855 protein-coding genes, 8 tRNA genes, 2 other RNA genes, 5 pseudogenes and 3 riboswitches (1 of these 873 cut by a window edge) are annotated in these 922,746 nt (G+C 59.8%); of the genes and pseudogenes, 395 read left to right on the plus strand and 475 right to left on the minus strand.

What is annotated here, in order from left to right:
• The first annotated feature begins 590 nt into the window (after window positions 1–590).
• Entirely contained in the window at window positions 591–2,285 is a 1,695-nt protein-coding gene (locus HYPDE_RS12060) for a D-alanyl-D-alanine carboxypeptidase (protein ID WP_041320453.1), read from the plus strand.
• A gap of 7 nt (window positions 2,286–2,292) precedes the next feature.
• On the opposite strand, the gene putA is transcribed toward HYPDE_RS12060, so the two are convergent.
• Window positions 2,293–5,469, minus strand: coding sequence for a bifunctional proline dehydrogenase/L-glutamate gamma-semialdehyde dehydrogenase PutA (gene putA / locus HYPDE_RS12065; protein ID WP_015598749.1), 3,177 nt, complete (start codon window positions 5,467–5,469; stop codon window positions 2,293–2,295).
• 175 nt (window positions 5,470–5,644) lie between these two features.
• On the opposite strand from putA, the gene panC reads away from it, so the two are divergent.
• Both panC and parE read left to right on the plus strand, forming a co-directional pair.
• A complete protein-coding gene (gene panC / locus HYPDE_RS12070; RefSeq protein ID WP_041320454.1) occupies window positions 5,645–6,505 on the plus strand; it encodes a pantoate--beta-alanine ligase in 861 nt (286 codons plus the stop codon).
• 162 nt (window positions 6,506–6,667) lie between these two features.
• Window positions 6,668–8,677 carry a DNA topoisomerase IV subunit B gene (gene parE, locus HYPDE_RS12075; RefSeq protein WP_015598752.1) on the plus strand — a complete coding sequence of 670 codons (2,010 nt, stop codon included), beginning with the start codon at window positions 6,668–6,670 and terminating at the stop codon, window positions 8,675–8,677.
• A 138-nt stretch (window positions 8,678–8,815) separates the two neighbouring features.
• Here the strand turns inward: parE and HYPDE_RS12080 are convergent, their stop codons facing one another.
• Window positions 8,816–10,216, minus strand: coding sequence for a fatty acid desaturase family protein (locus HYPDE_RS12080; protein WP_015598753.1), 1,401 nt, complete (start codon window positions 10,214–10,216; stop codon window positions 8,816–8,818).
• 323 nt (window positions 10,217–10,539) lie between these two features.
• Here HYPDE_RS12080 and HYPDE_RS12085 point away from each other — a divergent pair, with 323 nt between their 5' ends.
• Window positions 10,540–11,211, plus strand: coding sequence for an aquaporin (locus tag HYPDE_RS12085; RefSeq protein WP_041320456.1), 672 nt, complete (start codon window positions 10,540–10,542; stop codon window positions 11,209–11,211).
• 329 nt (window positions 11,212–11,540) lie between these two features.
• On the plus strand, window positions 11,541–13,139 hold the full coding sequence (locus tag HYPDE_RS12090; RefSeq protein WP_015598755.1) for a DEAD/DEAH box helicase: 1,599 nt from the start codon (window positions 11,541–11,543) through the stop codon (window positions 13,137–13,139).
• 6 nt (window positions 13,140–13,145) lie between these two features.
• On the opposite strand, the gene HYPDE_RS12095 is transcribed toward HYPDE_RS12090, so the two are convergent.
• The 8 genes from HYPDE_RS12095 to HYPDE_RS12130 form a co-directional block, all read right to left on the minus strand.
• Window positions 13,146–13,556 (minus strand): TfoX/Sxy family protein, encoded by a 411-nt coding sequence (locus HYPDE_RS12095; RefSeq protein ID WP_015598756.1) that lies wholly within the window; start codon window positions 13,554–13,556, stop codon window positions 13,146–13,148.
• A 20-nt stretch (window positions 13,557–13,576) separates the two neighbouring features.
• Entirely contained in the window at window positions 13,577–13,933 is a 357-nt protein-coding gene (locus HYPDE_RS12100; protein WP_041321252.1) for a HesB/IscA family protein, read from the minus strand.
• 96 nt (window positions 13,934–14,029) lie between these two features.
• Entirely contained in the window at window positions 14,030–14,503 is a 474-nt protein-coding gene (locus tag HYPDE_RS12105; protein WP_015598758.1) for an SUF system Fe-S cluster assembly protein, read from the minus strand.
• A gap of 11 nt (window positions 14,504–14,514) precedes the next feature.
• Window positions 14,515–15,798 (minus strand): cysteine desulfurase, encoded by a 1,284-nt coding sequence (locus HYPDE_RS12110; protein WP_015598759.1) that lies wholly within the window; start codon window positions 15,796–15,798, stop codon window positions 14,515–14,517.
• 8 nt (window positions 15,799–15,806) lie between these two features.
• Window positions 15,807–17,141, minus strand: a complete 1,335-nt coding sequence (gene sufD / locus HYPDE_RS12115) for a Fe-S cluster assembly protein SufD (RefSeq protein ID WP_041320457.1) — start codon at window positions 17,139–17,141, stop codon at window positions 15,807–15,809.
• A gap of 1 nt (window position 17,142) precedes the next feature.
• Window positions 17,143–17,898, minus strand: coding sequence for a Fe-S cluster assembly ATPase SufC (gene sufC, locus HYPDE_RS12120; RefSeq protein ID WP_015598761.1), 756 nt, complete (start codon window positions 17,896–17,898; stop codon window positions 17,143–17,145).
• A 41-nt stretch (window positions 17,899–17,939) separates the two neighbouring features.
• Entirely contained in the window at window positions 17,940–19,409 is a 1,470-nt protein-coding gene (gene sufB, locus HYPDE_RS12125; RefSeq protein WP_015598762.1) for a Fe-S cluster assembly protein SufB, read from the minus strand.
• Between the two features lie 61 nt (window positions 19,410–19,470).
• Window positions 19,471–21,045: an aminotransferase class V-fold PLP-dependent enzyme gene (locus tag HYPDE_RS12130; protein ID WP_015598763.1), complete on the minus strand. Its 1,575-nt coding sequence runs from the start codon at window positions 21,043–21,045 to the stop codon at window positions 19,471–19,473.
• Between the two features lie 266 nt (window positions 21,046–21,311).
• On the opposite strand from HYPDE_RS12130, the gene HYPDE_RS12135 reads away from it, so the two are divergent.
• Complete coding sequence (locus tag HYPDE_RS12135; RefSeq protein ID WP_015598764.1) at window positions 21,312–22,094, plus strand: alpha/beta hydrolase; 783 nt, start codon at window positions 21,312–21,314, stop codon at window positions 22,092–22,094.
• Between the two features lie 19 nt (window positions 22,095–22,113).
• On the opposite strand, the gene HYPDE_RS12140 is transcribed toward HYPDE_RS12135, so the two are convergent.
• On the minus strand, window positions 22,114–23,238 hold the full coding sequence (locus tag HYPDE_RS12140; protein WP_244437626.1) for an anhydro-N-acetylmuramic acid kinase: 1,125 nt from the start codon (window positions 23,236–23,238) through the stop codon (window positions 22,114–22,116).
• Between the two features lie 75 nt (window positions 23,239–23,313).
• Between HYPDE_RS12140 and tyrS the strand changes: the two genes are divergently transcribed.
• Complete coding sequence (gene tyrS, locus HYPDE_RS12145) at window positions 23,314–24,570, plus strand: tyrosine--tRNA ligase (protein ID WP_015598766.1); 1,257 nt, start codon at window positions 23,314–23,316, stop codon at window positions 24,568–24,570.
• Window positions 24,571–24,595: 25 nt separating this feature from the next.
• On the opposite strand, the gene HYPDE_RS12150 is transcribed toward tyrS, so the two are convergent.
• On the minus strand, window positions 24,596–28,417 hold the full coding sequence (locus HYPDE_RS12150; protein WP_015598767.1) for a DUF3971 domain-containing protein: 3,822 nt from the start codon (window positions 28,415–28,417) through the stop codon (window positions 24,596–24,598).
• A 165-nt stretch (window positions 28,418–28,582) separates the two neighbouring features.
• On the opposite strand from HYPDE_RS12150, the gene HYPDE_RS12155 reads away from it, so the two are divergent.
• Complete coding sequence (locus HYPDE_RS12155) at window positions 28,583–29,050, plus strand: peroxiredoxin (protein WP_015598768.1); 468 nt, start codon at window positions 28,583–28,585, stop codon at window positions 29,048–29,050.
• A 258-nt stretch (window positions 29,051–29,308) separates the two neighbouring features.
• Window positions 29,309–29,776 (plus strand): bactofilin family protein, encoded by a 468-nt coding sequence (locus tag HYPDE_RS12160; protein WP_244437627.1) that lies wholly within the window; start codon window positions 29,309–29,311, stop codon window positions 29,774–29,776.
• A 72-nt stretch (window positions 29,777–29,848) separates the two neighbouring features.
• On the opposite strand, the gene HYPDE_RS12165 is transcribed toward HYPDE_RS12160, so the two are convergent.
• The 3 genes from HYPDE_RS12165 to HYPDE_RS12175 all read right to left on the minus strand — a co-directional run bounded on the left by HYPDE_RS12165 (window position 29,849) and on the right by HYPDE_RS12175 (window position 31,628).
• Window positions 29,849–30,388 (minus strand): GNAT family N-acetyltransferase, encoded by a 540-nt coding sequence (locus HYPDE_RS12165; RefSeq protein WP_015598770.1) that lies wholly within the window; start codon window positions 30,386–30,388, stop codon window positions 29,849–29,851.
• 50 nt (window positions 30,389–30,438) lie between these two features.
• Window positions 30,439–30,852, minus strand: coding sequence for a hypothetical protein (locus tag HYPDE_RS12170; protein ID WP_015598771.1), 414 nt, complete (start codon window positions 30,850–30,852; stop codon window positions 30,439–30,441).
• A 131-nt stretch (window positions 30,853–30,983) separates the two neighbouring features.
• A complete protein-coding gene (locus HYPDE_RS12175; RefSeq protein ID WP_015598772.1) occupies window positions 30,984–31,628 on the minus strand; it encodes a MarC family protein in 645 nt (214 codons plus the stop codon).
• A 162-nt stretch (window positions 31,629–31,790) separates the two neighbouring features.
• On the opposite strand from HYPDE_RS12175, the gene HYPDE_RS12180 reads away from it, so the two are divergent.
• The 5 genes from HYPDE_RS12180 to folE (HYPDE_RS12200) all read left to right on the plus strand — a co-directional run bounded on the left by HYPDE_RS12180 (window position 31,791) and on the right by folE (HYPDE_RS12200) (window position 34,507).
• Entirely contained in the window at window positions 31,791–32,078 is a 288-nt protein-coding gene (locus HYPDE_RS12180) for an usg protein (RefSeq protein WP_015598773.1), read from the plus strand.
• A gap of 144 nt (window positions 32,079–32,222) precedes the next feature.
• On the plus strand, window positions 32,223–32,909 hold the full coding sequence (locus HYPDE_RS12185) for an RNA polymerase sigma factor (protein ID WP_041321256.1): 687 nt from the start codon (window positions 32,223–32,225) through the stop codon (window positions 32,907–32,909).
• Between the two features lie 83 nt (window positions 32,910–32,992).
• Complete coding sequence (locus HYPDE_RS12190) at window positions 32,993–33,517, plus strand: DUF4142 domain-containing protein (protein WP_015598775.1); 525 nt, start codon at window positions 32,993–32,995, stop codon at window positions 33,515–33,517.
• 12 nt (window positions 33,518–33,529) lie between these two features.
• Window positions 33,530–33,859: a plastocyanin/azurin family copper-binding protein gene (locus HYPDE_RS12195; protein WP_144061263.1), complete on the plus strand. Its 330-nt coding sequence runs from the start codon at window positions 33,530–33,532 to the stop codon at window positions 33,857–33,859.
• Window positions 33,860–33,898: 39 nt separating this feature from the next.
• Window positions 33,899–34,507, plus strand: a complete 609-nt coding sequence (gene folE, locus HYPDE_RS12200) for a GTP cyclohydrolase I FolE (protein ID WP_041321258.1) — start codon at window positions 33,899–33,901, stop codon at window positions 34,505–34,507.
• A 75-nt stretch (window positions 34,508–34,582) separates the two neighbouring features.
• Here folE (HYPDE_RS12200) and HYPDE_RS12205 read toward each other — a convergent pair whose 3' ends face one another.
• The 3 genes from HYPDE_RS12205 to HYPDE_RS12215 form a co-directional block, all read right to left on the minus strand.
• Window positions 34,583–35,128 (minus strand): c-type cytochrome, encoded by a 546-nt coding sequence (locus tag HYPDE_RS12205; protein ID WP_015598778.1) that lies wholly within the window; start codon window positions 35,126–35,128, stop codon window positions 34,583–34,585.
• 373 nt (window positions 35,129–35,501) lie between these two features.
• Window positions 35,502–35,759, minus strand: a complete 258-nt coding sequence (locus HYPDE_RS12210; protein ID WP_015598779.1) for a hypothetical protein — start codon at window positions 35,757–35,759, stop codon at window positions 35,502–35,504.
• 906 nt (window positions 35,760–36,665) lie between these two features.
• A complete protein-coding gene (locus HYPDE_RS12215; protein ID WP_015598782.1) occupies window positions 36,666–37,268 on the minus strand; it encodes a DUF1285 domain-containing protein in 603 nt (200 codons plus the stop codon).
• Window positions 37,269–37,435: 167 nt separating this feature from the next.
• Between HYPDE_RS12215 and HYPDE_RS12220 the strand changes: the two genes are divergently transcribed.
• The 10 genes from HYPDE_RS12220 to HYPDE_RS12265 all read left to right on the plus strand — a co-directional run bounded on the left by HYPDE_RS12220 (window position 37,436) and on the right by HYPDE_RS12265 (window position 51,006).
• Entirely contained in the window at window positions 37,436–38,434 is a 999-nt protein-coding gene (locus HYPDE_RS12220) for an AAA family ATPase (protein WP_041320459.1), read from the plus strand.
• A 6-nt stretch (window positions 38,435–38,440) separates the two neighbouring features.
• Entirely contained in the window at window positions 38,441–39,412 is a 972-nt protein-coding gene (locus HYPDE_RS12225) for a DUF58 domain-containing protein (RefSeq protein ID WP_015598784.1), read from the plus strand.
• Entirely contained in the window at window positions 39,409–42,390 is a 2,982-nt protein-coding gene (locus HYPDE_RS12230; protein WP_015598785.1) for a DUF4159 domain-containing protein, read from the plus strand. Before HYPDE_RS12225 ends, HYPDE_RS12230 begins: the two co-directional genes overlap by 4 nt.
• A gap of 24 nt (window positions 42,391–42,414) precedes the next feature.
• Window positions 42,415–44,550, plus strand: a complete 2,136-nt coding sequence (locus HYPDE_RS12235) for a membrane protein (protein WP_015598786.1) — start codon at window positions 42,415–42,417, stop codon at window positions 44,548–44,550.
• Between the two features lie 41 nt (window positions 44,551–44,591).
• The gene (locus HYPDE_RS12240; protein ID WP_244437628.1) at window positions 44,592–45,371 is read left to right on the plus strand and encodes an NAD(P)-binding domain-containing protein; all 780 of its coding nucleotides are present in this window, start codon (window positions 44,592–44,594) and stop codon (window positions 45,369–45,371) included.
• A gap of 91 nt (window positions 45,372–45,462) precedes the next feature.
• On the plus strand, window positions 45,463–47,079 hold the full coding sequence (locus tag HYPDE_RS12245) for a DUF4332 domain-containing protein (protein WP_015598788.1): 1,617 nt from the start codon (window positions 45,463–45,465) through the stop codon (window positions 47,077–47,079).
• A 128-nt stretch (window positions 47,080–47,207) separates the two neighbouring features.
• A riboswitch (TPP riboswitch) is annotated at window positions 47,208–47,317 on the plus strand.
• Window positions 47,313–47,699 carry a hypothetical protein gene (locus tag HYPDE_RS12250; RefSeq protein WP_041321261.1) on the plus strand — a complete coding sequence of 129 codons (387 nt, stop codon included), beginning with the start codon at window positions 47,313–47,315 and terminating at the stop codon, window positions 47,697–47,699. (Overlaps the previous riboswitch by 5 nt.)
• Before the next feature lie 28 nt (window positions 47,700–47,727).
• Window positions 47,728–49,797: a phosphomethylpyrimidine synthase ThiC gene (gene thiC / locus HYPDE_RS12255; RefSeq protein WP_015598790.1), complete on the plus strand. Its 2,070-nt coding sequence runs from the start codon at window positions 47,728–47,730 to the stop codon at window positions 49,795–49,797.
• 86 nt (window positions 49,798–49,883) lie between these two features.
• Window positions 49,884–50,294, plus strand: coding sequence for a hypothetical protein (locus HYPDE_RS12260; RefSeq protein ID WP_015598791.1), 411 nt, complete (start codon window positions 49,884–49,886; stop codon window positions 50,292–50,294).
• A gap of 79 nt (window positions 50,295–50,373) precedes the next feature.
• On the plus strand, window positions 50,374–51,006 hold the full coding sequence (locus HYPDE_RS12265) for a hypothetical protein (RefSeq protein ID WP_041320460.1): 633 nt from the start codon (window positions 50,374–50,376) through the stop codon (window positions 51,004–51,006).
• A gap of 117 nt (window positions 51,007–51,123) precedes the next feature.
• Here the strand turns inward: HYPDE_RS12265 and HYPDE_RS12270 are convergent, their stop codons facing one another.
• Entirely contained in the window at window positions 51,124–51,867 is a 744-nt protein-coding gene (locus tag HYPDE_RS12270; RefSeq protein WP_051111998.1) for an ATP-grasp fold amidoligase family protein, read from the minus strand.
• A gap of 912 nt (window positions 51,868–52,779) precedes the next feature.
• Window positions 52,780–54,114: a polysaccharide deacetylase family protein gene (locus tag HYPDE_RS12275; protein ID WP_244437630.1), complete on the minus strand. Its 1,335-nt coding sequence runs from the start codon at window positions 54,112–54,114 to the stop codon at window positions 52,780–52,782.
• Between the two features lie 234 nt (window positions 54,115–54,348).
• Between HYPDE_RS12275 and HYPDE_RS12280 the strand changes: the two genes are divergently transcribed.
• A complete protein-coding gene (locus tag HYPDE_RS12280; protein WP_015598795.1) occupies window positions 54,349–54,687 on the plus strand; it encodes a hypothetical protein in 339 nt (112 codons plus the stop codon).
• A gap of 170 nt (window positions 54,688–54,857) precedes the next feature.
• Complete coding sequence (locus HYPDE_RS12285) at window positions 54,858–55,346, plus strand: bactofilin family protein (RefSeq protein ID WP_015598796.1); 489 nt, start codon at window positions 54,858–54,860, stop codon at window positions 55,344–55,346.
• Between the two features lie 106 nt (window positions 55,347–55,452).
• Here HYPDE_RS12285 and HYPDE_RS12290 read toward each other — a convergent pair whose 3' ends face one another.
• Complete coding sequence (locus tag HYPDE_RS12290) at window positions 55,453–55,764, minus strand: hypothetical protein (RefSeq protein WP_015598797.1); 312 nt, start codon at window positions 55,762–55,764, stop codon at window positions 55,453–55,455.
• Window positions 55,765–55,954: 190 nt separating this feature from the next.
• Here HYPDE_RS12290 and HYPDE_RS12295 point away from each other — a divergent pair, with 190 nt between their 5' ends.
• The 3 genes from HYPDE_RS12295 (at window position 55,955) to HYPDE_RS12305 (ending at window position 58,756) form a co-directional block, all read left to right on the plus strand.
• Window positions 55,955–56,926: a magnesium transporter CorA family protein gene (locus tag HYPDE_RS12295; RefSeq protein WP_041320461.1), complete on the plus strand. Its 972-nt coding sequence runs from the start codon at window positions 55,955–55,957 to the stop codon at window positions 56,924–56,926.
• Window positions 56,927–57,468: 542 nt separating this feature from the next.
• A complete protein-coding gene (locus HYPDE_RS12300) occupies window positions 57,469–58,047 on the plus strand; it encodes a septal ring lytic transglycosylase RlpA family protein (protein ID WP_015598800.1) in 579 nt (192 codons plus the stop codon).
• 145 nt (window positions 58,048–58,192) lie between these two features.
• A complete protein-coding gene (locus tag HYPDE_RS12305) occupies window positions 58,193–58,756 on the plus strand; it encodes a septal ring lytic transglycosylase RlpA family protein (protein ID WP_015598801.1) in 564 nt (187 codons plus the stop codon).
• A gap of 22 nt (window positions 58,757–58,778) precedes the next feature.
• Here HYPDE_RS12305 and HYPDE_RS12310 read toward each other — a convergent pair whose 3' ends face one another.
• Window positions 58,779–59,162 carry a lysozyme inhibitor LprI family protein gene (locus tag HYPDE_RS12310; protein WP_041321264.1) on the minus strand — a complete coding sequence of 128 codons (384 nt, stop codon included), beginning with the start codon at window positions 59,160–59,162 and terminating at the stop codon, window positions 58,779–58,781.
• Window positions 59,163–59,382: 220 nt separating this feature from the next.
• Here HYPDE_RS12310 and HYPDE_RS12315 point away from each other — a divergent pair, with 220 nt between their 5' ends.
• Window positions 59,383–60,168, plus strand: a complete 786-nt coding sequence (locus HYPDE_RS12315; RefSeq protein ID WP_015598803.1) for a helix-turn-helix domain-containing protein — start codon at window positions 59,383–59,385, stop codon at window positions 60,166–60,168.
• On the opposite strand, the gene HYPDE_RS12320 is transcribed toward HYPDE_RS12315, so the two are convergent.
• The 3 genes from HYPDE_RS12320 to HYPDE_RS12330 all read right to left on the minus strand — a co-directional run bounded on the left by HYPDE_RS12320 (window position 60,165) and on the right by HYPDE_RS12330 (window position 63,134).
• Complete coding sequence (locus tag HYPDE_RS12320) at window positions 60,165–60,716, minus strand: DUF3280 domain-containing protein (protein WP_144061388.1); 552 nt, start codon at window positions 60,714–60,716, stop codon at window positions 60,165–60,167. The genes HYPDE_RS12315 and HYPDE_RS12320 overlap by 4 nt on opposite strands.
• Before the next feature lie 69 nt (window positions 60,717–60,785).
• Window positions 60,786–61,871, minus strand: coding sequence for a patatin-like phospholipase family protein (locus HYPDE_RS12325; protein WP_015598805.1), 1,086 nt, complete (start codon window positions 61,869–61,871; stop codon window positions 60,786–60,788).
• Between the two features lie 357 nt (window positions 61,872–62,228).
• Window positions 62,229–63,134, minus strand: a complete 906-nt coding sequence (locus tag HYPDE_RS12330; RefSeq protein WP_015598806.1) for a metallophosphoesterase family protein — start codon at window positions 63,132–63,134, stop codon at window positions 62,229–62,231.
• 99 nt (window positions 63,135–63,233) lie between these two features.
• Here HYPDE_RS12330 and HYPDE_RS12335 point away from each other — a divergent pair, with 99 nt between their 5' ends.
• From HYPDE_RS12335 to HYPDE_RS18825, 4 genes are all read left to right on the plus strand, one after another.
• A complete protein-coding gene (locus HYPDE_RS12335; protein ID WP_015598807.1) occupies window positions 63,234–63,686 on the plus strand; it encodes an NUDIX hydrolase in 453 nt (150 codons plus the stop codon).
• 37 nt (window positions 63,687–63,723) lie between these two features.
• Window positions 63,724–64,242, plus strand: a complete 519-nt coding sequence (locus HYPDE_RS12340) for a GNAT family N-acetyltransferase (protein WP_015598808.1) — start codon at window positions 63,724–63,726, stop codon at window positions 64,240–64,242.
• A gap of 217 nt (window positions 64,243–64,459) precedes the next feature.
• Window positions 64,460–66,595, plus strand: a complete 2,136-nt coding sequence (locus HYPDE_RS12345) for a DUF1217 domain-containing protein (protein ID WP_015598809.1) — start codon at window positions 64,460–64,462, stop codon at window positions 66,593–66,595.
• Between the two features lie 65 nt (window positions 66,596–66,660).
• Window positions 66,661–66,912, plus strand: a complete 252-nt coding sequence (locus HYPDE_RS18825) for a hypothetical protein (protein ID WP_015598810.1) — start codon at window positions 66,661–66,663, stop codon at window positions 66,910–66,912.
• Between the two features lie 46 nt (window positions 66,913–66,958).
• Here the strand turns inward: HYPDE_RS18825 and HYPDE_RS12350 are convergent, their stop codons facing one another.
• On the minus strand, window positions 66,959–67,858 hold the full coding sequence (locus HYPDE_RS12350; protein ID WP_015598811.1) for a polysaccharide deacetylase family protein: 900 nt from the start codon (window positions 67,856–67,858) through the stop codon (window positions 66,959–66,961).
• Between the two features lie 184 nt (window positions 67,859–68,042).
• Here HYPDE_RS12350 and HYPDE_RS12355 point away from each other — a divergent pair, with 184 nt between their 5' ends.
• The 3 genes from HYPDE_RS12355 to HYPDE_RS12365 all read left to right on the plus strand — a co-directional run bounded on the left by HYPDE_RS12355 (window position 68,043) and on the right by HYPDE_RS12365 (window position 70,302).
• A complete protein-coding gene (locus HYPDE_RS12355; RefSeq protein ID WP_015598812.1) occupies window positions 68,043–68,453 on the plus strand; it encodes an NUDIX hydrolase in 411 nt (136 codons plus the stop codon).
• Window positions 68,454–68,647: 194 nt separating this feature from the next.
• The gene (locus HYPDE_RS12360) at window positions 68,648–69,310 is read left to right on the plus strand and encodes a DUF47 domain-containing protein (protein WP_015598813.1); all 663 of its coding nucleotides are present in this window, start codon (window positions 68,648–68,650) and stop codon (window positions 69,308–69,310) included.
• The gene (locus HYPDE_RS12365) at window positions 69,310–70,302 is read left to right on the plus strand and encodes an inorganic phosphate transporter (protein WP_015598814.1); all 993 of its coding nucleotides are present in this window, start codon (window positions 69,310–69,312) and stop codon (window positions 70,300–70,302) included. The genes HYPDE_RS12360 and HYPDE_RS12365 overlap by 1 nt, the downstream gene beginning before the upstream one ends.
• 35 nt (window positions 70,303–70,337) lie before the next feature.
• Here HYPDE_RS12365 and HYPDE_RS19390 read toward each other — a convergent pair whose 3' ends face one another.
• The 7 genes from HYPDE_RS19390 to glmM form a co-directional block, all read right to left on the minus strand.
• Window positions 70,338–70,799, minus strand: coding sequence for a GNAT family N-acetyltransferase (locus HYPDE_RS19390; protein ID WP_187290830.1), 462 nt, complete (start codon window positions 70,797–70,799; stop codon window positions 70,338–70,340).
• A 298-nt stretch (window positions 70,800–71,097) separates the two neighbouring features.
• On the minus strand, window positions 71,098–72,387 hold the full coding sequence (locus tag HYPDE_RS12375; protein ID WP_015598816.1) for an adenylosuccinate synthase: 1,290 nt from the start codon (window positions 72,385–72,387) through the stop codon (window positions 71,098–71,100).
• Window positions 72,388–72,481: 94 nt separating this feature from the next.
• Window positions 72,482–74,170, minus strand: a complete 1,689-nt coding sequence (locus tag HYPDE_RS12380) for a mucoidy inhibitor MuiA family protein (protein ID WP_051111999.1) — start codon at window positions 74,168–74,170, stop codon at window positions 72,482–72,484.
• A 122-nt stretch (window positions 74,171–74,292) separates the two neighbouring features.
• Window positions 74,293–75,492, minus strand: a complete 1,200-nt coding sequence (locus tag HYPDE_RS12385; protein ID WP_041320462.1) for a phosphoserine transaminase — start codon at window positions 75,490–75,492, stop codon at window positions 74,293–74,295.
• Window positions 75,493–75,731: 239 nt separating this feature from the next.
• Window positions 75,732–76,607 carry an outer membrane beta-barrel protein gene (locus HYPDE_RS12390; protein ID WP_041320463.1) on the minus strand — a complete coding sequence of 292 codons (876 nt, stop codon included), beginning with the start codon at window positions 76,605–76,607 and terminating at the stop codon, window positions 75,732–75,734.
• Window positions 76,608–76,853: 246 nt separating this feature from the next.
• Complete coding sequence (locus HYPDE_RS12395) at window positions 76,854–77,651, minus strand: outer membrane protein (RefSeq protein WP_015598819.1); 798 nt, start codon at window positions 77,649–77,651, stop codon at window positions 76,854–76,856.
• Between the two features lie 273 nt (window positions 77,652–77,924).
• Complete coding sequence (glmM, locus tag HYPDE_RS12400; RefSeq protein WP_015598820.1) at window positions 77,925–79,274, minus strand: phosphoglucosamine mutase; 1,350 nt, start codon at window positions 79,272–79,274, stop codon at window positions 77,925–77,927.
• A gap of 326 nt (window positions 79,275–79,600) precedes the next feature.
• Between glmM and HYPDE_RS12405 the strand changes: the two genes are divergently transcribed.
• The 3 genes from HYPDE_RS12405 to HYPDE_RS12415 all read left to right on the plus strand — a co-directional run bounded on the left by HYPDE_RS12405 (window position 79,601) and on the right by HYPDE_RS12415 (window position 81,906).
• Window positions 79,601–80,509, plus strand: a complete 909-nt coding sequence (locus HYPDE_RS12405; protein WP_015598821.1) for a ParA family protein — start codon at window positions 79,601–79,603, stop codon at window positions 80,507–80,509.
• Between the two features lie 28 nt (window positions 80,510–80,537).
• Window positions 80,538–80,990, plus strand: coding sequence for a hypothetical protein (locus HYPDE_RS12410; protein ID WP_015598822.1), 453 nt, complete (start codon window positions 80,538–80,540; stop codon window positions 80,988–80,990).
• Window positions 80,991–81,204: 214 nt separating this feature from the next.
• Window positions 81,205–81,906 carry a sulfotransferase family 2 domain-containing protein gene (locus HYPDE_RS12415; protein ID WP_015598823.1) on the plus strand — a complete coding sequence of 234 codons (702 nt, stop codon included), beginning with the start codon at window positions 81,205–81,207 and terminating at the stop codon, window positions 81,904–81,906.
• A gap of 117 nt (window positions 81,907–82,023) precedes the next feature.
• Here the strand turns inward: HYPDE_RS12415 and folP are convergent, their stop codons facing one another.
• The 11 genes from folP to tolQ all read right to left on the minus strand — a co-directional run bounded on the left by folP (window position 82,024) and on the right by tolQ (window position 94,289).
• Window positions 82,024–83,130, minus strand: coding sequence for a dihydropteroate synthase (gene folP / locus HYPDE_RS12420; protein ID WP_015598824.1), 1,107 nt, complete (start codon window positions 83,128–83,130; stop codon window positions 82,024–82,026).
• Between the two features lie 303 nt (window positions 83,131–83,433).
• A complete protein-coding gene (ftsH, locus tag HYPDE_RS12425; protein ID WP_015598825.1) occupies window positions 83,434–85,389 on the minus strand; it encodes an ATP-dependent zinc metalloprotease FtsH in 1,956 nt (651 codons plus the stop codon).
• A gap of 156 nt (window positions 85,390–85,545) precedes the next feature.
• Window positions 85,546–86,880: a tRNA lysidine(34) synthetase TilS gene (gene tilS / locus HYPDE_RS12430; protein WP_015598826.1), complete on the minus strand. Its 1,335-nt coding sequence runs from the start codon at window positions 86,878–86,880 to the stop codon at window positions 85,546–85,548.
• A 27-nt stretch (window positions 86,881–86,907) separates the two neighbouring features.
• Window positions 86,908–87,933: a tol-pal system protein YbgF gene (ybgF, locus tag HYPDE_RS12435; protein WP_015598827.1), complete on the minus strand. Its 1,026-nt coding sequence runs from the start codon at window positions 87,931–87,933 to the stop codon at window positions 86,908–86,910.
• 174 nt (window positions 87,934–88,107) lie between these two features.
• Entirely contained in the window at window positions 88,108–88,896 is a 789-nt protein-coding gene (locus HYPDE_RS12440) for an OmpA family protein (protein WP_015598828.1), read from the minus strand.
• 144 nt (window positions 88,897–89,040) lie between these two features.
• A complete protein-coding gene (gene pal, locus HYPDE_RS12445; RefSeq protein ID WP_015598829.1) occupies window positions 89,041–89,556 on the minus strand; it encodes a peptidoglycan-associated lipoprotein Pal in 516 nt (171 codons plus the stop codon).
• 442 nt (window positions 89,557–89,998) lie between these two features.
• A complete protein-coding gene (locus tag HYPDE_RS19710; RefSeq protein WP_015598830.1) occupies window positions 89,999–90,124 on the minus strand; it encodes a hypothetical protein in 126 nt (41 codons plus the stop codon).
• Between the two features lie 425 nt (window positions 90,125–90,549).
• Window positions 90,550–91,887 (minus strand): Tol-Pal system beta propeller repeat protein TolB, encoded by a 1,338-nt coding sequence (tolB, locus tag HYPDE_RS12450; RefSeq protein ID WP_015598832.1) that lies wholly within the window; start codon window positions 91,885–91,887, stop codon window positions 90,550–90,552.
• 80 nt (window positions 91,888–91,967) lie between these two features.
• Window positions 91,968–93,107, minus strand: coding sequence for a cell envelope integrity protein TolA (tolA, locus tag HYPDE_RS12455; RefSeq protein WP_015598833.1), 1,140 nt, complete (start codon window positions 93,105–93,107; stop codon window positions 91,968–91,970).
• A 2-nt stretch (window positions 93,108–93,109) separates the two neighbouring features.
• On the minus strand, window positions 93,110–93,568 hold the full coding sequence (locus tag HYPDE_RS12460) for an ExbD/TolR family protein (RefSeq protein ID WP_015598834.1): 459 nt from the start codon (window positions 93,566–93,568) through the stop codon (window positions 93,110–93,112).
• Between the two features lie 4 nt (window positions 93,569–93,572).
• A complete protein-coding gene (gene tolQ / locus HYPDE_RS12465) occupies window positions 93,573–94,289 on the minus strand; it encodes a protein TolQ (protein ID WP_015598835.1) in 717 nt (238 codons plus the stop codon).
• Window positions 94,290–94,850: 561 nt separating this feature from the next.
• On the opposite strand from tolQ, the gene HYPDE_RS12470 reads away from it, so the two are divergent.
• The 6 genes from HYPDE_RS12470 to HYPDE_RS12495 all read left to right on the plus strand — a co-directional run bounded on the left by HYPDE_RS12470 (window position 94,851) and on the right by HYPDE_RS12495 (window position 98,246).
• Window positions 94,851–95,240, plus strand: a complete 390-nt coding sequence (locus HYPDE_RS12470) for a hypothetical protein (RefSeq protein ID WP_015598837.1) — start codon at window positions 94,851–94,853, stop codon at window positions 95,238–95,240.
• Window positions 95,241–95,251: 11 nt separating this feature from the next.
• Window positions 95,252–95,638, plus strand: coding sequence for a hypothetical protein (locus HYPDE_RS12475; protein WP_041320466.1), 387 nt, complete (start codon window positions 95,252–95,254; stop codon window positions 95,636–95,638).
• 9 nt (window positions 95,639–95,647) lie between these two features.
• Window positions 95,648–95,833, plus strand: a complete 186-nt coding sequence (locus HYPDE_RS12480) for a hypothetical protein (protein WP_015598839.1) — start codon at window positions 95,648–95,650, stop codon at window positions 95,831–95,833.
• Window positions 95,830–97,215, plus strand: a complete 1,386-nt coding sequence (locus HYPDE_RS12485) for an APC family permease (RefSeq protein ID WP_015598840.1) — start codon at window positions 95,830–95,832, stop codon at window positions 97,213–97,215. The genes HYPDE_RS12480 and HYPDE_RS12485 overlap by 4 nt, the downstream gene beginning before the upstream one ends.
• A gap of 66 nt (window positions 97,216–97,281) precedes the next feature.
• The gene (locus HYPDE_RS12490) at window positions 97,282–97,962 is read left to right on the plus strand and encodes a hypothetical protein (RefSeq protein ID WP_041321265.1); all 681 of its coding nucleotides are present in this window, start codon (window positions 97,282–97,284) and stop codon (window positions 97,960–97,962) included.
• Entirely contained in the window at window positions 97,959–98,246 is a 288-nt protein-coding gene (locus tag HYPDE_RS12495; RefSeq protein WP_015598842.1) for a hypothetical protein, read from the plus strand. The genes HYPDE_RS12490 and HYPDE_RS12495 overlap by 4 nt, the downstream gene beginning before the upstream one ends.
• 31 nt (window positions 98,247–98,277) lie before the next feature.
• On the opposite strand, the gene ybgC is transcribed toward HYPDE_RS12495, so the two are convergent.
• The 7 genes from ybgC to HYPDE_RS12530 form a co-directional block, all read right to left on the minus strand.
• A complete protein-coding gene (gene ybgC / locus HYPDE_RS12500) occupies window positions 98,278–98,754 on the minus strand; it encodes a tol-pal system-associated acyl-CoA thioesterase (RefSeq protein WP_015598843.1) in 477 nt (158 codons plus the stop codon).
• Window positions 98,751–99,689 carry a metallophosphoesterase gene (locus HYPDE_RS12505; protein WP_015598844.1) on the minus strand — a complete coding sequence of 313 codons (939 nt, stop codon included), beginning with the start codon at window positions 99,687–99,689 and terminating at the stop codon, window positions 98,751–98,753. The genes ybgC and HYPDE_RS12505 overlap by 4 nt, the downstream gene beginning before the upstream one ends.
• 112 nt (window positions 99,690–99,801) lie before the next feature.
• Window positions 99,802–100,848: a Holliday junction branch migration DNA helicase RuvB gene (ruvB, locus tag HYPDE_RS12510; protein WP_015598845.1), complete on the minus strand. Its 1,047-nt coding sequence runs from the start codon at window positions 100,846–100,848 to the stop codon at window positions 99,802–99,804.
• A gap of 86 nt (window positions 100,849–100,934) precedes the next feature.
• Entirely contained in the window at window positions 100,935–101,360 is a 426-nt protein-coding gene (locus HYPDE_RS12515; protein WP_015598846.1) for a hypothetical protein, read from the minus strand.
• 27 nt (window positions 101,361–101,387) lie between these two features.
• The gene (gene ruvA, locus HYPDE_RS12520) at window positions 101,388–102,002 is read right to left on the minus strand and encodes a Holliday junction branch migration protein RuvA (RefSeq protein WP_015598847.1); all 615 of its coding nucleotides are present in this window, start codon (window positions 102,000–102,002) and stop codon (window positions 101,388–101,390) included.
• The gene (gene ruvC, locus HYPDE_RS12525; RefSeq protein ID WP_015598848.1) at window positions 101,999–102,526 is read right to left on the minus strand and encodes a crossover junction endodeoxyribonuclease RuvC; all 528 of its coding nucleotides are present in this window, start codon (window positions 102,524–102,526) and stop codon (window positions 101,999–102,001) included. The genes ruvA and ruvC overlap by 4 nt, the downstream gene beginning before the upstream one ends.
• Window positions 102,523–104,622, minus strand: coding sequence for a hypothetical protein (locus HYPDE_RS12530; RefSeq protein WP_015598849.1), 2,100 nt, complete (start codon window positions 104,620–104,622; stop codon window positions 102,523–102,525). Before HYPDE_RS12530 ends, ruvC begins: the two co-directional genes overlap by 4 nt.
• A gap of 170 nt (window positions 104,623–104,792) precedes the next feature.
• Between HYPDE_RS12530 and HYPDE_RS12535 the strand changes: the two genes are divergently transcribed.
• Window positions 104,793–105,098 (plus strand): hypothetical protein, encoded by a 306-nt coding sequence (locus HYPDE_RS12535; protein ID WP_015598850.1) that lies wholly within the window; start codon window positions 104,793–104,795, stop codon window positions 105,096–105,098.
• A 30-nt stretch (window positions 105,099–105,128) separates the two neighbouring features.
• Here HYPDE_RS12535 and HYPDE_RS12540 read toward each other — a convergent pair whose 3' ends face one another.
• From HYPDE_RS12540 to HYPDE_RS12555, 5 genes are all read right to left on the minus strand, one after another.
• Window positions 105,129–105,878 (minus strand): YebC/PmpR family DNA-binding transcriptional regulator, encoded by a 750-nt coding sequence (locus HYPDE_RS12540; protein WP_015598851.1) that lies wholly within the window; start codon window positions 105,876–105,878, stop codon window positions 105,129–105,131.
• Between the two features lie 88 nt (window positions 105,879–105,966).
• Window positions 105,967–106,782 carry a TIGR00282 family metallophosphoesterase gene (locus HYPDE_RS12545; protein ID WP_015598852.1) on the minus strand — a complete coding sequence of 272 codons (816 nt, stop codon included), beginning with the start codon at window positions 106,780–106,782 and terminating at the stop codon, window positions 105,967–105,969.
• A 13-nt stretch (window positions 106,783–106,795) separates the two neighbouring features.
• Window positions 106,796–107,386, minus strand: a complete 591-nt coding sequence (locus HYPDE_RS12550) for a 5-formyltetrahydrofolate cyclo-ligase (RefSeq protein WP_015598853.1) — start codon at window positions 107,384–107,386, stop codon at window positions 106,796–106,798.
• A gap of 19 nt (window positions 107,387–107,405) precedes the next feature.
• A non-coding RNA gene (ssrS, locus tag HYPDE_RS18830) (6S RNA) lies at window positions 107,406–107,566 on the minus strand.
• Window positions 107,567–107,680: 114 nt separating this feature from the next.
• On the minus strand, window positions 107,681–107,968 hold the full coding sequence (locus HYPDE_RS12555; RefSeq protein ID WP_015598854.1) for a cell division protein ZapA: 288 nt from the start codon (window positions 107,966–107,968) through the stop codon (window positions 107,681–107,683).
• 66 nt (window positions 107,969–108,034) lie between these two features.
• Between HYPDE_RS12555 and HYPDE_RS19395 the strand changes: the two genes are divergently transcribed.
• From HYPDE_RS19395 to HYPDE_RS12570, 3 genes are all read left to right on the plus strand, one after another.
• Window positions 108,035–108,310: a hypothetical protein gene (locus HYPDE_RS19395; protein ID WP_187290831.1), complete on the plus strand. Its 276-nt coding sequence runs from the start codon at window positions 108,035–108,037 to the stop codon at window positions 108,308–108,310.
• Window positions 108,311–108,520: 210 nt separating this feature from the next.
• Window positions 108,521–109,528, plus strand: coding sequence for a type I glyceraldehyde-3-phosphate dehydrogenase (gene gap / locus HYPDE_RS12565; RefSeq protein WP_015598855.1), 1,008 nt, complete (start codon window positions 108,521–108,523; stop codon window positions 109,526–109,528).
• A 91-nt stretch (window positions 109,529–109,619) separates the two neighbouring features.
• Window positions 109,620–110,654, plus strand: coding sequence for a class I fructose-bisphosphate aldolase (locus HYPDE_RS12570; RefSeq protein WP_015598856.1), 1,035 nt, complete (start codon window positions 109,620–109,622; stop codon window positions 110,652–110,654).
• Window positions 110,655–110,748: 94 nt separating this feature from the next.
• Here HYPDE_RS12570 and HYPDE_RS12575 read toward each other — a convergent pair whose 3' ends face one another.
• Entirely contained in the window at window positions 110,749–112,992 is a 2,244-nt protein-coding gene (locus HYPDE_RS12575; protein WP_015598857.1) for a L,D-transpeptidase family protein, read from the minus strand.
• A 285-nt stretch (window positions 112,993–113,277) separates the two neighbouring features.
• Here HYPDE_RS12575 and HYPDE_RS12580 point away from each other — a divergent pair, with 285 nt between their 5' ends.
• The 5 genes from HYPDE_RS12580 to HYPDE_RS12600 all read left to right on the plus strand — a co-directional run bounded on the left by HYPDE_RS12580 (window position 113,278) and on the right by HYPDE_RS12600 (window position 118,122).
• Complete coding sequence (locus HYPDE_RS12580; protein ID WP_015598858.1) at window positions 113,278–113,922, plus strand: thiamine phosphate synthase; 645 nt, start codon at window positions 113,278–113,280, stop codon at window positions 113,920–113,922.
• Window positions 113,919–115,004 carry a tetratricopeptide repeat protein gene (locus tag HYPDE_RS12585; RefSeq protein ID WP_015598859.1) on the plus strand — a complete coding sequence of 362 codons (1,086 nt, stop codon included), beginning with the start codon at window positions 113,919–113,921 and terminating at the stop codon, window positions 115,002–115,004. The genes HYPDE_RS12580 and HYPDE_RS12585 overlap by 4 nt, the downstream gene beginning before the upstream one ends.
• A gap of 117 nt (window positions 115,005–115,121) precedes the next feature.
• Window positions 115,122–115,916, plus strand: a complete 795-nt coding sequence (locus HYPDE_RS12590; RefSeq protein WP_015598860.1) for an inositol monophosphatase family protein — start codon at window positions 115,122–115,124, stop codon at window positions 115,914–115,916.
• Window positions 115,917–116,027: 111 nt separating this feature from the next.
• Complete coding sequence (locus HYPDE_RS12595) at window positions 116,028–117,089, plus strand: hypothetical protein (RefSeq protein WP_015598861.1); 1,062 nt, start codon at window positions 116,028–116,030, stop codon at window positions 117,087–117,089.
• 4 nt (window positions 117,090–117,093) lie between these two features.
• Entirely contained in the window at window positions 117,094–118,122 is a 1,029-nt protein-coding gene (locus HYPDE_RS12600) for a peptidoglycan -binding protein (protein ID WP_015598862.1), read from the plus strand.
• Window positions 118,123–118,344: 222 nt separating this feature from the next.
• Here the strand turns inward: HYPDE_RS12600 and HYPDE_RS12605 are convergent, their stop codons facing one another.
• On the minus strand, window positions 118,345–120,162 hold the full coding sequence (locus HYPDE_RS12605) for an ABC transporter transmembrane domain-containing protein (RefSeq protein ID WP_015598863.1): 1,818 nt from the start codon (window positions 120,160–120,162) through the stop codon (window positions 118,345–118,347).
• Window positions 120,163–120,429: 267 nt separating this feature from the next.
• On the opposite strand from HYPDE_RS12605, the gene rpmE reads away from it, so the two are divergent.
• Window positions 120,430–120,654 carry a 50S ribosomal protein L31 gene (gene rpmE / locus HYPDE_RS12610; protein WP_015598864.1) on the plus strand — a complete coding sequence of 75 codons (225 nt, stop codon included), beginning with the start codon at window positions 120,430–120,432 and terminating at the stop codon, window positions 120,652–120,654.
• A gap of 95 nt (window positions 120,655–120,749) precedes the next feature.
• Here the strand turns inward: rpmE and HYPDE_RS12615 are convergent, their stop codons facing one another.
• Window positions 120,750–121,301, minus strand: a complete 552-nt coding sequence (locus HYPDE_RS12615) for a DUF1465 family protein (protein WP_015598865.1) — start codon at window positions 121,299–121,301, stop codon at window positions 120,750–120,752.
• Between the two features lie 373 nt (window positions 121,302–121,674).
• On the minus strand, window positions 121,675–121,866 hold the full coding sequence (locus HYPDE_RS12620) for a DUF1192 domain-containing protein (RefSeq protein WP_041321266.1): 192 nt from the start codon (window positions 121,864–121,866) through the stop codon (window positions 121,675–121,677).
• Between the two features lie 157 nt (window positions 121,867–122,023).
• Between HYPDE_RS12620 and HYPDE_RS12625 the strand changes: the two genes are divergently transcribed.
• Entirely contained in the window at window positions 122,024–123,019 is a 996-nt protein-coding gene (locus HYPDE_RS12625; RefSeq protein WP_041320468.1) for an NAD(P)H-quinone oxidoreductase, read from the plus strand.
• Between the two features lie 104 nt (window positions 123,020–123,123).
• Here HYPDE_RS12625 and HYPDE_RS12630 read toward each other — a convergent pair whose 3' ends face one another.
• A complete protein-coding gene (locus HYPDE_RS12630; protein WP_015598868.1) occupies window positions 123,124–123,978 on the minus strand; it encodes a TIGR01459 family HAD-type hydrolase in 855 nt (284 codons plus the stop codon).
• Between the two features lie 118 nt (window positions 123,979–124,096).
• Window positions 124,097–126,115: an EAL domain-containing protein gene (locus HYPDE_RS12635; protein ID WP_244437635.1), complete on the minus strand. Its 2,019-nt coding sequence runs from the start codon at window positions 126,113–126,115 to the stop codon at window positions 124,097–124,099.
• Window positions 126,116–126,463: 348 nt separating this feature from the next.
• On the opposite strand from HYPDE_RS12635, the gene HYPDE_RS12640 reads away from it, so the two are divergent.
• The 7 genes from HYPDE_RS12640 (at window position 126,464) to HYPDE_RS12670 (ending at window position 134,601) form a co-directional block, all read left to right on the plus strand.
• Entirely contained in the window at window positions 126,464–127,198 is a 735-nt protein-coding gene (locus tag HYPDE_RS12640; protein ID WP_015598871.1) for an SDR family NAD(P)-dependent oxidoreductase, read from the plus strand.
• Between the two features lie 68 nt (window positions 127,199–127,266).
• Complete coding sequence (locus HYPDE_RS12645; protein WP_015598872.1) at window positions 127,267–128,202, plus strand: LysR family transcriptional regulator; 936 nt, start codon at window positions 127,267–127,269, stop codon at window positions 128,200–128,202.
• A 177-nt stretch (window positions 128,203–128,379) separates the two neighbouring features.
• Window positions 128,380–128,910 (plus strand): formate dehydrogenase subunit gamma, encoded by a 531-nt coding sequence (locus HYPDE_RS12650; RefSeq protein WP_015598873.1) that lies wholly within the window; start codon window positions 128,380–128,382, stop codon window positions 128,908–128,910.
• Complete coding sequence (locus HYPDE_RS12655; protein ID WP_015598874.1) at window positions 128,907–130,472, plus strand: formate dehydrogenase beta subunit; 1,566 nt, start codon at window positions 128,907–128,909, stop codon at window positions 130,470–130,472. The genes HYPDE_RS12650 and HYPDE_RS12655 overlap by 4 nt, the downstream gene beginning before the upstream one ends.
• A 56-nt stretch (window positions 130,473–130,528) precedes the next feature.
• Entirely contained in the window at window positions 130,529–133,426 is a 2,898-nt protein-coding gene (gene fdhF, locus HYPDE_RS12660; RefSeq protein WP_015598875.1) for a formate dehydrogenase subunit alpha, read from the plus strand.
• A 30-nt stretch (window positions 133,427–133,456) separates the two neighbouring features.
• On the plus strand, window positions 133,457–134,275 hold the full coding sequence (fdhD, locus tag HYPDE_RS12665) for a formate dehydrogenase accessory sulfurtransferase FdhD (protein WP_015598876.1): 819 nt from the start codon (window positions 133,457–133,459) through the stop codon (window positions 134,273–134,275).
• A gap of 41 nt (window positions 134,276–134,316) precedes the next feature.
• On the plus strand, window positions 134,317–134,601 hold the full coding sequence (locus HYPDE_RS12670; RefSeq protein ID WP_015598877.1) for a formate dehydrogenase subunit delta: 285 nt from the start codon (window positions 134,317–134,319) through the stop codon (window positions 134,599–134,601).
• A 58-nt stretch (window positions 134,602–134,659) separates the two neighbouring features.
• Here HYPDE_RS12670 and HYPDE_RS12675 read toward each other — a convergent pair whose 3' ends face one another.
• Window positions 134,660–136,744 (minus strand): elongation factor G, encoded by a 2,085-nt coding sequence (locus tag HYPDE_RS12675; protein ID WP_041321267.1) that lies wholly within the window; start codon window positions 136,742–136,744, stop codon window positions 134,660–134,662.
• A gap of 372 nt (window positions 136,745–137,116) precedes the next feature.
• Here HYPDE_RS12675 and HYPDE_RS12680 point away from each other — a divergent pair, with 372 nt between their 5' ends.
• Window positions 137,117–137,362, plus strand: coding sequence for a hypothetical protein (locus HYPDE_RS12680; RefSeq protein WP_015598879.1), 246 nt, complete (start codon window positions 137,117–137,119; stop codon window positions 137,360–137,362).
• Between the two features lie 90 nt (window positions 137,363–137,452).
• Here the strand turns inward: HYPDE_RS12680 and HYPDE_RS12685 are convergent, their stop codons facing one another.
• A complete protein-coding gene (locus HYPDE_RS12685) occupies window positions 137,453–138,655 on the minus strand; it encodes a pyridoxal phosphate-dependent aminotransferase (RefSeq protein WP_015598880.1) in 1,203 nt (400 codons plus the stop codon).
• Between the two features lie 321 nt (window positions 138,656–138,976).
• On the opposite strand from HYPDE_RS12685, the gene HYPDE_RS12690 reads away from it, so the two are divergent.
• Both HYPDE_RS12690 and HYPDE_RS12695 read left to right on the plus strand, forming a co-directional pair.
• Window positions 138,977–139,408, plus strand: a complete 432-nt coding sequence (locus HYPDE_RS12690; protein WP_015598881.1) for a hypothetical protein — start codon at window positions 138,977–138,979, stop codon at window positions 139,406–139,408.
• A gap of 126 nt (window positions 139,409–139,534) precedes the next feature.
• Complete coding sequence (locus HYPDE_RS12695; protein WP_015598882.1) at window positions 139,535–140,020, plus strand: hypothetical protein; 486 nt, start codon at window positions 139,535–139,537, stop codon at window positions 140,018–140,020.
• Between the two features lie 37 nt (window positions 140,021–140,057).
• Here the strand turns inward: HYPDE_RS12695 and HYPDE_RS12700 are convergent, their stop codons facing one another.
• Both HYPDE_RS12700 and HYPDE_RS12705 read right to left on the minus strand, forming a co-directional pair.
• Window positions 140,058–140,783 carry an SDR family oxidoreductase gene (locus HYPDE_RS12700; RefSeq protein ID WP_041320472.1) on the minus strand — a complete coding sequence of 242 codons (726 nt, stop codon included), beginning with the start codon at window positions 140,781–140,783 and terminating at the stop codon, window positions 140,058–140,060.
• Window positions 140,784–140,900: 117 nt separating this feature from the next.
• Window positions 140,901–141,134 (minus strand): PsiF family protein, encoded by a 234-nt coding sequence (locus tag HYPDE_RS12705; protein ID WP_041320473.1) that lies wholly within the window; start codon window positions 141,132–141,134, stop codon window positions 140,901–140,903.
• A gap of 5 nt (window positions 141,135–141,139) precedes the next feature.
• On the opposite strand from HYPDE_RS12705, the gene uvrB reads away from it, so the two are divergent.
• The 4 genes from uvrB to HYPDE_RS12725 all read left to right on the plus strand — a co-directional run bounded on the left by uvrB (window position 141,140) and on the right by HYPDE_RS12725 (window position 146,142).
• The gene (uvrB, locus tag HYPDE_RS12710; protein WP_015598885.1) at window positions 141,140–144,379 is read left to right on the plus strand and encodes an excinuclease ABC subunit UvrB; all 3,240 of its coding nucleotides are present in this window, start codon (window positions 141,140–141,142) and stop codon (window positions 144,377–144,379) included.
• Between the two features lie 77 nt (window positions 144,380–144,456).
• Entirely contained in the window at window positions 144,457–144,954 is a 498-nt protein-coding gene (locus HYPDE_RS12715) for a GFA family protein (protein WP_015598886.1), read from the plus strand.
• Window positions 144,955–145,119: 165 nt separating this feature from the next.
• Complete coding sequence (locus HYPDE_RS12720) at window positions 145,120–145,413, plus strand: GYD domain-containing protein (protein WP_015598887.1); 294 nt, start codon at window positions 145,120–145,122, stop codon at window positions 145,411–145,413.
• Between the two features lie 150 nt (window positions 145,414–145,563).
• Window positions 145,564–146,142 (plus strand): type 1 glutamine amidotransferase domain-containing protein, encoded by a 579-nt coding sequence (locus HYPDE_RS12725; RefSeq protein ID WP_015598888.1) that lies wholly within the window; start codon window positions 145,564–145,566, stop codon window positions 146,140–146,142.
• 51 nt (window positions 146,143–146,193) lie between these two features.
• Here HYPDE_RS12725 and HYPDE_RS12730 read toward each other — a convergent pair whose 3' ends face one another.
• Window positions 146,194–146,502, minus strand: a complete 309-nt coding sequence (locus HYPDE_RS12730; RefSeq protein WP_015598889.1) for a hypothetical protein — start codon at window positions 146,500–146,502, stop codon at window positions 146,194–146,196.
• A gap of 219 nt (window positions 146,503–146,721) precedes the next feature.
• Window positions 146,722–147,225 carry a hypothetical protein gene (locus HYPDE_RS12735; RefSeq protein WP_015598890.1) on the minus strand — a complete coding sequence of 168 codons (504 nt, stop codon included), beginning with the start codon at window positions 147,223–147,225 and terminating at the stop codon, window positions 146,722–146,724.
• A 476-nt stretch (window positions 147,226–147,701) separates the two neighbouring features.
• On the opposite strand from HYPDE_RS12735, the gene HYPDE_RS12740 reads away from it, so the two are divergent.
• Both HYPDE_RS12740 and HYPDE_RS12745 read left to right on the plus strand, forming a co-directional pair.
• Window positions 147,702–148,205, plus strand: coding sequence for a hypothetical protein (locus tag HYPDE_RS12740; RefSeq protein ID WP_041321269.1), 504 nt, complete (start codon window positions 147,702–147,704; stop codon window positions 148,203–148,205).
• Between the two features lie 51 nt (window positions 148,206–148,256).
• Window positions 148,257–148,628, plus strand: a complete 372-nt coding sequence (locus tag HYPDE_RS12745) for a hypothetical protein (protein ID WP_041321271.1) — start codon at window positions 148,257–148,259, stop codon at window positions 148,626–148,628.
• 11 nt (window positions 148,629–148,639) lie between these two features.
• On the opposite strand, the gene HYPDE_RS12750 is transcribed toward HYPDE_RS12745, so the two are convergent.
• The gene (locus tag HYPDE_RS12750) at window positions 148,640–149,302 is read right to left on the minus strand and encodes an MBL fold metallo-hydrolase (protein WP_015598894.1); all 663 of its coding nucleotides are present in this window, start codon (window positions 149,300–149,302) and stop codon (window positions 148,640–148,642) included.
• Window positions 149,303–149,502: 200 nt separating this feature from the next.
• Here HYPDE_RS12750 and HYPDE_RS12755 point away from each other — a divergent pair, with 200 nt between their 5' ends.
• Window positions 149,503–150,864, plus strand: a complete 1,362-nt coding sequence (locus HYPDE_RS12755; protein WP_015598895.1) for an outer membrane protein — start codon at window positions 149,503–149,505, stop codon at window positions 150,862–150,864.
• 72 nt (window positions 150,865–150,936) lie between these two features.
• On the opposite strand, the gene ctrA is transcribed toward HYPDE_RS12755, so the two are convergent.
• Window positions 150,937–151,635, minus strand: a complete 699-nt coding sequence (gene ctrA, locus HYPDE_RS12760) for a response regulator transcription factor CtrA (protein ID WP_013216441.1) — start codon at window positions 151,633–151,635, stop codon at window positions 150,937–150,939.
• A 679-nt stretch (window positions 151,636–152,314) separates the two neighbouring features.
• Between ctrA and HYPDE_RS12765 the strand changes: the two genes are divergently transcribed.
• Window positions 152,315–152,698 carry a hypothetical protein gene (locus HYPDE_RS12765; protein ID WP_015598897.1) on the plus strand — a complete coding sequence of 128 codons (384 nt, stop codon included), beginning with the start codon at window positions 152,315–152,317 and terminating at the stop codon, window positions 152,696–152,698.
• Between the two features lie 218 nt (window positions 152,699–152,916).
• Window positions 152,917–153,633 (plus strand): hypothetical protein, encoded by a 717-nt coding sequence (locus tag HYPDE_RS12770; RefSeq protein ID WP_041320474.1) that lies wholly within the window; start codon window positions 152,917–152,919, stop codon window positions 153,631–153,633.
• Window positions 153,634–153,697: 64 nt separating this feature from the next.
• Here the strand turns inward: HYPDE_RS12770 and HYPDE_RS12775 are convergent, their stop codons facing one another.
• Window positions 153,698–153,976, minus strand: a complete 279-nt coding sequence (locus HYPDE_RS12775; protein ID WP_013216444.1) for a DUF1153 domain-containing protein — start codon at window positions 153,974–153,976, stop codon at window positions 153,698–153,700.
• Window positions 153,977–154,392: 416 nt separating this feature from the next.
• On the opposite strand from HYPDE_RS12775, the gene mnmA reads away from it, so the two are divergent.
• From mnmA to HYPDE_RS12790, 3 genes are all read left to right on the plus strand, one after another.
• Window positions 154,393–155,586: a tRNA 2-thiouridine(34) synthase MnmA gene (gene mnmA / locus HYPDE_RS12780; protein ID WP_015598899.1), complete on the plus strand. Its 1,194-nt coding sequence runs from the start codon at window positions 154,393–154,395 to the stop codon at window positions 155,584–155,586.
• A gap of 24 nt (window positions 155,587–155,610) precedes the next feature.
• Complete coding sequence (locus HYPDE_RS12785; RefSeq protein WP_015598900.1) at window positions 155,611–156,357, plus strand: class I SAM-dependent methyltransferase; 747 nt, start codon at window positions 155,611–155,613, stop codon at window positions 156,355–156,357.
• A 141-nt stretch (window positions 156,358–156,498) separates the two neighbouring features.
• Window positions 156,499–156,575 (plus strand) — tRNA-Met (locus HYPDE_RS12790).
• A gap of 171 nt (window positions 156,576–156,746) precedes the next feature.
• Here the strand turns inward: HYPDE_RS12790 and arfB are convergent.
• Window positions 156,747–157,166, minus strand: a complete 420-nt coding sequence (arfB, locus tag HYPDE_RS12795; RefSeq protein WP_015598901.1) for an alternative ribosome rescue aminoacyl-tRNA hydrolase ArfB — start codon at window positions 157,164–157,166, stop codon at window positions 156,747–156,749.
• A gap of 55 nt (window positions 157,167–157,221) precedes the next feature.
• Window positions 157,222–158,841, minus strand: a complete 1,620-nt coding sequence (locus HYPDE_RS12800; RefSeq protein WP_015598902.1) for a phytoene desaturase family protein — start codon at window positions 158,839–158,841, stop codon at window positions 157,222–157,224.
• 274 nt (window positions 158,842–159,115) lie between these two features.
• Between HYPDE_RS12800 and HYPDE_RS12805 the strand changes: the two genes are divergently transcribed.
• Window positions 159,116–159,355, plus strand: coding sequence for a hypothetical protein (locus HYPDE_RS12805; RefSeq protein WP_244437639.1), 240 nt, complete (start codon window positions 159,116–159,118; stop codon window positions 159,353–159,355).
• A 400-nt stretch (window positions 159,356–159,755) separates the two neighbouring features.
• Here HYPDE_RS12805 and HYPDE_RS12815 read toward each other — a convergent pair whose 3' ends face one another.
• The gene (locus tag HYPDE_RS12815) at window positions 159,756–160,652 is read right to left on the minus strand and encodes a branched-chain amino acid aminotransferase (protein ID WP_041320475.1); all 897 of its coding nucleotides are present in this window, start codon (window positions 160,650–160,652) and stop codon (window positions 159,756–159,758) included.
• A 201-nt stretch (window positions 160,653–160,853) separates the two neighbouring features.
• On the opposite strand from HYPDE_RS12815, the gene HYPDE_RS12820 reads away from it, so the two are divergent.
• From HYPDE_RS12820 to HYPDE_RS12830, 3 genes are read left to right on the plus strand one after another with little or no spacing between them, the layout of a single operon-like run.
• The gene (locus tag HYPDE_RS12820) at window positions 160,854–161,435 is read left to right on the plus strand and encodes a MarR family winged helix-turn-helix transcriptional regulator (protein ID WP_015598907.1); all 582 of its coding nucleotides are present in this window, start codon (window positions 160,854–160,856) and stop codon (window positions 161,433–161,435) included.
• Window positions 161,432–162,148 (plus strand): response regulator transcription factor, encoded by a 717-nt coding sequence (locus tag HYPDE_RS12825; RefSeq protein ID WP_015598908.1) that lies wholly within the window; start codon window positions 161,432–161,434, stop codon window positions 162,146–162,148. Before HYPDE_RS12820 ends, HYPDE_RS12825 begins: the two co-directional genes overlap by 4 nt.
• Before the next feature lie 50 nt (window positions 162,149–162,198).
• The gene (locus HYPDE_RS12830) at window positions 162,199–163,614 is read left to right on the plus strand and encodes an ATP-binding protein (protein WP_015598909.1); all 1,416 of its coding nucleotides are present in this window, start codon (window positions 162,199–162,201) and stop codon (window positions 163,612–163,614) included.
• Window positions 163,615–163,858: 244 nt separating this feature from the next.
• Here the strand turns inward: HYPDE_RS12830 and proC are convergent, their stop codons facing one another.
• The 3 genes from proC to HYPDE_RS12845 all read right to left on the minus strand — a co-directional run bounded on the left by proC (window position 163,859) and on the right by HYPDE_RS12845 (window position 165,755).
• Window positions 163,859–164,686, minus strand: a complete 828-nt coding sequence (proC, locus tag HYPDE_RS12835; protein WP_015598910.1) for a pyrroline-5-carboxylate reductase — start codon at window positions 164,684–164,686, stop codon at window positions 163,859–163,861.
• Window positions 164,687–164,720: 34 nt separating this feature from the next.
• Entirely contained in the window at window positions 164,721–165,218 is a 498-nt protein-coding gene (locus tag HYPDE_RS12840; RefSeq protein ID WP_015598911.1) for a YbjN domain-containing protein, read from the minus strand.
• Window positions 165,219–165,491: 273 nt separating this feature from the next.
• Complete coding sequence (locus tag HYPDE_RS12845; protein WP_041321274.1) at window positions 165,492–165,755, minus strand: accessory factor UbiK family protein; 264 nt, start codon at window positions 165,753–165,755, stop codon at window positions 165,492–165,494.
• 179 nt (window positions 165,756–165,934) lie between these two features.
• Here HYPDE_RS12845 and lgt point away from each other — a divergent pair, with 179 nt between their 5' ends.
• From lgt to HYPDE_RS12870, 5 genes are all read left to right on the plus strand, one after another.
• A complete protein-coding gene (gene lgt, locus HYPDE_RS12850) occupies window positions 165,935–166,774 on the plus strand; it encodes a prolipoprotein diacylglyceryl transferase (protein ID WP_015598913.1) in 840 nt (279 codons plus the stop codon).
• Window positions 166,771–167,898 (plus strand): class I SAM-dependent methyltransferase, encoded by a 1,128-nt coding sequence (locus HYPDE_RS12855; RefSeq protein ID WP_015598914.1) that lies wholly within the window; start codon window positions 166,771–166,773, stop codon window positions 167,896–167,898. The genes lgt and HYPDE_RS12855 overlap by 4 nt, the downstream gene beginning before the upstream one ends.
• A gap of 30 nt (window positions 167,899–167,928) precedes the next feature.
• Entirely contained in the window at window positions 167,929–168,702 is a 774-nt protein-coding gene (pgeF, locus tag HYPDE_RS12860; protein WP_015598915.1) for a peptidoglycan editing factor PgeF, read from the plus strand.
• 204 nt (window positions 168,703–168,906) lie between these two features.
• Window positions 168,907–169,950, plus strand: coding sequence for a hypothetical protein (locus HYPDE_RS12865; protein WP_041320476.1), 1,044 nt, complete (start codon window positions 168,907–168,909; stop codon window positions 169,948–169,950).
• A gap of 108 nt (window positions 169,951–170,058) precedes the next feature.
• Window positions 170,059–171,054: a ribose-phosphate pyrophosphokinase gene (locus tag HYPDE_RS12870; RefSeq protein ID WP_244437645.1), complete on the plus strand. Its 996-nt coding sequence runs from the start codon at window positions 170,059–170,061 to the stop codon at window positions 171,052–171,054.
• Between the two features lie 301 nt (window positions 171,055–171,355).
• Here HYPDE_RS12870 and HYPDE_RS12875 read toward each other — a convergent pair whose 3' ends face one another.
• Window positions 171,356–171,769 (minus strand): Fur family transcriptional regulator, encoded by a 414-nt coding sequence (locus tag HYPDE_RS12875; protein ID WP_015598918.1) that lies wholly within the window; start codon window positions 171,767–171,769, stop codon window positions 171,356–171,358.
• A 282-nt stretch (window positions 171,770–172,051) separates the two neighbouring features.
• Here HYPDE_RS12875 and HYPDE_RS12880 point away from each other — a divergent pair, with 282 nt between their 5' ends.
• The 5 genes from HYPDE_RS12880 (at window position 172,052) to HYPDE_RS12900 (ending at window position 175,859) form a co-directional block, all read left to right on the plus strand.
• Complete coding sequence (locus tag HYPDE_RS12880; protein ID WP_015598919.1) at window positions 172,052–172,783, plus strand: 50S ribosomal protein L25/general stress protein Ctc; 732 nt, start codon at window positions 172,052–172,054, stop codon at window positions 172,781–172,783.
• Between the two features lie 98 nt (window positions 172,784–172,881).
• Entirely contained in the window at window positions 172,882–173,637 is a 756-nt protein-coding gene (gene pth, locus HYPDE_RS12885) for an aminoacyl-tRNA hydrolase (RefSeq protein WP_015598920.1), read from the plus strand.
• Between the two features lie 42 nt (window positions 173,638–173,679).
• Window positions 173,680–174,414: a hypothetical protein gene (locus HYPDE_RS12890; protein WP_041320477.1), complete on the plus strand. Its 735-nt coding sequence runs from the start codon at window positions 173,680–173,682 to the stop codon at window positions 174,412–174,414.
• 93 nt (window positions 174,415–174,507) lie between these two features.
• On the plus strand, window positions 174,508–175,605 hold the full coding sequence (gene ychF / locus HYPDE_RS12895) for a redox-regulated ATPase YchF (RefSeq protein ID WP_015598922.1): 1,098 nt from the start codon (window positions 174,508–174,510) through the stop codon (window positions 175,603–175,605).
• Window positions 175,606–175,616: 11 nt separating this feature from the next.
• Window positions 175,617–175,859: a DUF3297 family protein gene (locus HYPDE_RS12900; RefSeq protein WP_015598923.1), complete on the plus strand. Its 243-nt coding sequence runs from the start codon at window positions 175,617–175,619 to the stop codon at window positions 175,857–175,859.
• A gap of 15 nt (window positions 175,860–175,874) precedes the next feature.
• On the opposite strand, the gene HYPDE_RS12905 is transcribed toward HYPDE_RS12900, so the two are convergent.
• The 5 genes from HYPDE_RS12905 to HYPDE_RS12925 all read right to left on the minus strand — a co-directional run bounded on the left by HYPDE_RS12905 (window position 175,875) and on the right by HYPDE_RS12925 (window position 179,584).
• Window positions 175,875–176,180, minus strand: coding sequence for a hypothetical protein (locus tag HYPDE_RS12905; RefSeq protein ID WP_041321278.1), 306 nt, complete (start codon window positions 176,178–176,180; stop codon window positions 175,875–175,877).
• A gap of 160 nt (window positions 176,181–176,340) precedes the next feature.
• Window positions 176,341–177,009 carry a class II aldolase/adducin family protein gene (locus tag HYPDE_RS12910; protein WP_015598925.1) on the minus strand — a complete coding sequence of 223 codons (669 nt, stop codon included), beginning with the start codon at window positions 177,007–177,009 and terminating at the stop codon, window positions 176,341–176,343.
• Window positions 177,006–178,106: an S-methyl-5-thioribose-1-phosphate isomerase gene (gene mtnA / locus HYPDE_RS12915; protein ID WP_015598926.1), complete on the minus strand. Its 1,101-nt coding sequence runs from the start codon at window positions 178,104–178,106 to the stop codon at window positions 177,006–177,008. The genes HYPDE_RS12910 and mtnA overlap by 4 nt, the downstream gene beginning before the upstream one ends.
• Window positions 178,096–178,812: an alpha/beta fold hydrolase gene (locus HYPDE_RS12920; protein WP_144061269.1), complete on the minus strand. Its 717-nt coding sequence runs from the start codon at window positions 178,810–178,812 to the stop codon at window positions 178,096–178,098. The genes mtnA and HYPDE_RS12920 overlap by 11 nt, the downstream gene beginning before the upstream one ends.
• Before the next feature lie 232 nt (window positions 178,813–179,044).
• Window positions 179,045–179,584 carry an adenine phosphoribosyltransferase gene (locus HYPDE_RS12925; RefSeq protein WP_015598929.1) on the minus strand — a complete coding sequence of 180 codons (540 nt, stop codon included), beginning with the start codon at window positions 179,582–179,584 and terminating at the stop codon, window positions 179,045–179,047.
• Between the two features lie 120 nt (window positions 179,585–179,704).
• Here HYPDE_RS12925 and HYPDE_RS12930 point away from each other — a divergent pair, with 120 nt between their 5' ends.
• Window positions 179,705–180,136 (plus strand): hypothetical protein, encoded by a 432-nt coding sequence (locus HYPDE_RS12930; RefSeq protein ID WP_015598930.1) that lies wholly within the window; start codon window positions 179,705–179,707, stop codon window positions 180,134–180,136.
• A 3-nt stretch (window positions 180,137–180,139) separates the two neighbouring features.
• On the opposite strand, the gene HYPDE_RS12935 is transcribed toward HYPDE_RS12930, so the two are convergent.
• The 4 genes from HYPDE_RS12935 to petA form a co-directional block, all read right to left on the minus strand.
• The gene (locus HYPDE_RS12935) at window positions 180,140–181,012 is read right to left on the minus strand and encodes an S-methyl-5'-thioadenosine phosphorylase (RefSeq protein ID WP_015598931.1); all 873 of its coding nucleotides are present in this window, start codon (window positions 181,010–181,012) and stop codon (window positions 180,140–180,142) included.
• A gap of 100 nt (window positions 181,013–181,112) precedes the next feature.
• Complete coding sequence (locus HYPDE_RS12940; RefSeq protein ID WP_015598932.1) at window positions 181,113–181,976, minus strand: cytochrome c1; 864 nt, start codon at window positions 181,974–181,976, stop codon at window positions 181,113–181,115.
• A gap of 14 nt (window positions 181,977–181,990) precedes the next feature.
• Window positions 181,991–183,304 (minus strand): cytochrome b, encoded by a 1,314-nt coding sequence (locus tag HYPDE_RS12945; RefSeq protein ID WP_015598933.1) that lies wholly within the window; start codon window positions 183,302–183,304, stop codon window positions 181,991–181,993.
• Between the two features lie 11 nt (window positions 183,305–183,315).
• Window positions 183,316–183,888 (minus strand): ubiquinol-cytochrome c reductase iron-sulfur subunit, encoded by a 573-nt coding sequence (gene petA, locus HYPDE_RS12950; RefSeq protein WP_041320479.1) that lies wholly within the window; start codon window positions 183,886–183,888, stop codon window positions 183,316–183,318.
• A 252-nt stretch (window positions 183,889–184,140) separates the two neighbouring features.
• On the opposite strand from petA, the gene HYPDE_RS12955 reads away from it, so the two are divergent.
• Both HYPDE_RS12955 and HYPDE_RS12960 read left to right on the plus strand, forming a co-directional pair.
• Window positions 184,141–184,611, plus strand: a complete 471-nt coding sequence (locus HYPDE_RS12955) for a tRNA (cytidine(34)-2'-O)-methyltransferase (protein ID WP_015598935.1) — start codon at window positions 184,141–184,143, stop codon at window positions 184,609–184,611.
• A gap of 85 nt (window positions 184,612–184,696) precedes the next feature.
• Window positions 184,697–185,332: a methyltransferase family protein gene (locus tag HYPDE_RS12960; protein ID WP_015598936.1), complete on the plus strand. Its 636-nt coding sequence runs from the start codon at window positions 184,697–184,699 to the stop codon at window positions 185,330–185,332.
• A 21-nt stretch (window positions 185,333–185,353) separates the two neighbouring features.
• On the opposite strand, the gene HYPDE_RS12965 is transcribed toward HYPDE_RS12960, so the two are convergent.
• Entirely contained in the window at window positions 185,354–187,231 is a 1,878-nt protein-coding gene (locus tag HYPDE_RS12965) for an ABC transporter ATP-binding protein (protein WP_015598937.1), read from the minus strand.
• Between the two features lie 142 nt (window positions 187,232–187,373).
• On the opposite strand from HYPDE_RS12965, the gene hemF reads away from it, so the two are divergent.
• From hemF to HYPDE_RS12980, 3 genes are all read left to right on the plus strand, one after another.
• Window positions 187,374–188,282, plus strand: a complete 909-nt coding sequence (hemF, locus tag HYPDE_RS12970; RefSeq protein ID WP_015598938.1) for an oxygen-dependent coproporphyrinogen oxidase — start codon at window positions 187,374–187,376, stop codon at window positions 188,280–188,282.
• Between the two features lie 232 nt (window positions 188,283–188,514).
• Window positions 188,515–189,690 carry a DUF2235 domain-containing protein gene (locus HYPDE_RS12975; protein ID WP_015598939.1) on the plus strand — a complete coding sequence of 392 codons (1,176 nt, stop codon included), beginning with the start codon at window positions 188,515–188,517 and terminating at the stop codon, window positions 189,688–189,690.
• 156 nt (window positions 189,691–189,846) lie between these two features.
• Window positions 189,847–190,911 (plus strand): alkene reductase, encoded by a 1,065-nt coding sequence (locus HYPDE_RS12980; RefSeq protein ID WP_015598940.1) that lies wholly within the window; start codon window positions 189,847–189,849, stop codon window positions 190,909–190,911.
• A gap of 48 nt (window positions 190,912–190,959) precedes the next feature.
• On the opposite strand, the gene HYPDE_RS12985 is transcribed toward HYPDE_RS12980, so the two are convergent.
• Window positions 190,960–192,183, minus strand: coding sequence for a hypothetical protein (locus HYPDE_RS12985; protein ID WP_244437834.1), 1,224 nt, complete (start codon window positions 192,181–192,183; stop codon window positions 190,960–190,962).
• Window positions 192,184–192,311: 128 nt separating this feature from the next.
• Between HYPDE_RS12985 and HYPDE_RS12990 the strand changes: the two genes are divergently transcribed.
• The 7 genes from HYPDE_RS12990 (at window position 192,312) to HYPDE_RS13020 (ending at window position 197,753) form a co-directional block, all read left to right on the plus strand.
• Complete coding sequence (locus tag HYPDE_RS12990; RefSeq protein ID WP_015598942.1) at window positions 192,312–192,968, plus strand: CoA pyrophosphatase; 657 nt, start codon at window positions 192,312–192,314, stop codon at window positions 192,966–192,968.
• Window positions 192,965–193,261: a DUF6111 family protein gene (locus HYPDE_RS12995; protein ID WP_015598943.1), complete on the plus strand. Its 297-nt coding sequence runs from the start codon at window positions 192,965–192,967 to the stop codon at window positions 193,259–193,261. Before HYPDE_RS12990 ends, HYPDE_RS12995 begins: the two co-directional genes overlap by 4 nt.
• A 4-nt stretch (window positions 193,262–193,265) precedes the next feature.
• Window positions 193,266–194,522 carry a CCA tRNA nucleotidyltransferase gene (locus HYPDE_RS13000; protein ID WP_015598944.1) on the plus strand — a complete coding sequence of 419 codons (1,257 nt, stop codon included), beginning with the start codon at window positions 193,266–193,268 and terminating at the stop codon, window positions 194,520–194,522.
• A gap of 91 nt (window positions 194,523–194,613) precedes the next feature.
• Window positions 194,614–194,847: a hypothetical protein gene (locus HYPDE_RS13005; protein ID WP_015598945.1), complete on the plus strand. Its 234-nt coding sequence runs from the start codon at window positions 194,614–194,616 to the stop codon at window positions 194,845–194,847.
• A gap of 146 nt (window positions 194,848–194,993) precedes the next feature.
• Entirely contained in the window at window positions 194,994–195,806 is an 813-nt protein-coding gene (locus tag HYPDE_RS13010; RefSeq protein WP_015598946.1) for a UDP-2,3-diacylglucosamine diphosphatase, read from the plus strand.
• Window positions 195,807–195,853: 47 nt separating this feature from the next.
• The gene (locus HYPDE_RS13015; RefSeq protein ID WP_015598947.1) at window positions 195,854–197,098 is read left to right on the plus strand and encodes a DUF3419 family protein; all 1,245 of its coding nucleotides are present in this window, start codon (window positions 195,854–195,856) and stop codon (window positions 197,096–197,098) included.
• Between the two features lie 10 nt (window positions 197,099–197,108).
• Window positions 197,109–197,753, plus strand: coding sequence for a class I SAM-dependent methyltransferase (locus HYPDE_RS13020; RefSeq protein ID WP_015598948.1), 645 nt, complete (start codon window positions 197,109–197,111; stop codon window positions 197,751–197,753).
• A gap of 38 nt (window positions 197,754–197,791) precedes the next feature.
• On the opposite strand, the gene HYPDE_RS13025 is transcribed toward HYPDE_RS13020, so the two are convergent.
• The 5 genes from HYPDE_RS13025 to HYPDE_RS18840 form a co-directional block, all read right to left on the minus strand.
• Window positions 197,792–197,974 carry a hypothetical protein gene (locus HYPDE_RS13025; protein ID WP_015598949.1) on the minus strand — a complete coding sequence of 61 codons (183 nt, stop codon included), beginning with the start codon at window positions 197,972–197,974 and terminating at the stop codon, window positions 197,792–197,794.
• Between the two features lie 179 nt (window positions 197,975–198,153).
• Complete coding sequence (locus tag HYPDE_RS13030) at window positions 198,154–198,918, minus strand: hypothetical protein (RefSeq protein WP_015598950.1); 765 nt, start codon at window positions 198,916–198,918, stop codon at window positions 198,154–198,156.
• A gap of 332 nt (window positions 198,919–199,250) precedes the next feature.
• The gene (groL, locus tag HYPDE_RS13035; protein WP_015598951.1) at window positions 199,251–200,894 is read right to left on the minus strand and encodes a chaperonin GroEL; all 1,644 of its coding nucleotides are present in this window, start codon (window positions 200,892–200,894) and stop codon (window positions 199,251–199,253) included.
• A 47-nt stretch (window positions 200,895–200,941) separates the two neighbouring features.
• Window positions 200,942–201,256 (minus strand): co-chaperone GroES, encoded by a 315-nt coding sequence (gene groES / locus HYPDE_RS13040; protein WP_015598952.1) that lies wholly within the window; start codon window positions 201,254–201,256, stop codon window positions 200,942–200,944.
• 391 nt (window positions 201,257–201,647) lie between these two features.
• A complete protein-coding gene (locus HYPDE_RS18840; RefSeq protein ID WP_015598953.1) occupies window positions 201,648–201,977 on the minus strand; it encodes an H-NS family nucleoid-associated regulatory protein in 330 nt (109 codons plus the stop codon).
• A 580-nt stretch (window positions 201,978–202,557) separates the two neighbouring features.
• Between HYPDE_RS18840 and HYPDE_RS13055 the strand changes: the two genes are divergently transcribed.
• The 3 genes from HYPDE_RS13055 (at window position 202,558) to HYPDE_RS13065 (ending at window position 206,579) form a co-directional block, all read left to right on the plus strand.
• Window positions 202,558–203,148, plus strand: coding sequence for a superoxide dismutase (locus HYPDE_RS13055; RefSeq protein WP_041321285.1), 591 nt, complete (start codon window positions 202,558–202,560; stop codon window positions 203,146–203,148).
• An 88-nt stretch (window positions 203,149–203,236) separates the two neighbouring features.
• A complete protein-coding gene (locus tag HYPDE_RS13060) occupies window positions 203,237–205,060 on the plus strand; it encodes a cyclic nucleotide-binding and patatin-like phospholipase domain-containing protein (RefSeq protein WP_015598956.1) in 1,824 nt (607 codons plus the stop codon).
• A 154-nt stretch (window positions 205,061–205,214) separates the two neighbouring features.
• Window positions 205,215–206,579: a patatin-like phospholipase family protein gene (locus tag HYPDE_RS13065; protein WP_015598957.1), complete on the plus strand. Its 1,365-nt coding sequence runs from the start codon at window positions 205,215–205,217 to the stop codon at window positions 206,577–206,579.
• A gap of 12 nt (window positions 206,580–206,591) precedes the next feature.
• Here the strand turns inward: HYPDE_RS13065 and HYPDE_RS13070 are convergent, their stop codons facing one another.
• Both HYPDE_RS13070 and HYPDE_RS13075 read right to left on the minus strand, forming a co-directional pair.
• Complete coding sequence (locus HYPDE_RS13070) at window positions 206,592–206,909, minus strand: DUF4236 domain-containing protein (RefSeq protein ID WP_015598958.1); 318 nt, start codon at window positions 206,907–206,909, stop codon at window positions 206,592–206,594.
• A 102-nt stretch (window positions 206,910–207,011) separates the two neighbouring features.
• Window positions 207,012–208,448, minus strand: coding sequence for a helicase HerA-like domain-containing protein (locus tag HYPDE_RS13075; RefSeq protein ID WP_041320482.1), 1,437 nt, complete (start codon window positions 208,446–208,448; stop codon window positions 207,012–207,014).
• Between the two features lie 251 nt (window positions 208,449–208,699).
• Here HYPDE_RS13075 and HYPDE_RS13080 point away from each other — a divergent pair, with 251 nt between their 5' ends.
• Window positions 208,700–210,574 carry a methylmalonyl-CoA mutase family protein gene (locus HYPDE_RS13080; RefSeq protein WP_015598960.1) on the plus strand — a complete coding sequence of 625 codons (1,875 nt, stop codon included), beginning with the start codon at window positions 208,700–208,702 and terminating at the stop codon, window positions 210,572–210,574.
• Between the two features lie 47 nt (window positions 210,575–210,621).
• Entirely contained in the window at window positions 210,622–212,022 is a 1,401-nt protein-coding gene (locus HYPDE_RS13085) for a chloride channel protein (RefSeq protein WP_244437648.1), read from the plus strand.
• Here the strand turns inward: HYPDE_RS13085 and HYPDE_RS13090 are convergent.
• The 4 genes from HYPDE_RS13090 to HYPDE_RS13105 form a co-directional block, all read right to left on the minus strand.
• The gene (locus HYPDE_RS13090; RefSeq protein ID WP_015598962.1) at window positions 212,011–212,676 is read right to left on the minus strand and encodes a hypothetical protein; all 666 of its coding nucleotides are present in this window, start codon (window positions 212,674–212,676) and stop codon (window positions 212,011–212,013) included. The two genes, HYPDE_RS13085 and HYPDE_RS13090, sit on opposite strands and share 12 nt — an antisense overlap.
• Before the next feature lie 306 nt (window positions 212,677–212,982).
• A complete protein-coding gene (locus tag HYPDE_RS13095) occupies window positions 212,983–213,183 on the minus strand; it encodes a hypothetical protein (protein WP_015598964.1) in 201 nt (66 codons plus the stop codon).
• A gap of 321 nt (window positions 213,184–213,504) precedes the next feature.
• Window positions 213,505–213,780: a hypothetical protein gene (locus HYPDE_RS13100; RefSeq protein ID WP_015598965.1), complete on the minus strand. Its 276-nt coding sequence runs from the start codon at window positions 213,778–213,780 to the stop codon at window positions 213,505–213,507.
• Window positions 213,781–213,874: 94 nt separating this feature from the next.
• The gene (locus tag HYPDE_RS13105) at window positions 213,875–214,801 is read right to left on the minus strand and encodes a DUF817 domain-containing protein (protein ID WP_015598966.1); all 927 of its coding nucleotides are present in this window, start codon (window positions 214,799–214,801) and stop codon (window positions 213,875–213,877) included.
• Window positions 214,802–215,112: 311 nt separating this feature from the next.
• Between HYPDE_RS13105 and scpA the strand changes: the two genes are divergently transcribed.
• Window positions 215,113–217,287 carry a methylmalonyl-CoA mutase gene (gene scpA, locus HYPDE_RS13110; protein WP_015598967.1) on the plus strand — a complete coding sequence of 725 codons (2,175 nt, stop codon included), beginning with the start codon at window positions 215,113–215,115 and terminating at the stop codon, window positions 217,285–217,287.
• A 64-nt stretch (window positions 217,288–217,351) separates the two neighbouring features.
• Here scpA and HYPDE_RS13115 read toward each other — a convergent pair whose 3' ends face one another.
• Window positions 217,352–219,088 carry a DEAD/DEAH box helicase gene (locus HYPDE_RS13115; RefSeq protein ID WP_041320483.1) on the minus strand — a complete coding sequence of 579 codons (1,737 nt, stop codon included), beginning with the start codon at window positions 219,086–219,088 and terminating at the stop codon, window positions 217,352–217,354.
• A 270-nt stretch (window positions 219,089–219,358) separates the two neighbouring features.
• Window positions 219,359–220,303 (minus strand): prolyl aminopeptidase, encoded by a 945-nt coding sequence (gene pip / locus HYPDE_RS13120; RefSeq protein WP_041321289.1) that lies wholly within the window; start codon window positions 220,301–220,303, stop codon window positions 219,359–219,361.
• 320 nt (window positions 220,304–220,623) lie between these two features.
• On the opposite strand from pip, the gene HYPDE_RS13125 reads away from it, so the two are divergent.
• A complete protein-coding gene (locus HYPDE_RS13125; RefSeq protein WP_015598970.1) occupies window positions 220,624–221,052 on the plus strand; it encodes a hypothetical protein in 429 nt (142 codons plus the stop codon).
• 123 nt (window positions 221,053–221,175) lie between these two features.
• On the opposite strand, the gene HYPDE_RS13130 is transcribed toward HYPDE_RS13125, so the two are convergent.
• From HYPDE_RS13130 to HYPDE_RS13140, 3 genes are all read right to left on the minus strand, one after another.
• Window positions 221,176–221,850, minus strand: a complete 675-nt coding sequence (locus HYPDE_RS13130; protein WP_015598971.1) for a Spy/CpxP family protein refolding chaperone — start codon at window positions 221,848–221,850, stop codon at window positions 221,176–221,178.
• A gap of 189 nt (window positions 221,851–222,039) precedes the next feature.
• Window positions 222,040–222,477, minus strand: a complete 438-nt coding sequence (locus tag HYPDE_RS13135; protein WP_015598972.1) for a hypothetical protein — start codon at window positions 222,475–222,477, stop codon at window positions 222,040–222,042.
• Between the two features lie 127 nt (window positions 222,478–222,604).
• On the minus strand, window positions 222,605–224,332 hold the full coding sequence (locus HYPDE_RS13140) for an alpha/beta hydrolase (RefSeq protein WP_015598973.1): 1,728 nt from the start codon (window positions 224,330–224,332) through the stop codon (window positions 222,605–222,607).
• Window positions 224,333–224,533: 201 nt separating this feature from the next.
• On the opposite strand from HYPDE_RS13140, the gene meaB reads away from it, so the two are divergent.
• The 4 genes from meaB (at window position 224,534) to recQ (ending at window position 230,168) form a co-directional block, all read left to right on the plus strand.
• The gene (gene meaB, locus HYPDE_RS13145) at window positions 224,534–225,535 is read left to right on the plus strand and encodes a methylmalonyl Co-A mutase-associated GTPase MeaB (protein WP_015598974.1); all 1,002 of its coding nucleotides are present in this window, start codon (window positions 224,534–224,536) and stop codon (window positions 225,533–225,535) included.
• Between the two features lie 53 nt (window positions 225,536–225,588).
• Window positions 225,589–226,233 carry a pyroglutamyl-peptidase I gene (locus HYPDE_RS13150; protein WP_015598975.1) on the plus strand — a complete coding sequence of 215 codons (645 nt, stop codon included), beginning with the start codon at window positions 225,589–225,591 and terminating at the stop codon, window positions 226,231–226,233.
• A gap of 57 nt (window positions 226,234–226,290) precedes the next feature.
• Complete coding sequence (locus HYPDE_RS13155) at window positions 226,291–227,652, plus strand: TIGR03808 family TAT-translocated repetitive protein (protein WP_015598976.1); 1,362 nt, start codon at window positions 226,291–226,293, stop codon at window positions 227,650–227,652.
• Window positions 227,653–227,981: 329 nt separating this feature from the next.
• Window positions 227,982–230,168 (plus strand): DNA helicase RecQ, encoded by a 2,187-nt coding sequence (gene recQ, locus HYPDE_RS13160; RefSeq protein WP_015598977.1) that lies wholly within the window; start codon window positions 227,982–227,984, stop codon window positions 230,166–230,168.
• Here recQ and HYPDE_RS13165 read toward each other — a convergent pair.
• From HYPDE_RS13165 to HYPDE_RS13220, 12 genes and pseudogenes are all read right to left on the minus strand, one after another.
• Entirely contained in the window at window positions 230,140–230,472 is a 333-nt protein-coding gene (locus HYPDE_RS13165; protein WP_041320484.1) for a hypothetical protein, read from the minus strand. The genes recQ and HYPDE_RS13165 overlap by 29 nt on opposite strands.
• 122 nt (window positions 230,473–230,594) lie before the next feature.
• Window positions 230,595–231,302, minus strand: a pseudogene (gene hisG / locus HYPDE_RS13170) (ATP phosphoribosyltransferase); the annotation flags it as partial.
• Complete coding sequence (locus tag HYPDE_RS13175) at window positions 231,290–232,477, minus strand: ATP phosphoribosyltransferase regulatory subunit (RefSeq protein WP_041320485.1); 1,188 nt, start codon at window positions 232,475–232,477, stop codon at window positions 231,290–231,292. The pseudogene hisG and the gene HYPDE_RS13175, both read right to left, overlap by 13 nt.
• 348 nt (window positions 232,478–232,825) lie before the next feature.
• The gene (hisS, locus tag HYPDE_RS13180) at window positions 232,826–234,472 is read right to left on the minus strand and encodes a histidine--tRNA ligase (RefSeq protein WP_015598981.1); all 1,647 of its coding nucleotides are present in this window, start codon (window positions 234,470–234,472) and stop codon (window positions 232,826–232,828) included.
• 117 nt (window positions 234,473–234,589) lie between these two features.
• Complete coding sequence (locus HYPDE_RS13185; protein ID WP_015598982.1) at window positions 234,590–235,783, minus strand: GNAT family N-acetyltransferase; 1,194 nt, start codon at window positions 235,781–235,783, stop codon at window positions 234,590–234,592.
• Between the two features lie 166 nt (window positions 235,784–235,949).
• Window positions 235,950–236,714 (minus strand): adenosylcobinamide-GDP ribazoletransferase, encoded by a 765-nt coding sequence (gene cobS, locus HYPDE_RS13190; protein ID WP_015598983.1) that lies wholly within the window; start codon window positions 236,712–236,714, stop codon window positions 235,950–235,952.
• A complete protein-coding gene (cobT, locus tag HYPDE_RS13195; RefSeq protein ID WP_015598984.1) occupies window positions 236,711–237,757 on the minus strand; it encodes a nicotinate-nucleotide--dimethylbenzimidazole phosphoribosyltransferase in 1,047 nt (348 codons plus the stop codon). Before cobT (HYPDE_RS13195) ends, cobS (HYPDE_RS13190) begins: the two co-directional genes overlap by 4 nt.
• The gene (gene glcF, locus HYPDE_RS13200) at window positions 237,754–239,118 is read right to left on the minus strand and encodes a glycolate oxidase subunit GlcF (RefSeq protein ID WP_015598985.1); all 1,365 of its coding nucleotides are present in this window, start codon (window positions 239,116–239,118) and stop codon (window positions 237,754–237,756) included. The genes cobT (HYPDE_RS13195) and glcF overlap by 4 nt, the downstream gene beginning before the upstream one ends.
• Before the next feature lie 26 nt (window positions 239,119–239,144).
• Entirely contained in the window at window positions 239,145–240,368 is a 1,224-nt protein-coding gene (locus tag HYPDE_RS13205; RefSeq protein ID WP_015598986.1) for an FAD-binding protein, read from the minus strand.
• 14 nt (window positions 240,369–240,382) lie between these two features.
• Window positions 240,383–241,855, minus strand: a complete 1,473-nt coding sequence (locus tag HYPDE_RS13210) for an FAD-binding oxidoreductase (RefSeq protein WP_015598987.1) — start codon at window positions 241,853–241,855, stop codon at window positions 240,383–240,385.
• Between the two features lie 626 nt (window positions 241,856–242,481).
• Window positions 242,482–243,864: a glutamate--cysteine ligase gene (locus HYPDE_RS13215; RefSeq protein WP_041320486.1), complete on the minus strand. Its 1,383-nt coding sequence runs from the start codon at window positions 243,862–243,864 to the stop codon at window positions 242,482–242,484.
• A gap of 106 nt (window positions 243,865–243,970) precedes the next feature.
• Window positions 243,971–244,717, minus strand: a complete 747-nt coding sequence (locus tag HYPDE_RS13220) for a 16S rRNA (uracil(1498)-N(3))-methyltransferase (RefSeq protein WP_015598990.1) — start codon at window positions 244,715–244,717, stop codon at window positions 243,971–243,973.
• A 114-nt stretch (window positions 244,718–244,831) separates the two neighbouring features.
• On the opposite strand from HYPDE_RS13220, the gene ubiA reads away from it, so the two are divergent.
• Both ubiA and HYPDE_RS13230 read left to right on the plus strand, forming a co-directional pair.
• Window positions 244,832–245,794: a 4-hydroxybenzoate octaprenyltransferase gene (gene ubiA, locus HYPDE_RS13225; protein ID WP_015598991.1), complete on the plus strand. Its 963-nt coding sequence runs from the start codon at window positions 244,832–244,834 to the stop codon at window positions 245,792–245,794.
• Between the two features lie 264 nt (window positions 245,795–246,058).
• On the plus strand, window positions 246,059–246,337 hold the full coding sequence (locus HYPDE_RS13230) for a DUF4170 domain-containing protein (protein ID WP_015598992.1): 279 nt from the start codon (window positions 246,059–246,061) through the stop codon (window positions 246,335–246,337).
• Between the two features lie 20 nt (window positions 246,338–246,357).
• Here the strand turns inward: HYPDE_RS13230 and HYPDE_RS13235 are convergent, their stop codons facing one another.
• Window positions 246,358–247,026 (minus strand): fused DSP-PTPase phosphatase/NAD kinase-like protein, encoded by a 669-nt coding sequence (locus tag HYPDE_RS13235; RefSeq protein ID WP_015598993.1) that lies wholly within the window; start codon window positions 247,024–247,026, stop codon window positions 246,358–246,360.
• A 278-nt stretch (window positions 247,027–247,304) separates the two neighbouring features.
• Between HYPDE_RS13235 and HYPDE_RS13240 the strand changes: the two genes are divergently transcribed.
• Window positions 247,305–249,308, plus strand: coding sequence for a glycosyltransferase N-terminal domain-containing protein (locus HYPDE_RS13240; RefSeq protein ID WP_041321295.1), 2,004 nt, complete (start codon window positions 247,305–247,307; stop codon window positions 249,306–249,308).
• Between the two features lie 3 nt (window positions 249,309–249,311).
• The gene (gene lpxK / locus HYPDE_RS13245) at window positions 249,312–250,340 is read left to right on the plus strand and encodes a tetraacyldisaccharide 4'-kinase (protein ID WP_015598995.1); all 1,029 of its coding nucleotides are present in this window, start codon (window positions 249,312–249,314) and stop codon (window positions 250,338–250,340) included.
• Here lpxK and HYPDE_RS13250 read toward each other — a convergent pair.
• Together HYPDE_RS13250 and xseA are read right to left on the minus strand one after the other, a co-directional pair.
• Window positions 250,337–250,573, minus strand: coding sequence for a DUF2093 domain-containing protein (locus tag HYPDE_RS13250; RefSeq protein ID WP_015598996.1), 237 nt, complete (start codon window positions 250,571–250,573; stop codon window positions 250,337–250,339). The genes lpxK and HYPDE_RS13250 overlap by 4 nt on opposite strands.
• A gap of 112 nt (window positions 250,574–250,685) precedes the next feature.
• Entirely contained in the window at window positions 250,686–252,152 is a 1,467-nt protein-coding gene (gene xseA, locus HYPDE_RS13255; protein ID WP_015598997.1) for an exodeoxyribonuclease VII large subunit, read from the minus strand.
• Window positions 252,153–252,220: 68 nt separating this feature from the next.
• Between xseA and purD the strand changes: the two genes are divergently transcribed.
• Together purD and HYPDE_RS13265 are read left to right on the plus strand one after the other, a co-directional pair.
• On the plus strand, window positions 252,221–253,495 hold the full coding sequence (gene purD / locus HYPDE_RS13260; RefSeq protein ID WP_015598998.1) for a phosphoribosylamine--glycine ligase: 1,275 nt from the start codon (window positions 252,221–252,223) through the stop codon (window positions 253,493–253,495).
• 36 nt (window positions 253,496–253,531) lie between these two features.
• Window positions 253,532–254,539, plus strand: a complete 1,008-nt coding sequence (locus HYPDE_RS13265) for a patatin-like phospholipase family protein (protein WP_015598999.1) — start codon at window positions 253,532–253,534, stop codon at window positions 254,537–254,539.
• A 135-nt stretch (window positions 254,540–254,674) separates the two neighbouring features.
• On the opposite strand, the gene HYPDE_RS13270 is transcribed toward HYPDE_RS13265, so the two are convergent.
• A complete protein-coding gene (locus HYPDE_RS13270) occupies window positions 254,675–255,139 on the minus strand; it encodes a nucleoside deaminase (RefSeq protein ID WP_041321297.1) in 465 nt (154 codons plus the stop codon).
• Window positions 255,140–255,175: 36 nt separating this feature from the next.
• Here HYPDE_RS13270 and HYPDE_RS13275 point away from each other — a divergent pair, with 36 nt between their 5' ends.
• The 3 genes from HYPDE_RS13275 (at window position 255,176) to HYPDE_RS13285 (ending at window position 257,703) form a co-directional block, all read left to right on the plus strand.
• Window positions 255,176–256,021, plus strand: a complete 846-nt coding sequence (locus HYPDE_RS13275; RefSeq protein ID WP_244437650.1) for a pseudouridine synthase — start codon at window positions 255,176–255,178, stop codon at window positions 256,019–256,021.
• Window positions 256,018–256,575, plus strand: a complete 558-nt coding sequence (gene rsmD / locus HYPDE_RS13280) for a 16S rRNA (guanine(966)-N(2))-methyltransferase RsmD (RefSeq protein ID WP_015599002.1) — start codon at window positions 256,018–256,020, stop codon at window positions 256,573–256,575. Before HYPDE_RS13275 ends, rsmD begins: the two co-directional genes overlap by 4 nt.
• A gap of 177 nt (window positions 256,576–256,752) precedes the next feature.
• The gene (locus HYPDE_RS13285; RefSeq protein WP_015599003.1) at window positions 256,753–257,703 is read left to right on the plus strand and encodes an alpha/beta fold hydrolase; all 951 of its coding nucleotides are present in this window, start codon (window positions 256,753–256,755) and stop codon (window positions 257,701–257,703) included.
• A 17-nt stretch (window positions 257,704–257,720) separates the two neighbouring features.
• Here HYPDE_RS13285 and HYPDE_RS13290 read toward each other — a convergent pair whose 3' ends face one another.
• Window positions 257,721–259,013, minus strand: a complete 1,293-nt coding sequence (locus HYPDE_RS13290; RefSeq protein WP_051112002.1) for a sugar MFS transporter — start codon at window positions 259,011–259,013, stop codon at window positions 257,721–257,723.
• A 388-nt stretch (window positions 259,014–259,401) separates the two neighbouring features.
• Here HYPDE_RS13290 and HYPDE_RS13295 point away from each other — a divergent pair, with 388 nt between their 5' ends.
• Window positions 259,402–259,734, plus strand: coding sequence for a (2Fe-2S)-binding protein (locus HYPDE_RS13295; RefSeq protein ID WP_041321300.1), 333 nt, complete (start codon window positions 259,402–259,404; stop codon window positions 259,732–259,734).
• A 141-nt stretch (window positions 259,735–259,875) separates the two neighbouring features.
• Entirely contained in the window at window positions 259,876–260,367 is a 492-nt protein-coding gene (bfr, locus tag HYPDE_RS13300) for a bacterioferritin (protein WP_015599006.1), read from the plus strand.
• Between the two features lie 236 nt (window positions 260,368–260,603).
• On the opposite strand, the gene mutL is transcribed toward bfr, so the two are convergent.
• The 9 genes from mutL to HYPDE_RS13345 all read right to left on the minus strand — a co-directional run bounded on the left by mutL (window position 260,604) and on the right by HYPDE_RS13345 (window position 273,523).
• A complete protein-coding gene (mutL, locus tag HYPDE_RS13305) occupies window positions 260,604–262,391 on the minus strand; it encodes a DNA mismatch repair endonuclease MutL (RefSeq protein ID WP_041320489.1) in 1,788 nt (595 codons plus the stop codon).
• A gap of 28 nt (window positions 262,392–262,419) precedes the next feature.
• Window positions 262,420–263,772 (minus strand): hypothetical protein, encoded by a 1,353-nt coding sequence (locus tag HYPDE_RS13310; protein ID WP_015599008.1) that lies wholly within the window; start codon window positions 263,770–263,772, stop codon window positions 262,420–262,422.
• A 106-nt stretch (window positions 263,773–263,878) separates the two neighbouring features.
• The gene (locus HYPDE_RS13315) at window positions 263,879–265,294 is read right to left on the minus strand and encodes a M16 family metallopeptidase (protein WP_041321302.1); all 1,416 of its coding nucleotides are present in this window, start codon (window positions 265,292–265,294) and stop codon (window positions 263,879–263,881) included.
• 5 nt (window positions 265,295–265,299) lie between these two features.
• Window positions 265,300–266,715, minus strand: coding sequence for a M16 family metallopeptidase (locus HYPDE_RS13320; RefSeq protein WP_081625127.1), 1,416 nt, complete (start codon window positions 266,713–266,715; stop codon window positions 265,300–265,302).
• A 259-nt stretch (window positions 266,716–266,974) separates the two neighbouring features.
• Entirely contained in the window at window positions 266,975–267,448 is a 474-nt protein-coding gene (locus HYPDE_RS13325; protein ID WP_015599011.1) for a hypothetical protein, read from the minus strand.
• 65 nt (window positions 267,449–267,513) lie between these two features.
• Window positions 267,514–268,035, minus strand: coding sequence for a signal peptidase II (lspA, locus tag HYPDE_RS13330; RefSeq protein WP_041320490.1), 522 nt, complete (start codon window positions 268,033–268,035; stop codon window positions 267,514–267,516).
• Window positions 268,036–268,534: 499 nt separating this feature from the next.
• Complete coding sequence (ileS, locus tag HYPDE_RS13335; protein WP_041320491.1) at window positions 268,535–271,747, minus strand: isoleucine--tRNA ligase; 3,213 nt, start codon at window positions 271,745–271,747, stop codon at window positions 268,535–268,537.
• A 354-nt stretch (window positions 271,748–272,101) separates the two neighbouring features.
• Window positions 272,102–273,025, minus strand: coding sequence for a bifunctional riboflavin kinase/FAD synthetase (locus HYPDE_RS13340; RefSeq protein WP_015599014.1), 924 nt, complete (start codon window positions 273,023–273,025; stop codon window positions 272,102–272,104).
• Between the two features lie 60 nt (window positions 273,026–273,085).
• Entirely contained in the window at window positions 273,086–273,523 is a 438-nt protein-coding gene (locus HYPDE_RS13345; RefSeq protein ID WP_015599015.1) for a MaoC family dehydratase, read from the minus strand.
• 243 nt (window positions 273,524–273,766) lie between these two features.
• Here HYPDE_RS13345 and HYPDE_RS13350 point away from each other — a divergent pair, with 243 nt between their 5' ends.
• Window positions 273,767–274,552, plus strand: a complete 786-nt coding sequence (locus tag HYPDE_RS13350; protein WP_015599016.1) for a DUF1013 domain-containing protein — start codon at window positions 273,767–273,769, stop codon at window positions 274,550–274,552.
• Window positions 274,553–274,563: 11 nt separating this feature from the next.
• On the opposite strand, the gene HYPDE_RS13355 is transcribed toward HYPDE_RS13350, so the two are convergent.
• Together HYPDE_RS13355 and HYPDE_RS13360 are read right to left on the minus strand one after the other, a co-directional pair.
• Complete coding sequence (locus tag HYPDE_RS13355) at window positions 274,564–276,282, minus strand: SulP family inorganic anion transporter (protein ID WP_015599017.1); 1,719 nt, start codon at window positions 276,280–276,282, stop codon at window positions 274,564–274,566.
• A 71-nt stretch (window positions 276,283–276,353) separates the two neighbouring features.
• On the minus strand, window positions 276,354–276,674 hold the full coding sequence (locus HYPDE_RS13360; RefSeq protein ID WP_041320492.1) for a helix-turn-helix domain-containing protein: 321 nt from the start codon (window positions 276,672–276,674) through the stop codon (window positions 276,354–276,356).
• A 309-nt stretch (window positions 276,675–276,983) separates the two neighbouring features.
• Here HYPDE_RS13360 and HYPDE_RS13365 point away from each other — a divergent pair, with 309 nt between their 5' ends.
• Entirely contained in the window at window positions 276,984–278,609 is a 1,626-nt protein-coding gene (locus HYPDE_RS13365) for an acyl-CoA synthetase (RefSeq protein ID WP_041320493.1), read from the plus strand.
• A 54-nt stretch (window positions 278,610–278,663) separates the two neighbouring features.
• On the opposite strand, the gene HYPDE_RS13370 is transcribed toward HYPDE_RS13365, so the two are convergent.
• Window positions 278,664–278,936 carry a hypothetical protein gene (locus HYPDE_RS13370; RefSeq protein ID WP_041321308.1) on the minus strand — a complete coding sequence of 91 codons (273 nt, stop codon included), beginning with the start codon at window positions 278,934–278,936 and terminating at the stop codon, window positions 278,664–278,666.
• A 357-nt stretch (window positions 278,937–279,293) separates the two neighbouring features.
• Here HYPDE_RS13370 and HYPDE_RS13375 point away from each other — a divergent pair, with 357 nt between their 5' ends.
• The gene (locus HYPDE_RS13375) at window positions 279,294–280,274 is read left to right on the plus strand and encodes a catalase family peroxidase (RefSeq protein ID WP_041321310.1); all 981 of its coding nucleotides are present in this window, start codon (window positions 279,294–279,296) and stop codon (window positions 280,272–280,274) included.
• 66 nt (window positions 280,275–280,340) lie between these two features.
• Here the strand turns inward: HYPDE_RS13375 and HYPDE_RS13380 are convergent, their stop codons facing one another.
• The 4 genes from HYPDE_RS13380 to HYPDE_RS13395 all read right to left on the minus strand — a co-directional run bounded on the left by HYPDE_RS13380 (window position 280,341) and on the right by HYPDE_RS13395 (window position 282,306).
• On the minus strand, window positions 280,341–280,877 hold the full coding sequence (locus HYPDE_RS13380) for an SRPBCC family protein (protein ID WP_015599022.1): 537 nt from the start codon (window positions 280,875–280,877) through the stop codon (window positions 280,341–280,343).
• A 164-nt stretch (window positions 280,878–281,041) separates the two neighbouring features.
• The gene (locus tag HYPDE_RS13385; protein ID WP_144061270.1) at window positions 281,042–281,533 is read right to left on the minus strand and encodes an SRPBCC family protein; all 492 of its coding nucleotides are present in this window, start codon (window positions 281,531–281,533) and stop codon (window positions 281,042–281,044) included.
• Complete coding sequence (locus HYPDE_RS13390) at window positions 281,511–281,867, minus strand: ArsR/SmtB family transcription factor (RefSeq protein WP_015599025.1); 357 nt, start codon at window positions 281,865–281,867, stop codon at window positions 281,511–281,513. Before HYPDE_RS13390 ends, HYPDE_RS13385 begins: the two co-directional genes overlap by 23 nt.
• A 262-nt stretch (window positions 281,868–282,129) precedes the next feature.
• Window positions 282,130–282,306: a DUF465 domain-containing protein gene (locus tag HYPDE_RS13395; protein ID WP_081625164.1), complete on the minus strand. Its 177-nt coding sequence runs from the start codon at window positions 282,304–282,306 to the stop codon at window positions 282,130–282,132.
• A gap of 252 nt (window positions 282,307–282,558) precedes the next feature.
• Between HYPDE_RS13395 and HYPDE_RS13400 the strand changes: the two genes are divergently transcribed.
• The 5 genes from HYPDE_RS13400 to HYPDE_RS13420 all read left to right on the plus strand — a co-directional run bounded on the left by HYPDE_RS13400 (window position 282,559) and on the right by HYPDE_RS13420 (window position 287,592).
• Entirely contained in the window at window positions 282,559–282,765 is a 207-nt protein-coding gene (locus HYPDE_RS13400; RefSeq protein WP_015599027.1) for a DUF465 domain-containing protein, read from the plus strand.
• A gap of 57 nt (window positions 282,766–282,822) precedes the next feature.
• Window positions 282,823–283,842 (plus strand): ligase-associated DNA damage response exonuclease, encoded by a 1,020-nt coding sequence (locus HYPDE_RS13405; RefSeq protein ID WP_015599028.1) that lies wholly within the window; start codon window positions 282,823–282,825, stop codon window positions 283,840–283,842.
• 2 nt (window positions 283,843–283,844) lie between these two features.
• The gene (locus tag HYPDE_RS13410; RefSeq protein ID WP_015599029.1) at window positions 283,845–285,845 is read left to right on the plus strand and encodes a cisplatin damage response ATP-dependent DNA ligase; all 2,001 of its coding nucleotides are present in this window, start codon (window positions 283,845–283,847) and stop codon (window positions 285,843–285,845) included.
• Window positions 285,846–286,000: 155 nt separating this feature from the next.
• A complete protein-coding gene (gene purE / locus HYPDE_RS13415) occupies window positions 286,001–286,495 on the plus strand; it encodes a 5-(carboxyamino)imidazole ribonucleotide mutase (protein ID WP_015599030.1) in 495 nt (164 codons plus the stop codon).
• A gap of 11 nt (window positions 286,496–286,506) precedes the next feature.
• Window positions 286,507–287,592, plus strand: a complete 1,086-nt coding sequence (locus HYPDE_RS13420; RefSeq protein ID WP_041320496.1) for a 5-(carboxyamino)imidazole ribonucleotide synthase — start codon at window positions 286,507–286,509, stop codon at window positions 287,590–287,592.
• A 21-nt stretch (window positions 287,593–287,613) separates the two neighbouring features.
• Here the strand turns inward: HYPDE_RS13420 and HYPDE_RS13425 are convergent, their stop codons facing one another.
• Window positions 287,614–288,015, minus strand: a complete 402-nt coding sequence (locus HYPDE_RS13425) for a DUF1398 domain-containing protein (RefSeq protein ID WP_015599032.1) — start codon at window positions 288,013–288,015, stop codon at window positions 287,614–287,616.
• Window positions 288,016–288,046: 31 nt separating this feature from the next.
• Window positions 288,047–288,511 (minus strand): MarR family winged helix-turn-helix transcriptional regulator, encoded by a 465-nt coding sequence (locus HYPDE_RS13430; protein ID WP_015599033.1) that lies wholly within the window; start codon window positions 288,509–288,511, stop codon window positions 288,047–288,049.
• A 235-nt stretch (window positions 288,512–288,746) separates the two neighbouring features.
• Between HYPDE_RS13430 and rpsU the strand changes: the two genes are divergently transcribed.
• On the plus strand, window positions 288,747–289,082 hold the full coding sequence (gene rpsU / locus HYPDE_RS13435) for a 30S ribosomal protein S21 (protein ID WP_015599034.1): 336 nt from the start codon (window positions 288,747–288,749) through the stop codon (window positions 289,080–289,082).
• A 69-nt stretch (window positions 289,083–289,151) separates the two neighbouring features.
• Here rpsU and HYPDE_RS13440 read toward each other — a convergent pair whose 3' ends face one another.
• The 8 genes from HYPDE_RS13440 to HYPDE_RS13475 all read right to left on the minus strand — a co-directional run bounded on the left by HYPDE_RS13440 (window position 289,152) and on the right by HYPDE_RS13475 (window position 299,085).
• A complete protein-coding gene (locus HYPDE_RS13440; protein ID WP_015599035.1) occupies window positions 289,152–289,973 on the minus strand; it encodes an alpha/beta hydrolase in 822 nt (273 codons plus the stop codon).
• A gap of 55 nt (window positions 289,974–290,028) precedes the next feature.
• Window positions 290,029–291,420, minus strand: coding sequence for a YiiX/YebB-like N1pC/P60 family cysteine hydrolase (locus tag HYPDE_RS13445; protein ID WP_041320497.1), 1,392 nt, complete (start codon window positions 291,418–291,420; stop codon window positions 290,029–290,031).
• Between the two features lie 120 nt (window positions 291,421–291,540).
• The gene (locus HYPDE_RS13450; RefSeq protein ID WP_015599037.1) at window positions 291,541–292,956 is read right to left on the minus strand and encodes an NAD(P)(+) transhydrogenase (Re/Si-specific) subunit beta; all 1,416 of its coding nucleotides are present in this window, start codon (window positions 292,954–292,956) and stop codon (window positions 291,541–291,543) included.
• A 68-nt stretch (window positions 292,957–293,024) separates the two neighbouring features.
• Window positions 293,025–293,480: a proton-translocating transhydrogenase family protein gene (locus tag HYPDE_RS13455; protein ID WP_041320498.1), complete on the minus strand. Its 456-nt coding sequence runs from the start codon at window positions 293,478–293,480 to the stop codon at window positions 293,025–293,027.
• Window positions 293,481–293,577: 97 nt separating this feature from the next.
• Window positions 293,578–294,720 (minus strand): Re/Si-specific NAD(P)(+) transhydrogenase subunit alpha, encoded by a 1,143-nt coding sequence (locus tag HYPDE_RS13460; protein ID WP_015599039.1) that lies wholly within the window; start codon window positions 294,718–294,720, stop codon window positions 293,578–293,580.
• Window positions 294,721–294,826: 106 nt separating this feature from the next.
• On the minus strand, window positions 294,827–294,970 hold the full coding sequence (locus tag HYPDE_RS13465) for an aa3-type cytochrome c oxidase subunit IV (protein WP_015599040.1): 144 nt from the start codon (window positions 294,968–294,970) through the stop codon (window positions 294,827–294,829).
• Between the two features lie 171 nt (window positions 294,971–295,141).
• Entirely contained in the window at window positions 295,142–297,052 is a 1,911-nt protein-coding gene (locus tag HYPDE_RS13470; RefSeq protein ID WP_015599041.1) for a potassium transporter Kup, read from the minus strand.
• A gap of 185 nt (window positions 297,053–297,237) precedes the next feature.
• Window positions 297,238–299,085, minus strand: coding sequence for a M3 family oligoendopeptidase (locus HYPDE_RS13475; RefSeq protein ID WP_015599042.1), 1,848 nt, complete (start codon window positions 299,083–299,085; stop codon window positions 297,238–297,240).
• A gap of 347 nt (window positions 299,086–299,432) precedes the next feature.
• Between HYPDE_RS13475 and HYPDE_RS13480 the strand changes: the two genes are divergently transcribed.
• Window positions 299,433–300,941 carry a sigma-54-dependent transcriptional regulator gene (locus HYPDE_RS13480; protein WP_015599043.1) on the plus strand — a complete coding sequence of 503 codons (1,509 nt, stop codon included), beginning with the start codon at window positions 299,433–299,435 and terminating at the stop codon, window positions 300,939–300,941.
• A gap of 309 nt (window positions 300,942–301,250) precedes the next feature.
• On the opposite strand, the gene HYPDE_RS19630 is transcribed toward HYPDE_RS13480, so the two are convergent.
• A complete protein-coding gene (locus HYPDE_RS19630; protein WP_244437651.1) occupies window positions 301,251–301,433 on the minus strand; it encodes a hypothetical protein in 183 nt (60 codons plus the stop codon).
• 10 nt (window positions 301,434–301,443) lie between these two features.
• Between HYPDE_RS19630 and HYPDE_RS13490 the strand changes: the two genes are divergently transcribed.
• Window positions 301,444–303,306, plus strand: coding sequence for a L,D-transpeptidase family protein (locus HYPDE_RS13490; RefSeq protein ID WP_244437653.1), 1,863 nt, complete (start codon window positions 301,444–301,446; stop codon window positions 303,304–303,306).
• Between the two features lie 219 nt (window positions 303,307–303,525).
• Complete coding sequence (locus HYPDE_RS13495; RefSeq protein ID WP_041320499.1) at window positions 303,526–305,067, plus strand: DUF882 domain-containing protein; 1,542 nt, start codon at window positions 303,526–303,528, stop codon at window positions 305,065–305,067.
• Window positions 305,068–305,114: 47 nt separating this feature from the next.
• Here the strand turns inward: HYPDE_RS13495 and HYPDE_RS13500 are convergent, their stop codons facing one another.
• The 3 genes from HYPDE_RS13500 to HYPDE_RS13510 all read right to left on the minus strand — a co-directional run bounded on the left by HYPDE_RS13500 (window position 305,115) and on the right by HYPDE_RS13510 (window position 307,134).
• A complete protein-coding gene (locus HYPDE_RS13500; protein ID WP_015599047.1) occupies window positions 305,115–306,044 on the minus strand; it encodes a LysR substrate-binding domain-containing protein in 930 nt (309 codons plus the stop codon).
• Between the two features lie 299 nt (window positions 306,045–306,343).
• A complete protein-coding gene (locus tag HYPDE_RS13505; protein ID WP_015599049.1) occupies window positions 306,344–306,637 on the minus strand; it encodes a DUF2312 domain-containing protein in 294 nt (97 codons plus the stop codon).
• A 188-nt stretch (window positions 306,638–306,825) separates the two neighbouring features.
• Entirely contained in the window at window positions 306,826–307,134 is a 309-nt protein-coding gene (locus HYPDE_RS13510; RefSeq protein ID WP_015599050.1) for a DUF1244 domain-containing protein, read from the minus strand.
• Between the two features lie 177 nt (window positions 307,135–307,311).
• Between HYPDE_RS13510 and HYPDE_RS13515 the strand changes: the two genes are divergently transcribed.
• The 4 genes from HYPDE_RS13515 to HYPDE_RS13530 all read left to right on the plus strand — a co-directional run bounded on the left by HYPDE_RS13515 (window position 307,312) and on the right by HYPDE_RS13530 (window position 311,435).
• On the plus strand, window positions 307,312–308,607 hold the full coding sequence (locus HYPDE_RS13515) for a glycerate kinase type-2 family protein (protein WP_015599051.1): 1,296 nt from the start codon (window positions 307,312–307,314) through the stop codon (window positions 308,605–308,607).
• A 67-nt stretch (window positions 308,608–308,674) separates the two neighbouring features.
• On the plus strand, window positions 308,675–309,121 hold the full coding sequence (locus HYPDE_RS13520; RefSeq protein ID WP_015599052.1) for a DUF1036 domain-containing protein: 447 nt from the start codon (window positions 308,675–308,677) through the stop codon (window positions 309,119–309,121).
• The gene (pyk, locus tag HYPDE_RS13525) at window positions 309,118–310,563 is read left to right on the plus strand and encodes a pyruvate kinase (protein ID WP_015599053.1); all 1,446 of its coding nucleotides are present in this window, start codon (window positions 309,118–309,120) and stop codon (window positions 310,561–310,563) included. Before HYPDE_RS13520 ends, pyk begins: the two co-directional genes overlap by 4 nt.
• A gap of 116 nt (window positions 310,564–310,679) precedes the next feature.
• A complete protein-coding gene (locus HYPDE_RS13530) occupies window positions 310,680–311,435 on the plus strand; it encodes a DUF4336 domain-containing protein (RefSeq protein WP_041321315.1) in 756 nt (251 codons plus the stop codon).
• A gap of 28 nt (window positions 311,436–311,463) precedes the next feature.
• Here HYPDE_RS13530 and HYPDE_RS13535 read toward each other — a convergent pair whose 3' ends face one another.
• From HYPDE_RS13535 to cpdR, 4 genes are all read right to left on the minus strand, one after another.
• Window positions 311,464–312,189 carry a tetratricopeptide repeat protein gene (locus HYPDE_RS13535; RefSeq protein ID WP_041320500.1) on the minus strand — a complete coding sequence of 242 codons (726 nt, stop codon included), beginning with the start codon at window positions 312,187–312,189 and terminating at the stop codon, window positions 311,464–311,466.
• 84 nt (window positions 312,190–312,273) lie between these two features.
• Window positions 312,274–312,399 (minus strand): type B 50S ribosomal protein L36, encoded by a 126-nt coding sequence (gene ykgO, locus HYPDE_RS13540; RefSeq protein WP_013216601.1) that lies wholly within the window; start codon window positions 312,397–312,399, stop codon window positions 312,274–312,276.
• Between the two features lie 19 nt (window positions 312,400–312,418).
• Window positions 312,419–312,493, minus strand: a tRNA-Val gene (locus HYPDE_RS13545).
• Between the two features lie 89 nt (window positions 312,494–312,582).
• Window positions 312,583–312,969, minus strand: a complete 387-nt coding sequence (gene cpdR / locus HYPDE_RS13550) for a cell cycle two-component system response regulator CpdR (protein WP_015599056.1) — start codon at window positions 312,967–312,969, stop codon at window positions 312,583–312,585.
• Window positions 312,970–313,235: 266 nt separating this feature from the next.
• Between cpdR and HYPDE_RS13555 the strand changes: the two genes are divergently transcribed.
• Both HYPDE_RS13555 and hisN read left to right on the plus strand, forming a co-directional pair.
• A complete protein-coding gene (locus HYPDE_RS13555) occupies window positions 313,236–314,135 on the plus strand; it encodes an N-formylglutamate amidohydrolase (RefSeq protein ID WP_015599057.1) in 900 nt (299 codons plus the stop codon).
• Between the two features lie 550 nt (window positions 314,136–314,685).
• Window positions 314,686–315,498, plus strand: coding sequence for a histidinol-phosphatase (gene hisN, locus HYPDE_RS13560; RefSeq protein ID WP_015599058.1), 813 nt, complete (start codon window positions 314,686–314,688; stop codon window positions 315,496–315,498).
• Here the strand turns inward: hisN and HYPDE_RS13565 are convergent.
• Window positions 315,495–316,463: an alpha/beta fold hydrolase gene (locus HYPDE_RS13565; RefSeq protein ID WP_041321319.1), complete on the minus strand. Its 969-nt coding sequence runs from the start codon at window positions 316,461–316,463 to the stop codon at window positions 315,495–315,497. The two genes, hisN and HYPDE_RS13565, sit on opposite strands and share 4 nt — an antisense overlap.
• Before the next feature lie 208 nt (window positions 316,464–316,671).
• Here HYPDE_RS13565 and HYPDE_RS13570 point away from each other — a divergent pair, with 208 nt between their 5' ends.
• The 3 genes from HYPDE_RS13570 to HYPDE_RS13585 all read left to right on the plus strand — a co-directional run bounded on the left by HYPDE_RS13570 (window position 316,672) and on the right by HYPDE_RS13585 (window position 323,868).
• Window positions 316,672–317,124 (plus strand): Hsp20 family protein, encoded by a 453-nt coding sequence (locus tag HYPDE_RS13570; RefSeq protein ID WP_041321321.1) that lies wholly within the window; start codon window positions 316,672–316,674, stop codon window positions 317,122–317,124.
• Between the two features lie 534 nt (window positions 317,125–317,658).
• Entirely contained in the window at window positions 317,659–322,383 is a 4,725-nt protein-coding gene (gene gltB, locus HYPDE_RS13580; RefSeq protein ID WP_041321323.1) for a glutamate synthase large subunit, read from the plus strand.
• A 45-nt stretch (window positions 322,384–322,428) separates the two neighbouring features.
• Window positions 322,429–323,868, plus strand: coding sequence for a glutamate synthase subunit beta (locus HYPDE_RS13585; RefSeq protein WP_015599063.1), 1,440 nt, complete (start codon window positions 322,429–322,431; stop codon window positions 323,866–323,868).
• A 15-nt stretch (window positions 323,869–323,883) separates the two neighbouring features.
• Here HYPDE_RS13585 and HYPDE_RS13590 read toward each other — a convergent pair whose 3' ends face one another.
• The 4 genes from HYPDE_RS13590 to galE all read right to left on the minus strand — a co-directional run bounded on the left by HYPDE_RS13590 (window position 323,884) and on the right by galE (window position 328,572).
• Complete coding sequence (locus HYPDE_RS13590) at window positions 323,884–324,717, minus strand: EamA family transporter (RefSeq protein ID WP_015599064.1); 834 nt, start codon at window positions 324,715–324,717, stop codon at window positions 323,884–323,886.
• 84 nt (window positions 324,718–324,801) lie between these two features.
• Window positions 324,802–326,136: an SGNH/GDSL hydrolase family protein gene (locus HYPDE_RS13595; protein WP_041321325.1), complete on the minus strand. Its 1,335-nt coding sequence runs from the start codon at window positions 326,134–326,136 to the stop codon at window positions 324,802–324,804.
• Between the two features lie 106 nt (window positions 326,137–326,242).
• Window positions 326,243–327,496, minus strand: a complete 1,254-nt coding sequence (locus tag HYPDE_RS13600; protein WP_015599066.1) for a lytic murein transglycosylase — start codon at window positions 327,494–327,496, stop codon at window positions 326,243–326,245.
• A 77-nt stretch (window positions 327,497–327,573) separates the two neighbouring features.
• Window positions 327,574–328,572, minus strand: a complete 999-nt coding sequence (gene galE / locus HYPDE_RS13605) for a UDP-glucose 4-epimerase GalE (protein WP_015599067.1) — start codon at window positions 328,570–328,572, stop codon at window positions 327,574–327,576.
• A 194-nt stretch (window positions 328,573–328,766) separates the two neighbouring features.
• Between galE and galU the strand changes: the two genes are divergently transcribed.
• A complete protein-coding gene (gene galU, locus HYPDE_RS13610; protein WP_015599068.1) occupies window positions 328,767–329,663 on the plus strand; it encodes a UTP--glucose-1-phosphate uridylyltransferase GalU in 897 nt (298 codons plus the stop codon).
• A gap of 54 nt (window positions 329,664–329,717) precedes the next feature.
• On the opposite strand, the gene HYPDE_RS13615 is transcribed toward galU, so the two are convergent.
• Window positions 329,718–331,391, minus strand: coding sequence for an outer membrane beta-barrel protein (locus HYPDE_RS13615; protein WP_015599069.1), 1,674 nt, complete (start codon window positions 331,389–331,391; stop codon window positions 329,718–329,720).
• A 206-nt stretch (window positions 331,392–331,597) separates the two neighbouring features.
• Here HYPDE_RS13615 and HYPDE_RS13620 point away from each other — a divergent pair, with 206 nt between their 5' ends.
• Window positions 331,598–332,629 carry a KpsF/GutQ family sugar-phosphate isomerase gene (locus tag HYPDE_RS13620; RefSeq protein ID WP_015599070.1) on the plus strand — a complete coding sequence of 344 codons (1,032 nt, stop codon included), beginning with the start codon at window positions 331,598–331,600 and terminating at the stop codon, window positions 332,627–332,629.
• Window positions 332,630–332,648: 19 nt separating this feature from the next.
• Here HYPDE_RS13620 and hemH read toward each other — a convergent pair whose 3' ends face one another.
• The 5 genes from hemH to thiS form a co-directional block, all read right to left on the minus strand.
• A complete protein-coding gene (hemH, locus tag HYPDE_RS13625) occupies window positions 332,649–333,695 on the minus strand; it encodes a ferrochelatase (RefSeq protein WP_015599071.1) in 1,047 nt (348 codons plus the stop codon).
• 42 nt (window positions 333,696–333,737) lie between these two features.
• The gene (locus HYPDE_RS13630) at window positions 333,738–334,787 is read right to left on the minus strand and encodes a CHAD domain-containing protein (RefSeq protein ID WP_015599072.1); all 1,050 of its coding nucleotides are present in this window, start codon (window positions 334,785–334,787) and stop codon (window positions 333,738–333,740) included.
• A gap of 94 nt (window positions 334,788–334,881) precedes the next feature.
• A complete protein-coding gene (locus tag HYPDE_RS13635) occupies window positions 334,882–335,496 on the minus strand; it encodes a thiamine phosphate synthase (protein ID WP_081625129.1) in 615 nt (204 codons plus the stop codon).
• Window positions 335,497–335,512: 16 nt separating this feature from the next.
• On the minus strand, window positions 335,513–336,328 hold the full coding sequence (locus HYPDE_RS13640; protein ID WP_051112005.1) for a thiazole synthase: 816 nt from the start codon (window positions 336,326–336,328) through the stop codon (window positions 335,513–335,515).
• A gap of 17 nt (window positions 336,329–336,345) precedes the next feature.
• A complete protein-coding gene (gene thiS / locus HYPDE_RS13645) occupies window positions 336,346–336,564 on the minus strand; it encodes a sulfur carrier protein ThiS (RefSeq protein ID WP_015599075.1) in 219 nt (72 codons plus the stop codon).
• A 163-nt stretch (window positions 336,565–336,727) separates the two neighbouring features.
• Between thiS and HYPDE_RS13650 the strand changes: the two genes are divergently transcribed.
• The gene (locus HYPDE_RS13650; protein ID WP_015599076.1) at window positions 336,728–340,174 is read left to right on the plus strand and encodes an acyl-[ACP]--phospholipid O-acyltransferase; all 3,447 of its coding nucleotides are present in this window, start codon (window positions 336,728–336,730) and stop codon (window positions 340,172–340,174) included.
• Here the strand turns inward: HYPDE_RS13650 and HYPDE_RS13655 are convergent.
• Both HYPDE_RS13655 and ggt read right to left on the minus strand, forming a co-directional pair.
• Window positions 340,127–341,134, minus strand: a complete 1,008-nt coding sequence (locus HYPDE_RS13655; protein WP_144061271.1) for an FAD-dependent oxidoreductase — start codon at window positions 341,132–341,134, stop codon at window positions 340,127–340,129. The two genes, HYPDE_RS13650 and HYPDE_RS13655, sit on opposite strands and share 48 nt — an antisense overlap.
• Before the next feature lie 32 nt (window positions 341,135–341,166).
• Entirely contained in the window at window positions 341,167–342,912 is a 1,746-nt protein-coding gene (ggt, locus tag HYPDE_RS13660; RefSeq protein WP_041321331.1) for a gamma-glutamyltransferase, read from the minus strand.
• A 100-nt stretch (window positions 342,913–343,012) separates the two neighbouring features.
• On the opposite strand from ggt, the gene HYPDE_RS13665 reads away from it, so the two are divergent.
• The 6 genes from HYPDE_RS13665 to hyi all read left to right on the plus strand — a co-directional run bounded on the left by HYPDE_RS13665 (window position 343,013) and on the right by hyi (window position 347,941).
• Window positions 343,013–343,459 (plus strand): cupin domain-containing protein, encoded by a 447-nt coding sequence (locus tag HYPDE_RS13665; RefSeq protein WP_015599079.1) that lies wholly within the window; start codon window positions 343,013–343,015, stop codon window positions 343,457–343,459.
• Between the two features lie 56 nt (window positions 343,460–343,515).
• On the plus strand, window positions 343,516–343,962 hold the full coding sequence (locus HYPDE_RS13670) for a hypothetical protein (RefSeq protein WP_015599080.1): 447 nt from the start codon (window positions 343,516–343,518) through the stop codon (window positions 343,960–343,962).
• Window positions 343,963–344,180: 218 nt separating this feature from the next.
• Window positions 344,181–344,438 (plus strand): hypothetical protein, encoded by a 258-nt coding sequence (locus tag HYPDE_RS13675; RefSeq protein WP_015599081.1) that lies wholly within the window; start codon window positions 344,181–344,183, stop codon window positions 344,436–344,438.
• Between the two features lie 496 nt (window positions 344,439–344,934).
• Entirely contained in the window at window positions 344,935–345,990 is a 1,056-nt protein-coding gene (locus HYPDE_RS13680) for a L,D-transpeptidase (protein ID WP_015599082.1), read from the plus strand.
• Window positions 345,991–346,165: 175 nt separating this feature from the next.
• On the plus strand, window positions 346,166–347,125 hold the full coding sequence (lipA, locus tag HYPDE_RS13685) for a lipoyl synthase (RefSeq protein ID WP_015599083.1): 960 nt from the start codon (window positions 346,166–346,168) through the stop codon (window positions 347,123–347,125).
• A gap of 27 nt (window positions 347,126–347,152) precedes the next feature.
• Window positions 347,153–347,941 (plus strand): hydroxypyruvate isomerase, encoded by a 789-nt coding sequence (gene hyi, locus HYPDE_RS13690; protein ID WP_015599084.1) that lies wholly within the window; start codon window positions 347,153–347,155, stop codon window positions 347,939–347,941.
• Between the two features lie 18 nt (window positions 347,942–347,959).
• Here the strand turns inward: hyi and HYPDE_RS13695 are convergent, their stop codons facing one another.
• The 12 genes from HYPDE_RS13695 to HYPDE_RS13755 form a co-directional block, all read right to left on the minus strand.
• Window positions 347,960–348,892 carry a CysB family HTH-type transcriptional regulator gene (locus HYPDE_RS13695; RefSeq protein ID WP_015599085.1) on the minus strand — a complete coding sequence of 311 codons (933 nt, stop codon included), beginning with the start codon at window positions 348,890–348,892 and terminating at the stop codon, window positions 347,960–347,962.
• The gene (locus HYPDE_RS13700) at window positions 348,889–349,983 is read right to left on the minus strand and encodes a sulfate/molybdate ABC transporter ATP-binding protein (RefSeq protein WP_015599086.1); all 1,095 of its coding nucleotides are present in this window, start codon (window positions 349,981–349,983) and stop codon (window positions 348,889–348,891) included. Before HYPDE_RS13700 ends, HYPDE_RS13695 begins: the two co-directional genes overlap by 4 nt.
• Window positions 349,980–350,873, minus strand: a complete 894-nt coding sequence (gene cysW, locus HYPDE_RS13705) for a sulfate ABC transporter permease subunit CysW (RefSeq protein ID WP_015599087.1) — start codon at window positions 350,871–350,873, stop codon at window positions 349,980–349,982. Before cysW ends, HYPDE_RS13700 begins: the two co-directional genes overlap by 4 nt.
• Entirely contained in the window at window positions 350,873–351,709 is an 837-nt protein-coding gene (gene cysT / locus HYPDE_RS13710; protein WP_015599088.1) for a sulfate ABC transporter permease subunit CysT, read from the minus strand. Before cysT ends, cysW begins: the two co-directional genes overlap by 1 nt.
• Before the next feature lie 139 nt (window positions 351,710–351,848).
• Window positions 351,849–352,490 (minus strand): helix-turn-helix domain-containing protein, encoded by a 642-nt coding sequence (locus HYPDE_RS13715; protein ID WP_144061272.1) that lies wholly within the window; start codon window positions 352,488–352,490, stop codon window positions 351,849–351,851.
• Between the two features lie 423 nt (window positions 352,491–352,913).
• Window positions 352,914–354,245: a porin gene (locus tag HYPDE_RS13725; RefSeq protein WP_015599091.1), complete on the minus strand. Its 1,332-nt coding sequence runs from the start codon at window positions 354,243–354,245 to the stop codon at window positions 352,914–352,916.
• 419 nt (window positions 354,246–354,664) lie between these two features.
• The gene (locus HYPDE_RS13730; RefSeq protein ID WP_015599092.1) at window positions 354,665–355,708 is read right to left on the minus strand and encodes a sulfate ABC transporter substrate-binding protein; all 1,044 of its coding nucleotides are present in this window, start codon (window positions 355,706–355,708) and stop codon (window positions 354,665–354,667) included.
• 272 nt (window positions 355,709–355,980) lie between these two features.
• Window positions 355,981–356,550 (minus strand): DUF3299 domain-containing protein, encoded by a 570-nt coding sequence (locus HYPDE_RS13735; protein ID WP_041320501.1) that lies wholly within the window; start codon window positions 356,548–356,550, stop codon window positions 355,981–355,983.
• A 31-nt stretch (window positions 356,551–356,581) separates the two neighbouring features.
• Window positions 356,582–357,838 carry an ABC transporter permease gene (locus HYPDE_RS13740; RefSeq protein WP_015599094.1) on the minus strand — a complete coding sequence of 419 codons (1,257 nt, stop codon included), beginning with the start codon at window positions 357,836–357,838 and terminating at the stop codon, window positions 356,582–356,584.
• Window positions 357,838–358,596 carry an ABC transporter ATP-binding protein gene (locus tag HYPDE_RS13745; protein ID WP_015599095.1) on the minus strand — a complete coding sequence of 253 codons (759 nt, stop codon included), beginning with the start codon at window positions 358,594–358,596 and terminating at the stop codon, window positions 357,838–357,840. The genes HYPDE_RS13740 and HYPDE_RS13745 overlap by 1 nt, the downstream gene beginning before the upstream one ends.
• Before the next feature lie 4 nt (window positions 358,597–358,600).
• On the minus strand, window positions 358,601–359,167 hold the full coding sequence (locus tag HYPDE_RS13750; RefSeq protein ID WP_015599096.1) for a DUF2796 domain-containing protein: 567 nt from the start codon (window positions 359,165–359,167) through the stop codon (window positions 358,601–358,603).
• Between the two features lie 170 nt (window positions 359,168–359,337).
• Window positions 359,338–359,724: a hypothetical protein gene (locus HYPDE_RS13755; protein ID WP_015599097.1), complete on the minus strand. Its 387-nt coding sequence runs from the start codon at window positions 359,722–359,724 to the stop codon at window positions 359,338–359,340.
• 185 nt (window positions 359,725–359,909) lie between these two features.
• Here HYPDE_RS13755 and HYPDE_RS13760 point away from each other — a divergent pair, with 185 nt between their 5' ends.
• Entirely contained in the window at window positions 359,910–361,949 is a 2,040-nt protein-coding gene (locus HYPDE_RS13760; protein WP_015599098.1) for a sensor histidine kinase, read from the plus strand.
• Between the two features lie 58 nt (window positions 361,950–362,007).
• On the opposite strand, the gene HYPDE_RS13765 is transcribed toward HYPDE_RS13760, so the two are convergent.
• Window positions 362,008–363,438: a CHASE3 domain-containing protein gene (locus HYPDE_RS13765; protein ID WP_015599099.1), complete on the minus strand. Its 1,431-nt coding sequence runs from the start codon at window positions 363,436–363,438 to the stop codon at window positions 362,008–362,010.
• Between the two features lie 624 nt (window positions 363,439–364,062).
• Here HYPDE_RS13765 and HYPDE_RS18845 point away from each other — a divergent pair.
• Complete coding sequence (locus tag HYPDE_RS18845) at window positions 364,063–364,236, plus strand: DUF1328 domain-containing protein (protein WP_015599101.1); 174 nt, start codon at window positions 364,063–364,065, stop codon at window positions 364,234–364,236.
• An 89-nt stretch (window positions 364,237–364,325) separates the two neighbouring features.
• Here HYPDE_RS18845 and HYPDE_RS13775 read toward each other — a convergent pair whose 3' ends face one another.
• The 7 genes from HYPDE_RS13775 to HYPDE_RS13805 all read right to left on the minus strand — a co-directional run bounded on the left by HYPDE_RS13775 (window position 364,326) and on the right by HYPDE_RS13805 (window position 369,840).
• Window positions 364,326–365,132 carry a response regulator gene (locus tag HYPDE_RS13775; RefSeq protein WP_015599102.1) on the minus strand — a complete coding sequence of 269 codons (807 nt, stop codon included), beginning with the start codon at window positions 365,130–365,132 and terminating at the stop codon, window positions 364,326–364,328.
• A gap of 71 nt (window positions 365,133–365,203) precedes the next feature.
• Complete coding sequence (locus tag HYPDE_RS13780; protein ID WP_015599103.1) at window positions 365,204–365,767, minus strand: sigma-70 family RNA polymerase sigma factor; 564 nt, start codon at window positions 365,765–365,767, stop codon at window positions 365,204–365,206.
• Complete coding sequence (locus tag HYPDE_RS13785) at window positions 365,764–365,976, minus strand: NepR family anti-sigma factor (RefSeq protein WP_015599104.1); 213 nt, start codon at window positions 365,974–365,976, stop codon at window positions 365,764–365,766. Before HYPDE_RS13785 ends, HYPDE_RS13780 begins: the two co-directional genes overlap by 4 nt.
• Before the next feature lie 170 nt (window positions 365,977–366,146).
• Complete coding sequence (locus HYPDE_RS13790; RefSeq protein ID WP_041320502.1) at window positions 366,147–367,469, minus strand: cobyrinate a,c-diamide synthase; 1,323 nt, start codon at window positions 367,467–367,469, stop codon at window positions 366,147–366,149.
• Between the two features lie 15 nt (window positions 367,470–367,484).
• Window positions 367,485–368,240, minus strand: a complete 756-nt coding sequence (gene cobM / locus HYPDE_RS13795) for a precorrin-4 C(11)-methyltransferase (protein WP_015599106.1) — start codon at window positions 368,238–368,240, stop codon at window positions 367,485–367,487.
• A complete protein-coding gene (locus HYPDE_RS13800) occupies window positions 368,237–368,620 on the minus strand; it encodes a cobalamin biosynthesis protein (protein WP_015599107.1) in 384 nt (127 codons plus the stop codon). Before HYPDE_RS13800 ends, cobM begins: the two co-directional genes overlap by 4 nt.
• Window positions 368,617–369,840, minus strand: a complete 1,224-nt coding sequence (locus HYPDE_RS13805; protein WP_015599108.1) for a bifunctional cobalt-precorrin-7 (C(5))-methyltransferase/cobalt-precorrin-6B (C(15))-methyltransferase — start codon at window positions 369,838–369,840, stop codon at window positions 368,617–368,619. The genes HYPDE_RS13800 and HYPDE_RS13805 overlap by 4 nt, the downstream gene beginning before the upstream one ends.
• 17 nt (window positions 369,841–369,857) lie before the next feature.
• On the opposite strand from HYPDE_RS13805, the gene HYPDE_RS13810 reads away from it, so the two are divergent.
• Window positions 369,858–370,643, plus strand: a complete 786-nt coding sequence (locus tag HYPDE_RS13810; RefSeq protein WP_015599109.1) for a cobalt-precorrin-6A reductase — start codon at window positions 369,858–369,860, stop codon at window positions 370,641–370,643.
• On the opposite strand, the gene cobJ is transcribed toward HYPDE_RS13810, so the two are convergent.
• The 6 genes from cobJ to cobW are packed head-to-tail and all read right to left on the minus strand — an operon-like array spanning window position 370,613 to window position 378,329.
• Entirely contained in the window at window positions 370,613–371,371 is a 759-nt protein-coding gene (gene cobJ / locus HYPDE_RS13815; protein WP_015599110.1) for a precorrin-3B C(17)-methyltransferase, read from the minus strand. The two genes, HYPDE_RS13810 and cobJ, sit on opposite strands and share 31 nt — an antisense overlap.
• Window positions 371,368–372,111 (minus strand): precorrin-2 C(20)-methyltransferase, encoded by a 744-nt coding sequence (locus tag HYPDE_RS13820; RefSeq protein WP_015599111.1) that lies wholly within the window; start codon window positions 372,109–372,111, stop codon window positions 371,368–371,370. Before HYPDE_RS13820 ends, cobJ begins: the two co-directional genes overlap by 4 nt.
• Window positions 372,108–372,737 carry a precorrin-8X methylmutase gene (locus HYPDE_RS13825; RefSeq protein ID WP_015599112.1) on the minus strand — a complete coding sequence of 210 codons (630 nt, stop codon included), beginning with the start codon at window positions 372,735–372,737 and terminating at the stop codon, window positions 372,108–372,110. The genes HYPDE_RS13820 and HYPDE_RS13825 overlap by 4 nt, the downstream gene beginning before the upstream one ends.
• The gene (gene cobG, locus HYPDE_RS13830; RefSeq protein ID WP_015599113.1) at window positions 372,734–374,011 is read right to left on the minus strand and encodes a precorrin-3B synthase; all 1,278 of its coding nucleotides are present in this window, start codon (window positions 374,009–374,011) and stop codon (window positions 372,734–372,736) included. Before cobG ends, HYPDE_RS13825 begins: the two co-directional genes overlap by 4 nt.
• Window positions 374,008–377,292, minus strand: a complete 3,285-nt coding sequence (cobN, locus tag HYPDE_RS13835; protein ID WP_015599114.1) for a cobaltochelatase subunit CobN — start codon at window positions 377,290–377,292, stop codon at window positions 374,008–374,010. Before cobN ends, cobG begins: the two co-directional genes overlap by 4 nt.
• On the minus strand, window positions 377,292–378,329 hold the full coding sequence (gene cobW / locus HYPDE_RS13840; RefSeq protein WP_015599115.1) for a cobalamin biosynthesis protein CobW: 1,038 nt from the start codon (window positions 378,327–378,329) through the stop codon (window positions 377,292–377,294). The genes cobN and cobW overlap by 1 nt, the downstream gene beginning before the upstream one ends.
• A 164-nt stretch (window positions 378,330–378,493) precedes the next feature.
• Window positions 378,494–378,676: riboswitch (cobalamin riboswitch) on the minus strand.
• A 59-nt stretch (window positions 378,677–378,735) separates the two neighbouring features.
• Here cobW and cobU point away from each other — a divergent pair.
• The 3 genes from cobU (at window position 378,736) to HYPDE_RS13855 (ending at window position 381,547) form a co-directional block, all read left to right on the plus strand.
• Window positions 378,736–379,260, plus strand: a complete 525-nt coding sequence (gene cobU / locus HYPDE_RS13845) for a bifunctional adenosylcobinamide kinase/adenosylcobinamide-phosphate guanylyltransferase (protein WP_015599116.1) — start codon at window positions 378,736–378,738, stop codon at window positions 379,258–379,260.
• A gap of 2 nt (window positions 379,261–379,262) precedes the next feature.
• Window positions 379,263–379,886, plus strand: a complete 624-nt coding sequence (gene cobO, locus HYPDE_RS13850; protein ID WP_041320503.1) for a cob(I)yrinic acid a,c-diamide adenosyltransferase — start codon at window positions 379,263–379,265, stop codon at window positions 379,884–379,886.
• Between the two features lie 188 nt (window positions 379,887–380,074).
• Window positions 380,075–381,547, plus strand: a complete 1,473-nt coding sequence (locus HYPDE_RS13855; protein WP_187290832.1) for a cobyric acid synthase — start codon at window positions 380,075–380,077, stop codon at window positions 381,545–381,547.
• Here HYPDE_RS13855 and cbiB read toward each other — a convergent pair.
• From cbiB to HYPDE_RS13910, 11 genes are all read right to left on the minus strand, one after another.
• Entirely contained in the window at window positions 381,531–382,505 is a 975-nt protein-coding gene (cbiB, locus tag HYPDE_RS13860; RefSeq protein ID WP_041321337.1) for an adenosylcobinamide-phosphate synthase CbiB, read from the minus strand. The genes HYPDE_RS13855 and cbiB overlap by 17 nt on opposite strands.
• A 46-nt stretch (window positions 382,506–382,551) precedes the next feature.
• Complete coding sequence (cobA, locus tag HYPDE_RS13865; protein ID WP_187290833.1) at window positions 382,552–384,048, minus strand: uroporphyrinogen-III C-methyltransferase; 1,497 nt, start codon at window positions 384,046–384,048, stop codon at window positions 382,552–382,554.
• 125 nt (window positions 384,049–384,173) lie between these two features.
• Window positions 384,174–385,196: a DUF4340 domain-containing protein gene (locus HYPDE_RS13870; protein ID WP_015599121.1), complete on the minus strand. Its 1,023-nt coding sequence runs from the start codon at window positions 385,194–385,196 to the stop codon at window positions 384,174–384,176.
• Window positions 385,197–385,208: 12 nt separating this feature from the next.
• On the minus strand, window positions 385,209–387,248 hold the full coding sequence (locus tag HYPDE_RS13875; RefSeq protein WP_015599122.1) for a GldG family protein: 2,040 nt from the start codon (window positions 387,246–387,248) through the stop codon (window positions 385,209–385,211).
• 9 nt (window positions 387,249–387,257) lie between these two features.
• Window positions 387,258–388,004 (minus strand): ABC transporter permease subunit, encoded by a 747-nt coding sequence (locus HYPDE_RS13880; RefSeq protein WP_015599123.1) that lies wholly within the window; start codon window positions 388,002–388,004, stop codon window positions 387,258–387,260.
• Window positions 387,997–388,959, minus strand: a complete 963-nt coding sequence (locus HYPDE_RS13885; protein WP_015599124.1) for an ABC transporter ATP-binding protein — start codon at window positions 388,957–388,959, stop codon at window positions 387,997–387,999. Before HYPDE_RS13885 ends, HYPDE_RS13880 begins: the two co-directional genes overlap by 8 nt.
• A gap of 169 nt (window positions 388,960–389,128) precedes the next feature.
• Window positions 389,129–389,971: a rhodanese-related sulfurtransferase gene (locus tag HYPDE_RS13890; protein ID WP_015599125.1), complete on the minus strand. Its 843-nt coding sequence runs from the start codon at window positions 389,969–389,971 to the stop codon at window positions 389,129–389,131.
• 52 nt (window positions 389,972–390,023) lie between these two features.
• Window positions 390,024–391,973, minus strand: a complete 1,950-nt coding sequence (locus tag HYPDE_RS13895; protein ID WP_015599126.1) for an acyltransferase family protein — start codon at window positions 391,971–391,973, stop codon at window positions 390,024–390,026.
• A 143-nt stretch (window positions 391,974–392,116) separates the two neighbouring features.
• A tRNA-Phe gene (locus tag HYPDE_RS13900) sits at window positions 392,117–392,192 on the minus strand.
• A gap of 92 nt (window positions 392,193–392,284) precedes the next feature.
• A complete protein-coding gene (locus tag HYPDE_RS13905) occupies window positions 392,285–392,506 on the minus strand; it encodes a DNA gyrase inhibitor YacG (protein ID WP_015599127.1) in 222 nt (73 codons plus the stop codon).
• A 13-nt stretch (window positions 392,507–392,519) separates the two neighbouring features.
• Window positions 392,520–393,269, minus strand: a complete 750-nt coding sequence (locus HYPDE_RS13910) for a Maf family nucleotide pyrophosphatase (protein ID WP_187290834.1) — start codon at window positions 393,267–393,269, stop codon at window positions 392,520–392,522.
• Between the two features lie 155 nt (window positions 393,270–393,424).
• Here HYPDE_RS13910 and HYPDE_RS13915 point away from each other — a divergent pair, with 155 nt between their 5' ends.
• Both HYPDE_RS13915 and HYPDE_RS13920 read left to right on the plus strand, forming a co-directional pair.
• A complete protein-coding gene (locus HYPDE_RS13915; protein ID WP_244437654.1) occupies window positions 393,425–394,132 on the plus strand; it encodes a Crp/Fnr family transcriptional regulator in 708 nt (235 codons plus the stop codon).
• A 38-nt stretch (window positions 394,133–394,170) separates the two neighbouring features.
• Window positions 394,171–395,478: an adenylate/guanylate cyclase domain-containing protein gene (locus tag HYPDE_RS13920; protein WP_015599130.1), complete on the plus strand. Its 1,308-nt coding sequence runs from the start codon at window positions 394,171–394,173 to the stop codon at window positions 395,476–395,478.
• Here the strand turns inward: HYPDE_RS13920 and HYPDE_RS13925 are convergent.
• From HYPDE_RS13925 to HYPDE_RS19400, 5 genes are all read right to left on the minus strand, one after another.
• Window positions 395,458–395,952 carry a UPF0262 family protein gene (locus HYPDE_RS13925; RefSeq protein ID WP_015599131.1) on the minus strand — a complete coding sequence of 165 codons (495 nt, stop codon included), beginning with the start codon at window positions 395,950–395,952 and terminating at the stop codon, window positions 395,458–395,460. The genes HYPDE_RS13920 and HYPDE_RS13925 overlap by 21 nt on opposite strands.
• Window positions 395,953–395,958: 6 nt before the next feature.
• Window positions 395,959–397,257, minus strand: a complete 1,299-nt coding sequence (gene hisD, locus HYPDE_RS13930) for a histidinol dehydrogenase (protein WP_015599132.1) — start codon at window positions 397,255–397,257, stop codon at window positions 395,959–395,961.
• A gap of 37 nt (window positions 397,258–397,294) precedes the next feature.
• On the minus strand, window positions 397,295–397,765 hold the full coding sequence (locus HYPDE_RS13935) for a DUF2948 family protein (RefSeq protein WP_041320505.1): 471 nt from the start codon (window positions 397,763–397,765) through the stop codon (window positions 397,295–397,297).
• Window positions 397,766–397,879: 114 nt separating this feature from the next.
• Window positions 397,880–399,172, minus strand: a complete 1,293-nt coding sequence (gene murA / locus HYPDE_RS13940; protein WP_015599134.1) for a UDP-N-acetylglucosamine 1-carboxyvinyltransferase — start codon at window positions 399,170–399,172, stop codon at window positions 397,880–397,882.
• A gap of 145 nt (window positions 399,173–399,317) precedes the next feature.
• Entirely contained in the window at window positions 399,318–399,473 is a 156-nt protein-coding gene (locus HYPDE_RS19400) for a hypothetical protein (RefSeq protein ID WP_187290835.1), read from the minus strand.
• A 197-nt stretch (window positions 399,474–399,670) separates the two neighbouring features.
• Here HYPDE_RS19400 and HYPDE_RS13945 point away from each other — a divergent pair.
• Window positions 399,671–399,745 (plus strand) — tRNA-Thr (locus HYPDE_RS13945).
• Window positions 399,746–400,277: 532 nt separating this feature from the next.
• On the opposite strand, the gene HYPDE_RS18530 is transcribed toward HYPDE_RS13945, so the two are convergent.
• From HYPDE_RS18530 to HYPDE_RS13975, 5 genes are all read right to left on the minus strand, one after another.
• The gene (locus tag HYPDE_RS18530) at window positions 400,278–400,958 is read right to left on the minus strand and encodes a helix-turn-helix transcriptional regulator (protein WP_015599137.1); all 681 of its coding nucleotides are present in this window, start codon (window positions 400,956–400,958) and stop codon (window positions 400,278–400,280) included.
• 57 nt (window positions 400,959–401,015) lie between these two features.
• Entirely contained in the window at window positions 401,016–402,380 is a 1,365-nt protein-coding gene (locus tag HYPDE_RS13960; protein ID WP_348226056.1) for an HlyD family type I secretion periplasmic adaptor subunit, read from the minus strand.
• A gap of 46 nt (window positions 402,381–402,426) precedes the next feature.
• Complete coding sequence (locus HYPDE_RS13965) at window positions 402,427–404,340, minus strand: type I secretion system permease/ATPase (protein WP_015599139.1); 1,914 nt, start codon at window positions 404,338–404,340, stop codon at window positions 402,427–402,429.
• 49 nt (window positions 404,341–404,389) lie between these two features.
• The gene (locus HYPDE_RS13970; protein WP_144061274.1) at window positions 404,390–405,769 is read right to left on the minus strand and encodes a hypothetical protein; all 1,380 of its coding nucleotides are present in this window, start codon (window positions 405,767–405,769) and stop codon (window positions 404,390–404,392) included.
• Window positions 405,770–405,857: 88 nt separating this feature from the next.
• Window positions 405,858–406,922, minus strand: coding sequence for a hypothetical protein (locus tag HYPDE_RS13975; protein WP_015599141.1), 1,065 nt, complete (start codon window positions 406,920–406,922; stop codon window positions 405,858–405,860).
• A gap of 1,381 nt (window positions 406,923–408,303) precedes the next feature.
• Between HYPDE_RS13975 and HYPDE_RS13985 the strand changes: the two genes are divergently transcribed.
• Window positions 408,304–408,738 (plus strand): CBS domain-containing protein, encoded by a 435-nt coding sequence (locus HYPDE_RS13985; RefSeq protein ID WP_041320509.1) that lies wholly within the window; start codon window positions 408,304–408,306, stop codon window positions 408,736–408,738.
• Between the two features lie 107 nt (window positions 408,739–408,845).
• A complete protein-coding gene (locus HYPDE_RS13990) occupies window positions 408,846–410,522 on the plus strand; it encodes an alpha-keto acid decarboxylase family protein (protein ID WP_015599146.1) in 1,677 nt (558 codons plus the stop codon).
• Between the two features lie 12 nt (window positions 410,523–410,534).
• Here the strand turns inward: HYPDE_RS13990 and HYPDE_RS13995 are convergent, their stop codons facing one another.
• Genes HYPDE_RS13995 through HYPDE_RS14010 form a run of 4 tightly spaced genes read right to left on the minus strand, consistent with a single transcriptional unit; the run spans window position 410,535 to window position 414,859 of the window.
• Window positions 410,535–411,689 (minus strand): patatin-like phospholipase family protein, encoded by a 1,155-nt coding sequence (locus HYPDE_RS13995; RefSeq protein WP_015599147.1) that lies wholly within the window; start codon window positions 411,687–411,689, stop codon window positions 410,535–410,537.
• Window positions 411,690–411,714: 25 nt separating this feature from the next.
• Window positions 411,715–412,608, minus strand: coding sequence for an efflux RND transporter periplasmic adaptor subunit (locus tag HYPDE_RS14000; RefSeq protein ID WP_015599148.1), 894 nt, complete (start codon window positions 412,606–412,608; stop codon window positions 411,715–411,717).
• Entirely contained in the window at window positions 412,605–412,814 is a 210-nt protein-coding gene (locus tag HYPDE_RS14005) for a DUF1656 domain-containing protein (protein ID WP_015599149.1), read from the minus strand. The genes HYPDE_RS14000 and HYPDE_RS14005 overlap by 4 nt, the downstream gene beginning before the upstream one ends.
• Entirely contained in the window at window positions 412,811–414,859 is a 2,049-nt protein-coding gene (locus HYPDE_RS14010; RefSeq protein WP_015599150.1) for an FUSC family protein, read from the minus strand. Before HYPDE_RS14010 ends, HYPDE_RS14005 begins: the two co-directional genes overlap by 4 nt.
• Window positions 414,860–415,217: 358 nt before the next feature.
• On the opposite strand from HYPDE_RS14010, the gene mgtE reads away from it, so the two are divergent.
• From mgtE to folE (HYPDE_RS14030), 4 genes are all read left to right on the plus strand, one after another.
• The gene (mgtE, locus tag HYPDE_RS14015) at window positions 415,218–416,588 is read left to right on the plus strand and encodes a magnesium transporter (RefSeq protein WP_015599153.1); all 1,371 of its coding nucleotides are present in this window, start codon (window positions 415,218–415,220) and stop codon (window positions 416,586–416,588) included.
• A gap of 251 nt (window positions 416,589–416,839) precedes the next feature.
• Window positions 416,840–418,036 (plus strand): efflux RND transporter periplasmic adaptor subunit, encoded by a 1,197-nt coding sequence (locus HYPDE_RS14020; protein ID WP_015599155.1) that lies wholly within the window; start codon window positions 416,840–416,842, stop codon window positions 418,034–418,036.
• A 27-nt stretch (window positions 418,037–418,063) separates the two neighbouring features.
• Window positions 418,064–421,243: an efflux RND transporter permease subunit gene (locus HYPDE_RS14025; protein ID WP_015599156.1), complete on the plus strand. Its 3,180-nt coding sequence runs from the start codon at window positions 418,064–418,066 to the stop codon at window positions 421,241–421,243.
• A gap of 148 nt (window positions 421,244–421,391) precedes the next feature.
• Window positions 421,392–421,985 (plus strand): GTP cyclohydrolase I FolE, encoded by a 594-nt coding sequence (gene folE, locus HYPDE_RS14030; RefSeq protein WP_051112088.1) that lies wholly within the window; start codon window positions 421,392–421,394, stop codon window positions 421,983–421,985.
• Window positions 421,986–422,004: 19 nt separating this feature from the next.
• Here the strand turns inward: folE (HYPDE_RS14030) and truA are convergent, their stop codons facing one another.
• The 13 genes from truA to HYPDE_RS14090 all read right to left on the minus strand — a co-directional run bounded on the left by truA (window position 422,005) and on the right by HYPDE_RS14090 (window position 433,195).
• The gene (gene truA, locus HYPDE_RS14035) at window positions 422,005–422,745 is read right to left on the minus strand and encodes a tRNA pseudouridine(38-40) synthase TruA (protein WP_015599158.1); all 741 of its coding nucleotides are present in this window, start codon (window positions 422,743–422,745) and stop codon (window positions 422,005–422,007) included.
• A gap of 60 nt (window positions 422,746–422,805) precedes the next feature.
• Window positions 422,806–423,255: a hypothetical protein gene (locus HYPDE_RS14040; RefSeq protein WP_015599159.1), complete on the minus strand. Its 450-nt coding sequence runs from the start codon at window positions 423,253–423,255 to the stop codon at window positions 422,806–422,808.
• A 92-nt stretch (window positions 423,256–423,347) separates the two neighbouring features.
• The gene (gene fmt, locus HYPDE_RS14045; protein ID WP_015599160.1) at window positions 423,348–424,280 is read right to left on the minus strand and encodes a methionyl-tRNA formyltransferase; all 933 of its coding nucleotides are present in this window, start codon (window positions 424,278–424,280) and stop codon (window positions 423,348–423,350) included.
• 88 nt (window positions 424,281–424,368) lie between these two features.
• Window positions 424,369–424,884 carry a peptide deformylase gene (def, locus tag HYPDE_RS14050; protein ID WP_015599161.1) on the minus strand — a complete coding sequence of 172 codons (516 nt, stop codon included), beginning with the start codon at window positions 424,882–424,884 and terminating at the stop codon, window positions 424,369–424,371.
• Window positions 424,885–424,928: 44 nt separating this feature from the next.
• Window positions 424,929–425,864 (minus strand): NAD-dependent epimerase/dehydratase family protein, encoded by a 936-nt coding sequence (locus tag HYPDE_RS14055; RefSeq protein ID WP_015599162.1) that lies wholly within the window; start codon window positions 425,862–425,864, stop codon window positions 424,929–424,931.
• Between the two features lie 51 nt (window positions 425,865–425,915).
• Window positions 425,916–427,313, minus strand: coding sequence for an MATE family efflux transporter (locus HYPDE_RS14060; RefSeq protein ID WP_041321349.1), 1,398 nt, complete (start codon window positions 427,311–427,313; stop codon window positions 425,916–425,918).
• Window positions 427,314–427,373: 60 nt separating this feature from the next.
• Entirely contained in the window at window positions 427,374–427,979 is a 606-nt protein-coding gene (recR, locus tag HYPDE_RS14065) for a recombination mediator RecR (protein ID WP_015599164.1), read from the minus strand.
• 182 nt (window positions 427,980–428,161) lie between these two features.
• Window positions 428,162–428,482, minus strand: a complete 321-nt coding sequence (locus HYPDE_RS14070; RefSeq protein ID WP_015599165.1) for a YbaB/EbfC family nucleoid-associated protein — start codon at window positions 428,480–428,482, stop codon at window positions 428,162–428,164.
• Window positions 428,483–428,520: 38 nt separating this feature from the next.
• Entirely contained in the window at window positions 428,521–430,362 is a 1,842-nt protein-coding gene (locus HYPDE_RS14075; protein ID WP_041321351.1) for a DNA polymerase III subunit gamma/tau, read from the minus strand.
• 111 nt (window positions 430,363–430,473) lie between these two features.
• Window positions 430,474–430,569, minus strand: an RNA gene (ffs, locus tag HYPDE_RS18850) — signal recognition particle sRNA small type.
• A 153-nt stretch (window positions 430,570–430,722) separates the two neighbouring features.
• Entirely contained in the window at window positions 430,723–431,475 is a 753-nt protein-coding gene (locus HYPDE_RS14080; protein WP_015599167.1) for an SDR family oxidoreductase, read from the minus strand.
• A 4-nt stretch (window positions 431,476–431,479) separates the two neighbouring features.
• A complete protein-coding gene (locus HYPDE_RS14085; protein ID WP_015599168.1) occupies window positions 431,480–432,391 on the minus strand; it encodes a prephenate dehydratase in 912 nt (303 codons plus the stop codon).
• 54 nt (window positions 432,392–432,445) lie between these two features.
• Window positions 432,446–433,195, minus strand: coding sequence for a 3-deoxy-manno-octulosonate cytidylyltransferase (locus HYPDE_RS14090; RefSeq protein ID WP_015599169.1), 750 nt, complete (start codon window positions 433,193–433,195; stop codon window positions 432,446–432,448).
• A 171-nt stretch (window positions 433,196–433,366) separates the two neighbouring features.
• Between HYPDE_RS14090 and HYPDE_RS14095 the strand changes: the two genes are divergently transcribed.
• The 8 genes from HYPDE_RS14095 (at window position 433,367) to HYPDE_RS14130 (ending at window position 444,546) form a co-directional block, all read left to right on the plus strand.
• Window positions 433,367–433,939, plus strand: a complete 573-nt coding sequence (locus tag HYPDE_RS14095; RefSeq protein ID WP_041320511.1) for a c-type cytochrome — start codon at window positions 433,367–433,369, stop codon at window positions 433,937–433,939.
• 142 nt (window positions 433,940–434,081) lie between these two features.
• Window positions 434,082–436,019 carry an extracellular solute-binding protein gene (locus HYPDE_RS14100; protein ID WP_015599171.1) on the plus strand — a complete coding sequence of 646 codons (1,938 nt, stop codon included), beginning with the start codon at window positions 434,082–434,084 and terminating at the stop codon, window positions 436,017–436,019.
• A 28-nt stretch (window positions 436,020–436,047) separates the two neighbouring features.
• Entirely contained in the window at window positions 436,048–437,919 is a 1,872-nt protein-coding gene (locus tag HYPDE_RS14105) for an extracellular solute-binding protein (protein WP_015599172.1), read from the plus strand.
• On the plus strand, window positions 437,919–439,043 hold the full coding sequence (locus HYPDE_RS14110) for a microcin C ABC transporter permease YejB (RefSeq protein ID WP_015599173.1): 1,125 nt from the start codon (window positions 437,919–437,921) through the stop codon (window positions 439,041–439,043). Before HYPDE_RS14105 ends, HYPDE_RS14110 begins: the two co-directional genes overlap by 1 nt.
• Before the next feature lie 4 nt (window positions 439,044–439,047).
• The gene (locus tag HYPDE_RS14115; protein ID WP_015599174.1) at window positions 439,048–440,259 is read left to right on the plus strand and encodes an ABC transporter permease; all 1,212 of its coding nucleotides are present in this window, start codon (window positions 439,048–439,050) and stop codon (window positions 440,257–440,259) included.
• Window positions 440,259–441,890 (plus strand): ABC transporter ATP-binding protein, encoded by a 1,632-nt coding sequence (locus HYPDE_RS14120; protein ID WP_015599175.1) that lies wholly within the window; start codon window positions 440,259–440,261, stop codon window positions 441,888–441,890. The genes HYPDE_RS14115 and HYPDE_RS14120 overlap by 1 nt, the downstream gene beginning before the upstream one ends.
• A 23-nt stretch (window positions 441,891–441,913) precedes the next feature.
• Complete coding sequence (locus tag HYPDE_RS14125; RefSeq protein ID WP_015599176.1) at window positions 441,914–442,543, plus strand: glutathione S-transferase family protein; 630 nt, start codon at window positions 441,914–441,916, stop codon at window positions 442,541–442,543.
• A gap of 251 nt (window positions 442,544–442,794) precedes the next feature.
• On the plus strand, window positions 442,795–444,546 hold the full coding sequence (locus HYPDE_RS14130) for an OmpA family protein (RefSeq protein ID WP_041320512.1): 1,752 nt from the start codon (window positions 442,795–442,797) through the stop codon (window positions 444,544–444,546).
• An 81-nt stretch (window positions 444,547–444,627) separates the two neighbouring features.
• Here the strand turns inward: HYPDE_RS14130 and HYPDE_RS14135 are convergent, their stop codons facing one another.
• Entirely contained in the window at window positions 444,628–445,401 is a 774-nt protein-coding gene (locus tag HYPDE_RS14135) for a thermonuclease family protein (protein WP_244437656.1), read from the minus strand.
• Window positions 445,402–445,527: 126 nt separating this feature from the next.
• Between HYPDE_RS14135 and HYPDE_RS14140 the strand changes: the two genes are divergently transcribed.
• Window positions 445,528–446,415, plus strand: coding sequence for an IS1595 family transposase (locus HYPDE_RS14140; protein WP_015599179.1), 888 nt, complete (start codon window positions 445,528–445,530; stop codon window positions 446,413–446,415).
• 173 nt (window positions 446,416–446,588) lie between these two features.
• On the opposite strand, the gene HYPDE_RS14145 is transcribed toward HYPDE_RS14140, so the two are convergent.
• A complete protein-coding gene (locus tag HYPDE_RS14145) occupies window positions 446,589–447,404 on the minus strand; it encodes a hypothetical protein (protein ID WP_015599181.1) in 816 nt (271 codons plus the stop codon).
• Between the two features lie 120 nt (window positions 447,405–447,524).
• Window positions 447,525–448,289, minus strand: coding sequence for a pentapeptide repeat-containing protein (locus tag HYPDE_RS14150; RefSeq protein ID WP_015599182.1), 765 nt, complete (start codon window positions 448,287–448,289; stop codon window positions 447,525–447,527).
• A 235-nt stretch (window positions 448,290–448,524) separates the two neighbouring features.
• Between HYPDE_RS14150 and HYPDE_RS14155 the strand changes: the two genes are divergently transcribed.
• Both HYPDE_RS14155 and HYPDE_RS14160 read left to right on the plus strand, forming a co-directional pair.
• Window positions 448,525–450,714 (plus strand): AsmA family protein, encoded by a 2,190-nt coding sequence (locus tag HYPDE_RS14155; RefSeq protein ID WP_244437657.1) that lies wholly within the window; start codon window positions 448,525–448,527, stop codon window positions 450,712–450,714.
• Window positions 450,715–451,040: 326 nt separating this feature from the next.
• Window positions 451,041–451,562, plus strand: a complete 522-nt coding sequence (locus tag HYPDE_RS14160) for an S-adenosylmethionine decarboxylase family protein (protein WP_244437838.1) — start codon at window positions 451,041–451,043, stop codon at window positions 451,560–451,562.
• Window positions 451,563–451,728: 166 nt separating this feature from the next.
• Here the strand turns inward: HYPDE_RS14160 and HYPDE_RS14165 are convergent, their stop codons facing one another.
• Both HYPDE_RS14165 and HYPDE_RS14170 read right to left on the minus strand, forming a co-directional pair.
• Window positions 451,729–452,211 (minus strand): DUF1801 domain-containing protein, encoded by a 483-nt coding sequence (locus HYPDE_RS14165; RefSeq protein ID WP_015599185.1) that lies wholly within the window; start codon window positions 452,209–452,211, stop codon window positions 451,729–451,731.
• A gap of 84 nt (window positions 452,212–452,295) precedes the next feature.
• Complete coding sequence (locus HYPDE_RS14170; protein ID WP_015599186.1) at window positions 452,296–453,741, minus strand: DHA2 family efflux MFS transporter permease subunit; 1,446 nt, start codon at window positions 453,739–453,741, stop codon at window positions 452,296–452,298.
• 279 nt (window positions 453,742–454,020) lie between these two features.
• On the opposite strand from HYPDE_RS14170, the gene HYPDE_RS14175 reads away from it, so the two are divergent.
• Window positions 454,021–455,964: an acyl CoA:acetate/3-ketoacid CoA transferase gene (locus HYPDE_RS14175; RefSeq protein ID WP_015599187.1), complete on the plus strand. Its 1,944-nt coding sequence runs from the start codon at window positions 454,021–454,023 to the stop codon at window positions 455,962–455,964.
• Window positions 455,965–456,136: 172 nt separating this feature from the next.
• The gene (locus HYPDE_RS14180; RefSeq protein WP_015599188.1) at window positions 456,137–457,156 is read left to right on the plus strand and encodes a S1C family serine protease; all 1,020 of its coding nucleotides are present in this window, start codon (window positions 456,137–456,139) and stop codon (window positions 457,154–457,156) included.
• Window positions 457,157–457,265: 109 nt separating this feature from the next.
• Here HYPDE_RS14180 and HYPDE_RS19745 read toward each other — a convergent pair whose 3' ends face one another.
• Together HYPDE_RS19745 and HYPDE_RS14185 are read right to left on the minus strand one after the other, a co-directional pair.
• Window positions 457,266–457,571, minus strand: a complete 306-nt coding sequence (locus HYPDE_RS19745; RefSeq protein WP_432263868.1) for a gamma-butyrobetaine hydroxylase-like domain-containing protein — start codon at window positions 457,569–457,571, stop codon at window positions 457,266–457,268.
• 24 nt (window positions 457,572–457,595) lie between these two features.
• A pseudogene (locus HYPDE_RS14185) lies at window positions 457,596–458,801 on the minus strand (Mrp/NBP35 family ATP-binding protein); the annotation flags it as partial.
• 171 nt (window positions 458,802–458,972) lie between these two features.
• Between HYPDE_RS14185 and mobA the strand changes: the two are divergent.
• The 3 genes from mobA (at window position 458,973) to moaA (ending at window position 461,268) form a co-directional block, all read left to right on the plus strand.
• Window positions 458,973–459,596: a molybdenum cofactor guanylyltransferase MobA gene (gene mobA, locus HYPDE_RS14190; protein ID WP_041320515.1), complete on the plus strand. Its 624-nt coding sequence runs from the start codon at window positions 458,973–458,975 to the stop codon at window positions 459,594–459,596.
• 9 nt (window positions 459,597–459,605) lie between these two features.
• Window positions 459,606–460,160: a molybdopterin-guanine dinucleotide biosynthesis protein B gene (gene mobB / locus HYPDE_RS14195; RefSeq protein ID WP_015599191.1), complete on the plus strand. Its 555-nt coding sequence runs from the start codon at window positions 459,606–459,608 to the stop codon at window positions 460,158–460,160.
• 82 nt (window positions 460,161–460,242) lie between these two features.
• A complete protein-coding gene (gene moaA, locus HYPDE_RS14200; protein ID WP_015599192.1) occupies window positions 460,243–461,268 on the plus strand; it encodes a GTP 3',8-cyclase MoaA in 1,026 nt (341 codons plus the stop codon).
• A 15-nt stretch (window positions 461,269–461,283) separates the two neighbouring features.
• Here moaA and HYPDE_RS14205 read toward each other — a convergent pair whose 3' ends face one another.
• Both HYPDE_RS14205 and hpt read right to left on the minus strand, forming a co-directional pair.
• On the minus strand, window positions 461,284–461,646 hold the full coding sequence (locus HYPDE_RS14205; protein WP_015599193.1) for a response regulator: 363 nt from the start codon (window positions 461,644–461,646) through the stop codon (window positions 461,284–461,286).
• Window positions 461,647–461,682: 36 nt separating this feature from the next.
• Window positions 461,683–462,225: a hypoxanthine phosphoribosyltransferase gene (gene hpt, locus HYPDE_RS14210; RefSeq protein WP_015599194.1), complete on the minus strand. Its 543-nt coding sequence runs from the start codon at window positions 462,223–462,225 to the stop codon at window positions 461,683–461,685.
• 172 nt (window positions 462,226–462,397) lie between these two features.
• Between hpt and ftsE the strand changes: the two genes are divergently transcribed.
• From ftsE to HYPDE_RS14230, 4 genes are all read left to right on the plus strand, one after another.
• On the plus strand, window positions 462,398–463,054 hold the full coding sequence (gene ftsE / locus HYPDE_RS14215; RefSeq protein ID WP_015599195.1) for a cell division ATP-binding protein FtsE: 657 nt from the start codon (window positions 462,398–462,400) through the stop codon (window positions 463,052–463,054).
• Entirely contained in the window at window positions 463,038–464,144 is a 1,107-nt protein-coding gene (locus HYPDE_RS14220) for a cell division protein FtsX (protein ID WP_015599196.1), read from the plus strand. Before ftsE ends, HYPDE_RS14220 begins: the two co-directional genes overlap by 17 nt.
• Window positions 464,145–464,311: 167 nt before the next feature.
• Window positions 464,312–464,944: a YdcF family protein gene (locus tag HYPDE_RS14225; RefSeq protein WP_244437659.1), complete on the plus strand. Its 633-nt coding sequence runs from the start codon at window positions 464,312–464,314 to the stop codon at window positions 464,942–464,944.
• A complete protein-coding gene (locus HYPDE_RS14230) occupies window positions 464,937–465,734 on the plus strand; it encodes a lysophospholipid acyltransferase family protein (RefSeq protein WP_015599198.1) in 798 nt (265 codons plus the stop codon). The genes HYPDE_RS14225 and HYPDE_RS14230 overlap by 8 nt, the downstream gene beginning before the upstream one ends.
• Window positions 465,735–465,756: 22 nt before the next feature.
• Here HYPDE_RS14230 and HYPDE_RS14235 read toward each other — a convergent pair whose 3' ends face one another.
• A complete protein-coding gene (locus HYPDE_RS14235) occupies window positions 465,757–466,077 on the minus strand; it encodes a DMT family transporter (protein WP_015599199.1) in 321 nt (106 codons plus the stop codon).
• Between the two features lie 228 nt (window positions 466,078–466,305).
• On the opposite strand from HYPDE_RS14235, the gene HYPDE_RS14240 reads away from it, so the two are divergent.
• Together HYPDE_RS14240 and HYPDE_RS14245 are read left to right on the plus strand one after the other, a co-directional pair.
• Window positions 466,306–468,738: an adenosylcobalamin-dependent ribonucleoside-diphosphate reductase gene (locus HYPDE_RS14240; protein ID WP_041320517.1), complete on the plus strand. Its 2,433-nt coding sequence runs from the start codon at window positions 466,306–466,308 to the stop codon at window positions 468,736–468,738.
• Between the two features lie 310 nt (window positions 468,739–469,048).
• Window positions 469,049–469,474: a hypothetical protein gene (locus tag HYPDE_RS14245; protein ID WP_015599201.1), complete on the plus strand. Its 426-nt coding sequence runs from the start codon at window positions 469,049–469,051 to the stop codon at window positions 469,472–469,474.
• 17 nt (window positions 469,475–469,491) lie between these two features.
• On the opposite strand, the gene HYPDE_RS14250 is transcribed toward HYPDE_RS14245, so the two are convergent.
• Window positions 469,492–470,454: a prephenate/arogenate dehydrogenase family protein gene (locus HYPDE_RS14250; protein ID WP_015599202.1), complete on the minus strand. Its 963-nt coding sequence runs from the start codon at window positions 470,452–470,454 to the stop codon at window positions 469,492–469,494.
• Window positions 470,454–471,557, minus strand: a complete 1,104-nt coding sequence (gene hisC / locus HYPDE_RS14255; protein WP_015599203.1) for a histidinol-phosphate transaminase — start codon at window positions 471,555–471,557, stop codon at window positions 470,454–470,456. Before hisC ends, HYPDE_RS14250 begins: the two co-directional genes overlap by 1 nt.
• A gap of 171 nt (window positions 471,558–471,728) precedes the next feature.
• Here hisC and metX point away from each other — a divergent pair, with 171 nt between their 5' ends.
• Together metX and metW are read left to right on the plus strand one after the other, a co-directional pair.
• The gene (gene metX / locus HYPDE_RS14260; RefSeq protein ID WP_041320519.1) at window positions 471,729–472,892 is read left to right on the plus strand and encodes a homoserine O-acetyltransferase MetX; all 1,164 of its coding nucleotides are present in this window, start codon (window positions 471,729–471,731) and stop codon (window positions 472,890–472,892) included.
• A gap of 14 nt (window positions 472,893–472,906) precedes the next feature.
• Entirely contained in the window at window positions 472,907–473,566 is a 660-nt protein-coding gene (metW, locus tag HYPDE_RS14265) for a methionine biosynthesis protein MetW (RefSeq protein ID WP_041321358.1), read from the plus strand.
• Here the strand turns inward: metW and HYPDE_RS14270 are convergent.
• The gene (locus HYPDE_RS14270; RefSeq protein WP_144061276.1) at window positions 473,563–474,300 is read right to left on the minus strand and encodes a class I SAM-dependent methyltransferase; all 738 of its coding nucleotides are present in this window, start codon (window positions 474,298–474,300) and stop codon (window positions 473,563–473,565) included. The genes metW and HYPDE_RS14270 overlap by 4 nt on opposite strands.
• 152 nt (window positions 474,301–474,452) lie before the next feature.
• Here HYPDE_RS14270 and gloB point away from each other — a divergent pair, with 152 nt between their 5' ends.
• The 3 genes from gloB to HYPDE_RS14285 all read left to right on the plus strand — a co-directional run bounded on the left by gloB (window position 474,453) and on the right by HYPDE_RS14285 (window position 477,833).
• Entirely contained in the window at window positions 474,453–475,223 is a 771-nt protein-coding gene (gene gloB / locus HYPDE_RS14275) for a hydroxyacylglutathione hydrolase (RefSeq protein WP_041320521.1), read from the plus strand.
• Between the two features lie 21 nt (window positions 475,224–475,244).
• Entirely contained in the window at window positions 475,245–475,679 is a 435-nt protein-coding gene (locus HYPDE_RS14280; RefSeq protein ID WP_015599208.1) for a cupin domain-containing protein, read from the plus strand.
• 210 nt (window positions 475,680–475,889) lie between these two features.
• A complete protein-coding gene (locus tag HYPDE_RS14285) occupies window positions 475,890–477,833 on the plus strand; it encodes an NYN domain-containing protein (RefSeq protein WP_015599209.1) in 1,944 nt (647 codons plus the stop codon).
• Window positions 477,834–477,932: 99 nt separating this feature from the next.
• Here HYPDE_RS14285 and phbB read toward each other — a convergent pair whose 3' ends face one another.
• Together phbB and HYPDE_RS14295 are read right to left on the minus strand one after the other, a co-directional pair.
• Window positions 477,933–478,658, minus strand: a complete 726-nt coding sequence (gene phbB, locus HYPDE_RS14290) for an acetoacetyl-CoA reductase (RefSeq protein ID WP_015599210.1) — start codon at window positions 478,656–478,658, stop codon at window positions 477,933–477,935.
• Window positions 478,659–478,747: 89 nt separating this feature from the next.
• Complete coding sequence (locus HYPDE_RS14295) at window positions 478,748–479,938, minus strand: acetyl-CoA C-acetyltransferase (RefSeq protein ID WP_015599211.1); 1,191 nt, start codon at window positions 479,936–479,938, stop codon at window positions 478,748–478,750.
• A gap of 268 nt (window positions 479,939–480,206) precedes the next feature.
• On the opposite strand from HYPDE_RS14295, the gene phaR reads away from it, so the two are divergent.
• Window positions 480,207–480,857, plus strand: a complete 651-nt coding sequence (gene phaR / locus HYPDE_RS14300; RefSeq protein ID WP_041320523.1) for a polyhydroxyalkanoate synthesis repressor PhaR — start codon at window positions 480,207–480,209, stop codon at window positions 480,855–480,857.
• Between the two features lie 34 nt (window positions 480,858–480,891).
• Here the strand turns inward: phaR and HYPDE_RS14305 are convergent, their stop codons facing one another.
• From HYPDE_RS14305 to mtgA, 4 genes are all read right to left on the minus strand, one after another.
• Window positions 480,892–482,610, minus strand: a complete 1,719-nt coding sequence (locus HYPDE_RS14305) for a bifunctional diguanylate cyclase/phosphodiesterase (protein ID WP_015599213.1) — start codon at window positions 482,608–482,610, stop codon at window positions 480,892–480,894.
• Window positions 482,611–482,822: 212 nt separating this feature from the next.
• Window positions 482,823–483,227, minus strand: a complete 405-nt coding sequence (locus HYPDE_RS14310) for a hypothetical protein (protein ID WP_015599214.1) — start codon at window positions 483,225–483,227, stop codon at window positions 482,823–482,825.
• 148 nt (window positions 483,228–483,375) lie between these two features.
• On the minus strand, window positions 483,376–483,561 hold the full coding sequence (gene rpmF, locus HYPDE_RS14315) for a 50S ribosomal protein L32 (RefSeq protein WP_015599215.1): 186 nt from the start codon (window positions 483,559–483,561) through the stop codon (window positions 483,376–483,378).
• Between the two features lie 194 nt (window positions 483,562–483,755).
• Window positions 483,756–484,556 (minus strand): monofunctional biosynthetic peptidoglycan transglycosylase, encoded by an 801-nt coding sequence (mtgA, locus tag HYPDE_RS19635; RefSeq protein WP_244437661.1) that lies wholly within the window; start codon window positions 484,554–484,556, stop codon window positions 483,756–483,758.
• A gap of 597 nt (window positions 484,557–485,153) precedes the next feature.
• Between mtgA and HYPDE_RS14325 the strand changes: the two genes are divergently transcribed.
• On the plus strand, window positions 485,154–486,059 hold the full coding sequence (locus tag HYPDE_RS14325) for a polyprenyl synthetase family protein (RefSeq protein ID WP_015599217.1): 906 nt from the start codon (window positions 485,154–485,156) through the stop codon (window positions 486,057–486,059).
• 27 nt (window positions 486,060–486,086) lie between these two features.
• On the opposite strand, the gene HYPDE_RS14330 is transcribed toward HYPDE_RS14325, so the two are convergent.
• The 6 genes from HYPDE_RS14330 to HYPDE_RS14355 all read right to left on the minus strand — a co-directional run bounded on the left by HYPDE_RS14330 (window position 486,087) and on the right by HYPDE_RS14355 (window position 491,983).
• Entirely contained in the window at window positions 486,087–486,773 is a 687-nt protein-coding gene (locus HYPDE_RS14330; RefSeq protein WP_015599218.1) for an outer membrane protein, read from the minus strand.
• A 179-nt stretch (window positions 486,774–486,952) separates the two neighbouring features.
• Window positions 486,953–488,275, minus strand: coding sequence for a flavin-containing monooxygenase (locus HYPDE_RS14335; protein ID WP_041320525.1), 1,323 nt, complete (start codon window positions 488,273–488,275; stop codon window positions 486,953–486,955).
• Window positions 488,276–488,495: 220 nt separating this feature from the next.
• On the minus strand, window positions 488,496–489,761 hold the full coding sequence (gene ispG, locus HYPDE_RS14340; RefSeq protein WP_015599220.1) for a flavodoxin-dependent (E)-4-hydroxy-3-methylbut-2-enyl-diphosphate synthase: 1,266 nt from the start codon (window positions 489,759–489,761) through the stop codon (window positions 488,496–488,498).
• Window positions 489,762–489,794: 33 nt separating this feature from the next.
• Complete coding sequence (locus HYPDE_RS14345; protein ID WP_015599221.1) at window positions 489,795–490,598, minus strand: metal ABC transporter permease; 804 nt, start codon at window positions 490,596–490,598, stop codon at window positions 489,795–489,797.
• Window positions 490,599–491,453 (minus strand): ATP-binding cassette domain-containing protein, encoded by an 855-nt coding sequence (locus HYPDE_RS14350; protein WP_244437662.1) that lies wholly within the window; start codon window positions 491,451–491,453, stop codon window positions 490,599–490,601.
• Between the two features lie 38 nt (window positions 491,454–491,491).
• On the minus strand, window positions 491,492–491,983 hold the full coding sequence (locus HYPDE_RS14355; protein ID WP_015599223.1) for a Fur family transcriptional regulator: 492 nt from the start codon (window positions 491,981–491,983) through the stop codon (window positions 491,492–491,494).
• Window positions 491,984–492,306: 323 nt separating this feature from the next.
• Here HYPDE_RS14355 and HYPDE_RS14360 point away from each other — a divergent pair, with 323 nt between their 5' ends.
• Window positions 492,307–495,642, plus strand: a complete 3,336-nt coding sequence (locus HYPDE_RS14360) for a hypothetical protein (RefSeq protein ID WP_015599225.1) — start codon at window positions 492,307–492,309, stop codon at window positions 495,640–495,642.
• Here HYPDE_RS14360 and HYPDE_RS14365 read toward each other — a convergent pair whose 3' ends face one another.
• Window positions 495,643–496,491, minus strand: a complete 849-nt coding sequence (locus HYPDE_RS14365; protein WP_015599226.1) for a fumarylacetoacetate hydrolase family protein — start codon at window positions 496,489–496,491, stop codon at window positions 495,643–495,645.
• 475 nt (window positions 496,492–496,966) lie between these two features.
• On the opposite strand from HYPDE_RS14365, the gene HYPDE_RS19405 reads away from it, so the two are divergent.
• The 4 genes from HYPDE_RS19405 (at window position 496,967) to HYPDE_RS14385 (ending at window position 498,985) form a co-directional block, all read left to right on the plus strand.
• Entirely contained in the window at window positions 496,967–497,131 is a 165-nt protein-coding gene (locus HYPDE_RS19405) for a hypothetical protein (RefSeq protein ID WP_015599227.1), read from the plus strand.
• Window positions 497,132–497,344: 213 nt separating this feature from the next.
• The gene (locus tag HYPDE_RS14375) at window positions 497,345–498,235 is read left to right on the plus strand and encodes a dienelactone hydrolase family protein (protein WP_015599228.1); all 891 of its coding nucleotides are present in this window, start codon (window positions 497,345–497,347) and stop codon (window positions 498,233–498,235) included.
• 45 nt (window positions 498,236–498,280) lie between these two features.
• Entirely contained in the window at window positions 498,281–498,478 is a 198-nt protein-coding gene (locus HYPDE_RS14380) for a hypothetical protein (protein WP_041320529.1), read from the plus strand.
• A gap of 153 nt (window positions 498,479–498,631) precedes the next feature.
• The gene (locus tag HYPDE_RS14385) at window positions 498,632–498,985 is read left to right on the plus strand and encodes a bactofilin family protein (protein ID WP_015599231.1); all 354 of its coding nucleotides are present in this window, start codon (window positions 498,632–498,634) and stop codon (window positions 498,983–498,985) included.
• 14 nt (window positions 498,986–498,999) lie between these two features.
• Here HYPDE_RS14385 and HYPDE_RS14390 read toward each other — a convergent pair.
• The 3 genes from HYPDE_RS14390 to panE form a co-directional block, all read right to left on the minus strand.
• Window positions 499,000–499,086, minus strand: a tRNA-Leu gene (locus tag HYPDE_RS14390).
• Between the two features lie 71 nt (window positions 499,087–499,157).
• Window positions 499,158–499,679: a thioredoxin family protein gene (locus HYPDE_RS14395; RefSeq protein WP_041321362.1), complete on the minus strand. Its 522-nt coding sequence runs from the start codon at window positions 499,677–499,679 to the stop codon at window positions 499,158–499,160.
• 99 nt (window positions 499,680–499,778) lie between these two features.
• Complete coding sequence (panE, locus tag HYPDE_RS14400; protein WP_041321364.1) at window positions 499,779–500,720, minus strand: 2-dehydropantoate 2-reductase; 942 nt, start codon at window positions 500,718–500,720, stop codon at window positions 499,779–499,781.
• Window positions 500,721–501,002: 282 nt separating this feature from the next.
• Here panE and HYPDE_RS14405 point away from each other — a divergent pair, with 282 nt between their 5' ends.
• Window positions 501,003–501,302, plus strand: coding sequence for a hypothetical protein (locus tag HYPDE_RS14405; protein WP_144061278.1), 300 nt, complete (start codon window positions 501,003–501,005; stop codon window positions 501,300–501,302).
• 114 nt (window positions 501,303–501,416) lie between these two features.
• On the opposite strand, the gene aspS is transcribed toward HYPDE_RS14405, so the two are convergent.
• Complete coding sequence (gene aspS / locus HYPDE_RS14410; RefSeq protein ID WP_015599235.1) at window positions 501,417–503,213, minus strand: aspartate--tRNA ligase; 1,797 nt, start codon at window positions 503,211–503,213, stop codon at window positions 501,417–501,419.
• A 262-nt stretch (window positions 503,214–503,475) separates the two neighbouring features.
• On the opposite strand from aspS, the gene rnd reads away from it, so the two are divergent.
• Window positions 503,476–504,630, plus strand: coding sequence for a ribonuclease D (rnd, locus tag HYPDE_RS14415; protein ID WP_041321366.1), 1,155 nt, complete (start codon window positions 503,476–503,478; stop codon window positions 504,628–504,630).
• 60 nt (window positions 504,631–504,690) lie between these two features.
• Here rnd and HYPDE_RS14420 read toward each other — a convergent pair whose 3' ends face one another.
• The 7 genes from HYPDE_RS14420 to HYPDE_RS14450 all read right to left on the minus strand — a co-directional run bounded on the left by HYPDE_RS14420 (window position 504,691) and on the right by HYPDE_RS14450 (window position 513,178).
• Window positions 504,691–505,623 carry a DnaJ C-terminal domain-containing protein gene (locus tag HYPDE_RS14420; RefSeq protein ID WP_015599237.1) on the minus strand — a complete coding sequence of 311 codons (933 nt, stop codon included), beginning with the start codon at window positions 505,621–505,623 and terminating at the stop codon, window positions 504,691–504,693.
• A 65-nt stretch (window positions 505,624–505,688) separates the two neighbouring features.
• On the minus strand, window positions 505,689–507,224 hold the full coding sequence (locus HYPDE_RS14425; protein ID WP_015599238.1) for a Ppx/GppA family phosphatase: 1,536 nt from the start codon (window positions 507,222–507,224) through the stop codon (window positions 505,689–505,691).
• 15 nt (window positions 507,225–507,239) lie between these two features.
• On the minus strand, window positions 507,240–509,411 hold the full coding sequence (locus HYPDE_RS14430; protein WP_015599239.1) for an RNA degradosome polyphosphate kinase: 2,172 nt from the start codon (window positions 509,409–509,411) through the stop codon (window positions 507,240–507,242).
• Between the two features lie 89 nt (window positions 509,412–509,500).
• A complete protein-coding gene (locus HYPDE_RS14435) occupies window positions 509,501–510,175 on the minus strand; it encodes a DnaA ATPase domain-containing protein (protein ID WP_015599240.1) in 675 nt (224 codons plus the stop codon).
• A 15-nt stretch (window positions 510,176–510,190) separates the two neighbouring features.
• On the minus strand, window positions 510,191–511,264 hold the full coding sequence (locus HYPDE_RS14440) for an AI-2E family transporter (RefSeq protein ID WP_015599241.1): 1,074 nt from the start codon (window positions 511,262–511,264) through the stop codon (window positions 510,191–510,193).
• Window positions 511,265–511,319: 55 nt separating this feature from the next.
• Window positions 511,320–511,874, minus strand: a complete 555-nt coding sequence (locus tag HYPDE_RS14445; protein WP_041320530.1) for a CDP-alcohol phosphatidyltransferase family protein — start codon at window positions 511,872–511,874, stop codon at window positions 511,320–511,322.
• Window positions 511,875–512,047: 173 nt separating this feature from the next.
• Complete coding sequence (locus HYPDE_RS14450; RefSeq protein ID WP_041321369.1) at window positions 512,048–513,178, minus strand: DUF2066 domain-containing protein; 1,131 nt, start codon at window positions 513,176–513,178, stop codon at window positions 512,048–512,050.
• Window positions 513,179–513,378: 200 nt separating this feature from the next.
• Between HYPDE_RS14450 and purM the strand changes: the two genes are divergently transcribed.
• On the plus strand, window positions 513,379–514,509 hold the full coding sequence (gene purM, locus HYPDE_RS14455; protein ID WP_015599244.1) for a phosphoribosylformylglycinamidine cyclo-ligase: 1,131 nt from the start codon (window positions 513,379–513,381) through the stop codon (window positions 514,507–514,509).
• Between the two features lie 45 nt (window positions 514,510–514,554).
• Here purM and HYPDE_RS14460 read toward each other — a convergent pair whose 3' ends face one another.
• The gene (locus HYPDE_RS14460) at window positions 514,555–516,372 is read right to left on the minus strand and encodes a methanol/ethanol family PQQ-dependent dehydrogenase (protein WP_015599245.1); all 1,818 of its coding nucleotides are present in this window, start codon (window positions 516,370–516,372) and stop codon (window positions 514,555–514,557) included.
• Between the two features lie 733 nt (window positions 516,373–517,105).
• Between HYPDE_RS14460 and HYPDE_RS14470 the strand changes: the two genes are divergently transcribed.
• The 4 genes from HYPDE_RS14470 (at window position 517,106) to HYPDE_RS14485 (ending at window position 521,011) form a co-directional block, all read left to right on the plus strand.
• A complete protein-coding gene (locus tag HYPDE_RS14470; protein ID WP_015599247.1) occupies window positions 517,106–518,185 on the plus strand; it encodes a glycosyltransferase family 4 protein in 1,080 nt (359 codons plus the stop codon).
• Window positions 518,186–518,238: 53 nt separating this feature from the next.
• Window positions 518,239–518,895, plus strand: coding sequence for a phosphoribosylglycinamide formyltransferase (gene purN, locus HYPDE_RS14475; RefSeq protein ID WP_015599248.1), 657 nt, complete (start codon window positions 518,239–518,241; stop codon window positions 518,893–518,895).
• Between the two features lie 199 nt (window positions 518,896–519,094).
• A complete protein-coding gene (locus HYPDE_RS14480; protein ID WP_015599249.1) occupies window positions 519,095–520,456 on the plus strand; it encodes a cytochrome P450 in 1,362 nt (453 codons plus the stop codon).
• A gap of 354 nt (window positions 520,457–520,810) precedes the next feature.
• On the plus strand, window positions 520,811–521,011 hold the full coding sequence (locus HYPDE_RS14485) for a hypothetical protein (RefSeq protein ID WP_015599250.1): 201 nt from the start codon (window positions 520,811–520,813) through the stop codon (window positions 521,009–521,011).
• 136 nt (window positions 521,012–521,147) lie between these two features.
• Here HYPDE_RS14485 and HYPDE_RS14490 read toward each other — a convergent pair whose 3' ends face one another.
• Complete coding sequence (locus tag HYPDE_RS14490; protein ID WP_041320531.1) at window positions 521,148–521,663, minus strand: DinB family protein; 516 nt, start codon at window positions 521,661–521,663, stop codon at window positions 521,148–521,150.
• 70 nt (window positions 521,664–521,733) lie between these two features.
• Entirely contained in the window at window positions 521,734–522,156 is a 423-nt protein-coding gene (gene ndk / locus HYPDE_RS14495; RefSeq protein WP_015599252.1) for a nucleoside-diphosphate kinase, read from the minus strand.
• 243 nt (window positions 522,157–522,399) lie between these two features.
• Here ndk and HYPDE_RS14500 point away from each other — a divergent pair, with 243 nt between their 5' ends.
• The 5 genes from HYPDE_RS14500 (at window position 522,400) to chrA (ending at window position 527,972) form a co-directional block, all read left to right on the plus strand.
• Complete coding sequence (locus HYPDE_RS14500) at window positions 522,400–523,857, plus strand: DUF4339 domain-containing protein (RefSeq protein WP_041321370.1); 1,458 nt, start codon at window positions 522,400–522,402, stop codon at window positions 523,855–523,857.
• 5 nt (window positions 523,858–523,862) lie between these two features.
• The gene (locus tag HYPDE_RS14505) at window positions 523,863–524,213 is read left to right on the plus strand and encodes a DUF3147 family protein (protein ID WP_015599254.1); all 351 of its coding nucleotides are present in this window, start codon (window positions 523,863–523,865) and stop codon (window positions 524,211–524,213) included.
• Between the two features lie 40 nt (window positions 524,214–524,253).
• A complete protein-coding gene (locus tag HYPDE_RS14510) occupies window positions 524,254–526,158 on the plus strand; it encodes an ABC-F family ATP-binding cassette domain-containing protein (RefSeq protein WP_015599255.1) in 1,905 nt (634 codons plus the stop codon).
• Between the two features lie 169 nt (window positions 526,159–526,327).
• Window positions 526,328–526,624, plus strand: a complete 297-nt coding sequence (locus tag HYPDE_RS14515) for a hypothetical protein (protein WP_015599256.1) — start codon at window positions 526,328–526,330, stop codon at window positions 526,622–526,624.
• 157 nt (window positions 526,625–526,781) lie between these two features.
• Entirely contained in the window at window positions 526,782–527,972 is a 1,191-nt protein-coding gene (gene chrA / locus HYPDE_RS14520) for a chromate efflux transporter (protein ID WP_015599257.1), read from the plus strand.
• Window positions 527,973–527,997: 25 nt separating this feature from the next.
• On the opposite strand, the gene glyS is transcribed toward chrA, so the two are convergent.
• The 7 genes from glyS to HYPDE_RS14555 all read right to left on the minus strand — a co-directional run bounded on the left by glyS (window position 527,998) and on the right by HYPDE_RS14555 (window position 534,006).
• Window positions 527,998–530,220 (minus strand): glycine--tRNA ligase subunit beta, encoded by a 2,223-nt coding sequence (glyS, locus tag HYPDE_RS14525; RefSeq protein ID WP_015599258.1) that lies wholly within the window; start codon window positions 530,218–530,220, stop codon window positions 527,998–528,000.
• Between the two features lie 75 nt (window positions 530,221–530,295).
• Window positions 530,296–530,748 (minus strand): hypothetical protein, encoded by a 453-nt coding sequence (locus HYPDE_RS14530; protein ID WP_015599259.1) that lies wholly within the window; start codon window positions 530,746–530,748, stop codon window positions 530,296–530,298.
• Complete coding sequence (locus tag HYPDE_RS14535; RefSeq protein ID WP_015599260.1) at window positions 530,745–531,689, minus strand: glycine--tRNA ligase subunit alpha; 945 nt, start codon at window positions 531,687–531,689, stop codon at window positions 530,745–530,747. Before HYPDE_RS14535 ends, HYPDE_RS14530 begins: the two co-directional genes overlap by 4 nt.
• A 151-nt stretch (window positions 531,690–531,840) precedes the next feature.
• Window positions 531,841–532,050 (minus strand): hypothetical protein, encoded by a 210-nt coding sequence (locus HYPDE_RS14540; protein ID WP_015599261.1) that lies wholly within the window; start codon window positions 532,048–532,050, stop codon window positions 531,841–531,843.
• Between the two features lie 21 nt (window positions 532,051–532,071).
• A complete protein-coding gene (locus HYPDE_RS14545; RefSeq protein ID WP_244437665.1) occupies window positions 532,072–532,845 on the minus strand; it encodes a S49 family peptidase in 774 nt (257 codons plus the stop codon).
• A 140-nt stretch (window positions 532,846–532,985) separates the two neighbouring features.
• Window positions 532,986–533,786 carry a tRNA1(Val) (adenine(37)-N6)-methyltransferase gene (locus HYPDE_RS14550; protein ID WP_015599263.1) on the minus strand — a complete coding sequence of 267 codons (801 nt, stop codon included), beginning with the start codon at window positions 533,784–533,786 and terminating at the stop codon, window positions 532,986–532,988.
• Entirely contained in the window at window positions 533,773–534,006 is a 234-nt protein-coding gene (locus tag HYPDE_RS14555) for a DUF2007 domain-containing protein (RefSeq protein ID WP_041320532.1), read from the minus strand. Before HYPDE_RS14555 ends, HYPDE_RS14550 begins: the two co-directional genes overlap by 14 nt.
• Window positions 534,007–534,110: 104 nt before the next feature.
• Between HYPDE_RS14555 and HYPDE_RS14560 the strand changes: the two genes are divergently transcribed.
• Complete coding sequence (locus HYPDE_RS14560; RefSeq protein ID WP_015599265.1) at window positions 534,111–535,127, plus strand: polyprenyl synthetase family protein; 1,017 nt, start codon at window positions 534,111–534,113, stop codon at window positions 535,125–535,127.
• On the opposite strand, the gene HYPDE_RS14565 is transcribed toward HYPDE_RS14560, so the two are convergent.
• The 3 genes from HYPDE_RS14565 to HYPDE_RS14575 all read right to left on the minus strand — a co-directional run bounded on the left by HYPDE_RS14565 (window position 535,124) and on the right by HYPDE_RS14575 (window position 539,793).
• A complete protein-coding gene (locus HYPDE_RS14565) occupies window positions 535,124–535,990 on the minus strand; it encodes a 4-(cytidine 5'-diphospho)-2-C-methyl-D-erythritol kinase (RefSeq protein ID WP_015599266.1) in 867 nt (288 codons plus the stop codon). The genes HYPDE_RS14560 and HYPDE_RS14565 overlap by 4 nt on opposite strands.
• Before the next feature lie 87 nt (window positions 535,991–536,077).
• A complete protein-coding gene (locus HYPDE_RS14570) occupies window positions 536,078–537,895 on the minus strand; it encodes a tetratricopeptide repeat protein (protein ID WP_015599267.1) in 1,818 nt (605 codons plus the stop codon).
• A 209-nt stretch (window positions 537,896–538,104) separates the two neighbouring features.
• A complete protein-coding gene (locus HYPDE_RS14575) occupies window positions 538,105–539,793 on the minus strand; it encodes an electron transfer flavoprotein-ubiquinone oxidoreductase (protein ID WP_144061279.1) in 1,689 nt (562 codons plus the stop codon).
• A 135-nt stretch (window positions 539,794–539,928) separates the two neighbouring features.
• Here HYPDE_RS14575 and HYPDE_RS14580 point away from each other — a divergent pair, with 135 nt between their 5' ends.
• From HYPDE_RS14580 to moaB, 3 genes are all read left to right on the plus strand, one after another.
• On the plus strand, window positions 539,929–540,783 hold the full coding sequence (locus tag HYPDE_RS14580) for a uracil-DNA glycosylase (RefSeq protein ID WP_041321379.1): 855 nt from the start codon (window positions 539,929–539,931) through the stop codon (window positions 540,781–540,783).
• Between the two features lie 202 nt (window positions 540,784–540,985).
• Window positions 540,986–541,510: an AraC family transcriptional regulator gene (locus HYPDE_RS14585; RefSeq protein ID WP_015599270.1), complete on the plus strand. Its 525-nt coding sequence runs from the start codon at window positions 540,986–540,988 to the stop codon at window positions 541,508–541,510.
• A gap of 92 nt (window positions 541,511–541,602) precedes the next feature.
• On the plus strand, window positions 541,603–542,145 hold the full coding sequence (gene moaB, locus HYPDE_RS14590) for a molybdenum cofactor biosynthesis protein B (protein ID WP_015599271.1): 543 nt from the start codon (window positions 541,603–541,605) through the stop codon (window positions 542,143–542,145).
• Here the strand turns inward: moaB and HYPDE_RS14595 are convergent.
• Window positions 542,142–542,846, minus strand: a complete 705-nt coding sequence (locus tag HYPDE_RS14595; RefSeq protein ID WP_015599272.1) for a glycosyltransferase — start codon at window positions 542,844–542,846, stop codon at window positions 542,142–542,144. The two genes, moaB and HYPDE_RS14595, sit on opposite strands and share 4 nt — an antisense overlap.
• A gap of 145 nt (window positions 542,847–542,991) precedes the next feature.
• Between HYPDE_RS14595 and HYPDE_RS14600 the strand changes: the two genes are divergently transcribed.
• From HYPDE_RS14600 to HYPDE_RS14610, 3 genes are all read left to right on the plus strand, one after another.
• Window positions 542,992–544,101 (plus strand): PA0069 family radical SAM protein, encoded by a 1,110-nt coding sequence (locus HYPDE_RS14600; RefSeq protein ID WP_015599273.1) that lies wholly within the window; start codon window positions 542,992–542,994, stop codon window positions 544,099–544,101.
• Window positions 544,102–544,131: 30 nt separating this feature from the next.
• Window positions 544,132–544,827 (plus strand): ribonuclease HII, encoded by a 696-nt coding sequence (locus HYPDE_RS14605; RefSeq protein WP_015599274.1) that lies wholly within the window; start codon window positions 544,132–544,134, stop codon window positions 544,825–544,827.
• A 119-nt stretch (window positions 544,828–544,946) separates the two neighbouring features.
• A complete protein-coding gene (locus HYPDE_RS14610; protein ID WP_015599275.1) occupies window positions 544,947–546,074 on the plus strand; it encodes a site-specific DNA-methyltransferase in 1,128 nt (375 codons plus the stop codon).
• Between the two features lie 6 nt (window positions 546,075–546,080).
• On the opposite strand, the gene mutY is transcribed toward HYPDE_RS14610, so the two are convergent.
• Window positions 546,081–547,193 (minus strand): A/G-specific adenine glycosylase, encoded by a 1,113-nt coding sequence (gene mutY / locus HYPDE_RS14615; protein ID WP_015599276.1) that lies wholly within the window; start codon window positions 547,191–547,193, stop codon window positions 546,081–546,083.
• Window positions 547,194–547,240: 47 nt separating this feature from the next.
• Here mutY and HYPDE_RS14620 point away from each other — a divergent pair, with 47 nt between their 5' ends.
• The 9 genes from HYPDE_RS14620 to HYPDE_RS14665 all read left to right on the plus strand — a co-directional run bounded on the left by HYPDE_RS14620 (window position 547,241) and on the right by HYPDE_RS14665 (window position 556,146).
• Complete coding sequence (locus HYPDE_RS14620; RefSeq protein WP_015599277.1) at window positions 547,241–547,846, plus strand: DUF721 domain-containing protein; 606 nt, start codon at window positions 547,241–547,243, stop codon at window positions 547,844–547,846.
• Between the two features lie 129 nt (window positions 547,847–547,975).
• Window positions 547,976–548,677, plus strand: a complete 702-nt coding sequence (locus HYPDE_RS14625; RefSeq protein WP_015599278.1) for a DsbA family protein — start codon at window positions 547,976–547,978, stop codon at window positions 548,675–548,677.
• Window positions 548,678–548,691: 14 nt separating this feature from the next.
• Window positions 548,692–549,489: a thioredoxin domain-containing protein gene (locus HYPDE_RS14630; RefSeq protein ID WP_015599279.1), complete on the plus strand. Its 798-nt coding sequence runs from the start codon at window positions 548,692–548,694 to the stop codon at window positions 549,487–549,489.
• A 59-nt stretch (window positions 549,490–549,548) separates the two neighbouring features.
• On the plus strand, window positions 549,549–553,010 hold the full coding sequence (gene smc, locus HYPDE_RS14635) for a chromosome segregation protein SMC (protein WP_015599280.1): 3,462 nt from the start codon (window positions 549,549–549,551) through the stop codon (window positions 553,008–553,010).
• 572 nt (window positions 553,011–553,582) lie between these two features.
• The gene (locus HYPDE_RS14645) at window positions 553,583–553,984 is read left to right on the plus strand and encodes an AtpZ/AtpI family protein (RefSeq protein ID WP_015599282.1); all 402 of its coding nucleotides are present in this window, start codon (window positions 553,583–553,585) and stop codon (window positions 553,982–553,984) included.
• A 60-nt stretch (window positions 553,985–554,044) separates the two neighbouring features.
• Entirely contained in the window at window positions 554,045–554,761 is a 717-nt protein-coding gene (locus tag HYPDE_RS14650) for a F0F1 ATP synthase subunit A (RefSeq protein ID WP_051112008.1), read from the plus strand.
• 65 nt (window positions 554,762–554,826) lie between these two features.
• On the plus strand, window positions 554,827–555,051 hold the full coding sequence (locus HYPDE_RS14655) for a F0F1 ATP synthase subunit C (RefSeq protein ID WP_013216842.1): 225 nt from the start codon (window positions 554,827–554,829) through the stop codon (window positions 555,049–555,051).
• A 36-nt stretch (window positions 555,052–555,087) separates the two neighbouring features.
• Complete coding sequence (locus HYPDE_RS14660) at window positions 555,088–555,645, plus strand: ATPase (protein ID WP_015599284.1); 558 nt, start codon at window positions 555,088–555,090, stop codon at window positions 555,643–555,645.
• 9 nt (window positions 555,646–555,654) lie between these two features.
• Window positions 555,655–556,146, plus strand: a complete 492-nt coding sequence (locus HYPDE_RS14665; RefSeq protein WP_015599285.1) for a hypothetical protein — start codon at window positions 555,655–555,657, stop codon at window positions 556,144–556,146.
• A 77-nt stretch (window positions 556,147–556,223) separates the two neighbouring features.
• On the opposite strand, the gene HYPDE_RS14670 is transcribed toward HYPDE_RS14665, so the two are convergent.
• Window positions 556,224–556,793, minus strand: a complete 570-nt coding sequence (locus HYPDE_RS14670) for a hypothetical protein (RefSeq protein WP_244437667.1) — start codon at window positions 556,791–556,793, stop codon at window positions 556,224–556,226.
• Between the two features lie 285 nt (window positions 556,794–557,078).
• On the opposite strand from HYPDE_RS14670, the gene ispH reads away from it, so the two are divergent.
• Genes ispH through rnhA form a run of 3 tightly spaced genes read left to right on the plus strand, consistent with a single transcriptional unit; the run spans window position 557,079 to window position 559,533 of the window.
• Window positions 557,079–558,053: a 4-hydroxy-3-methylbut-2-enyl diphosphate reductase gene (gene ispH / locus HYPDE_RS14675; RefSeq protein WP_187290883.1), complete on the plus strand. Its 975-nt coding sequence runs from the start codon at window positions 557,079–557,081 to the stop codon at window positions 558,051–558,053.
• 26 nt (window positions 558,054–558,079) lie between these two features.
• On the plus strand, window positions 558,080–559,051 hold the full coding sequence (locus HYPDE_RS14680; RefSeq protein WP_015599288.1) for a homoserine kinase: 972 nt from the start codon (window positions 558,080–558,082) through the stop codon (window positions 559,049–559,051).
• Window positions 559,048–559,533: a ribonuclease HI gene (gene rnhA / locus HYPDE_RS14685; protein ID WP_015599289.1), complete on the plus strand. Its 486-nt coding sequence runs from the start codon at window positions 559,048–559,050 to the stop codon at window positions 559,531–559,533. The genes HYPDE_RS14680 and rnhA overlap by 4 nt, the downstream gene beginning before the upstream one ends.
• On the opposite strand, the gene HYPDE_RS14690 is transcribed toward rnhA, so the two are convergent.
• Together HYPDE_RS14690 and HYPDE_RS14695 are read right to left on the minus strand one after the other, a co-directional pair.
• Window positions 559,525–560,022, minus strand: a complete 498-nt coding sequence (locus HYPDE_RS14690) for a peroxiredoxin (RefSeq protein WP_015599290.1) — start codon at window positions 560,020–560,022, stop codon at window positions 559,525–559,527. The two genes, rnhA and HYPDE_RS14690, sit on opposite strands and share 9 nt — an antisense overlap.
• A 49-nt stretch (window positions 560,023–560,071) precedes the next feature.
• Complete coding sequence (locus HYPDE_RS14695; protein WP_015599291.1) at window positions 560,072–560,920, minus strand: protein-disulfide reductase DsbD domain-containing protein; 849 nt, start codon at window positions 560,918–560,920, stop codon at window positions 560,072–560,074.
• 137 nt (window positions 560,921–561,057) lie between these two features.
• Here HYPDE_RS14695 and HYPDE_RS14700 point away from each other — a divergent pair, with 137 nt between their 5' ends.
• On the plus strand, window positions 561,058–561,675 hold the full coding sequence (locus HYPDE_RS14700; protein ID WP_015599292.1) for a YqgE/AlgH family protein: 618 nt from the start codon (window positions 561,058–561,060) through the stop codon (window positions 561,673–561,675).
• 7 nt (window positions 561,676–561,682) lie between these two features.
• On the opposite strand, the gene HYPDE_RS14705 is transcribed toward HYPDE_RS14700, so the two are convergent.
• The 12 genes from HYPDE_RS14705 to coxB form a co-directional block, all read right to left on the minus strand.
• Window positions 561,683–565,375 carry an EAL domain-containing protein gene (locus tag HYPDE_RS14705; protein ID WP_015599293.1) on the minus strand — a complete coding sequence of 1,231 codons (3,693 nt, stop codon included), beginning with the start codon at window positions 565,373–565,375 and terminating at the stop codon, window positions 561,683–561,685.
• Window positions 565,375–565,989, minus strand: a complete 615-nt coding sequence (locus tag HYPDE_RS14710) for a GNAT family N-acetyltransferase (RefSeq protein ID WP_015599294.1) — start codon at window positions 565,987–565,989, stop codon at window positions 565,375–565,377. The genes HYPDE_RS14705 and HYPDE_RS14710 overlap by 1 nt, the downstream gene beginning before the upstream one ends.
• A gap of 7 nt (window positions 565,990–565,996) precedes the next feature.
• Complete coding sequence (locus HYPDE_RS14715) at window positions 565,997–567,298, minus strand: M16 family metallopeptidase (RefSeq protein ID WP_015599295.1); 1,302 nt, start codon at window positions 567,296–567,298, stop codon at window positions 565,997–565,999.
• Window positions 567,295–568,695 carry a threonine synthase gene (gene thrC, locus HYPDE_RS14720; RefSeq protein ID WP_015599296.1) on the minus strand — a complete coding sequence of 467 codons (1,401 nt, stop codon included), beginning with the start codon at window positions 568,693–568,695 and terminating at the stop codon, window positions 567,295–567,297. Before thrC ends, HYPDE_RS14715 begins: the two co-directional genes overlap by 4 nt.
• A gap of 103 nt (window positions 568,696–568,798) precedes the next feature.
• Window positions 568,799–569,584 carry an SURF1 family protein gene (locus HYPDE_RS14725; protein WP_015599297.1) on the minus strand — a complete coding sequence of 262 codons (786 nt, stop codon included), beginning with the start codon at window positions 569,582–569,584 and terminating at the stop codon, window positions 568,799–568,801.
• A gap of 2 nt (window positions 569,585–569,586) precedes the next feature.
• Window positions 569,587–569,970, minus strand: coding sequence for a DUF983 domain-containing protein (locus HYPDE_RS14730; protein WP_041320534.1), 384 nt, complete (start codon window positions 569,968–569,970; stop codon window positions 569,587–569,589).
• Between the two features lie 138 nt (window positions 569,971–570,108).
• Window positions 570,109–571,044, minus strand: coding sequence for a cytochrome c oxidase subunit 3 (locus tag HYPDE_RS14735; RefSeq protein ID WP_015599299.1), 936 nt, complete (start codon window positions 571,042–571,044; stop codon window positions 570,109–570,111).
• A gap of 136 nt (window positions 571,045–571,180) precedes the next feature.
• Window positions 571,181–571,777, minus strand: coding sequence for a cytochrome c oxidase assembly protein (locus HYPDE_RS14740; RefSeq protein WP_015599300.1), 597 nt, complete (start codon window positions 571,775–571,777; stop codon window positions 571,181–571,183).
• A 19-nt stretch (window positions 571,778–571,796) separates the two neighbouring features.
• Window positions 571,797–571,958, minus strand: a complete 162-nt coding sequence (locus tag HYPDE_RS14745; RefSeq protein WP_041320536.1) for a hypothetical protein — start codon at window positions 571,956–571,958, stop codon at window positions 571,797–571,799.
• An 11-nt stretch (window positions 571,959–571,969) separates the two neighbouring features.
• Window positions 571,970–572,893 carry a heme o synthase gene (locus HYPDE_RS14750; RefSeq protein ID WP_041320537.1) on the minus strand — a complete coding sequence of 308 codons (924 nt, stop codon included), beginning with the start codon at window positions 572,891–572,893 and terminating at the stop codon, window positions 571,970–571,972.
• Between the two features lie 92 nt (window positions 572,894–572,985).
• Window positions 572,986–574,611, minus strand: coding sequence for a cytochrome c oxidase subunit I (ctaD, locus tag HYPDE_RS14755; protein WP_015599303.1), 1,626 nt, complete (start codon window positions 574,609–574,611; stop codon window positions 572,986–572,988).
• Window positions 574,612–574,705: 94 nt separating this feature from the next.
• Window positions 574,706–575,683: a cytochrome c oxidase subunit II gene (gene coxB, locus HYPDE_RS14760; protein WP_051112009.1), complete on the minus strand. Its 978-nt coding sequence runs from the start codon at window positions 575,681–575,683 to the stop codon at window positions 574,706–574,708.
• Between the two features lie 384 nt (window positions 575,684–576,067).
• Between coxB and HYPDE_RS14765 the strand changes: the two genes are divergently transcribed.
• A complete protein-coding gene (locus tag HYPDE_RS14765; protein ID WP_244437669.1) occupies window positions 576,068–576,673 on the plus strand; it encodes an invasion associated locus B family protein in 606 nt (201 codons plus the stop codon).
• A gap of 70 nt (window positions 576,674–576,743) precedes the next feature.
• On the opposite strand, the gene HYPDE_RS14770 is transcribed toward HYPDE_RS14765, so the two are convergent.
• Complete coding sequence (locus tag HYPDE_RS14770; RefSeq protein ID WP_015599306.1) at window positions 576,744–577,169, minus strand: hypothetical protein; 426 nt, start codon at window positions 577,167–577,169, stop codon at window positions 576,744–576,746.
• Window positions 577,170–577,576: 407 nt separating this feature from the next.
• On the opposite strand from HYPDE_RS14770, the gene bcsS reads away from it, so the two are divergent.
• The 6 genes from bcsS (at window position 577,577) to HYPDE_RS14800 (ending at window position 585,393) form a co-directional block, all read left to right on the plus strand.
• Window positions 577,577–578,389 (plus strand): cellulose biosynthesis protein BcsS, encoded by an 813-nt coding sequence (gene bcsS / locus HYPDE_RS14775; RefSeq protein WP_015599307.1) that lies wholly within the window; start codon window positions 577,577–577,579, stop codon window positions 578,387–578,389.
• A gap of 47 nt (window positions 578,390–578,436) precedes the next feature.
• Window positions 578,437–578,739, plus strand: coding sequence for a hypothetical protein (locus tag HYPDE_RS14780; RefSeq protein ID WP_015599308.1), 303 nt, complete (start codon window positions 578,437–578,439; stop codon window positions 578,737–578,739).
• Between the two features lie 477 nt (window positions 578,740–579,216).
• A complete protein-coding gene (locus HYPDE_RS14785; RefSeq protein WP_015599310.1) occupies window positions 579,217–579,858 on the plus strand; it encodes a TetR/AcrR family transcriptional regulator in 642 nt (213 codons plus the stop codon).
• Window positions 579,855–581,069 carry an efflux RND transporter periplasmic adaptor subunit gene (locus tag HYPDE_RS14790; RefSeq protein ID WP_015599311.1) on the plus strand — a complete coding sequence of 405 codons (1,215 nt, stop codon included), beginning with the start codon at window positions 579,855–579,857 and terminating at the stop codon, window positions 581,067–581,069. The genes HYPDE_RS14785 and HYPDE_RS14790 overlap by 4 nt, the downstream gene beginning before the upstream one ends.
• On the plus strand, window positions 581,069–584,200 hold the full coding sequence (locus HYPDE_RS14795) for an efflux RND transporter permease subunit (RefSeq protein WP_015599312.1): 3,132 nt from the start codon (window positions 581,069–581,071) through the stop codon (window positions 584,198–584,200). The genes HYPDE_RS14790 and HYPDE_RS14795 overlap by 1 nt, the downstream gene beginning before the upstream one ends.
• 89 nt (window positions 584,201–584,289) lie before the next feature.
• Complete coding sequence (locus HYPDE_RS14800) at window positions 584,290–585,393, plus strand: tellurite resistance TerB family protein (protein ID WP_051112010.1); 1,104 nt, start codon at window positions 584,290–584,292, stop codon at window positions 585,391–585,393.
• Window positions 585,394–585,490: 97 nt separating this feature from the next.
• Here HYPDE_RS14800 and HYPDE_RS14805 read toward each other — a convergent pair whose 3' ends face one another.
• Genes HYPDE_RS14805 through HYPDE_RS14815 form a run of 3 tightly spaced genes read right to left on the minus strand, consistent with a single transcriptional unit; the run spans window position 585,491 to window position 588,469 of the window.
• Complete coding sequence (locus HYPDE_RS14805; protein WP_015599314.1) at window positions 585,491–586,597, minus strand: HlyD family secretion protein; 1,107 nt, start codon at window positions 586,595–586,597, stop codon at window positions 585,491–585,493.
• Window positions 586,590–587,342, minus strand: a complete 753-nt coding sequence (locus HYPDE_RS14810; protein ID WP_015599315.1) for an ABC transporter ATP-binding protein — start codon at window positions 587,340–587,342, stop codon at window positions 586,590–586,592. Before HYPDE_RS14810 ends, HYPDE_RS14805 begins: the two co-directional genes overlap by 8 nt.
• On the minus strand, window positions 587,339–588,469 hold the full coding sequence (locus tag HYPDE_RS14815) for an ABC transporter permease (protein WP_015599316.1): 1,131 nt from the start codon (window positions 588,467–588,469) through the stop codon (window positions 587,339–587,341). Before HYPDE_RS14815 ends, HYPDE_RS14810 begins: the two co-directional genes overlap by 4 nt.
• A 292-nt stretch (window positions 588,470–588,761) precedes the next feature.
• Here HYPDE_RS14815 and HYPDE_RS14820 point away from each other — a divergent pair, with 292 nt between their 5' ends.
• Window positions 588,762–589,397, plus strand: a complete 636-nt coding sequence (locus tag HYPDE_RS14820) for a DUF2147 domain-containing protein (RefSeq protein WP_144061280.1) — start codon at window positions 588,762–588,764, stop codon at window positions 589,395–589,397.
• Here HYPDE_RS14820 and HYPDE_RS14825 read toward each other — a convergent pair.
• Window positions 589,366–590,181: an alpha/beta hydrolase gene (locus HYPDE_RS14825; protein WP_244437671.1), complete on the minus strand. Its 816-nt coding sequence runs from the start codon at window positions 590,179–590,181 to the stop codon at window positions 589,366–589,368. The genes HYPDE_RS14820 and HYPDE_RS14825 overlap by 32 nt on opposite strands.
• 583 nt (window positions 590,182–590,764) lie before the next feature.
• Here HYPDE_RS14825 and HYPDE_RS14830 point away from each other — a divergent pair.
• From HYPDE_RS14830 to HYPDE_RS14840, 3 genes are all read left to right on the plus strand, one after another.
• On the plus strand, window positions 590,765–592,615 hold the full coding sequence (locus tag HYPDE_RS14830) for a hypothetical protein (RefSeq protein WP_015599319.1): 1,851 nt from the start codon (window positions 590,765–590,767) through the stop codon (window positions 592,613–592,615).
• A gap of 132 nt (window positions 592,616–592,747) precedes the next feature.
• On the plus strand, window positions 592,748–592,963 hold the full coding sequence (locus tag HYPDE_RS14835) for a hypothetical protein (protein ID WP_015599320.1): 216 nt from the start codon (window positions 592,748–592,750) through the stop codon (window positions 592,961–592,963).
• A 149-nt stretch (window positions 592,964–593,112) separates the two neighbouring features.
• Window positions 593,113–593,310, plus strand: a complete 198-nt coding sequence (locus tag HYPDE_RS14840) for a hypothetical protein (RefSeq protein ID WP_144061281.1) — start codon at window positions 593,113–593,115, stop codon at window positions 593,308–593,310.
• Here the strand turns inward: HYPDE_RS14840 and pabB are convergent.
• A complete protein-coding gene (pabB, locus tag HYPDE_RS14845; protein WP_015599322.1) occupies window positions 593,281–595,182 on the minus strand; it encodes an aminodeoxychorismate synthase component I in 1,902 nt (633 codons plus the stop codon). The two genes, HYPDE_RS14840 and pabB, sit on opposite strands and share 30 nt — an antisense overlap.
• Window positions 595,183–595,444: 262 nt before the next feature.
• Here pabB and HYPDE_RS14850 point away from each other — a divergent pair.
• Window positions 595,445–595,521 (plus strand) — tRNA-Met (locus tag HYPDE_RS14850).
• A gap of 309 nt (window positions 595,522–595,830) precedes the next feature.
• A complete protein-coding gene (locus HYPDE_RS18855; RefSeq protein ID WP_015599323.1) occupies window positions 595,831–596,013 on the plus strand; it encodes a hypothetical protein in 183 nt (60 codons plus the stop codon).
• 690 nt (window positions 596,014–596,703) lie between these two features.
• Here HYPDE_RS18855 and HYPDE_RS19170 read toward each other — a convergent pair.
• Both HYPDE_RS19170 and HYPDE_RS14875 read right to left on the minus strand, forming a co-directional pair.
• Window positions 596,704–597,186, minus strand: coding sequence for a hypothetical protein (locus HYPDE_RS19170; RefSeq protein ID WP_015599325.1), 483 nt, complete (start codon window positions 597,184–597,186; stop codon window positions 596,704–596,706).
• Window positions 597,187–598,435: 1,249 nt separating this feature from the next.
• Complete coding sequence (locus HYPDE_RS14875; RefSeq protein ID WP_041320549.1) at window positions 598,436–598,729, minus strand: hypothetical protein; 294 nt, start codon at window positions 598,727–598,729, stop codon at window positions 598,436–598,438.
• Window positions 598,730–599,472: 743 nt separating this feature from the next.
• Between HYPDE_RS14875 and HYPDE_RS19410 the strand changes: the two genes are divergently transcribed.
• A complete protein-coding gene (locus HYPDE_RS19410) occupies window positions 599,473–599,649 on the plus strand; it encodes a hypothetical protein (RefSeq protein ID WP_187290836.1) in 177 nt (58 codons plus the stop codon).
• A gap of 353 nt (window positions 599,650–600,002) precedes the next feature.
• Here the strand turns inward: HYPDE_RS19410 and HYPDE_RS14890 are convergent, their stop codons facing one another.
• Window positions 600,003–600,251, minus strand: a complete 249-nt coding sequence (locus HYPDE_RS14890) for a hypothetical protein (RefSeq protein ID WP_144061282.1) — start codon at window positions 600,249–600,251, stop codon at window positions 600,003–600,005.
• 294 nt (window positions 600,252–600,545) lie between these two features.
• Here HYPDE_RS14890 and glpK point away from each other — a divergent pair, with 294 nt between their 5' ends.
• A complete protein-coding gene (gene glpK, locus HYPDE_RS14895) occupies window positions 600,546–602,039 on the plus strand; it encodes a glycerol kinase GlpK (RefSeq protein WP_015599332.1) in 1,494 nt (497 codons plus the stop codon).
• A 101-nt stretch (window positions 602,040–602,140) separates the two neighbouring features.
• Here the strand turns inward: glpK and arsH are convergent, their stop codons facing one another.
• The 5 genes from arsH to HYPDE_RS14925 form a co-directional block, all read right to left on the minus strand.
• On the minus strand, window positions 602,141–602,881 hold the full coding sequence (arsH, locus tag HYPDE_RS14900) for an arsenical resistance protein ArsH (RefSeq protein ID WP_015599333.1): 741 nt from the start codon (window positions 602,879–602,881) through the stop codon (window positions 602,141–602,143).
• A gap of 10 nt (window positions 602,882–602,891) precedes the next feature.
• On the minus strand, window positions 602,892–603,590 hold the full coding sequence (locus HYPDE_RS14905) for an aquaporin (protein WP_015599334.1): 699 nt from the start codon (window positions 603,588–603,590) through the stop codon (window positions 602,892–602,894).
• 2 nt (window positions 603,591–603,592) lie between these two features.
• A complete protein-coding gene (locus HYPDE_RS14910) occupies window positions 603,593–604,117 on the minus strand; it encodes an arsenate reductase ArsC (RefSeq protein ID WP_015599335.1) in 525 nt (174 codons plus the stop codon).
• Window positions 604,118–604,122: 5 nt separating this feature from the next.
• The gene (locus tag HYPDE_RS14915) at window positions 604,123–604,461 is read right to left on the minus strand and encodes an ArsR/SmtB family transcription factor (protein WP_015599336.1); all 339 of its coding nucleotides are present in this window, start codon (window positions 604,459–604,461) and stop codon (window positions 604,123–604,125) included.
• A 647-nt stretch (window positions 604,462–605,108) separates the two neighbouring features.
• Window positions 605,109–606,497, minus strand: coding sequence for a DUF1254 domain-containing protein (locus HYPDE_RS14925; RefSeq protein ID WP_244437673.1), 1,389 nt, complete (start codon window positions 606,495–606,497; stop codon window positions 605,109–605,111).
• Between the two features lie 280 nt (window positions 606,498–606,777).
• Here HYPDE_RS14925 and HYPDE_RS14930 point away from each other — a divergent pair, with 280 nt between their 5' ends.
• From HYPDE_RS14930 to HYPDE_RS14960, 7 genes are all read left to right on the plus strand, one after another.
• Window positions 606,778–607,779: a helix-turn-helix domain-containing protein gene (locus HYPDE_RS14930; RefSeq protein WP_015599340.1), complete on the plus strand. Its 1,002-nt coding sequence runs from the start codon at window positions 606,778–606,780 to the stop codon at window positions 607,777–607,779.
• 752 nt (window positions 607,780–608,531) lie between these two features.
• Window positions 608,532–608,623, plus strand: a riboswitch (glycine riboswitch).
• 153 nt (window positions 608,624–608,776) lie between these two features.
• Window positions 608,777–609,934: a glycine cleavage system aminomethyltransferase GcvT gene (gene gcvT, locus HYPDE_RS14935; protein WP_015599341.1), complete on the plus strand. Its 1,158-nt coding sequence runs from the start codon at window positions 608,777–608,779 to the stop codon at window positions 609,932–609,934.
• 27 nt (window positions 609,935–609,961) lie between these two features.
• Entirely contained in the window at window positions 609,962–610,324 is a 363-nt protein-coding gene (gcvH, locus tag HYPDE_RS14940) for a glycine cleavage system protein GcvH (protein ID WP_015599342.1), read from the plus strand.
• A gap of 7 nt (window positions 610,325–610,331) precedes the next feature.
• Window positions 610,332–613,217, plus strand: coding sequence for an aminomethyl-transferring glycine dehydrogenase (gcvP, locus tag HYPDE_RS14945; RefSeq protein WP_015599343.1), 2,886 nt, complete (start codon window positions 610,332–610,334; stop codon window positions 613,215–613,217).
• A 20-nt stretch (window positions 613,218–613,237) separates the two neighbouring features.
• Window positions 613,238–614,830, plus strand: a complete 1,593-nt coding sequence (gene serA, locus HYPDE_RS14950) for a phosphoglycerate dehydrogenase (RefSeq protein ID WP_015599344.1) — start codon at window positions 613,238–613,240, stop codon at window positions 614,828–614,830.
• Window positions 614,827–615,501 (plus strand): HAD-IB family phosphatase, encoded by a 675-nt coding sequence (locus HYPDE_RS14955; RefSeq protein WP_015599345.1) that lies wholly within the window; start codon window positions 614,827–614,829, stop codon window positions 615,499–615,501. Before serA ends, HYPDE_RS14955 begins: the two co-directional genes overlap by 4 nt.
• 400 nt (window positions 615,502–615,901) lie before the next feature.
• The gene (locus HYPDE_RS14960) at window positions 615,902–616,930 is read left to right on the plus strand and encodes a DUF3300 domain-containing protein (RefSeq protein WP_244437681.1); all 1,029 of its coding nucleotides are present in this window, start codon (window positions 615,902–615,904) and stop codon (window positions 616,928–616,930) included.
• Between the two features lie 173 nt (window positions 616,931–617,103).
• On the opposite strand, the gene HYPDE_RS14965 is transcribed toward HYPDE_RS14960, so the two are convergent.
• The 7 genes from HYPDE_RS14965 to HYPDE_RS14990 all read right to left on the minus strand — a co-directional run bounded on the left by HYPDE_RS14965 (window position 617,104) and on the right by HYPDE_RS14990 (window position 623,775).
• Window positions 617,104–617,316, minus strand: a complete 213-nt coding sequence (locus HYPDE_RS14965; RefSeq protein WP_015599347.1) for a hypothetical protein — start codon at window positions 617,314–617,316, stop codon at window positions 617,104–617,106.
• Window positions 617,317–617,429: 113 nt separating this feature from the next.
• Entirely contained in the window at window positions 617,430–617,579 is a 150-nt protein-coding gene (locus HYPDE_RS19415) for a hypothetical protein (RefSeq protein WP_015599348.1), read from the minus strand.
• A gap of 42 nt (window positions 617,580–617,621) precedes the next feature.
• Window positions 617,622–618,305, minus strand: a complete 684-nt coding sequence (locus tag HYPDE_RS14970; protein ID WP_041321401.1) for a ParA family protein — start codon at window positions 618,303–618,305, stop codon at window positions 617,622–617,624.
• A 226-nt stretch (window positions 618,306–618,531) separates the two neighbouring features.
• Window positions 618,532–619,110, minus strand: a complete 579-nt coding sequence (locus HYPDE_RS14975) for a hypothetical protein (RefSeq protein ID WP_015599350.1) — start codon at window positions 619,108–619,110, stop codon at window positions 618,532–618,534.
• A gap of 787 nt (window positions 619,111–619,897) precedes the next feature.
• The gene (locus HYPDE_RS14980; protein WP_015599353.1) at window positions 619,898–620,743 is read right to left on the minus strand and encodes a lytic murein transglycosylase; all 846 of its coding nucleotides are present in this window, start codon (window positions 620,741–620,743) and stop codon (window positions 619,898–619,900) included.
• A 680-nt stretch (window positions 620,744–621,423) separates the two neighbouring features.
• Entirely contained in the window at window positions 621,424–621,741 is a 318-nt protein-coding gene (locus tag HYPDE_RS14985) for a hypothetical protein (protein WP_015599355.1), read from the minus strand.
• Window positions 621,742–621,984: 243 nt separating this feature from the next.
• Window positions 621,985–623,775, minus strand: coding sequence for a chloride channel protein (locus HYPDE_RS14990; RefSeq protein ID WP_015599356.1), 1,791 nt, complete (start codon window positions 623,773–623,775; stop codon window positions 621,985–621,987).
• Between the two features lie 244 nt (window positions 623,776–624,019).
• On the opposite strand from HYPDE_RS14990, the gene HYPDE_RS14995 reads away from it, so the two are divergent.
• Entirely contained in the window at window positions 624,020–624,487 is a 468-nt protein-coding gene (locus HYPDE_RS14995) for a MarR family winged helix-turn-helix transcriptional regulator (RefSeq protein ID WP_041320550.1), read from the plus strand.
• Between the two features lie 20 nt (window positions 624,488–624,507).
• Here the strand turns inward: HYPDE_RS14995 and HYPDE_RS15000 are convergent, their stop codons facing one another.
• Entirely contained in the window at window positions 624,508–625,932 is a 1,425-nt protein-coding gene (locus HYPDE_RS15000; protein WP_015599358.1) for a DUF6513 domain-containing protein, read from the minus strand.
• 143 nt (window positions 625,933–626,075) lie between these two features.
• Here HYPDE_RS15000 and cobF point away from each other — a divergent pair, with 143 nt between their 5' ends.
• Window positions 626,076–626,840, plus strand: a complete 765-nt coding sequence (cobF, locus tag HYPDE_RS15005; protein WP_015599359.1) for a precorrin-6A synthase (deacetylating) — start codon at window positions 626,076–626,078, stop codon at window positions 626,838–626,840.
• A 3-nt stretch (window positions 626,841–626,843) separates the two neighbouring features.
• Here cobF and HYPDE_RS15010 read toward each other — a convergent pair whose 3' ends face one another.
• On the minus strand, window positions 626,844–627,761 hold the full coding sequence (locus HYPDE_RS15010; protein ID WP_015599360.1) for a LysR family transcriptional regulator: 918 nt from the start codon (window positions 627,759–627,761) through the stop codon (window positions 626,844–626,846).
• A gap of 112 nt (window positions 627,762–627,873) precedes the next feature.
• Here HYPDE_RS15010 and wrbA point away from each other — a divergent pair, with 112 nt between their 5' ends.
• The 4 genes from wrbA (at window position 627,874) to HYPDE_RS15030 (ending at window position 630,833) form a co-directional block, all read left to right on the plus strand.
• Window positions 627,874–628,473, plus strand: coding sequence for an NAD(P)H:quinone oxidoreductase (wrbA, locus tag HYPDE_RS15015; RefSeq protein ID WP_015599361.1), 600 nt, complete (start codon window positions 627,874–627,876; stop codon window positions 628,471–628,473).
• A 128-nt stretch (window positions 628,474–628,601) separates the two neighbouring features.
• On the plus strand, window positions 628,602–629,537 hold the full coding sequence (locus HYPDE_RS15020; RefSeq protein WP_015599362.1) for a ring-cleaving dioxygenase: 936 nt from the start codon (window positions 628,602–628,604) through the stop codon (window positions 629,535–629,537).
• Window positions 629,534–630,178, plus strand: coding sequence for an alpha/beta hydrolase (locus HYPDE_RS15025; RefSeq protein WP_015599363.1), 645 nt, complete (start codon window positions 629,534–629,536; stop codon window positions 630,176–630,178). Before HYPDE_RS15020 ends, HYPDE_RS15025 begins: the two co-directional genes overlap by 4 nt.
• Window positions 630,179–630,182: 4 nt before the next feature.
• Window positions 630,183–630,833: a flavin reductase family protein gene (locus HYPDE_RS15030; protein ID WP_015599364.1), complete on the plus strand. Its 651-nt coding sequence runs from the start codon at window positions 630,183–630,185 to the stop codon at window positions 630,831–630,833.
• A 3-nt stretch (window positions 630,834–630,836) separates the two neighbouring features.
• Here the strand turns inward: HYPDE_RS15030 and HYPDE_RS15035 are convergent, their stop codons facing one another.
• From HYPDE_RS15035 to HYPDE_RS19645, 4 genes are all read right to left on the minus strand, one after another.
• A complete protein-coding gene (locus tag HYPDE_RS15035) occupies window positions 630,837–632,357 on the minus strand; it encodes an FAD-dependent oxidoreductase (RefSeq protein ID WP_015599365.1) in 1,521 nt (506 codons plus the stop codon).
• Between the two features lie 29 nt (window positions 632,358–632,386).
• The gene (locus HYPDE_RS15040; RefSeq protein ID WP_041321406.1) at window positions 632,387–632,914 is read right to left on the minus strand and encodes a Dps family protein; all 528 of its coding nucleotides are present in this window, start codon (window positions 632,912–632,914) and stop codon (window positions 632,387–632,389) included.
• A gap of 331 nt (window positions 632,915–633,245) precedes the next feature.
• Window positions 633,246–633,425 (minus strand): hypothetical protein, encoded by a 180-nt coding sequence (locus HYPDE_RS19640; RefSeq protein WP_015599367.1) that lies wholly within the window; start codon window positions 633,423–633,425, stop codon window positions 633,246–633,248.
• 88 nt (window positions 633,426–633,513) lie between these two features.
• Window positions 633,514–633,735, minus strand: coding sequence for a TetR family transcriptional regulator (locus HYPDE_RS19645; protein WP_244437683.1), 222 nt, complete (start codon window positions 633,733–633,735; stop codon window positions 633,514–633,516).
• A gap of 372 nt (window positions 633,736–634,107) precedes the next feature.
• Between HYPDE_RS19645 and HYPDE_RS19750 the strand changes: the two genes are divergently transcribed.
• Complete coding sequence (locus tag HYPDE_RS19750; protein ID WP_348226057.1) at window positions 634,108–635,334, plus strand: alkaline phosphatase family protein; 1,227 nt, start codon at window positions 634,108–634,110, stop codon at window positions 635,332–635,334.
• A complete protein-coding gene (locus HYPDE_RS19755; RefSeq protein WP_348226058.1) occupies window positions 635,331–636,005 on the plus strand; it encodes a hypothetical protein in 675 nt (224 codons plus the stop codon). The genes HYPDE_RS19750 and HYPDE_RS19755 overlap by 4 nt, the downstream gene beginning before the upstream one ends.
• 55 nt (window positions 636,006–636,060) lie before the next feature.
• Here HYPDE_RS19755 and HYPDE_RS15055 read toward each other — a convergent pair whose 3' ends face one another.
• Both HYPDE_RS15055 and HYPDE_RS15060 read right to left on the minus strand, forming a co-directional pair.
• Entirely contained in the window at window positions 636,061–637,233 is a 1,173-nt protein-coding gene (locus tag HYPDE_RS15055; protein ID WP_015599369.1) for a ceramide glucosyltransferase, read from the minus strand.
• 98 nt (window positions 637,234–637,331) lie between these two features.
• Window positions 637,332–637,598 carry a hypothetical protein gene (locus HYPDE_RS15060; RefSeq protein ID WP_015599370.1) on the minus strand — a complete coding sequence of 89 codons (267 nt, stop codon included), beginning with the start codon at window positions 637,596–637,598 and terminating at the stop codon, window positions 637,332–637,334.
• A 507-nt stretch (window positions 637,599–638,105) separates the two neighbouring features.
• On the opposite strand from HYPDE_RS15060, the gene HYPDE_RS19715 reads away from it, so the two are divergent.
• From HYPDE_RS19715 to HYPDE_RS15105, 9 genes are all read left to right on the plus strand, one after another.
• Window positions 638,106–638,231 carry a hypothetical protein gene (locus HYPDE_RS19715; RefSeq protein WP_280109736.1) on the plus strand — a complete coding sequence of 42 codons (126 nt, stop codon included), beginning with the start codon at window positions 638,106–638,108 and terminating at the stop codon, window positions 638,229–638,231.
• Window positions 638,232–638,641: 410 nt separating this feature from the next.
• A complete protein-coding gene (locus HYPDE_RS15070; RefSeq protein WP_015599373.1) occupies window positions 638,642–639,973 on the plus strand; it encodes a UDP-glucose dehydrogenase family protein in 1,332 nt (443 codons plus the stop codon).
• A 216-nt stretch (window positions 639,974–640,189) separates the two neighbouring features.
• Window positions 640,190–642,283, plus strand: coding sequence for a flagellar biosynthesis protein FlhA (flhA, locus tag HYPDE_RS15075; protein WP_015599375.1), 2,094 nt, complete (start codon window positions 640,190–640,192; stop codon window positions 642,281–642,283).
• Entirely contained in the window at window positions 642,280–643,044 is a 765-nt protein-coding gene (locus tag HYPDE_RS15080; RefSeq protein WP_015599376.1) for a flagellar biosynthetic protein FliR, read from the plus strand. Before flhA ends, HYPDE_RS15080 begins: the two co-directional genes overlap by 4 nt.
• The gene (locus HYPDE_RS15085) at window positions 643,037–643,453 is read left to right on the plus strand and encodes a hypothetical protein (RefSeq protein WP_015599377.1); all 417 of its coding nucleotides are present in this window, start codon (window positions 643,037–643,039) and stop codon (window positions 643,451–643,453) included. The genes HYPDE_RS15080 and HYPDE_RS15085 overlap by 8 nt, the downstream gene beginning before the upstream one ends.
• A 33-nt stretch (window positions 643,454–643,486) precedes the next feature.
• The gene (locus HYPDE_RS15090) at window positions 643,487–643,840 is read left to right on the plus strand and encodes a rod-binding protein (protein ID WP_015599378.1); all 354 of its coding nucleotides are present in this window, start codon (window positions 643,487–643,489) and stop codon (window positions 643,838–643,840) included.
• A 1-nt stretch (window position 643,841) separates the two neighbouring features.
• On the plus strand, window positions 643,842–644,333 hold the full coding sequence (locus HYPDE_RS15095; RefSeq protein WP_015599379.1) for a hypothetical protein: 492 nt from the start codon (window positions 643,842–643,844) through the stop codon (window positions 644,331–644,333).
• 80 nt (window positions 644,334–644,413) lie between these two features.
• The gene (locus tag HYPDE_RS15100; protein WP_244437684.1) at window positions 644,414–644,797 is read left to right on the plus strand and encodes a flagellar basal body-associated protein FliL; all 384 of its coding nucleotides are present in this window, start codon (window positions 644,414–644,416) and stop codon (window positions 644,795–644,797) included.
• Window positions 644,781–645,347, plus strand: a complete 567-nt coding sequence (locus HYPDE_RS15105) for a hypothetical protein (RefSeq protein ID WP_015599381.1) — start codon at window positions 644,781–644,783, stop codon at window positions 645,345–645,347. Before HYPDE_RS15100 ends, HYPDE_RS15105 begins: the two co-directional genes overlap by 17 nt.
• Window positions 645,348–645,353: 6 nt before the next feature.
• On the opposite strand, the gene HYPDE_RS15110 is transcribed toward HYPDE_RS15105, so the two are convergent.
• The 11 genes from HYPDE_RS15110 to HYPDE_RS18880 form a co-directional block, all read right to left on the minus strand.
• Window positions 645,354–645,686, minus strand: a complete 333-nt coding sequence (locus HYPDE_RS15110) for a hypothetical protein (RefSeq protein ID WP_244437687.1) — start codon at window positions 645,684–645,686, stop codon at window positions 645,354–645,356.
• A gap of 90 nt (window positions 645,687–645,776) precedes the next feature.
• A complete protein-coding gene (locus tag HYPDE_RS15115) occupies window positions 645,777–646,325 on the minus strand; it encodes a chemotaxis protein CheD (protein ID WP_015599383.1) in 549 nt (182 codons plus the stop codon).
• A complete protein-coding gene (locus HYPDE_RS15120) occupies window positions 646,322–646,711 on the minus strand; it encodes a response regulator (RefSeq protein WP_041320551.1) in 390 nt (129 codons plus the stop codon). The genes HYPDE_RS15115 and HYPDE_RS15120 overlap by 4 nt, the downstream gene beginning before the upstream one ends.
• A 10-nt stretch (window positions 646,712–646,721) precedes the next feature.
• A complete protein-coding gene (locus HYPDE_RS15125; RefSeq protein ID WP_015599385.1) occupies window positions 646,722–647,771 on the minus strand; it encodes a protein-glutamate methylesterase/protein-glutamine glutaminase in 1,050 nt (349 codons plus the stop codon).
• The gene (locus HYPDE_RS15130) at window positions 647,768–648,655 is read right to left on the minus strand and encodes a CheR family methyltransferase (RefSeq protein ID WP_015599386.1); all 888 of its coding nucleotides are present in this window, start codon (window positions 648,653–648,655) and stop codon (window positions 647,768–647,770) included. The genes HYPDE_RS15125 and HYPDE_RS15130 overlap by 4 nt, the downstream gene beginning before the upstream one ends.
• On the minus strand, window positions 648,652–649,119 hold the full coding sequence (locus HYPDE_RS15135; RefSeq protein WP_015599387.1) for a chemotaxis protein CheW: 468 nt from the start codon (window positions 649,117–649,119) through the stop codon (window positions 648,652–648,654). The genes HYPDE_RS15130 and HYPDE_RS15135 overlap by 4 nt, the downstream gene beginning before the upstream one ends.
• A 5-nt stretch (window positions 649,120–649,124) precedes the next feature.
• The gene (locus tag HYPDE_RS15140) at window positions 649,125–651,302 is read right to left on the minus strand and encodes a chemotaxis protein CheA (protein WP_041320552.1); all 2,178 of its coding nucleotides are present in this window, start codon (window positions 651,300–651,302) and stop codon (window positions 649,125–649,127) included.
• A 32-nt stretch (window positions 651,303–651,334) separates the two neighbouring features.
• On the minus strand, window positions 651,335–651,700 hold the full coding sequence (locus HYPDE_RS15145; RefSeq protein ID WP_015599389.1) for a response regulator: 366 nt from the start codon (window positions 651,698–651,700) through the stop codon (window positions 651,335–651,337).
• On the minus strand, window positions 651,697–652,158 hold the full coding sequence (locus HYPDE_RS15150; protein ID WP_015599390.1) for an STAS domain-containing protein: 462 nt from the start codon (window positions 652,156–652,158) through the stop codon (window positions 651,697–651,699). Before HYPDE_RS15150 ends, HYPDE_RS15145 begins: the two co-directional genes overlap by 4 nt.
• Window positions 652,158–654,488 carry a methyl-accepting chemotaxis protein gene (locus HYPDE_RS15155; protein ID WP_015599391.1) on the minus strand — a complete coding sequence of 777 codons (2,331 nt, stop codon included), beginning with the start codon at window positions 654,486–654,488 and terminating at the stop codon, window positions 652,158–652,160. The genes HYPDE_RS15150 and HYPDE_RS15155 overlap by 1 nt, the downstream gene beginning before the upstream one ends.
• A gap of 560 nt (window positions 654,489–655,048) precedes the next feature.
• Window positions 655,049–655,390: a PilZ domain-containing protein gene (locus HYPDE_RS18880; protein ID WP_244437690.1), complete on the minus strand. Its 342-nt coding sequence runs from the start codon at window positions 655,388–655,390 to the stop codon at window positions 655,049–655,051.
• 265 nt (window positions 655,391–655,655) lie between these two features.
• On the opposite strand from HYPDE_RS18880, the gene HYPDE_RS15160 reads away from it, so the two are divergent.
• Entirely contained in the window at window positions 655,656–657,770 is a 2,115-nt protein-coding gene (locus HYPDE_RS15160; RefSeq protein ID WP_015599393.1) for a putative bifunctional diguanylate cyclase/phosphodiesterase, read from the plus strand.
• A 286-nt stretch (window positions 657,771–658,056) separates the two neighbouring features.
• Window positions 658,057–658,692, plus strand: a complete 636-nt coding sequence (locus HYPDE_RS15165) for a PilZ domain-containing protein (RefSeq protein ID WP_244437691.1) — start codon at window positions 658,057–658,059, stop codon at window positions 658,690–658,692.
• A gap of 55 nt (window positions 658,693–658,747) precedes the next feature.
• Here HYPDE_RS15165 and HYPDE_RS15170 read toward each other — a convergent pair whose 3' ends face one another.
• From HYPDE_RS15170 to HYPDE_RS15210, 9 genes are all read right to left on the minus strand, one after another.
• Entirely contained in the window at window positions 658,748–659,764 is a 1,017-nt protein-coding gene (locus tag HYPDE_RS15170) for a GGDEF domain-containing protein (RefSeq protein ID WP_244437693.1), read from the minus strand.
• 413 nt (window positions 659,765–660,177) lie between these two features.
• A complete protein-coding gene (locus HYPDE_RS15175; RefSeq protein ID WP_015599396.1) occupies window positions 660,178–660,447 on the minus strand; it encodes a flagellar biosynthetic protein FliQ in 270 nt (89 codons plus the stop codon).
• Complete coding sequence (gene flgD, locus HYPDE_RS15180; RefSeq protein ID WP_015599397.1) at window positions 660,444–660,854, minus strand: flagellar hook assembly protein FlgD; 411 nt, start codon at window positions 660,852–660,854, stop codon at window positions 660,444–660,446. The genes HYPDE_RS15175 and flgD overlap by 4 nt, the downstream gene beginning before the upstream one ends.
• Entirely contained in the window at window positions 660,851–661,267 is a 417-nt protein-coding gene (gene flbT / locus HYPDE_RS15185) for a flagellar biosynthesis repressor FlbT (RefSeq protein ID WP_051112092.1), read from the minus strand. Before flbT ends, flgD begins: the two co-directional genes overlap by 4 nt.
• Before the next feature lie 5 nt (window positions 661,268–661,272).
• Window positions 661,273–661,617 carry a flagellar biosynthesis regulator FlaF gene (gene flaF / locus HYPDE_RS15190; RefSeq protein ID WP_015599399.1) on the minus strand — a complete coding sequence of 115 codons (345 nt, stop codon included), beginning with the start codon at window positions 661,615–661,617 and terminating at the stop codon, window positions 661,273–661,275.
• Window positions 661,618–661,657: 40 nt separating this feature from the next.
• Window positions 661,658–662,713, minus strand: coding sequence for a flagellar hook-associated family protein (locus HYPDE_RS15195; RefSeq protein WP_015599400.1), 1,056 nt, complete (start codon window positions 662,711–662,713; stop codon window positions 661,658–661,660).
• A 4-nt stretch (window positions 662,714–662,717) separates the two neighbouring features.
• The gene (gene flgK / locus HYPDE_RS15200) at window positions 662,718–664,187 is read right to left on the minus strand and encodes a flagellar hook-associated protein FlgK (protein WP_015599401.1); all 1,470 of its coding nucleotides are present in this window, start codon (window positions 664,185–664,187) and stop codon (window positions 662,718–662,720) included.
• Window positions 664,188–664,215: 28 nt separating this feature from the next.
• Entirely contained in the window at window positions 664,216–665,475 is a 1,260-nt protein-coding gene (locus HYPDE_RS15205; protein ID WP_041320553.1) for a flagellar hook protein FlgE, read from the minus strand.
• Window positions 665,420–666,250 carry a response regulator transcription factor gene (locus tag HYPDE_RS15210; protein WP_015599403.1) on the minus strand — a complete coding sequence of 277 codons (831 nt, stop codon included), beginning with the start codon at window positions 666,248–666,250 and terminating at the stop codon, window positions 665,420–665,422. The genes HYPDE_RS15205 and HYPDE_RS15210 overlap by 56 nt, the downstream gene beginning before the upstream one ends.
• A gap of 364 nt (window positions 666,251–666,614) precedes the next feature.
• Between HYPDE_RS15210 and HYPDE_RS15215 the strand changes: the two genes are divergently transcribed.
• On the plus strand, window positions 666,615–667,031 hold the full coding sequence (locus tag HYPDE_RS15215) for a PilZ domain-containing protein (protein ID WP_015599404.1): 417 nt from the start codon (window positions 666,615–666,617) through the stop codon (window positions 667,029–667,031).
• 83 nt (window positions 667,032–667,114) lie between these two features.
• On the plus strand, window positions 667,115–667,558 hold the full coding sequence (locus tag HYPDE_RS15220; protein WP_015599405.1) for a J domain-containing protein: 444 nt from the start codon (window positions 667,115–667,117) through the stop codon (window positions 667,556–667,558).
• A 312-nt stretch (window positions 667,559–667,870) separates the two neighbouring features.
• On the opposite strand, the gene HYPDE_RS15225 is transcribed toward HYPDE_RS15220, so the two are convergent.
• From HYPDE_RS15225 to motA, 23 genes are all read right to left on the minus strand, one after another.
• The gene (locus HYPDE_RS15225) at window positions 667,871–668,224 is read right to left on the minus strand and encodes a hypothetical protein (RefSeq protein ID WP_015599408.1); all 354 of its coding nucleotides are present in this window, start codon (window positions 668,222–668,224) and stop codon (window positions 667,871–667,873) included.
• Window positions 668,225–668,235: 11 nt separating this feature from the next.
• Window positions 668,236–669,750 (minus strand): flagellar hook-length control protein FliK, encoded by a 1,515-nt coding sequence (locus HYPDE_RS15230; protein ID WP_015599409.1) that lies wholly within the window; start codon window positions 669,748–669,750, stop codon window positions 668,236–668,238.
• Window positions 669,747–671,039, minus strand: coding sequence for a hypothetical protein (locus HYPDE_RS15235; RefSeq protein WP_015599410.1), 1,293 nt, complete (start codon window positions 671,037–671,039; stop codon window positions 669,747–669,749). Before HYPDE_RS15235 ends, HYPDE_RS15230 begins: the two co-directional genes overlap by 4 nt.
• Window positions 671,036–672,343 carry a MotB family protein gene (locus HYPDE_RS15240; protein WP_015599411.1) on the minus strand — a complete coding sequence of 436 codons (1,308 nt, stop codon included), beginning with the start codon at window positions 672,341–672,343 and terminating at the stop codon, window positions 671,036–671,038. The genes HYPDE_RS15235 and HYPDE_RS15240 overlap by 4 nt, the downstream gene beginning before the upstream one ends.
• On the minus strand, window positions 672,340–672,897 hold the full coding sequence (locus tag HYPDE_RS15245) for a hypothetical protein (protein WP_244437696.1): 558 nt from the start codon (window positions 672,895–672,897) through the stop codon (window positions 672,340–672,342). Before HYPDE_RS15245 ends, HYPDE_RS15240 begins: the two co-directional genes overlap by 4 nt.
• Window positions 672,898–672,926: 29 nt before the next feature.
• Window positions 672,927–674,606 (minus strand): flagellar basal-body MS-ring/collar protein FliF, encoded by a 1,680-nt coding sequence (gene fliF, locus HYPDE_RS15250; RefSeq protein ID WP_015599413.1) that lies wholly within the window; start codon window positions 674,604–674,606, stop codon window positions 672,927–672,929.
• 180 nt (window positions 674,607–674,786) lie between these two features.
• Window positions 674,787–675,740, minus strand: a complete 954-nt coding sequence (locus HYPDE_RS15255) for a flagellin (RefSeq protein WP_015599414.1) — start codon at window positions 675,738–675,740, stop codon at window positions 674,787–674,789.
• A gap of 220 nt (window positions 675,741–675,960) precedes the next feature.
• Complete coding sequence (gene fliP, locus HYPDE_RS15260; protein WP_015599415.1) at window positions 675,961–676,704, minus strand: flagellar type III secretion system pore protein FliP; 744 nt, start codon at window positions 676,702–676,704, stop codon at window positions 675,961–675,963.
• Window positions 676,701–677,213, minus strand: coding sequence for a flagellar basal body-associated FliL family protein (locus HYPDE_RS15265; protein ID WP_015599416.1), 513 nt, complete (start codon window positions 677,211–677,213; stop codon window positions 676,701–676,703). The genes fliP and HYPDE_RS15265 overlap by 4 nt, the downstream gene beginning before the upstream one ends.
• Before the next feature lie 14 nt (window positions 677,214–677,227).
• Window positions 677,228–677,968 carry a flagellar basal body L-ring protein FlgH gene (gene flgH / locus HYPDE_RS15270; RefSeq protein WP_015599417.1) on the minus strand — a complete coding sequence of 247 codons (741 nt, stop codon included), beginning with the start codon at window positions 677,966–677,968 and terminating at the stop codon, window positions 677,228–677,230.
• Window positions 677,952–678,560, minus strand: a complete 609-nt coding sequence (locus HYPDE_RS15275; protein ID WP_015599418.1) for a MotE family protein — start codon at window positions 678,558–678,560, stop codon at window positions 677,952–677,954. Before HYPDE_RS15275 ends, flgH begins: the two co-directional genes overlap by 17 nt.
• Window positions 678,557–679,660: a flagellar basal body P-ring protein FlgI gene (locus tag HYPDE_RS15280; protein WP_015599419.1), complete on the minus strand. Its 1,104-nt coding sequence runs from the start codon at window positions 679,658–679,660 to the stop codon at window positions 678,557–678,559. Before HYPDE_RS15280 ends, HYPDE_RS15275 begins: the two co-directional genes overlap by 4 nt.
• Window positions 679,657–680,118, minus strand: coding sequence for a flagellar basal body P-ring formation chaperone FlgA (gene flgA, locus HYPDE_RS15285; RefSeq protein ID WP_015599420.1), 462 nt, complete (start codon window positions 680,116–680,118; stop codon window positions 679,657–679,659). The genes HYPDE_RS15280 and flgA overlap by 4 nt, the downstream gene beginning before the upstream one ends.
• Entirely contained in the window at window positions 680,115–680,903 is a 789-nt protein-coding gene (gene flgG, locus HYPDE_RS15290; protein ID WP_015599421.1) for a flagellar basal-body rod protein FlgG, read from the minus strand. Before flgG ends, flgA begins: the two co-directional genes overlap by 4 nt.
• Window positions 680,904–680,914: 11 nt before the next feature.
• Complete coding sequence (locus HYPDE_RS15295; RefSeq protein WP_015599422.1) at window positions 680,915–681,241, minus strand: flagellar hook-basal body complex protein FliE; 327 nt, start codon at window positions 681,239–681,241, stop codon at window positions 680,915–680,917.
• Window positions 681,238–681,657, minus strand: coding sequence for a flagellar basal body rod protein FlgC (gene flgC, locus HYPDE_RS15300; protein ID WP_015599423.1), 420 nt, complete (start codon window positions 681,655–681,657; stop codon window positions 681,238–681,240). Before flgC ends, HYPDE_RS15295 begins: the two co-directional genes overlap by 4 nt.
• 2 nt (window positions 681,658–681,659) lie before the next feature.
• The gene (locus tag HYPDE_RS15305) at window positions 681,660–682,037 is read right to left on the minus strand and encodes a flagellar basal body protein (RefSeq protein WP_015599424.1); all 378 of its coding nucleotides are present in this window, start codon (window positions 682,035–682,037) and stop codon (window positions 681,660–681,662) included.
• A 109-nt stretch (window positions 682,038–682,146) separates the two neighbouring features.
• Window positions 682,147–682,482, minus strand: coding sequence for a hypothetical protein (locus HYPDE_RS15310; RefSeq protein ID WP_244437698.1), 336 nt, complete (start codon window positions 682,480–682,482; stop codon window positions 682,147–682,149).
• Window positions 682,483–682,583: 101 nt separating this feature from the next.
• Window positions 682,584–683,666 (minus strand): EscU/YscU/HrcU family type III secretion system export apparatus switch protein, encoded by a 1,083-nt coding sequence (locus HYPDE_RS15315; protein WP_015599426.1) that lies wholly within the window; start codon window positions 683,664–683,666, stop codon window positions 682,584–682,586.
• A 23-nt stretch (window positions 683,667–683,689) separates the two neighbouring features.
• Complete coding sequence (locus HYPDE_RS15320) at window positions 683,690–684,700, minus strand: FliG C-terminal domain-containing protein (protein WP_015599427.1); 1,011 nt, start codon at window positions 684,698–684,700, stop codon at window positions 683,690–683,692.
• An 8-nt stretch (window positions 684,701–684,708) separates the two neighbouring features.
• On the minus strand, window positions 684,709–685,131 hold the full coding sequence (fliN, locus tag HYPDE_RS15325) for a flagellar motor switch protein FliN (RefSeq protein ID WP_015599428.1): 423 nt from the start codon (window positions 685,129–685,131) through the stop codon (window positions 684,709–684,711).
• Between the two features lie 95 nt (window positions 685,132–685,226).
• A complete protein-coding gene (locus HYPDE_RS15330; protein WP_015599429.1) occupies window positions 685,227–686,195 on the minus strand; it encodes a FliM/FliN family flagellar motor switch protein in 969 nt (322 codons plus the stop codon).
• An 85-nt stretch (window positions 686,196–686,280) separates the two neighbouring features.
• Window positions 686,281–687,165, minus strand: coding sequence for a flagellar motor stator protein MotA (gene motA / locus HYPDE_RS15335; protein WP_015599430.1), 885 nt, complete (start codon window positions 687,163–687,165; stop codon window positions 686,281–686,283).
• Window positions 687,166–687,358: 193 nt separating this feature from the next.
• Between motA and flgF the strand changes: the two genes are divergently transcribed.
• The 3 genes from flgF (at window position 687,359) to HYPDE_RS15350 (ending at window position 690,132) form a co-directional block, all read left to right on the plus strand.
• Window positions 687,359–688,081 carry a flagellar basal-body rod protein FlgF gene (flgF, locus tag HYPDE_RS15340; protein WP_015599431.1) on the plus strand — a complete coding sequence of 241 codons (723 nt, stop codon included), beginning with the start codon at window positions 687,359–687,361 and terminating at the stop codon, window positions 688,079–688,081.
• A gap of 19 nt (window positions 688,082–688,100) precedes the next feature.
• Window positions 688,101–689,474, plus strand: coding sequence for a FliI/YscN family ATPase (locus HYPDE_RS15345; protein ID WP_015599432.1), 1,374 nt, complete (start codon window positions 688,101–688,103; stop codon window positions 689,472–689,474).
• Window positions 689,475–689,538: 64 nt separating this feature from the next.
• A complete protein-coding gene (locus HYPDE_RS15350) occupies window positions 689,539–690,132 on the plus strand; it encodes a hypothetical protein (RefSeq protein WP_015599433.1) in 594 nt (197 codons plus the stop codon).
• Between the two features lie 35 nt (window positions 690,133–690,167).
• On the opposite strand, the gene HYPDE_RS15355 is transcribed toward HYPDE_RS15350, so the two are convergent.
• From HYPDE_RS15355 to HYPDE_RS15365, 3 genes are all read right to left on the minus strand, one after another.
• Window positions 690,168–690,875, minus strand: coding sequence for a lysozyme (locus tag HYPDE_RS15355; RefSeq protein ID WP_015599434.1), 708 nt, complete (start codon window positions 690,873–690,875; stop codon window positions 690,168–690,170).
• A 60-nt stretch (window positions 690,876–690,935) separates the two neighbouring features.
• Window positions 690,936–692,168 carry a CBS domain-containing protein gene (locus HYPDE_RS18535; RefSeq protein WP_051112013.1) on the minus strand — a complete coding sequence of 411 codons (1,233 nt, stop codon included), beginning with the start codon at window positions 692,166–692,168 and terminating at the stop codon, window positions 690,936–690,938.
• 198 nt (window positions 692,169–692,366) lie between these two features.
• Window positions 692,367–693,332 carry a LysR family transcriptional regulator gene (locus tag HYPDE_RS15365; RefSeq protein WP_041321414.1) on the minus strand — a complete coding sequence of 322 codons (966 nt, stop codon included), beginning with the start codon at window positions 693,330–693,332 and terminating at the stop codon, window positions 692,367–692,369.
• Window positions 693,333–693,447: 115 nt separating this feature from the next.
• Here HYPDE_RS15365 and HYPDE_RS15370 point away from each other — a divergent pair, with 115 nt between their 5' ends.
• The 8 genes from HYPDE_RS15370 (at window position 693,448) to HYPDE_RS15410 (ending at window position 704,098) form a co-directional block, all read left to right on the plus strand.
• Window positions 693,448–694,707, plus strand: a complete 1,260-nt coding sequence (locus HYPDE_RS15370; protein ID WP_015599437.1) for a sarcosine oxidase subunit beta family protein — start codon at window positions 693,448–693,450, stop codon at window positions 694,705–694,707.
• Window positions 694,708–694,719: 12 nt separating this feature from the next.
• Window positions 694,720–695,016 (plus strand): sarcosine oxidase subunit delta, encoded by a 297-nt coding sequence (locus HYPDE_RS15375; protein ID WP_015599438.1) that lies wholly within the window; start codon window positions 694,720–694,722, stop codon window positions 695,014–695,016.
• Window positions 695,013–697,997 carry a sarcosine oxidase subunit alpha family protein gene (locus HYPDE_RS15380; protein ID WP_015599439.1) on the plus strand — a complete coding sequence of 995 codons (2,985 nt, stop codon included), beginning with the start codon at window positions 695,013–695,015 and terminating at the stop codon, window positions 697,995–697,997. Before HYPDE_RS15375 ends, HYPDE_RS15380 begins: the two co-directional genes overlap by 4 nt.
• Window positions 697,990–698,547 carry a sarcosine oxidase subunit gamma gene (locus HYPDE_RS15385; RefSeq protein ID WP_015599440.1) on the plus strand — a complete coding sequence of 186 codons (558 nt, stop codon included), beginning with the start codon at window positions 697,990–697,992 and terminating at the stop codon, window positions 698,545–698,547. Before HYPDE_RS15380 ends, HYPDE_RS15385 begins: the two co-directional genes overlap by 8 nt.
• Window positions 698,548–698,676: 129 nt before the next feature.
• Window positions 698,677–699,330: a helix-turn-helix domain-containing protein gene (locus tag HYPDE_RS15390; protein ID WP_041320554.1), complete on the plus strand. Its 654-nt coding sequence runs from the start codon at window positions 698,677–698,679 to the stop codon at window positions 699,328–699,330.
• A 381-nt stretch (window positions 699,331–699,711) separates the two neighbouring features.
• A complete protein-coding gene (locus HYPDE_RS15400; protein WP_015599443.1) occupies window positions 699,712–701,448 on the plus strand; it encodes a sulfatase-like hydrolase/transferase in 1,737 nt (578 codons plus the stop codon).
• Between the two features lie 116 nt (window positions 701,449–701,564).
• On the plus strand, window positions 701,565–702,737 hold the full coding sequence (locus tag HYPDE_RS15405; RefSeq protein ID WP_015599444.1) for an FIST N-terminal domain-containing protein: 1,173 nt from the start codon (window positions 701,565–701,567) through the stop codon (window positions 702,735–702,737).
• On the plus strand, window positions 702,734–704,098 hold the full coding sequence (locus HYPDE_RS15410) for an ATP-binding response regulator (protein WP_015599445.1): 1,365 nt from the start codon (window positions 702,734–702,736) through the stop codon (window positions 704,096–704,098). The genes HYPDE_RS15405 and HYPDE_RS15410 overlap by 4 nt, the downstream gene beginning before the upstream one ends.
• Before the next feature lie 3 nt (window positions 704,099–704,101).
• On the opposite strand, the gene HYPDE_RS15415 is transcribed toward HYPDE_RS15410, so the two are convergent.
• Complete coding sequence (locus tag HYPDE_RS15415; RefSeq protein ID WP_015599446.1) at window positions 704,102–704,779, minus strand: response regulator transcription factor; 678 nt, start codon at window positions 704,777–704,779, stop codon at window positions 704,102–704,104.
• A gap of 860 nt (window positions 704,780–705,639) precedes the next feature.
• A complete protein-coding gene (locus HYPDE_RS18890; protein WP_244437700.1) occupies window positions 705,640–706,788 on the minus strand; it encodes a DUF2793 domain-containing protein in 1,149 nt (382 codons plus the stop codon).
• Window positions 706,789–706,959: 171 nt separating this feature from the next.
• On the opposite strand from HYPDE_RS18890, the gene HYPDE_RS15425 reads away from it, so the two are divergent.
• Window positions 706,960–707,964: an NAD-dependent epimerase gene (locus tag HYPDE_RS15425; protein ID WP_015599449.1), complete on the plus strand. Its 1,005-nt coding sequence runs from the start codon at window positions 706,960–706,962 to the stop codon at window positions 707,962–707,964.
• A gap of 14 nt (window positions 707,965–707,978) precedes the next feature.
• Here the strand turns inward: HYPDE_RS15425 and hrpB are convergent, their stop codons facing one another.
• The 10 genes from hrpB to HYPDE_RS15475 all read right to left on the minus strand — a co-directional run bounded on the left by hrpB (window position 707,979) and on the right by HYPDE_RS15475 (window position 719,611).
• Window positions 707,979–710,444 (minus strand): ATP-dependent helicase HrpB, encoded by a 2,466-nt coding sequence (gene hrpB / locus HYPDE_RS15430; protein WP_015599450.1) that lies wholly within the window; start codon window positions 710,442–710,444, stop codon window positions 707,979–707,981.
• Window positions 710,445–710,458: 14 nt separating this feature from the next.
• Entirely contained in the window at window positions 710,459–711,130 is a 672-nt protein-coding gene (gene rpe / locus HYPDE_RS15435) for a ribulose-phosphate 3-epimerase (protein WP_015599451.1), read from the minus strand.
• A gap of 31 nt (window positions 711,131–711,161) precedes the next feature.
• A complete protein-coding gene (locus HYPDE_RS15440) occupies window positions 711,162–712,037 on the minus strand; it encodes a phosphoribulokinase (protein WP_015599452.1) in 876 nt (291 codons plus the stop codon).
• 44 nt (window positions 712,038–712,081) lie between these two features.
• Window positions 712,082–713,125, minus strand: a complete 1,044-nt coding sequence (locus HYPDE_RS15445; protein WP_015599453.1) for a class 1 fructose-bisphosphatase — start codon at window positions 713,123–713,125, stop codon at window positions 712,082–712,084.
• Between the two features lie 251 nt (window positions 713,126–713,376).
• Entirely contained in the window at window positions 713,377–714,108 is a 732-nt protein-coding gene (locus tag HYPDE_RS15450) for a peptidase (protein ID WP_015599454.1), read from the minus strand.
• 335 nt (window positions 714,109–714,443) lie between these two features.
• Window positions 714,444–716,120: a formate--tetrahydrofolate ligase gene (locus HYPDE_RS15455; RefSeq protein WP_015599456.1), complete on the minus strand. Its 1,677-nt coding sequence runs from the start codon at window positions 716,118–716,120 to the stop codon at window positions 714,444–714,446.
• 294 nt (window positions 716,121–716,414) lie between these two features.
• Window positions 716,415–716,897 (minus strand): VOC family protein, encoded by a 483-nt coding sequence (locus tag HYPDE_RS15460; protein WP_015599457.1) that lies wholly within the window; start codon window positions 716,895–716,897, stop codon window positions 716,415–716,417.
• A 375-nt stretch (window positions 716,898–717,272) separates the two neighbouring features.
• Complete coding sequence (locus HYPDE_RS15465; RefSeq protein WP_015599459.1) at window positions 717,273–718,061, minus strand: PP2C family protein-serine/threonine phosphatase; 789 nt, start codon at window positions 718,059–718,061, stop codon at window positions 717,273–717,275.
• 7 nt (window positions 718,062–718,068) lie between these two features.
• Entirely contained in the window at window positions 718,069–718,857 is a 789-nt protein-coding gene (locus HYPDE_RS15470) for an FHA domain-containing protein (RefSeq protein ID WP_015599460.1), read from the minus strand.
• A gap of 103 nt (window positions 718,858–718,960) precedes the next feature.
• Window positions 718,961–719,611, minus strand: a complete 651-nt coding sequence (locus tag HYPDE_RS15475) for an FHA domain-containing protein (RefSeq protein ID WP_015599461.1) — start codon at window positions 719,609–719,611, stop codon at window positions 718,961–718,963.
• 237 nt (window positions 719,612–719,848) lie between these two features.
• On the opposite strand from HYPDE_RS15475, the gene HYPDE_RS15480 reads away from it, so the two are divergent.
• The 7 genes from HYPDE_RS15480 to prmB all read left to right on the plus strand — a co-directional run bounded on the left by HYPDE_RS15480 (window position 719,849) and on the right by prmB (window position 730,143).
• The gene (locus tag HYPDE_RS15480) at window positions 719,849–722,179 is read left to right on the plus strand and encodes a serine/threonine-protein kinase (protein ID WP_041321417.1); all 2,331 of its coding nucleotides are present in this window, start codon (window positions 719,849–719,851) and stop codon (window positions 722,177–722,179) included.
• Window positions 722,180–722,272: 93 nt separating this feature from the next.
• Window positions 722,273–723,682 carry a cytochrome ubiquinol oxidase subunit I gene (locus HYPDE_RS15485; protein WP_015599464.1) on the plus strand — a complete coding sequence of 470 codons (1,410 nt, stop codon included), beginning with the start codon at window positions 722,273–722,275 and terminating at the stop codon, window positions 723,680–723,682.
• A gap of 4 nt (window positions 723,683–723,686) precedes the next feature.
• Window positions 723,687–724,703 carry a cytochrome d ubiquinol oxidase subunit II gene (gene cydB / locus HYPDE_RS15490; RefSeq protein WP_015599465.1) on the plus strand — a complete coding sequence of 339 codons (1,017 nt, stop codon included), beginning with the start codon at window positions 723,687–723,689 and terminating at the stop codon, window positions 724,701–724,703.
• Window positions 724,704–724,819: 116 nt separating this feature from the next.
• On the plus strand, window positions 724,820–725,974 hold the full coding sequence (locus tag HYPDE_RS15495) for a thermonuclease family protein (protein ID WP_041321419.1): 1,155 nt from the start codon (window positions 724,820–724,822) through the stop codon (window positions 725,972–725,974).
• A gap of 574 nt (window positions 725,975–726,548) precedes the next feature.
• Window positions 726,549–727,838, plus strand: a complete 1,290-nt coding sequence (locus HYPDE_RS15500; RefSeq protein WP_041320555.1) for a DUF2541 family protein — start codon at window positions 726,549–726,551, stop codon at window positions 727,836–727,838.
• A 198-nt stretch (window positions 727,839–728,036) separates the two neighbouring features.
• The gene (locus tag HYPDE_RS15505) at window positions 728,037–729,179 is read left to right on the plus strand and encodes a fatty acid desaturase (protein WP_144061288.1); all 1,143 of its coding nucleotides are present in this window, start codon (window positions 728,037–728,039) and stop codon (window positions 729,177–729,179) included.
• Between the two features lie 16 nt (window positions 729,180–729,195).
• Window positions 729,196–730,143, plus strand: coding sequence for a 50S ribosomal protein L3 N(5)-glutamine methyltransferase (gene prmB, locus HYPDE_RS15510; protein WP_041321421.1), 948 nt, complete (start codon window positions 729,196–729,198; stop codon window positions 730,141–730,143).
• A gap of 21 nt (window positions 730,144–730,164) precedes the next feature.
• On the opposite strand, the gene HYPDE_RS15515 is transcribed toward prmB, so the two are convergent.
• The 6 genes from HYPDE_RS15515 to HYPDE_RS15540 form a co-directional block, all read right to left on the minus strand.
• Window positions 730,165–733,020, minus strand: coding sequence for a phosphoenolpyruvate carboxylase (locus tag HYPDE_RS15515; RefSeq protein ID WP_015599470.1), 2,856 nt, complete (start codon window positions 733,018–733,020; stop codon window positions 730,165–730,167).
• Window positions 733,021–733,126: 106 nt separating this feature from the next.
• On the minus strand, window positions 733,127–734,026 hold the full coding sequence (gene sucD / locus HYPDE_RS15520; RefSeq protein WP_015599471.1) for a succinate--CoA ligase subunit alpha: 900 nt from the start codon (window positions 734,024–734,026) through the stop codon (window positions 733,127–733,129).
• Window positions 734,027–734,044: 18 nt separating this feature from the next.
• Window positions 734,045–735,208 carry a malate--CoA ligase subunit beta gene (locus HYPDE_RS15525; RefSeq protein ID WP_015599472.1) on the minus strand — a complete coding sequence of 388 codons (1,164 nt, stop codon included), beginning with the start codon at window positions 735,206–735,208 and terminating at the stop codon, window positions 734,045–734,047.
• A gap of 44 nt (window positions 735,209–735,252) precedes the next feature.
• On the minus strand, window positions 735,253–736,215 hold the full coding sequence (locus HYPDE_RS15530) for an HpcH/HpaI aldolase/citrate lyase family protein (RefSeq protein ID WP_015599473.1): 963 nt from the start codon (window positions 736,213–736,215) through the stop codon (window positions 735,253–735,255).
• A 148-nt stretch (window positions 736,216–736,363) separates the two neighbouring features.
• Complete coding sequence (locus HYPDE_RS15535) at window positions 736,364–737,584, minus strand: aminotransferase class V-fold PLP-dependent enzyme (protein WP_015599474.1); 1,221 nt, start codon at window positions 737,582–737,584, stop codon at window positions 736,364–736,366.
• 250 nt (window positions 737,585–737,834) lie between these two features.
• Complete coding sequence (locus HYPDE_RS15540; RefSeq protein WP_051112014.1) at window positions 737,835–738,458, minus strand: response regulator transcription factor; 624 nt, start codon at window positions 738,456–738,458, stop codon at window positions 737,835–737,837.
• Window positions 738,459–738,886: 428 nt separating this feature from the next.
• Here HYPDE_RS15540 and HYPDE_RS15545 point away from each other — a divergent pair, with 428 nt between their 5' ends.
• Entirely contained in the window at window positions 738,887–739,414 is a 528-nt protein-coding gene (locus HYPDE_RS15545; RefSeq protein ID WP_015599476.1) for a hypothetical protein, read from the plus strand.
• Window positions 739,415–739,445: 31 nt separating this feature from the next.
• Here HYPDE_RS15545 and HYPDE_RS15550 read toward each other — a convergent pair.
• A tRNA-Arg gene (locus tag HYPDE_RS15550) sits at window positions 739,446–739,522 on the minus strand.
• A 414-nt stretch (window positions 739,523–739,936) separates the two neighbouring features.
• On the opposite strand from HYPDE_RS15550, the gene HYPDE_RS15555 reads away from it, so the two are divergent.
• A complete protein-coding gene (locus tag HYPDE_RS15555) occupies window positions 739,937–740,899 on the plus strand; it encodes a thermonuclease family protein (protein ID WP_244437706.1) in 963 nt (320 codons plus the stop codon).
• Window positions 740,900–740,920: 21 nt separating this feature from the next.
• Here HYPDE_RS15555 and HYPDE_RS15560 read toward each other — a convergent pair whose 3' ends face one another.
• The 5 genes from HYPDE_RS15560 to HYPDE_RS15580 form a co-directional block, all read right to left on the minus strand.
• Entirely contained in the window at window positions 740,921–741,910 is a 990-nt protein-coding gene (locus HYPDE_RS15560) for a CarD family transcriptional regulator (RefSeq protein ID WP_041320557.1), read from the minus strand.
• 454 nt (window positions 741,911–742,364) lie between these two features.
• Window positions 742,365–742,703, minus strand: coding sequence for a ferredoxin FdxA (gene fdxA / locus HYPDE_RS15565; protein ID WP_015599479.1), 339 nt, complete (start codon window positions 742,701–742,703; stop codon window positions 742,365–742,367).
• A gap of 115 nt (window positions 742,704–742,818) precedes the next feature.
• The gene (locus HYPDE_RS15570; protein ID WP_015599480.1) at window positions 742,819–743,223 is read right to left on the minus strand and encodes an RNA-binding S4 domain-containing protein; all 405 of its coding nucleotides are present in this window, start codon (window positions 743,221–743,223) and stop codon (window positions 742,819–742,821) included.
• Window positions 743,223–746,276: a helicase-related protein gene (locus HYPDE_RS15575; RefSeq protein ID WP_015599481.1), complete on the minus strand. Its 3,054-nt coding sequence runs from the start codon at window positions 746,274–746,276 to the stop codon at window positions 743,223–743,225. Before HYPDE_RS15575 ends, HYPDE_RS15570 begins: the two co-directional genes overlap by 1 nt.
• 125 nt (window positions 746,277–746,401) lie before the next feature.
• Window positions 746,402–747,259, minus strand: a complete 858-nt coding sequence (locus tag HYPDE_RS15580) for a DUF3108 domain-containing protein (RefSeq protein WP_015599482.1) — start codon at window positions 747,257–747,259, stop codon at window positions 746,402–746,404.
• 286 nt (window positions 747,260–747,545) lie between these two features.
• On the opposite strand from HYPDE_RS15580, the gene rpmB reads away from it, so the two are divergent.
• Window positions 747,546–747,839, plus strand: a complete 294-nt coding sequence (gene rpmB, locus HYPDE_RS15585) for a 50S ribosomal protein L28 (protein WP_015599483.1) — start codon at window positions 747,546–747,548, stop codon at window positions 747,837–747,839.
• Window positions 747,840–747,882: 43 nt separating this feature from the next.
• Here the strand turns inward: rpmB and HYPDE_RS15590 are convergent, their stop codons facing one another.
• From HYPDE_RS15590 to HYPDE_RS15605, 4 genes are all read right to left on the minus strand, one after another.
• Window positions 747,883–748,956 carry an esterase-like activity of phytase family protein gene (locus HYPDE_RS15590; protein WP_144061289.1) on the minus strand — a complete coding sequence of 358 codons (1,074 nt, stop codon included), beginning with the start codon at window positions 748,954–748,956 and terminating at the stop codon, window positions 747,883–747,885.
• An 8-nt stretch (window positions 748,957–748,964) separates the two neighbouring features.
• Window positions 748,965–750,860 (minus strand): cobaltochelatase subunit CobT, encoded by a 1,896-nt coding sequence (gene cobT / locus HYPDE_RS15595; protein WP_015599485.1) that lies wholly within the window; start codon window positions 750,858–750,860, stop codon window positions 748,965–748,967.
• 55 nt (window positions 750,861–750,915) lie between these two features.
• The gene (gene cobS / locus HYPDE_RS15600; protein WP_041320558.1) at window positions 750,916–751,917 is read right to left on the minus strand and encodes a cobaltochelatase subunit CobS; all 1,002 of its coding nucleotides are present in this window, start codon (window positions 751,915–751,917) and stop codon (window positions 750,916–750,918) included.
• A 100-nt stretch (window positions 751,918–752,017) separates the two neighbouring features.
• The gene (locus tag HYPDE_RS15605; protein WP_015599487.1) at window positions 752,018–752,641 is read right to left on the minus strand and encodes a J domain-containing protein; all 624 of its coding nucleotides are present in this window, start codon (window positions 752,639–752,641) and stop codon (window positions 752,018–752,020) included.
• A 151-nt stretch (window positions 752,642–752,792) separates the two neighbouring features.
• Between HYPDE_RS15605 and HYPDE_RS15610 the strand changes: the two genes are divergently transcribed.
• The gene (locus tag HYPDE_RS15610; RefSeq protein ID WP_144061290.1) at window positions 752,793–753,095 is read left to right on the plus strand and encodes a BolA family protein; all 303 of its coding nucleotides are present in this window, start codon (window positions 752,793–752,795) and stop codon (window positions 753,093–753,095) included.
• A 2-nt stretch (window positions 753,096–753,097) separates the two neighbouring features.
• Here the strand turns inward: HYPDE_RS15610 and HYPDE_RS15615 are convergent, their stop codons facing one another.
• Entirely contained in the window at window positions 753,098–754,408 is a 1,311-nt protein-coding gene (locus HYPDE_RS15615; protein WP_015599489.1) for an HlyC/CorC family transporter, read from the minus strand.
• A gap of 81 nt (window positions 754,409–754,489) precedes the next feature.
• A complete protein-coding gene (gene aroB, locus HYPDE_RS15620) occupies window positions 754,490–756,184 on the minus strand; it encodes a 3-dehydroquinate synthase (RefSeq protein ID WP_015599490.1) in 1,695 nt (564 codons plus the stop codon).
• Between the two features lie 250 nt (window positions 756,185–756,434).
• Here aroB and HYPDE_RS19420 point away from each other — a divergent pair, with 250 nt between their 5' ends.
• From HYPDE_RS19420 to HYPDE_RS19185, 12 genes are all read left to right on the plus strand, one after another.
• Entirely contained in the window at window positions 756,435–756,578 is a 144-nt protein-coding gene (locus tag HYPDE_RS19420) for a hypothetical protein (protein ID WP_015599491.1), read from the plus strand.
• A gap of 57 nt (window positions 756,579–756,635) precedes the next feature.
• Window positions 756,636–758,495 (plus strand): hypothetical protein, encoded by a 1,860-nt coding sequence (locus HYPDE_RS15625; protein WP_015599492.1) that lies wholly within the window; start codon window positions 756,636–756,638, stop codon window positions 758,493–758,495.
• 10 nt (window positions 758,496–758,505) lie between these two features.
• Window positions 758,506–759,432, plus strand: a complete 927-nt coding sequence (locus HYPDE_RS15630) for a site-specific tyrosine recombinase (RefSeq protein WP_015599493.1) — start codon at window positions 758,506–758,508, stop codon at window positions 759,430–759,432.
• A gap of 71 nt (window positions 759,433–759,503) precedes the next feature.
• Window positions 759,504–760,163, plus strand: coding sequence for a pyridoxamine 5'-phosphate oxidase family protein (locus HYPDE_RS15635; protein ID WP_015599494.1), 660 nt, complete (start codon window positions 759,504–759,506; stop codon window positions 760,161–760,163).
• 38 nt (window positions 760,164–760,201) lie between these two features.
• Window positions 760,202–761,695, plus strand: a complete 1,494-nt coding sequence (locus HYPDE_RS15640) for a peptide MFS transporter (protein WP_015599495.1) — start codon at window positions 760,202–760,204, stop codon at window positions 761,693–761,695.
• 149 nt (window positions 761,696–761,844) lie between these two features.
• Entirely contained in the window at window positions 761,845–762,810 is a 966-nt protein-coding gene (locus HYPDE_RS15645; protein ID WP_041320562.1) for an acetyl-CoA carboxylase carboxyltransferase subunit alpha, read from the plus strand.
• A gap of 164 nt (window positions 762,811–762,974) precedes the next feature.
• Entirely contained in the window at window positions 762,975–763,940 is a 966-nt protein-coding gene (locus HYPDE_RS15650) for a L,D-transpeptidase family protein (RefSeq protein WP_015599497.1), read from the plus strand.
• Window positions 763,941–763,958: 18 nt separating this feature from the next.
• Window positions 763,959–764,843, plus strand: coding sequence for a L,D-transpeptidase family protein (locus HYPDE_RS15655; protein WP_015599498.1), 885 nt, complete (start codon window positions 763,959–763,961; stop codon window positions 764,841–764,843).
• Between the two features lie 209 nt (window positions 764,844–765,052).
• Complete coding sequence (locus tag HYPDE_RS15660; protein ID WP_015599499.1) at window positions 765,053–765,406, plus strand: hypothetical protein; 354 nt, start codon at window positions 765,053–765,055, stop codon at window positions 765,404–765,406.
• Between the two features lie 167 nt (window positions 765,407–765,573).
• Window positions 765,574–766,578, plus strand: coding sequence for a L,D-transpeptidase family protein (locus HYPDE_RS15665; protein ID WP_015599500.1), 1,005 nt, complete (start codon window positions 765,574–765,576; stop codon window positions 766,576–766,578).
• A 90-nt stretch (window positions 766,579–766,668) separates the two neighbouring features.
• A complete protein-coding gene (locus tag HYPDE_RS15670) occupies window positions 766,669–767,250 on the plus strand; it encodes a TIGR00645 family protein (protein WP_015599501.1) in 582 nt (193 codons plus the stop codon).
• 125 nt (window positions 767,251–767,375) lie between these two features.
• Window positions 767,376–768,218, plus strand: coding sequence for a hypothetical protein (locus HYPDE_RS19185; protein ID WP_015599502.1), 843 nt, complete (start codon window positions 767,376–767,378; stop codon window positions 768,216–768,218).
• Window positions 768,219–768,407: 189 nt separating this feature from the next.
• Here HYPDE_RS19185 and secA read toward each other — a convergent pair whose 3' ends face one another.
• On the minus strand, window positions 768,408–771,359 hold the full coding sequence (gene secA, locus HYPDE_RS15680; RefSeq protein ID WP_015599503.1) for a preprotein translocase subunit SecA: 2,952 nt from the start codon (window positions 771,357–771,359) through the stop codon (window positions 768,408–768,410).
• A 397-nt stretch (window positions 771,360–771,756) separates the two neighbouring features.
• Between secA and HYPDE_RS15685 the strand changes: the two genes are divergently transcribed.
• From HYPDE_RS15685 to mutT, 4 genes are all read left to right on the plus strand, one after another.
• Window positions 771,757–772,698 carry a peptidylprolyl isomerase gene (locus tag HYPDE_RS15685; RefSeq protein ID WP_041320565.1) on the plus strand — a complete coding sequence of 314 codons (942 nt, stop codon included), beginning with the start codon at window positions 771,757–771,759 and terminating at the stop codon, window positions 772,696–772,698.
• A gap of 101 nt (window positions 772,699–772,799) precedes the next feature.
• A complete protein-coding gene (gene argJ, locus HYPDE_RS15690) occupies window positions 772,800–774,047 on the plus strand; it encodes a bifunctional glutamate N-acetyltransferase/amino-acid acetyltransferase ArgJ (protein WP_015599505.1) in 1,248 nt (415 codons plus the stop codon).
• Window positions 774,048–774,059: 12 nt separating this feature from the next.
• Window positions 774,060–774,716, plus strand: coding sequence for a thiopurine S-methyltransferase (locus HYPDE_RS15695; RefSeq protein WP_015599506.1), 657 nt, complete (start codon window positions 774,060–774,062; stop codon window positions 774,714–774,716).
• Window positions 774,713–775,120: an 8-oxo-dGTP diphosphatase MutT gene (mutT, locus tag HYPDE_RS15700; RefSeq protein WP_015599507.1), complete on the plus strand. Its 408-nt coding sequence runs from the start codon at window positions 774,713–774,715 to the stop codon at window positions 775,118–775,120. The genes HYPDE_RS15695 and mutT overlap by 4 nt, the downstream gene beginning before the upstream one ends.
• Here the strand turns inward: mutT and HYPDE_RS15705 are convergent.
• A complete protein-coding gene (locus HYPDE_RS15705) occupies window positions 775,101–775,994 on the minus strand; it encodes a methyltransferase domain-containing protein (protein WP_041320567.1) in 894 nt (297 codons plus the stop codon). The genes mutT and HYPDE_RS15705 overlap by 20 nt on opposite strands.
• A gap of 57 nt (window positions 775,995–776,051) precedes the next feature.
• Between HYPDE_RS15705 and HYPDE_RS15710 the strand changes: the two genes are divergently transcribed.
• From HYPDE_RS15710 to HYPDE_RS15725, 4 genes are all read left to right on the plus strand, one after another.
• Window positions 776,052–776,870: a ComF family protein gene (locus HYPDE_RS15710; protein WP_015599509.1), complete on the plus strand. Its 819-nt coding sequence runs from the start codon at window positions 776,052–776,054 to the stop codon at window positions 776,868–776,870.
• Window positions 776,871–776,996: 126 nt separating this feature from the next.
• Window positions 776,997–777,269, plus strand: coding sequence for a glutaredoxin 3 (gene grxC, locus HYPDE_RS15715; RefSeq protein WP_013217143.1), 273 nt, complete (start codon window positions 776,997–776,999; stop codon window positions 777,267–777,269).
• A 2-nt stretch (window positions 777,270–777,271) separates the two neighbouring features.
• Window positions 777,272–778,144 carry a carbon-nitrogen hydrolase family protein gene (locus tag HYPDE_RS15720; RefSeq protein WP_015599511.1) on the plus strand — a complete coding sequence of 291 codons (873 nt, stop codon included), beginning with the start codon at window positions 777,272–777,274 and terminating at the stop codon, window positions 778,142–778,144.
• The gene (locus HYPDE_RS15725) at window positions 778,145–778,591 is read left to right on the plus strand and encodes a DUF1178 family protein (protein ID WP_015599512.1); all 447 of its coding nucleotides are present in this window, start codon (window positions 778,145–778,147) and stop codon (window positions 778,589–778,591) included. It abuts the gene before it with no gap.
• Between the two features lie 27 nt (window positions 778,592–778,618).
• On the opposite strand, the gene HYPDE_RS15730 is transcribed toward HYPDE_RS15725, so the two are convergent.
• Window positions 778,619–778,873, minus strand: a complete 255-nt coding sequence (locus HYPDE_RS15730) for a hypothetical protein (RefSeq protein WP_041321430.1) — start codon at window positions 778,871–778,873, stop codon at window positions 778,619–778,621.
• A gap of 335 nt (window positions 778,874–779,208) precedes the next feature.
• Between HYPDE_RS15730 and bioB the strand changes: the two genes are divergently transcribed.
• Genes bioB through HYPDE_RS15755 form a run of 5 tightly spaced genes read left to right on the plus strand, consistent with a single transcriptional unit; the run spans window position 779,209 to window position 784,273 of the window.
• The gene (gene bioB / locus HYPDE_RS15735; protein WP_015599514.1) at window positions 779,209–780,279 is read left to right on the plus strand and encodes a biotin synthase BioB; all 1,071 of its coding nucleotides are present in this window, start codon (window positions 779,209–779,211) and stop codon (window positions 780,277–780,279) included.
• Complete coding sequence (locus HYPDE_RS15740; RefSeq protein WP_015599515.1) at window positions 780,263–781,396, plus strand: 8-amino-7-oxononanoate synthase; 1,134 nt, start codon at window positions 780,263–780,265, stop codon at window positions 781,394–781,396. The genes bioB and HYPDE_RS15740 overlap by 17 nt, the downstream gene beginning before the upstream one ends.
• Complete coding sequence (gene bioD, locus HYPDE_RS15745; RefSeq protein WP_015599516.1) at window positions 781,393–782,040, plus strand: dethiobiotin synthase; 648 nt, start codon at window positions 781,393–781,395, stop codon at window positions 782,038–782,040. Before HYPDE_RS15740 ends, bioD begins: the two co-directional genes overlap by 4 nt.
• On the plus strand, window positions 782,037–783,296 hold the full coding sequence (locus HYPDE_RS15750; protein WP_015599517.1) for an adenosylmethionine--8-amino-7-oxononanoate transaminase: 1,260 nt from the start codon (window positions 782,037–782,039) through the stop codon (window positions 783,294–783,296). The genes bioD and HYPDE_RS15750 overlap by 4 nt, the downstream gene beginning before the upstream one ends.
• Entirely contained in the window at window positions 783,293–784,273 is a 981-nt protein-coding gene (locus HYPDE_RS15755; protein ID WP_015599518.1) for a beta-ketoacyl-ACP synthase III, read from the plus strand. Before HYPDE_RS15750 ends, HYPDE_RS15755 begins: the two co-directional genes overlap by 4 nt.
• Here the strand turns inward: HYPDE_RS15755 and HYPDE_RS15760 are convergent, their stop codons facing one another.
• Window positions 784,274–784,852: a YceI family protein gene (locus HYPDE_RS15760; protein WP_015599519.1), complete on the minus strand. Its 579-nt coding sequence runs from the start codon at window positions 784,850–784,852 to the stop codon at window positions 784,274–784,276.
• Window positions 784,852–785,430 carry a cytochrome b gene (locus tag HYPDE_RS15765; RefSeq protein WP_041320568.1) on the minus strand — a complete coding sequence of 193 codons (579 nt, stop codon included), beginning with the start codon at window positions 785,428–785,430 and terminating at the stop codon, window positions 784,852–784,854. Before HYPDE_RS15765 ends, HYPDE_RS15760 begins: the two co-directional genes overlap by 1 nt.
• Before the next feature lie 223 nt (window positions 785,431–785,653).
• Here HYPDE_RS15765 and HYPDE_RS15770 point away from each other — a divergent pair, with 223 nt between their 5' ends.
• The 3 genes from HYPDE_RS15770 to hemP are packed head-to-tail and all read left to right on the plus strand — an operon-like array spanning window position 785,654 to window position 786,719.
• Window positions 785,654–785,932: a hypothetical protein gene (locus HYPDE_RS15770; RefSeq protein ID WP_015599521.1), complete on the plus strand. Its 279-nt coding sequence runs from the start codon at window positions 785,654–785,656 to the stop codon at window positions 785,930–785,932.
• Complete coding sequence (locus HYPDE_RS15775) at window positions 785,925–786,482, plus strand: hypothetical protein (protein ID WP_015599522.1); 558 nt, start codon at window positions 785,925–785,927, stop codon at window positions 786,480–786,482. The genes HYPDE_RS15770 and HYPDE_RS15775 overlap by 8 nt, the downstream gene beginning before the upstream one ends.
• A 48-nt stretch (window positions 786,483–786,530) precedes the next feature.
• The gene (gene hemP / locus HYPDE_RS15780) at window positions 786,531–786,719 is read left to right on the plus strand and encodes a hemin uptake protein HemP (protein WP_244437708.1); all 189 of its coding nucleotides are present in this window, start codon (window positions 786,531–786,533) and stop codon (window positions 786,717–786,719) included.
• A gap of 178 nt (window positions 786,720–786,897) precedes the next feature.
• Here the strand turns inward: hemP and HYPDE_RS15785 are convergent, their stop codons facing one another.
• The 3 genes from HYPDE_RS15785 to HYPDE_RS15795 all read right to left on the minus strand — a co-directional run bounded on the left by HYPDE_RS15785 (window position 786,898) and on the right by HYPDE_RS15795 (window position 790,341).
• A complete protein-coding gene (locus HYPDE_RS15785; RefSeq protein WP_244437709.1) occupies window positions 786,898–788,277 on the minus strand; it encodes a sensor histidine kinase in 1,380 nt (459 codons plus the stop codon).
• Window positions 788,274–788,951, minus strand: a complete 678-nt coding sequence (locus HYPDE_RS15790) for a winged helix-turn-helix domain-containing protein (protein WP_015599525.1) — start codon at window positions 788,949–788,951, stop codon at window positions 788,274–788,276. The genes HYPDE_RS15785 and HYPDE_RS15790 overlap by 4 nt, the downstream gene beginning before the upstream one ends.
• Before the next feature lie 127 nt (window positions 788,952–789,078).
• Complete coding sequence (locus HYPDE_RS15795; protein WP_015599526.1) at window positions 789,079–790,341, minus strand: multidrug effflux MFS transporter; 1,263 nt, start codon at window positions 790,339–790,341, stop codon at window positions 789,079–789,081.
• Between the two features lie 564 nt (window positions 790,342–790,905).
• On the opposite strand from HYPDE_RS15795, the gene HYPDE_RS15800 reads away from it, so the two are divergent.
• The 3 genes from HYPDE_RS15800 (at window position 790,906) to HYPDE_RS15810 (ending at window position 795,033) form a co-directional block, all read left to right on the plus strand.
• Window positions 790,906–791,931, plus strand: coding sequence for an NAD(P)-dependent methylenetetrahydromethanopterin dehydrogenase (locus HYPDE_RS15800; RefSeq protein ID WP_015599527.1), 1,026 nt, complete (start codon window positions 790,906–790,908; stop codon window positions 791,929–791,931).
• A gap of 250 nt (window positions 791,932–792,181) precedes the next feature.
• Window positions 792,182–794,140 carry a hypothetical protein gene (locus tag HYPDE_RS15805; protein ID WP_015599528.1) on the plus strand — a complete coding sequence of 653 codons (1,959 nt, stop codon included), beginning with the start codon at window positions 792,182–792,184 and terminating at the stop codon, window positions 794,138–794,140.
• A 59-nt stretch (window positions 794,141–794,199) separates the two neighbouring features.
• Window positions 794,200–795,033, plus strand: a complete 834-nt coding sequence (locus HYPDE_RS15810; RefSeq protein WP_041320570.1) for a ribonuclease HII — start codon at window positions 794,200–794,202, stop codon at window positions 795,031–795,033.
• Between the two features lie 384 nt (window positions 795,034–795,417).
• On the opposite strand, the gene HYPDE_RS15815 is transcribed toward HYPDE_RS15810, so the two are convergent.
• Both HYPDE_RS15815 and HYPDE_RS15820 read right to left on the minus strand, forming a co-directional pair.
• Window positions 795,418–796,224: a TIGR01458 family HAD-type hydrolase gene (locus HYPDE_RS15815; protein ID WP_015599530.1), complete on the minus strand. Its 807-nt coding sequence runs from the start codon at window positions 796,222–796,224 to the stop codon at window positions 795,418–795,420.
• 670 nt (window positions 796,225–796,894) lie between these two features.
• On the minus strand, window positions 796,895–797,734 hold the full coding sequence (locus HYPDE_RS15820; RefSeq protein WP_041321434.1) for a class I SAM-dependent methyltransferase: 840 nt from the start codon (window positions 797,732–797,734) through the stop codon (window positions 796,895–796,897).
• Window positions 797,735–797,951: 217 nt separating this feature from the next.
• On the opposite strand from HYPDE_RS15820, the gene HYPDE_RS15825 reads away from it, so the two are divergent.
• Window positions 797,952–798,929 carry an AraC family transcriptional regulator gene (locus tag HYPDE_RS15825; RefSeq protein WP_015599533.1) on the plus strand — a complete coding sequence of 326 codons (978 nt, stop codon included), beginning with the start codon at window positions 797,952–797,954 and terminating at the stop codon, window positions 798,927–798,929.
• Window positions 798,930–800,468: 1,539 nt separating this feature from the next.
• Here the strand turns inward: HYPDE_RS15825 and HYPDE_RS15830 are convergent.
• Both HYPDE_RS15830 and HYPDE_RS15840 read right to left on the minus strand, forming a co-directional pair.
• A complete protein-coding gene (locus HYPDE_RS15830; protein ID WP_144061292.1) occupies window positions 800,469–800,903 on the minus strand; it encodes a hypothetical protein in 435 nt (144 codons plus the stop codon).
• Between the two features lie 680 nt (window positions 800,904–801,583).
• The gene (locus tag HYPDE_RS15840; protein ID WP_015599538.1) at window positions 801,584–802,660 is read right to left on the minus strand and encodes an AI-2E family transporter; all 1,077 of its coding nucleotides are present in this window, start codon (window positions 802,658–802,660) and stop codon (window positions 801,584–801,586) included.
• Window positions 802,661–802,702: 42 nt separating this feature from the next.
• Here HYPDE_RS15840 and HYPDE_RS19655 point away from each other — a divergent pair, with 42 nt between their 5' ends.
• Entirely contained in the window at window positions 802,703–802,900 is a 198-nt protein-coding gene (locus tag HYPDE_RS19655; RefSeq protein ID WP_244437711.1) for a universal stress protein, read from the plus strand.
• Between the two features lie 146 nt (window positions 802,901–803,046).
• On the opposite strand, the gene HYPDE_RS15845 is transcribed toward HYPDE_RS19655, so the two are convergent.
• Together HYPDE_RS15845 and HYPDE_RS15850 are read right to left on the minus strand one after the other, a co-directional pair.
• Window positions 803,047–806,196 (minus strand): efflux RND transporter permease subunit, encoded by a 3,150-nt coding sequence (locus HYPDE_RS15845; RefSeq protein ID WP_015599539.1) that lies wholly within the window; start codon window positions 806,194–806,196, stop codon window positions 803,047–803,049.
• Window positions 806,197–806,199: 3 nt separating this feature from the next.
• The gene (locus tag HYPDE_RS15850) at window positions 806,200–807,306 is read right to left on the minus strand and encodes an efflux RND transporter periplasmic adaptor subunit (protein WP_041320573.1); all 1,107 of its coding nucleotides are present in this window, start codon (window positions 807,304–807,306) and stop codon (window positions 806,200–806,202) included.
• A 739-nt stretch (window positions 807,307–808,045) separates the two neighbouring features.
• Between HYPDE_RS15850 and HYPDE_RS15855 the strand changes: the two genes are divergently transcribed.
• From HYPDE_RS15855 to HYPDE_RS15865, 3 genes are all read left to right on the plus strand, one after another.
• On the plus strand, window positions 808,046–809,482 hold the full coding sequence (locus HYPDE_RS15855) for a DUF3300 domain-containing protein (RefSeq protein ID WP_051112015.1): 1,437 nt from the start codon (window positions 808,046–808,048) through the stop codon (window positions 809,480–809,482).
• 18 nt (window positions 809,483–809,500) lie between these two features.
• Window positions 809,501–810,460, plus strand: a complete 960-nt coding sequence (locus HYPDE_RS15860) for a DUF2950 domain-containing protein (protein WP_015599543.1) — start codon at window positions 809,501–809,503, stop codon at window positions 810,458–810,460.
• A gap of 139 nt (window positions 810,461–810,599) precedes the next feature.
• A complete protein-coding gene (locus tag HYPDE_RS15865) occupies window positions 810,600–811,385 on the plus strand; it encodes a DUF2092 domain-containing protein (RefSeq protein ID WP_144061293.1) in 786 nt (261 codons plus the stop codon).
• Window positions 811,386–811,412: 27 nt separating this feature from the next.
• Here the strand turns inward: HYPDE_RS15865 and ppk2 (HYPDE_RS15870) are convergent, their stop codons facing one another.
• The 3 genes and pseudogenes from ppk2 (HYPDE_RS15870) to HYPDE_RS15880 form a co-directional block, all read right to left on the minus strand.
• Window positions 811,413–812,240, minus strand: coding sequence for a polyphosphate kinase 2 (gene ppk2, locus HYPDE_RS15870; RefSeq protein WP_015599545.1), 828 nt, complete (start codon window positions 812,238–812,240; stop codon window positions 811,413–811,415).
• A 155-nt stretch (window positions 812,241–812,395) separates the two neighbouring features.
• Complete coding sequence (gene cax, locus HYPDE_RS15875) at window positions 812,396–813,451, minus strand: calcium/proton exchanger (RefSeq protein ID WP_015599546.1); 1,056 nt, start codon at window positions 813,449–813,451, stop codon at window positions 812,396–812,398.
• A 74-nt stretch (window positions 813,452–813,525) separates the two neighbouring features.
• Window positions 813,526–814,500: pseudogene (locus tag HYPDE_RS15880) on the minus strand (SulP family inorganic anion transporter); the annotation flags it as partial.
• 476 nt (window positions 814,501–814,976) lie between these two features.
• Here HYPDE_RS15880 and HYPDE_RS15885 point away from each other — a divergent pair.
• The 6 genes from HYPDE_RS15885 (at window position 814,977) to HYPDE_RS15915 (ending at window position 821,660) form a co-directional block, all read left to right on the plus strand.
• Window positions 814,977–817,226 carry a DUF3141 domain-containing protein gene (locus tag HYPDE_RS15885; protein ID WP_015599548.1) on the plus strand — a complete coding sequence of 750 codons (2,250 nt, stop codon included), beginning with the start codon at window positions 814,977–814,979 and terminating at the stop codon, window positions 817,224–817,226.
• 42 nt (window positions 817,227–817,268) lie between these two features.
• Window positions 817,269–817,697 (plus strand): hypothetical protein, encoded by a 429-nt coding sequence (locus tag HYPDE_RS15890; protein WP_015599549.1) that lies wholly within the window; start codon window positions 817,269–817,271, stop codon window positions 817,695–817,697.
• A gap of 22 nt (window positions 817,698–817,719) precedes the next feature.
• Window positions 817,720–818,679, plus strand: a complete 960-nt coding sequence (locus HYPDE_RS15895; protein WP_015599550.1) for a bifunctional enoyl-CoA hydratase/phosphate acetyltransferase — start codon at window positions 817,720–817,722, stop codon at window positions 818,677–818,679.
• 3 nt (window positions 818,680–818,682) lie between these two features.
• Complete coding sequence (locus HYPDE_RS15900; RefSeq protein WP_015599551.1) at window positions 818,683–819,891, plus strand: acetate/propionate family kinase; 1,209 nt, start codon at window positions 818,683–818,685, stop codon at window positions 819,889–819,891.
• On the plus strand, window positions 819,888–820,670 hold the full coding sequence (gene fabI, locus HYPDE_RS15905; protein ID WP_015599552.1) for an enoyl-ACP reductase FabI: 783 nt from the start codon (window positions 819,888–819,890) through the stop codon (window positions 820,668–820,670). The genes HYPDE_RS15900 and fabI overlap by 4 nt, the downstream gene beginning before the upstream one ends.
• A 753-nt stretch (window positions 820,671–821,423) precedes the next feature.
• The gene (locus HYPDE_RS15915) at window positions 821,424–821,660 is read left to right on the plus strand and encodes a DUF3489 domain-containing protein (protein WP_081625132.1); all 237 of its coding nucleotides are present in this window, start codon (window positions 821,424–821,426) and stop codon (window positions 821,658–821,660) included.
• Between the two features lie 522 nt (window positions 821,661–822,182).
• Here the strand turns inward: HYPDE_RS15915 and HYPDE_RS15925 are convergent.
• Window positions 822,183–822,258, minus strand: a tRNA-Ala gene (locus tag HYPDE_RS15925).
• A gap of 259 nt (window positions 822,259–822,517) precedes the next feature.
• Between HYPDE_RS15925 and HYPDE_RS15930 the strand changes: the two genes are divergently transcribed.
• The 3 genes from HYPDE_RS15930 to folD are packed head-to-tail and all read left to right on the plus strand — an operon-like array spanning window position 822,518 to window position 824,064.
• Window positions 822,518–822,808, plus strand: a complete 291-nt coding sequence (locus HYPDE_RS15930; protein ID WP_015599556.1) for a YggT family protein — start codon at window positions 822,518–822,520, stop codon at window positions 822,806–822,808.
• Window positions 822,805–823,155 (plus strand): DUF167 family protein, encoded by a 351-nt coding sequence (locus tag HYPDE_RS15935; protein WP_015599557.1) that lies wholly within the window; start codon window positions 822,805–822,807, stop codon window positions 823,153–823,155. Before HYPDE_RS15930 ends, HYPDE_RS15935 begins: the two co-directional genes overlap by 4 nt.
• Before the next feature lie 21 nt (window positions 823,156–823,176).
• Window positions 823,177–824,064: a bifunctional methylenetetrahydrofolate dehydrogenase/methenyltetrahydrofolate cyclohydrolase FolD gene (gene folD, locus HYPDE_RS15940; RefSeq protein ID WP_015599558.1), complete on the plus strand. Its 888-nt coding sequence runs from the start codon at window positions 823,177–823,179 to the stop codon at window positions 824,062–824,064.
• Window positions 824,065–824,135: 71 nt separating this feature from the next.
• Here the strand turns inward: folD and HYPDE_RS15945 are convergent, their stop codons facing one another.
• On the minus strand, window positions 824,136–824,342 hold the full coding sequence (locus HYPDE_RS15945) for a KTSC domain-containing protein (RefSeq protein WP_041320577.1): 207 nt from the start codon (window positions 824,340–824,342) through the stop codon (window positions 824,136–824,138).
• Between the two features lie 30 nt (window positions 824,343–824,372).
• Window positions 824,373–825,182 (minus strand): annotated as a pseudogene (locus HYPDE_RS15950) (YifB family Mg chelatase-like AAA ATPase); the annotation flags it as partial.
• 57 nt (window positions 825,183–825,239) lie between these two features.
• Here HYPDE_RS15950 and HYPDE_RS19190 point away from each other — a divergent pair.
• The 4 genes from HYPDE_RS19190 to HYPDE_RS19860 all read left to right on the plus strand — a co-directional run bounded on the left by HYPDE_RS19190 (window position 825,240) and on the right by HYPDE_RS19860 (window position 827,073).
• Window positions 825,240–825,503: a hypothetical protein gene (locus HYPDE_RS19190; protein ID WP_015599561.1), complete on the plus strand. Its 264-nt coding sequence runs from the start codon at window positions 825,240–825,242 to the stop codon at window positions 825,501–825,503.
• A gap of 263 nt (window positions 825,504–825,766) precedes the next feature.
• Entirely contained in the window at window positions 825,767–826,204 is a 438-nt protein-coding gene (locus HYPDE_RS15960) for a hypothetical protein (protein WP_015599562.1), read from the plus strand.
• A 235-nt stretch (window positions 826,205–826,439) separates the two neighbouring features.
• A complete protein-coding gene (locus HYPDE_RS15965; protein WP_015599563.1) occupies window positions 826,440–826,790 on the plus strand; it encodes a type II toxin-antitoxin system Phd/YefM family antitoxin in 351 nt (116 codons plus the stop codon).
• Complete coding sequence (locus HYPDE_RS19860; protein ID WP_432263869.1) at window positions 826,726–827,073, plus strand: type II toxin-antitoxin system RelE family toxin; 348 nt, start codon at window positions 826,726–826,728, stop codon at window positions 827,071–827,073. The genes HYPDE_RS15965 and HYPDE_RS19860 overlap by 65 nt, the downstream gene beginning before the upstream one ends.
• 1 nt (window position 827,074) lies before the next feature.
• Here the strand turns inward: HYPDE_RS19860 and HYPDE_RS15975 are convergent, their stop codons facing one another.
• Window positions 827,075–828,028, minus strand: a complete 954-nt coding sequence (locus HYPDE_RS15975; protein ID WP_041321438.1) for an IS1595 family transposase — start codon at window positions 828,026–828,028, stop codon at window positions 827,075–827,077.
• Window positions 828,029–828,134: 106 nt separating this feature from the next.
• Between HYPDE_RS15975 and HYPDE_RS19660 the strand changes: the two genes are divergently transcribed.
• Window positions 828,135–828,359, plus strand: coding sequence for a DUF6471 domain-containing protein (locus HYPDE_RS19660; RefSeq protein ID WP_015599566.1), 225 nt, complete (start codon window positions 828,135–828,137; stop codon window positions 828,357–828,359).
• Window positions 828,360–828,593: 234 nt separating this feature from the next.
• Here HYPDE_RS19660 and HYPDE_RS15985 read toward each other — a convergent pair whose 3' ends face one another.
• The 5 genes and pseudogenes from HYPDE_RS15985 to HYPDE_RS16005 form a co-directional block, all read right to left on the minus strand.
• A complete protein-coding gene (locus tag HYPDE_RS15985) occupies window positions 828,594–829,082 on the minus strand; it encodes a hypothetical protein (protein ID WP_144061294.1) in 489 nt (162 codons plus the stop codon).
• A gap of 105 nt (window positions 829,083–829,187) precedes the next feature.
• Window positions 829,188–829,925 (minus strand): annotated as a pseudogene (locus HYPDE_RS15990) (magnesium chelatase domain-containing protein); the annotation flags it as partial.
• Window positions 829,926–830,001: 76 nt separating this feature from the next.
• A complete protein-coding gene (locus tag HYPDE_RS15995) occupies window positions 830,002–830,517 on the minus strand; it encodes a hypothetical protein (RefSeq protein WP_081625135.1) in 516 nt (171 codons plus the stop codon).
• 51 nt (window positions 830,518–830,568) lie between these two features.
• Entirely contained in the window at window positions 830,569–831,522 is a 954-nt protein-coding gene (gshB, locus tag HYPDE_RS16000; protein ID WP_015599570.1) for a glutathione synthase, read from the minus strand.
• A 176-nt stretch (window positions 831,523–831,698) separates the two neighbouring features.
• Window positions 831,699–833,933, minus strand: coding sequence for a primosomal protein N' (locus HYPDE_RS16005; protein WP_015599571.1), 2,235 nt, complete (start codon window positions 833,931–833,933; stop codon window positions 831,699–831,701).
• 104 nt (window positions 833,934–834,037) lie between these two features.
• Between HYPDE_RS16005 and fsa the strand changes: the two genes are divergently transcribed.
• The 4 genes from fsa to HYPDE_RS16025 all read left to right on the plus strand — a co-directional run bounded on the left by fsa (window position 834,038) and on the right by HYPDE_RS16025 (window position 838,239).
• Window positions 834,038–834,694 carry a fructose-6-phosphate aldolase gene (gene fsa / locus HYPDE_RS16010; protein WP_015599572.1) on the plus strand — a complete coding sequence of 219 codons (657 nt, stop codon included), beginning with the start codon at window positions 834,038–834,040 and terminating at the stop codon, window positions 834,692–834,694.
• Window positions 834,695–834,728: 34 nt separating this feature from the next.
• Window positions 834,729–836,153 (plus strand): FAD-binding oxidoreductase, encoded by a 1,425-nt coding sequence (locus HYPDE_RS16015; protein WP_015599573.1) that lies wholly within the window; start codon window positions 834,729–834,731, stop codon window positions 836,151–836,153.
• Between the two features lie 70 nt (window positions 836,154–836,223).
• Complete coding sequence (locus HYPDE_RS16020; RefSeq protein ID WP_015599574.1) at window positions 836,224–837,192, plus strand: tyrosine recombinase XerC; 969 nt, start codon at window positions 836,224–836,226, stop codon at window positions 837,190–837,192.
• Window positions 837,193–837,222: 30 nt separating this feature from the next.
• Window positions 837,223–838,239, plus strand: coding sequence for a TraB/GumN family protein (locus HYPDE_RS16025; RefSeq protein ID WP_015599575.1), 1,017 nt, complete (start codon window positions 837,223–837,225; stop codon window positions 838,237–838,239).
• Between the two features lie 40 nt (window positions 838,240–838,279).
• Here the strand turns inward: HYPDE_RS16025 and lpdA are convergent, their stop codons facing one another.
• From lpdA to sucC, 5 genes are all read right to left on the minus strand, one after another.
• Window positions 838,280–839,692 carry a dihydrolipoyl dehydrogenase gene (lpdA, locus tag HYPDE_RS16030; RefSeq protein ID WP_015599576.1) on the minus strand — a complete coding sequence of 471 codons (1,413 nt, stop codon included), beginning with the start codon at window positions 839,690–839,692 and terminating at the stop codon, window positions 838,280–838,282.
• A gap of 3 nt (window positions 839,693–839,695) precedes the next feature.
• Window positions 839,696–841,024, minus strand: coding sequence for a 2-oxoglutarate dehydrogenase complex dihydrolipoyllysine-residue succinyltransferase (odhB, locus tag HYPDE_RS16035; protein ID WP_015599577.1), 1,329 nt, complete (start codon window positions 841,022–841,024; stop codon window positions 839,696–839,698).
• 72 nt (window positions 841,025–841,096) lie between these two features.
• Window positions 841,097–844,057, minus strand: a complete 2,961-nt coding sequence (locus HYPDE_RS16040; protein WP_015599578.1) for a 2-oxoglutarate dehydrogenase E1 component — start codon at window positions 844,055–844,057, stop codon at window positions 841,097–841,099.
• A gap of 114 nt (window positions 844,058–844,171) precedes the next feature.
• Window positions 844,172–845,071 carry a succinate--CoA ligase subunit alpha gene (sucD, locus tag HYPDE_RS16045; RefSeq protein WP_015599579.1) on the minus strand — a complete coding sequence of 300 codons (900 nt, stop codon included), beginning with the start codon at window positions 845,069–845,071 and terminating at the stop codon, window positions 844,172–844,174.
• Between the two features lie 109 nt (window positions 845,072–845,180).
• A complete protein-coding gene (gene sucC / locus HYPDE_RS16050; RefSeq protein ID WP_015599580.1) occupies window positions 845,181–846,380 on the minus strand; it encodes an ADP-forming succinate--CoA ligase subunit beta in 1,200 nt (399 codons plus the stop codon).
• A gap of 207 nt (window positions 846,381–846,587) precedes the next feature.
• Here sucC and HYPDE_RS16055 point away from each other — a divergent pair, with 207 nt between their 5' ends.
• Window positions 846,588–847,232: a 2OG-Fe(II) oxygenase gene (locus tag HYPDE_RS16055; protein ID WP_015599581.1), complete on the plus strand. Its 645-nt coding sequence runs from the start codon at window positions 846,588–846,590 to the stop codon at window positions 847,230–847,232.
• A gap of 68 nt (window positions 847,233–847,300) precedes the next feature.
• Here the strand turns inward: HYPDE_RS16055 and mdh are convergent, their stop codons facing one another.
• Together mdh and zapE are read right to left on the minus strand one after the other, a co-directional pair.
• Complete coding sequence (gene mdh, locus HYPDE_RS16060) at window positions 847,301–848,272, minus strand: malate dehydrogenase (protein ID WP_015599582.1); 972 nt, start codon at window positions 848,270–848,272, stop codon at window positions 847,301–847,303.
• Between the two features lie 148 nt (window positions 848,273–848,420).
• Complete coding sequence (gene zapE, locus HYPDE_RS16065; protein WP_015599583.1) at window positions 848,421–849,524, minus strand: cell division protein ZapE; 1,104 nt, start codon at window positions 849,522–849,524, stop codon at window positions 848,421–848,423.
• A 305-nt stretch (window positions 849,525–849,829) separates the two neighbouring features.
• On the opposite strand from zapE, the gene HYPDE_RS16070 reads away from it, so the two are divergent.
• On the plus strand, window positions 849,830–850,426 hold the full coding sequence (locus HYPDE_RS16070) for a GNAT family N-acetyltransferase (protein WP_041320580.1): 597 nt from the start codon (window positions 849,830–849,832) through the stop codon (window positions 850,424–850,426).
• A gap of 558 nt (window positions 850,427–850,984) precedes the next feature.
• Here the strand turns inward: HYPDE_RS16070 and HYPDE_RS16075 are convergent.
• The 9 genes from HYPDE_RS16075 to HYPDE_RS16115 form a co-directional block, all read right to left on the minus strand.
• Entirely contained in the window at window positions 850,985–851,377 is a 393-nt protein-coding gene (locus HYPDE_RS16075) for a VOC family protein (RefSeq protein ID WP_015599585.1), read from the minus strand.
• Between the two features lie 43 nt (window positions 851,378–851,420).
• Window positions 851,421–852,200 carry a succinate dehydrogenase iron-sulfur subunit gene (locus HYPDE_RS16080; protein ID WP_015599586.1) on the minus strand — a complete coding sequence of 260 codons (780 nt, stop codon included), beginning with the start codon at window positions 852,198–852,200 and terminating at the stop codon, window positions 851,421–851,423.
• A gap of 110 nt (window positions 852,201–852,310) precedes the next feature.
• On the minus strand, window positions 852,311–852,910 hold the full coding sequence (locus HYPDE_RS16085) for a hypothetical protein (protein ID WP_041321441.1): 600 nt from the start codon (window positions 852,908–852,910) through the stop codon (window positions 852,311–852,313).
• Between the two features lie 85 nt (window positions 852,911–852,995).
• Window positions 852,996–854,843, minus strand: a complete 1,848-nt coding sequence (gene sdhA / locus HYPDE_RS16090; protein ID WP_015599588.1) for a succinate dehydrogenase flavoprotein subunit — start codon at window positions 854,841–854,843, stop codon at window positions 852,996–852,998.
• Between the two features lie 4 nt (window positions 854,844–854,847).
• Window positions 854,848–855,228 carry a succinate dehydrogenase, hydrophobic membrane anchor protein gene (sdhD, locus tag HYPDE_RS16095; RefSeq protein ID WP_015599589.1) on the minus strand — a complete coding sequence of 127 codons (381 nt, stop codon included), beginning with the start codon at window positions 855,226–855,228 and terminating at the stop codon, window positions 854,848–854,850.
• A 3-nt stretch (window positions 855,229–855,231) separates the two neighbouring features.
• On the minus strand, window positions 855,232–855,645 hold the full coding sequence (gene sdhC, locus HYPDE_RS16100) for a succinate dehydrogenase, cytochrome b556 subunit (RefSeq protein ID WP_015599590.1): 414 nt from the start codon (window positions 855,643–855,645) through the stop codon (window positions 855,232–855,234).
• 96 nt (window positions 855,646–855,741) lie between these two features.
• Window positions 855,742–856,713, minus strand: coding sequence for an NAD(P)/FAD-dependent oxidoreductase (locus HYPDE_RS16105; RefSeq protein WP_015599591.1), 972 nt, complete (start codon window positions 856,711–856,713; stop codon window positions 855,742–855,744).
• Between the two features lie 170 nt (window positions 856,714–856,883).
• Complete coding sequence (locus HYPDE_RS16110) at window positions 856,884–857,942, minus strand: MaoC family dehydratase (protein WP_015599592.1); 1,059 nt, start codon at window positions 857,940–857,942, stop codon at window positions 856,884–856,886.
• A gap of 125 nt (window positions 857,943–858,067) precedes the next feature.
• Entirely contained in the window at window positions 858,068–859,009 is a 942-nt protein-coding gene (locus tag HYPDE_RS16115; protein WP_015599593.1) for an HpcH/HpaI aldolase/citrate lyase family protein, read from the minus strand.
• Between the two features lie 159 nt (window positions 859,010–859,168).
• On the opposite strand from HYPDE_RS16115, the gene pdxY reads away from it, so the two are divergent.
• The 4 genes from pdxY to HYPDE_RS16135 all read left to right on the plus strand — a co-directional run bounded on the left by pdxY (window position 859,169) and on the right by HYPDE_RS16135 (window position 862,338).
• Window positions 859,169–859,969, plus strand: coding sequence for a pyridoxal kinase (pdxY, locus tag HYPDE_RS16120; protein ID WP_015599594.1), 801 nt, complete (start codon window positions 859,169–859,171; stop codon window positions 859,967–859,969).
• Window positions 859,970–859,991: 22 nt separating this feature from the next.
• Window positions 859,992–860,363 (plus strand): arsenate reductase (glutaredoxin), encoded by a 372-nt coding sequence (gene arsC, locus HYPDE_RS16125; RefSeq protein ID WP_015599595.1) that lies wholly within the window; start codon window positions 859,992–859,994, stop codon window positions 860,361–860,363.
• A 125-nt stretch (window positions 860,364–860,488) separates the two neighbouring features.
• Window positions 860,489–861,682 (plus strand): Na+/H+ antiporter NhaA, encoded by a 1,194-nt coding sequence (gene nhaA, locus HYPDE_RS16130; protein ID WP_015599596.1) that lies wholly within the window; start codon window positions 860,489–860,491, stop codon window positions 861,680–861,682.
• A 17-nt stretch (window positions 861,683–861,699) separates the two neighbouring features.
• A complete protein-coding gene (locus HYPDE_RS16135) occupies window positions 861,700–862,338 on the plus strand; it encodes a carbonic anhydrase (protein ID WP_015599597.1) in 639 nt (212 codons plus the stop codon).
• Between the two features lie 36 nt (window positions 862,339–862,374).
• Here HYPDE_RS16135 and HYPDE_RS16140 read toward each other — a convergent pair whose 3' ends face one another.
• From HYPDE_RS16140 to ccmA, 5 genes are all read right to left on the minus strand, one after another.
• A complete protein-coding gene (locus HYPDE_RS16140) occupies window positions 862,375–862,938 on the minus strand; it encodes a DsbE family thiol:disulfide interchange protein (protein WP_015599598.1) in 564 nt (187 codons plus the stop codon).
• A gap of 37 nt (window positions 862,939–862,975) precedes the next feature.
• Window positions 862,976–863,146, minus strand: a complete 171-nt coding sequence (gene ccmD, locus HYPDE_RS16145) for a heme exporter protein CcmD (protein WP_041320582.1) — start codon at window positions 863,144–863,146, stop codon at window positions 862,976–862,978.
• A gap of 4 nt (window positions 863,147–863,150) precedes the next feature.
• Entirely contained in the window at window positions 863,151–863,906 is a 756-nt protein-coding gene (locus HYPDE_RS16150; protein WP_015599600.1) for a heme ABC transporter permease, read from the minus strand.
• A gap of 297 nt (window positions 863,907–864,203) precedes the next feature.
• Window positions 864,204–864,869 carry a heme exporter protein CcmB gene (gene ccmB / locus HYPDE_RS16160; protein WP_015599602.1) on the minus strand — a complete coding sequence of 222 codons (666 nt, stop codon included), beginning with the start codon at window positions 864,867–864,869 and terminating at the stop codon, window positions 864,204–864,206.
• Window positions 864,866–865,489: a heme ABC exporter ATP-binding protein CcmA gene (ccmA, locus tag HYPDE_RS16165; RefSeq protein ID WP_015599603.1), complete on the minus strand. Its 624-nt coding sequence runs from the start codon at window positions 865,487–865,489 to the stop codon at window positions 864,866–864,868. Before ccmA ends, ccmB begins: the two co-directional genes overlap by 4 nt.
• Window positions 865,490–865,726: 237 nt before the next feature.
• Here ccmA and acnA point away from each other — a divergent pair, with 237 nt between their 5' ends.
• Together acnA and HYPDE_RS16175 are read left to right on the plus strand one after the other, a co-directional pair.
• Entirely contained in the window at window positions 865,727–868,441 is a 2,715-nt protein-coding gene (gene acnA / locus HYPDE_RS16170; RefSeq protein ID WP_041320583.1) for an aconitate hydratase AcnA, read from the plus strand.
• A 222-nt stretch (window positions 868,442–868,663) separates the two neighbouring features.
• The gene (locus HYPDE_RS16175; RefSeq protein WP_015599605.1) at window positions 868,664–869,431 is read left to right on the plus strand and encodes a DUF1223 domain-containing protein; all 768 of its coding nucleotides are present in this window, start codon (window positions 868,664–868,666) and stop codon (window positions 869,429–869,431) included.
• A gap of 146 nt (window positions 869,432–869,577) precedes the next feature.
• Here HYPDE_RS16175 and HYPDE_RS16180 read toward each other — a convergent pair whose 3' ends face one another.
• The gene (locus HYPDE_RS16180) at window positions 869,578–871,659 is read right to left on the minus strand and encodes a M3 family metallopeptidase (RefSeq protein ID WP_015599606.1); all 2,082 of its coding nucleotides are present in this window, start codon (window positions 871,657–871,659) and stop codon (window positions 869,578–869,580) included.
• Window positions 871,660–872,112: 453 nt separating this feature from the next.
• Here HYPDE_RS16180 and HYPDE_RS16185 point away from each other — a divergent pair, with 453 nt between their 5' ends.
• The gene (locus HYPDE_RS16185; protein ID WP_041320585.1) at window positions 872,113–872,499 is read left to right on the plus strand and encodes a DUF2794 domain-containing protein; all 387 of its coding nucleotides are present in this window, start codon (window positions 872,113–872,115) and stop codon (window positions 872,497–872,499) included.
• 77 nt (window positions 872,500–872,576) lie between these two features.
• Here HYPDE_RS16185 and HYPDE_RS16190 read toward each other — a convergent pair whose 3' ends face one another.
• The 3 genes from HYPDE_RS16190 to HYPDE_RS16200 all read right to left on the minus strand — a co-directional run bounded on the left by HYPDE_RS16190 (window position 872,577) and on the right by HYPDE_RS16200 (window position 876,782).
• Window positions 872,577–873,344, minus strand: coding sequence for a Bax inhibitor-1/YccA family protein (locus HYPDE_RS16190; RefSeq protein WP_051112018.1), 768 nt, complete (start codon window positions 873,342–873,344; stop codon window positions 872,577–872,579).
• Window positions 873,345–873,447: 103 nt separating this feature from the next.
• Window positions 873,448–876,030 carry an ABC transporter permease gene (locus tag HYPDE_RS16195; protein WP_015599609.1) on the minus strand — a complete coding sequence of 861 codons (2,583 nt, stop codon included), beginning with the start codon at window positions 876,028–876,030 and terminating at the stop codon, window positions 873,448–873,450.
• Window positions 876,027–876,782 (minus strand): ABC transporter ATP-binding protein, encoded by a 756-nt coding sequence (locus HYPDE_RS16200; RefSeq protein ID WP_015599610.1) that lies wholly within the window; start codon window positions 876,780–876,782, stop codon window positions 876,027–876,029. Before HYPDE_RS16200 ends, HYPDE_RS16195 begins: the two co-directional genes overlap by 4 nt.
• 74 nt (window positions 876,783–876,856) lie before the next feature.
• Here HYPDE_RS16200 and HYPDE_RS16205 point away from each other — a divergent pair, with 74 nt between their 5' ends.
• Window positions 876,857–877,543, plus strand: a complete 687-nt coding sequence (locus tag HYPDE_RS16205; RefSeq protein WP_041321443.1) for an arylesterase — start codon at window positions 876,857–876,859, stop codon at window positions 877,541–877,543.
• A 44-nt stretch (window positions 877,544–877,587) separates the two neighbouring features.
• Complete coding sequence (gene thpR, locus HYPDE_RS16210; protein WP_015599612.1) at window positions 877,588–878,160, plus strand: RNA 2',3'-cyclic phosphodiesterase; 573 nt, start codon at window positions 877,588–877,590, stop codon at window positions 878,158–878,160.
• A gap of 25 nt (window positions 878,161–878,185) precedes the next feature.
• Here thpR and HYPDE_RS16215 read toward each other — a convergent pair whose 3' ends face one another.
• On the minus strand, window positions 878,186–879,163 hold the full coding sequence (locus HYPDE_RS16215; protein WP_015599613.1) for an NADPH:quinone oxidoreductase family protein: 978 nt from the start codon (window positions 879,161–879,163) through the stop codon (window positions 878,186–878,188).
• Window positions 879,164–879,216: 53 nt separating this feature from the next.
• On the opposite strand from HYPDE_RS16215, the gene HYPDE_RS16220 reads away from it, so the two are divergent.
• The gene (locus HYPDE_RS16220) at window positions 879,217–879,723 is read left to right on the plus strand and encodes an RNA methyltransferase (RefSeq protein ID WP_015599614.1); all 507 of its coding nucleotides are present in this window, start codon (window positions 879,217–879,219) and stop codon (window positions 879,721–879,723) included.
• A complete protein-coding gene (locus HYPDE_RS16225; RefSeq protein ID WP_015599615.1) occupies window positions 879,723–880,229 on the plus strand; it encodes a hypothetical protein in 507 nt (168 codons plus the stop codon). The genes HYPDE_RS16220 and HYPDE_RS16225 overlap by 1 nt, the downstream gene beginning before the upstream one ends.
• Window positions 880,230–880,239: 10 nt before the next feature.
• On the opposite strand, the gene HYPDE_RS16230 is transcribed toward HYPDE_RS16225, so the two are convergent.
• The 3 genes from HYPDE_RS16230 to HYPDE_RS16240 form a co-directional block, all read right to left on the minus strand.
• Window positions 880,240–880,875 (minus strand): Smr/MutS family protein, encoded by a 636-nt coding sequence (locus tag HYPDE_RS16230; protein WP_015599616.1) that lies wholly within the window; start codon window positions 880,873–880,875, stop codon window positions 880,240–880,242.
• Window positions 880,872–882,137: a murein transglycosylase A gene (mltA, locus tag HYPDE_RS16235; RefSeq protein WP_015599617.1), complete on the minus strand. Its 1,266-nt coding sequence runs from the start codon at window positions 882,135–882,137 to the stop codon at window positions 880,872–880,874. The genes HYPDE_RS16230 and mltA overlap by 4 nt, the downstream gene beginning before the upstream one ends.
• A gap of 83 nt (window positions 882,138–882,220) precedes the next feature.
• Window positions 882,221–882,976: a Tim44/TimA family putative adaptor protein gene (locus HYPDE_RS16240; protein WP_015599618.1), complete on the minus strand. Its 756-nt coding sequence runs from the start codon at window positions 882,974–882,976 to the stop codon at window positions 882,221–882,223.
• A gap of 290 nt (window positions 882,977–883,266) precedes the next feature.
• Here HYPDE_RS16240 and HYPDE_RS16245 point away from each other — a divergent pair, with 290 nt between their 5' ends.
• Together HYPDE_RS16245 and secB are read left to right on the plus strand one after the other, a co-directional pair.
• The gene (locus tag HYPDE_RS16245) at window positions 883,267–883,797 is read left to right on the plus strand and encodes an FxsA family protein (protein WP_015599619.1); all 531 of its coding nucleotides are present in this window, start codon (window positions 883,267–883,269) and stop codon (window positions 883,795–883,797) included.
• A 107-nt stretch (window positions 883,798–883,904) separates the two neighbouring features.
• Entirely contained in the window at window positions 883,905–884,423 is a 519-nt protein-coding gene (secB, locus tag HYPDE_RS16250; protein ID WP_015599620.1) for a protein-export chaperone SecB, read from the plus strand.
• A gap of 10 nt (window positions 884,424–884,433) precedes the next feature.
• On the opposite strand, the gene dnaQ is transcribed toward secB, so the two are convergent.
• From dnaQ to HYPDE_RS16275, 5 genes are read right to left on the minus strand one after another with little or no spacing between them, the layout of a single operon-like run.
• Window positions 884,434–885,147, minus strand: a complete 714-nt coding sequence (gene dnaQ, locus HYPDE_RS16255; RefSeq protein ID WP_041321445.1) for a DNA polymerase III subunit epsilon — start codon at window positions 885,145–885,147, stop codon at window positions 884,434–884,436.
• A gap of 23 nt (window positions 885,148–885,170) precedes the next feature.
• The gene (gene coaE / locus HYPDE_RS16260) at window positions 885,171–885,788 is read right to left on the minus strand and encodes a dephospho-CoA kinase (RefSeq protein WP_015599622.1); all 618 of its coding nucleotides are present in this window, start codon (window positions 885,786–885,788) and stop codon (window positions 885,171–885,173) included.
• Window positions 885,782–886,618 (minus strand): shikimate dehydrogenase, encoded by an 837-nt coding sequence (locus HYPDE_RS16265; RefSeq protein WP_015599623.1) that lies wholly within the window; start codon window positions 886,616–886,618, stop codon window positions 885,782–885,784. The genes coaE and HYPDE_RS16265 overlap by 7 nt, the downstream gene beginning before the upstream one ends.
• Window positions 886,615–887,226, minus strand: coding sequence for a Maf family protein (locus HYPDE_RS16270; protein WP_015599624.1), 612 nt, complete (start codon window positions 887,224–887,226; stop codon window positions 886,615–886,617). Before HYPDE_RS16270 ends, HYPDE_RS16265 begins: the two co-directional genes overlap by 4 nt.
• Window positions 887,219–888,070, minus strand: a complete 852-nt coding sequence (locus HYPDE_RS16275) for a pyruvate, water dikinase regulatory protein (protein WP_015599625.1) — start codon at window positions 888,068–888,070, stop codon at window positions 887,219–887,221. Before HYPDE_RS16275 ends, HYPDE_RS16270 begins: the two co-directional genes overlap by 8 nt.
• 459 nt (window positions 888,071–888,529) lie before the next feature.
• Between HYPDE_RS16275 and hemE the strand changes: the two genes are divergently transcribed.
• From hemE to rho, 7 genes are all read left to right on the plus strand, one after another.
• Window positions 888,530–889,573, plus strand: coding sequence for a uroporphyrinogen decarboxylase (gene hemE, locus HYPDE_RS16280; protein WP_015599626.1), 1,044 nt, complete (start codon window positions 888,530–888,532; stop codon window positions 889,571–889,573).
• A 12-nt stretch (window positions 889,574–889,585) separates the two neighbouring features.
• Entirely contained in the window at window positions 889,586–890,110 is a 525-nt protein-coding gene (gene hemJ / locus HYPDE_RS16285) for a protoporphyrinogen oxidase HemJ (RefSeq protein WP_015599627.1), read from the plus strand.
• A 58-nt stretch (window positions 890,111–890,168) separates the two neighbouring features.
• Window positions 890,169–890,438 (plus strand): hypothetical protein, encoded by a 270-nt coding sequence (locus HYPDE_RS16290; RefSeq protein WP_015599628.1) that lies wholly within the window; start codon window positions 890,169–890,171, stop codon window positions 890,436–890,438.
• The gene (locus HYPDE_RS16295) at window positions 890,416–891,315 is read left to right on the plus strand and encodes an SDH family Clp fold serine proteinase (RefSeq protein ID WP_015599629.1); all 900 of its coding nucleotides are present in this window, start codon (window positions 890,416–890,418) and stop codon (window positions 891,313–891,315) included. The genes HYPDE_RS16290 and HYPDE_RS16295 overlap by 23 nt, the downstream gene beginning before the upstream one ends.
• Window positions 891,312–891,497, plus strand: coding sequence for a hypothetical protein (locus tag HYPDE_RS16300; RefSeq protein ID WP_015599630.1), 186 nt, complete (start codon window positions 891,312–891,314; stop codon window positions 891,495–891,497). The genes HYPDE_RS16295 and HYPDE_RS16300 overlap by 4 nt, the downstream gene beginning before the upstream one ends.
• Window positions 891,498–891,543: 46 nt before the next feature.
• Window positions 891,544–892,437, plus strand: a complete 894-nt coding sequence (locus tag HYPDE_RS16305) for a helix-turn-helix domain-containing protein (protein WP_041320588.1) — start codon at window positions 891,544–891,546, stop codon at window positions 892,435–892,437.
• Window positions 892,438–893,122: 685 nt separating this feature from the next.
• Entirely contained in the window at window positions 893,123–894,388 is a 1,266-nt protein-coding gene (rho, locus tag HYPDE_RS16310; RefSeq protein ID WP_041320589.1) for a transcription termination factor Rho, read from the plus strand.
• Window positions 894,389–894,488: 100 nt separating this feature from the next.
• Here rho and HYPDE_RS16315 read toward each other — a convergent pair whose 3' ends face one another.
• Window positions 894,489–895,487 carry a sterol desaturase family protein gene (locus HYPDE_RS16315; RefSeq protein ID WP_015599633.1) on the minus strand — a complete coding sequence of 333 codons (999 nt, stop codon included), beginning with the start codon at window positions 895,485–895,487 and terminating at the stop codon, window positions 894,489–894,491.
• Window positions 895,488–895,525: 38 nt separating this feature from the next.
• Complete coding sequence (locus tag HYPDE_RS16320) at window positions 895,526–897,559, minus strand: thioredoxin domain-containing protein (RefSeq protein ID WP_015599634.1); 2,034 nt, start codon at window positions 897,557–897,559, stop codon at window positions 895,526–895,528.
• Between the two features lie 33 nt (window positions 897,560–897,592).
• Between HYPDE_RS16320 and mnmE the strand changes: the two genes are divergently transcribed.
• From mnmE to coaA, 7 genes are all read left to right on the plus strand, one after another.
• A complete protein-coding gene (gene mnmE / locus HYPDE_RS16325) occupies window positions 897,593–898,951 on the plus strand; it encodes a tRNA uridine-5-carboxymethylaminomethyl(34) synthesis GTPase MnmE (protein WP_015599635.1) in 1,359 nt (452 codons plus the stop codon).
• Window positions 898,952–899,147: 196 nt separating this feature from the next.
• Window positions 899,148–901,019, plus strand: coding sequence for a tRNA uridine-5-carboxymethylaminomethyl(34) synthesis enzyme MnmG (gene mnmG, locus HYPDE_RS16330; protein WP_015599636.1), 1,872 nt, complete (start codon window positions 899,148–899,150; stop codon window positions 901,017–901,019).
• Window positions 901,020–901,679 (plus strand): 16S rRNA (guanine(527)-N(7))-methyltransferase RsmG, encoded by a 660-nt coding sequence (gene rsmG, locus HYPDE_RS16335; RefSeq protein ID WP_015599637.1) that lies wholly within the window; start codon window positions 901,020–901,022, stop codon window positions 901,677–901,679.
• Window positions 901,680–901,683: 4 nt separating this feature from the next.
• Window positions 901,684–902,532, plus strand: a complete 849-nt coding sequence (locus tag HYPDE_RS16340; RefSeq protein WP_015599638.1) for a ParA family protein — start codon at window positions 901,684–901,686, stop codon at window positions 902,530–902,532.
• Window positions 902,533–902,592: 60 nt separating this feature from the next.
• Window positions 902,593–903,468: a ParB/RepB/Spo0J family partition protein gene (locus HYPDE_RS16345; RefSeq protein WP_015599639.1), complete on the plus strand. Its 876-nt coding sequence runs from the start codon at window positions 902,593–902,595 to the stop codon at window positions 903,466–903,468.
• Between the two features lie 109 nt (window positions 903,469–903,577).
• Entirely contained in the window at window positions 903,578–903,910 is a 333-nt protein-coding gene (locus HYPDE_RS16350) for a phosphoribosyl-ATP diphosphatase (protein WP_015599640.1), read from the plus strand.
• On the plus strand, window positions 903,907–904,914 hold the full coding sequence (coaA, locus tag HYPDE_RS16355) for a type I pantothenate kinase (RefSeq protein ID WP_015599641.1): 1,008 nt from the start codon (window positions 903,907–903,909) through the stop codon (window positions 904,912–904,914). The genes HYPDE_RS16350 and coaA overlap by 4 nt, the downstream gene beginning before the upstream one ends.
• Before the next feature lie 98 nt (window positions 904,915–905,012).
• Here coaA and HYPDE_RS16360 read toward each other — a convergent pair whose 3' ends face one another.
• The 5 genes from HYPDE_RS16360 to leuS form a co-directional block, all read right to left on the minus strand.
• Window positions 905,013–905,297, minus strand: a complete 285-nt coding sequence (locus tag HYPDE_RS16360) for a hypothetical protein (protein WP_015599642.1) — start codon at window positions 905,295–905,297, stop codon at window positions 905,013–905,015.
• Window positions 905,298–905,491: 194 nt separating this feature from the next.
• Window positions 905,492–906,487 carry an adenosine kinase gene (locus HYPDE_RS16365; RefSeq protein ID WP_015599643.1) on the minus strand — a complete coding sequence of 332 codons (996 nt, stop codon included), beginning with the start codon at window positions 906,485–906,487 and terminating at the stop codon, window positions 905,492–905,494.
• Between the two features lie 65 nt (window positions 906,488–906,552).
• Window positions 906,553–907,596 (minus strand): DNA polymerase III subunit delta, encoded by a 1,044-nt coding sequence (gene holA / locus HYPDE_RS16370; RefSeq protein ID WP_015599644.1) that lies wholly within the window; start codon window positions 907,594–907,596, stop codon window positions 906,553–906,555.
• A gap of 42 nt (window positions 907,597–907,638) precedes the next feature.
• Window positions 907,639–908,214 carry a hypothetical protein gene (locus tag HYPDE_RS16375; protein WP_041320591.1) on the minus strand — a complete coding sequence of 192 codons (576 nt, stop codon included), beginning with the start codon at window positions 908,212–908,214 and terminating at the stop codon, window positions 907,639–907,641.
• Window positions 908,201–910,825 (minus strand): leucine--tRNA ligase, encoded by a 2,625-nt coding sequence (leuS, locus tag HYPDE_RS16380; protein WP_015599646.1) that lies wholly within the window; start codon window positions 910,823–910,825, stop codon window positions 908,201–908,203. The genes HYPDE_RS16375 and leuS overlap by 14 nt, the downstream gene beginning before the upstream one ends.
• A 329-nt stretch (window positions 910,826–911,154) precedes the next feature.
• On the opposite strand from leuS, the gene fic reads away from it, so the two are divergent.
• Complete coding sequence (fic, locus tag HYPDE_RS16385) at window positions 911,155–912,291, plus strand: protein adenylyltransferase Fic (protein ID WP_015599647.1); 1,137 nt, start codon at window positions 911,155–911,157, stop codon at window positions 912,289–912,291.
• 38 nt (window positions 912,292–912,329) lie between these two features.
• Here the strand turns inward: fic and HYPDE_RS16390 are convergent, their stop codons facing one another.
• The gene (locus tag HYPDE_RS16390) at window positions 912,330–912,734 is read right to left on the minus strand and encodes a GlcG/HbpS family heme-binding protein (protein WP_015599648.1); all 405 of its coding nucleotides are present in this window, start codon (window positions 912,732–912,734) and stop codon (window positions 912,330–912,332) included.
• Window positions 912,735–912,833: 99 nt separating this feature from the next.
• Here HYPDE_RS16390 and HYPDE_RS16395 point away from each other — a divergent pair, with 99 nt between their 5' ends.
• The 3 genes from HYPDE_RS16395 to HYPDE_RS16405 all read left to right on the plus strand — a co-directional run bounded on the left by HYPDE_RS16395 (window position 912,834) and on the right by HYPDE_RS16405 (window position 916,070).
• Window positions 912,834–913,544, plus strand: coding sequence for a YggS family pyridoxal phosphate-dependent enzyme (locus tag HYPDE_RS16395; RefSeq protein WP_015599649.1), 711 nt, complete (start codon window positions 912,834–912,836; stop codon window positions 913,542–913,544).
• A gap of 138 nt (window positions 913,545–913,682) precedes the next feature.
• Window positions 913,683–914,606 (plus strand): hypothetical protein, encoded by a 924-nt coding sequence (locus HYPDE_RS16400; RefSeq protein WP_015599650.1) that lies wholly within the window; start codon window positions 913,683–913,685, stop codon window positions 914,604–914,606.
• A 255-nt stretch (window positions 914,607–914,861) separates the two neighbouring features.
• Complete coding sequence (locus HYPDE_RS16405; protein WP_015599651.1) at window positions 914,862–916,070, plus strand: ammonium transporter; 1,209 nt, start codon at window positions 914,862–914,864, stop codon at window positions 916,068–916,070.
• Between the two features lie 49 nt (window positions 916,071–916,119).
• Here the strand turns inward: HYPDE_RS16405 and ppk2 (HYPDE_RS16410) are convergent, their stop codons facing one another.
• Window positions 916,120–917,055, minus strand: coding sequence for a polyphosphate kinase 2 (gene ppk2 / locus HYPDE_RS16410; RefSeq protein WP_015599652.1), 936 nt, complete (start codon window positions 917,053–917,055; stop codon window positions 916,120–916,122).
• A gap of 98 nt (window positions 917,056–917,153) precedes the next feature.
• Window positions 917,154–918,179: an aldo/keto reductase gene (locus tag HYPDE_RS16415; RefSeq protein ID WP_015599653.1), complete on the minus strand. Its 1,026-nt coding sequence runs from the start codon at window positions 918,177–918,179 to the stop codon at window positions 917,154–917,156.
• Between the two features lie 344 nt (window positions 918,180–918,523).
• Between HYPDE_RS16415 and HYPDE_RS19425 the strand changes: the two genes are divergently transcribed.
• From HYPDE_RS19425 to HYPDE_RS16430, 3 genes are all read left to right on the plus strand, one after another.
• Window positions 918,524–919,105: a hypothetical protein gene (locus HYPDE_RS19425; RefSeq protein WP_015599654.1), complete on the plus strand. Its 582-nt coding sequence runs from the start codon at window positions 918,524–918,526 to the stop codon at window positions 919,103–919,105.
• A 329-nt stretch (window positions 919,106–919,434) separates the two neighbouring features.
• A complete protein-coding gene (locus HYPDE_RS16425) occupies window positions 919,435–922,113 on the plus strand; it encodes a DNA translocase FtsK (protein ID WP_015599655.1) in 2,679 nt (892 codons plus the stop codon).
• 171 nt (window positions 922,114–922,284) lie between these two features.
• Window positions 922,285–922,746: the 5' portion of a LolA family protein gene (locus tag HYPDE_RS16430; RefSeq protein ID WP_041321450.1), read on the plus strand. Its footprint extends 294 nt past the window's final position; only the first 462 of its 756 coding nucleotides appear in the window; it begins with the start codon at window positions 922,285–922,287; the stop codon falls past the right edge of the window.

The following is a 922,746-nucleotide window of genomic DNA, read 5'->3' on the forward strand; positions in this document are numbered from 1 at the left end:
CGGACACGGGCGAGGCAGAAAAGCTACGCTCCACTGCCCAAATACGTGCCCAGATGGCCACCAATGCGTTTCGCCAAATATCCAAGGGAACGCGCCCACACCAAATTAAGATCACAATATAGGCACGGCTGCCGGCAAAAAACAGAATGAGCAAAGCGATTGCGCAGCTGCACTTGCGAGAATTTTTCTGCCTCTCACCTGGCTCCATCGACACACACCATTTGTAAGTATCGAATATCCAGGCGAGCGCGGCCGGACGGCGCAGCAGCCCAAAGTTGAACGCTTCCATGCCGCTATGCCCCGTTGCTCTCGGCCCGCTCCGGCCACAATTCGCGTGCGCCGTTCTGGAACGGCCGATTACCCTAATTTTACCGCGTTCTTTAACGTTACCGCAGGCCCTCCCGACTACAGTTTATAAGGCATCTTGAGGCGCGGATCGGTGCGGCTGCGCCCAAAAGGTGCCTAAAAACAGTGCTCTGCTGAAAATTCAAGGCGGGGCTAACGCCGTGGGAGCCAAATCCGGCAAACCCGCGGCACAAAGGGCACTCAAACAACCCGCCTCCTTTCCGGCGGCCAGAGGGATTAGCGTCGTGTTCCGACGGGCGTTTGCGTTTGCGCTCCTGTTTCTGGCGTTGGCCGGGATTTCCGTGCCGCGAGCCAATGCTGCAACGAACAAGCATGCCGCCTTTGTCGTGGATGTGAATTCCGGGGCGGTTCTGCACAATGACGACGGCGACGCCATTCGCCACCCGGCTTCCCTCACAAAGATGATGACGCTGTATCTGACATTCGAGCTGCTTGAGAGCGGCCGTCTCAAGATGTCGGACATGATCACAATCTCGGAGCACGCCGCGAGCGTCGCTCCGTCCAAGCTCGATCTTAAACCTGGCGATCAAATTTCTGTTGCCGACGGAATCAAGGCGATCGTCACGAAGTCCGCCAACGACATCGCGGTCGCCCTTGCCGAGAAGATCGGCGGCACGGAAGCCAACTTCGTCCGGCTGATGAATACCCGCGCCCGTGAGCTCGGGATGATGAAATCGCACTTTGAAAATCCATCGGGCCTTCCCGACGACGATCACGTCTCGACGGCGCGCGACATGGCGACCTTGGCGCTGCACTTGATGGACGATTTTCCGGGCTACTATACGATCTTTGCGACCCGCACGTTTACGTATCGCGGCAAGTCGTACCGCAATCACAATACGATGCTGAACACGTTTGCGGGCGTCGACGGCATCAAGACCGGGTACACACGCGCGTCGGGGTTCAATCTCGTCACGTCGGTTCATCGTGGCGGCCGTCATCTCGTCGGCGTCGTTTTCGGCGGATCGACTGCCGCGTCGCGAAATGCCGAGATGCGCGTCCTTTTGACAAAGGCGTTCACGCGCGCCTCGACCGCCAAAACACGCAAGCCGATGCTGATTGCGAAGCTCAGGGGCGGGCCGAAGATTGCATCACGCCCGGCGTCCCGCGATCCGAAAACACGAGATGTCGCCGTCGCCGAACCGGAGGGGCGCCCCGCAAAATCGCCGCGGCGCGTTGCGGGTATCGGAAACCGCGAAACGCCAATTCAGATATTCAAGGTCAAGCACGTTCCGCTCGCCGCAAAACCGGCTGCTGCATCTGCGGACGAGACGACAGACATGCAAGATACCGACGGCCCGGCAGAGACGGGAGCCGTTCAGACGGCGAATGCCGATCGCAATGCGGATGCCGGTTTTCTCGCCGCTGCCGAACGCCTTGGCCGACGCGCGGAAATGTTAGGCGCTTCGGACAGGGTTCCTGCCACTGAGCCCGCCCCTATCGCAAAGCCTGTCGCCTTTGCTCCAGCGTCGGCGCCCGTGGCCGCGGCTGAGCCTGCTCCCATGCCGACGGCGCCAGCCAATCGGGCCCCCTCATCTCCCGCGCCCCGCCAACGCGGACTGCCGCCCTCGACACTCAATGCACAGGCCTCGGCATTGACCGGGGGACCGGAGCCGTCGCCACCTCCGGCACAATCTGCGCAGCGGCAAGTGACGCGCATCAGCGCAACGTCCGGCGGCTATGAGGTTCAGATCGGAGCCTATGGCTCGATCGCCGATGCCCAGCGTGCGCTCAATTCCGTGCAGGATCGCGCCAAGCGACTGCTGGCCGGCGTTCCGTCGGTCACGCATCCAGGGACCGTTAACGGCAAACAGATCTTTCGCGCCCGGTTCGCGGGTTTTGACGCGGACCGCGCCGCATCGACATGCACCGAGCTTCGCCGCAAAGGCGTCGACTGCTTCGTGATGGCCGGCCAATAGGGTCGGGCTAAGCCTTGCCGCTCAACAGCGTGTAGTTACCGCCCGTTGCGGTGATATCGGTCGAGCGCGTGCGTTCCGTTGCGAAACGCAAAAGATAGTTTGGGCCGCCCGCTTTCGGGCCGGTTCCGGAAAGACCTTCGCCACCGAACGGCTGGACACCGACGACGGCGCCGATCTGGTTACGGTTGATGTAGAGATTTCCCACACGCGCATTCTCGGCAACGTACTGGGCGACGCTTTCGATGCGGCTGTGGAGCCCGAGCGTCAGGCCGTAGCCGGTAGCGTTCAAGGCGGCGACGACTTTGTCGAGCTGATCGCGCTGGTAGCGGATCATGTGAAGGATCGGCCCGAAAACTTCGTGGTCGAGCTTAGCGAGACGGTCAATCTCGAAGAGCGCGGGCGTGACGTATGTGCCAGCGCGACAGGCTTCGGGCATTGCAAGGTCGACGATCTCGCGGGCCTCGCGCTGCATGCGGACCTTGTGACTTTCGAGCAGATCCTGCGCCGTCTCGTCGATCACGGGACCGATGTCGGTCGCGTAGTCGAGCGGATCGCCGACGTCGAGCGCCTCGATAGCACCGGCAAGCATCGAACGGATCCGCGACGCGCTTTCATCCTGGACGAACAGGATGCGCGCGGCGGAGCAGCGTTGTCCGGCGCTGTCGAAAGCCGAGCGGACGGCGTCACGGACCACCTGCTCGGGCAAAGCGGATGAGTCTGCGATCATCGCGTTGATACCACCCGTCTCGGCGATGAAAGGAATGATGGCACCGCGTCTGTCAACGAGCGTCTTCTGGATTGCCCAGGCCGTCTCGCCGGACCCCGTGAAGACAACGCCCTCGACACGCGTATCCTTGACGAGCGCTTCTCCAAGCTTTCCGCCACCCGTGACCAAGTGCAGGACATCGCGTGGAATCCCGGCCTCGTGCAGAAGCTTCACTACCAGATAACCCGAAATCGGCGTCTGCTCTGCCGGTTTTGCGATCACCGGATTTCCGGCCGCAAGGGCTGCCGCAATCTGGCCCGTAAAAATCGCAACCGGAAAATTCCAGGGCGATATACAGGCGAAAGTCCCACGCCCCCGAAGCGTCAAGGTGTTTTCTTCGCCGGTCGGACCGCGCAGCCGGATCGAGTTTGATAACAATCGCCGCGCCTCGACCGCGTAGTAGCGGAGATAATCGACCGCCTCGCGGAGTTCGGCCTGAGCCGCATCGAGCGTCTTGCCGGCCTCGCGGATGAGCGCGGCCAACAGCGTGGCGCGATCTCTTTCGAAAAGATCCGCAGCCGTTTCGAGGATGCGGGCGCGTTCGGCTGCTTCCGTTCGCTCCCAGTGCGCCGACGCATTGCGCGCGCTGGTAATCGCATCTTCGAGATTTTGGGGCGTTGCAAGCCGGACTGTACCGATACGCTCGCGATGATCGTGCGGAGAGACTGCCAATGCCGCCGCGTCTCCGGCCGTCGTGGCATTGCCGTTGACGATCGGACCCGCCGCGAAAGGCGTTTTCAAGGCCTTGCCAATGTCGGAAAGCAGCGTGCGACGGACACTGACTTCGACAAGCGGCAGCCCGGCGCTGTTCTTGCGCTCGGGGAGGTAGATGTCACGCGGGCGTGTGAGCAGCGTTGGACGGTCGCCGGACGTATATTCGCGATCCGCAATCTCGACGGGATCGGCGATGATTTCCGATACCGACGTTTCATCGTCGCCCAGCCGGTTGACGAAAGATGTATTGGCGCCGTTCTCAAGCAACCGACGAACGAGATAGCCCAGCAAATCCTCGTGCCCTCCGACGGGCACGTAAATGCGGCACGGGCGTCCGAACTGACCGACGCCGACGATCTGCTCGTACAGCGCTTCGCCCATGCCATGCAGGCGCTGGTATTCGAATTCGACCGCGCCGCCCGCCACGGAAGCCGACGCGATCGCGTGGGCGTTGTGGGTCGCGAACTGCGGATAGAATGCAACTGGCTCCGAAATCAAAAGGCGCATCGCCGCGAGGTAGGACACGTCCGTATGCAGCTTGCGCGAGAATACCGGATAATCTTCAAGGCCGCGTTCCTGCGCCCATTTGATCTCACTATCCCAATACGCGCCTTTGACGAGCCGCACCGGAATGCGCTTACCGGTCTGCTCCGCCAGCCTGCGGAGCCAGCGGATGAGCGGGATTGCACGCTTGCCGTAGGCCTGAACGGCGAGGCCAAGACCGTTCCAGTTGTCGAGCTGCGGATTGACCAACGTCTCGCCGAACATCTCGGCAGTAACTTCGAGGCGATCCTGTTCCTCGGCATCGATGGTCAGGCCAAGACCTTTTGCTCGCGCTGCGCGCGCTATCGTCAATAGGCGGGGAGCGAGCTCGGCATGGAGGCGCGTTTCCTTGCCGGGCTCGAAGCGCGGATGGAGTGCCGAAAGCTTCACGGAAATCGACGGCCGCTCGAAAATCGCGTCGACGTTCGTGGCGGTAAACGGCGGCGCAGCAGTTCCGACCGCATCGATGGCCGCCATATAGCGCTGGAAATAGCGCTCGGCGTCGCGCTCCGAACGGGCTGCTTCTCCGAGCATGTCGTAGGAAAAGCGGTAGCCCTTCTCCTCAAGGGCGCGGGCGCGCGACAACGCACCTTCGATCGTCGAGCCCAAAACGAATTGCTCGCCCAACAGCCGGACGGCTTGGCGCACCGCAAGGCGGATAGTCGGTTCGCCCGAGCGCGCGACGAGCCGTTTCAGCGCCTGCAACGGATTGGCGCCTTTGGCCTCCTTGAGCTTTACGATACGCCCTGTCAGCATCAAGCCCCAGGTCGAGGCGTTGACCAGCAGGCTGTCGGAATGGCCGCGATGTTTGTCCCAGGCGCCGCCCGAAACTTTGTCGGCAATGAATGCATTCGCCGTTTCGGTATCGGGAATTCTGAGCAAGGCCTCGGCGAGGCACATCAGAATGACGCCTTCGTCCGTCGCCAAGCCATATTCATGCATGAAGGCATCGACGCCGGAATGGTCGGCCTTGTTGGCACGTGCGGTGTGCACGAGCCGACGCGCGACGTCCGCGATGCGACGGCGCTCGTCCTCGGCAAAGAACGCACGCTCTATCAAGGCGCCGACGAGCCTCGGCTCGTCTGTCAAATATTGCGCGGAAAATTCGTCCCGAGGTGGGAGAACGCGCTCTAAATCCTCACGCCGCAATGCCGCGACCATGTCCAACCCGCTGTATCCAGGCGCTGCCCGACGATTCGCCTGCCGGACGAGCATAGCAGATCGCGAAAACGTCCGCCGCCCTGCTCTCGACGCAGCCAGCGTCCAATTCTCTTGACGGCTTGCCACGTCTGGAGGCAGGAACTGCCTCGATTCTCAACAGAATAAGGCGCGCCTCGTGAGTCATTCCGTAAAAGTCGTTTCCACCGTTCGGGACCTGAGGCACGTCATGGCCGACTGGCGCCGCGCCGGCAAAACGATTGCCCTCGTTCCGACAATGGGGGCGCTGCATCCGGGACACATATCGCTGGTCAGGCAAGCCAAGGAAAACGCGGACAAGGTGGTCGTCTCGATCTTCGTCAATCCAACGCAATTTGCTCCGCACGAAGATCTGGCTCGCTATCCTCGTGACGAAGCCGGAGATTTGGCAAAACTTAGCGAAGCCGAGGCGGATCTCGTCTGGAGTCCGAGCGTCGACGAGATGTATCCGGCGGTTTTTTCGACGAGCGTCAAAGCTGGCAGCGCCGCGGCCGATCTCGAAGGCGCCTTCCGGCCGCACCATTTTGACGGCGTCGCGACTGTCTGTGCCAAGCTCTTCAACCAAGTGACGCCCGATGTCGCGATCTTCGGCGAAAAAGATTACCAGCAACTCGCGGTGCTCCGGCAATTGGTCGACGATCTCAACATGCCGCTAAGGCTTATTGCTGCGCCGACTGTCCGCGAGAAGGATGGCTTGGCGCTTTCATCGCGCAACGCCTATCTGTCGGAGAAGGAGCGCGCCATTGCGCCGGCGCTTTATGCAACAATTTCGGAGGCCGCCGCACAAGTTGCGGCCGGAACGCCATTCACTGTCATAACTACGGATGCAACGGCGCACCTCGCCGAAGCGGGATTCACGAAAGTCGACTACGTTGAGATTCGCGACGCCGCGACGCTCAGCGCGGTCGTGTCGCCCGGAAAACCGCTGCGTATTCTTGCCGCCGCCTGGCTCGGCAAGACGCGGCTTATCGATAATATCGCGGCCGCAAGCCCGTCCTAAGTGGCGCTTCGGCAACAAAGCTCATCGGGCGTGGTGGCGCCGGGCGCGGCTCGGTCTATAAGGACGTCTCCAAGATTCGCCTCAGCGGTTCTGCTGTCGTGCGTCAGGCCGCTTCGGATTTCGACGGTGTGCCTGTCGGCGTGACATGATTGAGGACTGCCCATGGGCCGATCGCAGATTGATCTCTTTTCGGAATTCGACAGCGAAATGACTGAAAAATCGTCGCGCGCCCGTAAACCCGTGGAAAGCACGGGTTACAGCGAGCATGATATCGAAGTGCTCGAAGGCCTGGAGCCCGTTCGCCGCAGGCCCGGCATGTACATCGGCGGCACGGACGAGAAGGCGATGCATCACCTTTTCGCCGAGGTGATCGATAACTCGATGGACGAGGCGGTCGCCGGGCACGCGACGTGGATCGACGTCGAGCTTTCCGCCGATGGGTTTCTGGCCGTGACCGACAACGGCCGCGGCATCCCGGTCGGGCCATATCCAAAAAATAAGAGCTTGAGCACGCTCGAAGTCGTCATGACCGTGCTGCACGCCGGCGGCAAGTTCGACTCGAAAGCGTACAGCACGTCGGGCGGTCTGCACGGCGTCGGCGTTTCGGTCGTCAACGCGCTTTCCGAAACGCTCGAAGTGCAGGTGGCGCGCGATCAGCAGCTTTATCGCATGGTTTTTTCGCGCGGCATTCCGCAGACGAAGCTCGAAAAGCTCGGCTCGATCATGAACCGGCGCGGCACGAAGACGCGCTTCCGGCCTGACGAGAAGATTTTCGGCAAGGGCGCCGCATTCAAGCCGGCACGGCTTTTCAAGATGGCACGCGCCAAAGCCTATCTTTTCGCGGGCGTCGAGATCCGCTGGAAGTGCGCGCCGGAACTCATCAAGGACGACACGCCGTCCGAGGCTGTTTTCCATTTCCCGGGGGGTCTCGCCGATTATCTGACGGCTTCGATCGATGGCCGGACGCGCGTCACGAAGGACATCTTCGCGGGTCGCATCGAGAAGGAAGGCGGCCACGGGTCGGTCGAATGGGCCGTCGCATGGATCTCCGATGAAGATGGGTTCTCGCTCTCCTATTGTAACACCGTGCCGACGGCTGAAGGCGGCACGCACGAGAACGGCTTGCGTCAGGCGCTCTACAAGGGACTTCGAGCCTACGGCGAACTCACCGGAAACAAGAAGGCGCAGCAGATCACGTCGGAAGACGTGATGGGCACGGCTGCCTCGATGCTGTCCGTTTTCATCCGGGAGCCGGAATTCCAGGGCCAGACGAAGGACAAGCTCGCGACCACCGAAGCGACGAAGATCGTCGAAACGGCGGTGCGCGATGCCTTCGATCATTGGCTCGCGGATTCTCCGCAGCAGGCGACGAAGCTGCTCGAATGGACGGTCGACCAATCGGAAGATCGCCTCAAGCGACGGCGTGAAAAGGAAATCGGCCGGCAATCCGCGACGCGCAAGCTGCGCTTGCCGGGCAAGCTTGCCGACTGCTCGATTCAGCAGGCCGCGGGCACGGAAGTCTTTATCGTCGAAGGCGACTCGGCCGGCGGCAGCGCCAAGAGCGCGCGCGATCGCGAAACGCAGGCCGTGCTGCCGCTGCGCGGTAAAATCCTGAACGTGGCGAATGCGTCGTCCGCGAAGCTCTCCCAGAACCAACTTCTGGCCGATCTCATTCAAGCGCTCGGTGCGGGCACGGGCGCGAAATATCGTGACGAAGATCTGCGCTACGAGCGCGTTATCATCATGACTGACGCCGATGTCGACGGTGCGCACATCGCGTCGCTGCTCATCACATTCTTCTATCAGGAGATGCCGGAACTGATCGAAAACGGACATCTCTTTCTTGCGGTGCCGCCGCTTTACAAGATTTCCGACAAGTCGGACGTCGCCTATGCGCGCAACGAGGCGCACCGCGATCAGCTTCTCGAAACGCACTTCAAGAACAAGAAGCCCAAGGTCACGCGCTTCAAGGGCCTTGGCGAGATGGATTTCAAGGACCTCAAGGAAACGACGATGGACAAGCGGCGGCGGATGCTGTTGCGCGTGGCGATCGGTGAAGGGGAACGCGAGGGCTTATCGGAAGTCGTGAATTCACTGATGGGATCGAAGCCCGAGGCACGCTTCCGCTTCATCCAGGAGCGCGCAGCGTTCGCGAAGGACTTGGACATCTAAACGGCTATCACCACACTCCATGGCCGGCTCGACCCGGCCATCCAGAGCTAACCGGCAAATCTGGTAATCTTGCTCTGGATGGCCGCCTCGGAGGGCGGCCATGACGTGTTTGGGGTGTTCATCCGATGTCGAGAGTCGCTACCGGCCCTCGTTGAGGGAGTCCCTGTTTTCGCGCTCGATGGCGTCCGGGTTCCTGACCTTTGCATATTCGAGCGTATCGGCGTCGATATATGCCTCTTCCAACCCTTTCGGCGCATACTTGTCGCCCAGCACCTCGATGACCGTCGGATTTCGGCCGCCAGCGTCGCCATGCGGCGAGTTGAAGTAGCCTTCAACCACCACACCTTTCTCGCGATATTCAGGGTCCTGCAGCAGCAGCTCGTGCAGGCCGTGCAGCTTGTAGTGCGGGACCGACGCGTAGATGTGATGCGGCAGGTGATAGTCCATGCCGAACGGAAACACTGCGTAACGGATGAACGGATTGACGAGGAAGACGCGCGAGTTCGTATAGCGTCCGCGATCGGCATTTCCATGCTGCACCCATTGGCGCATGATCATGAACAGCGGGAAGGTCGTGAATAGCGGCGCCACCCAAAGCAGCCCGAAGTAGCGCCAAGCCTGGCCCCAGCCGACAACCTCGATCGCAGTCAGCGCCGCATAGAGGATCGCCATATACACGATCCGGCTGATGTTCGTCGTTCGATGCGAAATTACCGTTTCGACGTGAGCATGCGGAAGCTTGTCCTCGTCGAGGCGCGCAAAGTAGGTAATGACCACGGCCGTCAGGAATCCGAGAACGGCAAACGCCCAGGCACCATGGCCCGATCGAACCAATGGAATAACCGCCGCAGGCGCGATTATCGCGTACAACACCCCGGCCAGTGTCGGCAGCCGCTCGCCCCGCCGTTCGCGATCGACGTAAGGATTGTTGACGGTTCCGAGCGCGCTGTAGCGGGCTCGCGCAATCGTGTAGCGGAACAAATTCGGAAGCCATATCTGCTTGCCGAGGGCGCGCAGCATCTCGAAGTGGGTGATCGGAAAATCGAGGTCGTGGCCGCTGTCATGCAATTGTGCCCAATCCGGATCGCGCACAGGGTCATTGATGAATTGATGATGCGCGAGATGATGCAAACGGAATTGGAAGGTCGATGTATAGATCGGAAATGCCGCAAGCCAATCGGACGCGAGCTCGTTCAAAATCTTGTTCTCGAACAGGATGAAGTGCGTACCCTCGTGGATGACGCCGCCGAACTGATGCTGCGAGGCGCCGATCACAGTTATGGCGGCAATCGTTGTCGGGATATCCCACCACCAGCCAAGACCTTCCACGTCAACAAGGTGATAGCTCCAGATCGTGAATCCGATAGCGAGCGCAATCACGAAGTAGACAAATCCGATATGATAGAAGTTCGTATAGTTGTCGCGCTTCTTAAGCTCGCGAATAGCCTCGCCCCGGCGTACGCCTTTCGGCCGAGCCGCATCGGGCGCCCTAGCCGCTTCAGTCGCCAGTTCGGTTTTCGCTAAGGCGTTTGCATTCATCTATCGAAAACCTCGGTCTAGCCGCCCGTCAGAATTGCCTTGTGCACGCGGCGGTTACGAGACACCCCGGCACAAGGCCGGTTGCTGAACGCAAGTTACTCTTCCGGGCGCCGTTCGGAAAATCAAATCAGTTAATATGACGAATAAGCAATTCTCGATTTGTGACCGGATTCCAACGCTTTTTTCCGTAATCTGATTTAACTGTGATGTGGCTCGCCCGGCTCGCTCGACAAACCGACGTCAGCTAGGATTGTTCCGCGCCACAGCGATTCGGATCAAGCGAACGCAGGTGCATAGAGACATTGCCTGGGGGAAAATTTTGCATGAATAGCAGAGCACTCGCTGCCGAAGCTTTTGGCACTTTTATGCTTATGGCGTCCGTTCTCGGGGCCGCCTTCTACTCATTCGGAGCGCCAGCGGGCGCTGCCGGTATCCTTGGCGTCGCGTTGTCGATCGGCTGCACCGTCATGGTTATGGCATTTGCGGTGGGCCACATCTCAGGCGGGCACTTCAACCCAGCTGTCACGCTCGGCCTTGTCGCAGGCGGCCGGTTCGAGGCGAGCAAGGCTGTGCCCTACATTATCGCCCAAGTTATCGGTGCCTGCGCCGCCTGCGGGATTTTTTCGCTCGTCGGCCATACTGGCGCGAACTTCGCAGCGAACGGCTATGGCGAACTGTCGATGCTTAAGGCGAGCCTGTCTCAGGTCTTCATCCTCGAGACTGTGCTGACGGCCTTTTTCGTTCTCGTCATCATGGGCGTAACGCGCCCGAACGGCCCCAGCCTGCTGGCGCCGCTAGCAATCGGCCTGACGCTCACCGCCATTCACCTGATGGCGATTCCGATCTCGAACGCTTCCGTAAACCCGGCCCGGAGCTTAGGCTCGGCTGTTTATGCGGGCGGCGAGGCGCTGTCGCAGGTTTGGCTGTTCTGGGTTGCGCCAATCCTCGGCGCCATCATCGGAGGCGTCTTCGGCAGGTGGCTGCTCGAAGACTGATCGAGCGCGGTCGCGTTGACGCGGAGCGGGCTTTCCGGTGCCCGCTCCGCCCCTGTTCGGCCTTAGGGATTAGCTATCCCCTACCCGTGACAGAAACGCGCGGCCGGAAGCCGCGAAACCACCGAGTTTCCCTTGCACTTCGGATAGATGTGTGCGAGCACGCGGACGTGCCGGAGCGCAGGGGATCGAATTTGCGCTTTTTTAGCTTATTGATCCGCACTCCCATTCGGCTTTGGACCTTTTTCGGCACCCGTCCCCCTGCGCTCTCGATCGACCGTCTGGTGCCTTGCACCGGACTCCTAGGGTTGTGCAGATGGAGACGTTGACTATTGGACAGCAAGACGTTCGCTGACCTCGGGCTTTCGCCTAAGGTCCAGGCGGCAGTTACGGCCGCTGGGTATGTTAATCCTACCCCCATTCAAGCCGCCGCCATTCCGGTTGCCCTAACCGGTCGTGACGTTCTCGGCATCGCCCAAACGGGCACAGGCAAGACGGCCTCTTTCGTCCTTCCGATGATCACCCGCCTCGAGGCGGGCCGGGCGCGAGCCCGAATGCCCCGCTCGCTGATCCTGGCCCCGACGCGCGAGCTTGCCGCTCAGGTCGCGCAGAGCTTCGAAAAATACGGCACCAATCATAAGCTGTCCCTGGCGCTTCTGATCGGCGGCGTCTCGATGGACGATCAGGTGAAGAAGCTCGACCGCGGCGTCGACGTCCTGATCGCGACGCCTGGGCGATTGCTCGACCATTTCGGGCGCGGGCGCGTCATGCTGATGGGCGTCGAAATTCTCGTCATCGATGAAGCTGACCGCATGCTCGACATGGGCTTCATTCCGGACATCGAAAAAATCTGCAAGCTGCTGCCGCCGCGCCGCCAGACGCTGTTCTTTTCCGCCACCATGCCGCCCGAGATCACGCGGCTCGTCGATCAATTCCTGAAAGACCCGATGCGCATCGAAGTCGCCAAACCCGCGACGACGGCGAAGACGATTACGCAGCGGTTCGTTTACTGTCAGAATGGCGAAGACTGGGCGAAACGCGAAATGCTCCGCGAACTCATTCGCGACGGCAACGTCAAGAACGCCATCATCTTCTGTAACCGCAAGCGCGATGTCGCGGTGCTCTACAAATCGCTATCCAAACATGGGTTCAATGCCGGAGCGCTGCACGGCGACATGGACCAGACGAGCCGCATGGATACGCTCGACAAGTTCCGAAACGGCGAGATCATGCTGCTTGCCGCTTCCGACGTCGCGGCACGCGGCCTCGATATTCCGGATGTTTCGCACGTCTTCAATTTCGATCTACCGTGGGCCGCAGATGACTATGTCCACCGCATCGGACGCACCGGGCGCGCGGGGCGCGAAGGCTACTCGGCGTCTCTCGTCAGTCCGGACGATTTGAAATTCGTCGCCGACATCGAGAAGGTTACTGGCGAAACGGCAATCTGGCTCGGCGACCCGCCAAGCGAGGAAGACATTGCTGGCGCCGGCAAAAGGCGTCGGGGCCGTGGCGGACGCGGGGCATCTCAAGGGAAATCAGGCCGGCCGCACAATGGTCGCGAAGCCCGAAGATCCGAACCCAAGAAAGTCAACGGCGTTGTCCATCACCATGGTGAGCGCGAAGGCAAGGGCGAGCGTCCTCAGGCGCCCCCACAGCAGGCGAAACGCGAACGCCCTCGCGCGAACAACGAGCAGGCACCACGAGACAAATCTCAAAAGTCCGCCCCCCGTCCGCGCGCAGCCGACAGCTGGACAGACGAGCCGAAGGCGCCGCGCCGCAGCCCATCGGGCGAACATGTTCCAAGCGCCGAGCTGGTTCGCAAACCGCAACAGGCCCCCAAGGGCGACAATCGTGTTGGTTTTGCCGAGAACATCCCGGCGTTCATGCGCAGACCCGCGCGTCCGGTGAAAGTACCGGGCCGAGGCTAAAGGTTTTTAGCGTTTTGCCGGTTTCGGGTGAGGTCTTTGAGCGGCGAGTGCCACGGTCGTCGCCCGTTGCTTGCGTTCTTTTGCGGCGTTGACGTCGCGAGCGGCAGCGATCGCGCCCTTAGCCCAGTCGCGAAGCTCATCAGGATCATCGAGCAGTCGCTCCGGCACGCGCCAGTACGAACCGAGCTGTGACGGTCCCTTTTTCGTTATGTATGTGAAAGGTCGTGAGCGTTCAGCCTCGAAGTCCAGGCGGGTTGCGTCGGATGTCCTGAAATAAATGACGCCATCGTCGATAATGGCGAAGAAAATTCCATCGAAATAGACGCCGACACCACCGAACATGCCACGGCCGCTCACGGTACCGAGCCGGGTCAACGCGTCTTTCAGGATATCGAGGAGATCGTCATTCGCGGACACGGGCTCTCCTCTGCCGGGTCCTAGTGGTCGGTGGGAGCAAAGCCTTCGGGGACTGCCGGTTCGATATTGACGCTCTCGCCACAGCCACAGGCACTCTTCTGGTTCGGGTTGTTGAACACGAACTGGGACGAAAGCTTATCCACCTTGAAGTCCATCTCGGTGCCGAGCAGGTACATGATCGCAGCCGGGTCGATCAGGACGACGGCGCCCTTCTCCTCGATCACCTCATCGAATTTGCCGATCTCGTCGGCCCAGGTCATCGTGTATTCCATGCCCGCGCAGCCGCCCTTCTTAACGCCGATCTTCAGCGCCTTGACGCCCGGCTTTTGGGCAACCAGAGACGCAACGCGCGTTGCTGCAGCGTCGGTCAGCGTCATGACCTTTGGCATCATTCTAAGCGAGGGCACTCAAGCCTCCGTGGTTTCGAGTCGAGGACTAATATATGGGTATTCGAGCGACAAAGGCGAGGTACCTCAAAACATCCCGACGGCAAGGCGGGCTTCATCCGACATCCGGCTTTGATCCCAAGGCGGATCAAACACGATGTTGACCTTCGTCTGGGCGATGCCCGCTACGGCGCTCACGGCATTTTCGACCCAGATGGGCATTTCGCCAGCGACCGGGCAACCCGGCGCCGTGAGCGTCATGTCGATGACGACGTTCCGGTCGTCGTCGATCTCGACCTTGTAGATTAATCCGAGTTCATAGATGTCGGCCGGGATCTCGGGATCGTAAACCGTCTTCAATGCCGCGATGATATCGTTCGTCAGCCTATCGATTTCTTCCTGCGACAATCCCGCCGAAGCTGCCGGCGCTTGAGCTTCGCCGCTCGCTTTTGCAGATGCGGGCGCAGTGCCGCCATCAGGAGGCGTCACGGGCGGAGCATCCAACGATTCAACTGCTGTCTTCAGAGCTTCGCGCTCCTCAGTCCTTTGCTTCCCTTCCATTCGGAAGCTCCTTACGTAAACAGGTCATGGGCTTTGGTCAGCGCCGTCACGAGCGCATCGGCCTCGGCTTTCGTGTTGTATAATGCAAAAGAGGCGCGGCAGGTTGCCGTCACTCCCAGGCGTTCCATCAGCGGCTGCGCGCAATGGTGCCCGGCGCGTATTGCAACGCCCGAGCGATCTATGATGGTCGAAACGTCGTGCGGGTGCAGGCCGTCGACCGTGAACGAAAAGATCGCGCCTTTGCCGGGCGCAGTTCCATAAAGCTTTAGCCAGGGCAGCTCAGCAAGGCGATCTGCTGCGTAGGCTCCAAGTTCCGCTTCGTAGCGCGCAATCCGTTCGCGCCCGATCTGCATCATGTAGTTGAGCGCGGTGCCGAGGCCGACGGCTTCGACGATGGCGGGCGTTCCCGCTTCGAAGCGGTGCGGCGGCCTCGTGTACGTGATGCGGTCGAGCGAGACGTTCTCGATCATATCGCCGCCGCCTTCATAGGGCGGCATGGATTCCAGATACTCGCGCTTCGCATACAGAACGCCGATGCCGGACGGACCGTAAGTCTTGTGGCCGGTAAAGACATAGAAATCGCAATCGAGATCGCGAACGTCGACAGCCATGTGCACGGCGCCCTGGCTGCCGTCGACCAGCACGGGAACACCTTTGGCGTGCGCGATCCGGATGATGTCTTTCACCGGGTTGATGGTGCCGAGCACGTTGGACATGTGCGTCACGGCGACCATCTTGGTCCGCTTCGTGATCAGCTGGTCGAGCTTATCGATGATCAGCTCGCCGCGATCCGTCATCGGCGCCCATTTGAGCACCGCTCCCTTGCGCTCGCGCAGGAAATGCCACGGCACGATGTTCGCGTGGTGCTCCATAATCGTGATGACGGCTTCATCGCCCTCTCCGATTCGAGGTTCTCCGAAGGATCGCGCCACGAGATTGATTGCGCTCGTCGCGTTGCGCGTGAAGATGATCTCTTCCGCATGCTCGGCGTTCAGAAAGCGCCGCACCGTCTCGCGTGCCGCCTCGTAATGATCGGTCGCGATATTCGACAGGTGGTGCAGGCCGCGATGTACGTTCGCGTATTCGAAGCGATAGGCATAATCCATCGCGTCGATGACCGAGCGCGGCTTCTGCGCAGATGCGCCGTTATCGAGATACACGAGCGGCCGGTCGTGGACCTCGCGAAACAAAATTGGGAAGTCGGCGCGGATAAGCTCGACGTCGTAGGGAGCCGCCGTCAGGCCCGCTTGCGAGCCGACGCTGCGCGGAGGAGAAATTCTCGTTTCGCTTCCCATCTCTGTCCTTATCCGCGGACCGAATCCGCGAGCCAGCTCTTAGCAAATTTCATCAGAGCGGTTTGAAGTTCGGGATGCTCGACCTTGTCGATCGCCTCGCCGATGAACGACTCGATCATCAGCGCGCGGGCTTCGCTTTCCGGAATACCACGCGACCGGCAGTAGAACAGCATGTCCGGGTCAAGCTCAGCCGATGTCGTTCCGTGACCGCAGACGACGTCATCCGCGAAGATTTCAAGCTCGGGCTTTGAATCGAATTCCGCATCTTCCGACAGCATCAGAGCCTGCGACATCTGCTTGCCGTCGGATTTCTGCGCATCGGGCTGCACGATGATCTTGCCCTGAAAGACGCCGCGCCCATGCCCATCAAGAACGCCCTTGAACAGCTCCCGGCTTTCGCAGGCGGGAACGGCGTGATCAACGACCAGCGTCGTATCGATGTGCTCGTTGGCGCGGGCCATGTAGGCTCCCGACAAATCGAGCTTGCCGCCTTGGCCCGTGTAGCGGACGTTGATCTCGTTGCGCGCCAACCCAAGGCCCGAAGAAAACTGGAAGCCGCGATAGGTTGCGTCCGCGTCGAGCGAAACGTCCCAATCGGCCAGATGAACACATTTGCCTTCATCCACCGCGACCTTGGCATGGTGCAGCGTCGCGCCTTTGCCGACGGTGACTTCGGTCTGCGCGTTCGTCTGGGCCTCTGCTGCTGCGCCAGGCAGAACGACGTGCGCCTCGATGATCGTCGCCGTCGCACCTTTGCCGACCGAAATAAAATTCCGGGCGGTCACGGAATTTCTTCCGCTGCCTGCGCGCACGAAGACGACGAGAAGCGGCTTTGCCAACGTCGTCTTATCGGTAACGCGCACAATTGCGCCGTCCGTCATGAAGGCCGCATTGAGTGCAGCAATCGCACCGCTGGCATCGGATTTCGTCAGTGCATCCGCGACGTTGGTCGGCGCCGATGCCAGCGTTTTTCCTAGTGCCGCAACATCGAGGCCCGAAGCGTCTCCGACATCATCAAGCTCGGCGCGGTGACGGCCATTGACGAATGCCACACGATAGGCATCCACATGCGCGAGGGGCCCGAGCGCGACGATCAGCTCGGCAACCGTCAGCGGAGTTTCGTCCTGAATTGCGGGCGGCAACGCTTCCTTGAGATTGGCGCGCAGGTCCGTGTACTTCCACTCCTCGATGCGCCGGTGCGGCAGACCGAGCGATCCGAACACACCGATCGCTTCGGCGCGCCGGGTCTTGACGGCCGCGCTTCCTGGCAACTTTCCGGCCGCAGCTTCAAACGCTTCCGTCAGCGCCTGCTCGGCCTTCGTTTTCATTACCGCTACGTTCATGTCACGCCGCCTTGCCGGTGTAATCCGCGTATCCTGACTTTTCGAGTTCGAGAGCGAGCTCCTTACCGCCCGTCTTCTGAATGCGCCCGTCGGCCAACACGTGAACCTTGTCGGGGACGATGTAATTCAACAGCCGCTGATAGTGCGTGATGACGAGGAAGGCACGGTCCTTAGCACGCAGCGCATTGACGCCTTCAGCGACGACACGCAGGGCGTCGATATCGAGGCCGGAATCGGTTTCATCGAGCACGCACAGCGTCGGCTCGAGAAGGGCCATCTGCAGGATCTCGGAACGCTTCTTTTCGCCGCCCGAGAAGCCGACGTTGACCGGCCGCTTCAGCATATCGACATTGATGTTGAGCTTCTGGCCCTTTTCCTTGACGATCTTCATGAAAGCCGGCGTCGTCAGCTCCGTTTCTCCACGCTTCTTTCTAACGGCATTCATCGCCGTCCGGAGGAACGTCAGGCCGGCGACGCCCGGAATTTCCATCGGGTACTGGAATGCGAGGAATACGCCTTTGGCGGCACGCTCGTCCGGTTCCATATCGAGAATGGATTCGCCATTCCAGAGAATGTCGCCTTCCGTGACCTCGTAGCCGTCACGCCCCGCCAGCACATAGGCGAGCGTTGATTTGCCCGAGCCATTCGGACCCATGATCGCGTGGACTTCGCCTTTCGGAACGGTCAGAGACAATCCCTTGAGGATGACGCGATCCTCGTCCTCGAGCTTCACGTGCAGGTTTTTGATTTCAAGCATCTGTTTTCAATCCAACTGAACTGGTGTGATGTAGAAGGCCGTTAACCGACCGACCCTTCGAGCGAGATGCCGATCAGCTTCTGCGTCTCGGCCATGAATTCCATCGGCAAATGCTGCAGCACGTCGCGGACGAAGCCGTTGACGACGAGCGCGATGGCCTCTTCCTCAGAAAGCCCGCGCTGGCGGCAGTAGAACAGCATGTCGTCGGAGATCTTCGACGTCGTCGCCTCGTGCTCGAAATGCGCGCTCGAGTTCTTGGCTTCGATGTAGGGCACAGTGTGCGCACCGCATTTATCACCGATCAGAAGCGAGTCGCAGTTCGTGAAGTTGCGAACGCCCGTCGCCTTGCGATGCGCCGAGACGAGGCCGCGATAGGTATTCTGCGAATAGCCCGCGGCGATACCCTTCGAGATGATGCGGCTCGACGAGTTCTTGCCGAGATGGATCATCTTCGTGCCGCTGTCGACCTGCTGATAGCCATTCGAAACGGCGATCGAGTAGAACTCGCCGCGCGAATAGTCACCGCGCAGAATGCAACTCGGATATTTCCACGTGATCGCGGAACCTGTTTCGACCTGCGTCCATGAGATCTTCGAACGATGGCCGCGGCAGTCGCCACGCTTCGTCACGAAGTTATAAATGCCGCCCTTGCCTTCGGCGTCGCCCGGATACCAGTTCTGGACGGTCGAATATTTAATTTCCGCATCATCGAGGGCGACGAGCTCGACGACGGCCGCGTGCAACTGGTTCTCATCGCGTGTCGGCGCGGTGCAGCCTTCGAGATAGGAAACGTGGGCGCCCTTGTCGGCAATGATCAGTGTACGCTCGAACTGGCCTGTCTGCTTTTCGTTGATGCGGAAGTACGTCGAAAGCTCCATCGGGCATCGGACGCCCTCCGGCACGTAAACGAACGAGCCATCAGAGAACACCGCCGAATTCAATGACGCATAGAAGTTGTCGGACTGCGGCACGACCGAGCCCAGATACTTTTTCACAAGCTCAGGATGCTTGCGCACGGCTTCCGACATCGAACAGAAGATGACACCTGCTTTCGCCAGCTCTTCCTTGAAGGTCGTGACGACGGAAACGCTGTCGAACACGGCATCGACGGCGACGCGCGACGACGAAACGCCGGCGAGGATTTCCTGCTCCTTCAGCGGAATTCCGAGCTTTTTGTATGTGTCGAGCAACTCTGGATCGACTTCGGTCAGGCTCTTCGGGCCCTCGGTCGATTTCGGCGCAGCATAGTAGTAGATGTCCTGAAAATCGATCTTCGGGTAATGAACCCGAGCCCACGTCGGCTCAGTCATGGCGTTCCAGCGCTGGAACGCCTCGAGGCGCCAGTTCAAGAGCCATTCCGGCTCGCCCTTCTTGGCCGAGATGTATCGCACGGTCGTTTCATCGAGACCCTTCGGAGCCTTGATGCTCTCGATCTTGGTTTCGAAACCGTACTTGTACTGGTCGACGTCGATCTTCTTGACTTGCTCGATCGTCTCCTGGACAGCAGCCATTTCTTCGTCTCTCTTTTTCAACAACCGCCGCAATGCGCGGCCCTTCAACTCGTTCTCTTCCTCAAGCGGCGAGTGCGTGCGAACCGGCAATCGCCTGCCAAGCCGCGACAAACGCCGCGACGTCATCCTTCGTCGTCTCAAGCCCAAGGCTGATGCGTATCGTTCCGGATGCGATGTCAGATCCGAGACCCATCGCCTCGAGCACGTGACTGGCGCCGACTTTGCCCGACGAACATGCCGAACCGGCGCTGACCGCGACGCCCGCCAGATCGAGGCGGATCACCAACGTCTCCGCCAGCTTGCCCGGCAACGCGACTGCAATGGTGTTGCCAAGCCGCGATGCTGTTTCGCCGATGATCACGGCGCGAGGGCTGATGGCGCGGATATGTGCTTCAAGATCGTCCCGCAAAGCCTCAACCGCCGACATGTTGCGAAGTTCAGCTTGTGCCGCCTCCGCCGCCGCGCCGAAGCCTGCAATCGCCGCGACATTCTCGGTCCCGGCGCGCCGCCGCCGTTCCTGGCCGCCGCCGCACAATAGCGGCACAAGGTCCAGATGGTCACGAATGATGAGTGCGCCAACCCCTTTCGGGCCGCCAAGCTTGTGCGCTGAAATCGCCATCGTATCGAGACCCAGCGCTGCGAAATCCACGGCCACACGGCCCGCGGCCTGAACCGCATCGGAATGCATGGCGATGCCGTATGCGCGTGCAAATTCCGCAACCTCGGCGACCGGCTGAATGACACCCGTTTCGTTGTTCGCCATTTGAAGCGCAACCACAGCCGGGCGAGCGATACTGCGCTTAAGGATATGTTCAGCGATCTCTTCGACGCGCACGACGCCGTCGCGGCCGGTCGAAAGCTCTATGACGTTGCACTTTGCAGCGCGCGCCGGAGCGAGAACGGAATCATGCTCGACCCCGCTTGTCAGGATCGTTGCCCACGGCTGCGCCATGACCCAGGTATTGGATTCGGTTGCGCCACTCGTAAAAACGACCTCCGAGGGTTTTGCACCGACGAGACGGGCAACGCTCTCGCGCGCCGATTCAACGATGCCTCGCGCACGCCGGCCCTCCGCGTGAACCGAGGATGGATTCCCGATGACATCAAGCGCCGCCATCATGGCGGCCTTGGCCTCAGAGCGAAGCGGGGCTGTCGCGTTGTAATCGAGATAGGTGCGCTTCACGGCCGCAGGGGATACCGACGCCGAAACGGCTGCTGCCCTCGCGGCATATTTTCCACCCGGCAGCACGTCCGCCAGACTGATGGAGGCCAAGAACTCCGACGTCGCGTCGCTCAGTGCGGTCCATAACCCGTGGGTCAGACAAGGCGTCGCAACCGAGCAGCGCGGGTCGTCCTCCGAGCAGCGGGTGAAGTGCGTGACTTCCTCGACCGCAGCCATCACGGCGGCAATGGAAATCTCGGATGACTTCTTTGCGAGCCTGTAGCCGCCTGCACGTCCACGTGCGCTCTCGACAAGGCCCGTGCGGCGCAGCGGGACGAAAAGCTGTTCAAGATAAGAAAGCGGCAGGTGCTGGCGTTCTGCAACCAACGACAGCGGAACGGCAGCTTGATCGGCGTGCGCAGCGAGATCCGCCATCGCCATGACCGCATACCGGCCTTTGGTCGTCAGTTCCACATTCGTCTCCGGACTAGAGCCGCCTCAAGTGGCGGCGAAATCCTTGCCTTGCGTCCGATACCCCGGATTGTGCTAAGAGAGCCGCCTTAACTTGCAGCGTGAGCCTTAACCGAGCTAGGGGTGTTTCGAACTGTTCTAAACTTATGGAAATCCTGAGTGCAGAAGTCAAGGTTTAAGAATTAGAGCACGAGGATTTGAACACGACCTCGTCTCGTCCGAGGCCCCGGCTGGCCTAAACCGATCACCACAAACCCGAGAAGTTTCTGATGCCCGAATTGATTATCAACGGTCCTGGCGGTCGCCTGGAGGCCCGTTATCACCACGAAGCCAACAGCGACAGCCCGATTGCGCTGATCCTTCATCCTCACCCGCAACTCGGCGGGACGATGAACAATCAGGTCGTCTACACACTCTATCATACGTTCGCGGCGCGCGGCTTTTCGGTCCTGCGCTTCAACTTCCGCGGCGTGGGACGGAGCCAGGGCGTATGGGACAGCGGTCCCGGCGAGCTTGCGGATGCCGCATCCGCGCTCGACTGGCTGCAGCTCGTGAAGCCCGATGCCAAGACCTGCTGGATCGCCGGCGTTTCGTTCGGCACATGGATCGCCATGCAGCTTCTCATGCGGCGGCCGGAGATCGACGGCTTCATCTGCGTCGCACCGCTCGCAAACCTTTATGATTTCAACTTCCTCGCCCCCTGTCCATCATCGGGCCTCCTGGTCAATGGCGAACTCGACAGAGTCGTCCCGACCTCAGCGGTTGCGGAAATGTCGGTTAAGACGAAGGTCCAGCGCGGCATCAAGATGACGCACGAGGTCGTGCCGGGCGCCAACCATTTCTTCGAGAACAAGACGGAAGAATTGGGCGAGGTCGTCGGCAAGTATCTCGATGAGCGCATGATCCAGTTCGAGCAGGATCGAGAACGCAACAAAGAGCGCGAACGGGAGCGGGAGCGCGAACGTCAGCGCCAGCGCGAGCTTGAGCGGATGGAAGCCCAGAGCGCACCCGCAGCCAGCACGGGTGGCGACGACGAAGGCGACGACGAATAAACGGCGCTATTCGAGCAGGTCAATGCAGCTTGCGTCCCGGCGACGGATCGGCACGCAGGCCGCCCGTCATCGGTACGGGCACGCCCGTCGTTCCAGGAAATGTAATCGGCAGACCCATGACCGAGCGCACTGCAAGATAAGCCCAAGCTTCTGCTTCAAGGCTATCACCGTTCATGCCTGCCGCCTCGGCGGGTATGACGGCGTGTTGAACGCGCTCGGCAAGGAGTCGCATGATCGTGCGATTTCGCCGCCCGCCGCCCGCAACGATCCATAGCTCCGGCTCTTCCGGCATGTGCTCGCGCGATCTCGCGATCGTCTGCGCTGTAAATGCGGCAAGCGTCGCCGCGCCGTCGTCCGTCGACAGCCTGTCAATTGCATCCGTCGCGAAGGCGTTGCGATCCAGGGATTTCGGCGGGGGATTTGCAAAGTAGGGATGGCTTAATAGATCGCGGACGATGTCTTCATCGGCGTTGCCGCGCGCGGCCGCCGCGCCGTCTTCATCGCGCGAGAGTTTCGCGCGCCGCATCATCCAATCGTCGAGCAATGCATTGCCGGGGCCGGTATCGAACGCAATCAGCGCGCCGTCTCGGCCGATCCACGTCACGTTTGCGACGCCGCCGATATTGACGATCGCGAGCGGCCGCGCCGGAAGCTTCGCCGCCAGCGCCCGGTGATAGGCTGGGACGAGAGGCGCGCCCTGCCCTCCGGCTGCGACATCGGCCGCGCGCAAATCGTAAATGACCGGACAACGGGTCGCATCCGCCAGCAGCGCGCCGAGCCCGAGCTGGACGGTCAGACCATTTTCTGGCCGATGCAGGACCGTCTGGCCATGAAAGCCGATCAGATCGAGGGAGGTGCTATCCATACCGGCGTGTTTCAGGAACTCCGCGACGGCTGCCGCATGAAGCTCCGTCAGAACCTGCTCAGCCCGCACCAGCGCGGGCGGACGCTCATGGCGCGAAGCGAGATTTCCGGCTTCGGCAATCGCCTTTGCGACGAGTTCCCGCATCCCGTCATCATAGGGAAACGTCTGCGCCGGACCACGTTTCACGATGGTTTCGCCGTCCGTTTCGAGATAGGCGACGTCGATGCCATCGAGCGAAGTCCCGCTCATCAAGCCGATGGCCCGCATCACCTTGCTCATGACCACCTTCCGGTGCATGTTGCCGCCGCCTTGCCCCTGAGCCAGGCGCGATCCGAACGAAAGCCCTGAGTTGCAATGCCGACACTGAAGTCCGAATTCCTGCAGATTATGACCGAGCGCGGTTTCGTCCACCAGTGCTCAGACCCCGATGGGCTCGACAAGCTTGCGTCCGAAGGGCGCGTCGTCGCCTATGCAGGCTACGACTGCACAGCGCCGTCGCTACACGTCGGACACCTGATTTCGATCATGATGCTGTCCTGGCTGCAAAAGGCGGGCGGCAAACCGATCGCGCTGATGGGCGGCGGCACGACCCGCGTCGGCGATCCTTCCGGCAAGGACGAGACGCGCCAAATCCGATCGATCGCGGAGATCGACGCCAACAAGGACAGCATCAAGCGCGTCTTTTCGAACTTCCTGACGTTCGGAGACGGCAAATCCGACGCGCTTATGGTCGACAACGCTGAATGGCTCGCGCCACTCAACTACATCGAATTCCTGCGCGACGTCGGACGGCATTTCTCCGTCAATCGCATGCTGACGATGGACAGCGCGAAACTCCGTCTCGACCGCGAGCAGGAGCTGTCGTTCATCGAGTTCAACTACATGCTGCTGCAGGCCTACGATTTCGTCGAACTCAACCGCCGCTACGGCTGCAACCTGCAGATGGGCGGCTCGGATCAGTGGGGTAACATCGTCACCGGCATCGACCTCGGCCGGCGCATGGGCGTCAAGGAGCAACTCTTTGCTCTGACGTGCCCGCTGCTGACGACGTCGTCGGGTGCCAAGATGGGCAAGACCGCGTCGGGTGCCGTATGGCTCAACGAGGCACAGCTTTCGGCCTACGACTACTGGCAGTTCTGGCGCAATACGGAAGACGCCGACGTCTCCCGTTTCCTGAAGCTTTTCACAATGCTGCCGCTCGACGAGATCGCGAAACTTTCGAACCTCGGCGGAGCGGAGATCAACGAAGCGAAGAAGACGCTCGCGACGGAAGCGACCGCCCTCGTGCATGGCCGCGACAAGGCGGAAGCGGCTGCGGAGACGGCGCGCAAGACGTTCGAGCAGGGCGCACTTGCGACTGACCTGCCGACAATCGAAATTCCCATTACAGAATTCAATTCCGGCCTCGGTGTGCTGACTGCATTCGTCAAGGCCGGCCTCGTTGCCTCGAACAGCGAGGCGCGCCGGCAAATCCAAGGCGGCGGACTCAAGGTAAACGACGAGCCCGTGACGTCCGATAAGGCCGTCCTAAAAGCGGCGGATGCGGTTTCGAACGGCGTCATCAAGCTTTCGCTCGGCAAGAAGAAGCACGTTCTTCTGAGACCGGTCTGATTCAACGAGAGCGCGGTCCGAGCGCTTATTGAGAGGGCTGGGTGGTCGTCGATGACCAGCCGTCGACGGCGCCAGCCTGGGCTTCGACCGGCTTTTTCGGTTTCGGTTTAGGTTTAGCCTTGACGTTCGCCGTCGCCTTGGATTTGGCGTTCTGGCCGGTTGTGGGCCTATCGGGCGCCGTTTCACGCACGCGCGCGGCCGTTGAGGCCTGCGATGGGCGGTCGTCGCCGCGGATCTGGACCTTCGGATCGGATGCCGTCATCTGGAACATCTCGCGGAAGATTCCGGGCGCGACGAGCGACAACGGATTGACGATCACCTGGGGGTTCGACGTCGGTCCCTGGACCGCGAACGTGATGCCAAAGATACCTTCGCCTTGCGTGCCGGAGATAATCTGGCCGAGCAATGGGATGCCGCCGAGCGCCCCGTTCAGGCCCTGCAAGGGAATGTAGGTGCCACCGAAATTGACGCGCTTCGTTTTGAAATCGACTTTGCCGCGCAGGTTGGCGCCGAGCAGCGGCCCTTTCAGATAGGCTTCCTCAAGCACGAACTGTCCGTAGCCGACGGAAAACGGCGCCCGCATCCCGTCGAACTCGAAAACTTCGCGCGTGACATTCCGGCGACCTTCGATTGCCGGCCGTCCCTGATCGGCGCTGCTGACGACCTCGCTGACAATCGGGTCGCCCAGGATCTTGAAATCCTCGACCCAAAGAATGCCGGTTTTCTCCGCCGGTCCCGTGCCGTCGAGATTGACTTCAAGGCGCATGCGCCCGCCTTGCATATTGGGATAGAAATTGACGAGCTTCATCACCTGACCGGCATCAGGAGAATCGACGAGCAGTCGGCGCGTGCCAGAGCTTTTGTCGACCTCGGCGGCGAGCGGAGCGCCGCCGTCAAGCGTGCCTTTGACATTCAGTGCCGTCAGATTGCCACCTCGCGTCTCGATCTGCATTTTCACGTTGCGTAGAGAGACGTCGTAGCCCCCGATGACATTGTCGATTTGTGCATTGACGCGCCCCCCCTTGGCGGCGCCCGGAAGATCGGCTTTGCGCTCAGGCCCATTGCCGATATTAAACATGGAGCGGAAGAAATTACGGCCGTCGAAGTTCTTTCCCGAAGCATCGATGGACCACATGTCGTCCTTGCCGCGCGATCCCTTGATGTCGAGATTCGATACGACATTGAGCATCAGGTTCGGGAATTCGAATTGCTTGATCTTATTGTCGGGCCCGAAGACGATCTTGCCTTCGGCGGCGATATCATCGCTTGTGATCTTGAAGTTCTGCAGTTCGGTATCATGGTTCGGATTGCTCGCGATGTCGGCATCGACCGTCGCGGTGTGTCCCGCTGCTTTGTGCCACTGCAGATGATCGAGCGCCATGTCGGCGTTGGTCAGGTCGGCATGAAGCTTGATCGCCAACGGGCCGTTTGCGACCGGCTCCAGCGAGACTTCGATCGGCACGACGCCTTGCACTATATCGTTGATATCAAGACCGAGCTGCGTGCGATCGGCATCATCGAGTTTAGCCATAATCTTGATGGGTGGTTGCTGTCCGGCGCCTGGGCCCAGAAGGCGTTGGCCGGCGATCTTCGCCGGAACTCCATTGACGAGCAGATCGCCCTTGGCGTCGAGCGCGGTGTCGCTGAGATCGAGATTGAGCGTGAAGCCCTGGACATCGAATCTGCCGGCAACTTTACCAAAGCGTCCGTCCGTAATTCGCGCCTTGCCGGTAACCGCAATGTCGTCACCCGTAACATTGGGAACAAAGGGTACCTTGATATCGAACTGCGCATTGACCTTGCCCTCGCCGGCCTTGGGAAGCTGCGGGGCGTCGCGCAAGTTGCGGATCGGCAATGCCTGAACCGCCTCTATGAACGGACCGAGATCACCAGACGCCGACAAGCTAATTTCGCCGTCAGGGCGCGGCGCCATCACGTTGTTCGTCCGGACGCTGATGTCCTTCAGAGCGAGCCGTTGGCCGTCCGCGAGCGTCGTTTCGGCTCTCGGCATGGCGATCTCGATGGCATTGTCCGTCAGCTTGACCGATGTTTCCGGCGCTTCTACTTCGGGCATGCCCGGCAACGGATGAAACACGAGGTTCTTCGCCTCGAAACTGGCTGTCACGTGCTCGAGATCAGTCAATACGGTTCCCGCTTCGACACCGCCGACGTTGCCGTTTGTGAAACTCAGCGTTCCGCCCTGGAAGTCGACGGCGGAAAGGTTTTTGCCCACCCACTCGCGGGTGCCGGTTGCCAAGGCTCGGGGCCACAATGCCTTCAGTGTTTTCAGCGGCATCGGTGACACAGAAAATTCGGCAGACATGCTTTGCCCTTGCGGGCCCGCTTGCGTCGTCGCCTTCACGGTTGCGACACCGCCGCCGCCTGCGAGGCGAAACTCGTCAATGTCGACCTGGCCGCGGCGTGGAATAATGGAACCGTGCGCTGTCCAACTGTCGATCGTCACCGGAGGAACGTCGAATTCGGGGGCTTCGAACACACCCTTTTTGCCATCGAGCGCGAAGCGCCATTGCGGCGGCTCATTCGCCTTCGCAACATCCATCATCGCACCCGAGAACATGATCGTTCCGTCAGCCCATTTGACCGGACTCGGCTGCAGATCCCAACGCCGCTTTTTGCCGTCGTAGTCGAGCTTGAAGAGTCCTGCCGTTACGTCCATGGGCTGCACGAGATACGGCAGCCGTGCGCGCCCCTTTCCGAATTCAAGTGACAGGTCGCCGTTCTCGATATCGCCTGACCTCGTCAGCACGACGGTTGCATCGGCTGCGACAGGAAATTCGAACATTCCGAGAAGCGCCAGCGGCGGCGCAGCAGCAGCGAGCGTCGATGGTACGAGATCACGGACCGTCGCCTTGACCTCCAGTTTGTCGGCCGCCTCCCTCTCATCCGTCAGGAACGAGAAAGCCCACGGACCCTGCTTCGATGCGACGAGCGCGCGGCCCGAAATCACGCTCCGCTTTCTTTGGTGGTTGAAATCAACGCTGGCTTCGTCGATGCGCCAAGAGCTACGCTGACCTTCGTAATCGACGACGACGGTCGCGTTCGACAAGCCGAACTCGGTTAGATAGGAGGTCGCGTCGAGCCGCTGGCGTGCGCGATAGGACGAATCGCTCAACATCCTGGCCAGATTGATCTGGTGGCCGGTCCGCACCGTCCGCACGGCAACTGTTGTGTTCGGCGCGACTGTATTGTCCTGCGACGGCGCCGTCGCAGGGGTTCCTTGGTTGGGTGCGCGGGCGGGCACCGGATGCGGTATCGCGCGTTCGAATACGAATCCGGCGTCCTCCGAATACGCGAGCGCAATGATCGGATCGATCAATTCGATCCGCCGCGGAACGATGCGACCCCGCATGAGTGCCGCAAGCGAGATGTTGACGGCGGCAAGGGGCGAAGAGAGAACCACGTCGCCGCCCTTTTCGAGCACGCTGACGTCGCGCAGGCGGAATTCCAACTCACCGGATGTGCCCAGTCTCAGCTCCGCGCCGTCGATCTTAACGGAGCTCGTCGTCAATTCCGCATTGATACCGCGCTCGATCGGGGCAACGACAAAATCAAAACCGATCGGACCGTGTCGGAGCCGAACGTAAAGGACGCCGATGCCGATGGCCGTTAGCAGCACCAGCGGCGTCACGACGTAGAACATCATACGACAGCCGTGGAAAAACCGCCGCAGGCCGCGCGTCATAGCAGCCTCGTCCGGCTCAGCCTCAGGTGATACCGCGACAACGCGCTCCGGCAGAGTCGTCGTACCGGACCAGTTCATATGATGCGCAGTCTGATCGGCGTCGCGCCCATCGACAGGACGCCCGCCAGTTACGGATTTCGCCAACGCCGCTCCTCAAACCCCCGCGGACGGCAACAACAACCGACTGATCCGTGCCTACACCGGCAAACGGCAGAACTCGTTACCAGGGAAGGTATAAAACTACTGGTCTCTGTTCGTACATGATGGCACGTACAGGGGTAAAAGCGACAAAAGAAAGGCACTTTCAAGATGCTCCAAGACGGTGAAATCGCACCAGACTTTTCGCTGCATGACGACGCCGGTTCAGTCGTCCGGCTCTCGAAATTGAAGGGTCGCGTCGTGGTCGTTTATTTCTACCCGAAGGACGACACGTCGGGGTGCACGCAAGAAGCCAAGGATTTCTCGTGTCTGGCGCAAGAATTTGCCCAAGCGGGCGCCGAAGTCATCGGCATTTCTCCCGACAGCGCGGCAAGTCACAAGAAGTTCAAAGACAAGTACGACCTGCCGCTGCGATTACTTGCGGACGACAGCAAGGAAGCTGCCAACGCCTATGGCGTGTGGGTCGAAAAGAGCATGTATGGCCGCAAATACATGGGCGTCGAGCGCTCGACATTTTTGATCGATTCCAAGGGCAAGCTCACCAAAAGCTGGCGCAAGGTGAAAATCCCCGGCCACGCCGAGGAGGTTCTCGCTGCGCTCAAGGCGTTAGGCAATTGAACAAAAATTCTTCAAGGGGCGCGCGTTCGTTGATCTTCCGCCACACTGTGCTGCCAAGATTGTAGTGCCCGCCTATAAATCTGGGGATTGCCGGTGCATTTGTTATGTCTCCCGGCTGAACCGGGACGACTAAGGTGCTAACCGAATCAGATGCACTCGCTTGACGGGTGCGCATGTTGCTTAGGTTGTGTCAGGGGAAGATTTCCGATGTTGCCGAACTTTCGCCGCTCAGAAACGGATTCGCCGAAGCTGCAAACGGTGGCTTCCGCCTCAGACATACGCTCAACCCCTTCGTTTCAGCCGCGCCCGTTCCTGTCGGTACCGCAAGCCGACTCAGCCAAGTCCATTTCGGTCATCGGCGCCGATCTGACGATCGCCGGCAATCTGATCTGCAAAGGCGAAGTGCAGGTCGACGGCGTCGTCGAAGGCGATATCGAAGGTAGTCATGTCGTCGTCAGCGAAGGTGCGACCGTGACGGGCGGCATCTCTGCAGACGAAGTCGTCATTCGCGGTCATGTCGTCGGATCTGTCCACAGCAAGCGCGTGATGCTGCAGACGACGAGCGAGGTCGAAGGCGATATCTTCCATCAGTCTTTATCGATCGAACAGGGCGCGATGTTCGAGGGCAAGTCGCGGCGCGTCAGCGAAGACCCGAGGACGCTTCTGAAAAAGTCGGAACCGATCGGGTTCATGGTGCCACCTCGGCTTCCAGAACTGACCAACTGAGCATAATTTCATTTCCTAGGCGTCGTGCAACTTGCCGGCCGTCCGTTTGAAGAAACTGACGGCCGGATGCTTTCAACCGAAGGCTCGCACCAGACATACGAGCGTGTCAGCGGGTCCGCCACGAGCAATTTCCCGAAAGCCGTTACGATTGTAAAAGCGGACGTTAGCAGAGGTCGCGCCGGTGACGACGTGGACGCCCGCGGCTTCGGCGTGCCGCGCATCGGCTATAAACGCATCGATCAGGCGACCGCCGATTCCCAAGCCTCGATACAGAGGCGCCATGTTGACATGCAGATGCGCAGGATAAAGTTTGTTCACATCGCGAAACGCGGCGATGCCCCCGGCTTCGGCAGATCGGTTCGATGCCGGCCCATCAACCGAGCCGACGAGATAGCCCACCACGTTACCCTTAGGCGTTACGGCCAGGTACGCAAACTGCGGATCGTCGCGGAGATAGCGCCCGAGCCAGCGCTCGCGAAAAGCTAGCCGCGCCGCTTCGTTCTCGAACGATTTCGTGTTGCTCGCTTCGAAAAAGATCGCGTCGATATCATCGTCAAGCCGAACTGTCCGTTCGACATCGAGATAGCGACGGATGGCAACACGAGCGAGCATCGCGTCCGCATATCATGGCACGAGCATCTTCGCGATCCCGTGCTTCGCGGTTACTCGATCGTGTAACCGGCCATCGCAAGCTGCCGCCGGAACGCAGGCGGCAAGTCGGCAGGAATCGCGGCTCGCGCCGGCGATGGCGTGCCTGCGATTTTGTCCATCGGTTTATTGTCGATCGCCGCTGGGTTTGGGCCGCCATAGTTACGGCTGTAGGGTTCGGATGGATCGTCGGGCATCTGGCGAATGTTGGCGGCTGGCGGCGCTTGCGAAGGCAAGCCGTCATCTTCGATTTCGACGCCGCCCGAGACTGGACGGGCATAGGCGACGGTGGCCGGAGCGCCCGCATTGTAGGTGTTATTATCCGTGGCGCATCCGGCCTCGCCTAAAGCTGCCGCTGCAACAAGCAGCGGCACGATCGCCGCACGAGCGACTCTAGCCGGCGACCGGCTCGCAGCAAACGCACACATGTCTACGCTTTCGACGCTACAAAACACTACTGAACCGAATTCGTTGTGCCGGATTGAAACACCGACGCGTTAAAGAGGCGCTAACGAGCGTTCAAAATCCGCCAGCCGCGATTATTCAGTGTTGCCGCTGCTCAGGAAAATCCTGCGACAGGGATCAGGCCGGATGCCTTGATGCCGTTGAAGAGCGCCTGCACGGCGAGTGCTGCGAGCAGAATCCCGAAGACGCGGATCAGTACGCGCTGCGCCGTAATCCCCATCACGCGGTTCAGCTCTTGCGCGAGCAGTAACAGCGCGAGAGTCGCAATCATAATGCATGCAAGGGATGCAGTGACGATTGCCAATCCAAATGGCTCGCCGCTCGCATTGGCAGCCAGCAGGATACCGGCACTCATCGCACCTGGTCCGGCGAGTAACGGCGTCGCGAGCGGAAACACGGCGACATCCTCGCGGGTCTGCGCCTCGGCGCCTTCGGGCGGAGTCAACTTGATGGCGCCGCCGGGTCGCGCAAAGATCATGTCGAGAGCGATTATCAGCAGGATCACGCCGCCTGCCGTCTGCAATGCTGCAATCGAGACGCCGAGCTGATTGAGGATCGGGCCGCCGAGCAATGTGAAAAATCCGAGAATGACCGATGCAATCAGGGTCGCGCGTATGGCGATCGCCTGGCGCTCGGGACGCGCCATCTTCGGCGTCAACGTCGCGAACAGCACCGCGGCCTCGACCGGGCCGATCGTCGCGAAGAACGTCGTCAAACTCTTCAGCGCGGTTTCGAGCATCTTGCGAACATCCCAAGTCTAGCAGGGCTGCGAGCACTCATCAGCACACTCTGCTAGTAGACTGAAACCTTTTGTCATTCGTCTGGACAAAGAACGAATCTCAACTGATCATCGTTATTCCAGGGAGGGCGCCAATCACTCTTTTTGAAGGGAGATTGTCCAGTGGCCAACAAAGAAGTCTCTTACGGCAGCGGGCTGAAGACCCAACTTGCCGGCTTCAGCCTGACGACAGCCGAAATTCTCTATCGTCTTCCGGATCATCCGTCGCTTCTGCAAAGCTACATCTGGCAGGAGTACGACGTTGCGCCGCGCTTTCCGAAGCTCAAATCGTTTCTCGATTTCTGGACGGCCAAACTCGACGGTAAGCTTTTCCGGGTTACCGTCGCGCATTCGGAACTGATCCGCCCTGCTGAGCTCAGGCTGGTCGGCACCGAATTGAAGGTTCACTAAGGATAGCGATTTCGGGTGCGCATCGGCGGCGAACGTCAGCGAAATCGGGCAAATTGCGCAGCTGCGCGCCTTGCTGCCTTTCCGGGAACCTTTTTTTGCGAGCGCGCATCCAATAGGCTCGGCGCTTCGGGAAGGAACACGGCCATGGCTCAATCGGTGCTAAGCAGCGCGGCGAGATCGGCGGAAGCCGACCTTATCCGACGCGCGTCCCAAAGGGATGAAGCCGCTATCCGCACGATCATCCAGGAGCACAATCGGCGCCTTTACCGCATCGCACGCAGTATCGTGCGTGATGACAGCGAGGCCGAGGACGTGTTGCAGGAGGCGTACTTCCGCGCTTTCTCCGCGATTTCCAATTTCCGCGGCGATTCAAGCCTCACAACATGGCTGACGCGCATCGTGCTGAATGAAGCCCTGCAGCGGGCACGCCGACGGGTCGATCAGCCCGCCTCACACTTCGAACTCCCACCAGAACGGATCGCCGATATCATCCCCTTCCCTCTCTCTGGACAGACGATCGTGGACCCTGAGCGAGCTACATCGCAACGCGAGATCTGCCGCCTTCTGGAACAGGCGATCGACAAGCTTCCGGAAGAATTCCGAACCGTTCTCATTGCGCGGGCCATCGAAGGTTTGAGCATAGAAGAGACTGCAGAGCTTTATGGCATCAAGCCGGAAACCGTGAAGACGCGCCTGCATAGAGCGCGCAATCTTCTCAAGTCCTCGCTCGAAGAACACATGGGCTCTTTCTTCAGCGACGTCTTTCCGTTCGACGGCAAACGTTGCGAGCGGTTGACGGATGCCGTCGTGTCGCGGCTCAGCCAACGCTGACTTTGGGAACGTTTTGCGCGCGCTTGCATCCAATCCTTCGTGAGACACAGAGCCCTCATGGCTCGCAACACGGAGGCAATCTCATGCGCCACTTCCCATCGAGTCTCGCTGCAGCGCTCGCGCTCGCAGCGCTGACGTCACCGACGTTCGCAGCCGACAAACCGACCGATCCGCAGATCGCGCACATCGCCTATACGGCGGGCGACATCGACGTAAAAGCTGGCCAACTTGCGCTTGAAAAATCGCAAAACAAAGCCGTTCGGTCCTTTGCGAGCGACATGGTGCGCGATCACACGGCAGTTAACGACAAGGCGTTGGCGCTGGTCAAGAAACTCAACGTCACGCCCGAGGACAACGGCACGAGCAAATCTCTCTCCGAGCAGGCCGCGCAGAAGCATGATGAGCTGAGCAAATTGTCCGGCGCCGCATTCGACAAGGCTTACGTAGACAACGAAGTCGCGTTTCACAAGACCGTCGACGGGGCGCTTGAGACCACGCTGATCCCCTCGGCATCGAATGGCGAGTTGAAGAGCCTGCTGCAGACCGGCCTCAAGATATTCCAGGGCCATCTGGCGCATGCGGAGCATCTTGCCAGCTCGCTCAAATAGCGGATGGGATCGATGCGAACCGCAATTCGTTATGCAGCCATTCTTCTGGCATTGCAGATTGTCGGCGCTCGCGTTGGGATCGCGGGCGAGGTCGTGCAAGTCAAGATCGCCGACCTCGCCTTCTCGCCTGCCGAGATCACCATCAAGGAAGGCGATACGATCGAGTGGGTGAACGGCGACTTCATCGATCATACCGCAACGGCCAACAACGGCGCGTGGGACGTTCTCATCGCGGCCGGCCAATCAGCACGGCAACAATTCGATCATGCCGGAACGAGCAAATACTTCTGCCGCGTGCACCCCGACATGACCGGCACGGTTCACGTCATTGCCGGCAAGTAAGCCTGCCACTCTATAACAGGAGACGACCTCGTGGATGCATTGGTGACACCACTGAACACATGCTTGCGAGTCGAGTCTCACGACGACAACCTCGAGCGATCCGACGTCGAAGCGGCGTTCCGCACCATTATTCGCTGGGCGGGCGACGATCCGGACCGGCCGGGTCTCGCCGAAACGCCGTCGCGCATGTCGCGCGCGTTCGAAGAGTTCTTCTCCGGCTACCGGCAGGATCCGGTGCAGATTCTGCAGAAAACATTCGAGGAAATCGAAGGCTACGACGAGATGGTCATGCTTCGTGGCATTCCGTTCGAAAGTCATTGCGAGCACCATCTCGCTCCGATCATCGGGCGGGCGTGGGTCGCTTATGTTCCGCGCGGACGTGTCGTCGGAATCAGCAAGCTTGCGCGCGTAGTCGATGCCTATGCGAAGCGGCTGCAGATTCAGGAAAAGATGACAGCTCAGATTGCCAACGCTATCGAGAGTGCGCTGCAGCCGAAAGGGGTCGGCGTCATCATCAAGGCGACGCATCATTGCATGACGACGCGCGGCGTACACAAGCCGGATACCGATCTCGTGACCAGCCGCATGCTCGGCTGCTTCCGCGACAATCCAATCAAGCGGCAGGAGTTCCTGTCACTCATCGACTAGCCCCGATTGTTTTGCAGTCGGTGAGGTTCACCGTCCGATAAGCCAGTTCGGAGCGACTTTCATTGGACAAGTAACCTAGTGGTTGTGGTCATGCTCGTGACCGCTGCTCTGTGAAGCTGCCAATTCCTTCTTCATGTCTTGGTATTTTTGTGCCGTGGTTGCCGGAAGTTCCTTCAAGAATGCAACGATGTTCCAGATGGCATGATCGTTGTGGGTTGCACCAAAGGACGGCATGCCCGTCATTCTGATTCCGTTCTTGACGACCCAGAAGAGCTGTCGCGGGTCTATTCCTTTTGACAGGCGGACGAGATCGGGCGGCTTTGGGTTCAATCCTTTGCCGACTTCGCCGCGTTCGACGCCCGGCGCCCCATGGCACGCGACGCACATTTCATCGAAGTGCTCGAAACCTTCTTTGATCGAGCTTGGGCTTGGCGGCGGTGGCGGACCCACCTCATCGGTGCGAGCCGCAATGGACTTATCTCTTGCCGTTACCAGTACCCAGCCGAGAATTGGACTATGCGGATTGGAAGCAGCAACATTGTAAGTGCCGCTGTAGATGTAGATAAGACCGCCGGCGGCCAGCACTGCGAGTGCAGCAATGAATCCAGCAATGAACTTCATGGTTTCCTCCCTGGCCGGGGATGTCGGGCGGGTACGAAGATATTTCTTGAGCCGAATGGCATCGTCGGTAAGCGATTATGACTGGGGCGTTTCAGCTGTCAGACGGCCGCTTGGGTAGCGTGCGTCCTCTCTGCAGAGAGGCGCAGGCGCTGCCTGCTGCGCGACTGTACTGAGAGAGAATACAGACGCCAACTTCTAAGTCTCTAAATGCCCGGGCATCCTTTGCCAAGTCGCTGTAGCGCGTTCCACCACCTACCCGGCATGCTTGCTTACCGCGGCGGAAAGTCATCGAAGAGCGACGCACGACGGGCTCACCCTCGCGACCATTCAGAAATAAATCACGCGACCTCTCGGCGCCTGAGCGTGATGAGCTTCAGAGGCCCATCGCCTGGTGAGCTTGTTCCATGTGCTTGACGCATCCATCCATGTCCTTGGCCTTCATGGCAGCCTTAGACATGGCGAGATGGCTTTTGGCTTCTTTTTTCTTCGCAGCATCGGTCATCTTGCCGATAGTGGACTGCATCTTTTGCATGTGCGCGTTAGTACACCAGTCCTTCGCTTTGTCTTGTGCAGACGCCGGGAGACAAGCGATCGCAATCGCAAAAGCCGCTAGAATAGTCACTCTGAACATGGATTTTGATCCTTCTGTTCGGGACTTCCTCACAACGCCGTGACCATCTCGGAAGTTTCAGGCGCTTGCCAATTTAATGCAGCGCGCAGCCGCCACCCGGTTAGCGCTCGATATCAAATCCGGACCTCAATTCCCAAATCCGATCCCCGGATGTACATTTTAGATTTGTTTAGATTTGCGGACATCGCAACGACTCCCGTCGCCACTTTGGGTGTCGGAATGCGCGCAATTGGATCGCTTGTCCGGCCGTCAGTTCGATTATGGACAGAACCAGACTGGCCCCACGACGACGCAGCCCATTTGACGCCAGCGGCTTGGCCGGCGGCCAAAACGATGCCACCCGGGCGGCGGCCGTCTGTAGTGATGACCGGGTCTCCAGTGTGACGGCGGGCGCGGGCCTGGCCGCATCGCCGGTGGTCGATGGGGCCTATTCGGTCGTCGTGCCTGGACCTTCTCCACATGTCCAGTCGTCGCGGAAATGCTGGATGGGAAGGATGGGCCGAGGGCCCAAGCTGATGATGCGGCGAAGAGAGCTGGCGCAAAAACAAGAATTAGCGCTTTCATTTATATCTCCTTTTCGCGGCGGCGAAATTCGATACGACAGCCATTTCGAAAAGCCATGCTAAGTGTCGTTATCGGTCGGCTTGCGCTCATTCAGCCGACTGACAACTTTCGGCAATTGCCATCGTTCCGTTTCTACGGCTTCGTGATTTAAGTAATTCGATTGGTCGCGCGGTGATTGCGGATTACGGGACAGATTCCAATTGGCCCACTAATGGTCGACCTGAGGTCATGGCTCGGTCAGCTTATAGTGAATTGCAGACCGGATACTGAGAGTTGCGATCTGCGCCGAGTTCCGGCCGGCAATGTTCGCCTTGGATCAGAAGCGGACGTTAAGCACGCGCATTATGCCAATTCCCACCACACGCCCCCGCTCCACACACCGACCTTATCGCCGTTGCGGCCCTTTGGCTCGGCGAGCGCAACAAGCTCAGCGTAGACGGCGCGGGTGCAGAGGGCTTCCAGGCGTCCGCGGACGAGGACGTAGGGTTTCAGTCCGCCGTCGGGCTCAGTCTGTTCGAAGCGCAGAGGGTGGTCGGCATTGAGGGTGACGACATCGTCGACGTTGGTGCGGAAAGTCAGCGTCTGATCGCGACCATCACCTGACACCGCCATCTCGACAGCGAGGAAGGGCGCGTCCTCGACTTCGACGTCGACCTTCTCGGTAGGCGTCACGAGATAGGTCTTGCCGTCGTCATCCTTCCGCAGAATACTCGCAAAAAGCTTGACAAGCGCAATGCGCCCGATCGGGCTTCCCTGATAAGCCCAAGCGCCGTCTCGGCGGATTTTCATGCCGATGTCGCCGCAGTAGGGCGGGTTCCAGCTGTCGACGGGACGTGCGCCTGCCTCACCGCTTTCGGCGGCGGCGCGCAACAGCGCATCGAGTCCTGTGGACGATGTTGCGGGAGTTTCTTTCATGCCGGCAAATTCATGAGCTTTATCCGGCATCTGCCGTAACCCGATGGGCCGCCGAATTGGCGCCTTATCCTAACATAACATTCACTTGACCCTATGAGGGCCGGGCAGGATCGTCTAGGTTCAAGGCGCTGCCGGGAACGCCATAGCTCGGCCCTTTGTTTCCCTTTGCGAAATCTGCCGAGCGAGGCCTTCCGTCCATGAGCAATGTCGTCGAGACCCATACCGATATCGTGCCGCGGCTCGAAGCGGCTGCCGAGCGCGTACAACGCGCGCATAAAGCTGCCGCAACGGTCATCTTCGGACAGGACGACGTCATCGAGCGGACGCTGATCACGATCCTGTCGGGCGGACACGCACTGCTGATCGGCGTGCCGGGTCTCGCGAAGACGCTGCTGGTTGAAACGCTGGGGAAGGTCCTCGGACTCGACGCCAAGCGCATCCAGTTCACACCAGACCTGATGCCGTCAGACATCATCGGCTCGGAAGTGCTCGACGACGAGCCGGGCCGCGGACGGTCGTTCCGCTTCATCAAGGGGCCGATCTTCACGCAGCTTCTGATGGCGGACGAGATCAACCGCGCGTCGCCGAAAACGCAGTCGGCGCTCTTGCAAGCCATGCAGGAGCATCATGTCACCGTTGCGGGGCAACGGCACGACACGCCCGCGCCGTTCCATGTGCTCGCGACGCAGAACCCACTCGAACAGGAAGGCACGTATCCGCTGCCCGAAGCCCAGCTCGACCGGTTTCTTCTGCAGATCGACGTCGGCTATCCCGATCTCAACGCCGAGCGGCGCATGCTTTATGCGACGACCGGCACCGATACCGCCAAGGTCGAGCCGGTGATCTCGGCGCAGGACCTGATGGCGACGCAGCGTCTCGTTCGCCAGATCCCGGTTCCTGATAAGGTCGTCGAAGCGATTTTGAAGCTCGTGCGTTCGGCGCGTCCAGGAACGGGCGAGAATGCCGAGACGGACCGCTTCGTCGCTTGGGGCCCCGGTCCGCGCGCCAGCCAGGCATTGATGCTCGCGGTGCGCGCGAAAGCCTTGATCGACGGACGCCTCGCGCCGTCGGTCGACGACGTCATCGCGCTGGCGGAACCGATCCTGAAACACCGCATGGCGCTGACGTTCGCGGCGCGCGCCGAGGGCGAGGACCTCAATCGCATCATCGCGCGTCTCGCCGCGTCGGTGGAGTAATCGCGAATGGCGGGCCCCCGAGGGCAACGACAGGGCACCAATAACGAGAGCCGGCACGTCCTGGCGCTGGAGCGTGAGGCCGTCAGCCTCGTCGACCGGATGCCGGAACTCCTGATGGAAGCGGATCGCATCGCCTCGACCGTTGCGCAGGGCATTCACGGGCGGCGGCGCGCGGGGCCCGGCGAGACGTTCTGGCAATTCCGGCAATATCAGGCGGGCGAGAACGCGACGCTCGTCGATTGGCGGCGGTCTGCGAGTTCCGATCACTTGTATATCCGCGAGCGCGAGTGGGAAGCGGCTCACACGCTCCATCTCTGGCCGGACATTTCTCCGTCGATGAATTTTCAGAGCCACATCGCGCCGGTTTCGAAACGCGACCGCATGCTCGTGCTGACGCTTGCCGCGGCCGAGCTGCTCGTGCGCGGCGGGGAACGCGTGGCGCTGCTCGCGCAAATGTCGCCAACCGCGAGCCGCAACGCCGCGACACGCATCGCCGAGACGATCGCAGGGAACAGCGATTCCGGAATGACGAATGACGGCCTTCCGCCGAAGACTTCGCTCAGCCGGTTTTCCGGACTCATCCTGTTCAGCGATTTCCTGTCGCCACCGCAAGTCATCCGCGAGCGTCTCGAAGGCTTTGCGGGCAACGGCGTCGCGGGGCACATGGTGCAGGTGATCGACCCAGCGGAAGAAACGTTGCCTTATCACGGGCGCACGGAATTCCTGAGTCCGTCGGGCGATCAGCGATGGGTAGCAGATCGCGTCGAAGCGCTGCGTCCGAAATATCGCGCGCGTTTCGAAGCGCACCGCGCAGAGCTTGCCGAGATGGCGAAGCGGTTCGGCTGGTCGTTCCTGACGCATCATACCGACCGGCCCGCGTCCGAGCCGCTCTTGTCGCTGCTAATGCGGCTCCAGGGTTCCGCGAGCGGCTATAGATGGATGTCTGCAAGCTCCGACGTGACGGAGCGTGCATCATGAGTTTCGGTTCCCTCGCATTCCTCAATCCTTGGCTGCTGGCGGCGCTGATCACGCTGCCGATCATCTATTGGCTGCTGCGTGCCGTGCCGCCGCGTCCGACGCAGGTCGAATTTCCGCCGACGCGCATTCTGGTCGGGCTTGAGAACGAGGAAAAGACCGCCGAGAAGACGCCGTGGTGGCTGACGCTGATCCGGCTTATCGCGGCGACGCTCGTCATCCTGGCACTCGCTGAGCCTGTCCTCAATCCGTCACGCGACGCTGCGCTGACGGGCGAAGGGCCGGTTGCCATCTTCGTCGATAACGGCTGGTCGGCAGCGTCGCGCTGGCCCGAACGCGTCGCGATGATCGACCGGATCATCGGTGAAGCGGAGAGCAAAGGCCGTCCGGTGATCGTTGCCGGAACGGCGGCGGCGACGAGACTGCCCGTACTCAAAATTCAATCGCCCGCAGAAGCGCGGAGCACCGCTGCGGCGCTCGTGCCCGAGCCCTTTGCGCCGGATCGCGATGCCGCAGTCGGTGCACTGAAGACGGCGCTCGATCAGGCGGGAGTCAAAAATCCGAGCATCGTCTGGCTGCAGGACGGCATCGATCACAAGTCGGATGCAGCCGAGGTCGCCAAGAAGCTTGCCGGGCTCGCAGGCAGCGGCACGTTCGCTGTCCTCGATGAGGCGAAGGGGCACGAAGCGCTCGGACTTGCGGCACACCTCGGCGAAAAAGGAAAGCTCGAAGCGACGATTTTCTCGCCCGGCGGACCAGCGCGGTCGGGCAGCGTCTATGCGTACTCGGCGCGGAGCGAACGACTCGGCGAAGCGCCGTTCAAGCTCGCGGCCGGAGAGCGGTCCACAACGGTCGTGTTCGACCTGCCGCTCGAATTGCGCAATCAGGTGGCGCGCCTTGAAATTGCGAGCGAACGCTCGGCCGGAACCGTCAGCCTGATCGACGCGGCGACGCAGTGGCATCGCGTCGGCCTTCTGTCGGGCGAAAGCCGTGAGGAAGCGCAGCCGCTGCTGGCACCGCTCTACTACATCGAGAAAGCGCTGAAGCCCTATGCCGATCTCGCGATCGCCAAGAATGCCAACCTGTCGGATGGTCTCGACGCAGTCTTGAAGCAGAACATCTCGGTGTTGATGCTTGCGGATATCGGCACGCTGACAGGCGAAGCGGCAAAAAAAGTCGACGACTTTGTGAAGCGTGGCGGTCTGCTCGTGCGCTTCGCCGGTCCGCGGCTTGAAAAAGCGGGCGACGATCTCTTGCCGGTGGCCCTCAGAAGCGGCGGGCGCTCGCTCGGCGGCGCGCTCTCGTGGTCGACGCCGCAACCGCTCGCGGGATTTGACGAGAACAGTCCCTTTGCGGGGCTGACGATTCCGAAAGACGTGACGATCAACCGGCAGGTGCTGGCTGACCCAGCGGAGCTGACGCCCGAAGTCGAAATCTGGGCGCGGCTCAAGGATGGTACACCGCTCGTGACGGCCGCCAAGCACGGCAATGGGCGCCTCGTTCTATTCCACGTCACCGCGAATTCCGATTGGTCGAACCTGCCGATGTCCGGTCTGTTCGTCGACATGCTGCGGCGTCTCTCGACAATGGGCACGATCGGCGCGGCTGGCGCACAGGGCAGCGCTTCGACCGAGACCAACGCGAATGCGACGGACACGACCGACACGAGCGACGCCAACGTCTTGGCGCCGCTCAAGACGCTCGATGGCCTCGGAGCGCTTCGCACGCCGCCGCCGACGGCCGAGCCCGTCAAAGCGTCCGAGCTTGAGAAGACGGCACCGAGCTTCGAGCATCCGCCCGGATATTACGGACAGCCGGCAAGCCCGCGCGCGCTGAACGTGCTGACGCCGAAGAGCACACTCATTCCATTTCCGAATCTTCCGGCATCGGTGACGCGGCTCTCCTATGACAACGGCGCGAGCACGGCGTTGAAGCCGACGCTGCTCGGCGTTGCGCTCGGATTGCTGTTTGCCGACATCCTCGCGGTTCTCATTTTGCAGGCAGGCGGACTCGGAGGACTCTTCTCGCGCCGTCCGCGCCCGCACACCGGAGCAGCGGCCATCGTAGCGCTGGCGGCGCTCGCCTATGCAGCATTCCCGACCAACGTCAGAGCACAGGACTTCTCACCGCAGGATTTTCAAGAACCGGAGATTCGGCAGCTCGACTCGTTCACGCCCCACCGTCCTTCGGACGGCACGCAGATCGTCAGATCGGGCAATCTTTCGGCGGCCGACAAGATCGCCATCGACGCAACGAGCAAGGTGACGCTTGGCTACGTCATCAGCGGCGACCGCACGACGGATGAAACGAGCCGCGCGGGTCTGCAGGGACTCGGGCGGGTCCTCGAAACACGCACGGCCGTCGAACCCGGCGAACCGATGGCCGTCGATATCAAGAAAGACGAGATCGCATTCTATCCCGTTCTTTATTGGCCGGTTCTCGAAACAGCCGAAGCCCTGCCCGACGCGGTCATAGCCAAGATCGATGCCTATATGAAAGAAGGCGGGCTCATTATTTTCGACACGCGTGATTACGGACAGGGTGGCAGCAGCACATTACCGCTCGCAGGAAAAGGCGGATCGGCGCTGCAACGACTCTTGAGCAAACTCGACGTGCCGCCGCTCGAACCGGTGCCTGAAAATCACGTCGTGACGAAGTCGTTCTATCTGCTCCGGTCGTTCCCCGGTCGCTGGGACGGCGGGCAGCTCTGGGTCGAAGCGATCCCGAACAATGAGAACGATACGCATAAAGCGCGCGTGTCCGACGGCGTCACGTCGATCATGATCACATCGAACGATCTCGCAGCGGCCTGGGCGCTCGACGATCGCGGCCGCCCGATCTACCCGACGGTTCCGGGCGGCGAGATGCAGCGCGAAATGGCGTTTCGCGGCGGCATCAACATCGTCATGCATGCGCTGACGGGCAACTATAAAGCCGATCAGGTGCATGTGCCGGCACTGCTCGAAAGACTTGGGCAATAAAGTCGGGGGCAATAGAGGTCAGATTTGAACTGGTCGATTACATTCGCTCCGCTCGTTCCCAGTCCCGTGCTGATCGCACTGGCGGTGGTGGCGCTTGGGCTCGTCATCGCGCTGCTCGTCAGGCGATCGCGCGGCGCGCTCCTCCGTCTCGCGGCTCTGGCGGCGCTGATCGCGGCGCTTTTCAATCCGATCCTGAAAGAGGAACAGCGTGAGAGCCTCGCCAACGTCGCCATCGTAGTGCTCGACGAAAGCCCGAGCCAGAAACTTTCCGACCGGACGAAACAGCTCGAGGCAATCCGCGGCGATCTCGAGAAGAAGTTCGCCAAGATCCCGAACCTCAAGATCAAGTGGGTCACCGGCGGCGTTCCCGGCGAGCAGACGCCGCCCGGAACAAATCTGTTCACCGATCTCAACGCGGCGTTGAGCGACACCGCGCCCGACCGCATTGCGGGTGTCGTTTTCGTCACCGACGGTCAGGTGCACGACGTGCCGAAGTCGGCGGCGGCGCTCGGTTTCGATGCGCCGGTGCACACGCTGCTGACCGGCAAACCCGACGAATTCGACCGGCGTATCGAGGTGATCGAGGCGCCGCGCTACGGTCTCGTGGGGCAATCGCGTCCCATCGAGCTCGCCGTGCGGGAGACCGGCAAGGCGCCGACATCCGAATCCGGCGCCGTAACGCTGAAAGTCCGCCGCGAAGGCCAGCCTGACGAAACGGTCCGCACCGAAATCGACCGCAAAGTCAAAATTGACATGCCGATCCCGCACACGGGAACGAACATCGTCGAGATCGAGCTGGCGCCGACGCCGGGCGAATTGACGGCTGCCAACAATCGCGCCGTCGTCGCGGCCGAGGGCGTGCGCGAGAACCTGCGCGTACTGCTCGTTTCGGGCGAACCGCATCCGGGCGAACGTACGTGGCGCAATCTTCTGAAATCCGACGCTGCGGTCGATCTTGTGCACTTCACGATTCTGAGACCGCCTGAGAAGCAGGACGGAACGCCGATCAATCAGCTCTCGCTCATCGCGTTCCCGACGCGCGAACTCTTTTCTGAAAAGATCAACGAGTTCGACCTGATCATCTTCGACAGGTACGAGCACCGGGGCATTCTGCAGCTTCTCTACTACGACAACATCGCGCGCTATGTGGACGAGCATGGCGGAGCGCTGCTGGTTGCGGCAGGTGACGATTACGCCAGCGCCTATAGCATCTATCATACGCCACTTTCGTCCGTGCTGCCGGCGGCTCCAACGGGCCGCGTTCTTGAAATGCCGTTCCGCGCCAAGGTCACGCCGGAAGGCCAGAAGCATCCGGTGACACGAGGTCTGCCCGGCTGGAATTCGGCGAAAGTTGCGGACGCGTCTCCGCAGCCGACCTGGGGGCGCTGGTTCCGGCAGGCCGAGGTCAACGCCGAACGCGGCCGCATCGTGATGACCGGCGCCGAGGACAAACCGCTGCTCATTCTCGACCGCAAGGGCAAGGGGCGTGTTGCGCTGCTGACATCCGATCAGGCGTGGCTATGGGCGCGCGGCTACGACGGCGGCGGGCCGCATACCGATCTCCTCCGCCGGCTTTCGCACTGGCTCATGAAAGAGCCCGACCTCGAGGAAGAGCGACTGATTGCTTCCGCACGCGGACTGAAACTGACGCTCGAACGGCGCTCGATGGAAGACAAGGTCTCGCCAGTGAAGGTGCTCGGGCCCGGAGGCGATACGACCGACGTTACGCTCGCGCCGGCGACAGGAGAGCCTGGCGTCTGGCGCTCGACGATCGACGTCAAATTGCCGGGCCTCTACAAAGCCGAGACGCCCGCCTCTACCGGCCAACTCACCGCCGTCGCCAATGCCGGTGTCGAAGACCCGCGCGAGATGAGCGAGGTAACGGCGACAGAAAACAAGATGAAGCCTATCGCGGACGCGACGGGCGGCGGCGTTTTCTGGACACGAACGGCAAGCGGCTCGGCAACGGATATCGATGTGCCACGCATCTCGATGATGTCAGCGGCAAAAGTCATGGCTGGTTCGGGCTGGCTTGGGCTCAAGGATCGTAAGGCGTACCTGACGCGCGGCGTCAAGCTGACGCCAATGTTCACCGGGTTGGCAGCGCTTTCAGCGCTGTTGGCCTTGATCGCGCTCGCGTGGTGGCGCGAGGGACGCTAGCTCGCTGTAGCGCGGAGGGAATGATGGCCAACGATAAACCTATGAGCGATCCGCCGGTCGGAGTCATCGGCAGCGACGATTACGGCCCGGCGATCGCGACACGCATTGCAGCGTGCGGGTATCGTGTCCTCTACGCGGGTCTGCCGGGCTCGCCCGTCGTCACGCGCGGGCAAAGGTTGGAACCTGCTTCGACGCCGACGGACGTTGCGTTCGAGTGTCCTGTCGTGCTCGTCGCGGTTGACGACACGGAGGCGATGCGCGGACTCCTCGTTGGCAATCCGGACCGGATGGGAATGGGTGCCGAGATGCAGCCGGGATCGGTCGTCGTCGATCTTGGCGCGCGCACGCCCCGCGAGTTGCAAGCCCTTCTCGGGCTTCTCGGCACGCGCGGCGTGGCGCTCGTCGATGCGGCCCTGATCGGCGGTTCGGACGCGGCGGCGGAGGGCCGGGCCAAGATCATGCTCGGCGGCTATCCCGACTCTGTCGAAATCGCGGACAAGGTGCTCTCGCTTCTCGGTCAGGTCGAGCGCACCGGACCGCTTGGCAGCGCGCACGCAATCGCGGCGCTGATGGGATACGTCGAAGCGGCACATGCCGTCGCGCGAGAAGAAGCGCTGGCACTTGGACGGGCCTGCGGGCTCACTCCGGACGTCCTGGTGCGCATGCTTTCGGATGCTTCTCTAGCTCGCGAGACGAACATCACACGGCTTGAGCGGCGCGCCGATCTGGCGCGCCGGATTGCCCGCGACCGCGGCCTCAGCGCCGAGATCATCGATCTCGCGGCGGAGAAACAGTCGCGGCAGCGGAGCGAAAATCGTTGATGACCCGCTTGGGCGCCTCCGACGCAATCGAGGGCGACGCGCGACTCGCGTAGACATCGGGCTGGTACAGTGACCAGCCCTGAGGCAAGAGATGTCCGCGCTCTTTCGAATTGTCTATGCCACGCACGCCAATGGCACGCATCACAAGCTGGCGCTCGATGGACTCGACGCCATGCCGCGCGCGGACAAGAAAGCCTGGTCGCGAATCTTCTTAAAGCATGTCGAGCGCTATCTCGAAGGCTCGAAAGCTCCGGACGTTACTTTCAAGGATTTCAAGAACCACGTGCTGCACGTCTCTGAGAATTTCTGGGGCGGCGCGCCGGAGAAGGCCGATGAGTGGTATCGGCGGACGGTTGCCGAGATCAAAGCGGGCAACTGGCCGGAGGCCGTCTATGCGGCGGGCGTGCTCAGCCACTATTACACCGATCCCGTCATGCCGTTTCACACGGCACAGACAGAAGCCGAGAACGCCATCCACCGCGCGACCGAGTGGAGCATCAACCGCTCATACAATGCGCTGCGCGCGATTGGGCAGCAGCGATTTGCGAATATCAATATTGCGGTTCCGGCCGGCGCCAATTGGTTGAAGGAATTCGTGTGCACCAGCGCCGAGTTCTCGCACCGCTACTATGAGAAGCTCATTGCACACTACGACATTCACAAAGGCACCGTCAGGCCCGAAGACGGACTCGACGACATCGCACGCACGATCGTCGCCGAACTCTTGATGTACGCGGCTAAGGGCTATGGGCGTGTGCTCGATGCGGCAATTTCGGAATCGGGCGTTGCCGCCCCTGATGTGTCGCTGACTGCCGAAACGTTCCTGGCGATGACGCAAATTCCGCGCAAGTTCATCGAGAAGCGATTGACGAACGAGGAAGACCGGAAGCTCGTTGCGGCGATTTACGACGAGCTGAAAACGACCGGACGCGTCGAGAATTCGCTGTCGGAAGATGACCGCACGATCCGCGATCTGCATCGCAAGGAAGTTCTGGAACCGCAGATTGCTCAGCGGAACGAAGCGCGCATCGCGCGCGTGGCTGGTGGCTCCGCTGTTCCGAAGCAGACACCGCCCATGATCGCCACGCCGAAAGAAACGACGTCCGCGCACGATACGACGGCGCTCGAACTGGCCGTCGCAAAGTCGTCTCACATCGCTTCCGAAGTAACCGAGCGTCCTCCCGCTTTGCCGCTGCAGGCCGATGTGTCAGCGACCATGGCGCGAACGCCGCATCCGAATCCTATTCCTGCACGTGCGCCGCAGGAAAGGATGGAAGCGGATCGTACCTATCTGTTCGAAAGCGACGACCTCGAAGCGGCGCCGTCCATCGGTCCGAGAATGGCGGAGCACTTCGCCAAAGTCGGCGTGCATACGGTGGGGGATTTTCTCGAATGCGATCCGATGGCGCTTGCGGAAGACCTCGACGATCCGCATTTCGACAGCGAGACGCTGACCGACTGGCAGGATCAGGCGCGCATGGTGATCGACGTTCCAGGCCTGCGTGGAACGCATGCGCAGCTTCTCGTCGGCGCCGGATATCGCACGGCAGAGGCCGTCGCTGAAGCCGATCCGATCGTTCTTTCGGCGCATGTGCTGAAGTTCGCCGCCACGTCGGCGGGTAGACGCGTGTTGCGCGAAGGCCGTCCGCCGGACATCGAGAAAATCAAAGGCTGGGTCGATGCCGCCAAGCACGCGATGGCGGCTTAGACAACGCGTTCTTAGGGCTTTCCGCGTGCGACGCGCTGTTGCGCCTCGCAAAGGCGCGTTTGTCGGAATAATGAATGGCTAGGCCGTTAGCCTGACTTGCCATTGCAGTTCAATGGCGCCAAAATCAAACTGTTTCCGAGGGGCGCCGGTTTATCCGGCTGAGATCGCGTAAGGAACGCGAGCACCCTTAGAACCTGATCCGGGTCATGCCGGCGAAGGGACGGGAGAATGCGATGCAAACTTCGATCTTTTTGGCACGCCTCATGGGACCGGTCATGCTCGTGATCGGCCTCAGCCTGGCGATCAATTCGAAAATCTACACCGAGATGTCGGCGGAGTTCGTCGCCAGCCGTCCGCTTGTTTATCTCGCCGGCGCATTTGCACTGACGCTCGGCGTGTCGCTGTTGTTGAACCATAACGTCTGGGTCGCAGACTGGCGGATCATCATCACGCTTTTCGGCTGGTTCGCGACGATCAATGGCGTGCTCCGCCTGATGTTTCCCGATTGGGTAAGGCGCATCGGGCCAAACACGTTCAGGACTGAAAAGCCTGTCTTCGTCTCCGGCATTGTTGCAGCGGTCCTTGGCGCGATCCTCTGCATCGCCAGCTATTCGCATTGAAAATCCACTCGTTTGACTGGAGTTCGAGATGAACAAACCTTTTTTGCCGTCCGACCTCGTTGCACCGAAGGTTACGACCGGTCCGGTGCAGGGTTCGCGCAAAATCTATATTGTGCCCGAAGGTGCACTGGTTCTACGCATCCCGTTCCGCGAGATCGTGCTGAGCGAGACGAGCGGCGAGCCGCCGTTCCGTGTCTATGATTCCTCGGGGCCTTACACCGACTCGGCAGCGACGATCGATGTCGAAAAGGGTCTGCCGCGATTGCGCGATGAATGGGTCAAAGAACGCGGCGGCGTTGAAGCGTATGACGGCCGCGCGGTAAAACCTGAAGACAATGGCAACGTCTCGGACGCGCACGCGGCGCGCGTGTTTCCGACTGTGCACCGGCCGCTGCGTGCGATTTCACCCTCCCCCTTGCGGGGAGGGTGGCGTGAAGCGCCGGGTGGGGGTTCGCCGCAATCGCCGGAGCTGTCAACTGCCCCCCCTAGCCCCTCCCCGCAAGGGGGAGGGGAATTCAGTGATGCGGCTACTCCCTCGCCCCGCTTGCGGGGAGAGGGTTGGGGGGAGGGGCCGCAACAAGCTCCTGCGCAAGCGGCTGACCCTCTCTCCGTGGAAGGAACGGGGGGAGGGAATCTCCTTACCCAACTCGAATATGCGCGCGCGGGGATTATTACGAAGGAGATGATCTACGTTGCGCATCGCGAGAACCTTGGGCGAGCCGAAGCTCTCGCGCGGGCGAAGGATGCGATCGGCGATGGCGAGAGCTTTGGCGCCGAAATTCCCGAGCACATCACGCCAGAATTCGTGCGTGACGAGATTGCGCGCGGCCGCGCCATCATTCCGGCGAATATCAACCACGGCGAATTGGAGCCGATGATCATCGGCCGCAACTTCCTCGTGAAGATCAACGCCAATATCGGCAACTCGGCTGTCACGTCTTCGGTCGAAGAGGAAGTCGAGAAGATGGTGTGGGCGATCCGCTGGGGCGCCGACACCGTTATGGATCTCTCGACGGGCCGCAACATTCACACGACGCGCGAGTGGATCATCCGCAATTCGCCGGTGCCGATCGGGACCGTGCCGATCTATCAGGCGCTGGAGAAATGCGACGGCGACCCCGTCAAGCTGACGTGGGAGCTTTACCGCGACACGCTGATCGAACAGTGTGAGCAAGGCGTCGACTATTTCACGATCCACGCGGGCGTGCGGCTGCCGTTCGTGCCGCTGACGGCCAATCGCGTGACGGGCATCGTTTCGCGCGGCGGCTCGATCATGGCGAAGTGGTGCCTTGCGCATCACAAGGAGAGCTTCCTCTACGAGCGCTTCGACGAGATTTGCGATCTGATGCGCAAGTATGACGTCTCATTCTCGCTCGGCGACGGATTGCGTCCGGGCTCCATCGCAGACGCCAACGACCGCGCGCAGTTCGCCGAGCTCGAAACGCTTGGCGAGCTGACCAAGATCGCCTGGGCGAAAGGCTGTCAGGTGATGATCGAAGGCCCCGGCCACGTGCCGATGCACAAGATCAAGGTCAACATGGAGAAGCAGCTCAAAGCCTGCGGGGAAGCGCCGTTCTACACGCTCGGGCCGCTGACGACCGACATCGCGCCCGGCTACGATCACATCACGTCGGGCATCGGCGCGGCGATGATCGGCTGGTACGGAACGGCGATGCTCTGCTACGTGACGCCGAAGGAGCATCTCGGTCTTCCGAACCGCGATGACGTCAAGACCGGCGTCATCACCTACAAGATCGCAGCGCATGCGGCCGATCTTGCGAAGGGGCATCCGGCGGCGCAGCTTCGCGACGATGCGCTATCGCGGGCGCGGTTCGACTTCCGCTGGCAGGACCAGTTCAACCTGTCGCTCGACCCCGACACGGCTACCGCCTTCCATGACGAGACGCTGCCGAAGGACGCGCACAAAGTCGCGCATTTCTGCTCGATGTGCGGGCCGAAGTTCTGCTCGATGAAGATCACGCAGGACGTGCGCGACTACGCGGCAACGCTTAACGACAAGGAAATCGGCATGGCGGACATGAGCGAAAAATTCCGCAAGATGGGCGGAGAACTCTACATCGATGCCGAAAAGCAATAGGTCGCCGACGCCTTTTTGATAGGATTGCGATGCGGGCGGTACTTTCGGGTTCCGCCCTTTTTTTGCAGCACCAACGGGGGATGTCCATGGGGTTTAAGGCTTATCAGCTCTGCGAGTTGTTCGGCATAGTTCTGCTGCTTGGATCGACGGCGACGCAGATGTTCTATCTCGATCCCTTGAAGCGCGAGATCGAATGGCGGCTTGCGGCTTTCAGCATCCAACAATCGGCGCAGGTCCAGCTCAAAGCGATCCATGACAATCGTATCGTGCTTTTGCAGGCGGCGAATGCCTCGGCAGAGAAAATTAAGGAAGCGGAAGCCGAGCGAGACAAAAACCTCGGCCGCTATAGGACCGCGGACGCCAATATCTCCGACTACATGATCGAGAAGGAAAGCGTCGAAGACAATCTGCAGATGATCGTGCTGGCGCTTTTTGCACTCGGGACCCTGCTCGCCGGCTTCGGGCGCGCCATGGAGATGCGCGCGCAACCCGACTAAAACGATTGCAGGTCACCGAGCTGAACATGTTTTTGACGCATCATAATTCTATCGGACGCTACAAACGAAGGTTTTCGATATGCGAACGCGAATGATTTCTGCTCTGCTCGTTGTGTTTTCCGGATTGGCCGGATCGGCGGCGTTTGCGGAGGAGCCAGGATCTTCCACGATCATCGCGCCCGTGCTTGGACAATTGGTCGGTTTCACGCTGCCGGGCGGATTCGAGATCCAGAAGGCACAAGCCGACGGCGGCCGATATTTTCGCGCTGCCATTCCGAAGGGTGAGAGCATCGACAATTGGTCTCAGCTGATCAGCATAACCGGCGCCAAGGACATCGACAAAGATCCCAAGAAGACCGCGCAATTTATCGCCGCGAATATCTCGGGCAGTATTCAAAAACTCTGTCCGGACACCTTTTCGGTGAAACCGCTGGGTTCGACCAAGATCAATGGTCAGGACGGCTTCGTCGCAATCACGAGCTGCGGGAAAGTAGAGCCGGATAAACACAGAGAAACTGCGTTGACGGTCGCGATCAAAACCAACGAAGCCGTCTACACGATCCAATGGACTGAACGCACACCGGCGAATGCCGAAAATCTGACGATCGACGAAGAGAAGTGGAAAGGCCGCTTGAAGCAGATGGTCCCATTCCGGGTCTGCCCAGTCGTCGCCGGTGAAAAAGTGCCGTATCCGAGTTGCACGAAGCAATAGGCGGCCCGCAACAAGCGGCGGGCCCAACGGCACAACAGTCCGTTGCCGCTCTTCGTGTCGACGATTTCGGACCGACGACTGCGTCCTATTTCAGTCCGGACGCTAAACCTGGCAAGGTCAACTGCGGAAAGACTCTCGAAATTCCAGGGGGCGATCGTCAAATCGCCACGCATTGCCGAGGCGCGTTTCCCATGACGACGGCTTGAATATCGCGACCCCTGCCGTCGGCGTGAAGGTCAACTCGCCGAAGACGACACGCTCCTTCAAACTATATAAATCGACACGAACGAAATCTATGCCGCGCGAAAGCAGGGACGCCAGAACCTTCATCTCTTCGAAATTGGCGGGGCGGTCGATCTCGACCTCGCGCGTTTCGGGCCGGTAGCCGCCTGGGATCCGTTTCCAATCGGTGTCGTAGAACGGGTTGATCGAATGAGTATTGTTGTCGACTTGTATCGTTTCAATTTTGCCGTCAAAGCACCAGAAGCGATAGTCTAGAGGTCCGTCTTCCTCGCCATCGTCCAGCATTTCCTCGATGACGATCTGGCGAAGAATAGCGTTATAGTGATGCTCGCCATGCTGGCTGGCGAAATCCGCATTCATCCATCTTTCCATCTCCTTGACAACAGATACCCGATCAATCTCGCCCCGGACCAGCCGGTTCATGGCGGAGCCATGGTTGGCTTTGATCATGTATTTCTCGGGCAGCGTTTCGAATGGGACGGCATGGACGTCAGTGCCGTGCCAAAGCAGTTTTGCGAGATGGGCGCCGCCGATATGACGCTCCACATAGTTGCGCACGCGGAATTTATCCGAGAGCTCGCTCATCACGCGGTCGCCCGCGCGGCTGACTGCGATCATCCGACAAAAGAGCTTCTCGGAGAAAGATTGCGGGCTGCTGGTGTCGAGTGCATGTCCATGTATTTTTTGGAATCGCTCTTTAAGTTGCTTTTCACCTGCCGAATGCCGATGCGAGGTTGGATTTGCAGCCTCGAAGCGGGGGGCCGTCATGAACGCTCTCCAAAATGACTCCGAATAACCATAAGAGTCGGTGCACCGACGTCTACGGCAAAGACTATTGTGAGGTTTGAAATCCGCAATCGTGCGCGAAGCAGACTTCAACAAGTATGTCTGATGTGGCGCACGCATCCCTGCCTTTCGGGTCTTTTCAAATCGAACGAACCGTGAGAGTCTCTCCATATCAGCAACAATCGAGAGGAGGTGATCCGATGTCGAGTGGGATCTTGAGGCGGTCGATGTCGTGGTCGCTCAGACTTGCATCCGGAAATCTCCCGGAGTGCGTCTGATACGACGAACGCGGACATCGCACTCCGCTTTCATGACGAATGATCTCACGGGGCCGCCTTAAAAGGCGGCCCTTTTTCTTTTGCGAAATCTGCGTGCTCTCGCTTTTTGCTCAGAATGTTTCGTTGTAACCGAAACACCACAGCAATATCGAATCAGTGAGAAGTGATTCGTTTTTCTGTGGAAGAACCGGCAATGCTGACATACCCTTTTGCTCGTGGGACAGCCGATCGGGGGACTGGCTGGGGGACGAAATACCCACACATGCCGTAACACGATACGCAAGTTCATCGCTCGCAGTGTCGCGTACGCCCGATAAAAGCTTGGCCTTTGCGCTTGGCATTAGATTTGGCTTGCGGCGGGTCCGGGGGGACCTCACAGGGCGGCCAAAAAGAAATGGGTGGCATATCCTGCCACCCATTTCTTTTTTGGTACTTTCCCTAATAATTAGCCGATCCGCTGAGGTCGCTATTCTCCAAACCACAGCTTCCAGGTCTCTTTAGCGCGCTCCATGAGCGATTTGTGCGTCGTCTCTTGCGGCGCTTCACTTTTTGCAGCAGGCGCCGCCGGCGCGGCCAGTTTCGCTTCCTCACCCGAAACCGTGCGCACCACGGACGCCGTAGTCATCAACGGCGGCGATGCCGGTGCAGTTGCAGAAGAAGCAGCCGAAGCGGCAGGCGATGTCGCGATGCCGGAATTTCCAGATACCGCGCTCGACGGTTCATTCGATGACTGCTTGCCGGGACCCGGGGTCGTCCCGGGGGGCACCGCCGTTTCGGGCGCAACGGTAGATTTCTTCGCCGGCGACGCCGCAGATGGAAATGCAGGAAGCGGTGCCGAGGCCGATCCCCCGCCATCGGGAGCATGCACGCTTTCTTCTGCGGGCGCGGTTGGCATTCCCTCGGGCTCGGTTGCGTCGCCCGCGCCGTCATCCTTCGGCGCCGCTCCGCCGACCGTTTTCACGACGCTCGACATCGGCCGTTCGGCGCCGACCTGCGGCAGCCCCTTGGCCTCTTTTTCTATAGCCTCGTCAAATTCGGCAAGCGTTACGACCGGCGCCTTGGCCGTCATGTGTACGATCTTGTAACCCTTCGCCTTCAACTGGGCGAGAATGATGGGCAGCGCCTGCGCAGTTCTTTTGTGAATGTCGTGCATCAAGATGATGCCCTTGCCGCGCTTGTCGAGCTTGGCCATCACCGATTTGATGAGATGATCGACCGTCTGCGGCTTGTAATCGACACTGTCGATGTCGGTTGAAAACATCGCGATGTTGCGCTTGCCGAGATAGGCAACGGCTTCCGGCGTATCGACAAGCGTCGGGAAACGGAAGAACGGTGCGATCGGTCCGCCGACGGCGCGGTGGACGGCGCTCACGCCGCGCTCGATCTCCGCCTTGCCATCGTCGAAGGTCTTCAGCTTGCCGATGGCCTTGTGGCTCCAAGTATGCGTTCCGACGGTGTGTCCGGCTTTAGAAACCTCGCGGATGATTTCGGGATAGCCGAGCGCCATCTTGCCGATCGAGAAAAATGTCGCCTTCACGCATTCGTCCGCGAGCGCTTTCAATACGGCCTCGGTTGAGTATTTCTGCGGGCCGTCATCGAAGGTCAGCACGACCTCCTTATCCTGCAGGAAGTCGTAGGCCTTGTAATGCTCCATGCCGAAGCCCGGACCGCCGGTCGTATCGATTTCAACCGTTCGCGAAACACCGAGCGTTCCGTTTCTCGGGCACGCATCTTCCGCCGAAGCGCTAACGGATAGGCCGCTCAAGAATGCGAAGAAAAAGCCCCACACAAACCAACGCATTCCCATAGGCATCCTCCCCGGCGATCCGACGTCTGATCATAGCAGACCGGGGCGCGCGAAACAGCCGGTCTTGCAGGTTGCGAGCTTCCGTTCTCCGTCCAAAAAGGGCGTCCGGTTAGCTCGATATTCAGCACAAGTGTCGCACGAGTCGTCATTCGGCGCAGCTTCGGTTGCGATCCGGAAATTCCCTACCTACTTTCAAGTCCGTAGAGTGGATAACGGAGAAATTTTCTCATGGCAGCGTTTTTAAGCCCACTGCTGACGACCGCAGCCGCTGCTTTGGTTCTGATGGGCTCGGCTGGGTTGACTATAACGCAGGCCGCTCCGGGAGCGGGCGCGGTAGCCGTGAACCAAGCGTCTTCCGATCTCGTCAGGGTGCACGATGATGGATACCGCTGGCGCCACCGCCGCCATCACCGTCGCTATTATCGCGGGCAAGTGGTGGGCGCGCCGTTCGCGCATGTCGAAAGCGGCCGACGCACGATTGTCGATGCGCCGTTCGTCCACGTCTATGAAGGTCGGCACGGCACTCACGTCGTGGCGCCCTTCGTGGACCTTTGGGAACCGCGCTGACGCCGGAACAGCGCTATTCCGCACCAATTTCGGGCGGCGCAGGAGGCTCCTTCAGGCTATAGAATTTGCCTGGAGAACTTTCGCGCTTGGCCATAATGTGCCCAAAGTGAGGTGGTGTAACGGCTGTCGCGGGACCGGCGATAACCGATGTCATTGTTAGGGGGTATGTAATGTTTAACCGCGTAGCGACGCCTGATCCGCGCAACGTCGAGCCGATCAAGTCCATCACGCCGCAGCCAATTTCACCGATCAAGACGTCAGCGCCCCCGCTCTTCGGTGCGGCGCAGCATCATTCCGGACTGGCAGTTGACGCTCCAACGTCCGTACTCGGACAGGACATCACCATCGCTGGACAACAGCTTGTCATAAAGACGAAGGGCTCGCTGCTAATCGCAGGCCACATCCAGGGCGATGTGCATGGGGAGTCCGTCACAGTTGGCGATACGGGCAGCGTGGTCGGCACGATAACGGCTCGCACGATCATCATCCAGGGCGAAGTTAATGGCGCCCTGAAGGGATCGTCGGTCAATCTCAATGCGACGTCGCGGGTCGAGGGCGATATCGTCAAGCAGACACTCTCGATCGACGAAGGCGCGCAGTTCGATGGCAGTGTTCGCCGTGCCAAGGATGTCAGCGAAGTGACACCCGATCTCGGGTGAAGCCCCGGCGCACGCTCCGGATCAAATCGGATTTCTCGGATGGCGTTTGCAGAAAGCGGACGCCATTCTCTATTTGTCCGATGCGCTCGCGCGCACGCGGCCGCCGTCAAAAGCGTCCGCGTCCATTCGGGTTCACCTCATCACAGGCTTCCTTGATGCGGATGTCCTGGCCGACGAAGCGGCAGACGTGGCGTTTGAAATTCGGATTGTTCCGGACCTTGGCGTCCGGCGCGTTGAAGCCGTATTGGCGCGCGACTGCCGCAACGAGGTTGTCGCGGCAATAGGGCGTCGACAGCATGGCGCCGTCGACAAGCTGGAAACCGTTCGAACATTTGATTGCGGCGGAAGCCGGTTGCACCATTGTGACAGCGAGGCCTGCAGCCGCCAGAGAGATCGCTGCCGAGTGTTTTTTTGCCATCGTCAATCCTAGTCCGTTGCAGCGCGGGGCACCCGCACTCTTCCTAATCGTCGTTTTTCAGCTTAGCAGGCTTGCCTTGCCGCAGCCGCCATGAAATTGGTCTCGCGATCAGACACGGAGAACCGACTGAAAGGTTTCTGAGCGCTCCTTCCAGGTGGTCGCAATCGACTGATTTTTCAGAGGTATGCCAATGATAACTGTGTACGACGCAGTCGGCGGCAAGCTGGTCGCGCGCTCCGAAATCGGCAACTTGTCGAGCGGCGGGGTCTGGATCGATCTCCTCAATCCAGCCGAGGATGAAGACAAGACCATCGAGCAGGCGCTCGGTATCGAGGTTCCGACGCGCTCCGAAATGCGCGAGATCGAGGCGTCGAACCGTTTCTACACCGAAAACGGCGCCTACTATATGACCGCCATCATCGTGCACAACAGCTCACAGGATGTGCCGATGACGTCGGTCATCACCTTCATATTATCGGGCACACGCCTCGTGACAGTGCGTTATGCCGATCCGCGCGCCTTTCCGCTTTACGTCGCACGCGCAGCCAAGGGCGATCCGGCATGCGCGAGCGGCCCAGGCATCATGATCGGCCTCATCGAGATGCTCGTCGAGCGAGAAGCGGATCTCATAGAGCGGGTGCAAGACCAGGTCGAACGCATGGCGCCGATCGTATTCGGCCAGAACGGCTCGCAGAATTCCCGTGACCGCCGACTCGACGTGCTTTTGAAAACGGTCGGCAAAGAAGGCGACATCACCGCAAGAGCGCAAGAAAGTGCGATGTCGATTCACCGGCTGCTCCTCTATTTTGCGAACGCCGTGAGGGAGCGCAAGGACGACAAACGCATCATGGCGCGGATCGAATCCGCCAACCACGACATCACGTCCTTGATGGAAAGCCTGCGCTTTCTATCAGCTCGGACAAGCTTTCTGCTCGATGCGACGTTAGGCATGATCTCCACTGAGCAGAACCAGATCATCAAGCTATTCTCAGTCATGGCCGTGATGCTGATGCCACCGACGCTCGTCGCTTCGATCTACGGTATGAACTTCAGGTACATGCCAGAACTCGCTGAGACATGGGGCTATCCGCTGGCGCTTGGCCTGATGTTCGTGTCGGGGTTGGTGCCGTTCCTCTATTTCCGGAAGAAGGGCTGGCTTTGAGGTTGTCACCGGGCGTTCCGCGGGCCGTCCCAACAATGCTGAAGGCGCGCCTGTCGCGGCTGAATTCCTTGCGCGAAATACGACGTACGCAGACAGAAAACTCTGTTGCGACGCGGTAGTCATTTGATACGGCGAGATATCCGTTTGCAGCCGGGATGGACGTTCGGGTACGGATCGAGCTGCGGCAGGACGTCACGCAACTCAAAGATGCACCTATAAACATTTATGTTTTTCAATGCGTTAAATAATATGGTTAAAATGTGGTAGAAGCAATGGGTTGACCGCATAGCCGTCCGATGCTCGTTGTGCGGCGCCAGGACGGGGTCTCCCCCAGTCATCACGGGCAGCAGTTCGAACTGGGTTCTGGAGTTCGGGTTACGGGTCTTTTCAGGGAATCCTATTTTATGAGTCACTTCTCCCAACATTAACGACGGTGCCGCCACGGTGGCGGTTGTCCTGCAGCCTTCATAATGGCCGCAGGCGGGGGAAATCGCTCAATTCGACCCGCAAACGCTGCTGCTCCTCTTAAAAAGGAGTGCACTATGCGTTCGTTTATCGCTATTGCCGCATTTGGTGTTGCAGGCATGGCGGCCAGCGCAGTTCCGGCCAACGCTGCCTGGACTTGCCACGGGGCGTCTTATGTCTGCGGTTCGACCGCCTCTCACAAGACGGTTAAGTCGCGCGTTTCCTACAAAGCCTCGCATTCGAGGCACGCCTATGCCCCTTACCGGAGTGCCAAGCATTCGCGATACGCCTCCCGGAACCGGGCCGTTCGCCGTAACTATGCGTCGGCTCCCGCTCGTCGGCACCGCGCGTCCTACGCCGCAGCAGGCGGTAGCTCCAGCGGCATGGCTTCGTATTACTGGCAGGGCCAGATGACGGCTTCCGGCGCCCGGTTTAATCCCGGCGCGCTCACAGCTGCCCATCGCTCTCTGCCATTCGGCACGCGCGTCCGGGTGACGAACCGTTCGAACGGCCGGTCCGTCGTCGTCGTCATCAATGACCGTGGCCCGTTCGTCGGCGGGCGTGTCATCGACCTGTCGCGCGCCGCCGCGCAGGCCATCAATATGACGGGCGCAGGTGTTGCCCCGGTTTCGCTCGAAGTTCTCGGCCGCGGCTGAGCGCCTTCAACGACCAGGAATAACGGAGGCGTCTGGGGAACCAGGCGCCTCCGTCGTTTTTTCGCCCCGCGAATCGGCATAGTCGATGGGATTCGGCATGGTTCCGGGGGGAATGTGCGTGTACCGATGCGCTCGAGTTGGTTCTTTGCTTGCCTTCAATCTGGCAATCGTCGCCGCAGGTGCCCCTCTCAGGGCCGAGTATCTTAGCGACGGCCTCGCGAAGCCCGCCAGCCGGGCGCTCGAGATGGGGCCTTGGGCGGCGGCCAAGTCGTCCAATCACAGCGCAATGCCTATCGGCTCATGGCGGCCGACCGTGACGGTGACGCTTTCCGTCCCGCGGGCCAAAACCGCAGCCGTCGCCGATCCTGCGGCTGTTGTACATCCCTACGGCCTACACGGTCCAATTCCCGAGGGCAACAGCAGCGCCTTGACGGGCCTCGCCTCCTATTATGGGGCGGGCGTCGGCGAGAAGACGGCGACCGGGGAGCGTTTCGACCCCTCGGGCATGACCGCTGCGCATCGCACCCTGCCCTTCGGCACGCGCGTGAAGGTCACGCGGGTCGACACGGGCGACAGCGTCGTCGTCCGCATCAACGACCGGGGCCCGTTCAAGCCAGGGCGGGTGATCGACCTTTCGGAGGGGGCTGCCAAGACTCTCGGCATGACGAACGTCGGCTTGACCAACGTCCGCCTCGAGGTGATGAACTAGCGCGCACAATCAGGCTGAACCGTCAGCGCTCACTTCGGCGATCGTTGCGTTCGAGCTGAGCCTCCAGCACGCTGATCTGGTCGAGATATGCTCCTTTGATGCACTCGGTATCGCGCGCGCAACCGTCGCGAGCCGCAAGGAACTGGCGCTGATAGCGTTTCAGCTGATCGCGCTGGCTTTTCCGATCATAGGATCGCTTCAGCTCGGCGTAGAGACCGCTCATCTTCTCGTCGAGCGCCGCCAGCATGTCGCTCCGGCAGATCGTGCGCTCGGAGGCCATGCCGGCTTTGCGGCAGTCGAACTCCTGGGCCGTCGCCTGCCCTGCCTGAGACGCAAGGACGGCAAGCGCCGCAAGTGCTGCCGCTGAAATCGCCGCCGCAAGTTTCAATGTGAATGTATCCGACACGGTGCCCATCTCCTGATCTCGCTCGATGCCCACCCCAGCGGTGAACCCGATGACCTGAAGATGCCGTTCCCGGTGAGGAAACATCAGCCCGTCAGAAGCGAAGGAGCGGCAGCAAGCGGAACCGCGAATTTTGACGCCGGATTCCGATTGCCAGCGGGGGATAAAAATCGATATTTTTACGCAACTGTCTTCCCGCCATTCAGCCCAGCTTGCGTGGTTCATGAAAAAGCAACCCACACCCGGTCCCGTGACGAACCGTGCCGAGGCCCTCGACCGGATCAAGACGGCGATGGTCGAGAAGAAGTTGACCCAGGCGGAACTCGCCGACGCCTCCGACTGCCACGAGAAGACCATTCAGAACCTCCTGGGCGGCCGTTCGGTACGCGACCAGACGCTGTTCGACGTCTGCATGGTGCTCGGGCTGGATTTCCATGGGCTGAGAGACGCCTGGCACGGGGAGTCCGTCGCCGTAGACAACGGCGGAATGAATGCGAAGACCCAGGGCGGCGTCGCTCCTGTCTACATGGGCGCCTATGCACAAGTCGCCGTCGACCATTATGTCGGCAGCTACCTGACCCTTCGCAGATCGTTCTCGCTGCCCGACACGATCGTATCCTACCGCACGGAAATCAGCTGGGATTCGGAGTGGCCGAGCCTTCTGTTCCAGGAACGCGACCGTCCGGATGCGCCGTATGCTCACCGCGGGCGTCTCTACATTCCGGCGTCTTCAAGCTTCATCCACCTCGTGTCCCTGACGAAGGGCGCGATGCGCATGATCGTCGTTTCGCAGCTCGACCGCGCGGGCGAAATGCGCGGCATCATCACCACGCTCAACAAGCAGCGCGCAACCTTCATACCCGTCGCCACGGCGATCCTTTATGCGCGGCGGGAAAGTTTCGACGGCGAGGCGTTTGGAGAGATTACACCGAAGGACAGCGTTTACGCCGAATATAAGCGTCTCCTCGACGAGACCGTCGACGAAGGCTACGCGCGGCTCGTCGGCTAGCCGCTGGTCGGCTGAGTCTTGGCGAAAAAATAATTGTCGAGCAGGTATTTCAAGCTGCGCGACCACGACTCATCGGTATTGCTGCGGATGTCGACGCTTTTTAGAAACGTCAGCTTGTCCGTTTTCGGGTCCGCGACATAGAGGTTCATATTCAAGATCAGATTGGAGACCTTCTGCACGCTCATCCATGCGACTCGGTCGGCGTGCAGTTCTTTTCCAAACGTGGCTTCGCAACCTCCGCATTGCCCTAATGGCTGACTGGTCGCGATCTTGGCCCGCACGTCGTCCGTTACAGGGACGATCTCATAGTCCCGCGATTTTTCGATGGATGAGGTGAACTGCTGTTCCAACGCTGCCAACCGGTGGCGCTCAGCCTCGGTTGTCGGCTCCAGCTTCTCGTTATCGTTCAGAAACTTCGTCCCGAGAAAGGCGAGCTTCAGCGGGCTTGGCTCGGCATACGCAGCACCACTGCCTGCGCTGTGAACGAGAAGCGCAATCAACAGCGTCGCTAACAATAGTTTTGCAAAACCGAACGGTGTCACAGGCATCTCCATCGGCAGCGGCCAATGTAAAACGTCGATGCGCTGCCGAGCGTTGCTTGAGATCAAGGCGGGACCCTATTTCGCGCGTCTGCCGGCGGCACGGCGCTTCGCCGTGACGCGCTTTGCGGGTGTCGCCGGACGAAAGGAAACGCCTTCGTCGACGGCTGGAAAAAAGTATTTTGCGAGGTCGACCGTCTCCAGACGTCCGACCGCCGAGCGCGCCACGCCAAGCCATTTGTCTGCGTGGTCGCGGCCGGCGCCGTGCAGGTAGGTGATCATATCCCAGTCGGGCTTCAGCGACGTCTCGGGATTGAGCGTGCCGGTAATCGGGCCGCCGTCGATCAGATGGAAACGGTGACGGCCGAGCGGAGCCAGCCGTCCTTTGGTGAGCAATGCTCCGGTGCACGTTTCGCGCACCGACGTAATCACCTCGATGTCGCGCAGCAGTGGCGCATTGAAGGTCAGACGGTTGGCGTGGTTCGAAATATCGCGCGCCGTCGTCGGCAGCCTGGTGTTGACGCGCGATGCGACCATGACCAGCAGTGTGTCACTAACCGGGCTTTCGCTGGCGAGCGTCACGAGATCGGGATTGGCGGAAAAGCCTCCGTCCCAATAGGCCGAACCTTCGATTTCGACAGCGTGGTGCAGGATTGGCAGGCAAGCGGACGCAAGCACGGCTTCCACGCTGATTTCATCGTGACGAAACAGACGCGCGCGGCCCGTTGCGACGTGGGTTGCCGCGATCAGAAGCTCGACGGGAGATTTCGTGCGCACGAGATCGAAATCGACGTGATCGGTGATGACCCGGCGAAGCGGATCGAAGCCGAGCGGATTGAACTCGTAAGGCGACAGCATCGTCGCGATGTGCGTCGTCAGTTGCGACGGTCGCACCAACCCATTGAGAAAGGGGTTGAGGCGCGTCAGATCCGGAACGCCTGCCTGATAGATGGCCTGCCAGATCTTATACATCTTCTCGCGGGCTTTTTCCCGTGAACCTTCCGCGAGCCCGGCAGCAAAAGCAACAGCATTGACCGCACCGGCGCTCGTCGCACTGATCCAGCCAAAGTGTAACGTCTCATCTTCGAGAAGACGATCGAGAACGCCCCAGGTGAAGGCACCATGAGCCCCGCCGCCTTGAAGGGCGAGATTTATGTCAGCCATTTTCGGCAAATTTTAATGCTCCCCGCACGCACCGCTCATAACGCTGAGCGGCGCCGGCGATGATTATCATTAACGCTCGCGGCAGCCCAATGTCATCGCACCTGCGGCACGACGCCCGATCTTTCACACGCTTTAGTTACGCAGATACAAGCTGCAGTCGCACTGCGTCCGAGATGCAGATGCGCATCCGACGATCAGCGGTGTTCCAATTTCGCGCCATCTTGCCCAACGCACGTACACGCGATTTTTTCTTTCTGCGATTAAGTCAGAAAGTAATGCGTCGAACACGACTCTCACGCGCGATCCAACGACGCGGGTTCGCGTGTCAATTAGCCGCTACAAAGCCGTCATCTTGAATCAGTCGTCTGTCTCGAGAAAGTTTTCGCTGATCTTTGTGACGGGGCCGTCGGGCGTCTCCAAGCCTCTCACGACGTGACGAATGCGAAGACCTGACGGGTTTCTGAAAAACGTGAAAAGGTTATAGCGCGCCAACGGCTCCTTCCCGTACGCGGTGCCGGCTGACGCGGATGCAGCAGCAATCAGCGGTACAGGTTTTCCACGCGATGGCAGCCAATCGACAGCGGGTATATGATTGTGCCCGTAGAGGACGAGTTCCGCGCCTGTGCGTTCGAGCAGGTGCGCGAAATGCGCCGCGTCTTTGAGGCGGCGTCGAGATGCGGTCATGTCAGCGAGCGGCGGATGATGAATGAGTACGACGCGGATCGCGCCTTCTTCGTCGAGCCCTAAAAGCTGCTCCTGCGCAATCTCAAGCTGGTGCGCTCCGAGTAGGCCGCTCGCAAAAAAGGGGGGTGTTTCGACCGCGGAATTCAAGCCGACAAGAGCAAGCGGCCCGACGCGGCGCACGAAAGGAAATGCCAGCGTGTCCTCTTCGCTGCCCATGTACGCCGCCCAGCGCGCCACGCCCCGGTCGCCGCGCATACTGGAGTAGATGTCGTGATTGCCGGGAATGACCGTGACATGGTCGGGCGAGCCGACGCGGCGCAGCCAAGCGAGGGCCGCATCATGCTCGGCCGGCAACCCCAGATTCACGAGGTCGCCGGTGATCGCGATGTGATCGGGCCTCAGTGCGTGAGCGTCCGCGATCAGACGGTCGGCTACGGTGGTGAAATGCACGTGACGGCGCTTGTACTGCCAATTGAGATAGCCGAGCACGCGCTTGACATTCCAATAGCGCCAGCCAAACCCCGAAATCGGGGACATGTGCACGTCGGAAAAGTGCGCGAGCGTAAAGGTTTCTGTCATTTGGAGAGATGAAGCGGCGGCAGGGCAGGCACAATCTAGCACAGTATGCTAACTAGCAAATGTGTCTGTGCGGCAGACGGCATTTGGGACGAGGAAGGTATGACGTTCTTGAGCAAGATCGTCATGCGCGGGCTGAGAGTTTACTGGCGGGCGACGCGGAGCATCGCGCTGGCAGTCGAAGCGTGCGTTATCGACGCCGAATACCGGATCGCTCTTATCAAAGCAGATGCGGAAAACGGCTGGCGATTGCCGCGGGCCCAGGTCCGCAAGGGAGAGGCGCTGGACGATACTCTCCGTCGCTTTCTGATGGAGGACTATCGAATTCGGATCGTTTTCCGCCCGGACCTTTTCTGGATGTTCGGCGAAAGCGTACCGGAGCCGGAAGGGCTGACTGGATTATACGTCGTGCGACAATGGCGGCAGGACGTCGCCCCGGCCGCGCCCGACCTGTCGTTTTTTGGCCTGGACGCCTTGCCGGCCGGCCTTCCTGCCCCAGATGCCGCGCGCATTCGTCAAGCCGTCGAGGGTCGCGCGCCGTTCGAAGTGTGCTAGAAGGCGCTCCATTCGCCCGCCGGAAGTTCCAAACTCCATGTCTCCTCCCCTCGTCATTCGCAAAGCCGTCCCACAAGACGTTCCCGAAATTTCGCGGCTGCATGCCCGAGTCTTTGGGCCTGGACGGTTCGCGCGCTCAGCGTACCGCGTGCGCGAGGGCAAGGGGCATCTTTCGCGGTATTGCCTCGTCGCGCATCTTGGCGGGGAACTCGTCGCGTCCCTCAGGATGACCGAAATCACGATCGGAGGGCAACCGGGCGCCGCCCTTCTCGGACCTGTTGCCGTCGATCCCCAGCACCGGGGCATCGGCCTCGGCACGAAGCTGATGAATGAAGCCCTCGCGGCGGCACGCGCCGGCGGCACGTCCCTCGTCGTGCTCGTCGGAGACGATCCCTACTATGGCCGGTTCGGCTTCAAAGTTGTGCCTGCAGGCCAGATCGTCTTTCCCGGGCCCGTCAATCCGGCGCGCGTGCTCGCCCATGAATTGAAGGACGGAGCCATTGCGGAATACCGCGGGCTCATCGCCGCCATTCCGTCAAACGGCTTGCACGCCTGATTCGCTGCATCCTGCTCCCGCACGACGATAACTTTCTGGTAACCAATTCACAGGACCATTCGAAAAGTTCGCACGCACGTCGGATTGCATGCGCATTCCGATTCCGCGCGCATTCGCCGGCGACTCATTGCCGAGGCAGGTTCATGCAAGTTGCCAGCTCTAGCCTCGGTGCTCTCGTTTCCCGCAATTCGTGCGTAATGCGAAGCGAAGGCCCGTGATGATCTCGACTTATCTTACCTACACGAGCTACGCCTCGGACATGTCGAGGTCGCTTGCGCGGGTTTCGGCACAGTCGGATGTTTCGAGCGCGACCGCTTATTACAACGCGAACATCGGCAAGGTGAAATCGGTTGACGATTTCATGAACAACAATCGCCTCTTCTCGTATGCCATGAAGGCCTACGGATTGGAGGACATGACGTATGCCAAAGCCTTCATGAAGAAGGTTCTGACGAGCGATATCAGCACGTCCGACAGCCTGAAACAGAGCTTTGTCGGAAAGCTGACCGATCCTCGTTTCCTGAAATTCGCCCAATCGTTCCAGTTTTCGACGGATGGAAAGGTCGCCCAGCAGCCGGTCACGGCGCAGGAAGCCAGCGACCAAACCGATCTCGTCAATCTCTATACTCAGCAACAGGTGAACAAAGGCGCGACGGCCGCCGACGATGCAGCGTACTATCAGGCGAACATCGGCAACGTCACATCGGTCGACGGCCTGATCAACAACAAGCGCCTGCTGAACTATGCGCTGACGGCATATGGCCTCGATCCAAGCATCACATCCGACGCGACGATCAAGCAGGTTCTGACGAGTGATCTGTCAGATCCCAACAGCGTCGCCAACCAGTTGCCGAATACCGCGTACAAAACACTGGCCGCGGCGTTCTCGTTCAACACTGACGGCTCGATCAACGGCAGCTCGGCACAATCGAGCGACAATATCGCCAATACCGTCTACCAGTATTATAATGCGTCCGGCACCGGCACCAGCGCGCCAGGGGCTGCGTTCAAATCGCAGTATTATGAAAATGCGATTGCGGGGGTTACGTCCGTCGACGACCTGCTCGGCAATTCACGTCTCGTCAGCTATCTCGAAACTGCTTTTGGACTCGATCCATCCGAGCAGTCGACGCAATTGTTGCGCAACGTCTTGACGAGCGATCTATCAGATCCCGATAGTTTCGCGAACACGCAGAGCAATGACGCATACCGCAAGCTCGCCGCCGCTTTCAACTTCAATACAGATGGCTCGATCAACGGCGCCGCGGCCCAAACCGCGGAGCAGATCGACGGCGTCGTCTCGTCGTTCACGACGAATAACACGACCGCCGCCGAGAATTTCCAGAATACCGAAATCAATTTTTATAAGACCGACATCGCCAAAATCGGAAGCGTGTCGGATTTTATCAAGGATACGGGTCTCTATGATTTCGTTTTGAGCGCCTTCGGGATCGACCCAAGCAAAACCCAGAAGCTCACGATCGAGAAAGTTCTGGAGAGCGACGCCAGCGATCCTAGCAGCTTCGCGAACATGTCGCACAATTCCGCCTACAGCAAACTGGCGGCTGCGTTCAATTTCGATGCGAACGGGAACGCCAAAACGGCGAGTTCGGCGCAGGTGAACGCTAGCCTGGTTTCGACCATCCAGCTCTATAATAAAGAGACCGGGGACCCCACCGTACAAAACAACCAGACGACGGACGAAGATTCCTACTACGGCAGCACGATCGGGACCATCAAGAACGTGGACGAGTTCCTGAAAGACAAGCGCCTCGTGACCTTTGCACTCACGGCCTTCGACTTGCAGGATAAAGGGCTTTCCAACGATACCCTGCGCAAGATCCTGACAAGCGATCCGACGGACCCCAAGAGCTACATCAACAAGCCGGAAAATTCTGCCTATCGCGCGATGGCTGTCGCATTCAATTTCGGCACTGACGGCAACGATCTCGCGACGCCTTTGCAGCAGGTGCAGACGCGCAGCCAGATCGTCGCTACGACCGATGCCTACGCGCGGCAAACGCTGGAGGAAAATGCAGGCGTCCAGAACGAAGGGGCACGCTTGGCGCTCTACTTCCAGCGCATGGTGCCGACAATCACGTCGGCCTATTCGATCCTTGCCGACAAGGCACTTCTGCAGGTGGCGCAAACCGCGCTTGGGCTGCCGATATCCATGTCGAACGCGGACATCGACGTGCAGGCGAATATGATCACGAAAAAGCTGAAAATCAGCGACCTGCAGGACCCGGACAAACTCAACAAGTTCCTGGCGCGCTTCTCGGCGCTCTATGATGTCAACAATACCGACATAACGCAGACGAACCCCGCGATCGCCATTCTCGGCGGCGGCTAGACGCCCGAGGGTTGGAACCCGGCCGGGCGGCAGCCCGTTAGCCTCCTAGGACAAGGAGGAGGCAAATGGCCATCTTACACGACATACGCAGACCCAGAAATCTGGACGATGCGGTCCGCTCGGGCGATAGTGCACTGAACGTACTGATCATGGTGCTGCTGATCGCGTTCGGCCTGGCTACTTGGTACTTCTACGTTACACCCATGGCCGACCAAACCAACACCGGGGGATCGACGATCAGCGAGCCGGTGACGTCACCGTCTTCGCCGAATGCCAGCCCGACCGGCCCCGCGCCGTCGCCCAATCCTGGGCCGTAGACATATCTAAGCTGGCCGCCTCGCCGCCAAAGCTAAGCGAATGCGGCTAGGCGGATGGCTTGCGAAAGCGCAACGCCATCCTGCGGCGATTGCCTTTGACTCTCCCTGCTGCGGTTTTGGATCGCTTGCGGGCAAGCTGGGGATGTGACGGCTTTACGGGCGGCGAGACGTCCGCGATCAGCTCGACCGGAGTCTTGGCCTTCAGTTGGACGACCTTGTAGCCGCCCGCTTTGAGCTGCGCGAGGATCTGCGGGACGGCGTCAGCGGTCCACTTATGAATATCATGCATCAGAATGATACCTCGGCCGCGTGCCTCTAGCCCCGCCATCACGCGCGCGATGACAGGCTTGGTGCTGCGCGCGCGCCAATCCTGCGAATCGATATCGACCGCGAACTGCCCGATGTTGCGGCTCTTCATGTAATCGACCGTAGCCTGACTGCTGCTGAGGTAGGGGTAGCGGAAGAAGGGCGCGACGGGTGCCGGACTCGCCTTCTGGGCCGCGTCGAACGTCGCTTCGACCTCGCGCTTGACGTCGTCAAGAGCCAGCCGCGCGAGATTCGGGTGCGACCATGTGTGGACACCGATCGTGTGCCCCTGCTCGGCGACCTCTTTTACGACCTCGGGATGCTCGGCGACCATTTCGCCGACGACGAAGAACGTCGCCTTGGTGCATTCCTTCGCGAGCGCTGCCAGAATCTCGCGCGTATCTTTGGGTGACGGCCCGTCATCAAAGGTCAAGACGACTTCTTTAGGCTGCAGGAAATTGGGATCGCCGTGGGGTGAACCGAACCACGGACCACCCGTCGTATCCACCTCGATCGTTCTCGATACCCCAAGCGCGCCCGCCGGACAGGTTTGATCGCCATCAGCTTCTGCTTTATTCGCCGCAAGCGCGACTGTCGCCGCAGCGAGCGCGGCGAGCATCAAACCTCGTGCGGCGTGCATTTCAACGTCCCCGGATTTCAGCCAACTATTTGTCTTTAGCCGATCGGATGCCCGCCATCAAAGCGAGAGTTGCAAATCGGCGCTTGTCAAATTCGTAAGAATGAACGTATTGCGACCCATGCTTTGCACATGAAGTCTGTTGTGCAGGCTTCCTTTTGCTGCCGTTTCCAACCATCATCGAACCATGCCTTCACTGAAACAGGTCGGCGCGTTGCCGCTGCGTAAAGCGCCGAAGAACACGATCGAGGTGCTTCTTGTCTCTTCCAGAGACACGGGGCGATGGGTCATACCCAAAGGATGGCCATCGAAGCGGATGACAGACAGCGCGGCAGCCGCACGCGAAGCGAGGCAGGAGGCGGGCGTTACCGGAAAAATTGCGAAGGAACCCTACGGCAGCTATCGATACCGGAAAATCGAAAAGGAAAATGTCCGGTTGATTGAAGTGACTGTTTACCTGCTCTGGGTAAAAAAAGAAAAAAAACAATGGAAAGAAAAGGCCCAGCGCAATCGTGTCTGGTTCGATATCGAGACTGCGAGCCGCAAAGTCCGTGAACCGAAGCTGCGGGCGCTGATCTTGGCGCTGGCCGACGCTTGATTTCCCTTTCTTCCTCGAAACACCGCCAATTCACCACATCCCGCTCGTGTGCAGATGCGAAGTGACGTTTTGCCCCTCGAATGAGATGTGGGCGAAACGTGCGAAGATGTGTCTGTCGGTTCATGAGCTCCCTTAAATGGCCTATCTTGTGGGTGCAGGACCATATTGAGTCTTCATATGAGAAGGGACATCACTTGAAGAACCCGAAGCGTCCGTCGGGTGCAGTTGCGCGCCTATTCGGTCCATCGCAAAATGACGAGTTTGCTGATCTCATGGTTCGCCTCGCGAACGTCGGGGTCGAGTGTGCAGCCCATTTCCGCGCGACGGATGGACAGGACCTACCCGGTATCGTCGCGTTCGAGCGCCGCGCCGATCAGATCGTGGATGCGATTCACGAGCTTCTGGATAATGCGTTCATCATGCGCTTCGACGTTCCCGATGCGATGCGGCTGACGGACGAAATCGACGACGTGATCGACGGAATGCGCGGCGCGGCAGCGCATATCGACATCTACAAACGATTTCTGGGCGAACTCCGCCCCGAGGCGCGCGAGCTGATCGTGACCGGAGAGCGGTCGATCCACGCGATGCGGAATCTGGTGGAGGTGCTCAAAAACCGCAAGCTGTCGGTGGCACATGTGCGAGATCTGGCGCGCGCCATCAACGACGCGGAGTCGGAAGCCGATCGCATCATCGCACGCGCGGAGCGCGGCTTGGTCGCGGAGTTCTCGGCTCCGGGGTCGAACACACTCGAATTCATCGCGCTCGAAAGGCTCTACGCGATGCTTGAAGAAATGACGGACGATGCCAAGCGTTGCGGCAAGCTCATCGTCTCGCTGGCGCGCAAGGAGACGTAATGAGCGCCATTTCGCTCGCGCTCATATTCGCCCTTGCGACGATTTTGATGGCGGAGTTCGTCAACGGCTGGACAGATGCGCCGAATGTCATCGCAACGATCGTGGCCACCGGAGTTCTATCTCCCAAGACTGCAATCCTGATGGCCGTGGTCATGAATACGCTCGGTGCCATGTCGGGAACGGCCGTGGCGGCAACCGTCGGCAAGGGGATAGTCGATCCAAGCGCATTGACGCTCGCTTCGATTACCGCCGCGATGCTGAGTATTGTGGCATGGGGCACATTCGCAGCACACGCCGGCCTCCCGATCAGCAAGTCGCATGCCCTGCTCGCGGGACTCGCGGGTGCGGCCTTCGCCAAAGGCGGGTGGCAGGCTCTTCAGTGGGTCGGTTGGGAAAAAGTCATCATCGGCATGCTGCTGTCGGTCGTTCTCGGCTGCGTTGCCTCCTACATCATCGGGCGCATCGCAGTCGCGCTGACTGGCGCGTCGAAACCTGTGCGTACGAAAAGGATGTTCGACCGGCTGTCGATCGTTGCGGCATGTTTTCTGGCCTTCAACCACGGACTCAATGACGGCCAGAAATTCATGGGCGTTTTCGCGATGACGCTGCTCGCTGGGGGCGTATTCCAGACATTCGAGATCCCGCTCTGGGTCGTTTTAATCTGCGCGCTGACAATGGCGCTCGGAACGTCCGCCGGCGGCTGGCGCATCATCCAGACGCTCGGCTCGCGCATGACGCGGCTTCAGTCCTGGCAAGGCTTTGCCGCGCAAGCCGCTGCGGGCTTCACCATTTTCGGTGCTTCGTCATTCGGCGTTCCGCTATCAACGACGCACACGATCACCAGCGCCATCGCCGGCGCGGCTGCGAGCCGACGCATGTCCGATATCCGCTGGATCGTGCTGCAGCGGATTGTCATGGCATGGCTGATTACGTTTCCCGTTTGCTTTGTGGCTGCATTTGCCGCCGCGCGCCTTGCCGACGCGCTCTTTTAGATCTCGCGTTGGGGATCCTGGCAACAGATTGCGCGTCAATCCTCGGCGCGGAGGACCTTGGAAGCAAACCACCGTCGCAGGTTAGCAAGCTTGTTCCGGAATCCCGATGTGGCGGCGGGTCGTGCGTCTACCTGTCGGACCGCGCCAACGCCACCCTCGTTCAGCAACGCCTCGAACTCACGCCGCGGCTCGAACCCGAGCCGTTCGCGATGGGGATAGTAAAAGACAAGAGCCGGCGAACGCCGCCACCAGACTTTGAATTCCGCATCCGTCATCTTGGTCGGAGAGACTGGCCACAGAAGCGCTCCTGCACGTTCCATGTCCCGTGCGATGCAGTCATAAACGGCGGTGGCGATACCCTTCTTCCGAAACGCTTCTTTCACCTCCGCGCCGGCGATGGTGACAATGCCATTCTCCGGCTGCCTGAGCCGGCAATAGCCGACTTCATTTTCTCCTGCTGCAGCCGATCCCTCGTCGACGAAGACACGATACACCACCAAAGATTCTTCCTCCTCGGAAAAGTGTCTTCGCAGGAAAAACGTACGTCTTCCTTTGGTTTGGATCTTAACTACGGGCTCGGATTCGAATTGGAGGGTAAGGGCCGTCTGGCTGGCTTCCGGGTCGAATGATTTATCGCGTCTCAGGAACGTCAATCGTTCGTATCGCGTCGACGGATTCATGCGCGATCTTTCCTCCCTTCACGCACCTACCATCTCAAAACTCGTTATCTACATTGCCAGCTTAATTAGTCCGGATTCAACCTAGCATTTGGTCAAAACCGCTTGTTCATCGGCACTATTCGAACGGATCCTTCATCAGGATGGTATCGGCACGCTCCGGACTAGTCGAAAGCAGGGTTACCGGACATTCGATCAATTCCTCGACACGACGGACGTATTTGACCGCCTGGGCCGGCAGATCGGCCCACCGGCGTGCGCCTTGCGTCGACTCGGACCAACCTTCGAAGTCTTCATACACGGGAATAATTCTCGCCTGAGCACTGGCACTCGCAGGGAGACGATTGAGCCGTTCCCCATCGAGCGTGTAGCCGACGCAAATGCGGATCGTATCGAAGCCGTCGAGAACGTCGAGCTTCGTGAGGGCAATGCCATCTATCCCCGAGACCTTCGCAACCTGACGGACGAGCACGCTGTCGAACCAACCGCACCGGCGCTTACGTCCGGTCACTGTACCGAACTCGCGGCCTCGTTCGCCGATCTTTTCTCCGATAGCGTCCGTCAATTCGGTCGGAAATGGACCCGAGCCCACGCGGGTGGTGTAGGCCTTCGCAATACCGAGCACATATCCAGCGTGGCGGGGACCGATGCCCGACCCCGTCGCTGCCTGAGCAGCAACGGTATTCGAAGACGTGACGTACGGATACGTTCCGTGATCGACGTCGAGGAGCGCCCCTTGCGCGCCTTCGAACAGGATGCGCTTACCCTGGCGCCACGCGATATCGAGCAACTCCCACGAGACATCCATGTACGGCAGGAGCTGGGGAGCTATCTCCGTCAGTTCGGCAATGAGCTTGTCCTTCGACATTTCGGGTTGGCCGAGGCCGCGGCGGAGGGCGTTGTGATGCGCAAGGACGCGATCGATTTTCGGTCCGAGCGTCTCGGGCGATGCCAGATCCTGCACGCGGATGGCGCGCCGACCAACCTTGTCTTCGTATGCGGGACCGATGCCGCGACCGGTCGTGCCGATCTTCTGGGTGCCAGCAGCTTCCTCGCGAAGCTGATCGAGCTCGCGGTGCAAAGGCAAAATCAACGTCGCATTCTCGGCAACACGGAGATTGTCGCGAGTAATCGTCAGGCCCTGCTTTCTGAGTTTTTCGATTTCCGCGACGAGAGCCCAGGGATCAAGGACAACGCCGTTGCCGATGACTGAAAGCTTATCGGGCCTGACCACGCCCGATGGCAGCAGCGACAGCTTGAAGGTCTTGCCGCCGATGACGAGCGTGTGGCCGGCGTTGTGGCCGCCCTGGAATCGCACGACGACATCGGCGCGCTCAGACAGCCAATCCACGATTTTGCCTTTGCCCTCGTCACCCCACTGGGCGCCGACCACGACAACGTTCGTCATTCTCACACCTTCTCATGACTTGGCCCCGACCTCAGCCGGGGCCATGCGGCGACACCGCTCTCTTTTTCAGAAACTTAAATCCCGGCAGACTCGCTTATGGACCGTAGACGATCGACTTCGACGCGGGCCACGAAATGCGATAGCCGTACTCGAATATCTTTTCTTCATCGGGATCGAGCTTTTCCTCGAATGCGATGACCCCGCGCCGATCGTCGACATTCTGGGTCGTCGGCGTCGCGCGGCCTGTATATTCGACTTTGATCTCGTCGTTCTGAGAAACGGGGATGCGATCGAGGATCGTCACGCTAATCGGCCGCTCATGCAGGTTCTTCACGTTGACGCGGAAGCTGCGACTATCGACGTGCGACGTCGAGATCAGCCCGCTCTCGCCGCGCTTTTCTTCGAGCACTGCGTGCTTGACTTTAACCTGATCATCAATGCCGAAGCCGAGATTATGCTCCTGTCCTGGCGGCAGCAGCGGCATATCGCCGGTACCGACGAAGGTACCGTCGCGAAACAGATAGACGCGGCCCGGCAAAAGCGGGGTACCCTTAGCGATCTTGATCTTGGCGTAGAGATAAGCGTTGGGATCGAGCTTCGGAACCGAGCGGCTACCAAGCACCGGCTCGATGTCGTCCGACATCAGCAGAACGCGCTTGACGTCGCCGTTGCCCGCAACTGTCGTCCGGCCCGGTACTTCGAATGTCGCTTCGAAAGGCGCGCTGGCGAGTTTCGCCACGGTTTCCTCAGCGGGAGCGGCGTCCGCTTCCGGAGCCGGTGGAGGCGCAGCGGCGAGGCCGCCGAGCGCGCGGCTGTCGGCGGCGCGATCACGTTTCGCAAACTCAAGGTTTGCGGAAGGCGCCGCAGCGGCAACGGGCTTCGGTGGCTGTTCGTAATCGACGAATTGCGTGTCGAGCGGCGGGGCGGACGCGCCATCCGACGGGCGTGAGGTCGAAAGCTGCAGCGATACACCGGTCCAATCCTCACCCGACCTTTGCGAGACCGCGGCGCGGCGGGCGAGCGTCAGCTTGGGCGGCTCGGTTTTCGTGCCCGTCTGTAGACGCGCATCGTAGATCGGCGCCCAGTTTGCGTCAGGAACCTGATAGTGGATCGTCAGATCTGCATCGACGGGCGTCTGGGCAAAAACATAAACGCGAACTTCGGTCTGCTCGGTCTTGGCCGGCGCGAGAGACGCGAGCTGGTTCCTGAGATCCTTGATGTTACGATCAATGACGCGGATCTTCTGCTGGGCATCGAGGGCGAGCTTGCCCGAATCGCTCGCGGCTTGAGGAATGAGAGATAAAATCTTCTGCCAATCGTCGCCGGTGCCTGCCGGTGCCTCGGCGGATTGCGGCCGCTTCGGCAGCTCGGCCAAATTTGAGATCAGCTTCTTCTGGGTCGCCGCAGCCTGTGCCTGCGCGTCGACCGTCGTTCGTTCGTCCTTGAGCTGCTCGATCCGATCCTCAAGCTCTTTACGTTTGACATCGGCGGCCTGGCTTTCCTCCCGCTGCAAAAGTTTGCGCGCGGTATCGACGGAACCGATATCGAGCCTGCCCGTCGCCTTGCCTTCGACGCGGATCGATCCTGGAACGGCGCTCGCAGGCACGTCGCCGATGATGATCGTGTGTTCGCCCTTATCGAGCTTCACCTTGGCGAGACGCGTGATCTCAGCGCCCGAGAGAAAAACAGTCACGGCATCAACTGTCGATGTCGCGGAAACGTCGGCGGCATGCGCACTCAAGGACTGGGCAGCCAGAAGTACTGCCGCAAGGGCAAAACGCATCTCGCTAAAACCTTCAATATTGTTCCGGATATCCAAGCGCCGCCCTTCCCCGGAGCTACGGGCGCACGACCGCCATTATGGCCGATACGCCGGTCCAGAAAAAGCATTGACTCATGGCCGGGTTAATCCTTAGCCGGGCTTAAATTATGGCTATAAAGCCCATTTTTACGACGCGCCTCGGCATACGCCCAGTCGAGCCAGGGCAGCAGATCGAGGAGGTCCGCCTCCTCAACGGTCGGGCCGCACCATATGCGCAAACCGATCGGCATACCGCGATAGGCGCCGATATCGAGTGCCGCCTTCTCGCTTTCGAGGAGGCGAACCATTTCACGCTGCACGGCGAGTGCCTTCGCCTCGCCTAGCGCCATGACGTCGGGCTCGACGAACCGGATTGCGACGGACGTTTCCGAGCGCGTCCTCGGGTCGATGGGGAGCGCCTCGACCCAAGGCGTTCGATCGATCCAACTATAGAGAGCCTGAGCATTGGCATGCGTGCGCGCAATGGTAGCGTCGATGCCGCCGATCTCCCTCACCCAGTTGAGGGCGTCGAGATAGTCCTCAACGCACAGCATTGACGGCGTGTTGATCGTCACGCCTTCGAAGACATCATGGACGATCTCGCCCTTGTTCTTGATGCGGAACAGCCTCGGGATCGGCCACGGCGGCGTGTACGATGCCAGGCGCTCCAGGGCGCGCGGCGACATGATGGCCATGCCGTGCGCAGCTTCGGCACCAAATGCTTTCTGCCAGGAATAGGTCAGCACGTCGATCTTGTTGAGATCGATGGCTTGCCCCATCAGGGCCGAGGTTGCGTCGCAGATCGTGAGACCCTGGCGATTGTCCGGTATCCACTTCGCGTCCGGCACGCAAACACCGGTCGTCGTACCGTTCCAGGTGAAAATGACATCGCGTGAGAAATCGACTTTGGAAAGATCCGGCAAGTGGCCGGGCTCGGCATCCATCGTGCGCGCATCGGGAAGCTTCAACTCTTCCGCGACATCGCGCAGCCAGACGCGTCCGAAGACATCCCAGGCAAGCACGTCGACGCCACGCGCCCCAAGCAAGTTCCACATCGCAAGCTCGACGGCGCCGGTGTCGGAGCCCGGGAGAAGCGCGACCTTGTAGCCCTCCGGCACGCGCAGGACTTCGTGCGTCAGCGTGATGGCGAGCTTCAAACGCTCGCGGCCCTCGGCAGAGCGATGCGAACGTCCCGTCAGTGCATTGCTCAGCGCGTCCGGGCGCCATCCCGGGCGCTTGGCGCAAGGGCCGGAGGAAAAGAACGGCCGATTGGGCTTGTTTTTCGGTTTTTCTGGTGCGGACATTTCATTCCCGTTGCTGTACCCGTCGTCGCGACGGGCCGCGCCTCTTAGCACGAGATGGTCTGAGCAAAAAATCGGCTGTAGCGACGCGGGTTTTTTCGTTTTTTGGCCTCTGGAGGACTTTGCGGGTCCAAAACTCGTCCGTACAGGACGCATTCGTCGCGGTTCTGGGTTAGGGCCAACGAAAAAGGCGGCCGGAAACGACCGCCCTTTTGGGTACCGAAACACAAGGTGCGCAGCTTTCAGTCGAATCTGATGCGGATGCCGGAACGGAACTGCTGCAGAATGGAATCTTTGTAGACGATACGGTTTTCGTTGGCGATGCTTGGTGCCGAAACTGCGATCGCACCACCCTCCCAAAGCATCTGCCAGCCATTATCCCAGACGATCTGGTCAGTGATATTGTAGGCAATGCCGGCCTGCACGGCCGCGGCAAAGTCGAAGCGCTCATTCGTCGATGAACTTGCGGTCAGAGTTTGCGAAGTCGGCAGACCAGGACCGCTCACGCATGTTTGTGCCGGGAAATCCGCCGTTGCGCTGCAGGTTGCCGTTTCTGAAGAGTTTCGGCTTAATTTGCGCCATGTAAAGCCGGCGCCTCCGCCGATGTAAGGGGTGAAGCGCGTTCCGGTGGGAATATCATAGAGCAGGTTGAACAGACCAGTTGTCCGCGACAGCTTTACTGTGTCGTAGCGCTCGACGTTATAAGTGTTTGTATCCAAAAAATTCGACCGTGTGGTTTGGTATACGAGCACGCCTTTGTCCGTCAGCCGCTCGTCGGGCGAATAGTCGAAAACGACTTCAGCGCGGAGCGAAGGCGTGATGTAGCGACCGAAGCTGCCACTGAAAATTGGCGACGCACCAATATCGCCGCTGTCCTTCACCGGCATGTTGATGTCGCTATCTTTGATGGTCGCGCTTTGTGAGACGTTGGCGCCGATTGCGAGGCCGACGTACCAGTCGGAATCGGCATCGAACGTTGGAACCGGCGCGGGTGCCGGGACGGGGACCGGAACGCCGCCGCCCATGTCCTTGACGCCACCCCAGTCGGCCGCCCAGCCTGGCGCCGCTCCCGTGATAAGCGCGAGGCTCGCTAAAGCGAGCACTTTCGAAAACGTCATAGCCGCCTTTTCCCCCGCTGCACGCGAACGCGAAATGCGCCGCTCAGGACTCTGTTCAACGCTACGCGTGCGCTAACCGAGCCACAGGAGGGAAAGACGGCTTGCCGCGCGGCCCTGCCGGGATGCTTGCAGCAAAACGCCGTGGAACGAACCACACCGTTGGCATTACTCTCTACTTGAGAGCAGGCGCGAACTTACCCCTGCTCCCAGCCGTCTCTTCGGCGCGCGATGCGCGCCAACGCCCGACTAGTTCAGGTCGTAACGAAGACCGATACGGATCTGATGCGCCGTGACGTCTTTCACCTTGACGTCGTCAACTGAATTGCCGCTCCAGTCCGCCGCTCCGGTCTTGACGTCACCAAGATAGAGGAAGCGATATCCGACATCGAGATAGAGTGCGTTGCCGCTGCTGACGGCCACAGGCTCGTCCTTCAGGCCACCGACGTAACGCGTTTCGCCGCCGCGAAGACGCCATGCAAATCCGGCCATACCTGCCGCGGCAAAACTGTTGCTCGATCCGCCGTCAATCGTCCCACTGCAGCCGCAGTCCGGATCAATCGTTCCGCTCGATGTTTCGTTGTGCGCGAAGCCGATACCGCCACCGATGTAGGGCATGAAGCGGCCGCCGCGATTGAGATCGTAATAGAGGTTGGCGAGCACGACGGTGCTGCTGAAGTTGAACTTCGCGTCGCCAACGTCGGTGCCGCACTGGCAGAGCGTGGTTTCCGTCGAAGCATCGAAGAGATGGTCGACCGTGATGTCACCGCGAAAGCCACGGCCAAAGTAACGTCCGATGCCGCCGCCGACGCTCCAAGCTCCGCCCATATCCGTGTCGTGCGCAGTGAAACCTTCGACGGTGATCCCAGGATTATTGTACCAGGCGTATCCGCCATCGGCGCGAAGATACCAACCGGAAGGTTCAGTTGCGGCGGGTGCCGCTATAGGCTCGTCCTTGAGGCCACCGAGGTCCGCAGCCGACGCACTCAGGACACTGCCGAGAACGAAGGCCGCGCCCAGAATCAGGATCTTGTGCGCGTTGAACATCTGTCATTTCCCTCTAGCACCGACACAACGCCTTTTGCGCGCTGCAGCGGGCACTGAAACCATTGGGACAATGCAGACGAAACGATTAAGGGACACTTAATCACCGTCGGGGATTGGCACGCCGTGACGTGCCGGAAAAGGCTAACGAAACGCAATCTCAGCCATCGTGCAGTTCGCGGAGAGCGATTAATCGGCCAGCCGGTCCGGCCGCACACGGATAAACGTTTCCTCGGGACGAGCCCGAGGATGACAAAACCAATTTAAGGCCGGACTCTAGGCTGCGGCAGCAGATTCTACGGCATCGACGATGTCGCCGACGATGGTCGACACGACCTGCTCGTCGTCGCCTTCCGCCATGACGCGAATGACGGGCTCGGTGCCCGATGGGCGAATGACGAGGCGGCCATTTTCACCAAGCTTGGCCTTTGCGCCTTCGATCGCTTTGACGACGCGCTTGTCATCGAGCGGTTTGCCGCTGCCGTATCGGACGTTGCGGAGGATTTGCGGCAGCGGATGAAAGCGATCGCAGACTTCCGACACGGTCTTTCCGGTCGAGACGACACAGGCCAGTATTTGCAGCGCCGACACGAGGCCGTCACCGGTCGTCGTGAAGTCCGACAGCACGATGTGGCCGGACTGCTCGCCGCCGACATTGAAGCCGTGCTTGCGCATGTGCTCGGTGACATAGCGATCCCCGACCGGCGTGCGCGCCATCGTGAGGCCAATCGATTTCAAATAGCGTTCGAGACCGAGATTGCTCATCACCGTCGCGACGATGCCGCCTGCCGTCAGCTGGCCGGAGCGAAGCCAGCTATCGGCGATGACCGCCATCAACTGGTCGCCGTTTACGATCCGGCCCTTCTCGTCGACGATGACGACGCGATCCGCGTCGCCATCGAGTCCGATACCGATATCGGCCCGGAATTCCTTGACTTTTTCGACCAGAAGCTCCGGCGCAGTCGAACCGCAGCTGAGATTGATGTTGAGGCCGTTCGGCTCGACGCCGATCTTGATCACTTCGGCGCCAAGCTCCCAAAGTGCCTCCGGCGCGACCTTGTAAGCGGCGCCGTTCGCGCAATCGATGACTATGCGGAGCCCCGCGAGGCGCAGATGTTTCGGCATCGTGCGCTTGGCGAATTCGATATAGCGCTCCTGCGCGCTTTCGACTCGCGTGGCGCGGCCGATACGGTCAGCTTCGACCAGCAGGCTTTTGGTGTCGGCGTCGATCAGATCCTCAATCTGGTGCTCCGTCTCGTCGGAGAGCTTGTAGCCGTCCGCGTCGAACAGCTTGATGCCGTTGTCGTTCGACGGATTATGCGATGCCGAGAGCATGACGCCGAGATCGGCGCGCAGCGAGCGGGTCAGCATCGCGACGGCGGGCGTCGGCATCGGCCCGAGAAGAAAGACGTCCATGCCGACCGAGGTAAAGCCCGACATCAACGCCGCTTCCAGCATATAGCCCGAGAGTCGCGTGTCCTTGCCGATGACCACGCGATGGCGATGGGTACCCGAGCGAAAGACGGTCCCGGCTGCCATGCCGACCTTCAACGCGATTTCCGACGTCATCGGATGACGGTTGGCTAAACCGCGAATACCGTCTGTCCCGAAATACCGGCGTGACATGTGATCTCCCGTCGTGGCCGTGCAGGAACGGCTGTTCCCAAAGTTCTGAATGCAAATATTGCGCAACACCGGTGGGGAGCGCCAGCCCATGCGCTGATTACGGGCCACACCGGCACCAGATCCCGCGATCATGCCACTTGGAAGGTTGAGCTAACGCAAATTTCCGAGCATTTTCCCCTGCGTTGTAGAGGCATAGTACGATCATGACGATTTCCGGAGCCCTTGGATAGGGCCACGGAATCGGCCCATAGGTCGGCTAACGCATTTGTGGCGTCTGCCGGCGGCGGCAAGAGGGTCAAGCCGGCATATCGAGGGGTAAAGGTTCTATGGCAGTGTTTCTGGCGGTCGCGAACCGCAAGGGCGGGGTCGGCAAGTCAACCGTTGCCGTGATGCTGGCGCACGCGCTTGCGGTGCATGGCGGCAAGCGGGTGCTGCTCATCGACCTCGATTCGCAGTGCAACGCCTCGCTGATCCTGATGGGCGGTCAGGGCTGGAACGAGGCGCGCAAGGCCGGAAAGACAATTGCCGACTATTTCTACGACCTGTTCGACGGCATTCCAGCCAATGCCCGCGACTACGTCTCAAAGAACGCCGGCGACGTTTCAGCGGCCAACGGCAAGCCGGCGCCGATCTCGCTGGTGCCGGGATCGCTGCTCTTGGAGGACATCCAGGGCGAGCTTTACTTGAAGCAGGCGAACCAAAGCAATGTTCCAGACGTTGTCGCGAACCGCGTTCGCGGCCGCATGGAAAGCCTCATCCGGCGCTTCGAGGGCGACTACGACGTCGTGATCCTCGACTGCGCGCCGGGGTTGTCGTTCGCGGCGCTGGCGGCGCTGAAGACTGCCGACAAGGTCATCGTTCCCTTCCGTCCGGACTATGTCTCGCAACTCGCGGTCGACCGCGTGGCCATGCTGATCGAGGACACCCGCAACCTCGACGACCTGGCGGAAATTCCGATCGAGGAGCGGCGCTATGCGTGCCTTGCAAACTACGTGCGTAATGACGACAAGGACTATATGATGATCGAGGAAATCAGCCTCGTGCATCCAGTATTGGAGACGTTCCTGCCGCAGCGTAACGGCATCGCCAACGCCTTCGATTATGTCGGGCAGCTTCGATCGATCGATACGAAATACTCGGATGCGGCCGGTGACGTGAAGGAACTTTACCAGGAAATCGCGCGGGTCATTGACAGCGTGGCCGCAAGCAAGAAGACCAAGGTTCCGGTTTCGTAAAAGCTACCAATCGAAAAGCGCATCGATCATGAGCAAAGGCACGCAGCTCTGGCCCGGCGATAAGATGCGCAGCTTTTTCAGCGCGCATATCCGGCGCGAGACGTCGCTTGACGATGCCGCGGCGGAGCGCCTCGCTGAGGCGCTGACAAAGGCGGTCAATCGCATGCTCGTCTGGAAAATGCCGGACGACGTTCGGCACACGGACAGGGTCGAGGCCGCGCCCGAGATCGCGGCTCGCCATGCACGCGCCGAAAATTTCAATCCGTATCTCTTCTCGGCCATTGTCGTTCTTGCGAAACAGGGCCGCGACGGGCTGATCAAGCGTCTCCAGGAAATCAAATCGGCGGAGAACCTCAGAGCCTTCGCGGAAGCGCAACACGTTCCGGTCGATGGCAAGCTCAGACGCCTGGACGACATCCGCAAAGCCATCGTGGCGGCGGCAGAGCAGCGCCTCGCGGATCGCAAGGCCGCCGCGAGCTGACCGTCGGGAACTCCACCGAGCCATGCAGCGTCGCTTTCGCTCGGGAGCGCGCTCTTCGGCTTTCGGGGCCCAGGTTTAGGCTTCGAGCCGCTCAGATCGGGTTGATCGGCCACAAGGCTTCCGGCGACTAACGGAGTTAGATATGCATAAATGCTTGGCATGAAACCGGGGACCGCGCGACAGGCCGCGGGGGGAGAAAGAGTGGAGACCACTCGTGATCATCAGCTTCAGCCGCCAGTTCATATTCCTCAAGACTCAGAAGACAGGTAGCACGAGCGTTGAGATCGCGCTCTCGGCGCTGTGCAGCCCAGACGACGTGCTGACACCGATCGCGCCGCACGAAGAGCAAATCCGCCAGCAGAACGGCCGCGCCGCACAGAATTTCCTAATCCCGCGCGATTTCCGGCCGTGGTGGGCGAGCGCTAGCGAAATACTGGGACTAAAGCGATTGTCGTCCGGCACGAGCTATTACAATCACATGTCGGCAACCGAGCTGCGGGCACGCATGGACCCCGCGCTTTTCGACAGCTTCAAGAAGGTGACCATTGTCCGCAATCCCTGGGACCGCGAGGTGTCGTTGTTCTACTGGCACACGCGAGCTTCGCAGGCGCCACAGGATTTCGGCAAGTTCGTCCGCCGGCGGCTGTCCAATCCGGAGCGCAAGACGTTCAAGCTTTATTCGATCGACGGACGAATCGTGGCGACGCACATCCTGCGCTACGAGACGCTAGCGAAGGATTATGACCGCTTTGTCCGCTCGCTCGGCATTGCCGATCCTGTGCCGCTCGGCAATGCCAAGGGAGCGTTCCGGCCGAATGGCGCGCGCAACTATCGCGACATGTATGATGACGCGACACGGGAGATCGTGCGGCAGCGCTACCGGCGGGAGATTGATACCTTCGGGTATTCGTTTTAGGGCGAGCGAGGCGGCGCAGGTGCTGCGGCGGCTAGGCGCTGGCGCGGGCCTTGCGCAACTCGGCTTTCGCCGCCCTGAGACCGCCGATCCTCTGGGCAGGGCATTCCGATTGCACGCTCAGGCGAGCCCCTTCTCGGTGCCCGCCGCACAGGCGCGCCAAACTTCGATCGCCTGCTTCGTTTCCTTGACGTCGTGCACGCGCAGAATCTGCACGCCTGCCGCGACGCCCGCGACCGCGCAGGCCAGGGAGCCGGGTACGCGGTCCTTCGCGTCGTCGACGTCACAGAGCTGACCGATCATCTTCTTGCGACTTGCACCCAGCAGAATGGGCACGCCCAGCCCGTGATAGAGCGGCAGGCCTGCCATGACTGCGACGTTGTGGTGAAGGTGCTTGCCGAAGCCGACGCCGGGGTCGGCGACGATCTTCGATTTTGGAATCCCGGCAGCGACGCACGCCTGCACGCGACTTTCGAGATAATCGAACACATCGAGCACGACATCATCGTACTGAGGATTGTCGTTCATCGTTTTCGGATCGCCTTGCGCGTGCATCACGATCACGGGCAGTCCCGCTTCAGCCGCGACGGCGAGCGAATCCCGATCGTGCGTAAACGCCGAGACATCATTCAAGATGTCGGCTCCAGCAGCTGCGGCGCGGCGCATCACCTCGGCCTTGCGGGTATCTATCGAAATCACGGCGCCTGTCTTGGCGCGCAAACCTTCGATAACAGGGATGACGCGCCGCAGCTCTTCCTCAACCGGAACGAGGTCGGACTGTGGGCGTGTGCTCTCGCCGCCGATGTCGAGAATATCGGCGCCTTCCGCCACAAGCTCCAGTCCATGGGCAATCGCTTTTTCGGCACTCATATGCTCGCCGCCGTCCGAGAAGCTGTCCGGGGTGACATTGACGATGCCCATAAGTCTCGGCCGGTCGAGCGACAGTCCGGCGATCCGCGGCCGCTGCGAGGAAAGCTCCTCGAGAATGTCGGCGGCGGCTAAAGCTTCGCGCCCCCAGTCACCGCTGAACGCATCGCCCAGTACGATCGTGCGCCGCTTCGTCTCGGGCGACGCCCGCGTCAACACATCCAATGCCGCGAACGACAGCCGTCCGCCGGCGAGTGGCAGCCCTCTCCATTCGGGAATTTCGGCCTCGTCGACCGCGCGGCGGCGCCCGGTGCGATCCCAGAAGATCGCCGTAGGCTGGAGATAGATCGAGCGCTTCATTGCTGAGGGTTTCCGTCGGTGTCGAGATTCTTACGCGGCTTAGTGAGAAAAGGAATTTGATAGTTCGCCTGGATCTTCACCCCACCCCTAACCCCGCCCCGTCAAGGGGAGGGGAATAAGAGCAAGGGCATCCATTATCCGCAATCCGTACACGCTTCAGCGATCCTTCCTGGATAAGCGAGGGCAGGTGGGTGGGAGCGAGTTGGCACCGCGCTCCGATATTGGCGGCGGCAACCGCAAACGAAAGCGGCCGCGAAGCTAACGCGGCCGCTCGATGATTGATAGCGTGTTGTGGCGAGAGACTTAGCCCTGCGGCTGCGGTTCCGGTCCGATGTCGATGCCGCCGGTCGACTCGCCACGCGGGCGTGGCGGCTGGCGGCCAGCGGACGGCACGGCCGATCCGGCGGGGCCCTTCGAGCCATCGTCATCATCACGGCGAGCGATCTTCTCGCCGCGCATGATAGCCTGACATTCCTCACCCGTGATCGTCTCGTATTCCATGAGCGCCTGCGCCATGGCCTCGAGCTCGGCTTTATGCTTCGTCAGCACTTCCCAAGCGGTATTCTGCCCCGCGGTCACGATGCGGCGTGTCTCTTCATCGATGAGCTTGGCGGTTTCCTCACTCATATTCTTCTGTTGCGTGATCGAATGCCCGAGGAACACTTCCTGCGAGTTTTCCGAATAGAGCAGCGGGCCAAGCTTGTCGCTCATGCCCCATTCCGTGACCATGCGCTTGGCGATACCGGTCGCTTGGCTGATGTCGCTCGACGCTCCGGTATTCAAGTGCTCGCGGCCGTAGATGATCTGCTCGGCGACGCGGCCGCCGAAGGCCATCGCGATCTTGCCTTCGCACCATTGCTTCGAATAGCTGAGGCGATCACGCTCCGGCAAACTCATCGTGACGCCCAGCGCCCGACCGCGCGGAATGATCGTCACCTTGTGCAGCGGATCGTTGCCCGGCACGACGAGGTTGACGATCGCGTGGCCCGCTTCGTGGTAGGCGGTCGCGAGCTTTTCTTCCTCCGTCATGGCCATGGTCTTGCGCTCGGCGCCCATCATGACCTTGTCTTTGGAATCCTCGAACTCGGCCTGCGTGACGAGCCGCTTGTTGCGGCGCGCGGCGAGCAAAGCCGCCTCGTTGACGAGGTTCGCAAGATCGGCGCCCGAGAAGCCCGGCGTACCGCGTGCGATGACCTTCGGATCGACGTCCGGTGCCAACGGCACTTTCTTCATATGGACGCGCAGGATCTTCTCGCGGCCGATCACATCCGGGTTCGGCACGACGATCTGTCGATCGAAACGGCCGGGCCGCAGCAATGCGGGATCAAGAACGTCGGGGCGGTTCGTCGCCGCGATGATGATGATGCCTTCGTTGGCTTCGAAGCCATCCATCTCGACGAGCAACTGGTTGAGCGTCTGCTCGCGCTCGTCGTTGCCGCCGCCGAGGCCGGCGCCGCGATGACGGCCGACGGCATCGATTTCGTCGATGAAGATAATGCAGGGCGCATTTTTCTTCGCCTGCTCGAACATGTCGCGGACGCGGCTCGCACCGACGCCGACGAACATTTCGACGAAGTCGGAGCCCGAGATCGTGAAGAAGGGCACGTTGGCTTCGCCCGCGACGGCGCGCGCGATGAGCGTCTTACCCGTGCCGGGAGGGCCGACGAGCAGACAGCCGCGCGGGATGCGTCCGCCCAGGCGCTGGAATTTCTGGGGATCGCGAAGGAACTCGACGATCTCTTCGAGATCGGCTTTCGCTTCGTCGACACCGGCGACGTCTTCAAACGTGACACGGCCGTGACGCTCGGTCAAAAGCTTGGCGCGCGACTTGCCGAAACCCATGGCGCGCCCCGAGCCAGACTGCATCTGGCGCATGAAAAAGATCCAGACGCCGATCAGCAACAGCATCGGGAACCAGCTCAGCAGGATGCTCGTGATCGACTGCACTTCGTCCTCTGCGGGCCGCGCTTTGAACTTCACACCCTTGTCGCGCAGACGGGTGACGAGATTCGGATCCTCGGGCGCATAGGTCGAGAATGCCGCTTCGCTTCCCGATGCATCACGCCTCGTGCCGGTGATACGATTACCGGCAATAACAGCTTCCGACACAGTACCTTTATCGACTGCGTCAAGGAATTCCGAATATTGAATCTCGTTAGTGTGCCTGGACTGGCTCGGATTGCTCACCAAATTATACAGGGCGAGCAGAAGGACGAACAGCGCCGCCCAGATCGCAAGTTTCTGATAATTAGGGTTCATTTGGCTCCCTGCTGACGCCAGTCACGCGGATAGCGCACTGGGCTCCGGCGGCGCTCGGTGCCGGATTGCCTGCTTAACATAGGGGGCTCGGCACATCCGCACAAGTTCAGCCATGACCCGAGGTCGTCGCTGCGCCTGCAGCATGCCTATAAATCCTTAATAAGCAGCGGACAGCGCCAAAGCCTTAAGCTCACACCCTGCTTCCAAGAATGGCGCTTCGGACGCAACTGCGAAAGGCGCGAGCGACGGCACCGCGACCAAATCGTCATCCTTCCAGAACGACGGAAGGGCATGCACTGCCCGTGCCGGCGGTCGACGACCGGGGATAAGGCGGCCGGCAATCACCAAGTAATTTTCCTGGCCGAGCGGCCTTACTCGGACAGGGCCGATCGCTTCCGGCACCCGACGGACGATGAACCGCCGGTCCCAGGTCCGGCTTTCGCCGGGGACGAGCAAGAGATCAGGCTGGGCGAGCCGGCCGGCCTCGCGCCAGACACGGATGAAGCGGCTGCCGCTCGAAACCATGGCGCCGCCGAGCGTCGCGGTGCTTTTTTCTTCCGCCTGAAGCCTGGCCGCGAGATCTTCGATCTCGGAGAGCTCAGGCCTTTCGCTGGCGCCGCCGTAGCGCGCGATGAGGCGAGCGAGGAGCCTCTGGCGAAGCAGGGTTGGCCCTTCGCGGAAGGCTTCCCGGTCGAAGGCCGCAAAGACTTCGTTGCCAAACGACAGAGCGAGTGTCGCGGTGAAGCGTTCTTCAGCGTAATGCAAAGCTGCCTCGGCGTCGCCGAGACGCCGCGCCGATGTTGCAAGGGCCGCGGCTGAAATTCCAGTGGCTACCAAGGCGGGCAGCAGCGCGTGCCGAATGCGCGCACGCTCGTAGCGAGAATCCTTGTTGGTCGGATCGTCGACACATGGAACACCGCGTGCTTCAAGCGTCGCGATGAGGCGCGATTTTGGAAACGGCAGAAGCGGCCGCAGAAGTCGGACGGTCGAACCTTCGAGCAGGGCGCGCTCGGCCGGCATTGCAGAGAGTCCGGTAACGCCCGCCCCTCGTGCGAGGCGCATGGCGAACGTCTCAGCCTGATCGTCGAGATGATGCGCCGTGACGACTGCGACGGTGCTTGCAGCCAGGCTTCGCGCATGCGCTTCGAGCAGCCGATAGCGGGCCTGCCGCGCGGCATCGGGAATACCGCTCAGAGGCTTCTCGTCAGTCCACGGCAAGGTAGCGTGCGGCAATCCAAGGCGAAGCGACTCGCGGGCTACAAACCCAGCCTCCCGGGAAGCTTCGGGCCGCAAGCGATGATCGACTGTTGCGGCGGAGAGCGATGGCAGCGCACCATTCCGGCGCTGACGCCATTCGGCCGCGAGGACGAGCAGCGCCATGCTATCCGGCCCACCGGAAACGGCCAGAACGACGTGATCAAACTTCGCGAGCTGCTCGAAAGCGGCGTCCGCTTCGATTGGTGCAACCGGCACCTGCGCATCGCGTGGCATCGTTTTTCACCACTACTTTATATTACTCTATTGGCACCCAACGCGCTGGCGTTCGCTTTGCGCACGCGCCTTGACACTTTGAGGGGCCGTCGGAAATTTAGACGCCAATTCGGCGAACGATGAGCAAGCGGCATCCTTCTGGCCGAGGCGATCGAGCGACATCGCGAGCTTCAGCAGGCTGTCCGGCGCCTTGGCGCTTTGGGCATAGGATTGATAGCCCTTCAGGAAGGCGCTCGCAGCAGCCTTGTATTGGCCGCGTACGAAATGTGTCTCGCCGAGCCAGTATTGCGCGTTGCCTGAGAGCGAGTCGTTCGGAAACTTCTTCAAAAATTCGTCGAATGCCGCTTCGGCGGCGCCATAATCGCGCTGCAGGAGATAGCCGTAGGCCGTCTCATAGAGTTGTTTGGGGTCGTTGCTCGACGTGCTGGCTGGAGCCAACGCGGCCGTCGCGACGGTTGCTGGCGCCGGTACGGCACCTGTCTGGCCTACGGCGCCGGGGGGGGCTTCTGGAGAATGCGCGCCGTCGCTGTTCAGAAGACCGCCGATGGCATCGTTGCCAGTCGCGACCGTCGTCGAGCCGAAGCCTGGGTTCGGCGCCGTGGGGGGTTGTGCTTGCGGATGTGCTTCCTGGCCCGCTAGCGCCGTGTCGGAGGAGGCCGGAATGTCGGAACGACGCGGCGTGCCGCCGAGGCTTCGCACCTGATCGGACAGTTGCTGAACCTGGGCCGTCAATGCGCGGACCTGTGTCTCGAGTCCTTCGATGCGCGCGGCATCACCATCGCCTCCAGCCGTCGACGCCGGAAATGGCGCGGGTGCCGAACCGCCGCTCTTCGCTAGCGTCTCAAGCGTTCCGACGACGACCTGCATGTCGACAAGTTGTTCTTCGAGCGATCGGACACGTGCCTGCAATCCGCTCTCTCCGGTAGCAGCCGCGGCACTTCCCTTTGCCGCCTTCTCGTTCGATTGGGCAAACACCGGCGTTGCCGCCAGAAGCAATGCGACTGCTGCTGCGGAAATTCCGAATCCGACTGGAATCCGTTTGCGCTTAGCCATGCCCCGGCCTTGCTCCGTATGATTCGATAAAGCCAATGATTTCGATATCGACACAGACCCTATCACGGCCATGCGTCTATCAAACTGTCTCGTGCGCCCGATATTGGGCAAAATCAAATGAAGAGTCATGGGCTTCCCCCGCCGATGCGGCAATTGCGGCAAAGCCGCGTCCGCTCACTGCGCTACTTGCCCCGTCTCAACCGCGCGCCCCAACGATGATTTGGTAGTCCGTGCCGCTGGAGATTGCATGCTTGACCGTATCGGGTCCTGGTCACGGAGGTCGTTAATAAAAACTTCGGCATTCCGATTCTGCGCCCGGCACAAAGACGTCGAGCAGACCGCGACTTTGTCGTCGTTGCCGGTCGGTCTCAGTTCGATCCGGCTCGGATCGAGTCCCGCCGCAACGAGACGATCACGCACGGCCTCAGCCCGCTGCGTGGACAGAAGTTGCGCCGATCTTCGGTCGCCGCCATCGTCGGAGCGGCCGATCACCGTGACCGTAAGGTTCGGCCGGACTTTCAGCCAGCGCGCTTGATTTTCGATGATGCTGCACGCGCGACCGCCGAGCGTCGCGCTGCTTTCCGCGAAAAAGACGCGATCTCCGACGCTGACGAGGAAAGCATGGCGATACTCGGCCGTTCGCTCGGCTTCATCGGCGCGGATCGCGGCGCGGTCTTCTTCAGTGCCGCCATTGGTATCGAGGGCCGATAAAGCTCGCCGCGCGCGTGAAGCTTCGGGCGAACTCGGAAATACCGAAATGAGCTTCTGGAAAAGCCGGCGCGCGGAATCGACTGCGTGATCGGACGCTGCGTCCAGGCCGTCAACGAGGAGTTCTGCAGCGGTCTCACCATTGGGACCGTCGTCATCGTTCTGCGCGAACGTCGGCAAAGGCAATGCGACCATGACGGCGAGCACCGCCGACACGACGCCAATCACGACACTTGAAGACCGCAATTTGTACATTTAACGGGGGCGCAAGTATTCCGACTTCGCGCCCGTTATGGTCGGCCAATCAGGCTAAACTTTGCCAAATTAAGGCCAATCGAAAGCAATTCGCGCGTGTGGCTAATTTAAACCAATCGAGCGCGCCGACCCGAATAGCGGGATTTAGCGCTGGCTTACGACGCCGCCGCTGTTCAGCACGGTCTGGGCACGCCGGTTCTGCGACCAGCAGGAAATATCGTTGCAAACAGCCACCGGACGTTCCTTGCCATACGAGATCGTGCGGATCCGGGCGCCGTTGACGCCATGCTGCGACAGGAAGTTGCGCACGGTCGTAGCGCGGCGTGCACCGAGGGCGATGTTGTATTCGCGCGTGCCCCGCTCGTCGGCATGACCCTCGATCGTAATCGCGTATTGGGAATACTGCTGCAGCCACTGCGCCTGCTTGGTCAGTGTCTGCTGCGCTTCTGGCGTCAAGTCGATCGAGTCTGTCGAGAAGTAGACGATGTCGCCGACGTTCTGACTGAAGTCGCGCTGAGACCCGGGAGTCGCCGCGCCGTATTTGCCGCTCAATGCATCCGGCTGCAGTTCCTTGTTGCTCGCGCACGCACCGACAGTCGCTGCGAGAATCGAAACGGCGGCGAGGCGCAGCCACATGCTCCGCGCAATCGATGCCAGCATTTCGTTTATCCCTTTCGTCTCGACCGCAACTCTCGAGCAAGCCAGATAGCGTTCAATCCGCTCCGCAAGAGGCCATCTTTGTTGCGTCAGCGTTTAGTGGAACGTTCAGCCGAAAATATGGCCAATTCCGCGGATTCACAGCGATTTCATATGCATCGAATGCCAACGCAATTGTTAAGCGCAGCGAGACCGTCAGCCGACCCAACGATTTGTAACATCGCGGATTTGCGGTGCACGTGCGACCAATTCGATTCCACAGAATTTTCCCACACGCAAAATGTGGTCATTCCGGGAGCACAATTCGGACGCGGTTCCTACAGAAAACACCGGTCCGGTTGCGGACATCCAAAAGCTCAAGACCGAGATGGTGGCGAGGAAATCGCCAACAACTCGGTCTTGAAGTTCGGTATGAAAAACGCAGTACTCAGAAGCCAAGCAGCACTTAGCGCACTGCCTGCTCCGAAGCGGCCGGACCGCCGAGCTTCATTGGCTGATGCTCAACTTCTTTCCGGCATGCGCCGACAGCAACAGCAACTAAAACTGCAGCAAGAACGATTGCGCTCTTCATGAGTAGTCTCCTTTGAGTTCCAAACAGTCCGCTATTAGCGAACGGCCTGGCTGCTTGCGGTGGGACCGCCGAGCTTCAAAGGAACATGCTCAGCTTCGCGACGGCATGCGCTAACCGCAATAGCCGCTGCTACGACTGACAAAAGGATCAGCCCCTTCACACCCTGCATGGTCATATCTCCTGATACGATTCCGGCAAAAGCCGTACTCTGGGGTACCGGGCGGGCGTCTGGCGATCAAGGAGAGAGGCGGCAAACGCCAAGTTTTCCAATCCGATAGATGCGAAAATGCAACGACGACGCGTGTGGGAAAGTCAACACTTTTCCGATTGCCCAAATAGCGCCCAACCCCTTGTTTTAAGCATATTATTTTGCTCGTTTCGAAGCCCGCTTCGATCTCCGGAGACATGCGTTCGTAAAGAAGGTGTTAATTTAGAAGCGGTGACCAGGCGGGGTCCGAGGCGAAGGATGGAGTCGTGACCTGGCGCTCATTAAAGCCGGTGATGTCGACCGAATAAATCTTCGGTCCGCCGTTCGTCGACTGGGAATCGCGCCAGAACATCACCACCCGGCCGTTGGGGGCCCAGGTCGGGCCTTCATTATGGAAGCCTTCGGTCAGGACGCGTTCCCCGGAGCCATCAGGCTTCATCACGCCGATCAAGAACTGGCCGCCGGTCTGCTCGGTAAAGGCGATGTAATCCCCTCGTGGCGACCAGACCGGTGTCGAATAGCTGCCGCCGCCCTGAGAGATCGGGTGTGCTCCCGACCCGTCCGCATTCATAACGTACAAGCGCTGCGCCCCATCGCGGTCGCTTTCGAACACGATCTGGCGGCCATCCGGGGAGTAGCTCGGACTGGTGTCGATGCCGTTCGACTCGGTCAGTCGGCGCGACTGCCGCGTCCTCAGGTCCATCTCGTAGATGCTGGAGCGGCCATCCGGCGTCCCGAGACTCATAACGACCCTTTGTCCGTCAGGTGAGAATCGCGGCGCGAACGTCATACCCGGGAAATCGCCGACAAGCTCTCGCCGACCGGTCTCGAGGTTCATGATGAAAACCTTCGGCTGGTCGGACGTGTATGACATGTAGGTGATTTCCTGATTCGTCGGCGAGAACCTCGGCGTCAGGACGAGTTCCTTGCCTTGCGTCAGAAGGCGCACATTGGCGCCGTCCTGGTCCATGATTGCGAGCCGTTTGACGCGGTTCTGCGCCGGCCCCGTCTCGTCGACGAAGACAATGCGCGTATCGAAGTAGCCCTTTTCGCCGGTCAGCCGCTCATAGACGCTGTCTGCGATCATGTGCGCGATACGCCGCCAGTTCTGCGCGGATGTTGAAAATCGCTGGCCGGCGAGCTGCTTCCCGCTCGCGACGTCCCACAGCCGGAACTCGGCGCCGACCCGGCCGTCACCGGCATTGACAACACGCCCGACGACGAGCGCATCGGCCTGCACGGACCGCCAGTCGCCGAACCGCGGCACCGCGTTGATGTCTCTGATTTGCTCCAGGAACGACGCGCGGTCGAGGGGGCGGAATAGCCCCGAGCGTTCGAGATCGGCCTGCAGCACGTCCGAGACGTTACCTGCGAGCTGCGGATCGTCACCGACGAACAACGGGATCGCTATGGGGATTGGAGCGATCGTTCCTTCCGTCTGCGTCCCTTTGAGTTGTGCCAGCGCCCGTGTCGCCAAACCACAATCGAGCGTAAGCCCGACGGCAATCAGACAGATGAAGGCAAGCGCGTGCTGTAGGGGATTTTTCCGGCTCATGCTTGATGTCTCATCTGTCAATCGTTGGTCATTTCGAATGGTGCTTCGCTTCGCGGTCGAATGAAGCAACTTTTTGGCGTTTACAACATTTGGCGCGGATCGAAAGTCCAGTCGACGATCTTCCACGCATTGTATTTGTCGGGCGGCAATCTGAACGGCGCGCACATCCTTACGGCCCGGAGAGCAGCTTCCGTGTAGACTTGCCCCGCCGTGGTCGATGGTGCCGATGTGACACGAGGCTCGCCCGCGAGGCTACCGTCGGGGTTCATTTCCCAGTGCAATTCGACAACCGGAACCTCCTCGCCGCCGCCGGTGCCGGGCGGCCGCCAGCAACCGTTGAGCTGCGACTTGAGCATTCCCTTCAGCAAATCCTGCTCGCGCGCCGATAACACCGTATCGGTGCCGGTGGCCGTTCCCGCTTCCCTGCCGGTTTTATCGGCAGTCGTGCTTGAGCCCGCGGCCTGCTGACCTTTCTTCCGCGGATCCTTATCGAGCAGCGCTTTCGGAGGTGCGTCATCCGGCGATTTATCGAGGATCGAAGCGATCCTGCTCGGATCGAATTTTTTCTTTGCCGCCTCAGCCTTTTTCCTGGCTTCTTCCTGCTTCTTTTTTTTCAGCTCAGCGGCGCGCTTCTTTTTCGCGGCCTCCTCGGCTTTTTTCTTGGCTTCTTCTTCGGCTTTTTTCTTTGCCTCGTCCTCAGCCTTTTTCTTGGCTTCCTCTTCGGCCTGCTTCTTGGCTTCCTCAGCCTTGCGCTCATCCTCGAGCTTCTGCTCCAGGAGCTTCTTGTCGTCGGGCGTGGGTCCGGGTGCAGGCTCAGGCGGCGGGGGCGGTTCCTCCAGCTTTTTGGCGATCGGATCGGGCTTCACCTGCTCGGCTGCTTTCGGAGGTTCGGCAGGCGGAGGAGGTTCTGCCTCGGGCGGCGGCTCGGCCTTGGCGACTTCCTGCTCCTGCGGCGGTGGAGGAGGCGGGGGCGCGGCGTTGCTCGGCTTTGCGGTGTCGTTCTTGCTGTCGTCGGGCTTTGGTTCTTCCTTAGCCTTCGTCTCGAGATTTTTCGCGTCCTCGCTGCCTTGTTTCAGGCGCAGGAATTCCGACGGCGTGATGATGTCGGCAGCGATCGCCGGCGTGTCAGGCGTCAGCTCCGGAACAGAGCGCATGGAAAACAGCGCCCATCCGAGAAGCGCGGCGTGGAAAGTTAAGGACAGGACAAGTCCGAAGGGCACCGCTAAGTGCCTCCCTTCTCCTGATCGAGAACGAACGACAGCTTTTTGAATCCACCGTCGTTGATGCGCCCCATCACTTTCATTACGACGCCGTACGGAACGCCTCTATCGCCGCGCACGAAAATCGTCTCGTCGTAACCGTTCTTCGCAATGGCCTTGAGCTTGGTCGCGAGGTCGTCGAGACTGATCTGCGTATCGCCGATGAAGACGTCACCGTTGACCTTCACCGTGACGGCGAGCGGTTCCTGCTTCGGCGTCGGAATCTGCTGTCCCTTCGCCTCCGGAAGGTCGACCGGAATGCCGACTTGCAGAAGCGGCGCGGCGACCATGAAAATGATCAAGAGCACAAGCATCACGTCGACCATCGGCGTGACGTTGATTTCGCTCATCGGCGCGTTGCGGCCGCGGCGTCTGCGACCGCGCCCACCGCCACCACCGCCTACTTTTATGCTTGCACCCATGTGATCAGGTCCTCACGTCGATCTGACGCGATACGATCGCGGCGAACTCGTCGGAAAAGGCGTAGAGACGCTGAGAGATCGCAGAGGAATCGGCGGAAAATTTGTTATAAAAAACGACGGCCGGAATAGCCGCCATAAGTCCGAGCGCGGTTGCAAAAAGCGCCTCTGCGATACCCGGCGCAACGACGGCAAGAGACGTATTCTTCGATACGGCGATCGACTGGAAACTCGTCATGATGCCCCAGACGGTGCCGAAAAGACCGACGAACGGCGCCGTCGAGCCGACGGTCGCGAGAAAGAGCAGACGGCGGTCGAGGCGCTCCATTTCGCGGCTGATCGTAACGTCCATCACCTTCTCGACGCGAAGCTGAATGCCGCCGAGGGCACGAATGTTGCCTTCGACGGAGCGCTTCCATTCGCGCATCGCGGCGACAAACAATGCAGCCATCGTGATCGTGCGTCCGCGCGAGAGATTTGCATAAAGCTCATCGAGCGACTGACCGGACCAGAAGAGCTGCTCGAAACGATCGCTCTCAACGCGCGCACGGCGGAACGCGAGAAGCTTCTCGAAAATGATTGCCCAAGACCAAACAGAGGCGAGCCCTAATCCCGTCATCACGATTTTGACGACGATACTGGCCTGCATGAACAGTTCGATGAAGGAAAACCCGGCTGCATTGACCGGAGCAACGACGCCTTGAGCGACATCCGCAGGATTCATTTCACCATCCATGTCGAAGAACTGCAGAGCTCTGTTGGAGCGCGCATGAGATTAACGGTCAGGAAGCGTCGGCGATCGCGCGCCGCGGGCTCGCTCGCGATTGCGTTTTGACGGTGTAATGACGTTCATCCCGACAGCCATGCCCCGCCGCATGCGCTTCTCTTAGAACAGAGCTTTCGCCGCGCAATATGACCAAACAAGGGCTCCCCTACCGCAGTCCTGATGGCGCACGCTGCGGTTTATCCACGTAAAATGTGCGACGAAACCTCTCCCTCGCGCTGCGCGGCGGCCGACGCCCGGCCTGCGCCCCGAATCAACGACCGCTTCTTCCCAGTGGCCGATATCGACGACTCGTGCACTCTATTTCAGCAGTTGACTAATATTTATGCATTTCGCATTGCAAAATGACAATAACACGCTGATTTCCTAGCGTTGATTCTGCCTTCATGTGCAGCGCATTGGACGCACCGCATCATCGAATTTTGTTTTCATGTTACGAAAAAAAGTTGACTAGGAGCCAACTAATACGCGAGTTGATAGTAGCTCGGGCAATCAGGCAAAGTGCCACACTTCGCCCTCGCCGGGGTTCAAATTTGCAATCAGAAAAAAGACCTCTTTCCGTTCACGTTGGATGACAGGGAAACGCCAATGCAAAAGGAAAATCCTCACGCAGATCCACGAATAGCCAAGTTGTTTTCCGGGGACCGTAACTGGTCGCTGGTCGCAGTTGCCGTCCTATGGGCGCTCTATGCCTTCGTCTTCTTTGAAACGAAGGACTACCTGGGCGATCCGCAGGTTGGTTGGACGCTCGCGATATTTGGCGGGCTTGTCGTCTTATTCAATACCGCAGCCATTTTGGCGATGGTCGCGCACCTCAGTGAGGAGCGTGAAGAAATTTACGGGCTAGATCTGCATTACATCGATCTGGCGAAGAAAAAATCTTATAGTTGATAGGTGGTACCGTGGAAAAGCCTCACTACGAACCTCCAAAGCAATCTGCTCTCGGCCAGCTCTTCGACAGTTTGTTCCTGCTCGTCCTCGTGCTTGCCGCACTTTTCACTCCTCTCTACTTGAAACTAGCTGGTGGCGGCAAAATCGAGCTGCCCCTTGCGGACAAATCGACGTGGGCCGGTCTCGGCCAGAATGCAGCGCAAGCCGCGCAGTGGGAGAAGCTCGGTTTCCATCCGGACACTGCTGCTCCGCTCATCACGTCACGGTTCGATTACAGCTTCAGCCCGCTCGAACTCGGCATCACCGCAGTCGTGGTGATCGGTTATTTCGTGCTGCTGTTTATGTTCTCGAAGCGGGAATACATCGAAGTGATCGAAGAACGCTTCGGCAGAAAGTGAGAGGCAGAGATGGACAATTGGCAACTCCTCGAATATGCGGCCTGGGCCCTCTCGGCTCTGCTTGGTCTCTACATGCTCTTTGACACGATCAAAACTAATCGCGCTTATAGCGAAGATCTCCTGACGTCTTCGCGTGAAGGCGAGATCGACGAAACGCTGGTCATTGACCCGCCACACCAAGGGGGACATCTATGAACCAGGCGACAGCCGTTCACGGAGAGAAGATTTCTCTTCTCCGCGTTCTAGGCCCAGCTCACGTGTGGGCATTGGGCGTCGGCATCGTGCTCGTCGGCGAGTACATGGGCTGGAACTTCGCAGTTGGCAAAGGCGGCGCAATTGCTGCCTTGATCGCCTGCTGGGCAGCCGGCCTGCTTTATACCTGCGTCGCCATGATCGACTCGGAAGTGACGTCCACCGTCGCTGCCGCCGGCGGTCAATATGCGCAGTCGAAACACATCATCGGACCGTTGATGGCGTTCAACGTCGGCCTCTATCTCGTGTTCGCATACACGATGCTCGAGGCGGCGAATGCCATCACGCTCGGCTACCTCGTCCAGACAGTCGGACAAATGGCCGGATTCGCCGAAGCGCATGACAAGCCGTTCATCGTCTTGACCATCATGTTTTTGGCCTGGCTCAACTACCGAGGTGTCTACGCGACCTTGACGGTGAATCTGATCCTCACCGCCATAGCGTTCATCGCCATCGTCATCCTGTTCACAGCAGTGAAGCCGTGGTCGACCGAATTGCTCAATCATAAGGAAATCCTGAATGGACTGCCTTATGGCTGGATCGGCGTCCTTGCATCGCTGCATTTCGGTCTCTGGTATTATCTTGGGATCGAAGGAACGTGTCAGGCTGCCGAAGAAGTCCGGTCACCAGCACGATCGCTGCCACTCGGAACGATGACCGGCATCATGACGCTGCTCATCGCGGCAACGATGACGTGGTATCTCTGCGCAGGTCTAATGCCATGGGAATACCTCGGCCAGGCAACGACGCCGCTCTTCGATGCCGCTCGGCTGACAAGCTCGATGCCGTTGATGGTGCTGCTGTTTGTCGGAACGATGTTCTCGACGCTGGCCTCGGCCAACGGCTGCATCAACGATGCTTCGCGAGCGTGGTTCTCGATGGGCCGCGACCGCTATCTGCCGACGTGGTTCGGCGCCGTGCATCCGAAGAACAGGACGCCCTTCCGGTCGATCGTGTTCCTGGTGCCTGTCGCGTTGATCTTCGCATACTTCGCGCCGCTTGATCAGGTCATCACCTTCTCGATCCTGTCCGGTCTGCTCGAATATACGTACATGTCGATCCAGGTGATCTTCTTCCGGCAGATGTGGCCGCTTGACTCGATCAAGCGCGGATACGTGCATCCGTTCCATCCGCTGCCGGCACTTGTGCTTCTGGCTATCTGCTCCACGACGTACTTCGCAGTGTTCCTCGGGTATGGCACCCAGCTCATCGCGATGATGGTGTTCTTCATCGTCGCTTCGCTGTGGTTCCATTTCCACCGCTACAAGTACGTCCGGCGCGGCGACCAGTTCACGATGAACTGGCCACGGCCAAGAGGTTACTGAGGTCCGCAACTCACAGGTGGCGCATTCTTTGCGATGCGTCACCTGTTTTTCGAGAGAGAACCGTTCATGCCTCTCATGCTTGCTGCTTTGCTGCTAGTCGCATCGGTCTCGATTCTTGTCTTTTTCGGCCGCCACGAGGCGCGCGTGGCCGCGGCCGCCCGTCATCGCATTCTCGATCCTTCCCTGAACGTCCTCGAGGCGGCCAAAGTCGAAATCGACGCTTGCGACTTTCCGAAGATGGAGGGGAAATTTCGTGGACGCTCATTCCGCGTCGCCCTCGTTCCCGACACGCTGACGTTTCGCCGGTTGCCACAGCTTTGGCTCGACGTCACGCTCAAGCGCAGCCTGCCAGTCGACGGCAGCGTCGCAATCCTCGTCCGGCAATCGGGCGCTGATTATTTTTCGCTGACCGATCACCTCAACGAACGGTTGGCGCCGCCTGAAAACTTTCCGGACGTGTGTCTGATCAAGGGCGACGGCCCGGGCGCCCGTCACATCCTCGACCGGATTGCTCCTTATGTGGCGAGTCTCCTTCGCGATCCTCACTTCAAGGAGATCGCCATTACACCGCGCGGCATCCGCATCATGCGCCAGCTTGCGGAAGGCAAGCGCGGCGACCACCTCATTCTGAGGCAAATCGTTTTCGAAGGCGCCCGGCTCAACCCCGAAGAGCTCGAGGACGTCATCGCTGCGGTACTCGAAATCGAGACTCTTCTTCTCAACGTCAAGCTGGTGTCTGCTGCATGAATGCACTGCAAGCCGAGCGCAAACCCATAAACCCGTATCTGGTTCTGGCTCTTGCGATTGTTCTTCCGGGCATGGGGCATGTTGCGATCGGCCAGCAACAGCGCGGCTTCATGTTCGCCATGTTTACGCTGCTGCTCGCGTTGCTCACTTGGCAAATCGCGCCCCCCGACCGTTCGATGATCGGGCGATCGGCACTGGGGCTATTCGTGTGGGCGCTTTCGATCCCAGACGCTTACCGTCTCGCGCGTGTGAACTGGGAGACTTGGAAGCGAAAGCATCCTTAGGCTTCGGCCTATTCCTTCGACTTCCGCGCCGCTAGCTCGCTTGCGTGTGCGCGAGGAAAGCATTGCGCACGGCGTCGCTCAAACGCAGCGGCTTCCCCGATACCGATATGAGAACCACCGTCACCTCGGCTTCGGCGATGCGCTTGCCGTCGCGAATGACCGTCTGAATGAGCGTGACGCTCGCGCCGCCAATCTCCTTGACGCGGGTTTCGACCTCGAGCAGGTCGTCCATGCGTGCGGGGCGGAAGAAGTCGAAGCTCATCCGACGAACGACGAACGCAGCCGGCTCGCGGTTTTCGGAGCCATCGATCAAGCGGCGCGCATCGGTTCCGAGCAGCCTCAGAAAGTCGGTGCGGCCTCGCTCGCAAAAACGCACGTACGATGCGTGATAGACGACACCGCCAGCGTCGGTATCTTCAAAATAGACGCGGACGGCAAGCACGTGGCGCTGCCCGCTGTCGTCGCGGATGAGGCGGCCCGCAAGATCCGGCCATTCACGGGCGGTCACGCTTCGCCTCCGCTGCCGAGCTCGATCATAACGATTTCAGGCGGCGACCCCAGCCTCACGGGCAAACTCGAACAGCCGAGGCCTCCCGAAACGATCAGATTGCGGCCCTTCTCGATTTTATGGCCGTAAACGTAACGCGATCCGAAGCGCGACGGCACCACGGGCGCAAAGCCGAATATACGAACCTGACCGCCGTGCGTATGGCCGGAAATAGTCAGCGAAACGCGATCTGGAACTTGCGGAAAAATATCCGGCTCGTGCGCCATCAGGACCACCGGAGCATCGTCGGTGACCTGCGCCAACGTGTGCGGAAGGTCGTCGACGCCCTGGTAGCGATAGCTATTTTTTGCGGCGAGTTCGTCGTCTTCGCCGGCGCGCAACCAGAACGCCCATTGATCACCCAGACCCGCGAGCCAGAACGGCTTGCCGTCTTTCTGCAGCCTGATCGCCTGGTTCTGATAAACCGGGATGCCCGCAGCCTCCAACGCAAGTCCGGCACGTGTCGGCCCGGCGCGCCGCTCCTGCACCGTCGCCTCATCCCACCAGTCGTGATTGCCGAGCACGGCATGCACGCCGAGAGGGGCTTTGAGACCAGCAAGTGCGGTCGCCCAACTGCCGGCGCGGACCGGCGTCGACAATCGCCCGAGGGTGCGGCCCACGACATAATCACCGAGCAACAGGATAGCATCCGGCTCGAGACTGTTCGTCTGGTCGACGATTGCCGCGACCCGATCTGTGGACATCCATGGCTCACAGACATGGAGATCCGCCAACACTGCCAAGCGCAAATTCAAACCTGGAGTCCAACCGGGAGGTGTCAACTGGTAAGGCGTCACGCGCTCATGGAACGACTCGGCGACGGCGTAGCTGCTTAGGGCCGTGGAGCCCAATCCCAATGCAGCAAGCATCTTCAACAGGTCGCGACGGCTGATCATAAGGAGTCTTCCGAAGAATGGCGGCGGCGCAATCTATGCGCCGAGCCGGACAGTCGTCCAACAATGCTGGCGAAAGCATGAATTTTGCCGCTCCGCGTGGCCGATAGCGTCGTTAAGTCTCGCCCCCGCCGTCATCAAAGATCGGCAAATCGGGAGTAGTCGTCCGAGCCGGACCGCTGACGCCAAGATGGCGGTAGGTTTTCAGAGTCAAAACCCGACCACGCGGCGTGCGGCTTATGAATCCTTGCTGCAGGAGAAATGGCTCGACGATTTCTTCGAGTGCGTCCCTGGGCTCGGAGAGCGCGGCGGCCAACGTTTCGATGCCCACCGGGCCGCCCTCGTAATTATTCAAGATACATCCAAGATAGCGATGATCGAGCGCGTCGAGGCCTTCGGCGTCGACCTCCAACATCTTCAGCGCTTTATCCGCGACCGCTGCGTTGACGACGACGGCGCCGTCGACAGCTGCAAAATCGCGCACGCGGCGAAGCAGACGCCCGGCGATGCGCGGCGTTCCGCGCGATCTCTTGGCGATCTCACGGGCGCCATCGCTCGACATGTTGGCGCCGAGCACACGAGCACCTCGCGAGACCACCTGCTCCAACTCGGGAACGGAATAGAAATTCAGCCGCACCGGAATGCCGAAGCGATCGCGCAGTGGATTGGTCAATAGTCCGGCGCGCGTCGTCGCACCGACGAGTGTGAATTTCGGAAGGTCTATCCTGACCGAACGCGCTGCGGGCCCCTCGCCGATCATCAGGTCGAGTTGGAAATCCTCCATCGCGGGATAGAGAATTTCTTCGACGGCCGGGTTCAGACGATGGATTTCGTCGATGAAGAGCACGTCGCGCTCTTCGAGGTTGGTCAGCAACGCCGCGAGGTCCCCGGCCTTCGAGATCACGGGGCCCGAGGTCGCGCGGAATCCGACACCCAGCTCCTTGGCCATAATCTGCGCCAGCGTCGTCTTGCCGAGGCCCGGCGGCCCCGCGAACAGCACATGGTCGAGCGCGTCGCCACGGCCGCGTGCCGCCGTGATGAAAATACGGAGATTGGCGCGCGCCTGCTCCTGGCCGATGAACTCGTCGAGCGACTGCGGGCGGATTGTCGCCTCGAAGGCGTCCACGTCCTTTCGCGCGCTGCTGACGAGCCGGTCGGTCATGGTTTGTTCGTGGGGCTATTCGGCGATGGCGTCAAGCCGAGCGTTCCAGTCGCCAACGACAAAGCGCAGCGCGGCCGCCAAGCAGATCAAGATTTTGGGGTTTCGAACAGAATACCGCCGGTGATCAGCAGCTTTCGCATGCCGATGGCAATGAGCCCGGCCAGAAATGCGAGAAAAGGCAATGCCCCGTGGGAGGTAAACGGAAATATGATTGCACCCGCCATAAAAGCCAACACGCCCGCAACGGCGGCATGCAGCCACGAATAAGACCCGTGTTGTAAGACAAACGGCGTCAGCCCGAGGGCCGCAACGGTCGAAGGAAGTGCGCTCCAGGCAAAAACGTCAATTGCGAACACACCGAGCGGGGGCATCGGCGCCTCGGGCATCAGAAATTCGGTTACCGGTCTTATGAGCGCCAATCCAATACAGACGAGGCTCGCGAAAAATGGCGCCGCCAGCGACGTGATCAGCACCATCCAGAGGACCCGTTGCCCGTTACCCACGTCGTTCACTTTCGCCTCAATCTGTTGTCGGCGACTCTATCGCGCCAGTTCTTTGAGAGCGCGTTTGATCAGCGCTGCCGTTTCGGCCGCATCGCCAAGCTCGCGCGCGGCAAGCGCGACCGCCGTGTTGGCCTGCGCCGGGTTGTAGCCGAGGTTTGTAAGTGCCGAGATCGACTCGGCGGCCGCGAGTCCAACAGGCGGCACGACGGTCGCGATGCTTCCGGCCGGCGCCGGAAGTCCGACGGCGGACAACGACGGCGTCTTATCCTTCAGCTCCGCGACGATACGCTGCGCGAGCTTTTTGCCGACACCGGGTGCTTCCTCGACCGCCGCCCAATTTCCAAGCGCTACAGCGTTCGCAAGCTCCTGCGGCCCAAGCACCCCGAGAACGCTCAGCGCGACCTTGGCGCCGACGCCCTGGATCGTCTGCAGCGTCCGGAACCAGCTGCGCTCGAATTCGCTCTGGAATCCGAACAGCCGGATCGCGTCCTCGCGCACGTGCGTGTCAATAGTGAGCGAAACGTCGTCGCCGGGCTTCAAATTACGTAGTGTCCGCGACGACGCCTGGACCTCGTAGCCGACGCCGTGCACGTCGACGACGAGAAAGCTCTCGCCGATGGCGTCGACCTTGCCTTTGAGCTTGCCGATCATGTGCCGACGACTTTCGCTGCGACCGAAGCGAGCCGCTGGCGGCTGGCGCGATGATGCGCGTGCGTGATCGCGATGGCGAGCGCATCGGCCTCGTCGGCGGATTCGAAGGTTGCCTTCGGGAGCAGGAACGAGATCATCGCCTGGATCTGCTGTTTTTCGGCGTGACCCGTGCCGGTCACGGATTTCTTGATCAGGTTCGGTGTGTATTCGGCGACGCGCAGGCCGAGCCGCGCGGGAGCCAGCAGCACGGCACCGCGGGCTTGCCCGAGCTTCAGCGTCGAGCGTGGGTTTTCGTTGACGAATGTCTCTTCGATCGCAGCTTCCGACGGGCTGAAGCTTTGGATGATGCTCGTCACGGCGTCGAAGAGCGCAGACAGGCGGTAAGCGAGATCGTCATCCTTGGGAGGCGTGATCACGCCGGAGGCCACGTAAATGAGACGCACGCCGTCGCTTTCGACGACACCCCAGCCCGTGCGCCGGAGGCCCGGGTCAAAACCGATGATGCGAATCGCTCGTCCATTCATGCATTCCGCATAGCACGAACCGCATAGGACGCCGACGGCGATGCGAGCAGCGGCGGCAATGGGGGTGGCTTCGTCGCATCAGCTACTTTGCCCGTCAAAATCGCGTCGAGAGCTTCGGCGACGTCGGGTTCGCGCCAGTAGCCGGTGTGGCCGCCTGGTCCCATCACGTGGTTATCGACGCGCAGCCCGGAGGGAGCCGTGACGCGGCCGCCGATGTAGTCGTCGACCCGATACAGGTTGATCCAGCACTTCAAGCGTGCCGCGATGCCGAGCGGGACGGGGCGCGAGGCGGCATATTCGTGGAAATACTTCTGGTAGATGGTCCCTAGCGGCGATCCAAAGGTCAAAAGAGCCGGGGCGGCATCGCCGAGCTCGGTGTACGTCGGACCGTTGTCGCGAAGATAGTCGTAGGCAACAACCGCGCCCTGGCTGTGCGCCAGGAAGATGACGCCGTCGTAGCCCTGGTGCTGGACGAAGGTTTTGAGAACGAGCTTCAGCCGTTCCTGGATGCGGGCGCGGCGCGGCCGCTCCGAGACAGGCCGGAATCTCGCCGGGATGAAGAAGAACGCGGCCTCAAGGCTTGGCCGGTAGTTGTGATCGATCAAGTCGCGGGCAATCTGTATAACGTTCGCGACGCGATGGCCGAACGACAAAGGCACGAGCAGCGCCGCGACGGCCGCCAGCGGCAGCACGAAACTTCGAAACGAGACGAATGCCGCGTTCGATTCCATTTCCGGTTGGAAGAAAACGAACGTGAGAACGATCACGAACGCGCCGATCAGTAGCCCGACCAGCCACGGGCTGAATAAAAGACGTGGCATGGTCCGAGCCGTATGCTCGAGATCATCGAGGCCGGCGCGGGCGCGATAACGCCGGATGCGCATCACGAGCCAGGCCCCAACCAAGAAAGCCATGACCGTCAGGGCCGCCGCCGCGTAGATGAACTTGAAGCGCGCAATCCACTCGAGCTTCAGGTCCGGCACCTGCAAATACGGGAGGATCGGATTGTCGACGGCGATCTTCTTGTCGCGAACGGCGCTTAGAACTGCATTGCGGATGGCCTGCAGCGATGATCCCGTCTCGGCGCGCGTCAGCATCGTGTAGATGATCGTGACAACGAGCGTCGTCCACAACAAGAACTGCATGATCAGGATGCCGACGCTTGTCGAGAGCGCTGCGAGCCGCGACGGATCGCCGGAACGCCGCTTACCGCCCAGCGCGGTGAACAACAGGCAGGTCGCAACAAGGATCAAGGCGCCCCAGAAGCGCCAGCCGTAGATGATGACGCGATAGAGTCCATTGACGTAGCATGCGGCAAGGGGATCGGTCGGCAGACAATTGCTCGTCGCCATCGCAATCTGGGGGCCACGGACTTTCAGCGGCGGGAAGAGATCGGTCATCGGAATCAGAGCGCCGTTCGCCGCCAGCACGACAAGCGCCGCACTCGTGAAGACCAGCCAGAATGCCGCGTCGTACCAGGAGTAGTCCTGGCCCTTGACGATGCGGTAGCCGAGATAGAGTCCGACACCGCACAAGGCGGTCTGCACGATGATAAATTGAATCCCGGCATCAAAGCGATCGATGCCGAGCCATTTCGGCTCATAGAGGTAGACTGCGCAGATCAGAGAGGTCGCGACGGTCAGCGCAGCGATCGGACCGCGCAGAAGCCAGGCCGCGAACCAGAGGACCGAGCGCACGATGACGGCCACGATTCCGAGCGAGCGCGAGAGCATCGCGTCGACGAGGTGATGCGATTCAAAGATAACCCGGAAAAGTCCAAGCAGCGTATCGAGGCGGCCGGACCCCATCGCGGTCAAATCCGCTAAATGAACTTCGACGGCTTCGATATCGACGCCGCTCGTGTGGCGGCCGCCCCTGCGAATGACCGGAAACACCGGCGCGGGGTCGTCAACGCCGGGCTCCGAAACGCGATTGAACTCGTTCGCCGGCAATACACTGTAACCCGGCCTCGTTGCGGCCAGCGTGTCGAGAAGAGCGTTAACGCAATACCCGGGTTCGGTGTCGCCGACACCCTGGACGACAACGAGGCCGATACGCGTCCGGCCCGCTCCCCTCGCTCGTACGTCCGACGACATGCCCGTCTCCCACGCGACCGGTACACGATCTGATCATAAAGCCTTTTTTGCGTCGCGCACGACCCAAAACACGCTGCCAGCGGGGCTCGTCATCCCCTTCATTTCACTTTAAATGTTGCAGCTTGGCCAGTCCGGGACGCTGACGCGTCCGTTGCCAATTCGGGGGTGCAATGGAACCGACTTTTGGTCATCCTCTCTGGATTTCTTCCGGCGTCCTGATGGTCGTCGTCGGCCTGCTGCTGTTTCGCTGGGCGCGCCGGAGCAAGGCGGCCGATCAGATCGCGAGTGCCACGCGCGAAGCTGCCGTCGACAAGCTGATCAAGGGGCAAAAAAACTCCTCCCGGGCTGCGTCCAAAAAGCTTGCTCCGCATTATTTCCGCAGAGCGATGGCGCAGCTTTTCGGAATCGTCGGATTTCTGCTGATCATTGCGGGGCTGACGGCGATCTTCCTCGGTATCTTCTACGTCGGAAGCTAGCCACGAATAGACGCGTGCTTAGGAGGGCTGTCAGGCAGCCGTCAGCTTCTTCATGATCTCGTCCGAAATTTCGAAGTTGGCGTAGACGTTCTGAACGTCGTCGTCATCCTCAAGCGCCGACAGCATCTTCATGATCGTCTGAGCGTTATCTTCGTCGACTTGCGACGTAAGATTCGGCTTCCAGACGGCCTTGACGCTTTGCGCTTCTCCGAGTGCCTTCTCAAGGGCGGCCGCGACGGAGCCCAGCGATTCAAACGCGCAGACGATGACGTGGCCGTTTGAATCGGACTGAACGTCGTCGGCGCCGGCCTCGATGGCGGCATCGAGCACAGCTTCGGCCGAACCTGTTTCCGGCTTATAGGTGATCTCGCCGATGTGGTTGAACATGTGGCTTACGGAACCTGTCGCGCCGAGGTTGCCGTTGTATTTCGTGAAGACGCTCCGGACGACGCCGCCGGTGCGATTACGGTTGTCGGTCAAGGCTTCAACGATGATCGCGACGCCGCCCGGCGCGTAGCCTTCGTAGCGCACCGCTTCGTAGTTTGCGAGATCGCCACCGAGCGCCTTCTTGATCGCGCGCTCGACGTTGTCCTTGGGCATGTTTTCGGCGCGCGCTTCCTGAATCGCGAGGCGGAGGCGCGGGTTCATATCGGGGTCCGGCGTTCCGGACTTTGCGGCCACCGTGATTTCGCGCGCGAGTTTCGCAAAGAGCTTGGAACGCATGGCGTCCTGCTTGCCCTTGCGGTGCATGATGTTCTTGAATTGCGAATGGCCGGCCATTGGTCAGTCCGTGGTACGTTCGGTTTCTGCGGGTTGCCGCTCCTTTTCGCGGCTCCGGTTGCGGCGGTCAAGCCTTGCGCGGCGTTCCCTAGACTTCCGGGATAGCAGGCTGCAGGCGCGGCCCCTGGCGGAGCGGCTGAACGCGCGTCGCAAGACCCGTTCCATCATCGATATCGACCAGCAGGCCGGATAAGGTGCCGGGACCGGTCGCAGGTTCGTAGCGGCTGCGGGGGATCTTGGTCAGGAAGCGGTTGATCGGCTCGTCGCTATCCATACCGAGCACCGAGTTGTAGTCGCCGCACATACCAGCGTCCGTCATATAGGCGGTGCCTCCCGGCAGAATGCGGGCGTCTGCTGTCGGCGTGTGCGTGTGCGTGCCGACGACGGCGCTGGCACGACCATCGAGGAAAAGCCCCATTGCCTGCTTTTCGCTCGTCGCCTCGGCATGAAAATCGACGAGGATCACATCGGCGCCGCGCTTCAGAGAACAGGCGGTCAACTCCGCATCGATGGCACGAAAGGGGCAGTTCAGATCCGGCATGAAAACGAGCCCCATCGCATTGATCACCAGGACGTCGGCACCGTTCTTCGCCTTCAATAGTGTTGAGCCCTTGCCGGGTGTACCTTTCGGGTAATTAAGCGGGCGGATCAGCCGGTCGTGGCGCTCGATAAAGACGAGCGTATCCTTCTGATCAAACGCATGGTTGCCGAGTGTGACGCAATCGGCGCCGGCGTCGATCACGTCATTGAAGATCGCTTCGGTAATGCCAAAACCACCGGCAGCATTCTCACCGTTGATGACGACAAAATCGATTGCGTAGCGTGTGATCAGACCCGGCAGCGCATCGCAAACCGCCAATCGGCCCGGCCGACCGACAATATCGCCGAGAAACAACAGTCGCATCAGGAAGCCTGGATCAGGAGTCGAGGCAATGGATCGGACCAGAAGGCGTGAGGACCCAGTCCAGGCGCTCGTCATAGCTTTCGGCGGGCACGGCGTCGACTCTCAGTTCGTCATAGGCAAGGCCTACCGCCACGATCGGTTTCAATTTTCTTAACCGGTTCAGCGTGCGGTCGTAGAATCCGCCGCCGTATCCTAAGCGATAGCCGCGCGCATCAAAGGCAAGAAGCGGCACAAGCAGAATATCGGGGTCAAGCGCCGGCTTGTCGTCCGTCGGCTCGGCAATTCCCCAGGCGGCTGCTTTCATCGCATCGCCCGGCGTCCAAGCCCGCATCAGGAGCGGCTTTCCTCGTCCTTGCATCACCGGCAGCGCGAGGCGAAACCCTTCGGCTTGCAGCCACGTCATCAACGGTCCCGGATTGATCTCGTCATTGATGGCGGCAAAGCCCGAAACAATTGCGCCGGGGGTCGCTGCAAGAAAATCGACGCCATGCGCGGCAATCTTGCGGCTTGCTCCCGTTCCATGATGTTCAAAGGCCCTCTTGCGGCGTTCAAGCGCCTCAGCGCGCAACTCCTTTTTGGCCTTCAGCTTCGTCTCGTCAGTCACCCGGCATTACCTCTAGGAATCAAGTGCCGCGAAGGCCGTCGGGATCATGATCCCGCGTGGTCCCTACGAGCGTAGGTGGGCACCGTGTGTCCGAAGCCACGGCTCCGGTCAGGGACAGCGCCCGTGCGGATCTTATAGGCCCCCGGGTCATATTGCCCCTAACGAGCCCCGCAGCACCCCGAGAATTAGGCGAGGGAATGCCAAAAATCCAGAGCCATCCGGAAATCCAGACCGCCGGACCGTGGGTTAAGTCAAATTAAGGACAGGGAAATCGCTTCGGTGGCGACTTCGAGCTTAGCCGAACGCGGTCCGCCTGGCCGCGGCGGTTTCGGTGGATTCCGCATTTCCGGAGGGGCCTTCCAGAAGCTCGTCGACGTCAGCGCGGGCATCGAAAAGCTCATCGGCGACCGTCAGGGCAACCATCAGCATAAGCCTTTCATCGCCGACGTTGCCATGCTCGCGCATCAGCCCTTCGAGCTTACCTGTCAGATATTTCGCGATTTCCTCGAGTCGCTGAACTTCGTTATCGCCACACGCAAAGCGATAGCTGCGGCCATTGAAATTGATTGCAACGTCAGCCACTCACGTCGACGGCGCCGCCGCCCTCCCGCTCGAACGACGCGCACCTCATTCGCCTGGGCTATGGTTATGAAGCGAATCGAGAGCCCAATCAATCCGATTCAGCGCATCGGCGACGCGCTGTTCCAGTTCCGCTATCCGCTGCTGGGCAGTTGCAAGCTCCGCCCGAAGCCGCACGTTTTCTGCCCGAACGTCCCTATCGATGGCGGGCTTTCTGGCGGGCTTGATATCGTCAGCCCGCTTCGCGGTGTTGCGTACAGTCATGGCCTCTCTACGCCCTTTCGGGCGACACGATTGACACGCGTATCACCAAGTCTCTCTCCCTACGTTACGTGCGTATCGTAAACGGCGTCAATAAACGTCAGCGTGTTTGGACGCATTCAGGTGAAAAATTGAAGAGCGGCCATCGGGCTTCGACCCTTGCCACATTGACAGAGTCCTATACCGTCACGTTAAAGACCCCCTAAATATTGAGAGAATGCGAGAAGGGTCTGGTGGAACGCCGTTTCCTGTTTGCACCCGATCCCTCTTCTTGATCCTGGAGGATTCCTGAGAATGACAGTGAAGGTGGCGATCAACGGTTTCGGCCGCATCGGTCGCAATGTGCTGCGCGCAATCATCGAGAGCGGGCGCAAGGATATCGAAGTCGTTGCAATCAACGATCTTGGACCCGTGGAGACGAACGCGCATCTGTTGCGCTTCGACAGCGTCCACGGCCGGTTCCCGCAAGAGGTCAAGGTTTCGGGCGACACGATCGACGCCGGCCGCGGACCGATCAAGGTGACGGCGGTCAAGAATCCCGCCGAGCTTCCGCATAAGGCTCTTGGCGTTGATATTGCGCTCGAGTGCACCGGCATCTTCACGTCGAAGGAGAAGGCAAAGGCACATCTCGATGCGGGCGCCAAGCGCGTCCTCGTTTCGGCTCCCGCCGAAGGCGCCGACCTGACGGTCGTCTACGGCGTCAACAACGACAAGCTCACGAAGGATCATCTCGTCGTCTCGAATGCGTCGTGCACGACGAACTGCCTCGCGCCGGTCGCCAAGGTGCTGCACGATTTCGTCGGCATCGACAAAGGCTTCATGACGACGATCCACGCCTACACCGGCGATCAGCCGACGCTCGATACGCTCCACAAGGATCTTTACCGGGCTCGTGCAGCCGCGATGTCGATGATCCCGACCTCGACGGGCGCCGCCAAGGCCGTCGGCCTCGTGTTGCCGGAACTCAACGGCCGGCTCGACGGCACGTCGATCCGGGTCCCGACGCCAAACGTTTCGGTCGTCGACTTCAAATTCGTTTCCAAGCGCGAAACGACAAAGGACGAGATCAACGCCGCAATCCAGCGCGCCGCGTCGCAGGAACTCGCAGGCATCCTCGGGGTTACCGATCAACCTAACGTTTCGATCGACTTCAACCATGATAGCCGATCGTCCATCTTCCATCTCGACCAGACCAAGGTCATGGATGGCAAGCTGGTTCGCGTGCTGTCCTGGTACGACAACGAATGGGGCTTCTCGAACCGCATGGCGGATACCGCCGTCGCAATGGGAAAATTGATCTGATCCCTCTTATGAAAATTGGACGGGCGCCCCTCTCATGGCGCCCGTCGTCGTTCCAAGTACAAAACTCTCAAACGGCCATTCGGAGGCAGATATGAGCGAGAAACTCGAAGACATCGCCCGCGCTCTCGTTGCGCCGGGCAAGGGCATTCTGGCCGCAGACGAAAGCACGAGCACCATCAAGAAACGGTTCGACACGATCAATCTCGCCTCGACCGAGGAGACCCGTCGCGATTATCGCGAGATGCTGTTTCGCGCGACCGACGGCATGAAGAATCACGTTTCGGGCGTCATCCTTTACGACGAGACGATCCGCCAGAATGCGAAGGACGGCACACCGCTCGTCGACATCATGAAGGCGGCGGGGGCGATCCCGGGTATCAAGGTCGATACGGGAGCGAAGCCGCTCGCCGGACCGACCTCCAAGGTTGAGACGATCACCGAGGGGCTCGACGGCCTACGCGAGCGCTTTGCCGAATACTACAAGCTCGGCGCCCGGTTCGCGAAGTGGCGCGCCGTCATCACGATCGCGGACGGCTGCCCGACCTGGAACTGCGTCAAGGCCAATGCACACGCGCTCGCCCGCTACGCCGCTCTCGCGCAGGAAGCGAACATCGTGCCGATCGTCGAGCCTGAGGTGCTGATGGACGGCGCCCACGCCTCGCACGACATCGACGAGTGCTACCGGGTGACAGAGTGGACACTGCGCACCGTGTTCCGCGAGCTCTACGACGCGCGAGTCCGTCTCGAAGGCATGGTGCTGAAACCGAACATGATCATCGCCGGGCAGAAGTGCGCGAAACAGGCAAGCGCCGCGGAGGTCGCAGAAAAGACGATCAAGTGCCTGAAGGAGACGGTGCCCGCAGCCGTTCCCGGTATCGCTTTCCTCTCGGGCGGACAATCGGACGAAGCAGCGACGGAGCATCTGTCGCTGATGAACGCGGCGGGGCCGTTGCCATGGACCCTGACCTTTTCGTATGGGCGGGCTCTGCAGGCAGCCGCGATCAAAACGTGGGGCGGCAAGTCCGAGAACGTTGCAGCCGGTCAGCGTGCCTTCGTGCATCGCGCGAAGATGAATGGGCTCGCGGCGCTCGGCAAATGGAGCCAGGCGCTGGAGAAGGCTGCGTAACGCGCCGCCAGCCGCGTTATGGCCTTTAAAAACGAAGGGCGGCTTCTGACCGCCCTTTTTTTTCAAATGTTTCTGCGAACCGGCGATCGCAGGCTCAGTTCAGGAAGATGCTCGAAAGCGCATCCTGAAGCGTAGTGGCAGGCGTCATTGGGTTTTTCTTAGAAGCGGTCTTCTTGTTGTTGCGGCCCTTGCGGGTTACAGGCGGCGCATCATCGGTCATAGCGTTCGATCCGGCATCGCTGATGGCGCCGGGCTGGTCCGCTTCCGTCGGATCTATGGCTTCCGGCGCCGTATATCGCTCCGGATGCCCGCGTAGGGCTGACATCACGCGGTTGTCGTTGCCGTAGATGTCGCCGAACGTCTCAAGACGACCCTCCTCGTTCACGCGCGCAGTGAAGTAGACGAGGTAGACCGGAACGGGCTTACTCAATGTCACGTCGGCACCGCTGTTCCAGAGCTCTCCGACCTTCTCAGGCGAATAGCCCTTGTCTTCCTGAAGGATGACTTCCGCAGTCCGGCGCGGTTCGCCGACGCGCATGCAGCCGTGGCTCAACGCACGATTGGTCTGTCCGAACAGGCCCCGCTCCGGCGTATCGTGCATGTAAACGTCATGCCGGTTGGGGAAACGGAATTTCACCAAACCGAGCGGGTTGTCCGGGCCAGGCGGCTGCGTGAAGCTGTAGCGGCTGATGTCGGCTGTGTTCCAGTTGACGGAATTCGGGTCGACCGGACGGCCGTTGTAGTAGACCTGCAGCTTGTAAGCCTCGATGACGCGCGCGCCACCGCTGTTGCCTCCACCGCCGCCAAAAAGCTGGTCGAAGAAGTCAAAACCGGAACTCGATGCTTGTCTCAGGCGAGGCGCAAGCTCCTTGGCTTTGATGCCGTCGGGCATGCCCCAGCTCGGGTGGAAGATGACGTATTGCATGTTGGCTGCGAGCACGGGCGTCGGCCACGCTGGCTGACCCACGATCATCTTTTGACTGAGGACCCGCTCCTTGCCCTTCCAGATTTCGCTGACGAACTCTGGGATGTTGTTCATTACATAGAATGACCCGAGGTTTTCGGGCAGCCAGCGCCAGCGCTCCATGTTGGCAATCAAGCGGTCGACGTTGCGGCTCGGATCGATTCTTTTCGATTTGCCGCCGCCGTTCAACGCATTGCGCACGCCGTTGCCGACGAGGCCGTCGGGGTTGAGCCCGTTGGCGCGCTGATAATCCTTGACCGCATCGACCAAGGCGTCGTCGTAGAGATCGTTGCTGTCGGGGCTCTCCGAAGGAACCTTGAGACGCTGGCGGAGCAACGCAACCTGATCATCGCGGACACCCAGGCGCAGCAGCTTTCCGCGAGGCAGCTTCACCTGCTCGGCCGGGTCCGTCGGTTCTTCCTCTACTGTCGCGCCGCGTGCCTTCAGCAGTTCCTGGCGCAGCTTCTCGAACCCCTCATGATGCGGATTCAGGCCGCGCAGGAAGGGCCCTGGGTGCGACGCTTCCGCGAGTTCTCGCATCACCACCTTGGGATCTTTCACCGGCGGCTTCATGTCGAGGATGTTACTCAGCGCTATCGGATCGAGGCGGCCGCCGCGTGCGAAGCGCGCGTACTTCAGAGCCGAGAGCGTCAATTGCGCTTCCGCGGCACCTTGGGCGTCGGCATCAGCGTTGCTCGCAAGATTCGGAATGACGAAATCGGAGGACTCGAGGCCCCAGTCATCGGCCTTCTTGAGATCGGAGATTACCGATCTGGCTTTTTCGTTATAGCTGCCGTCGTTAATCCACAGCGGCTCCTTGTGCGTGTAGTAGTAGTCAGCGGCAGCGGCGACGTCCGGAGCGAGGTTGTCCTTACCCACAAGCGATTTCTCTGCGAGTTTTCTGCGTGCCGCTTCGACGACGGGGCTGACGAGCGTCTCCGGCGCGGCCGCGGCAGCAGCCGGCGGCGTCGACGGTTGGGCCTCGGGTTGAGCAGAACCTGCCGACGCGGGTGCAGTTGCCGACTCGGTCGGGGAGGGGGATGACGCCGGCGTTTCCGCCGATGGCGTCGCCGTAGCCGTCGATGGCGGGGTTGCGGTTTCTGTCGCCGGAGCCGTATCGGGCGGCGTCACCGCTGCGGTCGAGGGGGCCGGCTCTGTCGGCGTGGTTGCGGGCGACGCCGATTTATCGGGCTCTGGAAGCGCGCTCGTCGTCTGTGGAGCAGATGGCGCATTCGACGGCGGAAAATATGTCGTTGTTGCGCCACTCGCCGAAGACTCGGAGCCTGTTTCAGCAGCGAAAGACAACCCGCTTCCAGCTGAACAGAACGCCAAAACTCCAAGGCTGAGAGCGCGGAGAGCGGAAAGCTTGTTCATTCCCAAATGGCTCCGTTAGGCGAGAAGCACGCCGACGTCAGTACCGTCTGACAGTTGGTGAGCCCTCATATTGGCGGAAAAACGCCGAAAAAGATGGGGCCGAAGCGGAACATGGCCCGTTCGCATGGCCTGGTAAACCGCTGGCTCTTAAAATTCCGGCGAAAAAACAGCGCTGTGTCCTGGAAAACCCTATCTGAGTGTAACGTGAAGCCATAGGCGGCAAAAGTCGTTCTTCTTTCTGCCGCAATCGGCTTCGAAGAGCGACCTGAAAGTCGGAGACTGGGCGTGTCGAGCGGGACGAAGCTTTATCTGGACTATGTGGTGACGGGGCCATTGGCGTCATCTTGCGCCGTGTTGTCTGCGATACTTGAAACGGCGCCGATCGCGAGCCTGCTGATCCGACCCGGAAGCGGCCAAGCGTACGATGCGAAGACGGTTCGGGGGTTGATCGACATTGCCCAGAAGAAGGGCATCGCCGTTCTTCTCAACGATATGGTTCAAGCCCGCGATCTTGGCGCCGACGGCGTGCACGTGTCGTGGGCCCCCGACGTCGTCGAGCGATTCAAGATCGCGCGCCAAACCGCTGGCGGGGCCATGATCGTCGGGGCGGACGCCGGACGAACGCGCCACGACGCCATGGAGATCGGCGAAGCGGATGCCGACTACGTTGCATTCGGGATCCCAGCGCATGTGGAGGACCGCGGTCGCGCCGCAGAACGCCAGCTCGGCCTCGTCTCATGGTGGAGCGAAGTGTTCGAGGTTCCGTGCGTGGCGCTCGATGTTGCGGATGCCGATCAGGCGCGAAACCTCGCCGATGCCGGCGCCGACTTCGTCGGCGTCACGATCACGGCGGAAAATTCCGTTTCCGAGGCCACGGCACGCGTTCGCGCCTATTCGGAAGCGCTTTCGGCGCACGAGGACGTCAAGTGAAGCGTAAATCTCGAAACCTCATTCAGCACCTCGGCATGACGGCGCTGCTGTTCACCTTTGCGGGACCGCTCGGCGCGGAGACCAGCTCGTGGTCGACACGCGAGACGTCGGTGCCGAAATCGACGCCCGCTCCCTCCCCCGTGCCGCCGCCCAGAGCACCTTCGCCTCCAGCAGCACAGGATTCCAACGCAACAGGCATCAAAAAGACGATGCCGTCACTGGTGCCTGCGACAGGCGACAATGCCGCATACCTGGCCTTTGATCAGGGCCAGTACCTGACGGCCCTGAAGCTCGCCGAGGAAGCGGCAAAGCGCGGTGAAGCGCAGGCCAACACGCTGATCGGGCGCATCTACGGCGAGGGTCTCGGCGTTCAGAAGGACGAGAAGAAAGCCTATGACTACTACATGAAAGCGTCGCAGCTCGGCGACGTCCAAGGAGCGTTCGCGGCGGCGATCGCACTCGCCGAGGGCCGCGGCGTCAAAAAGGACCGCAAGATGGCCGCAGAGCTTTTCGAAAAAGCGGCTCTCACCGGAAATGCGGAAGCCAACTACAACCTCGGCCTTCTGTTCCTCAAGGGCGACGGCAAACCGCAAAGTCCAATCCGGGCGTTCCAGCACATCCGCTATGCTGCCGAAAAAGGCATCCCCGAGGCGCAATACGATCTCGCCGAACTCTATCGGACCGGCACGGGGACAGAAGCGAACGCACTCGAAGCTGCGCGTTGGCTGTCGCGCGCGGCGGAACAAGGGCTCACACCCGCCCAATACGATTACGCGGTAAAGCTTTTGCAGGGCTTCGGACTTTCGAAGGATGAGTCCAAGATTGCGGTGCTGATGAAGGCGGCGGCAGACAAAGGCGTTCCAGGCGCGCAAAACCGCATGGCCTATCTCTATCGCGACGGCATCAAGGTTCAGAAGGATCCGGTCGAAGCGGCAACATGGCGCCTGATCGCCAAGAAGAACGGCTTCGAAGACAAGGAGCTCGACGAAATGGTGGCCAAACTGCCGAAGGCCCAGCGCCAAAAGGCGGAAGCCGAGGCCGCGGCCTGGAACGACCACATTCAGGTGGGCTCCGCGCCTTAACGCCGCTCGCAAAGCACTCGTAAACCCCCAAGCCGTTGCAAGCCTTGCTTGTTCTCTAGAGAGCGGTTAGAGCCCCCTGCTCGGCCATTCGCGCGCCGCGCCCGGACCCTCACCCTGATGATCAACGTATCTCCCACACTCAACGTCATGATTTCGGCAGCTCGCAAAGCCGGACGCAGCCTCGTCCGCGACTTCGGCGAGGTCGAGCAATTGCAGGTTTCGATCAAGGGGCCCGCCAATTTCGTGTCGGCTGCGGACCATAAGGCGGAAGACATCATTTTCAGGGAGCTGTCGAAAGCGCGCCCGGGATACGGCTTTCTGATGGAGGAGCGGGGCGAGGTCGAAGGCGCCGATAAAACGCATCGCTGGATCGTCGATCCGCTCGACGGCACGACGAACTTTCTGCACTCCAACCCGCTGTTTGCCATCTCGATCGCGCTCGAACGCGAGGGTCGGTTGATTGCAGGCGTTATCTACAATCCCGCTAGCGACGAGCTTTTCACCGCGGAGAAGGGAAAAGGCGCGTACATGAACGACCGGCGCCTGCGCGTCGCGGCGCGCAAGTCGCTCGCCGACGCACTCGTCACCACCGGTATTCCGCACCGGGGTCGCACTCATCATTCCCGGTTTCTGCAGGAGATGGGCAGCCTCATGCAGGAAGTTGCGGGCATCCGGCGGTCGGGCTCGGCAGCGCTGGATCTCGCATTCGTGGCGGCCGGTCGCTTCGACGCGTACTGGGAGCACGGCCTGAAAGCCTGGGATATTGCGGCCGGGATCGTTATGGTGCGCGAGGCGGGTGGGCTCGTCAGCGATCTCAGCGGGGGGGATAAATTCCTCGAAAACGGGGATGTTCTTGCCGCGAATACAACGCTTCATAAGGCTTTCGGCGCGGTCCTTTTTAATAAGGTGTGAGCTGAGGTCCCACGCAAAGCGGCTCTTCGGCATCATGTTGCCCGTTTTCGATGGGACAGGCATGCGCTAAGGTTTGGCGATAGACCGCGGGGGACGTTCGGGAGACCACCAATGGCCAAGATCCGCCCGGGCGATGCCGCGGCACTCGCACCGGTTTCGCGCCGTTTGACACCGCCAGGTGTCTTTTTGCTGCGCATGACGATATTCTTGACGCTTGTCGGCTTTCTGGCCGCCATCCTATTCGATCAGCTCAGGCATTCGTTCCTGAACAATCCGGGCCTCAATGGACTGATCGTGGGAACGATGCTGCTCGGCATCGTCTATGCGTACCGGCAGGTCTTTCGACTTTATCCTGAAATCCGCTGGGTCAACGCCTTCCGCATTGCCGATCCCGGCCTCTCGATCAGCGCCAAGCCGGTGCTGCTCGCCCCGATGGCGACGATGCTGCGCGACCGGACAGGAACGATTTCGCTTTCGACCGCCGCGATGCGCTCATTCATGGATTCAATCGGATCGCGCCTGGACGAAGCCCGCGATACCGGGCGGTATATGGTCGGGCTGCTTGTTTTCCTCGGATTGCTCGGGACGTTCTGGGGCCTGCTTGAAACGATCCAGTCCGTCGGCCATGCGATCGATACGCTCGACACGAAAGCCTCCGACAACGTCCAGCTCTTCAGCGATCTGAAAGCTGGCCTCGCCGCCCCTCTCAGGGGCATGGGCACCGCATTCTCGTCCTCGCTGCTCGGCCTGTCGGGCTCGCTCATTCTCGGCTTTCTCGAACTGCAGGCCAGCCACGCGCACAACCGCTTCTATAACGAACTCGAGGAATGGCTGTCGGGCATCACCGAGCTGACGCCAGGCGGAACTTCACTGGGCTCCAGCGATTACGTCAACCGCCAACTTCTCGGTGCCGTCGTCGACATGCAGAAAGCGCTTGAGGATTTCACGGCCCGCCTCGGCGAGCAGCCCGTCGTTCCGCCGCGCATGCTGGCGCAGCCGCAGGCCAGTCCGGAAGAGGTTCGCGACCTCGCGCGCGGGGTCAATCAACTCGTCACGCAGATGCGCTCGGAACAGAAAGTCGTTCGCGAATGGGTCGACGAACAGGCGCAGCAGCAGGCGGAAGTCGCCAACATGCTGAAGAGTCTCGCTGACGCAATGAAACGCGGAGGCTAAAGCGATGGCGCGCGGACGTTCCCGCCGCGGCGGCGAATACGGTGAGTTCTGGCCAGCCTACGTCGACGTGCTTTCGACGCTGCTGCTCGTCGTTACGCTTCTGATGTCGATCTTCATGATCGCCCAGTACTTTTCCGCCGAAGAAGTGTCGGGAAAGGACTCGGCGCTGAAGCGCTTGACGCGGCAGATCAGCGAGCTGACGTCGATGCTGTCGTTGGAGAAAGGCAAGGCGCAGTCCTCGCAGGACGAGCTTGCGGCCCTGCAGGCAACGCTTGGGACCCTCAAAGCGGAAAACGAGAAGCTAACCGGTGCCGGCCTCGGGGCGGATGAACGGGCCAAAGCGGCCGAAGGCAAGATTGCGGGGCTCAGCGCGGATCTCCAGTCGCAAAAGAACATCTCGGACGAAGCTCTCTCCAAGGTCGATCTCCTAAACCAGCAGCTCATCGCACTGCGCCGGCAGATCGCGGGCTTGAGCGACGCGCTCGACGCGGCCGAGAAAAAGGGCGTCGAGAGCGACAAGACGATCAAGGATCTCGGTGCGCGTCTCAACGCTGCGCTGGCTCAACAGGTCCAGGAGTTGAAGCGCTATCGCTCGGACTTCTTCGGACGGTTGCGCGAGCTATTGAAGGATCGCAAAGACATTCGCGTCGTCGGAGACCGCTTCGTCTTTGAATCGGAAGTTCTGTTTCCCTCGGGCTCGGCGACTCTGACGCCGGAAGGCATGGCCGCCATGGATCAGATTGCCGAGGCGATCCTTGAGCTTCAGAAGGAAATTCCGAGCGACATCGACTGGGCGCTGCAAATCAACGGGCATACTGATGCCCGTCCGATTTCCAATCCGCAGTACCCGTCGAACTGGGAGCTTTCGACGGCGCGCGCGTCGTCCGTCGTCAAATATCTCGTATCGCGAGGCGTTCCGGCCGACCGGCTCGTCGCGGCAGGTTATGGCGAATTCCAGCCGGTCGATACCGGCAACACGGAAGAAGCCTACCAGCGGAACCGGCGTATCGAGCTGAAGCTGACCAACCGCTGAGAGTTGGGCCATCTCTTTTTGTTGAGCGCGCCAGGATCGCGTGCGGTTGGCGCAATCCCAAGGTCGAGGCGAGCCAATACAAGCCCTGCCCGTCGTTGTACGACATGTCGTAGGCAAAGATTGCGAAGGCAACGACGATGACGAACAAGCCTCTCATGGGAATATTCCATGCATGAGGGCCATTCATGCGCAGTCAAGCCTTAGCGCGCCCGCGCAGCGAAGTTATTCCGCGGCCTCGCGGCCGAACTGAAGCTCAGCAAGGCGCGCGTATGTGCCGTTCCGGCGGACCAGCTCGCCATGTGTGCCGGCTTCGACGATGCGCCCTTTTTCCATGACGAGGATGCGGTCGGCTTTCTGCACCGTCGCGAGGCGGTGGGCGATGACTAGCGTCGTCCGTCCCGATACGAGCCCATCGAGGGCGCGCTGCACGGCGTTCTCGCTTTCGGCATCGAGCGCGCTCGTCGCTTCATCGAGGAGAAGGATCGGCGCGTTCTTCAATATCGCACGCGCAATGGCGATACGCTGGCGCTGGCCACCTGACAGTGAGGCACCGCGCTCGCCGAGCTTGCAGTTGTAGCCGTCTGGCAGCGCGTTGATGAATTCATCGGCCTGGGCCGCGATTGCCGCCTGGCGAATTTCCGACATCGACGCGCCCGGCGTGCCGTACCGAATGTTCTCGGCGATCGTATCGGCAAAAAGCGCCACGTCCTGCGGAACGACGGCAAGCCGGCGGCGGAGGTCGGTGAGGTCTGCTTCGGCGACATTGACGCCGTCGACACGCACGACACCCACGCTCGGATCGTAGAAACGCAAAAGCAGATTGAAGATCGTGGTCTTGCCTGAGCCTGATGGCCCGACCAACGCGATCGTCTCGCCGGATTTGACGTGGAACGTAACGCCGTCGAGAGCTTTTTCATCCGGGCGCGTCGGATAGGAGAACGTCACATTCTCGAACGCGACCGCGCCGATCGGCGGCTGAGGCAGCGGCACGGGTTTTTCGGGCGAACGGATCTCCGGGATCGTCGCCATCATTTCCGAAAGTCTTTCGGCGGCGCCCGCAGCCTGCGTGATCTCACCCCAGACTTCGGAGAGCTCCGCGAGCGCGCCCGCCGCGAAGAGCGCGTAAAGGACGAACTGGCCGAGGCGTCCGCCGGTCATGTTGCCTGCGATGACATCCGAGGCGCCGTACCACAGGACGGCTGTGACGCTCGCGACCGTCAAAAAGATCGCGACGCCGGTCAACGCGGCGCGCGCCCGCATCCGCTGGCGTGCGGCATCGAAAGCGCGTTCGACGGCGCGACTGAAACGGTCGGTAACCGCCTGCTCGTTGACGTAAGCCTGCATCGTGCGGTGCGCGGCGAGATTTTCGGCAGCATAGGCCGAGGCATCGCCAAGCGTATCCTGCGCCGTCCGCGACAGGCGGCGGACCAGGCGGCCGAAGCCGACCAGCGGCAGAACGATAATCGGGATCGCGATGAACACGAGCAGCGACAGCTTGGCGCTCGACACGAACATCATGACGAGTGCGCCGATAAGCATGATGAAGTTGCGCGCTGCCTGGCTGAGCGACGAACCAGCGACCGCCTTGATCTGCGTCGTGTCCGCCGTCAGGCGGCTCATGATCTCGCCCGAGTGGTTGATGTCGAAGTAAGCGGGCCCGAGCTTGGAGAGCTGTGCGAAAACTTTGGTGCGGAGGTCGGCGACCACGCGTTCGCCGATCCAATTGACGAAATAGTAGCGTGCCGGACTCGCGACCGCGATCAGCAGGCCGATGCCGATGAGCGTCAGGAAGTAGTTATTGATCAGTGCGGAATCGTTGGCCGCGAAGCCATTGTCGATCATGCGGCGGACGGCCATCGGAACCGCCAGCATCGCAACTGCCGACACTATGACCGCGATGACGGCGCCCCAGAGCGCCCCCTTGTGGGCCAGAATGAGCGGCTTCAGTGTCAGCAGCGGTCTCAGCGACAGGCGCGCGCGGGAGGCGTCTTCTGCCGACGGCGTTTGCCCGCGATTTAGATCGATTGTTTCTCTGCGCATCGGCTTTTCTGATCCAACGCTCGGGGAAACATAAGCGTTTCAACCCTTAAAGCCGCCCGGGACCATGCCTGAGGCGAAGCGCCGGCTCAAGAGACAATGGGCCGCTGCCGGGCCCGTCCGGGTACGCCCGGAGTGCGACTTTCCGGCCTTGTGCGGGGCACTCTTTCCGGGTACACAGCAGCCAATTCAGTCCCTTTGCAATCTAAAGGGCCGGAGCTTCCTTAGAGCTTCGCCGCCAGCAACGTATTTTCAAGACGGACTTCCGCCATGAAGAAAGACGCCGATCTCCACCCCGATTATCACCAAATCAAAGTCGTGATGACCGACGGGTCGGAATTCACAACCTATTCGACCTACGGCAAAGAGGGCGACACGCTGACCCTCGACATCGATCCGAAAACCCACCCGGCCTGGACCGGCGGCGATCAGAAGCTGATGGACCGCGGCGGCCGCTTGTCGCGCTTCAAGAAGAAGTTCGAGGGCATGTTCTGATCGCAGCGCGCCGCGACCAACATTAAAGTTTCGAAATAAAAAGGCCCGGTTCGAAAGACCGGGCCATTTTGAATCTGGCGCTTGTTGGCGGCCGCCTAGCTGAGCTTGGTCGCGAAAGCCCGCTCAAGCAACCCGACCTGCTGGGCGACCGGATTCGCGGCCGGACCCGATAACGCATCGATTTCCTCAGGCTTCGACATCGCGCGGTCGAGCTGAGAGATGCGATCGTGAAGCGCGAAGCTTTCCTCGATCAAGCCTTTGAGACCGTTCGGCAGATCGGAATAGCCCTTTACGTGCGACGGACGGCCGAAAGCCTGGAGCTTCACGCGACGGCGCTTCTTCTGTGCCTCTTCCTCGGTGATCTCGCCCTCGCGGAGCGCGCGGCGGATCAGGAGCCACGAAGCGAGATCGAGAAGGCGCGTCGTCAGGCGCATGCTCTCGGTTGCGTAGAGAACGCCGGCAGCGCCGTTCAGATTCTTTGCTTCCTTGCGGCCCGGACCGTCGAGATAGCTTGCCGTGCGCTCGACCAGCGCCATGCCTTCGCGGAAGATATGGTCGAACTGCTCGGAGGACTGAAACCGCTCCCCGAAGGAGACCGTTGTGGCGCTGTTTTGCTGTGCGCCGTCGACGCTGAATACGTTACTCATGACCCTCAACGATACAAACGCTTACCCGTCCGCTGTTGCTATCACGAACTCACTGTAAGGCACCATAGTTAATAAGAACGCCCAAAACGGGGCACTTTTTTCAACACTGTGGACAATGCAAAAAAAGAGCCGTCCATGAAATGGGCGGCTCGGAAGTCAACAGGAGGCGTCAAACAAGCGGCAGAGGGGCCGCTTCAATCCGGATGGCCCGGATCGGGAGTGACTGTGCCTCGATATGCTTAAGGTCGGGTTAAGCGAACGTTGCGATGCGCGGCTGCGATCTTTAGAAATGCGGGCGGGTTGTGACCTGCCAATCACGCACACTTTATTAATCGAGATGCGCGGCATTCGATGGAACGGTTTAAGAGACCCTTCACGATTTGAATAACGACCGCGCTGCCGCTTCATGCTTGCGCTTTTTATCGAGTTCGAGACGCACGCGCTCGATTTCGGACTCCAGATCTGTGATCCGCTTTTCGAGTTCGGCCACGGATAGCGTCGACAGGTTTTCGCCGATCATCACGCCGCTCGGCTTCTTAGCCGGCATCAAATCGTCAAGGTCCACGGGCGTCACCTCCTCGTAGAACAATATCTCGCGCCAAGAGTAGCCAACTGAGCCCGCGCGGTCGAGGTCCGCTGGGCCTTCGTGACGCGCTGCCCCGGCTTGCGGCCCGCGATCCGAGCGTGCATTGCTCGTGAACCCTCACAATGAGAGACCACGAATGAGCCTTCCTACCTCCATGAAAGCCGTTGTCATCGAAGGAAAAGGCGGACCGGACGTGCTGCAGTTGCACGACGTTCCAGTACCGGCGCCGGGCGCAGGCGAAGTCCTGATCAAAGTTGCAGCGGCGGGGGTCAACCGGCCGGATGTGCTGCAGCGGCAAGGAAATTATCCGGCACCGAAAGGGCATTCCGAGCTTCCGGGTCTCGAAGTCGCGGGCGTTGTAGCGGCGCTTGGTGAAGGCGTCGAAGGGATTGCAGCCGGCGACGCCGTGCTCGCACTCGTCGCCGGGGGCGGCTACGCGGAGTATGCCGTTGCGCCTGCCGTCTGCTGCATCCGGAAACCCGACGTGATGTTGTTCACCGAAGCCGCCGCGATCCCTGAAACGTTCTTTACAGTCTGGCACAACGTCTTCGAGCGCGGCGCGCTCAAAGCGGGCGAAACGTTTCTGGTTCACGGCGGCACGAGCGGCATCGGCGTGACGGCCATCCAGCTTGCAAAAGCCTTTGGCGCGCGCGTGATAACGACGGTCGGGTCGGACGAGAAATGCGCCGCCGCGCGTGCTCTCGGCGCAGACATCGCGATCAACTACCGGACAGAGGATTTTTCCGACGTCATCAAAACCGAAACGGGCAAGAGTGGCGTCGACGTGATCCTCGACATGGTTGGGGGCGACTACATCGACAAAAACATTCGCGCGCTCGCCGACGACGGGCGCCTCGTCAACATCGCATACCAAAAAGGATCGACGGCGACGGTTGACTTCATGCGCGTCATGCTGAAACGCCTGACCATCACCGGCTCGACGCTGCGCATCCGCTCGAACGACGTGAAGGGGCGCATCGCACGTGCGCTCGAAGAGGAAGTTATTCCGCTCGTTGCATCGGGAAAGATCGAGATCCCGGTTGACAGCACGTATCCGTTGGCGCGTGCCGCAGACGCTCATGCCCGCATAGAATCCAGCGCGCACATCGGCAAGATCGTGCTGACCGTTTAGATATTTCTGTCTGTCGTGGATGGCCGCCTTCTCGCGGTCGTGATGAGGATGGAGCGGCCTCCGCCGAAAACCGTTCCGGCTCTATTGGCGTCGCTAAGTGCGTTCTACCAGACGAATGTGTTCATGACGGCGATGGGCAGTGAGGTGGCCGCTGCGAAAAGGCGCGCGGCGGCGTCGCCGATGTCCTCGCCGTTTTTCACGTGCACGCCGCTTGCAATAAAAACAGACCGAATGCCGACACTGCTTGCGCCCGCGATGTCCGTTGCGACGCCGTCGCCGATCGCGAGCACGCGGTCTTTTACGACTGGCTTGCCGCGCATGTCGCTGCCGATTTCCAGCGCCAGATCGTAGATCGGCTGAAACGGCTTGCCGGCGTAGCTCACGTTGCCGCCCAGCGCTTCATAAGCGCGCGCGATCGCGCCTGCGCAATAGATCAAGCGTCCGCCACGCTCGACCTTCTGATCCGGATTGGCGCAGATCATCGGCACGTTGCGCGATTTGAGGTTCGCGAGCATGAGCGCATAATCGGCGGGCGTCTCTTGTTCATCGTCGTACAATCCGGTGCAGACGGCGACCGCCGCATCATCGACGCTGGCGCCGGGCGTTGCCTGAAGATTGGCAAAAATGGGTAAGTCTCGTTCAGGCCCGATATGGAGGATCGGCTTGCCTGCCCAATCCTCGACGAGGCTGCGCGAAACGTCGCCGGAACTGACGATGCCGTCGTAGGCTGAGCGCGCAACGCCGATGCCGTCGAGCTGGCGGCCGACGCTTTCGCGCGGACGCGGAGAATTGGTGACGAGAAGGATCGTGCCGCCGCGCTCCCTGAACGCTTCGCACGCGGCGACGGACGATGCATACGGCCGCACGCCATTGTGCATGACGCCCCAGATGTCGACGAACCAAAGATCCGCCGTCGCTGCGAGCGGCGCGATCGATTGCAGAACTGGAATTGCGCTCATTAACGATCCGGGTGTCCAGGCGCGCCCGAAGCTGGCACGACCAGCGCCCTATAGCGCCCGGAGACCGGCCTGTCATCGGCGGCCGGCGCGACACTGCGCCGTGCCGTCGGATTGGGTCTCAAGCTGCCGCGGAATGTTTCTCTGGTCCGGTGAGCATCACCTGGCGTGGTACGCCGAACAGCGGGCCTTGTCCGAGATCGACGCCGATCTCCAACAGGCGCTTCTGCGTTTTCGCATCAGCAATGCCGCTGGCGACAATCGACAGCCCCGCGAGCGTCGCGCGCTGATAGATCTCGTCGGCCGCGACGGAGCGTTCGGGCGCCGTGAAGCCGTCGAACACAACGTGAGACGGGAGACGGATAAAGCGAAAACCCGTCACCGCGAGAGCCGCAAAGTCGGTTCGCATGTGTTTGATGTCGTCGAGGGCGAAGCGGAAGCCATAGGCATGCATGTCGCGAATGGCCTGCCATACCGCCGGCGTGAACTCGTCAATCGCGCGCTGTGTCAGCAGCACGACGAGTTGCGTCGCAACCTTCGGGCGTGCACCGTACACTTGCGCGATGGTTTCGAGGAACGCGCGGTCCGACAACGAACTCCCCATGATCTCCGTCAGCAGCGACCCGTCCTTGTCGCGAGCCTCCATACGAACCGAAAGCGCCGCCGCGCGCTGAAGCCGCTCGATGTCGAACTTGACCGAGAGATCCGGACCGATGAGGGAGAAATCTTCATCCCGCACATCGAGTCGCGCGCCTTCCGCCGAACGTAAGGCAACCGTCATCTCGTAGTGGTTCACGGCATGCGCGGATAGCGTTACGATCGGTGCAAGAAACACGTCGGACGCAACATTCTCGATGGCACGTGCAATCTCCCTGCCGTGCGACGGCAGAGCGGTAGCAGCAGGCAGCGCGCCGTTCAAACCGAAGTCCACCAGCGGACGCTCGGGAAGCGGCAACTCATGACGCGGCGCCGGGGTCTCCGGATTTTTCGGGCCATGATCTACTCCGGCGATACGCTCCGCAGTCGCGGGAATGACGAGTTCGCCCAGGTCCGGCAAAGATGCGGGCTGCGGCGACTGCGGCTGTGCCGGCTCGACCATCGCAGATTTCGGAATGAAATCGCCAAGCCCGCCCGGTCGCTCGCGCATGGTGTTTGCGGCGGCCTTGAGTGCACCGATCGAATGCTCAATTGCATCGGTCGTCGGCGTCGAACGGATATCGGCGCGCAGCGGCTTTGATGACGGCCGCGTAGACTCAACGAAGTTCACCTCGTCGGCAAGCTCGCGGATCTTACGCTGCACGAGTTCGAGGTCGCCTTCGACTGTCTTCGCGGTACGTGTGGCCATCGGCGCTCCCGGTACCGGCGCTTCGGTGCGCGGGCGGAACGACCACTGGTCGCGGATCATCTCCGTACCTTGCACCGGGCGTTCGTCGCGCGCAGCATCAACGCCCGCGGATGGCGCCGCAACGCTTCCGGATGCGGGTAATCGCATGCCCGTCAGATCAACCCCAGTCTCGTTTGCTACCGCTTCGCCGGCCTTTTTGTCGGAAGGTGGCATTGTTCCCCGAAGCGGCGGCATGGACGAACGGCCGTGGACCGGCGCGGAACCGATGTCCGAATTGGCGACGGGCCTCTGCGGCCCAACCGCAGGTCCGGTGAACCCTGACGGCGCGGCGCGCGCAGCGGAGGCGGCCGACTGCGCGGCTTCGGAGGCTGTCATGGCGGAAGCAAAATCCGGCTGACGCGCGTCGCCCGCTGCACTCGTGGCGGGCGAAAGTTTCACGCCGCGAAGTGCTGCCGGACGTTGCGGTTTTGCGCTTTGAAAACGAGCACGCGCCAGCTCAGCTTTGAGTTCCGCGATCTGTGCCGACTTCTGCACCTGCTTGTGGATCAGCATGAACAACATCCAGGCGCCGATGCCGGCGCCGATGGACATCCCCAGCTGCAATCCGAACTGCGAGTAAAGCATCGTGCCGATCGCGGCGGAAACGACCACGATGCTCAAGAGCACGAAGCCATCCCGCTGGGCTGCTTCTCTTTTCGGCTCGGTCACGGCATCGGGTTTCGGCGCGACTTCCGCGACCGGCGTACCCGTCGTTGCAGGTGCTGCCGGAGGCTTCATTTCGTCTTGTCTTCTCATGGTCTTCAGGGCCGCCAATCGATTCGTCTTTGAACAGCTTCGCAGGCCCGGGAAGCGAGAAGCAATGCAGCTTACGGGACCTATCACCAAGTTTCCGAAGCCTAAGTCCCGATCGGCACGATTCCTACCGCGTGCGGAGCGCGTCAGTCACACATCAGCGTCGCGGTGCACGTTGCGAGTCCCGGTGCAAAGCCGCAAATCTGCCCTTGACCCGTCTCCGGCGTACCCGAATCGGGGCGCTGTTTAGGTCTCGTTAGGGCGAATCGCCGTGGTATCGTACGGCCGACAGCGCTTCTCGCGTTTGCCGGTGTTGCGTTTTTGTTGAGCAGGGGATTAAGCGCCATGTACATGGATCGTATCAGTACGAGTGCCGATGGGTACGTAACGAGCGAGTTCGCGCAGGCGCGCATCCTCATAACAGGTCTTACGGCAACGTCGGGTATCGACATTGCGCGTTCCTTCGCCGATCTCCAAGCGCGACTTATCGTTCATACTGCGGAGCTTTCTCCCGAGCTGATCGAACTTGCCGCGGTTCTCACTCAAACGGCCGGCGACATCCGCCTGCATACGCAGAACATCTCCAGCGCCAACAGCGCAGCAGTCTTCGCGCAAACATCAGCGCAGGCGTATGGCGGGCTCGACGCTGCCATCAATATGGCTTCGATCTCTGCGGCCGAACTCGCGGCCGTCAAGCGTGACAGCGATCTCGACAGGCTCATATCCGACAAGCTCGCGCCGCTTGCGCAACTGACGCGCATCATCGCCAATCGCATGTGCCTCATCTTGAGCGAGGGTCTCATTCTCAATGTCTTGAAGATGCCTCATCCCACAAGCGGCCGGGAATCGGCGGTGGCCGCCTACGCACGCACGGCGCTGGCGGCGATGACGGCGAAAGAAGCGCACGCGTGGGCGCCGCAGGGCATTCGCATCAATTCGGTCGGTCCCTCTGTCGTAGGAGAGCGGCAAGCCGGGGCGGTGCTTACGAACGAGCCGGACGTTGCGACCCTTGCGCTTTATCTCGCGTCGCACAAAGGCCGGAGGCTGTCGGGGCATGTTTTCGATGCGGATGGGATGGCGTGCTGAAACCGCGCAATTGCATTCCAGTATGGAAACATTGATGATTGCCGCTCTCTCAGCATAGAGAGCATTTTATGGATATCCGGCAGCTTCAGTACCTCGTAGCGCTGGCGCGCGAAAAGCATTTCACGCGCGCAGCCAGCGCCTGCCACGTCACGCAACCGACGCTCTCGGGGCGCATCCGGCAGCTTGAGCTTGAACTCGGCGTTCCGATCGTCGAGCGCGGTCAGCGCTATCAGGGCCTGACGCAAGAGGGCGCCCGCGTTCTCAAATGGGCGCAGCTCATCCTCAACAATTGGGCGTCAATGCATCAGGAGCTGGCGCACCTCGCGACCAGCGATTTCGGACTGACCGGACGACTGGCCTTAGGGGCCATTCCGTCGGCGCTACCCATGATTCCGTATCTGACGCAGGCCGTCAGAAAGTTGCACCCGCATATCGATTTCACCGTCATGTCGTTGAGCTCGGAAGAAATCCTGCGGGGTCTCGACGATTATTCGCTCGATGCGGGCATCACCTACCTCGACAACGAGCCGATCAATGGCTTGATGGCAACGTCACTCTATACGGAGCGCTACAGCCTGTTCCTTCCCGCGGATCACGCGCTCGCCGCGCAGGCATCGGTGACTTGGCGCGAGGCCGCGGAGCTGGCGCTCGGACTGCCGACTGCGAACATGCAGAATCGCCGGATCATCGACCGCGCTTTCCGCGTGGCCGAAAGCCACCCGGAACCGGCGCTGGAGACGAATTCGGTCGTCAATCTCTATTCCAGCGTAAAATTGATGGGTCTCGCGAGCATCATGCCGGAATACATCGTCGGTATTTTCGGGGACGATCCGGATGTCCGCGCCGTTCCGCTGACCGCGCCAAACATCTCTCAAAATGTCGGACTGATTACCCCCGATCGCGATCCGGTCGCCCCTTTGATCCGGGTTTTTCGCGAGACCGCCGCGGCTTTTTCGACACATGGGTTTGCTGCGGTGCGGGCGAAGAAGCCGAAGATTGCTTGAACTACGGACACATCATTAGTTTTCGCAATGCAGCATTGATAACGCCAATGATTGGATCGGTGATACCGATTTGATCGGAACAGCGAAATAAAACACTAGAAAAACCGCGACGAAATGCGCATCTAAATAAGCAATTCCGCCGAAGAATTATCGCGGCAGCCTAGGGAAACGCCTCGCATGGCGAAGAACGTTACACGATCACCGAAAGGGCCTCGGAAGCAAGAGGTTAAAGCCTCGACTCCTGCGCAAGTGGCCGCGTTGTCGATTTGCGCACGCCACGGCAACAAACCTGACGAGTTGCTCGAAATTTTTCACGAGATGCAGCACGAGCTTGGCTACGTGCCTGAGGACACACTCCCGGTAATCGCCACGGCGCTTAATCGTTCGCGCGCCGAGATTTACGGGGTTTTGACGTTCTACCATGAGTTCCATCGCCATCCTGTCGGCAAGCATATCGTCAAGATCTGCCGTGCCGAAGCGTGCCAATCCATGGGCACGGAGGAACTCTGCCGGCATGCGGAGGCCAGGCTCAACATCCCGCTCGGCGGCACGACGGCCGACGGTACTGTTACGATTGAACAGGTTTTCTGCCTTGGAAACTGCGCCCTTTCGCCGGCCGTCATGGTCGGTGAAAAGCTTTATGGCAGGGTCGATCCCGAGCGGTTCGACGAGATCATCGCGGGCCTCGAAAAGGAGGCTGCGGAATGATCACCGTATTCGTCCCGTGCGATGCTGCCGCCCTCTCGATGGGCGCCGACGATGTCGCAACCGCCATCGCGAGCGAAGCCAAGAAGCGCAAGGCTAATGTCCGTATCGTTCGCAACGGCTCGCGCGGCATGCTCTATCTCGAACCGCTCGTCGAAGTCGAAACGCCGAAAGGGCGCGTCGCTTATGGACCGGTGGCCGCGAAAGACGTTGTGAGCCTCTTCGACGCCGGATTTCTCGAAGGCAAATCGCACAAGCTCGGACATGGGCTGACCGAAGAAATTCCCTACTTCAAGAACCAGGAGCGGCTGACGTTCGCGCGCTGCGGCATCACCGATCCATTTTCATTAGAAGACTATCGCAAGTACGGCGGTTACGACGGCCTGGCAAAGGCCCTCGCGATGAAGCCGATCGACATTATCAATGAGGTGACGACGTCGGGCCTGCGGGGACGCGGCGGTGCCGGCTTCCCGACCGGCATCAAGTGGAAAACCGTCCACGATCTCGCCAGCAACCAGAAGTACGTTGCCTGCAACGCCGACGAAGGCGACAGCGGCACGTTCGCCGACCGCATGCTGATGGAGGGCGACCCCTTCTGTCTGATCGAAGGCATGACGATCGCGGCCGTCGCCGGCGGCGCCACCAAGGGCTATATCTACGTCCGCTCGGAATACCCGCACTCAGTCCATAACCTGCGCAAGGCGATCGAGATTGCACGCGAGGCCAACTGGCTTGGCGACAATATCCAGGGCTCGGGATACTCGTTCGATCTCTTCGTGCGCATGGGCGCCGGCGCTTATATCTGCGGCGAAGAGACGTCGATGCTCGAAAGCATCGAAGGCAAGCGCGGGCTCGTGCGCTACAAGCCGCCGATCCCTGCGATCGAAGGTCTCTTCGGTAAGCCGACGATCATCAACAATGTGATGAGCTTCGCGGCGGTGCCGATCATCCTCGCGAAGGGCGGCGAATTCTACAAAAACTACGGCGTCGGCCGGTCGCGCGGCACGCTGGCGTTCCAGCTTGCCGGAAATATCAAACGCGGCGGTCTTGTCGAGAAAGCTTTCGGCGTCACGACGCGGCAGCTTATCGAGGACTGGGGCGGCGGAACCCACAGCGGTCGGCCGGCTCGCGCGGTGCAGGTTGGCGGTCCGCTCGGCGCCTATCTGCCTGAATCCAAGTTCGACGTGCCGATGGACTACGAAGAATTCGTCAAGATCGACGCGATGGTCGGCCATGGTGGCCTCGTTGTCTTCGACGACACGGTCGATATGGCGCAACAAGCGCGCTTCGCGATGGAATTCTGTGCCATCGAAAGCTGCGGCAAGTGCACGCCGTGCCGAATCGGATCGACGCGCGGCGTCGAGGTCATCGACAAGATCATCGCCGATATCGATCGTGAGAAGAACGTCGCGCTGCTTGAAGACCTTTGCGTCACAATGACAGACGGCTCGCTGTGCGCATTGGGCGGGCTGACGCCGTTGCCTGTCCGAAGCGCGTTGCACGAGTTTCCGGACGACTTTCACAAGCCGGCGCCCAACAAGTTTCTTGCTGACGCCGCGGAGTAGCTCTCAGGATCAGACGACCTCAACGAGGACGCACAATGAACCAGCACGTTAAGCCGATGACCCTCATCAAAGAGACGGACTACGGCACCAAGACACCCGAAGTTCATGAGACGACCAAGATGGTCACGCTTGAGATCGACGGTCGCGAGATCACGGTGCCCGAAGGCACTTCGATCATGAACGCCGCGATGCAGCTTGGCATCCAGATTCCGAAGCTCTGCGCTACCGATAGCCTCGATGCGTTCGGCTCCTGCCGCCTTTGTCTTTGCGAGATCGAAGGACGTAAGGGTACGCCGGCGTCGTGCACGACGCCGGTTGCGCCGGGCATCAAGGTCGCGACGCAGAACGCACGCCTCGCAAAGCTCCGTCGCGGCGTGATGGAGCTTTACATCTCCGACCATCCGCTCGACTGCCTCACGTGCGCTGCGAACGGCGACTGCGAACTTCAGGATATGGCTGGCGCTGTCGGTCTCCGGGAAGTCCGCTATGGCTTCGACGGCGAGAACCATGTCTACGCAAAGCGCGCCGATGGGTCGGCCAACGACAGGTTCAGACCAATCGATGACTCGAACCCTTATTTTCAGCTGGAGCCATCGAGGTGCATACTTTGCTCTCGGTGCATACGCGCCTGCGACGAGGTTCAGGGCACTTTCGCTCTGACGATCGACGGCCGCGGTTTCGCCTCCTACATTGCCTCAGGCATGAGTGAATCGTTCCTAGCTTCGGAATGTGTCTCGTGCGGCGCCTGCGTGCAAGCTTGCCCGACGGGTTCCTTGATCGAGAAGTCGGTCGTCGACATAGGTCAGCCGGAGCATTCGATCATCACGACGTGCGCCTATTGCGGCGTCGGCTGCGCCTTCAAAGCCGAAATGCGAGGTGAAGAAGTCGTCCGCATGGTGCCGTACAAGGATGGTGGCGCCAACGAAGGCCATTCGTGCGTGAAGGGTCGCTTTGCGTTCAGCTACGCGACACATAAGGATCGCGTCCTGACACCGATGATCCGCGAGAAAGTTACGGATCCTTGGCAGGTCGTGACCTTCGACGAAGCGATCAATTACGCCGCGAAGCGCCTCAAAGAAACGCAGGAGAAATACGGCCGGAAATCAATTGGCGCCGTCACGTCCTCGCGCACGACGCTGGAGGAGATCTATTCCGTCCAGAAGCTCGTGCGTGCTGCTTTCAATAACAACAATGTCGATACGTGCGCCCGCGTTTGCCACTCTCCGACAGGCTATGGCTTGAAGGTGACGTTCGGGGAAGCCGCCGGAACGCAGGATTTCAAGAGCACCGATAAAACCGACGTCATGCTGGTCATCGGCTGCAATCCGACGGACGCTCATCCGGTCTTCGGCTCACGCATGAAGAAGCGGATTCGCGAGGGCGCCAAGGTCATCGTCGTCGATCCGCGGCGCATCGATCTCGTCGACTCGCCGCACGTCAAAGCCGATTATCACCTGCAGCTCATGCCCGGGACCAACGTCGCGGTCGTGAATGCCCTTTGCCACGTAATCGCAACGGAAAATCTGATCGACCGGAAGTTCGTCAACCGCCGCTGCGAAAAGACCGACTTCCACCGCTGGGAAGAGTTCATCAAGCGGCCGGAGCACTCACCGGAAGCCATGGAGCCAGTCACCGGCGTTCCGGCCCAGATGGTGCGCGAGGCGGCACGCCTCTTTGCTACGGGCGGCAATGCCGCGATCTATTACGGCCTCGGCGTTACCGAGCACACGCAAGGCTCGACGGCCGTCATGGCGTTGGCCAACCTTGCGATGGCGACGGGCAACATCGGCCGCGAAGGCGTCGGCGTGAACCCGCTCAGAGGCCAGAACAATGTGCAGGGCTCCTCCGATATGGGTTCGGCGCCGCACGAATATCCTGGCTATCGCCACGTCTCCAACAAGGATGTGCGAGACATCTACGAGAAGGAATGGGGCCTTAAGCTCGATGATGAGCCCGGACTGCGCATTCCTAACATGTTCGATGCCGCAATCGACGGATCCTACCGCGGCATGTTCATTCACGGCGAAGATATCGCGCAATCCGATCCCGATACGCATCACGTCGAAGCGGCGCTGAAGGCCATGGACATCGTGGTCGTGCAGGATCTCTTCCTGAACGAGACGGCCGCTTTCGCACACGTGTTCCTGCCGGGCACCTCGTTCCTCGAAAAGGACGGCACGTTCGTCAACGCCGAGCGTCGCGTCAATCGCGTTCGCAAGGTCCTGAAGGAAAAGCAGGGCGTACCGGAGTGGGAAATCGTCAGTCGACTCGCGACGGCGATGGGCTATCCGATGCACTACAATTCCGCGTCCGAGGTCATGGACGAAATTGCGAGAACGACCCCGCCGTTCCAAGGCATCTCATATGAGCGCCTTGACGAGCTTGGTTCGGTCCAGTGGCCGTGCAACGAACAGCATCCGACAGGTACGCCCATCATGCACACGGACGAGTTCGTGCGCGGCAAGGGCCGGTTCATGCTGACGGCGTTCATGGCAACCGACGAGCGCGCAAGCAACAACTTCCCGCTCATCCTGACGACCGGACGTATCCTGTCGCAATATAATGTCGGCGCTCAGACGCGGCGCACCGACAATATGGCGTGGCACCCGGAAGATATTCTCGAAATGAACCCCTATGACGCGGAAATTCGCGGCATGAAGGATGGGCAGATCGTGTCGCTTACGAGCCGCGCCGGCGCAACGACGATCCGGTTGAAGATTTCCGACCGCATGCCGCAGGGCGTCGTCTACACGACGTTCCACCATCCGGGCACGGGCGCCAATCTCATTACGACCAGCAATTCGGACTGGGCGACCAACTGCCCCGAATACAAGGTAACTGCGGTTCAGGTGGCGCCTTCGAACCAGCCGTCCGACTGGCAGGCCGAGTGGAATACGCGCAATATCGAAAGCAAGCGTATTGGCACGGAGAAGAAGCTGGAACCGGCGGAATAAGTCCGCCGGCCTATCTCAAAATCACTTACAATGAGCGTGATATCGAACGTGATTTCGCAACAGGGCGGGGACGAGGAGTTTTGCTCTTATCCCGCCTTGGGTGAAGCCGTGGTTGCCGGTTCAGTGCAGCCGGTAACGTGGCAACTGCCGCACGAAACACCCGTGGCGCTGCAAATCAATTCCGAGCCTTATACCGTCATGATGGCGACGCCGGCCGATCTCAGGGATTTCGCGTTGGGCTTTCTTATCGGCGAAGGCATCCTGAAAAACCCGAAGGAGATTCGGGGTATCCTCGTGATGCCTGGTGATGAGGGCGTCACGGTCGATATCGCGGTTCCGGAAGCGGCTCTCGAGACATCGCGTCTCGCGCGGCGCTCGGTGGAAGGCCGGGCGGGTTGCGGGCTCTGCGGTCTCGAGGATATTGCCTCGGTCGTCCGCCCGTTGCCGGTCCTGGAACGGCGGTGGGCACCAACGCCGGAAGCGATTGAACGCGCTGCCGCCACGTTGTTTCAGCATCAGCCGATGAATCAATTCAACCGCTCTGTGCACGGTGCAGCGTGGGTCTCGCGTGACGGCGAGATCAAGCTCGTGCGCGAGGACGTCGGACGCCACAACGCCCTCGACAAACTGATCGGCACGTTGGTACGCGATGAGTTCGATATCCATGACGGCTTCGTGCTGATGACGAGCCGTTGCAGCTTCGAACTCGTACAAAAGACGGTAACGGCGGGCATCGGAGCGCTCGTCACCGTTTCGGCCCCGACATCGCTAGCGCTCGATCTCGCGCGCAAGTCCAATCTGTTCCTGGCGGCGCTCGCCAAGGGCAAACCCGTTGTCTTCAACTCCTGACGCAGACATGTTCTGCTCACCAACTTAATCGCGGTAGGTAGATGGAAAAAGAAGTTCTTATTCAGATGGCCAACCAGGTCACCGCATTTTGGTCCGTCTATCCGAAAGGCGAAGCGCTGGAGAGCATCGCGAGGCACATTCACAGTTCATGGGAACCGAGGATGCGCGACGAGATGAAGACGATCATCGACGACGGGGGTCAGGGTCTGGCGCCGCTTTTTGTCGAGGCCATGAAAGACTATTTCAAAGGTCCGAAAACTCCGACCAAATCCAATCCTTCAGGTGCGTCGGAACCAAAACCCAAGACCGGCTCACCGGCGGCGTAATCATTTCGCACGCTAAAAAAGGGTAGCGAGAGCCACCCTTTCTGCATTTCGTCAGCCATCACTCGGCGGCGGCTCTGTTTGCTGCGAGCACCTGATCCTTCAATCTGCCCGACACTTCGGCCAAGTGATCGAAGCCGAACGTGAACGAGCCGACGCCGGCGGTCGCCGATCGGAGATCGATAATCAGGTTATCCATCTCCGCTTCCGGTATGTGCGCCTCGATCACGTCCCAGCCCGGCCAGCCGGGCCGCGCGTCAAATCCGAGAATCTGCCCGCGCCGTTGCGAGATGATGCCGTTGATGCGTGCATTTGCTTCGGACGGCACCGCGATCGAAACGGCCATGACCGGCTCGAGCAGAACCGGGTTGCACTTCGGCATCCCTTCCGACATCGCGAGCCTCCCTGCCTGCCGGAATGCCATGTCGGATGAATCGACCGTATGGTACGAGCCATCCGTCAGCGTCACTGCGACGTCGACGACGGGAAAGCCGAGCGGGCCTTCCGTCAGGTAGTCGCGCACGCCGATCTCGACCGACGGGATGAAGTTGCGTGGGATTGCGCCACCGGTGATTGTCTCCGCGAACGTAATGCCGCTCGAGCGCGGCAACGGCTTGATGTCGAGCTTCACGTCGCCGAACTGTCCATGACCGCCCGACTGCTTTTTATGACGTCCGCGGACTTCGGTTGCCGAGCGTATCGTCTCCTTGTAGCCGACCCGGCGCTTCTCACGCAGGACTTCGATGCCATACTTCCGCATCAGCCGTTCGAGCGCGACGCGCAAATGCATCTCGCCCTGACCGTGCAGCAGGATCTGATGCATGTCGGCATTGTGCTCCAGCGTCAGCGAGGGATCCTCGTCGATCAACTTCGCGACGGCCGAGGACAGTTTCACTTCATCTTTGCGGTCCTTGAGCCCGAGGCCGATCGCGAGAACGGACTGCGGCGGTTTCGGCACCGGGATTTGCGTCACCGTGGATTTTCCGACGCCGATCGTCTCGCCCGAGCGAATAGCGTCGAGCCGGCCAAGCGCGACGGTGTCGCCCGCCCTGGCGCCTCCGCATTTCGTCGTTTCCTCCCCGCGGATCGTGAAGATGCCGGCCACGCGAACCTCTTGTCCGTCGCCGCCCGTAACTGTGGCATTATCCGGAATTTCTCCAGCAAGAACGCGCGTAAACGATAGCTTGCCGCCCGATTTCGTATGCACGCTTTTGAAGACGTAGGCTGCCGACTTGACGTTCTCGAGCTTGTGTCTCTTCGCCGTGTCTTCGACGAAGGGACATTCGTGCCGGAGCGCTTTCAGAAGCCGCATGATGCCATACCCTTCCTGGGCGGAGCCGAGAAGAACGGGGCAAATCATGCCGTCCTTCAACTCTTTCGTAAGATCGTCGAACACGCGATCGTTGGGCGGGGGAATGTCGGCGAGCAACTGCTCCATCAAGTCGTCGTCGTAATCGGCGAGCTTCTCAAGCATCTGGAAGCGGGCTTCCTTCTCGCGCGATGCGATAGCGGACGGCAACTCGATGATCTTGCTTTCGGCATGCTCGCGATAGACGTAGGCGCGTTCGGATGCGAGATCGACAAAGCCGGTCGCGATGCCGTTTTCCCAGATCGGAATCTGGCGCAGGACAAGGGGCTTGGCGCTTGCCGGCTGCAGACCTGGTATGATGTCGCGCAGGGGGGTTTGCGAGACATCGATCTTGTTCAAGAAAATCAGATGCGGAATTTGAGCGTCTTCGAGTTGCTTCAGGATCACCTGCAGGGCGGCGACGCGTTTCGGGTCGGCTTCGCACACCACAACGGCCATATCGCAGGCCGGGAGAGCGAGCGTGCCTTCGTAGGCGAACTCAACCGATCCTGGGCAATCGATGACTGTGAACTTGTCGTCGAGGAAGGATATGTCAGCGACGTTAACGCCGACGCTCATGGCGTGCTCGCGCGCTTCGGGAGCGTTGTCGCCAACCGTCGACTTGGCTGCGATCGATCCAGCTCTGGATATGCCGCCGGTGCGTGCCAGAATAGCTTCGAGAAGAGTAGTTTTGCCGCTTGCGAAGGGCCCGATCAGCGCGACACAGCGTGCGCCTCGGACCCCACCTCTGCCTCCTTGAGCGCCGTTTCTGCCCTTCGGGCCATCTGAACTTGTCATGATTGCCTCCGACGTTGCGAGGCGCAGACCCACGCTTGGCCGCCACCCCGCACCTCGGAAGGGTACGGCAGGGACGATGCTCGCTCGAAAGTCAGCGCGGCACAACAGTCTTAACCGGGGTCCGCCGCACAGTTTCGTGAAACTTTCTTATTGCGATGCGGTAGGCATTCGGACCGGCATGCAAATTACTGCAACGCCGAAACTACTTTCACCTCGGGGCGTTAGGCCATATCTCAAAATGCAAAAAACGCTTGAATAACTTTAAACATGCATCATCATGAACTTATCCGTGTTTGGCGCGTTTTAAGGGGCACTAGCGCAGGATTCGGAGAGAGCCAGAGGGATTTTGGCTCAGAGATGCGAGGCTGGGTTATGAGTATCGAATCACTGATGTCCGCGGCGAATGCCGCCGGGTACGTGATGGCGGTCGAAGACCAACTTCCGGATACCTTCGGTATCGAGCCGACGGTGTTCGAGTTCAAGTCGCAGCCCACGACTGCAATCGCGATTTGGCGCCCGGTTGTACCTGATATCGACGGACGACCCCTGAGCGGGCACATCTCGCATGCTTGGGACTGGTTTACCGGTCACTTTGTCGGCAACGGCGCGACGGCCTGAGGCAGGCTTAGTTATGTTATTGAGAATTGCAAAGCGCGCGAAAACCTTCGCGCGCTTTTGATTCAGACTGGCGGCTTCCGCCGCGGCCTCCTAAGTGAGATTTCCGCAGAAACGCTGGATCCGAGTGCACGCTTCCTTCAGTGCCTCGGTCGATGCCGCGTAGGAGACACGGAACGACGGTGAGCCTTCGAACGCCGCGCCATGAACGACCGCGACGCCCTCTTCTTGCAGCAGCGCCGTCACGAACGCTTCATCGTCGGCGATCTTGGCGCCGCTCTGGCTCGTCTTGCCGATCAAAGCCTTTATGCTCGGATAGACATAAAATGCGCCCTGCGGATTGGGGCACTGCAGTCCTCTTGCCTGGTTGAGCATGCCGACGACGAGATCGCGACGTTCGACAAAGATCTTGTTGTGCTTTGCGATGAAGTCCTGCGGTCCGTTCAAGGCTTCGACACCGGCCCACTGCGTAATCGACGATGGATTCGACGTCGATTGCGACTGCAATTTGCGCATTGCATTGATGAGCTGTTCGGGGCCTGCGGCATAGCCGAGACGCCAGCCGGTCATGCAGTAGGCCTTCGACAAGCCGTTCATCGTCAGCGTGCGCGGATAAAGGCGCGGCTCGACGGCTGCGGGCGTCGCGAACTTCAGACCGTCGTAGAGCAAATGCTCGTACATGTCGTCGGTCAGAACCCAGACGTGCTCGTGCCGTAGCAGCACGTCTGTCAGCGCTTTGATGTCGCCGGCCGAATACGCTGTGCCGGTCGGATTCGACGGCGAATTGAAGATGAACCACTTCGTCTTCGGCGTAATCGCCTTTTCGAGCGCCTCGGGCTTCAGCTTGTAACCGTCTTCTAGCGTCGTCGGTGCGAAAACCGGCTTGCCGCCGCCGAGCAGAACAATGTCCGCGTAAGAGACCCAGCATGGAGCCGGAATCACGACTTCGTCGCCCGGATTGAGAGTTGCGAGAAGTGCGTTGTAGAGCACCTGCTTGCCGCCGGTCCCAACCGATACCTGGCTCGGCTTATAATCGAGGCTGTTGTCGCGCTTGAACTTTGCGACGATCGCCGCCTTGAGTTCCGGAATGCCGTCGACATCGGTGTACTTCGTCTTGCCCGCGTCGAGGGCGCGTTTCGCAGCTTCCTTGATATTCTCCGGCGTATCGAAGTCGGGCTCGCCTGCCGACAGTGAGATGATGTCCCGGCCCTGGGCCGCGAGTTCGCGAGCTTTCGTCGAAACGGCGATGGTGGCGGACGGTTGGATACGATTCAAACTGTCGGCGATGAAGCCCATGAGACGCCTGTCAAAAGGAGGAGTGCGAATAGTTCATTTCGCGGTTGCGAAAGGAGCGGCGCGGACCCTAATTCCAATGATTTGCGACTGCAAGCCGACGTTTTGCCAATCTCACAGCGCTGCCGCCGCAGGCCTGCAGCACGTTGCGCTCCGCGCGGCCGGTGATGCCGGTACGCAACTCAAATTGCAAGAATTCGGAACGGCACCGCAATTGCACAGCCTGCGCCACATTCCGGACCCATGCATGCCAAGAACCACCGGTCAACTCCCCCTTAACGGGTCGTCATTACCAAATCGATGCAAGCGGAGGGATTTGAAACGATGGCTGCCAGCGAGATGCTCGAACGGAATTCGCAAGCACGTCCCCATCGCCCGAAACGTCGCCATCACCTGCTTCGGCCCGTTTTCGACGCCCTAGGTGCCGGCCTGCTCTTCGTCGTGCTGACCGCAGTCTGTGCCAGCGCACCGGTCAAAGCCTGCCCATTCTCAGGAGCTTTTGGCGGGATCGAACGCTCTATTGCGCCGCAATCCATCAAGGCCATCGCCGAGCCCGGACCGGCGCCAATCATCGAGATCGCGACGACCAGCTCAGTCTGGGACCCTAACGCCGTCTTTCGGAGAACCAGCGGTACGGCCGCCTGGGGCCTGCTAGGGTTATCGCTTTCGCTACTCGCGGCCCTTAATCTAAGTTTTTTCAGGCATTTACGCCGCGTCTATGCGCCTCCGCAGGCGCGTCACCAGGATGTGAAATAGCGTTATCCTCAATGCGCGACGGGAGGCGCTATTGAATTGCCGCATTCTCGTTTGTACGTTTTATTCAGTGAACCGTTTCATCTCAAACCGACTTAATATCCTACAAGCCCATTGGAGGTGCGGAGCATGACGAGGCAACAGATCCGGCCGTTCTGGCTTGGCCTCTCCGCAGGAGCGGCAGCGGCCGTGATCGCCGCGACATCATTCTTCGCAAGCAGCGAGACGGTTCTGAGAACGAGCTTCGCAACAGCGCTCACCCACGCTTCTTCGCCCACCAAAGAGGTCGCGTCGATAAATCCGATTTCGGGCTCGGAAGACTATTGGCTTACGGCCATGCGCCGTGACGACAGCGCGCCGATGACCAAGACGGTCTCTGTCGGTGATCAGATTTCGCTGACCCTCAGCGGCCACCATCGCACGTTCGCGGTCGCGTCCGTGTCCGACTTTGCACCGCAGATCACCGAAATCGACACCTCGGCCGGCCCGGAGCATTTCATTCTGGTTACGGCACGTGACGTGAAAGATCCAAATGCGCGACCGATTCGCTTTGTCATGGAAATCGACGGAGCCAATGCCGCAATCATCAGCGGTCGCGGTGGGCGTTCGCTGTAATCGGCAGATTCCTTTTGCGAACAGATCGCAGTTCCGTTCACCACGGAACGGCTGACTTGTCCTGGAAAAATCCTCCCGTCGGTCCATCTGGCGGAAGTGTCGCTAGCCAGACAGCCGTCTCGGCGCCTTTTTCGGGCGAACGCGGCGCGTCCGGTCCGCCCATATCCGTCCTGACCCAACCCGGCGAGCAGGCGTTGACCTTCACGTCGCCTTTGTCGGCTTCTGCAGCGGCAATGCGGGTCAAAGCATTCAACGCTGCCTTCGACATGCGATAGGCCGGAAATCCAGAGCTCATCCCGGTCAGCTGTCCTGCCAGCGACGACATGTTGACGACACGCCCATAACCGCGCGCAATCATGCCCGGCAGAAGGGTTCTCGTGATAACGGCCGGCCCGAGCACGTTCGTTTCCCAAGTGCGGCGGAGCGTGTCGTCCGTCATTTCAAAGAGACTGGCGTTGAAACCGCCGGGTCCGTCGATCAGGATTGCGGCGTTGTTGACGAGAATGTCGACCGGCGCGTGGCGCTGTTCGATTTCCGTCAGCACGGATGGCAATCCCGCTGCTTCGGCCACATCCAATACAATAGGATCGACATCGACGCCGAGTTTTTCGAATGCCGCACCGGCTGCAATGGCACTGGCCTCGTTGCGGACTCCGGCAAGTACTGAAATTCCCAATTCGGCGAGCCGACGCGCAATCGCAAAACCGATGCCGCGATTGGCGCCCGTCACCAGCGCAGTCCTTTTCGTGTTGCGGTCAGCCACGTGCGCGTCCCTCAATTCAGGGGCTTGGGTGCCCAACGTATACTGAGGTCGCGCCGGGACCGAAAAGAAAAACCCCGCCGAAAACGGCGGGGTTCCGAAACCTGCAGGTTCAGAGGCTTAGGATTTCTTTTCGTCGTGATGCTGCTTTTCGAGGTTCTTCTTGCACTCGGCGCGGAATTTCTTGCGCTCCTTGCCGTGCAAGCCCTTGGCGTCTGCCTCTTTCGAGCACTGGATCGATTCCGGCGAATGGACGACCGGGGTCGCAGGCTTCTTCGCGTCCTTCGCCAGAGCGACACCGCTGCCGATAACCATCATAGCAGCCGCCGCCGCAACCGTCTTCATAGAGATCATTGTCTATGCTCCATAATGTCAGTGGTTCAACGTCTGTCGACCAACTTGGTTGCCCCGGCCCCGCTGGGCCGATCCGGATTGAACCTGTCGAAATTCGAATCGGCGGTTGCTTGGCTATCATTGCGCAGAGCACGGACGGAACTTACTCTTCCGTAAGGAGCTTTGAGAAAGAGCGCGACGTTCCCCTGGGACCGGTCGCCGTCGTTAACGCACGTCCCGGCGTGACACTGTGGCCTGGAAACAGCATTTATGCTCTCGGCTCCCGCCCCTATATTCGCAACGTGTCACCTCCACCTAAAACACCCTCCGGCAAATCGCCCAGGCCGCGTTCTTCGCGCGGCAAATCGGGCAAGCCCGTGCAGCCGCCTGCCGAGACTTCGGCCGGTACGCCGGGCTTCGCTGAAACAAACGCCTATTTCGCTCCGGCTGATTTTTCGGGAAAGACGACGAGTAGCGGACTCCCGAGCTTGCCGGCCTTGCGGCAGTCGGGGCCACGGCCGCCGATGGGTGGGGAAAGTCTGACCGACAGTCTGACGGCCCTCCTGACAAGGCCGGAAGAACGGTCCGACCGAGCGAAAGAGATTCTATCGCGCCAGCCGTTGATGGCGTCGCATCCGATCGTGTCCGGCGGCATGCCGACGTTCATGCCGCATCGTCCCGAGCGACCGGAAAAAAGCGAAGGCGGGATCAGGTTCAAGATTGAATCCGACTACGAACCGAAAGGCGACCAGCCGCAAGCGATCGCGGAACTTGTCGAGGGCGTCGCCAAGCACGAGCACAATCAGGTCCTGCTCGGCGTCACCGGCTCGGGCAAAACGTTCACGATGGCGCACGTCATCCAGGCGACGCAGCGTCCGGCGCTGATCCTGGCGCCAAACAAGACGCTCGCAGCGCAGCTCTACGGCGAGTTCAAGAGCTTCTTCCCAGAGAACGCCGTCGAGTATTTCGTCTCATACTACGACTACTATCAACCGGAAGCCTACGTGCCGCGGACGGACACGTACATCGAAAAGGAAGCGTCGATCAACGAACAGATCGACCGCATGCGCCATGCCGCAACGCGCGCGCTTCTCGAACGCGACGACGTCATCATCGTTGCTTCGGTCTCGTGCATCTACGGTATTGGCTCGGTCGAGACCTATACGGCGATGACGTTTACCGTGCGCGCCGGCGAGCAGCTTTCCCGCGATCAATTGCTGGCCGATCTCGTTGCCCTTCACTACCGCCGCAACGACCAGAATTTCGTCCGCGGCTCGTTCCGCGCGCGCGGCGATACAGTCGAAGTCTTCCCGGCGCACTTGGAGGACCGGGCATGGCGCTTCTCGCTGTTCGGCGACGAAGTCGAAAGCATCGTCGAGTTCGATCCGCTGACCGGTGCGAAGACGGACGAGCTGGCATTGGTCAAGCTTTACGCCAACTCGCACTACGTCACTCCGAAGCCGACGCTGCAGCAGGCGATCAAATCGATCAAGCTCGAGCTGAAACAACGGCTCGATGAGTTGTACGATGCGGGCAAGCTGCTCGAAGCGCAGCGCCTCGAACAGCGCACGACGTTCGACATGGAGATGATGGAGGCGACGGGCTCGTGCGCCGGCATCGAGAACTATTCACGCTATCTCACGGGGCGCAACCCGGGCGATCCGCCGCCGACGCTGTTTGAATATCTCCCTGACAACGCGCTCGTCTTCGCGGACGAAAGCCACGTTACGGTTCCGCAGATCGGCGGCATGTTCCGCGGCGACTTCCGGCGCAAGGCGACGCTTGCGGAATACGGCTTCCGGCTACCGTCGTGCATGGACAATCGCCCGCTCCGCTTCGAGGAATGGGATGCGATGCGCCCGCAATCGGTGTTCGTCTCGGCGACGCCTGCAAGCTGGGAGCTCGAGCAGACCGGCGGTGCGTTCGCCGAGCAGGTCATCCGCCCGACCGGCCTTGTCGATCCGGTCGTCGAAGTGCGGCCTGCAAAAACGCAGGTCGACGATCTGCTCGACGAAGTCCGGCAGGTCGCGCTCAAAGGATACCGGACGCTGGTCACGGTTCTGACCAAGCGCATGGCGGAGGACCTGACCGAGTACATGCACGAAAGCGGCGTGCGCGTGCGCTATATGCACTCGGACATCGAAACGCTCGAACGCATCGAGATCATCCGCGATTTGCGTCTCGGCGCCTTCGACGTGCTGATCGGCATCAATCTATTGCGCGAGGGCCTCGATATTCCGGAGTGCGCGCTTGTCGCCATTCTTGATGCCGACAAGGAGGGATTCCTACGGTCGGAAACGTCGCTGGTGCAGACCATCGGGCGCGCAGCACGCAACGTCGACGGCAAGGTCATTCTCTATGCCGACCAGATCACAGGATCGATGGACCGCGCCATCGCCGAAACAAACCGGCGTCGCGAGAAACAGCTCGCGTGGAACGAAGCAAACGGCATCACGCCCGAAAGCATCAAGCGCAACATCCACGACGTGCTGCAATCGGTTTACGAGCAGGATCACGTGACCGTCGATGCGGGGCTTGCGGACGGCGAGAATGTGCAGTCTCTCGGTCACAACCTACAGGCCGTTATTGCCGACATGGAGCGGCGCATGAAGGAAGCTGCTGCCGACCTCGAATTCGAAACGGCGGCGCGGCTGCGCGACGAGATCAAACGGCTGCGCGAGACGGAGCTTGCGATTTCGGATGATCCGCTGGCACGACAAAGCGATGTCGAAGATCGCGCCGGCAGCTTCAAGGGCGAGCGCAGGTATGGTGCAAGTGCAAATGTGCCCCATCAGGCCCCCTCTCCCCGCAAGCGGGGAGAGGGTCGGGGTGAGGAGCAACCGTTTGCTCATCACCCAGAACCAGCCCCTCACCCTAACCCTCTCCCCATGAAGGATGGGGAGAGGGAAACCACGGGTTCGCGTATCAAGAGCGAATACGAGCCGGTGCAGCCGACGTATGCTCAGTCCACATCACGGATCAAAAAGCCGTCGCTGGACGACATGGGGCCAGGAACCGACCGGCCGGTTCCGGCGCGCGCGCCGACTGTCGACAGCCGTGCTAAAGCCGGCGCCTTCGGCGAAGGCATCTCTGGGCCGCACAAACCGACGCTCGACGAAATGGGTCCGCACGCCTCATTGCCAATGAAATCTGGAGAAAAGCCGTCGCGTCTCCAGATGCCCACACGCACGCGCGAATTCGACGATCCGGCGCAGAAGAAAGGTCGCCGTGGCCGCCCGCGCAAAACGGGACGGCCGGGGCAATAACGGCGGATCGCGTCGCGACGCCTGGAGCGAAATATCCATCTCCGTGTTAAAACATCTAATCAGACCGGAGAAAATCCATGCCCGTGACGTTGACCGGCTCGTGCCGTTGTGGCGCCGTGAAATTCTTCTGCGAAAGCCACACGCCTCAACCCTACCAAAGATGCTACTGCTCGATCTGCCGCAAGACTGCGGGCGGCGGAGGCTATGCGATCAATCTCGCGGCCGACGCGCGCACGTTGAAAATCGACGATCCGCAAAAAGCCATTCAAATTTTTCGCGCCGAAATTCTCCAGGATGACGGAACGTGCGAACGCTCGACGGCCGAGCGGAATTTCTGCACGCGCTGCGCGAGCGCGCTTTGGCTGTTCTCGCCGGAATGGCCGGAACTCGTGCATCCCTTTGCGTCCGCGATCGACAGCGAATTACCGACGCCGCCGTCCTCGGTGCATCTGATGCTACGCTATAAACCGAACTGGGTTCAGCCGGATATCCGCGACGGAGATGCCGTCTTCGATCTCTATCCCGAGCAATCGATAGAAGACTGGCATCGAAGCCGCGGCCTTTGGGTCGAGTGATCCGAGGAACATTGCGCCGCCTTGAGGGAACGGTTCCAAGTCTCCCCGGTTTGCATCCCGTCATAACCGACGCGCTTGCGTGATTGGCGATAATAGACGGTACATCCGGGGCGCAGACTGGACTAAGATCGTCACAACGGGGGCTCTCCAATCAAGGAGGCTCTGATGCCGACATTTATCGTTATTGCGAGCTTCACGGATAAAGGCGTGCACGACGCCAAGGATACGGTCAACCGCGCCGATAAATTCAAGGCCATAGCCAAAAATGCGGGCGTTACGATCAAAGACATGTATTGGACAATCGGACCGTTCGATGTGGTCACGATTTGCGAGGCTCCCGACGACGAGACGGCGACGGCTTTGTCGCTGAGCATTGCCGCTCGGGGCCACGTCAGGACTCAGACATTGCGCGCGTTCAACGCGACCGAGATTTCGAAAGTCATCGGCAAGATGGTTTAGACGGTCGTCGCCACGCGCAAGATTTATGCGACCGAACACCGCGCCTTAGTGCGCGTATGTGAACGCTGGCTTTGTGCCCGATCACGAACGCGGAACCTACGCTGAAATCGTGGGTTTTTTGATCATCGTGTTTCTGCGAGGAGAGTGATCATGCCGAAAATAAAGAACGCCAAAATTCTCATTCTCGCGACGGACGGTTTCGAACAATCCGAACTCGAAGTGCCGCGCGATAAGCTGAAAGCCGTTGCGCAACTTGTTCACGTCGCAGCACCGAAGGAGCGCAAGAAAAAGGAAGCCATCGTCGGCTGGCAGAACCGCGATTGGGGCAAACCGGTCCCCGTCGACGTAGAACTCTCCGAGGCATCGACATCACTTTACGACGCGCTGGTCCTTCCGGGTGGGCAGATGAACCCCGATACGCTTCGGAAAAATCCGGACGCGCTGAAACTGATCAGAGCGTTTCTCAACGAAGGCAAGGTCGTGGCGGCGATTTGCCATGCTCCTTGGCTGCTGATCGAGACGAATGCCATTCGCGGTCGGCGCGCGACGTCCTACGACTCGATCAAAACGGACGTGATCAATGCGGGTGCCCATTGGGTCGATGAGCCTGTCGTCGCCGATCAGGGCATCGTCACGAGCCGCAATCCTGGGGATCTCGAAGCGTTCGTCGCAAAGATCATTAAAGAAATCGAGGAAGGCAAACACGAACGCGCGGTGCTGGCCGCATAGTGCGCCATCCCTCCCTTCGACGAGCATCAGGACCGCGCATCATGAGCGCGCTCAGCCCGTCCGGGTGATCTTTGGCCGGATGTTGTGCGTCTTGGCAATGCTCGCCAAAATCAGAAGCAGCGTGTAGCGCAAGGCTTCGTCCACCGATGCAACCGTGCGGCCGGGTTCGGAAAGATCCGCGAACGTCCAGACGAGCTCACCCTGCACCGTCGCCCGCCAGCTGCCAAAATAATTCCGGCCTTTGAGCACCGTAACGCCAGTTCCCGCCAGACCCTCGCGCACCGAGAAGCCGCTCAACCGGACCTCGGGGATATCTGCCAGCTGTCTCAGCAGCTCCGCATCAGGTGCCGCGCATTTCATCGCTCTGTCGCATTCCGAAAGAAACAGTCGCGCGGCGCCAAAAATATAAGCTTAAGCGCGTGCGCTGAAATAAAACGGGATGGCGCATCCCGATATGAAGGCGCGGCGCAGATCGTGCGTCGGCATATCTGGTTCTTTATCGAAGGATCGTTAAGACCTCATTAATATTTTCAGCAAGGGCCGTTGCGTTTTAGCGGCTCGCGCGAAGCGCGCACGCTATCAGCACTTCTTCAGGTTCGCGGCCAGTTCAATGAATACGTCGGAGTTCTGCGGCAGGACTCTGACGGACTGATCACATCCCTGTCCGGCAACGGCCATATGCGCTGCGAAGAATTGTCCCGAAAGTTGCACGTCGAATCCCGTGGGCGTGACGGTCCCGTCGACCGTGCCGCCGATATCGTTGATCTTGTCCTGCCAGGCGCCGGTGAGCTTCTCGCCCTCGACCGTCAAGTCGGTTGCGGCGTGAAGCTTGAAGTTGGTAGCCCCATCCTCACAACGCAGCGTTTGGCGCATACCCGGCGCGCCGCGGCGCGGGATATAGGTGACCACGCATTTGAAATTCGATGCAGGCCCGGAAATGGACGTCATGGTCGCCATCCCGACCCAGCGCCCAGCGAGGCTTGCTAACGGATCGACAGGGGGCGCGGCCTGATTTTCGGTGGCAACCAGAGTGGAAACAGCAGCAACCGCGAGATACACGGCGACGCGATACGACTGACGCATGTACTTTTGACTCCCTCACCAAGCCTATCCGGCTTCAGGCACTCCCCGCGCTTACCAATTTCTTCGAGAACCCCGTTGCCGTCAGCGGTGCACTTTGAACTTTTCAGCAACCATTCGGCGACAAGACCAGCCTGACCTCCGATCGCGACTGTTTGTGGGCCACATTGGGGAATCTCGCGGGTCTGGGGCAGCGATGTGCGCCATATTTTTTTGCTCCCAGGGCCGTCAAGTGCATGGGGAGATGCGAAAGCGCTACCGCGAGGGTCGATGCTCTTGCGGAGAACGTGGGTTCTCTTCATAAGCGCATTGGCAGCATAGCCAACTGGAGGCTTTGTCGTCTGAGATGCGGTCCGAGACTGTCGTTCGAGGGCAACACTCGAGCGCATCTCGTTCTAGTTCGTCCATATGGCTCGCAAAATCAGGGGCATCAGACAATAATGCGCGCCGTTTCGCGATACGCAGGAAGGAAGGGCTTCGTGTTTCGCCATCAGCAATTTTTTGGTTGTCTTGGAGCGCTGGCTGCGACTGCGGCGATAGTCGGCGCTCTGCCGCTCGCCGCTCCGGCAGCGCACGCCGCAGACGGTCCCTTTCCTGAACTTGTCGGCACCTGGAACGGCTCGGGCGTCGCCAAATTCGACGGCGGCAGGACGGAAAGCCTGCGCTGCAAGGGCTACTACACCAACACCGGCGGTCCCCATAGCCTCGGCATCTCGATCCGCTGCGCCAACGCTTCGGCGAAAGTGGAACTCCGCGCCAACCTGGTCGACGCGGGCGGCTCAGTGACCGGCAGTTGGGAAGAGCGGACCTACAATCAGTCCGGTTCGGTCACGGGCCGCGCCTTCGCCAACAAACTCAACCTGTCGATCAGCGGAGGCATTGCGGGCTCCATGCTCGTGACCGTCAACCGCGGCTCGCACTCGGTTGCCGTTCTGACCAGCGGCCCGTCGCTCAAGGGCATCAACATTTCAATGTCGCGCTGAGTACATCGCACGTGAATCCGGCGGTCTGAGCCGAACAAAGGATTGAAGATCATGCGCTCGCTACTCTGGGTTTCCCTTCCGGCCATTGCGGCGTTGCTGACGGCAACCGCGATGCCGTCTCCGTCGGATGCTCTAGGGCGGCGATTGCGGACGAGCTACGAGTCGGGTGAAGTCATCACGGCGCATAGCCATTATGGCAACGGCTCCATTCAAAGCGTCGTCCGGCCCGGTCGCTATGGATGGCAGGTGCGGTTGCCTCGCGGAGCCTGGGTCGATTGTCGCCGAAGCTGTGAAGAAACGCTGCGCGTGCAGACCGTCGATATCTTCGGCGATGGCGACAATACGCTGTCGAACGGCGGCTATGGAACACTGGCACGCGAATGCGGCGTCTTCGGATGCCTGCATTGGGAATGGTCGTTCTAAGCCGCGACGCCTCAAACCAGAAATGGGTTCGTCAGCCGCTCCTGACCAAATTGTCCGGGCGGCCCGTGTCCGCAGATGAAGGCGATATCGTCGCCGAGCGGAAAGAGCTTGGTCTTGATCGACGAAATCAGAGCGTCGTGGTCCCCGTAAGGAAAGTCTGTGCGGCCGACGGAGCCGCGAAACAGGACATCGCCGACGAGAGCGAACCGCTGAGCCGGATCGAAAAACACCACCGATCCCGGCGAATGGCCCGGGCAATGGAAGATATCGAAGGTATGGCCGGCAACCGTAACGAGATTGCCTTCCTCGAGCCAACGGTCCGGTTTGACGTTGCGCACGCCGGGAATGCCGTACATCTCGCCCTGCTTCTCCAGATTATCGAGCAGGATCGCATCATTCCTGTGAGGGCCTTCGATCTTGACGCCAAGCTCCTGGCGTAGCTCCGCCGCGGCACCGGCGTGGTCGATGTGACCGTGAGTCAGCAAGATCTTCTCGATCTCGATACCGGCTTCGTCGATGCCCCGAAAAATCCGGTCGAGATCGCCGCCCGGATCGACGACGGCGCCGATTTTCGACGCCTCGTTCCAAATGAGCGTGCAGTTCTGTTCGAACGGCGTGACGCGCACGATCGCAGCCTTAAGCGGAGATTGAGGCGGGGCGGTCGCATCACTCATGTTCGAGGGTCCTTACTGGCTTTCTGCGGTCTTAGAGCATCACTTCGCGAAACGGAAACCGTTCCTATTCCGAGCCGAGATCGATGCGTAATGACGCCGCTGCCGCGGGCAATCCACAGGGGGTGCGGAGCGGGTCAGGTCGAATCAGAATAACAAAACCTTAATTGAGCATGTCACCGCCAATTTTCAGGATTGACCCGATGAAACAAACTCTTGCCAGCCTTGTCGTTGCATCGGGTGCGGCAGCTTCAGCTTCAGCTTTAGCTGGACCGGCCTTCGCCAACGATTGGGAAGGTTTCTCGCTCGGCGTCGGCGGCGGCTACGGTATGGCCAACACGCGGCTTAGCGAATCCGTGTCCGTGTCCGAGTTCGACGGATTTCTGGCCGGAGTTGTCGATGGCATGCCGAGCTCCGGAGGGTTCTTTACGCTCAGCGCTGGCTACGATCATGCGCTGTTTGGAACGCTCGTCGTTGGTGCCTTTGTCGACTACGATTTTTCGAACATCGATTCCGGGATCGGAAATCAGCTTTCCGTTGGCGGCCGCCTCGGCTACCTCGTCGCACCGACGACGTTGTTCTTTTCGACGTTTGGGTACGCCCATGCCGATGGATCGGACACTGCGTCAGGCTTCGAGGGGCTGCCCATTGCGACTGGAAGCTTCGATGGATATTTCGTCGGTACTGGAATCGAGACGCTGATCGGCGGCGGCTTCAGCGTCAAAGCCGAATACCGCTACACCTCCTTCCAGTCGGAGGTTCAGAAATTCGGCGCCGAGCCTTTCGGAAGCATCTCGTTCTCTACGAAGCCTGAAATTCAGAGTGCGCGCCTATCGCTCAACTATCGCTTCGGCAACGGTAAGAATGAGCCAGTCGATAATTCCATCCCACCGGTTACGAGCAGCTGGACGTCGCCGTACATCGGCCTTGGGGCCGGTGCTGGCGCGGCTGACACCAGACTCAGCGTTCCTGACGACTTCGGCAGCGAGCATCTGGGGAGCGACGGGACATTCCTTTCGTTCACCGCAGGCTACGATTATCAGCTTAGTTCGCGATATGTGGCCGGCGTGTTCGGCGACGCGGCTTACGCGCATTTCCGCTATGGCAGTTCCATAGAAATCGCGGATGGAGAAGAGAATGTGAGCGAAAGCGTGAACAACAGTTTCGATAACTTGTTCATGCTCGGCGGACGCTTCGGTTATCTGACGGCACCCGATACCCTCATATTCGTCAGTGGAGGCTATGCCAATGCGGGGTTGGGCAATACCCGTATCATCTATCAACTCGAGGGCATGGGATCGGCAACTGGAATCGTCAAGGGCAAGCAGTTCTCCGGTGGTTTCATCGGAGGGGGTATCGAGACCCGTATCAACGATGCATTATCGCTCAAGGCAGAGTACCGCTATGTGGACTTCAGCGACGCGAACTTGTCCGTGAGCGGGATAGAACCGGACTTTGCCACATCCTCACGAATCAATTTCGATCCGACGATGCAGATCGGAATGCTGTCGATCAACTGGCGGTTCGGAGACTCCACCGCTGCGACTGGCGTGCCCTTTAAATAATGGGCTCTCCCAAACACGACAGGGGCCCTCATGGCCCCTGTGCGCGTGAATAAGAACTTGGAAAACGGCGAGTTATGCTGCTTCCGAACCTTCATGTCCCGGATCGCGCAGCACGTAACCACGGCCCCACACGGTTTCAATGTAGTGCTTGCCGCCGGTTGCCGTCTGCAGCTTCTTCCTGAGCTTGCAAATGAACACGTCGATGATCTTGAGCTCGGGCTCGTCCATGCCGCCGTAGAGATGGTTGAGGAACATCTCCTTCGTCAGCGTCGTCCCCTTGCGCAGCGATAAGAGCTCGAGCATCTGGTATTCCTTGCCCGTGAGATGCACGCGCTGGCCGTTGACGTCGACAGTCTTGGTATCGAGGTTGACGCGCAGATCGCCGGTTTCGATGATCGACTGGGCGTGGCCCTTCGAACGGCGGACAATGGCCTGGATGCGGGCAACCAGCTCGTCCTTGTGGAATGGCTTCGTCATGTAGTCGTCGGCACCGAAGCCGAGACCGCGTACCTTGTCGTCGATGCCGGCGAGACCCGAGAGGATCAGGATCGGAGTCGAGACCTTCGAGACGCGCAGCGTCTTCAGGACCTCGTAACCGCTCATGTCCGGCAGATTCAGATCGAGAAGAATTATATCGTAGTCGTAAAGCTTACCGAGATCGACACCCTCTTCCCCAAGGTCGGTTGTGTAAACGTTAAAGCCTTCGGATTGCAGCATCAGCTCGATGCTTTGCGCCGTAGCGCTGTCGTCTTCGATGAGTAGAACCCTCATGACCGTTCCTCTGGTGCCCTATCCAATGACTCCGCGCCATGTCTGCTCTTCGCCCAAAGAAACGCACTACATTTCGAGCTAAGCGATCGTTAGGAAGTTAGCGACGAGAGGTTAACAAACCCTAATTTCGCGTTAGCCATTTCTGCTCGGCGTGCTGCCATGTCTCTTAATGGCATTGGCCAAACCACCATCGGCTTCCCCGGGGCGGGCAAGTCTCCTCGCTTCGCGGGTACAAAAATACCCGCTCGCGCCAAACATGGCCCGCCAAAATGTCAGAATATTAGAACTGCGCCCCTCTCGACCGCTCAACAGATCCCGCCGCGGAAGCCTGCCATCAGGGCGCCCACCCTGCCGGCTTGCTTCTCGACCGCCTTGCGACCCGCATTCGGTTCGAATCAAGAGCTAACAGAATTCGCACCCGTGCCCTAGATCGCTTGTGGCCAAAATCTGCCCCTGAACGGGACGCTACGTCAGAAAAGGTTACGCGTTGCTTTACCGCAACTTAAGCGTAACATGTTATTCGTAGTATTGAAGTAGCAACGAGGCGCTGCAACGCGGTTAATGAGCCGCCGTTAACACAGATGTTCATGTTGCTTCGGCCACGAAATCTTTTCGCGCCTTTGGCACGCTTCTTGATTGGTCGGCCATGCAAGTTCGAATGTGTTTAGGGTATCGAACGATGAAATCACGTGAGACGACCATTCTCCTCAAGCGTCGCGAGGTCGAGGAGAAATCGAGGAAGGTCGAGGATCTCGAGAGAATCATTCGCGAGTTCGACCAGATGGCCTCCGATCTCGAGCGGCAAATCCAGCTCGAGGAGGACCGAACCGGCGTCCGCGACCGGGCACATTTTTCCTATTCTACGTTCGCCAAGGCTGCTGCCCAGCGCCGCGACAACCTTCGCCAATCCACGGAAGGTCTTCGCGAAAAGCTCGCTGCCGCGGTTCGCGAGCGCGACGACACGATGGAACAGTTCTCCCGTGCCACCCAGCAGGTCGAAGGACTTCAAGATCCGCGGAGCGGACGCCGCGAAAGGCCCTTCGGGCTGAGCGCCTTGCGCTGAACGGACCTCGGGTCGCCTGCGTCGGCCGTGCGAATCATTGACTTAGTCCATAGAAGGCGGCGCCCGAAAGACGCCGCCTTTTTCCTGTGTCAATCTCCCGGTCGCGCCTTTTGGCCGGTGGGTAACCCTCTTGCCGAATAGCAGCATGCCGGGCAAACGGGTCTCGGTTGTCTCCCGCCCAGGCGCGGACTCCCGTGCGCGTCATCAACCGGAGCACAATGGCTGACAGTTGCTCATCCAAGGCGCTGCTTGCGCTCGCTGCTGCGGTGGCCCTTTCAGGCTGTGCCAGCGGCGGAGGCGCTCAATTGCCGGCACTCAGCCTGCCGAGCGCACCCTCGGTCGAAGCCGCTTCGCAGCAGGCAACGACTCCGCCGCCCTCCGCGCCAGGCGCAGCGCAGCAGACGGGGAACGTGATCGACCAAACCGGCGGCCAGGGCGGATCGGCAACCGACATTTATTCCCGCGTCGCTACCGGTGCGATGAAATGCTGGTTCGCGGTCGGCGGGCCGCTCAAGGCCGATTTTGTCTATCACGCAACGGCGACACCGGCCTCGCGCGGCGGCAAGGCGCAGATCGTCATTCATCGTCGCGATCCGACACAGCCCAACCCGCGCGGTGCCAAGGCTTATCTCGTCGATATCGATCCGACTGGCGAAGCATCGGCTACCGTCAGGACCGAAAATCTCAAAATGACGGATGCTTTCGCTACCGCCATGACGAGCGATATCACGCGCTGGACCAAGGGCGAAGAAGGCTGCAGTCAGTCGTCGGCCGTCGCCGGATGGACACCGGCGGCTCCACAGCCCGTCGCCGCAGCTCCCGCGACCAACGCCAAGACCGCCAAAAAGGCCAAGGCGAGATCGAAAGCAAAGGCGGCACCTGCGCAAGCGAAAGCGCCCGCCAGCCCGCCGTTGAAAACGTCAACGGACAACTAACGAACATGACGGCGCGGAGCGGCCGACGCATCGGTCACTCGCATCGCCAATCGCGGCGCCGAGATTACTCTCGATAGTCCTGCAAGCGCGTCGCGCGCAGACCCGGAAGGCCATGCTTGTCGATCGAACGCTGCCACGACAAAAACTCGTCGACGGTCAGCGTGTACCGTTCGCATGCCTCCTCAATGCTGAGAAGGCCACCGCGCACGGCGGCGACAACTTCGGCCTTGCGACGGATCACCCATCGCTTGGTGTCCCGCGGGGGAAGATCTGCGACGGTGAGCGGAGACCCATCAGGTCCGATCACGTAGCGCCCGCGCGCTCTCATCTGCTGTTCGGTCATGATACTCAATACACACTCTCTGACCACGGGGTTGCTTATAGCGGGTTGCCATTAAATTAGCACTAAGCCCTTGAGTGAACAGTAATTAAATAGGCGTGCCAATTCAGCGTTATTAAAGCCTTGGGCCTGCAATCTTCCAAGCTTTCGTTCCAATTTGTGCCACCCTGATAACCCTAAGCCCCTAGAAAGCGAATTACGGGCCAGTCGCGTAAATGCTTGCGAGCGGCTTGCGGGGGACCCATTTAATGAACTATGGATCTGATCAGCCTGTCAGATCCGACAAATCTGCCCGCCGAGACCAAAAATAACTTATTGAATGTATTTGGTCTTTTGGATGCCGGCCCGCACCGGGTATAGTCCCCGCGATTGTCCGGCGCATCGTTCGCCACTAAACAATAAGCCTTTCGCCGCTTCAAATGACCGATTTTCAGACGCCACCCGCTGCCCCAAGCGCCAAAAAGCGCGTTGTCGTCGCCATGTCCGGTGGTGTCGACAGCTCGGTTGCGGCAGCGATCATGAAGGCCGCCGGTCATGACGTCATTGGCGTAACGCTGCAGCTCTACGACCATGGCAGCGCCACGGGTCGAAAAGGCAGTTGCTGCGCCGGCCAAGACATCCACGATGCGCGGCGCGTCGCCCAGACGCTAGGCATTCCGCATTATGTTCTCGATTACGAAGCTCGCTTCGCCCAGAAGGTGATCGAGACGTTCGCCGAAAGCTACGTGCACGGCGAGACTCCGATCCCGTGTGTTACGTGCAACAACGAGATCAAGTTCCGCGACCTGCTCGAAACGGCGAAGGATCTCGGTGCCGAGGTTCTTGTCACCGGTCACTACGTGCAGAGGCGCGAGACGGATCATGGGCCGGAACTCGCCCGGGCCGTCGATACGGATCGGGATCAGAGCTATTTCCTGTTCGGGATCACCAAGGCGCAGCTTTCGGCTCTGTGGTTCCCCGTCGGTGCCTTGCAGAAGGCGGAGGTTCGCGAACTCGCGCGCTCGTTCAATCTTCCTGTGGCGGACAAATCCGACAGCCAGGATATCTGCTTCGTCCCAACCGGGCGTTACACGGACGTTATAGAGCGCCTGAAGCCGAATGCGCTTGACGCCGGCGACATCGTTCATCTGGACGGACGCATACTTGGACGCCACGACGGCATCGTCCATTACACCGTAGGCCAGCGGCGCGGGATCAAGGTTCCGGCGGCGGAGCCGCTTTATGTCGTGCGGCTCGACGCGACCAAAAACGAAGTCATCGTCGGACCGCGTTCAGCTCTCACGACGACCGGGTTAATCTTGCGCGATGTCAATTGGCTCGGGGAAAAATCGTTCGCTGAAAGCGCCGGCATGGGATTGGAACTCTACGTCCGTATGCGCTCGTCGCAAAAGCTTCGCGCAGCGATCCTCACCGCCGAAGCGGACGGCGGCGCCAAAGTTGAACTACACGACGGGGAAGAAGGTATTGCGACCGGCCAAGCCTGCGTGTTCTATGCCAGCCAGGAGACTGGAGCACGCGTGCTCGGCGGCGGTTGGATCGCAAAAACGGTGAAGGCTGCAAATCAAGGGGACTTTCGCGCATCAAGCCACACTCTGGCCGAGGCGCAGAGATAGTCAGTACGCGCGCATTACACAGCGATGGAGATGGCGGTGGGTGAGAAGGGGTCGGATTTTCAGCGCACATCGGGCGCGCGGGCCAATGTTGCGAGGAAGCGCTTCGAACCAAAGGCCGTTCAACTCGATGAAGGCGCGGTTCGCGATGCGTACCGCCGCTGGGCGCCGGTCTATGATTACACGTTCGGTGCTGTCTCGACGGCCGGCCGCAGGCACGCGGTCGAGATCATCAACAGCGGCTCGGGGCGGGTCCTGGAAGTCGGGGTCGGCACGGGGCTTTCGCTTCCTACGTACAAGAAGCACCTCGATATCGTCGGCATCGATCTTGCCCCGGAGATGCTCGAAAAGGCACGGGAGCGCGTCCAAACCGAGAAGCTCGTCAATGTCTCCGGCCTTTACGAGATGGATGCGAGCAGCCTTCGCTTCCCAGACAATTCATTCGATACCGTCGTCGCAATGTATGTCATCACCGTCGTGCCTGATCCTCAGAAGGTGATGCTTGAGCTGGCACGCGTCGCCAAGCCCGGCGGCGAAGTCATGCTCGTCAATCATTTCAGCCAGGAACAGGGCGTCCGCGGCTGGGTCGAGCGGCAGATGGCGCCGTTCGCCGATCTCGTCGGCTGGCACTCGGTCTTCGACGTCTCACGCGTGATGGTCTGCGACGACCTGCAGCTGATGGATCGCAAGTCTTTGCGGCCGCTCGGGATCTTCACGATGATGCGCTTCCGCAAATTGGCTTCGGCTGCCGAGCGCCCGGTCGCCGCCGAGTAGCCGGTGCAGCAGTACCGGATCAGGACGCGTTGCTTCGGTCCGTCCTCCCTAACTGTCGTTAGGTGCGCGATGCGCCGTGTTGACAGGACGATATTGCGCTCCCTATAGACGGGCGCTCAATGTCCGCATGGCGGTCAGTGTGGCGGGATAGCTCAGGTGGTTAGAGCGGCGGTCTCATAATCCGCAGGTCGGCGGTTCAAGTCCGCCTCCCGCTACCAGCAAATTCCTTTGAAATCTCGTACCTTGTCGCCGCTCCTGAATCGAATGGGCGGCAAAAACGAACAGGAGTGCGCGCAAAAGTAGGCACTCCGAGTCCGCGAACGTTTCGCCAAGGGTGCTCCCGTTCTGCAGATCGACAGCGCAATAAGCCGAAAGCTATGGCCGGATGCTCAATCGAAGTCCACTTTCCTGCTCCGCATCTTCTTGACTTTTCCGCGCGCAGCTTTGGCTTTGATGCGTTCTTCGCGTGCACCGCGCGAAGGCTTGGTTTTTATGCGTGGTTTCGGGCGTTCGAGCGCCGCCACGATAAGCTCCTGCAGCCGTTCGCGCGCATCCGACCTGTTCTGCTCCTGACTTCGGAAACGGTCGGCCTGGATGACGACGATGCCCTCGGTCGTCAGCCGTCGTCCAGCCAGACGCTTCAGCTTGCTTCGTGCATAATCTGGAATCGAACGGTTTGCTGCGAGATTGAAGCGCAGCTCGACTGCGGTCGAAACCTTGTTGACGTTCTGTCCGCCAGGGCCGGACGCGCGGATGAAGCGTTCCTCTATCTCGGCTTCGTCGATGTCGAGCGCCGGTGTAATGCGCACGCTACGCCCCCTTGCCGGGCGCGACGATCATGAAAGCGTCCGCACCCAAATGCATTCATCGCCTCTTCGAACGCCAGCGCTTCAGATCCTTCACAATCTCGCGCGCCGCATTCATGCCCGGAACGCCGGTGACGCCGCCGCCCGGATGTGCGCCGGAACCGCACAGATAAAGCCCCTTGAGCGACATCCGGTAGTTGCCATAACCCAAAACGGGACGCGCCGAAAAGAGCTGACCGAGACCGAGCTGTCCGTGGAAGATATCGCCGTCGACGAGGCCGAAGCGTTCCTCAAGGTCGAGCGGAGATAAGATCTGGCGGGCCAGTATGGCAGATTTGAAATTCGGAGCGTGGCGCGACACGGTTTCGACGACGAGATTGGCGAAGGCTTCCTTTTCGTGCGCATTCGACCAACTTCGCCCATCCGGCAGATGCGGAGCGACGTGCTGCACGAAGAGACTCGCGACGTGCCGTCCAGGAGGCGCGAGCGACGAATCGAGAGTAGAGGAAATCATCATTTCGACAACCGGCTCGCGCGACCAGCCGAAAGCGCGCGCATCGAGATACGCGCGCTCGAGATAGTCCATCGTCGGTCCGATGACGATTCCCGAGCGATGATGCAGGCTCACGTCTTTGCCTGGCCGACATACGAAATCCGGCAACTCGGCAAGCGCCACGTTCATGCGGAACGATCCCGAGCCGGTCTTGATCGCGAGAAACCGTTCGCGCGTTTCTGCGTCGATATCCGTCTTTGCAATGAGGTCGCGGAATAACAATTTCGGACCGACGTTCGCCGCGACCGCGCGCGCCCTGATGGTCTCGCCCGACTTCAGCACAATGCCGGCAGCGCGCCCCTTTTCGACGAGGACGCGCTCAACCGGCGCGCCGACGCGAATGATTGCGCCGCGCGATTCCGCCGAACGGGCCATCGCTTGCGTTATCGCACCCATGCCGCCTTTCGCATGGCCCCAATATCCGGATTTGCCATTCACCTCGCCAAAGCAGTGATGCAAAAGCACGTAAGCCGTACCGGGCGTCGACGGCGCGGCATAGGATCCGACGATGCCGTCGAAAGCGAAGGCGGCTTTGACCGTTTCGTTCTCGAAACGGCGATCGAGAAAATCGGCGGCGCTCGCGGTGAACAGTTCGAGCAGCAGCCTCTGATCGCCAATCGAGAGATTGAGAATTCGCCGGCCGATGCCTCCGGCTTTGATCAATTCGAGAATGCCGCCGCCTGCGTTTGGCGGTGTGCGCGTTATGAGATCGCGGAGCACGACGACCGCGCGGTTCAGTTCGTCGTCGTAAGCCTCAAGTCTTGCTGCATCCTTTGGAGAGAAGGCGGCAAACGCCTCGCGACGCGCAACGGGATCGTACGGCACAAGCAAAGATCGCGTGCTGTCGACCGGCCAGAAATTTGCCGCCGGCCGTTCGATGATTTCGAGGCCATGCCGATGCAGATCGAGATCCGCAATGACTTTCGGATTAAGTAGGCTAACCGTGTACGACGCCACCGAGTTTGAAAATTCCGGTGCGAATTCCTCGGTCACGGCGGCACCGCCGACCACAAGATTTCGTTCGAGAACAACAACGGCCAATCCCGCGCCCGCGAGATAGGCGGCGCTCGTCAACCCATTGTGGCCGGCGCCTATGATCGCAACATCAAAATTGTCGGGGACCATTCATTGCTCTCGGGCTGATGAATTCGACGAACTGCGATAGGTTAATTTTGTGATTCGCCATTGGCGGGGAACGATTAAGACAGGGACGAGTTAAGGGCTGCGCAAATGAGCGTTTGAATTTGTTTACGCTCAATCGCCGTAACAACTCGTAACAAATTGTTCGTGAGTATTAACCAGCCGTTTATTGCGCCTCCCTAGCTTGATTAGGAATATGAGGCTTTTCGGGGAGTGGGCTCTGGCTGCAAATGGGGCACATGCGAGAATGCGCGCCGCCGTGACGACTGCAGTTGCGAGATTCGTGCCGGAGAAGCGGCAGCGGGTTCGCGGCGCTCAATTGGTTGGGCTCGCGATTGCAGCCATTGTGCCCGCAATTATCTGGTGCGTTTTGATTGATGCGGTCGCGATGTGGATCAGCGGTCCGCTTTCGCTGCAAACCATCCTTATCACCGGCATTGCCATTGCGCTGTTTCTTGCGGTGATCTGCGCGCCGTTGATCCTTCGGTATCGCGATTAGCGCGACATCGTCCCGCCTTTTCCAGTTTTGGAACTACGTACCGCTCCAGTCGCACTGCAGCTGCTGGCACAGTCGCCGTTTCCTGCCTCCGATGATCGAGCATGGCGCAGGGACAAATCGGCACTTGCGACAGGAATAGGAGGAGACACATCCGCGCCAACTCCCTCCTTTGCGGAAGTTGCATGTGAGAATCGTCTGGCAATCACGATGCGGATTGATTGCGCCGCCCGGACCTTCCTGCGCGCGAACGGGCCCGCCGCAAAAGAGGGCAAAGCCAAAAACGAGCATCGAAGCAATCAGAACCTTCGACATCTAAGCACGCCCGGTTGTGCGAACGCTCGAAGCATCTGCCGATACCGGCTTCGAAGCAAGGCGGGCGAAGTCGAAAAAGCGAGCGTGGTTACTCCGCTGCTACGCGCTTCTTCGGTTTCACCAGCTCCGTATAATCATTCAGCAAGGTTTCGGTGATTTTGCCGGGCTTGTAGCGATGCTCGCCGATCTCGGAGACCGGCGTTATCTCGGCTGCCGTCCCCGTAATGAAGCATTCGCTGAAGCTGCCAAGCTCTTCCGGCATGATGGCACGATTGATCACCTCAATGCCGCGCGCTTTCGCAAGGTCGATGACAGTGCGCCGCGTAATGCCGTCGAGGAAGCAATCCGGCTCCGGCGTATGAATTACGCCGTCCTTGATCAGGAAGACGTTGGCGCCCGTGCATTCCGCGACCCGGCCGCGATAGTCGAGCATGAGCGCGTCGGAATAGCCCGCACGCTCGGCGCGATGCTTCTCGATCGTGCAGATCATGTAGAGGCCCGCAGCCTTGGCTTTGGCAGGTGCACAGGCAGGATCGGGTCTGCGATACTGAGCATGGGTGACGCGGATACCTTTGAGGCGCTGCTCCATCGGGAAATACGATCCCCAGTTCCACGCCGCGATCATAAGATGAATCTTGGTTTGGCGAGCGGAAACGCCCATCTGCTCGCTGCCGCGCCACGCGAGGGGCCGGACATAGCAGTCGGACAATTTATTGGCTGCGACGGTATCGCGGCATGCCTGATCGATCTGGGCGACGGAATAAGGAATCTCGAAATCGAGAATCCTGGCGCTCTCAACGAGGCGTTCGGAATGCTCGGTCAGCTTAAAGATCTCGCCCTCGTAGCACCGTTCGCCCTCGAAGACGGCGCTGGCATAATGCAGGGCATGGGTCAGGACGTGAACCTTGACGTCGCGCCAGGGGAGCAAAGCCCCGTCCATCCAGATCAGCCCATCGCGGTCGTGATAAGGAACGAGGTCGGCCATGCCCGTCTAAGTCCTTCGCTGGTCATTATCGTTGGCGAAATCGCGGCGCCGGTGTACGCCGCGCGGCCTCATGGCGTGCGGCGGCTGCCCGGTCGGTTCGAGACGATTAGTCCTTGGGCTTGCCGCTCGCAAGGGCACAAGACCTGCTGCTACCCCGCGATTTGTCTTGAAACAGAATACGATCGGGACCAATAAGTCAACATGACTGACATAACTTCCGAAAGCGCCGCAGCCCGGCGCGCGAAAGGACCGGGCCCGGCCGGCTCACAAGCCGACGACGGGCGACCGCAAATTGATCCCGATCTCATTTCCTGTGTGGAATTGTTCTACTTCGCCTACCGTGATTTTACCCGTGATCCCGATACCATGCTTGAGCAGTATGGCTTCGGACGCGCGCATCACCGCGTCCTGCATTTCATTCACCGCAATCCCGGCCTGAAGGTCGCGGAATTGCTGGATATTCTGAAGATCACCAAGCAGTCTCTGGCGCGCGTTCTGAAGCAGCTTATCGACGAAGGCTTCGTTATTCAGCGTGCCGGCAGCGAGGACCGGCGCGAGCGGCGACTTTATCTCTCGGCCAAAGGCGCGCGCTTGACCGATAAACTGACACAAATACAGGTCAAACGCGTTGCCGAAGCGCTGGCGACGCTCGGTCCCGGTGCGGATCAACTCGCGCGCAAGTTCCTTTTCGCTATGATTACCGAAAAGGATCGTCCGCTAGTCGAAGTTCTCATCAAGGGCCAGCACGCGGAAAGCGCGGAAGACCCCGAGAGTCATGAATGAGAGGTGCAGTTGTGCAGGATCGAGCCGAGCCGCTTGCCGATAACGCCCCCCACATTCTCGTCGTCGACGACGACCAGAAGATTCGAGCACTCCTCGGGCGTTTTCTGAAGAGCAACGGTTTTCGCGTTACGGAAGCCCAGGACGCCGCCGCAGCCCGATCATTCATGCGCGGGCTCGCCTTCGATCTGGTGCTGCTCGACGTGATGATGCCGGGTGAATGCGGTCTGACGCTGGCCCGCGACCTCAAGGCGACGCGCCCCGTTCCGATCTGCATGCTGACGGCCCTTGCCGATGCCGAGGATCGCATCTCCGGCCTCGAAGCCGGCGTCGATGACTACGTGTCCAAGCCCTTCGAGCCGCGCGAGTTGCTGCTCAGGCTGCGCAACATCCTGCGACGGGGACAGACTCCGACCGCGACGCGCGACGAAATCCGCATGGGCGGCTGCGTGTTCAACACCACGCGCGGCGAACTCAGGCGCGATGAAGAGACGATCAAGCTCACCGAGCGCGAGCGCGATCTGTTGCGGCTGTTTGCGCAACGCATCGGCGTCGCCGTCCCTCGGCATGAGCTTTCGAGCGACGACAGCACAGGCAGCGAACGGGCCATCGACGTGCAAATCAATCGCCTGCGGCGCAAGATCGAGGCCGATCCCTCTAATCCGGTCTATCTGCAAACGGTACGCGGCAAAGGCTATATTCTTTATACCGATTGATGCTTGAGTAAGGTCGTCATCTCCAAGGTATAGGCAAAACTGAAACGGCGATGGCGGTTATCAACGAGACGACGCCCGAGTCCGGCAAGGACCAATCCCTTTATCGCCGCATTCGCGAGCATCCTCACGTTGCGCGCCTCACCAGCGTCGCTGGCGAAATGCTGCCGAAAGGGCTTTATGCGCGCGCCCTGCTGATCATCATCACACCGATCGTCGTTCTTGAAGGCGTTATCGCGTTCGCATTCATGGAGCGCCATTGGCAGGCCGTGACGCGCCGCCTCTCGGAGGCGACAGCGCGCGATATTGCAGCCCTGATCGATGTCTATAGCGACCTGCCGAAATCGGAGAATGCGCAGAAAATCGTCGATCTCGCGCGCGACCGTCTGAATCTTAAAATGGAAGTCCTGCCGCCGGGTGACCTGCCGCCGCCGGGACCGAAGCCGTTTTTCCGGTTGCTCGACAAGGCGCTTTCAAACGAATTGCGCAAGCACGTGCAGTTGCCCTTCTGGATCGACACGGTCGGGGAATCCCAGAACGTCGAAATCCGCGTCAAACGCGATGACGCGATCCTCCGTTTCGTCGCGACGCGGAGCCAGACCTACGCTTCGAATTCACACATCTTCCTGCTCTGGATGGTCGGATCGTCGGTCATTCTGCTGACCGTCGCAATCCTGTTCCTCAGGAACCAGATTCGCCCCATCCTGCGTCTCGCTGATGCGGCCGACGCGTTCGGCAAGGGCCGCACGATCCCAGAGGACTTCAAACCCCGCGGCGCACGCGAAGTTCGGCAAGCCGCCGTCGCGTTTCTGCAAATGCGCGACCGCATCAAGCAGCACGTCGAGCAACGCACGACCATGCTCGCAGGCGTCAGTCATGACCTCAGGACGGTGTTGACGCGTTTCAAGCTGGAACTCGCCCTGCTTGAGGATACGCCCGAAACGCGCGCACTCTCCACCGACGTGGATGAAATGCAGCATATGCTGGAGGACTATCTGGCCTTCTCAAAGGGCGACGGCGGCGAGGAAGCCAAGCCAACCGATTTGCCGGAACTCCTTCAGGAGATCGTCGATGACGCATCAATTTATGCGGCGACGATCGATCTCAAGGTGCGCAAGAGCAAGGGCAACATCGTGTTGCCGCTGAAGCGGCAGGCGCTAAAGCGCGCGATCACGAACCTCGTCACCAATGCCGCGCGGTTCGGCGATCACATCGTCATTCGCGTCGCACCGGAAGGCCAGTGGGTGCGCATCGAAGTCGACGATGACGGCCCCGGAATTCCTGAGTCCGAGCGCGAAAACGTGTTCCGCCCGTTCTATCGGCTCGATCACGCGCGCAATCAGGACGAAGGTAACAGCGGCCTTGGGCTCGCCATCGCTCGCGACATCGCAAAAAGCCACGGCGGGGAAATTGCGCTCGGCCAAAGCTCGATGGGCGGGCTACGGGCGATTATTTCGCTGCCGCAATAATTGCTGATATAAAACAATATCTTATTCCGACAGAAGCTTGGCTACACAGGCTTGTGATTTGACCGTTATGTTATGATGTTACACTCTCAGCATATCGGTTCCGGCGCTTCCGTCCGACTTCGGCAAGGTGTCCTCCAAGCCTGCAGTCCCCGGATCCGAAAATCCCGATCGCCGTGGGTCGCCAGCCCATTCGGGATGAAAATATTGGCCGCGAGCCTCGGATTCGACGGACTACCCAGCCCCGTCAACTTCCAAGCTCGCGGCCTCGTTTTTTTGCAGCCATCACTGCTTCAGTCAGCAGATCCTGCAGACCGCCCTTCTCTCGCATGAGGACCGACAGAGCTGCGGCGGTCGTGCCGCCGGGCGACGTTACGTTCTGCCTGAGCGTCGCCGGATCATTTTCTGACCGGCGCAGAAGCTCGCCGGCGCCCGATACGGTCGCGCGCGCGAGTTGCATCGACGTCTCGGCATCGAGACCGGCCGCTTCCCCGGCGCGTGCCAGTGCTTCGGTCAGCAGGAAGACATAGGCAGGGCCCGAACCCGAGACGGCAGTTACCGCATCGATCAACGCTTCGTCGTTCAACCAGACCACATCGCCGACCGCGTTGAGCAGGTTCTGGCAGAGATCTTTCTGTTTCTCCGTGACATGGGCATTGCCGACAGCGCCCGATATACCGCGGCCGATGGCGGCCGGCGTATTCGGCATGGCGCGGACGACGGCTGTTCCCGGCGGAAGGTGGCGTTCAAAACTGGCGATCGACTTGCCCGCCGCAATTGACATCACAACCGTCGCCGGGCCTGCGTGTCTTGCGAGCGCCGGAAACACTGCGTCCATCGCCTGCGGCTTGACAGCGACGACGATGACGGACGGGGGCGATGATAACGTTTCAAGCACGGGCACAGCGCTAAAGCCATGTTCGCGCTGAAGCGCGGCCGCGTCGCCAGCGAGATTGGGGTCTTGAACGATGACGTCGCGGGGTTGAAGCCCGCGTGCGATCCAGCCTGCGAGCAAAGCGGCGCCCATCTTGCCGGCGCCGGCGAGCACGACCGGCCCATCCAGTGTGAAGGACATAACTCGAAGATACCTTAGGGCGGGACCGCCCGGATTAAGCCTGCCCCTGCGTCTCGAACATCGTCGAAACCAGGGCCTCACGGCTCTCCTTACCCGCCCATACGACGAACTGGAAGGCCTGGTAATAGCGCTCGCAGCCTTCCAGGGCGGCTTTCAGCATGGCTTCGCACTGGGCGACGGTCGCGACCGCTCCGTTCAGCAGCAGCGCGTGACGGAACATCACGAGCCCTTCCTGCGTCCAGAGATCGAAGTGGCCGAGCCAGAGTTGCTCGTTGATCTGGGCCACGAGCCGGTACATTTCCGTCAGGCGATTTTCCGGTACGCGGAAGTCGAAGGCGCATGCCAGATGCAAAGCCTCGAGGTCGTCGCGCCAGTTGATCGAGATGTGATAGTCGGCCCAGGTTCCGGCGACGATAAGGGTCATTTCTTCGTCGCTGGCACGCTCATGTGGCCAGTCGTGGCCAGTCGCAAGCTGCTCGATGAGATCGATCGGATTCAGGACGCGGTCAGTTTTCTGTTCCGCAACTGCCATGTGTATCGATCTCCAGTCTGCCGCGAGGCAAATGAGTTCTGCGAAGCAAGCGGCCGCGTCAGATCAGTAAATTCGCCGTTTTTCGCTGGGCGGACAAAACCAGACGCCTCGACGAGTCGCAAGCTGACGCCTTTGGCATGAGAACCTTGTCCACGGTGAAAGTGGCGGAGCGCAGGCGTACACGCGTCTGCAATGCGTACGACGCAGCGAACTGTAGAAAACGCCGTCTAAGCTGTGGATGTCGCAGAGAGCTGGTTCGTCTCGGGACGTGCGTCAGACCGTCTTCGATTTCCCGAGTGCAGCTTCGAGCGCCGTGATGCGGGCGCCGAGCGCCTCGTTCTCCTGGCGCGCCTTCTGCGCCATCTCGCGTACGGCCTCAAAGTCCTCGCGCGTCACGACATTCATATCGCGCAGGAACTTCTCGGCCTGAGCCCGAATAAGCGTCTCCGTCTCCCGTCTGACGCCCTCCGCCGCGCCCGCGGCTTCCGTCATCAGCTTGGCAAAGTCGTCGAACAATTTATTCGTGGTCTGGGTCATCATAGGTCCCAAGGCTTAAGGCTCGCACCGACTATGGCCATTGCGAGCATGAACCGCAAGAGTGCGGATATTCAAGGCGGCGGCAGGATTCGGCCCTGCTTGACATTAACCGTGCCTTCCCAAACAACCTCGGCGGGCCAATTCGCGAAGGGCCGGCACCTCATACTCGTGGAGCATCGATGACACCACTCGCCCTTCTGACGTATCCCGACATCAATCCGGTCGCGATCGAATACGGCCCAATCTCGATCAAGTGGTACGGCCTTGCGTATCTCGCCGGCCTTGTGCTCGGGTGGCTGTATATCCGCCGCCTGATCTCGACCCCGAAGCTCTGGCTCGGCGACAAGCCACCCATGACGCTCGAACGCGTCGACGATCTTCTGCTGTACATGACCGGCGCGGTCATCATCGGCGGACGTCTCGGGCAAGTGCTTCTCTACGATCCGGATTTTTACTTCTCGAACCCCGCCGAGATCGTCAAAGTCTGGAAAGGCGGCATGAGCTTCCACGGGGCGCTGATCGCGGCCGGACTTCTCATTCTGCTATTCGCACGCCAGTTCAAGGTTTCGGCACGCTCCGTCATGGACCTTTGCTGCGCGGCTGCCCCGGTCGGCATCTTCTTCGGCCGCATTGCAAACTTCATCAACTCGGAACACTGGGGTCGCACCACGACTGCAGCAATTGGGATGGTCTTCCCGAACGGCGGACCGGAGCCGCGCCATCCCAGCCAGCTCTACGAAGCGGTGCTCGAAGGGCTGGTGATGTGGTTCATCATCCGCTTCGCGACGCATCGGATGCTGGCTCTGAAACGGCCCGGCCTCGTCACCGGCATCTGGCTCATTTGGTACGCGATTGCGCGCGCGACGTGCGAAATCTTCCGCGAGCCGGAGCCCGATCATATTCTGAATATCGGTCCGTTTACGGCAGGTCAGGTCTACTGTCTGCCGATGCTGTTGCTCGGGCTTTACATGGTCTGGTCGGCGCGGCGATCGGAGGCACCCGGAAAGGTTTCCGCTTGAGCGACGATCCGATCACGCACCGCGATACGCCGTTGGCGCGGCTGATCAAAGAAAGCATTCATCGCGATGGTCCGATGACGGTCCAAGCGTACATGGCGCGGTGCCTCTGGGACGAGCCCTTCGGCTACTACCGCAGGCAGCGGGTCTTTGGCGCGTCGGGGGACTTCATCACGGCCGCGGACATCAGTCAGGTTTTCGGCGAGCTGATCGGCGTCTGGACGGGGGTTGTGTGGCGGAACGTCCTCGGGGCGCCGAGTTCGATCACGTTCGCCGAATATGGACCCGGCCGCGGGACGATGATGCGCGATGCACTCAGAGCGGCACGCGTCGTACCGGGATTTGCCGAGGCAGTACGCCCTTATCTCATCGAGGCGAGCCAAACACTGTCGCAAGTCCAGGCCGCAACCCTTGCCGACTTCCGCAACCGAATCACGTGGGGTGGCAAGCTCGACGAGTTTTCTCCGCCGGCAATCATCGTGGCGAACGAATTTCTCGATTCCTGGCCGGTCGCACAATGGATCAAGACGGCCGACGGCTGGCGGATCAGGGGCGTGGCACTCGATCACGCGGGGGAACTCGCATTCGGTACGATCGAAGGCGATTGCCCGCACGAGGCATTCGAAGCTCTGCTGCCCGATGCCCCGCTCGGAGCCGTCATCGAAACGCAACGGCTCGACCGGCTGGCAGACGCGCTGCAGAGCTTGATGCAGCGCGGTCCCGTCGTGCTGCTGCTGATCGATTACGGACATACCGTCGCCGCCGCTGGCGATACGCTGCAGGCCGTGCGCGAGCACAAGTATGAATCGCCTCTCGCCTCTCCCGGCGAAGCCGATCTCACCGTGCACGTCAATTTCTACGATCTCGCCTCGACGCTGCATCGCGCCGGGCTAGCGCTCGATGGTCCGGTGACGCAGGCCGAGTTTCTCGGCGCCGTCGGTATCGTCGAACGCGCCTCGCGGTTGATGTCGGCCAATCCGCAGCGGGCGGGAGAAATCGAAGCCGGCGTCGCGCGCCTGCTGGCGCCAAACGGCATGGGATCGCGCTTCAAGGTCCTGGCGGCTCGGTCTCCGGATTTGCCGCCGCTCCCAGGCTTTCGCGCAGCGGCGACGGCCAACAGCCCATAGGGGCGACCCTTGAAGGAGCAGCCTCAGTCAATGCTTTCGCCTCTCGTTGCCGAAAACCTGAAAGCACTTTCCGGCATCCGGCACGGATTTTTCACGCGTCAGGGCGGGGTTTCGCGGGGCCTCTACGCAAGCCTCAACTGCGGCCTCGGATCGAATGACGATGCCGAGAACGTGCTCGAAAATCGCCGCCGGATTGCGGACCATCTCGGGGGAACCGGCGGCGCTGTCGCCACGCTCTACCAAGAGCACAGCACGACGGCGCGCGAAGTGACGAGCCTTCCTTCGCTCGACGCGCTTCCGCACGCCGATGCTGTCGTCTCCGCAACGCCGGGACTCGTCGTCGGTGTCTTGACGGCCGACTGCGCGCCGATCCTGCTTGCGGACGCGAACGCGCGAGTGGTCGCAGCAGCGCACGCCGGCTGGCGCGGTGCGCTCAATGGCATCGTTGAAAGCGCGATCGCGGAAATGGAGCGCCTCGGTGCCCGGCGCGACCGCATCCGTGCCGCCGTAGGGCCCTGCATCGGGCAGGAGGCTTATGAGGTCGGCCCGGAATTCGAAGCCGAATTCCTAGAACCCGATCCTGCGAACCGAGACTTCTTTTCGCGGCGCAGCGAGACGGAGCGCCCCCACTTCGATCTTTCCGGTTTCGTCTTGCGGCGCCTTCACGCCGCTCGGATTGAACACGCTACGAGCCTTGCCACCTGCACGTGCGAGAACGAATCGCTTTTCTTCAGCTATAGACGCAAAACGAGGCTGAAAGAGCCTGATTACGGCCGTCAAATCTCCGCCATCGTCGTGGCCTAATCGCACAATCCACAGCGGAGTCACACTTGATGCCCGCGTTTGGCGGGCTGAACACACTTTCGCTGGGCTGATGTCTGGACGGGCAGAGCCGAGCTGATTTAGAGGGTTAAGGTCAGTTCCGGTAGTATCTGGGGGAGTTCAGGCCGCGGGGTATAGTCATGCCGGCCGCCGGGAAGTTGCGGTTGGACCAAGGGGGGACGTCACGTGACGACCTTATGCTCTGCTCGGACGCGTGTGCGCCGAAAACTTCTTACGACCATCGGATCGACATTCTGCGCCTCACTTTTTGCCCTTGGGCTCGGCGGCTGCTCATCGACGCCAAGCCTCATCGGCGGTGACCCGGCGCCGCAGGCTTCGCTGACACAACCCGGGACGGCGACGCCCGTCTCGGCGAAAATGGCGAAGATCCAGATCGCACCGGTCATCGGCTCGCCAGAGAACGTCGCTCGCGATCTACAGACGGAGCTTGCCTCCGCAATCGGACGCAACGGCTTGACCGTTGCGGCATCCACCGATGCGGCGAGCGAATATGTGCTGCGCGGCTACATCGTCGCGGCGCGCGAGAAGACAAAGGCGAAGATCTCCTACATCTGGGACGTGACGGACCAGACGGGCAAGCGCGTCCACCGCATTACGGGCGAGGAAGTCGTCGCGGGTGCCGGAAAGGATCCCTGGGCGGCTGTAACAGCCTCCGTCATACAGTCGATCGCCGACAAGACCGCGAAGCAGGTCGCAAGCTGGCTTCCCGGTGCTGGCGCTGTCGTCGCGGCAAATGCGCCTGCTGCGAGCACACCGCCGCATGCGACGCCAGAGGCCAACAAAACAGCCTACCAGACGGCATCGGCGCAACAGCCTTCGCCGACCACGGGAAGCATTGCGACCTCGGGCCCAATCACCGCTGTCGTTCCGGCCGTGACGGGCGCACCGGGCGACGGGGGCAGCTCGTTGACGATGGCGATCCAGCGCGAGCTTTCGAAGCATGGCTTAAGCTTGGCCAGCACGCCTGACGCCCGCTCCTATAAGGTCGAGGGCAAGGTCGCGATCGGAACGACCAAAGACGGCAAACAGCCGATCCAGATCGACTGGAACGTTCTCGATCCGTCCGGCAAGAAGCTCGGAACGGTCTCACAGAAGAACGAAGTGCCGCAGGGATCGCTCGACGGTGCATGGGGCAAGACCGCAGACGCTGCTGCTGCCGCTGCAGCCCAAGGCATCATCAAGCTGCTGCCGGAAAAAAGCATAAATTAAGCAAGCGGCTGGCGTGACAACATCTCGTCGTAAATCAGGGCTCGGACGGTTGAATCGTCCGGGCCCAATTGCTACAAGCCGCCCCGTAACAACGGTTCTGGAGTGGACATGCCTTTTGACGTTAAAGGTGATGACGCCCGGATCACAGATGGCCGAGGAAAGCTGGACGTGAAGATCGTCGCGGGCAACAGCAACCGGCCCCTTGCCGACGCGATCTGCGCACACTTGAAGCTGCCGATGACCAAAGGTCAGGTGAAGCGCTTCGCAGACATGGAAATCTTCGTCGAGATTCAGGAGAACGTCCGTGGTCAGGACGTGTTCGTGATTCAATCGACGTCATTTCCCGCCAACGATAACATGATGGAGCTGTTGATCCTGATCGACGCGCTGAAGCGCTCGTCGGCGCGGCGCATCACAGCCGTCATTCCCTATTTCGGGTACGCGCGACAGGATCGGAAACCGGGCCCCCGGACACCGATCTCGGCAAAACTGGTTGCGAATCTCATCGAGCGCGCGGGTGCCCAGCGCGTCCTGACGCTCGATCTCCATGCCGGGCAAATCCAGGGCTTCTTCGACATCCCGACCGATAATCTCTTCGCGGCGCCCGTCATGACACGCGACATCGAGGAGAATTTCGGAAATACGGACGACATCGTCGTCGTCTCGCCGGACGTTGGCGGCGTCGTCAGGGCTCGGGCCCTCGCCAAGCGTATCGGTGCTCCCATCGCCATCTGCGACAAGCGTCGCGAACGTCCGGGCGAGAGCGAGGTGATGAACGTCATCGGCGATGTCGACGGCAACCGCTGCATCCTGATCGACGACATCGTAGATTCCGGCGGAACGCTGGTGAATGCTGCCGAAGCCTTACTCAAAAACGGCGCAACGGAAGTTTCCGCCTACATTTCGCACGCGGTGCTTTCGGGCGGCGCCGTCAGCCGGATTCAGAATTCGCGGCTCAAGTCGCTCGTCATCACCGACTCGATCCTTCCGACAGAAGCCGTCAAAGCCGCCAAGAACATCCGCGTCATTTCAATCGCGCCGCTGATTGGCGAAGCGATCCTGCGCACGAGCCGCGAAGAGAGCGTTTCCAGCCTCTTCTACTGAAGCGGTGCGCGCCGCCGGTCGCGCTACGCGAGGGCTATTGCGAAACCCCTTCCGGCGCATCCCTTCGACCTCATTATGAGGCAACGAAGCGTATCGGGCTCGCCGAACGGCGCGGCTTCGACGGTCGCGCGGATGCTGAGCTTCGCTGCGCGCCACAATATCCTGCCTGCCGCAGACGGAGCACTTCCCGCTCGCGAAGATCAACGATACGATTCGGTACTTGCTCGACGGCAAAGCGCGCTATCGGATTGTGCTCGATATGTAAGGCTTGGCCGGACGAAGCAGGCTATTCGGGCCGTGTTCAGTCAATGCCGCCCGACGTGCACGCTGCGCAACGGCCTCGCAGCTCCATCGTCATCGAGCGGACCTTGAAGTCGTTTTTGCTTGCCCAGCCCTGGAGGCTTTTTACGGCCGCGGGGCTGTCGAACTCCTTCACCGTTCCGCAGGCATCGCAGATCGCGAATACGGCCTTGCCGTGATGGTGCGGATGCTCGCAAGCAACGAAGGCGTTAAGACTTTCGAGGCGATGCGCGAGGCCATCGTCGATCAAGCGTTGTAGTGCCCTGTAGACGGTCGGCGGGGCGCTTACCCCTTTGACGCGGACCTTTTCGATCAGCTCATAGGCGCTCAGGGGACGGCCGACGTCACGCAGCGCTTCAACGATGATTTTGTCCTGATCGGCCGCGCTGCGGCGTTTGGAAGGCTTTCGAACCATACTTTGAGGCATCTCCGGACCCCCCATTTGTGGGTCGAATCGTCCGCATTTCTACGGCGCTGGCCCTAATATGCTGATTTTCGGGGTAACTTTCCAGTCTGCTGGAAGTATAGGCCGCCCCAAGTCCTCGGCCAGCAAGCATTGCACGTCCAGCGAACCCCGGTTATACACCCGCCATCTCAAGAAGACATTCCTGAGACGCCGCACGGCACCCTTGGAGGCCGGTTCGCGGCTTTTGGCTCTTCCGATGGGCGGGGGAGCGTAACACTCGGAGACGATGCCATGTCTGAGCTGATCTCGCTCAAGGCTACGGCGCGCCCGCGTGCCGGCAAGGGGGCCGCACGCCAAGCTCGCCGCGATGGAAATGTGCCCGCCGTCATTTACGGCAATCACGAAACCCCGGAAACGATCAACCTCGAATACAACGAGCTGTGGAAGCAAGTCCTCAGAGGTCACTTTACCTCGACCGCAATCGAGCTCGATGTCGAGGGCAAGAAGCACATCGTGCTTGCCCGCGACGTGCAGGTCGATCCCATCCGCGACACGCCGCTGCACGTCGATTTTCAGCGCGTCGGCAAGGACGGCATGATCCGGGTCTCGATCCCAGTTCACTTCGTTCACGAAGCTCTCTCTCCCGGCCTCAAGCGCGGCGGTGTTCTCAACATCGTGCGCCACGACGTCGAGGTCCTGGCACCCTACGATAAGCTGCCGCGTTTCTTCGAGGTCAGCCTCGAAGGTCTCGAAATCGGCCGCTCGATTCACATCTCGGCCGTACACCTTCCAGAGGGTGTCACACCGGTGATCAAAAACCGCGACTTCACGATCGCGACGATTGCCGGCGCGCTGAAAGGTGAAGAAGAGACGACGACGGCGGCAGCGGCGACGGACGCTGCAGCAGCTGCGCCTGCAGACGCGAAAGGCGCTGCGCCTGCCGCTGCTGCCGGTGGCAAGGCCGCTGCTCCCGCAGCCAAGGCCGCAGTGCCTGCCGCTGCGAAGCCCGCCGCGAAGAAGTAACGCACTCTAGTTGAGCCCGGCGACCTCCCCCGCGGGGGCTGGCCGCCGGGCCAACTTCCGGCCGGCTCGCCGGAGACGCGTCGGAAGGCGCATGAAAAATGAAGCTCTTCGTCGGTCTCGGAAATCCCGGTGAGAAGCACAGCGCCAACCGCCACAACATCGGTTTCCTGGCGCTTGACCGCATCGCGGAACGTCACGGCTTCGGACCCTGGCGAAAGAAATTCCAGGGCCTCGTTTCCGAAGGCACGATCGGCTCGAACCGTGTTCTGCTGCTGAAGCCCGAAACCTACATGAACGAAAGCGGCCGCTCGGTCGGCGAAGCGCAGCGCTTTCTCAAGATCCCCATATCCGACGTTTACGTCTTCCACGACGAACTCGATCTTGCTCCCGGCAAGGTCAAGGTGAAGGCCGGAGGCGGCAACGCCGGTCACAACGGCTTGCGCTCGATCTCCGCCCACCTCGACAACGACTACAAGCGCGTACGTCTCGGCATTGGCCACCCGGGCTCGAAGGATGCCGTCGTCTATTATGTGCTCAACGATTTTGCGAAGTCGGAGCGCGGCTGGCTCTCCGATCTCCTCGATGCGGTCTCAGATGCAGCACCTTTTCTTGCGAAAGGCGACGACGCGCGATTCCTGAGCGACATCGCGAAGACGCTCTACTCGGAACCACGTTCGGAGGCGGCCGCGCGCAAGAGCAAAGACGCCGCCGAGGATGATGCTCCGCGGCCAGCTAAAAAGCCGGCGTCTACGTCACACCCGTCCGGAGAACGAGCTTCCAAACGCCAATCGGCGCTTGCCGAGAACTTGAAAAAATGGCTCGGTGCGCGAAAGTCCAGCGACGATGACGCGTGACGCGTTTCGCCGGGGGCGTAGTTCGAGCGTTGGGGTTTGCCGATGACCGATTACCAAGCGGAGGCTCGTCCAGGCTGGCTGGCGTCTCTTTTCGGCGGCAGCTTCAATGTGGTGGTCGGCGCGCTCGCGATGCTGTTTACGCTTGGCGTCTTCGGCACCGCGGCGTGGGACGCGTATCTTTCAAACAGCAAAGACAAAAGCGGCGTAAAGCGGATCATCGCAAAGCGCTGGAACGAACGTACGCTCGTCTTTCCGATCGAAGGCGCCGACAAGGCGGGGCGGCGCGCCCTGTTCGATGTCGTCGTGCTGACAAAGGATTACGGGTGGGTGCGCGGCTCGACGACCGAACTTGAGAAATATGATCGCCGCCTCTCGCCAGCTGACATTCAGGCGGAAGTCCTGGCGCCGCAGCTTCGGCAAGGCTTGGGGTCGGCGCGTGGGCTGATCTCGGTTGGCCTCGCCAGCCAAGAAGGCGCCATCGAGCGCGAGGAGCAGCGCGGAGGGCTCAGGGCGGTTCGAATTGCGCAGTGGGTGCAGGAGGCGCTCGGCGACGACATCCCGATGTGGACGCTGAATCTCGGGCGCTACGTCGAGCCCTGCATCGAGTGCGAAGACGCCGACACGAGCTGGCAGCGGCCGTTCATTGTCATCGCGGTGCGTAAAGCGGACGACGGCACCCACATCTCGGAAGCGCTCGCCGACGCGATGTCGGACACCATCAACCTGCCCAGTCCGGACCGCTATTCGACGTTCGCGTTCTCGAAGTTTACGAAGTGAGCCAAAGGGCCGCAGACGCGGCCGATTTCGCTTCACAACGCGGCGCGTCTCGCTTAACCCACGGCCATCAACAAAATCGGATTTCCCCGACCAATGGGCTTCAAATGCGGTATCGTCGGCCTGCCGAATGTCGGCAAGTCGACCCTCTTCAATGCGCTGACGCAGACGGCTGCTGCGGAGGCAGCCAACTATCCGTTCTGCACGATCGAGCCGAACGTCGGTGAGGTCGCGGTTCCAGATGCCCGCCTCGAAACGCTGACAAAGATCGCGGGCAGCAAAGAGATCATTCCGACGCGATTGACGTTCGTCGATATCGCAGGCCTCGTGCGCGGGGCATCGAAGGGCGAAGGGCTCGGCAACAAGTTTCTCTCCCACATCCGCGAAGTCGACGCGGTTGCATACGTGCTGCGCTGCTTCGTCGACGAGGACATCACGCACGTCGAAAACCGCATTGATCCGCTGGCCGACGCCGATGTCGTCGAAACGGAGTTGATGCTCTCCGATCTCGAAAGTCTCGAAAAACGGATCTCGCAGATCGAGAAGAAGGCCAAGTCCGGCGACAAGGAAGCGAAGGCGCAATTCGCCATCATGGAGAAGCCGCTCAATCTTTTGCGCGAAGGAAAGCCCGCACGCCTCGCCGCGATGACGCCGGAAGAAATGCCGGCCTTCCGAGCGCTCCAGCTTTTGACGTCGAAGCCTGTCGTCTATGTCTGCAATGTCGAAGAAAGCGCTGCGGCCGAAGGCAACGCTTATTCCAAGAAGGTCGAAGAACGTGCGAAGGCGGAAGGCGCCGCGGTGGTCGTCATTTCGGCCAAGATCGAGAGCGAATTCGCAGGTCTCGCACCGGATGACCGCGATGCCTTTCTTGCCGAGATGGGCCTTGAGGAGCCGGGCCTCAATCGCCTGATCCGCGCCGGGTATTCCCTTCTCGATCTTGTGACCTATTTCACGGTCGGTCCAAAGGAGGCGCGAGCCTGGACCATTACGCGCGGAACGAAAGCTCCGCAGGCTGCGGGCGTCATTCATACGGATTTCGAAAAGGGCTTCATCCGCGCCGAAACCATTGCCTACAACGACTACGTGTCCGGCAACGGGGAAACCGGTGCCAAGGAGGCCGGGAAAATGCGGCTCGAAGGCAAGGACTACGTCGTTCAGGATGGCGACGTCATGCACTTCAGGTTCGCCAACTAGGACGCCCGACGATGACCGACACGCTGCCCGATCGCCTGTCCAACGACCCCAAAAGCCCGTTCTTCAATGAAGAACTGCTGAAGCGCGATATCGGCATCCGCTTCAATGACGTCGAGAAGACCAACGTCGAAGAATACTGCGTCAGCGAAGGCTGGATTCGTGTCGCCGCCGGCAACGCCAAGGATCGCGCCGGCCGGCCAATGACGTTGAAGCTTAAAGGCAAGGTCGAGCCGTACTTCAGATCGGCCGAATAATCGGCGAGAGCAGAACTATCGCACAGCGCGCCGCCTGCGTGTTGCGGCGGCTTTACGGGCTGAGGCGCTGCGCGCTGCTGCCGGGCGAGATGCCGCTGCCCTGCCGCCGATCCGACCGCCGCGCTTCGATGACACGTGCGTACCCTTCTTTCCTCGACCTGAACCGCTCTTTTTGCCGCCGCCGCTCTCCTTGTTGACGGTCGCCCAAGCCCGACGTTCAGCTTCGCTCTTCTTTACGCCGCGTTTTTCGTAGCCTTCCTCAATGTGCTCGGCTTTTCGCTTCTGCTTGTCGGAATAACTGGATTTATCGCCTCGTGGCATCCGGAGCCTCCTGAATGATTTTGTTGTGCTGCCGAAGCAACGCGCGGAGAGATCATAAGTTTCGCGGCATCGAATGCGCTTGTGACTGGCGCCCGGCTTCTCAGCCATCCAGGATGGGCAACCGCACAAGGTTCACATCAATAGAAGAGGCGCCGGAAAGTTAATCCGTGGCTGCGTTGCGTCCGTATGTTTTGAATTTGTCGAGCAGCATGGCCATTTCATCGTCATTCAGGACATTCGCGGGTCCGAGCGTCAGAACCTTGTAATATTGCTCGGCCAGCACTTCGACCTCCGCTGCAAGCTCGAGCGCTTGATCGAGCGTTGCACCAAGCGCGATCTGACCGTGGTTCGCCATCAGGCAAGCATCGCGCTCTTTCAAGCCGGTCGCGACGTGACGCGCCAGTTCCTCGGTGCCGAAGGTCGCATAGGGAACGCACGGGATATCTATTCCGCCCGCAACACCGACCATGTAATGAAAAGCCGGAATAGCCCGGTGCGCGCAGGCAAGAACCGTTGCATGCATCGAATGGGTATGCACGACAGCGAAACGATCCGGCCGCGCTCTATAGGCTGCCAGATGAAAGTGCCATTCGGTCGAAGGCGTTTGTCGGCGGTCGTGTACGCTGCCATCGCTCGAAACAAATACGATATCCTCAACATCCGTCTCGTCGTAGCGCTTGCCGGACGGAGTAATCAGCATGCCGTCCTCGAAGCGGCACGAGACGTTTCCGGAGCGTCCCGGCGAAAGGCCTGAACGGCTCATCGCGAGTGCTGTGTCGAGCACCGCTTTTCTGAGACTTTTTTCGCTGGGGCGTCTGGCTTTGCTCATGCGGCGGCGCTTTTCCTTTCGGGATAAAGCGACAACAGCCCATCGCGGGATGCCTCGCAAATGCCACGCTCGGTAATGAAACCCGTCACGAGCTTCGCGGGCGTGACATCGAACGCCGGATTGCGCACGGGCGTTCCGTCGGCCGATATCGCAACGGAGGCGACCGCGCCGTCGGGGAGACGGCCCTGTACGCGCAGAACTTCGTCGGCTCCGCGTTCCTCGATCGGTATGTCGGTGCCTCTTTCGATGCTCCAGTCGATCGTCGAATAGGGCAAAGCGACATAAAACGGCACGCCGTTATCATAGGCTGCAAGTGCTTTCAGATATGTGCCGATCTTGTTTGCGACGTCACCGCAAGCCGTAACGCGGTCGGTGCCGACGATGACCATATCGACGCAATCCCGCTGCATGAAATGCCCGCCGGCGTTGTCCGCGATCAGCGTATAGGGGACGCCGTGCTGCGCCAGCTCGAACGCGGTCAAAGCCGAGCCCTGGCAGCGCGGCCGCGTTTCATCGACCCAGACATGCACGAGAATTCCGGAATCGTGCGCCTGGTAGATCGGAGAGGTCGCGGTCCCCCAATCGACGCACGCGAGCCAGCCGGCATTGCAGTGGGTGAGGATGTTGACGGGTTCGCCGGATTTGTCCCTCGCGAGCTCCCGGATCAGGCGCAGTCCGTGGGCGCCGATGCTCCGGCACGTCTCGACATCGTCCTCCGCAATCTCGCCGGCGCGGGCATAAGCGGCCGCAGCGCGCGCCTTCGGAGCGAGTGGAGCAAGAGTGATCTCCAGATCGTTCAGGGCCCAGCGCAGATTGACCGCGGTCGGACGCTGCTCGGCAAGAAACCCTAGAGCTTGTTTGAGAGCGGCATCGGATGGATCAGAACGCATTGCAAGTGCCACACCGTAGGCTGCCGTGACGCCGATCAGCGGTGCGCCGCGCACCTGCATCGACTTGATTGCGTGCGCCGCATCTTCGATCGTCCTTAGCGTATGGCGGACGATGGTATGCGGCAGCATCGTCTGGTCGAGGATGCCGACCGACCACCCGTCGGGCTGCAGCCAGATGGTGCGCGATGCGACGCCGTCAATCTTCATACTGCGCCTCCCACAACGTCTTCGATTTCGCAAACGCGCGGATTTCCTTCGCAGCCTCGTCCGCACATGTCTGCAGCAGCATGTGCGCGGCAGAGAAAGCGACGATCCGCGCTCCACCCTTGTTGCAGACGGCTTTCTGCATCGCTGTCATCGAAACAAGCCAATCCTTGCGTCCATGGAGCACCAGGATGGGGCAACTGAGCTTGGCGAAGTCATCTCTCACGTCGACCTCAGCGATAGCCCTAAGGCGCGCCGTGCGGACGGGGCGCGACAGGCTACGGACAATCTGATCGACCTTGTTTCTCAGTTCATCGTCCCCGTAGGAACCCATTAATATCGCATCCCTGATCTTCTTTGGTGTCGCGTCGGGTTCTGCGTGCGATGCCCAGCGAATAAGCCAACTGGGCCACGGGTTCTTCAAGAATGTTGCAGCAAGTACCAGGCCCTTGATCTGTGATCCAAGCTGGGCTGCAACGCGAACCGCAACCGGGCCGGAAAACGACTCGCCGAGAAGGAAAACCTCGCGCCGTCCGATCACGTTGCGCACGAGCTCGGCGTATCCGGCATATCCCAGGCTCGGATCGTTCGGATAGCGCACGACTTTTACCGTGAATTCCTCGGCGAGACCGGCGGCCAAGCGATCGAACAAGTCTCCGGTGCCATCGAGGCCGGGCAGCAAGACGATTTCCCGTGCGGTGGCGGCCATCGTCACGTCTCCGGCACGCCGGACATCGGGATGCACAGAGTCGCGTCGAGACCGCAGCTTTCGCAGGTCAGCACGTACCATTCCGCGTAGGGACGCGCGGAGCGATCACAAATGGAAAGACCCAACCTGCCGCATATGGGGCAATGATAAGGTGCGTCGGGCTCGGCACGCCAGGCGGCGATGCAAGCCAACGCGTGCTTCAGTTGCTCGCCCACCAGGTTCACGGCCGCGACTAATGTCCTCCGAACGATACCAGCGCGTGGCTTACGACGCCAAGATCCGACAACCGCTGCATGCCGCCGAGGTCCGGCAGGTCGACGATGAACGTTGCGCCGACAATTGTCCCGCCGGACCGTTGCACGAGCTTCGCAGCCGCTTCCGCCGTGCCGCCCGTCGCGATCAAATCATCGACGATGAGCACGCGCGTGCCTTTCGCGATCGCATCCTCGTGCACCTCGATCACGTCGACCCCGTATTCGAGCGTGTACTCCTGCCCGATGGTCTTCCACGGCAGCTTGCCCTTCTTGCGGATCGGGATGAAACCGCATTCGAGGCGGTCAGCTATCGCACCTCCGAGAATAAATCCGCGCGCCTCGATGCCCGCGACGGCCTCGACTTTTTCGTCCTCGAAAGGCTTCGCCATATGCTTGATCGCCTTCTTCAATCCCTTGGGATCGGCGAGGAGCGTGGTGATGTCCCGGAACATAATTCCAGGTTTAGGATAATCGGGGATGGTCCGGATGAGGTTTTCGAAGTCTTGCACGTGCTGCACTCCCGCCCAATTGACGGCGCAAAATAGCAATATCGCTGGCGTCTAGGTAGAAGCAGCGTAGGCCCGTACAGCCGATTGTTCGGTCGCGTGGCTGAATGATGTTTGCTGAGGGACAATGAGATGGTAGCACAAGGCTCGCCTGCGATGGCCGGCCCGGACTTTGGCTCGTTCTCGGACGACACCGACGACCTTCCCCGGACACTCAGGCGCGAAAAGGAAGCCCGTGCTCGCGAGGCGCGAGAGCGTGCCGCGCGGGAACGTGCGGCAGCTCCCAGTCTTTCGACAGGTATCGACGATTACTCCAGGGCACAGCCGCAGATCTATCGCTCGGCCGAAGATGAGCCGTGCATCGGCAACGCGCCTATTGCGGCCACGGTGCGCGCTTTCGACGTTCCGTTCCCACGCCTCGTCACGTTCTTTCTGAAGGCGGTTATCGCGGCTATTCCGGCGATGCTGCTTCTTGGGATCATTCTATGGTTCATGGGCACGGGCCTTGAAATGGTGTTCCCGCAGCTCATCAAGATGAAAATCTTGATCGGCTTCTCGAACTAAACACTAGCCGAGGACGCGGCCAGCGACGGCGTCGAGCTTCTTCAGCAGCTCGGGATCGCGCGCCTCCGGCGGCGTGATGATCGCCACTTCGAGCGCTTTGTCGGAGCCGATCGGACAGGCCGGATGCTCACGCGGGAAATCGCGTGCGAGACGTGCGACCAGACGCTGCGCCTTTCCTGTATTCTCCTGCATCACCTTGATGATCGCGGCGACGTCGACATGAGCGTGATCGTCGTGCCAGCAGTCGTAATCGGTCACCATCGCGACGCTCGCGTAGCAAAGCTCGGCTTCGCGGGCGAGCTTGGCTTCCGGCATGTTCGTCATGCCGATCACGTCGCAATCCCACGAACGATAGAGATTGCTCTCGGCGCGCGTCGAGAACTGCGGTCCTTCCATCGCGAGATAGGTTCCGCCACGATGCATCTTAATCTTTTCGGACTTGGCGGCGTTCTCAAGCGCCTTATGCAACAGAGGGCTCGTCGGGTCGCCCATCGCGACGTGCGCGACGCAGCCCTTTCCGAAGAACGACGTCTTGCGGGCGAACGTCCGGTCGATGAACTGGTCCGGTAGCACGAAATCGCCAGGCTTATATTTCTTCTTGAGTGAGCCGCACGCCGAGACCGAAACGAGATCGGTGACGCCGGCGCGCTTCAGGGCGTCGACGTTGGCGCGGTAATCGATGTCGCTCGGCGACAGTTTATGGCCACGGCCGTGGCGCGGCAGAAAGCGGATCGGCAGGCCGTCGATATCGGCGAACAGAATGGCGTCTGATGGCGTTCCCCACGGGCTTTCAATATGCCGCCACTCCGCGTGAGCCAGTCCCGGCAGGTTGTAGAAGCCGCTGCCGCCGACGATGCCGAGAACCGATTGCACCATTGTCCCTGCTCCTGACCCGATATGCCGGGCGCCACTTAAAAGAAAAAAGGCCCCGCAAGCGAGGCCTTTTCGGAATCTCGTATCGCCGGCTTGGGCGATCCTAGTGCTTGATCGCCGACCAGATGCGTTTTTTGCCGACGTACAGCAGGATCGTTGTCACGACCAGGTAGAGGATGACCTGCCAGCCGATGCGCTTGCGCTGATCGAAGCTCGGGTCTGCCGTCCATGACAGAAAGGCCGTGACGTCGCGTGCATAGTTGTCGACGGTCGACGGCGTTCCGTCCTGATAGGTCACGGCGCCTTCCGACAGCGGCGGCGGCATGCTGATCTGATGACCGGCGAAGGCCTTGTTGTAGAACTTGCCGTCTACCAGATGAAAGCTTGCGGGCGGATCGCTGAAACCCGTCAGAAGCGCGTACAGGTAGTCCGCGCCGCCTTCCTGATAGCTCTTGAATATGTCGCCGAGCATCAGGAACGGATGGATGTACCAGGGCGGATTACGCTCGATACCGCGAGCACGCGTGATCAGCGAAAGATCGGGAGGCAAGGCTCCGTTCTGGGCAGCGCGGGCTTCCTGATCGTTCTTGTACGGTCCGAGGATCGGGTCCGACAGCAGCGCCGGACGCTCGAACATCTTGCCTTCGTCATTGGGGCCGTCGGTAATCTTATTCGGCCATTCGGCAGCCAGAGCCTTTACAGACGCTTCTGGAAATTCCGGACCGCCCGGCTGAACGAGGTTGCGGAATGCGACCCGCTTCAGACCATGGCAGTTCGAGCAGACTTCCTTGTAGACCTGAAATCCGCGCTGCAGCTGAGCCCGGTCGAACTGTCCCGTAAAGCCTGAAAATGCCCAGGCCTGACGCGCAATCTCCTGATGTCCGGATTCTTCGCCAAGCGCGGCGGCTGGAACCACGACGAGGGCCGCAACGATACCGGCCAGAGCTTGAGAGAAACGTTTGTTCATCTGTCCCTCTCCTCTCAGCGCGTCTCAGGGGCGGCGGTAGCGCCCTTGGGCAGCGTCGCACTGCCGCCGAGCACGGCGTCGGTAATCGACCGTGGCAACTTCCTTGGCGTCTCGATCAAGCCGACGATCGGCATGACAACAAGGAAGAACAGGAAATAGCAGACGGTGAAGATCTGGGCCCACGTCACGTAGACACCTTCGGCCGGCTTCGAGCCAAGATAGCCGAGGGCGACGCACGTGAAGAGGAAGAACCAGAAGAACCACTTGAAGATCGGCCGATACTTCGCCGAACGCACGCGCGAGGTATCGAGCCACGGAGCGAACGCAATGATCAGCACGGCAGAGAACATTGCAACGACGCCGCAGAGCTTGGCATACTGGCCGAGCGGGATGCCGAGGAACGAGTTCGTGAAGGCCCGCAGAATTGCGTAGAACGGCAGGAAGTACCACTCCGGCACAATGTGTGGCGGCGTGACCAGCGGGTTCGCCTCGATATAGTTATCGGCGTGGCCGAGGTAGTCCGGCACGAAGAACACGAACCAGGCGAAAAGGATCAAGAAGGCGAAGAGGCCGACCGCATCCTTCGACGTCGCGTAAGGGTGCATCGGAACCGAGTCGCTCGGCTGCTTCAGGTCGAGTCCTGTCGGGTTGTTCTGACCCGCCACGTGCAGCGCCCAAAGGTGCAAGCCGACGACGCCAGCCAGCACGAACGGCAGCAGATAGTGCAGCGAGAAGAAACGGTTGAGCGTTACGCCCGACACCGAAAAGCCGCCCCACAGCCACTCGACGATCGCGGTCCCAAGACCGTTGATGATCGTATCGAGCGCGGAGAAGAGGTTCGTGATGACGGTCACGCCCCAGAAGCTCATTTGGCCCCAAGGCAGCGTGTAGCCCATGAAGGCCGTCGCCATCATCAACAGCATGATGATGACGCCGAGAATCCAGAGAACTTCGCGCGGCGCTTTGTAAGAGCCATAATAGAAGCCGCGGAAGATGTGGATATAGACCGCGAAGAAGAACATCGACGCGCCGACGGCGTGGAAGCTCCGCATCATCCAGCCGTAGTTCACATCACGACGGATGTGCTCGATCGAATCGAAGGCACCGGCAGCACTCGGCTGATAGTGCATCGCCAGCACGACGCCGGTGACGATCTGCGCGACGAGGCAGAACGTCAGAATGCCGCCAAACGTCCAGAGATAGTTGAGATTGCGCGGCGTCGGAAAGTCGACGAACTGCGCGTGCATCATGCGCGCTATTGGCAAGCGCTCATCGAACCATTTGCCCCAACGGGAAGTCGGCTCATAGGTCGAAGTGTGACCACTCATCGTTCTGCTCCCTAGCCGATCTTGATTTTCGTGTCCGAGGTGAACGCATAAGGCGGCACCTCCAGGTTGCGCGGCGCGGGACCTTTTCGGATACGGCCCGATGTATCGTACTGGGAGCCGTGGCAGGGACAGAACCAACCGCCGTATTCGCCGCGCTCATCGCCCATCGCCTGGCCTTTCGGGATGCAGCCAAGGTGGGTGCAGATGCCGACGAGGATGATCCAGTTCTCGTGGCCCTTGATTGTGCGGTTCGCGTCGGTTGCCGGATCGTCGACAGGAAGAGCGTCGTTGCGGGCGAGGGTATCGGGGAGCGTCTTCACGTCGACGTCCACGGCCGATTCGACTTCGGTTTTCGTCCGGTTCCGGATGAAGATAGGCTTGCCACGCCACAACACGGTGATGGCCTGCCCCTCTTTGACGGGCGACAGGTCAACGTCGACAGACGACAGTGCCATGGTACTTGCGTCCGGATTCATCTGCTGGATGAACGGCCAGAGCAAAGAAGCGGCGCCGACAGCGGCAAACGCATTACCCGCAACCACCAGAAAATCGCGGCGGTTTGGTTCTACTGCGTCAGTGGTCACGGGTGCCTCCAGTTTGAAGCGTTAGGAACCACTGGAGGCAAGACGCACGGGCTGGGGGCGGAACTTTCGTCCCCCGCTTCTCACCGTCTGCGTCAAACCCCAGTCTTCTTCATCCCTTGGCGCTCGTTCTGACAGCGTTTGGCTTCGCCCTCAAGCTCGGCCGAGCAACAGTGAAAGAGGCAATTTGGCGCATCGCGGAAAATCGTTGAAGCTAGGCACCTCTATTCACACTTTTCGAGAGCTTTTTTCAATATGCGCTTAGCGCTCTACCAACCTGATATCGCGCAAAATACCGGGACGATTCTGCGTCTGTGCGCCTGCCTTGGCATTCCTGTCGACGTCATCGGGCCGACGGGTTTCGACATGAGCGACCGCGCCTTGAAACGTGCGGCGCTCGACTACCTTGATCATGTCGACCTTACTCGGCATGCGAGTTTTGCGGAGTTCATGGACCGGCAGGCATCGCCGGGAGTCGGGCGAGGCCGGCTTATCCTACTGACCGCACACGCCGAGACGCCTCACGTCGGTTTTGCCTTTGAACCAAATGACACTTTGATGCTCGGGCGCGAGAGCGCGGGATGTCCTGAATCGGTCCACGCGAAGGCCAACGCGCGGATCACGATCCCGATGCGCCCAGGACTTCGCTCACTCAATATCGCCGTTACGGCAGCGATCGCGCTCGGCGAAGCGCTGCGTCAGACCAACGGATTTCTGAGTCCATAGGTAGGATTTTATTTCACTGTCGCAGACATGACATGCGAGTCCGGCAGTTCTGGGGGCCATTTTCAACCAGGCCCTCCCGCGCAGCATGGCCTTCGATATCTATCTCATCATTGCCGGCGCCGTTTCTGCCTTGCTCCTGACCGCAGGCCTCATCGCCGGTCTTGCGGCACGCGATGATCAGAGCGCTTGGCGCATCTGGCCAGCGCCGCCTGCCGGATCGCTCAAGAGCTTCACTTTTTGGACGCTCTTCCGGACATTGAATGTCGTCGTTCTGGTGCTGGCTGGCGAACGCGTGCTGATGCTCACGACCGCTGACGCGTGGGCACCTTTTCGGCTTGTCTTGGCGGCAATCGCCGTCATCGCCTTTGCAGCCTACCTCTATGCACTCTGGGCGCTCGGCCGCGAGGCGACCTACTGCCGGGCAAGCGGACTTGCGACAGGGGGCGTCTATCGATGGACGCGCAATCCGCAGTACGCGACGGCCATTGCAGCATTCTCGGCGCTCGGGCTTGCCGCCTGGTCCCCGGAAGCGACGCCGCTGGCCGCTGCCCTTGTCCTCGTCTACGCGCTGATGGCGGTTGCGGAGGAACCCTGGCTGGAGGCGCGCTACGGACGTGCCTACGCCGATTACCGGGCCGATGTGCCTCGCTTTTTCAATTTCCGACATGCCGTAAGCGAGCTTGCGGCCCTGGCTGCCCGCAAATCTCAGCCGCTCACCTAACAGCGCCGCGACGGCCGATAGTTATTCGGCCGCCTCGCGCGCCAGGAAGCCGCCCGACTGCCGCTGCCAGAGCTGAGAATAAAGCCCGTCGCGAAGCAGCAGCTCGGCGTGCGTGCCTTCTTCGATGATGCGGCCTTCCTCCATCACGACGAGCCGGTCCATCGCGGCAATCGTCGAAAGGCGGTGTGCGATCGCGATGACCGTCTTGCCGCGCATCAGCTTTTCGAGGCTCGACTGAATTTCCGACTCGACCTCGGAATCGAGCGCGCTCGTCGCCTCATCGAGGACGAGGATCGGCGCATCCTTCAAAAGCACGCGCGCGATCGCGATGCGCTGGCGCTGTCCGCCGGACAGTTTCACGCCACGCTCGCCGACGTGTGCATCGTAACCCTTGCGACCTTTCATATCCTCGAGATGGAGGATGAAGTCGTGCGCTTCGGCACGCTGGGCTGCGGCAACGACCTCGGCGTCGGATGCGTTCGGTCGGCCATAAAGAATGTTGTCGCGCACCGAGCGGTGGAGCAGCGAGGTATCCTGCGTGACCATGCCGATCTCGGCGCGGAGGCTATCCTGCGTAACATGTGCAATGTCCTGGCCGTCGATCAGGATGCGGCCGCCTTCGAGGTCGTAGAATCGCAACAGCAAGTTGACGAGGGTCGATTTGCCGGCGCCTGAACGGCCGACAAGCCCGACTTTCTCCCCCGGCCGCACGAGAAGCGAAAGGTTTTCGATGACACGCGGCGGCTCATCCTCCGACGCCGCACGTCCGGCACCGTAGTGGAAGTGGATATGATCGAAGCGGATTTCGCCGCGCGGCACGGCGAGCGGCGTCGCGTCGGGAGCATCCCGCAACAGGTTCGGGAGTGAGATCGTTTCCATGCCCTCGTGCACGACGCCGATGTTCTCGAAGACGTCGGCAATCGTCCACATCACCCAGCCCGACATCGTGACGATGCGGATGACCAAGCCGCTCACGACGGCAATGTCGCCGATTGATACGTGGCCCATCGTCCACAAAACGATTGCGGTTCCGGTGGTGGCAACAAGAAGGATGCCGTTCAGCGTGTAGAGCACCAGCTCCATCGCCGTGATCAGGCGGAGAGATGCCTGCCACGCCTGCATCTGCTCGGTCAGGGCTTCGCGCGCATAGGTATCCTCGCGCTCGGCGTGCGCGAAGAGCTTCACCGTCATGATATTCGTATAGCTGTCGACGATACGGCCGACGAGCATCGAGCGCGCTTCCGACGATTTCGTCGAGCGTTCCTTGATGCGGGGCACGAAGTACCGGAGCGCCACAATGTAGGCCACAAGCCAGACGATGAGCGGCACCGTCAGTCGCCAATCGGATGCTGCGAAGAGCAAGGCCGACCCGATGAACTGCACGGATGCGTACCAGAGTGCATCGATGAGCTGCACAACGCTTTCGCGAAGCGCCGTCCCGGTCTGCATGATCTTGTTGGCGACGCGGCCGGCGAAATCGTTCTGGAAGAAACCGAGGCTCTGGCGCAGCACATAACGATGCGTCTGCCAGCGAATACGCGACGTCGTTCCCGCCGAGATCATCTGGTTCTTGATGAAATCATGCGCGGTCGACACGAGCGGCCGCAGGATCAGCGCGACGACGGCCATCAGCGCCAGCATTGTCGCGTGCGTGGAGACGAATGTCGCCGGGTCGCCGTGGGCGCGCATCTTGTCGACGATGGTGCCGACGAAACCCATCAGTGCCACCTCGATCGTCGAACCAAGGCAGCCCGCGATCAGCAGCATCACGAAGAACGGCCAAAGCGGCTTGATGAAAAACCAATAAAATTCCCATAGCCGTTCCGGCGGGCGCGTGATGTTGCGCTCGGCAAACGGCTTTATGCGGTTCTCCCCCCAATGCAGAAGGCGGCGAAACATAATGACTATCGCAAACGCAAAAGCGGCGCGTAGTCGCAAGTGCGGAATTCCGACTGGCGACGGCGACCGGATGTTGATCGTGGATGCCCGTTAGGGCTAAGGGTCCTTTCAGTCAAAAACAAGACCTTATGCAGAATAGCTGATGAACACACCCAATTTGCCCTTAGAACAGCAGAAGGCGCGGGCGCGCGCCTGGTTCGAGCACCTTCGCAACGATATCGTAGCCGCCTACGAAAAGCTCGAAGCGAGTTTGCCGGAAACCGCGCCGCACGGTGGCGATGTTCCGGGCAGGTTCGTCGCGACGCCGTGGACGCGGAAAGATGCAGCCGGAAACGACGGCGGGGGCGGCGTCATGAGCATGCTGCACGGCCGCGTCTTCGAAAAGGCCGGCGTTCATACTTCGACGGTCTACGGCGAATTTTCGCCTGAGTTCCGCAAGCAAATTCCGGGTGCCGAGGAGTCGCCGGCCTTCTGGGCGTCGGGTATCTCTCTTATCGTGCACCCCCGGAACCCGAATGTGCCCGCTGTTCACATGAACACGCGCATGATCGTCACTAGCAAGTGGTGGTTCGGCGGCGGAGCCGACCTGACGCCCGTGCTCGAAAAACGCCGGACGCAATCGGACGCCGATACGCTGGCGTTTCATGCGGCGATGTATGGTGCCTGCGCGCCGCATTCCATCGCCGACTATCAGAAATACAAGGCGTGGTGCGATGACTATTTCTTCCTGCCGCACCGGAACGAAATGCGCGGCGTCGGCGGCATTTTCTATGATAACCTGACGCCGTCGGACGCGGAGGGTGGATGGGACGCAGCTTTCGCGTTCACGCAGGACGTCGGCAAAGCGTTCGCAAGCGTCTATCCGATGCTCGTGCGCGGGAATTATTCGATGCCTTACTCGGATGAGCAACGCGAAGAACAGCTCATCCGGCGTGGGCGCTATGTCGAATATAATCTCCTTTACGACCGGGGTACGATGTTCGGCCTCAAGACCGGCGGCAATGTCGAGAGCATTCTTTCCTCGATGCCGCCCGTCGTGAAGTGGCCCTAGCACCGGGGATTCCTCTCAGGCACGACCCCTGCTCCTGTTGCCATTTGGCCAGTCGTGGCTCGCAACGGCAGGAGCGTACGCGCGCCCATTCTGGACCGTTTCGGCCAGACGCTTATAACGCACGTTAGAAATAGCTCTTCGCCCTCCCCGCGACCGGGATGGCGCCGCGTGGGTGTGCGTACCCCCGCCTTGTCTAGCGTGCGCCGGCAACGGCCTTTCCCGGGGAGGCAGAATGAAACGTCTTGTCTGCTCGCTCGACGGCACTTGGAACGACGAGGATGGTCCGTGGCCGCAGACGAACGTCGCTAAACTTCATAATGCCATTCTGCCGAGAGACAAGAAGGGTGTTCGCCAGCTCGTCCGCTACATTGCGGGCATCGCGACAACCGAGGACTTGCGCTTCTCGTTTCTCAGGGGCGCCGTGGGCCTTGAAGTCGGCACGAGGATCAAGCTCGCGTACCAGTTCCTCCGCGACATCTATGAGCCGGGTGATGAAATCTATCTTTTCGGATTTTCGCGCGGCGCCTATGAAGCACGCAGCCTCGCGAGCTTCGTGACGCTATTCGGCATTGCGCGGACAGACGGCGATTTCTCTTTCGATGAAGCCTGGAAACTCTATCGCCAATCCGATCATAAACGCGACGTCGATACGCTGGCGCGGTTGAGCGCTGCCTGCCACTATCCTGTTCCTATTCGCTGCATCGGCGTGTGGGATACTGTCGGCAATATCGGAAATCCGTTCTCGGGTGCGGCGCGGATCAGCCGCCTGCTTGCGTTCCACGACATGCGATTGCACGACACGATCGACGTGGCGCTTCACGCGTTATCGATCGACGAAACCCGCGGGCCGTTCCGGCCGACGTTGTTCACCCTTCCCGAAGGAGCGGCGCTCGCAGCGCATCAGCATGTCGAGCAGACATGGTTTGCAGGCACGCATGCGGACATCGGCGGCGGGTGGCCCGAGTGCGAGTTGTCAGACATCGCGCTTCTCTGGATGGCGGAGCGCGTTGCGGCCTTGACCGGCCTCGCGATCGATATTCGCAAATTGAAACGGTCCGCCGCCCCCAATCCGCTTGGTTTGCAGCACTATTCCGCAACGGGCTGGGTCTATGCGGTCTCGCGGCTGGTGCCATTCATCCGTCTGATAGAGCAGAATCCCGACGCCCTCTCGAAGAGCCGCCGCCGATGGTTCCGGACTTGGCGAACAGGCAAACTCGATCGGGAATTGATTTCGCTCAACGAGACGATACACGAGAGTGCTTTGGTGCGGTTCGGCCAGACGGTCCGCGAGGCGCGCGGCCGATCCGTGCAAGACATTCTTTACCAGCCGGGGAGTCTTTCTGCCGTCGTCTCGCCGTCGGCGGGCGATGTGACGGAATCGGAGAATTCTGCTGCCGAAGTGGCGTGATGTCTGCGGGTGCATCGGCCCCTGCGAGCTCTCTGATTGGAGCGATGCATCGCCGCAGTTGTTCGTCGGCAAGCGCGTGCCACATGATGGTCTGCCGCGAGTTCATCATCTGCTCGCGCTGCCCACCAGATCCTTCCAATTATCAAGGCTTCTCATATGACATCGCTCTTCGACCCGCTTCGCGCCGGTGCCTTTACGTTGAAAAATCGCGTTGTCCTTGCGCCGCTGACGCGCTGCCGCTCGAGCGCTGGACGCGTCCCAAACGACTTGATGCGGGAATACTACGTTCAGCGTGCCTCGGCGGGGCTGATCCTTTCAGAGGCGACCTCCGTTTCTGCGATGGGCGTCGGTTATCCGGATACGCCCGGTATCTGGTCGGAAGAACAAGTCGCCGCCTGGAAGCGCATCACCGGCGCCGTGCATGCGGCGGGTGCCACCATGCTTCTGCAGCTTTGGCATGTCGGGCGCGTCTCGCATCCCGATTATCTCGGAGGCGCACTGCCGGTAGCTCCAAGTGCCCTTGCTCCGAAGGGTCACGTCAGCCTGCTGCGCCCCATGCGCGACTACGTCGTGCCGCGGGCGCTTGAGCTTAGTGAAATTCCCGGCATCGTCGCGGAATACCGGCGCGGCGCCGAAAACGCCAAGCGCGCGGGTTTCGACGGCGTCGAGGTTCACGGCGCCAACGGCTACCTTCTCGATCAGTTCCTGCAGGACAGCGCCAATCTCCGCACCGACGCTTATGGCGGGTCGATCGAAAATCGCGCGCGGCTGATGCTGGAAGTCATCGATGCCTGCATCGACGTGTGGGGTGCGGATCGCGTCGGGCTGCATCTGGCACCGCGCGGGGATGCGCACACGATGGGCGACAGCAATCCGCTCGCGACGTTCGGTTACGTCGCGGAACAAATGCGCCGACGCGAGATCGCGTTTCTTTGCGCGCGCGAACACGAGGGAGCGGACTCGATCGGCCCGCAACTCAAGAAGATTTTCGGCGGAGTTCTGATCGCCAACGAAAAGTTCACGAAAGAGACGGCGGAGGCCGCCATAAATTGCGGCCGTGCGGATGCCGTCGCGTTCGGGCAGCTTTTCATCGCGAATCCCGACCTGCCCGAGCGCTTCGAGCTCAACGAGCCTCTCAATACGCCGGACTCAAGCACGTTCTACGCACAAGGCCCAAACGGATATACCGACTATCCGTTCCTGGAGCGGGTGGAGACCTGAGCCCGGTCGATCCGGCGGCGAAATCGATGTCGGAATGCGGCGGAGTTTTCAACGCTCCGCCGTGCTGCGCCGCTCGAAAACGCTATCAAAAGCCGCGGCGAATTCCTGCGCGCCCGGCCTCGCGATGGCCTGCGACATACGACGATCCAACTCGACCTGCAACTCCGCCGCGGTCAGGCCGGCGACCATCTTGTTCACGTAGTAAGCGCGCCGCGCAAAGAAGTTCGGTGTCGGCGCCGACGAGCCCGGCTCCTCCATCATCTCGAGGCCCGTCATTGGACCCGCTAGATTCATCAATTCGAGTTCGGCTCCCGAGAGCGATCGCCTGCCTTGCTTCTCGGCGGTATCTTTCAGCGTCCTGAGCTTCATCGCCTGCAGCATTGGACCGATGTCGGCATCGATATTCAGCGTGTGAATTCCCATGCCTTTGTCGGTCTTCGCGTAACGTTGCTGAACATCCCATTCGAACGGCAAGCGTTTGACGTTCGCATACATGCGCTTCAGCACTGTCAGCTTATGCTTCAGCGCTGCCGTTCGTGCCGGCGAATTCTCGGGATCGCGCAATTTCCTGTTCAGAAGCAAGATGAATGTGCCGCCGCTGCGCGCCAGCTCGTTGATCGAATTCGCGTCGAGAAGCTGGGCGTAGCCAAGCGCACTCGATATCGCGCGCCCGGTTTTCTTGACCGGGTGAATGCCGGCCTGCATGTCGTAAGTACCGTTGCCGCCCGTCTCCAGCGCGTAGACGCGAACGACCTGTTCCTTGGACAAGCCCAACGCATTCGCCTCTTCGGCGTAGCGCAGCTTGAACTCCCGCTCGCTGACGCGTTCGGGCGTAAAGCCGTAGACGCGCTTGGCTGCATCGAGATAGTCGGAGACAGTTGCAAGCTCCCGTGTTTTTGCGGGCTCCGTCGTCTTCTGCTGCTCGACAAAATTATAATACTTTTTCGCGAGCGCAGCGGAAAGTGCCGGTCCCTTGTACCGTGGAGGGAAGCTCATAACGTAATCACTGCGATCGAAGGGTATCTTGGCGGCGCGTTTCCTGCGCCGAACTTGCCGCTTCGACTCGACGGCATCCCAGTAGGCGTCCGTCTGATCATTGAATGCGTTGCGCGCGTCTTTCCACGCACGGAACTCGTCGAGTTCGGAATCGGATAGGGCGGCGAGAAAATCGATTGTCGATGCCGCGCCTGCTGGCCTGATGCTAGCGGAGAGCAACAAGGCTCCGGCGACCACCGAGAGGGCCAGCGCACGGAGCGCCCAGGTCATACTCATAGTTGCCACGCGATTCCAATTTTCCTGACAGTCGGGCTTCGGTTTGCGGTACGGTCTCAAGGTATCGTGATTCAGCGGTAATCGGCCACCCTGCCGGATCGCGCCAGACATATGGTTATAATTGTAAAATGCCCTCTCTTTCCGCCTCGAATGTGACGACAACTGGCCTGGATGCCGAACTTTTCGAGAAGCTGGCCCGTTCGCGGCTGCTTCAGGACCCGCCGATCCCGGACGGAACGCAATCTTCTGGCGATGACGAACTCAATCCGGATGCGGGAAGACATGCCACGAATCTTTGCCCTGCGGCGGTGTTGATTCCGATCGTCTCGCGCGCGCCGCTCAGCATCGTTCTGACCGAGCGGACCAAGCATCTTCCGGCCCATGCCGGTCAGATCGCCTTCCCCGGCGGTAAAGTCGAAGCCCACGACATGACCCCACTGGCCACTGCTCTCAGAGAAGCGCGCGAAGAAATCGCGCTCGACGATACTTTCATTGAACCTCTCGGCTATCTTCCGACGTATCGAACCGGCACGGGGTTCATCATAACGCCGGCCGTTGCGCTCGTGCGTCCGGGGTTCAAGCTTGTTGCCGATCCCGCCGAAGTCGCCGACATCTTCGAAGTGCCGCTTCAATTTCTGATGGATGAAGCCAACCATAGAATCGACAGCCGGAACTGGCGTGGCAACGAGCGGCGCTTCTATGCCATGCCCTATGGCGAACGCTATATCTGGGGTGCCACCGCCGGAATCATCCGGGCGCTCTATCGGAGATTGTTCAGCGCATGATCCGCATCGTCATAGAAAACGTCTTTTTCTTCCTGCTGCCGACCCTCTTCTACATCGCTTGGGTTGCGTTCAGGGACGACGAATGGTCAGGACTTGCCGGGATCATCCGCGAGGCCCCGTTACTGCGCCTCTTTATCGCCGGGGCAGCCCTGATGCTGACAACCCTCATCGCGTTTTCATCGCGGACCTATAATGCGCCGCATGACGTCTACGTCCCGCAATCGATGCAAGACGGCAAACTTGAACCGGGCCGCACGATCCGCGCCACAGAACCGGAGCCCGAGAAACCTTAAGCTCATGTCCCAGATCACCGCCAGAGGTCCGCGCATCACCGCCGAGTGGCTTAATGCGAAACCCCTTCGCAAAGTCTTCGCTGCATTCGAAACCGCACATATCGACGTTTGCGTCGTCGGCGGCGCAATTCGAAATTCGCTGATCGATCGCCCTGTCACCGATGTCGATCTCGCAACACCTGCCGCCCCCGAAACCATCATTCGACTTGCGAAAGACGCCGGTCTCGACGCGCATCCTACAGGTATCGAACACGGCACGGTCACGCTTGTTTCGGATGGTGTCGGCTTCGAAGTTACGACGCTTCGGCGCGATATCGAAACCGATGGACGCCATGCGACGGTCGCGTTCACCCAATCGTGGGAAGATGACGCCAAGCGCCGCGATTTCACGATCAACGCGCTTTATTGCGATGCCGATGGAATGATCTACGATCCGATCGGCGGCCTCGACGATCTTCGCCGCCGCCGCGTGCGATTCATCGGAGATGCGGAAGCCCGGATTCGGGAAGATTACCTGCGCATCCTTCGCTTTTTTCGCTTCAGCGCCCAGTACGGCAAAGGCCAGCTCGATGCGGTCGGCCTGGCGGCTGCGATCGCGCTGAAACAGGGCCTGACTCAGCTCGCAGCCGAACGTATTCGCGCCGAATTCCTGAAGTTGCTTGCGGCACCTTTTGCCGCCGAGGTCGTTCTGACGATGCACGAGAGCGGCATCCTGAAACTCATCCTTCCCGGCATGACCGATCCGGGGCGGCTGGCGCGCCTACAGGCGATCGAGGCGAACCTCGGCCAGCCTCCGGATGTGATCTGCGGGCTTGCGGCACTCGCCGTTTCCAATCCGGCAAAAGTGGACGCGCTTGCACAACGGCTTCGTCTTTCGAACGCCGAAGCAGCCGCACTCAAAACGGCCGCTATCGTTAATCCGGACATCGATCCGGCACAGCCCGACACCGCTGCCCGCGCCGTTCTCTACCATCTTGGTCCGGAGGCCTTTCGGCGAGCCGTCTACGTCTCGTGGGCGCGGTCGGGAGCCGCCGCGACCGATCCCGCCTGGCGCAGGCGAGCGCTTCTGGCGGACCGCTGGAGCCCGCCAAAGATGCCGTTCGGCGGGAGCGATGTCCTTGCCCTCGGCGTACCTCCGGGACCGGCTGTCGGCGATGTCCTCAAGGCCTTCGAAACGTGGTGGGTGGCGAGCGATTTTATCCCCGATCGCTCGGAGCAGGCGGCAAAGCTCAAAGCTCTTGCGGCAAGCGCCGTTCATTAACAAAACATTAAATTTTACTTCAATCTGATCATAACCGCGTTTATGGTGCCGGCCCGGGGTCTCTGTTGTAATGCGTCGAGGGAATGCCCGGATGAATGATTTTCGTCGTGAACGCGCACGTTCGCTAAGATACGTTCAGATCGTTTTCGCCGTTCTCGCCCTTTTCAGCCTCACCGCTGCGCTTGCCGTTTCCACCAGGGGAACCGACTTGGGGCTGCCGGAGGCGTCGATCTACCCGATCTCACTCGCCTTCCTGATGGTCGGGGTTGTCGATACGGCGTTGCTCTTTGTCTGGGAGCATATTTTCCAGCGTATCGAGTTCTGAGGCCGTCGCTGCGACGAGTATCGCGTACCTCTTATTCGAAGCTGTCGCCACGGCTGTTGCGACGCGCCGCAGGCTGCCGTCATACGCGTGTAACATGAATCCGGTCCTTCGCTGAGCATGAAGAGCTTGGCGATTGGGGGCCGAACTTGAGCGCCGCGACCGCAACTGGGAACTTGAACTACCGCGCCGTGTTCATTTCCGATGTCCACCTCGGAATGCGCAATTCGCAAGCACCAGCGCTTCTCGATTTCCTCAAATACGTCGAGTGCGAGGCTCTCTATCTCGTCGGCGACATCGTCGACTTCTGGAAAGTCCGACGCGGACCGCATTGGCCCCAGAGCCATAACGACGTTCTGCAGAAGCTTTTGCGCAAGGCGCGCAAGGGCACGCGCGTCGTTTTCATTCCCGGCAATCACGATGATGGGTTGCGCGATTATACGGGAATGAACTTCGGCGGCGTGGAACTGCGGCGCGATGCCATCCACGAAGGCGCCAACGGCAAGCGCTATCTCGTTCTGCATGGCGACGAATTCGATGTGGTGGTGCGCTATGCGCGCTGGCTCGCATTCCTCGGCGACCGTTCTTACGATGCAGCGCTGGCGCTTAACGTGCCGTTGAACTTCGCGCGCCGCATGCTCGGACTCGGACACTGGTCGCTTTCGGCGTTTTTGAAGCTTAAAGTCAAAAGCGCCGTCAACTACATCGGCGAATTCGAGGACGCGCTCGCGGCCGAGGCGCGCCGACGCGAAGCGGAAGGTCTTATCTGCGGCCACATCCATCATGCGAACGAACGCATGATCGACGGCATCCATTATCTGAATTGCGGCGACTGGGTGGAAAGCTGCACCGCAATCGGCGAGCGCTTCGATGGCCATTTCGAAATCATCCGCTGGAGAGAGCAACTCGGCCAACGGGCCTCGCAAGCGACATCCGGCCGCTGGCTGATCGAAGCCGCATAAAGCCCTTAAGCGCCGCACCCAAAAGTGGCGATGAATGGAGATCGGGAGTGAACGTATCCGCAAAAGTCTTCGAGCCGACCAGCATCGACCTGCTAAGCGAGGCGGTGCATCAGAACCGTGCGCTGAGCACAGCCGGCTTGCTTGAACGAACCTTCACGTTTGCCTTCCGCTCGATGGTCTATCCGCAAATCTGGGAAGACCCGCGCGCGGACATGGAAGCGCTCGAACTCGCGCCGCAAAGCCGCGTCATGACGATCGCATCCGGCGGCTGCAACGTGATGAGCTACCTTACCGGCAACCCGGCGCGCATCATTGCTGTCGACCTCAACGAAACGCATGTCGCGCTTTTGAAGCTGAAGCTCGCAGCAGCGCAGCACCTTCCGAACCATGCCACGTTCTATCGCTTTTTCGGCTCCGCCGCCGATCGCCGCAACGTGCATCTCTATCGCGATCTCATCTCGCCGCATCTCGATGCCGAGACGCGGGCCTATTGGGAGGGCCGGGATTTCACCGGGCGACGGCGTATCTCGCGTTTTGCGCGCAATTTCTACCGCTATGGGCTACTCGGCCGCTTTATCACGAGCGGACATGTCATGGCTCGCGTTCTCGGAGCCGACCCGAAGCGAATTCTCGATGCGCAAACGGTCGAGGAGCAACGCCAGATTTTCGACCGTGAGATCGCGCCGGCGTTCGACCATCCGTTGTTGCGCTGGATCACGTCCAATCGCGCGTCGCTGTTCGGGCTCGGCATTCCGCCCGTTCAGTACGATGCCTTATCGCACGGCGGCGCGCGGCCCATGTCCGCCGTTTTGAAGGAGCGCGCGGAGCGTCTCGCGACGGGTTTCGATCTCAAAGATAATTATTTCGCCTGGCAGGCGTTTGGCCGCTGCTACGCGCCGCAAGGACAAGGCCCGTGTCCGCCTTATCTCGAAAAAGCGAACTTTCTGGCGGTCAAGACGCGAACCAACCGCGTGACGGTCGTGCACGACAACATGGTTCGCTTTTTGGCGAACGAACCGGCCGAAAGTCTCGATCGCTACGCGCTGCTCGACGCGCAGGACTGGATGGACGATACCGCTCTCAACGCATTGTGGCGCGAGATCACGCGCACGGCACGCCCAGGAGCGCGCGTTATCTTTCGCACTGCGGGCGAAAGCAGCATCTTGCCGGGACGCGTTTCGCGCGCGCTGCTCGATCGGTGGACTTACGATGCCGTCCGCTCCGCTGAGATCCACGCGAAGGATCGTTCGGCAATCTACGGCGGTTTCCACCTCTATCTGAAACGCGATTAACGGAGCGCCGATGTCGGAGTCTGCTGCCGGAGCCATGGATGTCATCTATCGGCACCAGCGCTATATCTATGATCTGACACGGCGACATTATCTCCTGGGGCGCGATCAACTGATCGCCGATCTGACGCCGCCTCCCGGTGGATCGGTTCTTGAAATCGGCTGCGGCACGGCACGCAACCTGATTTGTGCGGCGCGTCGTTATCCCGGCGCGCGGTTCTTCGGCGTCGACGTTTCGGAAGAGATGCTCAAAACCGCGCGATCCTCGATTGCGCGAAGTCACGCTCGCAATCGCATTCAAGTTGCACAAGCGGACGCGACGGCCTTCTGCCCTGAAACGCTGTTCGCTCAGTCGTCCTTCGACCGAATTTTCATTTCGTACGCACTGTCGATGATTCCAGCTTGGGAAGCCGTCCTCGATCAGGCTGCCGGCAAGCTGGCACCAAAAGGCACGCTCCACGTCGTCGATTTCGGAACTATGGACGGGATGCCGGGGTTTGCGCGACACACAATGCTTGCCTGGCTAACGCACTTCAGCGTGACGCCGCATCCCAATCTCCAGGCTGTCGTTCGCTCCGTCGCGGAGCGACATGGCCTTAGATCGGCTTTCCACCAAGGCCGTTTCGGCTACGCAGCGCTTGCAAAAATCGGCCACTGAAGCAGGTGCACCGCACAGCCGAACATTCCCAATGGCTGCTAGCTTACGTGCGGGCCGCGCATCAGCTGCAGCGCCGACTGGATTCTGCGCCAGTCTTCAACAAGACGCTTGTCGCCCCGTTCCTCGAGCTCGCGAACCATCTGAGCGGCCTCGGCGAGCGCCTTCGCGCCGTGCGCTTCGTAGAGCTTCCGCGCGTGAGCTTGAATTTCGACGGCATCCATAGCTTCGCCTCCCTATGTCGTTGTCCGGGTAGCATTCACGTTGGGGCGCTGGCCCGCAATACAAAGCCCTAGAAACAATATTTGATCGAGGCGCTTGAACGACGATCATCGTCGAAAGCCCCGAGGGGTGGGGCTTTCGGAGTGCTTCTGGCGGTCGTATCAGAACGAGACGCGTCCTATTAGGGCTTAGCGGCCGCTGCCTCGGGCTTTGCAGTTCCGGCGCCGTTGGCAACGATCTCAGCCACGAGAGCCTTATCCTCGGCTGGGATTTCTGGAGCGGCAGGCGCGTCGGCTGCAGCTGGCTCGGCTGCTGCCTCTGCGGCAGGGGCCGCCTCTGCTTCCGCTGCGCTTTCTAGTGCAGCTTCTGCCGGTGCGGCTTCTTCTGCGGCGGCTTCTGCCGAAGGTTCCTCGGTTGATGCCGCTTCCGCCGGAGCTGCTTCCGCTGACTCTGCCGAAGCAGACTCCTCTGCGGCGGGTTCCGACGCCGGTTCGGCTTCAGCGGATGCAGCCTCCGTTGCGGCGGCTTCCGCAGGCGCAGCCTCCGAAGCGCTTGCATCAGCCGCTGCTTCCTCGGCGGCTGCCGGCTCGGTTGTAGCTTCCGCTACCGGAGCCTCGTCCGCCGCCGTCTCTGCAGCTGCAGCCGGCTCAGGCTCAGCCGCTGCCGGCTCCGCACTTGCTTCGGCGACTGCTTCTTTTTCTGCCGGTGCTGCTTCAACGGCATCTTCATTCGCCGCCGCCGGAGCTTCCGCCGCCGTTTCTTCTGCCGCCCGCTGTTCGGTTGCTTGTTCTTCAACAGGCGCCGTTTCGGCGGGCGCGAGCGCGGCAGCCAACTCGCCAATCGCTCGCTCGACGGCCTTCATGGCTTTGTAGTCTGAAGTGGCCTCAATGCGCGCTTGAACGCCCTGATGTAACTCCTTGAGCTTGGACAGAATATCTTCTGACATCTATTCTTCCCTTTCTTCTTTGGTTTTTGAGAAAAAGTCACCCCTTCATCAGCACATGACTGTTCATGCGGATGCTCGTCTTCAAATTTTCCAGTAATGCGCAAGAATAAATGTACAGGAATTATTGGCTCAGCCGAACAGCCGCGGCGAACTGTACACAGCTATAAATCTGTTGCAGTTGCTCCTCGAGTTTCAGTGATGGCGCGGGCAGCAGAGTCGTGAACGCAAGCATACAAATGCAAAAAGCCCCGCATCGCTGCGGGGCTTTCTTGTTTGCGCTTTCCGACTCGCCTTCGTCGAGCTGGCCGGAAAGCGCGATTGGTAAGGGCTGCTTAGAAGTCCATGCCGCCCATTCCGCCCATGCCGCCCGGAGCAGCGTGCGAATGACCGCTGTCCTTCTTCGGCACGTCGGCGATCATGGCTTCCGTCGTGATCAGGAGGCCCGAAACCGAAGCGGCATCCTGCAGCGCGCAACGGACGACCTTCGTCGGGTCGATGACGCCCTGCGAATAGAGATCGCCGTACTCGTGCGACTGAGCATTGTAGCCGAACGCGTACTTCGAGTTCTCAAGGATCTTGCCGACGATGACCGAACCGTCCTCGCCAGCGTTCGCAGCGATCTGACGGGCCGGAGCCTGCAGGGCCTTGCGAACGATGTTGATGCCGACCTTCTGGTCGTCGTTTTCGGGCTTCAGCGTATCGAGTGACTTCGCAGCGCGGAGCAGTGCAACACCACCGCCCGGAACGATGCCTTCTTCGACGGCCGCGCGGGTCGCGTGCAGCGCGTCATCGACGCGGTCCTTGCGCTCCTTGACTTCGACTTCGGTTGCGCCGCCGACCTTGATGACCGCCACGCCGCCGGCGAGCTTCGCAAGACGCTCCTGCAGCTTTTCGCGATCATAGTCGGAGGTCGTCTCTTCGATCTGCGCCTTGATCTGCTTCACGCGCGCTTCGATGTCGGCCTTCTTGCCAGAACCGTCGACGATCGTGGTGTTCTCCTTGTCGATCGTCACCTTCTTGGCGCGCCCGAGCATGTCGAGCGTAACGGTCTCAAGCTTGATGCCGAGATCTTCCGAGATCACCGTGCCGCCCGTCAGGACAGCGATGTCCTCAAGCATGGCCTTGCGGCGATCGCCGAAGCCCGGAGCCTTGACGGCTGCAACCTTGAGGCCGCCGCGCAGCTTGTTGACGACGAGCGTTGCGAGCGCTTCGCCCTCGACGTCTTCAGCAATGATGAGGAGGGGCTTGCCCGACTGGACGACGGCTTCGAGAACCGGAAGCATCGCCTGCAGACCCGAAAGCTTCTTCTCGTGGATGAGAATGTAGGGGCTCTCGAGCTCTGCGATCATCTTGTCGGCGTTGGTGATGAAGTACGGCGAGAGATAGCCGCGGTCGAACTGCATGCCTTCGACGACATCGAGCTCAAAATCGAGGGTCTTCGATTCCTCGACCGTGATGACGCCTTCCGAACCGACCTTGTCCATCGCTTCGGCGATCTTCTTGCCGACGACTTCGTCGCCATTGGCCGAGATCGTGCCGACCTGGGCGATCTGATCCTTCGTAACTTTCTTCGAGTTCGTCTTGAGATCGTCGACGATCGTCTGGACGGCGAGATCGATGCCGCGCTTCAGATCCATCGGGTTGGAGCCGGCCGCAACGGACTTCGCGCCTTCGCGGACGATGGCCTGAGCGAGAACGGTGGCCGTCGTGGTGCCGTCGCCGGCAAGGTCTGCCGTTTTGGAAGCGACTTCGCGCAGCATCTGCGCGCCCATGTTCTCGAACTTGTCTTCAAGCTCGATTTCCTTGGCGACCGTCACACCGTCCTTCGTAATGCGCGGCGCGCCGAACGACTTTTCGATGACGACGTTGCGACCCTTCGGCCCGAGGGTCACCTTCACCGCGTTGGCGAGGATGTCGACACCACGGAGCATGCGCTCGCGAGCGTCTTGAGCAAACTTGACGTCTTTAGCTGCCATTTAAGCAACTCCTGAGTTTGGCTGAATGCTTCTGAGGGGAAATTGAATTAAGCGGCGGCCTTCTTCTTGGCAGTCACTTCGAGAACGCCGAGGATGTCGCTCTCCTTCATGATCAGGAGATCCTCACCATCGATCTTCACTTCGCTGCCCGACCACTTACCGAACAGAACCCGGTCGCCAACTTTGACGTCGAGAGCGTTGACCTTGCCGGACTCGTCGCGAGCACCCGGACCGACGGCGACGACTTCGCCCTGCTGGGGCTTTTCCTTAGCGGTATCCGGGATGATGATCCCGCCCGCGGTCTTTGCTTCTTCCTCAATACGTTTCACGACCACGCGGTCGTGGAGAGGACGGAACGCCATGGGATTAACCTCATGATTTTGTTTGATGATTCTGCTGTACCTGAGGCAGCGGCGAGGAGTTGCACGTGGGACTGCAGATCATCCGACCCGCAAATCGGCCGGCCACTACCCCGCTACTGCGCGCCGGTTATATGTAATCGACTGCTAGCACTGTCAAGAAGTGAGTGCTAAATTTGTTGGCATCCGTGCCAGACAGGGTTAGCACTCTGGGTGGCCAACGCCGGGCCATGGTTTTCGCGCGTGCAATGGCGCGCGGTACTCAGGTGCCATTGCTAACATCATGGATCCGTTATTCGCAGAAATTTACGCGTCGACGATCGGCCCAACTCGTCTGAAGTCTATATCCGCCGATCTCATTCACAAGGTCGACGGAAGCGGACGCGACGATCAATCAGATTTCAAAGTCGGAGAGCTTGGCGCCCTTCTTCAGCCGCTCGACAAGCCAATTAGGTTTGCGTCCTCTGCCCGTCCAGGTATCGAGCTTGTTTTCAGGATTGGCATACTTCGCGACACCGACAGACTTGTTTTTTCCGGGGCCCCGACCACGTCCGCCGCCAAACAATTCCGCGACGGAAAAACCATGGGTTTCTGCGAGATCGGCGACTTTTTTCTTTATTTCCATACGCTCGCGGTCACGCGCCAAGGCGAGGGCCTTTTTCACCTTCGCTTCAAGATCAATAAGCTCTTTGAGCGAAAGCTTGTCGACATTGACGGCGGCCATTCTTTTTACCTTCCGCATCACAAACTAAAACCTCTGGTAAATCCACTGCCAATCGTGGAGCTTGAAAAGACGCGCAGAAAACCCCAATACGCGTTGCGATGTCAATATGCATTAGATGATGATCGTGAAATTTCGGCAATTGCCGGAAATTACAACATTGCTTTCGCAATTTAAACATCAAAATGGGCATTACGCCGTTTGCATTATCAGAAAACGGCGAGCGGCATTATTAGCTCTTTTAAACTCACAAGAAAGTTAGTCAAATAAAGCCGCGGCCTATTGGCGCTGTCGGAACACACATCAGCCGTAATAACAATCGACGCGGCGTGCCGTAAATCGTCTTTTGTTCGTTTGCGCCCATTGTTTTCTTTGCAAAAACGATGCCCGGAAATAGCTCAATTTCTATCACCGCAATCGCGAATAGGATTTGGGACGTTTGGCCTCCTGCGATCCAAATCAACGCGATGTTTTTGTGTGGAACCGCAGCGGTCGCGGCGGGTTAACCGTTTGCTTGTGTTGACTGCCTTCAAAAGCTACTTTCCGGGCGCGCTACCTTAACCCAATGGATGAGTGGCCTTTCATGACACTGAAACTCCCCGACCTTCCCTATGCTTACGACGCGCTGGCGCCGTTCATGTCCGCCGAAACCCTCGAGTTCCACCACGACAAGCACCACCTCGCCTACGTAGAGAATGGCAATAAATTGCTTGCCGGCTCCAAATACGAGGGCCAATCGATCGAGGACATCTGCAAGAACGCTTATGCCGACAAGAATGCCGGCATCATCAACAACGTCGGTCAACATTGGAACCACCTGCATTTCTGGCAGTGGATGAAGAAGGGCGGCGGCGGTAAGAAGCTCCCCGGCAAGATCGAAAAGCTCGCGACCGGATATGGCGGCTACGATAAGGTACGTGCCGATTTTATTGAGGCCGGAAAAGGCCAGTTCGGGTCGGGCTGGGCCTGGCTCGTCATCAAGGACGGCAAACTCGAAGTTCAAAAAACGCCGAACGGCGAGAACCCGTTGATGCACGGAGCGAAGCCGATCCTCGGCGTCGACGTATGGGAACACAGCTACTACATCGACTATCGCAACGCGCGCCCGAAGTACCTCGAAGCATGGTTCGACAATCTCGTTAACTGGGAGCATGTCGAGGCGCTGGCGAGTTAATCCCGTCCCGCGTTTTGCGCACTCGCATGTCATCACCGGGGCGCCAATATGGTATAAGGCTGGAAAAGGCCTGCCACACGGCGCCCCGATGTCGTTCAAGCCCTTCTCCCTCGCCAGTGTTGCTGCGTTCCGGGATTTGCCTCCCGAGGCTTTGCATTCGCTTGAAGATCGGCTGCAGCCGGTCCCTGTGCGGCGCGGTGATTGCATCGTTCGGCAGGGCGAGGATGCGGATGCGCTCCATGTCGTTGTCTCGGGCCGGTTTGCGGTCGAGATTGATGGCAACGACGAGCCTGTCGCGGAGATCTCGCACGGATCGACGATCGGCGAGATCGCATTCTTTGCGGGCGGTCAGCGCACGGCAACCGTACGCGCGATCCGCGACGGTGTCGTCGTCCGACTATCCCGCGACGATTTCAATTCGATATCCGAGACGACGCCTGCGATATGGGCAGCGATCACGTCGACGCTTGCAGAACGACTGGCAACCGAAACACGCCGCCGCGCAGATCTTCATCGTAATGGGCGCTTTTCATCTGCGCGTCCACGGCCGCGGACGGTTTCCGTCGTCGGTGTTTGTGACGGGTACATTCCGGCAGAGTTTTTGAGGAGTTTTTCGGAAGCTGCCCGAGCGCGCTCCGGTACAATCGTCATATCAAGCGACACACTAGATGGCGTCCTCGGCAGACGCACGAGCGACGATGGCGACCTGACGGCGGCGCTCAACACGCTCGAAACTCGCTATTCAACGGTCGTTTTCATCGCCGATCGCGATTTGACGGCGTGGAGCGAAAAATCCGTCCGCCAGGCCGACGAGCTGCTGCTGGTCGCGACCTCTCCCGATGATCCCATCGGCAGCGCCGTCCCGCTCGGCTCGGTCGAAAAATTTGCGCTGTCGCTGCATCGGCCTCAGTCGCGACGGCTGGCTGTCCTCCATCGCCGGAAGGGGGTTGTGCAAGGTACGCGACACTGGCTCTCGGGCCGTGAGCCGGCGATGCATCATCATGTGGCGCTCGGCAATATGGACGACATCGCGCGCCTCTGGCGCTTCCTCAGTGGAGAAGCCCTCGGATTCGTCGCGTGCGGCGGAGGCGCCTACTGTGCAGCACACGTCGGAATCTACCGCGCATTTCGCGAAGCCGGCACCGGCTTCGATTTTGTCGGCGGCACGTCCGGCGGCGCCGCGATGGCAGCGGCGTTCGCGCAAGATATGGACCCCTTCGAAATCGACGCGGGCGTGCACCGCATGTTCATCGAAGGCCGCGCGATGGCGCGCTACACGCTGCCGCGCTACAGCCTGCTCGATCACACGCACTTCGATCATCACCTCGAAAAAGAATATGGAAACATCCGCATTGAGGATTTGTGGAAACCGTACTTTGCAGTCTCCGCCGATCTTTCGGCTTATGAAGCCGAAGTCCATCGCAGCGGCAGTCTTTGGCGCGCCATTCGTGCGAGCGCGGCAATCCCGGGTCTGCTTCCGCCGTTTTATACCGAGGAAGGACAGATGCTCGTCGATGGCTCCGTGATTGCCAACGTACCGGTCGACACAATGCATCGCCTGAAGCGCGGACCGAATGTCGTCGTGAGTTTTGAAGCCGGCGACTGCCAGCGCTTTCCGGTCGATTATGCGGCACTCCCCGAACGCCGCAAGCTGATCTGGCAAACCCTCAATCCCATGGCCGCACAAAATCGGACGCACGCTCCGTCGGCCGCGACCGTGCTCGTTCGCAGCCTGATGGCCAATCGGGGCCATTTCGAACGGCACCTCACCGCAGAAGACTGGCTTCTCGTACCCCCGACACCGCGGGACATGGGTGCGCTCGACTGGAGACGGCATTCCGAACTGATGGAATCGGCTTACGCTTACACGCGCACGGCCATCGAAGCGCGGGGTTTGCCGATATTTCCGTAGGCGGCCGATGATAATGTCGGCCGTTTAGATCTTCCGAACTGTCACAAAGCGATCCGGTTGTAGCCGCTGCGAGTATTCCTGCGTTGCTCCGGCCTTGAGCGTGCCTTAAAACATATGCGCTATTAGGGGGATTTTTCTACTCCGGGGGTAAGCAGTGTACGGGGCAAGGCTCTGCGTCGGCCTGTTGTTGGCGACCACGCTCTGCCTTGCAGGCTGCGCGGCGACCATTCCGCGCAATGGCATCGCCGAAGCAAAGCTCGCAACCGAAGCCGAGATACCGGGCATGCATGGCGTTCGCTTTTGGGCGGACGACGTTCCGAAGAATCCCATTGCAGAAATCAAGCGTCGTACGGCGCACATGCCTCCGATCGCTCGCAGCGCGAAGCGCATCGACGGCCGACCCGTCATCGAGACGCTTGCACTGTCTGGCGGCGGCTCCGACGGCGCCTTCGGAGCTGGCGTCCTTGCCGGTTGGACCAAGCGCGGCGATCGTCCGGAATTCGCAGTCGTCACGGGCGTCAGCGCCGGCGCCATCATTGCACCGTTTGCTTTTCTCGGACCTTCCGAGGACGAGAAACTGCATGTGATCTGGACTCAGTACAAACAGAACGAAGTCATCACCACGCAGCTTTTGCCCGCGTTGTTCGGTGGTCCGGCGCTTGCCGATACGACGCCGCTTGCCGAACTCATCGCGCATTACGTCGACCGGGAATTCCTCGACAGGATTGCCGCGCAATACAAGCGCGGCCGCATTCTGATGGTGCTGACGACCAACCTCGACGCGCAACGGCCGGTAGTCTGGAACATGGGCGAAATCGCGCTCAGCAAGTCACCGCAGGCGATTGAGCTTTTCCGCAAGGTGATCCTGGCGTCGGCGGCCATTCCGGCAGCCTTCCCACCGGTCAAGATCGAAGTCGAGGCGGACGGGAGAATGTACGACGAACTGCATGTCGATGGCGGAACGACACGCGAAGTCTTCGTGCTGCCTGCAGAAGCGCCGCTGCAGGCATTCGATGCTCTTTATCCGAAGCCGCCGATCCGCAAATTCTTTATCATCAAGAACGGCAAGGCGTCGCCTGAGCAGCAAGTCGTCAAACCGACGACGCTGCAAATTGCATCCCGCGCGATCTCGACGCTGATCAAGAGCCAGAACCAGGGCGAGCTCTATCATATTTATCGGATCGCTCTCGACGCTGGCGCGGACTTCAACTTCATGTCGGTGCCTGCGTCGTTCAATTACACGACGAACCAGATCTACGATCCGAAGTATCAGGCTGCCCTTTATGCGGAAGGCGTTCGCGAAGGACGCAAGGGCGTTTGGCTGAAGACTCCGCCGGGGCAGGCACCAATAGCGGTTCCGCCCAAGTCGGCGACTCAGGCGCCTACCGTGAAACCGCAGGACCCCGCATCGGTGCCGAGCGTATCAAATCCGCCAGCAAAGCCTGCACCTGCCGCAGTAAAATCAAAGAAAGTGGCTGCGAACGTCGGCTGGCAAAGCACCGTCCAGTCGGCGCCATAAGAACCTCGGCGCTCAGAACCAGCGCGGTTGCCACCAGTGGAGCAGCGCGCGCACGGTATCGGGTGCGAAGAAATAGGCGAGGCCCGCTACGGCGGCGATCAACACCAAGGCGATGATCAAGGCGACGCTGATCGGCGTGCGATAGCTGAGGCCCGTTCCCGGGACCCCCAGTGTAACCATCGGGCCGTTCTTGCCGACGTTCACCGTCGCGCCGTGGCCGCCGATGCTCGAGCTGACGCCGGTCTTGCTGAGATTGATGCGCACGCCAGGCAGTATGCTGAATGTCTTGCGGAACCGGAAGTAGCCCATGTGCTTCTCCTCGTCGATCAACCCACGCCTCGTCGCTTTGGTTCAGGCACGGCAAGCGTTGCGACGGCGAATCTGTCGAAAAGCTAGCGACTCCGGCCGTAACTTTCAACGGAACCGGGAGCTTTACCGCTTCAACCCAAAGAGATTCGAGAATTTAGACAGCCGCTCCTTGATCTGGCCGCCGACGGTATTGCGAGACTGCAGGCGTTCGTAAGCCGATTCGCGGGTCAAGGACTGGCCGTATTTCTCCAGGTTAGCTTTATCCTTGGCGATGAGGTTTTTGCGCTCCTCGGCCGTGATCGGACCGACGCGCGACATCGGCGGCCGAATGAGGGTTCGCTGCACCATCGACGGCTCGCCCTTGTCGTGAAGGAGCGAAACGAGCGCCTCTCCGACCTTGAGCTCCTGGATCGCACGTTCGGTATCGATCTCGGGATTGGGCCGGAACGTCTGCGCAGCGGCGCGAATGGCTTTCTGCTCCTTCGGCGTGAAGGCACGAAGCGCATGCTGAATACGGTTGCCGAGCTGGGCCGAAACACGGTCCGGCACGTCGCCCGGGCTCTGCGTCACGTAATAGACGCCGACGCCCTTCGAGCGAATGAGGCGCGTGACGCGCTCGACTTGCTCAAGCACGGCTTTCGGCGCGTCGTTGAACAAAAGATGGGCTTCGTCGAAGAGGAAAACGAGCTTCGGCTTTTCGAGATCGCCGACCTCGGGGAGCTTTTCGAACAGCTCCGTCAGGAGCCACAGCAGGAACGTCGCGTAGAGACGCGGCGTATCCATCAGTTTCTCGGCGGCGAGCACGTTGACGACGCCGTGGCCGTCGGCATCGACCTTCAGGAAATCCATGATGTCGAGCGCGGGCTCGCCGAAAAACTTGTCGGTGGCCTGCTCTTCGAGCACCAGCAAGCGGCGCTGAATGACCCCGACCGTCGAAGTCGCGACGTGCCCGTATTTGCTTCTGAGGCTTGCGGCGCGCTTGCCCATCTCGTCGATGACGGAGCGGAGGTCCTTGAGGTCGAGGATCGACATCCTCTCGTCGCCCGCTTCGCGCTCGTCTTGCGCCCAGCGAAAGGCAATGTTCAAAACACCTTCCTGCGGTTCCGTCAGCTCCATCAGGCGCGAGAGCAGCAGCGGCCCCATTTCCTGCACGGTCGCGCGCACGGGATGCCCGTCGACCCCGAAGATATCCCAGAATGCTGTCGGAAATGATGTGTTGCCGTAGCGCTTCAATCCGATCTCTTCGGCACGCGCGACAAGCTTTGGCGAAGGGTCGCCTTTGACGGCGATGCCCGAGAGGTCACCCTTGATGTCGGCCGCAAAGACCGGGACGCCGGCGGCCGAAAATCCTTCAGCCAGCACCTGCAGCGTCACCGTCTTGCCGGTGCCGGTCGCCCCGGTCACAAGACCGTGGCGGTTGGCGAGGGCGAGTTCGATACATTCCGGAACCAATTCGCGGCCCGAATGGCTACAGCCGATCAGGATCAGGCCGTCCTGCACGTAATCGCGGGGATCGGCGACGGGATTCTCGGCCCCTGAGGCGCCGGGCGTTTTGGTCATTTGATCTCCTCGCGCTTCGCCTGCCCGACTCGGGCCCGAGTGAGCGTTCCGTGATGGCATGGAGACCGCAGCGACGCAAACCGCAGCCACCCCATGCGCCCGAAACGAGCCCCTTGAATTTAACGATCCTTCTGCGCGCGGCAATTGGGCCACGCCGGAGGCGCAATTTCGGGCTCGCACTAGGCCCTCGACCGGGTATACCGGGGCGAATATTTTCATGCATCCCATTGCGCTCCAGGAGCCCCGATCGAATGAGCCGCTCGCCCTCCGAGACGAACGAAACACACCTTGCCGACGGCTTTCCCGCCGCCAAGCTCGAGCAGTGGCGCGCGCTCGTCGACAAGGCTCTCAAGGGTGCAGATTTCGAAAAGCGGCTCGTCCGGCGGACGGCCGACGGGTTGAAGATCAATCCGCTCTATACGCGCAACGACGCGCTGGCGAACGCGGCCGGTGCGCTGCCGGGTTATGCGCCGTTCACGCGCGGAACAAAGTCCGTCAGCGGCGGCTGGGATATCCGCACCTTTCACATCGAAAGCGACCCGAAAGCCGCGAACGCCGCGATCCTCGAAGATCTTGAAGGCGGGGTCACGTCGATCGGCCTGCAGGTCGGCAATGGATTAGCGCCGACACAGGACGCCCTTGGTGCGGCTCTCGACGGTGTGCTGCTGGATGTCTGTCCTATCGTCCTCGCCGCGGGCGAGCACTTCTTCGATGCGGCGCTGGCCATGATTGCGGTCTGGGACGCACGCGGCATCAAGGCCGCAGACAGGCAGGGTTCGTTCGGTGCCGATCCGCTCGGCACGCTGGCTATGACGGGACGGCTGCCTGAGTCACTCGATACGGCGCTCGCGCGCGCCATCGCGTTGATGAAGATCACAGCGGCGAGTCCGCGCGTGCAAGTGATGACTGCCGACGGCGTCATTGCACACGTCGCGGGCGCGAGCGAGGCGCAAGAGCTTGCCTATATGCTCTCGACGCTCGTCGCCTATCTTCGCGCTGCCGAGAAGGGTGGCCTCACGCCGGCCGAAGCTCTGCCGAAGATCAACGTTTCGCTCGCAGCCGACATCGATGAATTTTCGACCGTCGCAAAACTTCGCGCCGCGCGCCGTCTCATCTGGCGCGTTGCCGACGCTTCAGGCGCCGGAGAAGCGGCCGCCAGCGTCACGCTCAACTGCCCGACGTCCTACCGCATGATGGCAAAGCGCGATCCGTGGACCAATATCCTGCGCACGACGATTGCCTGCACGGGCGCGGCGCTTGGCGGCGCCGATGCGATTGTCGTCCTGCCGTTCACATTCGCGCTCGGCAAGCCCGACGCCTTTGCACGGCGCGTTGCCCGCAACATTCAGATCGTATGCCAGGAAGAAAGCCACCTCGGCCGCGTCTCCGATCCTGCAGGCGGCTCTTGGTATGTCGAGAGTTTGACTGATGACTTGGCGAAGAAGGCCTGGGAAATCTTCCAGGATATCGAAGCCCGCGGCGGCATGGCGGCGGCCCAGACCTCCGGATATGTCCAAGACATGATTGCCAAGAGGGCAGAGGCGCGCGCGAAGGATGTCGCGACCTTGCGCCAAGAGCTGACGGGGGTGAATGCATTTCCGCTCCTCGGCGATGACGGCGTCCATGCCGAGCCATGGCCTGCGGCAGTCGCGCCCTCGGGTAAAGCGGTCGTCGAGGTCCAGCCGCTGAAGCCGCATCGGCTCGGTGAAGCTTTCGAGGCTTTGCGCGATGCTGCGGACGCGCACGGCGGATTCAAAATCTTCGCGGCAAGCATGGGCGAGATCGTCGATCACAACGTCCGCACGACGTGGATCAAGAATTATCTGGCCGCGGGCGGGATCACGGCGCTGATCAGCGATGGCTACAAAACGCCCGAAGAGACTGCTGCCGCATTCCAGGCTTCAGGCGCAATCGCGGCATGCATCTGTTCCTCCGACGCCGTCAACGCGGCGCTCGCACAGCCGACCGCGGACGCATTGAAGAAAGCGGGTGCGAAGCTCATTCTGATGGCCGGGCGCCCGGGAGATGCCGAGGCTGCTCTCAAGGCCGCGGGCGTCGATCAGTTCCTGTATGCGGGCGCCGATGCCGTCGCGACCCTCAAGGGCTTGCAAGAACGTTTGCGATAATAAATCACGCTCGCTTTCTCGAATGTATCGATCCAAGATGCGGTGAAATGACGATGGAGGAGCATACTCCAAGCCGTCAGGATTCCGATGCTCGGAAAAGGCACCGCGCAAAACGGCGCATTATCCTGCGCCGTTATCGCTACGTGAGTCTGTCGCGTCGCGTCTGGATGCGCCGCGCGGTGTTCATTGCGGGGGCCCTGTTTGTCGGCCTGACGGCTGTCGGATTCGCGCAGATCTCAAACGACGCGCAGGATGTCTATTCCGCCATCCTGAAAAGGTCGCCGTTTCTGCCGTTGTTCCTGACGCCGCTCGGATTTGCGGCGCTGGCCTTCGCGACCGCGCGTTGGTTTCCGGCTGCGGCTGGCAGCGGCATCCCGCAGGTCATCGCCGCACGTAAGAGTTCCGACTACACGCACCGGAGCGCGCTTCTTGGCTGGCAGACGACGATTGCGAAAATCGTGATGACAGCGCTGGCACTTGTCGTCGGCGCATCCGTCGGGCGCGAAGGTCCGACGGTGCAAGTCGGCGCATCCGTGATGTTCGCCGTCGCGACCGTCGCTGGTCTTGGCCGTCAGAACGGCTTCGTTCTCGCAGGCTCGGCGGCGGGAATCGCGGCGGCCTTCAACGCGCCGATCGCCGGCATTCTGTTCGCAATCGAAGAACTCGCAAAGGCATTCGCGGGACGGATCAACGACATTGTCATCGGCTCGGTGGTCATTGCGGGCGCGGTGAGCTGGCTGATCCTTGGCAACTACAATTACTTTGGCGAAGTGACGACCAACGTCGTCAGCGGCAAAGACTGGCTTGCGGTCCCAATATGCGCCGTATTCGGTGGTGTTCTCGGCGGTCTGTTCAGTATGTCGCTGGTAACCATTTCGCGAAAACCGTTCGGCATTATCGCAATTCTCAAGCGCCATCCCATCGTGTTCGCCGGATTGTGCGGGCTGCTTGTCGCCGTCCTGAGCATTGCGACCGCCGGCTATGCATCCGGCAACGGCTACGCGGAAACGCGGGCGTCGCTCGTCTATGGCCAGGCGATGCCGTGGTGGTACGGGCTCGCCAAACTGGGCTCGACGCTTTTGTCGTCAGCGAGCGGCATTCCCGGCGGTTTGTTCTCGCCCTCTCTCGCCGTCGGCGCCGGCATTGGCTCTATGATCACCCCGATCTTCACCTTCGCCGATCCACGCGCGTTCATGCTGCTGATGACCGTCGGCTATTTTGCCGGCGTCGTGCAGGCGCCGCTGACAGCCGTCGTCATCGTGATGGAAATGACGAGTGACAAGAACATGGTGATCCCGCTGATGGCGACCGCCCTCTTCGCCGCAAGCCTTTCGCGCCTCATCGGTAGCGAACCGCTGTATCACGCACTCGCCCGCGGATACTACGCATCGGCCTTTCGCATTCACGGCACGCCCGATGTCTCGTCGGCTCCAAAGTCAGTTCGTTAGCCGGTGGTCGGGCGTCAACGTTCCGAAGCCGACAAGCCGCTCGAGATCGGCACCGATTCCATTGTAAGCGGAGCCCGACCTCTGCGATGTAGCGGCGGACGCCACGCGGTTGCGCTGCTGACGCGAGATGCCGCGCTTCACAACTCTCGAATGTGAGACGGCTGCTCTTCGAGGCGCGCGCCTGGTGACACGCACGACCGATTGTGAAGGTTCCGCGTTCTGCGTTTCCGCCGTCATGGCTGCGCTTGCGACTTTCGCTGGATCTATCAAATCGTCAGATTCCAATAGCTCCGCCACCTTTATGATCCGTTTTGGATCGGAAGACGCATCCAAGACGTTCGGGTTCACAGGGTCCTCAGCATTGGCCGCCTTTGAGCCGTCCGAAGGCACGGCAAACTTTGCGCTCAAGGCTTCGGCGGCCGAGCGCGTTGCGAAAGAAAGTCCGTCATCGCTGCCAAAATCTTCTCCGCGGGATGCCAACAAAAACTGATCGTAATTTATCACCGGGACGTAATCCGGGAGCTTGATCGCCGTGCGCGTGCCGATGTTCGGAACCCCGGCCTGAGGCTGCGAAGCGAACTTCTGTTCCGCATGGATCGGAAACGCTGCAGAAGCGAGTCCAACAAAAACAAGCGCGACAGCATTCAGTCTCAAAACGCATACCCCCAACGCGATACAAACGGGCTTTAGCTTGTCTCGACTCCGTCGCGGATCTCAGTCACGCGGGACAGTGAGCGCTAAAAGCAAACGGCGAGAGGCTCGTTGAATGGCCCCCGTTCCCCAATCCGAAAATCACCGCTCAACAAGGCAAGAGAAAGGCTTCGTTTTTCTCGCTCAGATGACAAATCGCGCGGCTTGCATTGAGTTCTCGAAGGCACGTGTGCCCCAAAAAAGTGGCCAGCTCCCGGGGGTGGAAGAGCTGGCCAAGGCACGGGGGGAGGGAAGCAATGCGTGAAAGGACTATTCGCGGCCGGACGCTGCGAGCACCGTCATGACGGCGAGTATCGGAGCAGATGCCAAAATGGATACGGTCGAGACAGCGTATTCGTTACCGTCGATCAACGGTGCGAGGAGAGCTTGCGCGTCGGGGAGCGTCGCGATGGCGACGGTGGCTGCGGTCGCGACTGCGGCTGTGGCGGACGCTGCGATGAAGCATGACATAACGTGCTCTCCTCTCCTGTGACCGTCGTCTTGAGAGGGAGAATGCGTGAAGCGATTTGGGTCCGCTGTTCCGGGGGATACACTTTGGTTGGCGCTGGCGACTCCGCTGCGCGGAGCCGGCCGCCAGCGCGGCCGTGAGGCGGCTTTCTTTATTCAATTGGAAATAGATTGGCGCTGACAACTCCGCTGCGCGGAGCCGGCCGCCAGCGCGGCCGTGAGGCGGCTTTCTTTATTCAGTTGGAAATAGACCGGCGCTGGCGACTCCGCTGCGCGGAGCCGGCCGCCAGCGCGGATGTGAGGCGTCACCGTCCGCCCGGACCTCTACTTCTTCAGTTTTTCGACCTTGGCAGCCATGTCCGGGATGACGGTCATGCGATAGGTGTCGTTCTCGCATGTCAATATCCAGACGGTTTCGTTCGGCTTCGATTCCTTCACTTCGCGCTCGGCACCTTTTGGCTTGTCGCAAGTGAAGCCCTGGTCGCGAATCTGGGATGCGAGCAGATCCCGCGTCGGCTCATCTGCCGACTGGGACATGGCCGGACCAATTCCCACGACGAAAGCAAAACCGAAGATCGCCAAGTGCAACGTCTTGTCCATGCCAGTCATACTCCCTAGCCGGTACACGGATGATCGCCGCTGCGGCTGCAAGCCAATCGTACGGCAAACGAGTAAATTCAGCCTTTCCGCTCGGCTATCGAGGTAAACTTTCCGTATCCTGATCATCGTCCGGCGGCATCGGCTGGGGCCGGTTGATGGCGGCCACGAGCGTATACGAAATCAGCATGAGCAAAAACCATGAGCCAAGCTTGCCAATGCCGACCATCTGCCACCCATGCCGCTGGTGCGGATAAGCCCAAGCGGCGGTGAACGTGCCGATGTTCTCCGCGAACCAGATGAACAGCGCGACGAGGACAAGCCCTAACAACAGCGGCATGTGCCGATGCGTCTTCCAAATCCGGTAATAGATCGTGCACGGTCCGATGAGGAGGACGGCGACCGCGAACAGAATAGGGCGTGCGTCCCACGTATAGTGGTGGGCAAAGAAATTAACGTAGACCGCCGCGCTTAACAATCCGAGCGCCCAGACGGGCGGATGGTGGGTAAAGCGGAAATCGAACAGCCGCCAGCAGCGCACGATGTAGGAGCCGATGGCGGCGTACATGAAGCCGGTAAAAAGCGGCACACCCGCGATGCGCAGCAGGCTCGGTTCGGGATAGACCCATGATCCGACAGAGGTCTTGAACACCTCCATGACCGTGCCGACGACGTGAAAAACGAAAATGACTTTGGCTTCCTCGATCGTCTCCAGCTTGAAGCCGAGCATCAAGACTTGGATCAGAACGGCCGCGATGACGAGGAAATCGTACCGGGCGAGAGAGGCATACTTAGAATAGAAAAAGTGCGTCGCGATCAACAGCGCCAGCAGCAGCGCGCCGAAAAGACAAGCCCAGGCTTGCTTAACGCCGAAGCGGACGAATTCATAGGCAAAGTGCGCGACCGGTCCGCGGGCTTCCGCCTTTTCGCCAAGCTTGGCCTCCAGCTCGATGAAGTGCGCCAAGGGTTGCCAGAGCCGCGCCGCGCTTCTCTGACGGGTCCCATTCGAGACCTTGCGTTGCATATCTGACCTCGGGAGGGATGCCCTGCAGAGCGGTCATCATGCTGGTGTTTGTGGCTAAATCCGGCGCGCCTTCTCCCTTCACTTGGGGGGGAGCGCCGGAGTAACGAACCGCTCGATCCTGACCGGAAAAAGGCTCCTCATCCGGCCTTCGGCCACCTTCTCCCGCAGGGAGAAGGGATACTTGCTCCCCCCTCTCCCTCATCGGCCCGCTGTGCCAGGCCACGAACGAATGTCGCACGGCGATTGTCGTCTCCGTCCGCTTCCAGTACCGTCAATTGGAGACTTCATTTCCACCGGATTTATTGCACCCGATGACCTTGATTCCGAATTTCGCAAATGTGCCTCTCGAACCGGCCGCCCCCGAGGGGGCGGGTCCGCGTCCGGTCGCTCCTGACGCTCCGGTCTGGGAGACACCCGAGGGCATTCCGGTAAAGCCCGTGTTCACGAATGCCGACACCGCTGGGCTCGATTTTGTCGACACGTTGCCAGGTATTGCACCCTATCTCCGGGGTCCCTACCCGGCGATGTACGCGCTGCAGCCGTGGACGATCCGACAGTACGCCGGCTTCTCGACGGCCGAAGACTCGAATGCCTTCTACCGCCGCAACATCGCAGCCGGACAGAAGGGTCTTTCGATCGCTTTCGATCTCGCGACCCATCGCGGCTACGATTCCGATCACCCGCGCGTCAAGGGCGATGTCGGCATGGCGGGCGTCGCGATCGATTCCATCTACGACATGCGCACGCTGTTCGACGGCATTCCGCTACAGGATATGACCGTCTCGATGACGATGAACGGCGCCGTTCTGCCGGTGCTCGCGCTGTTCATCGTTGCGGGCGAAGAGCAGGGCGTGCCGCCTCAGAAGCTTGCCGGAACCATTCAGAACGACATTCTGAAAGAGTTCATGGTGCGCAATACCTACATCTATCCGCCTGCGCCCTCGATGCGCATCGTCTCGGACATCTTCGCCTACACCAGCGCGAACATGCCGAAGTTCAATTCGATCTCGATTTCCGGCTATCACATGCAGGAAGCCGGTGCGACGGCAGACATCGAACTCGGCTACACGATTGCCGACGGCATCGAATATGCACGCGCCGGTGTTGCGGCAGGCCTCGACATCGACGCGTTCGCGCCGCGCCTGTCGTTTTTCTGGGCGATCGGCATGAACTACTTCATGGAGATCGCCAAGATGCGCGCGGCGCGTCTCCTCTGGGCGAAGCTCATCAAGGAAGAATTCAAGCCGAAGAACGAGCGCTCGTTATCGCTTCGTACCCACTCTCAGACGTCGGGCTGGTCTCTGACGGCGCAGGACATCTTCAACAACGCGACACGCACCTGCCTCGAAGCAATGGCGGCGACGCAAGGCCATACGCAGTCGCTGCATACCAACGGCCTCGACGAAGCAATTGCGCTGCCGACGGACTTTTCTGCACGCATCGCGCGCAACACGCAGCTTCTGTTGCAGCAGGAATCCGGCACCTGCCGCACCATCGACCCCTGGGGCGGAAGCTACTATGTCGAGCGTCTGACCTACGATCTCGCAAAGAAAGCGCTGTCGCACATCAAGGAAATCGAAGAGCAAGGCGGCATGGCGAAAGCCATTGCGGCCGGGATTCCGAAACTTCGGATCGAGGAAGCGGCCGCACGCACGCAAGCGCGTATCGACTCCGGCCGCCAGACGATCACCGGCGTCAACAAGTTCCAGATCAAGGGTGACAAGGAAATCAACTTCCTCAAGGTCGACAATCATGCCGTGCGCGAAGCCCAGCTCGCGAAGCTGAAGCGGCTGAGGGAAGAGCGCAACGAGGCCGACGTGCAGGCTGCGCTCGATGCACTGACCGAGGGCGCGAAGGGCAATGCCAACCTGCTCGACCTTGCCGTCAAGGCGGCGCGGCACAAGGCGACGGTCGGCGAAATTTCATACGCGCTCGAAAAAGTCTTTACACGGCACAAGGCCGAAATTCGCGCCATCAGCGGCGTCTATAAGAAGGAAGCGGCGATGAATCCGAGCGTCGATCGAGTGAAGAAGCTCGTCGAAGCGTTCGACAAGAACGACGGCCGGCGGCCACGTATTCTGATCGCCAAGCTCGGCCAGGATGGCCATGATCGCGGGCAGAAGGTCATTGCGTCAGCGTTCGCTGACCTGGGCTTCGACGTCGATATCGGCCCGCTGTTCGCCACGGCCGACGAGGCGGCGCGGCAGGCTGTCGAAAACGACGTACACGTCGTCGGCGTCTCCACGATGACGGCGGGCCATCTGACGCTGGTGCCGGAACTCAAGGCGGCGCTGGACAAGGAAGGGCGCGGCGACATCATGATCGTCGTCGGCGGCGTCATTCCGCCGTCGGACTACGATGCGCTCTATGCGGCTGGTGCGAAAGCGGTGTTCGGTCCCGGCACGAACATTCCCGAGGCAGCGGCAGATCTTGTCGAAAAGCTCAACGCGCAACTCGGCTACGCCGACAAGGCGGCTGCGGAGTAGATACGCAAATGGCCGGGATGAACCCGGCCATTTTCTTATCCAAAAATTTTTGTGGGTTCGCGCGTCATGAAGCCGGGTTGCGGCTTTGGCGGCCGCGGCTGTCGTCCCGCCGCTTCATGAATTTCGGTGCATCGGAACTGCCCCACGATGGCCGCCGGTCACCGCGCTCGTGCTGACGACGCTCAGGCTGACGATGCTCGTTTTTGCGCTGCTCCGGTGCCTGGCCGTCTTCGCGATGGTGGCCAGCATGTGCATGCTCCGGGCGCGACGGCTTGCCGTGGTGAGCGGGCCGATCATCGCGATGACGATGCCCGTTCGCACGGGGCTCCCCGCCGTTGCGTTCATGGTGCTTGCGCTCACCGCGATGCGGCCTGCCGGAATGATTGCCGTGCTGCCGACGCTCCTGCGGATCGCGCTCCATGCGTGCGCCGACGCCGAACATGGCCTCGCCTTCCGCAGCAATAGCGGCCCGCTGATGCTCGTGCCCGTTGTCGGCGTGCCGTGCTGCCGAGGGCGGGATGGAGCGGCCGTCACCCCTGCGGTGCTTTACGTGCCCGTCACCGCGATGCCCGCCGTCACGACGGCGATCATTGTGCCGACCGCCCTCGCGGCGCGAGCCGTTTTCAGCGTGATGATGCGGGCGACGTTCCGGCATCGGCAGAGCTTCGCCACCGACATCGGCGATGACTTCCAGCTTCTGCTTCATCAGGCGTTCGATGGCCGCGATTTCCTGGCGCTCCGACGGATCGCATAGTGAGATTGCGATGCCGCTGTTGCCTTTGCGTGCGGTGCGACCGACGCGATGCACGTAGGTTTCCGGATCGAGCGGCATGTCGAAATTGACGACGTGCGTGATGTTCGAAACGTCGATGCCTCGGGCGGCGATATCGGTCGCGACGAGCACACGAATGTGGCCCATCATGAAGTCATTAAGCGCCCTCTGACGCGCATTCTGCGCCTTGTTACCATGAAATGCCGAAGCACTGATGCTGGCCATACCAAGGCGGTCGGCGACACGGTCGGCGCCGCGCTTCGTCCGCGTGAAAACGATGACGCGCTTGCAGGCTTCGTCTGAAAGGATCGTATGAAGCCTGCTTTGCTTTTCCGGCGTCCGAACGATCATCACCTTCTGGTCGATGCGATCGACGACGACCGACTTCGGCGAGAGATCGACACGATACGGGTCTTTCAGGACCTCATAGGCGAACTTCTTGATCTCGGCCGGCATGGTTGCAGAGAAGAGCGCCGTGCGCCGGACTGCCGGAAGCAGCGCGACGATTTTTTTGATGTCGCGGATGAACCCCATGTCGAACATGCGGTCGGCTTCGTCGAGCACGAGGGTGTCGACGCGCGACAGATCGCAGGTGCGCATGTTGACGAGATCGAGCAGACGCCCGGGCGTCGCGACGAGCACATGCACGCCGCGCTTCAGCGCGTTGATTTGCGGTCCCTTGCTCACGCCGCCGAGAACGACTGCGCGGCGAATGCGCATGTTGCGCGCCAGGCTCGCAACCTCCTGATCGATCTGGATCGCAAGCTCTCGCGTCGGCGCCAAGACAAGCGCCAATACCTGCTTCGGAGCGGATTCGATGGATTGGGAGGCAATCTTCTGCAGGATGGGAAGAACGAACGTTGCGGTTTTTCCCGAACCGGTTTCCGCCATGCCGAGAAGATCGCGGCCTTCGAGCTGCGGCGGCAGCGCCTGCACCTGGATCGGCGTCGGCGCTACGTACCCGCACTGCGTAAGGGCACGCGAAAGAGGCTCGGCGAAACCGAATGCCTCGAAAGTCTGAACTGTCAAAATGAAAATTTCCCAAGGGCTTCGAGGCCCGTGCATCTCATGCCGGGCTGCGTCCCATGGCCCACACCGGCGCTTTCGGGGTGTGGCCTTGCTTGTAAGGATTGATCTCAATGCAGGGTCGAGCGCGGTAGTTGAACCGCTTGGAGTGGCACGAAGACCCGAGCGCCATCGAAGAGCAATGGCCGGTGTATCGGTGTGTTCGCTCAGCAAGTCAAGGAAGTTCGGAAGATTCTGCAACGATGCCGCGGCATTCGCCGTGCGGCTGCGCGGTCAGGCGTTAAGCTCGGCTATCGCCTGGCACATCGCATCCATCACCCCGGGCTCGGTCATAGCGTGCCCTGCCGTCTCGATGAAGTCGAGGCGTGCGTCGGGCCATGCGGCGGCCAGAGCGTGGGCGGTTTGCGGCGGGCAGAGCAGATCGTATCGGCCTTGCACGATGCGGCCGGGGATGCCTGCAAGATTTCGCGCATCACGCAGCAACTGGTCGGGCTCCAGGAAGAAGTCATTCCGGATGTAGTGCGCTTCAACGAATGGCGTGGGCGGCAGACATGTGCCCTCATCGACCTGGACGGGAAGCGGCGCCGGTGTTGAAGCCATTTCCGACAACGCCCGCTCGTAGGCAAACCAGCGTAGCGCCGCGAGACTGTGCACTTCCGGGTCAGGATTGCAGAGGCGGTTCACATACGCCTGAAGGACGTCGGCGCGCTCGGCGGCCGGCAGCCAATCGCGGAAGTCGGCGTAAAGCTCGGGGCAGAAGATCTTCGGCCCTTCGAGGAAAGCCCATTCCACCTCCTTCGCCGTGCCAAGGAAAATGGCACGTAAGACAAGGCCCGCGACGTGCTCGGCATGCTTTTCGGCATAGGCCAGCGCCAGCGTCGAACCCCAGGAGCCGCCGACCAGCAGCCATTTGGGGATATCGAAGTGTTCACGAATGATTTCGAGGTCGCCGACGAGGTGTGCGGTCGTATTGGCGTTGCGGGAAAGATAAGGATGACTGCGGCCGGCACCGCGCTGGTCGATCAGGAAGACGTGATCGCGCGCCGGATCGAACAGGGTCCGGTGCAAATGCTGAGAACCGCTGCCAGGTCCGCCGTGCAGAAAGGCAATGGGGCGGCCGCCTTTGCAGCCGACTTCCTCGACATAGATCCAGTGTCCGTCGCCTACGCGCAGCATACGCGCGTCGAATGGACGGAAGGCTTCAGGCAATGTTTTCATCACCGTCTGCTGAGCACGGAATTTTACGGCGGGCAAGATGGCTGCACCGACATAGCGCATCGGCGAGTTTCCATTTCGCCGTCATGGCCATGTCACAGACGGGATCGGGATTTGCAATTATGTCAGGGATGGCAACCCGGACCCATGCATTTGCGTTGCAGAGGTGCTTTTGCCGAGCAGTTTACGCGGCTGCTGAAACTCTTGGTTCACCGCAGCTTGCGATTGACGAAATTCGTTCCGAACCCCACCTCCACAGCCGCTGCAATACTCGCTAAGGTATGGCATGCGACATGAAAAGTTCACTTCATAGGAGTTCGACAATGGTCCGGAGTGTCCTTTCGCAAACGTTACGCGCGTTTGCCGCCGGCGGATTTGCCCTTGTCGCCGGATTGAGCGGCGCGGGTGTCGGCAGCGCACACGCAGAACCCGGCTCGCTCGTCGGATCATGGAGCGGCAGCGGTTCGATCGCGTTCGCATCCGGCTCGAAAGAGCGGGCGCGCTGCCGCGCTCACTTTGCTAAGACCGGCGCATCGAGCTATGCGATGTCGGCAACATGTGCGACATCGTCAGCCAAAGTCGATCAGTCGGCGACGCTCTATAGAACCGGTGCCAACAGCTATTCGGGAAGCTTCTTCAACCAGCAGTACAATACCGGCGGTTCGATCCGCATCACGGTTTCAGGCCGTACACAACGCGTACGTCTGTCCGGCGAGGCTGGCACGGCTTTCTTCAGTCTGCGTAAGCTCTAGTAGCCTTCGCGCGCTTCGCCGATCCGCACCTCAGAACTCCACCGTGTCGCAACGATAAAAAAGGCCGGGCATTCGCGCCCGGCCAGCAGAAAGTGTGCATTGGAGTGAAATGGCTACGCGGCGTCATCCCTTCTTGTCGGGCTCGGCAGGAGCGCCCGGGCCGGTGTCATCGTCCGGTGCTTCGTTCTGCATTCCCGGTGCGCCCTGACCATCGGGACCACCACGCCAGCCGTGATGACCATGATGATAGTGATGCCCCGGTCCGCCGCCGGGACCCCAGCCGCCGCCAAAGGCCCAGCGGGGACCACGATTGCCGTGTCCGAAGCCCGGCGTGAGTTGACGCATAAGCGGACGCAATACGTCTTTCTGCTCGTCACTCAAGGATGTATAGAACGGCTTGAAAGCCGTGGAAAATGCCTTCATTCGATCAGCGCGCTCGGCGAGACGCTGACTTATCCGCTCGTAGCGTTCGGAAAGGTCACGCGGCTTTGGCTCGGCCGCGTCTTTCTCGGCCCGGCGCTCCTCGCGTTTCTTCGCCCACTCGGCACGCTTTTCTTCGCGCACCTTGAATGCGTCGCGCACCGTCGACTCGACAGGCGACCAAAGTTTTTCCTGATCCGCGTTGAGCTGCAGTGCGGCTTTCACCATCGCGATGCGGCCTTCTTCGAGGCGTGATCGCGTTTCCGGCGTCATGTTGTGCCAGCCGCCGCGATCGACGGTTTTGGCAATGGCGACGGTCGCCGGAATAGCGGCAACCGCCGCAATCGCGAGCCAAGTGCCGCGCGAAAGATTGTTCATGTGGTTCATCTCCTTCGGCCGGCCGGGAAAACGAGGGGGCAAAGTATTGCCGGCCGTCGGAGTCAAGAACGACGCCGGATAGGTGATCCGTCGTCGAAATAATTATCGGCGACGCAGGCTGCAGCGGCGAATTTCGCCCGGCTGGTGGCCGATATGCGGCGCTTTTTTGGCGGCCATGATAAGCGGTCGTTACTGGCTTCCACGCAGGCTCTGCGCAATCGATCCGCTCGTGCCGTCGGACGCGCCATTCGAGTTCTGCTTGGCGGCTGCCGCTTTCGCGTTTGCCTGTCGATCGATGGGTTGAGCATAGACGACACGGTCGCGGTCGGCGAAGCAGCCGGCCACGCAGATGACCAGATCTTCGTTCGGCCTCGCCGCCGTCAACCGGCGGACCAACGGGCCATCCGCCCCGTCGCTTGCTGAAGAGCTAAAGCCGTCGATCGGAACGGAATTGAGATTTTTGGCCGGAAGCCGTTCGTCTGCGACACCCGCCGCAACAATCTGCGTGCCGTCACTTTGCACATCTTCGAACTGGGCATCTTCGGCGAGCGCACCGTTTGCGGAGGCCAACGCAAGAAGGGCAGCGACACCTGCCGACGCAAGCGGCTTGGCAAGAGCGGGACGCATGACGAACCCTCAAATACTGAACAAACTCCGAAGAAATGTGCCGCATGCGCGTAAAGGAAGTCTTACGAGCGCTCGTCAAACTACCGGCGGCGGCGAAGCAACCGTCGCCGGGTGACGCGCGTCAGACTTACGGACTCGCCGCAGTTTCCGCCTGGAACCGCCAATACGTTCCGGCGGCCGACTGGACCGTCAGGATGTCCTTAACGCGTTTGTCCGGCGGCCGAAGCCCGGATGCGACGAGGGCCTTCACGTCATTGAGCAGCGCGGGATTTTCCGCATAGCCCGAATGATTGAGGCCCAGCGCGTCCGTCGAGACGGCGGTAACGTCAATCGTATCGACGCCAGGGATGATCAGGGGCCCGGTCTCAGGGACATCGCCGGCGCGCGGGACGCCACCCCAGAACCGCGCCGAATAGCTCAACGCGCGATCGTTCGATGCCGCGTAGAGCGTCACGCCCTTGGAGAAGTTGGTGATCTCGCGCGCAATGATATTGAACTTGTCGCGGTCGACGTCAGGGGCGGCGAGAATGACCTGGCTGATCACGACGCCAGGCGGCACTTTCGTCTTCATGCGCTCCAGCACACGCAACAGAAGCTCGTTCCCCATCGAATGCGCGATCAGGCTGATCGATTTTGCGCCGCTCTTCTGGATCACGAGGTTCAGAAACTCCGTCAGCGTCGGCTCGGCCTGCTCGACGCTTCCGTGATCGTAGGTATAGCTCGCGACCTTGCCACCCGACGGCCAGCTATAGAGGAACGGAACACCGTCGAAGCGCAGGTCGTAGGCGATCTGAGCCGTACGGTAGAGTGCGTTGTCGAACGACGTGTTGAACCCGTGCACGAAGATGAAGGCATGGTCCTTGAACGTCGTTGACGTCGCCAGCCGCTGCTTGATGAGAGCCAGCATCTGATCTTCGGTCAGGCTTTTGATTTCCTGCACCGTGAAGTGCTTCTCGGGATCTTCCTTCTCCTCGTAAATCTTGACCTTGAAATACGGGATCTCGATCACGACTGGCCGCTCGATATGTGGCACCTTGTGAATGAGCGGCACCGTGATCAACGCGCGGCCGAGCTGCAGCTTGTGTCCACGCTCGGCGCCGAACTGCAACCGGTCTGGATCGGGTTCGATCGCGCGATCCGTTCCATAAAAAACCGGGACGACGTCGTAGGCTTTTGCCGGGTCCTCGACGGGCTTGGCTGGCGCCGCCTCTTTCGCCTCATCCGACCGACGGGCTGCGGCCGCCGCATGCGCTTCCTCTTCGGCACGGCGGACTGCTGCCGCAGCAGCAGCCTCGGCTGCTGCACGCATCGCTGCTCCAGGCGCCGCCGACGGCATCGGAGGCTCCGCAGTGGCCGCGGGCGGCTTCGGTTCAGGCGCTGTCGCCTGCTCAGAAGGCGGTGGAGAAGGAGGCGGCAGCGATTCCGCTGTTTCGGACGGTGGGGCCGCACCTCCGGACAGCTGCGATTCCGCTGTTTCGGACGGCGGGGCCGCGCCTCCGGCCGGCTCCGAGGCTTCCGGTGACGGAGCACCCGCGCCCGGGGCTATGTCGTCAGGCGGGGACGCTTCAGCGACTGGTGGCAGAGGCGGGGCTGCGCCACCTGCGGCTTCCGTCGGTACTTCGGATTCGACTGGCGCTTCTGCTTCAGATGGGGCGCTTGGAGCTGGTGCTGCCGAAGGCGCCGGAGCAGGAACCGGGCGCGCATCGGCTGTCCGGTCCGCCTCCGATTGTGCCTCAGGCGCTTTTGCAAGCTTCGGCGCCTGCGTGCAGGCGGCAAGCACGCTGCAAGCTGCGATCGCAGCAATCAGAACCCCCGACCGGCGCGACTGCAGCCGACGCTTGGCAAGCGTGAACATCGCATCCCTCCCCGCAATCCGTCTTGACCTCTGGCCCAGTGGAAATTCTAGGGGGCCGGCCCAGCTAGGGCAACAAACTCTGCATGCCGACGAATTGTGTCAGCAGGATTGTGCCTGGAGGGCGACGAAATCCGGACTTGCGGGCAACCCCATTCCTGACCATGGTCGGCCCCTTGAAAGATAAGGATATCCAAGCGAATCATGGCCATTGCCACCCTGCCCGCCCATCGTATTCCCGTCGCAGATTACGTGGCCGGCATTACCGCCGGCGACCGCGCGCTCCTCGCCCGCGCGATCACGCTCGTCGAAAGCACGAACCCGGAGCACGGCCGCCTCGCGCAAAGCGTGTTGCAGGAGCTTCTGCCGAAAACTGGGAACGCCGTGCGCCTCGGCATTACCGGCGTACCGGGTGTTGGAAAATCGACGACAATCGATCAGTTCGGCATGAACCTCATCGCGGAAGGCCATCTCGTGGCCGTGCTCGCGATCGATCCGACGTCGAAGCGTTCAGGCGGCTCTATCCTCGGCGACAAGACACGCATGAGCGCACTGGCGCAGGAGCGGAACGCATTCATCCGGCCGTCGCCATCGTCTGGCACACTCGGCGGCGTGACGCGCAAGACGCGCGAGACGATGGCCCTCGTCGAGGCGGCGGGGTTCGATGTCGTCATCGTCGAAACGGTCGGCGTCGGACAATCGGAGGTCGCGGTTTCCGATATGGTCGACTTCTTCCTGGTGCTCTTGCTGGCAGGCGGCGGCGACGATCTGCAAGGCATCAAAAAGGGCATCATCGAGCTTGCCGATATGATCGCCATCAACAAAGCCGACGGTGATAACGTCAAGCGCGCGGAACGTGCTGCGGCCGACTACCGGCACGCTCTGCAGATCTTCACGCCGCACAATGCGACGTGGTTCCCGCCCGTGCTTACGGTCTCGGGGATCGAAAATCGCGGACTCAAAGAACTCTGGGCCAAGGTTCTCGACCATCGAGACAAGATGTCGGGAACGGGCGAATTCCAGAAGCGCCGCCAGGCACAAGCTGTGTCGTGGATGCGCGACATGCTCGAAGACCGGCTGATGGGTGCGCTGAAAGCAAACCCGAAAGTTGCGGCCGAGCTTCCGAAGATCGAAGCTTCGGTGCGTGAAGGAACCCTGCTGCCGACACTGGCGGTCGAGCGGCTGATGGGCTTCATGGGGCTTTAGCTTCCGTGCCGATCGCCACTTCGACTGGCGCCTGGGGTGCTCTATATTGAGCCATGCCCCTATGGACGGACCTTCCCCCGACTGTATTGTTGACCGGCTTCGGGCCGTTTCCGGGCGTTCGCAGGAACGCATCGGCCTCGCTCGTCAAATGGCTCTCGTTCAAAGCGCGAATTGCGCTGCCGCACTGCCGGTTCGTCGCCGCCGTTCTGCCAACAGAATGGACGCGCGCACCGAGTATCCTTGCCGAACTCTATGAACGGCACGATCCTGTGTTGGCTCTCCACTTTGGTGTCGCTACCAATATGCGCGGCTTTCGAGTCGAGACCGAGGCTCGGAATTTCTGCCGTATGTCGCCGGATGCCGCTGGCAGCCTGCCGGTTCTCAATCGCGTATTCGAGGACGGTGCGCCGACGCTTCCGGCAACAATCGCAGCGACATCCATCGTCCGGCATCTCGAAGCTCAAGGTTACAACGCCACGCTTTCGAATGACGCAGGCGGCTATCTCTGCAACGCCGTTCTTTACCATTCCCTCGCCGAAGCGCGTGACCGCGGCGGGCGATGCAAGGTCGGATTCATCCACGTTCCAGCAGATGCCAAGCTGCGAGATACTGTGGGATATGCCGTCCCCGGCGCCGTCGAAATCTTAAAGGTTGCGCTGAACGCTCTTTCCCCGGCTCCCATTTTAACCTCGGTTTAACGCCTCGCGAGCTGGCTCGGTCCTTGCTTCTTGGACGAAGCAAACCGGAGCACGTCCATGACCATCAATCGCCGCTCGCTTATCGGGGCAAGCCTAGGCCTCGGCGCCGCCGTGAGCGCCGCACACGCGAGCGAGCGTCGGCCCACACGGGAGCCCGCAACTCCGAATGCTTCCGAATTTTCGGCCACTCTCATCCCCGATGAACGCCAGGACCAGACGGCAGCATTGCAGGCGGCCGTCGACGCTGCAGCCGAAAGAGACATTCCCCTCGTCCTGCCGCCAGGCAAATTCATCATCAGCGACCTGCGGCTGCGCCGGGGCACGCGCCTGCTCGGGTCGGCGCGCTCGACTATCCTCGTATTCTCAGGAGGCACCGCCTTCGTGACTGCGGAAAAAGCCGACGGGCTGATGCTCGCCGGACTGACATTCGATGGTGCGTACAAAACCTTTGATCCGGCTCGCGGAGATGGCCTGCTGGCGCTGCTCAACTCGAAGAACGTGCATCTCGCCGATCTCGAAATCCAAAACAGCGCCGGCACCGGGCTGTCGTTAACCGAATGCGGCGGGCGCATCGAAGGTGTCCTCATCAGTCATGTCCTCGATGCGGGGTTCAAGAGCCTCGATTCTTTCGGCCTCGACATCACCGGCAACACCGTCACCGAATGCGGCAACAACGGCATCCTGATCTGGCGCTCCAAGCAGGAAGAGGACGGCAGCGTTGTATCAGGCAATCGCATTTCGAAAATTCGCAACGCTGCCGGAGGTACGGGCGAGTACGGTAACGGCATCAATGTCTTTCGCGCCGGCAGCGTGCTCGTTTCAGGCAACCGTATTTCCGATTGCGCCTACACGGCGGTACGCGGGAATGCGTCGTCGAATATCCAGATCATCGGCAATAGCTGCGAGCGGCTCGGCGAGGTCGCACTCTATGCGGAGTTCGGTTTCCAGGGCGCGATTATTGCCAATAATCTCGTCGATACGGCCGCCTGCGGAATTTCGGTGACGAATTTCAACGACGGCGGCCGTCTTGCCGTCGTTCAGGGAAATCTCATTCGCAATCTTTTCCGGCGCGAGCAGGAACCTGAAGACAAGCGCGGCGAAGGCATCGGCGTCGAGGCCGACGCGGTCGTCACCGGCAATACGATCGAAAATGCGCCGACTGTCGGCATTCAGATCGGGTGGGGCGCATACATGCGCGACGTCGCCGTTACCGGGAATATCGTTCGTGATGCGCGCGTCGGCATCTCCGTCACAAATGCTCTCGATGCAGGGAAATGCCTGATCGCGAATAACCTGATTTCGAATGTGAAGGACGGCGCAATCCGCGAGATGGACCTCGGAGCGTTCAAGGGCCCTGATCTTGTTCGCGAACCGAGTGCAACGGATCGCATTCACATCACGGCCAACGTGGCTGTTTGAACGGGCCGAAACAATTTCCGAAAAATTTTGGAGATTTGGGAGCGCCGCGGCCCGGCCAAGGGGAAGACGGGGGGAGTCGGGACTTGGCCGGGCGGCAGCAGCATCTGGTGTGCACGGGGGGGAGGCGACACCAGCCTTGAGATCTCATTTAAGCCGAAGAAGATGAACTCATTCTGAACGTGACGTTAAATTGTCGCAACGTTTGACAGTCCGCCAAAATAATTCAGGCTAACTCGGCGTTTCCCATCGGTTTTTACGAAACGTCCGGCAAGTCGTGCATCGAATCAGATTAGCGTCCGGTCCTAATGACTTGCGCATAGGACTTCGTGATGCCGGCCTTCGCCGCGCCGCTTTCTCTACCGTTTGCTTCCGCTACCGACGACGCCATGTCCCTCGCGCGCGCCAAGCTCGAGGATGTTTTCGGCTACAAGGGTTTTCGCCCGCTGCAGGGCGACATTATCGACACCATTCTGCGTGGCGGCGATTGCCTCGCGTTGATGCCGACGGGCGGCGGCAAGTCGCTTTGCTATCAGATCCCGTCGCTGGTCCGGCCCGGGACCGGCATCGTTGTCTCGCCGCTCATCGCGTTGATGCAGGATCAGGTCGATGCGCTGCGCGACCTCGGCGTCAAAGCGGCATTTCTGAATTCGACGCAGGATCGCAGCACGCAGGATCAGATCGAGCGTCAGTTCGCGGCTGATGCGCTCGATCTCCTCTACGTTGCGCCGGAGCGGCTGGTGCAGGAGCGCACGCTCGCACTGTTCGAGCGTGCCGACATTGCGCTTTTTGCTATCGATGAAGCGCATTGCGTCTCGCAGTGGGGACATGATTTCCGGCCCGAGTACCGGCAGCTCAAGATTCTTGCGCAGCGCTTTCCGAGCGTGCCGCGAATCGCGTTGACAGCGACCGCGGACGAACGAACGCGGCAAGACATCATTGCGGAGCTTTCGCTCGAAAATGCCCGGAGCTTCATTGCGAGTTTCGACCGGCCGAACATCCGCTATACGATCGCCGAACTCGGCAGCGGCAGCGCGCGGGAGCGGCTTTGGCAATTCATCGAAGCCGAGCATTCATCGGACGCAGGGATCGTCTATTGCCTGTCGCGCAAGTCGGTTGAGGAAACGGCCGCGTGGTTATGCTCCAAGGGGCGCAAGGCACTTGCCTATCATGCGGGCCTCGAAGCGCCCGTCCGCGCGGCGGCACAAGCGAAGTTTCTGACGGAAGAAGGGCTGATCATCGTCGCGACCATTGCCTTCGGCATGGGCATCGACAAACCCGACGTGCGCTTCGTCGCACATCTCAATTTGCCGAAGTCGATCGAGTCTTATTATCAGGAGACGGGCCGGGCCGGCCGCGATGGTGAAGCCGCGAATGCCTGGATGGCCTATGGCCTGCAGGATATCGTCCAGCTTCGGCAATGGATCGGGCAATCGGAAGGCCCGGAAGCCTTCAAGACAGTGCAGCGACAGAAGCTCGACGCGCTCGTCGGACTTGCGGAGATGCCGGGCTGCCGCCGGCAGGCATTGCTCGCCTATTTCGGAGAGATGCGCTCGGAGCCGTGCGGGAACTGCGACAACTGCCTCAGCCCGCCGCATACCGAGGATGGCACCATTATCGCCCAGAAAGCCTTGTCGGCCGTTTACAGGACGGGTCAGCGTTTCGGCGTGACCTATCTTGCCGACGTCCTTATCGGAACGGCAGACGAGCGCGTGCTGCGCAACGGCCATGACCGTTTGTCTGTATTCGGCATTGGCAAAGACGTGCCGGTTTCGACCTGGAAGGGGCTTTTCCGACAACTGACGGCGCAGGGCTATCTGACCGGCGACGATGAAGGCATGGGCTCGCTGGTGCTGACCGAGCGTGCGCGGCCTCTGCTTCGTGGCGAGGAGCGTTTCCTGATGCGCGTGACGCGGCCGAAATCGAAGGTCGCCAAGAAGCGTGGAGCATCGCTGGCATCAAAGGTCACGCGGGAAAATCAGCCCTTGTTCGATGCGCTGAAGGCCTTGCGGCAGAAACTTGCGGCTGCGGCGAAACTTCCGCCCTACGTCGTGGCGCAAGACCGTACATTGATCGAGCTTGCCGAGAAACGGCCTGATACGGAAACGGCCTTGCACGACATCCTCGGACTCGGCGCCAGCAAGATCGCGCGATATGGCGCGGCGTTCATGCAGGTCATTTCGCAATTCAAGAAGCATCCGGTTTTGACCAACCGGCTATCGGCAAGCGTGAATGCAACGCTCGCGGCGCATCTCAGGGGGCTTGACGCCGAGCAGATCGCATCCGAGCGCGGGCTCGAGGTTGCGACCGTCTATGGTCATCTCGCCGAGGCGATCGAGGCGGGATTAATCGGTGCGGAGGATGCGCTTCACCTCGATCCCGCCGAGCGCGACGAGATCGAAGCGGCGTTCGATCGCTGCGAGACGCGGGATACGGGAAAACTCGGACCTGCATTTGCAGCGCTCGACGGGCGCTACAATTACGGCATTCTCAAATGCCTGCTCGCTGACGCCGGCTAGCGCGATCGGCTTCGAAGCGGCGAAGAATTTCCGATCCTCTGCCTGAGGTAAACGCGACGCGAACGGTCGGGCCCTCGGTGCCGACGACTGCGCATTCGGCACTGTCGCCGTACTGTTCCCAATAGAGGCGCACCTGCTGCGGCAGAACCACGGGCCGGCTCAATTCGATTTCGGCACCGTCATCGTCAATTTGATGAACGGTGCACCGGAATGGCGCAACACCACCGATCTCCAGCAGCGCATGGACGAGCGACGTCCGCCTGCCGAATGTCGGTTTGCCGCAATGCGTGCTGATATTGGACACGGGAGCCCTCGGGGATCGATAAGTCGTAGGGAGACAGGCAAGACGAGTACCAGACCCGAGCCACGCCGGCGATCGGGAGTGTGCCTTCCTGCTGTTTGCCTAATGAAGGGTTACCCGCGATCCGACGCGCGCGGCGCTCGTGCGAGGCGTCTCCCGATCCCATCGCACAGAGCGCGCAATTCGGGCGTCCAGGAGGCCACGTTCGAAGCGAAGAGGTTCGCTTCGGATTTAAGAATGACGCCGTCGTCGAGCACGCGCAGCCCGTTGGCGCGCAACGTTTCTCCCGTCGTGGTGATGTCGACGATGAGCTCTGCGGTGCCTGCTGCGGGCGCACCCTCAGTCGCTCCGGCGCTTTCGACGATACGGTAGTCGCCGAAGCCTTTCGATGCGAAGAAGCGGCGCGTGAGGTTCATGTATTTCGTCGCGACGCGCGGCCAGCGGCCATGCCTCCGTCGAAATGGCATCGCGATCTCTTCCAGATCGGCGACGGTCACGACGTCGATCCAGCAAGCGGGCACCGCCACGACGACATCGGCAAAGCCGAAGCCGAGCTTATGCACGAAGCCGATGCGCGTCGCAGCATCAGAGATATTCTCGCGAATGAGATCCTCGCCGGTGATGCCGAGATGAACGCTCCCGGCCTTCAACGCTTCCGCGATTTCCGACGACGATACATAAGCGACGTCGACGTCCGGCAAGCCGTCGATCTCGCCGCGATAGCCGCGCGCATGCCCGACCTTGCGCACGACGAGTCCGGCACGCGCGAACATGTCGGTCGTCTGCTCCATCAGGCGACCCTTCGAGGGAATGGCCAGCGTCAACCTGCCCATGACGACGCTCCCTGTATCGCTGCCAGAAGACGCTCGGTGTGAATCGCGGCGCCAACGGCGGAAACGTCGACGTCCGCACCCGCTGCGCGCATCAGGCCGTCGTAGCGGCCGCCGGTCGCAACCGGACTCTGCGGTCCGAGCGTCTTGGCGCGAACTTCGAACACGAGGCCGGAATAATAGGCGAGCGTGCGTCCGAATTCGGCAGAGAACGTCACGCGATCGAGATCGATGCCGGCGTTTGCAAGAAGCGCCAAGCGGCGATCGTACATTTCCAACGCCTCGCTCGAACCGGCCGGCGCTCCGTTGACGAGTTCGGCAATCTTTGCGCCTGCGGTGCGCGCCGGCCCGGATATGCCGACGTAACGGCCGATCAGATCGGCGGCGGTGGTATCGAGCGGCTTTTCTTCGCGGCTCTCTCGGATACCGATCAGGTGCTCGGTAATATCCGATAACGGCCGCGTACCGATCAGCTCGATCGATTTCTCTTCGAGATACGCCGCGACGGTCGCTTCGCTGGCAGCGGGATCGGCGCTATCGAGCGACGACAGCAGCGCTTCGGGCATGGAAACGCGTGTCACGCCGCCGCCCGTTGCGAAAGCCTTCAGAGCTTCGCGAAATGCCAGCGGCTTTAGAAACGCGTCGTCCAGGCGCTTCTTCCAGCGCGGCGAAATACCGGCAACGTCGAGGATGCTCGAAAAAAGGCCGAGGTCTCCGAGACGCAGCGACCAATCCTTCAGGCCGACTTTTTTCATTGCCCTGATGACGATGGCGATGACGTCTGCCTCGGCCGCCTCGCGCTCGGTATCTCCGAAGCGCTCAATTCCCGCTTGCCGGAATTCGCGCGGATGGGAGGCATCGGCACCCTGAGGCTGGAAGCGGAACGCAGCGCCGCGATAGCAATAGCGCGCGGGCGTCGTCGGATCGGCGTGGCGTGCAAGATGCAGCCGGCATGTCGGCACCGTGAGGTCGGGCCGCAAGCAAAGCTCGGCGCCGTCCGGATCGGTGAAGACGTAGGTTCGGGCGCGCAGGCTTTCGCCGATGACGTCCAGGAAAACGTCGGCAGGCTGAATGACCGCGGGCGCAACTGCATCGTAGCCGGCCTTTGTAAAAACCGACATCAGCGTCTGCGCCTGAGCTTCGAGCGCCTCGAAATCTCGTGTCGTTTCCGCGGCCATGACCCTAGCGCCTTCCGCGGAGATCTGGAGGAGCAAGCGGTGCCGCACGGAAAACACCGACTGCGCGGCTGCTCCTCACCCTGACCCTCTCCCCGCTTGCGGGGCGAGGGAATTGAGTTAGCCGGCGAATGATCCTCGTGTCCGCACTTGTCCCCTCCCCTTGACGGGGAGGGGTCGGGGGTGGGGTCGGCTTCAATGCCAAATACGAAACATCTGCTTTGGGGAAAGATGCGCTACCCGAGAGATCACACACAGGCGTTCCCCCCACCCCTAACCCCTCCCCGCGTAGGGGGAGAGGAAGAAGTAGTGCGCGAGTTTCAATCGAGAGTTCCGCAATCGGCATTACGATTAATCCTGATGCCGCGCGATGAGTTTTTTGACTTCGTCGATCAGGCTCGACTCGGAGACGGAGAACTGCGCCGGACGTGCCGCCTTCCACTCCTTGTTGTCCTTGATTGCGGCGGCGGCCTTCGCGCCTTCGATCAGGTCCTTGATCGTCACTTCGCCCTTGGCGCGCTCGTCGGAGCCTTGAATGATCGCGCACGGCGCGTTGCGCTTGTCGGCGTATTTCATCTGCGCCTTCATGCCGGACGAGCCTAGGTACATCTCGGCGCGAACACCGGCGTTGCGCAAATCCTGCGTGATTTTCTGGTAGCGCGCGACCTCGCCCTTATCCATCACGAGCACGACGACAGGGCCGAGCGCTTCGGATTTCTTTTCGCCGATGAGCGACAATGCAGCTTGCAGGCGCGAGACGCCGATCGAGAAGCCGGTCGCGGGAACTTTTTCGCCTGTGAAGCGCGCGACGAGATCGTCGTAACGGCCGCCGCCGCCGACCGAGCCGAAGCGCACGGGCTTGCCGTCGTCGCCTTTGACCTCGAACGTCAGCTCGGCTTCGAACACGGGGCCGGTGTAATATTCGAGGCCGCGGACGACGGAGGGATCTATCAGGATTTGTCCAGAACCATATCCGGCGCTTCGCGTTAATTCGGTAATCCGCCGAAGTTCTTCCAATCCCTTGACAGCACGTTCACTTTTTTCGACTAATCCTGAAAGAGCCGAGATGGTCAGCGCATTGTCGATGGGATACCAGTATTCGGCCGGGTCCGGATCATTTTCGTCCTTGCCCCATTTTACATAATTGCCGATTGTTTCGGCACTTGGCCGAGCCGTTTTCGTTTCGGTACTGACAACCTTGGCCGAGAGAACATATGCCAGGACGAGTTTAGCTTGTTCGCCAGTCAGTCCGGCACCTATTGTGAAATCGCCGCTCTCATCTCGCCGACCTTTGCCGAGTAGTTCTCTGACGCCATCCATTCCAAGGCGATCAAACTTATCAATAGCACGAAGGACGGTCAGCCGACGGGCAACATTTTCGTTCCCTCCAATTCCCGCAGCCTCCATAACGCCGTCCAAGACCTTCCGGCTGTTGACCTTGATCACGTAGTCGCCGCGCTTGACGCCTAGCGCTTCCAGCGTATCGGCTGCAAGCATGCACATCTCGGCATCGGCCGCGATGCTTTCGGCGCCGACCGTATCGGCGTCGAACTGCATGAACTGGCGGAAGCGGCCCGGACCGGGCTTCTCGTTGCGGTAGACGTTGCCGAACGCATAGCGGCGGAATGGCTTCGGCAAGGTTTGAAAATTCTGTGCGACGTAGCGGGCGAGCGGCGCCGTCAGATCGTAGCGCAGGCTCATCCACTGCTCGTCCTCGTCCTGAAACGAAAAGACGCCGGCGTTCGGCCGGTCCTGGTCGGGCAGGAACTTGCCCAGCGCGTCGGTATATTCGATCGCCGGCGTTTCGAGCGCCTGGAACCCATAGCGCTCGTAGACGTCGCGGATCTTTGCGATCATCTCGTTCAGGCCGCGCAATTCCGCCGCTTCGATGTCGCGAAAGCCTTTGGCAAGGCGCGCCGCCGGTGCGGTTTGCGCCTGCGGCGGGATTGCCGTTTGCGCCTGCGGCGCGGGGCGCGCGCTGGTAGGGTCTTTGGACATGAGAAGCTATGGGAACCGTGATTACAAAAGTTGCCGTAGCACCTTGGGCGCCCGGCAGGCGAGCCCGCCTTATATCGGATCGCCCGGGCGGGCGAAAGTCGGGTTCAACGCCCGGATTTAACGGGTAAAATGCGATTTCAAGAGTCGATAAGCCGACTTGAGGCGCGCGCTCTTGCGCAAGCGGCCCTCCAGAAGGTGATATATGGCACGCGGCACCGCTGCGAGATCGCGGGCAACGATCAGATCGTAGAGCGGAACTTGCTCGACGCCGAAGCCATGTTTGAACGGATGCTCGCCGAGCCCCAAATCGAACCTGCGTACACCCCGGGCGACAAAATGCTTCATCGCTTCGATCATGACCAGCCGGCCGGGCGAGAGATGGCCCCATGTCTCGCCTGTCCCGAGATGCAGCATCGTGAATGTATCCTCGTGGACGATGCCAAATAGCGTCGCGACGATCTCGCCGTTGGCTTCGAGTGCAAACAACGACGCAAGTCCCGCATCGGACCCATCGATCGCCAGCCGCTCGCCGAATGTGCGGTAGGCCGGTTCATCGAGGATGCGTTTGCCGCCCGTCGCGCCGTGACGCGGAGTCAACTGTTCTTCGAGCACGGCATAGACGTGCGCGGCTTCCCCCGGCGTCTCGGCGCGATAGAAGCGCGGCGCTCCTTCCTTCTCCCAAAGCCGATAGCAGCGCTCGACCTCCTTGCGGTACTTCTTGCCGCGTTCGTGCAGATACGTGTCGACGCTTTCCGGAACCGTTACGAGATTGCCGGAGCACCGGGAGGGAACAATGCCCCAACGGGTCAGGAGCGGATTGGGCCGGCCGCCAATTTCAGCCGGCATGCGATCGAGCCGAATGAGATCGATATCGGACATTGCGCCGAGAACGGAACGCCAGATGCGCCGTATCGACCGCTGCCGTTCGGGAAGCGACGGTCCCAGGATCGGTCCGCCATAGCCGCCGGCACCGAGGTTGGCGAAGCGGGCAACCGTCCGCCTGCGTTTCTTCTGAACGAGCAGCGGCAGAATCAGCGCAACCTCGCCGCTGTTGCTCTCCGTGACGACGACGAGGCGCGGCATGGCGCGTCGCGACGGCGCCAGCTCCTCATAGAATACGGTCAACCAGTCGAGCGTCTGGAAGCCGGTCGAGACGAGTCCGCCCTGCACCGCTTCAAGCGCGGCAAGAGCTTCATCGGCTCCGTCGAAGACTTCCGTTATGTAGCGGGGCGCGGGCCATAGCGATAGGCGCGCATCAACGCGATCTGCGGCTACAAACGCTGCGCCGTTCCCCACATCGGCCGTCGCCATACGCACTCAAACTCTATTGGCGATTTCTGATTACCCTCTGCCCAGTCTCATCCGCCGCGCTCCAATCATTGCATCGTTTCGCTTGAGATCAAGCCTCAATTTGACCCGGCGAGTCGTGTGAAGTTCGGCAATAGAAATGATGGACTTCCCTTCGCATCTGCACACGTCAATGCGGGCCGGCGATTACGGCCGCAGCGACCGCGAAGAAGACGGTCTCAAAAACCTGCTCGACCGCGCCCAGGACGTCGCCCGTGTAACCGGCGATTTTACGCCGGGCGATCAAGGCGATGATGGCTGCGGCCGCAAAAGCGAACAGCGTGGCAACGACAAACTTCGACGTCGGCAAGACGAGCAATCCAGGTATTAACCCTAAAGCGAATGCGACGGCGACCTCGGATGGCGTCATCTCCGAGATTTTCTGGCTGACTTTGGCGATGCCGCCGGCGTGAGGCAGCCTCCACATCGTCAGGATTGTCGCGAGGCGCGCGCCGGCGTGACCGGCGATCATGACGCAGGCCGCAGAGCGCAGATCGAGTGCAACGAGTGCTGAATCTTTCAGCGCGAACGCAGCGATCAGCGCGATCGCGCCATACGTTCCGATGCTGCTGTCCTTCATGATTTCGAGGCGGCGCTCGCGCGTGCGGCCACCACCGAAGGCATCGGCAGTATCGGCGAGGCCATCTTCGTGCAGCGCGCCGGTGATCGCGATGGCCAGAACCAAGCCGATGACTATGGGAAGTGGTCCCGGAAAAAAGACTGCGCTCAGGAGAATGCCAGCCCCCGCGATCACGCCGACGATGGCGCCGACGAGCGGCATGTATTTAGCCGAGCGTGCAAGCCAGTCCGGCGGGCAGTCGCGGATCGACCCGACCGGCAACTGCGTCAGAAATTGCAGCGCGATCTGGAAGAGCCGTATCTCGCGGGCAATCATGCCGGGTGCTCACCGGGCAGCTCAGCCATGTCGCGCAGCATCAATTCCGCCGCGCGAATGAGCGGGATAGCAAGCGCCGCACCCGTTCCCTCGCCAAGCCGCATATCGAGTTGGAGCAGCGGTCTCGCACCGAGATGGTCGAGAAGTGCCTTGTGCCCCGGTTCAGCAGAGCAATGTGCGAAGACGCAGCACGCGCGCGTCTCCGGATAGAGCGCAATGGCTGCAAGGGCCGCGACCGTCGAGATGAAGCCGTCGACGACGATGATCCGGCGTTCCGCGGCGGCGGCGGCCATGGCGCCCGCCATCATGGCGATCTCAAAGCCGCCGAATTGCCGGAGCGCTTCACGCGCTCGTTCGTCTGGACTGATCGCTTGAATGTTTGCCCGGGCCCAAACAATCTCCAGGATCTTGCGCTTGTGCTCCAAGCCGAGAGCCGGTGCGCCCGCGCCAGGCCCGACGAGCGCGGCAAGATCGATTCCGGTCAATGCGCACGCGACGAGCGCCGCGGCACTGGTGTTTCCGATGCCGATTTCGCCGTACCCGACGATGCCGACCTCATCATCGGCGAGTTGCGCATCGGTAGCCCGCCCGGCTTCGAGTGCTTGCGCGCACTCGTCCGGACTCATCGCCGGTTCGAGCCGCGAATTCCTGGTGCCGCTCGCGACCCGCCGCTCGATCAGCTGATCGTGCGGCGGCAGCGGTTCGAGCATTCCGGCATCAACAAGCACGACATCGATGCCGGAGGCTCGCGCCAAAACGTTGACCCCGGCATTGGCCGCAAGAACCATTTTTGCGATCTCGCGCGTGATTGCCGAGGGATAGGCCGTCACGCCTTCAGCCGTCAGGCCGTGATCGGCCGCGAACACGAGAACTTTTGCGCGGCCGAGATCGGGCCGCAGCGTGCCGCTGACCATTCCGATTTGCAGAGCGAGGTCTTCAATGCGGCCGAGCGAGCCGACGGGCTTCGCTTTACCTCGGATACGTGCCCGAAGCTGCGCTTCGAGTACCGCGCGGGACGGGGCTTCCTTGTCGATGATGTTCATGCGCCGATATAGTCCTCTACGCTTCGCTCGGGCTGCGGCACATCGGTCGAATATTTGGCGAGACCTTCGAGGCCTTGCGGAACAGGACCGCCGTGCGCCCAGTCCAAAAGCTCGATCGTATGCACGACAGGAATATCGAGTGCCGTCTGCAATTGCTGGATGCATCCGATGTTCCCTGCTGCCACAACGTCTGGCCTCAGCGACTTGATATTTGCCGCCTTGCGGTCACGTAGCGCACCCGCGATTTCGGGCTGCACGATGTTGTAAATACCCGCCGAGCCACAGCAGAGATGGCTTTCCGGAATATCCAGCACCGTGAACCCAGCCTTTTTTAAAAGCGATTTCGGCTGAGAGATGACGCGCTGACCGTGCTGCAAAGAGCAGGCCGAGTGATAGGCCACTTTGAGACTCGACCATCGCTTGGGCGCGCCGAAATCGTGGCCGTCGAGAAATTCGGTCACGTCCTTGGCCATCGCTGCAATGTCCTTGGCACGTTTGGCGTACTCGGTTTCATGCCGCAGGAGATGGCCATAGTCCTTTACCGTCGTGCCGCAGCCCGACGTATTGATGATGACGGCATCGACACCGCCCTTGGCGATTTCCTTGCTCCAGGCCGCAACGTTGGCACGTGCGAACTTTATGGCTTCTTCCTCGCGTCCGATGTGCTGGCTCAAAGCACCACAACATCCTGCGCCGTTCGCGACGATGACGTCGATGCCGCCGCGAGCGAAAAGCCGGATCGTCGCGTCGTTGATCTGCGGCCTCAGAACCTGCTGCGCGCAGCCTGCGAGCAGAAGGACACGGCCTGTCCTGACCCCTGTCGGCGACGCTGTTCCAGGACCGCGAAAACGTGCGCTGCGCGGCGCCTCGGCCGGCGCAAGCTCGACCATCGCGGCCAGCTCCGGAATCTTGAGGGCGCGAAAGATCGGCGCCAGGCGGCGGCCCAAAGGCGCAGCGCGCATCGCCCAGCGGAAACGCCGCGGATAAGGAACGATTTCCGTCAGCGCTCTGCGGATCAACCGATCCTTCAGACTGCGGTTACCGGTCTTTTCGATATGGCCGCGCGCAATCTCGACGAGATGCATGTAGTCGACGCCCGACGGACACGTCGTCATGCAGGACAAGCACGTCAGGCATCGGTCGATATGCTTCGAGACTTCGGGCTTTGCCTCGATGCCCTTTTCGAGCATGTCCTTGATCGCGTAAATGCGCCCGCGCGGACTATCGCGCTCGTCCCCCAGGACGACATAGGTCGGGCACGTCGCCGTGCAAAGCCCGCAATGGACGCAGCGACGCAGGATGCGATCCGCTCGCGCGATTTCCGGATTCTCAAGCTGCTCCTTGGAAAAACTGGTGTGCATTGCGCCTGACTGTCAGACAGAAATTTCTAAAGGTTGGCGTACATCCGCCCGCGATTCAGAAGTCCATCGGGATCGAACGCGGACTTCACGCCGCGAGTCAATCGTTCGATTTCCGGCTTCAGCGGTTCGAAGACATCGACGCTGGCGCGGACTTCCGGTTGCGCGCGGATGAGCGTGGCGTGGCCGCCGCGAACCGACACGGCCCGGCGGACGTCGGCGGCACCGGCATCGGCGGCGGCCGGAACCTCAAGCCAGATCAACGCTCCGGCCCAATCGTAGAATGCCGTGGAGTCCATAAACTTCTCAATCGCAAAAACGATCTCGGCGGCCTTCGTCGGCAACGTCGAAATCCGCCAGAGGCTGGTTTCGGTCGAGAACGGCATGACCGACAGCGTGCGGAATTCGCTCCAAAGGCTCCAGGTCTCCTCGGCGTCGAGTTCGATCGGCGTGCCATACACCTTCAATGCGGCTTTGAGTTTTTCCTTGCGCGCTTCGATCGCGGTCGAAAACGTCTCCAGCCTCAAAAGCGTGACCGGTTGATCGATGCCCTTCAATTTCGGTTGCTTGAGGCGCGCGGCGCAACCCTTCGGCAGATGGACGGCGCCAGAGACTTCGAGCGGCGTCGCCATTGTCGCGGTCAGTGCCTCGATCGCGAGGTCGTCGGGGAGACCGGTATAAGCGAGCGTCAGCATCGTCTGGGGCAATGGCGCCACCTTGAACGTCACTTCGGTCATCACCGCGAGCGTGCCCCAACTGCCGGTCAGGCCGCGTGCGATATCGAGGCCCGTGACATTTTTCATCACGCGGCCACCGGATTTGAAGAGTTCGCCTCGGCCATTGACGGCACGAACGCCAAGAAGATTGTCGCGTGCGCTTCCTGCGAGGATGCGGCGGGAGCCTGAAAAATTCGTCGCGAAAACGCCGCCAATCGACAACGCGCCACCCGGGGCGCCGGTCGCCGGTCCCAGGTCGACCGGCTCGAAGGCAAGCATTTGTCCTCGTGCGGCCAAGATCGCTTCAATCTCATAGACCGGCGTTCCGGAGCGCGCCGACATGACGATCTCCGTCGGCTCGTATAGAGTTACGCCTTTGAGGCCCGCCGTCGACAGAACGATATCGGAGCGCGCGACGCGGCCGGCATTGCGCAAGGCGCCGTGACCGACAACCTCGACGCGCCGTTTCTGGGCGGCGAGCTTCGCGATCATCGACTGCAGCTCCCACTCGGCTGCGGGTCGCAAGAGTTCGGTCACGAACGCACCATGTGCTAAGCGGCCTCGGGGGTGCTCGCGGCGCGGCCCGAGCGCATCGTCTCGGTGGCCGCCAGCGGAAAAACTTTCGCGGGGTTAAGACGCCACGTCGGATCGAACACCGTCTTGATACGCATCTGCACGGCAAGATCGGTTGCGGAGAACTGCGATGCCATGAGCTCGCGCTTTTCGATGCCGACGCCATGCTCGCCCGTGAGGCAGCCGCCCAGCTCGACGCAGAGCTTCAGGATAGCTTCGCCCGCCGCTTCGGCACGGTCGGCTTCGCTCGGATTGTTCGCATCGTAAAGGATGAGCGGGTGCAGATTGCCGTCGCCCGCATGGAAGATGTTGGCAACTTTCAAATCGTGCTCGGCGCAAATCTGGCTTATCCGCGTCAGCGCGTGCGGAAGCTGCGCGAGCGGGATGGTGCCATCCATGCAGAGGTAATCGGAGATTCGGCCGATGGCGCCGAACGCGGCCTTCCGGCCTGCCCAGATGCGCGCGCTCTGCTCGGGCCCCGAACTCATGACAACCGTTTTCGGATCGTACGCGGCTGCAATCTCTGCAATGCGTCCGAGCAGAATGCCGATCTCGTTTTCCGAACCCTCGACCTCGACGATCAGCAAGGCTTCGACGTCTAGCGGATAACCGGCACCGGCGAATGCCTCGCAGACTTCGATGGCGGCGTGGTCCATGTATTCGATCGCGACCGGAATGATGCCGGCCGCGATGATCGCGGCGACGCAACTGCCTGCCGCCTCCGGCGACCGGAAGCCGATCATCATCGGGCGCGCGCCTTCCGCGGCGGGAAGGATCTTGACGGTTGCTTCGGTCACGACGCCGAGCTGGCCTTCCGAGCCGATCATGAAGCTCAACAGATCGTAGCCGTTCCTTTCAAGCGACGTGCCGCCGATGTCGACGATCATGCCGTCGATCAGCACCATCTTGACGCCGAGCACGTTGTGCGTCGTCACGCCGTATTTGAGGCAATGGGCGCCGCCTGAATTCATCGCGAGGTTGCCGGCAATGGTGCAGGCCAACTGTGACGACGGATCGGGCGCATAGAAGAAGCCCTTCGGCGCAACGCGCGAAGTTATCTCGAGATTCGTGATGCCGGCTTCCACGCGCGCGAAGCGATTGACGTAATCGACCTCAAGGACGCGATTCATTTTCGAGACACAGAGAACGATGGCGTCCTCCGTCGGCAGCGCGCCGCCACAGAGCGAGGTCCCGGCGCCGCGCGGAATGACCTTGACGTCGTTCTCGTGGCAGAATTTCAGGATCTTCGAAACTTCTTCGGTCGTGCGCGGCAGCACGACGAGCATCGGCACATTGCGATACGCGGTGAAGGCGTCGGTTTCGTAGGCGCGCCGCCCATCTTCATCGAGGATCAGAAGGTCCGCGCCGACTCGGCTTTTCAGACCTTCGATCAATATGGGCCGACGGCGGATAACGCCAATATCCGGTTCAGGCAGCTCGATATGTGGCATCGCCAAACATCTCCTCAGCGACCACCCCGAATCGGCCGTGCGCCGCGCTGGCTTCCTTAAACTCATTGCGGCGGTTGTTAAGCATCCTCGCACGCGGCGGCGTGGCGAGCAATATCCGGCCGCGTCATGTTGTAGAGAGACTTTACGGCCGAACGTTCAATGACGCTCGTTGCGGCCCGGGAATCTTGGCCGACGGAACTCGGGGGGGCCACGAAATTCGGGGGGTCCGCGAAACTCCTGCGGCGCACGCCCCTCGCGCTCACGATCGCGAAATCGATCCTGAGCGAAGCATCCGCTCAAGCATGATTGGAGCGCCGCGTCGCAGCGCGGTGAATACAGAAGCTTGGTGTTCATGCGGCAGGTGTTGTGTTGAGAGCGACAGCCTTCGGCGCATGGGTCGGCGAAGGCAGACCCAGACACGACAAGCATGAGGCCCATCAGGATGGCGGCGCGCATCAATCCTTTTGCGCTCCCTACTGTTTGAACCATCCTACCGCCTCCTGGTCCCGGACCACGGTGCGGGACGGCGGGCCAAAACAAAACGAGGGAAACTAAGTACATGACCCTGAACAACGGCTGAACCATAGATTTGGCCGCCGGTACCGAGCCAATACCGTAGCAAAACCCTAGAACGCAAACTCCTCAAAAATATGGTCAATGTTCTGGCGCCAAGGGCCAGCATACCGCTGCAACAGGTCGTCGGATACGGTGCGGCCCTCCCCAGCGATTCGCTCAAGCGGGGCCAAATAGATCGTCTCGTCCTCGCTCATCGCATTGACGCGGCGGCGGTTCTTCAAACCGAGGCGAGAAATGTGCAGCGCTTGACGTGCAAGATCGCGGACGCTCGTCGACCGGAACGGAGTTGCCAGCGCCAATTTCGGTACGTCCGTTCGCAGTTTCCCGCGCTCCTCGGCCGTCCAGTCCCGCACCATTTGCCAAGCCTGGTCGAGCGCCGCCCCGTCGTAAAGGATGCCGGCCCAGAAAGCGGGGAGCGCCGTGATCGTGCCCCAGCGCCCGCCGTCGGCACCGCGCATTTCGAGAAAGCGCTTGAGACGGACCTCTGGAAACAGCGTCGTCAAATGATCGGCCCAATCGTCGATCGTTGGAAACTCGCCTTCGAAACCGCGCAGGCGACCCGCCATGAAATCGCGGAACGATGAGCCGGCGACGTCGATGTAGTTTCCGTTCCGGTAGACGAAATACATCGGCACATCGAGCGCGTATTCTACGTATCGCTCGTAACCCATGCCGTCTTCGAACGCGAACGGCAGCATGCCCGTGCGTTGCCTGTCGGTGTCGCGCCAAATTTCGCTTCGCAACGACTGAAAGCCGTTAGGTCTGCCTTCCATGAAGGGCGAGGCTGCAAACAGCGCGGTGGCGATCGGCTGCAGCGCCAGCGAAACACGCAGCTTCTTGACCATGTCGGCTTCCGAGCCGAAGTCGAGATTCACCTGGACCGTCGCCGTCCTGTACATCATGTCGAGGCCGCGACTGCCAACGGACGGCATGTAGCGCGTCATGACCTTGTAGCGCTTCTTCGGCATCTGTGGGATTTCGTCGAGGCGCCACTTCGGCGAAAACCCAACTCCGAGAAAGCCGATCGCAAGATCCTCGCCGACGTCGAGGACTTCGCGGAGATGCTCGTCCGTCTCGGCGTCGGTTTCGTGGACGTTGTCAAGCGGCGCTCCGGACAGCTCGAACTGGCCGCCCGGTTCAAGGCTGATCGTACCGCCCTTCTCACCGTCCGGCCGCTTCAAGGCGATGACCTTGTCGTCTTCCTTGATCGCAACCCAACGATAGCGTGCAATGAGCTCATCCATCAGGGCGCGAATGCCGTCGGGGCCGCCATATGGCACGGGCGCCAGGGAAACGGTGCGGAAGACGAACTTTTCATGCTCGGTACCGATCCGCCATTCGGATTTCGGCTTCTCGCCCGCCGCGATCCAGCGCACCAGATCGTCGCGAGATTCGATCCGTGCGCTTTCGGCAGCCTGTTCGCGCGTCGACATACCCGAGTAGCCCGGCTCATTCCTGGATAAGTGCGAAGGGACCTCGCACGGCAGGAGCCTTATGGCGGGGCAGGATCGGAACGGCAAGGTGGCGTAGATGCCGAGTTCAAATTCGCCGCCAGTCGCCCAGGACAACATTGACGAGCGTCAATGCCGCAACGGCGGCGGTGTCCGCCCGCATGATGCGGGGCCCCAGCGACAGGACCACAACAAAGGACTGGGCGAGGAGTCGGCTTCGTTCACTATCCGAGAACCCACCCTCGGGACCAATAAGGACGGCGACCGGGCCCGCGGGAACATGTCCGAGCGTCTCGATCGGATCGGCGCTCGTCTCCTGTTCGTCACAATAGATCAGCTTTCTCGCGGGGTCCCATCCGGCCAAGGCGCTATCGAGCGAAACCGGCGGCTCGACCTCGGGCACACGGAGGATTCCGCATTGCTCGGCCGCCTCGATGACGTTGGCGACCATCCGCTCTGTATTCACGCGCTCGGCGATGGTTCTTTCGGTAATGACGGGCCGCAACCGGCGGACGCCCATCTCAGTCGCCTTCTGGACCATGTAATCCAGGCGCGCGCGCTTGAGGGGAGCAAAAAGATAATCGATGTCCGGCCCTTGTTCCTGCGGACGGGTCCGGTGCTCGATACCGAGAATCGCGGTGCGTTTGCGATTTTCAAGGAGCGAGGCTTCCCATTCTCCATCCCGACCGTTGAACACGAGAAGCCGCGCGCCGGGTCGCAACCTTAGAACGTTGGTCAAATAGTGGGCCTGCTGCTGCGGAAGCTCGACGGACAATCCGGCCGCGAGATCGCCGACGATAAAGAGCCGCTCCGATGTCAGATCACGAATTGCCATGTTGAGGTCTTAACCGGGCCTCGAATTGCGTCAAACAGCGGGTGCCGGGCCCTTGCTGCCCCGTGCCGCTGGGCTCTATAGCGTCGAAACAGGCTGTCGGAGAACGAGCATACTATGGGAGCCGAAGTTTCCCCCAATTCCGATTCGCGCGTTGCCGATGCAGCGCCGTCCAATTGGGTCGATCGCTGGGCGCCGTTGTCATGGCGGCCCTATCTTCGGCTCGGGCGGTTCGACCGGCCCATCGGGGCATGGCTTCTGCTTTTTCCGTGCTGGTGGTCACAAACGCTTGCGCAGGTTGCCTCGCGCGAGCCGTTTCCGAACTTTCGCTACCTGCTGCTCTTCGCCATCGGCGCGTTTGCCATGCGGGCATCGGGCTGCGCCTATAACGACTATGTCGACCGCTATATCGACGCGCAAGTGCAACGCACGGCAAGCCGCCCCATTCCATCCGGCCAGGTGACGCCTGGAGGCGCATTGAAATTCGTCGCTCTCACGGCACTGGTCGGGCTTGCCGTTCTTCTTCAATTCGACTGGTTCACCGTGTGGCTCGGCATCGCTTCGCTGCTTATCGTCGCAGTTTATCCGTTCGCCAAGCGCGTGACATCCTATCCCCAATTCGTTCTCGGGCTCGCGTTCAACTGGGGCGCGCTCGTCGGCTGGGCGGCCGAGAAGGGCTCGCTCGATTGGCCAGCTGTGGCGCTCTATGCGGGATGCGTGTTCTGGACCGTAGGCTACGATACGATTTACGCGCATCAGGACAAAGAGGACGACGCGCTTCTCGGGCTCGGATCGACAGCCCTGCATTTCGGAGAGAACACGGTTTCGTTCGTCGGCGCTTTCTATGGTCTTGCCGGAATTCTGTGGCTGACGGCAGGGGCGCTGGCGGGCGCCCACCTGGTTTTCTTCCTTTCGGTGACGCTCGTTTTTTTACAGATGTCCTGGCAGGTCGCGACGCTCGATATCAACGATCCCGCCAACTGCCTTCGGCGATTTAAGTCCAATCGCGAGGTCGGCATTGCGGTGCTCCTCGGCCTGATTGCCGACATGGCATTGTCGTGGTTCGCCGGGCTCAGTTGAACGTCGCCGAAACGCCACGCACGACAACGGCGCGAAAGACCAGCTTTCGCGCCGCGCCGTTGTGCCTCACTGTCGTCTTTTCGAGCGGCCGGCTCTCCAGCATTTTCTGATTTTCTATCAGAATTCCGTTCCGATACGCTTAAAGCGTACCGTAAAGATCGGACTTCCCGATGTATCAAATCCGCACGTCACGATTGACGCCGCGCATTGCTTGGGCTTTTTGCAGAATTCAGCCCCTCCCTTTCAGGACCACCACGTTCGCCCATGACCAAACACAAGTCTGCTCCGGATAAACAGCCCCAGCTTCTGCATCTCGTTTTCGGAGGCGAACTCAAGGATCTCGACAGCCACGAATTTCGCGACCTCACCAGCCTCGACGTCATCGGCATCTTTCCGGACTATCAATCGGCGTATGCTGCCTGGAAGGGCGCCGCACAGCGTTCGGTCGACAATGCAATGATACGCTATTTCATTGTCCACCTGCATCGCCTGCTCGAGCCGAACGGACTGGCAGCGCTACAGCGGACGACTCCGTCATCGTAAGTGCGATCACGCTGCAGGCGCTACTCGCGGTGCAGAAGATTGTCGACCAATCTGTTGGCCCAACCGCGCGCCTTGAACGATCGACGAATCTGATCGGGATCGTAAGACGTTTCGACCCAATCCCAGAATTCCACTCCCGTCTTCGCCTTGTCTTCGAGATAGCGCTGGAACACGGCATCGAGCACGCCCGTATCGGCGCTGCGTACATGACCATAGCGCAAGGATAGCTGTTTTCTGGCTTCCTCGATCGGCACGCCGTCGCGTTCGTGTCGAACGATCACGCTCATAAGTCCGGCGCGATCGGCTCCCGACTTGCAGTGCACGAGAATCGGATACTGGACACTCCTGAGCAGATCCCTCATTGCTCGTAGTTGCACTCGCGTCGGGGGAGCCCGCGATTTCAATGCCAGATCGACGAGCGTGATGCCGTGGCGTGCGCACGCCTGCTGTTCAAGCCAACGCGTCCCGAATGATTGCTCGCCGCGCAAGTTGACGATGGTCTTGACGCCACGATGCGCCAGCCAACCGACATGATGCGGCGCCGGCTGCGCCGAACGCCAGACGTCCTTGGAAATGCGATGCCGATTGTTATAAGCGACCCGAGCAATTCCGTAGTCTACGAATAGCATCTCCGCATAACACAGAGCCGGGGCGAATCTGGAGTTCAGCCAACCCGGGGACGAGCGCATGGTACTCTCTAACAGCGCACCGCTCCTGCGCCGCAGTCCACGTTTCACTTGTTTGAGAAGGCTCGCCATCAGAGCCCGGCAGAATGACCGATTTTCGGCACCAGGTGTATGCTCCTGCGAAAGAGTGCACGTATTTGTTCGTTCACAGAAGGCCGCGGCCGTTCTCGATTGAACTTGCTAGTTATTCGCTATAGCAACGACCCGCAAGAGGCTTGAACGGCTGCCGATTTCGGCTCGAAGAGCTTTCGCCGCAGAATTGCAAGGGGCAGCCGCGCCGCATGGCCGAAACCAAGAAGACGCTTGTGCGATTTGGCGGAAGCGCCCTTGCCAGCTTCATTAGACTCGTCGACCGGACGTCCAAAAGGATTTATGAGCCGGCCGATATCCTGGACAGGCTCGCAGACCTGCACCCTTGTATCGTTGCCTGCTGGCACGGCCAGTTCATGATGGTCGCAGGCTTGCGACCCGAGAACGTCAAAGTCGCCGCGATGGTCGCGAAACACGGTGATGCGGAACTCATCGGCGAGGCCATGCGCGCACTGGGCGTCCAATTAATCCGTGGCGCGGGCGCCGGTTCGAGGCGGCGCGACCGAGGCGGCGCATCGGCATTACGCGCGTCCCTCAGCGCACTTGCGGACGGCCATTCGCTGGTCATGACCGCCGACATTCCGCCCGGGCCCGCGCGTATCGCCGGAGCCGGCATCATCGCAATCAGCAGGATGTCGGGCCGGCCCATCATCCCCGTGGCGGTCGCATCGAAACATTTCGCATCCTTCGATACCTGGAGCCGCCTGACATTCAATTTACCTTATTCGCGGCTGGCGTTCGTCGCGGGCGAACCTATCGAGGTCCCGGCTGGCGCCGACGCCGAAGTGCTCGAATCAAAAAGGCTCGAACTCGAGACGACGCTCAATGCTGTGACGACCAGAGCGTATGAACTTGCGGGTAGCGATATCAATCGAGCAATGCCTCTCGACGTTTTGGCCGCGGCCTCGCCGCCGGCGCCAGGCCCGATGTTTACGATCTATCGTGCGGGTACGTCCTTGCTGCGTCCCGCCGTGCCAATCTTACTCAACATGCGTGGCCGGCAAGGCAAAGAAGATACGCCCCGCCGCGGCGAGCGCCTTGGTTTTGCGGGACTGCCGCGCCCAGAGGGCCAGCTTGTCTGGGTGCACGCGGCAAGCGTTGGCGAGATGAACGCCGTGCTGCCGCTTATCGAGCGCATGCTTGCCGCCAATCCGCATATCCACGTTCTGCTGACGACCGGTACGACAACGTCTGCGGACGTTGCTGCACGCCGCCTTCCGGAACGCGCGATCCATCAGTATGTGCCGCTCGATGTTCCACAGTACGTCGCCCGTTTTCTCGACCATTGGAAGCCGACGATCGCGATCTTCACCGAATCCGACATCTGGCCGAACCTTGTGCTCGGGGCGGCCGACCGTGGAATTCCCCTCGTGCTCGTCAATGCACGTATGTCACCGCGCAGCATCAATCGCTGGCGGCGCTTCGCCAGGTTTGGGCGGCCGCTGTTCTCGCGCTTTGCAGCAATTCTCACGCAAAACGAATCCATCGGACGGGCGATCAAACGCCTCGGCGCTCCAAACGTCATCACGGCAGGAAACCTCAAGATCGATTCTCCGCCGCCGCATGTCGACGCTGCTGCAGAAGCGGCGCTAAGAGCCGCCATTGGACGGCGCCCCGTCTTCCTGGCCGCCAGTACGCATCCTGGCGAAGACGCCATCATCGCGGCAGCGCATTCCCTGATGCGCCGTGACATCGAGGGATTGCTGACGATCATCGTACCGCGTCATCCCGAGCGGGGCGGCGGTCTCGCGGCGTCGCTCGGCAGCCTCGGACTCAAAACTCAATTGCGCAGCCGATCGCCCGATCCTGCCGCCGAAACCGAAATCTACATTGCCGATACGATCGGGGAGCTTGGGACTTTTTACGCGATCTCGAAAATTGCCCTGGTCGGCGGTTCGCTGATCGAGCACGGAGGTCAGAATCCTATCGAAGCTGTCCGCCTCGGAGCCTGCGTGTTGACCGGGCCCTACACGCACAATTTCAAAGATGCCTATCGCTCGCTCATTCGCGAAGGCGGCGCTATCGAAGTGCGATCGTCCGACGACATCGCGCGCCACGTCACCAAGCTGCACGTCGACCAACAGGCCGCCGAACTCATGCGATCGGGCGCAGACCGTGCGCTCAAATCACTGAGCGGTGCGCTTGAGAAAACTCTCGGCGCAGTGCAGCCGCTTCTCGAAAAGCAGAAGGTGTGACCCTTGCCCGGCCGAGAACCTCGATGGTGGTACGGCACCGGATCGCATTGGCAAGCGGTGTTTCTCTCTCCCGTTGGACGCCTTGTCGGGAGCGTGGCTGCCGCGCGACTTGGCAAAAAACCTTCGTACCACTCGCGCCTGCCGGTCATCTGCGTCGGAAACTTCACCGTCGGCGGATCAGGCAAGACGCCGCTGGCGTTGCTCGTGGCGCGACTTGTTTCCGACGAAGGACGCGAGCCGTGGTTCCTGTCTCGCGGATACGGTGGACGGATGCCGGGTCCGGTTCGGGTCGATGCCGCCGTGCATGGCAGCGTCGACGTCAGCGATGAGCCGCTGCTGCTCGCACGTCGTGCGCCGACCGTCGTTTCGCGGGATCGCCGCAAGGGCGCTCAATTCATCGAGGCAACCGCGCCCGCTAACACGGTCATCATTATGGACGACGGACTGCAAAATCCTTCGCTCGCGAAAAATCTTACCCTTGCGGTCGTCTCCGGAGATCGCGGGTTTGGAAATGGCCGCGTGATCCCGGCGGGGCCATTGCGGGCACCGCTTGCCGCGCAGATCGGCCTCGCGAATGCGATCCTCGTGACCGGGCAAGCGAGTCAGTCCAGCCATGCGTTACGACACTCTTTACGCACGCTCACGCAGGTGCCGCTTCTTTCAGCAAAGACACACGCCTCGGAGGGCGCTGTGCGGTTGCGCGGACGCCGTGTCGTTGCCTACGCCGGCATCGTCAATCCGGAACGCTTTTTCTCTATGCTCGAAAGTCTCGGCGCAACGATGGTCGAGCGGCGCGCGTTTGCCGATCATCATGCTTTCAGCGAAAGCGAAGCGCGCGATCTTGTCGATACGGCGCGACGGACGAGCGCCGATCTCGTGACGACGGAAAAGGACTTGGCGCGATTGTCAGGCGCGACGGGCGCGGGCGCGGAGCTTCGCAACCGCTCGACCGCGCTCAAGATCGAAACAGTGATTGAGGGCGACGATCTCGCGATCCTCAAAATGAAGATCCGCGAAGCAATCAAGATTTAGGACTCGATCTCTCCTTGCGCCTTGAGTTCAAGATAGCGCTTCACGGAAATTTCTGCCGACGCGTAGGCCTCCTGGGCGTCGACGCTCCAATAGCGCAGATCGGCGAGCGAGATCGGCTGACCGGTTACGGCGCAGCGCACGAACTCGCCAGGTGACAGCACCTCGAACTCACCATCCAGATAACGGAGCTTTGCCTCGCTGCGGACGCCGAAGAATTTCTCAATACGATTCATTCTGTACCGATGTGCGATTTCGACAATTCATAATTTCATAATCAGCGGATGCATTCCGCGGACGGGTTCGGTCAATTCGGCGTGCATAGTCTTTTAGCTTACTTCAGGCGAATTAAAAAAGAGAGCCCTGTCCTCCGCGGGTCCGGTTCTTTTGACGCGGCGCCTTTGCGCCGGACTGCTCCGCCCCGCCTGCGTCAGGTATCGGCTTGCCGTCCGCAACAACCCCGATCCGGCCATCCGAAAACTGAACGGTGAGCGCCGCTCCAGCCGAAACGGATCGCGCCTGCCGTACCATTACACCGGTTTCATCGCGGACCAGCGCAAAGCCTCGAGACAATACGCTCTGGTAGCCCAAGGATTTGAGCAACGCTCTTTTACCATCAAAGTCCCTGCGACGCACGGCCACGCGATTGAGCAGCGCCTGCCCGGCACGCCGTTCCAACGCGTCAAGTCTTTCGCGACATCTGGAATGCTTCTGAACAATCGGCGCCGGGCTCAGGCGGCCGCTGATGCGCGCCAGCCGGGTCCCGTGGGCGCGGGTGTTGGCGAGCAACGCGCGCGACAGGCGACGATCTACGGCGTCGAACCTTTGGCGCGGCAGGGCGATAAGGTCCTGCAGCTTCGGCAGGCCGCGGGACGACGCCTTGAGATGCGTTCTGATGTCAGAAAGGACGCGGCGAACGGCCGTCCGCTTGCGCATCTGAAATTTTTCGAGCGTTTCGATCAGCTCGGAGTATTTCGGCACCACCCACTCGGCGGCTTTCGTCGGCGTTGGGGCGCGCGCGTCCGCCACGAGATCGATCAGTGTCCAGTCCGTCTCATGGCCGACGGCGGAGATCAGCGGGATGCGGCTCTCGGCGGCCGCACGCACGACGATCTCCTCGTTGAAGCTCCAAAGGTCTTCGAGACTGCCGCCGCCACGCGCCACGATCAGCACGTCGGGCCGCGGAATTTTTCCGCCTGCTTCGAGTGCATTGAAGCCGCGTATGGCGGCGGCGACCTCGGCGGCGCTACCTTCGCCTTGTACGCGCGCCGGCCACAACAGCACGCACGTCGGAAAGCGCTCGTTGAAGCCGTGCAGCATGTCGCGGATGACGGCGCCGGTCGGCGACGTCACGATGCCAACGACCTTGGGCAGGAACGGACGCGGCTTCTTGCGCGCTTCGTCGAACAGGCCCTCGGCTGCGAACTTGCGTTTTCGCTCTTCGAGCAGTGCCATTAGCGCGCCAGCGCCTGCAGGCTCGAGCTGCTCGATGACGATCTGGTACTTGGACGAGCCCGGGAAGGTCGTAATCTTACCTTGGGCGACGACCTCCATGCCCTCCTCGGGCTTGAAGCGCAGCCGTCCGTATGTGCCCTTCCAGATGACGGCCTCGATCTTCGCCCGGTCATCCTTCAGCGCGAAATAGCAATGGCCGGACGCGTGCGGTCCGCGGTAACCGGAAATCTCGCCACGCAACCGGACATAGCCGAATCCGTCTTCAAGAGCACGTTTGATGGCGCCCGAAAGCTCGGAAACCGTAAATTCCGGCGCATTGGCGCCGGGGCGGGCATCGCTGGCGGAGGGTGTCGAATTCAATTGTCTGCCGTCTTGTCTGTTTCCGGTTCGATGATACACCAGGGCCCAAATTGCAACAGGGCGACCTGATGAACGTTTTACTTATCGGCTCGGGCGGCCGGGAACACGCGCTTGCCTGGGCTTTGAGCGCCAGCCCTTTGCTCGGCAAGCTCTTTTGTGCTCCTGGAAATGCTGGGATTGCAGAGGTCGCCGAGTGCGTTCGGCTCGATTCGGCCGATCACGATGCGGTCATTCGATTCTGCAGGGATAATAAAATAGGACTTGTTATGATCGGCCCGGAGGCGCCGCTTGTTGCGGGGCTGGGCGATGCGCTCGGCGAAGCCGGCGTCCGCTATTTCGGACCGACGAAAGCGGCGGCGCAACTCGAAGGCTCGAAGGGCTTCACCAAGGACCTTTGTCGCGAAGCCAATATTCCGACAGCGGCATATGGGCGTTTTGCCGATGTTGGGGCCGCGAAAGCCTATCTCGCCTCGCAAAGTTTGCCGATCGTCATCAAGGCCGACGGACTTGCAGCCGGAAAGGGCGTGGTGATTGCAACGATGCGCGCCGAAGCGGAAGCCGCTGTCGATGCCTGCTTCTCGGGCACTTTCGGCGCGGCTGGGAGCGAAGTCGTTATCGAGGAATTTCTTGAGGGCGAGGAAGCGAGCTTCTTTGCGCTTTGCGACGGCACAGCTGCACTGCCGCTTGCGTCGGCACAGGATCACAAGCGCGTCGGCGACGGTGATACCGGCCCCAATACGGGCGGCATGGGCGCGTACTCTCCTGCTCCGGTCATGACGCAGGACATTACGGACCGTGTGATGCGCGAGATCGTCATGCCGACCGTCAACACCATGGCCAAACGCGGCACGCCATTCAAAGGCGTGCTGTTCGCGGGGCTAATGATAACGGGCTCGGGACCGAAGCTCATCGAATACAACGTGCGCTTCGGCGATCCCGAGACGCAGGTTCTTATGATGCGGCTCAGATCGGATCTGCTTGCTGCGCTTCTCGCGACGGCGGACTGCGTTCTCAAAGACTTCGATCTGCGCTGGAGCGACGATGCCGCGTTGACAGTCGTCCTGGCCGCTAATGGCTATCCGGGTACTCCCGTTAAAGGCACCGAGATCAAATGCCTTGAAGCCGCCAAGCTCGTCCCCAACGTGGAGATCTTCCATGCCGGAACGCGCCGAGACGGCGAGCGCCTTCTTGCCGACGGCGGTCGCGTGCTAAACGTAACCGGTCGTGGCCGGACCGTCGCCGAAGCGCGCGACGCCGCTTACGCCGCCATCGCGAAGATCGATTGGCCGGGCGGTTTCTATCGCAAGGACATCGGCTGGCGGGCTCTGCAAAGACAAGAGTAAGTTATAGCGGGAAACCTTCGTTGGAGCGGACATCGGATGGATAAGCCTATGACCGCCGGAACATCCGCAGCCCTGCCGATTCACGGGAAACAATTTAATCGCACGCCGAGGATCGGCCTGGCGCTCGGAGGCGGCGGTGCACGCGGGCTCGCACATATCGCGATGCTCGAAGCGTTCGACGAACTCGGCATCCGCCCCAGCATCATTGCGGGTACCTCGATCGGGGCGCTCTATGGCGCAGTATATGCGTCGGGGCTATCGGGTAAGGACCTGCGCGATCATACGCGATACATCCTGGCCCAGCGTTTCGGCCTGATCCGCGATCTTTTCATAGCGACGGCGCAGCCTTTTTCGCGGCTCGTCGGCGTCGTCGGGCGGCGCAACGCCATTCTCGATCCGATTACGGTGCTCGACGTCATTCTGCCGAAGAGTGTGAAAAGCGATCTCGCCGCATGCGAAATTCCGATCAAGATCGTCGCGTCCGATTTCTACTACCAGGAGCCGAAGGTCTTCACGGAAGGTCCATTGCGGACAGCCGTCGCAGCGAGCATGGCGCTGCCTGTCATCTTCCAGCCCGTCATGGATGGCGGGCGAGCGCTGATCGACGGCGGATTGACGAACCCGTTGCCGTTCGATCTCGTCATGGGGGAAGCGGATATCGTCGTCGCAATTGACGTCTCGGGCGTGCCGGTGCCCAATTCGAAGCGTCCCGATCCAACGGCATTCGAGGCGCTGTTCTCCAGCGCGTTCCTGTTCGAGCGCACGATCATCAAGGAAAAGCTGAAATCGGCGCAGCCTGATATTCTGATCAGCGCCGGGACGAGCCACTATCAGGTGCTCGACTTTCTGAAATTCGATGCAATTCTGGAAGCGGCCGCGCCTGCCAAGGAGAAACTGAAGCAGCAATTGACGCGCGTGCTTTCGGTCGAAACATTGCCGGAGTTGAAGGCGCCGGATGCCCCGCCGAGCGGCATCATCGAAGCGCCGAAGCGGAAACGCCGTGGCTTACTTTCGCGGGCTCGTAAGGATCGGAGGCAGCAGTAGGGACTGCTCCCTCTCCCCGTCCTTACGGGGGAGAGGGTCGGGGTGAGGGGCAGCAATAAACGAACTAGCGGCCGCCCCTCACCCTAACCCTCTCCCCATGCCAAGCGCAGAGGCATGGGGAGAGGGAAGAGTCGTTCACCCTTCGCGGCGGGCGGCAAAGAAGGTTTTGAGCAGCGCACCGGCTTCGGCTTCGGCAAGGCCAGAGTAGACTTCGGGCACATGGTGGCAGGTCGGCTGGCTGAAAATGCGGGCTCCGTGCTCGACGCCACCGCCTTTCGGATCGTTGGCCCCGTAGTAAAGCCGCCGGATGCGCGCGAAGGAGATAGCGGCGGCGCACATCGGGCACGGCTCCAGCGTGACGTAGAGATCGCAATCGACGAGGCGCTCATCACCCAAAGCCGTGCAGGCGGCGCGGATTGCCAGCATTTCGGCATGCGCCGTCGGGTCGTTCAGCTCGCGCGTCCGGTTTCCGGCGACGGCAAGGACGTCGCCTGCGGGCGACACGATGACCGCGCCCACCGGCACCTCGCCGCGCGACGCCGCTGCCTGCGCCTCGTCGAGCGCAAGCGGCATATGGCTTCGCGGGCCGGTCGATGTCATAAGCTCGCGTTCTTCGCTCAAATCGAAATCACCGAGATGCCCAAACCCATACACTCCACTGCTGCCGAGCCGCGCGACGGCCCCATGCGCATCGCCAAGGCGATGGCGCGCGCCGGGCTATGCTCACGCCGCGAGGCCGAACGTTGGATCGCCGACGGCCGCGTCAGCGTCAACGGCAAGCTGCTCAAGACGCCGGCATGCGAGGTGGGCCCTGGCGACAAAGTCATCGTCGACGGCAAGCCGCTGCCGGCAGCAGGAACGCCGCAGCTCTGGCGCTATCACAAGCCGAAGGGCGTCGTCACCACCCATTCGGACCCACAGGGGCGTCCGACCGTCTTCGAAAAGCTGCCGCCCGAGATGCCACGCGTGATTTCCGTCGGCCGTCTCGACTTCAATACCGAAGGACTGTTGCTGCTGACAAACGACGGTGCTTTGGCGCGGCATCTGGAGCTTCCCGCGAACGGCTGGGTACGGCGCTACCGGGTCCGCGCCAAGGGCCGTGTCACGCCCGTCGATCTCGCCAAGCTCAAGGACGGCGTCGAGATCGACGGAGTTCGCTACGGACCGGTCGAAGCTGCGGTCGACAGCGTACAGGGTGCAAATTCGTGGCTCTCGATCTCGATCCGCGAAGGCAAGAACCGCGAGGTGCGCAACGTGCTCGCACACCTCGGGCTTGTCGTGAACCGTCTGATCCGTGTTTCGTTCGGACCGTTCCAGCTCCTCGACCTCGGGCCTGGGGCCGTCGAAGCCGTGCGCCGCCGCGTGCTCGTCGCGCAACTCGGGCCAAAGGCCGCCGCGAGCCTTGGACTTTCCGAAAGCCAAGCCGAGCGCAAAGAACGCCACGCGCGCGGCAAAGCGGCGAGCGGGAGCGGCGACGCATGAGGATCGTTGCCGGAAGATTTCGCGGGCGCGCACTCGCCGCTCCGGAAGATATGAGCATTCGTCCGACATCGGACCGCGTGCGCGAAAGCGTGTTCAATATCCTGATGCACGGCATCGAAAATTTCACACTCGACAAGGTGCGCGTCATCGATCTCTTCGCCGGAACGGGTGCGCTCGGAATCGAAGCATTGTCGCGCGGTGCGGCCTTCTGCCTTTTCGTCGAAGAAGCCGCGGAAGCACGCGCGCTGGTCCGGCGCAACGTCGAAGCTCTCGGCCTTACCGGCGAAACACGCATTTTCCGCCGCGACGCGACGGACCTCGGGCCGGCCGGAAACATGGAACCTTATGGGCTCGCATTTCTCGATCCGCCCTACGGCAAGGGGCTTGGCGAAAAAGCGCTTGCATGCCTTGCAGAAGGGAACTGGCTGAAGTCCGGCGCGGTTTGCGTTCTTGAAGAAAAAGCCGGAGCACCTATCGCGCTGCCGCCGCGCCTGGAACAGATCGACGCGCGGAGCTGGGGCGAGACGGAAGTCAGGTTCTTGCAGTTCGGGTAATTCCACCGCGGGCGCAAATGCCGGTGTGACTCGCCGCGCGGTATGCATGCGGCATTTAACAATGCGCTGTCACAACTGGTTAAATTTAGCTTATCCGTTTGACCTATCGCAAACAAACCATTTCCGAACCATCTCTATGTCGCTTGCGGAATTTAGGGTGTGATCGGATGATGTGCCATGGTTTGGCTGCCGAGCGAAATCTGGGCTGAAAGGCGCTTCAACGGACTTCCCTCCGCTGTCGCGGGAGACGCTGCATTCCGCGTTTTCTGCACGCCGTCGATTTCCGAGCGGCGCGCGCCGAACCATCGTCAGCTTGCCGAACGTGCCCGCTACCATCTGCGCAATGCGCAGTGGCGACGGATCGAAACGCCTGTCGGCGAAGTCCAAACGTATGTCTTCGAACCCGACCAGCAAATCGCTCCCGGTATCGTCCTCATCGTGCACGGATGGACGGGCGAATCCTCGTTCATAACGGCAATCGCCGAAGCCATCCGGCGAAACGGCTTCCGCGTTGGATTATTCGACTTGCCTGCGCATGGCCTGAGCAGCGGCCGCTCGACAAACCTAATCGACTGCGCTCGTGCGACCGTTTCAGTTGGCGAGCAGCTCGGGCCCGTCCACGCGCTCGTTACGCATTCGTTCGGTGGGCTGATCGCGCTCGTGGCCTCGGAGGGCCACGCGCCCATGCCAGGAAAACTCACGACGAAGCACATCGCCCTGATCGCGAGCCCCAATCATCTTTCGGACATCACAGACCATTTCGCCCGGTACTGGGGGCTAAATGATGCCGGCCGCCGGGCCTTCGAGCATCGGCTTGAACGTATCGGCGGACGGACGCTCGATTGTTTTGCGGCTGTGAAACTCCTTCCGGCGAGCGGTGTTGGTGGTCTCGTCATTCACGCACCGGATGACATCGACGTGCCGTTTCGTTGCGCAGAGGAGATCGTTGCAGGCGTACCGGACATGGAACTCCATTCCTTCAACGGACTCGGCCACCGCAACATTCTTTTCGCGTCGCCCGTCGCGCGGACGATCACGTCGTATCTCAAGCGAACGGTTGAGCCCGGCGAACGCCGCACGTATCAGCCGAGAGTCGTGAATGCGCCAGCGGCAAGCGCGCCCGCGTAATCGCGGATGCTGCACGCTCAAACGCGCAAAGCGGACGCCACCCAGCTGTGGCCTCTTAGTCCGTAATACAGAACGTAGAGATAGCTCGGCACGGCGAGGACCAGATAAGCGAGCTGGAAGTCGATGTGCTGCTTCAGCAGGGCGAAGGCGTAGGGCATCAATGCACCACCGACGACTCCCATGATCAGCAGCGCCGAGCCAGTTTCGGTGTGGCGGCCGAGATCCCTGATCGCCAGCGGGAAAATTGCGGGCCACATCATTGCGTTGGCAAAGCCGAGGCTGGCGATGAAGCCCACGGAGACGTAGCCGCTCGTGAGATATGCGCCGGTCGTCAGCACGACGCCGAGCGCTGCGGAGATTGCGAGGTAGGCCTGCTGAGATACGAACCTCGGGATCAACAACAGACCGCCGACGTAGCCGACGAGCATCGCGAACAGGGTATAGGACGTGAACAGCCGTGCCGCATCGAGGGGCAGATCGAAGCCGGCGCCATAGATGCCGATGGCGTCGCCCGCCATCACCTCGAGGCCGACGTAGAGGAACAGGCAAAGCACACCGAGCCAGAGATGCGGAAAGCTGAAGATGCGCCGAGCTTCCGCGTAGCCATCCGTTACGCCGCCTTCTGCGCTTTTGGCCCGAACATCCGGCAACCTTGACCAAGCAATCCAACCAGCCAGCGCCGCAAGCAGCACCGCCATGATCATGTAAGGTCCATGAACTTGCGCGGCGAAAGCATCGAGCAGCGCCTCGCGCGCCGCCGGCGTCGCCGCAGCTTTGACCCGCGCATCGAAATGATCGAGGCCCTGCAGGACAAGCGCGCCGAATACGAGCGGCGCCAGGAAACCCGCGAACTTGTTGCAAATGCCCATGAACGCGATGCGCCGCGCAGCGCTTTCGCTTGGCCCCAGGATGCAGACGTAAGGATTGGATGCCGTCTGCAGCAGCGACAGTCCGGCGCCGATCACGAAGAGGCCGGTGAGCGTGCCCGGATATTGCCGCGCGGTCGTGAAATGACCAAAGGCGACTGCGCCGGCGGCCATGATGAAAAGCCCGAGCGCGATGCCCTTCTTCATGCCCGTCCAACGCAATACGGCAGACGATGGCAGCGCCAGGAAGAAGTACGAAAGATAGAACGCCATCGGCACGAGGAAGGCGTTCACATCGTCAAGGTCGAATGCGAGCTTGACGAATGTGATCAGCGGCCCGTTCAGCCACGTTACAAATCCGAAGATGAAAAACAGGACGCCAATCGTGACGACGGGGCCAAGGCGGCTGGTTTCGATGTCGCGGGCGGCGGCGGGAAAGGTCACAGCGACGCGGGCCTTTCCGAGTTGCCGGGTCGGAATTGAGGGCGCCTGCCTGGCGAACGGACGTCTTTCATGCAGGCCGGTAGCACACGCCCACAATCTTCAGACGGCGAGTCCCTCAATGAAATCAATACGGTTTCGATCATCCAGCGTTCGCGCCCAATCGGCCATGATCGAACATACGGTAACTGCGACATCCTTGCATCCCCGCCGCGTAATATCAGCATGGAGATTTCGTCCGGATTGCTTTGATTTGGCGGTTTTTCGTACTATGTCGACATTAGAAAAAGGTGACTTGACTAAAGTATACTTTTTCGCGCAACTAACATCTGATTTACCCTCGCGGGTATCCGATGCCGGGGCCTTGAACCCCGATTGATTGGAGCCGAACGTGATTATTTGCTCGTGCGCCGTTATCTCCGATAGAGATATCGAGATTGCCGTCTCGGAAATTATGAGCGCGAGCCCGGGGCTTTTGCCGACGCCCGGCGTGGTTTTTCGCCATCTCAACAAAAAAATGAACTGCTGCCGCTGCGCGCCCGTGGCCGTAGCAACGATCTACGCTGCGATGGACCGGCTGGCGCAAAGCACTCGTGTTTGCCCGTTCGCGCTCGCTGAAGCCCGCGCCAAGCTCATTCGCATCGAAGAGCGCCGCGAGCGCCGCGAACGCCGCCTCAATGATGCCTACGCCAACCGCAAGCCCTCTTCGATGCGCGCCGCATAGGGCAGAAAAATCCGGAAATTCCCGCAGGCTGAGGCGCAGTCCGCAGCGGACGGTTTTTTCTATTCCAATCACATGGCTACCTAGTTTAGAATGTTTCTGGTTTAGGCCAGAGCAGTGGCATATTTCGGTTTGGAGCGGCGCATGAAGGGCAACAAAGACGTTATCACCCGTCTCAACGAGGCATTGAAGCTCGAGCTTGGCGCCGTCAACCAATATTGGTTGCATTTCCGCCTCCTGGACAACTGGGGATACAAGAAGCTCGCAAAAAAGGAGCGGAAAGAGTCAATCGAGGAGATGCATCACGCCGACCGGCTCATTGATCGCATCATCTTCCTCGAGGGGCACCCCAACCTGCAGCACGTTGCGCCGCTGATGATCGGCGAGAACATCAAGGAAGTTCTCGAATGCGACCTGAAGGGCGAGAACATCGCCCGCGATCATTACAAGAAATCGCGTGAGATCTGCCGCGATCACGGCGACTACGTCACGATGATGCTCTTTGAGGATCTTCTCAAAGACGAGGAAGGCCACATCGACTTCCTTGAAACGCAGCTCGATCTTCTGAACAAGATCGGCGTTGAGAATTACGGCCAGCTTAATGCCGAAAGCGCCAACGACGGCGACGATCACTGATGAATTGACGCTTGTGGCTGTGCTCCGCGAAGCCGGCCGCAAGCACCTAGCGCCTTCCGAACGAGCGTGTCAGGCTTGATCAGCCGTATCCCCTCTCAACTCCATGACCGCCCTCCGAGGCGGCCATCCAGGGTTACGAGGCGATGTTCTCTCGCGTGTGTTCCTGGATGGCCGGGTCAAGCCCGGCCATGACGTTTGGGAACAGAGAGGCTACCCACACGACATGACAACATGAGTTAGCGTCTTCCGAACAGCCGTTCGATGTCGGATAGCTTGAGCGCGACGTAGGTCGGACGGCCGTGGTTGCACTGGCCGGAATAGGGCGTCGCTTCCATCTGGCGCAGTAGCGCGTTCATTTCCTCAACGGTCAAACGCCGTCCCGAGCGCACGCTTCCGTGACACGCCATGCGCGACGCGACCGCCTCCAAGCGGTCTTTCAATGCACGCGCCGTTCCGTCAGCGCGAAGCTCGGCGGCAAGATCCTTCACCAGCCCGTCAATGTCGGTATCGCCGAGCAGCGCGGGCGTCTCTCGAACGGCGACGGCGCCTTCTCCGAAGGCTTCGAGGACCAGCCCAAGCTCGGCCAGTTCGGCGGCGCGGTTTTGCAATAGCTCGGCGTCGTCGGGGTCGAGTATGACGATCGCCGGGATGAGCAGTCCTTGCGTCGCGACCCCACCATTCACGAGCGCAGCTTTGAGCTTCTCGTAAACCAGCCGCTCGTGCGCGGCGTGCTGATCGACAATGACGAGGCCGTCGCGCGTCTGCGCCACGATGTAGTTCTCATGCACTTGAGCCCGGACGGCGCCGAGCGGCTTGTCGATCGATTGCTCGACCCTGCTTTCGTCAGGCACGCGCATGTCGGCGCTTGGCGTATCGACGGCCGCGAACGTAGCCGGGCCCGGGCCGGACTCTGCGAAACCAAGCGGCTCAGACGCCAACGCGGGCGTAACACTCGGAAGCACGCCAGCCGAAAAGCTCTCGACCGTCAGCACGCCGCCTTGCGCAGAAGCCCGATGGCCCGCGGCTTCCAACGCCTGGCGCATTGCGCCGATCATCAGCCCTCGCACGCGACCCGCGTCGCGAAACCGGACTTCCGCTTTCGCCGGGTGCACGTTCACATCGACGTCGGGCGGGGCGACGTCGAGAAAAATCGCCAGCAGCGGCGAGCGTCCGCGCGGGATCAAATCGCCGTACGCGGCGCGGACCGCGCCGATCAGCAGCTTGTCCTTCACCGAGCGGCCGTTGACGAACAGAAACTGCTGCATGCTGTCGGGCCTGTGCAGCGTCGGCAGGCCGATGAACCCGAAAACGCGCATCGGCCCCAGCGCACCGCTGCCGCCGCCCGAGACTTCGAGCGCATCTGCCATGAACTCGCGGCCCATGATTGCACCGATACGTTCAAGCCATGCCGAAGACGAGCGCTCGCCGCGCGGATAGACGACAGGACGCTTCTCGCCGGTCTGCAGTGTGAAGCCGATCTCGGGGTGCGCCATCGCGAGCCTGCGAACCACGTCGGTGACGGCCATCGTCTCGGCGCGCTCCGACTTCAGGAATTTGAGGCGCGCGGGCGTTGCGGAGAAAAGATCGCGGACTTCGACGACAGTTCCCGGGTTGGCCGCCGCCGGTTTGATGCTCTCCTTCGCGCCGCGAACAACGCGCATCGAAAATCCCTGATCGGCTTCGCGCAGGCGGGACCGGATTTCCAATTCCGCAATCGAACCGATCGACGGCAATGCTTCTCCGCGAAAGCCGAGCGAGCGAATATCGAAAAGGTCTTCTTCGTCGAGCTTCGAGGTTGCGTGACGCTCGACTGCGAGCGCGAGATCGTCCGCGCTCATGCCTGAACCGTCGTCGGTCACGCGGATCAGCGACAGCCCGCCTTCCGTGATGACGATTTCGATCTGGGTGGCGCCGGAATCGATGGCGTTCTCGACGAGTTCCTTGACGACGCTCGCCGGGCGCTCGATCACCTCACCCGCAGCGATGCGGTTGACCGTTTCGGGGCTGAGCTGGCGGATCGCCACGGCGACCTCTCCTCGTCTCAAAAGCGCATCACGCGCCCTTGGCGAGGCGCTCCTTGGTCAAGACTTTCGCAAGCTCGACGGCGGGCTGATCGAACGGATCGACGCCCAGCAGGCGGCCTGCGAGAATCGTTTCGATCATAAAGTGCATCAGCAGCGCGCCGAGCGTTTTTTCATCGAGTTTTGCAAGGTCGATCGTGCGTACCGGGCGGCCGGCGCGGGCAAGGGCTTCAGGAAGCGCATGGGACTGAGCCGAAACGATATCGCCGATGGTGTGGCCGCCGAGCATGTCGGCTCCCGCGAGCTCGGCGAGACCGGAATCGACTTTCGGGCCGACGCCTTCGCTCGCGACGCGGATAATGGTCAGGTAGTGCTCACGCGGACCATCCATGAAAAGCTGCAACTGGCTGTGCTGGTCGAGCGGCCCGAGCGCGCCGATCGGGGTCGTGCCCTCGCCGCCCTTACCGAGGCTTTCCGCCCAGAGTTGCACGAACCAGGCGGCGAGACGGCTGAGACGATCCGCGTAAGGCATCATCACAAGCGTCTTGATGCCTTTTTCCTTCGACAGCGCGACGGCCATCGTGGCACCGACGGCGGGCGCGAAATCTTCCGCGCTGTCCGATGCGAGAAGCGCATCGACAACGGATTTCGCTCCGGCACGGATCGCTCGCACGTCGATGCCGCGCGCCATCGCGGGCATCAGGCCGACGTTGGTCAGACAGGAAAAGCGGCCGCCGACGCCCGTATGATGCTCGAGCATGGGAATGCCGAATTGCGCAAAGAGTGTCCGGAGGCCATTTGCCTTGCCGGACTTCTCGGGCTCCGTGATACCGAGAAAAAGCTTCGGGATCTGCGCTTCGAGACCAGCCGCCTTCACCGCCGAAAGCGTGGCGATCGCTTGCGCCAATGTCTCGGCGGTGCCGCCCGATTTCGACGTCACGATGAAGCGCATCTCGGCAAGGTCCGGCGTATTCAGAACGCCCGCGAGCGTTTCGCCATCGAGATTATCGTAGAATCGCGTGCGTGGCCGCGACTTCTGATCCTCGGTTGCGGTACCCGGAATTTTCCAGCCCGCCAGTTGTGCCAGCGTCTGGCCGCCGAGGCTCGATCCGCCTGTGCCGAAAAAGACGAGCGTCTTTGCGCCTTCACTCAGATGCGCAAGCGCCGCTTCAGCGGCATCGATGTCGGCCGTTTCCTCAGCGACGCGCAGCAGCGCCAGACGGCTATTGCGATAATCGTCTTTCAACGCCGCGACGTGCGGCACGATGCGCGACAACCACGAAGCATAAGCAGACGGCGCGAGGCCGTGTTCACCGATCGTCGCTTCGAGACATCCGCCGATGCTCTGGTGGAATTTACTTCCGTCGTGTTGCCCGTCCCGCATGGCGCTACAAACGCTCCCGACTGAAAAACGGGTTCCCGCGTAGCCCATTTCAGACGCGCGGCCAAGAGCGCGAAAGGCCCACCAAATTCTTCGGCGGCGCCTTAATTCAGCCGCGTGTCGGCGCTGCGACGCGACTTTGAGCTGCCGGAATCTCCGACTTCATCCCGTCCGGTTTGCCGACGACCGTGACGATGAGATCATCAGGTTTCAGGAGACGCGCCGCGACGCGTTTGGCATCCGCCAGCGTCACCGCGTCGATCATCTTATTACGGTTCTCGACATAGTCCGGACCGAAACCCTCCTGCATCAACCCCAAGAGCTGCGACGCAATCTTGGAGTTCGTGTCGAAGCGTAGCGCATAGGAGCCGGTGAGATACGATTTGGCGGCATTGAGATCGGCTTCCGTCGGTCCGTTCTCGGCCATCTTCTTCATCTCGTTGCGGATGATGTTGAGGCTATCCCCCATCGACGCGTTCTTGGTGGCAACGCTGCCGACGAGGATCGAGGTGTATCTGTCGGGCTGAATGTAGGTGTAGACCGAATAGGCAAGACCGCGCTTCTCGCGCACCTCCTCCATCAGCTTGGCGGAAAAACCGCCGCCGCCGAGGATGTGGTTGACGACGAAAGCAGCCATGAAGTCCGGGTCTTTGCGCGGCATGGCGCCGAGGCCGAAAACAGCGACCGACTGAGGAACGCCCATCTCGACAACGCACTGGCTGCCACCCGTCAGCGGCTGCACCTTGGCGACCGGGAAAAGATCGGCCTTGGCGGGGAGCCCTCCGAACACATCGTCGATGAGCTTTCCAAGCTCAGCGGGCGAGATGTCGCCGACAGCGACGACCTTCAGGTTATCCCGCGCAAAGATGCGCTTGTGGTAGGCGACGAGATCGTCGCGTTTTATTTTCGAGACGGTTTCCACAGTGCCGCTCGAAGGGCGCGCGTAAGGATGACCTGCGAAAGCTTGCGCATACCATTCGCGCATCGCGACCTTGCTCGGGTCCTTATCGGCATAAATGATATTGGCTATCAGCTGCTGTCGGATACGTTCGACGGCATCGTCGTCGAAGCGTGGTTTCTGCACCGAAAGTTTCAGAAGCTCAGCGGCCTTATCGCGATTGGCGGTCAACGTCTCGAACGAGCCGTAAAGCGAGTCCTTCGTATCGTCGTACCTCATGCGCATGGAGATATCTTCCATACGCTCCTGATACTCTTCCGACGTCAGATTGCCGGCGCCTTCGTCCATCATCGCGGTGATGAAATTCGCGACGCCCGCCTTGCCCTCGGGGTCCTGGCTGTTACCGCCATCGAAGGCGTATCTCAGCGAAATGAGGGGGACGCTGTGCTCTTCGACGAGCCAGGCATGGATGCCGCCCGGCGATGTGATCTGCTGAATGTTCATTGCTGCTGCCGGACGACTGAAGGATAGAAACGCGAAGGACGTCAACATCGCCAAAGCTACAGCGATGTTGTGGCGTGCCACGGCGCGAACGACCGTAGCAGTCTCACGAGAGAGGGTCTGCATCGAAATCACCTCAATTCGCTATTTGCGGAGGGAGGAGGCACGTCTTCCGCCTGCGCGACGCCGCTTTGATCGGGTATCAGATAGCCCGTCACCGACGCCTTGAGATTGAAGTATTCGCCCGCGACCTTCTTCACGTCATCTGCCGTCACCTTGGAAATGGCTGCGGGCCAACCCTCGACGTCGGCGACAGTGCGACCGATCGCGAGGTTCCATCCATAACGGCGCGCTAAAGTCGCCTGATTGTCGCTCTCGTAAATGTAGTCTGCGAGATAACTGCGCTTTGCACGCGCGAGCTCCGCTTCGGTCACGCCGTTCTTTACGACGTCGGCGATAACATCGTCGATTGCGGCTTCGACCTTCGGCAGCGGGACGCCATCGGCAGCAACCGCGTAAAGCGAAATGGTGCCGCTGTCGAGACTGGAACCGGAATAATCGCCGCCGGCGCTTGTCGCGAGCTTCGATTCGACGACGAGCTTCTTATAGATGCGGCTGGTCGTGCCCGAGCCAGCGATCTTCATCAGCAGATCGAGAGCTTCGGCTTCGCCGGGCTTCGCCGTAACGTAGCTCGGCGTAAGGTAGTAGCGCTGCATCGAATAATTGCCGGCACGCGGGTCTTTCAGCTCCAGGCGGCGGGCTGCGATCGGCGGCGGCTCGCTCGGGCGATGGCGGACGGTGGTAACGTCGGGGTTGGTCGGTATTTTGCCGTAAGTCTGCTCGGCGAGCGTCTTGACCTCGTCGGGCGTGACGTCGCCCGATACGATCAGGATGGCGTTATTCGGCGCATAGTAGTGCTTATAGAACGTCAGAGCATCCTGACGCGAAAGCTGCTGCATTTCGTGATACCAGCCGATGACCGGCGTACCGTAGGGATCATTCAGATACAGCGCCGCGTTCATCTGCTCGTCGAGCAGCGCGGAGGGATTGTTGTCGATGCGCGAGCGGCGCTCTTCCAGGATGACGTTCCGCTCCGTCAGCACCTCTTTTTCGTCGAGACGGAGGTTGACCATGCGGTCGGCTTCCATCTCCATCATCTTGCCGAGACGATCCTTGGCGACGTGCTGGAAGTAGGCCGTCGTGTCATGGCCGGTGAAGGCGTTGTCCTGGCCGCCGAGTCGGCTCACGATTTTCGAAAACTCGCCGACCGGGATCTTGTCGGTCGACTTGAACATCAGATGCTCGAGAAAATGCGCGATACCCGACTTGCCGCGCACCTCATCGGCAGAGCCCACACGATACCAGACCATGTGCGTCACGACCGGCGAGCGATGGTCGGGAATGACGACGACATCCATGCCATTGGCGAGCTTGAACCCGGTCGCACGGGTGGCGGTGTCGACGGCGAAGGCTTCAGGTGTCAATGCGAGCATGGAAAGCGCCAGAATGGTTAAGAAGCGGAACCGGGTGAACGTCACAAGACGCATATCGTGGGTCCTTCGACGGTAAGCAACGTCAAGCGAGTTGCCTACCTTTTTCGGATGATAGCGAAGTCCCCACACATGGGGACAACTTTTTGCGAAGTGCCGTCCGGAAGATGAAACAACAGCGCGCAAAGCCGGGCCAATGAGCGCGATGGGCCGCATAAAAGTCAAATGACAAGGCGTTCATCTCGCGTGAGCAAGACGCGGATCAATCAAGGTTTTTCATTCAGACTGAGAAATTTCCGATAGCGGCGCGCCGACGCTATTGCGTCTGTGTGTCGTCGTCGCCCTCGTTCCCATTACCCGAGGCCATCCACTTCTGGACGCCCGTCAAGATCGACGGGTGGCACGAGCCCAGCGGACCCGATGCAGAGTCGGCGGTTGAGTCGCCTCTTGCTTTCGCGTCTTCGTAGTTGACCTTGCAGTAGGCGTCCTGCTGCCTTTGAAGCTCAGCCTTCGAAACGCCTTTCTTGGCGTCGACGTCCTGTACTGCCAGAGCAGGCTGATTGGGCTTGCCGCTTCCGGGCGGAGGCAGGGAATCCAGCCCCGGTGGCACCACAAGTGGCTGACGGGCGGCCAATTTCGGCTCTTTCGGCGCGGAGGTGTCGTTCAAGCCGACGACGTCGAAGATCTTGCCGTTCAGCTGTACGCCATCGTACCCGCAGCCCGAAACCGCAAGCACAGCCGCGCCGAAAGGCACAAGCAGCAATGCTTTTGCGTATGATTTCAAAGGCATACAGATCCCCGTACCCCAGCCGCCGCGACACCCTAATATGCGGCAGTATCCCGACATTTACGGCGCTAATGCGACTCGCCCCAGAATGACTCATACAACAGGACCAGAACGCCAGCAACGATTGCCATGTCGGCGACGTTGAAGACATACCAGTAATATCCATAGGCATGCAGCGAGAAGAAGTCCGCGACGCCGCCGAGACGCAGTCGGTCGATCGCGTTGCCGATGGCGCCTCCGATGATCAGTCCAAGGGCGATCGCCATCAGACGGCTGGCGCCCGAGCGATTGAGCCAAAGCCAGAGACAGAAGCTCGCAAACACGGCGAATGCCGTCAGGAGGTATTGGCCAAGCAGGCTTTCCTGATCGAACAGCGAATAGCTGATGCCGATGTTTTTCACGTAGGTGATGTCAAAGAACGGGAAGATCCGGACACGGCCTTTGCTTCCAATGTCGTAAACCGAGAGCATCCACCACTTGTGAAACTGGTCGACGGCGACTGTCGCGACGATGAACGCGAGGGCCAGCGGCGCCGTCCGGCCCCAGAGAAAACTTCGACGCTGCGATTGCGGAGCAGACTCGATGTTCATGATGCTGCTCCCGAATGATCGGCGCAATATTCCCCTCCCCTCGACGGTGAGGGGTTAGGGGTGGGGTGAAAGACTAAGCCGCTTCTCCAGAATGGCTCAGCCTGCGCAATGTCCGTCCGACGATTTCGGCAAAACACGCGATCACGCAGGGTGCGATCCCCCCGCCCCCGACCCCTCCCCGCGAGGGGGAGGGGGGAAAGTGGTGAGCGTCTCTGTCTAAGTTGCACATGATCGCATTTAGCTAGAACTCTCCCTTGGTAAGAGAGTGCTCTAGTGATGGCCCAGGAAAAATTGTCGGACGGCATGGACCCCACCACCGAATCCTTCCCGCGATGGAAGAGGAGGAAAGTTGGAGCGCAACCACCACCGCGCACATTCCCCTCCCCGCGAGAGAGAGGGGGAAGAAGCCAATTACCCTCTCCGCGAGCGGGGGCGTGGCATAACCAATTCCCCTCCCCTTGACGGGGAGGGGCTCGGGGTGGCGTGAGGACGGACGCCATTACGCCACTGCCTGTGCGTCGATTTCGCGAATGGCAGCGGCGTCGCGCGCGGAAAGATCGGGGTAAGCGGGATCCGAGCCCACATCTTTCGTGATGCGCCATGAGCGCGCGCATTTCTTGCCCTCCGCGCGTTTGACGACGACCGCGACGCCTTCCTCGTTCGGCAGCGTGAAAGCTCCGGCTGGGGCGGCTTTATCCGAGATCGCAATATCCGACGTGATGCAGACCTCGGCCATGTCGACGCCTTCTAGGCCCGACATCAGATCGGGATCGGTGACGTAGACCTCGGGAGCCGCTTCGAGAGACGAGCCGATCTTCTTGTTGGCGCGTTCGATCTCGAGCGCGCCGGTCACGACACTCCGGACTTCCTTCACGCGGTCCCACTTGGCGGCGAGATTGTCGTCGCGCCATTCGCGCGGGATTTTCGGAAATGGCAGCAGATGGATACTCTCGCTGTCGTTCGGGCGATATTGCAGCCAGGCTTCCTCCGCCGTGAACGACAGGATCGGCGCCAGCCATTTGAGCAACGCGTCGCAAAGCTTGTCGATGACGGTCAACGCCGCCTTGCGCTTCAAGCTCGAAGGCGACTCGCAGTAGAGCGCATCCTTGCGGATATCGAAGTAGAATGCGGAAAGCTCGGTATTCATGAATTGCGCGAGCAGGCCGACGATCTTGCGATAGTCATACGTCTCGTAGGCTTTCCGGATCTCGTGATCGAGTTCGGCGAGCCGGTGCAGCATCAGGCGTTCAAGCTCGAACGGCTTCATGTCCTTGAATGCAACCGCATCGCCGGGCTTGAAGTGCGCGAGCGCACCCAGCATCCAACGAAGCGTGTTCCTGAGCTTGCGGTAGGTCTCGGAAAACGTCTTCAGGATTTCTTGGCCGATGCGTAGGTCGTCGGAATAATCTGAAGCCGCTACCCAAAGACGCAGAATGTCGGCGCCGGACTTCGCGATCACGTCCTGCGGCGCCACGACGTTGCCCAAGGACTTCGACATCTTCTGCCCCTTCTCGTCGAGAACGAAGCCATGAGTCAGCACGACGTCGTAAGGGGCTTCGCCGCGCGTGCCGCAGGACTCGAGCAGCGAAGAATGGAACCAGCCGCGGTGCTGGTCGGAGCCTTCGAGATACATGACGCGATCCTGCCCGCCGTCGCGCTTGCGGCGCAAGCCTTTGAAGCCCGGGAACGCGGCCGGGTCTTCGAGCGTGAAGGCGTGGGTCGAACCTGAGTCAAACCAGACGTCGAGCACGTCCTTGACCTGCTCCCACTTGGCCAAGTCCTTGTCGGGCACGAGGCCTTTCAGGAAGCGTTCCTTCGCGCCTTTTTCGAACCAGACGTCGGCGCCTTTTTCGGCGAACGCTTTTTCAATGCGCGCGGCGAGTTCGTCCGACTTATCGAAGTCCGGGCCGGGGATGACCTGATCCGTTTCGACGTTGCGGAAAACGGTGATCGGTACGCCCCAGGCGCGCTGGCGCGACACGACCCAATCGGGCCGGTTCTCGATCATGCCGGTGATGCGGTTCTCCCCTGCAGCGGGCACCCACTCGACGCGCTTGATTTCGTCGAGCGCAATCTGGCGCAGGGTCGGAGAATTGTGTCCGAGCCCCCTCTCCCCGTGTGCGGGGAAAGGGCTGGGGTGAGGGGCGGCCATTTGCACCGATGCATATTTCTGCCCCTCACTCTGTCCCTCTCCCCGCGAGGACGGGGAGAGGGACAGAGAAAGAGCGCGGTCCATGCTGATGAACCACTGCGGCGTGTTGCGGAAGATGACAGGCTTCTTCGAGCGCCACGAGTGCGGGTACTGATGCTTCAGGCGTCCACGCGCGATGATGTGGCCCGCTTCCGCAAGCGCCTTGATGACCGCGTCGTTGGCGTCGCCTTTGTCGCCGCTCTCTTTGAGCACGCGCTTGCCTTCGAAGCCCGGCGCGGCCTTCGTCAGCACACCGTCGGCGTCGACAGTGAACGGGATTTCCGTATCGATTCCGCGGTCGCGAAGCTTTCTCTGGTTGGCGATCCAGATGTTGTAGTCGTCTGCGCCATGACCGGGGGCCGTGTGCACGAAGCCCGTTCCGGTGTCGTCGGTGACGTGGTCGCCGTCGAGCAGCGGCACATCGAATGTGTAGCCAAGATCGCGCAGCGGATGCTTGCAAACGAGATGGCGAAGCTCGAACGCGTTCACGCTCCAACGTTTTTCAAAGGCTTCGACCTTTGCGGCCTTCATCACGTCGGCGGCGAGCTTGTCGGCCAAAATGTAGCGATCGCCTTTCTTCGCCCAGTTGCCTTCGGGCGCAGCCGTGACCTCGTAGAGCCCATAGGCGATACGCGAAGAAAAGCTGATGGCGCGGTTGCCAGGGATCGTCCACGGCGTCGTCGTCCAGATGACGACGGAGGCGCCGACCAGATTTTCCGGCGTCAGCTCGGGATGAAGCTCTGGCGGAATGTCCTTTTCCGCAGGCTCCTCGTTGACCGGCAACGGCTTCACCGGAAACTTCACCCAGATCATGTCGGACTGGTGGTCCTGGTACTCGACCTCGGCTTCGGCAAGCGCCGTCTTCTCAACGACCGACCACATCACGGGCTTCGAGCCACGATAGAGCTGACCGGTCGCGGCAAACTTCATCAGCTCGCGCGCGATGATTGCCTCGGCGTTGTAGGCCATCGTCGAATAGGGATGCGCCCAGTCGCCGATGACGCCGAGACGCTTGAACTCCTCGCGCTGCACGTCGAGCCACTGTGCTGCGAACTTGCGGCATTCGTCGCGGAAGGCATTGATCGCCACGGGATCGAGGAAGTTCGGCTTCTCTTTTCCCTTGGCGCGATACTGCTCCTCGATCTTCCATTCGATCGGCAGGCCGTGGCAATCCCAGCCCGGCACGTAGTTCGAATCATGGCCAAGCATCTGCTGCGATTTGACGACGAGGTCCTTCAGGATCTTGTTCAGCGCGTGACCGATGTGGATGTTGCCGTTGGCATACGGCGGGCCGTCGTGCAGCGTGAATTTTACGCGACCTTTCGAGTCGGCGCGCAGCTTTTCGTAAAGACCGATCTCCGCCCAGCGCTTCAGGAGCTTTGGCTCAAGCTCCGGCAATCCGGCACGCATCGGAAAATCCGTCTGCGGCAGAAACAGGGTCTTGCTCCAGTCGCGGCCCGCCGCATCGGCGCCGGGCGCCCCCGCGGCGCTCGGTTTGGCGGCCTTTTGGTCTTTCGACATCAGGTGATCTTTCGTGCTCAAATCAGCGGGCGTTCTAGCAACTGCGCCGCGCCTTAGCAAAGCGGCATGGGGAGCCCGTTTCCAAGACGGCTCGGGCGGCGCTTACGAGTGCGGTCCCACGCCGACAAACGAGCGCAGGCGATGGCTGCGGGTTTTTTCATCTTTATTGCACAACCTTTTGTGCTAGAGGCGGGGCGAAACAACGGAGAACACCATGCAGATGACCGATTCCCGGCGCCGCCAGATCCAGGCCAGGCAGCGCAAGGCGAAGAACGCAGCCAAGCGTGCCGCGAAGGCCGCAAAGCGCGAGCGCAACCAAGCCTGACACAAAACGCAGGCGACTCCAGGGCGTCGTCAGTCGGACAATACCGCTTTCGCCTGCGCGATATCGGCCTCCATCTGTGCGACCAGCTCTTCGACCGAACGAAACCGCCGATCGCCGCGGATGAAGTCGACGAACTCAATTTCGATCTCGCGTCCGTAAATGTCGCCGTTGAAGTCAAACAGGAAGACCTCGAGCACCGGCTGGCCGTCGTCGAAGGTCGGGCGCGTGCCGAGGTAGGCCGCCGCATCGTGGGCGACGCCGTCGAGACGCGCCCGCACCGCATAGATGCCATGGCCGAGGGTCGTGCCTTTGGGCATCGGAAGGTTGGCGGTCGGAAAGCCCATGCTGGTTCCGCGTTTGGCGCCACCGATGATGCGGCCCGAGACGCGCCACGGCTCGCCAAGCATGCGCGTCACGCTTTTGACGTCGCCTTGCGCCAGACGCAAACGAACGGCGGTAGATGAAAAGACCTCGCCGTCCTCTGCCATGGGCGGCATGACCGTGACGCCGAAGCCAAGCTCCTCGCCTGCGCGCACCATCAGCTCCGGATTGCCGCCGCGCTTGTGGCCGAAATAGAAGTCGTAGCCGATGACGACGTGGGACGCGCCGAGCCCCGCGACCAGGACGCGCTCGATGAAGGCTTCGGCGGTGAGGGCTGCCAGCTCGGCATCGAACGGCTCGACGAAGACCAGATCGAGGCCGAGCTTCTCGAAAATCGCAAGCTTGCGCTTCAGAGTCGTCAGCCGGAACTGCACTTCATTCGGGTGAAAGAACTCGCGCGGATGAGGTTCAAAGACCATCACTGCCGATGGAACGCGCTTGGCCCGCGCCTCAGTCTTGGCTTCCCGGATCAGCGCGCGATGGCCGCGATGAACGCCGTCGAAGTTGCCGATCGCGACGGATGCACCGCGATGCTCCTGCAGCACATGCTTATGGCCATGGATGACGTGCATGCACCGCGCGTTCCTTCAATCTCAAGGCTGCTTGAAGAATTTTCCGCGCCTATCCTGCCCTTACTTCGGCCGGGAGGGAACCATCAGAACGGCTTCGCCGGTCAGCACGGGTTTGCCCGCAACCGTACAGACACAATCGAACCGCGCCCGCTTCTTATCGGGAATAAGCTCGACGATGCGAACGAGCGACTCGACGCGATCGTCGATCTTGACCGGCCCTTTGAAGAACAGGGATTGCGACACGTAGATCGCGCCGGGGCCCGGCAGCTTCATCCCGAAGAGGGCCGAGATATAGCCCGCCGACAGAATGCCGTGAGCGATACGCTCCTTGAATATCGTCTTGGCCGCGTATTCGGCATCGAGGTGCACCGGGTTGTAGTCCCCCGATAGTGCCGCATAGGCAACAATGTCCGCTTCGCTGACGATGCGCGACATCGAGGCTTCCTGGCCGACCTCTAAGTCCTCGAAATATTTGGTTCGACCGGCTGTCGCGAGCATCCAATTACCCTCGTTGCATTTACCAAGCCCGGGTTACCCCGAACTCGCCGGCGTGACACTAACGCCTCATAAACGCTGGCTGCAACCATGCGACGGCCCTTCCGGCTGCGGCGTTCTTGCATGCCGGCGGCCATTCGAGCCTTGCGTCCCGTGGCGCGAAAGCGCTATAAGCGGCCATTCCCTTCATTTTACCTTTGCAGTGGCTTTCGCGGATGCCCGCGGAAGACCGAAAGAGGATTATCCATGAGCGACCGCCGCCCCCTTATGCCGAAAGCCACCGCCGTTTGGCTGGTGGAAAATACGGCGCTGTCATTCGATCAAATCGCTGAATTCTGCGGCTTGCATCCTCTCGAAGTCAAAGGCATCGCCGATGGCGAGGTCGCCCAAGGCATCAAGGGCATGGATCCGGTCACGAACGGCCAGTTGACGCGCGAAGAGATTGCGCGGGCGGAGAAGGATTCGTCCCACAAGCTGCAACTTGCGGAAAGCAAGGTCCAGTTGCCGCCGCTGCCGCAGACGCGCAAAGGCCCCCGTTATACGCCCGTCTCGCGTCGTCACGACCGGCCAAACGCCGTGCTCTGGCTGCTGCGCAACCATCCGGAACTCAAAGACAGCCAGATCATGCGCCTCGTCGGCACGACCAAGCCAACCATCGCGCAGATCCGCGACCGCACGCACTGGAACTCGGCGCAACTGACGCCGCAGGACCCGGTGACGCTCGGCCTCTGCTCACAGATCGACCTCGATGCCGAGGTGAAGAAGGCTGCAAAACGCGCCGAGCGCGAGCGCAAGGACGGCGACAAGGATCACGAAAAGGCCGGCACGCTGCTGCCCGCTTCCGAGACGACGGCGCCCTCCGCGACCGCCGAAATCCTGGCGCCGAAGGTTGCTGAGGAAGCTCCGGAAGAAACCCCGGAACAGGAGCAGGCGCGCGTCTTTGCAAAGCTCAAGGGCATGACCTCTCCGAAGGCGGAAGAGGCCGACGAGGACGAAAGCAAGGAGGAGAAGAAGGAGAAGGACGGCGAGTAAAAGTGCCGGACCTAACTTCCCACCAGCGCCTCATCATCGCGAGTGGCGGCGAGTGCATCCTCGATCCGCGCCACGTAATGGATCAACGGCTTTCTCAAACCGGCGCGAAGCAATGCGCGGCGGATGTTTTTGCTCGTTGACGTAAAGTATACAGTTGTACCTGCCCGGTTGAGCTTCTTGACGAAGCCTTCAAGGGATTTGGCGGCGGTGCTGTCGACGAGCGGCACCTCGGAGAAATCGAGCACGAATGTCTTCGGCTGTGCCCCAATCCGGTCGAGCACGGCGCCGACAGTCGCCGTCGCGCCGAAGAAGAAGGCGCCCGAAATCCGATAGACCATGACGCCATCGTTGGTGATGCGGGGTAACTCTGTTTCATCGCCTTCGGCGCTATCCGCCATGTCGTCGGCGACAAGCGCGCTGCCGGTTTCGACTTCAACGGCTTCGGCCATGCGATGCAGAAAGAGAAATGCGCCGAGCGTGACGCCGACGGCGATGGCGGTCGTCAAATCCACGAAGACCGTCAGCAGGAACGTCGCAAGCAGCACGGCCGCGTCGCCACGGGACGACCGCATCAGGCTCGCGAATTCGCGCTTCTCGGCCATATTCCACGCGACGATGGCGAGGACGCCGCCGAGCCCGGCGAGCGGAATGTAGACGGCGAGCGGCGCCGCAACCAACATGAATAGCAGAACGAACGCGGCGTGCAGCATTCCCGAAACGGGTCCGTGCGCTCCGGCTCGAATGTTGGTCGCAGTGCGCGCGATCGTGCCTGTCACACACATGCCGCCGAACATGACGGCCGTGAAGTTTCCGAAGCCTTGGGCGACGAGTTCGCAGTTCGAGCGGTGTTTGCGGCCGGTCATGCCGTCCGCGACGACGGCCGAAAGGAGGCTTTCGATGGCACCGAGGAGCGCGATCGAGACGGCATCGGGGATTGCGGCCTGGATCTTCGCGAGGCTCACGTCCGGGAAGTGGGGCGCCGGCAGCATGCGCGGCACGCCGCCGAACCGCGATCCGATCGTCGCGACATCGAGATGCAAAAGCGCCGTCAGGACGGCCGTCACTCCGACCGCGATGAGCATGCCTGGCCAATTCGGCCTGACGCGCCGAACCCCGACAATGATGGCGATCGACAGAATCGATATGAAAACCGTGGCTGGACGGATCGAGCCGATGCCGGCGGCAATCGCCTCGACCTTCGGGATCAGGGCTGCAGGCTCGTGCGCAATGTCGAGACCCAGCATGTCCTTCACCTGACTGGCGAAGATGATCACGGCTATTCCTGCGGTGAACCCCACCGTCACAGGAAATGGGATGTATTTGATGTATGTTCCGAATCGCAAGTAACCCGCGGCGATCATGATGAGACCGGCCATGGCCGTTGCGAGCACCAGGCCGTCATAGCCTTTGCGTTCGACGATCGACGCGATCAGGACGATGAAGGCACCGGCGGGGCCGCCGATCTGAAAGCGGCTGCCGCCAAGCACAGAGATCAGGAACCCGCCGACGACGGCCGTGAACAATCCCTTTTCGGGGGACAGCCCAGAACCGATCGCAATGGCCATCGACAGCGGCAACGCGACGATCGCTACCGTGAGGCCGGCGACTGCGTCGGCCCGAAACGCGGCCATCCCGTAGCCTTCGCGCAAGACCGTCAAAACCTTTGGCGCGAAGAGCTCCGCCAAGCTTGGCGTAGCGCGCTTCGTTCCAACCATCGTGGAGGTGTCCATAGTCGTTCTCTCGAATGCGATGGATCGCTGGAACCGAAGGCCGGTGCATGGTCTGGGGCGTGACCTGGCGATCAATCTGATGTGCGCAGCAAGCCTCGCTTTTTGCGGACCAGCCCGGGCGAGGGTATCGCCGTCTTCGCGGCTGCGCGCTCCTTCAAGCGGACGCCGCGGCCCTTTCCGATGCTCGGCGTGCTCTCGCTGATCAGTTCGATGCCTGCAGCGTCGAAAGCGCCGACGACCTTCATCAGCGTATCGACGACGCCACGCACATCGCCTTCACTCGCTTCCATGCGCTGGATCGTCGGCAATGAGACGCCTGCCCGCTCGGCAAGCGTCTGCTGGTCGATGCCAAGAAGAGCCCTGGCGGCTCGCATCTGCGCAGCTGTGATCAGTTGAGCTTAGCCCTCATCTAAGCGCCGGATTTAACTTCTGATGTTTTATACATCAACATATACTTTTGACGCATGATGCGGATCGTATCTCACGGACCTGAAAATGCGGCAAAGACCGCTTAAAGAAAGCGTCTGCCAGCCCACCGCCGCTTCCAAAGGGCACGAACCCGTGTGCCGGCGATCACGGCGGGTGAATCCAGGATTGCTGCAGCAAGATGCATTCGTTAGCGTCGCATCGATGTAGAACCTGCACGCGTCCAAACGCGCTGGCAGCACCGGCCGTTGGATCAAATTTTCGGGGCAGCAGACGTGTCGAACCCTTTTGAACAAAACCTTGCGAAAAACTCCGCCAACTATCAGCAGCTGACGCCGCTCTCGTTCCTGGCCCGTACGGCCATTGCAGCGCCTAATCACACCGCGATCATTCACGGCAAGGCGCGCATCTCGTACGCCGATTTCTACAAGCGCTGCCGTCAGCTCGCGAGCGCGCTTTCGATGCGCGGCATCGGTCCGGGCGATACGATTTCAGTTGTGCTCGCGAATACGCCCGCGATGCTCGAAGCGCACTTCGGCGTGGCGATGACGGGTGCCGTTCTCCATACGATCAACACGCGACTCGATGCGGCCGTCGTCGCGTTCCAACTCGATCATGCGGGCACGAAGCTGCTCATAACCGACCGCGAATTTTCGGCTACGGTGAAGGCGGCGCTGGCGCTCGCGAAAATCCAGCCCATCGTCATCGACTATGACGATCCGGAATTTCCGCAGACGGGCGAAGCGCTCTCCGCGGAGGATTACGAAGCCTTCGTTTCGGGCGGCGACCCCAATTTCGACTGGCGCTGGCCGGAAGATGAATGGGAAGCGATCTCGCTCAACTATACGTCGGGCACGACGGGCAACCCGAAAGGCGTCGTCTATCACCACCGTGGCGCGGCGCTGATGTGTTATGCGAACACAATCTCGACCGGAATGACGCGGTTTCCCGTGTATCTCTGGACACTGCCGATGTTCCACTGCAACGGCTGGTGCTTTCCCTGGTCGGTGACGCTGGCGCAGGGCACGCATGTTTGCCTTCGCTGGGTGCGGGCCAAGGCCATGTATGACGCCATCGTCGACCATAAGGTGACGCATCTTTCGGGCGCGCCGATCGTGATGGCCACGCTGCTCAACGCAGCGCCGGACGAGAAGCGTCCGATCTCGCACGTCGTTGCCTTCAATCATGCTGCCGCGCCGCCGCCTGCCGCCGTGATCGCGGCGATGACCGACGCCGGCTTCGAGCTGACGCATCTCTACGGCCTGACCGAAACCTATGGTCCCGCGACGATCAACGAGTGGGATCCGTCGTGGAATGATCTTTCGGCGCCGGAGCGGAGCGCCAAGCGCATTCGCCAAGGCATTCGCTACGTCGCGCTCGAAGGGCTGACCGTGATGGATCCCGAGACGATGACGGAAGTTCCGGCCGACGGTGAGACGCTCGGTGAAGTCATGTTCCGAGGCAACATCGTCATGAAGGGATACCTCAAGAACGAGAAAGCGACCGAGGAGGCCTTTGCCGGGGGTTGGTTCCATTCCGGCGATCTCGGCGTGCTACATCCCGACGGCTACATTCAGCTCAAGGATCGCTCCAAGGACATCATCATTTCGGGCGGCGAGAACATCTCGTCGATCGAGGTCGAGGAGGTCCTTTACAAGCACCCGAGCGTCGCGTTCTGCGCGGTCGTCGCCAAGCCCGACGAGAAGTGGGGCGAGACGCCGTGTGCCTTCATCGAGCTTCGCGCGGGCGCATCGGCCACAGAGGCCGAAATCCTCGAATGGTGCCGGCAGGGGCTGGCGCGCTACAAGGTTCCGCGCCATGTGGTATTTGCCGAAGTCCCGAAAACGTCGACCGGGAAGATTCAAAAGTTCAAACTTCGGGAAATGGCCAAGGATGCGTGACGCGGGCGGCGCCCATTCTAGACGCCGCGCGCTGTGCAGGTACCGGGCGGGTTGTTACTTCACGAACACCCGCTTCTGACATTCAAGCCAATGCGCGATCACGCTCCGGTCGTGGAACTGGATCGCGCCGCAGTTCTGGCAGACGATCATCAGCACGTTGACCGGCGCTGTCGAATTCGGGTCGGCGCGCTGGCAGGTCAGCGTGTGGACGTCGACATCGCATTGCGAGCGAAAGCGCCCGCAAACCGGGCAACCGGTGATGTGCTTGCCGAACAGGAAGCGATCGACTTCAGCTTTCGAAATTGGCTGCGTACAGGTTTCTGTCATCAGAATCACCGTGTGACAAGCCGCTATGCTATAAGGGTAAGATGAGATGCCATGACTGACAAGAAGAGCAGCCGTTTGCAGGCAAAGAATTGATTGCGTCAGTCGGCTGAGTATAGACGCCACGCCATTTTGTGCAGAGGCGATATTGCGATGCAAAGTTCTACGGACGTCGATCGTCCGATGAGCGATCTATGGAAGACGTCCCATCATCTTAGCGATGCAGATCGTAGTAGCTTTGCGATCGTGCGACCTATTCAATTATAACAATTGAAGGCTATGGAACGAAGGCGCTTTGACAACGGATCGGCGCCGTCGTCCATCTGCAACAATCGCCACAGCAACGTGAAGGATCGCACCATGATCTTCAAACGGCTCGTTCCTGCCGCGATTTTGGTCGCGGCTTTGTCGATTCCGCCCTCGACGTCCGCTCATGCGGAGGCGGATGCAGAAAGTCTGGTCGATGCTCTGAATGCGATCTTCGGCAAACACGATGGTCTTCGTGCCGCGCACACTCACGGATTCTGCGTCAAAGGCAGCTTTACGCCGACGGCCGAAGCGGCAAGTCTGTCCAAAGCCCCGCATTTCAATTCCAAAACGCCGGTCAACGTCATCGGGCGCTTTTCGATGGGCGGCGGAGCGCCCGATGCTTCGAACGCGCAGAAGGATAATGTGCGCGGCCTAGCCCTGCATTTCGACATCGGCGGCGGCAACACGACCGATCTCGTCATGATCTCGGCGCCGGTCTTCGTCGCCAAGGACCCGGATCAATTCCTGACGCTACTCACGACCGTCGCGACGAAGGACAAAGACAAAATCGGTGCATTCTTCAAAGCCAACCCGAACGCGACGCGGCAAGCCGAATGGCTCAACGCACGGCCGGTCCCGGCGAGCTATGCGACCGTCAACTACTGGGGCGTTCACGTCTTCACGCTCACAAATGCCGAAGGAAAGAAGCAGGTCATCAAGTACAAGGCGCTGCCGGTCGGCGGCGAAGTCGGCCTGTCGGATGATGAAGCAAAGGCGAAGGACCCTGATTTCTATCGTCCGGAACTCAAGGAGCGGCTTGCGAAAGGTCCGGCTGAGTTCACGCTGACGGCGATCCTTGGAGAACCGGGCGATCCGGCCGACGACCCGACCGCGTTCTGGCCGGAGGATCAGCGCAAATCCGTGACGCTCGGGACAATCTCGATCACCGACTTTGAAGACGACAAGACGTGCGATGCCGGGATTTTCGATCCGACGAACATCGCCGACGGCATTGAAGGCCCGGCGAACGACAAGATCTTTCCGATGCGCTCCGCCGCCTACGGCGTCTCGTTCGCGCGACGCACGAAGTAAGGCGCGATCATCGCAGTACTGTGTCATCCTCGGCATAAAGCCGAGGATGACGAATACGCGGCATGCTCAAGCTTTCGCCTCGTGCGACTTGAGCCCAGCAAGATAGTGCTCGAGGTGTTCGAGCGTGCCGGTCCAGCCTTGTGTCATGCTTCCGCGACCCTCGTCGAAGGTCTTGCGCTCTGCATTGCTTTCGTTGATCGGCACCCAGCTGATCGTGACCTTGGTGCGGCCCGATCCTGCGTCTTCGAACAGAAACGTCGACAGCATTTCGAGCGGCCATTCCGGGTTTAGCGGATGACGCCGGATGCCGCCCCTTTCGTCGGAAAACGAATTGACGAAGACGATACGTTCAGGCGCTGCGACTTCGCGATAGACGAACTTGCCCCACATTGCGCTGCCATCGGGAGCCTGAAAGCCATAGTGGTATTCGCCCCCGGGTCGTAGATCCATCGTGGATGCAATGACTTTGAAGCCCTTCGGACCCCACCAATGCTTCAAGCGCTCGACTTCGGTGAAGGCCTTGAAAACGAGTTCGCGCGGCGCGTCGAATGTGCGTGAGATGACGAACGGCTCGATGTTCGGTTTTTCTCGGGCTTCCGTCATGGCGTGCTCCTCGTGGTCGTGAACTCATTCGGCCCGCCAGTTGCTGAAGTGATGGCGATCCTTGAAGGCTTCGAATACCAGCTCGCGCGGCGCAATGATGAGGCGCGCGACGTCGTGATTCGCGATGTGCTCCGGTCAAAAACAGCGGTTAAGATGTGCTTCCCTCAGGAGGGCCCGGCCATGTGCGTGAGATGCTCGCCGAGTTGATCAAAACATTCTCTCCACCCGGCGGCCATTCCGTCCCGCGACACGGTCGAATCGAAGTCTTCCTGCAGGAACGTCATCTTCGTTTTCTCATCCACGTCCTCGAAGGCGACGCTGATCAGCGTCTCGTGGCCGGGCATTCCGGATTCATCGAGCCACGCGTGTGTCAGCACGATGCGTTTGCCCTCGATGATCTCAATATAACGGCCCTGCACGCGATGATCTTCGCCGTCGGCAGCGAGCATCCGGGCATACCAGCTGCCTCCTTCACGGAAATCGGTACGCGCCGCAGGGATCGTATATCCCCTCGGAGCCGACCATTTGCTGAGGTGATCCGGAGTCGACCACATTTGATAGACGAGCATGCGCGGCGCATCGTAAACACGCACGATCTCAATGGCCGGCGCTTTCCTTTGCTCAGTACGCTGCTCACTTACTCTTGTTTGGGCCACGAATCTTCTCCGTTGCTTGCAGCTCGCGCAGGTACGCATCGAGCCGATTGAAACTTTGCTCCCAGAATTTCCGGTATTGCTCGATCCAGCCGTCGACGTCCTTCAGGGGCGTGGGTTCGAGACGGCACGGCCGCCATTGTGCCGCGCGTCCGCGCACGATGAGACCGGCTCGCTCGAGCACTTTGAGATGCTTCGAGACGGCGGGAAGACTCATATCGAACGGCTCTGCCAACTCTGAGACCGACGTTTCACCGAGGGCCAGGCGCGCCAGAATCGCGCGCCGAGTCGGATCGGCAAGAGCCGCAAAGGTCTCGCTGAGGCGGTCGACGGGCATCGGTATTTATCCTTCAAATTAAATAACTTGTCGGTTAAGTAAGAGCACTGTCGGTGAAAGCCCGGTTTCAAACGTATGGCGTCGATGCCAAGACGGACTCAGGCGATACCGAGATGGGGGAGGTAAGAATTCTTCGCCAAGCGCTCTGGGGCAAAACAATATGGAATTCCTGCGACCAAAAACATAAAAGCCCCGCGCGGCGGCTTGCAACAGCTCCGCAGGCAGGGCTCTGAATCTGAAATTGTTGCTCTTCTTTGCCGAACTAGTGGCGCGTTTCGCGCCTCAACCGTTCCATCTCGTCTTTTAGTTTCAACTTCTCTTGCTTCAATCGCCGGATCTCGATGTCGTCCGAACCTGGACGTGCGACCACTTGATCGATCCGTTCTTCAAGGGCCCGGTGCTTTTCCGCGAGTTCTGCAAGATGAGCCGTAATCGCCATCATTTGCCTCCAAAAGAGATTGCAGATGTAGGAATCCTGCCACACGTCAGGCAGGTTGTCCAACGCCTGCGAGTCCGGACTCGGCAGATTTGAACTTCATTGCGCCGCAATCATCGGGGGGCGCGTTAGAGATTTGTGAAATAATTTCACGCGATTAGATTCATTCTTTGGCATCTTGCGTTTGCCAGTTGCCAGATCAAAAGCAATCGCCCAAAACGCTGCCAGCGGCCGGGCGGGGGTAGGGCATTTGCGATGGAGCGGCGTGACGAACGCGAGCTCAGGGAAGAGTTGGTAAACTTGCGGGCCGAGCACAGAAAGCTCGACTGCGAGATCCTGTCTCTTGAAGATAATCCTTTGGCTGACCAACTCCTTGTCAAACGGCTGAAGAAAAAGAAGCTCGTCCTCAAAGACCGCATCACGCAGATCGAAGACAAGCTGCTTCCCGATATCATCGCCTAAGCGGTTCGATCCCTAAGACCGGCGGGACGGACCGCGGGTCTTGTGCGTTGGTACTGTATGACTTCGCTTTCTCCCCCCGTCGACACCTGGCTCTACCCGAGCGAGGCTGGTCTTTATTGCGAGCCCGGCGGATTTTACATCGACCCGCACCGCTCGGTTGACCGCGCCCTCATCACGCACGGCCATAGCGACCATGCGCGCTCGGGGCATGGCGCGGTGCTCGCGACACGTGAAACCATCGATATCATGAAGGTCCGCTACGGCGAGCATTCGGCCGGAGCCTTCGAAGCGCAAGCGCTCGGTGTGCCGATCTCGATCAACGGCGTCGGCGTGCGTCTCGTGCCTGCAGGACATATTCTCGGCTCGGCGCAAGTGGTCATCGAATGGGCGGGCAAGCGCGCCGTTATCTCGGGCGATTATAAGCGCGCAGCCGATCCGACGTGCGCGCCGTTCGAGCTGGTGCCGTGCGATGTTTTCGTCACCGAGGCGACGTTTGCACTGCCCGTGTTCCGTCACGAAAAAGCGGAGCATGAGGTCGAGAAGCTCCTGGGCTCGATGGCTGCGGAACCTGATCGCACGCATCTGATCGGCGCCTATAATCTCGGCAAATGCCAGCGCATGATCCGCGTCATTCGCGATGCGGGTTATACCGATCCGATCTATCTGCACGGCGCCGTCATTGCGCTGACCGAGCTTTACCAAAGGCTTGGCGTCGATCTCGGAGACGTACGACCGGCGACAACGGAAGATGCCAAGTCGCTACGCGGCGGCATCGTCATGTGCCCGCCGTCAGCGCTCGGAGACCGGTGGGCGCGACGCTTCGGCGATCCGGTCAATGCGTTTGCGAGCGGCTGGATGCGTGTGCGCGGCCGGGCGCGGCAACACGGTGTCGAGCTACCGCTGATCGTTTCCGATCATGTCGATTGGCCGGAACTGATCGCAACCGTGACGGAAGTCGGCGCGGAAGAAATCTGGGTGACGCACGGGCGCGAGGATGCACTTGTCCATTACCTCGCGGCGCTCGGCCTCAAAGCCCGCGCGCTAGCATTGGTCGGCCGCGACGAAGAGGCCGAATAGTCATGCGCGCCTTCGCTCGCCTGCTCGATTGCCTCGTCTACACGCAAAGCCGCAACCGCAAGATCGCACTGCTCGGCCACTATTTCCGGTCGGCGCCCGATCCTGATCGGGGATGGGCTCTGGCGGCGCTAACGGACGGAGTCCCAATTCGCCTGCCGTTGCGGCGCATGCTGAGCGATCTCGTCGGCCGTTTCATCGATCCGGTTCTTTATCAATTGTCTCGCGATTACGTTGGCGACACGGCTGAGACCGTTGCGCTGCTGTGGCCGGATCATCCGGTGGACTTTTCGCCGGTACAGACAGGCACCCCCACAGGCACCCCCACCCCTGACCCCTCCCCGCAAGGCGGAGGGGAATTGAGCGGTGGCCGCTCATCTCGTTCGGACGAAAATCATCAACCGCGCCAAGGTGCTCGCACCGCCTCAGGGAAGGCACGGGGTGAGAGGGCAATAGGAGCACCGGTGCAGCTGTCGCTTGATCTTACCCCCACCCCTAACCCCTCCCCGCGAGGGGGAGGGGAATTAAGCGGAGGCTCCTTCCTTCATGCTGTGGATGGGGACGTTCGACAGCAGGATGGTACTCGCTCCGCTTCTCCCCTCCCCTCGACGGGGAGGGGTCGCGGGTGGGGTGATGTGGGGCACAATTCCGGTGCGGAGCCCGCGCATCTGTCGCTTGGCAATGTCATCAACGAGATGTCGAGCGGGACGACGGCGGAACGCACAGAGCGTCTTGGTTTGCTTCTGAACGAACTTGATGCGTCGGGCCGTTGGGCACTCCTGAAACTTCTTGGCGGAGCGCCGCGTGTCGGCGTTTCGGCGCGTCTCGCCCGCACCGCGCTTGCAGCGAGCTACCGCCGCGACCTGTCCGAGATCGAGGAAGTCTGGCACGCGCTGGAGCCGCCTTATCTCGACCTTTTCGCGTGGCTCGATGGCAAAGCGGAACGTCCCGATCCCGGCGCGAAGCCCGTGTTCCGCCCCGTGATGCTCGCGCATCCCATCGAGGAGGAAGATTGGCCCAAACTCGCGCCCGAAGATTTCGTCGCCGAATGGAAATGGGACGGCATCCGCGTGCAGATCGCAGCGCGCGGTGGCGACGTGCGGATGTTCTCGCGCCAGGGCGACGATATTTCGCCAGCGTTCCCTGAAATCCGAAGCGCCTTCCACGGCCACGACTGCGTCGTCGACGGCGAACTCCTGATCATGCGCGATGGCGAGATCGCGCCTTTCAATGACTTACAGCAGCGCCTCAATCGCAAAGCGGTCACGGCGAAAATGATGGCAGGATACCCGCCGCATGTCCGGCTCTACGACCTTCTGTTCGACGGGCACGAGGATCTGCGCGCGTTGCCGTTCAGCGAGCGGCGGGCGCGCCTTGAGACCTGGCACGCGAGGCACCATCCGCGGCTGACCGACGTTTCGCCGCTCGTCGCATTCGAAACATTCGAGGACCTCAACGTGCTTTGGTCATCATCGCGAGCCGAGGGCATCGAAGGCTTGATGCTGAAGCGTCGCGATAGTGTCTATCAGGCGGGGCGCATCAAGGGCCAATGGTTCAAGTGGAAGCGCGCGGCACTGACACTCGATTGCGTTCTGATGTACGCGCAGCGCGGGTCCGGCAAGCGCTCGTCCTACTATTCGGACTACACGTTCGGAGTCTGGCAAGACGACGAGGAAGAAGGGCGCCAACTGGTACCCGTCGGCAAGGCCTATTGCGGTTTCACGGACGAAGAACTCTTGGAGCTCGACCGCTGGATCAGGAACAATACGGTTGAAACGTTCGGGCCTGTCCGCGCCGTCGAGCCGGGCATCGTGTTCGAAGTCGCGTTCGACGCGGTGCACTCCTCGACGCGGCACAAATCAGGCGTCGCGATGCGGTTCCCCCGCATTCATCGCATTCGCTGGGACAAACCTGCGGCCGAAGCCGACACTCTGGAGACGGTTAAGCGTCTCTTGAACGCCGGAAATGGCACTGGCGAAGTCACCTTACCGACTGCCGACGGTTGATATCCGGCAAGTTGCCGCAGCAAAGCCTTGTAAACAGGGCGTTGCTCCTGTACCGACGCGCTTTCCCTTAATTACGGTTTTCGTTATTTCAGATGCGTAAGTAGCGGGAATCGCTACTGCGCGGATGAAAGCCTCACCATTGTGAGCCGGGACCTATGAGCAAAGCCAAGCCGCTTGTCGGCATCATCATGGGCAGCCAGTCGGATTGGCCGACCATGAAGCACGCTGCCGATATTCTGACTGAGCTCGGTGTCGCTTTCGAAACGAAGATCGTCTCGGCGCACCGGACACCGGAACGGCTTTACTCTTTCGCAAAGAGCGCGAAGGCGAATGGCCTCAAGGTTATTATCGCCGGGGCGGGCGGCGCGGCGCACCTGCCGGGCATGACCGCGTCCATGACGACGCTTCCCGTTCTCGGCGTGCCGGTCGAGAGCAAAGCACTCAAAGGGCAGGATAGCCTTTATTCGATCGTGCAGATGCCGGCCGGCGTGCCGGTCGGAACGCTCGCCATCGGCGAAGCGGGTGCGAAGAATGCCGGGCTGCTCGCGGCTCAGATTTTAGCGCTGGCGGATAACGCACTGGCGGGACGGCTCGATGACTGGCGCCGCCGACACACGTCGGAAGTCGCCGAGACGCCGACGCAAGGATGACACGGAACGCAATGACTGCACTTCTCCCCGGCTCGACCATCGGAATCCTTGGCGGCGGACAGCTCGGCCGCATGCTGGCGATGGCTGCGGCGCGGCTCGGATTCAGATCGCATATTTATGCGCCGGCGAGCGACAGTCCGGCGTTCGAGGTCGCGGCGGAGCACACGATCGCCGCTTACGAGGATGAAGCGCAGCTCACGGCATTCGCGAAAGCCGTCGATGTCGCGACCTACGAATTTGAGAACATTCCGGTCGGCACCGTCGAATTTCTGTCGCGGCACATTCCGGTTCGCCCCGGCGCGAAAGCGCTTGCCTGCGCGCAGGACCGGCTCAATGAAAAGACGCTGGCGCGCGAACTTGGCGCGATGACTGCCGAATTCGTGGCCGTCGACGATCTTGGCGGGCTCGAAAAGGCGCTTAGCGGCGGTTTTGCCGTTCCATCGGTTCTTAAGACGCGACGCTTCGGCTATGACGGCAAAGGTCAGGCAAAAATTCTCGATCGCAAGGATGCGGCAGCCGCGTGGGCTGCGATGCGTGACGCGCCGTCGATCCTGGAATCCTTCGTCAACTTCCGCGCTGAAGTTTCCATTATCGCCGCGCGCGCGGCTGATGGAACGTTTGCCGCCTTCAGCGTCACTGAAAACGAGCATCGCAACCACATCCTGCACCGCTCCGTCGCTCCGGCGCGGCTTGCTCCGGACGTTGCGGACGAAGCGGTTACGACGGCGCGCAGTATTGCAGAGCGGCTCGATTATATCGGCGTTTTCGCGATCGAATTCTTCGTCGTTCCCGACAACGATCGTGACCGCCTCTTCGTGAACGAGATGGCGCCGCGCGTGCACAATTCCGGACACTGGACGATCGACGGCGCCATGACTTCGCAATTCGAGCAACATATTCGCGCCGTTGCCGGCTGGCCGCTCGGTTCGACGGAACTCAAGACGACCGGCGCCGAGATGATCAACCTCATCGGCAACGACATTCTCACGTGGCCTGACATTGCCGCCGAGCCCGGCGCGTTCTTCCACCACTATGGCAAGAAGGACATCCGCCCCGGCCGCAAGATGGGCCACGTCAATCGCTTGCTGACGGACTAACGGCGCGTCCCGGATGGGGCATCAACTTGGAAAGTGTTCGACGTGCGTCTCGGCGGTCCGGCCGAAATAGAGCGCACGGCGGCCGGAGAACGAGACGACGTAGCCGGCGCAGCCTGCAGCTGCGACCTTCCTGCAGAACCCTGCGTAAGTGTAGCCCGGTACCAACTGCTGCGCTTCCTTGATGGCGGCTTGGATCGGCGCCGGATCGAACGACGCAGAGACGGGAACATCGATCTTGTGCGTCGGAAGGTCGGCGCTGTCGCCGTCGGGCAGATAGTAAGTTGCGGCGCCCCGGCGGAAGTCGATGATGTAGCCCTCAAAGCCTTCGGCCATCAAAGTTCCTACAATCTGCGGAAAGTTCATCGTATTGCATTCGGCGCCTTCAAGGCAGGCCTTGGCGACGGATATCTTGTGATTGTCCATGAGCATTCTCCGTTGAGGTGGTGAGTGGCGGTCAGTCGATAGGGACCGCGGTTATCCGGCCGTGCTCGACCATGCGTTTCAGAATCCGTTCGAGACTGTGTCGCTCGGCTTCGGATAGGCAGCCGAAAAACTCGCGATCATTCTGGTCGGCGAGCGCCGCCAATTCCGGCACCAATTTCTTGCCCTGTGTCGTCAACGCGAGCGTCTGCGCCCGGCCATCGTCCGGATTCGCGTTGCGAACGACCAGCGACTTCGCGATCAGCCGGTCTGCCAATTTAGTGATTGCGCCGCGCGTCATCCCGATCTCATCTGCGAGATGGCTCGGTGACGTCGGGGCTTTGTCATAGAGCGCCCGCATCACGACCCACTCGGCGACCGTCACGCCTTTGGCGTCGAGCTTCGCCGCGAAAGCGTGGGAGACGTGGTTTGAAACGGTGCGCAACCAAAATCCGAGATGCGCCGACAGATCGGAAACGCGCGAGGCCGATGATGACATTCGATTCACCTTTGTTGACTAGGAAACTAGATGCATTTAGTTTCCTAGTCAATCATATATTTCTACGTCTGCCCTCCTTCACCGAATCTTTGCATAGGCGGGCGGCCCAATTGCCAATCTTCACCGTGTTTGCTAGAAGAGGCCAAGAAATCAGCGCGAGCTCCGGCGGCTAGGCCCCGGAGCTGGTGTTTTTGTGCATCCAACACCGTCATAATTCTACAGAGGATACAACGGCTTGCAGGTTCTCGTCCGTGACAACAATGTCGATCAGGCTCTGAAGGCGCTCAAGAAAAAGCTGCAGCGCGAGGGCGTCTTCCGTGAGATGAAGCTTCGCGGACATTTCGAGAAACCGTCGGAAAAGAGAGCGCGCGAAAAGGCGGAAGCCGTGCGCCGCGCCCGCAAGCTGGCTCGTAAGAAACTGCAGCGCGAAGGCCTGTTGCCGAGCAAGCCAGCCACAGCGCGCGGCCCGGGTGGCAAGGGCGGTCCGGGTGCTGGCCGTAGCGGCGCAGGTGGTGCAGGCGGTGGTTTCCGCGGCGGCCAGTCGGGTGGCAACAGCGGCGGCGGGTTCTAAGGAACCTCGATCGTCGCGTCAGATTTTCAAAGGCTCGCGATTTTCGCGGGCCTTTTATTTCGCCCGCGTTCATTCCGCAGCGGCTGCCTGAGCCGTGCGTAACTTATCGATCCAGCGGTTGATAATCGCAAATGTCGTGTCGTCATGCACGGCGTGCCCGGCGCCGGGGATAATCACGATGTCTTTCGGCTCGTTGGCGGCCGCAAAAAGACGCTGGCCCATTCCGACAGGAACAATATCGTCGGCCTCTCCGTGCACGACGAAGACCGGCTCATGCACGTCGCGGATATGGAGCATCGAATCATAGCGATCCTTGAGCAGCAGGCTCACCGGCAGCCATGGATAGAACTTCGCTGCCAGTTCCACGATCGATGTAAACGGACTATCGAGGATTACCCCGGCCACCCTCTTTTCGGACGCGACCTGAACGGCGACGCCCGTCCCGAGCGACTCGCCGTAAAGGATGATGTCTTCCGGGCGCACTCCCTCTTGAACGAGAGCATCGTAGGCCAGCTTGGCGTCCGCGACGTTCGCCGCTTCCGACGGTGAGCCGGTCGAACCGCTGTAGCCACGATAGGACATCATGAGAATGCCGCGGCCGCGGTTGAGATAACGGCGGATGCTCGCGCTCCTGAATTCCAGCGCGCCGCCGTTGCCGTGGAAATAAAGAAGGGTGGGTTGCCCAGGCTTGGCCTTACCGTACCAAGCGATGAGTTTTTCGCCATCGGGTGTCGCGATGATGCGCTCGGCGACATCGGGAAGCCCGACCGCTTGGGGGGGTGTTCGGGATGGCTCCGGAAAATAGATGAACCGGCGTTGCGCGAAATACATCACTGCTGCGGCCACCGCGTAAAGGCTGACAGCACCGACGATAATGATGATCTTGAGCAAGACGGGGCCTCAGACTGTCTGGGCGCGCCGGAATTTACCTTCGGATCGCCAATATTCACCAGGAACCGTTCCGCACAAGATATCCGATCCGGTTTCCGCAACGCTCGCGAATGGCTTCGAGCGCCGAAAAGATGTCGAGGCCGTGCATGGGCACGCCGGTCTCCATGACCAGTTGCTGATTCTGTCGTTGCAATTCGTGATAGATCGGCTCGGCCGTCTTGTGAAGCATCGCGACAACGGCGACCGTTTTCCTCGGCATGTTCGCTGGAACCCGCGGAAACACCGACGACAGCGTCTGTTTTGCGCCCTCGGAAAAATGCGAGGCAAACCTGCCGAGAACGGAGACGAGTCTGATCGCGGATGTCTCGTCGAAACGGTAGTTGTAGCGCTCCATCCAATCGAACAGCTTATCCATCGTGAAATCCTGCAGCCTGACGTTGGCCGTCTCGCGATAGTCCTGCCATTCAGCGACGAGATCGAAGCTCGATTCCATGTCGATGTCGGCGGGCGCAAACGTCATGTCGGTTGCAACGCCGACACGATCCAGGAAATCACGGTTCTTGCAGACAATGCGCGTCGGATACGTCGGCAGAACGAACCGGCCGCCGCTCGCCTGAGCGAACGCAAGCCTGACGAGCTTCGAGCAGAAAAGATTGCGCGTCTCATCTGTCCGCATCGAGAAATCATAGAGAATGCGCTTGCCGCCTCGGACGCGTGAAGCCGCGACGTAATCGAAAATCGATTTCGCGGCGCGCGCCGCGAGGTCGGCATCGCGATTGCGGTAAAGCACGGCGCGGACGATGTCGTGGTCGAGCGCCTTGCCCAGCGGATTGATGATCGCGCCGTCCTCGATCAGGCTTTCGACCATCCAGTGGTCGCCGCGATCGTCGATATGAACGATGCCGATATGACTGAACTGGCTGTCGACGTCGCCGATGCGCGCAATGGCTGCGCTGTTGTGGGCACGTCCGCGAACAAGGATCACATCACCCGATCTGAACGCCACCGCCCTGCCATCACGATAGAAGGCATAATTGATCAGCGTGTTATTTTCTTCACCCGTAAAGCCGCGCAGCAGGTAGCCGCTGTCGCCGGAGTAGGGCCCAATGCTCGCGATTTCGCCGAGCATGTCGGACATATAGCGAAGCACGCGGAAGACGTCGCGGAAGCCCTGGATGGCGGCCGGCGTCATCAGGCCCAGCATCTCGTAATGCGCGAGCTTCTCGCGCAGGCCGACGCGCAGGTCGAAAAGCCGGTACATTACGGAGGGCGCAACCCTCGCGATGCTCGCGACGTCGTAGTCGTCAAAACGAGCGGCGGCGGCCTGCTCGTAAATGCAGTTCAGGTTGCGCTCAAGAAGCGCCGTGCTCGTGACGGGCGTAGCAGCAAGGATCTCAATGCGCTCGAGATCGTTTTCAAATGACGACGACGCCACGGGAGCCAACACGCGAAACCCTCGACCACGGAATGCTGCGCTTATACCAGACCAATCCCGCTGTCGCGCAGGCCATGCAGCGATGGCTGCACACCTGTTGCAGATGGGCCCCGGAACGAGCGCAGAAGCGGACTAATGGGCGAGCGCTTTAACAATCTCTTCGGTCATTTTCTTGGCGTCGCCAAGAACCATGACGGTATTGTCGCGGTAGAAGACCGGGTTGTCGATGCCGGCATAGCCGGAAGCCAGCGAGCGCTTATTGAAGAACACGGTTCCGGCTTTCCAGACCTGAAGAACCGGCATCCCGTAAATCGGTGAGGTTTTGTCCTCTTCCGCCGCCGGATTCACCACGTCGTTGGCGCCGATCACATAAACGGCGTCAGCCTGCGAGAACTCGCTGTTGATGTCCTCAAGCTCGAAGACCTCGTCGTAGGGAACGTTTGCCTCGGCCAACAGCACGTTCATGTGACCCGGCATACGGCCCGCCACAGGGTGGATGGCGTACTTCACCTCGACGCCCTTCTTCTTCAGTGCGTCGGCCATTTCGCGAAGTGCGTGCTGCGCCTGCGCGACCGCCATGCCGTAGCCTGGAACGACAATGACTTTCCCGGCATTGCCGAGCACGTAGGCGGCGTCTTCCGCCGATCCGAGCTTGACGGGCTTCTGCTCGCCGCCGCCTGCAGCCGCAGCCGTCTCGCCGCCGAAGCCTCCCGCGATGACCGACAGGAACTGGCGGTTCATGCCTTTGCACATGATGTAGGACAGAATGGCGCCTGACGAGCCGACGAGCGCGCCGGTGATGATCAGCGCGATGTTGCCGAGCGTGAAGCCGATACCGGCCGCAGCCCATCCCGAATAGGAGTTCAGCATCGAGATGACGACCGGCATGTCGGCGCCGCCGATCGGTATGATGATCAGGATTCCGATCAGCAGGGAGAGAAGAACGATCAGCCAGAACAGCCATGCCGATCCGGCGGACTGGATGAAACTGTAGATAACGAAGATCAGGATCAGGCCAAGCGCCACATTGACGAGATGGCGCGCCGGAAGAAGGATCGGCTTGCCGGACATGCGTCCCGAAAGCTTGGCGAACGCGATAACCGAGCCGGTGAACGTAATGGCGCCAATGGCGATACCGAGCGCCATTTCGAACAGGCTGCCGCCCTTGATGCCGAGCGCGGGATTGGCGGGATCGGCAAGAATTCCGAACGCCGACGGCGCATAAAGTGCGCTCGCCGCCACGAACACCGCTGCGAGGCCGACCAGCGAGTGGAAGGCTGCGATCAGCTCCGGCATCATCGTCATCGGAATTTCGCGCGCCGTCTTGGCGCCGATGAAACCGCCGATGCCGATACCGAGAACGATCAAGATCCAGGACGTCGCCGTCGGCGCCGCGAGCCCGAGCGTCGTCAGGATCGCGATCGTCATTCCGACGATGCCGAACAGGTTGCCCCGCCGCGATGTCGCCGGGCTCGACAAACCTCTAAGCGCCAGGATGAAGAGCACGCCCGCGGCGAGATAGGATAATGCGGCGATATTTGCGGACATTGGATCGTTTCCCAGGCCTAGTTCTTCATGCTGCTTTCAAATTCGTCGGACTCGGAGAAGGCGGCGCGTCAGCCGTTCTTCTTCGCCGGCGCGTCTTTCTTTTTGTACATGGAGAGCATGCGATTGGTGACGAGGAAGCCACCGAAGATGTTCACGGAGGCCATCGTCAATGCGAGAAAGCCGAATATCTTGGCGACGGAACTATCCGATGTCGTCAGCGATACACCGACCGCCAGCAATGCGCCGACGACGATGACGGAGGAGATCGCGTTCGTGACACTCATCAACGGCGTATGCAGCGCCGGCGTCACCGACCAAACGACGTAGTAGCCGACGAACACCGCGATTACGAAGACCATGAACTCGTAGACCGAGGGGCTGACCAGCCCGCCACCTTCGGAAGCAAAGGCCGCGGTCGGCAGCAACAGTGCGGCGGCCAGCGCCGACAGAAACGCGCGTTTCATCGATACAGGTCCCCGTGACGAAGTGGGATGGAAAGCTCGGCGGACGGTTTCATTCGACATGTCGTTACCCGCGGTTGTCGCGCTTCGATCAAACATCAATCTCGCGTCCGCTCCCGCGCTCCCGGCTGGAAGGTTAGGATGGGACAAATACACTTCTTCAGCTTCCCGCGGCTTGCAGGTTCGGATGGACGATCTGGCCGCCTTTGGCGACAAGCGTGCCCTTGACCAGCTCGTCGTCCCAATTGACCGCCAGTGTCTTTTCCTTTTTGTCGAACATCGTCCCCTCCAGGAAGGCCAAGAGGTTTTTCGCGTAGAGGCTCGATGCGTTGACGGCGATGCTGCCCGCCAGATTGAGAGGCGCGAAAATTTTGACGCCGTTCGGCGTTTCGATCGTCTTGCCCGGCTCGGTCAGTTCCGTATTGCCGCCGCGCTCGGCCGCGAGATCGACGATCACCGAGCCCGGTTTCATGCTCTCGATCATCGCGCGTGAAATAAGTTTTGGAGCCGGTCGGCCCGGAATCAGCGCCGTCGTAATGACGAGATCCTGATTCTTGACGTGCTGGGCGACAAGCTCGGCTTGCTTGGCCTGATACTCCGCGCTCATCGGCTTGGCGTAGCCCGCTGCCGTCTGCGCCTGCTTGAACTCGTCGTCCTCGACCGCGATGAACTTGGCGCCCAAAGACTGCACCTGCTCTTTGGTTGCGGGGCGAACATCCGTCGCCGTCACCTGCGCGCCGAGACGCCGTGCCGTAGCGATCGCCTGCAAGCCCGCAACGCCGACGCCCATGATGAAGGCTTTTGCGGCCGGAACGGTGCCAGCCGGCGTCATCATCATCGGCAGCGCCTGGCCGAACATCGCTGCGCCGTCGACGACTGCCTTGTAGCCTGCGAGGTTCGCCTGGCTCGAGAGGACGTCCATCGACTGCGCACGCGTGGTTCTCGGCATGAATTCCATCGAGAAGACCGTCGCGCCGGCTCCAGCGAGCGCAGCAAGCGCGGCCCGATCGCCGTACGGGTCGATCATCGCTGCGACGATGGCGCCCGGCTTCAACGCTGCAACATCCTCGATACTCGGGCGTCGGACTGCCAGCAGAATGTCGGCGCCGTAAAGCGCTTCCGAACGAGTTACGATATCTGCCCCTGCGGCACGATAAGCGTCGTCGGAAAAGCGCGATCTTGCACCAGCACCCGATTCGATACGCACTTTGGCGCCAAGTGCGGTGAACTTCTTCACCGTATCGGGCGAAACCGCAACACGCGGTTCATCCGCCGATTCACTGGTGACAGCTATCGTGACCATGTCTCAGCCCAATTGAAGTGATGTCACCGGCCGGAAGCCGGGATCAGAAAGGGCAGACCCGAGAGAGCCTGCCCCGCATGAATTCACTTGCGTGGCCTGAAGAGCCTCAGACCAAGAAGAATTTCATACCGACAAGCACAAGCGCTCCAATCAAGACGGCTATTTTCGCAAAGCGCACGAAGCCGGCATAAGTTTTTTGATGCTCAGCATAGTCCATGGCCGAGTGGCCGTTCGAAAAATCGACACTCACGTTGTCATCTCCCCAGATGCGGACCCAGTAAATCGCTACCCGGTTGGTACCTTAAGACTTGATGTGCTTCAAGTCATTCAGGGTCTGGACTTTTAGTTCATGCGTCAGTCCGACCCGCACCGTTAGGGTCAGAATGGGTTGCTATAGAGGCCGTTGCGGCCCCAGGGCACGCTAGATGGCAACCTGGGTTCCGACCTCGACGACCCGGTCGGTGGGGATTTGGAAGTAGGTCGTGGCGTCCTCGGCGCTGGCCGCAAGGGCGATGAACAGACGCTCCTGCCAGCGTGGCAGTTCCGACTTTGGCGTCTTGCGCAGCGAACGGCGCGACAGGAAGAACGAGGTTGCGCCGATATCGATGTTGCAGTCCTTGCGGCGGGCATGCTCAAGGATTTTCGGTACGCTTGGAGTTTCCATGAATCCGTATCTGGCCACAATACGGATGAAGTGGTCGGAGACACGTTCGATTGCAATCCGCTCGTGGCGAGCGACCCTCGGCGTTTCCACGGTGCGGATCGATAGTAGAATATTGCGTTCGTGCATGACGCGATTGTGCTTCAAGTTGTGCATCATAGACGTCGGCGCGGCATAAGGGTCGCCAGTCAGGAACACTGCCGTTCCGGGTACGCGGTGCGGAGGTTTTGCCTCAAGTTTGCGGACCAGCCAGTCGAGATCGGCCTCGTTGCGCTTCGTCAGCTTCACCAACAGGCGCGACCCTCTGACCCACGTGAACATGATGATCGCCAACATGCAGGCGATGACGAGCGGCACCCAACCGCCCTCAAGAAGCTTCAATACGTTCGCCGAGAAGAATGCCTGCTCGATCAGCAGCAACGGAATGACGACCAAGGCGACGCGCCATAAGGGCCATTCCCAGCACTTCCAGATAACGAAGAAGGCCATCAGCGTGTCGATGACCATCGCCGCAGTGACCGAAACGCCGTAAGCCGCCGCCAGATTGGACGAGGTGCGAAAAGCGAAGATCACCATAACGACGAATACGAACAGCATCCAGTTTACGCGCGGAATATAGATCTGGCCCGCGATGCTCTCAGATGTGTGTTTGATTTCGAAGCGAGGAATAAGGCCGAGCTGGATGGCTTGGCGCGTCAATGAGAATGCGCCGGTAATGACGGCCTGACTGGCGATTACTGTTGCGAATGTCGACAGGATCAGCATCGGAACCAGCGCAAATTGCGGATAGAGACGGTAAAATGGGTTCTCGATCGCGTTCGCGTCGTTCATCACGAGCGCGCCCTGACCGAAATAGTTGAGGACCAGCGCCGGCATCACGAAATAGAGCCACGACACCGTGATCGGCCGGCGTCCGAAATGGCCAAGGTCGGCATAGAGCGCTTCGGCTCCGGTGCATGCGAGAAACACAAGCCCCATCACGGTCAAACCAAGCACGCCGTGCGTATAGACGAATTCGACTCCGTAGAGCGGATTGAGGGCCAAGAGAACGTGCAGGTTGTCGGCAATGTGCATCAGGCCGCCGAGCGCCAGGATGGCGAACCACACCGCCATGATGGGGCCGAAAAACCGCGCCACCCTCGCCGTACCGTGAGACTGCATCCAGAAAAGTCCCGTCAGTACGATCAGGGCCGCCGGAATGACTGCAACTTCGAACTGCGGTGCAACGAGCGTCAAGCCTTCGACGGCCGACAGCACCGAAATGGCCGGAGTGATAACGGCGTCACCATAAAAGAACGATGCGCCAGCGATCCCGAAAGCCGCAAGCAGCGGAGCGCTGCGGCGCGCGACGCTCTGGCCGAGTGCCATCAGGGCAAACATGCCGCCCTCGCCCTTGTTGTCGGCGCGCAGCAGCAGCAGCACGTACTTCACCGTGACGACGAAGGTCATGCTCCAGAAGATCAGCGACAGGACGCCGAGCGTCGCCTCCGCGACCGTGCCCCGGTGCGACGCCGCCGTGATCGCTTCCTTGAAGGCGTAAAGCGGACTCGTGCCGATGTCGCCAAAGACGACACCGACGGAGCCTAAAGCCAGAGCCCAGAAGTTCTTGCTGTCATGCCCTTCCACAGCGCCGAAATCAGCGGCCTGGAGAGAGGCTTGCGGTTGTGCCATTCCGGCGCCTCAACCTGTCGAGAAGCTGCGACGCAGCAAAAGTGGCGGGTGTCTACTCCGAGAGGCTGGCAATGGGAAGCGGCAAAATCGACCGCTGCCCACCTGCGACGGGTTGACAATGCGCGGGCTGCCGGATTCGTTTCCGCCCGCTACCTTATTTCCGGCCGAGCGTGCCTAATCTGCACTCAAGCCATCGTTTCAAGCTCGTCGATCATACCCTCGATGACCTTTAACCCCTTGTTCCAAAACTCGGGGTCGCGGGCATCGAGGCCGAACGGCGCCAGCATTTCAGAATGGTGTTTCGACCCCCCTGCTTTCAAGAGGTCGAAGTATTTCGCGACGAAACCAGGGTGCGCTTCGGCATAGAGGCCATAGAGCGAATTTACGAGGCAGTCCCCGAACGCGTAGGCATAGACGTAGAAGGGGGAATGAATGAAGTGGGGGACATAGGTCCAGAAAACTTCGTATCCGGGTTTGAGATCGATCGCCGGCCCGAGGCTTTCCGCCTGCACTTCAAGCCAGATGGCGTTGATCCGGTCGGATGTCAGTTCGCCTTGGCGCCGTTCCTCATGAACCTTACGTTCGAACGTATAGAACGCGATCTGGCGGACGACCGTATTGAGCATGTCCTCGACCTTGCCCGCGATCATCGCCTTCTTCTCGCGCTTGTCCTTCGTCTCAGCGAGGATGGCCTTGAACGTCAGCATCTCGCCGAAGACAGACGCCGTCTCGGCAAGCGTCAGCGGCGTCGGGGCAAGCAGCGGACCCTGGGCGCGCGCCAGCCATTGATGCACGCCGTGCCCCAGCTCGTGTGCAAGCGTCATAACATCGCGCGGTTTGCCGAGGTAATTCATCATCACGTAAGGATGTACCGACGGCACGGTCGAAGCTGAGAACGCACCCGGCGCCTTGCCTGGCTTGACCGCTGCATCGATCCAGTTCTTGTCGAAAAACTGCTTTGCGATCGTCGCCATTTCCGGCGCGAAATTTCCGTAAGCCTTCAGCACGATTTTCTCGGCTTCCGCCCAGCCGATTGTCCGTTCGGGCTTGTCGGGCAGCGGTGCATTGCGATCCCACGACGCCAACTTCTTCTTGCCGAGCCACTTTGCCTTCATTGCATAATAGCGGTGCGAAAGTTGCGGATAGGCGGCGCGCACGCTCGACACCAGCGCATCGACGACGGGGGCCTCGACCCGGTTCGCGAGGTTGCGGCTGTCGGCAACGTCCTTGAAGTTGCGCCAGCGATCGGAAATTTCCTTGTCTTTCGCCAGCGTGTTCGTGATCAGCGTGAACAGCGGCAGATTTGCCTTGAAAACCTTGCTCAGGGCTTTGGAGGCGGCCTTGCGCTTCTTTTCATCGGGGCTGGAAAGGAAATTCAGTGTCGGCTCAAGCGTCAGCGGCGCTTTTTCGCCTTTGACCTCGAACTTCAGCGCAGACATCGTCTCGTCGAAAAGACGGTTCCAGGCGCCGCGGCTCGTCTGCGATTTTTCCGTGAAAAGCCGTTCGAGCTTTTCATCGAGCTGATGGGGCTTTTCCTTGCGAAGGTCGGCAAGCCACGGCTTGAAGCGCTTCAGCTCTTTGTGCTTCGTCGCAGCTTCGAGCGTTTCGTCGTCGATCTGGTTGAGTTCGAGTTCGAAGAAAATCAGGTCTGTGTAAAGTTTCGTCAGCGCCTCGGAAATGTCGCCATTGAACTTGGCGCGCACCGGATCGGTCTGATCGAGCACATAATAGAGCCCGGCGTACGATCCGAGCTTGCCGACCAGATCCGACAGTTTTTCATAATCCTTGATCGCACCGGCGAGCTTGCCTTCGTCTCTGGCGAGGTCGCCAAGGCGGCCTTGGTACGCTGCCTTGATGCGCGTTGCTTCCTTTGCCGCAGCCTTGAGATCGCGTTGAACCTCCGGCGCATCCGGCGCCTTGTAAAGATCGCTCAGATCCCATTCCGGCATCGCGCCGAGCCGCGAAGCTTTCGTCGCGCGGCCGGCTCCCGATCGCAGTGCAGTCGTCGATTTACGGGAAGGTTCGCGGCCCATGGGATTCCTTTCAGGGACTTGGAGGGTGAGCGGCCGGGAGCGTTAGCATACCTTGGCAGCGAGGCAAATTTGGCTATCGGGCGCTCAGCACGCAAGACCTTGCCGCTCGCCGTTCCCCGTCTTCGAAGTCACACGACCCCCGGATTCGCCGCCAGCCAACCGGTTTTTCAGGGTGTTTTAACGCCCCCGAAAAATGCGCCACACGGAAACGTTCCATTTACTCAAATACGGCACTCTCGCCCCTGTTGCGTTATTTGCCGGTCACCGAATGTCAGAAGCTGGGTCAATTCCGGCTCGGCGGCAGGGGACAGCATCCAGTGTGTCAGTAAATGTAAAGTTGCGTGCCCATGTCCAAGCGTGTTCTGATCGTCGATGACGATCCTGCCCAACGGCGTATTCTCGAAGAGACGATCAAGCGTTTCGGTTTCGAAACCAAGACGTGCGGTTCGGGCGAGCAGGCCCTCCAAATTCTCGAATCGCAAGATCGCGATCCGATTGCCCTGGTGCTCCTCGATCTCGTGATGCCGGGTGTCGACGGCATGGCCGTTCTCGACCGTGTCGGGCACGTCCAGGGGATGCCGCCAATCATCGTGCAAACTGCCCATGGCTCCATCGAAACGGCCATCAATGCGATGCGCCGGGGCGCCGTCGATTTTGTCGTCAAGCCGGCATCTCCCGAGCGGCTCGAGGTTTCGATTAAGAGCGCCTTGAAGATCGAAGCCCTTGCGGGTGAAATCAACCGCATCAAGAAAAAGGTCGAAGGAACGCTGACGTTCGGCGACCTCGTCATGCGCGGCGAAGCCATGAAGCGAGTGATCTCGCTCGGCAAGCGCGCCGCCGCTTCCAACATTCCGGTTTTGATCGAAGGCGAAAGCGGCGTCGGCAAGGAGCTGATCGCGCGCGCCATCCAAGGCGAGAGCGATCGTGCAGGCCGGCCGTTCATCACGGTCAACTGCGGAGCCATCCCGGAAAATCTCGTCGAAAGCATTCTCTTCGGACATGAGAAGGGATCGTTCACCGGGGCCGTCGACAAGCGGATCGGGAAATTTCAAGAAGCCGACGGAGGGACGCTCTTCCTCGACGAAGTCGGCGAACTGCCGCTTGACGCACAGGTGAAGCTGCTCCGTGCGCTTCAGGAAGGCGAAATCGATCCCGTTGGATCGAAGAAGCCCGTGAAGGTCAACTTCCGGCTGATCTCGGCGACGAACCGCGACATGATCCAGTTGGTCAAGGACGGCAAGTTCCGCGAGGACCTTTATTACAGACTGAACGTCTTCCCGATCTTCGTGCCGCCGCTGCGCGAGCGCATCGAAGACGTTCCGGAGCTTGCACGTCACTTCGCAGCCCGCTTCGCCGCCGAAGAAGGGAAGCGCGTCGTCACGATTTCCGAGCGCGCCATGGCACTTCTGCAAGCCTATTCGTGGCCCGGCAACGTCCGCCAGCTCGAGAACACGATTTTCCGAGCCGTCGTGCTTGCCGACGGGCCGGAGCTGACGGTTGCCGAGTTCCCGCAGATCGCCGCCCATGTCGACGGGTTCGATGCGGAAATTCCGGCAGCGCCGGCGACCGTCCAAAAGCAGCCTGCCTACACGGGCCCGGCGCTCATCGGCGCGGAAAGTACGGTCCCTCATACCGTCGAGATGAAATCGTCGGCATCGGGCAGCTCGCTCGGCATTCAGGCCGTCGCCGAGGATGGCGAGATCCGTTCACTCGAAGCGATTGAAGCCGACATGATCCGCTTGGCGCTAGGGCGATATCGCGGTCATATGACAGAAGTCGCCAAGAGGCTGAATATCGGCCGCTCGACGCTTTACCGGAAAATGCAGGAATACGGGCTCGAACCGAGGCCCAACTGAGATTCCCGCCCGCGTTGCAGCGCGGACGGGGGCTGCGTGTGCCCTGGTCCGGTGGGGCGGCCGCACGCAACCGGAGAGCTTCCCTCCCGCCAGACTTCCCCGTTGGCGCGATGTCATAGCCGTCGAGCCGAAACGAGAGCGAGCCCTTTCGCCCTCGACGCAAAAGCCTCGGCTGCATCCGGGGCTTTTGCACTTTTGGGCGAGGTGCCGTTAGCTTGAACCAATCCGCCAGTTGCAGCGTTGGCCATCGGAAGTAGCAACACTTTCGCCATAGCTTCATGCAATACAGTTATCTGACCGCCAGACTGGTCAGGCGGCATGTCGGCGGTTATCAATGAAATGCGCCGACTCCGGCGAGTGGAAGGTAAATTTCGTAATGCGCGTGTCGTGTCTTGTGGCGGTCGGCTTGTTACTGAGCTGCGGTCCAATTTCAAACGTGTACGCGGCTGCTTCCGACGAAAGTTCGGAAAGTTCGCCCGCCTCCAGCGGCATCGAGACCGCGATGCGCCCCCAAGCTGCTCCCGCCGAGACGGCGCCAGACAGCCCGGCAGCGGAACCAGCTCAAAGCTCCTCATCTGATGCTTCGGTCAGCGGCAATTCTGCGGCCACACCCCATGTCGCGGCGGTTGATCACCTCATCTACCTGCCGGTCGGCGCCTATCTCGATGCGAACAAAAGAAAGCTCTTCAGTAAAGTCGATAACGGCGACCGCGAGGCTCTACAGCAGTTCTATGGCTCGCGCATGGGCGCGACGCTGTGGGTCGACAAAAATGGCTATACTCAAGATGCGCAAAACCTGATCGCAGCCCTGAAGGATGCCGATAACTGGGGTCTGCGCTCCCAGGACTACAAGATTCCCGATCTCAAACCGTCGGCCAACGGCGAATATGGCCTCAATGATCTAACCGATGCCGAGACGCAGCTGTCGCTCGACGCCCTGACTTACGCCCGCGATGCGCGCGGCGGGCGTATCATCAATCCGCCGGAGCAGCTCTCGGGTTATCTCGACCGGAAACCGCAACTGGTCGAGCCGCACACCGTCATCGAGGCGCTGGCATCGGCGCCGGACAAGGGCGCTTATCTCAAGTCATTGCAGCCCCAAAACAAACAGTTCGAATTGCTGCGGCAGAAACTTCTGGCACTCAGATCCGGCGCGAATGGCGAAACGGTCAATATTCCGAACGGTCCGAACCTGGCGCCGGGCAAAAGCAGCCCGCAGATCGCGCTGATCCGCAAGGCACTGAAGGTACCGGCGCCGTCCGTTCAGGCCGACGGAAGGCCGGCCGACGAGACCTATTATGACGACGATCTGGCGCGTGCCGTCGAAGCCTACAAGGCGAAGAAAGGCATCGAACCGGTCACGCCGACGATCACGGCGGCGGTCCGCCGCTCGTTGAATGGTGACGACGGCATCAGCGAGTGGAAACTCCTCGCCAACATGGAAGAGTGGCGCTGGATGCCGGAAGATCTCGGCAAGTTCTATGTCGCCGTCAACATTCCGGATTTCAAAGTTCGCGTCGTCAAGAACGGCGAAGTGGTTTTCGACGAACGCATCGTGACCGGCAGCGTCAACAGGCAGACGCCGATCTTTTCCGATTTGATGCGCACGGTTGTCTTCCAGCCGCGCTGGAACGTGCCGGATTCGATCAAGATCAAAGAATTGCTACCCGGTCTCAGGGCGGGCGGCGATCCGCTTCGCCGCCAGGGTCTGGTGATGGAGCGCAACGGCCGTCGCATCAATGCGTGGAACGTCAACTGGTATCAGACCGATATCCGCAACTTCAACGTCTACCAGCCGCCGGGCGGCGGAAACGCGCTTGGCGTCGTCAAATTCCTGTTCCCGAACTCGCATGCGGTCTATCTGCACGATACGCCGAGCAAGGGCTTGTTCAACGAGAGCGTCCGGGCGTTCAGCCACGGCTGTATGCGCGTGCGCAATCCGGTCCAACTTGCAGAATTAATTCTCGCCCATGACAAGGGTTGGGACAAAGCCACCGTCGACAATCTCGCGGCGAAGGGACCGGAAGAGAATGAAATCTCGTTGGATCATCCGATCCCGGTTCACATCACCTACTTTACGGCGCACGTCGGCGACGATGGCGAGGTCGAGAGCTTCGGCGACATCTACGGCCACGAGAAGCGCATCACACTGGCGCTGCAGGGCAAGTGGAACCAGATCGACAAGACCAAGGAGCCGAAGATCACACCGGACGATATCGGCTTCGACGAAGATGCCGACAGCCGCCATCGCGGTGACGACGACGATTGGTTCGGGGTCAGCGACAACGACGATCGGCGCCACGGCCGCAAACGCTACGACGGCGGCCTCAATCACTTCTTCCAAAAGGTTCTCGGCGGCCTCTGAGAGCTGAGACTTCACGCGATCGCTGACGGGGCTGGCCGGCTATTCGGCCGGCCCCTTTTTTCGCGGCCGAGCATCCCCGCCCTTTTATCGCCCCTTCCGGGTCGTTAGATGCGCATCGGATAGTTACTGCGTCTTAAGGGTTCGGGGGTTACCCAATTGGAGCCGAGCATTGTCGGCCCCAGTCGGGCTTGGGGATTTTGCGTAGGGACGGGGGATTTCGTGCTGCTTCGCCGCTCAGGCGTCGTGTTCGGTTTTGCTGCGCTAGCCGCGGCGGTGTGCCTGCATGCCGACAACATTACTGCGGCCAGCCAACCCAACGAACGCACGATCTCGCTTTATCACATTCATACGCACGAACGCCTGACGGTCACGTACAAGCGCGACGGGAAGTACATTCCCGAGGCCATGAAGCAGATCAATTGGATCATGCGTGACTGGCGCAAGAACGAGGTGAAGGAGATCGCTCCCGCGACGATCGATCTTGCCTGGGAAATGCATGAGGAACTCGGCTCCAAGGAACCGATCAACATCATCTGCGGCTATCGTTCTTCGGGGACCAATGAAATGCTGCGCCGAACGGTCGGCGGGCAGGCGAAATTCAGCCAGCACATCACCGGCAAGGCGATCGATATTACGTTCCCCGACATTCCACTCAAAAAAATGCGCTATTCGGCGCTGATCCGCGAACGCGGCGGCGTTGGGTATTATCCGACCTCCGGCATTCCGTTCGTTCACGTCGATACTGCGAATGTCCGGATGTGGCCGCGTATGCCGCGCTATGAGCTGGCGCTGCTCTTTCCGAACGGACGTTCGAAATACGTGCCGACCGACGGCCGTCCCATCACGCCCGGCGACGTCAAGGTCGCGCAGAGCAAGTTCCATGGCCTTGCCGTCCAAGTGGCGGAGTTCTTTCGCGATCGGCTGACACCCGGCTCGTCGCGCACGATGGTGGCTTCCGCAGAAGTCGGCACAGGCAGCAAACGTCTCGCTGTCGTTGCGTCGCTCGGCGGTTCGACGCGGCGCAATGTCAACCTGACGACGGAGCCCGATCCGGCGCTGAAGGACCCGAAGCCGTTTGCTCCGGCGCGCGTCGCCTCTCTATCACCGGCCGCCACCGACGGCGGTGCACCCCAGCTCGTGTCGACGCCACGTCTCGTAGAGCGCCCGTCGCACTTCACACCGACACCGTCGAAAGCCGACCGCAGCAAGCTTGACGCGCTGGTGGCAGCGGCCGCGACGACACCGATCCCGGAACTCGTCTCCGGTCCGAAACCGGCCGTACGTCCACAAAAGGCGCTTGCAGCCGCAGCGTTGGCTGAATCCGGCCATCCTCCGACGAAAGCTCAGCCGACGGCGCGCGTCGCCAGCCTCGATCCGGCTGCTGCAGCCAGCGTTTCCGATATGAGTCCCGACAGCCTCGGCAATGGCTGGGCGGAAGCTCCCGCTTTCGACGAGGATCACCCGGAAGAACTCGCGTACCGGCCGTTTCCGCTGGCGCCGTTACTGACGGACAATGCGGAGGCGCGCGATGCGCCGCTCGCGGACCTGCAGCGTCCGGATGTTGCCGCAACGCTCGACGCCCTCGACGATACGGGCCGCATCGCGCCGATGAAGTTCCGGCCAGGCCAGCAGCTTGCCGAGGAGATGTGGGCGCAGCAGTTCCAGGGCAAAGCTGTCCATGCCGAAGCCCTGATGGAACTGGCACAACGTCCGCCGCCGGCGGGAATTGAGAACCGCACCGTCCAGACCAGCGCACGCTGACCCGCAATTAGAAAGCGTACGCCCGGAAGCCGGGTGGCTCGGGTGGCTCACGCTTGCATCGCCGTCGCGCCGCGCTTCAGGGATGCTTGGCAAGCGACCGAGATCAGCTTCGAGAGAGCCAGAAAATCGTCGCGTCTCGGGCTTGATCGGCGCCAGGCGAGCCCAATCGCGCGCGAGGGCTCCGGATCGACGAAGCGTATGACTTTGATTTCGCGGCTGCGCCCTTCGACGCCAACGCAAATCTCCGGCAGCAGCGTAATGCCGAGACCGGCCGACACCATCTCGACAATCGTCGACAGGCTCGACGCACCGAACGTGTTGACGGCGTCGACCTGCTTCAGGCTGCAATAAGTCAGCGCCTGATCGCGGAGACAATGCCCTTCTTCGAGCAGCAACAGGCGGTCGCCTTCGACCATGTCCTTCGTGGCGCGCACGCGGCCTGAAAGCTTATTCGATTTCGGCACCGCGAGCAAAAAGCGATCGTCGAAGATCGATAACGTTTCGACGTCGGGATTCTTGATCGGCAGTGCCAGTAACAGGACATCAAGCTTGCCTTCGACAAGCTCGTCGGTCAGCGGCTGTGTCTGCGTCTCGCGAATGTAGAGTTCGAGATTTGGGTATTTGTCTTTCAGGAGAGGCAGCAGCGGCGGGAGCAGATAAGGCGCGACCGAGGGGATGACGCCGAGGCGCAAAGTGCCCGAAAGAATGCCGCCGGCGTGCTGCGCGTAATCGATCAGATTTCGCACGTCATTCAACAGCCGCTGCGCGCGAATGGCGATTTCCTCGCCCTTAGGCGTCAACTTGATGCCGCTTCGCGTGCGCTCGACGAGAGCGATGCCCAAAGAGGCTTCAAGGTCCTGGATCTGCATCGAAAGCGCGGGCTGGGTAACGGCGCACGCGTCCGCCGCCCTGCCGAAGTGCTGCTCCCGCGCCAGCGCATCGAAGTAGCGCAACTGCTTCAGAGTGACGTGAACCATCAGCTTGTCTAATGCCTACGTCAAGAAATGACGATTTGTTCTTATCACGGGCCGACACTAGATTTCCATCACGGGATGCACGGGAAAGGCATCACTTTTCCGAGCGCACCCGTTGGAATGACGGCCGCAAGGTTGTCTCTGCCAGCGCCGCCTGACCCTAGCGCCGAATGGGGCCAAGCGGCGCTGCTTTGTCTTGCGAGCGCCGGGAAAACAGTCGGGCCGCAGCGACGGATGCCGCGCGGCCCTCTCAATTGCTGATTTCATGTTTGGAGGCTGCTGCCGCAGCCTTGCTGAGCCGTTTACTCCGCCGCGATCATCGCGTCGACGACATGTTCCGCCGGGGCCTGGTCCAGCATCCCCAGCGCGTACATGTAGACTTCCAGGATGCTTTCTTCTTCCTGGCGCTCCTGGTTCGATTTCTTGCGCAGGCGCACGATCTGGCGCAGCGCCTTGACGTCGAAACCGACGGCCTTTGCCTCCGTGTACTTATCGCGGATGTCGCTTGCGATCTGCTTCTTTTCCTCTTCGAGGCGTTCGATCTGCTCGACGAACTGCCGCAATTGGTTTTGCGCCGAGGCCTGAAGCGTACTCATGGAGGCTCCTTGCTGATTTCAAGCTTTGCCCGAAGCTATCGGCGCGGGTGAAGCGCAGCAAGGCGATAAGCGAAGCAATCCATAGGGATATGTCCGACGATGCGCTTGACGTCACCGATGCCGCATACCGACTCACGGCTGAGCGCAGATCGTTCAAAGCCGTGGCTGGCTATCGTCGGCGCAGACGGCTAATGGCCGTGCGGGTGGGACTTCTCGAACGCGGCCTGCTGCTCGGCGGTCGCCTCTTTCTGGTATTTCGCCTGCCACTCGCGATAGGGCATTCCGTAGACGATCTCGCGCGCCTCGTCCTTCGACAGCTCCAGCCCCTTGGCAGTCGCGGCTTCGGCCATCCAATTCGACAGGCAGTTGCGGCAAAAGCCAGCGAGATTCATCAAATCGATGTTCTGGACATCGGTCCGCGAGCGCAAATGTTCGACGAGACGCCTGAAGGCCGCCGCCTCCAGCTCAAGTGTCGTCTGGGCGTCAAATGCCTTCATTGCTGCCTCCTTGCGAGTGTCCCATGCAATGGGCCCACCCTGAAGATAGGCTTGAACTGGCTCAGCGCACAGGGTTGTTGAACCTTCGATAAGCCTGCGGCCGATGATGCCTTGACGGGCGGAAGGCGATTGAGCAAATCACACCGACAAACACAATACTAATGGCTGGGGATGCATATGGCAGACGGAACGACCGGCAGCGTTCGCCAGACACTCGGCGCGCTGTTTGAAGCCGCCTACACCACAGCGCATCCCTCCACGTGCCTCCCACCGCACCTGCCCGAGGTGCCGGCAGGCGGGCGCATCATCGTCATCGGCGCCGGCAAGGGCTCGGCTGCGATGGCTGTCGCGGCCGAGGAGCACTACATCGCGACCGGTCAGGCCGAGGGCATCTCGGGGCTCATCTCGACGCGCCATGGGTTCGGGCTGCCGACGAAGATCATCAAGATCATGGAAGCCGGGCATCCGGTGCCGGACACGAATTCCGTCACCGGCGCGCAGCGCGCCATCGAACTTGCGAAGAGCGCCGGTCCCAAGGATCTCGTTCTGTGCCTCCTCTCAGGCGGCGCCTCGGCGATCTGGGCAGCGCCCGTTCCCGGCGTCAGCTTCGAAGCCAAGCAGGCGCTCACCAAACAGCTCCTCAAATCAGGCGCGCCCATTTCCGAGATGAATTGCGTCAGGAAGCATATCTCGCAGATCAAAGGCGGCAAGCTCGCGGCGGCCGTCTATCCGGCGCAACTGCTAACGCTCGCAATCTCCGACGTGCCCGGCGACAATCCGGATGAAATCGGATCGGGCCCGACGGTCGCCGATCGCTCGACGCTTGCCGACGCACGCGCCGTTCTCGCCAAGTGGAATATCACGCCCGATCCTGAGATCGCAAAGGCGCTGGCTGATCCGCAAAACGAAACGCTCAAGACGGGCGATTCGAAACTTGCCAATTCCAGCTACGCCATCGTTGCCGCTCCAAAAGCATCGCTTGAGACTGCGGGGCGTATTGCCAGTGGACACGGCTATCGCGTCATCATTCTCGGCGACGACCTCGAAGGCGAAGCTAGAGACGTCGCGCGTAAGCACGCCGAAATGGCGCTCGACGCCAAGCGGCGCGGCGAAAAGATCGCCATCATGTCGGGAGGCGAGCTAACGGTCACGGTGCGCGGGAACGGCTCCGGCGGACCGAACCAAGAATACGCGCTCGGACTCGCGATCGCCCTCAACGGCACGCCAGGAATTTCAGGACTTGCCGGAGATACGGACGGCATCGACGGCGGCGGCGGCAACGCAGGCGATCCTGCTGGAGCGATGGTCTTCCCGGATACCCTGAAGAGGGCGGAAGCCTTCAACCTCAATGCCGCCAGGATGCTGGAGAACAACGACTCGACGGGCTTCTTCCGCCCTATTGGCGACCTCATCCTGTGCGGACCTACGCAGACCAACGTCAACGATTTCCGGGTCATTCTCGTCGATCCGTAGGCCGGGGTCGTCATCGGTTCGCCTCACGGCGCGCCCGACGCGTACCACATGCAGACGGAGGGCAAACTTGCCGCCACATTTCGTTTCGCGCGCGTTTACGCATCCGCTTGTGCTGTGTCTCAGTCTCCTCCTCTCGGCTACTGTCGCGCACGCCGACCTGAAATTATGCAATATCACGTCGAGCCGGGTTGGTGTTGCAATCGGCTATCAGGATAAGTCGGGCTGGGCGACGGAAGGATGGTGGAACATCGCTTCGCAGACGTGCGAAACGCTGCTCAAGGGTGCGCTGCCAAGCCGCTATGTTTACGTTCACGCCGTCGACTACGATCGCGGCGGCGAATGGGGCGGCAAAAACGACATGTGCACGAACGACAAGTCGTTCGCCATCCGGGGGGTTCAGGATTGCGAAAAACGCGGATATAAGCGCACGGGATTTTTTGAAGTCGATACCGGAGAGGCGAAGGAATGGACCATCCGCCTCACTGATCCGGGGCAAGGAAAAGCGGAAAAATGAGACGTAACCGGCGGGTCAAGATCGTTGCAACGCTTGGACCCGCGTCTGCCGCTCCGGAGATGGTGGAGCGTCTTTTCATCGCAGGCGTTGATGTTTTCCGCATCAACATGAGCCACTCATCCCACGATGGCTCGAAGGCGCTCTACAATACGGTTCGCGCGTGCGCGGCACGCCACCGTCACCCAATCGGCATCCTCGCCGACCTGCAGGGTCCCAAGTTCCGCATCGGCAATTTCGAAACCGGACGCGTGCAGGTCAAAACCGGCTCGATCTTCAAGTTCGACCTCGACGAGTCGCTCGGTAACAGCGAGCGCGTTTACCTGCCTCATCCGCAGATCTTCGAAGCCATGCAGCCGGGGCACTTGCTGGTGCTCGACGACGGCAAGCTCAGGATGCGCGTCGTCGAAACGTCGAAAGTTCAGATCCACGCGGAAGTCACGACGGGCGGCATGCTGGCGAGCCGCAAGGGCATTTCTATGCCGGATACGCTTCTGCCCATCAGCCCACTCACGGAGAAAGACAAGGCCGACCTCGCTCATGCCTTGAAGCTCGGTGTCGACTGGGTGGCGCTGTCGTTCGTGCAGCGCGCCGAGGACATTCATGAAATCCGCAATCTCATCGGCACGCGCGCGGCGATCCTTTCGAAGATCGAGAAGCCGTCGGCCGTCGCCGATCTCGAAAACGTCATCGCGGCATCCGATGCCATCATGGTGGCGCGCGGCGACCTTGGCGTCGAAATGCCGGTCGAACGTGTGCCCGGCATTCAAAAGAAGATGACACGCATGGCGCGCGCCGCAGGCAAGCCCGTGATCATCGCGACGCAGATGCTCGAAAGCATGATCTCGTCGCCGATGCCGACGCGCGCCGAAGTCTCCGACGTCGCCAACGCGGTGTTCGACGGCGCCGATGCGATCATGCTGTCGGCCGAGAGCGCCGTCGGACAATACCCGGTCGAAGCGATCCAGATGATGGACAAGATCGCCATCGAGGTGGAACACGATCCCGTCTACGAGGCGATGCTTTATGCGACGCAGACCGAGCCGCAGCCGACGGGCGCCGACGCCATCGCCGCCGCCGCATCCGCAATCGCCGACACAGTGCAGCTCGGCGCCATCGTCTGCTACACGGCCACGGGTTCGACGGTTCTGCGCGTGACGCGCGAGCGGCCAGGCATTCCAGTCATAGGGCTAACACCGATCGAGTCGACGGCGCGGCGCCTGGCGCTCGTCTGGGGCGTGCAGACGATCCTGACAGGCGACCCCGAGAACCTTTCGCACATGGTGCGCAAGGCCTGCCGCATCGCCTTCGAGGAAGGGCTGGTGAAGGCGCGCGAAGGCGTGCTCATCACGGCAGGTATTCCGCTCGGAAGCCCCGGCGCAACCAATATGATCCGTATCGCGTTCGTGGATGAATCCGGCGCGCCAATCGCCGAAGAGGTCTAGCGCCGGCGCTCTGTCCCTGTTTCATTTGTGCGCCTCCGGCGAGTCTTGCGCTGGATCCCTGGCCTTCGACGCGCTGTGCGCGCTTGGCCGAGGATGACGGAATCACGGAGGCCGCTGTGAGCAACGACCCGCGCCAAGCGACGTACGCGCCGCTCAACACGTTAAAGAGCGTCACGAAAAATGTATGGCTGGTTGATGGGCCTTTGATCCGCTTTGGCCCGCCTGGGCTGAAGGTGCCGTTTCCGACGCGCATGACGATCATCAGGGTCGGCGCGTCCGATCTTTTCGTCCATTCGCCGACTGCGCTTACGCCGGAGCTGAAGGCTGAAGTTGCAAACCTGGGGCGTCCGCGATGGCTGATCGCGCCGAACAGGCTGCACTATTGGTGGGTGCCGCAGTGGAAGAAAGCCTTTCCGGACACGACCGTCTATCTCGCACCGCGCGTGGCCGAACAGGCAGGCGCGCGCATCGACGTCCCGTACTCGGAGCTTGATCGCGACGTGGGTTATCCGTGGGACGCCGACATCGCGACGCTTACCGTTACCGGCAGCTACATGACGGAAGTCGTGTTCTTCCACCGTGCGAGCCGAACGCTGCTCGTCGCCGACCTCATCGAAAATTTCGAGCCCCGCAAACTTTCGCTTGGAATGCGGTTTCTGACATGGCTTGGCGGCTGCCTCGATCCAGACGGCAGCATGCCTCGTGACATGCGCCTCTCGTACGGCAAGCAAAAGCCCGAGCTTCGCGCGGCGATCGAGAAGATGATCGCTTGGAACCCGGAGCGGATCATTCTCGCGCACGGTCGCTGGTATCAGCGCGACGGGGCGCAGGAACTCAAACGGGCGTTCCGGTGGGTTCTGCAGGCGGGCTGATACCGTTGCGAAGCGAGCGCCGGGCGCGTCAAATCCCCTGGCCTTCGACTTCCTTCTTCAGTTCGTCTCGCGCCGTCTCGCCGCCCTCGATATTCGGGTGAATCTTCAAAAGCTGGTCGTAGGCTTCGAGCGCGGCTTTCTTCTCGCCCATCTGCGTCAGGATCTTGGCCATGCCGTCAAGGGCGCGGAAGTGGTTCGGATCGAGTGCCAAAGCGCGCCGCAAGTCGCCGAGCGCCGCCGGATAATTGTTGAGCCGGTATTCTATGTATGCGCGGTGGCTCCACGCCTCGGCGTAATCGGGCGCCAGATCAACCGCCGCGTCGAGCAGCGGCAATGCCTTGTCGTTTTCATTCTTCGATGAGAACAGCTCGGCGCGGTCGATCAGCAGATTGACCGTGTCGCCACCGGACAGCCGCCAAAGCCGTTCGATGGCCGCACCGATCTCGCCAGCCTGACGATGGTCACCCGTCGTCGCAAGAAAGGCGTAGAGATTGCTGAGGGTCTTCGACGCTTCTTCAGGGGACTTCGGCCAGGGCATGCCCATCATGCCGGGATCACCCCGTTGGGCCGTTCCGGGCTGCGGCGCCGTCGGTGGAGGTGCCTCACGCTTTGGAGGCGCTTGCGGCGGCGTAGGTGCCGGGGCCGGCTGTCCGGGAAACGGCTGGGTTTTCAAAAGCTCGTCGTCTGCCGCTGCCGGTACGGTGCCCACAGCCACGGCGAAGCCGATCAATAGAATGCGCGCGCAAGCTATCATGCCCCGACCCTATCGAGCGGCGGGGAAGCGGTCAAAAAGAGTCTCGTGAATTCACAGTAACGTCCAAAGCGGCCGAAAACGGCATCAGCCCTGGCGCGCCTTGAACCTGCGATGCGTCTTGTTGATCACGTAGACGCGCCCTTTGCGACGAACGACGCGATTATCGCGGTGCCGCGAACGGAGGGATTTCAAAGAGTTTCTAACTTTCATAACGACACCGGTTTAAGGATGGTGGGCACTAGAGGGATCGAACCTCTGACCCCTACCATGTCAAGGTAGTGCTCTACCGCTGAGCTAAGTGCCCGAAGAAGCGAGCTTCTAGGGGGATTAATCCCTCCCGGTCAAGCCCTGAACGAGGGTTTCTTGGAATGTGCCGGAGTTGCCGCATGCAGATCAAGCCGCAAGCAGGCGATCCACCTCGCGAACCAGATCCTTGAGGTGGAAGGGTTTCGACAATACCCGGGCTTCCTTGGGCGGCTGATTCTCGCTGTTGAGAACGACCGCGGCAAAGCCCGTTATGAACATGATCTTGAGATCGGGGTCGATCTCGCTGGCGCGGCGCGCAAGCTCGATGCCGTCCATCTTCGGCATCACGATGTCCGTCAGCAAAAGCGTGAACGGCTCTCGCTTCAGGCGCTCATAGGCTTCCTCGCCGTTCTCGAAAGCCACGACGTCGTAATGGGCTTTTTCCAATGCTTTGACGAGAAAACCGCGCATCGAATCGTCATCCTCCGCAAGCAGGATGCGGCGCAGCGGCAGGCTTGAGGGCTTAACAGGCATGGGAACTCTGAAATGAAGCGGAACTTGAACGTAACCGATACTGCACAGTTCGTCTGGCGCAAACTTGGCCCGAGTTTGGTAAACGGAGCATGAAATTGTGGAGAGTTGCACCCAAGTCGCGCCTTACGAACTTCGACAGCGCATTTGGCGTTATTGGCCACCAGAGAGATTAAGTCACGCATGGACTTCCCCATCACACGTTGGCAGAGTGTCGTTCCTCTGATCGTCAATTTGTCGCGGAAGCAATCGAAGGTACTCTTTCTCGAATGTCCGAAACCCACCTTCACAGCGTGCCGTCCGCCTTTTTCCCATCCTTCGATGTCCTCCCGCCGCGCGTGCAAACTGCGCCCTTCGTTTTTTCATCGCCGCATTCGGGCCGGCTCTATCCGCCCGAGTTTGTTGCGATTTCACGGCTCGACCCGAAAACGCTCAGGCGGTCAGAGGACTGTTTCGTCGATAAGCTATTCTGCCCGGTCGCCGAACTGGGTGCGCCGCTGATCAGCGCCCGATTTCCGCGCGCCTACCTCGATCTCAACCGCGAACCTTACGAGCTTGATCCGGAACTCGTCGGTGAAGATCTTCCTGCGCATGCGAACACACAATCCATTCGTGTGGCCGGCGGCCTCGGGACGGTTGCCAGGATCGTGGCAGACGGTGAAGAAATTTATCCCAACCGACTGAGCCTCGAGAGCGTGCTCGATCGCATCGAGCAACTTTATTTTCCATTCCACGCCGAGCTGTCGCGACTTATCGCTCAGACCAACGAGATGTTTGGTTATGCGGTGCTGATCGACTGCCACTCGATGCCGTCGGCTGCGATGGCACCGGGCGGCGCACTACGGCCCGACATCGTGATCGGTGACCGCTTCGGAGCATCTTCCGACCCGCGCCTGACACTGCTCGTTCGCAACGAATTTCAGCGGCGAGGTTTCAAGGTGCAACTGAACCGTCCCTATGCGGGCGGCTACATTACCGAACACCATGGACGTCCTGCCCACGGTACACATGCGTTGCAGCTCGAGATCAATCGCGGGCTTTACATGAACGAAATGACGTTCGAGCCGAACAATGGCTATACCGCTCTTGCCAAGGCGCTCGATGAAATCGTCCGCTGTCTTTTTGCAGAAGTGCCGACCTTACTAGATTTTCGCGCTGCAGCGGAGTAAGAGCGCTTTAGGGCGCCATACATTAACGGTCCCGCGAGCCAGCCCACAGCATTAACCGGCCAAGAAAAAGGGCCGTCCGATACTCGAACGGCCCAAGTCTAGGGAGGAAACGCCCAAGGAGGGCTGCGAAGCGCGAGCGAAAGCTCACATATCGCACTGCAAAAATAACGATGCATTGCATCATGGACAAATGCGAATTATGCAGAGCTGGAAGCTAAAAAGCGCGGATCTCGCATAGCTCACGCCGCCGGCCGGACCGGCATAAAGAAAGGCCGTTCGTAAGAACGGCCCAAGTCTAGGGAGGAAACGCCCAAATTGGGCAGCGATTGCGAAGAAGCGTGTTCACACAACCGCAGGGCAAAGATGATCTGCTTCGGCGGCGCTCGCAATCTCCACGAGTATAGCCATAGCGCATTCGCAAATAGATGTATCTAGCGCGCCACAACTTAGGTTACTTGGATATAACTGATTTAATATTGTACTTTGTTCCCAATAGATTTGCTCGCCATGTACCATCATAGGCAAGCACTTGAAAATACAAGGTGAGCGCGTGTCCGGGTCGTTGCCCGCAGCAGATTTCCAAGCCATCGTGCGAGTGGCTCATGAACTGGCCGATATTTCGGGCCCGGTCGTTCTCAAACACTTCCGCAAAGCCTTACCTGTGGAAAACAAGGCCGGCGGCGGCGCATTTGACCCGGTCACGAAGGCCGACAGGGGTGCAGAGAAGGCGATTGTCCAAGCCCTTGCAGCGAAAATGCCCAACGACGGAGTTTTCGGCGAGGAGTTCGGTACGAAAGGGGGCGACAGTCCGTACCAGTGGGTCATCGATCCGATCGACGGGACGAGATCTTTCATCATCGGGTCGCCGCTGTGGGGCACTCTCATCGGCGTGCTGCGAGACGGAAAGCCGTTTTTCGGACTGATGGATCAGCCGTTTACGGGCGAACGTTTCTGGTCCGGCGACCGCGCATCCTATCACAGCGTCGGTGGCGGCCGGCCGGCACGTCTCAAGACACGCGCGTGTGCAAATCTCGCAGATGCGGTGCTGGCGTCGACACATCCGGACCTGTTCGAAAGCGCAGACCAGGCTGCCGTTCTCGACCGCCTCAAAGCGTCCGCGCGGCTGACCCGATATGGCGGCGACTGCTATAATTATTGCCTGCTTGCGGCAGGGTTCATCGACATCGTGCTCGAACCGGGCCTCAAGCCCTACGATATCGTCGCGCTCATTCCGATCATCGAAAGGGCGGGCGGGCGCGTCACGACATGGACGGGCGGCGCCGCGTCGAGCGGCGGCGACATCATCGCATGCGGCGATACCCGTCTGCACGAAGCAGTGCTGACGCTGATCAATAAGGCTTAAGCCTTTTCCGACGATGTAGCCGTAATGCCCATGTAGGCATCGAAAGCGGCCCAGAAACGCTGGCGCACTGCGTCTGTTTCCTGGAGGATCTCGTGGCGGGACCCCGGCATCAGAATGTGTGCGCCGAACTTCAGGTCGACGGCAAAGTCTTCAATCGCCTGGGTCGAGACGACTTTGTCGGCTCCGGCCGCGAAAAGCATCATCGGAACGCAGACATATTTCGGATAGTCGGGCCGAAGCAGCATGGCCGTGCTTCTGAGCGCCGCTCTCAGCCAGCCGACGGTCGGCGAGCCAGTTGCCAGTTCGGGGGCTGCCTCGATGACCGCTTTGTTGCGCGACCAGCGCACATGGTCCGACGTCAGCCGGTTCGTTTCAAAATCCTTGAAATCGTCCGGCTCGTCGCCTCCGCCCCGGACATACGCTCCGGCGAAGCCAAACAGGCACGCGACGTTCGCATAGATACGCGCGGCGGCAGGACTGACACCGAGCATATTTTGATGAATTGCGATCATCGGCGCCATGAGAACCATGCGGGCGAATGGGCTCGCCTCGTCCTGCGCATTGCGGAGAAGGATGTTGCCGCCAAGCGAATGGCCGAGCCCGATCAGCGGTTGAGGCAGCGCCGGCTTGACGATTTCGTCTATGAAGATCGCAAGATCGCGATCGTATTCGGTGAAAGCGATAACGTGACCTTTGTGGGGGTTTGAGAGCAGGCGCTCGGAACCTCCCTGGCCTCTCAGATCGAAAGTCGCAACGGCAAAGCCGCGGCGGCGGAGATCCGCGATTACCTCAAAATATTTTTCGATGAATTCACCGCGCCCTTGCACGATGCAGACCGTGCCGCGAACCGGTCCGCGCGTCGGCTGCCAAAGTGCGGAACGCAGCTTGAGGCCGTCGTAGCCGTCAAATTCTGCAACCATCGCGCCGCTCGGCACCGGGTTGATCGAGAGTGATACGAGTTTCATGGCGCTCTCCGGCTTGCGGCGCGTCTGCGGCGTTAACAAAGTCTAGCGTGCCGCCTAGGCACTTGGCAGCCCATCGACGGGCCTCTTGAAGTAGAACTTGCTCTTCCTACCTCTTTGTTGCGGTTGCCGCGAAGCGGGGCCGCACCAGGAAGAGCCGGACTCGATCGCCGGGCCGGCTCACATGTCGCTTCTCATGGAGGATATGTTCATGCGACACACCGAATTTGCTCCCTTCTATCGTTCTGCCATCGGCTTCGACCGCCTGTTTCAGCTGTTGGATCAGTCGACGGGCTTCGACAGCGAATCGACCTATCCGCCCTACAATATCGAGCGGACTGGCGAAAATGCGTATCGCATCTCTCTTGCGGTGGCAGGTTTTTCACCCGAGGAGCTAAAAATCGAGGTCAAGGAACAGACGCTGTCTGTTTCCGGTGAGAAGGCCGCAGAAGCGGAGGGCAAGACCTACCTTCACCGTGGCATCGCAGCCCGGGCTTTCGAGCGGCGCTTCCAGCTTGCCGATCACGTCGACGTGACGGGCGCCAAGTTCGAGAACGGCCTCCTGCATGTCGATCTCGTCCGCAATGTTCCGGAAAGCAAAAAGCCGCGGACGATTGCGATCGGCTCCAGTGAGGCAAAGCAGCTTGAGGCTCAGGCCGCCTAGCAGACTTTAAACTCGTTGAAAATGCCGAGCAGCCGTGTGCTTTGCACGCGGCTGCTTTGCCATGCCGGTCCAACACCGCCGGCCTCGTCAATTTATCGCGTGAGCGCGCTGCTCGACTGTCCAAAAACGTCGTTCAAAAGTTATATGCTTTCCCACTTGTGTGTGGGTCGCAAATCTGTAGAATGAAGCACATAGGTCAGTATTGCTGACCTTTATTGGAACGCCGATGCTGCATTTGAAAGCACGTCCGCCAGATGCCCGGTCGCCTTCGACGGCGGCCGCGACGAAACGCATGCGTCGAAAATCGACGCGCTGACGGCGACCGCAGCTCGCGTAGCATTTCGGAACCCCAGACAAACGGTTGTCCAGGGTCGAAATTTCAACCGCGGTCCGTCGAAAAGCGCTCACAGGCGACGCATCAGCCGTCCCCGAATTGAAATGCAGATCGAGCCCAAATCCGATGGCTCCTGCCAATGAGATAAAAACTTACGAACGTTCATGATCAGAGGCCAGCGATGGCCGCACGAGGCAAAGATGAGCGAAGGCTACCTACCCCCGCTGGAAGATGAAATCGGACCAGAGGGCCGCCCGGCACCTGAGGGGCTTTTCGATCCGGCGCTTGAGCGGGACGCGTGCGGTGTCGGCTTTATCGCTAATCTGAAAGGCCAGAAGTCGCACTCGATCGTCGAGAGCGCACTCAAAATTCTGGAAAACCTTGAGCACCGCGGCGCAGTCGGAGCCGATCCGCTGTCGGGCGACGGTGCGGGTATCCTGATCCAAATTCCACATGATTTTCTGGCGGCGGAAACGAAGGCGCTCGGCTTCGAACTGCCGGAGTTCGGCGATTATGCCGTGGGCCATGTCTTCATGCCGCAAGACGAGCGGTTGAGAGCACACTGCGAACGGGTCTGGGCGCGATGCGTCAAGGAAGAAGGCCTGAAGCTTCTCGGGTGGCGTTCGGTTCCGGTCGACAACAGCTGCCTTTCCCCGATGGTCCGCGCCAGCGAGCCGGTGCACCGGCAGGTTTTCATCGGACAACCTCATTCCATCGCGGATCAGGATGAGTTCGAACGGCGCCTTTATATTGTCCGCAAGGTCGTCTCGAACGCGATCCACGATGCCTACAAGGGCCGTGACATCGGTCACTATACCGTGTCGCTGTCGACGCGGACGGTCGTCTACAAGGGCATGTTCCTGTCATATCAGGTGAAGGTCTATTTCAAGGATCTTTCCGACCCGCGCCTGACGTCGGCATTGGCGCTCGTCCACCAGCGCTTCTCAACCAATACCTTTCCATCCTGGAGGCTCGCCCATCCCTACCGGATGGTCGCGCACAACGGCGAAATCAATACACTCCGCGGCAACGTCAACTGGATGGCGGCGCGGCAAGCATCCGTCTCGTCGCCATTGTTCGGCGCAGACATCTCAAAGCTCTGGCCGATCTCCTATGAAGGCCAGTCCGATACGGCGTGCTTCGACAATGCACTCGAATTCCTGACGATGGGCGGTTACAGCCTCGCGCACGCGGCGATGATGCTGATCCCCGAAGCGTGGGCCGGCAATCCGACGATGGACGCGAAGCGGCGTGCCTTCTACGAATATCACGCCTGTCTGATGGAACCGTGGGACGGCCCGGCGGCGATGGCCTTTACGGACGGCCGTCAGATCGGTGCGACGCTCGACCGTAACGGGCTCCGGCCCGCGCGTTATCTCGTGACGAAGGACGACACCGTCATCATGTCGTCGGAATCGGGCGTGCTGCCGGTCGACGAAGAAAGGATCGTCAAGAAGTGGCGGCTGCAGCCCGGCAAGATGCTGCTGATCGATCTTGAGAAGGGTCGCATCGTTTCAGACGAAGAATTGAAAGCCGAGATTGCCGCAAGCCATCCTTACGAAACCTGGCTGAAGCGCACGCAGATCAAGGTCGCCGATCTGCCGTTGCCCGCCAAAGCCGCAGCTTCGGCAAAGTCGAACGTTGCGCTTTTGGATCTGCAGCAATCCTTCGGCTACACGCAGGAAAGCATCAAGTTTCTGCTTTCTCCAATGGCAGAAAAGGGTGAGGAAGCGATCGGCGCGATGGGCAACGATGCGCCGATCTCGGCGCTGTCGTCGAAGTCGAAGCTTTTGCACACCTACTTCAAGCAGAACTTCGCGCAGGTCACCAACCCGCCGATCGATTCGATCCGCGAAGAACTGGTGATGAGCCTCGTCTCGTTCATCGGGCCGCGCCCGAACATTCTCGAACTCGAAGGAACATCGAAGCAAAAGCGCCTCGAGGTCGATCAGCCGATCCTGACGAACGAAGATCTCGAACGCATCCGCGGCATCGGCGCCGTCAAGGACAACGACTTCGCGTCGATTACTATCGACATCACCTATCCCGCCGAGAAGGGCGAAGCGGGCATGGGGCCGGCGCTCGACGGCGTCTGCGCGGAAGCCGAAGAGTTCGTGCGCGCCAAGGAATACAACATCATCATTCTCTCGGACCGTCGCACAGGACCGGATCGCATTGCCATTCCATCGCTGCTCGCGACATCGGCCGTGCATCATCACTTGATCAAGCAAGGCCTCAGAACGTCGGTCGGGCTTGTGATCGAGACGGGTGAAGCGCACGAGATCCATCAATTCTGCACACTCGCCGGATACGGCGCGGAAGCGATCAATCCCTATCTCGCGTTCGAGACGCTTTATTCGATGATTCCGGATCTGCCCGAGGGCACAACGCCGGACCTCGTCAAGAAGCGGTTCATCAAGGCCATCGGCAAAGCCATGCTGAAGGTCATGGCGAAGATGGGCATCTCGACCTACCAGTCCTACTGCGGCGCGCAGATTTTCGATGCCGTCGGGCTGCGTTCGACCTTCATCGATCGCTACTTCACCGGCACGCATACCCAAGTCGAAGGCGTTGGGTTGCGTGAGATCGCGCGCGAGACCGTCGAGCGGCACAAGGCAGCTTTCGGCGATGCTCCGGTGCTGGCAAATGCGCTGGAAGTCGGTGGCGAGTATGCCTACCGCGTGCGCGGCGAATCTCACATGTGGCGGCCATGGACGGTTGCCGATCTGCAGCATGCGGTTCGCGGCACCGATAACGCCGCCGCAATGAGCGGTCGCGTCCCGCAAAAGTTCCGCGACTATTCGAAGTCGATCAACGACCAGTCCGAACAGTTGATGACGCTACGCGGCATGTTCCGCATTCGCTCGGCGGAAAGCATGGGCCGCAAGCCGATCCCGCTCGACGAAGTCGAACCGGCGGCCAGCATCGTGAAGCGGTTTGCGACTGGCGCAATGAGCTTCGGCTCGATCAGCCGCGAAGCCCACACAACTCTCGCGATTGCGATGAACCGCATCGGCGGGCGCTCGAACACGGGCGAAGGCGGCGAAGAGGCCGATCGCTTCAAGCCCCTCCAAAACGGCGATTCGATGCGCTCCGCGATCAAGCAGGTTGCGTCCGGACGGTTCGGCGTGACGACGGAATATCTCGTCAATTCCGACATGATGCAGATCAAGATGGCGCAGGGTGCCAAGCCCGGCGAAGGCGGCCAGCTGCCGGGCCACAAGGTCGACGCGACGATTGCGAAGGTGCGCCACGCCACTCCGGGCGTCGGCCTGATTTCGCCGCCGCCGCATCATGACATCTACTCGATCGAAGACCTGGCGCAGCTCATCTACGACCTGAAGAACGTCAACCCGAAAGCCGACGTTTCGGTAAAGCTCGTGTCGGAGGTCGGCGTCGGCACCGTCGCCGCCGGTGTTGCGAAGGCGCGCGCAGACCATGTGACGATCTCCGGCTTCGAGGGCGGCACGGGCGCTTCACCACTGACGTCTATCAAGCATGCTGGCTCGCCCTGGGAGATCGGCCTCGCTGAAACGCATCAAACGCTCGTCGGCAATCGCCTCAGGGGACGCATCGCCGTTCAGGTCGACGGCGGCATTAGGACCGGCCGCGACGTCGTCATCGGTGCGCTGCTCGGCGCCGACGAGTTCGGCTTTGCAACCGCTCCTTTGATCGCGGCGGGCTGCATCATGATGCGCAAGTGCCATCTCAACACATGTCCTGTCGGCGTCGCGACGCAGGACCCTGTTCTGCGCGCCAAGTTCACGGGCAAGCCTGAGCATGTCATCAACTTCTTCTTCTTCGTTGCGGAGGAAGTCCGCGAAATCATGGCACAGCTTGGCTTCCATACGTTCAGCGAGATGATCGGGCAGACCGACCAGCTCGACAAGGATCGCGCCATCGAACACTGGAAAGCGCGCGGCCTCGATTTCACGAAGCTCTTCCACAAGCCGAATGCTCCGAAGGGCGTCGCGATCTACAACAGCGAGCGCCAGAACCACGGTCTCGACAAGGTGCTTGACGTCAAGCTGATCGAAGCAGCGAAGCCGGCTCTCGAAACGAAGAAGGCCATCAAGGCTGAATTCGCTATCAAGAACATCAACCGCTCAACCGGCGCGATGCTGTCGGGCGAAGTCGCGAGGCGTTACGGCCATGCGGGGCTTCCAGAGGACACAATCTGGCTGTCGCTCAAGGGCACCGCAGGCCAGGCATTCGGCGCCTGGGCAACGCACGGCGTAACGCTCGATCTGACCGGCGAAGGCAATGACTACGTCGGCAAGGGCCTTTCGGGCGGCAAGCTGATCGTGCGGCCAGATCCCAAATCCGGCATCACGCCGGAAGACTCGATCATCGTCGGCAACACGGTGCTCTATGGCGCCATCACAGGTGAATGCTATTTCTGCGGCGTCGCCGGCGAGCGCTTTGCCGTCAGGAATTCGGGCGCTTATGCGGTCGTCGAAGGCACCGGCGATCACGGCTGCGAATACATGACCGGCGGCGTCGTTGTCGTGCTCGGTCGGACAGGGCGCAATTTCGCAGCCGGAATGTCGGGCGGCATCGCCTACGTGCTCGACGAAACGGGCGACTTCGCAAACAATCTCAACAAGGACATGGTGCAGCTCGAGGCGCTTTCCGCCGATCCAGGCTCGCTTCAGAAACTTGCGCAGCAGGGCGGCGACGTCGCGATCGCGATTCGAAACGTGATGGTCGACATGCGCAAACAGGATGCGGAACGGCTTCACACCCTGATCGCACGCCATGCGCACTACACCAACTCGCAGCGCGCGTTGGCCATCCTGAACGACTTTGCGTCCTATTTGCCGAAGTTCAAAAAGGTCATGCCGATCGAGTATCGCCGCGCGCTGACCGAACTTGCGAAGGCTCGCGAGACGAATCGCGAAGCGGAAGCAGTGGCGAAAGTGTAATTGGGTTCGCGACCGGCAAGGAACGAATAGAAAGACGACACAAGCATGGGCAAGCTGACGGGTTTTCTCGAGATCGAACGCGCCGACCGCACTTACCGGCCGGTCGAGGAGCGATTGAAGCACTGGAAAGAGTTCGTTGAGCCGCTTCCGGAGTCGAGCGTTAAAAGCCAGGCTGCGCGCTGCATGGACTGCGGAATTCCGTATTGTCACAACGGCTGCCCGGTCAACAATCAGATCCCGGACTGGAACGATCTCGTCTACCGCGGCGACTGGAAGAAGGCGGCGGAAAACCTCTATTCGACGAACAATTTTCCGGAGGTTACGGGGCGGATCTGCCCGGCACCCTGCGAAGCAGCGTGCACGCTCAATATCGAGGACAAGCCGGTAACGATCAAAACCATCGAATGCGCGATTGCCGATCGCGCGGCTGAGGAAGGGTGGCTGCATCCGCAGCCGCCGCAAAAGAAGACAGGCAAGAAGGTTGCGATCATCGGATCGGGTCCGGCAGGGCTCGCCGCGGCTCAGCAGCTTGCGCGTGCCGGCCACGATGTGCACGTTTACGAAAAGAATGCGCGCCCCGGCGGCCTGCTCGTCTACGGGATTCCAGATTTCAAGATGGAAAAGACCGTTATCGCGCGGCGCATCAAGCAGATGGAGGCCGAGGGCGTCACGTTCCATTGCGGCATCCACGTCGGGCAGGATCTCTCGGCGAAGTACCTCGAGAGCAAGCATGACGCCGTGCTGATCGCGATGGGCTCGGAGAAGCCGTTCGATTTCTTCGCTGAATCGCCGGGCCGCGATCTTGACGGTCTGCACTACGCGATGGAATTCCTGCCGCAGCAGAACCGCCGCAACGCAGGCGAACCGCAAAGGCCGAAGACCAGGGAAATTTCGGCGAAGGACAAGCACGTGATCGTCATCGGCGGCGGCGATACGGGTTCGGACTGCATCGGCACGTCGTTCCGGCAAGGCGCCAAGAGCGTCACGCAACTCGAAATCATGCCGGTGCCGCCGATGAAGGAGAACAAGGCGCTTTCCTGGCCGCATTGGCCGCTGAAGCTGCGCATCTCATCGTCTCAGGCCGAGGGTGCTAAGACCGAATACTCGATCTCGACGACAGGCTTCACCGGCGAAGACGGCAAGGTGAAGAAGCTGCACTACACGCGCGTCAATGCGAACCTGCAGCCGATCAAAGGTACGGAAGGCGCGCTCGATGCCGATCTCGTGCTGTTCGCGATGGGCTTTTCCGGCCCTGCCGAGGACGATGTCATCAAGGAGTTGCAGCTTCCAGTCGTTGCCCGCGGGCGCTTCAAGGGTCTCGATGCGACGGACCGGGAATATAAGCTTGCGACTTCTCCGAAGCTTTTCTGTGCCGGCGATGTTCGCCGCGGTCAGTCGCTCGTCGTGTGGGCGATCCGAGAGGGGCGCCAAGCCGCGCACGCGATCGACAAGTTTCTGATGGGCACGACAGCGCTGCCGCGTTGAAGCCGGACGCAACGTTCACGCGAGACGGAGTGCGACGGCACCGAACGCGATGACGCACGCGGCTGCCAGCCGCGCTGCGCCGATACGTTCTTTCAACACAAAACCTGAGATGACCGTACCGAACAGGATGGACGTCTCGCGGAGTGCCGCGACGACAGCTACCGGCGCGGCTGTCATGGCCCAGAGGACAAGACTGTAGGCGGCGAGCGTCCCTAGTCCACCAACCAAAACAAGCCGCCAGTCTAACCCTGCGCGGATGAATGCCGTCTTTCCGTGTGCGGCTATGACCCACCCGGCAAGCGGGATTCCGGTCAGCATAAAAACCCAGAGCGTATAGGCGACCGGCGACCCGGAATGCCGCACGCCGTGCCCATCGATCAGCGTATAGCTTGCAATGATCGTCGCATTGCAAAGCGCAATTGCGATGCCTTTGCCGTCGCCGTCCTGCTTGAATCCGACCATGCTCAGAACGCCCAATGAAATGAGGCTGATGCCGATCCAGGCGGAGTACGAAAGCGGCTCGTTGAGCGTAAGTGCGCCAACCAGTGCCACGAGAAAAGGTGCCGTTCCTCGCATCAATGGATAGGTCTGACTCATGTCGGCGTGGTGGTAGGCGAGCGCGACAAGGGTGAAATAGGCGACGTGGATCAGCGCCGAACCCGCAATGTACGACCAGCTCTCAGACCCAGGCTGGGTAAGAAACGGCAGCGCGATCGCCGCAAGTAACGCGGCCGACGTCGCGACCATGATGGTCGTCAGGAACTTATCGCCGGCACTCTTTACGAGGGCGTTCCAGGCCGCATGCAGAAAGGCTGCAAGCAGGACCGCCGCAAAGACGAGGAGCTGCATCTCCTTACTTTAACGGGGGAGCGCACGAAGGCCATGGAGCGAAGCCGCGCATCCAAAACTCAACATCGCGTTTCAAAGGAGAACTTAGCCGCGCGGCACCGGATCGGCGGGTTTTGCGTCCGTGGTCGAGTCGTTCTTCGGCGGCCACGATACGTCATCGGCGCGGCCCGGCTTCGGCTGCAGGCGCTCGCCCTTGACGAGCAACCGGAAGTAAGGAGCCTGCGTCGGCGAAAGGCGTCCGCGATCCCGGTTTCCTGGCGGCGTGATCGAACTCATCAACGTCAGCCCGCCGCCGATCTGGTCGACGACAAGATCGCCACGAGGGCCCGAACCTTCGCGCCGCGCCATCAACGCGACGACGGAGGCCGGGATGGGCGGGCGGAGAATGTCGATCGTTTGCGTTTCCTCGCGCCCGTTGCTGCCGATGAGCTTCAGCGTGATTTTGCCATTGTCGGCCTTCTGATCGCCCGATGCGGCGCTTGCCGAAGACGGCGGCGTTCCATCGGTCGCCGCGCTCCGAACGACAGGCGCTTTTGCGTTTGCGGAAGCGCTGTCAGCGACGGGCGACGATGGGGCAGGTGTTTTCACGGAGTTGCCGGGATTGATCTTTTCCTGCTCAGCTTCGGCGCCGAGCAACGGCATGTTGCGGTTGCTCTTTGCCTGCGTGAGGTCAGACCTCAGCTCCTTCTCGACGAAATGCGCGAGCCTGCGATTGCCGGCGGCCGTAAAATTGATCCCGTCGCGCACGCGCAGCAGACGTATCGCGCCTTCGAGATCGGGACCGTATGCGGAATAACCGCCGTTTTCATCGGTAAAGCCCTGATAGATGTCTATGTACTTATAGCCGTTGAGATAGGCGCGCTCGCGGATCACGTCGTTCATGCGCTGCGCCAGCTCGTTAGCATCGCTGCGCGCAAAGTTCGGCAAGCCGACCCAATAGACGCTGGCGTTCTTGCGCTTGAAGGCGCGCATCAGTCTGTCGATGCGTCGCGTGTATTCGGCGATCCATGCATCGCTGCCGACGGCGATGCGCTTGCCGTCGGGACTGCGGAACGGGTTGCGATCGTCTTCGCCGATCATTACGACGGCGATGTTAAGCGGTTGCCCGGCAATCTTCTGTTCCAGCGCGACCGTTTTGCCTTCGAAGTCCCACGTCGAGATGTTGGCGATGGGCGTGATCTGCCGCTGGATGTTGAGACGGGCGTCGGAACCGAACGCCTGCACGAGGCCGCCGAGCAACCCTTCGGCAAAGCCATCGCCAAAGACGGTGACCTGATAGATGTCGTTGTCCGGGAACGGCGTCAGGAAGGTTGTGCCTTGCTCCATATCCACGGCATTTGCCGGGATCGCCATGGCAGCGCCCAGCGCGATCGCGATTGCCGCGAGCGAAAGCCGGAGTTTCTGCCAAACATCAACCATTCGTGCGCGTGCCTTCGCCTCTCCGAAACGCGATCTCAAAATTCGCGATTCCTGCCGGACCATAGCGCGTCGGCGGTCGCACTCCAACGTCTGGACGTATCCGAGATCAGCGATTTGCCTGGGCATTGGCGGCGGCAAGCACTGCATCCGATGGCCAGCAATCGATTTTAAGGCGGGTGGCCTTCTGGTAGAGGCCGATCTGTTTACGCGTATTCGAGCCGATCTTGCCGTCGATCTTGTCCATCGGGTAGCCAAGTTTCTGGAGACGGGCCTGCAGATTGTGGACGGTTGCGGTTCGGGGCTGCTCAAAATCCTTCCACGGCGTCACGAAGCCGCCGCCGCCCCGGATCCGGTCCGAGAGATTTCCGACGAACAGCGCATAGAGGTCGGATGTGTTGTAGAGCCGGATGACGCGGAAGTTCTGCGCCGCCAGGAATGCCGGACCATAGGCGCCGCCTGGCATCATCAAATAGGCCTCTTGCTTAAGCTCGTCGCGGGTGAAGGGTTTGCCGTTTGCGGGCTTGAATCCCATTCGCACCCAGTCGGCAATCGGACGCGCGTCGGGCGGACCTTCGAGCGAGCAATCGGCGTGCGCCGGCGCGATCACCTCGTATCCCCAACGGGTGCCGCGCACCCATCCCTTACCTTGAAGCTGTCGCGCGGTGAAAGCCAGTGCATCGGCGACAGAGCGCCAGATGTCGATCTTGCCGTCGCCGTCACCGTCGATTGCATACTGCAAGTATTCCGTCGGCATCGCCTGGGTGAGCCCCACGGCACCCGCCCAGGACGATTTCATGTCCGAGCGCGGAATGCCCATCTGCAGCATTTTTAGTGCTGCTATCAGCTCGTCGTGAAATCTCTCCTTGCGCTTGCCGGTATAGGCGAGCGTTGCAAGCATACGGATTGCGTCCTTCGGCGGGTGATAGGAGCCGTAGGCCGTCTCGCGCCCCCAGATCGCAACGAGCGTATAGCGGTCGACGCCGGTCAGCTGTTCGATGCGCTTCAGCGCCGCCTCGTGGTCTTTGAGAAACGCGCGACCCTGGACGCCGAGCTTTTCGAGGTACGGAGCCGACAAATAGTCGGCGGCGGTTTTTGTGAACTCGGCCTGCCCGCTATTGTCGATCTTCGGGCGACCCGGAAGATCGAGATCGGGGATGGAATAATCAGGTTCGACGCCGGCAAAGGCCGCATCGAAGGTCTTGCGGCTGACGCCGGCGGCCTTCGCATCCGGCCAAAGACTTTCGACAAACGTCCGGAAATCCGTGGCCGGGCGCGCATTGGCCGCCGTACTCAGGACAAAGATCGCGAGGGCAAGGCCGAGCGCTTCGGCGAAACCGTGGATTGTCCTGCTCAGCCGCATCTCGCCGTTGTCCTCCCTGTATCCGATCGGGCTCCGTTCCTGCCCGGATGCTCGGATTTCAGGGCATTTTTGCGGCTTTATCCGGCTGCTGAAGCTTTCAATTGATCGACACCCCGCTCCCAGCGCAGCGCCTGAGCCACGATCTCGTCGAGATTGTCATACTGTGGCTTCCAACCGAGCTCATTGCGGATCTTGGCCGAAGCCGCGACGATCGCCGCGGGATCGCCAGCGCGGCGCGGCGACAGCACGACTTTGAAATCGTTGCCCGAGGCGCGCTTCACGGCCGCGATCACCTCGTGCACGGAATAGCCCTTCGAATATCCGCAGTTGAAGATCTCGGAGGCGCCACCGCTGCGCAGATATTTCAACGCGACGAGATGAGCGGCGGCAAGGTCGCTCACCTGGATGTAATCGCGAATGCACGTGCCGTCGGCAGTCGGATAGTCGGTCCCGAAGACTTCCATCTGGCTGCGCTTGCCGATTGCCGTCTCGCACGCGACCTTGATCAGGTGCGTCGCTTTCGGCGTCGACTGGCCTGAGCGGCCCTTGGGATCGGCACCTGCGACGTTGAAATAGCGCAGCGCGACGAAGCGGAAATCGTGGGCCCGCGATGTATCCGCGAGCATGATTTCGGTCATCAGCTTCGACGACCCGTAGGGTGACATCGGCGTCAGCGCAGCCGTTTCGGTAACCGGATTTTCCTTCGGGTTGCCATAGACAGCCGCGGTCGAAGAGAAGATGAAATTCTTGACGCCGGTCTCGACGGCCGTCGCAATCAGACCGCGCGATTTGACAGTATTGTTCAGATAGTAGCCAAGCGGATCGGCGACCGAATCCGGAACGACGATCGAGCCCGCGAAATGGATGATCGCGGTTACGCCATGGTCGCGGATCGTTTCCCTGACGACGCCGGTATCGGCAATATCGGCAACGATGAGTTCTGCTCCGGGCGCAACGGCCCAGCGATACCCCGTCGACAGGTTGTCGATGACGACCACCTTCTCACCGGCATCCAAAAGCCCCAGAACCATGTGGCTGCCGATGTATCCGGCGCCGCCCGTGACCAAAACGCTCATAATTTAACGCAACCCTCAAGTTTTATAGACATATCAAATGAGCCCGCCGGCACAGTCTACCCGTGGCGGCAAATTGGCGCTAACTGTCGCCGCCGCCGCGTTTTCCGCACGGCTGCGCGTTAACGGCAGCCGGCGAGGTTCGATCCTTATCAGACGGGTCTTGCCAGCAGATTTATATTTTTCCGGAGCATGCAATGAACGCTGCAATCAGGCCCATCCGTAAAGCCGTGTTTCCCGTGGCCGGACTGGGGACGCGCTTCCTTCCAGCAACCAAAGCCGTGCCGAAGGAGATGCTGACCGTCGTCGACCGGCCTGTCCTGCAGCACGTCGTCGACGAAGCGCGTGCTGCCGGTATCGAGCACTTCATTTTCGTCACCGGACGCAACAAAGGCGTGATCGAGGATCACTTCGACAATCAATTCGAACTCGAGTCTACGCTCGCGGCACGCGGCAAGACGAAGGAACTCGAAGCGCTGACCCGTGACCTTCCGGAGGCAGGGCAGACGAGCTTTACCCGCCAGCAGGCACCTTTGGGATTGGGCCACGCCGTTTGGTGCGCGCGCGAGATCGTCGGCAATGAACCGTTCGCTCTGCTACTTCCAGACATGCTGCATCACGGCCGGCGCCCATGTCTCGCGGATATGATTTCCGCCTATGATAAGAACGGCGGCAATCTCATCGCGGTTGCGCCGGTGCCGGACGATCAGACGCATCAATACGGCATCGTCGGCGTCAAGGACGCGAAGGCCGACGTTTCGCCAATTACCGGAATGGTCGAGAAGCCGAAGCCCGGAACGGCGCCGTCCAATCTGCACATCACGGGCCGCTATATTCTGCAGCCGGAGATTTTTGCGCTTCTTGAAAAACAGGAACGTGGCGCAGGCGGAGAAATCCAGCTTACGGACTCGATGATCCGCCTGATGCAGGACGCCAAGCAGCCATTTCATGCCGTTCGTTTTGACGGCACTATCTACGATTGCGGCTCGAAGCTTGGTTTCTTGACGGCGAACGTGGCTCTGGCGCTCGAACGCGACGATCTTGCCGGCGACTTCAAGCGCGAGATCCAACGGCTTCTCGACGGCCGTGCATAAGGCAGCGGTTTCGGGGTCTGTTACGCCTTTGCGCGGAAAAGAACGTCAAGCCGATCAGCGGCGGAGCTTCACTCCGACGTGGACTTCGTCGCCGATGTAGTCGTTCGGAACGCCGATGCCATCGAAATTGACGTGCTCGTAGCGACCGAAGAGCACCGTGTTGCGATCGGCGTAGTATTCGATTCCCAGGATCTCGCGGAACTCGTTGTCGCTGATGACGCCGTCCCCAGAATCCTGATTCGAATAATTGAAGGCCGCCGAGACGACGAGATAGCTTCGCAGCGCGTGGCGGACTTCAACGCCCGCAGAGCGGTAGAAAGCACCGCCGACATCTGTCGTCGTCGTTTCGGAAACGTCCGACAGCGCGGTGAACAAGATCGACGTCAACGGCGTTACGCGCCACGACGCATTGGCGTCGATGATCAGCCCATCGACGGGATGCAATCGTCGATCGGTCGGCGTCTGGATGCCGTATCCGAGGCTGATCTCGCCGCGCACGATCTCGCCGTTGTTTCCGAACGAAATGCCGAAGCGATAGCGTTGCCCGTTCGACGTGCGATTGATGCCGTCGGATTGGGCCGCTTCCGAATAATCGCGATGATTGACGGCAACCTCGAAAAACGGGGAAAGCTCGGGCTTCGGCTCCCACATTGCGCGCGCGGCTTCCTCGTATTGCGTGTAATCGCGATCGCTGTTGTTTGTGACCACCCCCGCATCTTCGGTCGGACCGTAGCTGTAATCGCTTATGCTGCCGCGAAACTGCAGCGACAGGCGGTTGAAGCGCTGATTATAGGCAGCCTCGGCTTGATCTTCGATGATCTTGGCGCGCGTGCCGACCGAGCTGGCATCGAGAGCCGAGCGATCCTCAAAAAACTGCTGGCGCGAGATGAGCGCCTGGATGTTGGCGCGGCTCGTTATGTCGAGGCGACCGCGCGCTTCGAGCTGATAGTCGCGATCATCTTCCGTCTGGTATTCGTTGTAGAAGCTCAAGATGCCCGTGGCGCTGAATTCCAGCGCATGGCGTGACCAGTTCGAAACGAGTCGAGCCGACGGTACGATGTCGAATGCAACGTCCGATTCTGCCGATGGGGCATGAAAGACATTTGAATAGTAGGACGTTCCAAGGTTCAGCTCCGGGAACAGCACGAAGCTCCCGACCCTTATGCCGACCGGATCGTATGGTTCCTGCCGGAAAAGGCGCGCCGTCGTCCGATTGTCGGTAATCGGATTCAAATCCTCGATCTGGTAAAGCAGCGGATCGCGCCGCGCGGTGCGCTGATCGGAAAGATCAAATTCAGCCGCGTCGCGAGCACCCGCAGGAGAGACATCGATGCCATCCGGCGGCGTCAGAGGCTCTCCGCTGGTCAGGTTGCCGGGATTGGCTTCCCCCGGCTCACGTGGGCCGGCGCGGTTCGCGTTCTCGTCGTTGTCGTTTTGGTCCGCCGTAGAATTTGGGTCCACCGGGTCGGTCGCGTCCTCCTGCGCTCCCGGATTGTCGTCGGAATTTGGCGAGGCTGCACCGGGGGCGGGGTTGCTCCCATCGAGGCCCTGGCTGTCGGGCTCATCCGGGCCAAGCTCAGACGCGTCGGACGCACCGGTTTCTTCAATGCTGGTTATGTTTTGCCGACCGAAACCCTGGGCATGCGAGAGGCGCGCATCCGCAGGTACTAAAATCAGTACCGCAGCGACCAAGCTCCAATTAAACCAGGCATGACGCCGGTCGCCCATTTGCGAGCGTTCCCATGAAAGAAAATCACGCGAACGCAAACAATTTGACTGAATCACCCTAGAAACGGCTGGTTAACGAGACTTTAAAATAGGGGGTAAGAGCCGGTCCCGGCGTGGCGGCAGGCACGGGGAATTGCTAAACCAAGCCTGTGTCTTGCGGGCTCGCGTATCGACCCGCCTCAACGGGGGAAGGACTCGTTTCACCAATGCCCAAGGTCGTCCCATTCCGCAGCCCCCGGACGAAGCCAACTGGTTCCGGCACGAAGGCAAACGTCGAAACTTCCGTTGCCTCGGCGGTACGAACGCTCAACCTTGAATCGGAAGGTCTCGTTCAACTCGCCAAAGAGCTTGACGGTCCGCTGGTCGGCCCATTCGAGGAGGCCATGCGCCGTCTCGTCGCCGTCAAGGGTCGCGTCATTGTCACCGGCATCGGGAAGAGCGGCCACGTCGGCCAGAAGATCGCCGCCACGTTCGCCTCGACCGGGACACCGGCGTTTTTCGTGCATCCGAGCGAAGCATCGCATGGCGACCTCGGGATGGTCACCCACTCCGACCTTATCCTAGCTTTGTCATGGTCCGGCGAAACCGTCGAACTCAAACCGATCATCACCTATTCGCGCCGCTTCGCGGTGCCACTGATTGCCATCACCTCACAGGCGAAGTCGGCGCTCGGCGAACAGGCCGACGTCGTGCTGCTCCTGCCGCGCGCGAAGGAAGCCTGTCCACACGGCCTGGCACCGACGACATCGACGACGATGCAGCTTGCACTCGGCGACAGCCTCGCGATCGCGCTTCTCGAAGCTCGCGGGTTTACCGCTCACGATTTCAAGATTTTCCACCCCGGTGGTTCGCTCGGAGCCAACCTCAAGTATGTCTCCGACATCATGCACAGGGGTGAACGGCTACCGCTGATTAAGAGCGGGGAGTCTATGGCCAATGCCTTGGTCACGATGACCGAAAAAAGCTTCGGCTGCGTCGGCGTCGTAGACAAGCGCGGACGCCTTATTGGGGTGATCACCGACGGCGACTTGCGTCGCCATATGGGCGCCAATCTGCTTCGGGCCAAAGTCGATGAGATCATGACGGCGAAGCCGAAAACGATCTCGACGACAATGCTGACATCGGCGGCGCTTGAACTCATCAACGCGTCATCGATCACCGCGCTGTTCGTGGTCGAGAAGCAGAAGCCCGTCGGTCTCATTCACATCCATGATCTCTTACGTCTCGGGGTCGCGTGACTACATAACCGGCCGACCGTTAGATCCAGCCCATCAGCTCGCGCCGTGCAACCGCTTCGATGACATCGATGCCCTCAGGGCTGTCGTTGAGCGCCGGCAAATAGGCGAATTTCTCGCCGCCGTTCGACTCGAAAATATGCCGGTTCTCGCGATCGAGTTCTTCCAGCGTCTCGAGGCAATCGGCGGAGAAGCCCGGCGCGACGAGCGCAATCTTTTTCGTTCCCGATTTGGCGAGACTTTCGACCGTCTTGTCGGTATAGGGCTGCAGCCACGGGTCGGTGCCGAAGCGAGATTGAAACGTCGTCAACCAGCGCTCCTGGGCGATGCCAAGCTTCTCGCGCAACAGCCGTGACGTCTTCTGGCATTGGCAGTGATAAGGATCGCCCTTCGCGAAATACTTTTCCGGCATCCCGTGGAAAGTCGCGATGATCTTCTCCGGCTCGAAATCGAGCTTCGCGAGGCTTTGCTGCATCGAACGCGCCAGCGCATCGATGTATGCGGGATCATCGTAATAGGCCGGTGCCGCGCGAACGGCCGGCTGCCAGCGCATTTTCATCAAGGCACGAAAGGCGTGATCGCAGGCTGTCGCAGTCGTCGCTGCCGCGTACTGCGGATAGAGAGGCAAAAGCAAGATGCGATCGCAGCCTTGCTCTTTCAGCGCCAGAATACGGCTTTCCGTCGTCGGATTCGCATAGCGCATCGCCCAGTCGACGATAATGCCATTTTGGTCCTTCAAACGCTCCGCAAGCTGAATGGCCTGGTTACGGCTGATCGTCTTGATCGGACTTTCGTCTTTCTCGTTGTTCCAGATCGTTGCGTAGTCCTTACCCTTGCGACCAGGCCGGACAGTCAGGATGATGAGATTCAGGATCGGCCACCACTTCCATCGCGGCTCCTCGATTACGCGCTCGTCCGATAGAAACTCTTTGAGATAGCGGCGCATTGACCAGTAATCCGTGCCGTCAGGCGTCCCGAGATTGAGCAACAGGACGCCGATGCGGCCGTGGGCAACCATTTTGTGGTCGCCTCCGTCGGTAAACATTGTCGATTTCAGCGCTTCGTTCATCCGCTTACCAGTTCCATGAAACCGCAATGTGAGAATAACGGATCAAGCGCGCCGTTGCGATGGCGCTGCGGTCGCGGTCTTCGCCGTAAGCCGCGGCTTTGCTACGGCGGGCTTGACGTCGGCGTGGGCCACCGGAGCGTCGAGAGCTGCCAAATGCACGGCTTGAGGTTCATCTGGACGCGCTCTATGCACGATCTCCAGAGCCCGCATGGCACTACCGAATTTCCAGTACGCCTCCATCCGCTTCATGAAGGCGCGCGGCATCTCGGCAAAAAGCAGCTCGGCGCGAAATTCTGCTGCCGCGCGTAGCGCTTGCTGCTTATGAAGACACAAGTCGACGATCGCTTCCTTTTGCTCGGAAGATATATCATCGGCCTTCACCGTCTCGGCGATCAGGAGCGCCAAATCGTGATCGTCTCCGAGAATTTGCGATAGTTCCCGCGCGACCGCTACCCTGACCGCGAACTCGTCGGGCCAGGCGCGGGCAAGCAGGCTCATCTGCCGCCAGTGCCACTGTACCGATTTGCGCAGCGTGTGGAAGGTTTCGTCCGTCGGCTCGCTGTAAGCGATTTTCAAAGATTTGCGGGCATGGCGATAGCTTTTTGCGAGGCCGCCTTCGAGGGCCGCGAAACCTCGCTTACGAATGCCTGCGCGTGAAAATTTCTTGGCTTCGCGCAGAAGCATCAGCCGTACCTTTGCAGCAGAACCAGGATCAAGCGGTTGTTGCGCATCGCCTAAGCTCTTCGCAAAATGCGCATTAAGCGGCGCGAGCGTCAGCGCGCCATCCGGCTCCCTCTCTGCTGTGAGCTTTGCGAGCGTATCGAGCATTACTGCCTGATCGCGGTGACCGGCGAGCAGTTGAGCGATCTCGCTCAAGGCGTTTAAGCGCTTGCGCGCCTTGTCCTTGCCGAGCGCCGGCGCAGTCAATCGCACCAGTCCTCGCAAACGCTTCAGCGCTTTCCGGCATTCGTGCACACCTTTCGGTTGCACTTCCGGCGCAGCGAGTTCCTGAAGCGCCACATCGAGCTGCTCGCGCGCAATACGCCGAAAGCCCTTCTCAACCGACTCATCGATCTTGAACCTGTACGGCATACGCGCGAGGCACCTTCGTTCAACTGGGAGTTGGGCCTGGATTTAATCCACCGGAACGCGCGCTCCTGTCAAATCGGATGGTTGGGCGGGTTGGTTAAGACCGTCTGTCGGCTGCCCATTTGAGCCATTCGCGGATGCGGGCGTCCGGATCCGAGGCCGTTACAAAATCGGTGATCACGGCCAAGCTGTCGGCACCGGCATCTGCCGCTCCCGTGGCCCTGTCAGGCGTCAAGCCTCCGATGGCCACAAGCGGAAGCGCCCCGATTTTGCTGCGCCATAACTTAAGCCGTTCAAGGCCTTGCGGCGCCCAGGGCATGATCTTCAGCTTAGTTCGGTAGATCGGCCCCAGCGCAACATAATCCGGATATACCAACAAGGCCGTCTCGAGTTCCGTTTCGTCGTGGGTCGAGACCCCGACGCGGATTCCCGCTTTCCTCAGTGCCACAAGGTCGGCAGCCTGCAAGTCCTCCTGACCGAGGTGAATGAAATCGGCGCCGGTTTCGATGGCCACGTCCCAGTAATCGTTCAGGACCAGTTGGCAGCCGTGTGCCTTGGTGACATCGAGCGCACGGCGCGTCTGATCGACGATGGCGCCGCGCGTTGCATCCTTGATCCTGAGTTGCACGAGTTTGACGCCGAGCTGCACGATGCGCTCAAGCCAGCCGATGTCCGGGACGATCGGATAGAAAGGTGCGAGCTTCACCGGCATGCGATTCAAATCCGGCTCACTCAATATCGAAAAACGGCGTGCCCGCGACCGGTGTCGACGGTACGGCCATGTCGCGCGGCGGCATCAGGCCCGCATCGCAGCCGATACGTCCGGCCTCGATGGCCTTGGCGAACGCTTCGGCCATGCGAACGGGATCGGCAGCTTTGGCGACCGCGGTGTTGAGCAGCACGGCATCGTAGCCAAGCTCCATCGCATGAGCCGCGTGCGAGGGTGCGCCGATACCGGCGTCGATCACAAGCTTCAGATCAGGGAAGTAGGCGCGCAGGCTCTTGAGCGCCGCGATGTTTGCAAGGCCACGGCCGCTGCCGATCGGTGCCGCCCACGGCATGATGACCTCGCAGCCTGTCTTCTGCAGGCGCTCGGCCACCGAGAGATCTTCGGTTGTATAGGGAAAGACCTTGAAGCCGTCGGCGGTGAGCACGCGCGCGGCTTCAACGAGCCCGAACACATCGGGTTGCAAAGTATCGTCATTGGCGATGACTTCGAGCTTGACCCAATCCGTACCAAACAGTTCGCGTGCCATTTCAGCCGTTGTGATCGCGTCGCGCGCCGTGCGGCATCCGGCAGTGTTGGGAAGAATGCGGACCCCGAGACTTTTGATGATGTCGAGAAACCGCTGGCCGATCTTGCCCCCCGCCGCTTCACGACGGAGCGAAACCGTCATAACGGACGCGCCCGAGGCTTTGGCGGCTTCGGCCAGTATCGCCGGGGAAGGGTAACCGGCCGTGCCGAGTAAAAGCCGCGACGGCACAGGCACGCCGTAGAATGACAGCGTTTGCTCCCTATGCAGACTTTGATCTCGAACATTCATGGGTTTGAGATGCTCACTCAGCCGCCCTGGCGCGCGGAGACGATCTCGACGCTATCGCCAGCTCCGATACGTGTCGTAGCACGCTTCGCCTCGGGTACGAAATGACCGTTCAGCGCGGTCGCGACCTTCGCATCCGACAGCTCACGCTCGTCCAGAAGCCCGGCAAGCGTTTGTGCTCGTGTTTCGGACTTCCGGCCATTGACGACAAGTTCAATTTTCGGCATCGCGTTCAGCATCGGCTTGGTCTTCGTGGACCTGCTGGAAGTAGGCCTTTCCACGGCGTTTACTAGAGCATTTCGCGATTTATTACCGTAAACGCGGTGAACGGGTCAAAGTACCGCCAATCTGCCGCATTGGCTAAGTTCCCTTTCCCGCTCGCCCGCACCGAGGATGGCCCGGATGTTCACGCAATTGATGTCCTCCCAACGCTTCGCTCCGTTGTTCTGGAGTCAGTTGCTTGCCGCGCTCAACGACAATCTGCTCAAGAATGCGCTGGCGATGCTCGTTGTCTATCGGCTCGCGATGGAGAACGGTCCGGCGATCGGCACGCTGGCGGGCGCGGCGCTCATCCTGCCTTTCTTCCTGTTTTCGGCGCTCGCGGGCCAATATGCCGACAAGTTCGACAAGGCGCAGGTTGCGGCGCGCGTGCGTCTTGCCGAAATTCCCGTCGCGTTTGCGGCTGCGGTGGGATTCCTGCTGCCCTCCGTTCCACTGCTCTTCATTGCGCTGATCCTGTTCGGCACGCTTAGCGCTTTTTTCGGTCCGGTGAAGTACGGGCTGCTGCCGACCCATCTCGAAATCAAAGAGCTTCCCGCCGGCAACGCGCTGATCGAGGGCGCGACGTTTATCGCCATCCTGCTCGGCACGATCGGCGGCAACCTTGCATCCGAAGGAGACAGGGAGATCGGCCTCGTCGCCAGCGCGATTGTGGTGATCTCGATCCTCGGTTGGCTGTGCGCACGACTTATTCCCCCGGCACCCTCTACCGTTCCGGACCTCGTCGTCGATAAGAACATCGTCACGTCGACGAGCACGCTCATCAGAGATCTGCGCAGCGATAGGCGCATCTGGCAAGGCGCGCTCATTACATCATGGTTCTGGTTGGTCGGCGCAGCCGTTCTGGCGCTCTTGCAGAACCTCGTTCCTCACACTCTGAACGGTGCGCCTGCCGTCTACACGCTTGCTCTTTTCACATTTGCCGTCGCGGTCGCCGTCGGCTCGATCGCAGCGGCACGGGCGAGCCGGAACAGGCCAAATCTGGCGCTGGTGCCTATCGGCGCGCTGCTCATGGGCTTGTTCCTCATCGATTTGGCGCTACTGGCATCGCGGATCACACCGGCACCGCAGCCGATCGGAGTTTCCGAGCTGCTCGCTTCGTTCAGCGGCATCCACATGCTGATCGATCTCGCGGGCATAGCGTTTGCGGGAGGTCTTTTCATCGTGCCTTCGTTCGCGTCGGTGCAGGCGTGGTCGCCGGTCGAACGCCGCTCGCGAGTGATTGCCGGCTGCAATGTGCTGTCGGCGGCATTCATGACGCTCATAGGACTGGCGATTGCAGCGCTGCAGTATGAAAAAGTTTCCGTCGCGCTTCTTTATGCCGGTATCGGCGTCGCCAATCTCATCGTCGTTGCACTCGTGCTGCGCGCCTGGGGTGCCGAGGGAGTCAAGGATGTCGGGGTCTTCCTGTTCCGGACTTTTTTCGGCGTCGAAGTCAAAGGACTCGAAAATCTGCCGAAGCCCGGAGAGAAAGCCGTCATCGCGCCCAATCATGTCAGCCTGCTCGATGCGGGACTGATGCACGCTTTGCTTCCCTCGCACGCGATTTTTGCCGTCGATACCGGCATGGCCAATACCTGGTGGGTGAAGCCATTTTTGAAGCTCGCCAAATTCTACGCCATCGATCCGACGCGGCCGCTCGGCATGCGGCACCTCATTCAGGAAGTCAAAGACGGCTCGTCGCTCATCATTTTTCCGGAAGGTCGCCTGACCGTCACCGGCGGCTTGATGAAGGTTTACGACGGAACGGCGATGATCGCGGACAAGGCGGATGCACCGGTCATTCCGGTCCGCATCGACGGTCTTGAGCGCTCGCACTTCGGCTACCTGAGCAAAGCGCAAGCGAAAAAAGCGTGGTTCCCAAAAACGATCGTGACGATCCTGCCGCCGGTCAAATTGAAAGTCGATCCGAACCTGCGCGGCAAGCAGCGGCGACTGGCGGCGGGCGCGGCATTGCAGGATGTGATGACGGACTCCGCCGTTCTGACGACGCCGATCGATCAGACGCTGTTTCAAGCTCTCGTTCAAGCTCGGCAGACGCGCGATACAGGCAAGCCTGCGATCCAGGACCCGCTCGGCACAAAGCTCACATACAAAAAGCTTATCGTCGGCGCGCAGGTTCTCGGCGCGAAGCTCGCACCGATGCTGCCGCCGGTCGGGCAATCGGTCGGCGTCCTTCTTCCGAATTCGGCGGGCGTTGCAGTGACGTTCTTCGCCCTTCAAACCATGGGCCGCGTTCCTGCGATGCTGAACTTCACGGCAGGTGCGGCGAACGTCATCGCAGCCTGCAAGGCGGCGAACGTCACAGTCGTGTTGACGTCGCGAGCGTTTGTCGAGAAGGGGCATTTCGAAGCCCTCGTCGAGGCGATCAGCACCGTCGCGCATATCGTCTATCTCGAAGACGTGCGCGCGACCGTCACGTTTTCCGACAAAATCAAAGGTTTGGCTCGGGGTGGCAAGCCGCAGGTCGAGCGCGACTGCAATGCACCTGCTGCGATCCTTTTTACGTCGGGCTCGGAAGGCTTGCCGAAGGGCGTCGTTCTTTCCCACCGCAATCTGCTTGCCAACTGCGCACAAAGCCTGACGCGCGTCGCGTGCAACGGCAGCGACAAAGTCTTTAACGCGCTGCCTGTTTTTCATTCGTTCGGATTGACCGCGGGCCTCCTGATGCCGCTTGTCGCGGGCGTGCCTGTGTATCTCTATCCGACACCGCTGCATTACCGCATCATTCCCGAGCTCGTTTACGGCTCGAATGCGACGATCCTGTTCGGCACGGACACGTTCCTCTCCGGCTATGCGCGCGTTGCGCACCCTTACGATTTTGCACGCGTGCGCCTCGTGCTCGCCGGAGCCGAAGCGATCAAGGATCGCACGCGACTGCTCTACATGGACCGCTTCGGCGTGCGTATTCTCGAAGGATATGGCGTGACCGAAACTGCGCCCGTTCTTGCCATCAACACGCCGCTCGCCAACAAGGCTGGGACTGTCGGGCGCCTGTCGCCGCTAATGGAGGCGCGACTTGAACCCGTGCCCGGAATCGAGACCGGCGGGCGTCTCTACGTGCGCGGCCCGAACGTCATGCTTGGCTATTATCGCGCGGAAAATCCCGGCGTTCTCGAGCCGCCTTCCAACGGCTGGCATGACACAGGCGACATCGTCGAGATTGATCCGCAGGGATTCATCACGATCAAGGGGCGGGCGAAGCGCTTCGCCAAGATTGCGGGCGAGATAGTATCGCTGTCAGCCGTCGAAGCGTTAGCTGCAGAGCTTTGGCCGAATTTGATCACGGTCGTCGTCGCGCTCCCCGACGCGCGCAAGGGCGAGCGCCTGGCTCTGCTGACGACAGATCCAACGTGCACGCGCGAAGCGTTTGTTCAGTTTGCGCGGCGCAAGGGCGCGACGGAGCTGATGGTTCCTGCCGATATTCTCATCGTCGGCAAGATTCCACTGCTTGGCTCCGGCAAGCCTGACTATGTCGCGGCGCTCGATCTTGCGAAAAAGACGATTGCGGAAAAGCTAGCGTCAAGCGCGGGGGCTGTCGAACAGCGGGCTGTCACGCCGGCCGTCTGACAAAAACCCGCCCACTGCCTGCGCCAGAACAGGCGCGAGAAGGAAACCGTGACGATAGGTGCCATTCACGCGGATCGTCCTGCCTCCATCTTCAACGAGGGCGCGCGGAACGTTGTCGGGAAATGCCGGCCTCACGCCTGCACCCATATCGAGAATCGCCGCTTCTCCGAAAGCCGGGTGGAGCGCGTAGGCTGTACCCAAGAGATCGAGCGCCGACTTCACCGTCATCGGGCTGTCGTCCTCGCGCTCGAGCAGGCTTGCGCCGATGACATAGCGGCCATCGCCTTGCGGCACGATGTAGATTGACTGACGAGGGTGCAACAGCCGCACCGGCCGCGACAGACCGACATCATGCGACTGAATGAGGATGCGCTCGCCGCGAACACCACGAAGCAACGGGAGATCCTGCCGCGCGCCTATTCCGCGGCAGTCGATCGCCACGTCCTCGCCGCTGGGCTTGAAGGGCTGGCCGAATTCGGTCGCGACACCCAACGTGCGCCCCTCACAAAGCAGCCATTCCAGCGCTTCGGTCGCAACGACATGGGCCTCATCGGGAAAGAAAAGACCTCGCTCGAAGCGCCCGGAGAGATCAGGTTCGAGCTTCGCGATGCGATGCGCCGCAACGACCTCATGCCGCTCCGTCATCTGCTCGAACCGTGTCAGGTCTGAGCTGTCACGCGGCGGTGCAACGACGAGCGTGCCGTTGACAATCGTGCCGGGATACGCCTTGTGCCACAGCACGATACTCTCGCGGCCGAGATCACGAACGACAGCGGGCGCGCCTTCAGCTTCACACTCCGGAGCGATCATTGCCGCTGCCAAGCGGCTCGCGCACGCGGCGAAGGGTTCGCTGCTCTGCTCGACAAGGCGAACACGATGGCCCGCGCGCGCGTGCGTATAAGCCTGCCATAGGCCGGTAATGCCAGCGCCGACGACAGCTATCGATAGTTTGCTCAACACGAATCTCCCTCAGTTGCGCGTTTTCTCTAGCATCAATCGCCGAGTGCAACACCCTCGCGCCGCGGATCGGCTCCGCCTTCGAGATGCCCGTCTTTGCGCACGATGCTGTGGATGCCGGACGTCATCGTCGCGTTGGCGATGGCGTGGCCGTAGGATGTCAACTCGAACGCAGGCCAGACGTAATACGGAGAATATTCGATTATGAAAGGACCGCCTTGACTTCCGAAATTCGGCAGTGCGGCGGCCTGCCGCGCATCGAGGCCCCAGTCGAGCATCCCCACGACCGCTTTGACGACATAGAGGATGATCTGCGATCCCCCCGGCGATCCGGTCACGATCTCGGGCGTACCTTGTGAATCAAGCACGATCGTCGGTGCCATCGAGCTGCGCGGGCGCTTGCCTCCCGCAACTGCATTCGCAACGGTTGCACCTTTTTCATCGACCGGGATGAAGGAAAAATCGGTCAGCTCGTTGTTCAGAAGAAAACCGGCTGCCCAGAGATGCGATCCGAACGCGCTCTCGATCGTCGCGGTCATCGACAGAGCATTACCCTCCGCATCTACGATCGAGATCTGCGTCGTGCCCGGAACCTCGTTGGTGAAATCCTTGCCAAACGTTTTCTTGGCGAGTCCCGGCGGCAGCCCGGGCTCAGCCTTGTTCATTGCTTTTTGGGGATCGATCAGCTTTCGCCGCTCCGCGAGATAGACGTCATCCATCAGGCCCGATGGGATGGAAATCTGGTCGGGGTCGGCGATGTAGCGATTGCGGTCGGCGAAGGCGAGTTTTTCGGCTTCGGCGATAATGTGAAGCGCGGGCGCGGTCATCAACGCGGCCGAGCCTTTCACCTCGGGGAACGGCTCGATCAGCTTCAAGACCGTTCCGACGGATATCTCTCCCGATGACGGCGGGCCCATGCCGCAGACTTTTCTTGCGCGATAATCGACACATACCGGGTCGCGCTCCTTCGCGACGTACCCTGAAAGATCGGCCGCCGTCATGTCGCCGGGAATGCTCGAAGCGCCCCGGACGGCCTTTACGATCGCGTCGGCGATCGGGCCGGAGTAAAACGCATCGGCGCCCTTTTCGGCTATCGCTTTCAGCGTCTCTGCGTAGGCAGAATTCGTCAGAATTTCTCCCGTCGCGCGCGGCCTGTCGTTTTCGTCAAAAAAACGAGCACGCGCGCCGGCCGAAAAATTTTCGGCTTTCGTCGCATCGAGCAGAGCCGCGAGTCGGGGCGAGACAGGAAAGCCCTCCTCCGCAAGCTTGATGGCCGGAGCAAAGAGCGCTGCCCACGGTAGCTTGCCAAAGCGCTTATGCACGGCCTCCAAAGTTCGCATCAGGCCGGGAACGCCGACGCTCAGACCTGATCTGACCGCCGTCTCGAAAGCCATCGGCTTGCCGTCCCGCATGAAGCGATCGGGCTTCGCGGCAGCGGGCGCCGTTTCTCTGCCGTCGAAGGTCGAGAGCGACCGCGATTGCGCATCCCAGTACACAAGAAATGCGCCGCCGCCCAAGCCCGAGGACTGGGGTTCCACAAGGCCGAGCACGAGCTCCGTTGCAATGGCGGCATCCGCCGCCGACCCTCCCTGGCGCAAAATCTCGCGTCCGGCTTCGGCGGCGAGCGGCTCGGCAGCGACGATCATCTGGCGCTGCGCGATGACGAGGGACTTCTCCGTCGTACCCGACGCGGCCTCCGGTGCAGGTCGGCTTTCCTGTGCTGCCAAAGTCGACGCGACAGGCAGGAGGCACAAAAAAACGATTACTAATCGGGAAATCATTCGTGCTCCTGGAAGGCCGAGGCGGACACTATTGGCGATGAGCGAGAAAGCAAGCATACCTCATCGTCGAGTTCTTAATGCAAAGTCACGAGAGAGACACATGTCCATTTTGAAAGGCCGCCACCTTCGGCTTGGGATCGTTGCGCTTGGTCTTCTCGCAGCGGGAGCGGCAAGCACCAGGGCCCTCGACGCCACGACGCGAGTCACACAGCTTCTTTCGACCGGCAAAACCGTCATGGACGAACCGATCGTCTACCCGACCAGTGCACCGGCGAGGCTTACGACCGCGATCGTTGAGATGGCACCGGGCGCGGAGACGGGCTGGCACACGCATGGCGTTCCCCTGACCGGTCTCATCCTCGACGGCGAGCTGACAGTCGATTACGGCGCGAAAGGTACGCGCACATACAAAAAGGGAGAGTCGGTCGCCGAAGCGATCAGCATCCCGCACAACGGCAAGAACACTGGCACCGGCGTCATGAGACTCTTCGTCGTCTACATGGGCGCGGAGGGCATCCCGACGTCGATCGCGGCAAAGCAGCCTTGAGAAGGTCATGAGCCTGCGCGGTCGGAACCCTGGAACGGTCGCCTGCGTTGCACCGCATGTCCCGAGTATCCGGCTATCGCATCGCACTTGCCATTGCTTTGTTGAGCACTGCGATCGCATTGGGAGGCGCACTCGCGCATCTGTTCGAGCTTCCAAATAAGATCGCCCTATCTCGCGATGATTATTTCGTTGTTCAAGGGATCTATCGGGGTTGGGACCTGCTGGGATTTGTACTTCTTGTCCAACTTCTGTCGATCGTCACGGTCATCGTATTATCGAAGCCTAAACGAGACGTGCGTCTCCTGAGCGTGATCGCGCTTATTTGTCTGGTCGCTGCCCTTTTCTGGACGTTCACCTATCCCGCAAACGTTGCAACCGATAACTGGACCACAATCCCGGCAAACTGGGAGGCACTACGAAGGAGTTGGGAATATTCTCATGCCGCCGGCGCTATATTTCAGCTGACGAGCATGACGGCGCTCATAGGCGCAGCGATTGCTTGAGGCAGGTCAGGGCGGCGTAATGCCGGATGAGCCGAGCAGCATCGGGTCGGGACACGCCCTAATCAAACGTCGAGTTTACTGGAACTAGTTGCAATTGCAGCACGCATTCCAACTCGTTACCATCGAAGAGCGTCGCACGTTGCGGCGTCTGTTGCGGGGGGTTAAGCGCTCGATTAGGTTCCGGCGCGATATCGTTGCTACATCCTTCGGAGGGGCAAATGCGTTCATTCAAAATTGGCGTTGCGGCTGCGGCCATCGTATGCGCGCTTTCGGTGACGGCAGAAGCGGGCAGCTGCGTGAGAGTCGGCGCCATAGGCGACGGGCTGACGCACGATCTGGCCGTCATCATGTCGACCCATGGATTGGCCAACATCATCGAAGGCAAGGGATTAAAAGCCAAAGGGCCGGTCCACACGACGTGTTCGCCGGGCTCGGTGCTGACCGAGTGCCGCTCCTCGCAGATGGCCTGTAAGTAATCTCAGGGATTCCGAGTTCGCAGATCAAACGCCATCGCACGGTGCGTGCGGTGGCGTTTTCCTTTTTGCTCAACAGGCGAACCAGCGGGGATCCAAGGATACGGCTCATCACCGCCGGTGGGCGCCACGAGCGAAGGCAACGTCCGGCGGAGGCCGAGTTTCTCGGGCTCAGAGGAAACTCAGGATTTAAAGGAACTGTTTACGAACGCCGATTGACGTAAAGTTCTGTTTTTGTTCCAACTTATCTTCCTCGCTGGGTCAAGGCTGCGAGACAAAAAACGAACTCATCGGGTAGCGTCATCAAACGGCAACATACAACGTAGGAAAATTTCGAAAACGCCAACAAACTCAGGGCACAGACGTGATCGTAAACGGACTGTGACTTCCCTGCTCTGCCGGTGAAAACGGGACTGATTTATACCCAGCCTTCACTAATCAAGAACAGGATAACCCCGTTACCCTGCGCGTTGTTTGCTGCCCATTGGAGCATCCCCCGATGACCCTGCACTGCCGTTTGAGTGGAATTGCCCTTGCCGCCCTTATCCTGGCCGGTGGACTGATCACCACGACGTCGGTCCAAGCCGAAGACCTTGTCGATTTTCTCTGGGGCGGTAGCGAAGAGTACGGCGGCGGGCGCAGCGTGGTTTCCTTCGATCCTAAGTACAAACCGAATCAGATTATCGTTTCGTTCTCGGACCGCCGGCTTTATCTGATCACGAAGCCCGGCGAAGCGATCACCTATCCAGTCGCCGTTCCGAAGGGTGACGCCCGCTGGCAGGGCGTGACTTCCGTTTCCAGCAAGCGGGTCAATCCGCCATGGACACCGACGCCTGACATGCTGCGTGAAAATCCGCGCCTTCCGCGTTGGGTACCTGGCGGCCATCCGATGAACCCGCTCGGCATCCGGGCCATGTATCTGGGCTCCAGCGCCTACCGCATTCACGGCACCGACGCACCGTGGACAATCGGCCAGGCGGTTTCGCACGGCTGCATCCGCATGACGAACCAGGACGTGCTTGATCTTTATCCGCGCGTGCCGGTCGGTATGCGCGTGACCGTTACGTGGCAGCACTTCACGACAGGATCGGCCATATCCAATAGCTCCTATCCGCGTTACGGCGACGATCAGGCCGACAAGTCGAGCAGCGGCAGCGGGTACGCACAGAGTTCCTCGCCCAGCCGCACAGGCTACACAAAACCGCAGGGCAGCGTCGGAAGTTTGTTCTCCTGGGGCGATGACGCGCCACCGGTGCGCGCCGAGCGCGTCAGCGTGCGGCCGGAGGAATCCGATGACGCAGTCGATGCAACGGTCGACACTCCGATCGAGGCTCAGCCTGCAAAGAAGAAGACAGCCTCTACGTCATCCTCCGAGACAAAGTCGTCCGAAATAAAGAAAAGGAAGCCCGCAGTTGTCGAGAAGAAATCGGCAACGACATCTTCACCAGCCAAGACGAACGTTGTTCCCGATCCAGTTAAGCCGCGTGAGGGAACTCCGGTCGATCCGACGCCGACCAAGGCATCGATGGTCGAACATCCGGCGAAATCGTCATAACTGCGATTACTGGTCTGAATTCCACGGGCGGCCCAAGGGCCGCCCGTTTTGTTTCGGCTTACCTACTATTCGGGGGGTTGCCCGCCGCGCAGGCACCCGCCATGTCAAAGGTGCACAACCCTCGCGATCGGGTTATGGTTTCGCCATGCCCTCCTGACCTGAGTTGAACAATCCCTTGGTGACGCTTCTCGATACGACAGAACCCAAGCCGCGCCTGCGCCATCCGGAAAAGGCGTCGCGGCCGGATACTCCGCAATTGCCGAAGCCGCCTTGGCTGCGCGTGCGGGCCCCCAGTTCGCCCGGCTTTGCACAGACGCGCAAAATTATGCGCGAGAACGGCCTCAATACCGTCTGTGAAGAGGCGGCCTGCCCGAACATCGGCGAATGCTGGCAGAAGCGGCACGCAACGATGATGATCATGGGCGACGTGTGCACGCGCGCCTGCGCCTTCTGCAACGTCGCGACCGGACGGCCGGGACATCTCGATTCCGATGAGCCGCGGCGCGTCGGCGACGCAGTGGCCTGTCTCGGACTCGAGCACGTCGTCGTAACGTCGGTCGACCGCGACGATCTTGCCGACGGTGGGGCGCACCATTTTGCGGAAACGATCCAGGCGATCCGTTCCTTGTCGCCGCAAACGACGATCGAAGTGCTGACGCCCGATTTCCTGCGCAAGGACGGCGCGCTCGACATCGTCATTGCGGCGCGCCCGGACGTTTTCAATCACAATCTCGAGACGGTACCCGGCCTCTATCCGAAAATCCGCCCCGGTGCACGGTACTTTCATTCGCTCAGGCTGTTGCAGCGTGCGAAAGAGATCGACGCGCGGATGTTCACGAAATCCGGGATCATGGTCGGGCTCGGGGAAACGCGTGAAGCAGTGCTGCAGGTCATGGACGATCTCAGGTCGGCTGATGTCGATTTCCTAACAATCGGCCAATATATGCAGCCGACACGAAAGCATGCCGCCGTTGACCGTTACGTGCCGCCGGACGAATTCGAATCGCTGGCAAGATCAGCCTATGCCAAAGGCTTCCTTCAGGTTTCCGCTTCGCCGCTGACGCGCTCCTCCTACCACGCCGGAGATGATTTCCGTCGTCTTCGCGCGGCTCGCGAGGCGCGCCTCGACACTTAGGCGGACTTTCTCAACGAGAGAAACCCCATGCCTAAGTTCGCGGCCAACCTGTCGATGCTCTTCACCGAGCTTCCCTTTCTCGACCGTTTCGACGCGGCTGCCTCTGCTGGCTTTAAAGGCGTCGAGTTCCTCTTCCCCTATGATTACGACGCGGACGATCTTGCCGCGCGGCTCAAGGCGAACGGCCTTACGCAGGCGCTGTTCAACCTGCCGGCCGGAAACTGGGCTGCCGGAGACCGGGGTATTGCGATCTATCCGAACTTGACCGGAGAATTCCGCGAAAGCGTCGCGCGTGCCGTCAAATATGCGAAGGCTCTGAACTGCACGCAGCTCCACTGTCTCGCGGGAACTGCACCGGCCGGAGCCGATCATCGGGCGATGCGCAAGACCTACGTCGAGAACCTGGCCTTCGCGGCGCGCGCCCTTGCCGACGAAGGCATGACGTTGCTGATCGAGGCGATCAACACGCGCGACATTCCGAATTATTTTCTGAGTTCCACGGCAAAAGCGGTGGACGTCATCGAAAGCGTTGGCGCACCAAATCTGCGCCTGCAGTATGATGTCTATCACATGCAGATCATGGAAGGGGATCTCACGCCGACCATCGACAAATATCTCCCGCACATCGCGCACGTACAGATCGCGGATACGCCGGGGCGGCATGAACCTGGAACGGGGGAAATCAATTTTCCGTTCATCTTCGACCATCTTGACCGCGCAGGCTATAGGGGTTGGGTTGGCTGCGAATACAAACCGCGCGCCTCCACCTATGACAGCCTTGGGTGGTTGCGTTCCTTGAAGGCGCGGTCGGACTGATCGCAATTGATCCTAACATCACACTTCGGCGGATGCTTCGGTGCCGGACCTGACCACTTTTTCGGTAAGATCGGGCGCGCAGAGTTCGATGAACCGGTAGGCGAAGCGGCGCAAGAAGCGCCCTCGGCGCAATGCGATACGTGTCGTCGTCTTCGGAAAAAGATGACTGCTGTCGAGCAGCCGGAGCCCTGCATCCCTCTCCTTGTCGTAAGCCATCGACGCGACGATTCCGATGCCGAGTCCGACCTCGACGTACGTCTTGATGACATCGGCATCAAGCGCGACCATCACGATGTCCGGCGCCAAGCCTGCCTTGGCGAATGTTGCATCGACCCCGGGACGGCCGGTGAAGCCTCCGTGATAGGTGATGATCGGCCACTCGGCGATCCTCTCGATCGTCAACGGCTTGACACTCTCCAACGCATGTCCCTTCGGCACGATGATGCCGTGGTGCCAGGAATAATAAGGAAACGAGACAAGCTCCGGCGTGCTTTCTAAAGCTTCCGTCGCGATGCCGATATCTGCCAAGCCGTCATTCAGCATGGCGGCGATCTCTCGCGGCGATCCTTGCTGGAGCACAAGATGGACGTTCGGAAACTCCTTACGGAAAGCGGCGATCGGACCGGGGAGCGCATAGCGCGCCTGTGTGTGCGTGGTCGCGATGGTGATCTCGCCGCGATCGGATTTTGCGAACTGATCGGCAAGGCGTTTGATATTGGCCGTGTCGAGCAGAATGCGTTCGACGATCTGCGCCAATTCCTTTCCAGGCTCGGTCAATCCTAGAAGTCTTTTGCCACGACGGATGAAGAGCTCGACTCCAAGCTCGTCTTCCAGATCCTTGATGTGCTTCGAGACACCAGATTGCGATGTGTAAAGCGCGTTCGCAACCTCGGTGAGATTGAAATTGCGCCGTAATGTTTCGCGGATGATGCGGAGCTGCTGAAAGTTCACGACGCGGAGATACCGTTCTGTTCTGGGAAAATGCTGAGGCGACGACTTCTGATTTTCACGCGCTGCCCCGTGGCGAGCCCAAGCGAAGCTGCCTCGACGCCCGGAATTTCAACCTCGAAGAAGTCTTTACGACCCTTACGGGCATCGCCGTTTGCCACCAATTCTACACGCGCGACGGCGCCCGTGCCAAGAATCCGATGGACGCTTGCCGTGATGCCGTCATCGAAAGAGACATCCGGTACGATTTCGGTTTCATGCGGCCTGACGAATGCCACGACCTGCTGTCCGTCCTCAAAATGTCCGGCATGATGCCGGAGGCGCTCATTTCCGACGCGCACATAGTCCCCCTCGATGCGGCCTCTGAATTCGTTAACCGCGCCCATGAACCCGTAAGCGAACGCCGTCGCCGGTCGCTCGTAAATCTCTTTCGGCGGCCCGATCTGCTCGACGCGCCCCTTGTTGATGAGGACGATCCGGTCGGAGACCTCGAGCGCTTCTTCCTGGTCATGGGTAACGAAGATCGATGAGATATGAAGCTCGTCGTGCAGCGTCCTGAGCCAGCGCCGAAGCTCTTTTCGCACTTTCGCATCGAGTGCGCCGAACGGCTCATCAAGCAGAAGCATGCGCGGTTCGACGGCAAGCGCGCGGGCGAGCGCAATACGTTGGCGTTGACCGCCTGAGAGCTGCGACGGAAACCGGTTCGCGACCCACGACAGTTGCACAAGTTCCAGAAGCTGCCCGACCTTGGTGCGGATGTCTTTCTCGCTCGGGCGCTCACGATGCGGGCGGACGCGCAGTCCGAATGCGATATTCTCGAACACCGTCAGATGCCGGAACAGCGCATAGTGCTGAAACACAAATCCAACATGTCGCTGGCGGACGTCCTTGGTCGTCGCGTCATCGCCGTCGAGGACGATGCGGCCGCTGTCGGCATGTTCGAGTCCGGCAATCACGCGCAGCAAAGTCGTCTTGCCGCATCCCGACGGACCGAGTAGCGCGACCAGCTCACCATCGGGGAAATTGAGTGAGACGTTATCGAGCGCATTGAACGGGCCGAACGTTTTGTTGATGTTGCGAACCTCGATGCTCATTGGTCTTGCCCTTCCGCAAGGAGTCTGCCCGCGCGCCACTCGACGTAGGTCTTCAGCGCAAGCGTCACGAGCGCCAATAGAGCGAGGAGCGAAGCAACCGCGAATGCAGCCGCGAATTGGTATTCGTTGTAAAGAATCTCGACGTAGAGCGGCATCGTGTTCGTCTCGCCGCGGATATGCCCCGATACGACCGACACAGCGCCAAATTCGCCCATCGCGCGCGCGTTGCAGAGAATAACGCCGTAAAGAAGCGCCCATTTGATATTCGGGATCGTGACGCGAAAGAATGTCTGAAACCCAGACGCGCCAAGAGAGATGGCCGCTTCCTCTTCTTCGCGCCCTTGCGCTTGCATCAATGGGATGAGCTCGCGCGCGATAAAGGGAAACGTGACGAAGATCGTCGCAAGGACGATAGCGGGGACGGCGAAAATAATCTTGATATCGTGCGCGCCGAGCCAAGGACCGAGCCATCCTTGCCGCCCGAACACGAGAACGTAAATCAGGCCAGCGACAACAGGTGAAACGGAAAACGGCAGATCGATAAGCGTAATCAGCAAGTCTTTTCCGCGAAATTCGAACTTCGCGATTGCCCACGCCGCCGCCAAGCCAAAGATCAGGTTCAACGGAACCGAGATGACGGCCGCCAGCAACGTCAATTGAATTGCCGACAGCGCGCCAGGCTCGACGAGTGCATAAAAATAGGTTTCCGCACCTTTGCGAAACGCTTCAACGAAGACAGCGATGAGCGGAAGCAGGAGGAAGACGACGAAGTACGTCAGTCCGAGACCGAGGACGATGATCTTGACCCACCCGGAATCCCGTGTTGCAGGGTTGGTCTCGAATCTACCTGCGCCGTGCATGCGCGTATCGAACGTTGCGGCGACGGGCATCAGACTGCCCTTCCAAAGCGGCGGGCATTCCAAGCCTGCAACGCGTTCATAATGAGAAGCATGATGAAGGAGATGACGAGCATCACGGCTGCGATTGCGGTCGCGCCGCGATAGTCGAACTGCTCGAGTTTCGTGATGATGATCAGCGGCGTGATTTCCGAAACCATCGGAATGTTACCGGCGATAAAGATCACCGATCCGTATTCTCCGACGGCGCGCGCAAATGCGAGTGCAAACCCCGTCAACAACGCGGGCAATAGCGTCGGGAAGACAACGCGCTGGAACGATTGCCAGCGGTTTGCGCCAAGGCTCGCCGCGACTTCCTCAAACTCGGCTTCAAGATCTTCGAGCACCGGCTGCACCGTCCGGACAACGAACGGCAAACCGATGAAAATCAAGGCGACGAGCACACCCGCCGGCCCGAAAGCGATCTTGATGCCGAGCGGATCCAGAAGGCTGCCGATCCAGCCGTTCTTCGCATAGATCGCGGTCAGCGCGATGCCGGCGACAGCCGTCGGCAATGCGAAAGGCAAATCGATCAGAGCATCGACGAGCTTTCGGCCGGGAAATGTATAACGTGTAAGACCCCACGCGAGCAGCAGACCGAAGACGGAATTGATACAGGCGGCGAGAAGCGACGCACCAAATGTCAGCTGGTAGGACGCCACGACTCGCGGCGCCGTCACAGCGTTCCAGAATTCCCCCGACGTCATTGCCGACGACTTCAGAAAGACGGCCGACAACGGAATGAGAACGATCAGCGAGAGGTAAACGAGCGTAAATCCGAGCGACAGCCCGAATCCCGGCAAAACTCTCTTGTTCACGCCCCCGCTCATCGTTCCGAGCCTCGGAATTTTCCATTAAAGCGAATGTTCTGCAAACTATGCGAGAGGCGCGCATCTTCGAACGAAGAAGACTTGCTAATCATATTCTCCTGCATGGAATGCGATGAAATCGGGCCGCCGAAACGCGTCTTCAGAAGCCGCGCGGGTGGGATCTGCCGCGATCAACGGAGGCGACGACAAGAAATGCCTTGGCGTCTTTGTCACCAGAATTGTGAAGCGTGTGCGGAGAATCGGCGTTGAACACAATTGAATCACCTTCGGAAAGGTGTGCCGGAGAATCTTCCGCGATCGTCACTTCGATTTCACCGGCCAAGACGACGAGCGCCTTCTTCACTCCCGGCTCGTACGCCGCGACATCCTCGCGATGACGGGCGATGATCGTCACTTCATAAATCTCGATGCTCTGCGGGTCGTCCCACGGAAATAATGCGCGACACGTGAAGCCGCCATTGCTCCAGGCTAGAACAGTGGCCCGGTCGCGGGGAACGACGGCGGTGCCGCCCGAAGCTGGATTCGAGATGAGGCTTGGCACCGAAACTTTTAAGGCTTCGGCGATACGGCCCAGAAGATTGATCGTCGGCGCGCTTTTCCCGGTCTCGATCTGACCGAGCATTGCCCGGCTAACGCCCGATTTGGCCGCCAATTGTTCGAGGGAAAGACCGCTCTTGCGGCGGAGGTGTCGGAGGTTCGCTCCGACGATGATCGACAGCTTGGTTGTGGCGCTCCCGGCGTGTTGTGGATCAGCGTTGACCTGCTTTCCGATCATCCCCATCACGCGCCGCCTTTCTCCTCGTCGATCCTCTGCAAGCACGGATAACCGGCCAAGCATATCGGCGGAACGAAGAAAAATTGCTGAGCTTATGCGACGGTGCCCTCGTGGCAGTCGGTGCAACGGGCTGCGGATGCTGAAAAAAACGGAAAGACAGATCGTGGAGCTTGAATTCCCGTCTTCCGTTTCAATTACTTATTCGTCGAACCTGAGTCGGAATGCGGTCCGCGGCCTACGGAATCGGAAATTTGCTCGCTTATGACATTCCGAACAGTGGAAATAGCTCAGTGGCTATTTTTCATGCCGCAATGATCCGCGGCCGCATATCCTATTTGGAAGGCGATTTCCGCGAAGAAAAAAGGGCGGCTGATCGAGCCGCCCTTCTTGCAGAAGATCTGACGGGAGCGTCAGATTAAATTTGGTGGTTCAGAAGTTTACCTTCGCACCGGCGATGACCTGCTCCAGACTATCGAGTTTCGTGCTCACCGTATCGTCGCCAACCAACACATTACCGTCGGCATGCTGGTAAACGAGATGGAGCATCGTCTCCGCGTTATCGAGGTATTGTGCCAGACCGCCGGAGATATAGTTGATGTCGGAATGCTGGGTGCGCAACGTCCCGTTCGTTACATTCGAACCTGGCGTGTCGTGGCGATAGTTGGCGAAGATGTTGGTTTTGCCGAGCGACAGCCACTTGTGCTCAACGCCGCCTTGTACAAACCAAGTCTCGTCGGTCTTATCGACGAGCGCTGGATTTCCGAGGGTAACGTCGGCTGCACGCGTGTTGTCGATCTGCTGACCGAACCCCGAGAAGACGAACAAGCCTGTCGGCTTATGCTGGATAAATCCAGACACGCCCCACCAGTCGCAATCGGCTCGGAAGCCGGTCGGACCAGTGTGGCAAAGATTGTTTTTCTCGTCGGTCGAGTGTCCGTACCCCGCACGGGCATTCACGTCGAAATCACCGAAGCCGCCTTTATAAATAAGGGCGGTGTCCCAGATGTCATCCTCACCCCACGAGGCTGTATAGGTAAAGCCGGCGATCGTCGGTGAGTCATATCGTACGATGTTTCGGCGGCCGTTGTCGCCCGGCGTCGAGTTGTTGAACCCGCGCGCGACGTCTGACCATTTCAGATTGTTGGTGCTGCCAGGGGCGGGGACAAAGCTTCCTCCCGACCGGATAAAGAAGCTTGCCTGGTAGTCCGGCGGGCCCTCTCCGTCGAAGAAGTTTCGTGTCATCGTCGTGTCGGCATCGTCGAGGAGGTGGTAGGTGGATGTCCCGTCTTGACCGACGAGCACCCTGCCTAGATTTTTGTTCATCAGAAACCAGCTGCTTTTGCGAACTGAGATACTGTTCGGGCTCGAACCATCGGGAGTGTTTTGGTCCCACTTGCCGCCGTTGCCACCGAAAACGCCAAGCTCGAGAACATAGCCCGCGGACCAATCTTTATCGATCTTGGCTTCGCCGACGAACCGAACGCGCGACTGCTCAACGGGATTCGTGCCGACGTAAGCATTGCGCTCGGTGCCATCATCCCAAAAAGCGACCTCTTCGCTTACCCAGCCAGACACCGTCAAACTGACCTTGCGGTTGCCTTTGCGCGCCGTCGTCGCCTCGAGTTCGGCGACTCGCTCTTCGAGATCAGCGCAGCAATTCCCCCCGAGATCGGCGGCGGCTGCAGATAGAGAACTGCCCCCGATCAGCATACCCGCCGCACCAAGTTGCAGCAAAAACCGCAGCCCCGAACTCTGTTTCATTATGAAATATTCCCATCCTTTATATTGGTCACTTTGTTGGAGGTTTATTTTTTGTTTTTTATTCCCGATTTGATTCATCCACTTTTTGTATTTTCCTATTCAAGTCAATTACCGGATCAGGTGCGTATTTCTTTTCTGCTATATTGCTGTCTCCATCTTGCATCATAGTTGTCGCAATCCAGCTCGCGATGTGCGCCGAAACAAGGGATATGCCTCTTGATGAATCGATAGAGGAAACGCAATTTCACGCATTGGTGCGGAGGGCGTTTGCGGCGCCCATTGACGACCGTGAAGCCGGTGCGCGCGAGACAGTCTGAACGCCGCGATTCTCTCCGCATCCCAGTTTCATGCCCGGACGATTGGAGGAGTTCCTGCTTTACGACGAGGCAGCGCACGAATTCCCGATGGCTGGTTACAGATCAGCTTTTATTGCCCGGCGTATAGATTTGATCGAAGACGCCGCCGTCCGCAAAATGGGTGGCTTGAGCCTTCGTCCAGCCGCCGAACACATCGTCAATCGTGAAGGTTTTAACCGGACCAAATTGGCTTGCGTACTTCTCGGCGATCTTCGGGTCGCGCGGACGATAGAAATTCTGCGCCGCAATCTCCTGGCCTTCAGGACTATAGAGATGCTTCAGATATTCCTCGGCAACCGTGCGCGTGCCGCGCTTGTCAACGACGTTATCGACGACGGCAACGTTAGGTTCGGCGAGAATTGAAACGGACGGCGTCACGATCTCGAATTTATCGGGGCCGAATTCCTTGAGCGACAAATATGCCTCATTTTCCCAGGCAATCAGCACGTCGCCGATGCCGCGCTCGACAAACGTCGTCGTCGAACCGCGTGCGCCGGAATCAAGCACCTTGGTGTGCTTATAGAGGTCGGTGACGAACTGTTTCGCCTTATCGTCACTGCCGCCCGGTTGCTTCAGTGCATATCCCCAGGCTGCAAGGTAATTCCAACGGGCGCCGCCCGATGTCTTGGGGTTGGGCGTGACGATCTCAACGCCGTTCTTAACGAGATCTGGCCAATCCTTGATCCCCTTCGGATTGCCTTTGCGCACAAGGAACACGATCGTCGACGTATAAGGTGCCGAGTTTTCAGGAAACTTCTTAATCCAGTCGGCTTTGACGAGGCCGCCGTTCTCGTGAATCGCGTCAACGTCAGCGGCGAGCGCCAGCGTCACGACATCGGCTTCGAGCCCGTCGATCACCGCGCGCGCCTGTTTGCCGGAGCCTCCATGCGACTGCTTGACGGTGATGTTGTCGCCCGTTTTCTCCTTCCAGTATTTCTCAAACGCCTTATCGTACGCCGCATACAGCTCGCGGGTCGGATCGTAGGATACGTTGAGGAGCGTAATGTCTTTTGCAACTGCGGATGGCGTCTGGCCAGCAAGCCCGGCGATGCCGAGGCCGAATGCAGCAACGATCGCCGATCTGCGCGTTAGGGCCGTGAAGGGCATGTCAACCTCTCAAGTTGGTGTTAACCTGAGCGTGACCCTATTGGCCGACCTGGCATCTGCGAACGAAGAAGAATTGCTGAGCTTATTAGAGTCTTCGTTGCCCGCAATGAAATTACGGTCCGTTCGTATCCGTTAAAATCGCAATCTACGTTCAACCCTCAGAAATGCGATTTTGAACTCATCGACACGGCCGATCCAAAATAATGGACGTTGACTTTTCATTGAAAAGCGCAGGGTGCGGGTCCGACCCGATCCCCAACACCTTTTCAATGTCATTTCTTACGCGGTTCAACGCTGTCGGCTGTGATCGTGTAGCCCGCATCCGCAAGGCCAGTGAATGCGACGGTCGTATTGATCTTACCCGTCACTGTGACGGGATCGAATTGGCCGCCGACCTCAAAGCCCTTGTCCGTTTTCACGTAAATGATCTGGTTCGCCGGGGGCGGCGGCACGTGTATGCACGCACCGACAAATGGCACCAGAAGGAATTCCTTCACGGTCGTCGCGTCGAAATCGAGCGGCACGACGTAGCCGCCAATCGACACGTTCTGGCCGTCCAGTTCGGGGACGACGGCAGGGGGGCGATCGCTACCGGGCTGGCGGCGCTTGACCGACATGAACTTGCCTTCCGGCAGCGCCGGCGGTGGCGGACTGCCATCCGGCACCGGCGTCGAGCCACCGAAGAATGTCTTTCCTCGCAGCGGTTCCACCGGCATGGTTTTCGGCACAAGATCAGCCCATTTGAGCTGCCGTGGCACATCTGCCGCGAATGCCGACGCTGCTCCTGCAATCGCCGAAAGCAAAAGCGCTCCTCGCAACCAACTTCTATATCCCGCCATCATGTCCGCATCCTCTCACAGCGGTTCCGTCTCATCACGTTCTGACCATCATGCCGTCGGCGAGCGACAGCCGGTAAGCTCTGAGCGCCGGCAACAAACCGGCGACAAATCCGGCCAGAACGATCAGCGCGAGCTTTACCCATTCATCGGTCCGCGGCGGATCAATCGCGAGGCTCAATCCGTATGCGTGGTCGATATATGGCCGCGCAAAATAGAGGCCTACATAAAGCCCGATTGTACCGAGAACGACGCCCGCAAGCGTCAGGAGTCCGCCTTCCGCGGCAAGCAGACCGAGCACCGTTGCCGGAGTCGCGCCGACGGATCGCAGGATTGCCATCTCTCGCCGGCGCTCGTTCAGCGTCGTCAGGATCATCGTCACCATGCCGAGAAGCGCAGTCACCACGACCATCGCCGATACAGCCGAAAGTGCCGTTTCCGCCGTGCCGATCAGGCCCCAAAGCTCCTGCAGAGCGACACCCGGCATAATCGCGGAAAGCGGCTCTTCCTCGTAGTTATTGATGGCACGCTGAATTTTGAACGTCGCGAGCTTTGACTTGAGCCCGACCATCGCTGCGGTGATGGCTCTCGGCCTCAAATCCATCTTGCGCACTTCGTCGGGAGACACGCTTTGACCGGGAACCGGCACACCGTTCTGCCAGTCGATATGAATGGCTTCGATCGCTTCGAGGCTTACATGCACCGTGCGATCGATCGCCGTTCCCGTCTTGGCAAGGATGCCCGCGACGCGAAATGGCTTGTCCTCATGCTCGATGAACGAGATATCTCCAACACCGTGCGCAATAATGATCTTGTCGCCGACCTTATAGTGAAGCGTCTCGGCGACGTCCGAACCGATCACGGCATCAAACAAATCCTTGAAAGGTCCGCCGGCCGCAAACGTCATGCTTTGGCCGTGGCGAAACTTGTAGTGCGTGAAATAATCAGTGTTCGTTCCGAGCACGCGGAACCCGTGGTGACTGTCGCCAAGCGACAGCGGGACAATCCATAAGACTTCGGGCAGCTTGGCAATGTCCTCATAACTTTTCCACGTCACGTTGTTGGTTGCGTTGCCGATGCGAAAAACGGAATAGAGGAGCAGGTTCAGGCTGCCGCTGCGCGCGCCGACGATCAGATCGGTGCCGGATATCGTATCGGCGAAACTCTGTTTGGCGCCGGTGCGAACCTTTTCGACGCCGAGCAACAGCATGACACTGACGGCGATGGCAAGAACCGTCAGCAGCGCCGTTACCCAGCGATTGAGAAGCGACTGAAGTGCAAGGCGAACGATCATCACGATAACGCCCCCCGCGTTGCGGCGGCGATTTCATCGAGCCGCACGACGCGGTCAAAGTAGCGGGCGAGGCTTTCATCGTGGCTGACCATGATGACGCTCGCACCTGCCGAAGTGCTTTGTGCGAACAGTAAATTCAAGAATGCCCCTTCGGTGTTCCGATCGAGAGCGGATGTCGGCTCGTCCGCAACGATAATCTGCGGAGAGCCGATCAAGGCGCGTGCCGCCGCGACGCGCTGCTGTTGACCGACGCTCAGATTTGCGGTCCTCGCCGTGGCGATCACGGCCTTGTCGATCCCGAGCTTGGCGAGAAGCCTGGCGGCCACGTCGTCCAGCGCACCTTCAGCGCGGGCGCGATCACGCCGCGTGCGCGAGAAGTGCAACGGAAGAAGCACATTATCGATCTGCGTCCCATAGGGAAGCAGGTTGAACATCTGGAAGATGATGCCGAAGTGCTCTACGCGAAAGCGATCGCGCGCGGCCCCGCTCAATTGTGCCATATCCGTTCCGAGCACGTCGATCTCACCCTTGTCGGGGACGACAATTCCGGCGAGCAGACTGAGGAACGTGCTTTTCCCGCTTCCAGAGGGGCCAAGCAGCAGGAGCTTTTCGCCACGCGCCAATGTGAAATCTGCAATCGCGAGCGTGAAAGGCGACGAGCCCGGCCACGTATACTCGACGTTCGCGAACGAGACAGCATCGGGAGAGCCGACGCTCTCCCCCTGCCGTCCGACCTCTGCGGTCAGAAGATCGGTCATCGCTTTACATCACACCAGCGAGATCGAGCGTCGGCTTGGCGCGTGTCATCTGCGCCTGCGTCTGCCCTTTCGACGTGGTGACATTCACATTCAAAAGCTGAGCACCCGCGAAATTCGTGAAGTACACCGTCTCCATGCCTGTGACGCTTTCGGGTGCGTCGCACGTGATCGTATACGTCGCGTGGAACTCGGAGTGTTGGGGCGCGCCGGGTTTATCGTCATCGTCGTCGTCCTTATCGCCCGGATGATGCGTTTCCTTGCGACTCTCGACGTTAGCCGCGTCCGCCTTGCAATTTGCGGCCGCCGGCAATTTGAAGACGCTCAAAACGTCGGTCAGCTTTGCCTTGGCTTTCTCGACCGCTTCTTTCTGTGCGTCAGTCGTCGCAATATGTTCGAAGCCGACGATGTCCATGCCGGGTGCGACAAGTTCCATCGAGATTTTCTTGCCTTCTATGGCGATGTCGAGCGTGCCCTGCCCGTGAACATGTGGGCCGAGTTGTCTGTGCTGAGCCTCATCGGCTGCAGCGGGCGAAACGAGAACAAAGATTGCGGCCGCGAGGCCTGTGAACATCTTCACCGTGATTGTCTCCAAGATCGAATTGATTGCTGCCATGACGGCAAATGCGAAGCGGCCCCTGAAAAGCCTTCTTCGCAATGCGCCGGGGCGCGCCTAAACGCGTCGCCGATGAGGGCGTTATCGAAGTTGCTGCACCGTTGCGGCGAGCAATCTTTCGTTAACGCTCACGCAGCTCTGGCACTTGGAGGTCCGCGAGCCTGAAAGTGGTCGCGATGGATAAGATCGACTGCGGCCGCATCGGGAGCGTCGAAACGCGCGCCAGCGACGAGCGGCGGCGGCGGAACCTGCGGTAGGGACGGAGGCTCCAAAGAATTCGCGGCAATGGCAGCGGCCCAGCACAGCACGCAACCGTCGTGAGAGTGCTGGCTACGATGCTGGTTGCACGGGCGCTTGCTCGCCGGAGCGCAAAGCCCCGCCGTGATTGCGCGCCCGGCAAGGCCAGATCCGCGATTAACGTCGTGGTGACGATGTAATACCGCAACGCCGAGCTGAACGCTGAAGGCCATCAGCGTCAGCCAGACTAGTCCGAAGTGGGTTCGCGATATTTTCATCTCGGCTTGAAACTCTCGCCCTTCACTACGAGTCTCCCGTTCATATGTCACAATCGTGGCGAACGACGCTCCCTGCCGTGGACATTAAAAATCTTCGGGCGGCAGAAGCCGGAACAAAGTGGTCTCTCCGGCACTTATCATATCGCTCGAATCTGACATATTTTTGGAATAATATAAAGTATCAAATGGTAAACACGAGGAGACAGCAGCTATTTTCTGGACTTTGGACGCGCAAGCGTGCCGACGCCGACAAGAATAGCTTCTCCGCTGGTATCCGTCGTCTCATCCTGCTGGCTCTCGTGCTTTTCCCTTGGATCGGGCTCGGCGCTGTCCTGCTCTATGCAATCGATATGCGCGCGAGAGAGGCGCTCCAAAATGCCGCGCTGGTGCGAGCCTCTATTGCTGCTGCTTTACTCGATCATCGGGTCAGTGATCGCACTCGAGCGGTCGACTGGTTGCAAGCGACGCCGCAGGCAAACGGCCGCACAACGGCCGGCAGCGCATCAAATTCGTATGGCGTCCAATTCAGAGCGCGGGACAGTGCGCTTAACGTGATTGCTCCTGCGTCGTTCAGCGGCTCAGCCCCGGATGAGTTAAGTGAGGCAGCGCAGTCTGCCGCGAAGTCTGCCCTCGCGACTAAAATGCCTCGCATTACGTCTTACGTCGACGATGGCGGCTCCGGCGGACTCAATCTGTGGCTGCCGCTGTTCAGAGACGGCAGAAATCCCATTCTGCTGCAGGCCAACCTTCCGGCATCGTTTTTGAACGACACCGTGAAGGATCTCGAATCGCGAGGCCACTGGCGCATGGCCATTATAGGCTTCGACGGCGCTGTCCTTGCCAGACTAGATGGCAGGGATGACCAGAACGGCGCGTTCAAAAAAGCGGTCGTTGGGTCGGTGGCGGATTTCGCGCCGACTGCGTTTTACGTCGTAGCCACATCCAAAATTTCGCCATTTGGATTCCGAGTGCGCGCGGCAACGCCGCTTGCTCCCCTTGAAGCGGCAAGCCGGCGAAACTGGGCCGGCTTCTTTATAGTTACATGTTTGCTGACAGCGGTAACTTTGGCAGCGGAAAAGTCAATTTTTCAGAAACGTGCGAGCAAGGGCGGGGCGCGGAAACCGGAATTACATGCATCGACAGGTAATGCCGTGAAACGTCCAAGGCGTCTGCAAAGCGGTCTCGTTCAAACCGGAACTACCCCCGGCGGTCTCTCCTTAAAGCCCATGCAAAAAAGTCTCGGCGAAGAGCGGCTGCGGGAGGCGCTCGACGCAGGCGGAATCTGCGTTTGGGAATGGCGCCGTCCGAACAATACGGTCGTCTGGGAAAATTCCTGCGCCAAACTTCTGAGACAGTCTGCCGATATGCCTCCGCCGACCGTGCGCGCTCTCGTTCGGCGAACCTTCCCTCATGAGCGCCGCCGCCTTCTGCATGCGATCCGTATGTCTCTCGCCGATGGCCGTCCGCTTTCCATCGACGTCCGGCTGACGTGCTTCGACGGCGAGCAGAGATGGATTGCGCTGCGTGCCAACCCGATCAATAGCGAAGCCGGCCGCGTGGCCGGCTTCGTAGGTATCGCAAACGACATCACCGATCAGAAACGCGGACTGTCGCGAACCGACGCGCTGCTGCGGGAAGTCTCCCATCGGTCGAAGAACATGTTGGCGTTAATTCTCGCTATGGCGCGGCTGACCGCACGCGACGCCTTCGACGTCAAATCGTATCTCAAGGAATTTACCCTCCGCGTCGCAGGGCTCGCGGCATCGCAAGATCTGATCGTCGCAGCTGATTGGCAAAGCGTGGATTTCGCGACGCTCGCATCGGCCGAGGTAGAAGCTGTCGTCCGATCCGATGCATCGCGCATCAAGATTTCAGGCCCTCCACTCCTCGTCACGCCAGAAGCTGCGCAGACGCTCGGCATGATCCTGACCGAGCTTGCCCTGAATGCGGCGGAGCACGGGGCTCTTTCGGCTGCGGCGGGCGAGGTGCATCTCTCTTGGAGCTTCCCGAATACCTCTACGATCAAGATCTCTTGGCATGAGACAGGCGGTCCCACCTACGATGCCGATCGTCCCAAAGGATATGGTCTGTCAGTTATTGAGCGTTTCTCTTCGCAGGGCCTGAAACTCGAATCTCGTATTGGCAGCGACGGCGAGAGCGTGAGTTGGATGCTCGAAGGCCCGCTTGCCCATGTCGGCATGCGCTCAACGCCGCTTCCCACTTAAACAACGCGCGCGCCGTGGCGGACATGATAACTAGAGTTGGGGTCCGTTAGATTGTCTCTTAGCCGGAAGAGCGCGATTTCTGATTGTCCGGATCTTCTTGCAATGCCGCGCTCAGCGTCAATTCCGTCAAGTGGACCGTAACTCGCGTGCCGGGTCTTGCCGCACCTTCGAATGCCGAATCATAAGAAATGCTGCCCGAGAACTGACGTGTCAGCATATTGGCAATCTTGGTCCCCAGCCCTTCAATCTCTGTCTCGTCAAGGTCCGTTGGCTGACGGTGTAGCCAACCCTTGCCATTGTCTTCGATAACAAGCTCCGCGCCATTGTCGCCTTCTTTCCGCATCCGCACGTTGATGATCCCTTCAGTTTCACCTTCGAATGCGTGCTTCAGTGAATTGACCACAAATTCCTGCGTCAGAACACAGAGCGACGTGGCGACCTGCGCCGGTGCCAAGAGCGGCGGAATCTCTACGTTCAAAGCGATACGATCTTCGGCGGCCGCGGCGACGACGTCGGCCATCACTGCCTGAATCAGCGTATCGATCCGGACCAATTCGAGATCGTTCACAACATTGATTCGCCGTTGCGCGCTCGCGATGGCATGAATCCGGTCGCGTGCGCCGGTCAACGTCCGGACCGATATCGGGTCGGTCGTGTGGCGAATGTGCAGGTTGATGAAGCCGACCACGAGCGCAAGCGTGTTTCCGATGCGATGCGTAACATCGCGCAGCAAGGCTTCGGCGCGCTCACGCTCAGCTTCAGCTCTGTCGCGTTCAATTGCGAGCTCTTCCGTGCGCGCTTCGACATGTTTCTCGAGTGCCCTGTTCGTCGTCGAAAGTGTCAATGCCGTAAGCTCGAGCGCGGCGGCACGTTGCCTTTCATGAATAAGCGCGATCATCGCCAAGCCTGCGCTCGCCAGCAGCGTAGATAACATTGCGGCGAGCAGCCAAAAGCTCCGGCTCTTGAACTGGTCAAGCCGCTTCGCGAAAAGAGATTTCTCCTGTTTTTTGGCCGTTGATATCTGATGGCGAAGGCGGTCCATGATCTGCATCCCGAGACCATTGCCGGCTGCCTGTCCTGCAGGTGCCCCGCTCCGCCCGGTGTCGATTTCGGCGAGGTTCTTGTCTATGACCGCAAGCCTCTCCTGAAGCGTCTTGTTGATTTCTTGGATGGTTGCCAATTGCTGGGGGCTGTCGCCGACAAGACTCGTCAGAACCTCATGAATGCTGTCGAGCGATTTTCTCGCCGACTGATAGGGTTCCAGATATTGCGGATTGTGCGTCAGAAGGTACCCGCGCTGGCCGGTTTCAAGATCCTGCACGGCGCTCAACCAATTGGAAAGTTCTTGTTGGACAAGGAGCGTGTGCGTTACGCCGTCCGCGGCCGTAACAGTCCACCGCCATGCGGCGAGTGCCGCAAGCCCCGAGAGGACCGCGAGCATAATCCAGATCGCGAGCGTCCGGGGAATGCTGGAGGTGCTCAGTGCCATCGCGCTCCACTAAGTTTGCCGCCCTCGCGCCTGGCGGCCGTTCCCCTTCGCCAGTCGTTCTGGACACAGCATGCTAGCACCAGACCTTGGACGGTTCGTCGTCGCAGATAGTCAGTCCGCGAAGAAATACATGAGGCTGTGTGCGGAGTGGGGCCAAAGTGCGAGGGATTCATATCAGGGATGCGTCGCACGAGACAAAGGAGGGTTTGTCGCAATTGCGACAGCCGCGCAGCCTTCCGGCACATATTTTTTCTGAATTAACTACGAATACGCACGACGGTTGGAAATCTTGCCTCGCTAAAAAGAGCATTTGCAATCGGTCGGTCACGTCGAAGTGAACTCAAGACGCACCGCTCGTTTATTTCGCTGGAACCAGCGGGGTATCGTGGCGTTTATTTGCTGTGACCGTACCTGATACTCCCTCCCACTCCCCCGTGGCCCATAAGGTACGGCGCATTTCATGAGCCCGCGCGCTTCCCCCCGAGCGTTGCGGGCTCTCTGTTTCTCGCCGCGATGCTGAAGGCGTATGCGTACCTTTTATAGCGATTTTTGCGTGCGGAATGCGGAACTGCCCCTGAATTGGAGGCGTTCCACGGCGACAAACCGGAAAGTGGAGATTCACGAATGGGCAACCTTCTACATTACGCCATCGTTTTCCTCATCGTTGCAATCGTTGCAGCGTTTTTCGGGTTTGGCGGCGTAGCCGGAACCGCAATGGAAGGCGCGCGCCTGCTGTTCTGGGTAGCGATCGTTCTGTTCGTCGTTGCGCTTATCGCGAATTTCGTGCGCCGGGCTTGACGGTTTCGAGGTTGCACCGAGATCGCAAATGGAATGGGCGCAAAGGCCGATACCGTTGCGCCCTTCCTAATTTGCAAAACGCGTACGGATCATGCGGCGCGCTGGCCCGCCTTCGTCGAGCGCAGGCCGAAAAACAGCGATTGGCTGATCATAGCCTTCACGACTGCGGGTTCGAACGGCTTGGTAATGAGGAATACCGGTTCAGGCTTCGCTCCCGTCAGCAAACGTTCCGGGAAAGATGTAATGAAGATAACCGGCACGCTGATCGTTTCGAGTATTTCGTTGACCGCTTCCAACCCAGAGCTTCCGTCAGCCAAGTGAATGTCGGCAAGGACGAGAGAGGGCGCCTTCTTCGCGACCTCCGCGACGGCCTCCCTGTGCGTCCGGGCGACGCCCTGGACGCGATGACCGATATCGACGACGAGCGCCTCTAGATCCATGGCAATTAGCGGCTCGTCTTCAATGATGAGAACGTCGGCTGAAAGTTGCTCGGCAATTTCGGATCCGGCCATCTGCAGAAGCTCGGTGATGTGCGCAGGTGTGCAATCCAAAATTTGTGCGGCTTCCGCAGTCGTAAATCCCTCAACGGAGACGAGAAGAAAAGCCTGTCTCGGAAGCGGCGTAATGGATTCAAGGCGACGCTCGGGCAGAGATTTTTCTGCCGTGCCCTGCTCTTCCCTCTCTTGATTGACCGGGATCGAATTCCAAACCTTCGTGAAGGCATGGTAGAGCGCGGCTCGAGGCGGCAGAGACTTGTCGAACGAGCTTGAATCAGCGATCAGGGCTTCCAGAACGGCCGCAACATAATTGTCGCCCGACTGCTGGCTGCCCGTCAGCGACCGAGCATAACGGCGCAGATAAGGCAGGTGCGGAGCAATTGATTCGGCGATCGACATAGTGAACCTCGCACGTTCGTTATTTCCAAGATTTGATAGCTCAATGTCGGCAAGCAGCCCTCACGCGGGCATCAACCACGCACGACAGTTTGCCCAATTCGAACAAGCCCCATGAATTCCGGATTTGAGGTGAAATCCTCACCAGATTCGAGGCCCAGCGCCTTCGTCAACGCAACTCTGGCGCGATTGACCCTGCTCTTGACCGTACCGACAGCCGCGCCGGTGATTTCGGCCGCTTCTTCATAGGAGAAACCTTCCGCCCCGACGAGCAACAGAACTTCCTTCTGATCGTCGCTCAAAATTCCAAATGCCTTTTTGAAGTCGATCAGATCCATATGGACGTGCTGATCCGGCAGAATTGACATTCGCTCGGCAAGCGCGTTATCGGCGTCTTCGACCTCGCGGCGGCGTTTTCGCAGTTCGGAAAAATACGTGTTACGAAGAATGGTGAAAAGCCATGCTTTGAGGTTCGAACCCTTTTCGAAGCTCTCGAGATTGGTCCACGCTTTGACGAGCGTGTCCTGCACGAGATCGTCAGCGCGCGTCGGGTCACCGCATAGCGAATTCGCGAACGCCCGTAGATTCGGGACGGCACCAATCAACAGAGTCTGAAGGTCGTCCGTGGGTTGGGTCACTTTTTTCCCCCCCGACCATGATCCGGACCCTTGTCCTCGCTCTGCTTCAGTTGCTGCAGCAGTTGGATGAAACGGTCAGGAACCGGCTCACTGACCAGCTCGTTATAAGCTTCACGCAAGCGCTGCCCGATCTGTCCTTGAAGCTCGGCAGGCAACTGTGTCTGCGTCGTCAGTGTTTCTCCCTGCTTGGAGGCACTTCCCGCGCCCATATTGTGAAAACCCCTTTTGTTAGATCCACTCGATGCTTTTGAAGGGCAACGCCGGTCTATTGATCATCTAAATTTAAATGTCTGGAAGCGACGAAAAGTTCCACGACGTCCGGCAGACCCGAACTCGATTGAAATTACATATAAATATCAATTTATTAGGCTTATGGTATTTATAAATCGATCAGATGCAGAAACGAACCAGTCGTGAGCCCACGCCGGCCTCCGCGTTGCGCAAGTGCGTTGCCATCTGAATCACGGAGATGAAACAGCGGCGTGTCGGGCGAAGAAATAACGCTCGCATAGTGGAATTCGTGGCCAGTCAGAGTATCGCCCGGGCTACCCAGGACGCATGGCTCGACAAGCTCGGCCTTTCTATAACCCAGATTGAGCTTGCGGGTTGCGAACGATGTCTCCAATCCCAGAAGTCCGATCATCTCGTGGCGCTCGCCCGACGCATCGACGAGGCCAGTCCCGAGAGCCATGTAGCCGCCGCACTCCCCGTGAACTGGGCGGGTTTGTGCGAATTTTCTGATCGCCGATTTAAATCGGTGAGCGGCGGCCAGCCGGCCGGCGTGAAGCTCCGGATAGCCGCCGGGCAGCCAGACAACGTCCGCGTTAAGATCCGGTACTTCGTCGGCGAGGGGCGAGAATGTGGCAATCTCAGAGCCGGCCGTGCGCCAAGCCGACAGAAGATGCGGATAGACGAACGAGAACGCGGCGTCTCGCGCGAGCGCGATGCGTTGTCCAGGCGGACGGATATTTGCGGGCGTTCCAGCGGCGACGGAACCGGGTTTTGCAAGCTGCACGATACGCGTGACGTCGACGTTCGCGTCGATGAAATCCGCGAGCGCGTCGAGACGGCTTTCAAGCTCCACCGTTTCCTCGGCTTGCACTAGCCCTAAGTGTCGTTCGGGCAGAACGAGGTTTGCTTCGCGCGGCAGCGCTCCGACGACGGGCATCCCGATGGCTGTCAGCGCTTCCGAAACAAAGCGGATATGGCGTGCGCTTCCGACGCGATTGAGAATGACGCCTGCAATCTCGACGCCGTCACGAAAATTCTGAAATCCGCGCGCGACAGCGGCCGCCGTCTGCGATTGGCCGGAAACATCGAGCACGAGAATAACGGGCCATCCCGTTGCGGCCGCCAAATCTGAACTCGCGCCATTGCCCCAATGGCCCGGCTGCACGACTCCGTCGTAAAAGCCCATCAAGCCTTCGGCAATCACGATATCGGCGCCGCGAGATGCTTCCGACAGCAGACCGGCAACGCGTGGCCAACGCATCGCCCAGCTGTCGACGTTGTAGGACGCGCGCCCCGCGGCAACGACGTGGAATGCGGGGTCTATGTAGTCCGGCCCACATTTGAAGGGCTGTACGGCGTGACCGTGCCGTTTCAATGCGCGGAGCAGACCGAGCGTGACTGTCGTCTTACCCGATCCCGATCGGGGTGCGCCGATGATCAATCCGGGCGGGGGTGGCGACGCATCAGTCATGTTTCGATCCACGCATCAATTGCCGCGAAACCTGCGCCGGTAGTCGACGCTATAAAGCGCACTTTCCCGGAAATCCTCGCGTCCGAGCGCTTCGCCGACAAGGACCAGCGCCGTTCGCTCAACAGCCATTTCGGACGCCTGCGCGACAATCGTTGCCAGCGTACCGCGAACGACCTGCTCCTCCGGCCAGGATGCGCGATAGACGACCGCTGCAGGGCAATCTGCTCCGTAGTACGGCAACACGCGCCGCACGACATCCGCAATCGCGTGAATGGACAGATGCACAGCAAGCGTCGCACGCGTGGCGGCGAAAGCTTCGAGAGTTTCGGTTTCGGGCATTGAGGATGCCCGGCCCGGCGTACGCGTCAGCACCACCGATTGCGCGACTTCGGGTAGCGTCAGCTCGCGTGCGAGTGCCGCCGATGCCGCCGCAAATGCGGGAACGCCGGGTGTAATCGTATAAGGAATTTTCAGTTGATCGAGGCGCCGCAATTGCTCGCCGAGCGCGCTCCAGATCGAGAGATCACCTGAATGCAGTCGCGCGACGTCTTTGCCATCGCTCGTCGCCTTCGCAAGGCGGGCGACGATTTCGTCGAGCGTCATCGGCGCGGTGTCGACGATTTCGGCGCCGGCGGGGCAATATGTCAGCAGCGCTTGGGGAACCAGCGATCCTGCATACAGGCAGACGGGCGAGCGCGCGATAAGATCGCGGCCGCGTATTGTTATAAGATCGAGGGCGCCTGGACCTGCTCCAATAAAATGGACTGTCATTGCGGGCTTTCTTCCGCGTCTGCTGACTTCGCTGCTGCGACAGTTATATTGCCGATGATACGTCGTGGAACGAGGAGTAGCGAACGGGGGCCTGCTGCCGCCAGCGCCGATGCTTCGGCAAGGGACCTCACGCCGAAAAGATCGAGCGTTCGCTCTGAGCGCGTCAGGCAATCGCCATTTCTCTCGCGGAGTTCCGCAAGCGACAGTTCCCTGTACGCGATGGATTGTCCAGACGCGGCTGCTTTCAGCAAGTTCGCGAAGGGCGCGTTTTCGAGCGTCGCGATGACGTCACCGCCGGTTTCGGCGCAAACACTTGCAAGGGCGGCGGCAAAATCGTCCGCTTGCGCTTTACTGTTGGCGCCGACGCCGATGGCGATCATGACGCCGCTCCCGGCTTACTGCACACCCACTGGATGACGGGCAGCGCAGGCCGCCATGTCATACGTTTGCCAAGCGGTTCGGCGCGCTCGACACCGAGCCGGGTGAGCGTGCCGCCATGCACATGATAAGCGGCAAGCAGCGCAAGCTCCGATTCAAGCGTCACGCTGTTGATGACGATCCGGCCGCCCGGCTTCAGCGCATTCCAGCATGCTTCAACGACGTCCCGGTCCGCCGTACCGCAGCCGACGAAAATGGCGTCGGGCGAAGGCAGGCCATTGAGAGCTTCCGGTGCAGAGCCGAGGCGAATATCGAAATGCGGAACGCCGAGAGCAACAGCATTCCGTGCGGCGCGTGCGGCGCGCGCCTCGTCACGCTCGAGTCCTATCGCGCGGTTCGATGGGTGCGCTAGCAGCCACTCGATGCCGATCGATCCGCTTCCCGCACCGACATCCCACAGCAGCTCGCCAGGGCACGGCTGCAGCGACGACAGCGTGACCGCGCGAAACTCGCGTTTGGTCAACTGGCCATCGTTCTCAAAATAGGTGTCCGGCAGCCCAGCAACGTAGGGAATCGGCATCGCATCGGGCCCAGCGACAACGTCAATGCCGATCACGTTCAAGGGATTGACGTCCGCAAGAGCAAACGCTTCCGCAGTTTCCGAACGGATGCGCTCTCGCGGGCCGCCGAGCGCTTCCATAACGGTTACCGTACTCGGGCCGTATCCGGCCACCGTCAGCAATTTCGCAACCTTGCCGGGCGTCTCGCCGTTAAGAGCGAGAGCGAGAATCCGGCGCCCGTGATGGACATGACGACGCAGTAGGGGCGTCAGCCCACGCATATTGAGGCCGAGTGTCACGGTCTCCTGAAGCGCCCACCCGAGCCGGGACACTGCGAGCGAGAAGCTCGACGGCGACGGGACGACAAGCATCTCCTCAACCGGGATCGAACGCGCCAGCGTGACGCCAGCGCCGAACCAGAACGGGTCGCCGGAGACAAGCACGGCGACGGGCGTGCCCCGCCGGGCCAAAATCTCCTTGCTCGTCGCTTCGAGCGGCGTCAGCCATTTCATCTTCTTGCCGCGCGTCTCGCCGACAAGCGCGAGATGGCGCTCTCCGCCGACGATCAGATCGGCGGCGTCGATCAAGGCGTTGGCCGCCGCACCGAGCGCGGAACGGCCGTCTTCGCCGATGCCAATGATGGACAACCAGCGCCCGCTCATGGCATGGGGCTTTTATCATGGACGCGACGACGCAACGACCGCTCAACCTGCTCCTGCTCGGAGGGACGAGCGAGGCTGCCCGCCTTGCGAAGGAACTGGCGTGCATGCCGGGCATCGCGACGGTACTTTCGCTCGCGGGACGGACAAGCAAGGCTGCGCCGAGTCCGGTGCCGGTCCGTATCGGTGGTTTCGGCGGCATCGACGGTCTTGAGAATTATCTGCGGCAGGAAAACGTCGACGTCGTCGTCGATGCGACGCATCCCTTCGCGGCTCAGATCAGCAACAATGCCGCCACCGCTTGCACGATGGCGAACGTGCCGTTGCTCGCGATCGAGCGGCCGCCCTGGGAGCAGACCATTCGCGATAATTGGAGCGAGCACGCTACAATCGAAGGTGCCGTCACGGCATTGCCCGAGGAGCCAAGCACCATATTCTCGGCGCTCGGCCGGTCGTCGATCCCATTGCTTTGCGCGAAACCCCAGCATCGTTACGTCATCCGCGTCGTCGATCCGATGACTCCACCTCCGGAGCTTTCGGATGCAGTCATCATTTCTGCGCGCGGCCCGTTCCGTGCGGAAGACGATATCGCTTTGTTTCGTGAATATCGGATCGTGTGCGTCCTCGCGAAGAACTCCGGCGGGGACGCGACTTACGCCAAAATCGAAGCTGCGCAGCAGTTGCAATTGCCAGTTTACATGGTCAAACGGCCGACGATCGTGAAACGGCCTGCCGTCACGACGATCCAAGATGCGTTGGCATGGATCACGCATCATCATTCGTCTCGCGCGAAACGCGGTGTGTAAACCCATTTGCGGCCGTCCCTGCCTTGAACCGCGCGCGTCGCCGGAGAGCCGATAAGAACAACCGTGCGCATGTCGCATATGGCTTCCGGTGCATCTGCCAGCGTCGTGATCTCGATCGACTCGTCGCTGCGGCCAACGGCGCGCGCGAAGGCCACGATCGTTTCCGGTGCGCGGATCGTACTTAAAATGCGGAATGCTTCGCGGATCTGATCCGGGCGTGCCTTCGACGCGGGATTATAGAGCGCGATCACGAAATCCGCCTCGGCTGCAAGACGCAAGCGTTTCTCGATCGTCGCCCAGGGTTTCAGATTATCCGACAGCGATATCGCGCAGAAATCATGACCCAACGGCGCACCGATGCGTGACGCTGCCGCAAGCATCGCCGTTACACCGGGCTCGACGCGAATATCGATATCGTTCGCCAAGGCCGGCTTCTTGTCGACCGCTTCGAACACCGCCGCGGCCATTGCGAATACACCTGGATCTCCGCCTGAGACGAGCACGACGCGTTTGCCTGAGGTCGCAAGTTCGAGAGCCCGGGTCGCACGCGCAAGCTCCTCGCGATTGTCGGAAGCTTCGAAGATTTGACCGCGGCGTGGCGCCAATCGCGCGATATAGCGCTCATACCCAAGCACCACGTCCGCCATCGATACGGTTGCATCGGCGGCAGGAGTGATCCACTCGGCCGGTCCCGGCCCGAGGCCAACGATGGTCAGTTGTCCGCTCATGCGATGCGCCGTCCACGCCCGCCGGGCAGAAGAATGATCGAGAAATAGGGCACGGCGCAGTCTTCGAGTTTTGCGAGGGGTACGACTCTTTCGCCCTGCATTGTGCCGCGCTCGACGTAGATAGCCTCGGCGGAGCGACCGGCGTCGACGAGCGCTTGTTTGATCTTATCGAGGTTGTGGCCGACCTTCATGATCACCGCCGCATCGGCCGTCTTCAGATGCGATGCGAGGGCGGCACGATCCAGCGTACCGGGCAACACCATCAGGATGTCGTCTCCGTAGGTGATCGGCGCCGCGGCGGCGGTCCAGCATCCCGACATACCCGTGATGCCGGGGACGACGCGAACTGGAAACGACTTCCTGATGCGGTCATACATATGGAGGAACGACCCGTAGAAGAATGGATCGCCTTCGCAGAGCAGCGCAACATCGCGACCTTCGGCGAGATGGTGCATGATCGATCGCGCGCTTTCGGTGTAGAAATCGCGGATGGCGTCGACATAAGCATCTTCCCGAAAATCGATTTCCGTCGTCACTGGATATTCGAAAGCGGCCTCAGTCGCCTCGCCGTTCAAATGCGACGCCGCAATCGTCCATGCATGCCCCGGCCGACCCTTTTTGCGAAAGTATGCGATGATCGGTGCGGTTTTGAGAATGCGCGCAGCCTTGAGCGTCACGAGCTCCGGGTCTCCGGGACCGAGACCGACACCGTACAATGTTCCAGATGGTCTGACCGTCATTCGGCCTCGCTTGCAAGCGCGTTGACGGCAGCAGCGGCCATGGCGCTCCCGCCTTTGCGGCCTTTTATGATTGCGAATGGAATACGGCCGTCAGCAGCAAGAGCCTCTTTGGATTCCGCCGCTCCGACAAAGCCGACGGGCATTCCGATGACTGCCGCGGGTTTCTGCGCGCCTTCATCGAGCATTTCCAACAGACGGAAAAGGGCCGTCGGTGCATTGCCGACGACAATGAGCGATCCGGCAAGATGCGGTCGCCACAGTTCCATCGCGGCGGCGGTGCGGGTGTTGCCTATGTCTATTGCGATTTGCGGCACGCGCGGATCGCGCAGCGTGCATATGACGTCATTCTTTGCCGGAAGCCTCGCGCGCGTCACGCCATCTGCGACCATCATCGAGTCGCAGAGTATCGGTACGCCGCTCTTCAACGCAGCCGATGCCGATACCGCGAAGGTCGGCGACATGACGAGGTCGCGCACGATATCGACCATGCCGCACGCATGAATGATACGGACTGCGACGCGCTCTTCCTCAGGAGTTAGGCCAGCAAGGTCGGCCTCTGCGCGAATGATCGAGAACGAACGCGCATAGATCGCCGCTCCGTCGCGAATGTAATCTTGGGTCGTCATCGGGCATGCTCGAGAATAAAACGTGCGACGGCTGAATCGATTTCCGCTGGACTTACGGCTGCGAGGGCGACAGGCCCAGCAGGGTCATCGTTACAGATCACGTCGTAACGGCCATCGCGAGCGACGAGTGTCAATGCGGCGGCTCCGCGCCGGGCGCATCCCTTTTCGCAGCCTGAAACATGAATTGAAGGCAAAGACGGCCGCCCGCGAACGGCATCGGCGATGCGCCGCGCGTCGCGCCGGGTTTCGGTCGTCGCATTCGCGCATGCCGGGGAGCCGGGGCAGACGTCGAAAAGGAGTCGTGGATCGTCGGGCTCCGTGATGAGGCCTTGGCGCTTCGCTTCGGTCAATATGTTATCGCGCTTTGTGTCATCGTCGACCGGAAAGACGAGAACACGCTGCGGGCTCATCCGCACGACGTCTGTTCCGGCGTTCGACGCGACTGCATACAATGCTCCGAGCTGATGTGCATCGATCCGTCCGAAGGGGAGGCCAACCCCGGCAGCGAACACCTGCCCGCGATGATTTAACGAGCCTGCTGGGGGCAACGAAACTGCATCTATCTCGGTGGCTGCGAGCTTTGTCGATTCAAGGCCAGCCGCCGCGTAGATCGTTGCGCTGCCGCTGCGTGCAACGGCATCCTTCATTCGTCCGATCGCCAGATCGCTTGCGCGAAGCTCCAGGAAGACTGCCGTTAAACCCGTGACGGCTTCGACGACGCGGTGCGGAGGAAGAAGCGCGCCGACCTCGATGTTGCCATCCAGTGAAACTGCATACGTTTCGGGCGCAATCGACGATACCATGATGTCGGTCGAGCGATCGCCTACGCGTGCCTCTGCCGTTCCTGAAAAACTGAATCCAAATTTTCCGGGCAATTGCCAGAACGTGCGATCTTCAATGAGAATATTTTCGAGCCGTCCCGTTAGTGAGCGGATATCGGTGCGTGCCGGGTCGATGCCGCTCAGCGGATCGACGATAATATTGCGTACCGCCTCGGCTCTCTCATCGGCATCTATCAAGCCGGCGTCGCCCAAGTCCGCCAGCGCTTGCGAATGGCTTGCCGCTGTAAGGCCGCGTAACTGCAGATTGCCGCGATTGGTCAGATCGATTTCACCAGAGCCAAACTCGGCAGCGGTTTTCGCGATCGTCGACAAGGCCGAGATGGGCAGCGTTCCGACGCGTGGCCTGATCCGCAGTATCAGCCCATCGCCCGATTCCATCGGCCGCAATGCACCCGGGCACCAGCCCTTGCGCAGGGAAGATCGCGCGATCATTCGGCGGCCTCGCGCGATGAAGGGTGATCAGGTTTGGCATGACCTTCGGGGCGCATGGCAATATCGTTGCGCCGCGGATGCCAAAGGCCACGCGCGATGGCTTCATCGAAGCGCCGTCGCATTGCGTCAATTGCAGCAGGATTCTCTCGCGCGATAAACGCGGCGACGGCCGGATCGCCGAGATACGCTTGATAAAGCCGTTCGAACCCGCCATCGTCGATGACCTTTGCCGTCGCCGCGAAGGCGAATGCCGCATCGACGCTCTGCGCCATCTCAGCGGCGCCACGAAAGCCATGCCGCATCTGACCGTCGATCCAGCGCGGGTTTGCAGCTCGTCCGTGCACGACGCGCGCGCATTCTTCTGCAAGCGTGCGAACGCGCGGTGCCTCCGGAACGCCGGTATCGCCATGATAGAGCGACACCTTCCCATTTCCGACGGAGGCCGCAGCCGCCGCAAAGCCGCCTTCGTGCGCGGCGAAATCGCCGCCGGTCAGAAGATCTATCTCGCGATGATCCTGGATGTGAACGAACGCATCGGCATTCTTTACGCGCGATTCAAAATCGTTCCCCGCAGCGGCGGATGTGCCGTCGGCGTTATATGCGTGTGCGGAGCTTTCGATGTAGGACGCGCCCAGTTCGGCTTGGTTTGCCCACACACCGCGGTCGATCAACTGCATGACACCCGAGCCGAAGCTCCGGTCCGCCGGGCCAAAAATGCGATCGAGGTGCATTTCGGTCTTTGCACATTCGACAAGCGGGTTGTCGCTTGCATCCTCGCGCAATTGAGCGACGAGAGCGACGGCCGTGTCGAACAGCGCGAGCTGCGCGCCGAACATATCGCGGAATAGCCCCGAAATCCGGAGCGTGACGTCGACACGCGGCCGTCCGAGTTCAGCGACCGCCTCCGTCTCGACCCCCGTGACGCGATAGGAGCGTTCGTCCCAGGCCGGCCGGACGCCCAACAATGCAAGCGCCGTCGCAAGCTCCTCGCCGCCGGTGCGCAGCGTGGCGCTGCCCCAGAGGTCGAGCACGATAGCGCGCGGCCACTCGCCGTGATCGGAGACGTAACGTTCGAGGATGGCTTTGGCGGCGCGCTTACCGTTCGCCCACGCGGTTGGCGTTGGGATGGCGCGCGGATCGACGCTGAAGAGATTACGCCCGGTCGGCAAAACGTCGGACCGGCCGCGGCTTGGCGCCCCTGCCGGCCCTGGCTCGATGAACTTCCCATCGAGAGCGCGGACGATGGCATCGAGTTCTGCATCATTGAGCACGTGCAAGCCGTCTCTGATGCTCAGCTCTTTCACATCGCAGAGGAACGCATCGATGCACACCAGCGCGTCGGCGGCTGGCATACCTGTCGTCAGACCGCATCGTTCAGCAATTCCGGCGCGCGTGGCGGCGTCGACGATCTGCTCCGACAATGATTTGCGTCTGCGCGGGTCAAGGCCGTCGGCCGATGAAAACTCGTCGACGAGACGTTCAACCTCGCTCAGGGGACCGGAAATGCCTGCGTCGGTCATCGGCGGCGGAAGATGTCCGAGCGTCACGGCCGCGATGCGACGCTTCGCCTGCGCGGCTTCGCCGGGATCGTTGACGATGAACGGATAAACGAGCGGCAGCGACCCGAGAATTGCACGCGGCGCGCAGGTTTCGCTGCCCGCAACGGCTTTTCCGGGCAGCCATTCTAGCGTGCCGTGGGCGCCTAAATGGATGAGCGCATCGATTTTCGCGACGTGTCTAAGCCAGAGATAGAACGCGACGTAGCTGTGGCGCGGTGGCGTGTTGGGATCGTGATATTCGGCTTTACGGTCCTGCGGCTGTCCGCGCTCGGGCTGCAATCCGACGATCAGATTTTCGAAGTGCGCGGCTCGGAACGGGAAAGCGCCGCCGACGCAAAATGCATCTTCTTCAGGCGCACCCCAGGCCGACATCACCAAATCCTGGAAGCCCTGCGGCAACTTCCTGAATGCGCTTTTGTAAGCATCGAGCGACCATGAGATCGTCTCCGGGGCCGTCAGCATGTCGGTGACGTCGCGCGCTGTTTCCGGGGCGTCCGCTACGCCGTAACCTTCGCGTTTCAAGCGATCGACGATACGCAACGCGCTTTCAAACCCGTCGAGCCCGACGGCGTGCGCAATCTGGTCAGGGCGACCCGGATAGGTCGATAACAGAAGGCCAACGCGGCGTTCGGTCCGTGGCATTGTGCGGAGGCGCGTCCATGCGGCAGCGAGGTCGGCGACGTGAGCAATTCCATGATCATACGGCATATGCCGGAGCAGCGAGACACCGAGATCGTTGGTCGTATCGTCGGACTCTTTGAACGAAACGACGCCGGCGAACAACCGGCCGTCAAGCTCCGGCAGGACGACGTGCATTGCCATATCCGATGCGCTGACGCCGCGCTGCGATCGCTCCCATAGCGTTTGCGGCGCGTTCGTCAGGGCGACTTGCAGAACCGGGCAGTCGGCGACGTCGAGCGGCGAGGTCTGCTCTCCGTCGCGCGCCGCGAACGCCGTGGCGTTGACGATGACGGCAGGAGCAATCTTCTTCAGCTCGCTTCGTAGCCAGTCGGCGGCAGCGGGCGTCTTAAGGCTCGGCAAAAAGATTGCTGTGGCCGGCAGTCCACGTTGCTCCAGCGCATCGGCGAGCGCATCGAGTGGCGCGACGTCGCCCGCCAGCAGATGCGATCGGTAGAAGACGATAACGGCGGAGCCGCGCGCCTTTTCCAAATTTTCTCGATAGATGCCGTATGCCGGGATGGCGCGAACGCCCGGCATTGCGTCGGTGTCGCCCGACGCCCGAGCCAACAAGGCAGTGAGCCCCGCTCGCGTATTCTCGATGCCGCCTTCGTCGAGCAATGCTTCGAGATGCGCCAAGTCATCGCTCGGAAGCGTCGAGAGTGCAGCAAGGCGCAAGTCCGGCCGCCCGTCGCCGGGAACGATCGCTAATGCGACTCCAAGCTCGCGGCATCGCCGACTCAACTGCTCGCCGCCGTAGCGCCAGTAATCGAGGCCGCCGAGCAGGCGCACGAGAACCGCCTTCGAGCCTTTCACCGTCGCGTCGATGAACAGGTCGACCGACATCGGATGCCGGAGTGCGCTCAAACTGGCGACGCGCAGGCTCGGCCGCTCGGCTTTCGGCACGTCGCGGAACGCCGCGGCGGCCATCGCCAAGTCCGAGTCCGAAAACGACAGAACCAAGATATCCGCGGGTGAGAGCCCGAGGTCCTGCACGGCTGCAGCCTCGTCAAGCTCTCTGGCCTCACGAACAACGATATGCATCAGGTTTCGCCTGTCAAAGTTCGAACGATCGCGTCGCGGTCGAGACCTTTTTGTCCGATGACGACGAGGCGACCGATGCGCGGCTCTTCCGGATGCCATGAGCGCTCGTAGCGCGTGTCAACGCGCGCTCCGACGCCCTGCAGCAGAAGTCGCATCGGCTTGCCGCCGATGGCCGCATAACCTTTAACGCGCAAAACGTCGTGCGCATTGGCGACGGCCTTGGCGCGCGATGCGAGATCGTCGGGAGAGGAAACTTCCGGAACATGGACGATGAACGTTTCGAAGTCGTCGTGATCGTGCTCGGCTTCGTTATCGTGGTGCGACGGGCGCGCTGCGAGATCGTCTTCAGCAGCGGCCGATAATCCGAGCAGGACGCTTGCCGGCACCTGCCCTTCGCGCGCCGCAACGATCTTGATCGCGCGCGGTACCGTGCCCTTGATCTCTTCCGAGAGCGACTTGATCTCTTCATCCGATAATAAGTCGGCTTTGTTCAACACAACGAGATCGGCGCAGAGAAGCTGATCCTGGTAGACTTCTTCCAACGGGTTTTCATGATCGACCGAAGGATCGGCCGCACGCTGTGCCGCGATCTTCTCCGGGTCGTCGACGAAGCGGCCGGCCCTGACCGCCGGTCCATCGACGACGGTCACGACGCCATCGACGGTTACGCGATTGCGGATATCGGGCCACTCGAACGCCTTGACGAGCGGCTTCGGCAAAGCGAGACCCGACGTTTCGATGATGATGTGCTCGGGCGCAGGCTCACGCGACAACAGCGCTTCGAGCGTCGGTATGAAATCGTCGGCAACCGTGCAGCAAATGCAGCCGTTGGTCAGTTCGACGATGTTCTCTTCCGGGCAATTTTCGATCCCGCATGAACGCAGAATCGTCCCGTCGACGCCAACGTCACCGAATTCATTGACGATCAGGGCCAAGCGGCGACCGTCGGCGGTTTCAATCGCGTGGCGGACAAGCGTCGTTTTTCCGGCGCCAAGGAATCCCGTGACAATCGTGACCGGAACTTTGCGTGCAATCATTGGGGTGCCCCCGATGCGAACATTTCAGATGTGAGCGACGGCTCCGCACACGCATGCGGATCGCATCACGAATTCGGCTTCGATAGTCTAAGGGAGCGCACCGGCCGGCGCGACGAGAGCTGCGTGTTGCATCTTAACCTTTCCGCGCCCCACCGGCGCCGGTTCGAGTTGGCTGTCTGACGGCAGGTTTCCTGGCTCGCGGGTCGCGGCATCTGGCAACCTTCCCGGGATTTCCCAGTGGTACTTTTGCCATGTGCTCGCCGCCTACAGTTGCGGGGGCAGCTGCGGAGTTAAACCGCATTCCCTTCAAAACCCTCTTGCGAGGGACCGTCAGCACAATCGATAAGTGACCCCCTGTGCTTCGTCAATCGCCCAGCGTGCCTCAGACGTCGTTCGAAAGCCCATTATGTCCGATCAAATGCTGCCGCCGCTGACGCTGATCCTGGGGGGTGCCCGGTCCGGCAAAAGCTCTTATGCCGAAGGTCTTTTAACGGCGTTGCCGGTGCCGTGGGCGTACATTGCGACGGCTGAAGCCTTCGACGACGAAATGCGGCGCCGCATCGAGCACCATCAAGCACGGCGCGGAGCCGGTTGGATTCAATACGAAACGCCGCTGGACATCGCAGCGACGCTTTCGGGCGACGCTGCCGATCAGCCGTGCCTCGTCGATTGCCTGACACTGTGGCTGTCGAACCTGATGCATGCCGACCGGAATATTGCGCACGAAACGGACAATCTTGTCGGCGCGCTGTCCAAACGTTCCGCACCCTGTATCATGGTATCGAACGAGGTCGGGCTCGGGATTGTGCCCGATAATGATCTGGCGCGGCTGTTCCGCGACGAGGCGGGCCGGCTCAATCAGCGCATCGCGGCGGTCGCCGATTGCGTCGTGTTTGTCGCTGCCGGATTGCCGATGACTTTGAAAGGTTGACCATGAGCACCACACCCACCCCTGTGACCGATGACGCCGAGCGCCACAAGTCAAAAATGGCGAAGCGCAAGGCCGTGCAGGACGCCGAGGTCGCGAGCAAGACGATCGAAAAAGGCGTGCTGCTCGTTCATACTGGACCCGGCAAAGGAAAATCGACGGCAGCGTTCGGGCTCGCTCTGCGCGCTCTCGGTCACGGCTGGCGCATTGGCGTCGTTCAGTTCATCAAGGGCGCGTGGCAGACAGGCGAGCGCGATGCGCTGATGCGCTTCGGCGATCAGGTCTCCTGGCACACGATGGGCGAAGGCTTCACCTGGGAGACGCAGGATAAAGCACGCGATATCGCGGCTGCGACGCGCGCCTTCGCGAAAGCGCGCGAACTAATGGCCGATCCGACGATACGCCTTCTGATTTTGGACGAATTGAACATCGCGCTACGCTACGACTATCTGCCGGTCGACGAGGTTGTCGAGGCGCTTCGCAACCGGCGCAGCGATCTGCATGTCGTCGTCACGGGACGGAACGCGAAGCCGGAACTCATGGCGATTGCCGACGGCGTCACCGACATGGGCGCCGTCAAGCACCACTTCGCGGCGGGCATCAAGGCGCAGGAAGGCATCGAGTTTTAGTGAGGTCCGGTCCTGCACAAGTTTGCCTAGTCTTCAGCTCTTTCTTTCGCCAAGCATTTTGGCAGGCCACCCGCCTGGTGCTTCACCCCACCCCTAACCCCTCCCCGTCAAGGGGAGGGGAATAGGCGGGACGGGTTTCTCATGATGGAATGCCGTTTGCGGCAGTCCGTAAAATTTTGAGGAAAGATATGCCGGCGCGGGCGTTGATGTTTTCAGGCACCGGCTCGGATGTCGGCAAGTCGCTGATCGTCGCCGGGCTCTGTCGCCTGTTCGCCAATCGCGGCACCCGTGTCGTGCCGTTCAAACCGCAGAACATGTCGAACAATGCGGCGGTAACGGCGGACGGCGGCGAGATCGGCCGTGCGCAGGCGTTGCAGGCGCGGGCCGCACGCGTTGCACCGTCGGTGCACATGAACCCTGTGCTGTTGAAGCCGCAGAGCGAGACGGGTGCTCAGATCATCGTGCAAGGGCGAATGGCTGGCTCGGCGGGCGCACGCGAATTTCAAACGAAAAAGCGCGATCTCATGTCGGCCGTGCTTGGTAGCTTCGCGCGCCTCAAAGCTGATGCCGATCTCATCCTCGTTGAAGGTGCGGGCAGCGCATCAGAGATCAATCTTCGCGCTAATGACATCGCCAACATCGGATTTGCGCGTGCTGCGGACGTTCCGGTCGTCTTGATCGGCGACATCGACCGGGGCGGCGTCATTGCGAGTCTCGTCGGCACGAAACACGTTCTCGATCCCGGCGACGCGGCGATGATCCGTGGCTTTATCGTCAACAAAATGCGCGGCGATGCCTCGCTGTTTGCGGACGGGATGGCCGCAATCGAGCGCCTGACGCAATGGGTGCCCATCGGGCTCGTTCCATATTTTGATGAAGCACGAAAACTCCCTGCCGAGGATGCGCTTGGGCTGCGTGATCTATTGAAATCATGCTCGTCCGAACGGGTCGGAAAACTGATGATCGCAGTGCCGATGCTGCCGCGCATCTCGAATTTCGATGATCTCGATCCGCTCAGGAATGAGCCTAACGTCAGCGTCGAACTTGTTGATCGAGGACGTCCCATTCCCGCCGACACCGATCTTATTCTGCTTCCAGGCTCGAAAGCGACGATCGACGATCTTGCAGTTTTGCGCGCCGAAGGTTGGGACATCGATATCAAAGCGCACGTGCGTCGCGGTGGCCGCGTGCTCGGGCTTTGCGGCGGCTATCAGATGCTCGGCAAATATATTTCCGACCCGCACGGCATCGAAGGGCCGGCCCGCAGCGTCGAAGCTCTCGGGCTGCTCGATGTCGAGACGGAGCTTGGATCAGAGAAAAGGCTGGCGAACGTCGAAGGTACGCTTTATGCATCCGGCGCGGCCTTCACTGGTTACGAAATGCACGTCGGCAAAACGACCGGCTCCGATCTCGATCGGCCGTTTCTGACGTTTACGGATGGGCGACACGACGGCGCCGTCTCACGGAATGGGCGCGTTGCAGGGTGCTACGTCCATGGATTGTTTTCGTCCGACGCTGCGCGCGCGGCGTTTCTTTCCAAGCTTGGTACTGAACCGTCGGGAGAAAGCTACGAGGCTCTCGTCGATGGCGTGCTGGATCGCCTGGCCGAGCACTTGGCTGAGCACATCGATATCGACTGCCTGCTTACACTTGCGAGATAAGCGCGAGCCCGAGAAGAATTGCGATCATTAGTGCCGACGCCGCGCCTGAGAGCCGGAGCGCGCGATAAATGTCTGCGGCCGTCGCCTCGCGGTGTCCGTCTCCCATGTAGGCATCCTCCACTGGTGTTGTGCCGTAGGTTTTCGGGCCGTTGAGTTTGAGGCCGAGCGCTCCGGCCATTGCACTTTCCGGCCAGCCGGCATTCGAGGAGCGATGATGCCGTGCGTCGCGGCACATCGCGCGCAATGCGCTTTGCGTAGAGCCGTTTGGCACAAGCCGAGCTGCGAGAGCGAACAGCAATCCGGTCAACCGCGAAGCGGGCAGGTTGACGAGATCATCGAGGCGCGCGGCCGCCCAACCGAATGCCTCGTGACGCGGTGTACGATGGCCGATCATGCTGTCTGCGGTATTGATGGCCTTATAGGCGGCGAGGCCGGGGAGCCCCAGAACCGCGAACCAGAAGACGGGCGCCGTGACACCGTCGGACGCATTCTCCGCGAGGCTTTCAATGGCCGCGCGGGCGACACCGTGTTCGTCGAGCGTTTGCGGATTGCGGCCGACGATACGGCCGACCGCGGTGCGCGCAGTTTCGAGCCCATCCCTTTCAAGGGTTCGTGCAACATCGCGGACGTGTTCATAGAGGCTGCGGCTGGCGAGCATAGTCGATGCAAGCAACGCAAGTACCAGATTTCCGACCCAGGTCGAGGCAAGCGCGCTTTGGGTCAGCCACGCGACACCGGCAGGGATTGCGATAATGAGCAGAAGCGCAAGCATGCCAGACACTTTGCGCGCGCTTACATTCTCCTCGTCACGATTGAGGTCGCGATCGAGCTTGCCAATCAGCGCGCCGATCCAGGTGACCGGATGTCCGATGATCTTATAGAGGCGCTGTGGATACCCGAACGCGGCTTCAAATCCGAGCGCGGCGACAAGAATAACCAACGTCGTCGCGACCGACATGACCGCTATCCAGCTTTCGATGGGCAATGGCGAGATTTCATTCCACTCAGCTTGCTATCGGCAATCCGCCGAGAACCGAAGCAAGAGTGCTCGCCTGCTCCGCCGCGTCCGCGGTGGTCGCATAGCGCAGCGCTTCGCCGATCATGACGAGCACAGGTCCCTCGGGATGAGCAGCGTCGAGTTCCGCAGCGATCGCACCTACCGATGACAGGAAGACTCGTTCGTCCGAACGTGTTGCGTTCGCGACAGCGATGGCCGGCGTCTTCGGATCGAGCCCGTGCGAAATCACGGCCTCGGTCAGCTCTGCGAGCGTGCGTTTCGGCATATAGACCACGGTCGTGGCGGCATTGTCCGCAATCGCGCCCCAATCAATATCGGAGGGTAGATGGCCGCGCCTGTCGTGCGCCGTGATGAACTGCAGTCGGCGCGCATAATCGCGATGCGTCAGCGCCACCTTCAGACCTGCGGCCGCGCCCTGGGCCGAGGTCACGCCCGCAACGACAGAAATGGGGACGCCGGCGTCCTGGCATGCAGCGATCTCTTCGCCTGCCCTGCCGAAGATCAACGGATCGCCGGACTTGAGGCGAACGACCTTGAGACCTTCGCGCGCCAATCGGATCATCTCGGCATTGATGTCGGGCTGCTTGCACGACTTTCGGTACCCGCGCTTGCCGACGTCGATCAGCTTCGCACCGGGGCGGACGCAGGAGAGAATGGGCTTGGCGACAAGGTCGTCGTAGAGCACCGCGTCGGCCGATTGCAGAGCACGCAAGGCTTTGATAGTCAGAAGGTCCGGATCACCGGGACCGGCGCCGACGAGCGTCACCGACCCCGCCGACGCTCTACTGGGATGATTTGCATCGTTCGCGCGGACAGCTTTGCTCTGCGATCCCAATTCAGAATAACGTGTTTCGAACGGCGTGCGCGGCTGCCATCCGAGACGTTCGAGTTCCGGGTCGAGGTGCTCTTCCTCAGGCCAGCCGAGAAGCAGATAGCCGATGAACTTCCAATGTTTCGGAGCGCCGAGCGCTGCCGAAATCGCGGTCGGATCGACGATCGATACCCAGCCCAAACCAAGCCCAGCTTCGCGCGCGGCCAGCCACAGCATCGTCACCATGCAGGCGCACGAGCTTTCGAGGGTTTCAGGCATCGTCTGACGGCCGAGCCCATGACCCTGCCCTGCATGATGATCGCAGAAAACCGCGAGGTGGACGGGCGCCGCATCGAAACCGGCGAGCTTCAATTTGTTGTAGAGGCTGGCTTGCTCGCCATCGTAGACGTCGGCCGATTTACGGCGCTCCGCCTCGAAGTTTCGAACGACCGCGGCGCGAACCCCCGCATCTTTGACATTCACGATGCGCCAAGGCTGGCTGTTGCCGACGGATGGCGCGAGATCGGCAAGGCGCAGCAGCCGGTCGATCAGAGCGTCAGGCACGGGCTCCTTTCTGAACCGCCGTACGTCACGGCGCCAGCGGATCAGCTGCTCTAGGGATACCGGAGCGGCCTGCCCGAACATTGAATTTTCAGAATCGCGAGATGTCATCGACAAAGGTTACCCGGCTCAGACCAGTCGTCAGAGTCTAAAACGCTCCTATAGCATCTTTGGTCCGGGGACAGAGAGGCCCGAGGTCGCAATCGCCCGGGCCAATCCCAAGAAATTGTTGGGATTTACGAACCCGCATCCTCGAGCATGTCCGCCTGTTTTTTCATCAGGCTGGTAACTTTCGCGGGCGGAATTTCAAATTCCCAGCCGCTAACCAACGCGGACATGGCGTCGGCGTCCTTTTTGGCATCGCCTTGGCCGGTGGGAATGATCGAAACCCAGGCCTGTTTGCCGTCGGATTTCAGATCGAGTTCGACTTTCAGGCCCTTGTCGGTCTCGAACGTCGCTTTGCCGGCGGTCTTCATCGTGTCGGATGGATTGGCCTTACGCACGTTGAGGAAATCGACGTAACTTGCGGACTCGATGATCTCATCAACCGAGTTCACGTATTTGAGCTTCTTGCCGGCCGGCATCTGGCTGAGCTTGAAACTCTTGCCGTCAGCGTCTCGCTCGATTGTATACGCAGGCTCTCCAGCGACTTCGATCGATGCCGTCTTAATCGTATCGGTCGGCACGTCGACGACCCGCGTCTTAGCCCAGTCCTTGAGCTGCGCCGAGCCGTCGATCGCGCGGTCGGCGAGCCAAGTTTGCGTTTCGCCGGGACGGCGCACGTAGGTTCCGCTCTTACTCGCGCCGAAGGCATCGTTTTTCTTGTTGCCGACGATGATTTCGCCGACCGGTGCGCCGCCCGCATCGAGGAAACGGATAAGTCGCGCGGTCGATCCGCTCTGCTTCGGATCGGTGAGGCCCAGCAAGGCGAGCCGGTCTTTCCTGGCCGTCTTGCGCTCGACGAGGGAAGCCTGCGACGCCGAGACCATCAGCGTGCGGATCGCATCCACATTGGCCGGATAATTTTCCTGGCTCGGAATGATCCACTTGCCGTCTTGATTGGTGAGCTTCAGGACCTTGCCGCCTTGCTCGATCTCGATGGAGGCAACCTTGTCACCAGACGTTTTGAGAGTCGGCAGCATGGCTTCGCTTTTGCCGTTCGAGACGGTCCAGGGCTGCGTCGTCACGTAGGCCGATATGGCGACGGCAAGCGAGATAACGGCGACGACGAGCAGGGTCGCAAAATTGCGCGGCTTCATTTCCATCCCTCCTCAGCGATCGTTCTTCGGCCGGCGGCGCTGACGCGAGCGCCGCCACGAGAGTCCGGCCGCTGCCGCTCCGAGCATCAGCGGAACGAGGCCGATGTTGGCAAATTTGAGCCAGCCGTCGAGCGAGTCGATGTTCTCGCGCAGCGCCAGCTTGACCTTTCTCAGTTCGCGGCGGGTATCGAGCATCTCGCCACGGAACTTATCGACCGCCTGCTGCTCCTTGTCGGTCAGGATGATGCCGTTGCTGCCGTCGCCCGACGACTGGATCTTCTGCAATTCGGCCTGAGCCGTCTTCAGTTTCTCTTCGAGTGCTTCCTCCTTGGCGCGGAACTTCCGCTCGGCGTCGCGCCGCAGGTCCTCGACCAGCGTGAACGGGCGTTCCTTCACACCGCGTCCGCGCAATGCGATCAGCGCGTTGCTGCCGGAGAGATTTTCGAGCGCGCCGACGACGAACGCGGCGTTGTGAGCGGTCGGAATGACGACGTTCTGGCCCATCATCTGACGGTTGACCCAGAACTGATCCGCCAGGATATCGGTGTCAGCGACGACGATGACGTTGATCTTGCCGGACTTGACCGGTTGGGCCTTCACTTCCTTAACCGCCGGCGTGGCCGATGCCGACTTCGATGTATCCGCAGAGGCGTCAGTCTTGGTTTTGTCGTCCGCTTTCTTTTGGTCCTCGGGCTTCTTGGCGGCCGCGTCTGCGGGCTTCGGCGGCCCGTCGGGGAATGCCGACTTCGTTTCGCCCGCGAGCCGGGCCGCGAGCGTGAGCTTGTGGCCGCCCGAGACGTAGTCGCGCAGCAGAGCCAGCGGGTCAGCTCCGAATCCCACCTTTTTCGGTTCGATGATCTCAGCATCGCTACTCGTTTGCAGGATGGGTGTGAAGTCGACGGTCGAGCCGTCGACTTTGCTCAAGACTCCCGCCGAAGCGACGTTGATCTCATCAATGCCCGCGGCCAGCACATCGTTTGCGTTGATGCTCGACTTGTCGAGGCCAAGCCACGCAACGAAGTCCGTCACCATCGGCTGATTGCCGGGGCCATTGCCACCGAACTGCACGCGGCGTGCATGACGAATGTCGGCTGCGACCTGCTTATGATCGAAATTGACGCCCCAACCCTTCAGCAACTTGGCCAATTCTTCGCGGCCGTTGCCTTTATCCTGCAGCAGCTGCATCTCGGCTGATTCCGCGACCGGGTCGATGAAGGCAAGAAGCTTTCCGCCCTTCATCACATACTGGTCGATAGCGTATGCGGCTTCGGGCGTGAGCTTCGTCGGCTGCGCCACCATCAGGACGTCGACATCGGACGGAATCTGCTTGACGTTCTGGTCGATCGTGCGGACGTCGAAGAATTCACGGATCTGGCTCATGATGAGCCATGGCTGCGTTGCCTGCTGGCGCATCGGCGATTTGCCACCGTCGAGAGGCAGTGACGTCATCAGACCGATGGTGCGCTTTTTCGGGTTGGCCAGAGAGTAGATGAGCTTCGTGACATCATACTCAAGGAACGACTCGCGATCGGGAGAAAAGAAGGGGATAATCTCCTGATTATCGGTCGCGTTCGTCGCGACGAGGCCGAAGTAACCCGTCTCACCGTCCGCATTCAGGCGCAAGCCTCGAAGCCCTGCTGCGACCGCCTTGTCCTCTGCGTCCGAGAACGGCTCGGGATCGACGATCGAAAGCTGGAGCTTGCCTCCGGAAATGTCGCGGTATTGCTCGAAGAGCGCCCTGACGCGATCAAAGTAGCGCGCCGTGTCAGGCGACGCCGCGGCGAGGTTCTTTGAAAAATAGAGGCGCGTGCTGATCGGCTCCTCAATCGACTTCAGAATTTCGCGGGTCCCCTGCGAGATCGTGAACAACTTGTCCTGCGTCAGGTCGGCGCTCCAGGTCTTGAGACCGATCGAGGACACCAGATTGACGGACAGCAGGATGACCGCCGCCAGCGCCAAGCCCGACCAGGCCAGCGTCGAGCGCTTCAGCGTCGCGCACCACGCCACCAACGGCGCGAAGACGCGCTTCAACGGTTCGAAACGATCAGCCATGATCGAACCTCACTGCGCTTTCTTCTGGTCGATCGCGATGACGGTCGCGAATAGCCAGAAAATGATCATCGAGAAGAAGAAGATGAGCGTCGGCAGATCGAGCACGCCGCGCGTAATCCGCTGGAAGTGAGACAGGAAGCTCATCGACGCGACGGCATTGGCAACGAAGCCCGGCGTCCACGCCCGCACACTGTTCTGAACAAGGTCGAGACCGCTCATCGTGAAAAGGAAGCAGATAAGGGACGCGATGATGAACGCGATGACCTGGTTCTTCGTCAGTGTCGAAACGAAGGAGCCGATGGCGAGGAATGCACCGGCCATCAGGAAGCTGCCGAGATAGCTCGATAAGATGACGCCGTTATCGGGGCTGCCGAGGATGTTGACCGTGATCCAGATGGGAAAGGTCAGAACGAGCGCCAGGCCAATGAACGCCCAGGCTGCAAGGAACTTCCCGAGGATCGCTTCGAACGGCGTGACCGGGAGCGTCATCAGCAGTTCGATCGTGCCGCTCTTGCGCTCTTCCGCCCAGAGGCGCATCGCGACAGCCGGAACGAGCAGCAGGTAAAGCCAGGGATGATAGGCGAAAAAGGGGAAAAGATCGGCTTGCCCGCGATCAAAGAACTGACCGACGTAGAATGTCAGCGCGCCGGTGAGCGCCACAAAGACAGTCAAAAAGACCAGAGCGAGAGGTGTCGCGAAGTAGGCTCGGAGCTCACGCTTTGCGATGATCCAGGCTTGGTTCCAGGTTTCACGCATCGCGATCTCCCTCCTCCGGCATCGTGATTTGGCGGAATACGTCGTCGAGACGTCCGCGCTCGACGTAGAGCTCGTCGACCGGAATGTTTTGCGCTCGGAGAACAGCGGCAATCTCTGCGGCCGTCATTGTCTTCTGGCGTGGAATGGCGCGGAGGAGCAAATGGCCGTTCGGCTTGCCGATTGTTTCGACCCGCTCGACGACCGGGGCGCCTGAAAGCGCGCGAATAGCGGCGTCGGCGCGATCCGCGACAACCTTCAGCGATACGGCTCCGTGATAGTGCATCCGCTGCAGGAGATCGTCGGCAGTGCCGTCGGCAACGATGATGCCCTTATTGATGACGACTGCGCGCGAGCACACGGCTTCGACCTCTTCGAGGATATGGGTCGATATGATGATCGCCTTGTCGGCGGCCATTTCGGAAATGAGCTGGCGAACGTGGTGTTTCTGGTTGGGATCGAGGCCGTCGGTCGGCTCGTCCATGATGAGCACAGGTGGATCGTGGAGAATGGCCTGCGCGAGGCCAACACGGCGTTTGTATCCCTTCGATAGCGTGTCGATGACCTGATCGAGAACAGGCTCAAGCCCTGCGCGGTCCACGGAGCGAGCGACACGAGACGTTATCTCCGCGCCGCGAAACCCTCGGATTTCCGCGATGAACGAAAGAAACGTGCGCGGCGTCATCTCGCCGTAAGAGGGCGCTCCTTCCGGCACATAGCCGAATAGCATTTTCGCTTTTTTCGGCTCTTCGAATACGTCGATGCCACAAATCGCGGCCTTGCCGGCATCGGGTTCGAGGAACCCGGTGATCATCTTCATCGTCGTCGACTTGCCGGCACCGTTCGGCCCGAGAAAGCCGAGCACTTCGCCTTTAGGGACCTTGAGGGAGATACCGTCGACAGCTTTGATGTCGGCAAATCGCTTGTGAAGTCCGACGGCTTCAATAAGGACCGTCATGAAGACCTCCCGATGAAGTTGGATTGCGATCGATGTCGGGTGGACTATTCCAACAGGCGGGTCAGCTCAAGGGGCTGAAATCCTTAAATTTCAGACATCTAATCAGGAGCCGTCGCGTCATCGGCGAATGGAAAAATTGTCCGGGAGAATTTTTCGCGATGAGAAATTTTTATGCGAAGCTGACCGCGCGAGTCGAGCGGCGGCAATCTACGCAAAGACGATCGCCGTTTATTGCATCATCCGCGCGGCGTGGTTGTCCGCATCGCGCACAAAGCTCGTGATGCCCTTGGTGGACGCCGTGCTCGAGCGCGACACGCTCGTCAAAAACGAAACACTCGCCGCGCCAAAGGCTTTGCTCAGAGGGAATTTCCTCGAGGTATTTGAGAATGCCGCCGCTCAATTGATAGACATCAGTAAATCCTCGTGCCAGGAGATATGAACTCGCCTTCTCGCAACGGATGCCGCCGGTGCAGAACATCGCGATCTTCTTTTCAGGCGCGCCCTGAAGCTCGGCCGCAACGTAGTCGCGAAACTCGCTGAATGCGCGCGTGCGCGGATTGCGCGCGCCTTCGAACGTGCCGATGCCGACCTCGTAGTCGTTCCGCGTGTCGATGACGAGAACATCAGGATCAGAAATCAGCGCATTCCAATCTTTAGGCTCGACGAGGTGACCGGTCACTGCGGACGGGCGAAGGTCCGGAACGCCGAACGTCACGATCTCACGTTTGATTTTTACCTTGAAGCGCTGGAACGGATGCGATGCCGCGTTCGAATATTTGACGGTGAGACTTGCAAAGCGGGAGTCCGATCGCAGCTCGCTCACGACCGCCGCGACGTCCGTTTCTGGTCCGGAAATAGTCGCGTTGATCCCTTCATGGGCAAGGAGGATCGTGCCCTTGATGTCGCGTTCCGCGCAGAACAAGCGAAGCTCGCGCTGTAGGGTAACGGGATCATCGATATCGACGAACTTGTAGAACGCGGCGACGGTCACGCGCGCTGCCTGATCAATCATCGTGCCATGAATCTCGTTATTCGTTTCGTGTGGTTAGCGCCGCACAGATAATTCATGGCAGCGCCGCGGGCTTCTGGCCGTCGACGGACTCAGTCGCCGTTTTAGCGGGCCATAAAACCGGCGCGAGGAGTTTCGCGGCTATCAGCTTCTCTCCGGCGACGGTCAAGTGATTATCATCGAAATAGAGCACCGCACCATCCATTGCGGCCTTACATTCGTTCTCATTGCAGAGCGTTGGAAGCAAGGAAATATAGGTCGTGCCTGCGGCCGAGGCTATCTTGTCGAGCGTGGCGTCAAGATCCTGCAGGGCCTTCATGTCGGGCTGAAAAGCATACGCGTCCGGCTTCGTTCCGAGCATGGCCTTACGTGCCAGCGTGGCTGGCACCGGAAGCTGGTTCGGATGCGGCGGCACTTGGCCCAGAACGATGACGCGATGTCCCGCCGCAGACAAAGCGCGAAGCACGGAGTCCAGGCCGCGCGTAAACTCGGTCGGGTATTCGTGCGTCCATGCGATAGCGTTCGTCGCGACAATAATCGTCGTCGGCGCGAGCGAAACAAGATGCTCGATCATTCTCGCATTGTAGCCCGGACATTCGCCTTTGCTCGGATAGGTAAAATCGAGCGCCGGCGGACAGCCCGATGCCGTCAACTCGCGGACGCTCTCGTTTCTCGGTTCCGCGAGCTCACCCAAAGCGACGCTCAACTCGGCGCCGTGGCTGTCGCCATAGACGATGGCCGTCGGCGCGACCGGCGCACCGAGCACACAGGACTTATCGAAGTCGCCTGCGAGCGTGCCGTCGAAATGGCATGCGGTTCGCTTCGGGCTGGTATCCTGGGATGCTGCGGCTATGCCCAGAATTTCGGCTGGGAAACGGTTCGGCATGCCTTGCAAACTCACCAGCACCGCCGCCGGTATCGCCAGTGCGCCAAGGCTCAACCCGCCTCCGGCAAAGACCATTTTCCGAGTTCGCTCGGCACGGACGCGACGCCTGAAGGGCGTTTCGACGAAGCGCCATGTCAGAACCGAAAGCCCGGTCGCCGCGCAGATCAACAGGAGTTGCTGGGACGGAGTGAACGGCTGCACGAGCAGCAGCTTCGCGAAGACGATGAGCGGCCAGTGCCAAAGGTACAGGCTGTAGGAAATCAGGCCGATGAACACCATCGGTTTGAAGCTCAGGCATCGCGCGGCCAGCGTCCCGCCGCCTGCCCAAATGACGAGCGCAGCACCGAGACACGGCAGCAACGCCGCATAGCCTGGGAAAGGCGTCTTATCGTTGAAGAACAACACGGCCAATGCGATGCCGAGCAGGCCGAGCGCGCTTGCGGTTTCTCGGTGCCAGGTCTCTCTCGGGGGGCGAACAAGTCCAAGGGCAACAACGCTACCCATGAGCAGCTCCCAGGCACGGGTATGAATCAGAAAGTAGGCAGACCGTGGATCTTCCGGAGTGAGCGCGATGCTCATCGCAAGAGAGACGGGCAGTGCCCCACAAACAAGCAATGAAACGCCTCTTTGCCCAAACCTGTAGGCCAGCGAGAGCAGCAGCGGAAAGACCACGTAGAATTGCTCTTCGACGCCGAGGCTCCATGTGTGCAGCAGGGGCTGCGTCGCGGCGGCCGGATCGAAATATCCAGTCATGTTCGCGAACCAGACGTTGCTTACAGACAGGGCGGCCGCCAACAGACTCGCGGCATATGCCTTCAATTCATCCGGAAGCAGAACGGCGACCGCAGCCACGGTGGAACATGCGCCGACAAAGACCAGAGCCGGGACGATCCTGCGGATGCGCCGCTCGTAAAAGCTCGCGATGCTGAACCTTCCGGCGCGCAGGTCGTCGGCAATAATGTGTGAAATCAGAAAGCCGGAGAGCACAAAGAAGACGTCGACGCCGACGTAGCCGCCGGAGAATGATTTCATTCCGAGGTGGCAAAGGAACACGGCCACGACCGCGACGGCCCTCAGGCCATCGAGTTCGGGCCGATATCTGAGATTTGCGTCCCCCACCCGTCGCGCTCCAGCCGGTTGCCTCCGCTATAACGCACGCAGGTGAGGATACCCAGCGCTCCACGCGGGCATGCTGCAGCGTATACGCGGTGGCGCACGGCAAACATCTTGGTCTTTGAGGATTAGTTCTGTGGGAAAGCAAATGGTGCCCAGGGCCGGAATTGAACCAGCGACACTGCGATTTTCAGTCGCATGCTCTACCAACTGAGCTACCTGGGCTTGCCTCCGCGGCCAGGGGCCCATGCGAAGTCCGGCCCTTATAGGGGGGCATTTGCCGTGATGCAAGCGCGACGAAACCGCGTTGACCGGCTTTATCCTTTGTCCGCGTCAGACCCCTTATCTCCACCCGGCGGACCGCCACCATCACCCTCGTCTTCCTCCCGGCCAGGCACGGCGTAACCTCCGCTGAACCACTTGGCGAGGTCGATGTCGGCGCACCGCTTCGAGCAGAACGGACGGTAGGCCACGACCGCAGGCTTGCCGCAAATCGGGCACCGCACGGGTTTGCTGCCGGGTTCGGAAGACGTGCACATACCGTCAAAGATCTCAGACGCGATCGACTTCGGCGTATCGCAGCCAGTTGTACTGGATCGGAAACTTCTCGGAATTTAGCAGTCCGACGACCTCGGTCAGCGGCAGTCCGACGACGTTCGTGTAAGAGCCGATCAGCCGCTGCACGAAACAGCCGGCCAACCCCTGAATGGCATAGCCTCCGGCTTTGCCGCGCCATTCACGCGAGGCGATGTAGGATTCAAGCTCCGAGCGGTTGATGTAGCGGAAGCGGACGCGCGTATCGACGATTTTCGTCCGTATGCGATCATCCGGCGTGATGAGACAGACGCATGTCTGGACCTTATGGGTTCTGCCCGACAGGAGTTGTAGGGTCGCCATCGCTTCCTCAACGTGCATCGGCTTCATCAGGATCTTACGGCCCATTGCAACGACCGTATCGGCGGCCAGAACGTAGGAGTCGGCAAGATCACGGTCGTTGGCGATCTGGTCGCGCGCGACTTCGGCCTTGGCTTTTGCCAGCCGCGTGACGAGGGCCCGGGGCATTTCCCCGCGGCGCGCGCTTTCGTCGATCGAGGCCGGACGGAGAGCATCCGGCGTTACCCCTATCTGCGCAAGGAGTGTAACCCGGCGCGGGCTGGCGCTGGCGAGGACGAGCCGCGGCCGCTCGATTTCGGCCTTCGACGTTGCCCGCTCGCGCGCCATCGACCGCCGCAACGTTTCCCGGCTCGGCGCATCGGAGCGGGCGAAGGCGGGAAGGAGCGCGGATTTCAGCGAAGACATCATGGGCGGCCTGCAAGAGGTGCGAAGCGTCTCGACACCAAAAAAAGATGCGCGGACAATGGGCAAGCTATGGACATTTAGCAAGACCTCAGCGCGTTGCGGGGGAGTGGAAAACAAGGCATGAATAGCCCTGCAAATGAGCGGCTATGATGGCGACAATGGCTCTGAAAACCGATCCCGCCGGCCTTCTTGCTCGAACCCCGCTTTTTGGCGGGCTGGACGAGGCGAGCCGCCAGGCCGTCGCTGGCGAGCTTCGGGAAGCGTCCTACGAGCCGGGGCAGGTCATATTCTCGCGCGGCGACCCGGGTTCCGATCTCCATATCGTCAGCAAGGGTCGTATCCGGCTCTCGGTTCTGACATCGGATGGGCGCGAGTTGTCGTTCGCCCACGTCGAGCCGCCGTCGATCTTCGGTGAACTCGCGATCTTCGATGGGCGGCCGCGCTCGGCGGACGCAACGGCGGTCAACAAAGTCGAGACGCTGTTGCTTTCGAAGGCTGCCTTCCTGCGCCTCCTCGCATCGCACCCCTCGGTCGGAGAAGCGGCGGTGCGCTTCCTCGCCAGCCGGCTTCGCGATGCTGACGAGCAGCTCGAAGCCATCGCGCTGCATCCGATCGAAGCACGGCTGGCGCGTTTCTTCCTGGCATCCGTCAGGCAGAAAGACCCTTCCGGCAAAGCCGAGAAAATCTCGCTGGCCTTGCCGATTTCCCAGAGCGAGCTGGCGCTTTTGGTCGGGGCCAGCCGCCCCAAGGTGAACGCCGCGCTGCAGCTACTCGAGTCGGAAGGGGCCATCGAACGCCGGGGACAGCAGGTCATTTGCGACATTGCAGCGTTGAGCGGCGTCGGCCGTCTCGATGACAAAGACTAGCGGCAGACTGATTTTCGGCGCGGCCCGGACCTAATCACATGACGATCGCCGATCGACACAATGAGCATGGTTGGCCGCAGGGACGGTTTGCTTTGATCAGGCAAATCGTTCGTCCGGCAAGGGCGATCTTCGGCGCGATCGCGCGCATCGGCATCAAAGACTATCCTCCGGATACCCAGCGGCGCTTGAAGATTGTCAACGTATTTTCGTTCCTCGTCGTCGTCACGACATTCATCTACGCGATGCAGCTCTGGATGTCGGGCGACAAAGCGATGATGCCCGTCGTTCTGATCAACCTCGGCCTTGCCGTCATCGTCTCGTTTGTGCCGCTGATGCACAGGTTCAACGAGATGGCGGGCGGCCTGCTGCTTGTCGTTGCCGAATTCACCGCGCTCATCGGATTTACGTCCTACTTCGGACGCTTGGGCGGGGCGCCCCTGCAATATGTCGTGGCGGCGGCCGCACCGTTCGTGATTTTCGAAGCGCGGCGGTTCTGGCTCGTCTTCGCGATCGTGACGACGGCGCTCATTCTGCACCTCGTCGCCTGGTTCCAGTTTCCGACGGACGCAGCGCGGCTGCATACCGATCCGAGAGTTCTCAATTCCCTTTACGTGCAAGGTGCAATCACGACGTTCGGATTGATTGCGGCATGCGTCTACTATGCTTTCGGCCTTGTCGAGAACGCCAAGGCGGAAACCGAAACGGTCCTGCGCAACGTCCTTCCCGACGATGTCGTCGAGCGTCTGAAGGCAGCGCCGGGCGAGACGATCGCGGACGGGTTTTCGGATGCATCCGTGCTTTTTGCTGACATCAGCGGCTTCGTTCGTTTGGCCCACGAGCTTGGGCCGGAAAGAACCGTCGCGCTTTTGAACCGGCTCGTCACTGCCTTCGACGAGCTGGCGCAGCGCCACGGCGTCGAAAAGATCAAGACGATCGGTGATGCCTACATGGTTGCATCGGGCGTGCCGATTCCGCGGCCTGATCATGCGCAGGTTTTAGCGGCGATGGCGCTCGATCTGCTCGTTGCCGTCCGAGACGTCAGTGCTGCCGAGAACCTGGACCTCAACGTCCGCATCGGCATGGCGTCCGGCCCGATGATGGCGGGTGTCATTGGAAGGAATAAATTCAGCTATGACGTATGGGGCGATCCGGTGAACATGGCGAGCCGGCTCGAGCAATCAAGCGAAGTGGGGCGCATTACCATTTGCCCTACTTGCCATGCCGCATTGAAGGATGCCTTCATCCTCCGGCCGCGCGGGCTGATCGACATCAAGGGCGTAGGCAAGCAGGAAGCCTGGTTCCTGGACGGCAGGCGAGAGTCCGGCTCAGCCCTTCCAGTGCAGTGAGCAGACGAGCGTAAACAGCCTGCGGGCCGTATCCTCGTCGATGATGATTTTCGGCAGCAGCTTATCGCGCAGCAGAACGCTGCCTTCGTCGTGGAGAGCGCGGCGGCTGACGTCGATGGCCTGAATGCGCGCGGGCGGCGCGGTTCTAACCGCTTCGTAGTAGGACTCGCAGACCATGAAGTAGTCCTTCATGATGCGTTTAAGGGGCGTCAACGCCACGGTGTGCTCGAAGCTCTGTCCATTGCCTGCCGCGGCAACGTTCATTTGGAGACGGTCGTCAACGATCGAAAGATGCAACTTATAAGGGCCATCATCCAAGTCTTCGACACGGAAGGTGTTGCCGTCGAGAATATCGAAAATAGCAACTTCCCGCTCATGCTCAGCATTCACGTTCGCGCGGCCGAGCGATTTCGTGTCGAGCGTAATTTCCGCCAGACGATCACAACTATCGGCGCTGCTCACGGTTTGATCCATTCTGCCTCAAGTCGTTTTGGCAAGACGTACTTCCACAGAACGGCGATGGCCTTCCAATCCTTCGGCGCGCGCCAGCGTCATCGCCGCAGGCCCCAGCGCCGCCAAAGCCGCCTCATCAAGCTTCAGAATCGACGTGCGCTTCATGAAATCGAGGACTCCGAGGCCAGAGGAAAAACGCGCGCTCCGTGCGGTCGGCAGGACGTGGTTGGAGCCGGACACGTAGTCGCCGATCACTTCGGGAGTCACATGTCCAATGAAAATCGCGCCAGCGTTGCGAATGCGTTTCGATAGATCTTCCGCATTCTCCGTCGCGATTTCGAGATGCTCGGCGGCGACGCGATCTGCCAATGCCGGAGCTTCGTCGAGCGATTTTAAAACTATCGTCGCACCAAAAGCGTTCCAGCTTTCGCCCGCGATATTTCCGCGCGGAAGCGTCTGCAACTGACGAGCGACGGCTTGTTCGACGGACGCCGCGAAATTTTCGTCGTCGGTCATCAAAATCGACTGCGCGGCCGTGTCGTGCTCCGCCTGAGCGATCAGATCGCTCGCTATACAGTCCGGATCGTTGTGGCCATCGGCGATGACGAGAACCTCGGACGGGCCTGCAATCGAATCGATGCCGACAATACCGAACACCTGCCGCTTGGCAGCGGCGACGTAGGCGTTGCCCGGTCCGACGATCTTGACGACGGGACGGATCGTTTCGGTTCCGTAAGCCAGCGCGGCAACGGCTTGCGCGCCGCCGATGCGATAGATCTCGGTGATGCCGGCGATCTTGGCCGCCGCCAGAACCAACGGATTCAATTCTCCGCCGGGAGACGGGACGACCATCACGATGCGCGGCACGCCGGCGACTTTCGCAGGCACCGCATTCATCAGGACCGAACTCGGATAGGATGCGAGGCCGCCCGGCACATAGAGGCCTGCCGATTCCACCGCCGTCCAACGATGTCCGAGTTCGACGCCCGCGGCGTCGCGGTAGCGATCATCTGACGGTAGCTGGCGTTTGTGATGATCGGCGATACGATCGTGCGCGAAGTGTAGGGCATCGAGTGTCTCTTTCGAGCACTCGCGAACAGCTGCTTCGATTTCCGCGGCCGTTACGGCAATGCCTGATTTTCGCAGATCGAGGCGATCGAATTTGAGAGTGAGGTCGACGAGGGCCGCGTCACCGCGCGCGCGAATGTCAGCGATGATGTCTCTTACGGCGTTGTCGACGTCGACGGAGACTTCGCGCTTTTGCGAGAGCAGGGTTGCGAACTGCTGCTCAAAATTCTTATCGACGCTCTTCAGCCGCATCGGCATAAGCACTGTTCCTCAGAGCGTTAGGGACCCAACAAATTCAGCCTGCGTCTTCGGGGTGCTCCGGCGAATGTTTCGTGGCCCAAGCCGCCCCGAGGTCCTTCAACTCGACCTCGACGCATTCGACGTGGAGCCGAATGGCCGCCGCGCCCGAAAAAGTCAACGTGACATTGCCTTCCGGCGTTTCCGATCCACCGGTCGGTTCAAACGTAATTGCCAGCAATGCGAGCGCCGCGCGCTTATCCTTAAGATCAATTCCCTGCAGTTTGGCACCTAGGACACGCTCAAAGCGAATGCCCGTCCGGCGGCGTTCGAACTTCTCCGATGGCGCATGCGGTTTCGATTTTGCCTCGGCGAGCTTCCCCCAGTCGAACCGGTTGGCGATCACGACGAAGCGCTTTTCGCTCGGTAGATACGTCATTTCGCCGACGCGGAGCAGGGCATCCTGCAGGTGTGCGGAGATGACGTTCAAGTCTTCTGCGTCGAGAGCGATGAGTTTGAGGTCGGGCATCGATGCTGACAATCTCCCGGCGAACGCCTGAAAAACCATGCTATCCGACGGAGTGTTATCGGGCGGGCGGGGCTGGTGCAATATCGTCCCGAGGAGGAATGTAGCGTCTCGGCGTCAGCCGCTCGCCAGCCGCTCGATGTTGGCCCCGCAACGGCTGAGTTTCTGCTCCAGCTGCTCGAAACCGCGATCCAAGTGGTAAACACGATTGATCACCGTCTCACCCTCGCCTGCGAGACCGGCAATGACCAGCGATACCGACGCCCTGAGGTCGGTTGCCATGACCGGCGCACCCTTCAGCGTCTTGACGCCTTTGATCGTCGCCGTGTCGCCGTGAAGCTGGATATCGGCTCCGAGACGGGCCAGCTCCTGCACATGCATGAAGCGGTTTTCGAAAATCGTTTCGCGAATGATACTCGTTCCGGAGGCGAGGGTCAGCAGCGCCATCAGTTGTGCCTGCAGGTCGGTCGGAAAGCCCGGAAAGGGCTCCGTTTCTATCGAGACAGGCTCGATGCCGCCGCCATTGCGCATCACGCGGATGCCGGTATCGGTCGCCTTCAAGGCCGTGCCGGTATTGGCGAGGACATCGAGCGCCGCTTTCAGATCGTCGATGCGGCCACCTTCCAGGGTCACATCGCCGCCTGTCGCGGCGACGGCCATCGCGAAGGTTCCGGTTTCGATGCGATCAGGGAGGACTGTGTGAACTGCGCCTTCGAGGCGGTCGCGCCCTTGAATTCTAAGCGTCGACGTGCCGATGCCTTCGACCTTGGCGCCCATCTTCGAAAGGCAGCTCGCGACGTCACCGATTTCCGGCTCGCGCGCGGCGTTCTCAATGACGGTCTCTCCTTTCGCCAAAGCCGCCGCTAGCAGGACGTTATGCGTGGCGCCGACCGAAACTTTAGGAAATACGATGCGCGTGCCGCGCAGTCCTTTCGGAGCCCGTGCGATGACATAGCCGGCATCGATGTCGATCTCGGCGCCGAGCGCCTTCAATCCCATCAGATGCAAATCGACGGGGCGCGTTCCGATCGCGCAGCCACCTGGCAGCGATACCTTCGCTTCGCCCATGCGTGCAATCAGCGGACCCAGCACCCAGAAGCTGGCGCGCATCCGCGAAACCATTTCGTAGGGTGCCGTCGTGTCGACGATATCGCGAGCGGTCAGATGGAATGTCTCGCCGAGGTGCATCGCCGGACCCGGCCGCTTGCCGTCAACTGCGAGGTCAACGCCATGGTTGCGCAAGATGCGCACGAGCAGGTTGACGTCGGCAAGGTTCGGAACATTTTTAAGCGTCAGCCGGTCCTCGGTCAGGAGGCTGGCAATGAGTAGCGGCAAGGCCGCGTTCTTGGCACCGGAAATCGGGATCGTGCCACGGAGTGCCTGACCGCCGGTAATCCTGATCCGATCCATAAATGCCTTCTGGCTCCAAGCGTAAGGCAAGTCCTTGCGGCAGCGAAGATTCGCGTCTTTGCCCGTGTCGCTGATACTGGTTTCGCGGCAGGTCCCGCAAGGGAGTTTTGCCGATGGACGCCCCGAGCGCACCCTTCTGGAACAATTACTCGCCCGGGGTGTTGTCTTTGCCACCCGTTCGGCTGCGAGCGGCCTCTTTGCGGCGTTTCAAGTTGGCCCGCAGGACTTCCGCGAGGCGCTCGGCACGCGCTTCCTTGGGTGAGGGGCCCTGGCTTTTTTCCTTTGAAATTCGGTCGGTCATGCGTATCCCGGCGGTCGCTCATATCCCAAGTCATGGTCCTGCGACATCGTCTCGGAGAGCTTGGCTTTCGGTCTTGCCCCTCGTCAAGCCTTGTGGCAGTGTCCGGCCGCCTGCCAAGCGGGCACCACGCGCGTCGGTTTCGTCGGCGCGCTTGCTTTTTCTTGGGCGCCGATTGCCGGCACCCTGAGGCCGTCTAGGCTGCCGTAGCTCAGTGGTAGAGCACTCCCTTGGTAAGGGAGAGGTCGAGAGTTCAATCCCCTCCGGCAGCACCATCAAAATCCCTTTATTTCAAAGGCTTTTTGGGCACTCTGTCGGATAATCATGGTTCGAACATGTCAGGAACGGCCGGGATGCCAGCGGGAGAGACGCGAGGCGGGATTCAAAGCCGAATCTTTGGTGGCTCCCAGGACGGATCTTGATTGATCCCGGCTGCCACGCAGTAACGACGCAAACCCGTCAATGCCGGCTCCTTATCGGAGCCAAACTTCTTTCCGATGATCCAACCTGTAAGCCGCATCGTAAACGCTTCTCGGCCTTCCGTGCTCATGTCATCTACACACCGGAAAACTTGCTCGATGAGCATAAGGGCGCGTTCGCAATCGCTTTGCTCTGGCTCTGGGGTGCGCCGTAACGCCAGAAGCTCCGAAATACGCGTATATGACTCTTCCTGTCCCATAGGAGCATCCTAGCGGAGAAGGCAGGCGCACATAATTGTCAGAAACGACAGGCGGCAAATTCAAGCCGGGTGACCTGCGGCGATCGTCACGAGGCACGCTAACGCGACGGCTCGTCCTGCGGTGCAATTCAGACCGCGATGAGCTGTTGCGCGACGGCTTTGGCAACAGCCTGGGTCGTCGTGATGCAGTTCAGTTTTTCACGTGCGGAATTCAGGTGGAAACGAACAGTTCGTTCACTGATTCCGAGAATGATGCTTGCCTCCCAAGCGGATTTTCCCGCCGCGACCCACCGAAGGCAGTCGAGCTCGCGTGCGGAAACGACGAGAGCTTCGGACGTATCCACCCCGTTGCGCCGGAGCATGTGGCAGTGAAAGTATTCACCTAATATCTTCAGTTCGCTGAGTTCCGGCGCAATTTCGTTGTCCAAGTCATCTCCGCCCGGGGCGCTCCTGAAGCCGAGAATCGCAAACTCGCCGCGTCGCGACGTGAGCTGCACGGCGCCAGATGGCGCATCGCCAGTGAGCAGCTGATTGCCGTCCGATTGTCTGCACGCCATTTCGACAGTGCGGATCTCGGCAAGACGGTGCATCGGCACAGCCCTGCTTGTGATCGCCTGGCTGGCCATATCTCCTGAAAACGCACAGTGTACGAACGAGCCGCTCGAAAAGCGCGGGATGTTCACGCACAAATACCAAATATCCGAGAGCCGATAGATTTCGCGCGCGGCCATAAGGAATGCAATGCCCTTGTCTCGCTCGACGACCGTGCTCCGATCGTCAACGATCTCTGATAATATACCCGCTAACATGATGACTTTCCGATAATATCGTTCACCGAGATGATTTAGAGAAGCTTTGGGGTTCAATCATTTTTCCCTGAAGGCTCGCGAGAAGCTGCCCATGATCGGCTCCATCAGATAGTCGAAGAGCGTCCGTTCTCCGGTCCGGATGTAGAGGTCCGCAGGCATGCCAGGCGTGGGCTTGAAGTTCGCCACCTTGGCCTTGACGTCCGTATCGTCGAGCTTGACGCGAACGATGAATGAGCCACGGTCGGTTGTTTCCGGTGTCGCCGTCAGCATCGAAGGCCGATCTGCAATGGTGTCGGCGGAAAGATAGGTTACGCGTCCGTCGATCATTGGCGTTATGCGCTGGTTCAGGGCGGAGAGCCGAACGGTCGCAGACTGTCCTTCTTTAACGTGCGCTACCTGGTTTGGACTGATGCGCCCCTCGATGATGAGTTCGTCGTTCACGGGCAACAGCTCCAGGATGGTGCCGCCCGCGGAGACGACACCACCTCGTGTGTGCTGGTTGAGCTTTACGACGATGCCTCGGACGGGAGCCTTTATTTCGGTTCGCTCGACGACATCCTTCGCGGCTCGAATCTGTTCCGTTACATCGTCGAGCTCGGATTCGGTCTGCCGCAACTCCTCGACGGCCTTCTGAGTCACTGTCGAATGGACGGATGCGATTTGCTGCTCGGCGCGTGCGATCTGCTGGCGACTGTCTGCCACGCGCCCAACAAGTTCGCCAAGCTGGCCGGTCAACGCCGCCTCGTCGCGTTGAACCGAATAGACTTCCGTTCTGCGAATAAGGTCGCGATCAAGCAGAGAATTTTTGGCTTTGAGCTCTTCCCCAAAAAGACCGAGCCGTTCCTGCGTCGCCTTGATCTGCGCCTGATAGCCGACGATGCTTTCCTTGAGACCGGCAATCTCCCTCTGCATCACGGCATCTTCGTTCTCGGCTTTCTTTCGGCGCGAGTCGAGTTCAAGCTGCTGGCGGTTGATGATCGTCTGCACTTCAGGATCGTCGATATCGATATCGGACGTTGACGGCAAAACGAACGTGCTCTTGCCGGCAAGCTCGGCTTCAAGGCGCGCCTGCGTCGATACCAGTCTATATTTTCTAAGCACGAGCATGCGCAGCTTGGCGACTGCGGTCGTCGGATCGAGCCGCACCAAGATCTGCCCTGCTTCGACGAGATCACCTTCTTTGACGGCAACCTCGCTGACAATGCCACCTTCAAGATGCTGGATCTGCTTATTTTGCCCGGCGGCGACGAACGTTCCGGAGGTAACGACCGCGCCATCCAATGGCGCCGTCGCGGCCCACGCACCAAATCCGACAGCACAAACAGCGACTACGCCCAGCCCGATCAAGCTCGGAAGGCGTGAACTCCTGGATACGCCCCTGTGCCATTCATCTATCCCAGGACAGCCAAGAAGCATTTTCATTCCCCTGACACATGCGAACGAAGATCAAAGTTATTTGCGAACATTCTCACGCTGATGGAACAGGAGCCGCTTGGCTGACGAGGCGATGGAGCACATCGCGTGGCGCGCCAAAGCCTTCCATTCGTCCCGATCGCAAGACCAGAACCTTGTCGACGGTATTCAAGAGCGCGGGGCGCTGCGTAATCAGGACAATCGTTACGCCGCGCTCCTTCGCTCTCATCATGCTGTCGGCCAAAGCCTTCTCTCCAACCGAGTCGAGGTTCGAGTTCGGTTCGTCGAGCACGATCAGCGAAGGGTTGCCGAAGAACGCACGGGCCAGAGCGATGCGCTGTTTCTGTCCGCCCGAAAGGGGCGCACCATTGCGGTCAAGCACCGTTTCGTAACCGGCGGCGAGCTGGCAAACCATGTCGTGGACGCCCGCGACGGCGGCCGCGTCATAAATCTCCTTGTCCGGAAGGTCAGTGCGGAGCCGACAAATATTTTCTTTGATGGTTCCGGGGAAGAGCTCGACCTCTTGCGGCAGATAGCCTGTGAACTCTCCGAATTGGCGGCGATCCCAGTTGCGCAACTCCGTTCCGTCGAGCCGCACCTTGCCTGCCGTCGGAAAGAGGCAACCAACTAGGATGCGGGCAAGGGTCGATTTTCCGGACCCCGACGGACCGACGATTGCAAGCGACTCGCCGGGTTTGAGTTCGAAATTCAAGCCGTTCAGGATCGGCTCGCGCGTGCCCTGCGGAATGTAGAGAAGGCGTTCGACGCTCAATTTTCCCGCGGGCCGGGGAAGCCTCAGTTTCGACTTTTCCTTGCTCAACCCTTCGAGCGCGGTCCTTACGCGGGCATAGGCGGCACGCGACTGCACGACCGATCGCCAGCCCTCGATCATTCCTTCGAGCGGCTGAAGGGCGCGGCCACCGATGATCGAAGCCGCAATCATCATGCCGCCCGTCAACTCTCCCGCTAAAGCAAGATGTGCGCCCCAGCCGAGGACCACGATCTGCGTTACCAAGCGCGCGAATTTCGACGCGCCGCTGATCCAAAAGTTGCGGTCGTGCGCATTGATCTGCGATGCAAGCGCAGGCGCTTGCTCGCGGCCCCAATGCAGAATGCTTTCATTCAGCATTCCCATCGCATTGATGACCTGCGCATTGCGGGCGAGGGATTCTGCGTGCGCGTCCGCCTTCGAGGAGAACGAACCGGCTTTGCCGAGAGGCCCGGCCGTCGCCGTTTGGTTCAGCAACGCAATTGCGAAAAGCACAAATCCTGCGGCCAGAACGATCGCGCCGAGGCTTGGATGGATAAGGAAGATGACGCCGAAATAGAATGGTGCCAGAGGGGCATCGAACAGCAGGAGCATCGTGGGACTGGATAGAAAGCTGCGTACCTGATGCAGGGAACGAAGCGCCTGCAGGCTGCCGCCCTCTCCCGTCGGCGCCGACATTACGATACCGGCGAGGATCGGTCCGCCGAGAATGACCTCCATCGAGGCGGCGAGCCGCCCGAGCACTTGACGACGCAAGATGTCGAGCACCGAAAGCGTGGCCAGCAATCCGACCGCCAGCGCCGAGAGCATCAGCAATGTATCCAGACTGCGGCTTGTGAGAACTCTGTCGGATATCTGGAACAGATAGATCGGCATCGTGAGCATGAGGACGTTCACGAACAGCGAGAACAGAGCTACGATGGCAAACGTCCGCCGCGAGATCGTGCGCCACTTGGCCAGGGGATCGACGGCTCGATCCGCCTGCGATGCATGCGTTTCGTGTGCCGCGGCAGCGACACTCTTCCACTTGCCGATTTCGGCACGCAACGCCGCGAGGCGCCGAAGAGCGATATGAGGTTCCGCCGGCGCGGACACAGATTGCATCTGCTCGTCGCGGATCCGCTCGAGATCTACGATCGCCCCGTCATCCGCTTCTTCGATGCGATTGCGTTCGTTTTCAGCAATAAAAAGATTATTCATTTGCAGCCGCCCCCTGATGACGATTTGCACTCAATGCATCGAGCTTCGGCTAGCCGAACAGGCCCAGGTGCAGATGGGAATGCAGATCGTCGAGAACGGTGGGATGCACGGGAGACTGCACGCTGCCATGATCATCGGTGTCGGACGCGGGATCGGCTGTATGGGGGCCGATTCCGATCGCGCTGGTGATGATGGTCGTGATGCCGCCGGTGTCAGTGGAGGTCGAAGCCGACACGCTTGCGTCATGAGACGTATCGCTTAGGGCGAGATTGAATTGCGAATAAGCCGACGTGCTTGCGACGGCGTCGTTGGACGCGACCGTGTCCGGTGTCTCAGCAGCGAACGACAGCGAGCCCGGCGACGAGACGCCTAAACTATCCAAGGTATTTCCCAACAAGTCATGGATCCCGCTCGCGACGTCGGCGCCAGAAGCAATGACCGAGCCGACAGAATCGGCGGTTGATCCGATAATGCCGGCTGCGTTGCTGCCGACGTCACCGAGGCCGGTAATCAAACTCGCGTTGCCGAGCACATGGATCGTCGAGTCGGCAACGGTCGTTACCGTCGATGTCAAATCGGAGAGCAACGGCGCAGCGTCACCGAGAAGCCCACCGACAGCGTGTGTCGCCGTATCGACAACATCGCCGACAAGACCGCCGGCGACGCCCGTTACCATGCCGAGTGTCGCGTCGACCGTCGACGTCACCTCTCCAGTGAGATCACCCAAGCCTCCTACGATCTGAGCCACCACCTGGGCGGCGTCTTGAACCGTGGCGTCTGCGATGCCGATGACGGGAGCTACGATCCCGGTGACATGCTCGACGACATCGACGACCGGATTTACGACCGTGTTGAGGATTGTCGTGACGTTCGACGTCAGATCGTGGCTGTCTGTGCTGACGTAGTTATTGATGATCGTTGTCGCCGCATCGTGGCTGTCCGACGAATAGTAATTGTTGTTGGTATTGTATGAGGTCGACGAGCCCGAGGCATTTGCATCGCTGCCCGCGCCCGTTTGGATATTGGGCTGCGCAACAGGACTATCGGCATAAACCGGCATCAAGTCGGGAACAACATTGGCTCCGCCGGCGATGGGATCGAACGCTATTTTTGGATCGGCGGCATGGCTACCGCCGTCCGCTGGCAACGATTCGAGCGTGAGAGGCTGCATCTCGGGCTGAGAAACACCGGAATATGAACTGCCGTCGCCCGAATGGGACGCATCCCCATGATCGCTGTCGACGATCGCGGCGTGCGCCGACCCACCAATAATCTCGGTCGCCGCCAGAAAATTCGCGAGAAAGAATGACCACGTGAGAAAGCTCCACATGCCGCGCTGTCGCTCTGGCCGGGGCAACTCCTTGTCGATCGGCGCTGCATTGTCTTTTCTCGTGCGAGAAAAAAGAGTGGCTCCCAATTGCATTGACATGTCCGTCCTCAATGAATGGAAATTAGTTTCGTTGCGTACCGTTGACACGCCGACGGCCGGACATTGCTGCCCGGCCGTTCGTTATTCTTCATGCCTGATGAATGTCGTGCCCCAGATCCAGGTGCCCGAGGTCGAAGAGATTTAGAGTGCTTGTCAGATGGTCGAGATCGAGGTTGGTGGCAGCGACGTCATGGGTCGGCTGCGTGTTGAGAACGGCACCTACATCGGAGAGGTCTATTGGTCCAAGGTTGTGCACGAGATCGCCGACGTGGCCTGCCGCGATCGAAGAGACGTTACCAACAATATCGGCCGCAATGCTGTGGCCAATATCGGAAATATTCAGCGGTGCCGCGAGGTCTCCGCTTCCGAGAGATGCGATATGGGCGACGACATCGCCAATCGAACCGTTTGCCAAGCCCGAATCTGCAACGTGGCTCAGCACATCTCCGACAACAGGAGCTACATTGCCTTCGGCCGCGCCGTCGGCGATATCGCCGACGATACCGGTAACCGGCGCCGCGATATTCGTCGGGAGGTTGGCTGTGAGACCGGAAAGATCGCCGCCGCCGATATGGCTTAGGATGTCGCCGATCGAGGTTCCGAGATCCGTGGTGACGTGATCCAAATTGCCGTTGCCGACATTGTTCAGAACGTCGGCCACAACCGGAAGGTTCGCTGTGAGATCCGAGAGGTTGCCATTCGCAACATGACCCAGAATATCGTTGGCAACATTCGATCCGTTGAGGCCGGACAGCACATCACCGATATGCGGCGAAAGCACATCGCCGATCGTCGTCGTGCCCCCATTCAACAGACCGGCGGTCAGGTTCGGGCTTAAAATGTCGCCGATATTCAGGTTGTTCAGAACGCCGGGATTGAGGACATCGTGCACGACGTCACTTATTCCGAGGTTGACGTCGCCCACGTTCACTGTCGGACTGAGAATGTTCGTGTTGCTCAACACATCGCCGACGCTGGTGCCGCTTAGAATATCGCCTTCGGTCAGCGACACATTGGTGTCGTGGCTATCGACGTAACTGTTGGATACGGTCGTGATCGTCGTATCGTGGCTGTCGGTCGATGAATAATTATTCGTTGTCGTCGTCGTAACGTTGTGGCTGTCGTACGAGTAGTAGTTATTTGTCTGTGTCATCGAATTACTCGGCTCCGGTGGGCAATCGCAGTCGGTGGGCGGAGGGCAATGTTCGGACGGTGGGGGGCTGGAACAGTGCTCGGGCGGAGGCGGCGGAGGACAATGCTCCGGTGGCGGTGAACGGTGCTCGGGCGGGGTACAGTCCCAGAGCGTGCTTTTGCATTCTTGCGTCATATTCAGCTTCCTCTCTCAGGAAAGGCATGTTGAGGACCTGAAAGATGAACCTCCGACCCCTGACGGACGTCCCGTTATGATTTTCCGAGTCCACGGCTTATCCTGCCAAAAAAAGCAACCCGCCGAAGCTGTTCGAAACGACAGCTCAACGCCCGCAATTGATTAGAATTTTCTCTATTAATTTTTGAATTGAGCCGTAAACTTCTATGTGCAAACTCAATTGACGCAATATGTATTGCGCGCATTCGTTGAGTTGTTATTTTCTATATGCGAACAAATTTATGGAATCGGTGATTGCGGAAGATGATTGCGTTAACCAACGTCTCTGTGACTTACGAGAGCATTCATTGCAAGCTGGGCTATTTCCGTCGCGTCAGTGAATCCCTGTTCAACGAGCGCCTGAACGGCTGACGCCAAGTATGCGTGGTCAGCCGTTATTTCATCGCTGTCGCGGGCCGTCGACAGCCCGGCCCGCTCGCAGGCAATTTCGAATGATCTTCTCATGAGCGAAAGCTCGAGCTTCCGAAGGCTGTCCAGGGTCATGACATCCTCGACTGGCAAGCTAAACCGCGAGAATTACGAACACCTCGGAACTCAGGGGCAGTCCGAGGTGCTCGCATTGGCAGCGCGTGCGAAGACGGACTTTCGCGTGCTGGCTCGCAGAAGCTCTCAATGCATCGCCGCTTCCGCAACTGTCGGAAACGGCAGATGGCACGCTCGATCCCGCTCAGACGATGATTCTTGAACCTCTTGCGTCGAGCCTCTCGAATTCGGCGGCCAAACCGATGTGATTTGTCGCCAGCTATCGGGCATCATAGCAGGGCCGCCGCTTGTCCGCCCCGGACATGGATGGTCATCGGCTGGCAACCGGGAGAGCGAAGCGGCGTGGCACCGCCCGGAGCGTTCAACCGCCCCCATAGCATCAACTAAAAAAATCGCTCATTCTTTCGGTCTTGGCATCTGGCCGACGATGCGCGGACGCCTATATCATACGAGTATCGCCCTCGGCCGTTCACTCAAACCGAGACGCCTTTGAGATGGCTCAGTCTTGGCACATTTCGCGTCTAATTTCGGTGCCTTACCGCGCGTGGCGTAGGCTGGCGGTATCTCAAGAAAAGCTAGGAGAACACCCAGGCCCGATCGAACGTCGATGAGCGGAGGCCTGCCGCTCCATTGGGCAACAAGCACTTCCAAAAAGGGGTTGTCTATGAACGTCTCAAGCATCTTGAAGGCTAAAGGGTCCGACATCATGACGGTCCGGCCCACCGAAACCATCCAAAACGCCGCGATGAGGCTTCGCCTCAAAAGCGTCGGGGCATTGATCGTCAGCAATGACGGCATCACGCTCGACGGGCTGATCACCGAGCGCGCCATTTCCGACGGCGTTGCCGTTCACGGCAGCGGCATCGGCAGCCTGCACGTCTCGGACCTTATGGTCACCGGGGTGCTCACCTGTACGCCCAACGACAGTATCGCCGATGCAGCTCGGCTGATGACCGACCGGCGACTCCGGCATCTTCCGGTGATGGACGGCGGGCGCCTCGTCGGCATTGTCAGCGTCGGTGACATCCTGAAGTATCGGCTGGATGAGGTGATGCTCGAAGCGCACGTCCTGCAAGACGTCGCCCTCGCGCAGCGCTGAGTTAGCGGCCCCGGCAAGGCGGCAACCTCGGTGCCGACGTTGTAATTTGGATCGAATTTGTTTCTTCAGCGTTTGACGCCGCCGGCTTTGCCATTCATCCTCCGGGAATGTCGAAGCCGACGGTCGCCACATACCTTACCGAACGTCTGAAGCAAGCCGGACTTAAGCATGCGTTCGGCGTGCCTGGTGACTACGTCCTGACGTTCATGGATCGTCTTATCGCATCCGGAATCGAGTTCGTCGGGACCTGCAATGAGCTCAACGCCGGCTACGCCGCGGATGCCTATGCACGGATCAACGGAATCGGTTGTATTTGCGTAACGTGGGGCGTCGGCGGGTTCAGCGCCATGAATGCCGTCGCGGGTGCTTATGCCGAACAGGTGCCTCTCGTCGTTCTCGTCGGCAGTCCGCGAACGATGCAGCGGCGCTCGTCTATGCTGTTACATCACGGCGTCGGCGACTTCACGACGATGCAGCAGTCTTTTTCGCACATCACCGTCGCGTCCGTCTTGCTCAACGATGCTGCTGAGGCGCCGCAGCGTATCGACCGCGCGCTTGCGCGGTGCATCGCCGAGAAGCGGCCGATCATGATTGAGATTCCGGTCGACATGGTCGACCGCCCCTGTCAAGCGCCCGGTCCGTTTGCGCCGCCAAGACGGCCGCCGTCCGATCCCGATGCGCTCGGGGAAGCCCTGGATGAAGCCATGGGATTACTTTCGACGGCCAAGCGTCCGGTCATCCTCGGCGGGGCGGAATTGCACCGCTATGGCTTGATGCAGGATTTCTGTCGGCTGGTCGAAGCCAGCACGCTGCCCGTTGCAACGACGCTTCTCGGCAAGACGGTCATCTCGGAACATCATCCGCAAGCCATCGGCGTTTACGAGGGTGAGACGTCGCGCAAGGAGATTCGTGACATCGTCGAAAACAGCGACGTCGTGCTGTGCCTCGGCGCATGGATCAGCGATATCAACTTCGGCGTCCAGACAGGCCGACTCGCAGGCCGTCACATGATCCTCGCAAACTCCGGACGATTGAAAATCAGCCAGCACGTCTATGAGCAGGTTTGGATCGGCGACGTCGTGACCGGCCTTGCCGACCGCATGCCTGCAGATGGTCTTCCGCATCCGCCTTTCACGAGCGTCTCCAAGCTTCTCGATACGAGGTATTCCGTCGAACCCGGGCGCGCGCTGACCGTCAGTCACCTTGCCAAACGGATCAATGCCTTCGTCGGCGAGGACACAACCGTCATCGCGGAGACGGGCGACTCGATTTTCCTCGCTGCCGACCTCGTGATGCATCACGACGTCGGGTTCATCGGGCAGGCATTCTACCTTTCGATCGGCTACGCTCTGCCTGCAACGCTTGGCGCGGCCTTGGCTGATCCGGCCCGGCGGCCTGTTACGTTCATCGGCGACGGTGCGTTCCAGATGACCGCACAAGAGCTTTCTTCGCTTTGCCGGCGGCAAAGCAATGCCATCATCCTGCTCTTGAACAACGACGGCTACACGACGGAACGCGTCATCCACGAAGGCCCCTATAACGACATCCAGCCGTGGGCCTATCACAAGCTTCCAGAGGTGTTCGGCGGAGGCTGGGGCCGCTGCGTCAGGACCGAAGACGAACTCAACGATGCCCTGACCTATGCGCGCTCGTCCAACAGAGGTCCGGCACTCATCGAGATCAAGCTCGACCGCTTCGATACATCCGACGCTTTGAAGCGTCTCGGGGCAGCACTGTCGCCCGACCGCCGCGAACGCAAAAAGCAAATATCCGATAACGGCTGAAATACGCGGTGCTTATCCGACCGCTGCCTGCCGTCCACCCATGAACGCAATCAGCTCTTCGGATCGCGCCAGCGTATCGCGGTAGCCGAGTTCGATCAGGGCGCGGCAGTAGCCCGGCTCGAACATCAGGTAGCTCGGGAGGCGCCAGTCCTGCCCCCACATTCCGAGCCGGCGCAGCAACATGCGGACGGTCCACGGCATCTCCGCTGCATGCCGCTGCGCGATATCCCTGACGTCCTCCGACGGATCGAGCGCAATGACATCGATTTCGCGCAACGATGTCTCGCGGAGCTGCGGTTCCGAAACGAGCGATAGCGTGTGATCAATCCGCTGCGCGCGTTCGATATCGGCGTCGACGTTATCCATGAAGATGATGTCGAGCATGCTGCCGCTGATGGCGCCTAGGGTCGGATACTGAACCTCATGCTCGGCTGTCGGCGGATCGAGGTTTCTATCGCGCGTGGTGATGACTATGATTTTGCTCGCCCCGGCATGAATAGCGGGGCTCAACGGCGATGTCTGCCGCAACGAGCCATCACCATAGTGTTCGGGCCCGACACGCTGCGCCGGAAAAACAAACGGCAGGGCCGACGATGCCAGCAAATGATCGACCGTCAGCCGCGTAGCCACGCCGGCTCGGCGCGAGCGACTCCATTCCTTGATCTGAGGCTCTCCCTCGAAGAAGGTAACGGCGCGGCCACGGTCGTAAGAGGAGGCGGTCACGCATAAGGCTTTCAGGGCGCCCGCGCTTACCGCTTCGGCGATACGATCGAATTCGGTGTGATCGATGAGAAACTGGCGCAGCGGCGAATTATCGAGAAGCGAACGCGGATTGGGCAAGCCGAGGGACGCCAGTGGCGTCAGCGACAGGATCCAGTGCAATCCCTTCAATGAAACCGACACGAAATCGGTACGATAGATGTCGCTGCAATGAAGGTTCTGCCAGAGATCGACGAGCTTCGCGACACCCTCGTTGAAGCGCGCGGCGTTCGCAGCCAGGAAGGCCGCGCTGATGGCGCCGACGGAAGAGCCCGTGATGACCGGAAACGGATTGCGATCGAACGGTTTCAGTTCGGCAAGGGCTTTGATGGCGCCGACCTGGTAGGCGCCCCGAGCACCGCCTCCGGGAAGAACGAGTCCGAGCGTGGGAGTCGCGATATTCTTCATGCCCGCCCTCTGCGTTCCGGCGAATTCAGTTCTTGCTACCCGTCGCCGCCGTGCCGCTCTCGATCGCGACCGTCGCCGTCCGCCCCACGACCAGCCGAAGATCGCCAGGCGGCGAGTCCAGTTTGATACGAACGGGAATACGCTGCGCAAGGCGTACCCAGGAAAATGTCGGATTGACATTTGCCAGGAGCGTCGAGCCGTCGGAGCGTTCCCGATCCTCGATGCCGCCTGCGATACTTTCGACGCGACCCTGCAAGCGCCGTCCATTGCCCATCAGCTGAACTGTCGCGGTATCGCCGACGTGGATGTGGTCAAGCTTCGTTTCCTCGAAATAGCCCTCAACGCGTAGCGTATCGCTATCGATGAGGGCAAAGACGCCCTTGCCAACGGTCACATAGGCGCCGGGTCGGAGATTGACGTTAGCGACGCGGCCGTTCACCTGGGCCCTGACGCTCGAACGCTCAAGATTGAGTTTTGCAAGATCGCGATCGGCGATGGCGCGCAGAAGGTCGGCTTGAGCCTGTCGATCCGCCGCTCGCGCTTCCTCAACCTTCTGCTGAGATACTGCCGCTTCAGTCAGATGCGAATAGCGTTGATAGTCGGCGGCCTTCTGCTCAGCGACAGCCTGCATGCCTTCGACGTTGGCCTCAGCTTGCCGAACCGCGATCTGATAGCGCTCAGGGTCGACGCGAAACAAGACGTCCCCGCGCTTCACATCCTGATTGTCCCTGACCAGAACTTCCGTGACGAGGCCGGACACGTCCGGCGCGATGGCGACGACGTCGGCGCGGACGCGACCGTCACGAGTCCACGGCGCTTCCAGGTAATAGTTCCAGAGCGCGACGCCGACGGCCGATGCCAAGAGAACCATCGCGAGGGTCACGGCAACGCGCAGCAGAATGGGAGGAAACCGGATCATGCGAGAACCTTGTTTGCGATCATGACGACAGTCCCGATCAGAACCACAAGGAGAGCGATGTCGAACAGCGGGCGGTGCCAAACATACTTGTAGAAGCCGAGCTTCGCCAATAAGCGCCTGACGAAGATGCTGGCCACGAATCCTACGATCGCCCAGGCAAGCAGGCTCGGTATGAAAACGCCGTAGATATCCAACTCTCCCCTCATGCTAAGATTCCCGTTTGCGGTGACGATACCGAAGGCGGACAAAAGTCCTGAGCTTTCGGGAACACCGCCCGCCGCAAGCCTACGAGTCCGAGAATGACCGTCCGTTGAGCAGCATTCTCCGGCTCGCGCAGCAGACACCGCAAGGCATTGTCGATGTTATCCAATAATAATGGCCCGATGCGCGGCGAGTGGGGCGGTTCGCGAAAATAACGCGCGGTGTTGGCGAGCACGTGCTCGATCGCGCGCGCGGCGCGCGGCGGAAGCTCGCGGCGTACTCTCCGGATTTCGACGACGTGTATACCGACGCGCACCTCCGACAGGAAGTCGGCGATCCATTCGGCGTCGTCCGGCGGCAATGACTTGAGCCGGGGAGCCATGAGGCCGACGCGATCGAGCATAAGGGCTGCGAGTTCAAGCCCGTGGTTCGCGCCGCCGTGACGTGCCGCATCGACGAGACTTTCCCGATTGAGCCGTTCCAAGCGATGGGCGCTCCAGGCCGCGCCGACGGAACGCACCAGCCGGACGATGACGACGGATGACCAAATTCCGAAGAGCACGGCGATCGTCGAGTTTGCGAACAGTGCGAACTCGCCGACCGCGCCGTTCTGAATTGCAATCATCGTTGCGGCATTGACGGCGGCGATCCTGGCGATCGGCGCGGTGTCGGGTTGCGTCATGAAGACGCCGCAGACGATCAGCCACGGCGCCAGCGCGAGCATCAGCATCTCGAAGTTGGTCGCCAGAGGCAGGACGCCAAAGAGATAGATCGCGGCGCCGATCGCGCCGAGCACGGCCGCATATCCGAAGCTGACGATGTAAGGTGCGGGATCGTCGAACGCGGCGAAGAAGGAGCAGGCAATCGCTGCCATCATCGGAGCCGACGCGCCGTCCGGCCATCCCGTGCTGATCCAAAACGCGCAGTTCACAACCACCGCGATGAAGGCGCCGACGGCCGACAGCAGCGCCATGCCATGATCGCGATGGCGTATCGTGCGCGCCTTGGCCGTATAGCTGAATGCAAAGAAGTCGGGAGGACGTGTGCCCGAACGCAGGTGCTGCTGCAGCAGCCGCACATCCTGGCGCAAGTCGATGAAGTCCCTGAGGCGTGCGAGCAGGCTCGCCTGAATGAGATCGGGCCAGGTCGTTCTTTCGTCGAGCGGCGGCTCGAGTCTTTCCGTCTCGCGGCGCAGACGCTCGGCGCGGTCGGGATCGATGCGGTCTGATCGCAGCCAGCTTGCAATGTCTGCCAACAGTGCGTGCAGTGACGGGGAAAGGCGACCGGCGCGCTCGAGGACCGTTACGCGGTCCGCCATTGCCGAAGCCAGCGGCAGGAACATCAGCATGTGCTGGCGGAGCGTCGCCAGTGCTTCGGCCGAGCGCCGAAATCCGCTCAACTCGTATCGCAAGGTCGTCGTCAATGCGTCGAAGGCAATCGCATCGGACGCGAGCCCCAGCCGCTGGGACTGGGAGTCGGAACCCGGATGTCCACGGCAGACAACCTGGATCACCCATTCCCGTGCGCTTCTGATCCAGGCATCGAGCCGTGCAGACATGACATGTTCGGCAGATTGCGGAAAAACCACAATGGAGACGAGACTGGCGCAGAAGATGCCGAGCGTTATTTCCTCGACCCGCGAGACAGCAGTGTCGAATATGGTGCCCGGCGCATCGACCGCCGGAAAGCTGATAATGCCGGCGGTATAGCCAGCGAGCATCAGGACGTAGCTCCGGGGCGTGCGGTCGAGAAGTGAAAAGTAGAGGCAGAAGCTGACCCAGGCGGCGATCGCGAGCGACAGAACGACCGGCGCGTTATTGAGGTTCGGAACGAGCGCGACGCTGATAGCGGCGCCGACGAGGGTGCCCAATGCCCGGTAAAGAGCCTTCGAGCGTGTATCTCCCGCGAGAACCTGACTGGTGATGTAGACGGTGCCGACGGCCCAGTAAGGTCGAGGCAAATCGAGCCATAATGCCAGATAAAGGGCCAGCACGGCGGCCCCGAAAGTCTTTAACGCGAATGCCCAATCACGCCAGCCCGGCACAGTCATGCGTCAGTCCGTCTGTCTCTCGCCCGAGCCGTTGACGGCAGGAGCCGGGGGACGAGTCTATGCAAGAAAGACTGCGGCCGCATCAAAGCATTTTTGGCATCCCGGACACGCCCGGATTCCAATCGACCGAGGATACGACCCAACGCACAGAAACAATTTCGATCTCTCCTTGACACTTGACGCCGATCGGCCCATGTGACCGGCGCGGTAGCCGATGATCTCGGGACCGCAAATCCGAAGGAACCCAACCCTTGTCTAGCGACAGTAGTAGTCGAACTCCCCGGCCGTCGAGGCTCGTGGTCTGACCGTTGGGTCGGCTCGCCACGGTCCGTTTCGACGGCGGATCGAGAGGTGAGCCATGGAAGAAGTCCACTACGTATCGGGCGACGACGTCGATCCGATCCTGCTGGTTGAACTGCTCGATGAGCACGATGCTGACATCGTCGCGCAGCTCAACGATCAGGATATCGAGACCGCGGCCTCCATTCTCTCGCAATTTCCCCTGGAACGCACGGTCGATATCTTCGACCGGCCGGAGCTGGCGCGTGCAGGCGATCTTATTCTCGAACTTCCCGAGGATCTCGCGGGCCGCATTCTGAAGGGAATGTCGGCGGACCGCGCTGCGCACATGCTGCGCCAGCTCGACGGCCCGGATCGTACCAGCCTTCTCGCGCGCGTCGATTTCGAGACCGCGCAATCGCTGAAGCTGCTCCTCGCCTATCCTGAAGGGACGGCGGGCAGCATCATGACGACCGAGTTCGTCAGCGTGCCGTCGAGTTATACGGTCGCGGAAACGCTGAAGCACATCCGCGAAGTGCAGCACACACGAGAAACGGTCTACGCGATCTACGTGCTCGATCCGAATTCGCGCGAGCTGCGCCAGGTCGTATCGCTACGGCAGCTGATTTCCGCTGATCCGACCAGCAATATCCTGGAGGTCGCCTCCGATCGTGATCCGATCTGGGTCGATCCGGATGTTGATCGCGAAGAAGTCGCGCGGCTGATCTCCATCCACGACCTTCTGGCCGTTCCGGTCCTTAATGCGCGGCACCGCGTGCTCGGCATCGTCACGTTCGACGACGTCATCGACGCGATCCTTGCAGAAAGTACCGAAGACGTTCAGCGCTTCGGTGGCGTCGAGGGCATGGCGGAACCCTACATGGAAATCAGCTTTATCGAGATGATCAAGAAGCGCGCCGGATGGCTCTGCGCTCTCTTCGTCGGCGAAATGCTGACCGCGAGCGCGATGCAGCACTATTCCGACGAGTTGGCAAAGGCTGTTGTGCTTACGCTTTTCATTCCTCTGATCATGAGCTCCGGTGGCAACTCAGGTTCACAGGCAACATCTCTCCTGATCCGCGCGCTGGCACTCGGTCAGTTGCGGCTCAGGGATTGGTGGCGTGTCGCGATAAGAGAAGTTCCGACAGGCCTGACGCTTGGCACCATTCTCGGCGTCATCGGCATCGCGCGCATCAGCCTGTGGCAGTATCTCGGGATCTTCAACTACGGCGAGCATTGGCAGCTGGTCGCGTTGACGGTCGGTCTAGGACTCATCGGCATCGTTACGTTCGGCTCGCTCGCGGGCTCGATGCTGCCGTTCGTTCTCAAACGGCTTGGCTTCGACCCCGCAAGCGCTTCGGCACCGTTCGTCGCGACTCTCGTCGACGTGACAGGGCTGATGATCTATTTCAGCGTGGCCTTGCTGATACTGCGTGGGACATTGCTCTGAATATACGACGCCTCTAAACGCTGGTGCGCCGATCTATCGTGCTCGGTGTACCGGCGGTTTAGCGAACCGCCGCGAATGACTATCGCCTTTGTTGCGCGCGCAGCATCGCAGACATCCGATAAGGATTGAATTAGAAAAAATGCGCGAAAATCGGTAGCACCCTCGCTCCGCTGTGATACGGTCCGGCCACTCGACCGGCGCCACGGGGCAATGCCGGCAGACTTTCCCATCTGGAATTTGGCGCAGTATTCATGACGACAAACGAGCTTTCGCGATCTCCGCTCCGGCGGCATTCGATCGCGCTCTTTTCGGCCTTGGCGGCCGGCGTCCTCCTAGGGAGCGGCATCACGGCAGCGCATGCGCAAGGTGCGCCTCCGGCGTTTCCGGTGACGGTCGCACCGCCGCTCGCCGAGCACATCAAGACATGGGACGAATATCCCGGCCGCTTCGAAGCATTTCAGCGTGTCGAGCTTCGGCCGCGTGTCAGCGGCTACGTCGATCAGGTCAACTTCAAAGAGGGCTCCGACGTGAAAGTCGGCGACCTGCTCTTCACGCTCGACAAGCGACCGTTCGAAATCGCGGTCGAAGCTGCGAAGGCCGAGGTTGCGCGTGCAAATGCGCAGGTTGAATTCGCGAAAGCCGATCTTCAGCGCGCAGCGCCGCTCGTTGAATCGAAAGCCTTGAGCGAGCAAGTCTATGAGCAACGCAAGTCAACCTTGGGCGTCGCCGAAGCGCAAGAAATGGCGGCGGCAGCGCAACTCAAGGCGGCGGAACTCAATCTTGAATGGGCCGAGGTCCGCGCGCCGATCTCAGGCCGCATCTCGGACAAGAAAATCGATGTCGGCAACCTCGTGATCGGCGGGCAGGTCAATGCGACGCTGATGGCGACGATCGTCTCTATCGATCCGATCCACTTCGTGTTCGATACGTCCGAAGCCGACTATCTGCGCTATCAGCGGCTGAACCAATCGGGCCAGCGCATGTCCTCGCGCGATACGCCGAATCCGGTGCGCATAAAGCTCGCGGATGAAAGCGATTGGACGCATGAAGGCACGATGGATTTCATCGACAACGCGTTCAACGAACATTCCGGTACGCTGCGGGGGCGCGCCATCGTTCCAAACAGGGATGGCCTTCTGACGCCGGGCATTTTCGCGCGGCTTGCACTTTATGCGGGCGACATCGATGCGCTTCTCGTTCCCGACGACGCAATCGTCTCGGATCAGGCTCATAAGATCGTCTACACGGTCAACGCCGACGACGTGATCGTCGCGACCCCAGTCAAACTCGGCCAGATTTACGAGGGTCTGCGCGTGATCAAATCGGGGCTCAAAGCCAATGACCGCGTGGTCATCGAGGGCGTTGCGAACCCCGCTATCCGCCCTGGAACGAAGGTCGCGCCCACGACCGGCACGATCAAGGCTCCTGAAAAAACCGCTCAGAAATAATCCCGCGCCCAAAAAGCCGAAAGTCCGATGCGCCTCACCCATTTCTTCATAGACCGGCCGATTTTTGCGTCCGTCGTGTCGCTGATCATCACGATCCTCGGATTGATTTCGGTGAACTTTCTGCCGATCGCCGAATATCCCGAAATCGCACCGCCGACAGTCAGCATCCACGCGACCTATCCCGGCGCTTCCGCGCAGGTGATCGCAGAGACGGTCGCGACGCCGATCGAGCAGGAAGTCAACGGCGTCGACGACATGCTCTACATCAACTCGCAGTCGACGGGCGACGGGCAAGTGACGATCAGCGTCATCTTCAAGCCCGGCACCAACGTCGATCAGGCGCAGGTGCTGGTGCAGAACCGCGTCTCCGTCGCGGAGCCGCGCCTGCCGGAAGACGTGCGCCGGCTCGGCATTTCCGTGCGCAAGGCCTCGCCCGACCTGATGATGGTCGTGCACATGGTGTCGCCGGACGGCTCGCGCGATCAGCAGTATATTTCGAACTATGCGACGCTTTATGTGAAAGACGTGCTGACGCGTATCGACGGCGTCGGTGACGTCAACGTCTTCGGCGCGCGCGATTATTCGATGCGAATTTGGCTCGACCCCGACAAGGTGTCGACGCGCGGACTGACTGCGGCCGATGTCGTCGCTGCGCTGCAGGCGGCGAATTTGCAGGTCGCTGCCGGTTCGATCAATCAGCCGCCAGCGACATCGGACGGAGCGTTCACGCTCAACGTGCAGACTCTCGGGCGTCTCAAATCCCCGAGCCAGTTCGAAGACATCGTCGTGCGGGCGGAGCCTGACGGGCAGGTCATCCGCGTTCGCGACATCGCACGTGTCGAACTCGGTGCCCAGGACTACACCGTCAACGCCTACCTCGATAATCGCAATGCGACGGCGCTCGTTCTGTTTCAGAAGCCCGGCTCCAATGCTCTTGCCACCGCGGCCGCCGTCAAACAGCAGATGGAGATGCTGAAGAAGAGTTTCCCGCCCGGGCTCGACTACACTGTCGTCTATAATCCGACCGAATTCATTCAGTTCTCGATCGACGCCGTCGTCAGGACGCTCGCCGAAGCGATTCTACTTGTCGTTCTGGTCGTCATTCTGTTTCTGCAGACGTGGCGTGCGGCGATCATCCCGATCCTGGCGATCCCAGTATCGCTGATCGGCACATTCTTCATCATGGGTCTTCTCGGCATCACGTTCAACACGCTCTCGCTGTTCGGGCTTGTGCTTGCCATCGGCATCGTCGTCGATGACGCAATCGTGGTCGTGGAAAACGTCGAGCGCTATATTGAACACGGGATGAACCCGAAGGCGGCAGCCCACAAGACGATGGACGAAGTCGGAACGGCGCTGATTGCAATCTCGCTCGTGCTCATCGGCGTGTTTCTGCCGACGGCCTTCATCACCGGCCTGCAGGGCACGTTCTTCAAACAGTTCGCCATCACGATCGCGGCGTCGACGGCACTGTCGCTCATCGTTTCGCTGACGCTGTCGCCTGCGATGGCCGCCCTGCTCTTGAAGCCGCATCGTTCGGCGGACGAGAAGCAAAACATCTTTATCCGAATTCTCGGTGCGCCACTCAGATTGTTCTTCCGCGGATTCAACTGGGCGTTCGGCGCACTTTCGCACGGCTATGCCTGGCTGACGGGTAAGCTGATCCGGATCAGCTTCATTCTGCTCCTCGCCTACGGCGGCCTGCTGTACATGACCTACGGCCGGCTGGTGTCGACGCCTACGGGCCTCATTCCGCCGCTCGACCGTGCATATTTGATCGTTGCCTTGCAGCTTCCCCCGGGATCGACGCTGAGCCGCACGGACGCAGTCGTTCGCAAAGCGGGCGATATCCTGCTGTCGCGCCCGGGCATCATCCACTCCGTCGCGTTCGTCGGTTTCGACGGAGCGACGTTCACGAACGCGCCGAATACAGGCGTCATCTTCGTCAACCTCGCTCCGTTCGAAGATCGCGTGCACTCGGGCCTGACGAAAGACAAAATCCTTGCCGACCTGCGTCAGCAAATGGCGCAGCTGAAAGAAGCGTTCGTGCTCGTCATCGAGCCGCCGTCGGTGCCGGGCATCGGCACAGGAGGAGGCCTCAAGGGTTATGTTCAGGACAAGGGCGGGCGCGGACTTCCGGCGCTCGAGAACGCCGCCTGGGCAATGGCGGGCGCCACGGGACAACAGCCCGGTTTCGTGCAAGCGTTCACGCTCTTCAACGTGCGTACGCCGGAGATCTATGCGGACATCGATCGAACCAAAGCCGAGCAGTTCGGCGTTCCGATCAGCCGTGTTTTCGAAACACTGTCGATCTACATGGGCTCGGCGTTCGTCAACGACTTCAATATTCTCGGTCGAACGTATCGGGTGACGGCGCAGGCCGATAATCCGTTCCGCCTTTCGCTGCGCGATGTCGCCAATCTCAAGACCCGAAGCAATACCGGCGAGATGGTTCCCATCGGCTCCGTTGCAACCTTCAAGGATACAACAGGCGCCTACCGCGTCCCGCGCTACAATCTCTACCCCGCCGCCGAAGTTCAGGTCCAGTTGCAGCGCGGGTATGCGACGGGCGAAGCCATCAAGACGATGGAAGCGATCGCGGAGAAGGTGCTGCCATCCGGATTTGGCTTCGAGTGGACGGAAATCGCACTGCAGGAAAAGCTCGCAGGCAACACGGCGATTTTCGCATTCGGCCTGTCGGTCGTCTTCGTATTCCTCTTACTGTCGGCGCTTTATGAAAGCTGGATGCTGCCGCTGTCGGTCATCCTGATCGTGCCGATGTGTATTTTCGCGGCGATGGTCGGCGTCAATATCCGCGGCCTCGACCGCAACATCCTGGTCGAGATCGGTTTGATCGTGCTCGTCGGCCTCGCGGCGAAGAACGCCATTCTGATTGTCGAGTTCGCCAAGCAGGGCGAAGATCAAGGACTGTCGCGCAACGAGGCCGCGGTCGAAGCCGCGCGCACGCGGCTCAGGCCCATTCTGATGACGTCTCTCGCGTTCATTCTTGGCGTCGTTCCACTCGTCTTCGCGACAGGTGCAGGCGCTGAAATGCGGCAATCGCTCGGTACGGCGGTTTTCTCCGGCATGCTCGGCGTGACGCTTTTCGGCCTGATCTTCACGCCGGTCTTCTACGTCATCGTTCGCAAGCTTTCCCCGACGGCACACGACGACGTGGAGGTGTCTACTGGAGAATCTACAGGATAGCTCGGATACGCTGGAATTCACGGATTCACCCCTTGTCCGGGGCTATCGCAACCCAATATCCATCTTCCCGGATCTTTCGTCCGAACGAAAAGTGAGCCAAAATCAGCTCATCAAGCCTGCGAACCAAAATCCTGAAATCAGTGATCAGATGAACTCAGATAAGAAGCCGACACGCGCCGAGGTCGAGGCTGCGGTTAGAACGATCCTCCGCTGGACCGGTGACGATCCCACGCGCGACGGCCTTCTCGAAACGCCGGCCCGCGTCGTGCGCGCTTATGAAGAATACTTCGCAGGCTATAACGAGGATCCAAAAGCGATCCTGCAAAAGACGTTCGAGGAGATCGAAGGCTACGACGAGATGATCGTGCTTCGCGGCATCCGTTTCGAAAGCCACTGCGAGCACCACATGGCGCCGATCATCGGGCGCGCCTGGGTCGCCTACATTCCGCGCGGGCGCGTCGTCGGCATCTCGAAGCTGGCGCGTTCTGTCGATGCCTTCGCCAAGCGCCTTCAAATTCAAGAGAAGATGACGGCGCAGATTGCGAACACAATCCAGGAGGTCCTCGACCCGCAGGGCGTTGCTGTCGTTCTCAAGGCGGAACACCATTGCATGACGACGCGCGGCGCGCACAAGCCGGGCACCGACATGGTGACAAGCCGGATGCTCGGCGTGTTTCGCGACAACCCGATTACGCGGCAAGAATTCCTGGCGCTCGTCACCGAGGATCAGAGAATTGGCTGACGGCGTTTCCGCCAGTCAGCTATTCGTAATCGACCCGTACGAGATAAAGGCCGGCAGCGGGCGCCACAGGCCCGCAAGCTTCACGGTCGGCCGCTTCGAGTGAGTCTGCCAGATCTTGTCGGGTCCACTTTCCTTCGCCCACGAGCTTCAGGCTGCCGACCATCGACCGCACCTGATGGTGCAGGAACGATCGCGCGGAGACGCGGCAGACGATTTCTTCGCCCTGCCGTGAGACATCGAAGACATCAAGCGTCTTGACCGGCGACTGCGCCTGGCATTGAGCAGCGCGAAACGTCGTGAAATCGTGCTTTCCGAGGAGCACCTGCGCCGCCTCGTGCATGGCGCCCGCATCGAGATCGCGCATGGTCCACCAGACACGATTGCGTTGCAGGATCGGCGGCGAGCGCCGCGTCAGGATTCGATATTCGTAGTGCCGCTTCACGGCGCTGAAGCGCGCGTCGAAGGTATCATCAACCCGAGCTGCGGAAAGCACCGCGATCGGGTTCGGCCGCAAGTGAAAGTTCATCGCATCGCGGATGCGGCCCGGCTCCCACGTCTTTTCAAGATCGAAGTGTGCAACTTGTCCAAGCGCGTGAACGCCCGCATCGGTTCGTCCGGCGCCGCGCACGCCCGGCGCTTCGCCCGAGAATCTGCGGATTGCAGTTTCTAGTGCTCCTTGAATCGACACGCCTTCGGCTTGGCGCTGCCAGCCGATGAAAGGCGTGCCGTCATATTCAATGGTGATGCGATAGCGAGACATTCAGGACCAGTGCGCAACGTGGGATGGGAACGCCATCCCTAACGGTTGCGGCGCCGTCGCTCAATGCAGCCCGATGGCGCCCGGGCTGCCTTTGCCATGCGGGCCGCGGCCGAACTTGCCGGGATGGCCATTCCTGAAATGGTGGAAGCCCCTTTGGCCTCTAAAGAAACGCCGGCCGTAAGACGGATAAGTGTAGATCGGCCCATCGGGGTTGTAGGCACCGAGATCGCTGCGACCGTTGTACGTGCTGTCCGCAGCATTGGAGCTGTAATCGTAGACATTGTTCTCGCTGAAGCTCAGCGCGAGCGGCGTACGGTTTGGATTGACGATCACATAACGATCCGGCGGCAATGGACGGATGACGCGCACGCCGTGCTCGAGGGTCGTGACGGCACCATAGTACGGCTGCGTCACGATGCGCGTCGTGAAACCGTCGGCGCGGGCTACTCCGGTCAGCGTCAGCAACGCCGACCCCACCGCAATCAGAAAAATCGAAAACGGACGGCGCATGCTTGGTCCTCGGAATAGAACGGGCGAGAACGCAAGATTAGCCTTACCTCACGAAAGTCGCAGCGCGTTTGTCGAGCATGCTTAATTCCGGCTCAGGCCAGATGCGTTCCCGGCGCAAGACGCGCGCCCCGCAGGAAATCGGCGGCTTTCATCGGCTGCTTTCCGGCGCGCTGCAGCTCCTCGATACGGATGGCGCCTTCGCCGCAAGCGACCGTCAGTTCGCTGTCGAGCAGAACGCCCGGTTCGCCGTTTTTAGAGACGGCAGATGCGCGCAGCACCTTGATCCGTTCCGGGTTGCCGCTGAGGTTTGCCTCGAACCATGCGCCGGGAAAAGGCGACAGACCGCGAATGTGATTGACGATCTCATGCGCGGGTTTTGCGAAGTCGATGCGCGTTTCGCGTTTGTCGATTTTGGCGGCGTAGGTCACACCTTCTTGTGGCTGCGGCATCGCTTTCAAAGTTCCGGCTTCGAGCTGAGCCAAGGCATCGACCATCAACTCGGCGCCGAGTGCCGATAGCTTGTCGTGCAATTCCCCGGCGGTCATGTCGGTGGAGATCGGCATATCGCGTCCGAGACAGACGGGACCGGTGTCGAGTCCTGCATCCATGCGCATGATGTTGACGGCGGTTACCGTATCGCCTGCCATGATGGCGCGCTGGATCGGTGCCGCGCCGCGCCAGCGCGGCAGCTTCGAGGCATGGACGTTGAAGCATCCGAATCGCGGCGCATCGAGCACGGTGGCAGGCAGCAAAAGCCCGTAGGCGACCACGACGGCGGCATCTGCGTTGAGTGCCGCGAACTCGGCGCGATCTGTATCCGCCTTAAAATTCTTCGGTGTTCGGACCGGAATGCCGAGCGCCTCGGCGCGGCGGTGAACAGGTGATTTAACTTCCGATAAACCCCGCCCGGCGGGCCGCGGCGGTTGGCTGTAGACCGCTACGATGCGATGGCCAGCCGCGGCGACAGCGTCGAGAACCGGCACGGCGAAGTCCGGCGTGCCCATGAACACGATGTCGAGCGGCATCCCGCGAATCCTCATTTGCGCGTGCGATCAATCTGCGGTCGGCTGGCCGCACGTGCAGGAATTGTTCGGCCCGAAACCGGCGTGCTCGCTAGCTCCGCGCCTCGCGCCCCTGCTTCTTGAATTTCCGGATGATCATGTCGCGTTTCAGGCGCGACAGGAAGTCGATGATCAGTTGCCCGTCGAGGTGGTCAAGCTCGTGCTGAAGGGCCGTCGCAAGCAAGCCTTCGGCGGCAAGCTCCTGCTCCTTCCCATGCCGGTCGATGTAGCGGACCGTTACGCTGGCGGGCCGTTCGATTTCCACGTGCACGTCGGGAATCGAAAGACAGCCCTCCTCATGAAGCCGGGTCGTCGATCCGAGCGCGACAAGCTCGGGGTTCGCCATCGCTATTGGGTTTGGGGGCGCGCCTTCCTCGGCGGCATCGACGACGAGGATGCGTTTCAAAACGCCGACCTGCACGGCGGCAAGGCCGATGCCCGGCGCGTCGTACATCGTCTCCAGCATGTCGTCCATCAACTTGACGACGGCATCGTCGACCCGCTCGACCGGATCGGAGATCTTGCGGAGGACGGGATCGGGAATTTTTATGATGGGTAGAATGGCCATGACGCTGACATATGGAAGGCGATGGCGGCGGTCAATGGCGTGTGCTATCCGCGCGCAGCGGATGCAAGGGCTTCGGCGGTCGCCTCGACGGGCTGCCAGCCTGTTTGCCGTAACCGGCCGGCGTCCGCGACGAGGTCGCCGCTCAGGCGATCGGCAATCTCGGCCTTACCGGCCATGCGGAGCGCGGCGGCAATCGCGACCTCGGGAATGGGGAGCAGCATGGACGGATGGCCGCGGCCTTTTCGCAATGCCCGGATGATGTCCGCAATCGTAACGGGCGTGCTGTCGGCAACGATGAAGGATGCATCCTTGGCGGCCTCGGCCCCGAGCACATGTTTAATCGCCGCGAGCAGATTGCCGATGCTCAGCAGCGACCGCCGTCCTTTCATCGCGCCGAACGGCAGGGGATAGGGGCTGGCCGCGAGCCGCATCAGCGCTGCCATGTTGCCCTTGACGCCCGGTCCGTAAACCAGAACGGGGCGGAGGACGGTCCAATGCGTGCCTGAGCCCGCGAGCAGCTCGGCAGTGATCGCTTCGGCCGCGATCTTTGAACGTCCGTAGGCGTCGGTTGGGCTGGCGGGCGTTGCCTCGGTGACGACGCCATCGTGCGAGGCGCCGACCTGGGCGCGGACCGACGATATCAAGACGAAACGTTTGACGCGAGCCGCGCGTGCGGCTCTTGCGAGCTGGCGCGTTGCATCGACATTGATCGCGGTATAGGCGGCGTCCGGAATTCCCGCCCGGGCATGCGCCATGCCGGCGGCGTGAATGACGGCATCGACACCGCGCACGACATACTCGGCGGCGAATGACCGCGACATATCACCGAGTGCAATTCCTTCGACATTCGGATCGTCGAAGATGACGGGCTGGCGCGCCGCCGCCCGGACCAGGTAACCGCTTTCAGACAGGCTGCGAACGAGATGCTTCCCGATGAATCCGGACGCTCCGGTCACGAGAATTCGCGGCTTGACGGTCATGGCCAGACTCCCTTGCTCCCCTGCAAGAGGCAATTTCCCAGTCGGACGAAGCTACACCACTTCGTGACCAACAGGATTCTCGGGCGGCTTAAACGTTTCTCCAATCGCGTCGATCAGCTTATAGGCCGAAAAAATGGCAACGATACCGAATGCGACGCCGCCGACCATGTTGCCCGCGAGCACGCCCGGCGCGCCGAAGAACCTGCCACCAAGCAGAACGAACGGAACGGTTCCGAGCGTCGCCCTACCCCAGTTCAGCATCGTCGAAAAATGCGGCCGGCCCAGCGTGTTGAATGCAGCGTTTGCGACGAACAATGCGCCCATGAAAACGAAAAGCGGCGACAGCCAACGGCAGAAGAAGACGATCAGCTCGCGCGCTTCACCGCCCGCGTTGAAGACCGCCGCGATCTCGTTCGCGAGAACTCCGAGGCCGAACCATGCAATGCCCGTAAATGCCGCCATCGTCAGCAGCGAGAACGTGAATACGTCGCGCATGCGCTGCGGGGAGCGCGCGCCGAAGTTCTGGCCTATGATCGGGCCGACGGCACCCGAGAGCGCATAGATGGCGCCGAAGGCAACCGGTGTCAGCCGCGCGAGGATCGCCCAGGCTGCGACTGCCGCATCGCCATAAGCAGCGATCGCGTAGGTGACGTAGCCATTGCCGATGGCCGGCGCGATATTCGTCAAAACGGCCGGTGCAGCGATCTGCAGGAAGGCGGGCGCATCCTGCATGAGCGTTGCGCTTTTCGGGCGCGAAAGAAGATCATGCACAATCATGACACCGTAGAAGCCGATCCCCATCATCACCAAGCGGGCGATCAGCGACGACACCGCCGCGCCTTCGATCCCGAAGCCGAAGTGTACGATCAGGATCAAGTCCAGGATCGTATTGACGATCGCGCCGAACAACGTGACGAACATCGCGCGACGCGCGTCTCCAGCCGAGCGCAGAACCGCCGACGATGTAATCGCGAGCGCGAGAACGGGCAGTGTCGGCACAAGAATTCTCAGATAGACTGCCGCGAGATCGAGCGTTCGCCCGCTGGCTCCGATGAGCTCCAGCAGAGGCTCGATCGCGAACCACAAGACGACCGCGATCAAAACCGAGGCGATCAGCGCGAGCAAATGTGCGTTCGTCGCCAGACGCCGCGCCCGCATGCGCCGCCCGGCACCGAGAGCGGGCGCGACAAGCGACGTCGCGGCGATCGACAATCCGATGCCGACGGACGTCGCGAAGAACAGGATCGAACTTGCGTAACCGACGGCCGCGACGATCGCCTCGTCGTTCAGCCGCGAGAGAAAGTAGATATTGGCGAGATCGCCGACGAAGATCGCCATGAGGCCGAGCGCGCCCGCACCGGTCATCGTCAGGATGTGGCGCAGCAGGGAGCCGGTGACGAATCTGGGGGCCTGAGCAGAGGGGCGCCGCGTCGTCTCGATATTGTTCATCGTCCCTTTTTTCCCGCCCTGGACGGCCAAGTTCGGGCCTGCCTTTTGCAATTCGCCGCTCTAAAGCTTGCGCCGAGCCTTGAAGGCTGCTGCGAGCGTGCCGTCGTCGAGATAATCGAGTTCGCCGCCAATTGGCACGCCTTGCGCGAGCCGCGATACCGTAACGTCGATCGTCGCGAGCTGATCGGATATGTAATGGGCCGTCGACTGGCCTTCGACGGTGGCATTGAGAGCGAGCAGGATTTCTTTGACTTCGGGTGATTGCGCCCTCGTCAAGAGACTTGCGACATTCAACTGCTCCGGTCCGATGCCGTCGAGCGGCGACAAGTGGCCGCCAAGCACGTGATAGCGCGCCGAGACGATGCTCGCGCGTTCCAAGGCCCAGAGGTCGCCGACCTCCTCGACCACAACGATGAGGCTTTGATCGCGGCGCGGATCGGCGCAGATGCTGCAGGGCGCGACCGTATCGAGATTGCCGCAGACCGGGCATTCGGAAATTTTTTCGACGGCTTGCTGAAGCGCGTCCGACAAGGGCAGCAGCAGATCGTTGCGCCGCTTCAGCAGCGACAGCACCGCCTTGCGCGCCGAGCGGGGCCCAAGGCCCGGCAAGCGCGACAGGAGCTGCACGAGGCGCTCGATCTCCGGTCCTGCGATTTTCCGGGACATCCTCTAATTCTTCATGTGACCGCTTATCAGAAAGCCAAGACTGCCGGAGTTCATCCGCTCCATGGCCGGGCTTGCCCCCGCCATCCAGAGCCGCGCGATCCGCTCTCTGTAATCTCGGCACTGGATGGCCGCCTCGGAGGGCGGCCATGACGCGGCGGTGACGTTTCCAATACGCTGGAGGACTAGAATAATTTCATTCCCGGCGGCAAGGGAATCCCGCCGGTGATCTCAGCCATTTTCGTCTGCATGGCATTATCGGCCTTGGCGCGAGCGTCAGCCGCTGCGGCGACGATCAGGTCTTCGAGAATCTCGACCTCGTCGGGCTTGATCAGGCTTGGGTCAATGCGAACGCGCTTGACCTCGCCCTTGCCGTCGACTGTCAGATGTACGAGACCGCCGCCGGATTGGCCTTCGATCTCGGTGCGTGCGAGTTCTTCCTGCATCTCTTTGAAACGGGCCTGCATCTGACCCATTTGCTTCATCATACCCATCAAGTCTTTCATGCAATCCTCTGCGTTGCGGCAATTCTCGGCGACGCGCGTCAACCGGCTTCGCTCTCTTTATCTTCGTCGGTACCGGTCGCCCCACCGGCTAATGGGCGCACTTCGATCTTCGCCTCGGGAAATGCCTGAAGCACGGCGCGCACGGCGGGATGCGCCTTGAGCTGTTCGAACTCGGCGGCTTCGCGTTCGCGGCGCACGACGCCTATGGGCTTCTGGCCCGCCTCTTTCGAAAGCACCACGACCCATCGCCGCCCCGTCCACAAATTGAGCTTTTCGCGGAGATCGTTGGCAAGCTCGGGCGGAGCATCCGGTAAAAGGAAAATATCGATCGAGCCCGCCACCGCGTCGAACTTAACGAGGCTGACGTGGTCTTCGAGATGGATTTTGAGTTTTGCGTCGCGCTTTTCGCCGACAAGCGCCACGACCTCAGCAAAAGAGCGCGGATCGGGGGTTGCACTCCCGCGCGGCGCGGGTGACGCAAGTTCATCGTCTTCGATCGCATCGCCGAAGCCATCATCAAGCTGGCCATCGTCGCTGTCGAAATCGAAAGACTCGTCCGTCTCGCTATCCGCTTGCTGAGCACTCGGAGCAGTCGTCGTCGTGTTGACGGTCGGCCGCGCTTCAGGCGTACGCGTTTCTGCTGGTGCTAGCGCCGGACGGCGGGCGGGAAGCGCGGCGCCGCCGAGGCTCTTGATCAATTCGTCAGGCGTCGGCAGGTCGGCCGTATAGGCGAGCCGGATCAAGACCATCTCGGCCGCGACATCGGGGTTCGGCGCGCGGCCGACATCTTCGAGGCCTTTGATCAGCATCTGCCAAGCGCGCGACAGATAGGGCATCGAGAGCCGTGCCGCGAGATCGCTGCAGCGTTTCTTCTCTTCCGCCGTCAAGCCCTCGCTCGCCGGCTCTTCACCGACAGCTTTGACGCGGGCGATGGCGTGCACCGCTTCCGCAAGATCGGCGATGACCTCTTGGGCTTCGGCGCCGTCGCGATGCAGGCTGGAAAATCCATTGAGCGCGGCTGGAAGATCGCCACGGAAAATCGCTTCGGCCAAATCGAAGATACGCGCGCGATCGGCCAGGCCCAGCATGTCGCGAACGCTCATTGCCGTGACGTGGCCCTCGCCCATCGCAATCGCCTGGTCCAGGATCGAAAGGCCGTCGCGCACCGATCCTTCGGCGGCGCGGGCGATCAATTGCAAAGCGTCGGAATCTGCTTCCGCGCCTTCGGCCTCGGAAATCTTCTTGAAATGCGCGGCAAGTACCGGCTGCTCGACGCGACGCAGATCGAAGCGCTGGCAACGCGACAGCACCGTGACCGGGACTTTGCGGATCTCCGTCGTCGCGAAAATGAAGCGGACGTGCGCGGGCGGTTCTTCGAGCGTCTTCAGCAGCGCGTTGAACGCGCCCTTGGACAGCATGTGAACCTCGTCGATGATGAAGACCTTCGTGCGCGCGACGAGCGGCGTATATTGCGCGCTTTCGATGATCTCGCGGATGTTGTCGACGCCGGTGTTGGACGCAGCGTCCATTTCGAGCACGTCCGGATGACGGCCCTCCATGATGTCCTTGCAGTGGACGCCCAGCCCCGGCATGTCGATGGTCGGCTTATCGAAACCCGGCGCTTCGTAATTCAGAGCGCGTGCAAGAATGCGGGCGGTCGTCGTCTTGCCGACGCCGCGCACGCCGGTCAACATGTAACCCTGCGCGATGCGCCCCGACGCGAAGGCGTTCCGGAGCGTCGTCACCATTGCCGACTGGCCAATCAGATCATCGAAGGTCGCAGGACGATACTTGCGCGCGAGCACGACATACGGCTTCGCCGCCTCGGCACCGGGTGAGGCCGCAACGCCCTCAGACGTATCTGATTTCTTTTTGGCCATGTTCTCCGGATCGATACTTCCGCCCAAAGGGCGAGGGAGCAAGGCGACCCGCGCCGAACCTTGTCCAAAACCTGCGCCGCTGCCGAGGCCGTTCGGCCTGGGCGCGCAATCAAAAGAGGCTGGCGAACGACCCGACTTCCGATCGTTAGGGCTGCTTCCTTCCGGACCTGACCCGGTTGGCGACGAATTCGTCCGCCGCCAGCCCAAGCCTATAATGGGGGGAACAGCGGAGAAGTACAACCCCGCGATACCGCAACCCCCAAAAGTCGCAGTGTGATACAAGCTATTGATCTAAAAAAATAAACTCGGAACACGCCCGGCCTAAGTCAACTTGCACGAGACATTGCAAGAATCTCGGCGTCAGATACAGCGGCCGCCGTCGACCTCAATGGCGACGCCGGTGATGAAGGCGCTTGCGGGGTCGGCGAGAAAGAGGGCGGCGTTCGCGATGTCGATCGGCTTCGACATGCGGCCGAGCGGAATTCCGGCGACAAACTTGGCGCGGTTCTCGGGCGTGTCGGGCAGGCCCATAAACTGCTCGAGCATTCCAGTCTCGCCGATGACCGGGTTGATGGCGTTGACGCGGATATTCTTCGGCGCAAGTTCCGCCGCCATCGACTTCGTCAGCGTGATCGCCGCGCCCTTCGAACCATTGTACCAAGTCAGGCCCGGGCGCGGCCGGATACCGGCCGTCGAAGCCGTCGTGATGATCGAACCGCCCCCGCGTTTCTCCATCACCGGCACGACGGCGAGCGTCGTCAGGTAGATGGATTTGACGTTGACGGCGTAGATGCGGTCGAAGTCGTCTTCGCTGACTTGCATCAGCGATTGATTCTTGTGCGTAACGCCGGCGTTGTTGACGAGAATGTCGACGCCACCGAACCGGTTCACTGCAGCAGCGATCATTGTGTCGACATCGCTGCGCTTCGTGACGTCGGTCGTCGTCGCGATGGCATTGCCCTCGCCGATCTGGTCCGCGAGTGCGGTGGCAGCCGCGCCATTGATGTCGGCGATGACGACCTTGGCACCCTCGGCCGCGAACAGCTCGGCGATACCGCGGCCGAAGCCCGAGGCGGAACCGGTGATAATCGCGACTCTGTCTTTCAGGCGCATTCGATCAGCTCGAGCGCTTGAGCGGCACTTGGCCGCTCGCTGCCAGTTCAGCGGCTTCCTTACGGAAGGGACTCGCCGGATACGTCCCGAAAATCGTAATCTGCGTCGAGAAGAACGACAGCTCCTCAAGCGCGAGCTGGACAGGCCGGTCGACCGGGTGGCCTTCGATGTCTGCGAAGAACATCGTAGCGTTGAACGTGCCTTCTTCCTGATAGCTTTCGAGCTTCGTCATGTTGACGCCGTTGGTCGCAAAACCGCCAAGTGCTTTGTAAAGCGCTGCCGGTACGTTGCGCACGCGGAACAAAAACGTCGTCATGACCGGACCGTTACCGGGCTCGGCATCGTCGGGGTCTTTGGCGAGAATGACGAAACGCGTCGTGTTGTGCGTTTCGTCCTCCATGTCGCTTTTCAAGATTTTGAGGCCATAGATCTCAGCGGCAAGACGCGAGGCTATGGCCGCCGTCGTCAGATCATTCCTTTCGGCGACGAGACGCGCGGAGCCTGCGGTGTCTGCCTCCGGAACCGGTGTCAGTCCGAGTCTGCGAAGCGTCGTCCGGCATTGTCCCAGCGCCTGCGTGTGGCTCATCACGCGCTTGACGGTCTCCAGACTGGCGCCCTCCTTTGCCATCAGCTGGTGGCGAACACGCAGGAAGTATTCGGCAACGATGTAAAGGCCGGCGTGGGGAAGCAGATGGTGGATGTCCGCAACGCGCCCGGCAACCGAGTTCTCGATCGGGATCATCGCGTAGCGCGCCTCGCCGGATTTCACAGCCAGAATCGCATCTTCGAACGTCGGATAAGCGACTGGCTCAAGATCGGAATAAGCCTCGCGCGCCGCGAGATGCGAATTTGCGCCGGGCTCTCCCTGATAAGAAATTTTTGCAGGCGTGTCGGGAGGCTCGGTTCGATGCGGCATGGCGTATGGGCGCTTGAGGTTAGGAGGCGAGCGGAGATGCGAGAGGCGGGTGGATCATGGCGCGATGAGACGGCGGGCGCGCTCAAGATCGGCGGGAGTATCGACACCGAGAGGAACGGTGTCAACGATTGCGACGTCGATGCGCATCCCGGCTTCGAGGGCGCGCAATTGCTCCAGCTTTTCACGCTTTTCAAGCGGCGACGGCGGCAACGCGACGAAGCGTTCGAGGCTCGAGCGACGATACGCATAAATGCCGATGTGATGGTAAAGCGGCCCATCGCCCGAGGGCGCCGTGGCACGCGTGAAGTACAAAGCACGAAGGCGATCGTCCGCAATCGGCGTGCCGACGATCTTGACCACGTTCGGGTTCGTCCGCTCCTCGGTCTCGGAGATGACAGCGGTCAGGGTTGCAATATCTACGCCCGGCGTTTCGAGCGGCGCGATGCAGCGTGTCACCAGATTTGGATCGAGCGTCGGGAGATCGCCCTGCAAGTTGACGATGATACTCGCGCGCCGTCCGGGGTCCGCTTTCGTGACGGCTTCGAAAACCCTGTCGGAGCCCGAGGCATGATCGGCGCGCGTCAACACGGCGTTGCCTCCGGCGGCCGTAACGGCATCCGCAATTTCCCCGCTGTCGGTCGCGACGATGACTTCTCCGGCATTTGCGGCGACGGCGCGACGCCAGACGTGGACGACCATGGGGGTGCCGGCAATGTCGGCAAGCGGTTTACCGGGCAGCCGGGTCGCCTGCATGCGGGCGGGTATAACGATCAGATTATGCTGGGACACGGGCTTGAGAATCATCGTTCGGTGACAAACTGTCTCGCCACCCTAGCAGGTGCGAAATCGTTTGTACGCTTGCATGGGAGAGGTGAGCTTATATACCTCTCCCCGTGGGCTCGTACTAGTTGAATGGAATGGTCTCTTCGCATCTCGCCTGTGCATTACCGTCTAGCCGAAACCGGGGGCTTTGAAATGAGAATAGACGAAATCGAGTTCATCAAGATCGCCGGGGCGATTCTTCCCGCACTGCTGCTGATCTTCGGGGCAAGAACAATCATCGACATGAACGTCGGGCATGCTCCGGAAAAACCGGGTTTTACGCTTCCGGCCGCGACCGAGGGCGGTGCTAAAGCGGAAGCGTCCGGAGGCGCCGCTCCGGCTGCAGCCGAAACGCCAGACGATGCCGCTAAAAAGGTTTTGGCGTTGCTGCCCAAAGCCAGCGCCGACAACGGCAAGGCGATCTTCAAGAAGTGCGCTGCCTGCCACGTTGCCGAAAAAGGCAAGAATCCGACGGTCGGCCCGAACCTCTGGGACGTCGTCAATCGTAAACGGGCTTCATATCCGGGATTTGCCTATTCCGACGCGATGAAAGCCAAGGGCGGCGAGTGGTCGTTCGAGGAACTCGCGAAATTTATCCACAGCCCGAAGACCTACATTCCGGGCACGAAAATGGTGTTCGCAGGCCTGCCTTCGGAGAGCGACGAAGCAGACGTCCTCGCCTATCTCGCAACTCTTGCCGATACGCCCGTTCCCTTGCCAAAATGACGGCAAGTTAACTCGCTATGCTGCCTAAAGTTTGCGACCCTGCCGAGCCGTTGGCGGGGTCGCTTCGTATCCGGACGCAGACTTATCCCCGTGTCCGCAGGCTGTGGTAGGCTTTCGAGCCCGAGAAAGGACGAAATCGAATATGCGGATACGCCTGACGACGTTAGCCCTTGCCGCCATGGCGTTCCTGAGTTCTCCGCCGGTTTCGAACGTGGCGCACGCCGACGAGTCCCAATGCCGCACGGCGATCTCGCTCATCGGCGAACCGAAGTACGGTCCCGATTTCAAGAATTTCGACTGGGTAAACCCGGATGCGCCGAAAGGCGGCACACTCCGTCAGTGGGCGGACGGTACGTTCGATACGCTCAATCCGTTCTCGGATAAGGGCGTCAAGGCCGGCGGACTTAACCTTATCTATGACAGCCTGTTCGCGAACAGTCCCGACGAGCCCGAGACGCAATATGGCCTGATCGCAGAATGCGCATCCTACCCGGATGATTTTTCCTCCGTGACGTTCAAGCTGCGCCCCGAAGCCAAATTCAACGACGGCACGCCGATCACGCCCGAGGACGTGATTTTCTCGTTCGATGAGTTCAAGAAGGTCAATCCGTTCTATGCCTTCTACTACAAGAACGTCGTCAAGGCGGAAAAGACCGGCGATCACGAGGTGAAGTTCACCTTCGACTCCAAAGGCAACCGCGAGTTGCCGATGATCGTCGGCCAGATGAGCGTGGTGCCGAAGGCGTATTGGGAAGGCAAAGACGCCAACGGCCGCCAGCGCAGCCTTAGCGAGACGACGGTCGAACCGCCGCTCGGCAGCGGCGTCTACAGGATCAAGTCGGTCGATATGGGCCGCAAGATCGTCTACGAGCGCGTTCCCGACTATTGGGCGAAAGATCTGCCGGTGATGCGCGGACAATATAACTTCGATACGCTCGAAGTAACGTATTACCGCGACCGGTCTCCGGCGTTCGAGGACTTTAAGACGGGCAAGCTCGATTTCTGGATGGAGAACCGGGCTGCCGCGTGGGCCTCGCAATACGATTTCGACGCGCTGAAAAAAGGCCTCGTCAAGAAAGAGGCGCTGCCGGTTAAGCGGGTTGCCGGGATGCAGTCGTTCGCGTTCAATATCCGGCGGCCTCAGTTCCAAGATCCGCGCGTGCGTCAGGCGTTCAATCTACTGTTCAATTTCGAGGAGACGAACAAGAAGCTGTTCTACGGATCGTATGTGCGTCTCAACAGCTTTTTTGCGAACTCCGATCTCGCGTCCAAGGGGCTGCCCGAAGGGCGCGAACTCGAAATTCTGAACGAGGTCAAATCCGAGGTGCCGCCGGAGGTTTTCACGACGGAGTGGAAAAACCCGGTCAACAATAAGGAAGGCGACTATCGCAAGCACCAGCAGGAAGCGCTGAAGCTTTTCGAGGCTGCTGGCTGGCAAATCAAGAGCGAAGTGGCCGACGACGGCTCCTGCGGATTTTTCTGCAAGGCGATGCGCGTAGTCGGATTGTCGTCGGCGCAGACAGCACGCGTTCTGAGGAACGCCAAGGGCGAGCAGATGACCGCCGAATTCCTGATCGACGGCGACACGTTCCAGAACATCATTCTGCCCTACGTCCAGAACCTCAAGGCGCTCGGCATCAATGCTTCGGTTCGGGCGGTCGACGATGCGCAATACAAACAACGCGAAGACAGTCGCGACTTCGACATCATCGTCGACAACTTCGCGCAATCGAATTCGCCCGGAAATGAGCAGCGCGACTTCTGGGGATCAGCTGCGGCCGACAAGCCCGGCAGCCGTAACACCATCGGCATCAAGAATCCGGCGGTCGACACATTGATCGACAAGATCGTGTTCGCGAAAGACCGTGCCGATCTCGTTGCCGCGACACACGCGCTCGACCGCGTGCTTCTCTGGAACTTCTACGTCGTTCCGCAATGGTACTACCCTTATGAGCGTATTGCGTATTGGGATATCTTCGGCCGACCGAAAATCCTGCCCTCGCAGTCTGCATCGTTGATGCAGGTCTGGTGGATCGACCCCGAAAAGCAGAAGGCCGTCGCAACAGCAAAGGCAAAATGATCCGGTGCCGGTCTCTTTTCAGACACGAATGATCATGGTGCCGAGATTATCGATTCTCGCTGCAGCGATTGCGCTTATTTTCTCGGCGGCGACAAGCGCTGAGGCAGAGCCACGTCATGGACTCTCCGTTTTTGGTGAGCTGAAATATCCAGCCGATTTTCAGCACTTCGACTATGTCAATCCCGATGCACCGAAGGGCGGCCGGATGGTGACGCTCGGGACCGGCGGGGCGAACACGTTCGACAATCTCAATCCGTATATTTTGAAGGGCGATGCGGCCCAGGGGCTCGATTTCCTGTTTGATGCATTGATGGTTCGCGCGCAGGACGAGCCCGATGCGGTGTACGGCTTGGTCGCGAAGTCGGCGGACGTCGCGCCGGACGGTCTGTCGGTGACGTTCAAGCTGCGCCCCGAAGCGAAGTTTTCGGACGGCACACCGATCACGGCGGACGACGTCGTCTTTTCGTTCAAGACGCTGAAGGAGAAAGGCCATCCGGCGATTTCGCAGCCGCTGCACGATGTCGTGTCGGCAGAAGCGGTGGACCCGGAAACGGTGCGCTATACTTTCAAAGGAACGCTGACGCGCGATTTGCCGATTACGGTTGCGCAGCTTCCGGTGCTTTCCAAGGCTTATTATTCGACGCAGCCGTTCGAAGAAACGTCGCTGAAGCCGCCGCTGGGTTCCGGTCCTTACAGGATCAAGGATTTCAAGCCGGGCACATTCATCACGTATACGCGGCGTAACGATTACTGGGCGAAGGATTTGCCGGTCAACCGCGGACGCTTCAACTTCGACGAGGTTCGCTATGACTATTACCGCGACCGGAACATCGAGCTCGAAGCCCTGAAATCCGGGCAGATCGATTTTCGCGAAGAGTTTTCGAGCGTCTCATGGGCGACGGGCTACGACATCCCCGCCGTTCGGGATGGCCGCCTCATCAAGACATCGCTGCCCGACAACCGCCCTTCCGGCGCGCAAGGATTTTTCATCAACACGCGCCGCGACAAGTTCAAAGACCCGCGCGTGCGTTTGGCGCTCGATCTTGTGTTCGATTTCGAGTGGTCGAACAAGAAGCTGTTTTACGGGCTCTACAAGCGGACGACGAGCTACTTCGAAAATTCCGACATGAAGGCGACGGGCTTGCCGAGCCCCGAGGAATTGAACCTGCTCGATCCCTACAAGGACAAGCTTTCTCCGGAAGTCTTTGGTGAGCCTTATGTGCCGCCCGTCACCGACGGCAGCGGCAACAATCGCGACAATCTCAAGAAAGCCCGCGACCTTCTCATCGCAGCCGGATGGAAGCCTGGCGCCGACCACATGCTGCACAACGCCAAGGGCGAATTGCTGACGATCGAGTTCCTCGACTTCGAAGCCGCGTTCGAGCGCATCACCGTTCCCTATACCGACAATCTCAAGCGCATCGGCGTCGACGCCTCCTGGCGCCTCGTCGATCCAAGCCAATATGAGCGGCGCGTCAAATCCTTCGATTTCGACGTGACGACGCAGCGCTACGCGTTACGGCTGACGCCGGGCATCGAATTGCGCAGCTATTGGGGCTCGGAGGCGGCAAAGCTCGACGGCTCGTTCAATCTTCCGGGTATTGCAGATCCCGCTGTCGACGGTCTCATCGACAAGGTGACGGCAGCGAAATCGCGCGCGGAACTCGTCACCGCAACGCACGCCAGCGACCGGGTGCTCCGCGCTGGACATTACTGGGTCCCGCATTGGTACAAGGCATCCTACGGGATCGCCTATTGGAACAAGTACTCGCGTCCGGCCGTACAGCCGAAGTATGATGCAGGCGTGCTCGATACGTGGTGGTTCGATCCGAAGAAGGCCGAAGTGTTAGCTTCCGGCAAACCTGAAGCCCAATCCCAAGAGCAACCGGCGAAGCCCTGATGGCCATATATCTTCTGAAACGGGTGCTGCTCGTCATACCGACGCTGTTCGGCATCATGCTGTTCTCGTTTATCATCATTCAGTTCGCACCGGGCGGTCCGGTCGAACAGATGATCGCACAACTCACCGGGAACTCCTCCTCGATCGTCAGCCGCATGGGCGGCGGAGGCGGCGATGCGCTCGGCGGCGGCAATGCCGCGACGGCGCAACTCGGGCAAGGCGCTGCCGATGCGATCACATCCAAATATCGCGGCGCACAGGGGCTCGATCCGGCCTTCATCAAGAGCCTCGAGAAGCAATTCGGCTTCGACAAGCCGGCGCACGAGCGCTTTCTCCTGATGATGAAGAATTATGCCACCTTCAATTTCGGCAAGAGCTATTTCCGCGACGTATCCGTCCTTGAGTTGATCAAGGAGAAGCTGCCCGTTTCGATTTCTCTCGGGTTGTGGATGACGCTGCTGACCTATCTGATCTCGATCCCGCTCGGCATCCGCAAGGCCGTGAAAGACGGCCAGCCTTTTGATGCCTGGTCGAGCGCCGTTCTGGTCATCGGTTATGCGATTCCGGGATTCCTGTTCGCGGTTCTGCTGCTCATTCTGTTCGCCGGCTCGTCGTTCTTCCAATGGTTTCCGTCGCGGGGACTGTTCTCCGACAACTGGGATCAGCTCTCGCTTTTCGGGAAGATCACCGATTACCTCTGGCACCTGACGCTGCCGATCATCGCAATGGCGGTCGGGTCATTCACGGCGATGACGTTCCTGACTAAGAATTCGTTTCTCGATGAAATCCGTAAGCAGTACGTCGTCGCGGCGCGCGCCAAGGGCCTTACGGAAAATCAGGTTCTTTACGGCCACGTCTTCCGCAACGCGATGCTGCTCGTTATTTCGGGCTTCCCGTCGGCATTCATCAGCGCGTTCTTCTCGGGTGCCCTGCTGATCGAGACGATCTTCTCGCTCGACGGGCTCGGGCTTCTGTCGTTCGAAAGCATCGAAAAGCGCGACTATCCCGTCGTGTTCGCGTCCCTCTACATTTTCTCGCTGGTCGGGCTGTTCGTCGGAATTCTATCCGACTTCGTCTACACCCTTGTCGATCCGCGCATCGATTTCGAGACGCGCGAGGTCTGAACCGATGGATCAGAAAACCGACAACAAACGGATTGAGACCACCGCGCCCGTGGGGCTGACACGCTGGCAACGCTTCAAGCGGCGCTTTCACCTGTCGCCCGTCAACCGGCGGCGGCTTGCGCGCTTCAAGGCGCACAAGCTCGGGTATCGTTCGTTTGTCATTTTCACCGGGTTGTTCCTGATCTCGCTCTTCGCGGAATTCATCGCCAACGACCGGCCGTTGATCGTCAGCTACAAGGGCGAAATCCTGTTTCCGGTGCTTGTCGATTATCCGGAAGAGAAGTTCGGCGGATTCCTTGCCGTCACGGACTACCGAACGCCCGACATCGCCAACGAGATCAATGCCAACGGCTGGATGATCTGGCCGCCGATCCGGTATTCCTACGACACGATCAACAAGGATTACCCCGGCCGTATCGGCACCGGCGGCATCTGCCTCGGCTATCCGGCGCCGCCACCCTGGGCTTCCTCGATGAAGCTCTGCGATGCGCCGGCCGATCAATTGGCGCGCTTCCATGAACTCGGAAATACCAATTGGCTCGGCCTCGACAGCCAGGGGCGCGATGTCGTTGCGCGCGTCATTTACGGGTTCCGGATTTCGGTTCTTTTCGGGCTTCTGCTGACCATCGTGTCGTCGGCGCTCGGCATCGTCGCGGGCGCGGTGCAGGGCTACTTCGGCGGCAAGGTCGACCTCATCTTCCAGCGGCTGCTCGAAATCTGGAATTCGATACCGGAACTCTTCGTGCTGCTGATCCTGTCGTCGCTGTTCATTCCGGGATTCTGGACGCTGCTCGGCATTCTGATGATCTTCAGCTGGACATCGCTCGTCGGGCTCGTGCGCGCCGAATTTCTGCGCGGGCGCAATCTCGAATACGTGCGTGCGGCGCGCGCGCTCGGGCTTTCCGACTGGCAGATTATCTTCAAGCACCTGTTACCCAACGCGACGGTTGCGACGCTGACATTCCTGCCGTTCAAACTGTCGGGCGGCATCGCGGCGCTGACGGCGCTCGACTTCCTGGGCCTCGGCATGCCGCCAGGATCGCCGTCGCTGGGCGAGCTTTTGCTCGAAGGCAAGAAACATCTCGAAGCGCCCTGGCTCGGTATCTCGGGCTTTATCTCCGTGTCGATCATTCTTTCGCTTGCGATCTTCATGGGTGAAGCGGTGCGTGACGCGCTCGATCCGCGCAAGACGTTCCGGATGCGGGGGAAGGAATGATGGCCAACACCACTCCACTCGTCGACGTGCGCAATCTCTCAGTCGCTTTTGGCGACGGCGCGGATGACGTGCGCGTCGTCAAAGGCGTCTCTTTCCATATCGGCAAGGGCGAGATCGCTGCGCTCGTCGGGGAATCGGGCTCCGGCAAGACCGTCTCGGCGATGTCGATCCTGCAACTTCTTCCGACATCCGCGTCGTATCCGACAGGCGAAATCCTGTTCGAAGGCAAGGATATCCTGAAAGCCACCGAAGCGCAGTTGCGCGGCATCCGGGGCAAGCGGATTTCGATCATCTTCCAGGAGCCGATGACGACGCTCAATCCGCTGCACACGATCGAGGTGCAGGTGGGCGAGATCATCAAGCTGCACCAGAAACTTTCCGACAGCGATACGCGTGAACGGGTCGTCGAGCTTTTGACCAAGGTCGGCATCCGCGATCCGGAAAAACGGCTTTCCGCTTATCCGCACCAGCTGTCCGGCGGCCAGCGCCAGCGCGTGATGATCGCGATCGCCCTTGCCAACCAGCCCGATCTTCTCATCGCGGACGAACCGACGACGGCACTCGATGTCACGATCCAGGCGCAAATTCTGGAGCTCTTGAAGGCGCTGCAGAAAGAGATGGGCATGGCGATGCTGCTGATCACGCATGATCTCGGCATCGTCCGGCGCATGGCCGAGCGCGTCTATGTCATGAAGAGCGGTGAAATCGTCGAGACGGGAAATACGGAAGCGGTTTTCACGTCTCCGAAGCACCCCTATACGCGGCATCTGATCGAAGCCGAGCCCAAGGGCGAGCCGCCTGCTGTCGACACCTCCCGCCCCGTCGTCGTCGAGACGGATAATCTCAAGGTCTGGTTTCCGATCAAGCACGGGCTGCTGAAAAGGACGGTCGATTACGTCAAGGCGGTCGACGGGCTTTCGATGAAGGTCCGCGCGGGCGAGACGCTGGGCGTTGTCGGAGAATCCGGATCGGGCAAGACGACACTCGGGCTGGCGATCCTGCGACTGCTCTCGTCCGAAGGGCCGATCGCCTACGTCGGCAAGCGCATCGACAGTCTCAACAGCAAACAGATGCGGCCGCTGCGCAAGGAAATGCAGATCGTTTTCCAGGACCCTTACGGGTCGCTGTCGCCGCGTTTGACGATCGAACAGATCATCGAAGAAGGTCTTCTGATCCAGAATCCGGAACTCGATGAGGACGGCCGGAGCGAGCGCGTCGCAACGGCACTCCAGGAAGTCGGGCTCGATCCCGCAACCCGCGACCGCTATCCGCACGAGTTCTCGGGCGGACAGCGCCAGCGCATCGCCATTGCACGGGCCATGGTCTTGCAACCGAAGTTCGTCATGCTCGATGAGCCGACGAGCGCGCTCGACATGAGCGTGCAAGCGCAGATCGTCGATCTCCTGCGCGACCTGCAGAGAAAGCGCGATCTCGCCTATCTGTTCATCAGCCACGACCTCAAAGTCGTCAGAGCGTTATGCAACTACGTTATCGTGATGAAAAACGGTAAGGTCGTCGAGGAAGGTCCGGCGCGGGAAATCTTCGATTATCCGAAAGACGACTATACGAAGGCCCTGCTCGCCGCGGCGTTCGACATCAAGGTCACGCATCGCGCGGCGCTCGCGACGTAAGTTTTGGCGAGGGAACCTGCCGGATGACTGAGAAAACGCTAACGCATTATCATGCGCCGAATACACGCTCGCTGACGATTCGCTGGCTGTTCGAAGAGCTCGGCGCGCCGCACGAGCTGAAAGTTCTCAACCTGAAGAAGGGCGAGCACAAAACGCCCGAATATCTGACCATCAATCCGATGGGCAAGGTTCCGACGATTGTGCATGGCAGTACGCCCGTCACCGAAGTCGGTGCGATCGCGATCTATCTGGCCGATCTCTTTCCGGAAGCTGGCCTTGCTCCGGCAATCGGCGATCCCGAGCGCGGAACGTATTTGCGATGGATCATCTTCAATCAAAGCGCGGTTGAGCCCGCGATATGCGATTTCGCATTGAAGCGAGAACCGGGACAACCGTCGATGATGCCTTATGGCACGTATGACGAAACGATGAAGGCCTTTGCCGGCGCACTCGCCAAGGGCCCTTACATTCTAGGCGATAGTTTTTCCGCGGCCGACGTCGTCGTTGGATCGGGCGTGCGCTGGATGCTGATGTTCAAGCTGCTGCCCGAGCAGCCGGAATTTACGAACTATGCCGATCGCGTGACGCACCGGCCGGCGTTCGTCCGTGCGGTGACGAAAGATGCTGAGCTTGCGAAAGTGCTCGCGACCTAGAATTTCGCGAGGGCTGCCGATATTTGCTCCGATAATGAGCAATTCGATATTGCCGGTTCTTGAGTTCTCTGTGCCGGCCCGGCGAGCCATTCTTCCGCGAGAAGGCGCGGTTTTATAGTTTTATTCAGGCCAGGGTCAGATCTCTGCCGTAGAATTGCCTTACCTACCTTCTTTTGCTCACGAGGTTAGTGGGCCGCGCGTCCAATTCGCGGCGACGACGCGCGTTGGCGTCAGAATTCGAGAGGAACTCAATGATCTCGTCCCGACAGGCAGCTGTTGCAGCGGCTTCCCTTCTATCGGCCCTCATACTGGTGCCGCCCGCGACTCTTGCGGACGACAAACCACCTCAGGGCGACGCGGCGTCCGAGAAAGACCACAATAAAAAAGGAGCGCATGGAAGGGACGGCGGCGAGCGGCAAGGGCCGCGCGAGGAAAAACACCGTGGCGGGCCGCCACCAAGCGAGAATCCACAAGGCAGGACATTCGGACAGCAGCCGCGGCCGCAACGGAATCAGGGTTTTGGAAATAATCCGCAACCGAACAAGCCAGCCTTTGCGCCCGGCAACAATAACAACAGCGGCAACAAGCCAGCCTTCACCAAACAGCCGCCGAAGACACCGCTTGCGCAACCTCCTGTTATCAACGCGGCGCCAAAGACACCGAACGCTCCGCCAAGCACGTTCTCGAAAGAGCGCACGCAAGATCAGTTCAAGGCGGGCGACCACGGCAAGCGAGACCAGAAGCATTTCGGCGATCAAGGACCGCGGCCCGGACCAGCTAACGGCCCGGGTTCTGCTCCCGTCAACGGGCCTGGATCTGGACCGGCGTCCAAGCCAACCTTCGCGAAGCCGACGAACGTTCCGCCTCCGTCATTCGGCGCGGCATCGCCCAATCGCGCAACGAATCTTCCGAGGCCCCCGTCTGCGGCGGATGCCCGGAAACGCTTCGACAATCTCCGCAAGGCGCGGACCGAGAAGGTGGAAGCGGGCGGCAACGTCGTGATCAAGGAGCCCGGCAACCGAACGATCATCAAGCAGAACAACCGTTTCGTCATCCAGCATGACGAGACGGAACGGCTGAGGCGCGTCGCCCCGAATGCCCGCTTCGAGAAGGGCAAGAGCGGCACGAACATCGCCGTCGTCGACAGGCCTGGAAACGTGAAAATCTATTCCGAGACGGACGCCAGCGGAAATCTGATCCGAAGATACCGGCGTGGGCCTGACGGCCGCGACGTGATCATCATCGACAATCGCCGCAGACGGCATGGCGGTGGCGGTGTCGGGCGAGACATCGCGGCGGGCGTCGGGATCGGCATCGGCGTCGTGGCCGGTGCGGCACTTCTCAACTCCGTCCTCGATGTGCCGCCGCCGCGCGTGCGCATCCCGCGCGACCAGTACATCGTCGAATACGAAGGCGCGAGCGACGAGGACGTCTATGATGCCCTGAGCGCGCCGCCGGTGGACGACTTCAGCGATCGCTACACGCTCGACGAAATCCGCGCGACAGCAGCGCTGCGCGACCGCATGCGCCGCATCGACCTCGACGACATCAACTTCGAGTTCGGTTCGTGGGAAGTCGATCCGAGCGAATACGGCAAGCTCGAACGCGTGGCGCGTGCCATGAAGCGCGTCATCTCTCGCAACCCCGACGAAGTCTTCATGATCGAAGGCTACACGGATGCGGTCGGCTCGCCGGAAGATAACCTGTCGCTCTCTGACCGCCGCGCCGAATCCGTTGCAGAGGTTCTGACCGAGGAGTTCCAGGTGCCGTTCGAGAACCTGGTGACGCAGGGTTACGGGGAAGACTATCTCAAAGTTCCGACGCAACAGGCGGAACGGCTTAACCGGCGCGTCGCCGTTCGCCGCATTACGCCACTGCTGGCGCGAGGCGATCAGCCGCCGGGCCAGCCCGTACCGCCTCCTGGCAACCGCGGCGACCGTTATGATTCGGGACCGGGCCCGGATGACGGCGGCCCAGGTCCGGGCGGTCCGGACGCGGACTGATCAGAAGAAAAGGCGCATCACAACGGTGCGCCTTTTTTCTTTTGCCGCGCTCATCGACGCTCGTGCTGGTTGCCGAATTGATCAATTGGCCGCGGCGGGACGCCAGCCTGCCGCGAGCGCCTCGGCTTCAGAACAGAACCACCGTTCGCCGCACGACTCGTCGATCTTCACGCGGCCATACCAAGGGCTCCACGGCATGTGGTAGATGCGGCCGTGCGAAGAGATATTGCCCTTGATCGCGCAGCCGCTCGGTGCTGCCGTTTCGGCCACCTGCCATTCCGCGTGCCGAAAATCCCAAGGCGCTTCGGCAGGACCCTGCCAGACGCCGACCTTTCTTCCTCGTGCATCAGCTTCGACGGCGACGTAGACCTTCGAATACCTGACAAACGCCCACGCCATTCCGGCACGGACCATGGCTTCGTTGATATCGGCGCCGTCCTCGAAGCATGTGGCGAGCGCGCGATGATAAAGATCACTGCCGGTGCGGTCGCATGCGAGGCCTTTCTGTTGCACCAAGGCTCGCAGGAATGCCGCTGAGGCCTTGCCGCAGCCCCATCTTTCGCCAGTCGCGGTCCGGCACGTCTGCGCCAACTCGGGCGCGTCGATGCCTTCCAAGCGAACGCGCGTCGGACCGACATCAAGCGTATCGCCATCGACCACACGACCCTGGCCGGTGATGATTGCCGGATCGTTCGCTCCAGGTCCCGTCACAGCAACAGCGATGGCAGGCACAAGAAGCAGCGCGGCCGATGAAACGAAAAACGCACCGGCCTCGCGACCGGTGCGGCTCAGTTTTGCGGACAGGACGGACGCCACAAAGCTCATGACGACGAGACTCAGTGAGTCGTGTGTCACAACCTTGGCGGACTCGTGATCTTGTTATGCAATCATATATTGCAAGCGCAACCGGCCGTGTGTATCCCTTGACGCCAAGTACGTCGTTAGCTATATTCATCCCGCAACTGCAAGTGGGGGGCGATCATGGCGAAGCAGGCGACCTACAGCTTCAAGGCATTTCAGGCGGAATACCCGAATGACGACGCCTGCCTGTTCAAGCTGATGGAAGTTCAGCACGGCGGAACGGACATCGTCTGCCCAGAGTGCCAGAAGCGTTCGAAATTCCACTTGATGAGCAAGCGCAAGGCTTTCGCCTGCCAGCATTGCGGCCATCACATCCACCCCTGCGCCAATACGATCTTTCACAAGTCGAGCACGAAGCTCACGCACTGGTTTTTCGCGATGTATCTCATGACGACGACGCGCCACGGCGTTCCGGCGAAAGAGATACAGCGTCAAACGGGCGTGACGTACAAAACGGCATGGCGCATGTGCCACCAACTCCGCGAACTGATGGCGGAGGCTGACGACGCAAGCCCTTTAGCTGGACACATTGAGATGGACGAGACCGTTATCGGCGGTCGTCCTCGCAATCGTTTGCCACAAGGTCAAAATAAGAAAGGCCATACGGGGCCAAATAAAACTGTCCTGTTTGGGATGGTCGAGCGTGGCGGCCGGGTGCGGACGCGCGTCGTTCCCAACGTCCAGATGGGAACGCTGCATCCTCACATCGTTGAGAATGTCGCCAAGGGAAGCAAGGTCAGCACGGACGAACTGAAGTCGTACGGATTTTTACCCTACGCTGGTTATGAACATGCCCGCGTCGCGCACGCGAAAAAAGAATTTGCGCGCGGCGACGTACATGTGAACAGCATCGAAGGTTTTTGGAGCCGCCTTAAAGTTAGTATCAAAGGCACGCACGTAAGCGTTTCACGCCAACACCTTTGGAAATACGCTGCTGAGTTTTCCTACCGTTACAACATGAGGAAGACGCCAGAACAAATGTTTGAACGTCTTATTTCTTCGGTTTAGCCGCCTTAGACACTAGGCGATTGAACCGCTCTTTGTGTCCATCGGCGTGGTGACGACCATCTTCGGAATTGCACGTCGTGACAGTCGGTCGTCCGGACTCAATGCCATAGATCAGCTTCATTGATGACTTGCGAAGGTTCCACGTTTCGGTGGTGGCGCCGCCGACTCCGCTCTTAAGTGACTGTTCCATTTATCTTCCCCTTAAGTTTTTTAACTTGAACTGGGCGATAGCCTTCAATTCGCGTGATTGTGGCCACGTCCACGTCGCCACCCACTCCGCGTATTCCAATCGTATAACGCATAAGTTGTGCGGTCGTTTCTACGAGCAGAATTGCCAAGTCAACGCAGTCTTGGAGTGGTAAAAATTGGTAAGGGATTGGTAAAGCGTGCTGCTCGGTTATTGCTTTGTTTAGTTCTTCCATCTGCTTGGCATCGAGGTTCAACTTGCTTCCAATAGTGTGCATAATCTCGGGTGCAATCGCGTTCAGAATGCGAGAGGTAATCTCCGTTTGCCCACCCCATCGGAGCCCATATATTCCGACGTTCGTCTCTACCGGGCTCGGAGAGGACGGAATCGCAAATTCATAGATCGTTCCGTAAGGCGCGCCTTGATCAATGCCGCCAATGAGGAAACGCATATCGTCGGTAACGGGCATTTTCGCTGCTTTAAACTGCGCGGCGAAAAAGTCGCTCAGCTTTTGAGCGAAATCCTTGACGGACAAGCGTCCATCGTTTGCAATCTCTGCTTCAAATTCTGGAATGAAGCTGTGCGCCGTCCGGGGGTTGTCGGTACCGATGGTGCCAAGCCCATAAGTGACTGCGGCCACATGCGTTTGACTATCGACTCGTAGCAACTTCGTCGCGTTGTCGAAGTACGCTGGCATTACGGAAGTCACGCCACCAACAACCAATTGCGTGTTAAGTGTTACCCGGCTGTCAGCAGCCAGGACAAGACCTTCCGGTCCCTTAAATACGATTGCCAGAGTCATATGTGCCTCCCTGTGGGCTCGGTCAGCGCACGCTGCCGGGAACACGGGAAGATTGCAAGCAACTTTTACTTGGCGTGAAGGTATAGGCGCCCAACCGGCGGGAGGACGGCAAAACGGATGTCAGCGGGTTGCAGATAGCCCGATGACCGATTGCAGGCCGCGGGCGTCGCTGAGGTTGGCGCCGCGCCTCGTCGTTTCACTCAGATTGGCGCCCTCCAGATCGGCTCCGGAGAAATTGGCACCGCCCAATCGGGCGCCTCGCAAATTCGCGTGCGTCAGGTTCGCTCGGGCGAAATTCGCGTTTTCCAGGCTGTTCATGCTGAGGTTGGCGCCGCTCAGGTTCGCATCCGTAAAATTCGCGGCGGCAAGGCTTGCCATCGGGGTAATCAACACTTCCTCCCGCGGATCGCGCGGGCCGAAGATCGCCGCCGTCAGGTCGGCCTTGCTGAAATCCACGCCATCAAACCGGCCGTTCAAATTGGCGCCGACCAGCCGCGCACCCTGGAACGACAGTACAGGGTGCCGCGGCGCCTCCATATCAACAAACACGTTCGGCCTTAGTATGCTGGCACCGGACAGATCGGCGCGGGACAAATCCGTTCCGATCAGCGTTGCGCGGTCGAGCCGCGCAGATTTGAGGCTGGCACCGGAGAGATTGGCGCCTGCCAAATCGGCACCATAGAGATTGGCGCCGTCGAGGTTCGCCTTTTTGAAATCGAGTCCGCTCAGATCGAGGCCGGAAAGGTCTTTGTTTGCAAGATTCGGCGTTCTACCTTCAGGCACCGCGAAGAGGAATGCCGTCACCTGCCGGGCCGTCATATCGGCCGCATGCGCCTCGGAGACTGCTACAGAGCAGAGCATGATCCAAGCTAGTGCCTTCAACATGCCAGACATCCGCCCTCCGCGGCGATAAAACGTCCGAAGCCTAAACGACGGATCATATAATGGCCCGATGTTTTACGTACCAGCCAGCAACCGCCTTTTGAGGATTTGAATGGGACCGCAGCCCCCTGGCCCGCCACCGCAGCTTCCCGGTTCAAGGGGGAACTATGTGCGAGCGCCGCTCGGTTCGGGCCCACGCCGCCGCCCACCGCCTCCGCCGCAGCGGCGGAGCGGGCTTTTGCTCGGCATCGTATATTTCTTCCTTTTCGTGCTTCTCGTCGGCGGAGCGGGCGTTGCTTACCTCGCTCTCAATCCGCCGAGCGATCTCATCCGGCAGCGCATTGCCGACGCGGTTCACGCCAAGACGGGGCGTGAACTCGTGATGGCTGGGCCGGCGTCTTTCACGTTCTATCCGGCGATCGGTATCTCGCTCAAAGATGTGTCGCTATCGGGTCCGCCGGGCATGGACGGCAAGCTCGTCCAGATGCCGACGTTGAATGTGAGCATCAGCCCCTCGGCCCTGTTTTCGAGGCGCGCGGAAATTCATTCGCTAGTGCTCAGGAATCCGACATTCGATTTTCGGATCGGCAAGGACGGACGTAAGAACTGGCACTTCGCGTTCGGGGCGATGCCGATCCGCTATGCCGAGCTTCAGACGCCCAATACGCGCCGTGACACCGAGCAGTTCGACGTGGCTGCGGCCGACGCAGCACATGGCGCATCAGCGCGCGTTGCGATGGGCGATGTCCAGCTCGATGACGTCAGGATCGAAGGCGGCACGTTCCGCTTCACGGATGAGCGCACAGGACGAAGTGAACAAATCGGCGACGTCAATGTGAAATTCGGGCTTCCGTCGCTGAGCCAGCCCCTCTCCGCAACGGGTAATCTCGCGTGGCATGACAAGCAGCTTGATTTCGAGGGCACCGTGACGGATGTGCTCAATATCAACAAGCGACAGCCGACGCATCTTACCTTCACCGCTAAGAGCGACGTGCTGGCCGCGTCTTACGAAGGCAACGTTCTGATCGATGACGGTGTCGCGCTCGACGGTCAGGTCAAGGCGCAGTCGGATTCGGCGCGTGCACTCGCCCAATGGTTTGGGACGCGGCTTCCGCCCGTTTCCGGATTTGGACCGCTGTCGATCCAGGGCACGCTGAAAACGAGCGGCAACGTCACGGACTTTCAAGACGCGCTCTTCGGACTTGATGGCGCATCAGGCAAAGGCACGATCAGGGTTACGACCGGCGGTGTCCGGCCGTTCGTCGAAGCCAACCTCGCGATCACCGAACTCGATCTCAACAAGTATCTGACGAGCGCGGTGACGGGTGTGCTCGCGACGGAGGGCGGCGGCGCGCCGGATGCGCCCGGCGCAGCACCTTCTGCTCCGGATTCAGGCGGCGCATCAAAGCAGCCCGATGAAATCGAAAAGCTGCTCAACGCTCCGGCGACCAAGGTCTATGGCGCAGTCCAGCGGGCCGGGTGGTCGAGCGAGAAACTCAATTTAACGCTTCTCGGGATCGCGGACGGCAATGCGCGGGCGAATGTCGGGAAAATCCACTTCAAGAACATGATACTTGGCCGGTCGTCCGTCGCCGTCGCGATCAAGAACACCGCGATGCAGGCCAACTTCGACGACGTGGAGCTTTACGAGGGACATGGCAAAGGCATCGTGACCCTCGATGGCTCGGCGGGCACAGCCAATCTCGGCGCGAATATCAATCTCCAGGGCGTCTCGGCGCTGCCGTTCCTGAGAGATGCCGCCAATTTCGAATGGCTCGCGGGCAAGGCCAACGTGGCTCTGCAGCTTACGGCGAACGGCCAAAGCCAGCTTCAGATCGTCGAAAGTCTCAACGGCACCGCGGCGTTCCGCTTTTCGGACGGAGCCGTCGTTGGGTTCAATCTGCCGGGGGCGATCCGCGGCCTGTCGCACGGCGATTTCTCGGGCTTCAGGAAATCGCCCTCGGAAAAGACCGATTTCAGCGCTCTCGGCGCGTCCTTCACCGTTACGAACGGCGTTGCCCAGAACCAGGATCTGCAACTTGCGAGCCCGATGCTGCGGGTGACGGGTTCTGGAACCATTCACATGCCCGAACGAACCGTCGACTATACCGTCAAGCCGAAGCTCGTCGCGTCGCTCGAAGGCCAGCAAGGCGAAGAGGCGCCCACCGGCATCGAGGTTCCGGTGCGAATCACCGGCTCGTGGGAGCGGCCAACTTATCGCCCCGATCTCAAAGGTGTGCTTTCGGACCCCGGCAAGACGGTCGAAGCGATCAAAGAGATCGGCAAGAAGCTTAAGGGCAAGAACGGCGACGAAATCGTCGACAAGATTTTCGGCAAGGGCGACGACGATGCGACAGGATCGACCGCGGATAGGAAACGGAAGGCAAAGGCGCTGCTGAACAAGTTCCTCGGCAATCAAGATAACTAGATTTTCTGCGGGTTTCCTGCACTCTCGAGCATTCGGCAAAAGGTTCCCAACGTCACGCACGACGCTGCTCAAGTGCGTTCAGATGACGCCCCCAAAACACTTCTGTTAAGTCACGGTAAAGTCGGGGCGAAAAAAAATTCGGCATGGGGCAAAAAAAATCTTGCGCAGGGGGGGCATAGGCCTCATATGCACCCTCTCTCGTCTGTCCACCTGCCAACATGGTCGAGGTTTTCCAGAACCAATGAGGTAAGGAGCGGGCGAGTCAAACCTGTCTACTGGTTGGGGAGGGTCATATGGCCTTTAATGACACCCTCTTCCAATTGGGGATGGACTTGACTCGTTCAAGCACCGCCCAAAAGGAAGATCACTCGCGCGCTGAGTTCAACGCGGAAGTTCAGGGCCCGGTAACGAGCCCGGTCGTCGAGCAAAGCGTAAACACTGCAGGGACTACGATCTTTATCGATCTCCACGGCGCCAAGCGCCTCGACGACGTCAAGTCGGCCGAGCGCGCGACGAAACGTGCCGTCGAGAGTCTGGGCCTCAAGCTCAAGAGTCTCCATCTTGACCGCGTCGCTGGTGGCGGTGTGTCGGGTGTCGCGCTCCTGAGCTCCGGGCACTTCTCCCTGCAGGCATGCTCGCGGACGGGCTTCGCAGCCGTCGACGCGCGTGGATGCGCAGGGCTGAAACCGGAAGTGGCTTTGCTCGCGCTCGCGGATGCCTTCGGGGCGCGCGAGGCGGTCATCCAGCGCAAGCGGGCGCTGTCGGACCTCGACGTGCCGGCTTTGCGTGTGATTGCGAAAGCGCCACGCAAAGCTCAGCGCCAGCGGGCCCAGGCGAAGGCGGCTTAATGTTTGCGCCGGGCGACTCCCCTCCGGAGAGCCGGCCGTCCGGCGCATCACTCGCCTCGACTTTATTCGATCAGTGACAGATGCCGCGATCGGTTTTCCGGTCGCGGCTTTCGTGCTGCCTGCGATCTGGGCAATAGCGCCAGTCGACCGGAGGCGCGAACGGGCTTTATGCGCTCTTTGGTTTCTTCCGCGGGCGGACCGACCGGGCCGCCGCTGCCGATGTGTTCAACGCCACGGCGGCGCGGATGAGCGCCTTGAAAGCTCGTTCGTCGATCTTGCCGCCTTGAGGGATGTCGATAGCGCGCCTCGTGCTGCCTTCGAGACTGGAGTTGAACAAGTGCGCCGGGTCCTGCAACGACGCGCCGCTGGCGAAGGTCAGCTTCACCACAGCCTTATACGTTTCGCCCGTACAGATGATGCCGTCGTGCTCCCACACCGGAACGCCCACGGGGTTGGAAGGCTTCCTCCATTTCACCTCTTCGACTACATCGGGATCGGCCTCTTTGATGAGGCCGCGGATGCGGGAGAGCATCTCACCACGCCAATCGCCCAGCGTTTTGATCTTGGCGTCAATGAGCTGAGAGGATGTCGCTTTGCCCTTGGCGTCCTTCGGTTGGGCCTTCCCTGTATTGGACGTCGGTTTCTTCATGCTCGCCTCGCAAAGCGATCATATTCCTCAGTTGGGCATGAGCTTGACCACCGTTGCGGTCTGCCGAACTTTGTCGAACCTCATCTAAAGCGGCTCGCTCAGGCGGGCGGCGTCCTTGGCGGGCTCGGCGGCTTGCAGGGCTTCCGTCGGCAGCAGCGACGCGCCGGACGATTTTGAAAGTTGCATGAACATAAACACGGACGACGCCGAGATCGCCGCGATCAGGAAGAATACCGGGGGAAAGTGTCCGGCGTCGATCGCGTTGCCGCCTTCGATCTTCTGCATGAGTTCCAGCCCTATTGCTGCGATGGTGATGCCGACCGAGCCTGCAAGGTTTTGGCAGACGGCGGCGAAACTCGTCGCGCGACTCAGCAGCTCAGGCGGCACGTCGGCGTACGCGAGCGTGTTCAAGCTCGTGAACTGCAACGAGCGCGACAGGCCACCTGCGAGGAACAATGCGATGATCAAAAGTGCCGGAGTATCGATCGTAAAGACCGCGGGCAGCAGAGCAAACGAGCTCGATATGATGGCATTGACGAGCAGCACACGGCGGAACCCGTAGCGCTTGAGGATCGTCGCGACCTGGGTTTTCATGAACAGCGCGCCGACGCCGGTCGCAAACGTCAGCATCCCCGATTGGAATGCAGTCAGGCCGAAGCCCGCCTGGAACAAGAGCGGCAACAGGAACGGTCCGGCACCGAGCCCGACACGGAACAGGAAGCCGCCGACGACGCCCGCACGGTAAGTCTGGATCGACAGCAGCCTCAAATCGATGATCGGCTCGGAAACGCGCATCGCGTGCCAAACGTAGGCGACGAGCAGCAGCGCACCTAACACGGTGACGATTGCGATTGCCTCCGGTGTCGCGAGGCCGACGCCCAGCAACGTCACTCCGGTGAGAAACAGCGATAGGCCCGGGCCGATCAACAGGAAGCCGCGAAGATCGAATCCGGACGGCGCGTCCTCGCGCACTTCTGGGATGAAGCGCGTGATCAGTGCGAGGCCCAGCAGCGCCACGGGGATGTTGATCCAGAAGATCCAACGCCACGTGAAGTATGTCGTGATGAAGCCGCCGAGCGGAGGGCCGACAACAGGACCGACGAGCGCCGGGATGGAAAGCCATGCAATCGCGCCGATGATTTCGGCGCGCGGCACCGTGCGCAAGACGATCAGGCGGCCGACGGGTGTCATCATTGCGCCACCCATGCCTTGCAGCACGCGTGCCGCGACGAGTGAAATGAGGCCGGTCGAAAGCGCGCAGGCGATGGAGCCGATGGCAAACACCACCATCGCGACGCGAAAGATGTTTTTGGCGCCGAAGCGGTCCGCCATCCATCCCGATGCCGGGATGAAAACAGCCAGCGCCAGCAGATATGTCGTAAGCGCCAGTTTGAGGTTAATGGGATTGACGCCGAGATCGGTCGCGATCGCCGGCAACGAGGTCGCAAGCACCGTCGCGTCCATATTCTCCATGAACAGAGCAGTGGCGGCGATGAGAGGTATGAGATTGCGGCGGAGGAGTTCAGTCATCGGGGGCTCCCTACCATGCTTCCAAACGCCCGAGCCCCTGCATTCCGACGCGACGGAAGCACTCTTCAGGGTGCGGCAAAAGCCCCGAGATTGTTGCCGGATAGTGCGAGCTTACCCGGTTGAGTGGTGCGCCCATACCGGAGCTAAGCTATGGCGCTTGGGCAGGCTCGTCAGCAGCCCGCTCGAACATGAACAAAACAACAACACCTCCCGGGTTTGAGCCGGACTTCCATATGTCCGCCGAAGCCGAGCGAGGGAGCATCCGGGAAGCGCCAAAACATGCCTATCAACAAAGTTGTTTCGGCCGATGAAGCCATTGCACGTATCCGTCAAGGCGACGTCATTGCGACCACCGGCTTTGTCCAGAGCTGTATTCCCGAATCGCTTCATGCCGCGCTGGAAAAGCGGTTCGTCGAAACGGGTGCGCCGCGCGACCTGACTCTGATCATGTGCGCCGGCGCCGGCGACAGCAAGGGCCTCGGCACCGGGCGTCTCCATCACGAAGGTTTGCTGAAGCGCGTGATCGCGGCCAACTTCGGGCGCATGCCGAAAGTCGCCGCCGCCGCGCAGGACGACAAAATCCAGGGCTATAACCTGCCGCAGGGGGTCATCTCGAAACTCTATCGGAGCTGCGCATCAGGAAGCCCGGGCCTATTCACGAAAGTTGGCTTGCACACCTACGTCGATCCGCGTCTTGGCGGCGGCAAGGTCAACTCGGTGACGAAGGAAGACCTCGTCAGGCTCGTCGAGGTCGAAGGCAAGGAGTGGCTGTTCTACAAAGCCACGCCGATCAACGTCGCGCTCATTCGCGCGACCAGCGCCGATCCGCTCGGCAACCTCAGTATGGAAAAAGAGGCTTTGACGCTTGACGTGCTGGCGCAGGCGATGGCCGCGCACAACAACGGCGGCGTCGTGATCGCACAGGTCGAGCGGCTTGTGGCCGACGGCTCGATCAAGCCAAAAGACGTCAAGGTGCCCGGCATTCTCGTCGATTGCGTCGTCGTTGCAGAATCGCCCGAGATGCACCGCATGAACTACGGCGTCATGTACGATCCGGCGCTGGCAGGCGAAGTTCGCGTAACCGTCGACAGCTTACCGAAGATGAAGCTCGACGAGCGCAAAATCATCGCGCGGCGCGCGGCGTTCGAATTGCCGCCGAACGGAGTCATCAATCTCGGCGTCGGTGCGCCCGACGGCGTTGCGAACGTCGCAAACGAGGAGAAGGTCACGCCCTACCTCGTGATGACGACGGAAGCGGGCGCGGTCGGCGGGGTGTTGGCGGGTGGTTCGAGCTTCGGCTCATCGGCCAACGCGCACGCGATCCTCGATCAGAACCAGATGTTCGACTTCTACCACGGCGGCGGCCTCGATCTGACGTGCCTCGGCATGGCGGAATGCGACAGTCTTGGGAACGTCAATACCAGCAAGTTCGGCGGCCGGCTCAACGGCTGCGGCGGCTTCATCGATATTTCTCAGAACGCGCGAGCTGTCGTCTTTGCAGGCACGTTCACGGCTGGCGGACTCGAGATCGCGATCGAGGACGGCAAGCTCAGGATCGTGAAAGAGGGCCGTGCCAAGAAGTTCGTGAAGCAGGTCGAGCAGGTCACGTTCTCGGGTAAATATGCGGCGCAGAAATCGCAGCCGGTACTCTACGTCACAGAGCGCTGCGTGTTCCAGCTCACCGATCATGGACTTGAACTGATCGAGGTTGCGCCGGGAATCGACATCGAGCGCGATATTCTCCCGCATATGGCGTTCAAGCCGCACATCCATAAGCCGATCACGATGAATCCGGCGATCTTCCGCGATACGCCGATGGACCTTCTGGCCGATCTTCTCAACCAGAAGCTCGGCGAGCGCATCAGCTACGACGCGGCGCGCAACGTGCTGTCCGTCGATCTCAGCTCGTGGAGCGTCCGGAAGAAAAGCGATATCACGGACTTGCAGAAAGCGATCGCCGGAGCGTGCGAGAAGGCGGGCCAGCGCGTCAACACGCTCATCAACCAGGATGGCTGCCGCATCGCTGAAGACCTTTACGACGCGTATGCCGACATGGTGGCGTATCTCGCGAAAAACTATTATGCGCGGACCGCACGCTACGCGACGAGCGCGCTCACGCGGCAGAAGCTGCAGGACGCGTTGCGGCGGCGCGGCCTCCAAACGCGTGTCTTCGAGAACGCCGAAGACGCCAACGCATCGCTTGAGCAGATGGCTGCGGAATAAGTCGAATAGACGTTCTAACGATCTGTCTTGGATATGGCCGGGTTATCGCCCGGCCATGTTGTTTTGGGCGGTTCATTGTGCCTGTCGTAGCGCTTGCCAAGGCCGCCACTCTTGATGCGCGCCCGCGGCGTCGCCATTTACCTGACCTTCTCATTTATCGTCAGGATAGGCCTTGGAACATCCTATTTTCCGCGTCCTGGACGAAACCGACGCCGAAGCCGAGCGCAGCGACCACCAGGCAAACGATAGTCACGACGATGCGGCGCTGATGGACGCTTGCAGCAACGCCGTTGTCAACGTCGTCGACCGCGTTTCGCCGGCTGTCGTGCATGTGCAGGTTCGCGGGTCGCGCAATGGCCGCATGAGCCAAGGCGCGGGCAGCGGCGTCGTCGTTTCGCCCGATGGGCTTGTGCTCACGAACAATCACGTGATCGACGGCGCTCAGAATATCAGTCTATCGCAAGGCGATGGGCAGAGGTTCGGCGCGCGTCTCATCGGCCGCGATCCGGATACGGATCTTGCGGTGCTGCGTGCGGAAACGTCGGAGCGGCTCCAATATGCCCGGCTTGCCGATTCCAAGATGCTGCGGCCCGGGCAAATCGCGATCGCCATCGGCAATCCGCTCGGCTTTCAGTCGACGGTTACGGCTGGCATCATCAGCGCGGTCGGGCGCTCGCTCCGGGCGGAGAACGGGCGGCTGATCGACGACGTCATCCAGACCGATGCCGCGCTCAATCCGGGTAACTCCGGCGGGCCGCTGGTCAATTCCGGCGGCCACGTGATCGGCATCAATACGGCGACGATCATGGGCGCGCAGGGCCTCTGCTTTGCGGTTGCGTCGAACACGGCGGAATACGTACTGATGCAGATCCTGGCGCACGGGCGCGTGCGGCGCGGCGTGATGGGCATCGTCGCCGAGCACGTCGTGTTGCCGCAAAGCGTGCGCCATCGTCACGGTTTGGCTCAGGCAAGCGGCATCGGCATTCGCGCCGTTCAGCCGGGTGGACCCGCAGAACGGGCCGGGTTTGTTGCCGGAGACATTCTGATTGTGCTCGACAGCATACCGACTGCGGCTGTCGACGACGTGGCGCGCGTGCTCGATGCGAAGCGCATCAGTCAGAAGGTTGCCGCGCACGTGCTCCGGAATGGCGAGAAGCTGGAATTTTCGATCGTTCCAGAAGAGCGGAACTAGCCTTATTCGATTGCGCGGGCGACTCTCCTTCGTCGAGCCGGCCGCCCGCGCGAAAACGCGATTGCGCGGGCGACTCTCCTTCGTCGAGCCGGCCGCCCACGTAGTAAAGTTATTCCCGCGTCATGCCTTTGGCAGACAGCTCTTCGAGGTACTTGCCCCAGCGCGCGTCCTTTTCACGGCCGAGCAGGTGCAGATAACCCCATGTATAAAGGCCGGAGTTATGGCCGTCGTCAAAGGCGATGCGCGTCGCGTAATTGCCGACCGGCGTCATGCCGACGATCTTGACGTGCTTCTTTTTCGGCACCGTGATGCGCTGCGACGGCGAGTGACCCTGAACCTCGGCGGACGGGCTAACGACGCGCAGAAACTCCGCAGATAGATCGAACGTGCGTCCGTCGGGGAATGCGGCTTTCAAGGTCTTTCCGCCATCGACCAGTTCGAGATGCGGCGGCGGCGTCAGCGAGTCCTTGGCGCGCTCGACTTCGCTCCAGACCTGGGCGGCAACATCACGAAAGATCTGCGCGTATTTGCTGTCGGGCTCTACCGCCGTTACCGGCTTGCCATTGTCCGACGCCTCGCGAATCTCCATGCGCAGCGGCACTTCGCCAAGGAACGGCACGCCGAGTTTTTGCGCTTCGTTGCGCGCACCGCCGTGTCCGAAGATGTCGGAGCGTTCGCCGCACTTCGGACAGAGGAAGTAGCTCATGTTTTCGACGATGCCGAGAATTGGCACCTCGACGCGCTTGAACATCGCGATGCCCTTGCGGGCATCGATCAGCGCCAGGTCTTGCGGCGTCGAAACGATGATTGCCCCGGACAGCGGCACACCTTGGGAAATGGAAAGCTGGATGTCGCCGGTCCCGGGCGGCATATCGATGATGAGCGCATCGAGATCGCCGCCGTTACCCGCCCAGTCAGTTTCACGCAGCATCTGGTTCAACGCCGAGACGACCATCGGACCGCGCCAGACGACGGGCGTGTCCTCGTCGACGAGGAAGCCCATCGACATGACTTTCAGGCCCCAGCCTTCGAGCGGCTTTATGACTTTGCCCTGCGCGACCTGCGGCTTTCCGGAAACGCCGAGCAGGCGCGGCTGTGAGGGCCCGTAAATGTCGGCGTCAATGACGCCGACCTTCAACCCGATGGCCTGTAGGCCGAGAGCCAGGTTGGCGGCGATCGTCGATTTACCGACGCCACCCTTGCCTGACGCGACCGCGATGATGCGCTTCACGCCGGGAACGCCCTGAGCCTTGACGCCCTGCCCGGCGGCGGCGGCGGCCTGGCGCGGACCGGCACCATCGCCGGTTGCGCCTTTGGCGCGCGCTGCCTGGACGCGCGGGTGCTCGGTTCTTCCGATCGGTAAAATCGTGCGCCGCTTCGGCGCCGGGGCTGCCTCGCTCGCTTCTGCCGTCAGCACGGCAGTGACGCCCTGGACGCCCTTGATGTCCGATACGACCTTCTCGGCTGCGAGCCGCAACTGTTCGAGATCCTCGGCGCGATCGGCCGGAACGGTAATCGAAAAATAGACGCGGTCGTCCTTGATCAGGATTTCGGAAACAAGACCGAGATCGACAATGTTGCTCGTGAGATCAGGGCCCTTGACCCGGCGAAGTGCCGAAAGCACCTCGGCTTTTTCAAACGCCATTTGAGGCATCTCCAATGCGCGGCGAACCGCTGCGCGAAACCATCCGATGTTGCGTCCGGTATAAGTCGATGCGGCAGAGGATGGAAGCCGGGCGCGCGCGGCGAATGGGCTGGGTCACGGTTTGTCGGCGCGCAACTTGCGGCGCCGCAGAAGGATGCTAAAGCGTCGTGCATGGCAGCGCGCGACGACATCCTCGGCGTCATCCTGGCAGGCGGCCAGTCTCGCCGTTTCGGCGGCGGCGATAAAGGCCTGGCCGATCTCGCCGGCAGGCCGGTGCTGTCGCACATCATCGCGCGCTTTCATCCGCAGGTCGGGCGTCTGATCTTGAGCATCAACGGGGACGCACGACGCTTCGCTTGCTTCAATCTTCCAACCATTACCGACCAAGAAAATGCCGGACTCGGACCGCTCAGCGGCATTCTTGCTGCTCTCGACTGGCAGAATCAGCATGCGCACGATTGCACTGCGGTCGCGACGGTCTCGACGGACGTGCCGTTTCTTCCTCTCGATCTCATTCAACGGCTCGATGCCGAACGCGCCGACGGCATCGCGATTGCAACGTCCGGCGGCTGGCGTCATCCAACCATCGCGATTTGGCCGGTGACCGCTCGCGCGGCGATCGCTGATGCGCTGCAACAGCGCCAACTCAGCGTCAATGCCCTCACGGAACGGCTGAACGCAGTTGCAGTGCCGTTCGCGATGCGCGACATTGACGGCACGGCGATGGACCCCTTCCTCAACGTCAATACGCCGGACGATCTTGCGGCTGCACGCGCGCTGATCGGCAAAGCATGAAAGACGGACATGGCCTCAGATTCACATTCCCGTAATTCCTCGATACCGCTGTTCGGGATCGCGGGCTGGTCGAACTCCGGCAAGACGACGCTCATCGAGAAGCTGGCACGGTATTTCGCGGACCGAGGTTTGCGCGTCGCAACAATCAAGCACACGCATCACAAATTCGACATCGATGCGCCGGGAAGCGACACGCAACGACATCGCGCTGCGGGGGCGGCGGAGTCGGCAATCGTGTCAGGCACGCGCGTCGCGATCATCGAGGAGATCGAGGCGGCAGGAGAACCGGCGCTTGAAACCGTAGCGGCCCGTCTCGGACCGGCCGATGTCATTCTGGTCGAAGGCTACAAATCGGCCTCTATTCCGAAGATCGAGGTGCGGCGGGCGGCCGTTGCGCCGGAAAAACTGCTCGCGGCCAACGATGCATTCGTCCTCGCCATTGCGTCCGACTATGAAGTCGACGGGCAAGGCAAACCGGTTTTTAACCTCGACGATATCGCGGGCATCGCCGCGCTGATCGAAAAAAAACTGGGACTGGGCAAAAACCTGCGCCAGAGAGCCTGAAAACCCATGCGGCCCGGCGCACTCTTGCCGGAGAGGCCGCAACCTCCGATATTGGAAAAAACGATAGAAGATTGGCAGAGACTTGGTAACTGATCAGCCAGCACGGGACGGGGAACGTCTCATCGATCCCTTCGGCCGGGAGATCGAATACTTACGTGTGTCGGTTACCGACCGCTGCGATTTTCGTTGCGTCTACTGCATGTCGGAACACATGACGTTTCTTCCGAAGCGCGACCTCCTGTCGCTGGAAGAACTCCACCGGCTATGCACCGCCTTCGTCCGACACGGCGTCAAGAAGCTTCGGATAACAGGCGGAGAACCCCTCGTTCGCAAGAACATCATGTGGCTTTTCCGGGCCCTTGGCCAGCATCTCGAAAGCGGCCGCCTGCGCGAGCTTACGCTGACGACGAACGGCAGCCAGCTCGAGAAATATGCGGGCGATCTGAAGGCCACCGGGGTCGAGCGGATCAATGTCTCACTCGACACGATTGATCCCGACAAATTCAAAACGATCACGCGATGGGGCGACCTCTCTACCGTGATGCGCGGTCTCGATGCGGCGGAAAAAGCCGGCATCAAGATCAAGATCAACGTGGTGGCGCTGAAGGACGTCAATGAGGGAGAGATTCCCGATCTCGTTCGCTTCGCGCATGCTCGTGGTGCGGATGTCACGCTGATCGAAACGATGCCGCTCGGCGATGTCGGCGAAGATCGCACCGCACAATATTTGCCGTTGTCGATCGTCCGGTCGCAGCTGATGGATCATTTCACGCTGCAGGATACCCCGTATCGCACGGGAGGACCGGCGCGCTACGTAACGGTCAAGGAGACCGGCGGGCGACTTGGGTTCATTACGCCGCTGACGCACAATTTCTGCGAAAGCTGCAATCGCGTCCGCCTGACCTGCACGGGCACGCTTTTCATGTGTCTCGGCCAGAACGACGCTGCAGACTTGCGGACGCCGCTCCGTGCATCGGCAGACGATACATTGCTCGACGCTGCGATCAGCGATGCGATTGCGCGGAAGCCGAAAGGGCACGATTTCGTCATCGACCGGCGCACGAAAAAGCCGTCCGTTGCACGCCACATGAGCGTCACCGGCGGTTAATTCCGCGCTTCGAGCTTAAGAGAGCACCGCCCTCACGACCTGCTTGATCTGCTCGAGCGTGAATGGTTTCTCGATCGACAGCAGACGGCGTGCGCGAAGCTTGGCGGCGCGTTCGAGCTGATCGGAAAAGCCGGACATCAGGACCACTGCGAGATTACTCTTTGCCGTCAGAGCCCTTTCCGCAAGCGAGATGCCGTCGAGCTGAGGCATGTCGACGTCCGTCACGAGCAGATCGACCGAGCTGCCGTTCGCGTTGATATAATCAAGGGCTTCGAGGCCGTCCTGGGTCACGTGCACCGTATGGCCATCGGCGCTCAATGCGCGCCTGACGAGATCGCGCACGGCGGCATCATCATCTGCAAGCAGGATCGTCGCCATCTCACCACACCTCTTACGCGCGACCCAATGGTCGTATCAGTCGGCGAGCCGGCCGACGAACGGCAGCTCCCTGTAGCGATGCCCCACGTCCATGCCGTAGCCGACGACAAACACGTCGGGGCAGGTGAACGCGCAATAATCCGGCTCGATCGAAACGGCACGCGCCGCGCGCTTATCGAGCAGCACGCAGGTTTCGATCTTCGCCGCGCCCCGCGCCGAAATCAGATCTTTCGCGAAGGCCAGGGTGCGGCCTGAATCGAGGACGTCATCGATCAGGATCACGTGACGCTGGTGCACATCGAGATCGAGGTCGCGAAGGATGGAGACTTGGCCGGAAGACGAACGGCTCTTCCGGTAGCTCGACAATGTCAGGAAGTCGACTTCCGGAGCAAGCCCTGCCGCATGAAGCGCCCGCAGAAGGTCGGCCGCAAAGACGAAACTTCCCTTGAGTATTGGTACAACAAGCAAATTTTTGGGCCGCTTTGAGGCAATCTCGCGCGCCAATACCTGCAGCCGACAGAGGATTTCCTCAGCGGAATAGATTGTTTCAATGGAATGTCCCGTACCCGTATTCGACATGCTTACATCCTGCATAATCCGGTGGTGCACTGGGGTTTGGAAGGTCGCCAAGCTTCCTGTGTACACGACTGCGCCACAATCGTAATCGATTGATCCATCCGGCTTTGACGTGTCTATACGCGCCTAAGCTTCAAACACGTGTCGCAATCCTTCCTGCCAAGGCTAAAACCCCGTGATTCGCTTGACGAACGTCGGATTGAAATACGACAGCGGCCCGGATGTATTGACCGATGTCACATTTCATTTGCGCCCGGGTTCGTTCCACTTCCTGCATGGGGAATCGGGAGCCGGTAAGACCTCGCTGCTCCGGCTGATGTTCATGTCGCTGCACCCAAGTCGTGGCGAAATTCGCATGTTCAATGAAGACATCACCGCTGTAAAGCCGCAGAAACGCTCTCAAATGCGCCGCCGCATCGGCATCGTCTTTCAGGACTTCCGGCTTCTCGACCACCTGACCGTCTGGGAAAACGTGGCGTTGCCGCTGCAGGTGATCGGCAAGAAACCCTCCGATTACCGGGAGGACGTCACCGACCTTTTGCAATGGGTTGGTCTCGGCGACCGGATGTATGCTAATCCTTCGGTGCTATCGGGTGGGGAAAAGCAGCGCGCAGCCATAGCCAGGGCGGTCATCGGCAAGCCCGAAGTGCTGCTGGCGGATGAGCCGACCGGTAACGTCGACCCCCAGATGGCACGGCGATTGCTTCGCCTGTTCGTGGAATTGAACAGGCTCGGCACCTCCGTCGTGATTGCGACGCACGATCATCAACTCATGCGGCAGTTCAAGGCGCCGCGCATCGAGGTGCACAGGGGCCATGTCCGGATCATCTAGCCGCTTTCCCGGACGCGCAGAGCCCGCGATTCCTATGCCGGGCTACGATCCCTACGACGAGCCGACGACGATGGTGCCGACGGAACCGGCCTATGCGCGCCAGGGTCTTTCCGGCGCGCATGCGCCAGCGGGAGAGCCAACAAGCGACCTTTACGTTCCGACACGCAGCAGCGATCGCGGACGCAAGATGAAGGTCACGGCGCCCGTCGTGCCGCCCGGCTCCGTGACCGGCCGCTCCTTGACGCTCGTCATCGCGATTATGTGCTTTCTCGCCTGTCTCACGGCCGGCGCGGTCTGGATGATCAAGGAATCGTCGGACGCTTGGCTTAAAGACATATCGAGCGAGGTGACCGTTCAGGTAACACCGCAGGAGAGCGGCGATACGGACAAGGCCGTCGCCGACGTCGTGAGCTATCTGCGGAAGCAGCGCGGGATCGCAAACGTCCGGGCCTTGAATCTCAATGAATCCGCAGATCTCCTGCAACCTTGGCTCGGCTCGGGAGATGCGCTCAAGTCGCTACCCGTGCCGCGCCTCATCGCGGTTGAGGTCGACCGGACGCAACCGCCGAATCTCGCCGAGATTGGCGGCGCTCTCGGCCGCGATTTCAAAGGCGTCTCGCTCGACGATCATCGCCGCTGGCAGCAGCAAATCCGCGCAGTGACCCGGTCTCTGGCATTGGGCGGTCTTGCCATCCTCGCGCTCGTTGCCGCCGCAACGACTGCGATCATCGTGTCCGCGACGCGCAGCGCCATGGCGTCGAACCGCGAGATCGTCGAAGTGCTGCACTTCGTCGGCGCCACCGACAAGTTCATATCGCGAGAATTCGAAAAGCATTTCCTGCGCCTTGGGATAAAGGCGGGAATCGTCGGCGCGACGTGCGCGATGGTCGTCTTCATGAGTATGCCTGCATTAACGGAACTTCTCGGCGGCGGCGCCGTCAGCGCCGTAGAGATGCAGCGACTTGTCGGCACCGGCGCGCTCGACGCGCTCGGCTACCTCATCCTCGGCCTTGTGGTCATCATCATTGCAGGACTTTGCATGGGCACCTCGCGGGTCGGCGTTCACCGTATCCTGAATGGCAAGCACTGATATCTGTCGGGCACATGACCAAGGGGCTTGCGACGATCGGCGAAATGCGAAATGAGAATGCGACTTGCCCGGGACATCCCGACCGACCCAACGGCGAGAGTCCGGGGAGCCCGTCGACGACTTAATTTTCGCATCATTCGCGACCGCGACCTGCAATGAAGGCACTGTTGAAAATCTTTGTTCTGCTGCTGGCGCTCGGGATCGGGGCGCTCGTCTTCGGATTCGTGCTTTTCTCGGTGTCGGTGACACGCGACGACGTCGGCGGCTGGGACAAGGCGGACGGCATCGTGGTTCTGACCGGCGGCGACCTCAGAGTCGAAGCGGGCGCCAAGCTGATGAATGAAGGCCGGGCCAAGCGGCTGTTAATCTCAGGAGTCAATCGGAAAGTCAGGCGCGAAGAGATGCAACGGCTTCTCGGTCTCGACGCAAAGACTTTCAACTGCTGTGTCGATCTCGGCTACGAGGCGCTCGACACCGTCGGCAATGCCGACGAAACGCGCACGTGGGCCAAAAACAACAACTATACCAAGCTGATTATCGTGACGTCGCGCTATCACATGCCGCGAAGCCTCGCCGAGCTTGCGCTCGTCATGCCGAACGTTACGCTCATTCCCTATCCCGTTACGCCGCGGCATTTTCCCGAGACCGCCTGGTGGTTGCACACGACGACGACGCGCGTTCTCGTCTCCGAATATTTGAAGTATTTGCCGGCTGTTGCACGGCTCGCGGCGCAACGCGTCCTGACTTGGCGCGATGACCGCTTCATCGCTACGGCAGGATCGAAGCGTGCCGATGGCTGACACCTCGAAGCCGGGGCCCGGCCCCCTCGTCATCGTGCGCTCGCTTATCTATTTCGCCGTCTTCTACGTCGTGACCACCCTCTACCTCGTGCTCGGCTCCTGGCTGCTCGTCGGACCGCGACGGTGGGCAATGAAGGGACTGGAACTTCACGGGCGAACCTGCGTCTGGCTGCTTCGCCTGATCTGCGGCACGAAGCTCCAAGTGCGCGGTCGGCAGCACCTTCCTAAAAGCGGTTGCCTCGTCATCGCCAAACATCAATCAGCATGGGATACCTTCGGGCTCATCTCGCTCTTCCGCGACCCGGCAATCGTGCTGAAGGACGAGCTCAAGTGGATCCCGTTCTACGGCTGGTTTTGCGTCAAGTTCGAGCATATCCTCGTCAAACGGGAGAAAGCATCCGCGGCACTGAAGGCGCTGATCCGCGACGCCAAGCAGCGCATCAGCATCGGTCGCGAGGTCGTGATTTTTCCTGAAGGGACACGCACTGTGCCGGGCTCGCCCCCAGACTACAAGCCGGGTTACATCGCGCTTTACGAGGCTCTCAACGTCGTCACCGTTCCGATGGCGCTGAACTCGGGCCTGTTCTGGCCGCGACGAAGCCTGTGGCGCTATCCCGGCACGATCGTCGTCGAGTTTCTGCCGTCCCTGCCGCCGGGTTTGCCACGTGCTGAATTCCGTACCCGCATCGAGACAGCCATTGAAGACGCGAGCCGGCAGCTCATCAAGGAAGCGGCGATGGCGCCGTCACCGCCGCCCCTGGCACGCGAGGCTACGCGCGCATCGGCTTGACGTTCCGTCGTCCACTTCGGCCTCAGTCGGAACTCGACAGTTTCATCAAAGCGATCCCGCCAACGATGAGCGTGGCGGCGAAAAATCGCATCAGCGCCGCCTCTTCGCCGAGAACCGTGACTCCGAGCAGAAATGCGCCGACCGAGCCAATTCCCGTCCAGACGACATACGCGCTGCTAAGCGGCAGCGTCTTCATCGACAGCGACAGCAGAACGACGCTGCCAAGCATCGCAACAGCGGTGATCACCGTCGGCCAAAGCAAGGTGAAACCGTCCGACTTCTTCATGTAGAACGCCCAGACGGTTTCGAGCAGTCCCGCGGAAATGAGAAAAACCCAGGCCATGTCCGGCCTCCTTTTGAGGGCCGGGTCGTCCCGGTCGTTGATGCATTGATGGAGAGGCCGTCCTCCCTTCATCGCCAGATAACCTGCTTCGAGGCCGTTTCAAAGACGTTGAAGCGCTTCACAGAGATTCGGCGGGCGATACGAAATCGATTGACACGATGGCCCTTAGAACATAACATGAACATGAATTGAAAATGGACTTTTCTGACCCCATATTCTGTCCTCCCAATGAGCGCGATTTTTTCAGGTTTGCCCGCGATTTCCGACGCTATCTGGCGGCGTAAATACCGCTTTGCCGGATCACCGAGCGTCGCTGCCGACCAGACGCTTGAAGATACTTTCCGGCGCGTGGCTTCGGCGGCAGCGACCGTCGAAAAGGGCGGGAAGCGCCAGCAGCAGAAATGGGCAAATACATTTTACGAGGCGATGGCCGATTTCGGCTTTCAGCCGGCCGGGCGAATTCTGGCCGGCGCAGGCACCGACCGCAACGTAACCCTCTTCAATTGCTTCGTGCTGGGTGAAATCGCCGACGATCTTTCGAGCATTTTCGAGAGCGTCAAGGAAGCGGCATTGACGATGCAGGCCGGCGGCGGCATCGGGCACGATTTCTCGACCCTCCGGCCGCGCGGCGCGCCCGTCAAGAGCATCGGCGCCGATGCCTCGGGCCCTATCAGCTTCATGGACGTCTGGGACGCCATGTGCCGTACGATCATGTCGGCCGGGCAACGGCGCGGCGCGATGATGGCGACGCTCCGATGCGATCATCCGGACATCGAAGCGTTCATCACGGCGAAAGCAGACTCCCAACGTCTCCGGAATTTCAATCTGTCGGTTCTCGTCACTGACGCCTTCATGGATGCCGTGCGACGCGGTGCATCGTGGGACCTCGTCTTTGCCGGCAAGGTCTACAAGACGATTCCCGCGCGGGCGTTGTGGGACCAGATCATGCGCGCGACGTTCGATTATGCCGAGCCAGGCGTAATCTTCATCGATCGTGTCAACGCAGCCAACAATCTTCAATATTGCGAGACGATTTCGGCGACGAACCCGTGCGGAGAACAGCCGCTGCCCCCTTATGGCGCGTGTCTTCTCGGCTCGATCAATCTGGCGCGTCTCGTCGAAGAGCCGTTTACCGCGACGGCGCAGATCGACATCGCGAAACTCGAAGCGCGCGTTGCGACGGCCGTTCGCTTCCTCGATAACGTCATCGACATTTCGCGTTATCCGCTGCCGCAGCAGGCGCAGGAAGCGCGCGCGAAGCGACGCATTGGCCTCGGCGTGACCGGGCTCGCGGATGCACTGATTTTCCTTGGCCTGCCTTATGGCAGCGCGGCGGCGCGCGAAAAGGCGGCGCATTGGATGGCGATCATCCAGAATGCCGCTTATCGGGCGAGCGCTGCGCTTGCCGCCGAGAAGGGGCCATTCCCGCTTTATGACGCAGAGGCTTTGCTCGCGCGCCCGAACATCGGGCGTCTCGACAAGGACGTGCGCGAGGCGATTGCGGCGAACGGACTGCGCCATGGCTGCCTCACGTCGATTGCACCGACGGGGACGATCTCGCTGCTCGCAGGCAACGTGTCGAGCGGCGTCGAACCCGTGTTCGATTTCGTTTTCCGGCGGCGCGTTCTCAATGACGGCAAGACCGCAGACGAGGAAACGGTCGAGGACTTCGCGCACCGCACGTTCCGCGACGCCTTCGGAGACGACGTGGCGCTTCCGGAAGCCTTCGTAACGGCGGAGACTCTGGCGCCATCGGAGCACGTCGCGATGCAAGCGGCGCTGCAGCCTTATGTCGACAGCGCCATTTCGAAGACGATCAATTGCCCGGAAGACATCAGCTTCGAGAGTTTTCGCGACGTCTATCTCGAAGCTTACGATTCCGGCCTCAAGGGCTGCACGACGTATCGCCCGAATGCCATCACCGGCGCCGTGCTGTCGCGCGAAACACTCGCGACCGGCGAAGAGAGGGTGGACGTGGGTAAGGGCGAAGCCCTTGCACTCGACAAACCGTCTCTCATCAACATGCCGGTTGAAGACCCAGCGACGCCGGGCATCGTCTATATGACGAAACCGCTCGAGCGCGACGCGGCACTCGAAGGCGTGACGTACAAGATCAAATGGCCCGCAAGCGCGCATGCGCTTTACGTCACGATCAACGATATCGTGCGCGATGGGCGCAGGCGCCCATTCGAAGTTTTCATCAACACGAAGAACCTCGAGCACTACGCGTGGACGGTGGCTCTGACACGGATGATCAGCGCCGTGTTCCGCCGCGGTGGCGACGTCGCATTCGTTGCCGAAGAATTAAAAGCCGTTTTCGATCCCGAGGGCGGCCGCTGGATGGGTGGGCGTTACGTTCCGAGCCTGCTCGCGGCCATCGGGGATGTCATCGAGGAGCACATGCTTCGGATCGGCTTCCTGAACCGCGACGAGCCGGAACGCGCAGACGATGATGATGTTCATCGGCGCCCGGTAGCACTTGCCCGAGGCTCAGCGCACGGCCCGGGGGCGCATCTCACGGAGACGTCGCGCGATAACGACCTGCCCCATTCCGCGCCGATCTCCGGCGCGCGGATCTGCCCGCGATGTGGAGACCGGGCGTTGCGGCGCGTCGAAGGCTGCTGGACATGCGCGAGTTGCATGTATTCGCGCTGCGGCTGAGTCCATGCATTAATGGATTGCTACGCCGCGTATCGGCCAGCGTGGCCGCCGCCGCAGGACGGCCTCAATTCTGCACCGGCAAATGTCCCGACCGTTAGCAGATGTTGATATTTGCGCGCCCGTTTCCCGCCAATGCTCAGGCGGAGTGTGCGTAATCCGCGTGGTTCTCAACACTTCATTGACCAAGTGCGCTCGGGTTTGGCGAGCCGGTCAAATTTTCGATCCAAAGTTCACGATTCCTCACATCCCAGCGGGGTAAGACAAACGCAAAGAAATCTACGGCGAAGTTCGCCGATCAGGGATGTGCGTTATGAGTGCCGAGATCATCTGGCTTGCCGACGTCCGTACGCGTCGCACCAGCAAGGAAGCCAGCCCGCCGTTCGAAGACGCGGCACCGACAGTTTCGGAAAATCCGCCGCGATTTCATTTTTGGACGGGCGCGTCGGGCAAGCGCTACGTACACACCGTTTATAGTCTCTTCGACTGCCCGGCGATCGAGGACGCCAACTACATTCTCGTTCGCCGCACGAATAAAGCGACCCGCGCCGTGCTTGCCATCGGCCGCCTGCGCAATCAGAACGCGTCATTGAACTTGGCGGAAATCCGTCAGCATGCTTCGGCTCTCGGCGCCGACGAAGTGCATGTTCATCTGCTCGCGGCTTCGGAGCAGGAAGCCCTGGCCGTGGAAGAGGATCTCATCACCGCACAATTCACGGCCGGACCGCGCTCCGCGTAAAGTCAGGGTCACCAGCGCTAACGTTGCGGCGCTTTTGCGTCGCTCGTCGCGCGGCGGCCGAAATCCGGCTGCGGCGTATCCTGGTTGGCGTGGATCACGCCGCGCCGAATCGCACGAGCCTCACTGAACAGCTTCTCCAGCGTCGCGCCGTCTCCGAAGCGGATGGCTCGCTGAAGTGCGGTCAAATCCTCCGAGAAGCGGCCGAGCATCTCAAGCACCGCTTCCTTGTTGTTCAAAAAGACATCCCTCCACATCACCGGGTCGGATGCTGCGATACGCGTGAAATCGCGGAACCCGCCGGCGGAAAACTTAATGACTTCCTTGTCCGTCACGCGCTCGAGGTGTGCGGCCGTGTTGACGATGTTGTAAGCGATAAGATGCGGCACATGGCTCGTGATCGCGAGCACCATGTCATGATGCTCCGGCGACATGATCTCGACCTCCGAGCCGAGCCGCTGCCAGAATTCCTGGAGCTTCGCGAGAGCCGATTTGTCGACATCCTCGCCCGGCGTCAGAATGCACCAGCGTCCATCAAAGAGCTCGGCAAATCCTGCGTCCGGTCCCGACTGCTCGGTGCCGGCGACCGGATGGCCTGCGATGAAGTGCACGCCTTGAGGCATATGAGGCGCGATATCGCGCACGGCGGCGCTCTTAACCGAACCGACGTCCGAGACAATTGCTCCCTTCTCCAGGTGTGGGCCGATGGTCTTTGCGATATCGGCGTACGTGCCGACCGGCGAGCACAGGATGACGAGATCGGCACCGCGCACCGCATCGGCAGGCTCCGCGTACATCTTCGCAACGAGGCCAAGCTCTTCGGCCCGTTTGCGCGTTCCGGGCGTCGGGGAGGCGCCGACGATGTCTCCGACCAATCCGGCACGGCGCGCGGCGTGACTGATCGATGAGCCAATGAGCCCGACGCCGATCAGCGCCAAGCGCTTGAATATCGGTTCGCCAGCGCGTCCCACAGCATTTTCCATCAAGCCGCGCCCTTCAGAAATTGCGCCAGCGCCGCGATGGCGCGCCTGTTGTCATCTTCCGATCCGATTGTCATGCGCAGCGCGTTGGGGAAGCCGTAAGCGCCGACCTTCCGCAGGATGACGCCTTGCGACTTCAGGTACTCGTCAGCCGCCGCCGCGTTCTTGCCGCCGTTCTCCTTGAAGTGAAAGAGGACGAAATTGGCGACGCTCGGAGTCACATCGAGGCCGAGTTTCGTCAGCTCTCGTACGACCCATGGCAGCCACTCGTCGTTGTGACGCTTGGCGCGTTCCATGTGCTCGATATCATCGATCGCAGCTGCGCCGCTGGCGATGGCGGGCGCAGACAAATTGAACGGCCCGCGAATGCGATTGAGCACGTTGGCAACGTTCGCCGGGCAGTAGGCCCAGCCGATGCGCAATGCCGCGAGGCCGTGGATTTTCGAGAACGTCCGCGTCATCACGGTGTTCGTCGTCGTCGCAACGAGTTCGAGTCCCGCCTCATAATCATTGCGGCTGACGTATTCGGCATAGGCGGCGTCGAGGACGAGCAGAATGTCGTCGCGGAGGCCTGCTCGCAGGCGGCGGACTTCCTCGATCGGGATGTAAGTGCCGGTCGGGTTGTTCGGGTTGGCGATGAATACGACCCGCGTCCGCGGCGTGACGCGCTCAAGGATCGCATCGACGTCGGTTTTCAGGTCGCGTTCCGGCGCCACGACCGGCGTCGCGCCGTTCGTCAGGATAGCAATGCGATAAACGAGGAAGCCATGCTCTGTGTAGATCGCTTCGTCGCCTGGGCCGAGGTAGCCACGCGCAAGCAAACCCAGAAGCTCATCGGAACCCGAGCCACAGACGATTCGTGCGGCATCGAGGCCATAGCGGCGCGCCAAAGCATTGCGCAAGAGCAACGCCTGCCCATCCGGATATCGTTCAAGCTCGGACGCAGCGGCCTTGAAGGCGGCGATGGCGTTCGGACTCGGACCTAGCGGCGTTTCGTTCGATGACAGCTTCGCCGGCTTGATGTCGCCCACTGCCCTGCTCTCGCCGGGGACATAGGCCTCAATGCTCAGAATGCCTGGGCGTGCAATTGGCGCCGTCGTTACCATATTCGTCTCGAACTATTGTAAGGATTTGCCGTCAGCGGGCGCATTGATAGGGTCTTCACCAGTTGAAATCAAAGTTTAAAGTTGACTTTAATGACAGCAGGCCTAGCAAGCCGCCAAACTCTTCACCCCCGGATTCCGGCCGACTCGATGACCGTCGCCCCGTCTGACATTATGGCCTCCGTCGCACGGCGACAGTCGGAGATTGACGCACCGTCGAGCCCAGTCGTGCATTTCGACGTGGGTGCGCCGCTGCATCTCGCCTGCCAGCAGGATCTCGCGCCGTTTTCGGTCGCCTACGAGACTTACGGGACCCTTAATGCGGCGAAGTCCAACGCCATCCTGATCTGCCATGCGCTGACTGCAGATCAATACGTCGCAACCCGGCACCCGATTACCGGCAAGCCGGGATGGTGGGACATTATGGTCGGGCCGGGCAAGCCGATCGACACGGAGCGGTTCTACGTCATCTGCTCGAACGTGCTCGGCGGCTGCATGGGATCGACTGGGCCGGCCTCGATCAACCCGAAGACGAGCGCGCCTTACGGCCTCGGTTTTCCGGTCATCACCATCGGCGACATCGTCGAAGCTCAGGCGCGCCTGATCGACTATCTCGGCATCGACCAGCTCTTTGCCGTCATCGGCGGATCGATGGGCGGCATGCAGGTGCTCGAATGGGCGTCGCGGTTCAAGGATCGTGTTTTCGCCGCGGTGCCGATCGCGACGACAGCCTGGCACTCCTCGCAGAACATCGCATTTCATGAAGTCGGGCGGCAAGCCGTCATGGCCGATCCCGACTGGGCCGGCGGCGATTACTACGCGACCGGGAAAGTGCCGCGGAACGGCCTTGCCGTCGCGCGCATGGCCGCGCATATCACGTACCTGTCGGAAGAGGCCTTACACCAGAAATTCGGGCGCAGCCTGCAGGACCGGTCAGCCGTCACCTTTTCATTCAGCGCCGATTTTCAGGTCGAGAGCTATTTGCGCCATCAGGGCTCGACGTTCGTCGACCGCTTCGATGCCAACAGCTATCTCTACATTACGCGCGCCATGGATTACTTCGATATGCGCGAGGGCCGCGGCAGCGTCCTTGCCGACGCATTTCGCGGGACGCAGACGCGCTTCTGCGTCGTGTCGTTCACGTCGGACTGGCTTTATCCGACGCGCGAAAGCCGCCGGATCGTGCGGGCCCTGAACGCGGTTGCCGCCGACGTCTCGTTCGTCGAAATTGAGAGTGACAAAGGCCACGACGCATTCCTGCTCGACGAGCCGACGTTCCACGCAACGGTGCGGGGCTTTCTCAACGCGGCAGCGCTGAAGCGCGGCCTCGGCTCGTGACCGGAGGTGCAGGCATGAATGCTCCGGTTCGATCGAGGCAGATCGCCAACGAAAAAGCTCCGCGGGTCGATCACATTCTGATCGCCGAAATGGTCGAGCCCGGCGCCCGCGTGCTCGATGTCGGATGCGGGGACGGCGATCTGCTTCAACTCCTCTCGGAGCGTCGCGGCGTCGACGGACGCGGCGTCGAGTTGCAACGCGATAAAGTCAACGCGTGCGTTGCCAGGGGGCTTTCGGTCATCCAGGGCGATGCGGACCGGGACCTCGACGACTATCCAGATCAGGCGTTCGACTACGTCATTCTTTCACTGACGATCCAGGCGACCCGGCAACCGAAGATCGTTCTTGAAAATCTTTTGCGCATCGGCCGGCGCGCTATCGTCTCGTTTCCGAATTTCGGCCACTGGCGCGTGCGCGCGAGCCTCCTGATGGGCGGGCGCATGCCGGTGACCGACAATCTGCCGGACCTCTGGTATCTGACGCCGAATGCTCACCTCTGTACGATCCGCGATTTCGCCGACCTCTGCGAGCGAGTCGATGCTACCGTCGAGCGTGCCGTCGCGTTTAACGATTACGAGCGACGGCTGCCGATCAAATGGTCGCTCTCGATGCAGAACCTGTTCGGTGAGAAAGCCGTGTTTCTCCTGCACAATTCGAAGCGGTCGAAGTCCTAGTGGCGACGTACGCCGGCCGGCCTCGTTGTATTGACGGGCTTTAACACGGGCTGCGCGGGAACAGCTTTCACGCTGCCGGTGACCGGCGCCATGACTTCCTTATGCGCTTCGACAAGAATGACGCCGGCGACACCGATCGACATGCTTGAGCCGAACCGTTCGAGCGTCGGCGCCATGCGCAGCAGCAGACGATTGTTGAGCGGCGGAAAGTAGAGCGCTTCGCCCCAATCGTCCGGGGCGAACAGCGCATCATTCAGTTGCGTTTCGAGCTGACCGCGACTGAACGGGAGGCCATATCCGAATGGTGTCGTGTCGATGCGGGACCACAGCCCGCGGCGATTGGGGACGATAATCAGTATGCGGCCGTTGGGTTTCAGGACCCGCCACATCTCACGCAGCAGCGGTCCAACGCGCTCGGCTTGCTCGAGGCAATGGATCGCAAGCAGACGATCGATCGAATTGTCCGGCAGCGGCCACTGCGTCTCGCCCACGAGCACGGAATGACATCGGCCCGAATGCGGCCAGACGAGCGCACCCTGGCGTTCCGGCATCAGGCAGGCGAGACGCGCCACTTCGGCCCGAAAGGGCCCGAGAAAGGGCGACGCGAAGCCTGATCCCGCAACGGTCAGACCGTCAAGGTTCTTCCAGCGTTGCCGGATTGCGAGCGACAACTGGCGGCGTGCGAGCCTGCCAAGCGGCGTGCGGTAGAAATCTCTAAGGTTTTTAGCATCCATCGGCATGAGTCTAACGGCCGGGCTTATCCCAATTCTGCCGCCGCGGGACCAAACGGTCCAGCCCCGCCAGCTTCAGAAGGCCTACTTTGGGAGAACCCCTGCGTTGTCTCGTTTTGTTTGACACCGGCGTTGAGCCCTACCAGACTCTCAATATGGGAGCCTTTGAAATCGTTCTTTTACCTTGTCTCGCCGACAACTATTCCGTCCTCCTGCACGATCCCGCTTCAAGTGAGACTGCAGCGATCGACGCGCCGCACGCCGCGACCATCAGAGCGGCGCTCGACGCGCGTAACTGGCGTCTCAACCACTTGTTCATTACGCATCATCATACCGATCACACGGCCGGTATCGCGGAACTCAAAGGTCATTATGGCTCAAGCGTCACGGGGCCGGAAGCCGAGGCGGACCGTATCCCCGGGTTGACGCGCGGGGTCACGGAGGCGACGCGCCTCGAATTTGCCGGCCATCCCATTCGCGCCCTTGAGACACCAGGACACACGCTCGGTCACGTCACGTACTATATGCCGGAGGACGGCTTGGTCTTTACGGGCGACACGCTGTTTTCGCTCGGATGCGGCCGTATCTTCGAGGGCGATCCGCGGATGATGTGGACATCCATCTCCAAAATCGCCGCGCTTCCCGGCGACACGCGCATCTATTGCGGCCACGAGTACACGCTCGGAAATGCGCGTTTTGCGATGAATGTCGAGCCTGAGAACGATGCGCTCAAGGCGCGCGTTGCAGAGGTCCAGGCGCTCCGCGCTGCCGGAGAACCGACGGTCCCGACAACGCTCGATCTGGAGAAGGCAACGAACCCGTTCCTCCGACCCGACTCGCGCATGATTCGCGCACGGCTCGGCCTCGGCGGTGCACCGGATTGGGAGGTCTTCGCACGTCTAAGGCAGCTGAAGAATAAAGCGTGACGTCCAAAACAAGAGGTCCGGGTGAAGCGCGATCTTTCAGCTGACGATGTCATCGAACTTTTGGAACTGTCTCCGCACCCCGAAGGCGGCCACTTTCGCGAAACTTTTCGCGACGATACCCAAACCAGCGGCCGCGCAGCCTCGACGGCAATATATTTCCTGCTCAAGGTTGGAGAACAGTCGCACTGGCACGCCGTCGATGCTGCCGAGGGCTGGCATTACTACGCTGGCGCGCCATTGATGCTTGAAATTTCGCCTATCGGAGGGCCGATCACGGCCGTTCGGCTCGGCCCTGATCTTGCCGCCGGCGAACGTCCGCAGGCTGTGGTTCCCAAAGATCACTGGCAGCGAGCTCGGAGTCTCGGCGCCTGGACACTGGTCGGTTGCACCGTCGCGCCGGGGTTCGATTTTGCAGGCTTCAGGATGGCTGCGCCGGATTTCTCGCCGCTCGATTGAGCGGCGAAGCTGCAACAGATCAAAGCCTTTCGATGACCATCCACATGTCATCCCCAGAGTCGATGACGACGCACGTGGCGTATCCGCCTTCCATCCACGGCTTAATTGTCTCTTTAGTTAGCGGGTTAGCCGGGCCTTCTTGCTGGCGGCGAAAGACTCGTCAACAGTGGACTACGAATCACGTTCCGATTCACACGGGGGTTGTAGTCCATGAAACGCGAGTCCTCAGGACCCGTCCTAACAACGGTGTTTGTCGATTACGACAACGTCTATCTTTCTCTGAAGCGCAAAAACGAAGAAGCTGCGAAGCGCTTCGCGAAAGACAGCAGCGTCTGGCTGCAGGGCATCGCGTCGGGAGAGCTTATCACATCCAAGACCTCCTTGGGTGTGCCGACCGAACGGCGCATCGTCATGAGCCGCTGCTATGGAAACTCTCAGCCCCGCCGGAACGCACACGACAACTCGACGGACATGTGCTCGTTTCCTTTCATCCGGCATCATTTCCAACGCGCGGGATTCGAGGTCATCGACTGCCCGCCACTGACCCAGCAACTGAAGAATTCGGCAGACATTCGCATCGTCATGGATGTCAGCGACATCCTCAATCATCCGACGTTCTTCGACGAATTCATCATTTTGTCGGGCGATGCCGACTTCACGCCTGTGCTGCACCGGCTTCGGGCGCACGCACGCCGCACCGTCGTTTACGCCAACGATCACACGGCGTTGCCGTACACCGCCATCAGCGACGGCGAGATCAAAGAAACGGACTTGCTGGCACTCTTGACCAGCAGCCGCGTGCTGGGTGCCGAGAGTCCCCGCGAGATTACGGCTGCGGTGCCGGTGATCGATGTCGAAGCCGCGCGTAAGTCGATCCTTTCGGAAGTCGTCGATTTCGTTCGCAGCGCACCGCAGGCCGTGCCGCTTGAGACCCTCGCCGATCGTGCGGTCCGTGTCGTCGGACGCGACAAGACTGTCGGGACGAACTGGGGCGGATACGGTTCGTTCCGCGATCTATTGCTCGCCGATTTGCCTGACGACATTCATCTCAGCGATACGCCCCCCTACACCGTCTTCGATGCGAACCGGCACATCTCGGCTGCCGGTTTGATTGCCCCGCAACTTGCTCCGCCGACTGCCGAGCCTCGGAGCCGCGAACTTTCGGCCGAGATTTCCGCAGCGGAGGCGAAGGCGGTTGTGCGGCCTTCAATGTCGAACATGCAGAAGCCTTCGCAACAAGCAGCGCCGCTTCAGCCGGCAATGCAGAGCGCCTTCCAGTCTGCCCCGCAGCAGCGTTACGCTCCGCCGGCAAGCTCCGGGCCTGTGCCGCCCGCACCTCCGTTGCCATCGGCCCGCGGTTCTGAGATTTCCGCGGCTACGCCGCAGATGCCGCGCCAGCCCTTGGCCCAACAGCGGCCGTCAATGCCGCCGCCTGGACAGCCGTCAGGTTATCAACCCGATCACGCCCGCGAAGCTCAGCGACCGCCGATGTCGCAAACGCCGCCACCTCCGATGGCCGGGGCGCCGCGAAGCGGCGAACAGGCGACGCAAATCCAGCAGTCAATTGCGCGTATCCACGAGGCCTGCCAGGCCCCGGCGCTGGCCCCTGCCGAATATCGCGTGTTGTTCGACGTCATGGCGCAAGAAATCACCGCAAACGGCCTTCAGGGTGCTCAGACACTCGTGAACATTACGCAGCGCGCTCGCGAGTTTGGTCTCGACATCAAGCGCGACGACCTTCGTTTCATCTACGACGTCGTCAGTGAAAGCGATCCCTGGTTTGAGCAGGGAACGAGTGCGACGCTCTTCGCGAGCCGGTTCCGCAATTTCGTCGTGGCACGTTGCCGGAGCCAGGGCTTGAGTCTTTCGGCCGATGAACTCGATCTCGTCGAGGCATGGTTCTCGGCACCGCAGCCACCGGCACCGTCGCGCGCATTGCCGTATGGCGGTCGCGCGACTGCTGCTCCTGCCGCACCGGCGTCCAAACCTCTTTCCTCTACACCGCATGCGGGCGAACAATGGTGGAGCCTTGAAGAAGGCCGCCAGCATATCGTGGAACAGCGGGAAGCCGAGCAGAAGGGGATGAGCCCGTACCCCCAGAACCAGAGCGAAGAAGAATTTCCGCGTATCGTGAGATCGCGGTTCCGCGGTTGAAAGGTGCTCTGCTCGATTTCCGGCAGCCTGCCTGTAGAAATAAAAACGGCCGCCCCGAAAGGGGCGGCCATTTCGATTTGATCCGAAAATCGCGGCCCACTATGCGAAGTACTGGCCACCGTTGGCCGTCAGCGTCGAGCCGGTGATGAAGCCTGCATCGTCGGACGCAAGAAACACGACGCAGCGCGCAATTTCATTGGGTTCGCCGAGACGACCAACCGGAATTTGCGGGATAATGTTCTTTTCCAGCACATCCTTCGGAACCGCCATCACCATTTCGGTTGCGATATAGCCCGGGCAGATGGCGTTGACGGTGATGCCCGCGCGGGCGCCTTCCTGAGCCAGCGCCTTCGTGAAACCGATGTCGCCCGCCTTCGAGGCGGAATAGTTCACCTGGCCCATCTGGCCCTTCTGGCCGTTGATGGACGAAATGTTGATGACGCGGCCGAACTTGCGCGACCGCATGCTTTCCCAAACCTGGCGCGTCACGTTGAAGAGACCGTTGAGGTTCGTGCCGATCACTTCGTCCCACTGCTGCTTCGTCATCTTGTGGAACATGGTATCGCGCGTGATGCCGGCGTTATTGACGAGCACGTCGATCGGCCCGAGATCCTTGACGATCTGCTGGACGGCTTTTTCCGTCGCCTCATAGTTGCCGACGTCGAACTTGTAGACTGGAATACCGGTTTCGCTCGAGAAGGCCTGGGCGGCCGCATCGTTTCCTGCGTAGCTTGCCGCGACCCGATAGCCGCTATTTTTCAAGGCAATTGAAATCGCGTGCCCAATGCCGCGCGTGCCTCCGGTTACGAGGGCGACCCGTGCCATAACTTTTTCTCCCTGGATTTTAGTCTCGGAATGCGTGGACGAGATGGCGCAGCCGGATCGGATTGATCCGGCTGCAAATGACGAGAGTATTAGTCGCGCGCGACGCACATGGCGACACCCATGCCGCCGCCGATGCAAAGGGTGGCAAGGCCCTTCTTCGCGTCACGGCGCTGCATTTCGAAAAGAAGCGTATTGAGAATGCGAGCGCCTGAGGCGCCGATCGGATGTCCGATGGCGATCGCGCCACCGTTCACGTTGACCTTGTCGGTATCCCAGCCGAGACCCTTGTTGACGGCAAGAGCTTGTGCCGCGAAAGCTTCGTTGGCTTCGATGAGATCGAGATCATTGATCGTCCAGCCGGCCTTTTCGAGCGCTTTCTTCGATGCCGAGATCGGGCCGGTTCCCATGATGGAGGGATCGACGCCGGTGGTCGCCCACGACACGATGCGCGCGAGCGGTTTGATACCGCGTTTCTTGGCTTCCTCCGCAGTCATCAGCACGACGACCGCAGCACCGTCGTTAATGCCCGACGCGTTGGCAGCGGTGACCGTGCCTTCCTTCGGATCGAACGCCGGGCGGAGTTTGGAGACGCTTTCGAGCGTTACGCCTTCCTTGATGTATTCGTCCTGATCGACGACGGTCTCGCCCTTCTTGGTCTTGATCGTGACCGGCGTGATCTCGTCCTTGAACTTGCCGGCCTTGCGTGCGGCTTCAGCCTTGTTCTGGGAAGCGACAGCGAACTTGTCCTGCTCGTCGCGCGTGATCTGCCACTGGCGTGCAACGTTCTCGGCCGTCGTGCCCATGTGGTAATTGTTGAAGGCGTCCCAGAGGCCGTCCTTGACCATGGTGTCGACAAGCTTCAAGTCGCCCATCTTCGTGCCGTCGCGCATGTGCGCCGCGTGGTTCGACTGGCTCATGCTCTCCTGGCCACCGGCAACGACAATCTTCGCGTCTCCGGTCTTGATCTGCTGCATGCCGAGTGCGACGGCTCTGAGACCCGAACCGCAAATCTGATTGACGCTCCAGGCGGGAGAATCGACCGGGACCCCAGCACCGACGGATGCCTGACGTGCCGGCCCCTGGCCCTGCGCCGCCGTCAGAACCTGACCAAGGATGACCTCCGAAACGTCTCCAGGCTGAACATTGGCGCGCTTAAGGGCGGCCTTGATTGCAATTTCGCCAAGTTTAGAGGCCGGCAAGGACGCCAGCGCGCCGTTAAACGAGCCGACAGGCGTTCGAGCTGCGCTTGCAATCACAATTGTCGACGAATCTTCGCTCATAGGCGGCCCCTCCCTGGGCATCTTTACAATTTATCGAATGTCTCGCGCGACGCCGGACCGTTCTGGGCATCAGCAAAAGGCGGAGACACTTTGCAGTGCGCAGATATTTTCAGCAATTGCGACCTCTTGGCTAGACTGCCCAATCGTAGTGTTTCCGCCCTGCCCAAAAGAGTGACAGAAACGGCTGGCGGGCGACCCCTTCGGTGTGGTACGCTGCCGCAGTGCAGCAACAGGCGCCCAAACCTACCAGATAGAGAACGCTAACGCGATGCTGAGCAACCCAGAACCTCAAGCCCAGGCTCCCAAACGCGAAGCCGTCGTCATCAAGAAGTACGCGAACAGGCGTCTCTATAATACCGAGACGAGTACATACGTCACGCTCGAAGATCTCGCCAAGATGGTGCGTGGAGATCGTGACTTCGTTGTTTACGATGCCAAGAACGGCGACGACCTTACGCACGCAGTGCTCACACAGATCATTGTCGAGCAGGAAAGCCGCGAAGGCGGACAGGCGCTATTGCCGATTCCGTTCCTGCGTCAGCTCATCCGTTTTTACGATGACAGCATCGCGCGGATGGTGCCGAGCTACCTGCAGTTCAGCCTTGAGCATCTGGCGAAAGAGCAAGTCCGTTTCCGCGAGCAGTTCGCCTCGGCATTTTCTAACCCCGCCGCCGCGTTCGAGTTCTATCAACAGCAGGCACGGCAGAACATGGCGATGTTCGAGCAGGCGATGTCGATGTGGGCATCGTTCGGCTCGGCGGCGAGCGGACAGCGCGGCGACAGTAAATCGACCGAGGAGGCGCAGCAGGCCCCAACGCAGGGCGACGCGGCGGAGGGCCGCGACGAACTAAGCGAACTCAAATCGCAACTCTCAGCGATGCAGCAAAAGATCGAGAAGCTTTCTCAATCGCGGCCCTGAATTCCGCACGCTGCCATCTGGTCCGACGGTCGGTTCAGGCTTTCGATACATACTCGGCGGCGGCGATTGGCATGCCGTAGTAGAACCCTTGCATGAAGTCGATCCCGGCCTCGGTCAAGTGCTTGACCGACTGCTCGTCACCGACCCACTCAGCAACCGTTGCCATCCCGAACATTCTTGCCAAGTCTATCATCGTCTTAATGAAGATCCGATCGCTTGTGTCGTTCGCGAGATTCTTTACGAAAACGCCGTCGATCTTGACGATATCGACGTTGAGCAGCTTCAAATTCTTGAATGACGTGTAACCCGCGCCGAAGTCGTCGATCGCGACGCGGCAGCCGAATTCTTTCAACGTATCGACGAAGTTGATCGTCTGATCGAGATCCTCGATCGCAACGGTTTCCGTAATCTCGACGATTAGCCGGCTCAAAATATCTTTGCGCCCATCGGTGAGGCGCCAAAGGGCGGCAATCCATTCCTTATCGGAGCACGTCAATCCCGATACATTGAGCGAGAGCACAAGATCCGGATGCTTTTTCAAAAGCGCGATCGTCAGTTCCAGCGTTCGCCGGTCGATCAGCCGTGAAAGTCCAAGTTGCTCGGCGACAGGAACGAATTCGCCTGCCGACACGAGCTGCCCGTCCGGTCTCTCCATGCGGAGCAGACATTCGTATATTTCCGCCTTTCCGGTCTTGGCCGAGACCATCGGCTGCAGGACGAGGCGCATGCGATTGTCATCGAGCGCGCTGATCACGTTATTGGCGATCGTCCTGTTGCGCACACGGACCGTTTCCCCGCCCGGCACCGGCTCGTAAAGCACGAAACAATCGATCCGCTGCGAGCGCGCAGCATCGAGCGCGCGCAGGGCAAAGTTCACGGCGTCCTGGACCGCATTGGCCTGATCCGGAATAACGACGGCGCCGATCGAGATCGTCGCTGATAGCTGTCCGGCGGATGTTTTGATCGTCGAATCGCGGACCGCCTTCAAGAAGCGCTCGGCGGCGACGCGCAGCGCTCGGGGTCCGCACTTCATCATGATGATGCCGAATTTATTCGAAGAGTAACGGCCAATGATGTCTCCCCCGCGCAGCTTGGCGCGGATGCGGCGCGCGACTTCGGCAATAGTTTCATCGCCGATCGAGATGCCGAAGGTGTCGTTGATCACCGCGAGGTTATTTACAGACACCATCAAAAACCCGCACGATTGAGGCTCGCGCTCGATACGAGCCAGGACGGCGCTCAGCGCCTCGGTCAGGCGGATACGATTGAGTTGTCCGGTCAGTTCGTCGAAGTCGTTGCGAACGAGCAGGCGCTGTTGCTCGAGATATTGATCGTGGACGATCCTGATCACGCCGCGGGCGTGCATCGGGTGACCATCAGGTCCCGGCCACCACCGGCCATGGTCTTCGACGCGGATCGTCTTCCAGCTTCGTGGACCGCCGGGGCTTATCCGGTACTGGACGCGGTAGGGGACCCCGCGGATGCGATCGGTCGCGACGCCACGCGAAAAAACTTCCAGTCTGTCCTTCAGATGTTCGGGTGCGATGAGGGCGTGATAAGCTGCGCCCGTCGAAATCTTGGTCAAGTCGGCGACGCCGAGGATCGCAGCCGCATTACTTTCCCACTCAAGGCGGCCGGAGACGAGGTCCCAGTCGTAAGCGGTCTCCTCGATCGATGAAAGGATGCCGACGAGATCAAGACCGTCGGATTCAGTCAACGGGTCGCGCTTCTGGTCCGCGTCCGGATCAGCCACACCCTCGTTCCCTTGTCCATGGACGGTGGTCCGGGAAGTCAATTCACAACCTCAAATCAGGTTTCTCAGCGAGCAACACGCAAACGTAGTTCAATATCGTTGCATTCTCGCGACAAAGCAGATCTCGAAACAGTATAACCTAATAACACTTAAAGTATTGTACGAAATTAGATCGGCTTCTGCACGGCCTTACTGAAAGCCGTGCCCCGTTATTACTGGTCGGCGCCAATATTGAGATCACGGCGAGCCACGCGAATACCGATCGTGTAACCGCCGATGACGTCAATCATTGTCGCGATCAAAATCAGGAAGAAGACGGACGTCGCCGCCTGCGGGACTGTGAGAAATTCGATACCAACCGCCATGAACACGACCATCGAAAGCGCATGATCGATCAACGTCGACGTCGTCGTAAAGGTCGATTTGACAATTTCGATGAAGAGCAAAACCAATGTCACGAGCAGGATGAAATCGCCCCACGTAAACCGCCAATCGCCACCGCTCAAGAGCTGGATGTGGAAGATTTCTTTTGTCAGGGCGTCCGATCCCAACGTCAGAACGATGGCGTTGTAGAGGACGAAGGCGAGGACCAAGAGCGGAATGGCTCTAACCGACATAAGTCTCTCCTGACATTTGACGCCCGGGCGTGCTCGGCTTTTTGGCACGCTCGCTCTGATTTGCCAAGCAAGGGATCGTGTCCAAAAATCAACAAGGCCGGCATCAAGGACGCCAGCCTAGCCCAATTTAAGGCAATCGAAGCGGTGTCTATTCGTCGGACGCCGGAGGGAGGATCTGGCGGCCCCGGTATTTGCCGGACTTAAGGTCGATATGGTGCGGCCGGCGGCGCTCACCGCTGTCCTTGTCCTCGACATAGGCCGGAGCCTTCAGCGCGTCATGAGAACGCCGCTGACCCCGCTTCATCGGGGACATTTTCTTGCGCGGAACTGCCATCGTCTTGCTCCAATTTGCCCCCGCGCCAATGCTGCGGAGCCGCCGAATACGCGGCGGGGATACCGAACGCTATATTGATTGCTTATTGGCCTGGCAACGCCGGACTTGGGCGACGCTCAGAACCCAGGGCGCGGCTTATACGCAAATTAGACGGGAAGCGCCAGTCCCCGTCGCAAAATCGGGCTGGAAGGGTCTCAGTTGCGACGTCTTGGCAGAACGCAACTCGTCCGGTCTGCCGAGGCCAACCGCATGCGCATCTGGACGATGCGGGCCAGACGCTGCATGCCGGGGCCCGGTTTTACAGGGTTTCGGACCCTGGGATTGGGCAAGGCCACGGCAAGCCGGGATGCCTCACCGGCGCTGAGGCCGCTCGCCGGCTTATGGAAGCGGAACTGGGCTGCAGCTTCTATACCGAAGATACCGGGGCCCCACTCCGCGATATTGAGATAGACCTCCATAATCCGCCGCTTGGGCCAAAGCATTTCCATGACAAGCGTCAGCGGCATCTCCACGGCTTTGCGTACGTAGCTCCTGGACGACCAGAGAAAGAGGTTTTTCACGACCTGCATCGAGATTGTACTAGCACCCCGCGCCGTTCCGGCTTCTGTGACCGCTCCCATGAGGGCTTCGAAATCGACGCCGTGATGCTCACAGAACCGGCTGTCTTCGCTCGCGATGACGGCGCGAATGATGTTCGGCGATATCTTCTCGATCGGCACCCAGGTATTCACGATCTTTTGGCCGAAGAGCCACTGCTGCAGCATGAGCATCGATGCCGGGGGATTGACGAAGCGGTAAGCGATCATCAGCAACAGAACAACAGTGAGCCACCCTGCGGCAACCCGCACGACGATCCGAAGTAACCGGCGCACAATAGGGCGATAACCCGCGTCCTCCGTCGCCGAGAAGCCGGTTCCTAAGTCCTCGGGGCCGGAACGAATGGCGACGTCGGCCTGAAGCCCTGTGAACGCTAGCTCCTGCCGGCGCGACGGCATTTCAAGTCTCGGCGCACCCGGGATCAGGCTCCCGAGGCTTGGGGGCGTCGCTGCGCTGGCGGGCGAGGTTTGAGGCTGAGACCTATTGAGATTTTGGAGGGTTTCCCGAGCCTGCCCTGCAACGGCGGTCAAGGAACGCGCCGCAGCTTCAGCATCGATCTCAGACAGCACGGCGTCGATTGCAGAAAGTCGATCCCCGGCTTCTGCCCGGGGCCGCGTCGGTTCGGCGGGTGGTCGATCAAAAGCAGGGCCGGAACGCTGGAAAAAGCGCGCCGGCATTGGTGCCGGCGGTGCGACTTCGAGAGGAGGCTCGGAACGATATCGAAATGCTATCGGCGGCAAGGGACGCGGGGGCATTATCTCCAACACTTCACACCTGCCGCCCGTGATGCCAGGCTCGAGCGCCTGCCCACACGACGCCAATCGCCTCTCCTCCGCCGATGCCTCGGCAGGCGGCGCGGCAGTTCGCTCTGATGTCTCCTGCGACCTATCCATGCTTTGCTTATGCCGATTGCAGTGCGATACCGCGTCGGCCGGTAACACCTAACAATGGCCATGTTGAGTGCCGGCGGGGCCATACGAGGAAGGTGAGGGGTAGTGTCACAATTTCTTACCCAGCTTGGCGATGCCGCAACAGCTGTAGAAGCTTTTCTCGCGGAATGTCTGGCAGAACAACAGGCCAATGGGACGCCCCCTCGCCTGGCGGAGGCGCTTCGCCACGCTGTCCTGGCCGGCGGAAAACGGTTTCGGCCATTCCTCGTTTTCGAAAGCGCCAAGCTTTTCGGCGTGACGCGTGAAGCGGCGCTCCCAGCCGCGGCGGCGCTCGAATGCATCCATTGCTATTCGCTGGTCCATGACGACCTTCCCGCCATGGACAACGATGAACTGAGGCGCGGCCGGCCTACGGTATGGAAGGCCTATGACGAATGGACCGCAATTCTCGTCGGCGATGCTCTGCAGGCATTCGCCTTCGAGCTAATCAGCGAGCCGGGGCGGCATGAAGATGCCGAAGTCCGGGCGGGTCTGACCCACACGCTTGCGGTCGCTTCGGGCGCGATCGGAATGGTCGGCGGCCAGATGCTCGATCTCGACGCCGGGAGGCTGCCGGAGCAGCCCGCCGCGACGATCGCCGATATCATGCGCCTGCAGTCGATGAAGACCGGCTGCCTGATCACGGCGGCGTGCGAAATGGGGGCTATTCTCGGACGCGCCACGGCGAGCGATAAAGCGGCGCTCAAGACGTATGGCGAGCACCTCGGCTCGGCATTTCAGATCAGCGACGATCTTCTCGATGCTGAAGGTACCGCGGCCGATGTCGGTAAAGCGACAGGCAAGGATGCAGCCGCGGGCAAGGCGACGCTTATCGGTTTGCTAGGCATTCCGGAAGCGCGAGAGCATCTCGATCGCTCGATCGATGCAGCGACCGCTGCGTTGCATGCATTCGGCACAAAAGCTGAGCCCCTGATCGAAGCCGCGCGCCACATGGGACGTCGCGGCAGCTAACCAGGGGCTCAGCTCAATCGCATTGCTTTAAAAGTGATAGTTGAGACCGACGCGCACGGTTTGAACGTCATTGTTCACGCGCAGCGTGTCGGTGCCGCCATCGGCATTGTGAAGCGTGGAGTCACCCAAGCCGAGGTACAGGTATTCAGCCTTGGCGCTCCAGTTCTGTGCGAACTTCCATTCCAGACCGCCGCCGACGGCATAGCCCGTCAACGTATCGCTATCGCGGAATGTCGTCGGAGCCGGTCCGGCCAAGCTCACCCGATTGTCGACATCGGCAATTGCAAGACCGCCCGTTGCGTAGAAGAGCCACGGCCCGCTGGCATAGCCGAGACGGCCTCGAACGGTGGAGAACCAATTCATGTCGCTGCGTGCGGTACTGCCATCAATCGCGGATGCTCGACCGCTGATATCGGCGCCCTGGAAGTCGCCTTCCAAACCGAAAACGATGCGATCCCGCTGCCAATTGTAACCGATCTGACCGCCGCCAAATCCGCCCTCAGGCTCCGTCGGGTCCGCGTTCGACCAACCGTAGCCTCCGTTGATACCAATGTATGCGCCGTCCCAGATCGCAGGTTGATAAATCGGGGCTGGCTCAGGCGGAGGGTTGTACGGCTTATACGGTCCCAAATCCGCGGCAAAGGCGCTGCCGGTCGCAGCAGCCATGATCGTCGCGCTGGCAAGCAGCACCGGCTTTAACTTAGACGCTTTCATTTTTTACCCCGTAAGAACAGCCTCATGGGCTTGTTGCCCGCATCAACGCCTATCGAAATGTAGGGTTCCAATTGGGCGATTTCGATGCTCGAAACAGATGGCTGCTATGAGGGAAAATAATTGCTATTCCGTGAGCATTATTGTGGGGCCTTTAGATAAGGCTTTTCCATTTCGCAGCACTAAGCCCTTACGGGGATGCGGCCCTTTTCCGCTGCAAATGCCTCCTTTCGAGCCATTCGTCTGTCGCGCAGCTTCAGCAGAGGCAGAACCCAATGCGCCAAGCGGATTTCGCGCCGTGTTTTTTCGGGATCGACGAGATGCGTCGTCGGCAAACGTTGTGTGAATGATTGCTCCATCAGTGTGCCAATCGGAAACTCCAACTCGTCCTGCATCGCGATCAAGCGCGCGTAAAGATCGGAGAGCGGCGTTATGAGACGGCCGAAGCCGTTCCGCGCTTGCGCCCATCCGACAATATAAAGACCGCGGATTCCAGCCGGGAACGCGCCGCCATAGACTTGCACGACGTTGTCTTTGACCTTGATGAGTCCGTCGGGAAGAAACGGAAACGAAGTGTAGAAACCGGTTGCGGCGATGATCAGGTCGTATGTGCCGGTCGAGCCGTCAACGAATGTCACCGTCTTTCCGTCGACATGATCGATCGCAGGATGCGGTTTCACGCGTCCAAGGCGAATTGCACCCAAAAGATCCGTTCCGAATGCCGGATGACGATCGAACAATTTGTGGTTCGGACGCTGCAGCCCGTAGCGGCGATAATCGCCGATACTCAATTTGACGATCGTCCTTAGAATTGCGCGCTGCATGAAGATCGGCAGGCCCCAAATTGGGACGTCGGTCAGTGGGCGGCCGAGAAATGTCTTTGGCAAATACCAATAACCGGACTTCAGGCTGATGTCGCAGCTTTTGCCGAAGCGGCCAGCATCGCACGCCATGTCAACGCCGGAATTGCCGCCACCGATGACGAGCACGCGCTTGCCCTCGACCTGCGAGACGTCGCGATAATCCTTCGAATGGAGAATTTCGCCGGTGAACGTGCCGCGCAACTCAGGATAACGTTTATCCCAATGATGGCCGTTGCAGACGACGACGCCTTTGTAAGTTCGCGTTTCGCCGTCCGCGAATGTCACCGTCCAATGACTAGCGTCTTCGGATACGACGGAGGATACTTTTTTGTTGAACTCACAGTGCGGCAGAAGCCCACGATCCTCCGCGAATGCGGTAAGATAGGCGAGCATCTGATCGGCGGAGGGGAAGTCCGGAAAATATTCGGGCATCGGATAGTCGGCGTATTCGGTCGCCTTCCGGGACGAGACGATATGCGCGGAACGATAAACGCCGTGCAGCCAGTTGCCTCCAACGCCCGATCCGACATCCACGATATCGAATGGGATACCCCGGCGCTTTAATGCGGCGCCCATCGCAAGCCCGATCGGACCGGCGCCGATAACGAGGTGGCGTTCGGAGGTGCTGCTTCTGTCACTCATTCCGAATGAGATCCTTCGTGGCCATTTGCCGAGACGCACCCTCTAGCAAACCTCAATGGGCTCCGAGGGTTCATCTTCAGAAGTGGTAATCGTCGACTACCACTTAGCGCGGCTGAGAAACCGGCGCGAGCGAAGGATAGTCGCAAACCACGATCCGGAAATCGTTAATGCGGATTAACGCCTTGAATTATAAATTGTAATTTAGACCTCCCGGGCGGGACTATTCGGCAGCGTCGCTTTTTGCCATGGCGGGGTTGGCAAAACGGCGAGCGATGTAGTCCTCGACAATGGCTTTGAACTCGGTGGCGATGTTGGGTCCACGGAGTGTCATCGCCTTCTTGCCGTCGATGAAGACGGGCGCTGCCGGGGATTCCCCGGTGCCCGGCAACGAAATTCCCACATCGGCGTGCTTGCTCTCGCCCGGACCGTTCACGATGCAGCCCATGACTGCAAAGTTCAGCGTTTCGACGCCCGGATACTGCGTTTTCCAGTCCGGCATGCGGTCGCGGATCATGTCCTGTATGTCACGCGCAAGCTCCTGGAACACGGTCGACGTCGTCCGCCCGCAACCGGGGCAAGCCGCGACGACAGGGACGAAGGATCTCAAGCCCATTGTCTGCAGCAATTCCTGCGCGGTGCGAACCTCCTGGGTGCGATCGCCGCCCGGTTCCGGCGTCAGGGAAAACCGGATCGTATCGCCGATGCCATTCTGCAGCAGAATGCCGATGGCGGCGGATGACGCGACGATGCCTTTCGATCCCATACCCGCTTCGGTCAATCCTAGGTGCAGCGCATACCGGCTGCGCTCAGCGAGCATGTGATAAACGGCGATCAGATCCTGCACGGACGAGACTTTGCCGGACACGATGATGCGATCGGCACCGAGACCCATTTCCTCGGCACGCTCGGCAGATAGCAGTGCCGATTGCACCATTGCCTCGTGCATAACGGCGCGGGCCGGTTTCGGATCTGCAGCCTTCGCGTTCTCGTCCATCAAATGGGTGAGAAGCTCGGCGTCGAGCGAACCCCAATTGACGCCGATGCGCACCGGCTTGCCATGACGTAACGCCGTCTCGATGATCGCACCGAACTGGCGGTCGCGTTTATCCTTGAAGCCGACATTGCCGGGATTGATCCGATACTTGTCGAGCGCTTCGGCGCAGTCCGGATTGTCGCCGAGCAGCTTGTGTCCGATGTAGTGAAAGTCGCCGATAAGCGGCACGGTCACGCCGCGCTTGTGCAACTGGTCGCGAATGTGCGGGACGGCTTTCGCAGCTTCATCGCGATCGACCGTGATGCGGACGAGCTCGGAGCCGGTGCGCGCCAAGTCAGCGACCTGCTTGACCGTCGATGCGACGTCGGCGGTATCGGTGTTCGTCATCGATTGGACGACAACAGGCGCGCCACCGCCAACGGTAACGCCGCCAACGTTGACCGCGACAGTTTCATGACGCGGCTTCATCGTGATGCTGTCGCCGAGCGACATCAGAAATCCTCTCAATGCCCCAATGGCGACGTTCTAGCCTTGTCTGCGGCTTCCCGCCAGAAGGGATATGGCCGCGACAGTGCACATCGCGATGACGATGCTCGGCCCCCCCGGCAAATCGCTGGAAAGGGACAGCCAAAACCCGAAAATCGTGCTGGCGACCGCGATTGCCGCGGCGAGCAAGGCCATGCGGATCGGGGTTCCCGACAACGGCCGGGCCGCAACAGCGGGAACGACCAAAAATGCCATGACGAGCAAAACTCCGACGATCTTCATCGCGACGGCAATGACGAGGGCAAGCAAAAGATCGAACGCGGCGCGCGGCAGTCGTGGATTGATCCCCTCTGCGGTCGCCAGATCTTCGTGCAAGGAGAGCCGGACGAGCGGCTCCCAAAGGTAAAAAATTGCCGCCAGAACCACCGCTCCGCCTGCGTAGACCCATATCAAGTCGGTCGAGGTCACAGCGAAAACATCGCCGAAGAGATAGCTCATCAGATCGATGCCCGGCCCCTTCGCCAACGCGATGGCGACAATGCCCAGAGCCAGCGTGGCGTGGTGCGTCAAGCCGAGCGCAGAATCCAGCGGGACCACACGCTGGCGGCCGAGCAACGTCAGCACACCGACGGCCGCAACTGCTGCAACGACGACGGCGAGTGTCAGGTCGATTTTCAAGGCAAGGCCCAGCGCCACACCCAAAAGACCGGCTTGTGCGAGCGTCTCGCCGACGTAGGACATCCTTCGCCATACGACGATGCAGCCGAGCGGCGCCGCGATCACCGCGAGACCGACGGCTGCCAAAAATGCGCGCCAGACGAACGGCTCAGGCCAGGACAGCACTCAGGAGCCTCGTCCGTGCGTATCGTCGGCGCCCAGAGGTTTCGGTTCTCCGGTCAAATCGTGAGCATGATCGTGATGGTGCCGGTAGACGCTCAACGCTGCGGCCCCCTGCTGTCCGAAGATGCGGGCATATTCGGTGTGCTGAGACACATGCTCCGGTTCGCCCGAGCAGCAGACGTGACCATTCAGGCAGATAACCCGGTCGCTTTTCGCCATCACGACGTGGAGGTCGTGCGAAACGAGCAGAACACCGAGATCACGCTCGTCACGGAGCTTTTCGACCAATTCATAGAGTTCGGCCTCGCCCGCGAAATCGACGCCGCTCGCAGGCTCGTCAAGGATCAGCAGATTTGGCTGGCGCAACAGTGCCCGCGCAATCAACACGCGCTGCGTCTCGCCGCCCGAAAGCTTCGATAATTGCTGGTGCTCGATCCGACGTGCGCCGACCTCGTCCAGGGCGCTCCCCATCTCTTTCGTTGATGCCGAACCGCCAAGGCCGAGGAATCCCTGGACCGTCATCGGGATCGCCGCGTCGACCTCGAAGCGCTGCGGAACATAGCCGATGCGGGTCGAAGCCGGGCGTACGATCAAGCCGCTATCGGGCTTCTCGATACCAAGAACAAGTCTCACCAGCGTCGTCTTGCCCGCGCCGTTGGGTCCGATCAGCGTGACGATCTCGCCGCGCCGGACGTCAAGATCCACGCCCGCAACGATGTCGCGACCGCCGCGGCGGAGCCAAAGACCGCGTGCCGAGATGAGAGCGTCCTCGGCCGGAGCGGCATCGCGATCATGGCTCTGACCATGGCCACAGCTCGCGGCGGGGTGCGGGGATGCGTGTCCATTCTGTTGGGACAAAGACAAAAGGATCTCTCCAGCCGGCGCGAAGGCCGAACTCAAACTTTGCGACGCGCCGCGCACTCGTGACAGGTTCCGGAGACTTCAGCGAACCGCACGCGCGGCTCGAATTTTGCTCCGTGGGCGGCGGCGTCGATCGCGCGAAAAATGTCGTCGCCGTCGACTTCCTGAACGGTGCCGCACTTCTCGCAACTCAGGAACATCGGGCGTTTGCCCGTTCGCGGACGGTGAAGTTGCCGGCACGCGAAATAAGCGTTCTTGCTCTCAAGACGATGGACGACACCTGCTTCGAGAAGCGCGTCGAGTGCCCGGTAAATCGAGATGGGTGCAAGCCGTGTGCCCTTCTTCGCGAGGCGATCCAAGACCTCATATGCGCCGACGCTCGCCTGGGTTGAGGCGATTTCCTCGAACACCTTGCGGCGAAGGTCCGTAAACCGAAGGTTCTTTTCGGCAAAGATTGCGGTGGCCTGGTCAACGGACAGCTTGACCTTGTCCCGTATGCGTTGCTCTTCGCCTGAATTTGCCGTCATGAACAGTCCTCTGGACCGCGCCGCCCCGGGTGAATTCGGCCACAATGGCCGTTTTGGGCGCGCGGACAATATAACATGTCGTGACTGGCGGCTATTCCGTTCAAGCTCTCTGGATGCTTTTTCCGCGTCGCAACTTGATCTTGTCCCGAAATTGACCACATCCTGCTCCGGCGCCCTTCCCCGCTGGCCGCAAATTCCGGGATTTTTTGCTTGGGGAGCCAAATTCGACCCGGCCTGCCGCCAATCGGCCGCGTCCTCCGCGCAAACATGACGAGTTGTGCCTCATTGATTCGCCGATGCGATAGCTGGGAAACGTGCCCCCGATGGACGTCAAGTTTCTGATCGACAAGTTGGCCGAGAACGCCCGCCCTCTTGGTACTGCGATCTTCCTCATTTCCGTCTTCGCGCTTCTGCTCCGCACACGCGTCGCCCGGCGTCTGCGCGACACTATCGAGGAAACGGTTTTCACGAATTGGCGGCTGGCGCTCCTCGGCACGACCGGCATCGTCCTCTCGGCGGCCGCCGGATGGCGAACTTGGGAAGGAATGTACAATTTCACCGGCGAGCCGCTGCTCTCCGGCATGGTGACGTTCGGCATCCAGGGCATCATGCTGATCGTCGCGTGGCTGATCGGCGAGAGCTTTGCGACGGGGATGAACGCACGCGCCCGTCCCGGGACATCATCCCTCGTCAGCGCCGCTATGCAGCCGTGGCTCGGTAGCTTCATCGGCCTTCTTCTTTTCATCACCGGGTTCGTGCTGTTCCTGCAGTGGACCGGCCAGACCGACGTCAAGCACGCGAACGTCGAGAATCTCGGCTGGGCGAACGCCGGCGACAAGTTCCTGATGCTCGGCGCGGGCCTGCTGATGGTCTCGCTGTTTGCTCTCTATGCCGCCAACGATCTGGTGCGCCCATACCTTCAAGTCGTGCGGGTCATCATCCGCAATTCGATGCTGTGGCTGATGTTTCTCGCCTGCATGGCGACGAGCGTCTTTTTCTCGTTCGACAGCTTCTTTACTGCGATCTTCCCGCAATCCGAACGCGTCCGCGCCGCCGAACTTCGCGCCCAGAACCAGGTTTCGGGCATTCTTTCCGATATTGAACAGGCGCTTGGCACGCGCAGCAGCAGTCTCGCGGCAGAGATTTTCACGACCGAAGCCTGGAAGGACTATGAGCATCAGCTCGATGCCATCACCGAAGCCGCGACCCAATCGCAAGGCGCGATCGAACGCTATGTCAATGCGCAGATCGAAGAGCGCAGTCGAGCCGTCAAGGAGCAGCAGGAACGGATCGCGTCGGCCGAGGCCGGTCAGGCGGGCCTCGCCGGGCGCAAGACATCGCTGACAGATGAGAAATCCCGGCTTGCAGCCCAGCGTCCCGAGCTTGCTGCCGACTACGCGACGAAGAAAGCGGAATACGACGCCAAGATGAAGGACGTCGACGCCAAGCGCGTCGAAGCGCTCGCGGAAGACAAAGGTGTCGAGGGCACTTTGAAAGCGGGCCGCGGACCTATCTATCGGCAGCGCATGAGCGAACTCGCGATGCTGCAAGGCGCCGCGCAGATCGCGGGCGAACGCATGAAGGACGCGCAGAAGCGCCTCAACACGGTCGAGTCGCGGTTAACTGCCATCGATACGGAGCTTGCAACGCTCGACGGCGATCTCGCGAAGTATAAGGGCGAAGCCGAGACGGCCAAACAACGCATTGCGCTGACCGACGATACGGCGAAGGATGACAGCGGGCCGAAAATCGATCCTTCGAAGATCATGCCGGCGTTCGACCGCTCCAAGTCGGAGTTCCGCGCCGATCCCAGCACAGGCCGCCTCGCCGCCGTTCAGAGGTTCTGCAACGACATCTACGGCGCATTGTCGGCAACGCCGGAGACGAAGCCCCTTCTCAATGGTATCGACTGCGATCCAAAAGCGGTCTCAGATGCGGCGTCCGGGCTTTTTGCGCTGCAGTCCGGCACCAAGGTTTTTCAAGATACTTGCGTCGGCGGCGACAGGCTCGTCGAGAACAAGTCGACCGACGATTTGTTCGCCTTCGCGCGGCGGTGCCTGTCGGATAGCGCCTTGCCGAGCAACGATACCGCGGCACTTCGCTCGAAGATCAATCGCATTGAGCTGTCGCGCGATGACAAGGCGCATCGCTTCGTCGTGACGCTCAACGCGTTCCAGGATGGCAACCGGCTGGCATACCTGGCGCTTGCAATTGCGATCGGATTGGACGGTCTCATCTTCATGTCCGGACTTTTCGGCGCCAATGCCGTCCGCTCGCCGCTGTCGGATATTCCGAGTTTCAGGTCACGCTCCGGTTCTCAGCTCGAAGCGACGATCAATGCCGCGCTTGGCGCACATCCTTACGAGACGGCTTGGCAGACACTGACGGCCTTCAGGCCGATCACCAACCAGGACGGCTTTTCGGCGCTTGCCGATTTAAGCGCCATGGAGCGCTCGCAGGCGGATCGTGTGCGCATGGTGCTGACGGCCGGCGCCGACATCGGCGCGGTCGAAACCATCAGCCACGATCCTGAACGCTATCGGGTGCGCAGCGAACTTCGCGAATACCTTTCCAGCGTCGTCGATAGGCAGTTCAAGACAGATGCGTCAGCGAAGGATCGAGCGCGCCTCGATCAGCTCGTCTCGGCCGCGCTGGCTCCCCATCCGCGCGAACATTCCGAAATCGTGCTGAACACGCTGGAGCCGATCCGCGAAACGGAAGGCTTCACGTCCATGGTGACGCTGACCGACATTTCCAATGATCACGACGCGCGCATCGTGCGCCGGGTGATGAACGCGGGTTCGGCCGTCAAGGCCGTGGCGCCGGACCTCAAGATCGCGGACCGCTATTACATTCGCCCAACGCTTTACGAGACCCTTTTGACGATCAGGGCGACGGCGCCGGAATCTCGGCAATATCGGCTGGAGCGCGCACGTGCCGAGGGATTCAAGGATCAACGCGCCATCGATGGCGGAGCGCTGCACGCGATCCAGCCCGAGCTTCAATTCGAACCGCATCCCCGCGAGCTTGAGAAACCCAGGCCCGCTCTGCCGCGCATCAGTCCATTATCGGACGAGGAGCGCGCGCAGCTCATCGCGTACTATCGGGAAACTCTGCTCGAAGCCGTTCATCTCGGGTCCGATATCGTCGACAAGCGGCTGAGCCTCCCGCAATCGCGCGATGCGATATTGGAGGCTTGGAAGACGCTCAACTCGCATAGCAAGAAGAACGAGAATCTCGGTTTTCTGCTGCGTGAATTCCAGAACGATCAGGATCGCATTCTCAGCGAAGTTTTTTCGGGACTTCGGAGCGAGACCGGTGGCGACGAGCGTAAGTTGTCGCTGCTTGAAGGGGTCGACGGTCGCGTTCGTGATGACCTCCCCCTTTACATGCTGTTTCCGGAAACAGGTCTCGTCAGCTACTTGATCGAAGAGCTTGAAGCGGCTGCCCGACCGGATGACGGTCTCGTCGACGGCGAGCAACAGCTCAAGGATCAACTCAGGTCCGTGCGCGACGCGCTCGGCAGGCTGGATCTCGACAATCCCCAATCATGGGATGAAATCCGAAAACGGCTCGCCGTGCGGTCTGGAACGGATTTCCGCAATTTCTTCAATCGCCCGATCGACCGTGACGAGCCGTCGAACGACGGCGACGTTTGATCAGAGCGCGAACGGGACGACCTTTTGGCGCTGCGTGCCGAGGCCATCGATCTTGAGTTCCACGACGTCGCCGGGATTGAGGAACTCTTTCGGCTTGCGCGCCGTGCCGACGCCGGGCGGCGTTCCGGTCGTTATGATGTCGCCGGGTTCGAGGACCATGAACTCGGTGACGTAGGCGAGCAGATCCGGGATTTTGAAAATCATCGTCGCGGTCGAGCCGGTCTGCTTGCGGACTCCGTTCACGTCGAGCGACATCGCGAGATTACCGACATCTGCGATTTCATCCGGTGTCACCAGCCAAGGCCCGATCGGCCCGAACGTTTCCGCTGATTTGCCTTTCACCCACTGGCCACCACGTTTGCTCTGGAAGCTCCGCTCCGAGACGTCATTGCAGATGCAGTAGCCGGCAATGTACTTCGCCCAGTCTTTCGCTTCGACGTAGCGCGCGCGGGCGCCGATGACAAACGCGATCTCGCACTCCCAGTCCGTGTGCCGTGAATTGCGCGGGATCATCACGTCATCGTCGGGGCCGCAAATCGACGTCGTCGCCTTGTTGAAGAGGATGGGCTCGGTCGGGATCTCCTGACCCGTCTCCTTGGCGTGGTCGGCGTAGTTGAGGCCAATCGCAATGAAGTTGTGAGTGCCGGCGACTGGAGGGCCAAGGCGAACGCCTTCCGGTGCCTTCGGCAGCGATGCCGGATCGATGGCGGCAAGCTTAGCAAGCGCCGCGGGCGCCAGATGGGCACCGGACAAATCGGGAATATGCCCGGAGAGGTCACGAACGTTTCCGTTACGGTCCAGGATGCCAGGCTTTTCCGCGCCCGGTGCGCCAAATCGAACGAGCTTCATTGTTTCTGTTATTCCCCTAGGCTCGCGCCCGTCCCGCGAGTGAAGGCACGGTGGTAAGGCGCTTATATCGCCCCGTCTCTTAAACGATGCTCAGAGATGCAACAATCGCTGCGGGACGTTCTCCGACCCCCGCAAATTCGGACTTATCCGCGCAGGAAGGCACTGGCTGTCGTTTCTGAGAGAAGGTTGAAAGATCGCTGCAGGAAATTAGGTACTCCAAGCCCAGGGCTTTGCGTCGGTCTTCGATTGAACGCTGAATATTCGGCGAGCAAATCGCTTTTGGCGAAATTTTGTTTTTTTCTAATCCGCATGATGACGATTTTCATCGGGTACCGGACGAAAAAAATATTGTCCGGTGCCGATGCGCCGACCTTACGGAAAAGTATATGCGCCGTAAGAAACCGACCAACATCCTTGGAGTATCTAGCGGGGCCTAGGAAACAACACACCTAGGAAACGTGAAGGAGAAATACAGATGATTTCCAAGATTGTGCGTGGCGCGGTCCTCACCGGCGTGCTGGTTGCTTTTTCGGCTCCGATTGTCGCCAACGCCGCCGACGCGCCGAAGACGAAAGCAGAATGCAAAAAGGCGAAAGACATGAAGTGGGACAAGACCACCAAAACCTGCGTCAAGAAATAAGACTACTCCGGTTTGAGTTTCTCGAGGCGGTGCGCGAAAGCCCATCGCCTCTTTTTTTGCGCACATGGATTCCGCCTCATCACGCCGACAGTTCGCTCGATCATCGGCAGAAGATTCACGAAACTTGGGGCGCATCTTAATCGGCTTTGCTGCCTGACAGGACGCTGTCGCGTTGCTATCCTTATGCGATGATCCTTAAGGGTGGAGCAATTCATGACGGCTCGGCAACGCCTCGCTTCTGATATCTCCGGCCTAACCAAGAAGCCTCCCCTTTCGCGGCGCGACTTCATGAGCGCATCCGCAGCGGTCGCCGCGGGTTACACGCTGGCGGCGGGACCCGTGCGTGCGGCGGCAATCAAGACGGGCACCAATGGGCTTGATGCCGGCATGGCTCGTGTCAAGGTCGACGGCGGCGAGATGCCTCTGTACTTCGCGCGGCCTGCCAATCGCGCAAAGCCGCCGATCGTTTTGGTCGCAATGGAAATCTTCGGACTGCACGAGTACATCAAGGACGTGACGCGCCGCCTCGGCAAGCTCGGTGCGCTTGCTGTCGCGCCTGACTATTACTTTCGGCAGGGACAGCTCGCCAGCGTCGGCGATATCCGTAAGCTGATGCCTCTCGTGAATGCGAAGCCGGATGCAGAGCTGATCTCCGACCTCAATGCCGCCGTTCGCTGGGCCGAAGGCCAGGGAGGGGACAAGAACCGGGTCGGCATCATCGGATTTTGCCGCGGCGGGCGAACCGTCTGGGAATATTGCGTCGCGAGCGATGAGGTAAAAGCAGGTGTCGCGTTCTATGGGACGCTGATCGATCCCACCGCGCAGAAGCGGATTTGGCCGAAAAGCCCGCTAGAACTCGCGCCAGAAATGAAGGCTCCCGTGCTCGGGCTCTATGGCGCAGAAGATCAGGGTATTCCGCCGGCTCAGGTCGAACAGATGAAGGCCGCCCTTGCAGCCGCGGGAAAGACCGCCGAATTCAAAATTTACCCAGGCGCCGAGCACGGCTTCCATGCGGATTATCGTCCAAGCTACAATAAGGAAGCCGCCGAGGACGCCTGGCAGCAGGTGGCGAATTGGTTCAAGAGATGGAAAGTCCTCGACTGAGATGGCCATCCCTGCAGAATGCTCGCACCGGAAAGGGGATATCCGATGGCCGACCCTGCTGATCTTATAGAGATCGACAAGCGGATTGCCATGGTCCGCGACAACATTCGAGAGCTTGTCGAACAAGCCGCCGCCTTTTCCGGTGCGGCCGACGAAGGACTTACATCCGAACGTATCGCGCACCAGGAAGCTCAACTGGCCGCTCTATTGAAAGAGCGCGAAAGGCTTTCCGGCGACCAGTGAGGTAAGCGAAGCGGCGAGCACATCGCAAACGCCGTCGCCGCCTCACTCGGCTTATTTGCAATTTCTGCCATACCCCGAGCCTGAATCTCGCCACGGATTGAAACGACAGTTGCGACGAGCGGGATGACACATATCAGGTCCGAGTGCATATCAATGAATAATGCAAGCCGCCCCTTGCCCGCTACCCTGACCATTCCCCGTAAAGCCACTATCGAAGGCGCTCTCGACTTTCCCGGACCGCTGATCATCGAAGGCACCGTACTCGGTGACGTTCGCTGCGCGTCGGTTATCATCTCCGAGCGTGGCATTGTTGACGGCGCGGTCGTCGCCGATGCCGTCACAGTGCTTGGGGAGGTCTCGGGCGAAATATTCGCGAACCATTTGACGTTGAAAAAAGCGTCATCCGTCGCTGCGAACATTTTTCACAAGCATCTCTCGCTCGAGGATGGCTGCTATTTCGAGGGAAAATCGCGGCGTCACTCCAACCCGCTGCAGCTGGCGACGTAGCCAGTCCGCGGGCGTGGTGCGGACGGAGGGACTCGAACCCTCACGACGTTACCGTCTCAGGATTTTAAGTCCTGTGTGTCTACCGGTTCCACCACGTCCGCGCCGACGGTCCTTATGCCGGGCCAAATCCTGGAGCGCAACAGAGGGCAGGGAAAAGAATTGGGGCTGAGCTTCAGGTGCGACCTTCGCCGGAGGCGGCGGGTGCCGACTCTTTGTGCGGCATATCGTATACGCCGTGTGCCTTCTTCATCAGCGCCAAGAGTTCATCCGGTTTGTCGACGGCAAGCGAGTGCGGATACTGCGGGTCCGATCCGACCAACTTGTCCGAAACGTTTCCGTCAGAGTCGATGAAAAGCGTACGCGGAACGTAGGAGCCGTCGGGAGAGAAGGCGCCGTTCATTTCCTTTTCGGCGTCGGCATCGACAAGGATCATCACAAAGTCGCGCGACTCGGCGACGATACCCGGATCTTTGAAGACCTCCCGAAACCGTTTGCAGACCGAGCACCAAGTCGCGTGGAAAACCATGATGACCGGACGACCGGTCTGCGAGGCTTCATAAATACCGGAGCGCGCATCCCGCCAGTTGATCTCGGCGCCATTCCACTCATCGGCATGATTGGGCGTCCGTGCCAGCGCCGCCGTCGACGGAACGGCGAGCAAAAGACAAAAGACGCAGACAATCGAGCGCAGCATGCCGGACATCCCGTTTCCACTGCCAACTTGTCCCGCTTTTGGACCGCAAAGACAAGACGCAGCGAACTTGCGGTAAATTAACGTCCGTTAATTTTCTGCCTATTCAACTGCGATCGCTTTGATGGTCTTGAATCTGTTTTGATAGGCCTGAAGATGCACGTAAGCGAGTTCGAGCAATGGCGTCGCCACGCCCTGGTCGCGGCCGCGCCGAATGAGATCGCCGACGATATGATCCGACTCGATCTCGCCTCCGCGCTGAATATCGCGCAGCATCGATGCCGAGATGTTCGATTGGCGGTCCGTCAGCGTTGCCTGCGCACTCGCTTGAGCAGCGGGCTGCGGCGCGTGACCACATGCCGCCGCGACCGCCGAGCACTCGTCAAGCATGCGAGAAATAAAACGCTCGCCCCCATCGGTTCGGACAATCTCGCCCACCGGCGCACGCATGAGGCAGGTCGAACCCGCAAGAGTCGCGAGGAAGAACCACTTCTCCCACATCGTTCCGATAATGTCGTCGGAATATCGCGCGTCGAAGCCGCCGCGCTCGAGCTCTTTCTGAAGCCGCGTGGCTGCTTCTCGCTGGCCGGCAGTTCTCGGCCCCTGCGTCAGCGAACCAAAGGGACTGAGATGGCGGATTGTTCCGTCGTCGTCGAGCACCACGCTGATGTGGCATGTGCCGCCGAGCACGCGCGAAGCGCCGAATGCTTCGTCGAGATCGTTGAGGTGGCGCATGCCATTGAGCAAGGGAAGTATGAGCGTCGTGGCGCCGACAGCGGGCCGGATCGTCTCAATCGCATCTGTGAGCCCATAAGCCTTAGGACTGAGAATGACGGCATCAAAGGTATTCGAGATCTCGTCTCGCGTAATCGCCGTAACAGAAGTGGTGATATCGCCGAGATGGCTTTTGATGCTTAGACCGCCGTTTTGCAGCTGTTCGCGCCGCTTCGGCCTGACAAGAAATGTCACATCGACGCCTGCCTTGGCCAATAGGCTGCCGAAGTAGCCGCCCGTTGCGCCGGCACCGAGGATCAGGATTCGCATCGACATGGACCTCTCTTCACCATCCTGTCTACGTTCCTAGTCCGATCTATCCTTGGCTGCCAAGTTCGTAGGGTCGCATCGGTCCGCAACTGCGACGCGCCGGCATGCGGCCAGGATCTTATCCAATTCGTCATACTCTTCACTGCGCCGATCACGCACGCTCACGACATCAGCCGATTTCCGCACGCCGAGTTGTGTGGCGAGGGCTCGCGCACTCTCTTATGTGTCTGAAAGGAGCGAGGCAGAACAGCGCCTCGCACGTTCGAGAAATTGGAGTCTTCTATGATTCGTACTCTGGTACTTACTGCACTTGCGAGCGTTGGCTTCGTACTTCCAGCCATGGCCCAAACGCCCGCCTCAACTGATGCTGCGACGGGCGCTGCATTCAGCACAATACTCGATAACGCAGCGACAGGTGAGCAAGCGCGCCTGATGCTCATGCATAAGGGTTACACTCACGTCTCGGCGCTTGACCACGATCGGCCCGGCCGCTGGATCGGAACTGCGGAGAAGAATGGAAAACCCGTCACGGTCGCAGTGATCTGGCCTTACGTGCCTAAGAAGGCTGCCGTCATAGACTGATTTCGGCCGACGATCCTTCGCTCAGTCGACCCGACTCGGCGCCCCTTTCGAGCTGAAATGGGCGCCGGCTTTTTGAGCGACAGATTTGTGCTTCGCGGCGTCCGTTCGTGACGGCTAAGCCTTCTTCTCCGGCGCGACGACGCGGATCGAAAGCTCGCGCAGCTGCTTTGGCGAGACTTCGCTCGGGGCACCCATCAGCAAGTCGTTCGCCTGCTGATTCATCGGGAAGAGCGCAACCTCGCGCACCGTCTTGCCGCCAGTCAGCAGCATCACGATGCGCTCGATTCCTGCAGCCATGCCGCCATGCGGCGGTGCGCCGTACTGGAACGCGCGGAACAGTCCGCCGAAGCGCTGTTCGACGACCTCGGGTCCGAGACCCGCGATGCCGAACGCCTTGATCATCACCTCTGGCTTGTGATTGCGGATGCCGCCGGAGGCAATCTCGTAGCCATTGCAGACGATGTCGTATTGATAGGCTTTGAGCTTCAAGCGCTCTTCGTCCGTCTTCGCAGCATCAAGCGCGTCGCCGCCGCCTTGCGGCATCGAGAACGGATTGTGCGAGAAATCGATTTTCTTCTCGTCCTCGTTCCACTCGTAGAACGGAAAGTCGACGATCCAGGCGAGCGCGAACTGATCTTCCTTGATGAGCTTCAGCTCCTGGCCGACGCGGTCGCGTGCGGCGCCTGCGAACTTATAGAAGTTCGCCGGGTTGCCGGCCGTGAAGAATACGGCGTCGCCGTCCTTGAGGCCGAGCTGCGCTTTGATCGCGCCAGCGCGCTCCGGTCCGATGTTCTTCGCGACAGGTCCGGCGCCTCCGTCCTCGCCATCGCGCCAGAAGATGTAGCCGAGGCCCGGCTGGCCTTCGCCCTGCGCCCACGAATTCATGCGGTCGCAGAAGGCGCGCGAGCCACCCGTCGGCGCCGGGATCGCCCAAACGCGGACTTTCGGGTCTTTCTCGATCATGCCGGCGAAGACCTTGAAGCCCGAGCCGCGGAAATGCTCGGTCACGTCCTGCATCTCGATCGGGTTGCGAAGATCCGGTTTGTCGGAGCCGTATTTTGCAATCGCTGTGTCGTACGAAATGCGCGGCCAGCCTTTGGTCACCGGCTTGCCATTTGCAAATTCTTCGAAAAGCCCCGTGAGCACGGGCTCCATCGTCGAGAACACGTCTTCCTGCTCGACGAAGCTCATTTCAACGTCGAGCTGGTAGAACTCGCCGGGGAGACGATCGGCACGCGGATCTTCGTCGCGGAAACATGGTGCGATCTGGAAATAGCGGTCGAAACCCGACACCATCAGCAATTGCTTGTACTGCTGCGGCGCCTGCGGGAGCGCATAGAATTTGCCCGTATGAATACGGCTCGGTACGAGAAAGTCGCGCGCACCTTCGGGGCTTGAAGCCGTCAGGATCGGTGTCGGAAATTCGTTGAAACCGGCGTCGTGCATGCGCCTGCGAATGGCGCGCGTAATCTCCAGCCGCTTCATGATGATCGCGTGCAGTGTCTCGCGACGCAGGTCGAGGAAGCGATACTGCAGGCGCAAATCTTCCGGATATTCCGGTTCGCCGAAGACCGGCACGGGCAGCTCCTTGGCTGCGGAAAGCACCTCGATCTCAGTTGCGTAAAGCTCGATCTCGCCTGTCGGAAGCTCGGGGTTTACGGTACCTTCCGGCCGGTTACGGACCTTGCCGTCGACGCGTATGACCCATTCCGAACGGACCGCTTCCGCCGTCTTGAAGGCGGGACTATCGGGATCGGCGACGACCTGCGTCACGCCATAATGATCGCGCAGATCGATGAATAGTACGCCGCCGTGATCACGGACGCGGTGCACCCATCCCGAGAGCCGCACGTTCGTTCCAACGTCGGCCTTCCGAAGCGCGCCGCAGGTGTGCGAGCGATAACGATGCAACTTTGCCTCGGCCATTGCCGGAAACCCTTTGCTCGGTATGGGTGGAAATCGCCGCGGAAAAGCGCATGGGGCTGAGCGAAAGTCAAGGTTGCGCGGCGCGGGGCCGGAGTACCCCAAGGACCGGCAAGTTTCGTCGATCCGGTCATGTTATCTGGCCTTTTTGCAACCCGGAACCCAAGAACGCCGCGAATCGCGGGTCGGATCGGGCCGCGACCAAGCTGATGGCGACAACGGAAAATCGATACGCTATAGGCGTCCTTCAATGCAGACCATTACCACCACATCGGAGCTGGCCGCGCTTTGCGAAACCCTCTCCAGAAGCGACTATGTTGCCGTCGATACAGAATTTCTGCGCGAGCAGACGTTTTGGCCGTTGCTGTGCCTGATCCAGCTCGCAGGCCCGGAAGCTGAGGCGATCGTCGATCCGCTGGCGCCGGGAATCGACCTCGCGCCGTTTTACCAACTGATGGCCGACACTTCGACGGTCAAGGTCTTCCACGCGGCCCGTCAGGACATCGAAATCGTTTTTCTCAAATCCGGAGTTGTACCAACGCCGGTCTTCGACTCGCAGGTCGCGGCGATGGTCTGCGGCTTCGGCGACAGTATCAGCTACGTCAACCTCGTGAAAAAGACGACGGGCACGGACCTCGACAAAAGCTCGCGTTTTACAGACTGGAGCCGGCGGCCCCTTTCGCCGAAACAGCTCGACTATGCATTGGCCGACGTCACGTACTTGCGGGATGTTTATGTTCGTCTGCGGCAGACGCTCGATAAGACCGAGCGCACGCCGTGGCTGCAGGAAGAGATGGCGGTCCTCACAAATCCCGCCACGTACGACACGTCGCCCGAGAATGCCTGGCAGCGGCTAAAATTGCGCGTCAAAGGCCGTAAGGCGCTTGGCGTGCTGGTGGAGCTCGCGGCCTGGCGCGAACGCCTTGCCCAGTCGCTCGATGTGCCGCGCGGGCGCGTGCTGCGCGACGACGCACTCTATGATATCGCTAACCAAATGCCCGTAAGCACGGAAGCCCTTGGGCAATTGCGCACACTTTCGGACGGTTTCGCTCGCTCGCAACGGGCGAAGGATATCCTGGAAGCGGTCAAAGCCGGAGTGGCGCGCGATCCCAAAACGCTTCCGAAAATCGAGCGAAACGAGTCGTTGTCGGCCGAGGCCAGCGCGACGCTCGAGCTTTTGAAGGTGCTGCTGAAAGCGGCAGCAGCCGAGCACGGTGTCGCGCCACGCATCATTGCAAGCAGCGAAGACCTGGAACAGCTGGCCGTATCGAATGACGCGGACATTCTGGTGCTTCAAGGATGGCGCCGCGCGCTATTCGGTGAATCGGCACTGAAGCTCAAGCGGGGCGAACTAGCGTTGACGCTCGTTGGCGGTGAAGTGCGCGCCGTGCCTGCCGCGAAGTAGAGCTGAATTTTTATACGGCGATTGGCGACTCTCCTCCGGAGAGCCGGCCACCAATCGCGACTATTTGCGGCCCGGATCGTAGGCGTGCTTCTGGCGCCACTCTGAAAAAAAGTATGAAAGACTTTCGTCGATGTCGTGTGGCAGCACGATTTTGACCGTCACGAGTTGATCGCCCGCGCCGCTTCTCGTCCGAACACCCTTGCCCTTCAGGCGAAACGTCTTGCCGGAACTCGTGCCTTTCGGAATGGCCAGTTGCACGCGACCGGCGGGCGTTGGAACCTCCACGCGGCCGCCGAGCACAGCTTCATCGATGGTGATTGGAAGCTCGAAAAGAATGTCGTCGCCATCGCGTTTGAAATCAGGATGCGGGCGCACCTTGATCTCGATCAGCGCATCGCCCGCCTCCGCGCCGAGAGAACCAAGCGTGCCTTTGCCCTTGAGGCGAAGTACCTGTCCGTCGGCCACGCCTTCGGGAACCGCAAGATCGAGGACGCCACCATCGGGGAGCGTTACACGCTTCTTGGCGCCGAGAACGGCTTCGAGGAAATCGACCTCGAGGGAATAACGGAGGTCCTGTCCTCGCGACGCGAAACCAAACCCGTCGCGCCGGCCAGCGCCTACGCCGCCACCGAAAACGTCAGAAAAAATATCGGAAAAGCTGAAATCCTCGAAAGCACCGGCCTGACCACCGCGAGCTGCCTGCGGGCCCCGGCGCGCACCCGCTCCGGCATGACCCCAGAACGGCCGGCGCGGATCGCCTTTGCCGTCGATCTCACCCGCGTCGTATTGCCTGCGCTTTTCCGGGTCGCTCAGGATATCGTTGGCCGCAGTAATTTTCTTGAACCGCTCAGCGGCCGCAGCGTTACCCGGATTGACGTCCGGATGGTTCGCTTTCGCCAGTTTGCGAAAAGCCCTGCGGATGTCCTCATCGGTCGCGCGCCTTGAGACGCCCAATATGTCGTAGAGGTCTTCCGCCATGGAGGCCGTCTTCATCCTGCAAGCTTGCGCCTGCACTCTATCAGAATTTCTTGCGTCACAAGCGAGGCGTACCGCCCTTTTTACCCGCTTATTCTAATTTTTGGTTTTTTGCCGAGGAGATCCGCCAATGCGTCGAATCTGCGACGAAGTCTCTCCCCGTCAAGAGCGGCATAGGCTCGCGGAATCGTCAGGACGAGCGACGCATTCTCATAGGCCAGTGGCGTCTGGTCGATAATCCCAGCCATGCCGATCGACAGCATGTGCGCCGCTCTGATGGCGGCCCCGACGATGCGGGCCCGGCGCTGAACCCTTTTGCTGACGAGGCTTCGCAGTCGCTCGGAAAGCTGCTCGCCGTTGCCTTCTGACGTTTCATGGCGGTGGAAAACTGAAAGGGCGAGAAAAATGCGCCCCTGGTGATCCACGCCCCCAAGTCCGGCATGCGCGACCGTATTGAGGCTTTGCTCACCACGATAGTCAGGATGAGCACGCCATCCGACGTCCGACAGAAGGCAGGCCGCATGGCGAAGGCGCCGTTCATCAGCCGTCTCCTCAAGCGCGGGATCAGCGAAAATCCGATCCGTCCAACGGCAAAGCTCCCACGCGTGCTCAGCGGAGCGTGAACGCAAAGCGGCATAATCCTCGCAGAAACTGAGCAGCGGATCACGCATTTGCTCGTGCGGCGGCAACAGACCGTAAATCAGCCCCTCGCGTATGCCGAACACCGAAAACACGATCTGACGCGGCTGCATCCGCTTGACGAGCCGCTCAAGAACCAGGGCACCGAACGGCAAAACCTCGCGACGGGCGCGTGCGACGCTCGCTATGCCCGGGATATCGAGCGGCTTCTTGGCTTTGCGGAACTGCTCACAAAGATCGAGCGCTTCACGCGCCGAAAGTTTGTAGCCTTGCATCACATGCAGAGGATACCGGATCTGATCCATGTGCAGCTTTGCGAGCGAGCGCCACGTTCCGCCGACTGCATAAAAGGTTCGCCCCTCCCCGTTAGCGAGCCAGGGCAGGCTCGCCAGGGCGCTGTCTATCGGTTCGACCGCGCGCTCAATCCTGTTGCCGGTGGTGTCGATGAGGCGAAGACCGCCGAGCGGCAATGTTCCAGCTTCCTTCAGGCGATCCTTTGCGAGATCGACGAGTTCCAAGCTACCTCCGCCGAGATCGCCGGCAATGCCGTCATCGTCGACGAACCCCATCATGATGCCCTGTGCCGCGAGCCGTGCTTCCTTTTCTCCAGAGAGGATTTCGATCGGGACATCGAGGATGCGCTCGCCACGTTGGATAAAGGCAGGACCGTTCTGGGCATCACGGACGGCGGCGGTGGCGATGACCATCAAATTCTTGACGCTCAGGATGCGGGCAATCGCCTTGAAGCGCGCCAGCGCGGCCAATGCGCGCTCGACGGCCTCTTCCCCGAGGCTTCCCATCGTCGCAACGGAGCGCCCAAGGCCGCAAAGCACTTTTTCATTGAAGACCGGGGTGAGCGCGCGGACAGCTCCCTCATAAACAACAAGACGCACTGAGTTGGAGCCGATATCGATGACGCCGATAGGCTCCATTTCGGCGGTGCGTTCATTTGCACCCGAGATTTCCTTCCATCGCGTCAAGCGTGGGCCCCAGCCTCAACCCGGCTTACGGAAGCGCAGGGGGAAACTCTCTTTGAGAGACTGCCCACGGCCTGAAAGCGAAGGATTGGTCATGAAATACTTATGAGCGTTGAAGGCTTCCTCTCCCGGACCCGGTTCGATCCGAGTCGCGCTGCCATCCGGGTTGATCCGCCAGCTTTGTTGGTTGTCTCTCAAGTTCGCGACCATGATCTGGTTGAGCACTTGCTCGTGGACCGTCGGATTCTGCACCGGCGCCATGGCTTCGACACGACGGTCGAGATTGCGCGGCATCATATCGGCGGAGCTGATGTAGACGGCAGCATTGGGTGAAGGCAAGGGCCGACCGTTCGCAAAACAGTAAATGCGGGCATGCTCCAGGAAGCGTCCGACGATGCTTTTCACACGAATGTTGCTCGAAAGACCCGGTATACCCGGGCGCAAGCAGCACACGCCTCGCACGATCAGATCTATCGGAACGCCGGCGGCGCTTGCGTCATAAAGCGCCGAAATGATCTGGGCGTCGACGAGCGCATTCATTTTCCACCAGATACCGCTCGGTTTTCCGGCCTTGGCGTTACGAATCTCTTCGGCGATGTGCGTCATAATCCGATTGCGAATGCCGTGCGGGCTTGCCGCCATGCACTCAAGCTCAATCGGTTCGCCGTAGCCCGTTACGAAATTCAAAATGCGGGTGATGTCCCGCGCGATCATCGGATCCGTCGTGAAAAGCGAAAGATCGGTGTAAACGCGCGCCGTCTGCGGGTGGTAGTTGCCGGTGCCGATATGACAATATGTCGTCAGCTCGCTGCCTTCGCGCCGGACGATCAATCCTAGCTTGGCGTGCGTCTTAAGTTCCGTAAAACCATAAACGACATGGACGCCGGCGCTTTCGAGATCGCGCGCCCAGCGGATGTTCGCGGCTTCGTCGAAACGCGCCTTCAACTCGACCACAGCGGTGACTGATTTTCCGGCCTCGACCGCCTCTTTCAGCGCCTGGATAATCGGGCTATCGCGTGACGTTCTGTAGAGCGTCCACTTGATCGCCATTACGTTCGGGTCGGCGACGGCCTGACGCAAGTACTGAACGACGACATCAAAGCTCTCATAAGGGTGATGGACGACGATGTCTTTCTTGCGCACGGCAGCAAAGCAATCGCCGCTGAACTCGCGAATGCGCTCGGGAAATCGGATCGTAAACGGCTTGAATATCAGATCGGGACGATCGCCGATGATCAGCTGCGACGTATCGGCAAGCGCAAGGATGCCGTCTTTCACGAAGACGCTTTCCTCGCGCACTTCGAGTTCTTCGATAACAAATTTCTGCATGCGCTCCGGCATGCGCGCCTCGATTTCGAGGCGGATCACGTTGCCGCGCCGGCGGCGCTTCAGCTGGCTCTCGTAGGAGCGAACGAGGTCTTCGGCCTCCTCCTGCAGTTCGATATCGCTATCGCGCAAGACGCGGAATGCGCCTTGGCTCTTGATGTCGAAGCCCGAAAATAGCTCGCCGATGAAAAGACCGATGGCGCTTTCGAGCCGAACGAAGCGAATATCCTTGGGCTTTGCGGGATTGGCTTCGAGACGAATAAAGCGTTCGAGCTGCCCTGGAATCGGGATCAGACCGTTCATGGCCTTGCCGTCAGACGGCCGGACCAGTTCCACGACGATCGTCATCGCCTTGTTCGGAACGAACGGGAAAGGATGTGCGGGATCTGCCGCGATCGGCGTCAGTATCGGGAAGATGCGGGATAGAAAGAGCTGCTCGAGCCAGGCCTTTTCAGAACCGGACAGCTCTTCGGCCTGCAAGACAGAGATCCCAGATTGGGCGAGCTCCGTTTTAATCACCTGCCAAAGAGCCTGCTCCTCGGCAACGAGCTTGGCCGCGAATTTATTGATGGAGGCGAGCTGCTGCATCGGTGTCATGCCGTCTTGAGACAGCGTCGTGATGCCAGCGCGTACCTGGCCGTACACGCCAGCCGCGCGGACCATGTAGAACTCGTCGAGGTTCGCAGCAGCGATCGACAAAAACCGCAGACGTTCGAGCAACGGATGTTGCGTGTTGGCAGCTTCCTCGACAACGCGACGATTGAATTGCAGCCAGGACAGCTCGCGATTGTAGAAGCGGTCGGGTCCTTGAGGGACCTCTTGGATAGCCACCTTTGCAACGCTTCTGCTTTTTGCCGTAGCCATGGTCGGGAAGCACTCCGAATTCGGCCGAAGGTTTGAGATGTGGTTTACATCTAAATTGCGAATCCGTCGCAAAACAAGCGCCGGATCGCCTAGTATCCGAGAGTATCAAGCGCCCCGGCCGCAATCGTCCGGGTGACGCGCCGCTGAAGTACGAGGGCCTGCCGATCCGCTTCGGCGACGAACCGTTCCGCTGCCAACATCGAGCGTTCCATGCGAACGAGAACATAGTCAACAATATGGGGTTCGACGCTCAATTGCCGATCGGCAAAGAGTTTGACGAGAACTGCCCGTAGAAGAGCGTCGTCAGGCGCCTCGATCGACGCCAGCGGCAGAGCCTTGAGCCGCGAATGAAGGTCCGGGAGCGCAATCTTGAGGTCGCCTGGCGCGGTGTCGGTCGTCAATAAGACCTGCAGGCGTTGCTCGCGAACCAGATTGAGCAAGTGGAATAACGCCGCTTCGTCGGAAAGCGTCTCAATATTCTCGATTATGACAGCTCCCGCCGAGGCGACGGCCGGGACGCTTTCACGGGCCAGCGAAGACGCGCTGTAGGCCGTAGCCGCAGCCCGCAGTTGCCAGACGTTCGCGAGATGCGTTTTGCCGCTGCCTTTCGGTCCGACGAGAATTGCCGCGCTGATGGGCCAATCCGGCCACCTGTCGATGAGCGCGACCGCGGCCGCGTTCGAGTCCGAGACGAGAAAGTCCTCAAGCCCCATCGCGGCACGATGCGGCAGTTCGAAGACGAGTTGCTCCGGCATGGTCGGCATTTCGGTATCGATACTTTATGCTTCAGCGCTGTCGCGGCCTTTGTAGACCGAAGACGCAAGATACGTTTTGAGCGCGAAGCGTACGAGCACGCCGATTGCGGCAGAAACCGGCACGGCGACGAGAAGCCCCAGAAATCCGAACAGATAGCTGAAGGTCAGCAACGCAAAGATCAGCCAGACCGGATGTAAGCCGACCTCTGCGCCGATGATGTTGGGCGACAGAACGGCCGACTCGAGCGCCTGGCCGACAAGCATGACGGCCAGGACGATCAGAATCGGCAGGGTGTCGGGCCAGAACTGCAGGACGGCAAGACCGACCGCCGTGAACGTACCGAGCGTCCAGCCGACGACCGGAATGAACGCCGCGAACCCGGTGAACAATCCGACGAGCAGCCCGTATTCAAGCCCGGCCAAGCTCAACGCCACCGCATAGAACAACGCAAGGATAAGACATACGGCGCCCTGTCCGCGAATGAAGGCGGATATACGCTGGTTGATTTCGACCGCGAGCGCGCGCAATTGGTCGGCGTTATCCCGCGGCAGCCACGAGTCGACCTTGGCGATGATCTTCGGCCAATCCTTCAGCGTATAAAAAAAGACGATCGGCGTAATCAGAACGAACGAGACGAAATTGAAAGCGGCCGCACCCTGGTTCCAGATGCTCTGTGCGACGCCAGCCAACAGTGATGGCATCGAGGAGGCAAATGCATCCAGCGCGGAGCGCACTGTATTTTCCGCCTGCGGATAGCGTGGCCCCAGGTAGTCGCGGGCGCTCGCCTCGACCATCAGCTTGATACGATCGATCTGCCGGGGGGCCGCTTCGACAAGGTCTGCTGCCTGCTGCACGAGAATCGGAACGAGGAAGAGCAAAGCGAGGACGATCAAAAACGCCACCAATCCAAGAAGGAGAATAGAGGACATCCAGCGCGGAAGTCCGACACCACGGAGCAGGTCAACGACGGGATTGAAGAAGTAGGCGAGCACGAGACCAATCACGAACGGCAACAGAACCGGCGCGAGCAATTGTGCGAGGTAAGCAAACACGACGGCCGTCACGATCCAGAACAGGGCATGCCGCTCGATCTGCATGGCCTTCTATCTCCTCCAAGCGGGCGGCACGGAAAATGGCATTAAGCCCTAGATGTTAGGTCTTGGGATCTGTCGTTTCAGAATACGTCATGTGCCGCAGCCAGATCCGCAGATAGGCCGCGAGCGAGGCGACCGTTGTTGCCGCCGTGAGCAGGATCAATAGCTGGACCGGTCCGCGGAGGTTCAAAAGAAAAGCTTCGTCGGCCAGCACAGTGCCGGCGAGAACGATCTGTACGACAGTGTTCATCTTACTGACGGCCAGCGGCTTCATCGGGGTCGGATGATCGAGCAGCCATGACAGAACCACGGCAATGACGATCAGAACGTCGCGGGAGACCACGAGAATGACGAGCCATGACGGCAACCGTCCGGTGACACCCAGGGCGATGAATATGCAAACGATCAGCAGCTTGTCAGCAAGGGGATCGAGGTAAGCTCCGAGTTCGGTTTCCCAGCCGAAACGCTTGGCTAAAAACCCGTCGACGGCATCGGAAATTCCAGCGATGACAAACGCGAGAAATGCCGGCTGCAACTCTCCCGAGAGCAGCAGCCAGAAAACGACAGGCACGAGGATCACCCGACCAAGCGTAATAAGATTAGGTATGCTCACGCCGAATTTGATCCTGTGCTCGGGGCCACCCCACGTACGGGTGCGCAGCTCTTTCAGGAGCGCGCGAACCTACCTAGCCTTTCGAGGTTCATCTCGTCGAGCACATCTGCCAACCTGATGCAAAAAAACCGCGTGCGCGAGGCTTTTTCGATCCAGTCGAGAGAGTATGAATATCAATAACTTGGCCTAAGGACCCAACCCGTCTCTGTATTTACGAATCTGAGGCCGCGCGCGCCCAGCGTGTTTGCGAGACCACGAATCCCGCCAGCAAATTTCAAAGTGATGTTAGCATCGTGGTCCGACACGGACAGGATGTTGAGGCCATCGATGCCGGGCGTATCGAGTAATTGCGTGCGAATCTGATCCCATTGTCCGGGGCTGGAGAACTGGGCCACGAACGTCACGTCCTCGCCGGCGCCACCAGTCGAGGCTTCCCAGACCGGGACGTCGCCAGCGATCTGGCGATTATCCTCGGACTTCAACTCCTTCCACCGGCCTTCGAGCACACCGAGCGCCACGACTGCTGCGAGTTGCGATGCATAATCCAGATCGCCGTCCGAAATTCGATAGGTGCGCTTCAACAGGATCGTGCCCACCGTATCGCGGCCTGCCAGCGTCACAGTCATCTTCTTGGCTGCAAGGTCAGGCTCAGCGACGGCCATGATGATCAGCTTGGTACCGTAGGCTTCGTTCAACGCGCGCAGGCCTGCATCATCGCCAGCAAGAAGGCTCGCAACAGTACCGGAATGAATATCAGGCTTCAGGTCGGCGATCTTGACTGGCGTGATCGTGTGATCGAGATCGAGCCCGGTCCATGCACGGCGCCAGATACCTGTGTCGTTAGTTGCGGTTGCAGGGTCGCCTTGAAGCGACGCCGTTACGACCGTTACCGGCGCGGCCTGCTCGTCGACAAAAGGGATGCCCTGGCGCGACAGAATCGAACGCACGCCATCCGGCTGAAATGCGAAATCGAGGCTCGCGATATAAGCCGTCGCCGAGTTGCGCTCCGAACGCACGGTAACGCCGGATATGAGGTCTGCAGCCTTCACACCGGAAATGCGCGTGAGTTGCTTGTAGGCAGTCACCGGCACGATGCGCTTCAGGAGTGAGCGGAAGGATGCCTGCTGGCCGTCGGCAAGCGCCTGCTGCTTGGCAGCCACGGCATTGTCGGCCGATGCCTCGACAGGATAGTTGGCGACCGTATAAGCCGCATCGGAACCGGCTGCGAGTGCAGCCCGGCCAGTCAAAGCCGAAGCGATTGCCAAGAAGGTTAAAGCAATTGCCAAGTAGAGACCGGCGCGCACTGCATTTCCCTTCGTCGTGTATATCCCGGCCCGAATGGCCTCATCCGTGGGAGGCTTCGTTGCCCTCATTCGTCTGGGCTGCTACGACCCCCATGACGTGTTGGCAATGGGGCAAAAGTGAGTTTAACGACAAGTCACGCTCCCTTCGCCCACAAAGATGCAGAGACCCCTGTCTCTCTCTATCTTTTTCATGAGGATCGATGTCGTCGACCACAGATAAATCGCAGAAGCCGATGACCTACGCCGATGCCGGTGTCGACATCGATGCCGGCAACGCGCTTGTCGCCGCGATCAAACCGCTTGCCAAAGCCACGAGCCGGGCGGGCGCCGATGTCGACCTCGGAGGTTTCGGCGGCCTGTTCGATTTGAAGCGGGCCGGTTTTCGCGATCCGATTTTGGTTGCCGCCAACGATGGCGTCGGAACCAAGCTTAAGATCGCAATCGACAGCGGCCAGCATTCGACAATCGGCATCGATCTCGTTGCAATGTGCGTCAACGACCTCGTCGTGCAGGGCGCAGAGCCCTTATTCTTTCTTGATTACTTCGCGGTCGGGAAGCTCGACACAAACGTTGCGCGTGACGTGATTGCGGGAATTGCCGACGGTTGCAAGCAAGCAGGTTGCGCGCTGATCGGCGGCGAAACTGCCGAGATGCCGGGCATGTATAAGGCAGGCGACTATGACCTCGCGGGCTTCTCGGTCGGTGCGGTCGAGCGCGGCGAAATCCTGCCGCGTGCCGATATTGCGCCAGGCGACGTTCTGATCGGTCTCAAGTCATCCGGTGTTCATTCCAACGGCTATAGTCTCGTCCGCAAGCTCGCCGAACGCGCCAAGATCGGCTGGAGCGCCGCGGCGCCGTTCGCAGACGGCAAAACGCTCGCCGAAGCGCTGCTGGCGCCGACGCGCATCTACGTTAAACCGCTGCTCAACGCGATCCGCGCGACGGGCGGGTCAGGCCCAGATGGCGCAATCAAAGCTTTGTCTCACATCACCGGCGGCGGATTATCCGAAAATCTGCCGCGCGTCATGCCGACGGATGCTGCCGCACGCATCGACCTCTCGACCTTCGAGGCACCGGGCGTTTTCGGCTGGCTTGCAAAGGAAGGACATCTCAACGACGCAGAGATACTTCGTACATTCAACTGCGGCATCGGCATGATAGTCGTCGCCGCCAAGGTGCGCGCCGACGAAGTCATCGCGGCGCTCAAATCTGCTGGGGAAGAGCCCATCGTGATCGGGGATATCATTCCACCGACGGGCGAAAAATCAGAAGCCAAAGGCAAGGGCGAAGCCTGGGCCGTGAAGTACGACGGGCGGCTTCGGTTCGGCTGACTGTGAGACTCGGCGAACCGCTGCTCGGCCTTGAGTTACTTCACGCTAAGGCAGCGAGAATACGGTGAGCGAGCCCCCGGTGCTCGTGTACGACGAGAGGCTGGCAAATCCTCCGACGGCGCCAGAGCCGTCTTCGGGGTCCCTCAGTCCGGCTGCGAGACCGATTCCTGCCCAACCTCCAACGCCCGAGTACACCGCCACGTACTGCTTGCCGCCGCGCATGTACGTCATCGCGTTGCCGACGATGCCGGACGGGGTCTTGAATTTGAACAGCTCCTTGCCGTCCTTCTGATCGACGGCTTTGAAATAGCCCTCGAGCGTGCCGTAAAAGGCCACTCCGCCTGCGGTCGTCAGCGCGCCCGACCACACCGAAAAGCGCTCGGGCTTCGACCAGACTATTTTACCTTTCGCGCCATCCCACGCGATGAAATTGCCGAGGTCCGGCGTATCCGGAGCCGGATACATTGTGAGCGTCGCGCCCACGTAAGGCTGCCCAGCGGTGTACCTGACCTTGAACGGCTCATAGTCCATGCAGACGTGATTGGTCGGCACGTAGAACAGGCCGGTCAGCTTCGAATAGGATGCAGGCTGCTGGTTCTTGGCGCCGAGCGAAGATGGACAAATGCCTTTGGTGGCGTCGTCAACGCCGGTTTTGAAAGGCTCATATTTTTCGACGAGCTTAGGCCGGCCATACGTTGGGCTCGACTTGTCCATGTCGATTCCGGACGCCCAGTTGACAGTCGGATCGAATTTCTCCGCGACAAGAAGTTCGCCTGTTACACGATCCCAGGTGTAGCCGAATCCGTTGCGGTCGAAATGCGTGGCTGTCTTGCGCATCACGCCATTGATCTCGAGGTCCGCAAGGATCGGCTCGTTGATGCCGTCGTAGTCCCACTGGTCGAACGGCGTCATCTGATAGACCCACTTCGCAACGCCCGTATCGACATCGCGGGCAAACATCGTCATTGCCCATTTCTGATCGATAGGCTTGCTATCCGGACCTGAACGCTGCACCGGATTCCAGGTCGAAGGATTGCCGGTGCCGTAGTAAATCAGATTGAATTCGGGATCGTAGGCCATGTAGCCCCATGTCGGTCCCCCGCCGATTTTCCACTGATCGCCGTTCCAGCTATTGAGCGATGAATTTTCGCCGACTGGCTTGCCGAGCGACGTGGTCTTCTCAGGATCGACCAGGATGTCGGAATCGGGCCCCATCGAATAGGCGCGCCAGACCTTGTTGCCCGAATTCATATCGTAGGCCGTGAGGTAGCAGCGCACGCCAAACTCGCCACCGGATACGCCGACAATGACTTTGTCCTTCGCGATAAGCGGGGCGCCCGTTCCGGTGGCGCCCAGTTTCGGATCGCCGTCAACGACCTTCCACAATTCCTTGCCCGTCTTCGCATCGAGCGCGATGAGCGATGTGTCGGCGGTGTGCAGCAGGATTTTGCCTTCGGCATATTGGACGCCGCGACTGACGGTATCGCAGCACATCACAGAGATGACGGTTGGGTCCTGCTTCGGCTCGTACTTCCAGATGATCTTCTGCTCGTCGTTGAGATCGAGCGCCATCACGGTGTTCGGGAAAGGCGTGTGAACGTACATCACATTGCCGATCACGAGCGGGGCGCCCTCATGGCCACGGAGCACGCCGGTCGAGAATGTCCAGGCGACCTTGAGGTCGCCGACGTTGGCGGTCGTGATTTGATCGAGCTTGGAATATCGCGTGCCGGCATAGTCGCCGGACTGAATGGCCCAATTTGCAGGATCGCGTGAAACTTGAATGACATTCTGATTTGCGAGTGCTGGCGTCGAAAGTGCCAGTATTGCAACCGCGCGTGCACCCCATCTCCAACCGATCATCCCACTCTCCGTGCCTGATTTCGCGCACGCCGTGACAGCTGCGGCGATTGCTTTGCGAAGCTATCGTGCGGCCGCCAAGTCAATAAAAAATTCGAGGATTGCTCCACATTGCCGCAAGCTCGCGCGAACCTCGTCTTTACGGGGACGGCGTGGAATGCGCGCCTTTAGCCTGCCACCGAATTGAAAAATTCTTCGCGTAGCGTCCGCGTCGAAGCAACCTTCCCCCGGAGGTTTCAGATGACGGCATATACTTCCACTTCGAATCTTATGGTCGGAGAGCTTATCGAGATTAAGTATCGCGTGTCCCGTTTGGCGATCAACGGTTCAACCCCGGATTTCGTGGACCGATGGATCACGGCTCAAATCGTTCATAACGATAACGATGCACCGCCAATGGCACGACTTGTCGACGGCCAGTTGACTGACATTCGCGCTTATATGACGTGGCGAAGAGTGCCCGGCATGGAGGCAACCTCCGTAGGTTCCCTTCGGGGTTAACCGGTCTTTATCAAAACTGCGGCGGACCGGGCTTTGCGCCGCCGCTGTCATACAAACGAAAAAGGCGGGCGTCACAAGCAAGGCATTCGGATAGAGATTCGGAACAGCCTTTGCTGAAGCGCCGCCAATTCTATTGGCCCTCATCTAGGGCACTTGGCCAGAAGCCGGGTTGGTCCGTCAGGCCCGCTCCGAACACAGTTTCCGTGCGCATTGCGTCCAGCGGCGGAGCCGAACGATGCGCATTCTGATCGCTACCGACGCTTGGCGGCCGCAAATCAACGGCGTCGTCCGGACATATGAAAACCTGCGGCACGCGCTGGAAGCGTCAGGCCACCAGGTTACCGTCCTTTCGCCATCGGATTTCATGACACTGCCCTGTCCAGGGTATCGCGAAATCCGGCTGGCGCTGCCCAACATGGCGTTAATTTCCGAGCACGTTCTGCGAAGCGGCATCGAGCACATTCACATTGCGACGGAAGGGCCGATCGGGTGGGCGGCGCGAGCGATATGCTTGCGCTACGGCGTTCGCTTCACGACATCCTTTCACACGCGCTTTCCCGAGTATCTCGAAGCGTATATCGGCTTGCCTGCTTCCATCAGCTATCGCGTTCAACGACGCTTTCATAGCCGCAGCATCGGAACGTTCGTTGCAACGCCATCGCTCAAAAGCGAATTGGAGCGACGCGGCTTCGAACGCCTGATGCTTTGGGCTCGCGGCGTCGATACCGCTCTATTTCGTCCCATGCCTGCCGGAGCGAACAAGCGCTGCGCGCCGACGTTCCTTTACGTCGGACGGGTTTCGCGCGAAAAGAATGTCGAGGCATTCCTCAATCTCGGTCTGCCTGGAAGAAAAGTGGTCGTAGGCGACGGACCTTTGCTGCCTCTGCTGCGCACGCAATATCCAACCGTCGATTTCAAAGGCGCAAAGACGGGCGACGCGCTTGCGGCTGAATATTCGGCCGCGGACGTCTTTGTCTTTCCCAGCCGGACCGATACCTTCGGTCTCGTCCTGCTGGAAGCCATGGCGGCGGGCGTGCCGATCGCCGCACATCCCGTGATGGGACCGATCGACATCGTAACGCCGGGCGTCACCGGCATATTGTCCGACGATCTTCGAGTCGCGGCCTTGCTGGCGCTCGAACTCGATCCGCTCCAGGTTCGTGCCGAAGCGATGAAACACGATTGGTCGAGCGTCGCCGAAATTTTCGTCGACAATATTTATCGGGCGCGCGGAGCCGCAAGACCCTTGGGACGTTCGGTTAAAACCAAAGGTAAATCGCCCCAAATCAAACAGAGTCCGAAGCCGGTAGCTTAGGGCTTATAGTCCAGCCCTCGCTCTTTCGACACTGGGTGTGCTAAGCCGCATCTATGACGCTCAGAAAAATTCGTACCGCCATTCTGATCTCGGGCCGCGGCTCGAACATGCAGGCGCTCGTCGAGGCCGCACAGGCCGAGGATTATCCCGCCGAAATCGTGCTGATCGCTTCCAATCGACCGGACGCGCCTGGCCTTGAATGGGCAAACGCTCGCGGACTACCGACCTTGGCGGTTGATCACAAGAATTATGCAACGCGGGAAGCATTCGAAGACGCCATGCAGACGGCGCTTGAGGCTGCCCGGACCGAGCTCGTTGCACTCGCAGGTTTCATGCGGTTGATGAGTCCGGCTTTTGTCGAGCGATGGAGAGACCGGATGATCAACATCCATCCTTCGCTCTTGCCGAGCTTCAAAGGGTTGCATACGCATGAACGCGTCTTGGCGGCGGGAGTGAAAATCACGGGCTGCACGGTCCATTTCGTCCGGGCGGAGATGGATGAGGGGCCGATCATCGGTCAGGCCGCCGTCCCCGTGCTGAGTGGTGACGATCCGGCCACACTCGCCGCGCGCGTCCTTGCCGCAGAGCACCGGCTTTACCCAGCAGCGTTAAAGCTTGTGGCTTCTGGACGTATTCGCCGCGAGGGCGAAAAAATTGTTATATCTCAAGATATTAATTCAAGCTCTCCGATTTATTCACCAAGTCTTTGAAGTGGAAAACTACTTTCTGCTTACCTTGTGCTGGCCGTCGCATGGACAGCTCCCCCCCGAAGCGTGGTATTTTTTAGTTGCCCGAAGAGGGATATCCGGGAAATTGAAGTACCGACCCGACGTTTAGCTGGTTGTTCGAACGCGCCTAGCGGCTGCGCTCCAGGGCTAGGGTTCGCTGCTCCGAAATGGAGGCATCAAAATGGAAACGACACCCAGCCACACCATTGGGCTTGGCGAGGAGTCGAGTATCTGGTTCAAGCTCACGCCATTGCTGCGGGGCGATCCGGAAAATCCCATGCGCATCCTCATGCAGATGATGGATCGCTATGGATCGGTTTTGCCGGTCAACATGGCGCACCAGCGCGTCGTTCTCATTTCCGAGCCCGAGTACTTCAAGCATGTGCTGGTTACGAAGGTCGACAATTACGTCAAATACTTCGACGGGCTGAAGCCGATCTTTGGCAGATCGATGATCACCAACGACGGCGTGCTCTGGCAGAAGATTCGCATGCCGCAGCAGCCGGCGTTCCATCCCGATATGTTTGCCGAGTACATCCCCTACTTCCTCAAGGCGATCGAGTCGAAAATGGCGCTTTGGGCCGATCTCGCGAAAAGCGGCGAGACGGTCGAAATGGTCGAGCAGACTTGGACGCTCGCAGCGGACATGATCTGCAAGGCGTTGTTCGACCGCGATATGCCGTTCAATCCTCATGTCGTGTTCAAGTGCGTGAAGACCTACACCGACGTGATGAACCATCGCGACATTCGCCTGCGTAAGCAGGCGGGCGAAGTTTTCGAGATGTCGGAAGAAAATGCAGCGAAAGCGATGCAGGTTTGGGGAAGCGTGCCTCCGGCCGTCATCGGCGCCGATCCTCGCGAGGAGCGCGAGCGTACGCTCCTGAAGATGATCCAGGCTGCCGTTGAAGATCCGTCAATTCCGGAATTCGACGCGGCGCAGGCGATTGACGAACTCAAGCAATATCTCTGGGCCGGCACTGAAACGACGGCCCTCACGCTAGCCTGGGCGCTTTACGAAACGTCGCGGCGCCCTGAGGCTGTCGAACGCATCCGCCGCGAGGGGCAAGAGGTTTATGGCGACCGCGAGCCGACTGCGGCAGATTACTCAGGTCTCGCGTATACGCGTGCCGTCATTCAGGAGACGATGCGGATCTATCCGCCGATCTGGGGCTTGATCCGTGTTGCTGTTGGCGAAGACGAGATCGGCGGCGTCAAGATCAATCCAGGTGATCGCGTCACGCTCTTCGCTTATGCCGCCCATCACAATCCGAAGTTCTGGCCTGAGCCGGAAACCTTTCAGCCTGAGCGCTGGATGGCGGGCAATGCGAAAAAGCACGTCAAATACAGCTACATCCCATTCGGCGGCGGCAGGCGGTCTTGCATCGGCGGCGCGATGAGCCAAGTGGAAAATACATTGGCTTTGTCGCGGCTGCTTCGACGGTTCCGGCCTGAATATGTTGGAGCCGACCCTGTGCGGCTCAATGCAACGGTAACGCTGACGCCGAAGGGCGGGCTGCCCTTCAAGATCCGAGAGCTGAGCTGACCTGATCTACACGAGGCGTTTTGCCAATCCGACAGGATTGTCGGGGCCGCCTTTCCCGATACCGCCGAGCCCGCTCACCAAAAGGTGATGGCCCGAATACCCGCGTATCCTGGGCATGCGCGGCGTTATCCACTGCTTATTCCGCACCGCATCATCAACAATGCGTCATGGAAATACTCAGAGAAATTTAAACCGGGTTGTAGAGGGCTCGCACGTGCGAGAGTGGCGGGTATCCGGTGCCGGTTAATGCTGTCATAGTCTCGGCACGTTAGGCATTTAGTAAGGGATTCAGAGCGTCACTCAGCTTGTAAATACCTATTGTGTGTGAATTCCAACTCCAGGAGACCCCCGGCCATGGAGTCCGTGAAAACCACAGTTCTTGGTAAACCCGTGTTCCTGCTCACGGGAGCCAGATCGCGCAAAACGAAATCCAAAGGCAAGTTCTCGAACACGCTTGAAGTCGAAGCGCCAGAAAAGCTGATTGAAACTGCACGCCGCAATCCCGACGCGGTTGCCTTCGGGTTCGTCGCGGGCAGTTGGGTCGCGGCCGCCTAAGCGCCGGATTACCGTCCGGCTTGTCGAGGTGCTTAACCTCCTACACCCCGTGGAAAGCTGGGCGAAGCGCCCGAGGGCCGACCGACGCGTACACCGGCGGCCCTTGTGGCGATCGACGTCAGAAAAAACACCTCCGTCAGCCGACAGAGACAACGGGACCGAACGGAAGATCGGTGATGCCTGGATTGATACCAAAACCGGTCAACAGCGCGTTCACCTGACCTCGATGATGCGTCTGATGATTGAAGAGATGGACGACGAGCAACGCCCTCGATGCGCTCACCTCCCGCCCCGCACTCCCTGAAAACCATTTAAGATCGCCCGTGAGCGCCGAGGCATCGAGACCGTCGGCCCAGCCTTGGATATGAGCGTCGAAGCGTTGGCGCTCGCGGGCGAGCGCGTTCCACTCCTCGAATTGTACCAACCCCTCAGGTATCGTTCGCGCGACAGGCTGCGGAGCAGCGCCAAAGCGCATCAGCCACATCTGATCGGCCCACAGGATGTGGTTCAGCGTGGCATGGATCGACCCGAAAAACGCTCCCCGATTTTCCTTCCGCTGTGCATCGCTCAGGTTCGCCGCCGCGTCGTAGACGTTCAGATTCTGCCACGTGTTATAGCGGGCCATCGTCTGAACATAAGCAGCGGAAATCATTGCTCGCTCATCGCATCGGAGGTGGGCGGCACTTTGTTCAGCGCCGCCCACACGTTTGCCTTTGAATTGCTCAGCCGACGATCTCGTCGAGGCGGAAGTTCAGCGCGATTTCGCGATCTGCGGCTGCAGGGCTGTCGGACCCATGGGTCGAGTTCGCACCCTTCGATTCGGCGAAAAGCTTGCGAACCGTTCCCTCGGCGGCTTCCTTGGGATCGGTGGCTCCCATAACCTCGCGGTACTTTGCGATTGCGTTCTCGCCTTCGAGAACCTGCAAAACGATAGGCCCGGACGTCATAAAATCCACGAGTTCGCCGTAAAATGGCCGCGCCTTGTGTTCTTCATAGAATTTCTCGGCCTGCGCACGGGTCCAGCGCACGCGCTTCTGAGCCACGATGCGCAAGCCGGCGGCTTCGATTACGGCATTGATCTTGCCGGTAAGATTGCGGCGCGTTGCGTCCGGCTTAATGATAGAGAACGTGCGTTCAACGGCCATAAGTCTGCCTCGCTTTGCGGTTTCCTGAGAGTTCGGCGGGCTTATAACTGCGGGGGTTCACAGCGGCAAGCGCGCGACGGCGGTCGAGTTGAAGCAGTCAGTTGCACGTCGCACAAAATTTGGCAGGTTCACCGTATAATCGCCCGATTGACGCGCGCAACTGCCTGTGAACAGTGTGGCCGGGGGGAACGCTCGGTCTCTATTGGAACGGGTCTTGAGACCCGCGTGTGCGAAGAAACGAGCATGACCGGACAAGCCGAAGACATTCAGTGGTATATTGCACGGGATGGCAAACAGCACGGTCCCTTGACCGATGTTGAGCTGCGCACGTTCATCGCGCACAATTACCTTCGTCAAACCGACCTCATCTGGCGCCCCGGCATGTCTGAATGGCAGGCCGCTCCTGCCGTTTTCCCGGCAGCCTTTCACGGCGGCAGCGAGCAGCCACAAGCAGCACCGCAAGCTCAGCGCACAGCTCCTGCTCAAACGTACGCCGCTCAATCGACAGCACCTGCGCAGTATGCTGCTCATTCTGATTTTGAAGGCGGCGAGACGCGGCCTCAACGCGGTAACCTCATCAAGCGTCTTGCCATCGCCGGTGTCGCCCTGACTGTGGTCGGCGGAGGTGCGTTCGCACTCGCGACGTATCGTGGCCCGCTGATGGAGATGGTTTCCGGGACATCGGACTCGGCGAGTACCGACCAACCGCCTGTCGTTGCGGCACCGGATGATACGAAGGTCGCCGAGGCAGCCGCACCCGCGCAAACAGACGCTGCATCCTCTTCAAATGTGGTGCCGTCGGAACCAGCGCCACCGCCAGCCACCAGCGATGTCATTCCGCCGGCTGCGCCGTCGGGACCTCAGCAGACTGCCGAAAGCCAGCCGCAGGCGCCGCAAAGCCCGCAGGCCAATGATCCGCAAACGACGACGACAGCTTCCGTTTCGAAACTTGGCGGGACGACTGTTGCGCCACAACCTCCGACAGACATGCAGGTTGCTGCCGTCGAACAGCAACCGCCTCAGCCTCCGGCGCCACCTTCCGTCGATGGCTCGACACTCGACACTCGGCTACAGAAAGTGCCGGTTTGGGAACTCATAAAAAAGGAATATCCGGATTGGTACACGTCGCAGATTTCTACGGCCAACAAGATGGTGGCCGACAAGAAATCCGACAACGAAGTCGCGATGCTGCTCGCTCAGGGGCTTGTAAATCTCAGACGGCAGAATGCCGATAAGGCCCTCGCCGCCAGCTCCGAAAAACTGCAGGCCATCGCCGTGGCATTCCTTCAGCATCTGAAGTCGCTCCGTGCGCAGAGCGTTAGCGCCTGCTTCGGATTCATTTCGAAGGGCGAGACGAGCCCCGCTGTCGTTCAAATGATGGAACATCCAGAGACGGCGACGGCACTCAATGCGCAGGCTGACGCCATCTTTGAGGCAATTTCCGAGGGCGGCAAAAGCCCCGTCAAGCACGACTCCGCCGTCAAGAGCGACTATGATGTGCTGATCAAAGAACTCGCCAAACTCGGCTGGAAAGAAGACGATCTGCAGGTCTTCTCGAATCCGAAGCTCCTGGCCAAACGCGAGCCGGAACAAGTCTGCAAGATGGTCCAGGAATGGTTCGTTGCGCACCTCGCCGTGCAGGACAAGGCCATCCGCGACCGCCTGCTCTATGAGACGCTTAAACCCGTCGTATCGGGCTGACGCGCGTGCTTTACGCGGCGATAAAAGTTCTACTGACAGCAGTTCTCGTGGTCGCGATTTCGGAAGTGGCAAAGCGGTCCAGTGCACTCGGCGGTATCATCGCCTCGTTGCCGTTGACATCGCTTCTGGCGTTCATCTGGCTCTATGGAGAGACCGGCGATACCTCCAAGATCGCCCATCTCTCGTCGAGCATCTTCTGGTACGTCCTCCCATCGCTGGTTCTGTTCGTCGTGTTGCCGCTCCTCCTGGGGCGCGGCGTCGGATTCTGGCCGAGCCTACTCATTGCCTCTGCCGCGACGTTTGTGGCCTATCTCTTGATGACGGCCGCGCTTGCGCGCTTCGGCATCACCCTCTGAGGCGTGACAGGCGCTGACGGACAGGCTATCCGCTCGTTCCATGCTGCATATCAACGACCTGACCTATCGGATCGAAGGACGGCCAATCCTCGAACAAGCGACTGTGGCGATCCCCTCCGGTCACAAGGTTGGTCTTGTCGGGCGCAACGGTGCCGGTAAGACGACCCTGCTGCGCCTCTTGAAAGGCGAGATCGCGCCCGACGATGGGTCAATCTTGATCCCGCGGAACGCGCGCCTCGGACATGTCGCCCAGGAAGCGCCGGGCGGCGACAACAGCCTGATAGACTGGGTGCTTGCTTCCGATACCGAACGCGCCAGCCTGCTCGCAGAAGCCGAACATGCAACCGATCCGCAGCGGATCGCGGAAATTCAGATGCGACTAACGGACTTCGACGCGCACTCGGCTCCGTCGCGCGCCGCACGCATCCTGTCGGGGCTCGGTTTCGACGATGAGGCTCAGCAACGTGCCTGCCGCGAATTCTCAGGTGGTTGGCGCATGCGGGTCGCGCTCGGTGCGATTCTGTTTCTGAAGCCTGATATTGTGCTGCTCGACGAGCCTACGAACTATCTCGATCTCGAAGGTACGCTCTGGCTCGAGAACCATCTCAAGACGTATCCGCATACCGTTCTGATCGTCAGCCACGACCGCGATCTGCTCAACCGTGCGGTCGGCTCGATCCTGCATCTCGATCGCGGCAAGCTCACGTTGTACGCGGGTGGCTACGACGACTTCGAGGAAACGCGGCGCGAAAAGCAGCGCCTCGAAATGAAGCTCAAAAAGAAGCAGGACGAGCAACGCCGCCATCTGCAAGCATTCATCGACCGTTTCAAAGCCAAAGCCAGCAAGGCGGCGCAGGCGCAAAGCCGCGTCAAAGCTCTCGCCAAAATGCAGCCTATCGCGGCGCAGGTCGACGACCGTGTCGTACCGTTCCGCTTTCCCGACCCGCAAAAGGTGATCGCGAGCCCGCTGCTCAGAATCGAGAAGGCGAGCGCAGGTTACGATGCCGCCGCGCCCGTTCTGACCGGCCTGGATCTGCGCATCGACAACGATGATCGCATTGCGCTGCTCGGTCAGAACGGCAATGGCAAGTCGACACTTGCCAAGCTGATCGCGAGCAGGCTGGCTCCGCTTTCCGGCAACGTCTTCGGCGCGCAAAAGGTCGAGGTTGGATATTTCGCGCAGCATCAGCTCGATGATCTGCTGCCCAATGCAACGCCCTACGATTACATGCTGAAATTGATGCCTGAGGCGACGGAAGCGCAACGGCGAACGCGACTCGGCACGTTCGGCTTCAGCGCCGACAAGGCTGATACTCAGTGCGGAAAGCTTTCGGGTGGGGAGAAAGCACGGCTGCTACTCGCGATAACAGCTTTCCACGGTCCGCACGTCCTGATCCTCGACGAGCCGACGAACCACCTCGACGTCGACAGTCGCGAAGCGCTCGTCCATGCGCTGATGGAATACAACGGCGCCGTGATCCTGATTAGCCACGATCGGCATTTGATCGAAGCGACAGCCGACCGGCTTTGGCTGGTGCGCAACGGGACCGTAAAATCCTACGACGGCGATATGGAGAGCTATCGCGCCCTGCTGCTTGAAGAACGCGGAGCGCGGTCAGCGGAGCGGCGCGAGGACCGCAACAACGGCGACACCAAATCCTCACGCACCGATCAGCGGCGTGCTGCCGCCGAGCGCCGCGCAGAACTCGCCCCGCTTAAAAATGCGATGGTCGCGGCAGAACAGCATGTCGAAAAACTATCGAAAGAGATCGCAGCACTCGACTCGCTGCTCGCCGATCCGGCGCTTTACGCGACAGATCCCACACGCGTCCAAAACGCGGCGCAGCAACGCGGACAATTCAGCAAGCAGCTTACTGAGGCCGAAGAAGCTTGGCTGGAGGCAATTGAAGCCTATGAGGAGGCTTCTGCCACATCCGACGCCTAAGCCGCGCATACCGAAATTCCTTGGAGTCGCGGGCCGCGAGCGCGTGCCGGTCTGATTCGTCGCAACGTTCGCGTCTGGAAGATCGTCATTCGGGAACCCATTTTGTGAATACGACGTTAGTAAGGTGCAGGGCAAGTGCCCCCGCTTACCTGCGCAACGGGTTTCAATCATGAAACAGGAATTCATCTATCACGCTCTGGCACCCCGCAATTCCCCGGTTCGGCCCACACGCGCCCACACTGCAGTCGCGACGGTGGCTGTAAAAGAATATATCGCTTATCTCGCGACGCTCTCGATCGCCGTAGCGATCGCGATCATCACATTCGCTTATGCCGCTAACATCACAGTCAAGTGGCTCGACGCCGTCGCCAAGCCAGGCTTCCTGGCACAATCTCAGATTGTCGCGACGCAGCCTGCAAAACTCGCGATGCTTCCCGCTGCGAAGCCGTTCAGGGCGGCGAACTAAGGTTTACCCAGCCATACGAACTGCCCCTTCTTTAGATTGAAGACCGCACACAGTCGCTGTATCGGTTTCTGATTTTGAAATTTCTCATCGGAAGCCGGTCGCGCATGAGTGCGGTTCACGAGGTTCGCCGGACTAGATCTTTCGCGAAGGCTCTTCCATGAGCCTTGTAAGCTCGCATATTGGCGAGGTTTTTCTTGCATTCCTGAAGCTCGGTCTGACGTCCTTCGGCGGGCCCGTCGCGCATCTTGGATATTTCCGGCAAGAGTTCGTCGAACGGCGCAAATGGCTCGACGAAGCGTCCTACGCCGACATCGTCGCGCTCTGCCAGTTTCTTCCTGGTCCAGCGTCGAGCCAAGTCGGACTAGCGATCGGTCTTTCGCGCGCGGGATATGCAGGCGCGCTGGCGGCGTGGACAGCCTTCACCCTGCCGTCCGCATTCGCATTGGTGCTTTTCGCATACGGCATTTCTACCAGCGGAGTTCCGCTAGACTCAGGCTGGTTGCATGGATTGAAAGTGGCCGCCGTAGCCGTAGTCGCGCTCGCCATTCTCGGGATGGCACGGACGTTGACGCCCGACCGTCAAAGAGCGGCACTTGCCATCGTTGCGATGGCTATTTCATTCGCTGTTCCTTCGTCCATTGGCCAAATCGCGGCGATCATTTTTGGCGGCCTAGCCGGAGTCGCACTCCTCCGCGAGGGCATCGCCTCGTCCGGCGGCGATCACCTATCATTATCGGTGAGCCGCACCAGCGGCATCATATCTTTGATCGTTTTCGGAGCACTGTTGATCGGTCTGCCGATGCTAGCGGCGGTTAGCCAAGCTGAAGATATTCGCCTGTTCGACAAGTTTTTCCGGGTCGGCTCGCTTGTGTTCGGTGGCGGCCACGTCGTGCTGCCCCTGCTTCAATTCGAAGTCGTATCTCCGGGATGGGTGAGCAACGATGCATTTCTCGCGGGCTATGGCGCAGCGCAGGCCGTGCCCGGGCCTCTTTTCACGTTCGCCGCTTATCTTGGTGCCGTTATCGGCGGTACGCGCACTGCTGTTTTCTGCTTAGTTGCGATCTTTCTGCCGTCGTTTTTGCTCATCGTCGGTACGCTGCCGTTCTGGCAGGACTTGAGACGTCGCGCGATGGCGCAGGCGCTTCTGCGCGGCGTGAACGCGTCTGTCGTGGGCCTGCTGCTTGCCGCGTTTTACAATCCTGTCTGGCTTTCCGGAATATTGACGAAAGGCGATTTTGCGCTCGCAGCTGCGGATTTCGTGCTGCTCTATCTTTGGAAAGCTCCGCCGTGGCTTGTCGTGGTGTTGAGCGCCATCGGCGGACAACTTCTTGCGACGTTTGCCGTGTGAGAGAACAGCCGCACGTCGACAGGTATCAGCCGCTGATTTTTGAGAAGTCGGCGACGGTTTGCGTCGCGGCGCGGATTTCGGACAACAGCCGCAGACGGTTTTCACGAATCTTCGGATCGTCCGCATTGACCAGAATTTTATCAAAGAACGCGTCGACCGGCGCTCGGAGTTCCGACAGCGCACGCATGGCGCCAGCGAAATTCTCGACGTTGATCGCGGCGACAGTGTCCTCCTTCGTCGCTTCGATAGCAGCGGCGAGAGCCGTTTCCTCCGTTTCCGTGATCAGCTTCAGGTCGTAAGGACCGGCGTAGGATTTCTTGTCCTTCTTTTCCTCAATCGCGAGAATGTTCGCGGCGCGCTTGACGCCCGCGAGCAGGTTGGCGCCGTCGTCCGTTTTCAGGAATGCATCGAGGGCTTCGACGCGGCGGACGATCAGCGCGAGGTCATCCTGGCCGCCGAGCGCGAATACGGCATCGATCAGGTCGTGGCGTTTGCCCTGGTCGCGCAGGAAGACTTTCAGGCGGTCGGCGAAGAAGGAGAGGAGGTCGTCGGCTACAGAGACTGCTTGAGTAAATTTCTTAGGCCAAGACTCTCCAAAAATGCTCTTAAGGATGAGCTTTTCTTCGAGAGATGAGAATTCGCTCTCCTTTCTAAGTTCAGCGGGCAGGGCATGCAACGCTTCAGCGTCTTTTGCAAATTTTCGATCACCCTTGCCTTCGAGAACGAGGATCGCATGGTCTCTAATTCGTTTGAATAGCGGAAGCCTAAGATCATTCTCCAGCACGATGCGGATCACACCCAATGCGGCACGGCGGAGCTGGTAGGGATCGCCGGAGCCGGTCGGCTTTTCGCCGATGGCCCAGAAGCCGACGAGCGTGTCGAGCTTATCGGCCAGCGCGACGGCAACTGCAACGGCGTCACCTTGATCCTCGCGCGGAACCGTATCGGTCGGACCTTTCGGCTTGTAGTGCTGCTCGATGGCGCGGGCGATCTCTGGCTTGGTGCCGGCGTGCTCAGCGTAGTACCGGCCCATCAGACCCTGAAGCTCGGGGAATTCCCCGACCATCTCCGACACGAGATCGGCTTTCGCCAGTTCCGCGGCGCGGCGCGCATCCTCGGGTGGCGCATCGCAGGCGCCCGCAAGCTCCGCAGCGAGCTCCTTGATACGATCGACACGATCTTTCTGGCTCCCGAGCTTTTCGTGGAACGTGATGCCGGAGAGCTTGTCCACCATCTCGCTCAAGGGGTGCTTCAGATCCTGCTGCCAGAAGAACCTGGCATCGGACAACCGCGCGCGGATGACCTTCTCGTTGCCGGAGATTATTTCGGCGCCGCCATCCTTCGCGACGAGATTGGCAACGAGGAGAAACTTGTTCGCGAGCTTCTTCGAACGCGGCTCGCGCAGAGAGAAGCACTTCTGGTGCGTCTTCATCGAGGTCGTCAGGACCTCGGCCGGCACTTCGAGAAACGCCTTGTCGAACGATCCCATCAGCACGATGGGCCATTCGGTCAGCCCGGCGTTCTCGGCAAGCAGCGTGTCGTCTTCGATCAGTTCGAGCTTTGCTTCCTTGGCGAGCGCATGAGCCTGCTCCGAGATGGCGGCGGCGCGCTTTGCGGGATCGAGCATCACGTGATGCGCAGCGAGCTTTGCTTCATAATCCGAGAAATTCTTGACCTTGAACGGGCCGGGGCCGAGGAAGCGGTGACCATACGTCTCGCTGCCCGCCTCAAGTCTAGCGATCTCGAACGGCACGACCTTGCCGTCGAGCAAACACAGCACCGACTGCAGCGGGCGCACCCACTGGAACGATGACGATCCCCAGCGCATCGACTTCGGCCAGGGGAATTTCGCTGCAACTTCGACAACCGTTTCGGCGATGATCTCCGCGGCGGCGCGGCCGGGCTTCTCGATCTTCGCGACGTAGAAATCGCCTTTCTTTTCGTCCTTGACGACAGTTGCGTCGCCGATTGCCGCGAGCCCTGCCGACTTCAGAAAGCCTTGCACCGCTTGCTCAGGCGCGCCGACGCGCGGACCTTTCTTTTCCTCGGAAATGGGGGGTGACTTCGCAGGGACACCCTCAACCGCGAGCGTTAAACGGCGCGGCGTCGCAAAGCCACGCGCTTCGCCAACCTCAAGGCCACGCGCTTTGAGACCATCAACAATGAGACGCTTCAAATCACCAGACGCGCGCGACTGCATGCGCGCGGGGATTTCTTCCGACAGAAGCTCAAGCAGCAATTCGGACATTCAGATCAATCTCGTGGGGATGCGGCCTTGATGCCTTCGCCCCGTGACCCAGCATCACGGGGCGAAGGCTGATCATTAAGGCGTCGTCGCGGGCGGTGACTGCGACGGCGCGGGTTCAGTCTGATTTGTATTAGCCGGAGGCGTCGGAGCCGGAGCCGGTGTCGTCTCTTGAGCAGGCGGCGTTTCCGGCGCAGGCGTTGCTGGCTCCGCTGCTGGCGGGTTTGCGGGCGGCGTCTCGGTCGTGGCCGGTTGCTCCGCGGGCGGCGAAGCCGGCGCCATTGCCGGACCCGCGGCGGGTTCGGCTTCGTGCGCCCTATTCTTCAATACGCCCTCGGGCAGCACTGTACGCACTTTGTGCCCGAAGTCGCGCACGGCGCCAGTCGTTTCGAGATAGCCGAGACCCACCGCCAGAAGGGCCACGAAGAACGCGAAAATCCAAGGCAGTCGCCGCAGAATGAAAAAACCGATAATGAGCAGCGGAACTGCCGCCGCAACAAGACCGAGTACCGTATTGTTGACTTCGATCACGCGCGTCCTCCTTCGGTTTTGAGCCACGCGGCGCAACAGGCTTTCGCCAGATCGCGAACGCGCAGGATATAGCTCTGACGCTCCGTGACTGAAATCACGCCGCGTGCATCGAGCAGGTTGAAGATGTGGCTCGCTTTGATGCACTGATCGTAGGCGGGGAGCGCGAGCAGGTGCTCTCCGTTCGTTGCACCCTTCTCGAGCAGCGCCTTGCACTCGGCCTCTGCGTCCTTGAAGTGGCGAAATAGCGTCTCGGTGTCTGCGTACTCGAAATTGTAGCGCGAATATTCGCGCTCGGCTTGCAGGAATACATCGCCATAAGTCAGACGTTTATCGTCGTCGCGGCCGTTGAAGTTGAGGTCAAAGACACGATCAACTCCCTGAACGTACATGGCGAGCCGTTCGAGTCCGTAGGTGATCTCGCTTGCAACGGGATTGCAATCGAAGCCTCCGACCTGTTGGAAGTAGGTGAACTGGGAGACTTCCATGCCGTTGCACCACACTTCCCAGCCGAGACCCCAGGCGCCGAGCGTCGGACTTTCCCAGTCGTCCTCGACGAAGCGAATATCGTTCAACGCCGTGTCGATGCCGATAGCATCGAGACTCGCGAGATAGAGTTCCTGAATGTTCGCAGGCGATGGCTTCATGATGACCTGGAACTGATAGTAGTGCTGCAGCCGGTTCGGGTTCTCGCCATAGCGCCCGTCCTTGGGGCGCCGAGACGGCTGAACGTAAGCCGCGGACCAGGGCTTCGGACCGAGGGCACGCAGCGTGGTCGCCGGGTGAAAGGTCCCGGCACCGACTTCCATGTCGTAGGGCTGGAGTATGGCGCAGCCTTGGTTGCTCCAGAAGGTCTGCAGCGTCAGGATAAGGTCTTGGAAGGCTTGCCTGGGGCGCAGCGCGGAAGGTCGTGCGGCCTTCGTCGAGACCGTCGTCGTTGACATCGTTGGGGCTCTTTCCGGCTCAAGTCGCGGCGCAATATACGCGCTAACGGTGTCTTGTCACGCCTCAATAGGCCGTTTTTGCTCGCCTTTTAGCCGAACACTTTGACTAGGACGGCCTCGCGCCACAATTCCCGCGCCCAACCGAAGGAATTCAACGCTCCCGTTTGGGGCTCGGCCGGTAGACGCCTGCATCTTCGTCCCATTCGAGTTTGCCAAGATCGCGCGCCGGAGCCGTGGCGCGGCGCATCCCGTTCGCCTGCTTGCGACCGGACGACTTCGAACCTTCGAGAAGATTCGAAACGATCCTATAGCCGGCAATTCCCGCGGCCCCGATAAGTGCGAGGAACATGACTGGCGGCATTCAATGCCCTCCAGAGCTAAATCACAGGCCGAAACGCGACCAGAGCGTGCGTGCCTCCACAGCCGACACCAGATCGTCGGCAAATGCAAGAGCCGGCGGGTGGACGCTCATCGCGCCGGGCGACCGTCTCAGCCGTCCCAGCAGCCCTGGTTTTTCCGCTTCGATGACTTTGAGGCGAATTTTTTCGCCAAATATATCCTGCATTTTCGAACGAATGTCGGCAATGCCGTCGACGAGGCCGAACTCCACCGCCCTTGCCGCCGACCAGAAGGCCCCCGAGAATAGTTCGGCGTCCGGTGCCTTGAGTTTTCCGAGGCGCCGCTCCTTGACGAGGCCGATGAAAATGTCGTGCACGTCCTGCTGAATAGCCTTGAGGCGGGCCACGTCGTCGGGGTCTTCGGGAAGGAATGGGTCGAGTTGGTTCTTGTTGGTACCCGCCGAATAGACGCGGCGCTCAACCCCGATTTTTTCCAGCAAGTCAACGAATCCGAAGCTGCGCGAGACCACACCGATCGACCCGATGATCGAGGAGGGATCGGCGTAGATTTCATCTCCCGCGATAGCGAGGAAATAGCCGCCCGAGGCCGCAACATCCTCGCAGAAAACATAGACCCGTTTTTTCTGTTCGGCCGCCATTTGCCGGATACGCTTGAACAGAAGGTTCGACTGCACAGGAGAACCGCCGGGCGAATTCACGATTACGGCGACGGCCGGCAGCTTCGAGGCCGAGAACGCCTTCTCGATCGCATTCGCATAAGCTGCGAGCGTCAGACCGGGCCTCAGCGGGGTCGCCATACCGATCGGCCCATGGAAGCGCAGAACGGGCACGAAAGGTCGACGCGAAAATGGCCACATAGAGACAGGCTCCTGCACGACGTCAGCTCTCAATAGAACGCCACGGGTCTATTGCAAACGCGTTCAGGCGTCAGCAGCGATCAACCTCGGTATTGCGGGGGAAGGGGAGCCCCGTGGCGAAATATCGCTTCGATCTCGGGGACAAAGCGCTGTTCGGGTGTGTGCAGCACCAAGCCGGGCCTCATGTAGAGGGGCGCACGGCTGCCTTTGATGCCATCAACGATGACGCGAATGGCCGGCTCCCCGGCGTACGCGTAAATCGGCAGCACACCGATCGATCCAAAGCGGCCTTCGAATGTTTCGAGGATGCGCGATAGGGCTTCGGCCTTGTGGATCATCGCGGCACGTCCTCCAGGTGCCGCCATACGGCACATGAACCGCGCCCAGATTTCCAGCCGGTCCTCGGACATCTGGTGTGAGACGGCCTTCAATGGACTTTCGGCGACCGTACTTCGTCGCTCGTCGTGATAGGGAGGATTGGCGAGCACGACCGGGAATGACTCGGATTTGATCCTGGCTCCTTCGAGCGCCGCCGTGGCGCGCGCGATATCGGTCTCAACGACTGAGACACGATCGGACACGGCATTCCGGTGAACATTGTCCCGGGCCAATGCAGCCAGGCAGGGATCGCGCTCAAGCAGAACGGCGCGCGCGGACGGACATCGTTGTGCTACGCAGAGCCCTATCACGCCGACACCCGCGCCGACGTCGAGAACCGGCCCGGCAGCAAGCGTTTCAGGGGCCATCAATGCCGCCAACAGAACGGCATCGGTTCCGGCCCGGTAACCATTCTTAGGTTGCCGGATCGCCAGCGCGCCGCCCAGGAAGAGATCATCCGTCGTCGGCACGACCGTTCGTCCGGCCGCCTCAAAGGCGTTCATTTTCAATTATCCACTGACTAAGACCCGCATCTTTCAACACGCGACTTGCGCGGGACCAGTGCTCGTCCGCTACAACCACCCGTCGCGGAAATGCGCCGATTGACCCTTCCATCAGACTGATATTTCGATCAAATACCACCGCTTCGATACCCTGATCGGCAAGCAGGGCCTCGATGTAGCTGATGAGGACAAGGTCGTTCGTCATAACCAGTTCGCGCATATCGCCACTCGACGAAAGACAGACCGGGTCGGGACGCGGGGCCGCGGCGCGGCCTCGCCATTTCCGCTATATGTTAGCATGCCAGCATTAGAATGGGGACCAACTTGGGCCGTGTCATACCACTGGAAGATCCTCGCGAGACGGGCCAGAAGCTGGAACCGCTTCTCGAACTGGTCGCTGACGACCTCGAGGCCATTAACCGCATAATCCTCGACAAAGCGGTTTCCGATGTCGAGATGATCCCGGAACTCGCGCATCACCTGATCGACAGCGGCGGCAAGCGGCTGCGGCCCATGCTGGCGCTCGCATGCGCGAAGTTATGCGGCTACACAGGAAACGGTCATGTCCGCACGGCATCGGCCGTCGAGTTCATGCATACTGCGACGCTGCTGCACGACGACGTCGTCGACGAGAGCGCGACGCGGCGAGGTCGCAAGACAGCGAGGATGATCTGGGGCAACCAGGCGAGTGTGCTCGTCGGCGATTTCCTGCTCGGGCAAGCGTTCAAGATGTTCGTCGACGTCGGCTCGCTGCCGGTGCTGCGCATCATGTCGAACGCCGCCGCGACCATCGCGGAAGGGGAAGTGATGCAACTCGCCGCGGCCAAGAACACGTCGACGACCGAAGATGACTATCTGGCTATCATTAACGCCAAGACGGCAGCGCTGTTCTCGGCGGCCGCGGAATCCGGCGCAGCTCTGACCCAGCGCCCCCCGGAAGAGCAATCGGCGCTTCGATCCTATGGAAAGAACCTCGGACTCGCATTCCAGCTCGTCGATGACGCGCTCGATTATGCGGGCGACAGCTCGCGTCTTGGCAAATCGGTGGGCGACGATTTCCGAGAAGGCAAAATCACGCTGCCAGTCATCCTGTCGTTTCGTCGTGGTTCTTCCGAAGAGCGTCAGTTCTGGAATCGGACAATTGCCGACGGCGACATTAGCGACGGCGATCTCGAGCAAGCCATTGGCTTGATGCGCAAGCACAAGGCGATAGAGGCGACGTTCGAGCGGGCCCGTTCTTACGGTGCGATTGCGCGAGACGCGCTCGCGATTTTTCCGGACAGCCGCGAGAAGGATGCCCTTGAGCAAGTCATTGCCTTCTGCATCGGCCGCTCGCATTAGCCGAGCCGTGTCGGCCTGATCCACCAGCTTGGTTGGCGGAGCCGGAGCGCCAATGCGCCTGCCTCCGCTTCACTTCTGGTCTTAAACAGCGTGAAGCAGGTCGGTCCTGCGCCCGAGAGTTGCGAAAGAAGGCCGTTTTCAAGTCGCCTCAGATCAGCGAGCACTGTGCCGATTATGGGAAGCAATCTCAGGGCAGGCGCTTCCAAGTCGTTGCCGCGAGCCTTCGCGTAGGCAATGACATCGTCTATGCGTGAAAAGCGGGGTGTCGGCTCCTTCGAAGGCGTACCGGCGAGAGTTGCCGCGCCTAACGACGCAAAAACCTGAGATGTCTTGTTCGCGGGCACGCCGGCGAGCGGATTGACGAGTACCGCATAAAGATCGTGTGGCAGAGCGACCTCGTCCAGCGTTTCTCCGACTCCCGTCATCATGACTGGCCGCGCTCGAATGCAGACGGGCACGTCCGCGCCCAGCACGCGCGCCATCGTCAAGAGATCAGGCTCAGAGACTTCCGGGTAGGCGGACGAGAGAAGCCGCAGCGTCGCGGCGGCGTCTGCCGATCCGCCGCCGATGCCACTTGCCACGGGTAGATTTTTCACCAGCGACAGCCGATTTGGCGCCGCGCCCGGCACCTTCTCAGCGAAGGCCGCGATGGCACTATCGACGAGATTGCTTCCGGAGATATCGCCTGCGAACGGCCCTGTTATTTCAACACCTGACAACGATCCAGACGCAAGCTCGACGACATCGCCGACGTCCTGGGCGAATGCGACGAGGCTACGAAGCTCGTGATAGCCGTCCGAGCGCCGTCCCAAGATTTCCAGCGTGAGATTGATCTTGGCTGGTGCAAATTCCGATTTGAGCATGAGGCTATTTCAACAAGATTGCCGACACATGAAAACGGGCGCTACTGCGCCCGTTCGTATTTCGCCGACTGAAGCAGGTGACGGCCGCTATTCCACGGCACGACCGCTCGGGGCGGCTTTGTTTTCGCTGCGCCGGCGCGAAGAATCAATGCTCTGCACCTGTCTCGTCTTCTCAACGTTCTTGGCCTGAGCCTTGGTATCGAGACCGCGTTCGATTTTCGTTTTAATCTTGTCGACGTCCTCGGGCTCCGGATTGAGCGATAGAGCCTGGTTCCACTGGAAGCGCGCTTCACGCTCGCGTCCGACCTTCCAGAACGCGTCGCCCAGATGATCGTTCAAAGTGGGATCCTCCGGCTTGATCTCGACGGCACGCTCCAGGAAGCGGACGGCTTCCTTGTAATTGCCTTGTTTGTAGTGAGCCCAGCCGAGACTATCGACGATGTAGCCATCATCGGGCTTCAACTGTACGGCCTTCTCGATCAGCCGCATCCCTTCCTTGAGGTTCTTTCCTTGATCGACCCAGGAGTAACCGAGGTAGTTCAGCACCAGCGGCTGATCGGGGGCAAGCGCCAACGCCTTCTTGAGATCGGCTTCGGCAGCAGGCCAATTTTTCAAACGCTCATAGGACGTTCCGCGCGCGTAATAGTAGCCCCAATAGCGCGGATCGTGTTTGCCTAATGCAGCGATTGCGCGCGTGAAATACTTGATCGACTCGGCATACTCCTTGCGCGCCCTCAGAATGTTGCCTAGCGCTTCCAGCGGACGGACATCCTTCGGGTCCTTGGCCGCCAGCCGTTCGAGGATTGCTTTCGCCTCGTCGACGCGGTCGAGCGAATTGAGATTGAACGCCTTGCGGATGTCGATCGCACTTTGCAGCGGCGTTCCCTGCGGAATTTTATCGTAGGTTGCGATGGCGTCTTCGTAGCGCTTGGCTGACTCTTGCGCATTGGCCAGCGCCGCCAGCGCAAAGGCGTGGTCCGGCTTCACGTCCAGCGCAAGCTGCAGATAGATCGTGCCGAGGCTAACGCCGCCTTCTCCAGTCAGCGCTTCGCCCAATCCATAGAAGAGTTCCGCCATGCCTTCCGACGGCGTTGCGATCAGCAGCGGTGTCTTCTCGCGTTTGTTGATGCGCTCCAGCATCTCCTTGGCGAGAGGATGGGGATCACCTTGCGTCTTCGAAAGCTGCTCACGCATGATCTGCTTTGCAAGCTTGAAATCGCCATAGTGGGCAGCGTGCTGCGCGTAGGCCAAGGCGGTGCGCAGCGTGCGGCTGTCCTGACGGAACATCTTTTCAAAGGTGGTATTAGCGATCGCCTTGCGTCCGGCGATATCCGCCATCAACGCGCGGTGATAGCGCAAGTAGAACTGTGCCCAGTCGGGTTGCTTGGGAAGATCGACGGCCTTCAACGCACCGTCCGCGTCTCCAGCAGCGAGAAGCGTCCAACCGAGTGCGATCGAACTCGTCAGCTCGCCGATCGGATTTTCGGACGCCGCTTTAAAATGGTCTTCAGCCTTCGCGTAGTCCGCAGCCTTGAATGAGGTCACACCCAGCAGGAACTGAGACATGCGGTGCGACTCGCGCGTGCTGGCGAGCTTTTCAGCGAGCGGAACAGCCTTTGGCCAATTTCCCGACATCGTCTCCATCTGGAAGGCCTGCTCAAGCAGGACTTCGTTCGACGGATCGCGCTCCAGCGCGCGGCCATAAAAGTCTGCCGCGTCCTTCGTGTCCTGGGCTGCACGCGCGAAACGGCCGGCAAGGTAATTGCCGAGCGCCGACGTCGTGATACCGTCTTGGCCGGGGTCCTGATCTTGAGAGCGGGCTGGCGCTTGGCTGAAGAACCCAGCGATCGTCAAGGCGACGGCGCCCAGTCCCACGCTCAGCACACGTCCGAGGGATCCCCGCATTGAAATTTCCTCTTGTTACGGAGCCGCACCGATTCCGAAGAACCGAACCTAGCAAACCTGATACGCCCTTGGCGACACGCTTTAGGTGAAAAATAAGAAATGAGCAGGTGATGACTTGCGGCCGCTCACTGCCTTATTTCCGGCTCGAGTTCACTGGTCACGCAAGCCGATGACGCCCTCAGCCCACATTTGGCGGGGCACCTAGCGCTTTACATTCCGGCATAATTGGGACCACCACCGCCTTCCGGGCATACCCAGTTGATATTCTGGCTCGGGTCTTTGATGTCACATGTTTTGCAATGGACGCAGTTCTGCGCGTTAATCTGAAATCTTGGATCGCCTTTATCATCACGAACGACTTCATAAACGGCGGCAGGACAATAGCGCTGAGCAGGCTCGGCGTAGAGCGGCAAATTCACGGCAATCGGAATTGTGGGATCGAGCAGCTTCAAATGAACGGGCTGGTCTTCCTCGTGGTTGGTGCCCGAAAATGAGACATTCGTTAGCCGGTCGAACGTGAGCTTTCCGTCCGGCTTGGGATAGGTGATCGGCTTGAAATCAGCCGCCTTGCCGGTAGCAGCGGCATCGGTCTTGCCGTGCTTCAACGTGTACCCAAGACCGACACCTGAAATGAGTGTGTTGAGCCAAAGATCAACACCGCCAAGCATGACGCCGACGACCGTTCCGAATTTCGACCAATAGGGCTTCATATTGCGGACGCGCTTCAGATCGCGCGCAATGTCGCCGCTTCGGACATCGGCTTCGTAGGCGGTCAGCTTGTCGTGCTGGCGGCCCGCCGCAACGGCGTCGAATGCAGCATCGGCCGCCGCAATACCGGAGAGCATGGCGTTGTGACTGCCCTTGATGCGCGGCAAGTTCACCATTCCGGCGGCGCATCCTAGAAGCGCACCACCAGGGAAAACGAGATCGGGCATCGACTGCCATCCGCCCTCGGTGATGGCACGGGCGCCGTAGCCGATGCGTTTGCCGCCTTCAAAAACTCCGCGAATGGCGGGATGCGCCTTGAAGCGCTGAAACTCTTCGTAAGGCGAGAGATACGGATTTGCGTAGTTGAGATGAACAACAAACCCAACGGAGACTAGGTTGTCTCCGTAATGATAGAGGAACGAGCCGCCGCCCGTGCTGTTGTTGAGCGGCCATCCGAAGGTGTGCTGAACGTAGCCCGGACGATGTTTCTCCGGCGCGACCTGCCACAGCTCCTTGAGGCCGATGCCGAATTTCTGCGGCTCGTGTCCCTTTCCGAGATCGAAGTGCCGGATCAGTCCTTTCGACAAAGAACCGCGGGCGCCTTCCGCAACGAGCGTGTACTTGGCGCGCAATTCCATGCCACGGACGAAAGAATCTTTCGGTTCGCCATCGCGCCCGACGCCCATGTCGCCCGTGGCAATGCCGACGACTGCGCCATCCGCATCGTAGAGAATTTCTGCGGCGGCAAATCCCGGATAGATTTCGACGCCGAGTTCTGCCGCCTGCTCGCCAAGCCATTTGCAGAGCGATCCGAGGCTTACGATGTAGTTGCCGTGATTTTTCATCAGCGGCGGCATCGGCCAGCTCGGAAGACGAATATCTCCCTCCGGTCCGAGCACGAGGAACACGTCTTCCGTGACGGGCGTCTCGACGGGAGCACCGCGCTCTTTCCAGTCAGGAATCAAGCGGTTCAGGCCAATCGGATCTATGACGGCACCCGAGAGGATATGGGCTCCGACCTCGGACCCCTTTTCGACGACGACGACCGAAATTTCGGAGCCGGCCGCGGCAGCTTTCTGCTTGAGGCGAATGGCTGCGGCGAGACCGGCGGGGCCAGCGCCGACGATCACGACGTCGAATTCCATTGCCTCGCGCGGGGGCAAACCCGTTTCCTCCGCGGTCATCGTCATTTTGTTCCCATTTTTTGAAAAACCATCGATTTCGATTAGGTCGCCGATATGGATGCGTCAAGTTGAGCGGGCGGCCTGCCACCAGCGGCGCGCCGCCGCGTGCATCCGCCGAACAATACCTCTATCCTGATGCCGATGACCAAACAGGCTTCCCGAGAGGAAATGCTTGCGCTGCTCGATTGGTTTCAAGCCATGGGGGCGGACGCCGCTGTGGATGAAGCGAGCCGCGACTGGCTGGCACGCGGCTCGACGCCGCCCGGCGCGGACTACGCTTGGCCTCGCCGGGACGATGCGCCCGCGCCTCCGCAACCGGAAAGCGCGCAATCGCGGCGAATACTGGCACAAAGCCAGACATCGGAGATAGAGCGCGCCAGGGCTGCGACACCGCTCGGCGCGAGCGAAGCCGAGATCGGTGCCCGGCGCATTGCCCGACAAGCCGGATCACTTGAAGCTCTGGAAGCCGCGCTCAAAGACTTCAACGGCTGCGGCCTCAAGGCGACGGCGACGAAGCTCTGCTTTTATCGCGGCGCACCGGCGGCGGACCTTATGATCGTCGGCGAAGCTCCTGGGCGCGATGAAGATTTGGCGGGCAAGCCATTCGTCGGCAGGGCGGGCCAGTTGCTCGACAAGATGCTCGCCGCGATCGGACTCAGCGAATCTGACGTCCACATCACCAATATCGTGTACTGGCGACCGCCCGGCAATCGCACGCCGACACCGCAGGAAGCGCTCGCCTGCCGGCCTTTCCTCGAACGTCAGATCGAGCTTGTCACCCCGAAAATCCTGGTTGCTGTCGGAGGCGCTGCCGCAAAAGAGCTTTTCGGGGTCACCGAAGGTATCATGCGTCTTCGGGGCAAATGGCGCGAGGTTGCCGCTGGCGAGCGCAAAATTCCGGCGATCGCAACGCTGCATCCCGCCTACCTGCTGCGGACGCCCGCAGCCAAACAACTGGCGTGGCAGGATCTGTTGCAGATCCGATCCAAACTTTGAACGGCCAGTGCATGTTCTTTTAATTTGATGCTTCTTTCACCGTGCTTTCGGTTGCTCGTCCAAACCAACTCACATCTCAAAAATCCTCTACATTTTTAGCTATTAACTTAAGCGGGTCAGAAGCCCGCGCGGGTTATTGGGGCATACAGATTATTGGTCCGTATCCTGTCGACGTGACCTCCCGGAGGAGGCCGGCATTCCAATGGATAATCCCCACTCCATCTTACTTTATCTGCGTCCGACGCGGCTGATCTACGTGCGCGCAAGAGGATGCTACGTGGATATGATCCCCAAGGCCTGGAACCGGCTCTTTCAACTGCTCGACGCCAATGGCCTCTATGCGTCGCTCGGCCGAGGCTACGGCTTGGCGCACGATAATCCGCTGGTGGTTGGTCCTCAAAATTGCAGATACGACGCTTGCGTCGAAATTCGTTCCGGGCTCGAAGAAAGGTCGCTTCGCGCATTCGGTATCACGACGCTTCAAGGTGGAGCCTATGCCCGCCGAAGACTTTCCGGAAGCTATGACCATATGCGGTCCGCCGTCCAGGACGTCTATTCGGAATTTACGCCGTTGCCGGGGCTTTGCTTCGATGAAAATCGGCCTGTCGTCTCAATCTATGTCGACAATCCCAACTGCTTCGCTGAACGCGATTTGCGCTCCGACATCTGCGTGCCGGTGATTGCCGACGACGAGAGCATCCATCCAAGGTTGGCGGTGAGCGCCTAAGGCGTCTGCGCGGCGCTTTCGCTGCTGGACGAACCGAAGCCATCCAGCCAAAGTCCTGGCACCCTGCTCGTTCGTGACACGAGGATTCTCCTATGGCCGGCATTGACCTCAATCGCACATTCGTTCCCGTCCGGATTGCCGTTCTGACGATGTCAGATACGCGTTCGGCGAGCGAAGACAAATCGGGCGATCTGCTCGCGAAACTCATCGGCGAGGCGGGCCACGTCGTTGCCGATCGCAAGCTTGTGAGAGACGACGCGAGCGCCATTACAGCCGCCGTCGAAGCGTGGATCGGCGATCCGGAGATCGATTGCGTCATAACGACCGGCGGAACCGGCTTTACAGGGCGCGACGTGACACCGGAAGCCGTGAAACCGCTCTTCGAGAAAGACATCGAAGGTTTTGCAGTTCTGTTTCACATGCTGTCGTATCAAAAAGTCGGTACGTCGACAGTCCAGTCGCGCGCCTGTGCCGGCGTTGCGCGCGGAACGTATATTTTCTGCTTGCCGGGATCGCCTGGCGCATGCCGCGACGCCTGGGACGGCATCTTGAAATTCCAGTTCGACGCGCGGCATCAGCCCTGCAATTTCGTCGAGATCATGCCGCGGCTCGAAGAGCATCGGAAGGCTGGCTAGGACGCCGGGTCCAAGCGATAGAGCCGCGCAATCACATTGACGGGAATTCCCAAACCGAAGAGTGCGTGGCAGACCTGATTGCGCAACGATCGCAAGAGATACCCGTCGCGGCGATAAGGCTCGGGCGAGGTTATGGCTTGTGCATCGAGCATCGCCAGCCGGCGGCGGCCGAGGCGGCGCGCCAGATCGACATCTTCCAGCACCGGCAGATCCCGATAGCCGCCGACGGCATCGAACAACTGACGGGGAATGAGCAAGCCCTGATCGCCATAAGGCATCGGCCAGAGCCTGCAGCGCATATGAGTCAGACGCTCCAGAAGCCGCGGCGCAAGTCCCTTGTCGTCGAGACGAAAGGCAAATGCCCCTGCGGCGGGCGGGCGCTCGCCGTGGTCGACCCGGCGCATAAAGGCTGTGGCGCTGCGCTCCCAGCCTTCTTCGAGAACCGTGTCGGCGTTCAAAAACAAAAGCCAGGGAAAGCGTGCCCGCGCGGCGCCTTGAGCAAGCTGCCCGCCGCGTCCGTGAGCGGTGGAGATAACATCGGCCCCCGCTAGGTCCGCGATGGTCGTCGTCCCGTCGGTCGATCCGCCGTCGACGACGACGACCTGGCGGACAATCCCGTCAATGGCAGCCGGGACAAGGGCGGCAAGCGTTGCTCCTAGCGTAAGCTCGGAATTATGCGCCGCGATGATAACCGAGATCATGCGGGTTTACTGACACGCCGCGCACACGGCGACAAGCGCGCGCCCGTCGCGGGCTGAATCACAAATTGAAATCGATCCGAGGTTTTGTTCTTTATTTGTTCTTATCGATTTGATACAAGGCGGCACTCGCACATGAAAGGCTGCCGTGGCTCCCTCTCGCGAAACCGACCGCCCCCCGAGCCGCCACGTCATTGACGTGGAACGCCGTCGCGGCAGGGGTGCACGCTCGAATGCGACGGGGCGGTTCGAGAAAGACGTGCACGAGGCTTTCGACGACGGCTGGGAGAGCCTTGGGCAACTCGAGGCCTTCAAGACGGAAGTCTTCGAGGACACCACGAAGTCGATCATCGCACGCAATGACAGTCCCGATATTTCGTTCGACGGATCGATCAACCCTTATCGGGGCTGCGAGCACGGTTGCATCTATTGCTATGCGCGGCCGAGTCATTGCTACCTCGGCCACTCGGCGGGGCTCGATTTCGAAACGAAGCTCTATGCGAAATCCGAGGCTGCGGCGCTGTTGGAACGCGAGTTCGCCAAGCCCGGCTATCGGCCCTCGACGATCGCGCTCGGTGGCAATACCGATCCCTATCAGCCGATCGAGCGGGAACGCAGGATTACACGTTCGATCCTTGAAGTCATGGCGCGCACGAACCACCCCGTCGGCATCATCACCAAGTCGGCGCTCGTTCTTCGCGATATCGACATCCTGCAGCCGATGGCCGAGAAAGGCCTTGCGAAAGTCGCCGTCTCAATAACCACCCTCGACCGCCATGTCGCCCGGGCGATGGAGCCACGCGCCGCGACACCTTCCCGACGCCTCGAAACGGTGCGGCAGCTATCGCAAGCGAGCATTCCCGTCACTGTCATGGTTGCCCCGATCATTCCCGGACTCACCGATCACGAAATCGAACCCATCCTGGAGGCCGCCCACGAGGCCGGAGCCCGAGATGCAGGCTACGTGCTTCTCAGACTTCCGCTCGAAATCAAGACGCTTTTCCGCGAGTGGCTTGCGGAAGAATTTCCGGGACGCGCCAATCGCGTCATCTCTCTTTTGCAATCCATGCACGGCGGGCGCGACTACACGCCCGAATTCGGATTGCGCCAGCGCGGCAAAGGTCCCTACGCGACGCAGATCGCATTGCGCTTCAGATTAGCAAAGCAACGCCTGGGTCTTGGCGGCGAGCGCGACGCGATGCGGACCGACCTTTTCGAACCGCCTGGAGACAGGGGAAAACAGCTGAAGCTGCTTTGACGGCTTCTTGCGCGATGATCAATCTCGCGCATGAGGATTTCCGATTCGCGCATCAAGCCGACTTTCGAGCTCGAAGCTGCAGAACATCAGCTTGGGTCACGACCCATCGCGGGCGTCGATGAAGCGGGCCGCGGACCGTGGGCGGGTCCGGTCGTGGCTGCGGCGGTCATCCTCAACCCGGACAAGATTCCCGCGAACATCGACGACAGCAAGGCCCTCGACGAAGACTCGCGCGCCTTTCTTTACCGGCGCATCATGAAGGTCGCGATCGTCGGTGTCGGCATCGCCGATGTCGATCGCATCGATCGTGAAAATATTCTCGGCGCAACGCTCTGGGCGATGGCGCAGGCCGTCAGCCAGCTTGGCGAAACTCCAAAGCTCGTTCTCGTCGACGGAGACAAGACACCGCGCGTTCCGATGTCTGTCCGCGCGATCGTCAAGGGTGATTCAAAATGCCTCTCCATCGCCGCGGCGTCGATCATCGCTAAGGTTACACGTGACCGTCTGATGATGGAATTTGCACGCGATTATCCGGGCTACGGGTTCGAACGGCATAAAGGTTACGGGACCCCGGAACACCAAGCGGCTATTGCAAAACTTGGCGTAACGGCTCTGCACCGGCGGTCTTTCCGCCCGGTTCAACTTGCCTTGGGTCTCGTCGACGGAAAGGTCTCGCGACGGCAATCGCAGCCTGGACTCGGGTTGCAGGTCGAATCGAAAATATAAATTCTTGCGCCCCTCGATGCGTATTCCAACGCGCGGCCGATCATGTACAAAGGTCATCGGCTCGCCCGCGTGTGTCCTGCGGCGAAGTCTCAGTGATCGTAGCGTTACGGGTAGTGTGTATGGTGTCGCGTCGCGTCAAGGGCCGCTCCGGGAGCGGAAGGATTCTCGTCGGTGATTGCATCGACGAATTGAAGAAGATCGCCAGCGCAAGCGTTGATCTCGTTTTTGCCGACCCGCCTTACAATCTGCAGCTCGCCGGCGATCTGCTCCGACCTAACAACACGAAGGTCGACGGTGTCGACGACGCGTGGGACAAATTTCAGGATTTCGCGGAGTATGACGCTTTCTGCCGCGCATGGCTAAAGGAATGCCGGCGCGTGCTGAAGCCGGACGGCGCCATCTGGGTCATCGGCTCCTACCACAACATCTTCCGGCTTGGCGTCGCAATCCAGGATCTCGGCTTCTGGATCCAGAACGATGTCATCTGGCGGAAAGTCAATCCGATGCCAAACTTCCGCGGCAAGCGCTTTACGAACGCGCACGAGACGATGATCTGGGCGGGACGCGATCGCAAATCGCGCGTGACGTTCAACTACGAAAGCCTGAAGGCATCGAACGATGATCTGCAGATGCGGTCCGATTGGCTGTTCCCGATCTGCTCGGGGCCGGAGCGCCTGAAAGACGATGGCGGCCGCAAGGCGCATCCGACGCAGAAGCCCGAGGCACTTCTACATCGAATTATGATCGCGTCGACGAAGCCCGGCGATACGGTTCTCGATCCTTTCTTCGGTACCGGCACGACAGGCGCAGTCGCCAAGCGTCTCGGACGCAAGTTCATCGGCATCGAGCGCGATACGGACTATGCTCACGCCGCCGAGGAGCGCATTGCGAAGGTCCGGCCGCTCGATCTCGATGCCATCGAAGCGATGCCTTCAAAGCGTAGCGAGCCGCGCATTCCGTTCGGACAGATTCTGGAGCTCGGCATCTTGGAGCCGGGGCAGAAATTATTCGGACCACGTCGCCAAGTTCGCGCGGAAGTTCGCGCCGACGGCACCCTCGCGTGCGCCGGCCAGCAAGCCTCGATCCATCGGCTCGGCGCGCTCGTGCAGGGGAAGGCTGCGTGCAACGGGTGGACCTTCTGGCATTTCGAGGCCGAAGGGAAGCTGAAACCGATCGACGTCCTGCGTGGCGAAGCGAAACGGCAGCTTGGACTTGGCGGTTCGACCGGGGCTTCAATCAGCAAGTAACTGCGGTCAGTCCGAGTTCATCCCGTGCGCGATGACTTTTTTCATCACGCTCGGGAGTGCTTGCGCGTGAAGATCACGGCGGTGAACCCAGCGGCAGCGATCCTGCTCGGCCCAAAGCGTGAAGCTCGCGTCCACCGGTACCAGCGCGCGGTAGACGACGAGTTCGAGCCGGAAGTGCGTGAAAACATGCACCACCGTTCCCGGCACCGTAATCCATGAGGTCGTCACGGGGGCCGATCGCAGAGCTTCCCGTTTCGACGGTGACGCGTCACCCCAATGCGTCGATGGAACTTCCAGCATGCCGCCAAGCAGTCCTGCTTCAGGACGCTGCCGGAGCAACACCGCACCGTCTTCCCGCTGTACGAGGAACGCGACGCCGTAACGGGACGGGCGGGCCAGTTTTTGCGCCTTGATGGGCAAGCTCTCCGCGAGGCCGCGTGCGCTGGCCGCACAATCCTGCTGCACGGGGCAAACAAGACAGGATGGATTTTTCGGCGTGCAGATTTCTGCGCCCAAATCCATCATGGCTTGCGCAAAGTCTCCGGCCCGCCGGGCGGGAGTCAGCGTTGCCGCGAGATTGCGTATTTCTGATTTGGCTGCGGGGAGAGGCTGCTGGACCGCAAAGAGCCGCGACACGACACGCTCGACATTGCCGTCGACCGGGGTCGCTTTCTCTCCAAACGCAATCGCCGCGATTGCTGCCGCTGTATAAGGACCAATGCCTGGCAATTCGCGCAATTCGTTCTCGGTGCGCGGGAAGGTGCCGCCGAACTCACGCACGACAGCGTCGGCGCAAGCCTTGAGATTTCGCGCGCGGGAATAGTACCCGAGACCCGCCCATTGCTGCAGGACTTCTTCGAGTGGTGCTGCAGCGAGCGCGGCGACGTTCGGCCAGCGCGTCACGAATTTCTGGAAATACGGAATGACGGCTTTCACCGTCGTCTGCTGCAGCATGATCTCCGACAGCCAGACGCGATAAGGATCGGCTTTCTTGCGCGGGCCATAGCGCCAAGGAAGATCGCGGCGCTCGGCCTCGTACCATCTGAGTAATGCCGCGACGGTCTCCGCGCCAGCCGGCCGAAGCGGCAATTGCTTCTGGTTTTTCTGAGGAGCGCCCATGCGTCCCCTGTTCTCTGGTTGCGCCGGACTATCGAATCGCGTCGACAATGGTAGTTGTCCTTTACGACACCACAAGCGAACGCGAGCCTCCGAACGCCATGAACGGCAAACAACCCACAGCCGTGGCGCGGTCCCTGCCGGCCGATACGCGGACCGGTGCAGGATATTTTGCGCGTTCGGTCGGGGCCTTCATACCCAAAGTTGTAGCGACTGCATTCGAAAAGTTCGGCTTTCACACAGCCGAAATCATGACCTCGTGGGAAACAATCGTCGGGGTCGATCTGGCGCGGCTGACTCGCCCCGAAGCAATCAAATGGCCGCGCGGAGCCAAGGCGCGTATCGCGTCGGAAGATGATGATGCGCGGGCCGCCGGGACTACGCTGATCCTCGCCTCGGACCCGGCATTCGCGCTCGAAGTCTCGTATCGGGCCCAGGAAATCATCGATCGGATCAATCGCTATTTCGGCTATCGCGCCATTGCTCAATTGCGCGTTGTTCAGGTGCCGAAAGCGGAAAACCCGGTAATCAGAGAACGCAGCCTGCACACGCCCGTTAGAAAGCCCGAAATCTCGACCCCACGGGCGGCGGAGGGGCTCGTCGCGGCCCTCGATGCGCTCGCAAGCAATATCATGGCCGCCGCCCGGGCGCGCTAAGCCGCCGCAACTCCAATAAATAAGCGTTCAGTTGCTATTCAGCGCGCTTTCGGCTTATTCGAGCGCCGGAACCGTGGTACGCGGAGCCCCTGTTTCCCGTCGACATAATTCCCAAAAGGAGTCACGACCTTGAGCGCATGCAGAGACCTTCTTTCGGGCCGTTCCTGGTCGCGCCGTGCAGCGTGGCTCGGCTTCGTGGCAACTGTCGCCCTCAGCGGTTTCGCGATCGTCGCAGCAGAGCCAAGTCTTGCTCAGCGCAAGCAAGGACCAGCAGAGGTTTCGGTCGACGAGTTGATGAAGCCGACGGATCTTCCCGACCTCACGCTCGGTTCCGCAGACGCCAAGGTAACTGTCGTCGAATACGCCTCGATGACGTGCCCGCATTGCGCGCATTTCGAGAACGACGTTTTCGACAGCTTCAAAAAGAAGTACATCGATACCGGCAAGGTTCGCTTCGTATTCCGCGAATTCCCGCTCGACAATCTCGCCGCGGCCGTGTCGATGCTGGCCCGTTGCGCCGGTGGCGACAAGACCTTCCCGCTGATCGAAACATTCTACGCCAAACAACAGGACTGGGCCTTCACACAGGGCAACCCCGTGCCGCGCCTCTTCGATATCGCCAAGCAGGCTGGCTTTACCCAGGAAAGCTTTGACAAGTGCCTGACTGATCAGAAACTTCTCGATCAGATCACGGCGCAGCGTACGCGCGCCAGCGACACGTTCGGCGTCAATGCCACACCTACATTCTTTATCAACGGCAAGAAGCTTCAGGAAGCGCCAACGCTGGAAGCTTTGGATAAGGTGATCGAGCCGCTGCTGGCGGCGAAGTAACCTTGAGATTTCCGATGCCTTCGATCCGCGCCGTGGCTTTTTTCGCCGCCATCATCATAGCGGCAATGGCTGGCGGATGCGGCGCGACCCTTCCACAAACGGCGAGCATAACGAACGACGCAAGCGGCGTCGGCGCGGCTTACCCCTCGATTGGCTCAGAGCAGCCCGAAGGTGTTCCAAAGCCGTTTGGCGAAACATCGGGCCCGGCGACAACTGGCCGGGAAGTTATCGCAAATCCGACCGTCGCGGATATCATGGCACCGAGCCCGCTGCCTGAAATGAGCTGGGGCAACGCCAATGCACCGGTGACGATCGTGCAGTATGCGTCGCTGACCTGCCCGCACTGCCGGAACTTCCATCTGACAGTTTATCCGGAGTTCAAGCGGCGCTTCATCGATACAGGCAAGGTTCGCTATATCCTGCGCGAATTTCCGATCGGGAAAACGTCTGGAAACGCGACAATCGCCCTCAGATGCACGCCGCCCGATAAGTATATGGATCTCTACGGGAAATTCATGGAGCAGCAGGCGTCGTGGGTGTCGCTGGAAGTCCGGCTCGACGCAATTTACGCCATCGCACGTCAGGTGGGGATGACGCGCCCGCAGTTTGACGCCTGCTTGCAGAATCAAGGCATGATCGAAAACCTCAAGTGGGTGAAGGATCGCGGGCGCAAGCTCGGTATCGTCGGAACGCCGAACTTTTTCATCGGCACCAAGCTCATCAAGAAAGAGCTGACGATTGCCGAGATTGCGGACTATGTCCAGCAAGCCGAGCAGCACGGCGGGACACCGACGGCGGCAGCAAGTCCTTAGCGACGACCTCGTGCCGGTCCTTAGCCACTCTGAGCAGGCATTGAGGACGACAAGACGAAATGAAAATCACGCGGCTCCGGCTTCTCGGGTTCAAATCCTTCGTCGATCCGACCGAGCTCGTCATCGAGCCCGGACTGACCGGTGTCGTCGGGCCGAACGGATGCGGCAAGTCGAACCTGCTCGAAGCGCTTCGCTGGGTGATGGGCGAGACCTCACACAAATCCATGCGCGCGGCCGCGATGGACGACGTGATTTTTTCCGGAACGACGGGGCGGCCGGAACGTCAAAGCGCCGAAGTCACAATGTTCCTCGACAACAGCGCCCGTCGCGCGCCGGCCGAGTTCAACGACAGCGATACCATCGAAATCACCCGGCGCATCGAACGCGACGCGGGATCGGCTTACCGGATCAACGGCCGCGAGGTCCGCGCGCGGGACGTCAAAGTTTTGTTTGAGGACGCGGCCACCGGCGCGCGATCGCCAGCGCTCGTACGGCAGGGGCAGATCGGCGAACTCGTCAACGCCAAGCCAGAGCAGCGCCGCCGCATTCTTGAAGACGCGGCCGGCATTGCCGGTTTGCACACGCGACGCCATGAAGCGGAGCTTCGGCTCAAAGCGGCCGAAACCAATGTCGAACGCCTGAGCGATGTCGTCGGCCAGCTCCAGTCGCAGTCCGATTCACTGAAGCGGCAGGCGCGCCAGGCCCGCCGCTATAAAGAAATTTCGGGTGAAATCCGCCAGCAGGAAGCGCTGGCCATGCACCTGACGTGGCAGGACGCGCAGGCGAGTGTCGAGACCGACGAAGCGCAGCTCACTGAATCCATGACACGCCTCGGTGCGGCGACGGAAGCGGAAGCCAAGGCCTTCAATGAGGAGCTTCGTCTCGCCGAGGCGTTGCCGCCGCTTCGCGAAGCTGAGGCCCAGAAAGCCGCAGCCCTGGCGCGCTTCAAGATCGAGCAGGAAAATCTGGACCGCGAGGCGCAGCGGGCCGCCGATCGGGCGCGCGAACTCGATGCCCGCGTAAAGCAACTGGAAGCGGACCTTTCGCGAGAGTCCGGATTCATCCGGGAAGCCAAGGAAACGCTCGTTCACCTCGATGCCGATCTGGCGGCCATCAAGGAAGCGGATATCAAGGCCGTCGACGAGGAAGCGACTGAGCGCAGCAATCTCGAACGTGCGGAGGCACGACGCATCGAAACGGACGCGCATTTTGCCGACATCACGCATCGCGCGGCGGAAGCGCGGGCGCGGCTGCGGAGCCTTGAAGAAGCGCTACAAGAACGGAAAGACCTCGTCGCGACGATCACGCGGCAAGTCGCATCTTTCGATACACAGATCGCCGACATCACAGCCAAGGCGCCGGACCGGCAGCAGCTGGATGAGATTTCCGAACGTGGACACGCGCTGTCGCAGGAAATCACCGACATCGAAGCGCAGACGGTCGCCGCAGAAGAAGCCGTAAAGACCACGCAAGCCGACGCGAAAGCACGGCGCGATGAAGCGCAGCGCGTGCGCCTTGCCGCGAATGCGTTTTCAACAGAGCGAGAGACGATCGCCAAACTTCTTGCCGTGACGGACGAAGGCGCCTACCCGCCCGCCGTTGATCAAATTCGCGTCTCTCCCGGTTATGAGACGGCGCTCGGCGCGGCGCTGGGGGACGATCTCGAAGCGCCTCTCGCAACGGAAGCCAGCGTTCACTGGCGACATCTCGACGTGCCGGCGGAAGAGCACGCTTTGCCCGCGGAAGCCGAGCCGATGGTGATGCACGTCAACGCTCCGCAGGAGCTTACGCGCCGGTTGCGCCAGATCGGCGTCGTCCACAGGTCTGCCGGTCCGCTTCTGCAGCCGCATTTGAAACCGGGCCAGCGTCTCGTTTCTCTCGAAGGCGATCTTTGGCGATGGGATGGCTTCGTCGCGGCGGCCGGAGGCGTGACGCCCGCGGCGCAACGGCTGGCACACAAGAACCGTCTCCTTGAACTCGACCGTCAGGCGCAGGCCGTGCTGAACGAGGCCAAGGATACGATCGACGCCGAACGCGCGGCGGCGGATGCGGCGCAAAAAGCGGAATCCGAAGAACGTCGTTTGCGGCAGTTATGGCGCGATAAGCAGAACGAGCTGGCACAAGTTCGCCAACGGTTGACGTCGCTTGAAAAGCTTCAGCGCGAAAGCGAGACGCGGCTTGCCGCCGTCACGGCGCAGAGGGCACGTGCCGACGAAGACCTGACCAATGCACAAGCGCGGCATGTCGAGATCGAAGCTCACATTGTCACGATGAGTGCGGGCGAAGATCTCGAACCACTGCTCAAGATCGCACAGACGGACGCCGAGCAGGCGCGACGCGAAGTGGCGGAGGCGCGCGTCCGGCTCGGGAGCATCGAACGCGACCGGCAGATCAGGGCCGAGCGCATCCGGCACGCGAATGCGGACATCGCTCGCTGGCAAGGGCGGCGCGAAAGCGCCGAGCAACAGGTCCAAGCACTCGAAGCACGTCTCGCCGAATCGCGGGGCGAGATCGAAGCCAATGCAGACCTTCCGGATCGTATCGCCGCCCAGCGCGAAACGCTGCTGTCGACGCTGTCACACGCGGATGAAGACCGCAGATCCGCAGCCGACGCCCTTGCCTCGGCGGAAGCGGCGCTCCGCGTCGCGACGGAGGGGCTGAGGGCTGCGCAATCGGAAGTCTCAAGCGCGCGCGAAGCCAATGCCAGAATTGAAACACGGCTCGAGAATGCGCGTCAGCGCCGGCAGGAGGCTGCTCGGCATATTCGCGAGACGTTCGGGGTCGCGCCGGAAGACTGCCTTGCAATCGCTGCCGTATCCGAATTCACGACGATCCCGCCGCTTGTTGAGGTCGAGAAGCAGCTTTCGCGGTTGAAGGCCGACCGCGAACGGCTTGGCGGCGTCAACCTGCAGGCAGACGAAGATCTCGCCGAAGTCTCGAAGCAGCTCGAAGGTCTCACCTCTGAACGCAACGATCTGGAGCAGGGTATCCTGAAGCTCAGGGGCGCGATTCAGCAGCTCAACCGGGAAGGCAAAACGCGGTTGGACGAAGCCTTCGCGACCGTCAACGCGCATTTCGAACGGCTATTCACGCATCTGTTCGGTGGGGGCGAAGCACGTCTCGAGATGATCGAGAGTCCGGAAGATCCTTTAGAGGGCGGTCTTGAGATCATCGCCAAGCCGCCGGGCAAGAAGCCCGCAACGCTGTCCCTGCTTTCGGGCGGGGAACAGACACTGACGGCGCTGTCGCTCATTTTTGCGGTGTTCCTTACAAACCCGTCGCCGATCTGCGTACTGGACGAGGTCGATGCGCCGCTCGACGATGCCAACGTCGACCGCTTCTGCCGGCTGATGGAGCAGATGGCGAGCGAGACTGCGACGCGTTTCCTGGCAATCACGCATCATCCAATGACGATGGCGCGGATGAACCGCTTGTTCGGCGTGACCATGGCGGAAAAGGGCGTGTCCCAGCTTGTATCGGTCGACTTGCAGACGGCTCAGAGCTTCCGCGAAGCGGGTTAACGCGAGATCGAGGCTCTGCGGTCCCATCCCCGGTGGAACCGCATTTCGCGAGATGCGTTCTCTAATTCTAAGGGAATGGAGGCCGCCAGTGGCAAGGCAGCAATATTCGCCGACAAAGGGCGAAGTTCTCGAGCCGACGGACGCGAGGCAAGCCAGCCCTCGGAAAATGAATTTTCGCGTTTTGATCATTTCGACCGCATTGATCGTCGTGATCTTCGCCGCGTTTACAATTGCTTTCTTTTATCAGACGCCCCCGTCTATGGATGCTTCCAGCGGGCCGCAACCTTCGACAACCTCACCGGCAACGGGCGTTCAACCGTAGGCGGACGATGCCCTGGCGGGCTTTTGTATCTCGTCTAAGTAGCCCGCCGGAAGCAGCTTTTCGAGTTCTGCCTGGAGTTGTTGCGGAATGCTATTTCCGCCGACAGGCCAATGGCTGCGCCGTTTCGCCGTACCTGCCGCAGCGGCCGCCCGTTCCCATTTTCTTGACACCCCCAGACCCCCTATCTATGGTCCGCGCCGTCGATCTCCCGTAGCGGCCGATTTTCCGCGATTTCTGGATGGTTTGAACCATGTCCGGCGATGGCAAAGGTCAATCTCCGGGCAACGGCGAAATTAGCCCGGAAGACCGTGAAGCACTCCGCAAACGGTCGGAGGAACTCGGCCAAAAGCTCGATGCGCTCAAATCGCAACGAGCGCAGGCCGAACGGCCGGCGAACCAGGGAAGCCAGTCCTCCGATTTTGGGGCGGCTTTCAAGTTTGCCGCTGAGTTGGTCGTCGGAGTTGCTGTCGGCGGCGGACTTGGCTGGGCGCTCGATAAGCAATTTGGCACGGCGCCTTGGCTGATGATCGTTCTGGTCATCCTGGGCTTCGCTGCAGGTCTTCTGAATGTTGTCCGCGCCGCCCAAGAGGCGCAGGCAAAAAATGAGCCGCTGCAAAAGGCAGCGCCTTCGGTAAAAGACGACGACGAATGAGACGCAGGGGGTAGGAACTTGGCTGCCGAAGTTGCTGGAGAAGCTGCTCATCACGGACCGATGGAGCAGTTTGAGATCCACCGGATCTTCTCACTCAATCTGTTCGGGCACGATGTTTCGTTCACGAACTCGGCGCTAATGATGATCGTGGCGCTGATCGTCATATCGGCATTCATGGTCTTTGCGATGCGATCGCGCTCGCTCGTGCCATCGCGCCTTCAGTCGCTTGCAGAAATTACCTACGAATATGTCGCCGGCATGGTCAAAGAGAGCCTCGGCGAAGAAGGAATGAAGTATTTTCCGTGGGTTTTCTCGATCTTCATCTTCATTCTCGTCCTAAATTTCGTCGGCCTGATCCCGGGCGTTTTCACCGTCACAAGCCACATCATCATCACCTTCGCGCTCGCCGCGATGGTTTGGATCACGGCGACGATTATCGGCTTCTGGAAACATGGTCCCGGCTACCTCCGGCTCTTCGTTCCGCACGGCGTTCCGTTCTGGCTGCTGATCGTCATCGTGCCGATCGAACTCATTTCCTATTTCATACGCCCGATCAGTCACTCGGTGCGTCTCTTCGCGAATATGATGGCCGGGCACACGATGCTCGAGGTGTTCGCCGGCTTCGCGGTCATGTTGCCATGGTGGGGCAAGATTGCGCCGACCGGCTTCATGGTGGCCTTCACAGGCCTCGAAGTGCTGGTCGCGTTCCTGCAGGCCCTGATCTTTACGGTCCTGACCTGCATCTATCTGAACGATGCCGTCAACATGCACCACTAACCGGATCTTTTGCGATCCGGCGCGGACTTTCCAACTCCAAAGCTAAAGCAAAGGGAGACTTTGAAATGGACCTTCAAGCAGCGAAGATGATTGGCGCGGGCCTCGCGTGCAGCGCGTTGATCGGCGCTGGTGTCGGCATCGGCAACATCTTCGGCAACTACCTCTCGGGCGCAATGCGCAATCCCTCTGCCGCTCCGGGTCAGTTCACGAACCTTCTGATCGGCTTCGCACTGGCCGAAGCAACGGGCCTCTTCGGCCTCCTGATCGCGCTTATCATTCTCTACGGTTGAGACTGGGCGCGGCACACTCAAACCGGAGGCTTAACGATGTTTGCCGGCACCACCTTGCTGTTCACGGTCGCCGCTGAGGCGGCCGAGGAAGCCTCTAAGTCCGAGGGGCTGCCGCAGCTCGATCCGAATCACTTCACGGGACAGCTCTTTTGGCTGGCCGTGACGTTTGTCGCCCTGCTTTTCGTCATGAGCAGGATTGCGCTGCCGCGCGTCGGCGACGTCCTGGACGAGCGCCGCGACCGGATCAAGCGTGATCTCGACTCTGCCGGACGGCTGAAGGACGAAACGGACAAAGCGCTTGCCAACTATGAGAAGGCGCTTGCGGACGCTCGAGCCAACGCGTCGGGCATCGCCAAGGAGACCCGTGAGAAGCTTGCGGCGGAAACCGAGGCGGAGCGGCAACGGGTCGATGCGCAGATCGCTGTCAAGCTTCAGGACGCCGAAGCGCGCATTTCGGCGACAAAGTCGAAGGCCGTATCGGCTATCGGCGACATTGCTACCGAGACGGCGCGCGCGGTGGTTTCGAGGCTCATCGGGCAGGATGTGTCGCCCGATGAGGTCAAGAAAGTGCTCCGACCGGCGCCGGGCGAGTGAGGACAAGCAATGTTAGATCCGAGCAATCCACTTTTCTGGGTTCTGGTTGCCTTCCTGGCCTTCCTAGCGTTGGTCCTCTACTACCGGGTACCTACGGCGATCGGTAAAATGCTCGATGACCGGGCTGATACCATTCGCAAGGAACTCGACGAAGCGCGCAAACTTCGCGAGGATGCTCAAGCCCTGCTTGCCGACTATCAGCGAAAGGCACGCGAAGCGGAAACCGAAGCCCGGACGATCATCGATCAGGCAAAGCACGAGGCGGAAGCGTTGGCGGTCGACGCACGCAAGGCGCTTGCCGAAAGCCTCGAACGACGCTCAAAAATCGCGGAAGAAAAAATCGCGCGCGCAGAGACCCAGGCGTTGAGCGAGGTTCGCGCCATCGCTGTCGAAACAGCTGTATCGGCGGCGCATGAGCTTTTAAAGACGAGGGCAGGCGGTTCGGTCGGCGATACGTTGATTTCGCAATCGATCGATGACCTTCGGGGCAAGCTGAACTAGAGAAAAGCAGTTCAGATAGAAAACAGAAAGCCAGGCTGAAGCCTGGCTTTTTTGTTATCCGGGGCATGAGCCAATTATCAGCCAGAGCCCGACGCACGGCTGTCAAACCCGATGACAAGTTCGAATTCGCCGGGCCGCGATCCTTCAGGAACGGGGAAGCTGATCGTGTGTACGGCCGAAAAATAGCTGATCGGTTTATCTGCACCGATGTTGACATCGACCTTCATCGTATCGGTCGCGACCCTATCACGCTTGGAATCGTTGACGATGACCGCAACCGGCAGCGTCAAAGCCCCAGCCTGTCCCTTGGGCCCGAGCAGAACGCGACCTGAAAAACCGTATTTGACGACAACCCGGCCGGGTTCGATCTGGCATTCACGCGCCGTTTTCGTGATCTCGCCCCGCTGCGTCACCGACATGGCGTCGCCAATGTGGCCCTGCTCGTAGAAGGTGATGTAATTGTCGTGCGGCGCGATTCTCAGGCGAGGACATCCCGCTTCGACTTCGCCGACATTGGTGCTGCCTGTTGCGCTCGAGTCGGACGACTTCGCCGCATCGAGCAATTGGTCTTCGGAAACGGTCGAGACCTGAGAACCTGACGAACTGCCAAACATGCCGCCGCCGAGGCCCGATGTTAGAGACGACATCCCGCAACCGCCAAGCGTCATTGCGGAAATGCCGGTCAAAACGAGTGCGAGCGCGGGAATCGGCGCGATTCGGTCGCGCCCTACACCCGCACCCCCCTGAAAAGGATGCCGCGGACTTGAATTCTGCAACAACAACAACCCCCGAGGTTCCGAAACCCGGCCCCTTGTATTGTCAAAAAAGGACCGTACCATCCGCCCCAGCCGGCATCCAACAGCATTTTCAGGTGCGTCGGATGAGTATAAAGACCTTCGTTCTTCCATGTCCGGCCTTAACCAATTGAAGTGATCGTGCCGAAGCCACCACTCAAAATCTTGCTCGCTGCGCCCCGCGGCTTCTGTGCCGGCGTCGATCGCGCCATTCAGATCGTGGAACAGGCTTTGACTAAATTCGGAGCCCCCGTCTACGTCCGACACGAAATCGTACACAACCGCTATGTCGTTGATTCCCTGAAAGCTAAAGGCGCCGTTTTTGTGAAGGAGCTGGACGAGATACCGGATACCAGGCAACCCGTGATCTTTTCGGCACACGGGGTTGCCAAAGCCGTCCCGGAAGCCGCGAAAAACCGGAACATGTTCGTCGTCGATGCGACTTGTCCACTGGTATCGAAAGTCCACATGGAGGCGACGCGCCACTACGAACAGGGCCGCGAAATCATTCTCGTCGGTCATCACGGCCATCCGGAGGTGGTCGGTACGCTGGGGCAGCTTCCCGCCGGTGCAATCCACCTCGTCAAATCGGCCAAGGATGCGCGCGCCTTCATGCCGCGGGATTCGTCGAAACTCGCCTACGTCACGCAGACGACGCTGTCGCTCGATGACACGGCAGAGATCGTGGCGGTTCTCAAAGAGCGATTCCCTCAGATCGGGGGACCGGTGAAAGAGGATATCTGCTACGCAACGACAAACCGGCAGAACGCCGTCAAGTCGATCGCGCCGAAAATCGATGGGCTGCTCGTCATCGGGGGCCCGAAAAGCTCGAACTCGTTGCGGCTGGTCGAAGTCGCCGCGAAGGCCGGTTGCAAGTTTTCCTTCCTTGTCGAACGCGCCAATGACATTCCGTGGCGAGAGCTTGAGCACGCTCGAACGATTGGCATCACGGCTGGCGCGTCGGCACCGGAAGTCATCGTCGAAGAGGTCGTCGAAGCCATTCGCGAACGCTATGATCTTGATATCGAAATCGTCGCGACGCTCGAAGAGCGCGTCGTTTTCAACGTGCCGCGCGAAGTCAGGGTGGCACGCACCCCGGCCGAGCAGCATTAGACCTCCATTCGGCGTGTAGGACAGACATGGCGGTCTATACCGAAATCAGCGATGAAGACCTCGCGCGCTTCATTCGTTCCTATGACTTGGGTAGTTTGCTTTCGTGCAAGGGCATCGCGGAGGGAGTCGAGAACACCAACTATCTGGTGCATACGACAAAGGGCGCGTTCATCTTGACCATCTACGAGAAGCGCGTCGATCCGAAGGATCTGCCGTTCTTTCTCGGCCTTATGGAACATCTCTCGGCTCGGGGCGTGACGTGCCCGCTTCCGGTTCGCGATGCCAAGGGCCGCGTTCTCAACGAACTGGCCGGCAGACACGCTGCGCTTGTGACGTTCCTCGAAGGCATGTGGCCGAAGCGCCCGAAGGTCGAGCACTGCCTGGAGCTTGGGAAAGCGCTCGCGCGCATGCACGTTGCGGGAGAAGGATTCGCGCTGCATCGCCCCAACGCGTTGGGGCTCCTGGGATGGCGGCCTCTGTTCGATAAGTTCTCTCCACGCGCCGAAGAAATCCTGCCTGAGCTGAAGCAACTCATATCGGATGAACTCTCGTTCCTGGAGGCCTCCTGGCCGAACGGTCTGCCGCAAGGCGTTATCCATGCCGACCTGTTCCCCGACAACGTCTTCTTCATCGGCGACAGACTTTCAGGCCTGATCGACTTCTATTTTGCCTGCGATGACGCGCTGGCTTACGATATTGCCGTATCGCTCAATGCTTGGTGCTTCGAGCCGAACTGCCATTTCAATGCCACCAAGGGCCGCGCATTACTTGAGGGCTATGACGGCGTTCGCAAGCTGACCGAGACTGAGCGAAACGTATTGCCGATTCTCGCACGCGGCGCCGCGATGCGCTTCCTCTTGACCCGCAGCTATGATTGGTTGAATACGCCCAAAGATGCGCTCGTCGCGCGCAAGGACCCGATCGATTACGTACGGAGGCTACGTTTCCATCAGTCGGTTCAATCGATCGACAATTATGGCTTCGAACAGGTTCGATGACCGCTGAGCCGCCCAAGGTTCTGATTTATAGCGACGGCGCCTGCTCTGGAAATCCGGGCCCGGGCGGCTGGGGCGCAGTGCTGATTTCAGGAAAGCATCGCAAAGAAATCAGCGGCGGCGAGGCCCTGACAACCAACAACCGCATGGAGCTGTTAGGCGCAATCGCGGCGCTCGACGCATTGAAGAAGCGCAGCGACGTCGAGCTTTATACCGACAGTGCCTACGTCAAAAACGGCATTACGGGCTGGGTTCACGGATGGAAGAAGAATGGCTGGCGGACCGCCGATAAGAAACCCGTAAAGAATGTCGAGCTTTGGCAAGCTCTCGACACGCTGCGGAACAAGCACAACGTCGTGTGGCACTGGTTGAAAGGCCATGCCGGTCATCCGGAGAACGAACGCGCCGACGAGTTGGCGCGTCAGGCCATGGCGCCCTTCAAATTGGCTCCGCTGCCCGCTGGTCCTGCAAAAGATCTAGAATGAGCAGTCGATCATCGAGCACAGGTTCGCCGCGCTCGATTTTTCGGCGACCGGCGGGCTGTCTTCGACGTTCAAGATTTTGACGACGCCGTCATCCACGAGCATTGCATAGCGTTTCGAACGCAATCCGAGGCCGAAGCTCGAAAGATCGACATCGAGGCCGATGGCCTTGGCGAAATCGCCGGAGCCGTCAGCAAGCATTTCAATCTTTCCGGTAGCGCCGGTATCTTTCGCCCAGTTGGTCAGGACAAAGATGTCGTTGACGGCCGTGCACGCAATCGCATCGATGCCCTTCGCCTTGAACTCGTCGACGCGGCCGACAAAGCCCGGCATGTGGTTGTTCGTGCAGGTAGGGGTATAGGCGCCCGGCACCGCGAACAGCGCGACTTTCCTTCCTGCAAAGACTTCGTTGACGGTCTTCGGCTTGGGTCCGTCCGAGCTCATTACCGTAAATTTTTCATCAGGCAGCGTGTCACCAACTTTGATCACCATGCATTCCTCGTCTTTCGATTGCTGCGATGAACTCTCACGCAGCCGATTCCTACTTAAGCGTGATCGTTGCCTCCGACTGCCCCTTGCCGTCGACCATCGTAACCGTCAGCGGCTTGCCTTTGAGATCCTTGATGTCGACACCGTCCGATAGATCGACTTCGAATAGAGCTTTTCCGGACGCGTTCGAAACGCGCTTAGGTAACGGGATATAGGTGCCGCCTGGCGCCGCGACGAAGGCATCGACATTATCCGGTGACGTCGTTTCGACATTCAAGACAAGCGTGGGCTTCTCCGTTGATTGATCGAGGTGCCAAGCCGCGAGCTTTGGATCAACGCCAGAGCGAGGGCGCTGCTGCGGGACGCGCGCCAACGTCTCGGTCAGTTCCGAGGAAGCGCCGACATCCGGAGGAATGACGACCTTTAAATCAACTTCGACCGGGATGCAGATATCTTTGCACAAGCCATACTCGACCTTGCCGTGAAGGACGACCGGCTTGGTCGCATCCTTGGGAGTGAGGCGAACTGGAAAAATGACTCCGCCCTTATAACCTACAGCGTCTCCAGCCTTGTCGTGCAACCTGTGAGGAGCCGGATAGAGGACGTCGGCAGACGCCAAGTTCTCCGAAGCCTGCCAATCGAAGTCGGGAGGAACGCCGCCGGCATCGCCCGGCGAGCGCCAATATGTTTTCCATCCGTCGGGCATCGCAACTTCGACGCCGGCATAAAGCCCCGTCTGTCCGTTGCTCACGGCTTGCCCTGCGACCAGCCGCGCCTTGTTATCGAGGCCCTTAACCCAATCCGACGCCACGGATACGGCAGGTTCGCTACGCGCGGTTGCCACATTCAGCGACAGAAGCGCAAATGCCATACCTGTCGTCAGTCGCAGATTTCCGATCACAAGCTTTGCCTCTTCGGGGTGTGCGGGGCCGGAACCTCAGCCTATATGGCCCAAAAGCTCGCGTTGTTACATAGGTGTTCTTTTAATCCGTTTCGACCATCTTCACGCCGCCATCCTTACGGATTAGTCTGCGTACTATGAAGTCCGTACGCCGGAGGGGCCTTGTCGAGGGCTCCGACATCAAGCTCGAGGGGCAGCTGCTCATTGCTATGCCGGCGATGTCCGACCGCCGATTTCAGCGTTCGGTCATTTACATGTGTGCGCATTCGTCGGAAGGCGCGATGGGCCTCATCATCAATCAGCGCGCCAACCACATTACCGCTCCGGACCTGCTTGAAAGGCTCGGAATCTCGGCGTGCAATCCGGCGGATGAAATCAATAGCGAGGTTATGTCGCTTTCCATCCAGGTCGGCGGGCCCGTCGAAACCGGACGCGGGTTCGTGCTCCATAGCTCGGATTATTTTTCCGAAGATTCGACACTGGCGATCGAGCAAGATGTCTGTCTCACCGCAACGATCGATATTCTGAAAGCGATTGCCCAGGGACATGGCCCGGCCCGGGCGTTGCTTGCGCTCGGTTATGCGGGCTGGTCGCCGGGCCAGCTTGAAACCGAAATCCAGGCCAACGGTTGGCTCCATTGCCCAGCCGATCCCGATCTGATTTTCGATGACGATCTCGATAACAAATATTCTCGCGCACTTGCCAAGATCGGGATCGATCTGTCGCATCTCGTGAGTGATGCCGGACACGCCTGAGCGCGGCTCATCCCTTCGACGCGATCTTTTGCTCGGTCCGCGACGTATTGTCGGCACTCGACTCTTCCTTCACAGGTGCATTGCCTGCAAGGCGCGCAAGACTTGCAGCGATCGACGGCGGCAAGGTCGAGAAATCGGGCTGCTGTGCGGGAGAAGCGATCACCGGCGGAGGTGGCGGCGTCTCATTGAGCCGTAGCGGTGGCTCAGGTGGCGGCACGGGCGACATACCATTGGCCGGTGGACGCAGCGCCGCGGGTCGTCCAGTGGTCGGATCGGAACCCGTCGCGCGCGCCAAGGCATCCGACAAGGGTGCCACGATTGCCTGCCGCTGGGCGGCCGCCTCCTGCTCGACTGTGCGGAACTGCGGCGCAACCGAGCCGGCGTGGCCATTCGCCGGTGGACGGGCGCCTTGCGGGGGCGCGGGTCTACGCTCCATGCTTTGCAACAATTCGAGAGGCAGGGTGGGCGCGGCGGCCGGGGGCAGGGCCGGACCGCTTGCCTTCACCGCGTCACGCAACGCATCGGAATGTTTCTTCGACAGCATGGCTGGCGCCCCGGAGCCCTGGGTCGACCCGTTGGCGAGGATCTTCGGATCGGGTTTGTGCCGGTGGCGCACGACCGATCCGGCAGGCAGAGCGGCGGTCCGTGTGGACGCTTGAGATGGCGACGTAAGTGACTTTTGCTCCGCGCCCACCGATTTGGCGATCGCCGCCGCAGGACGCGCCGCTTTTTCCACGACCTTCTTTGCTGCGCTCTTGAACTTCGGCCGAAAGAATCCCCGCGGCTGCATCTTGCGTTCCGACCGACGCACCATCTTCAAGAGTTGCGCAACGGCACGTTCCGGTATCGGCTCGCCAAAGTGGTAGCCCTGCGCGTATTCGCAGCCGATCGATCGCAGGAATGTCGCTTCATCTGCACGTTCGACGCCTTCGGCGACGACGGTCTTTGAAAGCTCGTGTGCCAGCGCCACCATAGAGCGCATGATCGCTGCACCGCTCGCGGTGCCGCTGCTGCGGACCAGCCCGCGACAGACTTTGATCGTGTCGAATGGGAAACGGTTCAGATACGCAAGAGACGAATAGCCGGTTCCGAATTCATCCAAAGCGAGTTCGGCGCCTGACCCGCGGAGCACTTTTAGAACTTCTATGGCTTGCTCCGGGTTGCTCATGACAAGATTTTCCGCAATCTCCAGACGCAGCGTACCTGGCGGGACGATATTGCGCCCGAGGATGTGGCGGATTTCCTGGATCGATTCCGGCTTGAAGATCTGCGGGCTCGAAATGTTGACAGTGACGAAAAGCGGACGCTCAGGACGAGGCAGCTCCGCCAGCCAGCGCGCGGCGTCCTTCGCAGCCCGCAGCAGGAGATAAGCGCTGGCCTTGACCATCGCATCCGGCTCGTTCGCCTCGTCGACAATCGACGCAGGATTGACCAAGCCGAGCTTCGGATGTTCCCATCGAACGAAAGCTTCGAAGCCTGCAAGCTCCTTTGTCGGTAAATAGACAATCGGCTGGTAAAGAACCTTCAGTTGTCCTTTTTCAACGGCCTTACCGAGCTCGGCGGCGATATTCGGTTCACGATCACGCCGCATTGCGGCGTCGAACACTTCAATGCGATCAGCGCCGCTTCGCTTTGCGCGATACATCGCGAGCTCGGCGTCCTTCAGCAAGTCGCCGTCGGCGGACTGGTTCTCGTCCCACGCCGCGATACCGATGGAGCCCGTCAAGATGACTTCCTGATTGGCGAGGGGAATGGGAGCCCTCAGCGAACGACGCACGCGTTCCGCAAGCGCCGGCAGGTTGCGTGCCTCGCGCTCGCCAACAAACAACATCGCAAATTGATCGCCTCCAACTCTCGCGACTGTGTCGTGCGGTCCGAGGTGGCGCTGCAGGCGGCGCGCGACAGTCAAAAGCAGACTGTCGCCGCGTACCAGCCCAAACGACGAATTGATGCTCTTGAACTTATCGAGGTCGATGAAGATCACGGCGGGCCGAATACCGCTATCGGTCTTGGCTCGCACGACCACGCATTTCAGGCGATCCATAAAGAGTTCGCGATTTGGAAGGCCTGTCAGGCTGCAATGAACCGCGTCGTGCAGAAGCCGCTCGTGGGCACGCTTCATATCCGATACGTCGCGTAGCAGGCCGACGCAACGAAGTGTCCGGCCATCGGAATTGGGGACGCTTGCAGCCTCAAGTTCAAACCAACGCCAGCTGTTGTCGGAATGACGGAGACGGAAGTCCGTCCTGATCCTGACGCCGGAGCGCTCCTGCGCCGACATCATCATGACGCGGAAGCGCTCTTTGTCGGTCGGATGGACGTGCCGCAGAAATTCGTCGACCTTGGTTGACAGCTCACCCGGCATCAGAGAGAGGGCAATTTCGACCTCGGGGCTGACCTTGATCTCGTCACGGCGGATGTTCCATTCCCAAACCGTCGAGCCGGATGCCGCGAGTGCAAGCGAGCGGCCCTGCAGCTCCGTCGGCGCACCGGCATAGGCGGCATCGGACGACCTGAATGCAAACTGCGTGACGGTGAACCCCATCAGGATCACGACCAGCACCAGACCGGCGATAAGACTCGAGACGACGATGTCGCCCGACATCCGACCGCTGAGCGTCATGCCTGTTGCGAAGATCCAGACGAGCAGCAGCAGCCACGTCGGCACGAGCGACAGCGCGCGATCCTGACCTTTGAATGCCAGGAAGATCGTGAACAACCCGCCGACGCCGCCGATCATCAGGAACGACAGGCGCGCAAATGTTGCGGCAAGGCGTGGATCGATGACCGCGACGGCAATGAGCGTCAGCTGCGCCACCATCCACACGCCGATCATCATTCGAACCATTCCGTGCCAAAGGCCGAGGCGAAGGAATGTCGACAGGAAGATCACGAAGCTCGAGGCCACCGCAGCTTCGCCTGCGGCGCGGTAAACCGCGTTGTCCTCGGGTCTCAAGTTGAACAGCTTGTGAAAGAAACCGAAGTCAACGCAAAGGTAACTTAGCACGGTCCAAGAAACGAGCGCCGCGGCGGGGAAGATTAGCTTATGATTGGCAGCGAAGATCGCGGTCAGAAAGATTGCAAGCAGGCCTGTCAGGCCAAGCATGGCGCCGTTGAAAAGCTGCCGGTCTCGACTTTTGATTTCGTAGTCGATCGGTTTCCAAAGGTAGAGGCGCGCGAAGTGCTCGCCCGCAAGCTCGGCAACATAGGTGATCGTCTGGCCTGGTTCGAGCGTAAGGCGGAATACGTCAGCCTTGTCATTCTTGATGCGCTCAGGCACGAAACCGACGGAGGGTGTAACGCTTTCGATGCGCCGGGCGTCGAGATCGGGCCAGACCGTACCGGACCCCACGACAGAATAGCGATCGGCCGTCAGCAGACGTTCGAGCGATTTGTCCGTTTTGTTGGTGAGTGCGAATACCATCCAGTTCGGGCTGGTTCCCGGGACGGAGGCCCGAACCGTCATGCGGCCCGACACGCCGTCCTGTCCAGCTGCGGTCTCGACTTGCAGGCTATCGCCCCGGCCTTCGTAAGCTTCGCCGAGATTGGTGATCTCGACGCGGTCCTGATCGTCCTGGACCGGGATGGGAGTCAGCGCTGCAGCATGGCCTGCGAGGCCTAGCGTCCAAAGGATTGCGGCCGCGGCAATTCCAAGCCAGGATGTACCTCGATCTCTTTTCCCCCTTCCCCCCTTGAGCATTAAGTCCCTCCGCCCTGGCGTGGGACCGCAGACAAAGGCGCGCCCGCAACGCGAGCGTAGAGAAGGTGGTCTTCCCACCGTCCGTTGATCTTCAAATACGCGCGGGCCAGCCCTTCGCGCTCAAAGCCGCACACCTCGAGCACACGGATGGAAGCAGCATTGTTGACCATCGTCGCGGCTTCGATCCGATGCAACCGAAGCGTTCCAAACACGACAGGCAGGAGTGTCGATACCGCTTCCCGCATATATCCCCGCCCGGCATAGGGTGCGCCCATCCAGTAACCGAGAGATGCCGTCTGCGCCGAGCCGCGTCGTACATTGGAAAGCGTCATGCCGCCGACGAGGGTTCCAAAGGACGCATCGAAAATGAAATAAGGGTAGGAAGTATCGTCACGAATGTCTTTCGCGTAGGCACGAAGCCGACGGCGATACATGCTGCGCGAAAGATCGTCGGGCGCCCAAGACGGCTCCCACGGCGTCAGGTGGCTGCGGCTTCGCGCCCTGAGCTCGGCCCATTCCGAATAGTCGCCGGCCGCTGGCTGCCGCAACAGTACTGTGCGGCCGCGTATGACCTCGAAATCATCTTCCGGACGGGTTGAGCGAAGAAAAGCCACGGCGTTCTCACCTCGATCCCTGGCTGACCATAGCATCGGCGCGAACCGGGTTGAACAAGCTGGCAACGCGAGAGGCCTGAGCCGCCGACTTCTTGCCCGAACCGATCACCGCGACCGAGGGAAGCTCGCCCCTCAGGCGGCCTGCAAAATCTTTGATGCGATCGGCGTTAACCGCTTCGACTTCATCGATCAATTCCGAAGTGGCGACGAGGCGACCTTGCGCGAGCAGTTGCCGCGCCATCTGCTCTGCGTTCACAGCGGAGCTTTCGAGGGCCATCAGGAGCCCGGCCTTGAGCTGGGCCTTGGCGCGCAACAACTCGGCATCGGTCGGACCAGCGTCTGCAAGCGCGGCAAGCTCCTCAGCTACCACGGCGGCGAGTTCGTCAACCATCTCCGGCCCAGTCGCTGCGTGAACGGCCAGCATTCCGGTGTCTTTCACTCCCCAAACCGTCGAATAGATCGAATAGCAAAGGCCTCGATCTTCGCGGATCTCCTGAAACAGACGAGAAGACATGCCTCCACCGAACAAGCCGGAGAAGACCTGAGCGGTGTAAAACGCAGGATCAAGGCACGACGGCGACGGCAGGCCAATCAGAACGTGGCTCTGTTCAAACGGCTTTGCCGAAGCCGCAGATCCACCTCGATAGCGTGCAGTCGATTCGGTTCCACGACGACGTTGAGTGAGCCTCCCGAATAGGGCCTCAGCGTGGCGGACGATCTCTGCGTGGTGGACGGCACCTGCAGCAGAAACCACAATCGCATCAGGTAGATAGTGCTCTTCGAGATAGGCTCTCAGATCGTCCGCGCGAAATCGCCCGACGCTCGCCCTGGTTCCGAGAATGGGGCGGCCGATCGCCTGCTGGGGAAACGCCGCGCTTTGCATCAGATCGAATATAATGTCGTCGGGATTGTCGTCGGTCGAGGCGATTTCCTGCTGGATGACGACCCGCTCGCGGTCAAGGTCTTCGGGCGCAAACTTCGAGTTGAGCAGGATGTCGGCGATCAGTTCCAGCGCAACGCCCTCGTCGCCCTTGAGCACACGCGCATAGTAAGCGGTGGTGTCGAGACCCGTCGACGCGTTGAGATCGCCGCCGACACACTCGATTGCCTCGGCAATCATTCGTGCCGAGCGCGATCTCGTGCCCTTGAATGCCATGTGCTCGAGGAAATGCGACAGGCCGTGCTGATCATCGCGCTCGTGACGTGAACCAACGGCAACCCAGACGCCGAGCGACACCGTTTCGAGGTTGGGCATCCGATGCGTCGCGACGCGAATGCCGTTTGAAAGCGTGGTCAGCTCGGTGGTCATAGCGCTGTTCCCGTCGAGACGCGGCAATGTTGCAGGACAAAGTTTTGCACCGAGGAGAGGCTGTTCGGCAGCGTATCGAACCTTTCGGCGTCGGTCATGAGGTGCGCCTGATGTGCCGGCAAGGTTGGCCGCGTGCCTGTGATGGCTTCGATTGCATCCGGAAACTTTGTAGGATGCGCAGTCGAAAGAATAACCGTATTGCCTTGCGGCGCCACGCGCTCGGCCGCCACGAACGCGCAAGCCGTATGCGGATCGAGAACATAACCATACATGGCTTTCGTCCGGCGAATCGCGTCCGCGACGTCAGCTTCCGACGCCGATACCGCGGCGAAATCCTCCTTGAGGCGCTGGCTCACGCGCCCGAGTTCGAAACGTCCCGTGGCGATCAGCGACGTCATCGAACTACGAACGAGATCGGCATCCCGATCGGATGCCTCAAACAGATAGCGTTCGAAATTCGATGAGATCTGAATGTCCATCGATGGCGACGTGGTGGCGATCACATCTTTCATCGCATAGACGCCCGTTGCGACGGCGCGTGGCAGAATATCGTTCTCGTTCGATGCGATAATGAGTTTTTCAATCGGAAGGCCCATACGCTTTGCGACATAGCTCGCAAAAATGTCGCCGAAGTTTCCCGTCGGAACGGAAAATGACAATGGACGCTCGGCCCCAATGCGTGACGCCGCCCAGAAATAGTACGTCACCTGCGCGACGATGCGTGCCCAATTGATCGAGTTGACTCCGGAAAGCTCGACGCGATCGCGAAACGCATGATCGTTGAACATCGCTTTGACGAGGGCCTGACAATCGTCAAATGTCCCTTCTATCGCGACGGCATGGACATTCGATTCCAACGGCGTCGTCATCATCCGCCGCTGAACGTCAGAAACGCGGCCTTTTGGGAAAAGGATCACGACGTCGACACGCTTCGAGGACCGGAATGCCTCGATTGCGGCACCGCCGGTGTCGCCGGATGTCGCGCCGACAATCGTGGCGCGTGCGTTTCGCTTGTCGAGCACATGATCCATCAGTCGCGCCAAAAGCTGCATCGCGACGTCTTTGAATGCGAGCGTTGGGCCGTGGAAAAGCTCAAGGATGGTCAGGCCGGGTTTGAGTTCGACGAGCGGCGTCACGTCGGGCGTATCGAAGGTCGCATAGGCATCCGATGCCATTCGATGCAACTCTTCGCGCGAGATCTCATCGCCCGTGAAAGGATGAATGACGTCGACGGCAATCTCGACGAACGGCTTATTTCGAAACGATGAAATGGTCTGAGGCGTCAACGTCGGCCAGACTTCGGGAACGTAGAGACCGCCATCGCGCGCCAGTCCCGCAAGCAGGACGTCTTCAAACCCGAGCGCTTCCGCTCCGCCCCGCGTAGAAATGTATTTCAATGGTGCGATCTCACAGTCGACGTGTTGAGGAGCGATGCCAAACTAGTGGTCTCAATGGTGCGGAACAAGGCATGACCCGGCCCGCCAGCCGGATTCCCGGTCATTAAGATTGTTGGGGCCCGTTTTCCAGCGCCTTCAGGCGCTGGCGCGCAAACACCGCGAAGACGCAAATCAGCGTCACGGCCAAGCCGTACCACGTCACGACATATTGCAAATGTGAATTGGGCAAATTGATCAGCGTAGTCCCCCCCTTCGGCCAACCGCCCGGATTTTCGGGCGTTGCGTCGGCGTCGATCGAAAACGGCGCATAGGCCTGCTGATTTTCAACGTTGAACTGCAGAGGCGATGGCGGCCCCTGCGCGCCCCATCGCATGGCATCGATGTCGCGCCAGTACCATTGATTTGCGCCGTAGTCGTTATCCGGTGTGAACCAGCCTTTGTGCTCCGGCAGGCGGACCAGGCCGGTTACCGCGACGGGCCCCTGAACCTGGCCTTCCGGTCGTTTTGAAGGGTCCTTGAGCGTATCCGGAACCCAGCCACGGTTCACAAACACGGGGGGCAATCCGCCCTCCGGCTTCAATGGCGTGTAGACGTGCCACCCCTGCGTTTCGGCTGCCGGAGCGTAGAGGTGGCGCTCGTGGCTATGGTCGAACGTCCCTGTAACACGAACGTGCAGATATTCGACGTCGCCGTCTTTGACATACTTGGCAAGCGCGGCTGGGTAGGAGACCGGCTCGGCCGTTCGCCGCGCATCGATCTTTGCGATCAGATCTTCCTTCCACGCCTTGCGATGCCATTGCCAGTTGCCGAGACCAATCAGCAACGGCAGCAGAGCGAGCGTCAAAAGCGACGGCAGGATGAGACCGGCGGCACGCCAGCGCGCAAACATCTTTACTCCTTGGCGACGCGACCTTCCTCGGCTTTGTTCCTAAACTGCAGGGCGATCAGGGTCGCCTTCAGGAAGCGCAGCAGAAAGACAGTGAAGATCGGTGTCAGAATACCCCAGAGCAGAACATGCATCCACCAGGGGACGCCGAATTTGAACTCGGCGATCAGCGCTCCGCCGACACAGAAAAAGCCAAGAATGAAGATTCCAAAAACGGCCGGGCCATCACCCGTATCAACGAACTTGTAATCCAAACCGCACTTGTCGCAGTGGTCACGCATGTTGAGCGGGTTGAGCGGACCGGAAAACAACTTCCCTTTGCCGCACCGCGGGCAGACGCATTTCAATCCCACGAGGAACGGGGATGGCGATGTGCTTGAGCTAGACACCAGAACCTCGATATTCTTCCGCTGCCGTGCGACCTGCGCCTCGTAGATCGGCTCCGGACGTTACACCCGAAACGCGAGAGGCGGCTCCGGGCCGCCTCTCACAATATCATGTTGTCCACTTCGACGATAAATCGAAGCTTATTCAGCGCCCGGTGCTATCGGACCCGCGCCCCAGACATAGATACAGGCGAAGAGGAACAGCCAGACGACGTCGACGAAGTGCCAATACCAGGCTGCGGCCTCAAACCCGAAGTGCTGCTGAGGGGTGAAGGCGCCTCTGATCGAACGGATAAGGCAAACGAACAGGAAGATCGTGCCGATGATCACGTGCGCGCCGTGGAAACCCGTCGCCATGAAGAACGTCGAACCATAAGCATGGCCCGCGAAGCTGAAGCCGGCATGGCTATATTCGATCGCCTGGCAGAGCGTGAAAGTGATGCCGAGCAGCACCGTTAGGATAAGACCGATCACCAATCCACGGCGGTCGTTCTTCAGCAGCGAATGGTGGGCCCAGGTCACCGTGCATCCCGAAGTCAAAAGGATGAGCGTGTTGACCAGCGGCAAGCCCCACGGATTAAACGTGTGCTTGAAATAACCCGGTATGGAGGCAGCCGTCTCGGCAGGTACCGGCGGCCATTTCCCGCCGAAGAGTTCGTCCCGGGTCGTCAGGCCAACAAGCTGGCCCGCATTGTTCATTAACTCGTGGACGCCTGCGGGGAATAGGGCGTTATCGAAGTAAGCCCAGAACCAGGCGACGAAGAACATGACCTCCGAGGCGATGAACATGATCATGCCGTAGCGCAGATGGAGCTGCACGACCGGCGTCTGGTAGCCTTCGTTGGCTTCGCGGATAACGTCGAGCCACCAAGCCCATGCCGACGCGACGAGAGCGGTAAACCCGATAGCAAACAGGTACCAGCCTTTGATGCCGAGCACGCCCTCACCGTCGACGTGCGTGCGCATCCAGGCGATGCCACCGATGGCGGTAAGCAACGCCGCAATGGACGCGAGGAGCGGCCAAGGACTGGGATTTACCAGATGATAGTCGTGATGCTTCACATGCGTATCTGCCATTTCGGTCTCCGTCGTCCCCGTTCGTGCTCCCAGATCGAACTCTGATCTTGCTTGGGCTCTCGCCCTGCAGGCCAATTTTCGATCCCGTTTCTTTTCCTATTTGGCTTCGTCGCCAGTCGTCAGACTTCCCGCCTTCCTATCCGCCCGATTTTGCCGGTTGAGCCGTGTTGTCGGCCGTCGCGTGTTCGACCGGATAGAAAATGTAAGACAAGGTCACTTCCGATAGAATCTTGGCGTCGCTGTCCTCGACCATTTTCGGGTCGATGAAGAAGGTTACCGGCATTTCGACGGTCTCATGCGGTTTCAGCGTCTGCTCGTTGAAGCAGAAACACGCGATCTTCTTGAAATAGATCCCCATAATCTCGGGCGTGACGTTGAAAGCCGCCTGGCCGGTTACTGACTTGTCCGAAAGGTTGGTCACCCGGAAATATGCCAATGAGGTCTCGCCGATCTTCACGTCCATTTTCGTGACGTCAGGCTCGAATTTCCAGGCGAGATGCGGCGCGATATTGCTATCGAAGCGTACGGTCATCGTGCGGTCGAGGACCTTGTCGCTATGGCTCTCGGCGCGTTGCGTCGTGCCGCCATACCCTGTCAGGCTGCAGAACATCCGATAGAGCGTCGGCGAATACGCAGTGATTCCGCCCATGACGGAAAGTGCCACGAGGCAGCCGAAAACAACCCGCCGGTTGTTTCTTGAAGTCTTGTCGGAATGTTCGCTGCCGGGCTGCATGTTTCGGGGCTCTCTCGCGTTAAAGCATGCCGTTCGCCGCGTTGCTGCCGAGGCGAACAAACGTTGCGATATAGAATGCGAGAACCATGAACCCTAACGTCAGGCCAATCGCGATCGAGCGGCGCCTGCGAATCTTTTCCGCCGCGGGGTCGAGTCTGCCATTCTGATTGTCTTCACTCATCACGTCGCGCCTCAAGCCATCAGGCGGTTAAACAGCGCCTCGATAAAAAGCGTTGCAAACAGCCCGTAGAGATAAAGAATCGAGAACAGAAACAGCCGGCGCGCTGCGGTATCGGCCTCACGACCTTCGGTCGTGACGTAGACGCGAAACGCGAGCGCAAGAAACACTACACCCAGCGCGATCGAAAGCGCGAGATACGTCAGACCGCCCAATCCAACGAAATACGGCACGACTGCAAGCGGAACTAGCAGAATGGAGTAGATCAGGATCTGCCGGCGGGTTTCATTCGGGCCAGCAACGACGGGAAGCATCGGCACACCAACACGCTCATAGTCGCGGCAGCGATAAAGCGCCAAAGCCCAAAAGTGCGGGGGGGTCCACATGAAGATAATCAGAAACAGAAGCAGGCTTTGAAGACCGATGCCCCCGGTTACGACCGCCCAACCGATCATCGGTGGAAATGCGCCGGCGGCTCCGCCAATGACGATGTTCTGCGGCGTACGACGCTTCAACCACATCGTGTAAACGAAGATGTAATAAGCGATCGTGAGCGCCAGCAAAGCGCCGGCAGTCCAATTGACAAGCACGCCGAGCGTCAGCACCGAACAGACGGACAACACACCGCCAAAGCTCAGTGCCTCATCCGTCGAAACGCGGCCACGCGGCAGCGGCCGTGCCGCTGTGCGAGCCATGCGCGCATCAATGTCGGCGTCATACCACATATTGAGGGCGCCCGAGGCGCCCGCGCCGATCGCGATGCAGATAATTCCTATAGTACCAAGGACAGGATTGATCTGCCCCGGCGCGGCCAGCATTGCTGCGAGAGCCGTGAAAACGACAAGCGCCATCACGCGCGGTTTCATCAATTGGATGAAATCGCCAACGCTGGGCTCCATGATCAGATCGGCCTGACCAATTTCGCTTTGAATGCTCATCGTCAGTGCGTCGCCTGTCAATCGAGTTCGCCTCGGTTTTTGTGACGGCGGCGAGCTGCAGATTGCTCGCCCGCCGCACGATACCTATCCGATCAGTGATGATCGGCCGCCGCGATGCGCGGCAGCGTTTCATACGAGTGGAACGCCGGCGGCGAAGGTAACGTCCATTCGAGCGTCGTTGCGCCGATGCCCCAAGGGTTGCTCGCTGCCTTCTCCTTGCGGATGAAATAAGCGTAGAACATGGAAGCCAGGAACACGAGAAGACCAGCGGTCGTGATGTACGACCCGATCGACGAGATTCGGTTCCAGAAGGCAAACCCCTCAGGATAATCCGCGTAGTGGCGCGGCATGCCCGACAAGCCAAGGAAATGCTGCGGAAAGAACAGCACGTTGGCGCCGATAAACGTCAGCCAGAAGTGCACCTTGCCCCAGAACTCGCTGTACATGTAGCCCGTCATCTTGGGGAACCAGTAATACCAGCCCGCAAAGATCGAGAACACCGCTCCGAGCGACAGCACATAGTGGAAGTGCGCCACGACGTAATAGGTGTTGTGGATCGAGCGGTCGATGCCGGCGTTGGCGCACATGACACCCGTGACACCGCCGATGGTGAACAGGAAGATGAAGCCGAGCGCCCAGATCATAGGTACCCTGAACTGGATCGAACCGCCCCACATCGTGGCGATCCACGAGAAGATCTTCACACCCGTCGGAACGGCGATGACCATCGTCGCGAACATGAAGTAAGCCTGCGTGTCGACGCTCAGACCGGCAGTGTACATGTGGTGCGCCCACACGACGAAGCCGACGAGGCCGATGGCGACCATCGCATAAGCCATGCCGAGGTAACCGAAGATCGGCTTGCGCGAAAACGTCGAGACAATGTGGCTGATCATGCCGAAGCCCGGCAGGATGAGAATGTAAACTTCTGGGTGACCGAAGAACCAGAACAAGTGTGCATAGAGCAGCGGGTCGCCGCCGCCTGCCGGATCATAGAACGTCGTGCCGAAGTTACGGTCGGTGAGCAGCATTGTAATCGCGCCCGCGAGAACCGGCAAAGACAGAAGCAGCAGGAACGCGGTCACGAGCACAGACCAGGCGAAGAGCGGCATCTTATGCAGCGTCATTCCCGGAGCGCGCATGTTGAAGATGGTGGTGATGAAGTTGATGGCACCGAGGATCGAAGAGGCGCCCGCAACGTGCAGGAAGAGGATCGCGAAGTCGACGGACGGTCCCGGGTGTCCGATCTTGCTCGACAGCGGCGCGACGATGATCCATCCCGTGCCAACACCGTTTGCGTCTGCCGTACCCGGCACGAACAGCGAGATCAGCAGCAGAATCATCGCGACCGGCAGCAGCCAGAACGAGATGTTGTTCATGCGCGGGAAGGCCATATCCGGCGCCCCGATCATCAGCGGCACGAGCCAGTTGCCGAAGCCGCCGATCATTGCCGGCATGACCATCAGGAACACCATGAACAGGCCATGACCCGTGACGAATACGTTGTAGACGCCGGGATTCGCAAAGTACTGAAGGCCGGGCTCCTGGAGCTCCAAACGCATCATCAACGACAGGAACGTGCCGATGCACCCTGCGAACATCGCGAACAATAAGTACATCGTGCCGATGTCTTTATGGTTCGTCGAGCAGAACCAGCGTCTGAAGAAACCGGGAGCGTGATCGTGACTGCCTCCCGCTGCGTATGCTGTGCTTCCCATAATCCTAGAGCCCTTGTCCCGGAAGTTTCCCTGATCGTGTATTTGTTACGCCGGAAGCGGCGGGCGCGACGCCCGCGGGCCGGCAAACCATCGACTACTGAGCTGCTGCCACCGACTGGTTGGCGTGCGCCGCTGCATCGTCGTCCAAAATCTGCTGGGCTTTCTTCTTATCCTTCGCCTTCAGCGCAGCCATCCAGGAATCATAGACCGGCTGATCGACAACACGGACGACGATCGGCATTGCGGAATGCAGCTTGCCGCAAAGAACCGAGCACTGACCTCTGAAAGTGCCGATCTTCTCCGCCTTGAACCAAACCGCCGAAGTGCGTCCCGGGACCGCCTGCATTTTCACGCCGAACGACGGGATCGTCCAAGCATGAATGACATCGTTCGACGTCACCAGCATCGTGACAACTTTGTTGACCGGAACCGCGATTTCCTGATCAACCGTCAAGCGCCGCAGCTTATGATCTTCCGCCCATATCGGCCGCGAGTCCTCATACTGAGCTTTCGTCAGCGCGGTGCCCGTCAACGACCCGTATTTCTTGTCGTAGGCGTCGTCGCCCATTTTGGCGCGCAAAACGTCCTCGTCATTGACCATGTTGGACGTAACGGTGACCTTGTCGTCCAGGTACTCATGCTCCCAGAACCATGCGTTGCCGGTCGCCTTGATCGTCACATCGGGCTTGGGGAACGAGTATTGGTTAAAGAGCAGGTGGAAAGAGGGGATGGCGATGCTGACTAGGATGAGGATCGGAATGATTGTCCACGCAACCTCAAGCATGGTGTTGTGGGTCGTACGAGAGGGCGTCGGGTTCCTTTTCTCGTTGAAGCGGAGCATCACCCAAATCATCAACACGAGGACGAACAGGGTAATTACGACGATAATCGTATTGACCACATGAAACAGACTGGTGAGCTGATCCATGATCGGAGACGCGGAAGCCTGAAGACCAAGTTCACCGTCGGTTGGCTGCCCGAGTCCGGCAAGCGCCGGGGTCAAACCGCTGAAAGCCATCGCCAAGCACGCGATCGCCAAGACGGCGACCGCACTGAGCATCCTCTTAGACATCCCTTCGCTCCCAATATGTCAGCCCAGGCCATCTGCCGGTCCGACAATCTCCCATTTCCGATATGCCGTCGGCGTATCGTCCCCGTCGATTTTTGCCCGGTTTTTTCAACCGAGAACGCCTTCATCTAAGCGCCGAACCCACCCTTCACCTGCTAAGGCAGGTTGATAAAGAGCACAAGCGGCTCAATTGACTCAAGTCAAGTCTATGCGGCATTTGTTCGCGAAAATATCGCGCGGCAGGCAAGCGAACCATCTTAGCGCACTGCACCGAAATGTTTGCCGGAAGGAACAGAATTCGGCCGAATTCGTGGCCGACGAAGCGGCCTCTTCTGCGAACAACGGCTCCGTACAGTGGGCAATGCCTGCGATATCAGGGAAACGCTCTTGCCAACTCACAAACGACGCTTTCTCGGCCGCGTCTTGATTCTGCATCTCGGGCGCGCCGGAGCACGGGCCGTGCACCGGTCCTCATCTGCGATTGTTCTTGCGATGATCTTCGCAGTTGCACAAGCGATGCCGTCCTCAATCACCTCAGATACCGCTTTCGCCGTCGACGCCCCGGAAGGAACCGTTAAATCGCAGCACGGCGATTGGCAGGTCGTCTGCAAGGACCCGCCGCCGGGATCAAAAAATCCTGTCTGCGCGCTCGTCCAGAGCGTCACCGCCGAGGACAAGAACAACATCGGACTGACCGTCTATTTCCAGAAATTTTCAAACGGAACGCGTGTGCTTCGCGTCTTTGCTCCGCTCGGCGTTCTGCTGCCGCCAGGCCTCGGGCTAAAGATTGACGACAAGGACGTCGGGCATGCGCCCTTCCTGCGTTGCCACAGCTTTGCATGCTATGCCCAGGTCGTCGTCGATGACCCGCTCATAGAGCGCCTGAAGAACGGTAAAACGGCAATTTTCATAATTTTCCAGACCGAGGAAGCGGGTATCGGCATCCCGATCTCCCTCAAGGGCTTCGGAGAGGCCATGGGCGAGCTTCAATAGTCGCTCCGACGGCGCGGGGACGCGCGACGAACGCTTGTTTGGTGGACAGCAAAATCGGATCTGCGCTCGGTCAGGCGACCTTACGCTCGTAGCCCTCGGTGTCCGCTTCTCCGCGGTCGAGAAGTATCAGGGTGTCCCGAGCCCGTCTGGCCGGCATCGGCAACACGATCGGAGCAATGGACTGCGTGGCCGTACTTGCCGCCGCAGCCATGCGCGGAGCCACATCCGCGCAGTTTCCGATCATCGTCTGCCAGAGCTCAGCATTTGCGCTCGCCACATCCATCGGCGAGGAGGGCCGGAGTATCTGATGAGTCCAACGAAGGACAGCCTGCGCCTGCCGAGCCTGAAGTCCCGCCAGCTCTAACTGGCTGCCTCCGATGGCCTTCAGGCAGGGCTGCCAGAAGAATGACGTCGTGTCGATCGTATCGAACAGAATTTGATAAAAAGAATAGTAAGGTGAAGTACTTCTCGGAGCTTGCTCCGTACAACCCGTCATTTTTGCGTCCTCCCAGACACAAACTACTTTGTAAAATACTCGGTGACGCCTGTACTTCGATCCGTTTAATTCTACGAGGCTTCAGATGCGCCACTCATGTCTTTGATTTAGCATGCCAATGCGACGATAGCATTTCACAGCTGCGTGCTCCGTCTACGGTCAGATGGCCAATCCTGAACTAAATTTGGGGTGTCCTGTCGGCAAAGCAATGGCACGCCGCCAAAGAAGGGAACTCTTCTCACCGACAAAGGAGTTTTTTCTCGAACATCCTTCTTTGTTCCGATTGACGAGCCAATACACATACTATCGTTATAGTCACCTTGGTTAATAAAGTTACTTCGTGAATTTTGAGTTTGTGAATGCGGCCGTGTTCGGGGGTCGAAGACTGGTGGCGTAGTACTGTAATCGTGGGCGCAAGCGCCGCGGCGGCGCTGCATCTCTTGCCGATGGCCCCGGCATCCGCACAATCAATCGATCCACCGACCGATCAACCCCAGACAGTCTATGGATGGCGCGAAACGTGGGCGGGCGTCGACGCGGCGCACAATCAATGGCTGGCCTATTCCGGGATTACTGTCGCTCCGTGGAGCCGAGACATCTATAGCGACGGGTTGCGTCTGCGCATTGGCGGCGGATATGGCCAATACAGCTACGATGGTCGGGCGCCGCGAGAGCCTTGTGGAGACGCGACGCAGAACGACGCCTGCACGGAACAGACCCGGGAGCGCCGCGAATACACGGTCCAGCACGCCTATGCTGAGATGCTTATCGGCTACTATCTGCGGCTCGGCACATTGACAGCGAAAGCGTTCGCTGGTGCGTCGATGTCATCGGAACGGCACTTAATTGACGATCCTGCGGATGATCATGATGGAACCGAATACGGCTTTAAAGGTGCACTCGAGCTGTGGCTCGACATGGATGACCGCACATGGACGTCGCTCGATCTGAGCTACGCGACGGCGCGCGACGAAACATCGTCGCGCTGGCGCGCAGGTTGGCGTATCGCGCCACATGTGTCCATCGGACCAGAGCTTCGCTATGACAAGAACATCGAAACGGGCGACGACAATTGGAACGGTCGGAGCGGACTCTTCGTGCACTACGATTGGATTGGCGGCGAAGTCTCACTTGCTGGCGGCGTATCGGGCCGTGTCTCTGACTGGGAGGCGACGGACGTCTCGCCCTACGGTACGCTGAACGTGCTATTTCAGTTCTAGCGTGGCCTCGGCGATCCTCGCCGGTTGACGAGAGGAAGCGAACGGCGATGACAAAGGCAACTGCGGCCGCTGCAGTCTTGATGGCCGCCTTCATTTCGACGCTTGTCCCCCAGCCTGCCCATGCCGGGTCATGCTCGGCCACTGCGATTATGGCGCGGGGAGAAGAATCCCGTTTCGTTTGGCTTGCGAAGGTCAAAGCCAGGGCGCTTTGGCGGCAGAAGGTTCGCGCGATGCCAAGCCTCGGCCCGGATTATGCGAACTGGGCGCGTGCGCAAAACACAGAGGAACGCTGCCTTACCGGCGGCGCAGGCACCATCTGCATATTTACAGGCACGCCATGTCTCCCTTGATCCGCAGGTCCGCAGTAACCTGACGGTATCTCTTTACCCGGATATCGACGCGGTGCTCACCGAGTACATTAATTGTGAGTGGCGTTGCGCGCCGCAGCGTTATAGCTGTCTCTGTGCGCGGGAGACGCATCGGATCCGTGCAAACTTGACCGCATAAGCTTGCAAATCCGCGCGGCCCTCGGCCGGGCGGTGGAGAGAGGAGCGGTGGGCTGCGGGACCTATCGCTCCTCTTTTGCTGGAGCCTAACTCTTTGCCGCCTCCGAAGTTCGAAACCGGCGCATGCTCCATTCGAAAATTATCGCATATAATTCAAATACTTAATTTATGCTCGTGCTCTCGTACAGCGCGATACAGCATGCCCTTGATTTTTTGCAAAACGAACATCTATTCGCCTTGACGATACCGCAATCCTACGACAAACAGAACGCGCGTTCTTTTATTAATGCCTTCTATTGAACGGAAGCGCGGTCTTCGCAGATGCCAAAACTCAAGCCTGACACGCATCGCGCTCGGCGTGAACACATTCTCGACGCCGCGCTTACCTGTTTCGCTCGCGGCGGTTTCCACGCGACGACGATGCAATCCATTTGCCGGGAAGCCGGCATTAGCCCGGGCGCTCTCTACGTCTACTTCGACAGTAAGGAAGCGCTCATTGCCGGACTTTGCGAACGCGATCGAGCGGAGTTCGCAGAGCGGTTTGCGAGGCTTGCCGAAGCCCCCGACTTTCTCGAAGCGCTGGCGGCAATCGGTGAACACTACCTCGTTGCGGAATCTCCGGAGAAACAACGTTTCGTCGTTGAAATGGGGGTCGAGGCGACGCGCAATCCGCGCATCGCCGAGATCTTCATGAGCGTCGACAAATATTGCTCCGACAGCTTCGAAGCGCTCTTTCAGCGTCTAAAGGACGAGGGCCGCATCGCGCCGCGCGTCGACATTCCGACACTTGCAAAAGTCTTCAACGTGCTCGGCGACGGCATGTTCTGGCGGCGTGCCATCGAGCCCAAAGCAGACATGCGCGCGGTTTTGCCGGTCGTGATCGAAATGGTCGGCACACTGCTCAATCCTACCGAGGGCCTCGCTTCGAGCCATAAGCCCTCCGCTTTCGAGGTGCGTCGATGAGCTTCGGAAAATTCATAACTACGCTTGCCGTGGTTGGAGCGGTTGCGGGCGCCGGATACATCTTCACCGAAAAGAGCCATACGGCCGCTATCCAGGCAGCGCGATTGGAGGCTGCGAAGCCGACTGTCGCTCCGGCAATCACGGTTTCCAAAGTGACAACGAATGATTTCGTCGAAACGGCCGTCGTTTCCGGCTCACTCATTCCGCGTGAAGAGATTCTTGTTTCGCCGGAGATTGAAGGCTTACGCGTGCTCGAACTCCTGGCGGACGAAGGCGATCGCGTAAAGAAAGGTCAGGTTCTGGCGCGGCTCGTCTCCGAACAGATCGACGCGCAGCTTGCCCAGAACCAAGCGAACCTCGCACGTTCGAACGCCGCGATCGCACAGGCGGAAAGTCAGATCGCGCAGGCCGAAGCGCAAGCCAAAGAGGCTGCCGCGCAGCTCGAACGTGCCGAGCCTTTGAAGAAATCCGGCTATCTTTCAGGTTCCACATACGATCAGCGCGAGAGTGCCGCACGTACGACCGCAGCCCAGCTCGTCGCCGCACGTGATGGACTGACAGCTGCTAAAGCCGAGAAGGCACAAGTCGAAGCTCAGGGCCGCGAGCTTCTGTGGCGGCGAAGCAATACGGACGTGACTGCTCCCCAGGACGGCGTCATCAGCCGCCGTACCGCACGCATGGGCGCGCTCGCATCGTCGGTCGGCGAGCCGATGTTCCGCATCATCCAGAACGGCGAAATCGAACTCGATGCCGAGATCGTCGAGACCGAGTTGAAGAACGTCAAGATCGGCCAAAAAGCCATCGTAAGCGTGCCGCAGATCGGCGACTTCGAGGGAAAGGTACGGCTCGTTTCGCCGGAGGTCGACAAGACGACGCGTCTCGGGCGCGTGAAAGTTTTCCTGGGATCCAATCCGCAACTCAGGATCGGAACTTATGCACACGGTCTCATCGAGACAGCGCATAGCCGCGGCCTTGGCGTGCCGACGTCGGCTGTGACATTCGATCAGGGCTCCACATACGTACAGGCTGTCAGCGCCAATAAGGTCAAAAAGCAAACGATCCAGATTGGGCTGATCAGCGGCGACCTCATCGAAGTCAAGGAAGGCCTCCACGAGGGCGATCTGGTCGTGACACGTGCCGGCACGTTTCTCCGCGATGGTGATGTCGTGCGTCCGGTCATGCCCGAAGCCAAGCTGAGCGAGGCCCGCTGATGCGGATCAATATTTCGGCCTGGTCGATACGCCGCCCCGTTCCCGCGATCGTCCTGTTCGCAGTGCTGATGTTGCTTGGCACACTGAGCTTCAAGCAATTGCCGGTCACACGATTTCCGAACATCGACATTCCGCTCATCTCGATCATCATTACGCAATCAGGCGCCGCGCCGGCGGAACTTGAAACGCAAGTCACCAAAATCGTCGAAGACTCCGTTGCGAACATCACTGGCGTGAAGCACATCACGTCGACGCTTACGGATGGCACGTCGACGACGATCATCGAATTCCGCCTCGAAACGGATACCGACCGAGCGTTGAACGACGTCAAGGATGCGATTGCGAAAGTCCGGGGCGATCTTCCACGCACGATCGATGAGCCGGTGATCGAGCGTATTGATGTCGAAGGTCAGGCAATCCTGACGTTTGCAGCAACATCACCGGGAATGACGCTCGAACAACTATCGTGGCACGTCGACGACGTCATCAAGCGGCGCTTGCAGGCGACCAAGGGTGTCGGCCGCGTCGAACGCTACGGCGGCGTCGATCGCGAAATTCGCGTTAACCTCGATCCGGATAAGCTTCTGGCCTACGGCATCAGCGCCGCGGACGTGAACAAGCAGGTAGCCGCAACCAACGTCGATCTGGGGTCGGGGCGCGGTGAAGTCGGCAGTCAGGAACAAGCCATTCGCACGCTTGCCGGAGCGCGACGGGTAGCGGCGCTGGCAGATGCCAAGATCATTCTGGCCGGTGGACGCGAGGTTCGCCTTAAGGACCTCGGCACTGTCGTTGACGGCGCGAGCGAGCAGCGCGCGTTTGGCCGTCTCAATGGTCAGCCGGTCGTGTCGTTCTCGATTTTCCGCACCAAGGGCACGAGCGAGCTTTCCGTGTCCGACGCCGTCAATGCTTCGTTGAAAGAACTTCAAGCCGCCTATCCCGACGTCAAGTTGACGAAGATCGACGACGCGGTCTCTTACACACGCGGCAACTACGAAGCGGCCATGGATGCGCTGATCGAAGGGGCTGCGCTTGCCGTCCTCGTCGTGTTCTTATTCTTAAGAAATATTCGCGCGACGGTCATTTCAGCAATTGCCCTGCCGCTTGCCGCGATCCCGACGTTCTGGGCAATCAGTGCGATGGGATTTTCCCTTAATCTCGTCAGCCTGCTCGGCATCACTCTTGCGACCGGCATTCTCGTCGACGACGCGATCGTCGAGATCGAAAACATCGTCCGCCACATGCACATGGGCAAGAAGCCTTATCGCGCCGCGCTCGAAGCCGCGGACGAGATCGGCCTTGCGGTCATTGCGATCACGTTGACGATCGTGGCGATCTTCGCGCCCGTCTCGTTCATGGGCGGCATTGCGGGCCAATACTTCCGCCAGTTCGGCATGACCGTCGCGGTGGCGGTGCTCTTTTCGCTTCTGGTGGCGCGTCTCATCACGCCGATGATGGCAGCCTACCTGATGCGGCCAGTCCCTGAGAAACCGCATGCCGACGGCGCGTTGATGCGTCTCTACACACGCTTCCTCGAGGTAACGCTTCGGCACCGCTATCTGACGCTCGTCAGCGGGGTGGCGCTGTTCTCGGCCTCCATCTACGCCACGACGCTTTTGCCGACCGGCTTCCTGCCAGATGAAGATACCTCCCGTGTCGTCGTTGCGGTCGAGATGCCGCCGGGAACTCAGCTCGATGAAACGAGTGCCAAGACAGACCGCATGGTGAAGATCCTGAGGACGATACCCGAGGTCGAACAAGTCTTCGTTCTTGGCGGCACGAGCCCGACCGGACAACTCGACGTACGGCGCGCCTCGCTGTTCGTGAAACTTGTCCCGAAGACCGCGAGGAAACTCACCGAGAAGCAACTGAAGTCGATTATCGCCGCCAAGCTCGCCGATGTGCCGGATAGCCGTGCCTGGTATATTAACGAGCGTGGCGAGCGTGAGCTGTCGTTCTCGATGCTGTCGCGTAGTGGAGATGACCTGAACAGCGCGATCGGTCAGGTCGAGGGCGCTTTGCGCCTTGTTCCGGGCTTCCGCAACGTTGCGGCGTCGGGGTCGACGGATCGGCCCGAGATTCAAATCGTGCCGCGTCTTGATGCAGCTGCGCGCCTTGGCGTGGCGCCTCAGCAAATTTCCGAGACCATTCGTGTTGCAACTATCGGAGACGCGGACTTCAACCTCGCCAAATATACCGTCGGCGACAGGCAGGTTCCGATCCGTGTGCAGCTCGACGAAGCGACACGCACCGACCTAAAGCGGATCGAGCAATTGCGCGTCACCAACATGCAGGGCAAGGCCATTCCATTAACGGCGGTAGCTTCGGTCGAATTCGGGCGTGGACCCGCTGCGATCGAGCGCTTCGACCGGTTGCGGCGCGCGGTCGTCGGTGTCGATCTCGACCGTGGCGTGCCCCTCAGCGTGGCACGCGAGCGATTCTTAAAGGTCATCCAGGACCAGAAGCTTCCCGCATCGGTCAGCCTGCAGCCCTCGGGCGACGCGGAAGTTCAAGACGAAGTCGCAAACGGTTTCATCACCGCGATGGGAACCGGCATCCTGATCGTTCTTGGCTTTCTGGTTCTGCTGTTCGGCAGCGTCTTCCAGCCGGTGACCATTCTTTTGTCGCTGCCTCTTTCCTTCGGCGGCGTCGCGCTGAGCCTGCTCGTTACCGACAATTCAATCAGCATGCCGGTCTATATCGGTCTCTTGATGCTGATGGGCATCGTGACGAAAAATGCGATCATGCTCGTCGATTTCGCGATCGAAGAAGTTGCCCACGGCATCGAACGCGGCGTGGCGATCGTGGATGCGGGTCGCAAGCGCGCGAGGCCCATCATCATGACGACTCTGGCGATGGCGGCCGGCATGCTTCCCAGCGCCTTCGCGCTCGGGGATGGCGGTGAATTCCGCGCGCCTATGGCTATCTCGGTGATCGGCGGGCTCTTGGTTTCGACGTTACTCTCGCTGATCTTCGTGCCATCGTTCTTTACCGTAATGGACGATTTCGGTTGGCTGATGCAGCGTATTTTCGGCCGCTTCATCGGGCCGACGGATGAAGCCGAAACGCCGCCAGTGCACGCAGAGCCACCTCACTCCCCCAGCGCTCGTCCGCTGCCGCTCGCTGCGGAATAAATTGGAAAGGTTATTCGATCGGGGAGTTGTGCGTGACAATCGCGCTTCCTACCTTCCGGCGTAGCGATCGCAACAGAAGGACCCCCGCCATGTTCGACGCCAAATCCATCCTCGAAAACATCGTTCGCGGTGCCGCATCCCCGCAGCCGTCCGGCGCGGGTGGTAGCGGCGGCCTCGGTGACATCCTCAACGAAATTGGCAAGAGCCTGTCGCAACCGCAAGGCGGCTCGCCAAGCAGCGGGCCGACGTCCGCCCCCGGCGCGCAAGGAAAGAACATTGGCGATATTCTCGGCGATCTCGCTCGGCAGTTTGAGCAGCCTTCGTCCGCCGACACGCGCAGTTCAACCGCACCGGCAAATGCTGCATCTCCAGACCTCGGAGACGTGCTTGCCCAGATCAAGGATAAGCTCAATCAGGCGGGTGGCGCCGTCACCGATAGCGGAAGCATCACTGACGTGCTCGGCAAAATTCTCAGCCAAGCAACCCAGGGCGTGAGCGAGGGCACGTCCCGCATCGGCGAGGCGACGGGTGCTACCGATGCACTTGGGCGCACGGCTGCCGATCCACAGACTGCGCAGATTCTCGAACAGCTCAAGAACGTTTTGCAGACCAATCCGTTTACTGCAGGCGCTGCAGCGGGAGGGCTCGGCGGCCTCTTGCTCGGCACGCGCACCGGGCGCTCGCTGGCGTCAAGTGCGGTGCGAATAGGTGCGCTCGCTATGATCGGCGGGCTCGCCTACAAAGCGATGCAGAACTATCAAGCCGGCAAGCCGCTCATTACCGGTGCCACGACTCCCGTAGCACCGCCTGCCGGATCAGGTTTCGAACCCGCAGCAGTCGCGAACGATGCCGCTGTTCACTACATTCAGGCGATGATCGCCGCGGCGGCGGCCGACGGACGCATCGATTCCAACGAACACGCGGCGCTTATCTTGAGCCTGACGCAGGCCGGTGCCGGCAGCGATGCGGAAGCTTTCCTTGCCAACGAGTTGAACAGTCCACGCTCCGTGCAGGAACTCGCCGCTTCGGTGAAAACACCGCAAGAGGCGGTTCAACTCTACACGGCGGCACGCATTGCCGTGGCAGATAACTCGCCTGCCGAAAAACAATTCCTCGCGTCTCTAGCGGCGGCGCTCAATATCGATCCGAAGCTCGCGGCTCATGTCGATGCGACGGCGCAAGCCGCGGCTTGATACGCCTCACCGCTCGCCCCCTAGACTCTGAGGACGAAAAAGGCGCTGACCTATTGGTTAGCGCCTTTTAATTAAGTTCCGTCAGGTATGCTTCCGCTCAGTTTGTCTTCGCGGTGCCGGTCGTGACGGCCGAAGCCTGATTGTTATCGAGTTTGAAGAATGTATCGACGCGCATGCCGGTAAACAGCGGCGGATGACCGTCGAGATCGACCATCACTTCGACGACCTCGACATCGTTCGGACGTCTTGGGCCGCGCGTTGCGATGCGCGGCGCGCCGAGCGACTGCGAGATCGACGTCACCGTGCCTTCAAACGTCCTATCAGGGTAGGCGTCGGCCTTTACGACGACGCGCTGTCCGACATGAACCTTCGCGGCGTCGCGCTCTTCGACCTCCGCGCGAAGCCTGAGACTCGACATGTCACCGAAAACGACGAGCGCGCTGTCGGGCGACGGTACCGCAGTTTCTCCGACCTTCGCCAGAACGTTCAGAACCGTGCCGTCGGCCGGCGCGCGAATGCGCGTTCGCTCGAGCGCCAGCTCCGCTGATGTCAAATCGGAGCGCGCCAGAGCTAATGATGACTCAAGTCTCTGCGGCAACGGCATGCCTGGCTTCGCATCAACCTCGGCTAGCTTATTTTTTGCGTCCGCCAATGCGTCCTGTTTCGACGCGAGATTCTTGCGCGCCGTATCGGCAGCATCTTCGGCGCCCTTGTCCGTCTTAGCAGACCGATACGCTGCGTCGAAGGCTTCGTGGGCTGCAAAAACATCGCGCTGCGCCTTGGCGAGGGCGTCCTCGGCATTCCGGCGATCAAGTGCCAAGCCCGTTGCCTGTTCCTCGCTGCGCTCGCGCTCGCGAACTCCGGCTTCGGCGGCCGCAGCGGCAATCTTCGTGTAGTAGTCGGCATCATCCAACCGGAGCAGCAAATCACCGGCTTTCACCTGATCATTCGTCTTGGCGAGCACCTCGGCAATCTTGCCACCGACTTCGCTCGCGATCCTGACCTCTCCATCTTTCGGCTCGACTCGCCCCGTAGCCGATGCCGCCCATTGTGGAACGGGAGCCGGCGTGTCGGCGCGGGCCGAGCCCGCCAGATCGCTTAGCGACGCCCGATCGCTCAACACCTGAATTCCTAATCCGAGCGTGACCGCGATTGCAGCCGCGATCAGGATGGTCGAAACCGCGGGATCGATCTTTTTAAGCATGCAGCTTTCGCCTCTTCGTCAAATCGGTGATTTCCGGAGCGTTGATGCCCTCGGGTCTGCGTTCTTCGCCGACAATCCTACCGTCTTCGATGCGGATCACACGGTCGGCATAACCTAGAGTTCGGGGATCGTGAGTGACGGCAAGGACGCTGCGACCCTGCTCCTTCGCGATCCTCGAAAGGAGGGACATGACAGCATGTCCGTTTTCGCTATCAAGAGCTGCGGTCGGTTCGTCAGCCAGCACGATCGACGGCGAGCTTGCGATCGCGCGTGCAACCGCGACACGCTGTTGCTCACCACCCGAAAGATTACCCGGATAGTTCGTCAGCCGGTGGCCAAGGCCGACTTCGCGCAGAACCTCTTCGGAACGGCTGGTGGCTGCAAAGCCCTTAATGCCTCTCACGTCGAGTGCGATGCGCACATTCTCAAGCGCGTTCAGTGTCGGGAAAAGATTGTATGACTGGAAGATAAAGCCGACGTGGTCACGCCGGACCTTGGCAAGCTCTTCCGCCGACAGGCCGTCGAGCGATTGGTCGGCGATGCGAATTGTGCCGGACGTCGGCTTCATGATGCAGCCGAGTATGGACAAAAGCGTCGTCTTGCCGGATCCGGACGGCCCCATCAGGAGCGTCAACTCTCCGGGGACGAGGTCAAGAGTGACGCCTTTGAGGGCGACCACAAGACCTGCGCCGGAGCCGAGTTCCTTGACGATATTGTCAGCATGTAAAACCGAGGACGTCGTCATCGCGAGAACACCGTAGCCGGATCGATTTTCGTGACTTTGACGATGGCCGAGAGCGCAGAAATCGAACACATAAAAAGCGTCAACGCGAACAGCCAAAATGCCAAACCGGGTGTCATGACGAGCGGTAGCGAAGAGTTCCGGCTGGCATAGAGGACAATCAGCGCGATCGCCATGCCGAGGACGTAACCTATCACCGCGCTGAGCCCGGCTTGAGCTAAAATTACTTTGTGGATGTAGGACTTCGACGAACCCAGCGCACGCAAGGTCGCGAATTCGTGAATGTGATCCTTGGTACTTGAATAGAGCGTCTGGGCCACGATGACCGTACCGACGAGACTGCCGAGTATCGCGCCTCCGATCAGCGCCAACCCGGCTCCGGTCCGGAACAGCCACTGCAGCAGGCTGCGGCTTTCGAACTCGTCCTTCGTCAGAACATCAGCAGATTCAAGCCTGCTTGCGAGATCGGTCTGCACTTTGGCGATGTTGGCTCCCGGCGCCAGCTTCACGAGAAGGAATGTCGATCTATCGTCAGGAACGCCAAGAAGCTGACGCGCACGATTGAGGGTCGTGTAGGCGTAGGGCGATTGGGTGAACGAGCGAATGCCTTCGGTAAGCGCCCTGATTTTTACGCGGCCGCTGGCAGCCTGAGCGGTATCGCCGATGCCGCTGACGCCGAGTTCGCCCAGATAACTGCGATCGACTGCAATGGCGTCGGGCGCCTTGATGTCATCGAGCGTGCCTTCCACCAAGGACCAGGGAACGAGGCCGTGGTCCTCGGCGTCGGACCCCACGAGAACGACGCGCGAGGAACCGCCCGAGGGCTTGCGCCATTCGGCGAAAGCGACGACGAGGGGCACGACGCTTTCAACGCCTGGAGTGGCGAGAGCCTGATGGCGCTCGCGATCCGACAATAGCACGCCGCCATCCTCAAAGCTCTTGGCGCCATAGGTCGTAATGAAGAGATCGGCGTTCGACCGCGCGATGTTGGCGGTGATCATTTCGCTCGAGCCGAGATACAGGCCAAGCTGCACGGCGACCAGCACGATCGAGAAGAGAATGCCGATCAATGTCACGGCAAGCCGGATACGGTCGTGCAGCAAATTGCGAAGCGCGAGAGTAAAGATCATCTCAGTGCCGGGTCTCGTGTTGCGAACTGGGGTATCGGCTATAATCGGTCCGGAGCCTTTCAGCGGCTCCTAGTTGCCTGTGGTCGTATAGCTCCAATGTAAGTCTGGTACTACCGCGAACCCCGTGAGAAATGCGCGCGACCTGATGTCAAAGGGCTTGTCGCGAACGTTGGGTCCGGCGCCGGCGCTCCTCAGAAAAGCCTTAGCAGCCACTTAATAATTTCACTCCAATGTTTTGCCGTTTTCGAGGCATAGGAGTGAAAATGTGGTCTTTGCTCTGCGGTTTATTGTCATGCGTTATATGACTCTTTCCCCGTTTTCAGGTGGTTTGCTTCGTTTGGTTACCGCCTTGGCGGGAGCTGCGATCTGCTACGCACCGGCTTTCGCCGAGCCGGGGGAGGCCGGCATCTGGTACGACGATACCGGAAAGGGCGCGGTCAAGATCGAGATCTGCACGCCGACAACGCTCTGCGGCAAAATCTATTGGCTCAAAGAACCTCTGACCGCCAAAGGCGAACCCAAAACCGATCGGTACAATCCCGAACCCTCGATGCGCACACGTCCGATTTGTGGTTTGCCCGTACTTGGCGATCTCGAGCAGCTTTCCGATGGCGGGTTCGATAACGGTTGGGTCTACGATCCCAAGGAGGGCAAATCTTACAGTGTCGCCCTTGATCTCGTCGACGCGGACACGCTGAAGGTGACGGGTTACAAGGGAATGCGATTCCTCGGAAAATCGTTCATCTGGAAACGCGCGCCGACGGACCTGCCGCCCTGCACCCAGGACGCCGCATCCACCCCCGGCCAAAACAACGCGAATGTCACGGCTACAAAGGCCGCCTCACCGGCCAAATCCGGCAAGACCGCCAACAACAAGGCTAAGCCGAAAAAGGCCGCTACTCCGCAGCACCCTGTTGCTTCGAATTAGTGGATGCCTGCTTGCGGCCGGATTTGACCGCTTCGGCCGCGAGCACCCGGTCGACAAACTCGGCCGTGCGATCAACGACGTAGCCGCGCTGACGATCAAGCGTCACGAGATGATAGCTATCCTCAAGGACTGAAACTTCGACGACACCGCCGAGCTTGCGCTGCAGCGTCATCGTGTTCTTGATGTCGCTTTGATCGTCGTGGCGCGGATGGAAAATCAGCGTGTGCAGTTTCACGAGGGAGAGCATTGGCCGCACGTTGCGAACAAGCGCGAAGAATTCGTAAACGGTTCCACCGCCACGCACCGTGATGTCGGCAGAGAGGTTATCGGAACCGCGCAATGCTTCGAGAGCGAAGTTGCGAACACGCTCATCCTTGATGCCGTAGGGAGCAGGTGTCCGAAATTTAAAGAGCCGGGCAGTCCACTTGTCGGTGACCAAGTGAAACAGCTTCAACATCTTGGGAATGGCCCAGCCGTTCACAGCCAGCGTCGGTGCATAGAGCATCAGGCCTGCGGCCTGATCCTGGCGGTACGCTGCCAGTCTCAATGCCAGGATCGAGCCGGCCGACGCGCCGCCGATGATGACGGTGTCGCACATGCTGCGGAGATCGTCGAAGGCCTTGGAAACCGCCTGATACCAGTCATGCCACGTGGAAAGACCTGAGACGTCGGTCCCGAAGGTCAGACCCGGTACGATGGGGCAGTAAACTGTCATGCCCTTGCGGGAGAGCGCGTGGGCCAGCGATTTCAACTCGAGCGGAGAGCCGCCCAGAGAATGAACCAACAAAACCCCCGAGGATCCGCCCGGAATGAAGAGGCTGCCGCGAGTAGGCTGAAATTTCTGCTTATTTGTCATTAGCTACTTGCACTTGCTGTGAACCAGCCGAACGCTCTTTACGACGCAGCATCCTGAGGTGCCAACGCAACTATGTGTCGCGCTGCCGTAAAACTGAAAGATGATCCTGAACGTCCCGCAGTTAAGATTTAGTTCGTGAACCTATTACGAAGTGCCTGAAATGGCCACACCTTTCGAGATCAAGTCAATACTCGTTGGTAAACAATGACCTGATGCCCGCACAGTCATTTCTTGCCCGATAGATGGCATCCTAGGTCATGATGTTGCAATGCGGCATAAAATTGGTAACCCGCCTGCGGCGAATTGAAGTGCATCACCGTTTGATCCCTCGGGACTGATTAACGAAGCCGGCAAATCCGGACCCGGCACCTTTTCTTTCGACATTAGAACCCGCTTTATCGGTCCCACGTTCCTTGCGCGCCAGCGAAGGAATTGCCTGTGAGATGTGATTGGTCGGCAGCTCAGTCACTGTTCACCCGCAATCATTGATTTATACTTCGGACAGCTTTTAATGGAGGCGCACGCCGCCGTGCGCCGCTGGGATCAGGTTGCAGTGACTTTCTCGCCGCGCGCCGCAATTGCCCTTCTCATCTGCATTGCCGTCACATCGAGCCAGCTCTCGCTTTCTGCGATCGCTGCGGAGATCAGCCGTGCCGAATATGAGGCGTGTCAGGCCCGCGATGATGCAGGATTGAAAACTGCCGTGATCGCAATCGTCACCGACGCGATCACCAACGGAACCAAAACAATCGACTACAAGGCCCTCGTCGATGCGCAATGGCGGGAACGAAACATCGATCAGATCATCGACAACCGGATCGACATTGCCGTCACGGAGATCACAAACGAGACGAGCTGGACCGAACGGCTAAGGTCTCTGACCGACAATGAAAAATCCCAGCAGCTTGCGACGGCCGTCGCCGAGCGCGTTTACCGCTCGGACGCGGTGAAAACGGCGATCGCCGACCTCGCCTCCGGGGTTGCGAAGGAGGTCGGTAAAAGCATCGAATTTGCGAGTTCCGACGCGACGAATTCATTACTTCAATGCCTCAAAGCATTTGTTGGCCCCCGCTACGGCGGCGCGGTCGCAAATGTGCTTGCGGGTGACGCCAGCAGGAGCGTCGTCGTCGATCCCAACAAGGCGTCGGGCAGCGTCTCGGCGGGATCGGTTCTCAATGAATCGGCCGGGGGCCTCGCAGGCGCAACGATCCTGATCGTTCGGCGCCAGCTCGCCAACCTCGCCGAGCGGGTCGGCCAGCGGATTGTCGGCAGCGTACTGTCGCGCGTCGTTTCGGTGGTCGCCGGAGGGGTCGGCCTCGTATTGATCGCCAAGGATCTCTGGGATTTCCGAAACGGCGTTCTCCCGATCATCGCCACGGAGATGAAGTCGTCCGCGACCAAGGAGAAGGTGCGCGAGGAGCTGGCCAAGACCCTTTCGAGCCAGATGAACGATCACATCAAGGAGATCGCAACGGCGACCGCCGAGCAGGTCATTGATATTTGGCAGACGTTCCGCCGGGCACATGCGCTGGTTCTGCAAATCGCCGACCAGAACGGAGAGTTCCGGGCGTTTTTGGACGGTGTCGATCCGCAATCGCTGCCGCGGCTTGACGAAGTGGTGTCGATCCTAGCCGCTTCGGAGGGGCAAGATTCAATTCTGCGCCGCCTTCATGACGGCTCCCTCAATCAGGCTGTTCATCTCATGCCGGAGAAGGGCCTTGAGATTGCCAGGGAAACCAATTCCATCGCTGCGGGCCTCGCGTGGACGGCGTTGGCAGGCAAACGCCTCGACCGCGTCGTCGATTATGAATTGCATCGGCGAATGTCGCCGAAGGATCTGACAACGGCTTCTTTGGATAGAATCCTCGGCCTCAATGACCGCGCCGCGATCGTTAAGATTGCAGGCGTGTCGCCTGCAGCGCGCGACGCTCTGTTCAGTCTCGATTCGAGCGATCTTAACGTCCTGCTTCGCTCTCTTTCGGAGGACGAAATTGAATCTCTTGCGGGTTACCTCGACGGCCTGAGACCCGGCCCCCGCGACGCCGTCCTCAAGACGATCGCGGCGAGCCCGGCGAAAATGCAGCTGCTGGCGTCGCAAAGCGTTCGTGAAGGAATCATCGCGAGCCGCGATCAAGAGACGGCGGCGCGGATAATGTTGGCGGACACAGGCGACCTTTCTCCGCGCGCCGTCGTCGAAGATGCGAGGCTCGTCTGGGATGGTCGCGTCGTCCCGCTCCTTTTATGGTACAAACATCCACAAGCTATGGTTGCCGCAGGATTTTTGAGCCTCGTCGTGATTGCCTGGTTGGCTCGGCTTTTCCGACGCAGGCGCACCCCACAAGCTCCCGCGACAGAGAGCTAGGCTGGCCGTTGCAAATCGGCCTTATCCAAAGGCTGTCCACATACAATCAACCTTGCCTCGCCCCGGCCGTGTCAGGCTCCTGCTATAACGATTCGACGATCAATGATGGACCCGTAGCGAAGGGGGGAGATCATGCGCGTGCGGTTCAGAAGCGAAGAGGGAGTGGGCGACATGGGATTGAAGGCGCCGGGGATCATCACATTCATGCTCTCCGTCATCCTGACGGTCATTGTCCTGACGTCCAAATTTTTCGGAGCCGATATTCCCGGACTTACCGGCAACGAGTCCTGGGCACTCCTTGCCTCCTATGCGATCCTCATGCTCGGATGCATGGTTCGTGGGATGTGATGAATAGGTTCGTCTTGTTGCAGTGCAACCAGATAAACTCCATCGATCTGAGTTCAATTAGTCTAAGCAATGTGCGCTCCTGTCGCGCGGCAACCCGCGGTATGGAGCTGTGCTGGACTGCTGACTATCGATGAGAAATGCCGAACGAAATGCCTCAGACTTTTGCGCGACGGGCGCGCCATTCTTCCAAAGCCATCGTGACGGCGATCGTGTTGACGCTTGCGGCGTTAATAGCGCTCACCATCGCGGCTCGCGATAATGGCCCGAAGAGCGTGAAAACTTTCGGGCCCGTTACGAGCGCGCCTGTCGGCGTCGAGTCAGGTTTGCTGCCGGTGATCCACCGCTAGGCGTGGCACCAGCGGTTCAGCCCGCACCAGCCCGCGAACTGAATTTCCGAGATAGATTTCGGCTGCACCATTCAAGTCTTGAATGGTCAAACGAGCTTCCGCAGCGCGTCCCTCGTCGATGAGAGCTGCCCTCAATGTTCCGGGCAACACCCCTGCTGCCAGACGCGGCGTTAATAGCTTGCCGCCGCGCGAGATAAAAATCGACGTCCTGCTCCCCTCGGCAAGCTCGCCGGCCTCGTTGAGATAGATCACCTCGTCGGCCCCAAGCGTATCCGCGTAGTGCTTCCATTCGCGGTCGTAAAGCTCGCGTCGCGTCGTTTTGTGATAGAGAAACAGGTCGGAGCTGTTGAGCCGACTGTCCGACACCACATAGCGCATGATGGCGTCGTCTGCCGTCGGCGGTTGTGGGGTCGCCGTAACGGTAACGACACCATCTTCATCGAGCAGCAAACGGACACGCAACCTCTCGTCCCTTTGGGTCGAAGTTACCGCTTCGATCGCATCGCGAACCTTGCTCGCATCGAATACGAAACCGAAATAGGCCGCTGACGCTGCAAGCCGGGCCAAATGGTAGCTGCGCAGCCAAATGCCCTTCCCCGACTCATAAAGCATCGTTTCGATCAGTTCGAAACGGCGCACCGGATCGGTCAGGAACTTCATCTTGAGCAGGCATTCGGCATATTCTTTAGCACCGTCGGAGTCCGCGACGATACCGGAGCCGATCCCCATCTCGCCCACCCCGCGGCGATCGATGACCGTCGTGCGAATGGCAACATTGAAGAGCGCGGTGCCATCGGGTGAAAACCGCCCGATGGCACCACAATAGACGCCGCGCGGCTCCGTCTCGAGCTCGCGGATCAATTCCATGGCGCGGATCTTCGGCGCCCCCGTGATCGAACCAGGCGGAAAGATCGCCTTCAGAATATCGACGATGCCGATGCAGGGTTTCAGCTCGGCCCGGACACCCGACGTCATCTGGTGCAAGGTCTTGAACGTTTCGACGGTGAAGAGGTCGGTGACACTCACCGAGCCAGGATCGGCGATGCGACCCAGATCGTTGCGCATCAAGTCCACGATCATCAGGTTCTCGGCACGATTTTTAACATCCTTTGAAAGGGCGGCGCGAACTTCCGAGTCCGCCTCGAGCGTTCCTGCGCGGGGCGCAGTTCCTTTCATCGGCCGCGTCTCAATAACCCGACCGTTCTGTTTGATGAACAATTCCGGCGAAGCCGAAAGGATGGTCACGTCCCCCGTATCGACGAGTCCTGCGTAGGCGACGCGTTGTTTCAGACGCAGATCGCGATAGAGGGCGAGCGGGGAACCCTGAAGGTTGAACTTTGCCTTGAAGGTCAGATTGAGCTGGTAGATGTCACCGCTCTTGATGTTGTTCTGAACTTGCTCGAAGCGCTTGAGATATGAGGCGCTATCCCAGCTATGCGCAAGCTCGCCGAGCGTCGGGTTGCCAATGGCTTCCTCGTTCAGCCACTCCTGCACCTCGGAGCCCATCATCTCCCGCGGCGCCTTATAGAGACCGAACCAAAGGAGCGGCATTTTGCGCCGCTCGGGAAGAAGCGACGCAAGTCTTGGCTCGAGTAAATAGCCGAGCTCGTAGGAGAAAAAGCCGGCGGCGTGGAGCCGGCGCGAAATTCCCGACGTCAATGCAGCAAGCGCGGCATCGACATCTTCAGGACCGTCGGCGCGGATGATTTCAGCCGGATGCTCGAACAGCTCCGACACGGCATCGAGAGACGTACTGTTATCGAGCAGTACGAAGCCCTCAGCGAGCGCCGGCATCTTATGAGGTGTCGAGGTCGCTTGCGCTTCGGCGCCGGACGTCGATGGGAAAATGCTTCCGAAAGAGCGGGATGTCATCGGTAAATTCTAACGCGGCCGGTCCAGGATTGCCACTTAAACGGCCACTTTGCAAAATCTGCTGGAGAACGACTGCCGGCGTCCGCGCATCTTAAATGCGCGAGTCACGCTTCCCCTGCGCCGATCGGTCCACCTGCAGAAAATCCGTCACATGGGGTTCCCACGCCGCGTTTTTGTGCTATAGGCGCGGTCGGGCCGCTCGGTGACGAGCGGCCTTACTTATCCGGATGGCGTGCCTGAAATTCAGCTCGCCCATTGGTGACGCGGGGTGGAGCAGCCCGGTAGCTCGTCAGGCTCATAACCTGAAGGTCGTTGGTTCAAATCCAGCCCCCGCAACCAATCTAATAAGCCAGTAAAATAAGCAATTTTCGAACAACGCTCTCGAGCGCGGCGCCCGCCTGAAAGACGCCGGGGTATACTGGTGGGTACCAAGCGTGCGAAATTTTCGCAGCCGCCCGGTTATCTCCCGTGTGCGCTTGAATCGCGAAATCATCGCAAGTTGCACAGACGGTATTGGCGCAATGGCTAGCAGCGTCGGAGAGCGGGCAGTTTCATTTGATGCTCCCGTAGCGCCTCAGTTCGAAATTTTCGCGGATTGACACCCGGTCGCCCCGGACTCGGTGCTACACTTAGCGCCGGAGGCTGAGCATGAAGCCCTTCACAACCGTCACCGTTGTCCTCCTAATTTTGATAGCCCTTGCGCATGCGCTGCGGCTCTGGCTGGGCTGGGAGGTTACAGTTAATGGTATCACCATTCCCATGTGGGTGAGCGCGGTGGCCTTCATTGTTACTGCGGGGCTGGCGATAGGGCTCTGGCGCGAAAGGCGGTAGAGTTCGGTTGGAATCGCCGTTTCAATCTCCACCGGTTTCAAATTTAGACACGACCGACGCTCCGAGCACCCCGGCGAATTCTGCCATTCTGTAAAGGTCCTGGCAGGGTCGTCGGGGATTGTCTCGTTAGCCGCAAATTCTTTAGTAGCCTCGACCCCTATCCCAATCGCCGTATCCCCGACCGCGGCCGTCCCAATCACCATGGCGGCGCCAGCTGTCGCCATACCAGCCGTGACGGCGATGCCACCAACCGCGACCACGCCAACCATCCCCGTCCCAATAGCGACGGTGATGACGGCGCCACCAATACGGACGATCGTCCCAGTCAGCTTTTTGAACGGATTTCGACCAACCAATGTCGGACTTTCCGATGGTGATCGGGCTTGCGTTTGCGGACATTGACCCGAGCGCAACTAGGAGGCTCGCACCTGCGCACGCCAACAAAACGGATCGTTTCATGGGAACCCCATATCCAGCTGATGGCCTCATGCCTCAGCCTGTCAAGGCAAAGTATGCGAGCGCACCTGAACTATCGATGATGGGGAAGTTCATATGGAGTTCATGCATTCGTAACGCAGCGAATGAATTGCGGCCTACCAGAGCATCTTCGGCGTTGACCCTCAAAAAGAAAAAGGTCGGGAAGCACGAACTTCCCGACCTCCAATTAGACTCGACAGTTACGCCTGGCGATTAGCAGCCACGATGACGTAAGCACCGCCGGAAACCCGGCCCGCCCCAACCCCAACGGTCGGCGCAAATGCGTCGCGCGCGGTAGCAATAGCCGCCGCCATATCCGCCGTCATAGTCGTCGTAAATCCAAATACCGCCGCGCCAGTGTCCGCGTCGGTGGTGGCCTATTCTTCCGCCGCCATCGTGGTTACGCATTCGTACACTGCCGCCTTGATCGCGGTCGGGTCGTATTCTGTCGCCGCCGCCGTCATGGCGCATCCTAGCGCTACCTCCGCTACCTCCGCTACCTCCGCCGCCGCCCCCGCCGCCCCCGCCTTCGTCATGCATTTTCGCACCCCCACTAGCACTACCGCCACCTCCGCCTTGCTGGCTCTCAGCTCCGCCTCCCGCTTTGCCTTTGCCGTACTCCTGAGCGTGCAACGTCGCGACGCCGAGCGTGAGGCTCGCTGCAAGCGCGAACAGTCCAACTGAAATCTTTTGCATTGTTTCCTCCATCTACGTTTTCGGCCTAATCAGGTCGCTGCTTGATAAACGCGCGAGATACAGCCCGGGACGCAGGCGGAGGTTCCCTTATTTTTTACGGCGGCATTTTTAAGAGCTGATGCCAGAGAATAGAGCTACATTACTTTATCAATCTCGGTTTCTGGCGAGCGAAGATGAATATCTGTTCACTGAAGAGATGGGGTTGTACGACGCCAACCGCGATGCCATCCACCGTGCCAACGTCGCTAGCAGGTCTTTTGCACGACAGATTGATTGGAAACTCCGCTAGGTACAGCCGGTGACGCCATTGACGGCGTCGCTACCTTTAAGCTGATACCCTGGGCTTGTGTGAATTTGTGCCAGTTTCCGTCTGCTCGCAATCTTCTCGTGAAACCGCGCTTTGCGAGGAAGACAAAAATGAGCGGCGACAGCATCCTAAGAGTGATAATTGACAGCTCGGGTGCGCGGACAGGCGCGGCGCAATTCAACGCAGCCGTCCGATCGATGAGCACTAGCTCTGCGGTCACTGCGCGCAGCGTCTTGCTTCTCGTTGGTTTTTCGAGCAGCGCTCGTGAGAGGGCAGAACGGCTTCGCGCGGTCCGGGGGTACCAGTGGGGTACCAACCATGCGCAAATTTTGGGCCTGCTTTGATCGTTGCGTCTGAAAATGAAGCCCGCGACGCTCGCAATGATACATGCTTAGGAAATGCCGGTCCGCAGGGTCGGCAGGGTATGGTCGCGACTTTGCTTGAAGCTACTCAGAAAATTCTGACGTTGATTCTTGTGTTCTTTATTGGCGCTTCAATTCGGCGACGATTGCTTATTCGCTAGCGAGTTGTGCGTCTCGATCCGCACCGCGTTTTGGTCCGCCCCGACTTGGTAAGAGACGATAACAACTACCGACTGCCTGCAATCAACTTCACGCCGACCATTAAGGCTAAGCATGCCACCGCCGCCGTCCCCAGAGCAGCGAGTGAATTGGTGGCTGCATAAACTCCGGCAATGCAGCTCAGTAGACCTGCTGCAACTAGACTAATAATCCCGAAAACTAAAAATGCTTTCACGCGATCCCCCGCCGTACGAGCTGAATTGGATACGAAGGGATTGTGCGGAAGTGATAACCACACCTGGGCGAAACCGCGATCTTCAGGCTGAATAAAATGGGCATGTTCAAACGAACATCGTCTGCTGTGATAAGAGGCGAACGCAATAGGTTCGCCCCTTATCGAATGAAATTGGGCTCTTGAGGTCTATTTCTTACCTTTGGAGACACTATTGCCAGGCGCAAACCCAGATGCACCGGGTTCGGCGGCGTGGCCCGGAGGCGTACCGCTTGTATTGCTGTCCTGCATCTCATGGCCTGGAGAAAAGCTCGACGCGCCGTGGTCACCTGCCACCGGACCGCCAGATGTTTGCATCTCATGGCCGGGCGAGTTGGTCGATGTTCCAAGGCTGTGGGATTTGCTACCCGCGAATGCAGAGGTCGCCATCGCAAATCCGAATACGACGCCTGCTGTGCAAACTGCGATCTTGAACGTGCTCATGTCTTAAAACTCCGTTGGCTTCGTCCGTTGCAGCACGTTGCGCCCAACGATGGCACTGCGACTGCAAGGTGGCGCTGCATTTGAGAGCTGGCTGGGTCAGAAATATGTCTGAGTGCTGACCAGTTTGTTATGCTCGCGGGGTGCGCTGGACATTAGGTGGCGATTTTAGGGGGCGGAGCTGCAGATCAATAGGATTGATCAAATATCATTGCTGATTTCGCTTCGATGTTCAGTGCTCGGATTTAAGTTATCGCTCCTTGCCACTCCGCCTCGGTCTGTCTTCCGGCTCCCGTTTTGGGGCTAAGTGAATTTGCGCCGTCTCCTATCTGATCGCACTCTTCTCGTGAAACCGCGCTTTGCGAGGAAGACAAAAATGAGCAGCGACGGCATTCTCAGGGTAATCAACAGCGCTGGCACACGGGCAAGCGCGGGCGCAGTTCAACGCCGCCGTCCGATCAATGAGCACCAGCTGAGGACAAATTGCTTGAAGTCAGGTCAGAAGCGGAAGCCATCCTGGGCTTGTGCGACCAAGACCTCACAAAATTATTCTTCGAACAGACGATGCGTCGAAATCTGTCGCGGACGGTGAGGCGCCTTGACCTTCTTATCGAGGCTGGAAGCGAAGAGGATCGGGCGCTCGGTGAAAAAGCGTTGAGTCGGTTGGGTTTCCTTCCGGGGGAATAACCACGGTGCGATCGATGCGCCTGGAAGACGAAATTATAACTTCGCCTTTGAGCCGGGCGATGGATATTCGGGGACGGCACGTCGTCATCAGAGTTTTCAAGGGGGCATTTTTCGAGGATGAGTGGTTCTTCGAGCTCATCGAGGATCAGTATTCCTTCAACGTGTCGGAGACTGGCTTCCCATCTGACCGCGATGCCCTCGACGCAGCTCTGCGCTGCATTCTTGCGTCGATCTGATTTCGGACAGGTGATGTGAAGCGAACTAAGAAAGCCGCGGCCGTTGAGCGAGAAATCAGGCTCGCACCGGAAACCTTCGGTGCTCTTCGGAGTGAGGGTAACCGACGGCCTCCGAAGCCGAGAAAGATCGACTTGGCGGAAGGCGCCATGTCGAGGCAATGGATATCGGCGGCTAGCAAGAAGAGGCGGTCCTCGAGACTTGCCGAAGAGATCGCAAAGCTTGCAATCGCCCCTTGACCGCCACGCTACTATATTCTCGGTCACCCCATCGCAAGGCTTTGGCCAAACGATGGTGAGGCCGATCTTTTGCTAAAGAACGCCGAGCAAAGCTAGTTTCTCTGTGCTTGAATCGATTAGGGCTTGAGGCCAGCGAGTACGATCTGAACTTGGCAGCGCTTGCCGAGTTGGAGGAATTTCGCCGTTACGCAGACCTTGACCTTGGCGACTGTCGGGTTCGTGCCAATGCACAAACGACGGACGTCACTTTCACATGCCGCCCGCAACGCGGGAGTGACCTCTGGCGGCAGCTGATACTCGCCAGCCGACACTGCAGACGTCAGACACAATCCGGCGAACACGCTCGGCACTATTTTGAATACCATTGAAAACCCCTGTCACCCTTTTACTCGGGGTGCCCTTCCAACAAAAGGCGACAGTTTCAAGATGCCCAAGCGTCACGCGGAAGCTGGATACGTCCAGCTGTGTCATATGTGTCCCCCACATCGATCGCCGATCATATTGATTTCATTGGATGTCCAGTCACACTCACCAATAAAATTAATATTTTCCACAATCTTTTAGTTTTCAATTGCTCCCGTGCGATCCGGATGCGTCGAACCTCGATACAGCAGTGTAGATTGCGATGAAAATTTTCCGCTGGTGAATTTCCACACCATATGAGCCACCTCATTGCTATCGATCAGGGCACCACGTCGACGCGCGCGATTGTATTCGACGTAAAGCTTGAGCCAATCTCATCGGCGCAGAAAGAACTGAGGCAGATTTATCCGTCACCAGGATGGGTTGAGCACGACCCGGAGGAGATTTGGTCGGCAGTCGTCGCAACCGTGCGGGAAGCGATGTCAAAGGCCGGTATCGGCGCGAAAGATGTTGCCGGCATCGGGATTACGAATCAGCGCGAGACCACCGTTCTCTGGGATCGATCCACGGGTAAACCGATCCACAATGCGATTGTCTGGCAAGATCGGCGAACCGCAGATGCCTGCGCAGCATTGCGCGCCGCCGGGCTTGAGCCCGCGGTTAAGGAGAAAACTGGCCTCGTAATCGATCCTTATTTCGCCGCGAGCAAGATCGCCTGGCTACTCGACAACGTAAGCGGCGCTCGCTCAATGGCAGAGCGGGGCAGCCTCGCATTTGGCACAGTGGATTCGTTCTTGCTCTGGCGCCTCACGGGCGGAAAAATCCATGCAACGGACGCGACTAATGCGTCGCGAACGCTCCTGTTCAATATTGCGTGCGGCAAATGGGATGAAGAGCTGGCGACTCAGTTCGCAATCCCAATGGGAATACTGCCCGAGGTTCGAGATTGCGCGGCGAACTTTGGCGACACGTCGCCGGAACTTTTTGAAGGTTCAATCCGGATTTGCGGAATCGCTGGCGATCAGCAGGCGGCGACTATCGGTCAATGCTGCTTCACGCCGGGCATGATGAAGGCGACCTACGGCACCGGCTGCTTCCTGTTGCTTAACACGGGTGACGAGCTCGTGCGCTCGCATCATCGTCTGCTCAGCACCATCGCATACCAACTTGGCGGCCAACGGACGTACGCTCTGGAAGGAGCAATCTTCGTCGCCGGAGCCGCAGTGCAGTGGCTGCGCGACGGTCTGCACCTGATCTCCCGATCTTCCGACGCCGACGAGCTGGCGAAAAAAGCTGATCCCCGAGAGGAAGTCTATCTCGTGCCGGCATTCGTAGGGTTGGGTGCGCCTTATTGGGACGCTGAGGCACGCGGCGCACTGCTCGGCCTGACGCGCAATTCAGGACCAGCGGAAATCGCAAAGGCGGCGCTCGAAGCAGTTGGTTTTCAGACTCGCGACCTTTTGGAGGCGATGCATGCAGACTTGCCAACACCGACTGACACAGTGCTTCGTGTTGATGGTGGCATGACCGCGAGTGCGTTGGCCATGCAGTTTGTGGCCGACATCCTGAACGCGCCGGTTGATCGCCCGGTGGTAATGGAGACCACATCGCTCGGCGCGGCGTATCTTGCAGGCTATCAATCTGGCGTATGTGCGGATCTCGCCGGGTTTTCGGCAAGTTGGCAGTTGGATCGCCGCTTCGTGCCCGTAATGGATGCCGCTAGCCGCGCTCGCAAGTGGGCTGGTTGGCAAGCAGCCATTGCGCGGGTTCGAACGCGGTGCCCGCATTAGCTGGTTTTCAATCTAAAAGATGGGTTCGATTCCCGTAGCGAGCGCCAAGTCTTTTCAAGGTCTAGCTCTTCTGCTTCCGCCCATTCTGACCGTGCTTTGCGCTAGGTGGCAGAATCGTCCTCTACAGCCGACGGGAGATTGACCCGTAGCGACAGCTCTTGCGCGCTTTCCTTGCGCTCGCTGTAGCGGTCGACCAGATAGGTGGAACGGTCCCTCGTCAGCAGCGTGAACTTTACCAGTTCTTCCATTACGTCAACGACGCGGTCGTAATAAGGCGACCGCTTCATGCGGCCGTCCTCGTCGAATTCGTTGAAGGCTTTGGCCACCGAGGACTGGTTCGGGATGGTGATCATCCGCATCCAGCGGCCAAGGACGCGCATCTGATTGACGGCGTTGAACGACTGCGAGCCCCCGCTCACCTGCATCACCGCGAGTGTTTTGCCCTGCGTCGGGCGGATGGCTCCCGTCGAGAGAGGTATCCAATCGATTTGCGACTTCATCACGCCACTCATGGCGCCATGCCGCTCAGGTGAACACCATACCTGTCCCTCTGACCAAGCCACAAGTGTGCGAAGCTCCTGCACCTTCGGGTGCGTGTCAGGTGTGTCGTCCGGCAGCGGCAGCCCATGCGGATCGAAGATCTTGGTTTCGGCGCCGAAGTGCTCAAGCAGAAGCGCAGCCTCCATTGCCAGGAACCGGCTGTATGAGCGCGCACGAAGGGAACCATAAAGCAGCAGGATACGCGGCTTATGAGACGCGGTGGCGGCCAGCTTGTCGGCTGTCGGAATATGCAGATGATCGTGGACGACGTTGTGCAGGTCGCCCGCGCTGTTTTTGGTCATATCGTTTCCGTCATTCTGCAGGAATGGTTTCGGTTCGCGGTCGAAGTTCGGGACGAAACAACCATCCCGCAACCAGCATAGCAAGCGCCGCGCCCGTCAGTTGCGCGACGATGAAGGGCGCGACATCAGGCAACCGGATGCCTGCAAAGGTATCTGAGAAAGCCCGTGCGATGGTCACGGCCGGATTTGCGAACGACGTCGAGGCCGTGAACCAGTACGCAGCCGTGATGAAGAGTCCGACGTTGAGCGCGATCGCATCAGGCTTGACGTGTAGCGTCCCCATGATCGTTAGCAGCAGCCCGAACGTGGCGACACCTTCTGCCAGCCATTGGCCCGGGCCTGACCTCATTTTCGTTGCGAATTCGAGCATCGGAAGATCGAACATGACATGTGCGGCGACGACGCCGATCAGGCCGCCGCAAAGCTGGGCCACGACGTAGGCGAGGGCAAGGGGCGGGGTAATATCGCCGCGCAAGCAAAACACTCCTGACACGGCCGGATTGAAGTGAGCGCCGGAGACAGGCGCAAAAATCGAGATCAGCACAACAAGGATGGCGCCGGTCGGCAGCGTGTTCCCGAGCAGCGCGATCGCATCGTTTCCGGCGGAAAGCTTGGCCGCCATGATGCCGGAACCGATGATGGTCGCGAGAAGCAAAGCGGTTCCGGTGAACTCCGCCGCAATCCGCTGGGAGGCGCTATAGGGTGCCACTTTCAGGCGTTCTCGCGGGTCGCATCGGCTGTCGTCCGGCCGATGTCATCGAGGTGCCGCTGCAGCGTCAAGCTGTCGAGGGATTTGAGGGGAAGGCTGGTGAAAATGCTGATGCGGTTATTGAGCATTCGGTAAGTGTCCGCGAACGCAAGTGCGCGCTGGGTTTCATTGCCTTCGGCCGCGACGGGATCAGGAACGCCCCAGTGCGCGGTCATCGGCTGGCCCGGCCAAAACGGGCAGGCCTCATTGGCGGCGTTATCGCAAACCGTGAAGACAAAATCCATTTTGGGCGCGTCAGGGGCCGAGAATTCCTCCCATGACTTTGATCGGAGCGCAGCGGTATCGTAGTGGAGCTTGTTCAGCAGATTGATGGTCGAAGGATGCACCTGCCCCTTGGGCATGCTTCCGGCGCTGTAGCCTTTGAACTTGCCAGCGCCCACGCGGTTGATGATCGCCTCGGCGATGATCGAGCGGGCGGAATTGCCCGTGCAGAGAAAGAGGACATTGAAAGGTCGGTCGCCGGTCATTTCGTTTATCCCTTACACAACTTGCGCACTTTTTTGATCGCTGAACCACAAAGCTCCGGCTGCCCCTGGCAGCAATCCTCGGTGAGGAACGTCAGCACCTGACGCACCTTATCGAAATGCACGGCATAGCGGATGTAGCGCCCGACCCGCGTCGCGTGGATGAGGCCTGCACGGTCCAATTCCTTCAAGTGAAATGACGCGCCGGTCGGCGTCGCGCCGACAGCATCGGCGATCTCTCCGGCAGGCAGCCCAGAAGTCCCCTCCTTCACCAGAAGGCGGAAGATCGCGAGGCGCTGCTCATGGGCGAGCGCAGATAGGCAGGTAACGGCTTCGGTCGCTTGCATACGGCAATGATACAAGAATAATTGAATAATACAATAGCATCATAGCGAACCCCGCTTACCGCAAATGCTTTGCTCGCCGCGAGTGGGACACTCGTCAGCAGAACATATTGAAACGCTGTGAGAGAAATTTTTGTCCCACCCAACGACAAGCTACTGAAATCAAAGAACGGGCCTACTCCCGTAGGAAATGTCGCTCATTCCGAGATGACCTACGGAGCGTCGGTGATCATGATTGGAAGTGAGTGGAGCGACGATCATAAGAGCCCGAAATCAGCTGGCGGCAAGAACACGCAGACCGCTCATGTCCAAGAAGCCGACGCTGATCATTATCCACGTTAAGCGGACAGGGGGCGCCAACCGGGGGGGGACGGTTGGCGCCGGCCGGGCTCAGGCACCGGGGTGCAAGAGGGAAGAGCCCAGCATGTCGCTCGGAGGGACGAGCGAGCTTAATCAGTATACTGATTTGTTGTGTCGCTGTTGCGAACCTGATGCAGCCATTTGGAATAGAGTAAGTACATCCGACGCGTAACACATTCGGTGCAATTGGCCTTTGCAGCCCTTGCACGCTGCTCTCACGTTCAAGTTCGAAAATGTAACTCATCGCTATCCGACCGCTGTTCGATAGCGATGAGACACCTGATCCGATTTCAATTCTCCTTGACGATCATGGGCGGCTTCCACGTACCGTTCAAAATCGAGGGCGTGGTCTCCTTGGGCCAATACATCCTCAGCATCGGAATGAACGCACCCTTCGGCGCAGGCAGCCAATTCGCTTCCTTGTCGGGGCCCGGCGATTCAGTTTGGAAATAGAGGGTCAGCGATCCATCAGGATTATACTTCAGGTCATTGCGTGTACTGACGGTGAACTTATTCAGCTTGTTGGGAACAAACCACCAGCCTTGATCGATCATGTACATGGTGATCGACCAGAAGCCTTCGACCGGCGGTGTCTCGCCCTTGGCGAAAGCCAGCGTGTATTTGTTTGCGCCTGTAAGTTTCCGGCCGGTGCTGTCGACTTCGGTGTAGGGATAAACAGCGTCCTTCTCCTGGTTGGCGGGCCAGCCGTACGCCGCGACGACCGCGCGCTTCATGTAGTCGGTGCCGTAGGTACCAAGCCCTTTCGTCACCACCCATCCGTTGACGACGCCGCCGAGACTTTCCTTGTTGGCTTCGATCTTTTTTAGGGCGGTTTGCGGGATATCCTTCAGCGCCGCTTGCACCTGCGGATCGAGCTTGCTCATCTCGAATGGTTGGCCCGGAACGATGCCGATCTTCGCCATCTTATCCAACATCGGCTTATCGTCGGCGGCGGGCGGCGCGGCGCCACCCATCAGCTTCGCCATCATGTTGAAATAGCCTTCGGTGCCCATGGCGAGAATGACCGATTGTGGCTTGTCCGTCATGCTGAAACCTGGATCGGGATTCACCGGCGGGTCGACAGGCTTGTAGTCTTGGCCCCAGGAGGCAAGCGGAGTGATCTTGTACTGCGCCTGCAGCTTGTTGACGGCCTCATAATCCTTCTCCGTGCCATCGGCATAGGTACGGCCCAGGATCACCATGTAGCGGGTCTTCATTGGGATATGCGTCATGCCGGCCGGCACATCGCCTTTCCAATCGGGGCCGGTGAACAGGTAGTTCGCTGCTGCCCCCCCAACGGTGCGCTGGCTTGGTGAAGATTCGAGATCGTGCATCCATAGATCGGTGACCTCGAAGAGATAAAAGCGATTGCCCATATCCGGATGACTGAACACCTGCGGCTGCGAGAGGTCGAGCCAACCAAGAGAATAGAGCGTATCGGCATTTGGTGCGGAGACGCCGCGATAATCCGCTGGGGGATAGCGCGGAACATTGGCCAGCTGGTTCATCGGCGCGCGCATCGTCTCTGCCTTGTCTACGTTGGTGAACTGGACCCGCGTTACCTCGGTTGTGATGAGAGAATAGCCGTAGACATAGGCGTCCTCGGCGATCCGTCTTGCCTCAGCGGGAGTGAGCGACTGCGCACTCGCGGTTGTAGCCCCGGCACAAATCGTGGCCACTGCAAGTCCTCCAAGTCCAAGCAAAAGCGACGGAATTGAGAGGAATCGTGTATTGGTGCCCATGGTCTCACTCCGTTTTCAGAATCAGTGATGATGAAAAGTCGGGACCGTACCCCACGTACCATTGATCCGGGTGTTGGCACCCAGACAGTCAGAAGCGTAATTCAGTCAAAGGCGTAATTCGGGAATTGGTGATTTAGAGGCGACACGAACCTAAGATAACATCACGGTGATCATGCCACTATCCAGAACCTGCAATTCAGGGCGCTGAGGTCGGTAAATGCGCGCTAACGTAAACAGGTTTGAATTCGTCGCTATTCAAGACAATTGCTACGACGATTTCGATTTGATGGCGCAGGATGCCCGGGAGTGGGACATCCACTATCAGCAGACAGGCGCTGGCACCTTCTTCGGACGAATGACTCAGGTCATTCTGAATTCGCTTCAACTCGGCAGGGTGCGGTGGTCTCCGGGCATTTTGGACAACGGTACGGCTCCCCCCGGAAATTGGGTAGTGGCTTTGCCGGTCTCAGCCGAAGGCACTCTGCACGTGCGCGGACGCCCCGCCTCTGTTGACCAACCGCTGTTTGTACCTGCCGGCGAAGACATAGCATTCGCGGCTACTGGCCGGACCGATCTCATCGTCGCCGCGATCGACACAGCGGAAATTGAGCGTTGGATGCAAGTGCGCCGCGGGATCGACGGTATTAACCGGCGGGACCTTCTTGAACGTTGCGAGGTCACCGGTCCTGATTTGGCGCAGCCAACGCTACGACTCCAACACACGCTCAGTGTACTCATGACTCATGGCCACGATGCCAGCCAGGATATTCTGAACACAGCCCATTCTGTGGTGCTGGATACGGTTCTGGAAATTATGCCGTCGTTCGAGGTTATTGAGCCGCTGCACCGTCGCGCCAAAGTCGCGGCCGCGATGCGTACCCTTCTTAAAGAGAACATAGAAAGCGCAATAACGATTGCGGATATCTGCGAGAAAATGGCGGTCCGTGAACGCACTCTCTATCTTGCCTGTCAGGAAGCTTTCGGCAAACCTCCAAAGCGCTTGTTGTACGAGATGCGTTTGAATGCGGTGAGGCGACAACTCTCTCAACCCTCAGATTTGACGAGTGTCACATCGGAGGCGTTGCGGTTCGGTTTCTTGCATCTCGGCCGCTTCGCCGCCGAATATTGCAACCAATTCGGCGAGCGGCCTTCAGAAACTTTGGCGCGTGCACGGGGGAGCAGTCCACATTCCAAGCGGCTCATGTCGGGGCCAGACTAGAGTTTGCTATGAGTTCGAAGCTGTAGGTCAGCGTTCTGATTGTGATGGCTGAGATCATGCTGCGAGAAATGTAGCCTATCGGTCACGGCCATTCATGCTCGGGACTGGTAGGTGTTTGAATCATGTTCCTGAAATCGCGAGGCGGTCTGACAAATGGGTTCATCCACCAGCCGCACAATCTCCGTTATTGTTGCGCTTTTCTGCGGCGCAGTCGGATGTGCTGACACCGGTTTCGGTGCTGATCTCGGGCAAGGGACGTGGGTGCGCTCGGCGTCAGTTCAAAACGCCAATGGCTGGCTCGGGGACATCGAGATATGAGAATACGATGTCCTTCAGCAGCGGCCCGTCATCGGCTCCACGCTGCATTTCTGAAAAACATCTGAGAGCCGCGCGCAATGCGCAGGCTCTCACACGTCTACCTCAACCATAATCCGGAAGTCGATCGGCACTAGGTTGGAGCCATAAGTAGCTCATCGCTTCAAGTCCTTTAGCTTCATATTCTTTCATCGCCTGCGAAGCCTCTTGGGCCCGACGCAACTTGGTGGATGCGGCAGTTGTCAAAATCCTTGGTGCCATCGCCATGCGGCCTGTTATCGCCGACGATTGGGACGACGCCGCCGCCCGCACTTTGCGAGCCTTTGAGGCTTTGCTGGCGTTACGTTTTCCCCGGTTTCTCGCGGCTTGATCGCACACACAGGCCGGGTTTTACTAAAGACCTATTGACCGCCCCCGGATACCGACGCATTGATGCACGTAACGACACGGAAGAGTCCGGGCTCAGAGCCCGGCGCCGAAGGAGCAACCGCCCCGGAAACTCTCAGGCACCCAGGACCGTGACGTTGCGGAACTCTGGAAAGCGGCCGCCGCCAGCGGCCCACCGAAGAGGAAAGACACACCGGAATATTTCTTCGGCGTGTTCAAACTTTCAGGTCACGTGACAGAGGGGGCTCAGTGAATGCGCTGTTTGGCGCGCAATTGAGCTCAAGGACGATCTGGCTTGATCACAAAATCTGACGTTCGTGCCGCAACGTTGCCGCTGCGGACTCCGCTTTACGATCTCCATTGCGAGCGCGACGCCAGGATGGTGCCGTTTGCAGGCTATGAGATGCCCATTCAATATGCGCCGGGCATACTCAAGGAGCATCTGCACACGCGGGCGCTGGCGGGGCTCTTCGATATATCCCACATGGGTCAGATCGCCGTACGTTCTCGGTCAGGCACCATTCAGTCTGCCGCACTTGCGCTCGAACGCGTCGTTCCTGTCGACGTCGCGGGTCTCATGCCCAACCGTCAAAGATACGCGTTTTTCACGAATGGCGCAGGTGGAATTCTTGATGATCTGATGATCGCCCATCGCGGAGACAGCCTGCTCCTTGTCGTGAACGCGGCCTGCAAGATCGCCGATGAGCATTACCTCATGGCTGAACTCGGATCGGACTGTATCGTCGAACGCGAGGAACGCGCCCTGATTGCGCTGCAGGGGCCCCGCGCAGAGTCCATTCTAGCAACCTTGGCTCCAAGCTGCAGGCAAATGCGGTTCATGGATGTTCAATCTGCAATGCTGCTCGGCCACGATTGCCTTCTGATGCGTTCGGGCTATTCCGGCGAAGACGGCTTTGAAATCTCGATCCCGAGGGATGCCGCACGCAGCATCGTCGAAACGTTGCTCGATTCCCCCGACGTCGCCCTAATCGGACTTGGTGCGCGCGACTCGTTGCGGCTTGAAGCAGGCCTCTGTCTCTACGGCGCCGATATCGGCCCGGACACGACACCCGTCGAGGCGGCGCTAGAATGGGCGATCCAACCGGTTCGAAGGACCGGAGGCGCGCGCGCTGGTGGCTTTCCCGGCGCATCAATTATCCTTCACCAGCTTGAGCATGGCGCTGCGCGTCGCAGAGTCGGATTTCGTGCCGAAGGGCGAGCGCCCGTCCGCGCTGGCGCTCTCGTTTTTGCCGAATCTGACGACCAAACACCCGTCGGTGCTGTGACATCAGGCGGATACGGTCCGACTGTCGAAGGCCCGATCGCCATGGGCTATCTGACGACGACGGCAAGTCAACCTGGAACACGCGTTTTTGCTGAAGTGCGAGGGGCGAGGCTGCCCCTTCGCGTCACCGAGCTGCCTTTCATACGGCCACGCTACAAGCGCATTTGAGCCCATCGATCCGGAGACCCTGAAAAAATGAAATATACCGAAGAGCACGAGTGGCTTCGACTTGACGGCGATGTCGCGACAGTCGGGATCACCAAATACGCCACTGTGCAACTTGGCGATCTGGTGTTCGTGCAGCTTCCCGACATCGGTTCAAGATGGACAAAGGGGAGTGTCGCCGCCGTCGTTGAATCAGTGAAAGCGGCATCTGACGTCTTTGCGCCGCTCGATGGCGAGATCGTTGCCGTCAATGACGGCGTCGTATCGGACCCGTCGCTGATCGGATCAGATCCCGAAGGCACAGGGTGGCTCTTCAAATTGCGTCTCGCTGACGTCGGGGCCTACGACGCTCTGATGGATGGGGAAAACTATCATAAGCTCACTGGCGAATAGGATTCAAATGACAGCCGGCAAGAACTACGACCCATACGACTTTGCGAACCGCCGTCACATTGGTCCATCTCCTGCGGAGATAACCGAAATGCTCGACGTGCTTGACGTGCCCACACTTCATGCACTGATTGACGAAACGGTTCCCTCCGCGATCCGCCAAGCGACACGGATAGATTTCGGCGTTTCGCTGTCGGAGCGCCGGGCCCTGGACAAGCTGCGAGCTACGGCAAAGAAGAATCACCTGCTTACTTCGCTGATCGGTCAAGGCTATCATGGCACTACCATGCCGCCCGCAATTCAGCGCAATATCTTCGAGAATCCGGCGTGGTACACGGCGTATTCGCCCTATCAGCCCGAAATCAGCCAGGGGCGGCTCGAAGCGCTGCTGAATTTTCAAACCATGGTGGTCGACCTAACCGGCCTCGAGGTCGCTAACGCTTCGCTTCTCGACGAAGCAACCGCCGCCGCCGAAGCAATGGCAATGGCCCGGCGTGTGGCCAAAGCAACGTCGAACACCTTCTTTGTCGATAGCGCGTGCCTGCCGCAGACGATCGCGGTCGTTCGAACTCGGGCGGAGCCCCTCGGCTGGAACGTCGTCGTCGGCGACCCCTTCAAGGATATGGGCGATACGCCCATCTTCGGCGCGCTGTTTCAATATCCCGGCGTCAACGGCGACTGCCACGACTTTACGCCGTTGATCAACCGCCTCCACGCCCACGGCGCCATCGCCGCCGTGGCAGCCGATCCTCTCGCTTTAACCCTTCTGAAACCGCCCGGTGAAATGGGCGCCGACATTGCCATCGGCTCGATGCAACGGTTCGGGATGCCGATGGGCTATGGCGGTCCGCATGCTGCCTATATTGCGACGCGCGATGCCTATAAGCGATCGCTGCCCGGACGGCTCGTCGGCGTATCGGTCGATGCACGCGGCAATCGCGCCTATCGGCTGGCCCTACAAACGCGTGAACAACATATCCGGCGGGAGAAAGCAACCTCCAACATCTGCACGTCGCAAGTACTCTTGGCGGTCATTGCATCGATGTATGCCGTGTTTCATGGGCCCCGCGGTTTGAAGGCTATCGCTTCCCGCGTCCATCGAGATGCCGTGCGTCTCGCGGAAGGCTTGGAGTCGCGAGGATTCAAGGTGTCCCCGGCATTCTTCTTCGACACCATCACCGTCGAAGTGGGACCATACCAGGGTCTGATCATGAAGAATGCCGTCGACAACGGGATCAATCTGCGCAAGGTCGCCGGCAATCGCATCGGCATCACTGTCGATGAACGCACACGACCCGACATCATCGAAGCCGTATGGCGAGCCTTTGGTTGCTACGACCTCCAGTATTCGGAAGATTGGCCGGCGCCACGCTTGTCCCCGGACTTGATCCGAACATCCGAATACTTGACGCACCCGGTTTTTCACATGAATCGGGCCGAGAGCGAAATGACCCGATACATGCGTCGGCTCGCGGACCGCGATCTTGCTCTCGACCGCGCCATGATTCCGCTCGGCTCGTGCACAATGAAACTCAATGCGACGGCCGAGATGCTTCCTATATCGTGGCCGGAGTTTGCCGAGATGCATCCCTTCGTTCCTCCTGAGCAGGCTGAAGGGTATCGTGAACTCATCGATGATTTGAGCGCGAAACTTTGCCAGATCACTGGATATGACGCGATCTCGATGCAGCCGAACTCAGGCGCGCAAGGCGAATTCTCCGGCCTGCTGGCCATCCGCGCCTTCCATAAAAGCCGAGGCGAAGGGCACCGTAACGTGTGTCTCATTCCCGCGTCTGCTCATGGCACCAACCCGGCTTCGGCGCAAATGTGCGGTATGACCGTCGTCGTTGTTGCAAGTGACCGAGAAGGAAACATCGACATCGCCGATTTTCGCAGCAAGGCGCAATTGCATGCGGCCAAACTTGCTGGCTGCATGATCACATATCCGTCTACACACGGCGTATTTGAAGAGAGTGTCCGCGAAATCTGCGACATCACACACTACAATGGTGGTCAAGTGTATCTTGATGGCGCCAACTTGAATGCCCTCGTTGGCATCGCGCGGCCAGGAGACGTCGGCGCCGACGTCGGACATATCAATCTGCATAAAACATTCTGTATTCCGCATGGCGGTGGCGGTCCGGGCATGGGCCCGATCGGGGTTAAATCGCATCTCATTCCGTTTCTGCCAACGCATCCCGAGATAGACGGAAATGGCCACACAGTGTCGGCGGCTCCCTACGGCTCTGCTTCAATTCTGCCGATCTCATGGAGCTATTGTCTGCTTATGGGTGGACGCGGTCTCACGCAGGCGACACGCGTTGCCATTCTCAATGCGAACTACATCGCCAAACGCCTCGAGAATGCTTATCCCATTTTGTACAAAGGAGTGAGCGGACGCGTCGCTCATGAATGCATCATCGACGTTCGGCCTATCACGGATGCCACCGGGATAACGGTTGACGATATCGCCAAACGCCTAATTGATTGCGGGTTTCATGCGCCGACGATGAGTTGGCCGGTTGCCGGTACGCTAATGATCGAGCCGACGGAATCGGAAACGAAGGCCGAATTGGACAGGTTCTGCGACGCCATGCTCGGTATTCGCGAAGAAATTCGCGCCATTGAGGAAGGGCGCATGGACCGCCTCAACAATGCGTTGAAGAATGCTCCCCACACCGTGGCCGACTTGATCGAAAAATGGAGCCGACCTTACCCGCGTCAGGCTGCGTGCTTCCCAGCAGGTTCGTTTCGGGTCGACAAATACTGGCCTCCGGTCAATCGCGTCGACAACGTCTACGGTGACAGGAATCTCGCATGCACTTGTCCTCCAGTTGAAAGCTACGTGACGAAGGATGAAGCGTTGCTCACCGAGACAGCTATCGGCAGCCCCTGAATCGAAGGGAGACACGTATCGTGCCGGACACCTTACAGGTCCTTATCGCCGATCCGATCCATGAGGATGGGCGCAAGTTGCTCGCTACGTATCCCGATATTCACGTCGATATCGCGACAGGCCTCGATGAAGAGGGATTGATTTTAAAGATTCCGACATACGACGCACTGATCGTCCGTTCGAAATCACGGGTTACACGATCCGTCATTGAAGCTGGTCGCGCGCTCAAAGCTATTGGCCGAGCCGGGATCGGCGTCGACAATATTGATATCTCGGCAGCGACTGAGCACGGCATTGTCGTATTCAACACACCCGACGCTAATGCGACGACGACCGCTGAGCTTACCGTCGCGCATATGATGTCACTCAGCCGTCATCTGCCGCAGGCCGATCGTTCGGTACGCAGTAATGAATGGCAACCAACACGCTTTGTCGGCACGGAACTCGCCGGCAAGACGGTCGGTATTATCGGTTTCGGGACGATTGGACGTCTCGTAGCGGAGCGATGTGCGGCGCTCAAAATGAAAGTGCTCGCCTACGATCCCTACGTCACCCCCGAGATCATGTGTCAATATTCAGCTGCGCAACGGAACTTGGACTCGCTTCTCGCAAGTTCCGATTATGTCACGCTACATTGTCCCCTGACCGATAAGACGCATAATCTGATCGATGCGACACGCCTGTCAGCAATGAAGTCCGGCGCGAGACTCATCAACTGTGCTCGCGGCGGGCTCGTCGATGAAAAAGCGCTGCTCGATGCGCTGCGCACGGGACATATCGCGGGCGCAGCGCTCGATGTTTTTGCCAAAGAGCCGCCGCTTGGCTCAGAATTCATTGCGTGCGACAACGTCGTGCTGACGCCGCACCTCGGAGCATCGACGAAGGAGGCTCAACAGGCCGTCAGCGTCCAGATTGCCGAAGATGTCGCTAAATTTCTGACTACGGGAGAAGCGGAGTCGGCCGTGAACCTGCCGCGCGTCTCATCCGAACAGTTCAGCCAATCCCGGCCCTATCAAACCTTGGCGTTGGCACTTGGGCGATTGGCCGGAGCGCTGACCGAGGCGCCGATCAGCGAGCTTGTTGTCCGCCTCTTCGGCAGGATCGCTGATTTCGATCCGCGACCGATAACGGTCGAAGCTGTTATCGGCTTGCTTGAATCCCGGCTCGCCGAACGTGTCAACCGCGTCAACGCGACCCATCTTGCAACAGCACAAGGGATCGAAGTTCGAGAATCGCGATCGCAACACGTACGCGATTACCTGTCGCTCATCGAAATCTGCGTGGTCGCGCCAAACAAATCAACGACCGTCGCCGGCACGTTGCTCGGTGGCCGCCAGCCGCATCTCGTTCGTATCGACAGTTACCACGTTGAGGCACCACTCGGAGGTCATTTTCTCTTTACGCGCCATCGTGATCAACCTGGCGTCGTCGGCACATTGGGAGGCATTCTCGGTCGAGAGAAGATCAACATTTCTCGCATGAATGTCGGCGTAGACGGCATGGTCGATACGGCGATTGCTCTGATCGGCGTTTCAGCACCTCTCCCGGAGAACGCGATCGCTGAAATCAGAGCGCTACCGGTGATCTTCGAAGTTTTCGGAATAAGCCTGTGAAAGCGCGCAAGGCCCGCTTCGATGCCGTCTGCTTCGATTTCGACAGCACTCTGACCGGGCTCGAAGGTATCGACGAACTCGCTCGTCGCGCGGGTGTCGAAACGGCCATTGCACCATTGACAGCGCTGGCCATGGACGGTGCCGTCGCCCTCGACGAAGTTTACTCCCGCAGGCTTGAGATTCTGCGACCTGATCGTGCTGCAGTCTCCTGGCTTGGCGCGCGTTATCTCGAGGAGATGGTCCCTGGCGCCGACACCACGGTCGACGCCCTGCATCAGGCCGGTGTTGCCGTCTATATTGTCAGCGGCGGTCTTCGCGAAGCGATTTTGCCGTCAGCAGCCAAGCTCGGTATTTTGCCGGAACGCGTCCATGCCGTCGGTATCGAGTTCGGCGCCGACGGTCTTTTCAAAGATTTCGATCGTATATCGCCGTTGGTAAAGTCGGACGGTAAAGCCGTCATCTGTCACACGCTCTTTCAAGATCATGGTGCCATTGCGCTCGTCGGCGACGGCTCCAGCGATGTCGCGGCAAAGACAAGCGGTGCGTACGTCATTGGATTCGGCGGTGTCGCCGCACGGGAAATTGTCCGTAGGGAAGCCGATATCTTTATATCCGGGCCGAGTCTCACTGGCATACTCGACGTCTTATTCGAGGGACCCAAACCCACTTAAGCGCTGATGTGGGATATTGCCGGTTAAGAGATGCGGCGGGCGGTTTGCTCCATGAGCGATCCAGCGACGTGATGGATCTCATGACAACGCCGAAGCAATGACGCGTGACATGGGACGCGCGGCGCCAGCATTGCGTCGCATAAATGAACCGCGTTTTTCGCGGAACTGGGTACCATCGCGGTCTGAACGCTACATCGAGCACTCTCTGCTTGAGCTAAGATTCACCGACTGTCGCGTGCTTTGGAGGGGAAACCGGCCGCGTCATGCTGCGCATGACAAAAATCCTTAACTACATTAACCCACTATGAAGCGTTTCAAACAAGGTTGTGCGTTCATGCTTTGCAGAATAACAAGTATCCTCGCAATTTTTATGCTTCTTCTTGGGTGGATCGCCACTCCGGTGTCCGCTGCCGATGAAAAGCTATCGAAACAGCAGCTGGACCAGTTGCTGGCTCCGATTGCGCTTTATCCCGACGACCTTCTGACCAACGTGCTGATGGCGTCGACTTATCCCGTCGATGTTGTCGAGGCGAACCGCTGGATCACTCAGCCGGAGAACGCGCAGCTCAAGGGCGATGCGCTCGCAAAAGCTATTGAAGGCAAAGACTGGGATCCGAGCATCAAGGCTCTCGTTCAGTTTCCGAGCGTCCTCGCAACAATGAGCGACAAGCTTGATTGGACGCAGAAAGTCGGAGACGCATTTCTCAATCAGCAGGACGAAGTCATGGATCAAATCCAGTTTCTTCGTTCCAAGGCAGACTCTTCCGGCAATCTGAAAAGCAACAAGCAGCAGAAAGTTTCAAAACAGACGGGCTCATCCGGAGACATCATTGTCATCGATCCCGCAACGCCCGACGATATCTACGTTCCCGTCTACGACCCGGCGGTCGTGTATGGAAGCTGGTGGTATCCCGATTATCCGCCATACGTCTGGACCTATCCGGGCGTGAGCTATGTTGACGGTTGGTGGTGGGGTGCTGGCGTCGCCATAGTCGGGGCGATCTGGGGCTGGAACCACTGGGATTGGCACCGCCACAACATCCACGTTGACGTCAACCGCTGGAACCGCATCAACCATAATCGAAGGCGCATCACGTCCGATCGCTGGCGCCATAACGGTCGTCATCAGCGCCGAGCGACGGACATCGATCGCGCCAAGCTTCAGCAGAAGTTCAAAGGTAATAGCAATTCGGTCGGCTCGAAGAGAAGAGCCGCCTCCCGCCAGATCCAGGCCGCAAGAACAAACAAATCAGCGGTCCACGCGCGCCGCCATTACAAACGTCCATCTTCGGGCAAGGCGGGCGCCGCTCGCTTAAATCGTCGCCAATTCAAGACCCCTCGTGCAGGACGCCCTACTATGCATAGACGCCCTACTATTCAAAGGAGAACGGGCGGTCATAGCCGAGGCGGCTTCCGCCGGCGTAGATGAATCGCTCGTTCGTAGAATGATAAAACATCGAACGCGCTAGCTCGACGCCAGCATGAGTAAGCGTTACGCGTCGAATGACGCCGGTGCCGTGACACCTGACTTACGTTGTAGTGGCGGACCCAAGGCCGCCGCCGCACTCACGCGGATGGGTATGAAATTTGATGCTGCAAAGCTCAACTTTTCCCGCTGAGGTGAGGGCCATCCCCACCCCATTGCTCCTCGCCAAGCATTTTCTTAATCATTTCGAGCGCCGTTTTCGATGCCTGGACGTGGCTACAAGTTCGCTCCGAGTGCGCCTTCATACGCTCGGCGAAAGACAACTCCTGTTTGGAACGAATATCCTTCGACAGGCGGAAATCGACCCAGATGACATTGTCTTCAAACATGACGGGCTTTCGGCTACAGGCGAATGTTAATCCTTCTTAGATCGCCATGTGCAAGTAGCGTGCCTCTTTAACCGTCCAAATACCACTGTCGTTTTCGGCAATTCGCGCCGCAATCAATGCGTTACCTGCACTGCGGCGTCATATATCTGCATACCGAGAATATAAGCGCCAAGCCACGCCAACGCGGCGGCCAAAACCAAAAACACAGCCCATTTCACGAGGCGCTGCTTGCCGGACGTCGAGGCACGGTCTTCCTGTGACATGGCACACACTCCCTAAAGCCTGGCTTCGTAACTCGCCGGGTATCAGGCGATGCTGCCGTCGCCTTGCTGTTTCTGAAACGTCTTCGATGCTTTCAATTGGTTCATTACTTTTTCCAGTAGACTTTCCATTAGCGTGCGAGCGCGTCGGTTGAGCGACTGCTCGTTGGTTTCGGTGATCGATTGACCCAGATTGTGCGCGCTACGATAGCCGGCGCGTTCAGGTATGGACCCAAGCAGGGCCTCGTAACCCGCCGTCTCGACGTATTTGCGCGCAGCATGTTCTTCCCGCAACTCAAGAAGCCGGCAGAGAGCGACGGCAAGACGCTCCTTCGGAATACCCATCTGTTCGAGTTCATAAAGAAGCAATACAGTCGGATACAGATCGTCCGTGCTCGCGCCCGTCGGCAAAATTACGACTTGCGACGAACGCGCGATGTCGAGAGTTGCCGGGCTCGCATGGCCGGGTGTATCGACGATGATGAGATCGAAGCCGTGGACACTCGCCAAAACATCTCCGATCGTATTGAAGGCTTCGGCTTCGACAGGATAAGCACTTCCGCGCGCGGCGCGTGTCCTGGCCCAACGAACGGCCGTCTGCTGGTTCACATCAAGATCGGCAAGTTTCACTTTCAGTTTGCCCCGGGTGGCAACCGCGGCGAACGCTCTGGCGAGTGTGCTTTTGCCCACCCCGCCCTTTTGCCCCACAAACGATACGACTACCGGCATTGCCTTTTCCTCCCCGTCCGCCGGCTCAAAGGGATAGGCAGCGGGCCAAGAACGGCCCAGCTTAGCACGCGCGCGGGCGCTCGCGACGGGCTTGTGAGAGCCTAGGCTGGAAAAGTAGCCCCAATAGTTATTGCCACGCCGCCCGCGGCCCATCGCGCGGATTTTCGTCAGTATCCGATTTCGGAACACCGATCTGCGCTGCTCTCCGCAGCAAGCACGGAGCCTTTCAGTGCCAAAAAGCCGGGTTCGTCAACATCCCGATAAGCCCCGTTTGCCAGCCGGCTTTGGCTCCTGGAACTGCGTTCGACGTCAGATCCTGCGCCTTTCCATATGACTCGACGGGCATCCGCCGGGGCTCCTGCGCGTGGCCAGCATATGCCTTCGTTTTCTTGGATTTCGATGGATCGGAAACGGTGGCGGCCTTTGCATGCGCACCTTTCGATTTCTTGGGAGTGGACGCAGTCGACGACACTCTCGATCTCAGCACCGCGACGTGAGCCTGGGTCGCAGAATCCGATTGCGGATTGATCGCAACGGGGGCCGTCGTCTTGGCTTTCTCGGTACCGGCCGTTGCGTCGTCATTCGATGCCGCCAAATCTTCAGAAAATTTGGCGCTCAGAGCTTCCGCAGCCCGTCGCGTCTCCTTCGTTGCGGGCTTGGTCCCGGTGCTCTCGACTTGCGCGCGGGCCGCAGGCGGCATGAACTGCGGCAGGGGTGTGCTTTCCCGTCGAACCGCTTCCGCGCCGACCGCCGGCATGCTTAGGATGCCGACAGCAAAGAGAATTTCCAGAGCATAAATACGCATAAACACTGCCCTTCTCCCCAAAAGATTTCACTCCTGAAGGAAGGCAGTAGCGTGGCCGAATTATCCGTATCGTGATGATTTCGCCGCGAGTTCAAACGCGCCTTATCAAACGAGGTGCCCTTTCGCGAGAGACGCCCGTTAGGCGTTGAGCAACGGCCTGATCGCCAAGGTAGGCGTCGGCAGACGCAAGAGCTTGCTTGATCTCGGATGAGATGAAGCATCGTCGCTGAAGCTCAGCCTCGGCACTCTTGAGCGCGTCTCGTAACTGCTTGACCAGCGGTAGAAGCGCTGCATCCGAGATCTCATTCACCCACGCCACTCTGGACTCCTATGACTAAGGACAGTGTTCGCGCGCCGACGTTGGCGTCGCGCCCCCAATCAGACGGAAATCATGGGCAACGTATGGCTTGGCGGGCCGCTGGCAAAAAATTTTTGATGCGCGGGATCGACGCGCCCGCGCCGGACTTCAGAAATTGATGGCAAGACGAACTATATTCAGTATTGACTAGAAGCCGCGCCCGCGAGTTTCGGAGACCGGTCCATGATCGTCAGGAAATCAAAAGCGCAATTAGACGAAGAACTTAACGAGGCTCTTAAAGAGACGTTCCCTGGCAGCGATGCGATTGCTATCGATGCGTCGACCGATGAGCCCATTAGGCCGGTCGGGCGCCGTCCCTCGGGGATCGATAAGGGGCTCGTTGAAGATTTGGCACGGGAAGTCCGAAAGAGCCACCCACAATCCAGACCACTTAGGCGAACAGAGACCTAAGCCTCCGCCGTCCCGCGTTTAGCGGCCGCCGTCGAGTTGTGTCGCCATGGCGGCGATGGTGCGCTGGTAGACTTCGGCTTTATTCCATTGGCCGATGACGCCGTAATTCGCCGATCCCGGCTGCCATGACCCGCCGCGCTGCCAACCGTGGCTTGCGAGGAAATTTGCAGTCGAAGCAAGAATGTCGGGCACGCTATGCACCAAGTCCCGGCGGCCGTTGCCATCGAAGTCGACGGCATAGCGGACATAGGGTGTCGGGAGAAACTGTGTTTGTCCAATCTCTCCGGCCCAACCGCCGCGCAACTGGCTCGGCGGCAAGTCACCGCGTGCGACAATACGGATCGCATCCACAAGCTGGTCTGCAAAGAATTCGGAGCGCCGGCAGTCGTAGGCCAGCGTTGCGAGCGACCGCAGGATCGAGTAGCGCGCCGACGCATCGGCACCGTAGTGTGTTTCGAGACCCCAAATCGCAACAATCACCGCACCCGGAACGCCGTATCTTTTTTCGATACGGTCGAGCGTGGCGCGATGCGTTCGCATCAGGGATCTTCCACGGTTGATGAGCGCGCCGTCGACGCGACGCGCATAAAACTGCTGAAAGCTCAGCTTGAAAGAATGCTGCGACCTATCGAGATGGATTACGGTCGAGTCGTATGTGACGCCTGATAAAGCCAGCGAAACGGTTGCAGGTTTTATACCATGCGCCGCCGCCCGAGATTTGAAATCCTGCAGCCATGCATCGAATCCTCGAGGGCCGCTGCCGCACTGGGCAGCAATACCAGCGGCGGGATAGGCCAACAGCGAAAGCAGTATGCACGCAACGCGCAATGTCGCGCCTTTCAACGAACCGGACTTATGAGGCATGACGGCTCTGCTTTATTGAAACGATGCGATCCGGCGATCACCAGCCACTGTAGCAGATCCGGTGCACGCGCATATCGTAGCCGTTGTCGAAGTAGCAGCCTGGTCGGATCGGTGCTGCCGCATAGTAGCCTTCAAAAGGGGGAGGTGGCGGAGGAGGCGCGATCGCGACGGCCCTACGTGCCAGGGGCGCTCGAGGGACCCGATGAAGGCGCTGAACTCGCCGGACTGGCTTTACACGTAAGACGGGGACCGGAACTTCGACGATTTCTGGGCCGTAATCGCAGCCTCTAAAATCAGGCGGATGGTAGCCGTAGCGGTCAAACCCGCACCCGCGGTAAGTCGCCTCCGCGGTTGCGGAGAGAACGGATACTGCCAGCACCGCAGCCAAGGCGGTGATGCCGAATCTCACGCCCAACATGGAATCTCTCCTCTACGCTGCCCGCCGTTGCAGATCACTAGAGTTGAGGCGCAGAGTAAATTTATTGCAAAAATGCTGATGCAATCGCGCTCAAAAGGAAACTAGGATTAAAAGAGTTTTGAATCCGCTGTCCTGAGGCTGGGGTGTCGGCCCAGGATCAGCGGGCGGCTTGCGATTTGGTTGAGGTCGCAGCCAACTTGGGACGAGCCCGGCCGCCTCGTGCGCTATCAGCCGAGCCCGATCTTCATTCATCGGATTCGTTTCACCAGCGGGCGTGACGGCGCCAATACCGATGGTGATAATAGGGTCCGAAGCGATACGGATAAGCTGCGTAATACGGATATGGCCCAAGATGGGGTCGCCTGTAGTACGTAACCACCGGGTCATCATCTTCGTAATAGTAGTCGTCATCCGGTTCGTAGTAGCGCCGTTCGACGATCCGTTCATGCTCGACAACCGGGGCAGGTCTTTCGATCACCGTTTCCCGCTCGTCATAGCTCCCTAAATCGGCAGCGGAAGCAACGCTTGGGGCAAGGCCCGCGATGACCGATGCCGTGAGTGCGCAGATCAGAGTTTTCATGGCAAGACTCCCATTCAAACTGATGTCAGAAACTCCCCCAGGCGTGAATGGTTGCTGAATGCGGTCACGCATCGCATGCGGCACACGACATTCGGTTGCGACGCGCGATCGGTTGACGCGCTGACGTCAAATTTCGGGAATTCGGGAAAGCAGGACGCTAGTGCTCGCTCGCGTTAAAAGCGCACCTGAACTGCTTGTCTTGCATGGGCGCGTTCAAGACTTGTCCGAATGAACGCGCCTATCTCATATCCGCCGAGCCTTTGGAGCGAGTCGGGCGATCCCAAAGAACGCTTTTCGACTTTGTTCTTCAGACCGAAGCTTGAGGCGCACACGCATCAAGTCCTTCCAACCGATATAGCCGATGAGCTGTCCGCTATCGCGATCGACGACCGGAAGATGCGAAACGTTGGCGCCGTTCAGCTTTTCCGCCAACCCCTCCAGGAATTCGTCGGGATAAGCCACTACGACATTCTTGCCCTTGAGCAACTTGCCGAGCGTCGTATTGCGATGCTCGCCGCGGCGGCGCCAGCGAAGAACCGTCGGCGGATCGATCACACCCAAAACCCGCACATCTTCATCAATCACCGGGAATGTCGGATGGCGTGTCGCCGGACTCGTCAGAAAGGAAACGGCCTGATGCAACGTCATCAATGCCGGAACCGTGTCGACGTCGGCCGTCATGACTTCGGCGACGCGCGTCAAGGCGAACGGGTCCGTACGATATTCTCGAACGAGATGATGGCCTCGGCGCGCCAGCTTCTCGGTCAGAATCGAGCGACGCATCAAGAGAACGGTCACCGCATGCGCTGCTATGCAAGCCGCAACGAGCGGCACCAACATGCCCGTCGCACCCGTCAGCTCAACGGCGAAGAACGTTGCCGTCAGCGGAGCGCGCATCGTGCCGCCCATGGTCGCCGCCATCGCGAGGAGTGCCCAGAATCCCGGCGCTGCTGCCGGCATTATTGCACTCAATGCCGCACCCATCGCGCCACCGATGATGAGCAACGGCGCGAGAACACCTCCGGATGTGCCCGAACCCAACGCTACGGCCCAGATGGTTGCTTTGACTCCCAAAAGCAGAAGCGCGCTTTTTCCGGTGAGCGTGCCAAGGAGAAGCTGATCGATATTCGTGTAGCCGACGCCAAGAGCACGGGGATCGATCAGGCCGCCGATGCCGACGATCAAACCTCCGAACATCGGCCACCACATCCAGTGAACGGGGAGCTTGGGAAACAGATCTTCGGCAGCATATACGAGCTTCGTCAGACAGCCTGAGAGGAGCCCACCGAGGGCACCGATCGCGATCCAGCACGCAAGCCCCGATACCGACATGTCTGCGCTGCCTGAGAATGAGAACAGCGGCGACTGCATGTGCAAATAGGAGCGCCCTACCTCCGCAACGATTGCCGCCACCGCTACAGGTATGAAGCTTTTGGGCGTCCATTCGAACAGCAGCAATTCGACAGCAAGCATAATTGCTGCGATCGGCGTTCCGAAAACGGTGGTCATGCCAGCAGCTGCGCCAGCTACCAGCAGCGTCTTTCTTTCGTTGTCGCTGACAGGGAGCCACTGCGCGATGAGCGATCCCAAGGCGCCGCCGGTCATGATGACGGGACCTTCGGCGCCGAACGGGCCGCCTGTCCCTATGGAAATCGCAGACGACAAGGGTTTCAAGACCGCGACTTTAGGATCGAGCCGCGAGCGGCCCAGAAGAATCGCCTCGATAGCTTCCGGGATGCCATGCCCCCGGATTTTTTCGCTGCCGTAACACGCCATCAAGCCGATGATGATCGACCCTCCCGCCGGGATGAGCACCGTCCATAGCCCAAACGGAGATTGCGAGATGTCTGCAGTTGCGAGTGAGAAGCGGCCGAAATAAGCAATATTCGTGAAGAGGCGAATAAGGTCGAGCAGAACCACGCCTGCGGCCACGCTCACCAAAGCAACCAGTACCGCGATGGCCGCGATATAAAGTACGCGCGGATTTGTCGTGAAATCACCGAGGCGGCGCAGCTCAGCGCTGTCTAGCTTCATCGATACTCCGTTTGCCTTTAGCTCTATATTTGGGGCTGCCAGGATACAGAATCGACCCCGTGGTGCCGCGCGCTATATATCGTAATACGATATGTATACAAGGCTCGGAGCTTTTCGACGGAGGGGCCTGGCGTCGCATGGTTGAATGGCGCCGCCCGATAAAATAAAAGTAGCCGGAGGTGCTAATGCGAGTGCATGGAGCCGGGGCTCCAGGCCGCTTCACCCATCGAAACAGGAGTTCGCCTTGGTCGACAAGCAATCGAATATATCTCTATCGCCGAAGCCGACCGCTCGGCGCAAAAGGTCCGTCCTGACGAAGGCCAACTACGAGGCGCTGGCGGAATTCCGTTGCGAGCTGAGGAAATTTCTCGCGTTTAGCGAGGCTGCCGCGGTCGGCGCGGGCGTAACCCCGCAGCAGCATCAATTGATGCTCTCAGTCAAGGGTGCACCCGGGCGAGACTCGCTCAGCATCGGAGAAATCGCCGACCGGCTGCTCCTCCGTCACCATACGATTGTCGAGCTTGTCGACAGGCTTTCGGACCTTGGCCTGGTGGAGCGCAATCCCGATCCGACCGATAGGCGTAAGATACAAGTTTCATTGACAAAGTCGGGTAACGCGACAATCGACAAGTTATCGTCCATCCATGTCGAGGAGCTGAAAAGCATACGTCCGACGCTGCGCAAGCTCTTGAGGACGTTCGAGCGACGATAACGCTAAGTCCGTTCGGCCAGCTATTCCTTGTCTCGGTCCTTGTCCGCTTTTGGCTTTGCGAACGTCGACCCCGCCTCCTTGAACTTCATCGCATGCGCGTCTTCGGCGGCGCCTGGAACCTCGGCGACAACGCCGAAGGGCACGGGCTCATCCTGAGTGTACCGCTTTCCGAGCCGGTAAGCGATTTCGGCACGCGCCGTTTCGACGCCGAGGTAAAATGCATGCCCAACGTCGGTACCAAGCTCAAGATCAGGATAAAGCTTGAACGGATCGTCGGAGATGTGGTGTCCGTTGCGGTTGTAGATATGAATGCCGTCTTCCGCGACCTCGATCCGATAGTTGCGATCGCGGAGAGCGGCCGCGAGTTCGACGATTTCCGCAGGCGTCGATGCAAAGCCCCGGCGATCCCGCAGCGCCATTAGCCCCATGCCGAAGCCCTGCGGTAAGGCATTTGCCTTGCGCGCCGCGAAGTATTCCCGCCGTGCGCGATCGAATTCCTTGATCGCCGTACGGCAGTGGGGGCTGACCTGCACCGCAAGGACTGCCGTGATGTGAAGCTCGGAGCAGATCCCCATCAGGACGGCATTGATGCCAGTCGTGTCGGCATCCGTCAGCTCGGTAACATTGCCGATGCCCATCAGGATCGGCACATCCGGGCGGCGTTTGCGCAGATCGTAATATCGGGCCACCGAAGCGGTGAAGCCGTAGTGAATCGGATCGAGGATCGGATCGGCGTAGAAGGGCCGACCCTTTTCGATCATGACGTCGATGACGCGGTCGAGAGAGTCCATATCCGCCGCGCCGGCTGAAATAAGGATAGGTGCGGCGGGTCCTTCATCGACAATCGAGATCGTCTTTTCCGACAGACTGAAAAGATAGTCGGCGCCCGCCCGCGTCGCACGCGACAGCTCCTCGGCATTGAAGGAGTCGACGCTGACCTTTGCTCCATCGGCGTGCAGAGCCGCGATGGCCTCTTCGAGATGCGGAAACGGACTGTCCGGCAAGCATCCGAGATCTATGACGTCGGCGCCGTCAGCGCGATATTTGCGTGAGCGCTCGACAATTTGCCAAGGTGTCAGCAAGGTCGCATCGACTATCTCGCCGAAGATCGTGACATCCTGCTCGGAGAGGTCGATCTTGCGCGCGGCGTGACCCAGGTATTCCGGCAGATCGGCAATCTCCTCGGGACCGCGCTCGAAACGAGTTCCGAAGTGGTCCGACAGACGCTCGAGGTCACCGCGAAAGCGCCCGGGGAGAATCACGCGGTCGGTGCCTTCCGGCAGCTTCAGCCGGCGCTCGACAATATCGGAGGTCATCAGCGCTGCGACTTTCACGCCGATGTTGGCGACCACCGGGTCGATCTCCGCGTCGTTGAGTTCTTCCGCTACGCGCTTGACGCGCGGCTCCGCCAACGATCCGGTTACCAAAACGACGCGCTTGGCCATTGGCCGGGTATTCCTTTTCAAGATCGGTTAGACCGTGCATTGGCATTGAACGGCCTTCGTTGCAATGTCTACGGCAGCGCATCGGCAGCAAGGTAAAAAAGATTTTGTCCCTGGCATCGAATAGGACTGGAGACGTCTCACTAATGAAGAAAGTGCTCATCATCGGAATCGGGGCCGGGAATCCGGACTACGTGACGATGCAGGCCGTCAAGGCACTGAACGAGGTCGACGTCTTCTTCGTTCTCGACAAGGGAGAGGTCAAAGAGGACCTCGTCAAACTCAGGACTACGGTCTGCGAGCGCTTCATCACAGACCATCCCTATCGGGTTGTCGAGGTCGCGAGTCCGATGCGGAACACCGGCGACCCAGATTATAAATCAGGTGTCCGCTCCTGGCACGACGAGAAGGCCGCAATTTTCAGCCGCTTCATTGCAACGGAACTGAAGGAAGGCCAGGTCGGCGGCATTCTCATATGGGGCGATCCGTCGCTTTACGACAGCACGATCCGCGTCCTTCAACAAATCATCGCTGACGGCAAGATTGCTTTCGACTACGAGGTGATTCCGGGCATCACAAGCGTGCAGGCACTCGCGGCCCAGCACAAGATCGCACTGAATGCGATCGGCGAGCCGGTTCATACCACGACCGGACGGAAGCTGCTGGAAGGGCTTCCTCAAGGAGTCGACACCGTGGTTGTGATGCTTGACAACGGTTCCGGGATCAGAGCACTGGCGGATGAGGACGTAGATATCTATTGGGGCGCTTATCTCGGCACGCCCGACGAAGTTCTGATTTCCGGGAAGCTCGCGGAGCGCGTCGACGAAATCGAGCGTATCCGCGCGGATCTACGTGCACGCAAGGGCTGGATCATGGACACGTATCTGCTGCGCCGAACGCCGGATCGATAAGCGCTAGCGCTTGCCGTAGCAGACGTCCCACGACGGCGTCTTGCCGAAGCGATCGACGAGAAAATCTATGAAGACCCGCGTTTTTGCAGCGAGATATCTGTTTGGTGCGTAGAGCGCGTGGATCGTCAGATCGTCAGGCTCGTAGTCAGGTAAAACGACTTGCAGGCGGTTTTCGGCGATGTCCTTTCCGACGATGAACGTCGGAAGTTGGGCTATGCCGATTCCCTTGACGGCAGCGTCGCGCAGAGCATCGCCGTTGTTCGAGGACAGACACGAGCCAATCGATACCGATATCGGACGGTCGTTTTCTTTTAGGTGCCACCGCTGCATCGAAGTGGTGTGCCCGTAGCTTAGGCAACGATGGTTCGCGAGTTCGGCTGGGTTTTGCGGTGTGCCGTGCTTCTTCAGATAATCAGGCGATGCAACGATCACGACGCGGGCCGGTGAAATGCGCCGAGCGATCAAGCTTGAATCGACCAACGCACCAATCCGCACGGTCACGTCAACGCCTTCTTCAAGGGGATCGATGAACCTGTCAGTGAGGGTCAACTCGACTTTGAGATCGCCGTAGCGGATCATGAAGTCGGCGACGGCATCTCCGAGGTAAAGGGTACCGAACGACATCGGAGCGTTGATCTTCAGCACGCCCTTTGGCTCATCGTGAAGGCGGGAGATCTGGGCTTCGGTCTCATCCACCTGCGCGAGAATGGCAATGCAGCGTTCGTAATAGGCGAGACCGGCTTCGGTCGGCGTCACGTGCCGCGTGGTGCGATCCAGAAGCCGCGCGCCGAGTTGCTGCTCCAGCTCCATGACGGCCTTGCTGACCGCCGATCGCGTCAAGCCGAGGCGCCGCGCAGCCTCCGCATAGCTGCCGCTCGCGACGACCTTCACAAAGGCGCCCATCGATTCAAGTTTGTCCATTTGTATCCAAATTGGAACCAGACTGGCATAAATATCGCGTATTGAGTGCGTCCTGTCAACGAACGACATTCGGGTGCATCAACCGAACTGCACGACATCGGAGGCACTCAAAATGACCAAGGTTCTCGTCCTCTATTATTCCAGCTACGGCCACATTGAGAAAATGGCCGAAAGCGTTGCTGCGGGCGTGCGCGAGGGCGGCGCCGACGTGGTCATCAAACGGGTACCCGAACTGGTGCCGGAGGATGTCGCGCGGAAAGCGCATTTCAAACTCGACCAGCAGGCGCCCATCGCGACGGTCGACGAGTTGCCGGAGTATGATGCGATCATCATCGGCGTTCCGACGCGCTTCGGAAACATGCCTGCGCAGATGAAGAACTTTCTCGATCAGACGGGCGGCCTGTGGGCCGGCGGCAAACTGATCGGCAAAGTCGGCAGCGTCTTCACGTCGACGGCGACGCAGCATGGTGGGCAGGAGAGCACGATCCTCTCGACCCATATCGTGCTTCTGCATCAGGGCATGGTGATCGTCGGGCTGCCCTACTCCTTCCAAGGGCAAATGGGCGTCCAGGAAATTACAGGCAGCTCGCCCTACGGCGCTTCGACGATCGCGGCCGGTGACGGCTCGCGGCAGCCTTCGGCCAACGAACTGGCGGGCGCGCATTTCCAAGGCCGCCACGTCGCACAGATTGCGGCGCGCCTCGCAGGCTGACGAACTTTTAGATCGTCGCTGGATTGGCAACAGTTTGAACGCTGCGGCCAATGTTGAAGCCAAAAGCCTGCGGACCATTTGAAGAGGAACTCAAGAAATCCCGTTTCGTACGGGAGAAAGGACTCGTCATGTCTGGAATCCATCACATCACCGCCATCGCAGGCGATGCCTCTCGCAATTTGGATTTCTACACGCGCGTTCTCGGCCTGCGGCTCGTCAAGAAGACTGTAAATTTCGACGATCCCGGAACCTACCACCTCTACTTCGGCGACGAAGAAGGGCATCCGGGAACGATCCTGACGTTCTTTCCCTGGGGGCATGCGCCTAAAGGGAGAGCAGGTGCCGGGCTGGCCCAGCAGACGATGTTTCGCATTCCAGAAAGCGCGATCGGCTATTGGGCGCATCGCTTTGTCGAAAAGGGCGTGCCGCATGAGGCTATCGAGAAGCGCTTCGGGCAGTCCGTCCTGAGCTTCACCGATCCGGACGGCATGAGCCTGGCTTTCGTCGGCGTTGCCGGTACCGAGAACGAACCCACATGGCGAGACGGCGGCATTCCCGCCGAGCACGCCGTGCGCGGCTTTCACGGCGTCAGGCTTCTGCTCGAAGAGGGAAAGCGGACCGCAGCCATCTTGACCGATGTTCTCGGTTTCAGCGAGGCCGGCAACGAAGGTCCCGTCACGCGCTTCGTCGCGAACGGAACCACGGCTGGCGGCGTCATCGAGATCCGGGAAGCGAAAGGCTTTCTGGCCGGCAACATGGGCCGAGGCTCCGTCCATCATGTGGCGTTCCGCGCTGCGACGGACGAAGCTCAGGCTGAAATGCGTCGCAAGCTCGTGGAAGGCCATCGCCTGCACGTTACCGAACAGATCGATCGCAACTACTTCCGTTCGATCTACTTCCGGGAGCCGGGCGGCGTGATCTTCGAGATTGCAACCGATGAGCCGGGATTTGCAATCGACGAGCCGGTAACTTCTCTGGGGCAGGCGTTAAAACTGCCTCCGTTCCTGGAAGGCCAGCGGAAGGAGATCGAAGCAATCCTGCAACCCTTGGAGCAGGCAGCATGACGACATTAACAACCAGTGTCATCCGCGCGGGTGCACCCATCGGTGCCGCCCGCGCGGCTATCGTCCTGGTGCACGGACGTGGCGCGAGCGCCGAGAGTATGCTCGGCCTCGCGAAAGCGTTCACGGCTCCGGGCATCGCTCATATCGCACCGCAAGCACCTTCAGGTAGCTGGTATCCATACTCGTTCATGGCTCCGACGATGCTGAACGAGCCGCACCTCGGCAACGCGCTGAGCACACTTGCCCATGTTGTCGACGATGTCGAGCAGCAGGGTATGCCGGCTGAACGCATCGTCCTCTTGGGATTTTCGCAAGGGGCGTGCCTGACGCTGGAGTTCGCCGTTCGCAACGCGCGGCGCTACGGTGGCGTTGTCGGGCTGAGCGGTGGCCTGATCGGACCCGAGGGCACAACTTGGAATTATCCTGGTACGCTTGCGGGAACGCCCGTGTTCCTCGGGTGCAGCGACGTCGACTCTCACATTCCGCTGGCGCGGGTGCATGAATCGACGGTGGTGCTTCGAGGTCTTGGCGGCGACGTGTCCGAGATAATATACCCCGGCATGGGGCATATGATCGTGCAGGACGAAATCGACCACGTCGAAAAAATCCTTCGCGGCATCGGAGCGCCGGCCGAGAGGTGATGGAATGGAATTCGACTTCGAACAGCTCGCGGCCGACGACCGCTATAAAATCCTGACGAGCACGATCGTGTCGCGGCCCATTGCCTGGGTTACTACGCTCTCCAAGAACGGCGTCCGCAATGCAGCGCCGTTCAGTTTTTTCAATGCGATGAGCAAGACACCGCCGATCGTCGCAATCGGAATTCAAGCCAACGCGAACGGCTCGATGAAAGATAGTGCTTGCAACATTCTCGATACGCAGGAGTTTGTCGTCAACCTCGTGCCGCGTCTCGCCGCTGAGGCCATGAATCTAACCTCGATCGACGCACCCTCGCATGTGGATGAGCTTTCGCTGGCGAAGCTTGAAACCATGCCTTCAGTGAAGGTGAAACCTGAGCGAATTGCAATCAGCCCTGTCGCATTCGAATGCCGGCTACACACGCCTATCGAGGTTGCGCCAAGCCAGCTCATTATTCTTGGCGAGATCGTGCAGGCGCATGTCTCGGATGAGTTCGTGCTCGATCCCGAGAAACACTACATCGATACGCCCGCACTGCATCTGGTCGGGCGCATGCACGGTCGCGGATGGTATACGACAACTGACGCCGTGTTTCAGATACAGCGGCCCGAGCCCTATGCGGCGCTCTCTACCGGTCGAACAGCAAGCACGCGCTGAGCCTCAAGTGCGTTCGAGTTCGGTTTCGGCGCGGAGACTTTCAAGATCGCGCGATACGGTCGCGACGGCCAGCTTTCGGCCGCTTTGCAGGTAAGTCACCTTGCAATCGCGTGCGGCCGGATTGCCTTCGATCTCGACCTTATCCCATTTCTCCGCGTGCCCGACGTAGGAAACCGTTACGTCGAAATGCTGACTCCAAAAGAACGGAACCGCATCAAATGGCTGCCGTCCACCGATCATATTGATTGCCGCCGTCTGCCCCTGGCGCTCGGCAACCACCCAATGCTCGACCCGGATCAGACCGCCGCTGTGTGGATCTGGCCAGCGCGCGATATCGCCTGCCGCGTAAATTCCCGGGATGCTCGTTTGCAAGTATTGATCCACGACGATGCCGTTATCGACGGCGAGACCTGCGGTTTTGGCAAGCTCTACATCCGGGCGAACGCCGATACCTGCAACAACCAAATCGGCCGGAAGGCGCTCACCCGATTTCAAGGTCACCATGTCCTTGTCGATTGCCGCGGCCATCGTTCCGAAATGGAATACGACGCCGTGCGCTTCGTGAATCTCCCTAACCATATCTCCAAGCTCAGCACCGAGAACACGCTCGAGCGGCCGCGACTGCGGGCCGACAACGTGGACATCGATGCCGCGCGTACGCAGCGATGCCGCGGTTTCAAGTCCGATGAAGCTCGCTCCGATGACCACAGCACGCTTGGCATCCCTCGTTTTTGCAATCAGCGCGCGGCTATCGTCCAACGTGCGGAGATAGTGGACATGCGGGAGTTCGGCGCCGGGAATATCGAGGCGAAAGGGGGCCGCTCCTGTCGCCAAGAGCAGTGCGTCGAAAGCGATGCGGCTTCCATCAGCAAGCACAAGCTCGCGCTCCACCGTATCAATCGCCATGACACGCGCATTGAGGCGCACATCGATATTCTGTTCCTTATAGAAATCCTGTGAGCGCAGCGGAATCCAATCCTCGGAAGCGTTTCCAGCCAGATAATCCTTGGAAAGATTTGGTCTATCGTAAGGTAGCGCGTCGTCCGCGCTCAGCATCGTCACGCTACCCTTAAAATCTTGCCGACGCAGCATTTCAGCGGCCGCGTTGCCGGCCGCCCCGCCACCAATAATCACGACTGAACGGATATGAGTGTCCGGCTTCACCTGTTGCGCCGGCGCCTTCTCGGTCTTCTCACGAACAAAAATCGTCGAGCCGCTTTCCTCGATCCGGAAGCAAGCCACGGGATTGAGAGCCGGAGCACGCACTGCTTCGCCCGTCCGAAGGCTGAAGCAGGCGTGATGCCAGGGACAGCGCACCGTATCGTCGACCATCAAACCTTCGGCAAGAGGTCCATTGTAGTGCGTACACGTGGCGCCGATGGCAAAAAGCTCGGTGCCGCGTTTCGCCAACAGAACCGCTTCGCCGCCGACGTGACCGAGCAGCATACCGCCATCCGGAATGTCCGAGGCGGGGATACCGCGCGTGAAATCCGGACCAGAAAGTTGCTGCTCGCTCGACGACATCTCTTCTTCTCCAATTATGAGCCTTGCTATCATGCCCCTTGGGGCACCTGCCGTGTTGCTTCGAAGAGGAACCAAACGCGGCGTTCGGTCTCGTCGATCCAATTTTCAAGAAGACTGGCGGTTGCGACGTCATTGTGCTCGTCGCAGAGGTCGTGGACTTCCTGCATCGAGCGGATGAGCTGCAAATTGTCGTCTCTCAATTCAGCCAACATGTCTTCCGGCGTGACATAGTCGGCATCGTTGTCGAGGATGCGCTGGAGCTTGGCGATTTGACCGGTTGAGCGGAGCGTGGTGCCGCCGACCTTGCGTGCGCGCTCGGCGATATCGTCCGTCATGTTGAAGATCTGCATACCTTGCTCATCAAGGAGCAAGTGGTAGTCGCGAAAGTGCGGACCTGACATGTGCCAGTGGAAGTTCTTCGTCTTCACGTAAACCGCGAACACATCGGCAAGAAGAACGGTCAATGCGCCGGCAATGTCCTTGATCGCGTTATCCGAAAAGATTGAAGGGGTATTGAGGGGAGCCTTGCGCCGGGCCTTGGCGGATTCTGGCTTCATGTGCATCTTCCTTAATCTGCGTTGACTACCGAGGGGGGAATATGTTCGCAGGAGATCTCGTCGCGACGGGCCATCGCGATGAGATAACGCGCATTATAAATATTCGCTCCATACGTGACGACTCTCAATTTCTTTTGTTCGTGCAGTCGCCTCGCACAACCCATGACGCCCCTAACCCATCCGCCGATGACGGACTATCCCGGTTTCCGTCTGTCGAATGGCGAACAGTCATAGCTTGGATGCGAAATCGAAGATAATAGTTCCTTCGCCAACACCGATTAGGCTACCTTCCAGAGATAGGGTTTGCCGACGAGGTACTGGCGATCGCCGATCAGGACTTCATGAGTGCCACTCGAACCGCATGCAGGATTTCTTCCGAAATTGCGTGTCCTTTCGTTGACCGCGCCAGCATTAACCCTCCGACGAGCATCGCAATTTGCGCCAGGGTTTCGTCACGGGCGAGCGCCTTCTTGCGCGGAGATAAGAGAACCCGCAATTTTTCCGCCATCATGGCGATCCCAGCGGCGAATGCAGCGTGCAGGGGGTCTTATCTTTGCGCGAAATATCTCCGCATATGCCTGCCGCCGGGCAGCCAAGCCCTACCGCGTCGCGGTGATTTTTCCGGTATAGCGCTTAATGAATTCGAGCCGCGCTGCACCATGGTCGCTGCCGTGGCGTGCAGTAATGCTGTCGTACTCCAAGCGCTTTTCATCGAAAGCTCGGGCGCAAGCTTCTGTGGCCAAGACTTCCTTGGATTTGAAGTGGCCGTAGAAACCGCCATGCGTCAGCCCCGCCTCGGCCATCGGGGCCGGGACGCTCACGCCGTTGACACCATACTCCCGAAATAGCCGGGATGCGATTTCGACAACGGCCTCACGATGCCGATCCGCTTCCTTGCGCGAGACCTCGAGGCATTTTCCTTCTCCATTGGGCAATGCACCGGTTGCGTCTGCGTGAGTGCGTCAAACATTGGTAGAGGCACGCTCGGCGCTTCCGGTGCACGGCTGAGCGTGACGATGCTCACACGCATAAATTCGAGATTCGTCATCGGTGTGCATATTTGCTTCGTTAGCTAGACTCGACTTCGAAGTTTCTCCGCAAATTTACGCGAGGTTTCAACCTGCGCAGCTTGTCACGAAACTGTCGCGCGAACGTCATACGAGGTTCGGCTGATCTCGAAGGAGTTGAGCGCTATGATGATGCGATTTTGCCCGACGGCCGTTTTTGTGGTGTTCGCGGGTCTCTCCTCCGCGATGGCGGATCCTCCCCGCCATAACGTCATCCTGTTCGTTCCCGACGGCTTGCGGGCCGAGATCGTCACGCAAGAAACCGCGCCGACACTTGCCGAAATTCGCGATACTGGCGTCAATTTTGCGAATAGCCATTCTCTATTCCCGACGTTCACGATGCCCAATTCGAGCGGCATGGCGACCGGTCATCACCTTGGCGATACCAGCGTTTTCGGGAATGTGCTTTATGCGGGATTCCCGATAAGATCTGCCAAATCCGCGCGGATCGCCTTCATCGAAAATGACGATATTCTCGGTGATATCGATGAACACTTTTCCGGAAATTTCATCGACGAAGAGACCATTCTCCACGTCGCCCATCGGGCTGGCTTCAATACAGCGGCCATCGGAAAGCTCGGGCCGACTCTCATTTTCGATCATACCTCACGCGATGGGGGTGAAAGCGTCATCGTAGACGACGCCACCGGATCGAAAGCCGGGATACCGCTCGCGTCGTGGCTCAGCGACGCCTTGAAAGCCGCTAACCCTCCCGTCGTCGCACCATCCCGTGGTGATAACGGCAAGCACGGCAACGCGCATGAATCCGGGACGAACGTTGCGAACGTTACGCAGCAGGCTTATTTCGCCGACGTGCTGACCAAGATCGTTCTTCCCAAATTCGGGAATGACGGGAAGCCGTTCGTCGTCGTGTTCTGGTCGCGCGACCCGGATGGAACGCAACACAACCAAGGCGACAGCTTCCTGAAGCTCGAACCGGGCATAAACGGACCGACGTCGCTTGCCGCGATCCGGAATGCCGACAGCAATCTCGCGGCAATCCGCGCAGCGCTCGACACGCTCGGACTGGCCACAATGACCGACATTATCGTTTCCGCAGATCACGGATTTTCAACTATATCGAAGCAAAGCGAGACCAGTCCGGCTGCAAAGGCAAGCTATACGAACGTTCCCGCGTCGTATCTGCCTCCAGGATTTGTTGCTATCGATCTCGCGACAGCGTTGAACCTGCCGCTGTGGGATCCCGATAATGACAACGCCCGCGTCGAGGGGGGAAAGCATCCGCACGATGCGAACGGGTTTATCGGTGAGGATCCGGCCGCATCGAGGGGGGAAAGCATCCGCACGATGCGAACGGGTTTATCGGTGAGGATCCGGCCGCTCCGCAGTTGATCGTCGCCGCCAATGGCGGTTCGGACTTTATCTACGTGCCAAGCGGTGATCGGGTGCTCGTGCAGAAAGCCATCGATGCTTTGTTGGCGCAGGACTATGTAAGCGGCCTTTTCGTCGACGATGCGCTTGGTTCGTTTGCCGGGACTTTGCCGCTCTCGGCAATCAATCTCAGCGGCTCGTCTCTGGGACTCAGGCCGTCGATTATCATCAACTTCAAGAGTACGACGACCGGTTGTGCGGAGCCCTCAACGTGCGCAGTCGAAATCGCTGATACCGGCCTGCAGCAGGGTCAAGGCATGCATGGCAGTTTCAGCCGCGCCGATACGGAAAATTTCATGGCGGCGTACGGTCCGGATTTCAAGAATGGATTCGTCGACCCTGCACCGGCAAGCAACGCCGACATCGGCAAAACGATCGTTGCTATTTTAGGCTTGCTGCCGGAAAGCCATGGGAAACTTGTCGGCCGACCATTGGCTGAAGCATTTCGCGGCGGGATCGTGCCGCAATTCGAACGGAAGACACTCGCTTCTGCGCCATCCGCGTCGGGATTGCGGACTACTCTCAATTATCAGGCAGTCGGTGATACGAAATATTTCGACGCCGCGGGCTTCGAAGGGCGCCCAGTCGGATTGAAAACGGAGGCGGACGCGTCGTTAGCGGCGGGCAAGTAAGGCAGACCCTCGCCACGGGATCTACGCCGAGAGGTCAAAGCCGCTTCGAGCTTCGTCAGTTTACGTCACCGGTCGTCACCAGCGCGTGGCAGGATGACGCTTGAGGGATTTCTTGCCCCTTCGCGACGCTCATGTCGTTGCCCCGCCAGACGAACGTATCGCCCGACCATCCTTCGAGCCATAGCACCGGCAGCAGCAGATCTCTTGCGATCCACGAAAGCGGAGACAGCATACTGAGATGCCAGCCTGCGGCCAAAGCCAATACGGCCTCGGCACCGAACCAAATTCCAGCGAGTGCGAAAAGGGCTATGCTCGGATCGACGTCGAAACTCGCCGCAGAAGCGACGCCCGCCAAGATCGGAAAGAAACTCCCGGCAAAAACTTCCGGCACATAGAAAATCTGGAACGTCGCGCGCCTCAGGCGCGCCCAGCGCACCTGCCGATCCCAAACCTGACGCAGTTTGCGCAGTCCCAACGGCTGCTCGAAGGGCCGGTCGACGAGACGCACATTCAGACCACGAGCACGCACGATCTTTGTTGCGGCGGCGTCCTCGGCAATTTCACGCCCCAGCGCTTCAATGCCACCGACTGCATCGAGAATATCGCGCCGCCAGAGCATCGATTTGCCTTGTGCAAAACCAAAGCCGACGGCGTCTGCCGCCGATTGCCAGCGCGCTTGGTAGGTATTGAGAAATGCGCATTCGAGCTCGGCTCTGAACCCAATCGGATGACTGCCGACAGGCGGCGAGCATACAAGCCCAACGCCAGATCCGAAGCTCGCAAACAGATCGTCCAGGTAGTCCGGGGGCATCAGGACATTATTGTCAGCGAGCACAATCCAGGGATAGCGCGCGGCTTCCCAGCCTTTGACGATGTTGTTCAGCTTTGGATTGCTCGTCGGCCGGTCATCACCGATCAGCAATTTTGCAGGAATCTGCGAATTTTCCGCAATCAACTTGCGCACGAGCGGCACGGCAGGATCGCCTTCGCGAGCGGCACAGAAGATAATTTCGTAAGAGTCGCTCTGAAGCTCGAACGTCGAGCGCAGCGTTAATATATCGAAATGATCTATGCCGCAGACCGGCCGGATAATGCTAACCGGCACCGACTTTGATTCGCTCGGCCTTTTGCGCGAAAGGACACGCGAAAACGCAAGAGCGATAGTAATAAGATGTATTGCCGTCGCCAGCGCGCAAAAGATTAGTGCCGCCGTCGCTAACCCGGCCATCGTCCCTCCGTCGCAAAACCTGTCGCTGAATTTCAGGATTTGATGAAATTTCGACGATAAATCGGCGACGGATGCATGACACCTTGGGCGTGACCGATTCACTTCCCGGCCGGCGGCCTTTTCAAAATGCGTGCAAAGGCAGACGTTGCGCCATAGGCCCCGAGCAACGCGAGCACAACCATACCGGCAACGGACGGCAGGCCTTCGTTCAGACCCGCGGTGACCAGGCCCCAGTAGGCGAGCGCTGAACCAACGAGGCCGCCAAGTGCGCCGAGCACAATGTCCGGCAGGCCTCGCAATGACAGGCCATAAAGGAGCCCAACGATGATGCCGGGGTAAAGTGCCGGCCAGAAATGGTCGCCCATGCGAGACGCTCGCCCGTAATGTCGAAGTAGCTCAATCGTCGATCGGCGCGTCGGGTGTCAAGGCAGATATATGTAGCTACGATGTATAGGCTGTGTGCCTGTAAAAAAACCGGCACTCGCAAAGCGCCGGTTTAAGTTTCTGCTCGCTCCTAGCGAGCGAGCAGGTCCAGGGAGTGTGTTGGATGCGGATGCTAGAAGTCCGCTGCCGGACCGACAGCTGCGACCGCGGGTATCGGATCCCATACGGGCTGCTTATTTGGAGTTCCGCTCTTCTGCTTGCGCGAGAAAACATAGACTTCGCGAGAAACCCGCTTTTTGATTCGCTTCGGTCGTCCGCGCAGCCTTAAGAAATAGCTATAGCGTTCGGTCATGGCGATACCCCTCCAAAGCAATGCCCGAGTGACGCCGGCGTCTGCGGCTCACGGCGTGCGCAATTGCCGCCCGCTCTGCCAATAGGGCGTTCGCGAAACGGCGCCCTTCAAGCGCGTGGTAGCTTCGAAGTGCCGCGTGAAAGCGATACTCGCTTTCACCGTCTTCACGGATGATGACTCCTGCCTGGTCGTCTCCGACCTCGATGACGTAAGATTTGGACATGATTCATATCTTGTCGGCACCGACGCCGACATCCTCTGATATTCGAATTGTTTGAGTGAATGACCTTAACTGCCCTTACGGGCTCAGTAGCCGCAACAACAGCGCATTGGCGCAAGACCGGTCAGAGTCTCGGTTGGCGCTTGCAGGCGATTCGTGATCGGGTAATTCATGGCGGTCTCCATCGTGCGGAGCCCACGGCGTGGCGTGAGGCTTAGCGTTTGATGACGCGGCGCAAGTCGCTTCCGAAATCACCGCGGCCGCCGCAATTGCGCGTCGGCAAGACCAAGAAAGCGGAGCCGGTGCATAAAGTAAAAGAAGAAGAATTGGATTGCTTTCCACACCGGTTCTGAATGAAATCTCGCACCTGATGTGACCGGCTGTCCAACGCGGACACTCTTTATGCTAAGCCGTTGCTGCAGGACGAATTTCCAAGCGCCCTAGGGGGATCTATGAAGATTTGCATGATCGGAGCGGGCTATGTCGGGCTCGTTTCGGCGGCCTGTTTTTCGGATTTCGGCTGGACCGTTACGTGCGTCGATAAGGACCCCAACCGGTTGGCCTCTCTCAAAGCGGGCAAGTCTCCGATCTATGAGCCTGGCCTCGAAGCGCTGATGGAGCGCAACGTCAGAGTCGGCCGGTTGGTTTTCACGGACGATCTCAAAACAGCCGTTGCAAATGCCGACATCGTTTTCCTCGCTGTCGGAACGCCGATGCGGCGGGGCGACGGTTATGCCGATCTTTCCTATGTCTTCTCGGCGGTCGAGGAGGCTGCACAATACCTGGACGGCTTCACCGTCATAACGACGAAGTCAACGGTTCCGGTCGGCACAAGCCGCGAGATCGAACGGCGGCTTAAGGCCAAGCGGCCCGATGCGGACGTAGCGGTCTGCTCGAATCCGGAATTTCTGCGCGAGGGCTCCGCAATTCAGGACTTCACGCATCCCGACCGCGTGCTTGTCGGCACCGACGACCTTCGCGCCCGCGATGTCATGGAGCGATTGTACAAGCCGTTGGCGCTGCGCGGTTCTCCCGTCATGTTTGTCGAACGCGAATCCGCAGAGCTCGCGAAATACGCCGCCAACGCGTTCCTCGCGCTCAAGATCAGCTTCATCAACGAGATCGCGGACGTCTGCGAGGCTGTCGGCGCGGATGTGCAGGAGGTTGCATCTGCTATCGGCAGGGACCGGCGCATTGGGGACAAATTCCTGCATCCCGGCCCGGGCTACGGCGGATCTTGCTTTCCCAAAGATGTCTCGGCTCTCATCCGCACGGCGCGCGAAGCGCGCTCTCCAGTCTCGATCATCGAGCAGGTCGAACGGGTCAACCATGAGCGCAAACTCGCCATGGCGGTGCGCATCGAGACCGCGGCGGGGGGATCGGTGCGCGACAAGACCATCGCTATCCTTGGAGTCACGTTCAAACCGAACACCGACGACATGCGCGACGCACCGAGTCTGCTGATCGTCCCGATGCTGCAGGAGCGGGGCGCAACCGTCAGGGTCTGCGACCCGCAAGGGCGCCCCCAAGCCGAGCCGATGCTTCCGGGCGTCGTGTGGTGCGAGAACGCAGAGGACGCCGCCGCTGGCGCCGATGCGCTCGTTATCGTCACCGAGTGGAACGAATTTCGCGCCCTTGATCTTGAGGCGATCAAATCGCGCATGGCCGGCAGCACGATCGTCGATCTGCGCAATGTTCTGGACCCCGCGACCGTCCGGGATCTTGGGATTGCATATACCGGCGTCGGCCGTGGCCGATCTCCCGCCAGCCAGAAGGCGGGTTGATCTTTCCTCCAGACAAACTATCGGCCGCGCCGCCAGCATGTGAGTTGTAGTCGCCACTTCGCGACAGGTTGCCGATACTTGTCAGCGCCAACGCGCTGATTGCCGAGGCGAATCGGCAGCACCGACCTGATCAGGCCCGGGTTTTCGCCCCGGCGACGACCTCGCGCAAGCTTCAGATTGCAAGCTCGCCGAAGCAGCGCACCGGGGACCCTGTTTATGGCAGCAACAAAAACCGCAGACGGCGGCATCGGACTCGTATTAGGCCAGCGCGACGCGGGTCTGGCGGTCGGCGTCGTCGCTATTCTGACGATCCTCTTCCTGCCGCTGCCCTCGTTCATGATCGATATGGGGCTTGCGCTGTCTATTGCGCTCGCGATCGTCATCCTGATGGTCGCGTTGTGGATACGCCGCCCGCTGGAATTCTCAGCGTTTCCGACCGTTCTCTTGATCGCGACGCTGCTGCGGCTTGCGCTCAACGTTGCAACGACGCGCTTGATCCTTTCTCAAGGTGCGGAAGGGCCAACCGCCGCGGGGCACGTTATCGCGGGTTTCGCGCAGTTCGTGATGGGCGGCGATTTCGTCATCGGCATCATCGTCTTCATCATTCTCGTCACGGTCAATTTCGTCGTCATCACCAAAGGCGCCACGCGTATCGCGGAAGTCGGCGCGCGGTTCACGCTCGACTCGCTGCCCGGCAAGCAAATGGCCGTCGACGCCGACCTTTCATCGGGCGCCATCGACGAAAAGGAAGCGATCCGCCGGCGCAGGGAACTCGAAGAAGAAAGCCAATTCTTCGGTGCCATGGACGGTGCCTCGAAGTTCGTTCGCGGCGACGCAATTGCGGGTCTCATCATCACGGCCGTCAACATTTTCGGTGGCGTGATCATCGGCGTGACGCGCCATGACCTGCCGTTCGAGCGGGCGCTCGATACCTTCGTCAAGCTGTCGGTCGGCGATGGTCTCGTCACGCAAATGCCGGCTCTGATCGTGTCGCTTGCGGCCGGCCTGCTCGTTTCCAAAGGCGGTACGCAAGGCTCGACCGAAGGCGTCATTATCAGCCAGTTCGGCAACTATCCTCGGGCGCTGCTGCTTGCGGGCGGCGTCATGGCCGTTCTCGCCACGGCTCCCGGATTACCCTTGCTGCCGTTCGCGGCCATCGGCGGTATGCTGACATTCATCAGCATAGGTCTTACGCGCCAAAAGGAAGCTGGCGCGCGTGCCGCCGCGACGGCAAAGACAGCCAATCAAGCGCTTTCACCGGAAGAGCAATCGCGGCAATCCATTCGCGATCAACTGAAGACGACAGAAATCGAGATCTGCTTCGGCAGGCAGATTTCGACCGTCCTGATGCGTCCGACGAGCGATCTGCCACAGCGCGTCGCGAAGATGCGCCGCAAGTTTGCGAAGCAATATGGCTTCGTCGTGCCGGAGATTAAACTGGCGGAAGATCTTTCGGTCCCCTCGAAAAGCTATCAGATCAAGGTGCACGGCACAGTCGTCGCCAGCGCTGAGCTTCGACTCGGCGATGTGCTCGTCGTTGTCGGCGACGGTCCGAAACCCGAGACGCCGGGTGATGAGACGCGGGAGCCAGCCTTCGGCATGAAGGCGATCTGGGTGCCCGATATCTTCACGAACGCGTTGAAGCGCGACGGCTTCGTGCCGGTCGAAAATACTTCCGTGCTATTGACGCATGTCGCCGAGGTCATACGAAACAGCCTTGCGCAACTCTTGTCCTATCGTGACTTGCGCTCGCTTCTCGATCGGCTCGATCCCGAGTACCGCAAGCTGCTCGAAGAAATCTGCCCGTCGCAAATTTCGTATTCTGGGCTTCAAGGCGTCTTAAAGATGTTGCTTGCGGAACGGATCTCCATTCGCAACCTGCATCTTATCCTTGAAGCAGTTGCAGAAATTGCACCGTTTTCGCGCAAGGCCGAGCAGATCACCGAGCACGTCAGGATGCGACTCGCCTCGCAAATCTGCGGCGATCTCAGCGACAACAACTATCTGAAGATCGTCCGGCTTGGAAACAAGTGGGAAGTTGCGTTCCATCAGGCCTTGCGCCGCGATGCCAAGGGCGAGGTCATAGAATTCGACATCGACCCTCGCCTCATCGAGCAGTTCGGTGGCGATCTTGCACGTGTTGTTCAGCCTCTGATGGATGCAGGCCACCAGTTCGTTCTTGTGACGGCAGCCGAGACGCGGCCCTACGTCCATACCGTCACCGAACGACTTTACGGAACACTCCCGGTTCTGTCGCATCTCGAGATCAGTCGCGGGGTGCAAATCCAATCGCTTGGCTCGGTTTCATGAGCGAGCTGACGCAGCAAACGATCCTCGTACCGCTTATCGTATTTTGCCGTGTTGGCGCATGCTTCATGGTGCTACCGGGCTTTTCGAGCGATCGCATCCCCGTTCAGCTTCGCCTGTTCGTCGCGATTGCCGTCGCACTCGCGATCATGCCGCTCGTCTACGACGATGTGCGGCCGGTTATAGCGGGTCCGGCCGATGAGCTACTCTCGATCATCATCACCGAAAGCCTGGCTGGACTCTTTCTCGGCTTCATCGTTCGCATTTTCTACCTCGCGCTCGAATTTGCGGCCATCGGAATGGCAAACCTCGCAGGCTACGGATCAGCATTCTCACATGCGATCGAAGGAAACGATCCCTCGACGCCTTATTCGGCATTCGTAACGATGCCGGCCGCTGTCCTGTTTTTCATTGCCAATCTCCACGTGGCTATCATCAGGATGCTGCAGAACTCATATGAGACACTCAAAGTGGGATCGCAGTTCGCCACGCCTCCCAATCTCTCGATGATCGTTTCGACATTCGGCTCGGCATTCAAGCTGACTTTGCAGCTCAGTGCGGCGCTCGTAGTCTATTCGGTGATGGTGAATCTCGCGTTCGGCTTCCTCAACAAGATGATTCCGCAGATTCCTTCCTACTTTGTATCGACGCCGTTTGTCGTGCTCGGGGGACTCTTCATTCTACTGCAAGTCGATAGTGGGATACTCAGCATTTTCTCATCCCTCGTGACGCAAGCCATCACAACGCTGGGGCAACATGGCTAGCGCCATAAAGAAACTGCGCCGTCTCGCCGATGTGTTCCACGACCTGGAAACCGTGGAGCGTGTGCGCGTCAGCGAGTTGACGCGAGAGATAGCTTCGCTCCGCGCGACCCAGGATGACATTCTTCGAAGCCTCGAAAACCCTTCGACCATCAACGGTCTTTTCACCGCGCTCCTGTCGAGCCGAGTCGGTCGCCTGGAGCGGCGCATCCAACAGTTGTCGCGCGAACGCGAAATCGCGCTCAAGCGATACGCCGAAGCGGCAGCCCGCGGGAGGAGCGCAGGTCGTTTACTTGCCGAAGCAAGAGGCGAAGAGGCTCGCAAACGCGAACAGGCAGAGCTTGAGGCTTTGCTTGAATTTAAGGAATCGGTTGCTGCGCAAGGCCGGGGTAAGTCTCCGCGTTCAATCTGAACCGATCTTCCGTGTTAGAAATGATTTTTTTCGATGTCTGCCGTACTTCGCACCTCGGCCGCCGACCTAGCTACCTGGACGGCTGGACAAACCGTCCGGCCGACGAAGACTGCTGCCAACGCCGCCACACCGAGCTCGCATGGCGGCACGGCGGCGACGAATAAGGCAAAAGATGTCGCGCAGCAGTTCGAGGCCGTCTATCTGCGCCAGATGCTCGACGCATCCATGCCCAAGGACTCCGAAGGGCTGTTCGGCGAAGGAACGTCCGGCACGATGTGGCGCTCGATGTTCACAGATACCCTCGCAACGACACTATCCAAGACGGGGACGGTCGGTATTGCGAACATGATCCTCAAATCCGAAATCGATCGACTTAAGGATAAGTAGAATGAGCACCGGCGCACTCGAGGAAAAAATAAAAGCGCCTCTTTCGATGGCGCGTTCCGGAGCGCCGCTGGCGGGACTTGCTTCTCCTAATGGCCGGCGGCCTACGCTGCCGCGCGCGGGCGCTCAGGATCCCGATGTCGCCCGGGCGGTTGTTTTTTCCGTCATTGCGCGCATCGAAGGCTATCTCGATGAAGAGACGGAAGCGTTGAGCAAGTCTCTCAAATTCGATTTCAAGACGTCAAACGACCGCAAAAGCCAGGGCCTTCTCGATCTCAATCAAGCTCTTCGGCGACTGCAGAAGGCCGACGTCAATGCGGATCTCCAACTCCGTCTTGCGACCTTCCGCGAAAAGCTCGCCGTGAACCTCAGGAAAATCCGGCTTCACCTCGATGCCGTCAAAGAGATTGCGGCCATGCTGTCCGAAGCGATCCAGAATGCCGAGTCCGATGGCACCTATACGCGCAATATCGGCCCTTATAGGAACGCGCCGTGATTCGGATGATCCTGCTCAGCCTCGTCGCGTGCCTTTCGACCGTCGGCGGTGTCTACGGAGCCGTTACATGGAAATCTTCCATGAGCGCAGAGCCTAACAAGGACGAGAACCGGAAACTGCAAATCCTGAAGACACCCATGGTAAGCGTCCCCATTCTTTCGGACGGGCAAGTTCTTGGGTACGTCGTTACGCGCCTGCAATTCGCGGCCGATTCGGAGTTGGTCAGAGAAAGTTCGGTTCAACCTGAAGCCTTTGTGGCGGATGAAGCTTTCCGGCTGATCTACGAAACGACACCCAAGGACATCAAAGCAGGGCGCAAGAATGCTCTTAAGGAGCTGTCCGAAAACATCGCCTCGGGTACGAATGAGCGGCTTGGTCGCAATGTCGTCAAAGACGTGATGATCGACAGTTGGACGTATCTTTCCAAGCAGGACATGATGAGAAGCCATGAACGCGCTCAATGACCGCTTTGCCTTCGAGGCTGTATTGCGTGACTCCGAACTGGCCGCTGCGCTGAATTTGCGCAATGTCGACGAAGCGCTTGCCGATCTGCAAACTAGCCGATCGGCAACACCGAGCGGCGTTACCGCGTTGTCGGTCCTTGCGGGCCTTGGCATAATTTCGGCGATCGTCTTCGTTACAGGCTACTCGGCATTGCTTTCCGATACGCCGGCGGTTTGGATTCACCGCCTAATGGCCCTCACCGTGGCGCAGAGCATTCTTATCGCGGCCGTCGCAATGAAGCTTCTGCCGCTGATCGAACGCAGACGGTTTTCCGTTCGCATTGCTTCCGGTGGAGCGGCAAATCAAAGGCCGCTTCTAGACCAGCGCACAATGACTTCGGAACAACCTGCGCCTCTTCCGGCACCAGCCCCCAGAAAACCTTTTATCGGCGGAAAGCTTGCAGGGCGCGAGTTCTTGGAATTCGATGACGGATCGATCGAGATCGATACGCTGGTTGGGCGCCGGCGCTTCGTATCGCTCGACGCCGCTCGTGAATTCGTCGGCGCTTGAGCGGCTTCAGGCCGTCAGTTCGAAATCGTCGAAGTCTCCGGCGCTGTCTTGAGACGCGCCTTCTCGCTTGATGCCGTTCAGGCGATCGCTGACTTCGGCAAGTTTTACGCAGCGAGACGCTTCGGTGACATCAATCTTCCAGGCTGGCGAAGATAATTTTGAAGCGCCGCCAAGATAATCGGAAATCGCATCGAGGCTTTGCGAGATGCGATCCAGGGACTGCAACTCGTAAAGCGAGTGCGAGCCACCGAACGCCCCCGCGACAACCAAGTTGCCGATCAACTCCTGGAGATCGTTGACACCATCGGATAGCAGCCGGATCTCCTGACTCACGGTCATAAAGACCTCCGGAACCGGAACGAGCGTAAGTGCTCCATCATTCATATTTTTTTTATCGCCGCTCATGTTGTCCTGCGTTCCATAAAAATTTCAAAACAATTCCAACTCGCCTGCATTGCTGACGAGGGCCGGAGCCGATCCGGCGGCCGGCCGTTCGATCTCCATCGTACCGGTCAGCAGAATTTGCCGAGCACGTCCTGAAACCGGCCAGTATTGAATCCTTCGCCCCTGCAGCCCGCCGGTACTGCCCCCGACGTGGGCGATGCCCTCATCTCGAAGAAAGCGCTCGGCGAATTCGACATTATGTTTGCCGATATCGTTGTGGCTCCTGACCGTCCGGGCACCGCCGAAGAGCTTGGCCTCGAGCCGATCACGGCGAGCGCCGGCTTTCAGCAGACCATTCACAAGCAACTCCATCAGATGGACACCGAGACGTTCGGCCTCCCCCCCTTTTGTCCTGGCGTTCGTGCCTGGCAGAAGAAAGTGATTGATGCCACCCACGCCCGCCAAGGGATCGCGTATGCACGCCGCGACGCATGAGCCGAGGATCGTCGTCACCATGACATCCCTGTCGTCGGCAACGAAGTACTCGCCTTGGATGATGTGGACGCGATTGTCTTTCTTTATCGCCGAAGTCATGTCAGCTTTCCGACAACGGCCTCGATGCACGTCTTCAGTGCCGGAACAGTGAAGGGCTTGGCGAGGAAATTATTCAAACCCCACTTCTTTCCTTCGTCGATAAGCGCCTTATCGCCCTTGCCCGTTACAAGAATAAAACCGACTTTGCTCGTCGGACCATGCTGGCGCAATGCGCGCAGGAGCTGAATTCCATCGATTTTCGGCATGTTGAAGTCGGATATGACGAGATGGCATGGTGCCGTCATCATCATCTTTAACGCTTCTTCGCCGTCTTTGGCGACCTTGAACGACTTGAGGCCGATCTGGTCGAGGCCATCGGTCAGCAGCGCGCGGCTGACGGACGTATCGTCGACGACCATGATCGATAATTGCTGCATTGAGGGCATGATTGGCCTCCTAGTGCTTCTTGATTGTTGACGTTTCTGACATTATTGCCGCCGCGAGGCGGTCGAGTGGCAACTGCTTTTCTACTGCACCGAGGTCGAACGCTGCCTTCGGCATTCCGTAGACGATGCAGCTCGATTCGTTCTGGCCGAACGTGCGGGCTCCTGCCTTGCGCATGGACAAAAGTCCGGATGCGCCGTCGCGGCCCATACCCGTCAGAATCAAGCCTACCGCGCGTGCCCCACACGTGCGCGCCACGGATTCAAAAAGAACATCGACCGAGGGGCAGTGTCCGTTTACGCGATCGCCGGGCCGCAACCGGCAGTGCATGTCGCCTGCGCCGGAAAGTTCGAGGTGCAGCGCACCGCCAGGAGCCAAGAAGATGTGCCCCGGCGCGAGCTTCGCTCCAGTTGAAGCTTCCTGCACCTTTGCCGGGCAGATCCTATCGAGGCGGTTTGCGAAGCTTTTCGTGAAAGATGCCGGCATGTGCTGCGCGATGACGGTTGGCGGGCAGTTCTCCGGGAAATGCGATAAAAGTTCGATGAGCGCCTCGACACCGCCTGTCGATGCGCCGATCGCGAGCACGCGTCCGTCGGGAGCATAGTGAGCGTGTGCGGCTCTAGCTTCGGTTGCAACCTTTTGCCGATCGCTTTCCGTCGTCAGCGGGCGAATGCGCGCCGCTGCAGCGATCTTGACCTTGAACGGCAACTCTTCAAAATTGTGTTCATTGCCCGGTCTTGGCTTTTCGATGCAGTCGACGGCGCCAATTTCAAGGGCCCGCACCGTCTCGTCGGCCCCACGGCTTGTCAGCGTGGACACCATGATGACCGGCATCGGCCGTAGCCTCATGATCTTTTCAAGAAATTCGAGACCGCTCATATTCGGCATCTCGACATCGAGCGTTACGACATCCGGATTGAGGGCCTTGATAGCTTGCCGGGCCTGCAATGGATCTTCCGCCTGGCCCACAACTTCGATATCGGCATCAGACGATAAAGCCGTCGCGATCAAGCCGCGCATCGTCGAGGAATCGTCGACCACCAGAACCTTAATCTTTTTCATCGGTGCGTTTCGCTTTTCTTACGGTAGGTGGTAACGCCGTCGGTTGTCAGAACTTTCAGCGCCGACCCGGACACGCGCTCGGAGTGCCCGATGTAGAGAGCGCCATCGTCCGCGAGTAGATTTGATAAGCGTCCCCAGATCATTCCCTGCGTATCGTGATCGAAATAGATCGCAACGTTCCGGCAGAAGATGGCATCGAATGGCCCTTTAAAAGGCCAACTACCCATCAGATTGAGCTCGCGAAATGCAACGAGCGAGCGCGCGGCATCCGAGACGCGCATGCTATCGGAATCGCCCGGTACGGCTTCAAGCCATTTGCTTCGCATGGCTTGCGGAACATCTGCCAACTCCTCTTTGCGGTACTGACCTCGTTTCCCATGTGCGACGACATTCGGATTGAGATCGGTCGCAAGGATTCGGATATCCAACTCCGCCGCATCGGGAAATACCGACAGGACGGTGAGCGCCATCGAGTATGGCTCCTGACCCGTCGAGCAGGCAGACGACCAGAGCCTGAGGCGACCTCCTTTGCGAACGTGGGCTGCCCGAGGCTCAAGGATATTATTTCGCAGATATTCGAAGTGATGCGGCTCTCTGAAGAATCGCGTCACGTTCGTTGTCAGCGCGGCGATCATGCTGCTGCGTTCTTGATCGTTGCTGTGTACCGTATTGCAATATTCTGCGAACGTCGCGATACCGAGGCTTCGCAACCGCTTCGCCAAACGAGAGTAGACGAGTGTCGCCTTTGACTCAGGCAGGTCAATACCCGCTTCAGCCTTCGCGATCTCTGCAATCGCGCGGAAGTCTGCCGCGGAGAAGGCGAACTCGCCTGTGACGAGCAACTCCGTAGGCCTCGTCGACGAACGCTGAAGCGCCGGTGTCATGCCGCGGCCTTTGCGCTAATCGGCAGAACGCTATCGAGCGTCACGATGCTGATCATGCGGCCATCCACGGCGTAGACGCCCTTTACAAACGTCTTTGCCATGTCGGATGCGATATCCGGCGTCGGCTGCATCGACGCTTCCGATGAGGTCAGAATATCGGATACGGCATCGACAAGCAGGCCGACGATCTGCTGATGGATATGAACGACGATGATCACGCTGCGTGGCGTCGGTTCCGTGAGCCCCAGTCCGAAGCGCATCGCAAGATCGACGATGGGAAGGACGGCGCCTCTCAGATTAATGACACCGCGGACATATGCAGGTGCGTGCGGCAAAGGCGTTGCCGGCGTCCATCCGCGAATTTCCCGCACGCACATGATATCGATACAGAACTCTTGCGCACCAACGCGAAACGCGACGAATTCATTGTTTGCAGCGTTGGCTGCCAGCTCGTTCTCTTGCACGACCCCTAACCTCCCGTTCCATAACGAAGCTCGCCGGACAGCGATTCTTCAAATGATCCCGCTACCAGCGCGTCGACGTCGAGGATGAGAGCGACGCGCCCATCGCCGAGGATGGTCGCTGCCGCGATTCCTGCGACGGTGCCGTAGTTTGCTTCCAGGCTCTTGATAACGACCTGCCGCTGATCCTGGATCGAGTCGACGAGCAGCGCGTTCCTTGCGCCGCCGCCTGTTTCGACGAGGATTGCGACGCTGCTTTCGGGTTGCGTTGCGGTGTCGCGAAATCCGAGCTGCGTTCCGACGTCGATCAGGGGCACAAAGGTGTCGCGGATCGCCATGACCCGGCCTTCTGCGCCAAGCGCGTGAATATCCGCGCTCTTCGGCTTCAGGGTTTCGACAATTGCTGTCAGCGGAACGACGAGTGTTTGGCCAGCAACGGAAACCGCCATGCCATCGAGGACTGCAAGCGTGAGCGGCAGACTCATCGAGAACGTCGAGCCCTGGCCCGGACGCGATGAAATCGAGATGCGTCCGCCGAGTGCCTGGATGGAGCGCTTTACGACGTCCATGCCGACGCCGCGGCCGGAAATATTCGAGATCGTAGACGCGGTCGAGAAGCCCGGCAGGAACAGCAGATTGTCAATATCACTATCGGAAAGCTGCGCATCTGCCGCGATCAAGCCTTTTTTGACCGCAGACGCGCGCACTTTATGGCGATTGATGCCGGCGCCATCGTCGGAAATCTCAATGACGATACGGCCCGATCGATGCGCCGCCGTCAGACGCACCACGCCTTCGGCCGGTTTTCCCGCAGCGAGACGCGCTTCAGGCGATTCGATGCCGTGGTCGACGGCATTGCGGATCATATGCGTCAGCGGTTCGGCCAGACGCTCGACAACGGTCTTGTCGACTTCGGTCGCTTCACCGTCGGTCTTAAGACGGACTTCTTTGCCGGTGGCGTCAGCGACCTCGCGCACGATGCGCGACATGCGCTGGAACAGCGGTTTGACCGGCTGTGCGCGGATCGCCATAACGCTTTCCTGAATCTCTCGCGTCAGTTGCTCAAGCTCTTCAAGCCCGATGACGACAGAGGAGGACCCTGCGAAATTGGCTTCGATAACGCGCTGCGAGAGCATCGCCTGGTTGATGACAAGCTCACCAACAAGGTTGATGAGCCGATCGACGCGATCGAATTCGACTCGGATCGTCGTCTGAGAAGGGATGGCCGCCGCTTTAGCGTCTGGTTTGGGGGCCTCACCGACAGGCGTCAGCGCCGAGGGGGCTTCCGCCGATGCGGGTGCAGCAGCAGCGGCGGTTTCCGGCTCGTGAGTATCCGCAGGGCTTTCAGATGTCACCATCGGTTCCGCGGCTGGCGAACTTCCGAGAGCCATCGCCAGAAGTGCTGCGATGTCTGCATCGGAGACTTCCGGCTGACCGTCGCTTTCGATCGAGAGATCGGCTTCACCCTCGACGAACTCAAAAACTTCGCGCACCTCTGCGATATCGCGCTCGGACGTCAGGCGAATCGACCACGAGAAGTAAGCTCCGTTCGAATCGATGTTTTCGAGGTTCGGCAATGCCGAAACATCGCAGGCCGCTTCCATCACACCGAGGCGATTTAATTCACGCAAGACGAGCGCAGTCTCGTTGGCGTTCGCATAGAGTTCAGGACGTGGCGTGAAGTTGATGCGATATTCGTGAGACGATGCTCCGGCTTCCTCAGAGGCTGGTTCAATAGATATTTCGGGAAGTCCAAAATCTATAACCGTCGGCTGGAAGTCGATGGGCTCTTCGACCTCCTCCTCGCCGTTAACGAGCGTCAGACTTTTTATATCCGCGGCAACAGTCTCGTAGCTTGTCTCATTGATTTCTCTGCCATCCCGCGATGCCTCGACGAGATCCGCAAGAACGTCGGCAGCGCGGAGCATGATTTTCATCATTTCCGGCGTCGGCGTGAGTTTTCCACTCCGGACAAAATCGAGCGCCGTTTCAAACGTGTGAGCGAACTGTACAAGCTGCGTGAGCTTGAATGCCCCTGCTCCACCTTTGATGGAGTGCACTGCGCGAAAGACCGCGTTCACGGTTTCGGAGTCGGTGCTGCCTTCATCCATTGCGAGCAAACCTATCTCCATTTCGGAGAGCTGCTCCTCGCACTCCTGAAAGAAGGTTTGCCGTATTGCTGCCATTGAATCCACGACTGTCACCCCCACTTGTCGTGTCAAGCCGCAACGCGCCGAATCGCGGCGATGAGTTTCGTCGGCTCGAACGGCTTGACGATCCACCCTGTTGCGCCAGCTTCCTTAGCGCGCTGCTTTTTTGCGGCGTCGCTTTCCGTCGTCAGGACGAGGATCGGAACTTTGCGATAGCGGTTATCCTTGCGCACCGCTTCGATGAGGCCGAAGCCGTCCATCTTGGGCATGTTGATGTCGGTTACGATGACATCCGGTGTGGATCTCTGGAGAACTTCAAGACCGTCGACACCATCGACGGCTTGCAAAACGTTGAAGCCTGCTTCGGCGAGCGCCATTCTCAACATGTCGCGCATTGTGCGCGAATCGTCGACCGTGAGTATTGTTTGCATCATCGATTTCCTTCGAGCAGCAGGTCTTCGCGCGGCAATCCGACGAGCGCAATCGTCTCGAGAAATTCCGGACTTGGATTTTCCAAACGATAGCTCTTCCCGTCGCTCTGCCAGGTCCGAGCCGCGGCGACGAGCACTTGCAGCGATTGCACGCCGACGCGCCGGATTTGGCTCGCGTCGATGACAAGAGCGTCGCCTCGCTGAGCCAACAGCATCTCCTTGATCGCGGCAGCTGCCGACGAATCGAGGCAATCCGGCAGCATTAGCGCTGGCGCAGCTCGATCCGGCTCGCTCGACGGCATCTCCGTGGTCGCTGCCTCTTCCGGAGGAGGCGCGGCAACTGCATTTGCATTCATCGTTGACGTCACGATTTCTGCTTCCGCCTTCGAGGTACCCGCTTTCGCAGCGGCCTTCTTTCGTCGGCGGCCGGCGCCGGCAGATTTGTGCTTTGCGCGCGGCATTAGAATTCCTCCCAGCCAGCATCGGCAGTCTCCGCGCCGTGCTGGCGACCGCTGCCGTTGGAAGCAACCTTCAGCCTGCCCGCGGGTTTCGCTGCGCGCGCTGCAGGCTTTGCCATTTCCCGCCGAGGAGCAATTTCGACGACGGTATCGTCGCCCGTCTTGAATCGGCTGACGAGGTTTGCAAGTTCCTCCGTCTGCTGAGCCAATGTTTGCGTTGCGGCGGTTGCTTCTTCGACCATCGCGGCGTTCTGCTGAGTAACCTGGTCCATTTCGTTGACCGCGGTGTTGACCTGCTCGAGGCCGTGCGCCTGCTCGTTGGCACTCGCTGCGATTTCCGTAACGATCGAGTTGATCTCGGCGACCTGAGTGACGATGCGCGTCAGAGCGTGGCCCGTTTCGCCGACGAGCTGAACACCTTGCGCGACCTGGCCGGTCGAAGCTGAGATCAATCCCTTGATCTCCTTGGCCGCCTCCGCGGAGCGCTGAGCCAGCGCACGAACTTCCGACGCGACCACCGCAAATCCGCGCCCTGCATCGCCAGCGCGCGCGGCTTCGACACCGGCGTTCAAGGCAAGAAGGTTTGTCTGGAAGGCGATCTCGTCGATGACGCCAATGATCTGGCTGATCTGCTTAGACGAACTTTCTATGCCGGTCATGGCTTCGATGGCTCTGCGAACCACTTCGCCGCTCTTCTCGGCATCGGCTTTCGCAATCGACACCGTCTCACGAGCATGCGTTGCACCGCGCGCCGTCTTGTTGACGGTATCGGTGATCTCCTTGACCGCGGCAGCCGTCTCTTCGAGGCTCGCGGCCTGGTTCTCGGTGCGGCGCGATAGATCGTCGGAAGCCTGCGAAATTTCGTTGGTTCCGAGCTTGATGCTGCCTGCGCCTTTCTTGACGAGGGAGATCGTGCTTTTCAGCGTCGAAGCTGCGGAGTTGAAATCTGCCTTGAGCTTTGCGAACTGGGGTGCGACGTCGATGTAGAGACCCGTCTCAAGGTCGCCTTCAGCGAGCTCGGAAAGAGCCGCACCGAGCGATTCGACTACGACGTTGATTTGTTTCTCGGCCTCGAGTTTAGCGACCTGAGCCTGCTCCAGCTGGCCCATCATCAGATTCATCTGGTTGATGATCGGCTCATATTCCTGAATGACTTTCTCAGCGATCTGGTGCGAGAAATCGCCTCGGGCGATACGATCTGCCGCTGCCGTGAAAGCGCGCATGAAGCGCTCATGTTCGCGTGCATAGTGATCGCCTTGCTCCTGCTGCTGCTTGGCAGCTTCAACGGCTGCATTAGTCATCGCCTTCTGTTCGACCGCGGCTTCCTTGAAGCGAGCAAGAGTCTGAGCGATTTCGCCGTTTTCGTTGGAATCAGTGAGACACGGGATGTCGACGCTGAGATCCTTTCGGCTGATCTGATCCATAGCGCGAACGAGGCTCGCAAGCCGCGCCGTGATTCCTTTGGAGATCGCCGTTACGATACAAATGGCTGCAACAGTTGCTGCGATGAGGAGAGCGAGCGTGCGATAGAGCGTGGCGCGCGCATCACTATCGTGATTTTCAGCCAATTGGATATATAGCCCCGCCATTTCCGAAGCCATTGCGCTCGTCGTCTTGCTGGCTCCGAGCACAGCATCCTGCATCTCCGATCCCAGGGCGGCGCGCTGATAATTGGCCGACTTAATCTTCGAAGCTATCTGTTCGAGTTGGCCGACGAGTTGGACGCCGGCATTGGCTAGGTTGCGTTTCTCGTCGCTCGCGACATCCGTCGCCGTAAGATCGGCGAGGGGCTTACGCAGGCTTTCTGTCGCATCATGGAGCGCAGAATAGTCAATCGCCAGCGCAGCTTCCCCGGCGGGCGCCGAACCGAGTGTGTCGTGGAGCCCGGTCAACGACTGCTTGATGGCTGGCAGATACTCAATGAATATCTGCTGGGCACGATAGGTATCGGGTGACAAATCTGCGGCGATTGCAGAAGCATCGGCAATGCCGACCAGCAACTCCGCTCCGATTTTGCTCTTTTCCGAGATGCTCGTCGCATTGGCAAATGCGTTGATCGTTGACTCAACCCCGAGACTTCGGCCCGTGGTCGACGAGAGAGACGCCAACTCGCCGCTGACGCCCGTACGGACGTTTTGATCCGATGCCATCTCGCCCCAAACTGCTCGGGCAAGCTTCGCTCCTTCGATTTCCTTGTGAAGCACGCTGATCTGTTCGAGCTGATGATCGGCGTACATATACAATTGACCAAGCGACGGGATCAGGAATACCGCCGATATGAGGGCAAGCCGACGCGGCATTGACCATTTGCTATTGATGTACCCGATGACCATGTCTTTTGACCTGTTTTGAGGTGGCTGTTGATGCGGCTCGTTTCGATCGATGGACGGCGCACGCCGCCGTTTGCGGCTCGCGCACAAAGATTTCAATTCGTCAGCGCTGCTGGAGGGGGCTTAGATCTCGCGATTGCCGATGCTTGCTAAGCGGACTAGGCACGCTGCGGGCGATACCGGCACTGGGTTGATGATCATCTCGATCACCAAAGTTCGCGGATCCCGGCGTTTGGGCCGGTGATAATGGGGCATGCGCCATAAGCTTGTTCCTGCTTCTCAAAGCCCGGAACATGTCGGGTTGTAGCCGACACGGTTGCGCGGCGTCATGCCTATGATTTCAATTATCAAGCAACCGTTCGGCAAAAATAATTCGCAAAGTTATCGAATTCGTTTACGTCGCAAAAATGATGTTTTTTATTTTCTACAGCTATTTTTATGACTGCCTTTCTTCGATATCTTGCCCCCGAAATTAGCGATTCTCAAAAATTTGGCGATTCTCCCTCGCGGCGCTTATAACTCTTAAAATCATCTTTTTGGCTCTTTGATTGATTCCCTCGCATTTAGCGCGTCGACCAGGAAATGCGGCGCGGGGGTTTTATGTATTGCGCCCCGATATAAACGCCTTCAGCATGAGCAAGCCGACATTTCACGACAAAATCGTCGCCTGGAATTTCAAGATCGAATTCCGACCCTACAAGAGCCGCATCGGCAAGTTTGATTCGCGCGCCCGCGTCCGAAAAGTCGACAACAGCCCCTGACAGCCGCCGACCATCATTCAAGATGACTACGGCGGATTTAAACGCCGCTCTTCTACCGAATTGCCGCCGTTCCGGCTGTTTATCTATAGGCAAAGCTTCCTCGTTCAGTCCGCTTATTGAGACCATTGCGCGAATAACTTGCATCGGCCTTAAAACATCGGATTGCCTTAAAAATGAATTCGGACCGCTGTGTTGTATCTGAATCCCGAGCCTCAAATATCTGTATCGATGGCGACGTAAAATTCGCGAATACCAACTCTCAATTTTCTCCGATTGCTACAGTCGACAAGTTCGAAGTCGACTAAGGCGACGTTAAGATATTTCCATCAAATTGTTCATATCGGTTCGGTCCATATCATCGCTGGTGGTGCGATCTGGTAGGGCACACCCTTAGTCGGCATGTGGCGTCATGGCATTCAATCTCGACAGATTAGTATCCAGCGCTTCAGTTTCTCGCCTGGGCCGGCGCAAGTCTCATAGCGTAAGCTTTGCCGACACGTCGTGGGGAAAACGGGGATTCGCGTCTGCCCTCGATCAATTCGGTATTGTTTCTATAACGGATCCGGGTGGGCGGATTCTGCACGTCAACGACGAATTCATCCGGCTAAGCGGATATTCGCGGGACGAACTCATAGGCCGCACGCATGCGATATTGAATTCGTCGCATCATCCAAAGACGTTTTGGGCGGAGGCTTACCGCACGCTTGCAGGCGGGAAGACGTGGCGTGCGCAGGTTAGGAACAGAGGCAAAAGCGGTCGAGCCTACTGGGTCGATGCTCTGATCGTCCCCCTCAACAGCCGAAATGGCCTTAAAGGATTTCTGTCTGTTCAGCGCGACATAACGGAGGTTGTTGCGCTCCGAGCCGAGTCGGAGGAGCGCGCATCTATTCTTCAAACCATCGTCGAAAGCTTCCCGGGCGGCATCACGGCGTTCGACAAGGATCACAACGTTGTTCTTTGCAATCGTCGGCAGAGAGAGCTGATGCACTATCCCGACGAGCTGTTTGCCAACGGTCAGCCGACGGCCGAAGATCTTTATCGCGTCGAGGCGAATCGCGGCGAGTACGGCCCTGGCGATGCTGAGGAGCACGTTCGCAAGCAGCTCGATATTGCGAGCCGCGCCATACCCCAAACCATCGAGCGCCGGCGTCCTAACGGGACCTATCTCGAAACCCGATACATACCTCTGGCTCACGGCGGCTTTGTCACTACACAGTTAGATATCACCGGTCGCAAGCTGGATCAGGAAACTATTGGACGGCTTGTTCACCACGACGCGTTGACGGGGCTGCCGAACCGTTCACTGTTCCTGGATCGCATGCGATCCAGCATCGCCGGGCGTGGCCAAGAGCTCTTGGCATTGCATTGCCTCAATCTCGATAATCTGAAATTGGTCAATGAGAGCTTGGGCGATCTCGCCGGCGATGAGTTGCTTAAGCGCACGGCACAACGGCTAAGCCGGCTTCTCGGCGACAGCGATACCGCAGCCCGGTTAGGCGGTGATGACTTTGCCGTCATTCAAGCTGCTCCCAAATCCATCAACGACGTCGAAGCCATGGCCAAGCGCATTATATCCATGCTGTCCGAATCGATCGGTTTAGATGGCAGGGATATTACAATCGGCACCAGTGTCGGCGTCGCGGTAGCACCAACCGATGGAACCCATGCAGTGGAACTGATACGGAACGCGGATGCCGCTCTCCGGCGAACGAAGTCGCTGGCTCGCGGCACTTACGGGTTCTTTGAGCCTTCCATGCACGAACGCCTTCGGCAACGGCTTCGAATGGAAATGGAGATGCGCGAGGCACTTGCTAGCAATGCGTTCGAGCTTCACTATCAGCCAATCGTCAATACGAAGACGCTTAAGATCGTCGGTTGCGAAGCTCTGATCCGCTGGCGGCATCCTGAGCGAGGGCTCGTTCCGGCATCGGAATTCATTCCGATCGCGGAAGAATGCGGCATTATAGGGCAAATTGGTGATTGGGTCTTAAAGACGGCCTGTGCAGAAGCCAGCCGATGGCCCGATGACGTGTGGATTGCGGTCAACATCTCGGCAGCTCAATTCAGCGGTCCGAGCCTCGTCGACAAGGTTTTGGCGGTTTCCAAAGGATTGCCTCTGTCGCAGCTGGTCCTTGAAATCACGGAGACGCTCCTGATGAAGAACCGGGACATTGCAGCGGCGACGCTCGATCGATTGAAGAAGCTTGGCGTGCGCTTTGCGATCGACGATTTTGGAACGGGGTTTTCATCTCTGAGCTACCTTCAGAGCTTCCCCTTCGACAAAATCAAAATCGACCGTTCGTTTGTATCCAATATCGCAAATCAAAAGCGGTCGGCAACGCTTCGTCGCTCCATTATCCAGCTTGGCTATAACCTCGGAATGACGAGCGTCGCGGAAGGTGTCGAATCCAAACAGCAATTGGACTTGCTACGAGCGGAGGGATGCGTCGAAGCACAGGGCTTCTTGTTCTCACCTGCAGTTCCATCTGCAAAAATTCGAGAGCTATTTGCAAGTCCGCTTTGAGGCCGGCAGCCGGGCATAAGGGACGTGGGAACGGCAGATATCCAGGGGGTACGCGGCTATGCTGGGGACGCTTTTAAGATTTTCCGAGCCTGCCAAACCGCGGCGAGCATTGGTGTCGCCGAGCGATCCTATCGACGGGTGCGCACGATTCGAAGCTCTTGTTTGCGAGTTTCATTGGACAGCATTGCAAATCGGCGCCATCGCATCCTGCATGAATGCAAGCCTCGCTTCGCGGCGAAGCTGGATGCTGAGGGCGTGCAGTAACTTGGTTCCTGTTGAGTCACCTGTGGTAAAAGTTGCATTGCGGTCATGGCAGGATATCGGTTTGCCGCGCGACCTCGCGGCTGCGGTTGCACGAATCTATTTTAACCTTGCCGATGCCAAGAAGCTCGCACTTCCGCTGATTAACAGCGCGGGGATTTTTGCCGCTCCGAAAATTCCGCTCGCCAAGCTCGAACAAATCACGGCCGTATGGCGGAAGCTTGCAGAAGACTGCCGAGACGCCGTGTTGGAACTCGAGCCCGAGACACGCTGGCGGCTCAACGGAACATACACGGGAAACGCGCTGGTCCTCAGCAAATTTCTGAAGGAAGCGATGGCCGGATTACGGACTTGTGTCAATCAATATGGGGAGGTGGCTTTGCCTCTCCTTCCGCAGCGGCGGAAAATGCCGAGATATATGCTGCTCCAGCATTGCAAGATCTTCTCGCAGGGAAGCGCGTCCGCTGCCTTCGCGCGTGACCTCTCGAAAAATGATTTGAGCGTCGATTGCGATGGCGATTTTCGGCTGAAAGATGCCGTTGTCGTCGTTTTACGAAGCGGGCGTAAATTGCCGGGGTTGATCGTTTGGTTCAAGGATGGCAAAGCCGGCGTGCGCTTCAATAGTCCGTTGCCTGACGATGATCTTTTAATCTCTGACTGAAGCCACAATAAGCGGATTAGGGCGTCCGAATTTCTTCCGCACGACAATTTATTTTCTAATCGCTGTCCGATTTGACGCAATTGCGACCCGCTGCCTTCGCCTCGTAGAGCTTCGCGTCGGCACGCTCGATAAACGACTCCGGGCTGTCTCCGGACTTAAGCTGGGCTATGCCGAAAGATGCCGTGACCATTCCAATCTGCTTTCCGGTCTTATGGTGCATCCACTTCTTGCGTTGCAGCTCACTACGGATCTGTTCTCCAAGGTTATCCGCGCCCTCAATTTGAGTTTGAGGCAGCACGACAACGAACTCCTCGCCGCCGTAACGCACCGCTGTGTCGCGACCCTTGATGTTCTTTGACAGGAGTTCGCCGAAACGCCTTAGAATTTCGTCGCCAACGGTATGACCAAAGGTATCGTTGATCTTTTTGAAATGATCTACATCGGCCATAATTAAACAAAGAGACTCGTTGAGCTCCGAGGCCGCCTTTACCTCTCGCGGTAAATTTGCTTCGAGCCAATGACGGTTTTTCAAGTGCGTTACCGCATCAAGCATACCGAGATTCTGGCTCTCGCTCAGGCTCAATCTGAGCTTCTCGATCTGCGACTGCGATTGCTGCAGGCGCGCATTTAGAACGCCAACTTCGCTACGAATTCTGGAATTCTCATTGATGAGCCGCTGCACGACGGCTCTGATCTGGCCTGCCGTCGTCAACGATGGGAGGGTCTTATTGACCTTCGCCAGGGCTTCGGAGTGCAGACTGCTGAAATCAATGTGCTTCTTCAACAAGCCCAACAGCATCAAAACTTCGTCATCGAGTTCCTGACCGACTTTTTCTATACGACTTGAGATCGCGTCGTTTTCCTTCTTGCGTCGAATTTCATTGCCGGTGAAAAACTGCCACGCTCCGATCAGGAATGCGACGAAGCAAACCGAAACTATTCCGGCCAACACCGCAATCGCCATTGGATGTGACCCCAGGCGGATGATGCGGCCTCGGGAGTCGACTTCCGCAACTTGCCAGCTCACATCCGACCAGGTCGCCCAAAACGTAAGGCCGAAGTCCGTCCGCATCCACAGTGCCCAGAAAAAATAAGCGGAACAAACCGCAACAACGCTGGTAAGCATGATCACGGCGGAAAACGGGAGTTGCCTCGAGGTTATCGTGCCCATTGGCTCCTGCTCGGATAGAAACCCGGTACTTTTTTGCGATATCAGTATACGCCGTAATCGTTCGCCTTCAATTTTTCCATTGTCATCATCGGCTAATTAACAGGATATGGGGATTGCGCTGGAAACTCGACGCTGCTGGCCGAGTGGAGAATGATACTTGTAAGTTTACGCTTGACTGATCATCCCGAGCATGAGTCGTCGCTATTCGCAACTGCCTTTTTGTAGAGTATTGTTCTGCGAGTATCCTGCCTCCGCTCGATAATTTTACCTACGATGCGGACGGCATATTTGCCGCAATTGAAAATGTCGTTCCTTTACCTAAAGCCAGTAGCAATTCGAATGTATAACTGCTCAGTGAATACTTTGAGCAAGCTTCCACTATAACTTCCGGTCATCAAGATAATAAGAAACCCCGCGATGATCTTCGGCACAAAGGTCAACGTCATTTCCTGCACCTGCGTCAACGCCTGAAAAAAAGCGACGCCAACGCCGATGATCATCGCAGACGCGATAACCGGACCAGCGAGGATGATCGTCAACCAGATCGCCTGTTGAACAATTCCGAGCGCATCACCCTCTGTCATTGATACCCCAATGTGACGCCTTGAGTGATTGGAATTTCCTTGCCGTTATTAAGAATTGCCGTTGACCCGGAGGAATCAATGCGCACCGACGTGACGATGCCAGACGTCGAGCCGTCCGCTGACGTCAACGTAAGACCAACCATCGTGCTCGCCTGCGAAATATTCGAATTAACGAGAAGCTGGTCGAGTTTGGAATTCGTGTTAATGCCCTGCTCAACGCTTGAGAATTGGGCGATCTGCGACATGTATTCGGTGGAGTCCGTCGGATTCAATGGGTCCTGATTCCGGAGTTGGGCCACCATGAGTTGCAGGAAATCGTCATAGTTCAGTGTCGAGCTGTCGGTCGAATTATTCGAAGTCGTGCTTTGCGTGCCGGACGTGTTGCTCGTCGCGGGAATCGTGGTCATGCGACCTCCTTGCTCGGTTCGTGCGTCTTCGCACTTGAAGCTTCCAATGGAAGGAGCATTCTTACTTTCTTCAAAGCCTCGAATGGACGATCCGTGTCGAGCAGACCGCTAACTTCCATTAAACCCTGCAGAATCCTGCCGTCGCTAACGCTTGCGAGAAGATTCGCGACGGATTCCTTTGCCATCGTACGCGCTTTCATATGCAGCGCCGGGTCCATCAGCATCATCTGCACCATGAAATAGAGCTGGCGCAGTGGCGTCGTTGTTTCCTCGGGCTTCATCACGTGCTGCTCAAGGAGAAAGATTACATCATTCATCAGCTCGATACTGACTTTGCGGTCGACCTTGAGCACACCACCGTTGACGAAAATGCGCTCACCGGCTCGCAGGGTGATTTTCAATCCGCCGCCCATCCCCATCACAGACCTTCCGCGATGACGTTCGAAACATCGATCAACCCGGCGAAATTCTTCGACCTTCCGCTGCTGATGGCTTCCGCCTCTTTCAGCATCCAGATGCCTATCGATATCAAATTTGCTCTGATATCGTCGGGAAGCGCGTTCTCGGGCTTTACGAGGTCCTCGAGTAGAAAGCTCCACAGTCGATTGAGAAAGCAGATTGCATCTATGGCCTCGCGCGAATTCGCACCGGCCTTTTCGGCCGACTTGAGCATCGAGACGGACTGCTCGATCGCGAGACGCTCGTTCTCGCGCTTTCGGCTGCCTGATTCACTCAACGTCTCTTCATATGAAAACTTATACATGTCTCAGTCCGGTCATTCGGTGCTACACGCACCGGGTTTATCATGAGAGGAAGTCCATGATGCTCAGGTTGCTTAGTCGATTTGTAACGCTGTAGGCGGCTTCGAGCGCAGTAGAGAGATCCGAGATCTGGGTCGTCACCTCAGCGGTATCCACCGATTCAAGTCCGTCGATCGACCTGTTAAGAAAATCGATCTGCGTATCGATCTGATCGTTTGCGTCGGACACGCGCTGCTGGGTCACGCCGAGGAATGACTGAACTTTCGTCAATCCTCCGATGCCGTTGCTGACGAGCTGCGTCGCCTGTTGCATGACGACTTTCTGTGTGGCGCTGTCGAGATTCTGAAATCCAAGGCCCGCGACCATCGTGAATGCCTGGGCCAACTGCCGAAAGGCCGCGTCATTCGCCGTGACGGATGTATTTGCCGTTTCCGTTCGCGAAATTCTGCTGTTTACGGGTTTATCGGATGCTTCCGACCAATTCGCCGACCAGTTTGTATCGGAGAATAGATCGGCGAACTCGTTATTGAGGAAATCCTGCATGTCGGATGCCGAGATCGACGATACGTTCGGATCGTCCGGGCTCATTCCGAACTTCGCCACGAATGCGGCATTTACGGCCTGCGTGCTCGCAGGCGGCGGATCTCCGAAAAAGTCGTCGAGCGGTTTAACGTCGGAATTGATGCCGGCAAAGAGATATTGGCCATTCAGCGATGAATTGAGCTGGTCCTGAAACGACTGCATCGCGGCTTGCGCCTGTTGGAGGATCGTATCAGGCATTGTGCCCGTCGACTGGGCCGGCGTCAGAGCGTTCAAGAACGTTTGACTCGTCGTCGCGAGGGTATTGAGCGCGGCCTGCGACCCTTGCATGCGGGTCAACACAATCGAGTTCGTATCCTTTATCGACTGGATTTGAGCGATATCCTGCCGCAACGAGACGGCAACTCCGGTTTGGGCGCCGAGTGTCAAACCGACGTCCGCATGGCGACCCGTCGCAAGCTCCGTCTGGGCATCGACGAGGCGCTGCTGAATTCTGGCGATCGAGGCTTTTGTCTCGCTCGATAAAGATGCCGTCGATATGAATGTCGGTGTGAGCATCTGCTTAGCTGAATGACTGGATGAGAGTTGAAAGCATTTCGTTGACGGTGTTGATCAGCCGCGACGACGCTTGGAAGGTTCTTTCCAGATCGAGAAGGTTCGTCATTTCCTCGTCGAGGTTGACGCCGGTCGCTTGCGAAAGCGATGAGGTCGCACGGTGGGCAACTGTGCTTCTGTAATCAGCTTCTGCGCTCGCGGATTGACGCAGCGCCTCGAGCCAGGAGACGGAGTTTTTCGCGTAATCGATCACCGAAGACGAGGAAGGGAGCTGAGTCGAAGGATCGAACGTTTGCCCAGAACCAAGGTTTGCAATCAGCGCCTGAAGGCGCTCCGTGTAGGCCGGTGCGTTTGCGGTGTTGTATTTGTAGGCGGCGCCAGAGATGCCGCCATCGCGGATCAGCTCGGCATTGCCGCCTTGGCCAGGGTCCACGTTTGGATTGATTTTGATCGAGCTTGCCAGGCCGGCTACGGCAGTGCCAGAGGGCGGAAGAGTCGGACCGCTGGAGTACGTAAAGAGACCTGCGGCTGCAGGCAGCGTCGGCGTCGCCGACTGATCTGTTTCGGCGAACGCATCGATCAAGCCTCTCGCCATCTCGTCGAGCTGGCTTTGATACGTCACGGCGATGTCGTCGCGTACCGACACGAGTCCGGCTAGCTTGCCGGACTGGATCTCCATAATGTGCGATGTTCCCGCGATCGGAACGCCATCTGCATAGACTGCCGCGCCGGGCATTCCTGCAGCGAGGTTCGAAGTCTGCTGGAACGTTACGGACCGTGGCACCTTGTCGAACAGCGTCACACCGCTGTCGGTGTAGATCGCCACGTCGCCATTGTCGCGTGTAACAGTTCGGATTCCGACCTCGGTCGAAAGTTGCTTCAGAACCGCGTCACGCGCGTCGAGAACGTCGGTTATATCGCTGCCATTGCTCGTTCCCCGGATGACCTGATTGTTCAGATTCTGAAACTGGGAGAGCAAATCGTTGATGTTGGCGACCGATGTCGCGATGTCAGTATCGGCCTGCTGGCGCACCTGTGTGACCGTGTTGGACGCGGAATTAAGCGCGTTCGACACATCCTTCGCGGCGGAAACGACGCTCGCGGCGACCGCGGGGTTTTGCGGATCGCCGGAATACGTTTGAAGCGCAGCACTGAGCTTCGCCATCAATGCCGCTGGCGAGCGCTCCTGATCGGTATCATCGACGGTACTTTGGATCTGGTCGAGCGCAGACGTAATCGACGCCTGCGCCTGATTGGCCGAATTGGCCGTCAGGTAGGCGTTGAAAAGGAGCTGGTTCGACGTTCGGTCGATCTGGGGGATGCTTACGCCGACGCCCGGACCTGTGACGATTGTTGCCGTTTTGCGCGTCGCGTCGGGGTCGTGGATGCGCGCAATATTCCGCGACACCACCGAGATTTGCTCGGACGTTGCCTGGAGACTCGAGCGCGCGGTGTCGGTACTCAGCGTCAACGACATTTGCGGGACCTTCCCCTAGAACTCCCGGCTACCGGACGAGATTGACGAGCACGTCCAAGAGCTCTGTACCCGTCTGAAACACCTTCGAGTTTGCCGTGTAACTGCGTTGAGCTTCGACCATCGTCGTCAACTCGGAGGCGAGATCGACGCTCGATTTTTCAAGAGCTCCGGAAACGATCTTTCCGAGCGATCCAGAATTTGCGGTTCCGAGCTGGAGATCGCCGGAGTCCTTGTTCGTTGCGAACACATTGCCGGAAATTGCCGTCAAGTTGTCTGGGCTTGCGACGGTTGCGAGCGGGATTTTGAATGCGTCAACACGCGAGCCGTCGGCATAGACAGCGGTGACGATGCCTTCATCACTGATCTCGAGTCGATCTACAGCGGATGGGCCATTGCCATTCACGCTAGCATCTACGGGTGTGTATGCAGTCGCGAGCTGCGTCGTATTTCCCATATTCAGGTTGAGCGTCGCGCCGTTTGGAATACTCACAGAAAGAGTCGGAGGAGACGGCGAGATCAATTTGCCGTTCGTTCCGTCGAACGTCAGATTCTCGGTCGTCAGCAACGAACCGGCGGCATAGGGGAAGCTGCTGCCACCTCCGGACGCCGCACCCGCATGGTCGTAGACGGTGACTTCCCACTGATTGTCGGCCGTCTTCGCCGAATAGATGTCGATCGTGACCTGGTGACCGAGATTGTCGTACGTTACGATCGATGTCGGGCCGACATAGTCGGCGCCGGCGGCATTCAAGGATGGGAGACTGGTCGATACGGCCGCATCGGACGGAAGATTGACCTGGAAATTGCCGCTGGTTGACGGCGTTGCTTTCAATCCAAGGTTTGCAGTTCCGACCGGCACGAGACCGGCGGCACTGTTGATGACCGAAGAGCTTCCACCGCTAAGAAGATCATATCCGAGCAGCGTAAATCCGGCTGCGTTGACGAGGTACCCGTTCGTTGACACGAAACTGCCGGCTCGCGTCAGATAGGGGGTCCCTGACGGGCTCTGAACCATGAAGAACCCGTTGCCACTGACAGCCAGGTCCGTCGGCGATGTCGTGTAGGTCAGGTCGCCCTGATGAGTAATGGCACGGCGGGCAATGGTCGAGACCGAACCGGGGACGTAAGATGCAACGTGACCTTCTGCGACGAGGGTCGCGAATTCGGCAGAGGCTTCCTTGTAACCAGTCGTATTGACGTTCGCAATATTGTCCGCGACGGTTCCCATACGGTCAGACTGGACAGCCATGCCTGAGATGCTGGTAGTCATTAATCCGTAAAGGCCCATCGGCACTCTCCTGCTCGGGAATGATGCTTTGCTCAAGAGAAGCATTCGGGCCTTGCGTGAGACTGTTTGCAGTCTCCTCCGGTGAGGGCAATTGCTCCTCTCCGGAAAATTCCTTGAGGCGGTAGCCGAGGAACCGCTGGGAATCGATCGGATCGTGTCCGAGCCGCTGCTTCAGGCGCTTGCGCAGGCGGCTGATATGACTTTCGATTACGTTCTCGTGAATTTCATCGTTGAAGATGCCGTAGACGCGATTGAAGATCTGCGTCTTCGTCACGCGCGTATTGCGGCTAAGAACGAGGCATTCGAGGATCCTGCGCTCTCGCCGCGGCAACGGCAGAACCTCGCCGTTCACCAGCGGGTCGCGACCGTCGAAAAAGATTCTGATGCCGGCGATATCGACGCATTGCTCGGCCATTTTCATCCGCCGCCGGATTGCTCCGCTGCGCGCTAGGATTTCGCGAACATGAAACGGCTTGGCGAGCACATCGTCGAAACCAAGCGAAAAAAGATCGAGCGTCTCGCTAAGGGCCCTTGCTTCAATCAGCCCGATGAGGGGGGCGCGACATCGCGAACGGATGCGAGATGATATTTGCCGTCGATTTTCGACCGATCCAATTAGGAATCCTTCGATGACGGAGAGGTCCGAATCGTTAACTGATTCAAACCATTCAGGGAATTCGACTGGATCGACCGCTACCGCGGCGATTCCCTCGCGCTCAAAGCACGCGACGCAGCCTCCCGCGACCGTGGACCGGTCGTCCAGAACAACAAACATCTATTATCCCCGCCGTGATTTCAATGCCCCTCTTTCCAAGGAGATACAGTGATTCATGTGGTTTATTAACAATTATTTCGTAATTGTATGGGTCGTAAATAACACACCAAATCAATGCCGCGACTTTACCGCCGAGAAGCTAAAGTTGTAGGAGCTTTGTTTAATGTGCGGGCAACCCGCAAGTCTGCCGCGCCGCCAAGTGACCCAAGCTTGCTTTCCAAATTTTAAATTCAATTCTCTCAATTCGATCGATTTAACTAGCGATATCGTAGAGCAATTGCGCTTCAATATGGGCCCATATTGATCTTTATATTGTGCCCGGTTGGGCTATTAGCCTTACGGCGCATCACAAAAGTCGAGCGTGATGAAACAGACGAGAACGCGTAAATTACGCCGAGACGCGCTTGGCCGAGACATTGTCACGGCGCCAAATTTGCGCGGAACCGAGCGACGTAATGATTTCCGTTATTCCGCACGCCAACATGCCGCCATGCGGTTTCGCAATGCGAATATGATTTGCGATCTCGTCGACTTGTCCGAAACCGGCGCCAAAATCCGCATTCTTGACGGAGCAGTTCCTAACATAGACGAGCGGGTTGTCTTGACATTGTTCGACGGGACGGCCGTCGAAGGGCATGTGTCCTGGATCAGAGACGAACACATCGGCGTTGAGTTCCGCAGCTTGGTCATGAATGTCGACGATCGTCTCGACTTCGAGAATCTCGGCAGCGCGTTCTTCGGGAAAGCCGTCACGCTGCAGAAGTCGACGCGACGTCCCTAGCGCATAGCCGAGCGACGTAAGCGCTCCGCAAGGCGGGCGTGCTACTACGATGGCGAGACCAAGGTCAGCCTCTTTGACGTATCATGCGCATTCGCACGCCGCTGCCATCGAATTTTGAGACGCTTCTTACAGAGTTCTTCAAAGGCGCCGATGATACGGGTGAAGCGCCGCGGCCGTCACACCGGTTTTCCATAAGCAGTCTCGAAGCCGCATGGGGTGTCGCGGCGCAGGCTCGCGCTTTACCGATGCAAGAGGGCTCTAATCGGGACACGCGGAGGATTGCCTATGGCGACGAAAGCGACGGCGGGCACGGCGTCTCGCTCGATCCACACAAAATTCTCAGCGAACTCGGGCTGCACTCAGAGGCGACGGAAGCTGAAATCGCCATGCTCCGGAGAGAATTTGCGTTGCGCAATCATCCCGACCGCGTGCCCGCCGACCTTAGAGATGCCGCGACACAGCGCATGATGATCGCAAATGACCTTATGGACCGGCATCTCGCCAAACTGCGCCGCTCCGCCGGTTAACAACCGGTAGCTAGACTTTGTTAAAATGCAAGGTGCGCCGTTCGCGATGTTGCGACGAATATCGGGTAATCTCCCCAGCGTGGCCGGAAAGGCCGACCGAAAGCACGGGGACGATGATGAGTGAGAGTTGCGTCGACTTGCAAATCCTTCGCGCGCGCATGACGGGCCTTGGCGAACGTCTCGACAGCGTCTGGTCAACCCAGTTGCGCGAGCATCTCCATCTCGATCGCGGCACGAAGGAATGCGCGTACTGGCATTCGGGTTATCATCAGGCGCTTGCCGACCTCATCAGCCTAATTGAAGGGCCGAGACCTATCTCCGGCATCGTGGGCAGGTCCAGTCCGTCCCCGTTGGCCGGCCCGGGTGCAGAAAGTTTCCAACCGGCATGAACTGGTGGAACATCTCGCACTCTTTTTCGAAAGCTTGCTGCGGCTGAGCGAAGTGGCGGAACTTGAACTGCGATGCCGTACCAATTCGATCCTTGAGTATCGATTTCAGGTCCTCGCCAGCGCTGCCGACAAAGGTAATTGAGAAGCGACCGAAATTATCGATAAAGCCCAGGGCATAGGCGCCGGGGCAATTCTCGACGAGTTCTTCCTCGATCGTGTCGGCGACCAGATCAAACGGGCCTCGCAATCCGGTTCCGGGCAATTCCTGCTGCGTCATATCAACGGATCCTAAATATAGATCGCATTGGCCTGCCGGCCGCTCGCAACGTCTGGAGCCGGCGACGTCTTTTGATTGTTGTCGCGCTGGCGTTGCTGTGACTGATCCGGCATTCCACCCTCGCGCCGCGGCATGCTCTCATCCTGCCGCCCGGCGAAGTTTGCGCGCGCCTGACTTCCATCCTGGAACGAAGAGCCGCTGTTGTTCAGCGAGTTGTTCAAGGTCGAATTGGACCCGGCCGAAATGTCGGCGATCTTCAAGCTCTTCACGTCATAGCCCGCATCCCGCAGGCTTTGCTCCAACCCCTTACGGTCATCGTCGAGCAGTTTGGCGGTCGAGGCTTTCGATGCCTCGGCGTCGATATCGAGGGCGCTGGACTTGAGGCTGAGCTTCAATCTTACCGTTCCGAGATCAGATGGCGAAAGCGTCAAATCGATCGTTCTCAATACCTGCCCAGTAACCGGAGGGCGGTCCGTCATTTGTGAGGGGTTAGAAACCTGGGCGTTGCTGCTATCGTCAGCAAGAGCCGTGAGCACGCCACTCCGGACCTGCTGCGTTGCTGCCGACATCCCCGAGATTTCCGGGCTATCCTGCGATATATGCTCGGCGGGTGCCGCAACGGCGGTGTCCACAATCCGGCGCGTGCTCACGTCAGTTGTGCCGGACTGCTCACGAGAGCCGGGCCTGCCGTCCTGTGCACCGCTGAAGTTTTGCTGTGTCGCCGCGTTGTTTGCGGGCGCCTGACCTACCGCTCGTGGCGTCATCATATCGGCGGATGCTTTGCTCACACCGTCCTCGCCTCTGCTCGTGGTAGCCCCGGTCAACGCCGCCAACGGATTTTCCTTGCTCCCCTTGCTCGTCAGGGTTTCGAAAACCCGTGTGCTCGATGCGGCGTTGGCATCGTCAAAAACCCAGTGCGCTTCGCGAGCATGAACCATAACAGGGGTCGCCATAGTTTCTTCGCTCGTCGAATCGCTCACTTGCGCCGTCGAGTCTTGCGCCGCCAGAAGCCGCTGCTTGGCATCCAACAAGGCCACGACACTGGCTTGCCTGAGCAGATGGCCGGGGAGGGCCGCGGTCTTGAGGTTCGTCGGAGTGCTCTTGCTGTCATCATTCGACGCCTGATCCTGCGCTGTTCGGAGTGCGATCTCCGCGCCCCAACCCGCTGGCGGCGTCGCCGGAACTGACGCCGGCGCATTGCCGGGCGGCGTTTGGCTGCCGAGCGTATCGATAGTGGCCTCAAACGACTTTTCCGAGTCGTCGTCTTTTTCGTTTCCGCGATGTGATTTTTCCGAAGCTTTGGCGGTCGTATCGATCGACTTGAAGGCAGAATGATTATCGCGGCGTTCGGCTTTATCGATGGAACGGTCGCGGACGCGATCATTTGAGCCGTCGGTATCTTGCTGTTTTTGGATCGGCTTCGAACCAGCACGGTGCGCTTGCGCATTGGATTTCGCCGACGCCGACTTTGAAAGCGTATCGATGATGCTTTGGCTTTGGGCGGCGCGAGAAGCTGCTTCCGTCATTTCACGATCCCCGACATGACCATATCGGCCTCTTTGATCGCCGCATCGGCGCTTTCGACTGCGCTTGAGACGAGGGCCAATTCATGGGGCGACGGTGAACTTTCGACGCCCTTTCGCTCACTTAGTTTGGGGGCTTCATCGTCAGCAGCAATTTTATCTGACGTGACGGTGTGTGCGATGTATCCCGCAACCTCATGTATCTCGATATCGCTGTCGGAAAGGCGATCGACCGCGATTTGATGCAGGGCAGTCAGCGCCTCGGCCGCACGCGTGGTCGGCGCATTGGCAGCAGCTTCGTAAAGTGTAGCCCTGTCGACATCCTCCGCAGAGTCCGGCTTTAACGATAAAGCTTCTCTCGCCGCTGCTCTTGCAAGAACGATCCGGCCCGGCGGCAGCGCCACAGCGGCCATCGCAAGGAATAGATCTATTCTTGACTGCTTATCCGCCGTTGATGTTGCAGTCGTTAGTTTATCGACTACGTCGCCACTATCGAGTTCCTCGCGCTTCGCGACGGCGGCCGAAAAATCGCGAAAGAGCTTCCAGGCATATATGGATCTTCCAAAGCGCCGGAGATAGTCGGCCATCAGCAGCATGGCGCGGGTCTTGTCGCCACTGCCGATCAGAACAGGAATTTCGCGACGCGCTGCCGCCTCCTCGATGGCGGTATGGGGGCAAGCAAGACGTGCTTCATCGAGCAGTGCAATAGCCTTTGCATCGTCGTGGCCGATATAAAATGACGCTCGCGCCAATGCGAAAGGTCCGACCAGACTTACGTCGAGGGATCTTGGATCGACGTCGGCCAAAAGTTTACGGGCCGCATTCATCTTTCCTTGCGCATATTGCATGATGCCCTGCGCCAGCATCCGGTCCGCCTCATAGCGCGAATCGTCTTCGGCCAGCGGTTTCAATACCCCGTAGTCTCCTCCGCTGAGCACGTAAACGAACGCGCCGCGAACGTTGGCGTAGCTATCCCAATCCCGCTTTTCGAAATGCCGTAGGACCCCGGAGATTTCCGACAAGAGCCGGCCTTGATCTGCGAGCGCACCATGATCGCCATGCACAACACGATCCTGCACGGTTCCCAACCGTTCGACCAATCGGCTAAGTTCGGCGCTCTTTTCAATCTTGACGTTCGGATCACCTATCGCCGCTTCCATTTTTCGGTTTGGACGCGGAGCTGGCATTGCGACACGAGAAACGAGGCTTGGCTTCAGATAGAAATAAGCGCCCGCTCCTATGCCGGAAAGCAGCACGACCGCAGCGCCAGCGATCAATGCCAAACGCTTCATTTCTTGGCCTCTTTGATGAGGATGTCGATCCGCCGATTTTGAGGTGCTTCGGTATCGGACGGAACCTTCGGATCCCTATCGGCGCGACCTTCTATGGCTACGAAGCGCGTTTCCGAAATGCCACCGCGGACGAGCATGTAGTAAGCCATTTGCGCCCGAGCGGCGGACAGGCGCCAGTTGTCATAGTTGCCGTGCTTATACGCACGGCTGTCGGTATGGCCCCGTATCACGATGTTACCGGGCTGAGCTTTGAGAACGTCGCCTACCTTGCCCATCGCGAGCACCAGCTCAGGACGTGGCTTTGCCGAGCCGACCTCGAACATGCCGAAGTCCGCGTCATCGAGCAGGCTAACAAGCAACCCTTCGGATGTCGCTTTTACCTCGATTTCGGGCGCCGCATGGGAAACCTTGGACAAAGCGCTGCTGATGTCCTCCTGCAGCTTTTTGGCTTTTGCCTCGTTGTTCGCGTTGTCCGCATTGTCTAACGGCTTTGGTGCGGTTGCGGCTTGGTTCTTGGCCTCAGCAGCCGGGCCAGCTTGTTCCGTGTCCTTTCCTTCGAGCGAGCGAGCAGCTTGCTTCTGGTCCTTGCCTTCGAGCGAACGGGCAGTCTGCGTTGCGTCCTTACCCGCCACGCTGGGTGGCGGCGTAACCACCTTTGATACCTCTGCTGGAGCTGCCGGTGCGGCCGGCTGGGGCTGCGTGGCGGGCTTTTCGATGACCTGCGATTTTCCGGTCCGTCGATTGATGCGATCAAAGGGATCGCTGATGTTACCATCCGACGGGCTCGCCGCCGTCATCGCCTGACTAGCTTTGGCTTCGTCCGCAAGCTTATCCAGAAGCTGGCCTGGATTGTCGAAGAGTGCCTCTTCCTTTTGCGCCTCCACACGCTTGCCGCCGGCGGAAGCGCTCGTCTTTTGCGCCTCCTCGTCCATTGCCTCGCCGATGCTATCTTTTGTTGCCTTCGGCGCATTGAGCTTCTGCTTCAGGGCAAGCTGCTTGTTCAGGCCTTTCTTGCTTTTTTCATCGCTCTGCTTGTTGTCTATTTCGTTCAAGTCTTCCAGACCCTTGGGCGCAGCAAAACGATCCGTCAATCGCATCGGATTAAAGTAGGCTGCCACCTGGACAATGGTCTTCTTGTCCGCGGCATTGATGAGCCACATGACGAGAAAGAATGCCATCATGGCCGTCATGAAGTCCGCGTAGGCGATCTTCCAGACACCGCCATGATGCTCTTCATCGGTATTGCGACGGCGCCGCACGATGACCAGTGGTTGCGATGAAACATCTTCCTGACCGTTGCTCATGTCGCCGCCGCCTCAAGTTCCGAGATCCACGCGGCAATGTTTGCCTCGATCGCCGTATCCTCGATATGAGCACGAATGTCCGGCGACGTAGCTTCAGAATAACCGATTTGAAACGCCTCGTTCGCCAGACGTCCGCGCAGATGCTCCAAGACTTCGGCCGGGGCCTCGATGTGGACTTTGGCACCTTCGACGAGCGCTCGGGTAATGGCCCCTTCCAAGTCTTGCATGGCGCGTTCCCGCAACTTCTCGACAAGCCACGGACGAAGGAGAGTTGCGACGCGCTCTCCGATTGCGCGCTCAATCAGCTTCACTGCGCCATCCAATCGCGCGGCAAGCACGTCGGCGCACTCTTGCCGGAATGCGTTGCGTTCCAGGTTGAGCCGTTCGAGAAACAGCGTTTCCGCTTCTGCGAGTCTCACTTCTGCATCGGCTTGGGCTTCGGCGTGACCGTCGGAGAGGCCTTGCTGATAGCCATCCTCGAACGCAGATTTGAGCTCCGTCTCCCGGTCAGGCTTCTCTTCGCCGGTTTCCGGACAACCGAAGTCTGAAAGCATCGGAAATGCCGGACTGTGCACCCTGGCCGTCATCCGTTCTTGACCCAATGCTTCATGATGGCCGTTGCCTGCTCTTCGTCACGGTCGATGATCGCGCCGAGCTTTTCGACGGGGCCGAAGGCCAGCGAGCGGCCGAATGATAAGCCGTCCCCGGCAAAGCCCGACGAGCCGAAGTCGGCATCGAATGGATTGGCGCCGGGTTCAAGGAGCGGCGAAGCCATTTCCGGCATATCTAGGGGCGCAGCAACTCCACTCGCATCCGGTCCTGAGAGTGCCGCGATCGGGCCACCTCCTTCGATGGCTGCAGCCGAACCGCCAGCCAGCAATGAACGCATCACGGGCTTGAATCCCGCGAGTACGACGATGGCAGCGACGAGAAGGATGGTGAGCGATTTTATTCCTGTTCCGGCGAGCGCCATCAACATCGCGGTCCAGTCGACGCTCGAAGCGGCGCTCTCGCCAATGGGAGATTGAGCGAATTCGACCGCCGCAACGCTGATGCGATCACCGCGCTTGGTATCGAGACCGGCGGCAGAAAGCGCCACCTTCTCGATTTCGGCAACCTGCTTGTCGATGTCTTCGCTTTTCGCGTCTTTGCCGATGATTTCAGAAAGGCGCTTCTTGTTGACGACTACGGCGAGCGAAATATTGTCGACCTTGTAGCCTTCACTGGTGGTCGAGGCCGATTTCGAACTGATTTCGTAATTCGTCGTTTCTTCTTTTCGATCCTGCGCCCGCTTGCTCTGCTCCTTTGAATTCGTAGGCGCCTCATTAGGAATGTTCTGGTCGACGCTGACGTCGGTTTTTCCGGAACCGTCGGTTGAGCTTTGCGCTTCTTTGACGATGCGTGTCGACCGCTCGACCTTGGATTCCGGATCGTATTTCGTCTCTGTCGTCTGATGCTTGTCGATGTTGAGGCGTGCGATCGCGCTCACTTCGAAATTATCGATGCCGAGATAAGGCGACAGGGCGCGGCGTACGCTGTCCTGAACCTGCTTCGAGATCGTGCGCTCAAGATCGAGCATTTGCACCGGCACATCGCCGGATGGGCCGCCGTTGCCGCCCAACAGAGTTCCGTCCGTGCCGATGACTTGGACCTCGTCTGGTTTCATATCCGGAATGGCCGCGGCGATAAGGTGCTTGATGGCCGGTGCCGCCGTCGCGTCACCTGCGACGTCGGTTTTAATAACCACAGAAGCTGTCGGCGTCTGCTTGCTTGTCCGCAAGGCGTTCTGATCCGGAAGGAAGATGTGCACGCGGGCAGCCCGAATTCCCTTCAGGTATTGGATTGTACGCGAGAGTTCGCCCTCAAGCGCCCTGACGCGCGTGACCTCCTGCATGAACGAGGTCAGACCCAGCGCTCCGAGCTTGTCGAAGAGTTCGTATCCGGCGTTCGGGCTTCCAGGCAGACCTTTTTCGGCGAGCAGGGCCCGGGCCTGCTCGGCTTGCCCGATCGGCACACCGAGCTTCGTTCCGTCCGAACTTGCCTCGAACGGAATGCCGGCTTGCGCCAGTTCGCGGCCCATGCTGCTGACGTCAGGGGGGGTCAAGCCGACGTAAAGCGTCTCGAAGCTCGAGCGCGAGGCGAAATAGCTGCCGATCGATATCAGCGCAAAGACCAGAAAGCCCGCGGCTCCGAGCGCCATCAAGCGCTGCCGTCCCAGGCCCTTGAGACTGCTGTAAAGATTCTGGAATTGACGCCAATCCATCGTTCGGACCCTACCGGCATGGTTCCAAGCCGACGGTAGAGAGCGAACCTTGTGTAAAGGTGACGGGCCGTCCGGCCTGTGTCTCGGCTGCAAAGGCAACCAAGGCGCAGACCGCCGACCCGTCTCGATGGAAAGGGACAGAAAATCAGCTCGGCGCCAGCCGGCGCCGAGTCTTATTCATTAGCCGCGGAACAGCGACAGGATGTTCTGGCTCGACTGGTTGGCAATGCTGAGCGCCTGGACGCCGAGCTGCTGCTTAACCTGTAATGCCTGAAGTTTGGTCGATTCTTGGTTCATGTCCGCGTCGACGAGCTGAGAAACGCCCGTTGTGATCGAATCCATCAACGTCGAAACGAAGTCGCTCTGCAGGTTGATGCGGGTCTGGTTCGCGCCAAGCCCGGTGGCCGCAGTCGTCATCGCGTCGAGCGCCTTCTGAACCGACTGGACATAGCCAGAGAGCGTAGCCTGGTCGGCGGCGCTGTCAGTCAGGTTGCTAATGTCGATGCCCATGATCGACGTGCCGCCCGTCGAGACGACGGCGCCGGTCGAATCACGCTGCGAGTCGAGGATGCCGCCGGCCGATGCCGACGTGTTGGCATCGAACAGAACGGCCTGCGAGGTATCGACCGTAATGTAGCCGATCGAAACCGAGCCGTCCGAGCTGCGCGTGAACGAGGAGACGATCGACTTCGTGGCGTTGTAGCCCGTTGCAGACGAATCGACCGAGAGCCAGTTCTCGCCCGAGAAGCTCGCCGAATCGGCAACGCCCTTAAGCTGGTTCTGGAGTTCGGTGATGTCCGACTGAATCTTGCTGCGGTCGACGCCCGGTCCGAGAGCTGCGGCCAGCTTCTGCTTCATCTGCGAGACGAGGTCGATGCTGCTGTTCATCGCCGTGTAAGCAACGTTCACAGTGCCCTTGCCAAGACCGAGTGCGTCCTGGACCGTCGAGAGCGCTGCATTGTCGGAGCGCATCGACGTCGCGATCGACCAATAAGCGGCGTTATCCGAAGCCGAGGCGACCCTCAAGCCCGTCGAAATACGGCTCTGGGTCGTCAGCATGTCCTTTGACGTCTGCTGAAGCGACTGCAGCGCCGTCATCGCCGCAATATTCGTATTAATACTATTCATGCCCATGTCCCTTGTCCTTCTACTCGGCACTTAATATGCGCGTTACTGGGACATACCGGGTTTGCCGGCTTGGCAGATCGGCTTCATGCCTGTGGCTCAACTCGCCACTCTGTCATGGCCAATCAATTACCGGAGAGTTATTTCTTAATGGTTACTACCGGGGCGGGTCTCTAAAAGTATTCCTAACCGCCGGGTGCGAGATGGGCGCCGAAATATCTCTTCTGCGCTAACTGAAAGATTTGACGAGCGCGCCGACGAGCAAGCTCCAGCCGTCGACGAGAACAAAGAACAATATTTTAAGTGGTAGAGACACTACGGTAGGCGGCATCATCATCATGCCCATCGCAGTCATAATCGTTGCCACTACAAGATCGATGACGAGGAACGGCAGCGTCACCAGGAAGCCGATTTCGAAACCGCGCCGAAGCTCCGAGACCATGAACGCGGGAATGAGGACACGAAGGTCGTCGGGCGCGGCTTTCTTTTGCTCACCGAACCGCTCGGCCGACATGTCCTGAAAGATCGCGATGTCCTTCTCACGTACATTCGCCTTCATAAAGATACGAAACGGCTCGGTCGTGCGCGTATAGCCATCCTGCTGGCTGATTTTATTCTCGACCATCGGCTTGATGCCATTGTCCCAAGCCGCCTGAAAGGTCGGCGCCATGACGAACATCGTCATAAACAATGCAAGACTGACAAGAATCAAATTGCTCGGCGTCGTCTGCAGACCAAGGCCCGACCGGAGGAAAGACAGGGCGATGACGAACCGCGCAAACGATGTGACCATCATCAACAGGCCGGGAGCGACCGACAGGACGGTCATCACGACCAGAAGCTGAACGATTCTGCCGGATACCGAAGCATCGCCTGCGGGAAAGAGCATATTGAGGTCGATCGTCTGGGCGAAGGCGACCGTCGGCGTCAGGACCAATATGGCGAGCGAGAGCAGGAACGGTCGCGCGGTCATTCGATCACGAACCCGCCGATCAGCAATCCGAGAATTGCCCCGCGGCCACGAATTTTGGCTCGGTCCTCCAGTTGCTCGCGCAGGTTCTGGAGGCCCCTTACCCCCTGAATGTCCGCAACCGTCAAACCCTTGAGGTAGGCGATGATATCTTCGCGGACTTCGTCCTTGAGCAAGCCGGATTCGGATGTGCCGTGTACGGCGACAATCGATATATCCAATCGGACCCGCGACTTTGGCTCGCCGCTCAAGTCGACGATGATGGACGGGATGGCAATCTCCAGGGCATCACTTGGAAAGCGTCCCGATATCGGCGTTTGAGGTGCGGCGCTTGCAGGTTTTGCTTCTCCGACGGGAGCAGGTGGGGTGCCGACCGGAATAGCGAAATATCCAAAAACGCCGCCTCCGCCGATGCCAAGCACAACCGCCAGCAGCATGGATTTTACGAGATCCGCAGTGCTCGGGCCGGCGGCCGGAGCATTTCCGTTGCTTGTTATGAGCGCCTGCGCCATGCCCCACCTCGATCCTAGAACGGTGACACGATGTCGAGAATCTGTTGGCCATAGGCCGGCTGCTGAACCTCCATCACGCGGCCCCGGCCGCCGTAGGAAACGCGCGCTTCCGCAATCTTGTCGTAGGAAATCTGGTTGTCCGTCGAAATATCGCGAGGCCGAATGACGCCGGCGACGCTCAACACGCGGACCTCGAAATTGACGCGCACCTCCTGCGTACCGCTGATCACCAGATTGCCGTTGGGCAGCACCTCGCTGACGACCGCCGCGATGAGCAAATTGATGTTTTCGGACCGGGTTATGCCGCCCTTTGAATCCGTCGATGTCGTGCGATCGAGGTTGCCGTCCAATTTTCCCGAACCCGATGAACCTGCCCCGCCGAAGCCGAAATCGAAATCCAACGCCGATGTAAGTCCGACGCTTGAATCGCGAGAACGATTGAGCGTGTTGTCGAGCGATGCTTGATCCTTGATCTGCACCTTGACGGTGACAACGTCTCCGATCTTGAAAGCGCGCGCGTCACGGAAGAGGTCGGCTCCGGAATCGCGCCACGTCGAGTTGCCCGAGGTATAAGCGGCTTTCGTGACCGGAAGCTGGACGTGCGGCAGGCGATCAGGCAGCAGGCCGCTTCCGACCGGAGACATGACGGGCTCGCGCCCGACCTCTTTCAATTGATCCATTGCGCAGGCCGGCAGCAAAAGCGCCAGGCATGCTGCAGCGAGCGGGATCGGTCTCGGCCTATTGATGCTGCGCATTGGCCATCGACTCCAGCTTCGTCGCGACCTCACCGGCGCCCGCAATAATTGCGGTCAGGCGCGAGGCTTTCGTTGCGTCCATCTCTGCCAACACGAGGCTGCTGGCCTTCGGGGAAAGCTTCGACGTGATTGCAGCTGCGGTGAGTTCGTCCATCGCCGTGAGCTGGCTCGCCGCCGCGTCTGGCTTCATCTTGCTGTAGATCTCCACGAGCGAGTCCGTTGCGTGCGCCGTGAAGTCTTCCCGCTTCTTGACCCAGCTTTTCAGCTCTGCCGTTTTTGCATCGAGAATTGCAACGCGTTCGGCAAGCTCCTTGCGGGCCTTCTCGAGATTGCTCGTCTGCTGCGCAATCTGCGCTGCGGCCGCCGCATCGACGATGCTTGAGCAGTATTGCTCAGCGGGGCTCAACTGCTGGGGCGTGACCGGCGGCAGAGGCAGCGAATCGGCGGCCCGTCTTTCCTTGTCGGCTTTGGCGTCGTCTGCAGCGATAGCCGGAACGGAGAACAGAATCGTGACGGCAATGATGCACGCGGAGCAGCCATATCGCGAAGCTCGCGACGGCCGGGCTTGTCCCTGCGCGGACTCGGTCGTCATTGCACCACCAGCTCAGCTTGCAGCGCGCCAGCGGACTTCATTGCCTGCAGAATGGCTATGATGCCGATGGGCTTCAGCCCCATGCGGTTGAGCGCCGAAACGAGCTCGCGAAGACTTGCACCGCGTACAGTTTCGACGTTGCCGCCGGCCTCGTGGACATCTACCTCGGTATCGGGAACGGTCACCGTTTCACCACGCGAGAACGGCAACGGTTGCGAGACCTTGGGCTGCTCCTTCACGCGCACGGTGATATTCCCGTGCGCGACGGCCACGGTCGAAATGCGCACTTCGCTTCCGATGACGATCGTTCCCGTTCTTTCGTCGATGACGACGCGCGCCGTCTGATCGGGATCGACGGTAATTTCGCCGATTTCCGCGAAAAGGCGCGTCGTCGAAAGACCTCGCGGGCGGTTGAGCGAGATGCTCTGAAAGTCTTCGGCCGTCGCGACCTTCATGCCGTACCGCTGGCGCGCATAGGCATTGATTGCATCCTGGATGCGGACGGCGGTCGTAAAATCAGGATTGCGCAACTCCAGCACGAGCGGCATACCCTCGACAGACATACCTGGAGCGTTCTGCTCTACGATCGCGCCATTCGGGATGCGTCCGCGCGTGGGAATGCCCGACGTAATGCTTTCGGCGGCGCCTTTCGCGAGATAGCCGGAGATGGTGATCTGGCCCTGCGCCGCGGCATAGATCACCTGATCGGCTCCCGACAGCGACGTCAGAATCAGAGAACCGCCGGCAAGCGATTTTGCGTCGCCCATCGACGATACGGTGACGTCAAAGCGCGAGCCCTTGGTCGCGAAGGGCGGGAGCTCAGCCGTGACCATGACGGCAGCGACGTTGCGCGTGCGTGGCTCATACTGAGAGCCGCGGATGTTGACGCCCATGCGATCGAGCATCGCCTGGACGGACTGCTGGGTGAACGGCGAGTTGCGGAGCGTGTCGCCTGTTCCATTCAATCCGACGACAAGGCCGTAACCGACAAGCTGGTTGACGCGAATGCCTTTGACGTCGGTTATGTCCTTGATGCGCGTCGCAGCGCAGGCGGAGCCCGCACCGAGAACAAAAAGCAGCAATGCGACGCAGATCTTCATTGCACATCGACCGCCAGCGTTTGATCCGGCTGGACACGCGCCTTGAACAGGACGCCGCTCGCCGGATTACGCACGGAAATCGTTTCGCCGACCGCACCGGCCTGTTGCGGAATGCCTTCACCGACGATCGACAGCGATTCCGAATTGTAAATGACCTTGTAGGGCCGGCCCTGCAGCACGACATCCTGCTCGCGAACAGCCGAGCGCGGCACGTATTCGTTTCGCATCAAAGTTCGACGCGCCACCTTGCCGACGAGGTCTTTCGGATTTTCGCCAAAGACGGCAGAATTTTCGGAGTTGACCCGGATTTTTCGTTCGACGAGCACGTCGGCCGTGATCATGTCGCCGGGATATATGACGTTGCGCGGCACAAAGACCGTGCGCACGCCATCGTCGGCATAGGCGACACTGCCTAAGCAGAGAAGAATGAGCATGCTAAGTCCGATAGGCTTCATCATGGCATGTTCTTCGTGATGGTGCTGAACATGTCGTCGGCAGCGCTGATGACCTTTGAATTCATTTCATAGGCACGCTGCGCCGCGATCAGCTCGGTGATCTCTTTCACCGGATCGACGTTGGAGCTTTCGAGATAACCCTGATGGATCTTTGCGTAGCCCGGATCGCCGGGGTTGCCTATGTTGGCTTGGCCTGACGCTTGCGTTTCGCGGAAAAGGTTGCCGCCGAGCGCATCAAGACCCGTCTCGTTCGAAAAATTTGCGAGCGTCAGCTGCCCCAGAAGCTGCTGCTGCCCCGTCGCGCCGATGATCGCATAGACCTGCCCGGCGGAGTTGATCTGAACGTCGGTCGCAGTCTGCGGAATAATAATGTTCGGAATGACGAGATTGCCATCGAGCGTGACGAGCTGGCCGTTCGCATCCTTGTTGAAGGCGCCGTCGCGGGTATAAAGAATCTCATTGTTTTCGCCCTGAACTTGAAAGTAGCCGTTGCCGTCGAGCGCCAGGTCGAGCTTGTTGCTGGTCGGAGACAAGGCGCCCTGCATGGAGAGGTGGCGAATGGCGACGGTGCGAACGCCAAGGCCAAGCTGATTGCCTTCCGGAATCATGGTGTCATCGTCGCGCGCCAGGGTGCCGGCAGCGCGATCGGTCTGATAAAGAAGGTCAGTGAATTCGGCGCGAGCGCGCTTGAAGCCCGTCGTGTTGATGTTGGCGACGTTATTGGCGATCACTTCGACGTTGGTCTGCTGTGCCGACATGCCCGTCGCGGCAATTGAAAGCGCTCTCATCGATTACGACCTCAAATCTGCATTCGGCTGATTTCCTGGTAAGCGCTCACGACTTTGTCGCGGACCGCCACCACCGTCTGAAGCGTCTGCTCGGCCATCATGACGGCTTGCACGACCTGCTGCAGCGACGCTTGCCCTTTCATACCGGCTGTTGCCGTCGTTTCGCCGGCCTTGATCGTCGAGATTGCATCCGCCGCCATCGACGCGAGCGTGTCGGCGAAATCGGCCTGAGGCGCGGGGCCGGGAGACGCCGGTGGTGCAACCGCTGGGGCGGCCGATGCCGCAGCGCCGCCTATGCGATTGATTTCGGGCGAAAGCATCGCAATCGATAAGCTCATGTCGACCTCATCAGATCGATGGTCATTGAGACGAGTTCGCGGACTTGCTTGATGACTTGCGTGTTCGCCGTGTAGGAGCGCGACGCTTCGCGCATGTCGGCGAGCTCAACCAGCATGTTGACGTTCGGCATCTTGACCATGCCGTTGGCATCGGCTGCCGCATTGCCGGGCATGTATTGGGTTTCGAATGGCGTTTCATCGCGTGAGATCTGGTCGACTTGCACCACGTCTACGCCAGCATTCTCATCCATGATGCTGTGAAAGCTGATCGTCTTGCGCTGGTATGGATCGGCGCCGGGCGTCTTGCCGGTCGTCGAGGCGTTCGCGATATTTTCCGAGACAACCCGCATGCGGGCTGACTGTGCAAAGAGTCCTGAAGCTGCGGATTTTGCGGATGCAAGGAGAGGATCGCTCATCTCTAGCCCTTCGTAACCGTTTGCAGCATGTTCGCGAATGTCTTCAGGATCTGCGTATTCGTGCTGTAACTGCGCATCACGTCATTCGACTTGAGGAATTCCTGCTCGAGGCTGACGTCGTTACCGGATACCAAGACCTCGGCCTGATAGGGATCATTGTCGCGAGCCTGGACTGTCCCATCGCCGGAGGGTGAGAAATGATCGGGATTCGTCACGGCCATCGGAACGGACTTGCGCATCGCTTCTTCGAAGCTTTCGACGTCCTTCGCCTTGTATCCAGGCGTATTGGCGTTCGCGACGTTCTGGGAAATCACCGACTGGCGCTGCGCAAGCCACTCGTTTTGGCGAAATGCCAGGTCAAAGAGTTGCAGGGGCTGCATTAGGCGGATCCTCGATATGGCCCTACCCTGTTTGCATGCGCTCGCTTGCGTCGACCTGAACAAATGGCCGGAGGGCAGAAATCATGAGGCAGGATGTCAGCTTTCGTCTCTAGTTCAGGCGGGCTTCGCCCAGCGCATCATGCAGACGATTCGTATTCTGATCGGGCCCGAGTGATTCGCCCTCGAAAGAGATGTAGGTGATCTCAACGCCAGCCTCCTCCGCTTCAAGCAGCAGGCGGAAATAAACGTGGATGGCCTGGTGGTGGAATTCCATATCAAACGATACGCACGGCTCCGTTCCCCAGTCGAGATAGACATCTCCCGAATGGCCGAACTTCAGAGTTTCGGGTTTGAAGGAGAGCTCGATCGATGCCTGCACAAGCGCGCCGACGCTGCCGATCTGCCCAGACTTTAAATAGGTGACGATATCGGGCAGGTCGATCAACCGCAGATCGGCCGCGACGCTCCGGACGCTATCGCCCAGAATCCTCTCACGTTCAAAAGAGTGGTCGACCCTAACCTTCTGTATCATCGGCGAACGTCCCTTCAGGCGCGGACGGGGGTTTGGCGATTCCGTCGCGCCTGCAGACGGATCAGGATTTCCGCAATGGCTCTGTAGAACTCAACGGGGATCATTTGATCCACCTCCACTTTTGCATAGAGGGACCTTGCGAGAGCCTTGTCTTCTATAATTGGGATGCCATTTTCTTCCGCGATCTTGCGAATCTTCAGTGCAATGATGTCCTGCCCCTTGGCCACGACGCGCGGCGCCCCGCCTTCCGAGCGCACGTAGCGCAACGCCACGGAGAAGTGCGTGGGATTGGCGATCACAATCGTTGCCCGCGGCACGCCTTTCAACATGCGCTGGCGCGTCCGGGCCCTGGCAATCGAGCGGCGCCGCGCCTTCATGTGCGGATCGCCCTCCATCTGCTTCTGCTCGTCCTTGATTTCCTGCCGAGCCATGCGCAGAGAGCGTCGCCACAGCACGTGCGCGACGGGCAGATCGAAGATCAGAAGCGTAAAGGACAACAGCGCCAAGGCCGTCAGCAGCGCGACCACGCTTTTCTGGGACAAAGCCAGAATTGCCGAGGGGTCGTTCCAGATCGAGTTCGTGAAATCGTGCCACATATACATCAGGATCGCGACGCTCGTCACAACGACGACGATCAGCCTGAGCGACAATTTCATGAATTCGACAAGGCCTGATAGACTGAAGATGCGCTTCAAGCCCTTGCTTGGAGAGAGGCGCGAGATATCGGGAATGACGCGCTTGGCGACAGGAACGGGGGGATTCTGCACGACGGAGGCGATAACGCCTGCGGCGCCGAATGCCAGGATGATGGGCGCCGTTACGCCCGCGGCTGCCTTGCCGACGACATCGAACAGCAGCATCACGTCGCCGCCGTTTCCGAGATGGATCGATCCGGCATTTGCAAGCAACCCCACAAGCAGGCTGCCGAGGTGACTTGCAAAAGTCTGTCCGAGCACCGCGATAACCAGCAGCGCCGCCATCAAATACATGAAATTCGGAACTTCGCGCGATGCCGGGACATTGCCGTCGCCGCGCGCATCCGCGAGCCGTTTGTCGGTTGCTTCCTCTGTCCGGCTTTGCTGGTCTTGTTCGGACACTGAAAGATCCTGCCGCTATCGGATTAAGCAGCGTCCTGAGAGGGAACCTCGATGGTGCCTTCCGCCGAAAGGCGCAATACCGAATCGACGATCGCGCGCCGCGCCTCGGCAATATCGCGGGCGGCCACGTTAGCGGGACTTTGCAATTCTGCTTCGGCCATGCGGCGAGCGCGCGGCGACAGCGCGGCCAAGACCTTGTCCTGGAGTTCCGCATCCGCGCCCTGCAGGGCAATAACCGTACGCTCGACCGGAATGCCATCCATCAGTACGGTCATGGCCCGAGCCGGGAGTCTGATGAGGTCTTCGAACTTGAACAGCATCTTACGTATGGCTTCGGCGTCTTTCGGCTTTATCGACGCGAGGTATTGCAAAACGGCCGCCGATTCGTCCTTGTCCATGTTATTCAGAATGCCGGCCATCGTGATGTGCTTGTCGGACGAGCGGCGGTCATTATCGAACAGCTCTTCGTGCAGCGATGTTTCAAGCGACTCGATGACTTGCGGTGCTACCTGACCGAGCCCCAGAATCCGATTCATCAGATCATTACGCTCGGCGGGTGAGAATTTCTTCAGAATGCTCGAAGCGCGCTCGCTCCCAAGGCGATCCAAGTAGTAGGCTGCAACCTGCGGCGACTGAGCGCGCATATACGCGTGCAAGACATCGTCCTGGAGCGCAGCAAACCGTGCCCAGATATCCTGATGCGTCACGAAAGAATCGGCATCCAGTGACGACTTGTTTTCCGTAATGACGTCGGTTACGAGCCGCTTCACGTCTTCGGGGCGTCCGACGAACGGTGTGCCGAGGCCAAGCTGGCTTTCGAACTCTTCGACGATCTTTTCAAGCTCGGACGCCGAGATCGTCGGCATCACCTCGGTCGAGCGAACGATGATGTTCAGCTCTTCCGGGTTGAATTTTTTCAGGAGGCCGCTTGCCCTTTCCTTACCGAGGGCGAGAAGAAGGACGCCGACTTTCTCGGCTCCCGTCAGAGGACGAGAAGATCCGTGTGAATCGGAGGCGACGTCTCGCGGCATCATGGGACCGCCTACTTGCCCGGGCTGAGCTTGCCGACTTGCGTCAGCACAACACCGAAGCGCGACGATGCTTCATTGAGGACGACGACCTCGCCGCGGGCGATCAAATGCCCGTTCACGAGAATGTCGACAGGATCGCCGACCATCTTGTCGAGCTTGACGACCGAGCCCTTCGCGAGTTTCGCCAGAGTGGCGACGGGCATTTTCGCGGAGCCGAGCACGACCTTCATCATCACGGGCAATCCCGCGATCATGGCACTGTTATCGACTTCGATGTGCGGTTCGCCCATGCCTGCGGCTTCGGAAGCGCTTGGCATGATGTCCGAAAACCCTTCAGGCTTGTCGCTCTCCGCGAAAGCGGTCGCAGCCATGCCGGCAAAGGGCTGATCGAAGTCTTGCACGGCTGCCTCGCCCCCGTGTTCTGTTTCGTCCATTTCACTTGCCGCCATCGCCTGTGCCTTCGTTTCCTTAGTCGCCGATTCGCGATAATTGCTGCTGAAACCTGCCGCAGCCTTGTGGGGTGCGTTCCCTACAGCCCATAAAATTCATCGACCGTCTCTTTGTTCTGATCGAAATCGTCCTCGATCCGCAACGTCAGCGCGCTATCGCGTTTGCCAAGTTCGCACCAGAAAAGCGGGATCTCATCAGCGTCGAGTCGGACGCGCGCTAACGAGGTGCTCGTAAGTTCGACGACGGAACCGACCGCGAAGCGCTGGACTTCTCCAAGGGCGATCGGGCGTTCCTCAAGAACACCGTTGAGATCGATAAAGGCACGAGCAATCTCTTCTGAAAGTTTCTTCGACCACGTGGAGTCATTGTGAAGCCTAGATGAGGAGGGCGCGCCCGTGATTGCCTCTCCTGTCGGCGATGTGGCCAACAGATCGCGAACCGGCTCGATCGCGACCTGAGGAATGACGATCGTCAAGATGCCCGACTGTCCGAAGTATTCGACCGACAATCGTGCCGTGATAACGGGAGACGCTGTGCTCAACTGCGGCTCGATTTCAATCTTGTCGACCACATTGCCAACGTCGAGCTGCACATCGACGAGGAGCGAAAATGCGTGCGTCAGAGACCGCGCAACGCGCCTGAACATCACGCGAAGAATGTTGGCATCAGTTTTGGTCAGTCTGCGCTTTGCAAGGCCGTCGGGCGGTATACCCTCGCAGCCCAACGCCGACTCAACGAAGAGTGCCGTAAGCTTCGGGTCGGAGATGAAATAAAGCCAGTTACGCCAGCGCTCGGCCCGAACCACTCCGGCGTAGGTGTTCGGCGGGAGATTGCAGGTTTCTCCGAGCGTCGAGGCGGACAGATCGAGCAGCCGTACTTTCACCGGTAACGACGAAACATTGCCGAGTTCTTCGACCATCACGCGCGGCAACTGACCGAATATTACTTGCAATCCGGGAAGCCGGTCAGGCCGGTTCTGACCAGCCGACAGGGCGCGCTCTAAAGATTTGTGTGCAGCCAGCAGCTTGGCGGATGCGTCGACGGTCACGGCACAACCTGCCCCGACGATCGATTACCATCCCGCCGCGCCGAGACTACTGTCTTCGAACTACGAGAGGTGCTGCAAGACATCATCAGGCTGCCTTTTTGCTTTCACCCGCCCGCGCGGCGCCGCTGATCGTCGCTGCCTCGACCTCATTGATCGTCGGCCGCTCGTAAGCGGAGATGGCTTTACGGCCGTGCTCGATCGCAACTTGCGGCATGGCGCCGTTCATGAACGCCAATAGCGATTGCTTGACGATGACGTAAGACCTCAATCGTTTTTCCCGCACGATCTTGACCTTCGTGGCCAGCGGTCCGACGACGGCATAAGAGAAGAAAATGCCGGCGAACGTGCCGACGAGCGCCGACGCAATCAGGTGACCCAAAATCTCCGGCGATTGATCTATCGCGCTCATGGCCTTCACAACGCCGAGCACGGCGGCGACGATACCGAGAGCCGGGAGGCCGTCGCCGACGGCGACGAGCGCGTGGTAGGCCTTGAGCTTGTCGTGGCGCGCCGTCTCGATCTCCTCGTCCATCAGCGATTCGATCTCATGGGTACGGGCGTTGCCCATGATGATCAGGCGGAAATAGTCGCAAATGAACGTCGTCAACTCTTCATCGGCAGTCACGCTCGGGGAGCGCTTGAACACCTCCGACTCCTGCGGCGCGTCGATGATCATTTCCATCTCGGCCCGCGACTTGTCGCGCAATTCGCGCATCATGAAAAAGAGAAGCGACAGCAGTTCGATGTGCTCGTCCATCGTCGGCACGTCGTTGCGGAACGCCTGAATGGATGCTTTGCCAGCGTCCTTGATTGTTTTCATGGGGTTAGCAACGACGAACGTGCCAAGTGCCGCGCCGCAGATAATGACGTATTCCCAGGGCTGCCAGATAATCATGACGTGCCCGCCCATGGCCGTGAAGCCACCCAACATGCACGCCAGGGTGATGAATAGGCCGATGATGATTGTCACGCGGGCACCCTCAAGAGATTCAATCGAAGATCCCATAAGGGACGCTTCGGCTTGCGCGGGACTTACCCGCCCGCCAGCCTGGCGTTGATCCGGGTCCGGCGTCAGTCCCCCACAAGTTCGCGCCGTTAAATTCCGGGCGCCAGGACTGGAAAAGCGCTTCGGATTCCGAGAGCGCCTGCGGGACCATTGAGCCATGCAATCGAATATTTACGTCGGGCTTTCCGCACAACTCGCCCTGCAGCGGCGGCTCGATACCGTCGCAAACAATGTGGCGAACGCCTCGACGGCAGGCTTTCGGACCGAAGAAATGTCATTTGAAGAACTCGTCTCCAAATCCGGCCAGACTTCCGTCAGCTTCGTTTCTCAGGGCCAAAGCCATCTTTCGACCGAAGGCGGTGAGCTGACCCAGACCGACAATCCCCTGGACATCGCGGTCAAGGGCAATGCATGGCTTGCGATACAAACGCCGACAGGCACGGCGTATACGCGCGACGGACGCATGCAAATGCGCGCTGACGGTGTTTTGACGAACCTCGCGGGCGATCCCTTCCTCGACGCCGGCGGGACACCAGTCCAGCTCGATCCCCAGGGCGGACGTATAACGATCAACAAGGCTGGTACGATCGAGCAGGACGGTAACAACCTCGGCGCTTTCGGTCTTTATGTCATGCCGCAAGGGGCGAATCTCACTCGCGCGCAGGGCGCATCCGTCGTTTCCGATCAGCCTCCTGTCCCGGAGATCGACTTTTTACGGACGGGCATCGTCCAGGGCTACGTCGAGAAATCGAACGTCAACCCCATTCTTGAAATGACCCATCTGACGACGCTTCAGAGAAGCTTCGATGCCGTCAGCAACGTGCTGAGGGAAACCGAATCATCGCTGCAGGATTCGTTGAAGACACTTGCGGGCTCATGATGGTTCACAGGGCTAGCCCGTGACAGCAACAGCCTCGCTAACATCATTCGATCGCCTCGACGCCATGCTGGCGTGTGCGACGGCGCGGCGCCCCGCGCACCGGATATCCGGCAAAGTAGCGCGCATCAGTCCCACTTACATTGTCGTTACGGGACTCTCGAAATTCGTTTCAATCGGCGATGCCGTGTCGATTTCCGGCGTCGGAGGATCGGTGCTGGCGGAGGTTGCGAGCATCGAAGCGCAGGTCATCAACGTGACCCCGTTCATTGCCGACCACAGGATCGAGCTTGGCGCGCGCGTCACCGCGCTGTCGGGCCAACTGACGCTATCGCCGCATGGCTCCTGGTTGGGGCGGACGCTCAATGCGCTTGGCCACCCAATCGATGATCAGGGGCCACTTACGGTCGGCGATCGGGCCGTTCCGATCCAGGGCAGCCCACCGGCAGCGATGCGACGCAGCCGTCTCGGTGATCCTCTTACGACGGGCGTCAAGGCAATCGACCTATTTACGCCGATTTGCGCCGGCCAGCGTATCGGCATCTTCGCCGGGTCCGGTGTCGGCAAATCGACGTTGCTCGCCATGCTGAGCCGCGCGCCCTCAAGCGACGTGACGGTCCTCGCGCTCGTCGGCGAACGCAGCCGCGAGGTTCGTGATTTTCTCGACGATACACTCAGCGCCTCACGCGATCGCGTCGTCTCCGTCGTCGCGACGTCCGATGAGAGCCCGATGATGCGGCGCTTGGCGCCCAGCGCCGCGATGTGCATTGCCGAATACTACCGCGACCAGGGCAAGAATGTTCTGCTGATCATCGACTCGTTGACGCGCTATGCGCACGCCATGCGCGAGCTGGCGCTTGCCTCCGACGAGCCGCCCGTCGCGCGCGGCTATCCGCCGAGTGTCTTCAGTGCCCTGCCGCGGCTTCTGGAACGCGCCGGAACGGGCGAAGAGGGGGCAGGCACGATCACGGCCGTGCTTTCGGTGCTCGTCGACGGCGACGACCATAACGATCCGATCGCGGATGCCGCACGCGGAATTCTCGATGGGCACATCGTGCTCGATCGCAGCATCGCAAGCCAGGGACGGCTGCCGGCCGTCGACCCGCTGGTATCCCTGTCACGCCTCGCACCCAAGATCCGAACGAAAAAGCAGGCTCAGTACACAACGCAATTGATCGAGAGCATTTCTCGGTTCGAGGATACGCGCGATCTCCGTGCCATCGGCGGCTACCGGCCTGGCAGTGACATAACGCTCGATCGGGCGCTCGATATCGTTCCGCGCCTTTACGAAGCCTTGAAGCAGGATCTCAACGAACCTCCAGTCGAGGATGTTTTTGCGTTTCTCTCTCAAACATTGCCGAGCCCACCGCGTTCGAATTCTCCCTCGTCCCGTTAAAGACGATAGCGGTTAGAAGAGAATTCGGCACGACGCGTAGGCCGCACCTTGAGGTGGAACACCCGTGGCGACCAATGCCGAAGCTGTCGGGCGGCTGCTTGCCAACAGCGCCCTCATGAAGGGCGAGCGAGAGCTTTTTCGCAGGCAAGAGGAGCCGCCCGCAGAGACGACGGCATCCGCAGCGCAACAAAAAGCCGAGCCAATCGTCAACGATAGCAAAGCCGTGGCAACGGTACTTCTGACGCTGCTCGACGAGCAATTGCATGCGATCGAGGCCGCGCCCACGGGGCAGCCGAAAACCGCAGACTCAGCGGATGGCGATGCCAATGCTTTAAAGCGGGTGGCGGCCAAGTATGCTGCGGACGGGCTCATTCCGGGCGACGATTCCGTTCTGCCAGAACCCGCGATGGCGAACGATCAGATCCGAATGCGGGAGATGCCTTCCGTCGTCTCCGCGGATCTGCAGACGTTCGTGCAGCGCTTCGCGGCGGTTGCGGCTGGACGATCTCCCGCTGTAAACGAAAATATCAACGCGGCCCGCCGCAGCACCGGAACCTTCTCGGCATTCTTTAGCCGCGCCTTGCCTCTACGCTTCGCGAGTATCGTCGCCGTGCTGCTTTGGCTTCTCGCGCTCATCGTCCAGTGGATGGCGCGATAGCGAACTGTCGATTTGCGATTGACGTTCGTGCCTCATCAGACCGCTTGCGGCAGAGCTTCCGGCTCGGCTGTCTTGTCATCGGAGCTGCGCGTCGGCTGGCTCTTGCCGATGTGAGCGAGTAGCGCCAGCAATGCAGGATCGCTGCTCAGATCGGTGAAGGCGCGTTCAGACGGCGACCGCATGTCCGTCTGGCTGGCGGCGAGACGGACGACACTTCCCGGTTGTGAAACGAGCGAATCCGACGTGGCCGAGGTTTCCGCCTCCGTCGCCGGCGCGGCGCTCTGCGGCTGCGAGACGGCGACGACCGACTTCGTCGTTTGCGCGTCGTCTGCCCCCGTGTCGAACCAGGCGACCTCCTGCAGCCGCCGCTGAACGAGTCCGTCGACGGCCGCGCCTCCGGCGTTGTGATATTGCAGGAAAAGGGAGCGCGCCCTGTCCATGTCTCCGCTCGATACGGCTTCTCCGAGGCCGCTCTCGGTCCAGGCCGTTCCCGCGTTGTAGGTCAACGATGTCAGTGCCGCGCGGCTGCCGTCATCAAGTCCTGGGGCGAAGCGGTCGACGAAATCGGCGGCTTTCTTGATCTCGCCCTCAAAACGGCGATCGGCTTCCGCCTTGTCGATGACTTCTCCGGCGTAACGGGCGCGCGTCCCATAGCCGTTCGAATTCTGCGCATAGTCCCAGCGGGCTTCGGCTGAAAAACCTTCGAATTTCTTTATGGCGTCGAGATAGCTCTGGTCCAGCATGAGCCATGCTTGCCATGCGGAGCTTGCAGCAAACTGGTCTTGGCGCGGCCGGCGCCCGAGCTAGCGCCGCGCGCGGGCGACGTCTCTCAGGACGTCAGCTTCAAGTTGCACCTCATCCAAGCGGTGCTTAAGCACATCGCCGATGCTGATGAGACCGACAACCGCATCGTTCACCACGACGGGCAAATGACGGATTCGGCGCTGCGTCATGACGTTCGCGACGATTGCAACCCTATCCTCCGGTGCACAGGTCACCACCGATCGTGTCATGAGATCGGCCACGCGCATTTCCGGCAAGCTAATGCCGAAGTCGTCGATCGCCCGTGCCAGGTCGCGCTCCGAAACAATGCCCTGCAGCTTGCCCTCGGCATCAAGGACAAGCATGGCGCCGACCGCTTCTTTCCTGAAACTGTGCGCCAAGGCACGCAAAGTTGCGTTCGGCTCGATGGTCTTAACCGCCGAGCCTTTGGTTTTCAAAATATCGGAAACGCGCATCTGATCGGTCCAATCAAGATCAGCCAGTCCTTCGCAATTACCGGCATGCAGGCGTTGCAGTGCCGACAACAGGGCAGCTCTATTTTCAGAATTCAGAAGATCGAGGCGGTGACGGTCGGGACCGGAGATGAGATCCGGGAGATTCTCAACCACCACAGTTCCGGCGCCGAACGCCGGTGTTTCCTTACAAAACGCGCTGCGTGTCGTGATGACGGGAAAGCCTGCCGCACCCGCGGCTTCCCGCCCAATTCGCCCTGCTTCGATGACAACGCAATGCCTCGGGTCGATGTCGATTTGCGTCCGCGTATCGTGATAAAGACGCTCGCAATCGCCACTGTATCGAGCCTCATCGGCGACGACGAGATGGAATGCTTCGCGTCCTCGCTGCCCTAGAACCGTTTCAAGAAGTTTTTCCGTGTCTCGGCGCGCCAGCGTTGAGACGAGAACGAGGCGCAATCCTTCGGCGCGCGCCGTGACGACCAGTTCGCGAATCCCGGGACGCGGTTCGATGCGGCTATCGGCCAGCATTTCGCTGAATATCTTCGACGCACGCCGGTGCATCGCTTGAATGAGTAGAGTGAAGTCTTCGGTTTCGGGCCGACCGCGCAAAAGAGAGCGAACGTAATGCGCCATGCGCGCTTCGCTGCTGCCGAGCTTCATCGTCAGCGCAAAGCCTTCGCGGTCGCAAGACCACTGGTAATCGGATTCCGAGAAGGCTTTCGCAAAAGCCCGCCAGCGGACATCCTCAGTTTCCGCGAGCGCGCCGTCTGCGCGAATAATAATGACCTGAAGTGTCATCTGCTGCCGTTCATCACCCAAGGTCCGGTCGACTTAAGTACACCTAGCTCCGGTCCCCGCCAACGCGACGTAAAGTCTGTAAACAAGGCGTAAATTGAGCGTGGAATGCGGGCCGATCGACGCGCCCGGATTCGCTGCCGCAATGCGGGATGGCGAAGTCTGAGCGGGATTTGCTTGGCCCGTTCAACCGGCCCCGTCTCAGCGCAATTCGTCGCGCAGCCAGGGCATCGTCTCGCGGAGGCCGGCGATAACCGAACGCTCAAGAGCTACTTTGCAGGCGCGCGTCAGATCGCGCGGCAGAGTGCCGAGTTCCTGTCTCCGGCTGACTAAAGTCAAGGTCCGCCTCAGGCTCGGGCCCGGCAGCGGGGCCGTGCGTATGCGGTTGCCGTCGAACGCCGTTTCGGCGACACAAACTGGGGTTGAAATCGCGAAGCCTTTGCCGCGAGCGACCATATCCGTCACGCCGAACGGCGTATCGAATTCCAGCCCGTGCGGAAAATCGATGTTCAATCGGCGGAGGTGCCGTTCGATGTCGATCCCCGTTCTTGAACGGGCGCTGTAGCGCAGGAACGGAAGCCGATCTGCCGCCTGGGCAAGATCCGCAATGGATCGCGGCACTTTTGCTTTTTCTGGAAAGACTAAAATATAGGGCTCATTCAACAACTCGAAACGATCCAAGCCCTCGATATCGCTCATGTCGTCGACCCCGATGAAAAGATCGAGGTTGCGAGTCAATAGCGCGCCGGCATGCGCGGCGGTCAAACCGGATTGAACGGACACTTGCTCGGCGTGCTCTGCCAGAAACGACGCGACAGGACCAGTCAGAGCCCGCGACAAGCTATCGACCAATCCCGCACGTATGAGCGCCAACCGACCACGCGCCGTGTGCCGGATTGCCGTCGTGATCTGTCGCGCTTCCGACAGGAGAGCGGAGGCACGTTGGCGCATGATTTCGCCCGCCGGCGTCAACGCAATGGGCCGAACGCTGCGGTCGAAAAGCTTTACGCGCATTTTCGTTTCGAGATCTGCAATAGCCTGGGAAATCGCAGGTTGCGTGAGCGAAAGTTTCTTTGCTGCTGCCGCCATCGAACGCGCTTCGCACACGGCCAGAAAGGCTTCGAGCGCGTGCAGGTCGAACGGGAGGCGGCTTTGGTGAACTGTCATGCCATGCATAATAAGAATGACTTATATTAAGGTCAATTACTGGCTGATGTATAAGGCAATCCGTTGGTTTCGAGGACGACCCATGCCATCCGCGACAGGGACTTGAAGAACAGCCATGCCGTCCGATCGCTATTCGATATTTTCAGTACTGCTTGAAGCGCTCCGGGGTCAGTCCGGATGGCGCCCGGCTTGGCGCAAGGCCAGTCCGAAGCCTGCCTACGATGTCATTCTCGTCGGCGGCGGTGGGCATGGCCTTGCAACGGCTTATTACCTCGCCAAGCGCTACGGCCTCTCGAACGTCGCCGTCATCGAGAAGGGCTGGGTCGGCTCCGGCAATATCGGCCGCAACACCACGATCGTCCGCTCGAACTACCTGCTTCCCGGCAACGTTCCGTTCTACGAAACGAGCATGAAGCTCTGGGAAGGCCTTGAGCAGGACATCAATTATAATGCGATGGTTTCGCAGCGCGGCGTTCTCAACCTCTATCATTCGGACGGTCAGCGCGACGCCTATGCTCGCCGCGGCAACGCAATGAGAATGCACGGTGTCGATGCGGAGCTGCTCGACACCGAAGCTGTCCGCCGCATGTATCCGTGGCTCAACTTCGACGACGCACGCTTCCCGATCAAAGGCGGGCTGCTGCAGAAGCGCGGCGGCACTGTACGCCACGATGCGGTCGCCTGGGGCTATGCCCGCGCCGCCGACAGGCTTGGTGTCGACATCATCGAAAACACGGAAGTCACGGGCTTCCGGATTGCCGACGGCCGTATCAGCGGCGTCGAGACGACGCGCGGTTTCATCGCGGCGAAAAAAGTCGGCCTCGCATGCGCCGGCAATTCTTCGCGCGTTGCGGCAATGGCGGGCCTCAACCTTCCGATTGAAAGTCATGTGCTGCAAGCCTTCGTGTCTGAGGGCATCAAGCCGCTCGTCGACGGCGTCGTCACGTTCGGCGCGGGTCACTTCTATATCAGTCAGTCCGACAAGGGCGGGCTTGTCTTCGGTGGCGACCTCGACGGTTACAATTCCTATGCGCAGCGGGGTAATCTACCAGTCGTCGAGGACGTCATCGAAGGCGGCATGGCGTTGATGCCGCGCATCGGCCGGGTCCGGTTGCTGCGCTCTTGGGGCGGCATCATGGATATGAGCATGGACGGCTCGCCGATCATCGATCAAACGCCGATTACCGGGCTCTATCTCAATGCCGGCTGGTGCTACGGCGGCTTCAAGGCAACGCCCGCTTCTGGTCTCTGCTTCGCGCATCTCATTGCGAAGAATGAACCGCACGAAGTTGCACGCGGCTACCGCCTCGACCGTTTCCGCACCGGTCACATGATCGATGAAAAGGGCATGGGCAACCAACCCAATCTGCACTGAAGGCTAGGAATCATGCGCATCAGATGCCCGCATTGCGGCGAACGTGCCCTCGATGAATTCACTTATCTCGGCGACGCGAGCGTAACGCGCCCCGACCCCACGTCTCCCGATGCGGCGGGCGAATTCTACGCCTATGCTTACGAGCGTCGGAACATCGCCGGTCCGACACAGGAGCTTTGGTATCACCAGGCCGGATGCCACTCCTGGCTCGTCGTCACGCGTGATACGCGCACGCACGAAATTTCCGACGTGAAACTTGCCGAAGACGTCGCGTCGAAGCGCATCAAATCGACTGCAGGTGCAGCATGAGCGGTGATCAGTCGTTCCGGCTCTCGAAGCGTGGTCTCGTCGACCGTTCGAAGCCCCTCAGATTTTCTTTCGACGGCATGGCTTATGATGGCTACGCCGGAGATACGCTGGCCTCGGCGCTGCTGGCGAACGGCGTCCATCTCGTCGGCCGGTCGTTCAAGTACCATCGTCCGCGCGGCATCCTGACGTCCGGTTCGGAAGACCCGAATGCGCTCGTCGAGCTTCGCTCAGGCGCGCGCCGCGAACCCAATACGAAAGCGACTACAGTCGAGCTCTATGACGGGCTGGAGGCAACGAGCCAAAACCGTTTTCCGTCGTTGAGGCTCGATGTGATGGCCGTCAACGGCCTTCTGTCGCCGGTGTTCTCCGCGGGCTTCTACTACAAGACGTTCATGTGGCCCGCGTCGTTCTGGGAAAAACTCTACGAGCCGATGATCCGCCGTGCTGCAGGCCTGGGCCGCGCCGCGACGGAAGGCGATCCCGACACTTACGATAAAGCCAACGCCTTCTGCGATGTCCTGGTCGTCGGGTCCGGCGCTGCAGGTCTTATGGCGGCACTTGCGGCAGCCCGCTCCGGCGCGCGCGTCGTCCTCGCAGATGAAAGCTTCACGCTCGGCGGACGTCTTCTCGCTGAAAACCGCTCCGTCGACGGCAAGAGTTCGGCCGACTGGGCGAAGGCCGCCGTTGCCGAGCTTGCGTCGCTGCCCAACGTGCGCCTTCTCCCCCGAACGACGGTGTTCGGCGCCTACGACGGCGGCACGTTCGGCGCGGTCGAACGCGTCTCCGATCATATGATCCAACCGGCAGCCGGGCAGCCGCGCCAGCGGCTCTGGCACATCATTGCGAAGCAGGTCGTCGTTGCGCAAGGTGCAACGGAGCGCCCGATTGTCTTCGGAAACAACGATCGCCCTGGCGTCATGCTTGCGAGCGCGGCGCGCACCTATATCAACCGGTATGGCGTTGCCCCGGGCCGCACCGCGGTCGTCTTCTCAAGCAATGACGATGGCGCTTCGACCATCAACGATCTCGCGTCGGCCGGAATCTCGGTCGCGGCGCTGGTCGATACGCGATCGGCGTTGCCGGAAGCGATCGAAGCGCGCGCCGAAGCGCTTGGCATCCGCGTCTTCGAAGGTGGCGTCGTTTCGGATGCGCTTGGCCGGACTCGCGCGACCGGCGCGCGCATCATCGATGCCGCGGGCGCTGCTCATACGATTTCCTGCGATCTGATCGTCGTCTCCGGCGGCTTCAGCCCGAATATGCAGATGACCACGCATCTCGGCGGCCGCTCGCAATGGCGGGACGACATCGTCGGCTTCGTACCTGGCACGATGCCGAAGAACATGTCTGCGGCCGGCGCAGCGAACGGTTCCTTCTCACTGGCGTCATGCTTGGCCGAAGGCGCACGTGCCGGAAGCTCGGCGGCTTCCTCTGCCGGCTTCGACGCAAAACCGATCGCCGTTCCGTCCTCGGACGACGAACCGAGCAGCGTCGCGGCGTTCTGGCATGTCGATCGTGCGAAGCATAAAGCCTTCGTCGATTTCCAGAACGACGTCACCGCCGCGGACGTTGCGCTTGCGGAACGCGAGGGCTATCGCTCCGTCGAACATCTCAAGCGCTATACGACCCTCGGCATGGCGACCGACCAGGGCCGGACGTCGGGCGTCAACGGTCTTGCGATCCTTGCCCACCTGACCGGCAAGTCGATCCCCGAGACCGGCATCACGACGGCGCGGCCGCCTTACACACCCGTTTCACTCGGCGCGCTTGCCGGTGAACATCGCGGCAAGCATTTCAAACCGTTCCGCCTGACGCCGTCGCACAACTGGGCAAAAGCGCAGGGCGCCGTATTCGTCGAAGCGGGACTGTGGCTCAGATCCCTCTATTTCCCGAAACCGTTCGAAACGGACCCGATGACGTCGATCATCCGCGAAGTCAACAGCGTCCGGAATGGGGTGGGTTTCTGCGATGTGTCGACACTCGGCAAGGTCGAGGTTCACGGCGCAGATGCCGGAAAGTTCCTGGACCGCGCCTACATCAACATGATGAGCACGCTGCCTGTCGGCAAGGCGCGCTACGGTGCGATGCTGCGCGAAGACGGCATCATGATGGACGACGGCACGGCGGCGCGGTTCGCGGAAGACCGCTACTTCGTTACGACGACGACTGTGAACGCCATCAAGGTCGTGCAGCATCTCGAGCTGTGCAAGCAATGGCACTGGCCCGACCTCGATGTGCAGATCGTGCCTTCTACGGATCAGTGGGCTCAGTACTCGGTTGCGGGCCCTCGCGCACGCGAGCTGATATCGCGGATCGTCGACAAGCCGTTCGATGTTTCGAACGAAGCCTTCCCGTACATGGGTGTCGCCGAATTGACGGCGCTCGGCGGTCTCAAGGCGCGGCTTTACCGGCTGTCGTTCTCGGGCGAGCTTGCCTATGAGATCGCGGTGCCGGCACGGCATGGCGAGCTGCTTGCGCGCACGCTGATGGAAAAGGGCGCCGACCTCGGCGTGACGCCGTACGGAACGGAAGCCCTCGGTGTCATGCGCATCGAGAAAGGGCACGTCGGCGGACCGGAAATCAACGGTACGACGACAGCCGCCGACGTCGGGCTCGGCAAAATGGCGTCGAAGAAGAAAGACTATATCGGCCGCGTGCTGTCGGAGCGCCCCGGGCTTGCCGATCCGAACCGCCCGCGTCTCGTCGGGTTCAGGCCTGTGGACAGAGCCGCGAGGTTGAGATCGGGCGCCCACTTCGTCAGCCGCAACGCGGAACCAACGGCGGCCAACGATCAAGGTCACATGACATCGGTTGCCTACTCGCCGTCGAACGGGCATTGGGTCGGACTCGGCTTCCTAGCGAATGCCGAATCCCGCATGGGCGAAATCGTCCGCGCGTACGATCCGGTACGCGGTGGAGATACGCTGGTCGAAGTCGTTTCACCCATATTTGTCGATAGTGAAGGAGCGAGACTCCGTGTCTGATCCTCAAAACGAAGCGGCTTTGAAGCGCAACGGCCTGACGATTTCGAAGCGGGAAGACGTCGCCGTCACGCACGTCGCGCTTAGGCGCGGCATGCAGGCTGAACTTGAGAAGCGGGCGAGCGCCGCACTTGGCGTATCTCTGCCTGCCACCGCGCGTGTGGCCGAAGCATCAGGCAAGCTTGTCGTCTGGGCCGGCCCCGAGCAGTGGTTGATCATCGAACCCCGCTCAACGGGCAAAGACCCGAGCGTAGATCTTGCGGAGGCACTCAAAGGCGCCGCGTCCATCATCGACGTCAGCGACAGCCGCGTCATCTTCCGTGTCGAAGGACAAAAAGCGACAGAGGTGCTTGCGCCGAGCATGGCGATCGATTTTCACGATCAGGTCTTCAAGCGGGGAGACGTCGCCATAACGCATGCGTCCCACCTCGGAGTGATGGTCTGGCGACTTCCCGACGGCAGCGGATATGAGTTTGCTTGTGCCCGGACTTATGCCGTCGCGTTCTCAGAGTGGCTTGCCGATGCCTGTGGAAAGTTAACGAGGCCAGCCTGATTTGACCGATTCCAACATGCCGGAACCAGCCGCGACAACGGCTGGGTAGAATATTTTTCCGAGACGTGCCAATTTGCGCCCGCCCGTTGGACCAGCCCCGCTGGTTCGATGCGGTGTGGAAGGGCATTCATGTCGGATAAGACACGTAAAACTCAGGTGGCTATCGTCGAGCCCGAGCCCCTCGCAACGGGCTCCAATGCGCCGGGCGCCGCGGAACATACACTTGAGCAGGCTATCGGCCATCAGGTTCGCCATCATCGCAAGCAGGCCGGATTAACCGTCGCGGAACTCGCTGTTGCGGCGCAAATCTCTCCGGGCATGCTGTCCAAGATCGAGAATGGCCAGATTTCGCCGTCGCTTAGCACGTTGCAGATGCTTGCGGCGGCCTTGAACGTGCCGCTGACGGTACTTTTCTCGTCCTTCGAGCAGCGCCGCGATTGTTCTTATGTCAGGTCGGGCGAAGGCGTCGTAATCCGTCGCCGCGGCACCAAAGTCGGCCATCAATATCAGTTGCTTGGGCACTCGCTCGACGGCGATGTCGTGGTCGAGCCGTATCTCATTACGTTGTCCGACGACGCGGTCGCTTACACGGGTTTTCAGCATGAAGGTGTCGAGTTCATTTTCATGCTTACGGGCGAAGTCGAATATGCCCACGCCGACCGCAGCTACCACCTGAGAGCCGGCGACGCCATCCTGTTCGACAGTGCGGCGCCACATGGTCCGGCACGTCTCATCGAAACACCGATGACATACCTTTCGGTCATCATCTATCCGCGCCAATAGGCTGTCGCCCCGGAGCGGTGTTTTCTTGGTGAGAAAATCTTTTTTCTTTTTAAGTTGATAATACTTTACACGCGGAGCCGATGTTGCCTTGCGGCAAGCTCGACGCCATCGCAACGTTGCCGGTCGACAGCCCGATAGGCACCGTGCCGACGGAACGCGATCGACAGCTGGCGAAGAAGCCGTTTATCCGGAACGAGGTCGCAAAGCACGCCGCCCTCGCGCGTATGTCGGATACCCGAATTGGCGGATGGATCTTAAATCGCCCCTATTTTTCTTCGAACCACCATCGGGCCATTGACCTGTCACAAAAGGCATGCCCACTACATTGACAGGTGGCGCGTGCGCGCAGCCGCATAGTTCTTCATTTTGCGTTGCAGCGACATGGCAACCGAGCAACTCGCGAGCTACGACGCCTCATCCGGGAGACGCTCGCGCGCGGGGCTCAGCGGACGCACCTTATCCTCCTCGGCTACGTGGGCTCTCACGGCGATCATCGCTCTTGGTCTCATTTATTACCATTGGCGCTACGAAGGCTGGCTCGAAACGATCATTTTCGCAGAGGCGGTTACCGCGTCGCTTTTCAGCGCATTGCTGTTTCTGTCCCGGCGCGCCCTTTTCTCAATCGTGCTTATCGCCCTGCTCGTCGCGACGATCGTCATCGCGGCAGACGTCAAACAGCACTACATTGAAATGGTGCTTCACGCCTATGACGTCGTCTTCTACCTGACATCGTGGTCGACGATTGTTTTCCTGTGGGTCGACCATAAGCTGATGCTTCTGGCGCTGGCCGGCATGGTGGCGCTGGCGGCAGGCTCCGGGCTTTTTCTTTGGCAGATCGACGGTACGCGGATACCGCGCTCGATCAGCAGCGTGCTCTTCGTTTTGTGCGTCGCCGTTGCGGCGTGGGCGAGCTACGCCAAAGGCGAGCGGCGGAACACGTTGTTTTTCTGGGACAACCAATATCTTGCGTCGTTCTATTCCTCATGGTCCGAGACCATCGAAACGCTGTGGCGCGGTCAGCTTCTGGATGCGCTGAAGGCTCAGCCGCTACCGCCGTTCGCGGTGCCGGCGACGTGCGATCCTTCCGAAAGACCACCACACATCATCCTGATCCACCAGGAGAGCGCGGTGCCGCCATCGTATTTCCCGCAGATCGACTACGACCCGGCGCTCGACCCGTTCTTCAAATCCTTTGATGGCCGCTTGCACAAGTTGCGCGTCGAGACGTACGGCGGCGCGTCGTGGCTCACGGAATTCTCGGTGCTGACCGGTGTCTCGACCTATTCATTCGGCGGCATGCGGACGTTCGTGCAATCGCTGATGGAAGGGAAAATTCACGACGCGGTGCCGCAGGTGCTGGCGCGCTGCGGTTACAAAAACAGCCTTTTCTATCCGGTGCCCAAGGATTTCGTGGCCAGCGGCCGGTTCTATTCGACGATCGGCATTCCGGACATCTTCGACTACCGCGCCCAGGGCGCGAAGCGCTTCAACGAGCGCGACCGCTTCTATTATCAGCACGTTCTCGACAATATCGAACGCAACCTTTCCCAGTCGAACAGCCCGTTGTTCATGTTCGTCGTTACGTCCGCCACGCACCTGCCCTATACTTATAAGTACGCACCGGACGTGGATGTGCCCGGCGGCGGAGCCGGAACCGATCCGGAAATGAGCGAATACCTGCGCCGCCTTGCGATGGCGCATATGGACTATGACGAATTCCGATCCTTGCTGGCGAAACGCTTCCCGAAAGAGCGCTTCCTTATTGTCCAGTATGGCGACCACCAGCCGATCGCGACACGCACGCTGCTCGGTTTCGACAAAGGCTCTGCGGCGGAGGATGTTCAGCTCACACCGGAGAGCCCGGGGCTCCTGACCTACTATTCGATCGATGGCGTCAACTACGAACCGCCGCCTCTGCCGGACGAGGATATTGTCGAGGTGCCATACCTCGGCACTATTCTGCTCAATGAGGCCAAATTGCCTCTGCCTCCGTCCTACCAGGCGCGCCTCGATCTCATGAGCCTCTGTGGTGGGCGCTACTACACCTGCACGAAGTCAAAAAAAATCTTGTCCTTCCACCGCCGGCTGATGGATTCGGGCTTAATTGACGGGCCATGACCCGCCGTTGACCATGATTGCCGCCATTGCCGGGATTTCGGCACTGTGGCACGTTTGCGTCTATAATCCGATGCAGCACCTTTCGAACCAGGCGGCACAGCAAAGCCGAACGTTGAATGTTGACCAGATCCACTCGCGCCGCTTGCGGCATCCGCGTCGTAGCAAGCTCCCTCCCGACGCGTGAGGCGGTCGCCGCTGCGCGCTCGGAACTCGCCGGCGAAATCCTGCAGCACGTCATCGTCTTTTTTTCGAACGAACACGATCCTCAAGTCCTGCTCGACGCCCTGAAACGCGACTTCTCCGATACGCTCGTTTCAGGGTGCAGTACGTCGGGCGAGATCGGCCCCCTCGGCATGATGAAGGGCGGCATCGTTTTTATCGCTTTCCCGGAAGCGGGCTTCCGCCTGATGAGCGCGGTTATTCCTGAGATCGACAAAGGCGGAGTCGAGCGCGCATCCGAGATCGCACGACGCCTGCGTATCCAAATGATCGGCTCGGCAAGCCGGTCTGCAAAAGAGCATATCTTTGCGCTGGTGCTGGTCGACGGATTGTCGAACGCCGAAGAAGCGTTGATCGCGGCTCTCAGTCTGTCGCTCGACGGCATCGAGCTTGTCGGCGGCTCGGCGGGGGACGGGCTCGTATTCCAAGACACGGTGCTTATTTATCGCGACAATCTTGTCCGCCGCGGAGCTATTCTTTTCGTCATCGAGACGGAGCTGCCGATCCGCATCTTTAAAACGCAAAATTTTGAACCGACACCCGTCAAGCTCGTCGTCACGGCGGCCGACACGGCTAACCGGATCGTCTACGAGCTCAATGCAGAACCGGCTGCGGCCGAATATGCGGCGGCGATCGGTTTGAGCCTCGAAGAGCTCGGGCCCTACAGCTTTGCGTCTTATCCGCTGGTCGTGAAGATCGGTGGCAACTACTACTGCCGCTGTATCCGTACGGTGAATCCGGATGGGTCTCTGTCGTTCTTTTGTGCCATCGACGAAGGTCTGGTTTTCACGGTCGCACGCCCCCGTGATATGCTGCGCACGACGTTAGAAACGCTTGAAGATGTCGATGCCGCGCTCGGTGGCACCGATTTTGTGCTGGGCTTCGATTGCATTTTGCGCCGCCTCGATGCGGAAAGTCGGCAAGTGCGTCACAAAGTTGAGGAAATATACCAGCGTTTCGGTGTGGCCGGATTCCATACTTACGGTGAGCAATTCAACGCCATGCATCTCAATCAAACACTCACCGGAATTGCATTCGCCACGTCGATCGACAAGCCGCGGGAACCATGACGGACGGCCCACCGACTGATCGCTCGCCGCAAAGCCCTTTGGAGTTCGGCCGGGCTGTCGACAAGCTGCGCAAAATCAACGAAGCCCTGATGAAGCGCGTCGAGCGGTCGATGGACCAGCAGGCGAATGCATTTTCGCTCTTCCAGACTGCGATCAATCAGGAAACGCAGATCCGGATCAGAACAGAAGAGCTGAACAATGCTCTGACGAAGCTCGCGCAAGCCAACGTAGAACTCAGCGAAGCGCGTGATGCCGCGGAGCGCTCCAACGTATTCAAGACGCGCTTTTTCACCGCCGTCGGCCATGATCTTCTGCAGCCTTTGCATGCCGCGCGCCTGACGCTTTCCGAGCTGATGGATGCGCAGACGGAACCCGACCACAAGCAGCTCACATATAATATTTCAAGCGCGCTCGTGACGATCGAGGAGCTGCTGACAAGCATCCTCGACATTTCGAAGCTCGAGGCGGGCGTTTTCGTGCCGAACATCCAGACCGTCGCGCTCGGCGCCATTTTCGAGCAGCTCGCGTGCAATATCGAGCCCGTGACGCGGCGCAAGCGGCTCGATTTTCGTTGGCGGCCGACTAATCTCGGCGTTCGCTCCGACCCCTTGATGCTGCGTCGCATCGTGCAGAACCTGCTTGCCAACGCCGCTCATTATACGGAAGCCGGCGGCGTGCTGCTGGCGGCGCGGCGGCGCGGACCACTGGTCGCGATCGAAGTCTGGGACACCGGCCCAGGGGTCGCGCCGCAGGAGCGTGAGCGTATCTTCGAGGAGTTCCATCGCGGAGAGGCTTCGGAACGGTCGGGCGGCGCCGGTTTCGGCCTCGGACTTGCGATCGTACGGCGCATGTCGGAGTCGCTCGGACATGATCTGAAGCTCCAATCGCGCGTCGGCGTCGGCTCGCGCTTCTCGATTACGGCGCCCTACGCCGCGCCGCTGTCAAAAGCAGAGCCGAAAGCCGACGCCCTGCCCGCAAATAACAGCTATCTCGTCGCACGACCGCTGATCGTCATCGATAACGATCTCAGCGTACTTGGCGCCATGCAGACGTTGTTGTCGCGATGGGGCGCCGATGTTCGGCTGGCGCGCGACCTCGACGACGTGAACGAAATCCTTTCCGATTCGGCGTTTTCGCCCGCCATTATTCTTGCGGATTACCATCTCGACGGCAGCGTGCTCGGCATTGAGGCGGTTGCGCGCATCCGTCAATGTTCCGGAAGCAAGGTGCCAGCGATCCTGATCACTGCTGACCGCAATCCGGCGACCGCCGAGGCCGCACAGCAATTCGATTGCGCGCTGTTGCATAAGCCGGTGCGACCGGCCGAGCTACGTGCCCTTATGCAGCATCTTCTGGCGTGAACGTCAGGCTTTGTCGTCCGTCTCGCCGAGGACGGACTCGAAATCGATCTTCTGCGCCTCGATGACGGCCTGCGTCCGCGACGATACGTTGAGCTTGCGCAAGATCTCGGAGACGTGGGCCTTGACCGTCGTTTCCTCGATCTGAAGCTCATGCGCGATCTGCTTGTTCAGCAATCCTTGGCGCAACATGCGGAGCACGCTCAACTGCTTCGGCGTCAGCATCTTGAGGCGATGCACGAGATCGCCGCGCGCCTCGGAGTCGGTCGGAGCCTCCGGAGGCTTGTAGCCTTTCGGCAGCGTCAGCGAGCCGTCCATAACATCTTTCAGAGCAGATGCAATCTCAGATCGGTCTGCCGACTTCGAGATAAATCCGGCTGCGCCGTAGCGCATGACATCCTGAACGATGCGGGGATCTTCGAGGGCCGAGACGACCACGATGGGCAAACTCGGGTGCAGCTTTCTCAGTTCGAGCAAGCCTTCGAAACCGCGCGTTCCCGGCAGCGCGAGATCAAGTAAGACGACGTCGAACGGCATCTTGCTGTCGAGAACTTTCTTCGCCGCCTCGATCGAAACCGCCTCGCGCGTTTCAGTGCCGGGAAACGCACTCACGATGGCTCGTTGCAGGGCCTCGACAAAGAGCGGGTGATCGTCAACAATCAAGATACGTGCCGGTACGGCCAAATTTCACCTCCTGGCGGCAGCGCGTGAACTTATGGATCGCTGAGCGTCACGCCAGCCGCGAACGCGGCTATTTATTCGAGGGTACTCATGCCTCGTGTGGCAAGTCCCCCAAATTCGACTTTGGTTCTAAATCGACTTGCTCTTATGCAGCAGGAATTGGGCACACGCAAAAGATTTTGAGACTGTGAATTAAATTTACCGGGGGCGCGCCGCGGGCGCCCGAATCACGCTTGGCGCCCAGCCATCCGAAGCGATTTTCAGTGCATGGCAGATCGCTAGATCGATCGTGGGAGCATCTTGCCGGGAGGCCCCATAGCATGGCCCTGTGCCGGAAACAGCGTCGCTCTGTCTCCAGGCGGTACGTTGATAGCCAAATTGTGAACCGCTAGCGTTTTATCCTCGTTGCGAGGGGCACGTTGGATTTCAGACGGCATTACGTTTGCGCCGATATCGTCCGCATCTTTGCGGCATGGATTGTTGCGTGTTTTCACTTGGCCTACTGGTCGTGGACACAGCCTCCATCGAAAAGCTCGGCGGCCAGTGTCCTTCTTGGCGCCACGCCCGCGATATTTGCCATCCAATACATAGTTGGAAGACCACGTTCATCCGGACAAATGCGAATTATTTCATGGTGGCGAAATCGTATCGGCTACCGGACCTACATCAATCCTTATACGCTCATTCGACCATGGACAGAGATAGGCCGATATTGCTCCATCGGACATGGTTGAGGTGATGAAATTTCGCAGGACTAGCGGATCGTATAACAAACTTCCTCCACACCATAAGAAAACGCACATTGCATCAACATCAGTCGATGGAAGCTATTCATACTCGTCAGCATAAGCTTGAGTGCGGAGCTATGGCTGACAAAGTACTTCGATCGTATAGGCTTCAAGCGTCAGCGTGTCCGCCGCATTGGCGAGAATCCCCGATATGTTGATGTAGCTATCGGCCGACGTATCGACGGTACCCATTGTCAGGCCAAGGCTTGTCGCGCCCCACCCGCCTGTACCTGCGGACAGCCCGCCAACCTGAGACGACACGGAATTTCGGTTGTGAAACTCTGTCTGAATTTTGCTAGTGGGCGTCGTGGTGCTGGAGGCCGACGTATAATTGTTCCCAGCTATGCCAGAAGTAGCAGCGTGCTTCACTTTCATTGACTTGCTGTTGGCGTTGGATGTTCCGGTCCATAGAGTCGTAACGCGCACCGCCCCATTGGGGCCGAGGATACCTCCCGGAAGTAGGACGCTCACTAACGCCGTCTCGGATGTGGTGCCTGTAAGGCTCCACCCCAAGGCTCTGTGGTCAAGTATTGAAAACTGCTTCAGCGCCAAATTGGGAAATGAGACGCGGCCGCTGCTCCGATCGATCTTGATCGCCTCGTACCACGTCGAACCGTCGGGGCTCACCTTGAAATGGAAATCATCGTCTCCCGCGAGCCCCATCTCGGCACGGCCGGAGTAGTTCGTCTGGTAGAGCACAGACGCCGTATCGCCGCTCGTCTTTTTGTTGATTTTCTGCTGATGGCCCGCGCCTTCGTTGTCGAACAGGCTTGCGGGAGACTTTAACGAGAGACGGTTCGTCGTGTCGCCGGTCGCGTTGATGCCGACATGTGCGAGGCCGTCGAATGCGGTCGGCAAATCGGCGGAGCCGCCCTCACCGCCGTCGCTGGGAAGCGCCGACCATGCTCCCGCTTCGTAGACGAGGAGCGCGCTTTCGCTCACGGCCCACGCGCACCAGCCCGTTCTCGGAGCGTAAAATGCCCAGGCGCCGTCCTGGTATGCCGCGACCTTGCCATCCTGGTCCGCCCAGGCGCCGCCGGCGCCTGACGCCACGATGTAACGGCTGCCGTTGTCGGGCGATGCCGGCGGCTCGGTCAGCGTCCGGCTCGCGACAGAGAGCTGCACGAGGCAGTCGAGAGCGCGAATGGCCTCGTTGTGCGTTACGTGCTTCTGGGCTTGAGCCGCCAGAATATAGGGCAGGGCAAGGTTCGGCGTATCGTTCATAAGCAGCACAAATCCAAATAACTCTCCTCGCGCATCAAGATACGGCCGTCCGGGAAGGCGGGGATAACTTTTTTCGGGAGGCGGCTTCCGCAGTTTGAGACGGCGGAGGCATGCGCGATTGCACCGCAGCCCGTGAAGACCTAAACCGCTGCAGGCGGGAGGATCGAACGCATGAAATTTCTGGTGACCGGAGCCGCAGGCTTCATCGGCTTTCATACAGCGATGCGTTTGCTTGAACGTGGCGACGTCGTCATCGGCGTCGATAACGTCAACAGCTACTACGATCCGAAACTGAAAGAAGCGCGTCTCGCAAAGCTCGAAGGACGCAACGGCTTCTCATTTCATCGGCTGAACATTGCCGACTCCGAGGCGATGGCGGCGCTGTTTCGATCCGAGCGACCCGATAAAGTCATTCACCTCGCGGCGCAGGCGGGCGTGCGTTACGGCCAGGAGAATCCGAACGCCTATATCGAATCGAATATCGTCGGCACGCAGAGCATTCTCGAAGGCTGCCGGCACAACGGCGTGAAACATCTGGTGCTTGCGTCATCGAGTTCCGTTTACGGCGCGAATACGGCGATGCCGTTTAGCGTGCACGATAACGTCGACCATCCGTTGAGCCTCTATGCGGCGACAAAGAAGGCGAACGAGCTGGCCGCGCACACATATGCTTACCTCTATCAGATTCCGGTGACGGCGTTGCGCTTCTTCACGGTCTACGGGCCGTGGGGACGTCCCGACATGGCGCTCTTCAAGTTTACGCGCCAGATCCTTGCGGACGAACCGATCGAAGTCTTCAACAACGGACATCATGCGCGTGACTTCACCTATATCGACGATGTGGTCGAGGGCGTGTTGCGCACGGCAGACAAAGTTGCCGAACCAAATCCGGATTGGACCGGTGAGAAACCCGATCCCGCGACATCGATGGCGCCGTACCGGCTTTACAACATCGGCAACAACAGCCCCGTCGAGCTGATGGACTTCATCGCGGCCATCGAGCGCGCCATCGGCCGCGAAGCCAAAAAGATATTCCTTCCCATGCAGCCCGGCGACGTACCGAAGACGTTCGCCGATGTCGACGACCTCGTGCGTGACGTCGGTTTCAAACCGGCGACGCCTCTCAGCGAAGGTATTTCGCGCTTCGTTGCGTGGTACCGGTCGTATTACGGTTGAATCAAGCGACGATTTTATTTGCCACGCGGCTTGGCGCGCGTCGTCGGCGCCGCGTTCGCCGGATCGTCAGGCCAAACGTGCTTTGGATATTGGCCGCGCATATCGGCTTTGACGGCGGCCCACGAACCGGCCCAGAAGCCCGGCAGATCACGCGTAATCTGGATCGGCCGATGCGCAGGCGACAGGAGATAGAGCGTCAACGGCAAGCGGCCGCGCGCAATCGCCGGATGCTCTTTCAACCCGAACAGTTCCTGCACGCGAATATGCAGTGCCGGCGCGCCCGCGCCTTCATAGTCAAGCGCATGGCTGTTGCCGGTCGGAGCCTCGAAGTGCGTCGGCGCTTCAGCGTCGAGCCGTTGCCGCATCGGCCATGGCAGAAGAGAGGACAGAGCTTGTTCAAGCGTCGACCCGTCGATTTCCGAAACACGCGTCTTGCCAGACAGATAGGGAAGCAGCCACCGCTCGACGCATTCTGAAAGCGCAGCATCCGATAAATCCGGCCACGCGTCGTCGTTGGCGCGCAGAAATCCGACTCGGCTTCTGAGCTGGAGTTGCGCTTTCGACCACGGTAGATTTCCTACGCCGATGTCCGCAATGCCCTTGGCGAGAACGGGCGACGCGTCTTCGTCCGGACGAACAGGCCGAGACTCGCTTCTGAGTTCGACAGCGCCGAGGCGGCGAACGTTACGCGCTTTGACCGAGCGCGAATCCCGATCGAATGTCAGATCGGCTTTGCTCTCGATGCGATCCGCGGCGAAGGCAGAGACTTCCGCTTCGTCGGTCGCCGCTGCGAGCATAATCCGCGTTGCGGCCGCGCGTCCCTGCAATTCCGCGACGATGAGATACGGCGCGGCGGCAAGCGGATGCGCCGTATCAATCAGTCCAGCGCGGCCGTTAGCCAGCAGGAAGCTGCCGCGCTTGCCTCTGTTCTTTGCGATCCGCTCCGGGTAGGCGAGTGCCAGCAATTCGGCAGGCGGAAGCGATCCATCTTTCGTGTTCGTTGTGGCGGCACGCGCCCATTGGCGTGACAGCGCCCGCATATCTTCGACGCGTCGGGATCGATCGCGACGAAAATTTTCGAGACGCGTACTGATGTCGAGGTCGTTGCCGCCGATGCCACGCTCGACCAGAACAGCGGCGAGTTCGGCTGCATCTCGCGCCGCTCCCCGCTCTCCAGCTCTCAGGAGCATCCGTGCCAACCGGGGCGGCAGCGGCAGCGACCGAAGCCGGCGCCCTTCCGAGGTAATGTGCCCTTCGGCATCGAGGCCGCCGATGGCCTGCAGCCCGGATCGGGCGGCCGCGAGCGCGCCCTCGCTCGGCGGATCGAGCCAGCAAAGAGACCCTGGATCGTTCGTACCCCATTCCGCGCAATCAAGAAGCAGACTCGAAAGATCGGCGACGCGGATTTCCGGATCGGCAAACGGTACAAGACCTTGCGTCTCCGGCTCGTCCCAGAGGCGATAGCAAATTCCGGGTTCGGTTCGACCTGCACGCCCACGCCGCTGGTCTGCGGATGCTCGCGAGACGCGCACCGTTTCAAGCCGCGCCACGCCGACGTCGGGCTCGAAGCGCGGGACACGCGCCAAGCCACTGTCGATGACGACGCGCACGCCTTCGATCGTAATCGACGTCTCGGCGATCGACGTCGCGAGGACGATCTTGCAGCGCCCGGCTTTCGCAGGCGATATGGCGCGATCCTGGGTCGCAGGATCGAGGGCGCCGTAGAGCGGAGCTATATCGATCGTGTTCGGCAGATTGAGCGCGCCCAGCCGTTCCGCAACGCGCACGATCTCGCCCTGGCCCGGCAAGAATACCAGGATCGAGCCCGAGTCGCGCTCGATGGCGCGTCGAACCGCGTCGACGACGTCATCGTCGATGCGTTGCGCGCGCCGCCCGAGATAGCGCGTCTCAATCGGAAACGTGCGGCCTTCGCTCGCGATCACCGGGGCATCGCCCAGAAGCTTCGCAACGCGCGATGCTTCGAGCGTTGCCGACATCACAAGTATTTTGAGATCCGAACGCAGAGCGGTCCGCGCGTCGAGCGCCAATGCCAAGCCGAGATCAGCGTCGAGCGATCGTTCGTGGAATTCGTCGAACAGAACCGAGGCGACGCCTGAAAGCTCGGGATCATCGAGAATCATGCGGGTGAAGACGCCTTCCGTCACCACCTCGATAGCGACATGCGCGCTGGTCTTCGATGAAAGACGGGTTTTGAGGCCGACGTCGTCTCCGAGGCGGCTGCCCAGCGTACTCGCCAAGCGCTCGGCCGCGGCGCGCGCCGCAATCCGGCGCGGTTCGAGAACGACGATCTTTCGCCCCTCGCGCCACGGCTCGTCGAGCAATGCGAGCGGCATGCGGGTCGTCTTGCCGGCGCCCGGCGCCGCGACCAGCACGGCAGTTCCGTGCGAGCGCAGTGCATTTTGCACGTCGCCAAGAACGGCATCGATCGGCAGCGGCGCGGAGAATGTAAGACCGGCCATGACGGGAAAGAGAATTAAACGGACTTCGCCGCGTTACGGATTGCCGCGATGTTGGCCGCGTAGCTTTGCTCTGATCCGCCTTTGAACACGGCCGAGCCTGCAACGAGCACGTTGGCGCCGGCCATGACCACCTCAGGCGCGGTTTCCGGCGTTACGCCACCGTCGACCTCTATGTCGATCGGGCGGGAACCGACAAGCGCTTTCACGCGCCGGATTTTTTCGATCGCAGACGGAATGAACGACTGCCCCCCGAAACCGGGATTGACCGACATCAGCAAAATGAGATCGATCCGGTCCAAGCAGTATTCGAGAACGCTTTCGGAGGTCGAAGGATTGAGCGACACGCCGGCTTTTTTTCCGAGCGCGCGGATCGCCTGCAGCGACCGATCGAGGTGCGGCCCCGCTTCCGCATGAACGGTGATAATGTCTGCACCGGCTGCTGCGAAATCCGCAAGATAGGGATCGGCCGGCGCGATCATCAGGTGCGCGTCGAAGATTTTCTTCGAGGCGCCACGCACGGCCCTGATGACGGGCGCGCCGAACGTGATGTTCGGAACGAAGTGACCATCCATCACGTCGCAATGGATCCAGTCGGCGCCGGCGGCATCGATCGCGCGGATCTCGTCTGCGAGCTTGCCGAAATCGGCTGACAGAATGGATGGTGCGATCAAAACGGGGCGCGTCACGGGTAACCTTCCAATCTTCGTTCGGGTCGCGTCAGAGGACGCGGCGGCGGCGCTCGACGAGCTGCAAGATAAGTGGCGTCAGAATGAGCTGCATCGCCAGATCGAGCTTGCTGCCCGGAATGACGATCGAGTTGGCACGCGACATAAAGCTGTCGTGCAGCATCGACAAGAGATAGGCGAAATCAATTCCGCGCGGATCCTTGAAACGAATGATGACCATCGACTCATCGGGCGTCGGAATCCAGCGGGCGATGAACGGGTTTGACGTATCGACCGTCGGGATACGCTGGAAGTTGATGTCCGTCTGCGTGAACTGCGGGCAGATGTACTGCACATAATCGGGCATGCGGCGCAGGATCGCCTGTGTCACTTCCTCGGTCGTATAGCCGCGTTCCGCACGATCGCGCTGGATCTTCTGAATCCATTCGAGATTGATGACCGGCACGACGCCGATCCTGAGGTCCGCGTGCCTCGCGACGTCAACGGTTTCCGTTTTGATCGCACCGTGCAGGCCTTCGTAGAGCAGGAGATCCGTATCGGACTCGATATCGGTCCACGGCGTGAACGTCCCGATGGGAGCGCCTGTCGCGCGCTGCTCATCGATATCGTGAATGTAAAGGCGTGTCCTGCCCTTGCCAGTCTCACCATACGTGTAGAAAAGCTGCTCGAGTTCCTCCAGAAGATTGGCTTCGGCGCCGAAGTGGCTGAAGTTGTGGTTACCGCGCTTGGCTGCGGCTCTCATGGCCTTTTCCATGTCGCAGCGATCGTAGCGGTGGAATGCATCGCCTTGAACGAACGCGGCCCTGACCTGTTCGCGGCGGAAGATCTGCTCGAATGTCTGGCGCACCGACGAGGTACCAGCGCCGGACGATCCGGTGACCGAGATAATGGGATGCTTGATGGACATCGATGGGGCTCAAACCGTCATTGCACGCAAATGGATCGTGGCGGTCATGGCAGCGCCCGGAACAGGCCGCGGCGGCCGAAAAGGGGCGAACGGTCGACCTTAAATTCCTGGCCACTGTAGATGCGCATCACCCGATCGACCTCATAGCGTGAGCCGCAAATCAGCGGCGTTTTTTGATGCAGCGAGGTCGGCACAACGTCGAGCACACGCTCGCGACCCGTCGTTGCTCTGCCGCCTGCCTGCTCGATCAACCAGCTAAAGGGGTTGGCTTCGTAGATCAATCGAATGCGGCCTTGATGGAAGCCTTTGCGGCGATCGCCGGGATAAAGATAGATACCGCCGCGCGACAGGATCCGGAAGACGTCAGCGACGGGAGAGCCCGTCCAGCGCATATTGAAATCGTGTCCGCGCGGGCCGTTCGCGCCATTCTCGCAATCGTGGATATAAATCCGGATCGGATCGTCCCAGTGGCGCGCGTTCGAGGAATTGATGGCGTACTCTGTCGTTTCAGGCGGCATCGAAACGTTACGCGATGTCATGCGGAAAGTGTTCGCCTCGCGGTCGAGCGTGAAGATCTGCGTGCCGAGACCGACCGTGAGCACAAGAGCCGTATGCGGTCCATAGACGACGAAGCCCGCGGCGAGCTGATGCGAGCCCGGCCGCAAGAATGCGGCTTCCCCACCCGACGTGGGATGACGCGGGAGGATCGAAAATATCGTTCCGAACGAGACGTTGGCATCGACGTTCGACGACCCGTCGAGCGGGTCGGTTGCAACCAAAAGCGAAGCGTCTGGCTTCAAAGCAATCGGCTGCTGCGATTCTTCCGAGGCCAATGCAGCGACGGGCGCCGACTTCAGCGCCTCGACAATCATGCCGTTGGTGAGAAGATCGATTTCCTTCTGCTCATCAAACTCACCGGGCCGCGACACGATCTTTCCGAACTTGCCACCAAGCTCGCCACGTCCGACGAGTTCAGAAATCCGAATGCTTGTCTCGGCCAAGGCAAGCAGAGTGTCCGCTACGTGCCCGCGCGTGCGGCCCTCCAGCGTCCAATCCGACAGGTATTCCTTAAGTGTCGCGAAACCCATCGCACTCCATCCAGTACGCACCATCGACCGCAGCGCCCTGTCTATCTAATCCTACTTGGATCGGAGAAGCGAGGGATGAGGCTCGCATTCGGCGTGCATAGACAAGTGCGTTTAGATTTTTGCTGGGCTGCAATATAGGGGGCGAATTGACCGCGTGACGCCGTATCAACCGCGGCGGTTGATGCCGTTGTAAACGTTAGTTAATCGTTTGAGTCCCGCGACGCTAGAACGACCCTGGGACGGAGCGGCTGCTAAACCTTAAACTCGTCGATCGTCGTAACCGCCTGTCTCAGCGCTTCCGACCAGGCGCTCGAAAGCTTGCGGAAATACGCATCATCCGGGCCGATACGGATCTCACGCGTTATATCGAGCGCGTCGCGCTCGTAGACGACGAGATCGATCGGCATGCCGACGGAAAGATTGGAGCGGAGCGTCGAGTCAAACGAGAGCAAAACCAGCTTCGCGGCTTCTCCGAGGCGCATATCGGCGCGCGCGACGCGGTCGAGGATCGGCTTGCCGTACTTGTGCTCGCCGATCTGAAAGAAAGGCGTGTCGTCGGCGGCCTCAATGAAGTTTCCTTCCGGATAGACCTGAAAAAGGCGTGGTTTCTCGGCTCCGATCTGGCCGCCGAATATGAAATGCGTGTTGAAGCCTACCCGCGCCGCCTCGAGCGCGGCACCGTCGATGCGGCGGGCTTCGCGTATCGCATCGCCGACGACGCGAGCCGCACGATACATATTTGCCGCGTTGTAGAGATTCGGCGTGTCCACTTCATCGTCGCCCAATCTTTCGTTCAGCAGGCTGACGACGGTTTGAGTCACCGCGAGATTGCCCGCACTCATCAAAACGAAGACACGGTTGCCGGGTTTCCGCCATATCTGCAACTTGCGATATTGAGCAATGTTATCGAGACCGGCATTCGTGCGCGTATCGGCGGCAAGCACCAAGCCCCGCTCAAGACGGAGCGCTACGGCATACGTCATTCATCGTCTCCGTTCGGCAGCTACTGCTGATCTGCTGCTGAACTTCGACGACCACGTCAAGCGTTTCGTCGGCGATTCCGTGACGCATGCCCCGAATTGAGGTCGCATTGGACGCCGAGCCATCTGATGATTGCGCAGCCAAAGCCGTCCATTTCGTCGAATGCCGCGAGGGCCGCCGACCTCCTCCCGAGAGCTTCTTCGTGCGTCTCGCAAAGGACGGGCCAATTTGAAAAATGCCGCGAAAACTGCGTGAATACAGTCTTCGCGGCACCAGAGTGCTATGCGCAAAATGCCGTGTTCTTACTTCACCGGCGGCGTTGCCGCCGACGCAAAACCTAGAACAGACCCTGGATCTGACCTTTGTCGTCAAGGCGGATCGAGTTCGCGGCCGGAACGCTTGGCAAGCCCGGCATGGTCATGATCTCGCCGGTCACGACGACGATGAACTCGGCGCCGGCCGAGAGGCGTAATTCGCGGATCGGCACGACGTGGCCGGTCGGCGCGCCGCGCTTCCCCGGGTCGGTCGAGAACGAGTACTGGGTCTTGGCCATGCACACCGGGAAATGGCCGAAGCCGCCGGCTTCGAAGTCCTTGAACTGCGTCTCGACGCTGGCGTCGCAGGCGATGTCGGCGGCGCGATAGATTTCCTGGGCGATGGTTTTCACCTTGTCGCGCAGCTTCATCTCGACCGGGTAGAGCGGCTTGAAGCTCGCCTTGCCCTCGTCGATGACCTTGACGACGTGGTGGGCGAGGGCTTCCGTGCCCTTGCCGCCGTCGGACCAGTGCGTGCACGAGAACGCCCGCGTGCCCATGCTTTCCGCCGCCTTCTGAACCTCGGCGATTTCGGCATCGGTGTCGGCGATGAACTTGTTCACCGCGACGACCGCCGGGACGCCGAACTTGTTGACGTTCTCGATGTGGCGCTTGAGGTTCTCGCAGCCCTTGATGACGGCTTCGACGTTCTCGGCCTTCAGGTTGTCCTTGGCGACGCCGCCGTGCATCTTGAGCGCGCGGACGGTCGCGACGATGACGACGACCGACGGGGCGATGCCGGCCTTGCGGCACTTGATGTCGAAGAACTTCTCGGCGCCGAGGTCGGCGCCGAATCCGGCTTCGGTCACCACGTAATCGGCGAGCTTCAGGGCCGTCGTCGTGGCCAGCACCGAGTTGCAGCCGTGCGCGATGTTGGCGAACGGACCGCCGTGAATGAAGACAGGGTTGTTTTCGAGCGTCTGCACGAGGTTCGGCTGCAGCGCGTCCTTCAGGAGCACCGTCATGGCGCCGTCGGCCTTGAGGTCGCGGGCGCGGATCGGCTTCTTGTCGCGCGTGTAGGCGACGATGATGTTGCCGAGACGCTCTTCGAGGTCCTTCAGGTTCTTGGCGAGGCAGAAGACGGCCATCACCTCGGAGGCGACGGTGATGTCGAAGCCGCTCTCGCGCGGGTAGCCGTTGGCGACGCCGCCGAGCGAATTGACGATCTGGCGCAGCGCGCGGTCGTTGACGTCGAGGACGCGCTTCCAGGCGACGCGGCGTTGGTCGATGCCAAGGGCGTTGCCCCAGTAGATGTGGTTGTCGATCATCGCGGCGAGCAGATTGTTGGCGGCGGTGATGGCGTGGAAGTCGCCGGTGAAATGCAGGTTGATGTCTTCCATCGGCACGACCTGGGCGTAACCGCCGCCGGCGGCGCCGCCCTTCATGCCGAAGCACGGCCCGAGCGAGGGTTCGCGCAGCGCCATGATCGCCTTCTTGCCGATGCGATTGAGGCCGTCGCCGAGACCGACCGTCGTCGTCGTCTTGCCCTCACCCGCAGGCGTCGGGCTGATCGCCGTCACCAGGATCAGATTGCCGTTCTTATTGGCCTGAATTTGATCGATGTAATCGAAGGAGACTTTGGCCTTTGTCCAGCCGTACGGGATAAGCGCGTTCGTCGGTATGCCGATTTTGGCTGCAATATCAACAATCGGCCTTGTTTTGGCTTCGCGCGCAATTTCAATGTCGGTCTTGACGGACACAGGCACTTCCTCCAAGGAACTAATATTTCGTGGAACTAATGTTCACTAGCCCGAGGTTGATTTGCGGGCGGCGGATATTGGACTCTGGCGTGCATCGCGCCAAGCACCTGCGTCCAAAAATCCGATGTAGCTCATTGGCTATTAGATGACGGCATCGGCAACGACGTGCTCGCGTCGCCAGCACAAAGACGTACAGCAGAGGCGGCGCCGTACGCCGAATGAGTCTTAAAGCAACATGCTAAGCTGCGGGCTGGGAGAACCCAGCGCGACTTTAGCATCCGGATTATTCTCACCTTATGAGGACGATCCGCACTCCATGTTTGCGGGAATGGCGTTCTTGATCTCGTCGGCAGTCATATCTCTTACGTGCGTCGCGATCGACCAGCGATGGCCGAATGGGTCTTCCACCTGGCCATAGCGATCGCCCCAAAACGCATCCGAAACCGGCATCACCAGCTTGGCGCCCACCTCGACGGCGTGCTGCACAAAGCTGTCGGCATCTTCCACGTAGAGATGCAACGTAACCGGCGTTCCATTCAGAGACTTCGGGCCGAACGAACGCCATTGCGGGGATTCTTCGGCGAGCATGATGCGCGAATTCCCTATCTGCAGACATGCGTGCATGATCGTTCCATCGGGGGCGGGAAGGCGGATCAATTCCGTTGCGCCGAACGCATTCTTATAAAATTCGATAGCTTCTGCCGCGCCCGCGCAGATGAGATGCGGCGTTACCGTGCTCATGCCTTCCGGTATCGGTTTGACGTTCGAATTGGTCATGATTCAGGCTCTCCTGCCTACGGCGTCAGCGCTATCGAGAGCGCGCAAACATCCGCTCTCTATCCAAAACGCGCGACGAAGCGGATTTCCGACACGCGGTTGAAAAATTGTTCGGCGGGCGGAAGACGTCATGGCCGTGTCAGCCAACCTCTCTTGACTGAGATCGCGGAGACTGGTTGCCTTTCTCAGGGCGGGTGCGGAAGGACGACAGGGAAATATACTCATGGCGCAGCTAAATCTTCGGCGCAGAGCCGAGGACGATCCCGCAACGATTGCAATCGCCACTGCTGGTGGAAGTAATCCTGCGAAGCGGGCGAAATCGAAGGCAGCGCTCAAAGTGCTGCTTTTTTTCACTTTATCATTTGGAAGCAATTGTCAGCCGACGACGCGAACGACGAGCACTGTCGCGTTATCCTGGTAGGGCTCACGCATGGACTCCACGGCGCGGATGAGAGCCTTTGCGACTGCCGCGGCTCCGTCACCGGCATATCCTCGAATGACACGCGCAATCTCATTCTGATCGAGCGTCGCAATGCCGTCGCTCGCAAGCACGACGTAGTCGCCCGCTTCTAGCTCCAGCGGCCGCTGCGAGACATCGAGCAAGTCGATATCTTCTCCTGTCACGGCCGAGCGCAGCATGTGCCGGCGCGGGTCACGGCGCGCTTCGAGTTCCGTCAGCTTGCCTTCGGCGACCATGCGGTCGAGTTCAGGCGCCAGAGAGTGATCTTCATTCAGGAGGGCGATTTCTCCGCGCCGGAAAAGGAACAACGGGCTGTCGCCGACGCTGACCCATTCGATGCCGTTTGGTCCGAATGCGGTGCCGACAAGCGTCGAGCCCATGCCTGCGAGCAGCGGGTTCGCGGAAATCTTGGCGGCGAGCGCGCCGTTGGCTGCCTTCAGCGCCGCAATCAGGCGATCGACGGGAGACCCCGTATGATCGCCGACCGCTGCCAGAAATTCCTCGCATACGGTCCGGCTCGCGAGGGCACCTCCCGTGTGGCCGCCCATGCCGTCGGCGAGGACCGCAAATCCCGCGGCGTCGTACATGGGACCGTCGCTCGACAACGAAACGGGTTCGCCGCCCTCGGGGCGGAAGGCAGCGGAGTCTTCCTGATAATCGCGGGCTCCGCGCGTCGCGGCGACAGCATGCTCGAACGGCGGCATTCGATCCTTAAGCTTCGGAAATCTCGGACCAGTCGAATTCACTTCCGCAGAACGGCAGGAATGCGACCTGCGTGCGCCCGAAGGTGATGACGTCCATTGGCTGCAATGGCACGGGGCCGGCCGGTCGCTTGTCGTTCACGGACACGACATTGGTCTTAGCAAGGTTTGGAACAAAGAGGAAAGACCGATCGCTCGAATCGTAGCGCAAATAGGCCTGCGCCTCGTTGGAAATGGCGTCGTCGCCGAAATCCAAGGGGATGCGGTTTTCCTTCGAGCGCCCGACCGTGTTGTTGCCCTCGAAGATTGGCCGATAGGAGCCGAGGCCGGGGCCGCCGACGACGATCAGGAAGCCAACGACCGGATCGCGCTCGAAAACGCCCCGCTCGATCTGCTGGCGGCCGCGAACGAGCACCGTGCGTGCGGGAGCCTCCTCGGGTTCCAACTCGATCTTTTTTACCCGGCTTTCGGCGCGGACGACGCGCGTCGTCGGTGGAACGTCGGCGTCTTTCGCGGCGGCTATGGCTTCCGGCACTAACGGTTTCAGCTCAGGCGCCGTGCGCGCCAACCGTGCTGCTTCTTCCGCGCTCAAGCTCTGCGGCTTCGGCGGCAACGGCGGAGGAGCCTTCTCGTCCGCTCCGGGTTTCGCGGCAGACGCGGGCTTCGGAGGCGGCGTCATGTCGATCGGGGCATCGTCGCGGCCGGCGGCCATCAAAGCATCACGCAGGGAGCCTAAGAATTTGTGTGCTTTCGCAGCTTTCGCTTCGTGGCCGGCTGTCGTTTCGCCCTCTATCGTCATGCTTCAATCTCCTCATGGTTTGCCAAGCACGGCAACGTCCGTGCCGCTAAATTCGTGGATCAACGCATGAACTGAAAACTTAGGAAGGTTCCGAAACCACCGCTCAAACGGAACCGGCGCGGAAACGCAATTTGCCGGATCCCAGTTGTATAAGATCGCCGTCGTTCAAGCGTGCTTCACAGCAGCGCCGGCCGTTGACGATCAGACCATTGCCTTCGACGCCGGACAAATCGGCGATGTGCCAGTCGTCGTAGTCTTCGCGATAAATTGCGGCGTGATAACGGTGAACCGCACCACTGGGGATGCGAATATCGTTGTCGTCCTCACGCCCGATCCTCAGCATGTCGCGCGGAATGGCGCAGCGCATGCCTTTGCCGCCGGCTTCGATCTCCACGAACGGCTGCTGAGTGTGTGGCACAGCATCGTCCGCCAGTTCCGCCTCGACACGATCATCGTCGCTGCCCGGCCGATAGAGGCGGGTCACGTCGGGCGACGTCCCGGCTCTGTGGACGATGCGGGAAGCAACGGTAAGGAGCGGCAAGCCAATCGCAAGACCGAGGCCCAGCATCAGGGCCGGAGCGACGCGATAGCCTTCAGAAATCGCGGCTTTCGTTGCGCGGAGCAGTTGCAGGGTCGCATCGAACACATACCCAGGGCCAAACCCGCGGACCTGCGGGGCCGACAGGATGAAAAGGACGAGAGCCGATCCGGCTCCAATCGCCCATAAGCCCGATCGCGAACGCGCCGTTCTCATGATTTACGCCCAAGTCGCACTCAATAGAGAATCTGGCGCAACGATGGCGGCGGCAACATGGCCGGAAAGCGACACCATCGGGAATTATTCATTCCACGTTCATCGCCCGTCGAGACGCCATATTCTTGCGCCATGGGAGCGAAGCAGAGACAAGGGGTATTCGAGCTGGCCTCTTGAACTCGACGGCGCCAGCAAGAGGACCGAACAACCACAAGCGCGATCACGCGCATGGGGATCATGACGCAACTTGTCGCTTTACCGGACGGGACGGAGCTTGCGGGCGATTACAAAATCGTGCGCGTTCTCGGGGCGGGCGGGTTCGGCGTCACCTATCTTGCCGAAGAACCGAACCTCTCGCGGCACGTCAGCATCAAAGAATATTTTCCGAGCGATTTCGCGAGCCGGACGGAAAACCTGGAAGCGGCACCGCGCTCGGCAGGCTCTACGAGCGACTACAATTGGGGTCTCGATCGCTTCGTCGACGAGGCGCAGACGCTCGCCAAGTTCAATCACAGCAATATCGTCAAGGTGCATCGCGTCTTCCGCGCGAACAACACCGCCTACATGGTGTTGCATTTTGAGGAAGGAAAAAATCTCAAGACCTGGCTCAAGGATCTCGGCCGGGCGCCGCGGCAGAAGGAACTCGATGCCATCGTCGGGCCGCTGCTCGATGCGCTCGAGATCATTCACAATGCCGATTTCCTGCACCGGGACATTGCACCCGACAACGTCATCATTCGGACGACCGGCGATCCGGTGCTGATCGATTTCGGCGCGGCGCGCAGCGATATCGCCGCGCATTCGAAGACAAAGACGGTGTCGGCGCTCGTCAAGCCCGGTTACAGCCCTTACGAGCAATACGCCGAGACGAGCCGCCAGCAGGGGCCTTGGACCGACATCTACGCATTCGCGGCGACGCTCTATCATGCGGTGACCGGTAAGCGTCCGCCCGATTCTCCATCGCGTATGCTGAAAGACGAGATGGTACCGGTTCGCGACGCTGCGCTCGGCGGGTATCGCAGCACATTTCTCAATGCCATCCAGCAAGGCTTGGCGCTTTCCGTCGACGGCCGCCCGCAATCCATCGCAGCCTGGCGTGGAGCGCTGCTCGCACCGGAGCCGCCGAAGCCCAGCCTCTTCCAGCGCTTCAAGGAGAAGACGGAAGTTCATCGCCGGAAGGACGAGGAGAAACAGGCTGCCGAGGCGGTCGTGAACACGGTCGTTCCGCCGCCGCCCGACGCCCCGGGTCCAAAAGGAGGGCTTCTCGATTTCTTCGACGCACTGAAGCAACCGACGGAGGCAAAAGCGCCTGCTGCGCCTTCCGTGGCTAAGCCTGCGGCCGCCAAGAAACCCGCCGCGGCCGAGAAGCCGAAAGCGGACAAGCCGAAGCCTGAAAAAAAGAAGGCGCAGGACAAAAAGACTCCCGCGCTTCCGCCGCCGCCGCGCCCTGTCGCGGAAAAATTGCGATCGAAGCCAAAGCTGCGTCCGAAGCCGGACGTCGGGCGACGTCCGCTAACGCGCGGCCTCAAATCGAAAGTGATTGTTGCGGCGGCGCTCGCAGGCATCGGCTTTGCATTCCACGACCGCATCCCGCAGCTTTTGCGTGTGCATGAACCGACAATCACCACCGGCGCCATCGGGACGTCAGCAGCCAACGAACCAGCCCTCAAGCAGGTCGCGGAGATCAAGGCGCACGGCACGGCGATCGAAGAGCTGGCGCTCAGCGGCGACGGCCGTTTGATCGTCACGGCCTCGCATCAGCCGGAGCTCAAAATCTGGTCGTTCGATTCCCGTCAGCCGAAAGGCGTGGTCGCGCTCGAAGACGGACCGGCGACGTCACTTGCGGTGCGCAACAACCGCGTCGTCACCGGGCATGCCAACGGCGCTGTCGCCATCTATGATCTCGATACGCAGCGCCGCCTCTATCGCTTCAAACGCAACGACGCGCGGATATGGTCGGTGACGTTCGTCGGCTCCGAAGATCGCGTGGCGGCCGCGAGCCATGACTGGACGCTCGCGATCTGGGAAACGGCGTCGGAAAGCGCACCCGCCGCAATTCTCGAAGGTCACGAGAATGCGGTGCAAGCCGTCGCGGCCGACCCTTCGGGCCAATGGCTCGCGTCGGGCGGAGCCGACCGCAGCGTCAAGATCTGGAATGTCGAGGCCCGAGACTCGCGGCGCACCTACCGCAACAATTCCGATTTCATTTCAAGCCTCGCGTTCTCGCCCGATGGAACGACTCTCGCGACCGGCAGTCTAGACGGTACGATCAAAGTGCTGTCGCTCAATTCGTACCGAATTCAGCGCACGTTTGGCGGCCACAACAAGCGGATCACATCGCTCGCCATATCGAACGTCGACGATCTCCTGGCTTCGGCCTCTGAGGACGGCATCGTACGCGTCAGAAGCCTGAAACGATCGCGCCAATACTTGGCGCTGCCCGGCATCGGGTCCGGCGCGCAGTCCGTCGCGTTTACGAACGATGGCCGGACTCTGTTGACGGGCGGTCAGGATGGCGTCGTCCGGCTGTGGTCGCTTCCCGATTCCCAAATTGCCCAGGGCAACTGAAACGTAAACCAAACCATCGATCTGGAGCCTCGACGGCGTGAACGTATAGCGGCATGATGCCGCCGCAATCGAGTCGCCGGAGGAGCCACGCTCATGGACGTCGATGCTATTATGCTGGCACGTATCCAGTTCGCCTTTACGGTCACGTTCCACATCATATTTCCGAGCTTCTCGATCGGTCTTGCGGCATTCATCGCGACGCTGCTGGTGCGGTGGCGGATAACGGGCGAAGACCACTTTCACCGGCTGGCACGCTTCTGGACCAAGATTTTTGCCGTTTCGTTCGCGATGGGCGTCGTCTCCGGCATCGTTCTTTCCTACCAGTTCGGGACCAACTGGGCGAAGTTCTCGGAGGTCGCCGGAAATATCGTCGGGCCGCTGCTCGGCTATGAGGTGCTGACGGCGTTCTTCCTCGAAGCGACGTTTCTCGGAATCATGCTGTTCGGATGGCAGCGCGTGTCGCCAAACCTTCACGTGCTGTCGGCCATTCTGGTCGCCGCCGGCACGTCATTTTCTGCGTTCTGGATTCTCTCCGCGAATAGCTGGATGCAGACGCCGACGGGCTTCGAAATGAAAGACGGCGTGGCGTATCCCGTCAGCTGGCTCGAAATCATTTTCAATCCAAGCTTTCCCTATCGCTTCGCACACATGTTTACCGCCGCCTATCTGACGACGTCGGTGGTCGTGCTGTCGGTCGGCGCCCGCTATCTCGTCCAGGGCCGTTTCCTCGAAGAAGCAAAGACGATGATCCGCATGGGTCTCGGAATGGTCGCCATTCTGGCACCGCTGCAATTGCTGATCGGCGATGCGCATGGCCTCAATACCGCGGAACATCAACCGGTGAAGGTCGCGGCGATGGAAGCGCATTGGGACGGCAACAAGCCGGGTGAGCTTCTGCTTTTCGCCTGGCCTGACGCGCAAGCCGAGACGAACCATTTCGAGATCGGCATTCCGCATCTCGCCAGCCTCATCATCACGCACCGCTACGATGGGCTGTTCAAGGGTCTGAAGGACTTCAAAGCGGAAGAGCGGCCGCCATTGCTGCCGGTCTTTTTTGCGTTCCGCGCGATGGTCGGTATCGGGCTGCTGCTGATCGCGATCGGATTTGTCGGCGCGTTTCTCTGGTGGCGCCGCAAGCTGTTCGAGACGACATGGTATCTGCAGCCGCTGACCTATGCCTGGCCGCTCGGTTTCATCGCCATCGCATCGGGGTGGTGGGTGACCGAGACGGGGCGCCAGCCCTATCTCGTCAACGGAATTCTCAAAACGATCGACGCCGCATCACCAGTCTCGTTCGGCGCGGTCCTGACGTCACTGATCCTGTTCGTGCTCATCTATACGAGCGTGTTCTCGATGGGCATTCTCTACATCAACAGGCTGATCGAGAAAGGTCCGCAAGGCAAAGCCATTTCACCCGAAGGCGATCCGGACCCGTCTGCAGGCGCGCATCCGCTGGTCGCCGTCCAAAGTGCAACCCGTAGCGCCCTCGGCGGGAAGGAGTAGCATCATGGATACGCTCGCTTACGTGCTGCCACTCATCTGGGCGGCGATCCTCGCAGCCGGCGTGACGCTTTACGTGATCCTCGACGGCTTCGGGCTTGGTCTTGGGATTCTCTTTCATTTCGAGCGCCGCGAAGATCAGCGCGACATCATTATGAACACCATCGCACCGTTCTGGGACGGCAATCAGACGTGGCTCGTCCTCGGTGGCGGCGGCTTGCTCGCGGCATTCCCGAAAGCTTATGGCCTGGTGATGTCGGGGCTCTACATTCCGATCATCGTGATGCTGCTGGCGCTCGTCTTTCGCGGCGTCGCCTTCGAATTCCGGTGGGTCGCCAAGCCGCGCCAGGAGTTCTGGGACCTCGCATTCTCCTGGGGTGCGCTCGTCGCCACGTTCTCGCAGGGCGTCGTGCTCGGCGGATTGCTGCAAGGGCTCTCAACCCAAGACGGGCGTTTCGCAGGTGGCACGTTCGACTGGCTGACGCCCTTCTCGCTCTTTTGCGGCCTGAGCCTCATTGCGGGCTACGCGCTGCTCGGCACGACGTGGCTCATCTACAAAACCGACGGCGATTTGCAGGACTGGGCGCGCGATGCCGCCAAGATCGCGCTGCTGGCGATGCTTGCCGCGATGGCCATCGTCAGCCTCTGGACGCCGTACTCGGTTCCACGCATCGCCGAACGCTGGTTCGCCTGGCCGAATTTTCTGATTTTTGCTCCCGTCCCTCTGCTGTCGCTTTACGCTGCATGGCGCTGCTGGCACGGGATCGAAAATATCGGCAAGGACGCCGAGCCTTTTGTAGCGGCTGTCGCGCTGTTCCTGCTGGGATTTGTCGGCCTTTTGATTTCGAACGTGCCGTACCTGGTCCCAGGTGCGTTGACGGTTTGGGAAGCGGCCGCGGCGCCGAGTTCGCAACTGTTCATGCTCGTCGGGACGCTCTTCATGTTGCCGATCATTCTCGGCTATACGGTTTTCGTGTACTGGACGTTCCGCGGTAAAGTGCGGGCCGGCGAAGGGTACCATTAACCCAGCACAGAAGGTCCGCAATTCCGTCGCGAGGTGTGGGAACACACGTTCTCGACAAAGGGCCGCCATACTTCGTTCCAAATATTCGCACGCGAATCGTGCTGGAGGGTGCCGGAATGTTCGGCTGGCGCAGGCGCAGCGAGGGCTTTGAATGGCGGGAATACGTGCGCACCACGATCCTGGTGCGGCGCGCCGATCGCCAGCGGCGGATCGAGGATGTGCGGGTTGCTGCCGTCGAAAAGGTCAAGCAGGCCGCCGATGCGGGTGCCGAGGCCGGCCGCGCCAGCGCTTCGTTCATGGGCTCGCAGTTTTCAAAGCTTCTTTCGATCATCGTCGAAGCGCTCCTCGATCTTGCGGCGGCTGCGTTTCATCTCGCGGCGCGCTGGTCGAAATTTCTATTTGCCGTCGTCGCCGATGCGTTTCGCGGCCTCGCGGCGCACTTTGGCATCGCACTCGGCAACGCCTTCCGGGGCCCGGCCGATGCGGTGCGCGCGAAAGCGAAGCTTCTGCCGGACGTCGCGCGAAGGTCGCCGATCAAGCCTCGGCATATCGTCGGCGCGCTGGCGGCACTCGGATTGATCTATATCGGCGGCCCAATGCTCAGAAGCGCCGACGGCATCGCCGTCGCGGAGCATTCTCAGGATGCACCGGTGCATGTTTCGATCAGCACCGAATTATCCGGCCGCGCAATCGCCATCACCGGAGACCTCATGCGCGTCGACGGCGCGCTGGTGCGCATCGGCAATGTCGAGGCGCCTGAATCACGTCAACCGTGCTATCGCGCGAACGGCCGCCGCTGGAACTGCGCATCGGCGGCGAAGTCAGGCTTGGCGCGCGTTGTCCGCGGGCGCCGTGTCACCTGCACGCCGTCTGGACAGGACAACGGCGGATATGTGGTTGCGCAATGCAGCGTCGGAGGGGCCGACCTGGCGACAGAACTCGTCCGCAACGGCTACGTCTTCGCCGTCAGCTCCTACTTCAGCTCGCTCGGCAGCGAGGAGGATGCGGCGCGAAACGCGAAGAAAGGCATCTGGCAGGGCGAAATCCAGCGTCCGCAGGAATGGCGGGATCAGCAGTGGCAGGACGCGAAACGCGATGCCCCCGGCGGTTGTCCGATCAAGGGGTTCATCCACGCATCATCCAAATTCTATGCGCTGCCGTGGTCAGCAGACTACGACCGTGCGAAGGTCCGCCCAGACAAGGGCGAGCGCTGGTTCTGTAGCGAGGACGAAGCAAAGGCCGCCGGGTTTATGCCTTCCAGCCGCTCATAGCCCGTTCGGGGTTTCCGCTAAAAACAAAGAACCCACGGCCGGGGGAGACCGTGGGCGAAAGATAGAACCGGCGCCAATGGGGGAATGGGACGGCGCGAAAGCTCTATCTCCAATAATACATCCTGCTGTTGCGGCAGATTCAAGTTCTCGCGCGAACTGATTCGTATTTTTATGTCAAGATGTGTCCGTTTAGCTGAGATGGCTGGCAAAACTGCAACACTCTCGCGTGAACGGCCTTAAACAAGAAGCAATCTCGCCTATACGCCTCAACGCTTTATGAAGCCGCCGGCAAGCTCGCCTGCAATTGAATATTGCCCCCTCCTGGGGATCCAGCCGACCGAAACGAGAGGCATGCGGATAAATTCCACACGTGCTGTCGAGGCAAATGAAGGGTACGCCCTAAGCCCTGCTGTCATGGTGTAAAGTTTGTGTTGCAGATTCACACCATGAAGCAGTCGGAACGCTTGGCGACAACAGGGAAATGCCGTCTGCCGCTGCCCTTTTCGACTCTCCGCCGCTAGAGTGCCGAGGGCGATCGGGGCACGGGCGTTTAGGAACCAGAGGGGTCCAAGTTATGTTTCGTAGACTGATACTGGGGCTATTCGCAGTCCTGGCGATGGGGACGCTGTCGAGCGCCGAAGCAAGACGGTGGCATCGCTATCACCACCATCATTACGATCAACTCATCGTCATTGCCGAATCGGACGTCGATCTTTCGCTCGACCGCTACACGATCGACGTGCGCCAAGCGAAGGGCGCCTACAAAGGCATTCGCATCAAAAATTCGATGGGCAAGCTCTTCGATATCCGGCGCGTTGAGATCGTCTACAGCGACGGCTCGGTCTGGAGCGAAGATCGTCAAATCGACATGTATTGGGGCGAGCGCAGCCGACCGATCAATCCGACCTACGAGAGCCGTTTCATCGATCAGATTAAGATCACGCAGGAGCCCGGCTACGGTCGTGGGCGGCTGCAGATCATCGGCATTCAGGATCGGGAAGGCCGACGCATGGAGCGTGGCGGCGGGAACCAATATTCGGATAATCGAGACCGTTCGGAACATCTGATCTCGGGTGGACGCGACCGTCCAGAGGCTATCCCGGTCAAGCCGACGGTTCCGATTGCGACGCCGACCACGCCGGGACAAGCGACGCCGGGCGGCGACGTGCTGTTCGGTGCCCAATACGTCGGGTTCCTGACCGACCGCGACGTCATCCGGGTCGGCAACGAGATCGGCAAGTTCGCGAAAATTCGCCTGCGCGTGCTCGATAACGATATCCACATCAACGAAATGAAGGTCGTCTACAACAACGGCGAAAGCGATACGTTGGCGGTCAACGCAGACATTCCGAAGAATTCGCGCACGAACTGGATCGACCTTCGAGGCGATCGCTTCATCAAGGAGATCCAGCTCGTCTATCGTTCACGTCCGAATTTCAACGGACGGGCGCGTATCGAAGTATTCGGACGCTACGCTCCGGGCTGGCTTGGCCCGAACGGGGAAGGGCGCAAGTATAACCAAGGCTGGCTGTTGCTCGGTGCCCAGACGGCCGGCTTCGTCGGTTTCGACAAGGATGTCATTCCCATCGCCAGCAACGAAGGGGGCTTCCGACGGCTTCGCGTGACCGTGCGCGACCGTGCCATTACTCTGAATGAACTCAAAGTCGTCTACACGGACGGCTCCGATGAAACGGTGCCGGTTCGGACGCGCGTCGACGCGGGCGGAACCTATGGACCGATCGACCTCAGTGGTCAGCGCCGTCAACCGATCGACCACATCGAAGCCAAATACCGGTCGCGATTTTTCGACTCCTCCGCCAAGGGCAAGGGATCGGCGATCGTCGAAATTTGGGGCCAGCACTAGGCTCATCCATGTAAAAGACATAAAATCGCGATTGAGGGAGCCGGTGGTTATCGGCTCCCTTTTTTGATGGTGGGCAGCAGCTCGGTGCTTCTGCGGCCGCAGTTTCAGGACCCAACGCGGTAACGCACGCAATTTTTCTGATCGCACCGTCAACGCTGTTTTGCGAGATTGGATGAATATGCTACCCGAAACCTACGAGTGGACGACTTTCCGTTCCACTCAGGGGGGACCAACGTCTTGAACCTGAGCCTCAAGCAGCCGCTGCGTGCGGAGAGCCGTGCTGAACTCGATCAACGCGGAGCGCGCGTGGCCGCCGGTATGCCGGGCGTAATGCCGGAAAGCCAGAAGCAGCGTGTGCGCCGGCTGGCGGCACATTGTCAAAAGTATCGTGGTTCGGTGCCCCGACACGCAATCCAGCAACTCATCACAACGTTGGTGCCGCTCGCCCTCATCGTCGCGGCGATGTTCGCGACAGTTGAACATGCCTATTGGATGACGCTTCTTCTCGCGATCCCTGCTGCCGGACTGTTGGTCCGCGCCTTCATCATTCAACACGATTGCGGGCACGGTTCCTTTTTCTCTTCGCGCCTTCTCAACGATTTCGTCGGACGGTGCATGAGCGTGCTGACGTTTGCGCCATATGGACTTTGGCGACGCGAACATGCCCAGCATCACGCGACCTCGGGCAACCTCGACCGGCGCGGTGCCGGCGACATCGATACGTTCACGGTCAGCGAGTATCTGCAGCTCTCGCCGCTGCAGAAGTTGCGCTATCGCCTCTATCGTCATCCGCTTTTTCTTTTCGGCATCGGAGTGCCAGCTTATTTCGTTATTCTGCAGCGGTTGCCTTGGGTGCATGCGCTGCCGGCGCGCGAGACATGGCGCAGCGTGGTCGGGCTCAATATCGGGTTGATCGCATTTTACCTGCCGCTCTTCTACTTCCTTGGATGGAGTAATGTGCTTTGGGTCGGGCTGCCGGTCCTTCATATCGCGTCGGCTGCGGGCGGTTGGCTTTTCTTCATCCAGCATCAGTTCGAAGAGACGACCTGGGACAGAGCCGAAGGTTGGGACTTCCAAGTCGCGGCGCTGCTCGGGTCCTCGTATTACAAGCTGCCGCGTGTGCTGAACTGGTTTACCGGCAACATCGGCCTGCACCACGTTCATCATTTGAACAGCATGATTCCAAACTACCGGCTGATGGCCTGCCTCGACGCCAGTCCCGAGCTGCAGGCGATCAACAGACTGACCTTACGCGACAGCATCAAGTGTGCGCAGTTAAAGCTCTGGGACGAAACCAAGCGGCGGCTGATCCGCTTCGATGAGCTGCCCGCAACGCAGTAACGGTGCGGCGCGTTTCATGACAGACAGCGCCCTACAGCTCATCGACGAACTCGTTACGATCCGGGATTGGCTAAGGCATGCCGTCACGGCCATGACGCGCGCCGGCCTCGTGTTCGGACATGGGACGGAGACGGCCGTCGATGAAGCTGCGTTCCTCATTCTTTCGACACTTGCGCTGCCGATCCACGACATCAATCCCTGGCTCGATTGCCGGTTGACACGCACGGAGCGCGAAGCCGTCCGCGCCCTCGTCGCGCGGCGGATCGAGACACGCAAACCGGCCGCCTACCTGACAAACACGGCCTATATTCAGGGCCGCAAGTTCTACGTCGACGAGCGTGTCATCGTGCCTCGCTCGTTCATTGCAGAACTGATTGCAAGTGATCGTCTCGCGCCCATCGTCGCGGATGGCTCGGAAGTTGGCCGCGTGCTCGACCTTTGCACCGGCTCGGGCTGCCTCGCGATCCTCGCAGCGGAAGCGTTTCCCGACGCTGAGATCCACGCGAGCGATATTTCAGCAGACGCTCTCGCGGTTGCCGAGCACAACATTCGCGACTACGGCCTAGAAAAGCGCGTGCGGACGTTCAAGGCGGATCTGTTCGATGGGATTCCCGCGGGTTCATATGACCTCATCATATCGAACCCTCCGTACGTTGCAGCCGCCGAGGTCGAAGCCTTTGCGCCGGAGTATCAAGCCGAGCCGCAAATCGCTCATCTCGGAGGGGCTGACGGGCTCGACCTTGTCAAGCGCATTCTGGAGGGCGTCGGCGAAAGGCTCACGCCCGAGGGAAATCTGATTGTCGAAATTGGCACAGGGCAGGAGGCACTCGAAGCAGCGCGCCCGGACCTGCCGTTTCTCTGGCTCGATACGGAGACGAGCGAGGGCGAAGTCTTTGCGTTGACCGCGGCCGATTTCAAGCAGAAGCGCGGCGGGAACCACCGCCGCGCCCGGAAGCATCGCTAGAACAGAGCTTCGACTGAAAGCTCAGCCGAATGCCCCGAAGTGATGCGAGATGCCGGTGCCGATCTCGCGTACGAACTCGTAAGAGTTTTCCATAGGCGTCAGAATTTCCGTTTCGAGACGGCCATAGTCGTTGATGCCGCGCGGACGGTAGCTGGCTTGCTCGTCGAACTCGTCCTTTTCGCCGATCTCTTTGTTGGAGTGCGGGAATGCCTTGCGCAAAATGGTCAGAACCTCAGGGATATCGAGGCCGAGCGCCATTTCCAGAACCTGCGCATGCGAAAGGCCATCCTGCGGCGTAAATCGCGGGAGTTGCGCAGCGAGGATGAAGATACGCATCATAACCGCGAGACGGATCGCCTGCAGGAGATCGAGTTCAAGACGGTTCTCGTCCGGCGTCATACCGTCCTCGATGTTGAGGTCGGTCAGGATGGCGTGAAGATCAATCGCGTCGAGACGCAGGAGGTGAACAAGCTCGGCAATGTCGCTCTCGCGATCATCGGGCAATAAATGCGTCGCGAGCGTTCGGAACGCTGCATTCAACGCCTGTTCGCGGCCCCAAGCGGCGCGCGCCGCCCAGAATCCCGCGTCGAAGATTTTGGCGTTGGCACCCATGGCGTTGAGGCTTGAAATCGTCTTGGCGTGCGCAACCATCGCCAGCATCGACTGCAAGCGCTTCGATGACCGGGCAAGCCTGTTGAAGTGATCGACCTCGCTGCCGACGGCAATGCCCAGGCCGGCCACGACGTTCGCGAGGTAACCGAACTGCTGCAGGATGGCGTTGTTCGGAATGGCGCGCATACGCGCCGGGTTGCCGCGATCGGACGTGTGCTCGCCCTGTCGCTTCACGGGGCGTGATCCGGTCTTGAACAGCAAGTTCGCACCGAACGCGCCGAGCACGGCGCGATAGCCTTCGTGCGCGAAAAGCTTCTGCTGGAAAGCCCGCAGACGGAGGAAAAAGTCGAGGTTGAAATTTTGCTCGGTGTAGAACGGATCGACCGTGGCATCGGGTATCTCGCCGTCTATAACGACGGTGGCCAAGGCGCGGGTTGTCAAGGCGCGATTGCCGAAGACCATGTAGCCGTCGCCGCCCTGGAAGCTCGTCTCGTGCTTCACGGGGATTCTGGCGTCGGCAAAGCGGCGCCGCGACTCGTCCGTCATCAGGTAATGAAGACGCTGATGAAGGTCGCCGGGATGGGCGCCGCGACCCATCGATTCGCCGTGCGTCGAGAAAATCAGTGTCTCCACGCCTTGAAGCTTGGCCTTTGCGACCAGCGCCGACAGGCTATCGTAGTAACGCTCGATTGCCAGTGTCGCCGGAATCTGCCCGATGAAACGTCCGGCGTCCGAAAAGCCGGTCTGGATGCTCAGGCGCTTTCGGCCCTGGACGTAATCGCGATAGGTATCCTCTTCGACGAGACGCTCCATGATGCGCGCGCCGTTTTCGAGGCCCGACGGCGTTTCGAACAGCGGCGAGATGTCGGTGATGTGATCGACGCCGAAGAGCTTGGCGAAGAAGACCGCGATCAGGATCGTTGCGGGCGACTCGGCCTCCGCGATCAGGAAGCGAATCGGCGTTTCCTTGTCGACATGCTTCTGAATTTGCGCGGTCAACGCAAACTGACGGATGGCCGTCGCCGTCTCAAGATCAAGAGTCGAGAAATTGACCGTTTCATGCGGGCAATTCTTGATCATGTCGACGATGCGCGCCAGCGATTGGCGCTCCGTCAAATCGCGCGTCCATGGTTCGTGGACGTAGGCGCGGAAGGCGTTGTTCAACTGCAGTGCATTGATGCGCAGATGAATGTGCGACGTGCCAAGCCCCGTTGCCGAGACGAGGCCGGCAAGAGCTGCAATAGCGCGTTTGACCTGCGGAGCTTCGACCGAGTCGATGAGATGCTCAAAGAGCGTCAGGAGGGGCTCGACCGTCAGAAGATTATAACCGTCGGTCTTGGTGATGACGTTCGCCGCTTTGGCGAGATAATTGGGATCGTGCTCAAAGCCTTCGAGCGCCTTGATCTGCTCATCGACGGCGGCGATGCCGAGGTCGAGCTTGCCGACAATCTGGCGCGCGATGCGCTGCGGACCGTCGGCATCGTCGAGCTTGTGCTTCAGGACGACGAAGCGCTCGCGAATGTCGGCCAAGGCCGCTCTTTTCTCTTTCAGGCGTACATGAAAAGAAAACGTCCACGAAATGTCGTTGCGGCCGTCGAGATCATATCCGACCCACGAAGCAATCGTCGCCAATTTTGGGCGGAGCTTGAATGCTGCCTCGCCGAACTTCTGCGACGCGACACTGAAGAACGCATGCAGCAACTCTTCATAGGCGTTGCGTAGATTGCGGATCGCATCCTGCACGCACTTGTGCTCGTGATGCAGCGTCAGCGTTTCCTCAGGGCGATGCGGAACGCCGATCGTCACCTCTTTGGTGGACGGATCGGCGACCGCAATTTCCACCATCCGGCGGTAGAGCGCGTCGGACAAGCCGAACGTCGGGTGCGCCGTCAAGACGATGCCGGTACGCGCGCGCGACCAGCGCTGCGCGAAGGCTTCGATTGAGCCCGCAGCTTCGTTCGCCGTCTTTTCGACGTACGACGTGAAATCCCTCAGCGTCGTCGCTTGGTCGACATAACCGACCTTTTCGCGCAACCGCCGGGCACGGCGAACGCAGGCTCGATCCATCAACCGGCCTGCGAGGTTTTTGACGGAGTCGAAGGACACCGCCTGCGACTCAAGACGCCGTGAAAGATCGAATGCGACGTTGAGAATGGGATTGAGCGAAGGATTGTCCGGAATCTGCGTCCTCAGACGCTTCAACTCTTCGATCAACTCGAGCTCGCTGAGTTCGGCGGAATTCTTCACGCGCGTCGTATCCTGCATTCCACAAGCCTCCGCGTTCCCGGTTCGGGACCGCGTTTCGAGGGTAAGATCAATAGGCTCAGAGTGCAAAGACCGGAGCGTAGTGCCGCTCCGGTCTTTGCGAAGTTCAGGCGACTTTTTTCTGGCGTCCGAGAACCTGGGCGACGGTCGATCCCATTTCCGACGGCGTAGGCGCAATCGTGACGCCACAACCCTTAAGGATCTCGACCTTTTCCGCAGCCGATTCTCCGAACGCCGAAACGATAGCACCAGCGTGGCCCATGCGGCGGCCCTTCGGCGCCGAAAGACCGGCGATGTAGGCGATAACCGGCTTCTTCATGTGCTCTTTGGCGAAGAGTCCAGCTTCGGCTTCCTGGGGACCGCCGATTTCGCCGATCATCAGCACGGCATCCGTCTCGGGATCGTTCTCGAAGTGCTCGAGAACGTCGCGGTGAGACGAGCCGTTGATCGGGTCGCCGCCGATGCCGACCGACGTCGAGACGCCGATACCCAGCGCTTTGAGCTGCGCGGCCGCTTCATAGCCGAGAGTACCCGAACGGCCGACGATGCCGACGCGGCCCGGAAGGTAGATGTGTCCCGGCATGATGCCGAGCATCGCCTTGCCCGGAGAGATCGTGCCGGCGCAGTTCGGGCCGGTCAGGATCATGCGCGCCTCTTTCTTGTAGCGGCGCATGTAGCGCTTCACGCGGATCATATCCTGGGCAGGAATGCCGTCCGTGATGCAGACGCAGTATTTGATACCGGCGTCGGCGGCTTCCATGATCGCGTCAGCCGCGAATGGCGGCGGGACAAAGACGATCGAAGCTTCCGCGCCCGTCTCGTCGACAGCGCCCTTGACCGTGTTAAAGACCGGACGGCCGAGATGCGATGTACCGCCTTTGCCGGGCGTCACACCACCGACGACGTTCGAGCCGTAGTCGATCATTTCCTGGGCGTGGAAGGTGCCGATGCGACCGGTGAAACCCTGGATCAGGATCGGCGTCTTTTCATTGATAAAGATTGCCATTGGTACGTTTCTCCGGACTTAGGCCTTTTTAGCCGCTTCGACCGCCTGCTTCGCTGCATCGGCGAGGGTATCCGCGCTGATGACAGTCAGGCCGCTGTTGTCGATGATCTTGCGGCCTTCCTCGACGTTGGTGCCTGCAAGGCGGACGACGATCGGCATCTTGATGTCGAGTTCCTTCACGGCATCGACGACACCCTTGGCAACCCAGTCGCAACGGTTGATACCGGCGAAGACGTTGACCAGGATGGCTTTGACGTTCTTGTCGCGCAGAACTGCCTTGAACGATTTCGTGACGCGCTCGGGAGAAGCGCCGCCGCCGATATCGAGGAAGTTTGCGGGCTCGCCACCGGCAAGCTTGATCATGTCGAGCGTCGCCATCGCGAGGCCGGCACCGTTGACGATGCAGCCGATGTCGCCGTCGAGACCAACGTAGGAAAGGCCGCGGTCCGAAGCATAGGTTTCGCGCGGATCTTCCTGGCTCTTGTCGCGAAGCTCGGCGATGTGCGGGCGGCGGAAAAGCGCGTTGTCGTCGAACGACATCTTGGCGTCGAGCGCCAGGACCTGCTTTTCCTTGGTGATGACGAGCGGATTGATTTCGACCATCATCGCATCGAGATCGCGGAAGGCGCGATAGCAACCCATGATCGCGGGTACGAGCTTGTTGACGATCTCGGGATCGACTCCGAGACCGAAAGCCAGCTCGCGCGCCTGGAACTGCTGCATGCCGACCGCAGGGTCGACGGCGACGCGAATGATCGTGTCCGGCTGGGACGCCGAGATTTCCTCGATGTCCATGCCGCCCGCTGCGGACGCGACAACGACAATGCGCTCGGAGGCGCGGTCCATCACGAAACCGAGATAGATTTCGCGATCGATGTTCGTCGCCTCCTCGATGTAGAGGCGGGAGACCAACTTGCCGGCCGATCCCGTCTGATGCGTAACGAGCTTGCGGCCGAGCATGAACTCGGCGGCATCCTCGATTTCCTTTTCCGTCTTGCAGACCTTGACGCCGCCGGCTTTGCCGCGGGCGCCAGAGTGGATCTGTGCCTTGACGACGACGGTGCCGCCAAGCTCGCTGGCGCGATACGTGGCCTGCTCAGGGCTGTAAGCAAGTCCGCCGCGGGCGATCGGCACGCCGAACTTCGCAAGAAGCTCCTTGGCCTGATATTCATGAATGTCCATGTCTTTGGACTCCTCCGGGATTGGGCTTATCGGTTCCTGCTTATTTATTTGCTCGCCGCGCGGGCTGCTTCGCCAGCCTTGATGGCGGCCGCAGTGACCAGAAGGTTCTTGGCCATCTTCTCAGATGCAGCGTCGATCATCTTGCCATCGAGCGATGCCGCGCCCTTGCCCTGCGCTTCAGCTTCCTTGAGAGCGACAAGAATGCGCTCTGCGCGTTCGATTTCCTTAGCCGTCGGAGAGAAGATCTCGTTGGCGAGGTCGATCTGCGACGGGTGGATGGCCCACTTGCCTTCCATGCCAAGAGCAGCGCCACGGCGCGCGGCGGCCTTGTAGCCTTCCGGATCGTCGATGCCGCCGAACGGCCCGTCGATCGGACGAAGGCCGAAAGCACGGCAGGCAACGGTCATGCGCGACAGCGGGAAGTGCCACTGATCGCCCGGATAATCGGGATTCAGACCGCCGATAACGACGGTGCGGGCCTTGTTGAAGGCGGAATAGTCGGCGACGCCGAAGTGCATCGATTCCAGACGGCTGTTGGCCGATGCGATGGCTTCCACGTTGGCCATGCCAAGCGGCGTTTCAATCAGGGCTTCGGTGCCGATCTGGTGCGGAAGGCCTTTGGCGACTTCGATCTGGCTGACGATGCACTCAACCGTGTAGATGTCGGCCGGAACGCCGACCTTTGGAATGAGGATCGTGTCGAGCTTCGCGCCTGCCTGTTCGACGATGTCGACGACGTCGCGATACATGTAGTGGGTATCGAGGCCGTTGATGCGAACCGAGACGCTTTTGCCTGCGCCCTTCCAGTCAAGATCGTTCAGCGCCTGGATGATGTTCTTGCGGGCCTGCTCTTTCTCCGGCGGCGCGACAGCATCTTCGCAATCGAGGAAGACATAGTCCGCCGCGCTCTTGATGGCGCGATCGATCATGCTCGGATTTGAGCCCGGCACGGCGAGGTAGGAGCGCTGCAGACGCTGCTTGCGGTTCGGGTAGAGGGTATAGCTCATTTGGTTGTCGCCTTCCTGGCGAGTGAAAACACTCGCTGTTGTCATTGCAAAATAATCAGGGATGCCAGCACGTCGTTCAAGCAAAGAACGTCTGCATCGCCACGCGATGAAAGTGCCCGGCCGCTTGAGTAACCGGGCACTCGAAGTCTTAGGCAGCTTTCGCCTTGATCGGCTCGGCGCTGGTTGCCGACTTGACCGGGTTGTTTGTGAAATACTCGGCAGCCGCACCGGTGCCCGAGCCAAGCTTGACCGGGATGCCGCAATCCTTGAGCGCCATCTCCACGGCAAACAGGACACCGCCGACCATGAATTCATCGAGCGAACCGAGGTGACCGATGCGGAACACCTTGCCTGCAACCTTGTTCAGGCCGAGGCCGAGCGAGGTGTTGTAGCGATAGTAGGCGGTCTTCGTGACGACGTTGCTGTCGAAGCCTTCCGGAACAAGAACCGCCGAAACGGTGTCGGAATGCCACTTCGGCTCCTTCGCGCAGAGCTTGAGACCCCAAGCGTGGACGCCGGCGCGAACGCCTGAGGCAAGACGATGGTGACGGGCAACGACATTGTCGATGCCTTCGCCAAGCAGAAGATCGATCGAGGTGCGCAGGCCGCGGATCAGCGTCGTAGCGGGCGTGTACGGGAAGAAGCCCTGATCGTTCGTCTTGATCATGTCTTCGAACGAGAAGAAGCAGCGGTTCATACGGCCGTTTTTGCTCTTGTTGACGTCAAGCGCCTTCTGGCTGACGGCCAGGATGCCGAGACCCGTCGGCAGCATGAAGCCCTTCTGCGAGCCCGAGACGCAGCAGTCGACGCCCCACTCGCCCATGCGCATGTCGAGCGAGCCGACCGACGAAACGCCGTCGACCATCAACAGTGCCGGATGCTTTGCGGCATCGAGTGCCTTGCGGACGCCTGCAACGTCACTTGCGACGCCGGTCGCCGTTTCGTTCTGCGTGACGAACACGGCCTTGATTTCGTGATTCTTATCCTTCGCGAGAATCTCAGCGTACTTCTCAACCGGAACGCCCGTGCCCCATTCTTCGTCGCAAACTTCAGGTTTCAGACCAAGACGCTCAGCCATGTCGACCCAGAGCAGCGAGAACTGGCCGAAGCGGCTCATCAATACCTTGTCGCCGACAGCGAGCGTATTCTGAATTGCCGATTCCCACGCGCCCGTGCCCGACGACGGAAACAGGAAAACGCGGCCGTCCTTCATTTTGAAAACCTTCTTGAGGTCTTCGAAAATCGGCAGCGTGAGCTTCGGAAATTCCGGCGAACGCATATCCTCCATCGGAAGATTCATTGCTATCCGCACGGCATCAGGAACGTTGGTCGGGCCGGGAATAAAAAGGTGAGGCGTGACGGTCGTCATGAGCGTTTCTCCGCGCTGCGTTGAGCCAAGCCGGACGCTCCCCGAACGGTTGCAGGGATGCGAGATCCGGCGTGCTTTTGCTGATCCTTCCGCCCGATCGCAGATCCGGGCGTTAGTCCTAACTAGCAGGGGGACAGTGAGGGTGCGAACAAAAAACTAACAACACCCTGTTGGGCAGGTCGGGCTACCCACCGCAGCGGCTTTGTGCGCACATCACGGCAGCCACGGGTGTGGGGTGAGGACACACCGGCTAGTGGTGATCGCTACGGTTAACCGAAACGTGCAGTGCAACAGCCATCGCACGATTCGACACGCCGAGCTTGTCGTATAAATTTTTCAGATGATATTTCACGGTGTTGCGGGAAATTCCGGTGCGGGCTGCGATCTGCAGGTTCGTCCAACCGTTGGCGAGCGCAGCGAGCAACTCGCGCTCGCGCGCCGTCAGTCCTTCCAGTGGATCGTGGTTGAGCAAATCGATATCGACGTAGGGTAGCGACAAGCGGCCGCGCGCTACAGATACGACGGCTTCAAGCAGCACTTGCGGCTCTTCGGTTTTCGATACGAAGCCCCATGCTCCGCCCTTGATCGCCTGTCTCAGGACATCCCCGCTGCGCTCACCCGTGTAGATGACGACGCGCGTCCGCCACTTCTCCTGCTTCAAACGCGTAAGCACGGCGCCGCCCGTCATGTCCGGCAGCGTCCAGCCGACGATGGCAATTTCAACGGGTTTGACCTTCAGGGCTTCGATCAGGGATTCCCCCGAGGCATGGATGCCGCAAACGCTGAAACGTCCGTCGCGTTGCACCAGCGCTTCCAGTCCCGACCTGACGACCGGATTCTGATCCGCAATCATGACCTCTATCTTGCCGGCCATCAGCGTCGAGCCCCTCGAGTAACGGCCCCACTTTGGTTCATGCCGCATGCGTCTCCGAATTCATCGGAACCGGCAACTCTCGTTGACGAGCTTAAAACTCTGGTGCTCCTATCCAGCTTTTGAATCCAGCTTATATTTCAGTAGGTTAAATCTTTAGGGCGGGGTGCGATGCCATTCGATTAAAATAGATAACGGTTGTTTTCCAGCAAATGCAAGGTCGGTGATCGACGCGCGCAATTCTCGGATCCCGATCTCGTTCTGCAATCAGAGGTTGTGATGCGCCGATCTTCTTAAAGGGCGACGAATTAAAGGGCGACGAAATTCTTTACCCGCGTCTCACAATTCGGTGAGAGACGTCTCTCTCCGCAGCCGGAAAGCGTAGGCTGGCGACAACGCCGTTGCGTAAAGCTGCGTGAGGAGAGTTCATCATGTCGATGTCGGCAAAACGTGAGCGTGCCCTCCTGAATTCCGATGAGATTGCGGTGCTTCGCTCAACGCATCACCCGGACATTTATGATCTCGACCGGAAGGAATTGTCGGATCTGCAAACGCGCTTACGGAACATGCGCGATAAGGCGCGGACTCTGGCCCACCAGAAACAGCGTGAAGCCCGCGGCAAGTCCGCGCCGCGCGGCAAAAGTTTTCCCGGTGGCGTTGAGCAGCCGCAACGACGCAAACAACTTTTCGCGGCCGCATTAAAGCGTGTGAAGAAAGAGCTCAATCGACTGAATAAGCTCGAAGCCAGGATGCATCACGTCGATGCAGCGCATAAAGCACTTGCGCAACGTCGTGCCTCGAACTTCATACCGGCTATCCCAGCAAGTCGCACATCGGGAGCGGGTATGCAGCCGCAAGAGAGTGTACGGCGTCGCCGCGTTCTGTCGCGCGGAAAGGTTGGCAGCGTTCTCAAGCAGAACAAGGTCGCTCAAGCGGCGCGCGATGCGCGGCCGCAGTGATGTGCGGTTGATGCGGGTTCCGCAAAAAAACTGGCGACCCCGGCAGGATTTGAACCTGCGACCTACGGTTTAGGAAACCGTTGCTCTATCCAACTGAGCTACGGGGCCAACTCAGACGTCGGCGGTAGTTTAAGCCGCCCTATCCGCGCGCTCGCAAAGCTATGCTTTGAGCGTTGCGACGGGTCAAGGGATTGCCAGAGCGCGTTCCATCGAAGTCGTGGAGTAAGGCTACGAGCGCTTGATCGTACGATCTATTTCTACTTATGATTGAATATGTCATTCATGTGTCTTATGCTGATGCGTGGCCGCGAGTGCGCGGGAGGCTGAGAAGCTCAGCGGGGCCCCGCGAGGGCCGCTCGCGGTCGCCCTTCCTATCAGACCCTCCTTTCCGATTTGTCGTGGGCTCTTCACCGAATGAAAAAGTGTGCCTTGCGTTGCATCGCACCTTTCATTCGCGTTGCGAGATGCTTGGCGCGCGTCGGCGTCTATGATTTCTTTCGCGCCATGGGGCGAGGTTCGAGATTGCGTATCGTTGCGAGGCTCGTTGGCCTTGGTGCTGTGGTGTCTGCGGTGCTGCCAGCAATCGCGGATGATACTCTTCCAACACCTTGCACGCCCGAACCTGGTCCAGTCCGCACCGTGGCGCGTGTGCTCGACGGTGAAACGCTCATCCTGGACGACGGCAGCGCAGTGCGTTTGATCGGCGCGCTCGCACCTCGAGCGCGCGATGCCGGCGCCGAAATGGGGGCGTGGCCGCCCGAAACCCAATCCATCAAAACGCTTTCGAGTTTGGTGCTCGGCAAAAAAGTAAAGCTTGCTTTCGGGGGCCGCCAAAAGGACCGGTACGGACGATTTCTTGCGCAGGTGTTTCTCGAAGCGGGTGGGCGGGAAGAATGGGTGCAAGGCACGATGCTCGCCATCGGACAGGCGCGGGCCTACGGTCTGCCTGAGAGTTTTGCTTGCGCCAGCGAGCTTCTTGCGCACGAGGCCGAGGCACGTCGCAAGCGGCTCGGCCTTTGGAGCAATGGCGTCTACCGGCCGATGCCTGCGGAGCAGCCCGGCGTACTGCTGAAGCTGCGTGGAAAATATGAGCGTGTGATCGGCAGTGTCGCGTCGGTCGGGCGAACGAAGAGCGCCACTTATCTCAATTTTGGAACGGACTGGCGCTCCGATTTCACCGCGCGGATCGGAAAGAACGTGCTCGCCGCAAATCCGGAGTTCGCGCAAGCGCTCGACGCGCTCCAATCAAAGACCGTGATCGTCCGCGGTTGGATCGAGCGGCGCAATGGACCATTGATCGACGTTGCAGATCTTTCGCAAATCGAGATTCTCGACGGGAAGGGAAACGCCGCGAGCCTTGGCGTCAGCGCCGCTGCGCCGCCCGATAGCGCGCAGCCTGCGAGCACTCCCGCCGATCCGAATCCGCCCAAAAAGTTGCGCCCGATTCCGACGGAAGGTTCGGAACCGGGCGCTGTAAATTTGTAGCTGGCTCTGCCGGTGAGAACGTCAGGCGGCTTCGCCGACTGACTCGTTGTCGGCCATCCGGCGCCCCTTCGCGCTCTTCGACAGAATGTCCGTAATGCGCTGGACTGCGCCCCGCTCATCGAGCTTTTCGACGGCCGCAAGCTCTCGTGCCATGCGATCGAGGGCATCCTCGTAAAGCTGGCGCTCGGAATACGACTGCTCCGGCTGGGCTTCTGAACGATAGAGGTCGCGGACGACTTCGGCGATCGAGATCAGGTCACCGGAGTTGATCTTCGCGACGTACTCCTGCGCCCTGCGGCTCCACATCGTGCGCTTGATGCGCGCCCGGCCCTTCAGCGTCTCCATCGCTTTCTTGACGAGGCCTTCGTCGGCGAGCTTGCGCATGCCGACACTTGCGAGCTTGCCGGTCGGGACGCGCAGCGTCAGCTTCTCCTTGTCGAAGGTGATGACAAAGAGCTCAAGCGACATGCCGGCGATTTCCTGCTCTTCGATGCCGACAATGCGGCCGACACCATGAGCCGGGTAAACGATGAACTCGTTGGCCTTGAAGCCATGGCGCTGGTTGACCGGCTTCTTCTGGACCGCGAGAAGCTGGCGCGCGGCAGCCGTCTTCTCGGCGATCGCCTTGGGCGTCGCCGGCTGAGCGGCGGGAGCGACAGACGTCGTGAGTTTCTGGCCAGCCGACTTGTGCGCGCCGGCCGGGACCGTGATCGCACGCTGCGGTGCAGCAGCCGCGGCTTTTGCCGCGAACTGCGTTGGCGAAACGGGCTTCCTCGCCACAATCGTTTCGGTTTTTGCAGCAGACTGCGGTTTCTTAACGGGCTTCGCAGATGCGACAGGTTGCGCGCTCTTATGCTTGCTGAGTGACGGCTTATTCGCGGCCTCAGTTTTCGGCTTGCTGGGCTTCGCGGACTTCTGCGTGCTCACGGCTACTTTCAATGGGACAGCCTTGCGAACCGCCGATTTCGCTGCGGACTTGGGGCTGACCGGAGCTTTCTTCTTTTGCGCCATATTTTTTCTCACTCTCGCGTACTGAGCATGGCCGGGGGACCGGCTCGTCGGGCCGCCTTTGATGGCGGGCATCTGTGCTGCAGGCGTACCGCCGACAGCACGCGCGCATCGAGCCAAACCTTCCCTGTGAGGAAAGCCCGTCCCCTGCGCGCTATTTGTGGCCTAGCTTTGCAAACTCCATCCGACTCTGAGCTGGCCTTGTGACGCCCCATAACATTTTGTTGAAAGCCGACCGTCAGAGTCGAACGACCTTCTTTTGTTCGCAGCCGTTTCGGATTTGTGCAGACTCAATGCCATCGAGATAGACACTAACATAATCTTGCCTGCAAATGAAGGCCGACCTCCTGAGACAATCTGGTCGAGCTTAAAGGACGCGCCAAAACGGCACGGAAGCACTTTGGGGTCGCGAGAATTTATTCCAATTTGATTGCAATATTGCCGGAATTTCCTGGGGTCAATCTCCAGAACCTGAGTTCGCCGAGAAATATTTTTCGAATTTACCCGGTTCGTCCTTCACATCGTCTGCCCCGGGCAGAGCCGGCTTTTTGGAGGTAATGTTCGGCCAACTCTCCGAGTACTGCCGGTTTAGTTCGAGCCAACGCTCCATGCCCGGTTCCGTATCCGGCTTTATGGCGTCCGCCGGGCACTCGGGTTCGCAGACACCGCAATCGATACACTCGTCGGGGTGAATGACGAGCATATTCTCGCCTTCGTAAAAACAATCGACCGGACAGACTTCGACGCAATCGGTGTATTTGCACTTAATGCACTTATCGTTGACGACGTAGGTCATGCGGATTCCTGGTCTGCGCGATTGTTGCCGGTCTGCGAATGGAAGGTTCGCGCGGACATTGGCGGCGCCTTCTTAGCATAGGCGTTTCGATTGCCTAGGTGGAGCGGAGTCACAGTTACGACCGGCCCTTGAGCTTGTCGATCTGGCGGCGATCCCGCTTCGTCGGCCGCCCCGCACCATCCGGCCGGGCGGCGGATTTCGCTGGTTCCGGGGACATCGCGGCCGCTCCGGACCGGGGCGCGGCTGAAGTAAGATCGTTAAACAGTAACCGTGCTTCAGCAGCCGGTCCACGACGCGCGCCAATCGCCAGGACCTCAAGGCTGCGCACGGCCGGGCCGACGACCAGGGTCAGTACGTCGCCGGGCTTCACGAGGATGCTCGGCTTGTCGATCTTTATACGGTTCACCCGCACCTTGCCGCGGGCGATCAGATCCTGAGCAAGCGTCCGCGACTTGGTGATGCGCGCAAACCAAAGCCATTGATCGACGCGCTGATTGGAGCCAACGCCGCCCTCGCCCATCAGGTCGAACCGGAGCCTTCGCTGCGCTTTTCCATTTGCGCCTTGAGCGCAGCGAGGGCGGCGAAAGGAGACGACGATTCTGCAGACCCCGACTGCGGCGGTGCCGCGGTCACGATTTGTGGCGACCGGCGAGGCTCATCACGCCGACGCCCTTCGCCATGGCGGTGATCCCCCTGCCGGTTCGGGCGCTTCTCGTGGTCGCGGCGGGGCTTCCCGCCATCATGTCGCTCGTTGCGCAGACGGCCGGACTGTTGATCGGGCTTCGCATCGTTGGCCTCGGCGGCAACCGGCGGAACGCTCGCCTCGGCTGCCGGCGTGCTGGCCGGCATTCCACGATCATGGCGCGGTTTGCCGCGCCGGTGCCGGGCTTCGCGATGATCGCGATGCGCACCTTCGCGGCGATGATGCCGGCGCGGCCGCCAGATCTCTTCGAACTTTTCCGTCTCAGGCTCGGATTCCGGTGCGGCGGACGCTTCGCCGCTCGCCGCTGCTTCGGATGTTTCCGGCTCGGACGCAGGCGTCTCGGTGGATGCTGGTGATGCGGCGACCGCAGTTCCGGCTTCTTCGGCGGGCTGCGCTTCAGCGTCAGAATTCGCAGCCGGTGCGGGTCTGATGGGGCGGCGTTCGAGGCGGAAGCCCAAAGACTTCAGAACTTCTCCAAGCTCTCCCGACGAGCAGCCGAGGATCGACATCATGTCGTCCGTTGCCTTGAAGCCGCCGTCACCGGTCGAGCCTTTTGGCGGCGTGTCGGCTCTCTCCGGAGACGAACGCCAGGCGAGTAGCGGGCGGATCAGATCCGCGAGACGCTCGAGGATGTCGAGGCGCACGGCGCGCGGTCCGCAGACGTGAAAGCCGTGCGCCCGATAAAGGGCTTCCGGTACAGTCGGATCGGTTGCGACGGAGGTCAGGCCCGGACGCGGCAATTGCGGAATGCCGTTCGCGGCCGAGCCGTTTTTCAAAAGCCAAAGGGTTGCCGCGAGGTCGGCGGCGGCCGGCTTCAGCATGATGGGGAAGAAAATGTTGAAGGCGCCAAACCGGAGTCCGTATTTGCGCAGCTCTGCGCGTGCCGCCTGATCGAGCGCGTTGACGTCGTCGGCGACGGTTTCACGCTTCAATGCGCCAAGATTTTCCTTGAGCTGAAATGCAATGCCGCGCGCGAGGCCCTGCAGATCGCCGGCTTTGGACATGTCGACGAGCGGCTTCAGCTTTTCGCCGATCATATCGTCGAGCCAGGTTTTAAGGCGCGCCTGAACCTTTTCCCGGTCAGCCTCGCTCATGCTTTCGTCCGCGAGAAGAGAGAGGCCCGGCTGCAGCGGATCCTCCGAACGTTCAAGCTTTGCGATCTCATCGTCGCGCCAGACGATGGCGCCCGCGCGGGTCAGCTTGAATGCATCGTTTTGGCCGGCAGCCACCCTGCGGGCGCGCATGCCAAGCTCGCGGGTAACGACCTGCATCGCCGCCTGCCGGGTCGCCCGTTCGTGGATGCCGTCGCCCGCCGCATCGAGCGTGAAGCAAAACCCTTTCAAGCGGCCGACGAAGTGGCTTTCCACCGTGATCGAACCGTCCTCGGCGATATCCGCCGCCAACTCATCCTTGTCTCGCATGCCCTTCATCAATGCGCTGGTCCGCCGGTCAACGAAACGCTGCGTCAAGCATTCGTGGAGCGCGTCGGAGAGGCTGTCTTCTATGGCCCGCGTCCGCTCCTGCCAGTGAACCGGGTCGTTCAGCCAGTCCGGGCGGTTGGCGACGAACGTCCACGTGCGAATGTGCGAGATGCGCGTTGCGAGCGTGTCGATGTCGCCGTCGGTGCGGTCTGCCAAAGCAACCTGCTTCGCAAACCAATCTTCGGGGATGCGGTGCGTGCTGCCGGTCAGATGCCGGTAGAGATTGGAGATGAGCTCAGCATGGCTCTGGCTCGATATCTTGCGATAGTCGGGAACCTGACAGACATCCCAGAGAAGCGCGACGTTTTGCGACGTCGAGGCAATACCGGAGATTTCACGGTCGGCGCTCAGCGCTTCAAGTGCCGCGACGTCATCGGCAGTGCGGGCGCGCGCCAGCCGCTGCTCGCGGGGCAACTGGCGAAGCGATTCGTGTAGCGCTGCGAGCGAACGAAAATCGAGATCACGATTGCGCCATTGTAACGTGCGTACGCTATCGAAACTGTGTGTTTCAAGGCGCTCGACGGTGTCGGCATCGAGCGGCTCGGCACCACCTGTCACGCCGAAGGTTCCGTCGTTCATGTGACGTCCGGCGCGCCCTGCGATCTGCCCGATCTCTCCCGGCGTCAGATTGCGATGGTTCTGGCCATCGAATTTTCTCAATGCCGAAAATGCGACGTGGTCGATGTCGAGATTCAATCCCATGCCGATCGCATCGGTTGCAACGATGAACTCGACGTCGCCGGATTGATAGAGCGCCACCTGCGCATTGCGCGTGCGCGGCGACAGTGCACCAAGCACGACGGCGGCGCCGCCGCGCTGACGGCGGATCAATTCGGCAAGGGCATAAACGTCCTGCGCCGAGAACGCGATGATTGCCGAGCGAGCGGGCAAACGCGTGATTTTTTTCTCGCCGGTGTACGTCAGTTTCGACAATCGCGGACGGGAAATGAAGTTTGCACCCGGGATCAGATCGGAAATTGCGTCACGCATCGTCTGGGCGCCGAGCAGCAGTGTTTCCGACCGGCCACGCGCATGCAGCAGACGGTCCGTGAAGACGTGGCCACGTTCCGGATCACCGCAGAGCTGGATTTCATCGATCGCGAGAAAATCGACGTCGATGTCCCGCGGCATCGCTTCGACCGTCGACACCCAATAGCGGGCGCGTTCGGGCTTGATCTTTTCCTCGCCCGTGATGAGGGCGACGTTCTCGACGCCGGCGCGCGTTTTGATCTTGTCGTAGACCTCGCGCGCCAAAAGACGCAGCGGCAAGCCGATCATGCCGCTGTTGTGGCCGAGCATACGCTCTATGGCGAGATGCGTCTTGCCGGTATTTGTCGGTCCGAGCACCGCGGTGACGTTGCGAATGCGGGCTTCGAGATCACTTATCATGTCGTGCCTGACTCCGGATCAGACCCTGGCATTACAGAGCAGGGCCGTGAGATCAAGGGGATATTATTTGCTCCTTCCGGAGACCGATTTTCCTCTCCAGTTAATCGGTCCGGCTCTGTCAGGGTTCATTGCCTGAGCGCAATCCGAGCGTTATCGGCCGCCGTGATGTTGATTTGCTCAGCCGTCATGACCGCGGGCCCGACCGTCGAGGGGACGGAGACGCGGTAGGGCACGTAGATGCCGGCGCTCGGAATGGCGCGCAATGCGATCTCGATATGATCGTAGTCAATCCAGGGATTCACGAAATCCTTCGGCTTATGGCCGGCAATGGGGACATATTTGACGCGGCAAACGAGGAGTTCCCGAGGCTGGCCGCTGGGACGTTCCTCCTTGATCGCCTCGCGGCCCTTGAGCGACAGCCGGAGATCGAACCGGGCCTTGCCGTCGAAGACCGGGATGGTCCGATCGCAGGCATTGGCTCCGGTTGCGTTCGAAATTGCGAGCGTTGCGGCAATCGGGTCGAATACGTGCTTCAGGTTGTCCGGCCTCACCTTGATCGTATCCGGATTAGGCGGCTTGTTGGGCACAAGCGCGATAGTCCTTACGCCCGCAGGATCAAATCCGAGCGTGACGGATGTGATCTTCTTCTTTGTTTTGTAGCTCATCTGATACGTAACCGGACGCGGGCCGTTTTTGTCGACTGCACCGCTTCCGGTAAACGTACCCGTCCATTTGAACGCACCAAATAGGGCCGAGATTTCGGTCTTGCCGGTCGCCGAATACGTCTCGCCGGTGTACTTCGAGGTGAAGTTGTAGACGCCGACATCGAAGCCGTTGAAGGTCAGCCGGTAGCGGGCATCGACCTGGTTGGGCCAAGCCATGTCGCGTGCTGCCACCGGCCCGACCGCGAGAGTCGCGATTGTTGCGGCGAGCATGCTGAAGCCCGCGAAGCGCCGACGCGCGCCGGCTTTGGACATGTCCATGGGTTCTTCCCTGCGCCCCGGATGCGAACCCCGCGTTAGGCCGACTTTGCGTCGATTCTTGGACTTTCAGCCGCAGGCGAACTATCCCGAGGGTGCGGAATTCGGTCCGGCGGAAGCTTGCAAGACGATACCAACGCCGAGGGCCTGCTTGACGGGTATCCTATGCCTCAATTATACACCGCCCTGGAGACCCCGTGAGCCTTGCTTACGGGGCGCGTTTTTTGCTGCAACAGCAGACTTTACGAAAGGCCGCTCCCACTTGGGGGGTGCGGCGTAGGAGACCATCATGACCAGGCGCTGCGAGCTGACCGGCACCCTGCCGCTGTCAGGCCAACTCAGGAGCCACGCCGAGAACAAGTCCAAGCGCAAGTTCCGGCCCAATCTCCATAACGTCACACTGATGAGCGACACGCTTGGCCGCAAGGTCCGTCTGCGCATCTCGGCGCGGGCGTTGAAGTCGGTCGAGCACCGTGGCGGTCTCGACGCTTTTCTTTTGAAGGCGGGCAACGACGAGCTTTCGGCGGCGTGCCTGAAGCTGAAGCGCGAACTTCAGAAGGCGCAGGCCGAAAAGGCGGCCTGAGAGCCGAACCTTATACCTTTGAGAATTTTCGCCCGGTCCGGGTTTAATCCTGCGGCCGGGCTTTTGCTTGCCCACTGTCGTTGACGGTGAACTGCAGCAACAACGTTCGCTGCAGAATGTGATTAAAATTGTCGTCGGAAATCATCGTAATCAGAACTTCGCCGGTATCGAGCCGCGTGACCGACAGACCTTCCATGTTATCGATCTGATCCGTGAGGTCGGCTTCGATCAGCGTTTCGCCTTCCATGGTGCGGCCCGGCTTGATCTCATCGGGCGCAATGCGTCTTAGCCGCATCTTCACGCCCTCGGTCCAGCGAAAGCGTCGCTCGAGTACAAAAAGCGATCCGTCATCAAGACTCGACAGATCGGTGATGTCGTAATCGCCGCTGTTCCTCAGATGGATTTTCGCCGGGCCCGTCCGCATCCACAGCCAGCCTGTGTGGTTGCGCGAGTGATCCAAAAGCCGTTCGGAAAACGCAATCAGCGAACCCTTATGCGGGCCGCCACGCATCACCGTCATTCCTTCGAGGCCCTGGTTCGGCGGCATACGCCGCGCAGCAGCAGGGAGCGGCACGGTGCCTCGATCGGCAGACAGCCCATCGGATGACAATCCATAGCGCTCGATGCGATGCCGGCGCTCGAAGGCTACGAGAACCGAACCCTGCTTGAGCGTCCCCGTTTCGAGCGCGATCGATTCCGAATCGCGGCTCCGGCCGATCGGTTTTTCGTCGCGATTGAGCAACGGCCCGAGGCGCGCATCCGCAATGCCGGTCGGATGCGTGCCATCGTAGACAATCCTTCCCGTCAGCCAGACACCGGAATCGGAAATCGCAAGCAAGGTTTTCGCATTGTCGCCGACAACAAGACCGGACCAGCCGCCGAAATTCGGAGAGGGCGAAGACAGGACTAGTCCGCCGCGGAACGTGAGCTTGCTTGATGAGAGAGCCTGATCGGCCGCCTCCGTGCGCGCAAAATTCCGGATGATGGCGGCATCGACCGTGATCGCACCAGCCTTCAATCCTGCGATATCGGGCTTGGCATCCGCCAGTACGGTTTGGGGCCAAAGGCCGAAGACGACGGCAAAAATGGCGGCGCGCGTGCTGTTTGCGAGCGTCACGCGGTGCCTCAATGCATCAACACGCGTCGCCGCACGGGCTGGGAGACTTTTTCCAGTTTGGAATCTTCTTCAAAAAGCTCGACGAGTTTTTCGGTCATGGCGCCCGCAAGCTCGGACGCATCGGTGATCGTCACGGCGCGACGATAATATCTCGTGACATCATGGCCGATGCCGATCGCGATAAGTTCGACGGGCGAATGGGTCTCGATTTCGTTGATGACCTGGCGCAGGTGCTGTTCGAGATAGCTTCCGGAGTTGACGGACAGCGTCGAGTCGTCGACCGGCGCGCCGTCCGAGATCATCATCAGAATGCGCCGCTGCTCGGGGCGTCCGACGAGACGCGAGTGCGCCCACGCCAATGCTTCTCCGTCGATGTTTTCCTTCAGCAAACCTTCGCGCATCATCAGCGCCAGCGAATTCTTCGATCGCCGCCACGGCGCGTCGGCCGTCTTGTAGATGATATGGCGCAGATCGTTCAGCCGACCCGGCGCCGGCGGCTTTCCAGCCGCGAGCCACTCTTCTCGCGCCTGGCCGCCCTTCCAGGCCTTCGTCGTGAATCCAAGTATTTCGACTTTGACGCCACAGCGTTCGAGCGTGCGCGCAAGAATATCGGCGCAGCATGCCGCGACCATGATCGGACGGCCGCGCATCGAGCCCGAATTATCGAGGAGCAACGTCACGACGGTATCGCGGAATTCGGTATCGCGCTCGCGCTTATAGGAGAGCGCCCCGGCCGGATCGGTGATGACGCGAGTCAGGCGCGCGGCGTCGAGCATCCCTTCTTCGAGATCGAAATCCCAACCGCGGTTCTGTTGCGCGAGAAGCTTGCGCTGCAGTTTGTTCGCGAGTTTCGCGACCGCCGCCGAGAGGGTCTTCAGCTCCTTATCGAGGAAAGCCCGCAAGCGTTCCAATTCTTCCGGCGTCGAGAGCTCAGCCGCGCCGATTTCCTCATCGTGGGCGCGCGTAAAAACCTTGTAGCCGAACGCTTCGGGGTTATCGAGAACAGTCATGTTCGGACGCCAAGGCGCGGGCGCCTCATCGTCGTCGACGTTTTCTTCGTCCATCTCCTGCTGTTCGGTATCGCCTGAATCGACCATCTCTTCGGTTTCAGAGAGATCGCCTTCGGAAGATGGCTCTTCGCTTTCCTTGTCCTCGCCGTCGGAGCCTTCGTCGTTTGCGTCTTCCGACTCTTCGGTTGCGCCTTCTTTCGCGCCGTCCTCGCCCTCGTTTTCCTCATCGCCGGCCTGCGACTCGTCGGACTGGTCGACCAACTCGAGAATCTTGAGAAGGTCCCGAATCTGGCGGCCGAACTGTTCCTGATTTTCCGAAAGGCTTTCGAGCCGGTCGAGCAGCGTGCTGCCGCGGGCTTCGATCGTCGGCCGCCAGATGTCGACGAGACCCTTGGTCGATGGCGGAGGCGAAAGGCCGGTCAGGCGTTCGCGAACCAGCAACGCGAGCGCGTCTTCGAGCGGCGCCTCCGAGCGATCGGCCACCGACCTGAAGCGCCCGTGACTGTATTGGTCTTCGAGGCGGGCCGTCAGGTTCGCTGCCATGCCGGGCATCCGCCTGGCTCCGAGCCCTTCGACGCGGGCTCGTTCGGCAGCTTCGAAGGCGGCACGGGCCGGTCCCGGCGGCGGGGCGATCCGGCGGTGAATCTTCGCGTCGTGGCAACCGATCTGTAAGGCGAGGCTGTCAGCCCAGCCGCGCGCCAGCGCAATGTCCTTCGCTGTCGGGGCTCGCGGCGGCTCAGGGATGTAGACGGACTTGCCTGAGACATCGCCTTTGCCCGGCCCGAAATCCACCTCGACCGTACCGTCTCCGGCGATCGCGCGCACAGCCGGCGCCAGCACGCGCTTCAGCGGCTCGGACGGTGCTTCGCGGCGTTTGGTTGGTGGTGAACTCATCGGGAATTGCTCGACCCATGCTTCGATGCAGGTCTCTCAGCAGAGAAGGTCTCGATCAGCTCAGCGCGACGTTTGCCGTGCTTTCCGAAAGCTCTTCTCCGAAGCAGCGCTGATAGAACTCCGCGACCAGCGGCTTTTCGAGATCGTCGCACTTGTTCAGGAACGTCACGCGGAACGCAAAGCCGATGTCGCCGAAGATCTCGGCGTTCTCGGCCCACGTCATTACGGTTCTCGGGCTCATCACGGTCGAGAGATCGCCATTGATGAAGGCGGAACGCGTCAGATCGGCGACGCGAACCATATGCGACACCTGCTTGCGCTTGGCTTCCGTCTTGTCGAAGGCCTTGACCTTCGACAGCACGATTTTCGCTTCATCATCATGGGGCAAATAGTTCAGCGTCGCGACGATCGACCAGCGGTCCATCTGGCCTTGGTTGATCTGCTGCGTGCCGTGATAGAGACCGGACGTGTCGCCGAGGCCGATCGTGTTCGTCGTCGCAAACAGGCGGAATGCCGGATGCGGACGGATCACCTTCGACTGATCGAGCAGCGTCAGCTTGCCCGAGACTTCGAGCACGCGCTGAATGACGAACATCACGTCGGGACGGCCGGCATCGTATTCGTCGAACACGAGAGCAGTGTTGCTCTGAAGCGCCCAAGGAAGAATGCCTTCCTTGAATTCCGTAATCTGCTTGCCGTCCTTCAGCACGATCGCGTCCTTGCCGACGAGATCGATACGCGAAACGTGGCTGTCGAGGTTGACGCGTACGCAGGGCCAGTTCAGGCGCGCCGCGACCTGCTCGATGTGCGTCGACTTGCCGGTTCCGTGATAGCCCTGGATCATTACGCGGCGGTTGTGCTTGAAACCCGCAAGGATCGCGAGCGTCACGTCGCGATTGAAGAGATAATCCGGATCGAGATCGGGGACATGGTCCTCGGCCTTAGAGTAGGCCGGGACTTCGAGATCGCTATCTATGCCGAAGACCTGACGCACGGACACCTTCATGTCCGGCAGATTCGCAGGTTGGGCGCCCGGGGCGCTCGTCGTCGTGCGCATCAAAATTTGTGTCCCGATGAATGCCGCCCAACAGCCTCAGGGGCTTGGGGCCGGGTGCGATCTGGGGGGCTTAAAGCGCACACGGCTCGACGGCCCGGTCTTAGACCAAGCCTGACTGCTTCAGATAGTTATAGGCTTGAAGGATTTCGCGCAACTTTTCCTCGGACCGGCTGTCGCCACCGTTCGCGTCGGGGTGGTGGACCTTCACCAGCTCCTTGAACCGAGTCTTGATGTCTTCGCGCGTGGCGTCGTCGCCGAGGTCAAGAGTCTTGAGCGATTTGCGCTCCAGCGGCTTCAACTGGCGGCGGAACGTCGACGGGGCCGTGCGCGAAGACCTGGCTTTCCGCGTCATCCTCGCCGTGCTTTCGGCCACACGGGCAGCAGCCTCTTCTGTGCGAGCGCCGTCACGGGTGCCGTGGGCCCAGGCGTTGGCGCCCGTTTTCCACGTCGGCCGGTGCCCCGTCAGAGCATCCTTGCGGAAACTGTTGACCTCCGCGTCGCTCATGCCTTCGAAATAGTTGTAATCCTGATTGTACTGACGCACGTGGTCCACGCAGAAGTGGAAATACTCACCGTCTCGGCCACGCCCCTTCGGCGCCCTGTGCGGTCCGGGCTTATCGCAGCCTTTCCACTGGCAGAGCGGCGCGCGCGTCTCCTTCTTGGCGCCTTCAGAGCGCCGCGACGACACGCGGATGCTGTCGAAATATTTTGAGTCGAGTTTCATCGGCCGGCGATTATGGTGGTTCGTTTCGTTGGAAACAAGGCGTCAAGAATTCCGGTTGATTTCTTCACCAAGTGTGCAGTCAAGCGTTTAACATGTCGTTTCGTGAACCCTTCATATCCGTTTGACGGTGTCGATGGTCAAAGAGAGCAACATGGGACGGTCCGTTACGCAAATCCTTCGCGAAAAACTGATGGTAGAGCTTCGTCCGACGCGGCTCGACGTCATTAATGAGTCGGAGCTTCACGCGGGACATAAAAGCTCGCCCGGCACGGGCGAAAGCCATTTCCGCATCCTCATCGTCTCCGGTGCCTTTGCCGGGAAATCGCGTGTCGAGCGCCACCGCATCGTCAACGATCTTCTCAAGGACGAGATCCGCGGCGACGTCCACGCGCTGGCGCTCGCAACACTCGCACCCGGCGAACCTGTCCCGCCCGGCTTCTCGGGGACGCCATAGCATCATCCGCGCGCGGTTTTCGAATGCGTTGCGCCGATCCCGGTTGCCGCCGTCGCTGCCAGCGGCTTGATGCGGATCGCCGTGATCTTATTGCGGCTCTTGCGCAAGATTTCGAAACGGTAGCCATGGAAGGTGAACACCTGTCCAGGCTCGGGGATCGTTTGCGCCTCATGGATGACGAGGCCCGCGATGGTCGTCGCTTCGTCGTCCGGCAGGTCCCAATCCAGATGGCGATTGATGTCGCGTATTGCAACGGTTCCGTCGACATTGACCGTGCCGTCCGACTGCATCCGGATATGGCTGTCGGGATTGTCGTGCTCGTCCGTGATCTGGCCGACGATCTCCTCAAGGATATCCTCGAGCGTGATAAGACCCTGCACCTCGCCGTATTCATCGACGACCAGCGCCATCTGCGTCTTTTTCTTCAAAAACTGATTGAGCTGGTCTTTGACGCTGGTCGTATCGGGTACGAACCAGGGCTCGCTCGCCGATTTCATGACGTCGAGCGTTTCCGGGCTCCAGCCCGTGCGCGAGAGGGCGAGCAGCAGATCCTTGGTATGGAGCACGCCGACGATGTTCTCGGGCTCCTCCTTCCAGATCGGAACGCGGGTGAATTGCGACTTCATCAGCTGGTCGAGAATCTTCGCAGGCGGATCGTCGGCGTTCACCGTTTCCATCTTCGTGCGGTGAACCATGATGTCGGCGACTTGCAGATCCCCCAGATCGAGTATACCGCCAAGCATCTCCGCATCGCCCTTGGCGACGGTGCCTTCCCTCGCCTGCAGATCAATGGTGCCGCGAATCTCTTCATGGGCGGCAAGGATGTTGGCTTCGTCGTCGGCCTTGCCCGGCGTCAGCTTCAAGAGATTGCGGACGATATATTCGATCGCCTTTGTGAAAGGCGTCAGAATGTAAATCAGGCCGCGCATCGGCGGCGCCACGAAGAGCGCCACGCGATCTGCATAGGCCAAGGCATAAGTCTTGGGCAGAACGGCCGCAAAAATAACGATCAGGATCGTGATCAGAGCCGTCGCGTAGGCGACACCGACCTCGCCATAAAGATGCACTGCGACGTTTGAGGCCAGGGCCGCGGCAAGAACGTCGACGAGCGTATTGCCGAGCAGCACCGTACCGATCATTTTCTCCGGTCGCGACAGCACGCGATTGACGAGGGCGGCACTGGCGTTGCCGTCTTCCTCCAGCGCGTGCATCCGGGCGCGCGATGCGGCCGTCAGCGCCGTCTCGCTGCCGTTGAAAAAGGCAGAGAGCACGATCAGAAAGAAAATGGCGATGAGACTGAGAGCTATGGACATGGAATTGGGCCAGCGTCGTTTATCCGAAATCAATGGCCGATCAGTCTAGCACACCCGTCGCAATCAATGTGTATCGGCCTCTTAATGGGCAATTTCCCGCTTCAAAAAGCCCTTGACGGTCTCCGGCGGGACGTCGCGCGAGACGAATGCGTCGCCGATACCGCGAACCAGGATGAACGCGAGCTTGCCGCCCCGGACCTTCTTGTCCTGTCCCATCAGACGCAACAACTCGCCCGCATCGGCGCCCGCCTGCGGAATGTCGGCGATCTTCGTCGGAAGCCCGACAGCCTTAAAATGCGCAACGACGCGATCGGAATGACCGTGAGGGCAGATGCCAAGTTCTTCCGACAACCGGAACGCGAGGCACATGCCGACAGCGATGGCTTCGCCGTGCAGCAACTTGTCGGAATATCCGGTCCAGGCTTCGAACGCATGGCCGAATGTATGGCCGAGATTGAGCAGGGCGCGATCCCCCGTCTCCGTTTCATCGCGCGCGACGATCGCTGCCTTGGCCGCGACGCTCGTCTCGATGGCCTTCGTGAGCGCCGGGCCGTTGTTTCCGAAAACACCCTGCCAGTTGTTTTCGAGCCAGACGAAGAATTTTGCATCGCCCAGCAGTCCATACTTTGCGACCTCGGCATAGCCGGCCCGCATCTGGCGCGACGGCAGTGTCGTCAGGACGGACGTGTCGGCAATGACGAGGCTCGGTTGATGAAAGACGCCGATGAGGTTCTTTCCTTGTGGCGTATTGATGCCGGTCTTGCCGCCGACAGAGCTATCGACCTGAGCCAGGAGCGACGTCGGGATCTGCACGAAGCGAATGCCGCGACGGAGGATTCCCGCCGCGAAGCCTGCGAGATCACCGATGACGCCGCCGCCGAGCGGCACGACGAGATCGCCGCGTTCGAGACCGAGTTCCAGGAGGCGTTCCGAAAGCGTCGCCAGATCACGGAAGCTCTTTGTTGCTTCGCCCGGCGTCATCACGATCGAACCCGCGAACAGCCCTTCCGATTTGAGACTGTCTTCGAGCGTCGAAAGATGGTGCCTCGCGACGTTCTCGTCCGTCACGATTCCGCACTTGACGGCGCCGAGGCGCGATTTGATGAGGGCGCCCGTATCGGCGAGCAGCCCGCTCGCGATCAGAACATCGTACGAGCGGTCGCCAAGCTCGATGCGGACGCTCCGCGATGGACTGGGCGATTGCAGCGGACCTGCCGGCGCCGCGGAACCGGCCGCGAGACGGCTCACGATTTCGTTGACGGCCAGATCATGCGGCTCGTCGCGGCTCTCAACGGTCATATCGGCCTCGGCATAGATTGGATAACGCGCTTCAATCAGCTTGCGCATCGTGGCTTCGGGATTGCCATCGCGCAACAGCGGCCGAGTATCGCGCTTCATCACGCGGCGCATCAGCACGGGCAGATCGGCCCGGAGCCAGATCGATACGCCGTTCTCGCGGATACGCTGGCGCGTTTCAGGATGCATATAAGCCCCGCCGCCAGTCGCGAGCACCTGCGGACCGTTGTTCAGAAGCCGCGAGATGACCTTGCGTTCCCCGTCGCGGAAGTGCGCTTCGCCGTGATCGGTGAAAATTTCGTTGATGGTCTTGGCCGCAGCGCGTTCGATTTCCTCATCCGCGTCCACGAACGGCAGCCCGAGCCTAGCCGCCAGGCGTTTGCCGATCGAAGACTTGCCGCAGCCCATCAGGCCAACGAGCACGATCGACCGCTTGCCAAGACGCTTTTTGGCACAGTCTATGGCTTCAGTTTCCGTCATCTTGGTCTCGGGTGGCCGATCGAGCGAGCGAATCGGCTAATTTCGGCTCAAGGTGCCGCGGTGGGCGCATCATTTGCGCGCCGTCATGCCACGAACCGAAATGGCCCGCAAATCGGAAACGCACCCTTAAGCAGCACCGGGGCGCGCGTCCGCCAAGGCGCAGGACGCAACTCTTAAGGCGATGTACCGGAGAGAGTCATAATCGCGCCAATAAAGATGCCCACCTAGCAAGGGAGATGGGGACGCAAAAATGCCGAGCCTTTTCCGGCTATTGTTCGTACTTTGCATGCTCACCGGGCTCGTTCTCGGCGGGCTTTACATTCTGGCAACCCGCTTCGAGCCTGAGCAGCAGACGATCAGCAAGCCCGTCTCGGGCGTCAAAATCCGGCATTGAACGGCCATGGGGCACGATCACTCCTCCGCGCGACGATTAACGATAGTCGCGAAAGCTATGCTGCTCGCCGCGCTCATTATGCCTCTGCAGGGCGGGGACGTTCGGGCGCAGGATGATTCCTACTCGCCGCCGGCCACATCATCCGAGAAGCGCCCCGACCGGAACGACGCGTACTCTCCGCCGCCGGACAGGCAAACGTACTTTCCACAAATGGGGGCACCTGCGGATAGCGGCGGCCGTGATCGTGGCGGCAATACCTGGTCGCCGCCGGATCGCGGTTTCGACACACCTTACAACGGCGGTGGCGGTGGCAGCGGCCGGTCCATGCCACAAAATGCAGTGGTGCGCGGGGCGCTCCCGACGCCCGTCGAAAAGGGCGACCTCGCGCCGGTCATGTCGTCGGATGGCTCGGGATTGCCGTATGAACTGTGGCGAGGGCTCGACGTCGCGAGCATCGAGAAGCTCATCGGCACAATTGAAATTCCACCGCGGTCGCCTGCTCTCCACGAGCTTTGGAAACGCCTGATCACGTCGCAATCTGGTGATTCCTCCAATGCGGATTTCACCGCCCTCCGGCTCGAAGCGCTTTACCGTTCGGGCCTTGCGCGCGATGCGGCCGAAGAGATCGCAAAACAGAGCACGGACGAAAATCCGCTCTTGCTGACACTGGAAGCGCGTAACGAACTTGCCTCGGGCCATTCCGATAAAGCCTGCGAGCTAGTCGGCCGCTCGGCGCGCGCCAAGGGCAGCATCCCAGCGCGGCTCAAAGGCGAAGCCATCATGATGGCGGGTTACTGCTCGGCCATACGGGACGACCGGTCCGGCGCCGGCCTTGCCGCCGACATGGCGCGCGAGGAAGGAGTTCAGGCTTCGCTCGGACTTGAGGCTCTCGATGCGCTCTCGATCAAGGCCAAGCCGAAGTATACGGCCGTCAAACAGATCTCGCTTCTCGATTACCGCATCGCCGAGCACGTCGGCGGCCTGTCGCACAAGGACGTGCTGGAAAAAGGCGAGCCGGCGCTGCTCGTCGCGCTCGCGACGGACCCGTCAACGCCCGTCGATCTCGGTCTTCCGTCGACCGAAGCGGCCGCCCGTCTCAACGCGCTCTCGCCCGAAGCCCTTGCGAGCATCTATCGCGTCAATGCCGAGACTGCTTCTCCGGATGACCTTCTTGCCGGACGCGGACCCCAGGGAGTCGCGCGGCGGGCGGCTCTGTTCAAGGCTGCTGTCGATGAGCATTCTCCGATGCGCAAGACGCGGCTAATCCGCGCATTTCTCGATGACGCGAACCATCAGCGGATGGCGATGATCGCGACCAAGATGATCGCTCCAGCGGCTGCGGAATTGCGGCCCGCGCCGGAAATCAGCTGGTTCGCGGAAACGGGCGTCGAGATCGGGCTTGCGTCCGGGCGCTATGACATGGCGCGCGATTGGATCAGGCTTGGCGACGAGCCGGGAAGCCCCGGCAATCTCGCGCATTGGCGGGCGCTGCTCGACATCGCCGATCCGAAAGATCCTCAGCGCGGCAGGAGCTTCTCTGCACTCGAAGATTTGGTCGCGAACGGACGGTTTCCGTCGGCTGCCCTCTATCGGCTGACGACAGTTCTCGAGGCGCTCGGCTATGTCGTTCCGCTGCCTCTCTGGGAAGCCGCCAACAAGACGCCTCAGCCGACGTCCGGATACCTGCCGGAAACCGGTGTTCTCACCGAATTGCAGGATGCGTCCAAAAAACAAGAATTCGGCCATACCGTCCTGCTCGTGATGAAAGCGCTTGGGCCAAACGGAGCAGAGGACGCGAACCTCATCGCACTTGGCGACAGCATTCGCGCATTGAAGCGTGCCGGTCTTGAACCTGACGCGCGGAGGCTCGGCTTAGAGGCGCTGCTGTCCTCCTGGCCGCGTCTCGAGACGAATTGAGGCGAAGATAGTGTCCACGGCGACGCGCGACAGCCACCTCATCGCATTTCTCGACATGCTCGCCGCCGAGCGCGGCGCAGCACTCAATACGGTCGAGGCGTATGGCAGCGATCTCGACGGTTTTCTGCAGTATCTTTCCGAGGCGGGCGTGGCACCGCTCGCGGTGGTTAACCAGCATATCCAAGGCTACATCGCCACGATGGCGAACGCCGGCCAGGCCACGACGTCGCGGTCGCGGCGCTTATCGGCGATCAAGCAATATTATCGGTTTCTTTTCGCGGAAGGCGTCATCGCCGCCGATCCGACCGCGGGCCTGCAAGGTCCTAAACGGCGACGCGCGCTACCGAAAGTCCTCAGCATCGCCGAGGTCGACCGGCTGCTGGAAACCTCGCTCAAGCGGTGTGACGGTGTCGAGGGACGATCCCTGTTCCGAGCTTTGCGCTTTCATTGCCTGCTCGAAATTCTTTATGCTACGGGTATGCGCGTTTCAGAACTCGTCGGCTTGCCTAGAACGGTTCTACGTGGCGACAAGCGCGTCTTCTCGATAAAGGGCAAGGGCAGTCGCGAACGACTCGTCCCACTCAATGCTGCAGCGCGTGATGCACTCGACCGATTCCTTGCGGTTTCAGGCCGGTTCGATAATTCGGCATGGCTCTTTCCTTCGAAATCAGCATCCGGGCACATGACACGGCAAGGGTTTGCGCAAGACCTGAAGGAGGTCGCAAGCGAAGCCAGCATCAATGCCGACCGGATCTCGCCGCATGTCCTGCGTCACGCATTCGCGAGCCACCTGCTCGACCGGGGCGCGGACCTTAGAGCGGTGCAACAACTTCTCGGACATGCTGACATTTCAACGACGGAGATTTATACGCACGTTCTGCAGGAGCGTCTAAAGGCGCTCGTCAACACGCATCATCCGCTGGCCAAAGCGAAATAAGACGGCCTGGATCGTCCCAGCGCTGCCCATACAAAAAAGTAAGGCGGAAAACGCGAGGGAGGAACTTTAATATGACACGCTTGTTTGGGGATATTCACCGCACGCTTCAGATGGCCTTCGATACGCGGGCGCTTGCCGACCGCGTCGAGGCGGTCGCCTTGAAACCCGAGATCGACGACAGCGCGAAGGCTTTCATCGAGAGCCGCGACATGTTTTTCCTCTCGACGATCGATCACAAGGGGCGGCCGACTGTTTCGTATAAAGGCGGCGTGCCGGGCTTCGTTCGCGTCGTCGATCAGAACACGCTGATGTTCCCGAGCTACGACGGCAACGGCATGTATCTCTCGATGGGCAACATCTCCGGGAACGCGGAAATCGGAATGCTGTTCATCGATTTCGAAAGGCCGTTCCGTTTGCGGGCGCAGGGCCGCGCCGAACTGATTCTCAGCGGAGACGACGTCAAGGCGTTCAAGGAAGCCGAGATGGTGGTGAAGGTCGCGATTCATGAGGTCTGGATGAACTGCCCGCGCTACGTCCACCGCTTCAAGAAAATCGAGTCCTCACGCTATGCGCCGGGCGTCGAAGATGAAACGCCATTTTGCGAGTGGAAACGCATTGACGCAATGCAGGACGTGGTGAGGCCGCAAGAGCGCGAAAAAGTCGAGCATCTCGGCACGACGACAATCGATGACTGGATGGGCAAGGTGATGACGGGCGACAAGGGTGCATGAAGCCTTGCGCGTAATCCGCCATCATGTGTCTTAGATCCATGACCTCAGACGTTACCGAGACCCGATACCGAGGCCTGGGGTTTGCCGCGCACCCCACCGGGCTGACGACGCTCTACTTCACGGAGTTGTGGGAGCGGTTCTCGTATTACGGAATGCGGGCCCTCCTGATCCTGTTCATGGTGGCGCCGGTCGAAGCGGGTGGACTCGGTTTCAACACGCCGAACGCGGGGAGTATCTACGGCTCCTACACGATGGCCGTTTATCTTCTGGCCGTGCCGGGCGGGTTCATTGCCGACCGTATGCTTGGTGCTAAGCGCAGCGTCCTCTTCGGTGGGCTCGCCATCGCCGCGGGCCACTATGCCTTGGCCATACCGACGCTGACGACGTTTTATCTCGGCCTGATCCTCATTGCGTTCGGGACCGGCCTTTTCAAGCCGAATATCTCCGCACTCGTCGGCGCGCTTTATTCACACGATGATCTCAGGCGCGATTCCGGCTTTTCGCTTTTTTACATGGGCATCAACATCGGCGCGTTCATCGCTCCGATCGTGACTGGCTTTCTGGCGCAGAGTGCGATGTTCAAGGGCTGGCTCGCGGCGGCGGGGTTCGACCCGGCGCTCAGCTGGCATTGGGGCTTTGCGGCTGCGGGCATCGGCATGACGATTTCGATGCTGCTGTTCGCGCGCAACATGCGAGGACTGAACAATCCCGATCCGGTGCCCCTGTCGTTGGAGCCGACGTTCAAGCGCGAAGGATTTTATATCGCGCTTGCAACGCTCGGGCTTCTGGTGCTTGCGCTTCTTTCGGACGTTTCGGGATTCAGATGGTTGCGGTGGCTTTTCATCCTCGTGCCGTTGGCCTGCGTCTTGTACGGCGCTTCGCAGACCAATCCGGATGCGCGGCGCCTTGCGGCCGTCGGGATCTATTTCATTGCGGCGATGATCTTCTGGGCCATTTTCGAGCAGGCCGGTACGACGCTCTCGCTTTTTGCCGATCAGCTGACGCGCAACGACATCGCGGGCTTCGCATTTCCCTCCGCGTGGTTTCAGTCGGCCAATCCGATCTTCGTCATTCTGCTGACTCCGCTGATCGCCGCGCTCTGGCTGAAGCTCGGTGCGCAGCAACCATCGGCGCCTGCAAAGTTCGGGTTGGCTCTCGTCTTTCTCGCGGCTGGATTCCTGCTGATGATCCCTGCGGCCAGCTATGCCGCCGAAGCTCGCGTCTCGCCGTTCTGGCTCATCGGGCTCTACTTTTTGTTCACGATCGGCGAACTGCTCTTGAGTCCGGTCGGACTGGCAACGATGACGCGCATCGCGCCCGAAAGGATGACGGGCATCGTGCTTGGCTTCTGGTTCCTGGCGGCCGCGCTCGGCAACAAGCTCGCGGGCGATATCGGCGGCGCCTTTACGGCAAGCGATCCCGACACGCTCGTTCTGTCATTTTTGGCGCAGGCAGGGATTGTGGCCGCAGCTGCAGCCCTTATGTTTGCGCTCGTCCCTGTCGCAAAACGGCTGTCCGAAGGCGATAATTAACCCCGAAAGCCGGTTCTTGCGGCGACGCGTTAGCGCAAGTTACCCACCTCGCCTTGACACGTGCCGAGAGCCAAGGTGAATGTCGCGCGGCGGATGCGCGATCCCGCCACCGCACGCATCAGTTGCACAATTCGAGAGACCTGAGCCCCGTGAACGCTTCGCCCGCTCTTCGCACCTATCTCGATTTCGAAAAGCCGATCCTGGAGCTCGAGAGCAAGGTTGCCGAGCTCAAGGCGCTGCAGACTGAGGGCAAAGGGCCCCAGATTGCGGACGAAATCGCGAAGCTCGAACAGAAAGCCAAGGCCGCTCTGGTCGACACCTATGCCCGCCTCACGCCCTGGCAGAAAACGCTCGTCGCGCGGCATCCGGAGCGCCCGCACGCGCTCGACTTCGTCAACGGTCTCATCGAAGATTTCACGCCGCTTGCGGGCGATCGCTATTTCGCCGAGGACGAGGCGATTGTCGGCGGCATCGGAAAATTCCGGAACAAGTCGGTCGTCGTTCTTGGGCACGAAAAAGGGTCTGATACCGAACAACGGATCAAGCACAATTTCGGCATGGCGCGGCCGGAAGGCTATCGCAAAGCCGTGCGGCTGATGGAGCTTGCCGACCGCTTCGGCCTGCCGATCATCACGTTCGTCGATACGCCGGGCGCCTATCCGGGCATCGGTGCAGAAGAACGCGGCCAAGCCGAGGCCATCGCGCGGTCGACCGAGTGCTGCCTCAAGCTCGGCGTACCCATCGTGGCGGTCATCGTCGGCGAGGGCGGCTCGGGTGGCGCCATCGCCATCGCCACTGCCAACCGTATCCTTATGCTCGAACACGCCATCTATTCGGTGATTTCGCCCGAGGGCGCGGCGTCGATCATCTGGCGCGACAGCAACAAAAAAGAAGAAGCCGCGACCAATATGAAGATCACGGCCCAGGACCTGGATCAGCTCGGCGTTATCGACGCCATTGTCAAAGAACCGACGGGCGGGGCGCATCGCGACCGCGAATCGGTGATTATCTCAACCGGAAACGCGATCGCGCGGATGCTTTCCGAGTTCGAGGGGAAATCTCCCGACGATATCCGTGCGCAACGGCACGAACGCTTTTTGTCGATCGGACGATAAGCGGTTGGGCCGAATTCCGGAGGGCCGGTCCATCCAGCGCCGTATTCGGACACGATACTTGAGTTGACAGGGCTTTCGCCTAATTTCAGTAGTCATTGAGTCTGTTGCATTATTAGTCCGCCAACCCGCGGCACGGGGAAACAGTTCGGGGGAAAGGCGCATTGGTGCTGACGCGCGTCTCGCTGGCGTGGAAGGCTGCTGTCCAAACGGCCGTGTTAGCCGTGGTGGTCATGCTGGCGGCCTGTTCCAACACGCCCACTATCCCGCCACCTTCGGAAGTTCCGCTCTCGAAGGAGACCATCTCTCTCTTGGCCAAGAAGGGCATGCAGCCCGGCTCGCCGATCTTCGTGCGCATCTTCAAGGAAGAGTCCGAGCTCGAAATCTGGAAGCAGCGCGACGACGGGCGCTTCTACCATTTCAAGACGTACCCCATCTGCAATTGGTCGGGCGAGATCGGGCCGAAGCAGAATTACGGGGACCGGCAAGCTCCGGAAGGCTTTTATTCGGTCACCCCGGCGCTGATGAATCCGAATTCGAAATATTATCTGTCGTTCAATCTCGGCTATCCGAATTCCTATGACCGCGTGTGGAACCGCACGGGAGATTCGGTCATGGTGCACGGAAACTGCCGGTCTGCCGGTTGTTACGCCATGACCGACGCCCTGATGGAAGAAATCTACGGGCTTACGCGCGAGGCGCTGAAAGCCGGTCAGCCGAGCTTCCAGGTCCAGGCGCTCCCGTTCCGTATGACGGACGCACGCCTTGCGCGCGAAAAGAACAGCAAATGGTATGGCTACTGGAAAACGCTGAAACAGGGCTACGACTATTTCGAAAAGTACCGCGTTCCGCCGAACGTGGTCGTTTGCGAACGGCGGTACGTGGTTGGCGTTCTGGCGCAAAGCCGCCCCGATGCCGACGGCCCGTGCCCTGCCTTCTCGCGGCCGACCATGACGGCGTTCACGCCGCTCCCCGAGCCCGCCGAGATGGATGTCGCAAAGGGCAACAAGCTCAAGGGCATTGCCAATCCCGACCTCGAACCGACGCTCGCCGACATCAATGCCGCGAAGCAAAGGCAAAACGCGCAAGCGATCCAAAGCATTCCGAGCATGCCGGTTGCCAACGCCAACTAGGTTTCTGGCGAGGCTCCAATGCATAGCGGCACCCAGAACCAGCGAGCCCCATCACGACCCAGGAGACGGTGGCTCAGAGCCTTCTTTCTCACTCTTATTGCCGTCGGTATCGCGGGCGTGGCTGCATTCGAACTGTCCCAGGTCTGGATGCCGCGCGTCTTCGGCGACGACGGACTGATCCGCTATGAACGCATACAACGGAGATTGAGGGCGGACTTCGGACTGCCGATGCCAGGCCAACCCGATCTCGCCCACCTTTCCGAGCGTCTTGCGGACAGCGGTCTGAAGCAGGGTGCGCCCGTCCTGGTTCGCATATTCAAAAGAGACTTCGAGCTAGAGCTTTGGATGCAGCGCGACGGCAAGTTCCATCGCTTCGCAACGTATCCGATCTGCCGCTGGTCCGGCTGGCTTGGCCCGAAGCTCATCGAAGGCGACCGTCAAGCGCCCGAAGGGTTCTATACGGTCGACGCTTCGGCGCTGAACCCGAATAGCCGTTGGTTTCGTTCGTTCAACCTTGGCTATCCGAACGCGTTCGACCGCTCGCAGGGGCGCACCGGTTCACTGATCATGGTACACGGCGGCTGCGGCTCGATCGGTTGCTTCGCGATGACGAACCGGCAAATGGCGGAGATCTGGCAGCTCGTTACGGCAGCGCTCGAGAATGGGCAAAAGCGCTTCCAGGTCCAAGTTTATCCGTTCCGGATGTCGGACGCGGAGATAGCTGAGCATGCGCAAGATCCCGATGCCGCGTTCTGGCGTAAACTCAAGGCAGGCAACGATCTCTTTGAAGGCAGCTCGGTGCCGCCAAAAGTTTCAGTCTGCAACGGACGCTATCGCTTTGAAGCCGGAGCGACCGGCACCGGAGATAGCGATCCGGTCGACGTGCGTTGCAGCAATAACTGACGCATGATCACCAAGACGCAGCGCAAATCCTTTTTGAAATGACGCCTCGCCAATTCGGAATGGAATTTTATCTGTTCTTGAATCAATTCATTCCCAATCTGAATCTCGTTAATTCAGCCCAATATTTACTTTATCCAGCACGCAATTGAATCGCCTCCAATATTGAAATGCGCTACAAATGCTGTGTTGAGTGATTATGGAGGTCGGTAATGCGTAAGGCGTGGCTTGTATCGGCCGCGATGGCGGCTGGTTTGGCCGCACTGTGGGCCGGATCAACTTCGGCTTCGGCAGGCGTCGCGGGTCTCATCCCGTCGACCGCGGGTGCGGCTCATCACTCGGACGGAATTACGAAGATCAATCATTGGCGTCGCTATTATTATGCCCCCCGCTATTACTCAGGGTATTACTACGCGTCGCCCTACGACTACGATTATGCCTACTATCCGCCGCCCGTCGTCTATTACGCCGTTCCCGCACCGCGCTATGTGCCTGGCCCGGCCTATTATCCTTATGCCGGATACTATGTCCGGCCGTGGCGCAGCCGGTACTACTACGGTTGGTGACGTTGCAGTGAGCGGCGGGTGATTTGGATGGGCCGGCGCATATGAGCGGCGGCGTCCCGCGGTTCCGTGCGAGGGTGTTGGCAAAAAGACACTTCGATTTGCGAACGGTGCGCGATAATGTCGGCCTCGCGTGAGCGTGAGGGCGGGTACTCGGTCGCGAACCATCCATGTTATTGTCATTTCAAGGCTTACTTCGCGTGACGATCTTGGCGGCGCTGGCCTTTGCCTTTGCCGGGATCGAGACTGCGCGCGCGCTGACTATCGAACTCAAGGACGTTGCGGCCGACCGGGTCGAGCGCCAGCGCGCGGCGGCGGCCGGGGCGCTGCCCCTTCCAGGAACGCCGAATGTCGCCTTCTTGCAGGAACGGCTGCGGGACAAGGGCGTGACACTCGCCGATCCGATCCTCATCAGAATTTTCAAGGCCGAGTCCGAGCTCGAAATCTGGAAGCAGAAAGGCGACGCCTACGTCCTCTTTGCAACGTATCCAATCTGCCACTGGTCCGGGACACTCGGGCCGAAAATGCGCGACGGTGACCGGCAGGCTCCTGAAGGTTATTACACCCTGACCCGTTCGCAGACGCGCCATGTCGGGCGCTGGCCGAGGTCGCTCGACCTTGGTTTTCCGAACCTCCTGGATCAATCGCAGGCGCGGACGGGTTCAAGCATCCTGATTCACGGCGGCTGCTCATCCATCGGCTGCTTCGCGATGACCAATCCGGTATCGGATGAAATTCATCAATTGACGGTCGCGGCGATGGACGGCGGCGAACAGATCGTGCCGGTGCACGTATTTCCGTTTCGCATGACCGACAAAAACCTGTCGGCACAGATTTCATCTCCGTGGAAGGCGTTCTGGACCAATCTCAAGGACGGATACGATCTTTTCGACCGGACGAAGCGCCCGCCGATCATCAGCGTATGCGGCGGGCGCTATATTTTCCGGGAGGCACAGGCGAGGGAATCGTCGGGGCCGCTCGAAGCTTGCGGACCGACTCTGACCGCCATCCGCGAGCAGGATCAGTGGCTGCAGGACGTCCCATATCCGACGCCCTTGGTACCAAGGCTCGCAGCGCAATCGACGGAAACGACCCGGCCGATTCCGCAGCTTCAGTCGAGCCTCGACAGCGAGGCGCCGGCGGTGCCGACGTTTTCCTGGCCACTCATTCGCTGACGCGCCGTTTCGACTGCGCAACTTGCCTCGCGCGGTCTGACTTGCGATAGAAGCGCGAGCTCATCGCAGACAGCGAAGGATCGCGGACACATGGCAGAGAAGACCATCGCCAAGCGTGTGGAAATTTTACTCGAAAACCTGCTGTTCAGCTCACGTTGGCTGCTGGCGCCGTTTTACTTCGGGCTTGCGATCTCGCTCTTCGTGCTGCTTATCAAGTTTCTGATGGAGCTATTGCACCTCGCGCAGGGGGCATTCGTTTCCACCGAATCGGACGTGATCCTGGGTCTTCTGACGCTCGTCGACCTTACGCTGACCGGATCGCTGCTGATCATCGTCATCTTCTCGGGCTACGAGAATTTCGTTTCGCGAATGGATCATTCGACCCACGGCGACCGTCCGGAATGGATGGGCACGATTGATTTCTCAGCGCTGAAGCTCAAGATGCTATCATCGATCGTCGCGATTTCCGCCGTACAGCTCCTGCGCCAGTTCATGTCGCTCGGCACCGTTACCCCCGAGCGCGAGAAGGAGTTGATGTGGCTGGTCATCATCCATCTCGTGTTTGTCGTCTCGAGCGTGCTTCTCGCACTCTCGGATAGAATTGCGGGCGGTGGACACAGCGACGGGGGCGACGCCTCGAAGCAGGAGCCGTCAAATATTGCAAACCCCTGATCCGACGCGGATATAGACATCTCGTCGGTATCGGGAACGGATATATCTCTTCCCCATTCAGAACCGAAATCATGAATGCAATATGGCAAAATCAAAGGTTTCTCCTCTGCCGGCCGCGTGGTGGAATGAACGATACCTTGTGTCAAATATCGAAATGCTGGAAATATGCGTCGAGCTTCGAACGCATATTAATAGTCGATACTCCGGATTCCGGATTACGCGGCGATTTCTCCAAATTTTTTGAACCGAGAGAAAATATTCGAACAAAAATGCTTACCGCGAGTGATGATATTTACGAATTCCTAAATCAACTCTCTTGTTTTCCAGCCGAATTGCGCGGCAAGCTTCACCTTCCAAATATCTCTCTTTATACGCCGTCCAATTACGTTCTAAGAAGTGATCATTCCGTACGTCTATCGTTTGATTTTTCCAAAGATCACGAACAAGCTCTTCTTGTTCACGAACAATGTGGCGGAGGACACGATTCTTTCGAAATTCTGGAAAACTTATATATATCGTCCGAAATTCGTCCGCTGGTCCTCGATCGTATTCGGCATCTCAACGGCAAATACTGCGCGGTCCATGTGCGAAATACGGACCTGAAAACCGACTATAAGGCCTTATTCAGCAGGATTTTACCTGAAATACACACTCAGAAATTGCTCGTTTGCAGTGACGATGCTGCCGTTATTGCGTATGCTCGAAGCTTTTTCAGCTCACTAGAAATTCTATATTCAAGTGAAATACCGGACACGCAAGGGAAACCTCTTCATTATCTCGGTGGTCCCAAGAACCATGCCATCGACGCCATTGTGGATCTCATTGCTCTTGGAAATTCCGAGAAGCTTTTCTTCTCTTCCTCGACCAGAGGCTATCCTTCAGGATTTTCAAATTTAGCCGCGCATCTTTCGCGAAACAAACATCTAATCCAAGATTTGCTTCGGTTTCCGAGCCCCATCTCAGTCTGACGAAACGGAGACTGATACACCGCACCCAACGGTACACGAACGAATATCCGCGCCTCGCCTCATGCGAGGCGACAATCTCAAAATTACTTCGCCGTTGGCCGATTGCGCACCGTTGAAGGCCGTGACTCCGTAGCCGAATCCGGCCGGCTCCGTCATCCCGTCTTATGCGGCCAACGCGCGCAGCCACCACTAATCCATCTTGCCGTGGCAGTGCTTGTATTTTTTGCCCGAGCCGCATGGGCAAAGGGCGTTGCGGGACACGCGTCCCCACGTGGCAGGGTCGTTCGGGTCAACGGAACCTTCACTGCGGCGGCTTTGAATCGGTGCGCGCTTTTCGGGCTCAGGCGGGGCGTTGCGGCGGGCGCGGGCGCCCGCAATGGCGGCGTCCGCCATTGCCAGCTCAGGGTCTCGCTCGAACTCATCGAATCCCGTCGTCGCATCCACGTGATGCGCCATCATCGGCGGCAGATCGACGGGTTGCAAAGCAGGTTGATCCTCGGGCGGCGCAAGCTCGACATGCATCAGCTGGCCCGTCACGTTCTCGCGCAGGCGGCCGAGCATGTTCTCGAACAGGATGAATGCTTCACCTTTATATTCGATCAGCGGGTCCTTCTGGCCGTAGGCACGGAAGCCGATGACCTGACGCAAGTGCTCGAGCGTTACCAAATGCTCGCGCCACAGATGATCGAGCGTCTGCAACAGCACCATCTTCTCGATCTGGCGATAAAGCTCGGGGCCGAGCTCGTTCGTCTTTGCCTCAACCTTGGCGTCGACCGCAGCTCTAATGCGTTCCTTTATTTCTTCGTCCGCAATGCCTTCCTCGGCAGCCCAGGCCTCGATCGGCAGATCGAGGGCGAAGATCTCTTGGACCTGCTCCCTCAGCCCTGCGGTATCCCACTGCTCTGCATAAGCCGTTGGCGGAATGAACCGCGTCACGAGCTGGTCAATCAGCTCATTGCGAAGCTCTATGATGGTTTCGGAGACATCATCCTGACCCATGATCTCGAGACGCTGATCGAAAATGACCTTGCGTTGATCATTCATCACGTCGTCGTACTTCAGGATCTGCTTGCGGATGTCGAAGTTGCGCTGCTCGACCTTCTTCTGGGCGGTTTCGAGCGACTTGTTCATCCAAGGATGCGTGATCGCTTCGCCTTCCTTGAGACCGAGGGTCTGCAGCACCTTGTCCATGCGCTCCGAGCCGAAGATGCGCATGAGATCGTCGTCGAGCGCCAGATAGAATTTGGAGCGGCCGGGATCGCCCTGACGGCCGGAACGGCCGCGGAGCTGGTTGTCGATACGCCGGCTTTCATGGCGTTCCGTGGCGAGCACGTAGAGACCGCCGGCTTCGAGCGCTTTCTGCTTATTCTCGGCAACATCGGCGACGAGTTCGGTACGCTTCTTCGCGATAGCCGCTTCATCGGGGGCTGAGCCTTTCGCGGTTTCCTCTGCGATCCAGTCGCGCAGCCGAAACTCGGCGTTGCCGCCGAGCTGAATGTCGGTACCACGGCCAGCCATGTTCGTCGCAATCGTCACGGCGCCAGGAACGCCGGCCTGAGCAACGATATTCGCTTCCTGCTCGTGATAGCGCGCGTTCAGGACGTTATGTTCGATGGCTTGTTTCTTGCCCTTCGACTCCGTGGCGAATTTCGTCAACAGCGCCGCCATATCGGTGAAGTGCTTGCGCAGGTGTTCGTCCTTGCCGGGCCTCAGCTCCGCCGCCTGCTTCTCAAGCGAGCGAGCCAGATCGCGAAGATATTTGTGATCGTTCAGAAGCTCCGCGAGTTGCTCGGACTTCTCGATCGACGTGGTGCCGACGAGAATTGGCTGACCGCGATGCTTTGCTTCTGCAATTGACTGCACGATCGCCGCCAGTTTTTCCTTCTGCGTGCGATAGATTTCGTCGTCTTCGTCGATGCGCCGGACCGGAAGGTTCGTCGGAATATCAACGACCTGGAGGCCATAGATGTCCATGAACTCATCGGCTTCCGTCATCGCCGTGCCGGTCATGCCGCCAAGCTTTTTGTAAAGACGGAAGTAATTCTGGAAAGTGATCGAAGCGAGCGTCTGGTTCTCGGGCTGAATCTCGACGTGCTCTTTGGCTTCGAGAGCCTGATGCAGACCTTCCGAATAGCGGCGGCCGGGCATCATGCGGCCGGTGAACTCGTCGATGATGACGACCTCGCCGCCTTTGATGATGTAATCCTTATCGCGCTGGAACAGCTTATGCGCCTTCAGCGCCTGATTGAGATGGTGGACGATCGTGACATTATCGATGTCGTACAACGTGCCCGTCAGCATGCCGGCTTCGGCGAGGGCATTCTCCATTTTCTCGTTGCCGGCTTCGGTGAAAGATACCTGACGCTGCTTTTCGTCCAGCTCGAAATCGGCGGGCTCGACGATCTTCATCAACTCGTCGATCGTTTGATAGAGTTCGGCACGATCTTCGAGCGGGCCAGAAATGATGAGCGGTGTGCGCGCTTCGTCGATCAGGATCGAGTCGACCTCGTCCACGATCGCGTAAACGTGCGGGCGCTGCACCATCTCTTCCCGGTTCATCTTCATGTTGTCGCGAAGATAATCGAAGCCGAGCTCGTTGTTCGTGCCGTAGGTCACGTCGCAGGCGTAAGCGATCTTGCGCTGCTCATCGGTCATGTCGTGGACGATGCAGCCCACGGTCAGTCCGAGAAAACGATAGACCTGACCCATCCATTCGGCGTCGCGTTTGGCGAGATAGTCGTTAACGGTCACGACATGCACGCCTTTGCCCGCCAGGGCATTGAGATAGACCGGAAGCGTTGCGACGAGCGTCTTACCTTCGCCGGTTCGCATTTCGGCGATGTCGCCCTGATGGAGAACCATGCCGCCGATCAGCTGAACGTCGAAATGCCGCTGACCCAGCGTACGTTTGGCCGCCTCTCGGACCGTGGCGAAGGCCGGGACGAGCAAATCGTCCAGGGTCTTGCCTTCCTCAAGTTCTTTACGGAAAGCCTCGGTCCGAGCCCTCAGTTCATCATCCGTCAGAGCCTGGACTTCGTTTTCGAGTGCATTGATGGCCGCAACCCGGCCTCTGTAACTCTTGACCTTCCGCTCATTCGACGAACCGAAGATTTTCGAAGCGAAGCCACCGAACGAGAGCATCTTGAAATCCGTCCTAAACGTCAGCGTCAGCCCGGACGTTTTGAAGCGTCTGAGCGAGGGTTGCATTCAATTGAGGTTTCCGTTCAGCAAAAAATGCGCGGCAAGGGTCTCCCCGCCACGCCTGCATCACGTTCCCTCGGCACTTTCACGTGGTCCGAACGGGCCGAAACCCGCGCCGATCTGGGGCAGACATAAGAACTCGCCCCCCCGACTGTCAATGTTCAGAACCCTGTCTCCAAGCGTTCAAGTTTTACCGCGCTGTTCAAATATTAACTTGGTTTTCCCACCCCAGGCCGCTATCGAGGTCAGTCTGCTTGCAGCATGTGCGGACGGACACCGCTATGGGTCGAATTTCGGTCCAGCGGACATTCTCATCCCCAATTCGGAGCTTATACCCATGAAGCGCATCGCCCCTACCGCCTTTACGGTCGCATTTGCGATCACGCTTCTGGGCGCACCGGTCATGCAAGCCTTCGCAGAGGATAAAGTCGTCGCCACAATCGACGGCAAGCCGATTACGGACGGCGATCTTGCCGTCGCGGAGAGCGAGATCGGCAGCGATATGGGGACTATGCCAGGCCCGCAGAAGCGCGCATCTCTGCTCGAATTCCTCATCGACAATCAGCTTTTCGCAGAAGCAGCCGAAAAGCAAAAGCTCGCCGAGGGTCCCGACTTCGAAACCCGTCTCAACTATTTGAAGCGCCGGGCATTGAGAGAACTTTATTTCGAGAAGGTCATCAAGGCGTCCGTCACCGATGCAGACGCGCGCAAAATTTATGACGACCAGGTGAAGCTTTTAAAGCCTGAAGAAGAGGTTTCGGCGCGCCACATCCTAGTGGAAACCGAAGAGCAAGCCAAAGAGCTTAAGGCAAAGCTCGATAAGGGTGCTGATTTTGCCCAGCTTGCCAAAGAAAACTCGAAAGATCCGGGCTCGAAAGACGACGGCGGCAATCTTGGCTACTTCGGCCACGGACAGATGGTGCCTCAGTTCGAAGACATCGTGTTCAAGTTGAAGAAAGGCGAGGTTTCCGATCCGGTCAAAACCCAGTTTGGCTGGCACCTCGTCAAACTCGAAGATCGCCGGACGAAACAGCCACCGGCCTTTGAAATCGTGAAGGACCGGATCGTGCAGTCGTTGCTGCTGCAGAAGGCGCAGAAGACGGCAGTGGAACTCCGCGCGAAGGCGAAGATCGATGTGGTCGATCCCGACATCAAGAAGACGGTCGACGACAGGAATGCAATGATCTCCAAGCAATCGGCCCCAGGTGCGGCTCCTTCAACCGCACCGACTTCCGAAGCTCCGGCGGGCGAAGCGCCGAAGGACACACCGAAACCATAAGTCCTCTGGCGACCCCAGAACCGTTCGATTTCTGTATCGGGCCGCTTGATTATGGCGGCCCGATCTGTTTCACGGAGCCTCGCGCCAGAGCGGAGGTTCCCATGGGCAAAATCACAGGCGTTTCACCCTTTGCGCCGTCAGTTCTTGTGAAGCTCCCACCAATCGAGGGTGTAGCATTCGCAACGGCCGAGGCCGGCATTCGTTACAAGAAACGCACCGATCTTCTGCTCGCGGTGCTGGATGAAGGCACATCGGTCGCCGGGGTCTTGACCCAGTCGAAGACGGCGTCGGCACCTGTGCTTCTCTGCCGCAAGAACCTCAAGAAGGGCTCGGCTCGGGCGCTCGTCGTCAATTCCGGCAACGCCAATGCCTTTACCGGTAAAAGGGGGCGTGAGGCCGTCGATATTACAGTCGAGCACGCGGTCGAAGCCGTCGGCTGCAAGCCGCACGATGTTTTCGTTGCGTCGACCGGCGTCATCGGCGAGCCGCTCGATGCGGCGAAATTTGCGCACCTTCTCGCAGATCTCGCAGAAAGCGTGGAGGCCGATGCGTTCGAGGCGGCCGCGCGCGCAATCATGACGACCGACACGTATCCGAAGCTCGCGACGCGGAAGGCCGTGATCGGCGGCACGGAAGTTACGATCAACGGCTTCTGCAAAGGCGCCGGCATGATCGCGCCCGACATGGCGACGATGCTGTGCTTCATCTTCACCGATGCGGCGGTGCCGGCCGATGTTTTGCAGGATCTCGTCGGCGCACACGTCAAGACGACCTTCAATTGCATGACGGTCGACGGCGACACGTCGACAAGCGACACATGCCTCGTTTTCGCGACAGGAAGCGCCGCAGAGCGCGGCCAGAAACCCGTAACGAAAGCCAAGTCCAAAAAGCTTAAGCCGTTCTCGGACGCGCTTCACGATCTGATGCGTGATCTCGCCATCCAGGTGGCCAAGGACGGCGAAGGGCTTTCAAAATTCGTGACCTTCGAGGTTGAAGGGGCCAAGTCCTGGGAGGCAGCGCGGGCTATTGCACTCGCCTGCGCCAACTCGCCCATCCTCAAGACGGCCATTGCGGGAGAAGATCCCAATTGGGGCCGAGTCGTCATGGCAGTCGGAAAATCCGGGCAAGCTGCGGATCGCGACAAGCTCACCATCTGGTTCGGTCCGCACTGCGTTGCGCGCGACGGCGAGCGCGCTCCGGACTATGACGAAAGCACTGCGGCGGCCTACATGAAGAACCGCGAAATCGTGATCCGCATCGCGGTGGGCGTCGGCAAGGCTTCGGCAACGGTCTGGACTTGTGACCTGACACACGACTATGTGTCGATCAATGCGGACTATCGGAGCTGAACGTATAGACGGATGGATAAGGCTTTCTGGACGGAGCGCTGGAAACGGCGCGAGATTGGATTTCATCAGCCCCACATTCACGAGCAGCTGAAACGGTTCTGGCCAACACTCGGTCTGCCCGTCGCGAGCGCTGTTTTCGTACCGCTTTCGGGCAAGAGTTGCGACATGATCTGGCTTGCGACGCAAGGGCATCGTGTCATCGGGGTCGAGCTTTCCGAAGTTGCGGTCCAGGAATTCTTCAAGGACGGCGGACAGACACCGGAGGTCAGATCGGAAGGGCCTTTTGATGTTTTTTCGGCCGGGCCGTTCAATCTCTACCGCGGCGACTTTTTTGAAACGCCGGCCGAGATTCTGAAAGATATCGTCGCTGTTTATGACCGGGCGGCCTTGGTTGCGTTACCTCCCCAATTAAGGGCCCGCTATGCTGAAAAGCTCACGCACATAATCCCGCAGAAAGCTCTCATCTTCCTCGTCGCGCTCGACTATCCGGAAAACGAAATATCCGGTCCGCCGTTCTCGGTTACGCGCAGTGAAGTTGAGCGTCTTTACGGCGATACGTTCGACATCCAAGTGCTCGAAGCTCGCGATGGGCTTGAGGCCAGCGGCAACCTTCGACGGCGCGGTGTCACCCGGCTGCAGGAAACGGCGTACCTGCTGAGGCGGCGATGACGAAGCCGCTCGTTCTCGTTGCCGCCGTCGCATTGATCGACGATGACAAGCGCGTCCTGATCGCCCAGCGCCCGGCCGACAAACCGATGGCGGGGTTTTGGGAATTTCCGGGCGGCAAGATCGAAACCGGGGAGACACCTGAGGATGCGCTCTGCCGGGAAATCAAGGAAGAACTCGGGATCGAGCTATGCCGGACGTGTCTCGCGCCGTTCAACTTCGCAAGCCATGATTACGAGAACTTTCACTTGCTGATGCCGCTCTACGTCTGCCGGACCTGGGATGGCGAGATTACACCACGCGAAGGCCAGACCGTCGAATGGGTCCGCGCTCTGCATCTCTCACGCTACCGGATGCCGCCCGCGGATGAGCCTCTCATTCCCTGGCTCAGGGATTTTTTGGTCTAGGCTTCAGGACGTCGGACAGACGAACATGGGCCGATCCGGGCGCCAGCGGTTTCTGCTGACTTTCGTGCGGCACCCAGCCTGTCAGCGTGACGATCTCAAAGGTCGCCGGGATGCGGCCATCGGGGAGGCCAAAGCGCTCCTGGTAGACTTCGGCCGCGCGAAGCAGCAAGCGGCGCGAGACAGGCGTGCGGCGGCGCTCGATCAGCATGTTGCTTGCCGCCATGGCCTTCAGATCGCGCATCAGCGCCAGCGGCGATTCGTAGGTCACGCGAACAACGTCGCTGTCGGCAACGGGGAGCGCGAAACCGGCGCGCTGCAGCAGGCTGCCCAATTCCCGCACGTCGGCGAAGGGCGCGACGCGCGGGGAGGCTCCGCCGAACAATTCCTCTTCGGCCAGAATCCACGCTTCTCGCAATTCTTTCAGGGTTTCGCCACCGAGGAGAGCTGCGAGGAACAGCCCGTCCGGCTTCAGTGCGCGGTTGATCTGGACGAGGACGCCAGGGAGATCGTTGATAAGATGCAGCGAGAGACCGGACACCACGAGATCGAGGCTTTGCGCTGCAAATGGTAGGGCATCATCCTTCGCCGCTATCTTCCGCCCCACCGAAAGACTGAGGCAACGCTCCGATGACTCGACGTCGATGATGTCGCCGACGTTCGGCAGCTCGCGAAGGCGCTCGGCCAGAAGGCCATGATAAGCGCCGATACTGGCGGCGAGCGCGAATTCGCGGTGCACGATGCCAAGTCGCTCGACAAAGTCCTCGGCAACGCGGGAGAGAAGGAAATCGGATTCCGTGGTTCTGCCCTGCGCTGCGATGCGGTTCCGCCGCGCCCTGATCAGGCCCTGATCGAAAATCTGCGGCGCACCAGCCATCGCATTCGTGTCCAAGAAGTTCTCGCTGCCGATACGTCGTTGCGCTAGGTTTCGGCAATGGCAGCACGATCAAGGACCGAAAACCCAAATTTCGCGCGGGAAGATGGCACGGCGACCGAGACCGGCGCCGCGCGACTCTTTCGCGCCCTCAGTCATGCCGGGCGCTCGGCACTCGATATTTTGCTTCCGCCGCTGTGCCTTGGCTGCCGGACGCACATTATGGCGCATGATGCGCTTTGCCCGGCATGTTGGCGACGGATCAATTTCGTCCGGCCGCCGCTTTGCGATCGCCTGGGGCTGCCGATGCCCTACGATACCGGCGGCCTGATGGTTTCGGCCGCTGCAGTGGCTAACCCGCCGGATTTCGACCGAGCCCGCGCCGTCGCGAGCTTCGACGGCGTGATGCGCGAGCTTATTCACGCGTTCAAGTTCCACGATACGCATCACGCCCGCCATCTTTTTGGACGATGGCTGGCTGAAGCCGGCCGCGAATTGCTCGACGATGCGGACATTCTGATCCCCGTGCCGCTGGCGCGCTGGCGGCTGCTGACGCGGCGTTTTAACCAAGCTCAGATTCTTGCAGCAGAAACGGGCCGCATTGCGAAGAAGCCCGTCAGGCCGTTTGCGCTCGTCCGGCCGCGCTCGACGCCACATCAAGTTGGCCTTACGCGTGCTCAGCGCCAGCGGAATGTCGCGGGCGTCTTTCGTGTTCCGGCGAATGAAACCACGTCCGTGTCCGGAAAAGCCATAGTTCTGATCGACGATGTGATCACGACGGGGGCAACCGCCTCGGCCGCTGCTCTGGCGCTGAAGCGCGCGGGCGCGCGGCGCGTCGATGTGCTGGCGCTCGCGATCGTTGCGAACAGTTCATCTTGAGCCCCAAAAACCGTGGCAAAGGCGCGGCACAGGGGCGCAAATATAACGATCAAGGTTGCATGGCCTCGCGAACGGCGTAGGCTTGATTCGGGCGAAATTCAGGGCCGGTGGAGAGGCGCCGACGTGATGCATAAGGTGACGGTCTATACGGCTGGCAACTGCTGCTACTGCCACATGGCCAAAGACCTGCTCAGACGCAAAGGTGCGGCCTTCGAGGAAATCGATTTAACGGGCCGAAGTGATTTGCGTGCGGATTTGAGAGCGCGCGCAGGGGGCCGTCATACGGTTCCGCAAATCTGGATCGGCAGCGTCCACGTCGGCGGCTGCGACGACCTTTTCGATCTCGAACGCTCGGGTAAGCTCGACGCCCTCCTCGCACAAACCACATCGGCATCCTGACAATGATTTCTCCGTCCAAGACGTCGTTCCGGGCGGCGCTGGTTCAGATGTGTGCCGGTCGCGACGTTGCCCGCAACGTCTCCGACGCCTTGGCCCTCATCAGCGAAGCTGCCGCGCAAGAGGCCGACTACGTGCAAACTCCCGAATGCACGACGCTGATGGAGATCGATACCGAGCGGTTGATGGCCGAAACCAAGCCGGAGACGGGCAACGAGGCCCTTGCTGCGTTTTCGGCGGCGGCGGCGGATAAAAAAATCTGGCTGCACATCGGCTCCATGGCAGTGAAGGTCGGAGACCGGCGGCTCGCAAACCGCTCATATTTGATTGCGCCCAATGGCGAAATCAGCGCGCGTTACGACAAGATTCACATGTTCGACGTCGATCTCGGCAAAGGCGAGGTCTATAGCGAAAGCGTCAACTATCAGGCGGGTTCCAGCGCAGTGGTTTCCGAGTTGCCCTGGGGACGGCTTGGCCTGACGATCTGCTACGACCTGCGTTTCCCGGCGCTGCACCGCGCGCTCGCCAAAGCCGGGGCATCCTTCATTGCCGGGCCTGCGGCTTTTACGCGGATCACCGGAGAGGCGCATTGGCATACGCTCCTCAGAGCCCGCGCCATTGAAACCGAGACATTTATTTTAGCGGCCGCCCAGGGCGGGCGTCACGAAAACGGCCGCGAGACATTCGGACATAGCCTCATCATTTCGCCCTGGGGCGAAGTCCTGGGCGAAGGTGGTACGGATCCCGGCGTCGTGATCGGCGACATCGATACACACCATATTGACGAAGTTCGGCGCAAAATCCCATCTCTGACACATGACCGGCTTTTCGACCTCGTCGAGGAGCGGTCTTCGCAGCTCGAAACGATAAGAAAGTAAATGATCAAGTACCGTCTTAGCTGCACCGACGGCCACGAGTTCGAGAGCTGGTTCCGCACCATTGCCGAATACGACGCCCAATCGCGCTCGGGTGCCGTGGCCTGTCCACTGTGCGGATCGACCGAGATCACAAAACAGCCGATGGCGCCTGCGGTCGTCTCCGGGCGCAGCAGCAGCAACGCAGGATTGCAAGCGCGGCCGCAGGCACCTGCCGATCAGAACACACGCGCTGCGATGACCGGTGCACTTCGCGCTTTCAAGAAGGTCGTTATTGAAAACTCCGAAGATGTCGGCTCGGCCTTTGCGGAAGAAGCCCGGAAAATCCACTTCGGCGAGGCGGAAGAGCGCAATATTCGTGGGAGCACGACCGTCGAAGAAGCGCAGGCCCTGCACCAGGATGGCATTCCGTTCGGCATTTTGCCGCCGTTGCCTGAAGATCTTAACTGACGCGACCGATCCTTATCGCGGCAAACCTCAGCCCCTGGAAATTTCAGTCAGGGTGTATTTCAAAGCGTCGGGCAGTGAGGCTGTGCTGAAGCTCGGCTGGCTATAGCCGGCGGCCGTCCAGACGTACCGGCCCTTGTCTGCCGTCCAGATACCGCGGAAGTGGCCGTCGCGCTCCACCAGTAGGCTTTCGAAAGACTGCTCTGCTGTGAACCCGCGATGCACAAAGCCTTCTTCGGCGTGAAGAGCTTCTGCCAGAAGCCCCAATCGAGCTGTTTTCATCATTCGGATGACCTGCAACAGAACGCCGGTCAATGAACGCGGCGGGAGCCACTTAGATCAGAGCGTGACGAGCAAGGCTTCCGCTCGGCGATCATCTGCCCTTGATTTAGAACGTCGTTCAATAGTTAATCGTTTTTGACCCTACGCGATTGATAACAACGTTGATTATAACTCTCGCTATCGCCCGACCGGAGACGCGGCGCGGTTCGCCCCGCAGGCATGCCCGAGAGCTTGTCGTGCCCGGCTGCAGAGGCATTTTGGTGGTTGCGGGCGGGGCGTGACACGCTAGAAACAATCATTAATCGGGACACGTCGGTCCCGCGGAGATCACCCAGCAGATGCCGTCAAGCGTGACCAGACTTGATACCTCCGCGCGCCCGTCGCCCCGTGCGGCATCCGCGCTCCGTCATGATTGGACACGCGCCGAAGCCCTGGCGCTTTATGAGCTACCGTTCATGGACCTGTTGTTCCGGGCGCAGACGGTGCACCGCGCGGCATTTGACCCGAACAAGGTCCAGATGAGCCGCCTCCTGTCGATCAAGACGGGCGGCTGTGCGGAGGATTGCGGCTATTGCAGCCAATCGGCGCACCATAAGACAGGTCTCAAGGCCTCGAAGCTGATGGAAGTCGAGCGGGTCATCGCCGAGGCCAAGAAAGCCAAGGCAGCAGGCGCGACGCGCTATTGCATGGGTGCCGCGTGGCGCAGTCCAAAGGCGCGCGACATGGACACCGTCGTCGCCATGGTCGAGGGCGTCAAGGGACTCGGCATGGAAACGTGCATGACTCTCGGCATGCTCACAGATGATGACATCGTGCGACTGCGGGATGCGGGCCTCGACTATTACAATCACAACGTCGACACCTCCGAAGCCTACTACAGCAAGGTCATTACGACCCGTACTTATGCCGACCGACTCGATACCCTGGCGCGGGTGCGCGACGCCGGCATGAAGGTCTGCTCAGGCGGCATCATCGGCATGGGCGAAGAGCGCGAAGACCGCGTCGACATGCTCGTGACGCTCGCCAATCTCGAAGAGCATCCGGAGAGCGTGCCGATCAACATGCTGATCGCGATTCCCGGCACGCCGCTCGAAAATGCCGAGCGGATCGACCCTATCGATTTCGTCCGCACCATTGCCGTCGCCCGCATCCTGATGCCGAGGTCGTTCGTGCGTCTTTCCGCGGGGCGTACCGATATGAGCGATGAAATGCAGGCCTTATGCTTTTTCGCGGGCGCCAATTCGATCTTCGTCGGCGACACGTTGCTGACCGCTGACAATCCGGGCGAAGACAAGGACAGCCTCTTATTCGCCAAGCTCGGCCTCGCGCCGCTCGAACTCGACACCGATCAAACTCAAGACCATGAGCCCGCGGTTTGCGCGGGTCGACAGGATGCCCTCAAATCATGAGCGTGCGCTCGACGCTTTGCAGCGCCGTGGCCGGTTGAGGTCGCTCGACGCGCCAGCCGGGATCGATTTCACGTCGAACGACTATCTCGGTCTTGCACAATCGCAGGAGCTTGCCGACGCCGTTGTTGCCGCGATCGAACGCGGCGTGCCGGTCGGGGCCGGGGGATCGCGTCTGCTTCGCGGCAACCATCCGGAGCATAAGGCACTTGAAGCAGAAGCAGCGCGTTTCTTCGGTGCGGAAACAGCGCTTTTCTTCGGCGGCGGGTTCATCGCGAACACGGCGCTGATGGCGACCCTGCCGTCGCGTGGGGACCTGATCGTCTACGACGAGCTAATCCATGCCAGCGTGCACGACGGCATGCGCCTTTCGAAAGCCGAGACGGCGGCTGCCAAGCATAACGATCCCCAAAGCATCGAAGACGCCATCAAAGCGTGGCGCGCATCGGGTGGCGTGGGGCAGCCGTGGATCGTCGTCGAAAGCCTTTACAGCATGGACGGCGACCGTGCGCCGATCGACGATCTCGCTCAGCTTGCGCGTCGCCATGATGCGATGCTGATTGTCGATGAGGCACACGCAACGGGCGTTTTCGGCCCTCAAGGCCGAGGTCTTGCGGCGCATCTCGAAGGCAGCGCCAACGTCATTACACTGCATACCTGCGGCAAGGCGCTTGGCGTGATGGGCGCGCTGGTGCTGGCTCCGAAGACGATCCGCGATTTTCTGGTCAATCGCGCACGGGCCTTCATTTACGCGACGGCTCCGTCACCGCTCGTCGCGGCGGCTGTCCGCGCGGCGCTCGAGATTTGCCGAAAAGAGCCGGAGCGACGCGAAAAGTTGCATCGGCTCATTACCTTCGCCGAAAGCGAATTGAAATCGAAGACGCAGTACGCGCCGTCGGGTTCACAAATTCAGCCGATCATCATCGGTGCTGACGCTTCCGCCGTTGCGCTCGCTTCGGCGATGAAATCCCGCGGCTACGATATTCGCGCGATCCGGCCTCCGACCGTGCCGGAGGGGACTGCGCGGCTGCGCCTGACCATCACGCTCAATACGGATGAAACCGTCCTTTCGCGCTTGGTTACGAATCTCGCTGCCGCCGAAGCGGAGATTGCGGCATGAGCACACGCATCGTCGTCGCCGGAACCGACACCGATATCGGCAAGACGGTTTTTTCTGCGGGGCTAACGCAGGCGTTGGATGGCTATTATTGGAAGCCGGTGCAAGCAGGGCTCGCGGGAGAAACGGACTCGGAGATCGTCAGCCGACTGAGCTGTTTTCCGGCGTCTCGTATCCTGACGGAAGCCTACAGGCTCAATACGCCTGCGTCGCCGCATTTCGCAGCCGAGCGCGACGGCGTCGAAATCGATCCTGAACGCCTGCGCCCGCAAGATCATCCGACGCCGCTCGTCATCGAACTCGCGGGCGGGCTCGACGTGCCGCTGACACGACGCCTGTTGCAAATCGATTTAGTCGCAGACTGGAAACTTCCGGTTATCCTGTGCAGTTCGACGCGGCTCGGCACGATCAACCATTCCCTGTTGTCGATCGAAGCTCTCAAGCGGCGCGCCATTCCAATTCTCGGCATCGCCTTCATCGGCGAAGAAAGCGCCGACAGCGAGCGCACGATTTCCTCCTTCGGGCGCGTGCGGCGGCTTGGTCGGCTGCCACGCATTCCTGAACTCACTAGCAGTACGTTGCGCCAGGCTTTTGCAGCGAACTTCTCGATTCCGGATCTTCTCGCCGTCGGAGCATCCGATCCATGAGCCGTTCGCCTGTCTGGCATCCCTTCACCCAGCACGGTCTTGAGCCGGATATGCTTCCGATTGCGAGATCGGGAGGTGCCTGGCTCGAAACTATCGATGGTCGCCGCATCTTGGACGGCATTTCTTCATGGTGGGTCATCACGCACGGCCACCGACATCCGAAGATCGTGCGCGCCATTCAAGAGCAAGCCGACAAGCTCGATCAGTTGATCTTCGCGGGCTTTACGCATGAGCCTGCGGAAGCCGTTGCGCGCGGATTGGTCGAAATTGCCCCGAGCGGCCTCACGCATGTTTTCTTTTCCGACAGCGGCTCGACCTCGGTTGAAGTCGCGCTCAAAATGGCGCTCGGGTATTGGAAGAATACCGGCAAAGCGCGAACGCGCATCCTCGCGCTCGAACATGCTTATCACGGCGACACGATCGGCACGATGTCGGCTGGTGCGCGCGGCGTATTCAATGCGGCTTACGAGCCGTTGCTGTTCGACGTCGGGCGCATCCCATTTCCCGAGAAGAGTGCCGAGCAACAAACATTTGACGCTCTTGAACAAGCATGCGGCGCCGGCGACGTCGCCGGTTTCATTTGCGAACCGCTGATCCTCGGCGCCGGCGGCATGCTGATTTACGACGCCGCAACGCTCGCCGAAATGCACCGCATCTGTGCGCGTTACGATGTTCTCTTTATCGCGGACGAGGTGATGACGGGGTTTGGGCGCACGGGAACGCTTTTCGCGTCGGAGCAAGCGAATGTTTCTCCCGATATCGTCTGTGTCGCCAAGGGAATAACGGGCGGCTCAATTCCGCTCGCGGCGACGCTCTGCACGGATGCCATTTTCGATGCGCATCTGTCGAAGGACCGCTCGCGCACGTTCTATCATTCGAGTTCCTATACGGCCAATCCGATCGCGTGCGCGGCCGCCGCCGCGAATCTCGAAATCTGGCGGAGCGAGCCGGTTGTCGCCCGTATCGGTGCGTTGGCGAAAACGCAGGCGGCATGCCTTCGCGGAATCGCAAAAGATCCACGATTTGAGAACGCACGCCAGATCGGGACGATCACGGCGTTTGAATTCAGTGGTGCGGGGACGGGATACCTAGCCGACGTGGCGCTATCGCTGCGCCGGAAACTTCTCGATCGCAATGTCCTGCTCAGACCTCTCGGTGCAACGATTTACGTCATGCCACCTTATTGCGCGACGGCCGATGATTTGAATGGCGTCTATGCGGCGATCTCCGAAGCTGCAGATGAGGTTCGGCCATGAGCGGCGTCGAAATCATCGGGCTTGGCCACTATGCGCCGGAGCGTATCGTCCCGAACGCAGAGATCGAAGCACGCTTCGGACTCGAGGCCGGATGGATCAAGCGGCGCACCGGCATCGACGCGCGACGGTACGCGGCGGACGATCAGGCGCTTTCCGATCTCGCTGTCCGCGCTGGCGATATGGCGATTGCGCAGGCCGGACTATCACGCGACAACATTGGTCTGTTGTTGCTCGCAACATCAACCCCCGATCATCTTTTGCCGCCAACCGCGCCGCTCGTTGCGCATCGTCTCGGGCTCGCAAATGCCGGGGGCATAGACATGGCTGGCGCCTGTGCAGGCTTTATCTATGCTCTGACGCTGGCCGACAGCTACGTGCGAAGTCACAGAGCGCCGGTGCTCGTCGTCGCCGCTAATATTCTTTCGCGCCGGATCAATCCGGTGGAGCGCGCCAGCAGCGTGCTATTCGCAGATGCCGCCGGAGCTGTACTGCTTGCTCCAAGCGAACGCGAGGATAGCGGCATTCGCGGAGCACACCTTACGGCTCAAGGCGCGCACTACGGATTGATCACGATTCCGGCTGGCGGCAGTCGGAAGCCGTTCTCAAAAGTCGATGATGCCAGCGAAACGTTGATGATCATGTCGGACGGTCAGGCCGTCTACGCAAAGGCGGTGGCGATGATGACGGGCGCGGCGGAAATCGCGCTTCGGAAGGCCGGGATCGTCGCAGCCGATGTTGCGCACTTCATTCCGCATCAGGCTAACGCGCGCATGACGGGAACAGTTGCGCTTCAGATCGGCGTTAAACCCGAAAGTCTCCGCACGACCGTCGCGGAATTCGGAAACAGTTCAGCCGCGACCATTCCATTGACGCTTTCGATATCGGCGCACGAGCACGTTTACCGCCAAGGCGATATCATCCTGATGACGGCGGCTGGCGCCGGATTAACGGGCGGCGCCGTCGTCTTCAGGTGGTGATTATTGCTTGATGCCTTCGACGTCGAGCGTCAGCTCAACTTCTTTCGAAAATGGTCCTAGATCGCGCATGATGCCGAAATCGGCGAGCTTCAGCGTCGTTGTTCCGGTGAAGCCATCGCGATAGCCGCCCCAGGGATCTTTGCCGCCGCCGACACGCTGCGCATCTATGGAAATATCCTTGGTAACGCCGTGCAACGTGAGTTTGCCGGCAATTATCGCCTTGTCCGGGCCCGAGGCTTTCACGCTTGTGCTCTCGAAGGTCGCGGTCGGAAACATTTCGGTATCGAGCAGGTCAGCGCCGCGCAGATGCTTGTCGCGCTCGGCATGATTGGTATCGACGCTCGTCGTATCGATCTCGATTTTGACTTTTGACGCATCAGGATTCTTATCATCGTAGGAAAATGTGCCGGAGAACTTATCGAACCGGCCTGCAATCCAGCTGAAGCCTAGATGCTTGATCCGGAAGTTGATCGACGCATGCACGTTCTTGGTGTCGATAACGTAATCCGCAGCCGTCGCCACCGTCGTCAGCGCGGATGCGAATGCTGCAACGGCAAAGGCGATCATTGCGATCTTCATCAGTGATTTTCCTCTTCTGGATTGATGGCAGGGCGCGGCGGCCCCGACCACATACGACTCAAAATTTTGCTTTTATCGACAAAGTGGTGCTTCAGCGCGGCAAGCGTGTGAACAACCGCGAGCGCGATCACGACATAAGCGACCACGCGATGGACGTACCCCGCGCTACTTTCGAGACCACGCATTTTAATGACCGACGGAACGTCGAACCAACCGAAGACATCGATGGGCTGCCCATCCGGCGTCGAGATCAGATAACCGCTAACCATCAACCCGAGCAGGAGGACATAAAATCCCCAGTGCGCGGCATATGACGCCTTCTGCTCGAGGGGCGACAGACCGTCGGGATCGGGTTTGATGTTCGTGATCCGCCAGAGCCATCGGACAAGCAATGCGATCAGGAGAAGGATTCCGACACTTCGGTGAAGATTGGGGGCGGCATTATAATAGGGACTGTAATAATCGAGCTTCACCATCCATACGCCGAGTGCGAACATGGCGAAAATCGCGACGGCCATAACCCAATGAAATAGCCGTGAGACAATCCCATAGCCTTGCGATGTGTCACGAAAATACATGATGGCCGGTCGCCCATCCCTCAGCTTCGGTGCAAGGGGCAAATGCGGATTAGCTTAGGCCTTTTCAAGACGTTCGAAGGGGGCGCTTCGGCCGGCAGTTGCGAAAACGGTCCGGCCGCGACGCGGGAGCCAATTTTAAACTTGACTCCAGAAGTATAGATTAGCTTAAATGCATCATCTGCCATTTGCGGGGCCTTGAACCCCGATACATTGGGGACTGACGATGAAACGTCCACACGTTGAAGGTGAGCACCTCGATGCGCATGACGTATCGAACGCGGCCCTTACTGCATCGATGCTTACGGCATCCGTCGGAATGATCTGGGACCTTGCCACAGGGCACGTTGCAGCATTCGACCGCATGCTTTCCAATATTTCAGACGACGGCCCGAATGCGCAGAACGCAGAGCAAGCCGCTGCGCCGCAACGGCGCGTGCCGTCCGTTGCTTCTGCTTCGTCGCGCATTTTCCATTCGATCCCAGGGAGTCGGACGGATGCGTAAGATTAGAAATCTCGAGTCGGCATCATCCTCGATCACAGAGGGCGAGCCTATATGTGCCGGCCATGCGCTTGGCTTTCCACTCCAAAGCGCGCTTGGATTCTCTTCGATCGAGAACATCACACTCGATGTCTTCCGCTGTATTTGCGACGTCTACGCCACGGCCTCGGCGCAGCCCTTGGAAGTCGCCGTAAGGTTCGCGGAAGACCAGCTCGGCGCCGTCGACGGGCCGTTACTCGTCGCTCGGGTTACCGCGCTGATGCGGGCCCTGCGCCACGAACGAGGCACCGGATTTTCTTACCTTAGCGTCGGCTGCCGGCATGTCTCCCCCGACGAGCTGACCATTACGGGACTGCTCAAGTCGGCGCGAACCGGCGACCGCCTTGCGTTCGAGAGCGGCATCGCGCTGGCGCTCAATAATGGTCAGATAACGGAATGGACCCGGCTCGCTGTGCGCTGCCTTGCGGATGCACAATTGCAGCATACCGAGCCACGGGCGGATCAGACAGCCGAATTCGAATGTCAGACCGTGCAGGCGCTTTATCTGCATTAGCGCATGGGCCGTGAGAGGCGCCGGCTGATTGGCCGATGGGACAAGGACGTGCCAGAAAAGACTGAAACACCAGTGCCGGCTGCGACGGGGGATGCAGGCGCTGCCGCGCGCAGTTCGCTCACGAGATATCTCGTGAGCGAACTGATGCGGGGCGAGCGTGAAGTCATTCTTGAGCACCGCGGACAGGATTATCGTCTACGCATCACGGAGGCCGGGAAACTTATTCTGAGCAAGTAGCTTGATGGCGCCGGCGTCTGCAGGCGCCGTTTACCGAATGAATCCGAGCGAAGATCATGCTCGGTCTTACGATACGTGTTAGAGCTCATGACATCCCGTCTCGCCGCTCTATGCACGTCGACAGCGGGCCGGCTCCGCATGAAACCCCAGCCGTCCGGCCCGCTGTTTCTCTGTTTCTCTAAACCGACGCTGCCGGAAAACTCACCTCGACACGAAGTCCGGGTGCGTTATCGGCAAGCGTGATCTTGGCGCCGTGCAGGTCGACAATCGCTGCAACGAGGCTCAATCCCAGACCGCTTCCATCCGTCGAGCGGGCGCGCTCCAACCGGTAAAGCCGGCGAAAAACATTTTCCCTTTCGGGAGGTGGTATGCCCGGGCCGGTATCCGTCACCTCCACCCGATAGAGTCCTGGAGATGCGCAAAGCCGCAATCCTATATCGGTTCCCGAGGGACAATGGCGAATGGCGTTCTCGACCAGATTCGCGAAAAGCTGGACGAGAAGCTCAGGATCGCCGCGTACGATCGCCGGATGCGCGACTTCGCTCGCAAAACTCAGCCTGTCACCCGCGTCCTCGGCAACGATATCGTAGACGTCATGGACATCGGCCAAGAGCACCCGCAAATCGACGTCTACAAACTTATCCTTGCGCGCACCTGCTTCAATCTGCGTGATGCGGAGCAGGGCGTCGAACGTCTCCGTTATGGAATCAATGTCTAGCAATGCTGCATCGACAGCGGACTGAAACTCCGCCGGACTTTTTGCCTTGCGACGCGCGTCATCGAGACGTTGCCGCAGCCGGCCAAGGGGCTTCTTCAAATCGTGCGCGATGTCGGATGACGATTGATTGACGTTTTCAATCAGCTTTTGCAGGTTGCCGAGCATGCCATTAACCTGGGACGCGACCTGATCGATGTCATCCTGCAGGCCGGAGATCGGTACGCGGGCGGAAATGTGGCCTTGCGAAACGCGCGCGAGAGGATTTGCAAAGGCGTCGATGCGGTGTTGCGTCTGCCGCGCGAAATAGATCGCACACAAGGCGATCGCCACCGAGGTTGCCAGGAGACCATACGCCAGAAGCCTCAGCAAAAACGACTTCATTTGCTTGACTTCGCTGTTGTCGCTGCCGACCAGCAAACTGCCTTTGGAGAGCGGCTTCCAGATCGCGAGGAATTCATCGTTCGGCTCGCCGCGATCCATCGAGAAATTTAGATTCGACCGCTTCAACGTCATCCATTGGGTCGACTTCGGAACGCCACGGACATTACCCGCAAGAAATTTTCCGTTCTTATCGACAAGCTCGACGATGAAGTCCGGATCGCGGACGGACTCGCTTTCCTCTGCGACGACCGTCACCAAGTCGTCAAAGGTCCTGTCTCCATCCAAGACCGCCAGCGAGTCGATATTCGTGCGAACGCGATCGCGAATGTCGCTGACGAGGCGCGCGCTCGCCACCAGATAGATGACGGTGAAGAGCGCAAGCACGGTCGTTATAAAGAAAAGGGAGAATGCGGCCGCCAAGCGAAACGGTGTGCGCCTAAGAAGATCTCGCAACGTCAAGCACCATCGTTCACGGTGTAGCCGCTGCCGCGGATCGTATGAATGAGCTCCTTGCCATAGGGCTTATCGATCTTTGCACGGAGACGCGAGATGTGCGTTTCGACGACGCTTGTCTTGGGATCGAAATGGAAACTCCACACGCGCTCGAGCAGCATCGTCCGCGTCACGACACGACCGCGGTTACGCATGAGGACTTCGAGCAACCGGAACTCGCGCGGCTGCAGATCGATCATATCGCCGCCGCGCGTCACCTTGCGGCTGACGAGGTCAATCTCCAGATCGCCGACCTTGAGCCTCGTCTCCTCGCCTTTGGTATGCGGACGACGCGCGAGCGCATTGACGCGCGCGAGCAGCTCCGAAAAAGCAAAAGGTTTGACGAGATAGTCGTCACCGCCCGCATCGAGACCCTCGACACGGTCGTCGACACCGCCAAGCGCCGTCAGGAACAGCACCGGCACCCGGCGTCCGGCGCTGCGAATGGTCTTGATGATCGCCAAGCCATCGAGACCCGGCAGCATGCGATCGAGAATGATGACGTCGTAATCTTCGCCTATGGCCTGTGCGACGGCGTCGCGACCGTCGGCCAGGTGATCGACGGTGTGACCTTCTTCCTCGAGGCCCTTCGAAACGTAGGCCGCCGTATTGGCATCATCCTCAAGCAGCAAGATTCGCATTTTCGTACACCGATGCGTGGGCTCATGGGATGGCGGAGCGCCGGTGGAATCCGCCTGCGCTCCCAGTATACGACGAGTTCCGGAACCGCGCACAATGGAACAGGCGCTATCTTTATAATCTGGGCATTCATGCCCGCCGATTGCGGCCGAAAAAGCTATGTTTTCCCTCGACGGCAAAGACGATGAGGCATGCCGTCAGGCTGCAGGCGGCAAAGCCCGCGGCGATTGGAAATACTGTACCGTTGAACGCGTGCGCAACTAGACCACCTGCCATAGCCCCGATCGCGGTCGAAAGGGAGCCGGTCACCGAGGAGGCCATGCCTGCATTATGACCCTGCGGTTCCATCGCAATGGCGTTGAAATTCGGCGCGATGAGCCCAAACAGGAAGAACGCACTGGCAACCAACGGCGCATAGACCAGAATGCCGGCGCTGCCGGCTGCCGTTGCAAATGCGAGGCAAAGCGACACCGCGACGAACCCCAGAAGCGCAGCATGGGACAGCCTTCGCATCCCCAAGCGTCCGACAAGCCGTGCATTGACGAAAGATGCGACGGCCATCACCGAGGCTATGGCTCCAAAGACAACCGGGAATGCTTCGCCCATGCCGAACACCTCGACGAAAACCTGTTGGGCGCTTGCGACATAGGCAAGGAGACAACCGAACATGAAGCCGCCAGCAGCACCGTAGGCCATCGTCTGGGAATCAAAAATTGCCGTCTTAAGCGAGTCGCGCAGACTCATCGCATGTTCGAGACCCAAGGCCGGGGCGGCCGTTTCCGGGAGGCGAAAACCGGCCCAAATGGCGATCAGGATCGCCATCGCCAACAGGGCGTAGAATGCCCAATGCCAGTCGCCGAGTTGGATCAGGGCTTGGCCGATTGACGGCGCCAGGACCGGAATGACGATGAATACCATCATCGCAAACGACATGACGCGCGCCATCTGCCGGCCGCCGTAGAGGTCGCGTACGACCGCGATCGCAATCACGCGGGGAGAGGCGGCGCCGATGCCTTGCACGAGCCGCGCCGCAAGAAGCATTGGAAACGCATTTGATATTAGGGCGGCTACCGTGCCGACAATGTAGATTGCAAGCCCCGCCATCAGTGCCGGCTTACGGCCGACGTGATCGGAAAGCGGACCGAAGAAAAACTGTCCGGCCGCGAAGCCTGCCATGTAGAGAATGACGACGAGTTGCCGATCGTTCGCGCTCGTGACGCCAAGTGCCGCGCCAATCTGCGGTAACGCCGGCAGCATGATATCGATCGAGATCGCCGTCAGCGCCATCATCGCCGCGGTGAGCACGACGAACTCGACGAACGACAAATTGTGCAGCGCTTGTGGCGATCCGGTTGAGGAAAGCACGTCATCCTCGCGCTCTAGTGCGTTCATTATTTTGTCTCTGAGATGCCCTGCCGAATCGGCTTGGGCGCCGGTCCTATTACGCCAACGAGAGCGGAAATGCGGCATGTAAGACGTCACAGCACCCCAGCCGCGACAGTCCGATCGCCGCCACTACTCATTTTGGGCTACGGATCGAGGATGTCAGCGCTCGTTTATATAGCGCCATCTATTTTGTAACTTTCCGGTCCCGGCATTAATTACTTCTTCGGGAATAAATTTTGGTACCGCAAATAAATGGTGATTTCGCCCATTCATCTTCTCAATTATACGCATGTACCGCATATTTTAATGTTTTTGATTGCGTCAACTCTTCGTGCCCCAACTTAACGCATTATTTCGCTTTATTCGGCAAGAACATTTCTCAGCGAAGCGGTGCCGTGAAGCACTGACGGCATGAAGCCCTCCCTCGCTCGGCCGCCTTCCGGAGCGGCATTTCCTAAGCACCATTGCGATGAATTTGCTTGCCTGCGGGCGAGCAAATGCGCGCGACGAAAGAAATCCAGAAAGCGGCGTGACAGCCGAAATTGAGTCAGGGTAGCGGAGTATCTCGTAATGGCAATGGATGACGTCGCGCAGTTCGACGAAGGAATCGCCGATCTCGATGTAAATACCGAAATTCTTTCGCTTAAAAAATCCCGCAACCAAGCATCGGCGAAAAAGAAAAAGCGGATTACCGCCACGCCCATTCTCCATTTCCTTTCGACTCAATCCTTTGCTAGTCCCTTCGACGTCAACATGGCCGTCGATGCGGGATACAAGGTCGTCGTCCCGCACACCGGAGTGCGGCTGAACGACACGCGCGCGCTCGTCCAGGACGCCATTTTCTCCCGGCCGCCGCACTATGGCTGCAGGACGGCGATGTTCATCGGCGGCAAAGACGCGCTTCTGGCGCTCGATATGCTGGCGGTCGCCAAGACGTCGCTCGTTCCACCCTTTCAGCTCTCTGTCCTGGCAGATCCCGGCGGCTCATTCACCACAGCCGCGGCCATGGTTGCCTGCGTCGAGAGCGTCTACCGCAAAAAGACGTCGCGAGCGCTCGAAGGCGCCAGCGTCGCCGTATTCGGTGCCACGGGCGTAGTCGGGTTTGCATCGGCTGTCATCGCCGCCCGCAACGGCGCCGACGTCAAGATCGTTTCTCACATGGGCCTGGCAGCGCTTGAACCCTTGGTGCGCGCCGGCAAGGAGCGCTTCGGCGTGACCCTCAAGCCGGTGTTGGGTGGTCGCGACGCGGACAAGAGCAAGATCGTTGCGAATGCCGACGTCGTTCTTTGTGCGGCTGCAGCCGGCATTCAGGTCTTGAAGGCGAAGCACTTCGAAAAATCGAAACGGACCATCGTGGTTGCCGACGTCAACGCCGTGCCGCCTGCCGGCATCGAAGGCGTCGAGCTATTCGATTTCGGCCGCACGATTGGAAAGCGTGGGCTGCTGTCTGTTGGACCCCTCGCGATCGGCGATATCAAATATAAGACTCAGGCGGGGCTCCTGCGTCGCATGATCCGCACGGATCAATCTTTGATGCTCGACTTCAACGATGCCTTTGCAGTTGCGCGGCAGTTCGTGCGTAAGAAGACGCGCTGAGGTCGAAACTTTCGCCAAAGGCTCGACTGCAGGTAAGGAGCCCGCTGGTTATCGCGGTTCCGATCCTCCGTGCGGTAGTCGCCTAAGCCTTTGTTTGTTAACAGCGTATACTGTTCTGCCACTTTCGATGCGCCTCGCCGACTGTCTCTCGGCAATATTGTATTACTCGTCGTGATAATTTTGCCATGGTTGAGGCAAAGGCTTTCGCGAGCGTGACCGTAGCGAGGGGCATCGGGGAGGGGGACTGCGCTTGTTTTATCGACGCCATTTTGCCGCTGCGCCGACGCGTTTGCTATTGGCCGCAAGCCTGCTTTTCCTTCTCATTCCGGCTGTCCAAGCATCGGCCAAGGAGACATCCGAAAGCTGTGACGCGTCGGCCAAGCTTGCCGTCCTCGTCTCGCCGCTATCACCCTGGAAAGGCGCGTCGCTGCGCGTTGTCTTCGCAGTCGAAAAACCGCTTCAAGGCGAGCTTTCGCTGATCGCACCGGATGGCAGCGTTGCACTCAAGTCGCGCGAACGCCGCGGCGGTCCGCCCTATTTCTGGTTCGCGGAGATCGCGAAGCCCGTCGCGGGAACATGGCGGGCGACACTCATCTCCGACGATGCAGCCGCGATATGCAGCAAAGTTACGCGCGAAATCGTCGTCGGCAGCACTGCAAAGCCAGCTTCGCAAAGCTCAGACAAAAGTGTCTGGCCCGTACGCGACTCCTGGAATCGCAAGACGGAGAATTTATATTCGGCCTGGATCGAAAAGCTTTTCGATGCGCCGCTTGACGAAGCACCGTCGTGGGCTGCGCTCCATGAGGTGCTGCGCAATCAATCGCGAAATTTCCTGTTTGACCATCTCGGACTCGGCGAAGACAGGAAGGGCCTCATCATTCGCCCCGATTGCGCCGATCTTCCGTATTTTCTGCGGGCGTATTTCGCCTTCAAGATGGGATTGCCATTCGGCTATTCGAAATGCTCGCGCGGCGGAGGCGGCAAGCCGCCGAGATGTCCGCAGTGGTGGAATATCCAGAAAGAGGAACCCGGCGCCGAGGAGCAGAAAGTTGCGGATGCGAAGCCGGGTTTGATTTCCGGGATATTCGGAGATGTTGCCGCGAAGCCCTCGACTATCCGTGGCCCATCAAGACCAGCCGGGCTCGTGTCGGGTTTCGGCTATTATTTGCGAACGACTGTCGCAAACGCAGTCCACTCGGGTGCCGGGCGAACGGCAGCGGACGACAATAAGACCGACTATTATCCGGTGGCGCTGAAAGAGGACACGCTCCGTCCTGGGACGATCTATGCCGATCCATACGGGCATGTTCTGGTGCTTGTGAAGCGCATCGCGCAGACGAGCGCCGCGGCGGGTGTGTTTCTTGCCGTCGACGGGCAGCCCGACGGTACGGTCGCGCGCAAACGCTTTTGGCGCGGTAATTTCCTGTTTGCACAGGACCCGGGGCTAGGCAGCCCTGGTTTCAAACGCTTCCGGCCGATTGTAGCTGACAAGAACGGCGGCTTACGACGTCTCGCCAATGCCGAGATTGCCAACGAGGCCGACTACGGCGACTTTTCTCTCGAACAATCCAAGCTTAGTGTCGAAGCGTTTTACGATCGCATGGACGACGTGATGTCACCGGCGCCACTCGATCCGCTGCGCGCCATGCAGGAGGCCATCACGGCGCTTGAAGAACAGGTGAAGGCGCGCGTCACGTCGGTTGAAAACGGCCGGAAGTATCAGAATGGCGGCGGTGCCGAGGTGGCCATCCCGAACGGCGCATCGATTTTCGAGACGACCGGAGCTTGGGAAGATTTTTCGACGCCGTCACGCGATCTTCGTCTGCTGATCGCGATCGACGTGGTTCGGGGATTCCCCGATCGCGTGGCGCGGCGCCCGGAGCGCTACGCGATGCCCGCAGGCAAGAGCGTCGCCGATGTAAAGGCGGAACTCGACCGCACGCTTGCCTCGGAGCTTGCAACGCGTAAGTTCGCCTATCTGCGCAGCGATGGCTCGCAATGGCCGCTGGCGCTCAAGGACGTGGTCGAGCGTACCGCCGAGCTCGAGATGGCGTATAATGTCAACGATTGCGTCGAGCTTCGGTGGGGCGCGCCGGACAAAGGCGATGAAGCATCAACGTGCAAGCGACGCGCGTCGGGAGCGCAACGGCAGAAGATGGCGGAGTATCGGCCATGGTTTCACGAGCGGCGACGGCCTGCACGCAACTAGGTTTATGCAAATCCAACCCTCACCGAATGTTGCGTGCGGAAGGGTGAAGGTAGCGGTTTGTGACTAAACTTATCCTTTCCGAGATTCGGCGCCGTTACGTGATTGAGCTTAGGCCGCTCGATTCTGCAACGGAGGCCGCGCTCGCCGCCGACCCGCGCCCCGGTGCGAAAGCCATCCTGGACACTATCGCGCGACGCCGTTTCGACCATAGGTCCGAAGGCCAGCGAATTAGAAAGTTGCTGCGCTTTGAAACCTCGCTTTGGAGAACCGGCGTGCAGTATGTCGCCGGAGTCGATGAAGCCGGGATGAGTCCGCTCGCGGGACCTGTGTCAGCCGCGGCTGTCATCTTCGCCCCGGGCGCACGTATTTCAGATATCGACGACTCGAAGAAACTCGACGGTGCGACGCGCGAACGGCTGACTATAGAAATCAAGAAGACGGCAATTGCCTGGTCCGTCGGCTTTGCCGAGGTCGAGGAAATCGACAGCATCAATATTTACTGGGCGGGCCTGCTCGCGATGCGCCGCGCGATCGAGGGACTTGCGTTGCCGCCGGAGCATGTTCTTATCGATGCCCGTCGCATCAAGGATCTTGCAATTCCGCAGCAATCGATCGTGAAGGGCGATGCCAAGAGCCTGACCATCGCTGCGGCATCCATTCTCGCCAAGACCGCGCGCGATGCGCTGATGCGAAAATTGGATGCAGAATATCCAGGTTACGGCTTTTCCAAGCACAAAGGCTATCCGGTGAAAGAGCATCTTGCGGCGCTCAATAAGCTCGGCGCATCGCCCGTTCATCGCCGGTCCTTCGCGCCGGTACGCGTCGCCTTGGGTTTGCCGCCTCTGCCGCCGTGGCCAAATTTCGACGGGACGACATCGGCAGCCCGACGTTAACGCGAAAGGCAGCATATTCACCGCTGGTTGAAATTGATTGATCCTTTCAGTGATCATGCATCCACCGTCGCACCTGCATCCGTAACACCGGCGTAGCTCGCACGTATCCAGCCGTGTGCGGTGTTGGATGCAGCTCCACATCATCATAGATACCCCCATTGAGAGCTGGGAGGTCGGCAGCTGCGGCTGGGGGCGAGAGGGGCGAGAGGGACAACAGCAAGAGCAAGCAAAGAGCACAATAAGATTTTGGCCACGATCGATGTCCCCGTGCGGGGAGGCATCCATTTGTCCCCCCGACATAAATTCGTCGGCGGGCAAAACGCGGGACAAGCAGAACGGCGCCCTGAACATCGTTCGTAATGCCCGTAAACTTCACTCTCCGAATTACCTTTTACGGTGGGCCAATATCCAGAGCGTGGCTTCCTCGAGATTCTCGGCAACGTAGCTCGTCCAATGGCCCAATTTAGAATCGTCTCCCGGACGGTACTTGCCAGTCCGAACGAGAATTCCGTTCAAGCCACTGGTGATTGCGCCCTCCACGTCGGCCTCCGCATCGTCGCCAATCATAACAACCTCATTCGCACGGCAATGAAGATCATCGACTGCCGTATGGAAGAAGTCCGCCGACGGCTTGCCGAACAGCATGGCCTGTCTATTCGCGGCAAATTCGAGGGCGGCGACGAAGGGTCCGGCATCTAGGCTCAACTCTCCGTCCGCGTCCTTGAAGTTCCGGTTCTTCGCGAGCGCCACCAATTCTGCACCGTCAATGACCTTCCGATATGCGCGATTGAGGCGATCGTAAGTGAAGTGTTCTCCGGCGTCTCCGACAACGACAGCCTCTGCGCAGCCACGCGGCAGGCCGGCGAAGTCCTCTTCCAAGTTGGGATGCACGACCAAAAACGGCGATAGCATGTGCTTTTCGAGATAGGCTCGCGCCAGCAGGGCTGGCGTCAACAACTCGTCGCTTGAGACATGGAGGCCCATTGTGCGCAGATCCGCGATCACCTGACGCTTCGAGCGGCGCGTGGTGTTGGTGATGAAGCGTAGCGGTAGCCCGACATTGCGCAGTCGTTCGACTGCTGGAAGAGCGCCTTCAAGGACGGTACTCCCCACGTAAATGACGCCCCCGAGATCTAAGAGAACGCCAGAGATTGCAATCGTGTTGTCGCCACGTTCTTGCATGCTCGACATCCTCATCATTTCCAGTCGCAGAGTGCGGCTGTCGGATCAGTTTCCGAAGAGTTCTAGTTTCCACCGCGGCTCCGGCTGGTAGGCCATCTCGGCTATCACTTTAGTCGCGTCACCTCGCCCTACTTTTGCTACCTCTTTGCTGAGGCGCTGCGCCATGAGATGCCTCGAAATTGTGCTCCCACGCGTGTACCCAGACAGCCGGGCTGCTTGAGAGCCAACTGGAGCATTGAATGGCCGACTCCATCGTCGAAGTAGGCGACTGTAATTCCGAGCCGCTGTCGCGGACGCTTTCAGCGGCTGGCGCTATGGCTTTGGTAGCCGCAATCGTCACCGCTTCTTTGCGACATGAATATCACCGCTTAGTACGGCGGCTCGGGCGTGTTTGCGAATCCGCTGTGCCTCTTGATATCGGATTGCTGGTCTTGCCGCATGTAGGTTCACTGCCCTTCGCTCGTGCGCGTCGATAACAGTTTTTGTGCTGCTCTTCAGGCAACGCCGTCGTCGGGTCTTTCATCGATTCACAGGTTATTCTTTTTAGCGCTCCCCGAGGACGAGGCAAAGTCATTGCCGATATTTCCTCGCCGCTCCTAGATGATGGCAGCGGTGCGGGGAGACGGTTTCGGGGCTTTCGAAGGGACACGCCGGGCCGTCCACTGCCCTTGTTCAGCGATCAGCGTCGCGTCACGACGACTTCCAAATATTCGCTGGGAACCACCATCGTTCCATCACCGGACCTATTCAAACGTCCGATCAGCTCGATAATATCCTGCGTCAGTACCTCCCTGCCCGTCGCGTCGAGCGCCTCGAAGGCCTTCAGCATCGGACCGTAATACTGTCGGAAGACATCCACAAAGTGTTGCGCCGAACGATAGCGGAACACGAAGTAGCGGGGCTCGGCGACCAGAGATGATGCCTCCGCGCGAAAGGTCTTTTCGATCCACTCCAAGGTGCCCCAGAGCGCAGGCGATTTAACGCCTGCCGGCGGCGGAAGATGCTTACCGATGGTCTTGAACATCTGCCCGATGAAGCCGTCGGGCGTCCAGTTGGCGAGGCCGATACGACCGCCGGAGCGGCACACCCGCAGCATTTCGCTCGCGGTGCGGCCCTGATCGGGGCTGAACATACCGCCGAAGGTCGATGCGACCGCATCGAAGGACGCATCCGTAAAGGGAAGATCCTCGGCATCTGCCTTCTGAAACGTCACCGGAAAGCCTTCGGCCTCGGCCCGCTGACATCCGCGCTGTAAGAGGTTATCGACGTAGTCCGTAGAGGTTACGTCACACCAGCGGCGGGCGGCGGCGAGCGTGAAATTGCCATTACCGGCGGCGACATCGAGTACCTTCTGGCCCGAACGCAAATCCATCGCCTCCGCCAGTCGCTCACCGACGATTTGAATCGTTACGCCTACGATTGCGTAATCACCCGACGACCAGGCCACTTGCTGTTTCGCTTTGATCGCCTTCAGGTCTGGAGTGCCAATAGGCGGTCGGCAATCGATAATTGTGGTCATGTTATCTCCAATCTTTGTGAGTGATCGCATGCTGCCGTCCGCTGGCGCATTCGGCTTTGCGTGATCATTCACTAGCGATGAAGCGGGCTCGAGCGAATAACTGGGCTGCCGCAATTCTTGCTCGCGCGTCCAAAAATCCGCTATCGTCCAATCGCGGAGCGCCACCGTCGAGCGGCCGCCCCCTAACCTCATGAGTTTTTTTGAGGCTTCTGTGAGCATGACCGCTGACGTGCTATCGGAAGTCTTGTCGGCCGTCCGGTTGACGGGCTCAGTGTTTTTCGACGTTACGGCGGCGGCGCCATGGGTAGCAGAGGCGCCGCCTTCGGCGGAGATCGCCGATGCCGTTATGCCGGGCGCCCAACATGCGATCGAATATCACGTGGTCACCCAAGGATCGTGCTGGATCTCCCTCGTCGGCGGCGCACCGTTCGAGCCTGTCCAATTGCGAGAAGGGGATATTGCCGTCATCCCGCATGGAGAGCCGCACGCGGTGTCGAGCGCGCCGGGAATGCGTGCCGAGCCGAATTTGGATCTACACCGCCGTTCGAACGGCGATAGCGACTTACCGTTCAAGCTCAAAACCGGGAACGACCGAGCGAGCGATGCGCATCTGATCTGCGGTTTTTTCGCCTGTGATGTCCGGCCATTCAACCCACTCCTCGAGGCGCTCCCGCGCTTCATGCGCATCGGCCGTGGAGCGTCACCAGCGACGGATGGTCTGCTGGAACAGTTTATCCGGGTGGCCTCAGCCGATATCCGCGACAAGCGAGCGGGCGCTCAAAGCGTTCTGAACAAACTGTCTGAGCTCCTGTTTATCGAGGCGATCCGAAGCCATATGGATGAGCTCCGCACTGAGAATATTGGTTGGCTCTCCGCGTTGCGTGATCCTTTGGTGGGCCGCGCGATTGCGTTGTTGCACGCCCAGCCGGTGCGGTCCTGGACGCTTGATGAACTTGCTGCGGAGTCGGGAGCTTCCCGCTCTGCACTCGCGAGCCGATTTACGCAGCTGATGGGATACCCGCCGATCCAGTATCTTACCCGATGGCGCATGCAGCTAGCGGCGAAGCGCCTGAACGAAAGAGGCGCGAAGATTGCAGCCGTGGCGCAAGAAGTCGGCTACGACTCCGAGGCTGCATTCAGCCGGGCATTCAAGAAGTTTTCCGGAAAATCACCGAGTGAATGGCGATCGCAATGAAACTTCGGGGCACCTAGCTGATGAATCGGTAGAGACCTTTGTGGCGTCGTCAGTCGCGTCGGGGCATGGCTGGCCTGCCCGACATCGCGATGCTTGAAGGCGTGAGGATTCCAAATGACTTTCGAAGAATGTGAAGAAATCGGTGACTGAGCCGATATCTAAGGCGTAGTGTTCGAGCAAACTGATGTTGACTTCACACTGTCCTGATGGAGCGCCCATCTTTACGGCGCGCTGCACGGCAGGGCAGGGGTCCGCACGTTAGGTGTGGATCCCATTTGCGGTGGAAACTCCAGCGCATCGAGACGACTTCGCGCTCGGAATGGCTAATACGCTTGGCAGCGTCGCGTTCACCCAACTTTAGTCGAAGACGAAATGCACCGCTTGGGATCGATCTCGGCCGGCCCCCATACTCGCTGACGTGCCAATGGCACGCTACTTCGAGGCAAGTTCTCGTCTCTCAATCGAAAAAGGAGTTCGTTTAGCGGGTTCGCTTTTTTGGCGATGGTTTCGGTCGATCACAGAACTCCTGCCTTGGTCCAGTTGACGGGAGCCATGATTCATAAAAGTTTATATGGCCTGAAAAACTTGGGGAGCGCGTGTTCTGAAGCTAGAAATCCTCATCTCGGCCATATTGTTCATCGTCGTTTGTGCGCTCGCGTACAAACTGGGATCCGCCGTCAACAAGAAACCCAAGCAGGATCCGATTTTTCACCCTGACGAAACATCGGCCTTTCAAGAGAGCTTGGTTGCATGGCCGTCGTCCGGAGCGACTGCGGCCTCTATCCGAATTGCGACATCTGTAACTGATCCGCCGCCGGCGGCGCCTCTTTCCGCGTACCCAAAGCCAGACGCTGCTGCAACAATTTCACCGCGAGCGTTGGAAAACAATCCGCCGCCCGCTCCTCTCAGCGGAGTAAAGCCGGCACAGCTTTCGGAAGATTCAGCCACCCGTCTCTCGACCAATCTTCGCAATGCAGGTGAGGACACCGCACAGTCATTGCCTGACCGCGCCATAGCCGGAGAGCCAAATGTTTCGAAGACGCGCGACCCATCGGCGCCGCCGCGTGTAGTGTCTCCTGTCCCCACGTTCAAGCCGGACCTTTCAGTACCTGCTAACGCCAAATCGTATCAAGCGCCGGACGTCGCCGCGACGCTAAGGGGTGAAAAGCTATTTGCCGAACTTCGATCACTGGCTTCACCTCGGCCGCCCGCTGAGTGCAACAGCTGTGAGCCGAGGGTCACTCCTGACGTCCGGGCGACGGTTGCCCCGGGAGCAGTTGTGCATGCCCATCATCCGGCGCCAGTCGAATCCCCCGCGCAGCCCCTGATTTTCGAGGGAGTTCGGCCGGACGTCCGAGCAACACTTCCGCCAGCGTGACGAGATTTCGCCGCAATCGAGTCTCGAACTCGACAATCACAAAGTTGAGCGATAAATGCGCATGCGGATGGGTCCTTTGCCGCGCCGTTGTCGACGGCATGGCGGGGCGAGCGCTAAATTTGCGCACTTAACAACTCATTACAACTCATTCGCGCTGCCTTTTAGGTCATCTCACTGTGACTACGCCGCTGTGCCTGCCAGCGCGCCAAAAGTCCAAAGGCAACGCCGCTCACTGGCCACACGATGGCTCCGGACACGACCACGAACGGGCTCGAGTACTCGAGGAAGTCGTTGACAACGAACATCAGTCCCAGCGGCATGCCCCAGGAAACGATACCAAAAAACACCGCCTCGCGAGTAGTCAACATTCCCCACGCATTATTTTGGGGAGCGCTGAAATCGGACAGGCGGCGCACCACGATGCTCAATGGAACACCAACCAGAGCTCCAATGGCAAGTGCCGCGATCAACGGCGTCATCGATCCAATGCTCTTCAGCTGTGGTACGGCATGCAGGAAAGGCAACGCCGCGCACGACACGGCCGCGTACATCCAGCTGCCAAGGCAAGCAATAAGCATGCTAGATTTTTGTGACATGGGGCAACTCCTATTGAGGTGTCGTGCCCATGTAGGTCCACCCCGCAACCATTGTCTGTTCCCCACGTGATATTCGGCGATGTTGTAGTTTGCAGGCAAGGTGTTCAGAGCTGTAGCAGTTTGGTTGGACTTCTCCGCTTAAAGTACTGGCGCATCGTCGGTGTCGTGGAATCATTTTTGGAAGGGCACACGGCGTTGGAGAGGCATTTGCGTGCGGTCGCGTCCTACTCCATCCAGGCCGATACCGGACCCGTTGCGGAGTTGTTGAATTCGCAGCCGCACGACAGGCGGAAAAATCCCTGGCGTTTGAGCCATGCCGAAAGGTGGTTGCGGCTCCGTTGATTGCCGCAGCGGCACGCGCGGGGAAGCCGGCCCCTGCGCAACGTGGTCATGCGGCGGGCCACCATCGCTTGCAAGAATTCCCTTGAAACAATCTGCAGCAATGAAAAAAGCTCGTTCGCGTTAACTACGCAATTTCAGATTGTTAGATCGCTCCACCGAGACATACGCCTTTGTCGCGCGCTCTTTGCAGAGCTTGGGCCTCGTCCAGTAGCCGTTCTACGCGCGCCTTTCGAGAGCGGCAATACGCTCGCGTTCTTTGCGCTCTGCTTCAGCTTTCTGTTTTCGCGCTTCGACGAACTCAGCTTTACAAAGACGCACCGCTTCCTGCGGCATTGCAGTTAAGCTGCGGAGCCTTCTCCGTGCATCCAGGCTAAGCCAAGCTCCCACGCCACGGAAAGAATGATCGATCCGACAAAGAGACCAATAACTCCATGGGCGATCATTCCGCCGATAGCACCGATGATGATCAGTAGCATCGGCGCGGAGAGACCACGTGCCATAACGATTGGCCTCAAAAAATTGTCGATCAGTCCGACAGGAACCATGTAGATAGTGAAGAGAAGTGCATGTGCTGTTTCTTGGGTCAGCCAACTCCAGATAATAATGGGCAGAAAAAGAACTGCCGGGCCGATCTGAATGATCCCGAGAACAAGCGACGCGAAAGCGAAAATGCCCGCACCGGGCACGCCTGCCACGAGAAAACCTATTCCCGCTAGAAAGGATTGCAGCAGAGCCACGCCGATGATTCCGCGAGACACGTTGCGGATCGTTGCGCCAGCCAACTGCACCATCTCCGTGCCACGTGGCTTCAGCACGCGTTCCAATATCTGAGCAATGAAATCGACAAGCTTTGGGCCCGGGCAAAAGAGGAAGCCCGAAATAACAATCGAGAGCAAGAATTCAAGCAATCCGACTAAGACGTTCGACGCCGCTTTGAGTAGCCAACCAACCATGGGCTTCAACACTGGCGCTAACGCGGCAAGCTGCGCGCCAATATCTGTCACGGAGCGTAGCCAGAATTGATAGATTTGTTTGCCGGCTATTGGCCATTGCTTGACCGATTCCGGAGGTAATGGGATCGATAAGCCGCTCTCGAATTTTTCGGCGACGAAATCGACTCCATTGAGTAGACCGAAGCCAAGCCACACCACTGGCGCAAGTATGACAAACATACAAAGCAACGTCACGAGTGCTGCGGCGAGCTTCTCATTATCAAGCCAATGCTCGAGCCAGCGAAATACAGGGTAAAGAGCCACAGTCAAAATGGCGCTCCATACCAAAATGGTGAGGAACGGGGCAACGATTGCGAAAGACCAATAAGCAAGCAACCCAAGCAAGCCGACACGGATGGCAATATCAACACCCTCGGCACGTAAGGCTGTTCGTTCCTCCTGCCTATCACTCTCGATGGGCATCGGTCGAATTCCAATTGGCGATTCTGCAATTAGACAGCTTGCTTGTCGAAACGATGCTTTGGCTTAGGATCACTTCAACTAAGCATCGGGTTAAAGCGCAATGATAGCCTACTCATCAGTATCAGGCCATCCTCAAAGCCCACGGTCGTCCGCGTTGGAACAGGCGGCAAAGGCAACATAGCGCGGCTTGTGCTTGGCTCTGTTTCGAGCAGCGTAGTTGCTCACGCGCACTGCCTGTAACGGCCACAAGATAACGGAAAGCGCTCGGCATGCCTGCTCTTATTACACGGCGTGGAAAATGTTGCGCGATGGGAATTAGAATATAAGCGCCGAGATCACTTCATATATTGCGCTTAATCGTTGATATTCCGGTATCGCGCCGTGTATTACGCAACCGGTTTAATATTCGGCTTTGCCGCTGGACGAGTCGAAGGTCTGAATTTCTCGCGTATGGCTTGGAAGGTGACGTAAAGAGACGGAATCGCGAATATTCCGATGAAAGATGCAGCTATCATTCCGCCGAAGACTGGTGTTCCGACATTTCGGCGCGCGAGCTCGGATGCTCCGACTGCGACGACAAGAGGAAGCAATCCCAGAATAAAGGCAAAGGAGGTCATCATCACCGGACGGAAGCGCAGGCGACTTCCCTCCGTGGCGGCTTCATCGAGCGCGACCCCTCGCTCGCGTTGTTCTTTTGCGAACTCGACAATCAATATGCCGTTCTTGGCGGCGAGCCCGATAAGGACGACCATGCCGATCTGTCCATAGAGATCGAGTGTCAATCCCCCGATCACGATGGCTGCAAAAGCCCCGCACACGCCGACGCTAACGGAGAGAAGCACCGGCACCGGAATGGTCCAACTTTCATAGAGAGCCACCAGGAACAGGTAAGCAAAAAGTAACGCAAACCCGAGTATGAGTGCGGTTTTTCCTTCGGCTCGTTTCTCCTGGAATGCCGTATCCGTCCATTCCCCGGCATATCCATCCGGCAGCGTGCGTGCGGCGACAGCCTCCATCGCATTCAGCGCTTGGCCTGAGGATACTCCCGCTGCAGGCGAACCCTGGACCGTCACGGCGCGAAGGTTGTTATAGCGAATGATCGATGGCGGACCGACGACGGTTCGAACCTCGACAAGACTGCGCATCGGGATCATCTGGCCTTTGCCGTTGCGTACGTTGATCCGGTAGAGATCGTCGATGCTTGAACGATCTGCAGCATCCGCTTGAACCTGGACCTGCCAGGTGCGGCCATACAGGTTCATGTTGTTGACGAAATATCCGCCGAGCGACGCCTGCAATGCTTGAAACACGTCGTTGAGCTTAACGCCCAGGATCTGCGCCTTGTTGCGGTCGATATCGAGGTAGAGTGAGGGATTCGTTGCCGAAAAAGTGCTGAACACGCGGTCGAGTTTCAGATCCTGATTGGCGGCGACAAGCAAACCACGCAAAACCTGCGCCAAGGCTTTCGGGTCTCCCCCGCGAAGATCCTGTAGGACATACGCGAAGCCCCCGCCGGAACCGAGGCCGATGATCGGAGGCGGGGCCAGGGGCACGACCGTGCCTCCGGGAATCCCGCGGAATTTGGGACCGAGACGTTCGATCAGCGAACGCACGCCCAGCGAGCGATCCTTGCGTTCCTCGAACGGCTTTAACGTCACGACCATGAACGCAGCATTCGACTGCGAAAAGTTATCGATAAAATTCAGTCCGATGACTGAGGTCACGTCCTGGACGGCTTCTTCGCCCTTGAGGATGGCTTCAGCCTTTCGCACGACATCGATCGTGCGACCGACCGATGCGCCGCCGGGAAGCTGTGCGAGCACAAACAATGCACCCTGGTCGTCTTCCGGGAGGAAACCGGTCGGGGTCATCTTGGCCAAACCATAGGTGCCCGCCAATGAGATACCCGCGAGCGCGAGACCGATCAGAGAAATTCGCAACAGGCGCGCAACGGCCGCCCCATAGGCGTCGCGCACATAGTCGATCGCCCGCATGACCGCGCCGATCGGGCCTCGTCTCGGTCCATGATGTGGCTTGAGGAGAATGCCGCATAAAGCTGGCGAGAGCGTAAGTGCATTGATCGCCGAGAGAAACATCGAAACGGCAATCGTCACCGCGAACTGGCGAAAGAGTTCTCCGGAGATACCCGGAATAAAGGCGACGGGCACAAAGACGGATAGCAGAACCAACGTTATGGCGATGATCGGCGCCGTGATTTCGGCCATGGCTTTTTTGGTGGCCTCGGCCGGCGACAGCTCCGGATGTTCCTCCATTACGCGCTCGACGTTTTCGACAACGACGATTGCATCGTCGACCACGATTCCAATCGCCAGCACAATTGCCAGCAATGAGACCGTGTTTGCGGAATATTCTATCGCCAGCAGGACAATAAATGTGCCGATCAAGCTGACCGGAACCGCCAGCGTCGGTATTAGCGTAGCGCGGACACTTCCTAGAAAGAGGTAGACGACGAGCACCACAAGAATGAAAGCCTCGATCAGCGTTTTGCGCACCTCATGGATGGTGTCCGTCACGAACTGCGTCGGGTCATAGGTAACCTTCCACGCCATGTCGTCCGGAAACCGCTTCTCGGCCGTTTCAAGCTTGGTGCGCACCGCTTTCAGGGTGGTGATCGCATTGGCCCCTGGCGACTGGTAGATCGCAACAACGGCGGCGGGCCCCCCATTGAAGAGAGTATCGCGATCGAGATTTGCTGCTCCCAGCTCAAGTCGGGCAACGTCGCCCAACCGCAGCACCGAGCCATCAGGGTTTGTCCGCAGCACGATCTTCTCAAAATCGGCAACGCTATTGAGGCGGCCTTTCGTCTGGATGTTGAGTTGGAGCTGTTGATCGTTCGATATCGGCCGTGCACCGATACGACCGACGGCGGCCTGGACGTTTTGAGCCTGGATCGCATTGATGATGTCACCCGTTGTCAGTCCCAATCCGGTCAGTCTATCGGTTTTGACCCAGGCCCGCATCGCGTAGTCTTGCGGGCCCCAAAGCACCGCGTCACCAACGCCCGGAGTGCTCTTGATTTGATCGAGCAGATTGATCGTGACGTAGTTGGATAGAAAAAGCGGATCGTAGCTATGCTTGGGCGAGTAAAGCGCTACCACCCCAAGCAAGGCTGAGGATTTCTTCTTGACGGACACGCCCTGGCGCTGAACCTCGGGCGGCAAGCTCGACAGCGCAACCTGCACGCGATTGTTGACGTTGACGGTATTGATATCTGGGTTGGTGCCAAGCTCGAAGGAGCAGATCAGCGTATAGCTGCCGTCGTCTCCGCTGACGCTCTTCATGTAGATCATTTTGTCGACGCCGACGACCTGCGCTTCGATGGGTTGCGCGATCGAAGTGTCGACAACGGATGAATTGGCTCCCGGATACGTCGTCGTCACCTGCACTTGCGGCGGAACGATATCCGGGTATTGAGCAAACGGGATTGCGTAGAGCGCTAGGATGCCGGCTATCGTCGTGACGATCGCGATGACAATGGCAAGTCTCGGGCGATCAACGAAGATAGAGGATAACATCCTTCAACTCCGATCTTGGAGTTGAGGGGTGGGCGTCGCGATTACAGCTGTGCCGGGGCGCACGCTCTGCAATCCGTCGACAATAACCTGCTCTCCTCCGCTCAAGCCTTCCTCAATGACAATATTGGTGCCTCCGCTTTCGCCGCCGGTCCTTACCCTCCTGATAGCCGCTTTTCCTTCATCCACGACGAATACGTATGTCCCTTGCTGATCCGCGATGAGCGCCGACTGCGGGATGACGACTTTTTCCACCGGCTTTCCGGCTTTAATCGATACATGGACGAGCTGCCCGTCGACGAGCGCGCCCTTCGGATTCGGAAAGGAGGCACGAACGAGTACGGTATCGGTCGTCCGATTGACCGTAACGTCGACAAAATTGACTGTACCCTCCTGGTCGTACTTGCTGAGGTCGGCGAACCGCAAACTTGCTTTCAACTGGGTGACGTCGAGCTGTTGTCCCGTTTGCTGCAAACGCAGAAATTCGCGTTGACTGACGGGGAACGTAACGTACATGGGGTCCTGACTGACGATGATCGTCAAAGGCCCGCTTTCGGGGCTTACGACATTCCCCTTGGTGACGTTCGTTCGACCAATTTTCCCGGTCACCGGAGCAACAATATCAGTGTAGCTGAGGTTGATCTTGGCCGTGTCGAGGTTTGCCTGATCGATAAGAATTGTGCCCTTGGCTTGTTCATCGGCGGCGCGTGCCTGGTCTCGGGCAACGGCCGAACCAACATTTCTCTCATACAATTCTTCAGCACGTTGCAGCTGGACTTCGCTCAATACTTTGGCGGCCTTACTCCGGTCGAGCGCGCCTGCGGCCTCTCCAACCGCGGCCTGAAACAGGCCCTTCTCAATTTTGTAGAGGGAAGCGCCGGCTTGGACTAAATCCCCTTCCTTGAATTCGACCGCTTCCAGGTAACCGGTGACACGCGCCTTGATCTCAACCCGGTCGATTGCCTCGATACGTCCGACGAAATCCAGTGATTTGGCGATTGGCTTACGCTCGGCGGCTACGACGCCGACGGAGACTTGTTGAGGAGCAGACTGAGAAAAGGCCAAGGTAGACATAAAATAAAGCGCAACGACTAGAGCTAATTTGCTGCGCATGCTCCTGCTCCATAATCACGATAAGCGTCGTGGAGGCCCGCGACTGGAAAATTCTAGTTAGTAAACGAGGAACTACGTAGAGACAGAAGGTCTATGTCGCTTGCCGCGACATTAAATTAGGTCCTACTAGAGTTGATGATTGAATCGCGCACCAATTCTATCGAGAGCCCATCCAACGATTAGGATGTTGGCTACACCGGTCACGCACCACAGCAAAAACGTCCAAGCGCCTCTAATTGCGCATTCTGATCTGCCTGCTGTCGTCCAACACCATGCGCGCTCGATGTAGAGTGTCATTTCGCGAGTGGCGATGCCCCATAATAGGATAACGAGCACCAAGATTATGGCACCCAAAACAACTCCAAACGCTTGCTTGAAGATGGACACGCTATAGTCCTTTTGGCGGTATGCTAGCAAAAACCCGCGCTGGCGCCAAGGGGCGTCTAATAGGTGTCGTGCTTGCCAGTGGCTCGACAGATCAAACTCGTCAGCAAAGCATCAAGCAAACATCACTACACAAACTGTTGGACGCTGAATTGATAGCGGCTTAGTATTAGCACGAGATAGCTAAATAAATTTTAGCCTACTTTATTATCGATTGGCTTCGTTAAATTTTAGGGCAAGCGCCCCTTAATTAGAAATGGAAGCACCGACATTACGCGAAAGAGCAACATCCCATATGTGATGGATTCGTAAAATGCGGATAACATCGGCGGCCTTTCGATGTCTGATAATCGCAGTGGCTTCCCTGCTAATTGTTGTTCCACTAATTAATGTTGCGAAGGCAGAGGAAGCACAACAAGAACAGACAGAGCAGAAACTGAAGCCGGAGCAGCTTGAGCAGCTCGTGGCGCCAATTGCGCTTTATCCAGACTCGCTGCTTTCGCAAATCCTCATGGCTTCCACATACCCGCTTGAAGTCATTCAGGCCTATCGATGGACGAAATCGAATCCCAAAACAAAAGGTAAGGCCCTTGAAGACACCATGCAGGCTCAGCCATGGGATGCCAGCGTCAAGTCTCTCGCGGCATTTCCACCTGTCTTAGCAATGCTGAACGATAAGCTGGACTGGACCCAGCAGCTCGGTAACGCCTTTCTCGCCCAACAAGCCGATGTTCTGACTGCCGTGCAAACCCTTCGCGAGCGCGCTGATCAAGCAGGCAATCTCAAGACGACGAAGCAGCAGAAGGTGACCAAGTCATCGAGCGGATCGCAATCCTACATAGAGATTGAGCCGCAGGATCCATCGGTCGTGTACGTCCCCGCCTACGATCCCAATGAAATCTATGGAACTTGGCCTTATCCATCTTATCCACCCGATTACTGGTATCCTCCAGGCTACATTGCAGGTCCTGGAATTTGGTGGGGCTCAGGCATCCTAGCCGGGGCCGTTCTCTGGGGAATCGCCAACTGGCCGAGGGCCGAGCTCTGGATCAACGCTAACCGATATAATCAATGGAATCGTACTAACATTGGCAATGGGAGATGGGAGCATAATGTTGCCCATCGAAGAGGCGTGCCGTACGCCAACAGACGTCTCAACGATCAGTTTCGCCGACCGTACCAAGGAAACTTCTCGGCGGCCCGGGAACAGTTCCGAGGTCGAGCTGAGGCGGGTCGGGCGGCGTTAGCAGGTGCTGCAGGTGGTGCATTTGCCGGACAAGCGCTCAAGAATCGCCCGTCGCAACGGCCTGCCCGTTCCGGTCAAAACACTCGGCCGAGGGCGACAGCCTTCGATCGAGGAGGTGGAGGGCCGAGCGCGCGACGCGCCAGTGCCCGGGGTCGATCTAGCCGTGCGGCGTCATTCAATCGCGGTGGCGCAAGGAACTTTCGAGGCGGCGGTGGAGGATTCCGCGGCGGTGGATTCCGAGGTGGTGGTTTTCGTGGCGGCGGGTTCCGGGGTGGTCGACGTTCGGATATCAGGGTCAAGCACGATATCGTTTTCCTTGGCCGGCTTTCGAACGGATTGGGCCTTTATCGGTTCGCGTACAATGGCAGTTCAAAACTCTATGTCGGCGTGATTGCTCAAGAAGCTTTGAAAATCATGCCGCAAGCCGTTGCGCACGATCGGGACGGGTATCTGGTCGTTGATTACAGCGAACTCAGCGTGCCTTTCCAGACTTACGATCACTGGATCGCTGCGGGGGCACGGCTGCCAAAGCTTAATCCGCATTAACGTGCGAGGATTCTGCCGATGTCTCAATTCAAGTGGTCGCACAATTCTCTCTGCTCGCTAGCGTTGCTTTCTTTCGTGGTCCTGCTTGCACTCTCGTTTCAGCTGGCAGCCGCAGAGGCGAGCCGAAAGGCATTCGCCACGCCCGAGGACGCCGTCAAATCGCTCGTCGATGCCGTAAAGGCAAATGACGAACAAGAGCTCATTTCCATACTCGGCCCATCGTTGAAGGAGTGGATCGAGTCCGGCGATCCCATCGCTGATCGCGAAGCCAGAGAAAAGTTCGTGGCTGACTACGAACAGAACAAGGAAATAGATACCAGTGAGGCGGGCAAAGCGATCCTGGTTATTGGAGAAGATGAATTTCCGTTCCCGATACCGCTCGTGAAAACGAACGACCAATGGACTTTTGACCCCGAGCAAGGCAAGCAGGAAATCATTGATCGACGCGTCGGCACGAACGAACTCGACACGATCGAAACATTGTTGGCAATAGTGGATGCGCAAAACGATTATGCCGAGCTCAATCCACTCGGCAAGGGCGCGCCCGAATATGCGCGCCGGTTCATCAGCTCTCCAGGGAAACATGACGGCCTTTACTGGCCGTCAAATCGATCGGAAGCGCAAAGCCCGCTAGGCACGCTTGTTGCCGAAGCCGCAACAGCAGGATATCAGCCGACCACAGAAGGTGGCGAGTCGTCGAAAAACCCATACCACGGCTACTATTTCCGAATGCTCACAGCCCAGGGCTCTCACGCTCCCGGTGGCGCATATTCCTATCTCGTCAACGGCCGGATGATCGGAGGATTTGCAGTAATCGCTTGGCCGGCAAAATATGGTGCCTCTGGGTATAAGACTTTCATGATCAATCAGGACCAGACAGTCTACGAAACAGATCTAGGAACAAACACCGCAGCCGAGGTGAAAAAAATTCGCACATTCGATCCCGATAAAAGCTGGAAAAGGATCGATACGAATTAGTGCGAGACGCGGGTCGCAATAGGTCGACACCCGTCTAGTGGAAGATACCAATGAGCGTAGGCAGACAGATTGCATTGATTTCACTGGCGGCAAAGAGTGCCATGGACTGAGCGTACTGTGTATCCAATGTGAGGTTGAAATGAAATTAATTAGCTTGTTTTCGAAAATCCATTTGATCCAATTTCTTTCTCTTTTGCTTTTGAGCGCACCCTGGACAGCCCCATGCCTCGCGGAAAACGGGATACCCAAAGCCACCGACCAAGCGGTTGAGGATGATACACGCAAAGCGTTCACGCATCTGGACGATTATCTAAAAAACAACGCGATCAAGTTCACCACATCATACGATGCACAAAGCATTTCACTTGGTACATCGCGAGGTGCGGCGCGATTTTATGTCGAACGTCCGAACTTATTGCGCCTCGAACTTTCTGGTGACGGTTTCTCGTACTTGATGATCTCCGACGGCAAAGTCTTCACCATCTACGATGAGAAAAAGAAGAAGTACGCGCAGCGGCCCGCAACCGAACGACCGATAGAGGCCGTGAACCTATTTACTGGATTAGCCGCGTTCCAAGCGCGAGTACCGCAATTTTTCGGGTTGGTTGGCGACGTTGCGAACGGCAACATCGAGCTGAAAGTCACAAAAGTGGGTGTAGACCGCGTTGGTGGCTTGGCGTGTGTTCGATACGATATGCAATACGTGTCCCAGGCAGATTCCGACAAATGGACGGTTTGGCTCCGCGCGGATGGTGTGCCACTTCCGTGCAAGACTTTCATCGAGAGCTCCGATGAAGGCAGCAAGCAAACCAATCTGTACAATTGGGAAAACAAGGCTCCGCAATCCGAAAAATACGTCTTTGTCCCACCGAGCGGTAGTACGGAGGTCGGCATCAGCGAACTATCTCTGCGACCGCTCCAATGAAATGTCTTGTTCCGGCGCCATCGATTCTTAGTGCGGTTCGGGAATAAATTTGAATGAGTGTGTTTCGCGTTCCGAAGGAGCGGCGACGTGCCGCTTCGGAAGCTTGACCTTCTCGCGCTTTATGTCCGTGTAAGGAATGCGACTAAGAAGATGCTCTATTATATTCAGCCGCGCCTTTCTTTTATCGTCAGATCGCGCGACGTACCAAGGCGCCCAAGGGGTGTCTGTCGCCGCAAACATTTCATCCCGGGCCCGCGAATAGTCATCCCAACGGGTGTAAGACTTCAAATCCATCTTGGATAGTTTCCAGATTTTTCGCCCGTCATCGATCCGTGCTTCAAGACGGCGCGTCTGTTCATCGGCGCTTACTTCCAGCCAGTACTTAATCAGGATAACTCCAGAGTCGATGATGGCCTTCTCGACGTCGGGCACGATTTTCAAAAATCGCTCGGCCTGTTTTTCCGAGCAGAATTCCATTACGCGCTCGACACCTGCGCGGTTGTACCAACTGCGATCGAAAATTACGATTTCCCCACCCGCCGGCAGGTGTGGAAGATAGCGCTGAATGTACATTTGAGATTTTTCCCGCTCGGTTGGAGCGGGAAGCGCAATCACACGGAAAATTCGAGGACTCACTCTTGCTGTTATGGCTTTGATGGTTCCGCCCTTGCCGGCTCCATCGCGCCCTTCAAACAAGACGCAAATTTTCTTTCCTTCGCGCCGGACCCACTCCTGCAGCTTAACGAGCTCTACGTGAAGACGCTTCAGCTCACGCTCATAGTCCTTGCGTTTGAGTTTTTTTTCGGCAGGAGCTTCTTCATCAACGTGCGCTTCCGCGCTTCTACTTTTTTCCATGTCGACCCCAGTCGAGCTGAGTTCTTTAAAATCGCAAATTTAAAATGCCGAACCAATTTCGCCTATCTGAGCCGCGTTAAAAAGGTGCCTAACGTTTAACGTCTATAAATTTCGATATTGCATCGCGGCGAGTACCGATAATCGATGCGTTAAGCCTACGGGGTAAGGAAGAAAGCGAGACCTAAGATTAGATAAACTGCTAGGAGTTGAACGCCCTTCAACCAATCCGATCGACCATCGCTAGCAATCTGGCCCGTGATGACGACCGCGACAAACACCGCGAGAACCAACCCTTTGCCGAAAAGGAGGTTCATGGGCTCGGGTCCCACGATCAAGCTCGCCAAGACAAGCAGAGGCGCAACGAACAACGCAACCTGAATGCTTGATCCGATGGCGATCGATAAACTGAGATCCATCCGGTTCTTCATCGCGGCCGTAACCGCAGAGGCATGTTCGGCAGCGTTACCAAGAATAGCGATCACAAATACGCCGATAAAAATATCGCTGAGACCGAGCGCGCGGGCTGTCGGTTCGATCGTACCGACGAGAATCTCGCTCAACCAAGCGATAGCTGCCGTGCATACTGCAAGTACGGTGACAGACCATGAAAGTGGCCAAGGTTGGCTGCTCGTTTCGTTGTCCGGCACGTTGGAGCCACTAAAAAAGGACGGGTGTGTCCAGAGCGAAAATAGAAGAAACATGCAGTAGACAACTAGCAGCGTGAGTGAAATCGAAATGCTGAGGGGTTTTTGACCGCCGACGTAAAACTCTCCTACAAGCCCGTGGTAGGCGGCGGGAATGATGAGTGCGATTGCCGCCAAAGTCAGCATTGTTGCCTGAGCGCGAGCGCCGGTCAGATTGAAATGCTGTTCGGGATATCGTGTGCCTCCGGCCAGCATGGAAGCGCCAAGGACTAGAAGAATATTGCCAACGATCGACCCCGCAATCGTGGCTTTCACAACGTCATATAGTCCGGCGCGAAGAGCTGCGAGCGCGATGATAAGTTCCGCGGCGTTGCCGAAAGTTGCATTGAGCAGGCCTCCGACGCCTTCTCCTGAACGGTCCGCCAACTGTTCTGTCGCCCGGCCGAGCCATGCGGCGAACGGCAAAATGCCGATGGCCGCCGTTAGGAAAATCAGCTCGTAACGTTCCGGCGCAAAATGGTGAAGAACAATCGCGATAGGGGCAAATATGACGAGCCAGTTTAACATCGCATGTTCCGTGACTCAGGATGAGGAAGGGCGTCTGTCTTGCCAATCGACCCAATCAACTGGATGCGACGTGAGATAAGCTCTGACAGCCGAACCAATTGTTGGACGCCGGTCAATTGAGTTTTAGCGCCGGCCGCTTCGGCGACGGGGGTGCGCGACGAACTGCTGCTAATTGGGAAGCCCTGAAAAAAGCCGGCTGCAAGATTGGCTGCACCAAGGCCAACCAGCTCCTGATTGGGGTCGACGTACGTTCGCGTGCGCGCCGCGTAGGCACGAGAAAGCACGCTCGTATCGGCAAAGGAGATGAGGGCGACAGCCAGGCCGCCTGACAGAACCGCCGTGAAATCCGCGACATTGATCCAGGGAATTGCGAAGGAAGGTAAGCCTTGCGGCAGCGGTCCTAAAACCGGCACGCCCGCACTCTTGCTAAGCTCAAAAATTCCAACGATTGCTGCCGCCCCCGCGACAGCAACTAACAGCCCCGGCACAACCTTGCTTTGCTTGAGAGCGAAGATTGTGGCTAGCGCACCTGCACCTATCAAGAATGCAGTCCAATTCACGCGCCCGCCAATTACACCATTGGCGATCGACCACAGATCATGGAGCGGTCCATGACTTTCGACGGAAAAGCCGAGCAATTTTGGTACTTGGCTCAGCAGGACCGTTAAGGCGATCCCGTTCATATAGCCGTAGCGTATGGGCTTGGAGAGGAGCTCCGTTATAAAGCCTAATTTGATCAATCCTGCTCCGACACAGACGGCGCCAGAGACGATTGCCATGGCGCTGGCAAGTGCGATCGCGCGAAGCGGATCACCCCCCGATAAGGGAAGAACGACAGCAAGGATGACCGCGGCAATTCCGACGGGGACGAGCATCGTCGCAAGAACAAGCCCAGCAACGATGTCGTGCTTGAGCCAATCCGGCCGATACCAACGCAACATCTGCAGACCCGGCAGCCAGCGGGCGAAGCCGGAGCGATCATCTGCTGATTGCGGGCGTAAGAGTTGGCTTTGCTTTGATGCAGACGAGGCAGCGGGGTCAGTGGCCATGCAGCTATACCATCGGCAGACCCTGATCTCCGAGCATCTATCGATCCGAGGGTTGTCTTCCACAATGACCCGACGCGCGTTCAACAGCAATAGATTTGAATAATGAGATTAGCGTCCGTCGAAACAGGCGATCGGCATCTGTCGGCCTTGGGGACTTCGACAACGCAATTAATTGCGTGCCACGAATCCGTCGTGGGCACTGGATCAAATTCAAAACGAAGTAGCATTGAAAGCCACGTATTTTGACTATCCAACACAACGCAAGTCCTGCGGAAACGTGATCGTCACATTAGGCTGCGGGCGATAACGAACTTCGTTCACCCGGAGGTAACGACCGCGATCGGAGCATGATGATAATTTGCGATAAAAAAATGAGGATCGAAACGCCTTGCGATTCCTATCTTGATTTTAAGCAAGGTCGGCATATGCTGCGGCGCATTGATATGCACAATGATTGTTTTTTTGAGTAGCTGCGTATGGCTGAGCCCGCAATTCCAGCTGCGTGCGCGACCAGCATCCAGGGGCCTTTCGGGCTGGTACAGGATGCATGGAACTATTCAATTGACGCTTGGCAGCGGGGTATTCTGTTTCTCGACGTATTGGAGCAAAGAAGTTCTAAGTATTACGAGCATGCCGCCAAGCTCGCACCACATGTTCTGAAATTTGATTGCGAACTCGTGCTCGACGGGCGTGAGTTTAAAAAGCCAGTAAATTACGCCCTTGTCCGCATCGTTCCGCCCGATGGCAAGAAGCCGGATAAATTCAAGCGTCCCTTTGTGATTGTGGATCCGAGAGCCGGGCATGGGCCGGGCATTGGAGGCTTCAAGCCACAAAGCGAGATCGGCGTCGCGATGAAGGCAGGCCACCCTTGTTACTTCATCGGATTCCTTCCCGATCCCGTCCCTAGTCAGACCATTGAGGATATCGCCGAAGCGGAAGCCATATTCCTCGAGCACGTGATCAGTCTGCATCCAGAAGCCGACGGCAAGCCGGCCGTGATAGGAAATTGCCAAGCTGGTTGGGCGGTAATGATGCTCGCGGCGGCACGACCAGAACTTTTTGGTCCGATCATTGTCGCAGGATCGCCCTTGTCGTATTGGGCTGGAGCGCCAAAACAAAACCCGATGCGCTACACCGCTGGCGTGCTCGGCGGCACTTGGATGACGGCTTTGCTCGGGGATATTGGAAACGGTAAATTTGACGGAGCGTGGTTGGTTTCGAATTTCGAAAATCTCAATCCCGCAAATACCCTTTGGTCCAAGCACTACAACCTTTATTCCAAGATCGACACCGAAGCTCCAAGGTATCTGGAATTTGAGCAATGGTGGGGTGGCCATGTGCTCCTCAATGCCTGTGAAATGCAGTTCATTGCCGACGAATTGTTCGTTGGAAATAAACTCTCATCGGCGTCCGTCAGATCTTCTAACGGCAACCGCATAGATCTTCGCAATATCAGCTCGCCGATCGTGGTCTTCTGCTCGAAGGCAGACAACATCACGCCGCCGCCACAGGCTTTGGATTGGATACTCGACCTCTACGACAGCGTTGACGATATTCGGGCTCATGGTCAGACGATCGTCTACGCTGTTCATGAATCGATCGGCCATCTTGGGATTTTTGTTTCAGGGTCCGTTGCCAAGAAGGAACATGATCAGTTCGCGAGCAACATCGATTTGATCGATGCGTTGCCGCCGGGTCTATACGAAGCTGTTATGACGCCCAAGGATCCCGACGATCCTACGGCGGATCTTATTTTGGGCGACTATCTTGTTCGTTTTGAAGCGCGCAGCTTGGATGATATCCGCGCTCTTGGCAGCAATAGCGCTGAAGATGACCGCGAATTTGCGACAGTTGCACGGCTTTCTGAAATAAATCTTGGTCTTTATCGCACATTCGTTCAGCCTTGGATGCGCGCCTGGGCGAATGAGAGTTCAGCCGAATTGATGCGCCGGTTTCATCCTTTGCGCATGCAATATGAGTTCTTCTCAGGCGCCAACCCGTTCATCCGGCCTTTGCTGTCCGATACCGGTCGGATCCGGGAAAACCGAAGGTCTGTTTCAAAAGACAATATCTTTTGGCAGATGCAAGAATGGTTCAGCGACTGGATGGTCCTGACACTCGATGCCTACCGGGATGTTCGCGACGATGCAGCAGAAGCGTGGTTTCACACGATTTATGGTTCGCCATTTCTTCAGGCACTCGTCGGTCTCAGGGCATCCGACGCAATCGCGCGTCTCAGAGTGGGAGATGACCCCGCGCATCACGCTCTCGTTGAGCAAAAAATAGCCGAATTGAAGCAAAAGATCGCCGATGGCGGCCCTCGAGAAGCAGTTATTCGCGCACTACTCTATGTACGCATGCCGGATGGAAACGTGGATGAACGCGGCTTCAATCTTCTGCGGAGAATGCGAGATGAAACCGGCAAGGGTTTGAACCTCGCCGCATTCAAACAAGTTCTGCGTGAACAGTTCTTGATGCTGCTTCTTGATGAGCGTCGCGCGGTCGCCGCCATTCCAGAGATGCTCGCGACCGACCCAGACTTAGCGACACGAATGAAGGGCAAGCTCGATCGCATGATCGAACTCGTCGGAGTTTACAGCAAGCAGGCTCGTACCCGCCTGGCGGAAGTGGAAGCGCTATTCGAAAGTGAAGACATCGCGACGATGCCCGCAAAGCAAGTAGCCATTTCGCCTCCGCGCAACAATAGAGCCGCGAAGCCGCATTAACGTGAGGCAAGCTTCGTCGGTCCCAGACAAACGGAGATAGCAATGCCCGGACTCCTTCGCCCTGAAGATCTCAAGATGATTAGCTCTGACGCGGAGATGGCTGAGGTTGATCGCGGGCGCAAGCTCGCAGATAAAAAGAAGGAGCAGGACCGAGCACTTCGCGAAGCTTTCATGTCGCGCAAAGTCGCGCCGGAAGCCATCGAGCGGATAAACAACGCAGTTCGGATTGCCGCCCAAAATGGCCATCATCATTTGGAGGTCATCACCTTCCCATCGAGCTACTGCAACGATGGAGGAAGGCGGATCAATATTGCCGATGCGGAATGGCCAACAACGCTGACGGGCTTTGCCAAAGATGCTTACGATTTCTATGACAATGAGTTGCGTCCGCTCGGCTATAAGCTTCGCGCCGAAATCGTAAATTTCCCTGGCGGCATGCCAGGAGAAGTTTCTCTATCGCTCGCATGGTGATAGCTTCTGAAGGAGAGACGCCATGGCTGAGGCAGCCGTCTCCAAAATTCATCGGCATGAAAAATATGAACGACTGATTGCGGCAGCGCAGCGTCTGAATCCACTTCCAACAGCCGTCGCCCAACCTTGCGACGAGTCCTCACTGCGTGGTGCCATCGAAGCAAGGGATGCGGGGCTGATAACTCCGATACTCGTCGGGCCAAAGGCAAAGATACTCGAGATTTCGACAACACTCGATCTCAAGCTCGACGGTCTCGAAATAGTCGACGTGCCTCACAGCCACGCCGCAGCGGCAAAAGCAGTTGAAATCGTGCGTGCCGGCAAAGCCGAAATGCTCATGAAAGGCAGCCTCCATTCCGACGAGCTGCTTGGTGCCGTAACGAGCCGGGAGACAGGCCTTCGCACCGGGCGACGAATTAGCCACGTGTTTGTGATGGACGTTCCCACTCATTCACAGACGTTGTTCGTGACCGATGCTGCGGTCAATATTGCGCCGGATCTGATGGCCAAGCGTGATATCGTCCAAAACGCAATCGATCTTTACACAGCCTTAGGCCTCGGCAAGCCCAAAGTCGCGATTCTATCGGCTGTTGAAACTGTCACCACCGCCATTCCGTCGACTATTGAAGCAGCCGCACTTTGCAAGATGGCGGATCGTGGCCAGATCACTGGCGGAGAACTGGATGGACCACTTGCGTTCGACAATGCCATCAGTTTAGCGGCAGCGCGCGTCAAGGGCATCAAGTCACCTGTCGCGGGCCACGCACAAATCCTCGTCGTGCCGGATTTGGAAGCGGGCAACATGCTCGCGAAAAATCTTACGTTCATCTCAAATGCCGATGCTGCTGGAATCGTCCTGGGAGCAAGAGTGCCGATCATTTTGACGTCGCGAGCCGACAATGTTCGAACACGCCTGGCTTCTTGCGCCGTCGCCAAATTGCTTGCTTACAGCAGACGGGCTAACGCCCCGATCAGAGCCTGACCAATGGCCGATACCATACTGGTTATCAACGCGGGCAGCTCGAGCATCAAATTTCAGCTGTTCGCAATTGAGCCTGGAGAGCAACTCGATCGGCGGCTTAAAGGTCAGATCGAGGGCATTGGAACAAGGCCACGCTTATTTGCAAACGACGCAAATGGCGAATGTGCGGTTGATCAGTCTTGGACGACTGACGAAGTCAGCGAATTACATCAGGCCCTTGAGAAGCTCGTCGTGTTTCTACGTGAATATGTCGGGAGCTTACCTGTTGCGATCGGACACAGGGTCGTGCACGGCGGGCCAGAATTCATCGAGCCCACATTGGTCAACTCCTGGATCCTCGATCATCTCCTGCGGTTCGTGCCGCTTGCGCCGCTTCATCAACCGAACAATCTCGCGCCGATCAGGATCGTGCTGGAGCGGCTGCCGCACCTATTGCAAGTCGCATGTTTCGATACCGCCTTTCACAGGCATCATTCGGAAATTGCGGACCGCTACGCGATTCCTGATCGATTCTATCGAGAGGGCGTGCGCCGCTACGGCTTTCACGGGTTGTCCTACGAGTATATCGCCTTGAGGCTTCCGCTAGTCGCTCCCGAGATTGCCGACGATCGGGTCGTCGTTGCCCACCTGGGAAGCGGCGCATCGATGTGCGCGCTAAAGGGGGGGAAAAGTATTGAAAGCAGCATGGGATTTACAGCTCTGGATGGTTTGCCGATGGGTACGCGCCCAGGTCAGATTGATGCCGGCGTCGTGCTCTATCTCATGAATGAAAAGGGAATGACCGTTAAAGACGTCGAACATTTCCTTTATCACGACTGCGGCCTCAAGGGCCTGTCAGGCATTAGCAACGACGTCCGAGATTTGCTCACGAGTGTCGATCCAAAAGCTAAGATGGCGCTCGACTACTTCGCTTATCGTATCGCCCTTTTCGGCGGGATGCTCGCGACCGCATTAGGCGGAATCGATGGCTTGGTCTTCACTGCCGGGATCGGAGAAAACGCGCCAACGATCCGCCAAGCCGTGGCCGACCGCATGTCTTGCTTCGGTATCAAATTATCGGAAGTGGCTAACGCCAAAAATGAGCTTTGCATTTCCAGCGAGAGCTCGCGCGTCACGTGCTACGTCGTACCGACCGATGAAGAGCTGATGATTGCAAGGCACACGCTGCAAGTATTGCAAAAACACGAAATGCCCGAGGAGCGGCGGGCATGATTGATGTTTCGTCGCTGAACTTGCTCAAAGGAAAAAAGGCACTTGTCACTGGTATTGCGAACGATCAGTCCATCGCGTGGGGATGCGCCAAGGCCTTTCACGCGTTCGGCGCAGAAATCGCAATCACGTATCTTAATGAGAAAGCTAAACCGTACATCGAACCGCTGGCCAAAGAGGTCGGCGCGCCAATCTTCATGCCGCTCGACCTCCAGCACGAAGGGCAGCTTGAGGGCGTATTCGAAAAGATCGGTAAGACGTGGGGGAAGCTCGATCTCTGCCTTCACTCCATTGCGTTTGCACCGAGGGAAGATCTGCAGGGCCGCGTCGTCGATTGTTCGAAAGATGGATTTCTCCGCGCAATGGAGATTTCATGCTGGTCTTTTATCCGAATGGCGAAACTTGCCGAGCCACTCATGAAGTCTGGCGGAACATTATTTACGATGACGTACTACGGCTCACAAATGGTCGTGGAGCACTACAACATCATGGGCCCTGTGAAGGCCGCTCTCGAATCGGCGACGAGGTACTTAGCTGCCGAGTTGGGGCCAAAAGGTATAAGAGTGCATGCAATATCTCCCGGCCCGCTAAAAACGCGCGCTGCATCGGGTATCACGGCGTTCGATAAGCTTCTTCAAAAGGCACAATCAAAAGCTCCAAGCCGAAGCCTAGTCTCGATCGACGACGTAGGCGTTGCCGTAGCCTTTCTAGGCATGGATGGAGCGAAGCTGATCACTGGCGAAACGCTTTACATCGATGGCGGATACCACATCATCGATTAGTCGCGACGCACATGGTTATGATCAAATTTGGGTCAGAAAGAGAAACTGGCGCTCGATGAGACCGGACTGCGTTTCAGGAAATGATCTTCAAGGCGACTCGGGTCGAATGGCCGTGACGGCCGCCAATCACACCAGAAAAGATCACGCAGTGGACCGTCCTGCTGAAAGATGAGCTACGGAACGGGCCCACCCGATCTGAGGCAAGCGTATACACAGCTGACGGTCCGCGAGGTTAGCGTTAAAGACAGGGAAATCCGCATATCGGGATCCAAGTTCGCCCTGGCGAGGCGGCTTCGCGAGGGCTCGAAAATATTGCGCCCGAAGTTCTATTTTTTGTTCAGGAATGGCGCACCCGACAGCATTTCGAACCTGCGACCTCTGCCTTCGGAGGGCAACGCACTTTCGGGCTTAGCCGAGCGCGTATAATCCTAAGCGCTATTCGCGTTCCAGTGTGTGCAGCCGATAAATAATTGTTCTGCTCACCTTCAACATCAGAAATCGCTGGACTTCGTTGGCATGACAAGCATTGCTGTCATAGTGACGCGGTGCGGAGGCACAGGGTCGCAAAATTGGCAACCTCGCGTGAAGAGCGGGGCTTGAGGTGGTGCAGGCGCTGCAATCCCGCGGCGCAGCGTCGAGGAAACCACCTTATGACGAACAAACGCACCACAAAGCCCGCAGTACCGGCACCGGCCCGATCAGGAACCTCAGCACGCGTTCGAAGGCACACGTGCTCGAAAAGAAGCGGTCGAGATTTCCCGATCCCCGAAATCATCCACCAAGATTCAGACATGCTTGGATATTCTCGGGCGCAAGACTGGCGCAGCGCTCAGTGAGCTTATGGCTGTGACCAACTGGCAAGCGCACAGCGTTCGCGGCTTCCTTTCCGCTACCGTCAAGAAGAAGCTCGGCCACAGCATCATCACATCGCGAGATAATGACGGTGGCTGCCGCTATCGGATCGATCGAGCCGGTCGGGGACGCCGATGAGCGTTCGTCACACGACGAGCGAGGTCAACCGCGAACTGGATGATCTCGCAGCCCTTGATCTCGATGCTCTGCGACGGCGCTGGGCGCAGATTAAGCGGCCGACCTGCGCCGGAGCATCTCCCGCGCCATCTTCTGTTTCGGCTCGTCGCTTACCGTATCCAAGCGGAAACGTTCGGTGATCTCGACAGCAAGAGCATCAAGCTCCTACGGGAACTTGCCCAGCAGCGAGCCAAACGCGGCGACAGCCCACCAGGTGTACCTAAGCCTCAAATGGCAAAGCCAAACGAAGAGCCTCTTTCAAACCAGTCTCAGTTCGCGTGCGAACCAGTCTCTCGACGAGAGTGCCCATCGACGTCAGGAAAAGGAATTTTGAGGCCAGAGACTTCGGGTTATTTGAGGCGCAAGTGCGCGCTGGAAGACACCCAGAGACCGCGAATATTGGGCCGACATACCGCGTAACGTGCGGAAGTGTCGGACGCTATCGAGTCGTAAATTATTGTGTAAAATCAACAGCTCACTTGGTGGTGGAGCCGAGGGGAATCGAACCCCTGACCTCTGCAGTGCGATTGCAGCGCTCTCCCATCTGAGCTACGGCCCCAAACCGGCGGCATTTAGGATTTGGGCTCCGGCCTTGTCAAGAAAAGGCGCCAACTCGAAAAAACGCGGCTAACACTGGCGCAGGTTGCCGCCCCCTTGTAGAGGCATCCCCCGATAGCCGCCGATGGATCTGCCCGGTAAACTTCGGCTCAGGGCCGCATTTACGCGGTAAAGTCGGCTGGTGGGACGGGCCAAGCACTTGCGAGCCCAGCCCCGACAGGGCTACATGACGCCCGCGGCAGCCTAATTTCGGAACAGCGATGCTCGAACTTCTCAGCTTTATCAGCTACCTCATCACGCTCTACACCTACATCGTCATCGCGGTCGTGATCGTCTCCTGGCTGATGGCGTTCGGTGTCATCAATGCCTACAACCCTATGGTGCGGTCGATCTGGCAGGCGCTGAACGCGGTCACGGAACCCTTGCTCGCGCCGATCCGCAACGCCATGCCCAATCTGGGCGGCATCGATATTTCGCCAGTTATTCTGCTTCTCGCCTGCTATTTCGTGCAAAGCGTCGTTATTCCGAATATCGCCAAGGCCGTCATTTGAGCGACGTGCGGGATGGAGCATTCCCGGAGCGTAAACCTTGGCGGCACGGCGCCGCATGCGTCATTGCCCACTTCCGGCTGACGCCGAAATCCTCCAAAGACGCCGTCGAAGGTGTGACCTCTACAAGCGACGGCCCGGCGTTTCAGGCCAGGGTGCGCGCTGTTCCCGAACATGGTGCGGCCAACGAGGCGCTCGAAGAACTCGTCGCGCGTTGGCTCAATTTGCCGAAGCGGTCCGTTTCGCTGGCGAGCGGCGGAAAGTCACGCCTCAAAGCATTGCGGATTGCGGGCGAGCCTGAAGCGCTCGACAGACTATTGCAGATGAAGATCAACGAATTTCAACGCTAGCTGGACAAGGGAGGAAATGGGATGTCCGGAGCTCAAATTATCGACGGCAAGCAGATTGCGGCGAACGTCCGCGCCGAGGTCGCGGCCGAGGTCGCGCGGCTGCAAAAGGAGCATAACCTGAAGCCCGGGCTCGCCGTGGTGCTTGTCGGCGAGGATCCAGCGAGCAAGGTTTACGTTGCGAACAAAGCCAAGCAGACTGTCGAAGTTGGCATGAACTCCTGGGAGCATCGCCTTCCCGCCGAGACGAGCGAAGCCGACGTGCTGGCACTCGTCAACAAGCTGAACAATGACCCGGCATGCCACGGCATTCTGGTGCAGTTGCCGCTGCCGAAGCACATCAATTCCGAAAAGGTTCTGAATTCGATCAATCCGGAGAAGGACGTTGATGGTTTTCATCCTGTGAACGTCGGGAGGCTCTGGGTTGGCGAGCGGGCGCTGGTGCCGTGCACGCCGACGGGATCGGTCATTCTGGCGAAAACGGTGCTGCCGAGCCTTTCGGGTCTCAATGCCATCGTAATCGGCCGCTCGAATATCGTCGGCAAACCCGTGGCTGCATTGCTGCTGCGTGAGAACTGCACCGTGACGATCGCGCACTCGCGAACGAAGAACATCGAAGATGTCGTCAAGCGCGCCGACCTTGTTGTCGCGGCCGTCGGCATTCCGGAAATGGTCAAAGGAAGCTGGATCAAGCCGGGTGCAACGATCATCGACGTCGGCATCAATCGCGTGCCGTCGGAAAACGGCAAGACGAAGCTCGTCGGCGACGTTGCGTATGACGAGTGCGCGAAGGTTGCGGGCGCCATCACGCCTGTTCCGGGCGGCGTCGGCCCGATGACGATCGCATGCCTACTGCGCAACGCGGCTCAGGCGGCGGCGATGATAGCGGGCGTGAAATCGGCTTTTGCGTAAGCGGTAATCGACTCTGCGGTCTTCGACGCCGGGGCTCATGCTCCGGCGTTTTCATTTGCATAGCTAACGGATCAGCTGCGTTCATGGCATGGGTGCTGGTCGCGGATGTACGTATTGAAATATTCACCTGCTGAGGGCGCCGCGATCAATCCGTCGTACTTCCATTCGGGCACATCAAAGTACGTATAAGCGCGGCCTGTGGTGAATGTGACGTCAAGAGTCAGGGCATCCGGATCATAATCCGCGGATCGAATAGCTGAAGAATTCGGAAAGTCCATCACCTGGCCTCTTCCGGTGAACGGCCTCTCTCAAGCGGCGCGGGCCTGACGCAACGTTTCACCGCGATAACTCAGTGCCTCGGCGATGTGAGCGCGGCCCACGATTTCAGAACCTTCGAGATCGGCAATCGTTCGCGCGACTTTCAGCGTGCGATGAAAGCCCCGCGCCGAAAGGCCGAGCGTTTCGGCGGCGTGGCGGAGCAGCACGACACCGGCTTCATCGGGTGTTGCGGTTTTCTCAAGGAGCGTGGTCGAGCAGTCGGCATTGGTCCGAATGCCTTTGGCGCCGAGCGCCGCAAACCTCATGCGCTGGCGCTCACGCGCGGCCGTAACGCGCGCGCGAACTTCCGCGCTGCCTTCGCTCGCGGGAGGAAGAACAAGATCCGCCGCGGATATTGCTGGAACTTCGATCTGAAGATCGATCCGATCGAGCAAGGGCCCTGAGACTCGCGCCTGATAGTCGGCGGCGCAGCGCGGGCCGCGGCGACAGCTTTCGCCGGGCGAAGCTCCGCCGCATTTGCACGGGTTCATCGCTGCGACGAGCTGGATACGCGACGGGTATGAAATTCTATGATTGGCGCGTGCGATAACCGTCTCGCCCGCCTCAAGCGGCTGACGCAGGGCGTCGAGCACATTCGGCTGAAACTCCGGAAGCTCGTCGAGAAACAGCACACCATGATGGGCGAGCGAAACTTCTCCGGGACGGGGCCGCGATCCGCCACCGACCAAAGACGCCATGCTTGCCGAGTGATGCGGGGCACGAAACGGCCGCTCGATGGTGAGCTTGCCGCCGACGAGTTCGCCAGCCAGGGAATGCACCATCGAAACTTCCAGGATTTCCGGCATTGCGTAGCAAACGCACCAGCCAAAAGCTGGAAATTCCGAGGACTTAAAATCATGATTGTGAAGCTTGCGGCCCATCCGGATCAGATCCGGTACTGGGCTCAAAGCGCCTTGAATGCCTTCAAGACGCTCGATCAAGAAACGGCCATAGAAGTCGCATCTGCGGACCTCGCGGCGCTCCTAGCCTACCTAGATCGAACAGATGATGCCGTTACTGTACTTGGAGTCGTTCCGGTCGAAACGAGGGTCGGGGTCGAACCGTCTGAGGGTCTTAGTGAGAAGGGACATCTTCGCGACCTCAAAATTGTGCGGCCCTAGTTGGTCCGTTAGGTCGTTCGGATTGCTTGTCATAATGCCGGAAACGCAAACTTTTCCGGTTGTGCTGAAATACACGGCAGAAGGTTCAAAATCCCGGTCGCGCAAGTCGTCCTTATACCGAAAGCGAACCACGAAGTGCCCGTGGATCGCTTCGCATAGGAGAAGTTCATTCGCTCGGTTGCGTGGCGCTACTTCGACCGGCTTCTTTGGCTTGCGTTGCGAAAACATGGCGTAATCTCCGAAAACGACTCAGTGATTTTACCATGGCTGAACCTCACGTCGTCTCTGCCCTAGCAAAGAAGCGCGCCGAACTCTCCGGCGACATAGAGACAACCCAAGCCAAGCTCCGGCAGATGATCCTAGACCTCGAAAGTCTGGATAAGACGCTTTTGATGTTCGATCCGGACTATCGGATTGAGACGATCCGGCCGAAAGCGTTCCGTCCGCCGGAGGATTGGTCGAAGCGCGGAGAGATGACCCGGATCATTCTCGGAATACTGCGGCAAGCAACCGAGCCTATGACAAGCTCTGATATAGCCGTGCAGTTGATCGCAGAGCGGGCGTTGGATCAGACAGACGCCAAGTTGCAGAGACTCATGACCAAGAGAGTTGGTGTCGCACTTAGGGGGATGCGGGATCGGGACGTTGCCAGATCGAAGGCCGGACCCGGCATGTCCGTGCTGTGGGAGCTAGCGAAGTAGCAGGTAGGTCAGAGCCGCAAGGCCGACTGCTACGAGGCTGAGTACGACCCGGCGGGGACTGATTGGGCCGCCGTGACCGCCGTAGTCTGGGGATTTTTCATATCCGGAGGGCATGTTTGCCACGTTGTCAACTAATTGTTAAAGGAGTCTGGACAAAATGTACAATAGCAACAAAATGTACCTGTTGTAGATTTTGTACGAATCGCACACTTTAAGGCAGGGGAACGTAACTGTAATGAATCTGGCGACATACACCGTGAGCGAAGCAAGGGATAACTTGGCCGAGGTGATCGATCGCGTGGCTTATACGGAGCAACCCGCTGTCATCACGAAACACGGAAAGGACAAGGTAGCAGTCGTGCCATACCGGCTGCTTGAAGTTATTGCACGCGTCGAAGCCATGTTGGACTTGGATAAAGCAAGGGCGGCGTTGGAGGATTTCGAATCCAACGGAGGGATGTCACTTGCTGATCTAAAGAAGGATCTCGGATTGGCCGAGAAGCATTCTATTGGGGGCAAAGTTGGCAAGTTGCCACGTTCACTTAGCAAGGGCCGTAGTCCGCGAGCTAAAAAAGTTTCCGCGTAAGGTTCAGGAAAACCTCATTGCACATCTTGATAGGCTGGAAGAAGCCCCAAGACCGCCCGGCGTAGAGAAGCTGAGCGATCAACCGGGCTTCTTCCGCGTGCGCGTTGGCGACTACCGTATCGTCTATGCAATTCCTAAACCGCAGTTGCTCGTTGTTTGTTTGATTGGCGACCGAAAAAATGTTTATCGCGCTGTTTATAGACTCAATGCCACGCTCGATCACGCAATGCAGGAACTTCACGATCGACCACAGGTAGACCAACAGTCGTCGCGAAAATCCTAGCTTATCGCTGCCAATAGCCCTTCCAATTCCGGCTAACAGGATGCGCCATCGCCAGCGTGACGGCGCGATGCGTCAGTGAGCCATTGTCTAGGCGGCGATGGTCTTCCATCCACGCCGCATGCGCTGCGTACTGATGCAGATGTTGGGGGCTAACGTGATGATGCTGCCCTTCGACCATCCGGCGAAGGCGAGCTAAAAAGCTCTCCGCTTGGTTCGTACATGCGCCATTGAAGCTGTAGGCCTCTGAATGGTTGATGCGCATCGTCTCGAATTTGGCGTGCAGCGCATCCCAATGGCTCGCTTCGTCGGCATGGACGACGGAACCCGGACGGACAATTTTTGAGACGAAAGCAACGCCATCCGCTTCCGTCTTCGTAACCGTCGTCAGCGTGCGGCCCTTGCGCTCGCGTGCGATTACGACGACGCGGCGCTTGCCGGTTTGATTTTGAACAAGGCGACGATCAACGCGGTTTTTCTTGAGATTTGACGGGCGAATGTGGCCGCCGAAGTAAGCGCCGTCCACTTCAACCGTGCCCGAAACGTCGAGTCCTTTGATCTCCGAAGCCATCGCTTCGCGGAGCTTATGCGAGAGGACGAAAGCGGTTTTGTGTTGGCAATCAAGATCACGGGCGAGTTGAAGGGCTGAAACGCCTTTCGCACCGTTGATGATGATGACGATTGCCGCCAGCAAATCGGTGAAGCTCATCTTGCGGCTGGCAAGGATCGTTCCGGACGTGACCGAATACTGATGGTAGCAAGCCTTGCACTTGTGCTTGCGGCGCGTGGCAATGTCATAGGACTCGACGCACCCGCACTTCGGGCAGATCGGCGTGCCGTTCGTATCCGGCCAACGCATCTGTTTGAAAAGGCCCCAAGCGGTTTCCTCGCCCATGCAATAGACCTCACGAAGCGAGATGCTCCGGGCCTTTGCTGTGAGGAGGAAATGGGTTGGCATCATTAAATCCGATGTAAAGTACATCAGATATGATGACACAATACATCGTTGTCAAGGACAAAAACATCGAATATGATGATTTCCATCATCACGACCGAGGTTTTATATGCGAGACGACGATTGGGCGGAGCGAGCCAAGGGGCTCCTCAAGGCTGAGCTAAAGCGCCGGAACGTCGGCTATCGGGAATTAGCCGATAAGCTGACGGCGGATGGCACGCCCGAAAGTGAGCGAAACATAGCGAACAAGATTTCCAGAGGCGGATTCACGGCTGCGTTCTTCTTACAATGCTTGTCCGTAATCGGCGCTCAGACATTACGATTAGACGACTGAATCTCGACGGACTCGACGTTACGTGATAGCAAAAACGAAGCGGGCGACTTGCGCCGCCCGCTATGGTTACGCTCTTAAGAGCAGCCAGGTTTGGTGCTGGAACACCTCGCCCATCACCGGATACATTCGCATCCGGGTAACCTCCTTCCCGGCAACATCACTGCCGGTGTGCTGCTGGTCGCAGAACGCATGCACTAAACGCTGAAAGCTCCGCGGCGTGCCGCGGAGCTTAATTCACTGGACGCTCACGACGCCCGATCCTGGCTCGCCTAACTCTTTGACCGCGCCGCGTGCGCCGGGAGGCAGCCCATACTTAGTACCCTGCTTGGCGAGCCTACCTGTTTTGAATAGACGCCACAGCGTAGGCGAGATGTCGTTATTGTCGGCAGTTGGCCACCAACGTTCTCGGATCGCGTGAACGATCTCTTGGCCTTCTAGCCAATGAACGCCGCGTTCTCGAAGTAGGGTAACGGCCATCACGTATATGGTGGGAATGCCATCCGGCTTTTTACGTTTGGACGCGTCGCCGGACGTTGGAATGGATTCCGGTAAATCGACCGAGAGCAACCGCGCCAAAGTCCGTTCTGTTATCGCTAGCTCGTTGATTCGCTGCTCGACCTGCGCACGCTCCGCATCAAGCTGCGCCAGACGCTCGATTTCCTGCGCCTTTTCGTGCTGCACGTCCTTAAGTTCAAATCGTTTCATATCTTCCGGATAGGGCATCTCTGTCTCCGTCGTCAATGGCATCATGACTCATGTCAATGATGAGTCACTTATACGCCACATGATCTCTATTTGTTCTCTTATTGATCCTTGGTGCGTTTGCTACGCAATGCCGAGGATTTCTTCCGGCGACAGCGGCGGAAGTATCGAGGGCATTCGCGAGGCAAGCATCGACTTGCCTGATCCGGGCGGGCCGATCATCAGGAGATTGTGACTTCCAGCGGCTGCGATTTCGAGCGCGCGCTTCGCGGCTTCCTGACCTTTGATATCCCGCAAATCTGCAAATGAACTCTGGGCGGGCAAAACATTCGGCTTCGGGCGCGACAGTGTCTGCGTGCCCTTGAAATGGTTGACAAGCGACAGGAGATGAGGCGCCGCCAGAATGTCGAGGCCTTCGCTTGCCCACGCCGCTTCCGGCCCTGATGCTGCGGGGCAAATGAGACCTTTCCCCATTTGATTGGCCCCGATGGCTGCAGGAAGCGTGCCCGGCACAGCTCGAATCGAGCCGTCGAGCGCCAATTCTCCGATCGCTGCATAGTTCGCGATCGCATCAGGCGCGATGGCTTCCATAGCCGACATCATCGCGAGCACGATCGGCAGGTCGAAATGGCTGCCTTCCTTCGGCAAATCGGCTGGCGCGAGGTTGACAGTGATATGTTTGAAGGGGAGGCCGAGCCCCACGGCATGCAGGGCGTTGCGCACGCGCTCCCGGCTCTCGGCAACCGCCTTGTCCGGCAACCCGACGATGGCGAACGCCGCCGCTCCCGGTGTCACACGGACCTGAACTTCAACCGGACGCGCTTCGATGCCGATAAAGGCAAGGGTCGAAATCTGACCGTACATGCGCCCCCCAATGCCGTTCGACTGGCTGGGAGGCTAACTAACCTTTTTTGGGCGCGCAAGAACAAAAATAGAACGACTACCCCTTTTTCATCGCCAGCGACAGGCCGACCAGCGATGAGTTGACGAACTGGATTTCGACGGCCTGCAGATCGCCCCGGACGACGATGTCCATGTTGGCTGTGATGTCCGCACCCTTAACGACGATACGGAAACCCTTCGGCGTAACTTCGCCAGTCAGATCGCCTTCGAAATTATGGATGGTTTCTTTCCAATGGCCGGTCAGCTTACCTGCCGCTTCCTTGAGGTTGCTGATGACTTCAATCGCTCCCGACGACGTGGCGCAGCGAATGGTTTGTTTGAGCTCGTTCGGCGCCGCCGGATCGAGCAGGTAGGTCGCCCGGCATTTGACGCGCTCGGGCTTACTCTCTTTGAAGCCGAGAACGCCGTCCCCGGTCCAGCGGCCGACCAACGCATCAAATGGTGACGTGGCGATCGCCTCGGCGCTCCGCAACGTAAAACCGACAGCGCATAAGCATAACGCCGCGAGCAAAATTTGCGACGTAACCCAGCTTCCCAATCTTTGTGACGTCATGGGCGAGGCGACCTTCCGTTGGTGATGAGCGCGCGTCTTCCGGCCGGAACGTCACGCAGCATGTGTTCTTTTCTTTTCGTCAATTGCATCCCAGATCATCGCGGCGATGTCATTGCCGCCGAATGTCTTGATCTGGCGAATGCCTGTCGGGGACGTGACATTAATTTCGGTCAGATACGGACCGATGACATCGATTCCGGTGAAAATCAGTCCGCGCTTTTTGAGCTCCGGTTTCAGGCGCGCGCAAATTTCCTCGTCACGCGACGTGAGCGTTGCCGCAATGGCCGTGCCGCCGACGTGCAGGTTCGAGCGCGTCTCGCCTGCCTGCGGCACGCGGTTGAGAGCGCCAGCCACTTCGCCGTCGACGAGGATGATACGCTTGTCGCCGTCTTTCACCTCTGGGCGAAATTCCTGCACCATGAATGGTTCGCGGAACACGGTTTGAAAGAGCTCGACCAGGGACGCCAGATTTCCATCGTCCGGCTTGATGCGGAAGACTGCGGCGCCGCCGTTGCCGTAGAGCGGCTTGACGATGATGTCCTTAAACTCTCTGCGAAACGCCTGAACGTCGGCGAGTGAGCGCGTGACGAGCGTCGGCGGCATCAGGTCGAGGAAGTCCAGGACAAACAGCTTTTCCGGCGCATTACGCACGTGCGCCGGATCGTTGACAACAAGCGTCCTCGGATGGATGCGCTCCAGAAGATGCGTCGTCGTGATATAGGCCATATCGAAAGGCGGGTCCTGGCGAAGCAGGACGACATCGAGGTTGGCCAGATTTTCGACGCGCGGGTTCGAAAGAGCGAAATGAGCGCCGTGCTTGTCTTCGACTTTCAGGCTTTGGCCCCGCGCCAGCAGCTTATCTCCGTGCAGTGAGAGATCGGCCGGCGTGTAATAGAAAATATCGTGCCCACGCTTTTGCGCCTCGAGCAGGATGGCGAACGTCGAGTCGCCCTTGATGTCGATGCGATCGATCGGATCCATCTGTACGGCAATGCGGAGAGGCATGGTGTACTTTCGAGCCGGTGTGAACGCCAATCATGTGCCGCGCGATGCCGCGGCACGCGCTGGTCGTTTAGCCGATTTGCGATACCTGCGAAACGCCGCTTCGCGATGCCGGCTGGAGCGGCTTCAGCATATGGCAAACATGCCGCATTTGACGCCGGTTAAATGGAATTGGCCAATCAGAGGAAATTGTAGGGATCGATATCGACGGTGACGCGGACGTCGCTCTTAAGCTTTGGAATCGTTCCAGCCCAGGCCCGAAGATAGCCCTGCAGATCGACATCGCGCGGAGCTTTGACCAGCAATCGCCAACGATGACGACCGCGCACGACGGCAATCGGAGCTTCGACGGGGCCTAACACTGAGATCACATCCGACAGTGGTGCCCGCCGCGCGATCTCGCGTGCGGTGACCTCGGTAAGGGCCTTGTCGCGCGCCGAAATCACGATTGCCGCTAACCGGCCATATGGCGGAAGCAAGCCGGACTGTCGCGTCTTCACCTCGTAATTCAAAAACGCGTCACGATCACCCGCGACGATGGCCTGCATCACTGGGTGGTCCGTCGAATAGGTCTGCACGAATCCGCGGCCGACGAAGCTCGTCCGTCCGGCGCGGCCCGTCACCTGATGCAGCAGCTGAAACGTGCGCTCCGCTGCGCGCGGATCGGCGCCGTGCGCAAGGCCGAGATCGCCATCGACGACGCCAACGAGCGCGAGGCCGGGGAAGTTGTGTCCCTTCGCAACGATCTGAGTTCCGATGATGATGTCGAACTCACGAGCTTCGATGCCGCGAATGATCTCGCGCATTTCCGAGAGCCCGGGGATGAGGTCGGATGACAGCAGCGCGACGCGCGCATCGGGGAAGCGTTCGGCGACTTCTTCCTGCACGCGCTCGACGCCCGGTCCGCACGCAACGAGCGCACCGGGTGCCGCGCATTTCGGGCATTTCTCAGGCAGCGCCAACGAAAATCCGCAATGGTGACACGTCAGCTTTTTCTTGAAGCGATGCTCGACGAGCCATGCCGTGCATTGCGGGCATTCGAGGCGATGGCCGCATGCGCGGCAGAGCGTCAACGGTGCGTACCCGCGGCGATTCAAAAAAAGCAGCGTTTGCTGGCCGTTTTCGAGCGTTTCTGTGATCGCTCCGACGAGGCGCTGGGCCAGCCATTTGCCAGGTTCAAGCTTCTCGGCTTTGAGATCAATTAGGGAGACGTCAGGCATCGCAACGCCCGAAAAGCGGCCCGGGAGAACCGCGTGCCGATAGCGCCCGACAAGCGCGTTGACGTGGCTTTCGATCGACGGCGTTGCGGACGCGAGCACCACCGGAAACTTTCCGAGATTGCCGCGCACCACCGCCATGTCGCGCGCCTGATAGTGGACGCGGTCCTCCTGCTTGAAGCCTTGATCGTGCTCTTCGTCGATGACGATCAGTCCAAGCTCGACGAACGGCAGAAACAGTGCCGAGCGCGCGCCGACGACGCAGCGCACGTCACCGCGCGCGACGCCCTTCCAGATGCGGCCACGCTCCGCCGGACTCAAGGCCGAATGCCATTCGACAGGGGCTGCCCCGAAGCGCTGCTCGAAGCGCTCCAGAAACTGACTCGTCAAAGCAATTTCAGGGAGCATGATGAGCGCTTGCTCGCCCGCTTCGAGCGCGCGTGCGACGGCCTCGAAATAGACTTCCGTCTTGCCGGAACCCGTCACACCATCGAGCAGGGTTACGGAGAAATTCCCGGCATCGACGGTACTGACGAGCGTCGCGACGGCCTCAGCTTGTTTATCGGTGAATTCGGTCGTCGCGTGTGCCGGTTTCGGAAGCGGAAAGACGCGCTCGGGGATTGCCACCTCAACGAGATTTCCTGAGGCGGCCAATCCGTCGATCACACCGGTGGAGCAGTCGGCGAGGTTCGCGAGGTCCGACTTTGCGCGAATGAGACCGTCGGCAGCAACCTCCAAGACGCGCGTGCGCGCCGAAGTCATTTTCGGTGGTAGCGGCGCGCCTTCGACTATGCGCACCCCAAAGCGGTGTTTCGGCGGCTCGAAGGCCGCGTCGGCGCTCATCATCATGCGCGCCACCATGCCAAGCGGCGCCAGCGTGTAGCGTGCGACCCACTCGGCGAACCGCATCGAGATTTCAGGAAGCGGCGGTGCGTCGATCAGGCTCGTCAGGGATTTCAGCTTCTTGGGATCGACGGCCTTGCCGTTGCCACGTTGGCCGTCCCATACAATGCCGATGCGCGTTTGCTGCCCAAACGGTACGAGCACGAACGAACCGGGTGGGGCCTCGATACCCTCAGGCACCAGATAGTCGTACGTCTGGTCGAGCGCGACCGGCATCAGCACGGGCACGCTGCGGGCGCCGGACCGGGCGCCGTTATCCAGGATTTCGAGCAGACTATCCAAAGGGCCGTTCAACGGACTAGAAGCTTCTTCCAAGAATCGAGCGTGCTAGATTTGCCTTAAGTTGCGGCGCACCAAAGGCAAGCCGAAAAGTTAAGAGACGTAGTCAGGAGCAAGAAATGAAATTCTTCGTCGATACCGCCGATGTGGCTGAGATCAAGGAGTTAGCTGCCACGGGCCTGCTCGACGGCGTGACGACAAACCCAACGCTGGTCGCCAAGGCGGGGCGCGACTTCAAAGATATCATCAAGGAAATCTGCACCGTTGTCCCTGGACCCGTCTCGGCGGAGGTCGCGGCGACCGACTACGACGGGATGATGCGCGAAGCGGACGTGCTGCGAAAGATCGCCAAGAACGTGACGATCAAAGTGCCGCTGACCATGGACGGCCTCAAGGCCTGCAAGGCGCTGACGAGCGACGGTACAATGGTCAACGTGACGCTGTGCTTTTCCGCCAATCAGGCACTCTTGGTCGCGAAGGCCGGCGCGACGTTCGTTTCGCCGTTCATCGGGCGGCTCGACGATATCGGGCTCAATGGTATGGACGTCATTCGCGAGATCCGCACGATCTTCGACAACTACCCGGACCTTTCGACCGACATTCTGGCGGCGTCGATCCGTACCGTGAATCACGTCAAGGAAGCGGCGATGATCGGCGCCGACGTCGCGACGATTCCGCCCGCGATTTTGAAGGCGCTGGTCAAACATCCGCTGACCGACGCCGGTCTGACGGCCTTCGTTAACGACTGGAAGAAGACGGGCCAGAAGATCGTGTGATTGCGGCTGCCCTTGCTGTTTCGGATCAACGTGCGTGTCCTCGAAAATTATTTCGCCCGAATTGATTTCCCGCTTCGCCGAGATCGTCGGCCCGGCGAACGCATTGACGCGCGCAGAAGATCAGGCGCCCTACCTCCGCGAATGGCGTGATCGCTATACGGGGAAAACGCCCGTCGTGCTGCGCCCCGGCACGACGGACGAGGTTTCGCGCATTCTGGCGCTCGCCAACGACGAAGCGGTCGGCGTCGTTCCGCAGGGCGGCAATACGGGCCTCGTCGGCGGGCAAATCCCGTCGCCCGAAGGCAATCAAATCGTCTTGTCGCTCGCGCGCCTGAAAAAGGTCCGCGATATCGACGCGCCGGGCGGCACGATGATCGTCGAAGCGGGCGTAACGCTCGCGGAAGCGCAGGCCGCGGCCGAAGGTGCAGGCCGGTTATTTCCGCTCAGCCTCGCATCCGAAGGCAGCGCGATGATCGGCGGCGCGCTGGCGACGAATGCGGGCGGGACTGCCGTTCTTGCTTACGGGAATGCGCGTAATCTGGCTCTCGGGCTCGAAGCCGTCCTTGCCGACGGACGCGTCTGGCATGGGCTGCGGCGACTCAAGAAAGACAATACCGGATACGATCTTCGCGATCTGCTGATCGGCTCGGAGGGGACGCTTGGGGTGATCACGGCCGCGAGCCTCAAGCTCTTTCCCATCCCTGCCGAACGCGAGACGGCGATCGTCGCGCTTGAGTCGCCTGCGGCCGCCTTGAGGCTGTTCCGAATTGCAGAAGCGGACGCAGGTTCGTCGTTGACGGCTTTCGAGCTTTGGGCGCATCGGGCGCAAGAGTTCGCACTCCGCTATATGCCCAACACGCGCGATCCATTTATCGATGCGCATCCTTGGTATGTCCTGATCGAACTCTCGCATGGTGGGACAGGCACGCAAACTGCGAACGCGCTTGAATCTCTTTTGATGGTCGGACACGCGCAAGGTCTTGTCCGCGATGCGGCGCTCGCGCGATCGCTTCAGCAGGCGCAGGATTTCTGGCGTTTGCGTGAGACCTTTTCCGAAGCGCAGAAGGGCGCTGGCGGCAGCATCAAGCACGACATCTCGGTCCCGATTGCACGCATCCCAGAGTTTTTGGCGCGCGCCGCGGAGGTCGTCGAGCGGATTGCACCCGGCGCGCGACCCGTCCCGTTCGGACACTTCGGCGACGGCAACCTGCATTATAACGTGAGCCAGCCTGAGGGTGCCGACAAGGCGCAGTTCCTTTCGCTCTGGGAGCCGATGTCGGATGCGATCTTCGAGCTCGTGTCGGAGCTTGGCGGATCGATCTCGGCCGAGCACGGTATCGGGCAAATGAAGCGCGATGCGTTGCGTCTCTACAAATCGCCGGTCGAACTCGACATGATGCGCGCGATCAAACAGGCCCTCGATCCGAAGGGCATTCTGAATCCAGGCAAATTGCTGTAAGGCGTTGGTGCGTTAACGGTTCGTTAACCGCGTCGGGGAACGCTGAATTTCCGACAGGAGGGCGCAGCCGGTGACTTCACTCGAGGAGATTCTTACGGCGGATGTCGAGCTGCCGCTTGGCGGCGACCTCAAACATGCAGTCGATGACTGGTTGGCGCATCTTATCAACGAGCGCGGCCAAAGTCCGGCGACGCGCGAAGCCTACGCGCGCGATCTCACGCAATTTCTGGCGTTTCTCAAAACGCATCTCGGCCACGCACCATGCCTTGGCGATCTCGGCCGGATCGACGCAAAGACATTCCGCACGTTTCTTGCGCATCGGCGAAAGGCTGGTGTCGTGTCGCGATCGCTGGCACGGTCTCTATCATCGCTTAGAACATTTTTTCGCTGGCTCGAGCGCGAGGACAAGCTGCAGAACCGCGCGGTGCTTCAGGTGGCGTTGCCGAAGATCCCGCATTCGGTGCCGAAACCGCTCACCGTCGACGGAGCGGCGGAACTCGTCGCGACGGAAACCGATGACCGGGCGGAATGGATCGCGGCGCGCGATACGGCAGTGCTGCTTCTGCTCTATGGCGCCGGCCTGCGCATCAGCGAAGCGCTAAGCCTGACGCCGAATTCTGCGCCGCTCAATGGCCGCGACGTCATGCACATCACCGGCAAAGGCGGCAAGGAACGCCTTGTTCCGGCGCTCTCCATAATTTCGGATGCAATCGCAAAATACATGCGGCTCTGCCCATTTCCGCTTTCGGGTGATGGGCCGTTATTTCTCGGGGCGCGCGGCGGACCCCTGTCGCCGCGGCTTATCCAGCTCGTAATGGAGCGAATGCGGCGCGAGCTTGGTCTGCCGGATACAGCGACGCCGCACGCGCTTCGCCATTCCTTCGCGACGCATCTGCTCTCGGCGGGCGCGGATTTACGACAAATTCAGGAGCTTTTGGGCCACGCCTCGCTTTCGACGACACAGGTCTATACTGAAGTCGATCGGGACCGTCTGCTTGCCGTCTACGATCAAGCGCACCCACGGGCGGCTCGCGGCTAACCGTTCAACGTCTAGCAGTCCGAGCTTCGCATGATTTCAAGGCTTCGAACCTTTTTCTGCGCGTGTGCCACCGTTCTTATCGCGACGTGCCTGCCCGCGATGGCGGACGACACGCCTCAGCGCTGCCATGGCGCCGATATGCTGGCGGAGCTGCAGACCCGTTCACCGGACGTCTACAAGACGGTGATGGACGAAAGCCGCCGGACGACCAATACCGAAGCCGTACTTTGGAAGATCGAGAACCCCGGCGTCGCGCCGTCTTATCTTCTGGGTACGATGCATCTTTCCGATCCGCGCATTTCGCAATTATCGACGCAGGAAAAGGAGATCATTGCGCATTCGAAGTCGGTCGCACTCGAAGTTGCCGACCTTTCCGAAAAAGCTGTCGGCGATGCTATGGCGAAAGCCGGCCACCTTCTCGTCTATACCGATGGCCGGACACTGAACGGGCAATTGTCCGGAGACGAATTCAAGATCGTTCAGCGCGTCGTCAAACAGGCCGGTATGCCCGAAAACGCATCGAGCGTTTTGAAGCCCTGGCTCATCAGCATGCTGCTTGCGACATCCGATTGCGAGCGCAAGCAGGTGGCGTCCGGTGCCAAGGTTCTCGACCTGCAAGTTGCGCAGGAAGCGCAAAAGAACGGCTTGGCCGTCAAGGGCCTCGAGACCATCGAACAACAATTGGAGGCTCTGGCTTCGATTGCCGACGATCAGCAGATCGACATGCTGAAAGTCGGCCTCAAGTATGCCGACCGCAGCGACGATCTGATGGAAACGATCATTCAGATGTATCTGAAGCGGGAGATCGGCGCAGCGATGCCGTTTCAACTCGCGCTCGCGGCCGAATCCGGAGTTCCAGCGTCGGCTTTCAGCGGTTTCAAGAAAGCGCTTCTCGCCGACCGCAACGTCAGAATGCGCGACGGGGCCGAACCACTGCTTCAGGACGGCAACGCCTTCATCGCCGTTGGTGCGCTGCACCTTGTCGGGCCGACCGGGCTCGTCGCGTTGCTCAGAGAGCACGGCTACATCGTTACGGCGGTGGAATAGCCTTTTGATGGCCGGGTTGACCCCGGCCACCGCAAAGGTTTCAGAAGTGGATCGCGCGTTTGCCGACTGCGAGGGCCGCTTCCTTGACGGCTTCGGTCAACGTCGGATGCGCGTGACAGGTCCGGGCGAGGTCTTCCGCCGAGCCGCCGAACTCCATCAGCACGCAGGCTTCCGCAATAATCTCTCCGGCGTTGGCGCCGATGATATGGACGCCCAGCACACGATCCGTCGCCGCGTCGGCGAGGATTTTGACGAAGCCGTCCGTCATGCGGATCGACTTCGCACGACCGTTGGCCGTGAACGGAAACTTGCCGACGTTGTATGCGATGCCGGCAGCTTTCAGCTCTTCTTCAGATTTGCCGACGCTCGCAACCTCCGGCGATGTGTAGATGACGTTCGGGATGACGTCGTAATTCACATGACCGGCTTGGCCAGCGATAATTTCGGCGACGGCAACGCCTTCATCTTCGGCTTTGTGCGCCAGCATCGGGCCCGCGATCACATCGCCGATTGCGAAGATGCCCGATGCGCTCGTCTGGAAATGGCCGTCGACCAGGACGCGCTTTTTCGCATCGAGCGCCACGCCGGCCTCGGCAAGACCGAGGCCCTCAGTGTAAGGCACACGCCCCACCGCAACGAGCACGACATCGGCTTCGATGGCCTCGGCCACGCCTCCTGCCGCCGATTCGATATCGATGCCGAGCGGTTTGCCTGGACTTTCGGGCTTGGAAACACCCGTAACCTTACTTGCGAGCCGAAATGCGATGCCCTGCTTTTCGAGAAGACGCTGGAACGAGCGGGCGATCTCCTTGTCAATTCCCGGCAGGATGCGGTCAAAAAACTCGACGACCAGCACGTCGGCGCCGAGGCGGCGCCAGACGGAGCCCAGCTCAAGGCCGATGACACCAGCACCGATCACAAGCAGCTTGCGAGGAACGGATGCAAGCTCCAGAGCGCCGGTCGATGATACGACACGCTTCTCGTCGATCTCGATGCCGGGCAGACGCGCAACATCCGAGCCCGTCGCGATCACGATCGACTTTGCTTCCAGCGTCTGCGTCTCGCCTCCCGGCAAGGTTACGGCAACCTGACCGCTTTTCAAGACGCGGCCGGTTCCGAAGTAGCTGTCGATTTTATTCTTCTTCAGAAGATAGGCGACGCCTTCGACGTTGCCTTTGACGCCTTCGCGCTTGAAAGCTTGCATCTTCGGCAGATCGAGAACCGGCGACGCGTCGATGCCCATCGCGCCGAACGCATGCTTGGCCTCATCATAGGCGTGCGATGCGTGCAGCAGAGCCTTCGACGGGATGCAGCCGACGTTCAAACATGTGCCGCCATGCGTGCCGCGCTTTTCGACAACGGCGACTTTCATGCCAAGCTGGGCGGCGCGGATGGCACAGACATAGCCGCCGGGCCCTGTGCCGATAACGATCAGGTCATAGGATGCTGTCATTCTTCAGAGCTCCAGGACGAAGCGCTGCGGATCTTCGAGGCATTCCTTGACGCGGACAAGGAAAGTGACGGCCTCTTTGCCGTCGACGATGCGGTGATCGTAGGAAAGTGCGAGGTACATCATCGGACGCGCCACGATCTGGCCGCCGCGAACGACCGGACGCTCCTCGATGCGGTGCATGCCCAGAATACCGGACTGCGGTGCGTTCAAGATCGGCGTCGACATCAGCGACCCGTAGACACCGCCGTTCGAGATCGTAAACGTGCCACCCTGCATGTCCTCAATCGACAGTTTTCCGTCGCGGGCGCGTTTGCCGAATTCGGCGATCTTCTGCTCGATCTCGGCAAGGCTCAGCCGGTCGGCTTCGCGCACGACAGGTACGACAAGCCCTTTCTCCGTCCCGACCGCAACGCCGATGTGATAGTAGTTCTTATAGATGATGTCGTCATGATCGATCTCGGCGTTAACGGAAGGCACGTCGCGAAGGGCCTGGATACAGGCTTTGACGAACAGGCCCATGAAGCCAAGCTTCACGCCGTGTCGTTTCTCAAAAACATCCTTGTATTGCGCGCGCAGCGCCATGATGGCGCTCATGTCGACGTCGTTGAACGTCGTCAACATCGCAGCGGCGTTCTGCGCCTCTTTCAGGCGGCGCGCGATGGTTTGACGGAGTTTCGACATCCTGACGCGCTCTTCACGCGTCGCGTCGTTGGCGGGAGAGGGGAGGCGCACATCGCGCATGACGACCGTGGCCTGCGCTTCCGGAATCGCAATCGCATTGGGCGGGATTGCTGCGCTCGGTGTTTCGCGGAGAGGTGGGGGCGGGGCCGCAGGTCGCGCCGCCGCGGCAGCAACGGCGTTGATGACGTCTTCCTTCAAGATTTGCCCGCGGCGGCCGGTGCCGTGAACGTCGGACGCCTCCAGCCCGGCTTCCGTCAGCGCCTTAAGCGCCGCCGGCGGCGGTGGAGGCGCGCCCGCGTTCGCGCCACCTTCCTGGGCTCTCGTTACCTGCTCTGGCTTTGGCTGAGACGGAGGGGGTGGTGGAGGTGCGGCAGCCTTTGCTGCACCTGACGTGGCTGCTGACGCATTCGCCGCGCCATCCTTCAACGCCGCGAGCAGCGATCCGACCGCGACCGTCGAACCCGGCTTGACCAGAATGTCGCCCAGCACGCCCGCGGCGGGGGCGGGAACTTCGACCGTCACTTTGTCGGTTTCAAGCTCGACCAGAGGCTCGTCGGCATTCACGGCCTCGCCCGGCTGCTTGAACCACTTGCCAACGGTCGCCTCCGTGACGCTTTCCCCAAGCGCGGGAACGCGAATCTCAATCGACATATGAGCCCTCACACCATTGCTTGTGATCGGCGACTCCCCTTCACGGAGCCGGCCGCCGATCGCGGTTGCTTATTATGTTCCGAGCGCGTCGGCGACGAGCGCGGTCTGTTCTTTGACATGCTGCGAAAGCAGTCCGGTCGCAGTCGATGCGGACGCCGGCCGCCCAGCATAACGCGGGCGGCGGTGAATATACCCCAAATGGGTCAGTACCCATTCGATATTCGCATCCATGAAGTACCAAGCGCCCATGTTTTTAGGCTCTTCCTGGCACCAGACAATTTCGGCAAATTTAAAACGACCGAGTTCCTGGATCAGGGCGCGCGCCGGGAACGGATAAAGCTGCTCGACACGGAGCAGATAAACATCGTCGCGCCCTTGAGCGTCGCGGGCATCGAGAAGATCGTAATAGACTTTGCCAGAGCAGACTACGACGCGCTTGATTTCGTCGTCGGGCCGGAGTTTGACGGCGGAAACGCCCCGTTCCGCGTCATCCCACAACAGACGATGGAAGCTCGTTCCAGAGCCAAACTCGTCGATCTTCGACGTGACGCGTTTGTGCCGGAGCAGCGACTTCGGCGTCATCAAAATCAGCGGCTTGCGGAAGTTCCGATGCAACTGGCGACGGAGAATATGAAAATAGTTGGCGGGCGTCGTGCAGTTTGCGACCTGCCAATTGTCTTCGGCGCAGAGTTGCAGGAAGCGTTCAAGCCGCGCGGAGGAATGTTCCGGGCCCTGGCCTTCGTAACCATGCGGCAGAAGACAGACGAGGCCCGACATGCGCAACCATTTGCGCTCGGCGGAGGAGACGAACTGGTCGAATACGACCTGGGCGCCGTTAGCGAAGTCGCCAAACTGGGCTTCCCACAGCGTCAGTGCATTGGGCTCGGCCAGCGAGTAGCCGTATTCAAAGCCGAGCACGGCTTCTTCCGACAGCATCGAATTGACGATCTCAAAGCTTGCCTGATTGGGAGCCAAATGCTTGAGCGGCGCAAAGCGGCGATCCGTTTCCTGGTCCACAAACACGGCGTGACGTTGTGAGAACGTTCCGCGTTCGCAGTCCTGGCCCGAAAGCCTGACGCGGAACCGCTCCATCAACAGTGACGCGAACGCGAGGTGCTCACCCATCGCCCAATCGATCCCGACCCCGGCCTCGGTCATGTTGCGGCGGCGTTCAAGAAGCTTGGCGATCGTCTTATGGATGTGGAAATCGTTGGGGATCGAGGTCAGGCGGCGGCCAAGATCCTTCAGCGTCTCAACGGGAATTCCGGTATTGCCGCGCCAGTCGTCGCTATCGGGGCGTGTAATGCCCGACCAACGGCCGTCGAGCCAATCCGCCTTGTTCGGTTTGTAGCCGTCCGAGACCGCGAACTCTTTGTCAAGATTGGTGCGCACCGACGCTTTCATCTCATCGAATTCAGCGGTTGTGAGAACGCCTTCGTCAATGAGCGATCGTGAATAGCTTTCGACGATGGTCGGATGCGCCTTGATCTGCTTGTACATCGCCGGCTGCGTGAACATCGGCTCGTCCGTCTCGTTGTGACCGTGACGGCGATAGCAGAACATGTCGATGACGACGGGCTTCTGGAAGCGCTGGCGGAACTCGGTTGCGATCTTCGCGACGTGGACGACGGCTTCCGGACTGTCGCCGTTGACGTGGAAAATCGGGGCTTCGATCATCAAGGCGACGTCGGAGCAATACGGCGACGAGCGCGAATGGTGCGGGGCCGTCGTAAACCCGATCTGGTTGTTGATGATGAAGTGGAGCGAGCCGCCTGTGCGGTGACCGCGCAGTCCCGAGAGTCCGAAACATTCCGCGACGACGCCCTGGCCCGCAAAGGCTGCGTCACCGTGAATGAGGAGCGGCAGGACCGGGGTCCGGTCGCCGCCTGAACATCCCTGCTGATCCTGCTTCGCCCGCACTTTTCCGAGCACGACGGGATCGACGATCTCAAGGTGCGACGGGTTAGCCGTCAGCGAAAGATGCACGCTGTTGCCGTCGAACATGCGATCCGACGATGCGCCGAGGTGATATTTGACGTCGCCGGAGCCTTCGACATCGTCAGGCTTGAACGAACCGCCCTTGAACTCCTTGAAGATCGCGCGGAGCGGCTTCGCCATGACGTTGGCGAGCACATTGAGGCGGCCGCGGTGAGCCATGCCCAGCGCGATCTCCCGGACGCCCAAATGACCGCCGCGTTTGATGATCTGCTCGAGCGCCGGGATCATCGCCTCTGCGCCTTCGAGGCCAAAACGCTTGGTACCGGTGTATTTCAGATCGCAGAACTTCTCGAAGGTCTCGGCTTCGATGAGCTTCCTCAGAATCGCTTTGCGGCCCTCGAGCGTGAAACTGATGTCCTTTTCCAGCCCCTCGATCCGTTCCTGAATCCAGCTCTTTTGCGCCGGATCGGTGATGTGCATGAACTGGAAGCCGATCTGGCGGCAATACGTGCGCCGCAGGATCGTCAGCATCTGGCGCATCGTCGCCGTTTCGAGGCCCATGACACGATCGATGAAAATCGGCCGGTCGAGATCGCCTTCGGTGAACCCATACGTCTCGGGCAACAGCTCGCGGTGAACCCGGCGATCGGCAAGACCGAGCGGATCGAGGTCGGCGGCGAGATGGCCGATGACGCGATAGGCGCGGATCAGCATCAGGGCGCGGATCGAATCCTGCGTCGCGCGGAGCGATGCCGCCGGCGTCATCTCGAAGCCTGCGATCTGTGCGCGTCTCTCGATCTTATCGCGGATGGTGCGCTCGGTTTCGCCGTAGTCGCCCGTCAAAGCGGCGACAAGATCGCGTTCGGTGCCGGTCTCAGTCAGCAGCGCTTCAAGCGGTGGCGCCCAGGCGGGGCCGCCGGTTACGGGCTGCGTCGCGGCCGGCTCCTTAATGCTGTCGAAGAACCGTCGCCATTCGTCGCTGACGGCGCCAGGATTGCGCTCGTATTCGGCCTGCATATCCTCGATGTAGGGTGCATTGGCAACGCTCAGGAACGAGGTGCGAAGGAACGCTTCGTTCTGGCCATTTCGTGACATCTGCTTCGTCCTTTTCAGGCTCGGGAGGTGCCTATCGAGGGCTCCGGATAACGCACGCTGGCGAGATCGGAAAAAAACGCCGCCGATCGTTTCGGCCAAGTCCTCAGTGAATTCTTACGCTCTCAAGATTTCAACGAGTGTCCGCCCGAGAGCGGCAGGATTTGGCGATATCGCTATCCCTGCTGCCTTCATCGCAGCAAGCTTGTCCTCTGCCTTGCCCTTACCGCCGGAAATGATTGCTCCCGCGTGCCCCATACGCCTTCCGGGCGGCGCGGTGACACCGGCGATAAAACCGACCATCGGCTTCTTCCGGCCTTTGCGAGCTTCACGCGTCAGAAACTCCGCAGCATCTTCCTCGGCCGAACCGCCGATTTCGCCGATCATGATGATCGATTGTGTTTCCTTGTCGGACAGGAAGAGGTCGAGAACGTCGATGAACTCGGTGCCCTTGACTGGGTCGCCGCCGATGCCGACAGCGGTCGTCTGGCCAAGACCGACATCCGTCGTTTGCTTCACTGCCTCATATGTGAGGGTTCCGGAGCGAGATACAATGCCGACGCTGCCGTGCTTGAAGATGTTTCCCGGCATGATGCCGATCTTGCATTGATCGGGCGTCAGGAGGCCCGGACAATTCGGTCCGACGAGCCGAGATTTCGACCCATCGAGGGCGCGCTTGACCCGCACCATGTCCATCACCGGAATGCCCTCGGTGATGCAGACGATCAGCGGAACTTCCGCGTCGATCGCTTCCAGGATCGCGTCGGCGGCAAACGGCGGGGGTACGTAAATTGACGACGCGGTGGCGCCCGTCTTGGCGACGGCCTCTCCCACGCTCTCGAAGAGCGGGACGTCGGCGAGCTCGGCATCGCGATGCTTGGTGCCCCCTTTGCCGGGCGTTACGCCGCCGACGATCTTCGTTCCATAGGCCCGCGCCTGCTTAGTGTGAAACGTCCCTTGGCTGCCTGTTATGCCCTGGCAGATGACCTTCGTCGCCTTGTCGACCAGAATTGACATTCCGTCCCCGCATTGACCGCACTTCACGGCGGGAATGTCGCTCAACTTTTGCGGTGCAGCAAGACCAACTATCGTTCAAATGCGGATATTTCGGCGATTCGAACGCTCGTCAGGCAACCTGCTTCAATTCATCGGTAATCTTCTTGGCCGCATCGGCCAAATCGTCGGCCGGGATGATCTTCAGGCCAGACTCCTTGAGGATTTTCTTGCCGAGATCGACGTTCGTGCCTTCGAGGCGCACGACGAGCGGCACCTTAATGTCCATTTCGCGAGCGGCCGCAATCACGCCTTCCGCGATAATGTCACAACGCATGATGCCGCCGAAGATGTTGACCAGGATGCCCTTCACGGCTGGGTCGGCGAGGATGATCTTGAAGGCTTCGCGCACTTTTTCCTTGGAAGCACCGCCTCCGACGTCGAGGAAGTTCGCTGGCTCTGCACCATAAAGCTTGATGATGTCCATCGTCGCCATCGCGAGGCCGGCGCCGTTGACGAGGCAGCCGATGTCGCCGTCGAGCTTGACGAATGCAAGATCGTGTTTCGAGGCTTCGACCTCTGTCGGGTCTTCCTCACTGAGATCGCGCAGCGCGACGATCTCCGGGTGCCGGTAGAGCGCGTTCGAATCGAAGTTCATCTTGCCGTCGAGGCAAATGAGCTTTCCGTCCTTCGTGACAACTAGCGGATTGATCTCGAGCAGGCTCATATCCTTCTCGACGACCATCCGGTAAAGGTTTTGGACGAGATTGCTTGCTGCCTTCACCTGGTCGCCCTTGAGGCCCAACGCAAAGGCGACCTTGCGGCCATGAAACGGCTGATATCCGGTTGCCGGATCGATCGTCAGGGTGTGAATCTTCTCGGGCGTCTCATGGGCGACATCCTCGATGTTCATGCCGCCTGCCTGGCTGACAATGAATGCAACACGCGAAGATGCGCGATCGACAAGTGCCGAAAGATAAAGCTCGCGCTCGATCGCCGAGCCGTCCTCGATATAGAGACGATTGACGATACGCCCCGCATTTCCGGTCTGAACGGTGATCAGCGTTTTACCGAGCATTTGTTCAGCGAAGGCCTTCACCTCGTCGATCGACTTCGCGAGTCGAACGCCACCCTTGTCGCCAGCGGACGATTCCAGAAACTTTCCCTTGCCGCGTCCACCAGCGTGAATCTGCGCTTTGACGACCCACACCGGCCCTGGCAGCTTTTTCGCCGCTTCGACCGCCTCGGCGACTGAGAAAGCGGCAAAGCCGTTCGGCGTCGGCACGCCATACTGGCGATAAAGCTCTTTAGCCTGGTATTCGTGAATGTTCATGCCTGGGCTCCATTCCGCAGCGTATTTTGTGAATTTCTGTCAGCGCGCGTTTTCCCGCGCACGCCGTCATTACGCCCCAATTCGGAGCGGTAAAGATGCCGCGCGCGCTCAATTATCCGACCTCCAGGGCGGCGCCGTTTGAGGTGGGTTCCGGCACCACAGCAAATCAGGCTTGAATACTGGCTTGGTCTGAAACGGGGAATAGTCATGTCTCAGCAATTTCAATGCATCAACATCGATGGCCTGAAGGCGGCACGAACTGGGCGCGATCCTTATAACTTTCTCGTCGGCAACAACTTCATTCAACCTTCGGCGGTCGAGTCGCTCAAGGCCGACTATCCGGATATCAAGGAGCCGGGCTTTTTTACGGAAACTGACGTCGGTGACCGCTCTCATGGGGCATTTGCAAAATTGCTCGAAGACCTGAAGAGCCCGGAAGTGTCGAAGATCATCTCGGAAAAGCTCGATATCGACCTCGTCAACAAGCCGAAGATGATTACGATCCGCAAGATCTCGCAGGCCAAAGACGGCCGCATCCACACGGACGGCGAAGCGAAAATCGCAACGATGCTGACCTATCTTAACGACAAGTGGGACGGTACGGGCGCGGGTTGCCTTCGCGTTCTGCGCAACGACAAGAACTTCGAGGACTATGTCGAGCAGATCAACCCGCTGACCGGAACGGTGTTCGCATTCCGCCGATCCGACAGCTCCTGGCACGGCCACACGCCTTTCGTCGGCGAGCGTCGCGTCGTGCAGATGACGTGGCTTCGCAGCGAAGCGGATGTCGCACGCAAGGAAAAACGAGGCGCGCTGTCCCATAGTCTGAAAAAGATCTTCCATTTCGGCTGAGTCGAGCGCCTGCGTGTCCGTATGACAATGCCTAGGGTGGGGAAGCGTGCGCTGCGCGCTTCCGCCCCTTAGCTTGCGAGTGCGGGGCTGATTTTCTTGCAGGCTTCGATCAAGCTCTGCACTGATGCAACGGACTTCTCGAACATCGCCTTTTCGTTTTCGTCCAATGCGAGTTCGACGACCTTCTCGATGCCGCCTGCGCCAATGATCGCGGAAACGCCGACGTAAGTGTCCTTTATGCCGTACTCACCGTCGAGATGGGCCGCACACGGCAGCATGCGCTTCTTGTCTCGCAGGTAGCTCTCGGCCATCGCGATCGCCGACGCTGCGGGCGCATAGAACGCCGAGCCCGTCCCAAGCAGTGCAACGATCTCGCCACCGCCGCTGCGCGTGCGCTTGATCATCGCGTCAAGCTGTTCCTGGCTGAAGAAGCCGAGCTTCACACAATCGGGCAGCGGCACGCCGCCGATCGTCGAATAGCGCACCAGCGGCACCATGTCGTCGCCATGGCCACCGAGCGTCAAAGCCCGAACGTCCTCGATCGAAACGCCGGCCGCCTCGGCGAGGAAGCAAGTGAAGCGGGCACTATCGAGCACGCCAGCCATGCCGACAATCTTGCTGGCGGGGAGGCCCGCGAACTTCCTGAGCGCCCACACCATCGCGTCGAGCGGATTCGTGATGCAGATGACAAAGGCGTTCGGCGCGTGCTGCTTGATGGCAGCACCGACCTGCTCCATCACTTTCAGATTGATCCCCAGAAGATCGTCGCGGCTCATACCCGGTTTTCTCGGAACGCCAGCCGTCACAATGCAGACGTCGGCTCCGGCAATCGCCGCATAGCCATCTGTTCCGGCGCCCGACAGCCGGGCGTCATAGCCTTCGACTGCGGCGGCCTGTGCAAGATCGAGGGCTTTGCCCTTGGCGACGCCTTCGATGATGTCGGTCATCACGATGTCGCCGAGTTCCTTGAGGCCAGCCAGCAGCGCCAGCGTGCCGCCAATCTGTCCTGAGCCGATCAATGCGATTTTGGCGCGCGCCATTCGAGCTACCCCCAAGGAAATTTAACCAGTTGCAGATGCGGGACGGATGTCACGCTCTTTCGCCTAATCAAATTCGTTGGCCGCTCAAAGGCAAGCCGCAACTTTGGTATGAAACCGATTGCGGCGAACAATCGACGATCACATGCCGTCAGTATCGGGCTCGACCGCCTGAATGACCGGCAAGATAGGCTTCAGAGCGCATTTCAGTCAGGCGTGAGGCCGTGCGCTGGAAGGCGTCCGATCCATTGCCATGGGGATAGAGGACCGTCGGTTCAGCGGCGGCCGAAGCAATGAGGCAGATGCGACCATCGTAGAGAGCGTCGACCAAATTGATGAAGCGGCGCGCCACGTCGCGGCGTTCGGGTGTCAAAATTGGAATGTCATCGATAATGACCGTATGGAAGGCGTGAGCGATATGCAGATAATCGTTGGCGCCGAGCGGACGATTGCAAAGTTCGTCGAAACTGAACCGCGCGACGCCGACGGATGCGAGCGGCACGACAAGCTTTCGCCCCTTGACCTCAAGCGTCTGAGATTTTCCCGGATGCTTGCCAGTGAGGCGATCCCAGTGAGCATCGAGCGCGGCGCGTGCAGCGACATCGGAAGGATAAAAATAAAGTTGCGCGCCTGACAGCTTGTCGAGTCGGAAATCCTTCTGGGACCTCAGCTCGACCACATCCATGTGTGCGCGGATGAGATCGATGAACGGCAGAAAGAGTTGCCGGTTGAGGCCGTTTTTATAAAGGTCCGATGGCTGCGCGTTCGATGTGGCAACCACCGTAACCCCGGCTGCAAAAAGGTTCTGAAACAACCTGCCGAGAATCATCGCATCCGCGATGTCGGAGACATGCATCTCATCGAAGCATAAAAGCCGCGCCTCGCGAGCAAGAGCGCTCGCAACATGTGGGATAGGATCGCCGGGCGTGTCTTTGCGCGCCGCGCCGATCCTTTCGTGGACGTCCGCCATGAATTCGTGGAAGTGAGCACGCCGCTTCGGCTCGAAGGGTGTTCCTTCGAAAAAGAGATCCATCAGCATTGTCTTGCCGCGACCGACGGCGCCCCAGACGTAAAGACCTTTCGGTGTTGCCGACGGCTTGCCCAGGAAGCGTGAAAAGAGACCCCGATTGCGGCGGTTCGTGACTAGTTCCGATTGCAGTGCATCAAGCCGCGCCGCGAGAGTGGCCTGCGCAGCGTCAGGTTCGATCTCATACTCCGTCAAACGTTGTCGATATCCGTCGATAATCGTGCCCATGCGCCCCGCCCAAACTCCCAGCGTCTCGGTAGTCGGGATGGCGCTACGCGCGCAACTGCGAGAATCCGCGACGAATCTTTCCCGCTGCGCGACTGAATGTCACTCTCTGTGGAGGCCGAAGGGGGCCTGCGAGCCTGAGACGCCCGTTGGCAGGGCTTTTCAAACAATCCGTCGGTGGAAGTTGCATTGCTGCATTGCAGCAGTAACTTATTGCTTCGCACAAATTAAGCAGCATTTTCTGTTAGGTTACGAGGGCTTGGCGGACCGGCGACGGTACATCAGGCCGGACTTCAAGAGGCTACGTTATGTTGGACGAAACTCACGTCGCGGGCGATGCACATTTCGGGTTCATTCGGCGGCTCCTTGCGAGCGAAAGCTACCTGCTCAGAGATCACCTGCAGCGCCTCGACAGCGATGCGCGCCACCGGCGGTTCGGACACGACGTCTCAAACGCATTCATCGCAAGCTATGCAGCGCACGCCAGCGACTTCGGAAACGTGACGTTCGGCTACTTCGTCGACGGGGATGTTCGCGGCGTCGCCGAACTGCGTCCCGGCACGTTGATGCGCCCGGAGAGCGCCGAGGTTGCATTCTCCGTCGAAAGACCTTTCGCCAATCGTGGTATCGCGACGCAATTGATGGGGCGCATCATACGAACGGCGCGCAATCGCGGGCTGAGCCACCTCACGCTCGTCTGCATGACTGACAATGCCAAGATGCAGGCAATCGCGCGCCACTACGGTGCGGACCTCAAGATCGAAGACGGATCAATCTTCGCCGACATCGTTCCCAACCGCGCCGATTACCGATCGCTGGTCGCTGACATGATCGATGAACCGATGACCTATCTTTACGCCGCCCTCGATATGCAAACGCGCATCAGCGGATCAGGCGAAATCTGATCCATTCGCCAGCGTAATGGAAAGGTCTCGATGGAGAATTGCGATTCGAAATTGGGAATCACAATCGGCGCAATTCGCTTTTCCAAATCTTTGGAAAGACCAAGAGGCCGGAAAAAATAAGAAAAATTGCGACATTTGCGCAACAATTCGCGTTAATAAACTCCTTTTCATGCGATATATCAAACTTCTCTGTCTACAAACTTCGCGAAGTTGCTCATGTTTGTTGAGTTCGAGCTGATTCGAACTCTAGAGGGAGACTAAATCCTATGGCTAAAGCAGCTAAGAAAGCACCTGCGAAGAGAAAGAAGCCTGCCGCGAAGAAAGCCGCCAAGAAGACGGTGCGCAAGGCAGCGAAGAAGACGGCAAAGCGGAAAGCCGCCTAATTCGGTTTACGACTCCCGGGCTCCGGATTGGGCATTCGAACTTGGGAGCAAACCGATTAATGGGCGCTTCGGTGCCAATACGTTTCAAATGGTCGGCGACAGCGATTTGCGTCACCGGCCATTTCTCTTTTTGGGATCGCACTCGAATAAGAAATAGGAACGTTTCAGCGCTGTCCTATTCGGGCGAATGGGTCACGGCTTCAATGTTGTGGCCGTCCGGATCAAGAACAAAAGCGCCGTAATAGCTCTCATGATAGTGCGGCCTTAGGCCTGGCGGGCCATTGTCACGCCCACCTGCAGCGATCGCCGCTTCGTAAAAGGCGTGGACTTCCTGGCGATTGGCAGCGGCGAATGCCACGTGCAAACGGCCTTTCAGCGCCGTTCCAGTACCAATCCAGAATTGCGGCCTCTGACGGCCGAAGCCCGCGTATCCGTCGGCACCATCCTCGGAGAAGCGGAATTCTTTCAGTAACGCGATGCCGAGCGGCGCCAGAGCCTGTCTATAGAATGCGACTGAGCGGGCATAATCTGCGATGGGAAAGCCGATATGATCGAGGATGTCCTGCACGGCGTGACCCTTTGTGCGATCCGGCGCTCGGAAGATTCCAGCATCAGACGCGGCGTTCGACCATCAGTTTTTTTAATTCTGCGATCGCCTTCGCCGGCGACAGGCCCTTCGGGCAGGCCTTGGCGCAGTTCATGATCGTATGACAGCGATAGAGGCGGAACGGATCTTCAAGGTTATCGAGCCGTTCGCCCGTTGCCTCGTCACGGCTGTCGATGACCCAGCGATAGGCCTGAAGCAGGATCGCCGGGCCAAGGTATCGATCGGAATTCCACCAATAGCTCGGGCATGACGTCGAGCAGCATGCGCACAGAATGCATTCGTACAAGCCATCGAGCTTGCTGCGATCTTCGCGCGACTGCTTCCATTCCTTCGGTGGCGTCGGGGTATCGGTCTTGAGCCAGGGTTCGATCGACCGATGCTGCGCATAAAAGTTGGTCAAATCCGGAACGAGATCTTTCACGACCTCAAGGTGGGGTAACGGATAGATCTTCACGGGCCCCGCAATATCGTCGATGCCCTTGAGGCAGGCGAGCGTGTTGGTGCCGTCGATGTTCATCGCGCACGAGCCACAGATGCCCTCACGGCAGGAGCGCCGGAATGTCAGGGTCGGATCGATCTCGTTTTTGATCTTGATCAGCGCGTCGAGCACCATCGGCCCGCACTGATTTTTATCGATCTGATACGTATCGATGCGTGGATTATCGCTGTCGTCCGGGTTCCAGCGATAAATGCGGAACTCTTTCCAGTCGCCTTCGTGATTGGCCTGGTTCCAGGCTTTACCGCGAGTGATCTTGGAATTCTTCGGAAGAGTGAGCTGAACCATGTGATTGCCGGGTGACCCCGCGTGCGAGAATAAAGACCGATAAGACAGAAGCCCCTATCGGGCCACCCTGTCAACGGCAGCGCTGGTCGCGGGATGCCGTTCTTTGGTCCTTAGGCAGGCTTTTGATAGGTCTTGAGCTCACGCACCAGGGTTACCAGACGCTCTGCGACGTCCGCACCGGTATCGACGGCCACTCGTAACGTCACGCGCGACTGAAGCACGGTGTTGAGACGGTCCTGCTGCTCTCCGAATGCAAAGAAGATCTCCTCCGGTGCGTCGATGTCGCCGTCCTCGATCGCGGTCATCACGTCGAACGCATTCTGGGCGGCAAGCACCAGCATCGAAGCGATGTCGTTCATGAGTTGCAGGTAGAGCCGTTGAGCATCGGCGCGGATGCGCTGGCCGTGGACGCCGAACTTCAACGGAGCCGCGGCCTGCCCGCCTTCGCCGGCAAAGACGCGCGGATGACGTTGGAAGCGCCGGAAGATTTCGGCGAGTCCCAAGCAGCACGTTTCGAGATCGCGCAGCGCCGCCGCTGTCTTGCGCTTCGTTCGGGCGCGCGTGGCGAGTTTTCCCTCTCCCGACCAATTGATGGCCGCGATCGAGGTTATCGCCCCGAGTGCCGCAAGCGCGGGCAGCACGGCCGCGAACGGATCGGGTGGCATGCGCGTGTCGGCTTCGTCAGCCGGCTCTGATTGGGACTTGCTCAATGGATGCGGCACCTCCGGGCGCCACACCATATCGCGTCTTCATGCACGCACGCTATTTCTACCCTTCGCACGCATAACGGACGTGTCAATAAACGCGCGCTTTCGGTTCGATGTACTTGACTTCATTGGTCATCGTCTTGGTGTGAACCGGCCGTTCGTCGAGCTTTACCAACTTCGTCCGATAATCCACCCACGCCAGCGTGTGTTTCATCCAATTGACATCGTCGCGCTTCGGATAGTCTTCACGCGCGTGCGCGCCACGGCTTTCCTTGCGGTTTTCGGCACCGACGACGGTGACGGAGGCCTGCGCGATCAGATTGTCGAATTCGAGCGTCTCGACGAGGTCCGAATTCCAGATCAACGATCGGTCGGTGACGGAAATATCTGCCGCATCGCGCCAGATGGCAGCGATTTTTTCAATGCCTTCCTTCAGCACCGGACCGTCGCGGAAGACGGCGCAGTTCGACTGCATGGTTTTCTGCATGCGCAGACGGAGCACCGCGGTCGGCGTGCCGCCCTTCGCGTAGCGGAACTTGTCGAGACGGTCGAGAATCTTGTCGTCAGTATCTTTCGGCAATTCCGACTGTGCCGCGGCGGATTCGATCGTCTCAGCGCAACGAAGACCCGCGGCGCGGCCAAAGACGACGAGATCGATGAGGGAATTCGAACCGAGCCGGTTGGCGCCGTGCACCGAAACGCAGGCCGCCTCGCCGATTGCCATTAATCCGGGCACGACGTGATCGGGGTTGCCGTCTTTCTTGGTCAGAACCTCGCCGTGATAGTTCGTCGGGATGCCGCCCATGTTGTAGTGGACCGTCGGAAGGACGGGGATCGGCTGTCGACGCAGATCGACGCCTGCGAAGACCTTAGCGCTTTCCGTGATGCCCGGCAGACGCTCCGCCAAAATCTTCGGATCGAGGTGATCGAGGTGCAGGAAGATGTGATCGCCTTCCGGTCCGACGCCACGGCCTTCCCGAATTTCAACCGTCATCGAGCGCGAAACGACGTCACGCGAGGCCAGATCCTTGGCGTGGGGCGCATAACGCTCCATGAAGCGCTCGCCCTTGGAATTCGTCAGATAGCCGCCTTCGCCGCGAGCGCCTTCGGTGATGAGAACGCCGGCGCCGTAGATGCCGGTCGGATGGAACTGCACGAATTCCATATCCTGCAGCGGCAAGCCCGCCCGAAGCACCATCGCGTTGCCGTCGCCCGTGCAGGTGTGGGCCGACGTGCACGAGAAGTACGTGCGGCCGTAGCCGCCCGTCGCGAGAATAGTTTTCTTCGCGCGAAAGCGGTGGATCGACCCGTCTTCGAGGTTCAGCGCCATGACGCCGCGACAGGCGCCGTCTCGGTCCATGATGAGATCAAGCGCGAAATACTCGACAAAGAACTCCGCCGAATGGCGCAGCGACTGGCCATAAAGCGTGTGCAGCATCGCGTGGCCGGTGCGGTCGGCCGCGGCGCAGGTCCGCTGTGCGGGCGGGCCTTCGCCGAAATCGGTCGTCATGCCGCCGAAGGGCCGTTGATAGATCTTGCCGTCCTCGGTGCGTGAGAACGGCACGCCGTAATGCTCAAGCTCGTACACGGCGGCCGGAGCATGGCGGCAAAGGTATTCGATCGCGTCCTGGTCTCCGAGCCAGTCGGAGCCCTTGACGGTATCGTACATGTGCCAGCGCCAGTCGTCGGGCCCCATGTTGCCAAGGGCTGCGGCGACACCGCCTTGGGCCGCGACGGTATGAGACCGCGTCGGAAAGACTTTCGTGACGCATGCTGTCTTCAGACCGGCTTCGGCGCAGCCGAGCGTTGCGCGCAGACCGGCGCCGCCCGCACCGACGACGACGACATCATACTGATGATCGACAATCGGATATGCTTTGCCAGTGACGGAGGACGCGGCCGTTGTCCCGTTGGCTTTGCCATTCGTTTTTGACATCCGGCTAGGCTCCGAAGCTCAGCTTCAGCACGGAGAAGATGCTGACGAGCGCAATGAAAATCGCAAAAAATGTGTTGAGGATCAGCGCCACGACCTTCAACCCTTCGTCGTGGACGTAGTCTTCGATAATCGTCTGCATGCCGAGACGCATATGGATGGTGCCCGACAGGACCAAGCCAAGCAAGCCCAGCGCGATCAGTGGGTTGGCAAGCTCGCGTTTAACCGTCGCGTAATCGGCGCCCGTCAGCGATACGACGAGCCAAACCAGAAATACGGCCAGAAAGGCGTTCGAGACGGCAGTAACGCGCTGCTTCCAGAAGTGATCGGCACCTTCTTTCGCGGAGCCAAGATACCTTGCCGTTTTGAGAGGCGTTCGCATGGCCATGATTCAGAGGCCTCCCGAGGCAGCAACGCCGATCCAAATGAGTACCGTCAATGCCAACGATCCTGCGAGCGTTCCCCAGCACAGAAGATCGATCGTCTTGAGATCATATCCACGGCAGGTATCCCAGAGCAAATGCCGTAAGCCGCCAAGCAGGTGATGCATCAGCGCCCATGTGTATCCGAGTAGAATGATCTTTCCCGGCCAAGATCCGAAGAAGCCCGCAACATAATCGTAGTACTCGGGTCCTGTCGCGGCCGCGATCAGCCACCAGGCCAGCAGCAGCGAACCGACATAGAGCGCCGCGCCGGTGATGCGATGCAGGATCGACATCACCATGTTGATCAACGGCGAATAGATTTGGAGATGAGGAGAAAGCGGCCGCTCCGGTCGCGCACTCCGCCCTGAGATGGCTTGCATCGGATTCCTTTTTTGTCTTGAGCAGCGTTTTAGCGTCTCACAGGCGGCGCGGCAATTCGCCAAATGCCACATAGCCGCAAGTCTAAGGTCGACGGGTTACACCAGCGCGCCCACAATCGCACGGCCCAGGCGATCGCCGCTCTCGAAAGCGTGCTCGGCCAAGCCGCCAAGGCACCAGTCGCCAGCAATGCCAGCCTTGTGTGCAGAGGAATAGAGATACGCTTCGCCAAGCGGCTGGTCGACAAAGCCCTGGCGCCAGAGGTGTGCAGTCATGTGCGCCGGCCTGACGGGCGGTAGGCGCAGAGCACGGCTGACCTCGTCCCAAAGCTCTTCCGCCACGGCCGTCGCATCGAGATCTTCCGCTTCCCGGCTCCAGGCCGACGTCGCATGAACGACGATCGTCTCCTCGTCCGGATTGCGTCGGGGCTTTGTGTTATTGCGTGCAACCCAACCGATGATGCCGGACACATTGGAAAACACATCCTGCTTGGGAAAAACTTGTTTATCAATGTGGACCATCACGGCCCAGCATGGTGCCATGCGAACGCGTGCAAGCGCGTCGGCGAATTCTTCGATATGTCCGAGAAGCGGGCGGGCCTCGGCTGCGGGCGTGGCGACGGCGACGGCATCGAACGGACCGGCGGATGTGTCGTCCGCGAACCAAGCGTGCCAGCCTTTGCCGAACCATTCCAGTGTGTGAACGCGGCGACCGGTGTCAATGCGCACGCGGTCCGTCAGCGGCCGGACCAGCGACGACATTCCGGGCGTGCCGACCATCCACGGTCCCGGGGTGGACAGGTTTGCGCTGCCGTCTTTTTGCGGTGTCCAGCGTTCAGCGTAGCCAAGGTCTTTAATCTCGCTCAGGAAATCGTTGAATTCCGGAGACTTTGCGCAGACGTACTGAGCGCCATGATCGAAGGCATCGGAACCGACACGGATCGTTGCAATGCGGCCGCCGATTGCTGCGTCCTGTTCGAAGACTTCGACGTCGAGCCCTGCCCGGCGCAGCGTGCGCGCACATGACAAACCTGCCAGCCCAGCGCCTATGATCGCGGTCTTTTTTGTCACTTTTGCTCCGCTCCCTAGATCGTCAGGCCGCGCCCGGCTGTTTGAGTATTCGCGCAACGATGGCTATCGGGGCAGTTTACAAGCAACTCCTAATCAAAGGTTAGCAGACGCCCCGCCCACTCAAGTCCGAGGAAAAAATGACGTGTTCCTGCACGGCAGTCACACGCTGATCAGCGCGGCAGGACGAGCCAGGTATCGAGATCGAGGACAACGCCCTCGGCATATTCGCCTGTTTCGGTCTTCAATGGCAGCGCCGCGCAATCCTGATTTTTGACGCCGATCATACGAACGCGAAGAGCGCCAATATCGCGACGCTCCGGAATCTCGGCCTTCTCGATGATCTCCGACCACGCATAGATCGTGTCGCCGGCAAACGTCGGCGCGACATGACGGCCGCCGTTGATCGCCGCCAGATGGAACGCGTTGCCAAGGCCATTATACGAGAGCGCACGGACGAGCGAGATGACGACGCCGCCGTAGACGATGCGCTTGCCAAACCGACCCTTCGATTCGGTGTGCTGATTGAAGTGAACTTTCGCCGTGTTCTGATAGAGGCGTGTTGCGGTCTGATGCTCGGCTTCCTCAAGCGTCATGCCGTCGACGTGGTCGATCTTCTCGCCTGCTTCATAATCGCTCCAGCGATGCGGCGAGCCCGAAAGCTCAAAGTCGTACTTCGCCACGTCGAGTGGAGGAATAGCACCTCCGATGTCCTTCGGATCGACGCGGTCGGGTAGCTTCGGCACCACGGCTTCCGGAGCCGGAGATCCTTTCGTGCGCTTCCTGACCATCACCCAGCGGCAATATTCAAGCACGATCTGACCATCCTGATTGCGTCCGGTAGAGCGCACATAGACGGTGCCAGTTTCTCCGTTGGAATTTTCTTTTAGTCCGATGACTTCCGACGTCGAGGCGAGCGTGTCGCCAGGATAGACGGGTTTCAGGAACCGGCAGTCGGCATAGCCGAGGTTCGCGATGGCGTTGAGCGAGATATCGGGCGTCGTCTTTCCGAATACGACGTGGAACGTCAGAAGATCGTCGAGCGGAGCCTTCGGATAGCCGATCGCCTTGGCGAAGGTGTCGGCTGATTGGACCGCAAAGCGCGAGCCGTAGAGCGCGGTATAGAGCGCGACATCGCCATCGGTCACTGTGCGCGGGGTGGCGTGGTGGATGATCTGGCCGAAGCGAAAATCCTCGAAGAAATTGCCTGCGTTGGTTTTCGTGTCCGCCATCATCGTCGCCTTCGCTGTCGCTGGTTGTCGCGGCTCTTTTTCCGGATGTGGAGAGCGGACCGCAACCCTTTTCAGGACTTCAAGACGCGATCAAGGGCCGCAGATACCTTGGATTTGCGCCCTACTCAGAACCATGGCTCTTCGATGCGAGAGCGCGCGACGATGGCATCCGCGATGGCGGCAACTCTTTTCGCCATGACGAGATGCAAGCGTTCCACCATCTTGCCCTCGACGGTTATGACGCCTTTCCTGACGTTTTCTGGTTGTTCGAAGGCTTTGATGATCTTGTGCGCCCAGGTGACCTCATCATCACCCGGCGAAAAAATCTCATTACAGGGCATGATCTGCGAAGGATGAATCAGGGTTTTGCCGTCCATGCCGAGCGTACGGCCGTGCTCGCATTCGGCGCGGAAACCCAAATCATCCTTAAAATCGTTGTAGACGCCGTCAATGACGTCCAATCCGTAGGCCCGCGCCGCGACGAGCGTCATCGCCAGCCATGGTACGACGGCGAAGCGGTTGCTGCCGGCGCGGGCGCGGCTTTCCTTCAGCAGATCATTGGTACCGATCACAAAGCAAACAAGGCGATTGTCGGGGTCTCGACCGCAGGCTGCAATTTCGCGAGCGTTGATGATGCCCATCGGCGTTTCAATCATGGCCCACAGACGAATGTGCGGATCGGCATCGGCGGCCTTCACGACCTTCGCCGTCCCCGTAATGTCGCCCGACTGGGAAACCTTCGGAACGAGGATCGCATCGGGAACCGACGCGATGGCCGCGTGGAGATCGGCCATGCCCCATGGCGTCTCGATCGGGTTGACGCGTAAAATGACCTCGTGCGAGCCGAACTCGCCTGCACGGATGGCGGCTGTAGCGTGCTCGCGGGCCGATTCCTTGTTCGCCGGCGCGACCGAATCCTCAAGATCTAAGATGATCGAATCTGCAGGAAGCGTTTTCGCCTTTTCGATGGCGCGCTCGTTGTCTCCTGGAACATAGAGAACGCTGCGTCTTGGTCTCATCGCCATCGGCGTCGGCTCCGAAGCTGAGTGGATGGTGCGACGCACCATAACGCATTCGGCGCACAGGCACAGTTCAACTTTCGGGCCAGAGGAAATGATCGCGGCGCATATATAGCCGGCTGCACTGCGAGCAACCCATGTTAGAAGGCTTGGCGCCTGCAGCCGGCTTGGCAGGCCGATCTGCGATCTTCAAGTGCAATCAGGACCATGCGCCGAATTCTCGTTATTTCATCGCACGTCGCGCAAGATACGGTCGGGCTCGCCCCTACCATCGCCCCTCTGCAGCGCGCCGGGATCGAGGTCGTGGCGCTGCCGACCGTCGTTTTGTCCAATCATCCGGCGCGCGAGCATTGCGCAGGCGTCATCCTCGAACCGGCGGTGCTCGAAAAGATGATCGCCGCGATCGAGGCAAACGGCTGGCTCGGTACGTTCGATGCGGTGCTTTCGGGTTATTTGCCGTCCGTCGGGCATGCGACCTTGGTTGCGCGTATCGTCAAACGGATGCGCGAGATCAGTCCGCTGATCGTTTATGTCTGTGATCCTATTCTCGGCGATGATCCGGAGGGTCTTTATATCGATGCGGCAGCGGCGGCCGTCGTGCGCGATACGCTGGTTCCACTCGCCGACATCGTGACGCCCAACCGCTTCGAACTCGGTTGGCTGACGCGCGCAAATGTCCAGTCCATCGACGACACGACGCAGGCTGCGCTTGCCTTATCGTGCCCGATCGTTGCCGCGACTTCGATTCCATCGGGACCCGATGAACTCGCCAACGTTCTGGTCAACAGCGGCAATGTCCTTGTCAGCAAGGTCCAAAAACTCTCCGATGTGCCACACGGTACGGGCGATTTGTTCACCGGTTTCCTGACGGCGCGCTTGTTGCGCGGCGCTTCCGTGACGGACGCATGGACTCACGCGATTCAAGGAGTCAACTACGGCGTGGAGGCCAGCCGCGGTAGTGACCGTCTCATGCTGCCGCAGATCGACTGGGCATGGCTTTCGTCATGACGAAAGACGGAAAGGACGTCCAATGACGATTACGATCTATCATAATCCGGCTTGTGGCACATCGCGCAACACGCTGGCGATGATCCGCGAACACGGCGAAGAACCCCGTGTGATCGAATATCTGAAGACGCCGCCAACACGGAAAGAACTCGTTGAACTGATCAAAGCGATGGGCATCACGCCGCGCGACTTGCTTCGGCAAAAGGGAACGCCATACGAAGACCTCGGGCTTGCCGACTTGAGCCTCGACGACAAGACGATCATCGATGCGATGATGGCTCATCCGATTCTGATCAATCGTCCGATCGTCGTCACGCCGCTCGGAACGCGCCTGTGCCGTCCGTCAGAAACGGTTCTCGAAATCCTGCCTAAAGCACGCGCCCGTAAAACGTAGGTCGCGCGTCACGTATCGGTACATCAGCTTCAGACACGCGATACGGCGAGGCGGTTCAATCTTTTGCTTGCTCAAGCCACTCACGCTACCTACGTTTGTCGGATCGGGGAAATCAAAGGCCGCACATGAAGCCGGAAACGACCGCGACGGGCGTGAGTCGCGAAGCCGCCGCTGGACTGGCGCTTCTCGGCGCCGCGGTACTCGCACTCATCGCCGCCAATTCGGCGTTTAACGACGATTATGAAAGAGTGCTGGCACTGCCAGTCTCGATCGGCGTCACACCGTTCGTTTTGTCCAAGTCTCTGCTGCATTGGATCAACGACGCCCTGATGGTGGTCTTCTTTTTTGTCGTCGGGCTCGAGATCAAGCGCGAGATTCTGCGCGGTGCGTTGTCGAACCGAAGAGCTGCGTTGCTTCCGGTGATTGCTGCGTTGGGCGGCATGATCGCACCGTCGCTGATCTATGCCGCCATTAATTGGGACAATAGCGTTGCTCTCAAAGGCTGGGCTATACCGGCGGCAACAGACATTGCGTTTGTCGTGGGCGTTCTTGCCGTGCTCGGCTCGCGTGTGCCGCAGAGCCTCAAGGTTTTTCTGCTGGCGCTCGCTATCATCGACGATCTCGGCGCAATTCTCATCATAGCGTTTTTCTATACTGGTGATCTATCGTTCTCTGCGCTGGCGCTCGCCTTTGCCGGTGTCGCCGGCCTTGCCCTTCTCAACCACAGGAACGTGATGCGGGTCTGGGCCTACGTTCTCGTCGGCGCCTTCGTGTGGCTATGCGTCTTGAAATCGGGTGTCCACGCGACGCTGGCCGGTGTCGCGACGGCACTCGCGGTGCCATTGAGGAATGCCAAGGGCCAAGAAGGTCCGCTCGAAAACCTCGAACATCGCTTGGCGCCCTGGGTGAGCTTCCTCATTCTCCCGATTTTCGCATTTGCCAACGCCGGAATATCTTTCTCCGGAATATCCGTGAGAGATTTCACGTCCCCGATTTCGCTCGGCATTGCGCTTGGACTCATCATCGGCAAACCGCTCGGAATCTACGGCTTTGCCCGCGCAGCCATTCGGAGCGGCCTCGGAGCGCGACCGAATGGCGCGACGGAGATGCAGCTATTCGGCACAGCCATTCTTGGCGGTATCGGCTTCACGATGAGCCTTTTCATCGGCATGTTGGCATTCCCTGATCCGCAAACGAGCGGCCACGTCAAGCTCGGCGTGCTGACAGGCTCCTCGGTGTCGGCAATTCTCGGATATATCGTTCTGTTAAGAACCAACAACCGCTTGAGAAAAGGCGTGACGCTGCGTGACGGATCCTGAGCAGGAGAAAAAATATAATGAAGAGCTTTCCCGATTCGCTTGCCGATCGCTATCGCCGGTTCAAGTTCCGGCATTTCACGCCGAATGCTGCTCACTACGAAAGACTTGCAACGCAGGGGCAGGACCCCCAAACCATGGTCATTTCTTGCTCAGACAGCCGCGTCGATCCCGAGACGATCTTCAGCGCCATGCCGGGCGAGCTCTTCGTCCTGCGCAACATCGCCAATCTCGTTCCACCCTACGAAACCGGCGGCAACTATCACGGCGTCAGTTCGGCCATCGAATTTGCGATTCTAAACCTCAATCTTCACCATCTCATTGTCATCGGTCATTCCGGCTGCGGCGGCATCAAGGCGGCCTGGGATCAGAATGCTGCCGTTCAGACGGAAGCTCAGTTTATCTCGCGCTGGATGTCGATGCTGGACGAAGCGCGTCTTGCCGTCCTTCGGTCCAACCCGAATGCCTCGCCCGAGGCCAAGCAGCGCGCGCTTGAGCAAGAGGGCGTCATGCAGTCGCTGAAAAATCTACGGACGTTTCCGTTCGTGCGCGAGCGAGAAGAGAAAGGAACGCTGCAGCTCCACGGCGCACATTTCGATATCGCGTCAGGTATGCTCAGCGTTTACGACAACGAGACCAAGGTATTCCAACCGCTCTAAAGCGGTTTTTTTCTCATCGGATGGTCGACCGGTTCATTACGAGCCAGACGCCGTCGGGCCCGCGACCGTGCGGGCTTTTTCAATTGCCGGAAGCAATTTCTTTTTGAGCGAATCCTCGGATATCGGGCCGACGTGCTTGTAGACGATCTGGCCCTTGCCGTTCACAACAAACGTTTCAGGCGTCCCGTAGACGCCCCAGTCGATGGCGGCGCGGCCCTGCGCATCCGTACCGACGGCCGTGTACGGATTGCCGAAGCGGCCGATGAAACGGCGCGCCGCAGCGGCGCCGTCCTTATAGTTGATCCCGTAAATATCGACATCCGTCATGGTTTTCAGCTTTTCGAGAAACGGGTGCTCCTCGATGCACGGGACGCACCATGATGCCCAGTAGTTGACGACGGAAACTTTACCCTTGGCAAGATCGGCACTGGTAAAGCCGGCCTCGGGTTTGCCGTTCGTTGCTTCGAGTCCCTCGATGGGTGGAAAAACTCCTTTCGGGACCTCTTTGCCGACGAGCGTCGAAGGGAGAAGCGAAGGATCGCCTGAGCGCAGTGCCATCGCGAAGAATCCTGCGACAACTGCGAAAAAAAGCACCGGCAATAAGCGTAAGAGTTTCGATCGACCTTGGTTCACAGCATCACTCCACGGCACTCATCGAGCGCCGTCTGGCGCCGCGTTTTTCGAGCGCATCGATCGCGGCGGCTTGTTTTTTGCCATCGAAAATGAGCCAGGCGACAAGTCCCGCGACAACGAATGTTACGGCGGCATACGAAATCCAGATGAAGGCGGCGTGCGGTCCGAGGTCCATGAGCTTAGCTTGCAACCCCCGAGGCGGCGAGGCGGTCACGACCGGCAACGACTTGGGCACGCATGGCCTTCACGCGCCTGCGCATAATCTCGTTCCGCATGGCCTTCAAATGCATCGCGAAGAACAGCACCGTAAATCCCAGCGCCATCACGAGCAGCGGCCAGCGCATGCTTGGATCGACCGTCGCGGTAAAATCCGTCGAGGGTTGATGCAGCGTGTTCCACCAGTTGACCGAGAACTTGATGATCGGGAGGATCGTCACACCGACAAGTGCGAGTATCGCGGTCAGTTTTGCACCCGCGGATTCGTCTTCGAGCGCGGCTCTGAGCGCAATCAGACCGAGGTAGAGGAAGAAGAGGATCAGCACCGACGTCAGCCGCGCGTCCCAGACCCAATAGGTGCCCCACATGGGCTTGCCCCAGAGCGATCCCGTCAGCAAGGCCAAGAACGTAAACGCCGCGCCGAGTGGAGCAGCGGCTTTTGCCGAGACGTCGGCAAGGGGATGTCTGAATACGAGAAGCCCGAAGCTCGACATTGCAATCAGACCGTAGATCATCATCGAGAGCCACGCGCACGGCACGTGGATATACATGATGCGAACGGTCTCGCCCTGCTGATAGTCAGCAGGAGAATCGAAGAACGCGAGATAAATCCCAACCGCGATCAGGCCGGCCGCAATGCCCGATGCCCAAGGAAGAACACGCGCGGAAAGCCCCATGAAGCGCGTCGGATTGGCCAGTTGCTGCGTCAGCGTCTGCATGGACCGGGATGTAAGCCTTTCCCTGTTTCAGCGCAATCAACGACGTGGCCGCCGAGGCTTAAAAATCAGCAACATGGCTAGGATCGTGAAGCAGAAACATAGCAGCATCAAATGGCCGGGTAGGTTAGATTCTATCAGCGCCACCGCTACGTCGGCATACGCTCGAAAGAGCAAAAAATTCCACATCAGAAGCCTCCATCTAGCCCTCGGAAGCTCGCAGTCTACGAGCAGAAAAGAGCTGATAACCGGCGGCAGGAATGACGCCGAGATGGTTGTCGCGACCAATTTTTCCGATGTTTATTGAAGTTGTATACGAAGGGCCGCCGCCGCCGCGATAGGACCAAGAACCACCGCTGCCAGCGATATGGCCGTCAGGATCAGAAACGCCGCACCCATCCCGGCGGGTCCCATGACAGCGCCAACTGCCGATATGCCGAAAATCAGCGTCGGGATATAAAGCGGCAAAACGACGAGCGCCAACAACAGGCCGCCGCGCCGCGCCTTCACCGTTAATGCCGCGCCTATGGCTCCGAGAAAGCTCACGGCCGGCGTTCCGGCGAGCGTCGTTGCAACCAGGATCGGATAGGACCTGAGATCGAGGTTGAGCAAAATTCCGAGCACGGGTGCTAGGAGCGCCAGCGGAATGCCCGTCGTGATCCAGTGCGCCAATGCCTTCGCAGCCGCAACAAGCTCGAGGGGCAGCCGCCCCGTTGCGAGCACGTCGAGCGTGCCGTCCTCGTAGTCGGTTTCGAAAATGCGATTGAGCGACAGGAGTGCCGCCAGCAGAAGCGCAATCCACAATATGCCGGCTGCGATGCGCGCTAAGAGATTAAGGTCCGGTCCGAGGCCGAGCGGCATGAGCGACACGACGACAAGGAAGAATCCCAACGCCGTGCCTATGGCACCGCCTTCGCGGATGGCTAGTCTAAGGTCGCGGCGAACGAGCGCCCAGAAGCTTGTCACGCGGCCATCCTTCGGGAAATGATAGTCAAAGTCCGGACGCGCTCGAGCGCCAGCGGCAAATGCGTCGCAATAATCGCCAGGCCGCCAGCGCGTGTGTGGTCGTTGACGGCGGCAACGAGCCGGTCCGATGATGCAATATCGAGCGACACTGTCGGCTCGTCGAGAAGCCACACGGGGCGGACCGCTAGCAGAAGCCGCGCGAGACCCAGCCGCCGTCTTTGTCCCGCCGAGAGATAAGCCGCCGGAAACTCTGCGAGATCATCCAATCCGAAATGGCGAAGCGCGCGCTCGATGGACTCGGCATCCGCGACGCTGCCGCTCAAATATTCCGACCAGAAGGCGGCGTTCTCGAACACGGTCAGGCTCGATTTGACGGCATTGGCATGTCCGACGACATGCGCCTGCTCCGAAATCGTCAGCTCACTGTCGCCACCGTCGAGGTGAACCGAGCCGCTCGATGGCCGGATATAGCCTGCGACAGTTCTGAGCAGAGTCGTTTTTCCAGCGCCGTTGGCTCCCGACAGGACCAAGGCTTCACCCTCCGAGACGGCAAACGACAGGCCGTCGATAACGATGCGACCACCCCGTTCTATGATCAAATCTTCGGCGATGAGTTGCACAGGGACAGGATTCCAAGGCTGCGGGACAAGCAATAACTGTCGCATTTTGACTGCGACGCCATCGCCAAAACGTGAAGGGGTTCACTTTTGCGAAGGATTATATAAAAGGCACGTTGTATCCTTCGCTAGCGCAAAAGCGGGGATCGCGCGGCATCGCTGAAGATTCCGCGGGATGTCCTCGATCCGCCGGCACTCCGGCGGCGCAGCCCTTCGTCTTTCTCTTTCGGAGGCCTGACCTTGAGCGCACTCACACCCTCGTCCAACGACAGTTTCAATTGCCGCAAGACCCTCACTGTCGAGGGCAAACCCTACGTTTACTATTCGTTGCCCGATGCCGAGGCCAATGGCCTCAAGGGTATTTCCAAGCTCCCTTATTCGATGAAGGTTCTGCTTGAGAACCTGTTGCGCCACGAGGACGGGCGCACGGTGACGAAAGCCGACATCGCGGCGATGGCAGAATGGCTCGATAACAAGGGCAAAAAGGAAAAGGAAATCGGCTTCCGGCCGGCGCGCGTCCTGATGCAGGACTTCACCGGCGTTCCGGCGGTTGTCGATCTCGCCGCTATGCGCGACGGCATGACGAAGCTCGGCGGCGATCCGGCCAAGATCAATCCGCTGGTGCCGGTCGATCTCATCATCGACCATTCCGTGATCGTCGATGAATTCGGAACGCCGAAGGCGCTCGCCGACAACGTGGCGCTCGAATACGCGCGCAACGGCGAACGCTACAACTTCTTGAAGTGGGGCCAGGGCGCGTTTCACAATTTCCGCGTCGTGCCGCCAGGCACCGGCATCTGCCATCAGGTCAATCTCGAATACCTGGCGCAGACGGTCTGGACGAAGCAAATGTCCGACGGCTCGACGGTTGCCTATCCCGACACGCTCGTCGGCACGGACAGCCATACGACGATGGTCAACGGGCTTGCAGTGCTCGGCTGGGGCGTTGGCGGTATCGAAGCGGAAGCGGCGATGCTCGGTCAGGCGCAGTCGATGCTCATTCCGGAAGTCATCGGCTTCCGGCTGACCGGCAGGCTCAACGAAGGCGTGACGGCGACGGACTTGGTTCTGACCGTCACGCAGATGCTGCGCAAGAAGGGCGTCGTCGGCAAATTCGTCGAGTTCTACGGCCCCGGCCTTGACAGCATGACGCTCGCCGACCGCGCGACGATCGGCAACATGGCGCCGGAATACGGTGCGACGTGTGGCTTCTTCCCCGTCGACAAGGAGACGATCAACTATCTCACGATGTCGGGGCGCGACGCGCACCGCATTGCGCTTGTCGAAGCCTATTGCAAGGCGCAGGGACTTTTCCGCGAGTCCGGTGCGGCCGATCCCGTCTTTACCGACACGCTGGCACTCGATCTCGGCGCCGTCGTGCCGTCGATGGCCGGACCGAAACGGCCGGAGGGCCGCCTTGCACTCGGCGAAATCAAGAGCGGGTTCGAGACGGCGCTTGTATCGGAATACAAAAAACCCGACGAAGCTCAAAAGCGCGTTCCGGTCGAGGGGAAATCCTACGATATCGGGCATGGCGATGTCGTGATCGCCGCTATCACGAGCTGCACGAACACGTCGAATCCGAGTGTTTTGATTGCGGCCGGGCTTCTCGCTCGCAATGCCGTCGCGCGGGGACTGACGAGCAAGCCGTGGGTGAAAACTTCTCTCGCGCCTGGATCGCAGGTCGTCGCCGCGTATCTCGCCCAGTCGGGATTGCAGACTTATCTCGACAAGATCGGATTCAATCTCGTTGGCTTCGGCTGCACCACCTGCATCGGAAACTCCGGCCCGTTGGCGCCGGAGCTGTCGAAAGCCATCAACGATAATGGCATCGTCGCAGCGGCGGTTCTCTCGGGCAACCGGAACTTCGAGGGCCGTGTCAGCCCCGATGTGCAGGCGAACTATCTCGCGTCTCCTCCGCTCGTCGTCGCTCATGCCCTAGCGGGAACAGTGCTGAAGGATCTCACGAAAGAACCCATCGGAACGGGCAGCGACGGCAAGCCCGTCTATCTCAAAGAGATCTGGCCGACGACGCAGGAGATCCAGAAATTCATTGCCGAAAACATCACACGCGACATGTTTAAGGCACGCTATGCCGATGTCTTCAAGGGCGACAACAACTGGCAGTCGATCGCGATCAGCGGCGGCCTGACCTACGGCTGGAACGGGCAATCGACGTACGTTCAGAATCCACCCTACTTCCAGACCATCGGGCGCGAGGCGAAGCCGGTCGGCGACATTGTCGATGCGCGAATCCTCGGACTATTCGGCGACAAGATCACGACTGACCACATCTCGCCTGCCGGCTCGATCAAGACGTCGAGCCCGGCCGGGCGTTATTTGCTCGAGCACGGTGTGCAACCGATCGACTTCAATCAGTACGGCACGCGGCGCGGCAACCACGAAGTGATGATGCGCGGCACGTTCGCCAACATCCGCATCAAGAATGCGATGGTGAAGGATGCCAACGGCAACGTGAAGGAAGGCGGCCTGACAATCCACTATCCGTCCGGCAAGGAGATGGCGATCTACGACGCTGCGATGCTTTACGAGCAGGACGGCGTGCCGCTCGTCGTGTTTGCCGGAATTGAATACGGCAACGGTTCATCGCGCGACTGGGCGGCGAAAGGAACCAACCTTCTCGGCGTGCGCGCCGTCGTTGCGCAGTCGTTCGAGCGCATTCACCGCTCGAACCTCGTCGGCATGGGCGTGGCGCCGTTCACCTTCCAGGAAGGGACTTCCTGGCAGACGCTCGGCCTCAAGGGCGACGAGCGAGTGACGATCCGAGGACTTGCCAAGGTCAAGCCGCGCGAGGTCGTCAATCTGACGATCACGCGGGCCGACGGTACGTCAATCGAGGTGCCTGTGCTCTGCCGTATCGATACCCTCGACGAGATCGAATATTTCAAGAACGGCGGCATTCTGCACTACGTGCTGCGCAACCTGGCTGCGTAAGCATCCCCGCGCGCTTCTTTCCGTCCGGATAGCAAGGTAAGGGGTTTCACGCCCCTTACCCTTATCGACATTTTCACCTAACGGTTTACGTTGACGGGACGAAATCTCGCGTGCCTCACCCGTTCGTGACATGGTTTTCGCGCCTTTCACTTTTTGGAAGCAGGGCTAGAGGCTAAAAGAGATGACGGGGGTTAAGGCGTCACCTCATCTGGGCGAGCAGCAATGCGTTTTCGCAGTACCGTTCTGGCACTTCTGGCTCCGATAGCTGCCGCAACCGCCGCGCCGTCTGCCGCCCAGGAACCCTCCAGGGCAGGGCAGCCGGCCGTCATTCCGCGTGCCGTCGTCGAACTCTATACGAGCCAAGGGTGTTCATCGTGCCCGCCAGCGGATGCCGTGCTGAAAAAGCTTTCAGCCGATCCCTCGATCATCGCGCTTTCGCTTCCCGTCGATTATTGGAATTACCTGGGCTGGAAGGATACGTTCGGCTCATCCCGTAATAGTGACCGTCAGCGGAACTACGCTCGTGCCCGCGGCGATGGCTCTATTTACACGCCGCAGGCTATCGTCAACGGCGAAGCCCACGTCAACGGTGCATCGGTGGCCGAAATCAACCAGGCCATTGAAAGCACATCCACGAAAGCTGGACCGCAGCACATTCCCGTGCGGTTCTGGCAGGAGCGCAATACGCTCAATTTCGCATTGGGCGGAGAAGAGCCGGGGCACGCGCCGCGGGAAGCGACGATCTGGCTCGGTGTCGTGCAGACGTCGGGGACGGTCGATGTCAAACAGGGTGAGAACGAAGGAAAGCAGCTCACCTACACAAATATCGTGCGCGAGCTGACGCCCATCGGCATCTGGAAGGGGCAACCGCTCGAGATTCAGCTACCACGCGCCGCTCTGATGCAAGCCGAGGTTCAAAAGATCGTTGTGCTGCTGCAGGAGGACCGTAGCGGTCCAATCATCGGCGGAACGCTCGCCGGGCTGTGGTAGGGCTCTGACGCTTGTTTCCCCTCTCTCTACGTCATGGCCGCCCTCCGAGGCGGCCATCCAGAGCGGCACACTCAATCTTCGAAACAATCGGCTCTGGATGGCCGGGTCAGGCCCGGCCATGGAGTAGAATTTGAATGCGCGAAAAGTTAAGCTGCCAAGCCACGCTTTTTCAACAGCCCGTCGATCTTCGGAGGGCGGCCGCGGAATGCGACGTAGGCAGCGTGCGGATCGCGCCGGTTGCCGGCCGAATAAATGTACTCGTAGAGCTTCTTCGCTGTCGCGCGATGGAATACATCGCCCGCTTCTTCGAACGCCGCAAAGGCGTCGGCGTCCATCACTTCCGACCACAGATAGCTGTAATAGCCGGCGGCATAGCTCGACATGATATGCATGAAATGCGGGATGCGGTGCCGCATCACGATCTCGTCCGGCATGCCGATGTCCTTCAAGGTCTCGCGTTCGAAGCCTTCGACGTCGCCGATCGGATTTCCTTCGGCCGAATAGAGCGCCATATCGACGAGCGCCGACGAGGTGTATTCGACCGTCGCAAATCCCTGATTGAAATTCCGCGCAGCGAACAAACGATCGCGCAGCGCTTTCGGCATCGGCTTGCCGGTCTTATAGTGAAGCGCGTGTTTTTCGAGTACTTCCGACGTCGACAACCAGTGCTCGTAGAGCTGCGACGGCAGTTCGACAAAATCGCGCGATACCGCAGTCCCCGAGATCGACGGGTAAGTGACGTCGGACAGCAGCCCATGCAGGGCGTGGCCGAACTCATGAAACAACGTGCGTGCATCGTCGAATGACAGCAACGCCGGCTCGCCGTCAGCGCCCTTGGCGAAGTTCAGAACGTTGACGATGACGGGCGACTGGCCCTTGGCGAGCTTATGCTGCGAACGGAAGGCCGACATCCAGGCGCCTGAGCGTTTCGACGGCCGCGCAAAATAATCAGCCATGAAAATGCCGACGTGGGCGCCGGATTTGCTTAGGACTTCCCAGGTTCGGACTTCGGGATGATAGCGCGGCAGGTCGTTACGTTCCTTGAAGCGCAGGCCGAACAACCGCGTCGCACAATCGAACGCCGCGCGGATTATATTGTCGAGCTTCAAGTATGGCCGCAGCCTGGATTCGTCGAGATCGTATTTGGCTTTTCGTACCTTCTCGGCATAGTAGCGCCAATCCCAGGGCATGATCAGCGAATTATCCCCGCTCGCGCGGGCTTCGGCGAGAAGCGCGCCGTGTTCTTCGCTCGCGCGTTTAACGGCTTTGCGCCAGACTCCCTGCAGCAGATCGGCGACAGCAGCGGGTGTCTTGGCCATCGTGTCCTGCAGGCTGAACTCCGCGAAGGATTTAAAGCCCATCAGACGCGCATATTCGGCGCGCAAGGCGACGGCCTCGGCCACGATCTGGCGATTATCGGTATCGCCGTCATGGGCGCCGCGTTTGACCCAGGCTTCGAATGCCTGCTCGCGCAGGTCGCGGCGGCTTGAGAAGGTCAGGAACCCTTCAACGCTTGAGCGCGCAAGCGTGATAAGTCCCTTGCCCTTAATGCCCGCATCGGCAGCTGCACGCTCGGCGTTCTCCTTGAGCGTCGAAGGCAGCCCCGCGAGATCGTTTTCGTCTTCAAGAACCAGCTGCCAAGACTGCTCATCCTTCAGCACGTTCTGCATGAATTGGGTGACAAGCGTCGCGAGCCGTGCCTTGATTTCCTTGACGCGCGATTTTTCCGCAGACGACAGGCGCGCACCCGCGCGGACGAATTCCAGGTGATGGCGTTCGAGGACGCGACGATCTTCGTCGCTGAGCTTCAGCGATTCACGACGCTCGAAAAGATCATCGATCCTCTTGAAGAGGCGTTTGTCGAGCAGAATGCGCGTCTCATGAGCCGCAAAGCGCGGAGCCATGTCGCGCGCGACCTCCTGCAATTCCGGTGTTGAGTCGGAGCCCTCGAGGTTCCAGAAGACCGATGCGACGCTGGAGAGTTGCCATCCGCTCTTTTCGAGCGCCAGGATCGTATTCGCGAAAGTCGGTCTCGCCGGATTCGACGCGATCCTTTCGATCTCGGCATTATGCTGACGAAACGCTGCTTCCAACGCGGGCTTGAAGTGGCGAATCTCAATCTTATCGAAGGGCGGGAGGGCGAACGGGCTATTCCACTTTGCGATCAACGGGTTAACGGCGGACTTTGGCGGCGCCTTGGCCGCCGGTTTTCGTGCGTGAGCTATCATATTGTGAACGCTATCCAATTTCCCCCTCGACGTAACTGTATATAAGCACGGTTTTTTCCGTTGTCCCAAATAACGATCTGTAATGCGCAATAAAAAAGGGCCGGATCAGTCCGGCCCTTCAAAGGCAATTGGCAGATGGATCCGTCTTGGATGGGGAGCCAAGACGGGAGAGGGGTATCAGGAGGGTTGCCCAGAGACCTAGCTCCGAAACTTTGGCCCCGGGGGGCTGGGGGGCTGAGTGTCCAGAGCCGGTCGTTGAAGCAAGGCCTCGGGCAACGGTTATTTCTATCGCGTTCCAATACGGCGGATTATGGCCAGTTGGTCGTCGCGAATTTGTCGGGCGCGAGGTAATTCCGTGCCAAGGAGTCTCTACAATCCTACTCGGCAAGCTGGCCCTTGCTTTCGCCGTGTATTGGGGCGATCCTTCCACGAGTCAGCAACGGACGACTCGATTTGAACGAGACAACCGATCCGATAGTTTTCCGCCCGCGGCGCGCGGGCCAACACGCGACTCCCGATACACTCGGTCCGGAGTCCGGACGGCCGACTTCCTTCGACAGGCATGAGCTTACCGCCATCCTCGATCTCTATGGGCGCAAGGTCGCGTCCGGCGCGTGGCGAGACTACGCGATTGATCTGTTGCGCGATAAGGCCGTCTTTTCCGTCTACCGTCGAGCAAGCGAATATGCGCTCTACCGCATCGAAAAGGATCTGCGGCTGGCGCGCAAGCAGGGCGCCTACAGCGTCATCGCCGCGGGGGGCCTCATCATGAAGCGCGGGCACGATCTGAAGCGCGTGCTCAGCGTGCTCGAAGACAGACTGGATCTCGTGGCTCCATGACTATGTATGGCGGCGGGAGCGGAATATAAAAAAGGCCCCGGATTCCGGGGCCTTTCGCTTTTGGACATGTTGTCCGTTTAGCTATTGTTGCTGTTCATCAGACCCAGGATGTTCAGGATGTGAATGAACAGGGTGATGAACGAACCGTAGAGCATGAACGCACCGAAGATCGACGAGCGCTTCAACTGCTCTTCGCCGCCGTAGGAGGCACTCTCGATATACATCGACTTGATCGCCTGCGTCTCAAAGGCCGTCACGACCGAGAAGAGCAGAACGACGATCGACGAGATGACCAAGCTCACGGTCTTGCTCGTGCCCGGGTCGGTCACGAAGAAGAAGCTGACCAGCATCGCGATGATCAAGCCGATCGACGCCATCGACAGGAAACCGCTCCAGCCCGTCATGTCCTTTTTCGTCGTGTAGCCGATGAGGCTCGTCGCCGCAAACGTCGCTGCAGCGATGAAAAACGCCTGACCGATCAGGCCGGAGAGGCCGCGCGCGACGAACATTTCGATCATCGGCGAGATCAGGATGCCCCAGAGCGCGCAGTAGGCCCAGTAGGCGCCATGCGCCATGGCCGTGCTGCCTGAGAAGAACAGGCGAGGTGCAAACCAGCCCAGACCCAGCAACGCGGCGAAGATCACCCATTTCATCGGGCCCAGCGCGATGGCCTGCATCAGGGCCGGGTTGGCCATCAACAGCATCACGACGACAGCCGTTCCGGCCACGCCGAGCGCCATGTAGTTGTAGGTGCCGAGCATGAACGAGCGCAGCCCCTGGTCTAATGCGCCGGATGTTCTCGCGCCGCCGATTGGCCCAGTCGGTCGCGTAAAAACTTCAGCCATGGTCGTAAAATCCTCGTTTGAAGCGGCGCAAACCGCCGCACTTGCGCTAGATATGATCCCGGTATGCTGGCCTTTCAAGGCCTCCAAAACAACAGGTTAATTTTTACTCGGAGCGGAGATAAGGGACTGGTGGCGCCCTTAGAACGGCCCAGGTGCCGATACCTCCGAAGGCGGTGATCATCAGCGCGGCGATGGCCAGCGTCTCGAGAACGGCGTTTACCGAGAAAACGAAATCGATCTCCATGACACGGGTGACTGCGACCCAGGCAATCAGGCTCCCGAGCGCAATCGCAACCGACGCTGCGATGACCGCCAGCAGCGCATACTCGAAGGCGTGGGCTTTCAGGATCTGGCGCCGTCGGGCGCCGATCGTTTTTAAGATGACGGCTTCGAGGATGCGCCGCCGCTGCGCGGTCGCAAGGGCTCCCGCCAGCACCAGCGCGCCGGCCGCCAGAGTCACGCTGCCCGCAGCCTGGACGGCGACCATGACCTTCGCGACGATCTTGTTGAACTGATCGATGGCGTCGCGGACGCGGATCGCTGTGACCGAGGGATAGGCGCGCCCCAGGTCCCGGACCATTGCGGTTTCCACCGTGCGCGAGGTTGCAGAGGGAAGCCGCAGCGTTGCCAGCATGTTATGCGGTGCCGCCGACAGCGTGTTCGGTGAGAACACCATGATGAAGTTGAGCGCCAGGCTCTCCCAGTTGACCTCACGCAGATTGGCGATTTTGGCCTCGACGTTGCGGCCAAGGACGTTGACCGTCACACTGTCGCCGATCCCAAGCCCAAGCTTTTTGGCAATCTCACCTTCGAACGAAACAAGCGGCGGGCCCTGATAATCCTTGGGCCACCATGAGCCAGCCGTCAGCGCCGAGCCCTCGGGTATCGTGTCAGCGTAGCTCAGGCCGCGGTCGCCGTTCAAAACCCACTGGACGTCGGCCGGGACTTTGGCGTTTTCGACCGGCGTGCCCTTCAGCGAAACCAGCCGGCCTCTGAGCATCGGCGCGTCGATCAGCTTCGTGCCTGGAATGTCCCTAAGGATCTTAGCTTTCACCGCATCGAACTCATCAGGTGCGATGTCGAGCAGGAAATAATCCGGCGCCTGTTCCGGAAGCCGCTCATTGAGGTCCGCGACCAGAGCGGCGTTTGCCAGCGCGACGGCGACCAGCAGCGAAAGTCCCGTTCCAAGCGACAGGATGACAGATCGCGTCAGTCCGTCGGGCGCCGCGATGTTCCGCAGCGCCAGTGCCAGCTCAGGCGCCGAGGGTCGAGGGATGCGCTTCACAAGACGTGCGATAGCGCCGCCGAGCCATCCGAAGACGGCAAGCATGACGACAAGGCTGATTGCGATATAGACGGCGATGTTATGCGGTTCGGACGTCGCGACGGCAATGGCGAACAACAATGCGGTCAGCGCCGCCGTCGCGATAACGATTGATGTGCGTGGGCGACCACTGACGGCGTTGATCGAATCGCGAAAGAGCACGGCGGCGCGGACGTTCTCGACGCGGCCCAACGGCCAAAGCGCAAAGATGAGTGCCACGAGCAAGCCGTAGAGCGCCGCAATTCCGAGACTTCCCGGAGATACTTGAATGCCCGCATGGACCGGCAATAGGTCACCGTAAAAGCCTTCGACGAGCGGCGGCGCCGCGATGCCGAGCGCGAGCCCGATGGTGATGCCGATGGCGGCCATCAAGACGATCTGAACCAGGAAGATGCCGACGATCTGCGTACCGGATGCGCCGAGACTACGAAACGTCGCGACGACCTTGACGCGCTTGTCGATAAATGTCGCGACGGCGCTCGCAATGCCGACGCCACCGACAAGCAGCGATGCGAGTCCTATGAGGATCAGGAATTGGCGGAGCCGTTCCAGCGTGCGCGTGATTTGGGGCGAGGGATCATAGCGGTCGACACTGGTAAAGCCCGCCGTGGGCAGCTTTTGTTCGACGGATTTCCTGAGATTCGCGAGGGTTTCTCTATCCGACGGCGCATCGGGCGGGAGCTTGACGGCATAGCGCCAGCGAATGAGCGTCCCCGGTTTTACGAGCGCAGTTTTATCGAGCGTGGCCAACGAGACGAAAATCCGAGGACCGTAAGTCAGGCGATCCGCAACGGCATCGGGCTCGGCTTTCAAGACGCCGCGAACTTCGATTTCTGCCTGGCCGATGCGGAAGCGTTCGCCGACCTTCAGGCCAAGGCGTTCGAGAAGCATGGGATCGACGACGGCGCCGTTGTCAGTAATCGCATCGCGGAAGGATTTGCCGTCCTCGATCGTCGTTTCACCTGACAAGGGATAGGCAGCATCGACAGCCTTCAACTCTGCCAAGGCCTGATCCGAGCCGTCGAGGCGACGCGCCATCGTCCGCATCGTCGACGTCTCACTGACGCGCCCGAGGGTGCGGAAGAGTGCCCATTCCTCCGGAGACGCGCGGTTATGCATGCGCGCGAACGTTACGTCGCCACCAAGAATGGTTTCGCCCTGGCTCGCGAGCCCAGCACGCAAAGCATCGGCGAGCGCTCCGACAGCTGCAATCACCATCACGCCCAGCGCAAGACAGGCGATGAAGATGCGGAATCCTTTAAGCCCGCTGCGCAGCTCGCGTGCACCGAGCTTCAAAATCGTTTTCAGGCCTGACCAGCGGGATGGCGTCAGATTTGTGCGCGGTTCGAGGGCAAGCGTCACGGCGATACCGCACGAACTGCCGAGGATCCGATCGATTCGTCAGAGGCAACCGAACCATCGGACATGCGAATGATCCGGTCCGCCATACCGGCCAGATGATCGTCATGCGTGACGATCACGAGCGTTGCGTTGCGGCGCCGACGCAAACCGAAAAGGAGATCGATAATCTGGCGACCGGTGCGGCCGTCGAGATTGCCGGTCGGCTCGTCGGCAAAGATAATGCGCGGTTCGCGAACCAGAGCACGGGCAATGGCGACGCGCTGTTGCTCGCCGCCTGAAAGCTCAGCGGGATAGTGCTCGGTGCGCGCCGCGAGGCCGACTTCCTGTAAAAGCTCGCGCGCGTTTTTATAGGCGTCGCTCTCGCCTGCAAGCTCCATCGGCAAGGCGACGTTCTCAAGCGCGGTCATCGTCGGGACGAGGTGAAACGATTGGAAGATAATTCCCATCTCGGCCCCACGAAGCACGGCGAGGTCATCTTCAGACAATCGCGTCAGCTCGCGACCGGCGATTGCGACCGTGCCGCTACTCGCGCGTTCTAGGCCTGCCATCACCATCAGGAGCGAAGTTTTTCCGGAGCCCGACGGTCCTACGATCGCCGCAGGCTGACCGGCAGGAATGCCGATCGAGATGCCGCGCAGGATATGTACCGGGCCGGCTTTGCTCGTCAGAGTCAGATGCACATCGTCGAGCTGGATGATGGGTTCGTTCAAACTTTGGTTGCCTTGCTCGGTGCGGATGACGGATTTTGTCATTGCGCAGGACTTGTCACTTGGAAATCGAGGCTCTACGTCAGATCAATGATTTGCGTGATCGGTGGGGCCGAAAAATGAACGTGCGCCACGTGCTCGAAGCGGCTCCGGCGTTGGTCGTGACATTTGCCCTCTCAATCATGGCGGTCTTTGCCGCGCCGCTCCCAGCCCGAGCCGACGCGCCGAAGCCCATCACCCTCGTTGCCTTCGGCGACAGCCTTACGGCAGGGTACGGTCTCAAGGCCAGCGAATCGTTTCCGGCGCAGCTTCAGATGGCGCTTCAGGCCAAGGGCTACAAGGTCATGATCGTCAACGCCGGCGTTTCGGGAGACACGACCGCCGACGGTCTCCGCCGTTTCGACTGGGCGATGCAGCCGAAACCCGATGGCGTCATCCTCGAACTCGGCGCCAACGACGCCTTGCGCGGGATCGATCCCAAAGAACCCAGCGCGAACCTCGACAAGATGCTGTCCGCACTCAAGTCAAAAGGTATCGATGTCCTTCTTACAGGCATGAAGGCGCCGAACAATTGGGGGGAAGACTACGCCAAAGCGTTCGACGCAATCTATACCGATCTTGCTGCGAAATATGGTGTTACGCTCTACCCGTTCTTCCTCGACGGTGTGGCGCTCGATCCCGCTTTCTCGCAACCCGATGGGCTGCATCCTACGGCTAGCGGCATTGCCGAGGTCGTCAAGCGGATCACGCCCGACGTTGAAGCGCTCATTCAACGCATCTCACAGCGGAAAACGGCGGCAAACTAGGATCGTCACCATCATTTCGCCATCGCTAGCTAAGGAGGTTCCCGATGCCTCGACTATTCACCGCCATCGAGATCCCCGACGACATTCGAGACGAGCTTCACCGTCTGCGCATGCCACTGCCGGGCGCCCGGTGGATCGCGCCTGAGAGCTATCACATCACGCTCAGATTCGCGGGCGATATCGATAACGCAAAAGCGCGCGAGTTTGCCGCCAATCTCGCCAACATAGAAACCGATGGCTTCGAGCTTCGCATTTCCGGGCTCGGTGCATTCGGCGGCGACGATCCGCACGCGATCTGGGCGGGTGTCGAGCCGGAGGCGAAACTCGAAGATCTCGCGCGCGCGCATGAAAAGGCTGCACGAAATGCCGGCCTAGCGCCCGAAACGCGTGCTTTCCGTCCGCATGTGACGCTGGCACGCCTGAAACATTCGAACGCCGAAGCCGTCGCGCGGTTTTTGACGCGTTACGGCGGGTATCGGTCTGAGTCCTTCTTCGTGGCGCGTACACTGTTGATGTCGTCGCGGCCGAGCGTCGGAGGCGGCCCCTATGGAATCGAAGATCGGTTTCCCGTGCGCGGCATGGAATTCCTCAGCGAGGACGGCGAAGCAAGCTGGTGATAGCTAGAATTCGCGAACGATTTGCCTATTCGATCGTCAACACGACCTTGCCGGTGGCTTCGCGGCGCTCCAGCACACCCAGGGCCTCGACGATACGCTCAAGCGGATAGGTCGCGTGGATACGGGGCGAAAGCCGCCCTGCCGCAACCCAGTCGAGAAGCTGAAGCATGTTGGCGCGATGCCGTGCCGGATCGCGGCGGACCGACTCGCCCCAGAACACGCCCGCCATTTCCGACCCGCGCAGTAGGAGGAGGTTGATCGGGATTTTTGGAATCTCGCCCGCTGCGAATCCGACGACGAGAAATCGCCCCTGCCAAGCCAAGGCTCGGATCAATGGCTCAGCAGCGTTTCCTCCAATACAATCGTAGATGACGTCGGCGCCGTCGCCACCGGTCAATGCACGGACCTCGGTTTTCAGATCGCTGCCGGGAAAGAGAATGGCTTTGTCGGCACCGGCTCGTATCGCGATTTCGCATTTTTCGGGAGATGATGCGACGGCGACGACGCGCGCGTTCATCAGCTTGGCGATTTCGACGGCGGCTTGCCCAGCGCCGCCGGCCGCACCCGTGACGACGACGGTCTCGCCTTCACACAATCGGCCGCGATCGCGCAGGCCATGCATCGCCGTGCCGTAGGTAACGGAAAGTCCGGCGGCCACTGCCATCGGTACATCGTCCGGGATCGGAATGAGCGCTTGCGCGTCGACCGCGATCCTTTCTGCAGCGCCGCCCCAGTTCACATAGGCCATGACACGTTGACCGGGTGAAATCGCCGAACTCGGGTCAGAGACATATTCGACGACGCCGGCGATCTCAGCGCCCGGCGAGAAGGGCAAATCGGGCTTGAACTGGTATTTGCCACGCGTGATCAGCGTATCGGCGAAGTTCAAGCCGATGGCTTTTACATTGACGATCGCCTGGCCGGGTTTGGGCACCGGCTCCGGCTGTCTCTCGACGATGAGGCTTTGTGGCCCATCAAGGCTCTTGCAAAGAGCTGCCTTCATATGTGACGTCCCCTGCCGTTAGACACTTCTCTGACACACATGAGCGCGAGGCAATGTCAAGAAAAGCAACGACTTGGCCACCGCATCCGAAGGGCTACTTCGCCATTGGAGCCGAACGCATGTCAAAGTCGCTCAATCTTGGCAACCTGATGCGATCGGCGCACGCGTTTGGGGCGAGCTTCACGTTTACCGTCGGCGCGACCTACAAGGCCGCCGAAGCGCACGCCGACACCTCCAAAAGCCAATTGCATCTGCCGCATTACAATTGGGCGACGCCTGACGACATGGCGCTGCCGGGCGGCTGCAAGCTCGTCGGAATCGAACTTCTGGATGACGCAATCGATCTTCCAAGCTTCCGGCATCCGCTGCGGGCAGCCTATGTCCTTGGCCCGGAGCTCGGATCACTATCGGAGCCGCTCGTCGAACGCTGCGATTATGTGATCAAAATCCCCACACGCTTTTGCATCAATGTTGCGATGGCCGGGGCGATCGTGATGTATGATCGCATTAAATCTCTGGCACGTTTCGCCGATCGGCCAATCGGCGAAGGGGGACCTTGATGCACGGACCGCGGCGCTTTCTCGCGGCTTTACCTTTTTTTGTAGTCGCCTCGGCGTCGCTCGGGGCGGAGACGATGACACGTGTCGACACGTACGGGGATTGGATGCTTCTCACCGACTCCGAGACGCCGCATCTCTTTTGCTTTGTCACCAGCCAACCGAAGTCGAGCACACCCAATAATGCACAGCGCGAGGCGCCGCGTGCCTATATCTCCGCATGGCCGAAGGACGGCATCCGGGGCGAGGTCAGTTTCCGCATGGGATTCAAAATCAAGAAAAGTGCGCAAGGAACGGCGTCCATCGGTGCCGGCGGGTTCAAGCTGTTCGGGTCCAACGACCGGGCTTTCGTCTCGGACTCGACGCAGGAACTGAAGCTGATCGAAGCCATGCGCAAGGGTAGCTCGATGACAGTCGCAATTGCGTCGGATCATGGGACCGTGACGGACACCTATTCGCTTGCCGGCGTCGGCGTTGCGCTCCAAAAGCTTCAGGAAACGTGTTTCTGACGCGTTTGCTCTAAGCCCGGTGCCGTGCACGCAGATGCACGTAAATTGCGCCTTCGCCGCCATGTCGAATGGCGGCCGTCGTATAGCTGACGACGATGCTGCGAACATCCGGCTCTTCCAGCCAGCGCGGAACGTTGCGTTTCAATACGCCACGTTCGTTTTCATAATTTTCGTAAGGGTTGTCCGACGCACTTCCTGATTTGCCTTTGCCGGTGATGACGAGCACGAAGCGCAGGCCGCGGCTCTGGCAGCGAAAAAGGAACGCGCGGAGGGCTGCGTGGGCTTCGCTTTGCCGTAGCCCGTGAAGGTCGACGCGCGCCTCGATTTCGATACGTCCACCGCGAATTTTGCGGACGCTGTTGCGGTCGAATTCAGAAAGATCGGGCGGAGCGCACCGCGAAGAAGCGGCAGGAGTTCGGTGGGCAGGCTTAGCCGCTTCGTGCTTGAAAGCCGCTGTTTTTTTTTCGCTTTCCTGCTTCGGCGGTGTCTTCGGTTTCGGAGCATCGGTCGTGACGCGATCGCTTAAATGCACGCGCGCCTTGGCTCGCTTCAGTGGCTCGATCGTAGCGGCAGCATATTTCCAGATGTCTTCGTCGTCGTTCGATGCGGGTTCCCTGCGCCCGCCTTTCCCGTGCGGCTTCTTCACGGCACGCCGCCTGCAACATGGTGTTCAAGCGGGAGCTCGACCGGCAGCAGCACGATGAAGTGCCCCGTCTGCTTGGTTATGCCCGCAAGACGTCCCGCCTCATCACCCGAGCCGAAATAAATATCGCCGCGCTCGGGGCCTTTGATCGCAGAGCCGACATCGTGCGCGATCATCAGCTGGCGAAACGTGCCGTTCTTTGTTGCGTGTGTGATCTCTGGGGCATCGACGAAAATCGGCGTCCCCAACGCATAGTACGAGGTATCGATCGCCAAGCTGCGCCGCGGCTGCAGCGGAATGCTATTCGCGCCGACAGGGCCGTTCGCGTCGCCGCCCGTCAGTTCGCGGAAGAAGATGTAAGATTTGTTCTTCCACATCACCGCCCTGGCGCGTTCGACGTTGGCGTGCAGCCATCGTTTCAGGGCTTTCAGCGACATGATCTCGGCGCTGATCTCGTGGGACGCGATCAGGGCGCGGCCGATCGATGTGTAGGGATATCCATTCTTACCGTCGTAGGCGACGCGCACTTTCTGCCCGTCCGGCAGCTCGACACGCCCAGACCCCTGAACCTGCATGAAGAAAACGTCCACCGGGTCCTTGAAATACATCAGCTCCAGGCCCTGGCCCGCGAGCCCGCCCTGCTCGATCTCAGCGCGAGTCAGAAAAGGTTCGAGCCCGCGGTCGGTCTTGCGCATATGCGTCGGAGAAGAGGATTTGGCTCCGCGCTCGCTCTCCGAAACGATGTTCACGAGGTCGGGCGGACGGCGATAGATCGGCACCGCAAATTCGGCCGTCCGGACGCGCGATCCCTCGATCAGCGGCTCGTAATATCCGGTCAATAAGCCCGCGCCTTTTGCCCCGGAAACGCGATGCGGGCGGAAATACGTTTCGAAAAAGTGGCGGGCATCTTTACGCGTCCGGACGCCGTTCGACTTAGCCTTGACGAGGGCAAGCGTGCAGACGCTCAGCAGATCCTGTTTGAAACGGGGTTCGTCAGGTTTCGGTTCGGAAGGAGCTGTCTTCAGAATCGGGCCGCACGAGGCGAGAAAGGCTTTCCAGGCGGCCAAATGATTATCTTCGGTCCAGCCCGCGATGTCGCTGAACGCTATGGGATCAAACGTCACCGCGCTCGGTTGCATTTTGGCTGGCGTTCCGGCGATCGACGGCTCGGCAATGAACTGAAGTGTGGCCGAGCCTATCAGGATGCTAGCGGCGAGCGGAAGTCCGGCGCCTTTCCACCCGGGTTCACACATTCCCATGGCCATGAGCGCCTCTTGGTGCCCAATCCGCTCTCGTCCACAGCAACAGGCGACGCTCCGCCCCGTGCCAACCGGGTTTCGATTCTGGACTAATTCGGAGCTTGTGTCGCGACCAATCGCCAGTTTGGATTACTGCGCGTTTTCGCCGACGAGACGTCCCGGCTGAAAATCCAGATGTCCGTTACGTCCTTGATCTTCTGGGCGTCGCCAGAGACGATTTCGCCGGCTTTGTCACGCGTTGCAGAGATCAATTCACTGATGAAACGCACGGTCAATGCAGCGACACCGTTCTTCACTTCCGCGTCGATGATTTCGGACTTCTTGATGCCGACGAACTGCTGATCCAGCGTCTCGCCGCGCGATTCACGGTCTGCTATCGCGGCGCTGAATCCGTCGTAGACGTCCTTGCTCAACAAATCTTTGAGCATCCGGCGATTGCCCTCGGCAAACGCGGAAACGATCATCTCGTAGGCGCGGCCGGCGCCAGTCAAGAATGTTTCCGGATCGAATGCGGTATCAAGCTTTGCAACTTCGAGAAGCCCGGTTGTGACTGCCGGATCGCTGACCGGATAGGCCTTGATACGTGTCTCGGCGCTTGGTCCCGGCGCTTCAGCGGGAGGGGAGGCCGGCGTCGCGTCGCGATCGCGACGCGGCAATGTGATGACATCGGCCGAGGTCGCATCGGCGCCCGCACGCTGGCTGGCTTCCCGTTCACGAGCTCGCAGGCGTTCAACGCGCTGCTCGTCCTCGTCCGTACGGTGGCCAAGCACGCTTCTAAGCTTGATAATCGCCGCAACCGCCACAATGAGCGCAATCAGCGTGATAAGATCAAATTGACCAGACATTCTTAAGGCTTGAGCCTCCGGTGGTAGCGGCGGGCTAAATTGTCGCGTCGAATTGCCCGTGTCGTCGCTTCGTATCTAAGGCCTCGCGGCCGACATTTGTAGGTTTGACTGTATACCAGTTGTCGAACGTGAAGTCTCGCGGACGGACTTTGGTAGGATGTTTACTGACTTGCAGCCTCTTATGGCGATTGTGGTGAATAGCGTTGAAAACGACCAGCAGGGCCCTAGGGCGGCCAGTGGCTCGTTTGGCCCATCCGCGCTAAGGTGCCGCAACGCATTGGCGAGAGCTTATGTCTCAACCCTTTAAAATTGCGACTATCCTGCTTTTTGCCGCCTTCCCTCTCGTGGAGATCGGCCTGCTCATTCATCTCGGCCACGTCATCGGCGTCGGCTGGCTCGTCGTCATCATTCTCGGAACGGCCTTTCTCGGAACGTATGTTATCCGCAGGGTAGGGCTCTCCGTCTTCGAGCGCGCCCTGTCGCGGCTCGGCTCCGAGCGCCAGAGTGTTTCTCCGCTGTTCGACGGATTCCTCCAGGTTCTGGCGGGATTGTTGCTGATCTTTCCCGGCGTGATCTCCGACGTGATCGGATTGGTCCTGCTGATCCCGCAGGTTCGGCGGTTTCTGATCCGCACCGGGTTGTTGAAGCTCGTCACGCTTTTTCACTACCAGGCCGAGGTCGATCGCGGATCTTTCCATGCTGCCGATACCGAGTCTCGGGAAGAACCGGCAGGAATCGTCATCGAGGGCGAATACGAACGTCTCAGCGAGAAGCCGTTGCGGCAGGGAAGAGCGGTACAGCAGCGACGCTATCGCTCCTGAGATCAGACTCGATGTTCGTTGACGCGACTGCAAAAGCGTGCGTTGCACGCCCCCGGCCGGCGTGCTAGCCAGCCGACTTCGACGGCTCGGAAGCTCAAGAGGATGAAATGGCTGAAAACGGTAGTTCAGGAAATGGCTCAACTCTCCCTGCCGACGATGCTGTCGTCTCGGAAGGCCAGCAACCGATTCAAGCCAAGATCGTCAGCCAGTATATCAAGGACCTTTCCTTCGAGAATCCGAATTTCCGCAAGCTCATCACGAGCCCGGGCGATCAGCCGAATCTCAAGGTCGAGGTGAACGTCGGTGCCCAGCGCATCGAAAACGATCTCTACGAATCCGCGATCGAGTTCAAGGCGACGGCGTCGAACAATCTCGGCACGATCTATGTTCTTGAGACGGTTTATGCGGGACTGTTGAAAATCGAGAGCATTCCGGAACAGGCTCTTGAGCCGTTCCTGTTGATCTCCGGTCCGACGATGATCTTTCCGTTCCTGCGCCGCCTCGTTGCCGACATTACGCGGGAAGGCGGTTTTCCGCCGCTGCTGCTCGATCCCATCGATTTCGGCGGGCTCTATGTGCGCCGCCAGCAACAGCGTGCCCAAACAGCCGGTAAAACGGTGGCTTAAATCCGAGTTCTCAGGACGAAACCGTTCCCCAGAAGCGATGCCAAATCGCTTTGACGCCCATCTTCCCGATGAAGGCGTGGTGCGCGGCGATGTCAGCTTCGGTCAGTCTTGACGGCAGCGGCTCCGGCCGCACCTTCGCTGTTGTTCGCTTGCCGTTGCGGCGTTCGCCGAGCGAAGCGCTGCTACCTACGGTCTGAAGCCCGAACGTCGCCTGACGCTCACCGAGCAATTCGACATAGACTTCAGCGAGAAGCAGACTATCGACGATAGCACCGTGCTTCGTGCGCTGGGAATTGTCGATCCCGTAGCGCTTGCAGAGCGCGTCGAGTGAATTCGGACCGGCCGGATGGCGGCGCCGCGCCAGAGCAAGCGTGTCGACGACGCGATCGAAGCTCAGCGGCTTTTCGCCGAGCAGACCCAACTCGTGGTTCAAGAAGTTTATGTCAAACTGCGCGTTGTGAATAACGAGCACGTCGTCGCCGATGAAGGCGAGAAAATCGCGGACAACGTCGCGGAAGAGCGGCTTGCCGATCAGAAATTCCGTCGAAATGCCGTGAACTTTCTGAGCCTCGAGCGGTACGTCCCGTTCGGGATTGATGAAGCGGTGAAATTCGATCCCCGTGGGAATGCGATTGATGATCTCGACACCGCCGATTTCGATCAGGCGGTCACCATTTTTCGTATCGAGACCCGTTGTTTCGGTATCGAGCACGATCTCGCGCATCGCAGCGTCAATCCCCGGAAATTTCAGTCGCGCCAATAGCGATCGTACGCTTCGCCGTTGCGACCCCTTAGCTTATCGATAATGGTATCGATTTGGCTGTGGCAGTTCTCAACCGTCCCGCCTGTTTCCACAACGAAATCGGCGCGGGCTTTCTTTTCCGCTTCGGAAAGCTGGCGACTGCGGATCGTTGCGAATTTCGTTTCCGACATTCCGGAGCGTGAGAGGACGCGCGCACGCTGGGTCTCGTCATCCGTGCTGACGACCACGATGACGTCCACTGCGCGATAGCCGCCAGCCTCAAACAGAAGAGGCACCTCGAGTACCGCGATCGGCGCGCCCTTGGCGTGCTCGGCCTGAATGAAGCGGCGTTCGCCTGCGCGGATCTTTGGATGCACGATCCGTTCGAGTTCTTTGAACTTTTCGGGTTTGCCGAGCAACAGCGCCGACAATTTTGCTCGGTCCACTTTGCCGTCTACGGTTGCGCCAGGAAACGCCCGCTCGATATCGGCTGCAATGGGTCCGGCATAGAGCCGGTGCGCTTCGGCATCGGCGTCGAAAACGGCGATACCGCGTTCGAGAAATCGAGCCGCGGCTGTTGATTTTCCCATGCCGATAGAGCCGGTCAGCCCGACGATCAGCATTTTGCACCGCCGATATCGCGGGCGACAATCTGATAAAGCTCGGACGTCACAACGGGGCGAACGCCGAACCATTTTTCGAAGCCCGGCACGGCCTGGTGCAGCAACATGCCAAGCCCATCGACGCCGATCAGTCCGTTCGCGCGCGCCATTTTCAGAAATTCCGTTTCGAGCGGCACGTAAACAAGGTCGGCCGCAACGGCTCCTGTTTGAGCGCGCGTGAAATCGATGCCGGTCGATCCGGTGTCGTTCATGCCGAGCGTCGTCGTGTTGACGATAACGGCCGCTTCGGAGACGTGCTCGTTCCGTGCGTCCCACGCCTGCGCCGTAACGCGCGCGCCGAAGTGGCGTGCAAGCTCATGCGCACGGTCCGGCGTTCGATTGAAAACTCGGATATCGCTCATACCAGCATCAAGAAACCCGTACACGACGGCGCGTGCCGAGCCGCCGGCGCCGAGGATCAGGATAGGGCCGGATCGTTTTCGCCAATCGGGTGCGGACGCATCGAGATTGGCCATGAAGCCGTAAGTATCGGTATTGGCGCAAGCAAGGCGGCCGTTATCGAGCCATAACGTGTTGGCCGCGCTGACGGCGACCGCCGACGGATCGCGAATAGCCGCAAGCATGAATGCTGCTTCCTTATGGGGAACGGTGGCGTTGCAGCCTTGAAGACCCCGCGCTTCGAGCGAGTGTAAAAATGCGTCCAGATCTTCCGGTTTGACGGGCTCTCTCGTGTAGGTGCCCTCGATACCGTACTGGCGTAGCCAATAGTTATGAATGAGCGGCGAGCGCGAATGAGAGATCGGCCAGCCGATGACACACGCGCGCATCATGCGGTGACCATGCCTTCATGACGAAGCTGCGCAAGAAGCTCAAGCAGCGGTATGCCTAGGATCGTGAAGTGGTCGCCCTCGATTTCTTCGAAGAGCTGCACTCCCGGTCCTTCGATCTCGTAGCAGCCGACGACCTGAAGCGCGCGCTCGCCCATTTTTTCGAGGTAACACCCAAGGAATTCATCCGAGAACGTGCGCATCGTCATCTCGGCCGTTGCGCTCGCCTGCCAATGGACCTCTCCATTGCGCGCCAATGCAACGGTGGAGACGAGCTCATGGGTTCTGCCGCGTAGCATCGACAGGATCTCGCGGGCTTCACCGAGATTTTCGGCTTTGGAGAAAAATCGGCCACCGAGCGTCAAGACCTGGTCGGCGCCAATGACGAGAGCGCCGGGGTGCTTCGCCGAGACGAGGCGGGCTTTTTCAGCCGCGAGAACGCTTGCGACATCGCTACCTTCGACACCGCTGGTCGAGTCAACAATCGCATCGCGAATCGCAGCTTCATCGATGTGTGCCGGGATGACATCGAAAATCAGCCCCGCCGCTTCAAGAAGCATGCGGCGTGCGGCACTCCCGGAAGCGAGAATCAAGCGGGTCGCATCAGGCACGGGAGGGCTCCGATTCGGATTTCAGCCCGGATTTACGATCCTGCAAAAGCTTCAGGATCATCGTTGCTGCTTCTTCGATCGAACGGCGGGTGACGTCGATAATCGGCCAGCCGTATTGCGCCGCGATTTTGCGCGTGTAGGCAATCTCCGCCGAGATCAAGTCCCGGTCGACATAGGATTCAAGGTCGCGATCCGCCATCAGCACGGCGCGATTGCGGCGCACATCGGCGATGCGGTCGACGTTGGCGATCAGGCACGCAACAAAAGCGGTGTGCGGTTCGAGAAGCTGTTCCGGCAAAGGTACCTGCGGCACCAACGGCAGATTCGTCGTCTTGTAGCCGCGCTGGGCGAGATAGAGACTCGTCGGTGTTTTCGACGTGCGTGAAATACCAAGCAACACGATATCGGCATCGCTAAGATTGTCCGGCAAGCGACCATCGTCGTGCGCCATCGTGAAATTCATCGCGTCGATGCGCCGGAAATAATCGGCATCGAGGACGTGCTGACCGGCAACGGTCGGCGTCTGGGGCGCACCGAGATAGCTCTCGAAAACCTGCATGATCGGCTGCAACACTGCGAGGCACGGAATCTTAAGCTGCTGGCAGTGCGTCTCAAGTTCGTCGGCCAGCGCCTTGTTGACGACAGTATAGAGAACGATCCCGGGCTCCTGCGCGATGTCGCTCAAAACGCGCTTCAGCTGGCGTTGCGTCCGTACGAGCGGATGCACGTGCTCGATGGCGCGGATGTTCTGATACTGAACCGTTGCCGCCTTCGCGATCGCAACCAACGTCTCTCCGGTCGCGTCCGAGACGAGGTGCATGTGGAACATGCTCGGCAATGCCATGGCGAGGCCTGTCTCTGTAAAATTCGAACCGGAGCCTGTTTAAAAGTTGGGCGTTATTCCCGCCCACGGCCGACAAGACGAAGGTTGAGAGAACAACCGCCGTTCCACCCACGGCGATACCCACATCTCACCGAAAACGAAAGACATTGTTCGACGGAGCGTCATCCCTATGGACAACTGATCTGTCTGACGGTCATACGCCAGTTGTCAACAAAGACCGCAATTCTGTTGCGTGTGCACGAGACCACCAAGCCATTGATTAATGTGAGGCTTATCTCTCTATTGCTTTGGAGAGCGAAAACGCTCTATCGGTCGTTGTAGGAATTGGGCGTGTTGGCAGCTTGTGGATCGACTGAGGATGAGAAACTGATCCCCGATTGCCCCACCGCTAAGAGTCTTAAAAATAACTTTCAAGAAATTCTGGATTTCTAAGTAAAGGGAAGTGACGTGGTGCGTGAGTTGGATAGCGACGTCTCGGAACGACGCTTTCTCGATCCGTTTGCGGGCAAGGCTGTCTCGCCGCCTCCCGTCTGGTTGATGCGTCAGGCCGGCCGCTATCTTCCCGAGTATCGGCAGGTGCGTGTCGAAGCTGGAAGCTTCCTCAAGCTCTGCTACACGCCCCGCCTCGCAGCGGAAGTGACGCTGCAGCCGATCCGGCGGTTCGGTTTCGATGCAGCGATTTTATTTTCCGATATTCTCGTCGTACCGGATGCGCTCGGACAAACCGTGCGGTTCGAAGAGGGCGAAGGTCCGCGTCTCGATCCTGTCCAGACGCTTGCTGACCTCGACCGACTCGCCCTATCGAAAACGGGATCGAAGTTTTCGCTTGTTTGCGAAACGGTCGAGCGATTGCGGCGTGACCTGCCGCAAGAAACGGCTTTGATTGGATTTTGCGGGGCTCCGTGGACGGTTGCGACTTACGTGGTGGAAGGCCGAGGCTCGGCAGATCAGAGCGCGGCGCGGCATTGGGCGTATCGCGATCCCGACGGATTTCAGCGGCTGATCGCGCTCCTGACCGATGCGTCGATTGAATATTTGTCAGGTCAAGTTCGCGCGGGTGCCGATGCGCTGCAGATTTTCGATAGCTGGGCCGGAAGTCTTGCGGACGATCAATTCGAGCGTTGGGTGATCGGTCCGACGGCGAAGATTGTCCGCGAGGTGCGCGCGCGTCATCCGGGTGTGCCGATCATCGGATTTCCGCGTGGCGCGGCAGCCTTGCTTGAGGGCTACATCGAGGGAACGAGCGTCGATGGCGTCAGTTGCGATACGGCGTGCCCGCTGGGGCTGATGCAGCAGACGGCCCGAAATGGGCAGGTCGTGCAGGGAAATCTTGATCCGTTGCTGTTGGTGTCGGGAGGTGACGCGCTCGATCGGCGCGTCGATGAGATTCGGGCGGCGATGAAAGGTCTTCCGTTCATTTTCAACCTCGGGCACGGAATCGTTCCCGATACACCGCCTGACAATGTTGCGCGTCTTGTTAAGCGGTTACGCAGCACGAACTAAGGACGGAAGGCGATGAATTCACCCCCGGTTCGAGCGGTGCTTTCCGTTGCCGTGACGGGAGCCGCAGCGGCTGTGCTGATCTTCGCCGTCGGGGGCGACGTTTATCTTTGGGTCAAAGCCTTTCACGTTATTGCCGTGATTGCGTGGCTGGCGGGGATGCTCTACCTGCCGCGACTTTTTGTCTATCATGCCGATATTCCGGTCGGTTCGCCTCAGTCCGAGACTTTCAAGGTCATGGAGGGACGACTTCTCAATGTCATCACATCGCCGGCGATGGTCGTTGCCTGGGTACTCGGCATCTGGCTCGCCTGGCAGAGCGGCTATTGGGCCGCCCCGTGGTTTCACGCGAAACTGACCTGCGTGCTGATACTCTCGGGGGTCCATGGGTATTTGTCGGCTGCGACACGCGCATTTCGGGAGGACCGCAATACCAAGTCGGCGCGGCACTGGCGGATCATCAACGAGATTCCGACGGTGCTGATGATCGCGATCGTCATACTGGTGATTGTAAAGCCGTTTGGTAGTGGGTCATTTTGAAATTTTGTGACCCTTGACACGCCTTGCGCCGGTGTGTGGCTGGCCCCATAGTCCATGCATGACCGGAAAAGCACCAAAACGCCCGAAGGATGTGAACCAGCTCGCGAAGAGCATCGTGGATATGGCAACTGGTTGTGCTGAAAATGTAGACAATCCTCCCCTAGCTCGCGATAAAGACCCCGCTGCCGTTTCGTTGGGTAGGCGCGGCGGCCTTAAAGGCGGGAAATCGAGGGCGCTTAAGCTCGATCCGGACGCAAGATCCGCGATCGCGAAAAAGGCGGCTTCGGTGCGGTGGGGGAAGAAAAATGAAGACACCGAAGGCGAATGACTACGTTGAGGTTGTCTTAAAGAACAACAACAAGGCTCTGTCGACGCATTTCAAAGCCCACGTAATGGCCATTAAGGCTCCAATTCAGCTAGGGCTGGACGGCGAAATTCGCAACGTTATCGAAGACATTTGTAACGGCGCATCCACAGTTAAGAGCGATCATCTTGTCGTATTTATTGTGACGACCGGCGGTTATATCGAGGTTGTCGAACGTATTTATGGAGTATTTCGGAAGCATTTTAAGAAAGTAAGCTTCGTTGTCCCTGACTATGCTTATTCTGCTGGGACGGTTTTAGTTCTGTCCGGTGATGAAATCTACATGGACTACTACTCAGTTCTGGGGCCGATCGATCCGCAAATCGAAAACACGGACGGCAAGAGTGTTCCCGGCTTGGGTTACTTGGCGAAGTTCGATGAGCTCGCGAAGAGGATAAATTCGGACAAGGCTGGTGATGCGACCCGTGCCGAGCTTGCATATCTAGTGAAAAAATTTGACCCAGCGACGTTGTTTCTGCTGGAACAGGCGAAAAATCATTCTAGTTCTTTGCTTGTGGAGTGGCTATCCAAGCATAAATTTAAAGATTGGACGAAAACGGAAGGCACCGGTAAGAAGGTCACCGACCAGATGCGCAAGGACCGGGCGAAGCAGGTGGCGAGCATTCTCGGAAATGCCGAACGGTGGCATTCCCACGGCCGCGGGATCGGCCTTAAGGAACTCACGAGCGACGAGATCAAGCTCAAGATCGTCGACTTCGGCGGTGATCCCGATTTGAACAAAAAAATCAGGAACTACTATGACCTCTTCATAGATTTCAGCCATAAGTCTGGCGCAAGGAGTGCAATTCATACAGAGTTGGGCTTTAGGAGACTACAATGAGCAACAGAGAGCAAATTTGGCGGTCCTTTGTGGAGCGTTCCGAGGGTAATGCTTCTGTTCGTAAGGCATTGGAAGAAATAGAAAAATTAGAAGAGGTTGGCGATAAGCACGAGTTTGATGCGGCCAATCTCAAGCTGCCTTATGCCTCGTCAGAGGAAGGAACTGGCGCAGTTTGGAAGTGACCTTTTATGCTTGACCGGTCAAGCATAGCGTAATATAACTGGGGTCATGAACAAGCTGACCCCAGAGAAGCGCGCTCAAATCCTCCACCTTCTATGTGAAGGTATGAGCATCCGGGCGATCACCCGCGTTACCGGGGCCAGCAAGAACACCGTCGCAAAACTTCTGTCGGATGTTGGCGCTGCTTGTGCCGACTATCAGGACCGCGGTCTTCGCAATCTGAAATGCAAACGGGTTCAGGTCGATGAAATCTGGTCGTTCACCTACGCCAAACAGAAGAACGTAGCTCATTGCAAGGCTCCCCCGGAAGGCGCTGGCGAAACGTGGACTTGGACGGCCATTGATGCCGACAGCAAGCTCGTTCTGTCGTGGCTGGTGGGCGGTCGCGACGCCGACACGGCTAATGCCTTCATGCAAGACGTGGCAGACCGGGTTTCAAATCGCATTCAGCTTAGCAGTGATGGGCATCGAGCCTACCTAGAGGCCGTTTACACGGCATTCGATACGGCTGTTGATTATGCGCAGCTTGTGAAAATCTATGGCGGCGGCCGTCCGGAAGGATACGAAGGGCGCTACAGTCCAGCCGAATGCACTGGCATTCGGAAAACTCGGCTGTTTGGCAACCCGGATGAGAAGCACGTATCGACGTCATACGTTGAACGCCAAAACTTGACCATGCGGATGCATATGCGCCGCTTCACACGACTCACGAATGGATTTTCAAAGAAGGTCGAAAATCACGCGCACGCCGTCTCGTTGCACTTCATGTTCTATAACTTCTGCCGCATCCATCAGACGTTGCGTGTAACGCCAGCGATGGCGGCGGGAGTTACGGACCGCCTTTGGGAAATCTCGGATATTGCGGCGATGCTCGATGCTCGCGATCTGGCAATTGCGACCCAAAAGCGTGGGTCCTATAAAAAACGCTTGGCTGCGGCGTAATTTTCCGGCGCTTGCCATAGGCAAGAAAAGCGAATCAACTAGTGTAATCGCATAAAAAATGGCCCCGCTAGCAGGGCCAAAGTTGCTTAGGAACACGTATCTAGTGAATCGTATGACTCAATGGCGGCGCTCGAAAGTGGGACCGCACGGTTTCTACCTTGCCGTTCCTGCGGCGTTGGTAGGTTCGCACGTACACTGATTTGATTACTACCGATCTACACGACACGAGGGCGAGAGATTTCGCCATAGGATGTACTCCTAGCGGGGAGGAGGGTCCCCGCGGCCCCGGTCGTCCAATGACGCCGGGTCGCTTCAGCGATTGAACGCTGGGCCTTGGAGTTACAAACCGTCGTGCCGACTCGACTCATAGCAAATTCTGGCCACTGACGCGACATTGGGGCGTGGGTGCATCCATGTGCTGTGATGCTGTCGGCGGGGCTAGGATTTCAAAGTGACCCACTACCAGCCGTTTTGACACTCTAGGCACGGTCGCGGCGATCTGCTATAAGCGTGCGTCCTCATAAGGATTTTGGCAGACGGCACGTTCTGACGTGGTGATGAAACCCGTGGACGTCCGCAGCATTATGACAGGGCGCCCGCTCTGTCGCCGTCGGGCCATCTCATTCATCTCACCATACCACCCGATGCCACGGTCCATGTGGCGCTCCCGCGGAGTTCTTTTTCAATGAAACAAATGAAGCTCGAGGATCTGAAGCGGAAATCTCCCGCCGAGCTTGTGACCTTTGCCGAAGAGACCGGGGTCGAGAATGCCTCGACCTTGCGTAAGCAGGAATTAATGTTCGCGACGCTGAAGCAGCTCGCGACGCAGGAAACCGAAATCACCGCGACCGGCGTCGTCGAGGTTCTGCAGGATGGTTTCGGCTTTTTGAGATCGCCGGAAGCCAACTATCTCCCTGGTCCCGACGATATCTATGTGTCGCCCTCGCAGATCCGCCGCTTTGCGCTCAGGACGGGCGATACGGTCGAAGGCCAGATCCGCTCGCCGAAAGACGGCGAGCGCTATTTCGCCCTTCTCAAGGTTTCGAACATCAATTTCGAAGATCCCGAAAAAGCCAAGCATAAGAGCCACTTCGACAACCTGACACCGCTCTATCCGACGAAGTGGCTGAAGCTCGAAATCGAAGATCCGACAATCAAGGACCTGTCTTCCCGCGTTATCGACATCGTCTCGCCGCTCGGCAAAGGCCAGCGCGCCCTGATCGTTGCGCCGCCGCGTACCGGCAAGACTGTGCTGCTGCAGAATATCGCGCACTCGATCACGGCGAACCATCCGGAATGCTATCTGATCGTTCTGCTGATCGACGAACGTCCGGAAGAAGTCACCGACATGCAGCGCTCGGTCAAAGGTGAGGTGATCTCCTCGACCTTCGACGAGCCGCCGTCACGGCACGTGCAAGTGTCGGAGATGGTGATCGAGAAGGCTAAGCGTCTCGTTGAGCATAAGAGGGATGTTGTTATTCTCCTCGACTCGATCACGCGCCTCGGTCGTGCCTATAACACGGTTGTGCCGTCATCGGGCAAGGTTCTGACCGGCGGTGTCGACTCGAATGCGTTGCAGCGGCCGAAACGGTTCTTCGGTGCGGCCCGCAACATCGAGGAAGGCGGCTCGCTGACCATCATCGCGACGGCGCTGATCGACACCGGCTCGCGCATGGACGAAGTCATCTTCGAAGAGTTCAAGGGTACAGGCAACTCGGAAATCATCCTGGACCGCAAGGTCTCCGACAAGCGTGTGTTCCCGGCGATCGATGTGGCGCGCTCCGGTACGCGCAAAGAGGATCTGCTGGTGCCGCGCGATCAGCTCAAGAAGGTTTATGTCCTGCGCCGCATCCTCAACCCGATGGGCACGATGGATGCGATCGAGTTCCTGATCGACAAGCTTCGCTCGACGAAGACGAACGGCGAGTTCTTCCAGTCGATGAACACGTAAGACTATTTCACACGAAACACGAAGGCCGCCCCTCTGGAGCGGCCTTTTTTATTGCATCGGTTGTCTCTGGATAGCGTCGATCCGGGTTGTAGAGCGAATCTTATTCCGCAGCATTGAGCATCCGGCGCGCTTCTTGGGCCGGCGTTTCGGTCTTCGGCTTATAGCGCTCGGGCTCGCCCTTTCCCGGCTCGTAGACGAACGGCAGCACCATTTGATCGATGAAGCCCTTCGGGAAGTGCGGCAGTTCGTCGACGCCCATGTCTACCGCCGTAATGGGACGGGGCGGTGTCTCGTGGAAGGTGCCGAGCATCTTGTCCCAGATCGTCAGCAGCAGGCCGAAGTTGCAGTCGCCCTCGGTGCCCCAGTTGACGTGATGCAGATGGTGGATACGGCCGATCGACAGATGCGGCGCCAGCGGTCCAAGACGGGCATCGACGTTCGAGTGCTGGACGATCAGCGTTACCGAGATCAGGAAGCCAAGCACGACCGCCACGGGAGCCGGCATGCCGATGATGACGAGCGGCATGTTACCGACCACCATATCGATCACCTGATGTAGCGGATGACGGATGACTCCGTTCAAACCGTAGAGTCGGCCGACGCCGTGATGCACGGAATGCAAGCGCCAGAGCATGGGATAGCGGTGGCTCAGGTAGTGCATCGTCATGAAGGCGAAATCGGCGATCAGGAACGCCATCAGCACCTGGCCCCACATTGGCCATTGCGTCGGCCAGAGGCCCTGGAACGGAAAGAGCCAGCAGATTACCGGGATCAGCAGCACGCCGTTTATCGTCGAGGTTTCGTAGGCGATGATGTGAAGAATATTTGTCTGCGTGTCGCCGTGTGCGGCGTGGTCATTCCACTCATCGAAGAACGGTGCGATGCGTTCGGCTGCGAAGGCGGTGAGATAGGCAATGCCAAGCAGCGGAGCGATCAACAGGTAAGCCCAGGTGTGCCCGCGAGCGACGACGAGGTCGGACACAACCCAATAAGCTGCGCCCGTCAACCCGAACATCATGAAGGGCGCGTAGCCGTATCGAACGATCTCACGCAGAGTTTTCATAGGGCTTGTATAGTCCTCGGCATTGGTACCCGCCAAGTAATTGATCTCCGAGACCTTTCAACGCGGTAAAGACGTTATGTTGCAGTATCGAGTTCGGTGCGTGCACGCCGGAGTGTTTCCTGCAGGGTCTCGGTGTCTTGGATCGGAGCGCTGCAGACTGGGCCGATGCAAACATAAGCTGTTGATTTGCCATTGATCGCTGTTTTGTCGTTCAGCAACGAGCCCGGCCCGGCAGAGGTTCCGGGGCGAGCTACAAACTCCAAAGCTCCCGGAATGGACAGCTGCTGCAGTTCGCCGCGGAGTTCAGTTCCGTCGGTGACGCTCACGGCAACTTGAACCAGACGATCGAGATCGAGTTCCGCCGCGAGTAAAGCGCAATGTCCAATCGGGCCCAGCGCCATGGCCGGTGCGAAAGCCTCCAGAAGCTGGCGCGCGCGTTCGTGGTGCTGCACGTCGCCGGTGACAGCCGCGAGCGCAATGAGGTTCGAGAGCTGTATGGCATTGGCGCTCGGAGCGGCATCGTCGCTGGCGACTTTCAGGCGGACGACCACGTCGCCTGTATCGTCCGCCGCCGTGAAATAGCCGCCGCGTTGGACATCCCAGTAGTGCTTGTCGAGGATGCGGGTCCATTGCCGGGCATGTTCGAGATAGCGTTCTGATCCTGTTGCCGCGAACAGGCGCAAGGCCGCCGACGTCATGTTGGCATAGTCGGATGCGATCGCCGGAGCCTTGGCGAGACCTTTGCGATAGGCGTGAAAGAGGCGGCCGTCGGGTGCGGCGAGCTTCGTCACGATGCAGTCGAAGGCACGTTCCGCGAGGGCAAGCCAATCCGAGCATTCGAAGACGACGGCAGCACGCGACAGCGCGGCGATCATCAAACCATTCCAGTCCGCGAGGATCTTGTCGTCCCAACCTGGACGGATGCGCGACGCCCGGCGTTCGAGGAGCTTCGCGCGCAGTTTGGCGAGATGAGCTTCCTCTTCGTTTGTAAGCAAGGCGAGGGAGTTGAGACGATTGAGGATCGTGTGGCCTTCAAAGTTTCCCTCGGGCGTGACGCCGTACACACGTGAAAAAAATGCGGCGTCTTCCGCACCGAGAACGTCCTCGATTTCCGCTGCACTCCAGACGTAGAACTTGCCTTCCTCGCCTTCGCTGTCAGCATCGAGAGAAGCAGCGAAACCGCCGGCCTCTCCGATCATCTCGCGCTTGAGCCAGGTGACCGTTTCGGCGATGCGTGTCTTGAAAATCGGGTCCTGCGTTTCGCGCCAGACTTCGGTCAAGAGATCGATCAGCAGCGCGTTGTCGTAGAGCATCTTCTCGAAGTGTGGAACGAGCCAGAACTCATCGACCGAATAGCGTGCGAAGCCGCCGCCCAGATGATCGTAGATACCGCCCTGGCAGATGTGGCGCAGCGTCGTGACGACCGCCTCTTGCGCGTTTGGATCGTCGTAGCGGATGGCCCCACGCCAGAGCAGCCAGAAGACGCTCCACTGCGGAAACTTCGGTGCTCCGGATAATCCACCGTGCTCGCGATCGACGGCGCGCGCGATTGCTGCGACGACATCTTTCGTCATCGGTCGCGATGCATCCGCACTTGTTTCGTTTGGCGATTCCTTCAGCGCGGCGAGAAGCGCTTCTGTATTCTTGCGGATATTGTCGGGCTGATTTTGATAGGCTTCTGCGATGCGGAGCAGGACAGTCACGAATGCGGGACGCCCATAGCGCGCCTCTCGCGGAAAATACGTTCCGCCCCAGAATGGTTTTGCGTCACTATCGAGGAACATCGTCAGCGGCCAGCCGCCTTGTTCGCCGAGCCGATGCAGCGCGCCCATATAGATCGCGTCGATGTCGGGGCGTTCCTCGCGATCGACTTTGATGTTGACGAAGAGCTCGTTCATCACCTCAGCGGTGCCGGAGTCTTCGAAGCTCTCGTGCGCCATGACATGGCACCAATGGCAAGCTGCGTAGCCAACGGAGAGCAGGATCGGTTTTCCCGTCCGCTTCGCCTCCGCGAGTGCTTCGGGACCCCATGCCCACCAGTGCACCGGGTTGTCCTTGTGCTGAAGCAGATAAGGGCTTGTCTCGTACTGCAGTCGATTTTCGCTCATCTCGGGTTGTCTGGTCGGAATGTCTGGAGAAATGTGGATTGGGTTGCAGTCGCACGCGTCTACGAGTACGCGAATGCCATGACCGATGCTGCAACTATCTTCGCGCTTTCGAGCGCACCCGGGCGCGCTGCCCTTTCCGTCATTCGTATCTCAGGCCCCGCGGTGCGCGACGTGCTGGAAAAGATGGTGGCGCCGATTCCAAAGCCACGTGTCGCAGCATTCCGGACTATCCGGCATCCTGAAACTCGGGAAGCGCTCGATCGCGCGCTACTGCTCTGGTTCGCGGCGCCGAACAGCGAAACGGGAGAAGACGTCGCAGAGTTCCAAGGGCATGGCAGCCGGGCTGCCATAGCGGCGATCCTCGCGGCTCTCGGGACAATGAAAGGGTGTCGTCTTGCCGAACCGGGCGAATTTGCGCGCCGCGGGTTCGAGAATGGCAAGATGGATCTCGCCGAGATTGAGGGTCTTGGGGATCTTATCGAGGCGGAGACGGAGGCCCAGCGTCGGCAGGCACTGGCGCAATCGGCAGGCATGCTGTCGAAGCTCTACGAGGGCTGGCGAACACGGCTGATCGAGATCGCGGCGTTGACCGAGGCAGCGATTGACTTTTCCGATGAGGCAGATGTTTCAGCTTCGTCCTTCATGGAGGCTCGAAAGCGGGCCGAGGCGCTTTCCGCCGAAATTGGCGCGCACCTCGATGACGGGCATCGGGGCGAGATCGTCCGCGATGGGTTTCGCGTGGCGCTGTTGGGCCCACCCAATGCGGGCAAATCGAGCCTCTTAAATGCGCTGGCGCGGCGCGATGCTGCAATCGTTTCCGCCGAAGCGGGTACGACGCGGGACGTCATCGAGGTTCGGCTGGATCTGGCAGGGCTTCCCGTCGTCATCTCGGATACCGCGGGCATTCGCGAAGCGGGGAGTGCAGTCGAGCAGGAGGGCATTCGCCGGAGCCTTGCAACAGCGCGCGATGCCGATCTCGTCGTGTGGCTGAGCGAGACCGGCGACTCAAAGCTTCCCGAAGGAATTTCACGTGAAACAAGCCTTGCAATTCGTTCCAAAGCCGATCTTAGGAGAGAATCAACAGCAGATTTGCTTGCGATCTCGACTGTCACCGGCGAGGGATTGGATCGGCTAGTGGCAGAGATTGGCAGAAGGGCGAGCGAGGCGGTCGGGACAAAGGCCGAGCCGGCATTGACCCAGGCTCGGCACCGGCAAAGCCTGGAGGTCGCGCGGAGGGAGATTGCAGCGTTCCTGGCCGGCAGTCTCGAATCCATCGAGCTGAGAGCTGAAGATATCCGGAGGGCCGCGCACGCCATCGGCCGGATCACGGGCAGGGTCGACGTCGAGGATGTTCTCGATCAGATCTTCAGCCGGTTCTGCATCGGGAAGTAGGTGGTTAACGAAGTGTTTCACGTGAATCAGGCTTGACGAGACTCATTCCGCCTGAAGCGCGTGTTTCACGTGAATCATCTTTTGTTAACTAAGGTCGGGACGCGGATATTACCGCGTTCCCCGGCTCGCTCCCTCAGCCATGAGGTGCAAAGAAGCGCTCTTTTGCGGCGTTCGGGGATGAGGTAGGTCATCCCGCATGCATTCTGGAACCTACGACGTCATTGTTGTCGGCGGCGGGCACGCCGGGACGGAGGCTGCGGCTGCCGCGGCGCGGATGGGTGCGCGCACGGCGCTGGTGACCCATTCCTTTGCGACCATTGGGGAGATGTCCTGCAATCCGGCGATCGGCGGGCTCGGGAAGGGGCATCTCGTTCGAGAAATCGACGCGCTGGATGGTCTGATGGGGCGGGTGGCGGACGTCGCCGGTATCCAGTTCCGTCTGCTCAACCGTTCGAAGGGGCCGGCCGTGCATGGTCCCAGGACACAGGCCGACCGGAAGCTCTACCGTCAGGCCATGCAGGCTGAAATCGCCGCCATTCCGGGGCTAGATGTCGTTGAGGGCGGGGTCGAGGACCTGATCGTTGAAGGTGACCGGGTTGCAGGCGTTCTGACCGGCGATGGCCGGGCCTTGAGCGCAGGGGCCGTCGTGCTGACGACGGGCACGTTCCTCAATGGTCTGATCCACATGGGCGAGCAGAAGATCCCGGCCGGCCGGATCGGAGAGGCGCCCGCCCTGAAGCTTTCCGACCGGCTTTATGCGCTGGGTTTGAGGCTCGGCCGACTGAAGACCGGGACGCCGGCGCGGCTTGATGGCAAGTCGATCGATTGGTCGGGCCTTGAGATGCAAAAGGCCGACGACGATCCGGTGCCCTTCTCGTTTCTGACGACGCGAATCACGACCCCGCAGATCGCCTGCGGAATCACTTACACGACGCCCGAGACGCATGAGATTATCCGCGCGAATCTTGCGCGTTCGCCCATGTTTTCGGGCCAAATCGAGAGCATCGGACCGCGCTATTGCCCGTCGATCGAGGACAAGGTCGTGCGTTTTGCCGGCCGCTCGTCGCATCAGATTTTTCTCGAACCCGAAGGGCTCGACGACGATACGATCTATCCGAACGGGGTTTCGACGTCGCTGCCTGTCGAGGTGCAGGACGCGTTCCTGCGGACGATGCCGGGACTGGCGCATGTCGTCATTAGGCGGCCTGGCTATGCGATCGAGTACGATTATGTCGATCCGCGCGAACTGACGCCGGGGCTGGAAGCGAAGCGTCTGCCGCGGCTATTTCTGGCCGGACAGATCAATGGCACCACGGGGTACGAGGAAGCGGGAGCCCAGGGCTTGCTTGCGGGACTCAATGCGGCGCTTGCTGCGGGAGGCGCGCGGGAGCCGTTCGTCGTGTCCCGCACGCAAGGCTATATCGGCGTCATGGTGGACGATCTCGTAACGCGCGGCGTTTCCGAGCCCTACCGCATGTTTACGTCGCGGGCCGAATTCCGGTTGAAACTTCGGGCGGATAACGCCGATCAGCGGCTGACGGCTGCAGGGGTTGCGCTGGGTTGCGTCGGGCAGGAGCGTCGGATGCAGTTCGAGGCCAAGACCAAAGCGCTCCGTGACGGCCTAGACTTGTTGAACCAACTCTCATTGACGCCCACCGAGGCTGCGCGTCACGGGCTTTCGGTCAACCGCGATGGGCGTCGGCGGACGGCATTCGAGCTTCTGTCTTTCCCGGATATCGCTCTTCATCGTCTCGTGCCTATCTGGCCGGAACTCGGAAAACTTGAACCGCGAATAGCTGCGCAGCTTGAGGTCGATGCGCGCTATGCGGCGTATCTTCGACGTCAGGACGAGGATGTCGCGCAGTTGAAACGGGACGAGGCAATTAGCATTCCCTTGGACTTTGATTATTCGGGAGTTCCAAGCCTTTCGGCCGAGGTTTGTCAGAAATTGGTTCAGCATCGGCCAGCGACAATCGCGCAGGCCGGTCGAATCGAGGGCGTTACCCCAGCTGCGCTATTGACGCTGTTGGCGCGGCTCAAGGCCGGCCAGGCTCGCAAGTCTGCGTAAATGGCCCCGATCACGCGCATCGATACCCCCGAATCGTTTCAGGTGACATTCGGAATTTCACGTGAAACGCGAGACCGGCTAACGACTTATGCTCAGCTATTGGGGCGGTGGCAGAAGACGATCAATCTCGTCGCGCCGAGCACGCTCAGCGAAATCTGGCACCGGCATTTCGCCGATAGCGCCCAGCTCTGGCAGTTTCGGCCTGACAATGCCCGGACTTGGCTCGATATCGGGTCGGGGGCCGGGTTCCCAGGACTTGTGCTCGCGATCCTGGGTGCCGAAACAGGCGCGACTCACCATATCCTGGTCGAAAGCGACGCACGTAAAGCTGTTTTTCTGCGCGAGGTTGCGCGGGCGACGGGTATCACTGTGGACATCCTGTGCATGCGAATCGAAAATTTCGAGACTCGCGCTAAAGTAAAGGCAGTCGACTGTCTGACGGCGCGTGCGCTCGCACCGCTTCCGCGCCTTCTTGAGATGGCGGCTCCATATTTTACGTCTTCGACGCTCGGGTTGTTTCTAAAAGGCAAGGAAGCGGCGGCCGAAGTCGAGCAAGCCGCGCGCAGTTGGCAGCTCGACTGCGAGCTGAAGCCGAGCATGACGGACGCGGAAGCCCGTGTTGTGTTGCTCAAAGCGTTGAAGCCCAAGAGGGAGGGGTAATCCCGTGGCCGGCTACGTTTCAGGCGCGGGTAGCGCCAGCGCAGGTCCGCGCGTGGTCGCGATCGCCAATCAGAAAGGCGGCGTCGGTAAAACGACGACGGCCATCAATCTCGGGACGGCGCTGGCGGCGGTCGGTGAACGCGTGCTGGTGCTCGACCTCGATTCGCAGGGCAACGCTTCGACCGGTCTCGGTATCGATCCCGAGTCGCGCTTCAAGACATCGTTCGACATTCTGACGGGCGCCGCGACGATCCTCGACACCGTATTGAAAACGGCAGTGCCCAATCTTTTCGTCGTTCCGGCGAACAGTGACCTCGTGGGCATCGACAGCGCGCTTGCCGGTGATCCGCAGACACGACCCTTTAAGTTGCGCGATGCGGTGACTGCGCTTGTCGGCCAACAGCGCAACCGTCCCGCCGATACGCATTTCAACTATGTGCTGATCGATTGTCCGCCGTCGCTTAACGTGCTGACGCTCAATGCGATGACAGCGGCGCATGCCGTGCTGGTGCCGGTGCAGTGCGAGTTCTTCGCTTTGGAAGGTATTTCGCAGCTCAAGGATTCGATCGAGCAGATCCGCGCGAGCCTCAATCCGCGGCTGGAAATTCAAGGCGTCGTCCTAACGATGCACGACTCGCGTACGGCGCTTTCGAAAGAAGTTGCGACCAACGTCCGCGCATTTTTCGGCCCGAAGGTCTACGAGACGGTGATCCCGCGCAATACGCGCGTGGCCGAAGCGCCATCGCACGGCAAGCCACTGCTTCTGTACGATTACGATTGCGCCGGAAGCCAAGCTTACATTCGCCTCGCGACCGAAATCATCGAACGGGAAAAGCGCTTTAAGGCCGCGTAAGCCCGGCGGATTCGTGCTTATTGTAGAACTGAGAACTTACCAGCAGGGGGCAGTCCGAAAATGAACTCCGTCGTACCGAAGAGCCGACTTGGCCGCGGCCTGGCCTCTTTGATCGGAGAACCGGCACCCCTCGGCCACCGCCTGCCGCCGGAAGGCGAGCAACGCATGGTGTCGATCGCGGAAATCAAGTCGAGCCCGCTCAATCCGCGCAAGGATTTTCGCGACGATGAGCTGGCCGAGCTGGCCGAGTCGATCCGCACCAAAGGCCTCGTGCAGCCGATCGTCGTCCGGCCAAACGGCATGGCAGGCGGTTATGAGATCGTCGCCGGCGAACGCCGCTGGCGCGCCGCGCAGAAGGCCGGCGTTCACACCATCCCCGTTATCATCCGCGAACTGACGGATCGCGAGGTTCTCGAACTTGCGATCATTGAAAACGTCCAGCGTCAGGATTTGAACGCGATCGAAGAAGCGACGGGCTATCGCGAGCTTGTCGAGCGCTTCGACTATAGCCAGGAGCAACTCTCCGAGATCATCGGCAAGAGCCGCAGCCATGTCGCCAATACGCTCCGGCTTTTGAAGCTGCCGGCAGGTGTGCAGTCGCTTGTACAACAAGGACAGTTGACGGCCGGACACGCGCGGGCGCTGATCGGGCGCGACGACGCCGAAACGCTGGCTCAGAAAATCATCAGTGACAGCCTCAATGTCCGTGATGTCGAAGCCATGGTTCACGGGCTGGGCAGCGATACGGCGACGCCGAACTCGCGCCGGCCGCGTGACAAGGATGCCGATACCAAGGCGTTCGAGAAGGAATTGACGGACCTTCTGGGCCTCAAGGTCGAAATCCGGAAGGGCTCCGGAGAAAGCGGCACGCTCGTGGTCAAGTATGGCAACTACGATCAGCTCGATTATATTCGCCAGCGGCTTGGCGGCGGCTGAGTTTTAAGCTTTTCGTTGTAATTCTACTTTCTGCCGCTTGACGTTCGGGCGGCCGTTGATGGTGTATGGCCGCATGGCGTCCGGCTGGGATACCTCGAGATAAGAGTTCATGAGTGACACGAATACCTTAGTCCAGCTTGCGGCGTTGATCCGCTCGCGCAGGTCGGAGAGCGCAGAAAAATCCTATACGGCCCAATTGCTGAATGCGGGGCCCGAACGTTGTGCGAAAAAGTTCGGCGAGGAAGCCGTCGAGACGGTGATCGCCGCAATGGGCAGCGATGCAGCGGCGCTCAAGGCCGAAGCCGCCGATACGCTTTATCATCTGCTTGTCCTTCTTGAATCCCGCCACGTGGCGCTCGATGACGTTTTTAAAGTTCTTGAAGGCCGAATGGGAATGTCAGGCATCGAGGAGAAGGCGTCACGTCCACGGAGCACATCGTGAAAGGTCGTGTCGGCATCGGGGCGCGCAAGGCTTCGAATGCGCACGATGCTGACGGGAAGATCGAGGGCAAGCCGTTTTCGCCCTATCGAGTCTTTACGCGAGAGGAATGGGCACGGCTCAGGGCCGACACGCCGATGACGCTGCAGCCGCATGAGCTCGAACAGCTCTCCGGCATCATCGAAGAAGTTTCCGTCGAAGAGGTCGAGGAAATCTATCTGCCGCTGTCGCGCCTGCTCAATCTCTATGTGGCAGCGGCGCAAAAACTCTATTCCGTCAGCTCGGAATTCCTTGGCCGCAAGGACACGAAGGTTCCGTTCGTGATCGGTGTTGCAGGCTCCGTTGCCGTCGGCAAGAGCACGACGGCACGTATTTTGAAAGCATTGCTTGCACGGTGGCCGGATCATCCGCGCGTCGACCTGATGACGACGGACGGATTTCTTTATCCCAATGCCGAACTCGAACGGCGCGGCCTGATGGACCGCAAGGGATTCCCCGAAAGCTTCGATACCGAGCGGCTTTTACGATTTCTCGGCAATATCAAATCGGGCGTCGCGCAAGTGTCGGCGCCGGTCTATTCGCACTTTCAATACGACGTTCTTCCGGGGCAGGAAATCACGATCGAGCAGCCCGATATTCTGATTATCGAGGGGCTCAATATTTTGCAGCCTGCTGAAATGCCGAAGGATGGCACCACGGTTCCGTTCGTTTCGGATTTCATCGATTTTGCGATCTATATCGATGCCGATTTTTCGACAATCGAGAAGTGGTATCTGGCGCGCTTCATGCGGTTGCGGAGCACGGCGTTCCGTGATCCCGGGGCCTACTTCCATAAGTATGCGACGATCGCGCCCGATGAAGCCCGCAGGACAGCGCTCGATCTTTGGCGCAATATCAATCTCAAGAACCTCGAACAGAATATTCTGCCGACACGGAGGCGTGCACAGCTGATCTTGCAGAAGGGCGAGAGTCACCGCGTCAAAGCGGCTTTGCTGCGCAAGCTCTAAAGTTTCCATTCCATATCTCTCCTGCAAAAAAATGGGCCGCTTGGGGTAGCGGCCCTCGGAGAGACTACAGGAGTGAAGGTGTAGGGGTTCCGTTGCGATCAGCGCGTCTGCAGTGTGCCTGATTGCGCGAGCTTAGGGTCGTTCGAAGCGTTCGCCGATACGACCAGATTTTTGAGCGAAGTGCGCGTGCCCAATGCAAATATTTTGTATTTGTCGCGCAGCCGTCGAATGGCGGAAGGGTCCGAATAACCCATCTGTCTGATTGCCGTCGTCGGGCGCAAATCGGGACGAATGCGGAGGAGTTCGGCAAGCTGTGCAAGACGTTGATTGTCGTCAATGCCGGTTCCTTTCGGACGGCCGCGACGAACCGGAGTGTGAAGCATCAGGCGAACCTCAAAACGAAGCGATTCGTTGATTCCGACATTGCGCGAAGAATTCCGCTATTTCCAGGGAGAATAATTAATTCGCCGAATTGGACACCAAATACCTCCTAAACATTCTTTATTTGAACAGTGTTCACCATGCAATGGTATATGAAATACGAGGAGATTGTCTTTTTGCCATGATTTGAAAACCGCTAAATCATGCCCCGCTGGCGGGCTAATTCGTTCAACGCAATTTCGGGTCGTGCGCCGATATGGCTGATAATCTCGGATGCTGCGAAGCTCGCAAGACGACCGCAAATTTCCAATCTATATCCCTGCGAATATCCGAATAAGAAACCAGACGCATAAAGGTCGCCGGCACCTGTCGTATCGATCAATTCGGAAATCGGTTCAGGTGCGATTTCAATAGCGCGTCCCTCACCGAAAAGAACGGAGCCTTTTGCACTGCGCGTCAGAACGGCAAGCTTCGTATCGTTGCTCGCGTTCTTTGCTGCAAGATCGAATGACTCCGTTTGATAAAGCGATTTGATCTCGGATTCGTTTGCAAAAAGAATATCGATGCCGGACCGAATAAGTTCGAGAAATTCGGCGCGATGGCGATCGACGCAGAAACCGTCTGACAATGTTAGAGCGACTTTTCGGCCTGCGGTTTTCGCTGCCTGCAGCGCTTTCCGAAAAGCCTGTTTGGCCTGCGGTTCATCGAAGAGATAACCTTCGAGATAAAGAATTGCGGAATCGCGAATTAAATCGAGTTTCAACTGCGATTCACTGAGGCTCGTCGAGATTCCAAGAAATGTATTCATCGTACGCTCGCCGTCGGGCGTAACGAGAATGAGGGAGCGAGACGTCGGTGCTTCATTCGAGATGGGCTCGACATCGAATGCGACTCCGATCGAGCGAATGTCGTGCGTGAATATTTTTCCGAACTCATCGCTGGCGACGGTTCCGATGAATGCGGCCTTGCCTCCGAAGGAGGCGATCCCCGCGATTGTATTCGCAGCCGATCCGCCTGAAATTTCGACCGCCGGTCCCATTGTGGCGTAGATCTTCTTAACCTCATCGGCGCCGACGAGGCGCATGCTGCCTTTGGTTGCGCCGATGGTTGCGAGATAGGCTTCGTCGCAGCGGCCGATAATATCGACGATGGCGTTGCCAATTCCGATGACGTCAAAGCGTGCCGCGGTCATGAAGGTCCCCCGAATGAATTTTGCGCGGCACTATAGAAGCGGGTGGACGTGCCGCAAGGCTGGGCTTAGCGGCGAGGAGACGCGGCAAGCTGGGTGGCAGCCATCGAGGCGAGGGCCAGGAGCAGGCGCTCGGCGTAAAGGTCTTCAAGCCGATTTGACAGGCGGGCAGATTTGGCCGTTTCCGCAATGCGCCGTAGGGCCTGGTCGAGCTGCGGTCTAGGCCAGTTACGGATCTGGCGAGCGAAGGCGTCCCGCTGTTTGAAGAAGATCGGCGGCCGCATGGCCTTCAAGGCGTCGTCGAGGCGTTGGCCGGAGTCGACGTCACTGCGCACTTTGTGGAGTTTCAAGAAGTAGCGCTGCGTCACGAGAATGATGGTCTGCGCGCTTTCGCCCGATGCGAGCGCGCGGCCGAAGTCGGTCATGGCGGTTGCGGTCCGTCCTTCGGCGGCGGCTTCCGCGATGCGTTCGAGCGCAAGATCGGAGGCGTCGCCCACGACGTTCTCGACGTCCTGCAGCGTAATCACCGAGCCTCCCAGGCTGTGGAGCGCCAGCTTTTCGATCTCCGCTCGCGACAGTGCTCTGTCGGCGCCGAGGCGGGATTGCAGCAAGGTTCTCGCATCGCCTTCGATCGAGAGGGAGAACGACGACAGAACGTCTGAAATCAGACTGTCGATGTCGGCGGCGCTGTCGGGATAGCAGGCGACGGCAAAGCAGTTTTCGGTTTTCTCGAACAGCCCGCGCAGCGCATCGTCCGGCTTGAGGTTACCGGCTTCGACGACAAGCAGGCCTTCGAGCGGGGCGCCGAGAAGGGGTTTCAGGAGCTGTGCCGAGATGCGCCGCCCGGCAGCGGCGCGAACGATGCGGCGGGAGGAGAACATCGGCCGCATTTGCAATTCGGTTTCAAGGCGGCCCGGATCTTCGTCGAGTTCCGCATCATCGAGCCTGAGAATCTCCCCGGGAGGATTTTCGCGTTCGGCGAGGGCGCGTGCCAAGGTTGCCGAGCGCTCGCCGACAAGTCCCGGGTCGGAGCCGAAGAACAGTGCGGCCGCCAAACGCGGCGGCGGCGATTTCATGAAGGAATCGGCCAGATGAGCCTTGATGGCGACCATGCGTGATGCTCGCAAATAAACAGCGCTAGCCGCGGTTCGCTATCAGGCGGTGGTCGAGAGGATTGCGAGAAGGCGCGTGCGAAGCTCCTCGCCGACCGATTCTGCGGCTCGATTTTCCGCATTCTGGCGCGCTTCGACGTTTGCGAAGATCGACGTCACGCGGTCGAACGAGGCGCGCCCGTAGCTCTTGCCGGAGGCGACAACCGACTTATCGCTCAATCGGATCAGATTATACGATGCTTCGATGCTGTAAATCTGGCCGCCGGCGTTGCCGTTGACCATGACCAGGGTAGAGATCACGGATTCGCGGATCGCGATGTCCATCCGGTATTGCGGCGTCGCGGGTTTGCCGCCGCCGGTCGTCTGGAAAATGAGCTCGTTGCGAATTCTTTGGCCGACCCGGCCCGGTATCGGGGCGACGTCGACTGTTGCGAGTTTTTCCTGGGTCGCGGCGCCGCCGAGAGCAGCCGAACCATAGAGCGGACGGAAGCCCGTGCTGCCGTCGCCGCAGCCGCCAAGGATGCAGAGTACAGCAACGCCGAACGTCGACATGAGTCCGCGCCGGTAATGGAACCGGCGTTCGCCCACTCGCCCCCTCATCCCGTCAGCCAACGACATTCACGATCCTTTGCGGGACAACGATGACTTTTTTCGGGGCGCGCCCGTCAAGTGCGCGGACCACCGAACCAAGCTTCAACGCCGCCGCTTCCACCTCCTCGGATTTCGCAGTGCGCGAAACCACGAGCTCGTCCCGTCGCTTACCGTTCACCTGTACGGCAATGGTCACTTGATCGTCAACGAGTAGGTCCGGTTCCACGGCCGGCCACGGTTCGTTCGCAAGAAACGTGTTGTAACCGAGCCGCGCCCAGCATTCCTCCGCCAGATGCGGCATCATAGGGCCGATCATTGTCACAAGAAGGGCACCGGCCTCGTGGGCGGCCCAGGCGAGCCCCGGCTCGTTTTTCGTTAGGACGGTTTGGAGAACATTCGAGAATTCATGAATGTTGGCGACCGCAACGTTGAATCGCAGGGCTTCGATGGCCTTGCCGACGTGGTCGAGGGCCCGATGCGCGGCCTTGCGCAGCTCCAGCGCGTCTGGCCCAAAGGTGTCCGGCCTTTTGCCGGGCTTCTCAGGGTAGGCTTCGATAATTTCATCGATCAAACGCCAGACACGCTGGATAAAGCGACCGGCGCCCGCGACGCCTGCTTCGGTCCAAATCACGTCGCGTTCCGGAGGGCTGTCCGACAACATGAACCAGCGCGCGCAGTCGGCGCCATAGTGGGCGATGATGTCGTCAGGATCGACGAGGTTCTTTTTCGACTTCGACATCTTTTCGATGGCGCCGATGGCCGCAAGGCGCCCGGTCGCAATCTCGATGGCTTGTCGGCTGGCGCCCTCGCCTTCGAGGCGAACGTCGTTCGGCAAAAGCCAAAAACCATCCTGAGACTTATACGTTTCGTGAGTCACCATGCCTTGTGTGAACAGCGCCGCGAACGGCTCACGGGTGTTCGTCGCGAACGTCAAATGGCCGGTGTCGCACATGGCACGCGCGAAAAAGCGCGAATAGAGCAGGTGCAGAATCGCGTGCTCGATGCCGCCGATGTATTGGTCGACCGGCAGCCAGTAGTGCGCCGCATCCATGTCGACCGGTGCTTTGGCTTCAGGCTCCGTAAAGCGTACGAAATACCAGGACGAATCGACGAAGGTGTCCATCGTGTCGGTTTCACGCGTCGCGGCGCCGCCGCACGTCGGACATTTGACATGCTTCCACGTCGGATGGCGTTCGAGCGGATTGCCTGGCTTATCGAACGTTGCATCCTCCGGAAGAGTCACCGGAAGATCCTTTTCCGGAACGGATACGACACCGCATTTTTCGCAATGGACGACCGGGATGGGACAGCCCCAGTAGCGCTGGCGTGAGATGCCCCAGTCGCGCAGGCGGAAATTGACTTTGCGGGCCCCCTGCGGGCGGTTCGCAAGCTTCTGTTGCTCGAGGAGATCCGCGACTTTCTCGAAGGCGGCTTTCGTCGTCAACCCATCGAGAAAGCGCGAATTGATCATCGTGCCGTCTTCGACATAGGCTTGGCCCTTGAGGTTGAACGTCTCTTTGGTTTCGCCCGGCGGAAGGATGACAGGCACCACGGGAAGATCGTAGCGGCGCGCGAAATCCATGTCGCGTTGATCGCCGGACGGGCAGCCGAAGATGGCGCCAGTGCCGTAGTCCATCAGGATGAAGTTTGCGACGTAGACCGGGAGCTGCCAGGATTTGTCGAGAGGATGGACAGCGCGAATGCCGGTATCGAAGCCGCGCTTTTCGGCAGCCTCGATTTCGGCGACGGACGTTCCCAAGCGCCGGCACTCGTCGCAGAAAGCAGCGAGATCCGGGTTCTTTTCGGCAGCCGCCCTTGCGAGCGGATGATCGGCGGCGACAGCCAGGAAGGATGCGCCGAAAAGCGTGTCGGGCCGTGTCGTATAGACTTCAAGCTCGGAGAAGCCTTTCGGCGCCGTTTGCTTGTCGAGCGCCCAGCGGATCAGCATGCCCTCGGAGCGACCGATCCAGTTCGCCTGCATCAGGCGCACCTTCTCGGGCCAGTTGGTGAGCGTGCCGAGGTCGCTCAGCAATTCCTCGGCATAGTCGGTGATTTTGAAGAACCACTGTGTCAGCTCGCGCTGTTCGACGAGGGCACCGGAGCGCCAGCCACGTCCATCGATCACCTGCTCGTTAGCGAGCACCGTCTGGTCGACAGGGTCCCAGTTGACTTTTGAGGACTTGCGATAGGCGAGGCCCTTTTTGAGCAGATCCAGAAACAGTTTCTGCTGCTGGCGATAGTAGTTCGGCGAGCAGGTCGCGATTTCGCGCGACCAGTCGAGCGACAAGCCCATAGATTTCAACTGGCCGCGCATCGTATCGATATTGGCGTAGGTCCACTTGCCGGGGTGGACCTTGCGCTCCATCGCGGCGTTCTCGGCAGGCATGCCGAACGCATCCCATCCCATCGGATGGAGGACGTTGAATCCTTTGGCGCGCTTGTAGCGGGCGAAGACGTCGCCCATCGCATAGTTGCGGACATGCCCCATGTGGATGCGCCCAGAAGGGTACGGGAACATCTCCAGCACGTAGCATTTGGGCTGTTTGTGGTCTTCGGAGGCGCGGAAAATCTGGTTTTTTTCCCAGACATGCTGCCAGTAGCGTTCACGATCGGGTGCGTTGTAGCGTTCGGTGGCCATGGGGCCCATTCTTTCCGGGATTTTGAATTGGTTAGCGCCGTAAAGAGCCTGAAAGGTAAAGAGGGTCAAGGGCTGCTGCGGAGGTGACCGATAGTCCGTGTGCCGGTCGCACCTCAAAAACGTCCGGGGATCGTATTGTCTCCAATATGTGCACCGCGTGGACACCGTGGGCCGTATATGTTCACGTTTCACGTTTTTGTGGACATATAAGTTGACGTCCCCGGCATATATGTGCAAGAAATAGAAAATCTTGAACATATAGGCGTTGAAACGTTCATGACGTGAACATTGGTGGTCCTGTATGTTCAAAATTCTGGATTTTTGAACATATGGCCCCGAACACAAAGCGCCCCTACAACGCCCTTCCCAAGCTGCCACCGCCGCTGGATTTGGAGACGAAGGCGGTGCTCAAATGCTGCATCGCTGCGCGTACTGCGGTTGCCGAGCTACGCAGGGCGGGGGAACTCATTCCCGATCAATCCGTCCTCATCAACACGATTCCCTTACTCGAAGCGAAGGACAGTTCGGAAATCGAAAATATCGTCACGACCAACGATGCATTGTTTCGCGAAGCCAGCCAGTCCGAAGACGGCGGCGATCCTGCTGCGAAAGAAGCCGTGCGATACAGAGCGGCACTCTTCGCCGGCTATGAATCACTGAAAAGCCGGCCACTGACAGTCCGTACAGCGATTGATGTCTGCAGCCGCATCAAAGGCGTGGATATGGATCTCAGAAAAACGCCCGGAACAGACCTCAAGAATACCTTTACCGGCGAAATCATATACACACCGCCCGAAGGTGAGCAGGTCTTGAGGGATCTGCTCACCAACTGGGAAAGCTTTGCGAATTCTGATGATGACCTCGATCCGCTCATCCGAATGGCGGTGCTTCATTATCAATTCGAAGCCATCCATCCTTTTCCCGACGGTAACGGGCGGACGGGGCGCATTCTGAATATCCTGGTGCTCATTCAGGCCGGATTGCTTGACATTCCGACGCTTTATCTCAGCCGCCATATCGTTCGTACGAAGGGCGATTATTACCGGTTGCTCCAGGGGGTGACGGCGAGGGGTGAGTGGGAACCGTGGCTCATTTATATGCTGAGCGCGGTCGAAGCGACCGCGAGGTGGACGAACGCCAAGATACGTGCCGTGCGCGACTTGATGAAGAACACCTCCGACTATGCGAAGATCGGGGCACCGGCAGCCTACTCCCGCGAACTGATCGAAGTCATTTTTGCGCAACCTTACACGCGCATCGCTCATGTCATCGAAAGAGACATCGCGCAGCGCGTCTCAGCCTCCCGCTATTTAAAGCAACTTGTCGATATCGGGATTCTCGCTGAAGAAAAGCACGGGGTCCAGAAGCTGTTCATCAACCGAAAGTACATGCAGCTCCTGAGCAGCGACGATCACGCGTTCGAGCCATATCCACTCGAAAAGCTGGACAAAAAAAGGCGGAGCTAGCGCGCCCCGCCCCGTGTTCGATGCGCTGGTGAGCGGCGTCAGCAGGTGTGCGCCGAGGCGCCGGCTTCGGCGACCGTCTGATCCTGAATACCGCTGCCGCCCGAGACGCCGATGGCGCCGATCACCACGCCGTTCTGATCCTTGAGTGGAATGCCGCCTGCAAAGATCATGACGCGATCGTGGTTGGAGACGTGGATGCCGTAAAACTGGTCACCCGGCTGGCTGTTCTCTGCGAGCTCTTTCGTCGAGATGTTGAAAGCACGAGCGGTGAAGGCTTTGTTGATCGCAATGTTGATCGAGCCGATCCAGGCTTTATCCATGCGGATGTGGGAAATGAGGTTAGCACCTTCGTCAACCACCGCGATATTCATGGGCTGGCCGATCTCGATCGCTTTCTTTTCGGCGGCGTCAATGATGCGGCGGGCGTCGGCGAGTTTCAGCATGGCGACTCCTGTTTGTCGGTCGATAAATGACAGTGCCCATATATGTCTCGCCCGCCGGCACAACATTGCGACACTTGTTCTCGAAGCGGCGGCAGCGTTATGGAGGGGCGAGCAAACCAGGGACTGAGCGTGAAAGACGACGGCTACCACAAAACCGCGCCCGAGAGGTTAAAACGCGTAAGGGATGAGATCGTTACCGCGGCGGAGGCGGCGAAGCGCTCTCCAGCGGATGTCGAGCTGATTGCGGTTTCAAAGACTTTCGATATTGACGCAGTGCGCCCCGTACTCGCAGCCGGTCAGCGGGTATTCGGCGAAAACCGCGTGCAGGAAGCCGAGCGCAAGTGGCCGGTTTTGAAGAGCGGGTTTGCGGATATCGAATTGCATCTGATTGGCCCCCTGCAATCGAACAAGGCCAAGGATGCGGTCGCGCTGTTCGACGTTCTTCATACGATTGATCGAGAAAAGATTGCGCGTGCGATTGCGAATGAAATTTCGCGGCAACAGCGCGCGCTCAGACTTTTCGTGCAGGTGAATACCGGCGAAGAACCTCAGAAGGCCGGCGTCATGCCGCGCGAGGCGAAAGCCTTCGTCGAGTTCTGCCAAGGAGAATTGAAGCTTCCAATCGTCGGGCTGATGTGCATCCCACCGGTGGATGAAGAACCGGCAGTGCATTTTGCATTTCTTGCGAAGCTTGCGAAAGAAGCGGGCCTTCAGGGTCTCAGCATGGGCATGAGCAGTGATTTCGAAACGGCAATTGCGTTCGGGGCAACGCATGTCCGAGTTGGGAGCGCGATTTTCGGGGAAAGGTAGCCCTTCCCTCCCCGAGACAGGCGTGCTTCTGTTTCCCACTGCATTTTTTGGGGCTGCCGCATCGATCCTGAAACGTGATGCTAGGCTCCCTCGCTGATTCGGCTGCGTATATGGGCCGGCACGCGATAGGGGCTCCACATGACCGCGTCTGCTCAGAAGAAAGATCCGATCGAAGCTGAGGCCAACGCGTCCGCAGCGGAGGCTGCTCGCGATACGCGGGCGGAAATTCTGGAGCAGAGCAAAGACGCGAAAGCGGCCGTCTCCAAACTTGCGAAAGCGGAAAAAAGCGCAGTCAATGATGCCCGCAAGACGTGGCATGACTTCGAGGTTCACGTTTGGATCACGAACTTTAACGCGATTGAGTTCGGTCCCTGGAAGCGCGAGCGTAATCGCGGCAAGTCGCGCCAATTCACGACGGATATGGATATCTTTGCCGAGGTCGTCGAGAACGGCGTGCGTACCGGCGTCCTCGGGTATCGCAAGGAACTCTGGAAGGACACATCCGGCATGGACAAACGGCTTGTTTTCAAGCTGTTCTCGGAAACTCTGAACTGGAAGGCGAGCATGGACATGATGCTCGGCCGTTCGATTCAACAAACGCTCGCCGCCCACGGCCTTCCGGTGACGACGTATTCGATCAATACGAGCGAAGATGATTATCTCGTCTATCTCGAACGTTCGGCGCATAAGTGGCCACTGTTACCTGAGAACTTCTCGTTCTTTCTGATGGAGGGCGGTGAGCCGAAATTCTATCGGTTCCGCCGGGATTTCATCAATCTTGGCGGCGACTACACACTCATCGACCAGCATGGCGATCATGTCGGCCACATCGACGGTGCGGTTCTGACGATCGGCGGCAAATGGCGCTGCAAGGTGCGTGGCGATCACGCCGATCCGCGTCTCATTCAAGTGATGAAGCTGTTCACAGGCTTGATCGTTTTCAATCGCCAGGCCCGGCGCCATGTGAAAGCTCTTGCTCGAGACATCCACGACGGGCGTATAAAACCCGACATTCAGCGTCAGGAAGCGGACCTCTATATGAATCCGCGGCGCATTCGCTGAGAGCTGTTTTCCGCACAACCTTCACCGCCGTGCCTGCGAGTTAGGCAAGAATAAGCGCGTTTTGCCGATTTTGTGGGCGCGACGCTTGGCGATTGCGACGTCGTATTTCGCGCAAGTTTTTGATCTCGCGGACATATCTTACGAATTTGTTGCTTGGCATAATTCTTGATCACCCTGCCTGCGGCTTCGGCCGACAGCCTCGTATTCGGACTGTTGCTTCAGAGCCGAGCATAAAAAACAGGCAGGGGGCTTGGGGTGGAACAGCAGCAAGGTGCTGACGTCTTTTTCCTTTTGGTGGGTGCGATCCTCGTGTTCGCGATGCACGGAGGGTTCGCGTTTCTCGAAGTCGGAACGGTCCGGCATAAAAATCAGGTCAATGCACTTGTAAAAATTCTCGTCGACTTCGCGATCTCGACGACGGTCTACTTCGCAATCGGATACACGCTGTCTTACGGCATCACTTTTTTTGCTGCGGCTCAGACGATCAGTGCCGGGCAAGGATACGAGCTCGTCAAATTCTTCTTCCTTGCGACGTTCGCGGCGGCGGTCCCGGCGATCATTTCCGGCGGTATCGCCGAGCGGGCACGGTTTCTGCCGCAATGCGCCGCGACGGCTCTGATGGTCGGTCTCGCGTATCCGCTGATCGAAGGTACGGTGTGGAATAGGAACTTCGGACTTCAGGATCATCTCTTCGCATCAATCCTCGGAGCGCCGTTCAAGGACTTCGCGGGTTCGATCGTCGTGCATGCCTTCGGCGGATGGGCAGCGTTTGCAGCGATCCGCCAACTCGGGCCTCGTATCGGGCGATACGATCGTTCGCGGCCCATGAGCCCGCCACCGTCTTCGATTCCGTGGCTTGCGATGGGCTCGTGGTTGCTGTGCATCGGCTGGTTCGGCTTTAACGTCATGAGCGCGCAAAATCTCAGAGCCGAATCGGGATTGGTCGCTATCAATTCGCTGATGGCGATGTGCGGAGGCATCCTTGCGGCGCTGCTCGCGGGCCGAAACGATCCGGGTTTTGTACATAACGGCGCCTTGGCCGGGTTGGTCGCAATATGTGCCGGTTCTGATGTCATGCACCCGATCGGTGCTTTCCTTACTGGCGCAATCGCCGGCGGCTTGTTCGTCACGATGTTTCAGGTCTCGACCAATAAGTGGCGGATTGATGATGTTCTCGGCGTCTGGGCGCTGCACGGATTGTGCGGTCTATGGGGCGGCATCGCGTGCGGCATCTTCGGTCTGGCGGCGCTGGGGGGCATGGGCGGCGTTACGTTCCAATCACAATTGGTTGGATCGGTTCTCGGGGCCGCGTTTGGGTTTGTCGCCGGAACGATCGTCTACTGGGTCGTCCATTCAGCGTTCGGGTTGCGCTTGTCGCCGGATGAGGAACGACGCGGCGCCGATATTTCGATTCACAAGATCAGTGCCAATCCGGAAGACGACGTCCGTCTAGGACGTCTTTAGGCACGCGATGTTCGGCGGGCGATGTGCAGCCCGCCGGATTCAGTATGGCTTAATAAATGGCAGGGACGTACATGTCGTCCGGCACCGGTTCGCGGAGATAATCGGGATTGTGCACGCGATCGGGAAGGATGACAGGTGCGCGCGGAACTTCCTCGTACGGAATTTGCGTCAGCAGGTGGCTGATGCAGTTGAGCCGCGCCCGCTTCTTGTCGTCGGCGTGCACGATCCACCACGGCGCCTCGGGGATATGCGTGCGCTCGAGCATCGCTTCTTTGGCTTTGGTGTAGGCTTCCCAGCGTCGCCTGGATTCGAGATCCATCGGGGACAGCTTCCATTGCTTGATCGGATCGTGGATGCGCATCTGAAAGCGCAGGTGCTGTTCGTCGTCGGAGATCGAAAACCAATACTTGATGAGCGTGATGCCGGAACGCGCGAGCATCTTTTCGAACTCAGGCACGGTTCGGAAAAATTCCTCGACATCCGATTCCGAACAGAAGCCCATCACGCGCTCGACGCCGGCGCGGTTGTACCAGGAGCGGTCGAAGAGCACCATTTCGCCGCCCGTCGGCAGATGCGGAACATAGCGTTGAAAGTACCATTGCGAGCGCTCGCGTTCGCTCGGTGCCGGCAGCGCTACCACGCGCACGACGCGCGGATTGAGCCGTTGTGTAATGCGTTTGATAACACCGCCTTTGCCCGCGGCGTCGCGGCCTTCGAAGAGGACGACGACTTTCAGTTTCTGGGTTACGACCCAGTCCTGCAACTTGATCAGCTCGCGCTGCAGACGGAACAACTCTTGGAAATAGAATTTCCGGTCGAGCAGGCCGTCATCGTCTGTCTGCTCCCTGCCGTCGATGAGCTGCTGCAGGCGATCGTCGTCCAGTTCCATCTCGAGTTCTTCATCGAAGCTGTCGGCAATTTCGGCTTCAATGCGAGCTGCCACGCCGTTGCGCTTATCCTGTTCGTCGATCATGTTTCGTCCCATGGCGTCTCTTCGGCGGATGCCGCCAATAGACACGCGAGCCCCATGACAAGCTTATGACGACCTTGGCCATTGGCCCGCTTCTGATTTTTTAGCTCGTCTTAGACTGGCGACGGGTTGCGTTCGCCGAAGCCGGACTGATGCCAATAGGGGTAGGGTTTTGTCGTTTTGCTGGCGGCGTCGAGCTTCGCGATTTGCTCCGGCGTCAGATGCCAGCCGATGGCGCCTAGATTATCCTTGAGCTGTTTTTCGTCACGCGTGCCGATGATGACGCTTGAGACCGTCGGGCGATGGAACAACCAGTTGAGTGCGATCTGGGGCACGGATTTGCCGGTCTCTTTCGCGATATCATCGAGTGCATCGACGACGCGGAAAAGACGCTCGTTATCAACGGGTGGTCCTTTGTCGGCGGTCTTGTGAAGGCGGCTCGTTTCGGGCAGCGGCTGACCGCGGCGGATCTTACCGGTCAAACGCCCCCAGCCGAGGGGACTCCAGATCAGCGCGCCGACGCCTTGATCCAGTCCGAGCGGCATCAGTTCCCATTCATAGTCGCGGCCGATCAGCGAATAATATGTCTGGTTGGCGACATAGCGCGGATAGCCGTAGCGCTCTGCGACGGCGAGGGATTTCATCAGGTGCCAGCCGGAGAAGTTCGAAACGCCGACGTAGCGGATCTTTCCCGCACGCACCAACTGGTCCAGAGTGGAGAGCACTTCCTCGGGCGGCGTCATGGCGTCGAAGCCGTGGAGCTGAAAAATGTCGATGTGATCCGTCTGCAAGCGCTTCAACGCGTCGTCGCATGATCTAAGGAGATGGAATCGCGACGAGCCGACATCGTTGGGGTCGCTGCCGAAACGGAATGTTGCCTTCGTGGAGATCAGAGCCCTGTCGCGGCGGCCCTTCAACGCTTCGCCTAGAATTTCTTCAGAGGCGCCATTCGAATAGACATCGGCCGTGTCGAACATCGTGATGCCCGCGTCGAGACAGACGTCAACCATACGGCGTGCTGCCGCGATATCGGTTGATCCCCAGGCCCGGAAGAACTCGCTCGTACCTCCGAACGTTGCCGCACCGAGAGAAATAAGTGGAACATTCAATCCGGATGCGCCGAGCCGCCGATATTCCATTAAGGTTCCTCGAAAAACTGAAATGGCTGATTTCGCGGCACGCGAATGCGGAACATCGCCACACCATCTTTGATCAAATAGGCATGTGAATCAGAAACAAAAGCGATCACAGAATGGGCGATTCTGTTCGCAATCTTCACAATTTTTTCGCTTATTGGTAGCGATCGGATCATCTGTCTGCTGATTAATTTCCATTAAGCTGCGAAAAAACCGCGATAAATATCCTTACGCGTGCCAGTTGCACGCGCCGACGACGATATGTCGCGCGGCGAATCCTCTCTTGTTTCCTTCGCATTACACCGCTCGATGCGCGCCGTTTGTGAAGGCAAGTGAGGAGAGTAACCATGCGATTGAGCTTGTTCGCAATGGCGGCACTGCTGGCAATTGTTGTCGGTGTTCCGTCGGTCGAAGCTCATCCGTACAACGGCTACAAGAGTCATCGGATTGAGCGCACACATGCGAATTGGTCAGCGAAGAAACGGTATTCGAACCGTAGTTATTCGCAGCGGTGGGGCCACCGATACACAAGGAACGCATACCGCGGTTCGTACGGGAGGTACGCGCACCGCCGGCATTCCTACAGCAGATATGCCTATCGGCAGCGGGCGACCCGTCATTATGCCCAGCGGCACACGTCTAGCGGCCGCCGCTATGCGGCGCTCGGTGGTCGTCCGCGCGCCTGGTGCGGTTGGTGGATGCGTACCCAGCTTGGCGGTGGCCCGGAATACAACCTGGCAGCCAATTGGCGGCACTACGGTCGGGCCAGCGGTCCGCAGGTGGGTGCTGTGGTCGTCTGGCCGCATCACGTCGGCATGATCACGGGGCGAGCCGCAAACGGCCGCTGGATCGTGAAGTCCGGCAATGACGGCAACGCGGTGCGCGAGCGGCCGATGTCGGTCGCAGGCGCCGTCTTCCGTATGGGATAAACGACGACGCAAAACTCTTGGGCGGACCGCGCTGCCGAGTCCGCCCATACTCCAACGACACTCTTAGCCTACTCAGCACCTTCTTCGATCGGCACTTGCCGTTCTCGAAGCCCATCCATGGGCTCGATGTGAGCCTATTAGTGGCGAAGAAGAGTGACCGGTAACCTTATCGAAACCCCCAGGCGTCAAGGTTACCGAGGCGGCCTTTGGCATCGATCCGAGACTGACCCCGGCGTGCATGTGCGTAGCGGAGGCAAAGTCTTGCGACGATCCAAAAATCGCTCGAACGCACGATTTCCGTGCTGCGTCAAAGAAGTACGTTCGCTGAGATGTCGCTCGATACGAGAGGGATCGATCCTCGGAGACTGCTGCCGCAGTCGTTGGAGGACCGGCTTTTAGGCTGGCTGGGCCGCTTTGGCGGCGCCTTGCTGCTTGCGTCGACGCTTCTTGTCTGGGCGAGCCTTGCATCCTGGTCGGTGCTCGATCCGAGCCTCACCCATACGACAACCGTGCAAGCCCGGAACTTTGTCGGGCCCGTGGGCGCGATCATTTCCGACCTCTTGTTTCAGACGCTGGGGTTCGCGGCAGTGGTGGCGCTGATTGCGCCGTTCGTCTGGAGCATCGAATTGCTCCGTACCGAGCACGTCGTGAGCGGGCGCTCGAAGCTCGGCTTTTATCCAATTTCCATTCTGACCGTTGCCGGTTCCATCTCGGCGCTTCCTGTTTTCGAAGGCTGGCCGCTGCGACACGGTTACGGCGGGCTGCTCGGTGATTCTCTGCTGCATCTGGCAACCAAGGTCTTCAGCGTTCTCAATGATGAACGTGCGCCTGTTGCTGCGGGGCTCGTTCTTGCTGCGGCGGCAGTCCAGATGTCCGGCAAGGCAATCGGATTCGAAGCGGAAGCCATGGTTCGGGCGGCCTTCAAATCGTTTGGTGCCGCTTTCCGTCATGCCATGACGGAACCGCGCGGCGAGATCATCAGATCGGCGCCGGTACTTGCGGCGACGACTGCTACCGGCTTATGGGCACGACTTCGCGGATCCAAGGCCGACGATCAGCACGCTTATACATCGCTCGAAGCCTTTGGCACGCTTCAACCAGCGGAACCGAGCCTTGTCCATGCTGCCGATGATTTCGGTCGCTCGCAATGCGAACCCCACGATGGCGGTGCACGGCAGTTTGCTGCTCACACACTTGCGATGCCCATGGCGATGTCTGATCCGGAGCGCCTGGGTGCTGCGCTCGCTGCGCCGCGCGGTGTCGAGGAAGCTCCCGTCGATGACGCGGTCGATCCAATCTACGCCTTCGATGACAACATCGAAAATTCAAGCCGCGCGATTGCGGCGCGCTTTGCTCCGGCATCGAGCAAGGTTCGAGTAGCACCGCATTCTCCGTCGCCGCAGCCGACCGGCGCTGCGACTCCTCCGCCTTCCGAGGCTGCTTCGGCGCCGAAGCTCACGGGCGGCCTGCTTGGTGGCCTGCGAAACCGCGTGGCTCCGCAGTGGAAGCGTCCGTCGCTCAACGTCTTCAAGCGACCGTCGGCTGCGAAGCCGAGTCCAGAGCTGTCGCAAACGGTCATGCGCGGCAATGCGCGGTTATTGGAGGACGTGCTCGCCGACTTCGGCGTCAAGGGCGAGGTCAAAGACATTCGGCCGGGCCCTGTCGTGACGCTTTATGAATTCGAACCATCGCGCGGTACGAAGTCGTCGCGAGTCATCGGTTTGGCGGAGGATATTGCGCGTTCGATGAGTCTCGCGAGCGTGCGCGCCGCCGTCGTTCCGGGGCGCAACGCCATCGGACTCGAATTGCCGAACGCGCGACGCGAAACCGTTTTGCTGCGCGAAATTCTTGAAGCCGATTCGTTCAAATCGGATTCTCTGACGCTACCGATCGGGCTTGGCAAATCGATTGGCGGCGAACCCGTTGTCGCCGATCTCGCGCGCATGCCGCATCTTCTCGTTGCCGGTACGACGGGCTCGGGCAAATCGGTCGGCATCAATGCGATGGTGCTGTCGCTGCTTTACCGGCATTCGCCCGACGACTGCCGTTTGCTGATGATCGATCCGAAGATGCTGGAGCTTTCGGTTTATAACGGTATCCCGCATCTCCTGACGCCCGTCATTACCGACCCACATAAGGCGGTCGCCGCGTTGAATTGGGCCGTGCGCGAAATGGAAGAGCGCTACAAGCAGATGGCGGCTCTCTCGGTTCGTAACATTGACGTGTTCAACAATCGCGTGCGCAACGCCAAGAAGCGCGGCGAAATTCTGTCGCGGCGCGTACAGACGGGTTTCGACAAATCTGGGCAAGCTCGTTTCGAGACGCAGAAAATGGATCTCGAACCGCTGCCGCGTATCGTTCTGATTGTCGACGAGTTCGCCGATCTGATGATCGTTGCGGGCAAAGAAGTCGAGGCGTCGGTTCAGCGTCTCGCACAGATGGCGCGCGCGGCGGGCATCCATCTGATCATGGCAACGCAACGCCCATCCGTTGACATCATCACCGGCACCATCAAGGCCAATTTCCCGACGCGGGTTTCGTTCAAAGTCACGTCGAAAATCGACAGCCGCACGATCTTGAACGAGCAGGGCGCTGAACAGCTTCTTGGCCAGGGCGACATGCTCTATTCGACGGGCGCGGGGCAATGCGTGCGCGTGCACGGCGCCTACGTATCGGACGAGGAAGTCGTCGCGTTCGCCGACGTGTTGAGGCAAGAAGGCGCTCCAAAATATATCGAAGGCATCACGGACGTGCCTCCGCCATCAGAGCCCGCGCACGGCGGCTCGGGGACCGGGGAAGAAGATCTTTATGATCGCGCCGTGGCTATCGTCATGCGCGACGGCAAAGCCTCGACGAGCTACATCCAGCGCCGTCTTTCGATCGGTTACAACCGCGCTGCGGATCTGATCGAGCGCATGGAGCGGGAGGGACTGATTTCCGCTGCGAACGGCGTCGGCAAACGCGAAATTCTGATGCCACGCGGGAGTGGCGCAGATGCCGCTGCATAACATCTGAGCATAACTCATTCTCCCCAGTGCTATCTCGGGCGCTTGCGATCCCCACGGCGTGCGCTTTACCCATAAGCTGGAGCGATTCGCCAAGTTCTGGACGCAATCTTTGTTGAAACGAGTAATCTGCGAATGGAGCCGTGGGGCTTCGGGGCCTTGGGGGGCCGCGCGATGGGGAGACATATGAGGGATTTCCAGCGCCTCTTGGCGGCTGCAGCAGCTTTCATGGTTGCGTTTGGAAGTCAGGCGTTCGGCCAGGATGCGGACGGTCCGACCGACATGATTGCAAATCCGATTGCCACGAAGAGTGACCCGTCTGTCAAAGGCTGGACTGGGCAAGTCGAGCCGGCGAAAAACGATGGCTCCGTCGTGCTGGATGCCGAGCAAACAAAGCTTGTGAAGCAGGTCAGCGACTATTTTGGAGCGGTCCAGGGTTTGAAGGGCGCGTTTGTCCAAATCGATCCCGACAACAAGCGCATGAAGGGCAAGTTTTTTGTCAAACGGCCCGGCCGTTTCCGTTTCGACTATGCGCTGCCTTCTAAGCAGATCATCGTTTCGGACGGTGAAAACCTCGCCATCCAAGATCTCGACTTGAACAATGAGGACCGTGTGTCGCTCGATCAGACGCCGTTC

Origin of the sequence: Hyphomicrobium denitrificans 1NES1, from assembly GCF_000230975.2 — a bacterium.
Lineage (GTDB): Bacteria > Pseudomonadota > Alphaproteobacteria > Rhizobiales > Hyphomicrobiaceae > Hyphomicrobium_B > Hyphomicrobium_B denitrificans_A.

Coding starts and splice junctions, on each gene's coding strand:
- putA (WP_015598749.1), bottom strand. CDS start 5,469: ATGGTCGCGGCATTGCGGCGTGAGGATTTAGAGCGCGTTCTCCCACCT.
- parE (WP_015598752.1), top strand. CDS start 6,668: ATGGGCCGATCGCAGATTGATCTCTTTTCGGAATTCGACAGCGAAATG.
- HYPDE_RS12080 (WP_015598753.1), bottom strand. CDS start 10,216: ATGAATGCAAACGCCTTAGCGAAAACCGAACTGGCGACTGAAGCGGCT.
- HYPDE_RS12085 (WP_041320456.1), top strand. CDS start 10,540: ATGAATAGCAGAGCACTCGCTGCCGAAGCTTTTGGCACTTTTATGCTT.
- HYPDE_RS12100 (WP_041321252.1), bottom strand. CDS start 13,933: ATGACGCTGACCGACGCTGCAGCAACGCGCGTTGCGTCTCTGGTTGCC.
- HYPDE_RS12105 (WP_015598758.1), bottom strand. CDS start 14,503: ATGGAAGGGAAGCAAAGGACTGAGGAGCGCGAAGCTCTGAAGACAGCA.
- HYPDE_RS12110 (WP_015598759.1), bottom strand. CDS start 15,798: ATGGGAAGCGAAACGAGAATTTCTCCTCCGCGCAGCGTCGGCTCGCAA.
- sufD (WP_041320457.1), bottom strand. CDS start 17,141: ATGAACGTAGCGGTAATGAAAACGAAGGCCGAGCAGGCGCTGACGGAA.
- sufC (WP_015598761.1), bottom strand. CDS start 17,898: ATGCTTGAAATCAAAAACCTGCACGTGAAGCTCGAGGACGAGGATCGC.
- sufB (WP_015598762.1), bottom strand. CDS start 19,409: ATGGCTGCTGTCCAGGAGACGATCGAGCAAGTCAAGAAGATCGACGTC.
- HYPDE_RS12135 (WP_015598764.1), top strand. CDS start 21,312: ATGCCCGAATTGATTATCAACGGTCCTGGCGGTCGCCTGGAGGCCCGT.
- HYPDE_RS12140 (WP_244437626.1), bottom strand. CDS start 23,238: ATGAGCAAGGTGATGCGGGCCATCGGCTTGATGAGCGGGACTTCGCTC.
- tyrS (WP_015598766.1), top strand. CDS start 23,314: ATGCCGACACTGAAGTCCGAATTCCTGCAGATTATGACCGAGCGCGGT.
- HYPDE_RS12155 (WP_015598768.1), top strand. CDS start 28,583: ATGCTCCAAGACGGTGAAATCGCACCAGACTTTTCGCTGCATGACGAC.
- HYPDE_RS12165 (WP_015598770.1), bottom strand. CDS start 30,388: ATGCTCGCTCGTGTTGCCATCCGTCGCTATCTCGATGTCGAACGGACA.
- HYPDE_RS12170 (WP_015598771.1), bottom strand. CDS start 30,852: ATGTGTGCGTTTGCTGCGAGCCGGTCGCCGGCTAGAGTCGCTCGTGCG.
- HYPDE_RS12175 (WP_015598772.1), bottom strand. CDS start 31,628: ATGCTCGAAACCGCGCTGAAGAGTTTGACGACGTTCTTCGCGACGATC.
- HYPDE_RS12185 (WP_041321256.1), top strand. CDS start 32,223: ATGGCTCAATCGGTGCTAAGCAGCGCGGCGAGATCGGCGGAAGCCGAC.
- HYPDE_RS12190 (WP_015598775.1), top strand. CDS start 32,993: ATGCGCCACTTCCCATCGAGTCTCGCTGCAGCGCTCGCGCTCGCAGCG.
- HYPDE_RS12195 (WP_144061263.1), top strand. CDS start 33,530: ATGCGAACCGCAATTCGTTATGCAGCCATTCTTCTGGCATTGCAGATT.
- HYPDE_RS12205 (WP_015598778.1), bottom strand. CDS start 35,128: ATGAAGTTCATTGCTGGATTCATTGCTGCACTCGCAGTGCTGGCCGCC.
- HYPDE_RS12210 (WP_015598779.1), bottom strand. CDS start 35,759: ATGTTCAGAGTGACTATTCTAGCGGCTTTTGCGATTGCGATCGCTTGT.
- HYPDE_RS12215 (WP_015598782.1), bottom strand. CDS start 37,268: ATGCCGGATAAAGCTCATGAATTTGCCGGCATGAAAGAAACTCCCGCA.
- HYPDE_RS12220 (WP_041320459.1), top strand. CDS start 37,436: ATGAGCAATGTCGTCGAGACCCATACCGATATCGTGCCGCGGCTCGAA.
- HYPDE_RS12225 (WP_015598784.1), top strand. CDS start 38,441: ATGGCGGGCCCCCGAGGGCAACGACAGGGCACCAATAACGAGAGCCGG.
- HYPDE_RS12230 (WP_015598785.1), top strand. CDS start 39,409: ATGAGTTTCGGTTCCCTCGCATTCCTCAATCCTTGGCTGCTGGCGGCG.
- HYPDE_RS12240 (WP_244437628.1), top strand. CDS start 44,592: ATGAGCGATCCGCCGGTCGGAGTCATCGGCAGCGACGATTACGGCCCG.
- HYPDE_RS12245 (WP_015598788.1), top strand. CDS start 45,463: ATGTCCGCGCTCTTTCGAATTGTCTATGCCACGCACGCCAATGGCACG.
- HYPDE_RS12250 (WP_041321261.1), top strand. CDS start 47,313: ATGCAAACTTCGATCTTTTTGGCACGCCTCATGGGACCGGTCATGCTC.
- thiC (WP_015598790.1), top strand. CDS start 47,728: ATGAACAAACCTTTTTTGCCGTCCGACCTCGTTGCACCGAAGGTTACG.
- HYPDE_RS12260 (WP_015598791.1), top strand. CDS start 49,884: ATGGGGTTTAAGGCTTATCAGCTCTGCGAGTTGTTCGGCATAGTTCTG.
- HYPDE_RS12265 (WP_041320460.1), top strand. CDS start 50,374: ATGCGAACGCGAATGATTTCTGCTCTGCTCGTTGTGTTTTCCGGATTG.
- HYPDE_RS12270 (WP_051111998.1), bottom strand. CDS start 51,867: ATGATCGCAGTCAGCCGCGCGGGCGACCGCGTGATGAGCGAGCTCTCG.
- HYPDE_RS12275 (WP_244437630.1), bottom strand. CDS start 54,114: ATGCGTTGGTTTGTGTGGGGCTTTTTCTTCGCATTCTTGAGCGGCCTA.
- HYPDE_RS12280 (WP_015598795.1), top strand. CDS start 54,349: ATGGCAGCGTTTTTAAGCCCACTGCTGACGACCGCAGCCGCTGCTTTG.
- HYPDE_RS12285 (WP_015598796.1), top strand. CDS start 54,858: ATGTTTAACCGCGTAGCGACGCCTGATCCGCGCAACGTCGAGCCGATC.
- HYPDE_RS12290 (WP_015598797.1), bottom strand. CDS start 55,764: ATGGCAAAAAAACACTCGGCAGCGATCTCTCTGGCGGCTGCAGGCCTC.
- HYPDE_RS12295 (WP_041320461.1), top strand. CDS start 55,955: ATGATAACTGTGTACGACGCAGTCGGCGGCAAGCTGGTCGCGCGCTCC.
- HYPDE_RS12300 (WP_015598800.1), top strand. CDS start 57,469: ATGCGTTCGTTTATCGCTATTGCCGCATTTGGTGTTGCAGGCATGGCG.
- HYPDE_RS12315 (WP_015598803.1), top strand. CDS start 59,383: ATGAAAAAGCAACCCACACCCGGTCCCGTGACGAACCGTGCCGAGGCC.
- HYPDE_RS12320 (WP_144061388.1), bottom strand. CDS start 60,716: ATGCCTGTGACACCGTTCGGTTTTGCAAAACTATTGTTAGCGACGCTG.
- HYPDE_RS12325 (WP_015598805.1), bottom strand. CDS start 61,871: ATGGCTGACATAAATCTCGCCCTTCAAGGCGGCGGGGCTCATGGTGCC.
- HYPDE_RS12330 (WP_015598806.1), bottom strand. CDS start 63,134: ATGACAGAAACCTTTACGCTCGCGCACTTTTCCGACGTGCACATGTCC.
- HYPDE_RS12335 (WP_015598807.1), top strand. CDS start 63,234: ATGACGTTCTTGAGCAAGATCGTCATGCGCGGGCTGAGAGTTTACTGG.
- HYPDE_RS12340 (WP_015598808.1), top strand. CDS start 63,724: ATGTCTCCTCCCCTCGTCATTCGCAAAGCCGTCCCACAAGACGTTCCC.
- HYPDE_RS12345 (WP_015598809.1), top strand. CDS start 64,460: ATGATCTCGACTTATCTTACCTACACGAGCTACGCCTCGGACATGTCG.
- HYPDE_RS18825 (WP_015598810.1), top strand. CDS start 66,661: ATGGCCATCTTACACGACATACGCAGACCCAGAAATCTGGACGATGCG.
- HYPDE_RS12350 (WP_015598811.1), bottom strand. CDS start 67,858: ATGCACGCCGCACGAGGTTTGATGCTCGCCGCGCTCGCTGCGGCGACA.
- HYPDE_RS12355 (WP_015598812.1), top strand. CDS start 68,043: ATGCCTTCACTGAAACAGGTCGGCGCGTTGCCGCTGCGTAAAGCGCCG.
- HYPDE_RS12365 (WP_015598814.1), top strand. CDS start 69,310: ATGAGCGCCATTTCGCTCGCGCTCATATTCGCCCTTGCGACGATTTTG.
- HYPDE_RS12375 (WP_015598816.1), bottom strand. CDS start 72,387: ATGACGAACGTTGTCGTGGTCGGCGCCCAGTGGGGTGACGAGGGCAAA.
- HYPDE_RS12380 (WP_051111999.1), bottom strand. CDS start 74,170: ATGCGTTTTGCCCTTGCGGCAGTACTTCTGGCTGCCCAGTCCTTGAGT.
- HYPDE_RS12385 (WP_041320462.1), bottom strand. CDS start 75,492: ATGTCCGCACCAGAAAAACCGAAAAACAAGCCCAATCGGCCGTTCTTT.
- HYPDE_RS12390 (WP_041320463.1), bottom strand. CDS start 76,607: ATGACGTTTTCGAAAGTGCTCGCTTTAGCGAGCCTCGCGCTTATCACG.
- HYPDE_RS12395 (WP_015598819.1), bottom strand. CDS start 77,651: ATGTTCAACGCGCACAAGATCCTGATTCTGGGCGCGGCCTTCGTTCTC.
- glmM (WP_015598820.1), bottom strand. CDS start 79,274: ATGTCACGCCGGTATTTCGGGACAGACGGTATTCGCGGTTTAGCCAAC.
- HYPDE_RS12405 (WP_015598821.1), top strand. CDS start 79,601: ATGGCAGTGTTTCTGGCGGTCGCGAACCGCAAGGGCGGGGTCGGCAAG.
- HYPDE_RS12410 (WP_015598822.1), top strand. CDS start 80,538: ATGAGCAAAGGCACGCAGCTCTGGCCCGGCGATAAGATGCGCAGCTTT.
- folP (WP_015598824.1), bottom strand. CDS start 83,130: ATGAAGCGCTCGATCTATCTCCAGCCTACGGCGATCTTCTGGGATCGC.
- ftsH (WP_015598825.1), bottom strand. CDS start 85,389: ATGAACCCTAATTATCAGAAACTTGCGATCTGGGCGGCGCTGTTCGTC.
- tilS (WP_015598826.1), bottom strand. CDS start 86,880: ATGCCACGCGATGCGCAGGTGCCGGTTGCACCAATCGAAGCGGACGCC.
- ybgF (WP_015598827.1), bottom strand. CDS start 87,933: ATGGCTAAGCGCAAACGGATTCCAGTCGGATTCGGAATTTCCGCAGCA.
- HYPDE_RS12440 (WP_015598828.1), bottom strand. CDS start 88,896: ATGTACAAATTGCGGTCTTCAAGTGTCGTGATTGGCGTCGTGTCGGCG.
- pal (WP_015598829.1), bottom strand. CDS start 89,556: ATGCTGGCATCGATTGCGCGGAGCATGTGGCTGCGCCTCGCCGCCGTT.
- HYPDE_RS19710 (WP_015598830.1), bottom strand. CDS start 90,124: ATGAAGAGCGCAATCGTTCTTGCTGCAGTTTTAGTTGCTGTTGCTGTC.
- tolB (WP_015598832.1), bottom strand. CDS start 91,887: ATGAGCCGGAAAAATCCCCTACAGCACGCGCTTGCCTTCATCTGTCTG.
- HYPDE_RS12460 (WP_015598834.1), bottom strand. CDS start 93,568: ATGGGTGCAAGCATAAAAGTAGGCGGTGGTGGCGGTGGGCGCGGTCGC.
- tolQ (WP_015598835.1), bottom strand. CDS start 94,289: ATGAATCCTGCGGATGTCGCTCAAGGCGTCGTTGCTCCGGTCAATGCA.
- HYPDE_RS12480 (WP_015598839.1), top strand. CDS start 95,648: ATGGACAATTGGCAACTCCTCGAATATGCGGCCTGGGCCCTCTCGGCT.
- HYPDE_RS12485 (WP_015598840.1), top strand. CDS start 95,830: ATGAACCAGGCGACAGCCGTTCACGGAGAGAAGATTTCTCTTCTCCGC.
- HYPDE_RS12490 (WP_041321265.1), top strand. CDS start 97,282: ATGCCTCTCATGCTTGCTGCTTTGCTGCTAGTCGCATCGGTCTCGATT.
- HYPDE_RS12495 (WP_015598842.1), top strand. CDS start 97,959: ATGAATGCACTGCAAGCCGAGCGCAAACCCATAAACCCGTATCTGGTT.
- HYPDE_RS12505 (WP_015598844.1), bottom strand. CDS start 99,689: ATGATCAGCCGTCGCGACCTGTTGAAGATGCTTGCTGCATTGGGATTG.
- ruvB (WP_015598845.1), bottom strand. CDS start 100,848: ATGACCGACCGGCTCGTCAGCAGCGCGCGAAAGGACGTGGACGCCTTC.
- ruvA (WP_015598847.1), bottom strand. CDS start 102,002: ATGATCGGCAAGCTCAAAGGCAAGGTCGACGCCATCGGCGAGAGCTTT.
- ruvC (WP_015598848.1), bottom strand. CDS start 102,526: ATGAATGGACGAGCGATTCGCATCATCGGTTTTGACCCGGGCCTCCGG.
- HYPDE_RS12530 (WP_015598849.1), bottom strand. CDS start 104,622: ATGTCGTCGGACGTACGAGCGAGGGGAGCGGGCCGGACGCGTATCGGC.
- HYPDE_RS12535 (WP_015598850.1), top strand. CDS start 104,793: ATGGAACCGACTTTTGGTCATCCTCTCTGGATTTCTTCCGGCGTCCTG.
- HYPDE_RS12540 (WP_015598851.1), bottom strand. CDS start 105,878: ATGGCCGGCCATTCGCAATTCAAGAACATCATGCACCGCAAGGGCAAG.
- HYPDE_RS12545 (WP_015598852.1), bottom strand. CDS start 106,782: ATGCGACTGTTGTTTCTCGGCGATATTGTCGGTCGGCCGGGCCGATTG.
- HYPDE_RS19395 (WP_187290831.1), top strand. CDS start 108,035: ATGAAGCGAATCGAGAGCCCAATCAATCCGATTCAGCGCATCGGCGAC.
- gap (WP_015598855.1), top strand. CDS start 108,521: ATGACAGTGAAGGTGGCGATCAACGGTTTCGGCCGCATCGGTCGCAAT.
- HYPDE_RS12570 (WP_015598856.1), top strand. CDS start 109,620: ATGAGCGAGAAACTCGAAGACATCGCCCGCGCTCTCGTTGCGCCGGGC.
- HYPDE_RS12575 (WP_015598857.1), bottom strand. CDS start 112,992: ATGAACAAGCTTTCCGCTCTCCGCGCTCTCAGCCTTGGAGTTTTGGCG.
- HYPDE_RS12590 (WP_015598860.1), top strand. CDS start 115,122: ATGATCAACGTATCTCCCACACTCAACGTCATGATTTCGGCAGCTCGC.
- HYPDE_RS12595 (WP_015598861.1), top strand. CDS start 116,028: ATGGCCAAGATCCGCCCGGGCGATGCCGCGGCACTCGCACCGGTTTCG.
- HYPDE_RS12600 (WP_015598862.1), top strand. CDS start 117,094: ATGGCGCGCGGACGTTCCCGCCGCGGCGGCGAATACGGTGAGTTCTGG.
- HYPDE_RS12605 (WP_015598863.1), bottom strand. CDS start 120,162: ATGCGCAGAGAAACAATCGATCTAAATCGCGGGCAAACGCCGTCGGCA.
- rpmE (WP_015598864.1), top strand. CDS start 120,430: ATGAAGAAAGACGCCGATCTCCACCCCGATTATCACCAAATCAAAGTC.
- HYPDE_RS12615 (WP_015598865.1), bottom strand. CDS start 121,301: ATGAGTAACGTATTCAGCGTCGACGGCGCACAGCAAAACAGCGCCACA.
- HYPDE_RS12625 (WP_041320468.1), top strand. CDS start 122,024: ATGAGCCTTCCTACCTCCATGAAAGCCGTTGTCATCGAAGGAAAAGGC.
- HYPDE_RS12630 (WP_015598868.1), bottom strand. CDS start 123,978: ATGAGCGCAATTCCAGTTCTGCAATCGATCGCGCCGCTCGCAGCGACG.
- HYPDE_RS12635 (WP_244437635.1), bottom strand. CDS start 126,115: ATGAGAAGACAAGACGAAATGAAGCCTCCGGCAGCACCTGCAACGACG.
- HYPDE_RS12640 (WP_015598871.1), top strand. CDS start 126,464: ATGGATCGTATCAGTACGAGTGCCGATGGGTACGTAACGAGCGAGTTC.
- HYPDE_RS12645 (WP_015598872.1), top strand. CDS start 127,267: ATGGATATCCGGCAGCTTCAGTACCTCGTAGCGCTGGCGCGCGAAAAG.
- HYPDE_RS12650 (WP_015598873.1), top strand. CDS start 128,380: ATGGCGAAGAACGTTACACGATCACCGAAAGGGCCTCGGAAGCAAGAG.
- HYPDE_RS12655 (WP_015598874.1), top strand. CDS start 128,907: ATGATCACCGTATTCGTCCCGTGCGATGCTGCCGCCCTCTCGATGGGC.
- fdhF (WP_015598875.1), top strand. CDS start 130,529: ATGACCCTCATCAAAGAGACGGACTACGGCACCAAGACACCCGAAGTT.
- fdhD (WP_015598876.1), top strand. CDS start 133,457: ATGAGCGTGATATCGAACGTGATTTCGCAACAGGGCGGGGACGAGGAG.
- HYPDE_RS12670 (WP_015598877.1), top strand. CDS start 134,317: ATGGAAAAAGAAGTTCTTATTCAGATGGCCAACCAGGTCACCGCATTT.
- HYPDE_RS12675 (WP_041321267.1), bottom strand. CDS start 136,744: ATGACAAGTTCAGATGGCCCGAAGGGCAGAAACGGCGCTCAAGGAGGC.
- HYPDE_RS12680 (WP_015598879.1), top strand. CDS start 137,117: ATGAGTATCGAATCACTGATGTCCGCGGCGAATGCCGCCGGGTACGTG.
- HYPDE_RS12685 (WP_015598880.1), bottom strand. CDS start 138,655: ATGGGCTTCATCGCCGACAGTTTGAATCGTATCCAACCGTCCGCCACC.
- HYPDE_RS12690 (WP_015598881.1), top strand. CDS start 138,977: ATGGCTGCCAGCGAGATGCTCGAACGGAATTCGCAAGCACGTCCCCAT.
- HYPDE_RS12695 (WP_015598882.1), top strand. CDS start 139,535: ATGACGAGGCAACAGATCCGGCCGTTCTGGCTTGGCCTCTCCGCAGGA.
- HYPDE_RS12705 (WP_041320473.1), bottom strand. CDS start 141,134: ATGATCTCTATGAAGACGGTTGCGGCGGCGGCTGCTATGATGGTTATC.
- uvrB (WP_015598885.1), top strand. CDS start 141,140: ATGCTCCATAATGTCAGTGGTTCAACGTCTGTCGACCAACTTGGTTGC.
- HYPDE_RS12715 (WP_015598886.1), top strand. CDS start 144,457: ATGCCCGTGACGTTGACCGGCTCGTGCCGTTGTGGCGCCGTGAAATTC.
- HYPDE_RS12720 (WP_015598887.1), top strand. CDS start 145,120: ATGCCGACATTTATCGTTATTGCGAGCTTCACGGATAAAGGCGTGCAC.
- HYPDE_RS12725 (WP_015598888.1), top strand. CDS start 145,564: ATGCCGAAAATAAAGAACGCCAAAATTCTCATTCTCGCGACGGACGGT.
- HYPDE_RS12730 (WP_015598889.1), bottom strand. CDS start 146,502: ATGAAATGCGCGGCACCTGATGCGGAGCTGCTGAGACAGCTGGCAGAT.
- HYPDE_RS12735 (WP_015598890.1), bottom strand. CDS start 147,225: ATGCGTCAGTCGTATCGCGTCGCCGTGTATCTCGCGGTTGCTGCTGTT.
- HYPDE_RS12745 (WP_041321271.1), top strand. CDS start 148,257: ATGCGCTCGCTACTCTGGGTTTCCCTTCCGGCCATTGCGGCGTTGCTG.
- HYPDE_RS12750 (WP_015598894.1), bottom strand. CDS start 149,302: ATGAGTGATGCGACCGCCCCGCCTCAATCTCCGCTTAAGGCTGCGATC.
- HYPDE_RS12755 (WP_015598895.1), top strand. CDS start 149,503: ATGAAACAAACTCTTGCCAGCCTTGTCGTTGCATCGGGTGCGGCAGCT.
- ctrA (WP_013216441.1), bottom strand. CDS start 151,635: ATGAGGGTTCTACTCATCGAAGACGACAGCGCTACGGCGCAAAGCATC.
- HYPDE_RS12765 (WP_015598897.1), top strand. CDS start 152,315: ATGAAATCACGTGAGACGACCATTCTCCTCAAGCGTCGCGAGGTCGAG.
- HYPDE_RS12770 (WP_041320474.1), top strand. CDS start 152,917: ATGGCTGACAGTTGCTCATCCAAGGCGCTGCTTGCGCTCGCTGCTGCG.
- HYPDE_RS12775 (WP_013216444.1), bottom strand. CDS start 153,976: ATGACCGAACAGCAGATGAGAGCGCGCGGGCGCTACGTGATCGGACCT.
- mnmA (WP_015598899.1), top strand. CDS start 154,393: ATGACCGATTTTCAGACGCCACCCGCTGCCCCAAGCGCCAAAAAGCGC.
- HYPDE_RS12785 (WP_015598900.1), top strand. CDS start 155,611: ATGGAGATGGCGGTGGGTGAGAAGGGGTCGGATTTTCAGCGCACATCG.
- HYPDE_RS12800 (WP_015598902.1), bottom strand. CDS start 158,841: ATGGTCCCCGACAATTTTGATGTTGCGATCATAGGCGCCGGCCACAAT.
- HYPDE_RS12815 (WP_041320475.1), bottom strand. CDS start 160,652: ATGGCCGACCTCGTTCCTTATCACGACCGCGATGGGCTGATCTGGATG.
- HYPDE_RS12820 (WP_015598907.1), top strand. CDS start 160,854: ATGACTGACATAACTTCCGAAAGCGCCGCAGCCCGGCGCGCGAAAGGA.
- HYPDE_RS12825 (WP_015598908.1), top strand. CDS start 161,432: ATGAGAGGTGCAGTTGTGCAGGATCGAGCCGAGCCGCTTGCCGATAAC.
- HYPDE_RS12830 (WP_015598909.1), top strand. CDS start 162,199: ATGGCGGTTATCAACGAGACGACGCCCGAGTCCGGCAAGGACCAATCC.
- proC (WP_015598910.1), bottom strand. CDS start 164,686: ATGTCCTTCACACTGGATGGGCCGGTCGTGCTCGCCGGCGCCGGCAAG.
- HYPDE_RS12840 (WP_015598911.1), bottom strand. CDS start 165,218: ATGGCAGTTGCGGAACAGAAAACTGACCGCGTCCTGAATCCGATCGAT.
- HYPDE_RS12845 (WP_041321274.1), bottom strand. CDS start 165,755: ATGACCCAGACCACGAATAAATTGTTCGACGACTTTGCCAAGCTGATG.
- lgt (WP_015598913.1), top strand. CDS start 165,935: ATGACACCACTCGCCCTTCTGACGTATCCCGACATCAATCCGGTCGCG.
- pgeF (WP_015598915.1), top strand. CDS start 167,929: ATGCTTTCGCCTCTCGTTGCCGAAAACCTGAAAGCACTTTCCGGCATC.
- HYPDE_RS12870 (WP_244437645.1), top strand. CDS start 170,059: ATGCCTTTTGACGTTAAAGGTGATGACGCCCGGATCACAGATGGCCGA.
- HYPDE_RS12875 (WP_015598918.1), bottom strand. CDS start 171,769: ATGGTTCGAAAGCCTTCCAAACGCCGCAGCGCGGCCGATCAGGACAAA.
- HYPDE_RS12880 (WP_015598919.1), top strand. CDS start 172,052: ATGTCTGAGCTGATCTCGCTCAAGGCTACGGCGCGCCCGCGTGCCGGC.
- pth (WP_015598920.1), top strand. CDS start 172,882: ATGAAGCTCTTCGTCGGTCTCGGAAATCCCGGTGAGAAGCACAGCGCC.
- HYPDE_RS12890 (WP_041320477.1), top strand. CDS start 173,680: ATGACCGATTACCAAGCGGAGGCTCGTCCAGGCTGGCTGGCGTCTCTT.
- ychF (WP_015598922.1), top strand. CDS start 174,508: ATGGGCTTCAAATGCGGTATCGTCGGCCTGCCGAATGTCGGCAAGTCG.
- HYPDE_RS12900 (WP_015598923.1), top strand. CDS start 175,617: ATGACCGACACGCTGCCCGATCGCCTGTCCAACGACCCCAAAAGCCCG.
- HYPDE_RS12905 (WP_041321278.1), bottom strand. CDS start 176,180: ATGCCACGAGGCGATAAATCCAGTTATTCCGACAAGCAGAAGCGAAAA.
- HYPDE_RS12910 (WP_015598925.1), bottom strand. CDS start 177,009: ATGAGCAAAGCCAGACGCCCCAGCGAAAAAAGTCTCAGAAAAGCGGTG.
- mtnA (WP_015598926.1), bottom strand. CDS start 178,106: ATGAAGATTGACGGCGTCGCATCGCGCACCATCTGGCTGCAGCCCGAC.
- HYPDE_RS12920 (WP_144061269.1), bottom strand. CDS start 178,812: ATGGCCGCCACCGCACGGGAAATCGTCTTGCTGCCCGGCCTCGATGGC.
- HYPDE_RS12930 (WP_015598930.1), top strand. CDS start 179,705: ATGGTAGCACAAGGCTCGCCTGCGATGGCCGGCCCGGACTTTGGCTCG.
- HYPDE_RS12935 (WP_015598931.1), bottom strand. CDS start 181,012: ATGGTGCAATCGGTTCTCGGCATCGTCGGCGGCAGCGGCTTCTACAAC.
- HYPDE_RS12940 (WP_015598932.1), bottom strand. CDS start 181,976: ATGAACAAACGTTTCTCTCAAGCTCTGGCCGGTATCGTTGCGGCCCTC.
- HYPDE_RS12945 (WP_015598933.1), bottom strand. CDS start 183,304: ATGAGTGGTCACACTTCGACCTATGAGCCGACTTCCCGTTGGGGCAAA.
- HYPDE_RS12955 (WP_015598935.1), top strand. CDS start 184,141: ATGCGCTTAGCGCTCTACCAACCTGATATCGCGCAAAATACCGGGACG.
- HYPDE_RS12960 (WP_015598936.1), top strand. CDS start 184,697: ATGGCCTTCGATATCTATCTCATCATTGCCGGCGCCGTTTCTGCCTTG.
- HYPDE_RS12965 (WP_015598937.1), bottom strand. CDS start 187,231: ATGTTTCGCCGCCTTCTGCATTGGGGGGAGAACCGCATAAAGCCGTTT.
- hemF (WP_015598938.1), top strand. CDS start 187,374: ATGAACACACCCAATTTGCCCTTAGAACAGCAGAAGGCGCGGGCGCGC.
- HYPDE_RS12975 (WP_015598939.1), top strand. CDS start 188,515: ATGAAACGTCTTGTCTGCTCGCTCGACGGCACTTGGAACGACGAGGAT.
- HYPDE_RS12980 (WP_015598940.1), top strand. CDS start 189,847: ATGACATCGCTCTTCGACCCGCTTCGCGCCGGTGCCTTTACGTTGAAA.
- HYPDE_RS12985 (WP_244437834.1), bottom strand. CDS start 192,183: ATGAGTATGACCTGGGCGCTCCGTGCGCTGGCCCTCTCGGTGGTCGCC.
- HYPDE_RS12990 (WP_015598942.1), top strand. CDS start 192,312: ATGCCCTCTCTTTCCGCCTCGAATGTGACGACAACTGGCCTGGATGCC.
- HYPDE_RS12995 (WP_015598943.1), top strand. CDS start 192,965: ATGATCCGCATCGTCATAGAAAACGTCTTTTTCTTCCTGCTGCCGACC.
- HYPDE_RS13000 (WP_015598944.1), top strand. CDS start 193,266: ATGTCCCAGATCACCGCCAGAGGTCCGCGCATCACCGCCGAGTGGCTT.
- HYPDE_RS13005 (WP_015598945.1), top strand. CDS start 194,614: ATGAATGATTTTCGTCGTGAACGCGCACGTTCGCTAAGATACGTTCAG.
- HYPDE_RS13020 (WP_015598948.1), top strand. CDS start 197,109: ATGTCGGAGTCTGCTGCCGGAGCCATGGATGTCATCTATCGGCACCAG.
- HYPDE_RS13025 (WP_015598949.1), bottom strand. CDS start 197,974: ATGGATGCCGTCGAAATTCAAGCTCACGCGCGGAAGCTCTACGAAGCG.
- HYPDE_RS13030 (WP_015598950.1), bottom strand. CDS start 198,918: ATGTCAGAAGATATTCTGTCCAAGCTCAAGGAGTTACATCAGGGCGTT.
- groL (WP_015598951.1), bottom strand. CDS start 200,894: ATGGCAGCTAAAGACGTCAAGTTTGCTCAAGACGCTCGCGAGCGCATG.
- groES (WP_015598952.1), bottom strand. CDS start 201,256: ATGGCGTTCCGTCCTCTCCACGACCGCGTGGTCGTGAAACGTATTGAG.
- HYPDE_RS18840 (WP_015598953.1), bottom strand. CDS start 201,977: ATGGCCGCCGTCAATGTCGACAAGCTTTCGCTCAAAGAGCTTATTGAT.
- HYPDE_RS13055 (WP_041321285.1), top strand. CDS start 202,558: ATGACACTGAAACTCCCCGACCTTCCCTATGCTTACGACGCGCTGGCG.
- HYPDE_RS13060 (WP_015598956.1), top strand. CDS start 203,237: ATGTCGTTCAAGCCCTTCTCCCTCGCCAGTGTTGCTGCGTTCCGGGAT.
- HYPDE_RS13075 (WP_041320482.1), bottom strand. CDS start 208,448: ATGACCAAAACGCCCGGCGCCTCAGGGGCCGAGAATCCCGTCGCCGAT.
- HYPDE_RS13080 (WP_015598960.1), top strand. CDS start 208,700: ATGAGCCGCTCGCCCTCCGAGACGAACGAAACACACCTTGCCGACGGC.
- HYPDE_RS13085 (WP_244437648.1), top strand. CDS start 210,622: ATGACGATGGAGGAGCATACTCCAAGCCGTCAGGATTCCGATGCTCGG.
- HYPDE_RS13095 (WP_015598964.1), bottom strand. CDS start 213,183: ATGTCATGCTTCATCGCAGCGTCCGCCACAGCCGCAGTCGCGACCGCA.
- HYPDE_RS13100 (WP_015598965.1), bottom strand. CDS start 213,780: ATGGACAAGACGTTGCACTTGGCGATCTTCGGTTTTGCTTTCGTCGTG.
- HYPDE_RS13105 (WP_015598966.1), bottom strand. CDS start 214,801: ATGCAACGCAAGGTCTCGAATGGGACCCGTCAGAGAAGCGCGGCGCGG.
- scpA (WP_015598967.1), top strand. CDS start 215,113: ATGACCTTGATTCCGAATTTCGCAAATGTGCCTCTCGAACCGGCCGCC.
- pip (WP_041321289.1), bottom strand. CDS start 220,303: ATGAAAACATTGCCTGAAGCCTTCCGTCCATTCGACGCGCGTATGCTG.
- HYPDE_RS13125 (WP_015598970.1), top strand. CDS start 220,624: ATGGTCCGGAGTGTCCTTTCGCAAACGTTACGCGCGTTTGCCGCCGGC.
- HYPDE_RS13130 (WP_015598971.1), bottom strand. CDS start 221,850: ATGAACAATCTTTCGCGCGGCACTTGGCTCGCGATTGCGGCGGTTGCC.
- HYPDE_RS13135 (WP_015598972.1), bottom strand. CDS start 222,477: ATGCGTCCCGCTCTTGCCAAGCCGCTTGCGTCGGCAGGTGTCGCTGCC.
- HYPDE_RS13140 (WP_015598973.1), bottom strand. CDS start 224,332: ATGTTCACGCTTGCCAAGCGTCGGCTGCAGTCGCGCCGGTCGGGGGTT.
- meaB (WP_015598974.1), top strand. CDS start 224,534: ATGGCCATTGCCACCCTGCCCGCCCATCGTATTCCCGTCGCAGATTAC.
- HYPDE_RS13150 (WP_015598975.1), top strand. CDS start 225,589: ATGCCCCTATGGACGGACCTTCCCCCGACTGTATTGTTGACCGGCTTC.
- HYPDE_RS13155 (WP_015598976.1), top strand. CDS start 226,291: ATGACCATCAATCGCCGCTCGCTTATCGGGGCAAGCCTAGGCCTCGGC.
- recQ (WP_015598977.1), top strand. CDS start 227,982: ATGCCGGCCTTCGCCGCGCCGCTTTCTCTACCGTTTGCTTCCGCTACC.
- HYPDE_RS13175 (WP_041320485.1), bottom strand. CDS start 232,477: ATGGCCGCGGAAACGACACGAGATTTCGAGGCGCTCGAAGCTCAGGCG.
- hisS (WP_015598981.1), bottom strand. CDS start 234,472: ATGTCCAAAGACCCTACCAGCGCGCGCCCCGCGCCGCAGGCGCAAACG.
- HYPDE_RS13185 (WP_015598982.1), bottom strand. CDS start 235,783: ATGGCGACGGCCGATGTGGGGAACGGCGCAGCGTTTGTAGCCGCAGAT.
- cobS (WP_015598983.1), bottom strand. CDS start 236,714: ATGATTGCCCGCGAGATACGGCTCTTCCAGATCGCGCTGCAATTTCTG.
- cobT (WP_015598984.1), bottom strand. CDS start 237,757: ATGAACATCATCGACAAGGAAGCCCCGTCCCGCGCGGTACTCGAAGCG.
- glcF (WP_015598985.1), bottom strand. CDS start 239,118: ATGCACACCAGTTTTTCCAAGGAGCAGCTTGAGAATCCGGAAATCGCG.
- HYPDE_RS13210 (WP_015598987.1), bottom strand. CDS start 241,855: ATGCCACATATCGAGCTGCCTGAACCGGATATTGGCGTTATCCGCCGT.
- HYPDE_RS13215 (WP_041320486.1), bottom strand. CDS start 243,864: ATGTCGACGCGCGAACAGGCTGCCGAAAGCGCACGGATCGAATCTCGC.
- HYPDE_RS13220 (WP_015598990.1), bottom strand. CDS start 244,717: ATGGCAATTCGTGATCTGACATCGGAGCGGCTCTTTATCGTCGGCGAT.
- ubiA (WP_015598991.1), top strand. CDS start 244,832: ATGGGAGCCGAAGTTTCCCCCAATTCCGATTCGCGCGTTGCCGATGCA.
- HYPDE_RS13230 (WP_015598992.1), top strand. CDS start 246,059: ATGACCAAACACAAGTCTGCTCCGGATAAACAGCCCCAGCTTCTGCAT.
- HYPDE_RS13235 (WP_015598993.1), bottom strand. CDS start 247,026: ATGCGCTCGTCCCCGGGTTGGCTGAACTCCAGATTCGCCCCGGCTCTG.
- HYPDE_RS13240 (WP_041321295.1), top strand. CDS start 247,305: ATGGCCGAAACCAAGAAGACGCTTGTGCGATTTGGCGGAAGCGCCCTT.
- HYPDE_RS13250 (WP_015598996.1), bottom strand. CDS start 250,573: ATGAATCGTATTGAGAAATTCTTCGGCGTCCGCAGCGAGGCAAAGCTC.
- purD (WP_015598998.1), top strand. CDS start 252,221: ATGAACGTTTTACTTATCGGCTCGGGCGGCCGGGAACACGCGCTTGCC.
- HYPDE_RS13265 (WP_015598999.1), top strand. CDS start 253,532: ATGGATAAGCCTATGACCGCCGGAACATCCGCAGCCCTGCCGATTCAC.
- HYPDE_RS13270 (WP_041321297.1), bottom strand. CDS start 255,139: ATGACATCGACCGGCCCGCGAAGCCATATGCCGCTTGCGCTCGACGAG.
- HYPDE_RS13275 (WP_244437650.1), top strand. CDS start 255,176: ATGCCCAAACCCATACACTCCACTGCTGCCGAGCCGCGCGACGGCCCC.
- rsmD (WP_015599002.1), top strand. CDS start 256,018: ATGAGGATCGTTGCCGGAAGATTTCGCGGGCGCGCACTCGCCGCTCCG.
- HYPDE_RS13285 (WP_015599003.1), top strand. CDS start 256,753: ATGGTTTGGCTGCCGAGCGAAATCTGGGCTGAAAGGCGCTTCAACGGA.
- bfr (WP_015599006.1), top strand. CDS start 259,876: ATGAAGGGCAACAAAGACGTTATCACCCGTCTCAACGAGGCATTGAAG.
- HYPDE_RS13310 (WP_015599008.1), bottom strand. CDS start 263,772: ATGCGGGACGGGCAACACGACGGAAGTAAATTCCACCAGAGCATCGGC.
- HYPDE_RS13315 (WP_041321302.1), bottom strand. CDS start 265,294: ATGCAGACCCTCTCTCGTGAGACTGCTACGGTCGTTCGCGCCGTGGCA.
- HYPDE_RS13320 (WP_081625127.1), bottom strand. CDS start 266,715: ATGCGTCTTGTGACGTTCACCCGGTTCCGCTTCTTAACCATTCTGGCG.
- HYPDE_RS13325 (WP_015599011.1), bottom strand. CDS start 267,448: ATGCCTTTGAAATCATACGCAAAAGCATTGCTGCTTGTGCCTTTCGGC.
- lspA (WP_041320490.1), bottom strand. CDS start 268,035: ATGAACATCGAGTCTGCTCCGCAATCGCAGCGTCGAAGTTTTCTCTGG.
- ileS (WP_041320491.1), bottom strand. CDS start 271,747: ATGTCGAAAGACCAAAAGGCCGCCAAACCGAGCGCCGCGGGGGCGCCC.
- HYPDE_RS13340 (WP_015599014.1), bottom strand. CDS start 273,025: ATGCACGTCATCCATGGCCATAAGCATGTGCTGCAGGAGCATCGCGGT.
- HYPDE_RS13345 (WP_015599015.1), bottom strand. CDS start 273,523: ATGCTCGCGACAGCCGGTCGAACCAAATATTTCGAGGACTTAGAGGTC.
- HYPDE_RS13350 (WP_015599016.1), top strand. CDS start 273,767: ATGAGCGACCGCCGCCCCCTTATGCCGAAAGCCACCGCCGTTTGGCTG.
- HYPDE_RS13355 (WP_015599017.1), bottom strand. CDS start 276,282: ATGGACACCTCCACGATGGTTGGAACGAAGCGCGCTACGCCAAGCTTG.
- HYPDE_RS13370 (WP_041321308.1), bottom strand. CDS start 278,936: ATGACAGAAACCTGTACGCAGCCAATTTCGAAAGCTGAAGTCGATCGC.
- HYPDE_RS13375 (WP_041321310.1), top strand. CDS start 279,294: ATGATCTTCAAACGGCTCGTTCCTGCCGCGATTTTGGTCGCGGCTTTG.
- HYPDE_RS13380 (WP_015599022.1), bottom strand. CDS start 280,877: ATGACGGAAGCCCGAGAAAAACCGAACATCGAGCCGTTCGTCATCTCA.
- HYPDE_RS13390 (WP_015599025.1), bottom strand. CDS start 281,867: ATGCCCGTCGACCGCCTCAGCGAGACCTTTGCGGCTCTTGCCGATCCG.
- HYPDE_RS13395 (WP_081625164.1), bottom strand. CDS start 282,306: ATGGCGATTACGGCTCATCTTGCAGAACTCGCGGAAAAGCACCGGGCC.
- HYPDE_RS13400 (WP_015599027.1), top strand. CDS start 282,559: ATGGAGCGGCGTGACGAACGCGAGCTCAGGGAAGAGTTGGTAAACTTG.
- HYPDE_RS13405 (WP_015599028.1), top strand. CDS start 282,823: ATGACTTCGCTTTCTCCCCCCGTCGACACCTGGCTCTACCCGAGCGAG.
- HYPDE_RS13410 (WP_015599029.1), top strand. CDS start 283,845: ATGCGCGCCTTCGCTCGCCTGCTCGATTGCCTCGTCTACACGCAAAGC.
- purE (WP_015599030.1), top strand. CDS start 286,001: ATGAGCAAAGCCAAGCCGCTTGTCGGCATCATCATGGGCAGCCAGTCG.
- HYPDE_RS13420 (WP_041320496.1), top strand. CDS start 286,507: ATGACTGCACTTCTCCCCGGCTCGACCATCGGAATCCTTGGCGGCGGA.
- HYPDE_RS13425 (WP_015599032.1), bottom strand. CDS start 288,015: ATGGACAATCACAAGATATCCGTCGCCAAGGCCTGCCTTGAAGGCGCC.
- HYPDE_RS13430 (WP_015599033.1), bottom strand. CDS start 288,511: ATGTCATCATCGGCCTCGCGCGTTTCCGATCTGTCGGCGCATCTCGGA.
- HYPDE_RS13450 (WP_015599037.1), bottom strand. CDS start 292,956: ATGTCCGCAAATATCGCCGCATTATCCTATCTCGCCGCGGGCGTGCTC.
- HYPDE_RS13455 (WP_041320498.1), bottom strand. CDS start 293,480: ATGTCGAATGAAACCGTCCGCCGAGCTTTCCATCCCACTTCGTCACGG.
- HYPDE_RS13460 (WP_015599039.1), bottom strand. CDS start 294,720: ATGGTCACGATAGCTGTCACCAGTGAATCGGCGGATGAACCGCGTGTT.
- HYPDE_RS13470 (WP_015599041.1), bottom strand. CDS start 297,052: ATGGCACAACCGCAAGCCTCTCTCCAGGCCGCTGATTTCGGCGCTGTG.
- HYPDE_RS13475 (WP_015599042.1), bottom strand. CDS start 299,085: ATGGGCCGCGAACCTTCCCGTAAATCGACGACTGCACTGCGATCGGGA.
- HYPDE_RS13480 (WP_015599043.1), top strand. CDS start 299,433: ATGTCCAAGCGTGTTCTGATCGTCGATGACGATCCTGCCCAACGGCGT.
- HYPDE_RS19630 (WP_244437651.1), bottom strand. CDS start 301,433: ATGCCGCTGGAGGCGGGCGAACTTTCCGAACTTTCGTCGGAAGCAGCC.
- HYPDE_RS13490 (WP_244437653.1), top strand. CDS start 301,444: ATGCGCCCCCAAGCTGCTCCCGCCGAGACGGCGCCAGACAGCCCGGCA.
- HYPDE_RS13500 (WP_015599047.1), bottom strand. CDS start 306,044: ATGGTTCACGTCACTCTGAAGCAGTTGCGCTACTTCGATGCGCTGGCG.
- HYPDE_RS13505 (WP_015599049.1), bottom strand. CDS start 306,637: ATGAGTACGCTTCAGGCCTCGGCGCAAAACCAATTGCGGCAGTTCGTC.
- HYPDE_RS13510 (WP_015599050.1), bottom strand. CDS start 307,134: ATGAAGGCATTTGACGCCCAGACGACACTTGAGCTGGAGGCGGCGGCC.
- HYPDE_RS13515 (WP_015599051.1), top strand. CDS start 307,312: ATGGCAGACGGAACGACCGGCAGCGTTCGCCAGACACTCGGCGCGCTG.
- pyk (WP_015599053.1), top strand. CDS start 309,118: ATGAGACGTAACCGGCGGGTCAAGATCGTTGCAACGCTTGGACCCGCG.
- HYPDE_RS13535 (WP_041320500.1), bottom strand. CDS start 312,189: ATGATAGCTTGCGCGCGCATTCTATTGATCGGCTTCGCCGTGGCTGTG.
- ykgO (WP_013216601.1), bottom strand. CDS start 312,399: ATGAAAGTTAGAAACTCTTTGAAATCCCTCCGTTCGCGGCACCGCGAT.
- cpdR (WP_015599056.1), bottom strand. CDS start 312,969: ATGCCTGTTAAGCCCTCAAGCCTGCCGCTGCGCCGCATCCTGCTTGCG.
- HYPDE_RS13555 (WP_015599057.1), top strand. CDS start 313,236: ATGTCCGAAACCCACCTTCACAGCGTGCCGTCCGCCTTTTTCCCATCC.
- HYPDE_RS13565 (WP_041321319.1), bottom strand. CDS start 316,463: ATGAAACTCGTATCACTCTCGATCAACCCGGTGCCGAGCGGCGCGATG.
- HYPDE_RS13570 (WP_041321321.1), top strand. CDS start 316,672: ATGCGACACACCGAATTTGCTCCCTTCTATCGTTCTGCCATCGGCTTC.
- gltB (WP_041321323.1), top strand. CDS start 317,659: ATGAGCGAAGGCTACCTACCCCCGCTGGAAGATGAAATCGGACCAGAG.
- HYPDE_RS13585 (WP_015599063.1), top strand. CDS start 322,429: ATGGGCAAGCTGACGGGTTTTCTCGAGATCGAACGCGCCGACCGCACT.
- HYPDE_RS13590 (WP_015599064.1), bottom strand. CDS start 324,717: ATGCAGCTCCTCGTCTTTGCGGCGGTCCTGCTTGCAGCCTTTCTGCAT.
- HYPDE_RS13595 (WP_041321325.1), bottom strand. CDS start 326,136: ATGGTTGATGTTTGGCAGAAACTCCGGCTTTCGCTCGCGGCAATCGCG.
- HYPDE_RS13600 (WP_015599066.1), bottom strand. CDS start 327,496: ATGCGGCTGAGCAGGACAATCCACGGTTTCGCCGAAGCGCTCGGCCTT.
- galE (WP_015599067.1), bottom strand. CDS start 328,572: ATGAGCGTTTTGGTCACGGGCGGCGCCGGATACATCGGCAGCCACATG.
- galU (WP_015599068.1), top strand. CDS start 328,767: ATGAACGCTGCAATCAGGCCCATCCGTAAAGCCGTGTTTCCCGTGGCC.
- HYPDE_RS13615 (WP_015599069.1), bottom strand. CDS start 331,391: ATGGGCGACCGGCGTCATGCCTGGTTTAATTGGAGCTTGGTCGCTGCG.
- HYPDE_RS13620 (WP_015599070.1), top strand. CDS start 331,598: ATGCCCAAGGTCGTCCCATTCCGCAGCCCCCGGACGAAGCCAACTGGT.
- hemH (WP_015599071.1), bottom strand. CDS start 333,695: ATGAACGAAGCGCTGAAATCGACAATGTTTACCGACGGAGGCGACCAC.
- HYPDE_RS13630 (WP_015599072.1), bottom strand. CDS start 334,787: ATGCCGTACAGGTTCAAGATCGATGAGTCGGTTGAGAAGGGCTTTCGG.
- HYPDE_RS13635 (WP_081625129.1), bottom strand. CDS start 335,496: ATGCCGGTGAAGCTCGCACCTTTCTATCCGATCGTCCCGGACATCGGC.
- HYPDE_RS13640 (WP_051112005.1), bottom strand. CDS start 336,328: ATGAATGTTCGAGATCAAAGTCTGCATAGGGAGCAAACGCTGTCATTC.
- thiS (WP_015599075.1), bottom strand. CDS start 336,564: ATGCTGAACGCGATGCCGAAAATTGAACTTGTCGTCAATGGCCGGAAG.
- HYPDE_RS13650 (WP_015599076.1), top strand. CDS start 336,728: ATGTTCACGCAATTGATGTCCTCCCAACGCTTCGCTCCGTTGTTCTGG.
- ggt (WP_041321331.1), bottom strand. CDS start 342,912: ATGATTTCCCGATTAGTAATCGTTTTTTTGTGCCTCCTGCCTGTCGCG.
- HYPDE_RS13665 (WP_015599079.1), top strand. CDS start 343,013: ATGTCCATTTTGAAAGGCCGCCACCTTCGGCTTGGGATCGTTGCGCTT.
- HYPDE_RS13670 (WP_015599080.1), top strand. CDS start 343,516: ATGTCCCGAGTATCCGGCTATCGCATCGCACTTGCCATTGCTTTGTTG.
- HYPDE_RS13675 (WP_015599081.1), top strand. CDS start 344,181: ATGCGTTCATTCAAAATTGGCGTTGCGGCTGCGGCCATCGTATGCGCG.
- HYPDE_RS13680 (WP_015599082.1), top strand. CDS start 344,935: ATGACCCTGCACTGCCGTTTGAGTGGAATTGCCCTTGCCGCCCTTATC.
- hyi (WP_015599084.1), top strand. CDS start 347,153: ATGCCTAAGTTCGCGGCCAACCTGTCGATGCTCTTCACCGAGCTTCCC.
- HYPDE_RS13700 (WP_015599086.1), bottom strand. CDS start 349,983: ATGAGCATCGAGGTTCGCAACATCAACAAAACGTTCGGCCCGTTCAAT.
- cysW (WP_015599087.1), bottom strand. CDS start 350,873: ATGCCCGTCGCCGCAACGTTCGATACGCGCATGCACGGCGCAGGTAGA.
- cysT (WP_015599088.1), bottom strand. CDS start 351,709: ATGAGCGGGGGCGTGAACAAGAGAGTTTTGCCGGGATTCGGGCTGTCG.
- HYPDE_RS13715 (WP_144061272.1), bottom strand. CDS start 352,490: ATGGGGATGATCGGAAAGCAGGTCAACGCTGATCCACAACACGCCGGG.
- HYPDE_RS13725 (WP_015599091.1), bottom strand. CDS start 354,245: ATGAAACAGAGTTCGGGGCTGCGGTTTTTGCTGCAACTTGGTGCGGCG.
- HYPDE_RS13730 (WP_015599092.1), bottom strand. CDS start 355,708: ATGCCCTTCACGGCCCTAACGCGCAGATCGGCGATCGTTGCTGCATTC.
- HYPDE_RS13735 (WP_041320501.1), bottom strand. CDS start 356,550: ATGATGGCGGGATATAGAAGTTGGTTGCGAGGAGCGCTTTTGCTTTCG.
- HYPDE_RS13740 (WP_015599094.1), bottom strand. CDS start 357,838: ATGATCGTTCGCCTTGCACTTCAGTCGCTTCTCAATCGCTGGGTAACG.
- HYPDE_RS13745 (WP_015599095.1), bottom strand. CDS start 358,596: ATGACCGATCTTCTGACCGCAGAGGTCGGACGGCAGGGGGAGAGCGTC.
- HYPDE_RS13750 (WP_015599096.1), bottom strand. CDS start 359,167: ATGTTCACAGGCCTCGCGGCCGCAATCTTTGTTCTCGTTTCGCCCGCT.
- HYPDE_RS13755 (WP_015599097.1), bottom strand. CDS start 359,724: ATGAAAATATCGCGAACCCACTTCGGACTAGTCTGGCTGACGCTGATG.
- HYPDE_RS13760 (WP_015599098.1), top strand. CDS start 359,910: ATGGTAAACACGAGGAGACAGCAGCTATTTTCTGGACTTTGGACGCGC.
- HYPDE_RS13765 (WP_015599099.1), bottom strand. CDS start 363,438: ATGGCACTGAGCACCTCCAGCATTCCCCGGACGCTCGCGATCTGGATT.
- HYPDE_RS18845 (WP_015599101.1), top strand. CDS start 364,063: ATGGGCAACCTTCTACATTACGCCATCGTTTTCCTCATCGTTGCAATC.
- HYPDE_RS13775 (WP_015599102.1), bottom strand. CDS start 365,132: ATGTCGATCGCCGAATCAATTGCTCCGCACCTGCCTTATCTGCGCCGT.
- HYPDE_RS13785 (WP_015599104.1), bottom strand. CDS start 365,976: ATGGGCGCGGGAAGTGCCTCCAAGCAGGGAGAAACACTGACGACGCAG.
- HYPDE_RS13790 (WP_041320502.1), bottom strand. CDS start 367,469: ATGACTGATGCGTCGCCACCCCCGCCCGGATTGATCATCGGCGCACCC.
- cobM (WP_015599106.1), bottom strand. CDS start 368,240: ATGACAGTCCATTTTATTGGAGCAGGTCCAGGCGCCCTCGATCTTATA.
- HYPDE_RS13800 (WP_015599107.1), bottom strand. CDS start 368,620: ATGATCGCCATCGGCGTCGGCGCCAACAGTAAAGCGCAAGCGGACGAT.
- HYPDE_RS13805 (WP_015599108.1), bottom strand. CDS start 369,840: ATGAGCGGGCGCTGGTTGTCCATCATTGGCATCGGCGAAGACGGCCGT.
- HYPDE_RS13810 (WP_015599109.1), top strand. CDS start 369,858: ATGGACGCGACGACGCAACGACCGCTCAACCTGCTCCTGCTCGGAGGG.
- cobJ (WP_015599110.1), bottom strand. CDS start 371,371: ATGAGCGGACAACTGACCATCGTTGGCCTCGGGCCGGGACCGGCCGAG.
- HYPDE_RS13820 (WP_015599111.1), bottom strand. CDS start 372,111: ATGACGGTCAGACCATCTGGAACATTGTACGGTGTCGGTCTCGGTCCC.
- HYPDE_RS13825 (WP_015599112.1), bottom strand. CDS start 372,737: ATGACGACCCAAGATTACATTCGCGACGGAGCGGCGATCTATGCGCGT.
- cobG (WP_015599113.1), bottom strand. CDS start 374,011: ATGATCGCGCGATCTTCCCTGCGCAAGGGCTGGTGCCCGGGTGCATTG.
- cobN (WP_015599114.1), bottom strand. CDS start 377,292: ATGCATATCGTTGTTCGTGAGGCCAGAGAGCTTGACGAGGCTGCAGCC.
- cobW (WP_015599115.1), bottom strand. CDS start 378,329: ATGATTGCACGCAAAGTTCCGGTCACGATTGTCACGGGATTCCTTGGC.
- cobU (WP_015599116.1), top strand. CDS start 378,736: ATGTCCGATCAAATGCTGCCGCCGCTGACGCTGATCCTGGGGGGTGCC.
- cobO (WP_041320503.1), top strand. CDS start 379,263: ATGAGCACCACACCCACCCCTGTGACCGATGACGCCGAGCGCCACAAG.
- HYPDE_RS13855 (WP_187290832.1), top strand. CDS start 380,075: ATGCCGGCGCGGGCGTTGATGTTTTCAGGCACCGGCTCGGATGTCGGC.
- cbiB (WP_041321337.1), bottom strand. CDS start 382,505: ATGTCGGTCGCGACGACGTTGGTTATTCTTGTCGCCGCGCTCGGATTT.
- cobA (WP_187290833.1), bottom strand. CDS start 384,048: ATGACATCTCGCGATTCTGAAAATTCAATGTTCGGGCAGGCCGCTCCG.
- HYPDE_RS13870 (WP_015599121.1), bottom strand. CDS start 385,196: ATGAAGCCGCGCAATTTTGCGACCCTGCTCGTCGTCGCCGTTATCTCG.
- HYPDE_RS13875 (WP_015599122.1), bottom strand. CDS start 387,248: ATGGCTGATCGTTTCGAACCGTTGAAGCGCGTCTTCGCGCCGTTGGTG.
- HYPDE_RS13880 (WP_015599123.1), bottom strand. CDS start 388,004: ATGCGTGAAACCTGGAACCAAGCCTGGATCATCGCAAAGCGTGAGCTC.
- HYPDE_RS13885 (WP_015599124.1), bottom strand. CDS start 388,959: ATGACGGTCCTTATTGAAGCCGTCGGACTTCACAAGCGATTTGCCGAC.
- HYPDE_RS13890 (WP_015599125.1), bottom strand. CDS start 389,971: ATGATTGATCAGGCAGCGCGCGTGACCGTCGCCGCGTTCTACAAGTTC.
- HYPDE_RS13905 (WP_015599127.1), bottom strand. CDS start 392,506: ATGTGCACGTCTTCCGAACCCGGCAGCAAACCCGTGCGGTGCCCGATT.
- HYPDE_RS13910 (WP_187290834.1), bottom strand. CDS start 393,269: ATGATGTCTTCGCTGAAATCCGCGCTCCTTCCCGCCTTCGCCCGCTCC.
- HYPDE_RS13915 (WP_244437654.1), top strand. CDS start 393,425: ATGGCTCTGAAAACCGATCCCGCCGGCCTTCTTGCTCGAACCCCGCTT.
- HYPDE_RS13920 (WP_015599130.1), top strand. CDS start 394,171: ATGACGATCGCCGATCGACACAATGAGCATGGTTGGCCGCAGGGACGG.
- HYPDE_RS13925 (WP_015599131.1), bottom strand. CDS start 395,952: ATGGATCAAACCGTGAGCAGCGCCGATAGTTGTGATCGTCTGGCGGAA.
- hisD (WP_015599132.1), bottom strand. CDS start 397,257: ATGCCGATGCGGCTGAAGAGCGTCGATAAGAATTTTGAGCAGCAGTTC.
- HYPDE_RS13935 (WP_041320505.1), bottom strand. CDS start 397,765: ATGCCCGACCTCAAACTCATCGCTCTCGACGCAGAAGACTTGAACGTC.
- murA (WP_015599134.1), bottom strand. CDS start 399,172: ATGGATCGGATCAGGATTACCGGCGGTCAGGCACTCCGTGGCACGATC.
- HYPDE_RS19400 (WP_187290835.1), bottom strand. CDS start 399,473: ATGACCGACCGAATTTCAAAGGAAAAAAGCCAGGGCCCCTCACCCAAG.
- HYPDE_RS18530 (WP_015599137.1), bottom strand. CDS start 400,958: ATGTTAGCGGGTATATTATCAGAGATCGTTGACGATCGGAGCACGGTC.
- HYPDE_RS13960 (WP_348226056.1), bottom strand. CDS start 402,380: ATGAAAATGCTTCTTGGCTGTCCTGGGATAGATGAATGGCACAGGGGC.
- HYPDE_RS13965 (WP_015599139.1), bottom strand. CDS start 404,340: ATGAATAATCTTTTTATTGCTGAAAACGAACGCAATCGCATCGAAGAA.
- HYPDE_RS13970 (WP_144061274.1), bottom strand. CDS start 405,769: ATGTCAATGCAATTGGGAGCCACTCTTTTTTCTCGCACGAGAAAAGAC.
- HYPDE_RS13975 (WP_015599141.1), bottom strand. CDS start 406,922: ATGACACAGACAAATAACTACTACTCGTACGACAGCCACAACGTTACG.
- HYPDE_RS13985 (WP_041320509.1), top strand. CDS start 408,304: ATGAACGTCTCAAGCATCTTGAAGGCTAAAGGGTCCGACATCATGACG.
- HYPDE_RS13990 (WP_015599146.1), top strand. CDS start 408,846: ATGTCGAAGCCGACGGTCGCCACATACCTTACCGAACGTCTGAAGCAA.
- HYPDE_RS13995 (WP_015599147.1), bottom strand. CDS start 411,689: ATGAAGAATATCGCGACTCCCACGCTCGGACTCGTTCTTCCCGGAGGC.
- HYPDE_RS14000 (WP_015599148.1), bottom strand. CDS start 412,608: ATGATCCGGTTTCCTCCCATTCTGCTGCGCGTTGCCGTGACCCTCGCG.
- HYPDE_RS14005 (WP_015599149.1), bottom strand. CDS start 412,814: ATGAGGGGAGAGTTGGATATCTACGGCGTTTTCATACCGAGCCTGCTT.
- HYPDE_RS14010 (WP_015599150.1), bottom strand. CDS start 414,859: ATGACTGTGCCGGGCTGGCGTGATTGGGCATTCGCGTTAAAGACTTTC.
- mgtE (WP_015599153.1), top strand. CDS start 415,218: ATGGAAGAAGTCCACTACGTATCGGGCGACGACGTCGATCCGATCCTG.
- HYPDE_RS14020 (WP_015599155.1), top strand. CDS start 416,840: ATGACGACAAACGAGCTTTCGCGATCTCCGCTCCGGCGGCATTCGATC.
- HYPDE_RS14025 (WP_015599156.1), top strand. CDS start 418,064: ATGCGCCTCACCCATTTCTTCATAGACCGGCCGATTTTTGCGTCCGTC.
- folE (WP_051112088.1), top strand. CDS start 421,392: ATGAACTCAGATAAGAAGCCGACACGCGCCGAGGTCGAGGCTGCGGTT.
- truA (WP_015599158.1), bottom strand. CDS start 422,745: ATGTCTCGCTATCGCATCACCATTGAATATGACGGCACGCCTTTCATC.
- HYPDE_RS14040 (WP_015599159.1), bottom strand. CDS start 423,255: ATGCGCCGTCCGTTTTCGATTTTTCTGATTGCGGTGGGGTCGGCGTTG.
- fmt (WP_015599160.1), bottom strand. CDS start 424,280: ATGCCGCTCGACATCGTGTTCATGGGCACGCCGGACTTCGCCGTGCCG.
- def (WP_015599161.1), bottom strand. CDS start 424,884: ATGGCCATTCTACCCATCATAAAAATTCCCGATCCCGTCCTCCGCAAG.
- HYPDE_RS14055 (WP_015599162.1), bottom strand. CDS start 425,864: ATGACCGTCAAGCCGCGAATTCTCGTGACCGGAGCGTCCGGATTCATC.
- HYPDE_RS14060 (WP_041321349.1), bottom strand. CDS start 427,313: ATGAACAATATCGAGACGACGCGGCGCCCCTCTGCTCAGGCCCCCAGA.
- recR (WP_015599164.1), bottom strand. CDS start 427,979: ATGTCCCGGAAAATCGCAGGACCGGAGATCGAGCGCCTCGTGCAGCTC.
- HYPDE_RS14070 (WP_015599165.1), bottom strand. CDS start 428,482: ATGAAAGACTTGATGGGTATGATGAAGCAAATGGGTCAGATGCAGGCC.
- HYPDE_RS14075 (WP_041321351.1), bottom strand. CDS start 430,362: ATGGCCAAAAAGAAATCAGATACGTCTGAGGGCGTTGCGGCCTCACCC.
- HYPDE_RS14080 (WP_015599167.1), bottom strand. CDS start 431,475: ATGCGCCTGAAAGACAGAGTCGCGATTATCACCGGTTCCGCCTCGGGC.
- HYPDE_RS14085 (WP_015599168.1), bottom strand. CDS start 432,391: ATGCCGCATCGAACCGAGCCTCCCGACACGCCTGCAAAAATTTCTTAT.
- HYPDE_RS14090 (WP_015599169.1), bottom strand. CDS start 433,195: ATGATTCTCAAGCCCGTGTCCCAGCATAATCTGATCGTTATACCCGCC.
- HYPDE_RS14095 (WP_041320511.1), top strand. CDS start 433,367: ATGAGAATAGACGAAATCGAGTTCATCAAGATCGCCGGGGCGATTCTT.
- HYPDE_RS14100 (WP_015599171.1), top strand. CDS start 434,082: ATGCGGATACGCCTGACGACGTTAGCCCTTGCCGCCATGGCGTTCCTG.
- HYPDE_RS14105 (WP_015599172.1), top strand. CDS start 436,048: ATGATCATGGTGCCGAGATTATCGATTCTCGCTGCAGCGATTGCGCTT.
- HYPDE_RS14110 (WP_015599173.1), top strand. CDS start 437,919: ATGGCCATATATCTTCTGAAACGGGTGCTGCTCGTCATACCGACGCTG.
- HYPDE_RS14115 (WP_015599174.1), top strand. CDS start 439,048: ATGGATCAGAAAACCGACAACAAACGGATTGAGACCACCGCGCCCGTG.
- HYPDE_RS14120 (WP_015599175.1), top strand. CDS start 440,259: ATGGCCAACACCACTCCACTCGTCGACGTGCGCAATCTCTCAGTCGCT.
- HYPDE_RS14125 (WP_015599176.1), top strand. CDS start 441,914: ATGACTGAGAAAACGCTAACGCATTATCATGCGCCGAATACACGCTCG.
- HYPDE_RS14130 (WP_041320512.1), top strand. CDS start 442,795: ATGATCTCGTCCCGACAGGCAGCTGTTGCAGCGGCTTCCCTTCTATCG.
- HYPDE_RS14140 (WP_015599179.1), top strand. CDS start 445,528: ATGGCGAAGCAGGCGACCTACAGCTTCAAGGCATTTCAGGCGGAATAC.
- HYPDE_RS14145 (WP_015599181.1), bottom strand. CDS start 447,404: ATGACTCTGGCAATCGTATTTAAGGGACCGGAAGGTCTTGTCCTGGCT.
- HYPDE_RS14150 (WP_015599182.1), bottom strand. CDS start 448,289: ATGTTGAAGGCACTAGCTTGGATCATGCTCTGCTCTGTAGCAGTCTCC.
- HYPDE_RS14160 (WP_244437838.1), top strand. CDS start 451,041: ATGGACTTGACTCGTTCAAGCACCGCCCAAAAGGAAGATCACTCGCGC.
- HYPDE_RS14165 (WP_015599185.1), bottom strand. CDS start 452,211: ATGAAGAAACCGACGTCCAATACAGGGAAGGCCCAACCGAAGGACGCC.
- HYPDE_RS14170 (WP_015599186.1), bottom strand. CDS start 453,741: ATGACTGAACTCCTCCGCCGCAATCTCATACCTCTCATCGCCGCCACT.
- HYPDE_RS14175 (WP_015599187.1), top strand. CDS start 454,021: ATGCCTATCAACAAAGTTGTTTCGGCCGATGAAGCCATTGCACGTATC.
- mobA (WP_041320515.1), top strand. CDS start 458,973: ATGGCAGCGCGCGACGACATCCTCGGCGTCATCCTGGCAGGCGGCCAG.
- mobB (WP_015599191.1), top strand. CDS start 459,606: ATGGCCTCAGATTCACATTCCCGTAATTCCTCGATACCGCTGTTCGGG.
- HYPDE_RS14205 (WP_015599193.1), bottom strand. CDS start 461,646: ATGGCGACGATCCTGCTTGCAGATGATGATGCCGCCGTGCGCGATCTC.
- hpt (WP_015599194.1), bottom strand. CDS start 462,225: ATGTCGAATACGGGTACGGGACATTCCATTGAAACAATCTATTCCGCT.
- HYPDE_RS14220 (WP_015599196.1), top strand. CDS start 463,038: ATGTCCGGATCATCTAGCCGCTTTCCCGGACGCGCAGAGCCCGCGATT.
- HYPDE_RS14230 (WP_015599198.1), top strand. CDS start 464,937: ATGGCTGACACCTCGAAGCCGGGGCCCGGCCCCCTCGTCATCGTGCGC.
- HYPDE_RS14235 (WP_015599199.1), bottom strand. CDS start 466,077: ATGGCCTGGGTTTTTCTCATTTCCGCGGGACTGCTCGAAACCGTCTGG.
- HYPDE_RS14240 (WP_041320517.1), top strand. CDS start 466,306: ATGAGCGCGATTTTTTCAGGTTTGCCCGCGATTTCCGACGCTATCTGG.
- HYPDE_RS14245 (WP_015599201.1), top strand. CDS start 469,049: ATGAGTGCCGAGATCATCTGGCTTGCCGACGTCCGTACGCGTCGCACC.
- HYPDE_RS14250 (WP_015599202.1), bottom strand. CDS start 470,454: ATGGAAAATGCTGTGGGACGCGCTGGCGAACCGATATTCAAGCGCTTG.
- hisC (WP_015599203.1), bottom strand. CDS start 471,557: ATGGTAACGACGGCGCCAATTGCACGCCCAGGCATTCTGAGCATTGAG.
- metX (WP_041320519.1), top strand. CDS start 471,729: ATGGCCTCCGTCGCACGGCGACAGTCGGAGATTGACGCACCGTCGAGC.
- metW (WP_041321358.1), top strand. CDS start 472,907: ATGAATGCTCCGGTTCGATCGAGGCAGATCGCCAACGAAAAAGCTCCG.
- HYPDE_RS14270 (WP_144061276.1), bottom strand. CDS start 474,300: ATGGATGCTAAAAACCTTAGAGATTTCTACCGCACGCCGCTTGGCAGG.
- gloB (WP_041320521.1), top strand. CDS start 474,453: ATGGGAGCCTTTGAAATCGTTCTTTTACCTTGTCTCGCCGACAACTAT.
- HYPDE_RS14285 (WP_015599209.1), top strand. CDS start 475,890: ATGAAACGCGAGTCCTCAGGACCCGTCCTAACAACGGTGTTTGTCGAT.
- phbB (WP_015599210.1), bottom strand. CDS start 478,658: ATGGCACGGGTCGCCCTCGTAACCGGAGGCACGCGCGGCATTGGGCAC.
- HYPDE_RS14295 (WP_015599211.1), bottom strand. CDS start 479,938: ATGAGCGAAGATTCGTCGACAATTGTGATTGCAAGCGCAGCTCGAACG.
- phaR (WP_041320523.1), top strand. CDS start 480,207: ATGCTGAGCAACCCAGAACCTCAAGCCCAGGCTCCCAAACGCGAAGCC.
- HYPDE_RS14310 (WP_015599214.1), bottom strand. CDS start 483,227: ATGTCGGTTAGAGCCATTCCGCTCTTGGTCCTCGCCTTCGTCCTCTAC.
- rpmF (WP_015599215.1), bottom strand. CDS start 483,561: ATGGCAGTTCCGCGCAAGAAAATGTCCCCGATGAAGCGGGGTCAGCGG.
- mtgA (WP_244437661.1), bottom strand. CDS start 484,556: ATGCCGTCGCGCCGGCAGGAGCTAGCGTTCACAGGGCTTCAGGCCGAC.
- HYPDE_RS14330 (WP_015599218.1), bottom strand. CDS start 486,773: ATGAAAGCGTCTAAGTTAAAGCCGGTGCTGCTTGCCAGCGCGACGATC.
- HYPDE_RS14335 (WP_041320525.1), bottom strand. CDS start 488,275: ATGAGTGACAGAAGCAGCACCTCCGAACGCCACCTCGTTATCGGCGCC.
- ispG (WP_015599220.1), bottom strand. CDS start 489,761: ATGTCGCTCGGCGACAGCATCACGATGAAGCCGCGTCATGAAACTGTC.
- HYPDE_RS14355 (WP_015599223.1), bottom strand. CDS start 491,983: ATGACGGCAAATTCAGGCGAAGAGCAACGCATACGGGACAAGGTCAAG.
- HYPDE_RS14360 (WP_015599225.1), top strand. CDS start 492,307: ATGGACGTCAAGTTTCTGATCGACAAGTTGGCCGAGAACGCCCGCCCT.
- HYPDE_RS14365 (WP_015599226.1), bottom strand. CDS start 496,491: ATGAAGCTCGTTCGATTTGGCGCACCGGGCGCGGAAAAGCCTGGCATC.
- HYPDE_RS19405 (WP_015599227.1), top strand. CDS start 496,967: ATGATTTCCAAGATTGTGCGTGGCGCGGTCCTCACCGGCGTGCTGGTT.
- HYPDE_RS14375 (WP_015599228.1), top strand. CDS start 497,345: ATGACGGCTCGGCAACGCCTCGCTTCTGATATCTCCGGCCTAACCAAG.
- HYPDE_RS14380 (WP_041320529.1), top strand. CDS start 498,281: ATGGCCGACCCTGCTGATCTTATAGAGATCGACAAGCGGATTGCCATG.
- HYPDE_RS14385 (WP_015599231.1), top strand. CDS start 498,632: ATGAATAATGCAAGCCGCCCCTTGCCCGCTACCCTGACCATTCCCCGT.
- HYPDE_RS14395 (WP_041321362.1), bottom strand. CDS start 499,679: ATGCTGCGCTCGATTGTCTGCGTCTTTTGTCTTTTGCTCGCCGTTCCG.
- panE (WP_041321364.1), bottom strand. CDS start 500,720: ATGCGAATCCTGATCCTCGGTGCCGGCGCAACGGGCGGCTACTTCGGC.
- HYPDE_RS14405 (WP_144061278.1), top strand. CDS start 501,003: ATGATTCGTACTCTGGTACTTACTGCACTTGCGAGCGTTGGCTTCGTA.
- rnd (WP_041321366.1), top strand. CDS start 503,476: ATGCAGACCATTACCACCACATCGGAGCTGGCCGCGCTTTGCGAAACC.
- HYPDE_RS14420 (WP_015599237.1), bottom strand. CDS start 505,623: ATGAAGACGGCCTCCATGGCGGAAGACCTCTACGACATATTGGGCGTC.
- HYPDE_RS14430 (WP_015599239.1), bottom strand. CDS start 509,411: ATGGCTACGGCAAAAAGCAGAAGCGTTGCAAAGGTGGCTATCCAAGAG.
- HYPDE_RS14435 (WP_015599240.1), bottom strand. CDS start 510,175: ATGCCGACCATGCCGGAGCAACTCGTCTTCGAACTGCCGCATCGTGCC.
- HYPDE_RS14440 (WP_015599241.1), bottom strand. CDS start 511,264: ATGCAGATCGAGCGGCATGCCCTGTTCTGGATCGTGACGGCCGTCGTG.
- purM (WP_015599244.1), top strand. CDS start 513,379: ATGTCGTCGACCACAGATAAATCGCAGAAGCCGATGACCTACGCCGAT.
- HYPDE_RS14460 (WP_015599245.1), bottom strand. CDS start 516,372: ATGATCGGTTGGAGATGGGGTGCACGCGCGGTTGCAATACTGGCACTT.
- HYPDE_RS14470 (WP_015599247.1), top strand. CDS start 517,106: ATGCGCATTCTGATCGCTACCGACGCTTGGCGGCCGCAAATCAACGGC.
- purN (WP_015599248.1), top strand. CDS start 518,239: ATGACGCTCAGAAAAATTCGTACCGCCATTCTGATCTCGGGCCGCGGC.
- HYPDE_RS14480 (WP_015599249.1), top strand. CDS start 519,095: ATGGAAACGACACCCAGCCACACCATTGGGCTTGGCGAGGAGTCGAGT.
- HYPDE_RS14485 (WP_015599250.1), top strand. CDS start 520,811: ATGGAGTCCGTGAAAACCACAGTTCTTGGTAAACCCGTGTTCCTGCTC.
- HYPDE_RS14490 (WP_041320531.1), bottom strand. CDS start 521,663: ATGATTTCCGCTGCTTATGTTCAGACGATGGCCCGCTATAACACGTGG.
- ndk (WP_015599252.1), bottom strand. CDS start 522,156: ATGGCCGTTGAACGCACGTTCTCTATCATTAAGCCGGACGCAACGCGC.
- HYPDE_RS14500 (WP_041321370.1), top strand. CDS start 522,400: ATGACCGGACAAGCCGAAGACATTCAGTGGTATATTGCACGGGATGGC.
- HYPDE_RS14510 (WP_015599255.1), top strand. CDS start 524,254: ATGCTGCATATCAACGACCTGACCTATCGGATCGAAGGACGGCCAATC.
- HYPDE_RS14515 (WP_015599256.1), top strand. CDS start 526,328: ATGAAACAGGAATTCATCTATCACGCTCTGGCACCCCGCAATTCCCCG.
- chrA (WP_015599257.1), top strand. CDS start 526,782: ATGAGCCTTGTAAGCTCGCATATTGGCGAGGTTTTTCTTGCATTCCTG.
- glyS (WP_015599258.1), bottom strand. CDS start 530,220: ATGTCCGAATTGCTGCTTGAGCTTCTGTCGGAAGAAATCCCCGCGCGC.
- HYPDE_RS14535 (WP_015599260.1), bottom strand. CDS start 531,689: ATGTCAACGACGACGGTCTCGACGAAGGCCGCACGACCTTCCGCGCTG.
- HYPDE_RS14540 (WP_015599261.1), bottom strand. CDS start 532,050: ATGCCGCCAGTCATGTTCCTCGCACTTATCGGGGCCGCGGGAATTGCC.
- HYPDE_RS14545 (WP_244437665.1), bottom strand. CDS start 532,845: ATGGCGACCCCGCTGAGGCCCGGTCTGACGCTCGCAGCTTATGCGAAT.
- HYPDE_RS14550 (WP_015599263.1), bottom strand. CDS start 533,786: ATGAACGCCTTTGAGGCGGCCGGACGAACGGTCGTGCCGACGACGGAT.
- HYPDE_RS14555 (WP_041320532.1), bottom strand. CDS start 534,006: ATGCGCGAACTGGTTATGACGAACGACCTTGTCCTCATCAGCTACATC.
- HYPDE_RS14565 (WP_015599266.1), bottom strand. CDS start 535,990: ATGCTCAAATCGGAATTTGCACCAGCCAAGATCAATCTCACGCTGGAA.
- HYPDE_RS14570 (WP_015599267.1), bottom strand. CDS start 537,895: ATGCGGGGATCCCTCGGACGTGTGCTGAGCGTGGGACTGGGCGCCGTC.
- HYPDE_RS14575 (WP_144061279.1), bottom strand. CDS start 539,793: ATGACGATGACCGCGGAGGAAACGGGTTTGCCCCCGCGCGAGGCAATG.
- HYPDE_RS14580 (WP_041321379.1), top strand. CDS start 539,929: ATGACCAAACAGGCTTCCCGAGAGGAAATGCTTGCGCTGCTCGATTGG.
- HYPDE_RS14585 (WP_015599270.1), top strand. CDS start 540,986: ATGGATAATCCCCACTCCATCTTACTTTATCTGCGTCCGACGCGGCTG.
- moaB (WP_015599271.1), top strand. CDS start 541,603: ATGGCCGGCATTGACCTCAATCGCACATTCGTTCCCGTCCGGATTGCC.
- HYPDE_RS14595 (WP_015599272.1), bottom strand. CDS start 542,846: ATGATCTCGGTTATCATCGCGGCGCATAATTCCGAGCTTACGCTAGGA.
- HYPDE_RS14605 (WP_015599274.1), top strand. CDS start 544,132: ATGAGGATTTCCGATTCGCGCATCAAGCCGACTTTCGAGCTCGAAGCT.
- HYPDE_RS14610 (WP_015599275.1), top strand. CDS start 544,947: ATGGTGTCGCGTCGCGTCAAGGGCCGCTCCGGGAGCGGAAGGATTCTC.
- mutY (WP_015599276.1), bottom strand. CDS start 547,193: ATGGGCGCTCCTCAGAAAAACCAGAAGCAATTGCCGCTTCGGCCGGCT.
- HYPDE_RS14620 (WP_015599277.1), top strand. CDS start 547,241: ATGGTAGTTGTCCTTTACGACACCACAAGCGAACGCGAGCCTCCGAAC.
- HYPDE_RS14630 (WP_015599279.1), top strand. CDS start 548,692: ATGCCTTCGATCCGCGCCGTGGCTTTTTTCGCCGCCATCATCATAGCG.
- smc (WP_015599280.1), top strand. CDS start 549,549: ATGAAAATCACGCGGCTCCGGCTTCTCGGGTTCAAATCCTTCGTCGAT.
- HYPDE_RS14645 (WP_015599282.1), top strand. CDS start 553,583: ATGTCCGGCGATGGCAAAGGTCAATCTCCGGGCAACGGCGAAATTAGC.
- HYPDE_RS14650 (WP_051112008.1), top strand. CDS start 554,045: ATGGAGCAGTTTGAGATCCACCGGATCTTCTCACTCAATCTGTTCGGG.
- HYPDE_RS14655 (WP_013216842.1), top strand. CDS start 554,827: ATGGACCTTCAAGCAGCGAAGATGATTGGCGCGGGCCTCGCGTGCAGC.
- HYPDE_RS14660 (WP_015599284.1), top strand. CDS start 555,088: ATGTTTGCCGGCACCACCTTGCTGTTCACGGTCGCCGCTGAGGCGGCC.
- HYPDE_RS14665 (WP_015599285.1), top strand. CDS start 555,655: ATGTTAGATCCGAGCAATCCACTTTTCTGGGTTCTGGTTGCCTTCCTG.
- HYPDE_RS14670 (WP_244437667.1), bottom strand. CDS start 556,793: ATGTCGTCTCTAACATCGGGCCTCGGCGGCGGCATGTTTGGCAGTTCG.
- HYPDE_RS14680 (WP_015599288.1), top strand. CDS start 558,080: ATGGCGGTCTATACCGAAATCAGCGATGAAGACCTCGCGCGCTTCATT.
- rnhA (WP_015599289.1), top strand. CDS start 559,048: ATGACCGCTGAGCCGCCCAAGGTTCTGATTTATAGCGACGGCGCCTGC.
- HYPDE_RS14690 (WP_015599290.1), bottom strand. CDS start 560,022: ATGGTGATCAAAGTTGGTGACACGCTGCCTGATGAAAAATTTACGGTA.
- HYPDE_RS14700 (WP_015599292.1), top strand. CDS start 561,058: ATGAAGTCCGTACGCCGGAGGGGCCTTGTCGAGGGCTCCGACATCAAG.
- HYPDE_RS14705 (WP_015599293.1), bottom strand. CDS start 565,375: ATGCTCAAGGGGGGAAGGGGGAAAAGAGATCGAGGTACATCCTGGCTT.
- HYPDE_RS14715 (WP_015599295.1), bottom strand. CDS start 567,298: ATGACCACCGAGCTGACCACGCTTTCAAACGGCATTCGCGTCGCGACG.
- HYPDE_RS14725 (WP_015599297.1), bottom strand. CDS start 569,584: ATGTTTGCGCGCTGGCGTGCCGCCGGTCTCATCCTGCCGTCGCTTTTG.
- HYPDE_RS14735 (WP_015599299.1), bottom strand. CDS start 571,044: ATGGCAGATACGCATGTGAAGCATCACGACTATCATCTGGTAAATCCC.
- HYPDE_RS14740 (WP_015599300.1), bottom strand. CDS start 571,777: ATGCAGCCCGGCAGCGAACATTCCGACAAGACTTCAAGAAACAACCGG.
- HYPDE_RS14745 (WP_041320536.1), bottom strand. CDS start 571,958: ATGAGTGAAGACAATCAGAATGGCAGACTCGACCCCGCGGCGGAAAAG.
- HYPDE_RS14750 (WP_041320537.1), bottom strand. CDS start 572,893: ATGAGCATTCAAAGCGAAATTGGTCAGGCCGATCTGATCATGGAGCCC.
- ctaD (WP_015599303.1), bottom strand. CDS start 574,611: ATGGGAAGCACAGCATACGCAGCGGGAGGCAGTCACGATCACGCTCCC.
- coxB (WP_051112009.1), bottom strand. CDS start 575,683: ATGTCTAAGAGGATGCTCAGTGCGGTCGCCGTCTTGGCGATCGCGTGC.
- HYPDE_RS14770 (WP_015599306.1), bottom strand. CDS start 577,169: ATGACGGGTTGTACGGAGCAAGCTCCGAGAAGTACTTCACCTTACTAT.
- HYPDE_RS14780 (WP_015599308.1), top strand. CDS start 578,437: ATGACAAAGGCAACTGCGGCCGCTGCAGTCTTGATGGCCGCCTTCATT.
- HYPDE_RS14785 (WP_015599310.1), top strand. CDS start 579,217: ATGCCAAAACTCAAGCCTGACACGCATCGCGCTCGGCGTGAACACATT.
- HYPDE_RS14790 (WP_015599311.1), top strand. CDS start 579,855: ATGAGCTTCGGAAAATTCATAACTACGCTTGCCGTGGTTGGAGCGGTT.
- HYPDE_RS14795 (WP_015599312.1), top strand. CDS start 581,069: ATGCGGATCAATATTTCGGCCTGGTCGATACGCCGCCCCGTTCCCGCG.
- HYPDE_RS14800 (WP_051112010.1), top strand. CDS start 584,290: ATGTTCGACGCCAAATCCATCCTCGAAAACATCGTTCGCGGTGCCGCA.
- HYPDE_RS14805 (WP_015599314.1), bottom strand. CDS start 586,597: ATGCTTAAAAAGATCGATCCCGCGGTTTCGACCATCCTGATCGCGGCT.
- HYPDE_RS14810 (WP_015599315.1), bottom strand. CDS start 587,342: ATGACGACGTCCTCGGTTTTACATGCTGACAATATCGTCAAGGAACTC.
- HYPDE_RS14815 (WP_015599316.1), bottom strand. CDS start 588,469: ATGATCTTTACTCTCGCGCTTCGCAATTTGCTGCACGACCGTATCCGG.
- HYPDE_RS14820 (WP_144061280.1), top strand. CDS start 588,762: ATGCGTTATATGACTCTTTCCCCGTTTTCAGGTGGTTTGCTTCGTTTG.
- HYPDE_RS14830 (WP_015599319.1), top strand. CDS start 590,765: ATGGAGGCGCACGCCGCCGTGCGCCGCTGGGATCAGGTTGCAGTGACT.
- HYPDE_RS14835 (WP_015599320.1), top strand. CDS start 592,748: ATGCGCGTGCGGTTCAGAAGCGAAGAGGGAGTGGGCGACATGGGATTG.
- HYPDE_RS14840 (WP_144061281.1), top strand. CDS start 593,113: ATGCCTCAGACTTTTGCGCGACGGGCGCGCCATTCTTCCAAAGCCATC.
- pabB (WP_015599322.1), bottom strand. CDS start 595,182: ATGACATCCCGCTCTTTCGGAAGCATTTTCCCATCGACGTCCGGCGCC.
- HYPDE_RS18855 (WP_015599323.1), top strand. CDS start 595,831: ATGAAGCCCTTCACAACCGTCACCGTTGTCCTCCTAATTTTGATAGCC.
- HYPDE_RS19170 (WP_015599325.1), bottom strand. CDS start 597,186: ATGCAAAAGATTTCAGTTGGACTGTTCGCGCTTGCAGCGAGCCTCACG.
- HYPDE_RS14875 (WP_041320549.1), bottom strand. CDS start 598,729: ATGAGCACGTTCAAGATCGCAGTTTGCACAGCAGGCGTCGTATTCGGA.
- HYPDE_RS19410 (WP_187290836.1), top strand. CDS start 599,473: ATGGATATTCGGGGACGGCACGTCGTCATCAGAGTTTTCAAGGGGGCA.
- HYPDE_RS14890 (WP_144061282.1), bottom strand. CDS start 600,251: ATGGTATTCAAAATAGTGCCGAGCGTGTTCGCCGGATTGTGTCTGACG.
- glpK (WP_015599332.1), top strand. CDS start 600,546: ATGAGCCACCTCATTGCTATCGATCAGGGCACCACGTCGACGCGCGCG.
- arsH (WP_015599333.1), bottom strand. CDS start 602,881: ATGACCAAAAACAGCGCGGGCGACCTGCACAACGTCGTCCACGATCAT.
- HYPDE_RS14910 (WP_015599335.1), bottom strand. CDS start 604,117: ATGACCGGCGACCGACCTTTCAATGTCCTCTTTCTCTGCACGGGCAAT.
- HYPDE_RS14915 (WP_015599336.1), bottom strand. CDS start 604,461: ATGCAAGCGACCGAAGCCGTTACCTGCCTATCTGCGCTCGCCCATGAG.
- HYPDE_RS14930 (WP_015599340.1), top strand. CDS start 606,778: ATGCGCGCTAACGTAAACAGGTTTGAATTCGTCGCTATTCAAGACAAT.
- gcvH (WP_015599342.1), top strand. CDS start 609,962: ATGAAATATACCGAAGAGCACGAGTGGCTTCGACTTGACGGCGATGTC.
- gcvP (WP_015599343.1), top strand. CDS start 610,332: ATGACAGCCGGCAAGAACTACGACCCATACGACTTTGCGAACCGCCGT.
- HYPDE_RS14965 (WP_015599347.1), bottom strand. CDS start 617,316: ATGTTTGAAGACAATGTCATCTGGGTCGATTTCCGCCTGTCGAAGGAT.
- HYPDE_RS19415 (WP_015599348.1), bottom strand. CDS start 617,579: ATGTCACAGGAAGACCGTGCCTCGACGTCCGGCAAGCAGCGCCTCGTG.
- HYPDE_RS14970 (WP_041321401.1), bottom strand. CDS start 618,305: ATGCCGGTAGTCGTATCGTTTGTGGGGCAAAAGGGCGGGGTGGGCAAA.
- HYPDE_RS14975 (WP_015599350.1), bottom strand. CDS start 619,110: ATGCGTATTTATGCTCTGGAAATTCTCTTTGCTGTCGGCATCCTAAGC.
- HYPDE_RS14980 (WP_015599353.1), bottom strand. CDS start 620,743: ATGCCTCATAAGTCCGGTTCGTTGAAAGGCGCGACATTGCGCGTTGCG.
- HYPDE_RS14985 (WP_015599355.1), bottom strand. CDS start 621,741: ATGAAAACTCTGATCTGCGCACTCACGGCATCGGTCATCGCGGGCCTT.
- HYPDE_RS14990 (WP_015599356.1), bottom strand. CDS start 623,775: ATGAAGCTAGACAGCGCTGAGCTGCGCCGCCTCGGTGATTTCACGACA.
- HYPDE_RS15000 (WP_015599358.1), bottom strand. CDS start 625,932: ATGGCCAAGCGCGTCGTTTTGGTAACCGGATCGTTGGCGGAGCCGCGC.
- cobF (WP_015599359.1), top strand. CDS start 626,076: ATGAAGAAAGTGCTCATCATCGGAATCGGGGCCGGGAATCCGGACTAC.
- HYPDE_RS15010 (WP_015599360.1), bottom strand. CDS start 627,761: ATGGACAAACTTGAATCGATGGGCGCCTTTGTGAAGGTCGTCGCGAGC.
- wrbA (WP_015599361.1), top strand. CDS start 627,874: ATGACCAAGGTTCTCGTCCTCTATTATTCCAGCTACGGCCACATTGAG.
- HYPDE_RS15020 (WP_015599362.1), top strand. CDS start 628,602: ATGTCTGGAATCCATCACATCACCGCCATCGCAGGCGATGCCTCTCGC.
- HYPDE_RS15025 (WP_015599363.1), top strand. CDS start 629,534: ATGACGACATTAACAACCAGTGTCATCCGCGCGGGTGCACCCATCGGT.
- HYPDE_RS15030 (WP_015599364.1), top strand. CDS start 630,183: ATGGAATTCGACTTCGAACAGCTCGCGGCCGACGACCGCTATAAAATC.
- HYPDE_RS15035 (WP_015599365.1), bottom strand. CDS start 632,357: ATGTCGTCGAGCGAGCAGCAACTTTCTGGTCCGGATTTCACGCGCGGT.
- HYPDE_RS15040 (WP_041321406.1), bottom strand. CDS start 632,914: ATGAAGCCAGAATCCGCCAAGGCCCGGCGCAAGGCTCCCCTCAATACC.
- HYPDE_RS19640 (WP_015599367.1), bottom strand. CDS start 633,425: ATGATGGCGGAAAAATTGCGGGTTCTCTTATCTCCGCGCAAGAAGGCG.
- HYPDE_RS19750 (WP_348226057.1), top strand. CDS start 634,108: ATGATGATGCGATTTTGCCCGACGGCCGTTTTTGTGGTGTTCGCGGGT.
- HYPDE_RS15055 (WP_015599369.1), bottom strand. CDS start 637,233: ATGGCCGGGTTAGCGACGGCGGCACTAATCTTTTGCGCGCTGGCGACG.
- HYPDE_RS15060 (WP_015599370.1), bottom strand. CDS start 637,598: ATGGGCGACCATTTCTGGCCGGCACTTTACCCCGGCATCATCGTTGGG.
- HYPDE_RS15070 (WP_015599373.1), top strand. CDS start 638,642: ATGAAGATTTGCATGATCGGAGCGGGCTATGTCGGGCTCGTTTCGGCG.
- flhA (WP_015599375.1), top strand. CDS start 640,190: ATGGCAGCAACAAAAACCGCAGACGGCGGCATCGGACTCGTATTAGGC.
- HYPDE_RS15080 (WP_015599376.1), top strand. CDS start 642,280: ATGAGCGAGCTGACGCAGCAAACGATCCTCGTACCGCTTATCGTATTT.
- HYPDE_RS15085 (WP_015599377.1), top strand. CDS start 643,037: ATGGCTAGCGCCATAAAGAAACTGCGCCGTCTCGCCGATGTGTTCCAC.
- HYPDE_RS15090 (WP_015599378.1), top strand. CDS start 643,487: ATGTCTGCCGTACTTCGCACCTCGGCCGCCGACCTAGCTACCTGGACG.
- HYPDE_RS15095 (WP_015599379.1), top strand. CDS start 643,842: ATGAGCACCGGCGCACTCGAGGAAAAAATAAAAGCGCCTCTTTCGATG.
- HYPDE_RS15100 (WP_244437684.1), top strand. CDS start 644,414: ATGAGCGCAGAGCCTAACAAGGACGAGAACCGGAAACTGCAAATCCTG.
- HYPDE_RS15105 (WP_015599381.1), top strand. CDS start 644,781: ATGAACGCGCTCAATGACCGCTTTGCCTTCGAGGCTGTATTGCGTGAC.
- HYPDE_RS15110 (WP_244437687.1), bottom strand. CDS start 645,686: ATGACCGTGAGTCAGGAGATCCGGCTGCTATCCGATGGTGTCAACGAT.
- HYPDE_RS15115 (WP_015599383.1), bottom strand. CDS start 646,325: ATGACTTCGGCGATAAAGAAAGACAATCGCGTCCACATCATCCAAGGC.
- HYPDE_RS15120 (WP_041320551.1), bottom strand. CDS start 646,711: ATGCCCTCAATGCAGCAATTATCGATCATGGTCGTCGACGATACGTCC.
- HYPDE_RS15125 (WP_015599385.1), bottom strand. CDS start 647,771: ATGAAAAAGATTAAGGTTCTGGTGGTCGACGATTCCTCGACGATGCGC.
- HYPDE_RS15130 (WP_015599386.1), bottom strand. CDS start 648,655: ATGACACCGGCGCTTCAGCGTTCGTCGACGAGGCCTACGGAGTTGCTC.
- HYPDE_RS15140 (WP_041320552.1), bottom strand. CDS start 651,302: ATGGCAGCAATACGGCAAACCTTCTTTCAGGAGTGCGAGGAGCAGCTC.
- HYPDE_RS15145 (WP_015599389.1), bottom strand. CDS start 651,700: ATGATGCAAACAATACTCACGGTCGACGATTCGCGCACAATGCGCGAC.
- HYPDE_RS15150 (WP_015599390.1), bottom strand. CDS start 652,158: ATGCCGCGCGCAAAGCACAAATCTGCCGGCGCCGGCCGCCGACGAAAG.
- HYPDE_RS15155 (WP_015599391.1), bottom strand. CDS start 654,488: ATGGTCATCGGGTACATCAATAGCAAATGGTCAATGCCGCGTCGGCTT.
- HYPDE_RS18880 (WP_244437690.1), bottom strand. CDS start 655,390: ATGCAAGTTATTCGCGCAATGGTCTCAATAAGCGGACTGAACGAGGAA.
- HYPDE_RS15160 (WP_015599393.1), top strand. CDS start 655,656: ATGGCATTCAATCTCGACAGATTAGTATCCAGCGCTTCAGTTTCTCGC.
- HYPDE_RS15170 (WP_244437693.1), bottom strand. CDS start 659,764: ATGCGGACGGACTTCGGCCTTACGTTTTGGGCGACCTGGTCGGATGTG.
- HYPDE_RS15175 (WP_015599396.1), bottom strand. CDS start 660,447: ATGACAGAGGGTGATGCGCTCGGAATTGTTCAACAGGCGATCTGGTTG.
- flgD (WP_015599397.1), bottom strand. CDS start 660,854: ATGACCACGATTCCCGCGACGAGCAACACGTCCGGCACGCAAAGCACG.
- flbT (WP_051112092.1), bottom strand. CDS start 661,267: ATGGGCGGCGGATTGAAAATCACCCTGCGAGCCGGTGAGCGCATTTTC.
- flaF (WP_015599399.1), bottom strand. CDS start 661,617: ATGTATAAGTTTTCATATGAAGAGACGTTGAGTGAATCAGGCAGCCGA.
- HYPDE_RS15195 (WP_015599400.1), bottom strand. CDS start 662,713: ATGCTCACACCGACATTCATATCGACGGCATCTTTATCGAGCGAGACA.
- flgK (WP_015599401.1), bottom strand. CDS start 664,187: ATGTCGTTGACGCTGAGTACCGACACCGCGCGCTCGAGTCTCCAGGCA.
- HYPDE_RS15205 (WP_041320553.1), bottom strand. CDS start 665,475: ATGGGCCTTTACGGATTAATGACTACCAGCATCTCAGGCATGGCTGTC.
- HYPDE_RS15210 (WP_015599403.1), bottom strand. CDS start 666,250: ATGTTTGTTGTTCTGGACGACCGGTCCACGGTCGCGGGAGGCTGCGTC.
- HYPDE_RS15215 (WP_015599404.1), top strand. CDS start 666,615: ATGAAACAGACGAGAACGCGTAAATTACGCCGAGACGCGCTTGGCCGA.
- HYPDE_RS15220 (WP_015599405.1), top strand. CDS start 667,115: ATGCGCATTCGCACGCCGCTGCCATCGAATTTTGAGACGCTTCTTACA.
- HYPDE_RS15225 (WP_015599408.1), bottom strand. CDS start 668,224: ATGACGCAGCAGGAATTGCCCGGAACCGGATTGCGAGGCCCGTTTGAT.
- HYPDE_RS15230 (WP_015599409.1), bottom strand. CDS start 669,750: ATGACGGAAGCAGCTTCTCGCGCCGCCCAAAGCCAAAGCATCATCGAT.
- HYPDE_RS15235 (WP_015599410.1), bottom strand. CDS start 671,039: ATGAAGCGTTTGGCATTGATCGCTGGCGCTGCGGTCGTGCTGCTTTCC.
- HYPDE_RS15240 (WP_015599411.1), bottom strand. CDS start 672,343: ATGAGCAACGGTCAGGAAGATGTTTCATCGCAACCACTGGTCATCGTG.
- HYPDE_RS15245 (WP_244437696.1), bottom strand. CDS start 672,897: ATGCTTTCAGACTTCGGTTGTCCGGAAACCGGCGAAGAGAAGCCTGAC.
- fliF (WP_015599413.1), bottom strand. CDS start 674,606: ATGGATTGGCGTCAATTCCAGAATCTTTACAGCAGTCTCAAGGGCCTG.
- HYPDE_RS15255 (WP_015599414.1), bottom strand. CDS start 675,740: ATGGGCATGAATAGTATTAATACGAATATTGCGGCGATGACGGCGCTG.
- fliP (WP_015599415.1), bottom strand. CDS start 676,704: ATGACCGCGCGACCGTTCCTGCTCTCGCTCGCCATATTGGTCCTGACG.
- HYPDE_RS15265 (WP_015599416.1), bottom strand. CDS start 677,213: ATGGCGCAGGCGCTCATAACAAGCAACGGAAATGCTCCGGCCGCCGGC.
- flgH (WP_015599417.1), bottom strand. CDS start 677,968: ATGCGCAGCATCAATAGGCCGAGACCGATCCCGCTCGCTGCAGCATGC.
- HYPDE_RS15275 (WP_015599418.1), bottom strand. CDS start 678,560: ATGACGACCGAGTCCGCGCAGGGACAAGCCCGGCCGTCGCGAGCTTCG.
- HYPDE_RS15280 (WP_015599419.1), bottom strand. CDS start 679,660: ATGAAGATCTGCGTCGCATTGCTGCTTTTTGTTCTCGGTGCGGGCTCC.
- flgA (WP_015599420.1), bottom strand. CDS start 680,118: ATGATGAAGCCTATCGGACTTAGCATGCTCATTCTTCTCTGCTTAGGC.
- flgG (WP_015599421.1), bottom strand. CDS start 680,903: ATGAGAGCGCTTTCAATTGCCGCGACGGGCATGTCGGCACAGCAGACC.
- HYPDE_RS15295 (WP_015599422.1), bottom strand. CDS start 681,241: ATGAGCTTATCGATTGCGATGCTTTCGCCCGAAATCAATCGCATAGGC.
- flgC (WP_015599423.1), bottom strand. CDS start 681,657: ATGAGCGATCCTCTCCTTGCATCCGCAAAATCCGCAGCTTCAGGACTC.
- HYPDE_RS15305 (WP_015599424.1), bottom strand. CDS start 682,037: ATGCAGCCCCTGCAACTCTTTGACCTGGCATTTCGCCAAAACGAGTGG.
- HYPDE_RS15320 (WP_015599427.1), bottom strand. CDS start 684,700: ATGATGCCGCGAGACGTCGCCTCCGATTCACACGGATCTTCTCGTCCT.
- fliN (WP_015599428.1), bottom strand. CDS start 685,131: ATGGACGAAACAGAACACGGGGGCGAGGCAGCCGTGCAAGACTTCGAT.
- flgF (WP_015599431.1), top strand. CDS start 687,359: ATGCAATCGAATATTTACGTCGGGCTTTCCGCACAACTCGCCCTGCAG.
- HYPDE_RS15355 (WP_015599434.1), bottom strand. CDS start 690,875: ATGCTGGACCAGAGCTATCTCGACGCCATAAAGAAATTCGAAGGTTTT.
- HYPDE_RS18535 (WP_051112013.1), bottom strand. CDS start 692,168: ATGACACTTCAGGTCATTATTATTCGCGCAGACGGCGCGCTCGCGGAA.
- HYPDE_RS15365 (WP_041321414.1), bottom strand. CDS start 693,332: ATGACAGTTCACCAAAGCCGCCTCCCGTTCGACCTGCACGCGCTCGAA.
- HYPDE_RS15370 (WP_015599437.1), top strand. CDS start 693,448: ATGCCGTCCGATCGCTATTCGATATTTTCAGTACTGCTTGAAGCGCTC.
- HYPDE_RS15375 (WP_015599438.1), top strand. CDS start 694,720: ATGCGCATCAGATGCCCGCATTGCGGCGAACGTGCCCTCGATGAATTC.
- HYPDE_RS15380 (WP_015599439.1), top strand. CDS start 695,013: ATGAGCGGTGATCAGTCGTTCCGGCTCTCGAAGCGTGGTCTCGTCGAC.
- HYPDE_RS15390 (WP_041320554.1), top strand. CDS start 698,677: ATGTCGGATAAGACACGTAAAACTCAGGTGGCTATCGTCGAGCCCGAG.
- HYPDE_RS15400 (WP_015599443.1), top strand. CDS start 699,712: ATGGCAACCGAGCAACTCGCGAGCTACGACGCCTCATCCGGGAGACGC.
- HYPDE_RS15405 (WP_015599444.1), top strand. CDS start 701,565: ATGTTGACCAGATCCACTCGCGCCGCTTGCGGCATCCGCGTCGTAGCA.
- HYPDE_RS15410 (WP_015599445.1), top strand. CDS start 702,734: ATGACGGACGGCCCACCGACTGATCGCTCGCCGCAAAGCCCTTTGGAG.
- HYPDE_RS18890 (WP_244437700.1), bottom strand. CDS start 706,788: ATGAACGATACGCCGAACCTTGCCCTGCCCTATATTCTGGCGGCTCAA.
- HYPDE_RS15425 (WP_015599449.1), top strand. CDS start 706,960: ATGAAATTTCTGGTGACCGGAGCCGCAGGCTTCATCGGCTTTCATACA.
- hrpB (WP_015599450.1), bottom strand. CDS start 710,444: ATGGCCGGTCTTACATTCTCCGCGCCGCTGCCGATCGATGCCGTTCTT.
- HYPDE_RS15440 (WP_015599452.1), bottom strand. CDS start 712,037: ATGTCCATCAAGCATCCCATTATCTCGGTCACCGGATCGTCCGGCGCT.
- HYPDE_RS15445 (WP_015599453.1), bottom strand. CDS start 713,125: ATGGGTTTCGCGACACTTAAGGAATACCTGTCGGATTGGACGCTGGAG.
- HYPDE_RS15450 (WP_015599454.1), bottom strand. CDS start 714,108: ATGACGTATGCCGTAGCGCTCCGTCTTGAGCGGGGCTTGGTGCTTGCC.
- HYPDE_RS15460 (WP_015599457.1), bottom strand. CDS start 716,897: ATGACCAATTCGAACGTCAAACCGATACCGGAAGGCATGAGCACGGTA.
- HYPDE_RS15465 (WP_015599459.1), bottom strand. CDS start 718,061: ATGCCGCCGTTCGAGCATGCTGTCGCCGCGACGCGCGGAGCCCGCGAT.
- HYPDE_RS15470 (WP_015599460.1), bottom strand. CDS start 718,857: ATGACGATAGAGGGCGAAACGACAGCCGGCCACGAAGCGAAAGCTGCG.
- HYPDE_RS15475 (WP_015599461.1), bottom strand. CDS start 719,611: ATGAGAACGGCGCGTTCGCGATCGGGCTTATGGGCGATTGGAGCCGGA.
- HYPDE_RS15480 (WP_041321417.1), top strand. CDS start 719,849: ATGACGCAACTTGTCGCTTTACCGGACGGGACGGAGCTTGCGGGCGAT.
- HYPDE_RS15485 (WP_015599464.1), top strand. CDS start 722,273: ATGGACGTCGATGCTATTATGCTGGCACGTATCCAGTTCGCCTTTACG.
- cydB (WP_015599465.1), top strand. CDS start 723,687: ATGGATACGCTCGCTTACGTGCTGCCACTCATCTGGGCGGCGATCCTC.
- HYPDE_RS15495 (WP_041321419.1), top strand. CDS start 724,820: ATGTTCGGCTGGCGCAGGCGCAGCGAGGGCTTTGAATGGCGGGAATAC.
- HYPDE_RS15500 (WP_041320555.1), top strand. CDS start 726,549: ATGTTTCGTAGACTGATACTGGGGCTATTCGCAGTCCTGGCGATGGGG.
- prmB (WP_041321421.1), top strand. CDS start 729,196: ATGACAGACAGCGCCCTACAGCTCATCGACGAACTCGTTACGATCCGG.
- HYPDE_RS15515 (WP_015599470.1), bottom strand. CDS start 733,020: ATGCAGGATACGACGCGCGTGAAGAATTCCGCCGAACTCAGCGAGCTC.
- sucD (WP_015599471.1), bottom strand. CDS start 734,026: ATGGCAATCTTTATCAATGAAAAGACGCCGATCCTGATCCAGGGTTTC.
- HYPDE_RS15525 (WP_015599472.1), bottom strand. CDS start 735,208: ATGGACATTCATGAATATCAGGCCAAGGAGCTTCTTGCGAAGTTCGGC.
- HYPDE_RS15530 (WP_015599473.1), bottom strand. CDS start 736,215: ATGAGCTATACCCTCTACCCGAACCGCAAGCAGCGTCTGCAGCGCTCC.
- HYPDE_RS15535 (WP_015599474.1), bottom strand. CDS start 737,584: ATGACGACCGTCACGCCTCACCTTTTTATTCCCGGCCCGACCAACGTT.
- HYPDE_RS15540 (WP_051112014.1), bottom strand. CDS start 738,458: ATGGCCGGCAAGATAGAGGTCATGATTGCGGATCAGAATCCGGTCGTC.
- HYPDE_RS15545 (WP_015599476.1), top strand. CDS start 738,887: ATGTCGATGTCGGCAAAACGTGAGCGTGCCCTCCTGAATTCCGATGAG.
- HYPDE_RS15560 (WP_041320557.1), bottom strand. CDS start 741,910: ATGGCGCAAAAGAAGAAAGCTCCGGTCAGCCCCAAGTCCGCAGCGAAA.
- fdxA (WP_015599479.1), bottom strand. CDS start 742,703: ATGACCTACGTCGTCAACGATAAGTGCATTAAGTGCAAATACACCGAT.
- HYPDE_RS15570 (WP_015599480.1), bottom strand. CDS start 743,223: ATGGGCGAGGGCGGCGTTGGCTCCAATCAGCGCGTCGATCAATGGCTT.
- HYPDE_RS15575 (WP_015599481.1), bottom strand. CDS start 746,276: ATGATAAGTGATCTCGAAGCCCGCATTCGCAACGTCACCGCGGTGCTC.
- HYPDE_RS15580 (WP_015599482.1), bottom strand. CDS start 747,259: ATGGACATGTCCAAAGCCGGCGCGCGTCGGCGCTTCGCGGGCTTCAGC.
- rpmB (WP_015599483.1), top strand. CDS start 747,546: ATGACCAGGCGCTGCGAGCTGACCGGCACCCTGCCGCTGTCAGGCCAA.
- cobT (WP_015599485.1), bottom strand. CDS start 750,860: ATGAGTTCACCACCAACCAAACGCCGCGAAGCACCGTCCGAGCCGCTG.
- cobS (WP_041320558.1), bottom strand. CDS start 751,917: ATGCGCACGACGACGAGCGCCCCGGGCGCCCAACCTGCGAATCTGCCG.
- HYPDE_RS15605 (WP_015599487.1), bottom strand. CDS start 752,641: ATGAAACTCGACTCAAAATATTTCGACAGCATCCGCGTGTCGTCGCGG.
- HYPDE_RS15610 (WP_144061290.1), top strand. CDS start 752,793: ATGGGACGGTCCGTTACGCAAATCCTTCGCGAAAAACTGATGGTAGAG.
- HYPDE_RS15615 (WP_015599489.1), bottom strand. CDS start 754,408: ATGTCCATAGCTCTCAGTCTCATCGCCATTTTCTTTCTGATCGTGCTC.
- aroB (WP_015599490.1), bottom strand. CDS start 756,184: ATGACGGAAACTGAAGCCATAGACTGTGCCAAAAAGCGTCTTGGCAAG.
- HYPDE_RS19420 (WP_015599491.1), top strand. CDS start 756,435: ATGCCGAGCCTTTTCCGGCTATTGTTCGTACTTTGCATGCTCACCGGG.
- HYPDE_RS15625 (WP_015599492.1), top strand. CDS start 756,636: ATGCTGCTCGCCGCGCTCATTATGCCTCTGCAGGGCGGGGACGTTCGG.
- HYPDE_RS15635 (WP_015599494.1), top strand. CDS start 759,504: ATGACACGCTTGTTTGGGGATATTCACCGCACGCTTCAGATGGCCTTC.
- HYPDE_RS15640 (WP_015599495.1), top strand. CDS start 760,202: ATGACCTCAGACGTTACCGAGACCCGATACCGAGGCCTGGGGTTTGCC.
- HYPDE_RS15655 (WP_015599498.1), top strand. CDS start 763,959: ATGCATAGCGGCACCCAGAACCAGCGAGCCCCATCACGACCCAGGAGA.
- HYPDE_RS15660 (WP_015599499.1), top strand. CDS start 765,053: ATGCGTAAGGCGTGGCTTGTATCGGCCGCGATGGCGGCTGGTTTGGCC.
- HYPDE_RS15665 (WP_015599500.1), top strand. CDS start 765,574: ATGTTATTGTCATTTCAAGGCTTACTTCGCGTGACGATCTTGGCGGCG.
- HYPDE_RS15670 (WP_015599501.1), top strand. CDS start 766,669: ATGGCAGAGAAGACCATCGCCAAGCGTGTGGAAATTTTACTCGAAAAC.
- HYPDE_RS19185 (WP_015599502.1), top strand. CDS start 767,376: ATGAACGATACCTTGTGTCAAATATCGAAATGCTGGAAATATGCGTCG.
- secA (WP_015599503.1), bottom strand. CDS start 771,359: ATGCTCTCGTTCGGTGGCTTCGCTTCGAAAATCTTCGGTTCGTCGAAT.
- HYPDE_RS15685 (WP_041320565.1), top strand. CDS start 771,757: ATGAAGCGCATCGCCCCTACCGCCTTTACGGTCGCATTTGCGATCACG.
- argJ (WP_015599505.1), top strand. CDS start 772,800: ATGGGCAAAATCACAGGCGTTTCACCCTTTGCGCCGTCAGTTCTTGTG.
- HYPDE_RS15695 (WP_015599506.1), top strand. CDS start 774,060: ATGGATAAGGCTTTCTGGACGGAGCGCTGGAAACGGCGCGAGATTGGA.
- mutT (WP_015599507.1), top strand. CDS start 774,713: ATGACGAAGCCGCTCGTTCTCGTTGCCGCCGTCGCATTGATCGACGAT.
- HYPDE_RS15705 (WP_041320567.1), bottom strand. CDS start 775,994: ATGGCTGGTGCGCCGCAGATTTTCGATCAGGGCCTGATCAGGGCGCGG.
- HYPDE_RS15710 (WP_015599509.1), top strand. CDS start 776,052: ATGGCAGCACGATCAAGGACCGAAAACCCAAATTTCGCGCGGGAAGAT.
- grxC (WP_013217143.1), top strand. CDS start 776,997: ATGCATAAGGTGACGGTCTATACGGCTGGCAACTGCTGCTACTGCCAC.
- HYPDE_RS15720 (WP_015599511.1), top strand. CDS start 777,272: ATGATTTCTCCGTCCAAGACGTCGTTCCGGGCGGCGCTGGTTCAGATG.
- HYPDE_RS15725 (WP_015599512.1), top strand. CDS start 778,145: ATGATCAAGTACCGTCTTAGCTGCACCGACGGCCACGAGTTCGAGAGC.
- HYPDE_RS15730 (WP_041321430.1), bottom strand. CDS start 778,873: ATGATGAAAACAGCTCGATTGGGGCTTCTGGCAGAAGCTCTTCACGCC.
- bioB (WP_015599514.1), top strand. CDS start 779,209: ATGCCGTCAAGCGTGACCAGACTTGATACCTCCGCGCGCCCGTCGCCC.
- HYPDE_RS15740 (WP_015599515.1), top strand. CDS start 780,263: ATGCCCTCAAATCATGAGCGTGCGCTCGACGCTTTGCAGCGCCGTGGC.
- bioD (WP_015599516.1), top strand. CDS start 781,393: ATGAGCACACGCATCGTCGTCGCCGGAACCGACACCGATATCGGCAAG.
- HYPDE_RS15750 (WP_015599517.1), top strand. CDS start 782,037: ATGAGCCGTTCGCCTGTCTGGCATCCCTTCACCCAGCACGGTCTTGAG.
- HYPDE_RS15755 (WP_015599518.1), top strand. CDS start 783,293: ATGAGCGGCGTCGAAATCATCGGGCTTGGCCACTATGCGCCGGAGCGT.
- HYPDE_RS15760 (WP_015599519.1), bottom strand. CDS start 784,852: ATGAAGATCGCAATGATCGCCTTTGCCGTTGCAGCATTCGCATCCGCG.
- HYPDE_RS15765 (WP_041320568.1), bottom strand. CDS start 785,430: ATGTATTTTCGTGACACATCGCAAGGCTATGGGATTGTCTCACGGCTA.
- HYPDE_RS15770 (WP_015599521.1), top strand. CDS start 785,654: ATGAAACGTCCACACGTTGAAGGTGAGCACCTCGATGCGCATGACGTA.
- HYPDE_RS15775 (WP_015599522.1), top strand. CDS start 785,925: ATGCGTAAGATTAGAAATCTCGAGTCGGCATCATCCTCGATCACAGAG.
- HYPDE_RS15790 (WP_015599525.1), bottom strand. CDS start 788,951: ATGCGAATCTTGCTGCTTGAGGATGATGCCAATACGGCGGCCTACGTT.
- HYPDE_RS15795 (WP_015599526.1), bottom strand. CDS start 790,341: ATGAACGCACTAGAGCGCGAGGATGACGTGCTTTCCTCAACCGGATCG.
- HYPDE_RS15800 (WP_015599527.1), top strand. CDS start 790,906: ATGGCAATGGATGACGTCGCGCAGTTCGACGAAGGAATCGCCGATCTC.
- HYPDE_RS15815 (WP_015599530.1), bottom strand. CDS start 796,224: ATGTCGAGCATGCAAGAACGTGGCGACAACACGATTGCAATCTCTGGC.
- HYPDE_RS15820 (WP_041321434.1), bottom strand. CDS start 797,734: ATGACCACAATTATCGATTGCCGACCGCCTATTGGCACTCCAGACCTG.
- HYPDE_RS15825 (WP_015599533.1), top strand. CDS start 797,952: ATGACCGCTGACGTGCTATCGGAAGTCTTGTCGGCCGTCCGGTTGACG.
- HYPDE_RS15830 (WP_144061292.1), bottom strand. CDS start 800,903: ATGTCACAAAAATCTAGCATGCTTATTGCTTGCCTTGGCAGCTGGATG.
- HYPDE_RS15840 (WP_015599538.1), bottom strand. CDS start 802,660: ATGCCCATCGAGAGTGATAGGCAGGAGGAACGAACAGCCTTACGTGCC.
- HYPDE_RS15845 (WP_015599539.1), bottom strand. CDS start 806,196: ATGTTATCCTCTATCTTCGTTGATCGCCCGAGACTTGCCATTGTCATC.
- HYPDE_RS15850 (WP_041320573.1), bottom strand. CDS start 807,306: ATGCGCAGCAAATTAGCTCTAGTCGTTGCGCTTTATTTTATGTCTACC.
- HYPDE_RS15860 (WP_015599543.1), top strand. CDS start 809,501: ATGTCTCAATTCAAGTGGTCGCACAATTCTCTCTGCTCGCTAGCGTTG.
- HYPDE_RS15865 (WP_144061293.1), top strand. CDS start 810,600: ATGAAATTAATTAGCTTGTTTTCGAAAATCCATTTGATCCAATTTCTT.
- ppk2 (WP_015599545.1), bottom strand. CDS start 812,240: ATGGAAAAAAGTAGAAGCGCGGAAGCGCACGTTGATGAAGAAGCTCCT.
- cax (WP_015599546.1), bottom strand. CDS start 813,451: ATGTTAAACTGGCTCGTCATATTTGCCCCTATCGCGATTGTTCTTCAC.
- HYPDE_RS15885 (WP_015599548.1), top strand. CDS start 814,977: ATGGCTGAGCCCGCAATTCCAGCTGCGTGCGCGACCAGCATCCAGGGG.
- HYPDE_RS15890 (WP_015599549.1), top strand. CDS start 817,269: ATGCCCGGACTCCTTCGCCCTGAAGATCTCAAGATGATTAGCTCTGAC.
- HYPDE_RS15895 (WP_015599550.1), top strand. CDS start 817,720: ATGGCTGAGGCAGCCGTCTCCAAAATTCATCGGCATGAAAAATATGAA.
- HYPDE_RS15900 (WP_015599551.1), top strand. CDS start 818,683: ATGGCCGATACCATACTGGTTATCAACGCGGGCAGCTCGAGCATCAAA.
- fabI (WP_015599552.1), top strand. CDS start 819,888: ATGATTGATGTTTCGTCGCTGAACTTGCTCAAAGGAAAAAAGGCACTT.
- HYPDE_RS15930 (WP_015599556.1), top strand. CDS start 822,518: ATGCTCGAACTTCTCAGCTTTATCAGCTACCTCATCACGCTCTACACC.
- folD (WP_015599558.1), top strand. CDS start 823,177: ATGTCCGGAGCTCAAATTATCGACGGCAAGCAGATTGCGGCGAACGTC.
- HYPDE_RS15945 (WP_041320577.1), bottom strand. CDS start 824,342: ATGGACTTTCCGAATTCTTCAGCTATTCGATCCGCGGATTATGATCCG.
- HYPDE_RS19190 (WP_015599561.1), top strand. CDS start 825,240: ATGATTGTGAAGCTTGCGGCCCATCCGGATCAGATCCGGTACTGGGCT.
- HYPDE_RS15960 (WP_015599562.1), top strand. CDS start 825,767: ATGGCTGAACCTCACGTCGTCTCTGCCCTAGCAAAGAAGCGCGCCGAA.
- HYPDE_RS15965 (WP_015599563.1), top strand. CDS start 826,440: ATGAATCTGGCGACATACACCGTGAGCGAAGCAAGGGATAACTTGGCC.
- HYPDE_RS15975 (WP_041321438.1), bottom strand. CDS start 828,028: ATGCCAACCCATTTCCTCCTCACAGCAAAGGCCCGGAGCATCTCGCTT.
- HYPDE_RS19660 (WP_015599566.1), top strand. CDS start 828,135: ATGCGAGACGACGATTGGGCGGAGCGAGCCAAGGGGCTCCTCAAGGCT.
- HYPDE_RS15985 (WP_144061294.1), bottom strand. CDS start 829,082: ATGCCCTATCCGGAAGATATGAAACGATTTGAACTTAAGGACGTGCAG.
- HYPDE_RS15995 (WP_081625135.1), bottom strand. CDS start 830,517: ATGACGTCACAAAGATTGGGAAGCTGGGTTACGTCGCAAATTTTGCTC.
- gshB (WP_015599570.1), bottom strand. CDS start 831,522: ATGCCTCTCCGCATTGCCGTACAGATGGATCCGATCGATCGCATCGAC.
- fsa (WP_015599572.1), top strand. CDS start 834,038: ATGAAATTCTTCGTCGATACCGCCGATGTGGCTGAGATCAAGGAGTTA.
- HYPDE_RS16025 (WP_015599575.1), top strand. CDS start 837,223: ATGATTTCAAGGCTTCGAACCTTTTTCTGCGCGTGTGCCACCGTTCTT.
- lpdA (WP_015599576.1), bottom strand. CDS start 839,692: ATGACAGCATCCTATGACCTGATCGTTATCGGCACAGGGCCCGGCGGC.
- odhB (WP_015599577.1), bottom strand. CDS start 841,024: ATGTCGATTGAGATTCGCGTTCCCGCGCTTGGGGAAAGCGTCACGGAG.
- HYPDE_RS16040 (WP_015599578.1), bottom strand. CDS start 844,057: ATGTCACGAAATGGCCAGAACGAAGCGTTCCTTCGCACCTCGTTCCTG.
- sucD (WP_015599579.1), bottom strand. CDS start 845,071: ATGTCAATTCTGGTCGACAAGGCGACGAAGGTCATCTGCCAGGGCATA.
- sucC (WP_015599580.1), bottom strand. CDS start 846,380: ATGAACATTCACGAATACCAGGCTAAAGAGCTTTATCGCCAGTATGGC.
- HYPDE_RS16055 (WP_015599581.1), top strand. CDS start 846,588: ATGTCTCAGCAATTTCAATGCATCAACATCGATGGCCTGAAGGCGGCA.
- mdh (WP_015599582.1), bottom strand. CDS start 848,272: ATGGCGCGCGCCAAAATCGCATTGATCGGCTCAGGACAGATTGGCGGC.
- zapE (WP_015599583.1), bottom strand. CDS start 849,524: ATGGGCACGATTATCGACGGATATCGACAACGTTTGACGGAGTATGAG.
- HYPDE_RS16070 (WP_041320580.1), top strand. CDS start 849,830: ATGTTGGACGAAACTCACGTCGCGGGCGATGCACATTTCGGGTTCATT.
- HYPDE_RS16080 (WP_015599586.1), bottom strand. CDS start 852,200: ATGGTTCAGCTCACTCTTCCGAAGAATTCCAAGATCACTCGCGGTAAA.
- sdhA (WP_015599588.1), bottom strand. CDS start 854,843: ATGTCAAAAACGAATGGCAAAGCCAACGGGACAACGGCCGCGTCCTCC.
- sdhD (WP_015599589.1), bottom strand. CDS start 855,228: ATGGCCATGCGAACGCCTCTCAAAACGGCAAGGTATCTTGGCTCCGCG.
- sdhC (WP_015599590.1), bottom strand. CDS start 855,645: ATGCAAGCCATCTCAGGGCGGAGTGCGCGACCGGAGCGGCCGCTTTCT.
- HYPDE_RS16110 (WP_015599592.1), bottom strand. CDS start 857,942: ATGGCGGACACGAAAACCAACGCAGGCAATTTCTTCGAGGATTTTCGC.
- HYPDE_RS16115 (WP_015599593.1), bottom strand. CDS start 859,009: ATGGTGCGTCGCACCATCCACTCAGCTTCGGAGCCGACGCCGATGGCG.
- pdxY (WP_015599594.1), top strand. CDS start 859,169: ATGCGCCGAATTCTCGTTATTTCATCGCACGTCGCGCAAGATACGGTC.
- arsC (WP_015599595.1), top strand. CDS start 859,992: ATGACGATTACGATCTATCATAATCCGGCTTGTGGCACATCGCGCAAC.
- nhaA (WP_015599596.1), top strand. CDS start 860,489: ATGAAGCCGGAAACGACCGCGACGGGCGTGAGTCGCGAAGCCGCCGCT.
- HYPDE_RS16135 (WP_015599597.1), top strand. CDS start 861,700: ATGAAGAGCTTTCCCGATTCGCTTGCCGATCGCTATCGCCGGTTCAAG.
- ccmD (WP_041320582.1), bottom strand. CDS start 863,146: ATGGACCTCGGACCGCACGCCGCCTTCATCTGGATTTCGTATGCCGCC.
- HYPDE_RS16150 (WP_015599600.1), bottom strand. CDS start 863,906: ATGCAGACGCTGACGCAGCAACTGGCCAATCCGACGCGCTTCATGGGG.
- HYPDE_RS16175 (WP_015599605.1), top strand. CDS start 868,664: ATGCGTTTTCGCAGTACCGTTCTGGCACTTCTGGCTCCGATAGCTGCC.
- HYPDE_RS16180 (WP_015599606.1), bottom strand. CDS start 871,659: ATGATAGCTCACGCACGAAAACCGGCGGCCAAGGCGCCGCCAAAGTCC.
- HYPDE_RS16190 (WP_051112018.1), bottom strand. CDS start 873,344: ATGGCTGAAGTTTTTACGCGACCGACTGGGCCAATCGGCGGCGCGAGA.
- HYPDE_RS16200 (WP_015599610.1), bottom strand. CDS start 876,782: ATGACAAAATCCGTCATCCGCACCGAGCAAGGCAACCAAAGTTTGAAC.
- HYPDE_RS16205 (WP_041321443.1), top strand. CDS start 876,857: ATGAACGTGCGCCACGTGCTCGAAGCGGCTCCGGCGTTGGTCGTGACA.
- thpR (WP_015599612.1), top strand. CDS start 877,588: ATGCCTCGACTATTCACCGCCATCGAGATCCCCGACGACATTCGAGAC.
- HYPDE_RS16215 (WP_015599613.1), bottom strand. CDS start 879,163: ATGAAGGCAGCTCTTTGCAAGAGCCTTGATGGGCCACAAAGCCTCATC.
- HYPDE_RS16220 (WP_015599614.1), top strand. CDS start 879,217: ATGTCAAGAAAAGCAACGACTTGGCCACCGCATCCGAAGGGCTACTTC.
- HYPDE_RS16225 (WP_015599615.1), top strand. CDS start 879,723: ATGCACGGACCGCGGCGCTTTCTCGCGGCTTTACCTTTTTTTGTAGTC.
- mltA (WP_015599617.1), bottom strand. CDS start 882,137: ATGGCCATGGGAATGTGTGAACCCGGGTGGAAAGGCGCCGGACTTCCG.
- HYPDE_RS16240 (WP_015599618.1), bottom strand. CDS start 882,976: ATGTCTGGTCAATTTGATCTTATCACGCTGATTGCGCTCATTGTGGCG.
- HYPDE_RS16245 (WP_015599619.1), top strand. CDS start 883,267: ATGTCTCAACCCTTTAAAATTGCGACTATCCTGCTTTTTGCCGCCTTC.
- secB (WP_015599620.1), top strand. CDS start 883,905: ATGGCTGAAAACGGTAGTTCAGGAAATGGCTCAACTCTCCCTGCCGAC.
- dnaQ (WP_041321445.1), bottom strand. CDS start 885,147: ATGCGCGAGATCGTGCTCGATACCGAAACAACGGGTCTCGATACGAAA.
- coaE (WP_015599622.1), bottom strand. CDS start 885,788: ATGCTGATCGTCGGGCTGACCGGCTCTATCGGCATGGGAAAATCAACA.
- HYPDE_RS16265 (WP_015599623.1), bottom strand. CDS start 886,618: ATGATGCGCGCGTGTGTCATCGGCTGGCCGATCTCTCATTCGCGCTCG.
- HYPDE_RS16275 (WP_015599625.1), bottom strand. CDS start 888,070: ATGGCATTGCCGAGCATGTTCCACATGCACCTCGTCTCGGACGCGACC.
- hemJ (WP_015599627.1), top strand. CDS start 889,586: ATGAATTCACCCCCGGTTCGAGCGGTGCTTTCCGTTGCCGTGACGGGA.
- HYPDE_RS16290 (WP_015599628.1), top strand. CDS start 890,169: ATGACCGGAAAAGCACCAAAACGCCCGAAGGATGTGAACCAGCTCGCG.
- HYPDE_RS16295 (WP_015599629.1), top strand. CDS start 890,416: ATGAAGACACCGAAGGCGAATGACTACGTTGAGGTTGTCTTAAAGAAC.
- HYPDE_RS16300 (WP_015599630.1), top strand. CDS start 891,312: ATGAGCAACAGAGAGCAAATTTGGCGGTCCTTTGTGGAGCGTTCCGAG.
- HYPDE_RS16305 (WP_041320588.1), top strand. CDS start 891,544: ATGAACAAGCTGACCCCAGAGAAGCGCGCTCAAATCCTCCACCTTCTA.
- rho (WP_041320589.1), top strand. CDS start 893,123: ATGAAACAAATGAAGCTCGAGGATCTGAAGCGGAAATCTCCCGCCGAG.
- HYPDE_RS16320 (WP_015599634.1), bottom strand. CDS start 897,559: ATGAGCGAAAATCGACTGCAGTACGAGACAAGCCCTTATCTGCTTCAG.
- mnmG (WP_015599636.1), top strand. CDS start 899,148: ATGCATTCTGGAACCTACGACGTCATTGTTGTCGGCGGCGGGCACGCC.
- rsmG (WP_015599637.1), top strand. CDS start 901,020: ATGGCCCCGATCACGCGCATCGATACCCCCGAATCGTTTCAGGTGACA.
- HYPDE_RS16345 (WP_015599639.1), top strand. CDS start 902,593: ATGAACTCCGTCGTACCGAAGAGCCGACTTGGCCGCGGCCTGGCCTCT.
- HYPDE_RS16350 (WP_015599640.1), top strand. CDS start 903,578: ATGAGTGACACGAATACCTTAGTCCAGCTTGCGGCGTTGATCCGCTCG.
- HYPDE_RS16360 (WP_015599642.1), bottom strand. CDS start 905,297: ATGCTTCACACTCCGGTTCGTCGCGGCCGTCCGAAAGGAACCGGCATT.
- HYPDE_RS16365 (WP_015599643.1), bottom strand. CDS start 906,487: ATGACCGCGGCACGCTTTGACGTCATCGGAATTGGCAACGCCATCGTC.
- holA (WP_015599644.1), bottom strand. CDS start 907,596: ATGGTCGCCATCAAGGCTCATCTGGCCGATTCCTTCATGAAATCGCCG.
- HYPDE_RS16375 (WP_041320591.1), bottom strand. CDS start 908,214: ATGTCGTTGGCTGACGGGATGAGGGGGCGAGTGGGCGAACGCCGGTTC.
- leuS (WP_015599646.1), bottom strand. CDS start 910,825: ATGGCCACCGAACGCTACAACGCACCCGATCGTGAACGCTACTGGCAG.
- fic (WP_015599647.1), top strand. CDS start 911,155: ATGGCCCCGAACACAAAGCGCCCCTACAACGCCCTTCCCAAGCTGCCA.
- HYPDE_RS16390 (WP_015599648.1), bottom strand. CDS start 912,734: ATGCTGAAACTCGCCGACGCCCGCCGCATCATTGACGCCGCCGAAAAG.
- HYPDE_RS16395 (WP_015599649.1), top strand. CDS start 912,834: ATGGAGGGGCGAGCAAACCAGGGACTGAGCGTGAAAGACGACGGCTAC.
- HYPDE_RS16400 (WP_015599650.1), top strand. CDS start 913,683: ATGACCGCGTCTGCTCAGAAGAAAGATCCGATCGAAGCTGAGGCCAAC.
- ppk2 (WP_015599652.1), bottom strand. CDS start 917,055: ATGGGACGAAACATGATCGACGAACAGGATAAGCGCAACGGCGTGGCA.
- HYPDE_RS16415 (WP_015599653.1), bottom strand. CDS start 918,179: ATGGAATATCGGCGGCTCGGCGCATCCGGATTGAATGTTCCACTTATT.
- HYPDE_RS19425 (WP_015599654.1), top strand. CDS start 918,524: ATGCGATTGAGCTTGTTCGCAATGGCGGCACTGCTGGCAATTGTTGTC.
- HYPDE_RS16425 (WP_015599655.1), top strand. CDS start 919,435: ATGTCGCTCGATACGAGAGGGATCGATCCTCGGAGACTGCTGCCGCAG.